At 37.0% G+C, this 922,746-nt stretch carries 873 protein-coding genes, 4 tRNA genes, 6 rRNA genes, 2 other RNA genes, 8 pseudogenes, 5 riboswitches and 7 other annotated features (2 of these 905 only partly in view); of the genes and pseudogenes, 694 read left to right on the top strand and 199 right to left on the bottom strand.

Annotated features, from left to right (window positions below; genetic code table 11):
• Nucleotides 1-1,028, top strand: partial view of a CBS domain-containing protein gene (locus LGQ02_RS15670; RefSeq protein WP_226515279.1) — the 3' portion only. The gene continues 292 nt to the left of window position 1, outside the view; only the last 1,028 of its 1,320 coding nucleotides appear in the window; its start codon lies off the left edge, out of view; the stop codon is at nt 1,026-1,028.
• 279 nt (nt 1,029-1,307) lie between these two features.
• Here LGQ02_RS15670 and LGQ02_RS15665 read toward each other — a convergent pair whose 3' ends face one another.
• Nucleotides 1,308-1,625 (bottom strand): YtpI family protein, encoded by a 318-nt coding sequence (locus LGQ02_RS15665; protein ID WP_226515278.1) that lies wholly within the window; start codon nt 1,623-1,625, stop codon nt 1,308-1,310.
• 95 nt (nt 1,626-1,720) lie between these two features.
• Between LGQ02_RS15665 and LGQ02_RS15660 the strand changes: the two genes are divergently transcribed.
• Nucleotides 1,721-2,665, top strand: coding sequence for a DHH family phosphoesterase (locus LGQ02_RS15660; RefSeq protein ID WP_226515277.1), 945 nt, complete (start codon nt 1,721-1,723; stop codon nt 2,663-2,665).
• Nucleotides 2,666-2,853: 188 nt separating this feature from the next.
• Here LGQ02_RS15660 and LGQ02_RS15655 read toward each other — a convergent pair whose 3' ends face one another.
• The 3 genes from LGQ02_RS15655 to LGQ02_RS15645 form a co-directional block, all read right to left on the bottom strand.
• Entirely contained in the window at nt 2,854-3,042 is a 189-nt protein-coding gene (locus tag LGQ02_RS15655) for a YtzJ family protein (protein ID WP_226515276.1), read from the bottom strand.
• Between the two features lie 251 nt (nt 3,043-3,293).
• Nucleotides 3,294-3,803, bottom strand: a complete 510-nt coding sequence (ytrI, locus tag LGQ02_RS15650) for a sporulation membrane protein YtrI (protein ID WP_226515275.1) — start codon at nt 3,801-3,803, stop codon at nt 3,294-3,296.
• On the bottom strand, nt 3,800-4,135 hold the full coding sequence (locus LGQ02_RS15645; protein WP_319003474.1) for a sporulation membrane protein YtrH: 336 nt from the start codon (nt 4,133-4,135) through the stop codon (nt 3,800-3,802). The genes ytrI and LGQ02_RS15645 overlap by 4 nt, the downstream gene beginning before the upstream one ends.
• Before the next feature lie 580 nt (nt 4,136-4,715).
• Between LGQ02_RS15645 and dnaE the strand changes: the two genes are divergently transcribed.
• From dnaE to LGQ02_RS15605, 8 genes are all read left to right on the top strand, one after another.
• Nucleotides 4,716-8,111 (top strand): DNA polymerase III subunit alpha, encoded by a 3,396-nt coding sequence (dnaE, locus tag LGQ02_RS15640; RefSeq protein WP_264183988.1) that lies wholly within the window; start codon nt 4,716-4,718, stop codon nt 8,109-8,111.
• Between the two features lie 113 nt (nt 8,112-8,224).
• Nucleotides 8,225-9,433: an NADP-dependent malic enzyme gene (locus tag LGQ02_RS15635; protein ID WP_226518340.1), complete on the top strand. Its 1,209-nt coding sequence runs from the start codon at nt 8,225-8,227 to the stop codon at nt 9,431-9,433.
• 118 nt (nt 9,434-9,551) lie between these two features.
• Entirely contained in the window at nt 9,552-10,214 is a 663-nt protein-coding gene (locus LGQ02_RS15630; RefSeq protein WP_226515273.1) for a FadR/GntR family transcriptional regulator, read from the top strand.
• Between the two features lie 173 nt (nt 10,215-10,387).
• On the top strand, nt 10,388-11,260 hold the full coding sequence (accD, locus tag LGQ02_RS15625; protein ID WP_226515272.1) for an acetyl-CoA carboxylase, carboxyltransferase subunit beta: 873 nt from the start codon (nt 10,388-10,390) through the stop codon (nt 11,258-11,260).
• Nucleotides 11,260-12,237 carry an acetyl-CoA carboxylase carboxyl transferase subunit alpha gene (accA, locus tag LGQ02_RS15620; protein WP_226515271.1) on the top strand — a complete coding sequence of 326 codons (978 nt, stop codon included), beginning with the start codon at nt 11,260-11,262 and terminating at the stop codon, nt 12,235-12,237. Before accD ends, accA begins: the two co-directional genes overlap by 1 nt.
• A gap of 133 nt (nt 12,238-12,370) precedes the next feature.
• Nucleotides 12,371-13,330: a 6-phosphofructokinase gene (gene pfkA, locus LGQ02_RS15615; protein WP_226515270.1), complete on the top strand. Its 960-nt coding sequence runs from the start codon at nt 12,371-12,373 to the stop codon at nt 13,328-13,330.
• A gap of 161 nt (nt 13,331-13,491) precedes the next feature.
• Nucleotides 13,492-15,246, top strand: a complete 1,755-nt coding sequence (gene pyk, locus LGQ02_RS15610) for a pyruvate kinase (protein WP_226515269.1) — start codon at nt 13,492-13,494, stop codon at nt 15,244-15,246.
• A gap of 112 nt (nt 15,247-15,358) precedes the next feature.
• Nucleotides 15,359-15,760, top strand: coding sequence for an FxsA family protein (locus LGQ02_RS15605; protein WP_226515268.1), 402 nt, complete (start codon nt 15,359-15,361; stop codon nt 15,758-15,760).
• Between the two features lie 275 nt (nt 15,761-16,035).
• Here the strand turns inward: LGQ02_RS15605 and ytvI (LGQ02_RS15600) are convergent, their stop codons facing one another.
• Nucleotides 16,036-17,160, bottom strand: coding sequence for a sporulation integral membrane protein YtvI (gene ytvI / locus LGQ02_RS15600; protein WP_226515267.1), 1,125 nt, complete (start codon nt 17,158-17,160; stop codon nt 16,036-16,038).
• 173 nt (nt 17,161-17,333) lie between these two features.
• On the opposite strand from ytvI (LGQ02_RS15600), the gene LGQ02_RS15595 reads away from it, so the two are divergent.
• The 20 genes from LGQ02_RS15595 (at nt 17,334) to thrS (ending at nt 42,254) form a co-directional block, all read left to right on the top strand.
• Nucleotides 17,334-17,807 carry a DUF441 domain-containing protein gene (locus LGQ02_RS15595; protein ID WP_226515266.1) on the top strand — a complete coding sequence of 158 codons (474 nt, stop codon included), beginning with the start codon at nt 17,334-17,336 and terminating at the stop codon, nt 17,805-17,807.
• A 369-nt stretch (nt 17,808-18,176) separates the two neighbouring features.
• Nucleotides 18,177-19,292, top strand: a complete 1,116-nt coding sequence (gene citZ / locus LGQ02_RS15590) for a citrate synthase (RefSeq protein WP_226515265.1) — start codon at nt 18,177-18,179, stop codon at nt 19,290-19,292.
• A gap of 90 nt (nt 19,293-19,382) precedes the next feature.
• On the top strand, nt 19,383-20,648 hold the full coding sequence (gene icd / locus LGQ02_RS15585) for an NADP-dependent isocitrate dehydrogenase (RefSeq protein WP_226515264.1): 1,266 nt from the start codon (nt 19,383-19,385) through the stop codon (nt 20,646-20,648).
• A 99-nt stretch (nt 20,649-20,747) separates the two neighbouring features.
• The gene (gene mdh / locus LGQ02_RS15580; RefSeq protein ID WP_226515263.1) at nt 20,748-21,686 is read left to right on the top strand and encodes a malate dehydrogenase; all 939 of its coding nucleotides are present in this window, start codon (nt 20,748-20,750) and stop codon (nt 21,684-21,686) included.
• 99 nt (nt 21,687-21,785) lie between these two features.
• Nucleotides 21,786-22,265 (top strand): MaoC/PaaZ C-terminal domain-containing protein, encoded by a 480-nt coding sequence (locus LGQ02_RS15575; RefSeq protein WP_226515262.1) that lies wholly within the window; start codon nt 21,786-21,788, stop codon nt 22,263-22,265.
• 884 nt (nt 22,266-23,149) lie between these two features.
• Nucleotides 23,150-23,869 carry a response regulator transcription factor gene (locus tag LGQ02_RS15570; RefSeq protein WP_226515261.1) on the top strand — a complete coding sequence of 240 codons (720 nt, stop codon included), beginning with the start codon at nt 23,150-23,152 and terminating at the stop codon, nt 23,867-23,869.
• Nucleotides 23,866-25,623, top strand: coding sequence for a two-component system histidine kinase PnpS (gene pnpS, locus LGQ02_RS15565; protein ID WP_226515260.1), 1,758 nt, complete (start codon nt 23,866-23,868; stop codon nt 25,621-25,623). The genes LGQ02_RS15570 and pnpS overlap by 4 nt, the downstream gene beginning before the upstream one ends.
• Before the next feature lie 756 nt (nt 25,624-26,379).
• Nucleotides 26,380-29,004 (top strand): DNA polymerase I, encoded by a 2,625-nt coding sequence (gene polA / locus LGQ02_RS15560; RefSeq protein ID WP_226515259.1) that lies wholly within the window; start codon nt 26,380-26,382, stop codon nt 29,002-29,004.
• Between the two features lie 35 nt (nt 29,005-29,039).
• Entirely contained in the window at nt 29,040-29,876 is an 837-nt protein-coding gene (gene mutM, locus LGQ02_RS15555) for a DNA-formamidopyrimidine glycosylase (protein ID WP_226515258.1), read from the top strand.
• Between the two features lie 54 nt (nt 29,877-29,930).
• Entirely contained in the window at nt 29,931-30,641 is a 711-nt protein-coding gene (gene ytaF, locus LGQ02_RS15550; protein WP_226515257.1) for a sporulation membrane protein YtaF, read from the top strand.
• A 54-nt stretch (nt 30,642-30,695) separates the two neighbouring features.
• Entirely contained in the window at nt 30,696-31,292 is a 597-nt protein-coding gene (gene coaE, locus LGQ02_RS15545) for a dephospho-CoA kinase (RefSeq protein WP_319003473.1), read from the top strand.
• 229 nt (nt 31,293-31,521) lie between these two features.
• Entirely contained in the window at nt 31,522-32,550 is a 1,029-nt protein-coding gene (locus LGQ02_RS15540) for a glyceraldehyde-3-phosphate dehydrogenase (protein ID WP_226515256.1), read from the top strand.
• Between the two features lie 380 nt (nt 32,551-32,930).
• Nucleotides 32,931-33,323 (top strand): adenosylmethionine decarboxylase, encoded by a 393-nt coding sequence (gene speD, locus LGQ02_RS15535; protein ID WP_226515255.1) that lies wholly within the window; start codon nt 32,931-32,933, stop codon nt 33,321-33,323.
• A gap of 127 nt (nt 33,324-33,450) precedes the next feature.
• Entirely contained in the window at nt 33,451-33,861 is a 411-nt protein-coding gene (locus LGQ02_RS15530) for a DUF1499 domain-containing protein (protein WP_226515254.1), read from the top strand.
• A gap of 74 nt (nt 33,862-33,935) precedes the next feature.
• Entirely contained in the window at nt 33,936-34,409 is a 474-nt protein-coding gene (gene nrdR, locus LGQ02_RS15525) for a transcriptional regulator NrdR (protein WP_226515253.1), read from the top strand.
• A gap of 126 nt (nt 34,410-34,535) precedes the next feature.
• Nucleotides 34,536-35,945 (top strand): replication initiation and membrane attachment family protein, encoded by a 1,410-nt coding sequence (locus LGQ02_RS15520; protein ID WP_226515252.1) that lies wholly within the window; start codon nt 34,536-34,538, stop codon nt 35,943-35,945.
• Nucleotides 35,946-35,948: 3 nt separating this feature from the next.
• Nucleotides 35,949-36,884, top strand: coding sequence for a primosomal protein DnaI (gene dnaI / locus LGQ02_RS15515; RefSeq protein WP_226515251.1), 936 nt, complete (start codon nt 35,949-35,951; stop codon nt 36,882-36,884).
• A gap of 312 nt (nt 36,885-37,196) precedes the next feature.
• The gene (gene mqnC / locus LGQ02_RS15510; protein ID WP_226515250.1) at nt 37,197-38,303 is read left to right on the top strand and encodes a cyclic dehypoxanthinyl futalosine synthase; all 1,107 of its coding nucleotides are present in this window, start codon (nt 37,197-37,199) and stop codon (nt 38,301-38,303) included.
• A 524-nt stretch (nt 38,304-38,827) separates the two neighbouring features.
• On the top strand, nt 38,828-39,685 hold the full coding sequence (locus LGQ02_RS15505) for a putative sporulation protein YtxC (protein ID WP_226515249.1): 858 nt from the start codon (nt 38,828-38,830) through the stop codon (nt 39,683-39,685).
• 129 nt (nt 39,686-39,814) lie between these two features.
• Nucleotides 39,815-40,054 (top strand) — a binding site (T-box leader).
• A gap of 247 nt (nt 40,055-40,301) precedes the next feature.
• On the top strand, nt 40,302-42,254 hold the full coding sequence (gene thrS / locus LGQ02_RS15500; protein WP_226515248.1) for a threonine--tRNA ligase: 1,953 nt from the start codon (nt 40,302-40,304) through the stop codon (nt 42,252-42,254).
• A 152-nt stretch (nt 42,255-42,406) separates the two neighbouring features.
• Here the strand turns inward: thrS and LGQ02_RS15495 are convergent, their stop codons facing one another.
• On the bottom strand, nt 42,407-42,805 hold the full coding sequence (locus tag LGQ02_RS15495) for a hypothetical protein (protein WP_226515247.1): 399 nt from the start codon (nt 42,803-42,805) through the stop codon (nt 42,407-42,409).
• Between the two features lie 396 nt (nt 42,806-43,201).
• Here LGQ02_RS15495 and LGQ02_RS15490 point away from each other — a divergent pair.
• From LGQ02_RS15490 to LGQ02_RS15430, 13 genes and pseudogenes are all read left to right on the top strand, one after another.
• Nucleotides 43,202-43,374 (top strand): annotated as a pseudogene (locus tag LGQ02_RS15490) (IS5/IS1182 family transposase); the annotation flags it as partial.
• Nucleotides 43,375-43,736: 362 nt separating this feature from the next.
• The gene (locus LGQ02_RS15485; protein WP_226515246.1) at nt 43,737-45,911 is read left to right on the top strand and encodes a sensor domain-containing protein; all 2,175 of its coding nucleotides are present in this window, start codon (nt 43,737-43,739) and stop codon (nt 45,909-45,911) included.
• Between the two features lie 103 nt (nt 45,912-46,014).
• Nucleotides 46,015-46,139: a sequence feature (ribosomal protein L20 leader region), on the top strand.
• Between the two features lie 98 nt (nt 46,140-46,237).
• Nucleotides 46,238-46,741 carry a translation initiation factor IF-3 gene (gene infC, locus LGQ02_RS15480; RefSeq protein WP_226515245.1) on the top strand — a complete coding sequence of 168 codons (504 nt, stop codon included), beginning with the start codon at nt 46,238-46,240 and terminating at the stop codon, nt 46,739-46,741.
• Between the two features lie 132 nt (nt 46,742-46,873).
• Complete coding sequence (rpmI, locus tag LGQ02_RS15475; protein WP_226515244.1) at nt 46,874-47,062, top strand: 50S ribosomal protein L35; 189 nt, start codon at nt 46,874-46,876, stop codon at nt 47,060-47,062.
• A gap of 37 nt (nt 47,063-47,099) precedes the next feature.
• The gene (rplT, locus tag LGQ02_RS15470; protein ID WP_226515243.1) at nt 47,100-47,456 is read left to right on the top strand and encodes a 50S ribosomal protein L20; all 357 of its coding nucleotides are present in this window, start codon (nt 47,100-47,102) and stop codon (nt 47,454-47,456) included.
• 760 nt (nt 47,457-48,216) lie between these two features.
• Nucleotides 48,217-49,038, top strand: a complete 822-nt coding sequence (locus LGQ02_RS15465; protein WP_226515242.1) for a transporter substrate-binding domain-containing protein — start codon at nt 48,217-48,219, stop codon at nt 49,036-49,038.
• A 171-nt stretch (nt 49,039-49,209) separates the two neighbouring features.
• On the top strand, nt 49,210-49,833 hold the full coding sequence (locus tag LGQ02_RS15460) for an amino acid ABC transporter permease (protein ID WP_226515241.1): 624 nt from the start codon (nt 49,210-49,212) through the stop codon (nt 49,831-49,833).
• Nucleotides 49,830-50,552, top strand: a complete 723-nt coding sequence (locus LGQ02_RS15455; RefSeq protein ID WP_226515240.1) for an amino acid ABC transporter ATP-binding protein — start codon at nt 49,830-49,832, stop codon at nt 50,550-50,552. Before LGQ02_RS15460 ends, LGQ02_RS15455 begins: the two co-directional genes overlap by 4 nt.
• Before the next feature lie 611 nt (nt 50,553-51,163).
• Nucleotides 51,164-51,946 (top strand): basic amino acid ABC transporter substrate-binding protein, encoded by a 783-nt coding sequence (locus LGQ02_RS15450; protein WP_226515239.1) that lies wholly within the window; start codon nt 51,164-51,166, stop codon nt 51,944-51,946.
• 122 nt (nt 51,947-52,068) lie between these two features.
• Nucleotides 52,069-52,692 carry an amino acid ABC transporter permease gene (locus tag LGQ02_RS15445; RefSeq protein WP_226515238.1) on the top strand — a complete coding sequence of 208 codons (624 nt, stop codon included), beginning with the start codon at nt 52,069-52,071 and terminating at the stop codon, nt 52,690-52,692.
• Nucleotides 52,689-53,411 carry an amino acid ABC transporter ATP-binding protein gene (locus LGQ02_RS15440; RefSeq protein ID WP_226515237.1) on the top strand — a complete coding sequence of 241 codons (723 nt, stop codon included), beginning with the start codon at nt 52,689-52,691 and terminating at the stop codon, nt 53,409-53,411. The genes LGQ02_RS15445 and LGQ02_RS15440 overlap by 4 nt, the downstream gene beginning before the upstream one ends.
• Before the next feature lie 274 nt (nt 53,412-53,685).
• A complete protein-coding gene (locus LGQ02_RS15435) occupies nt 53,686-53,964 on the top strand; it encodes a DUF1294 domain-containing protein (RefSeq protein ID WP_226515236.1) in 279 nt (92 codons plus the stop codon).
• Nucleotides 53,965-54,072: 108 nt separating this feature from the next.
• Nucleotides 54,073-54,657, top strand: a complete 585-nt coding sequence (locus tag LGQ02_RS15430) for a TVP38/TMEM64 family protein (protein ID WP_226515235.1) — start codon at nt 54,073-54,075, stop codon at nt 54,655-54,657.
• A 43-nt stretch (nt 54,658-54,700) separates the two neighbouring features.
• Here LGQ02_RS15430 and ligD (LGQ02_RS15425) read toward each other — a convergent pair whose 3' ends face one another.
• Together ligD (LGQ02_RS15425) and ligD (LGQ02_RS15420) are read right to left on the bottom strand one after the other, a co-directional pair.
• Nucleotides 54,701-55,954, bottom strand: a complete 1,254-nt coding sequence (gene ligD / locus LGQ02_RS15425) for a DNA ligase D (RefSeq protein ID WP_226515234.1) — start codon at nt 55,952-55,954, stop codon at nt 54,701-54,703.
• Nucleotides 55,951-56,919: a non-homologous end-joining DNA ligase gene (gene ligD / locus LGQ02_RS15420; RefSeq protein WP_226515233.1), complete on the bottom strand. Its 969-nt coding sequence runs from the start codon at nt 56,917-56,919 to the stop codon at nt 55,951-55,953. Before ligD (LGQ02_RS15420) ends, ligD (LGQ02_RS15425) begins: the two co-directional genes overlap by 4 nt.
• A gap of 163 nt (nt 56,920-57,082) precedes the next feature.
• On the opposite strand from ligD (LGQ02_RS15420), the gene yunB reads away from it, so the two are divergent.
• Nucleotides 57,083-57,946, top strand: a complete 864-nt coding sequence (yunB, locus tag LGQ02_RS15415) for a sporulation protein YunB (protein ID WP_226515232.1) — start codon at nt 57,083-57,085, stop codon at nt 57,944-57,946.
• A gap of 283 nt (nt 57,947-58,229) precedes the next feature.
• On the opposite strand, the gene ku is transcribed toward yunB, so the two are convergent.
• The 6 genes from ku to LGQ02_RS15385 form a co-directional block, all read right to left on the bottom strand.
• Nucleotides 58,230-59,132: a non-homologous end joining protein Ku gene (gene ku / locus LGQ02_RS15410; RefSeq protein WP_226515231.1), complete on the bottom strand. Its 903-nt coding sequence runs from the start codon at nt 59,130-59,132 to the stop codon at nt 58,230-58,232.
• 195 nt (nt 59,133-59,327) lie between these two features.
• Nucleotides 59,328-60,107, bottom strand: coding sequence for an energy-coupling factor transporter transmembrane component T family protein (locus LGQ02_RS15405; RefSeq protein ID WP_226515230.1), 780 nt, complete (start codon nt 60,105-60,107; stop codon nt 59,328-59,330).
• On the bottom strand, nt 60,091-61,824 hold the full coding sequence (locus tag LGQ02_RS15400; protein WP_226515229.1) for an ABC transporter ATP-binding protein: 1,734 nt from the start codon (nt 61,822-61,824) through the stop codon (nt 60,091-60,093). Before LGQ02_RS15400 ends, LGQ02_RS15405 begins: the two co-directional genes overlap by 17 nt.
• Nucleotides 61,805-62,410: an ECF transporter S component gene (locus LGQ02_RS15395; RefSeq protein WP_226515228.1), complete on the bottom strand. Its 606-nt coding sequence runs from the start codon at nt 62,408-62,410 to the stop codon at nt 61,805-61,807. The genes LGQ02_RS15400 and LGQ02_RS15395 overlap by 20 nt, the downstream gene beginning before the upstream one ends.
• 14 nt (nt 62,411-62,424) lie before the next feature.
• A complete protein-coding gene (locus LGQ02_RS15390) occupies nt 62,425-63,027 on the bottom strand; it encodes a Ykof family thiamine-binding protein (RefSeq protein ID WP_226515227.1) in 603 nt (200 codons plus the stop codon).
• 117 nt (nt 63,028-63,144) lie between these two features.
• Nucleotides 63,145-63,250, bottom strand: a riboswitch (TPP riboswitch).
• Nucleotides 63,251-63,319: 69 nt separating this feature from the next.
• On the bottom strand, nt 63,320-63,649 hold the full coding sequence (locus LGQ02_RS15385; protein WP_226515226.1) for a hypothetical protein: 330 nt from the start codon (nt 63,647-63,649) through the stop codon (nt 63,320-63,322).
• Between the two features lie 160 nt (nt 63,650-63,809).
• On the opposite strand from LGQ02_RS15385, the gene LGQ02_RS15380 reads away from it, so the two are divergent.
• Complete coding sequence (locus tag LGQ02_RS15380) at nt 63,810-64,100, top strand: DUF4190 domain-containing protein (protein ID WP_226515225.1); 291 nt, start codon at nt 63,810-63,812, stop codon at nt 64,098-64,100.
• Between the two features lie 76 nt (nt 64,101-64,176).
• On the opposite strand, the gene LGQ02_RS15375 is transcribed toward LGQ02_RS15380, so the two are convergent.
• Nucleotides 64,177-64,593 (bottom strand): sigma-w pathway protein ysdB, encoded by a 417-nt coding sequence (locus LGQ02_RS15375; RefSeq protein WP_226515224.1) that lies wholly within the window; start codon nt 64,591-64,593, stop codon nt 64,177-64,179.
• A 753-nt stretch (nt 64,594-65,346) separates the two neighbouring features.
• On the opposite strand from LGQ02_RS15375, the gene LGQ02_RS15370 reads away from it, so the two are divergent.
• Complete coding sequence (locus LGQ02_RS15370; RefSeq protein WP_226515223.1) at nt 65,347-65,847, top strand: dUTP diphosphatase; 501 nt, start codon at nt 65,347-65,349, stop codon at nt 65,845-65,847.
• A gap of 184 nt (nt 65,848-66,031) precedes the next feature.
• Nucleotides 66,032-67,108: a M42 family metallopeptidase gene (locus tag LGQ02_RS15365; protein WP_226515222.1), complete on the top strand. Its 1,077-nt coding sequence runs from the start codon at nt 66,032-66,034 to the stop codon at nt 67,106-67,108.
• A gap of 79 nt (nt 67,109-67,187) precedes the next feature.
• On the opposite strand, the gene sspI is transcribed toward LGQ02_RS15365, so the two are convergent.
• Entirely contained in the window at nt 67,188-67,397 is a 210-nt protein-coding gene (sspI, locus tag LGQ02_RS15360; protein WP_226515221.1) for a small acid-soluble spore protein SspI, read from the bottom strand.
• A 433-nt stretch (nt 67,398-67,830) separates the two neighbouring features.
• On the opposite strand from sspI, the gene LGQ02_RS15355 reads away from it, so the two are divergent.
• The 3 genes from LGQ02_RS15355 to pheT all read left to right on the top strand — a co-directional run bounded on the left by LGQ02_RS15355 (nt 67,831) and on the right by pheT (nt 72,527).
• Nucleotides 67,831-68,586 (top strand): TrmH family RNA methyltransferase, encoded by a 756-nt coding sequence (locus LGQ02_RS15355; RefSeq protein ID WP_226515220.1) that lies wholly within the window; start codon nt 67,831-67,833, stop codon nt 68,584-68,586.
• Nucleotides 68,587-68,732: 146 nt separating this feature from the next.
• Nucleotides 68,733-68,977, top strand: a binding site (T-box leader).
• Nucleotides 68,978-69,044: 67 nt separating this feature from the next.
• Nucleotides 69,045-70,079: a phenylalanine--tRNA ligase subunit alpha gene (gene pheS, locus LGQ02_RS15350; protein ID WP_226515219.1), complete on the top strand. Its 1,035-nt coding sequence runs from the start codon at nt 69,045-69,047 to the stop codon at nt 70,077-70,079.
• Nucleotides 70,080-70,106: 27 nt separating this feature from the next.
• Entirely contained in the window at nt 70,107-72,527 is a 2,421-nt protein-coding gene (gene pheT, locus LGQ02_RS15345) for a phenylalanine--tRNA ligase subunit beta (RefSeq protein ID WP_226515218.1), read from the top strand.
• A 238-nt stretch (nt 72,528-72,765) separates the two neighbouring features.
• On the opposite strand, the gene LGQ02_RS15340 is transcribed toward pheT, so the two are convergent.
• Nucleotides 72,766-73,302 carry a transposase gene (locus LGQ02_RS15340; protein ID WP_226515217.1) on the bottom strand — a complete coding sequence of 179 codons (537 nt, stop codon included), beginning with the start codon at nt 73,300-73,302 and terminating at the stop codon, nt 72,766-72,768.
• Between the two features lie 656 nt (nt 73,303-73,958).
• Here LGQ02_RS15340 and LGQ02_RS15335 point away from each other — a divergent pair.
• From LGQ02_RS15335 to LGQ02_RS15325, 3 genes are read left to right on the top strand one after another with little or no spacing between them, the layout of a single operon-like run.
• Nucleotides 73,959-74,225, top strand: coding sequence for a hypothetical protein (locus LGQ02_RS15335; protein WP_226515216.1), 267 nt, complete (start codon nt 73,959-73,961; stop codon nt 74,223-74,225).
• A 12-nt stretch (nt 74,226-74,237) separates the two neighbouring features.
• Nucleotides 74,238-74,510 carry a hypothetical protein gene (locus tag LGQ02_RS15330; RefSeq protein ID WP_226515215.1) on the top strand — a complete coding sequence of 91 codons (273 nt, stop codon included), beginning with the start codon at nt 74,238-74,240 and terminating at the stop codon, nt 74,508-74,510.
• A gap of 15 nt (nt 74,511-74,525) precedes the next feature.
• Nucleotides 74,526-74,987, top strand: a complete 462-nt coding sequence (locus LGQ02_RS15325) for a GNAT family N-acetyltransferase (protein WP_226515214.1) — start codon at nt 74,526-74,528, stop codon at nt 74,985-74,987.
• A 537-nt stretch (nt 74,988-75,524) separates the two neighbouring features.
• Here the strand turns inward: LGQ02_RS15325 and rnhC are convergent.
• Nucleotides 75,525-76,469, bottom strand: coding sequence for a ribonuclease HIII (gene rnhC / locus LGQ02_RS15320; RefSeq protein ID WP_319003472.1), 945 nt, complete (start codon nt 76,467-76,469; stop codon nt 75,525-75,527).
• Nucleotides 76,470-76,860: 391 nt separating this feature from the next.
• Here rnhC and zapA point away from each other — a divergent pair, with 391 nt between their 5' ends.
• The 22 genes from zapA to LGQ02_RS21350 all read left to right on the top strand — a co-directional run bounded on the left by zapA (nt 76,861) and on the right by LGQ02_RS21350 (nt 102,269).
• Nucleotides 76,861-77,112, top strand: a complete 252-nt coding sequence (gene zapA / locus LGQ02_RS15315; RefSeq protein ID WP_226515213.1) for a cell division protein ZapA — start codon at nt 76,861-76,863, stop codon at nt 77,110-77,112.
• Between the two features lie 5 nt (nt 77,113-77,117).
• Nucleotides 77,118-77,657: a CvpA family protein gene (locus LGQ02_RS15310; protein ID WP_226515212.1), complete on the top strand. Its 540-nt coding sequence runs from the start codon at nt 77,118-77,120 to the stop codon at nt 77,655-77,657.
• Nucleotides 77,658-78,395: 738 nt separating this feature from the next.
• On the top strand, nt 78,396-79,667 hold the full coding sequence (gene ltrA / locus LGQ02_RS15305) for a group II intron reverse transcriptase/maturase (protein ID WP_226515160.1): 1,272 nt from the start codon (nt 78,396-78,398) through the stop codon (nt 79,665-79,667).
• A 657-nt stretch (nt 79,668-80,324) separates the two neighbouring features.
• The gene (gene polX / locus LGQ02_RS15300) at nt 80,325-82,049 is read left to right on the top strand and encodes a DNA polymerase/3'-5' exonuclease PolX (protein ID WP_226515211.1); all 1,725 of its coding nucleotides are present in this window, start codon (nt 80,325-80,327) and stop codon (nt 82,047-82,049) included.
• Between the two features lie 19 nt (nt 82,050-82,068).
• The gene (locus tag LGQ02_RS15295) at nt 82,069-84,435 is read left to right on the top strand and encodes an endonuclease MutS2 (RefSeq protein ID WP_226515210.1); all 2,367 of its coding nucleotides are present in this window, start codon (nt 82,069-82,071) and stop codon (nt 84,433-84,435) included.
• Between the two features lie 28 nt (nt 84,436-84,463).
• The gene (locus LGQ02_RS15290) at nt 84,464-84,871 is read left to right on the top strand and encodes a DUF350 domain-containing protein (RefSeq protein WP_226515209.1); all 408 of its coding nucleotides are present in this window, start codon (nt 84,464-84,466) and stop codon (nt 84,869-84,871) included.
• Between the two features lie 516 nt (nt 84,872-85,387).
• Complete coding sequence (locus LGQ02_RS15285) at nt 85,388-85,933, top strand: DNA topology modulation protein (protein WP_226515208.1); 546 nt, start codon at nt 85,388-85,390, stop codon at nt 85,931-85,933.
• 292 nt (nt 85,934-86,225) lie between these two features.
• Nucleotides 86,226-87,932 (top strand): long-chain-fatty-acid--CoA ligase, encoded by a 1,707-nt coding sequence (locus LGQ02_RS15280; protein WP_226515207.1) that lies wholly within the window; start codon nt 86,226-86,228, stop codon nt 87,930-87,932.
• A gap of 497 nt (nt 87,933-88,429) precedes the next feature.
• Nucleotides 88,430-90,139 carry an AMP-binding protein gene (locus tag LGQ02_RS15275; RefSeq protein WP_226515206.1) on the top strand — a complete coding sequence of 570 codons (1,710 nt, stop codon included), beginning with the start codon at nt 88,430-88,432 and terminating at the stop codon, nt 90,137-90,139.
• 196 nt (nt 90,140-90,335) lie between these two features.
• Nucleotides 90,336-90,920 carry a fatty acid metabolism transcriptional regulator FadR gene (locus LGQ02_RS15270; protein WP_226515205.1) on the top strand — a complete coding sequence of 195 codons (585 nt, stop codon included), beginning with the start codon at nt 90,336-90,338 and terminating at the stop codon, nt 90,918-90,920.
• A 67-nt stretch (nt 90,921-90,987) separates the two neighbouring features.
• Complete coding sequence (locus tag LGQ02_RS15265; protein ID WP_226515204.1) at nt 90,988-91,770, top strand: enoyl-CoA hydratase; 783 nt, start codon at nt 90,988-90,990, stop codon at nt 91,768-91,770.
• A gap of 92 nt (nt 91,771-91,862) precedes the next feature.
• Nucleotides 91,863-92,633 carry an electron transfer flavoprotein subunit beta/FixA family protein gene (locus LGQ02_RS15260; protein ID WP_226515203.1) on the top strand — a complete coding sequence of 257 codons (771 nt, stop codon included), beginning with the start codon at nt 91,863-91,865 and terminating at the stop codon, nt 92,631-92,633.
• A gap of 18 nt (nt 92,634-92,651) precedes the next feature.
• Entirely contained in the window at nt 92,652-93,623 is a 972-nt protein-coding gene (locus LGQ02_RS15255) for an electron transfer flavoprotein subunit alpha/FixB family protein (protein WP_226515202.1), read from the top strand.
• A 533-nt stretch (nt 93,624-94,156) separates the two neighbouring features.
• The gene (gene trxA, locus LGQ02_RS15250; protein ID WP_226515201.1) at nt 94,157-94,471 is read left to right on the top strand and encodes a thioredoxin; all 315 of its coding nucleotides are present in this window, start codon (nt 94,157-94,159) and stop codon (nt 94,469-94,471) included.
• 190 nt (nt 94,472-94,661) lie between these two features.
• Complete coding sequence (uvrC, locus tag LGQ02_RS15245) at nt 94,662-96,443, top strand: excinuclease ABC subunit UvrC (RefSeq protein ID WP_226515200.1); 1,782 nt, start codon at nt 94,662-94,664, stop codon at nt 96,441-96,443.
• A 223-nt stretch (nt 96,444-96,666) separates the two neighbouring features.
• Nucleotides 96,667-96,848: riboswitch (Lysine riboswitch) on the top strand.
• A gap of 12 nt (nt 96,849-96,860) precedes the next feature.
• Nucleotides 96,861-97,067 (top strand): hypothetical protein, encoded by a 207-nt coding sequence (locus LGQ02_RS15240; protein WP_226515199.1) that lies wholly within the window; start codon nt 96,861-96,863, stop codon nt 97,065-97,067.
• An 88-nt stretch (nt 97,068-97,155) separates the two neighbouring features.
• The gene (locus LGQ02_RS15235) at nt 97,156-98,394 is read left to right on the top strand and encodes an aspartate kinase (RefSeq protein WP_226515198.1); all 1,239 of its coding nucleotides are present in this window, start codon (nt 97,156-97,158) and stop codon (nt 98,392-98,394) included.
• A gap of 538 nt (nt 98,395-98,932) precedes the next feature.
• Complete coding sequence (locus LGQ02_RS15230) at nt 98,933-99,448, top strand: SHOCT domain-containing protein (RefSeq protein WP_226515197.1); 516 nt, start codon at nt 98,933-98,935, stop codon at nt 99,446-99,448.
• 74 nt (nt 99,449-99,522) lie between these two features.
• Nucleotides 99,523-100,272, top strand: coding sequence for a hypothetical protein (locus LGQ02_RS15225; protein ID WP_226515196.1), 750 nt, complete (start codon nt 99,523-99,525; stop codon nt 100,270-100,272).
• Between the two features lie 158 nt (nt 100,273-100,430).
• A complete protein-coding gene (locus LGQ02_RS15220) occupies nt 100,431-100,745 on the top strand; it encodes a hypothetical protein (RefSeq protein ID WP_226515195.1) in 315 nt (104 codons plus the stop codon).
• A 573-nt stretch (nt 100,746-101,318) separates the two neighbouring features.
• On the top strand, nt 101,319-102,044 hold the full coding sequence (locus tag LGQ02_RS15215; protein WP_404802363.1) for a hypothetical protein: 726 nt from the start codon (nt 101,319-101,321) through the stop codon (nt 102,042-102,044).
• 102 nt (nt 102,045-102,146) lie between these two features.
• Complete coding sequence (locus LGQ02_RS21350; protein WP_264183987.1) at nt 102,147-102,269, top strand: hypothetical protein; 123 nt, start codon at nt 102,147-102,149, stop codon at nt 102,267-102,269.
• 171 nt (nt 102,270-102,440) lie between these two features.
• Here the strand turns inward: LGQ02_RS21350 and LGQ02_RS15210 are convergent, their stop codons facing one another.
• Entirely contained in the window at nt 102,441-102,875 is a 435-nt protein-coding gene (locus tag LGQ02_RS15210; protein WP_226515194.1) for a YslB family protein, read from the bottom strand.
• 168 nt (nt 102,876-103,043) lie between these two features.
• Between LGQ02_RS15210 and LGQ02_RS15205 the strand changes: the two genes are divergently transcribed.
• The 25 genes and pseudogenes from LGQ02_RS15205 (at nt 103,044) to LGQ02_RS15095 (ending at nt 126,089) form a co-directional block, all read left to right on the top strand.
• Nucleotides 103,044-104,393 carry a TrkH family potassium uptake protein gene (locus tag LGQ02_RS15205; protein ID WP_226515193.1) on the top strand — a complete coding sequence of 450 codons (1,350 nt, stop codon included), beginning with the start codon at nt 103,044-103,046 and terminating at the stop codon, nt 104,391-104,393.
• 458 nt (nt 104,394-104,851) lie between these two features.
• On the top strand, nt 104,852-105,460 hold the full coding sequence (locus LGQ02_RS15200; RefSeq protein ID WP_226515192.1) for a succinate dehydrogenase cytochrome b558 subunit: 609 nt from the start codon (nt 104,852-104,854) through the stop codon (nt 105,458-105,460).
• Nucleotides 105,461-105,482: 22 nt separating this feature from the next.
• Nucleotides 105,483-107,255 (top strand): succinate dehydrogenase flavoprotein subunit, encoded by a 1,773-nt coding sequence (gene sdhA / locus LGQ02_RS15195; RefSeq protein ID WP_226515191.1) that lies wholly within the window; start codon nt 105,483-105,485, stop codon nt 107,253-107,255.
• Nucleotides 107,252-108,016 carry a succinate dehydrogenase iron-sulfur subunit gene (gene sdhB, locus LGQ02_RS15190; RefSeq protein ID WP_226515190.1) on the top strand — a complete coding sequence of 255 codons (765 nt, stop codon included), beginning with the start codon at nt 107,252-107,254 and terminating at the stop codon, nt 108,014-108,016. Before sdhA ends, sdhB begins: the two co-directional genes overlap by 4 nt.
• A 98-nt stretch (nt 108,017-108,114) precedes the next feature.
• Entirely contained in the window at nt 108,115-108,567 is a 453-nt protein-coding gene (locus LGQ02_RS15185; RefSeq protein ID WP_226515189.1) for an acyl-CoA thioesterase, read from the top strand.
• Between the two features lie 436 nt (nt 108,568-109,003).
• Nucleotides 109,004-109,228 carry a helix-turn-helix domain-containing protein gene (locus tag LGQ02_RS15180; protein WP_226515188.1) on the top strand — a complete coding sequence of 75 codons (225 nt, stop codon included), beginning with the start codon at nt 109,004-109,006 and terminating at the stop codon, nt 109,226-109,228.
• A 545-nt stretch (nt 109,229-109,773) separates the two neighbouring features.
• Nucleotides 109,774-110,619: a PRD domain-containing protein gene (locus LGQ02_RS15175; RefSeq protein ID WP_226515187.1), complete on the top strand. Its 846-nt coding sequence runs from the start codon at nt 109,774-109,776 to the stop codon at nt 110,617-110,619.
• Nucleotides 110,620-110,879: 260 nt separating this feature from the next.
• Entirely contained in the window at nt 110,880-111,143 is a 264-nt protein-coding gene (locus LGQ02_RS15170; protein ID WP_226515186.1) for a phosphocarrier protein HPr, read from the top strand.
• The gene (gene ptsP, locus LGQ02_RS15165) at nt 111,143-112,864 is read left to right on the top strand and encodes a phosphoenolpyruvate--protein phosphotransferase (protein ID WP_226515185.1); all 1,722 of its coding nucleotides are present in this window, start codon (nt 111,143-111,145) and stop codon (nt 112,862-112,864) included. Before LGQ02_RS15170 ends, ptsP begins: the two co-directional genes overlap by 1 nt.
• A 128-nt stretch (nt 112,865-112,992) precedes the next feature.
• The gene (locus LGQ02_RS15160) at nt 112,993-113,157 is read left to right on the top strand and encodes a hypothetical protein (RefSeq protein WP_226515184.1); all 165 of its coding nucleotides are present in this window, start codon (nt 112,993-112,995) and stop codon (nt 113,155-113,157) included.
• 50 nt (nt 113,158-113,207) lie between these two features.
• Complete coding sequence (locus LGQ02_RS15155) at nt 113,208-113,501, top strand: hypothetical protein (RefSeq protein ID WP_226515183.1); 294 nt, start codon at nt 113,208-113,210, stop codon at nt 113,499-113,501.
• 264 nt (nt 113,502-113,765) lie between these two features.
• Nucleotides 113,766-114,245, top strand: coding sequence for a MarR family winged helix-turn-helix transcriptional regulator (locus LGQ02_RS15150; RefSeq protein WP_226515182.1), 480 nt, complete (start codon nt 113,766-113,768; stop codon nt 114,243-114,245).
• Between the two features lie 116 nt (nt 114,246-114,361).
• Entirely contained in the window at nt 114,362-115,186 is an 825-nt protein-coding gene (racE, locus tag LGQ02_RS15145) for a glutamate racemase (RefSeq protein ID WP_226515181.1), read from the top strand.
• A 321-nt stretch (nt 115,187-115,507) separates the two neighbouring features.
• Nucleotides 115,508-116,482: an arsenic resistance protein gene (locus tag LGQ02_RS15140; RefSeq protein ID WP_226515180.1), complete on the top strand. Its 975-nt coding sequence runs from the start codon at nt 115,508-115,510 to the stop codon at nt 116,480-116,482.
• A 26-nt stretch (nt 116,483-116,508) separates the two neighbouring features.
• A complete protein-coding gene (locus LGQ02_RS15135) occupies nt 116,509-116,949 on the top strand; it encodes an OsmC family protein (protein WP_226515179.1) in 441 nt (146 codons plus the stop codon).
• A gap of 174 nt (nt 116,950-117,123) precedes the next feature.
• Nucleotides 117,124-117,255, top strand: coding sequence for a hypothetical protein (locus LGQ02_RS21345; RefSeq protein ID WP_264183986.1), 132 nt, complete (start codon nt 117,124-117,126; stop codon nt 117,253-117,255).
• Between the two features lie 27 nt (nt 117,256-117,282).
• On the top strand, nt 117,283-117,843 hold the full coding sequence (locus LGQ02_RS15130; RefSeq protein ID WP_226515178.1) for a hypothetical protein: 561 nt from the start codon (nt 117,283-117,285) through the stop codon (nt 117,841-117,843).
• A gap of 15 nt (nt 117,844-117,858) precedes the next feature.
• Nucleotides 117,859-118,404, top strand: a complete 546-nt coding sequence (locus tag LGQ02_RS15125) for a hypothetical protein (RefSeq protein WP_226515177.1) — start codon at nt 117,859-117,861, stop codon at nt 118,402-118,404.
• Nucleotides 118,405-119,788: 1,384 nt separating this feature from the next.
• Nucleotides 119,789-120,793 (top strand): annotated as a pseudogene (locus LGQ02_RS21530) (cache domain-containing protein); the annotation flags it as partial.
• Nucleotides 120,794-120,835: 42 nt separating this feature from the next.
• Nucleotides 120,836-121,786: a methyl-accepting chemotaxis protein gene (locus tag LGQ02_RS21525; RefSeq protein WP_404802431.1), complete on the top strand. Its 951-nt coding sequence runs from the start codon at nt 120,836-120,838 to the stop codon at nt 121,784-121,786.
• 201 nt (nt 121,787-121,987) lie between these two features.
• The gene (locus tag LGQ02_RS15115) at nt 121,988-122,332 is read left to right on the top strand and encodes an ASCH domain-containing protein (RefSeq protein WP_226515175.1); all 345 of its coding nucleotides are present in this window, start codon (nt 121,988-121,990) and stop codon (nt 122,330-122,332) included.
• Between the two features lie 215 nt (nt 122,333-122,547).
• Nucleotides 122,548-123,663 carry an IS4 family transposase gene (locus tag LGQ02_RS15110; protein WP_226514820.1) on the top strand — a complete coding sequence of 372 codons (1,116 nt, stop codon included), beginning with the start codon at nt 122,548-122,550 and terminating at the stop codon, nt 123,661-123,663.
• 202 nt (nt 123,664-123,865) lie between these two features.
• The gene (locus LGQ02_RS15105) at nt 123,866-124,702 is read left to right on the top strand and encodes a YitT family protein (RefSeq protein WP_226515174.1); all 837 of its coding nucleotides are present in this window, start codon (nt 123,866-123,868) and stop codon (nt 124,700-124,702) included.
• 342 nt (nt 124,703-125,044) lie between these two features.
• Entirely contained in the window at nt 125,045-125,209 is a 165-nt protein-coding gene (locus LGQ02_RS15100) for a hypothetical protein (protein WP_226515173.1), read from the top strand.
• Between the two features lie 382 nt (nt 125,210-125,591).
• Complete coding sequence (locus tag LGQ02_RS15095; RefSeq protein WP_226515099.1) at nt 125,592-126,089, top strand: DoxX family membrane protein; 498 nt, start codon at nt 125,592-125,594, stop codon at nt 126,087-126,089.
• Between the two features lie 397 nt (nt 126,090-126,486).
• On the opposite strand, the gene istB (LGQ02_RS15090) is transcribed toward LGQ02_RS15095, so the two are convergent.
• Complete coding sequence (istB, locus tag LGQ02_RS15090; protein WP_226514556.1) at nt 126,487-127,236, bottom strand: IS21-like element helper ATPase IstB; 750 nt, start codon at nt 127,234-127,236, stop codon at nt 126,487-126,489.
• The gene (gene istA, locus LGQ02_RS15085; protein WP_226514555.1) at nt 127,233-128,783 is read right to left on the bottom strand and encodes an IS21 family transposase; all 1,551 of its coding nucleotides are present in this window, start codon (nt 128,781-128,783) and stop codon (nt 127,233-127,235) included. Before istA (LGQ02_RS15085) ends, istB (LGQ02_RS15090) begins: the two co-directional genes overlap by 4 nt.
• A 272-nt stretch (nt 128,784-129,055) precedes the next feature.
• Here istA (LGQ02_RS15085) and LGQ02_RS15080 point away from each other — a divergent pair, with 272 nt between their 5' ends.
• On the top strand, nt 129,056-129,367 hold the full coding sequence (locus tag LGQ02_RS15080; protein ID WP_226515172.1) for a LysM peptidoglycan-binding domain-containing protein: 312 nt from the start codon (nt 129,056-129,058) through the stop codon (nt 129,365-129,367).
• Between the two features lie 353 nt (nt 129,368-129,720).
• Nucleotides 129,721-130,902 carry a dicarboxylate/amino acid:cation symporter gene (locus LGQ02_RS15075; RefSeq protein ID WP_226515171.1) on the top strand — a complete coding sequence of 394 codons (1,182 nt, stop codon included), beginning with the start codon at nt 129,721-129,723 and terminating at the stop codon, nt 130,900-130,902.
• Between the two features lie 99 nt (nt 130,903-131,001).
• Here LGQ02_RS15075 and LGQ02_RS15070 read toward each other — a convergent pair whose 3' ends face one another.
• Nucleotides 131,002-131,181, bottom strand: a complete 180-nt coding sequence (locus LGQ02_RS15070; RefSeq protein WP_226515170.1) for a small acid-soluble spore protein H — start codon at nt 131,179-131,181, stop codon at nt 131,002-131,004.
• Between the two features lie 421 nt (nt 131,182-131,602).
• Here LGQ02_RS15070 and LGQ02_RS15065 point away from each other — a divergent pair, with 421 nt between their 5' ends.
• The 15 genes from LGQ02_RS15065 to LGQ02_RS14995 all read left to right on the top strand — a co-directional run bounded on the left by LGQ02_RS15065 (nt 131,603) and on the right by LGQ02_RS14995 (nt 146,531).
• Entirely contained in the window at nt 131,603-132,757 is a 1,155-nt protein-coding gene (locus LGQ02_RS15065; RefSeq protein ID WP_226515169.1) for a GerMN domain-containing protein, read from the top strand.
• A 172-nt stretch (nt 132,758-132,929) separates the two neighbouring features.
• Nucleotides 132,930-133,706 carry a ribonuclease PH gene (gene rph / locus LGQ02_RS15060; RefSeq protein ID WP_226515168.1) on the top strand — a complete coding sequence of 259 codons (777 nt, stop codon included), beginning with the start codon at nt 132,930-132,932 and terminating at the stop codon, nt 133,704-133,706.
• The gene (locus LGQ02_RS15055) at nt 133,703-134,308 is read left to right on the top strand and encodes an XTP/dITP diphosphatase (protein WP_226515167.1); all 606 of its coding nucleotides are present in this window, start codon (nt 133,703-133,705) and stop codon (nt 134,306-134,308) included. The genes rph and LGQ02_RS15055 overlap by 4 nt, the downstream gene beginning before the upstream one ends.
• Before the next feature lie 20 nt (nt 134,309-134,328).
• Complete coding sequence (locus LGQ02_RS15050; protein ID WP_226515166.1) at nt 134,329-134,844, top strand: metallophosphoesterase family protein; 516 nt, start codon at nt 134,329-134,331, stop codon at nt 134,842-134,844.
• Between the two features lie 343 nt (nt 134,845-135,187).
• A tRNA-Gly gene (locus LGQ02_RS15045) sits at nt 135,188-135,261 on the top strand.
• 25 nt (nt 135,262-135,286) lie between these two features.
• Nucleotides 135,287-135,363, top strand: a tRNA-Arg gene (locus LGQ02_RS15040).
• Between the two features lie 797 nt (nt 135,364-136,160).
• Nucleotides 136,161-136,346 (top strand): hypothetical protein, encoded by a 186-nt coding sequence (locus LGQ02_RS15035; protein ID WP_226515165.1) that lies wholly within the window; start codon nt 136,161-136,163, stop codon nt 136,344-136,346.
• 347 nt (nt 136,347-136,693) lie between these two features.
• Entirely contained in the window at nt 136,694-137,401 is a 708-nt protein-coding gene (locus LGQ02_RS15030; protein ID WP_226515164.1) for a hypothetical protein, read from the top strand.
• A 478-nt stretch (nt 137,402-137,879) separates the two neighbouring features.
• On the top strand, nt 137,880-139,538 hold the full coding sequence (locus LGQ02_RS15025) for a diguanylate cyclase domain-containing protein (protein WP_226515163.1): 1,659 nt from the start codon (nt 137,880-137,882) through the stop codon (nt 139,536-139,538).
• A gap of 113 nt (nt 139,539-139,651) precedes the next feature.
• Complete coding sequence (locus tag LGQ02_RS15020) at nt 139,652-140,596, top strand: ICP22 family protein (protein WP_226515162.1); 945 nt, start codon at nt 139,652-139,654, stop codon at nt 140,594-140,596.
• 184 nt (nt 140,597-140,780) lie between these two features.
• A riboswitch (cyclic di-GMP riboswitch) is annotated at nt 140,781-140,869 on the top strand.
• Between the two features lie 148 nt (nt 140,870-141,017).
• Nucleotides 141,018-141,578 (top strand): WxL domain-containing protein, encoded by a 561-nt coding sequence (locus LGQ02_RS15015; RefSeq protein ID WP_226515161.1) that lies wholly within the window; start codon nt 141,018-141,020, stop codon nt 141,576-141,578.
• 754 nt (nt 141,579-142,332) lie between these two features.
• A complete protein-coding gene (ltrA, locus tag LGQ02_RS15010) occupies nt 142,333-143,604 on the top strand; it encodes a group II intron reverse transcriptase/maturase (RefSeq protein ID WP_226515160.1) in 1,272 nt (423 codons plus the stop codon).
• 148 nt (nt 143,605-143,752) lie between these two features.
• Nucleotides 143,753-144,793, top strand: a complete 1,041-nt coding sequence (locus LGQ02_RS15005; RefSeq protein WP_226515159.1) for a WxL protein peptidoglycan domain-containing protein — start codon at nt 143,753-143,755, stop codon at nt 144,791-144,793.
• 88 nt (nt 144,794-144,881) lie between these two features.
• Nucleotides 144,882-145,490 (top strand): WxL domain-containing protein, encoded by a 609-nt coding sequence (locus LGQ02_RS15000; protein ID WP_226515158.1) that lies wholly within the window; start codon nt 144,882-144,884, stop codon nt 145,488-145,490.
• A 621-nt stretch (nt 145,491-146,111) separates the two neighbouring features.
• The gene (locus LGQ02_RS14995; protein ID WP_226515157.1) at nt 146,112-146,531 is read left to right on the top strand and encodes an NUDIX hydrolase; all 420 of its coding nucleotides are present in this window, start codon (nt 146,112-146,114) and stop codon (nt 146,529-146,531) included.
• A 609-nt stretch (nt 146,532-147,140) separates the two neighbouring features.
• On the opposite strand, the gene LGQ02_RS14990 is transcribed toward LGQ02_RS14995, so the two are convergent.
• Complete coding sequence (locus tag LGQ02_RS14990; RefSeq protein ID WP_226515156.1) at nt 147,141-147,638, bottom strand: type IV pilin protein; 498 nt, start codon at nt 147,636-147,638, stop codon at nt 147,141-147,143.
• A 155-nt stretch (nt 147,639-147,793) separates the two neighbouring features.
• Between LGQ02_RS14990 and LGQ02_RS14985 the strand changes: the two genes are divergently transcribed.
• The 12 genes from LGQ02_RS14985 (at nt 147,794) to LGQ02_RS14930 (ending at nt 162,926) form a co-directional block, all read left to right on the top strand.
• Nucleotides 147,794-148,246, top strand: a complete 453-nt coding sequence (locus LGQ02_RS14985) for a type IV pilus modification PilV family protein (protein WP_226515155.1) — start codon at nt 147,794-147,796, stop codon at nt 148,244-148,246.
• Nucleotides 148,247-148,269: 23 nt separating this feature from the next.
• On the top strand, nt 148,270-149,301 hold the full coding sequence (locus tag LGQ02_RS14980) for a hypothetical protein (protein WP_226515154.1): 1,032 nt from the start codon (nt 148,270-148,272) through the stop codon (nt 149,299-149,301).
• 233 nt (nt 149,302-149,534) lie between these two features.
• The gene (locus LGQ02_RS14975; protein ID WP_226515153.1) at nt 149,535-150,584 is read left to right on the top strand and encodes a DUF3196 family protein; all 1,050 of its coding nucleotides are present in this window, start codon (nt 149,535-149,537) and stop codon (nt 150,582-150,584) included.
• A 132-nt stretch (nt 150,585-150,716) separates the two neighbouring features.
• Nucleotides 150,717-152,012, top strand: coding sequence for a trigger factor (gene tig, locus LGQ02_RS14970; protein ID WP_226515152.1), 1,296 nt, complete (start codon nt 150,717-150,719; stop codon nt 152,010-152,012).
• Between the two features lie 670 nt (nt 152,013-152,682).
• Nucleotides 152,683-153,945: an ATP-dependent protease ATP-binding subunit ClpX gene (clpX, locus tag LGQ02_RS14965; RefSeq protein WP_226515151.1), complete on the top strand. Its 1,263-nt coding sequence runs from the start codon at nt 152,683-152,685 to the stop codon at nt 153,943-153,945.
• Between the two features lie 227 nt (nt 153,946-154,172).
• On the top strand, nt 154,173-155,864 hold the full coding sequence (gene lonB, locus LGQ02_RS14960; protein ID WP_226515150.1) for an ATP-dependent protease LonB: 1,692 nt from the start codon (nt 154,173-154,175) through the stop codon (nt 155,862-155,864).
• A gap of 376 nt (nt 155,865-156,240) precedes the next feature.
• A complete protein-coding gene (gene lon / locus LGQ02_RS14955) occupies nt 156,241-158,565 on the top strand; it encodes an endopeptidase La (protein ID WP_226515149.1) in 2,325 nt (774 codons plus the stop codon).
• Nucleotides 158,562-159,149, top strand: coding sequence for a ribosome biogenesis GTP-binding protein YihA/YsxC (yihA, locus tag LGQ02_RS14950; RefSeq protein ID WP_226515148.1), 588 nt, complete (start codon nt 158,562-158,564; stop codon nt 159,147-159,149). Before lon ends, yihA begins: the two co-directional genes overlap by 4 nt.
• Before the next feature lie 420 nt (nt 159,150-159,569).
• Nucleotides 159,570-160,370: a transporter substrate-binding domain-containing protein gene (locus tag LGQ02_RS14945; protein WP_226515147.1), complete on the top strand. Its 801-nt coding sequence runs from the start codon at nt 159,570-159,572 to the stop codon at nt 160,368-160,370.
• A gap of 97 nt (nt 160,371-160,467) precedes the next feature.
• Entirely contained in the window at nt 160,468-161,133 is a 666-nt protein-coding gene (locus LGQ02_RS14940) for an amino acid ABC transporter permease (protein WP_226518336.1), read from the top strand.
• Between the two features lie 21 nt (nt 161,134-161,154).
• Nucleotides 161,155-161,877 (top strand): amino acid ABC transporter ATP-binding protein, encoded by a 723-nt coding sequence (locus tag LGQ02_RS14935; protein ID WP_226518335.1) that lies wholly within the window; start codon nt 161,155-161,157, stop codon nt 161,875-161,877.
• Between the two features lie 215 nt (nt 161,878-162,092).
• Nucleotides 162,093-162,926, top strand: coding sequence for a tyrosine-type recombinase/integrase (locus tag LGQ02_RS14930; RefSeq protein ID WP_226515146.1), 834 nt, complete (start codon nt 162,093-162,095; stop codon nt 162,924-162,926).
• A 149-nt stretch (nt 162,927-163,075) separates the two neighbouring features.
• On the opposite strand, the gene LGQ02_RS14925 is transcribed toward LGQ02_RS14930, so the two are convergent.
• Nucleotides 163,076-163,561 carry a LiaF transmembrane domain-containing protein gene (locus LGQ02_RS14925; protein ID WP_226515145.1) on the bottom strand — a complete coding sequence of 162 codons (486 nt, stop codon included), beginning with the start codon at nt 163,559-163,561 and terminating at the stop codon, nt 163,076-163,078.
• A gap of 281 nt (nt 163,562-163,842) precedes the next feature.
• On the opposite strand from LGQ02_RS14925, the gene hemA reads away from it, so the two are divergent.
• The 10 genes from hemA to ysxE all read left to right on the top strand — a co-directional run bounded on the left by hemA (nt 163,843) and on the right by ysxE (nt 174,121).
• Nucleotides 163,843-165,231 (top strand): glutamyl-tRNA reductase, encoded by a 1,389-nt coding sequence (gene hemA / locus LGQ02_RS14920; RefSeq protein WP_226515144.1) that lies wholly within the window; start codon nt 163,843-163,845, stop codon nt 165,229-165,231.
• A 15-nt stretch (nt 165,232-165,246) separates the two neighbouring features.
• On the top strand, nt 165,247-166,065 hold the full coding sequence (locus tag LGQ02_RS14915) for a cytochrome C assembly family protein (protein ID WP_226515143.1): 819 nt from the start codon (nt 165,247-165,249) through the stop codon (nt 166,063-166,065).
• 56 nt (nt 166,066-166,121) lie between these two features.
• Nucleotides 166,122-167,054, top strand: a complete 933-nt coding sequence (gene hemC / locus LGQ02_RS14910) for a hydroxymethylbilane synthase (RefSeq protein ID WP_226515142.1) — start codon at nt 166,122-166,124, stop codon at nt 167,052-167,054.
• Between the two features lie 28 nt (nt 167,055-167,082).
• Nucleotides 167,083-167,865: a uroporphyrinogen-III synthase gene (locus LGQ02_RS14905; protein ID WP_226515141.1), complete on the top strand. Its 783-nt coding sequence runs from the start codon at nt 167,083-167,085 to the stop codon at nt 167,863-167,865.
• Between the two features lie 56 nt (nt 167,866-167,921).
• On the top strand, nt 167,922-168,902 hold the full coding sequence (gene hemB, locus LGQ02_RS14900) for a porphobilinogen synthase (RefSeq protein ID WP_226515140.1): 981 nt from the start codon (nt 167,922-167,924) through the stop codon (nt 168,900-168,902).
• Nucleotides 168,903-168,921: 19 nt separating this feature from the next.
• Nucleotides 168,922-170,211: a glutamate-1-semialdehyde 2,1-aminomutase gene (hemL, locus tag LGQ02_RS14895; protein WP_226515139.1), complete on the top strand. Its 1,290-nt coding sequence runs from the start codon at nt 168,922-168,924 to the stop codon at nt 170,209-170,211.
• Between the two features lie 106 nt (nt 170,212-170,317).
• Nucleotides 170,318-170,557, top strand: a complete 240-nt coding sequence (locus LGQ02_RS14890) for a hypothetical protein (protein ID WP_226515138.1) — start codon at nt 170,318-170,320, stop codon at nt 170,555-170,557.
• 482 nt (nt 170,558-171,039) lie between these two features.
• Nucleotides 171,040-172,176: a stage VI sporulation protein D gene (gene spoVID, locus LGQ02_RS14885; protein WP_226515137.1), complete on the top strand. Its 1,137-nt coding sequence runs from the start codon at nt 171,040-171,042 to the stop codon at nt 172,174-172,176.
• 11 nt (nt 172,177-172,187) lie between these two features.
• Nucleotides 172,188-173,105 (top strand): hypothetical protein, encoded by a 918-nt coding sequence (locus tag LGQ02_RS14880; RefSeq protein WP_226515136.1) that lies wholly within the window; start codon nt 172,188-172,190, stop codon nt 173,103-173,105.
• Entirely contained in the window at nt 173,102-174,121 is a 1,020-nt protein-coding gene (gene ysxE, locus LGQ02_RS14875; protein ID WP_226515135.1) for a spore coat protein YsxE, read from the top strand. Before LGQ02_RS14880 ends, ysxE begins: the two co-directional genes overlap by 4 nt.
• Nucleotides 174,122-174,465: 344 nt before the next feature.
• Here ysxE and LGQ02_RS14870 read toward each other — a convergent pair whose 3' ends face one another.
• Nucleotides 174,466-174,666 (bottom strand): hypothetical protein, encoded by a 201-nt coding sequence (locus LGQ02_RS14870; RefSeq protein ID WP_226515134.1) that lies wholly within the window; start codon nt 174,664-174,666, stop codon nt 174,466-174,468.
• 394 nt (nt 174,667-175,060) lie between these two features.
• Nucleotides 175,061-175,379, top strand: a binding site (T-box leader).
• Nucleotides 175,380-175,484: 105 nt separating this feature from the next.
• On the opposite strand from LGQ02_RS14870, the gene LGQ02_RS14865 reads away from it, so the two are divergent.
• The 12 genes from LGQ02_RS14865 to LGQ02_RS14810 all read left to right on the top strand — a co-directional run bounded on the left by LGQ02_RS14865 (nt 175,485) and on the right by LGQ02_RS14810 (nt 188,908).
• Nucleotides 175,485-178,133, top strand: a complete 2,649-nt coding sequence (locus tag LGQ02_RS14865; protein WP_226518334.1) for a valine--tRNA ligase — start codon at nt 175,485-175,487, stop codon at nt 178,131-178,133.
• 157 nt (nt 178,134-178,290) lie between these two features.
• Nucleotides 178,291-179,157 carry a D-amino-acid transaminase gene (gene dat / locus LGQ02_RS14860; RefSeq protein ID WP_226515133.1) on the top strand — a complete coding sequence of 289 codons (867 nt, stop codon included), beginning with the start codon at nt 178,291-178,293 and terminating at the stop codon, nt 179,155-179,157.
• Nucleotides 179,158-179,392: 235 nt separating this feature from the next.
• Nucleotides 179,393-180,385, top strand: coding sequence for a S1 family peptidase (locus LGQ02_RS14855; RefSeq protein WP_226515132.1), 993 nt, complete (start codon nt 179,393-179,395; stop codon nt 180,383-180,385).
• A 792-nt stretch (nt 180,386-181,177) separates the two neighbouring features.
• Nucleotides 181,178-181,711: a histidine phosphatase family protein gene (locus LGQ02_RS14850; protein ID WP_226515131.1), complete on the top strand. Its 534-nt coding sequence runs from the start codon at nt 181,178-181,180 to the stop codon at nt 181,709-181,711.
• A gap of 121 nt (nt 181,712-181,832) precedes the next feature.
• A complete protein-coding gene (locus LGQ02_RS14845) occupies nt 181,833-182,141 on the top strand; it encodes a lmo0954 family membrane protein (protein ID WP_226515130.1) in 309 nt (102 codons plus the stop codon).
• Between the two features lie 86 nt (nt 182,142-182,227).
• On the top strand, nt 182,228-182,953 hold the full coding sequence (gene liaF, locus LGQ02_RS14840) for a cell wall-active antibiotics response protein LiaF (protein ID WP_226515129.1): 726 nt from the start codon (nt 182,228-182,230) through the stop codon (nt 182,951-182,953).
• Complete coding sequence (locus LGQ02_RS14835) at nt 182,950-183,990, top strand: sensor histidine kinase (RefSeq protein WP_226515128.1); 1,041 nt, start codon at nt 182,950-182,952, stop codon at nt 183,988-183,990. The genes liaF (LGQ02_RS14840) and LGQ02_RS14835 overlap by 4 nt, the downstream gene beginning before the upstream one ends.
• On the top strand, nt 183,987-184,619 hold the full coding sequence (locus tag LGQ02_RS14830) for a response regulator transcription factor (RefSeq protein WP_226515127.1): 633 nt from the start codon (nt 183,987-183,989) through the stop codon (nt 184,617-184,619). The genes LGQ02_RS14835 and LGQ02_RS14830 overlap by 4 nt, the downstream gene beginning before the upstream one ends.
• 223 nt (nt 184,620-184,842) lie before the next feature.
• Complete coding sequence (locus tag LGQ02_RS14825; RefSeq protein ID WP_226515126.1) at nt 184,843-186,342, top strand: spore germination protein; 1,500 nt, start codon at nt 184,843-184,845, stop codon at nt 186,340-186,342.
• 29 nt (nt 186,343-186,371) lie between these two features.
• Nucleotides 186,372-187,511 (top strand): Ger(x)C family spore germination protein, encoded by a 1,140-nt coding sequence (locus LGQ02_RS14820; protein ID WP_226515125.1) that lies wholly within the window; start codon nt 186,372-186,374, stop codon nt 187,509-187,511.
• A 20-nt stretch (nt 187,512-187,531) separates the two neighbouring features.
• Complete coding sequence (locus LGQ02_RS14815) at nt 187,532-187,774, top strand: hypothetical protein (RefSeq protein WP_226515124.1); 243 nt, start codon at nt 187,532-187,534, stop codon at nt 187,772-187,774.
• Nucleotides 187,775-187,780: 6 nt separating this feature from the next.
• Complete coding sequence (locus tag LGQ02_RS14810) at nt 187,781-188,908, top strand: GerAB/ArcD/ProY family transporter (protein ID WP_226518333.1); 1,128 nt, start codon at nt 187,781-187,783, stop codon at nt 188,906-188,908.
• Here LGQ02_RS14810 and LGQ02_RS14805 read toward each other — a convergent pair whose 3' ends face one another.
• Nucleotides 188,909-189,850, bottom strand: coding sequence for a sugar phosphate isomerase/epimerase family protein (locus LGQ02_RS14805; RefSeq protein WP_226515123.1), 942 nt, complete (start codon nt 189,848-189,850; stop codon nt 188,909-188,911).
• Nucleotides 189,851-190,030: 180 nt separating this feature from the next.
• On the opposite strand from LGQ02_RS14805, the gene LGQ02_RS14800 reads away from it, so the two are divergent.
• Both LGQ02_RS14800 and LGQ02_RS14795 read left to right on the top strand, forming a co-directional pair.
• On the top strand, nt 190,031-191,704 hold the full coding sequence (locus tag LGQ02_RS14800; RefSeq protein WP_226515122.1) for a GMC oxidoreductase: 1,674 nt from the start codon (nt 190,031-190,033) through the stop codon (nt 191,702-191,704).
• Nucleotides 191,705-192,013: 309 nt separating this feature from the next.
• Nucleotides 192,014-192,898 carry a glycine betaine ABC transporter substrate-binding protein gene (locus tag LGQ02_RS14795; RefSeq protein WP_226515121.1) on the top strand — a complete coding sequence of 295 codons (885 nt, stop codon included), beginning with the start codon at nt 192,014-192,016 and terminating at the stop codon, nt 192,896-192,898.
• A gap of 61 nt (nt 192,899-192,959) precedes the next feature.
• Here LGQ02_RS14795 and LGQ02_RS14790 read toward each other — a convergent pair whose 3' ends face one another.
• A complete protein-coding gene (locus LGQ02_RS14790; RefSeq protein WP_226515120.1) occupies nt 192,960-193,811 on the bottom strand; it encodes an ATP-grasp domain-containing protein in 852 nt (283 codons plus the stop codon).
• A gap of 13 nt (nt 193,812-193,824) precedes the next feature.
• Nucleotides 193,825-194,805, bottom strand: coding sequence for an ATP-grasp domain-containing protein (locus tag LGQ02_RS14785; protein WP_226515119.1), 981 nt, complete (start codon nt 194,803-194,805; stop codon nt 193,825-193,827).
• A gap of 170 nt (nt 194,806-194,975) precedes the next feature.
• Between LGQ02_RS14785 and LGQ02_RS14780 the strand changes: the two genes are divergently transcribed.
• From LGQ02_RS14780 to LGQ02_RS14625, 32 genes are all read left to right on the top strand, one after another.
• Nucleotides 194,976-196,265, top strand: coding sequence for a bifunctional folylpolyglutamate synthase/dihydrofolate synthase (locus tag LGQ02_RS14780; protein ID WP_226515118.1), 1,290 nt, complete (start codon nt 194,976-194,978; stop codon nt 196,263-196,265).
• A 348-nt stretch (nt 196,266-196,613) separates the two neighbouring features.
• The gene (locus tag LGQ02_RS14775; RefSeq protein WP_226515117.1) at nt 196,614-198,308 is read left to right on the top strand and encodes a sensor domain-containing diguanylate cyclase; all 1,695 of its coding nucleotides are present in this window, start codon (nt 196,614-196,616) and stop codon (nt 198,306-198,308) included.
• A gap of 690 nt (nt 198,309-198,998) precedes the next feature.
• Nucleotides 198,999-199,877, top strand: coding sequence for a hypothetical protein (locus LGQ02_RS14770; protein ID WP_226515116.1), 879 nt, complete (start codon nt 198,999-199,001; stop codon nt 199,875-199,877).
• Nucleotides 199,878-199,907: 30 nt separating this feature from the next.
• Nucleotides 199,908-201,446 (top strand): VanW family protein, encoded by a 1,539-nt coding sequence (locus LGQ02_RS14765; RefSeq protein WP_226515115.1) that lies wholly within the window; start codon nt 199,908-199,910, stop codon nt 201,444-201,446.
• A 68-nt stretch (nt 201,447-201,514) separates the two neighbouring features.
• Nucleotides 201,515-203,182, top strand: coding sequence for a GspE/PulE family protein (locus LGQ02_RS14760; protein WP_226515114.1), 1,668 nt, complete (start codon nt 201,515-201,517; stop codon nt 203,180-203,182).
• A gap of 20 nt (nt 203,183-203,202) precedes the next feature.
• On the top strand, nt 203,203-204,234 hold the full coding sequence (locus tag LGQ02_RS14755) for a type IV pilus twitching motility protein PilT (protein WP_226515113.1): 1,032 nt from the start codon (nt 203,203-203,205) through the stop codon (nt 204,232-204,234).
• 7 nt (nt 204,235-204,241) lie between these two features.
• Nucleotides 204,242-205,447, top strand: coding sequence for a type II secretion system F family protein (locus tag LGQ02_RS14750; protein WP_226515112.1), 1,206 nt, complete (start codon nt 204,242-204,244; stop codon nt 205,445-205,447).
• 112 nt (nt 205,448-205,559) lie between these two features.
• Nucleotides 205,560-205,643: riboswitch (cyclic di-GMP riboswitch) on the top strand.
• Nucleotides 205,644-205,810: 167 nt separating this feature from the next.
• Nucleotides 205,811-206,311: a type II secretion system protein gene (locus LGQ02_RS14745; RefSeq protein WP_226515111.1), complete on the top strand. Its 501-nt coding sequence runs from the start codon at nt 205,811-205,813 to the stop codon at nt 206,309-206,311.
• A 760-nt stretch (nt 206,312-207,071) separates the two neighbouring features.
• Nucleotides 207,072-207,818, top strand: a complete 747-nt coding sequence (locus tag LGQ02_RS14740; protein ID WP_226515110.1) for a prepilin peptidase — start codon at nt 207,072-207,074, stop codon at nt 207,816-207,818.
• 322 nt (nt 207,819-208,140) lie between these two features.
• Nucleotides 208,141-209,124, top strand: a complete 984-nt coding sequence (gene pilM / locus LGQ02_RS14735; RefSeq protein WP_226515109.1) for a type IV pilus biogenesis protein PilM — start codon at nt 208,141-208,143, stop codon at nt 209,122-209,124.
• Nucleotides 209,124-209,732, top strand: a complete 609-nt coding sequence (locus tag LGQ02_RS14730) for a hypothetical protein (RefSeq protein WP_226515108.1) — start codon at nt 209,124-209,126, stop codon at nt 209,730-209,732. The genes pilM and LGQ02_RS14730 overlap by 1 nt, the downstream gene beginning before the upstream one ends.
• Entirely contained in the window at nt 209,729-210,517 is a 789-nt protein-coding gene (locus LGQ02_RS14725; protein WP_226515107.1) for a hypothetical protein, read from the top strand. Before LGQ02_RS14730 ends, LGQ02_RS14725 begins: the two co-directional genes overlap by 4 nt.
• 96 nt (nt 210,518-210,613) lie before the next feature.
• The gene (locus LGQ02_RS14720; protein ID WP_226515106.1) at nt 210,614-211,696 is read left to right on the top strand and encodes a hypothetical protein; all 1,083 of its coding nucleotides are present in this window, start codon (nt 210,614-210,616) and stop codon (nt 211,694-211,696) included.
• 270 nt (nt 211,697-211,966) lie between these two features.
• A complete protein-coding gene (gene aspA / locus LGQ02_RS14715) occupies nt 211,967-213,400 on the top strand; it encodes an aspartate ammonia-lyase (RefSeq protein ID WP_226515105.1) in 1,434 nt (477 codons plus the stop codon).
• Nucleotides 213,401-213,539: 139 nt separating this feature from the next.
• Nucleotides 213,540-214,118, top strand: coding sequence for a Maf family protein (locus LGQ02_RS14710; protein ID WP_226515104.1), 579 nt, complete (start codon nt 213,540-213,542; stop codon nt 214,116-214,118).
• Nucleotides 214,119-214,191: 73 nt separating this feature from the next.
• A complete protein-coding gene (gene radC / locus LGQ02_RS14705; protein ID WP_226518332.1) occupies nt 214,192-214,872 on the top strand; it encodes a RadC family protein in 681 nt (226 codons plus the stop codon).
• A 414-nt stretch (nt 214,873-215,286) separates the two neighbouring features.
• Complete coding sequence (locus LGQ02_RS14700) at nt 215,287-216,327, top strand: rod shape-determining protein (protein ID WP_226515103.1); 1,041 nt, start codon at nt 215,287-215,289, stop codon at nt 216,325-216,327.
• Nucleotides 216,328-216,341: 14 nt separating this feature from the next.
• Nucleotides 216,342-217,226, top strand: a complete 885-nt coding sequence (mreC, locus tag LGQ02_RS14695; RefSeq protein WP_226515102.1) for a rod shape-determining protein MreC — start codon at nt 216,342-216,344, stop codon at nt 217,224-217,226.
• On the top strand, nt 217,223-217,738 hold the full coding sequence (gene mreD, locus LGQ02_RS14690) for a rod shape-determining protein MreD (protein ID WP_226515101.1): 516 nt from the start codon (nt 217,223-217,225) through the stop codon (nt 217,736-217,738). The genes mreC and mreD overlap by 4 nt, the downstream gene beginning before the upstream one ends.
• A 96-nt stretch (nt 217,739-217,834) precedes the next feature.
• Nucleotides 217,835-218,536: a septum site-determining protein MinC gene (gene minC, locus LGQ02_RS14685; RefSeq protein ID WP_226515100.1), complete on the top strand. Its 702-nt coding sequence runs from the start codon at nt 217,835-217,837 to the stop codon at nt 218,534-218,536.
• 104 nt (nt 218,537-218,640) lie between these two features.
• Nucleotides 218,641-219,438 carry a septum site-determining protein MinD gene (gene minD, locus LGQ02_RS14680; RefSeq protein ID WP_226518331.1) on the top strand — a complete coding sequence of 266 codons (798 nt, stop codon included), beginning with the start codon at nt 218,641-218,643 and terminating at the stop codon, nt 219,436-219,438.
• A gap of 466 nt (nt 219,439-219,904) precedes the next feature.
• Nucleotides 219,905-220,402 carry a DoxX family membrane protein gene (locus LGQ02_RS14675; protein WP_226515099.1) on the top strand — a complete coding sequence of 166 codons (498 nt, stop codon included), beginning with the start codon at nt 219,905-219,907 and terminating at the stop codon, nt 220,400-220,402.
• Nucleotides 220,403-220,626: 224 nt separating this feature from the next.
• Nucleotides 220,627-221,460: a M23 family metallopeptidase gene (locus LGQ02_RS14670; protein ID WP_226515098.1), complete on the top strand. Its 834-nt coding sequence runs from the start codon at nt 220,627-220,629 to the stop codon at nt 221,458-221,460.
• A 4-nt stretch (nt 221,461-221,464) separates the two neighbouring features.
• Nucleotides 221,465-222,283 carry a M50 family metallopeptidase gene (locus LGQ02_RS14665; RefSeq protein ID WP_226515097.1) on the top strand — a complete coding sequence of 273 codons (819 nt, stop codon included), beginning with the start codon at nt 221,465-221,467 and terminating at the stop codon, nt 222,281-222,283.
• Nucleotides 222,284-222,407: 124 nt separating this feature from the next.
• Nucleotides 222,408-223,901 carry an Rne/Rng family ribonuclease gene (locus tag LGQ02_RS14660; protein WP_226515096.1) on the top strand — a complete coding sequence of 498 codons (1,494 nt, stop codon included), beginning with the start codon at nt 222,408-222,410 and terminating at the stop codon, nt 223,899-223,901.
• Nucleotides 223,902-223,972: 71 nt separating this feature from the next.
• Nucleotides 223,973-224,053 (top strand) — a sequence feature (ribosomal protein L21 leader region).
• Between the two features lie 13 nt (nt 224,054-224,066).
• Nucleotides 224,067-224,375: a 50S ribosomal protein L21 gene (gene rplU, locus LGQ02_RS14655; protein WP_226515095.1), complete on the top strand. Its 309-nt coding sequence runs from the start codon at nt 224,067-224,069 to the stop codon at nt 224,373-224,375.
• Nucleotides 224,376-224,384: 9 nt separating this feature from the next.
• Nucleotides 224,385-224,714: a ribosomal-processing cysteine protease Prp gene (locus LGQ02_RS14650; RefSeq protein ID WP_226515094.1), complete on the top strand. Its 330-nt coding sequence runs from the start codon at nt 224,385-224,387 to the stop codon at nt 224,712-224,714.
• A gap of 19 nt (nt 224,715-224,733) precedes the next feature.
• A complete protein-coding gene (gene rpmA, locus LGQ02_RS14645; protein ID WP_110609644.1) occupies nt 224,734-225,027 on the top strand; it encodes a 50S ribosomal protein L27 in 294 nt (97 codons plus the stop codon).
• Between the two features lie 214 nt (nt 225,028-225,241).
• A complete protein-coding gene (locus LGQ02_RS14640) occupies nt 225,242-225,991 on the top strand; it encodes an MBL fold metallo-hydrolase (protein WP_226515093.1) in 750 nt (249 codons plus the stop codon).
• 392 nt (nt 225,992-226,383) lie between these two features.
• Nucleotides 226,384-226,752 carry a YisL family protein gene (locus LGQ02_RS14635; protein WP_226515092.1) on the top strand — a complete coding sequence of 123 codons (369 nt, stop codon included), beginning with the start codon at nt 226,384-226,386 and terminating at the stop codon, nt 226,750-226,752.
• 779 nt (nt 226,753-227,531) lie between these two features.
• Nucleotides 227,532-227,681 carry a YrzI family small protein gene (locus tag LGQ02_RS14630; protein WP_226515091.1) on the top strand — a complete coding sequence of 50 codons (150 nt, stop codon included), beginning with the start codon at nt 227,532-227,534 and terminating at the stop codon, nt 227,679-227,681.
• Nucleotides 227,682-227,720: 39 nt separating this feature from the next.
• Nucleotides 227,721-227,870 (top strand): YrzI family small protein, encoded by a 150-nt coding sequence (locus LGQ02_RS14625; RefSeq protein ID WP_226515090.1) that lies wholly within the window; start codon nt 227,721-227,723, stop codon nt 227,868-227,870.
• Between the two features lie 389 nt (nt 227,871-228,259).
• On the opposite strand, the gene phnE (LGQ02_RS14620) is transcribed toward LGQ02_RS14625, so the two are convergent.
• The 4 genes from phnE (LGQ02_RS14620) to phnD all read right to left on the bottom strand — a co-directional run bounded on the left by phnE (LGQ02_RS14620) (nt 228,260) and on the right by phnD (nt 231,736).
• On the bottom strand, nt 228,260-229,078 hold the full coding sequence (gene phnE / locus LGQ02_RS14620; RefSeq protein WP_226515089.1) for a phosphonate ABC transporter, permease protein PhnE: 819 nt from the start codon (nt 229,076-229,078) through the stop codon (nt 228,260-228,262).
• Complete coding sequence (gene phnE, locus LGQ02_RS14615) at nt 229,078-229,899, bottom strand: phosphonate ABC transporter, permease protein PhnE (protein ID WP_319003470.1); 822 nt, start codon at nt 229,897-229,899, stop codon at nt 229,078-229,080. Before phnE (LGQ02_RS14615) ends, phnE (LGQ02_RS14620) begins: the two co-directional genes overlap by 1 nt.
• Nucleotides 229,883-230,668 (bottom strand): phosphonate ABC transporter ATP-binding protein, encoded by a 786-nt coding sequence (phnC, locus tag LGQ02_RS14610; protein ID WP_226515087.1) that lies wholly within the window; start codon nt 230,666-230,668, stop codon nt 229,883-229,885. Before phnC ends, phnE (LGQ02_RS14615) begins: the two co-directional genes overlap by 17 nt.
• Before the next feature lie 117 nt (nt 230,669-230,785).
• The gene (phnD, locus tag LGQ02_RS14605; RefSeq protein ID WP_226515086.1) at nt 230,786-231,736 is read right to left on the bottom strand and encodes a phosphate/phosphite/phosphonate ABC transporter substrate-binding protein; all 951 of its coding nucleotides are present in this window, start codon (nt 231,734-231,736) and stop codon (nt 230,786-230,788) included.
• Between the two features lie 311 nt (nt 231,737-232,047).
• Here phnD and LGQ02_RS14600 point away from each other — a divergent pair, with 311 nt between their 5' ends.
• From LGQ02_RS14600 to LGQ02_RS14585, 4 genes are all read left to right on the top strand, one after another.
• A complete protein-coding gene (locus LGQ02_RS14600; RefSeq protein WP_226515085.1) occupies nt 232,048-233,451 on the top strand; it encodes an IS110 family RNA-guided transposase in 1,404 nt (467 codons plus the stop codon).
• Between the two features lie 501 nt (nt 233,452-233,952).
• Nucleotides 233,953-234,774, top strand: a complete 822-nt coding sequence (locus LGQ02_RS14595) for an HAD family hydrolase (protein ID WP_226515084.1) — start codon at nt 233,953-233,955, stop codon at nt 234,772-234,774.
• A 17-nt stretch (nt 234,775-234,791) separates the two neighbouring features.
• Nucleotides 234,792-236,156, top strand: coding sequence for a putative bifunctional diguanylate cyclase/phosphodiesterase (locus LGQ02_RS14590; protein WP_226515083.1), 1,365 nt, complete (start codon nt 234,792-234,794; stop codon nt 236,154-236,156).
• An 11-nt stretch (nt 236,157-236,167) separates the two neighbouring features.
• Entirely contained in the window at nt 236,168-237,730 is a 1,563-nt protein-coding gene (locus LGQ02_RS14585) for a methyl-accepting chemotaxis protein (protein WP_404802362.1), read from the top strand.
• 57 nt (nt 237,731-237,787) lie between these two features.
• On the opposite strand, the gene ald (LGQ02_RS14580) is transcribed toward LGQ02_RS14585, so the two are convergent.
• The 3 genes from ald (LGQ02_RS14580) to LGQ02_RS14570 all read right to left on the bottom strand — a co-directional run bounded on the left by ald (LGQ02_RS14580) (nt 237,788) and on the right by LGQ02_RS14570 (nt 239,761).
• Nucleotides 237,788-238,909 carry an alanine dehydrogenase gene (gene ald / locus LGQ02_RS14580; protein ID WP_226515081.1) on the bottom strand — a complete coding sequence of 374 codons (1,122 nt, stop codon included), beginning with the start codon at nt 238,907-238,909 and terminating at the stop codon, nt 237,788-237,790.
• 238 nt (nt 238,910-239,147) lie between these two features.
• Entirely contained in the window at nt 239,148-239,366 is a 219-nt protein-coding gene (locus LGQ02_RS14575) for a KTSC domain-containing protein (RefSeq protein ID WP_226515080.1), read from the bottom strand.
• A gap of 167 nt (nt 239,367-239,533) precedes the next feature.
• Complete coding sequence (locus LGQ02_RS14570; protein WP_226515079.1) at nt 239,534-239,761, bottom strand: thioredoxin family protein; 228 nt, start codon at nt 239,759-239,761, stop codon at nt 239,534-239,536.
• A 245-nt stretch (nt 239,762-240,006) separates the two neighbouring features.
• Nucleotides 240,007-240,090, top strand: a riboswitch (cyclic di-GMP riboswitch).
• A gap of 143 nt (nt 240,091-240,233) precedes the next feature.
• Between LGQ02_RS14570 and LGQ02_RS14565 the strand changes: the two genes are divergently transcribed.
• From LGQ02_RS14565 to LGQ02_RS14555, 3 genes are all read left to right on the top strand, one after another.
• A complete protein-coding gene (locus tag LGQ02_RS14565) occupies nt 240,234-242,045 on the top strand; it encodes a sensor domain-containing protein (RefSeq protein WP_226515078.1) in 1,812 nt (603 codons plus the stop codon).
• Nucleotides 242,046-242,237: 192 nt separating this feature from the next.
• The gene (locus LGQ02_RS14560; RefSeq protein ID WP_226515077.1) at nt 242,238-242,672 is read left to right on the top strand and encodes a disulfide oxidoreductase; all 435 of its coding nucleotides are present in this window, start codon (nt 242,238-242,240) and stop codon (nt 242,670-242,672) included.
• 4 nt (nt 242,673-242,676) lie between these two features.
• On the top strand, nt 242,677-243,153 hold the full coding sequence (locus tag LGQ02_RS14555) for a thioredoxin family protein (protein ID WP_226515076.1): 477 nt from the start codon (nt 242,677-242,679) through the stop codon (nt 243,151-243,153).
• Nucleotides 243,154-243,234: 81 nt separating this feature from the next.
• Here the strand turns inward: LGQ02_RS14555 and LGQ02_RS14550 are convergent, their stop codons facing one another.
• Nucleotides 243,235-244,548, bottom strand: coding sequence for an ATP-binding protein (locus LGQ02_RS14550; RefSeq protein ID WP_226515075.1), 1,314 nt, complete (start codon nt 244,546-244,548; stop codon nt 243,235-243,237).
• A gap of 93 nt (nt 244,549-244,641) precedes the next feature.
• On the opposite strand from LGQ02_RS14550, the gene LGQ02_RS14545 reads away from it, so the two are divergent.
• From LGQ02_RS14545 to LGQ02_RS14525, 5 genes are all read left to right on the top strand, one after another.
• Nucleotides 244,642-244,908, top strand: a complete 267-nt coding sequence (locus LGQ02_RS14545; RefSeq protein WP_226515074.1) for a hypothetical protein — start codon at nt 244,642-244,644, stop codon at nt 244,906-244,908.
• Between the two features lie 918 nt (nt 244,909-245,826).
• Nucleotides 245,827-246,999: a beta-aspartyl-peptidase gene (gene iadA, locus LGQ02_RS14540; protein WP_226518330.1), complete on the top strand. Its 1,173-nt coding sequence runs from the start codon at nt 245,827-245,829 to the stop codon at nt 246,997-246,999.
• A gap of 197 nt (nt 247,000-247,196) precedes the next feature.
• Entirely contained in the window at nt 247,197-247,658 is a 462-nt protein-coding gene (locus tag LGQ02_RS14535) for a MarR family winged helix-turn-helix transcriptional regulator (RefSeq protein WP_226515073.1), read from the top strand.
• Nucleotides 247,645-251,076 carry an efflux RND transporter permease subunit gene (locus tag LGQ02_RS14530; RefSeq protein ID WP_226515072.1) on the top strand — a complete coding sequence of 1,144 codons (3,432 nt, stop codon included), beginning with the start codon at nt 247,645-247,647 and terminating at the stop codon, nt 251,074-251,076. The genes LGQ02_RS14535 and LGQ02_RS14530 overlap by 14 nt, the downstream gene beginning before the upstream one ends.
• Before the next feature lie 210 nt (nt 251,077-251,286).
• Nucleotides 251,287-252,978 (top strand): methyl-accepting chemotaxis protein, encoded by a 1,692-nt coding sequence (locus LGQ02_RS14525; protein WP_226515071.1) that lies wholly within the window; start codon nt 251,287-251,289, stop codon nt 252,976-252,978.
• Between the two features lie 51 nt (nt 252,979-253,029).
• Here the strand turns inward: LGQ02_RS14525 and LGQ02_RS14520 are convergent, their stop codons facing one another.
• Complete coding sequence (locus LGQ02_RS14520) at nt 253,030-253,737, bottom strand: class I SAM-dependent methyltransferase (RefSeq protein WP_226515070.1); 708 nt, start codon at nt 253,735-253,737, stop codon at nt 253,030-253,032.
• A gap of 309 nt (nt 253,738-254,046) precedes the next feature.
• Between LGQ02_RS14520 and LGQ02_RS14515 the strand changes: the two genes are divergently transcribed.
• The gene (locus LGQ02_RS14515) at nt 254,047-254,319 is read left to right on the top strand and encodes a hypothetical protein (protein WP_404802361.1); all 273 of its coding nucleotides are present in this window, start codon (nt 254,047-254,049) and stop codon (nt 254,317-254,319) included.
• Between the two features lie 688 nt (nt 254,320-255,007).
• Here LGQ02_RS14515 and LGQ02_RS14510 read toward each other — a convergent pair.
• Nucleotides 255,008-255,277: a hypothetical protein gene (locus LGQ02_RS14510; protein ID WP_226515069.1), complete on the bottom strand. Its 270-nt coding sequence runs from the start codon at nt 255,275-255,277 to the stop codon at nt 255,008-255,010.
• A 395-nt stretch (nt 255,278-255,672) separates the two neighbouring features.
• Here LGQ02_RS14510 and LGQ02_RS14505 point away from each other — a divergent pair, with 395 nt between their 5' ends.
• From LGQ02_RS14505 to LGQ02_RS14495, 3 genes are all read left to right on the top strand, one after another.
• Nucleotides 255,673-256,326, top strand: coding sequence for a synaptonemal complex protein 1 (locus LGQ02_RS14505; protein WP_226515068.1), 654 nt, complete (start codon nt 255,673-255,675; stop codon nt 256,324-256,326).
• A gap of 91 nt (nt 256,327-256,417) precedes the next feature.
• The gene (gene trhA, locus LGQ02_RS14500; protein ID WP_226515067.1) at nt 256,418-257,065 is read left to right on the top strand and encodes a PAQR family membrane homeostasis protein TrhA; all 648 of its coding nucleotides are present in this window, start codon (nt 256,418-256,420) and stop codon (nt 257,063-257,065) included.
• A 170-nt stretch (nt 257,066-257,235) separates the two neighbouring features.
• Nucleotides 257,236-258,588 (top strand): DUF2254 domain-containing protein, encoded by a 1,353-nt coding sequence (locus tag LGQ02_RS14495; protein WP_226515066.1) that lies wholly within the window; start codon nt 257,236-257,238, stop codon nt 258,586-258,588.
• Here LGQ02_RS14495 and LGQ02_RS14490 read toward each other — a convergent pair.
• The 5 genes from LGQ02_RS14490 to LGQ02_RS14470 form a co-directional block, all read right to left on the bottom strand.
• Nucleotides 258,578-258,796 carry a hypothetical protein gene (locus LGQ02_RS14490; RefSeq protein ID WP_226515065.1) on the bottom strand — a complete coding sequence of 73 codons (219 nt, stop codon included), beginning with the start codon at nt 258,794-258,796 and terminating at the stop codon, nt 258,578-258,580. The two genes, LGQ02_RS14495 and LGQ02_RS14490, sit on opposite strands and share 11 nt — an antisense overlap.
• Nucleotides 258,797-258,941: 145 nt before the next feature.
• Entirely contained in the window at nt 258,942-259,658 is a 717-nt protein-coding gene (locus LGQ02_RS14485) for a Crp/Fnr family transcriptional regulator (protein WP_226515064.1), read from the bottom strand.
• A gap of 267 nt (nt 259,659-259,925) precedes the next feature.
• The gene (locus LGQ02_RS14480; RefSeq protein WP_226515063.1) at nt 259,926-260,096 is read right to left on the bottom strand and encodes a YvrJ family protein; all 171 of its coding nucleotides are present in this window, start codon (nt 260,094-260,096) and stop codon (nt 259,926-259,928) included.
• 643 nt (nt 260,097-260,739) lie between these two features.
• The gene (locus LGQ02_RS14475) at nt 260,740-260,958 is read right to left on the bottom strand and encodes a DUF2922 domain-containing protein (protein ID WP_226515062.1); all 219 of its coding nucleotides are present in this window, start codon (nt 260,956-260,958) and stop codon (nt 260,740-260,742) included.
• A 31-nt stretch (nt 260,959-260,989) separates the two neighbouring features.
• Entirely contained in the window at nt 260,990-261,205 is a 216-nt protein-coding gene (locus LGQ02_RS14470) for a DUF1659 domain-containing protein (protein ID WP_226515061.1), read from the bottom strand.
• Between the two features lie 180 nt (nt 261,206-261,385).
• Between LGQ02_RS14470 and LGQ02_RS14465 the strand changes: the two genes are divergently transcribed.
• From LGQ02_RS14465 to arsC, 3 genes are all read left to right on the top strand, one after another.
• A complete protein-coding gene (locus LGQ02_RS14465; protein WP_226515060.1) occupies nt 261,386-262,018 on the top strand; it encodes a pyroglutamyl-peptidase I in 633 nt (210 codons plus the stop codon).
• A gap of 9 nt (nt 262,019-262,027) precedes the next feature.
• The gene (locus LGQ02_RS14460) at nt 262,028-262,369 is read left to right on the top strand and encodes an ArsR/SmtB family transcription factor (RefSeq protein ID WP_226515059.1); all 342 of its coding nucleotides are present in this window, start codon (nt 262,028-262,030) and stop codon (nt 262,367-262,369) included.
• A gap of 92 nt (nt 262,370-262,461) precedes the next feature.
• Nucleotides 262,462-262,884 carry an arsenate reductase (thioredoxin) gene (gene arsC, locus LGQ02_RS14455; protein ID WP_226518328.1) on the top strand — a complete coding sequence of 141 codons (423 nt, stop codon included), beginning with the start codon at nt 262,462-262,464 and terminating at the stop codon, nt 262,882-262,884.
• Nucleotides 262,885-262,955: 71 nt separating this feature from the next.
• Here arsC and LGQ02_RS14450 read toward each other — a convergent pair whose 3' ends face one another.
• Nucleotides 262,956-263,465: a DUF5673 domain-containing protein gene (locus LGQ02_RS14450; protein WP_226515058.1), complete on the bottom strand. Its 510-nt coding sequence runs from the start codon at nt 263,463-263,465 to the stop codon at nt 262,956-262,958.
• A 175-nt stretch (nt 263,466-263,640) separates the two neighbouring features.
• Here LGQ02_RS14450 and LGQ02_RS14445 point away from each other — a divergent pair, with 175 nt between their 5' ends.
• Nucleotides 263,641-264,384: a DUF2087 domain-containing protein gene (locus tag LGQ02_RS14445; protein ID WP_226515057.1), complete on the top strand. Its 744-nt coding sequence runs from the start codon at nt 263,641-263,643 to the stop codon at nt 264,382-264,384.
• 61 nt (nt 264,385-264,445) lie between these two features.
• On the opposite strand, the gene LGQ02_RS14440 is transcribed toward LGQ02_RS14445, so the two are convergent.
• On the bottom strand, nt 264,446-264,733 hold the full coding sequence (locus LGQ02_RS14440; RefSeq protein ID WP_226515056.1) for a 4a-hydroxytetrahydrobiopterin dehydratase: 288 nt from the start codon (nt 264,731-264,733) through the stop codon (nt 264,446-264,448).
• Nucleotides 264,734-265,532: 799 nt separating this feature from the next.
• On the opposite strand from LGQ02_RS14440, the gene LGQ02_RS14435 reads away from it, so the two are divergent.
• Nucleotides 265,533-266,585 carry an EAL domain-containing protein gene (locus LGQ02_RS14435; RefSeq protein WP_226515055.1) on the top strand — a complete coding sequence of 351 codons (1,053 nt, stop codon included), beginning with the start codon at nt 265,533-265,535 and terminating at the stop codon, nt 266,583-266,585.
• Between the two features lie 64 nt (nt 266,586-266,649).
• Here the strand turns inward: LGQ02_RS14435 and LGQ02_RS14430 are convergent, their stop codons facing one another.
• Nucleotides 266,650-267,102, bottom strand: a complete 453-nt coding sequence (locus LGQ02_RS14430) for a PCYCGC motif-containing (lipo)protein (RefSeq protein WP_319003541.1) — start codon at nt 267,100-267,102, stop codon at nt 266,650-266,652.
• A gap of 390 nt (nt 267,103-267,492) precedes the next feature.
• On the opposite strand from LGQ02_RS14430, the gene LGQ02_RS14425 reads away from it, so the two are divergent.
• Entirely contained in the window at nt 267,493-268,371 is an 879-nt protein-coding gene (locus LGQ02_RS14425) for a phosphatase PAP2 family protein (RefSeq protein WP_226515054.1), read from the top strand.
• Nucleotides 268,372-269,527: 1,156 nt separating this feature from the next.
• Here LGQ02_RS14425 and LGQ02_RS14420 read toward each other — a convergent pair.
• Together LGQ02_RS14420 and LGQ02_RS14415 are read right to left on the bottom strand one after the other, a co-directional pair.
• The gene (locus LGQ02_RS14420) at nt 269,528-270,217 is read right to left on the bottom strand and encodes a cytochrome c biogenesis CcdA family protein (protein WP_226515053.1); all 690 of its coding nucleotides are present in this window, start codon (nt 270,215-270,217) and stop codon (nt 269,528-269,530) included.
• Entirely contained in the window at nt 270,214-270,735 is a 522-nt protein-coding gene (locus tag LGQ02_RS14415; protein WP_226515052.1) for a TlpA family protein disulfide reductase, read from the bottom strand. The genes LGQ02_RS14420 and LGQ02_RS14415 overlap by 4 nt, the downstream gene beginning before the upstream one ends.
• Nucleotides 270,736-270,821: 86 nt before the next feature.
• Between LGQ02_RS14415 and LGQ02_RS14410 the strand changes: the two genes are divergently transcribed.
• From LGQ02_RS14410 to LGQ02_RS14395, 4 genes are all read left to right on the top strand, one after another.
• Entirely contained in the window at nt 270,822-271,244 is a 423-nt protein-coding gene (locus LGQ02_RS14410) for a FixH family protein (protein ID WP_226515051.1), read from the top strand.
• 104 nt (nt 271,245-271,348) lie between these two features.
• Entirely contained in the window at nt 271,349-271,930 is a 582-nt protein-coding gene (locus tag LGQ02_RS14405) for an NAD(P)H-dependent oxidoreductase (RefSeq protein WP_226515050.1), read from the top strand.
• 92 nt (nt 271,931-272,022) lie between these two features.
• Entirely contained in the window at nt 272,023-272,811 is a 789-nt protein-coding gene (locus LGQ02_RS14400) for an STAS domain-containing protein (RefSeq protein WP_226515049.1), read from the top strand.
• Nucleotides 272,812-273,213: 402 nt separating this feature from the next.
• Nucleotides 273,214-274,443, top strand: a complete 1,230-nt coding sequence (locus LGQ02_RS14395) for a Zn-dependent hydrolase (RefSeq protein ID WP_226515048.1) — start codon at nt 273,214-273,216, stop codon at nt 274,441-274,443.
• A 364-nt stretch (nt 274,444-274,807) separates the two neighbouring features.
• Here the strand turns inward: LGQ02_RS14395 and LGQ02_RS14390 are convergent, their stop codons facing one another.
• From LGQ02_RS14390 to LGQ02_RS14370, 5 genes are all read right to left on the bottom strand, one after another.
• Nucleotides 274,808-274,972, bottom strand: a complete 165-nt coding sequence (locus tag LGQ02_RS14390; RefSeq protein WP_226515047.1) for a hypothetical protein — start codon at nt 274,970-274,972, stop codon at nt 274,808-274,810.
• Nucleotides 274,973-275,053: 81 nt separating this feature from the next.
• Nucleotides 275,054-275,971, bottom strand: coding sequence for a DMT family transporter (locus tag LGQ02_RS14385; protein WP_319003469.1), 918 nt, complete (start codon nt 275,969-275,971; stop codon nt 275,054-275,056).
• 27 nt (nt 275,972-275,998) lie between these two features.
• Nucleotides 275,999-277,726: a B12-binding domain-containing radical SAM protein gene (locus LGQ02_RS14380; protein ID WP_226515046.1), complete on the bottom strand. Its 1,728-nt coding sequence runs from the start codon at nt 277,724-277,726 to the stop codon at nt 275,999-276,001.
• A gap of 177 nt (nt 277,727-277,903) precedes the next feature.
• A complete protein-coding gene (locus LGQ02_RS14375; RefSeq protein ID WP_226515045.1) occupies nt 277,904-278,464 on the bottom strand; it encodes a GNAT family N-acetyltransferase in 561 nt (186 codons plus the stop codon).
• Between the two features lie 67 nt (nt 278,465-278,531).
• Complete coding sequence (locus LGQ02_RS14370) at nt 278,532-279,323, bottom strand: carbon-nitrogen family hydrolase (RefSeq protein WP_226515044.1); 792 nt, start codon at nt 279,321-279,323, stop codon at nt 278,532-278,534.
• A gap of 78 nt (nt 279,324-279,401) precedes the next feature.
• Here LGQ02_RS14370 and LGQ02_RS14365 point away from each other — a divergent pair, with 78 nt between their 5' ends.
• A complete protein-coding gene (locus tag LGQ02_RS14365; protein WP_226515043.1) occupies nt 279,402-280,283 on the top strand; it encodes a fumarylacetoacetate hydrolase family protein in 882 nt (293 codons plus the stop codon).
• A 134-nt stretch (nt 280,284-280,417) separates the two neighbouring features.
• Nucleotides 280,418-281,122 carry a hypothetical protein gene (locus LGQ02_RS14360; protein ID WP_226515042.1) on the top strand — a complete coding sequence of 235 codons (705 nt, stop codon included), beginning with the start codon at nt 280,418-280,420 and terminating at the stop codon, nt 281,120-281,122.
• Nucleotides 281,123-281,160: 38 nt separating this feature from the next.
• Here LGQ02_RS14360 and LGQ02_RS14355 read toward each other — a convergent pair whose 3' ends face one another.
• Together LGQ02_RS14355 and LGQ02_RS14350 are read right to left on the bottom strand one after the other, a co-directional pair.
• Nucleotides 281,161-281,949: a hypothetical protein gene (locus LGQ02_RS14355; protein WP_226515041.1), complete on the bottom strand. Its 789-nt coding sequence runs from the start codon at nt 281,947-281,949 to the stop codon at nt 281,161-281,163.
• A gap of 189 nt (nt 281,950-282,138) precedes the next feature.
• Nucleotides 282,139-283,305 carry a KamA family radical SAM protein gene (locus tag LGQ02_RS14350; protein ID WP_226515040.1) on the bottom strand — a complete coding sequence of 389 codons (1,167 nt, stop codon included), beginning with the start codon at nt 283,303-283,305 and terminating at the stop codon, nt 282,139-282,141.
• A 272-nt stretch (nt 283,306-283,577) separates the two neighbouring features.
• Here LGQ02_RS14350 and LGQ02_RS14345 point away from each other — a divergent pair, with 272 nt between their 5' ends.
• Nucleotides 283,578-284,978, top strand: a complete 1,401-nt coding sequence (locus LGQ02_RS14345) for an aspartate aminotransferase family protein (protein ID WP_226515039.1) — start codon at nt 283,578-283,580, stop codon at nt 284,976-284,978.
• A gap of 17 nt (nt 284,979-284,995) precedes the next feature.
• Nucleotides 284,996-285,850, top strand: coding sequence for a MurR/RpiR family transcriptional regulator (locus LGQ02_RS14340; protein ID WP_226515038.1), 855 nt, complete (start codon nt 284,996-284,998; stop codon nt 285,848-285,850).
• Nucleotides 285,851-285,897: 47 nt separating this feature from the next.
• Here LGQ02_RS14340 and LGQ02_RS14335 read toward each other — a convergent pair whose 3' ends face one another.
• From LGQ02_RS14335 to LGQ02_RS14325, 3 genes are all read right to left on the bottom strand, one after another.
• Entirely contained in the window at nt 285,898-287,868 is a 1,971-nt protein-coding gene (locus tag LGQ02_RS14335; protein ID WP_226515037.1) for a TRAP transporter permease, read from the bottom strand.
• 375 nt (nt 287,869-288,243) lie between these two features.
• On the bottom strand, nt 288,244-289,263 hold the full coding sequence (locus LGQ02_RS14330) for a TAXI family TRAP transporter solute-binding subunit (RefSeq protein WP_226515036.1): 1,020 nt from the start codon (nt 289,261-289,263) through the stop codon (nt 288,244-288,246).
• Nucleotides 289,264-289,616: 353 nt separating this feature from the next.
• The gene (locus LGQ02_RS14325) at nt 289,617-290,993 is read right to left on the bottom strand and encodes an MATE family efflux transporter (RefSeq protein WP_226515035.1); all 1,377 of its coding nucleotides are present in this window, start codon (nt 290,991-290,993) and stop codon (nt 289,617-289,619) included.
• Between the two features lie 204 nt (nt 290,994-291,197).
• Here LGQ02_RS14325 and LGQ02_RS14320 point away from each other — a divergent pair, with 204 nt between their 5' ends.
• The 10 genes from LGQ02_RS14320 (at nt 291,198) to LGQ02_RS14275 (ending at nt 304,416) form a co-directional block, all read left to right on the top strand.
• Nucleotides 291,198-292,067, top strand: coding sequence for an AraC family transcriptional regulator (locus LGQ02_RS14320; RefSeq protein WP_226515034.1), 870 nt, complete (start codon nt 291,198-291,200; stop codon nt 292,065-292,067).
• Between the two features lie 175 nt (nt 292,068-292,242).
• Nucleotides 292,243-293,949 carry a methyl-accepting chemotaxis protein gene (locus tag LGQ02_RS14315; RefSeq protein WP_226515033.1) on the top strand — a complete coding sequence of 569 codons (1,707 nt, stop codon included), beginning with the start codon at nt 292,243-292,245 and terminating at the stop codon, nt 293,947-293,949.
• A gap of 458 nt (nt 293,950-294,407) precedes the next feature.
• Nucleotides 294,408-295,697, top strand: a complete 1,290-nt coding sequence (locus LGQ02_RS14310) for a sugar ABC transporter substrate-binding protein (protein ID WP_226515032.1) — start codon at nt 294,408-294,410, stop codon at nt 295,695-295,697.
• Between the two features lie 71 nt (nt 295,698-295,768).
• Complete coding sequence (locus LGQ02_RS14305; protein WP_319003468.1) at nt 295,769-297,079, top strand: sugar ABC transporter permease; 1,311 nt, start codon at nt 295,769-295,771, stop codon at nt 297,077-297,079.
• Between the two features lie 95 nt (nt 297,080-297,174).
• Entirely contained in the window at nt 297,175-297,957 is a 783-nt protein-coding gene (locus LGQ02_RS14300) for a sugar ABC transporter permease (protein WP_226518325.1), read from the top strand.
• 318 nt (nt 297,958-298,275) lie between these two features.
• The gene (locus LGQ02_RS14295) at nt 298,276-300,642 is read left to right on the top strand and encodes a glycoside hydrolase family 31 protein (protein ID WP_226515031.1); all 2,367 of its coding nucleotides are present in this window, start codon (nt 298,276-298,278) and stop codon (nt 300,640-300,642) included.
• A gap of 236 nt (nt 300,643-300,878) precedes the next feature.
• Nucleotides 300,879-301,922, top strand: coding sequence for a LacI family DNA-binding transcriptional regulator (locus tag LGQ02_RS14290; RefSeq protein WP_226515030.1), 1,044 nt, complete (start codon nt 300,879-300,881; stop codon nt 301,920-301,922).
• A gap of 298 nt (nt 301,923-302,220) precedes the next feature.
• Nucleotides 302,221-303,327: an AI-2E family transporter gene (locus LGQ02_RS14285; protein ID WP_226515029.1), complete on the top strand. Its 1,107-nt coding sequence runs from the start codon at nt 302,221-302,223 to the stop codon at nt 303,325-303,327.
• Nucleotides 303,328-303,407: 80 nt separating this feature from the next.
• Nucleotides 303,408-303,779: a rhodanese-like domain-containing protein gene (locus tag LGQ02_RS14280; protein ID WP_226515028.1), complete on the top strand. Its 372-nt coding sequence runs from the start codon at nt 303,408-303,410 to the stop codon at nt 303,777-303,779.
• Between the two features lie 493 nt (nt 303,780-304,272).
• Nucleotides 304,273-304,416, top strand: a complete 144-nt coding sequence (locus LGQ02_RS14275) for a lmo0937 family membrane protein (protein ID WP_226515027.1) — start codon at nt 304,273-304,275, stop codon at nt 304,414-304,416.
• Between the two features lie 273 nt (nt 304,417-304,689).
• On the opposite strand, the gene LGQ02_RS21340 is transcribed toward LGQ02_RS14275, so the two are convergent.
• Nucleotides 304,690-304,824, bottom strand: coding sequence for a hypothetical protein (locus LGQ02_RS21340; protein ID WP_264183985.1), 135 nt, complete (start codon nt 304,822-304,824; stop codon nt 304,690-304,692).
• 158 nt (nt 304,825-304,982) lie between these two features.
• On the opposite strand from LGQ02_RS21340, the gene LGQ02_RS14270 reads away from it, so the two are divergent.
• The 3 genes from LGQ02_RS14270 to LGQ02_RS14260 all read left to right on the top strand — a co-directional run bounded on the left by LGQ02_RS14270 (nt 304,983) and on the right by LGQ02_RS14260 (nt 306,880).
• A complete protein-coding gene (locus tag LGQ02_RS14270) occupies nt 304,983-305,255 on the top strand; it encodes a hypothetical protein (protein ID WP_226515026.1) in 273 nt (90 codons plus the stop codon).
• A 147-nt stretch (nt 305,256-305,402) separates the two neighbouring features.
• Complete coding sequence (locus LGQ02_RS14265; protein WP_226515025.1) at nt 305,403-306,245, top strand: YitT family protein; 843 nt, start codon at nt 305,403-305,405, stop codon at nt 306,243-306,245.
• Nucleotides 306,246-306,361: 116 nt separating this feature from the next.
• The gene (locus LGQ02_RS14260) at nt 306,362-306,880 is read left to right on the top strand and encodes a BsuPI-related putative proteinase inhibitor (protein ID WP_226515024.1); all 519 of its coding nucleotides are present in this window, start codon (nt 306,362-306,364) and stop codon (nt 306,878-306,880) included.
• A 67-nt stretch (nt 306,881-306,947) separates the two neighbouring features.
• Here the strand turns inward: LGQ02_RS14260 and LGQ02_RS14255 are convergent, their stop codons facing one another.
• The gene (locus LGQ02_RS14255) at nt 306,948-309,764 is read right to left on the bottom strand and encodes a DEAD/DEAH box helicase (RefSeq protein ID WP_226515023.1); all 2,817 of its coding nucleotides are present in this window, start codon (nt 309,762-309,764) and stop codon (nt 306,948-306,950) included.
• 55 nt (nt 309,765-309,819) lie between these two features.
• Nucleotides 309,820-310,770: a hypothetical protein gene (locus tag LGQ02_RS14250; protein ID WP_226515022.1), complete on the bottom strand. Its 951-nt coding sequence runs from the start codon at nt 310,768-310,770 to the stop codon at nt 309,820-309,822.
• Between the two features lie 156 nt (nt 310,771-310,926).
• On the opposite strand from LGQ02_RS14250, the gene LGQ02_RS14245 reads away from it, so the two are divergent.
• The 5 genes from LGQ02_RS14245 to LGQ02_RS14225 all read left to right on the top strand — a co-directional run bounded on the left by LGQ02_RS14245 (nt 310,927) and on the right by LGQ02_RS14225 (nt 314,374).
• Complete coding sequence (locus tag LGQ02_RS14245; RefSeq protein ID WP_226515021.1) at nt 310,927-311,535, top strand: hypothetical protein; 609 nt, start codon at nt 310,927-310,929, stop codon at nt 311,533-311,535.
• A 458-nt stretch (nt 311,536-311,993) separates the two neighbouring features.
• Nucleotides 311,994-312,263, top strand: coding sequence for a NifU N-terminal domain-containing protein (locus LGQ02_RS14240; RefSeq protein WP_226515020.1), 270 nt, complete (start codon nt 311,994-311,996; stop codon nt 312,261-312,263).
• A gap of 215 nt (nt 312,264-312,478) precedes the next feature.
• Nucleotides 312,479-313,027, top strand: a complete 549-nt coding sequence (locus LGQ02_RS14235; RefSeq protein ID WP_226515019.1) for a hemerythrin domain-containing protein — start codon at nt 312,479-312,481, stop codon at nt 313,025-313,027.
• A 316-nt stretch (nt 313,028-313,343) separates the two neighbouring features.
• Nucleotides 313,344-314,072 carry an AzlC family ABC transporter permease gene (locus LGQ02_RS14230; RefSeq protein ID WP_226515018.1) on the top strand — a complete coding sequence of 243 codons (729 nt, stop codon included), beginning with the start codon at nt 313,344-313,346 and terminating at the stop codon, nt 314,070-314,072.
• A complete protein-coding gene (locus LGQ02_RS14225) occupies nt 314,069-314,374 on the top strand; it encodes an AzlD domain-containing protein (RefSeq protein WP_226515017.1) in 306 nt (101 codons plus the stop codon). The genes LGQ02_RS14230 and LGQ02_RS14225 overlap by 4 nt, the downstream gene beginning before the upstream one ends.
• 336 nt (nt 314,375-314,710) lie before the next feature.
• On the opposite strand, the gene LGQ02_RS14220 is transcribed toward LGQ02_RS14225, so the two are convergent.
• The 4 genes from LGQ02_RS14220 to LGQ02_RS14210 all read right to left on the bottom strand — a co-directional run bounded on the left by LGQ02_RS14220 (nt 314,711) and on the right by LGQ02_RS14210 (nt 316,881).
• A complete protein-coding gene (locus tag LGQ02_RS14220; RefSeq protein ID WP_226515016.1) occupies nt 314,711-315,163 on the bottom strand; it encodes a GNAT family N-acetyltransferase in 453 nt (150 codons plus the stop codon).
• Between the two features lie 252 nt (nt 315,164-315,415).
• On the bottom strand, nt 315,416-315,649 hold the full coding sequence (locus LGQ02_RS14215; RefSeq protein ID WP_226515015.1) for a DUF3813 domain-containing protein: 234 nt from the start codon (nt 315,647-315,649) through the stop codon (nt 315,416-315,418).
• A complete protein-coding gene (locus LGQ02_RS21335; RefSeq protein ID WP_264183984.1) occupies nt 315,649-315,783 on the bottom strand; it encodes a hypothetical protein in 135 nt (44 codons plus the stop codon). The genes LGQ02_RS14215 and LGQ02_RS21335 overlap by 1 nt, the downstream gene beginning before the upstream one ends.
• A gap of 282 nt (nt 315,784-316,065) precedes the next feature.
• Nucleotides 316,066-316,881, bottom strand: coding sequence for a Cof-type HAD-IIB family hydrolase (locus tag LGQ02_RS14210; protein ID WP_226515014.1), 816 nt, complete (start codon nt 316,879-316,881; stop codon nt 316,066-316,068).
• A gap of 218 nt (nt 316,882-317,099) precedes the next feature.
• Here LGQ02_RS14210 and ctaG point away from each other — a divergent pair, with 218 nt between their 5' ends.
• The 6 genes from ctaG to moaD all read left to right on the top strand — a co-directional run bounded on the left by ctaG (nt 317,100) and on the right by moaD (nt 321,580).
• Nucleotides 317,100-318,017: a cytochrome c oxidase assembly factor CtaG gene (gene ctaG, locus LGQ02_RS14205; RefSeq protein ID WP_226515013.1), complete on the top strand. Its 918-nt coding sequence runs from the start codon at nt 317,100-317,102 to the stop codon at nt 318,015-318,017.
• 30 nt (nt 318,018-318,047) lie between these two features.
• Nucleotides 318,048-318,665 carry an SCO family protein gene (locus tag LGQ02_RS14200; RefSeq protein WP_226515012.1) on the top strand — a complete coding sequence of 206 codons (618 nt, stop codon included), beginning with the start codon at nt 318,048-318,050 and terminating at the stop codon, nt 318,663-318,665.
• Nucleotides 318,666-319,045: 380 nt separating this feature from the next.
• Nucleotides 319,046-320,341 carry a molybdopterin molybdotransferase MoeA gene (locus LGQ02_RS14195; protein WP_226515011.1) on the top strand — a complete coding sequence of 432 codons (1,296 nt, stop codon included), beginning with the start codon at nt 319,046-319,048 and terminating at the stop codon, nt 320,339-320,341.
• Nucleotides 320,338-320,862 carry a molybdopterin-guanine dinucleotide biosynthesis protein B gene (gene mobB, locus LGQ02_RS14190; protein ID WP_226515010.1) on the top strand — a complete coding sequence of 175 codons (525 nt, stop codon included), beginning with the start codon at nt 320,338-320,340 and terminating at the stop codon, nt 320,860-320,862. Before LGQ02_RS14195 ends, mobB begins: the two co-directional genes overlap by 4 nt.
• A gap of 11 nt (nt 320,863-320,873) precedes the next feature.
• Complete coding sequence (locus LGQ02_RS14185) at nt 320,874-321,347, top strand: molybdenum cofactor biosynthesis protein MoaE (protein WP_226515009.1); 474 nt, start codon at nt 320,874-320,876, stop codon at nt 321,345-321,347.
• Entirely contained in the window at nt 321,344-321,580 is a 237-nt protein-coding gene (gene moaD, locus LGQ02_RS14180; RefSeq protein ID WP_226515008.1) for a molybdopterin converting factor subunit 1, read from the top strand. Before LGQ02_RS14185 ends, moaD begins: the two co-directional genes overlap by 4 nt.
• A gap of 1,963 nt (nt 321,581-323,543) precedes the next feature.
• On the opposite strand, the gene LGQ02_RS14175 is transcribed toward moaD, so the two are convergent.
• On the bottom strand, nt 323,544-323,792 hold the full coding sequence (locus LGQ02_RS14175; protein ID WP_226515007.1) for a hypothetical protein: 249 nt from the start codon (nt 323,790-323,792) through the stop codon (nt 323,544-323,546).
• Between the two features lie 485 nt (nt 323,793-324,277).
• Between LGQ02_RS14175 and lpdD the strand changes: the two genes are divergently transcribed.
• From lpdD to LGQ02_RS14130, 9 genes are all read left to right on the top strand, one after another.
• Nucleotides 324,278-324,613, top strand: coding sequence for a prenylated flavin chaperone LpdD (gene lpdD, locus LGQ02_RS14170; protein ID WP_226515006.1), 336 nt, complete (start codon nt 324,278-324,280; stop codon nt 324,611-324,613).
• A 147-nt stretch (nt 324,614-324,760) separates the two neighbouring features.
• Entirely contained in the window at nt 324,761-325,060 is a 300-nt protein-coding gene (locus tag LGQ02_RS14165; RefSeq protein ID WP_226515005.1) for a HesB/YadR/YfhF family protein, read from the top strand.
• A gap of 533 nt (nt 325,061-325,593) precedes the next feature.
• Nucleotides 325,594-326,736, top strand: coding sequence for an MFS transporter (locus LGQ02_RS14160; RefSeq protein WP_226515004.1), 1,143 nt, complete (start codon nt 325,594-325,596; stop codon nt 326,734-326,736).
• A 2-nt stretch (nt 326,737-326,738) separates the two neighbouring features.
• Nucleotides 326,739-328,862 (top strand): formate dehydrogenase subunit alpha, encoded by a 2,124-nt coding sequence (gene fdhF, locus LGQ02_RS14155; RefSeq protein ID WP_226515003.1) that lies wholly within the window; start codon nt 326,739-326,741, stop codon nt 328,860-328,862.
• A 26-nt stretch (nt 328,863-328,888) separates the two neighbouring features.
• Nucleotides 328,889-329,431: a 4Fe-4S dicluster domain-containing protein gene (locus LGQ02_RS14150; RefSeq protein WP_226515002.1), complete on the top strand. Its 543-nt coding sequence runs from the start codon at nt 328,889-328,891 to the stop codon at nt 329,429-329,431.
• Between the two features lie 25 nt (nt 329,432-329,456).
• Entirely contained in the window at nt 329,457-329,990 is a 534-nt protein-coding gene (locus tag LGQ02_RS14145) for a QcrA and Rieske domain-containing protein (RefSeq protein WP_226515001.1), read from the top strand.
• Nucleotides 329,983-330,177 (top strand): hypothetical protein, encoded by a 195-nt coding sequence (locus LGQ02_RS14140; RefSeq protein ID WP_226515000.1) that lies wholly within the window; start codon nt 329,983-329,985, stop codon nt 330,175-330,177. Before LGQ02_RS14145 ends, LGQ02_RS14140 begins: the two co-directional genes overlap by 8 nt.
• A 112-nt stretch (nt 330,178-330,289) precedes the next feature.
• Nucleotides 330,290-331,582: a NarK family nitrate/nitrite MFS transporter gene (locus LGQ02_RS14135; RefSeq protein ID WP_226514999.1), complete on the top strand. Its 1,293-nt coding sequence runs from the start codon at nt 330,290-330,292 to the stop codon at nt 331,580-331,582.
• Nucleotides 331,583-331,612: 30 nt separating this feature from the next.
• Nucleotides 331,613-333,103 (top strand): NarK family nitrate/nitrite MFS transporter, encoded by a 1,491-nt coding sequence (locus LGQ02_RS14130; RefSeq protein ID WP_226514998.1) that lies wholly within the window; start codon nt 331,613-331,615, stop codon nt 333,101-333,103.
• A 234-nt stretch (nt 333,104-333,337) separates the two neighbouring features.
• Here the strand turns inward: LGQ02_RS14130 and LGQ02_RS14125 are convergent, their stop codons facing one another.
• Nucleotides 333,338-334,564, bottom strand: a complete 1,227-nt coding sequence (locus tag LGQ02_RS14125; protein ID WP_226514997.1) for a zinc-dependent alcohol dehydrogenase — start codon at nt 334,562-334,564, stop codon at nt 333,338-333,340.
• Nucleotides 334,565-334,851: 287 nt separating this feature from the next.
• Entirely contained in the window at nt 334,852-335,943 is a 1,092-nt protein-coding gene (locus tag LGQ02_RS14120; protein WP_226514996.1) for a class II aldolase/adducin family protein, read from the bottom strand.
• 135 nt (nt 335,944-336,078) lie between these two features.
• Between LGQ02_RS14120 and LGQ02_RS14115 the strand changes: the two genes are divergently transcribed.
• Together LGQ02_RS14115 and LGQ02_RS14110 are read left to right on the top strand one after the other, a co-directional pair.
• The gene (locus tag LGQ02_RS14115; RefSeq protein WP_226514995.1) at nt 336,079-336,963 is read left to right on the top strand and encodes a diacylglycerol/lipid kinase family protein; all 885 of its coding nucleotides are present in this window, start codon (nt 336,079-336,081) and stop codon (nt 336,961-336,963) included.
• A gap of 398 nt (nt 336,964-337,361) precedes the next feature.
• Nucleotides 337,362-338,495: an MGDG synthase family glycosyltransferase gene (locus LGQ02_RS14110; protein ID WP_226514994.1), complete on the top strand. Its 1,134-nt coding sequence runs from the start codon at nt 337,362-337,364 to the stop codon at nt 338,493-338,495.
• Nucleotides 338,496-338,521: 26 nt separating this feature from the next.
• On the opposite strand, the gene LGQ02_RS14105 is transcribed toward LGQ02_RS14110, so the two are convergent.
• Nucleotides 338,522-339,424, bottom strand: a complete 903-nt coding sequence (locus tag LGQ02_RS14105; RefSeq protein WP_226514993.1) for a diacylglycerol/lipid kinase family protein — start codon at nt 339,422-339,424, stop codon at nt 338,522-338,524.
• A gap of 412 nt (nt 339,425-339,836) precedes the next feature.
• Between LGQ02_RS14105 and LGQ02_RS14100 the strand changes: the two genes are divergently transcribed.
• On the top strand, nt 339,837-340,547 hold the full coding sequence (locus tag LGQ02_RS14100; protein ID WP_226514992.1) for a Crp/Fnr family transcriptional regulator: 711 nt from the start codon (nt 339,837-339,839) through the stop codon (nt 340,545-340,547).
• A 168-nt stretch (nt 340,548-340,715) separates the two neighbouring features.
• Here the strand turns inward: LGQ02_RS14100 and LGQ02_RS14095 are convergent, their stop codons facing one another.
• On the bottom strand, nt 340,716-341,264 hold the full coding sequence (locus LGQ02_RS14095; RefSeq protein WP_226514991.1) for a hypothetical protein: 549 nt from the start codon (nt 341,262-341,264) through the stop codon (nt 340,716-340,718).
• Between the two features lie 195 nt (nt 341,265-341,459).
• Here LGQ02_RS14095 and LGQ02_RS14090 point away from each other — a divergent pair, with 195 nt between their 5' ends.
• The 9 genes from LGQ02_RS14090 (at nt 341,460) to fabF (ending at nt 349,260) form a co-directional block, all read left to right on the top strand.
• Complete coding sequence (locus LGQ02_RS14090) at nt 341,460-342,185, top strand: YwiC-like family protein (protein ID WP_226514990.1); 726 nt, start codon at nt 341,460-341,462, stop codon at nt 342,183-342,185.
• A gap of 65 nt (nt 342,186-342,250) precedes the next feature.
• The gene (locus tag LGQ02_RS14085; protein WP_226518324.1) at nt 342,251-342,430 is read left to right on the top strand and encodes a YjzC family protein; all 180 of its coding nucleotides are present in this window, start codon (nt 342,251-342,253) and stop codon (nt 342,428-342,430) included.
• 197 nt (nt 342,431-342,627) lie between these two features.
• The gene (locus tag LGQ02_RS14080) at nt 342,628-343,383 is read left to right on the top strand and encodes a hypothetical protein (RefSeq protein ID WP_226514989.1); all 756 of its coding nucleotides are present in this window, start codon (nt 342,628-342,630) and stop codon (nt 343,381-343,383) included.
• Between the two features lie 203 nt (nt 343,384-343,586).
• Nucleotides 343,587-343,745, top strand: a complete 159-nt coding sequence (locus tag LGQ02_RS14075) for a hypothetical protein (RefSeq protein WP_226514988.1) — start codon at nt 343,587-343,589, stop codon at nt 343,743-343,745.
• 279 nt (nt 343,746-344,024) lie between these two features.
• On the top strand, nt 344,025-344,978 hold the full coding sequence (locus tag LGQ02_RS14070; RefSeq protein WP_226514987.1) for a BMP family ABC transporter substrate-binding protein: 954 nt from the start codon (nt 344,025-344,027) through the stop codon (nt 344,976-344,978).
• A 996-nt stretch (nt 344,979-345,974) separates the two neighbouring features.
• A complete protein-coding gene (locus LGQ02_RS14065) occupies nt 345,975-346,298 on the top strand; it encodes a hypothetical protein (RefSeq protein ID WP_226514986.1) in 324 nt (107 codons plus the stop codon).
• A gap of 104 nt (nt 346,299-346,402) precedes the next feature.
• Nucleotides 346,403-346,744, top strand: a complete 342-nt coding sequence (locus LGQ02_RS14060) for a hypothetical protein (RefSeq protein WP_226514985.1) — start codon at nt 346,403-346,405, stop codon at nt 346,742-346,744.
• A 299-nt stretch (nt 346,745-347,043) separates the two neighbouring features.
• Nucleotides 347,044-347,976 (top strand): beta-ketoacyl-ACP synthase III, encoded by a 933-nt coding sequence (locus LGQ02_RS14055; protein ID WP_226514984.1) that lies wholly within the window; start codon nt 347,044-347,046, stop codon nt 347,974-347,976.
• A 42-nt stretch (nt 347,977-348,018) separates the two neighbouring features.
• Nucleotides 348,019-349,260, top strand: coding sequence for a beta-ketoacyl-ACP synthase II (gene fabF / locus LGQ02_RS14050; protein WP_226514983.1), 1,242 nt, complete (start codon nt 348,019-348,021; stop codon nt 349,258-349,260).
• Between the two features lie 98 nt (nt 349,261-349,358).
• Here the strand turns inward: fabF and LGQ02_RS14045 are convergent, their stop codons facing one another.
• Nucleotides 349,359-350,399 carry an LCP family protein gene (locus LGQ02_RS14045; RefSeq protein ID WP_226514982.1) on the bottom strand — a complete coding sequence of 347 codons (1,041 nt, stop codon included), beginning with the start codon at nt 350,397-350,399 and terminating at the stop codon, nt 349,359-349,361.
• 716 nt (nt 350,400-351,115) lie between these two features.
• Here LGQ02_RS14045 and liaF (LGQ02_RS14040) point away from each other — a divergent pair.
• Genes liaF (LGQ02_RS14040) through LGQ02_RS14030 form a run of 3 tightly spaced genes read left to right on the top strand, consistent with a single transcriptional unit; the run spans nt 351,116 to nt 353,725 of the window.
• Nucleotides 351,116-351,949 carry a cell wall-active antibiotics response protein LiaF gene (liaF, locus tag LGQ02_RS14040; protein ID WP_226514981.1) on the top strand — a complete coding sequence of 278 codons (834 nt, stop codon included), beginning with the start codon at nt 351,116-351,118 and terminating at the stop codon, nt 351,947-351,949.
• Nucleotides 351,942-353,099, top strand: a complete 1,158-nt coding sequence (locus tag LGQ02_RS14035; RefSeq protein WP_226514980.1) for a sensor histidine kinase — start codon at nt 351,942-351,944, stop codon at nt 353,097-353,099. The genes liaF (LGQ02_RS14040) and LGQ02_RS14035 overlap by 8 nt, the downstream gene beginning before the upstream one ends.
• Nucleotides 353,099-353,725 (top strand): response regulator transcription factor, encoded by a 627-nt coding sequence (locus LGQ02_RS14030; RefSeq protein ID WP_226514979.1) that lies wholly within the window; start codon nt 353,099-353,101, stop codon nt 353,723-353,725. Before LGQ02_RS14035 ends, LGQ02_RS14030 begins: the two co-directional genes overlap by 1 nt.
• On the opposite strand, the gene LGQ02_RS14025 is transcribed toward LGQ02_RS14030, so the two are convergent.
• Nucleotides 353,722-354,441, bottom strand: coding sequence for a Crp/Fnr family transcriptional regulator (locus tag LGQ02_RS14025; RefSeq protein WP_226514978.1), 720 nt, complete (start codon nt 354,439-354,441; stop codon nt 353,722-353,724). The genes LGQ02_RS14030 and LGQ02_RS14025 overlap by 4 nt on opposite strands.
• Before the next feature lie 106 nt (nt 354,442-354,547).
• On the opposite strand from LGQ02_RS14025, the gene LGQ02_RS14020 reads away from it, so the two are divergent.
• From LGQ02_RS14020 to LGQ02_RS14010, 3 genes are all read left to right on the top strand, one after another.
• Complete coding sequence (locus tag LGQ02_RS14020) at nt 354,548-355,357, top strand: DUF2268 domain-containing putative Zn-dependent protease (protein WP_226514977.1); 810 nt, start codon at nt 354,548-354,550, stop codon at nt 355,355-355,357.
• 116 nt (nt 355,358-355,473) lie between these two features.
• Nucleotides 355,474-355,680, top strand: coding sequence for a YuzI family membrane protein (locus LGQ02_RS14015; protein ID WP_226518323.1), 207 nt, complete (start codon nt 355,474-355,476; stop codon nt 355,678-355,680).
• 98 nt (nt 355,681-355,778) lie between these two features.
• Complete coding sequence (locus tag LGQ02_RS14010; RefSeq protein WP_226514976.1) at nt 355,779-356,531, top strand: DUF3603 family protein; 753 nt, start codon at nt 355,779-355,781, stop codon at nt 356,529-356,531.
• A gap of 168 nt (nt 356,532-356,699) precedes the next feature.
• Here LGQ02_RS14010 and trpS read toward each other — a convergent pair whose 3' ends face one another.
• The gene (gene trpS / locus LGQ02_RS14005) at nt 356,700-357,689 is read right to left on the bottom strand and encodes a tryptophan--tRNA ligase (protein ID WP_226514975.1); all 990 of its coding nucleotides are present in this window, start codon (nt 357,687-357,689) and stop codon (nt 356,700-356,702) included.
• Between the two features lie 57 nt (nt 357,690-357,746).
• Nucleotides 357,747-357,993: a binding site (T-box leader), on the bottom strand.
• 145 nt (nt 357,994-358,138) lie between these two features.
• Here trpS and LGQ02_RS14000 point away from each other — a divergent pair.
• A complete protein-coding gene (locus LGQ02_RS14000) occupies nt 358,139-358,690 on the top strand; it encodes a TlpA family protein disulfide reductase (RefSeq protein WP_226514974.1) in 552 nt (183 codons plus the stop codon).
• A gap of 185 nt (nt 358,691-358,875) precedes the next feature.
• On the opposite strand, the gene LGQ02_RS13995 is transcribed toward LGQ02_RS14000, so the two are convergent.
• Entirely contained in the window at nt 358,876-359,877 is a 1,002-nt protein-coding gene (locus tag LGQ02_RS13995) for a sodium:calcium antiporter (RefSeq protein WP_226514973.1), read from the bottom strand.
• 352 nt (nt 359,878-360,229) lie between these two features.
• Nucleotides 360,230-360,772, bottom strand: coding sequence for an HD domain-containing protein (locus LGQ02_RS13990; protein ID WP_226514972.1), 543 nt, complete (start codon nt 360,770-360,772; stop codon nt 360,230-360,232).
• Nucleotides 360,773-361,346: 574 nt separating this feature from the next.
• Between LGQ02_RS13990 and LGQ02_RS13985 the strand changes: the two genes are divergently transcribed.
• The 4 genes from LGQ02_RS13985 (at nt 361,347) to spxA (ending at nt 364,896) form a co-directional block, all read left to right on the top strand.
• Nucleotides 361,347-362,570 carry a putative glycoside hydrolase gene (locus LGQ02_RS13985; protein WP_226518322.1) on the top strand — a complete coding sequence of 408 codons (1,224 nt, stop codon included), beginning with the start codon at nt 361,347-361,349 and terminating at the stop codon, nt 362,568-362,570.
• A gap of 387 nt (nt 362,571-362,957) precedes the next feature.
• Nucleotides 362,958-363,533 carry a GNAT family N-acetyltransferase gene (locus LGQ02_RS13980; protein ID WP_226514971.1) on the top strand — a complete coding sequence of 192 codons (576 nt, stop codon included), beginning with the start codon at nt 362,958-362,960 and terminating at the stop codon, nt 363,531-363,533.
• Between the two features lie 102 nt (nt 363,534-363,635).
• On the top strand, nt 363,636-363,764 hold the full coding sequence (locus tag LGQ02_RS21330) for a hypothetical protein (protein ID WP_264183983.1): 129 nt from the start codon (nt 363,636-363,638) through the stop codon (nt 363,762-363,764).
• Nucleotides 363,765-364,494: 730 nt separating this feature from the next.
• Nucleotides 364,495-364,896, top strand: coding sequence for a transcriptional regulator SpxA (gene spxA, locus LGQ02_RS13975; protein WP_226514970.1), 402 nt, complete (start codon nt 364,495-364,497; stop codon nt 364,894-364,896).
• A gap of 181 nt (nt 364,897-365,077) precedes the next feature.
• On the opposite strand, the gene LGQ02_RS13970 is transcribed toward spxA, so the two are convergent.
• Complete coding sequence (locus LGQ02_RS13970) at nt 365,078-365,779, bottom strand: TerC family protein (protein ID WP_226514969.1); 702 nt, start codon at nt 365,777-365,779, stop codon at nt 365,078-365,080.
• Between the two features lie 397 nt (nt 365,780-366,176).
• On the opposite strand from LGQ02_RS13970, the gene mecA reads away from it, so the two are divergent.
• The 4 genes from mecA (at nt 366,177) to pepF (ending at nt 372,349) form a co-directional block, all read left to right on the top strand.
• Nucleotides 366,177-366,827, top strand: a complete 651-nt coding sequence (gene mecA, locus LGQ02_RS13965; RefSeq protein WP_226514968.1) for an adaptor protein MecA — start codon at nt 366,177-366,179, stop codon at nt 366,825-366,827.
• Nucleotides 366,828-367,000: 173 nt separating this feature from the next.
• The gene (cls, locus tag LGQ02_RS13960; RefSeq protein ID WP_226514967.1) at nt 367,001-368,512 is read left to right on the top strand and encodes a cardiolipin synthase; all 1,512 of its coding nucleotides are present in this window, start codon (nt 367,001-367,003) and stop codon (nt 368,510-368,512) included.
• A 680-nt stretch (nt 368,513-369,192) separates the two neighbouring features.
• Nucleotides 369,193-370,449, top strand: coding sequence for a competence protein CoiA (locus tag LGQ02_RS13955; RefSeq protein ID WP_226514966.1), 1,257 nt, complete (start codon nt 369,193-369,195; stop codon nt 370,447-370,449).
• 88 nt (nt 370,450-370,537) lie between these two features.
• Nucleotides 370,538-372,349, top strand: a complete 1,812-nt coding sequence (gene pepF / locus LGQ02_RS13950) for an oligoendopeptidase F (RefSeq protein WP_226514965.1) — start codon at nt 370,538-370,540, stop codon at nt 372,347-372,349.
• A gap of 712 nt (nt 372,350-373,061) precedes the next feature.
• Here pepF and LGQ02_RS13945 read toward each other — a convergent pair.
• From LGQ02_RS13945 to LGQ02_RS13930, 4 genes and pseudogenes are all read right to left on the bottom strand, one after another.
• Nucleotides 373,062-373,978: pseudogene (locus LGQ02_RS13945) on the bottom strand (ClpXP adapter SpxH family protein).
• A gap of 31 nt (nt 373,979-374,009) precedes the next feature.
• Nucleotides 374,010-374,393, bottom strand: coding sequence for a globin domain-containing protein (locus tag LGQ02_RS13940; RefSeq protein ID WP_226514964.1), 384 nt, complete (start codon nt 374,391-374,393; stop codon nt 374,010-374,012).
• Between the two features lie 271 nt (nt 374,394-374,664).
• The gene (locus LGQ02_RS21395) at nt 374,665-375,282 is read right to left on the bottom strand and encodes a lytic transglycosylase domain-containing protein (protein ID WP_319003466.1); all 618 of its coding nucleotides are present in this window, start codon (nt 375,280-375,282) and stop codon (nt 374,665-374,667) included.
• A 14-nt stretch (nt 375,283-375,296) separates the two neighbouring features.
• The gene (locus tag LGQ02_RS13930; RefSeq protein WP_226514963.1) at nt 375,297-375,893 is read right to left on the bottom strand and encodes a CYTH domain-containing protein; all 597 of its coding nucleotides are present in this window, start codon (nt 375,891-375,893) and stop codon (nt 375,297-375,299) included.
• A 183-nt stretch (nt 375,894-376,076) separates the two neighbouring features.
• On the opposite strand from LGQ02_RS13930, the gene LGQ02_RS13925 reads away from it, so the two are divergent.
• Genes LGQ02_RS13925 through LGQ02_RS13910 form a run of 4 tightly spaced genes read left to right on the top strand, consistent with a single transcriptional unit; the run spans nt 376,077 to nt 378,861 of the window.
• Nucleotides 376,077-376,469, top strand: coding sequence for a UPF0738 family protein (locus LGQ02_RS13925; protein ID WP_226514962.1), 393 nt, complete (start codon nt 376,077-376,079; stop codon nt 376,467-376,469).
• A 41-nt stretch (nt 376,470-376,510) separates the two neighbouring features.
• A complete protein-coding gene (locus LGQ02_RS13920) occupies nt 376,511-377,143 on the top strand; it encodes a GTP diphosphokinase (protein ID WP_319003465.1) in 633 nt (210 codons plus the stop codon).
• A gap of 15 nt (nt 377,144-377,158) precedes the next feature.
• On the top strand, nt 377,159-377,953 hold the full coding sequence (locus LGQ02_RS13915; RefSeq protein ID WP_226514961.1) for an NAD kinase: 795 nt from the start codon (nt 377,159-377,161) through the stop codon (nt 377,951-377,953).
• Nucleotides 377,953-378,861 (top strand): RluA family pseudouridine synthase, encoded by a 909-nt coding sequence (locus LGQ02_RS13910; protein ID WP_226514960.1) that lies wholly within the window; start codon nt 377,953-377,955, stop codon nt 378,859-378,861. The genes LGQ02_RS13915 and LGQ02_RS13910 overlap by 1 nt, the downstream gene beginning before the upstream one ends.
• Before the next feature lie 104 nt (nt 378,862-378,965).
• Here the strand turns inward: LGQ02_RS13910 and prpE are convergent, their stop codons facing one another.
• Nucleotides 378,966-379,718 (bottom strand): bis(5'-nucleosyl)-tetraphosphatase PrpE, encoded by a 753-nt coding sequence (gene prpE / locus LGQ02_RS13905; protein ID WP_226514959.1) that lies wholly within the window; start codon nt 379,716-379,718, stop codon nt 378,966-378,968.
• A 285-nt stretch (nt 379,719-380,003) separates the two neighbouring features.
• Here prpE and LGQ02_RS13900 point away from each other — a divergent pair, with 285 nt between their 5' ends.
• Complete coding sequence (locus LGQ02_RS13900; protein ID WP_226514958.1) at nt 380,004-381,836, top strand: monovalent cation:proton antiporter family protein; 1,833 nt, start codon at nt 380,004-380,006, stop codon at nt 381,834-381,836.
• A gap of 253 nt (nt 381,837-382,089) precedes the next feature.
• Complete coding sequence (gene fabI, locus LGQ02_RS13895; protein ID WP_226514957.1) at nt 382,090-382,869, top strand: enoyl-ACP reductase FabI; 780 nt, start codon at nt 382,090-382,092, stop codon at nt 382,867-382,869.
• Between the two features lie 390 nt (nt 382,870-383,259).
• On the opposite strand, the gene LGQ02_RS13890 is transcribed toward fabI, so the two are convergent.
• Nucleotides 383,260-384,618, bottom strand: a complete 1,359-nt coding sequence (locus LGQ02_RS13890) for an IS110 family RNA-guided transposase (RefSeq protein WP_226514588.1) — start codon at nt 384,616-384,618, stop codon at nt 383,260-383,262.
• A 683-nt stretch (nt 384,619-385,301) separates the two neighbouring features.
• On the opposite strand from LGQ02_RS13890, the gene LGQ02_RS13885 reads away from it, so the two are divergent.
• Nucleotides 385,302-385,394 carry a YjcZ family sporulation protein gene (locus LGQ02_RS13885; protein WP_404802360.1) on the top strand — a complete coding sequence of 31 codons (93 nt, stop codon included), beginning with the start codon at nt 385,302-385,304 and terminating at the stop codon, nt 385,392-385,394.
• 102 nt (nt 385,395-385,496) lie between these two features.
• Complete coding sequence (locus LGQ02_RS13880) at nt 385,497-385,841, top strand: DUF1360 domain-containing protein (RefSeq protein WP_226514956.1); 345 nt, start codon at nt 385,497-385,499, stop codon at nt 385,839-385,841.
• Nucleotides 385,842-385,917: 76 nt separating this feature from the next.
• Here the strand turns inward: LGQ02_RS13880 and LGQ02_RS13875 are convergent, their stop codons facing one another.
• A complete protein-coding gene (locus LGQ02_RS13875) occupies nt 385,918-386,472 on the bottom strand; it encodes a hypothetical protein (protein ID WP_226514955.1) in 555 nt (184 codons plus the stop codon).
• Between the two features lie 166 nt (nt 386,473-386,638).
• Here LGQ02_RS13875 and LGQ02_RS13870 point away from each other — a divergent pair, with 166 nt between their 5' ends.
• Together LGQ02_RS13870 and LGQ02_RS13865 are read left to right on the top strand one after the other, a co-directional pair.
• On the top strand, nt 386,639-387,367 hold the full coding sequence (locus LGQ02_RS13870; protein WP_226514954.1) for a hypothetical protein: 729 nt from the start codon (nt 386,639-386,641) through the stop codon (nt 387,365-387,367).
• 93 nt (nt 387,368-387,460) lie between these two features.
• The gene (locus LGQ02_RS13865; RefSeq protein WP_226514953.1) at nt 387,461-388,174 is read left to right on the top strand and encodes a CotO family spore coat protein; all 714 of its coding nucleotides are present in this window, start codon (nt 387,461-387,463) and stop codon (nt 388,172-388,174) included.
• Here LGQ02_RS13865 and LGQ02_RS13860 read toward each other — a convergent pair.
• From LGQ02_RS13860 to LGQ02_RS13845, 4 genes are all read right to left on the bottom strand, one after another.
• Nucleotides 388,169-388,552 (bottom strand): CotY/CotZ family spore coat protein, encoded by a 384-nt coding sequence (locus LGQ02_RS13860; RefSeq protein ID WP_226514952.1) that lies wholly within the window; start codon nt 388,550-388,552, stop codon nt 388,169-388,171. The two genes, LGQ02_RS13865 and LGQ02_RS13860, sit on opposite strands and share 6 nt — an antisense overlap.
• Nucleotides 388,553-388,705: 153 nt before the next feature.
• A complete protein-coding gene (locus LGQ02_RS13855; RefSeq protein ID WP_226514951.1) occupies nt 388,706-389,155 on the bottom strand; it encodes a CotY/CotZ family spore coat protein in 450 nt (149 codons plus the stop codon).
• A 359-nt stretch (nt 389,156-389,514) separates the two neighbouring features.
• On the bottom strand, nt 389,515-390,273 hold the full coding sequence (locus LGQ02_RS13850) for a YheC/YheD family protein (RefSeq protein ID WP_226514950.1): 759 nt from the start codon (nt 390,271-390,273) through the stop codon (nt 389,515-389,517).
• Nucleotides 390,274-390,657: 384 nt separating this feature from the next.
• The gene (locus tag LGQ02_RS13845; protein WP_226514949.1) at nt 390,658-392,931 is read right to left on the bottom strand and encodes an ATP-dependent helicase; all 2,274 of its coding nucleotides are present in this window, start codon (nt 392,929-392,931) and stop codon (nt 390,658-390,660) included.
• Between the two features lie 270 nt (nt 392,932-393,201).
• On the opposite strand from LGQ02_RS13845, the gene LGQ02_RS13840 reads away from it, so the two are divergent.
• Complete coding sequence (locus LGQ02_RS13840) at nt 393,202-393,450, top strand: hypothetical protein (protein ID WP_226514948.1); 249 nt, start codon at nt 393,202-393,204, stop codon at nt 393,448-393,450.
• A gap of 49 nt (nt 393,451-393,499) precedes the next feature.
• On the opposite strand, the gene LGQ02_RS13835 is transcribed toward LGQ02_RS13840, so the two are convergent.
• Together LGQ02_RS13835 and LGQ02_RS13830 are read right to left on the bottom strand one after the other, a co-directional pair.
• Nucleotides 393,500-393,859, bottom strand: coding sequence for a hypothetical protein (locus tag LGQ02_RS13835; protein WP_226514947.1), 360 nt, complete (start codon nt 393,857-393,859; stop codon nt 393,500-393,502).
• A gap of 266 nt (nt 393,860-394,125) precedes the next feature.
• Nucleotides 394,126-395,514, bottom strand: coding sequence for an MFS transporter (locus LGQ02_RS13830; RefSeq protein ID WP_226514946.1), 1,389 nt, complete (start codon nt 395,512-395,514; stop codon nt 394,126-394,128).
• Between the two features lie 240 nt (nt 395,515-395,754).
• On the opposite strand from LGQ02_RS13830, the gene LGQ02_RS13825 reads away from it, so the two are divergent.
• Complete coding sequence (locus LGQ02_RS13825) at nt 395,755-396,765, top strand: YcjF family protein (protein WP_226514945.1); 1,011 nt, start codon at nt 395,755-395,757, stop codon at nt 396,763-396,765.
• Nucleotides 396,766-396,831: 66 nt separating this feature from the next.
• Here the strand turns inward: LGQ02_RS13825 and LGQ02_RS13820 are convergent, their stop codons facing one another.
• The gene (locus LGQ02_RS13820) at nt 396,832-398,079 is read right to left on the bottom strand and encodes a TolB family protein (RefSeq protein ID WP_226514944.1); all 1,248 of its coding nucleotides are present in this window, start codon (nt 398,077-398,079) and stop codon (nt 396,832-396,834) included.
• Between the two features lie 287 nt (nt 398,080-398,366).
• The gene (gene coaA, locus LGQ02_RS13815) at nt 398,367-399,323 is read right to left on the bottom strand and encodes a type I pantothenate kinase (protein ID WP_226518319.1); all 957 of its coding nucleotides are present in this window, start codon (nt 399,321-399,323) and stop codon (nt 398,367-398,369) included.
• A 326-nt stretch (nt 399,324-399,649) separates the two neighbouring features.
• Here coaA and LGQ02_RS13810 point away from each other — a divergent pair, with 326 nt between their 5' ends.
• From LGQ02_RS13810 to LGQ02_RS13755, 12 genes are all read left to right on the top strand, one after another.
• A complete protein-coding gene (locus tag LGQ02_RS13810; protein WP_226514943.1) occupies nt 399,650-401,071 on the top strand; it encodes a tyrosine phenol-lyase in 1,422 nt (473 codons plus the stop codon).
• 155 nt (nt 401,072-401,226) lie between these two features.
• Complete coding sequence (locus LGQ02_RS13805) at nt 401,227-401,943, top strand: class I SAM-dependent methyltransferase (protein WP_226514942.1); 717 nt, start codon at nt 401,227-401,229, stop codon at nt 401,941-401,943.
• Between the two features lie 42 nt (nt 401,944-401,985).
• The gene (locus tag LGQ02_RS13800; RefSeq protein WP_226514941.1) at nt 401,986-402,849 is read left to right on the top strand and encodes a proline iminopeptidase-family hydrolase; all 864 of its coding nucleotides are present in this window, start codon (nt 401,986-401,988) and stop codon (nt 402,847-402,849) included.
• Nucleotides 402,850-403,087: 238 nt separating this feature from the next.
• Nucleotides 403,088-404,380, top strand: coding sequence for a glycoside hydrolase domain-containing protein (locus tag LGQ02_RS13795; protein ID WP_226514940.1), 1,293 nt, complete (start codon nt 403,088-403,090; stop codon nt 404,378-404,380).
• A 251-nt stretch (nt 404,381-404,631) separates the two neighbouring features.
• Nucleotides 404,632-404,835 carry a DUF1657 domain-containing protein gene (locus LGQ02_RS13790; protein ID WP_226514939.1) on the top strand — a complete coding sequence of 68 codons (204 nt, stop codon included), beginning with the start codon at nt 404,632-404,634 and terminating at the stop codon, nt 404,833-404,835.
• 115 nt (nt 404,836-404,950) lie between these two features.
• A complete protein-coding gene (gene spoVAC / locus LGQ02_RS13785; protein WP_226514938.1) occupies nt 404,951-405,430 on the top strand; it encodes a stage V sporulation protein AC in 480 nt (159 codons plus the stop codon).
• On the top strand, nt 405,431-406,432 hold the full coding sequence (spoVAD, locus tag LGQ02_RS13780) for a stage V sporulation protein AD (protein ID WP_226514937.1): 1,002 nt from the start codon (nt 405,431-405,433) through the stop codon (nt 406,430-406,432).
• A gap of 12 nt (nt 406,433-406,444) precedes the next feature.
• Nucleotides 406,445-406,651 carry a DUF1657 domain-containing protein gene (locus tag LGQ02_RS13775; RefSeq protein ID WP_226514936.1) on the top strand — a complete coding sequence of 69 codons (207 nt, stop codon included), beginning with the start codon at nt 406,445-406,447 and terminating at the stop codon, nt 406,649-406,651.
• Nucleotides 406,652-406,671: 20 nt separating this feature from the next.
• Nucleotides 406,672-407,532, top strand: a complete 861-nt coding sequence (locus LGQ02_RS13770; protein WP_226514935.1) for a DUF421 domain-containing protein — start codon at nt 406,672-406,674, stop codon at nt 407,530-407,532.
• Nucleotides 407,533-408,095: 563 nt separating this feature from the next.
• Nucleotides 408,096-408,332: a DUF3311 domain-containing protein gene (locus tag LGQ02_RS13765; RefSeq protein ID WP_226514934.1), complete on the top strand. Its 237-nt coding sequence runs from the start codon at nt 408,096-408,098 to the stop codon at nt 408,330-408,332.
• 23 nt (nt 408,333-408,355) lie between these two features.
• A complete protein-coding gene (locus LGQ02_RS13760; protein ID WP_226514933.1) occupies nt 408,356-409,864 on the top strand; it encodes a sodium:solute symporter family protein in 1,509 nt (502 codons plus the stop codon).
• A gap of 26 nt (nt 409,865-409,890) precedes the next feature.
• Complete coding sequence (locus tag LGQ02_RS13755) at nt 409,891-411,048, top strand: M20 family metallopeptidase (RefSeq protein WP_226514932.1); 1,158 nt, start codon at nt 409,891-409,893, stop codon at nt 411,046-411,048.
• Between the two features lie 76 nt (nt 411,049-411,124).
• Here LGQ02_RS13755 and LGQ02_RS13750 read toward each other — a convergent pair.
• The 3 genes from LGQ02_RS13750 to LGQ02_RS13740 all read right to left on the bottom strand — a co-directional run bounded on the left by LGQ02_RS13750 (nt 411,125) and on the right by LGQ02_RS13740 (nt 412,352).
• Nucleotides 411,125-411,199 (bottom strand) — tRNA-Val (locus LGQ02_RS13750).
• Nucleotides 411,200-411,466: 267 nt separating this feature from the next.
• Nucleotides 411,467-411,664 (bottom strand): hypothetical protein, encoded by a 198-nt coding sequence (locus LGQ02_RS13745; RefSeq protein WP_226514931.1) that lies wholly within the window; start codon nt 411,662-411,664, stop codon nt 411,467-411,469.
• Between the two features lie 127 nt (nt 411,665-411,791).
• Nucleotides 411,792-412,352, bottom strand: coding sequence for a phosphatidylglycerophosphatase A family protein (locus LGQ02_RS13740; protein WP_226514930.1), 561 nt, complete (start codon nt 412,350-412,352; stop codon nt 411,792-411,794).
• A gap of 364 nt (nt 412,353-412,716) precedes the next feature.
• On the opposite strand from LGQ02_RS13740, the gene LGQ02_RS13735 reads away from it, so the two are divergent.
• The 4 genes from LGQ02_RS13735 to LGQ02_RS13720 all read left to right on the top strand — a co-directional run bounded on the left by LGQ02_RS13735 (nt 412,717) and on the right by LGQ02_RS13720 (nt 415,288).
• Nucleotides 412,717-413,235: a YjcG family protein gene (locus LGQ02_RS13735; protein WP_226514929.1), complete on the top strand. Its 519-nt coding sequence runs from the start codon at nt 412,717-412,719 to the stop codon at nt 413,233-413,235.
• 3 nt (nt 413,236-413,238) lie between these two features.
• Complete coding sequence (locus LGQ02_RS13730) at nt 413,239-413,661, top strand: GNAT family N-acetyltransferase (RefSeq protein WP_226514928.1); 423 nt, start codon at nt 413,239-413,241, stop codon at nt 413,659-413,661.
• A gap of 228 nt (nt 413,662-413,889) precedes the next feature.
• On the top strand, nt 413,890-415,005 hold the full coding sequence (locus tag LGQ02_RS13725) for an MGDG synthase family glycosyltransferase (RefSeq protein ID WP_226514927.1): 1,116 nt from the start codon (nt 413,890-413,892) through the stop codon (nt 415,003-415,005).
• A gap of 58 nt (nt 415,006-415,063) precedes the next feature.
• On the top strand, nt 415,064-415,288 hold the full coding sequence (locus tag LGQ02_RS13720; protein WP_226514926.1) for a WYL domain-containing protein: 225 nt from the start codon (nt 415,064-415,066) through the stop codon (nt 415,286-415,288).
• A 65-nt stretch (nt 415,289-415,353) separates the two neighbouring features.
• On the opposite strand, the gene LGQ02_RS13715 is transcribed toward LGQ02_RS13720, so the two are convergent.
• From LGQ02_RS13715 to LGQ02_RS13680, 8 genes are all read right to left on the bottom strand, one after another.
• Nucleotides 415,354-416,490, bottom strand: a complete 1,137-nt coding sequence (locus tag LGQ02_RS13715) for a bifunctional cystathionine gamma-lyase/homocysteine desulfhydrase (protein WP_226514925.1) — start codon at nt 416,488-416,490, stop codon at nt 415,354-415,356.
• Nucleotides 416,487-417,413 (bottom strand): PLP-dependent cysteine synthase family protein, encoded by a 927-nt coding sequence (locus tag LGQ02_RS13710; protein WP_226514924.1) that lies wholly within the window; start codon nt 417,411-417,413, stop codon nt 416,487-416,489. Before LGQ02_RS13710 ends, LGQ02_RS13715 begins: the two co-directional genes overlap by 4 nt.
• A gap of 14 nt (nt 417,414-417,427) precedes the next feature.
• A complete protein-coding gene (locus tag LGQ02_RS13705) occupies nt 417,428-417,907 on the bottom strand; it encodes an S-ribosylhomocysteine lyase (RefSeq protein ID WP_226514923.1) in 480 nt (159 codons plus the stop codon).
• A gap of 22 nt (nt 417,908-417,929) precedes the next feature.
• On the bottom strand, nt 417,930-418,565 hold the full coding sequence (locus LGQ02_RS13700) for a class I SAM-dependent DNA methyltransferase (RefSeq protein ID WP_226514922.1): 636 nt from the start codon (nt 418,563-418,565) through the stop codon (nt 417,930-417,932).
• 523 nt (nt 418,566-419,088) lie between these two features.
• A complete protein-coding gene (gene nfsA, locus LGQ02_RS13695) occupies nt 419,089-419,838 on the bottom strand; it encodes an oxygen-insensitive NADPH nitroreductase (RefSeq protein WP_226514921.1) in 750 nt (249 codons plus the stop codon).
• 313 nt (nt 419,839-420,151) lie between these two features.
• On the bottom strand, nt 420,152-420,457 hold the full coding sequence (locus LGQ02_RS13690; RefSeq protein ID WP_226514920.1) for a YppG family protein: 306 nt from the start codon (nt 420,455-420,457) through the stop codon (nt 420,152-420,154).
• Nucleotides 420,458-420,471: 14 nt separating this feature from the next.
• Complete coding sequence (locus tag LGQ02_RS13685) at nt 420,472-420,894, bottom strand: Hsp20/alpha crystallin family protein (protein ID WP_226514919.1); 423 nt, start codon at nt 420,892-420,894, stop codon at nt 420,472-420,474.
• Nucleotides 420,895-421,837: 943 nt separating this feature from the next.
• The gene (locus LGQ02_RS13680; RefSeq protein ID WP_226514918.1) at nt 421,838-422,530 is read right to left on the bottom strand and encodes an ATP-binding cassette domain-containing protein; all 693 of its coding nucleotides are present in this window, start codon (nt 422,528-422,530) and stop codon (nt 421,838-421,840) included.
• A gap of 525 nt (nt 422,531-423,055) precedes the next feature.
• Between LGQ02_RS13680 and LGQ02_RS13675 the strand changes: the two genes are divergently transcribed.
• The 6 genes from LGQ02_RS13675 (at nt 423,056) to LGQ02_RS13650 (ending at nt 428,834) form a co-directional block, all read left to right on the top strand.
• Complete coding sequence (locus tag LGQ02_RS13675; protein WP_226514917.1) at nt 423,056-424,123, top strand: mechanosensitive ion channel family protein; 1,068 nt, start codon at nt 423,056-423,058, stop codon at nt 424,121-424,123.
• Nucleotides 424,124-424,254: 131 nt separating this feature from the next.
• Nucleotides 424,255-425,310 carry an HD-GYP domain-containing protein gene (locus LGQ02_RS13670; RefSeq protein WP_226514916.1) on the top strand — a complete coding sequence of 352 codons (1,056 nt, stop codon included), beginning with the start codon at nt 424,255-424,257 and terminating at the stop codon, nt 425,308-425,310.
• A 476-nt stretch (nt 425,311-425,786) separates the two neighbouring features.
• The gene (locus tag LGQ02_RS13665) at nt 425,787-426,398 is read left to right on the top strand and encodes a hypothetical protein (protein ID WP_226514915.1); all 612 of its coding nucleotides are present in this window, start codon (nt 425,787-425,789) and stop codon (nt 426,396-426,398) included.
• A gap of 216 nt (nt 426,399-426,614) precedes the next feature.
• A complete protein-coding gene (gene dapD, locus LGQ02_RS13660) occupies nt 426,615-427,334 on the top strand; it encodes a 2,3,4,5-tetrahydropyridine-2,6-dicarboxylate N-acetyltransferase (protein ID WP_226514914.1) in 720 nt (239 codons plus the stop codon).
• A gap of 2 nt (nt 427,335-427,336) precedes the next feature.
• Entirely contained in the window at nt 427,337-428,488 is a 1,152-nt protein-coding gene (locus LGQ02_RS13655; RefSeq protein WP_226514913.1) for an N-acetyldiaminopimelate deacetylase, read from the top strand.
• Nucleotides 428,489-428,585: 97 nt separating this feature from the next.
• Nucleotides 428,586-428,834 (top strand): YkuS family protein, encoded by a 249-nt coding sequence (locus tag LGQ02_RS13650; protein ID WP_226514912.1) that lies wholly within the window; start codon nt 428,586-428,588, stop codon nt 428,832-428,834.
• Between the two features lie 67 nt (nt 428,835-428,901).
• Here the strand turns inward: LGQ02_RS13650 and LGQ02_RS13645 are convergent, their stop codons facing one another.
• Nucleotides 428,902-429,738 (bottom strand): mechanosensitive ion channel family protein, encoded by an 837-nt coding sequence (locus LGQ02_RS13645; RefSeq protein ID WP_226514911.1) that lies wholly within the window; start codon nt 429,736-429,738, stop codon nt 428,902-428,904.
• Nucleotides 429,739-429,998: 260 nt separating this feature from the next.
• Between LGQ02_RS13645 and LGQ02_RS13640 the strand changes: the two genes are divergently transcribed.
• Nucleotides 429,999-430,544, top strand: a complete 546-nt coding sequence (locus LGQ02_RS13640) for a peroxiredoxin (protein WP_226514910.1) — start codon at nt 429,999-430,001, stop codon at nt 430,542-430,544.
• 133 nt (nt 430,545-430,677) lie between these two features.
• The gene (locus tag LGQ02_RS13635) at nt 430,678-431,124 is read left to right on the top strand and encodes a TlpA disulfide reductase family protein (RefSeq protein ID WP_226514909.1); all 447 of its coding nucleotides are present in this window, start codon (nt 430,678-430,680) and stop codon (nt 431,122-431,124) included.
• Between the two features lie 421 nt (nt 431,125-431,545).
• Here LGQ02_RS13635 and rnjA read toward each other — a convergent pair whose 3' ends face one another.
• Both rnjA and LGQ02_RS13625 read right to left on the bottom strand, forming a co-directional pair.
• Complete coding sequence (rnjA, locus tag LGQ02_RS13630) at nt 431,546-433,210, bottom strand: ribonuclease J1 (RefSeq protein ID WP_226514908.1); 1,665 nt, start codon at nt 433,208-433,210, stop codon at nt 431,546-431,548.
• Between the two features lie 5 nt (nt 433,211-433,215).
• Entirely contained in the window at nt 433,216-433,425 is a 210-nt protein-coding gene (locus LGQ02_RS13625; protein WP_226514907.1) for a DNA-dependent RNA polymerase subunit epsilon, read from the bottom strand.
• Between the two features lie 484 nt (nt 433,426-433,909).
• On the opposite strand from LGQ02_RS13625, the gene LGQ02_RS13620 reads away from it, so the two are divergent.
• Nucleotides 433,910-434,224 carry a hypothetical protein gene (locus tag LGQ02_RS13620; protein WP_226514906.1) on the top strand — a complete coding sequence of 105 codons (315 nt, stop codon included), beginning with the start codon at nt 433,910-433,912 and terminating at the stop codon, nt 434,222-434,224.
• Nucleotides 434,225-434,283: 59 nt separating this feature from the next.
• Here the strand turns inward: LGQ02_RS13620 and def are convergent, their stop codons facing one another.
• Together def and LGQ02_RS13610 are read right to left on the bottom strand one after the other, a co-directional pair.
• Complete coding sequence (gene def, locus LGQ02_RS13615; RefSeq protein WP_226514905.1) at nt 434,284-434,865, bottom strand: peptide deformylase; 582 nt, start codon at nt 434,863-434,865, stop codon at nt 434,284-434,286.
• A gap of 178 nt (nt 434,866-435,043) precedes the next feature.
• Nucleotides 435,044-435,115 (bottom strand): annotated as a pseudogene (locus LGQ02_RS13610) (YjcZ family sporulation protein); the annotation flags it as partial.
• 505 nt (nt 435,116-435,620) lie between these two features.
• On the opposite strand from LGQ02_RS13610, the gene LGQ02_RS13605 reads away from it, so the two are divergent.
• The 5 genes from LGQ02_RS13605 (at nt 435,621) to lpdA (ending at nt 441,699) form a co-directional block, all read left to right on the top strand.
• Nucleotides 435,621-436,271 (top strand): YkyA family protein, encoded by a 651-nt coding sequence (locus tag LGQ02_RS13605; RefSeq protein WP_226514904.1) that lies wholly within the window; start codon nt 435,621-435,623, stop codon nt 436,269-436,271.
• Nucleotides 436,272-436,763: 492 nt separating this feature from the next.
• Nucleotides 436,764-437,852, top strand: coding sequence for a pyruvate dehydrogenase (acetyl-transferring) E1 component subunit alpha (pdhA, locus tag LGQ02_RS13600; RefSeq protein WP_404802359.1), 1,089 nt, complete (start codon nt 436,764-436,766; stop codon nt 437,850-437,852).
• Nucleotides 437,853-437,855: 3 nt separating this feature from the next.
• The gene (locus LGQ02_RS13595) at nt 437,856-438,833 is read left to right on the top strand and encodes an alpha-ketoacid dehydrogenase subunit beta (RefSeq protein WP_226514903.1); all 978 of its coding nucleotides are present in this window, start codon (nt 437,856-437,858) and stop codon (nt 438,831-438,833) included.
• A 156-nt stretch (nt 438,834-438,989) separates the two neighbouring features.
• Nucleotides 438,990-440,285: a dihydrolipoamide acetyltransferase family protein gene (locus LGQ02_RS13590; protein ID WP_226514902.1), complete on the top strand. Its 1,296-nt coding sequence runs from the start codon at nt 438,990-438,992 to the stop codon at nt 440,283-440,285.
• A gap of 4 nt (nt 440,286-440,289) precedes the next feature.
• Nucleotides 440,290-441,699, top strand: a complete 1,410-nt coding sequence (gene lpdA / locus LGQ02_RS13585; protein WP_226514901.1) for a dihydrolipoyl dehydrogenase — start codon at nt 440,290-440,292, stop codon at nt 441,697-441,699.
• A 67-nt stretch (nt 441,700-441,766) separates the two neighbouring features.
• Here the strand turns inward: lpdA and LGQ02_RS13580 are convergent, their stop codons facing one another.
• Nucleotides 441,767-442,156 carry a hypothetical protein gene (locus LGQ02_RS13580; protein ID WP_226514900.1) on the bottom strand — a complete coding sequence of 130 codons (390 nt, stop codon included), beginning with the start codon at nt 442,154-442,156 and terminating at the stop codon, nt 441,767-441,769.
• Between the two features lie 605 nt (nt 442,157-442,761).
• Nucleotides 442,762-444,279 carry a glycine betaine uptake BCCT transporter gene (locus LGQ02_RS13575; protein ID WP_226514899.1) on the bottom strand — a complete coding sequence of 506 codons (1,518 nt, stop codon included), beginning with the start codon at nt 444,277-444,279 and terminating at the stop codon, nt 442,762-442,764.
• 300 nt (nt 444,280-444,579) lie between these two features.
• On the opposite strand from LGQ02_RS13575, the gene LGQ02_RS13570 reads away from it, so the two are divergent.
• The 4 genes from LGQ02_RS13570 (at nt 444,580) to LGQ02_RS13555 (ending at nt 447,565) form a co-directional block, all read left to right on the top strand.
• Complete coding sequence (locus LGQ02_RS13570) at nt 444,580-445,443, top strand: polysaccharide deacetylase family protein (protein WP_226518316.1); 864 nt, start codon at nt 444,580-444,582, stop codon at nt 445,441-445,443.
• Between the two features lie 30 nt (nt 445,444-445,473).
• Nucleotides 445,474-446,610, top strand: a complete 1,137-nt coding sequence (locus LGQ02_RS13565; protein WP_226514898.1) for a M23 family metallopeptidase — start codon at nt 445,474-445,476, stop codon at nt 446,608-446,610.
• A 180-nt stretch (nt 446,611-446,790) separates the two neighbouring features.
• Complete coding sequence (locus tag LGQ02_RS13560; protein WP_226514897.1) at nt 446,791-447,246, top strand: hypothetical protein; 456 nt, start codon at nt 446,791-446,793, stop codon at nt 447,244-447,246.
• Nucleotides 447,247-447,436: 190 nt separating this feature from the next.
• Entirely contained in the window at nt 447,437-447,565 is a 129-nt protein-coding gene (locus tag LGQ02_RS13555) for a GapA-binding peptide SR1P (protein WP_226514896.1), read from the top strand.
• A 413-nt stretch (nt 447,566-447,978) separates the two neighbouring features.
• Here the strand turns inward: LGQ02_RS13555 and LGQ02_RS13550 are convergent, their stop codons facing one another.
• A complete protein-coding gene (locus tag LGQ02_RS13550) occupies nt 447,979-449,463 on the bottom strand; it encodes an aminotransferase class I/II-fold pyridoxal phosphate-dependent enzyme (RefSeq protein WP_226514895.1) in 1,485 nt (494 codons plus the stop codon).
• Between the two features lie 221 nt (nt 449,464-449,684).
• Between LGQ02_RS13550 and LGQ02_RS13545 the strand changes: the two genes are divergently transcribed.
• On the top strand, nt 449,685-449,960 hold the full coding sequence (locus LGQ02_RS13545) for a UPF0223 family protein (protein WP_226514894.1): 276 nt from the start codon (nt 449,685-449,687) through the stop codon (nt 449,958-449,960).
• Nucleotides 449,961-450,248: 288 nt separating this feature from the next.
• Here the strand turns inward: LGQ02_RS13545 and LGQ02_RS13540 are convergent, their stop codons facing one another.
• Nucleotides 450,249-450,887, bottom strand: coding sequence for a YktB family protein (locus LGQ02_RS13540; protein WP_226514893.1), 639 nt, complete (start codon nt 450,885-450,887; stop codon nt 450,249-450,251).
• A 310-nt stretch (nt 450,888-451,197) separates the two neighbouring features.
• Here LGQ02_RS13540 and LGQ02_RS13535 point away from each other — a divergent pair, with 310 nt between their 5' ends.
• Nucleotides 451,198-451,386: a hypothetical protein gene (locus LGQ02_RS13535; protein WP_226514892.1), complete on the top strand. Its 189-nt coding sequence runs from the start codon at nt 451,198-451,200 to the stop codon at nt 451,384-451,386.
• Nucleotides 451,387-451,690: 304 nt separating this feature from the next.
• Nucleotides 451,691-452,470 (top strand): inositol monophosphatase family protein, encoded by a 780-nt coding sequence (locus tag LGQ02_RS13530; protein ID WP_226514891.1) that lies wholly within the window; start codon nt 451,691-451,693, stop codon nt 452,468-452,470.
• A 19-nt stretch (nt 452,471-452,489) separates the two neighbouring features.
• Here the strand turns inward: LGQ02_RS13530 and LGQ02_RS13525 are convergent, their stop codons facing one another.
• On the bottom strand, nt 452,490-452,678 hold the full coding sequence (locus LGQ02_RS13525; RefSeq protein ID WP_226514890.1) for a DUF5325 family protein: 189 nt from the start codon (nt 452,676-452,678) through the stop codon (nt 452,490-452,492).
• Nucleotides 452,679-452,888: 210 nt separating this feature from the next.
• Here LGQ02_RS13525 and LGQ02_RS13520 point away from each other — a divergent pair, with 210 nt between their 5' ends.
• Nucleotides 452,889-453,236: a YlaH-like family protein gene (locus LGQ02_RS13520; protein ID WP_226514889.1), complete on the top strand. Its 348-nt coding sequence runs from the start codon at nt 452,889-452,891 to the stop codon at nt 453,234-453,236.
• Between the two features lie 85 nt (nt 453,237-453,321).
• Here the strand turns inward: LGQ02_RS13520 and LGQ02_RS13515 are convergent, their stop codons facing one another.
• Complete coding sequence (locus tag LGQ02_RS13515) at nt 453,322-453,525, bottom strand: YlaI family protein (RefSeq protein ID WP_226514888.1); 204 nt, start codon at nt 453,523-453,525, stop codon at nt 453,322-453,324.
• A 346-nt stretch (nt 453,526-453,871) separates the two neighbouring features.
• Between LGQ02_RS13515 and LGQ02_RS13510 the strand changes: the two genes are divergently transcribed.
• A complete protein-coding gene (locus LGQ02_RS13510; protein ID WP_226514887.1) occupies nt 453,872-454,327 on the top strand; it encodes a pyridoxamine 5'-phosphate oxidase family protein in 456 nt (151 codons plus the stop codon).
• Nucleotides 454,328-454,363: 36 nt separating this feature from the next.
• Here LGQ02_RS13510 and LGQ02_RS13505 read toward each other — a convergent pair whose 3' ends face one another.
• A complete protein-coding gene (locus tag LGQ02_RS13505; protein ID WP_226514886.1) occupies nt 454,364-454,963 on the bottom strand; it encodes a YhcN/YlaJ family sporulation lipoprotein in 600 nt (199 codons plus the stop codon).
• Nucleotides 454,964-455,085: 122 nt separating this feature from the next.
• Between LGQ02_RS13505 and LGQ02_RS13500 the strand changes: the two genes are divergently transcribed.
• The gene (locus LGQ02_RS13500) at nt 455,086-456,417 is read left to right on the top strand and encodes a PhoH family protein (RefSeq protein ID WP_226514885.1); all 1,332 of its coding nucleotides are present in this window, start codon (nt 455,086-455,088) and stop codon (nt 456,415-456,417) included.
• A gap of 97 nt (nt 456,418-456,514) precedes the next feature.
• On the opposite strand, the gene LGQ02_RS13495 is transcribed toward LGQ02_RS13500, so the two are convergent.
• On the bottom strand, nt 456,515-457,000 hold the full coding sequence (locus LGQ02_RS13495) for a peptidyl-prolyl cis-trans isomerase (protein WP_226514884.1): 486 nt from the start codon (nt 456,998-457,000) through the stop codon (nt 456,515-456,517).
• A 96-nt stretch (nt 457,001-457,096) separates the two neighbouring features.
• On the opposite strand from LGQ02_RS13495, the gene glsA reads away from it, so the two are divergent.
• The 4 genes from glsA to LGQ02_RS13475 all read left to right on the top strand — a co-directional run bounded on the left by glsA (nt 457,097) and on the right by LGQ02_RS13475 (nt 463,442).
• Complete coding sequence (glsA, locus tag LGQ02_RS13490) at nt 457,097-458,026, top strand: glutaminase A (protein ID WP_226514883.1); 930 nt, start codon at nt 457,097-457,099, stop codon at nt 458,024-458,026.
• Between the two features lie 186 nt (nt 458,027-458,212).
• Nucleotides 458,213-458,500 (top strand): Fpa/YlaN family protein, encoded by a 288-nt coding sequence (locus LGQ02_RS13485; protein ID WP_226514882.1) that lies wholly within the window; start codon nt 458,213-458,215, stop codon nt 458,498-458,500.
• Nucleotides 458,501-459,413: 913 nt separating this feature from the next.
• On the top strand, nt 459,414-462,860 hold the full coding sequence (pyc, locus tag LGQ02_RS13480; protein ID WP_226514881.1) for a pyruvate carboxylase: 3,447 nt from the start codon (nt 459,414-459,416) through the stop codon (nt 462,858-462,860).
• 138 nt (nt 462,861-462,998) lie between these two features.
• Nucleotides 462,999-463,442 (top strand): Dps family protein, encoded by a 444-nt coding sequence (locus LGQ02_RS13475; RefSeq protein WP_226518315.1) that lies wholly within the window; start codon nt 462,999-463,001, stop codon nt 463,440-463,442.
• Nucleotides 463,443-463,526: 84 nt separating this feature from the next.
• Here LGQ02_RS13475 and LGQ02_RS13470 read toward each other — a convergent pair whose 3' ends face one another.
• Complete coding sequence (locus LGQ02_RS13470; protein WP_226514880.1) at nt 463,527-464,429, bottom strand: COX15/CtaA family protein; 903 nt, start codon at nt 464,427-464,429, stop codon at nt 463,527-463,529.
• A gap of 556 nt (nt 464,430-464,985) precedes the next feature.
• Between LGQ02_RS13470 and cyoE the strand changes: the two genes are divergently transcribed.
• From cyoE to LGQ02_RS13440, 6 genes are all read left to right on the top strand, one after another.
• Nucleotides 464,986-465,918, top strand: coding sequence for a heme o synthase (gene cyoE, locus LGQ02_RS13465; protein WP_226514879.1), 933 nt, complete (start codon nt 464,986-464,988; stop codon nt 465,916-465,918).
• Between the two features lie 33 nt (nt 465,919-465,951).
• Nucleotides 465,952-466,968, top strand: coding sequence for a cytochrome c oxidase subunit II (gene coxB / locus LGQ02_RS13460; protein ID WP_226514878.1), 1,017 nt, complete (start codon nt 465,952-465,954; stop codon nt 466,966-466,968).
• Between the two features lie 69 nt (nt 466,969-467,037).
• Complete coding sequence (gene ctaD, locus LGQ02_RS13455; protein WP_226518314.1) at nt 467,038-468,834, top strand: cytochrome c oxidase subunit I; 1,797 nt, start codon at nt 467,038-467,040, stop codon at nt 468,832-468,834.
• Nucleotides 468,835-468,836: 2 nt separating this feature from the next.
• A complete protein-coding gene (locus LGQ02_RS13450; RefSeq protein ID WP_226514877.1) occupies nt 468,837-469,457 on the top strand; it encodes a cytochrome (ubi)quinol oxidase subunit III in 621 nt (206 codons plus the stop codon).
• 3 nt (nt 469,458-469,460) lie between these two features.
• Entirely contained in the window at nt 469,461-469,811 is a 351-nt protein-coding gene (locus LGQ02_RS13445; RefSeq protein ID WP_226514876.1) for a cytochrome C oxidase subunit IV family protein, read from the top strand.
• A gap of 159 nt (nt 469,812-469,970) precedes the next feature.
• Nucleotides 469,971-470,423 (top strand): DUF420 domain-containing protein, encoded by a 453-nt coding sequence (locus LGQ02_RS13440; RefSeq protein WP_404802358.1) that lies wholly within the window; start codon nt 469,971-469,973, stop codon nt 470,421-470,423.
• A 670-nt stretch (nt 470,424-471,093) separates the two neighbouring features.
• Here the strand turns inward: LGQ02_RS13440 and ytvI (LGQ02_RS13435) are convergent.
• Entirely contained in the window at nt 471,094-472,149 is a 1,056-nt protein-coding gene (gene ytvI, locus LGQ02_RS13435; RefSeq protein ID WP_226514874.1) for a sporulation integral membrane protein YtvI, read from the bottom strand.
• A gap of 275 nt (nt 472,150-472,424) precedes the next feature.
• Nucleotides 472,425-472,772, bottom strand: a complete 348-nt coding sequence (locus LGQ02_RS13430; protein ID WP_226514873.1) for a YugN family protein — start codon at nt 472,770-472,772, stop codon at nt 472,425-472,427.
• A 439-nt stretch (nt 472,773-473,211) separates the two neighbouring features.
• On the opposite strand from LGQ02_RS13430, the gene LGQ02_RS13425 reads away from it, so the two are divergent.
• The 10 genes from LGQ02_RS13425 to coaD all read left to right on the top strand — a co-directional run bounded on the left by LGQ02_RS13425 (nt 473,212) and on the right by coaD (nt 482,053).
• The gene (locus tag LGQ02_RS13425) at nt 473,212-473,640 is read left to right on the top strand and encodes a CBS domain-containing protein (protein WP_226514872.1); all 429 of its coding nucleotides are present in this window, start codon (nt 473,212-473,214) and stop codon (nt 473,638-473,640) included.
• 226 nt (nt 473,641-473,866) lie between these two features.
• Nucleotides 473,867-474,946, top strand: a complete 1,080-nt coding sequence (locus tag LGQ02_RS13420; RefSeq protein ID WP_226514871.1) for a CAP domain-containing protein — start codon at nt 473,867-473,869, stop codon at nt 474,944-474,946.
• 79 nt (nt 474,947-475,025) lie between these two features.
• On the top strand, nt 475,026-475,457 hold the full coding sequence (locus LGQ02_RS13415; protein ID WP_226514870.1) for a YlbD family protein: 432 nt from the start codon (nt 475,026-475,028) through the stop codon (nt 475,455-475,457).
• Nucleotides 475,458-475,475: 18 nt separating this feature from the next.
• Entirely contained in the window at nt 475,476-475,715 is a 240-nt protein-coding gene (locus tag LGQ02_RS13410; protein WP_226514869.1) for a YlbE-like family protein, read from the top strand.
• Between the two features lie 189 nt (nt 475,716-475,904).
• On the top strand, nt 475,905-477,563 hold the full coding sequence (locus LGQ02_RS13405) for a DNA repair helicase XPB (RefSeq protein ID WP_226514868.1): 1,659 nt from the start codon (nt 475,905-475,907) through the stop codon (nt 477,561-477,563).
• On the top strand, nt 477,545-479,029 hold the full coding sequence (locus LGQ02_RS13400; RefSeq protein WP_226514867.1) for a hypothetical protein: 1,485 nt from the start codon (nt 477,545-477,547) through the stop codon (nt 479,027-479,029). Before LGQ02_RS13405 ends, LGQ02_RS13400 begins: the two co-directional genes overlap by 19 nt.
• 47 nt (nt 479,030-479,076) lie before the next feature.
• A complete protein-coding gene (locus tag LGQ02_RS13395; RefSeq protein WP_226514866.1) occupies nt 479,077-479,517 on the top strand; it encodes a YlbF/YmcA family competence regulator in 441 nt (146 codons plus the stop codon).
• Nucleotides 479,518-479,629: 112 nt separating this feature from the next.
• Nucleotides 479,630-479,905: a YlbG family protein gene (locus tag LGQ02_RS13390; protein ID WP_226514865.1), complete on the top strand. Its 276-nt coding sequence runs from the start codon at nt 479,630-479,632 to the stop codon at nt 479,903-479,905.
• Between the two features lie 1,095 nt (nt 479,906-481,000).
• Nucleotides 481,001-481,567 (top strand): 16S rRNA (guanine(966)-N(2))-methyltransferase RsmD, encoded by a 567-nt coding sequence (rsmD, locus tag LGQ02_RS13385; protein ID WP_226514864.1) that lies wholly within the window; start codon nt 481,001-481,003, stop codon nt 481,565-481,567.
• Nucleotides 481,568-482,053, top strand: coding sequence for a pantetheine-phosphate adenylyltransferase (gene coaD, locus LGQ02_RS13380; protein WP_226514863.1), 486 nt, complete (start codon nt 481,568-481,570; stop codon nt 482,051-482,053).
• 430 nt (nt 482,054-482,483) lie between these two features.
• Here the strand turns inward: coaD and ylbJ are convergent, their stop codons facing one another.
• Nucleotides 482,484-483,713, bottom strand: coding sequence for a sporulation integral membrane protein YlbJ (gene ylbJ, locus LGQ02_RS13375; protein WP_226514862.1), 1,230 nt, complete (start codon nt 483,711-483,713; stop codon nt 482,484-482,486).
• Nucleotides 483,714-483,902: 189 nt separating this feature from the next.
• Between ylbJ and LGQ02_RS13370 the strand changes: the two genes are divergently transcribed.
• The 3 genes from LGQ02_RS13370 to ltrA (LGQ02_RS13360) all read left to right on the top strand — a co-directional run bounded on the left by LGQ02_RS13370 (nt 483,903) and on the right by ltrA (LGQ02_RS13360) (nt 487,922).
• On the top strand, nt 483,903-484,691 hold the full coding sequence (locus LGQ02_RS13370; RefSeq protein ID WP_226514861.1) for a patatin-like phospholipase family protein: 789 nt from the start codon (nt 483,903-483,905) through the stop codon (nt 484,689-484,691).
• On the top strand, nt 484,684-485,736 hold the full coding sequence (locus tag LGQ02_RS13365) for a SepM family pheromone-processing serine protease (RefSeq protein ID WP_226514860.1): 1,053 nt from the start codon (nt 484,684-484,686) through the stop codon (nt 485,734-485,736). The genes LGQ02_RS13370 and LGQ02_RS13365 overlap by 8 nt, the downstream gene beginning before the upstream one ends.
• 857 nt (nt 485,737-486,593) lie before the next feature.
• The gene (gene ltrA, locus LGQ02_RS13360; protein WP_226514859.1) at nt 486,594-487,922 is read left to right on the top strand and encodes a group II intron reverse transcriptase/maturase; all 1,329 of its coding nucleotides are present in this window, start codon (nt 486,594-486,596) and stop codon (nt 487,920-487,922) included.
• 360 nt (nt 487,923-488,282) lie between these two features.
• Here ltrA (LGQ02_RS13360) and LGQ02_RS13355 read toward each other — a convergent pair whose 3' ends face one another.
• Nucleotides 488,283-489,518 carry a nucleotidyltransferase gene (locus tag LGQ02_RS13355; RefSeq protein WP_226514858.1) on the bottom strand — a complete coding sequence of 412 codons (1,236 nt, stop codon included), beginning with the start codon at nt 489,516-489,518 and terminating at the stop codon, nt 488,283-488,285.
• Nucleotides 489,519-490,520: 1,002 nt separating this feature from the next.
• Here LGQ02_RS13355 and LGQ02_RS13350 point away from each other — a divergent pair.
• From LGQ02_RS13350 to LGQ02_RS21390, 4 genes are all read left to right on the top strand, one after another.
• Entirely contained in the window at nt 490,521-491,027 is a 507-nt protein-coding gene (locus tag LGQ02_RS13350; protein ID WP_226514857.1) for a YceD family protein, read from the top strand.
• Between the two features lie 56 nt (nt 491,028-491,083).
• The gene (gene rpmF, locus LGQ02_RS13345; RefSeq protein ID WP_226514856.1) at nt 491,084-491,257 is read left to right on the top strand and encodes a 50S ribosomal protein L32; all 174 of its coding nucleotides are present in this window, start codon (nt 491,084-491,086) and stop codon (nt 491,255-491,257) included.
• Nucleotides 491,258-491,374: 117 nt separating this feature from the next.
• Nucleotides 491,375-492,118, top strand: a complete 744-nt coding sequence (locus LGQ02_RS13340; protein ID WP_226514855.1) for an enoyl-CoA hydratase/isomerase family protein — start codon at nt 491,375-491,377, stop codon at nt 492,116-492,118.
• Between the two features lie 261 nt (nt 492,119-492,379).
• Nucleotides 492,380-492,931 carry an RsfA family transcriptional regulator gene (locus LGQ02_RS21390; protein WP_319003464.1) on the top strand — a complete coding sequence of 184 codons (552 nt, stop codon included), beginning with the start codon at nt 492,380-492,382 and terminating at the stop codon, nt 492,929-492,931.
• A gap of 158 nt (nt 492,932-493,089) precedes the next feature.
• On the opposite strand, the gene LGQ02_RS13330 is transcribed toward LGQ02_RS21390, so the two are convergent.
• Nucleotides 493,090-493,578: an N-acetyltransferase gene (locus LGQ02_RS13330; RefSeq protein WP_226514854.1), complete on the bottom strand. Its 489-nt coding sequence runs from the start codon at nt 493,576-493,578 to the stop codon at nt 493,090-493,092.
• 158 nt (nt 493,579-493,736) lie between these two features.
• On the opposite strand from LGQ02_RS13330, the gene LGQ02_RS13325 reads away from it, so the two are divergent.
• The 34 genes from LGQ02_RS13325 to pyrR all read left to right on the top strand — a co-directional run bounded on the left by LGQ02_RS13325 (nt 493,737) and on the right by pyrR (nt 531,272).
• Nucleotides 493,737-494,627 carry a 2-dehydropantoate 2-reductase gene (locus LGQ02_RS13325; RefSeq protein WP_226514853.1) on the top strand — a complete coding sequence of 297 codons (891 nt, stop codon included), beginning with the start codon at nt 493,737-493,739 and terminating at the stop codon, nt 494,625-494,627.
• Nucleotides 494,620-495,003, top strand: a complete 384-nt coding sequence (locus LGQ02_RS13320) for a DUF3397 domain-containing protein (RefSeq protein ID WP_226514852.1) — start codon at nt 494,620-494,622, stop codon at nt 495,001-495,003. The genes LGQ02_RS13325 and LGQ02_RS13320 overlap by 8 nt, the downstream gene beginning before the upstream one ends.
• Before the next feature lie 111 nt (nt 495,004-495,114).
• On the top strand, nt 495,115-496,737 hold the full coding sequence (gene bshC, locus LGQ02_RS13315; RefSeq protein ID WP_226514851.1) for a bacillithiol biosynthesis cysteine-adding enzyme BshC: 1,623 nt from the start codon (nt 495,115-495,117) through the stop codon (nt 496,735-496,737).
• A gap of 119 nt (nt 496,738-496,856) precedes the next feature.
• The gene (mraZ, locus tag LGQ02_RS13310) at nt 496,857-497,288 is read left to right on the top strand and encodes a division/cell wall cluster transcriptional repressor MraZ (protein WP_226514850.1); all 432 of its coding nucleotides are present in this window, start codon (nt 496,857-496,859) and stop codon (nt 497,286-497,288) included.
• A 21-nt stretch (nt 497,289-497,309) separates the two neighbouring features.
• On the top strand, nt 497,310-498,251 hold the full coding sequence (gene rsmH / locus LGQ02_RS13305; RefSeq protein ID WP_226514849.1) for a 16S rRNA (cytosine(1402)-N(4))-methyltransferase RsmH: 942 nt from the start codon (nt 497,310-497,312) through the stop codon (nt 498,249-498,251).
• A 2-nt stretch (nt 498,252-498,253) separates the two neighbouring features.
• The gene (gene ftsL / locus LGQ02_RS13300; RefSeq protein WP_226514848.1) at nt 498,254-498,619 is read left to right on the top strand and encodes a cell division protein FtsL; all 366 of its coding nucleotides are present in this window, start codon (nt 498,254-498,256) and stop codon (nt 498,617-498,619) included.
• Between the two features lie 40 nt (nt 498,620-498,659).
• Nucleotides 498,660-500,882 (top strand): penicillin-binding protein, encoded by a 2,223-nt coding sequence (locus LGQ02_RS13295; RefSeq protein ID WP_226514847.1) that lies wholly within the window; start codon nt 498,660-498,662, stop codon nt 500,880-500,882.
• Nucleotides 500,883-501,771: 889 nt separating this feature from the next.
• On the top strand, nt 501,772-503,709 hold the full coding sequence (locus LGQ02_RS13290) for a stage V sporulation protein D (protein WP_226514846.1): 1,938 nt from the start codon (nt 501,772-501,774) through the stop codon (nt 503,707-503,709).
• A 138-nt stretch (nt 503,710-503,847) separates the two neighbouring features.
• Nucleotides 503,848-505,314, top strand: coding sequence for a UDP-N-acetylmuramoyl-L-alanyl-D-glutamate--2,6-diaminopimelate ligase (locus LGQ02_RS13285; RefSeq protein WP_226514845.1), 1,467 nt, complete (start codon nt 503,848-503,850; stop codon nt 505,312-505,314).
• A 1-nt stretch (nt 505,315) separates the two neighbouring features.
• Nucleotides 505,316-506,269 carry a Mur ligase family protein gene (locus LGQ02_RS13280; protein ID WP_226514844.1) on the top strand — a complete coding sequence of 318 codons (954 nt, stop codon included), beginning with the start codon at nt 505,316-505,318 and terminating at the stop codon, nt 506,267-506,269.
• Nucleotides 506,270-506,486: 217 nt separating this feature from the next.
• The gene (mraY, locus tag LGQ02_RS13275; protein WP_226514843.1) at nt 506,487-507,461 is read left to right on the top strand and encodes a phospho-N-acetylmuramoyl-pentapeptide-transferase; all 975 of its coding nucleotides are present in this window, start codon (nt 506,487-506,489) and stop codon (nt 507,459-507,461) included.
• On the top strand, nt 507,462-508,823 hold the full coding sequence (gene murD, locus LGQ02_RS13270) for a UDP-N-acetylmuramoyl-L-alanine--D-glutamate ligase (protein ID WP_226514842.1): 1,362 nt from the start codon (nt 507,462-507,464) through the stop codon (nt 508,821-508,823).
• A 71-nt stretch (nt 508,824-508,894) separates the two neighbouring features.
• Nucleotides 508,895-509,992 carry a stage V sporulation protein E gene (spoVE, locus tag LGQ02_RS13265; protein ID WP_226514841.1) on the top strand — a complete coding sequence of 366 codons (1,098 nt, stop codon included), beginning with the start codon at nt 508,895-508,897 and terminating at the stop codon, nt 509,990-509,992.
• 418 nt (nt 509,993-510,410) lie between these two features.
• Entirely contained in the window at nt 510,411-511,316 is a 906-nt protein-coding gene (gene murB / locus LGQ02_RS13260; RefSeq protein ID WP_226514840.1) for a UDP-N-acetylmuramate dehydrogenase, read from the top strand.
• A gap of 183 nt (nt 511,317-511,499) precedes the next feature.
• Complete coding sequence (locus LGQ02_RS13255; protein WP_226514839.1) at nt 511,500-512,282, top strand: cell division protein FtsQ/DivIB; 783 nt, start codon at nt 511,500-511,502, stop codon at nt 512,280-512,282.
• Nucleotides 512,257-512,967, top strand: coding sequence for a DUF881 domain-containing protein (locus LGQ02_RS13250; protein WP_319003463.1), 711 nt, complete (start codon nt 512,257-512,259; stop codon nt 512,965-512,967). The genes LGQ02_RS13255 and LGQ02_RS13250 overlap by 26 nt, the downstream gene beginning before the upstream one ends.
• A 5-nt stretch (nt 512,968-512,972) precedes the next feature.
• Nucleotides 512,973-513,671 (top strand): DUF881 domain-containing protein, encoded by a 699-nt coding sequence (locus LGQ02_RS13245; protein ID WP_226514837.1) that lies wholly within the window; start codon nt 512,973-512,975, stop codon nt 513,669-513,671.
• A gap of 1 nt (nt 513,672) precedes the next feature.
• Entirely contained in the window at nt 513,673-514,038 is a 366-nt protein-coding gene (locus LGQ02_RS13240; RefSeq protein WP_226514836.1) for a small basic family protein, read from the top strand.
• Nucleotides 514,039-514,249: 211 nt separating this feature from the next.
• A complete protein-coding gene (gene ftsA / locus LGQ02_RS13235; protein WP_226514835.1) occupies nt 514,250-515,554 on the top strand; it encodes a cell division protein FtsA in 1,305 nt (434 codons plus the stop codon).
• A gap of 45 nt (nt 515,555-515,599) precedes the next feature.
• Nucleotides 515,600-516,742 (top strand): cell division protein FtsZ, encoded by a 1,143-nt coding sequence (ftsZ, locus tag LGQ02_RS13230; RefSeq protein WP_226514834.1) that lies wholly within the window; start codon nt 515,600-515,602, stop codon nt 516,740-516,742.
• Nucleotides 516,743-516,951: 209 nt separating this feature from the next.
• Nucleotides 516,952-518,145, top strand: a complete 1,194-nt coding sequence (locus LGQ02_RS13225) for an ISL3 family transposase (protein ID WP_226514668.1) — start codon at nt 516,952-516,954, stop codon at nt 518,143-518,145.
• 1,037 nt (nt 518,146-519,182) lie between these two features.
• Nucleotides 519,183-520,103: a sigma-E processing peptidase SpoIIGA gene (spoIIGA, locus tag LGQ02_RS13220; protein ID WP_226514833.1), complete on the top strand. Its 921-nt coding sequence runs from the start codon at nt 519,183-519,185 to the stop codon at nt 520,101-520,103.
• A gap of 22 nt (nt 520,104-520,125) precedes the next feature.
• The gene (gene sigE / locus LGQ02_RS13215; protein ID WP_226514832.1) at nt 520,126-520,845 is read left to right on the top strand and encodes an RNA polymerase sporulation sigma factor SigE; all 720 of its coding nucleotides are present in this window, start codon (nt 520,126-520,128) and stop codon (nt 520,843-520,845) included.
• 127 nt (nt 520,846-520,972) lie between these two features.
• Nucleotides 520,973-521,758: an RNA polymerase sporulation sigma factor SigG gene (sigG, locus tag LGQ02_RS13210; protein WP_226514831.1), complete on the top strand. Its 786-nt coding sequence runs from the start codon at nt 520,973-520,975 to the stop codon at nt 521,756-521,758.
• Between the two features lie 399 nt (nt 521,759-522,157).
• Entirely contained in the window at nt 522,158-522,433 is a 276-nt protein-coding gene (locus LGQ02_RS13205; protein WP_226514830.1) for a YlmC/YmxH family sporulation protein, read from the top strand.
• A 118-nt stretch (nt 522,434-522,551) separates the two neighbouring features.
• A complete protein-coding gene (locus LGQ02_RS13200; RefSeq protein ID WP_226514829.1) occupies nt 522,552-523,226 on the top strand; it encodes a YggS family pyridoxal phosphate-dependent enzyme in 675 nt (224 codons plus the stop codon).
• A gap of 33 nt (nt 523,227-523,259) precedes the next feature.
• Nucleotides 523,260-523,709: a cell division protein SepF gene (locus LGQ02_RS13195; RefSeq protein WP_226514828.1), complete on the top strand. Its 450-nt coding sequence runs from the start codon at nt 523,260-523,262 to the stop codon at nt 523,707-523,709.
• Nucleotides 523,710-523,722: 13 nt separating this feature from the next.
• Nucleotides 523,723-523,989, top strand: coding sequence for a YggT family protein (locus LGQ02_RS13190; protein ID WP_226514827.1), 267 nt, complete (start codon nt 523,723-523,725; stop codon nt 523,987-523,989).
• A gap of 38 nt (nt 523,990-524,027) precedes the next feature.
• A complete protein-coding gene (locus tag LGQ02_RS13185) occupies nt 524,028-524,801 on the top strand; it encodes a YlmH family RNA-binding protein (RefSeq protein WP_226514826.1) in 774 nt (257 codons plus the stop codon).
• 124 nt (nt 524,802-524,925) lie between these two features.
• Nucleotides 524,926-525,441, top strand: a complete 516-nt coding sequence (locus tag LGQ02_RS13180; protein WP_226514825.1) for a DivIVA domain-containing protein — start codon at nt 524,926-524,928, stop codon at nt 525,439-525,441.
• A 94-nt stretch (nt 525,442-525,535) separates the two neighbouring features.
• Nucleotides 525,536-525,768, top strand: a binding site (T-box leader).
• A 64-nt stretch (nt 525,769-525,832) separates the two neighbouring features.
• Nucleotides 525,833-528,595 (top strand): isoleucine--tRNA ligase, encoded by a 2,763-nt coding sequence (ileS, locus tag LGQ02_RS13175; protein ID WP_226514824.1) that lies wholly within the window; start codon nt 525,833-525,835, stop codon nt 528,593-528,595.
• 552 nt (nt 528,596-529,147) lie between these two features.
• Complete coding sequence (lspA, locus tag LGQ02_RS13170; RefSeq protein WP_226514823.1) at nt 529,148-529,609, top strand: signal peptidase II; 462 nt, start codon at nt 529,148-529,150, stop codon at nt 529,607-529,609.
• 1 nt (nt 529,610) lies between these two features.
• A complete protein-coding gene (locus tag LGQ02_RS13165) occupies nt 529,611-530,528 on the top strand; it encodes an RluA family pseudouridine synthase (RefSeq protein WP_226514822.1) in 918 nt (305 codons plus the stop codon).
• A 198-nt stretch (nt 530,529-530,726) separates the two neighbouring features.
• Complete coding sequence (pyrR, locus tag LGQ02_RS13160; protein WP_226514821.1) at nt 530,727-531,272, top strand: bifunctional pyr operon transcriptional regulator/uracil phosphoribosyltransferase PyrR; 546 nt, start codon at nt 530,727-530,729, stop codon at nt 531,270-531,272.
• 313 nt (nt 531,273-531,585) lie between these two features.
• Here the strand turns inward: pyrR and LGQ02_RS13155 are convergent, their stop codons facing one another.
• The gene (locus tag LGQ02_RS13155; RefSeq protein ID WP_226514820.1) at nt 531,586-532,701 is read right to left on the bottom strand and encodes an IS4 family transposase; all 1,116 of its coding nucleotides are present in this window, start codon (nt 532,699-532,701) and stop codon (nt 531,586-531,588) included.
• A gap of 199 nt (nt 532,702-532,900) precedes the next feature.
• Between LGQ02_RS13155 and uraA the strand changes: the two genes are divergently transcribed.
• The 12 genes from uraA (at nt 532,901) to LGQ02_RS13095 (ending at nt 548,723) form a co-directional block, all read left to right on the top strand.
• Nucleotides 532,901-534,217 (top strand): uracil permease, encoded by a 1,317-nt coding sequence (gene uraA / locus LGQ02_RS13150; protein WP_226514819.1) that lies wholly within the window; start codon nt 532,901-532,903, stop codon nt 534,215-534,217.
• 372 nt (nt 534,218-534,589) lie between these two features.
• Nucleotides 534,590-535,498 carry an aspartate carbamoyltransferase catalytic subunit gene (locus LGQ02_RS13145; RefSeq protein WP_226514818.1) on the top strand — a complete coding sequence of 303 codons (909 nt, stop codon included), beginning with the start codon at nt 534,590-534,592 and terminating at the stop codon, nt 535,496-535,498.
• Complete coding sequence (locus tag LGQ02_RS13140) at nt 535,482-536,774, top strand: dihydroorotase (RefSeq protein WP_226514817.1); 1,293 nt, start codon at nt 535,482-535,484, stop codon at nt 536,772-536,774. The genes LGQ02_RS13145 and LGQ02_RS13140 overlap by 17 nt, the downstream gene beginning before the upstream one ends.
• Nucleotides 536,775-537,866, top strand: a complete 1,092-nt coding sequence (locus LGQ02_RS13135) for a glutamine-hydrolyzing carbamoyl-phosphate synthase small subunit (RefSeq protein WP_226514816.1) — start codon at nt 536,775-536,777, stop codon at nt 537,864-537,866.
• Nucleotides 537,859-541,074 carry a carbamoyl-phosphate synthase large subunit gene (gene carB / locus LGQ02_RS13130; protein ID WP_226514815.1) on the top strand — a complete coding sequence of 1,072 codons (3,216 nt, stop codon included), beginning with the start codon at nt 537,859-537,861 and terminating at the stop codon, nt 541,072-541,074. Before LGQ02_RS13135 ends, carB begins: the two co-directional genes overlap by 8 nt.
• Nucleotides 541,071-541,853, top strand: a complete 783-nt coding sequence (locus LGQ02_RS13125) for a dihydroorotate dehydrogenase electron transfer subunit (RefSeq protein WP_226514814.1) — start codon at nt 541,071-541,073, stop codon at nt 541,851-541,853. Before carB ends, LGQ02_RS13125 begins: the two co-directional genes overlap by 4 nt.
• The gene (locus LGQ02_RS13120; protein WP_226514813.1) at nt 541,850-542,779 is read left to right on the top strand and encodes a dihydroorotate dehydrogenase; all 930 of its coding nucleotides are present in this window, start codon (nt 541,850-541,852) and stop codon (nt 542,777-542,779) included. The genes LGQ02_RS13125 and LGQ02_RS13120 overlap by 4 nt, the downstream gene beginning before the upstream one ends.
• Entirely contained in the window at nt 542,761-543,480 is a 720-nt protein-coding gene (gene pyrF, locus LGQ02_RS13115; RefSeq protein WP_226514812.1) for an orotidine-5'-phosphate decarboxylase, read from the top strand. The genes LGQ02_RS13120 and pyrF overlap by 19 nt, the downstream gene beginning before the upstream one ends.
• A complete protein-coding gene (gene pyrE, locus LGQ02_RS13110; protein WP_226514811.1) occupies nt 543,473-544,102 on the top strand; it encodes an orotate phosphoribosyltransferase in 630 nt (209 codons plus the stop codon). Before pyrF ends, pyrE begins: the two co-directional genes overlap by 8 nt.
• Before the next feature lie 24 nt (nt 544,103-544,126).
• Nucleotides 544,127-544,774, top strand: a complete 648-nt coding sequence (locus tag LGQ02_RS13105) for a class I SAM-dependent methyltransferase (RefSeq protein WP_226518313.1) — start codon at nt 544,127-544,129, stop codon at nt 544,772-544,774.
• A 349-nt stretch (nt 544,775-545,123) separates the two neighbouring features.
• Nucleotides 545,124-546,878 (top strand): ABC transporter ATP-binding protein, encoded by a 1,755-nt coding sequence (locus LGQ02_RS13100; protein WP_226514810.1) that lies wholly within the window; start codon nt 545,124-545,126, stop codon nt 546,876-546,878.
• Between the two features lie 30 nt (nt 546,879-546,908).
• Nucleotides 546,909-548,723 carry an ABC transporter ATP-binding protein gene (locus tag LGQ02_RS13095; protein WP_226518312.1) on the top strand — a complete coding sequence of 605 codons (1,815 nt, stop codon included), beginning with the start codon at nt 546,909-546,911 and terminating at the stop codon, nt 548,721-548,723.
• Between the two features lie 70 nt (nt 548,724-548,793).
• Here LGQ02_RS13095 and LGQ02_RS13090 read toward each other — a convergent pair whose 3' ends face one another.
• Nucleotides 548,794-550,506, bottom strand: a complete 1,713-nt coding sequence (locus LGQ02_RS13090) for an Rqc2 family fibronectin-binding protein (protein WP_226514809.1) — start codon at nt 550,504-550,506, stop codon at nt 548,794-548,796.
• A 586-nt stretch (nt 550,507-551,092) separates the two neighbouring features.
• Between LGQ02_RS13090 and LGQ02_RS13085 the strand changes: the two genes are divergently transcribed.
• The 14 genes from LGQ02_RS13085 (at nt 551,093) to spoVM (ending at nt 564,965) form a co-directional block, all read left to right on the top strand.
• A complete protein-coding gene (locus tag LGQ02_RS13085) occupies nt 551,093-551,974 on the top strand; it encodes a YicC/YloC family endoribonuclease (RefSeq protein ID WP_226514808.1) in 882 nt (293 codons plus the stop codon).
• 133 nt (nt 551,975-552,107) lie between these two features.
• Complete coding sequence (gene remA / locus LGQ02_RS13080) at nt 552,108-552,371, top strand: extracellular matrix/biofilm regulator RemA (RefSeq protein WP_226514807.1); 264 nt, start codon at nt 552,108-552,110, stop codon at nt 552,369-552,371.
• A gap of 172 nt (nt 552,372-552,543) precedes the next feature.
• Nucleotides 552,544-553,155, top strand: a complete 612-nt coding sequence (gene gmk, locus LGQ02_RS13075) for a guanylate kinase (RefSeq protein ID WP_226514806.1) — start codon at nt 552,544-552,546, stop codon at nt 553,153-553,155.
• Between the two features lie 4 nt (nt 553,156-553,159).
• Nucleotides 553,160-553,366, top strand: coding sequence for a DNA-directed RNA polymerase subunit omega (gene rpoZ, locus LGQ02_RS13070; protein WP_226514805.1), 207 nt, complete (start codon nt 553,160-553,162; stop codon nt 553,364-553,366).
• Between the two features lie 110 nt (nt 553,367-553,476).
• The gene (gene coaBC / locus LGQ02_RS13065) at nt 553,477-554,688 is read left to right on the top strand and encodes a bifunctional phosphopantothenoylcysteine decarboxylase/phosphopantothenate--cysteine ligase CoaBC (protein ID WP_226514804.1); all 1,212 of its coding nucleotides are present in this window, start codon (nt 553,477-553,479) and stop codon (nt 554,686-554,688) included.
• On the top strand, nt 554,685-557,120 hold the full coding sequence (gene priA, locus LGQ02_RS13060) for a primosomal protein N' (RefSeq protein WP_226514803.1): 2,436 nt from the start codon (nt 554,685-554,687) through the stop codon (nt 557,118-557,120). The genes coaBC and priA overlap by 4 nt, the downstream gene beginning before the upstream one ends.
• Before the next feature lie 83 nt (nt 557,121-557,203).
• Complete coding sequence (fmt, locus tag LGQ02_RS13055) at nt 557,204-558,142, top strand: methionyl-tRNA formyltransferase (RefSeq protein ID WP_226514802.1); 939 nt, start codon at nt 557,204-557,206, stop codon at nt 558,140-558,142.
• A 1-nt stretch (nt 558,143) separates the two neighbouring features.
• On the top strand, nt 558,144-559,496 hold the full coding sequence (rsmB, locus tag LGQ02_RS13050; protein WP_226514801.1) for a 16S rRNA (cytosine(967)-C(5))-methyltransferase RsmB: 1,353 nt from the start codon (nt 558,144-558,146) through the stop codon (nt 559,494-559,496).
• Nucleotides 559,497-559,626: 130 nt separating this feature from the next.
• Nucleotides 559,627-560,385 (top strand): Stp1/IreP family PP2C-type Ser/Thr phosphatase, encoded by a 759-nt coding sequence (locus LGQ02_RS13045; RefSeq protein ID WP_226514800.1) that lies wholly within the window; start codon nt 559,627-559,629, stop codon nt 560,383-560,385.
• On the top strand, nt 560,382-562,397 hold the full coding sequence (gene pknB, locus LGQ02_RS13040) for a Stk1 family PASTA domain-containing Ser/Thr kinase (RefSeq protein ID WP_226514799.1): 2,016 nt from the start codon (nt 560,382-560,384) through the stop codon (nt 562,395-562,397). Before LGQ02_RS13045 ends, pknB begins: the two co-directional genes overlap by 4 nt.
• 46 nt (nt 562,398-562,443) lie before the next feature.
• Nucleotides 562,444-563,325, top strand: coding sequence for a ribosome small subunit-dependent GTPase A (rsgA, locus tag LGQ02_RS13035; protein ID WP_226514798.1), 882 nt, complete (start codon nt 562,444-562,446; stop codon nt 563,323-563,325).
• A 1-nt stretch (nt 563,326) separates the two neighbouring features.
• On the top strand, nt 563,327-563,971 hold the full coding sequence (gene rpe, locus LGQ02_RS13030) for a ribulose-phosphate 3-epimerase (RefSeq protein ID WP_226514797.1): 645 nt from the start codon (nt 563,327-563,329) through the stop codon (nt 563,969-563,971).
• An 80-nt stretch (nt 563,972-564,051) separates the two neighbouring features.
• On the top strand, nt 564,052-564,717 hold the full coding sequence (locus tag LGQ02_RS13025) for a thiamine diphosphokinase (protein ID WP_226514796.1): 666 nt from the start codon (nt 564,052-564,054) through the stop codon (nt 564,715-564,717).
• Nucleotides 564,718-564,884: 167 nt separating this feature from the next.
• Nucleotides 564,885-564,965 (top strand): stage V sporulation protein SpoVM, encoded by an 81-nt coding sequence (spoVM, locus tag LGQ02_RS13020; protein ID WP_007202502.1) that lies wholly within the window; start codon nt 564,885-564,887, stop codon nt 564,963-564,965.
• 108 nt (nt 564,966-565,073) lie between these two features.
• On the opposite strand, the gene rpmB is transcribed toward spoVM, so the two are convergent.
• On the bottom strand, nt 565,074-565,262 hold the full coding sequence (gene rpmB / locus LGQ02_RS13015) for a 50S ribosomal protein L28 (RefSeq protein WP_096189173.1): 189 nt from the start codon (nt 565,260-565,262) through the stop codon (nt 565,074-565,076).
• A gap of 711 nt (nt 565,263-565,973) precedes the next feature.
• Here rpmB and LGQ02_RS13010 point away from each other — a divergent pair.
• The 15 genes from LGQ02_RS13010 (at nt 565,974) to rrf (LGQ02_RS12940) (ending at nt 584,225) form a co-directional block, all read left to right on the top strand.
• Nucleotides 565,974-566,339: an Asp23/Gls24 family envelope stress response protein gene (locus tag LGQ02_RS13010; RefSeq protein WP_226514795.1), complete on the top strand. Its 366-nt coding sequence runs from the start codon at nt 565,974-565,976 to the stop codon at nt 566,337-566,339.
• A gap of 21 nt (nt 566,340-566,360) precedes the next feature.
• Complete coding sequence (locus tag LGQ02_RS13005) at nt 566,361-568,046, top strand: DAK2 domain-containing protein (protein WP_226514794.1); 1,686 nt, start codon at nt 566,361-566,363, stop codon at nt 568,044-568,046.
• Between the two features lie 31 nt (nt 568,047-568,077).
• Nucleotides 568,078-568,935: a DegV family protein gene (locus tag LGQ02_RS13000; protein WP_226514793.1), complete on the top strand. Its 858-nt coding sequence runs from the start codon at nt 568,078-568,080 to the stop codon at nt 568,933-568,935.
• A 454-nt stretch (nt 568,936-569,389) separates the two neighbouring features.
• Entirely contained in the window at nt 569,390-570,052 is a 663-nt protein-coding gene (sdaAB, locus tag LGQ02_RS12995; RefSeq protein ID WP_226514792.1) for an L-serine ammonia-lyase, iron-sulfur-dependent subunit beta, read from the top strand.
• A gap of 22 nt (nt 570,053-570,074) precedes the next feature.
• Complete coding sequence (gene sdaAA, locus LGQ02_RS12990; RefSeq protein ID WP_226514791.1) at nt 570,075-570,953, top strand: L-serine ammonia-lyase, iron-sulfur-dependent, subunit alpha; 879 nt, start codon at nt 570,075-570,077, stop codon at nt 570,951-570,953.
• Between the two features lie 21 nt (nt 570,954-570,974).
• On the top strand, nt 570,975-573,005 hold the full coding sequence (recG, locus tag LGQ02_RS12985; RefSeq protein ID WP_226514790.1) for an ATP-dependent DNA helicase RecG: 2,031 nt from the start codon (nt 570,975-570,977) through the stop codon (nt 573,003-573,005).
• 64 nt (nt 573,006-573,069) lie between these two features.
• On the top strand, nt 573,070-573,648 hold the full coding sequence (fapR, locus tag LGQ02_RS12980) for a transcription factor FapR (RefSeq protein WP_404802357.1): 579 nt from the start codon (nt 573,070-573,072) through the stop codon (nt 573,646-573,648).
• Nucleotides 573,649-573,664: 16 nt separating this feature from the next.
• A complete protein-coding gene (gene plsX, locus LGQ02_RS12975; protein ID WP_226514788.1) occupies nt 573,665-574,666 on the top strand; it encodes a phosphate acyltransferase PlsX in 1,002 nt (333 codons plus the stop codon).
• A gap of 2 nt (nt 574,667-574,668) precedes the next feature.
• Entirely contained in the window at nt 574,669-575,610 is a 942-nt protein-coding gene (gene fabD, locus LGQ02_RS12970) for an ACP S-malonyltransferase (RefSeq protein WP_226514787.1), read from the top strand.
• A 5-nt stretch (nt 575,611-575,615) separates the two neighbouring features.
• Nucleotides 575,616-576,353: a 3-oxoacyl-[acyl-carrier-protein] reductase gene (gene fabG, locus LGQ02_RS12965; RefSeq protein WP_226514786.1), complete on the top strand. Its 738-nt coding sequence runs from the start codon at nt 575,616-575,618 to the stop codon at nt 576,351-576,353.
• 128 nt (nt 576,354-576,481) lie between these two features.
• Nucleotides 576,482-576,715 (top strand): acyl carrier protein, encoded by a 234-nt coding sequence (gene acpP, locus LGQ02_RS12960; RefSeq protein ID WP_226514785.1) that lies wholly within the window; start codon nt 576,482-576,484, stop codon nt 576,713-576,715.
• Nucleotides 576,716-576,794: 79 nt separating this feature from the next.
• The gene (rnc, locus tag LGQ02_RS12955; RefSeq protein WP_404802356.1) at nt 576,795-577,556 is read left to right on the top strand and encodes a ribonuclease III; all 762 of its coding nucleotides are present in this window, start codon (nt 576,795-576,797) and stop codon (nt 577,554-577,556) included.
• A 1,619-nt stretch (nt 577,557-579,175) separates the two neighbouring features.
• Nucleotides 579,176-580,730 (top strand): 16S ribosomal RNA (locus LGQ02_RS12950).
• Nucleotides 580,731-581,089: 359 nt separating this feature from the next.
• Nucleotides 581,090-584,025: ribosomal RNA gene (locus LGQ02_RS12945) — 23S ribosomal RNA — on the top strand.
• 83 nt (nt 584,026-584,108) lie between these two features.
• Nucleotides 584,109-584,225 (top strand): 5S ribosomal RNA (gene rrf / locus LGQ02_RS12940).
• The 16S, 23S and 5S rRNA genes sit together here, the layout of an rRNA operon.
• An 824-nt stretch (nt 584,226-585,049) precedes the next feature.
• Here rrf (LGQ02_RS12940) and LGQ02_RS12935 read toward each other — a convergent pair.
• Nucleotides 585,050-585,865: a hypothetical protein gene (locus LGQ02_RS12935; protein WP_226514784.1), complete on the bottom strand. Its 816-nt coding sequence runs from the start codon at nt 585,863-585,865 to the stop codon at nt 585,050-585,052.
• A gap of 54 nt (nt 585,866-585,919) precedes the next feature.
• The gene (locus tag LGQ02_RS12930) at nt 585,920-586,804 is read right to left on the bottom strand and encodes a hypothetical protein (protein ID WP_226514783.1); all 885 of its coding nucleotides are present in this window, start codon (nt 586,802-586,804) and stop codon (nt 585,920-585,922) included.
• A 382-nt stretch (nt 586,805-587,186) separates the two neighbouring features.
• Between LGQ02_RS12930 and LGQ02_RS12925 the strand changes: the two genes are divergently transcribed.
• From LGQ02_RS12925 to LGQ02_RS12885, 9 genes are all read left to right on the top strand, one after another.
• Nucleotides 587,187-587,798, top strand: coding sequence for a hypothetical protein (locus LGQ02_RS12925; protein ID WP_226514782.1), 612 nt, complete (start codon nt 587,187-587,189; stop codon nt 587,796-587,798).
• Between the two features lie 23 nt (nt 587,799-587,821).
• On the top strand, nt 587,822-588,124 hold the full coding sequence (locus LGQ02_RS12920; RefSeq protein WP_226514781.1) for a hypothetical protein: 303 nt from the start codon (nt 587,822-587,824) through the stop codon (nt 588,122-588,124).
• Between the two features lie 338 nt (nt 588,125-588,462).
• Complete coding sequence (locus LGQ02_RS12915; protein ID WP_226514780.1) at nt 588,463-588,696, top strand: hypothetical protein; 234 nt, start codon at nt 588,463-588,465, stop codon at nt 588,694-588,696.
• Between the two features lie 112 nt (nt 588,697-588,808).
• Nucleotides 588,809-589,714 carry a cupin domain-containing protein gene (locus LGQ02_RS12910; RefSeq protein WP_226514779.1) on the top strand — a complete coding sequence of 302 codons (906 nt, stop codon included), beginning with the start codon at nt 588,809-588,811 and terminating at the stop codon, nt 589,712-589,714.
• 683 nt (nt 589,715-590,397) lie between these two features.
• Nucleotides 590,398-590,898: a hypothetical protein gene (locus LGQ02_RS12905; protein WP_226514778.1), complete on the top strand. Its 501-nt coding sequence runs from the start codon at nt 590,398-590,400 to the stop codon at nt 590,896-590,898.
• A gap of 113 nt (nt 590,899-591,011) precedes the next feature.
• Nucleotides 591,012-591,533: a DinB family protein gene (locus tag LGQ02_RS12900; RefSeq protein WP_226514777.1), complete on the top strand. Its 522-nt coding sequence runs from the start codon at nt 591,012-591,014 to the stop codon at nt 591,531-591,533.
• Between the two features lie 165 nt (nt 591,534-591,698).
• Entirely contained in the window at nt 591,699-592,208 is a 510-nt protein-coding gene (locus LGQ02_RS12895; RefSeq protein ID WP_226514776.1) for a hypothetical protein, read from the top strand.
• Between the two features lie 323 nt (nt 592,209-592,531).
• Nucleotides 592,532-592,927 carry an NUDIX hydrolase gene (locus LGQ02_RS12890; protein WP_226514775.1) on the top strand — a complete coding sequence of 132 codons (396 nt, stop codon included), beginning with the start codon at nt 592,532-592,534 and terminating at the stop codon, nt 592,925-592,927.
• Between the two features lie 104 nt (nt 592,928-593,031).
• The gene (locus LGQ02_RS12885) at nt 593,032-593,208 is read left to right on the top strand and encodes a hypothetical protein (protein WP_226514774.1); all 177 of its coding nucleotides are present in this window, start codon (nt 593,032-593,034) and stop codon (nt 593,206-593,208) included.
• 296 nt (nt 593,209-593,504) lie between these two features.
• Here the strand turns inward: LGQ02_RS12885 and LGQ02_RS12880 are convergent, their stop codons facing one another.
• A complete protein-coding gene (locus tag LGQ02_RS12880) occupies nt 593,505-593,930 on the bottom strand; it encodes a magnetosome magnetite crystal formation protein family (RefSeq protein WP_226514773.1) in 426 nt (141 codons plus the stop codon).
• A gap of 163 nt (nt 593,931-594,093) precedes the next feature.
• Nucleotides 594,094-594,309, bottom strand: coding sequence for a DUF1128 domain-containing protein (locus LGQ02_RS12875; RefSeq protein WP_404802355.1), 216 nt, complete (start codon nt 594,307-594,309; stop codon nt 594,094-594,096).
• Nucleotides 594,310-594,486: 177 nt separating this feature from the next.
• Between LGQ02_RS12875 and smc the strand changes: the two genes are divergently transcribed.
• From smc to hfq, 122 genes and pseudogenes are all read left to right on the top strand, one after another.
• Nucleotides 594,487-598,056, top strand: coding sequence for a chromosome segregation protein SMC (gene smc / locus LGQ02_RS12870; RefSeq protein ID WP_226514771.1), 3,570 nt, complete (start codon nt 594,487-594,489; stop codon nt 598,054-598,056).
• Between the two features lie 49 nt (nt 598,057-598,105).
• Nucleotides 598,106-599,128: a signal recognition particle-docking protein FtsY gene (gene ftsY / locus LGQ02_RS12865; protein ID WP_226514770.1), complete on the top strand. Its 1,023-nt coding sequence runs from the start codon at nt 598,106-598,108 to the stop codon at nt 599,126-599,128.
• A gap of 92 nt (nt 599,129-599,220) precedes the next feature.
• Entirely contained in the window at nt 599,221-599,550 is a 330-nt protein-coding gene (locus LGQ02_RS12860; RefSeq protein WP_226514769.1) for a putative DNA-binding protein, read from the top strand.
• A gap of 12 nt (nt 599,551-599,562) precedes the next feature.
• Entirely contained in the window at nt 599,563-600,906 is a 1,344-nt protein-coding gene (gene ffh / locus LGQ02_RS12855; protein WP_226514768.1) for a signal recognition particle protein, read from the top strand.
• A 133-nt stretch (nt 600,907-601,039) separates the two neighbouring features.
• Nucleotides 601,040-601,312, top strand: a complete 273-nt coding sequence (gene rpsP / locus LGQ02_RS12850) for a 30S ribosomal protein S16 (protein WP_226514767.1) — start codon at nt 601,040-601,042, stop codon at nt 601,310-601,312.
• A gap of 37 nt (nt 601,313-601,349) precedes the next feature.
• A complete protein-coding gene (locus LGQ02_RS12845) occupies nt 601,350-601,577 on the top strand; it encodes a KH domain-containing protein (RefSeq protein WP_226514766.1) in 228 nt (75 codons plus the stop codon).
• Between the two features lie 505 nt (nt 601,578-602,082).
• Complete coding sequence (locus tag LGQ02_RS12840) at nt 602,083-602,499, top strand: YlqD family protein (protein ID WP_226514765.1); 417 nt, start codon at nt 602,083-602,085, stop codon at nt 602,497-602,499.
• Nucleotides 602,492-603,016, top strand: coding sequence for a ribosome maturation factor RimM (rimM, locus tag LGQ02_RS12835; RefSeq protein WP_226514764.1), 525 nt, complete (start codon nt 602,492-602,494; stop codon nt 603,014-603,016). The genes LGQ02_RS12840 and rimM overlap by 8 nt, the downstream gene beginning before the upstream one ends.
• On the top strand, nt 603,013-603,759 hold the full coding sequence (trmD, locus tag LGQ02_RS12830; RefSeq protein WP_226514763.1) for a tRNA (guanosine(37)-N1)-methyltransferase TrmD: 747 nt from the start codon (nt 603,013-603,015) through the stop codon (nt 603,757-603,759). The genes rimM and trmD overlap by 4 nt, the downstream gene beginning before the upstream one ends.
• 117 nt (nt 603,760-603,876) lie before the next feature.
• Nucleotides 603,877-604,218: a 50S ribosomal protein L19 gene (gene rplS / locus LGQ02_RS12825; protein ID WP_226514762.1), complete on the top strand. Its 342-nt coding sequence runs from the start codon at nt 603,877-603,879 to the stop codon at nt 604,216-604,218.
• 196 nt (nt 604,219-604,414) lie between these two features.
• Nucleotides 604,415-604,960 (top strand): signal peptidase I, encoded by a 546-nt coding sequence (gene lepB, locus LGQ02_RS12820; RefSeq protein WP_226514761.1) that lies wholly within the window; start codon nt 604,415-604,417, stop codon nt 604,958-604,960.
• Nucleotides 604,961-604,974: 14 nt separating this feature from the next.
• Nucleotides 604,975-605,817, top strand: coding sequence for a ribosome biogenesis GTPase YlqF (gene ylqF, locus LGQ02_RS12815; protein ID WP_226514760.1), 843 nt, complete (start codon nt 604,975-604,977; stop codon nt 605,815-605,817).
• A gap of 377 nt (nt 605,818-606,194) precedes the next feature.
• Complete coding sequence (locus tag LGQ02_RS12810) at nt 606,195-606,977, top strand: ribonuclease HII (protein ID WP_226514759.1); 783 nt, start codon at nt 606,195-606,197, stop codon at nt 606,975-606,977.
• A gap of 22 nt (nt 606,978-606,999) precedes the next feature.
• Complete coding sequence (locus tag LGQ02_RS12805) at nt 607,000-608,313, top strand: hypothetical protein (protein WP_226514758.1); 1,314 nt, start codon at nt 607,000-607,002, stop codon at nt 608,311-608,313.
• Nucleotides 608,310-608,612, top strand: a complete 303-nt coding sequence (locus LGQ02_RS12800) for an EscU/YscU/HrcU family type III secretion system export apparatus switch protein (RefSeq protein WP_226514757.1) — start codon at nt 608,310-608,312, stop codon at nt 608,610-608,612. The genes LGQ02_RS12805 and LGQ02_RS12800 overlap by 4 nt, the downstream gene beginning before the upstream one ends.
• Before the next feature lie 50 nt (nt 608,613-608,662).
• Complete coding sequence (locus tag LGQ02_RS12795; protein ID WP_226514756.1) at nt 608,663-608,833, top strand: small, acid-soluble spore protein, alpha/beta type; 171 nt, start codon at nt 608,663-608,665, stop codon at nt 608,831-608,833.
• Nucleotides 608,793-608,903 (top strand): annotated as a pseudogene (locus LGQ02_RS21520) (hypothetical protein); the annotation flags it as partial. The gene LGQ02_RS12795 and the pseudogene LGQ02_RS21520, both read left to right, overlap by 41 nt.
• 27 nt (nt 608,904-608,930) lie before the next feature.
• The gene (locus LGQ02_RS21325) at nt 608,931-609,080 is read left to right on the top strand and encodes a hypothetical protein (protein ID WP_264183982.1); all 150 of its coding nucleotides are present in this window, start codon (nt 608,931-608,933) and stop codon (nt 609,078-609,080) included.
• 314 nt (nt 609,081-609,394) lie between these two features.
• Nucleotides 609,395-610,558: an ADP-forming succinate--CoA ligase subunit beta gene (gene sucC, locus LGQ02_RS12785; protein WP_226514755.1), complete on the top strand. Its 1,164-nt coding sequence runs from the start codon at nt 609,395-609,397 to the stop codon at nt 610,556-610,558.
• Between the two features lie 17 nt (nt 610,559-610,575).
• The gene (sucD, locus tag LGQ02_RS12780) at nt 610,576-611,481 is read left to right on the top strand and encodes a succinate--CoA ligase subunit alpha (RefSeq protein ID WP_226514754.1); all 906 of its coding nucleotides are present in this window, start codon (nt 610,576-610,578) and stop codon (nt 611,479-611,481) included.
• 122 nt (nt 611,482-611,603) lie between these two features.
• Nucleotides 611,604-612,476: a DNA-processing protein DprA gene (dprA, locus tag LGQ02_RS12775; RefSeq protein ID WP_226514753.1), complete on the top strand. Its 873-nt coding sequence runs from the start codon at nt 611,604-611,606 to the stop codon at nt 612,474-612,476.
• Nucleotides 612,477-612,816: 340 nt separating this feature from the next.
• Nucleotides 612,817-614,889 (top strand): type I DNA topoisomerase, encoded by a 2,073-nt coding sequence (gene topA / locus LGQ02_RS12770; RefSeq protein ID WP_226514752.1) that lies wholly within the window; start codon nt 612,817-612,819, stop codon nt 614,887-614,889.
• A 344-nt stretch (nt 614,890-615,233) separates the two neighbouring features.
• Nucleotides 615,234-616,136, top strand: coding sequence for a tyrosine recombinase XerC (gene xerC, locus LGQ02_RS12765; RefSeq protein WP_404802354.1), 903 nt, complete (start codon nt 615,234-615,236; stop codon nt 616,134-616,136).
• A 15-nt stretch (nt 616,137-616,151) separates the two neighbouring features.
• Nucleotides 616,152-616,697: an ATP-dependent protease subunit HslV gene (gene hslV, locus LGQ02_RS12760; RefSeq protein ID WP_226514751.1), complete on the top strand. Its 546-nt coding sequence runs from the start codon at nt 616,152-616,154 to the stop codon at nt 616,695-616,697.
• A 31-nt stretch (nt 616,698-616,728) separates the two neighbouring features.
• Nucleotides 616,729-618,132 carry an ATP-dependent protease ATPase subunit HslU gene (gene hslU / locus LGQ02_RS12755; RefSeq protein WP_226514750.1) on the top strand — a complete coding sequence of 468 codons (1,404 nt, stop codon included), beginning with the start codon at nt 616,729-616,731 and terminating at the stop codon, nt 618,130-618,132.
• 11 nt (nt 618,133-618,143) lie between these two features.
• Nucleotides 618,144-618,920: a GTP-sensing pleiotropic transcriptional regulator CodY gene (gene codY / locus LGQ02_RS12750; protein ID WP_226514749.1), complete on the top strand. Its 777-nt coding sequence runs from the start codon at nt 618,144-618,146 to the stop codon at nt 618,918-618,920.
• Nucleotides 618,921-619,452: 532 nt separating this feature from the next.
• A complete protein-coding gene (flgB, locus tag LGQ02_RS12745) occupies nt 619,453-619,854 on the top strand; it encodes a flagellar basal body rod protein FlgB (RefSeq protein WP_226514748.1) in 402 nt (133 codons plus the stop codon).
• Nucleotides 619,855-619,860: 6 nt separating this feature from the next.
• The gene (gene flgC, locus LGQ02_RS12740; protein WP_226514747.1) at nt 619,861-620,313 is read left to right on the top strand and encodes a flagellar basal body rod protein FlgC; all 453 of its coding nucleotides are present in this window, start codon (nt 619,861-619,863) and stop codon (nt 620,311-620,313) included.
• A 21-nt stretch (nt 620,314-620,334) separates the two neighbouring features.
• Nucleotides 620,335-620,643 carry a flagellar hook-basal body complex protein FliE gene (fliE, locus tag LGQ02_RS12735; RefSeq protein ID WP_404802353.1) on the top strand — a complete coding sequence of 103 codons (309 nt, stop codon included), beginning with the start codon at nt 620,335-620,337 and terminating at the stop codon, nt 620,641-620,643.
• Between the two features lie 236 nt (nt 620,644-620,879).
• The gene (fliF, locus tag LGQ02_RS12730; RefSeq protein WP_226514746.1) at nt 620,880-622,466 is read left to right on the top strand and encodes a flagellar basal-body MS-ring/collar protein FliF; all 1,587 of its coding nucleotides are present in this window, start codon (nt 620,880-620,882) and stop codon (nt 622,464-622,466) included.
• A gap of 15 nt (nt 622,467-622,481) precedes the next feature.
• Entirely contained in the window at nt 622,482-623,492 is a 1,011-nt protein-coding gene (gene fliG, locus LGQ02_RS12725; RefSeq protein ID WP_226514745.1) for a flagellar motor switch protein FliG, read from the top strand.
• The gene (fliH, locus tag LGQ02_RS12720; RefSeq protein WP_226514744.1) at nt 623,485-624,306 is read left to right on the top strand and encodes a flagellar assembly protein FliH; all 822 of its coding nucleotides are present in this window, start codon (nt 623,485-623,487) and stop codon (nt 624,304-624,306) included. The genes fliG and fliH overlap by 8 nt, the downstream gene beginning before the upstream one ends.
• Nucleotides 624,293-625,615 (top strand): flagellar protein export ATPase FliI, encoded by a 1,323-nt coding sequence (gene fliI, locus LGQ02_RS12715; protein WP_226514743.1) that lies wholly within the window; start codon nt 624,293-624,295, stop codon nt 625,613-625,615. Before fliH ends, fliI begins: the two co-directional genes overlap by 14 nt.
• Entirely contained in the window at nt 625,612-626,058 is a 447-nt protein-coding gene (fliJ, locus tag LGQ02_RS12710; RefSeq protein WP_226514742.1) for a flagellar export protein FliJ, read from the top strand. Before fliI ends, fliJ begins: the two co-directional genes overlap by 4 nt.
• A 7-nt stretch (nt 626,059-626,065) precedes the next feature.
• On the top strand, nt 626,066-626,620 hold the full coding sequence (locus LGQ02_RS12705; protein WP_226514741.1) for a MotE family protein: 555 nt from the start codon (nt 626,066-626,068) through the stop codon (nt 626,618-626,620).
• A gap of 29 nt (nt 626,621-626,649) precedes the next feature.
• Nucleotides 626,650-627,906: a flagellar hook-length control protein FliK gene (locus tag LGQ02_RS12700; RefSeq protein WP_226514740.1), complete on the top strand. Its 1,257-nt coding sequence runs from the start codon at nt 626,650-626,652 to the stop codon at nt 627,904-627,906.
• A 10-nt stretch (nt 627,907-627,916) separates the two neighbouring features.
• Entirely contained in the window at nt 627,917-628,378 is a 462-nt protein-coding gene (flgD, locus tag LGQ02_RS12695) for a flagellar hook assembly protein FlgD (protein ID WP_226514739.1), read from the top strand.
• An 18-nt stretch (nt 628,379-628,396) separates the two neighbouring features.
• Entirely contained in the window at nt 628,397-628,786 is a 390-nt protein-coding gene (locus LGQ02_RS12690) for a TIGR02530 family flagellar biosynthesis protein (RefSeq protein WP_226514738.1), read from the top strand.
• Nucleotides 628,787-628,875: 89 nt separating this feature from the next.
• Complete coding sequence (locus LGQ02_RS12685; protein ID WP_226514737.1) at nt 628,876-630,165, top strand: flagellar hook protein FlgE; 1,290 nt, start codon at nt 628,876-628,878, stop codon at nt 630,163-630,165.
• 130 nt (nt 630,166-630,295) lie between these two features.
• Complete coding sequence (locus LGQ02_RS12680; RefSeq protein ID WP_226518307.1) at nt 630,296-630,526, top strand: flagellar FlbD family protein; 231 nt, start codon at nt 630,296-630,298, stop codon at nt 630,524-630,526.
• A 3-nt stretch (nt 630,527-630,529) separates the two neighbouring features.
• Nucleotides 630,530-630,961 (top strand): flagellar basal body-associated protein FliL, encoded by a 432-nt coding sequence (fliL, locus tag LGQ02_RS12675; protein WP_226514736.1) that lies wholly within the window; start codon nt 630,530-630,532, stop codon nt 630,959-630,961.
• Between the two features lie 38 nt (nt 630,962-630,999).
• Nucleotides 631,000-631,995 (top strand): flagellar motor switch protein FliM, encoded by a 996-nt coding sequence (gene fliM / locus LGQ02_RS12670; protein ID WP_226514735.1) that lies wholly within the window; start codon nt 631,000-631,002, stop codon nt 631,993-631,995.
• A complete protein-coding gene (gene fliY / locus LGQ02_RS12665) occupies nt 631,988-633,217 on the top strand; it encodes a flagellar motor switch phosphatase FliY (RefSeq protein WP_226514734.1) in 1,230 nt (409 codons plus the stop codon). Before fliM ends, fliY begins: the two co-directional genes overlap by 8 nt.
• A 29-nt stretch (nt 633,218-633,246) precedes the next feature.
• The gene (locus LGQ02_RS12660; protein ID WP_404802352.1) at nt 633,247-633,606 is read left to right on the top strand and encodes a response regulator; all 360 of its coding nucleotides are present in this window, start codon (nt 633,247-633,249) and stop codon (nt 633,604-633,606) included.
• A 25-nt stretch (nt 633,607-633,631) separates the two neighbouring features.
• Nucleotides 633,632-634,345 carry a flagellar biosynthetic protein FliO gene (locus LGQ02_RS12655; protein ID WP_226514733.1) on the top strand — a complete coding sequence of 238 codons (714 nt, stop codon included), beginning with the start codon at nt 633,632-633,634 and terminating at the stop codon, nt 634,343-634,345.
• Nucleotides 634,339-635,007 (top strand): flagellar type III secretion system pore protein FliP, encoded by a 669-nt coding sequence (fliP, locus tag LGQ02_RS12650; protein WP_226514732.1) that lies wholly within the window; start codon nt 634,339-634,341, stop codon nt 635,005-635,007. The genes LGQ02_RS12655 and fliP overlap by 7 nt, the downstream gene beginning before the upstream one ends.
• A gap of 12 nt (nt 635,008-635,019) precedes the next feature.
• Nucleotides 635,020-635,289 carry a flagellar biosynthesis protein FliQ gene (fliQ, locus tag LGQ02_RS12645; RefSeq protein WP_226514731.1) on the top strand — a complete coding sequence of 90 codons (270 nt, stop codon included), beginning with the start codon at nt 635,020-635,022 and terminating at the stop codon, nt 635,287-635,289.
• 4 nt (nt 635,290-635,293) lie between these two features.
• Nucleotides 635,294-636,070, top strand: coding sequence for a flagellar biosynthetic protein FliR (gene fliR / locus LGQ02_RS12640; protein WP_226514730.1), 777 nt, complete (start codon nt 635,294-635,296; stop codon nt 636,068-636,070).
• A gap of 3 nt (nt 636,071-636,073) precedes the next feature.
• Nucleotides 636,074-637,153 (top strand): flagellar biosynthesis protein FlhB, encoded by a 1,080-nt coding sequence (gene flhB / locus LGQ02_RS12635; RefSeq protein ID WP_226514729.1) that lies wholly within the window; start codon nt 636,074-636,076, stop codon nt 637,151-637,153.
• 67 nt (nt 637,154-637,220) lie between these two features.
• Complete coding sequence (flhA, locus tag LGQ02_RS12630) at nt 637,221-639,266, top strand: flagellar biosynthesis protein FlhA (protein ID WP_226514728.1); 2,046 nt, start codon at nt 637,221-637,223, stop codon at nt 639,264-639,266.
• Entirely contained in the window at nt 639,263-640,399 is a 1,137-nt protein-coding gene (flhF, locus tag LGQ02_RS12625; RefSeq protein WP_226514727.1) for a flagellar biosynthesis GTPase FlhF, read from the top strand. The genes flhA and flhF overlap by 4 nt, the downstream gene beginning before the upstream one ends.
• Nucleotides 640,396-641,268: a MinD/ParA family protein gene (locus LGQ02_RS12620; protein ID WP_226514726.1), complete on the top strand. Its 873-nt coding sequence runs from the start codon at nt 640,396-640,398 to the stop codon at nt 641,266-641,268. The genes flhF and LGQ02_RS12620 overlap by 4 nt, the downstream gene beginning before the upstream one ends.
• Before the next feature lie 66 nt (nt 641,269-641,334).
• Nucleotides 641,335-642,396, top strand: a complete 1,062-nt coding sequence (locus tag LGQ02_RS12615; RefSeq protein ID WP_319003539.1) for a protein-glutamate methylesterase/protein-glutamine glutaminase — start codon at nt 641,335-641,337, stop codon at nt 642,394-642,396.
• 17 nt (nt 642,397-642,413) lie between these two features.
• Nucleotides 642,414-644,453, top strand: coding sequence for a chemotaxis protein CheA (locus tag LGQ02_RS12610; RefSeq protein ID WP_226514724.1), 2,040 nt, complete (start codon nt 642,414-642,416; stop codon nt 644,451-644,453).
• A gap of 36 nt (nt 644,454-644,489) precedes the next feature.
• Entirely contained in the window at nt 644,490-644,951 is a 462-nt protein-coding gene (locus LGQ02_RS12605; RefSeq protein WP_226514723.1) for a chemotaxis protein CheW, read from the top strand.
• On the top strand, nt 644,951-645,607 hold the full coding sequence (locus tag LGQ02_RS12600) for a chemotaxis protein CheC (RefSeq protein ID WP_226514722.1): 657 nt from the start codon (nt 644,951-644,953) through the stop codon (nt 645,605-645,607). Before LGQ02_RS12605 ends, LGQ02_RS12600 begins: the two co-directional genes overlap by 1 nt.
• On the top strand, nt 645,585-646,088 hold the full coding sequence (locus tag LGQ02_RS12595; RefSeq protein WP_226514721.1) for a chemotaxis protein CheD: 504 nt from the start codon (nt 645,585-645,587) through the stop codon (nt 646,086-646,088). The genes LGQ02_RS12600 and LGQ02_RS12595 overlap by 23 nt, the downstream gene beginning before the upstream one ends.
• A complete protein-coding gene (locus LGQ02_RS12590) occupies nt 646,088-646,429 on the top strand; it encodes a hypothetical protein (RefSeq protein WP_226514720.1) in 342 nt (113 codons plus the stop codon). Before LGQ02_RS12595 ends, LGQ02_RS12590 begins: the two co-directional genes overlap by 1 nt.
• A gap of 10 nt (nt 646,430-646,439) precedes the next feature.
• Nucleotides 646,440-647,213 carry a FliA/WhiG family RNA polymerase sigma factor gene (locus LGQ02_RS12585; RefSeq protein ID WP_226514719.1) on the top strand — a complete coding sequence of 258 codons (774 nt, stop codon included), beginning with the start codon at nt 646,440-646,442 and terminating at the stop codon, nt 647,211-647,213.
• A gap of 107 nt (nt 647,214-647,320) precedes the next feature.
• A complete protein-coding gene (locus tag LGQ02_RS12580; protein WP_226514718.1) occupies nt 647,321-648,691 on the top strand; it encodes a flagellar assembly protein A in 1,371 nt (456 codons plus the stop codon).
• A gap of 344 nt (nt 648,692-649,035) precedes the next feature.
• Entirely contained in the window at nt 649,036-649,356 is a 321-nt protein-coding gene (locus LGQ02_RS12575; protein WP_226514717.1) for a hypothetical protein, read from the top strand.
• A gap of 15 nt (nt 649,357-649,371) precedes the next feature.
• Nucleotides 649,372-649,920 (top strand): hypothetical protein, encoded by a 549-nt coding sequence (locus tag LGQ02_RS12570; RefSeq protein ID WP_226514716.1) that lies wholly within the window; start codon nt 649,372-649,374, stop codon nt 649,918-649,920.
• A 159-nt stretch (nt 649,921-650,079) separates the two neighbouring features.
• Nucleotides 650,080-650,778 carry a 30S ribosomal protein S2 gene (gene rpsB, locus LGQ02_RS12565; protein WP_226514715.1) on the top strand — a complete coding sequence of 233 codons (699 nt, stop codon included), beginning with the start codon at nt 650,080-650,082 and terminating at the stop codon, nt 650,776-650,778.
• A 164-nt stretch (nt 650,779-650,942) separates the two neighbouring features.
• Entirely contained in the window at nt 650,943-651,824 is an 882-nt protein-coding gene (gene tsf, locus LGQ02_RS12560; RefSeq protein ID WP_226514714.1) for a translation elongation factor Ts, read from the top strand.
• A gap of 127 nt (nt 651,825-651,951) precedes the next feature.
• Nucleotides 651,952-652,677: a UMP kinase gene (gene pyrH, locus LGQ02_RS12555; RefSeq protein WP_226514713.1), complete on the top strand. Its 726-nt coding sequence runs from the start codon at nt 651,952-651,954 to the stop codon at nt 652,675-652,677.
• Between the two features lie 35 nt (nt 652,678-652,712).
• On the top strand, nt 652,713-653,234 hold the full coding sequence (gene frr, locus LGQ02_RS12550) for a ribosome recycling factor (protein WP_404802430.1): 522 nt from the start codon (nt 652,713-652,715) through the stop codon (nt 653,232-653,234).
• 228 nt (nt 653,235-653,462) lie between these two features.
• Nucleotides 653,463-654,233 (top strand): undecaprenyl pyrophosphate synthase, encoded by a 771-nt coding sequence (locus LGQ02_RS12545; protein ID WP_404802351.1) that lies wholly within the window; start codon nt 653,463-653,465, stop codon nt 654,231-654,233.
• Between the two features lie 14 nt (nt 654,234-654,247).
• Nucleotides 654,248-655,039: a phosphatidate cytidylyltransferase gene (locus tag LGQ02_RS12540; RefSeq protein ID WP_226514711.1), complete on the top strand. Its 792-nt coding sequence runs from the start codon at nt 654,248-654,250 to the stop codon at nt 655,037-655,039.
• An 80-nt stretch (nt 655,040-655,119) separates the two neighbouring features.
• Nucleotides 655,120-656,268, top strand: a complete 1,149-nt coding sequence (locus tag LGQ02_RS12535; protein WP_226514710.1) for a 1-deoxy-D-xylulose-5-phosphate reductoisomerase — start codon at nt 655,120-655,122, stop codon at nt 656,266-656,268.
• A gap of 13 nt (nt 656,269-656,281) precedes the next feature.
• Nucleotides 656,282-657,541 (top strand): RIP metalloprotease RseP, encoded by a 1,260-nt coding sequence (rseP, locus tag LGQ02_RS12530; RefSeq protein ID WP_226514709.1) that lies wholly within the window; start codon nt 656,282-656,284, stop codon nt 657,539-657,541.
• A gap of 424 nt (nt 657,542-657,965) precedes the next feature.
• On the top strand, nt 657,966-659,669 hold the full coding sequence (locus tag LGQ02_RS12525) for a proline--tRNA ligase (protein WP_226514708.1): 1,704 nt from the start codon (nt 657,966-657,968) through the stop codon (nt 659,667-659,669).
• A gap of 171 nt (nt 659,670-659,840) precedes the next feature.
• Nucleotides 659,841-664,136, top strand: a complete 4,296-nt coding sequence (locus tag LGQ02_RS12520; RefSeq protein ID WP_226514707.1) for a PolC-type DNA polymerase III — start codon at nt 659,841-659,843, stop codon at nt 664,134-664,136.
• Nucleotides 664,137-664,596: 460 nt separating this feature from the next.
• Nucleotides 664,597-665,067, top strand: coding sequence for a ribosome maturation factor RimP (gene rimP, locus LGQ02_RS12515; RefSeq protein WP_226514706.1), 471 nt, complete (start codon nt 664,597-664,599; stop codon nt 665,065-665,067).
• 24 nt (nt 665,068-665,091) lie between these two features.
• Nucleotides 665,092-666,252, top strand: coding sequence for a transcription termination factor NusA (gene nusA / locus LGQ02_RS12510; protein ID WP_226514705.1), 1,161 nt, complete (start codon nt 665,092-665,094; stop codon nt 666,250-666,252).
• 14 nt (nt 666,253-666,266) lie between these two features.
• Nucleotides 666,267-666,545: an RNase P modulator RnpM gene (gene rnpM / locus LGQ02_RS12505; RefSeq protein WP_226514704.1), complete on the top strand. Its 279-nt coding sequence runs from the start codon at nt 666,267-666,269 to the stop codon at nt 666,543-666,545.
• Entirely contained in the window at nt 666,542-666,844 is a 303-nt protein-coding gene (locus tag LGQ02_RS12500; protein WP_226514703.1) for a YlxQ family RNA-binding protein, read from the top strand. Before rnpM ends, LGQ02_RS12500 begins: the two co-directional genes overlap by 4 nt.
• A 60-nt stretch (nt 666,845-666,904) precedes the next feature.
• Nucleotides 666,905-669,043 (top strand): translation initiation factor IF-2, encoded by a 2,139-nt coding sequence (gene infB, locus LGQ02_RS12495; protein ID WP_226514702.1) that lies wholly within the window; start codon nt 666,905-666,907, stop codon nt 669,041-669,043.
• On the top strand, nt 669,040-669,321 hold the full coding sequence (locus tag LGQ02_RS12490; RefSeq protein WP_226514701.1) for a DUF503 domain-containing protein: 282 nt from the start codon (nt 669,040-669,042) through the stop codon (nt 669,319-669,321). The genes infB and LGQ02_RS12490 overlap by 4 nt, the downstream gene beginning before the upstream one ends.
• Before the next feature lie 83 nt (nt 669,322-669,404).
• On the top strand, nt 669,405-669,755 hold the full coding sequence (rbfA, locus tag LGQ02_RS12485; protein WP_226514700.1) for a 30S ribosome-binding factor RbfA: 351 nt from the start codon (nt 669,405-669,407) through the stop codon (nt 669,753-669,755).
• Between the two features lie 181 nt (nt 669,756-669,936).
• On the top strand, nt 669,937-670,815 hold the full coding sequence (gene truB, locus LGQ02_RS12480; RefSeq protein ID WP_264184033.1) for a tRNA pseudouridine(55) synthase TruB: 879 nt from the start codon (nt 669,937-669,939) through the stop codon (nt 670,813-670,815).
• A 42-nt stretch (nt 670,816-670,857) separates the two neighbouring features.
• Nucleotides 670,858-671,799, top strand: coding sequence for a bifunctional riboflavin kinase/FAD synthetase (locus LGQ02_RS12475; protein WP_226514698.1), 942 nt, complete (start codon nt 670,858-670,860; stop codon nt 671,797-671,799).
• A gap of 147 nt (nt 671,800-671,946) precedes the next feature.
• Nucleotides 671,947-672,216 (top strand): 30S ribosomal protein S15, encoded by a 270-nt coding sequence (gene rpsO, locus LGQ02_RS12470; protein ID WP_226514697.1) that lies wholly within the window; start codon nt 671,947-671,949, stop codon nt 672,214-672,216.
• A gap of 294 nt (nt 672,217-672,510) precedes the next feature.
• The gene (gene pnp / locus LGQ02_RS12465; protein WP_226514696.1) at nt 672,511-674,607 is read left to right on the top strand and encodes a polyribonucleotide nucleotidyltransferase; all 2,097 of its coding nucleotides are present in this window, start codon (nt 672,511-672,513) and stop codon (nt 674,605-674,607) included.
• A gap of 232 nt (nt 674,608-674,839) precedes the next feature.
• A complete protein-coding gene (locus LGQ02_RS12460) occupies nt 674,840-675,811 on the top strand; it encodes a polysaccharide deacetylase family protein (protein WP_226514695.1) in 972 nt (323 codons plus the stop codon).
• 28 nt (nt 675,812-675,839) lie between these two features.
• Nucleotides 675,840-677,078, top strand: coding sequence for a M16 family metallopeptidase (locus LGQ02_RS12455; RefSeq protein ID WP_226514694.1), 1,239 nt, complete (start codon nt 675,840-675,842; stop codon nt 677,076-677,078).
• 76 nt (nt 677,079-677,154) lie between these two features.
• Nucleotides 677,155-677,385: a YlmC/YmxH family sporulation protein gene (locus LGQ02_RS12450; protein WP_226514693.1), complete on the top strand. Its 231-nt coding sequence runs from the start codon at nt 677,155-677,157 to the stop codon at nt 677,383-677,385.
• A gap of 308 nt (nt 677,386-677,693) precedes the next feature.
• Nucleotides 677,694-678,593 (top strand): dipicolinic acid synthetase subunit A, encoded by a 900-nt coding sequence (gene dpaA, locus LGQ02_RS12445; protein WP_226514692.1) that lies wholly within the window; start codon nt 677,694-677,696, stop codon nt 678,591-678,593.
• Nucleotides 678,594-678,596: 3 nt separating this feature from the next.
• The gene (locus LGQ02_RS12440) at nt 678,597-679,190 is read left to right on the top strand and encodes a dipicolinate synthase subunit B (RefSeq protein ID WP_226514691.1); all 594 of its coding nucleotides are present in this window, start codon (nt 678,597-678,599) and stop codon (nt 679,188-679,190) included.
• Between the two features lie 200 nt (nt 679,191-679,390).
• A complete protein-coding gene (asd, locus tag LGQ02_RS12435; RefSeq protein ID WP_226514690.1) occupies nt 679,391-680,443 on the top strand; it encodes an aspartate-semialdehyde dehydrogenase in 1,053 nt (350 codons plus the stop codon).
• A gap of 41 nt (nt 680,444-680,484) precedes the next feature.
• Nucleotides 680,485-681,702: an aspartate kinase gene (gene dapG, locus LGQ02_RS12430; protein ID WP_226514689.1), complete on the top strand. Its 1,218-nt coding sequence runs from the start codon at nt 680,485-680,487 to the stop codon at nt 681,700-681,702.
• A 24-nt stretch (nt 681,703-681,726) separates the two neighbouring features.
• A complete protein-coding gene (dapA, locus tag LGQ02_RS12425; RefSeq protein WP_226514688.1) occupies nt 681,727-682,605 on the top strand; it encodes a 4-hydroxy-tetrahydrodipicolinate synthase in 879 nt (292 codons plus the stop codon).
• A 263-nt stretch (nt 682,606-682,868) separates the two neighbouring features.
• Entirely contained in the window at nt 682,869-683,633 is a 765-nt protein-coding gene (locus tag LGQ02_RS12420) for a ClpP family protease (protein WP_226514687.1), read from the top strand.
• Entirely contained in the window at nt 683,630-683,845 is a 216-nt protein-coding gene (locus LGQ02_RS12415) for a YlzJ-like family protein (protein ID WP_226514686.1), read from the top strand. Before LGQ02_RS12420 ends, LGQ02_RS12415 begins: the two co-directional genes overlap by 4 nt.
• 128 nt (nt 683,846-683,973) lie before the next feature.
• Complete coding sequence (locus LGQ02_RS12410; protein WP_226514685.1) at nt 683,974-686,340, top strand: FtsK/SpoIIIE family DNA translocase; 2,367 nt, start codon at nt 683,974-683,976, stop codon at nt 686,338-686,340.
• A 161-nt stretch (nt 686,341-686,501) separates the two neighbouring features.
• Nucleotides 686,502-687,221 carry a GntR family transcriptional regulator gene (locus LGQ02_RS12405; RefSeq protein ID WP_226514684.1) on the top strand — a complete coding sequence of 240 codons (720 nt, stop codon included), beginning with the start codon at nt 686,502-686,504 and terminating at the stop codon, nt 687,219-687,221.
• 775 nt (nt 687,222-687,996) lie between these two features.
• On the top strand, nt 687,997-689,292 hold the full coding sequence (yfmF, locus tag LGQ02_RS12400; protein ID WP_226514683.1) for an EF-P 5-aminopentanol modification-associated protein YfmF: 1,296 nt from the start codon (nt 687,997-687,999) through the stop codon (nt 689,290-689,292).
• Nucleotides 689,285-690,577, top strand: coding sequence for an EF-P 5-aminopentanol modification-associated protein YfmH (gene yfmH / locus LGQ02_RS12395; protein ID WP_226514682.1), 1,293 nt, complete (start codon nt 689,285-689,287; stop codon nt 690,575-690,577). Before yfmF ends, yfmH begins: the two co-directional genes overlap by 8 nt.
• A 3-nt stretch (nt 690,578-690,580) precedes the next feature.
• Nucleotides 690,581-691,309 (top strand): elongation factor P 5-aminopentanone reductase, encoded by a 729-nt coding sequence (gene ymfI, locus LGQ02_RS12390; RefSeq protein ID WP_226514681.1) that lies wholly within the window; start codon nt 690,581-690,583, stop codon nt 691,307-691,309.
• An 80-nt stretch (nt 691,310-691,389) separates the two neighbouring features.
• Nucleotides 691,390-691,638: a DUF3243 domain-containing protein gene (locus LGQ02_RS12385; RefSeq protein ID WP_226514680.1), complete on the top strand. Its 249-nt coding sequence runs from the start codon at nt 691,390-691,392 to the stop codon at nt 691,636-691,638.
• 276 nt (nt 691,639-691,914) lie between these two features.
• On the top strand, nt 691,915-692,688 hold the full coding sequence (locus LGQ02_RS12380) for a DUF3388 domain-containing protein (protein WP_226514679.1): 774 nt from the start codon (nt 691,915-691,917) through the stop codon (nt 692,686-692,688).
• Nucleotides 692,689-692,704: 16 nt separating this feature from the next.
• Complete coding sequence (locus LGQ02_RS12375; RefSeq protein WP_226514678.1) at nt 692,705-693,577, top strand: helix-turn-helix domain-containing protein; 873 nt, start codon at nt 692,705-692,707, stop codon at nt 693,575-693,577.
• Nucleotides 693,578-693,797: 220 nt separating this feature from the next.
• The gene (pgsA, locus tag LGQ02_RS12370; RefSeq protein ID WP_226514677.1) at nt 693,798-694,376 is read left to right on the top strand and encodes a CDP-diacylglycerol--glycerol-3-phosphate 3-phosphatidyltransferase; all 579 of its coding nucleotides are present in this window, start codon (nt 693,798-693,800) and stop codon (nt 694,374-694,376) included.
• A gap of 211 nt (nt 694,377-694,587) precedes the next feature.
• Complete coding sequence (locus LGQ02_RS12365; protein WP_226514676.1) at nt 694,588-695,844, top strand: competence/damage-inducible protein A; 1,257 nt, start codon at nt 694,588-694,590, stop codon at nt 695,842-695,844.
• Entirely contained in the window at nt 695,845-697,425 is a 1,581-nt protein-coding gene (locus LGQ02_RS12360; RefSeq protein WP_226514675.1) for a DEAD/DEAH box helicase, read from the top strand. It begins immediately after the preceding gene.
• A 392-nt stretch (nt 697,426-697,817) separates the two neighbouring features.
• The gene (recA, locus tag LGQ02_RS12355) at nt 697,818-698,870 is read left to right on the top strand and encodes a recombinase RecA (protein WP_226514674.1); all 1,053 of its coding nucleotides are present in this window, start codon (nt 697,818-697,820) and stop codon (nt 698,868-698,870) included.
• 355 nt (nt 698,871-699,225) lie between these two features.
• Nucleotides 699,226-700,782 (top strand): ribonuclease Y, encoded by a 1,557-nt coding sequence (gene rny, locus LGQ02_RS12350; RefSeq protein WP_404802429.1) that lies wholly within the window; start codon nt 699,226-699,228, stop codon nt 700,780-700,782.
• A gap of 184 nt (nt 700,783-700,966) precedes the next feature.
• A complete protein-coding gene (locus LGQ02_RS12345) occupies nt 700,967-701,761 on the top strand; it encodes a TIGR00282 family metallophosphoesterase (RefSeq protein WP_226514672.1) in 795 nt (264 codons plus the stop codon).
• Nucleotides 701,762-701,916: 155 nt separating this feature from the next.
• Complete coding sequence (locus LGQ02_RS12340; protein WP_226514671.1) at nt 701,917-702,177, top strand: stage V sporulation protein S; 261 nt, start codon at nt 701,917-701,919, stop codon at nt 702,175-702,177.
• 345 nt (nt 702,178-702,522) lie between these two features.
• Nucleotides 702,523-704,268, top strand: coding sequence for a 2-oxoacid:acceptor oxidoreductase subunit alpha (locus LGQ02_RS12335; RefSeq protein WP_226514670.1), 1,746 nt, complete (start codon nt 702,523-702,525; stop codon nt 704,266-704,268).
• Between the two features lies 1 nt (nt 704,269).
• Entirely contained in the window at nt 704,270-705,136 is an 867-nt protein-coding gene (locus LGQ02_RS12330; protein ID WP_226514669.1) for a 2-oxoacid:ferredoxin oxidoreductase subunit beta, read from the top strand.
• 214 nt (nt 705,137-705,350) lie between these two features.
• Nucleotides 705,351-706,544, top strand: coding sequence for an ISL3 family transposase (locus LGQ02_RS12325; protein WP_226514668.1), 1,194 nt, complete (start codon nt 705,351-705,353; stop codon nt 706,542-706,544).
• Between the two features lie 295 nt (nt 706,545-706,839).
• Nucleotides 706,840-707,880 carry an L-threonine 3-dehydrogenase gene (gene tdh / locus LGQ02_RS12320; RefSeq protein ID WP_226514667.1) on the top strand — a complete coding sequence of 347 codons (1,041 nt, stop codon included), beginning with the start codon at nt 706,840-706,842 and terminating at the stop codon, nt 707,878-707,880.
• Between the two features lie 32 nt (nt 707,881-707,912).
• Nucleotides 707,913-709,088, top strand: coding sequence for a glycine C-acetyltransferase (locus tag LGQ02_RS12315; protein ID WP_226514666.1), 1,176 nt, complete (start codon nt 707,913-707,915; stop codon nt 709,086-709,088).
• A gap of 338 nt (nt 709,089-709,426) precedes the next feature.
• Nucleotides 709,427-710,980 (top strand): tRNA (N6-isopentenyl adenosine(37)-C2)-methylthiotransferase MiaB, encoded by a 1,554-nt coding sequence (gene miaB / locus LGQ02_RS12310; protein ID WP_226514665.1) that lies wholly within the window; start codon nt 709,427-709,429, stop codon nt 710,978-710,980.
• A complete protein-coding gene (locus LGQ02_RS12305) occupies nt 710,977-711,399 on the top strand; it encodes a YlbF/YmcA family competence regulator (protein ID WP_226514664.1) in 423 nt (140 codons plus the stop codon). The genes miaB and LGQ02_RS12305 overlap by 4 nt, the downstream gene beginning before the upstream one ends.
• A gap of 653 nt (nt 711,400-712,052) precedes the next feature.
• Complete coding sequence (locus LGQ02_RS12300; protein ID WP_226514663.1) at nt 712,053-712,625, top strand: outer spore coat protein CotE; 573 nt, start codon at nt 712,053-712,055, stop codon at nt 712,623-712,625.
• Between the two features lie 76 nt (nt 712,626-712,701).
• Complete coding sequence (locus LGQ02_RS12295) at nt 712,702-713,763, top strand: putative amidoligase domain-containing protein (protein ID WP_226514662.1); 1,062 nt, start codon at nt 712,702-712,704, stop codon at nt 713,761-713,763.
• A gap of 85 nt (nt 713,764-713,848) precedes the next feature.
• On the top strand, nt 713,849-716,473 hold the full coding sequence (mutS, locus tag LGQ02_RS12290; RefSeq protein WP_226514661.1) for a DNA mismatch repair protein MutS: 2,625 nt from the start codon (nt 713,849-713,851) through the stop codon (nt 716,471-716,473).
• 43 nt (nt 716,474-716,516) lie between these two features.
• Nucleotides 716,517-718,439: a DNA mismatch repair endonuclease MutL gene (gene mutL, locus LGQ02_RS12285; protein ID WP_226514660.1), complete on the top strand. Its 1,923-nt coding sequence runs from the start codon at nt 716,517-716,519 to the stop codon at nt 718,437-718,439.
• 26 nt (nt 718,440-718,465) lie between these two features.
• Complete coding sequence (locus LGQ02_RS12280) at nt 718,466-719,254, top strand: class I SAM-dependent methyltransferase (RefSeq protein ID WP_226514659.1); 789 nt, start codon at nt 718,466-718,468, stop codon at nt 719,252-719,254.
• Between the two features lie 81 nt (nt 719,255-719,335).
• Complete coding sequence (miaA, locus tag LGQ02_RS12275; protein ID WP_226514658.1) at nt 719,336-720,256, top strand: tRNA (adenosine(37)-N6)-dimethylallyltransferase MiaA; 921 nt, start codon at nt 719,336-719,338, stop codon at nt 720,254-720,256.
• Between the two features lie 46 nt (nt 720,257-720,302).
• On the top strand, nt 720,303-720,536 hold the full coding sequence (gene hfq, locus LGQ02_RS12270; RefSeq protein ID WP_226514657.1) for an RNA chaperone Hfq: 234 nt from the start codon (nt 720,303-720,305) through the stop codon (nt 720,534-720,536).
• 60 nt (nt 720,537-720,596) lie between these two features.
• Here the strand turns inward: hfq and LGQ02_RS12265 are convergent, their stop codons facing one another.
• Nucleotides 720,597-721,538 (bottom strand): tyrosine-type recombinase/integrase, encoded by a 942-nt coding sequence (locus LGQ02_RS12265; RefSeq protein WP_226514656.1) that lies wholly within the window; start codon nt 721,536-721,538, stop codon nt 720,597-720,599.
• 164 nt (nt 721,539-721,702) lie between these two features.
• On the opposite strand from LGQ02_RS12265, the gene spoVK reads away from it, so the two are divergent.
• The 4 genes from spoVK (at nt 721,703) to glnA (ending at nt 726,905) form a co-directional block, all read left to right on the top strand.
• Complete coding sequence (spoVK, locus tag LGQ02_RS12260; protein WP_404802428.1) at nt 721,703-722,626, top strand: stage V sporulation protein K; 924 nt, start codon at nt 721,703-721,705, stop codon at nt 722,624-722,626.
• 16 nt (nt 722,627-722,642) lie between these two features.
• Nucleotides 722,643-723,917: a GTPase HflX gene (hflX, locus tag LGQ02_RS12255; protein ID WP_226514654.1), complete on the top strand. Its 1,275-nt coding sequence runs from the start codon at nt 722,643-722,645 to the stop codon at nt 723,915-723,917.
• A 16-nt stretch (nt 723,918-723,933) separates the two neighbouring features.
• The gene (locus LGQ02_RS12250) at nt 723,934-725,199 is read left to right on the top strand and encodes a methionine gamma-lyase family protein (protein WP_226514653.1); all 1,266 of its coding nucleotides are present in this window, start codon (nt 723,934-723,936) and stop codon (nt 725,197-725,199) included.
• 368 nt (nt 725,200-725,567) lie between these two features.
• Nucleotides 725,568-726,905: a type I glutamate--ammonia ligase gene (gene glnA / locus LGQ02_RS12245; protein WP_226514652.1), complete on the top strand. Its 1,338-nt coding sequence runs from the start codon at nt 725,568-725,570 to the stop codon at nt 726,903-726,905.
• A 45-nt stretch (nt 726,906-726,950) separates the two neighbouring features.
• Here glnA and LGQ02_RS12240 read toward each other — a convergent pair whose 3' ends face one another.
• Together LGQ02_RS12240 and lexA are read right to left on the bottom strand one after the other, a co-directional pair.
• A complete protein-coding gene (locus LGQ02_RS12240; RefSeq protein WP_226514651.1) occupies nt 726,951-727,406 on the bottom strand; it encodes a hypothetical protein in 456 nt (151 codons plus the stop codon).
• 385 nt (nt 727,407-727,791) lie between these two features.
• Complete coding sequence (gene lexA / locus LGQ02_RS12235; RefSeq protein ID WP_226514650.1) at nt 727,792-728,415, bottom strand: transcriptional repressor LexA; 624 nt, start codon at nt 728,413-728,415, stop codon at nt 727,792-727,794.
• A 234-nt stretch (nt 728,416-728,649) separates the two neighbouring features.
• Between lexA and yneA the strand changes: the two genes are divergently transcribed.
• The 13 genes from yneA to LGQ02_RS12170 all read left to right on the top strand — a co-directional run bounded on the left by yneA (nt 728,650) and on the right by LGQ02_RS12170 (nt 739,834).
• Entirely contained in the window at nt 728,650-728,967 is a 318-nt protein-coding gene (yneA, locus tag LGQ02_RS12230; RefSeq protein ID WP_226514649.1) for a cell division suppressor protein YneA, read from the top strand.
• On the top strand, nt 728,964-729,638 hold the full coding sequence (locus tag LGQ02_RS12225; protein ID WP_226514648.1) for a YneB family resolvase-like protein: 675 nt from the start codon (nt 728,964-728,966) through the stop codon (nt 729,636-729,638). The genes yneA and LGQ02_RS12225 overlap by 4 nt, the downstream gene beginning before the upstream one ends.
• 70 nt (nt 729,639-729,708) lie before the next feature.
• Nucleotides 729,709-729,945, top strand: coding sequence for a DUF896 domain-containing protein (locus LGQ02_RS12220; protein ID WP_226514647.1), 237 nt, complete (start codon nt 729,709-729,711; stop codon nt 729,943-729,945).
• 252 nt (nt 729,946-730,197) lie between these two features.
• Nucleotides 730,198-732,195 carry a transketolase gene (gene tkt / locus LGQ02_RS12215; protein WP_226514646.1) on the top strand — a complete coding sequence of 666 codons (1,998 nt, stop codon included), beginning with the start codon at nt 730,198-730,200 and terminating at the stop codon, nt 732,193-732,195.
• A gap of 393 nt (nt 732,196-732,588) precedes the next feature.
• Nucleotides 732,589-733,035, top strand: a complete 447-nt coding sequence (gene sirA / locus LGQ02_RS12210; protein ID WP_226514645.1) for a sporulation inhibitor of replication protein SirA — start codon at nt 732,589-732,591, stop codon at nt 733,033-733,035.
• A 124-nt stretch (nt 733,036-733,159) separates the two neighbouring features.
• Nucleotides 733,160-733,375, top strand: a complete 216-nt coding sequence (locus LGQ02_RS12205; RefSeq protein WP_226514644.1) for a YneF family protein — start codon at nt 733,160-733,162, stop codon at nt 733,373-733,375.
• Nucleotides 733,376-733,513: 138 nt separating this feature from the next.
• Entirely contained in the window at nt 733,514-735,274 is a 1,761-nt protein-coding gene (locus LGQ02_RS12200) for an ABC transporter transmembrane domain-containing protein (RefSeq protein WP_226514643.1), read from the top strand.
• The gene (locus LGQ02_RS12195; protein ID WP_226514642.1) at nt 735,267-737,066 is read left to right on the top strand and encodes an ABC transporter ATP-binding protein; all 1,800 of its coding nucleotides are present in this window, start codon (nt 735,267-735,269) and stop codon (nt 737,064-737,066) included. Before LGQ02_RS12200 ends, LGQ02_RS12195 begins: the two co-directional genes overlap by 8 nt.
• Before the next feature lie 33 nt (nt 737,067-737,099).
• On the top strand, nt 737,100-737,546 hold the full coding sequence (locus tag LGQ02_RS12190) for an SRPBCC family protein (RefSeq protein ID WP_226514641.1): 447 nt from the start codon (nt 737,100-737,102) through the stop codon (nt 737,544-737,546).
• An 88-nt stretch (nt 737,547-737,634) separates the two neighbouring features.
• The gene (locus tag LGQ02_RS12185) at nt 737,635-737,907 is read left to right on the top strand and encodes a metal-sensing transcriptional repressor (protein ID WP_226518304.1); all 273 of its coding nucleotides are present in this window, start codon (nt 737,635-737,637) and stop codon (nt 737,905-737,907) included.
• A 150-nt stretch (nt 737,908-738,057) separates the two neighbouring features.
• Complete coding sequence (locus tag LGQ02_RS12180; RefSeq protein WP_226514640.1) at nt 738,058-738,600, top strand: peroxiredoxin family protein; 543 nt, start codon at nt 738,058-738,060, stop codon at nt 738,598-738,600.
• On the top strand, nt 738,600-739,214 hold the full coding sequence (locus LGQ02_RS12175) for a hypothetical protein (RefSeq protein ID WP_226514639.1): 615 nt from the start codon (nt 738,600-738,602) through the stop codon (nt 739,212-739,214). Before LGQ02_RS12180 ends, LGQ02_RS12175 begins: the two co-directional genes overlap by 1 nt.
• 92 nt (nt 739,215-739,306) lie before the next feature.
• The gene (locus tag LGQ02_RS12170; protein WP_226514638.1) at nt 739,307-739,834 is read left to right on the top strand and encodes a CcdC family protein; all 528 of its coding nucleotides are present in this window, start codon (nt 739,307-739,309) and stop codon (nt 739,832-739,834) included.
• Between the two features lie 33 nt (nt 739,835-739,867).
• Here LGQ02_RS12170 and LGQ02_RS12165 read toward each other — a convergent pair whose 3' ends face one another.
• Entirely contained in the window at nt 739,868-740,281 is a 414-nt protein-coding gene (locus tag LGQ02_RS12165; RefSeq protein ID WP_226518303.1) for a DUF2621 domain-containing protein, read from the bottom strand.
• 331 nt (nt 740,282-740,612) lie between these two features.
• On the opposite strand from LGQ02_RS12165, the gene LGQ02_RS12160 reads away from it, so the two are divergent.
• From LGQ02_RS12160 to LGQ02_RS12150, 3 genes are all read left to right on the top strand, one after another.
• On the top strand, nt 740,613-740,906 hold the full coding sequence (locus LGQ02_RS12160; RefSeq protein WP_226514637.1) for a hypothetical protein: 294 nt from the start codon (nt 740,613-740,615) through the stop codon (nt 740,904-740,906).
• An 87-nt stretch (nt 740,907-740,993) separates the two neighbouring features.
• On the top strand, nt 740,994-741,686 hold the full coding sequence (locus LGQ02_RS12155; RefSeq protein ID WP_226514636.1) for a hypothetical protein: 693 nt from the start codon (nt 740,994-740,996) through the stop codon (nt 741,684-741,686).
• 98 nt (nt 741,687-741,784) lie between these two features.
• Nucleotides 741,785-742,288 (top strand): GNAT family N-acetyltransferase, encoded by a 504-nt coding sequence (locus LGQ02_RS12150; RefSeq protein ID WP_226514635.1) that lies wholly within the window; start codon nt 741,785-741,787, stop codon nt 742,286-742,288.
• A gap of 205 nt (nt 742,289-742,493) precedes the next feature.
• Here the strand turns inward: LGQ02_RS12150 and LGQ02_RS12145 are convergent, their stop codons facing one another.
• Both LGQ02_RS12145 and LGQ02_RS12140 read right to left on the bottom strand, forming a co-directional pair.
• Entirely contained in the window at nt 742,494-742,778 is a 285-nt protein-coding gene (locus LGQ02_RS12145) for a YggT family protein (protein WP_226514634.1), read from the bottom strand.
• Nucleotides 742,779-742,930: 152 nt separating this feature from the next.
• Complete coding sequence (locus LGQ02_RS12140) at nt 742,931-743,254, bottom strand: hypothetical protein (protein ID WP_226514633.1); 324 nt, start codon at nt 743,252-743,254, stop codon at nt 742,931-742,933.
• Nucleotides 743,255-743,447: 193 nt separating this feature from the next.
• On the opposite strand from LGQ02_RS12140, the gene LGQ02_RS12135 reads away from it, so the two are divergent.
• The 16 genes and pseudogenes from LGQ02_RS12135 (at nt 743,448) to LGQ02_RS12060 (ending at nt 756,580) form a co-directional block, all read left to right on the top strand.
• Nucleotides 743,448-743,544: transfer RNA gene (locus LGQ02_RS12135), tRNA-Sec, on the top strand.
• A 222-nt stretch (nt 743,545-743,766) separates the two neighbouring features.
• On the top strand, nt 743,767-744,963 hold the full coding sequence (locus LGQ02_RS12130; RefSeq protein WP_226514632.1) for an L-lactate MFS transporter: 1,197 nt from the start codon (nt 743,767-743,769) through the stop codon (nt 744,961-744,963).
• A gap of 356 nt (nt 744,964-745,319) precedes the next feature.
• Nucleotides 745,320-745,697 (top strand): Na-translocating system protein MpsC family protein, encoded by a 378-nt coding sequence (locus tag LGQ02_RS12125; RefSeq protein ID WP_226514631.1) that lies wholly within the window; start codon nt 745,320-745,322, stop codon nt 745,695-745,697.
• A gap of 199 nt (nt 745,698-745,896) precedes the next feature.
• Nucleotides 745,897-745,992: pseudogene (locus tag LGQ02_RS12120) on the top strand (transposase); the annotation flags it as partial.
• Nucleotides 745,993-746,166: 174 nt separating this feature from the next.
• Nucleotides 746,167-747,573 carry an NAD-dependent malic enzyme gene (locus LGQ02_RS12115; protein ID WP_226514630.1) on the top strand — a complete coding sequence of 469 codons (1,407 nt, stop codon included), beginning with the start codon at nt 746,167-746,169 and terminating at the stop codon, nt 747,571-747,573.
• Nucleotides 747,574-747,811: 238 nt separating this feature from the next.
• Nucleotides 747,812-749,725 (top strand): selenocysteine-specific translation elongation factor, encoded by a 1,914-nt coding sequence (gene selB / locus LGQ02_RS12110; protein WP_226514629.1) that lies wholly within the window; start codon nt 747,812-747,814, stop codon nt 749,723-749,725.
• A 4-nt stretch (nt 749,726-749,729) separates the two neighbouring features.
• Complete coding sequence (locus tag LGQ02_RS12105) at nt 749,730-750,773, top strand: glycosyltransferase family 4 protein (protein WP_226514628.1); 1,044 nt, start codon at nt 749,730-749,732, stop codon at nt 750,771-750,773.
• 328 nt (nt 750,774-751,101) lie between these two features.
• Entirely contained in the window at nt 751,102-751,509 is a 408-nt protein-coding gene (locus LGQ02_RS12100; RefSeq protein WP_226514627.1) for a hypothetical protein, read from the top strand.
• A 193-nt stretch (nt 751,510-751,702) separates the two neighbouring features.
• Entirely contained in the window at nt 751,703-751,951 is a 249-nt protein-coding gene (locus tag LGQ02_RS12095) for a hypothetical protein (protein ID WP_226514626.1), read from the top strand.
• Nucleotides 751,952-752,049: 98 nt separating this feature from the next.
• Nucleotides 752,050-752,619 carry a hypothetical protein gene (locus LGQ02_RS12090; protein ID WP_226514625.1) on the top strand — a complete coding sequence of 190 codons (570 nt, stop codon included), beginning with the start codon at nt 752,050-752,052 and terminating at the stop codon, nt 752,617-752,619.
• Nucleotides 752,620-752,881: 262 nt separating this feature from the next.
• Nucleotides 752,882-753,037: pseudogene (locus LGQ02_RS21585) on the top strand (VOC family protein); the annotation flags it as partial.
• A gap of 71 nt (nt 753,038-753,108) precedes the next feature.
• A complete protein-coding gene (locus LGQ02_RS12080; RefSeq protein ID WP_226514624.1) occupies nt 753,109-753,492 on the top strand; it encodes a DUF1761 domain-containing protein in 384 nt (127 codons plus the stop codon).
• A gap of 548 nt (nt 753,493-754,040) precedes the next feature.
• The gene (locus LGQ02_RS12075) at nt 754,041-754,547 is read left to right on the top strand and encodes an RNA polymerase sigma factor (RefSeq protein WP_226514623.1); all 507 of its coding nucleotides are present in this window, start codon (nt 754,041-754,043) and stop codon (nt 754,545-754,547) included.
• Nucleotides 754,548-754,583: 36 nt separating this feature from the next.
• The gene (locus LGQ02_RS12070) at nt 754,584-755,765 is read left to right on the top strand and encodes an anti-sigma factor (RefSeq protein WP_226514622.1); all 1,182 of its coding nucleotides are present in this window, start codon (nt 754,584-754,586) and stop codon (nt 755,763-755,765) included.
• 62 nt (nt 755,766-755,827) lie between these two features.
• Nucleotides 755,828-756,151 (top strand): hypothetical protein, encoded by a 324-nt coding sequence (locus LGQ02_RS12065; RefSeq protein WP_226514621.1) that lies wholly within the window; start codon nt 755,828-755,830, stop codon nt 756,149-756,151.
• Nucleotides 756,152-756,436: 285 nt separating this feature from the next.
• A complete protein-coding gene (locus LGQ02_RS12060; RefSeq protein WP_226514620.1) occupies nt 756,437-756,580 on the top strand; it encodes a hypothetical protein in 144 nt (47 codons plus the stop codon).
• 157 nt (nt 756,581-756,737) lie between these two features.
• Here LGQ02_RS12060 and selD read toward each other — a convergent pair whose 3' ends face one another.
• Entirely contained in the window at nt 756,738-757,793 is a 1,056-nt protein-coding gene (gene selD / locus LGQ02_RS12055; RefSeq protein ID WP_404802427.1) for a selenide, water dikinase SelD, read from the bottom strand.
• A gap of 115 nt (nt 757,794-757,908) precedes the next feature.
• Between selD and LGQ02_RS21515 the strand changes: the two genes are divergently transcribed.
• From LGQ02_RS21515 to selA, 3 genes are all read left to right on the top strand, one after another.
• The gene (locus LGQ02_RS21515) at nt 757,909-758,145 is read left to right on the top strand and encodes an Rdx family protein (RefSeq protein ID WP_404802350.1); all 237 of its coding nucleotides are present in this window, start codon (nt 757,909-757,911) and stop codon (nt 758,143-758,145) included.
• 269 nt (nt 758,146-758,414) lie between these two features.
• A complete protein-coding gene (locus LGQ02_RS21320) occupies nt 758,415-758,549 on the top strand; it encodes a hypothetical protein (RefSeq protein ID WP_264183980.1) in 135 nt (44 codons plus the stop codon).
• Between the two features lie 320 nt (nt 758,550-758,869).
• The gene (selA, locus tag LGQ02_RS12045) at nt 758,870-760,309 is read left to right on the top strand and encodes an L-seryl-tRNA(Sec) selenium transferase (protein ID WP_226514619.1); all 1,440 of its coding nucleotides are present in this window, start codon (nt 758,870-758,872) and stop codon (nt 760,307-760,309) included.
• A gap of 32 nt (nt 760,310-760,341) precedes the next feature.
• On the opposite strand, the gene LGQ02_RS12040 is transcribed toward selA, so the two are convergent.
• Nucleotides 760,342-760,479 (bottom strand): small acid-soluble spore protein P, encoded by a 138-nt coding sequence (locus LGQ02_RS12040; RefSeq protein ID WP_226514618.1) that lies wholly within the window; start codon nt 760,477-760,479, stop codon nt 760,342-760,344.
• A 148-nt stretch (nt 760,480-760,627) separates the two neighbouring features.
• Between LGQ02_RS12040 and LGQ02_RS12035 the strand changes: the two genes are divergently transcribed.
• Nucleotides 760,628-760,882: a hypothetical protein gene (locus tag LGQ02_RS12035; RefSeq protein ID WP_226514617.1), complete on the top strand. Its 255-nt coding sequence runs from the start codon at nt 760,628-760,630 to the stop codon at nt 760,880-760,882.
• A gap of 74 nt (nt 760,883-760,956) precedes the next feature.
• Here LGQ02_RS12035 and sspO read toward each other — a convergent pair whose 3' ends face one another.
• The gene (gene sspO / locus LGQ02_RS12030) at nt 760,957-761,106 is read right to left on the bottom strand and encodes a small acid-soluble spore protein SspO (protein ID WP_226514616.1); all 150 of its coding nucleotides are present in this window, start codon (nt 761,104-761,106) and stop codon (nt 760,957-760,959) included.
• Nucleotides 761,107-761,455: 349 nt separating this feature from the next.
• Here sspO and acnA point away from each other — a divergent pair, with 349 nt between their 5' ends.
• From acnA to LGQ02_RS12000, 6 genes are all read left to right on the top strand, one after another.
• Nucleotides 761,456-764,182, top strand: a complete 2,727-nt coding sequence (gene acnA, locus LGQ02_RS12025; protein ID WP_226514615.1) for an aconitate hydratase AcnA — start codon at nt 761,456-761,458, stop codon at nt 764,180-764,182.
• A 157-nt stretch (nt 764,183-764,339) separates the two neighbouring features.
• A complete protein-coding gene (locus tag LGQ02_RS12020) occupies nt 764,340-764,480 on the top strand; it encodes a hypothetical protein (RefSeq protein ID WP_226514614.1) in 141 nt (46 codons plus the stop codon).
• A gap of 132 nt (nt 764,481-764,612) precedes the next feature.
• Entirely contained in the window at nt 764,613-765,347 is a 735-nt protein-coding gene (locus LGQ02_RS12015; RefSeq protein WP_226514613.1) for a DUF421 domain-containing protein, read from the top strand.
• 70 nt (nt 765,348-765,417) lie between these two features.
• Nucleotides 765,418-765,552 carry an FbpB family small basic protein gene (locus tag LGQ02_RS12010; RefSeq protein ID WP_226514612.1) on the top strand — a complete coding sequence of 45 codons (135 nt, stop codon included), beginning with the start codon at nt 765,418-765,420 and terminating at the stop codon, nt 765,550-765,552.
• A gap of 72 nt (nt 765,553-765,624) precedes the next feature.
• On the top strand, nt 765,625-765,768 hold the full coding sequence (locus LGQ02_RS12005) for an acid-soluble spore protein N (protein ID WP_226514611.1): 144 nt from the start codon (nt 765,625-765,627) through the stop codon (nt 765,766-765,768).
• A 147-nt stretch (nt 765,769-765,915) separates the two neighbouring features.
• Nucleotides 765,916-766,401 carry a VanZ family protein gene (locus LGQ02_RS12000; protein ID WP_319003457.1) on the top strand — a complete coding sequence of 162 codons (486 nt, stop codon included), beginning with the start codon at nt 765,916-765,918 and terminating at the stop codon, nt 766,399-766,401.
• 245 nt (nt 766,402-766,646) lie between these two features.
• Here the strand turns inward: LGQ02_RS12000 and LGQ02_RS11995 are convergent, their stop codons facing one another.
• Complete coding sequence (locus LGQ02_RS11995; protein WP_226514610.1) at nt 766,647-767,315, bottom strand: TVP38/TMEM64 family protein; 669 nt, start codon at nt 767,313-767,315, stop codon at nt 766,647-766,649.
• Nucleotides 767,316-767,580: 265 nt separating this feature from the next.
• Here LGQ02_RS11995 and LGQ02_RS11990 point away from each other — a divergent pair, with 265 nt between their 5' ends.
• The 3 genes from LGQ02_RS11990 (at nt 767,581) to LGQ02_RS11980 (ending at nt 770,695) form a co-directional block, all read left to right on the top strand.
• Nucleotides 767,581-768,867, top strand: a complete 1,287-nt coding sequence (locus tag LGQ02_RS11990; protein ID WP_226514609.1) for a LysM peptidoglycan-binding domain-containing protein — start codon at nt 767,581-767,583, stop codon at nt 768,865-768,867.
• A 609-nt stretch (nt 768,868-769,476) separates the two neighbouring features.
• A complete protein-coding gene (locus tag LGQ02_RS11985) occupies nt 769,477-770,409 on the top strand; it encodes a DMT family transporter (RefSeq protein ID WP_226514608.1) in 933 nt (310 codons plus the stop codon).
• Nucleotides 770,410-770,482: 73 nt separating this feature from the next.
• Nucleotides 770,483-770,695 (top strand): hypothetical protein, encoded by a 213-nt coding sequence (locus LGQ02_RS11980; protein ID WP_226514607.1) that lies wholly within the window; start codon nt 770,483-770,485, stop codon nt 770,693-770,695.
• A 297-nt stretch (nt 770,696-770,992) separates the two neighbouring features.
• Here the strand turns inward: LGQ02_RS11980 and LGQ02_RS11975 are convergent, their stop codons facing one another.
• Entirely contained in the window at nt 770,993-771,190 is a 198-nt protein-coding gene (locus LGQ02_RS11975) for a hypothetical protein (protein WP_226514606.1), read from the bottom strand.
• A gap of 135 nt (nt 771,191-771,325) precedes the next feature.
• Between LGQ02_RS11975 and LGQ02_RS11970 the strand changes: the two genes are divergently transcribed.
• The 11 genes from LGQ02_RS11970 (at nt 771,326) to LGQ02_RS11920 (ending at nt 782,958) form a co-directional block, all read left to right on the top strand.
• Entirely contained in the window at nt 771,326-773,683 is a 2,358-nt protein-coding gene (locus tag LGQ02_RS11970) for an AAA family ATPase (protein ID WP_226514605.1), read from the top strand.
• Nucleotides 773,680-774,096: an acyl-CoA thioesterase gene (locus tag LGQ02_RS11965; protein ID WP_226514604.1), complete on the top strand. Its 417-nt coding sequence runs from the start codon at nt 773,680-773,682 to the stop codon at nt 774,094-774,096. The genes LGQ02_RS11970 and LGQ02_RS11965 overlap by 4 nt, the downstream gene beginning before the upstream one ends.
• Nucleotides 774,097-774,171: 75 nt before the next feature.
• The gene (gene tlp, locus LGQ02_RS11960) at nt 774,172-774,399 is read left to right on the top strand and encodes a small acid-soluble spore protein Tlp (RefSeq protein ID WP_226514603.1); all 228 of its coding nucleotides are present in this window, start codon (nt 774,172-774,174) and stop codon (nt 774,397-774,399) included.
• 183 nt (nt 774,400-774,582) lie between these two features.
• Nucleotides 774,583-774,885, top strand: a complete 303-nt coding sequence (locus LGQ02_RS11955; protein WP_226514602.1) for a hypothetical protein — start codon at nt 774,583-774,585, stop codon at nt 774,883-774,885.
• A gap of 16 nt (nt 774,886-774,901) precedes the next feature.
• Nucleotides 774,902-775,729, top strand: a complete 828-nt coding sequence (nadE, locus tag LGQ02_RS11950; RefSeq protein WP_226514601.1) for an NAD(+) synthase — start codon at nt 774,902-774,904, stop codon at nt 775,727-775,729.
• Nucleotides 775,730-775,749: 20 nt separating this feature from the next.
• A complete protein-coding gene (locus tag LGQ02_RS11945) occupies nt 775,750-776,607 on the top strand; it encodes a PHP domain-containing protein (protein WP_226514600.1) in 858 nt (285 codons plus the stop codon).
• Nucleotides 776,608-776,722: 115 nt separating this feature from the next.
• Nucleotides 776,723-777,799: a hypothetical protein gene (locus LGQ02_RS11940; RefSeq protein WP_226514599.1), complete on the top strand. Its 1,077-nt coding sequence runs from the start codon at nt 776,723-776,725 to the stop codon at nt 777,797-777,799.
• An 855-nt stretch (nt 777,800-778,654) separates the two neighbouring features.
• Nucleotides 778,655-779,869 carry an EAL domain-containing protein gene (locus tag LGQ02_RS11935; RefSeq protein ID WP_226514598.1) on the top strand — a complete coding sequence of 405 codons (1,215 nt, stop codon included), beginning with the start codon at nt 778,655-778,657 and terminating at the stop codon, nt 779,867-779,869.
• Nucleotides 779,870-779,900: 31 nt separating this feature from the next.
• Nucleotides 779,901-781,085, top strand: a complete 1,185-nt coding sequence (locus tag LGQ02_RS11930) for an MFS transporter (protein ID WP_226514597.1) — start codon at nt 779,901-779,903, stop codon at nt 781,083-781,085.
• Nucleotides 781,086-781,194: 109 nt separating this feature from the next.
• A complete protein-coding gene (locus LGQ02_RS11925; RefSeq protein ID WP_226514596.1) occupies nt 781,195-781,890 on the top strand; it encodes a TVP38/TMEM64 family protein in 696 nt (231 codons plus the stop codon).
• Nucleotides 781,891-781,947: 57 nt separating this feature from the next.
• Nucleotides 781,948-782,958 (top strand): DUF2207 family protein, encoded by a 1,011-nt coding sequence (locus LGQ02_RS11920; RefSeq protein ID WP_226514595.1) that lies wholly within the window; start codon nt 781,948-781,950, stop codon nt 782,956-782,958.
• Between the two features lie 84 nt (nt 782,959-783,042).
• Here the strand turns inward: LGQ02_RS11920 and LGQ02_RS11915 are convergent, their stop codons facing one another.
• The gene (locus LGQ02_RS11915) at nt 783,043-783,891 is read right to left on the bottom strand and encodes a hypothetical protein (protein ID WP_226514594.1); all 849 of its coding nucleotides are present in this window, start codon (nt 783,889-783,891) and stop codon (nt 783,043-783,045) included.
• Between the two features lie 454 nt (nt 783,892-784,345).
• Here LGQ02_RS11915 and LGQ02_RS11910 point away from each other — a divergent pair, with 454 nt between their 5' ends.
• The 4 genes from LGQ02_RS11910 (at nt 784,346) to LGQ02_RS11895 (ending at nt 790,184) form a co-directional block, all read left to right on the top strand.
• Nucleotides 784,346-785,335: a sodium-dependent bicarbonate transport family permease gene (locus LGQ02_RS11910; RefSeq protein WP_226514593.1), complete on the top strand. Its 990-nt coding sequence runs from the start codon at nt 784,346-784,348 to the stop codon at nt 785,333-785,335.
• 158 nt (nt 785,336-785,493) lie between these two features.
• Nucleotides 785,494-786,003, top strand: coding sequence for a YwpF-like family protein (locus tag LGQ02_RS11905; RefSeq protein ID WP_226514592.1), 510 nt, complete (start codon nt 785,494-785,496; stop codon nt 786,001-786,003).
• A gap of 193 nt (nt 786,004-786,196) precedes the next feature.
• On the top strand, nt 786,197-789,310 hold the full coding sequence (locus tag LGQ02_RS11900) for a GNAT family N-acetyltransferase (RefSeq protein WP_226514591.1): 3,114 nt from the start codon (nt 786,197-786,199) through the stop codon (nt 789,308-789,310).
• Between the two features lie 10 nt (nt 789,311-789,320).
• Nucleotides 789,321-790,184, top strand: coding sequence for an amidohydrolase family protein (locus LGQ02_RS11895; RefSeq protein WP_226514590.1), 864 nt, complete (start codon nt 789,321-789,323; stop codon nt 790,182-790,184).
• Nucleotides 790,185-790,312: 128 nt separating this feature from the next.
• Here LGQ02_RS11895 and LGQ02_RS11890 read toward each other — a convergent pair whose 3' ends face one another.
• The 3 genes from LGQ02_RS11890 to ric form a co-directional block, all read right to left on the bottom strand.
• Complete coding sequence (locus tag LGQ02_RS11890; RefSeq protein ID WP_226514589.1) at nt 790,313-790,693, bottom strand: YhjD family protein; 381 nt, start codon at nt 790,691-790,693, stop codon at nt 790,313-790,315.
• 455 nt (nt 790,694-791,148) lie between these two features.
• Nucleotides 791,149-792,507, bottom strand: a complete 1,359-nt coding sequence (locus tag LGQ02_RS11885) for an IS110 family RNA-guided transposase (protein ID WP_226514588.1) — start codon at nt 792,505-792,507, stop codon at nt 791,149-791,151.
• 437 nt (nt 792,508-792,944) lie between these two features.
• Nucleotides 792,945-793,658 (bottom strand): iron-sulfur cluster repair di-iron protein, encoded by a 714-nt coding sequence (ric, locus tag LGQ02_RS11880; RefSeq protein ID WP_226514587.1) that lies wholly within the window; start codon nt 793,656-793,658, stop codon nt 792,945-792,947.
• 281 nt (nt 793,659-793,939) lie between these two features.
• Between ric and LGQ02_RS11875 the strand changes: the two genes are divergently transcribed.
• Nucleotides 793,940-794,632, top strand: a complete 693-nt coding sequence (locus tag LGQ02_RS11875) for a peptidylprolyl isomerase (protein ID WP_226514586.1) — start codon at nt 793,940-793,942, stop codon at nt 794,630-794,632.
• Nucleotides 794,633-794,768: 136 nt separating this feature from the next.
• On the opposite strand, the gene LGQ02_RS11870 is transcribed toward LGQ02_RS11875, so the two are convergent.
• Complete coding sequence (locus LGQ02_RS11870; RefSeq protein ID WP_226514585.1) at nt 794,769-796,337, bottom strand: alpha-amylase family glycosyl hydrolase; 1,569 nt, start codon at nt 796,335-796,337, stop codon at nt 794,769-794,771.
• 172 nt (nt 796,338-796,509) lie between these two features.
• Here LGQ02_RS11870 and LGQ02_RS11865 point away from each other — a divergent pair, with 172 nt between their 5' ends.
• From LGQ02_RS11865 to LGQ02_RS11845, 5 genes are read left to right on the top strand one after another with little or no spacing between them, the layout of a single operon-like run.
• Complete coding sequence (locus tag LGQ02_RS11865) at nt 796,510-797,433, top strand: ABC transporter ATP-binding protein (protein ID WP_226514584.1); 924 nt, start codon at nt 796,510-796,512, stop codon at nt 797,431-797,433.
• Nucleotides 797,420-798,376 (top strand): DUF2705 family protein, encoded by a 957-nt coding sequence (locus tag LGQ02_RS11860; protein WP_226514583.1) that lies wholly within the window; start codon nt 797,420-797,422, stop codon nt 798,374-798,376. The genes LGQ02_RS11865 and LGQ02_RS11860 overlap by 14 nt, the downstream gene beginning before the upstream one ends.
• Nucleotides 798,377-798,432: 56 nt before the next feature.
• Entirely contained in the window at nt 798,433-798,834 is a 402-nt protein-coding gene (locus LGQ02_RS11855; RefSeq protein WP_226514582.1) for a GntR family transcriptional regulator, read from the top strand.
• Nucleotides 798,815-799,516: an ABC transporter ATP-binding protein gene (locus tag LGQ02_RS11850; RefSeq protein WP_226514581.1), complete on the top strand. Its 702-nt coding sequence runs from the start codon at nt 798,815-798,817 to the stop codon at nt 799,514-799,516. Before LGQ02_RS11855 ends, LGQ02_RS11850 begins: the two co-directional genes overlap by 20 nt.
• Entirely contained in the window at nt 799,516-800,316 is an 801-nt protein-coding gene (locus LGQ02_RS11845) for a hypothetical protein (RefSeq protein ID WP_226514580.1), read from the top strand. The genes LGQ02_RS11850 and LGQ02_RS11845 overlap by 1 nt, the downstream gene beginning before the upstream one ends.
• Nucleotides 800,317-800,360: 44 nt before the next feature.
• On the opposite strand, the gene LGQ02_RS11840 is transcribed toward LGQ02_RS11845, so the two are convergent.
• Nucleotides 800,361-800,537 carry a hypothetical protein gene (locus LGQ02_RS11840; RefSeq protein ID WP_226514579.1) on the bottom strand — a complete coding sequence of 59 codons (177 nt, stop codon included), beginning with the start codon at nt 800,535-800,537 and terminating at the stop codon, nt 800,361-800,363.
• 373 nt (nt 800,538-800,910) lie between these two features.
• Here LGQ02_RS11840 and yhfH point away from each other — a divergent pair, with 373 nt between their 5' ends.
• Nucleotides 800,911-801,042 carry a protein YhfH gene (gene yhfH / locus LGQ02_RS11835; RefSeq protein WP_226514578.1) on the top strand — a complete coding sequence of 44 codons (132 nt, stop codon included), beginning with the start codon at nt 800,911-800,913 and terminating at the stop codon, nt 801,040-801,042.
• 249 nt (nt 801,043-801,291) lie between these two features.
• A complete protein-coding gene (locus tag LGQ02_RS11830) occupies nt 801,292-802,074 on the top strand; it encodes a DUF3891 family protein (protein ID WP_226514577.1) in 783 nt (260 codons plus the stop codon).
• 71 nt (nt 802,075-802,145) lie between these two features.
• On the opposite strand, the gene LGQ02_RS11825 is transcribed toward LGQ02_RS11830, so the two are convergent.
• Both LGQ02_RS11825 and LGQ02_RS11820 read right to left on the bottom strand, forming a co-directional pair.
• Nucleotides 802,146-804,443, bottom strand: a complete 2,298-nt coding sequence (locus LGQ02_RS11825; protein WP_226514576.1) for a thiamine pyrophosphate-dependent enzyme — start codon at nt 804,441-804,443, stop codon at nt 802,146-802,148.
• Nucleotides 804,443-805,456 carry a 2-oxoacid:acceptor oxidoreductase family protein gene (locus LGQ02_RS11820; protein WP_226514575.1) on the bottom strand — a complete coding sequence of 338 codons (1,014 nt, stop codon included), beginning with the start codon at nt 805,454-805,456 and terminating at the stop codon, nt 804,443-804,445. The genes LGQ02_RS11825 and LGQ02_RS11820 overlap by 1 nt, the downstream gene beginning before the upstream one ends.
• A gap of 286 nt (nt 805,457-805,742) precedes the next feature.
• Between LGQ02_RS11820 and LGQ02_RS11815 the strand changes: the two genes are divergently transcribed.
• A complete protein-coding gene (locus LGQ02_RS11815) occupies nt 805,743-806,384 on the top strand; it encodes an HD domain-containing protein (protein ID WP_226514574.1) in 642 nt (213 codons plus the stop codon).
• A 41-nt stretch (nt 806,385-806,425) separates the two neighbouring features.
• Here the strand turns inward: LGQ02_RS11815 and LGQ02_RS11810 are convergent, their stop codons facing one another.
• Complete coding sequence (locus tag LGQ02_RS11810; protein WP_226514573.1) at nt 806,426-807,841, bottom strand: C40 family peptidase; 1,416 nt, start codon at nt 807,839-807,841, stop codon at nt 806,426-806,428.
• Between the two features lie 359 nt (nt 807,842-808,200).
• Here LGQ02_RS11810 and LGQ02_RS11805 point away from each other — a divergent pair, with 359 nt between their 5' ends.
• Entirely contained in the window at nt 808,201-808,728 is a 528-nt protein-coding gene (locus LGQ02_RS11805) for a type 1 glutamine amidotransferase domain-containing protein (RefSeq protein WP_226514572.1), read from the top strand.
• Nucleotides 808,729-808,824: 96 nt separating this feature from the next.
• A complete protein-coding gene (locus LGQ02_RS11800) occupies nt 808,825-809,793 on the top strand; it encodes an alpha/beta hydrolase (RefSeq protein ID WP_226514571.1) in 969 nt (322 codons plus the stop codon).
• Here the strand turns inward: LGQ02_RS11800 and LGQ02_RS11795 are convergent.
• The 4 genes from LGQ02_RS11795 to LGQ02_RS11780 all read right to left on the bottom strand — a co-directional run bounded on the left by LGQ02_RS11795 (nt 809,744) and on the right by LGQ02_RS11780 (nt 815,526).
• Nucleotides 809,744-810,904 (bottom strand): MFS transporter, encoded by a 1,161-nt coding sequence (locus LGQ02_RS11795; RefSeq protein ID WP_226514570.1) that lies wholly within the window; start codon nt 810,902-810,904, stop codon nt 809,744-809,746. The two genes, LGQ02_RS11800 and LGQ02_RS11795, sit on opposite strands and share 50 nt — an antisense overlap.
• A 735-nt stretch (nt 810,905-811,639) precedes the next feature.
• Nucleotides 811,640-813,133, bottom strand: coding sequence for a BCCT family transporter (locus tag LGQ02_RS11790; protein ID WP_226514569.1), 1,494 nt, complete (start codon nt 813,131-813,133; stop codon nt 811,640-811,642).
• A 254-nt stretch (nt 813,134-813,387) separates the two neighbouring features.
• On the bottom strand, nt 813,388-814,518 hold the full coding sequence (locus tag LGQ02_RS11785; protein ID WP_226514568.1) for a L,D-transpeptidase: 1,131 nt from the start codon (nt 814,516-814,518) through the stop codon (nt 813,388-813,390).
• A gap of 147 nt (nt 814,519-814,665) precedes the next feature.
• Nucleotides 814,666-815,526, bottom strand: coding sequence for a polysaccharide deacetylase family protein (locus LGQ02_RS11780; RefSeq protein ID WP_226514567.1), 861 nt, complete (start codon nt 815,524-815,526; stop codon nt 814,666-814,668).
• A 184-nt stretch (nt 815,527-815,710) separates the two neighbouring features.
• Here LGQ02_RS11780 and LGQ02_RS11775 point away from each other — a divergent pair, with 184 nt between their 5' ends.
• On the top strand, nt 815,711-816,862 hold the full coding sequence (locus tag LGQ02_RS11775; protein ID WP_226514566.1) for a CapA family protein: 1,152 nt from the start codon (nt 815,711-815,713) through the stop codon (nt 816,860-816,862).
• Between the two features lie 154 nt (nt 816,863-817,016).
• A complete protein-coding gene (locus tag LGQ02_RS11770; RefSeq protein WP_226514565.1) occupies nt 817,017-817,970 on the top strand; it encodes a ribose-phosphate diphosphokinase in 954 nt (317 codons plus the stop codon).
• A gap of 560 nt (nt 817,971-818,530) precedes the next feature.
• On the opposite strand, the gene LGQ02_RS11765 is transcribed toward LGQ02_RS11770, so the two are convergent.
• Nucleotides 818,531-819,655 (bottom strand): TIGR04053 family radical SAM/SPASM domain-containing protein, encoded by a 1,125-nt coding sequence (locus LGQ02_RS11765; protein ID WP_226514564.1) that lies wholly within the window; start codon nt 819,653-819,655, stop codon nt 818,531-818,533.
• Nucleotides 819,656-819,815: 160 nt separating this feature from the next.
• Between LGQ02_RS11765 and LGQ02_RS11760 the strand changes: the two genes are divergently transcribed.
• From LGQ02_RS11760 to LGQ02_RS11715, 10 genes are all read left to right on the top strand, one after another.
• Nucleotides 819,816-820,547, top strand: coding sequence for an endonuclease/exonuclease/phosphatase family protein (locus tag LGQ02_RS11760; protein ID WP_226514563.1), 732 nt, complete (start codon nt 819,816-819,818; stop codon nt 820,545-820,547).
• A 660-nt stretch (nt 820,548-821,207) separates the two neighbouring features.
• Nucleotides 821,208-822,762: ribosomal RNA gene (locus tag LGQ02_RS11755) — 16S ribosomal RNA — on the top strand.
• A 433-nt stretch (nt 822,763-823,195) separates the two neighbouring features.
• Nucleotides 823,196-826,131: ribosomal RNA gene (locus LGQ02_RS11750) — 23S ribosomal RNA — on the top strand.
• A gap of 83 nt (nt 826,132-826,214) precedes the next feature.
• Nucleotides 826,215-826,331 (top strand): 5S ribosomal RNA (gene rrf, locus LGQ02_RS11745).
• A 279-nt stretch (nt 826,332-826,610) separates the two neighbouring features.
• Nucleotides 826,611-827,450 (top strand): DUF2268 domain-containing putative Zn-dependent protease, encoded by an 840-nt coding sequence (locus LGQ02_RS11740; RefSeq protein ID WP_226514562.1) that lies wholly within the window; start codon nt 826,611-826,613, stop codon nt 827,448-827,450.
• 317 nt (nt 827,451-827,767) lie between these two features.
• A complete protein-coding gene (locus LGQ02_RS11735; protein ID WP_226514561.1) occupies nt 827,768-828,436 on the top strand; it encodes a hypothetical protein in 669 nt (222 codons plus the stop codon).
• 368 nt (nt 828,437-828,804) lie between these two features.
• On the top strand, nt 828,805-829,305 hold the full coding sequence (locus LGQ02_RS11730; protein ID WP_226514560.1) for a hypothetical protein: 501 nt from the start codon (nt 828,805-828,807) through the stop codon (nt 829,303-829,305).
• A 307-nt stretch (nt 829,306-829,612) separates the two neighbouring features.
• Nucleotides 829,613-830,065, top strand: coding sequence for a hypothetical protein (locus LGQ02_RS11725; RefSeq protein ID WP_226514559.1), 453 nt, complete (start codon nt 829,613-829,615; stop codon nt 830,063-830,065).
• A 303-nt stretch (nt 830,066-830,368) separates the two neighbouring features.
• Nucleotides 830,369-830,821, top strand: coding sequence for a GNAT family N-acetyltransferase (locus LGQ02_RS11720; protein ID WP_226514558.1), 453 nt, complete (start codon nt 830,369-830,371; stop codon nt 830,819-830,821).
• Between the two features lie 438 nt (nt 830,822-831,259).
• On the top strand, nt 831,260-832,495 hold the full coding sequence (locus LGQ02_RS11715; protein WP_226514557.1) for an MFS transporter: 1,236 nt from the start codon (nt 831,260-831,262) through the stop codon (nt 832,493-832,495).
• A gap of 793 nt (nt 832,496-833,288) precedes the next feature.
• On the opposite strand, the gene istB (LGQ02_RS11710) is transcribed toward LGQ02_RS11715, so the two are convergent.
• Together istB (LGQ02_RS11710) and istA (LGQ02_RS11705) are read right to left on the bottom strand one after the other, a co-directional pair.
• Nucleotides 833,289-834,038, bottom strand: a complete 750-nt coding sequence (gene istB / locus LGQ02_RS11710) for an IS21-like element helper ATPase IstB (protein ID WP_226514556.1) — start codon at nt 834,036-834,038, stop codon at nt 833,289-833,291.
• Nucleotides 834,035-835,585 (bottom strand): IS21 family transposase, encoded by a 1,551-nt coding sequence (gene istA / locus LGQ02_RS11705; protein ID WP_226514555.1) that lies wholly within the window; start codon nt 835,583-835,585, stop codon nt 834,035-834,037. The genes istB (LGQ02_RS11710) and istA (LGQ02_RS11705) overlap by 4 nt, the downstream gene beginning before the upstream one ends.
• 146 nt (nt 835,586-835,731) lie before the next feature.
• On the opposite strand from istA (LGQ02_RS11705), the gene LGQ02_RS11700 reads away from it, so the two are divergent.
• The 4 genes from LGQ02_RS11700 (at nt 835,732) to LGQ02_RS11685 (ending at nt 838,706) form a co-directional block, all read left to right on the top strand.
• Nucleotides 835,732-836,082: a hypothetical protein gene (locus tag LGQ02_RS11700; RefSeq protein ID WP_226514554.1), complete on the top strand. Its 351-nt coding sequence runs from the start codon at nt 835,732-835,734 to the stop codon at nt 836,080-836,082.
• Nucleotides 836,083-836,300: 218 nt separating this feature from the next.
• Nucleotides 836,301-836,789, top strand: coding sequence for a hypothetical protein (locus LGQ02_RS11695; protein ID WP_226514553.1), 489 nt, complete (start codon nt 836,301-836,303; stop codon nt 836,787-836,789).
• Between the two features lie 199 nt (nt 836,790-836,988).
• Nucleotides 836,989-837,186: a hypothetical protein gene (locus tag LGQ02_RS11690; protein WP_226514552.1), complete on the top strand. Its 198-nt coding sequence runs from the start codon at nt 836,989-836,991 to the stop codon at nt 837,184-837,186.
• A 389-nt stretch (nt 837,187-837,575) separates the two neighbouring features.
• Nucleotides 837,576-838,706, top strand: a complete 1,131-nt coding sequence (locus tag LGQ02_RS11685; protein WP_226514551.1) for a YibE/F family protein — start codon at nt 837,576-837,578, stop codon at nt 838,704-838,706.
• Nucleotides 838,707-838,760: 54 nt separating this feature from the next.
• Here LGQ02_RS11685 and LGQ02_RS11680 read toward each other — a convergent pair whose 3' ends face one another.
• Together LGQ02_RS11680 and LGQ02_RS11675 are read right to left on the bottom strand one after the other, a co-directional pair.
• Nucleotides 838,761-838,943, bottom strand: coding sequence for a hypothetical protein (locus tag LGQ02_RS11680; RefSeq protein WP_226514550.1), 183 nt, complete (start codon nt 838,941-838,943; stop codon nt 838,761-838,763).
• Between the two features lie 128 nt (nt 838,944-839,071).
• On the bottom strand, nt 839,072-839,344 hold the full coding sequence (locus LGQ02_RS11675; RefSeq protein WP_226514549.1) for an HPr family phosphocarrier protein: 273 nt from the start codon (nt 839,342-839,344) through the stop codon (nt 839,072-839,074).
• Between the two features lie 263 nt (nt 839,345-839,607).
• On the opposite strand from LGQ02_RS11675, the gene LGQ02_RS11670 reads away from it, so the two are divergent.
• From LGQ02_RS11670 to LGQ02_RS11660, 4 genes are all read left to right on the top strand, one after another.
• Nucleotides 839,608-839,937 (top strand): toprim domain-containing protein, encoded by a 330-nt coding sequence (locus LGQ02_RS11670; protein WP_226514548.1) that lies wholly within the window; start codon nt 839,608-839,610, stop codon nt 839,935-839,937.
• A gap of 187 nt (nt 839,938-840,124) precedes the next feature.
• Nucleotides 840,125-840,256 (top strand): hypothetical protein, encoded by a 132-nt coding sequence (locus LGQ02_RS21315; RefSeq protein ID WP_264183979.1) that lies wholly within the window; start codon nt 840,125-840,127, stop codon nt 840,254-840,256.
• A gap of 82 nt (nt 840,257-840,338) precedes the next feature.
• Nucleotides 840,339-840,494 (top strand): hypothetical protein, encoded by a 156-nt coding sequence (locus LGQ02_RS11665; RefSeq protein ID WP_226514547.1) that lies wholly within the window; start codon nt 840,339-840,341, stop codon nt 840,492-840,494.
• 80 nt (nt 840,495-840,574) lie between these two features.
• The gene (locus tag LGQ02_RS11660; RefSeq protein ID WP_226514546.1) at nt 840,575-840,727 is read left to right on the top strand and encodes a hypothetical protein; all 153 of its coding nucleotides are present in this window, start codon (nt 840,575-840,577) and stop codon (nt 840,725-840,727) included.
• Between the two features lie 568 nt (nt 840,728-841,295).
• Here LGQ02_RS11660 and LGQ02_RS11655 read toward each other — a convergent pair.
• Nucleotides 841,296-842,714 carry an alanine/glycine:cation symporter family protein gene (locus tag LGQ02_RS11655; protein WP_226514545.1) on the bottom strand — a complete coding sequence of 473 codons (1,419 nt, stop codon included), beginning with the start codon at nt 842,712-842,714 and terminating at the stop codon, nt 841,296-841,298.
• Between the two features lie 274 nt (nt 842,715-842,988).
• Here LGQ02_RS11655 and LGQ02_RS11650 point away from each other — a divergent pair, with 274 nt between their 5' ends.
• The 3 genes from LGQ02_RS11650 to alr all read left to right on the top strand — a co-directional run bounded on the left by LGQ02_RS11650 (nt 842,989) and on the right by alr (nt 846,800).
• Nucleotides 842,989-844,242, top strand: a complete 1,254-nt coding sequence (locus LGQ02_RS11650; RefSeq protein WP_226514544.1) for a PucR family transcriptional regulator — start codon at nt 842,989-842,991, stop codon at nt 844,240-844,242.
• A 121-nt stretch (nt 844,243-844,363) separates the two neighbouring features.
• Nucleotides 844,364-845,494 carry an alanine dehydrogenase gene (ald, locus tag LGQ02_RS11645; RefSeq protein WP_226514543.1) on the top strand — a complete coding sequence of 377 codons (1,131 nt, stop codon included), beginning with the start codon at nt 844,364-844,366 and terminating at the stop codon, nt 845,492-845,494.
• Between the two features lie 94 nt (nt 845,495-845,588).
• Nucleotides 845,589-846,800 carry an alanine racemase gene (gene alr / locus LGQ02_RS11640; RefSeq protein WP_226514542.1) on the top strand — a complete coding sequence of 404 codons (1,212 nt, stop codon included), beginning with the start codon at nt 845,589-845,591 and terminating at the stop codon, nt 846,798-846,800.
• A 531-nt stretch (nt 846,801-847,331) separates the two neighbouring features.
• Here the strand turns inward: alr and LGQ02_RS11635 are convergent.
• Together LGQ02_RS11635 and LGQ02_RS21310 are read right to left on the bottom strand one after the other, a co-directional pair.
• The gene (locus LGQ02_RS11635) at nt 847,332-849,530 is read right to left on the bottom strand and encodes a DNA topoisomerase III (protein WP_226514541.1); all 2,199 of its coding nucleotides are present in this window, start codon (nt 849,528-849,530) and stop codon (nt 847,332-847,334) included.
• Nucleotides 849,531-849,675: 145 nt separating this feature from the next.
• Nucleotides 849,676-849,801, bottom strand: coding sequence for a hypothetical protein (locus LGQ02_RS21310; RefSeq protein WP_264183978.1), 126 nt, complete (start codon nt 849,799-849,801; stop codon nt 849,676-849,678).
• A 176-nt stretch (nt 849,802-849,977) separates the two neighbouring features.
• Here LGQ02_RS21310 and LGQ02_RS11630 point away from each other — a divergent pair, with 176 nt between their 5' ends.
• A complete protein-coding gene (locus LGQ02_RS11630) occupies nt 849,978-851,651 on the top strand; it encodes a ribonuclease J (protein WP_226514540.1) in 1,674 nt (557 codons plus the stop codon).
• A 90-nt stretch (nt 851,652-851,741) separates the two neighbouring features.
• Here LGQ02_RS11630 and LGQ02_RS11625 read toward each other — a convergent pair whose 3' ends face one another.
• Both LGQ02_RS11625 and ffs read right to left on the bottom strand, forming a co-directional pair.
• The gene (locus tag LGQ02_RS11625) at nt 851,742-852,467 is read right to left on the bottom strand and encodes a DUF3270 family protein (protein ID WP_226514539.1); all 726 of its coding nucleotides are present in this window, start codon (nt 852,465-852,467) and stop codon (nt 851,742-851,744) included.
• 196 nt (nt 852,468-852,663) lie between these two features.
• An RNA gene (gene ffs, locus LGQ02_RS11620) (signal recognition particle sRNA large type) lies at nt 852,664-852,928 on the bottom strand.
• A 174-nt stretch (nt 852,929-853,102) separates the two neighbouring features.
• On the opposite strand from ffs, the gene LGQ02_RS11615 reads away from it, so the two are divergent.
• The 4 genes from LGQ02_RS11615 (at nt 853,103) to LGQ02_RS11600 (ending at nt 858,423) form a co-directional block, all read left to right on the top strand.
• A complete protein-coding gene (locus LGQ02_RS11615) occupies nt 853,103-853,765 on the top strand; it encodes a ribonuclease H family protein (protein ID WP_226518299.1) in 663 nt (220 codons plus the stop codon).
• A 477-nt stretch (nt 853,766-854,242) separates the two neighbouring features.
• Nucleotides 854,243-856,483 (top strand): EAL domain-containing protein, encoded by a 2,241-nt coding sequence (locus LGQ02_RS11610; protein WP_226518298.1) that lies wholly within the window; start codon nt 854,243-854,245, stop codon nt 856,481-856,483.
• Nucleotides 856,484-856,636: 153 nt separating this feature from the next.
• Entirely contained in the window at nt 856,637-856,816 is a 180-nt protein-coding gene (locus LGQ02_RS11605) for an antitoxin VbhA family protein (protein ID WP_226514538.1), read from the top strand.
• Between the two features lie 116 nt (nt 856,817-856,932).
• Entirely contained in the window at nt 856,933-858,423 is a 1,491-nt protein-coding gene (locus LGQ02_RS11600) for a leucyl aminopeptidase (protein ID WP_226514537.1), read from the top strand.
• A 650-nt stretch (nt 858,424-859,073) separates the two neighbouring features.
• On the opposite strand, the gene LGQ02_RS11595 is transcribed toward LGQ02_RS11600, so the two are convergent.
• On the bottom strand, nt 859,074-860,498 hold the full coding sequence (locus tag LGQ02_RS11595) for a hypothetical protein (protein WP_226514536.1): 1,425 nt from the start codon (nt 860,496-860,498) through the stop codon (nt 859,074-859,076).
• 224 nt (nt 860,499-860,722) lie between these two features.
• Here LGQ02_RS11595 and LGQ02_RS11590 point away from each other — a divergent pair, with 224 nt between their 5' ends.
• The 5 genes from LGQ02_RS11590 to LGQ02_RS21510 all read left to right on the top strand — a co-directional run bounded on the left by LGQ02_RS11590 (nt 860,723) and on the right by LGQ02_RS21510 (nt 863,230).
• On the top strand, nt 860,723-861,124 hold the full coding sequence (locus LGQ02_RS11590; RefSeq protein WP_226514535.1) for a rhodanese-like domain-containing protein: 402 nt from the start codon (nt 860,723-860,725) through the stop codon (nt 861,122-861,124).
• A gap of 302 nt (nt 861,125-861,426) precedes the next feature.
• Nucleotides 861,427-862,020 (top strand): hypothetical protein, encoded by a 594-nt coding sequence (locus LGQ02_RS11585; protein WP_226514534.1) that lies wholly within the window; start codon nt 861,427-861,429, stop codon nt 862,018-862,020.
• A 57-nt stretch (nt 862,021-862,077) separates the two neighbouring features.
• A complete protein-coding gene (locus tag LGQ02_RS11580; protein WP_226514533.1) occupies nt 862,078-862,551 on the top strand; it encodes a cyclic nucleotide-binding domain-containing protein in 474 nt (157 codons plus the stop codon).
• A 188-nt stretch (nt 862,552-862,739) separates the two neighbouring features.
• Nucleotides 862,740-863,039, top strand: coding sequence for a hypothetical protein (locus LGQ02_RS11575; RefSeq protein ID WP_226514532.1), 300 nt, complete (start codon nt 862,740-862,742; stop codon nt 863,037-863,039).
• 11 nt (nt 863,040-863,050) lie between these two features.
• Complete coding sequence (locus LGQ02_RS21510) at nt 863,051-863,230, top strand: CPBP family glutamic-type intramembrane protease (RefSeq protein ID WP_404802349.1); 180 nt, start codon at nt 863,051-863,053, stop codon at nt 863,228-863,230.
• Between the two features lie 88 nt (nt 863,231-863,318).
• On the opposite strand, the gene LGQ02_RS11565 is transcribed toward LGQ02_RS21510, so the two are convergent.
• The 3 genes from LGQ02_RS11565 to LGQ02_RS11555 are packed head-to-tail and all read right to left on the bottom strand — an operon-like array spanning nt 863,319 to nt 865,090.
• Entirely contained in the window at nt 863,319-863,756 is a 438-nt protein-coding gene (locus LGQ02_RS11565; protein ID WP_226514531.1) for a CBO0543 family protein, read from the bottom strand.
• A gap of 47 nt (nt 863,757-863,803) precedes the next feature.
• Entirely contained in the window at nt 863,804-864,283 is a 480-nt protein-coding gene (locus tag LGQ02_RS11560; RefSeq protein ID WP_226514530.1) for a hypothetical protein, read from the bottom strand.
• Nucleotides 864,284-864,298: 15 nt separating this feature from the next.
• Nucleotides 864,299-865,090: a hypothetical protein gene (locus LGQ02_RS11555; protein ID WP_226514529.1), complete on the bottom strand. Its 792-nt coding sequence runs from the start codon at nt 865,088-865,090 to the stop codon at nt 864,299-864,301.
• A 255-nt stretch (nt 865,091-865,345) separates the two neighbouring features.
• Between LGQ02_RS11555 and LGQ02_RS11550 the strand changes: the two genes are divergently transcribed.
• On the top strand, nt 865,346-866,437 hold the full coding sequence (locus LGQ02_RS11550; RefSeq protein WP_226514528.1) for a sensor domain-containing protein: 1,092 nt from the start codon (nt 865,346-865,348) through the stop codon (nt 866,435-866,437).
• A gap of 61 nt (nt 866,438-866,498) precedes the next feature.
• Here LGQ02_RS11550 and LGQ02_RS11545 read toward each other — a convergent pair whose 3' ends face one another.
• Nucleotides 866,499-866,933, bottom strand: coding sequence for a YndM family protein (locus tag LGQ02_RS11545; protein WP_226514527.1), 435 nt, complete (start codon nt 866,931-866,933; stop codon nt 866,499-866,501).
• A 227-nt stretch (nt 866,934-867,160) separates the two neighbouring features.
• Here LGQ02_RS11545 and LGQ02_RS11540 point away from each other — a divergent pair, with 227 nt between their 5' ends.
• On the top strand, nt 867,161-869,431 hold the full coding sequence (locus tag LGQ02_RS11540) for a DEAD/DEAH box helicase (protein ID WP_319003456.1): 2,271 nt from the start codon (nt 867,161-867,163) through the stop codon (nt 869,429-869,431).
• A gap of 29 nt (nt 869,432-869,460) precedes the next feature.
• On the opposite strand, the gene LGQ02_RS11535 is transcribed toward LGQ02_RS11540, so the two are convergent.
• The 3 genes from LGQ02_RS11535 to LGQ02_RS11525 are packed head-to-tail and all read right to left on the bottom strand — an operon-like array spanning nt 869,461 to nt 873,156.
• On the bottom strand, nt 869,461-870,555 hold the full coding sequence (locus tag LGQ02_RS11535; RefSeq protein ID WP_226514525.1) for a Ger(x)C family spore germination protein: 1,095 nt from the start codon (nt 870,553-870,555) through the stop codon (nt 869,461-869,463).
• Entirely contained in the window at nt 870,530-871,648 is a 1,119-nt protein-coding gene (locus tag LGQ02_RS11530; protein ID WP_226514524.1) for a GerAB/ArcD/ProY family transporter, read from the bottom strand. Before LGQ02_RS11530 ends, LGQ02_RS11535 begins: the two co-directional genes overlap by 26 nt.
• Before the next feature lie 20 nt (nt 871,649-871,668).
• Nucleotides 871,669-873,156 carry a spore germination protein gene (locus LGQ02_RS11525; protein WP_226514523.1) on the bottom strand — a complete coding sequence of 496 codons (1,488 nt, stop codon included), beginning with the start codon at nt 873,154-873,156 and terminating at the stop codon, nt 871,669-871,671.
• A 106-nt stretch (nt 873,157-873,262) separates the two neighbouring features.
• On the opposite strand from LGQ02_RS11525, the gene LGQ02_RS11520 reads away from it, so the two are divergent.
• The 3 genes from LGQ02_RS11520 to LGQ02_RS11510 are packed head-to-tail and all read left to right on the top strand — an operon-like array spanning nt 873,263 to nt 877,206.
• A complete protein-coding gene (locus LGQ02_RS11520) occupies nt 873,263-874,528 on the top strand; it encodes a ribonuclease H-like domain-containing protein (protein WP_226514522.1) in 1,266 nt (421 codons plus the stop codon).
• Between the two features lie 18 nt (nt 874,529-874,546).
• Entirely contained in the window at nt 874,547-876,460 is a 1,914-nt protein-coding gene (locus LGQ02_RS11515; protein WP_226514521.1) for a DUF294 nucleotidyltransferase-like domain-containing protein, read from the top strand.
• A 2-nt stretch (nt 876,461-876,462) separates the two neighbouring features.
• Entirely contained in the window at nt 876,463-877,206 is a 744-nt protein-coding gene (locus tag LGQ02_RS11510; RefSeq protein ID WP_226514520.1) for a 3'-5' exonuclease, read from the top strand.
• Nucleotides 877,207-877,224: 18 nt separating this feature from the next.
• Here LGQ02_RS11510 and LGQ02_RS11505 read toward each other — a convergent pair whose 3' ends face one another.
• Nucleotides 877,225-877,545 carry a 2Fe-2S iron-sulfur cluster-binding protein gene (locus LGQ02_RS11505; RefSeq protein ID WP_226514519.1) on the bottom strand — a complete coding sequence of 107 codons (321 nt, stop codon included), beginning with the start codon at nt 877,543-877,545 and terminating at the stop codon, nt 877,225-877,227.
• A gap of 454 nt (nt 877,546-877,999) precedes the next feature.
• Between LGQ02_RS11505 and LGQ02_RS11500 the strand changes: the two genes are divergently transcribed.
• The 9 genes and pseudogenes from LGQ02_RS11500 (at nt 878,000) to moaA (ending at nt 884,244) form a co-directional block, all read left to right on the top strand.
• Entirely contained in the window at nt 878,000-878,281 is a 282-nt protein-coding gene (locus LGQ02_RS11500) for a CotD family spore coat protein (protein WP_226514518.1), read from the top strand.
• Nucleotides 878,282-878,557: 276 nt separating this feature from the next.
• Nucleotides 878,558-878,730, top strand: a pseudogene (locus LGQ02_RS11495) (IS5/IS1182 family transposase); the annotation flags it as partial.
• Between the two features lie 625 nt (nt 878,731-879,355).
• The gene (locus LGQ02_RS11490) at nt 879,356-879,919 is read left to right on the top strand and encodes an SLOG family protein (RefSeq protein WP_226514517.1); all 564 of its coding nucleotides are present in this window, start codon (nt 879,356-879,358) and stop codon (nt 879,917-879,919) included.
• A gap of 64 nt (nt 879,920-879,983) precedes the next feature.
• Complete coding sequence (gene gpsB, locus LGQ02_RS11485; protein WP_226514516.1) at nt 879,984-880,319, top strand: cell division regulator GpsB; 336 nt, start codon at nt 879,984-879,986, stop codon at nt 880,317-880,319.
• A gap of 27 nt (nt 880,320-880,346) precedes the next feature.
• Nucleotides 880,347-880,757 (top strand): reverse transcriptase-like protein, encoded by a 411-nt coding sequence (locus LGQ02_RS11480; RefSeq protein WP_226514515.1) that lies wholly within the window; start codon nt 880,347-880,349, stop codon nt 880,755-880,757.
• Nucleotides 880,758-880,897: 140 nt separating this feature from the next.
• An RNA gene (gene rnpB / locus LGQ02_RS11475) (RNase P RNA component class B) lies at nt 880,898-881,289 on the top strand.
• 271 nt (nt 881,290-881,560) lie between these two features.
• Nucleotides 881,561-882,697: a THUMP domain-containing class I SAM-dependent RNA methyltransferase gene (locus tag LGQ02_RS11470; RefSeq protein WP_226514514.1), complete on the top strand. Its 1,137-nt coding sequence runs from the start codon at nt 881,561-881,563 to the stop codon at nt 882,695-882,697.
• A gap of 170 nt (nt 882,698-882,867) precedes the next feature.
• Nucleotides 882,868-883,110 (top strand): DUF2564 family protein, encoded by a 243-nt coding sequence (locus tag LGQ02_RS11465; RefSeq protein WP_226514513.1) that lies wholly within the window; start codon nt 882,868-882,870, stop codon nt 883,108-883,110.
• Nucleotides 883,111-883,224: 114 nt separating this feature from the next.
• The gene (gene moaA / locus LGQ02_RS11460) at nt 883,225-884,244 is read left to right on the top strand and encodes a GTP 3',8-cyclase MoaA (RefSeq protein WP_226514512.1); all 1,020 of its coding nucleotides are present in this window, start codon (nt 883,225-883,227) and stop codon (nt 884,242-884,244) included.
• A 30-nt stretch (nt 884,245-884,274) separates the two neighbouring features.
• Here the strand turns inward: moaA and LGQ02_RS11455 are convergent, their stop codons facing one another.
• A complete protein-coding gene (locus LGQ02_RS11455) occupies nt 884,275-884,577 on the bottom strand; it encodes a HesB/YadR/YfhF family protein (RefSeq protein ID WP_226514511.1) in 303 nt (100 codons plus the stop codon).
• A 278-nt stretch (nt 884,578-884,855) separates the two neighbouring features.
• Here LGQ02_RS11455 and LGQ02_RS11450 point away from each other — a divergent pair, with 278 nt between their 5' ends.
• The 9 genes from LGQ02_RS11450 to LGQ02_RS21300 all read left to right on the top strand — a co-directional run bounded on the left by LGQ02_RS11450 (nt 884,856) and on the right by LGQ02_RS21300 (nt 896,842).
• Nucleotides 884,856-886,373 (top strand): carboxypeptidase M32, encoded by a 1,518-nt coding sequence (locus tag LGQ02_RS11450; RefSeq protein WP_226514510.1) that lies wholly within the window; start codon nt 884,856-884,858, stop codon nt 886,371-886,373.
• 309 nt (nt 886,374-886,682) lie between these two features.
• Nucleotides 886,683-887,738, top strand: coding sequence for an ABC transporter ATP-binding protein (locus LGQ02_RS11445; protein ID WP_226514509.1), 1,056 nt, complete (start codon nt 886,683-886,685; stop codon nt 887,736-887,738).
• Nucleotides 887,738-889,276, top strand: a complete 1,539-nt coding sequence (locus tag LGQ02_RS11440; RefSeq protein WP_226514508.1) for an ABC transporter permease/substrate-binding protein — start codon at nt 887,738-887,740, stop codon at nt 889,274-889,276. The genes LGQ02_RS11445 and LGQ02_RS11440 overlap by 1 nt, the downstream gene beginning before the upstream one ends.
• A 90-nt stretch (nt 889,277-889,366) precedes the next feature.
• Entirely contained in the window at nt 889,367-889,789 is a 423-nt protein-coding gene (locus LGQ02_RS11435) for a universal stress protein (protein WP_226514507.1), read from the top strand.
• Between the two features lie 13 nt (nt 889,790-889,802).
• The gene (locus LGQ02_RS11430) at nt 889,803-890,213 is read left to right on the top strand and encodes a CoA-binding protein (RefSeq protein ID WP_404802426.1); all 411 of its coding nucleotides are present in this window, start codon (nt 889,803-889,805) and stop codon (nt 890,211-890,213) included.
• Between the two features lie 335 nt (nt 890,214-890,548).
• Nucleotides 890,549-892,522, top strand: a complete 1,974-nt coding sequence (parE, locus tag LGQ02_RS11425; protein WP_226514505.1) for a DNA topoisomerase IV subunit B — start codon at nt 890,549-890,551, stop codon at nt 892,520-892,522.
• A 3-nt stretch (nt 892,523-892,525) separates the two neighbouring features.
• Nucleotides 892,526-894,994: a DNA topoisomerase IV subunit A gene (gene parC, locus LGQ02_RS11420; protein ID WP_226514504.1), complete on the top strand. Its 2,469-nt coding sequence runs from the start codon at nt 892,526-892,528 to the stop codon at nt 894,992-894,994.
• A 938-nt stretch (nt 894,995-895,932) separates the two neighbouring features.
• On the top strand, nt 895,933-896,511 hold the full coding sequence (locus tag LGQ02_RS21305) for a site-specific integrase (RefSeq protein WP_264183977.1): 579 nt from the start codon (nt 895,933-895,935) through the stop codon (nt 896,509-896,511).
• Entirely contained in the window at nt 896,492-896,842 is a 351-nt protein-coding gene (locus LGQ02_RS21300; protein WP_319003537.1) for a tyrosine-type recombinase/integrase, read from the top strand. Before LGQ02_RS21305 ends, LGQ02_RS21300 begins: the two co-directional genes overlap by 20 nt.
• Nucleotides 896,843-897,527: 685 nt before the next feature.
• Here LGQ02_RS21300 and LGQ02_RS11410 read toward each other — a convergent pair.
• From LGQ02_RS11410 to LGQ02_RS11300, 23 genes are all read right to left on the bottom strand, one after another.
• Nucleotides 897,528-897,923, bottom strand: coding sequence for a hypothetical protein (locus LGQ02_RS11410; RefSeq protein WP_226514503.1), 396 nt, complete (start codon nt 897,921-897,923; stop codon nt 897,528-897,530).
• A gap of 233 nt (nt 897,924-898,156) precedes the next feature.
• On the bottom strand, nt 898,157-898,702 hold the full coding sequence (locus LGQ02_RS11405) for a GNAT family N-acetyltransferase (RefSeq protein WP_226514502.1): 546 nt from the start codon (nt 898,700-898,702) through the stop codon (nt 898,157-898,159).
• A gap of 32 nt (nt 898,703-898,734) precedes the next feature.
• On the bottom strand, nt 898,735-899,304 hold the full coding sequence (locus tag LGQ02_RS11400) for a hypothetical protein (protein WP_226514501.1): 570 nt from the start codon (nt 899,302-899,304) through the stop codon (nt 898,735-898,737).
• 304 nt (nt 899,305-899,608) lie between these two features.
• Nucleotides 899,609-899,803: a DUF6366 family protein gene (locus tag LGQ02_RS11395; protein WP_226514500.1), complete on the bottom strand. Its 195-nt coding sequence runs from the start codon at nt 899,801-899,803 to the stop codon at nt 899,609-899,611.
• Between the two features lie 166 nt (nt 899,804-899,969).
• On the bottom strand, nt 899,970-900,383 hold the full coding sequence (locus LGQ02_RS11390; protein ID WP_226514499.1) for an HIT family protein: 414 nt from the start codon (nt 900,381-900,383) through the stop codon (nt 899,970-899,972).
• A gap of 80 nt (nt 900,384-900,463) precedes the next feature.
• Nucleotides 900,464-900,985, bottom strand: coding sequence for a hypothetical protein (locus LGQ02_RS11385; protein WP_226514498.1), 522 nt, complete (start codon nt 900,983-900,985; stop codon nt 900,464-900,466).
• A 209-nt stretch (nt 900,986-901,194) separates the two neighbouring features.
• Entirely contained in the window at nt 901,195-901,380 is a 186-nt protein-coding gene (locus LGQ02_RS11380; RefSeq protein ID WP_226514497.1) for a hypothetical protein, read from the bottom strand.
• Between the two features lie 259 nt (nt 901,381-901,639).
• Entirely contained in the window at nt 901,640-902,197 is a 558-nt protein-coding gene (locus LGQ02_RS11375) for a hypothetical protein (protein WP_226514496.1), read from the bottom strand.
• Between the two features lie 153 nt (nt 902,198-902,350).
• Entirely contained in the window at nt 902,351-903,061 is a 711-nt protein-coding gene (locus LGQ02_RS11370) for a hypothetical protein (protein ID WP_226514495.1), read from the bottom strand.
• A gap of 154 nt (nt 903,062-903,215) precedes the next feature.
• Entirely contained in the window at nt 903,216-904,250 is a 1,035-nt protein-coding gene (locus tag LGQ02_RS11365; RefSeq protein WP_226514494.1) for a hypothetical protein, read from the bottom strand.
• Between the two features lie 109 nt (nt 904,251-904,359).
• Nucleotides 904,360-904,860 (bottom strand): hypothetical protein, encoded by a 501-nt coding sequence (locus LGQ02_RS11360; protein ID WP_226514493.1) that lies wholly within the window; start codon nt 904,858-904,860, stop codon nt 904,360-904,362.
• 101 nt (nt 904,861-904,961) lie between these two features.
• The gene (locus tag LGQ02_RS11355; protein ID WP_226514492.1) at nt 904,962-905,423 is read right to left on the bottom strand and encodes a hypothetical protein; all 462 of its coding nucleotides are present in this window, start codon (nt 905,421-905,423) and stop codon (nt 904,962-904,964) included.
• 387 nt (nt 905,424-905,810) lie between these two features.
• Complete coding sequence (locus LGQ02_RS11350) at nt 905,811-906,263, bottom strand: DUF4830 domain-containing protein (RefSeq protein ID WP_226514491.1); 453 nt, start codon at nt 906,261-906,263, stop codon at nt 905,811-905,813.
• A gap of 125 nt (nt 906,264-906,388) precedes the next feature.
• A complete protein-coding gene (locus tag LGQ02_RS11345) occupies nt 906,389-906,844 on the bottom strand; it encodes a DUF4367 domain-containing protein (protein ID WP_226514490.1) in 456 nt (151 codons plus the stop codon).
• 113 nt (nt 906,845-906,957) lie between these two features.
• On the bottom strand, nt 906,958-907,152 hold the full coding sequence (locus tag LGQ02_RS11340) for a hypothetical protein (RefSeq protein WP_226514489.1): 195 nt from the start codon (nt 907,150-907,152) through the stop codon (nt 906,958-906,960).
• A gap of 118 nt (nt 907,153-907,270) precedes the next feature.
• Nucleotides 907,271-907,777, bottom strand: a complete 507-nt coding sequence (locus LGQ02_RS11335; protein WP_226514488.1) for a hypothetical protein — start codon at nt 907,775-907,777, stop codon at nt 907,271-907,273.
• Between the two features lie 127 nt (nt 907,778-907,904).
• Entirely contained in the window at nt 907,905-908,585 is a 681-nt protein-coding gene (locus LGQ02_RS11330; RefSeq protein WP_226514487.1) for a hypothetical protein, read from the bottom strand.
• A 157-nt stretch (nt 908,586-908,742) separates the two neighbouring features.
• Nucleotides 908,743-909,150: a hypothetical protein gene (locus tag LGQ02_RS11325; protein ID WP_226514486.1), complete on the bottom strand. Its 408-nt coding sequence runs from the start codon at nt 909,148-909,150 to the stop codon at nt 908,743-908,745.
• A 221-nt stretch (nt 909,151-909,371) separates the two neighbouring features.
• The gene (locus LGQ02_RS11320; RefSeq protein WP_226514485.1) at nt 909,372-909,824 is read right to left on the bottom strand and encodes a hypothetical protein; all 453 of its coding nucleotides are present in this window, start codon (nt 909,822-909,824) and stop codon (nt 909,372-909,374) included.
• Between the two features lie 117 nt (nt 909,825-909,941).
• Nucleotides 909,942-910,316: a hypothetical protein gene (locus LGQ02_RS11315; protein ID WP_226514484.1), complete on the bottom strand. Its 375-nt coding sequence runs from the start codon at nt 910,314-910,316 to the stop codon at nt 909,942-909,944.
• Between the two features lie 465 nt (nt 910,317-910,781).
• Nucleotides 910,782-911,111, bottom strand: a complete 330-nt coding sequence (locus LGQ02_RS11310; RefSeq protein WP_226514483.1) for a hypothetical protein — start codon at nt 911,109-911,111, stop codon at nt 910,782-910,784.
• A 288-nt stretch (nt 911,112-911,399) separates the two neighbouring features.
• Entirely contained in the window at nt 911,400-911,768 is a 369-nt protein-coding gene (locus LGQ02_RS11305) for a hypothetical protein (RefSeq protein WP_226514482.1), read from the bottom strand.
• Between the two features lie 128 nt (nt 911,769-911,896).
• Entirely contained in the window at nt 911,897-912,271 is a 375-nt protein-coding gene (locus tag LGQ02_RS11300; protein ID WP_226514481.1) for a hypothetical protein, read from the bottom strand.
• Between the two features lie 295 nt (nt 912,272-912,566).
• Between LGQ02_RS11300 and LGQ02_RS11295 the strand changes: the two genes are divergently transcribed.
• On the top strand, nt 912,567-913,151 hold the full coding sequence (locus LGQ02_RS11295; protein WP_226514480.1) for a hypothetical protein: 585 nt from the start codon (nt 912,567-912,569) through the stop codon (nt 913,149-913,151).
• Nucleotides 913,152-914,147: 996 nt separating this feature from the next.
• Here LGQ02_RS11295 and LGQ02_RS11290 read toward each other — a convergent pair.
• The 4 genes from LGQ02_RS11290 to LGQ02_RS11275 all read right to left on the bottom strand — a co-directional run bounded on the left by LGQ02_RS11290 (nt 914,148) and on the right by LGQ02_RS11275 (nt 920,613).
• Nucleotides 914,148-914,504 (bottom strand): hypothetical protein, encoded by a 357-nt coding sequence (locus LGQ02_RS11290; RefSeq protein WP_226514479.1) that lies wholly within the window; start codon nt 914,502-914,504, stop codon nt 914,148-914,150.
• 176 nt (nt 914,505-914,680) lie between these two features.
• Nucleotides 914,681-917,470, bottom strand: a complete 2,790-nt coding sequence (locus LGQ02_RS11285) for a bifunctional diguanylate cyclase/phosphodiesterase (protein ID WP_226514478.1) — start codon at nt 917,468-917,470, stop codon at nt 914,681-914,683.
• 653 nt (nt 917,471-918,123) lie between these two features.
• A complete protein-coding gene (dacB, locus tag LGQ02_RS11280; RefSeq protein ID WP_404802425.1) occupies nt 918,124-919,551 on the bottom strand; it encodes a D-alanyl-D-alanine carboxypeptidase/D-alanyl-D-alanine endopeptidase in 1,428 nt (475 codons plus the stop codon).
• Between the two features lie 156 nt (nt 919,552-919,707).
• A complete protein-coding gene (locus LGQ02_RS11275) occupies nt 919,708-920,613 on the bottom strand; it encodes a glutamate biosynthesis transcriptional regulator GltC (RefSeq protein ID WP_226514476.1) in 906 nt (301 codons plus the stop codon).
• Nucleotides 920,614-920,791: 178 nt separating this feature from the next.
• Here LGQ02_RS11275 and gdhA point away from each other — a divergent pair, with 178 nt between their 5' ends.
• Together gdhA and LGQ02_RS11265 are read left to right on the top strand one after the other, a co-directional pair.
• The gene (gene gdhA / locus LGQ02_RS11270) at nt 920,792-922,165 is read left to right on the top strand and encodes an NADP-specific glutamate dehydrogenase (protein ID WP_226518296.1); all 1,374 of its coding nucleotides are present in this window, start codon (nt 920,792-920,794) and stop codon (nt 922,163-922,165) included.
• Between the two features lie 228 nt (nt 922,166-922,393).
• On the top strand, nt 922,394-922,746 hold the 5' portion of the coding sequence (locus LGQ02_RS11265; RefSeq protein WP_226514475.1) for an Hsp20/alpha crystallin family protein. The gene runs 106 nt beyond the window's last position; the window shows 353 of its 459 coding nt (coding positions 1-353); it begins with the start codon at nt 922,394-922,396; its stop codon lies beyond the right edge, outside the window.

Here is a 922,746-nt window from a genome sequence, read left to right as displayed (position 1 = left end):
CGTTAAATAAATTTGTCATCGGTGCAATGAAGGCCGAAGCAATGATGCGATATGTAGAAGCGGGGAACTTACTTATCGTAGGTAACCGTGAACAAGTACATAAGCTTGCATTGGAAGAAGGATCTGCAGTACTTATTACAGGTGGGTTTGATACGAGTGAAGATGTGAAGCATTTAGCAGATGAACTTAAGCTTCCGATTATATCAACAACCTATGATACGTTTACTGTCGCAACAATGATTAATAGAGCCATTTATGACCAATTAATTAAAAAAGAAATCATTCTTGTTGAGGATATATTGATTCCAATTGAACAAACCGATGTTATGACGACAAGTCATACAGTGGAAAAGTGGCATGAATTAAATAATCGCACAGGTCATAGTCGCTATCCGATTATTGATGGTGAAGCTCGACTACAAGGGGTTGTAACGGCAAAGGATGTTATGGGAGTGAGCCCTTTTTTAGAAATCGAGAAAGTTATGACAAAGCAGCCTATTTCTGTGAATGCTCAAACGTCAGTAGCATCTGCGGCACATATGATGGTTTGGGAAGGCATTGAACTTCTTCCTGTCATTACCCAAAATAAACAACTATTAGGAATTATAAGTAGGCAAGACGTATTAAAAGCGTTACAAATGCTCCAAAGGCAGCCACAGGTAGGCGAGACGATTGAAGATTTAGTGACACGCCATTTTGAAGATGTTTCAACTTCACAAGAATATCGCTTTCAGGTAGATGTGACTCCGCAGATGACCAACCATTTAGGGACGATTTCATATGGTGTAATTACAACAATTGTTACTGAAGCAGGAAGCAGAGTATTAAGGAAATATAAAAAAGGAGATTTAGTTGTAGAGAATATTACGCTCTTTTTTATTAAACCTGTTCAAATTGACAGTAAAATTGAAATTCTTCCAAAGGTGATGGAAGTAGGGAGGAAGTTTGGGAAAGTGGATGTAGAATTATATTATGATAATAAAATCGTCGGAAAGGCGATGTTAATGGCTCAGCTTATTGATCGATAAGAAATGGACCACTTAAACAGTGTTATTACATAGAGAAACAGGTAAGAAAAGCGCTGGCGTCTAAACAACGATCCAGAACAAAACTTTTTTTTCTCATTTGAATCAATTTCATCATTCCGTTTTTTGCGCAATGAAACGAATGATATTATAAATTTTTTCATTAAATATACATTTTATTTGGAAGTGAAGTTCACGCTCATCATTTGGAATTTCCCACCTTATTTTGAGTTATGAAATTGATTCATTTCTAAAAAGAAAGGAACGGGGGCTCCCGTTCCGTTAATTTTTATTAATTTCTTCCTTTTTCATTTCTTCGACTTCTTGACGAGCATAAGGTAAATATGTTTTATAAAATCGGATCCCAAAGATCACATTAATAAGACCGAAGGCGAAAAAGAATAGTGCAACAAATGCGGCTACAGTTGTTCCAAACCTTGAATAGGCATTAATTGCGAATGAAATGAAGAATATACCAACAGCAATGCTGCCTTTTGAAGCATACCAACGTTTTTCCATCATTCCTCGTGCTCTCGCTTGCTGTACTTTAAAATACACAAATAAGACGAGTGATGTAAATATTAATAAGACCCAAATCATGATTTATACCCCTTTATATTCAATTGAACTTCTACTACGTAAAGGTAGCATAGTTTTATGATCAAATTCAAGTTTAGATTAAAGGAGAGATACTGATGCAACAGCAAATCCTTGATATGATTCAAAAATACGAAACAATCATTATACATAGACATGTAAGACCAGATCCTGATGCATATGGGTCACAAGCAGGTTTAAAGGCAATGATAAAAGCAATTTATCCGGAAAAAAACGTTTATATGGCGGGGGATCATGAAAAATCGCTATCTTTTCTTGATACGATGGATCATATTGAAGATGATCTTTACAAACACTCTTTAATCATTGTTTGTGATACAGCAAACCGAGATAGAATTGATGATCAAAGGTATGATCAAGGCAAATATTTAATAAAAATTGATCACCATCCTGATGTGGACAAGTACGGTGATATTTCGTGGGTTAACACTAAAGCAAGTTCCACTAGTGAAATGGTCTGCGAACTGTTCAAAGAGTACTTAAAAGAAACAAATCCGAACTATACAGATGGTGCACGTTTATTGTTTGCTGGAATAGTCGGAGATACAGGACGCTTTCGTTTTCCGAATACAACAGAGCGAACATTCTATTGGGCAGCAGAACTCATTAAATACACTTTCTCACGTGATGAATTATATAACGAGCTATACAAGACCTCATTACGGTTAACTCGTTTAGAAGGCTATGTACTAAGTGAAATGAAGTTGCTCCCATCAGGTGCGGCCTACGTAAATTTGCCAATCGAAACGTTACAAAAGTTTGAGGTGACATCAAAAGAAGCAGCAGGTATCGTCAATACTTTTTCGACACTTGAAGGATTAAAAGCATGGGTGTTCTTTGTCGAGGAAGAAGATGTTATTCGTGTACGTTTGCGTTCTAAGGGACCTGAAATTCATAAATTAGCTGGAAGGTACAATGGTGGTGGACATCCAATGGCATCAGGGGCATCAGTGAATACATGGCAAGATACCGAAGAAGTATTAAAAGAGTTAGATGAACTGTGTGAAAACTATAAAAGATAAATCACTTATGATCAAGTAGCCTCATCTATGGGAAGTATGAGGTTGTTGGACGCTCGTATCATGTTAGATCCTGAGCTGCGATAGAACATCACGCATTAGTCGATGTCTTTAAACACTTTGAAATTTTTACTACGTCAAGTAAGATTAGAAAACCATATACAAAAAAAGAGCATGAGTGTCCTGAAAACTCATGCTCTTTTGGCAGGGATAAACCATGATCCTAATTTTGAAGTATCTTCAATAACATCGATACCTAAGTTTGTTAATTCTTTTTTTATTAAATTTGACATTTCTTCTGTTTCAGCATAGGCAGAATACCCAGCTTTAATTGTCTGCACTTTTTCTCTTGCTAATTTACTTTTGCTCATCACTTTCATCTGAGTCGCCTCCTTTAAGTTAGAAATGGCAAAACAATATGAAAAATAACCACTATCCTCTATTAAATGTCTTTTTGAAGAAATTGTAAAGGAATTTGCACTTTCGTTTCACGCTCATTAAAATTTTTGAAAGGTCACCTAATATAGCCTACTAACGTATCATTCTACTTTTATTATATCCGATAAGTAAAAGAAATATAGAAAGGGAAGAAAAGTTCACAAAAATGTTATAAAAGGAAGCGACTGCTCCATTATTCACCTGGTTCAATCCGTAAGTAAATGTCAACAGTCGTATATAATACTAAATATTCAATTTTTAGCTGGTATCGCTTGTCAGTTCCTTTAATTGTATAAATTTTATTTTCAACGGTTTTTTCAAGAAATTCTCTTGAGTTATGGACAGTCTCAATATTTTTGTTGCGCACAATATCTAATTCACTTTCAACTGCACTACGAAGTTCATGTAAAGTTAACTCACTTAATTTTATGTCATCTTCATTCACAAAGTGCAACTTAATATCTTGTACTGTTAATTTTTTTTGATTTTCTTCATTTCGTTCATCTTGATCTTTCCGAAGAATATCGATCGTTTTTGCTTGACTGTCAATTTCTTTTTGCTGGTCATTGATTTTTAATACAAGCTTTTCATGTACGTTACCGAATTGATAAAGAAAGAAAAGCCATCCGACTAGCATTCCGAGAATGATACCAGCAAAAAAACGTTGCCAGCTTGGCTCATGATAAAAAGGAGGGATTCTCATGAAACCCCCTCCTGAGTGATCCATTGTATAATGACTGTGCCTGTATGAGCTCCGGTCAATGCGGCGAAAATCATTAATAATGTTTTTAATATATCAGCATGTGTTCCTTCGAAAATTCCTCGCTCAAGTGTGGAAATGGCATCAAAGGTTCCACCTATAGCAGCGACGAGAGCCCATATTTTTAAACTTGATGCAAGGTCATACATCACTGAAAGGGGGGGCTTTCCAATCAAGTATGCACCGATCCCTCCAACGATTGTTCCTCCGATTATGACGCCGAACGCGACAAAATAATCGATGACTAAAGTTGCGATAAAATCTTTATCTATCATAAAACTTCCCCTTTCTTTTATAGGTAAAAAAATCAATGATAACTAATTATTTCTAAATGGCTCTTTTCTAAAAAAATTGTTCCTGCGAATACTCGTCGCAGGTGAAGAGTGTTGCTTGTTAGTAAAAAATTGAATCTGTGATTGGTAGGTGGCGACACCTGCGTTTTTCTTTAAAAGATGGGTTTGTTAAAAACTAGTGTCAAATTCATTAAAGTACACTCGTTTGCACCCCTAGGCACATGTGCGACATCCGTTCATGCTTCACTTCGCTTGCATTCACGGTGTCTTCTTTGCCGCGGGCAAGACTCCAGGCGGGCGCCTTGCGCTTTTTTTACACCTTTGTACATTTTTATGGACAACAGTAGGAATATATGCTTTCAATGTGTGAAACTATTTTTTTCATAAGTGAACCAATTTTAACGTTCACTTCCAAATAAAACGTACATTTAATGAAAAAATTTATAATATCATTCGTTTCATTGCGAAAAAAACTTAATTATGAAATTGATTCAAGTGAAAAGAACAGATGTTTGCGTTACAATATAAGAAGATAAAGTTTTCCAAGTTAGGGGGGGAAACAATGGATTTTGTTCATTTACATGTGCATAGTGAATATAGTTTGCTACGTAGTGCAGCAAAAATTGATGAACTCGTGAAAGAAAGTGCTGCATTAGGATATAAAGCGTTAGCGATTACAGATGTTGATGCAATGTATGGAGTTGTTCAATTTTATAAGTCTTGTGAGAAATATGGTGTTAAGCCGATTTTAGGGGTGGAGTTGGGCTTTTCAAGAACTCCTTTAGGGGAAACAGAGCAAGTGGCATTTCGAATTGTTCTGCTTGCTGAAAATAACGAAGGTTATAAAACACTTTTGAAGCTGACAACATTAGCTCAAAATAAATCACCAAGGCAAGGCGCGCATATTACTTTCGACGAGTTGAGTGAACATAAAAATGGCGTTATTATCATTATGCCATTTGAAGACGGCGAAGTAGGAAATTTAGTAATGGAGAATGAGCTAAGAAAAGCACAAGAGTTGCTTGTCTCACTTCAAACAATGACGAGTGCTGAGCACATCTTCGTAGAAATTCAAAACCATTGGCGGCAAGAAGAGCGGGAAAAGCTTTTAACCTTATCGTCATGGTGTAAAGAACACGCCATACCAATGGTAGCAAGTAATCATGTTCATTTTACAAAAAAAGAGCAAACTGATGCACATCGCGTGATCCAATCTATTAGGCTAGGAGAACAGTTAGAGACATTACCTGTTCACTATTCATCAGAACATTATTATTTAAAAAGTAAAGAAGAAATGACTGAGTTATTTCAAGCTTGGCCAAATGCTTTACAAGAAGCTGTAAATATTGCAAATAGGTGTGATGTAAAGCTTTCCTTCGGGAACCCTGTCTTGCCGCATTACCCAATAGAAGAAGGGATGTCTTCAAAAGAGTTCTTAAGGAAGTTATGTGAAAAAGGAATTAGGGAGCGTTATGCATCCCAAAATGAACAAATATGGGAAAGGCTTGATTATGAGCTAAATGTGATCTCGAATATGCAATATGACGACTATTTTTTAATTGTTGCAGATTTTATGAACTATGCACATCGGAATAATATTATCACTGGGCCAGGACGAGGTTCAGCTGCTGGTTCACTCGTTGCTTATGTGTTAAAGATTACAAATGTTGACCCAATCAAATATGGGCTTTTATTTGAGCGTTTTTTAAATCCAGAGAGGGTATCGATGCCTGATATCGATATCGATTTCCAAGATGATCGCAGAGATGAAGTGATTCATTATGTCAGTAAAAAGTATGGAAAAGAACATGTTGCGCAAATTGTGACCTTTGGAACATTAGCAGCAAAAGCGGCGATTCGTGACGCAGGACGAGTATTAGGTATTGACTTAAAGGTCATTGATCGTATTGCGAAGCTCATTCCTTCAAGGCCAAATATTCGTTTGAAAGAAGCTGTAACAGAATCTGACTCATTAAAAGAATTAATAATGAGCGATGAGAAAGTTAAGGAACTCTTTCGAATTGCCCATGATATCGAAGGCTTACCAAGACATACATCGATCCATGCTGCAGGTGTGGTCATGAGTCAAGCGCCATTAACCGATGTTGTTCCTCTTCAAGTAGGGCATGAGGATATGTATTTAACGCAATTTCCGATGGGAGATTTAGAGGACCTTGGTTTATTGAAAATGGACTTTTTAGGACTTAGAAACTTAAGTTTTATCGAGCGTATTACGGAGCTGATCTCTAAGAATAGAGGGAAAGTAATAAAAATAGAAGACATCCCTTTTAACGATGAAACTACCTTTCATTTGTTAGGGAAGGGAGAAACAAGCGGGATTTTTCAATTAGAATCTTCCGGGATGAAAAGCGTCTTAAGACGTTTGCGCCCGACTGAATTTGAAGATATTGTTGCCGTTAATGCGTTGTACCGTCCCGGTCCAATGGATAATATCCCTATTTATATTAAAAGAAAACACGGCCAAGAACGTGTTATTTACCCGCACCCTGATCTAGAAGAAATCTTGAAGCCGACTTATGGTGTTCTGATTTACCAAGAACAAATTATGCAAATTGCATCCAAAATGGCAGGTTACTCTTTAGGAGAGGCAGATATTTTACGGCGAGCAGTTGGGAAGAAGAAGCATGAGGATCTAATTGAAGGTCGTGAACAATTTGTTAGTGGCTCTTTAAGTAAAGGTTATTCAGAAAATGAAGCAAACGACATGTATGACACAATTGTCCGCTTTGCAAATTATGGGTTTAACCGAAGTCATGCAGTTGCCTACAGTGTAATTGCATATCAACTTGCTTATTTGAAGGCAAATTATCCGTTAGAATTTATGAGCGCACTGATGGGAACAGTGATTCACCACCACGAGAAGTTAGGAGAATATGTTGCACAAGCGCGTAAACAAGGGATTAAGGTGAAAGGCCCGTCGCTGAAACGAAGTGAAGCCCAGTTTACTGTGAAAGACGGTGTTATTTGGATTGGTCTGGCTGCGATAAAAAATGTTGGCATGCAGTCGGTTCATGCGATTATTCAAGCAAGAAAACAGCATTCTTTAGAAAGCTTATATGACTTATGTCATCATATTCCCCCAAAAGTATTACCTAAACGCGCTCTTGAAGCATTTATTGTCTCTGGAACACTTGATGACTTTGGAGTAGACCGCGCAAAAATGTTAGCGACAGTAGATAGTGCTATCGAATATGGTGAAAAGCAGCGAGAAAAAGAAAGTGGAAAACAAGTAGCTTTATTTTTTGAAGAAGAACAACCGTTGACATATATTGATGTACCACCACTAAAAGAGGAAGATAAGCTTAATTTTGAGAAACAAGCCCTCGGTTTCTATGCTTCAGGACATCCAGTTGAAGCACATTTATTTGTTGTACAACCATATGATCGAAGAAATATTTTACAAATTAAACAGTATGAAGATCATAAAAGAGTTCGAATTGCCGGGTTGGTTGAATCAGAACGGGTTATTCAAACGAAGAAAAAGCAGCAAATGGCATTTCTAACGATATCAGATGAATTAGGAGAAATTGATGTCACAGTATTTCCAGAAGCTTATGAATCTTATCGAACAAAATTAAACAAAGGTGAGCTATTATTTGTGGAAGGGAAGTTACAAGAGCACCGTGGGGAAAAGCAAGTCATCATGGAGAAGTGTATTACTTTAAATGAGTTAAAGCGAAAGCAAGAAAAGAAAAAGAAACCAATTCTTTATGTGAAAATTTCACCAAAACATGAGCAAGAAGGATACTTAAACAAGCTAAAACGTATACTACAAGATGACCCTGGAGATGTCAGTGTCGTCCTATTTTATGAACGAACAGAAAAGGTTATTCATCTCTCAGAAATGTGGGATGTATCTGGGGATGAAAGCTTACTAAATCGTTTAAGAGCATTGTTAGGTCAAAAAAATGCGATTTTAAAAGGACAAAGGATGTAACTTGGACAATATTTTGTTATAATAATTAATGCAATGGGTGGTCAGACCACTTAATTACGTTTAAAAAAGGGAGAGTGGGGAGTTTGGCGACACTACGAGAAGAAGCATTACATATGCATAGAATTAAGAAAGGGAAATTGGAGACAAGAGCAAAAGTACCTGTACGTAATGCAAATGATTTGTCGTTAGCTTATTCACCAGGTGTAGCAGAGCCTTGTAAAGAGATATTTGAAGATCCACAATCAGTCTATGACTATACAGTAAAAGGAAACATGGTCGGTGTTGTTTCTGATGGAACAGCTGTATTAGGTCTTGGAAATATCGGACCTGAAGCTGCAATGCCTGTAATGGAAGGAAAAGCTGTTTTATTTAAGTCGTTTGCTGGAGTGGACGCTTTTCCGATTTGCCTAAATACAAACGATGTTGATCAAATTGTTGAAACTGTAAAATTAATGGAACCTACATTTGGCGGAATAAATCTAGAGGATATTGCAGCTCCAAAGTGCTTTGAAATTGAGGAACGTCTAAAAAAAGAAATGAACATTCCTGTATTTCATGATGATCAGCACGGAACAGCAATTGTTACAGCTGCAGGTTTACTTAATGCACTAAAGATTACAGGCAAGTCTATGCAAGAAATTAAAGTTGTAATCAATGGTGCAGGAGCGGCTGGCATTGCCATTATGAAGTTACTCATGAGTATGGGATGTAAGGAATTTATTCTTTGTGATTCAAAGGGAGCAATTTTTGAAGGACGTTCATATGGCATGAATGATTTGAAAGACGAACTTGCAAAAGTATCAAATAAAGATAAAGTTGAAGGTACACTCGAAGAAGTAGTGAAAGGAACAGATGTTTTCATCGGGGTTTCAGTAGAAGGGGCCCTTACGAAAGAAATGGTTGAAAGCATGAATCCAGACCCAATTATTTTTGCTATGGCTAATCCAGTACCAGAAATTATGCCAGAAGATGCGAAGGATGCAGGAGCTAGTGTCATTGGAACTGGACGTTCTGACTTCCCTAACCAAGTAAATAATGTTCTTGCTTTCCCAGGGATATTTAGAGGTGCTCTAGATGTATATGCGACTCACATTAATGAAGAAATGAAAGTTGCTGCTGTAAAAGCTATTGCAAATTTAGTCGGTGATGATGAAGTCAATGGAGATTATGTAATTCCAGGGCCATTTGATCCAAGAATTGCTCCAGCTGTTGCGAAAAGTGTAGCTAAAGCTGCAATGGATACTGGGGTTGCAAGAAGAAAAGTCGACCCAGATGAGGTTGAACAGCGTACCAAACAATTGACGATGATCGAAGAAGATTAAAATGATTAAGTTCAGAGGATGAAGTGAAGTCAACGGACTCTGAACTTTTTTCTTTATAACGTCAGCCTTCTTTATTAAAGAAGAAACAATGAACAACAGGGAGGCAACGACTTTTTTAATGAGTGAAAATCAAAAGGTATATCTAAATATTTTAAAAGAGATTGATCGGATTATCTATGAGGATCAATTATTGCCGGGTGACAAACTACCATCCGAGCGAGAGTTGGCAGATCGATTGCAGGTTGGTCGTTCATCTGTCCGTGAAGCGCTTCGGGCTTTAGAACTTCTCGATTTAATTGAAACTCGTAAGGGAGAAGGGACGTTTATTCAGCAATCGGGTGGACACCGATTAGCTGAAGTGTTAGCGAGTTTTTTCTTGAAAGATCAACGAGCTAGACATGATGTAACAGAAACAAGAAGAATTATTGAAATTGAAGCTGCACGCATAGCATGTCAGCGAGCTTCAGATGTTCAGTTAAAAAAAATGGAAGAATTAATAGCCCAATCAAAACAACGTTGGGGAGATGGTGAGCTCCCTGTTGAAGAAGATTATTTATTTCATAAAACACTAGTCCAGTCGAGCCAAAATAGATTAATGCTAAACATTTGGCGCCCGTTAGTAGAATATAGCAAAATTGCTTTGCGAGAATCCTTGTCTCGAGAGGGTAGGACTGGTCATTCAATCGAAGAACATGAAGCGATTTATCAAGCCATTTTAAATAAGAACGAAAGAGAAGCTGTTGATTCCTTACGTAAACATTTGGAAAACAGTCGTTTTTAATCGAAAAACTTTAGTACCAGATTCTAATAGTAGCTTTGAAAAATGGCTTAGAAAGGTGTATGATGAAAGAAATTTTCTGAATGTAAATGAACAAAAGTTGATTGAGATTATTTGTTTTGTCTACAATTTTAGTATAGGAATAGCAATTATTACTCTTATAAAGAGGTGAAAACGTGTTAAGAGATTTATTTTCAAAGAAAAAAAAGTATGCAACAATTCCTTCTGAACAAGCAAAGATGGATGTACCTGAAGGGTTGATGACAAAGTGTCCTGAATGTAAATCAATTATGTATACAAAGGAATTGAGAAAGAATTTATTCGTATGTGAGAGTTGCGGTCATCATCACCGTTTAACAGCATATGACCGTATTGAAATGACGTTAGATGAAGGTAGTTTTCAAGAATTTGATGACCACTTAATTGCTAAAGACCCACTGAACTTTCCTTCTTACCTAGAAAAATCCAAACTAGACCGAGAGAAAACAGGTTTGAATGAAGCAGTTGTTACTGGATGTGGGACGATAGATGGTCATGAAACGGTTATTGGAGTAATGGACCCAAGATTTAGAATGGCAAGTATGGGCTCGGTTGTTGGAGAAAAGATTGCAAGAGCAGTAGAACGTGCGATTGAAGAAGACAAGCCGTTCATTATGTTTGCAGCTTCTGGTGGAGCGAGGATGCAAGAAGGTGTTTTAAGCTTAATGCAAATGGCAAAAACAAGTACAGCATTAAACCGTCTGCGTGAAAATGGTTTGTTGTTTATTAGTATTATGACTCACCCAACAACAGGTGGTGTTTCTGCTAGTTTTGCGTCGTTAGGAGACATTAATTTAGCAGAACCGAATGCATTAATTGGATTTGCAGGTAGACGTGTTATAGAACAAACTGTAAGAGAAAAGTTACCTGATGACTTCCAAACAGCCGAATTTCTATTAAAGCACGGACAACTTGATCAGGTAGTACCACGTCATGAAATGAAATCAACACTTAGGACTATATTAGATATTCATTCACCAGATCATATAGGAAAAGGAGGGGAATATTGATGGCTGAACAGCTTCCATTTGAAAAACCAATCGTAGAATTAAAAAATAAAATTAGTGAACTAAAGTCATTTACAGCGGAAAAAGAAATCGACTTGTCCGGTGAAATCGATAAGCTCGAAAAAAGGTTAGAACAGCTGGAAAGTGATATCTATGGAAACTTAAACCCATGGGAACGTGTACAAATTGCTCGTCATAGCCAACGTCCAACAACACTAGATTATATTCAACGACTATTTACAGATTTTTTAGAATTTCACGGAGATCGTTCTCACGGTGATGATGAAGCGATTGTTGGAGGAATTGCAAAGTTTGATGGAAAGCCGATCACAATAATTGGGCACCAGCGTGGAAAGGATACGAAAGAAAATATTCGTCGCAACTTTGGTATGCCACATCCTGAGGGATACCGTAAAGCATTAAGGTTGATGAAACAAGCAGATAAGTTTCAACGTCCGGTCATATGCTTTATCGATACAAAAGGAGCGTTTCCTGGTAAAGCTGCTGAAGAGCGGGGACAAAGTGAAGCCATTGCTAGAAATTTAATTGAAATGGCAGCTTTAAGGGTTCCTGTTATTTGTGTTGTCATCGGTGAAGGTGGAAGTGGTGGAGCATTAGCGTTAGGAGTAGGTGATCGCATCTACATGCTCGAAAATTCAACATATTCTGTTATCACTCCTGAAGGTGCTGCATCGATTTTATGGAAGGATGCTTCTTTAGCAAAAAAAGCGGCTGAAAGTATGAAAATTACAGCCCCTGAACTAAAAGAGTTGAACTTAATCGACGGAATCGTACCTGAAGTAAGGGGAGGTGCACACCGAGACGTCGACACACAAGCTGAAGAGATTAGGAATATATTAACAGAAGCCCTTAGTGAGCTACAAAATAAAGACAAAGAACAGTTAGTAAATGAACGTTACGAAAAATTTCATAAAATCGGTGAGTTTACGGATGTAAACGGTACCATTGTTATAAAATAAGGAATGAGCTTTCTCTAAGATGAGAAAGCCTTTTTGTTTGAGGTCTGATCTCTATTGTTTTTAATAAATGAAAGTGGTATTTTTAACACATATTAAAAACATCAAGCTAGATTTTAAGAGGTGAAAATGAAAAATGAAACGTATCGGAATATTAACAAGCGGTGGAGATTCACCCGGTATGAATGCTGCGATTCGGGCGGTTGTTCGAAAAGCAATTTACCATGACATAGAAGTGTTTGGTATATATTACGGATATCATGGACTTATGAATGGTAATATTGAAAAATTAGAAATTGGGTCTGTAGGAGATATCATTCACCGAGGTGGAACGATGCTTTACAGTGCTCGTTCTGAAGAGTTTAAAACGTCAGAAGGACAGAAAAAAGGAATTGAGCAGTTAGAGAAATTCGGCATTGATGCTCTAGTTGTCATTGGTGGAGACGGCTCCTTCCAAGGTGCAAAGAAACTAGCTGAACACGGATACCCTACAATTGGTGTACCAGGAACAATCGATAATGATATTCCAGGAACAGATTTTACAATAGGGTTTGATACCGCATTAAACACTGTTATCGATGCTGTAGATAAAATTCGTGACACAGCAACTTCACATGAGCGTACATATGTAATTGAAGTAATGGGACGCGATGCAGGAGATATTGCTCTTTGGGCAGGACTTGCAGATGGTGCAGAAACAATCCTTATCCCAGAAGAAGGGTATAGTATGGAGGATGTGCTAGCGAGACTGAAACGCGGACATGATAGAGGGAAGAAACATAGTATTATTATGGTCGCTGAAGGTGTCGGATCTGGTGTTGAAATTGCGAAAGAAATTCAAGAGAGAGCCAACCTTGAAACACGTGTGACAGTACTTGGTCATATTCAGCGTGGTGGATCACCTACAGCTTCAGATCGTGTATTAGCGAGCCGACTTGGAGCAAAAGCAGTAGAGCTTCTTTTAAATGGTGAAGCTGGAAAAATGGTTGGGATTGAAAAGAACGAGCTAGTTTCTCATGATATTGATGAAGCATTAGCAAGAGAGCACGTAGTTGATAAAGATATGTACAACTTGTCAAAAGAACTATCCATTTAAGCGTGTTATTTACGAAAGTCCGATATACTAGGACAAGCTGTTTTGTCCTGGCTTTCGTATGGGAATAGATAATAAGGTCTACATTAAATGTCTATCTTCTGTTTTTACACAGGAGTGGTAATGAACAATGACTTGTTCATGAATAAAGAGGAGGATTATCAGTGAGAAAAACGAAAATTGTTTGTACGATTGGTCCAGCAAGTGAAAGTATTGAGAAATTAAAAGAGCTAATTGAAGCGGGGATGAATGTTGCTCGTCTTAATTTCTCCCACGGAGATTATGAAGAACATGGAGCGCGTATTGAAAGCATTAGACAGGCTGCAAAAGAACTTGGTAAGAATGTAGCGATATTACTTGATACGAAGGGTCCTGAAATTCGTACGCAAACGTTAAAAAACGGTGAAGCTGAATTAACTAAAGGGTCAACTGTCCGAGTTTCAATGACAGAAGTTGAAGGAGACGAAAGTCGAATTTCGGTTACGTACCCAGGTTTAATTAATGATGTTCATGTTGGCTCAACACTACTTTTAGACGACGGGCTAATTGAACTTAAAGTTACTGGCATTGAAGAAAACGAATTAGTAACTGAAGTTGTAAATAGCGGAACATTGAAGAATAAAAAGGGTGTAAATGTACCGAACGTTAGTGTGAACTTACCAGGTATTACTGAAAAAGACGCAAATGATATTGTGTTTGGTATTGAGCAAGATGTTGACTTTATTGCTGCTTCTTTCGTTCGTCGTGCATCTGACGTATTAGAAATTCGTGAACTATTAGAAAAGCATGAAGCGGAACATATTCAAATTGTCCCTAAAATTGAAAACCAAGAAGGTGTCGATAAAATCGATGAAATTCTTGAAGTATCTGACGGTTTGATGGTTGCTCGTGGTGACTTAGGAGTAGAAATCCCTGCCGAAGATGTACCACTAGTTCAAAAAGACCTAATTAAGAAATGTAACAAGTTTGGTAAGCCAGTAATTACTGCAACACAAATGTTAGATTCTATGCAGCGTAACCCACGCCCAACACGTGCAGAAGCAAGTGATGTTGCAAATGCAATCTTTGATGGAACTGATGCGATCATGCTATCAGGAGAAACGGCAGCTGGAACATACCCTGTTGAATCTGTTCAAACGATGAATAATATCGCATTAAAAACAGAAACAGCGTTAAAATATGAAGACCTGCTTCGCAAGCGTAGTCGTGAAAGTGAGCATACAATTACGGATGCGATCAGTCAGTCAGTATCTCATACTGCATTAAATTTACATGCTGGGGCGATTATTACAGCAACAGAAAGTGGTCATACTGCAAGAATGATTTCCAAGTATCGTCCACAATCTCCAATTGTTGCGATAACAAGTAATGAACGTGTGTACCGTACACTAGCGCTTACTTGGGGAGTTCATCCACAAGTTGGACCGAAAGCTACAACGACAGATGAAATGCTACAACTTTCAGTAGAAGAATCACTAAAGACTGGATTAGTTAATCATGGTGACCTTGTCGTTATTTCTGCTGGAGTACCAGTAGGTGAAACAGGTACAACAAACTTAATGAAAGTTCATGTTGTTGGCGAAGTTGCAGCAAAGGGACAAGGGATAGGACGTAAGTCAGCAACAGGGCGTGTGGTTGTCGCTCAAAATGCTCAAGAAGCGTTGGACAAAACAACCGAAGGTGACATTTTAATTACGACAAGCACAGATCGTGATATGATGGAAGCTTTTGAAAAAGCAGCAGCTGTTGTCACTGAACAAGGTGGTTTAACTTCGCATGCTGCCGTTGTTGGACTTAATGTAGGGATCCCAGTTATTGTTGGTGTTGACAACGCAACAACAAAATTTGAAGATGGTGAACCAGTAACAGTTGACGGTAAACAAGGCTATATTTACAAAGGACAAGCAAGTGTTCTATAATAAATGCAAGTGATGAGAAGGGGCATCCCCTTCTCTTTTTTCTTGAAAGAGTGAAATTTATCAGCTTGTAAATAGATAAGGTCGTAAAACCAAAAAGAAAGGCGGGGAAAAAATGGGTAAAATCTTTCTGCTTTTATTAATTGTCGTACCAGCCCTAGAAATCGGTGTACTTATTCTCTCTGGAAATACAATTGGTGTTATCCCAACCATTTTATTAATTATTTTGACTGGGGTTCTCGGTGCAGCCTTAGCGAAACGTGAAGGATTAAATGCGATTCGTACGGCACAAATGCAAGCCTCGCAAGGACAAATGCCAAGTGGGATTATTTTAGATGGGATTTGTATTTTAGTGGGTGGTGTCGTGTTATTAACTCCGGGTTTCATAACAGATGCTTTAGGGTTTTTCCTGCTCATCCCACAAACGAGAGCAACACTTAAAGGTTTTTTAAGTCGTATCATCGAAAAAATGATGAAATCAGGCAATGTTATTTATTATTCAAACCGTCGTTGGTAGGAAAAAGACTGTCCGAATGTGTAGAACACTTTACGGACAGTCTTTTTTCATTTTTAGGTGAAAAGACCTTTCATCATGAATCCCATCTGTTATCGAAAACTATAGAATAGCTGTAGCCCTTTATAAACGTTCAGAAATAAGGTAAGAAAAGTCTCCATGATAAATAGATGCTTCGATTTAAAGAAGTTAGAAAGTGTTGAAGGTCACCATAAACTATATGATGCGAGTTCCTTTATACCAAAGTCATTACTAAAGTTTAAAAGTGATCATAGCGCTTATTTAACAGTAGGTCCATTTACAATGTAGTCTTGGATTTCTGGGAATATTCTAGCCCGAATAAATGACTGAACGATAATTAAGAGCGCTGGACCTAATAGTAACCCGACTACTCCAAACAGTTGATAACAAGCAAACAATGTTGCGAGTAAGGCTAATGGGGATATTCCCATGTGTTGCGACATTACTTTGGGCTCTGCTAATTGTCTTTGAACGACGGCAACTCCATATAATAGGGAAAGTCCGATCGCTAATCCAAATTCACCAGTGAAAAAGGCATAAATAATCCATGGAATAAATACTAAACCAGTTCCTAAATATGGTAATAAATCAACGATGGCAATTAATAGTGCAGTCGTTAAAGCATATTTCACCCCTATAATCCAAAGGCCGATTAATACGATTATACCTGTCATTGTTACTAGCGTTAGCTGAGCAAAGACATAACCAACAATCGCTTCTTTCCACTGTTCAACTAACTTATTAAATAACCTTTGCACTCTTTTTGGAGTGTGTGATTCAAACCATCCAACCATTTTAGGCCAATCTTTCGTTATAAAAAAAGAAGCAAGTAAAGCAAAGAAAAAAACAGTCATTGCATTCGGTAAGGCCATTAATAAATCAGCGAAGCTATTTAGTAATTGTTGTAGAATCAGGCCAACTTGTGTACCTACATCTTGGAAAACATTTTCTAATGAATGATGAAGGGTCGTTTGTTGATCTGAACTTAGCTGCGAAGTAAGCGCTAAGAAGTTTTCATATAATGGCAAAATAACTCTGTCGAACCATTGATGAAGAAGTTCAACACCTTCATGAATATAAAATGGGAGCTCTTTTGTTAAATAACTTAACCCTGCGATCATTTCTGCGACAATAAACGTTACAACAGATAGGAAAAATAAAACAAATGTTATCATCACACCGAATACTGCAGCTGGTCGTTTCCAATGAAACGTTCGTTCTAAAAAGTTTACAATCGGCAAAAAAATAAAAGAGCATAACAGTCCAATGAAAAAAGGAAACATATATGTAACAAATAAATAAATGGTTAATAATAAGGTAACTGTTGTTAAAACAACGATGGTTAAACGGTATAGGTGAGTAAGCGAAAAAGAATTTAGCATGTTTTATGCCCCCTGTGTAGACGAGCTCCTATATCACCAATCTATGCAAGAAGGATTTTTAACATGCTATAAACAGTACAAGACGTATGATTAATTAGAAGTGAATCATTTCTTTTTTCATATGAAAAAGAATATGATACGATGAATATGTATTAATTAGGATGGTGGAAGCATTGATCTCACAAGCGACTCTGTTTATGCTCATTTTGCTTGGTATTGGTTTATTCGCCAAAAACCAATCTCTTATTATAGCAGTCGCGTTCTTATTAATTGTCAAATGGACTGGGTTAGGTGATAAAGTCTTTCCAGTCGCCCAAGATAAAGGAATTCATATTGGAGTGACAATAATTACGATTGCTGTCTTAGTACCGATTGTGACAGGTGACATTGGTTTTAAAGAGCTGCAAGAAGCCCTAAAATCTTCGTATGCTTGGGTTGCTTTAGCATCAGGGGTTTTCGTTGCAATCATTGCAGCGAGTGGAATCGACTTGTTGAAAACAGACCCTCATATTACAACGGCGTTAGTATTTGGAACGATATTAGCCGTTGCTGTATTTAACGGTGTAGCTGTCGGTCCGTTAATCGGTGCTGGAATCGCCTATATGGCGATGAGAATTGTTCAGTTTTTTTCATCTTTAGGTGGTTAACGCCGCCTTGCATTGTGAAAATTCTAACAAATTAAAATAATAATATAAGTCTAAATCTTGATTAGATTTGATAATTTAACGTTCACAAATTTGTGAAAAATGGTATAATGATAGATAAGTAGACTGAAAACTACATACTGACAACATTTATACTTTTTAAACAAAGGTTTTTCGTAACCGCTTTCCTACTGTCGCTTGAGGAAGAAAACACATTTTCGAACTTGTATGTTTTACTAGAATAATTTCTATGGTCGATGAGTGAACCATCATTCGATTCATTGGATTGTGATAAACGAAAAACCAATTGGGTATGGCAGCAGTCTTAATGATCAAGCCCCCTATTACTTTTTTTACAAAGGAGAGGTTGAAATGAGTGGAACAAAAGGTTTAGAAGGTGTTGTAGCTACTACATCAAGTGTAAGCTCAATTATCGATGGTGTATTGACGTACAGAGGATACAACATTGATGATTTAGCTGATCATGCTAGTTTTGAAGAGGTTGTTTACTTGCTTTGGAATGATAAGTTACCGACGAAACAAGAACTAGATGCATTCCAAAAGGAATTAAATGCAGCTTCAAAAGTTCCTCAAGAAATCTTAGACCAGCTAAAGACGTTCCCAATTGGTGATGTCCACCCAATGGCTGCGTTAAGGACAGCTGTTTCCAATTTAGCTTTGTTTGATAGTGAAGCTGATGACACTAGTGAAGAGGCAAACAAACGTAAGGCAATTAAGTTACAAGCACAATTACCAACGATTGTGACAGCGTTTTCTCGTATTAGAGAAGGGAAAGAGCCAGTCGCACCGAAAGAAGGGCTAAGTTTTGCAGCTAACTTCTTATATATGTTAAACGGTGAAGACCCAGATGAAATTTCAGAAAAGGCATTCAATAAGGCACTTGTTCTTCATGCTGACCATGAATTAAACGCATCTACGTTTACTGGGCGTGTTTGTGTTGCTACTTTATCAGATATGTACTCAGGTGTAACAGCAGCAATTGGAGCATTAAAGGGACCTTTACATGGCGGAGCAAATGAACGTGTTATGAAAATGCTAGCAGAAATCGGTGAAGTAGATCGTGCTACAAGCTACATTAAAGATGCACTTGACCGTAAAGTGAAGATTATGGGATTTGGACACCGTGTCTATAAAAACGGAGACCCTCGTGCAAAACATTTACGTGAGATGTCACGTCAGTTAACAACGATTACGGGTGAATCTAAGTGGTATGAAATGAGTGTTAAGGTTGATGAAATTGTTACGAACGAAAAAGGTCTACTTCCAAACGTCGATTTCTATTCAGCATCTGTATATCACAGCTTAGGAATTGAACATGACTTATTTACGCCAATCTTTGCAGTGAGCCGAGTTTCTGGTTGGATTGCACATATTTTAGAGCAGTACGAGAACAATCGATTAATTCGTCCACGTGCTGAATACGTTGGAGCAGATAAGCAAGAGTGGATTCCACTAGAAGAGAGATAATGTGACAATAAAGAAGGGAGATGGAGGTCATCCACTTCCCTTCAATATTGTTTGTTACATAAATTAACTAAACTTGAGGAGGTTATGTAAATGGTAGGAGAAAAAATTACAGTTGAAAATGGTGTATTAAACGTACCAAACAAACCAATCATTCCATATATCGAAGGGGACGGAATTGGTCCAGATATTTGGGCTGCGGCTTCCCGTGTAATTGAAGCAGCAGTAGAGAAAGCATATAATGGCGAAAAGAGCATTGAATGGAAAGAAGTATTAGCGGGTGAAAAAGCTTATAACAAGACTGGTGAATGGTTACCAGCAGAGACGTTAGATACAATTCGCGAATACTTCATCGGTATTAAAGGTCCTTTAACTACTCCAATTGGTGGAGGAATTCGTTCATTAAATGTAGCTTTAAGACAAGAATTAGATCTTTACACTTGCTTACGCCCTGTACGTTGGTTTGAAGGAGTACCTTCACCGGTAAAACGTCCTCAAGATACAGATATGGTCATTTTCCGTGAAAACTCTGAAGATATTTATGCTGGAATTGAGTTCCAAAAAGGTACTGATGAAGCGAAAAAGTTAATTGATTTTCTACAAAATGAAATGGGTGCAACGAAAATTCGTTTCCCAGAAACTTCAGGTATTGGTGTGAAGCCTGTTTCTGAAGAAGGAACGCACCGCTTAGTACGTTCTGCGATTCAATATGCAATTGATGAAGGCCGTAAGAGTGTGACATTAGTTCATAAAGGTAACATTATGAAATTCACTGAGGGTGCTTTCAAAAACTGGGGTTATGAACTAGCTGAAAAAGAATTCGGAGATAAAGTGTTTACTTGGGCTGAATATGACAAAATCGTTGAGGAAAAAGGTCGCGATGCTGCAAATGAAGCTCAAGCAAAAGCTGAATCTGAAGGGAAAATCATTATTAAAGATGCAATCGCAGACATCTTCTTACAACAAATCCTTACACGTCCGAAAGAGTTTGATGTTGTTGCAACGATGAACTTAAATGGAGACTATGTTTCTGATGCACTAGCAGCACAAGTTGGTGGAATTGGAATTGCTCCTGGAGCAAATATTAACTATGACACAGGACATGCAATCTTTGAAGCTACTCACGGAACAGCTCCAAAATATGCAGGGTTAGACAAAGTAAATCCTTCATCTGTACTTTTATCTGGCGTATTAATGTTACGTCACCTAGGCTGGGGCGAAGCTGCCGACCTTGTTGAAAACTCTATGGATAAAACAATTGGTAGTAAAGTAGTAACTTATGACTTTGCTCGTCTTATGGAAGGTGCAACAGAAGTGAAATGTTCTGAGTTCGGTGATGAACTTATTAAAAACCTATAATATCTTACATTATTGATGACCGAGTCACATTCGTGGCTCGTTCTTCACTAAATATATCTAATTTTATTATTGTTTCAATGATTGGAAGGGGAGACCAACATGACAATTAAAAGAAGAAAAATCACCGTTGTAGGTGGTGGATTTACAGGAACTACAACTGCACTAATGGCAGCACAAAAAGAGTTAGGCGATGTTGTTCTAGTTGATATACCACAACAAGAAGACCCGACAAAAGGGAAAGCTTTAGATATGCTTGAAGCAAGTCCTGTTCAAGGGTTTGATTCAAATATTGTCGGTACTTCAGATTATAAAGATACAGAAGGCTCTGACATTGTTGTCATTACAGCTGGCTTGCCAAGAAAACCAGGTATGAGCCGTGATGACTTAGTTGCTACAAATGCAGGGATTATGAAACAAGTAACAAAAGAAATCGTGAAGTATTCACCAGATTGCTACATTATTGTCTTAACAAATCCTGTTGATGCGATGACATTAGCAGTATTCCAAGAATCTGGATTCCCTAAAAATCGTGTTATTGGACAATCAGGTGTATTAGATACAGCTCGTTTCAGAACGTTTGTAGCACAAGAGTTAGGTGTATCAGTTGAAGATGTATCTGGATTCGTATTAGGTGGTCATGGAGACGATATGGTACCAATGCTACGCTACTCTTATGCTGGAGGTATCCCGCTAGAAAAACTTATTTCAAAAGATCGTTTAGATGCGATCGTTGAACGTACCCGTAAAGGCGGCGGTGAAATCGTTAATCTTCTAGGTACAGGAAGTGCATATTACGCACCAGCAGCTTCGATTGTTCAAATGGTAGAAGCAATATTAAAGGATAAAAAGCGTATTTTACCTTCAATTGCTTACTTAGAAGGTGAATATGGATATGAAAATATGTACCTTGGAGTACCTACTGTTCTTGGTGGAGATGGAATTGAAAAAGTTATTGAACTAGATTTAAATGATGATGAAAAAGAACAACTTGAAAAATCTGCTGAATCAGTTCGAAACGTTATGAACTTATTAAAGTAAAAAAATGTTGAAGAAATCCGGTTATAAAGCCGGATTTCTTCATACCCTTAATGTAAGCGCTTTCTGTGATGGAATTATTGTTCTCAAGGAGGAATCGATATGTTTACGAAAAAAAGAAAACTTGGACGGAAGATCGATGGGTTAAAAGTTGGTGAAAAAGTAGAAGTAACAAAGAAAATCGAAGATAAAGATATCTTATTATATCTTGGTTATACTGATGATGCGAACCCGATATATTTACAGCATGATTATGCTTCTCGAACCCCTTTTCAAAAACCAATTGTTCCTCACGTGTTAATCAATGGTTTCGTTTTTTCTACAGTATCTATGTATTTACCAGGGCCGGGGAGTGCAGTTGTATCACAAAACCTTTCATATCCAAAGCCACTTTACCATTATGGCCAATTGGATTTAACAGTAGAGGTTACCAACATAAATGAAGAAAAGCACCTAGTCACTGTTAGTGTCTTAGGAAAAGATGAACTAGGCGATACTGTATTAGAAGGAAGTTTAGAAGTATGCCCACCTTATCCAATGAAACCAATGACACATGATGAAGGGCACTTTGAGAATTTTTAATATTTTGAAATGAAATGAGGCTGACTTGGAAGTGACGGACACTTTGTCATTTTGTCAGCCTCACTTTATATATATGAATCAATTTCATAATTCCGTTTATTGCGCAATGAAACGAATGGTATGATATTTTTTCATTAAATGTACGTTTTATTTGTACTATCAGAATTTATTAATTTATGGTCGATAGATAAGTGCTCCTGCGGTTACTCGTCGCAGATCGGAGTAATGTCGAGGAAGCCGTTGCTTGGTGCTCCTGCGCCGCTACGCTTGCTCGTCGCAGCTCAAAGGGATTTCGAAGAAGCCGTTGCTCGTTGCTCCTGCGGTTACTCGTCGCAACTCGACGTTTAATCATAGGAGTTGGGCTTGTGGCAACTAAGGCTTACTTCCACAGGAGGTGGAGGCTTCGGTGTTGATCACAGGACGTGATCGACTTTAGCCGAAGTTCCTTATTAAGACTTAACGAAAAGCCAAGTTTTCCTTAGAAGTGAACGTAACAAAAGACGGCGACTACCGGAGGAACAGCGCAGTCTGAAGATCCATTTAGGCGAAGGATTTTCGAGCCTAAGTTAGCTGAAGACAAGCCCTCGGGAAAGCGTCCGTCTGAAGTGGAGTTCACGCTCATCATTCGGAATTTCGCACCTTATTTTGAGTTATGAAATTGATTCATATAAGAAAATAAAATGTGAAAAATCTCAATCTAATAAGGGGACTGTATTTAAAGGCTTGGCAATCGCCGAGTTTTTTTAGTTTGAGTGAACGGTCAATTCTTTGTGTTTAAGTGTAAGTATAGTAAGATAAAAATGAACAGTTCACAAAAAATAGATAATCTTAATATAAGCTTTGACAGATTAATCAGGGGGTCAGAGCACTTAGGAGGAAGTCAATTGTCACAAAAGTTATTAATTGTCGATGATGAAGAGTCTATTGTTACATTACTTCAATATAACCTAGAACAAGGTGGATTTGAAGTTGTAACTGCAATGGATGGAAGAACAGCGTTGCAAAAGGCAATGAACGAATCATTTGATTTAATTGTTTTAGATTTAATGCTTCCAGAAATTGATGGACTTGAAGTGTGTAAGCAGCTCAGGCAAAACAAAATATTGACCCCAATTTTGATGCTGACAGCAAAAGATGACGAATTTGACAAAGTGTTAGGGCTTGAACTAGGGGCAGATGATTATTTAACAAAGCCATTTAGCCCTAGGGAAGTTGTCGCACGAGTAAGGGCGATCTTAAGACGTTCACAACCTTACCAAGGAGAGCAGAAGGCTTCTCATATAAAAGAAACAGAAAAAATAACAATTGGTGATGTTGAAGTCCATCCTGAAAATTATGAGGTGTTTTTATCAGGAAAATCATTAGACTTAACCCCAAAGGAATTTGAACTATTACTATATTTAATTAATCATAAAGGCAGAGTATTAACGAGGGATCAATTGTTAAATGCGGTTTGGAATTATGAATTTGTTGGGGATACTCGTATCGTTGATGTACATATTAGCCATTTGCGAGAAAAGATAGAACCAAATACGAAAAAGCCAGTTTATATAAAGACCGTTCGCGGTTTAGGGTATAAGCTAGAGGAGCCGGTAAAAGAATGAGCAGTTATCGCACACGGCTAATTTTTCCGCTTGCACTAATAATACTAGTTGTATTAGCTGCATTAGGTGCTGTTTTAGGACCGCTATTAAAAGAGTTTTATTATGAAAGAATGAGTGATAGAGTCGCTAAAGAAGCTTCTGTTGTGTCATACCATTTGGAGACGATGTCATTTACAAACATGGATGATCTTCAACTATTTAATGAAACGATGGCAGACCGTTTGGGTGTACGGATGACAATCATTGACCCAGATGGTGTAGTTTTAGCAGAATCTGTGGGAGACAAAACAGAAATGGAAAACCATGCCCACCGACCAGAGATTATTGATGCCTCTCAAGAAGGTTCGGGTCATGAAATTAGATATAGCACGACGGTAGGTGGGGAATTACTTTTTTACGCAATGCCAGTCATACAAAATGGTGAAACAGTAGGTTATTTAAGAATAGGAATGGCTATTGAAGAACTGAACGATGTTTATCAAAATATATGGACGATCATATTAGTCAGTTTCTTTATTGCATTTATTATTATCGTCGTTTTAACATCAAAACTTGCAAACCAGATGATTACACCAATCGAAGATGCGAGGAGGGTAGCAAATAAACTCGCTGAAGGTGACTATACTGCACGGACGTATGAAGGATCTATTGATGAGACTGGACAATTAAACCGTTCACTTAATGTCTTAGCAAAAAGTTTAAGTGAGATAACCAAAACTCATCAAGTTCAGCAAGAGCGGCTTGAAACATTAATTGAAAATATGGGAAGTGGACTCCTTTTAATTGATACTAAGGGAGATATCACTCTGATTAATCGATCTTGTAATGATATTTTTCAAGAAGCTACAGAGAATTGGTTAAACAAGCTTTATTATAAGGTCATCAAACATAAACAAGTGAATAAGATTATTCAAGAAATCTTTCTTACCGAAAAGTCCCAGCATAAACAGATTAATCTTCCAATCGGGATAGAGATCCGCCATTTCGATGTGTACGGTGCCCCAATCATTGGTAATGATTTAAAGTTGAATGGCATCGTCCTAGTTTTTCATGATATTACCGACCTAAAGAAATTAGAAAAAGCGAGAAAAGATTTTGTCGCAAATGTTTCTCATGAGCTTAAAACTCCTGTTACATCATTAAAAGGATTTACTGAGACGCTCCTTGCAGGTGCGGTCAATGATGAAGAAATAAGAGACAAATTTTTAACGATTATTGCCAATGAATCAGAGCGGTTAGAAATGTTAATCTACGACCTTTTAGAACTGTCAAAAATTGAAGGGGAGCAATTTGAATTAAATTGGCAACAAAATAATATGAACGTGTTAGTAGATGAGGTTTACATGATTCTAATAGAAAAAGCAGATAAAAAGAACATGACGTTAAAGAAAGAAATTTCAGGAGATGTTATTTTGAATGGGGATCCACATCGTTTGAAACAAATCCTCATAAATTTAATTAATAATGCGATTATGTATACACCAGAAGGTGGCTCAATTACCGTTCGGCTAAGAGAAGGAGTAGAAACGATCTTGCTAGAAGTAGAAGATACAGGTATTGGCATTAGTAAAAAAGAGCTACCACGTATTTTTGAACGCTTTTATCGTGTTGATCGTGCGAGAAGCCGCAACTCTGGTGGTACAGGCTTAGGACTAGCAATCGTAAAACATTTAGTTGAAGCACATAAAGCAACAATGACGGTTGAAAGTGAAGTAGGAAAAGGGACGACATTTAAAATCGCGTTTCAAAAATAGTGCACCATTTAATAAAAAAAATCATCCAATCAATTATGAAAAGAAATTTACACATTCTTTACATGATATTTATATGATGTTTACACTAGTATGCTAACGTATATAGTGTGAACTGTTGGGGCCGTGTAATCTACTTGATACTTGCACGGCCCAAACAATTTAGAATGGAAGCCTCCCCTGAGCTTTCGTTCTTTTTTTTTATGTAGAGAAATAAAGATGGTTCGTGGTAAAAATTTTGGAGTTAGAATCTTATGAGAAAAAAATGTACATGAAGCAAAAAGATGAGTTCAAACTTTATTATGTCGCATTTTTAGTTAAAAGGTAAAAAAGAATGAATAAGTATTAAAATTATTAATGAGTAGTTCATTAGCTCAGAATAGATTATAACCCACAGTTATAAAGAAGGTTGATGAGGTCGGAGCGAATGGGACTCCTGCGGGAAAAGCAACGACTGAAGACCCCGCAGGCGTTTTTACCGAGGAGGCTGAAGTGTTACCCGCGGCAAAGTAGACACCGCGAAAGCAAGTGCAACGAAGCTAGAGCGGATGTCGCACTTGTGCCCAGAGGTGAAAGCGAGTTCGTGCAGAGCGCATCAACATACCTAGAACTGTATTCTCAAAGTAACAACCGATCATTCTGAGCAAGAGGAATACTCATAAACTTATTTTCTGGATAGGGTGTAAGTGCTTGCGTTTGAGTTGGGAGTCTTTCATGATAAAATAAAAGTTATATCATAAATGAACGAGGTGTTTTGACGTGAGTAAACTCGTCTTAGTAGATGGAAATAGTGTTGCCTACCGTGCTTTTTTTGCGTTACCTCTCTTAAATAACGAAAAAGGGGTTTACACAAACGCAGTGTACGGTTTTACGACGATGATTTTAAAAATATTAGAAGATGAAAAGCCATCACATATGCTAGTAGCATTTGATGCAGGAAAAACGACGTTTCGTCATGAAACTTTCAAAGAATATAAAGGAAAACGAGAAAAGACACCGCCAGAACTCGCTGAACAACTTCCGCTTATGCGCGACTTGTTAAAAGCCTTCAATATTTCCTACTACGAAGTAGAAAATTATGAAGCAGATGATATTATCGGGACGCTAGCGAAAAATGCGTCAGAAAAAGATTGGAATGTGAAAGTATACAGTGGAGATAAAGACCTTCTTCAGCTCGTTTCAAATAACGTGCATGTTGCGTTAACGAGAAAAGGAATTACGAATGTAGATACATATGATCTGGATATGATTGATGAAAAATATGGAATCACCCCAAATCAAATCATTGATATGAAAGGACTCATGGGCGATAGCTCGGATAATATCCCAGGTGTTCCAGGTGTTGGTGAGAAAACTGCACTTAAGCTACTTAAACAGTTTGAAACGGTCGAAGGTGTATATGAATCCTTAGATGATGTTTCAGGGAAAAAGTTAAAAGAAAAGCTTGAAGCAAATGAAGATCAAGCTATGATGAGTAAGAAACTCGCTACAATTGAAACAAGTGCTCCTGTCGATGTATCTTTTGACGATATGAATGTTGGTGAACCTCATCAAGAAGAACTGATCTCGCTTTTTAAAGAGCTAGAGTTTTCTTCTTTATTAAACCGATTTGATCATGGTGAAGTTGAAGTAGAAGAAATGGCTGATTTAGAAGTAACTATCGCTAATGAATTGAAAGGCGACATGTTTACAAGCACATCAGCGATGGTCGTTGAAGTTTTGGATGAAAACTATCATCAAGCTGATATTATCGGAATTTCTGTGGTTAATGAATCTGGACGTTTCTTTATCCCAACGGAAGTAGCACTTCAAAGTGAGATGTTCAAAACATGGGCTGCAGATGATACGAAAAAGAAATATATTTTTGATGCGAAAAGAGCCGTTGTTGCACTAGGTTGGCAAGGGATCATACTTGAAGGTGTCGATTTTGATGTTCAAATAGCATCTTATTTAATTGACCCAGCTTCAGGTTCACATGAGCTCTCAGACATTTCTCAACGCAAAAACAGCATCTCTGTTCAACATGATGAAGCAGTTTATGGAAAAGGGAAAAAGCGCCAAATCCCAGCAGAAGAAGAGCTAGCACAACATTTAGGTAGAAAAGCTTCTGCAATATATGAGTTGAAAGAATCTTTAGGAGAAGAGTTAAAAGAAAATGAACAAGATGCTCTTTTTAGTGAACTGGAGATGCCACTCTCTGTCATTCTCGGTCGCATGGAAATGAACGGGGTAGCAATTGATGCTGATGAATTAAAAGAAATGGGTGAGAACTTAGCGGAGAAGCTCAGTAAAATGGAAAAAGAGATTCATGAATTGGCTGGCACAACGTTTAACATTAACTCGCCTAAGCAACTTGGTGAAATTTTATTTGACAAGCTTGAGCTCCCAGTCATCAAGAAAACGAAAACAGGTTATTCGACATCCGCTGATGTGTTAGAAAAGCTTGCCGACCAGCATGAAATTATCGAGAAGATCTTATATTACCGACAATTAGGGAAACTAAACTCAACTTATATTGAAGGTTTACTGAAAGTCATTCACAAAAAGACAGATAAAATTCATACGATCTTTAACCAAGCAATTACACAAACCGGTCGATTAAGTTCAACTGAACCGAACTTACAAAACATTCCGATCCGTTTAGAGGAAGGGCGAAAGATTCGACATGCGTTTGTCCCTGAAGAAAAAAATGCTGTCATTTTTGCAGCCGATTATTCGCAAATCGAGTTACGCGTACTAGCTCATATTTCACAAGATGAAAATTTAAAACAAGCTTTTCTTGAAAATATGGACGTCCATACGAAAACAGCATCTGATGTTTTCAATGTCGAAGCAGATGAAGTAACCGATCAAATGAGAAGAACTGCAAAAGCTGTTAACTTTGGGATTGTATATGGGATTAGTGACTATGGACTATCACAAAACTTAAATATTACAAGAAAAGAAGCAAAGACGTTTATTGACCGTTATTTTGATAGTTACCCGGGTGTTAAAGACTATATGGATCAAGTTGTGGAAACGGCAAGGGAAAAAGGATTTGTTACGACAATGCTAAACCGTCGTCGTTACTTACCTGAAATTACAAGCCGTAACTTTAATCAACGTAGTTTTGCAGAGAGAACAGCAATGAATACTCCGATCCAAGGTACAGCTGCAGATATTATAAAAAAAGCCATGGTCGACATGGCAGAAGAAATGGAAAAGAAAAATATGAAATCCCGCTTACTACTTCAAGTACATGACGAATTAATTTTTGAAGTGGTTGAAGAAGAATTAGAACAGATGAAAGAGCTCGTGCCAAAAGTGATGGAAAATGCAATTAAAATAGATGTCCCGTTAACCGTAGACTATTCCTATGGTGAGACTTGGTACGACGCGAAATAAGAATAGAACAGTTTAATCTAAGAGGGTGTAAGAGAATGCCTGAATTACCAGAGGTTGAAACAGTAAGACGTACGTTAGAGCAACTCATTACCGGTGAAGAAATTAAAAATGTCGTTGTTACTTGGCCGAAAATGGTAAAGCAGCCTGATGATGTGGAACATTTTCGGGTGGAGCTTATTGGACAAACGTTCCATTCCATTAGACGGAGGGGGAAGTTCCTCGTTTTTGAATTGGATGATCATGCTCTCGTTTCACATTTAAGAATGGAAGGGCGCTACGGATTATTTGAATCATCGGATGACATTGATAAACATACTCATGTTCGTTTTTTACTTGATAACGGCAAAGAACTTCGTTACAGCGATGTTCGGAAGTTTGGTACAATGCACTTGTTTTCAAAAGGGGATGAAGAGAATCACCTTCCTCTCTCTCAATTAGGGGTTGAACCATTTTCGGAAGAGTTTACTAAAGCATATTTAGCGCAATTTTTAAAGCGAACGACTCGGAAAGTCAAGACAGCTTTGTTAGATCAAACGGGTGTAGTAGGCTTAGGGAATATTTATGTCGATGAAGCGTTATTTCGGGCAAATGTCCACCCTGAAAAAATAAGTCATAAACTGACAGATGAAGAAGTTGAAAGAATTTATCCTGCTATTAAAGCGACATTAAAAGAAGCGATTGACATGGGAGGATCTTCAATAAAAACGTACGTTAATGGTCAAGGTGAAATGGGGATGTTCCAACAAACGCTATATGTTTATGGACGTACCGGAGAACCTTGCAAACATTGTGGATCAGAAATTTCTAGAACCGTTGTCGGTGGAAGAGGAACTCACACTTGTCTTAAATGTCAACCATTAATTGATAATTAAACCTCTATTGCTATAGAGGGAGGAAGATGTTCGAAAAAAAGTTAATGATCTTTCATGATTTTCAAGTACATTGGATGGGCTCATGCCATATACTATCGTATCAACGGTAGGAAGGAGCTTATGCCGATGGTTGAGTACGCTTCATTATTACTCCTCGCCTTCGCAGTTAGCATGGATAGCTTCGGTGTAGGACTGACATACGGTTTGAGAAGAATGAAGATGCCGTTTCTTTCTCTTCTTTTTATTGCTAGTTGCTCTGCTTTATCGATTCTTTTAGCAATGCTTGTAGGCAACTTTCTTCTAAACTTTATCTCACCGTCTCATGCAGAATCAATTGGCGGTATCATCCTTATTGGAATTGGTGCATGGGCAATATATCAAATTTATCGTCCGGCAAAAAATGATAAGAAAACGAAGAAAGAAAGAGACACACTTGTTAACATAGAACTAAAAAAATTAGGAATTGTTATTAAAGTACTGCGAAAGCCTATGGTAGCTGATTTAGATAACTCTGGCACGATTACTGGAAGAGAAGCTTTCCTTTTAGGTATTGCCTTGTCACTTGATGCATTTGGTGCAGGAATTGGTGCGGCATTAATTGGTTTTTCACCATTTGTAATGGCAATAAGTGTTGGTGTTATGTGTGGTTTGTTTGTGACTCTAGGTATGAAAAGTGGCTGGTTATTTTCAGAAGCGAAGTGGGTAAAAAAATTTACTTTTATCCCTGGGTTATTGCTCATTGTCCTTGGCCTATGGAGACTATAGCCTAGGGACTTTCTCAGTACTTTTTACGAACTGTCCAAAGGAGTACTGATCAAGATGATTATCGGTTTAACAGGTGGAATTGCGACAGGAAAATCAACAGTTGCGAACATGATGGAAAAGATGGGTTTACCTATTATTGATGCTGACCAAATTGCTCGTCAAGTTGTAGAACCAGGAGCCAAGGCACATGAAGAAATTATTCAAACTTTTGGTGAAGTCATTCTACGAGAAGATCGGACCATTGATCGTAAGAAATTAGGTGCGATTATTTTTAATGATGAAAGTAAAAGGTCAGCGTTAAATGCGATTGTTCACCCTGCTGTAAGGGCAGAAATGAAGATGCAAGCGAATAAATACTTTTACGAAGGTTACCAATCAGTAGTAATGGATATACCTCTTTTAATTGAAAGTGAATTGCATCATATGGTTGATAAAATTTTACTCGTATATGTACATCAAGATATACAGCTAGAACGATTAGTGGCAAGGGATCAAGCGGGAACGGAAGATGCTAAGAGCCGTATTCAATCCCAATTACCGATAGATGAGAAAAAAAGTCACGCAGATGCAATAATCTATAATGATAAAACGCTAGACAAAACGAAACAACAGTTAACGAATATCTTGAATCAATGGAATGTGAAGCTTTAAAGAAGGTTGTTCAAGGAGGTGCAAAGCATCTTTTTGGACAACCTTTTTTATTGCAAAGATCTCTTTAGCGATAAGCCAAGTTTTGATTAGGTTTTTTTAATCATGAAAATGATTCATTAAACTACAAAAAAGTTTAGAAAAATTACCTTCCTTTGCATATTATATGTTATACTAAATGGCAGATAAGGGTAAATAAGTATAACACAAATAGATGGAAGGGGTATTTCTCATGTCGAAGGTTGCGATTAATGGTTTTGGGAGAATTGGACGAATGGTTTTTAGAAAGGCGGTTACGAACCCAGAGCTTGACGTAATTGCTATAAATGCAAGCTATCCAGCTGAAGCGTTAGCTCATTTAATTAAATATGATACAGTCCATGGTCCGTTTTTCGGAGAGGTCGAAGCAAATGAAGATCATTTAGTGGTAAACGGAAAGAAAATTCATTTACTTTCCTCTAGAGATCCACTTCAATTACCATGGGAAGAACTTGGTATTGATATTGTCGTTGAAGCAACTGGGAAGTTTAAAACGAAAGAATCAGCATCTTTGCATATAGAGGCAGGGGCGAAAAAAGTTGTTATCACTGCACCTGGAAAAAATGAAGACATTACTGTTGTTGTCGGTGTAAATGATGAACAATATGACGCGAAGAAACATGACATCCTCTCTAACGCTTCATGTACAACAAACTGTTTAGCACCAGTTGCAAAAGTTCTAGATGAAAAATTTGGAATCGTTTCAGGAATGATGACAACGGTTCATTCATATACAAATGACCAAAAGAATATTGATAATCCTCATAAAGACTTAAGACGTGCAAGAGCATGTGGTCAATCGATTATTCCAACAACAACAGGTGCAGCAAAAGCCCTTTCTAAAGTGTTACCACAGCTTGAAGGAAAGATGAATGGTATGGCATTACGAGTTCCTACACCAAATGTATCCTTAGTTGACCTTGTTGTTGATTTAGAAGTTGATGTTACAGCTGAAGAAGTGAACCTTGCTATGAAAAAAGCAAGTGAAAATGAATTAAATGGCATTCTTAGCTATACAGAAGAACCACTTGTCTCAACAGACTTTAATGGAAATGAAAATTCTTCAATTATTGATGGATTATCAACGATGGTAATGAATGATCGTCAAGTGAAAGTGTTAGCATGGTATGACAATGAGTGGGGATATTCTTGCAGAGTTGTTGATTTAGTTCAAATGGTGGCGAAAAGTTTAAAGAATAAATCTGAAGTAAGAGCTTCTTAAATGTCTTTATCCTTAAAAACTCGCCAAACGGCGGGTTTTTAAGTTTGTTACCAATAATTTTTGAAGTTCGTATCGAATAGGTGAAGTACATCGAGTAAACGATAAGAACTAACGGAGGTCGCGAGCTCAACCGTTTTAAAAAAAAGTGATTGCAAATCCATAGTAAACGAAGTATACTATTTTCCGTGAACTTCAATTAAAAAGCAAACGGGATCATTACGCAAAGAGTGTGTTTAAAAAGAAGAACATTAAGGGGTTATTGTTTTTGCTTTTTGAACATTCTTGTAAGGGTTAGGACCTCTTTGGACTAACTTTCCCCCAGTAATGAATGTCCTCCATGCTTTAGAAGGCATGAAATTTTAAATAAAGGGGGATTTCTTATGGAAACCATGGGACGTCACGTCATTGCAGAACTATGGGAATGCAACATAGAGAAATTGAATAACATGGAGTACATTGAGAAATTATTTGTTAATGCGGCGTTAGAAGCTGGAGCAGAAGTGCGAGAGGTGGCTTTTCATAAATTTGCCCCTCACGGAGTAAGTGGGGTTGTTATTATTAGTGAATCACACTTAACGATCCACAGTTTTCCAGAACACGGTTATGCAAGTATAGACGTTTATACTTGTGGAGACCGCATTGATCCGAATGTAGCTTCAAATTATATTTCAAAAGAACTTGATGCTAAAACAACTGAGGTTGTTGAAGTACCAAGAGGGCTCGGCCCAATAAAAGTTGGCGAAAGCAAAGCTTTCAAAACATATCAACGATAAACGTTTCAGGAGGTGAATGTCACCTCCTTTTTATTTTGTTTTATATAATATAAAGAATAACCTTTAATAAAGATTGAACAAATGCTAATTTCTTGCTATTCTTAATAGTGGTAAGGTGGGATGGAAAATGGGAATAATGCAAACATTTAAACGCATTTTTAGTACAAATACAGAAACATCAGAGAAGCATTACGATGAAAAATTACAAACACACTATTACAAATCAACAAAAGATAAAGTGTTAAAAGAAGTTGAAGCGATGTTTAACCAGCGAAGTGGTTTTACAGTTTCTTCAGTATCTGAAGAACATGGAGAAATTATCGTACGTATTGATAAAGGAAAGAAAGCCTTAATTGTTGGGACAGTTATTATGGTTAAACCTTTCCGTACAGCTGTAGACTTTTCAGTTTCAACAGATACATTTTTATTTACAGACTTTGGTTATAGCAGCAAAGTGGTTCAAAGTTTATATAAAGATTTGAACAAGAGATTAACATTTGTTGGGACAGGCCTCGGTGAGAAGTTATCCGATTTTTAAACACGTTCTAGAAGAATTTCTCCTTTAATTTATTATATCTTCTTTAAAATGAAAGAAAGTGGAGATGATCACACATGAAATGCCCAAGCTGTCAACACAATGGGACAAGAGTTCTCGATTCACGACCGAGTGATGAAGGAAAATCAATACGAAGACGAAGAGAATGTGAAGCTTGCGGTTATCGTTATACAACCTTCGAAAGAGTTGAACAAACACCGCTTATCGTTGTGAAAAAAGATGGTAATCGTGAAGAGTTTAGCCGTGAAAAAATGATACGCGGACTTATTAGAGCATGTGAAAAACGTCCAGTCCCATTGGAAAAGCTTGAAACGATTGTAGAAGAAGTTGAAAAAGATATTCGTAATCAAGGCGTATCAGAAATAGCTAGCCACGATGTAGGTGAAATGGTTATGGAGCACCTCGCAAAAATTGATGACGTTGCTTATGTTCGCTTTGCCTCTGTTTACCGTCAATTTAAAGATATTAACGTATTTGTGGATGAGTTAAAAGAGCTTCTAGATCGTGAAAATGGAAAAAATAATAATTAGAACAAAATGAAAAATGGAGCAAACTGCTCCATTTTTACTATATTGCGTCTGTTTAATTGTTTCTATATAAGGAACGAACGTATTCTTTTTAAATGGAAAGATTAGAAAGGATTTAGGTGACATAAAGTGCATTGGAAAGAAATACTTCCGTCAGATCATTATATTGCATGTATGAATGATCAGCTTCATGAAACAGATAGAGATATTCTTACTTTATTGTACCAGCCGTTAATTGGATCGCTTGCATATAGCTTATATATGACATTATCAAGTGAAATTAACCGTAATAAAGGGAAAATGATCGAGCGCTCACATAAAACATTAATGATCTTTACTGATAAGTCACTCGATGTTATTTTTGAGGAGAGAAAAAAGCTAGAAGCAATAGGGTTACTCAATGTGTACCGTAAAAAGCGAGAAGATGAGATCATTTATTATTATGAGCTACACCCACCACTATCAGCGAAGGCTTTTTTTCATGATGACATGCTTAGCGTTTTTCTATATAACCGCATTGGAAGTAAGGAACAGTATCTTCAAATAAGAAACTATTTTAAAATTGAAACGATCGAAGATAAAGAACTTGAAGTTGTGACGAGGTCATTTGATCAAGTGTTTACATCTGTTCATCCTTCTGAAATGACCAGCCAGCACCCAGATATGATTGAAGCACTTTCTCAAGATGATACCCTTGAAGGACGCGGAATGGATAGTCAGTATGAAATGAAGGATCACCAGTTTAATTACACTGAATTTATAGCAAATATGCCGCCTTTCGTCTCAAAGGCAGAGCTTCAAAAGGACTCTATCGTTCGTCTTATAAAACAAATGGCATTTTTATATAAATTTACCCCGCAAGAAATGTCCAAAGTTGTCCAAGATGCGATGCTCCATACGGATGAGCTCGACCAAGAGGAATTACGAAAACAAGCAAAGCGACGTTATCGTATGAAAGAAGCGGACCAACCACCCAAATTAGGTATGCGTACGCAACCTGAACATTTGAGAAGCCAAAAAACGCCGCCAAAAACTGCTAAAGAGAAACAGATTTTATACTTTGAGACGACATCCCCAATGGAATATCTAGAAGAATTAAGTGGTGGTGCAAAAGTGTACGAGGGAGAGCTGGACATGATTGAGCGGCTGATGTTTGAGTATAAGCTCGAACCAGGAGTCGTCAATGTGTTGCTCGAATACATTACCCTTGTTAATGATAAGAAGATTTCAAAGCCGTTAGCATTTAAAATAGCAAGTCACTGGAGTCGAAAAAAAATCGAAACAGTTGAACAAGCGATGGAGCTTGCGAAAAAAGAGCATCAAAAACGGACAGATTTTAAGCAAAACAAAACACAAGATCCAAAACAATCTGTAAAAAAATCATATTCAAATGCTGTACGGACTGAACCGTTGCCAAAATGGATGACAGATGAGAATTGGAATAAAGAAAAAGAATCACCTGATGAACTAATGGAAGCGAAAAAGAAAGCCGCTGAATATAAAGAAATGCTTAGGAAAAAGAAACGAGGGGAGGGATAAAGCATGGAATCGATCGGTAAAACACTCAAAGAAATGTCTGGTGGAGGTTTTGAAAAAAGGTTTGAAAAAATGAAAAAAACAATCTTGCAAGATAAGCGTGTTCAGGCATTTTTGCATGAGCATCCATCGATTACAAGTGAACAGACCGAGCGTGGGATGAATGAATTGTTCCAATACAAGTCTCAATGGGAAAACTGTGACAAATGTCCTGGATTAGAAGAATGTCCGAATTTAATTAAAGGACATCAGCCGGAACTGCAAATCTATCATGAAGATCTTCAGTTAACGTATAATGCATGTCCTTTAAAAAGAAAAGAAGATGAAAGGAAACGGCATGCCTCGTTTATTCAAAGTTTATATATTCCAAAAGAGATTACCAATGTTAGCTTTGATGATTTTCATGAGGATAATACGTCAAGGACGATTGCCTTTACTAAAGCAATGGAATTTAGTGTGAACGTTCAGCCTGGTGAAAATGGACACGGTCTTTATATTCATGGCCCATTTGGGGTTGGAAAAACTTTTTTAATTGGTGCAATTGCAAATGAACTTGCAGATCGTTCAATTGAGACGATGATTGTCTATGCTCCGGACTTTTTCAGAGAACTAAAGAATGGCATCAATGATGGAACATATCAAAAGAAGCTTGATGTTGTAAAAAATGCAAAAGTTCTTATCTTGGATGACATTGGTGCTGAAACAATGTCAAACTGGATTCGCGATGATATTTTAGGTGCAATGTTACAGTACCGAATGATGGAGAAACTACCTACTCTTTATACGTCTAACTTTGACCTTGATGGGCTTGAAGAGCATTTAACGTACACACAGCGCGGTGGCGTTGAAAAAATGGATAAATTAAAGGCCAAACGAATTTTAGAACGAATTCGTCATCTCAATGAAGTAATTGAGATGAAGGGTGATAATAAGCGGGGGTAATTGATTAAGTTGTTCCGTATCGTTATGGGACAGCTTTTTTTTGTTTGGGAGTCATTTCCTTATGTATGAGGGGGATTGTCCATGAAAAATTGGTTTCAGCCATATGTTTTGGGGGTTCTCTCATAAGCTAATGAATAAATTCAGCTCCTCCAACCTATATTTGGATAGCTAAACATTTGTCATTCGTAAGAAGCTTTTCACAAATTTGCTATACATTTTTTTCAGCAAAATATGATTGTTCTATGTTACGATAGGAGAAGAATGAAAAAATGTCAGATGAACAATGTTTTGTCAGGATGGGGGAAGTAACTAATGAGTATTGATCATATTCTTGACCGTGCACGTAACGGTGAACGTATTTCTGTTGAAGATGCGGTGAAGCTTTACGAGAGTGATGAAGTTGAAAAAATAGGTGAAGTTGCAAATGAAATGATGCAAAAATGGCATCCAGAACCAATTACAACATTTGTTATCGGTAGGAATGTAAACTATACGAACCTTTGTGATACATATTGCCGATTTTGTGCCTTTTACCGTCCACCAGGACATGATGAAGGCTATACATTAGACGATGAGGTCATTTTTGAAAAAATCCAAGAGACACTCGATGTAAATGGTACAGAAATTTTGATGCAAGGTGGAACAAATCCGGACTTGCCGTTTAGCTATTATACGAATTTATTAAAAGAAATTAAAAAGCGTTTTGATATTACGATGCACTCTTTTTCACCAGCAGAGATTTATAAAATGGTCGAAGTTTCAGGACTTTCATTAGAAGAAGTACTGACTCAACTTCATGAAGCAGGTCTTGACTCTGTTCCAGGTGGAGGCGCAGAAATTTTAGATAACCGTACGCGTAAGCGCATTAGCCGCCTAAAAGGAACGTGGGAAGAGTGGATCGACTGCATGAAGACAGTTAAGAAAGTCGGTATGCATGGTACTGCTACGATGGTTATTGGCTTTGGTGAAACGGCCGAAGAGCGTGCGTTGCACTTAGAGCGCATTCGTGACGCTCAAGATGAAACGGAATGTTTCTTAGCGTTTATTAGTTGGACGTTCCAACCAGATAATACAAATATGAAGGCAGAGAAAGTGACGCCAAGAGAGTATTTAAAAAACGTAGCAATTTCTCGTATTTTCTTAGATAATATTGCAAACTTCCAGTCTTCTTGGGTAACGATGGGCGCTGAAACAGGAAAGAAATCTCTTTCTTACGGCTGTAATGACTTCGGAAGTACGATGATGGAAGAAAACGTTGTGTCTGCAGCGGGAGCGACACATAAAGTAAATACGAACCTCATTTTACGTCTTATTCGCGAAGCAGGTAAAACACCTGCCCAACGTGATACGAAATACAACACATTGCGTGTCTTTGAAGGAGAATCTTCAACAGACAAAGACTTTGTCATGCAAAATTAGAAGAATGAAAGACTTCAAGGCTGCTCTAATAAGGGCAGTCTTTTTGTATTGTCTTTGGAAGTTAAGGGCTTGCCCACGGAAAGCGAATGGTCAATTATTAAACTTATTCTCAGGGTAGACATCCGTGTGAAGTTATTTTCGTACCATGGCGGATGAAAAAAGCATGTGAGTCGATTTAGAGCGAGAATAAGTCGCACTTGTGCCCAGGGGTAAAAGCGAGCGTGAATGTAGGCGAACGAACTACTAATACCTTTGTTGACTAAAATAATAAGTTTTCTATTACTGACATTGCTTATTTTCAGGCGATCCTAATGGTTACAACCCCCCTCCTCAAATTTTCGAGGACCAGGTCCCCGAAAATTTTGTGAACAAGGAAGGAAGACTTTTCTTCGATATGATTCATAATTGGACAGCACCACCATATATATGTATTAGATGTTTGCAAAGGAAAGAGTTGAATAGCTGACTTAGGATACTGACATGAATACTCTCAACTCGATTTGCACGATTGGGAGGGGCTGCTGTTGTTAACGATTCAATTTAAAGATACTCAGTTATGTGAAGCCTTCTACGATCAACTATGCCTTTCACTACATACGTTTGTCGGTGATAAGGAGTTTGCTTTCATAGAAGATAAGGGGGATCATTCGTTTTTAAAGATAGACTTGCCTTGCCTTAAGAAAAATGGGGCAAATACTAGCCAAGTTGCGTCTGTACTAACTAATGTGACAATTAAAGAAAAGCTCCCCCTTTGGCTTCGAGACTGGGTAAAAGAAGGTTTCTATTATGAAGACCCGTACGAAGTCGAGGCGATTGTAGAATATGCGAAGCAACTATTTTTAAAGGGCAGTAATGAAGTACCGCTAAAAGTTTCCTTTAAGAAGTGGCAACACGGAATTTACAAGTTGTACGATCAATTTATTTATCACTCATTACAATTTTCGTTTGATTCGTTCCTTCGTTTTCGCTTACGGGAAAAGAAAGAAGAGCTTGTTGAAGTTGTAGAAAAGGCGATTGATGAGTATAAGCTTGAACATGATTATCAAGTGATGGTTGCTTCTTGTAGAGATTATTTACAAGCTCATGAACCGCGCATTCATACGATTCATTTATTACTTGATCAGTCAATCGCGATGTATGACAATCATGGCAGACAAATTACAGAAGATGAGCTAAGGAAGTGGTGTTCCAATGAAATATCCTTTGAAGCTCCGTTACCATTTTCTGAGTGGGTGATTAGTCCAACCGTAAGTTTAGCACCAAAAAAGTTAATCATTTATCCTAATCATAATTATGAAGGGTTATTACAGACATTATTTTCAATTTTTGAAGAACGAATTGAAATTCGTTCCGAAGAAAACCCGTCAATATTAAAGGCTTAAATGTATGTTACGTTCATTTTCTAGGAATTGTATAGATGCCTACTTGATTTTATAGAAACAGGTCATTATAATACTATCCATAGAGATGATTGTTCGATTGAAATCTTTTTTGAACAATTATTCATGAATATGAACGTGATGAAGAGGACAAGAGCTTGATCAACCGGCTTTCAGAGAGGGAAACAAATGCTGTGAGTTTCCTAGTACGAGATAAAGTTTACCACCTCAGAGCTTCAGTACGGAACGAGTATGCCTTTAATATGTACTGACGGGACTCCCCGTTACGGAGAAATGAAGCCAATGGACGAATCACTTAATTTGTCTGTTGGAAATTAGGGTGGAACCACGTGTGACACACTCGTCCCTTGCTTGAGGGACGGGTGTTTTTTGTTTTTTAGATCTGTTAAAGTTTAGTGCCGTTATAGAAATGAGTGGTTGTTGTAGGTAAGCGAAAGGCAGCGACTCCATTAACTTCAGTGTGCTACTACTTGTAGAAGAAGAGTCAACATCGGCGCTCTAAAGAAAATTAGCAAGGTCCTCAAAAAAGCGAACATTGCTTAAAACACAACCCGAAGACATCATTATTTAATAAGAAATAAAAAGGAGTGGATTTGTAATGTCAGAAGTAGCAGAACAAATTGTTATGACGTTTCCTGACGGAGCGAAAAAGGAGTTTGAAAAAGGCACGACGACAGAAGAGATAGCTGCTTCGATTTCTCCTGGACTGAAGAAGAACTCTCTAGCAGGAAAAGTTGGGGGAGAGCTTGTAGACTTGAGAACGCCGATTGAAGAAAGTGGAAACATTGAAATCATCACATATGATTCAGATGACGGCCTTGAAATTCTTCGCCATAGTACTGCACACTTGATGGCACAGGCAGTTAAGCGCCTGTTTGATAATGTGAAACTAGGTGTTGGCCCGGTGATTGAAGGTGGATTCTACTATGACATTGATATGGAGCATACATTAACACCTGAAGATTTACCAAAAATCGAGAAAGAAATGAAACGTATCGCTGATGAAAACCTAGAAATTAAACGTGTAGAAGTAACACGTGAAGAAGCAATGAGTCGCTATAAGGAAATAGGCGATGAATTAAAGTTAGAGCTACTTGAAGATATTCCAGCAGGAGAGACAATTAGCATTTATGAACAAGGCGAATTCTTCGACCTTTGTCGTGGTGTGCACGTGCCATCAACAAGTAAAATTAAGAAATTTCAACTTATGCAAATTAACGGTGCATACTGGCGCGGTGACAGCAAAAATAAAATGTTACAACGTATTTACGGCACAGCATTTCCAAAACAGTCACAGCTTGATGAGCACTTACGCTTGTTAGAGGAAGCAAAAGAACGCGATCATCGTAAGCTAGGAAAAGAGCTTGGAATATTCACAGTGAATCAAAAGGTTGGTCAAGGTCTACCACTATGGCTTCCTAAAGGTGCAACGGTTCGTCGTACAATTGAACGTTATATTGTTGATATTGAAGAACGTCTAGGCTATGATCACGTATACACACCGGTGTTAGGAAGTGTTGATCTATACAAAACATCTGGACATTGGGATCATTACAATGAGGACATGTTCCCAGCAATGGAAATGGATAATGAAGATTTAGTGTTACGTCCAATGAACTGTCCGCATCACATGATGATTTATAAAAATCAATTATATAGTTACCGCAACTTGCCGGTACGTATTGCAGAGCTAGGAATGATGCATCGTCATGAAATGTCAGGAGCACTTGCAGGTCTTCAAAGAGTACGTGCTATGACGTTAAATGATGCGCATATTTTCTGTCGTCCAGATCAAATGAAAGAAGAGTTTATTCGTGTGGTTGAATTAATAGAAGCAGTGTATAAAGACTTTGGTATCGAAGACTATTACTTCCGCCTATCTTATCGTGACCCTGAAGATACAGAGAAATATGTTGATAACGATGAGATGTGGGAGAAAGCACAAGCACTTCTAAAAGAAGCGATGGACGACATGGACGTTAAGTACGTTGAAGCTGAAGGAGAAGCAGCGTTTTACGGACCTAAACTTGACGTTCAAGTAAAAACGGCATTAGGAAAAGACGAAACGTTATCAACTGTACAATTAGACTTCCACTTACCAAACCGCTTCGATCTTACGTACGTTGGTGAAGATGGAAAAGAACATCGTCCAGTCGTGATTCACCGTGGTGTTGTTTCAACGATGGAACGTTTCGTTGCTTTCTTAATTGAAGAGTATAAAGGAGCATTCCCAACATGGCTTGCCCCTGTTCAAGTTCAAGCAATTGCTGTTAGTGATGTTCATATGGATTACGTAAGAAAAGTTGAAGATGAGTTGAGAAAAGCGGGAGTACGTGTTCACGTCGATACGAGAGATGAAAAGCTCGGATATAAAATCCGTGAAGCACAAATGCAAAAGATCCCGTACATTCTCGTTCTCGGAGATAAAGAAATTGAAACGAATAGTGTAAACGTTCGACGTTACGGTCAAAAAGAAACAGAAGTTGTTTCCTTAGAAGACTTTAAATGTAGTATTAAAGAGGAAATTGATAACCGTACACACAATAGATAAAAACGATTTTTTAATGATGAAGCTGTCCAAAGTGCAAGCCACTGTAAACAGCTTCTTTTTTTTTAGTTATTCTGCATTTTGGAAATAAAGGTGTGACTTTAGGAACCAAAGAAAAACGAACGTCTGTAAATACATACGTGTATCACTGAAAGTTACAATGACTTCACGTACTTTTTCACTTTTTGAAACATCTCGTACTTTTTATCTTCATAAGATTGATGGATCTCTTGAACAAGACCATCATCCCTTTCATCTGCTTCGTATTGATTCGTATATTTGTCAATGAGTTTGTCAAATTCTTCATCGATTCTCCTTTCGGCTTTTTTAAAGTCTCTGTACATGATCATATAGTCAGTGAAGGATATAGATTGATTTTGTGATCTTTCCTCCCAAGAATCTAATAATTCATCAACGGTTTCCTCAGCTGCAGCTTCTAATTGATAAAATTCATCTACTTTTTGTTCTATACACGGTTCTTCTGCAAAACTTTGATTTGTAAAGGAAAGGAGAGTACCGATTGATATAAAGGTTAAAAAGTATATTATTTGCATGCCTTCACCTCAAATTACTCTGTCAAGTCATTAATAGGTTAGTCAGATGTTTTAGAGGTATTCGAATAACTTATGAAAAGTTCAAGACATGAGTGTGGAGAAAATTAAGAAAATTTTATTTTTAAAGTATTTTTAAGCTGAGTCAGCTTGTCTAATATGCATAAACACAGTAAAATGAGAAATAATACAATTTTTCTACAATAAATTACACCATTTTACTAATTTGAATGAATTTCATAAATCTGAGCCTACGTAGCTCATCGGTTCTAGGGCATAAAAAAAAGGAGTACCTCCCCAAATGTCGAATTTAGTAAGTACCCAACAAACCAATTCGAAAGGGGAAAGACTCCTATGTCTACTATTGTACGACAAGAAAGTCTATTTAGTATAGAGGATTTGGAGCGTGTCATTGGATACTCAAAAGAATTCTTTCAGTTAAACAATGTAAGGTATCGTACAGGTAAAAGAGCAAAAGTTCACTTGATATGGTTACTATGGTTTACAACGGTTTAAAATTAGCAGGTGCACGATTGAATCGTAAATATTCAATTTTAGAATCAGTAGCTTGAATAAAAGGAATTGTTTAAGTTCAATGTGATAATTGTACAACTACCTTTAAAACAACCTTTTTAAATAAAGTTCGCCTGCGTAGTTGGCGGAATCTGCGAGACTCCTGCGGAAAAACGGGCCAGCCGAGACCCCGCAGGGTACTTTTCCCGAGGAGGCTTGGCGGTTCGTCCGCGGAAAGCGAGCGGGTGCAGTCCAACGGAGCTGCTAGATTAGTACGCATTGATAACAACGTGTACAATTAAAAATTACGATGAAAATAAAATTCTAAATCTGTAACTAATTTTCAAGAAATGAATTATGAAATTGATTCATTTATATTCATTAATCGTTGGTTTAGGAATGCTAATAAGGATGGGATGTCATGTTTCAATCAATGGTCACAATACATGGGTGGATCGAAAAATTTCGTGAAAATTTAATAAAAGAACAAGGAAAGCTATCAAAGCCAACAGAACAAATGATCAGTCAGCTAAAAGAACTAATGGAAGCTTTTGACCAAGCGTGTATGGTGACTGTAACAGATAATACCGGGAAGATTTTGGATGTCAATGATGCATATTGTGACATATCAGGATACAACCGAAAAGAACTGATTGGAAGTTCTTATTCACTTTTGAAATACAACAATTACACGAAATTGTTCTATAAAGATATGTGGAAAACGATGATAAAAGGTGAAGTATGGACTGGTGAAATGAAGGACTTAACCAAGCAAGGCGCAGAATACTGGGTAAAAGCGACGTTTTTTCCAGTACGTAGTGATGAGGGGATCATAGACAAGGTAATCTCTGTACTGACTGATATTACAAGCTGCAAAAAAGAGGAAGATGAACGCCAGTCAGTCATTGAGGAAGACTATCCTACTCTAATGAAAAACTTGCACCATTTTGTATTACGTACAACTTTTACTGCGGAAACTGAACCAGTCGTAACTCTACTTGAGGGAAAGCTCGCAGAAGAAATCGGGATTGATAATGAGAATGTAAAGGGCAGAATAGTAACAGAAATTTTAGGTGATCAAGAGGAAAAAACATTAATTAAACAGCAATTCCAAAAAGCATTTTTAGGTGAAGGCGTTAAATTCGATTTCAAGCAAGGGAAACGTTATTTACAAGCTGCGCTTTCACCGATAAAAGATGAGAACAGTGTACATAATCATGTTTTTGCTTCGGTTAGTGATATAACGGAGTTAAAAAAATCAGAGCTTACAGTTAGGAATATGGCTTATCAAGATATATTAACAGGCCTTCCTAACCGACGCTTGTTAGAGGGAGACTTGGTCGATTGTCTTAATAAAGCAAAACGTAATAATAAAAGGGTTGGTCTTGTCCTCTTTGATCTTGATCAGTTTAAAAATATTAATGATACGCTTGGACATTCTGCGGGTGATAGATTTATCATGATGATCGCAGAGAGAATGCAACATCTGAAATCACAAAGTTTCGAAAGCTATAAACTTTATCATCTTGGAGGAGATGAATTTATTTGGCTCTTGTATGATATAACAGAAATAGGATTGTTAACGATCGTACAAGAAGTACTAGGCATATTAGAAGAACCGTTTCAGTACAAAGATGGTGATTTTAATTTACGAGGAAGCCTTGGAATCTCTATTTATCCAAACTCAGCCGTCAATGCAGAAGAATTAATGAAGCATGCTGACCTTGCACTTTTTGCAGCAAAAAAAGCTGGTGGGCAGTCATATCGTTTTTTCAGTTCAGATATGAAAGGAACGTTTCTATCACAAGTTCAATTAGAAAATGAATTGAGGCAAGCTGTAAAAGCAGAAGATCAATTCGAACTTTACTATCAGCCGATCATCCAAGGTGAAAGTCGTAAAGTTGTTTCGTGTGAAGCACTTATTCGCTGGAGACATCCAGAAAAGGGAATGGTTTCTCCGTTACAGTTTATCCGAATCGCTGAGCATACTGGACTAATCTTACCGATTGGGGAATGGGTTATTAGACAAACATGTCGTGATTTAAAGTGTTGGGATAACTTTGGTGCTAACCAAATTAATGTATCAATTAATATTTCTGCTTATCAATTACAGCAGTCTGACTTTGTTCGGCGAATAAAACATATTGTTGATACTGAAGAAGTTGACCCAGGCCGATTACAACTAGAAATAACCGAAAATTCCCTAATGGAAAATACAACAGATTCGATCCGTACGTTGTATAAATTAAGAGATATCGGTTTCACACTAGCAATTGATGATTTTGGAACGGGCTATTCATCATTAAGTTACTTAAAGCAGTTTCCCGTCCATTGTTTAAAAGTCGATCAATCATTTATTAAAGACTTACCTGGGGATCAAGCAGATCGTGCGATTGTTTCATCAACAATCAAATTAGGGAAGGATTTAGGGCTACAGATGATTGCCGAAGGGGTTGAAATCGAGAGAGCCTATCATTACTTACAATCTGTAGACTGTCCTTTTATGCAAGGCTATTATTTTGATAAACCATTACCTTCAGATAAATTTCTGGAAAAATATATTCATTGTCAAACAGAAGTAAAACCAGTAAAATAAATGGAGGTTGTCTGACAACGGTTTTTATAAAAAATATCTCATAGAGTATTTGACATGCCTCCATTGTTGTGTTAAGGTATTTAAGTGAACATAATAATGGAAACAAAGCAAGAAGAAGCGCCCGCTTCTCACCTGATTGACGCCTATGCAGTTGACAGGTTACGACTAAGATGAAACACGTAGATAGAAGTGTGGGCGATTTAATTTCACCCGCGCTTTTTTATTTTGTCATAAGGCTTCATCATCAGTGAAGCTAAACGGTGTTATGATCACGTCTTGCTTTGATCCGCAATATTTCATGGAGGTGGCTCAATATTAGTAAGGATATGATGATCAATGAATCCATCCGTGCTCGCGAAGTACGTTTGGTTGGTGCAAACGGTGACCAAATTGGGGTCAAGTCAAAACAAGAAGCTTTAGAAATGGCGCAAAATGCCAATCTAGACCTTGTCATGGTGGCGCCAAACGCAAAACCACCGGTATGCCGAATCATGGATTACGGTAAATTCCGTTACGAGCAACAAAAGAAAGAAAAAGAAGCTCGTAAAAAACAAAAAGTCATTAATGTCAAAGAGGTGCGCTTAAGCCCAAACATTGAAGAACATGACTTTAACACAAAACTTCGTAATGCTCGTAAATTCTTAACGAAAGGTGATAAAGTAAAAGCTGCGATTCGTTTCCGCGGTCGTGCGATTACTCACTCCCAGTTAGGTAGAGAAGTATTAGAGCGTCTTGCGAAGGAATGTGAAGATATTGCAACAATCGAGTCGAAGCCAAAGATGGAAGGACGTAGTATGTTCTTAGTCTTAGCGCCGACTGCTGAGAAATAAACCGATTTTCAAGACAACAACAACCGACTATTTCATTTATAAACAATCATCAATGGCAGATGATTGCAAAGGGCTAAGCCCAAAAGTTTTATCAAGACAGACAACGAATATGGACATAGGGAGGAACCCAAGATGCCAAAAATGAAAACGCACAAAGGTGCAGCAAAGCGTTTCAAAAAGACAGGAACTGGCAAATTGAAGCGTGCACACGGATATACTAGCCACTTGGCTGCAAACAAGTCTCAAAAGCAAAAGCGTAAGCTACGTAAAGGCGCGCTTGTTCATAAGAGTGACCAAAAACGTATCGGTCAAATGATCTAATAAACTAACTTAGAATAGAGTTAAAGGAGGGATTACGATGGCTAGAGTAAAAGGCGGTTATGTTGCCCGTCGTCGTCGTAAAAGAATATTAAAGCTTGCAAAAGGTTATAATGGTTCAAAGCATAGATTATTTAAATCTGCACAAGGTCAGGTAATGAAATCATTACAATATGCATACCGTGACCGCAGACAGAAAAAGCGTGACTTCCGTAAATTATGGATCGCACGTATTAATGCTGCAGCGCGTATGAACGGTCTTTCTTACAACCGTTTCATGCACGGATTAAAGCAATCTGGTATCGAAATGAACCGTAAAATGCTTGCTGACATTGCGATCAACGATGAGAAAGCATTCACTGATTTAGCAGAAAAAGCAAAAGCAAACTTAAAGTAATAATAAAGCCACTCTCCATCTGGAGAGTGGTTTTTTTATTACTTTGAAAACTAGCACTAGTACAGGAAGCTACTGAAAAAGTCGTGATGTCCGTTCAAAACACCTTCTCTTTCACCCCAAGACACAAATGCGACATCCGTTTATTCTTCACTTCGTTTGCTTCACGGCCCTGGTACAAATTCGCTAAGTTTGGACATAATATCTCCAATCACTTGGTCACACCGGATTGCGTCATAAGAAAATAGATACAAGAGAAATGCTGACTAGTTTTAGGTAAGAAATATTACACCTATTAATACCTTTAAACACCAATAATTAACTGAACTTTGAGATTCCTTCGCCCCCTCGTTTAGGAAAATGTTTTTCTACGCCCAGTCTCGGAACAATTATTTATAAGCACTTACTCAAACCTTATAATTTGCTCTTAAGAACAAAAAATTACTTTTCATGAGATATTCCAGAAAATATTATATTGTGAAAATACTGATAAAATAAATAATTAGCAAAATATAGAATTAAATATATTTTTGCTACACTTTAAGATATTTAGAGTATTTATTGTTATTTAAGAGGGATTCGATAGATAGACTGTATAACTCACTCTTAGTACATTTAAGACAAGTTAATAGTAATATATCTGTCTAGAACCACTTTGTGGAAATTTTAATATACGTATAAAGTATTAAACGTGTCAGAAAAAATGTTTTTAAAAATAATATTTCAGGAAATTAAAAGCATTTATTTAGGGAGGAGAAACAACTTGAATTTTTTACAGAAAAGAAAGGAAAGTGGATTTAATATGAAAAATATGATGGTGGCATTACTTACAACGACACTATTATTGGTGATGACTGCGTGCGGAACTTCAGGGGAAGAGGCGCAAGCTGGTACGAGTGAAGGTGAAGAAAAAGAGGAGATCTCTGTAGCAGTTGTACAAGATTACCCACCATTTGAATATGTAGAAGATGGCGAACTAACAGGTTTTGATATTCAAATCATTGAGGCAATTGGTGAACATGAAGGCCTAGAAGTAAATTGGGAAATTATGCGTTTTGATGCAATTATTCCAGCATTACAAGCTGACCAAGTAGATGCAGCTGTTTCTGCAATTGGAATTCGTGAAGACCGTAAAGAAGTTGTAGATTTTAGTGATCCATATTTTGAATCAGGCTTATCTCTAGTTGTACCAACAGATAGTGAGATTAATAGTCTTGAAGACTTAGATGGTGCAACAATCGTAGCGAAGCAAGGTACATCTAGTCTTGAATTGGCAAACGAATTTGCTGAAGAATACAACGGTGAAGTTACAATTTTCCAAGAAGATGCAATGATGTATATGGAAATTAACTCAGGGAATGCAGATGCTGTCATTAATGACTATCCAAGTGTCGCGTATAAAATTGTTCAAGATGGCGATGAGTCTAATATTCGTATTGTTGGTGATCGTCTAACTGGAGAAGATTATGGAATTGCAATTTCAAAAGATGCTGAAGGGTTAGTTGAAAAGATGAACAGCGGTCTAGAGTATTTATTTGAAAGTGGAAAATATGACGAGATTTATGATCAATACTTCGCTGAATAATTTGTACTTGAAAATCAGTTTTGATCCAATTCTTCTATCAGGATAAGATCCGATGAGATAAATATTTAAAAAGATGTTATACCCTGGGTGGGACTAGTGAAGATCCCACCCTTTTTTACAAAATAAGGAGGTAGAACGACCATCGATTCGTTACAAGTAATTATGGATGCGATGCCAGTCCTTTTAAAAGGTTTATGGATAACAGTACTCATTACAGTTATTTCTCTTTTAATTGCCTTAGTCATCGGACTGGTATTAGGATTATTTAGTATTGCGAGAAATAAAGTTTTAAAAGGCATTGCAACTGTTTATGTGAACATTATTAGAGGTACACCTATTTTAGTACAGATGTTATATATTTATATTGGTATACCAGCAGTAACAGATATGAGGATCTCTGCTTTTGCAGCAGGTATTATCGTTATTAGTATTAATGCCGGAGCATATTTAGTTGAAATCTTTCGTGCTGGTATAAACTCAATCGATAAAGGTCAAATGGAAGCTGGAAGAACATTAGGTTTTTCATATGGTGAAACAATGAGAATCATTATTTTACCTCAAGCTGTTCGTCGAATGCTTCCTGCTTTTGTCAATCAATTTATCGTAAGTATTAAAGATACATCACTTCTTTCCGTTATCGGTATTGCTGAACTGACAATGTCTGGACAATCGATTTATGCAGCAAACTTCCGTGCGTTTGAAATTCTTACTGCGGTAGGAATTCTATACTTTATCATTATTTATTTATTAACGCTGTTCTCCCGTTGGCTTGAAAGGAGATTGGAAATATCATGATAAAAATTGAAAACTTAAAAAAATCATTCGGTGATTTGGAAGTTCTTAAAGATATAAATGCAGAAGTTGCCCCACAGGAAGTCGTTTGTGTGATTGGCCCATCTGGTTCAGGAAAAAGTACGTTCTTGCGTTGTATTAATCGTTTAGAAGAACCAACTGGTGGGGCAGTTTATATAGAAGGAACAGACATTACTGATTCAAACAATAATATTAATCAAATGCGTCAGAAGTTAGGGATGGTATTTCAGCAGTTCAACCTTTTCCCTCATATGACAGTGCTTGATAATATTGCAGCAGGTCCTAAACGACTAAAAGGGCGATCTGAATCAGAGGCAAATAAGTTAGGGAAAGAACTTCTTGAAAAGGTAGGTTTGTCAGATAAAGCTGATGTCTATCCTGATAACCTTTCGGGAGGCCAAAAGCAACGTGTGGCGATTGCTAGAGCACTAGCAATGGAGCCGAAAATTATGCTATTTGACGAACCGACATCTGCTTTGGACCCAGAAATGGTTGGAGATGTCCTTGAAGTTATGAAGGACTTAGCCAAAGAAGGGATGACAATGGTGATCGTTACACACGAAATGGGATTCGCTAAAGAGGTAGCTGATCGTGTGATTTTTATGGATGGAGGATATATTGTAGAAGAAGGCGAACCAAAAGAGTTGTTTGATAATCCTCAACATGAACGAACGCAATCATTCTTATCCAAAGTACTATAATTAAAAGCTTTAAAGGATCAACCTCGATATTTTTTAAATTAAAGAAAAAAACAATACAGAGAAATTAAATAACAGTATTGGAAGAATGGTAATGTATGGCGACTAAGGTTACTTTCATGTAATCTAGTCGTTTTTTTTTTGCACTTTAAGAATTTATGTATTTTAGCACCGTTGCTTACTTGTCGTAGCTAAATTAGCAGATCGTAGCTCAATCAATGGATTTAACCTGTGGCAACAAAAGAGATTTTACTGAATAACTGGCTCCAAGGGTTGAAGTAAGTTTAAAAAGCTTAGATTTAGACTTTCAGAAACATCAAAATATACTGAATTAAATTTATTTTGAGTGCATTTCAAGATATTTCGAGTATCTAAAGTTATTCAAGAGGGATTCGTTAGATTTTTCTCATAATTCACTCTTATCAGGTTTTAATAGTAATAATAGGAATATATCAATCTAGAAGCAATTTGTGGAAATTAAAGGAAACGTTTAAAGTATAAAACATGGCAAAAAATTGTCTTTTCTAAATATTTACTTAGAAAAACAGAAAAGGGTTGTACATAGGAAAGAAATTTATATTTTTTCCAAAAAAAGAAAGGGATGTGAGTTGAATATGAAAAACATGTTAATGACATTACTTGCTATGACACTTTTATTGGTAATAACAGCTTGTGGAACTGCAGATGAAGATGTTCAAGCTGATGCAACTGATGGTGGAGAAAAAGAAGAGATTACAGTTGCAGTAGTACAAGACTATCCACCTTTTGAATATGTGGAAGATGGTGAATTAACAGGGTTTGATATCCAAATTATTGAGTCAATTGCTGAACATGAAGGATTAGAAGTGAATTGGGAGATTATGCGTTTTGATGCAATCATTCCAGCATTACAAGCAGACCAAGTAGACGCTGCTGTATCCGCAATTTCAATCCGTGAAGACCGAGCAGAGGTTGTTGATTTCAGTGATCCATATTTTGAATCTGGTTTATCTCTTATCGTACCAGTAGATAGTGAGATTAATAGTATGGACGACTTAGAAGGAGCAACAATTGTTGCGAAACAAGGTACATCTGGTTTGGAAAAAGCTAACGAACTTGCAGAGCAATATAATGGTGATGTGACGATCTTCCAAGAAGATGCAATGATGTACATGGAAATTGTTTCAGGGAATGCAGATGCAGTTATTAATGACTACCCAAGTGTTGCATATAAAATTGTTCAAGACGGAGATGATTCTGACGTTCGTATCGTTGGTGACCGTTTAACTGGTGAAGACTACGGAATTGCAGTTTCAAAAGATGCGGATGGGTTGTTAGATAAAATGAATAGTGGTCTTGAGTATTTATTCGAAAGTGGAAAGTACGATGAAATTTATGACCAATACTTTGCTGATTAAGTAACGGTAAAACATGTTCGGCCTAATGCAAGAAGTTGCTTTAGGTCGAACTATTGATCTTATATGGACTTTAATTAGGAGGTAGAACGACCATCGACAGTATACAAGTAGTTATAGATGCTATGCCAGTCCTCTTAAAAGGTTTATGGATGACTGTTTTAATTACAGTCATATCTTTATTAATTGCTTTAGTGATAGGATTGGTATTTGGACTATTTAGCATCGCTAAAAATAAAGTGTTAAAAGGGATTGCAACAATATATGTAAACATCATTAGAGGAACCCCTATATTAGTTCAAATGTTATATATATACATAGGTATACCTGCAGTAACCGATTTAAGATTGTCTGCTTTTACAGCAGGTGTTATTGTCATTAGTATTAATGCCGGCGCTTACTTAGTGGAAATCTTCCGTGCGGGTATTAACTCTATTGATAAAGGGCAGATGGAAGCAGGAAGAACGTTAGGGTTTTCCTATGGTGAAACGATGAGGATTATTATTTTACCGCAAGCAGTAAGGCGTATGCTCCCTGCATTTGTGAATCAGTTTATCGTGAGTATAAAAGATACATCACTTTTATCTGTCATTGGAATTGCCGAATTAACAATGTCAGGACAGTCGATTTATTCTGCAAACTTCCGAGCATTTGAAATTCTTACTGCAGTAGGGATTTTGTATTTTATCATCATTTATATTTTAACACTGTTCTCCCGATGGCTTGAAAGGAGATTAGAAGTTACATGATAAAAATTGAAAACTTAAAGAAGTCATTTGGTGACTTAGAAGTACTAAAGGATATTAACGCTGAAGTTGCTCCGCAGGAAGTTGTCTGTGTAATCGGCCCGTCTGGTTCAGGTAAAAGTACCTTTTTACGTTGTATTAATCGTTTAGAAGACCCTACAGGCGGAGCAATTTATATTGAAGAAACAGATATTACAGACCCAAACAATAATATAAACAAAATGCGTCAGAAGTTAGGGATGGTATTTCAACAGTTTAATTTGTTCCCGCATATGACGGTACTTGAAAATATTACTGCAGCTCCAAAGCGTTTAAAAGAACATTCAGAAGCTGATGCGAATCAGCTAGGTATGGAGCTTCTTGAAAAAGTAGGGTTATCAGAAAAAGCGGAAGTTTATCCAGATAACCTATCAGGCGGTCAGAAGCAACGTGTAGCCATTGCAAGAGCTTTAGCGATGGAACCAAAAATTATGCTATTTGACGAACCGACTTCAGCCTTAGACCCCGAAATGGTCGGTGATGTCCTAGCTGTAATGAAGGATTTGGCAAAAGAAGGGATGACGATGGTCATCGTTACGCATGAAATGGGGTTTGCAAAAGAAGTTGCCGACCGTGTCATTTTTATGGATGGGGGGTATATTGTAGAGGAGGGTGAACCAAAAGAGCTATTTGACAACCCTCAACATGAACGAACGCAATTATTTTTATCGAAAGTACTATAAAACATTAACAATAAATGAAAGTTAAGCGACTAAGGTTACGAGAACTTCGTTAATCTAGTCGCTTTTTATTAAGACTTGCACTAAAGCATAAGAGATTCTATGTAAGCACACTTCGCTTATATAGAATCTCTTTAGCGATAGGCCAAGTTTTGTATAGCCGAGCTTTAATGTATAATGGTGAAATATTAGCCTTAAATTAAAGGGTGGAATGAATTGTAAAAAATAAGAACGTAAAAAAGAGCTGTGAATAAGATTGTAGGAAGGACAAATTCGTATGGACACGATTGTTTTAGTTGTTGTCGGTTATTATCTATTATTAACTTTGATAAGTTTTATTATGATGGGAAGAGATAAGCATAGAGCGCGTAAAAATGCTTGGCGTACGAGTGAAAAAAGTTTATTAACCGTTGCGTTATTAGGCGGAGTTATTGGAGCAATGCTCGGTACGAAATATTTTCGGCATAAAACGAAAAAGCCTCTTTTTCGACTTGGTTTACCATTCATCCTCATTATCCATTTCGGTTTATGGACAGCACTGTTGATACTTCCTTAAACTGCTTGTTTACGATCAACTTTTTATAAGTTACACTGTACTTTAGGCATGTCATCATAGATTGTCATATACACACATAGACATGTTATGAGAGGAGGATGAGACAGCTTGGAAGAATTCAACGTAGCGATTCCTCATATCATTGAAGAAGCTGGGTGGTTAGCCCCTGTCCTATTTATTATCGTACATTTGATACGGCCGTTATTATTTTTACCAGTGATCGTCGTATGTATTGCCGGTGGCTATTTATTTGGCTTTGTACATGGAACGATCTATTCAATTATTGGATTATCCTTGATGAGTTTATGTTTTTATAAGTTAGTAGATATTTTTCCATCTTTTCGTGCCCGCGTGACAAAATTAAAAGCGAAGTTTTTCAAAGGGCGCTCTCTTACCTTAGGGCAAGTGATGATTTTAAGATTAATGCCGTTTGTCCATTTCCATTTGCTTTCATTATATTTAATGGAGATGACGTCAAACTTTAAAGAGTATATGCGTTACTCAATCGGTGGTGTCATATTGCCTGCGATTGTTTTTACATCGTTTGGTCAAGTAATTACGGAAATGCCACTTTACATTTCAGTGATCTTTTTCGGAATGCTAGCAGCTTTCTTTTCTTACCTTGGAAAACGAGGTACACAAACGTATAAGTGGGATAAATTCTTTCCTAGAAGAGCAACATCCTCAGAGTGAAATTGAACACCTAAACCTGGAAAACATTCGTTTCCAGGCTTTTTTATTTATGACCGTTCTTTTTTAGCATGTCAATGACCTCGGCGACACTTTCATTTTTTGTTTTGAAATATTTTTTTAAAGGGCATTGTTTTTTCCGAACACGAGCTAAGACCGAAAATAAATCATAATCGATTGGGTTTAAATTTTCGTTAACTTCATTCCAGTTAAGAGGTGCTGCGACTGTAGCATCTTCATTTATTCTTAATGAGTAAGGACAAATAATCGTTTTTCCTCGCCAATGTTGAACGTAGTCAATGTAAAGTTTGTTGCCACGCTTTTTCTTCATTCGTTCTGTCGTAAAGTCTTTAGAATATTTTTCAGTAAGATAGTTTGCCATAAAGGATGTGAAAATTCTCGTATCCTCATAAGTAAGTGAACGATTAAAGAACGGAATATGGATTTGCAAACCTTTGTTGCCGGAGAGCTTTGGGAAACTAGTAATATTAAAGGCATCAAGACGTTCTTTCATAAGGCGCGACGCTTTAATGGCTAAGGAAAAATGCTCTCGTCCCGGTGGATCAAGGTCAAAGACAATTTCACCAGGGTTTTCGCTTTTGACGGTATTAAAAGGAATGTGAAACTCTATTGACGCTTGGTTACCGAGCCAAAGAAGCGTTGACACATTGTCACAAACAATGTAATCCGTCTCATCTGTATGATATGTGTTCACGAATGGCGGAGCATATTCTGGACAATTTTTTTGATAAAACACTTCATCCTTCACACCTTGTGGAGCGCGTTTTACAGTCACCGTTCGCTCTTGTAAAAATGGTAGCATTCGCTCTGCAATTTCCGATAAGTAGGCCACGTATTGATCCTTATTAATTGGCGGTGTTTCCCATAATCGTTTATCATGGTTTGTTACTTGAACGCTGTCGCTTATTGAAAGGTTTTTTATAATTAAATTGCTCCACGTACAGCTTTCTGGGTGATCCTTTAGTTGAAATTTAGAAAACTTAGGATGAAGTAGCTTATTACGCGAAAAGCCAGAAAACGTTAACTCGACACAGAGGCTTGGTTTGATCGCAATTTTTTGTTTTTTTGTTTTTCGTGGGACTTGTTTCATTAATGAGTTGATCAGCGCACTTTTCTCTTCTTCTGTAAGACCTTCAGAAAAAGATCCAGCTTCAATAATTTCACCATTTTTAAAGAAACCAGCAAAAAACTGTCTCTTTGTGCGATGAAAGCCTGTTAAAAAGAAACTGCCTTTATAGGTTCTTTTTTTGTCTGAAAAAACAGGGTGATTGATGGTCATTTGACTCTTCCTTTGTCACTGTGGTCTTCTGGGAGGAGGCAACCTTCAGCCGGTTTATCGATGAAAGCTTGAATACTTGGCTGCCGAATAGATTGTCCTTTGGGCCATTCAATATACTGGATTTTGACAACATACTGTGGTTTTACCCAAACTGCTCCTTTTGCCCTGTCTGGTTTATGAACAAATGGCATGTTATCGGTTTTAATCGTTTCGATAAGCTTCGTAATTGTTGTCCAATCGTCTTGGGATAGTTTGCCTGTTCCTGCGTGGCCGACGTAATGAAAGGTTTGCTCTTTGTCATACATACCTAAAAGGAGTGAATTGACTGTATTTCCTCTGTAAGTAACCCCACCGATCACAGCGTGGATATCATGGAAGTTTTTTATTTTTAACCAACGTTTGTCCTTTCCCTTCAATTCATACGAACTGGTGACATCTTTACATATCATTCCTTCTAATTGTTGCTCTTTTACAGCAGTAAATAGCTGTTCACCATCGTCATAGTTTTTTACAAGTTGTATCGCATTGGTTGGTTTAATAACTTTTTTTAATATTTCTTGTCTTTCGTTCAGTGGTGTATCTAATAACCAATCACCATTTAAATAAAGAATATCAAAGATACAATAACAAATGGGGATCGTCGCTGTTTTCGCTTGAATACTTCGCTCTGAACGAAGTCGATCTCTTTTCATGACTTGTGAAAAAGAAGGTCGGCCTTCTTTAAATGCAATGATTTCCCCATCTAAAATGATGGACTTTACGTTTGCATAGTTCTTTATATTTACCACTTCAGGAAATTGTTTCGTCCGTTCGTTTAAATTTCGGTTAAATAATTTTACTTCGCTTCCGTCACAGTAGGTAAGGATTCGAACCCCATCCCATTTAATTTGGTACACCCAGTGTTTTCCTTCGGGAATTTCCTCTTGCTTGATTGGTTCAAACGGGATGATAGGTTTGATATTCATTGAATGGTCCTCCATGTTACATAAGATGTTTATAGTATCTCGGCTCGTTATAAAAATATGAGTGATAAAAGGCTTCATCTAATTTTTGTCCAAAAAATCAATGAGGAAATGAAAGTAGCTGTCCTTCTTTGCATATAGATTTAGAGAAGGGGGAGGGACCAGCATGAAAAAAGCACCGATGTTTCGAATCAAAAAAAGAAAAAGAGGGCCGCTGCCCTTTCGCTATGTCTTTTTAATATCATTATTAGTATTTTCGTTATTGACCGTCCAAGGGTTGATTATTATTGAACAAGGTATAAGGCCGACGTTAATGGCCATTGCAAAGACGGAAACGCAACGAATTGGAACGCTGGCTATTAATGATGCACTGTCAAAAAAAATTATTGATGATATGGATATGAATGAACTCGTTGAGTTTCAATATGATGCAAATGGAAACTTACAAACATTTCAAGTGAATACAGCACTATCAAATAAAATCATGCGAGATACAGTTAAGCGAGTTCAAGATTTTTTAAATGATATTGAGCATGGAAGGGTGCAAGATTACAGTCTGCCAACAGATGTAGATTTGGAACGGGAAGGAGCGACATTTGCTGAAGATGGGATCATCCATACGATACCGCTCGGTCAAGCTACAAATAATGCATTACTTGCGCATTTAGGTCCACGTGTACCGATTCGTTTGTCAGCGATTGGTGATGTAAAAGCAGACGTGAAAGAAGAATATGTAAACTTAGGGATTAATAATACGTATATTAGTATTTCTGTAGAAATTGAAGCAGATGTTAAAGTCGTTATTCCGTTTGCGACAGATGAAGAGGTTGTCCAAACATCGATTCCAATCGTTACTGTCTGGTTATCTGGTGAGGTTCCGCAGTTTTATAGTAGTGGCGGGAGTTCTGGTATGGCTCCGGCAATTATTACCCCAGATTCTGAAAACGACGGGATACAAGGGTTTGATAATCCTGAAGTTGGAGGATTTGACGTAGGTGAAGGGTTTGAAAGCGGAGGACTTGACAACTAACAATTTTGTGTGGAATGACAAAGTGCCGTATCACAGTTTTGTGGTGCGGTATTGATTTTTAGAACAAATGTTGATGGATAAGGAATGTCCGATTAAAAGCGAGTGAGGTAATTTACCTTGGTATTGATGACGTTGGGAAGGAAAATCGAGCGAGGAAGGAATCAAATCCGGAAATTGATGCCTGGGCCGAGGAACATCATTCATTTTTATTAAGGAATAAAAAAACGAGGCTCTCACCATACTGGGAACAGCCTCGACAATGAATTTAGTTGGATCATCATAGTTATTTTGCTTGTTTTGTTGGCTTTTTCGTTGATTTTGCTTTTGTTGTTTTTGCTTTTGTTGTTTTTGATGTCGTTTTTTTCGTCGTCGTCTTTTTCTTTGCTGTTGAGCGTTTTGTTGTTTTCTTTTTTGCATTGTCCGGCTTTGTTTTTTCGATACTTTTTTCGAGTGCTTCCATTAAGTCAATGACATTTGATTGCTCTTGTTTTGTCACGCCTTCGTCTTCTTCAACTTTTTCCTGTATAAGTTGCAATAGCTCTAGTCGGTAATCATCAGTATATTTCGTTGCGTCGAATTCTGCTGTTAAATGATCGACTAATGTTTTCGCGGTTTCTAGTTCTTTTTCTTGAATGTTTGTTTCATCAGGCACATTCGGTACGTTTTTTACATCACGGACTTCATCAGGGAAATGGAGTGTCTCCATAATTAACGTGTTTTCATACACACGGATTGCTGCAAGATTTTCTTTTGAGCGGATCGTGATTTTCGCAAGTCCAATCTTTCCGGTATCTTGAAGTGATTTTCTAAGTAATGCATATGCTTTCGAACCGCCTTCGTTTGGACTTAAATAATAAGATCGGTCAAAATAAATCGGATCAATTTCTTTTAACTCAACAAAATCGAGAATCTCAACGGCTTTATCTTCTTGTTCCTTTTTTAGTTTATTAAGCTCATCGTCATCAAGTACAACGTACTTCCCCTCAGTGTATTCATACGCTTTTACAATATCGTCATTTGATATTTCCTTGCCACACTCAGAGCACGTTTTTTCATATTTAATTGGGGCGTGGCAGTCTTTGTGTAAGTTTCGTAACTTCACGTCTTTATTTTCAGTAGCCGCATGTAATTTAATTGGGATGTTTACAAGGCCAAAGGAAATCGAACCTTTCCAGATCGTATGCATCGTTCATAATCCTCCTTAACCGTCTTTTTCTTAGTATGTTCAAGGGAGGCTGGCTAAACGGAACCAAATAATCCCAGGTGTCTGGTACATGGTATTATTTGGTAACAGGCGAGGTTAGTGAAGTGACAAAAATCCCCAGGTGCCTGGCACCTGGGGATAAATGGGGATTGCTAGGCTATGCAATGCCTACTTCCTTTAAAATTTTCTTCCAAATACATTTAAGTGTCCGAGTTGATATGATACATAGACTGCACCGAACAGGACGATCACAAAGCCTGAGAGAAACACCCAGTCACGTTTTTTAACGGTTAGTTTATAGTAGTGTGTGCGATCTGTTGAACCGGTGAAACCTTTTGATTCCATTGCGATTGCGACTCGTTCTGCTTTTCGAATCGCATTAGCGAGTAATGGAATGGCATAGCGCCTTATTTGATAAACTTTCTCCTTAATACCACGTGCTCTGCCAACCCCGCGAATACGATGGGCTTGCCGAAGAATTTCTAGTTCGTGCTTAAACGTTGGCAAGAATCGATAACCTGCTAGGATCCCATACGTAAATTTAGGTGGGAGTTTACATTGCTGCATTAGACTAAGCATGAACTTCGTAGAATCTGTTGTTAGTACAAACATGAGTGAAAGCGCAACTAAGCATAATGAACGAAGTCCAAGACTTATAGCGACCATCAAGTTTTGATAGTCGACTTCGAACCACCAAAACGCCAAAATTACTTCACCACCGGAAAAAGAATCCCCCGTGTATAATGCAGTCATCCATGCAAAACCAAGTGAAAGTAAAACAAAAGGTGTGAAGATCATAAGCCACTTCTTAAAGGGGATATTACTTAATAAGAATGTCATGGTAATCGTAAATAATAAATAAATAGCAGGGGTGACAGGATCGAAAATAAATGCTAACAATAATCCCGGAATAAAAATAGTGAAGGCTTTCACCGATGGATTAATGGATTCTAACATGTTCTCGATCCACTCCTTTCGAACGAGCTTCTCGTTTTACGTTGTTGAGTTCATTTTTTAACCGAATGCGGTATGGCAATCGCAAATGTGCTTTTGCAATGAGATCGTCATTTTCCCAAAGTTTGTTTTGGGCCCCTTGAAAGGAAACCTCTCCTTTATGGAGAACGATGACACGCTCACAATATCGATCAACTAATTCCATATCATGCGTTACAAAAACAATTGTTGTTCCTTGTTCACGCAAAGAATTGATCATGATCATGAGTTCTTCTGTCGTTTTTGCATCTTGACCGAAAGTCGGTTCATCGAAAAGCAATATTTTAGGCGTCTCATCAAGCATTGTTGCAACACTTAAACGACGCTTTTGCCCTCCACTTAACGCGAAAGGATTGCTCCACATCTTACCTTCTAATCGAAATCGTGATAGTAAATGTGTAACTTTTTCTCTAATATCGTGCTCTTTATCACGATTTAACTTCATACCAAATGCAAGTTCATCATAAACGGTGTCCGTTATAAATTGATGTTCAGGGTTTTGGAACACAAACCCAAGATTTTTTCGTAACTCATGTTCAGACCACTTTTTAAAGTCTTTACCAAGTAACGATCGTGAGCCAGTAGTTGGTGTTAAAATCCCAGCCAATATTTGTAAAAGTGTTGATTTACCTGCTCCGTTTTCACCGACGATGCCGATAAATTCGCCTTCATGAAAATCAATATCTATGTCCCGTAACACTTGTTGCTTTTTTTTCCTTGAATACGAAACATCTTTCAATGAAAGGATTGGGGAACTTTCTTTAATGGTAGGTTTGGACGGACTTACGTATAAGTTGAAACCTTTATTTTTCTCAGCAAAAAATAAAGCAAGTTCTCTTTCCGATAAAGGGCAATAGTTTTCATCAAAAGCAAATGGCTGACCATGCTTTAAGTACGTTTCGACCACTTTCGGTAAATGAACTCCTTCTTTTAGGAGCAAATCTGCATTTTTGTAAAAGATCGAGCCAGGCTCTCCTTCTGCAATTTTTTCCCCTTGATGACTTAGGCATATGACACGATCAGTAAATGATAGCCAGTCGTCAAGCTGGTGTTCAATAATGAGAACGGCTAAATGATGATTTACTTTTAATTGACCGATCAAATCAATAAACCCTTTACGTGAATAGGGGTCTAAGTTTGCTGTCGGTTCGTCTAAAATGATTAATTCCGGTTCTAAAAGAAGGACAGAAGCAAGAGCAACCTTTTGTTTTTGTCCACCGGAAAGTTCATGGATTGGCCTTTTTAGTAATGATTCAATCCCCACTTGACGTACGATCTTCTCAATGCGTGGCTTCATTTCTTCACGAGGAACTTGGATGTTTTCCATTGTGAAGGCAAGTTCGTTTTCGACAGTTACCATACAAAATTGGCTTTCAGGATCTTGGAAGACCACACCGATTCTCTTATTTAATACACCTTTTTCAAATGACTCAATGTTTTCTCCTTTATAATAAATACTCCCTTTTTTCCAACCTTCTACAGCATCTGGATATAATCCATTCAAACAAAGGGCTAGCGTGCTTTTTCCTGAGCCACTTGGTCCCATTAGGAGAACCGTTTCATTTCTTTCGATTCGTAAATTCATATTTTTAATCGTCGGATTTTTTTGAGAGTCATAATCAAAAGAGAAGTCCTCTACAGAAATGAGAGGACTTTCTTTATTAAGATGCTTTGTTTTCACGTTGTGCTTTCCACTCCTTCCCAAGAGCATAGCTTCGTAGTACACCGGTATTGGCAAGTTGATCGCTAATGTATTTACCTAATAAACCAGCTAGAAGTGCACCACTAATGAGACGGACAATAAACATCGCTGTTACAAGTTCAGTAGATAATGCAGCAAAACCTGAGATATACCATCCCCATACAAAGCTGAAAATAGCCGCAGACATTCCGGCTAAAACGAGAACTTTTGTTGTGTAGTTTTGCCATTTTGTTGCAGCGAACACGGCTTCGGCACCTAGTCCTTGGATAATTCCTGTGATAATCAGTCGCGGTCCTGCAGGGCTTCCGATTAATACTTGAATCGTAGCAGCAATTGTCTCTGAGATAAGTGCAGCTCCTGGTTTTCGAATAATATAAGCTGTAATGATCGAAACGATGAACCAAATCCCAAAAATCACTTCGTAGCCAAATGGACCAAGGCCAAATGGAGTTAACACATTTCTTAAGCCTTGACCGAAAAAGTAAAAAAGGAGATAAATAACTCCGAAGACGACACCTAATATCGACATAAGGACAATTTCACGTAAATTCCATTTACTCGTCATGACACTTGTCCCCCTTATTTATCTTTCTTTGATGGACTGTTCGCTGAAATTGCTGTTGTCATCGTCACATGGCTACGTTCATCTGTTTTCGAAGCATTGACAAACGCTTCTTCTAACGTTTTAAAAACATCATTTGCATCACCGTCAAGGCGTGAAGCGTAATGAACACCTTTTGTAAATGTCCCGTGCTCCTTAGCAATACCAATCTGGTCTGCAATGACTTGCATATAATTTTCGTTATTCATCGGATAGAGGGCAAATTGCGAAGCTACTTCTATATTTTCTTGTTGAGATGCTTCTTCGTTTAACCTGACATCATCTTCTGACATGTACGTATCTCCATCAGAGTCACCAGGACAACCAATTGAAAATGTTCCATTGAAGACAACGTGTACACCCGTTTTTGCAGCATGAACATAAATCGCTTTTGTTACATCAAAAACATGTTCACTTCTTCCGCGAATACATGTACTTACATCATCTGTTTTCATCCATACTTTGCTCGTATCAACTTCCGTTAGCGCTCCTTTAATGACATCAACAAATCTGTCGGTCATTGGATAAACGGAAAAACGACATCCAACAATTCTACTAGTTCCACAACTTAATCCTTGCATGAAAATATTCCTCCTTGAAAATATGTTCAACATCGTTCCGTATTTTCGCTTAAAGGGCAATAAAAAAACTGCACTTCCACAAGGAAATGCAGTGATAGTCAAACGTATCATATTCATATGACGTCACTGGCACTTCCCCACGCTAGTATTATCTAGTTCGGGTTCAAAGGGTTAACAGGAATTTCACCTGTCTCTCAGCGTTATAGCACCCCTAGTGCGAATTACGGTTATAATGTTGTTATTTATATTCTAACGATAAAAAACTTGTTTTGTAAAGTCATTGATTTTAATCTTAATGTAAGTGACGTTCATATGCAAAGTAAGAATAAGCTCTATACCCAAGAGAGAGGAGAATAAGCGCTATAAATCCCCACCTAACTGGCGAATCGATGAAAAATAAAAGAGGTAAAAAAATGAGTGCTAAAACGGAAAAAACGTTCGAGGCTGTGCCATTCACTGGTGTGTTATCCACAAGTAGTGTAGACATACCTTTAATTTTCTTAACAAAACAATTGTGACAGTACGGGACGACCGCTAGAAAAACTGTTGCCACAACGAGATCAGTACGATACGTCAATTTTTTTGCACAATGATCACAGCTGATTGATTTATGAGTATTCATTTCTTCCTCCTATATCAGAATCATTCAATCGGTACTGACTATAACTTTTATTTGCTGTAGTGCATATCATTGCAACGCTTGTATATGTATGAAATGATGCAAGAAAAGATCATTTTTCACTTAATCATTCAATTAAGTTTGAGAAGAAAGGGGCCTGAAGGTGACTGGCTTTCAAGTAGGAAAAATAGAAAAAAATAATACAAAGGCTGTCGTTTCTTTAGTAGTTGGAATCATTGCTCTTTTGTTCATCGTTTTTGTTTGGATCGGAATGATATTAGGCCTTTTAGGCATGATATTAGGTGTTATCGCTCTGCTTGAGACGAAAAAGACCGCTCAGAAAGGAAAGTATATAGCGATTGCCGGAGTTGTATGTAATTTATTAGCAATTATTTTGCCTATCATTATCATCTTTGTTATCTTTAATATTTATATGAACCCATCAGTAACATGACAAAAAAGGGCTGGATCGTATCAAGTTTTCTCGATATCCTGATTGATCTTTTACAGCTTGATAGGGTAGCCCTTGTTTATTCTTTTAATGAAAGTCGTTCCTCATTTTTCATCTTCTTTAGTAAATCGCTGATCGGACGTTTCCATTCGATTTTTGCTTTTGGATAACGGATTAATATTTCTTTTTCAATAAATTTAAAGTCATTTTTCGTGAGTCCTTTCAACCGATCATTATCCTCTGTCCAGATCATAATCGATGTAACTTCAAATGACTCATCAGTTGTTCCAAGGAATTTCTCTCCTTCAAACATGACCGTTCCGTATGTGAACAGTAAATTTTTTCGTACATTACTAGGCTCATCAAGCAAATAAAACTCACCATTACGATGGGCTGATTCGAGCTTCCTGCGTGGGTCAAGCCAATATTTAATGGCACTGTATATAATGATCCCTATGGCTATTAGAAGGAACAATCGAAATAAGATCACAGTCATTGTTATCTCTCCTTATGTGGCATTTGTTGATCCTTTTATGTGCACACTATTTTACTACTCTCAATCAATTAGTTACTAGTCATTATATTCCCTTTTTTGTATCATTAAAATCTAAATAAAGTCCACTTATTATATATTTACGAGTCATTTGTGATATGGTTTCAAAATGAAACTTTTTCTTTGTTATAATAATGGATGGATTTTTTCAAATGAATCAATTTCATAACTCAAAATATGATGCGAAATTTCGAATGATGAGTGTGAACTTCACTTCAGACGGACGCTTTCCCGAGGGCTTGTCTTCAGCTAACTTAGGCTCAACAAATCTTCGCCTAAGTGGATCTTCAGACTGCGCTGATCCTCCGGGAGTCGCCGCCTTTTGTTACGTTCACTTCTAAAGAAAACTCGCCGATTGGTGAGCCTTTAAGGCGAAGACAAAGGCGTAGTTGCACTTATACTATACACAAAGAAATTTTCACTACGTCGAAATTGCTCCTTAGCTAAAATTTTATACATTCTTATAGTGTAAACAAAACTTGGCTTATCGTTAAAGAGATTCTTAGTACTCTTCACCTGCGACGAGCAAGCGTAGCGGCGCAGAAGCACTTATCTATCTACCATAAATTAATAAATTCTGATAGTACAAACGTACATTTAATGAAGTATTTATAATATCATTCGTTTCACTGCGAAAAAAACGTAATTATGAAATCCATTCAAATAAAAACAAAAATTGATTAAAGGTGTGAAACAATGAATTTTACTGAGTTATATAAAAAGCAAAAAGAATTGGATACTTATATTGAAGAAAAGCATCGCTTACAAACGGAATCGTTATTAGACCGGAAGCTGATGGCATTACACGTTGAGATTTCCGAACTTGCCAATGAAACACGCTGCTTTAAATTTTGGAGTGAAAAAGGACCGTCACCACAAACAACCATTCTAGAAGAGTATGTTGACGGAATTCATTTTATTTTATCAGTCGGCCTCGAATACGGTTATGAAGATCAACCACTTATTCCATTTTCTGAGGAAGGAAAAAAAGAAGGACAGAGCCTTGTACCTTATTTTTATGCAGTGATTGAGTCAATTGGAACGTTGAGAAAGGAAGGAGATCGAAAAAGCTTTGAACAATTATTTCACACCTATTTATCTTTAGGTTCTGTGTTAGGGTTTACAGAACAAGACATCATTTCTGCTTACGAAGAAAAAAATGAAATTAACCATGAGCGTCAAGACTCTGGATATTAACTGTCTGTATAATGATACAAATTCAGTTATAAAGGTGCCTGGCACTCAAAAAGCACTCAAAAACGAAAATTGAGATTATACTTAAAAGCCGTTATAATGATAAAAGTGACATAATTTTTTAACTTTTTATACTATCAGAATATATTTTTGGTAGGAGTATAAGAAATAGGGGGTACATAAGGTTATGGATAATACGTTGAAGATGCTAAAGGATCTAACAGATGCAAATGGGATCCCTGGTAATGAGCGTGAAGCACGCGAAGTGATGAAGAGTTACATTTCGCCATTTGCGGACGAAGTGGAAACAGATCACTTAGGAAGCTTAATCGCTAAGAAAACAGGAGACGAAAACGGCCCGAAAGTCATGGTTGCCGGCCACTTAGATGAAATTGGATTTATGGTAACAAACATTGATGACCGTGGCTACTTAAAGTTTCAATGTGTAGGTGGATGGTGGGAGCAAGTCATGCTTGCTCAACGCGTAACGGTCATGACACGTAACGGGAATGTTCCTGGTGTAATCGGTTCAAAACCACCACACATTTTACCACCAGAGCAAAGGAAGAAATCCGTTGATAAAAAAGAAATGTTTATCGACATCGGTGCTACAAGTCGTGAAGAAGCTGAGGAGTTCGGTGTTCGCCCTGGCGATTCTGTCGTACCAGTTTGTGACTTTACTGTCATGAAAAACGAAAAAATGTTAATGGCGAAAGCGTGGGACAACCGTATCGGTTGTGCGATCGCTATCGAAGTACTTCGCCGCTTAAAAGATGAAGAGCACCCGAATACAGTGTATGGTGTTGGAACGGTTCAAGAAGAAGTAGGTCTTCGCGGAGCAAAAACTTCTGCAAACCACATTCAGCCGGACATCGGCTTTGCTGTTGATGTAGGAATTGCTGGAGATACACCTGGAGTAACTGATAAGGACGCACTTGCTAAAATGGGTGACGGGCCACAAATCATTATGTATGATGCATCAATGGTATCTCATAAAGGACTTCGTGACTTCGTAACAGGAACTGCTGATAATAAGGAAATTCCTTATCAGTTTGATAGCGTCCCAGGTGGAGGAACAGACTCTGGTGCGATTCACTTAACAGCAAATGGTGTACCTGCATTATCGATTACAATTGCAACACGTTACATCCATACACATGCTGCGATGTTACATCGTGATGACTTCGAAAACGCAGTCAAGCTTATTGTAGAAGTCATTAAAAAGCTTGACCGTAAAACAGTGGACGAAATTACATTTCAATAGACCATAAGAAAAAGCTGATCCGTTTATAATCGGGTCAGCTTTTATCTTAAAATTTACGTTCTCCCTCTAGCGAGAATGTTTATTTTTGCAAGCCTTGAGAAATTTGGTTAATGACTTCTTGCTTCTCTTGATCACTTGCATTTTGCCAATAAACCTCAAATAAAACGCCTAAACCAGGAAGCATTTTTTCTTCTCCACTTTGCACTGCATCCACAATTGTTGCTTCTACTTCTTCTTGGTTACTGCCTTGCACGTTTTGCATAATTGCTCCGCGTAAGTTAAAGCTCATGTGAAATCTTCCTTTCCTCTTATATTATCGATCGACAGCCAATATCGAACTTGGCCATTTAATCTGTTATAGTATGTATGTTATAGGGTAAGATTATGACATAGAATTCAATATTTGTTTTACTTGGTAAACTTATGCTTACGTTGACCGTGGAAAGGCAAGTCAGAAGGACCATGAGAGGTTTATGGAACTTACTTAGTTGGAAAACAAAGGTAGAAGGTCATCATGAATGGGTATTGAGCTAATAGAAGTGTGCAAACGATATGGAAAGCCGTTATCCAATGATTATGGTGTTCATAACAAGTTATAGAAACCGTCGTAGTGGATATAAAAGATAACAAGGATAGCAATCGAGTGAACTTAGGAAAAGGTGATACCTAAAGTGAATACATACTTTCAATTAACGAAATTGCTTTAAGAAAGGACGAACGACATGGAAATCATTGAATCGGTACAAAATCCAAAAGTAAAAGCTTGGAAAAAACTACATACGAGAAAAGGCCGTGAAAAATCTGGACTGTTTATACTAGAAGGGATTCATCTTATCGAAGAAGCCTTAAAAGCAAATGTTCCAATTAAGGATTTATTGATTGCTGAAGATCGAGAAATTCCTGCAGAATGGAAAGTCTTGAATTTAAAGCAAATTCAAGTGACAGAAAAAGTGATGCGTGAGATTTGTGAAACCGAAACACCTCAAGGGTACACAGCTATTTGTGAATTGCCTCCTAACGAAAACCTGCCATTAGAAGAAGGGAAGTTCCTTTTCATTGATGGTGTTCAAGACCCAGGTAATGTCGGAGGTATGATTCGTACAGCTGATGCAGCTGGGCTTACAGGTGTGGTTCTTGGCGAAGGTACCGTTGATCCTTTTAACGGAAAGGTTCTCCGTGCAACCCAAGGTTCTTTGTTCCATTTACCCGTACAAAAAATGAACTTAGAAGAAGCTACACAGATATGCCAAGAACATAAAATACCGATATTTGGAACATCTCTTCAAGGGAGTACATATACCGCGATAGAACCTCAAGAACATTTTGCATTAATCGTTGGAAACGAAGGGAGCGGGGTTCAAGAATCACTCCTTAACATGTGTGATCAAAATCTATATATTCCTATCCACGGGGAAGCTGAATCATTAAACGTCGGTGTTGCAACAGGAATTTTACTTTATCATCTAAGTCAAAACTAATTGTTTTTGAAAATAAACACTAGTCTTTAACAAGATTTTTACTAAGGCTATGTTAATTTTAATTGTTTGATTTTCGAAAATCCATTTGCGATTTATCACGAAAACGAATATAATGTGTAACATATATGAACAACGTGAAATAATCACAAAAAACGATGAAAGAGAGTAGTACGCTGATAAGTTTCCTTTCAGGGAGGATATGCCATAGACTGCGAGCATATCTAAGTGGAGCCCGGCTGAATTCACTCTGGAGTTGACACCGGAACATAGGCGAGAACCTATGAAGGTGATCCGGGAAGAAGTCCGTTATCTTCTACTTAAGTGAATGTGAAAACGATACTGTTTCGTTTATACATTAATAAGGGTGGTACCGCGAGCTTTCGTCCCTTCTGGGAGCGAAAGCTTTTTTGCGTTGAAAAACGAATCAAACGTTCAACGAAAATAAAGGAGGAAAAAATATGTTAGATCGTCTCGAACAATTAAAAGACGAAGCGCTTCAAAAAGTAGAAGAAGCACAATCCGTCAATGATTTAAAGGACCTACGCGTTGCATACTTAGGAAAAAAAGGCCCGATTACGGAAGTCCTAAAAGGGATGGGCAAACTCTCAAAAGAAGAACGTCCAGTCGTTGGTCAAAAAGCAAATGACGTTCGCGAGGAAGTACAAACGGCGATTGAGAAAAAAGAAGGAACACTTGCTGAACAAGCATTAGAACAACAGTTAAAAGAAGAAAGTATTGATGTAACACTTCCGGCTCGCCCTGTGAATAAAGGAAGTCGTCATCCTCTTACAACTGTTGTTGAAACAATTGAAGACATTTTTATCGGGATGGGCTTCAACGTGGCAGAAGGTCCCGAAGTTGAAACGGACTACTACAACTTTGAGTCATTAAACTTACCGAAACATCATCCAGCGCGTGATATGCAAGACACGTTCTTCATTACACCTGACTTACTATTACGTACACAAACATCACCTGTTCAAACGAGAACGATGGAAAAGCATGAAGGGCAAGGACCAGTTAAAATCATTTGTCCTGGTAAAGTGTACCGTCGTGATGAAGATGATGCGACACACTCTCACCAATTCATGCAAATTGAAGGACTTGTCGTAGATGAAGGTATTCGCATGAGTGATTTAAAAGGGATCTTTGAAACGTTTGTAAAGCGTTACTTCGGTGAAGACCGCGCGATCCGTTTACGTCCAAGCTTCTTCCCGTTCACAGAACCATCAGCGGAACTAGACATTTCTTGTGCGATTTGCGGTGGAGAAGGTTGCCGTACGTGTAAACAAACAGGATGGATCGAAGTATTAGGTGCAGGTATGGTACACCCGAATGTCTTACGTATGGGTGGTTTTGACCCAGAAAAATATTCTGGATTCGCATTCGGAATGGGTGTTGAACGATTCGCAATGCTAAAATACGGCATTGATGACATCCGTCATTTTTACACGAACGACACAAGATTTTTATCTCAATTTAAGCGAGTATAAATTAGGAGAAATAAAGGAGGAACCATCGTGCTTGTATCATATCAATGGTTAAAAAAATACATTCAAATAGATGACCTCACTGCCGAAGAGGTAGCTGAAAAGTTAACACGTAGCGGGGTTGAAGTTGACCTTGTTCATGCAATGAACCAAGGTGTGAAAAATGTCGTGGTTGGAAAAGTGCTCTCATGTGAAAAGCACCCAGAAGCAGATAAATTAAATATATGCCAAGTAGATGTAGGTGAAGATGAGCCAGTACAAATTGTTTGTGGTGCGAAAAACGTAGCAAAGGACCAATATGTTGCGGTTGCTAAAGTTGGTGCCCGTCTTCCGGGTGGTATGAAAATTAAACGTGCAAAACTACGTGGCCAAACTTCAGAGGGAATGATCTGTTCATTACAAGAGCTCGGTTTTGAAGGCAAGCTTGTTGCTAAAGAATTAGCGGAAGGGATCTTTGTTTTCCCAACAGACATGGTGCCAGGAGAAGATGCACTTGAGCACTTAAACCTTCATGATGAAGTGTTAGAGCTCGACTTAACACCAAACCGAGCAGACTGCTTAAGCATGATCGGGGTTGCTTATGAAATCGGTGCAATTCTTGGCCGTGAAGTGACTTTCCCTGAAGAAAACGTTAATGAAGGTAGCGAAAAAGCTTCAGACTACATTTCCGTTGAAGTAGACGCGAAAGAAGATAATCCGTACTACGGTGCAACAATCATTAAAGACGTAACAATCGCACCGTCACCAATGTGGCTGCAAACGAAATTAATGGCAGCTGGTATTCGCCCGATTAACAATGTCGTTGACGTAACGAACTTCGTTTTACTAGAATACGGTCAACCATTACATGCTTTTGATTACGACCGTTTTGACTCTAAGAAAGTCCTTGTTCGTCGAGCAACTGAAGGAGAAACGATCGTTTCTTTAGACGATGTTGAGCGTACGTTGTCATCAGAGCATCTCGTCATTACAAATGGAACAGAACCGATGGCGATTGCGGGTGTCATGGGTGGAGCCAAATCTGAAGTTCAAGCGGACACGCAACATATTTTATTAGAAGCAGCATTCTTTAAAGATACAGTCGTACGTAAAGCAAGTCGTAACTTAGCTCTTCGCAGTGATTCAAGTGCTCGTTTTGAAAAAGGTGTTGATCCAGCTCGTGTGAAAAAAGCAGCTGAGAGAGCAGCTGAATTAATTGCTGATCTTGCAAGTGGAACGATTCTATCAGGAGTTGTTGCACACGACGAGTTAAGCGTAGAACCACATACTGTAAACATTACGCTTGAAAAAATAAATGGTGTTCTTGGAACAGAGATTGATGCAACGACTGTAAAGAATATTTTCAAAAAACTACAGTTTGAATACGAAGAGCAAGATGGTCACTTCACTGTTTTTGTTCCAACTCGTCGTAACGACATTCAAATTGAAGCGGATATTGTTGAAGAAGTCGCGCGTCTTTACGGTTACGATAACATTCCAACGACGTTACCAAACACACCGACAACACCAGGTGGTTTAACGACGGTTCAACAGGAAAAACGTAAAGCACGCCGTTTCTTAGAAAGCACCGGCGTTCATGAAGCAGTGAACTACTCTTTAACAACTGCTGAAAAAGAATCGCATTTTGAACGTGGTGATCAGCCACGAGTGAAAGTCGCATTACCGATGAGTGAAGATCGCAGTACACTAAGAACAACACTGATCCCGCACTTACTTGATGCACTAAGCCATAACAAAAACAGGAGCATGCTTGACGTATCCTTATACGAAATCGGCTCTGTCTTCCATACAGAAGAAGAGAAAGTGACGAAGCAACCTAATGAAAAAACAATGGTCGCTGGTGCATTTATGGGCGCGTGGCATATGCATAACTGGCAAGGTGAAAAGAAGGCAATCGACTTTTTCGTTGTCAAAGGTATCGTAGAAGGACTACTTGCTGAATTAAACGTTAATGGTAATGTTCAGTATGTTCAAAGTGAACGTCAAGGGTTTCACCCAGGACGCACAGCTGAAGTACGAATTGGTGACGAAATAGTTGGTATGGTTGGTCAAATTCATCCAACGACAGCGAAAGAATGGTCTCTACCAGAAACATATGTATTTGAACTTAACTTACAAAAGATTGTAGACCATGAATTGAAAGCACTACGTTATACGCCAATTCCACGTTATCCAGCCATGGATCGTGACATCGCATTAGTCGTGGACGAAACGGTGGTCGCAGCAGATGTAGAACGTGAAATTATTGAATTAGGTGGCGACTTACTTACTGCTGTATCGCTCTTTGATGTATATCAAGGTGAACATTTAGAGTCTGGTAAAAAGTCATTGGCATTCTCACTCCGTTATCAAGATCCAGAAAAAACGTTAACGGAAGAAGATGTTACTACCGTTCACGAAAAAGTATTGGCCGGCTTAGAAGAACGTCTTGGCGCAACATTAAGATCATAAAATTTGTCATTTGAAGCTAACCGATAACTTGCGGTTAGCTTTTTTGGTTTTTTGACATGTACCAGGTGGATGTGTACCAGGTAGGTTAATACCAGGTAGGTTTGTGCCGGGTAGGGTTATACCAGGTAGATAGATACCAGGTAGGTTTGTACCAGATAGCTTTATCCCAGGAGGATTAATACCATGTAAATGCTTATTTAATAGAGTTTGATTGAGTGTATTGAGTATTGGGTTAATACTAATATTGACACCATTCAATATATTTTTTGCGTTTTTCTTGATCTGTTCCTGGAAATTGATTGAGGACTGGTGAAGTGGATAAAAAATCAGGTGGCTGATCGCAAGTAGGTAAGTAATAGCTATAGCTACTCCATTTATAAGTTTCTAGATCTTTTACAAATTTTTGGGGGTTAAAGTGAATATAGCGACTACAAATGATTAAACCGCGATTATCTAGGATTTGTTTAGAAACAAACCGAGTTTCAAAGACAGGGCCTTTTAATTTATATTTTTTATTAAAGTATTGTGCATAGTACCATTTTAATAACCTCATAACGTAAGATAAACTTTTGGTTTTCGTACGTATAAGAATGTGGAAGTGATTTTTCATAAGGCAATATGCTACCACTTCAATTTTATATTTGTTGTGTATGAACTCAATTAAATCTACAAAATATTGGTAGTCACTTTCATTTCTGAATAATTCATTTCTAATTCCTCTACTCATGACATGATAATATTTGTTAGGATTCCAAATTCTTTTTTCTCTTTTCACATAAGATCACTCCTTTTAAAAATTCCAAAATATTAGTTCGACAATAAACGTGATATTCCTGCTAGATTTATAAAAAAAGATAAGTTATTAATAGTTGAGAAAAAGGTTATAGGCATGTGGAACCCTACAAAGTAAGGTAGGTTAATACCAAGTAGGTTAATACCAGGTAGATTTGTACCGGGTAGATTAATACCAGGTACACCATTCCACATAGCAAAATAGCCAAATACAGAAACCTATCGATCATAACAAACGAACGAAGCCGGCGAAAACGACAATACATAACCTCAATAAAAAAATCCCTCCATGTAGATTGAAGGGATACGGATCTTGAAACGACTGATTATTTATAACGTTTTTGACTAAATAACTAACATTACAATTCGTCTTCTGTGACGTAGTTGTGGACGGTGCAGCAGAGTTCTCGGATGGTGTTATAGATTGATGGTTCATTTTGACAAAAAAAGTCCGAAAAATACAATATTTTTTCAATTGTATAACGTAAAAGTTTAGATTGTCGAAATTAATTTGATAAAAACTTGCAAGAATGATCGAAACGAAGGAAAATAAATGATGGAGTCATCATGGTTTATGAATAATCTAACTAACGGCCCAAATGAAGGTATAAAGGAAAGCACATAAGAGGGGAGAAGCTTATGTTCAATCTAATATTAATGGCAGCGCTAATGGTAAGCCTTCTTTATTTCTTAATACAAATACGAAGGTCAGCAAAAGAAAATGGACGAGAAGAGGCGATTAAACGAAATTTATCATCCATTTGTTTTTATATTATGGCGATTATTTTATTAGTTGCAATGGTTTTTGATTTGTTAGGGGTCGTTGTATGGGGGCTAGGATTAATATTGTTAATTTTAGCTGCATATTTCACGAAATATATTCCGAAAAGAGATTTAAAAGAGTAAGGAGAGACAAATATGTTTTCAGTTAAAAAAGAAAAAGCAAACAGGTTGCAGCCTTTTTACTTTATCGATCTTTTCGTTTTAACAGCTGCAGTAATTGTTTGGGTTTTGATGTTTATACACGTTTTACCAAGGGAGGTATTACCTCTTGTAATCGGGTTGATTTCATTATCATTTTTTATTCGTTCATTTGAGCAGTCGAAAATGAAAAATAAATCTGCATCAATTGCAAATTTAATTGCAGCATGTATTGTAGTTTTGATCATGCTCGGTTTTATTATTTTTTAAATGGAGATGATGCGAATGAACATTTATGAAACAGATGATGTTAAGTTAATTACAACCTTAAACCGTCATGTCCAAAATCATCATGCTAACATGTATCCTCATATATTTAAGCCTTATAATGAAAATGAGATCTTCACCTTTTTTAAAGAGGTAATGCCTAAGCCTCAACATAAATTTTACGTGCTTGAAAATAAAAACATACCAATCGGCTATACTTGGGTTGAAATAAAACGAAGTAAAGAGAGCCCTTTCAAAAAGAAGCAATGTTCTTTATATGTTCATCAAATTAGTATAAATGAAAGCGAACGTGGCCAAGGGTATGGCTTGTATTTCATGAAGCATATTGAAAACGTCGCTCATCAGGAGAAGATTCATCGAATCGAGCTTGATTATTGGTGTAAAAATACGACTGCCAAAGAGTTTTATAGTCGACAAGGTTTTGTCCTTCTTAGAGAAGAAGTGTATAAAGATCTTTAATCTTGACTGAAAAAAGCGCTTAGTAAACGTCGGTGGAGTGACATTACTAAGCGCTCATTTCTTATACTACCAGAACGTATAAAATTTCGGTTGATAGTATAACCGCAACTAAGGCTTACTTCCACAGGAGGTGGTGGCTTCGGTGTTGATCACAGGACGTGATCGACTTTAGCCGAAGTTCCTTATTAGGACTTGCACTAAAGCATAAGAGCTTCTAAGTAAGCACACTTCGCTTGCTCCTGCGGTTACTCGTCGCAGATAATAATTGCTCCTGCGGTTACTCGTCGCAGATAATAATTGCTCCTGCGGTTACTCGTCGCAGCTCGAAGTTGATTCAAGGTGTATAGCTCGTTGCAACTACGGCTCTGCCTTCGCCATAAGGACTTGGCGACAAGCCAAGTTTTGTTTACACTATAAGAATGTATAAAATTTTAGCTAAGAAGCAATTTCGGCGTAGTGAAAATTTTTATGTGTATAGTATAAGTGCAACTACACCTTTGTCTTCGCCTTAAAGGCTCGCCAATCGGCGAGTTTTCTTTATCGCAACACTTTTTGAGTGTTACCGAAATGCCATTTTGTACAGTTATAAAGAGCGTCTTTCCCTTTATGGCGGACAATTTCTTTCGCTGCTGCATCGACTTTTGCACCGGCCCCTTTTGGGAGTGGAAGGCCGACTTCCGTTTCTAGTGCATCCATTTCCTGTAAAAATGAATAACGAGCAAGCACTGAGGCTGCAGCTACGGCTGGATGAATATTTTCTGCTTTCGTCGCAAAATAAAGTGGTTTTTCTGAACGCCAAGATTGACCTTTTGATCGTAAATACTCAAAATAACGGTTCGGCTGTACAAATTGGTCAATAAGAACACCTTCGTAAGGTAAGTCTTGTTCAGCACATTTTTTCATCACATTCGTAATTGCTTTGTGATGTAACAGAGCTTTCATTTGTCCTTGGTTCATCCCTTTTTGCTGAAGGTCATTATATTTTTCATTTTTTAAGACGAGTAGGCTGTATGTACATTCTTTTAAAAGCTTTGGCGCAAGTGTCCGAATTGTATCATCAGTAATTGTTTTTGAGTCACGGATGCCCCAATGCTCAATCGTCTTCATTTGTTCTTCTGACAAGTGAGCACATACGACCGTCATTGGACCGAAATAATCACCTGTTCCTGTTTCGTCACTTCCAAGCAATACGAGACTTGTAACGTTATTAGGTGGCTGGTATTGGTGATCGTTTACACTTTTCCCTGTGGCTTTTTTCTTTTGAGGTGTAGATTTGCTGTTTGTTGCCCACCGATTTGCTTCCAATGTCGCTTCTTTTCCTTGAAAAAGTACTTTTCCTGAGCGGTACCCAGTAATGGAGCACCCTTTCGTTTTAGCTGCAAATGCAGCCCCTTGTGGTGGGTTTGGTTTTAATGAATCAGCATAAGTTATTTTCATTTTTTCTAATATCGACTTTTCAACTTGAATCACTTCGTAACTCAACGATATCAAACCTCTCTATATGAGAATATTTATTTTAGGGTAGAGATTTCTCCACTTACCGAGTTAAAATAGTAAAGTACCGATAAATGAGTCGATCATTATTCATAGAATAGTCTTTAATGTTTCGTACTCAATAGTATAGACAAACTAAGGTTTTAAGTCATCTTATTTCAACATATTTAATAATCTATAAAATTTTATCATAGATGAAGTTAGAGTACGATGTAGTTTTTTAGTACAGAGACTAAAAGCAAGTTTTTACGCTAGGTCGTTGTCTAGCTCACCGCCGATATCAAGAGCGCTTCGCTTTTCTTATTAGTTTATATTTTCATACACGTATTGGCATGTTATGATAAATAATAGGATTTTTATGACGAATGGGGGCTTAGTAGTGGGAGAAGAACACGAAAAGCGTCGAACGAGTGTTACAATTTTTGGGCAACAATATAAGATTGTTGGGGCAGAGGACCCTGATCATGTAAAAAAAGTTGCCAGACTCGTCGATCAAAAAATGAAAGAATTAAAAGGGAACAACCCATATTTAGATACAAATAAATTAGCGGTTTTAACAGCCGTAAATATAGGAAATGATTATCTAGATTTACTGAAGAAAATAGAGGAAGAACAGAAAGATGGGGATTAATAAAGATGCTGAGTTTTTTGTTATTTATCGCCTTAGTCATTAGCTTTTTCGTCGGTTTCCGCCGCGGATTTATTTTACAGCTCATCCATTTGCTAGGGTTTGTGGTCGCATTTATTGTTGCATATTTATATTATCAGGAAGTCGCACATTACATACGATTATGGGTGCCGTTTCCACAATTATCATCTGAGTCTGGGATGAACCTTCTTGTAGATGCGTTTAAATTAGAAGAAGTTTATTATAACGGAATTGCTTTTGCGATTCTATTCTTCGTGACAAAAATCGTGATGCAAGTCGTTGGATCATTGTTTGACTTCCTAGCTCATTTACCGATTTTGAACATGATCAATCGCTGGCTTGGTGGTTTGTTCGGTTTTATTGAAGGCTTATTAATCATTGTTGTCCTTCTCCATTTAGCAGCATTAATTCAACTTGAAATGGTTCAAGAAATACTGCAAGGGTCTAGCTTTGCACAAATGATTTTTGAGTATACACCAATTCTTTCAAACCAATTAAAAGGCCTATGGTCCGAAACCCAGTGGTAGCTTCTCGTTATTTAACGAGAAGCTTTCTTTCGCGAGTGGCAGCACATGTGCTAAAGGGTGAGAGTCCCGAATGCATCGGCCAGCCGGCAAGCATTAGCTGACAGATAGTGCGTTGACTGTGGAGTAGCGTGCGGAGGATCTGAAGGCAAACCTCTGAACAGAGCTGATATCCCATGTTGGCACGAGAGTTGGATGACTGTGCAAGAGAACAGAAAGTCCGAATAGCTGGAAACTCAAAGTGTTATGAGGGCTGGATTAGAGGGAAAGTACATGATGTGACCCATTGAGATCTCCCTGCTTCCTAAAGTAGGTATTGATGTTACAAGGCTAAGCCAAGGACACAAGATGAGCTTTAAAGGGAGAAGTCAGAGATCGCCATAGTAGTGGAGAAGCTCATGCCAATGACCTACTGGCGACAGTAGCGAGGACAGCACATGAGTGAAACTGTACACAGATACAGTTGCGAACCTATACCCAAAAGGTGAGGAATCGTGCGAAGGGCGTGACCCATAGAAGAACAATGTGAGTAGGCTTACTTATGACTGCGGAAATAGACAGAAGCTGGACAAGAGCCAAGGGGGCTGATGCCAGGGTGGAACAGAAGGGTACACCGTCTATCGCCGAAATGTGAAATATAAGGTATTGCCATCGGCTACCAACCTTGATATGTTCGACATTTCATATGGAGAAGCAGAAGCAAAGGAAGAAACGAAAGCAGTGGCGTAAGGGGAATAACAGATGGAAAGACGTGTATGGTACAGTTTGTACGACAAAGTGTACAAGAAAGCGAATCTAGTAAGTGCCTTTTATCAAGTAAAGAAGAACAAAGGTGCACCAGGGGTCGATAAAGTAACAATTGAAGGATATGAAGCAAAGCTGGAGGACAATCTAGAAGTGCTCCAACAGAAGCTAAAAGGTAAACGATATCGACCCAAACCTGTTCGACGAAAGATGATCGATAAAGATAATGGGAAGAAACAACGTCCACTAGGGATACCAGCGGTGGAAGATCGCATCGTACAAGCTTCTCTACGGAATGTATTGGAACCTATCTTCGAAGAAGAGTTTCTTCCGTGTAGTTATGGTTTCCGCCCAAGGATAAGTGCTCATATGGCTCTAGACAAAGTTACTGAACACTTGAGAGCAGGATACCATTATGTCATTGATGCCGATCTACAGTCCTACTTTGATACGATTCCACATGATAAATTGGAACAACAAATAAGGAAACGAGTGACGGATGGGTCTATTATCGAACTCATTCACCGTTTTCTCAAAGCAGGTGTCATGGTAGAGGATCTTTACGAAGATACTCCCGAGGGAGCTCCGCAAGGTGGTGTGTTAAGTCCGTTACTTTCGAACATCTACTTACATCAGCTTGATCAACTGATGACCGAACGTGGTCACCGTATCGTCCGCTTTGCGGATGATTTTATCATTCTTTGTAAAAGCCCAAAAGGTGCAGAAAGAGTCATGCGAAGTGTCTCAAGATTTCTTGAGAAAGAACTAAGTTTAACTGTCAATCAAGAGAAGACTAAAGTTGTCGACGCCATGAAAGAGCCATTTACATTCTTAGGGTATGAATTCATTGGCAATATTCGAAGAATAGACCCTAAGAAAGAGGTAAAATTCAAGGAGCGAGTGAGAGAAATTACTCGTAGGAACCAAACAGTTGATATCCAACTCCTTATCCAAGACAAGCTGAACCCCTACATTCGAGGTTGGGCAAATTATTTCCGCTACGGCAATGTGAAGAACAAATTCAAAGAGTGGGATAGTTGGATAAGAAGAAGGTTAAGAATGGTACAACTTAGAAGTTGGAGACATATAAAGAACCTCCATCGCCTTCTTAGAAGGAAGGGATGGAGGGAAGAAAACCTCAGAGGAATCCGTATGTTTGCTTGGCGAAGTTCCAAAAGTCCAATGGTTCATGCGGCGTTAGACAATGAGTTCTTTTCAGAGCTGGGACTCGTAAGTTTATCATCTGTTCATGATGAACGTTATCTCTAGAAGGGATATATGGGAAGAGCCACATGCGAAGATCCGCACGTGTGTGCTCTGTGAGAGGCGTGGTCAGTAATGGCGACGCCTACTCGGTTTCGTTAGGCTTTGTTACTCGTCGCAGACTACTTGCCTCTTCCTCTTCAAGCACTTCTTGGAAGATGATGCGTCGAGGCAGCTCGATGAATATTCGGAGAAGCAAATGCTCGTTGTGCCTTCCTCTAAGAGCTGATTCTTTGGTGAGGATCCGTCGGCACAGCTCATAGCTTGGTCAGTGTAGTGGCTTTCGTTGCTCCTGCGGTTACTCGTCGCAGATAATAATTGCTCCTGCGGTTACTCGTCGCAGGTAATTAATGCTGCTAGTTTTTGATTGAGTGACTTCGCTACCGGCGGGCGCTTTCACCTCTAGGCACAAGTGCGACATCTATTCAAGCTTCACTTCGTTTGCTTTCAAAGTGTCTTCTTTGCCCCAGGCACGGCCTCATGCGTGTCGTTTACCTGTTGGACGGGTACATGACCGTAGTTATAATTGGAGAGGAAGGGACAAGGGGCTTGCGCATTTCTTGTTAACATCAGTGCTTACAGTTGCTTTTGTATACCAATTATCGTTATGATGATAAAAGAAAAAATGACTTGGTCTAAATGGTAAAACGAGGTGGTAACGTCATGACGGCGATGAATAAAAAAGATATTATCCAAACGTTAGAAAGAATCGCGATATATCTTGAAATTAAAGGTGAAAATGCATTTAAAATTTCGGCATATCGAAAAGCGGCCCAAGCTCTTGAAAGAGACGAACGAACGATTGCAGAGTTTGATGATCCAGCAAAACTTCAAGGGATTGGTAAAGGAACAGCGGCAATCATTAATGAACTTGTTCAAGAAGGGGCAAGTTCAACACTCACAGAACTTGAGGAAGAACTCCCTGAAGGACTCTTACCATTATTAAAGCTACCTGGCCTAGGTGGGAAAAAGATTGGAAAGCTGTATCAAGAACTTGGCGTTGTCGATGCTTCGACATTAAAAGTCGCTTGTGAAAAAAATAAAGTCCAAACGTTACCAGGTTTTGGTGAGAAAACAGAAGAAAAAATATTAGCCGCAATTGATGAACTAGGGAAGCGTCCAGAACGCTTGCCAATTGCACAAATGATACCAGTAGCGGAGGAGATTAAGTCACGTCTCGATCGAATGGAAGGGATTCACCGTTATGAATTGGCAGGTAGTTTCCGGCGTGGGCGTGAAATGGTCAAAGACCTTGATTTTATTTTATCAACTGATGATCCAGTTTCTGCCGGTGAACAACTTGTTTCAATGGAAAATATAAAAGAAATCGTTGGTCACGGTGATACGAAGGTAAGTATTGAACTACAATTTGATGATTTAATTGTCCCAATCGATTTTCGGATGGTAGAAGATGATGCTTTTGCAACAACACTTCACCATTTTACAGGTTCAAAAGATCATAACGTCCTTATGCGTCAGTTAGCAAAAGATCGTGGTGAAAAGATTAGTGAGTATGGAGTGGAAAGTGAAGAAACTGGTGAAGTGAAAACGTTCGAAACAGAAACGGATTTCTTTAACCATTTTGGATTAACTTACATTCCACCAGAAGTGCGTGAAGGGTACGATGAAGTGGAACGCTTTGAAAGTGAGCTTCCACTTGTGAAGATGGAAGATATACGAGGGGACCTTCATATGCATACAACTTGGAGTGATGGGGCTCATTCGATTGAAGAGATGATTGAAGCTTGCAGGTCTCGTGGTTACCACTTCATGGCTCTTACAGACCACTCAAAATTTTTACGAGTTGCAAACGGATTAAGTGTAGAACGTTTGAAACGTCAGCATGAGGTTGTACGTAAACTAAATGATCAGTACGAAGACTTTACAATTTTTACTGGAATTGAAATGGATATCTTACCAGATGGGTCGTTAGATTACGAGAACGATGTGTTAGAGCATATCGACTTTGTCATCGCATCAATCCATTCTGCTTTCCATCAAGATGAAAAAACAATAATGAAACGATTACAAACAGCTTTAGAAAACCCATATGTTGCAATGGTAGCACATCCAACAGGGAGGTTAATTGGTCGAAGAGACGGCTATCCAGTCGATATGGAAAAATTATTTGATTTAGCAGTAGAAACGAATACGATTTTGGAACTGAATGCAAATCCAAATCGTCTAGATCTTTCATCCGATTGGTTGAAAAAAGCACAAGAAAAAGGTGTGAAAATTGCTGTAAATACAGATGCTCACCGAATCGAAATGCTTGACCATATGCCAATCGGTGTGAAAGCAGCTAGACGTGGCTGGCTGAAAAAAGAGACGGTTGTAAATACGTGGACAGCGGAAGAATTAAGAGCATTCATCTCGAAGAATCGGTAAATAGACGGAGGTGACCCTTGTGTTAGAAAGGGTTTGTCGCATATTAGAATATGACAAAATGAAAGAGCAACTCATTCAGCACGCAAGCTCATCTTTAGGGAAACAGCGTGTAGAAAGCTTAATGCCATCGTTTGATCTCTCAGAAATTGAACATGCGCAAAAAAGTACAGCAGAAGGTGCGAAAGTATTACGGTTAAAAGGACAAGCCCCTCTTGGTGGCATTCGTGATATTCGTACTTCAGTAAAACGTGCACAAATCGGCGGTATGTTAAATGAACTTGAATTACTCGATATCTCCTCAACAATTTATGGAAGCCGGCGCTTTAAAAGCTTCGTTGAAGGAATGATCGAAGATGATATCGAACTCTCTATTTTACCTGATTTGGTAAATCAAATGGTACCACTTACTGATTTGGAGCGGGAAATCAAACAATCGATTGATGAAGGAGGAGAAGTGTTAGATTCAGCAAGCTCAGCACTTCGAAGTATTCGTCAACAAATACGTTCGCACGAATCGAACGTTCGATCAAAACTTGAAAATATTACACGATCTTCAAGTGGGAGAAAGATGCTCTCGGATGCAATTATTACAATTCGAAATGACCGATACGTTATCCCTGTAAAACAAGAGTATCGAAGTCATTTCGGTGGGATGGTCCATGATCAGTCTGCTTCTGGTGCCACATTATTTGTAGAACCAGATTCTGTCGTTCAAATAAACAATCAACTTCGTGAAGCAAGAGTGAAAGAAAAACAAGAAATTAATCGAATATTAGTTGCTCTTTCATCACAAGTAAGTGAAGTTTCTAATGACTTATTAACGATCGTCGATGTGATGGCTGAGATTGACTTTATCTTTGCAAAAGCACTGTATAGTGATGCAATAAAAGCAACAGAACCAAATTTAAATGAAGCAGGAATATTGAAGATGACAAAAGCTCGTCATCCACTTATTCCGAAAGATGAAATTGTCCCAATTGATGTAGAGTTAGGAACTGATTTTTCGTCACTAGTGATTACAGGACCGAATACAGGTGGTAAAACAGTGACATTGAAAACAGTTGGATTATTAACTTTAATGGCCCAGTCTGGCTTACAAATTCCATGTGAAGAAGGATCATCAGCTGCTGTTTTCCAGCAAATTTTTGCTGATATCGGTGATGAACAGTCAATTGAACAAAGTTTAAGTACGTTTTCATCTCATATGACAAACATTGTTGATATATTAGATCACATTGACCACCGCTCACTTGTCCTTTTCGATGAGCTTGGTGCAGGAACAGACCCGACAGAAGGGGCAGCGCTTGCAATTTCTATTTTAGATTACGTTTACAATGCAGGTGCAAAAGTCATTGCAACAACGCACTATAGTGAGTTAAAAGGCTATGCTTATAACCGTGAGGGCGTCATGAACGCTAGTGTTGAATTTGATGTTGAAACGTTAAAACCGACGTACCGACTTCTTATTGGGGTCCCAGGACGTAGTAATGCATTTGCCATTAGTCGTAGGCTTGGATTAAGTGATACGATCATTGAAGATGCAAAAAGTCACATAGGTGCTGACACGAACAAAATTGAAAATATGATCGCATCTTTAGAAGATAGTCGTAAAGGTGCAGAGCAACAAATGGAAGAAACAGAAAAACTCCGCGATGAAGCAGCACGTCTACACGATGAGTTAACCGAGGAGTTTGAGAAACTACAAGAAGAAAAAGAGAAAGTATTAAAAGCTGCTGAAGATAAAGCGGCAGAGTCAGTGAAAAAGGCTAAAGCTGAAGCTGAACAAGTCATTCGTGAACTTCGTGACATGCAGAAAAAGAACCCTTCAATTAAAGAACACGAATTAATTGATGCGAAAAAACGGTTAGAAGAAGCAGAGCCAGAATTAGTGGATAAGAAAAAGGAAAAACCGAAAAAGAATTTGAAGCAACCAAAAGTAAACAAATTAGTCCCTGGTGATGAAGTGAAAGTGATTAGTTTTGACCAAAAAGGTCATATCGTTGAAAAAGTAAATGATAAAGAGTACTTCGTTCAACTAGGGATGATGAAAATGAAAGTAAAGAAAGATGATCTTTTATACATCGATCGTCCAAAAGAAGTGGAAAAGAATCCATTATCAACAATACGTGGGAAAGGTACCCACGTGAAAACGGAGCTAGACCTTCGAGGAGAACGCTTTGAAAATGCGATGATGGAAGTAGAGAAGTATCTCGATGATGCAGTCCTAGCTGGGTATCACCAAGTGTCGATCATTCACGGGCAAGGAACAGGCGCACTCCGTAAAGGTGTACAAGAATTATTGAAAAAGCATCGGAATGTTAAAGGTACACGATTAGGTGGTGCAGGAGAAGGCGGTTCTGGTGTCACTGTTGTTTCGTTAAAATAGTCATACGTTTCGGTGAGGGGGATAACCGATGAAGACGTTTTTCCAGCATGAATACGTATATACAGCAGGAATGTACAGTATTGTTGTTATTAGTCTAATTGTTGCACTTGCTGTATTTGAAATCGTAACAAAATATCAAACGTGGGACGAAATAAAACGAGGGAACATTGCTGTATCCCTTGCTACAGGTGGGAAAATTTTTGGTGTAGCGAACGTTTTTCGTCACTCCATTATGGCAAATGACTCTGTCTTAGCGATGATTGGCTGGGGAGCTTTCGGTTTTTCTCTCTTGTTGTTCGTTTATTTTATCTTTGAGTTTTTATCACCTGGTTTTAAAGTGGATGAGGAATTACAGCGGGATAATCGTTCAGTCGGCTTTATATCGCTTATTCTATCTGTTTCGCTTTCATATATTATTGGAGCGAGTATTCGGTAATTGTAAGAAAAGTATAGAGAGGGCAGTTTGCAACTCGACTAATTGTAGGTGAAAATGTGTTATGGAAACATTATGGAAAGTATTAATCGTTCTTTGCGGTGTCTTCGTTGTAGCGGGAATGATGTTTATTTTGTTTTTTGAATAGCTAACGTAAATATTAATTTTCTAAAATAAATGATGGCCGCTTTATAAGCTTGTAGCTTAATAATAAGTAATTCCGTTTTCGAGGTGAAAAACAATAAAAACAATAGAAATGGCAACACGTTTAACATTATGTTTTACATGTTGCCTTTTTATTTTGTCTTTTTTATTAAGATAAGCACTCGAATCCGTTTACAGGCGAAGTGTTTTCAACTGCGTCTCAACAAGTATAAAGGAGTTGTTATTTTCGGCTTTCTCCCTTTAAACAGAACAACTTAATTTAATAGAGACGGCCTTTTTAATGCCTTTTATTATACATTCATATATACAGATGATAACCTAAAAAAACAATGGAAAAAAACAGGAGGACGCATAATGCGAAAAATTGCCATTATTGGCTCAGGAGGGTCTGGGAAATCAACTCTTGCTCGAAGGTTAAATGAAATATTAAACATTGATGTCTTTCATTTAGATGCACATTTTTGGCGTCCTGGTTGGATAATTGCAAAGAGAGAAGAGCAAATAACGGCTCAAAGAGAGCTCATGAAAAATGATTCATGGATTATTGATGGTAATTACCAAAGTACAATGGATTTGAGGCTGAAAGCTGCGGATACAATTATATTCCTTGATATGCCTAAAACACTCTGCATTTACAGAGTGTTTAAACGGTGGTGGATGTACCGAAAGAAGAAGCGGCCGGATATGGGCGATGGGTGTGCTGAAAGGCTGGATGTTAATTTTCTAAAGTTTGTTTGGAATTTTCAAAAGAAAAAGAAACCAGAGATTTTAAGAAAGCTAGAATTGTATAAGAAAGAAAAAGATATAATTATTCTTGATTCTCCAAAAGCTGTAAAACTATTCTTAGTTGCACAATGCGTAGAAGACCGCTCAAAAGTATCAGGTAAGACACCGAGCTAGCATCCCAAATTCCATAATAAGTCAAAGGTAAACAACCGATGTTTATTCGTTTATTTCGAGAGGGAAATCAGGAAGGAGTAGGTATAGAATAAAAATTCGAAAAATTAAAACAAATTAGTTTTAATTTGTATCCGTTTTCATTACAATAGTACTAGAGAGGAGAATGCCTATCGATGAAAAGGGAACTCAATAGAAAAAGATTGTTAAATATTTTACAACACCTTGGGTCCACTTTTCATCGGATAAATCTTTTATGAAGGAGAGGTCATTTTTTATAAGGGAGGAGAAAGGTATGGAAACGTTAACTGAGAAACCGTGGTTTCAACATTATCCAAAAGAAATTCCAACATCAATTGACTATGAGGTTGAAACACTACAAAGCTATCTGAAAAGAGCTGCAGAGAAATATCCGAATAAAGCTGCTTTAGACTTTATGGGAAAGGAAATGACGTACAATGAGGTGTATGAGTCAGCCCTAAAATTAGCCAACCAGCTTCGAGAGATCGGAGTAGAACAAGGTGACCGTGTTGCAATTATGCTTGCAAATACGCCACAATCTGTCATTTCGTATTACGGTGCTCTATTTGCAGGGGCGATTGTTGTTCAAACAAATCCACTTTATGTTGAACGTGAAGTTGAACATCAAATGAACGATTCAGGTGCTAAAGTGATGATCTGTTTGGATCTCGTTTACCCACGCGTAGCAAATGTAAAAGAAAAGACACCGTTGGAACACATTATTGTTACAGGAATTAAAGATTTTCTACCTTTTCCTAAGAACTTGATCTATCCTTTTATTCAGAAGAAAAATACAGGCATTAAAGTAGATTTAGAGTATCACGATCGTCTTCATTCCTTTACATCTTTTTTAGCTAAAGGAGAAGCAAAAGAGATCGAAATTGAAATCGATCCGAAAGAGGATTTAGCCTTATTGCAATATACTGGAGGAACTACTGGGCCGGCAAAAGGTGTTATGCTCACACACTATAATCTAGTTGTTAATACGCAACAATGTGAAGTGTGGATGTATGACTTAAAAGCTGGAGAAGAAGTCATTTTAGCAGCGTTGCCATTTTTCCATGTTTACGGAATGACAACGGTCATGAACTTAGGTATACGAATGGGCTTTAAAATGATTATTATGCCAAAGTTTGAACCGAAGGATATTTTAAAAGCAATTGAAAAACATAATGCAACGCTCTATCCTGGTGCTCCAACAATGTATATCGGTTTATTAAACCACCCAGATATTAAAAAGCATGATTTGTCATCCATTAAAGCGTGTATTAGTGGGTCAGCTCCACTTCCAGTAGAAGTACAAACACAATTTGAAGATGTTACAAATGGTCGATTAGTTGAAGGGTACGGTTTAACAGAAACATCTCCAGTTGCAGTTGCCAACCTTATTTGGGGTAACCGAAAATCAGGTAGTATTGGGATTCCTTGGCCAAATACAGATGTTGCGGTTTTGTCAGCAGAAACAGGTGAAGAAGCAGAGCCGAATGAAATTGGTGAAATTATGATTAAAGGCCCCCAAGTCATGAAAGGCTATTGGAATCGTCCAGAAGAAACAGCGGCAACTTTTAAGGATGATTGGTTCTTATCGGGTGATATGGGGTACATGGATGAAGATGGATACTTTTATATTGTTGATCGAAAAAAAGATATGATCATTGCTGGCGGGTTCAACATTTACCCTCGTGAGGTTGAAGAAGTACTTTATGAATATGAAGACATACAAGAAGTGTGTGTAATTGGTGTACCAGACCCTTACCGTGGGGAGACGGTGAAGGCGTTTATTGTACCAAAAGAAGGACTCACTATTAATGAGAAAGACCTCGATGAGTATTGTAGAAAACACCTTGCAGCATATAAAGTACCAAGATTGTATGAATATCGTGAGGAACTGCCAAAAACGATGGTCGGAAAAATTTTACGCCGTGTCCTTGTTGAAGAGGAAAAGAAAAAAATTAAAGATTCAGCAACAAATGACGATTAATTCATTTATCATGAAGAAGTACTCTTGCTAATTATGCGAGGGTGCTTTTTTCTGGTGGGCTTGGAATTGATAGATAAGGTGCTTGTGGATAAGTTTTTATGTCTAGCTTCAGCGAAGAACGACGCTTCGCTGAATATGCACCTACGATTACTCGTCGCAGGTAAACATTGTTATGAGCTGTGCCGACGCATAATCATTAAATTCGACATAAGGGCATTATTGAAATATAAAGATGTAAAAGTCTTGCAAAAAGAATGCATTATAAATGATATCGTCAATAACCTTTATATAACTGTTGAAATAGTCTTTATTTCTATTAACTCACCGATAAGAAATATGTGTAAAATAAATAGTTTTTGTTCCCTAACTATTCTATAAAAATAAAATATTTTAAAAATTGACACAAAACTGTTTTCTTTTGAATCCGTTTTCATTACAATGATTGGTAGAGGGGTTTGAATGTCTCAACGGAAAGGAGAGACAAAGGAGGACGTTTCATGGAAACGCAATTGCAAAGACCTTGGTTAACTCACTACCCGGATGACATTCCGCAACATATTGATTATGATGAAAAGCTTTTGCAAGAGTATTTACAAGAAGGAGCAAAAGAAGAGCCGGAGAAAACATTACTACATTTCATGGGGAAAGAAATGAGTTTTCAAGAGGTATATGACTCTTCCCTTCGTTTTGCAAATAGTTTACGTGATTTAGGTGTCAAAAAAGGTGATCGGGTAGCGATTATGCTTGCAAACACGCCACAATCTGTTATTAGCTATTACGGGGCTTTAATGGCAGGAGCTGTCGTGGTGCAAACGAATCCGCTCTATGTTGAGCGTGAATTAGAACACCAAATGGTTGATTCAGGGGCAAAGGTGATCATTTGTCTTGATCTCGTTTATCCTAGAGTTATGAATGTGTTGGAAAAAACAAAGCTAGAACATGTCATTGTCACTCACATTAAAGATTATTTGCCATTTCCGAAAAACGTTATTTATCCATTTATTCAAAAAAAGAACACAGGCATAAAGGTTGAGGTAAACTATAATGCCAACACTCATTCTTTCGTTGAACTCGTTAAGGCAGGGGAGGCAGAAGAAATTCCGCTTGATATTAATCCGAAAGAAGATTTAGCCTTATTGCAATATACAGGCGGAACGACAGGAGTAGCAAAAGGGGTTATGCTTACGCATTACAACCTTGTCGCCAATACGACACAATGTATAAAATGGATGCACAAAATTGATCATGGGAACGAAGTCATCTTATGTGCACTACCGTTTTTCCATGTATACGGAATGACGGTTGGCATGAATTTCTCGATTATGGATCGCTCAAAAATGGTTATTCTTCCTCGTTTTGACACGAAGCAGACATTAAAAGCGATAGAGAAACAAAAAGTGACGATCTTCCCCGGAGCTCCGACCATGTATATCGGATTAATTAATGATCCGCATGTACAAAAGTTTAATCTATCTTCCATTGAAGTTTGTATTAGTGGATCGGCACCACTTCCAGTTGAAGTACAGCAACGTTTTGAAGAATTAACTGGTGGAAAGTTATCAGAAGGTTTTGGACTTACTGAAGCTTCTCCTGTCACACATTTTAATTTAATGTGGGGAAAGCGCCCATCAGGCAGTATTGGACTCCCTTGGCCTGATACAGACGTTGCGATTCTTTCGGCGGAAACAAGTGAGCCTGCAGGGCCAGGTGAGATTGGCGAACTAATGATTCGTGGACCGCAAGTTATGAAGGGTTATTGGAACCGTCCAGAAGCAACTAGTGCAACATTTTATGAAGATGAATGGCTTCTTACAGGAGATATGGGTTACATGGATGATGAAGGATTTTTCTACATTGTTGATCGAAAAAAAGATATGATTATCGCTGGTGGGTTTAATATTTATCCGCGTGAAATTGAAGAAGTGCTGTACGAACATGAAGCAATTAAAGAGGCTGTTGCTATTGGTGTGCCAGATACATATCGCGGCGAAACAGTTAAAGTTTTTGTTGTGTTAAAAGAGGGACATGAGCTTACTGAGGAAGAACTAAATGGATATTGCCGTAAACAATTGTCAGCATATAAAGTGCCTCGTCAATATGAATTCCGTACAGAACTTCCAAAAACAATGGTTGGAAAAGTACTACGCCGTGCTCTTGTTGATGAAGAAAAAGAAAAACAGAAACAAAAACAAAAGAAAACAAGCTAACATTTTTTAACCGAAGTGCCAGGCACCGGGAAATAATTTACTAGGTGCCTGGTATTTGAAGTTACATAACGCCTTTTAAAATAAATTTTTAGCAATCTCATTTCTCCATTTGACAGATAGATGAAGTTCGCATAGAATAAGAAATATGAATGAATGATCATTCATTTTTATAGGAGAAGATTGAGGAAGTGATCGTATGGCTAAAAAGCGCGGACCAAAGTATGAACAAATTATTGATGCTGCTGTCAAAGTGATAGCTGAAAATGGATATCACCATTCACAAGTTTCAAAAATCGCAAAAGAAGCTGGTGTGGCTGACGGTACCATTTATTTGTATTTTAAAAATAAAGAAGATATATTAATCTCTTTATTTGAAGAAAAAATGGGGACCTTTGTAGAAAAGAGTAAAGATCACCTAGAGCAAGAAACTTCAATTGAAAGAAAGATGCTCCTTTTAATTGAAATGCATTTACGTCAGCTCGAAGATGATTACGATTTAGCCATCGTCACTCAACTAGAGTTAAGACAGTCAAACATTGCTTTACGTAATCGTATTAATGAAGTTTTAAAAGGCTATCTAGGTTTAATTGATTCAATCCTTGAAGAAGGGCTTGAAGTTGGTTATTTCAATGAAAACTTAGACCGAAGAATTGCTAGGCAAATCATTTTTGGTGCGATTGATGAAGTCGTCACAAACTGGGTAATGAAAGATCATCGTTACAACCTAGTTGCACTTGCAGAACCGTTAAACGCTACTCTATTAAATGGTTTAAAAAAGTAGTTTGATTTCACCTATATTTATATAGGAGATCAAAAGAAATGAACAGCGAATGAGAGGAGTGAGATTTTTGACTGAGTTTACTTATATCAAATTACGCAAAGAAGAACGAATCGCTTTTATAACTTTAAATCATCCACCAGCAAACACGTTATCTCAAGCGATGTTCGATGACCTTGATCTTGCTTTTTCAAAAATCGAAGAGGACGAAGATGTCAAGGCCGTAGTCGTTCATGGTGAAGGGCGCTTTTTTGCAGCAGGGGCCGACATTAAAGAATTCACAATGGTAAACGGTAGTGATTCGTTTAGTGAGATGGCGAGAAAAGGACAAAGAGTTTTCAAGAAAATCGAAACCTTCTCGAAGCCAGTCATTGCTTCAATTCATGGGGCAGCGCTTGGAGGAGGACTAGAGTTAGCCATGGCTTGTCACATTCGTCTTGTTGCTGAAGATGCGAAACTTGGTTTACCAGAATTACAGCTAGGATTAATTCCAGGATTTGCAGGTACTCAACGTTTACCTAGACTTGTAGGACGTGCAAAAGCGACAGAAATGTTACTCACTTCTGATCCAATAACTGGTAAAGAAGCTGTTAAATGGGGCTTAGCAAACCATGCTCATCCGCAAGATACACTTTTAGAGGAAACAGAGAAATTAGCAAAAAAAGTTTCTCAAAAAGGCGCAATATCTGTCAGTTTCGCTTTAGAGCTTTTACAAAATGCACAAGATGACTCCTTCGATATAGCTTCAGAGAACGAAGCGAAACGATTTGGTGAAGTTTCTGCAACGATTGATGCAAAAGAAGGAATACAAGCTTTCATTGAAAAAAGAAAGCCAAACTTCAAAGATAAATAAAACATTTTTTTGCTTTGAAATATCGGAATATTTAAAAGAGAATTAACAAATAAAAGTTTCAATTAATTAGATTTTTTATGGGAGGGACACAAATGAACATTTATGTCATTATGAAACGCACATTTGACACAGAAGAGAAAATCCAAATCGAAAATGGCCAAATCGTTGATGATGGAGCTGAATTTATTATTAACCCATACGACGAATATGCCATAGAAGAAGCAATTCAGCTTCGAGATGAACATGGTGGTGAAGTAACGATCGTCACTGTCGGAGATGAAGAAACTGAAAAGCAACTTCGCACTGGCTTGGCAATGGGAGCAGACAAAGCCGTTCTAATTGATGATGAAGATGTTGAAGCTGGTGATCAATATTCAACACAAGCAATTTTAGCTGCTTACTTTGAGGATAAAGAAGTGGACGTTATTTTAGGCGGAAATGTTGCTGTTGACAATGCATCTGGGCAAATTGGACCGCGCCTTGCTGAAAAGTTAGGAATCAACCACGTTACATCGATCGTAAATATCGACGTTGCAGATGGAAAAGCAACGATTGAGCGTGACGTAGAAGGAGACCAGGAAATTGTTGAAGTAAGTCTTCCTGTTCTTGTTACTGCACAACAAGGATTAAACGAGCCTCGTTATCCTTCTTTACCAGGAATTATGAAAGCGAAAAAGAAACCGTTAGAAACGTTAGATATCGATGATTTAGATCTTGATGAAGACGATGTTGAAGGAAAAACAACGACTGTCGAACGTTTCTTACCACCTGAAAAGCAAGCAGGAAAGATTTTAGAAGGTGAATTGGACGATCAAGTCCAAGAATTAGTTTCTTTATTAAAAAATGAGGCGAAAGTGATATAACAGGAGGGGTTGATCCATATGGCTAAGAAAATGTTAGTAATTGGGGAAATTCGTGACGGTGAATTCCGTAACGTGACCTTTGAATCGATAGCAGCTGCAAAAGAAATCTCTGATGGTGGAGAAGTTGTAGGTGTTGTATTAGGTAAAAATGTAAGCGGTTTAGCAAATGAGATTTTCTATTACGGAGCTGATCGCGTATTAACCGTTGAGAACGATAAATTAACAAATTATACACCAGAAGGTTATACTCAAGCACTAAAAGCAGTTGTTGACCAAGAAAGTCCAGACGGGATCATTCTTGGACACACTTCAATTGGTCGAGATGTATCTCCGAAACTTGCGGCAAGACTTGACTCAGGACTTGTCTCAGATGCAGTAACTGTGGAGACAGCAGGCGATGAAGTGATTTTCACTCGACCAATCTATTCAGGTAAAGCGTTTGAGAAGAAAGTGGTTAAAGAAGGGTTAGTCTTTGCTACAATCCGTCCAAACAATATTGCAGCATTAGACAAAGATGAATCTAAAACTGGAAACGTCGAAAGTGTCGATGTAGATATTGCTGATTTACAAACAATTATTAAAGAAGTTGTGAAAAATACAACTTCTGGTGTGGACTTATCAGAAGCATCAGTTATCGTCGCTGGTGGTCGTGGTATAAAGAGTTCCGAAAACTTTGGTATTCTTGATGAGCTAGCAGAAGTACTAGGTGCAGCAGTTGGAGCTTCTCGAGGAGCATGTGATGCGGAATATTGTGATTATGCACTCCAAATCGGTCAAACTGGTAAAGTTGTTACGCCGGACCTTTACATTGCAGTTGGAATCAGTGGCGCGATCCAGCACGTAGCAGGAATGTCGAATTCTAAAGTAATCGTAGCTATTAACAAAGATCCAGAAGCAGAAATCTTTAACATTGCTGATTATGGTATCGTTGGTGACCTATTCGATGTTGTACCTAAGCTAACAGAAGAATTTAAAAAAGTATTAGTATAAATATTGGTCAGAATGGCTAATAAGTGCCAGACACCACTTTTGAGGTGTCTGGCACTTTGCTTATTTATTTACTTTTCTTAACGATGTTTCATACCCAATAATGACGAATGAAAAGGAGATGAATGTCAGAAAGATATGATACCGTTTAAACCTTCTTAATTTAAATAAGTTAAGTTTTTCATAAATCCTTGTTAATACAAAAGAAAACACTATATCAATAATCAAGTTAATAATGAAATACTTTTTAATGTCTTTATGAAAAACCATAAACAAAGCATTATATGACAAGTGTTTAAGGATTTCTCACAAATGCAGTTTTTTTATGGAGGCTCGGTTCTATAAAGAAAAATATACTTAAGTAAGCAATATTTTTGCGTGTAAGACAGAACTTAGATAAGATAATAAGGAGAGGTTTATACTCGTGATTTTTAGGAAAAATAATTGTGAGCAAAAACTCTTCACATTTTGTAGCAAATCGTTGTATAATACCTATAAGGGTATATTAGTGCGAAATCACAAGGAGGAATTTTATAATGGCAATCGTAAACGCAACTGATCAAAACTTTGCAACAGAAACAGGGCAAGGCGTCGTTCTCGCAGACTTCTGGGCACCATGGTGTGGTCCTTGTAAAATGATCGCTCCAGTTCTTGAAGAACTAGATAGTGAAATGGGCGATAAAGTAAAAATCGTAAAGTTAGATGTAGATGAAAACCAAGAAACAGCAAGCAAATTTGGGGTTATGAGTATCCCAACACTACTTGTTTTCAAAGATGGAGAAGTAGTTGAGCAAGTTGTTGGATTCCAACCAAAAGAAGCATTAGCTGAATTGCTAAACAAACATCTATAAGATTTTCATTTCCTGTGTTTTATAGGAATGAATAAAACATTTTAAAGGCTGCCTCACAAATTGTGGGACAGTCTTTTTAAATGGAACATTTTATTGAGAAGATTGTTCCAGTTGTATCCCCTCTAATGTGAAAGATCGTACGATATGCTATAGTAAAAGCAAATGATGATAGTAAAGGGGCGACATTGACATGTCGGATCTTAAAGAAAAGATATCTCTAGTACCAGCACAGCCTGGCTGCTATTTAATGAAAAATAAACATGGAACAATCATATATGTCGGTAAGGCTAAGCTGCTTCGAAACCGTGTTCGCTCTTACTTTTCTGGTTCCCATGATAAAAAGACGCAACGGCTCGTCAGTGAAATTCGAGATTTTGAATACATTGTCACTTCGTCTGACCTTGAAGCTCTTGTACTTGAACAAAATTTAATAAAAAAATATGAGCCTCGCTACAATGTCATGCTTAAAGATGATAAAAGTTATCCGTATTTAAAAATTACGAAAGAAGAACACCCACGCCTTATTACGACACGTAATATTAAAAAGGATGGCGGAAAGTACTTTGGACCATACCCGAATGCAGGTGCAGCAAATGAAACGAAAAAGCTCCTCGACCGACTTTACCCATTAAGAAAATGTCGCACATTACCAGATCGTGTTTGCTTGTACTATCATATCGGACAATGCTTGGCTCCTTGTGAGTTTGAAGTGACTGAAGAAAAAAATAAAGAACTCGTCCAAGAAATTACTCGTTTCCTTGGAGGAGGTCATAAAGAAATTAAGCAAGAATTGACTGAAAAAATGCTCCAAGCTTCTGAAGACCTTAATTTTGAACGAGCAAAAGAGCTTCGAGATCAAGTCCAACACATTGAAGCTGTTATGGAAAAACAAAAAATGACGATCACTGATGAAATTGATCGTGATGTGTTCGGTTTTTATTACGATAAAGGGTGGATGTGTATTCAAGTGTTTTTCGTTCGCCAAGGAAAACTCATTGAGCGGGATGTTTCATTATTTCCAATGTATCAGGAACCTGAGGACGACTTTTATACATTTATCGGTCAATTTTACCTTGATGATCAGCATAAAAAGCCGAAAGAAATCTTTGTCCCTAAAGAAATCGATGAGAAAATTGTAGCGGAGTTTTTAAAGGTCAAAACCTACAAACCAATACGAGGTCAAAAGAAAGAGCTTGTAGAGCTGGCGAACAAAAATGCAAAAATTGCACTAAAAGAAAAATTCGATCTTATTGAACGAGATGAACAAAAAACAGTGATTGCTGTTGAGGACCTTGGTAAAGCATTAAATATTGACACCCCCCATAGAATCGAAGCATTTGATAATTCCAATATTCAAGGTGTCGACCCAGTTTCAGCGATGGTTTCTTTTATTGATGGGAAACCAGATAAGAAAAACTACCGAAAATATAAAGTGAAAACAGTCGAAGGACCAGATGATTATGAGTCGATGAGAGAAGTTGTTCGCAGACGGTATGCACGACTATTAAAAGAAGAACAACCACTACCTGACCTTGTCGTCATTGACGGAGGTAAAGGACAAATCTCGGCTGCTCAAAGTGTTCTAGAAGATGAATTAGGATTAGCAATACCAGTTTGTGGACTTGTGAAGGATGATAAACACCGAACGTCACAGTTGATGATCGGTGATCCAGCAGAACCTGTCCAATTGAAAAAAACGAGTCAAGGTTTTTATTTATTACAACGTATCCAAGATGAAGTACATCGTTTTGCAATTACGTTCCACCGTAATGTCCGAAAGAAAACGATGTTTAGTACAATTCTAGATGAAGTTGATGGTATCGGGGAAAAACGTAAGCGCAGTCTCCTCAAGCAATTTGGTTCATTAAAAAGGTTGAAAGAAGCAACCTATAATGAAATAAGAGAAGCAGGTATACCAAAGCCTGCGGCTGAAGCCTTGTTGAAGAAAATTCAAGAAGAGAATGAATCATAAGTGAAGCAATCTTGATCGATTTCCATCAATAGCAATGTATATATTAGTAGGAAGAAATAGATAAATGCAGATAAAAATGACAATGTATAAGCTAACTTGGTGAAGATGACGTAGGTATAACTAAACGGACATTTTTTCCAATAAATGATGATTGCTCTACAAAATTTATTCTGTTACACTACTAATCAAGTTTGAAAATTGAATTCCATACTTCAGCTCTTGAAGTGGTGGTAGAGGTGCGAAGGTCATCAGTACTTTATGTGAGAATGTTGAGGTTCACAGATCATAAAGGAAAGGGGACTTCGCCGAAAAAGGTTACTTCTCAACCGTAATCTTTTGGATCTGTATTGAATAAATACAGGGCTGTCATACAGTAATAAACCTGTATGGAGGACTATCTCACGGAGCGACTTTTCGATGAAAGATAGAATGATAAAAGTCGTATTCGGCAGTGGGAACCTTCCTACTGCCGTTTTTTATTGTCTTACTCAAGAAACTTTGTCGGTAAACATCGTCAAAGTGTCAGGGTTAGGCAAAAGTGCGGATGGTCTTTTTCTCACAAATGAATGTACAGTAGGCTTGTTAATGTTAAATCGTATGATTAAACGATGTTTGACTTTGTGAAGAGCAAAGGTGGCTACTCCACCGAGAACGAAGTACAAAATAAAAAACGACTTTAACATAGCCTTACAAAAAAGAGGAGGAATTGACGTTGGCAACAATTGTACAAAAATTCGGCGGAACATCTGTTGGAGATGTGACGAAAATTAAACGAGCAGCTGAACGAGTAAAACGTGAGCACGAAGCAGGAAATCGCGTTGTTACAGTTGTATCAGCGATGGGGAAATCAACAGATACACTCGTCCAACTAGCAAATGAAATTAGTGACTCACCTGACCGTAGAGAAATGGATATGCTCTTAAGTACAGGTGAACAAGTAACAATCTCGTTAATGGTGATGGCACTAAAAGAAATGGGCATTGATGCAGTATCATTAACTGGATGGCAAGCAGGTATAAAAACCGAGCCTGTGCACCAAAATGCACGTATAACAGATATTGATACAGAAAGACTTGAAACATACTTAGGTGAAGGTAAAGTGGTGATTGTTGCCGGCTTCCAAGGCATGTCAGAAAGTGGTGAAATCACAACACTCGGACGTGGTGGTTCAGACACAACGGCAGTTGCAATTGCTGCAGCTTTAAAAGCGGAGTCTTGCTCGATATTTACAGATGTGACAGGAGTTTACACATGTGACCCGCGAGTAGCCAAACATGCACGTCAATTGCAAAGTATTTCTTATGATGAAATGTTGGAGCTAGCAAACCTCGGAGCAGGTGTATTGCATCCGAGAGCAGTAGAGTTTGCGAAAAATTATAGCCTTCCATTAATCGTTCGTTCAAGTATGGAAGATGTTGAAGGTACAATTGTTGAGGAGGATGTATCAATGGAACAAAATTTAATCGTACGAGGTTTAGCATTTGAAGGGGCAGTTACGAAAATTACGATTGAAAGATTACCAAATCGTTTTCACGCAATGAGTGATGTCTTCTCATTACTAGCTGAATCTGGAATTGACGTAGACATTATTATTCAACAAATGACTGGTGAAAATGAAATGAACGTCTCTTTTTCATTACACACACAAGAATTACCAGAAGCACTTAAATTGTTAGAAAATAACCATGAACAACTTGGCTATCAAGGGATTCGCCATGAAGACTCATTAGCAAAAGTATCCATCGTCGGTTCAGGAATGGTCTCGAATCCAGGGGTTGCAGCAAACATGTTCCAGGCACTTTCTGATCATGAGATCGAGGTGAAAATGGTTAGTACGTCTGAAATTAAAGTATCTGTTGTGGTTCCAGAAGCGAAAATGGCTACTGCAATTGATGTACTGCATTCGACATTCGAACTTGATGCAAGTGAAAAACCGAAAGTAACGGTTTAATAAGCAAATATATTGAAAAGACCGTCTCATTGGCAGTGAACAAAGCCATATGAGCGGTCTTTTTTATTGACGTTATTGACAAATTTTTCATAATAGTGAATCAATTTTATAACTCAATATAAGGTGCGAAATACCGAACGATGAGCGTGAACGTCACTTCAGACGGACGCTTTCCCGAGGGCTTGTCTTCAGCTAACTTAGGCTCGACAACTCTTCGCCTAAGTGGATCTTCAGCTCGTTGCTCCTGCGGTTACTCGTCGCAGATAAACAGTGTTCCTGCGATTACTCGTCACAGATAAACAGTGCTCCTGCGGTTACTCGTCGCAGCTCGAAGCAGTTCGAAGAAGTATTGCTCGTCGCTGATCCTATGGGAGTCGCCGTCTTTTGTTACGTTCACTTTCAAATAAAACGGACATTTAATGAAAAATTTATCATATCTTCGTTTCATAGAGTAAAAACGTAATTATGAAATTGATTCAATAGTCAATAAATACCTATGTTAAAATGATAAGTAGATGGAAAATATAGGAGGTTATCTATGAGTACGTTATATGGTCTAATCACATTTCTTTCTCCAATATTAATTACCATGATCCTTATACTAGTTTACCGTTTACGAACGCAGGTTAAGAAACTCCAGGAGGGCCCAGAAGACGATACGATCAATCAATTGAAAGCATTGTACGCAAAAGGGGTTCTGTCTGAAGACGAAGCCAATGTGAAAATACGAGAATATAAGAATAAACAAAATGAACAGATGCTCCGTCATTTACTTAATAAAGGATTAATGTCAAGAGAAGAGTTTGATGAAAAAGTTGAAGGATTAGCCAAACATCAACAGCAATTACGGGTGAAAGAGCTTGAAATATTACGTGATAGACTTGGTCAGCATCAAGTTTCTTGTTTACCTGAGCAACAAGTGAAGACATGGCTCTGTGTGTGTGAAACCATCAATGAAAATTCAAATATGGTTTGTAATAACTGTCGATTAAATCGTGAGTATATTTTTGAAGAAGCAGAACATGCAGCTGACCCTAGGGGGATATGGAAGTAATGAGGAAACAGTATGCAGTTTTAAGGTTTAATCTTTTTGAGAACCATTGAGTGTTTCATTAAGGGGGACTATACGTGGAAAAGCTCCGTAGTGTGCGTGAGATTGATTGGATTTATAAAGAAAAAGAGGAGTTAGGTACAGATGAAGGAGCGAAAATCTCTTGTTTGATACCTCCTCGTTATGAAAGCTATATAAAAGTTTTAGAGCCGATCTACTTAGATAAAAGTGTTAAAGATGATAACCTTACGTGGGAAGAAGCAAGAGAAGAAGAATTTAATGATCATAACCTCATCCAGATGACGTATCAAGATTTTGCGAAAAGGTATGGACTTATTTACACGAAAGATATAAATATCTATACGTTTTATCGTCATTTAGGCGGTTCAATGCCAAGGTGTATGATTAGCTCTGAAGGGACGTTTGAACCTAGTGTTTTAAAGCAGTTTGTTGAGGTCCTAAAGCCCAAAACATTAGGAAAATGTTATTTTTATTATGATATCATCAGCTCTCATATGGATTTAAAGGGTGAATTTGAACACCTATACTATGGAAATATAGAAGACGTTCTCCTACTAAATGATATTCACGGCTCACCAACATACTGGTGGTCCGAAGATAAAAGCTGGATCGTAAATACCGATAGTGATCTCGATTGCAACTTGTTTGGTGGAGAAAAAGCGGTGGTTGATCAATTACTACGTATTAAAAGCGCTGAAATTTTTGAAGTGCCAAAAATCTCTAGAGTTGATTGGGACGCTGATTATCATATTAACCCTGGTAAAGGTCCTTCAAGCACCTTTACCTTCTATAAAGAGGAAGAGTGAAGAACGGATGGCAGGTCGTTGTTAATTGCATAAAATGAGAACTGTTAATTAGATAAAAGTGGATATTTAATCATGTGTGAAGTGTGGTCCTGTTAAAGGTTACTTTTCCATAAAGTCACGAATACAATGATAAAAAATGATGTAAAAGAGTGATGGGTATGGAAAATAAAGAAATGGAAAATCACATGAAGCTTATAGAGGAAAAGGTATCAACAATCGAAAGTGATCTAGATGATATAAAAGAAGGTTTAAAAACTAAGACAGATGAGGATGCAGTCCGAGTCTTAATTGATAAAACTCTTGCCGATAAAAGAGTGATAAATGAAAGCGAAGCCAATATCTTAAATCAAAAAACGGAAAATAAAATCGAGAGTACCATCAATAAAGTTCAAGTGAAAATGGTCAAATGGATGATTGCAATTGTAATCAGTACAGCCTCAATAACATTTGCCTTGTTTAGGATCTTTATGTAGATGAAATTCTTTTAATGTGCCAGGTATCTTTTTAGAGAAAGTACCTGGCGTTTTCTGCATGCCGCTATTAGAGGGTGTTTAGAATCGATCTTCCTCTACATTGTTGGTTTTTACATCTACTATTCAGCCGAAACAGTAACCGAGTTTTCGGAAAAAGTTTTTAATCATTGTTTGCTAAAATGAACATCACAGTCGTAGTACTTCTTAATCGGTAGCCTTACTTTATAGGTAGATTCAATTTATAAATAGAATCAAATGGAAGAATCGGTACATAAACAGACCAAGTGGAAGTGTTGTACGATCTTTATAAAATAGAAGAATGAATCGCAACCATTCATTTTAAAGGTGAGACCCAAAGGGAATAATCATTAACGAAGAAACGAGCGGGGCATTTTTCACTTAAATTATAAGTAGGAGAAATAGAAGTGCGGTTCGAGATGGCAATGTCGATAATCAACCACTCACTCCGGACTCCCCCATAATTGAGTGATGGTAACGAGTCATTGTTATAAAAATAGTCAACAGCGATTAATCGAAGAGCAATGAAAAGTGGTATAAAGGAGTGTCGTTGGTGTGGAGATGTTTGGAAGACGGGTGGTATTTCAATTTACTGCTGGTAGTCATAATCGAAATTTGAATGATCAGGACTCTGATGTTGATTATAAGTATTTTGTATTGCCAACAAAAGAAGACTTATATAGTAGTAAAGTGTTTAAAAAGTTTGAGGCAAATGATCATGAAGATGTTGATGTGCAAGATGTTAGACGGTTAGAGAAGTTATTCTATCAGTCAAACATGTCTTATTTGGACTTGTTGTTTTCTATTAACATAAAAACTTTTGGGTTTTCAGAGGCAAAACAATTGATTGCCTTGCGAGACTCTATATCTAGAATGAACCTCCCTAATCTTTATTCATCATCAATAGGAATGTTCACCCAAAACATGAAAACGTTACATAAACCAACATCAGAAAAAACCAAAGCATTGATTGAAACAAACGGTTATCATACGAAAAAAGCAATGCTCGCCTATCATTTCATCTCATTTCTTGTGAAGTTCCATGAACAGCAGTTTCACAATTACGGGAGATGTATTTGGTATGAAGGAGAAGAGCGGGAGTTTATGTTGGCAATTAAAAGAGGGGACGTTTCATTCAATGAATTCGTAAAGCTAGCTACGAGAAAGGAAAAACAGGCGAAGAGTTTAGAGACGGATTATAAAACAAACGCCATCAATAATAAAACACTTGAGCAACTAAAAAATTTATTAAGAAGATTAGTGTTTCATCATACTCTATGAACTCTTACCTATCATACTAGCAATTTATTAGTTATTCGGCGATGATTAAAAATTTAGAGGACGGGTATTACCTTAACTAATATTACGTTGGAGGTGATATTAATGGGTAAACAAGGTCACGAACGTAAGAGGGAAACGAACAAAGAATATGGACGTCAAGGAAAGTATGCAAAAGGAAATAAGCAAAGAGCGAATAACCATTCCAATGAAAATGATCGTAACTAAATTTACAAAGAGGCTGTTATTGAGCAGCCTCTTCTTATTGAACTTAAATTTTGTCTCATTCTACAACCACTAATATAAACAGGCGATGGGGTTTCAAGAGTCTTTGTTCAGCTGGTATAATCATAAAAAACTCAAAAGCACAGTAAGTACTTTTGAGGCAAATGTTGAAAGTTATTTTACTGGATCACCACTATCCCATTTGACAGTGATTCTGCATGTATAAGGCTTTTTCTTTTTTATTTCATATGAAGCGTCAGTAATAAAACCATATTGTTGTTCGATGGCTTGAGCTAAAAAGCCACATTCTAATGAAATCGGTCTATCCTGTGTTGTTATAGGAGAGACAAGCTCATATAACCGTTCTGATTTCTTTTCTTTCAATAATGAAAGAGAACCCCAACCTGCATGTTTGAAAAATGCTTCTAAGTCTTGAAGATTTTCTGAATCTATCCTTCTAGCGATAGATTTTCCTCCCCAATATAAAATCATTTCTTCGTCTTCACCTAATAGCTCTGGTAGAAGTACATTTCGTAACAGGTCATAACTGAATGTGGAACTTACTGTTGTCTCTTTCTCTTCTTGCTCTAAGAGGTCGTTTTTTTTCATGGATGATCCTTCCTCCACTCACAATTCATGATGCGTATTTCACTTTTATCTTACCATATAACTCATAAAACGAAGATGAAAAATCATGAAAAGATTTAATAACTTGATGGTAACACATTTGTAATAATGGTATACTAAAGCCCGTATTTAATTTGGAGGTCATGTACAATGAATTTAGGGATGACGAAGTTTTTAACTCCTTTTCGAATCATTGTTATTTCATATATTGTTGCAATGTTTTTATTTAGCATCCTTCTGTTTTTACCGGTTTCATCTCAACCTGGTGTGACGGTTAGTTATAGTGAAGCACTCTTTACGGCTGTCAGTGCGGTAAGTGTAACAGGATTAACGGTAGTGAATGTTTCTGAAACATATAGCGGTATCGGTGTATTCTTTTTAGCAATGGCGATTCAACTTGGTGGAATTGGAGTTATGACGATTGGAACATTTGTTTGGTTGATCTTTGGAAAAAAAATAAACTTATCACAACGAATGCTTATTATGGTTGACCATAACCAAATAGCTTTTCAAGGGCTTGTAAAGCTTATGAAGGGAATATTGGTCGTTGCCTTAGCGATTGAATTATTAGGTGCACTCGTCTTAGGGACCTATTACATAAATTACTTTGATACAGTAGCGGAAGCTTATTACCAAGGAGCTTTCGGGGCTTTATCAGCCTTTACAAACGCTGGATTTGATGTTACGGGGCAATCATTAATTCCTTTTGCTGATGATTATTTCGTTCAGCTCGTCAATATTCTATTAATTTTTGCCGGAGCAATCGGATTTCCTGTCATCATGGAAATTATCGAATATTTCCGTTCAAAAAAAGGGGAATTCCGATTTAGTTTGTTTACAAAGATTGCGGTCAGTACATATTTTATCGTTTTTGCCATCGGTGTTGTCGGATTATGGTTATTAGAACGTAATGAATATTATGATGGTCTTGCGTGGCACCAGCAATTATTTTTTTCATTATTTAATTCAGCGACAGCACGAAGCGGTGGGTTAGCGGTAATGGATGTGTCAGATTTGACACTTGCAAGCTTACTATTACTTTCAGCACTCATGATCATAGGGGCCTCTCCATCTAGTGTTGGTGGAGGAATCCGAACAACAACGTTAGCAGTCATGTTTTTAACGATTCGAAGCTTTGCGATGGGACGTAGTGATGTGAAAGTTTTTGGGCGTGAAATTCACCAAGAAGACAAACAAAAAGCGTTTATTGTTCTATCTGTGTTTCTAGTTGGTCTCTTTTTAGCAATTATTTTAATCAGTGCTTTTGAAGGTAGTAGTGAGTTTGCGTTAATGGCAATTATTTTTGAAGTGAGCTCAGCCTTTGGAACATGTGGATTATCAATGGGTATTACACCTTACTTATCGATGCCAAGCCAAGTTACACTAATGGTCCTTATGCTAATTGGTCGAGTTGGACTGATTGCCTTTTTATTCTCGATCCGTGCGAAAGAGAAGAAAACACCATACAAGCACCCAACAGAAAGAATTATTATTGGTTAAATTGTGAGCATGTTATTATTGTGAGAAAATTAAGACATTTCGAATTTCGAACAATTAATCACAAGAATTTGATATGATAAAGACACTGTTACAATAAAAACAGTGTCTATTTTTTTACTCTCTCTAATGCGGATGGAAGTCTGATACTCATGTTGTATGTGTGCAGATTTTACACTTTTGAACACATTTTGAATTTTTGTAAAAATTGAAATTTAAAAAATCATAAGGCATATGTTGTTGCAATAGTGTTTCTGTTAAAATTAGGATTGAATCCGCTTTCTTGACGGGGGTTGAGAGTGGGAGTAAAATGTAATTGTCACATTTTGTACAAATTTGTGAATCTATCAAAAGTTTTCTAATGTTGACATGGTGCAAAAGACGTAGAAGGAGGTTGTATGAAAGTAAAGTGATCATATCAACAAACTTTCGCAAAAAAATTTATACAGGGGGAGAGTTTCATGTCCACGAATCGTGAGTTTTTCTATCGAAGATTACATTCATTGCTCGGCGTTATTCCTGTTGGCGCCTTCTTAATTGTCCACTTATTAGTAAACAGTTATGCTATCCGCGGCCCGGAGGCGTATAACGCTGCCGTTTACTTTATGGAAAATCTTCCATTCCGCTACTTTATGGAAATCTTCTTTATCTTTTTACCTATTATTTTCCATGGTGTATATGGCTTATACATTGCGTTTCAAGCGAAACACAATACGAATACATACAGCTATTTCCGTAACTGGATGTTCCGCTTACAACGTGTAACAGGAGTTATTACGATTATTTTTATCGCATGGCACGTCTGGGATACAAGAATCGCTGCTATGCTTGGGCAAGAAGTAAACTACCAGATGATGGCTGATATTGTCAGTAACCCGGTAGCTTTAATTGCTTATATTATTGGAATTGCTTCTGCAACTTTCCACTTTGCGAACGGACTTTGGTCTTTTGCTGTAACTTGGGGAATTACTGTGACTCCAAAATCACAGCAAATTGCAACTTATGTTACGATCGGTATTTTCGTCGCATTAACGTGGTTAGGAATTCAATCTATCTTAGCATTTGTGTAGTCCAAGAGAAGGAGTGTTTTGAATGAGCAAAGGTAAAATCATCGTTGTCGGTGGTGGCCTCGCAGGTCTTATGGCGACAATTAAAGCAGCCGAAGCCGGCGTTGAAGTAGATTTATTTTCAGTTGTTCCTGTTAAACGATCCCACTCCGTTTGTGCTCAAGGCGGTATTAATGGAGCACTAAATACAATGGGTGAAGGTGACTCAACATGGGAGCACTTTGATGATTCAGTTTACGGTGGGGACTTCTTAGCAAACCAGCCTCCAGTAAAAGCAATGTGTGATGCAGCGCCAGGAATTATTCATTTAATGGACCGTATGGGGGTTATGTTTAACCGTACGGCAGAAGGTTTACTAGCACTTCGTCGTTTTGGTGGTACTCAACATCACCGTACAGCATTTGCTGGTGCAACGACTGGTCAGCAACTTCTATATGCTTTAGATGAGCAAGTTCGTCGCCATGAAGTAAATGGCCTCGTTAAGAAATACGAAGGATGGGAATTCTTAAAAGCAGTTGTGGATGAAGAAGGGACTTGCCGTGGTATTACTGCACAAGAACTTAGCACATCTGAGATCCATTCTTTTAAAGGTGATGCCGTTATTATGGCAACTGGCGGACCTGGAATTATCTTTGGAAAGTCAACAAACTCAATGATTAACACGGGTTATGCTGCTGCTTCTGTTTATGAGCAAGGTGCATATTATGCAAACGGAGAATTTATTCAAATTCACCCGACAGCGATTCCAGGAGATGACAAGCTTCGTTTAATGAGTGAATCTGCTCGTGGTGAAGGTGGTAGAGTTTGGACATATGATGAAGACGGTAAGCCTTGGTATTTCTTAGAGGAAAAATATCCTGCTTATGGAAACCTTGTCCCACGTGATATCGCAACTCGTGAAATCTTCCACGTATGTGTCGATTTAAAACGCGGTATTAACGGTGAAAACATGGTTTATCTCGACCTATCACATAAAGATCCAAAAGAGCTAGACGTTAAGCTTGGTGGAATTATGGAAATTTACGAGAAGTTCATGGGAGATGACCCTCGTAAGGTGCCAATGAAGATCTTCCCTGCAGTACACTATTCAATGGGTGGACTTTGGGTAGATTATGATCAAATGACAAATATCCCAGGATTATTTGCAGCTGGTGAAGTAGATTACTCTATTCACGGAGCAAACCGCCTTGGTGCGAACTCATTATTATCTTCTATTTATGGCGGAATGGTTGCTGGTCCAAAAGCTGTTGAGTATCTACAAGGTTTAGAGAAAACAACAGAAGACATTGATTCGTCAGTTTATGAAAATCAAGTGAAGAAAGATCAAGCACAATTCGATGAGATCCTGAACATGAACGGAAGCGAAAATGCTTTCAAAATTCATCAGGAACTAGGGAACTTGATGACTGATAACGTTACTGTAGTGCGTGAAAACAAACGTCTATTAGAAACTGATCAGAAAATTCAAGAACTTCAAGAACGATTTAAGAATATTAGCATTGATGATACAGCACAATGGAGTAACCAAAGTGCAGCATTCATTCGTCAGCTTGGCGGTATGTTAAACCTTGCGCGTGTAATAACTCAAGGTGCATACAACCGTAACGAAAGCCGCGGTGCTCATTACAAGCCGGAATTCCCGGATCGTAATGATGAAGAATGGCTAAAAACAACGAAGGCGAAGTTTAATCAAGAAACAAACGCGCCGGAGTTTGAATATGAAGAGGTTGACGTGTCTCTTATTGAGCCGCGTAAACGTGACTACACTTCGAAAAAAAAGGCGGGTGACAAGAAATGAGTGAAAAAACCATTCGCTTAATTATTAAACGCCAAAAAGATATGGAAAGCTCTTCGTACACGGAAGAATTTGAAATTCCGTATCGAGAAAATATGAACGTGATTTCCGCACTTATGGAAATTCGTCGTAACCCAGTAAACGCTAAAGGGGAAGCAACAACTGCGGTATCTTGGGAAGCGAGCTGTCTTGAAGAAGTTTGTGGTGCTTGTTCGATGGTGATTAACGGTAAGCCGCGTCAGTCTTGTACGGCTCTTATCGACCAACTTGAACAACCAATTCGTTTAGAACCAATGGGCACATTCCCTGTTACTCGTGACTTAGTTGTTGACAGAAGTCGCATGTTCGACTCATTAAAGCGAGTCAAAGCTTGGGTACCGATCGATGGAACATATGATCTAGGTCCTGGTCCGCGTATGCCAGAAGCGAAACGTCAATGGGCTTATGAACTATCGAAATGTATGACATGTGGTGTATGTTTAGAAGCTTGTCCAAACGTAAATAGTAAATCTGAATTTATCGGGCCAGCAGCACTTTCACAAGTACGATTATTTAACCAGCATCCAACAGGTGCGATGCATAAAGCAGAACGTCTGCAAACACTAATGGATGGAGAAGGCGGTTTAAGTAACTGTGGTAACTCGCAAAACTGTGTACAAGCTTGTCCAAAAGGAATTCCTTTGACAACGTCAATTGCCGCACTTAACCGTGATACTACATTCCAATCGTTTAAAGACTTCTTCGGTAGTGACCAAAACGTATAAAGATTTTTGAAAGGGGGCATAGCGCCCCTTTTCGTTTAAATAGTAATTGAATGACCATTCATTCATAGTTTAATAACAAAAAGAAAGAGGGGATTGATTTGGCATTACCATCTTATATCGAAGACTTTGAAACTTGGCAAGAAGACTTCCGCTATCGTTATCAAATTTCTGTTCGTTTTTCTGAAACAGATGCATTCGGTCACTTAAATAATACGAACGCTTTTGTCTACTTTGAACATGGCCGTATTAACTTTTTCAAAGATACGGGACTCGTTCAAGAATGGTTTTCAAAGGATGGGGAAACGATCCCTGTAACAGCTGATTTACATTGTGACTACTTAAAGCAAGTATATTTTGATGAAAAACTCGATATTTGTGTAAAAGTTGCACACATTGGTAATTCATCGGTTGACTTACATTACTTAATTGTTAACGAAAAAGGAGAACCATGTATGACGGGGAGAGGGAAAATTGTTCAAGTTTCAAGAGAAACTGGTAAGCCTTCACCGTGGACAGACTCCGCAAAAGGATATTTACAAAAAGGGTTCTAGAATGAAAAGCATAGGCACGTGATGTCTGTGCTTTTTTTTTGTTTTAATTTTCTAGTATGTTATTTATTTCATTACTCAATTTTCTTTTCATTCAAGTGAAATCGATAAGATAATTCAAAACGTTTAATGCTGGAGGGCAAAAAATGGTAAGCTTGGTGCCTGTCGTTTATTTTGTTGCAGATCACTTTCGATCAATGGACAGCTCTAATAGCTTTTGTTATACAAAGTTTAATAAGATTTTTATCAATTGATTACGCAATTTAACCAGATTTGTCGTTAACTAATTGGAATGTATCACTCTTTTTCTTTTGAAAATGCTCGAATGTCTAGTCCGAAAATGTCACACGGTTTCAATTACCTACATAAGATAATGATGACTAAATATTAACTAATGGCATATCGGACGATGCAGCCCATGCAAGAAAGGGTGAAACTATTGAAAGAACACGAGTTCAGACCAAAGCCGCTTTTAACTAAGCGAGAGCGGGAAGTGTTTGAGTTACTAGTGCAGGACAAGACGACAAAGGAAATTGCAGCACAGCTGTTCATCAGTGAAAAAACTGTACGTAATCATATTTCCAATACGATGCAAAAGCTTGGAGTTAAGGGGCGCTCACAGGCTGTTATCGAATTGGTTAGATTAGGTGAACTACAAATCTGATGTTGGCCGGCTTCATTTTTGAAGCCGGTTTTGTTTGTCATTAAAACATACTTTCAATGAGGGTGAACAAGAGTTGGTCGTTTTATATTATATGCAATGGTATGCAATTCGAATAGGAATGGAATTTAAATAACAAGGGTATGAATTTTATTTGTTGAGTTTATTTTGTTGTATGACCTCATAATTTTTTCAAAATACTAACAGATAGTAAAGAAATGAACCCTACTAAATTTAAGCTGCTTCAGCTGAACCTGCTTCAATCTCGTAGGGTTCAATCCGTGAATAAACAAGCGTATAAGTGAGTATAAATCACCCACCGAAGAATAAATATACACCGACATAAAAAATCACCTAAATGAATCAGATGTTATACCATAAAATACCAGGGGCCAGGAACCTGGTTATTATTGGTGATTTACGGTGGTTAGTTTCGGGGCCTTGGCTTCAATTTATGTCTGTTTTGTTACTCTGATACTCTTTACCTTGACGAAAGAAATAGGAAGTAGCTATGATGTAGAGGACTGATTATGCAAGGAAGGAAAATAATGATGAGTGCATCCATACCTTATGAAGTCCAAAAAGTGCTGAATAACAATGTTGTTATCGCACAAACACCGAAAAATAATGAAGTCATCTTAATAGGAAAAGGGATCGGTTTTGGGAAGAAAACGGGCGATGAATTAAAGGAAACAGGTTTTGATAAAGTGTTTATTCTTGCTGATGAAGAAGAGCAGAAAAAATACAAACAACTTCTTTCAAAAGAAGAAGAAGAAATCCTTTTAATGATTCATGAAGCGATTGAAAAGATTCATGAATGGACAGGCGTAGAACTCCACGAAAGAATTCATTATGCCTTAACGCAACATCTCGTTTTAGCGATACAACGGACAAAAGATGGCACAGAAATTCAAAACCCATTTCTTACAGAAACGAAGTGGCTCTATTTAGACACTTATAACATTGCAAAAGAAGTTGTTGAACTTATCTATGATAAGACCGGTGTAAAGCTTCCAGAAGCAGAAGTTGGTTTTATTACGTTACATGTCCAAAGTGCAATTGGGGAAAGACCCTATTCACCATTTAATAAAAAATCAGACCTTATTGCTCGCACTATTTCTTATGCTGAAGAAAAGCTTGAAAGCCCGTTAAATAAAGAGAGCATCTACTTTCAACGCCTCATTCATCATTTAAAAGCACTGATTGACCGTAGTATTGAAAGTGAACTTCCTTTTGAAAAAAAGATGATAGAAGTATTGAAGGATGAAAGTGAACTGTGCTATAATGTTGCTCGAAACATGGTGCGAATGATTGAAAAAGCGACACAACAGCAGATTTCTCAAATAGAAACAATGTATATTACGCTTTTTTTACACCGATTAAATAAAAACTAAAACACATTTTACGTGTTACTGATACGATCAGGCATGAGTAAATTCGTGTGTATGAATAGTTACATAGGTGATGTATACCTCTGTTCATATACCCATTTACTCATGCTTTTTTTGTTTTTTTTATCATCATAATGCACGTGTTTTTGCGTGAAATGATAAGAAATTGGGTACTAATAAAATAGACGTAATAGGTACAATTGTGTTCAAAATGATCACTCGCATCATACCAAAGAGATAATAATTTGAAGGAGTGTTTTCACATGGCAGAAAAAACATTTACAATTACAGCAGAAACAGGGATCCACGCTAGACCAGCAACTCAACTAGTAAACAAAGCAGGACAATACGAATCAGAAATTACGTTGGATTACAACGGGAAATCTGTAAACTTAAAATCGATCATGGGTGTTATGTCATTAGGTGTTGGTAAAGGAGCAGACGTAACAATTAAAGCTGAAGGTCCAGACGAAGAAGAAGCACTTCTAGGACTAGAAGAAATTATGAAAGAAGGATTATCTGAATAATGTCAAACATATTAACAGGAATTCCAGCATCAGCCGGAATTGCGATCGGAAAAGCATTCTCTTTAGAAGCACCAGACTTAAGTGTGGAAAAAAAGACGGATGTTGATATAGATCAAGAGATCGACGCTTTTGATAAAGCGTTAGAGACGTCAAAAGGCGAGCTGGAAAAAATCAAAGAAAAAACGAAGCAAGATCTAGGCGATGAGCATGCTGAAATTTTTTCGGCTCATTTACTCGTATTAAGTGATCCGGAATTTGTTGATACAGTAAGAAATAAAGTGAAGAACGAAAATGTGAATGCTTCATTTGCGTTAAAAGAAATTTCTGATCAATTTGTTACGATGTTTGAATCAATGGATAACGAATATATGAAAGAACGTGCTGCTGACATTCGTGACGTATCCACTAGAGTGTTAGCGCACGTGTTAGGGAGACCAATTCCATCCCTTGTAGAAATTGATGAAGAAGTAGTCATTGTTGCAGATGATTTAACGCCATCAGATACAGCACAGTTAAATAAACAATTTGTTCAAGGATTTGTGACAAACATTGGAGGACGTACTTCTCATTCTGCGATTATGGCACGTTCAATGGAAATTCCAGCTGTTGTAGGGACGAAATCTGTCACAAGCGATGCTGATAAAGGTGTTACAGTCATTGTCGATGGACTAGAAGGTTCAGTGATTATTGATCCATCAGATGAAGAGATAGCATCATATCGTGCTAAACAAGAAAAACACGAAGAACAAAAAAGAGAGTGGGCAAAACTTGTTCATGAACCTTCAAAAACGAAAGACGGCGAACTCGTTGAACTCGTTGCGAACATTGGAACACCTAATGACCTAGAGGGTGTGAAAAACAATGGTGCAGAAGGTGTCGGTTTATACCGTACAGAATTTCTTTATATGGGACGCGACGACTTCCCTACAGAAGACGAACAATATGAAGCTTACAAAAAAGTCATTGAAGAAATGGACGGAAAGCCAGTTGTCATTCGTACGTTAGATATCGGTGGAGATAAAGAACTTCCATATTTAGATTTACCAGAAGAAATGAACCCGTTCTTAGGTTTTCGTGCAATCCGCCTTTGTTTAGAAAAAGACGACATGTTCCGTACACAGCTACGTGCATTACTTCGTGCAAGCTCTTACGGAAACTTAAAGATCATGTTTCCAATGATTGCGACTCTTGATGAGTTCCGCCAAGCAAAAGCTATCCTTGAGGAAGAAAAAGAAAGGCTAGTTGCTGATGGTGTGAATGTAAGTGATGATATCGAAGTAGGAATCATGGTAGAAATTCCATCGACTGCTGTCATGGCAAAGCAGTTTGCAAAAGAAGTCGACTTTTTCAGTATTGGAACAAATGACTTAATTCAATATACGATGGCCGCTGACCGTATGAATGAACAAGTATCTTACTTGTATCAACCATACAACCCAGCGATTTTAAATCTTGTTAAGATGGTTATTGACGCTTCACACGCTGAAGGTAAGTGGACAGGCATGTGTGGTGAGATGGCTGGAGATGAAGTAGCTATTCCATTATTACTTGGATTAGGATTAGATGAATTTTCAATGAGTGCTACATCGGTCTTACCAGCACGCAGTCAAATTGTAAACCTTACAAAAGAAGAAACAAAAGCAGTTGCTGAAAAAGCACTTACATTAAACACAGCAGAAGAAGTGAAGCAACTTGTTGACGAAACGTTTTTAAATAATTAAATTCATTTATATACCTGAAAAGGATTAACTTCCTTTTCAGGTTTTTTCTTTACACTTTGAATGGATTTTATAAATCTGATCCTTTGCGGCTCAACGGTTTTAAGACATGAAAAAAGGAGTACCCCCAAATGATGTTAGGTATTAGAAGCAGTAGAGATACACGTAGACTTCTGCGGTCACTCGTCGCAGCTCGAAGGTTGATCAAGAAGTATGATGATGAGAAAGCGGGGCTATCGTTTTGGGGCGTAGTTGGTGCTGTGATCGTAGCAATTATAATACTCTCATTTTTTTAAATGTTATCCTCGTTTTCATAGCAGGCTTAAGCTACATAGTAAATCAATTCATGTTAAAGATGGTGTACGACCACTTCTTTTTCCATTGGTATTTTAATGATATTTTTGCTGGTATGATGATTCTTGCTTTGTCGAATTTATTTATCTTAATCGGAAAGCAGTTTCGTTTATATATGTTTACCTTCAAAGTGATGATGTTAGTTACGTTTATGGTTGGTTTGTTTTGGGAATATATTACACCATTATATTTACGATCTAGCGTAACAGATCCTATAGATATTATTGCCTATATGTTCGGTGGAGGACTATATTGGTTGACGATGAAATATGTCATGAAAAAATAGGTGGATAATGAAAGGACTAAAAGTGTACAAATGGTCTAAAATCTTGGTAAGTATTTCACTTCTCGAAAGATTTTGAGCCATTTTTTGCCCAAATAGAACAAATGTCCTGTAAACACTTGAAATCTGATAAAAAAACAAGGAAAATAAAAGTAATATTTGGACGTTCAAAAAAAGGATGAAAATGACGAACGATTATAAAGTCATTAGCATTATTTTTTGGACAGCTATTAGTAAATGTTTCGACTATCGAAAGGAGGGAAGACAATGCCAGAGCAGGAACAAGGCGTAACAATTGATCGTCAGCAAGTTGCACAAATTGAAAAATCTCTTCGTATGATTGCCGACATTGTCAAACAAAAAGGGAGAGAAATTTTAAATGAATTTCCGATAACCCCTCCACAGTTTGTCGCATTACAGTGGCTTCATGAATATGGTGATATGACCATTGGTGAGCTATCGAATAAAATGTATTTAGCTTGCAGTACGACAACAGACTTAATTGACCGAATGGAAAAGAATGAATTAGTGGAGAGAGTGAAAGATTCTAAGGATCGTCGTGTTGTTCGTATTCATCTGCTAGAAAAAGGAGCAACGATTATTCGAGAAGTAATCAATCGTCGTCAAGGTTATTTACAAGGTGTGCTTGAAAACTTCTCAAAAGAAGATATTGACTTTTTAGAGAAGAATTTAAGCTTTTTAAAAGATGAAATGAAACGCGACGCAAAAACATGGAAATCGTTCTAATGTTTGAGTTTCAACAGATAGAAGATGTGGTAACTTATAGTTAGGTATATCATCAAATTATTATGTCTGTTGATTTAAAAATACCAAACATTTAAAGTAGAGAGAAGGACGTTATCTTGGAAAAACCAATTGGAGTGATTGATTCGGGTGTCGGCGGTTTGACCGTTGTATCTGAATTAATCAGACAGCTACCTAAAGAAGAAATCATCTATATTGGAGATACCGCCCGTTGTCCTTATGGCCCTAGGCCTGTTGAAGAAGTAAGGCAATTCACATGGGAAATGATTGACTATCTTCTTTTTCATGAAGTAAAAATGCTAGTCATTGCTTGTAATACAGCAACTGCTGTTATCCTAGAAGAAGCACAAGAAAGGTTGTCAATTCCAGTCATTGGTGTGATTCATCCAGGAGCAGTGGCAGCCCTAAAATCAACGAAAAACGATCACGTAGGTGTGATTGGCACAGAAGGGACAATTCGAAGCAGGGCTTACGAAAGAGCCTTGACGACAATTAATCCTCGGTTGAAGGTTGAAAGCTTAGCTTGCCCGAAGTTTGTGCCACTAGTTGAAAGAGGGATTTTAGGTGGGAAAGAAGCTCGTCAAACGGTTGAAGAAACATTACAACAGATCTTACGAACAACAATTGATAGTTTAATTCTTGGGTGTACTCACTACCCATTATTAGCACCAATTATTCGTGATATTGTCGGAGATGATATCGAAATTATTTGTTCAGGTGATGAAACAGCACGAGAAGTAAGTTCTTTACTTTACCATCAAAAACGATTAGCCAAAGGAATTCACAAGCCGAATCATTTGTTTTATACGACAGGGCCTGGTACAACCTTTGAGCTTGTTGCTAAAACATGGCTTGACTTGGAAGACATCCAAGTAAAACGAATTAACTTGCCAGGAAAAAAAGTAATCAACCATCGTTTATAAAAATTACTTTACAAAGAGAGCGTATGAGTTCTTAATTGAACTACATACGCTTTTTTGCGTTCATTATTCATACCTGTATAGGTATATGTGAGAGGCTTGTTGAATAACTTTCATTATTTGAAATGCTATTTTGAATTGTTCGTGAACGGAATTCTAATGCATGAACTAGTAAAAAATGTAGGCTGTAATGGAGTTAAATGCATGCATATTCCCACAGATAAAAATAATAAAACGATGTTGACAAAAACCAAAATACCCCTTAAAGTATTATTATACCCCAGTGGGTATTTAGTTATTGGAGAAAGGAGTGTGGTTGATCGAATGAAGAAAGTTTATACATTTCCGCAAAAGTACCTTATGTTTAGTATCCCAACTACTTTAATCCTTGGATTTATTATAGGTATGTTTATCGATACAAGCTTTTTGCGAGGGACGATCTTATTTGCAACAATTATTATGATTTATGCAACTTTAATTGGTTTTAAATTAAAGGAGTTAAAATCAATTAAAGGGTCAAAAATTCACGGCTTTGCTATTGTTATGAACTTTTTAATTATCCCTGGGATTGCTTATGCTATTGGTAAACTTTTTTTAACTGAGTATCCAATTATGTTTGCTGGTTTAGCTCTAGCAGCTTTATTACCGACTAGTGGAATGACGATTTCTTGGACGGCACTACAGAAAGGGAACGTCCCTGCATCCGTAAAATTAACCGTTTTTGGATTAATCATAGGATCAATCCTTACACCTTGGTATTTAATTGCAATGGTAGGAGAGTATGTAGACATTAATATTTTGGCTACGATTCGTACGATTGCATTAATTGTCTTCTTACCAATGATACTTGGTCATTTTACATTTAAATTAATATTGAAAAAGTATACGCTTGAACATTTCCAAAAGAAAATTAAGCCGAACCTTGCTCCTTTAAGCATCTGGGCGATGTTATATGTTGTTTTTGTAAGTATTAGTACACAAGCGTCAATCATTGCATCAAATTTACAACTTATTGTTATTTCAATTTTAGTTTTAGTCGTGTTTTATGGGCTTAATTATCTAATAGCAACATTTACTGCTTTAAAATTTTTTAACCGTGGAGATGGGATTGCGTTCGTAAATGGAACAGTCCTACGCAACCTTTCAATTGCAATTGGTTTGGGTGCAACAGCATTTGGTGCTGAAGCTGCCCTTTTACTAACAATTGGTTTCGTTGTGCAGCAACAAAGTATTGCCTATTACAGTAAGTTTTCAAATAAACGTTGGTTTAAAAAGAATCAACTACAAAATGAATATTAAAAATTTATGAAAGAGAGTGATTTATAATGGCAAACAAAATGAACATTATGGTAAATGCTGAGACAGAAGGAATTACAGTGACAGCGAAGGCTGGAAAGCATGAATTTATTATTGATGAAGGAAATCAAATGGGAGGTCAAGATTTAGGACCTAACCCACTACAATCTGTACTAGGGTCGTTAGCAGCTTGTGAAAACGTGACAGCACGAATGGTCGCACGTGAAATGAATTTTGACTTACAAGATATTACGTTCAAAATGAAAGGACAATTCGATCCTAAAGGTTTCATGGGGGACCCTTCTGTACGTCCTTACTTTGAAGCAGTGACAGTAGAGGCAACAGTAACAACAAGTGAATCAGATGACAGACTAAAAGAACTACAAGAAAAAGTTGAATCTCGATGTCCAGTATATACAATGTTAAAAGCAGCAGATGTAGAAATGAATGATACGTGGATAAAAGCATAATAAAGCATAATGACAGAGGATATCGCTAAAAAACATTAGTGGTGTCCTCTTTTTCTATGAAACTTTTTAAAGCATATTACGTAAAACTAGAAAGAAAATTTGTAACGATTACGTAAATTGACATATTAATATGTTACAATGATTGGGTTTAATTGCTAAAAGGAACGGGCACGTATGGAACATGTTACAACAGAATATGAATACAATCATTCAATTTTTGTTGTTTTTCATTCACCAGAATTAATTGTTTTTATAGCACTAATCCTTATTCTTCTTGGAATTATCATTTATAAAAAAATCGTGTAGTGTCGAAAAGGGGTAGAGAATAACGAGATGATATCCAAACGAAATCAACTTTTTATCATTATTGGGCTATTTGTAACGGGCCTTTTTATTATTAATTATTTTCACGACGATGAAGAGCAAATACAATCTATCATCTTTGAGAGCTTTGACCAAGTAAGTCAATTCCATATTGAACATGTAGATGAGCAGCGTGCTTTTGTGATATATGACACTTATGATGAATCTGAAGGGTATTCATTTTTTGAAAAATCATGGGGGAAGTGGGAGAATGTAGACCGTTTTCGTCCGGTACTTTTACGCGATATATATGACGAGGGTGGGGTATTTGTCACTTTTATGGATCGTTTATTTACGGGGAATGAACAAGAAAACTTCATGCTATTCTCCATATTTGTTGATGATGCAGAAGTATTGGAACTTTCTTTTGATGAAAAAACATACGAATTGCCAGTCGTTACCGGTCAAAATGAAAGAAAATTTTCTTATTTTATTGCAACTGAAGATTATTTTTATACAAACGGGAATATCCGAGTTTTGAATGCATCGGATGAAGTACTTTATGAAAGAAAGTTACATGATATTGAATAAATAGGAGTGGATGATATGAATATACGAAACATGACTGTTATCGCATTAAAAATATTAGCTGTTTATGTTGTGATCCAATCATTGCAACATTTACCGATGTTTATAAGCACATCACAAATGTTTTCTACTTTGAATGATCCGATGATGCACACAACAATTAACTTTCCAATTGTATTAATAGGTATGCTTCCGTTCCTGATCATTGTTGGGGCAGGGGTTATGTTATGGATCTACGCAGAAAAACTAACTGTATTTATTATGAAAAAACAAAATATAAATGAAGATTCTGATAAACAAGATAATAAAATCAATGCTTATCACTTACAAACAGCTGCATTTTCAGTTGTTGGTTTAATCGTTCTAGTTCATGCAATACCGCAATTGTTTAATCTCATTCCAGGGTTACTATTATTACAAGAACAGTACGCATCGATAGTTTCTACAAACATGTCTAATAGTCTTTTTCATTCAATTGGAGTCATTCTTCAAATCTTCATTGGTGTTTATTTATTATTTAGTGCGAAAGGTCTGTCAAATATGCTACAAAAGGTTCGTGGATGATAAGTACGTAATTCTTTCATTTTAGGGGGGAAATCGAAAATAACAACATATTTTTGGAGGTTATTCGCGTCCGAATTATCTCCTTTATTTTTGTTGATATATAAGGGTGTATCTCCATTTTCACATAATTGACATGTTAATAACCCCCCTTTTAACATTGCCTCGTTATTTTGCTGTCCAAAATAGACATACTAAAAGAAATCTTCTAGGTAGACATCCATACGAAGTTATTTTTCGCACCATGAAGCATGAAAATTTATTATGCTAAGTTTGGAAGCATGTAGCGAGACTCCAGCGGGAACAGCGACGAACCAAACTTCGTCGAACAACGGTAAGTTGCGCCGACGCATCAAGCTACGTAGCATAGTTAGAAGAGGAAGAAGCAGGAGGGCGAAAATCACCCAAAACGAACGAGGTGAGTTTTGGGAAGTTGAGGCCGTGCCCGCGGAAAGCGAAGCAACAAACACAGCTTCGTCGAACCACTGAGAGCTGCGCCGACGCATCAAGCTACGGAGCAAAAGCTAGTAGAGGAAGAAGCAACATGTGCTTCCAAACTATAAACTTATTATCAAGGTAGAACCTTGATAATATAACAAAAAAGCAACCCGCCAAACGCATTGTTAAACGTGTTTCCAATTAAATGGTGTTTAATATTTTTCTCCTCCAAATTGGAACTACTTAGATGCCAGGAGTTGGCCTTAATATTGTCTTAACAAATTTTTTATTTCTGTTATCTTTTCCCCATTCATTCGATCCTTAAAAGAAAAGAAGAGTCATAACCAAATTATAGGTTTTGAAATGATCATATCAAAATGGTTTGGTATTCCATTTATATTTTTATTGTGATTTTACATAGTATTCGCGCTTATATGGAGTGGAAAATATAAACGAGAGTCGAAGCAATACATCGTTCATTTATTTTTGGTTATGAGTGTTATCGTTTTTATTACGCAAGTCTTCATCTTATCTATGAACTTTATGTAAGAAAGTATCGGTGTTCACAACGAATATTATTGACCTAAAACCAGTCAATGACTGGTTTTTTATGTATGCGTCGAGTCAGACCATAGCTTTTTCGGTAAAGATCGTTGCGCTTTCCTTTAGATTATCGATTTATAAATCATGCAAATCATGTTTTTCCCCTTTCGCTCACATGTAAAAAAGTCCTATTATAAGTCAGGCCTATAGTATTTTTATTTTATAGTAAAATCTTACAAATGTTACAGATCGATGTCTTTTCTTGGTTTTGCGAAAGAGTTCTGTATTTATTGTTATTTCTGAAAAGATCGAAATTTTCAAGTTGAAACTTTTTTGATATTTATTGTGATAATATTATTTTTGTGATTAATGGATAGTTCTTTTTGACTATAGAGGAGGGGACATTATGTTTAAGAAAATTAATACAAAAATGATTGTATCTTTTACGGTTTTAATCATATTGATTCTTGGTTCGGTTTCGGCTGTAACCGTTTTCATCAGTCAAGATTCGATTGAAGAGAACGCATTAGTTCAAGCGAATTCAAGTGTACATGAAATGGAACGGCTAACGGAAATGTATTTAGATCAGTTTAGTATCAGTGTTGACAGATACAGTGACAGTGATTTAGTTATTGATTATTTGATTGAGGCTGAAGATTTTTCAACGGAAAGTTTACAAAGAGATTTTGAGAAATATTTGGATTCATTTGAAAATATAACACTTGCTTATATTGCCTCAGCAGAAACTACTGACATGTTTACAGTTCCAAATATAAACTTGCCAGCTGACTTTGATCCGACAACGAGACCGTGGTATGAGCAAGCAGCTGCAAACCCAGATGAAGTTATTTTTACAGAACCATATATCGATGAAAGTAACGGAGAGTATGTATTAACCGTAGCAAAAGCCGTTCAAGACCCTCGTACTAACAGGACGTTAGGTGTGGTAGCGAGTGATTTAACACTCGATACGCTAGCCGAGATTATCAGTCATGTTCAAGTAGGGTATGATGGATATTCTTTTTTATTTGACCAAAATGGAACTGCAATGGTTCACCCAACTGAATCAGGAAATGACCTATCAGAGTTAGACTTCATTCAATCGATGTATGCATCAGAAAATGACGAAGGTTCGTTTCATTATACACACAATGGAGATGACCGCTTTTTAGCATATGGAACAATTGAGCACACAGATTGGAAAGTTGGAACCGTATACTTAGAAGAACGATTAATGCAAGAATCAAATCAGTTACTGTTAGTAATCCTTATCGTTTCTATAATTGGTATTGTACTTGCAATTATTATTACATTCTTCATCTCTCAAAGTATTACGAAACCAATCATTACTTTGAAAGAGCAAGTCAATAAAGTAGCAGAAGGAGATTTAACCGTTCGTGTTAATTCAAAATCGAAAGATGAAATTGGTGTGTTATCAAACCACTTTAATCGCATGGTAGAGAATATGAAAGAACTGATTTCTTCTGTAGAAGGGTCCGTTTCCGAAGTTTCTCAAGCTTCGCAAAGTTTAAGTGCATTATCAGAAGAAACAACAGCCTCCAGTGAGGAAGTAGGTAGAGCAATTTCAGAAATTGCATCTGGGGCAAATCAGCAAGCGTCTGATATCGAAAGTGCAAATCAAAAGTCGATGTCTCTTTCTTCAAAAATAGACAGTGTTAGTGAACAAAATGAACAGATGAATGTTTTATCAAATGGGGCTAATGAATCAAGCCAGCAAGGTTCTTCTCAAATTGCCACGTTAAAAGATAAAACAAATGAATCAAACGAAGTCATTCAATCTGTTAATGATGTACTTTCAAGCCTTGTATATAAAATTAAAGAGATCGAAAGTGTAATTGGTACAATTAATGAAATCTCTGAACAAACAAACTTACTCGCTTTAAATGCTTCGATTGAAGCAGCAAGAGCTGGTGAGCATGGAAGAGGCTTTGCTGTTGTCGCTGATGAAGTAAGGAAGTTAGCAGAACAATCTTCTGATGCTACTGAACAAGTAAGAAAAACAATTCTAGGTATTCAAGGCGAAACGAAAAACGCTACAGAAGCGATGGACAAAACGAATAAAATCTCAGAAGAGCAATTACAAGTTGTTGATGATACCGAAAACGTCTTTAAGTCCATTGATCATGATATGAAAAAGATTATTCAATCGATTGAAGCTATCAGTCAAGATATTGAAGGTGTGAATCAATCAAAGGACGATGTGATTGGTACTTTCCAAAGTATTTCAGCGGTTTCCGAAGAATCAGCAGCTTCTACAGAAGAGATTACGGCTTCTATTGAAGAACAGATTAAAGCAATTTCAACTATTTCTCATTCTGCAGAAGAACTAAATGAATCAAGTGAAAAACTGAAAAAAATGATTGAAGTATTTAATATTCGTTAATGAACGACTTGAAAAGCCGTGTTACTGCATTTGTAACACGGTTTTTTGTAGTTAATCGTATTATCAACTGGTTCCCACACCACAAAGGCCAATCGCCTAGTTGGAAAAAATGAAGTACCTCGCTCATATGAGCTATTTAATGGTACAATTTTTATAATGGGAAATTATTGAATATTTAAACCTAAGTAAGGGCGAGTGAATATGCTGCATAGAATGAAATTACTTGATCAACCATTTAAATCTATGAAAGAAGGTAGAAAAACAGTTGAAGTACGCCTAAATGATGATAAGCGTAGGAAACTAAAAGTTGGTGACGAAATTGAATTTGTAATAATACCAAAATTAAATGAAAGCTTATTTGTAGAAATCCTTGAATTACATACTTACTCTTCGTTTAAAGAGATGTATAGTGATATTCCAGCAGAAGCTTATGATGCAAAGGGAAAATCAATACAAGAAATGGTCGAGAGCACGTATACGATTTACACACGTGAACAAGAGAGAAAGTGGGGAACGCTTGCCATAACAGTAAATGTTATTAAATAAGTTTTGTTTAGTAAGAAGAAAACATAAGTCATAATAATTTAAATGATGACAAACATGATCGTAAAATAAAAAACCACTAGTGTTGCATTAATTTAGGCTAACTATTAAAAATACTCAAAATGTTCAATAAAGTTATTTTGTGCAAAGAAAAAGTCCTTTATAATGGATAAGTCAGGTGGTAATCCCGTCCAAATCCAATAATAAAGGACCAACTCATGGATAAGATTACACGAAAAACTTCATTTGGACAATGGTTTTCACCAATAAATCTTCGATTATTTAATGAACAGGTGAAAACATTGAAATTAGATTTTTATACAAAGAAACTTACGACAGAATCATTCTTGAAATTATTACTATACGCACAGCTAGAAGAGGTAGAAAGTCTCCATGCACTGAGTGATTGTCTCTTTGATGATCAACTACAAAAAGGGATTGATCTTGATTCCATCAGTATTTCTCAGCTTTCACGACGATTGAACGGCATGAATCCAGATTTATTTCAACAGCTATTTTTGGATTTAGTTGGGCAAATACATGCCAAAACACATTACACGAAACTCATTATGCCATTAAAGATCGTTGATTCAAGCACCATGCCGTTGAATTTAACGAATCATAGATGGGCAAAATTCCGCAAAACAAAAGCTGGTGTGAAGTTACATTTGCGACTAGTTTTTATGGAAAAAGGAGTTTCATACCCTGAAAAAGCCTTGATTACAACAGCGAAGGAACACGATCGTAATCAGCTGGAAGTCATGGTTGATGACAAAGAGTGCATGTACGTGTTTGACCGTGGTTATCTCGACTATGAACGCTTCGATCGTATGACTGACGATGGCTACTTTTTCCTGTCAAGGCTAAGGAAGAACGCTGTGATACGGGTAGTTGACGACTTTATACTACCTAAAGAATCATCTGTTTTATCCGATCAAATGGTCTTGATTGGAACAACGCAAAATCGTGCTGAAAATTACTTTCGTCTTTTAAAAGTGATTGATTCTAAAGGGAATGAACTGCAACTGATCACCAATCGATTTGATTTAAGCGCCGAAGAAATTTCAGAGATGTATAAATCACGCTGGGCAATCGAATTGTTTTTCAAGTGGATAAAGCAACATCTCAGAGTCAAGAAGTTCTATGGGCAAAGCGAATGGGCAATCCAAAACCAAATATTTATTGCACTGATTGTTTATTGTCTGCATGTACTCGCTCAAATTGAGACAAATAGTAGGATAAAAACCTTGCAAATTAGCCGTTATTTAAGGGCTGCATTGTGGAAATCAGCGCATATTTGGCTTCGAAAGATTGAAGGGAAAGCCATCCCTTAACAGAGTTTTGTCATTGTCGCACTAGTCTAATTGTAAATTAATTTCCAAATGGATGGAGCCACCTTTAATTGGGTATTTACCTTTTTGGCTCTGAGAAGGTTATACAATTAAACTGAAAATTACGACACTATTTATGCAACACTAGTGATAAAAAACATATTTATGAATATGTGACGACCTTTGTGAGTTTAAGGGGGGGAGGATGACAAAGCTTTTTGAATACGTTATTTTAACATGTGGTTCGATTATTGTAGCTGCCGGACTTGAACTAATCCTAGCTCCGAATGACCTCGTTGATGGAGGTGTAACAGCAATAGCGATTATGTCGAACGCGGTGTGGGAATTACCTATTTGGGCCGTGTTTCTTGCTTTAAATATTCCAGCCTTACTATTTGCAGCAAAGTATATGGGAAGAAAGTTCGTGATTCGGACATTGTACGCGAACGTTATAACGAGTATCGGCTTGGCGTGGATGGCTCCAATGCTTCCTATTACAACATCTGAAGTATTAATTGTGTTATATGGTGGTTTCTTACTAGGTATAGGCATCGGATTAGTGGTTAAATTGGGTGGTGCAATTGACGGTACTGAAATGATTGCGATTTGGATTAATAAAAAATACCATATTCCGTTTAGCACATTTTTGTTTGCAATTAATGCAATCATATTATCCATAGCGGCTTTTATTTTTTCTTTGGAGCAAGCGATGTTCTCCGTTGCGATTTTTTTTATCGTTTCTAAAACGATTGATTTTGTATTGGACGGGTTAAATCAAGAGAAGTCGATTACAATTATTTCAGACAAACCTGAAGAAATCGGAGAAATGTTAATTAAGGATTTAGATGTGCAACTGACATATTTATATGGTGAAGGTGGTTATTTAAGAGAGCAAACAAAAGTCATTTACTGTATAACGAACAGGTTTATGTATCCTAAACTTAAAGAAAAAGTACTCTCTGTTGACCGAAATGCGGTATTAGAAGCTTCGATGGTAAATGAAACGGCAGGTATTAAACATAAAAGGTTTAATCGTTTCTAATGGTTGTAATAAAGAGATGGCGGACATAATTAAATTAGTTCAGTTTAAAGGAAGAAAATCGAAAATAACCGCTCATTTATGGAGGGAAAACGTGCCTGCATTATCTCCTTTATTTTTGTTGATATATAAGTGTTATTCAGTTGTTTTCATAAGAAACAACCATATACCTGGTAGAGTTTTTAGGAGATGGAAATAACCTTAGTCCACATGACCATGAGAAAAGACAATTACAATTCACATCAAAAGATGGTGTATTAAATAATTGTCACACGTGGAACAAGAAATTTCTTTATCGAACATTTCATTAGTGAAAATAAAGTTATTAAAGGAGATGCATTTGAAGTGATTGATATTTTATATCAGCTTTTTTCGTTCGCATTCATTTTTGGAATTATTTATTTGCTGGTTGTTCTTATTAAAAGAAATAAAACAAATAAACATCGTCTAGAAAACCTTGAAAAGAAAGTGGTTGTTATAAATGAAAAGCTAGATAAAAATAATCACTAGCTTGCGAGGAAGATGAATCAATGCTAATTGCTTCCGTCCTTGAGTTTGTGGTAAAAAAACCAGGTGCTTGGCACCTGGTTTTTTTGTTGTTAAAAGGTGCTTTTGGCGAAATACAAATGACTTTCCGCCATTAGTGGCTCATTTAACTATACGTGCACTTAGTATAGTCGAAAGTGATGTTTGTCACACTTTATTCACCAGATTGCAACGGAACGTTCACACTTGTGACGGTTTTCACAAGTGTATAGAGTATATAATATAAGTGTAAAGAGTTAGTGATCACTAATAACAACAACTTAATCAAACATGTTAATCATTTAACTGGAATGTCGGAAACCTAAGGAAATAATAAATTCATATTTTACTAGAGGAGGAATTCATCATGTTTATGGACTTTTTAAGAAATAATTCAATCGCAGCGGGGATTTTAGCAGTATTACGTGTGTATTTAGGGTGGCAATGGATGACAGCAGGTTGGTCAAAAGTAACTGGCGGTTTTGATGCATCTGGTTATTTAAATGGTGTTGTGAATAACGAAGCCGTTATCGAGCAATATCCAACGTATCACGCATTCATTGAGGGCTTTGCTTTACCGAATGCTGGGGTATTTAGTTTCATGGTCGCTTGGGGAGAGCTTTTAGTAGGAATAGGCTTACTGTTAGGGATCTTAACAACAGCAGCTGTTTTCTTCGGAATGATTATGAACTTCGCATTCATGTTTGCAGGAACAATATCATCAAATCCATTCTTAGTATTAATCAGTATCTTTGTCATCGCAGCAGGATACAACGCAGGTCGCTACGGTGGAGACCGTTGGGTAATTCCTTACATCCGACAAGTGATCTTTAAGAAAAATGCATCAGCACAATCCGCAGCTTAACAATAAAAGAAAAAAACGCCTATGATGATTACGGCCACTAGAATGTACCACTCTCGCCATGTTTTTTACCACCGAATGACAAGGATATTACCACACAACGCCAACGTGTTTACCATTGAATAAAAAAGCCCTACAGATTAACATTTTAATAATCTTGTAGGACTTTTTTACGTTCAATTAGTTAGATTTGTTATCGAAGTAGTTCTTGATCACTTTTCTGGAACCCTGCCAAATATCCTCCTCCGTCCAAGTTTGAGGAAAAGGCTCCTCACTATAGACACTCAAAAGCTCTGCTTTTAGTTCTTTAGGAAATGGATACCAGGCTTTGTATCCACTCCAATAATAGTATTCTTCTATCTTTCGCAGTTCCTTTCTCGTTAGAGTCGCCATCTTCAACTTACCCACCTAATCCATGACGCTCACGCATAGAAACATCTCCGTCTATCAGAATTTGATAGGAGTCATGGATAATACGATCAAGAATTGCTTCCGCAATTGTTTCATTCCCTAACTTTATATGCCATCCACTAGGGTCAATTTGTGAACAGAAAATCGTCGAAGCAGCTTTATGACGAGATTCTGTAATTTCTAATAGGATTGCTGCTTCATCCGTTGATAGGTCTGTCAGTAACCATTCATCAAGGATGAGTAAATCTACTTTCTTATATTTTTTGATCAATTTCCGGTAGCTGCCGTCTGCGGCTAATTTTGCGAGAGACAGTTCATCCAATAATTCCGGTAAGCGAATGTATTTAACATTATAAAATTGGCGACAAGCAGATACTCCAAAAGCCGTTGCCAAAAATGTTTTACCGGAACCAGTAGGTCCTTTCAATATGATGTTGTGACTGCTTTGGATATAGGTGCAGCCGGCCAGTTTTAATATCAAATCTTTATCTAGTCTTCGATCTTCATGATATTCCAAATCTTCAATACATGCATTTGAATTCAAAAAAGTTGCTGTCTTAATCAAGCGTTGGAGCTTATTACTCTTACGACGGGAATGTTCTAAATCGACGAGTAAACTAAAACGTTCTTCGAAACTCATCTTTTGAAATTCTTTATTTGATGATTGTTCCTTATAAGCTTCCGCCATTCCGCTTAATTTCATTTCGTGTAATTTAGTTAGTGTTTGTTCATTCATCATTTACCCGTTCCCCCGTAGTAAGAAGCTCCTCGCGTGAAGCCATGATTATTTTTGCTGATATCTGTTTGGCGTTTCAATTCTTGCTCGGCATCATTTTTTTTATTGTTCTTTAAAATCGTTTGAATACTTTTGACCGTTGGTCTTTTAGTCATAGAAATGACCATTTTACATGCACGTTCAATTTCATATTTAGTGTAACGGCGCTCAGCCTTTTTCAATGAAAATATGGACTGTAATGCCTGTTTTTCATTTTGTGAAGTATCTAAAAGATAGCGTATGACGCTCAAGGTTGATGCTCCGATAGTTTCAGCCCATTCCATTGCAGCCTCTGGCGTTTGATCCACGTATAACTTATGATTATCAGGCATGTGATCACGAATGGTGGAAGATTGTCCAAACTTCCCGTATAATCGTTTATGTGATGCCACACGCATATGATTGAAAAAGACTTCAACGAGGTGATCTGAAAGCTTCACCTCTACTTCTCGATTAATATATTCGTAGGGTACAGAATAAAACATGCTCTCGATGGAAAGATGATAATCAGGACGTACTTTTGTTTTTTTCCATTCAGACATTTTATATGGTGCAACTGGAAGGGGAGAAAGGGCAAATTTCTCCTCTTCTTCAAATGCTGATAAACGAGATCCTTTTTTTCTAGTAAAAGGACGCTGATTAAATTCATCTAATTTCTTCCGAACTTCCTCGTTCAATTCATCAATACTAAAACAATGTGTATTTCTTAATGCTGCGATAATCCATGTAGAGATAACTCCAACAGACCCTTCAACACTTGCCTTATCTTTTGGGGTACGAACCCGTGCAGGCATTACAACCGTATTGTAGTAGTCAGCCATTTCCCTATAAGTAGGATTTAAAATCAATTCACGAGTGGTATGTTTTGTCACACTCGTTTTAAGATTGTCTGGTACTACAATTTGCGTAGAGCCTCCAAAATACTTATACGCATTATTGTGAGCAGTAATCCATGACTGTGAATCCATCGATAAGGTTGCTTCCGCATAGGAGAATTGACTACACGGTAGTGTCGCAACGAAAACATACGTTTTAACCTTCTCCCCAGTATCTCTATCAATGATGAAGGCTGTGGACCCTGCCCAATCAACTTCCATTATCTCGCCTGGTTTTCTGCGTATACGCAATGTAGCTTTATACTTGTCTGCGTACCTACTATAGTGACGCAAGAAACTCCGGTACGAATAAGGAATCTTTTGATTCGCTCGACATTCAGCTTCATACTCATGATGAAGAAGTGAAAGTGTCACATTAGGCTTGGCCAACTCTTCATGAATATAATCAAAGTTCAATGGTTGCCGGCCTGAAGCTTCTAATGTTTTCTCTGGAAAAAGAAACTCCTCAATCCATTTATCCGTCATTTCTTCCTCTAACGGACAAACCAAACCCTTTTTTTCGGCTAGGTTAATTACCTCTGTTACTTTTTGACGAGAGTTACCTGTACTTGCGGTAATGCCCCTAAGGCTGATCCCCTCATCGTGCAATTCCAATATCTTTCGATAATGAATCATACAAAAATACCTCCTACATAAATAATGGCACACCCGCAGGTGTGCTCAATAATTATACAGAAGGTGAAGTGGTAAATACCTTGGCACTTACTGGTACATTCTTTGTCATTCAGTGGTAAGAACTATGTCACTGGTGGTACATTTTGTTGGCTGTAATCACTATGAACGGTTTATCCGTTATAGGCGTTTTCTTATGATTAAGTCAAGCACTGAAAATACATTTTTTACATAGGCTAATCAAAGCAAGATGTTTGAGGTTTTGAGGAGGTAAAATGATGTTGCACACCGTTCACCCCGGTGAAACTCTTTGGTCTATTGCAAATAGATATAATGTATCACTTGATGCATTGATGCAAGTAAATACGATTCATCATCCAAACATCCTTTATATCGGACAAACGCTAAGAATCCCAATCCACCCACAAACTTCAGTAAAAACGGAGCCAGTTTCTGAGGATATCGCTTTAAGAGTGTCACGTCTAGAAAAACAAGTAGGTCAGTTATCAGAGCAAGTTGAATTTCTTACACGAAGACTTCAGCCATTTGGCTTTTTACGTGAGACGATAAAGCCAAAAGGAAAATGAAAAATGGAAAAATATCATTATCCGTGTTTTAAACAAGCTTTTCTATAAAATTTTATTAATGTAAAGGTGTGTTGGGAGAATTTTGTCTTCCAATACACCCTTTATTATTATAAAATAATAACGAGTTAATCCTATACACATTTACACAAGTTCTTTTGGGAAGGACAGTTTTCCTAGTATAGATGTGATCGAAACGAATTATTGACAATAAGCTAATGTAAGCGCTTTAATCTTAATATTCTGAACATATAAATATAACTTGTATTTCTATTTTATTTTAGGCATTATTATAAATATATTTTATTTCAAAATATTTTTTAAAATCTAACAATTTACATTCAAGGGGGAATTTGATGAAGCTTATTGGAAAGTTAGTCATTGGTATTATTGCAGGTATTCTTATTGGACTATTGAACATCAACTTTGTAACCCAGTTTTTTGTCACCATTAAAGACATTTTTGGACAATTTATCGGCTTTATTATTCCGTTTATTATTTTATTCTTCATTGCTGCCGGGGTTTCGAAACTAGGAAACAAATCCGGGAAAATGGTTGGTGCTACGGTTGGTACAGCGTATGCGTCCACTATTCTAGCAGGTATCTTTGCGTTTATCATTGCGATTACTGTAATGCCACTAATCAATGCGACTGAGCGCTCAGTCCCCGAGGAAGGATCTGGAGTAGAGGGGTTTCTAGCTTTAGAGATTGAACCTCTTATGGGGGTTATTACGGCTCTTGCAATGGCATTCCTTTTCGGTATCGGTATTGCCAAAACGAACAGTCAATCATTAATGAAAATATTTGATGAAGGTAAAAATATTATTGATTTAGTCATTTCTAAAGTAATCATTCCATTTTTACCTGTATACATAGCTGGTATCTTTGTAGAACTAGCTGCAGAAGGAGCTGTTTTTGATACGTTACAAGTATTTGGTGTTGTATTACTAGTTGCGATAATTTCTCATTGGCTATGGATCACCATTCAATTTGTTACAGCAGGAACACTTACGAAGCAAAATCCATTTGCTCTTATGAAAAATATGCTTCCTGCTTATTTTACTGGATTAGGTACGATGAGTAGTGCAGCAACAATCCCTGTTACGCTTAAGCAAACGAAGAAAAATAATGTTCGAGAAGATGTTGCAAACTTTGGTGTTCCGTTATGTGCAACAATCCACCTTTCGGGTAGTGTCATTACGATCGTTGCTTGTGCTGTTGCGGTTATGCACGTGTTGGGAGACTATACTGTCCCAACTTTTGGAGAAATGCTTCCAGTAATTATGATGCTTGGTATTATTATGATTGCAGCACCAGGTGTACCCGGAGGAGCGATTATGGCTGCACTAGGAGTATTAACTACAATGTTAGGATTCGGTGAGGCAGCTATGGGATTAATGATTGCCTTATACATGGCTCAAGATAGCTTTGGTACGGCAACAAACGTTACAGGTGATGGAGCAATTAACGTCATCGTAAACCGTTTTGCTAAAAAAGAGGATGGGTCTGAAGCCTCTAATTCATCAGAGGTTGGATAAAACGATTAAATATTTCAAGATAAAAGTGTAAAAAGAAAACAAGCTTGTATCCATCGATTGGATACAAGCTTGTTTCATATATTAGAACAAATAATCGTTCTACTGCTCCATTAAGCTGTCTATTGAAACACTTTGTTTTTGTTCTGGATTATCAAGAGGGTGAATTGTTGCAACACCTTGTTGTTGGTCAACATGCTCAATATAAACCGCTTGTCCATTATAAGTGACATTTGCCATTGATTGAGAAGAAGAAATTTGCTGTGCGCGTTGTGCGTCCATTTACTGCCACCTCCTTTTTGTATGTACTAGTTTTAATCTTTGTTGTTAACGTAGTAAATATACTTAAGAAGTAAGAGGTGATTTGTTAATTAAATTCCATGAAAATAGAAAACTGCAAGTAGAACTTTGAAGTCTCAAGTAAATGGAGAGAAACAAACGGTAATGAACAAATCAGAAAACTCATGAACAATTCACGAAAATAGTGGATACCCCTCTTAATCAACGCTTTATAAAAAAGCGACCATTCCTCAATATAGCTCGCATCATTACACCAGAAAAGTTCTTTTTTTATGCACTCATTAAGCTCTTCGTTTTATATCCAAGTTTCAAAAAAATTTCTTCTACACTCGTCCAATCTATTGGTCTAATTTTTAAACAAGCTCGTATATATGATAGTACAAACTGTCAAGGAGGGGAAAGTATGCGTCGCCTAACAAAAAAATCAACGTGGCTGCTCGTTGGTCTAGCTGGGGCAGTAACACTCAGCGCATGTGGTGCTGATCCAGTCGACGAAACGTTTGAAGAGATGGATATGGATCCGCCACAAATAAACTATCTCGACGAAGATGAAGAGTTGGATCTTGAAGTGATGGAAGAGGGAATTGAAGCAATGGAAGAAGAAGTTGAAGATGAGATAGGAGAACCTTGGTCTACTGAAGAAGGAGTAGATGAAAAAGGTGGAGCTGTTGATGATGATGTAGTTGAAGAAACAGCGATGTCAGAGCTTTATTTAGTTGACAGAAATGGGTTAGTCGCACCACAAACATTTAATTTACCGGCGTCTGAAAATGATGTTGCACAAAAAGTATCATACTTAATACAAGGTGGACCAATTTCAGAGATGTTACCAAATGGTTTCCAAGCCGTATTACCACCTGGTACAGAAGTAATTAATGCTACAGTTAATCAAGGGGTTGCTACAATTAATTTTAATGAAGAATTTGCAGATTACCGTCCGGAACACGAACTTCAAGTTTTACAATCATTAACATGGACAGTAACGCAAATGGAAGGTGTTGACCGAGTAAGAATCCAAATGGATGGGGAAGATGTCGAAGAAATGCCTCAACGAGGTACGCCAATTGTAGAAGGATATACTCGTGCGCACGGGATCAACTTAGAAATGAGTGACCATGCGGACATTTCTTCAACGACATCTCTTGTTGTTTACTTCCTTGCTCAAGATAGTGAGCAAACGTATTACGTTCCAGTGACACGTCGTGTTGATCAACAAGCTGATCCTTATGAAGCTGTGATGGCTGAATTGTTAAAAGGGCCGGACATGATGTCGAACCTTCTAACAGACTTCCGTCAAGAAGTGGAACTTGTTTCTGAGCCTGTTCTTCAAAATGGAACCTTGACGTTGAACTTTAATGAGGCTGTATTAAGTCAAATGCAAGGAACGGCAATGTCTGAAAATGTGTTAAATATGATCGTCCTTTCAATGACAGAACAAAATGACGTTGAAAATGTATCTGTACAAGTTGATTCAGAAAGTACTGTACTTGTAAGTACTGGAGAAACTCTTACAGAACCCGTATCAAGACCAAGCATGGTTAATACAGGAGAATATTAAAAAGTTCTTTGTACATTTGAAATTAGCTATTCAAACGATTATCATTAAAGAGGTAGCCTATTGGCTGCCTCTTTTCATTTTTAACCCTAAGTCTCTTGATGAGAAGTGATGTTGTTAGTGAGAGAAGACTTAGATTTTTATACATATCAATGATGACAAAAGGAGTGGTTCGATGCGTCCAGACAATCGCGAAACAAATGAGTTAAGAAGCGTAGAAATCAAACCAAATTATATTAAACACCCAGAAGGATCGGTGTTAATTTCATTTGGTGATACAAAGGTGATTTGTTCAGCTAGTATCGAAGATCGTGTTCCGCCATTTTTACGTAATCAAGGTAAAGGCTGGATCACAGCGGAATATTCAATGCTTCCACGAGCAACAGAACAGCGTAATATTCGTGAATCATCAAAAGGGAAGCTAACAGGAAGAACGATGGAAATTCAACGATTAATCGGAAGAGCACTCCGTTCTGTCGTTGATTTAGATGTAATTGGCGAACGTACCATTTGGATTGACTGTGATGTCATTCAAGCTGACGGTGGTACAAGAACGGCATCGATTACTGGAGCATTTATTGCGATGTCGCTTGCTTTTGAAAAACTAATCAATGAAAAAACATTGCAAAAGAACCCAATAAAAGATTATTTAGCCGCTATTTCAGTTGGTATTGATGAGAAAAATGGTGCCATTTTAGACTTGAATTATATTGAAGACTCAGAAGCGAATGTTGATATGAATGTTATTATGACAGGAAACGGTGAGTTCGTTGAGATTCAAGGAACTGGAGAGGAAGCAACGTTTTCTCGAAAGCAGCTAAACGAAATGTTAGACCTTGCTGAAAAGGGGATTTATGAATTATTTGCTATGCAAAAAGAAGCAATCGGTGAGTTTGCAGAAAAAATTGGTGATTTACCTGTGAAAGAAGAAAATGAGGAAGCAACGTCATGAATGTAAAACAAGTTTTTATAGCAACGAAAAACCAAGGGAAAGTGAATGAATTTGCAGCTTTCTTTGAAAACAAAGGAATTACTGTCAAGTCTCTATCAGACCTTGACGAGGATATTGATGTAATAGAAGACGGTACAACTTTTGAGGAGAATGCAATCAAAAAGGCAGAAACGATCGGAAAAAGGATTAATCAAGCTGTCATCTCTGATGACTCTGGACTAGAGGTTGATGCCCTTGGTGGAAAACCAGGGATTTATTCTGCGAGATTTGCGGGTAATGAAAAAGATGACCATGCAAATAATGAAAAGCTTTTACACGAGTTAAAAGGCCTTCCAGAAGAAGAACGTCAAGCGAGATTCGTATGTGTACTGGCCGTTTATATTCCAGGCAAACAAACAAAAACGGTACGTGGAACGTGTGAAGGAATGATTGCGAAAGAGTTTTCCGGTGATCACGGTTTTGGGTATGACCCTATTTTTTATTTACCGCATTCAAACAAAACGATGGCACAATTAGAAAAACAAGAAAAAAATAAAATTAGTCACCGTGCCAATGCATTAAACATTTTAACTCATCAATGGGATGAATGGATCGAATCATAATAAAAGGGGGAGCAGAACACATGAAAGCATTAATTATGAGTGATAGTCATGGGTGGACGGAAGAAGTTCAGCAAGTTGTTGATCGCCACAAAAATGAAGTGGACGTAATGTTTCATTGTGGGGATTCAGAACTAAAAGCAGATGCTCCTTGTTTACAAAATGTACGAACAGTTAGAGGAAACTGTGATTTTGATTCTACCTTTAAAGAAGAATTGGTTGAAGAAGTAGTTGAAACACGTTTTTTTGTCGCTCATGGTCATTTATTAAATGTAAAAATGACAGAAATGAACCTTTTATTTAAAGGAGAAGAAACAGGGGCAGACATTATTTGTTATGGTCATACACATATACCTGTGGCCGTTCAGGAAAAAGGAAAGGTTATTATCAATCCGGGTAGTATGCGCCTTCCGCGGCAAGTCAAAGAAGGAACATATGTTATTTTAGAAGCTACCGATGCAACGTTTCATGTAACCTTTTTTAATATGGACGGAGAAAAAGTAGAAAATCTTAGTAAAAGTTTTTCTAAAATCGGTTGACATTTGAAGGAGGATTGTTTATATTTATATACGTCGCTGTTGAAAAACAATCCTTCTTCAAAAAAAGTTCTTGACTGATTTTCTTTTTCTAGTATAATGTATTATGTGACTCAGGGGAAGAATTGGATCTTTGATTAAGAGACATGGTAGTGCGTGCCAAGCAGTTGAAGTCTTAACAAAATTATATGCGGGTGTAGTTTAGTGGTAAAACCTCAGCCACGAGCAAATACATCGTCGAAATATCTACGAGTTGTCTCGACGGATATGGCAACAGAGCAAAAGCTAGTAGAGGAAGAGACATGTTAGTGCGTACCAAGCAGTTGAAGTCTTAACAAAATTATATGCGGGTGTAGTTTAGTGGTAAAACCTCAGCCTTCCAAGCTGATGTCGTGGGTTCGATTCCCATCACCCGCTCCATTTAAGTAAATAAATATGAATCTTTGTCCCAGTAGCTCAGCTGGATAGAGCAATGGCCTTCTAAGCCATCGGTCGGGAGTTCGAATCTCTCCTGGGACGCCATTATTACTAAAAAAACTCGATAACTACAAACGTTTGGTAGGTTAAAGGATAACTAAAGGTATTCGAACTTACATAAAACATCCTCAAAAAATGTCAATGTAAATGAACTTCTCAAATTAAATTTTGGGATTTTTTTGTATCTAAAGAAATTGGAGTATTTGATGTTTCGATTAAAACTTATGGGCTTTCTGTCAGTAGTTGTAGTGTAGAGATTCCCAATTCTCTCTCTACCCATGCGGCTTAAGTCGCATGGGTTCTAACTATATGTCTCCACAAAAGCTTCATTTGTAATCTCTCAGAGCTTTTAATTCCGTACGACATCCTCTTCGTTACTTTTGTTGTATTGTTCACACTTCTATGTAGCCATTGTTACAAGGGTACACAAATGATTGGTGTATTTCTATTTGCCCTCTTTCAAATGTATTTACTATCGTTAGGAACCAGGAAACACCTGACTCTTCCACAACGGTAAGCTACCCTTCTAAACCAGCTTTCGAATTCTCTAATGTACTTTTTTTAAACCACTGGTCTAGCGCATTTTTCACTTCATATGCCTTTCTTAACTGGCGTTCCTTTTTTTGTCTAGATTACTCCTCTTCCAGAAAGGAATGATACCCTTTTACTTGGTCAAATACATTTGTGTAGTTATACCCAAATATCTAGCACAACGTTCGAACCCTAATAGTATAAAGAGTTTATTTTTATACTGTTAAAAGGAAATGAACATCTCATTCGAGAAAAAACTATTGAGGAGAAAAGATAAGCCCAATAATATTGAAGAAAGGTGGTGGCTGTTTGTGGTCAGAGATCTCACTTTACAACAAATCGCCGAAAGCATTTCAAAGCCTTTATTGAATGCTTCAGATAAAGAATTGGAAGGTTTTCGGGAAATTATTGATGAAACGATTAAAGTAAGAGAAGCGCATATAAACTTAAAAAAACTAGTTGATGATTATTCTTCTAACAAAATTCAACGCTCGTAAAGTGTAAGCCTGTCAAATTGAATAAAAAGTTCCGTATATTACTATACACGGGCTTATTTTTGTAGGTTGGGTTGCATCCGTGTCAAAGTAATGATCAACGTTTGAAAGGCTCTCAACCAATTTTGGTTGGGGGTCGTTTCACAATTTAAAATAAAGGTTAGAAGCATGAAAAAGAATTCCGCAAGATTATATAAAACAAATTTTCATGCATTGTGTAGTCTTTATAATAAATAACACATCAACGATTATTTAACTATGAAGTGTTTTCTGTTGTGTTATATCGCTAGGCGATATAACTTACAAGCTCATCGGAAAGCCTTCACATTTAATAGGGAAGGAGGTTCGATATGCGACATGATATACAACCGAATGAACGATGTTTCTCTTCAAAGGAAGTGGCTGAAGAAGTAGAGATTGCAACAGCTACTGTTCGAAAGTATGGTCAAATTTTAGAGCGAAATGGGTATGAATTTTTTAAAGAGGGGAATAGGCGTATCTTTGTTCAAACTGACATTGAAGCGCTTATAGCGTTACGCGATACGGAAAAGCCCCTAGACGATACAGCTAAAGATCTTGTGTATCAACAAAAAGCAAGACTAGCAGGATCGATTGAAACAGAGGTAGCGCTACCCGATACAAATGAAAACCTTCCCGACGATCCAAACGATCTTAAAGAAGTATTCATGTTTTTAGCCAATGAACTCGCTGCTACACGTGAAAAGAATGATCAATTGACAAACAGTGTGTCACAGCTTAAAACAACAGTTTCTCGGCTCCAGCAAGATCATCATGATATAAGTGCTAGTATTGGAAATTCCGCTAATAAAACGCAAACTAAAATCGAAAAATTATCTGAACAACAAAAGGATCAATACGAAACATTACTGCAACAAGAAAAACAAAAAAGCGAATACTTACAAGAAGAAATACAAAATATGAGAGAAGAACAGAAGAACGTATGGCATTTACAAAACGAATTTAATAAAAAATTAGAAAAAAAGTTACAAAAACCTGAATGGAACTGGAGAAGGTTATTCTCCATATTTCGTAAATAAGGTATTTTTAGAACCGAATTGAATCTGAATCCCCTAAGGATTTTAATGTTTAGCCAAAGTAATTGTACATAACTAATTTAGACACTCTCAATTAAGAAATCCATGTTAAAATGGTCAAATTAAAATTCGGCAAACCTTGGGATAAGTATTTTTTTAAACTAAGTGATTATAAGAAATAGATGGACGGTTACTAAACCCAATTAAAATTTCTTACTTAAACAAATGGTGAATTTAGTTTAATAAAACATTACTTGAATAAGTCAAGAATTGCACATATCAACCCCTTAGAGATTTTTTTCAATGGGGTTTTTAGTATTGGTGAATTAATATTCATGAAAATTACACGGATTGACATAATATCCATGAATAGACCTCTATCTATTTTGTTTTAATTTAGGTACATTAGGGTATTATATATTACTCAAGAATGTCTTTTAAATGGACGAGTATTAATTCATAGAATTTGAGGGATCTTCAAATGAAACACTTATTAAAAGAAAAACATCTGCCATTTTTAAATGAATTTATCGATTGTATTAATGATTTTGTTTTTGTCATGGAAGTAACAAGTGACGGTGAATTTAAGTATGTTACTCTTAATTCAACAGCGCAGGCTTCAATAGGACAAAAAGACGTAATTGGGTATAAAATTGAAGAGGTTATTCCTGAAAATTATGCTCTTATTTTGTTAGAGCATTATAAGCAAGTCATTGAAAGTAAGGATAAAGTAATCTTTGAGTTTAGTGATAATCAAATGAACACATTTGAAGAGGTTTCCTTAAATCCGTTTTTTGGTGAAAATGGCGAGATTAGTTACATCGTTTCGATCACTCGTGACATCTCGAAAAGGAAAAGAGTAGAAAGAGAACTGTCGATTAACGAACAAAAATATAAATCATTAGTTGAGAATAACAGTGACAGTGTGTTTGCCCTTGACTTAGAAGGGAATTTCCTTTCAGTCAATCAAGCAGGTGAACGACTGTCTGGTTATCATAAAGATGAGTTAATAGGAACAAACTTTTCAAAATTGGTGTTAGAAGAATGTTTAGAGGAAACCTATGAACATTTTTTGAAAGCTAAAGCTGGAAGTACAGAAGAATATAAAGTGAAGGTTATCCATAAAAATGAGGAGGTCGCTCTTACTTTAGTGAAGAATGTTCCGATTATTGTAGAAGGAGAGGTAATCGGAATTTATGGAATCGCGAAAGATATAACAGAAGAACATGAAATGAATAAAATTATTAAGTACAATGAAGAGTTTTATCGTAACTTAATCGATCAATCTCCAGACCCGATCCTTATTCATCAAGAAGGGTTTATTAAATACGGAAACTATGCATTCATGAAGCTTGTAGAAGCTTCTAGTAAAGAACAGCTATTCGGAAAAGCATTAAATGATTTTATCCCATTTATTGGTCGGAGTTCGGTAGAAGAGCGAGTAAATGAACTTTTAGAAGGTGGGCATTCTGAACCTGTAGAGGGCCCTATCGTTACGTTAGATGGTGAAGCACGTCAAGTGGAGTTTTTTGAAACGACGACAACATATAAAGGAAAGCCTGCAATCCATGCTGTTTTACGTGACATTACGAAACGAAAAGAACTCGAGACAAAAATTGAGAAAATGGCATTTTATGATTATTTAACGGATTTACCTAACAGGCAACTGTTTAAAGAACATATGGAAAAAGCGATTGAAAACGCTAAGCGTAAAAATACATCCTTTGCTTTATTGTTTATAGATGGAGACGAATTTAAAGACGTGAATGACACGGTTGGTCATGAGGGTGGAGACGCGTTTATAAAAGAATTCGCTTCAAGACTTAGTGAAAGTGTACGGAATGTTGATACGGTTGCTAGAATCGGTGGTGATGAATTTAATATTTTGTTAGCGGATATTAACGACGAGAAACAAGTAGTGAATATCATTGAACGGATTAATGAGAATTTAAGCAGGCCTTGGGAATATGACGGCTACTCAATGGATATGACGATGAGCGTAGGGATTGCATTATATCCTGATCATGGTGAGAGTATGAAATCATTAGTGATCAAAGCCGATGATGCCTTATATACTGTAAAAGAAAGAGGCGGAAATGATTTTCAGTTTTACAATGAAAGTATTGGAAAAACAGAATAGTCTGGAGAACCACCTTATTACATGTTTATCGTAATAAGGTTTTTTAAGCTGATCAAAAACTTTTTTACGTAGTCAATCATCTGGAAATGATAGTTAGTAAGGAGGGGAGAGGAATGAACCTGTTTGTATCTCATGATATCTATCTTGATGAGTGTAATATGACGTGCGCTATATTACATGTAGATCCTCAAATTTATACGTATGAATTTTCTAGCGAGCTTGGTGAGAAACATCCAAGTTTAAACACTCTTGCCTTGAGCTATATCCGACACTCGATTCCGAATACAAAAGTAAAATTGATAAAAGTGGTTGTTGGCTCTTTATTATTGACTTCTATAATTACAACACCGTTGAGTATTTCAAGCGCAACCTCTGCCGAAGAACTCCCCCCAGGTCAAGAAGATGCGGATGGTTTGCCCCCAGGACATACTGAAGAAACTGAAAACCCTCCTCATACAGAGGAAGATGGGGCGCCTGAACATGCCGATTCAACGGAGGAGAATGAATTACCTCCTGGTCATACAGATGATACGGAGAACCCAGAACATGCAGGGGAACCTGGGACGCCTGATCATGCAGAAGGGGGTAATGACCAAGAGAAAGGTGAGGACTTCATGCCTTTTTTAGGGCCAATTGAAATTGGGGACTTTTCCGCAGTTACATTAAATGGACAAATTCAACAAACCGTTGCACAAATTAACTCATTTCCAATATACAATGAATATCCACTAACTGACGGATGGCATATAACAGTTAAAGCAGAACCGCTTACAAATCAACATGGACACCGTCTTCCTCCAGGGTCATTAAATATAGAGGCTCCAGTTCTTTCAAATATTGAAGAGCATTCATCGGCAGCAAGTGAGTTGAAAGTAAGAGGTGGAGCGATTGATTTAAACGACGGATTAAAATTGGTAAGTGCTTCAGCTGGAGGTGGAATTGGAAGTTTTCTTGTATCCTTTGGGTCACATGCGTTAGGTTTAACGCTAGAGCCGGAACATACAATGGAAGGTACATATTCGACGACAATAATCGTAAATATAACAGCTGGCCCTTAAGATCTAGTAGAAAAAGGGCTTTATTTTTATGCAAAATACATCATCTTTCATTTTTTTTTTTTCATTATTTTCACTGGTAACAATGGAAACATTTGATGGCTAGAAAAGGCCCTGAAATCAAGGTATGATAACAAATGTAAGATATATCACACACCATCTGATTGAACAGTTTCATATGTTCATTCCTTACAAAAGGCAAAATTGTTGAAAGACAATGACGCAAAGCCATGTGCCTAAGGCAAGAAGAAATGCTATGGTCGACAGGTTGCTAAAGAATGAAAGGAGTATCTATTACTTCCTTGAAATTCTTGCTATGCGACAAAGGTATAAGTAAGAATTTTTTTATGCCCAAAATGAGGATAAAGGTGAGTGAGATATAGATTATCTCAAAAAAAAATTACCTATAGGGGGAAATAAATAGATGAAAAAGATCGTAACTGTTTTATCAATATTAACAATATCATTAGGGTTGTTCGCAAATCCGTCATTAGCATCAGAAGGTAGTACGTCTGGTAATGCTGAAGTGACAGGTGGTCAACTCAGTATCGAAGTACCAAATGCAACTACTTTTGCAGGTGTAACATTAGACGGTACGGTTCAAACAACAACTGCATCATTAGATAGTTTGAAAATCGTTGACCCAACAGGAACAGGTGCTGGCTGGAACGTGCAAGTATCTGCATCTCCGATACAAAAAGATGACGGTACTCATACACTGCCTAAAGAGTCTCTTAACTTAGCAGCACCTTCATCAGTAATTGCTGGTACGGGCTCTTCAAGTGCAGAATATGTAACACCAAAAGGTGGTTCACTAGATGTTCCAGTAAATGTTTTAAGTGCTGCAGTCGATGAAGGAAAAGGAACATTCACAGCGGCTTTCCCTACTGATGCATTATCTTTAACATTAAGCCCAGATACAGCTTTAGCAGGTCAATATGAAACAATGTTTTCTTGGAACCTTACAGCAGGTCCAACTCAATAATATATAAAGACAACAGCCGTGTTAAAAATAACATGGCTGTTTTTTTCGCGAGTGGCAGCACATGTGCTAAAGGGTGAGAGTCCCGAATGCATCGGCCAGCCGGCAAGCATTAGCTGACAGATAGTGCGTTGACTGTGAAGTAGCGTGCGGAGGATCTGAAGGCAAACCTCTGAACAGAGCTGATATCCCATGTTGGCACGAGAGTTGGATGACTGTGCAAGAGAACAGAAAGTCCGAATAGCTGGAAACTCAAAGTGTTATGAGGGCTGGATTAGAGGGAAAGTACATGATGTGACCCATTGAGATCTCCCTGCTTCCTAAAGTAGGTATTGATGTTACAAGGCTAAGCCAAGGACACAAGATGAGCTTTAAAGGGAGAAGTCAGAGATCGCCATAGTAGTGGAGAAGCTCATGCCAATGACCTACTGGCGACAGTAGCGAGGACAGCACATGAGTGAAACTGTACACAGATACAGTTGCGAACCTATACCCAAAAGGTGAGGAATCGTGCGAAGGGCGTGACCCATAGAAGAACAATGTGAGTAGGCTTACTTATGACTGCGGAAATAGACAGAAGCTGGACAAGAGCCAAGGGGGCTGATGCCAGGGTGGAACAGAAGGGTACACCGTCTATCGCCGAAATGTGAAATATAAGGTATTGCCATCGGCTACCAACCTTGATATGTTCGACATTTCATATGGAGAAGCAGAAGCAAAGGAAGAAACGAAAGCAGTGGCGTAAGGGGAATAACAGATGGAAAGACGTGTATGGTACAGTTTGTACGACAAAGTGTACAAGAAAGCGAATCTAGTAAGTGCCTTTTATCAAGTAAAGAAGAACAAAGGTGCACCAGGGGTCGATAAAGTAACAATTGAAGGATATGAAGCAAAGCTGGAGGACAATCTAGAAGTGCTCCAACAGAAGCTAAAAGGTAAACGATATCGACCCAAACCTGTTCGACGAAAGATGATCGATAAAGATAATGGGAAGAAACAACGTCCACTAGGGATACCAGCGGTGGAAGATCGCATCGTACAAGCTTCTCTACGGAATGTATTGGAACCTATCTTCGAAGAAGAGTTTCTTCCGTGTAGTTATGGTTTCCGCCCAAGGATAAGTGCTCATATGGCTCTAGACAAAGTTACTGAACACTTGAGAGCAGGATACCATTATGTCATTGATGCCGATCTACAGTCCTACTTTGATACGATTCCACATGATAAATTGGAACAACAAATAAGGAAACGAGTGACGGATGGGTCTATTATCGAACTCATTCACCGTTTTCTCAAAGCAGGTGTCATGGTAGAGGATCTTTACGAAGATACTCCCGAGGGAGCTCCGCAAGGTGGTGTGTTAAGTCCGTTACTTTCGAACATCTACTTACATCAGCTTGATCAACTGATGACCGAACGTGGTCACCGTATCGTCCGCTTTGCGGATGATTTTATCATTCTTTGTAAAAGCCCAAAAGGTGCAGAAAGAGTCATGCGAAGTGTCTCAAGATTTCTTGAGAAAGAACTAAGTTTAACTGTCAATCAAGAGAAGACTAAAGTTGTCGACGCCATGAAAGAGCCATTTACATTCTTAGGGTATGAATTCATTGGCAATATTCGAAGAATAGACCCTAAGAAAGAGGTAAAATTCAAGGAGCGAGTGAGAGAAATTACTCGTAGGAACCAAACAGTTGATATCCAACTCCTTATCCAAGACAAGCTGAACCCCTACATTCGAGGTTGGGCAAATTATTTCCGCTACGGCAATGTGAAGAACAAATTCAAAGAGTGGGATAGTTGGATAAGAAGAAGGTTAAGAATGGTACAACTTAGAAGTTGGAGACATATAAAGAACCTCCATCGCCTTCTTAGAAGGAAGGGATGGAGGGAAGAAAACCTCAGAGGAATCCGTATGTTTGCTTGGCGAAGTTCCAAAAGTCCAATGGTTCATGCGGCGTTAGACAATGAGTTCTTTTCAGAGCTGGGACTCGTAAGTTTATCATCTGTTCATGATGAACGTTATCTCTAGAAGGGATATATGGGAAGAGCCACATGCGAAGATCCGCACGTGTGTGCTCTGTGAGAGGCGTGGTCAGTAATGGCGACGCCTACTCGGTTATATCAAAAATGAAAATGGGTGATCTCGGTTACAATACTCTTGTAAAGGAGTGATATTTTTGAGGCGGAAAGTGATTTTATTAGTAATATTATTCATAGCCATCACAACCGTTAATTTCGGTACGATTGCAACGAAAGCACAACAAGAAATGGATGCACCATTTACAGTTGAACCTATTCTTCCTAATAATCAAGTAGAAGGTGTAGGTGGTTATTATCACTTACAAGTTGAACCGAATGATGAACAAACAGTATATGTTCGAATCGAAAATAAACGTGATCATAATATTAGTGTTCAATTATTACCAATCAATGCTTATACAGCTCCAACTGGCGGAATTTTATACGAAGCATTTATTGAATCTGAACGGACAAACCTTTTAGACGAAGCTGTTTTAATGTCTAATTTGCTTGAATTAGAGTCGTTAGTCGAATTAAGTGCTCATGAAGAAAAGGAAATTCCGATACATATTACTGTTCCAGAGAATGATTCTGGTACATTCTTAGGAGGTATCCTTTTTGCATCTGTAAATGATGATACGCTTGAGGATATTGAAGTAGAGGAAGAAGAAGGGGATATAGGTTTTATTATAAGAAATGAAATCACGTTTTCAATCGCCGTACAGCTAGATTTACCGGAGGACGCTGAGCCAGAATTTCATGTAGGTGATGTTGGGCTCAATATCCGTCCAATAGGTCCAGAATTGTACTTCGAATTTATTAATGAGGGACAAATGATTTTAAGAGGAACGGAAGGTGAATACGAAATAGAAAATGAGGAAGGAGACGAGCTATTTTCTGGAGAAATACCGCCATTTACAATGGTTCCGGCATCTGAGATAAGGTATCCTGTCACATGGGAGAATGAAGCATTTGGACCCGGGGTGTATCATATCTTTGCGAAAATAAATGTATTAGGAGAAGAAATCACGATTGAAAGAACGTTAGAAGTTGAAAATGAAGAAGTGCGAGAGTATGAAGAAGTACGAGCTGTTTCTCCGGAGCCTATTCAAACTGGGATACCAAGTTGGATATGGGCAGCAGTAGGGGGTGTTATCGCCGTCATTTTTTATTGGCTAGGATCAAGGAAGAAAAAATAAAACCTATTTACCTTTATTTTCCTGTAAAAAAAGCTGAAAATGGTAAAGGTTTTACTATATAATGGTAGCAATAAAGTGGAGGGCTACCATGAACCGATATAGCAGCACAAATATCATAAGAAAAATATTGATCTTAACGCTTTCTACCATTGTGATTATTTGTTTAGCAATAAATGTACCGTCAGCGAAGTCAATAACGAAAGAAATGAGGACAAATGTATCTGTAACTGGCGGAACCATACATGTGCATTCGTCAATGGACCGAGTTTTATTTGAGAGAAATTCAGGAAGTGATTATGCCTCAGCAAAGGCTGGAGATTTAACAATCGTTGATGCAACAGGTACAGGGAATGGCTGGACGTTAACGGTAAAATCAAAGCCGATAATTGAAACGAGTACGAACGACGAAATAAAGGATTTCCATGGGGGACTTTTATTAGAAACAAATAATGCAACAATCCGTGGAAAAACCGGCTCGGCAACGAAACCGAATTGGAAGCATGGAGGGGCGTTCTCCATTAATAATAAAATGCCTTTGAAAGTTCTTCACGCAAAAGAAGGGGAAGGGATGGGTTCATATAAGGTGAGATTTGGTAATGATTCACTAAAAATGCAAATCCCCGAACATGCTATACATAATGAAGAAAATCTTTCATATCAGACAACACTCGTCTGGAACATCATTAGTGGACCATAAAGATATTACCCTTCCCTCTACTAGTAAGTAGTTCCGTTTAAAGGGAAAAAATCGAAACAACACATTTTGGAGGTAATTCGCACATGAATTATCTCCTTTATGATTGTGGAAATACAAATGTTTCTCGGGTATTCTCATAATAAATGACGCTTTATTTAGCACCCTTTTTAGTGAGTAAATAATATTTATTAGTTAGATGTTACTTGAAGTGGTATTTTTAGGTATAATTTCATTTTTACCAAGAAGAAATTCCTACTAAATTCTTGATAAAATTAGGTTATTTTTCACAGATTTTATAACTCGAAGGAGTGAAAGGCGGCGACTCCAGCGGGAATAGCAATAGCTGAAGACCCCGCAATGAGCACGTTTTTAGTGAATGAGGAGGCTGAAGCATTGCCCGCGGAAAGCGTACGCCTGTAATGGATTCGAGTGTTTTCTTAATAAAACTACAAAAAAACAACACATAAAACATAATGTTAAACGCGTTGCGAATTCTATTGTGTTTAATGTTTATCTCCTCGAAAACGGAATTACTTACTCTAATAGGGGAGGTTTTTCTATACTTTTGTCGAAATTAGATTCTAAATTAGTCAATGAAAAATTGTTTGGAGGAAGGATAGTATGTTTATCGTAAACGTTGAAGCGGCTATTTACGACAACGGAAAATGGCTGATCATTGAACGAAGCAAAAAAGAAGAGCATGCTGGCGGTCTTCTCTCGTTAGTTGGAGGTAAAGTTGATGATGAAGGAAACTCATTTGATATTCTTGAGAGAACTGTGAAAAGAGAAATTATGGAGGAAGTTGGAGTAACCGTGAAAGAGGATTTACAATATGTTCATAGTACATCTTTTGTCACAGATTCAGGTGATAAGGTTGTTGATATCGTCTTTTTAGCTACTTATGAATCAGGAGAAGCTTATGCAAAAAGTCCAGATGAAGTAGGCGAAGTATTTTGGTTTACCACAGAAGAAGTTGCGAACCATACTAATTCACCAGTTTATTTGAAAGAGAGTATTAAAAAGGCAGTATCGATGTTATAAGAGAAAAATGTTTTTGAGTAGTCTTATGGGCTGGAACAATGATATGAAATTATCAAGTATAACTTGCTCAAAAACAATCTACATCAAAATATTGAACTGCTTAATTATTAGCTCTGATGAATCATATACATAAGTTTTTTAACCCTGCACCCGTATCATTCTTAATCTTTTGTAAATAAATTGTTTGAATCAATTTCATAATTCCTTTTTTTGTGCAATGAAACGAATGATATTATAAAATTATCATTAAGTGTACGTTTTATTTTGAAGTGATCGTAACGAAAGGCGGTGACTCCCAGAGGATCAGCGACGAGCAATACTTCTTCGAACTGCTTCGAGCTGCGACGAGTAACCGCAGGAGCACTGATTATCTGTGGCGAGTAATCGCAGGAACAACGAGCTGAAGATCCACTTAGGCGAAGAGTAATCAAGCCTAAGTTAGCTGAAGACAAGCCCTTGGGAAAGCGTCCGTCTGAAGTGGAGGTCACGCTCATCATTCGGAATTAGGTATCATATTTTAAGTTATAAAATTCATTCGTTTCAATAGTTTATAAGAAAAGAATCGAGCCCTAAGAAAGAAAACTAAGGGCTTTTTTGCACTTTGCTGATTTAAGGGATATAAGGACCTAACCGGTCAATAACTGTGTCGATCTCATATTCTTGTCCACTTTCATCGATGAGAATAAGCGTAACAATTAAAGGGTGATTATTGTTTATAAGCATTGGGCTATTACAATCTGCAGGACTAGATTCAGACATAGTAGAGCCGTTGTTTTCTAATAATATTCTTTCACCTGAACTGTCTTCAATACCGCGGACTGTGATTTGCTCGCGAGTAAGGGAATGTAATGTTACAGAACCAAGGAAAAGCTTCTCGTCTTCATAGCATAATTGATAATTACCTTCGCTATGGATTCTTCTTAACTCTAGTACAATTGCATTTGCTTCTTGTCTTAAGTGGATATGTGACTGTGTTCTTTCTGTTTGTGTAAAAGAAGAAATAAGTACAGCAGAAAGTAAACCTATAATAATAAGCGAGATTGTTAAGCTCGCTAATAACTCAAGTAACGTGATGCCTGATTGATTTTTTGTGTATTTTTTTAGCATGAGAATCACCTAACGTAAATTATAGGTTAAAAAGTGCTTGTTGCATAATATTATTGGTAAAATGACTTTTTTTCTTGATTAAACACAATTAATTCGCAACAATAATAGGATAGAAGATAATTATATATAAGTACTAGAAGAAGGTGATCGCAAAGGTGAAATATTTAAATAGTAAAGGTTTAACATTAATTGAATTATTAGCTGCGATTACGATCTTAAGTATTGTGCTGATCACCTTTTTTGGCTTTTTAACTCAATCAATGTTTTTTTCTACAAAGACAGAAAATAAGTTGACGAGCGTTCATGTTGCAGAACGTGTTCTTTACGAGGTTAAGACGAATTTAACTGAGGGAGATTTAAGTGCTTTTTCACAACCGTGCTCAGCGACGCCATTAACGGTTGTACCAGGCGGTTATTATGGGTTGGTAGAAGACGAAACAGGCCATTTTTATTATGAGACGAATAATAACGTTTATTATCCAATTGTTACATTGTGTCAAACAGAGGACGAACAAGCCTTAAATGTTTACCGTGTACAAGTAAAGATTTATGACCATGAAGCAGATCCTCCTGTATTGTTAGGTGAAACATTTGATTATATTCAATGACAATTATATTCAAGGAGTTTGCCATGAAAAAACGATTGAACAATGAATATGGGTATGCTCTTGTTATTGTGCTCTTAACAATAACTATGATTGGGATTTTTATTCCACCTTTAATAGGAAGTGTTTTAAACAGCGCTACCCAATATCAAAGAGGCGAAGAAAATATTCAGGCAGAAAAACTCGTTGATATGGGAAAGGTGTATGCTAGAAATTCAATTATACAAGAGTTGCACGCTTTGCCAACGAGTAGTATTGCTGATGCTATTGATGCACTAGAAGAAAATTTACAAACGGTTGAAAAAGAAATTGATTCATCACAAGAGAGTACAAGCTTTTCAATTGATTACAATGATTTTATTAAAGTTGACCAGGAACTACGCATTCTTTTTACTGTAAGCGGGAATGTCAAAGGTAGAACAGGTACTTCAACTGTAAAAAATGAGAATGAGGTTTTCACACTATTTTTAAGCGCTCCAGGAGAACCCGGTGAACCGGGGGATCCAGGTGACTATATTGATTGGAATGATTTAGATGATGACGATTTCATAGATGAAGATAAGTTTCCCAATCAATATCCTGAAGGTGAAACGTTTGATGGAGAAGATAACTATCTAGATGGGAATACAAATTTTGGCGGACAATTAGAAATCCAGCCAAATGGTGAGCTAAATATTACGGGCAGTACAATATTGCAAGATGGTTCCCATATGGCGAATAGAGGTACAGTTTACATTGATGGCTATTTTTATGCGACTGGTGGAACACTGTTCTTAAATGAAAACTCAGCTATTATCATTGGCAAAAATGCATGGTTCGAAGGAGTTGAAATTCATATTCCACAAAACAGTACAATCTGTGTAAAAGGAAAAATAAGAGAGTGGGATGTTACTGGACAAGGAGTGAATGATCCTTCTGATCCTTCTGATCCTTATTATCGTCAATTAATCGATTCATGTGATAATGCACAAGATGGCATTTATTATGAAGGCCAAGAGTTTCCGGATGTTGAAGGCACTGACGAATCTGGTGAATGGGGCATTATTGGGACTTCATAAAGGGGTCTTTTAGCCAAATATTAAACATGGATTCAAATGCTCTCTGAAAAAATATCATGTATAGGTAAAGGGATGTATACAATAAAAACAACTTACAAATATTGAATAGTAAGCTATAATAGAATCAATATTCTGAAAACATTAGATTGAATTTATCATTCTATTTGTTTTTCAAAAAGGGTATTGATAAACTTAAAAGAAGAATAATCGTTTCTAAAGGTGGTCACTTAAACATGGGGAAGCAGGAGAATGGACAAGAAGATAATGTCATTCTTTTTCCAGGGCTTATCGCAAAGCTTGTGGAAAAAGGGATGACATCATTAAAAGAAAAGAAATATTATGATGCACTCCGTTACTTTCAAGAATCAACGGAACTTGAAGAAAGTCATCCCCAAGCACGTTACGGATTAGTTATAACGAATATTGAATTAAATAGGCTTGAGGAGGCTCGAAAACATTGTGAATCAATGTTAAATGAAGGGATCGGTCAGTACTATGATATCCTTCAAGTATATGTGTCACTTCTTGTGCAACTCGGGGATTATCAAGAAGTCGTGCACCTTCTTGAAACTGTTATTGCTGAAGAGAAACTCCCCCCTAATATGGCAGAGTCATTTTATCAATTGCTCGATTTTTCTCGGCAAATGACGTCTGATTCAGTAGAAATTGTGGAAGACTACGAAGAAGATAGTATAGACGGCATGACAAATACAGAAGAGTTGATACAAAACCTTGAAGGAGGCGATCCAGACCAACAGTGGGGAGCGATCCAAAGGCTTAGTCAAATTAATTCCCCTAAAGTACAGGAGGCATATCGCAGCTTTTTAAAAGGGAAAGAAAATAACCCTGTATTAAAAAGTTACTTAATTCAAATTTTAAAAGAGTTACATAGTAAAGAGACATTTGAAGTACATAAGTTTGGTGAAACATTTGAAGTAAATATCGGTCAACTTGAGGATATTTTTCACGAAAAGTTTGGGGCAAATGTTTTAGACCGTTTAGACAAATCACTTTCACAAAAAAGTCCGTCGTTATATGAGATGGTGCAACAAGTGTGGTGGCACTATTTGTTCGCACTATATCCGAAATCACCAAAACCATTACATACTGAAACGTGGGCTTGTGCATTACATATTTTAGGGTCAGCGCTTATTGAAGGAGAAGAAACAACAGAAGAAATTGTAGACCAATATGAAGTGGACGAAAAAGAAGTAGAGTCAGCGGTTAATCACATGAAGGTCATTGAGTCATTGATCTTAACGTTAAATGACAGTCATACATAAAAGAAGTAATTCGTGTGTCAAGTGATTATAGAAATTATTGAAAACATGTGCACGTGTGTTATAATGAGATGGTTGCAAAAGCGAAACAGTGTGCAGATTATTTATTTTTAGATTGTTGGAGGGAAAGTATTCATGACTGCAAAATGGGAAAAACAAGAAGGTAATTCCGGCGTACTTACAGTAGAAGTAGAAAGTGAGCGCGTGGGTCAAGCTTTAGATGAAGCGTTTAAAAAAGTAGTGAAAAAGGTAGATGTACCAGGATTCCGTAAAGGAAAAGTACCTCGTCCTCTTTTTGAGCAACGTTTTGGTGTTGAATCTCTATACCAAGATGCTTTAGACATTTTACTACCACAAGCATACTCTGAAGCTGTTGAAGAAGCGGGTATTGAGCCTGTTGACCGTCCTGAAATTGATATTGATCAAATGGAAAAAGGACAAGCGTTAATTTTCAAAGCGACTGTAACTGTTAAGCCAGAAGTAACACTTGGCGAATACAAAGGTTTAGAAGTTGAAGAACAAGATACAACAGTAACTGACGAAGATGTTGAGCAAGAGCTAAAACAACTTCAAGAGCGTCATGCTGATTTAGTTGCTATTGAAGATGGCGAAGTAGCAGAAGGCGACACTGTTGTTATGGACTTCGAAGGATTCGTTGACGGTGAAGCGTTTGAAGGCGGTAAAGCTGAAAACTATTCATTAGAAATCGGTTCAGGTCAATTTATTCCAGGCTTTGAAGACCAATTAGTTGGCGCAAAAGCTGGTGAAGAAACGGAAGTAACTGTTGAATTCCCAGAAGACTATCACTCTGAAGAATTAGCTGGAAAACCAGCTGTATTCAAAGTGAAAGTTCATGACGTTAAGCGTAAAGAGCTTCCAGAGCTTGACGACGAGTTTGCTAAAGATGCAAACGAAGAAGTAGAAACGCTTGACGAATTGAAAAAAGATATTCGTCAAAAGTTAGAAAAAGCGAAAGAACAAGAAGCAGACACTGCAAAGCGTGACACGCTTGTAGAAAAAGCTTCTGAAAATGCGGAAGTTGACATTCCACAAGCTATGATCGACACTGAAATCGATCGCATGCTTCAAGAATTTGGTCAACGTCTTCAAGCGCAAGGTATGTCACTTGATATGTACTACCAGTTTGCACAAACTGATGAAGAAGGTATGAAAGCTCAGTTCCAAGACGATGCCGAAAAGCGTGTAAGTATGAACTTAACGCTTGAAGCAATTGCTGAAACTGAAAACTTAGAAGCATCTGATGAAGATGTAGATCAAGAAATCAATCAAATGGCTGAAATGTACCAACGTTCTGCTGAAGAAATTAAGCAGATTCTTGCAATGCAAGGTGGCGTTGATACATTAAAAGGTGACTTAAAAGTACGTAAAGCAATTGACTTTCTTGTTGAAAACAGCAAAACAGCTGAATAATCATTTCTAACGTTTACACAGGCAAGGCGCGATCTAATCGTGCCTTGCTTTATACATAACTAAGTGAATATAGAAAAATCGACAATTGTACAGCATATAATGACGACAAATTTTAGAGTACTCACTAGGTTGTACAATTTATGAATGAACAGTGGAAAATAAGGAACATTAACTACCATAATCTGCGTTCATTTTACAAAGGAGTTCGAAAGATGGAGAAATTTCTTTGGACATAATTCAAGACAAGTTGATTTTCTCTATGGTAAGGTTAAAAAAGCTACTATTTTTTAAGAAGTACATAATGTTTAACCGTTTTATACTTTTTCGAGTGGACAAATTGGGTAATACTGTTTCAAGAAATTACTGGAAAGTAACCATGCTACCTTATTGTTTGACAGAATAAACGCATTCATTTATTCTGATGGAACAATTAGCTACACAGATAAATAAGGAGAGTTGTTCATTTGCGATTCACCATTAGGTGTGTGGTACAATTTAAGTAATGAGAGATCGTATGGTCCCAAAAATTTATCGTGTTTTATAATTGATCTGCCGTTTAAAATAATGAACTAAAACGTACAATGTAAACATACGAATAGAGTCAATGTTATGGAGTAGTCCATCTCGATAAAGAAAGTTTCGTTCTACATTACTGTTAGGGGTGAAATGCATGTTTAAATTTAATGAAGAAAAAGGACAATTAAAATGTTCTTTTTGTGGAAAAACACAAGACCAAGTACGTAAGCTAGTAGCCGGTCCCGGTGTGTATATATGCGATGAATGTATTGAATTATGTACAGAAATCGTTGAAGAGGAATTAGGCAGTGAAGAAGAAGTGGAAATGGAAGACATTCCAAAACCACAAGAAATTCGTGACATCTTAAGTGATTATGTCATTGGTCAAGACCAAGCGAAAAAGATCCTATCGGTCGCTGTTTATAACCACTATAAACGTGTCAATTCTTCAAATAAAAATGATGAAGTGGAGCTTGCGAAAAGTAACATTTGTTTAATTGGACCAACGGGTAGTGGTAAAACATTACTTGCCCAAACGTTAGCACGTATTTTAAATGTTCCATTTGCAATTGCTGATGCTACTTCACTTACAGAAGCAGGATATGTTGGTGAAGATGTAGAGAACATATTACTTAAGTTAATTCAGGCAGCAGATTATGATGTCGAAAAAGCTGAACGAGGCATCATTTACATTGACGAAATCGATAAAGTAGCTCGTAAGTCAGAAAACCCATCCATTACACGTGATGTTTCTGGTGAAGGTGTTCAGCAAGCGCTACTGAAAATTCTTGAAGGAACAACGGCTAGTGTTCCACCTCAAGGGGGACGTAAGCATCCTCATCAAGAATTTATTCAAATCGATACAACGAATGTTCTGTTCATTTGTGGTGGGGCATTTGATGGTATTGAGCAAATTATTAAACGCCGCTTAGGTAAAAAAGTTATTGGTTTCGGAGCAGAAACAACAGAGGAAGATTTAAAAGAAGGTCAATATTTATCAAAAATCTTGCCTGAAGATTTACTTCGTTACGGTTTAATCCCTGAGTTCATTGGTCGTTTACCAGTTATTTCAAGCTTACAGCCATTAGATGAAGATGCGCTCGTCGAAATTTTAACAAAACCGAAGAACGCTCTTGTGAAGCAGTATAAAAAACTTCTTGAACTGGATGATGTTGAACTAGATTTTACTGATGATGCATTACGTGAAGTTGCAAAAGAAGCAATTGAACGAAAAACAGGTGCACGTGGACTACGTTCCATTATTGAAGGGATCATGCTCGACGTTATGTACGAGTTACCTTCTAGAGAAGATATTGCAAAATGTGTCATTACTGATGAAACGGTACGAGACAAAAAACGTCCAACTCTCGAATCATCAGACGGAGAAATTATTGAAGAACCAAAAGAAAGTGCATAAAGCTAAAGTAAAACCCTCGACTAAGTCGAGGGTTTTCGTTTGTTACCTTTCAGCAATCTCTCTTCCTATGTGTTACCATTTATATCCAGGTTCCTAGCATCTGGATATAAATTGGAAATCATAAGATGTTTTGTCCAATTATTGCCTCCTTGCTAAAACAAGTTTATACATAGTCGTTCAGGAAATACTAAGCATCACTAGCAAACATTTAGTAAGGAGGATGCTTTATGAATATTACGGGACTGGCCTTTATGATCCAGTTGTTTTTTGGGGTTGTGATCGGCCTTTACTTTTGGAACCTTTTAAAGAACCAACGTACACAAAGAGTATCTGTTGATAAAGAATCACGTAAGGAAATGGAACAGTTAAGAAAAATGCGAACGGTTAGATTGAGTGAACCACTTTCAGAAAAGATTCGGCCGCAATCGTTTGATGATATTGTCGGACAACGTGACGGTATTCGTTCCTTAAAAGCCGCGTTATGTGGACCGAACCCTCAGCATGTTTTAATTTATGGCCCTCCCGGAGTCGGTAAAACTGCGGCTGCAAGGCTCGTACTTGAAGAAGCAAAAGTTAATGAACATTCTCCTTTTAAACGGGACTCTGTCTTTATTGAATTAGATGGTGCAACCGCTCGATTTGACGAACGTGGAATTGCAGACCCGCTTATTGGCTCAGTCCATGATCCGATTTATCAAGGGGCAGGAGCAATGGGGCAAGCTGGGATCCCACAACCGAAGCAAGGAGCAGTGACGAAAGCCCATGGAGGAATGTTATTTATTGATGAGATCGGTGAACTTCACTCGATTCAATTAAATAAATTATTAAAAGTACTAGAAGATCGTCGAGTTTTTCTTGAAAGTGCATACTATAGCGAAGAAAATAACCAAATACCAGACCATATACATGATATTTTTAAAAATGGTTTACCAGCTGATTTTAGAATGATTGGCGCAACAACGCGAACACCTGAAGAAATTCCTCCGGCGATAAGATCAAGATGTATGGAGGTTTACTTCCGACAATTAACACCACCTGAAATTTCTATAGTTGCTGAAAAAGCAGTAAAAAAGATTGGTGCAACAGTTGAAAATGGTGTTTTCGACTTTGTATCGCGATACGCGACAAATGGACGTGAAGCAGTTAATATTATTCAAATTGCAGCTGGTATGGCAACAAGTGAAGAACGAAAAAACATAACTGTAAAAGATGTAGAATGGGTCATTCATTCTAGTCAGCGAGCACCACGACCAGAAAAACGAATTCACCCAGAAGACAAAGTCGGTTTCGTAAATGGTCTCGGTGTTTTCGGACCGAACATGGGGGCAGTATTAGACATTGAAGTTACAGTTATGGATAACCCGGGTAAAGGAACAGTAAACATTACAGGGATCGCTGAAGAAGAGAGTACTGGAAATCACACGAAACAAGTGAAACGAAAAAGTATGGCAAAAGGGTCTGTTGAAAACGTACTTACAGTACTACGTAATATGGGAATAGATACATTTAACTATGATATTCATGTCAACTTCCCAGGTGGAATTCCTGTAGACGGTCCATCTGCTGGAATATCTATGGCGACGGCGATTTATTCAGCCATTCATAAACTTCCTGTACTACATGAAGTTGCTATGACAGGTGAAATTGGTATTCATGGGCATGTAAAACCAGTTGGTGGAGTCGTTGCAAAAGTAGAAGCTGCGAAGTTGGCAGGGGCATCAAAAGTTATTATTCCAAAAGGTAACTATCAGTCGATTTTAAAGGACATTGAAGGAATGGAAATCTATCCAGTTGAAACGTTAGATGAAGTCTTTGATTTAGCTTTATTAACTGAAACAGATGCTGAAGACCTAAAAGAAAATCAAATGCTTCCAGCTGCAGCTTCTTTTGCACTAAACCAATCTGGTGGTTTATCGTAAGTGTGAAGGAGCCCTTACAAGGCTCCTTCTTTATTTTAGAATTCTATGATCAACCCTACTTAGGCTTACGCCATTAAGTCTTGGTAACGGGCAATCTTTGTTTATGAAAACTCCATAATTGGAAAAATCCCTCTATGTTAGACAAAGTAGAAACAATAGGATAAAATTAAACAAAGATAGCGAAAACAGTTGCTTTTTAATGGCGTGAACCATCCTGGTGGCGTCCCTTTTTCATTTTTTTAGACAATTTCCAGAAAACGCGTCTTAATAAAAGCATGAATTCATATGTTTTCCAAATAATAAGTGAAAATGATCGAATCTTTATCATCAATAAAAGGTGAGAAGTGTTTACAGTGAATGTGGAGGTGTAGTACATATGAGTGAAAATACTCAAAAAAAGCTTCCGTTGTTGCCGTTAAGAGGCTTACTCGTTTATCCAACAATGGTGCTTCATTTAGATGTTGGACGGGATAAATCCGTTGAAGCATTAGAGCAGGCAATGGTTGACGAGCATGAAATCTTTTTGGCGACACAAAAAGAAATTTCAGTCGATGAACCAGATGAAGAGGATGTATATAAAGTTGGAACATTAGCGAAAGTAAATCAAATGCTAAAGCTTCCAAATGGGACAATTCGAGTTCTCGTCGAAGGAATTCAACGTGGAAATGTTCAAGAATTTATTGAACATGATAACTTTTTCGAAGTAAATGTTGAGTTGCTAGAAGAGCGGCAAGAAGCAACGGTTGAAGAACAAGCGCTCATGCGTAACGTATTAGAGCAGTTTGAACAATATATTCAGCTTTCAAAAAAGATCTCGCAAGAAACCCTTGCTTCAGTTTCAGATATTATTGAGCCTGGTCGGTTAGCAGATATTATTGCGTCACACTTGCCATTAAAAGTTGCTCAAAAACAAGATATACTAGAAACAATTGATTTAGAAGAGCGTCTTCAGAAAATTTTACGCATATTAAGTAATGAAAAAGAAGTGTTAGGCCTTGAGAAGAAAATTGGCCAACGCGTTAAAAAATCGATGGAAAAAACACAAAAAGAATATTACTTACGTGAACAAATGAAGGCGATTCAAAAAGAGCTAGGAGAAAAAGAAGGAAAAGAAGGTGAACTTGCTGAACTTCGTGAAAAAATAGAAGCAGCGAACATGCCTGAAGCAATTGAAGAAAAAGCATTAAAAGAACTAAAAAGGTTTGATAAGGTTCCTTCAAGCTCTGCAGAAAGCTCAGTGATTAGAAACTATATTGAATGGCTCGTTCAAATTCCTTGGACAAATGAAACTGAAGACCTGCTTGATATTCACCGTTCCCAACAAGTGTTAGATGAAGACCATTATGGACTTGAAAAAGTGAAAGAACGCGTATTAGAATATTTAGCTGTACAGCAGTTAACAAATGAATTAAAAGGACCGATCCTATGTCTTGCAGGACCTCCAGGAGTAGGTAAAACATCTCTAGCTCGTTCGATCGCGCGTTCATTAGGAAGAAACTTTGTACGAATTTCACTTGGTGGTGTTCGTGATGAAGCTGAAATTCGTGGACACCGACGCACATATGTTGGAGCGATGCCAGGGCGAATCATTCAAGGGATGAAAAAAGCAGGTTCGGTAAACCCTGTATTCTTACTTGATGAAATTGATAAAATGGCTAGTGACTTTAGAGGTGATCCGTCCTCAGCTATGCTTGAAGTGCTCGACCCTGAGCAAAACAATAGCTTTAGTGATCACTTCATCGAAGAGCCGTATGATCTTTCGAAAACAATGTTTGTCACAACAGCAAATAATATTGGAGCTATCCCTGCACCATTAATGGATCGTATGGAAGTGATCCACATTGCAGGTTACACAGAAATTGAAAAACTCCAAATCGCAAAGGAATATTTGTTACCAAAACAAGTAAAAGATCACGGTCTAACAAAAGGAAAGCTTCAAGTAAAAGAAGACGCTATTTTAAAAATTGTCCGGTATTACACTCGTGAAGCGGGAGTCCGTAGCTTGGAACGTCAAATGGCAACGGTATGCCGAAAAGCAGCGAAGATGATTGTATCAGGTGAGAAAAAGCGCGTTGTCGTTACAGAAAACACTGTAGAGTCACTTCTTGGTAAACCGAAATTCCGTTACGGGAAGGCAGAAAGAGAAGACCAAATCGGTGCAGCAACAGGCTTAGCTTATACAACAGGTGGAGGAGACACACTTACGATCGAAGTGTCTTTATCTCCGGGGAAAGGAAAGTTAACTTTAACAGGAAAACTTGGCGATGTAATGAAAGAATCTGCTCATGCAGCATTTAGTTATATTCGTTCAAAATCAGAAGAACTTTCCATCGATCCAGATTTTAATGAGAAAAATGATATTCATATTCACGTTCCTGAAGGAGCTGTTCCGAAAGATGGGCCATCTGCTGGGATTACAATGGCAACAGCGCTAATTTCTGCCCTCACCGGACGAGCGGTTAAAAAAGAAGTTGGTATGACAGGTGAAATTACATTACGTGGCCGAGTTTTACCAATCGGTGGTTTGAAGGAAAAATCAATGAGCGCTCATCGCGCAGGTCTTACGCATATAATTATGCCAAAAGATAATGAAAAGGACTTAGAAGATATTCCTGAAAGTGTACGTAAAGATTTAACTTTCATTCCTGTTACACATTTAGATGAAGTATTAAATCAAGCGTTAGTGGGGAAAAAGAAATGAAAGTAACGAAAGCAGAAATAGTCATTAGTGCAGCAAAAGGTCATCAGTTTCCGGAAGGGCCCTTTCCAGAGGTGGCCCTTTCTGGACGTTCCAATGTCGGAAAGTCATCGTTTATTAATACTGTTTTAAATCGCAAAGGTCTAGCAAGAACATCACAGCGTCCAGGAAAAACCCAGACTCTCAATTTTTACAATATCAATGATCGGCTTCATTTTGTTGATGTACCTGGGTACGGCTATGCGAAAGTTTCGAAAGCAGAACGTGAAGCATGGGGACGTGTCATGGAGCAATATTTTCAGGAACGAGAACAGCTTAAAGGTGTTGTTCAACTGATTGATGTTCGTCACAAGCCAACTGCCGACGACGTCATGATGTACGAATGGCTTAAGTACCACGAGCACCCTGTTATTGTCGTTGCAACAAAGGCAGATAAAATTGGGAAAAGTAAGTGGGAAAAGCATAAAAAAATTATAAGAGAAGAATTAGAGATGGATCCATCTGACACGATCATCCTTTTCTCGTCTGAAACTGGACATGGAAAAGATAAAGCGTGGAAAGAAATGGAGCGTCTTTTATTCTCATAATTTTATCCTTCACATGGAGCGTGAGCTTCTGTGAAGGATATTTTTATTTATCACGAATGTCACCATTTCGGTACAAAACTGACTAAAATATCAATCTTGATGATGATGTCATATCAAATAACAACTATATTTGTTATATATATATGCAATTTGATGAAGGGATCTCATTTATTAGCTAGAATAAGATAGTATAACCGAGAGATTATATGTTTAGAATATTTTAGTCCGTATTAAGTGATAAGTTATTATCTATAGCATAAAAATGTTATATGACGACTTTGTTTAATTTTTGATCTATTAATAATATAGAAATACCTGAATTATTCCCAATATTCATACTATTAGAATTCTACTTTGAAATTTGTTATTTTGAAAAAACTCTACTTAAGAGTCAAATATAATAAGGGGGAATATAAAAAGATGAATAGATTATGGAAAAGAGCTCTACCTATAACTTTAGGAGCAACTTTACTTTTAACAGCTTGTGGTGAAAGTGATGAAGATGCTAGTTCAGGAGAAGACGGGGAATCTCTATTTATAGACGCAGGAAAGTTTGTCTATGCATTGTCAGGTGAATATCGCCCTTTTAGTTATGTCGATGAAAATAACGAACTAACTGGTTTTGATGTAGATATCGGAAAGGCGATTGCTGAAGAACTAGGTGTTGAAGGAGAACCATACCAAATATCATTTTCTGGAATTATTCCTGGCCTTCAAGATGATCGTTACGATGCAATCATAGGTAGTATGGGAATTACAGAAGAACGAAAAGAGTCTGTAGATTTCTCTGACCCTTATTATATCTCTGGTGCACAGTTGTATGTTCGTCCAGATAGTGACTTAACTTCAATAGAAGATGTAGATGAAGACACGAATGTTGCCGTGGCTTTGGCAACTACGTATGAAGACATGATTCAAGACTACACTACGGATGTATCGACATATGACTCTGATGTTATCGCGTTACAAGCGCTTGCAGAAGGCCGCCATGATGCCGTTGTTACAGACCGTCTTGTAGGACTTATTAATATTGAAGAGCAAGACCTTAATCTTGAAATGGCCGGCGAGTTAATTGATACAGATTATATGGGAATTGCAGTGAAAAAGGGGAATGAAGATTTACTAGAAGCGATTAATGAAGCTTTACAAGCAATCAAAGATAACGGCTCATATTTAGAAATTAGTGAGCACTACTTTAATGAAGACATTAGTCAAGAATAAACGAAGTAATTTTTACAATCATTAAGAGCTGAATGTGCACTTTACATGTGCACATTCGTTCTTTATACAAGAGGTGAAATCGTTGGTTATAGGCGGAATTTTTGATTTTAATACATTTTATAGTGAATTATTACGAACATGGCCATTCTTTTTTGAAGCAGCTTGGTTAACTTTACGGCTGACAGTTGCGGCGGTTATTATTGGTACTGGTATTGGACTAGTTGTAGCACTTTTAAAACTATCAACGATCAAACCTTTTAATTGGGTTGCGAATATTTACATAACAGTTATTCGTGGAACGCCGTTGATCGTTCAAATCTTCGTATTATACTTTGGGTTATCAGGGGGATTTCAATTATCCGACTTTTGGGCGGTGGCTTTTGCATTAGCCGTACATAACTCAGCATATATTGCAGAGATATTCCGGGGAGCCATTCAATCAATTGATAATGGACAAATGGAAGCAGGACGTTCACTAGGCATGAATTATGGCTTGTCAATGCGTCGAATCATTATGCCACAAGCTAGTCGTAGAGCAGTTCCTCCATTAGGGAATCAATTTATTATTGCCTTAAAAGATTCATCATTAGGTGCGTTTGTGGCAATGCCTGAACTATTTCGGACAGCGCAAAATATAGCTGCAGGTACTTTGAATACGATGGAGACATATATTATCGTAGCATTATATTATTTAGCCTTAGTTATGATTTTAACGTTAATCGTTAATAAGGTTGAAGAACGTCTAGCTGTTAGTGAAAAATAGGAGGACATATGTATGAGTGAAATGATTCGAGTGGAGAAATTGAATAAATCTTTTGGTGACCTACATGTATTGAAAGATGTCGATTTGACAGTAAATGAAAGTGATGTTGTCTGTCTTATTGGTGCGAGTGGTTCAGGAAAAAGTACTTTACTACGATGTCTAAATTTCTTGGAAATTAAAGATAATGGGAAAGTAATTTTTGCAGGCGAAGAAATTGATCCAAAGAACAATGATTTAAATAAAGTTCGGCAAAAAGTAGGGATGGTTTTTCAACATTTTAATTTGTTCCCTCATAAAACAGTGCTAGAAAATGTCATAGAAGCTCCGATCATGGTGAAGAAACTAGCTAAAAAGGTTGCCATAGAAGAGGGAAAACAATTACTAGATAAAGTTGGCCTAAGTGATAAATATGATGTTTACCCTTCGAAATTGTCTGGAGGACAAAAACAACGAGTAGCCATTGCTAGGGCTCTAGCGATGAAGCCTGAAATTATGTTGTTTGATGAACCTACGTCAGCCCTTGATCCGGAACTTGTTGGTGAAGTACTTGAAACGATGAAAGATCTTGCTTCAGAAGGAATGACGATGGTTGTCGTTACCCATGAAATGGGATTTGCAAAAGAAGTCGCTGATTATACTGCATATATGCATGACGGCATAATCGTTGAATATGGTGCATCTGTTGATGTGTTTGAAAATCCACAGGAAGAACGTACGAAGGAATTTTTAAGTAAAGTTTTATAAATTTTGATCTAATAGAGGGAATGAAGTGTTTAGTGAAATATCTCTATTCTTTTTTTAAACTTTGTTTTGCACAATGGTCACGTATATCCAATTTACGAGCTTTAGAGGGTTGAAGAATTACTCTTAGGATCGAATCATAACAAAAGTTTGTTGCGTAGAATTTGACTTACTATGCAAGAAAACGTTATAATTAAAGTAATAAGGGGGAGATAGTTTTGAAAAAACAATATGCTGACTCATCACATATCTTGAATTCTTTTGAAAACTATCTCGCTGAAATAGGTAGATCTGAAAACACGATTAAAACGTACTGTGGGGTTATTCAATCCTATTTTTGCTGGCTTGAAGCTGAAGGGAAGTCTGTTAAGGGCCTAGAAAAGCAAGATGTTCAGCAATACCTAGATTACTTACAAACGAAACAGAGAAGCCCATCTACAATTAAAAAAGTATTGAATACACTTCATACGTTTGCCAAATCATTAGGGCATACGCATCTCGTTAAAGATGTTCAATATCATGAAGAAAGTAAGAATCAACTTCCGCCAGATTGTTTATCGGCTGATGAGAAGGATCAATTACTGAAAAATATTATTGCAGATGGAAATAAAAGAAATGTTGCGATTGTCCAACTTTTACTAAGTACTGGTATCCGTGTCTCAGAACTATGTGCATTAAATATAACAGATATTAAAATCAATGAAAAAAATCAAACAGGGCAACTAACAGTTAGTAGTACTCGTAAGAAAATGGAGCGAACAATGCTTCTATCTAAAACTGTTGTCTCCTATATTAATGACTATTTAAAATCAAGAAGTGACAATGAAGAAGCACTTTTTTTATCAAACTATCAAAAGAGGATCTCACCTCGGACCGTTCAGCACACATTGCAACAGTATGGTGTCCATCCTCATATTTTAAGGCACACTTTTTGTTATGACCTTATTCGAAAAGGAATGGACTTATCCATCGTTCAACAGCTTGCTGGTCATTCAAATATTCATGTAACGAAACAATATGTGACGGAACGTTCTGACAAGAAGCATGCATAACTACTAAAAGCATTTCTAGATTTTTTCTAGGAATGCTTTTTTTATTTTGCACGTTAAGAAACTTTCTAGATAATTTTGAGGGGGAACTAAGAAAGGGAGGTTGACTAATGAATACGTTTAGTCAACCCCTTCGTTTTGTGAGGAATTCGTTATTTCTTTCTAAAAAACAATAGATAAACTCCAATGGCGATAAGTAAAACGGGCCACAAGGATTCAAAGCCACCTGCAAATGTTCGAATCCACTCAGAGACTTCACTTGAAAATAAAGCAAAGGCAGTAATCGCAAATAATATCATTGCTGGCGTCAATCCATCACGTTTATTCACAAAATATTTCATTAAAAAAGCAATCGCTACAATTAGTGTAAAATAACCCCAATGGTATCCCCATGTTCCATATGTGTGGACACCATGAAATAATACGCCAAGCCCTAGTAATGTAGCCCCCGTAAACATTTTACTATCATCACGATTTGAAAAGCCTTGAAAAGCCATGACTAGACCGATAAAAACAAGGATCGAAGGCCATGTGAAGATCACATTAGCGTATGGCAGTGTTATATCGAACTGCTTTAATAGAAAGTAAAGGCCGGTACTAATAAGGATAATTCCAGGAAGAAAATTATTACGTCGCAAAATATTCCACTCCTTTATTAATATTACATAAATTTAACAAAAATGATTAAGAAATCTCTTCACGGATACAATATACAAATAGATGGATTTCTCTATCATTTACATAAACATTTCGTAAAAGATTTCACAGTTTATTCAAACCTTTATCATGTCCAAAATGATAAGAGATGTTATAATATAAAACGGAGTAAACGTGTTAATTGATTTTTGAGCAATAATCTTGTCTTTTTTTAAAAAAAGATGTAAAATACAGTCGGTTTTTAATTTCTGGGGGTGAAAGCATGCACATCCTTGTTGTCAGTTTGAATTATAAAACAACTCCAGTTGAAATACGAGAAAAATTTACGTTTCAAGAGGATTTGGATCGTGCTTTGATAAAGCTTCGCCAATCAAAGAGCATTCTCGAATGTGTGATTGTTTCGACTTGTAACCGTACAGAGATTTACGTGGTAGCTGATCAGCTTCATACAGGTCGTTATTATACAAAAGCATTTTTATCTGATTGGTTTGATATTTCAAAAGAAGAGTTCACACCATACCTTCAAATTCGCGAGGACGAGCATGCAATTGAGCATCTATTCCGAGTTTCTTGTGGATTAGACAGCATGGTTTTAGGTGAGACTCAAATTCTAGGTCAAGTACGTGACGGCTTTAATCATGCGCAACAAGAAGGTACAACTGGAACAATTTTTAATCATTTATTTAAGCAAGCCGTTACATTAGCAAAGCGTGCTCATTCTGAGACAGCGATTGGTGAAAATGCTGTTTCTGTTAGCTATGCAGCAGTAGAACTAGGAAAGAAGATCTTCGGAGACTTTTCTGATAAAAAAGTGCTTATTATGGGCGCAGGGAAGATGAGTGAGCTGACTGCCAAGCATTTGAGTGCAAATGGAATTAATGACATTACGGTAATGAACCGTACAATTGAGCGAGCAGAAGAATTAGCAAATAAGTTTCAAGGCCGTGCAAGCAGCATGAGTTCAATGGTAGACTCACTGCAAGAAACGGATATTTTGATAAGTTCGACAGGATCAAAAGAATACGTTGTTACAAAAGAAACGGTCGAAAAGCTAGTGAAAAAAAGAAAAGGCCGTCCGTTATTTTTAGTAGACATCGCAGTGCCGAGAGATTTAGATCCTGAACTAGAGGATATTGAAAACGTATATTTATATGATATTGACGATTTACAAGGAATTGTAGCTCAGAATTTAGAAGAGCGTAAACAAGAAGCAGAAAAAATCGAATTGATGATTGAAGAAGAGCTTGTTGACTTTAGTCATTGGCTTGATACATTAGGGGTAGTTCCTGTTATTACAGCTCTTCGTGGTAAAGCGTTATCAGTACAATCACAGACAATGGAAAGCTTAGAACGAAAGCTTTCACATTTATCTGATCGAGAGAAGAAAGTTATTCGTAAGCATATGAAGAGTATTGTTAATCAGCTGTTACGTGACCCAATTTCTGCTGTAAAAGAGCTACCAGAGGAAGAAAACTCTGAAGAACTACTACAATTCATTATGAAAGTTTTCGCATTGGAAAACGAATTAAAAGAGCAAGAACAGCTTCCACAATGCGAAATCCAAATTAATAAAGCAGAACGCAAGTGGAATGTTGAAAAGCGAAAAGCAAAATTAGCTTGTCAAAATGAGGCTGTTGCCCGCTCTATATAGAGAGGGGATCGATAAATGTTATTAAACATTTTATATATGTTGATTATCGTTTTTTACTCCTTGAGTTTACTAGGATATTTTATTGATTTTATTCAACACAACCAGAAGGTTAATCGAATTGCCTTCTGGTTGCTTTCTATTGTCTGGGTTTTACAAACGTTATTTTTTATAGTAAGAACGATGGAATATGGCAGAATCCCTCTAATGACAATATTTGAGGGAATGTTTCTATATGCATGGATATTGGTAACATTTTCCTTGATTATTTACCGCTTAAAACGAGTTGATTTTCTTATATTTTTTGTCAATCTTGTCGGGTTTGCGGTTATGACAATCAGTGTTTTTGCACCTGCGGGAGATGTATCACCAAAGCTTAATGAGCTATTAATTTTAGAACTGTTAGTAATACATGTTACATTATTATTGTTGTCCTACGGGACTTTCACGTTATCATTTGCTTTTTCTTTTTTATATTTTTTACAGCATCATATGCTTAAAAGAAAAAAATGGGGCAAACGAATGGGACGTATTGGGAACTTATCAACGCTAGAGAGGTTTTCATTTGTTTTTACAGTCGTTGGATTTCCGCTTATGCTTTTAGGGTTAATTTTAGGGATCGTTTGGGCTTGGGTGAAATTTGAAATGATTCCTTGGCTAGACTTAAAAGTAATTAGTTCTTTTATTGTATTAACCGTATATGGGATCTACCTATTCCAAAGAGCTGTCAAACAACAAAGGGGCTATAGTTTAGCGCTACTAAATATCGGTGCCTTTCTTGTCTTACTGATAAACTATTTCCTGTCTAGTGCCTACTCAGATTTTCATTTATGGTAAACTGAGAAAAGGCCGAAACGGCAATAAGGTACATTGATTAAATGCTGGAGGTTATTATGAGAAAAATTGTGATCGGTTCAAGAAGAAGTAACTTAGCAATGACGCAAACGAAATGGGTAATTGAGCAATTGAAAGCTCTTGACCTTGGCTATGAATTTGAAATTAAAGAAATTGTTACAAAAGGTGATAAAATTTTAGACGTTACGCTTTCAAAAGTTGGAGGTAAAGGTCTTTTCGTTAAAGAAATTGAGCAAGCAATGTATGATAAAGAAATCGACATGGCTGTGCATAGTATGAAGGACTTACCGGCTGAAATAGCAGAAGGGTTAACAGTAGGGGCTGTACCAGAGAGAGTAGACCCACGAGATGCATTCATTTCAAACAGCGGGGAAGGGCTAATGGATCTACCAGCTGGGTCTGTCGTTGGAACAAGTAGCTTACGTCGAGGTGCTCAAGTTCTTACAAAGCGTCCTGACCTTGAAATTAAATGGATTCGTGGGAACATTGACACGCGTTTGAAAAAATGCCGTGAAGAAGATTATGATGCAATTATTTTAGCAGCAGCTGGTTTAGAACGAGTAGGCTGGACGAAAGATATTGTTACTGAATTTTTAGATCCTGAAATTTGTCTACCGGCTGTAGGGCAAGGTGCATTAGGAATTGAATGTCGTGAAGATGACAAAGAGATTGTTGATTTACTTGCGAAAATTAATGATGAAACAACTGAAAAAACAGTAGCTGCTGAACGTGCGTTCCTTCATACTGTTGAAGGGGGATGCCAAGTTCCAATTGGAGGTTTTGCAACTCTTCAGGAGGATGGAAACATTTCATTAACAGCACTTGTTGCTTCTCCAGACGGAGAGAAGGTGTTCCGTGAAACAATAGTTGGTAAGGATCCAGTAGCTATTGGAAAAGAAGTAGCAGAAAAAATGTTAAATGAAGGTGCCAAAGAAGTTCTAGACAAAGTGAAAGAAGAACTAGATCAATAATAGAAATCGTAAAGGAGTTGATTTGTCGATGACGTCACTCCAAGGTTTAACAGTGGTAAATACGAGGGCAGCCCACCAAGCAAACGCGCTTACAAAAGCAATTGAACGTTTCGGAGGGCATGCCCTTGAAATCCCTCTAATTAAGATCGATCCTACGCTAAATACGGAGCATGTAAACAAAGCGTTCAGGTACTTTGCTCAATATGACTGGATTATTTTCACGAGTGTAAATAGCATTCGTTATACAATGAAAGCGTTAGAGGAACAGTCGGTTGACAAACACCTCCTGCAAAATAAAAAAATTGCTGTAGTTGGAAAGAAAACAGAGCAGTTCTTAAAAAAAGAAGGTTTGGATGCGACAGTCGTTCCGCATACATACGATGCCGAACATTTGGCTGAAGCTTTAATAAAAGAAGTAAATGAAGGAGAGAAATTACTCTTTCCTCGAGGGAACTTAGCACGAAATGTGATCGTCTATGAACTGCAACAAGCAAATGTAGATGTAGACGAATTGATCATCTATGAAACGTCTATAAATGAAGCTGTGCAAGATCAATTAAACCAATTTTTAAAAAGTGGTTTAGCGGATATCGTGATTTTCACGAGTCCATCAACTGTAAGGGCGTTCTTTTCCTTAGTGGACAATGAGATCAAGTCCCAGTTAGTTAACAAGCTGATTTTTGCTGTCATAGGGACCGTCACTGCAAATGAGTTGAAAAAGCATGGTATACAAAAGATGATCGTCCCTGAAACATATACAATTGAAGGCTTAATAGATACAATTATAGAGAATGATATAAAAAGTAATTGAACTTATTAATAATGACATACATAAAAAGTTTGAGGAAAGGATTGGAGGAAGAGAGAATGAATGAACAACAATTTAGACGTCACCGTCGTCTTAGACGAACAGCAAGTATGCGAAAGATCGTTCGCGAAACGTATTTGCATAAGGAAGACTTCATTTATCCGATTTTTGTTAAAGAAGGAACGAATATAAAAAATGAAGTTCCGTCTATGCCAGGTGTTTACCAATGGTCGTTGGACAGACTAGAGGATGAAGTTAATGACGTAGTAAGGTTAGGAATTGAATCGATCATTTTATTCGGTGTTCCAGCAGAAAAGGATGAAGTCGGTTCATCTGCTTATGACCATAATGGGATTGTTCAGCAAGCAACGAGACAAATTAAAGAGAAACACCCTGAGTTAACAGTGATAGCTGATACGTGCTTATGTCAATTTACAGACCACGGACATTGCGGTGTCGTACATGATGGTGAAATTATAAATGATGAATCCTTATCATTACTTGCAAAAACAGCTGTATCCCAAGCCGAAGCAGGGGCAGACATCATCGCGCCATCAAATATGATGGACGGGTTTGTTGCAGCTATTCGTCAAGGGCTTGATGAAGCTGGTTTTGAAAACATCCCAATCATGAGCTATGCGGTGAAATACGCTTCAGCATTTTACGGACCATTCCGTGATGCAGCACATAGTTCACCGAAATCTGGAGATAGAAAAACGTATCAAATGGATCCAGCTAATCGACTTGAAGCACTTCGAGAAGCACAATCAGACGTTGATGAAGGCGCTGATTTCTTAATCGTAAAACCAGCATTATCTTATTTAGATATCATCAGGGATGTAAAAGAACGTCATCCTTATCCTATCGTTGCCTACAATGTAAGTGGAGAGTATTCAATGATTAAAGGTGCTGCTCAAAACGGATGGATTAATGAAAAAGAAGTTGTATTAGAAAAGTTAACGAGCATGAAGCGTGCAGGCGCTGACCTTATTTTAACGTACTTTGCAAAAGATGTTGCAAAGTGGCTAGAAGAAAAATAAAGAGAAAGGGGCTTTTCTCATGAATTGGAATAAATCACAAGAAGCATTTAAAAAAGCAAAAGAAGTGATGCCAGGTGGTGTAAACAGTCCAGTACGAGCATTTAAATCAGTAAATATGGACCCTGTTTACATGGAGCGTGGAGAAGGCGCACACATTTGGGATATCGATGGGAATGAATATATCGATTATGTTCTTTCGTGGGGACCATTAATTTTAGGTCATGCGGATGAACAAGTCGTCAGTTCTTTAAAAGAGATGACAGAAAAAGGGACAAGCTTTGGTGCCCCTGCAGAGATGGAAACAACACTAGCAGAACTTGTAATCGATCGTGTACCATCAATTGAAGTTGTCCGTATGGTAAACTCAGGAACAGAAGCTACGATGAGTGCACTGCGATTAGCACGTGGTTACACGGGCAAAAACAAAATTGTAAAGTTCGAAGGGTGTTATCACGGTCACGGGGATTCGTTATTAATTAAAGCAGGTTCAGGTGTGGCAACTCTTGGTCTTCCTGATAGCCCTGGAGTACCAGAATCTGTTGCGAAAAATACATTAACAGTACCATACAATGATATGGAAAGCTTAAAGTTAGCATTTAAAGAATTCGGTGATGACATTGCTGCAGTAATTTTAGAACCTGTTGCGGGTAACATGGGTGTAGTGCCACCTGAGCCGGGGTTCTTACAAGATGTTCGTAACATTACAGAAGAGCATGGCTCGCTAATGATTTTCGATGAAGTAATGACTGGATTCCGAGTTGGTTATGAATGTGCTCAAGGAGAACTAGGTGTAACACCTGACTTAACTTGCTTAGGTAAAGTAATCGGTGGAGGACTCCCTGTTGGTGCATACGGTGGTAAACGTGAAATTATGGAACAAATCGCACCAGCTGGCCCAATTTACCAAGCAGGAACTTTATCTGGTAACCCACTTGCAATGACAGCTGGATATGAAACGCTTAATCAATTAACAAGAGAGAGCTACGAGCATTTTGCTCAACTAGGAAAGCAATTAGAAGACGGTCTTCGTCAAGCGGCTGAAAAATATGAAATCCCGCACTGGATCAATCGTGCAGGATCAATGGTTGGCTTCTTCTTTACGAACGAAAAAGTTGTCAACTATGAAACAGCTGCATCATCTGATTTAGAGATGTTTAAAAAATACTTCCGCTATATGTTAGAGCAAGGTATTTCCATTCCTCCATCACAATTTGAAGGGATGTTCTTGTCCACAAAGCATACCAAAGAAGATATCGACAAAACGATCTCAGCTGCTGAAAATGCATTTAAACGCATTCGGGAAGAATAAAATACGTATAATTGTAGAAACCTCAAGGCTTAGTACTTGAGGTTTTTTCTGTTATGTGAAACTTCCCTTCCTTTAATGCGTATAGCATCTAAAGGGAGGGGACGATATGTTACCACAACAAGCTGCAATACAAATTGTTTTATTATTTTTTCAATTTGTCATTTTAATTTTTATGGTAGGTTATATGAATTACTATGTGAAGGATCGCTTCCTACTTTCAAACGGACAAGGGATGAAAGTGACAATTTTTCAAGTTGGAGGTAGTACGTTAATCGGTTTTCTTATTTATTACTTTGAATTTATGGAAAAGTATGACCCTGCCTACACAAGAATAGAAGGGGAATAAAGACAACTTTACAGACGACGCAAAAAAAGAAAAAGTTCCAAACTTTGTCTTACATCAAATGAAACGAGCATCTGTCATAGGCAGGTGTTTTTTTACTTTTGTTATGAACGTTCTAAGAACAACTCTTTATGACTTGGAGCTTTGGAGAAGAACAAAGAAAGGGAGCGGATATTATTAGAAAGATCTTTTGAAGCTCAATGGCTGAGTTCTCTAAAATTCCACCATAGAAAAATGAATGGCATTTCTTCCTTCTTAGGCTCATAACTATAAACAAACATGATATTTTTTGCACGGAAAGAATTACGCATAATTCCTTCATTTCTCACATACATCTGTATCGTAATGTATCGCCGTGTAGTAGTGGAGTTTGGACAAAGACGGTGAAGAAAAAGTACAACCTGCTTTGCAAAGTAACAAATGGTTTACAAAGCAGCACAGCAAGTTATGACCAAACTTAGTTTTTTATAAAGGGGGAAATGATGTTGAGTAATGAACAATCGTCATCCTTATCTTTTTCTATTCAAGAAGCGGTCTGGTTAAATCGGGGAAAAGAGATTGACGAACTGCTCTCGTTGTCATTGGAGCCAGATATTGAAATTCATGAAGCTGAAGATCATGTGACAGTTAAGGGTGCATTAAATTTATTTGGTGAATATACTCCAAAAGAAGAGGATTCGTACGGTGAACGTGAAAAGCCTGAAATTTTATCGCAGCAAATTGCCTTTCGTTCGGTTGAAGAAGTAAAGCTATCTGAAGAGGGAGTTGGACAGATCAGTCATTCTTTCCCTCTAGATGTCACGATCCCGAAAGAACGTGTCAAAAACTTGGATGACGTTTATGTCACAGTTGATGAATTTGACTATGAACTACCTGGTAAAGGGTGCATTGAACTGAATGCGAATGTATCCGTGTCAGGTATGAAAGTTGATAATCAGTCAGCCACTGAAGAAGAGGTGCCACCAGCACCAACTTCAACAAGTTCAGAAGAACGATCTTTCCACTTTGAAGAAGTAAGAAAGCAAGATACTTCTGAGGAAGAAGGGACTGAAAGTAAAGAAACAGCAGAGGAAGAGGATGACTTCGAGGATTACAACGTCTATGATGAAGAGGAAGACATTGATGAACCTAATAGTGATGAAAATGATGCTGGCCGTGATGATGAAGTAGATGAAACCAATGAACCTCAAGAACCGATTATAAATATGTCAAAACATACAAAAACGTATGATGGAAAAAGTGATGAGTTACCATCAAAAGAAGCGGAACCATCTAAAGAAGTGTCAGCTGAAGATGTAAGGCATGATTATGAACAAGATGTAGAATACGAAACCGAAGAATTTGAGGATACAGTAGAAGCTGTAGAAGAAGAGGGGCATTATGAAGAAGGGGAAGAAAATGCCTTATATTTAACAAAAGTTCTGACTCAAGGGGAGAATGGAGGGTTCACGAAACTTCGGATGTGCATCGTTCAAGAAGGAGAAACATTGGATGATATTGCATCAAGGTACAGCATCTCAACTAGTCAACTCGTAAGAATGAATCGATTGAACGAAGAGCGTGTTTCAGAAGGGCAGATATTGTATATCCCAGCAGGGGCTTCATCCTCCGCCGAATCATAAGGGGGGATCTTATGCTCAGTTTAGTCGATATTCAAGATAGCTATGGCTTTAAAAGAGCTTCTTGGAAAGTGGAAGGGGATTTAATTGAGACAGAAAAAGGTTTGAAACGGATCATTATTTGGTCGGATGAAAAGAAATTAAGATGGCACTTAATGTGGCGAGATGAATTAAGTAAACGAACAGAATGTCTATGTAATAGAATGATTCAAACGAAGGTGGGGGAACGAGTATTATTAACAAATGCAGGGTGGGTTACAATTCATGATGAAGTAACCACCTTATTTTCTTATAAAGGGCGAGAAAAAGATTTCGGTGAATTCCTTGGGAAATACTATTCTAGTAAAATTTCAGGAATTGACGTTGAACTATCTGATGAAACATTTAATAAACACGCACGTCAGTGGAGCAATTTGAATTCGCGTTATCACTTTCCAAAAGAAAATCGTTTTCTGTTAAAAAAACTTCAAAGGGAAGCTGCAAAGAGACTTGATGTGGCCCATACGATTATAGAAAAACAAGATATGCCGGTACCTCCAATTGTGTCGCCAATTCGTTCATTAAATCAAGGAAAAAATGTTTTCGAAAAGTTATACTGGGAAAATAGATCACTTCCTCCCGAAAAAGGTTATCGTTCATTACGACTAGTTTTACTGCAGTGGCTGCAGCGATATGGACCAGACTCTGTAAGGACGCTCTTAAAATATGTTGATCAACATTTCCCTCTGAAAAAAGTTCATGGAACGGCTTTATTAGTAGAATGCCTCTCTCCAAGAGAGTTCATCTTATTTTTACAACAAATTGAATCAGGTAGTCCAGAGTCATTTAAAGTGGCATATGAAGAACTTAAGAGGCAATGGGATACAACTTGTGAGCTCGTAAAATTAGTAAGTGAATGGGCAGATTTATCTCGAGAGAAGGTGAGTGTATGAACCTTCATATAGAGCAAAAGCCACTTGGGGCTGTATTGTTCCAATACGATATTTATCCTGAAAAAATCGAGTCATATGGAAAAGTTCGTAAAGTCGATACAAAATACGGAAGTTACGGTTTGAAAAAAACGAGGATGACACGTGAGCAAGCTGATTGGTTTATTCATGTCATGAGGCGTTTAGAGAGAATTGGCTTTCATTATGTTGTACCAGTCTTACCGACGAAATATGGGGATTACGTTGTTAGGTACGGGGATGATGCGTATTATTTAATGCCTTGGTACGAAGATCATCAAGAGTTCCGCCATCCTGTTAATCCAGAGGAAGTGATGGTAGAGGAGCTCTCAAAACTTCATGGCTTAACCGAACGAAGTCAGGAATATTCTGAGGACCTCTTGCAGAACTCTTATGATGCGTTAAAGAGAAGGTGGGAGAGAAGAAAAATTGAAATGGAACGTTACGCCGATGAGGTTGAAGGTAAAACGTACTTATCACCATTTGAATTAACGTTTCTAACTCATTTTCAGCGTTCCATTCATATGGCAGAAGAAGCTGAGACACACTTAGCATCTTGGCTAGAGAAAGCGAAAGAGAAGAAGAGCTTTCGAAGTGTGTTATGTCATGGTCGACCTAGTCGAAAGCACACCTGCTTTGATCAGTATGGCTCATCGTACTTCCTGAATTTCGAAAAAGCAGTTTTAGATACGCCGACAAGAGATGTTGTATTATTGTTTCGCCATTTCTTCCAATCTCGTCCTTGGGATGAGCAGGAAGGTCGACATTGGCTGCAACTTTACGAAAAACACTTTGCGTTATTTGATGAAGAACGTCACTTGCTTATGAGTTATCTAGCTTTTCCAGAATCTATGTATCAAACTGTTGATGCTTATTCTAAGCGTAAGAATACAGGGTTAACTGAGTTTCAGGCAGTGACACAATTAGAGCGAAAAGTCTTGACAATGAACCGTGTACGACGTTTTATGATGAGTGTATTTCATTCAGAAGAGGGTATGTAACAAGTAGATCCAGAGGATGACTCATACGTGCTTGGCTCCCTCCTTACAAGGTATAGATCGTAACCTACTTTTATCTTGTCATGGAGGTGCCTGGCACTTTGTTGTTTAGTCATCCCCTTTTTCATGACTAGTAGGTATGGAAAGAGGGGGTTCGAGCGTACCAGGTAGTATTCTACCAGGTACGCTTCCGCTACATACAAATAAATTAAATTCCTACAATGAATGATTATGTAAGATAAAAAGCTTGTCCAAAATAATCATAATGAACAGCTTCTAGTATGATAACCATTGGTTTGTCAATAGTTACCACAAAATTGTGCGGGACCTGGTCCCGCACAATTTTACTAGAACCAGCTGAAGGTGTGAGATAAATAGATGATGACAAGGACAGCGAGTAAGATGACGTCAAAGGTTGTTGGCAAAAGCAAAGTTCTAATGAGCTGGAAAATGATCAGTGGGAGCAAAATCTGATAAAAAACATCAATGATTCTTTTTACTATTCGAGGAGACCGAAAATGTTTATGCCAGCGTCGACGTCGTCTCATAAGCTTTCCTCCTTCATCATCGTTTAAGTAAATTTATAAGTGCTTTTTCTACTACCTAATTTATGCATTACATAGTAAATGGTGTGTGTAAAATCATGAATCATATCTTAGATCAGATGCTATTTTAACAGTTGGGCAAACCTTATCTCCAAATTCCCTAAGAATAAATGGAGCAAATGTATAAAGTTAGATAAGCGAGCTTATACTGTTGGATATACTTCATAGATGGTAAATGAATAGAGAAAAAACCTTATAGTCATATGTACATTTCTCATTCAAAACAAAATGAAACTATTGATTATAGACTAAAGAAAAGGTAAAATACGAATACAAACGTCTTTTGGCAAATTTACGCAAAAAATGTAATCAGCCAAAAACAAATCATAAACTCATGTATAAAACGTTGATAGGGAGGAGTACATCTCGAACCCATCAGAGAGGAAAACTATCGCAAAACAGCGATGCTGGAAGGTTTTCTTGGATGTAAAGATGGAAGGTCGCCCTGGAGTTGCTTTTATGAACAATGTGAAACTTGTCAGTCTTTAAAGCTATGGCTACACATTTATTAGTAAAAGCCGCATCAGCCCCGTTAAGGCTTTGAGTGTACAGCTAATTTTACGTAAATTGTAGATGCTAAACAAAGCATGAACAAGCCCTTTTAGCTGTAAACAAAGGTGGTACCGCGAGGAATTTAAGCTCCCTTCGTCCTTTGACGAACGGGGGCTTTTTGTATTCTCAAAAATTCACAGACCAGGTCCCGTACAATTTTGTGAACTATATTGACAATTAGGAATGTTTATATCTAAGGAGGAAAGATGATGACTGATCAAAATCAAGAAGTATCAATGCCGCCGAAGTATGATCCTCAGGCGACAGAAGCGAAGTGGTACCCATATTGGGTAAATGGAAAATTCTTCGAAGCAACTGGAGATGAGAATAAGAAACCTTATACAATTGTTATTCCACCACCGAATGTAACAGGGAAACTTCACCTTGGTCACGCGTGGGATACGACGCTCCAAGACATTCTCATTCGTACAAAACGTATGCAAGGGTACGACGCACTTTGGCTTCCAGGAATGGACCATGCTGGAATTGCAACGCAAGCGAAAGTTGAAGGAAAACTTCGTGAAGAAGGCGTTTCTCGTTATGACCTTGGTCGTGAAAAGTTTTTAGAAAAATCATGGGAATGGAAAGACGAATATGCGGACTTTATCCGTAACCAATGGTCTAAACTTGGCCTTTCTCTTGACTACTCTCGCGAGCGCTTTACCCTTGATGAAGGCTTATCTAAAGCAGTAAGGGAAGTATTTGTTCGGCTATATGAAGAAGGGCTTATTTACCGTGGCGAATATATTATCAACTGGGATCCACAAACGAAAACAGCGTTATCTGACATCGAAGTTATTTACAAAGATGTTCAAGGTGCCTTTTACCATATGAAATATCCGTTAGCTGATGGCTCGGGGCATATTGAAGTAGCAACGACTCGTCCAGAAACGATGTTAGGGGATACGGCTGTAGCGGTTCACCCTGAAGATGACCGTTACAAACATCTCATTGGCAAAAAAGTAAAGCTACCAATCGTTGGTCGTGAAATTGACATTGTCGCTGATGATTACGTAGATATGGAGTTTGGTTCTGGCGCAGTAAAAATTACTCCAGCACACGATCCAAATGACTTTGAAATTGGAAACCGTCATAATCTTGAGCGCGTTCTCGTTATGCATGAAGATGGTAAGATGAACGATAATGCTGGAAAATACGAAGGTATGGACCGATTTGAATGTCGTAAGCAAATAGTTAAAGATCTACAAGATGATGGTGTCCTTTTCAAAATCGAAGAACATATGCATAGTGTTGGTCACTCTGAGCGAAGTGGAGCAGTTGTAGAACCATATTTATCAACACAATGGTTTGTAAAAATGGGACCTCTTGCAGAACAAGCGATTGAATTACAAAAATCCGAGAATAAAGTAAACTTTGTTCCTGACCGTTTTGAAAAAACGTATATGCATTGGATCGAAAACATCCGTGACTGGTGTATTTCACGTCAGCTATGGTGGGGACATCGTATTCCAGCTTGGTATCATAAAGAAACTGGAGAACTTTACGTAGGTCGCACAGAACCAGAAGATATTGAAAATTGGGAGCAAGATGTAGATGTACTTGATACGTGGTTCAGCTCAGCTTTATGGCCATTTTCAACGATGGGCTGGCCGGATGAAGAAGCAGCTGACTATAAGCGTTACTATCCAACAGATGCACTAGTTACAGGTTATGACATCATCTATTTCTGGGTTGCCCGTATGATTTTCCAAGGTCAACAATTTACCAACGAGCGTCCATTCAAAGACGTCCTCATTCACGGACTCGTACGTGACTCTGAAGGCCGAAAAATGAGTAAGTCTCTTGGTAATGGTGTCGACCCAATGGATGTTATTGATAAGTACGGTGCCGATGCGCTTCGTTTCTTCTTATCAACAGGCAGCTCACCAGGTAATGACCTTCGTTTTTACTGGGAAAAAGTTGAGGCGAACTGGAACTTCGGTAATAAGATCTGGAACGCATCACGATTTGCTCTGATGAACATGGACGGCTTGAAGTACGAAGAAATTGATTTAACAGGCAAGAAAACAATTGCTGATAAGTGGATTCTTACTCGCCTTCAAGAAACAATCGACCACGTTACGAAGTTTATTGATGTTTATGAGTTTGGAGAAGTCGGTCGTGCCCTTTACAACTTCATCTGGGATGACTTCTGTGACTGGTATATTGAAATGGCAAAACTTCCTCTTAACGGTGATGATGCAGAAGCGAAACATACAACTCGCTCTGTTCTTGCCTACGTATTAGATCAGACGATGCGCTTATTACATCCGTTTATGCCATTTATTACAGAAGAAGTATGGCAGCACTTACCACACGAAGGCGAGTCAATTACGGTTTCGAAGTGGCCAGAAAAACAAGAGTCATTCATGGACAATGAGGCAGTAAAAGATATGGAACTATTAAAAGAAATTATTCGTTCTGTTCGAAATACACGAGCTGAACTAGATGTTCCAATGAGTAAAGAAATTACCCTTTTCATTAGTGCAAACGATGAAGATCGCTTATCTCAATTAGAGCGAGGCAAAGCATACATTGAACGCTTCTGTCGCCCTAGTGAGCTGAAAATGGAAACGGGCATGAAAGCTCCAGAGAAATCAATGAGCTCTGTTTTATCAGGCGTTGAACTATATTTACCACTAGCTGGCCTTCTCGATTTAGATGCAGAAATCGCTCGTCTAGAAGGTGAAGTAAAACGACTGGATGACGAAGTAAACCGCGTGCAAAAGAAACTAGGTAACGAAGGCTTTGTCGCAAAAGCGCCAGAAAACGTCGTTCAAGCTGAACGTGAAAAAGAAAAAGATTACGTAGAACAGCGGGATAAAGTAAAAGCTCGTATTGAAGAATTGAAAAATTAAGTTCGAACCTCGAAACGTATGAATCGTTTCGGGGTTTTTTGTGTACATGTACATGATGAAAGAAATAATGCACTTTACGAAAACAGCCATAAATAAAAGGAACTATTTATTTATTCGAAATTCTCTTTTAATGTACCTATGACGATGTGGTATTCTTATGAAAAGACTAATTTTGTATGAAGAGGTGTCGTTAATGAAAGAGATAGGATTTTATCAAGATCGATTTGTCGATATAAACGAAAAAGTAGTTCCGATTCAAGAGCGTGGACATCAATTCGGGGACGGAATTTATGAGGTTATTCGCGTGTATAATGGAGAACTGTTCACATTTGATGAACATATAGATAGGTTACAAATGAGTGCAGAAGCAATTGATCTTGAAATTCCGTATTCTCATGAAAAAATACATAGCATTGTCACAGAAGGTCTTGAGCTATCAGGAATAAAAGAAGCGGAAGTATATATTCAAATTACGAGAGGTATTTTTAACCGACAGCATCATTATCCAGACGGTCCAGCAGTTTTCTCAATGACAATCCGTCATGCAAGAAAAATCGAAGCAACAGCTCGTGATAAAGGAATAGATACGGTCGTATTAGACGATGAACGTTGGTTAAATTGTTATATTAAGTCAATAAACTTGCTCCCAAATGTTATGGCTAAACAAGCGGCGGTAAAAGCAGGGTGTACTGAAGCAATTTTACATAGGGATGGAATAGTGACGGAAGGTTCTAGCAGTAATGTATTTATAGTAAAGAAAGGAATTCTTTATACACATCCAGCAACCAAACGTATTTTAAATGGCATCACAAGACAAAAAGTGATTGAACTAGCAAATCAACAAGGAATTTATGTTGAAGAAATTCAATTCGACCTTCATATGTTACTTGAAGCTGATGAAGTGTTTATGACAAGTACAAGCATGGAAGTGATGCCAGTTAAAAAGATAGATAACATAGAGTTTACAGGTGAAAGAGAAATCACGAATAAGCTAATAAGTGAATTTCAAAAGCTTCTTTCATAATCGTAGAAAGAGTTCTTTGCAAAAGTAGAGTTATAAAAACATCAACTCGTTCTGTATTGTTCATCGTAAATGTTAATATCGCATGCGGTAACGTATCATCACTAATCTCTAAGTAGCATTTGTCTTTTTGGCAAGTGCTACTTTTGTTCTAATCTCTTTTTGTAGGGAAAAAAATAAAGGTAGTCCCGAAAATAAGCTCGAATGTATTTATACAAAACTTTCAGGGAGGGGTCATATGCCTCATCTATCGAAAAAAGAAATTGAAGCTGTAAAAAAAGTCAAAAGTAAAGAGAATGAAGATGCTATTTTACGAAAACAGAATGTTATTGGTTTAGGTATTGGCGTGAAAAAGAAGAGTGGAAAATATACTGGAAGACCTGCGCTTATTGCCTATGTTACTAGTAAAAAGCCTCTGTCTTCCTTAACGAAAGAAGATAAGGTCCCTGAAAGCCTCGACGGTGTGGAAACGGATGTTATTGAAATTAGTCAGCCTGAAATTCAGCTTTATACCGATAAACTGGATGATTTACGTACACTTCCGACAAACGAGCTTACAACCCGGGTTCGTCCAGTTAAAGGAGGGTGGAGCGTGGGACACCCAGATATAACAGCAGGTACGGCAGGAGCGATCGTATATAGCAAAGAAGAGGGGAATCAAATAAATTATTATATTCTTTCGAATAACCATGTACTTGCAAACAGCAATGCAGCCTCTCTTGGAGACCCGGTTATACAGCCTGGAACTGTAGATGGTGGAAGACTTCCCGATGATCAGGTCGCCACATTAAGTAAATTTATTCCGATTGACCTGACTCCAGATAAACCACTTGAGGACCATGAAAATCTCGTAGATGCCGCTATTGCTGAGGGTTCATTGCAGGAGCTCGACCGGGATATTTACTGGAACGGTTACCTAAAAGGCTGGGTGAATAAGGAAGATGTCGAAGTAGGCATGCAAGTGAAAAAAACCGGGAGAACAACAGGTTATACGATTGGAGAAATCGTTTCGGTAGGAGCTACAATTGATGTAAACTTCGGAAACAACCGTGTTGCTAGGTTTACAGATCAAATTCTTACTACCCCATTATCAGAAGGAGGAGATAGTGGATCGGTAGTCACTGATATGAATAATAAGGCTATTGGCCTTCTGTTTGCAGGAAGTCCTGAGGTTACAATTTTAAATCAGATTGAAAATGTTAAAGACTTGTTAAATATTGAATTCGTTTAGTTTAAGGGGGTGACTCATCATTGACATGAGTCACCCTCTATACACGCTCCTACAAGAAATCTTGTGGGCTTTTTTTTGGAGCAAATAACGTCTTCGATCCATAATGGATATTTATGTTAGGCGCAGTTAAAGTTCAGTGTTGATATGCAGTATTATTTTACAATTGTTTCATTTGTGAGGAGCGAAGGTGACGACTCCAGCGGGAAAAGCACGAGCTGAAGATCCACTTAGGAAATAAAAAATTATTTTCTTTCCTAAGTTAGCTGAAGCCGTGCCCGCGGCAAAGAAGACACCGCGATAGCAAGTGGAACGAAGCTTGAGCGGATGTCGCACTTGTGCCTAGAGGTGAAAGCGTCCACCGAGAGCGAATCACAAAATTAACAACCAACTTTAACATAGCCTTATGTTAAAATACGTTCATAATAGTCTCTTGACCAAGGAAAGGGGAATGGAAATGAAATTGCCATTTTGCTGGTCTTGTAACTACAAATTCAGATGGAATGAAGCGTTTTTCTGTATTGATGGAAAAAACAGTGCCCGAACTGTGATAAAAAATAGTATATAACGAAAACGAGTAACATAAAGATCGGCATATTATCTGCACTAATTATTCCAATACCTATGCTATTAAATATGTTCAATGTTCCGTTTTCGATTATTATTCCGATATTAATCATTTCAATAGGGGTTGTGTTGACGGCATTTCCATTTTTCACGGACTTTACAAAAGAGAAGGAATACTTGATCTAAAGAACAAAAGAAAGAAATTTAATCAATGAGGGAGTAGATAATATGATTTACTTAGTACGCCATTGTCAAGCGGAAGGACAACCACCTGAAGCAAAATTAACTGATTTAGGAGAACAACAGGCCGAAGTTCTTGCTGATTTTTTTTCAGACAAAAAGATTGATTATATTGTTTCTAGCCCGTTTACACGAGCAAAACATACTGTAGCACCGTTATCCAAAAAACTCGGTGTAGACGTAACGGTTGATGACCGGCTAGCTGAGCGAGTCGTAAGCACAAATGACTTGCCTGATATATTGGATAAATTGAAGGCTACATATGAAGATGATGAATTAAAGTACGAAGGTGGGGAATCAAGTAGAGAGGCTACGACTCGTGTAGTAGAAGTTATGAAAGATTTAGAGGATAGTGAGTATGAAAATATTGTGGCGGTCACTCACGGGAATTTATTATCACTTTTACTGAGAACTTATGATCCTAGCTTTGGCTTTAACGAGTGGAAACAATTATCTAATCCAGATGTGTATGTGATAGATGGTCAAAAGGTTCAAAGGCTATGGGAAGGTAAGGAAGATTGAAACTGTCCATAATAAAAATAAAATACGCCTCTAGTCTTAGATAAAATATTCCTCGAGAACGTACCGAAAAACGGGGCTTCGAAGTAATATAATCATAAGATCATTCGAGGAGGAAAAAAGGATGAATCATTTTTTATTATTTATAGCAGCGTTAGTTGCGCTCTTTGTGTTATTAGTAAATATAGGACCGATGATTGTACTAGCAATTAGTTTATTGTTACTATATGTTGTGTTTGTTCAATTCACAAAAAGCCGTTCAACTGTTGGAAAGGCCCTCTGGTTTGTTATTGGATTTATTGTACTAAGTATGGCAGTAGCTAACAGCTATTCACTTTTTGGTGTTGTTGCCGCGATCGTTCTTTACCTTATTTATAAGAAATGGAGCGAGGGTCGTACAACATCGAAAAACAACTCAGCCGTCCACATATAAAAATCGGTATAGTAAAACTTGTATGATAAAAGGGCGCTTTGACCGCGCTCTTTTATCTATTTATAAATGATGTAAGGGGGTTACCGATGCTTAAGCATATGTCTACAAATGCATTTAATTGGATATTTTTAGTCGGTGCCTTTCTTTTCGTTTTTGAAGTTTTATTTTTAGGAAGAGGTATTGCTTTTGCAGCACTTCTTTTTATTCTTTTTATTTACTTTGGGAAAAAATATGGTGGTCATCTTGTCGGAAAGCTTTTCTTTTGGTTCGGGGTTACCAGTCTAATTTTTACTTTCTTAAGTTTAATAGCTGTTCGATTTTTATTTATTATGTTTGTCATTATATTTTTTATCCAATACCATAAATCAAAAGAAGAACCAGAGCGGGTCAAACCACAATTTGATAAAACAAAAGAAACAGCTGAAGGGCTCGTTTACGTAGAATCACTCTTTAAAAATCGTTTTTTTGGAAAACAGAAAACGAGTCAAAAACCATATCAATGGAGAGATATTAACGTCCACGGTGGCATCGGTGACCGTATAATTGATTTAAGTAATACTGTACTCCGTGAAGATGGTGTTATATCGATTCGTCATGGTATCGGCGATATAAAAGTGTATATTCCTTATGAAGTTGAAGTGAAAATTGACCATAGTGCGGTTTTTGGCAGAGCAACGATTTTCCAAGAAAGACATGAGTCACTTTTTAATAAAAAACTATCGTACGTAACGGCGGGTTATAACGATGGAACACCACGGGTGAAAATCGTTACATCCATTCTATCCGGAGATATTGAGGTGAAGCGGATATGAATGTGATACTTAAACAAATGATGTATGGCATCTTAAGTTTTACTGTATTTGCAATTCTCATTCTTGTTCCATCATTTATTATGTTTCCACTCGATAACTGGTCGTTACTTATCGAACAGCGGTTATTCGATTTGCCCTATGTCTTTTTTATGGTCATTATGATCATGTTAAGTGGAGCTGCATCAGGGGTCATCACAGGTACTTACTTCAGGAGAAAACTGAAATGGGTGTCAGATCAACTTGAAGTTGTAAAAAGTGGTGAACAGCTTCGAAAAGAAGAAAAAGAATTAAAAGATATCGAAGAGATTTATGATCAGTTTTTTCTATTGCAATCAAAGCTAAATGAACAAACGAAAAATGTGCAAAAACTTGCGTCAGAAAGAGCGTATGAGCGGGAGAAAAGTTTACAAGAAGTGGTTGTCCAAGAAAGAAATCGATTAGCGCGTGAGCTTCATGATTCTGTCAGTCAACAGTTATTTGCGGCATCGATGATGATGTCAACAATCAATGAAATGAATCCTCCGGAAGACGAGGGATTAAGGAAACAGCTTGAATTAGTTGGGAAAATGATTGAACAATCTCAGTTAGAAATGAGAGCCCTTTTGTTACATCTACGTCCAGCAGCATTAAAAGGAAAGTCACTCTATGAAGGCATAAAAGAATTATTATTAGAATTAAAAGAAAAGGTTCCAATTCAAATCAATGAGAAAATTGAAGACTTATCGCTCGCAAAAGGGGTTGAAGATCATCTGTTTCGAGTTTTACAAGAGTCACTGTCAAATACGCTGCGCCACGCAAAAGCGAATCATTTAGAAGTGTTACTCATTGAACGGGATAACTATATTATTTTACGAATTACAGATGATGGTATCGGATTTAATGTTGAAGAAACAACTGGTAGCAGTTCATATGGACTTGATAATATGAAAGAACGTGCAGAAGAGATCGGTGGCACGTTGAAAATTGTTAGTTTAAAAAATGAAGGAACCCGTTTAGAAGTGAAGGTCCCGGTATTACAAAGAGGTGACGAAGAATGATTAAAGTATTGTTTGCTGATGATCACGAAATGGTACGAATCGGTGTTTCATCCTATTTGTCTGCACAAAAAGATATTGATGTCATTGCAGAAGCTGATGATGGGGAAGAAGCTGTTCAGCTTGCACTTGAGCTAAAACCGGATATCATTTTAATGGATCTTGTCATGAAAGAAATGGACGGAATCGAGGCGACAAAGCAAATTATCGAGAAATGGCCAAGAGCAAAAATTATCATTGTTACGAGTTTTCTGGACGATGAAAAAGTATACCCTGCTCTTGAAGCTGGGGCGACTAGTTATATGTTAAAAACATCGAAAGCAAGTGAAATTGCCAAAGCAATTCGCGCCACATTTGATGGTCAATCCGTGCTAGAGCCCGAGGTGACAGGAAAGATTATGTCTAAAATGCGCCAAAATAATGTTCCTATCCTCCATGAACAGTTAACAGGAAGAGAGATGGAAGTGTTAAAGCTTATGGCAGAAGGAAAGACGAACCAGGAAATTGCTAATGAACTCTTTATTGCTTTAAAAACAACGAAAGTTCACGTTAGTAATATTTTAAGTAAACTGGCTGTCCATGATCGTACACAGGCAGTTGTTTATGCTTTTAAACATCATTTAGTCGAATAAGAGCTTTTTCAATTAGGGGGTGTTATAGCTTAATGCCTCTTCCTATAAAGCCAAAAACTGTAGTGTTTAAATAATGAAGTCATCCGTTATAAAAAGCGGGTGGCTTTTTCATATGTTTTAAATAGGAGCTAGCATTTTTTTCTAATCAAGGAATAAAGTTGTTACTTTCTCGAAAAGCTAAGCATTAAGATAAAAGCTACTGTGGAGATGAGGAGCAGTTATCATGAGTCAAACGAAAGAGACACAAGAAAATATATCTCGTAATATCACAGACAGTGAAAAAAAAATCAGTGACACTTTTGATGATTGCAAAGATATCAAGATTCAGGAGTACCATTATGGATACAACCTTACTCAAAAGGCGATGACAGTACACTGTTCTTCCCTTGTTCAAGACCAAGATGAGAATCATTTAAAAAGAGTTTTGCAAGATTTAGTGACTCATGAACTTGGTCAAGCAGATATGATTTCTGTTGGCGATATTAAGTCTTTTTTTCAAAAGCATGGTGTTTCGTATTACGAGGCCAATTTGTTGAGTTCTTATGATGAGGTCATTGATGACGTTTTATCAGGTCATGTCGTCATTTTATTTGATCAATGGGATGAAGCGCTTAGCTTTGAGGCAATTTCGGTTGAATCAAGAGGTGTAGATGAACCGGTTAGTGAGTCGGTCGTAAAGGGACCTCATGATGGCATGGTCGAAAACTTGCAAACGAACTTAGGGTTACTAAGGTCTCGCCTTAGAAATCCAAAGTTTAAAATTAAATCAATGACTTCAGGAAAAAGTACGAAAACAGAAATTGCTTATGGGTATCTTGAAGGTGCGGTAGATCCTGAGACATTAGAAGAGTTTGAAAAACGTTTGGAGCAATTAGAGGACGTAGAAATTTTAGAAACTTCATACATTGAAGAATTGATAGAGGATTCAACGTACTCCCCTTTTCCTCAATATAGGTATACGGAGAGACCTGATGTCGCCGTATCAGCTTTACTTGATGGGAAAATCCTTGTTTTAGTACATGGAACAGGTACAGCAATGATATGTCCAGCATTATATTTGGAACTATTCCAATCCCCAGAGGATTATTATCAGCGAACTGTTATTTCCAGCATGATCCGCATTTTGCGTTTTATAGCTGTCATCATAGCGGTCACACTCCCGAGTGTTTATATTAGTTTAAGTACGTTTCATCCAGAAATGATTCCTTCACAACTGTTATTAGCTGTATTGGATACTAGGGAAGGGATTCCTTTTCCAGCAATTATTGAAGCACTAATTATGATGTTTTTCTTTGAATTAATGCGTGAAGCAGGGATACGCTTACCAAAGCCAGTTGGTGAAGCTGTGAGCATCGTAGGCGCTTTAATTATTGGGGAAGCAGCGATTGAAGCAGGTATTGCCTCTCCAATTATGGTTGTTGTTGTAGCGCTAACAGGTGTGTCGACTTTTACGATTCCGAGCTACAACCTTGGGATCTCCTATCGTATATTGCAATACCCACTCATGTTTTTATCAGCAAGTTTAGGAGCGTACGGATTAGCAATTGGTCTCTTATTAATAATTTTACACTTAACTTGTTTACGTTCGTTAGGTCAGCCTTATTTATCACCGGTTGCTCCAGCACGTCCATTTCAATGGCGTGAAGTATTTGTACGGATACCGCTTAAAACATTACTTCGCTCTCCTAGAAATAAGCATATGCACCGGGTACCGAAAAACTAATGTGACGATTCATGAAAGAAGGATGTTTCATGAGAATCAAATTAATATTAATATTTTCCTCCTTATTTATAATGACTGGTTGCTGGGATCAATATGAATTAACAGAATTAGGATTTGTTATCGCTGCAACTTTAGATGAAGGTGAAGAAGATGCAATTAAATTGACCTTACAAGTTTATAAGCCATCTGGCGATGATACGGGTGTAGAACAATTCCATATATCAACTGAAGCAGATAATGTCTATGACGCAACGCGTGACTTTGTTATTCATTTAGGGAGGAAAACGAATTGGAGTCATATGCAGTCGATTATCCTTTCAGAAGATTTAGTTAAGGCAAAAGCGATAGATGAATTGCTTGATTTCTTTTATCGTGATATCGAACCACGTTCAACGGTCAATGTTGTTATAGGAGAAGGTGAAGGAAGGGACTTTCTCAATTTTGAACCATTAATTGAAAGTACGGTTGGTAGACAAATAAGGGAAGGACAAAGACAAGGTCATCAATTATCTGGTAAATCGATTGATACAACGCTGTTTGACTTAAGTTTAGAGATGAAAAGTGAAGTCAATGATACTTATATTCCTTATATAATTCCAGATCATACAAATAAAACTGCACCGATGAATGGAGTTGTGTTACTAAAAGATGGTCAAATGACCACTCATATATCAGGGGAGGAAACGCAATACCTTATTATGTTAAAAGATCAATTCAAAACAGGAGTTATTAAAATTCCTCTTCTTGGTAATAGTCAAGGTGAAGAAGAAGAAAAAATGGAAAGCTTAAAAGTATTATCACAAGAAACGAATAGGGATGTTCATATTGAAGGACAACACATATCAGTAAAGATAACTTCAGAGCTCGATGTTATTCTAGGTGAAATATTTCAGACTAAATTAGAAACAGAAGAAGAAAAGGAACAATATGTGCAATATATTGAAAGAATTGTAGAAGAGCGATTAGAACTTATGATTGAAAGACTTCAAGAAGAAAAAATTGACCCAATCAATATGGGGAATCAAATTTATCGAGAAAATCCGACTGAATGGAAAACATTAAAAGAAGATTGGAGAGAGAACTTTGCCAATATTGAATTTGAAGTGGATGTTGATATCAATATTATTACAAGCGGCTTTTTTCAAAGTAAACCATTCCTTTCAGAATAGAACGTAAAAGGTAATTGCTTATGTTTGATAAACTTATACTCCTTATAATCGTATGGATCAGTATTCTAAGCTTTGATATACCAATTTTGATAAAAATGAAAGATAAAAAAACAAGAACTGTTTATTTCGGATTTCTCGTGATTGCTGTTTACTTAAGTATAGACTATGGGTTTGACATGAACGTCCTAAATTTAAATCATTTGTTTGAGTTTTTGTTCTTACAGCCTGCAGAATGGATTGTGCAGTTTTTTGAAGGGGAGTAAGAAGTGATGAAAAATAGGGAAAGTATAAATGCAACACAACTAGCGTATTTATTACTCGTCTTTTTAACTGGGTCAGCTATTGTAAATATCCCTGCTCCAGTTGTAAATGTTGCGGACCGGATGGGGTGGCTTGCCTTACTCATATCTATTTCTGGTGGAGCTATTGTATTAGCTTGTGTAATCTATTTGCACAAACAGTACAAAAGTTTAACATTTATTGAATATAGTCGCGAGACTTTAGGTAACAAAATAACGATAATTGTTATATTTTTCCTTATTATGATGTTGTTTTTAATGTTGGGGAATATTGTTCATGACATAGGTCTTTTTCTTACTAGCACAATGTATCGAGAAACCCCACAATTTGTATTAAATGGCCTTGCCCTTTTCGTTGCTGCTCTTACAGCACGAGCGGGGATTGAAGTGATGGCAAGAATGTTCACCTTATTAATCTTTGTTATTATTTCTGTCTTTACAGTCGTGATCCTGTTACTGTTACCAGAAATGGACCCAAGTAACCTCCTCCCATTGTTTCCAGAAGGCATAAAACCAGTTTTACATGGGAGTTATATTACTTGGGGGTTTCCTTATGCTGAGTTATTCATATTTTCGATGCTTTTGCCTTTTACCTATAAAAAAAATGAAGATGAGGACCCCTCGTTTACAAAAAAAATGTATGCGGGATTTTTTGTCAGCAGTCTTATACTTTTCATTGTCGTTCTTGTAACAATTATGATTTTAGGTCCGACGGCAGGTGATATTAAATATTCGCTGTTTTTTATCGCTCGCTTAATTGATGTAAAAGATATTTTAACGCGAGTAGAAGTGATTACAAGTATGATTTGGATTGTTGGTTCTTTTATGAAGGCGACGATCGTTTTGTTTATTCTCAATTTATCAATGACAAAATGGATTAAAATAAAAGATGATCGTATTTTAATCTTTCCAATTTCATTTATTTCGTTGCTTTTAGCGTTAACGATGTATGAACATGAACTAGAATTTGCTCTATTTGTAGCAGATATATGGCCGTTAGTAATTACTACTTTTGGGGTCTTTCCACTGTTACTTATTTTTTTGATCACTGTAATAAAAAGGAATAATAAGAAACATAAAGATAACGAGAGTAGTTAATTAAATGATCCACTTCTTTAATAGTTGAGCAGCTTTTGTAAAACCTTCTAATCCATCGATTAGTGGATCGTCTTGCTCAATGTTGATGACATAGTCATAACCAGACATCTTTAAAGCACTAATCATGTTCGCCCACGTTTTCACATCGCGACCATAACCAATTGTTCGAAATGTCCAAGAGCGAGTAAATGTGTCATCGAATGGCTGCATATCAAGCAGTCCAAAATAATTCATGTTCGTCTCATCAAACCACATATCTTTACTTGAAAAATGATATAAAGCTTCAGCATGAGCAAAGATTTTAATCGCTTCGACAACATCGATACCTTGCCACCATAAATGAGCGGAATCTAAATTTACTCCAATCACATCACCAACTGCTTCGCGCAACTTCAGTAAAGTAGCTGGAGAATGAACCGAGAAGTTACCGTGAGGTTCAATTCCTAATTTTACCCCTCTTTGTCGTGCATATTGTCCGACTTCTTGCCAATATGGGATTACTACTTCATCCCATTGCCATTCATAAAGCTCTTTGTATTCCGGCGGCCATGGAGCAGTTGGGAAGTTAGGATATCTGCTTGAATTAGGCGTACCTGGCATACCTGAAAAGCCGTTAACAATGGGAACTCCGGTTAAATGAGCAAGGTCAATTGTTTTTATAATCGTTTCATGGTGCTCTCGTGCGATATCTCGGTCAGGGTGGAGAGGGTTGCCGTGACAGCTAAGGGCACTAATAAAAAGTCCTCGCGATTCAATCGCTTCTAAAAAACGTTTTCTTGTCATTTCATTCATCAATAATTCATTTAAGGGAACAAATGTATCCCCAGGGTAATTTCCTGTCCCTAATTCAACAGCTTCTATTTCACGTGACTTTACAAAGTCTAACATCTCTTCAAATGTGAGATGTTCGAACACATGATTAACGAAAACCCCAAGTTTCATCGAAGCTCCTCACTCTCTTTATATTTTTAATCGAACACGTATAAGAAGATGTGAAATACGATGATCACTTAGTGTCACTTATATGTTTCTTTTATTCATTCAATGCATCACATTCCTTTGTAAAGAATAGTACATCGGTACATATATATGATAAAAATTAGGCTTAAGGGGTGTGATTATATGAAGATTATTATAGGGAAAGAAGGAGATACGTTAAAAAAAATAGCAGATCGTTATAAAGTAAATGTTAAAGAGATACTTCGAGTAAATAAATCGATATCAAATAAAGATATAAACATCGGTAAGAAGAAAGTAAAAGTCCCATCGAGCCCCATTAAACCCTCGTTCATAAAAAGATATTCTGCTAAACCCCAAGACAAAAGTTCATACCGTCAATATCTTCCACCTCCGCCCGAACCGCCTTTAAAGCAATGGATCCCTGTAACCCCATTAGAAGAGATGACGAAAGTGAATTATGACGTCATCATTGTAGGAAGTGGAGCCGGTGGTGGTGCGGTACTATGGAGGTTATGTGAACAATGGAAAAAAGAAGGGAAGCGAATTGCTGTCCTTGAAAGAGGAGGTTTATTATTACCAACACATGCACAAAATCTTCCTACCTTTGACCACAATCGGCTCGCAAGGTTCGTTTACACGAATAGTAATCCAGTAGATTTACTTTGGCCAGAGTTTCCAGGAGCAGCGCAATTTTTTGCATTGGGTGGGCGTACGATTCAATGGGGAGCTGTTACACCAAGGTTCTTTCCGAATGTTTTTCAACATTGGCCGATTACCTACGAAGACCTTCTTCCTTATTATTTGATTGCAGAAGAGGTCATGAATGTCAATCAAGGGTATCCTAGAGGTTCGAATATTCAATCTACATTTCTTGCTCAGTTAAGGCGAGGCGGTTATGGTGATGCGATGAACATGCCGATGGCTGTTAATTTGGACACGACGAAATATGGAAAAGTTCAGTCTAATGTTTTCTTCAGTTCTATTAATTTTTTAGCTCTGGGCTTAAATATAAAACCTTTTGACCTTGCTGTGAATGCACGTGTGTTTGAAGTACTTCATGAGAAGGATAAAGCTATTGGGGTTAAAGTCATCTCCCCTGAGAAAAAAGAATATCGTATACATGGCAAAACGGTGGTACTTTCAGCAAGTACGTTTGAAAATCCGCGTATTTTAATGAATTCAAATATTGAAGGGGAAGCAATAGGGAAATACTTAACTCACCACCCATTTATTGTAGCTGAAGGGAAGACTAACCGAGAAAAATTTGAAGAGGTTCTTGGCGTTGCTTCGATACTAGTTCCTGAATCTGCAGATAGGCCGTTCCAACTGCAAATTCACGGCCCAGATCCTTTTGAGTATTACTGGTATCATTTTAAAGAACAGCCGCTACTTCACGAATTATGGTTTGGTTTACAAGGGTTTGGCGTTGCTGAGCAGAGACCGGAAAATCGTGTGATTTTAGATCGAGAGAATGTCGATGATTTTGGGATTCCAAAACTCCGTGTCTATTTTTCTTATACTGACAGAGATAGAGCTATAATAGATGATATGGCTTCAAGAGTAGAGCAAGTAGCAAACATTTTAGGGTTGCGGTTAATAGTACCTCCAATTCTTAAAGCACCAGGTGTCGATATACACGAAACTGGAACGTGCCGTATGGGAAATGACCCGGAGGTATCTGTCACGAATCAATATGGGAAAGTTCATGGGGTGAACAATCTTTTTGTAGCTGATAATAGTGTACTGCCACCATCAGGGGCTGCTAACCCTACTTTGACGACGACTGCGTTAGCAATACGTACAGCTGATTATATTGCAAAGCGCTTTAAATCTTGAGTCTCTTAGTTGATTATGTTTAAGTAGAAAAGGTTGATTCAAAAGTGTCTAGCATTTTCCCTTTTGAATCAAACGAAAAGAATAATGGACAATCTTTTATGATTATATGTGCTAGATTGAATGTATTCATTAGGTAATCATACGATTTTTTCGAATGAAGAATCTAAGCAATGCAGATCATTGGAAAAGAATGCTAAAGTGATTTTTTCACACATTTTGCAATTTGTGAATGATTGTTCAAATGCGTATAATATATAAGCGATTTGGATTTCAGTACATACATTTTTGAAACAAGAAAGGGAGTTTAACATGTTTAAAAAGAATATGTTTTTAACAGTTTTCACTGCTATTGCATTACTACTTGCTGCTTGTGGTGATGATGCAACAGACGGTGAAGTAGGAGAAACAGATAGCTCAGGAGATAAGGGTGAAATTGAAATTGGTTTAAATAACTGGGCTGAAAACATTGCAATTAGTAACATGTGGAAGATTATCCTGGAAGAAGAAGGATATGATGTCACATTAACAATGTCTGAAAAAGCCCCAATTTGGACAGGTATTGCTAGTGGAGGAATTGACTTATCACTTGAAGTGTGGCTACCAACAACAGATGAGCCATTTTACGAAGATCACGGTGATGACCTTGACATGCATGAAGTATGGTTTGAAGGAACTGGTTTAGGACTTGCTGTTCCTGAGTATTTTGATATTGATAGTATTGATGAATTAAATGATCGTGCTGATGAATTTGACAATCGCATCGTCGGTATTGATGCTGGAGCAAGTTTAACTCGTATTACAGAAGAAGCGTTGGAAGAATATGATCTTGATCTTGATTTTGTTGTCAGCTCAGAGCCTGCGATGATTACTGAGCTAGATACTGCTTATCAAGAGGGAGAGCCAGTTGTTGTGACACTTTGGAACCCGCACTGGGCATTTTCTGATTTTGACATTAAGTACCTTGAAGATCCTAAAGGGGTTTATGGTGAACCTGAAGACATTTACTACATGTCACGTCTAGGGTTTGAAGATGAGTATCCAGAAGTCATTGAATGGCTAAATAATTGGATGATGGATGATGAAACACTTGGTGAGCTAATGTCTTACATTAACGAACTAGGTGAAGAAGAAGGCGCTGAAAAGTGGATTGATGAAAACCGTGACATGATCAACGAGTGGTTAGGAAAAGAATAATAGAGTAATAGAAATGAGGGTGACCCGAGATGGAGTCATCCTCATTTTCATTAGGAAGGAGTTATGTCTCACTAGCCACATATTTCATAAAAATAGAGGCAATATCAATGTCACTGTTCATATATAAACTACGGCAACCGACGGCATCTTCCATTTCGTTAAATAATACGTTTCCGTGTTCGTCGAATAAGAAGTCCAAGCCGACAAAGTCCGGCTTAAGGTGTTTAATGATTTGCTCTATATAAGCTGTTTCTTTTTTTGATAGTTCGTATAAGCTAGACTGACCGCCTAATGAAATATTCGCACGGATATCCTTGTTTGTTGACTCTCTTAAAACAGCCCCAACGATTTGTTTGCCAACAACATAAACTCGTACATCCTTACCAGGTGACTTGGCGACGGGCTGAATGATCAACTCGTTGGGAAGGTTGGTGTTTGTTTCATATAACTGTGCGGCATTTGTAATGAAATGAACACTTGTCCCCCCTCTTCCGTATGGATCTTTAACAACGAAAGGAAAGGGAAGAGGGGTGTTTTCCATTAGTCGTTGTTTTGTAATCTGTAAGGTTTCAAGCATGGGTATTCTAAGTCTCTTCATTATGCTATGAGAGAGTCGTTTATCATTTGCGATCCTTGAAATATAGGAAGAGTTGAACGAGCGAATGCCGTTCATTTCCGCTAATTCATTTAACCAAGGAGATACAGATCGATTTATGATAAAAGCTGGAAGTGGCATTTCGGCCCGTGTGAAAAATTCACTTGATCCGGAAACTTGAATCAACAATTGTTCGTATGAAATGAGTGTCAATGGTCGATGAACGTTGTGGCTGGCCTTTATAAGCAAGCTAATAAATTTTTCATTTCGGTTAATGTCCTCTTCGCGATAAATCAGTAGCCCGTGCTTTTTCTTCATTTACATACTTCCTTTACGTTATATTCGGTTTCTTGGTCTTTTCCTTTATATAATCAACCATGTATTCAGCGACATCCACCCCTGTACACTCATAAATGCTTCTTAAGTGCGGGTTTGAATTTACTTCACATAGAACTGGACCATCTTTCCCTATTAGGAGGTCGACACCTGCAAAGTCAGCATCAACGGCGTGAGCTGCTTTTATGGCTAAAGCTCTTTCTTCCTCTGTAGGTTCATACGGTTCTGTTTTACCACCTGCTGTTACGTTTGCGCGAAAATCAGTTTTTGATGTTCGTTTCATTGCCGTCACTACTTTGTCACCAACTACGTTAAGGCGAATGTCCATACCGTAACTATCATGAATCGGTTCTTGGCAAATGTATTCAGTTGCTCCGAGGCGTATCAGTTGTTCTATAAAAGCTTCTTTTGATTCAATCCAATATACTTGTTGACCGAAAGATCCATATGCTTCTTTTAAAATAAATGGAAAACCGAGTGTTTCACAAATGATATTTATATGGGTTGCATTATTAAGGGGAACACCATCATAAACTTTTGGAGCAACGAGTGTTTTCGGAACAGGTAATCCCTTTTGAGCTAAGGCGATATGCATATGTGCTTTGTTATCACATCGTTCAATTGCGCTTGCAGGGTTGAATAAACGAATTCCTACTGCTTCTAGTTGTTTAGCCAAGTGCATATCTTTATCAGCGAAGTGGATAAAATCAGGTGGACAAACTACTTCTCCTTCAATAGTCTTAATCAGCGGTTGATAATCGTTATGCTTGGTTCGTTTGACATTATTTTTAGCTTCGTTACTTACTGTTATATTTCCAATACCACTTTCAATTGAGACGATCAGGTCATTATTAGCGATCGCGTCAACATGAACGTTTTGTTTATTTGCTGTATGTTGAAACCAATTTACGTAATCCATAAACTTTTCAGTGGCTAAGTTGCCATTATAAATAATCCAGCCATTGCGTCTGTTCATGTGGCTTCTCCTTTCTGTCTACACCATACTGTGATAAAGTATAAAAGGTACGTTCACAAATTTGTAAGAATGTGTCTTGCGCCATTTGTGGACTTCTTTTGATCATGGCATGTGTCATTTTAAAAATCAATCTTATACTTACATATTACATAGGGAGAAGGTGAGTAAACATGTTTCAAACATACGAAGAAGCTTTAAATTATGTTGAAGTAAAAAAGGGAATTGGAATCGTTTATGATCTAGATCGGATGAAGAAATTAATGGTTCAACTACGTCATCCTGAACGCAGGGTGAAAACGATCCATGTCGCTGGAACAAATGGGAAAGGTTCAACCGTTACATACTTACAACAAATTCTCCAGCAATCATCTTTCTTTGTTGGAACGTTTATGACGCCTGCTTTTGGCGATCCGAAAAATCAAATAGCAATTAATGGTGAGCCGATGTCAGAGGAAGAGTTTGTAGCAGGGATAAATAACATTTATGAATCAGTTGAGGAAGTAGAAAAAGAGACGAATCAACCTTTCAGCTTTTTTGAAGTTATGACGACATTAGCTCTTTATTATTTTTCTACCCAAAAGCCGGTTGATATGGCGATTATTGAAACAGGCATGGGAGGTAAACATGATGCGACAAATGTCATCACGCCACTCGTTTCAATTATTACGAATGTTTCGAATGACCATGAACAATTCTTAGGAGATACGATTGAGGAAATTGCCAAACAAAAAGCAGGGATTATAAAAAGTGGTTTACCAGTAATGACGGCTGCAACAGATACAGCGCTTGAGGTTATCAAAAAAGAAGGTGCTGAAAAAAAGGCAACTGTCTATTCTGTTCAAGAAAGAGTAGAAGTGAATGCAAGTGTTAAAAATGGAAAGCAAATGTTAAGTTATCAAGCTCCTTACCGAGCGATGACAGATGTAGAGTTAGGAATGTTTGGTGAATATCAAGCTTTCAATGCAGCTCTTGCGATGATGACCGTAGATTATTTAAAACAATTTTATGCAGTAATGGTAGATGATGAGCAAATTATTAATGGGTTGAAAAACGCCACAATAAAAGGTAGGTTTGAGTACCTTTCTAATGAGCCGGTCATCATTGTAGACACAGCTCATAATCCAGCAGCAATTGACGCAGCAATACATGCGTTAAACCAAGAAAATCCAGACGCTACAATTGATGTCCTATTTGGTGCAATGAAAGATAAAAACACGGAATACATGTTAAACCAGTTAGCAAGTATTGCAAATGAATTAAATGTAACAACCTTTGAATCAGACCGTGCAAAAGAGCTCGAAGTTTATGAGTCATTTGTTGGCAATCATAAAAAAGTAAATAAGATAAACGACCTAGATGCTTTTTTAAACGAATGGCGAATAAGTCATGACAAGGATCGTCTCTTATTCATTACTGGATCTCACTATTTTGTAGGACAAATATTAGAAAGTTATGAATGATAGCATGAAATAGCCGAGAAAAGAACAAAAGTCCAGGTGTGAAAATGAAAAGGAAAGCATTATTGGAAAAATAGTAAAAAAATATAAAAAATTGCAGGAACTTCTTCACACCTGGAGAATATTTAATAAATTGAATAAAATTGTTATAAAAAATAGGACTTTTTGTAGAAGTAGAAAAGAAAATATTAACAAATCATTACGTGTATAGTAAAATAGTATGTGTATTTAAAATAATCGGAATTTTCCCTTAGTAATCTTGTTTTGGCACAATCATTAAGTTGAATGTTGAAATCTAGTGAATTTTCAGATTAGGTATGACAATGAATAACATTCTGGGAGGTGGAATGGGTGCTAAAAGGAAAGAAAAAGCTCATCTGGGCAATTTGGATTAGTGTACTCTTAATCTATACATTCTTTTTTATTCAGCAAACATATACGATCTTTATGAATAATAGTTTAGCAATACTTTCTTTTTTACTGCTTTTACTAATTGCAGCATTCTTTCCACTTCGGATTCATCATACGAATATTGTCCCACTCCATGGGATATCATTAGCAATCTTTTTGCAGTTCGGGCTTGTTATTGAAGTTATGGCAACTCAGCTTGCATTGTTAACGGCACTATTAAGTTTACGATTAACTCGAAGAGAGATTTATAGACTTCCATTGAACTCCTTGATTTTCTTTGCGGTATCATTAACATCTGGGGCTGTCTATTACTTATTAGGCGGAACAACGGGGAACTTTTCAGAGTCATCCTTAAATAATGGACTTATTCCAGTATTAGCATATGCAGTTACATACTTCTTTTTAAATAATTGGCTCGTATTTTTAGCTAGAAAGTACTTCGCAAAAGTCGAAGGGACAAAGTTTTTTGATCAAGGGCTCGCTTGGGAAGCAGTCTCGGCGATTTTAATCATTCCTGTAGGTTTAACATTAACGATTTTGTTTAATCAAATTGGGTACTTTGCGATTTTATTAATGGGAATTCCATTTATAAGTTTATCGTTAATTTTAAAACTATATAATCAAAGTGAAACGACAAACCGATTATTAAAAAGGGTAAGTTCTTACGGGTATAAAACAAATGAAAACTTATCGGTACAAGAAATCGTTGATTTATTTATTGAAACCGTTTCTAAAGTTTTCCCAATTGATGATGCATATTTATATGAGAAACATAATGACAAAATACGAGCGATACAAGTGTATCATTCAGATCAAGATAGTGATATTGCTTTGAAAAATGGGGACGTGATAAGTCAAACAGTTTTTCAAAATGGTACGTCTGTTCATTACAAGTCACAAAAAGAGTGGGAAAAAGTAGGTCAAGAAAAATCTTTTGAGAAAGCTCAATCGATCATGTCGGCACCGGCGATCCGTAACCAAAAAGTAGAAGGAGTTATTACGCTTGTATCTGAAAGAAAGAGAGCCTTCGATAAAAGCCATTTAATGCTTCTTGAAATAATGGCCAGTTATTTAGCAGTAGCTGTTCAAAATGCTCGAAACTATGAAAAAACAAAGCATGAAAGTGAACGATGTCATTTAACGAAACTTTATAATTTTCGTTACTTCGAAAATCTCTTATTTGAAAAATATGATGCAACACATTCAAATGAAGAATTAGCGATTATATTATTAGATCTTGACCACTTTAAGCAAGTGAATGATACGTTTGGTCACCAAGGCGGAAATGATGTATTAACACAAGTGGCTGATGTATTAGTAAAAACTGTAGGAGACTGTGGTACAGTTGCTAGATACGGTGGAGAAGAGTTTGTTGTGTTATTAGAAGGAGTAGATTTAACGTTCGGTGAAAAGATGGCTGAGGAAATAAGAAGGTCGATTGAATCTCATATTTTTAGCGTTAGTGATGATTTGAAAAGCCGTGATCGTAAACCAGTTCGTATAACTGCGAGTATTGGTGTGGCAAGCCGTACTGAACCAGGTGAATCAGCAATGGCAGTATTACGGAATGCTGATCGAGCAATGTATACTGGTGCAAAACAAAAAGGGCGCAATAAAGTTGCCCAATTTGGATAATCTGAAAATAGTTATTTTAAAACGAACTAGTTCAACTAGTTCGTTTTTATAACGTTTAAAAACTGACGGTTTTGGGCATCTATTAGGTGGCGTTATAACATTGAAATACTTTCAATCAAACTTCTTGTAGTATAAAATAAACAACAAGGAGACATTGGGAATATTTGTACGGATGACAAGGAAAAGGTTGTTTTTATACATGAAAACAATATTAATAGATGAACTCCTTGTCTTTTCTTATAAATGAATCAATTTCATAACTCAAAATATGATGCGAAATTCCGAATGATGAGTGTGAACTTCACTTCAGACGGACGCTTTCCCGAGGGCTTGTCTTCAGCTAACTTAGGCTCGATTCTCTTCGCCTAAGTGGATCTTCAGCTCGTTGTTCCTGCGATTACTCGTCACAGATAAACAGTGCTCCTGCGATTACTCGTCGCAGATAAACAGTGCTCCTGCGGTTACTCGTCGCAGATAAACAGTGTTCCTGCGATTACTCGTCGCAGCTCGAAGCAGTTCGAAGAAGTATTGCTCGTCGCTGATCCTCTGGGAGTCGTCGCCTTTCGTTACGATCACTTTAAAATAAAAAATACATTTAATGATAAATTTATAATATCATTCGTTTCATTGCGCAAAAAACGTAATTATGAAATTGATTCAAATACGACTGCTTTAGAAGAAGGTGAAAGAGTGCTTGAAATGATCTTTATATTTATCGGAACAGTTATTTTATTACTATTACTGTTAATGCTTCCAACTATTTTTCAACGGAAAGTGATTGTTCTTCTCGTATTGATTGCCTGTTTTTCTACAATAAGTGCATATGGTATTTATTTGTACTATCATTGGAGTTATGCAGTGGCTGCGCTGTTATTGATGCTCATCATTTTTTCCTATGTTATCGCTACAAGAATGAACTTACAAGAGCGTGATATCGATGAAAAAGATGAGGTAGACGAGAGAAGGCAAGCTGAAGAAGAAAATGAAGAGAACGGTAATGACCGTGTAGAAGGTAATGTGAATCAAAAGAACGATGCAGCTTCCCTTATTCAGTCACACCAAAAAACGCCTTCACCGAAAAGTGCAGGCTCTTTAAACCAAGATGAAATTGATGCACTGTTTGAAGAAGGTGCGGAGAACAAACAAAATGATGACGATTCAAATAAGGCCGAAGAAGTAGACGAGAATTCTGTAAATGAGGTCGATGAAAAGACAAGTGAAGAAACTATTTTACGAAATGAGAGTGAAGAGAAAGAAAATATAGATCGTAATGAAGAACCATCGGATGATATTGAATCGTTATTTGACGGGGTTGAGCGGAAACATTTATTAGATGATGAGGAAGAACCGATCTATAAAAAGGATACCCTTTCTGAAATGGAAGACGTTTTACCAAAGAGAAGTGTTGATCAGGAGAATGACACAATAAAAACAGATCGTGTTGATCATGAGGACGATTCAATAAATACAGATAGTAATGAATTGCCAAAAAGAATTAAAGAAAGTCAAGATGAAAAAGACTTTATAAAAAGAAGAAAGAAATTATTTGAGGAATTAGAGGAAGAGTAAATAGAAAGAAAGTAAGTTAGGGGGGCAACAATGGGAACACGACAATGGTTTGCTGCAACGTTTTTTGTCATGCTCGGAAGTGTGGTATTTCTATCTTTGTTTACATATACAAGTACATTAATGTATGAAATGTGGTGGAAAGAAGAGCAGTTTGAGCGTGAAACTCATATTGCCTCTGTAGATATATCCAAAATGACAAAAAGTGAAGCAGTTACTGCTGCTGAAGAAGAGGTCAATGTTTGGGAAGAAGAAACAGACTTAACCATTCGTTGGTTTGACCGATCGTTTCGAATACCGATGAATGCGATAAATATTCGAGTCGAAGAAACAATTGACCTGTTGTTTCAAGGTACTGACATGAATGATTCTTTCCTAGTTGAAGTCAATGAAACAGAATTAGAGGAAGTTGTTTCTCAATTTCCGTTTTATGAAGAGATGGAGAAACATGTTGATACCTTAGAGTTAAAGGAAAGTCTTGAATCAGAACTTTCAAGTTTACCGAAAGGCGACATAGAAATTTCTTTACATACATTTTTAGATGAAGTAGCTCAACCAGAAGAGGTTGTCCTAAGTACGTCTATACGATCTGGTGTTACTTCACCAATGCTTGAATCAATGGTTGATCAGTTGGATGTCGTTACAATACCAAAAGACCATGCCTTTTCTTTTTTATCAATGTTAGAAGATCACAATATTGAAGCGGTAGATGGTGAGAACTTATCAATACTTAGCTCTGCTGTTTATGAAGCACTTTTGCATACAAATTTTGAACTCATTGAACGTCACCAACGGTACAAGCTTTATGACAGCATACCACTCGGTTATGACGCTTATGTGGAGTTATATTTACGTGACCTTGTATTTGAAAATCCTAATTATTATGAGTATGAACTTCATTTTTCAATGAATAACCGTGGAATGTTAACAGTTGAGTTAGTTGGTTATGCATTTCCTTATACGATTGAAGTGGAAGTAGAAGAAATCGAGCGAATCGAACCGAAGACACGAGTGCGGTATTCAAGTAATGTAAATAGAGGTAGTCAGCGAACTATTGAAAGTGGTGAACAAGGATATCATTCTCGAACGCTACGAACGATTTATGACTTTGAAGGTGAATTAAAATATGAAGAGATTGTCGCTGAAGATTACTATGCACCAATCCACCGTTTAGAAGAAAGAAGTATTGAAGACCGTCGAGCAGGAGAAGAGGAAGACGAGCTTCAGGAAGAACAGGGTGAAGATCCTTCATTAGAAGATTTCTTAGATGAATACTTTAATGGAAACGGTAATGACAATGGAAATGGTTGGGATGATGAGGACGGCCAAATTGGCAACGGTAACGGTTCTCCATCACAACCTGGTGGACCGAATGGAGATGGTGAAAATGGTGAAGTCCCTCCTAGTGATTCGAATGGAAATGGCGACCAAGATGATGATGGAACAAATGGAAATGGCGATCAAAATGATGATGGGACAAATGGTAATGGTGACCAAGATGATGAGGACGACGATCCCGATCGATTTGATGGCACTGATGAAGATGGAAATCCGATTAAAGGATATGAGTAATAACGTGTCAGCTTAAACATTTGTTTCGACTTTAAGTTACAGCATGATGAATAGAAAGGAGGAGGCCAATGGTACAAAACAGGAAACGGCTTGGCGACCTTCTCGTTGACTCAGGAATATTAACGAAAGAACAAGTTGAAGAGACGGTGAAAGGTAAGGAAAAAGGGCAAAAGTTAGGGGATGCTCTTTTAGAAAAAGGGTTGATAACGGAAAAGCAACTCATTGAAGTATTGGAATTTCAATTAGGGATTCCCCACGTTGCCTTGAATAAATACCCTGTTGATAGCCAAATTGTCTCCATCGTTCCAAAAGAATTTGCACGGCGGAACCTTGTCTTTCCGATTAAGCGTACGGGTAACAAACTGCAAGTAGCGATGGCCGATCCAATGGATTATGTTGCTGTTGACGATTTAAGGATGACGACAGGCTTTGAAATTGAAGTGGCAATTGCTACAAAAAAAGACATTCAGCAAGCGATTTATAAATATTACGAGTTAGAACCATCTATGAAGGAATTTTCGGTGGAAGAGCTCGAAGAAGATGCTATAAATGGCAGTGACTTGTTGGATGATTCAGAGGATGCGCCTGTTGTAAGAATGGTCAATCAGCTTTTCGTTTCAGGACTTCAGCAACAAGCAAGCGACATTCATATTGACCCCCAACAAAAAAAGATTTTAATTAGGTATCGTATTGATGGCGTATTAAAAACAGAACAAGCTCTTCCTAAACACTTTCAAAATGCCTTAACGGCAAGAATTAAAATTATGGCGAATTTAAATATTACAGAAACACGCATGCCTCAAGACGGTCGTGTGAAAGTATCTTTTGACGAGCGGGAAGTCGATTTAAGAATTTCGACGATGCCTACTGTGTTTGGAGAGAAAATTGTTGTTCGTGTCCTTGATTTAAGTAATACAATTACCGAAGTATCACAACTTGACTTTAATAAAGTGAGTCGTGAAAAGTTTAAACAACTATTAAATCGAAACTCAGGAATGGTTTTAATTACAGGTCCAACAGGATCAGGGAAAACGTCAACGTTATATGCAGCACTTAATTACTTAAACAACGAAGAAATAAATATTATTACGATTGAAGACCCTGTGGAATATCAAATTGAAGGAATTAACCAAGTTCAAGTCAACCCGAAAATTGGACTAACCTTTGCAGAAGGTCTTAGATCGATGTTAAGACAAGACCCAAATATCGTTATGGTTGGTGAGATTCGAGACAGAGATACTGCTGAAATTGCGGTAAGGGCTTCATTAACAGGTCACCTCGTTTTTAGTACGCTTCATACAAATAGTGCCATCGCAACGATTCCAAGACTCATTGAAATGGGGATCGAAGCATTCCTTGTTATGTCTTCTTTAAGTGGAATTGTGGCACAAAGGCTAGTACGTACGATTTGCCCCGAATGTAAAGAATCGTATGAACCGACGAAGGCAGAAATAGAAACCTTTACAAATAGAGGGATGGAATGCCGAGCGCTTTATCGTGGGCGTGGCTGTAATGAATGTAACAATACTGGTTACAAAGGAAGAATCGCGATTCAAGAAGTGTTAGTTATTGATGATGAGATCAGAAAGATGGTTTTAAACAAAGAGCCTATGTCGCAAATTAAACAGTATGCGTTAAGTCAAGATATGATTTTTCTCATCGACGATGGTTTGTTTAAAGCGAAACTAGGCCATACGACAATTGAAGAAGTATATCGAGTCGCAGCTGATGACTAACAAAGTGAAGGAGGGAGAACATGAAGGAAAGACTTGATGAGTTGTTAAGGACGGCTTATGAGATGGGGGCGTCAGATATCCATTTGACTGTAGGAATTGCTCCTGTTTTTCGAATTAATGGAGAGTTGAGAAAACAAGGGGATCAATTTTTAAAGCCTCAAGATACAGAAGAAATGGCAAGATCTATCGTTCCGGAAGCATTGTGGGCGAAGTTTGAGAAAAAAGGTGAACTGGACTTTTCCTATGGGATTCCACGTTTGTCAAGATTTCGAATTAACGCTTATTTTCAAAGGTCTTGTGTGAGTATTGCCATACGAGTCATTCCAACTTCTATTCCAAGCTTAGATGAATTAAATATGCCAGACTCATTAAAAGAGATTGCAGAAAAACCGCAAGGACTCGTTTTAGTCACTGGGCCAACGGGGTCTGGTAAATCGACGACGCTTGCAGCGATGATTGACTATATGAATAAAACGATGAATCGTCATATCATTACGTTAGAAGACCCCATTGAATACTTACATAAACATCAAGAATCGATCATAGATCAGCGTGAAATAGGCTTTGATACACAAAACTTTGCGAATGCACTGAGAGCCTCTCTAAGGCAGGATCCAGATGTCATTTTAGTCGGGGAAATGCGTGACTTAGAAACGATTAGTACGGCAATTACGGCAGCGGAAACAGGACACCTCGTATTAGGAACGTTACATACAACAGATGCTCCTTCTACAATTGATCGAATTATCGATGTGTTCCCAGGGGGGCAACAAGGACAAATTCGTATTCAAGTTGCAGCCGTATTAACCTCTGTCATTTCACAAAGATTGTTGAGAACGACAAATGGCACAGGGAGAATGGCAGCAACAGAAGTGTTAATTAATACACCCGCAGTAAGGAACTTAATTCGAAATGAAAAGATATATCAAATTCCTAGTGTAATGCAAACGAGTAAATCGCAAGGAATGCATACGATGAGCATGTCTATTCAAGAACTACTTGAGCAAGAAGTGATTTCAAAAGAAACTGCATCCTATTTTATAAGTGAGTGAAGTAACAATGCCAATGTATCAATACCGAGGTAGAAGCCGTGAAGGTAATGAGAAGACAGGGAAAATAAAAGCGAATACGGAAAGAGAAGCACGTGAAGCTTTAAAAAGAAAAGGCATTGCGATTTTTGAATTAAATCATTTAGATAGTCTACTCTATAAAGAGATTACGTTATTTCAGCGTATCAAATCTAAAGAACTTGTCGTCTTTTTACGCCAGTTCTCTACGTTATTAAAAGCAGGGATCTCTCTCGTAAATAGTATTCAATTGTTGGCGGAGCAATCGACAAATAAGTTGTTGAAGCAAACGTTATTAGAGGTCGAAGAAGAGATACGCGAAGGAGTTTCATTCTCTGAAGCAGCTGAAAAGCATCGAAAAGTGTTTCCACCGTTATTTACGAACATGGTCAAAGCTGGAGAAGCAGGCGGAAACATGGATGAAGTACTAGAAAGGTTAGCAGATTATTACGAAAAGCAACATCGAACGAAACAAAAAGTCATTTCTGCTATATCGTATCCGACAGTTGTTGGAATTGTTTCAATAGGGGTTGTCATTTTCCTTCTTTCTGTCGTTGTCCCAACATTTGCTGGAATGTTTACAAGCTTTGGCGCCGACCTTCCACCGTTAACGGCTTTTGTTTTATCAGCCGGAAACTTTATGCAACGGTTCTTCTGGCTCTTTTTCTTAATTAATGGCTTAGTTGCAGGAGGAATTTGGTATGCAAAACAAAATAAGAAATACAAGTATTATTTAGATTACGCACTCATAAAATTACCGATATTTGGACCTGTTTTGCAAAAAGCAGCCATTGCAAGAATGAGTAGAACTTGGAGTTCGTTATTTGAAACCTCCGTGCCTGTTTTACAAGCAACATCCATTGTTGAAAAAGTGGTAGGGAATGAAGTACTAGCAAAAGTAATCCGTGATGCAAGAAAATCGTTAGAAAGAGGAGAATCAATCGCCTCACCGATGGAAGAGCATTGGTTTTTCCCCCCTTTAGTCACACAAATGGTCGTAGTAGGTGAAAAAACCGGGTCATTAGATCAAATGCTAGGAAAGATTGCAGATTTTTACGAGGCGGAAGTAGATGAAGCGACAGAACGGTTAAAAACGATGCTTGAACCGATCTTAATCGTTGTACTTGCAGCAGTTGTCGGTGTTATCGTCGCTGCAATTGCGATTCCAATGTTTGAAATATTTGACACAATTGGCTAAGTTATACGAGAACTATTCCAAAATTACTAAAATTCTACAAATTTACCTCTAAATATTTATGGAAAGTAGTTCTTTTTATCGATGATATAAAGTATAATAGAATCATGAACGAAATGGAATAGGAAGCGAAGAAAGGTTAACTCTATTTGGGCACTTGGTTAACTTGGAGCGAGTAGTGCAACCGGCCAATCTAACGTATTGATTGGTCATTTTTACATCGTTCTACCATATTTTGGAGGTGGCTAGTAGTGGAATAGAAGTACAGTTTTATGTATTTATTTGCTGCTAAGTTTATCAGTCATAGTTAAAGGGAAAAAGTTCAGATGGAATTTATCTTTTTATATAATTAAGGAGGAATCTTAGGTGAAAAAAATAGAAAGAATGCGTAAAGCACTTAAAAATCAAAAAGGTTTAACTCTAGTTGAGTTATTAGCAGTTATCGTGATTTTAGGAATCATTTCAGCAATCGCTGTACCGTCAATCGGGGGAATTATTAATAATGCACAAAAAGATGCACATATTGCGAATGCAGAGCAGATGGCAAATGCCGCGAGGTTGATGGTGACAGGTGGAATAGTAGAAAATGAAGAAATTTCTCTTGATGACTTAGTTGGTGATGGTTATATTGAATCGTTCCCGGATAATCCTTCAGGTGATAGCGATTATAATGGTAACTTATCAAGAGTTTACTTTTCTCAAGATGAGGAGACAGGAAATTATCAGTATTATGTAAGATTAGTTATTGCTGACGGTGGTCCTGAAGATGTTTTTGTAGACGGAACTGACACCCATGGCCATGATAATGCTGTCAATATTTCTGAAATTAGAGAGCGTAAAAGAGACTTGATAAATAACGACTTGTAATTTTAACATTTAATCTTAAATCCCTTTCCTAATCAGAAAGGGATTTTTTTACATAATATTGACTTTGATAGGCTCTAAGTGTGAATGGAGTTTATTAATATCGCACATTTGATTCGGTACAACAAGATTATCTAAACTTCCACACGTTTCGGTTTATTCTGCATTAAAAACCTTCTATAATAGAGATACTAGACTTTATTTACCGAATTCAAGACCAAACTTACATATATAGAACATATTTAGTTCTTTTTTTAACTATAATAACCTATTTTTATTAATTGAATGAGCGAATGCCCGCGAGACTCCTGCGGAAGTACGAGCCAAACGAGACCCAAGAGGCTCATGTATATCATACTTGAAATACTGCAAAGAGCCGAGGAGGCTCGTGGATCGTCCGCGGCAAAGAAGACACCGTAAGCCCAATCGAAGTGAAGGGTGAACGGATGTCGCACTTGTGCCTAGAGGTGAAAATGAGCACATTAGCTGTCAAACTTAAGTACGAATTTTAATTTTTATTGTAGACTTATCATGTGAAGTGATTTCGCGCTATGAAGTATAAAAATAAGTATAGTTCCCTTGAGTGAGCGGGTGTCGCACTTGTACCTTGAGGTGAAAGCGAGTGGACAAAAGCGAATGGATCATTTTTAAACTTATTGTTAGGGTATCTTAATAATAAATATGAAGTTTTGATACTTAACAAAAAATAATTTCATTCATTGCAAACGAAATAGTCAGGTGGTGCTAAGCAGTGGAGGCAGTCATGTACATATATTTATTTGTTATTGGCATAATCTTAGGTTCATTTTATAATGTCATAGGCATACGCCTTCCAAACAAGGAGTCTGTCGTTCACCCTCGTTCACATTGTTCTGTTTGTAAACGAACGTTACGACCGTTAGAATTAATACCAGTTATTTCTTACATCTTTTTAAAGGGAAAGTGCCAGACGTGTCGTACAACGATTTCACCTATTTATCCAGGGATCGAGCTTTTAACCGGTTTTTTATTTTTATTATCTTATTACCACTTCGGTTTTAGCGTAGAGCTTATCGTATCGCTACTTTTTATTTCACTTTTAGTGATTGTTACAGTGAGCGACCTTACGTCTTATTTAATTTTAGATAAAGTACTTATTCTTTTTGCTGTTCCGATCTTACTATTACGCCTAACAGTAGCACCACTTGATCCATTTTGGTCCGCGCTACTTGGCGCTTTTATTGGTTTTAGTCTACTTCTCCTTATTGCGATCGTCTCTAAAGGTGGCATGGGTGGGGGAGATATTAAGCTTTATGCAGTGATTGGACTAGTTCTCGGAATCCAAAATACATTACTATCGCTGTTTTTTGCAGCGTTCACCGGTGCGATAGTTGGATTGATAGGAATGCTAGTGAAAAATTGGGGGAGAAAAACGGCCCTTCCATTTGGACCGTACATTGCAATAGGGAGTCTCGTTGCATATTTTTACGGAGATTATTTGTGGCAAACATACCTTCAACTATTTTATTAAATGAATCAATTTCATACTTCTGAGCTCATGGTCTCAGCAGTTCTAAGAAATGTAAAAAGCTTACTCCTATATGTTGAATATAGATTGTTATGGGTAAACCAATTCCAAGGGGGAGCAGTAGAAATACACGTAGACTCCAACGGGAACAGTGCGAGCTGAAGATCCACTTTGGAATGAAATGAGTTTTCTTTCCAAAGTTAGCTGAAGCCGTGCCCTGGGGTGAAAGCGAAGTGTATTTCAACTGCGGATTTATGAAATTGATTCAAATGATTAACAGAAATAAATATACTTAAAAACCTTTATATAAAGGCAGGTTTTGTCCATGTTTCAGCGGAAAAAACAAATACGAAATTGTTTAATGATACAAGATCATGTCATCCGGTGTGTGCGCGCAAAAAGGCCACAATTAGATGCGATCACTGAGTTTTATGAGCGGTATTTACCACCCGGGATCATTGAAAATGGCAATATTAAAGAATTAGAAACGTTTATGACGATATTAGAAGAATGTGTGGATGATTGGAAGCTGAAACGTCAGAATGTATTTTTTACAATCCCAGATTCAGCTGTTGTACTAAGGCGCCACCAAATTCCTGATACGGTAAAAGAAGATGAGTTAAAAGGTCACCTTTATTTTGAATTAGGAGAAAAACTACACTTGCCTTTTGAAAATCCGTTAATGGATTTATATGATCTTGGTGTCCAAGGGAAAATGAGAGAGGTTCTCATATTTGCTTCACCTGAGGAGACAGTTCTGCAATTTTCCCAGCTGCTTGAAGAAGTAAAGCTGAAACCTTTAGTTGCAGACTTAGCACCGTTATCGTATTTTCGTCTTTATTTTGAAGAAGACTTAGTAGAAAGAGATGAACATATGATGCTCATTCAATGTTACCCGACTCAAGTCAATGTCACGATTTTTCACGAAGATGCTCCACTAATTATGCGTAGCTTGACTTGGGAGCATGTGAATGATTCGTGGCAACTTTCCGAAGAGGAAGGTAAAACCTCTTATATATGGGATGGAGACGAAGATGAAGTGTTTGTAGCTTGGCAAAACATGATGAATGATATTGAGAAGCTAGCGAACTTTTATCGTTTTTCCTATCAAAAGGGTGAAGTGGGTGTAAATAAAGTCACTTTAACTGGCGATCATCCGTTTCTCTCTACGTTTGAACAAGAAATGGAAGAGCGTTTAGACCTACCAGTGAAAGTGATTGAAAATCCACAATGGGTGACTACAGAGCAAGAACAAATTCCGCTTCGTTTTTATGAAGGGGCGGGACTTGTGTTGAAAAAAGAGGTGTAATGATGCCAGTTGAAATAAATTTACTACCGAAAAAAAAGAAAAAAGACCGAACGATCATTAGTTTTATTAGTTTAATAAGTGTGTTAAGTCTTTTATCTGTCCTGCTCATTACTTTTTATGCCCAGCAAGTTGAATCTGAAACCGAAGAATTGGTGACGGAATATGAAGAACTTCGGTTAAAGTCAGCGGAACTTCAAGGGCAAATTCAACGTATGGATGATTCAGATGAAGCCAAGCTAAATAGTATGATCAAAAAATTAGAAGACAAGATTATACCAGCCTCTAGTATTTTACATGAAGTTGTTTCACTCATGCCTGACGAAGGATATATGATTACGTATGACTACCTTTATCCGTTTGAATTAGTGATAGAAATGGGCTTTCTAGAAGTGCGAGATGTTTCGTACTATTATCATGAACTGATCAATTCACCGATTGTGAGCGATGTTAAGGTTGAGTCGATGTTTGGTGAAGAAATGGGAGAGGAAGAGGATGATATTTTTACGGAAGAATACCTACCTCATTATAAAACACACCTTGTAATTACGTTAAATCCAGAAGCAGTCAGAGCTCACGGTAAAGAGAGTGAGGAGGATGAGGAGCAATGATGACGAACCAAAGAAAAATCCTTTATGGGAGTATTGGAGCAGTATTTCTCCTCCTACTCGTTGCTTTTACATACTTTTTGTACTTATCACCGAAAATAGATGAACGAAATCGAGCGATCTCGAATGTATCACAAGAGCAAGAGCTTGTGTCGCAGTTAGAAGAAACACAAAGAGAAGAAGCGAGAGAACGACAACGTCAGACAGGTCAATCGACAGATTTACAAAGAAGGCTCCCGGTTGTTCCGCTTACTGATCAGTTTTTACTTGATTTAAACCGTGCTGAAGAACTAGCGAATGTACGTATGATGGAGCTTGTACTTACGAATGACCAGCCAGTCCATGAAGTAATCGTAATGAGTTCACCAGAGCGTATCGGTGACCCCGATGGTGAAGAGGAAGAAACGAGAGAGGCAAGAGGGTTAACGGCACAATTGGAATCGTATTTAGAGCCTGAAACGGAAGGTGAAGGCGTAGCTTGGATCGGAGATGTGATCGACGGATTGTACAAACAGCAAGCAAACATCATTGTAAAAGTGGATACGTATGACCACCTCATTCGCTTTTTAGATGAGTTAGATTCACTTGTCAGGTTGCTCAATATTGAGGAAGTGCACTTTAGTAGAGAAGATATGAGTGATGATATGATCGTTGATGGTGAAGACGCATTATTCTATCAAGTCATTGCATCGTCCTACTATTATCCACCATTAACAGATCTCGAACATGAGGCACCAAGAGTCGACTATCCACCAATGGAGGGCCGTGACCAACCTTTTACTGATTAATTAGTAAAGATTCTCTTAAAAAATCCGTTCTATCATTCTTAACTTGTTAATAGAATAGTATCAACAAGAAAGATGAAAGGAAGGGGTCAGATCGAAGTGGATAAACAAAATAACGTATCGATCCGTCTCAACGGAGAAGAGAAGACGTTTACTGATCAAGCAAATGATGAAGTAGCGGCAACGAGTGAAGATTTCCAAGATTGGAATGAATTACAACCTTCTGAGCTGATGAATGAAAATAAAATTGTCGATTTAGGAAAAAAACGCAAGCGTAAAGGTCAGCTTTCCCTGCCTTTTTGGGATGACGGAAAGCGCGATCGTGGTCCGAAGCTACCACCGAAAAATAGAAAAAAACAAACAAAATTTGCCCGTATCAACCTTTCCTTTTTTACAAATACAGTGGTAATATCAGTAATTTCTGCAATTATTGTTGGCGGGGCATTTGGAATGATGTTACTTTCTCTTTTTACAGGTGAAAGTTCATCACCTTCTGTTTCTGAAGGTGAACAATCCTTAAATGGAAGTGCAGTAGAAGAACCACAAACGAGTGTCCCGTCTTTTGTTGCTGAAAATGGAGTTCCGGCTGTTGACATACACCTTGTACAAGCAGGAGCTTTTTCCACTTCTGAAAAGGGAAATGAAATGAGAGAAACACTTCAAAGTGATGGGGTTCCTAGTGTTTTAACTGAAAACCACGATCCACACTTTTTATTTATCGGAGTTGGAAAGAATCGAGAAGCAGCAACAGCTCTCTCTGAATTCTATGGGGAAGCAGGAGTTGAAACTTACGTGAAACCATATGCAGTAGTTGCGACTGGTCTTGATCTTTCAAATGAATGGACAAGTTTTATGACATTAGGGGTCGAATCGATTTCTCAAGTAACAGATCTTTCAGTAAGGGCATTTACAGGTGAAGCCATTCCAGAAGGTGAACGGAATGAAATGATTGAAGTAAGTCAAGCTTGGCAAGAATCGATCAATGCAATAGACGAACAATCTGTGCACTATGAATTAGCCCGAACGTGGTTTGATGAAAGTGCACCAGCATTTCAACAATTCACAGGTGAGAGTCTAACAAGAGAAAACGCCATAACTGCTCAACAAGTTGTATTACAATCAGTTCTTTATTACGAAAACTTAATTAATGCTTTACATTCAGCAGAAGAAGCCAGTGAATAATCGCGGGCTTCTTTTTTATAAAAAAAATATGAAAATTTTCCTAATATAGTTTGACGAATTTGATAAGGTTTTCTAATATTAATCTTGGTGGGTGCTCGTACGAAGAATATCATCTAAAAGTTAATCTTTTTCGTGTACCGAATGGGTAGAAAATTAACCAATCGGGCATACTTCGTGCAGAAGAAGTGTCAATGCTTTGGACAAGAGTTCCTTTAGTATGATAAATGAAAGTAAAAATGTTTTGTACATAGTGGAGAAGGAGTGATAAATATGTCTGGTGAACAAAAGGTTAGAATTGAAAAAGACTTAATGGGGGAGAAAGAGATTCCAGCAAGCGCTTATTATGGTATTCAGACAGTCAGAGCGAAGGAGAATTTTCCGATTACTGGTTATCCACCTCATAAGGAATTAATTCGTGCGTTTGGTTATGTGAAAAAAGCTTCCGCAAAAGCGAATGCAGAAGTAGGAGTTTTAAATAAAAGAATCGCAGAAGCGATCATGGAAGCGTCTGATGATGTCATTAGCGGTAAATTGAATGAGCACTTCATCGTTGATAGTATTCAAGGTGGAGCGGGAACGTCCTTTAATATGAATGCGAATGAAGTCATAGCAAACCGTGCAATCGAGCTATTAGGTGGCAAAAAAGGCGATTATATGATGGTGAGTCCAAATACACATGTGAACATGGCTCAATCAACGAATGATGCATTCCCAACTGCAATACATATAGCATGTTTACATTTATCAGATGGACTCATTAAATCATTAAATGAACTTGTAGAAACAATGAGAAAAAAAGAGCGTGAGTTTGATGATGTCATTAAAATGGGAAGAACCCATTTACAAGATGCTGTTCCAATTCGTCTTGGGCAAGAATTTGGTGCATATCGCCGTATGCTTTCACGTGATTTATCAAGAGTTCAACGCTCAGTAGACCAATTGTACGAAGTAAATATGGGTGCTACAGCTGTTGGAACCGGCTTAAATGCGATGCCTGAATACATTGAGCGTGTGACAGAATATTTAAGTGAAGTTACAGGTATGCCGTTCCATGGGGCAGAAGACCTTGTTGACGCAACACAAAACACAGATGCTTATACGCAGCTTTCAAGTGCGATGAAAATTTTAGCGATCAACTTATCGAAAATTGCGAATGACTTGCGACTAATGAGCTCAGGACCAAGAACAGGCTTAAATGAAATTAATTTACCGCCTAGACAAGCAGGGTCATCGATCATGCCAGGGAAAGTGAATCCTGTGATGTGTGAAGTAATAAATCAAATCTCATTCCAAGTAATTGGAAACGATCATACCATTTCTTTAGCATCAGAAGCTGGGCAGCTTGAGCTTAACGTAATGGAACCCGTGCTTGTTTTTAACTTACTCCAATCATTTACGGTTTTACAAAATGGCATCCAAGTATTCCGTGAGTACGCAGTAGATGGCATTACTGCAAATATTGAACGCTCTAAACAGCTTGTTGAACAAAGTGTCGGTATTATAACGGCAATTAACCCGCATGTCGGCTATGAAAAAGCAGCACAAATTGCAAAAGAAGCGATTCTATCTAATCGTCCAGTAAGAGAAATTTGTGAAGAGCGTGGTTTATTAACGAGTGAAGAGTTAGAACAAATTTTAGATCCGAAAGAAATGACGAACCCAGGTATCGCAGCTCAGGAACTGATCTTTGGAGAAAATAAATAGTTGTTCGGAATAAGACATGTATGTCTTTGAAATGATTAACATAAAATAACAAAAATTAGGTGAAAAACATTGTCTAAAGGAAGAGGGTTTGCTATTATAATAACAACTCCTCTTCTTTCATTTATTGGAGGAGGTCCGCATGAAACCTTTCATTTTAGCCTCGCAATCACCGCGAAGAAAGCAACTATTAGAACAAGTTCAACTACCATTTAAAGTCGTAAAAAGTGAAATTGAAGAAAAGGTTGACCCAGCACTTTCACCAGATGAACTAGTGGCTTCTTTAGCATGGCAAAAAGCAACAGATGTTTTTTCACGTGATGAAAATCAAGTTGTGCTAGGTGCAGACACGATCGTTTCTATTGGTGGGAAAGTGTTAGGAAAACCGAAGAACGAGCTAGAAGCAAAAGAGATGCTTAAGCATTTATCAGGCCAAAAACATCAAGTATATACAGGTGTGGCAATTAGAAGTCAAGAGCATAACTTCACTTTCTTCGAAAAAGCTGATGTTCAATTTTATGAGCTTGATGAAAGCGAGATAGAATCGTACATTGCAAGTGGAGAACCATTTGATAAAGCTGGCTCCTATGGCATTCAAGGACTAGGTGCTACGCTCGTTGAAAAGATAGAAGGGGATTATTTTACAATTGTTGGTCTTCCGGTTGCGAGGCTCGTTCGTGCGTTAAAAGAAAAACAAATGATAAATACCCGTAACCCTTAAGTCAGACTATCCACCTTCGATTTACATCCAGTGCTTAGGGCACGGTGTAGCGAAAGGAGTATGGATTGTGACGATGACAATGATGATACGGGATGTCCCAAAAAGCGAGCGTCCTAGGGAACGCTTACTTCGTGAAGGTGCACATGCTCTCTCAAATCAAGAGTTGATCGCGTTGTTATTAGGTTCTGGTACAAAGAATGAATCAGTCATTCAACTTTCAGCACGTGTTTTACAACATTTTGATGGACTTCGCCTTCTAAAGGAAGCATCGGTGAAAGAGCTTCAAGATATTAAAGGAATTGGTGAAGCAAAGGCTGTCTTATTAAAAGCTGCATTAGAATTAGGGAAACGAATTCGGCAGCTTCCTCCAGAAGACCGTTATGTGATTAAATCACCCGAAGATGTTGCTGAATTTATGATGGAAGAGATGAGGCACTTAACGCAAGAGCATTTTGTTGCATTGTATTTGAACACAAAGAACCAAGTTATTCATAAGCAAACGATTTTTATCGGCAGTTTAAATGCATCCATCGTTCATCCGCGTGAAGTCTTTAAAGAGGCTTTTCGCTATTCTGCAGCCTCGATTGTTTGTCTTCATAATCATCCGAGTGGCGAACCATCACCTAGTCATGAAGATATTGAAGTGACGAAAAGGCTGACAGAATGTGGGCGGTTAATTGGAATTGATCTCTTAGATCACGTCATCATTGGAGATAAAAAATATTGTTCTTTAAAAGAAAAAGGGTATGTGTAATCTTAATGGGGGCTGTTTCAAGAAGAGGCAGCCCTGAATTATTTCCTAAATAAAACATGCAAATGGTTGTTATGACCGTACTCATGTACATTCGTAATATCAATATGTTAGGATGAAGTAGGTTAATAATGACATGATGAATATGAGGTTCATTCTTTTTACATATTATATAAATCGTTGTATGAATGAAGTGAAGTTGACGTTTTAAAATATATTTTAAGTTTAATGGGTAACTATAATAAAGTTTTCCCGTATAAACTTATAGCCTTGCTGTTTTCTAATAAAAATGCTACTCAATTGTATTGATATTGAGTATAATTAAAGGTATGGTTTTTCCATGCTAAATTGTAAAATACTAAAATGAATGTTAAAGCCTTATGATTAAGTTTTCAATAATGAAGGGAGATTACATAGATGTTTGGTGGATTTTCAAGAGATCTTGGGATTGATCTAGGTACAGCAAATACATTGGTATATGTGAAAGGAAAAGGGGTAATTTTACGTGAACCGTCTGTTGTTGCAATTCGTAATGATGCAGGGACGATTGAAGCAGTCGGAAACGATGCGAAAAATATGATCGGTCGAACTCCTGGTAATATCGTTGCGATTCGTCCGATGAAAGATGGCGTCATCGCTGACTTTGATACAACAGCAACGATGATGAAACATTTTATAAAGCAGGCGTTACGTACACGTGGAATTTTTACAAGAAAGCCGAATGTCATGGTCTGTGTACCTTCAGGAATTACTGCGGTTGAAAAAAGAGCAGTAGAAGACGCCACAAAACAAGCAGGTGCGCGCGAAGCATATACTATTGAAGAACCATTTGCAGCTGCAATTGGTGCTGATTTACCTGTCTGGGAGCCAACAGGAAGCATGATCGTTGATATTGGTGGAGGAACGACAGAAGTTGCAATTATCTCCCTAGGAGGAATTGTAACGAGTAGATCCATCCGTGTAGCTGGTGATGAAATGGACGATGCGATCGTTCAATACGTCAAAAAAACATACAACTTAATGATCGGAGAACGTACAGCAGAAGCGATTAAATTTGAAATTGGATCTGCAAGTACTCCAGACCAGATAGATGATATGGAAATTCGCGGACGAGATCTTGTTTCTGGTTTACCAAAAACAATCTCAGTTTCTGCAGATGAAGTATCTAGCGCGTTAGAAGATACAGTTACTTCAATTGTTCAAGCTGTAAAAGATACACTGGAGCAGTCTCCTCCTGAATTAGCAGCCGATATTATGGATCGTGGAATTGTGTTAACTGGTGGTGGAGCGTTATTACGTAACTTAGACCGCGTATTAAGTGATGAAACGAATATGCCTGTCCTCGTTTCTGAAAATCCACTCGACTGTGTAGCTATCGGTACTGGTCGTGCGCTTGAGAACCTTCATTTATTCAAATCAAAGGCTGGAATTACTGTCCGATCAAATAGAAAAGGGTAAGTAGGTGTCATTTTATGCCTTCATTTTTTTCAAATAGGCGCCTGATCGTCTTGCTAGTATGCATCATTATATTAGTAGGACTGATCGGTTTCTCAATGCGTGAACAGCGCGCGATGTCATGGCCAGAGCAATTCGTTTCGGATAGTGTAGGATGGGCGCAGTCTGCCTTCGCAAGGCCTGCACATTTAATCTCTAACTTGTTTGAGAGTGTAAATGATATGAGAAACACTTATAAAGAAAACCAAATCTTAAAATCTCATTTAGATGGATATGCAGCATTACAAGTTGAAGTAAATGAACTTCGTCGTCATAATGAGGAACTAAAAGATGCTTTAGATCTAGAGGGGAATTTGTTTGATTACACGGTCCGTTCTGCTCTTGTTATTCATCGCTCTCCTGATCGATGGAACGAGTTTATAGGGATAAATAAAGGATCTCAGGATGGTATTCAAGTAAATATGGCGGTTATAACGTCAAAAGGATTGATAGGAAAAGTCGATCAAGTCTCTCAGTTTACATCAACGATTCAACTGTTAAGTGACCAAGACCGAACAAATCGAATTTCAGCACAAATATCGACTGAATCAAATACAGTACATGGTTTTATTGAAGGGATTCAAGAAGAGACAGGCTATCTTCGTTTTTCTATGATCGATATTGATGCTGAAATTGAAGAAGGAGATAAAGTCGCAACATCTGGATTAGGTGGTGTGTTTCCAGAAGGTTTATCAATCGGTGAAGTTGCGTCTTTTGAAACAGATGAGTTTGGGTTAACACAAACCGCTTATGTGAAGCCGACAGCAAACTTCCAACAGTTAGACTATGTAATGGTGATTGAACGTGGGGCAGCGTCAGTTGAGAATGATATTAATCCAGAAATTGAAGGCGATGGATCATGATTCGATATACATTATTCATAACGCTGTTTTTCCTTTTTATTTTAGAAGGAACCGTTTATCAAATTTTTGCACCTGACCAATTTGGTTTTGAATATACAATCGTACCTCGATGGGTTTTCATGTTAATCATTTTCGCTGGAATTTTTAGAGGGCGGCTGGTAGGAACGTTTTACGGAATAATCTTTGGGTTTCTGTATGATGTGATTTTTTCATCGGTACTCGGTGTGAATACTTTTGCAATGGGCTTCATTGCGTACTTGTTTTCCATATCGATTCCCTTTTTTCAAAAGAACTTACCAATTATCGTAGTAACGACGATGTTGGCTGTTACGTTATTAGAGTATTTCGTTTACGGATTAATGCTTTTACTTGGTATTACGGAGATGTTACATCATCATTTTATGTATGAACGATTTATTCCTACGATGATTATGAATTTCGTCGTAATAAGTATTGCGGCATATCCTTTACGTAAAGGATTTTACTATTTAAATCACCGTTTAGAAGAATAAAAGAGGTAAAAATAAACAGTAACCTCTTTTAAAAGAGGGATATTGCTTCCGAATGTTGAATGTACCATTTAGACAGAAGTGAGGTGAGAGACATCCATGATTGATAAGCAAGTGAAAAAGCAAAATGTACTTATTAAGGGAACAAAGGATGGTTTAACCTTTATCCTCAATGATCAATGTACATTTGAAATGCTTATTGAAGAATTAGAAGAGAAGTTATCAGAAAGAAGTAACATGGCAGAGCAAGGAAATGGTTCTGTTCGAGTGAAGCTCGTTACAGGTAATAGGTACTTAAACCAATCACATATACAAGAACTTGAAACAATTTTAATAGAGCATATTCAAGCAGAAATTGATACAATAGAGTCAGATGTGATAACGAAGGAAGAAGCAGAAAGACTTCGTAAAAACTTGGAAGTCACTCGCCTCGTAAAAGTTGTCCGTTCTGGACAAGTTTTTCAAGTAGAAGGTGACCTCCTGTTATTAGGTGACGTCAATCCAGGTGGTACAATTAAAGCGACAGGAAACATATTTGTGATGGGAGCATTACGAGGAGCCGCTCATGCAGGTGTTAATGGAAATAAACAAGCTGTTATTTGTGCAGCATCAATGTCTCCTACTCAGTTGAAGATAGCAGATATTTTAAGAAGGTCACCAGAAAAAGAAGAAGAAGAGAAAGAACAAGCGATGGAATGTGCATTTGTAAGTGAAGAAGAAAATGAAATGCAGTTAGACAAAGTACAGCGACTTATACAACTTCGCCCAAACATTTCATCTATTTTAGAAGAACAACTTTAATATTTTACATAGGATCATTTCTTAGTCTCCTAATCATGAAAATGTGGTAACATATTTTCAAAGATAAGGAGAAAGGGATGTTGTTTGAGAAAGGGGAGAATCACGTGGGAGAAGCAATCGTTGTGACATCTGGAAAAGGCGGTGTGGGAAAAACAACGACAACGGCTAACATCGGTACAGCTCTTGCACTATCAGGAAAGAAGGTTTGTTTATTAGATACAGATATCGGCCTTCGAAATTTAGACGTAGTCATGGGGCTAGAAAACCGTATTATTTATGATTTAGTCGATGTCGTTGAAAAACGTTGTAAGCTACACCAAGCTTTAATTAAGGATAAAAGATTTGATCATTTATATTTACTTCCAGCTGCACAGACTAAAGATAAATCTGCCGTTACCCCGGAACAAATGGAAGAACTCGTTACCGAGTTGAAACAAGATTATGACTATGTTTTAATCGATTGTCCGGCAGGGATTGAACAAGGCTTCAAGAATGCAGTTGCAGGGGCTGACCGTGCAATTGTTGTTACGACACCAGAAATTAGCTCTGTTCGTGATGCTGACCGGATCATCGGGCTTTTGGAAAAAGAACCAACAGGTGCTCCGAAATTAGTTATTAATCGAATACGAAATCATATGATGCAAAATGGCGAAGCAATGGATGTTGAAGAAATTGTTACGATCCTTGCTGTTGAACTGTTAGGTATTGTTGTCGATGATGATGATGTCATAAAAGCAACAAATCAAGGTACACCAGTAGCAATGGAGCCAAAAAGTAAAGCTTCGATTGCATATCGTAATATCGCTCGTCGAATCGGTGGGGAAACTGTGCCACTTATGTCCCTGGAAGACAATAAAGGGATGTTTACGAAAATGAAGAAGTTCCTTGGGATTAGAGGATAAATGTTATATGAGATGAAAAAGTCGCTGTAAAATCATTTGCAGCGGTTTTTTCATGGATGGAATGCCTCAAATGAATTTATAAGTTGATGAACCACATATAGTTATATTGAATATATTATGATCACCCCCTTAAGTAATATAAATTTTCCACCTCCGCCACTTGCGGAGGCTTTTTTTGTTTACATAAGTACGAGACAGATATCTTTATTACCGAATAACACCAGGTGCCTTGCATCTGGTGTTATTTGGTATTCGATGTGATGTTTGTCACATTTTCTTCACCAGTTTGCAACGGAACGTTCACACTTGTGACGGTTTTCACAAGCGTATAGAGTATATAATATAAGTGTAAAGAGTTAGTGATCACTAATAACAACAACTTAATCAAACATGTTAATCATTTAGCTGGAATGTCGGAAACCTAAGGAAATAATAAATTCATATTTTACTAGAGGAGGAATTCATTATGTTTATGGACTTTTTAAGAAATAATTCAATCGCAGCGGGGATTTTAGCAGTATTACGTGTGTATTTAGGGTGGCAATGGATGACAGCAGGTTGGTCAAAAGTAACTGGCGGTTTTGATGCATCTGGTTATTTAAATGGTGTTGTGAATAACGAAGCCGTTATCGAGCAATATCCAACGTATCACGCATTCATTGAGGGCTTTGCTTTACCGAATGCTGGGGTATTTAGTTTCATGGTCGCTTGGGGAGAGCTTTTAGTAGGAATAGGCTTACTGTTAGGGATCTTAACAACAGCAGCTGTTTTCTTCGGAATGATTATGAACTTCGCATTCATGTTTGCAGGAACAATATCATCAAATCCATTCTTAGTATTAATCAGTATCTTTGTCATCGCAGCAGGATACAACGCAGGTCGCTACGGTGGAGACCGTTGGGTAATTCCTTACATCCGACAAGTGATCTTTAAGAAAAATGCATCAGCACAATCCGCAGCTTAACAATAAAAGCATCAAGCGTCTCAGAAGTAGTCCTTCTGGGGCGCTTTTCTTATGTTATGGAAGCAATCATGCTACAACCAAAATTATCCAGGTGACAGGAACCTGGATAATTTTGGTTGTAGAAGGGTTTGTCTTTGTTGATCGATGACTTTTCACCTAGGTGTCATATGGTTGGAGGACAAGTCATATACATGAACTAACAAGACAAGCGTAGGGGAAGGGACATGGATATGAAGAATCGTGTTGAGAGATTAAAGCGGAAAATGGATGCAAAAAGAAAAAAGAGGGTGTATTCTTCACATCAAGATCGGGTGAAGCATAAGGCAAGAAGTAACGATTACATGTATTACGGTGTACGTCATGATGAAGAAAGAGAAGAGACGTTATTTCCTTATGAGGCACGAAGACCAATTGCACAAGAGAAAAGCCAGCCATTTTTTCGAAAAGATATGTTTATGATGCAAGTTTTAGCTAGTGTTTGTTTATTTTTTATCATCGGTATTTTATTTCAAACACAAGCACCTGCATTAGCTGGCGTTAAAAATTTTGTTCATCAGTCCTTTCAAGAGGATTTTCAATTTGGGGCTGTTGCAAATTGGTATGAAGATGCATTTGGTCGACCGCTAGCTTTGTTCCCGCCACAACTCGATACGGTTGCTCCGGCTGACTTAGATAACGAGCAACCATTAGATTCGTATGCACTTCCTGCATCAGGAACAATTAAAGAATCTTTTCAGCAAAATGGGAGAGGCATCTATGTAGAGACAACATCCAACGAACCGGTCGAAGCAGTTAGAAGTGGAGTTGTTCGATTTGTAGGTGAAGATGAAGAGAACGAGTGGGGGAAAATGGTTGTCCTAAGACATTATGATGGAACAGAATCTTGGTATGGAATGTTAGACAATGTTTCAGTGCAACTTTACGACCATGTTGATAGTGGAGATAAATTAGGGATGGTATCCCCGCATCAAGAAAAAGAAGCAGTTGGTGTCTATTATTTTGCTTTGAGAGATAATGATATATTCGTAGATCCAATTGATGTGATTTCAGTTGATTAACCTATTGAAAAAAATCCATGTTCATCCCGTTTTATGGTTTATATTAGGAATCGGGATGATCACTGGTATGTTCAAAGAGGTTGTCATGTTATTTGTCATCGTATTTGTCCATGAAATGGGCCACAGCTGGATGGCTCATTGGTTCAAATGGAGGATTAAAAAAATACACTTACTTCCATTTGGGGGGATGGCAGAAACCGAAGAATATGGAAACCGACCAGTCAAAGAAGAAGTACTCGTGACGATTTTCGGCCCTATTCAACATATCTGGTTAATCGGAATTAGTTACATTTTACTTATGACACCTTTTTGGTCAAATGCGGACCATAAAATATTTTTACTTCATAACTTAACGATTTTATTATTTAATTTACTACCTATTCTGCCATTAGATGGTGGTAAATTACTGTTTTCATTAAGTAGCAGTTTATTTCCATTTTATAAATCCTATTATGTAAGTTTTACTGCTTCGATTACACTACTGAGCTTACTTACAATGCTTAGTTTAACAGTCCTGCCATTCCACTTAAACTTAGTCTTTATTTCAATGTTTTTATGGGTCCATCATTATTTAGAGTGGAGACAAAGGCATTATATGTTTTTGAGGTTTTTATTAGAAAGAAAACGAGTAAAACCCAAAGGAAAGGTGAAAGTCATACAAACTCCTATGACAGATACAGTAGCAGAAGCAGTAAAGAATGTGTACCGAAATAAAGAGCACATTTTTTCGATCGGACAAGGTACTATCGTTCACGAACACCTTGTACTTGAAGCGTTTTTTGATCGAAATAAACGCTCACTCCCTATCAATGAAATCCCATAAAAACCCAGGTGTCAGGCGCCTGGGTTTTTATGGGATTTTGTATGTTTATTTGTCATGACTTGGCAAACCCCCTCATTCTTCTATATAATAAGCGCAACAAGCAAGTAGGATAAGGGGTCTAAGAATGTTAAGAAAAGTTATTTTAAATACGTTATTTGAAGAAAAGCGCGGCGCAGTATTAGAGGGTGATCGTGTTGTAGAATGGCTCTATAAAGATGATGAGGGAGACGCACATACGGGGAACATCATTCAAGGGAAGGTAGTTGATATCGTTCCAGGAATGGATGCAGCATTCGTCGATCTTGGTGATGAAAAAAATGGTTATTTGTATAAAAATGAGTTAATCGAACATCAAGTGGCTGTGCAAAATGAGCAACCACCACCGTCGATTACTAGCATGTTAACAAAAGGCCAGACGATTATTGTTCAAGTAAAAAAAGAAGCAACAGGTTCAAAAGGGGCACGGTTAACTGAGCAATTCTCAATACCAGGAAAATATAGTGTCTACCTTCCCAATGGTGACTATGTGGCAGTTTCCAAGAAAATGAAATCTGACACGATTCGCGAAGAATGGAGGACTCGCGGTAAAGAATGGACAAAAATGAATGAAGGCACCATTATTCGAACGAACGCAGAACATACAGATGAAAAAACTGTGTATGAAGAACTTGAACGGTTAAGAAAACAATACGAATTTATTAAAGAAAAAGCCAAGAAGGAGAAGGTTCCAGCTCTTCTTTATGACAATGACTCTCTCATTTTTAGAGTGATGCGTGATTTTTCCGCAGATGGAGAAACAGAGATCATTGTTGACTGTATAGAAGATTTTAATTGGTTAAAAGAATGGATAGATGAAAGTGATCGTGGAAGAATCCACTTTTACCAAGGAAAAGAATCGATTTTTACCCATTATGGCTTAGATAAACAACTATTGAAAACATTAAGGCCACACGTATGGCTTCGAAATGGTGCATCATTAGTGATTGAATCAACAGAAGCATTAACAGTCATTGATGTCAATACGGGTAAATATGTCGGAAAAGAGAACTTCCGAAACACTGTATTAAAAACGAATATAGAGGCTGCAAAAGCCGTTGCCGAACAGCTTCGACTAAGAGATATTGGTGGAATCATTATCATTGATTTTATTGAAATGAAAGAGCAAGAAGATAAAGAGGAAGTATTACGAACGTTGAAATCTGCGCTTACAAATGATCGTACGATTACCAAAGTCGCTGGATTTACAAAGATAGGGCTCGTTGAAATGACCCGAAAAAAAACAAGAAAGCCATTAGCAGACCATCTCTTAGAAACGAGTCAAAGTATGTTCGGTCAAGGAAAAGAATGGCGTTCAAATGCAATAATTGAGGAACTCCGCCGTCAAATGTATGAGCGAAGATATACAGATGAAGATGCGATACTAGTTGAACTCACCATGAAAGCTGCAAACGAATTGTTGAAAAATGGAGCGGAGAAACTAAAGAACATTGAGCAAATATGTAATAAACAGATTTATGTCCTTTCTAAGACTGAGGTTGAAGGAGAACGAACTGGTTTTTCGATTCGTTTAACCGGCGATAAAGAAATGGTTAAACAATCTTGGGAACATAGGAAGTAAAGGAGGAATCATATTGACACTAACGATTCTATTATGGTATGATTTCTTTTGTTAGTTGTTTGGATGCACCCAAAGAACTACAACCGCGCAGATCAGGTTTTTAAGCAAAACTAGCATGTTTTGCACCTGTAATGGCGAGTCTGAGTACTAAAGGAGGTGCCGTACGTGTACGCAATTATTGAAACTGGTGGAAAACAAGTAAAAGTAACTGAAGGCCAAGAGGTTTACGTTGAGAAACTTGACGTAGCTGAAGGTGAAACTGTTACATTTGACCAAGTAATCCTTGTAGGTGGAGAAGAAACAAAAGTTGGAGCTCCTACTGTAGAAGGTGCAACAGTTACTGGTAAAGTTGAAAAGCATGGCCGTGGCAAGAAAACGATCGTGTATAAGTTCAAAGCGAAGAAGAACTACCGTCGTAAACAAGGTCATCGTCAACCTTACACTAAAGTAGTTATCGACAAAATTAACGCGTAAGGTGTCATTATGATACATGTGCGTTTTGACCGAAACGAAGACGGAACAATTCATACATTTACAATGGACGGACATGCTGACGCTGCTCCACACGGACAAGACCTTGTTTGTGCAGGCGCATCAGCGATTTCCTTTGGAAGTATAAATGCGATTGCAGCCATTTGCGATGTACGTTTAGATGTGAGTATGGAAGATGACGGAGGCTTTCTCCGCTGTCGTGTTCCTGAAAACCTTGATTCGGACACTTATGAGAAAGTACAAATATTACTAGAAGGCATGTTCTATTCGTTAAAAACGATGGAAGAACAGTACGGACAGTATATTCGAATCGAACAATGAAATTCAGGAGGTGAAGACCATGTTTTTAAATTTGGACCTTCAATTTTTCGCCCAAAAGAAGGGTGTAGGTAGTACAAAGAACGGTCGTGACTCTATCTCGAAACGTCTTGGCACAAAGCGTGGAGACGGACAGTCAGTAACTGGCGGATCTATCCTTGTACGTCAACGCGGAACTCGCATCTACCCAGGTGTGAACGTTGGTAAAGGTGGAGACGACACGTTATTCGCTAAAGTAGACGGAGTTGTTAAGTTTGAACGTGTTGGACGTGACCGTAAGCGCGTAAGTGTTTACCCAGAAGTCCAAGAAGCGTAAGTAAAAAAACCTTGCAGAAATAACCTTTCTGCAAGGTTTTTTGTATTGGAAAAGGTTCGAGTGAAAAGAGGAATTAACGTGTGTACCCTGAAAGTATTTAGTACTTTTAAAAATATAAAACGTATTGCCTACGTCTCATTGGTTTATTTTTTATGATATGTTCATACTTAACAATAGTAATGGATAAAAAGTATGTTTTGAAAGGAGAATGGCGATGAAACTGACAGTCATTGGTTTTTGGGGGGCTTACCCTGGGCTGAATGAAGCAACATCTGCGTATTTAATCGAAAGTGGTAAATCAAAAGTTTTATTAGATTGTGGTAGTGGCACAGTTTCGAGATTGCAAAAACATATAAATTTAGCGGACCTAGATGCTGTTGTATTATCACATTACCATCATGATCATATAGCTGACATCGGAGTGATGCAGTATAGTCGTGTTGTTGATATGAATTTAGAGCATACAAATCAGCCTCTTTATATATACGGTCATGGTGAAGATCAACAATCTTTTCAATCGTTAGGAAAAGATCCATTTGCTAAAAGGATTCAATATGACCCAAATCAAATGTTAACAATCGGGAATTTATCTTTTACATTTCATAAAACGATCCACCCAGCACCTTGCTATGCGATGAAAATAACTGATGAAAATGGAAAAAGTATTGTTTATACAGGTGATACATCGTATGATGAAACGCTTATACCTTTTATTAACGAAGCTGATTTATTGATTGCAGAAACGAGTTTTTATAAAGGGCAAAGTGCAAATTCCTATGGGCATATGAATAGTGTAGAAGCTGCCACGTTAGCGCACGAAGGGAATGTGAAATCTTTTATTATTTCGCATCTACCTCATTTTGGTCAACATGAGCAGCTTGTAAAAGAAGCAAGAACAGTTTATGACGGTGATATTCACCTAGCATCATCTGACTTGAAATGGGAGGTAGGAACACAAGGTTAAAAATGACTTCTCAATGAAGGAATGAAGAAAAATGATCTCATATTTGTCACTAACCCACTCCTTAGAAAAGATCAGTGTGCTCAACAAAAAGAGTAGTAGAAGCAGCGATTATAGTAGCTGGTATATGAATGGATAGTATTTTAAGTGAATTTATCATTTGTGAGAATGCTAAAATTTCGACAGTATCGTCTATGAGATTTTATACTTTCTGGATAAGGTTTGAAATCTTTGTTTGTTGTCAAAGTTAAGAAAGAACAAAGTTTAGGGGGAGTTGCTATCAAAAATAGTGCGTCAAACTTTACGTTCACTATATTTTTCCGATATACTAATAAATAGAACGTGTTTATGTAACTAATTAAAAACAAGATGTATATCGAAAGGAGATAGGGAATATGGCTGAGCATTATTTTGCCTTTTTACATACCCACACACTCTTTTGGTTTATTACGTTGATTCTTTTTGCATTGACGGTAACCTTTTTACGTGTAGGTAAAGCAAAACTTAGTAAAATTATGCAAATGACGTTACGTTTGTTTTATGTACTTGTCCTCATTACAGGGATCGTATTAATTTTCATACATATGAGCTTGTTAGCTGTAATAAAAGGTATTTTAGCGTTCTGGTTAATTTATGTCATGGAAATGATTACGAATCGTATGGCAAAAGGGACCTTAGAAGGTAACAGTAAATGGCTCTTTTGGATTCAGTTTGTTGTAGCTGTTTTTGTTGTTTTATATTTCGGTTATTTTGTTATAGGTTAATCAAGTGGCTGCGTTCCTTTATTGGAATCGTGGCTTTTTTATTTTGTTTAAAGAGGGAATGATATGCTCGTGAAAAAATTAGGAGTTAGTAAAACCAACCATTCGTAGTAATCATAGTATTCTTTGAGCGTCCCTCTGAAGTGAACTTCACGATCATCATTCGGAATTTGGCATCATATTTTGAATTATGAAATCAATTCAAATACAAGTTATTTGGAAAAAAGAAACAATATCGTCAAAAAAACCCTTTACAAAACACGAAGTTAGAGAGTACAATAACTATTGTAAAATGAAAATTTTGGAAAGGAGGCACGTGAACAATGGAAATCAAAATGAGATCAAAACATTTAACAATTAAATATTGTTCAGTCGCTAGCCTCCGCATAGGATCGTAGCATATTCTTTTTTTGTCTTTCCTTTTTTAATAACAATCCTTGCGCAGGTTAGAGTTTGACCTGTGCATTTTTTATGTTTCTATAGATTTAGGTATTTAGCATAAATACGTTAAATCTAAGTTTATTTCACACACTCTTTAAAGAGTGTGTGAATAATGTATGTTGTTACGTCTGTACACAGGTCATCATTGGCCTGTGTTTTTTATTGCTCTAAAGGAAAGTGGAAATTTTAACACTGAAGCTAACCTGAAGTAGCCTAAAGTAGATAAACCAATCTTATAAGAGCATTGGTTTTTCATAAAAGAATAGAAATGGAGTGAAATGAATGGATGGGAAGGGTTTCTCTTGGAAGAGCGACATTTATGATGAAGGAGGTGATTTATAATGATGGTTCATTTATTTTTCTTAACAATTACGATTAAAAAACGTGAATTTAATGCTGACGATATGAAGAAAGAACAGCGTCGTGAGTATAGTCAGAAGTTAAAAAACGATATGAAAGCCAAACATGCTGAATATCAGAGATTTATTTAATGATAAGTGAAATCAAATGAAAAACAGGAGGTGAGATTTATGGTAATCAACTTACTATTTGTAACAATCACAGTAACAAAAAGAAAGATGACAAATGAAGATGTTTGTCATGCTCAACATGAACAAATGAAGAGAGAACATCAGTTACAAATGCAAGCAAAGCAAGCAGAGCAAATTAGAATTTTTTAAATCAAACCAAATACTTATGAAGGAGGAGATGAAAATGATATTCATACCGATTTTTCGTTTAATCAGACTGCCGCAAGGGAAAGGGTTCGTTTAGCGAAAAAACTAGTTAAAAAGTAAGAACAAAAGCGCAAGCGCCTTGTACACGAGCGACACTTTTGCGACGAGTAATCGCAGGAGCAAGCGCGCTGCCTCTTCCTCTACTAGCGAAGCGTTGTAGTGTATCCGTCGAGACAACTCGAAGTACCTCTGAGAAGTAACGCTCGTCGCTGGAGCTAGACGTAACAACTAAATGAAAATTTATCCACAAGCACCTATTCTGTAACTTCCTAAACAAACAAAAGGCGGATAACTTGTAAGTGCCAAGCACTTACAAGTTATCCGCTTTTCTTTTATACAATTCGCTTTCGAATGTAGGCACTTAAATAATCAATGAATGTAACGACTAGGATAATAATAATTAATGCCATACCTACTTCATCCCAATTACGATTCATTGTTGAAATTTGAATCATCATACCGATTCCTCCGGCACCAACGAGACCAAGAATCGTTGATGATCTTACATCAATTTCGTAACGGTATATTGCGTAAGATAAGAATTCAGGAATGACTTGTGGAATAATCCCATAAAATAAAATTTGTGTTTTGTTTGCGCCGTTTGCTTCTAATGTTTCAACGATGTTCATATCGATTGATTCAATAACTTCAGAATAAAGTTTACCAAGCATTCCAATTGATCCGATGGCAATAGCAAGGACCCCGGCAAATGCAGATGGTCCAACAGCAGCAACGAAAATTAAGGCAAGCATGATTTCTGGAAATGCACGAATGGCATCTAATGCCCATTTAGAAGCTGTATTGATTATTTTACTGTTGATCATATTTTTTGCAGCAAAGAATCCAAATGGAATGGCTAATATCGCAGCGAGCAATGTCCCTGTATAGGCCATTGCAAGTGTTTCGACCATGAGAACGAATGCTTCACCGGAAACTGACCAATCAGGTGAGAAGAGCTGCGGGATGACACGACTAACATTTCGTACCGTCTGTTCACTGAAAATACGGCTCCAATCAATCCCGATGTTAGAAAAAGTCCAAGCATAAATTGCAATTAAAACTAGGACAACGGCCCAGTTACGTATAGTTTTTTTCAGAGGACGTTTCTTTTTAGGAGGCAGGATAAGTGTTTCTGTTTGTACCTGTGCCATTATAAAATCTCCTCCCTGATTTTCCCGCTGATATATTCAATAATCACAACAGCGACGAAAATAATCACGATGATCATCATTGCATTTCCGTATTGGAAAAAGCTGATCGATCGTTGCAACAGCTGTCCGATGCCTCCAGCTCCTACGAATCCGAGAACAAGGGATGCACGGACGTTAATTTCAAACACATAAAGTGTAAATGATGTATATTGTGGTAAGATTTGCGGCATAACACCGTAAACAATGACTTGTAGTGTATTCCCTCCTGATGCTCTAATTGCTTCAAGGGGGTTTTTATCAATTGCTTCGATCGTTTCTGCTAAGAGTTTTGCAAGTATGCCAAGTGAAAAAATAATTAAGGCCATAATACCGGAAAATACGCCAATACCGAAAATTCCAACAAAAATAACTGCAAGCAATAAATCAGGAATCGTACGTAATATATTCATAAATTGTTTCGTGAAGTTATAAACGTACTTATTCGGTGCTATGTTTGATGATGCCATCAAACTAATCGGAATACATAAAATACCTGCGACCGTTGTTGCGATGATCGCCATTTGAATCGTTTCTGCTAAACGCCCCCAAGCTTCTGTTGCATATCCCCAGTTAGGTGGAAATAGTTCCGTAACCATTCTCCATACACTAGGAAGCCCGTCCCATAACGCCTTTGGTGAGGCTTGTGTATATAGCGTAGAGGTGATATAAAATCCGACGACAACGATAAAAACAAAAGCTAGTTTCCATTTCGTTTTTTGCGCTCGAAGACCTGGAGGTGTGGTAATATTAGGGTTTTCAGAAGTCTTAACTGCTGGCTTCATCCTCATCTCCTCCTACCATGTCTTCCTCACGAATTTTTCGTCCGTATATTTCTTCAAAAGTCTTTTCTGTTACAGTTTTTGCATCACCGTCAAAGACAACTTCACCGTTTCTCATACCTATAATACGATCTGCATATTCCATAGCCATATCAATAAAGTGAAGGTTAACAATTGTCGTAATGTTATCTTCTTTATTGACTTTACGCAAATATGTCATGACTTGGTGAGAAGTTGGTGGGTCAAGGCTTGCTACAGGCTCGTCTGCTAGGATAATTTTCGGTTGCTGTGTGAGCACACGAGCAATACTAACACGCTGCTGTTGTCCACCACTTAACTCATCGGCACGTGCGTGGACTTTCTCACCAATATTTACACGATTTAATGATTGGTAAGCAAGTGATAAATCTTCCTTACTGTACAAATTCAACACACTTCGTAATGTACCCGTATGGCCAAGTCGGCCGGCGATAACATTTTTCATCACGCTGGAGCGTTTAACAAGGTTGTAGTTTTGAAAGATCATACCTACTTTCGTGCGAAGTTCACGAAGCTTCTTCCCTTTATGAGATAATATATTTTCTCCATCGATGATTAATTCTCCGTCGGTCGGCGTCACCATGCGGTTAACACTACGAATCAAAGTCGATTTTCCGGCACCTGAAAGTCCGACTATGACGACAAATTCACCTTGTTTAATATTTAAGTTAACATTCTTTAACCCTTGCGTTCCATTTGGATAAACAAGTGATACATCCTTAAATTCAATCATGTTCTTGCCCCCTGTAATCGTATGTAGAAAAGAGATGCTTCTTCAAATAAATAGAGATAAAGAGGAGAAGAAATCTCCTCCTCTTGTATCTAATCTGTCAATCTAGTAATTTGACTACTATTCAAGCGGGTCTACTTCGTCTGCGAAGTTTGAATACGCTTCACGAACAATGTCATACTCGCTATCTTCAGCTTCTGCAATACCATCCCAGCGGTATACTGTCTGCATAATATCAATCATTTCTTCATCGTCGTTAAAAGCTAAAAATGCTTGGCGAATATCTTCAACAAAGTCAGCTGGTAAACTATGAATGACGGAAATCGTGTCATTTGGAATTGCTGCTGTAAAGTCTAATTGAACTAACCCGTTACTTTCGTCATACACTTCAGGGTAGTCATCTTCAATTGTTTCACGTGCGTCTTCAAATGTCGTCGCAACGTCTGCATTTCCTTCTAGAACAGTGATTAAAGCATTGTCGTGAGAACCAGTTTCAAGTAAGTCACCGAAGAACTCATCTTCAGTCATACCGAACATGTCACGAATTTGTGTTGCTGGGAAAAGATATCCACTAGTAGAAGCAACATCAGGGAAGGCCCATACTTTTCCTTCTAAGTCTTCTAAATTTTCAATCCCAGAGTCAGCACGCACGGAATATTGCGCTCTATAGCTATCGTCTCCGTGGCGAATTGATTTAAGAATAACTTCAATATCATGACGCTCGTTTGCTAAAACATAACCAAAAGCTGGAATGAATCCAACATGTACTTGGCCACTTCCCATTGCTTCTACGAGTGCTGAGTAATTTGTCATAACTCGTCCATCTACAGGAATACCGATTTCTTCTGATAAGCGCTCTGCTAATGGCTCAACTGTAGATGCAATTTGGTCAGAGTCAGTTGATGGTACAAATCCCATAACGATCTCATCAGGAAGATCTGTTGATTCTTCCGTTTGGTCGTCACTTCCTGTATCGTCTTGACCGCCTGTTGTTTCTTCTTCATCTGAGCCACACGCTACTAGTGATAGTGCAAGAACAGAAGAGAATAAAGTTGTCATCAATTTTTTCATGTTTTAACCCCTCACTTTTAAATGTAATATGTCATACAACATTGATTATATAACACGAATATGAGGAATACTAGAATATTAATGATATCCTTACAAAAGATTTACAAAATTCGAAATTAATTTACAGAGATTATGAAATATTAATATTTATATCTCTTAATGTAGTCATATTAAAATAATTTCTGGTGTATGAAATAATGTAATTACCAATAAAAAACATAAAAAATCCCCAGCGACTTCAAGTAAGATTAAAGTACCTGACAAGGAACTCAATCTCATCACCCACTCACAAAAATGGAGGTTGAAGTCATATGGGGACTAGTAAAAGTTATCATATTCAAGGCAAAAAAGGAAGTTTATTTCGAGATCAATTGAGAGGAGTGGACTTAGAAAAAGTACTCATCGTCTCTATTGATGCAGCGAAACTTCATCAAAAGGCCTTGATATGCAACTACTTTGGCGATGTTATTGAGAAACCATTTTTCTTTTCTGTCAATACAGATGGAATATCTTACTTATGTTCAAAGATTAATAATGCGATTACGAACAATGACGCTCAAAGAATTTTCCTTGGTGTTGAAGCTACTGGACATTACTATGAGGATATTGTCCGTGAGCTTGGCTATAAAGGATTTGGTGTTAAAATATTCAATGCTTATACTACCTTCGAGGAGCGTGCTAGCGCACTGAATTGGTGTAAGACAGATGATATAGACCTCGTAGCCCTTGCCCACTGTATTAAGAATAATAAAGGCACTGAATTTACTTTGGCAGAAGGTATCCAGCGTCAACTTCTTACCTTCACAAGAGTGAGGAGACAAGAAATCAGAAAGCGCTCTTCTCTTCAAATGGAGATCCGGGTGTTAATGGATCACATTTGGCGTGAATTTCAAGGCTATGCCGTCCAAGAAGGAAACAAACGGAAAAAAGTTAAAGTTTTTAGCGACTTTTGGGGGAAGTCTTCCCTCTTCTTCATGAGTCATTTTCCACATCCTTCTTATATCCTTGAGCTAGGAGAAGTAGGGCTTCTAAGGCTTTCTAAGGAACACAATTTGAAATTGCGTAAGAGTACAATTGAAAAGCTCTTGTATGTGGCAAACCAGGCCCTTTCTCGCTCGCTTGCAGAGCTTAGACCAGAACTAGTTGTACTTAAAACTAAGCTGGAAGATCTAGAAAGGGTAAACAAAAATATCCGTTCATTTGGACAAGAGATTGAAACACTCCTTCTTCAAACGGAGGGCAAGCTCCTTCTGTCTACTCGTGGTATCGGCGTGGTCACCGCTGCAGAACTTTATAGCGAAATAGGTGATATTTCTCAATACGAGAACCCTGGACAAATCATTAAAAAAGCTGGAACTAATCCTATCATGAAACAATCAGGTGGTGGAAAAGGGTATTTTGGGCGCATTTCGAAGCAAGGAAATCCTCACCTTCGTTATATCATTTATAACCTTGGTCGTTGCCTATCTATGCACAATAAAGATCTACAACCATTTGTAGCGAGATTAAAAGAAAAAGGAAAACACGCTCGTAAAGTTTTTATTGCCTTAGGGAACAAGTTTATTAAAATTGCCTTTGCGATGCTTCGTGATAAAAGGCCATTTATTTCGAAAGTAACACCATATGAAATCTTAGAAGAAATCAATAAAAAACTATCATACAACTGTCTGATAAGTACAACTAACACAAGTCATAAAACTTTATCAGCTGCATAATTAAAAAACAAATAAAGTTACCACTGCTTCTGAGGTCGAGGTGAGATCGGATCAAAATTCTAGAGGCATTCAGACCTCGAAGTTAAGCAATATCCACCTCGTCCTGTAAATGCGAATTGTACGTTAATGAAATCAAAAGATTGTACTTATGCCAGAATGCATCCCTACAGTATTGAACACGAGGATAACGACTTCAGACTTGAGAAGTAGTGGTTAACTTTCATAGGGTTCTTTGTCAGTCGCTTTCTTATTACCAATTATCACCAATTATTAAGACGGGTTTATTTGGTATAAACAAAAATCTAAAAAAAGTATTTGACATAGTACGCTTATCTAATTGATTGAGAAAAATTGTGGAATTAGTTTTATGTCGAATGTTTTTTTATTTATTTACGTAGAGAACTTCTACTTGAAGGGATGTTAGCTTTATATTACGCTTACTTTAAGTAGTGATATTTATTAGATGATTGCTTAGGTAACTAAAATACTTAAAGGAAGTGAATGATTTTGCAAGGGAATTTATACATTTTTGACTTAGATGGCACCTTATACGAAGGAACTGATCACTTTGATTTTTATGCAAACCGTTTATTAAATGATGTTCCTAAAGAAAAGCATGGTCAATTTTGGTCTGATTACGAAAACATGAAAGATGGTAAACATCCTGTAAAGATAGGGAAAGCTTATGATGTTAATAGAGATTTAGCAGTTACGGTTGACCCGATGACATTAACAGTTGTTGAAGCTCATGATTGGAAAGGGAATAAAGTAGATGAAGTGGAAAGAATGTATGGGAAAGAACAGCTAACATTTGATTTTGAAAACCTTGTAGCCATTGGAGACGGTTGGTGGCTTCCGTTTGCATGTGCTAAGCATCACGGTGTGGATGATTGTCAACCGAGGTATCACGAAACGAAAGAATATATGGTAAGTGATGAATTCAAACTTGAACCAATTTTAGGATTAAGGGAATTTTTAATACAATTAAAGAAATCTGCATCGATTGTTCTAATGACAAACAGTGACCGTGAAGATGTTGGTAGACTTTTAAAGGAGTTAAACCTAGAAAATGTTTTTGAACACATCATTACTTCCGCACAAAAACCTACACAAACAGACGGTTTATTTACTGAATTGCAAAAACAATATGATGTGGAAAAAGAAGAGATGGTTTCAGTTGGCGATAACTTTATCAATGAAATTGCCCCCGCATTGTTAAAAGGGATGAAAGCTGTTTATATTTCTGAACACCCACATCAAACAGAACATGAACGTTTAACACAAGTAAACAGAATTACCGATTGGATTGAAACACTGAAATAGAAAAGGTGGTCGTCTTTGTGCCGAGGTTCATTCACCGCTCAGTAAAACATAAACGTAACCATCAAGAAAAGCTATCTCTTCAAAAGGATCTAAGAGATAGCCTTTCTATATACGCACCTCATAAGGTATTAGAACATAAATTTAATGAATGGAAAAAATCACGAAGCGAAAGAAGCTGTGCTTCGGTGATTTCTATGACCATTTCTCGTTTTCAAGCCATTAATAATACTTTCGGTTTTCATATAGGAGATGCGATTTTACAGCGTGTTCTATATAAGCTTATCACAAATACTCCCAATGAATGGCAATGGGTCCATCTTGGTGATGATAAATTTCTTTGCTTAATCATGACTGATTCTACTCGACTAGCCAATGTGAAAATGTTTTGCCACCAGATAAAAGGGCTATTAGAGCAGCCATTTTATATGGAAGGCTATGACTTTTCATTGTCGATAAAGTTTGGATCAGCAAACTTTACAGAACAACAAGAGTCATTTGCTAGTTTGTTAAAAAATGCAAACATTGCGCTTGATATCGCAAAAAGAAATGAGAAGCAATCATTTGAACTTTACTCTCCTTTCATCGATACGGGTATTCATACTTCATTTGAAGTGGAATCACAGTTGAGAAAAGGAATTTCAGAAGGTGAACTGGAATTATTTTATCAACCCCAGTGGGATTTTTCGAAGCAAGACTGGGGTGGTCTTGAAGTTCTTGTTAGGTGGCACCATCCGAAACGGGGCCTTTTATCTCCTGATAAATTCATTGATATAGCAGAAGAATCGGGACTTATCCACCCTTTAGGAGAATGGATTGTTAATAAAGCATGTGAAAACCATCATGAGCTATTAAAAGTTTGCACCGGGATGCAGTTTCCAGTTTCAATTAATTTTAGTATGAAACAACTGATAACACCGAACTTTTTAGAATCACTATTATCAATTATAAAAAAGAACGGGCTGACTCCTAACCACTTTGTCATGGAACTGACAGAATCATTAGCGATCAATGCTGAAGAAGGCTCCTCAATTTTAACAAAGGCAAGGAAAGAAGGCATGAAAATTAGTATTGATGATTTTGGAACGGGCTACAGTTCGCTAAGTTATTTGAAAGATTTGCCAATAGATGAAGTGAAGATTGACCGTAGCTTCTTATCTCAGTGGACTGGATGCGAAAAAGTTCAAAATGGGATTATTCAATCGATTTTGCATTTAGCGAAAGTAATTGGTGTATCTGTTGTGGCAGAAGGCATCGAAACAAAATCTCAATTTGATGCGTTGCATAGTTGGGGATGTGAGAAGGGCCAAGGTTTTTATTTAAGTGGACCGATGCCGCATGAAAAAGTTGTAGAATTAATGAGAAATACAATTGCTAAAAAGTGAGAAAATTGGTAATGTTTTATCATAGAGAAAAGAATATGTATACAACTATCATGAATGAAGAGTCATTCATGATATTTTGGGGGGAGAAACTGATGGAAGGTCGTTTTGAATTAATGAATAGTAGGAACCGAATGATGGTGAAGCTACTATGGTTTGCCTACTTACTAGGGTTAATGAGTAATTTCATTGCACAAGTTCCAACACAAGGAATTATCACTTTTGGGGTTTTTGGTTTTATTGCAGTAGGTAGTATTACAATGGTCACTTTATATACTAAAAGCTTCGTTTTTTATGTACAATACCTCGTCGTCATTAATTTTTCTATCCTTATTTTCTTTATGGTTAGTACATCTCCAAAGCTATCAAATTATATGATGATTTATGTAGCAATCGCATTTATTACTCTTTATCATAATTTCCGGTCAATCGCGTTGTCAGCAGTAACAGGGCTTATCCTCTCGAATTATTTCTTTATTACATACCAAACAGAAATGTTTTATAACGCAGGTTATGATATTTTAATATCTCTTAATGTCATGTTTATCATCATTACATCTGCTTTAATTGCCCAAGCGAGAATAGGTGAAAATATGCAAAAACAGGTCGATCAGCAGAATCGAGATGTTAAAGATGGTAATGAAAAGCTTCAGCAGCTATTAGGAGAAATTAAGACGTCTATACATGTCATTAATTCGTTTAGTGACACATTAAAAGAGCATATTTTATCAACAGAACGTATTTCAGATGATATTAGTCAATCATTCACAGAAATGGCAAAAGGTGTTGAAACATCTGCAGTTAGTGTCTCAGATATGCACGAAGAAGTGGTTCAAACAGGTAAGTTTATGAGTGATGTAAAAAAGAATGTCAAAGAGATGAAAGACCGTTCACTAGCGACTACCAATGCCACACAAGAAGGACAAACGCATATAGAAGACCTCACCAAAGAGATGGAACAGATGTATGAAGGTGTCGAGAGTCAAAGAGATATTGTTGATGATTTGTATTCAGAAAGTAAAGATATAGGCACAATTCTGGCGTCTATTCGAGAAATTACTGAACAAACAAACTTACTAGCTTTAAATGCATCGATTGAAGCCGCAAGAGCTGGAGAACAAGGAAGAGGTTTTGCTGTTGTTGCTGATGAAGTGAGAAAATTAGCTGAAACGTCCCAGCAATCAACAAATGAAATTAGTACGATTCTTAATCACATTCATGAAAAGATCGAAAAAGTAAAAAAACAAGTAGATGATAGTGAAAGAGCGATGAAACAAGGGTTGGAAGGCACGAAATCTGTATCAAATCAGTTTTTACAAATTGATAGCCAAGCAGAACAATCTGCACAACAAGCAAAACATGTTGAAGAAAAAGTATTTGAAATCAATGATGCTTCGCAAAAAATAATTGATGAAATAACGACTGTAACAGAGCATACAGAAAGCTCAAGTGCTTCCGTAGAAGAAATTCTCGCCTCAGTAGAGGAACAGCACGAACGTATTCAATCTGTTAGAAGTCGCTTCAATGAGCTTGAAGAACTAACAATGAAATTAAACAAGTTAGTCACAAATGACTAATAAAAAGTGTGATATTAAAAAGACAAGGCTGTCCACTTGGGACAGCCTCTTTTTTGATTACTGTAATAATAACGTTTCTTCTACTGAACGATATTCAAACCCTAAATCGCGAGCCACTGCTTCATAAGTAACGTATCCTTGAGCGGTATTGACTCCTTTAACAAGTGAAGGGTTGTCCTTCAGTGATTGTAGAACCCCTTTGTTTGCAATTTGAAGTGCGTATGGTACTGTAACATTTGTTAAACCAATTGTTGAAGTTCTAGGAACGGCACCAGGCATATTCGCAACAGCATAATGAACGACACCATGCTTAGTATACGTAGGGGCATCATGTGTCGTGATTTTATCAACAGTTTCGATAATACCACCTTGGTCAATTGCAACATCTACTACGACAGAACCGTCTTTCATTTGTTGAATCATTTCCTCTGTAACTAATTTCGGGGCTTTTGCTCCAGGAATTAAAACTGCACCAATGACTAGATCAGATTCTTTTACAGCATTTGCAATGTTTAACGGGTTACTCATGAGCGTATTGATTTCTGTACCGAAAATATCATCTAGCTGACGTAGGCGTTCAGGACTCAAGTCAATAATTGTTACATCGGCTCCAAGTCCCATAGCAATTTTCGCTGCATTCGTTCCAACAACACCGCCACCAATAACAGTTACTTTTCCACGTTTAACACCTGGAACACCAGAAAGAAGAACACCACTTCCACCTTTAGGCTTCTCTAAAAATTGAGCCCCAATTTGGGCCGCCATTCTTCCAGCAACTTCACTCATTGGAGTTAGTAAGGGTAGTGTACGATTTACTTCAACCGTTTCATAAGCTATCGCTGTTACTTTCTTCTCCGTTAGTGCTTTAGCTAATTCTGGTACAGCAGCTAAGTGTAAATACGTAAATAAAATTAAGCCTTCACGGAAGTGGTCATATTCAGAAGGTAATGGCTCTTTAACTTTCATCACCATTTCGGCTTGGTCCCAAACTTCCTTAGCTGTATCTAAAATAACAGCTCCAGCATTCGTATAATCTTCATTTGTGAAACCGCTTCCAATTCCGGCGTTTGTTTCAACAAACACATCGTGTCCTGCTTGAGATAATGATAAGACCCCCGCTGGAGTAAGTGCAACTCGGTTTTCATTGTTCTTCACTTCTCTAGGTACTCCAATTCTCATTAATAACCCTCCTTGTATGTAGTCCTTGTAAATAAGGGAAATCTATCCAATTCTATTTTATCGAACTCGTATATGTTGTACCACTATTTTTTTTATTCATTTTGTCGTCTCGAGCTTCACGTGAAAGAAAAAGACTTCACATTTACTTATCATAAGCAATTGCGTGATAAGTTAAACGGAAGTCTTTATTATTTATTAGCAAGTTTTCATTTTATGAATTTGTCTATTTGCACCTGTTCTAACGGTCATTAATCATTTTACATGGGTACCTTGGTTGGATTCTTTCCTGAAAAAAATCAGTATGATCTTCACTAGACAATAACCCAACATAATCAGGCTTAAACACTTCATAATATATCATGTAATCGCCGTCTTTAAATCGTACATGCAATTCCCTCATTATTTCATCATATGCTACAGACTTAAGGTTTCCGTAATTTAAGTCGACAAATTCCATTTTTGTTCCTCCTTTAACAGCTTGAGGTTTTTGTGTACTATCATTCGTTATATGAGAGTTGATTAAGGCTTTAATTCCAATGGTGTTGATTTCTTTCGTTTTTTCCAGAGTAGTGAAAGCCACGTTTTATCTATTAGAATACCCTAAGTGGAGGCAAAAGAAACAAGCTACATAAAAATTTGTGTTAGTTCATCTTTTGATAGTACTTTTCCGGTACTCATCACTTGTCCATTTACTAACAATGTTGGGGTGAAAATGATCCCTTGAGTTGGAGAGGCATCCTCATAATAAACGTCAAGGTTTACATGAATTCCGATATCATTAAGCACTTCCAATAACCTTTTTTCGACAACTTTACCTATTATATTTCGCGTAATGTACAGCTTAATATTCAACCGCCTCACCTCGCTTTCTTAAAAAGTACGTCTCACTATTATTATAGAATGGAAAAATCAGAAAAAACGCTTGTTATATGACAACGCTGTGAAAACTTTTTGTCTAAAATCAAAACATGAAAAATGGGGAAGGGGTAACAATTTTCACTATATTAAAACAATTTATAAAAATATTTACCAAAATTCTTGATTATTTATCTCCAAAAAAATAGAATAGTAATAGATATATTTACAAGAAATCGAAAAATAAAAGAGGAAGCGATGAAACCATGTCTTCATTTGGGCACTTTGACATGCTGGAGCTAGTAGTGCAACCGACCTTATTGAAGGTCGGTTTTTGTGTTTTTATAGGGATAAAAACTTTGATTCATATGCTCTAAAGGTTTATTTGGAAGCTGTGTTATCGAAGGTATTCACAGTTTCTCCCCCTAGAACGACCGTGCATAATGTTTTTCATCCAAGGAGGGAAAATATGAAGAACAAAGAGACGAACATTACTACGAAACCATATCAACATAATGATTTACCAATGTGGTTTAAAAATGTGTGGTTTCAGCAGCAAGAAGATGATAGTAAGAAGGAAGAGGAGGAAGGGCGTCCCTATCGTGAGCTTGTTCATAAGCTAAAGTTTGCGTTAGAAAAGACTTCATTTCTTATTATCGTTACAAAAGATGGTGACATTACGTACATAAGTGAAGAATTTGCTTCTTTATTAGGTTATAAAACAACAGAGCTTATAGGAGAGAAATATGTCGATTATGTTCAACCTCTCTTTGACCACAGTGAAAATGAAAACGGCTTTTTTCATGGAGGAAGTGAAGCTGTTTCAGATTGTGTATTGGAAGTAGAAAGTGGGGAAAGTGTCACCCTTGAAAGGTATTCCATGCCCATATTTTCTTATGATAAAGAAAGTAGTGGGTATATCATTATTCATCGTGATGTAACCAAACTAAAACAAGCTGAACAAACCATTGAAGAATTGGTTATTTATGATAAACTAACGAATCTTCCTAACCGCGAAAAATTCGAGCAAGATATTATCGGCGAAATTCAAAGTGCAAAAGTAGACACAAGCCGTTCATTTGCTGTTTTTTTCATTGATTTGGATCGTTTTAAATTTTATAATGACACGCTCGGACATTTCACTGGAGACCAGCTGTTAAAAAAGATTGCAAATTCATTAAAAAGTGTTGAAAATACAAATGTAACCGTTTATCGTTACGGCGGTGATGAATTTTCAATATTGTTAAATGAACCTAGTTCTAACAACGAAATTCATCAAGTAGCAGAAGAAATTTTACAATGTTTTCAAACGCCATTTATTATCAATGGTAATGAATTTTTTATAACAGCGAGTATTGGCATTTCAGATTTTCCTTATCATGGGGAATCTTTTGATTCGATTGTGTATCAAGCGGAGCTAGCAATGCACCATGCTAAAGAAAGAGGGAAAGACCATTACCAATGGTACACTCCTTCGATCAAAACGAAATATGTTGAAAAGCTTGAGACCGAAAAACGTTTAAGGTTAGCAGCTGAAACAATGGATTTTCAATTATATTACCAACCTCAAATTGATATGAAGGAAAAAAAAGTAATCGGTGTTGAAGCACTGATAAGGTGGAGGGATGATGAGTTAGGAAACATTCCTCCGAGCTCATTTATTCCACTTGCAGAAGAGACAGGACTTATAGTACCCATTGGGAATTGGGTATTAGAGCAAGCATGTAAGCAAGGGAAAGAGTGGTATGATAAAGGGATTGTTTTACGGATGGGTATTAATATCTCACCTATTCAATTTCAAAGACCAGACTTTGTAGGTAATGTTAAGCGAGTTTTAGACAATACAGGTCTACCACCAGAACAACTTGACCTTGAAATTACGGAAAATGACTTACTATATAATCGAGAAGAGTGTTTTAAAACATTAAAACGCTTAAAGGAGTTAGGTATTAAAATTTCGATCGATGATTTTGGGACAGGCTACTCATCTCTAGGTTATTTACGACGTTTCCCTATTGATACTTTGAAAATTGACCAATCATTTATTCGAGAAGTCATAGAAAATACGAATGATCAGGCTATTGTCACCTCAATCATCCAATTAGCTCATAATATGAACTTACGAGTAATTGCTGAAGGTGTTGAAACTGCTGATATGGTAAAGTTTTTAAATGAAAAACACTGTGACGAAATGCAAGGGTTTTTATATAGTAAACCGTTACCAGCAGATGAAGTGACAAATTTTATTTTAAAAACAACACCAGTCATGATCTTTTCATAAAACGAGCATATAAATAATGGATTTTTCATTCAGTTTTTATTATAGTTTATATAGCTTACGTCAAAGGCCCCTTCAATAGCATGTTAATAGATTGTTGTGTACTAAACAATCTTTTAGATGCATTTAAAGGGGTTCTTTTCAATTTATTTATGACGTATGTAAGATTTTAGTGGTACGGAAAAGAGGGGAAGTATGGAAGAGAAGAATCAAAAACAGAAAATAGAAAACTTGATGTTTATTTCATGGGCGATCGCTTTTATAGGCACGATTGGATCACTTTATTTCTCAGAGGTTCGTCATTATATCCCATGTGAGCTTTGCTGGGTTCAACGAATTTTTATGTACCCTTTAGCGATTACATTGGCAATAGCAGTTATAAGGAAGGATGCTAAGCAAGCGGTTTATACACTGCCATTAAGCTTGTTAGGTGCTGGATTTTCTTTATACCACTATTTGCAGCAAAAAATACCGGTTATAGGAGAAAATTCAGGAGCGTGTGGGATCATACCATGCACACATCAATATATTAACTGGCTAGGATTTATTACAATACCTTTTTTAGCATTTATGGCCTTTATTAGTATTTCTCTTATTATGGTATGGATTATAAAAACCACAAAGGAGTAACGTTATGAAAAAAATTATTATTTTCGCCAGTGTTATTATTTTGATTTTCGGTGCGTTAGCATTTATTACATCTTATCAAAATAAACAATTGACAGTGGATAACCCTTTTGGAAAGGAACGTCTTCATGCCGAAACGATTGAACAACTTGATGATCCAATGTATTCTAATATTATTTTACCAGAAGAACTTGATGAGAAGCTTACCGCAGGGGAAGATGTAACGGTATACTTTTATAGCCCAACATGCCAATATTGTAATCAAGTTTCACCTGTATTAATTCCGTTAGCTGAAGACATGGGGGTAGACTTAAAGTTATATAACTTACTTGAATTTGAGCAAGGGTGGCATGATTATGGAATTGAGGGGACACCAGTTGTCATTCACTATAAAAATGGTGAACAATTTGCTGAAATATCAGGAGTTCATAATGAAACAACTTATGGGCATTTTTATGAACAAGTCGTCTTGAGCGGTGAATAATAAAAAGTGAATATAATAGAGGAGGTATGAGTCGGTGTTTTCAACCTCCTCGTTATTGAATTGAAAAGAGTATCTTTTTCCTTATAAACTTTGAGATGGAGTTTGTTTTGTGAGCGTTTTTTGCTCATGGGCAATCGGCAGTTCGATCATAAATTCAGTTCCTTCATTGACCTTACTTTGTACTGAAACTTGCCCACCCCAAGAGTGGATAATGTTGTAAGTGATCATTAGACCTAATCCAGTTCCTTTTTCTTTTGTCGAGTAATATGCCGTACCAAGTTGTTTTAACTGATCATTGGTCATTCCACAACCGGTATCTTTTACTCGTAAAATAACACGTGAACGCTTTTGCGTGGCTGAGAGAATGAGACTTCCGCCATTTTCCATAGCTTCAATGCCATTTTTCGCTAAGTTTAAAAGGACTTGAGTCAGTTCTCTTTCGTCAGCTTTTACCTTTAAATGCGGTGGTACATCACGGTAAACAGAAACATTATTCATTAGGGCGTATGCTTGAATCGTGTGTCTTACTTTATCCATTACATAATACACTGAAACAGGTTCATAGACTTTATCTTTCGGTTTGGCTAAAGATAAGTAATCGCTTATAATTGATTGGGCTCTGTCAAGCTCTGACATTGTTAGCTGTAAATATTTTTTTTCATCCTTAGAAAGCTTTGGACTCGAATGGATAAGCTGAATAAATCCACGTGCAACAGTCATCGGGTTCCTCACTTCGTGAGCGACTGAAGCAGCCAGTTCACTGACTAACCTAAGTTGTTCACTCTTTTGTAAATCTTGTTCTAACTTTTCGCTCATTTGGATACGTTCGATTAAGAAAAGGATAAGTAAGGTTATGAAGCCAAGGGCTAATAAGTATGTAATGCCAGTAATAAATAGCTCTAACCTGGATAACATCGTAAATGGATGATTCGGATAAAACATGACTATACTAATAGGAGCTAAAAATATCGCAAGTGTAATAAGCTTTCTTTTTGTTTTAGTTAGTTGGTAATATGATTGTGACAGTAGATAAGCACCGCAAACAATCATTAGACCGAAAAGCAAACCTAAGACCATAACGTTTGCGCCATATAAAAGGAAGTTTGTTACCGCTTGGACGATAATTACCATGAATCCAAAGGTTATTCCTCCAATAAAAGTAGCGATAAATATGACAATATGTTGGAAATCAAGTGGTAGGACGATTTGCATGATTTCGATTTGAATCGGGAATAACATAGTTAAAACAAGAGTTGCGATACATAATATTAAAAAAAAGTACTTCGTTAATGAACGATGATGGTGATAATGCAACCCTTTCCAAAAAGTAATATATAAGAAGATTGGTGTTAATAAAAAGAATAAATTTAATAGTACTTGTAAAAATGTTTCCATAATGGGTCTCCTCCCAATCTTCTCTATCTATTTTCATTGTACGAAGATTATTGGACAAATTCAAACAATTTTAACAATTTAAGGAGTGGTAATATGAAAAAGCTTATTCAATTTATTGGAATTGGTATTTTTGTCGGGTGGGCAATTGCACTTATCGTAAATTTCTCCATCTATCAACATACTGCGTCAATGGCGACATTATTCCATCCAATAGTTGATGGAATCTTATTTATGGGGATTATGTTATTGTTATATTTCGTCATATTTGTTTTATATAACAGAAATTCAGTTACAGCATCAATTGGACTATTTGTCCTTGGGTCAGTTTCTATCGGAATTGCTGCTATGTTATATTTTTAACTATAATGCCTAGTTTTAGAGCATGGACATATTCTTTAAAAGGTTCAGCCTCTTATTGGAAAAACGTCACACACTTGTATTTTTTGAAGGGTTTAATAAAAAAGGTTCGGTTCACACATTTTTGAACCGAGCTTTTTTATTTTTGGCTTTGTTAAAGGTTAGTGTTGATTTTCAAAAATACACTCGCTTGCACCCCAGGGCACAAGTGCGACATCCGCTCTAAAAGAGTGTTCCTGCGCCGCTACGCTTGCTCCTCGTAACTTGGAGTTTATTCTTGGAGGTATTACTTAGAAGCTCTTATGCTTTAGTGCAAGTCCTAATAAGGAACTTCGGCTAAAGTCGATCACGTCCTATGATCAACACCGAAGCCACCACCTCCTGTGGAAGTAAGCCTTAGTTGCCACAAGCTCAACTCCTATGATTAAACGTCTAGTTGCGACGAGTAACCGCAGGAGAGTTGTCGAGACTAAGTTAGCTGAAGACAAGCCCTCGGGAAAGCGTCCGTCTGAAGTAAAGTTCACACTCATCATTCGGAATTTCGCATCATCTTTTGAGTTATGAAATTGATTCACTTATTAAAGTAGTAATACTTTTTTTCATATACATCCCCCTAAATTTAATTTAGCGATATTTTCACTAACCTACTATTAACTATTCATTCCCTAACAGGTACTTCTCGATAAGAACAAGAATAGAAGCAAGAATAGTGCGAGCCGAAAATCACTCAAGGCGAACGTGGTGAGTTTTGAGAAGGTGAGGCCTTGCACTGGGCTGAAAGCGAAGCGGCATGTGGTGCCAAACTTCCTAATTTATTTTCAGGGTAGAAATGAGATTATAATGGGCGTATCATAATGGTAGGAATATTTCTTACATTATGAATTTTTAACTTGTTTCAAATGATAGAGGAGTGTGACAATGATGTTAAAATTGATAAAAAATGGAGAGGTTTATGCACCAAATTATTTAGGAACAAAAGATATACTTATTGCTAACCAGAAGATAGCGGCGATAGATGACAACATCGAAATTACAGCGGATGGAAAACATTTAGAAGTTATCGATGCAAAAAACATGGTTGTTTCACCAGGGTTAATTGATGGTCATGTACATATTACAGGTGGGGGTGGCGAAGGAAGTTTTAAAACTCGTACACCTGAATTAATGTTAACAGATTGTATCGAAGGTGGGATTACAACTGTAGTTGGTGTGATTGGTACAGATGGAACTACAAGAACGATGACAAATCTTGTCGCAAAAGCAAAGGCACTGAATGAAGAAGGGATTACTTGTTTTTGTATGAGTGGAAACTATCATGTTCCTGTAAAAACATTAACAGGGTCTGTAGAAAATGATATTATGCTCATTCAAGAAATTATTGGGGCTGGAGAAATAGCAATTAGTGATCATCGTTCAAGCCAGCCGACGAAAGAAGAACTTGCAAGGCTTATTAGTGAATCAAGAATTGGTGGTATTTTATCTGGAAAAGGTGGAACGGTAAATATTCATGTAGGTGATGGAGCGAGTAAACTTGAGCTTCTAGAAGAACTCGTTGAAACGACTGATATTCCGATCAGTCAAGTATGGCCGACGCATATTAATCGAAATGAAGAGCTGATTGAAGCGGGAATCATATATGCGAAAAAAGGTGGATATATCGACTTTACAACGAGTAGTTTAGATCCTGATTTAGAGAATTCTGATCGAAAGTGCAGTAAAGTACTCAAACGAGTATTACATGAAGGGGTACCAATCGATCAAATTACGTTTACATCGGATGGACAAGGAAGTTTACCGAAGTTTAATAAAGATAAACAATTCATTGGTTTAGGTGTAGGAAAAGTAAGCAGCTTATTTGCAGAAGTTCGTGATGCATATATCAAGGAAAATGTACCTCTTGAAAAAGCATTAAAAGTTGCAACAGAAAACCCTGCCAAAGTATTAAAGCTCGAAACAAAAGGGGTTTTGGAAGAAGGAAAGGATGCAGATATCTTATTTATTTCAAAGGATGACTTCACGATTCATAGTGTCATGGCGAACGGAAAATGGCTTATGCATGACAGTGAATATGTCGTAAAAGGTACATTTGAATAGTAAACGTCTATAAATTGAAATAATGAAGAAAGGATACTCCATTGAGGGTATCTTTTTTTGTTTTGAACATCACTTACCATAACTCATTCACATTTTTGTCACATTATTATCGTTGTAAATTTATTGACAATGTAAATGAAAAATCTATATAGTTAAGAAAGTTAATTATTAAAAAACTTAACATTTTGAGGTGGAGTATGGATAGGGAACGTTTAAATAAAGAAATTGAGGAACTTGTCGTAGATATTGCGATGATGTTAAATCATGAATTTAGCTGTGAATATGATAACAAGCTATCTTCAAACCAACAGCTTTTATTGTTTTTAATAGGAAAAAAAGAAGTGAAGTACGTAAAAGAAATTGCTCATCACTTAAATATTTCAGCAAGTGCGGTAAGTCAAATGGTTGCAAAGCTGGAAAGTATGAAAATGGTTGTACGTGATATCGATGTTTCGAATCGACGAAACACCATCTTAAAACTAGGCCCTGAAGGGACAAAATTACTAGACCATATGGAAAAAAAGCGTCAAACCATTTTTGCAAAATACTTATCGAAAATGCAATATGAAGATTTAAGCAACTTACAAAAAGCTTATAAACAATTTCGAGATATAATAGTAGAAGAAAGAGACAAGGAGGGTTTACGTGAAACTGACTAATTTTTCGATAAGAAGGCCAGTGTTTACTCTAGTAGCAATGACTTTGTTCTTACTATTAGGATTAATATCACTGATTAATATTCCACTCAAGTTAATCCCTGATATAGACCCGCCAATTGGAGCGGTTGTAACGAGCTATGATCAGGCAAGTCCAGAAGAAGTTGTGCAAAAGGTTTCACGGCCATTAGAAGAAAGTCTAGCAACATTACCGGGCTTAAATAATATTAGCTCGATTTCAATGGAAGGGTCATCATTAACAATTCTTGAATTTTCTTGGACGTCTTCAATTGATGATGTTGAAAACGATATAATTACTCGGATGAACCAAGCACCTTTACCTGCTGAGGTTGGTGATCCACGTTTCTTGAAATTTGATCCTTCACAATTTCCAATCATTCAGCTCTCTCTTTCAACAGTAAATGAGGATGATGATTTAAGTGAACTTGTGCGTGACTTAGAGCAGGAACTCGTTAAAATTGATGGGGTTGCAACAATCGATGTCGTTGGCGATGCTCTTGAAGAAATTGTTGTTGAATTAGATCAAGAGTCGCTAGAGGATTATCAATTAGAACAATCTGAGGTTGTTGATGCGATAAGAGCTCATAATGTTACAGCCCCTGGTGGAACAGTAAGGAGTGGCGATTATGAGTTAACCACACGTGTCTTATTTGAAATGAATAACCTTGAGGATATTGAATCGATCGTATTAACAGTAGATCCTGAAACAGGGGATGAAATTACTGTAAATGATGTTGCTACTGTTGATATTGTTCCTGAAGTAAGGAGTGTTATTACAGAAACAAATCAATCTCCATCTGTACTTTTAAGTGTGCAACAACAATCTGATGCAAATACACAAACCGTGTCTCAAGCATTTAATGACCGCTTAGATGAACTATTAGAAGAAGAGAAATACCGAGACCTCGACCTTGCAATGTTATTTGACCAAGGAGAGTTTATTGAAGAAGCGATCAGTAATGTCTTTATGGCTCTTATTGCTGGTGGGGTCATCGCGATGATCGTTTTGTTCTTCTTTTTAAGAAGCATTAAAACACCTTTACTCATTGGAATTGCCATACCTTTTTCAGTAATTGTTACGTTCGTATTACTTTACTTTACGAACTTCTCACTTAACATTATGACTCTCGGTGGTCTTGCTCTCGGTATCGGGATGCTCGTTGATAACTCAATTGTTGTCATCGAAAACATTTACCGACATCTATCGATGAAAAAAGATCCGAAAACAGCAGCAAAAGATGGTGCTCAAGAGGTTGCTGCAGCGATTACTGCCTCGACATTAACGACAATATCTGTTTTCTTACCTGTCGTCTTTATTTCAGGGATTGTAGGAAACTTATTTAGAGAATTTGCGTTAACCGTTTCGTTTAGTTTGTTTGCATCATTAGCTGTTGCTTTAACAGTTGTACCAATGATAGCAAGTCGTATTTTAAAAGTACCAAAGGAAAACATTGAAGAAAAACGTAGAAAGTCCAAGTTTGTTAAATTGTTTGACCGTTCCGCCCGTTGGTCGTTAAAAAATCGTGCCGCTATTTTTATCCTGACATTATTGCTTCTAATTGGTGGCGGTTATGGTGTGACGACTGTTGGTACTGAATTTTTACCTGCATCCGATGAAGGGTTCTTTTCAATTGAAGTAGAGATGGAGCGAGGTACACCGCTTGAACAAACGTATGAGCAAGTAGAACGTATTGAAGAAGTGCTAGATGAGGAAGCAGTTATTCGTGATTACATGAGTGTAACTGGCTCAGCGGGACAAGAAGCATCTGTTTTAGGAACGAGTAGCAGTCATGAAGCTTCTGTCTTCGTTACAATGGTACCGCTAGATGAAAGAAACCAATCAACGATGGAGTTTGCAGAATCGGTTCGTCGTGACATAGAAAGGGCAGCTCCAGACGCAGAAGTTACGATCGAATTTGAGGCGTCATTTGGGAACGCACCGAACACATTTACTTTTAATATTACCGACACAGACCCAACAAGGTTGGAAGAAGTAGCTGATGAACTCCAGGAAGAGTTTGAGGACATGTCAGAATTTAATGAAGTAACTAATGACCTTACTGACACGGTCCAGGAAGTACAAATTCATGTTGATGAAGAGGCGGCAAGGGAAGAAGGCTTTGCTCCTGTACAAATTGCTCAATTAGTAAATGATAAAATGCGTGGTGTTATGGCTACGCAAATTGTTACAGATAACAATGACATTTACGAAGTGCATGTAAGGTACGATGAAGAACGAATTGAAGATGTTGAAGCGTTAGAAAATTTATCTTTACGAAATATGAATGGCGAGTTTATCACATTAGGTGATATAACGACGATTGAAGAAGGGGAAGGTCCTGCAACGATAAATCGTATTAACCAAGAAGATGCTGTTCAATTTACGTTACAGTATGGAACGCAATATAATTTAGGTGAAATCTCTGATTTAGTACAAACAACGGTTGATAACCTTGATATACCAAGTGAAACGTCTGTTTCTTTTACAGGAGATCATCAATTAATGGAAGATGCGATTAGTGATTTAATTTTAGCGTTAATTTTAGCGATCGTCTTTGTTTATTTAGTCATGGCAGCACAGTTCGAATCGTTTAAGTATCCATTTGTGATCATGTTCAGTGTGCCACTTGTTCTTATTGGTGTCGCCATTGGATTGACGATTACGAGAACGCCAATTAGTGTAACAGCGTTTATTGGTCTGATTGTTCTAGCAGGAATAGTCGTAAACAATGCGATCGTTTTAGTTGACTATATTAATCAGAAAAAAGCAGCGGGATATCGTGGCTATGAAGCGATTGTTGAAGGAGTTAAAGATCGTGCAAGGCCAATCTTAATGACAGCAATGACGACGATCTTAGGTCTAATACCACTTGCTCTTGGTATTGGTGAAGGAACAGAACTTCAACAACCATTAGCGATTACTGTGATTGCGGGGATGATTAGTGCAACATTCTTAACACTATTTTTCATTCCGGTAGTATACAGCTTTTTTGACAGGGAAACACGTCACCTTAACCGAAAATATGTCACGCCAGACGGTCAATTGATTCCAGCTTACTTGCTTGACGAGTCGTATACAACAGAGCAAGGAAGCCAAAGGCGCCATTACAGATTACAAGAGACATTTGAAGATGATGATTATGAAGGAACAGACTTCAAAGATTTTTATCGCGATGTTGATGAAAAGATCGAATCTGATGTTGACCAATATGCTGAATCAGGGAACGAATATGAAGAAGAGGAAGCTTCATACGAAGAGCCATTTATGTATGACGAAGAAAACCCTCCATCATTACCACCTCGTAAACAAAGGAAGAAGAGGTCGGATATGTCTCGTGATGACCTCCTTGATATATTAGAAAAGATCGTTGAGCGTAACAAGAAAAATGATCGAGATTAACGAATAAATTATGCGAAAACCAGGGTCTACACGGTCCTGGTTTTTGTGTTTGAAAAAGTTCTACATGTTTTGGTGATAGTTGTCAGACGACAGATGTGTATAAAAGTCCTAGTCGATAACGAGATAATTGGGTAAAAGGCCATTGTTTCTTTTGGACTATAGTGATATTTTAGATATTGTCGTCATTTTTCTATATGGAGGAATTATCGAATGCTGAAAAACATGAAAATTTTAACGAAATTTAATCTATTAATTGTTGGAATGGTTCTTGGTGTAACAACATTATTATTATTCATTACCTTTACAGAAGTAAGAAACGGAATTGAAAATTTCGCAACAGAAAAAGCGCGTACAGATCTTCATCTTACATATGAATATGTGAATGAAAAATTCGATGGAGATTGGAATGTCGTAAATGGAGATCTATACAAAGGATCACATCGGGTCAATGAAGACTATGAATTAGCAGATGAATTAGCTGAGATGACAGGTGGTTTAATTACGATTTTTCATGAGAGACAGCCAATTACAACAAACTTAATCATTAATGATGAAAGAGCAGTATCTGTCGAAGCTACTGGCGAAGTAACAAGGCTAGTCCTGGAAGAAGGCCAAGAGTATTTTGGAAGTGCTGATATATTAGGAGTAGATTTGCAAACGGCATACAGACCAATTCTTAATGAGAATAATGAAATTTTAGGGATGTGGTTTGTAGCAACTTCTCAAGAGGCAATAAGCACTACTATGTCGGAAATCTTTAATCGAGTGATCATTACTTTAATGGTTGTTCTTTCTTTAACGGTTGGTGCGCTATTATTATTGACTAAGCGAATAAAAAGAAGAGTGAGTCGGATCATAGAGAGTGTTAAAGAAGCAGGAGAAGGAGATTTAAGTAATCATTATGAAGAGAAAAATAATGATGAATTAGGGGAGATCTCCCAAAGCTTTAATGATATGAAACAGAACTTACGGGTACTGATGTCCCAAGTTACATCAGCCTCAGAGCAGTTAGCTTCTTCATCTGAACAATTGACAGCTACAAGTGACCAGTCAGCGAAAGCTTCAGAAGAAGTAGCGAAAACAATTGAAGAAATCTCAAGAAGTGCAAGTGACCAGGCGCAAGATACAGAAAAAGGTAGAGAAAGTATTAATGAGTTAAGTAGCGTAGTTGAAAGTAATCGAGAAAACAGTGTGCATTTATCAAAAATTAGTGATGAGATCACCGATTTAAAAGATAATGGTTTAACATTGATGCAAGACCTTATTGAAAAAACAAATTCAAATAATCATAGTGCAGAAGAAGTAGAAGGAATTATTCAAGAAACAAATGATAATGCAGATAAAATCGTTAATGCGAGTGGGATGATTCAAAACATTTCCGAACAAACGAATCTTTTAGCCTTAAATGCATCAATTGAAGCAGCAAGAGCTGGAGAAGCAGGGAAAGGGTTTGCGGTTGTGGCCGATGAAATTAGAAAGCTGGCAGAACAGTCAAATCAATTCTCTGAAGAAATCACGTCTATTATCGAATTGTTAAAAGGGAAAACGGAAGAAGCAGTCCAAGTCATGAAAAATTCTAAAAAGATCGCAAGTATTCAGTCAGACAGTGTAAATAAAACAACAGAAACGTTCGAAGGGATTGCAAACTCTATTGATCGTATGCAAGGGACCATTACTGATTTAAATATGTCTGGTGAGGCAGTAAAAGAAAGAAAAGAAGAAATGGTTCAAATTATAGAAAGTTTATCAGCAATCTCACAAGAAAATGCAGCAAGTACTGAGGAAATGTCAGCCGCAATGGAAGAGCAGACAGCTTCAGTTGAAGAGATTGCAAATTCAAGTGATTCTTTAGCAAGATTAGCAGAAGAGTTACAAAAGAGTGTACGTAAGTTTAAATATTAAAAGTGTGGGTGCCTAAGTTAGAAATTAACGTTATGGCACCCGTTTTTTATACTATTTCTCGCTAACAATATAAATAAAGTCAAAATAAGCGATTAGATTTTCGTTTAATTGTATATGGCTTTCCATTAATTTTTGAACATCCTCGGGAATGGACGGATCTAGCACCATTTCTGGGAAAGTATCCTCCTCAACTTCTAAAGAAAACTCAGTACTATTATATATTTTAAGAAGATGGAAGTGATATTTTTTCAAGAGAGTAGGCCAACTGTCAGATGCATGGATTTCTGAAAATCCATAAAAATTTTTGTACTGATAAAATTCTTCTTTTGTTAGGCCCCCATGGTATACAGGCTCTAATAAAAACAATTTTCCCTTTGGCTTAAGCCATTGATAAAACGTTTGTAAAAGGTGATTTATATCGTTAAATGACAAGACAGATTCACAAAGGATTGCATCAAAGGAATCGTTAGGAAAGTTTTTAGAAGTGATGTCACTGTGTATAAATGAAATGTTGTCACTAGTACCATGGCGCTTTTTCGCTTTTTTTATCATTTTTTCATGAGCATCTACAGCTTTTACAGTTGCTTGAAATTTATCAGCAATAAATTTACTTGTATCACCAAGACCACATCCTACTTCAAGTACATGAGCATGATTTGGTAATGGATTTTCAAGCAACACTTTGTTAGTTGAAGTCATTCCTCCAGGCCGAGCTTTTGCTATGCCATATGCTGCAAGCATGTCTGTGTAATTCACCATCTTATTTCCTCCTTATTTACACGTTAATTTATAAAATTTTAGCGAAGTAGAAGCACGACGTAGTGAAAAATTTTTAAGAATTAAGTATAAGTTCACCGGCTAAAAACGCGATGTCCTATCGCAACACCGGTGCTAGCACGTCCTGTGCGTCGCAACTAACACCTCTGTCTTCGCCTAAAAGACTCGCCAATCGGCGAGTTTTCTTTATTATTTTGTATGATAAATTCCTCTATGACGTGTCAGTTGTCCAAACAAAATGTTGTAATCGAAATACACTATAGATGAGAAGATGAAGGAGGTGGATGTTTAATGGCGAGTGTGTCACATTACTATGAGTTGTGTTGTCGTCATAAAGGCCGCAGAGTAAGAATAACAGATCGCCACGGTCGAGAATATGTGGGGAGAATCGTAGATGTTGACCGTAGGAATGTATATTTAGAACCATTAGGGGGCTCCCCACGTGGTTTTGGTTATGGATACTATGGAGGATATTACGGCTACTATGGTCGCAGACGTCGAGTTGTGACAGTTTCTTTAGCAGCAATCGGAGGATTCCTAATAGGCACGGCACTCTTCTGGTAGTAGTTTGTAACTTGTGAGGAGTTTGTTTACGATGACTTTCACCAACTCTATATCTTATAGAGTTGGTTTTTTTACTTTGGTTCAGTTAAACCTTAATGTTGTTATATGGGGATTTGAGGAGTGAAGGTGGTGATGTCTGAGGGAATAACGCGAACCGAAAATCACTCTGAACCAGTATTGACGAGTTCAGAGAAGTTAAGGTCGTGCCCAGGGGAAAGAAGACACCGTGAATGCAAGAAAAGCGGAGCATGAACGGATGTCGCACTTGTGACTAGAAGAAGTGCAAGCATCCACCTGCAATGACTTTAACACAGCCTTTACTTTAAGAATTTATATAATTTTAGCTAAGTGAGCCAATTTCATAATGCATCTTTTAAAAATTGATGACGGCTTCAGAATTTGTTTCAGTTACATTTTAAAAATTTGCATTTTTATTTGGATCGCAGTTGAAATACACTTCGCTTTCCGCGGGCACGGCTTCAGCTAACTGTGGAAAGAAAACTATCTCTTTCCACAGTGGATCTTCAGCTCGCGCTCTTCCCGCATGAGTCTACGTGTATTTCTACTGCTTCTAGACTCTATTATCCTGTTCATTTGTATTTAAAGAAACAATCTTTTATAAAGCAGTTTTTATTTTAAGCTGCTACATTCGTATTCAATTGCTGAGTGAATCGTGTGCTTGCCAGTTTCATTCTGTTATAACCCATAGTAACAAGGTCAAAAATGTACGTTTTATTTGAAAGTGAACTTTACAAAAGACGGCGACTCTCGGAGGATCAGCGACGAGCAATACTTCTTCGAACTGCTTCGAGCTGCGACGAGTAACCGCAGGAGCAACGACGAGCAATACTTCTTCGAACTGCTTCGAGCTGCGACGAGTAACCGCAGGAGCACTGTTTATCTGTGACGAGTAATCGCAGGAACACTGTTTATCTGCGACGAGTAACCGCAGGAGCAACGAGCTGAAGATCCACTTAGACGAGAGTTGTCGAGCCTAAGTTAGCTAAAGACAAGCCCTCGGGAAAGCGCCCGTCTGAAGTGAAGTTCACACTAATCATTCGGAATATCGCATCATATTTTGAGTTGTGAAATTGATTCAAGTAGTAAAACCGGACGTAGTGAAAATTCAGATGTGTATAATATAAGTTTAGCTGCGTTTCTTTCAATGCCTATAGGCTCGGTAATCGCCGAGTACATATTCCGACATAAACACTTATTTTTTCCCCCTTTTCAAGTTATGGAAAAAAGTGATAAAATAAACTCGCTTTTATAAATATAAAAATTTTGCAAGACTGTATTTTAAGTATGATGAAAGGGAACGAATGAATGATAAATAAACTAAAGGAGTTTATTATGTTGAAAACGGTGCATTTCCCAATTGCTTTGATCTTCATATTAATGATTGCAGCGTGCTCTGATGAAAACTCAAGCGGTGATCTTGAAGATTATGAAAACCTTCATGATTATGATATTGATACGTTAATTTCAACGAATGAAAAGCTTGTAAATCAATTAGAACATGAACGTGAGAAAAATCAACAATTGATAGAACAGGGCAAAGAAATAAAGGAAGAAAATGCAAAATTAAAAGACGATATCTTAACTTATAAACAGCAAGTGATTCAAGTTGAGAACTTAAGAGATACTGAACAACAATTGAGAAATGAGCTTGATGAGCGTTCGAAAGACATTTTTCAAGCGATGCATGAGGCAGATTACATGAGATTAGAAGAATATGTAGGGAAAAACATTAAAGTGAATAATGAAAATGAGGTACTCCAGGTTGAAAATGATAAAGGTGAGGTTAACACTTTTCATTTATTAAATCTAAGCCAAGTGAATTATGTAAGACAAACCCAGTTTGAGTATGATCCTGAAGTAGATACATTCGTTTTAGAATATACGTTTTTTACAACAGGGGGGAAGGGTATGCACTACGATTTTGAAGTGGTGCTAACTTACCTTAAAGACGGAGAATGGAAGCTTTCCTCAATCATGTATAATTAATAAGTGATATGGTACAATGAACATAATATCATTAGGCACATATCATAAGTAGTAGAAATTGGTTAGGGTGATTGAGAGGAGTTTTTTTAGATTGGGCAACACGCATACTTTTACTAAAAAAGAAGAGATTGCAAATGCAATTACACATGGAATTGGAGCTCTAATAGGTATTGCTGCACTCGTTCTATTAATTGTATTTGCTAGTATCCACGGTACGCTTGGACATATTGTGAGTTTTACGATTTATGGAATAACATTTGTCTTATTGTATGTTTGTTCCACTTTGCTTCACAGTTTTCAAAAAGAAAAAGTGAAATCTGTCTTTGAGATATTAGACCATTCAGCAATCTATTTATTCATTGCCGGTACGTATACACCGATTATGGTTATTGTGGTTGATGGAATGATTGGCTGGGTGCTGCTATCGGTTGTTTGGACGTTAGCGATTGCCGGGATTATTTTTAAAGTGTTCTTTGTCAAACGGTTTATTGTTCTATCGACACTCTTTTACATCGGGATGGGTTGGCTGGTCATTTTTGTCATGGATCCGATTATGACAAAGGTAGCTATGCCAGGAGTAGTACTACTTGTTACAGGTGGTATTCTTTACACAGTAGGAACAGTCTTTTACATCTGGAGAAAGTTTCAATACCATCATGCAATATGGCATTTATTTGTCTTAGCAGCAAGTATAACGCACCTATTATCGATCCTTTTATATATTTTACCTGTTCAATAAATAGAAAGACCACAGACGGAACATGTCTTTGGTCTTTTTTATTTGCAAATCCATGAATTTATGGGCGAATGTATAACTGAACATAAGCTTTGTACTTGGGTTAAGTAAATGAGTACTTATATTTTTTTCTGTCTTTTTCATACTAAAGAAAAAGAAGGAAGGTGATAAGTTTGACTCGTTTATGGTTATTTGTTCGCTCAAGTTACTGGTTTACTCCTATGCTCTATGGAGTGTTATCCATTCTTCTCGCATTCTTTAGTCATAAGATTGACATTTTTATGTGGAACAATCCAGAGTTGAAAAAACAATTGCCTCCGTTTCTTTTTGTAGAACATGGATTAGCTCAAAATATATTTAGTACGATTGCTACGTCTGTTTTAACGATGACATCAATTTCGTTTTCTTCAATTCTTGTTGTGTTGACGACATACATCACACAATTTTCAGCAAGGACTTTACGTAACTTTATGAATGATACAAATACGAAGCGCATCTTAGGGGTTTTTATTAGTGGCTTTCTATTTTCATTGACGCTAATGTTACTTGTTAAAGAAGCTCCACCTTATAATGAAACGATTGAACCACTTTTATTTATATCACCAGCGGTTGCAGTAGTAGTAGCGTTTATATGCGTCGGATTTTTCGTGTTTTTCGTTCATCACGTTTCTAAATGGATCCAAGTGCGAAATTTAATACAGCATATTTATGAAAATACGGTAGATGTGATGGAGAAATATATGAAAGATCACGATGGAAATGATGATGACCCGTGGGATCAATGGGAAAAAGAAGAATTGTATGAGATGGTTGCAACGCCAATATTTTCACCGAAATCAGGGTATATTCAATGGTTAGATACAAAGGTGATGTTGAAGCAGGCGAAATCTGAAGATGCGATTGTTAAAATACATAAGCAAATTGGTGAGTATGTTTCTAAACAATCTCCAATTATGACTGTATTTAAAAAATCAACAGAACGTGCAGCAAAAAAGAAGTATGTATCAGCGCTTATTATAGGAGATGAAAGAGAAGCGGCACAAGATGTTAGATTTGGCATTATAAAACTTGTAGAAATTGGGAATCGTTCATTATCCCCTGGAATAAATGACCCGCATACTGCCATGCAATGTATTGAACATTTAGGGAATTTGCTTCGACTTTTAAGTTACAAAGTGTTACATGACTCGGCAATAGAGGATGAATATGGACAACTTCGAATCATATTAATTCCGATGAGCTTTTTAGACTATATTGAGTTATGTTTTGCTGAAATTCGGCATTACGGAAGAGAAGATGTAATGGTTTTATTAGCGCTATTAAATAGTCTGAAAAATATCGTCACGTTTTTAAAGAAATCGAGCGAGTTAAAGGAAGATATATGGACGTTTACTGAACAGATCATTGAAGGAATCAAACAACAATCTTTTTTAGAGAGTGATCTGGATAAATTACAAGAAAAAATTGATGAACTCTCTAGCTTAACTGTGCATGCTCCTGAGGAAAAAAGGTCACTTACCCGTTGATATGGAAGATCATAGCAAAGATTAAATATAAGACGTATGGAATACCAAAAACAAGTGTAACCTTAAATAGCACGTTTGTAAGTTTTTCTAGCTTTTGAACAATACTTTCTATGATCATTTCTTCATCTGTATTAGTATGTTTTGTAGTCTGATTCGGATGAAGTGTGATCTCATTACTTCTTTCAACTTGACATTTGTGTGCTCCCATTATAAACCACCTCATTTTCTAGATTGGACAAGCTTTATATTACCAATCTATGTTTAATAGAGAAAAATAGAACAAATAGTTTTTAAAAAAAGTGCAGGCACCTGGAAGTGATATTCCAGGTGCCTGCACTTTTTTAGCACCACTGTTAAATCCTACATTCTTCAAAGGGACAGTGGCTGCAACGTAAGTGTTGTTTTAAGTAATCCATCGAATGGATTGTAATATACTTTGTATTTACAGATAATATATGGTTTTTCATTAGTCTTTTAAGAATGCGGTTTATACTTTCTCTTGTAGTACCAACGTAATTCGCTATTTCTTGGTTTGTTATTTTTCTGTTTATGAGTACGCCATTGTCTACATCTTTACCGTATTCATTACTTAAACGAATTAAAACAGAGAAAACAGCTCCTTCTTTACCGCAAAAAACAAGGCATCGAAACTGTGCAAGAAGTGTTTGATTTTCAGTTGATAACCACTTCATATATTTCGTTGCTAATTCAGTATGCTTCATAAATAATTGCTCCACTTCTTCTCGTCTAAATCGAAGAAGTCTCGCTTCTTGAACCACTTCGGCATTATATTGGTGTATTAACATGTTGTATAGGCTTAATTCCCCAATTACATCATCTTTTTTCTTCAGTTGTAAAAAAAATGTTTTTCCATCTGTATATGTTTTGCTTAGACGAACTTTACCGGTTTCAACAAGGTAAATATGCTTAGGTTTGTCACCTTCGTTAAATAAATAGCTTCCTTTTTCTGCTTCTATAGGAGTGCCGATCGATCGAAGCAGCGTTTTTCCGATATTTGATAAACTCCCAAAAAAAGTTGATTCGTTTGTATGTTGCATTGAACGTACCATTTTGTTCCCCCCCTAACCTATAAACTGGCTTTCCCCCCCCAGCTGTCTGTATATTTCTACCTTACCATAATACGAATTCAGACGATGGTTAAAAGAAGAACATTTTATTACAATTGTTAGGATAAATAAAACCGCGTTTATCGCTAAGTTTTTAATAAGGACTTTTGCAAAATTGGATCACACCGTATGATCAACGTCTCAACACATCATGTAGAAGTAAAACTTAGTTCTACAGAATATAACGACTTTGTTGTTGTCGCGAAGAGTTTATTTTATACGATTGTTTTTTATTGAATATGGTTGGTTTTGTTCAGGGAACCTTAAATGATTGATTGAATTAACGACTTGATCAAGCTTTTTTTCAATGCGATGTAATAAGTAAATGGTGATCGCAATTGGAAAGCCGTAGTCGCTAATCATCATAAGCCATGATTCCATGATTACACCTCCATTTAATAAAATTTTAATTTATTGCTAAAGGAATCAATTTTATAACTCAAAATATGAGGCGAAATTCCGAATGATGAGTGTGAACTTCACTTCAGACGGACGCTTTTCCGAGGGCTTGTCTTCAGCTAACTAAGGCTCGACAACTCTTTGTCTAAGTGGATCTTCAGCTCGTTGTTCCTGCGATTACTCGTCACAGATAAACAGTGCTCCTGCGCCACTACGCTTGCTCGTCGCAGGTAAAGAGTGCTCCTGCGCCACTACGCTTGCTCGTCGCAGGTAAAGAGTGCTCCTGCGCCACTACGCTTGCTCGTCGCAGGTAAAGAGTGCTCCTGCGGTTACTCGTCGCAGACTCCGTGCCTCTTCCTCTTCAAGCTCTTCTTGGAAGTGGATGCGTCGAGGCAGCTCGAAGAATATTCGGTGAAGCAAATGCTCGTTGCTCCTGCGGTTACTCGTCGCTGATCGTCCGGGAGTCGCCGTCTTTTGTTACGTTCACCAAATAAAACGTACATTTAATGAAATATATATAATCATTCGTTCCATTGCGCAAAAAACGTAATTATAAAATTGATTCAATGAGATGATGATATAAAAAGGTTGCTAGGGGGTGGCCCCCTGCAACCTCAGTTAAACGCTAATCAAGTTCAATTTCTTCCACATTTCTCTCGACGATACGAGCGCCTCTCTTTTCAACGAGACTACCTTGGGAAGAAGTAAAAACGTTATGATTGATGATTTCATCCATAACAGCAGAAATTGTTGCGCTGTCAGCTGGTTCTATAGGATCATCAAGACCAATTGTGACATTTCGCCCGGCTTCATTATTGAAGCGTAGTTCTAACCTTTTTGCCATACATTCCACTCCTTAAACTTTTTTTAGTCAATTATTCTGCAAGATCGTACGTGTTAAAGCGTTCAATTTTTTCAAGCTGATGTTGTTGTAAAGAAGCAAGAGCATTTGCAACTTGTAGCAAATCTTCACTCTCGCTAGCGGGATGAATGTTGTTGAAATGTCTTGTTTGGTACATCTCAAGCCCATCATCATCATAACCAGTGACAAATGTAATGGAAAGACGAGTATTCATTGCTTCGTTGTTCATTGTCTCACCTCCTTTCACTATAATAGATACATCTAATTTTAAAAAAAGGAGGTGTTTATTTTATTTTTTTCGTGATTTTTTTGACGTGCTGTTTGTAGAAGAAAAAACGGGTGTAGTTTTTGGAAGGAAAAGCTTGAAAAACAAAGTAGGGAAGGTGAAAATAGAAGTGAGGTGATCGAGGTGAAAGTATTACTAACAGGTTTTGAACCATTTGGAGATTTACATACTAATCCGACGATGGAAATTATTGAACGTGCCAATACATGGAAAGTCGATGCTGAAATAAAAACGGTTATACTACCAGTTGTATATGGTGAATGTGCGGATAAGTTAATTGAGAAAATGAAAGAATATGAACCAGATGTAGTCGTTTGTTTAGGAGTTGCTGTAGGTCGTTCTTCAATTAGCTTTGAACGAATTGGAATAAACGTTCAAGATGTTAGAGACACGGGTGGAACAGGGGTTTCTGGAGATAATACAGGAGATCGTCCAGTTGATCGTCCGATCGATCCAAACGGTCCAGATGGATTATTTGCAACATTACCAAATAGGGAGCTAATGAGGTCATTAATTAACGATGAAATCCCAGCAACAATCTCAAATTCAGCAGGTACTTACATTTGTAACGATACGCTTTATAGATTAATGCATCACATTAAACGTCACAATCTACCAGTCGTAGGCGGTTTTATTCATGTTCCAGCAAGCCCTGATATGGTTATAGACAAAACTAATTTGCCGAGCATGAGCATAGATACGCAAGAAGAAGCCATTCGAAAAGTGGTCGGTAAGCTTTCACAAATGGAAGGGTGAAACGGTCAAATGAAAAAGGAAAAACTAGATTATGGAGAAGCTTCAACAGTTTTGAAGCTTATGAGTGATAAGACTCGTTTAACGATGATGGCATTGTTACACATTGAGGAATTATGTGTTTGTGAGTTCGTTGAAATTTTTCAAACTAGTCAGCCTTCAGTTAGTCAACATTTACGAAAGTTAAGAGATCAAGGCCTTGTCCGAGAGAAGAGAAAAGGTCAATGGGTTTTTTATTCCATAAACAAAAACCATTCGTCATTCAAACTTGTAGATGCGATTATAAGTGAAGTAACCGATGCACAAACTCTTTTAGACGAACTTCAAAAGAGTGGGAAGCGCGTCTGTTGTTAACAAAACCTTTACAATATATTTTTTGATAAGAAATGATTCATTATGTTAAGATATAAATATATGCTTATGCATTTATTTAATATAGGAGGAACATAATGAACAAACCAATTATATATTTTTTATGCACTGGTAATTCATGTCGAAGCCAAATGGCAGAAGCATGGGGAAAACATTATTTAGGTGAAAAATGGGATGTTTATTCTGCAGGAATTGAAGCACATGGCGTAAATCCGAATGCTGTAAAAGCAATGGAAGAAGTCGACATCGATATCACAGAACAAACATCAGATACAATTGATTCTAGTATTTTGGAAAAAGCAGATTTGGTTGTAACACTGTGTGGACATGCTAATGACGTTTGTCCTGCAACGCCAAAAGATAAAAAACGTGTTCATTGGGGCTTTGAAGACCCAGCAAAAGCTGAAGGTTTGGACGAGGCAAAGTGGAATGTTTTTCAACGCGTACGTGATGAAATAGGTGAACGTATTCGCACGTTTAGTGAGACAGGTAAATAGTATAAATAAAAATGGATTGTCTTAAAAGTAGGGATACTGTTAGGACAATCCATTTTTGTATTGAGAATATATCATTTTTTTTCAAAATATGTATAGTTTGACAAGAGTTCTTCGACTTCGTCTGTTTCTTCATTTGCAATTGACGTTTTAATTTTTGTTCCTTTATCTAGCTCCATAATCAACTTCGTACGTTTACTACCTTTCTTCCCCCATTTTAATGAGCGGATCTTTCCCCATTGTACGTGATACCCAGCAAAAACTAACGCTTGGCCACGAACTTCAAACGTTTTGTCCAAAGTAATTAATACAGTTGTTCCAAGAACAAATACGATCATAAAAAGAATGGTCGCTCGTTCGAAGCTTTGAAATATTTCGACATAGAAGAAGACATTTACAAACAAAACAGTATAAGCAAAAATCACTGAAAATTTATATAGAGTTGATGAGGTAGAGATTTTCTTTGAGTCCTTCAAGTTAAATAAAACATAATCATTCGTGTTTTTTCTTCTTTGGTGAGTAAATAGATGATATAGAGAAACAACACCTAAGATTGTTGCGAAAAATAAATAAAGCCATTGCATGCTCAATTACCTCCAATAGTATTATAAAAAAATGATGAAGCCGTTTACAGTCAACGTTTATTTTACCACACACGATCGTACGATAAAATAACTACTATTTATACAAACGACTATATATATTGTTTTTATATTTATAAACGTTATGTTATATTGTTTATATAAAGGCGGTGGTTAAATGAGTGAGATCTTTACTAGGTCTTTAAACGAATTAAAAGCAGGATTTTATATTGAAGAGGACACAGAGTCTTTTCAATGTATTCATTGTGATTACATTACGAAGCAAGGAGTTATTTATCAAAGGGAAGGGAATTTCTTTGACGCTAATCGTGAAATGAAAGAACACATTATTTCTGAACACGGTTCTCCCCTAAACCCATTACTTCAGTTGGACAAACGTCATTCTGGGCTTAATGATCAACAAAAACATATTTTACAAGCCCTTTATAATGAAAAGAAAGATGATGAGATTGCAAAAGAGATGAAGATTAATAGTTCTTCAACAGTCCGTCAACACCGTTTTAAGCTGAGGGAAAAGGCAAAGCAAGCAAAAGTATTTTTAGCAATGATGGAGTTAATAGAGAAAGGTAATGACACGGAGTCATTCGTCGATATTCATAAGGAGGCAACAATGGTTGATGATCGCTGGGCACTTTCAGAAGAAGAAGAACAAAAAATTATGAACACATATATTGATGATCGCACTGGGAAAATAAAGCAGTTTCCTGCTAAAGAAAAACGCAAAATCGTCATTTTAAAATATTTAGCTTCTAAACTTGAAACAGATCGGGAATATTCGGAAAGAGACATTAATGATATCATAAAGAAATACTATGATGATTTTGTTACAATAAGACGATATTTTATAGAATATGGTTTTGTAGCCCGCCATAAAGACGGTTCAGCTTATTGGTTAACATAGAAAAGGATAAGAAAAACTACGACCGAATAAAAAAGTCGTAGTTTTTTTATGAAAGCCTACATCAGTATTTCTCATATGTAAGATCATATGCATGAGCGGATTCAAAGTCTTTTTGTGTTAATCCTCCAGCGTCTAATGTGCTCAGTTTTACAAGTACTTGTGTATGGTCAATGGTTAGGTAAGGGTGATGTTGTCTGTCTTCAGCTAATTTAGCGATCTCATTGACAAACTGCATCGCTTTATAAAAAGTTGGGAATCGAAACTCTTTTTTCATCCATGTGTCATTTTCTAGTACCCAACCTTTAGAATCAGATAAACTTGCCTGAACTTGATCTTCTGTCAATATCATAAAAATTTCTCCTCCTTAAACTATTAATAGAATTAATTTCATAACTACGTTTTTTGCGCAATGAAACGAATGATATTACAAATTTTTCATTAAATGTACGTTTTATCTGGAAGTGAACGTAACAAAAGGCGGCGACTCCCGGACGATCAGCGACGAGCAATACTTCTTCGAACTGCTCCGAGCTGCGACGAGTAATCGCAGGAGCACTGTTTATCTGTGACGAGTAATCGCAGGAACACTGTTTATCTGCGACGAGTAACCGCAGGAGCACTGTTTACCTGCGACGAGCAAGCGTAGTGGCGCAGGAGCAACGAGCTGAAGATCCACTTAGGCGAAGAGTTGTCGAACCTAAGTTAGCTGAAGACAAGCCCTCGGGAAAGCGTCCGTCTGAAGTGGAGTTCACGTTCATCATTCGGAATTTTGCATCTTATTTTGAGTTATGAAATTAATAAAATAAATATTAAAAAAAATCTAACAAATGTAAGGAAATAGTAAAAAAAGAGTGCTCTTGTTGTTAGAACCCTTTTAATCAATGATTTAATCATTCAAAGTATACATAGTTACCTTTTTACAAATAGTGTATGTATAGGTGAACCTCGGTACAACCGCATTGGAACAATTTAGTTATAAAGAATAATGATCTAATAATATTTTTCTTTTATCAGTTGATTTTTCATGGACTGTAAGTCCTGTATTGTATATAATGAAAAAATCAAAGGTGAGTCATATGGACTATAATTGTTTTTATTAACTTCATTTTAGGGTATAAAAGTTTTAAGCTTAGAAAGCAGGTGAAGTTATGCATCGGAGTGATTTATACACAACATCAACCCCAATGATTCCAGAAGGCTACTTAAAAATGAATGTTGAAAGTACGGAAATAAATAGGAAAGTGATCGATATGCTTCACATTTGTCATTTAAATGTGAAACGTTCAAATAAAGTAGTATCAGCCTATTTCTCTGACTGGGACTCTCTTGAACGGGCAATAAGTATGATACAGTCATCTCTTGATGATGAAGAGATTAACAAAATGAAAGCATGTATATGTGAATGTGAGCAAGATATTTTTGGTCAGCAATATATTCCTTTTGCACATTTAACATTACGAGTGATGAATCCGAAATTTTTACGAATAATAGAAGATCGGTTGTTTCAATTAAAGATGCAACCTATCGTCAAAGCTGGTACAAAAAATGTTTATGGATATGAGTTTTTCATACGCCCCCAGAGCAAATTATACATGTTTTCTCCTAGTGAACTATTTACATTCGCTCATCACGCAGGACTACAAGCTAACCTTGATCGCCAAGCTCGAATCCATTCGATTCGAACAGGAGCGCAAATGGTTGATAGAGGGAAAAAGATATTTATTAACTTTGTCGCATCATCAATTCACGAACCAAAAGAATGTTTAAAAAGCACATTACAAGCTGTAGAAGATTATGACCTTGAACCGAGCGACTTAGTATTTGAAGTAGTTGAAGCAGAACGTATCTTAAATATAGACCATTTACAAAATATCTTTGGTGAATTTAAAAAGCACGGTATAAAAGTTGCGTTAGATGATGTAGGTACTAGCTTTTCTTCAATTGAACGAATAAAAGAATTAAAGCCTGATTACGTGAAGGTTGACCGCCATATTATACGTAACTGCCACAATAATACGCTGGAACGTAAACAGTTAGAAAAACTTCATGAAATCACTCGCAAATTAGGAGTAGATATTATTGCTGAGGGTGTTGAAACGGATGAAGAATGGACAGCGATCAAGAGTTATGTTGATTATGGGCAAGGATACTTGTTTGGTAAACCTATAAAAACACCACAAAAAGAGGTTGAGCCGATGTAGGCACAACCTCTTTTTCGCGGAATTTATTGTGGGGTTATGTTGTGGGAGGTATCATTTCGTTACATTACATTCCTTCGGGAGGATATGGTGTAGGAGTTGGATCAGCATAAATGGAATATTCATCGTCGATATACTGCCGAATTTCTGTTAATGGCTTATCGTCATCCTTCATTCGTTGCACATCCAGTGCAATCTCTATACAGATTCCTCAGCCTGCGCCATGTGGATCGTAAACGATATTCTGTTCAGTTGATTCAACATTATTGATAAAACAATCTTTTACATTTTGATGGTTAAAAGGTTCAATATAACAATTACAATAACATGGAATATATTCTAAATAATCTCCATGATGAACAGCATATTCATAGGCTTCGATAGCACCTGGGAATGTTGCTTCTGTAACAAAGTCTGGGAAATTGTAATCATCGTCTGCAGATCCCTCATTGTCACCGTTGCATCCGACAATTACGAATAGGGCAGCAATGAGTACTCCCCACCATGTTAAGCGTTTCATTTTCATTCAAACGTCACCTCTTTAATGATCACTTGGACTATCTACTTTATTATAATGAAATGTGAGAAACAAAGGGTGTTCCACGTTGAAAATTCACGAATTGCTCACTTTTTCATAGATGTCAGTGGGAAGGGGTACTAGTTGGCAATCTACCAAGTACATTTTAAACATGGTACCTTGAAAATAAATATATTCTTAATTTGGAAGCATCTGTTTCTTCACTTTTACCTCTAGGCACAACTGCGACATCCATTCGAGTTAGCTAGGTTGGTCTACTCTATTAAGTTTCGTAAAATGAAAAAAACACCAGATCATTATACAAATTAGTGGAAATAGAAGTATAATATAGAAATGATAAAAACTATCAACTAGAGAGAGGAGTCGTTCTATTTGAGAGAATTAGAAACAGAAATTTTACGATTTATTACGTCACTTCATCAACCTTTTATTGATTACTTTGCATGGTTTCTAACATTTTTAGGGAATGAAGAATTTTATTTTATTATTCTACCGTTTGTATATTGGTGTGTTTCAAAACCTTTTGGTATCCGGCTATTATACATATTTTTACTTTCAGTTTATTTGAATGCGTGGCTTAAAGTAGTTACAGCTATCACAAGACCAATTGGGATAGAAGGTGTTCATTCTTTATATGTCGACTCAGCGGAAGTAGGAACACGTTATCCACATGATAGTTTTCCGAGTGGACATGCCCAAGGGTCAGCAACTTTGTGGGGATTTATTGCATACGAAGTAAATAGAAAAAATGTTTGGGTGGCACTCGGTATTTTAGTTGGGCTCATTTCAGTTGCTCGTCTATATACTGGTGTTCATTGGCCAACAGATGTTGTGGTTGGTGTCGCCTTAGCAGCTGTGATTATTTTCATTGCTCACCATTTGACGAGAAAAATAGTTGAGCTTTCCTTTTCAATAAAAATGACATTAGCAATTGTAATTCCAATGATTTTGATGACGTTATTTGCTGACCCAGAAGGATTTAAATATGCAGGCTTTTTACTTGGAGCAGGAGTAGGGTATTTACTAGAGGGAAGGTATTTAAAAATGGGTCTGCCAGCATCTTGGGGGAAACGATTTATAGCATATGCAGTTGGTTTAGCAGGGATCTTTGCTCTTCAAGCTGGTTTGAAAGGACCTTTTCCTGAGACTGCGTTTTTTGATGCATTAAGGTATGCGATTATGGGGCTTTGGGGAATCCTACTTGCACCAATTGTCTTTGTAAAATTAAAGATATACCCACAAAACAAATAAGTGTTCTTTTAAATGAAGAGGCTGCCCCGAAAGACAGCCTCTTTTGCTTATGTCAATTTTAATTTACTTACTTGCATTAATTTCATAACTCAAAATATGATGCCAAATTCCGAATGATGTGCGTGAACTTCACTTCAGACGGACGCTTTCCCGAGGGCTTATCTTCAGCTAACTTAGGCTCGATTACTCTTCACCTAAGTGGATCTTCAGACTGCGCTGATCCTCTGGGAGTCGCCGTCTTTAGTTACGTTCACTTCTAAAGAAAACTCGCCGATTGGCGAGCCTTTAAGGCGAAGACAAAGGCGTAGTTGTAACGCACAGGACGTGCTAACACCGGCGTTCCGACAGGATATCGGGTATTTAGCCGGTGAACATAACTATACACATAAAAATTTTCACTACGTCGAATATCTTCTTCGCTAAAATTTTATAGTCTTAACGTGTAAACAAAACTTGGCTTTTCGTTAAAGAGATTCTTCGTAAGCGAAGTGTGCTTACATAGAAGCTCTTATGCTTTAGTACAAGTCTTAATAAGGAACTTCGGCTAAAGTCGATCACGTCCTGTGATCAACACCGAAGCCACCACCTCCTGTGGAAGTAAGCCTTAGTTGCCACAAGCTCAACTCCTATGATTAAACGTCGAGTTGCGACGAGTAACCGCAGGAGCACCGAGCAATACCTCCAAGAATAAACTCCGAGCTGTGACGAGCAAGCGTAGCGGCGCAGGAGCACAAAGCAACGGCTTCATCGACATTACTCCGAGCTGCGACGAGTAATCGCAGGAGCACAAAGCAACAGCTTCGTCGAATTAACACCGATCTGCGACGAGTAACCGCAGGAGCACAAAGCAACAGCTTCGTCGAATTAACACCGATCTGCGACGAGTAACCGCAGGAGCACAAAGCAACAGCTTCGTCGAATTAACACCGATCTGCGACGAGTAACCGCAGGAGCACTTATTCTATCGACCATAAATTTATAAATTCTGATAGTACAAATAAAACGTACATTTAATGATAAATTTAAAATATCATTCGTTTCACTGCGCAAAAAACGGAATTATGAAATTGATTCACCTGAACCACTTATGGCGGAAGCTTTCACCTCAAAGTACAAGTGCGACATCGGCTCGTGTAACACTTCGTTCTTTATTCGGTTACAATGAAGGCGTAATATAAGCCATGTTACCGGTAACTAGTAAAATACCAAAGAGAACGAGTAAGATTCCGCTAATAATTGATAGAACACGTACATGACGCTGAAGAAACTTTAACACTTTAAGACTAGAAGAGCTCACAAGAGCGATGAGTAGAAACGGAATACCTAATCCAAGCCCATAAACTGCTAATAAACCTGCACCTTGCCAGACAGTGCTAGAATCAGCAGCTAATATTAAAATCGTGCTTAGCATAGGGCCGATACAAGGAGTCCAACCAAATCCAAAAGCCATTCCAATTAACCCAACGCTTATTACTCCACCTTTTTTCTGAAAGAGTCGATGAAAACGAATGTCTTTTTGAAACACTTGAAATTTCAATAGGCCAAGCAAATGCAATCCAAAAACAATAACGATAAACCCAAAAAATTGTGATAAAAACGTCGCAGTAGCAGGGGTAAATAAGTCACCGACCACTGTTGCTCCCATTCCAATTAACATTAACGGTATAATTAATCCTATGATAAAAGCAATTGTTCTAGGCATAATTTTAAACCGCTCTACACGGTTACTTTCGAGCTCAGTAACTGATAAGCCAGTTATCACAGCAATATAACTAGGAATGAGTGGTAAAACGCAGGCTGATGCAAATGATAGGAAGCCAGCTGTAAAAGCGAACCATATACTCATGACTCCCCCTCTTCTCCGTGGAAGTTATCATAAGCATCTTCATAACGTTCTTGTAACTCTTCGCTCGTTGCGATGATATACGGGTGTGTACCTAAATTATTACCTTCTTCATCGAAAAATACGTAAGTAGGTGAAACACTAACTTCGTAATGATTTGCAAGGTGGCGATCAAGGTCAACACCCCATTCGTGGGTTGCTTCATACTCATTTAAAAATTTATCTTTTATTTCTCTTTCTCTTCCAAAAAACACTACGGTGATCACTTCGATTTCATCTTGATTTCTAATAAATTCTTGAATAAATGGCATTGAGTAGCTACAACATTCACATGGTACTGCGACAAATTGTAGGATCGTCTTTTTCTGACCAATATACTGGTCGAGCTCGATAGGCTCTTCTGCGTGAATACGTTGAATAACACTAAGGTCACCTTCGCCATCCCCGGAAAAAAATGAAAAGGCTGTGTACCCCATTCCAATTAGAATAAAAGAGATTAACAATATTCCTATTTTGTTCATTGACTTCTCCCCCAAAACAAGTTGATGATAGAGTATATTGTTTTATTTTTCTACTAATATTTTATCGAACATAAGGGGGGAGAATCGTGTATAAAAGCGTCAATTTAGTGACATTTACCATAGTGGTTATGTTGCTTATATCTGGTTGTAATGTGAATTCTGAGTTAGATAACTTAGAAATAAACTTCTTCAATGAAGGAAGCACTTATCGAACAGGGGAATTTCATACGTATGAAGTCGCTTTACTTACAGGTGAAGAAGAACCTATTTCAGTAGAAGACGTATATTTATATATGAACATGGAACGAATGAATCACCCAATGGAAGGAACGATGGTTGAAACGGAAAAAGGGCATTATCAACTAGACCTTCCATTAGCAATGGAAGGGGAATGGTACGCTGAAGTTACGGTGAAAATCGGAGATGAGGAAAAAACAGAACGATTCTTGATTAATGGTGAAGGAGAAATGGTGATGGATTTCATGAAAGGATACAATGCAGATAACTAAGAAGTAAGTTGAAGCAACCTCAAATGATTGAGGTTGTTTTCCTTTACAACAATTTATGCCTTCGCTCATAATGAAAAGAAGTAAAATAACTGGAGGTTATGTAAATGAATCACCTTGTCATCTATATGCATCCATCGAGAGACAGTTTTAATGGTGCGATTCTTTCTGAATATACCAAAGCATTGCAAAAAGCAGGAAAACAGGTGAATGTACGTAACTTAACTGAACAATCATTTCCACCAGTGTTGCTGAAATCTGAATATGAAGAGTCTTTACAAGGAATCAACAAAAAAGACGTCGTCGATGAACAGAAGTTCATTATTGATGCAGATATTATTACATTTCTTTTTCCACTTTGGTGGGGAGGATTCCCTGCAATTGGAAAAGGTTATGTTGACCGTGTTTTCTCTTACGACTTTGCCTACCGTTTAATCAACGAAAAACCAATCCCACTTTTAACTGGAAAAAAAGTCCGGATGATCTTTACTTCTGGAACACCTGAGGGAGAATTACATCAATCAGGTTTGTATGATCAAATGGTAAATCTCATCGATAAAAGTATTTTCAAATTTTGTGGCCTCGAGCTAGATGGTATTTTACATTTTGGCAACGTGATCGAAGCAACGAATAAAGAACGTTCGAAGATGCTAAAAGAGGTCGTAGAATTTGTAAATACAAAGGGTTAAATAATGAACTCATGATTCGATGTAGTAAAATAGATAGATTAACTTTTTATATGCAATCTATTAAAAAATGCTATTGAAAGGTGGTCATGTATATGAATACTTGGGACCGACTTCACCCGGATACATACGCTGTCTTAAATTCACTATCAGATAATGTTTTTCTTGCAGATTTAAATTTAAACTTACAGTGGATGAATGACGCAGCAAAAAGTTTGATATTTAAATTTGTACATCATTTAAACATCGAAGATCCTAATGAATTAATCGGAACGTCGTTAAGAGATGTTCATCCTGAAAAATCTAAGTTTAGTCATGTTATGAAATCAGGAAAGCTACCGCATAGTGCACATATTCATATTTTTGATGGATATGTTGGAGATATATTAGTAAATGAGGCGAGGAATTATCAAGGAGAAAAGGTTGGCTATTTATTGTTTTGGCGGGATGTAACAAAAGAAAATGAAAAGCGTGAGAAAGACCGACAACTTATCGAAGAAATATCGACGCCGGTTCTTCCGACTATTCTTGAGAATACGTTACTCGTACCATTAATAGGAACCTATGATGTAAGAAGAATTGAAATGTTAAAAGAGAAAGTGCTGTGGGAAGCTGCAGACAATGATACTGATCATTTAATTTTTGATATGACTAGTTTAACGGCAATCGATGATTATACGATTATTGACCAGTTTTATAATATAAACGAAACGGTCGCCGTTACAGGTGTTGAAACGTATTTTGTAGGTTTTTCATCTGAACTCGTAAAAAAATTTATACAGCACGGGATAAAAATGACGAATAAATCTTTCCCTAAGTACAATCAAGCACTCATTCATATTATGGATAAAGAAGGCCTTGAAATTGCGAAAAAAGCTGAATAAAAATCAGAAAGACCAATTCACATTAGAATTCGGTCTTTTTTTAGGCACTTGTTCATAGATTGAATCAATTTCATAATACATCTTTTTAAAATTGATGACAGCTTCATAATTTGTTTTGTTTAAGTATTCTATCTGTATTTTATTCGGATCGCAGTTGAAATACACTTCGCTTTCACATCAGGGTACAAGTTCGACACTCTCCTCTTAGACAAAACGCCTAAAAAGAAGTTGATCTTTTTACAAAATGTAAAATGATAATAGATGAAATATTCAGTAAAATTAAAGTTGTGAAGGTTTTTATAGCGATGATTTCAATCTAGTCATTTTAACTACATGAATATCATAATTAGTAAATGTCCGTAAAAAGAGTAGAACTTTAATTCTATGAAAAGGGTGATCTATGTGCAAAGAGAAAAAGTGTTAGTGAAGGGCGAGAGGTTGAAAGAAACGATAGAAAAGTTTGCTGATTATGGGAGAACATCTAATAATGGAGTCACTCGTCTATCCTTGTCAGAACAGGATTTAAAGGTTAGGGAGTATTTTACGGAGTGTTGTAAAGAACTAGGTATGGAAGTAAAGCTAGATGACATGGGGAATATGTATGCAACGCTAGAAGGAGAAGAAGATGGTGACCCAATCGTTATTGGCTCACATTTAGATACGGTTAAAAAAGGTGGACGTTTTGACGGTGTATTAGGGGTTATCGCAGGACTAGAAGCTGTTCGTACATTAGTTGATCATAATATTAAACCTAAAGTACCGATCACGGTAATGAATGTTACGAATGAAGAAGGGGCACGTTTTGAACCTTCGCTGATGGCATCGGGTGTATTATCAGGTAAATTTGATAAAGAGGTTATACTGAAATCAACAGACACAGAGGGTGTCACTTTTAAAGAGGCATTAGAATCAAGTGGCTATAAAGGAAGTGTTGAGAACCGTCTTTCAAAGGCAGCAGCCTTCTTAGAATTACACATTGAACAAGGTCCAATACTAGAATCAGAGGAGAGGTCGATTGGGGTTTGTGATTGTGTTGTCGGCATGTGTTGTTATGAAATTGAACTGACTGGTGAATCTGACCATGCTGGTACGACACCGATGTCAATGCGAAAAGATGCACTCTTCGCTGCAAATGATTGCATCACAGACTTGAGAAGTAAATTGTCTACGTTAGATGAGGATTTAGTATACACGATGGGAAGAATGAATGTTCACCCTAATATCCACACGGTTATTCCGAATAAAGTTGTTTTCACTGTTGAGGCGAGACATAAGGAAGAGGAGGTTATTAAACAAGTAGAAGAGATTATTCAAGGTCTTCCTGAAACAGTAGAAGGGGTTACTGTCCAAAAAACAAAGCTCTGGGGAAGAGATACAGTTTGGTTTGATAAAGAAGTTGTGCAAACAGCGGAAGCAGCGGCTGAATCACTTGGTTATACACATAAGCGAATGGTAAGTGGAGCGGGCCACGATGCTCAGTTTATTGCGACATACATGCCAGCGTCTTTAATCTTCGTTCCGAGTGTGAACGGAAAGAGTCACTGTGAAGAAGAGTATACACCTTATGAAGAGTGTGAAAAAGGTGTAAACGTTATTCTAGAAACAGTACTATCGTTACTGGAAAAACAATAAAGAACCACCAATTGAGAGGCTGTCGTTCAAGTAATTAACCTTGTGCGGCAGTTTTCTTTAGTCGAAGGTAGTGTGCTAGGTAGAATACCACCTGGAAGGATTGTCTTAGGTACAAGGGACACTGATATATATTCATATGAAGAAACGAAGGCTACCAATGTCATTGGTAGCCTTCTTGTAACAATTTTATTTTTATACTATCAGAATTTATATAATTATGGTCGATAGTTAATTGCTCCTGCGTTTACTCGTCGCAGATCGGAGTAATGTCGAGGAAGCCATTGCTTGGTGCTTCTGCGCTTACTCGTCGCAGGTGAAGAGTACTAAGAATCTCTTTAACGACAAGCCAAGTTTTGTTTACATGTTATTGAAACATTGGAAGGATATACGTAATTAGAAACCAGAGAACCCCGAAGAAAATGATAATATAGGCAGCATACTTTATGAATGTAGACGCGACTTTTGAGCTATCATGCTTTTTTTCAACTTCTTCTTCACGTTTTTCAACATCTACATTTCGATCAGCCATCGTTATAGCCTCCTTTTTACGTTGTTGAAAAACGTATTCCCTATCCATTTAATGTACAAACATCCTTGTACCTATAGCAATTTACGTGCTTTGTTTTTCTAAAGAGTTAATAGGAGTTGTTACTTTTGTTTTGATATGAATAAGAAGTACGGCAGAAATGACAAATATCATACCAAAAAATTGCCATAATGTTAACACGTCTTGAAAAATGAATACACCGATTAATGCTGCAACGACAGGCTCAATAGTAGCAGCAATAGAAGCTTTGCTAGACTCTATCTTTTGAAGGCCTTGTGTATACAGTAAATACGCTAACACAGTAGGAAAGAGACCAAGGCCAATACTAATTAAGAGTGCTTCTACAGTCACCCAAGTAGACATATTTAAAAGTAATCCACTCGTTGGTAGAAGAGCTAACGTTGCGAAAATAAATGTATATGTCGTCGTTGTTAATGACGAATAAGAGGAAAGAGCGGCCTTTCCAAATATACTGTACAATGCATAACCGAAACCTGAACCGAGGCCGACGATTAATCCATAAAAAGAGAACTGTTCATTGTTAAGGGGGAAAAGTCCAATCACAAGTATACATCCTATAAATGTGACAATTAATGCGATTACTTTTTGGGGTGTGAACAATTCCTTGAAAAAGATACGTGACATAATTGTTACAAAAGCTGGACCAGTATAGAGTAAGACGGCTGCGATCGATAAGTTCATTTCAGCGATAGCAGTGAAATATGCCCAGTTAAAAAAGACAATGCTCCCTATACCTGTTCCTACAAAGAATGGAAGGTGCTTTAGCTTTACTTTGAAGGCAGCTTTGTCTTTATATAAGACGATGAAAAGTAGAAAGATGACAGCTGTTGTTACACGGAGCGTGACAACTTCAATAGGAGAAAAACCTAAGTCATATAGTGCTTGAACAAAGATCCCAATCATTCCCCATAGTGCTGCCCCAAATATAATAAATAGAAAAGCTCCTTTAGCCATCATCATCTTCCTTTCACTTGTACGTTACAAAGTTTACGACTTCTTTAAACTCATATTGTTATCACCAGTATGTTTAGGGTCATAGTTTACAATGAAGTAATAATCACCTTCAATGATTTCTCTGTTAGCTAAATACTGTGACACATCGAAAGTGAGAGATTCAATAATTAAATGCTTGGAAATTGTACGTTGATTACCTGTACCCGCAATTGATGAAAAATTATCAATATGTGTCGTTAATAAATCATTCAATTCACTTTTTTCAATGGAATCTTCCCACCATTTTTTGCGAGGCTTTTGCTTAAAGTGAAGCAAATAATCTACTTTCATAAGCCCTTCAATGATATGCATGTTAGAGGTATCAATATGATTTAAAAATGCTTTTAAGCGAATAAATAAATCTTCAAACTGGTGACCAATTTTTCCCCAACCATTTTCGTCCCAATAATCGCCGAACTGTTGGAAAAAATCAAAAGGCGAATCAAAAGTGTGATCAACTAAATATTCTACAGTATGATCGAGGCGGTGATCGTTCCAATATTTTTCTAAAATATCTTCTGTTCGTTTAATGCGAATTAATTCTCCAAACGATAGTACATTATTTGAAAGAATTTCGTATGGGGCGTGGTCCATAAACGTATATTGGAATTTCTCAGCCATTGCACGCATACCTGTACCGCGAAGCATCTTTAAAAACCCTAATTGCAACTCTTCGGGCCTTAGTTCAAACACGTCATTGAACGTCTTCTTGAAGGATGTATAGTCTTCTTCTGGAAGACCGGCAATTAAATCGAGGTGTTGATCGATTTTTCCACCTTCTTTTACCATTGTTACGGTTCTTGCAAGCTTTTTAAAGTTTTGTCGACGTTTAACAAGGTCGTTCGTTTCATCATTGGTAGATTGAACACCAATTTCGAATCTGAAAATTCCTTCCGGGGCATTTTCATTTAAAAATTCGAGAACCTCAGGACGCATAATGTCAGCGGTAATTTCGAACTGAAATTGGCACCCGTTATGGTTGTCGATTAAAAATTGAAAGATCTCCATTGCATAATCCCGTTTAATATTAAATGTTCGATCAATGAATTTGACCATTTTTGTTCCATTATGAATAAGGTATAGAAGATCTGATTTTACTTTTTCTATGTCAAAATAACGTACGCCAACTTCAATCGAAGAAAGGCAGAACTGACATTGAAAAGGACAGCCTCGGCTTGTCTCAAAATATACAATTCTTTGTCCGAGCTCAGCACGGTCTTCCTCAAAACGATATGGAGATGAAATCGATAAAATATCAAGGTTTGGTCGTGATGGTGTGATAATAATCTTCTCACCTTCACGAAAACCTAAGCCATTAACTTTATGAAAATCGCGATCTGTTTGTAATTGACAAAGAAGTTGTTTAAATGTTTCCTCGCCTTCTCCTTTGACGATAAAATCAATTTCAGGGACACGTTCTAACCAATCATTTGTGTCATAAGAAACTTCTGGCCCGCCTAGAACGATGCTCGTTTCAGGTAAGACTTTTTTTAACATCTTGACGATTTGCAACGTTTTTTCGATATTCCAAATGTAACAACTGAACCCAATAACATCAGGCTTTTTTGAATATAGGTCTGATACCACATTCATTTCAGGGTCTTTTATTGTATATTCTGCCATTTCAACATCGAACTCCGGTGCTGAATATGATTTTAGTAGGCGCAAAGCTAGACATGTATGTATATATTTCGCATTGAGCGAAGTAACAACGATATTCATAGTCATCCTCCAATATATTCGTATTGTCAACGGTAATCATATCATATTTTATACATTGAATATAAGTATGAGGATAATAGCTTATTATTTAGAGATCACAGGCTACAAATGAAAGTCTCGCTTCGTTTTATCGCTTTTCATAGTAAAGCAAGGTCCTAAAATAGGACCTTGGATGTTTTATGTTTTTAGCAAGAAGCAGCCCATTGTTAAGATATCTTCATACTCACCGTTTGTTTTCCTCATGAAACGGTGAATTCTCCCTTCATAAAAAAAACCTAATCTTTCATATAATTTGATGGCTTTTTGGTTGCTAGAAAGAACTTCTAATTCAAGCTTTTCAAGTGGTGCGAAGTGATGCGCCCAAAAAAGAGCAGTTGTCATTAAGGCTTTGCCGACACCTTTGGAGCGATACGATGGGTGAATAATTACTCCTAATGTACCACGGTGCATTGTATGTTTTAAGCCATCAATATCTATAGTTAAAATTCCAATAACAATGTTTTTTTTAACAGCAATAAGTTGGAGCGTATGTGGGTTACGGAGTGTAAAATCATTTTTCATCATTTGATCGTTTACGGTCATATGAAAGTCATCGTAACTCATGACAAGCCCTGTTCCTTCTTTTAATGCAGATTTAGTAAGTTTGTGCATTTGTTCTGCATCAGAAACTTGTGCTGTACGAATTGTGTAACGGTTACCGTCTTTTGTCCATCTTGGACTAGGTTTTACAAATCCCATCTCCTCATACCTCCACTTTTTTTATATACGTTAACGTATGAGGTGTAGGGTGGGGGAGTGCTAGTCTTTATTCATACAAATGTGGGCGTCTTCCAGATAAAGCGGGAAGTTCCTTTCTCACACGCTTTACTTCATCGAAATCTACATCAGCAATGATGGTTTCTTCTGTTTTACCACCTTCGGCGAGAATTGTTCCCCATGGATCGATGATGAGTGAGGTACCTCCAAAATGACCAGCTTCATCTGTACCGAAACGGTTACATGCGAATATATATTGTTGGTTTTCGATAGCTCTTGCAATGAGAAGCGCTTTCCAATGACCGATTCGTTTTTCTGGCCATTGTGCAGGTGTAACTAAAGCAGATGCACCATCAACGGCATAGGGACGAATCCACTCAGGATAGCGTATGTCATAACAAATACTTAATCCAATTGTTTCCTCTAAGAAATTGAAGGATTTTCGAGTAGACCCTGGATGAAAGGTCAAGTGTTCATTGAGGAGCGGGATTAAATGTGCTTTATCATAAGAAGTGACTAAATTGCCAGTATGGTCAAAAACCAATGATGAATTGTAAAGCTTATTATTTTTTAGAACAGGCATAGACCCTGCGACAATATAGCTTTTTAACTTTTTGGCCCATTTAGTAATAAAAGCATAACAATCCTCTTCATCTTGAGAAAACTCTTTCTTTTGGATAGAGGTTAAATCATATCCAGTCGTCCAAAGTTCAGGGAAGACGATCAGATCAATGTTTTCATTTTGCAAGTTTACTAAATGTTTTTTCATTCTATCGATGTTTTGTTTCGGGTCACCATAAGCTGTATCTAGTTGAATGAGAGCAATTCTAGCTTTTTTCATAAAAAATGCCTCCATTCTATTCGTCAAACAGTTTTTAACATTGTATCATAGATTATAAAGAAAAGAGGGGTGAAGCAATTGAAGTTTGCTAGTTTTACATATGAAGGGCAGTGGCATTACGGTTTTGTTCATGAACAAACGGAGTCTTTAGTCAGTTTATCGGTGGATCGACGTTTTCCAAGGTCAATGCTCGAATTTTTGCAAGATGATTTAGCGATAAAAGAAGCTAAGCATCTCTATGCAGAATGGTTAAATGATCGACCAAATGGGTTTAGAGTGAAAATGACGGATTCTTCGTTTGAATGGAAGGCTCCGATTCCTCGACCAAGCAAAAATGTATTTGCAGTTGGTAGGAACTATTTAGATCATGCAAAGGAGATGGGAAGTACTGACGCTCCTAATTATCCAGTTATTTTTTCAAAAGCAGCAACGTCCGTTACTGGCTATGAAAGCGAAGTGAGTCTTCACAAAGGGATAACGGAAAGCGTTGATTACGAGGGAGAACTTGCTGTTGTGATTGGTAAGGAAGGGACACACATTCAAAGAGAACAAGCGATGGATCATATATTTGGTTTTACAATAGCAAATGATGTGACAGCGAGGGATCTACAAAAGAACCATCAGCAGTTTTTACTGGGAAAAAGTTTAAACACGTTTTGTCCGGTCGGTCCATGGATTGTGACAAAGGATGAATTTTTGCCATATGAAAATAAAAAGATTATAACGTCTGTAAATGGAGAAACTAGACAATTGGGAATGTTCGATCAAATGATCTTTTCCATTCCACAATTAATTGAAACATTGAGTCAAGGAATAACGTTAGAGCCTGGTGACATTATCGCAACTGGAACACCGAAAGGAGTTGGTAAAGGGTTTCATCCACCGAAGTTTTTAAGAAATGGGGACGTCGTAGAAATTACTATAGAAGGGTTAGGCACACTTCGGAATACGTTTAAGTGATTTAGGTATTTACATGTAGGTAATGTCCCGACACGGCTTTTTTCATAGGTTAAAGTCACATTCGTTGCCCTTCTTCATACAATGAACTGAATGTAATTTCAGAACAATAGTAAGTAGATGAAAGGGGTTCACATATGAATTGTAAATGCCGACCACCTATGGGGATGCCACACCAACCGATGATGCATGGGCCAGCATGGCAACAAATGCCACATGGTATGCCAATGGCTAATCCAGGTCACCAAGTTATGCATGGTTTTCCTCAGCAACAAATGATGCCAGGGGCTGAGCATGCTCAACCAGAAATGGTACATCATATGCCAGGAGGAAATGAATTTGGTCAAGGGTTTACTCAAGGAATGGGGCCAAGTTTTGAACAAGAATTTGGTCCAGGGGAACAGCCAATGATGCCACAGCAAGAAATGCATCATCATCAGCAACCTCATATGCCACAACAAGAAGTAGCGTGGATGCACCAGCAACCGCATGTACCGCAGCAAGAAATGCATCATCATCAGCAACCGCATATGCCGCAACAAGAAATGCATCATCATCAGCAACCGCATATGCCACAACAAGAAGCGGCGTGGATGCACCAGCAACCACATATGCCACAACAAGAAGCAGCGTGGATGCACCAGCAGCCGCATATGCCACAACAAGAAGCAGCGTGGATGCATCAGCAGCCAGGAATGCCTCAACACCAAGTACCTTGGATGCAAGATCAACATGCAATGATGCCAGAGCATGGGCATCCACAGCAGCATCATGATCAACATGCAATGCCTCCACATATGGAAGGCTTTGTACCAATTGAAGAGGATGACGACTTCGAATAATAATTAAGAAAAACGATTGACTTGACGTCAATCGTTTTTTATCTCTCTTCAACTGGTATCGTTAAAGAGAAGCGCCATTCTGGAAGCTGGACAGTAGTTCGCTGAATCAAAAATTTACTAGGAGGATCAATAGTATTAGCAAACTCTAATTGAACTCCTAATCCATTGTTTGACGAGTTAAGCTGGATAAAAAGTGGATAAATAGACTGATCTCCATCATGTTTTTGAAATGTGTATGAAAGATTTCTCCTCTGATGATCAGGGTGGTTATCGTTTAGGGTGAATGAAATATTTTTACCTTCAATTGAAAAGTCTGAAATGGCTAAATCCCCTAATGTGAGTTGTGAAGCTTCCTTATCGGTAACTTGAAAGGAGTATCCCTTTTCAAATAATGAAGGAATAACATAAAATGGTATCGTTACGAAGCTGTTGTTATTAAGAGGAGGTGGTGATAAAGTGATTGTTAAAAGAATTTCGTGTTCCCCTAATTCTTCTTTATCAAATGTATCCTCATTAACAACGATGTCAATTAACTCATAAGGGACATTGTCTCCATCAAAAACATAATTTGGCCATTGAAATTGATAGTCTGAGCTTGAAAGTGGAGATTCATCTATATGTGAAATAAGGAAATGCAACTTAAGCTCATCATCATGATACTTGGAATGTAAGTATGTTAGCTTAAATGGTCTCTTTTCAACTGATTGATTTATTAAGGGGTTTTTGTTCCCTCCACTTTCACCTGATTGAAAGGGAGGACTATTAGAACATGCGTGCATTAGGATAAAGGCGATGAGTATAAAGGTAAATTTGAACCCCATATGCAATGTGACTCTCTCCAATCTATATACAGTTAATGTTATTTTACAAGAAATGAATGAAGAGGGAAACTTTATATTAGATTTATAACGAAAAGTCACATGTTTTCGATTATACATATATGAGAGGGAGAAGATGAAAATCGAGTTAAAGTAAAAACGAGTGATCCAACATCATGGATCACTCGTTTTGTTAACTTAAACGTTTTGTGTTTCTTTTTCTTTAATTTTTTCGTTTGCAGACACGACGGCTTCTGTCTTTTTCTCTGGTTTATCCCAGTATTGTTCGTTTCCAGGTAGGTCATCGAACCAAGCAGCGTCTTTTGGACAGTCTAGGGCCATAAATTTACCGTAATTACCGTCACGAGATTGGTGGTACTTTAAGTATGCTTTTCCATCTTCAATAGCTAGTATTTCAATTTTTCCTGATGTATGACTCATCGATAAACGGACACGTTTTCCAAGGCCTGATGTTTTTGCTTTTGCTTCTTCAACAATATTATACGCTTCTTCTAATGTAAGTACGAAGTCGTTGTTTCCGGCAACTGGGCGGTTAATGAAGAAGTAATAAGGTGTAACCCCTGCCCACGATAGTTGATCTAATAGATCAGCTAATACGTCTGGATCATCATTAATACCTTTCAATACTGGAGTTTGGTTTACAACAATTGCCCCTGCATCATGAAGTGCTTCGAAACCTTTTTTCGCTTCTTCAGTAATTTCATTTGGGTGGTTAATGTGCGCCATGACATAAATACGCTGTTCAGGAGTTGAATATTCACGAATTAAATCAAGTAACTCTTGATCCTCGTATATACGCATAGGGTTAAATACTGGCATTTTTGATCCGAGACGAATAATTTTCACGTGTGGGATCTCACGAAGCTGCTCAATGATTTTACGAAGTTTTTTCGTTGCTAAGATCAATGAGTCACCACCAGTTAATAATACGTTGCTAATTTCAGGGTGCTCTTTAATGTACTCAATCCCTGGCTGTACATCAGCCATTGCTTCCTTAATATCATTACGGAACAAGCGCTTACGGAAGCAGTAACGGCAATAAGCTCCACAAACTTCAGAAACGATAAGCAAAGCTGTAGCATCATATTTATGCTGACATCCTGGTGCAGCATAGTTTGTATCTTCATCAGAAGCGTCCCAGCGTCCATACTCATCTAATTCCCCTTCATTTGGGATAATTAATTTTTTAATAGGATCGTTTGGGTCGTTCCAATCAATTAAGTTTAAATAGTAATCGTTTACACGAAAAACAAACTTCTCAGTAATTTCTTTCAATTTTTTTCGTTCTTCTTCTGGAATTTGTTCAATCTTATCAATGTTCATAATGTACTTCGGTTGTGCCATATAATCCCCTCCATAAAAAATTCTGAAATTAAGACTATTTTCATTTAAACATATCAGCCATATTTGGTCAAAAACGGAGGAAAACATCTATTTTGATGTGTTTATGAAATAAATCCTCCAAATTTCTCTCGATTCTTCGTGATTAATTCGGAGTTTAAATTTCATTAATAAAATTAATGAAATCTAGCCTTCACATCCAAGCTTTTTTGTCATAAAATGAAATAAATCCTTCAAAAAAAACGAAGGGCAGAAGGAGAGGGGTATTATAGAAAATGGCCATACGTAAATTTGATCATCCTTTTATTGAGTATGGGAAGAAAACAGAACAGTCCTACAAAACGATGAAAGAGGCTGGAGAACACTTACCTGGTGGTGTAACTGCCAATATTAAACACTTTGCACCTTATCCAATAGTTATGAAGAAAGCGAAAGGTGCATGGGTTGAGGATGTCGATGGCAATCAATATGTTGATTATTTAATGGCGTACGGTTCATTAGCTTTAGGACACGGTTCTTCATTAGTTAAAGAAGCAATCGTTCAGCAAATAGATCAAGATGGAACAAATTTATTTGGGACACCGCATCAGATGGAAGTTGACTTTGCAAAGAAGGTTAAAGAACATTATCCTTCTATGGAAAAAATGCGCTTCACTAATTCTGGAACTGAAGCTACATTACTTGCAGTGCGGCTAGCAACTGCTTATACAGGAAAAAGTAAAATAGCAAAGTTTGAAGGCCATTATCACGGTGGCTACAATGAAGTTCTATATAGTATAAACCCTCCAATAAATGAAGCAGGTCAAGAAGATAGGCCAAATCCAGTCCCAGAGTCAGCAGGACTGAATAGTTTTGGAGATGACGCACCTCTTATACTCCCATTCAACCAAATTGAAGCAACAGAAAAACTAATAAAAGAACATGCCACAGAGTTAGCCGCAGTTATGATTGAACCAGTTCAAGGTGGTTTTATACCAGCTGAACATTCATTTATAAAAAAGCTAAGAGAAATTACTGAAAGGTATGGGATATTACTAATTTTTGATGAAGTGAAAACAGGTTTTCGAGTTGCGTTAGGTGGCGGTCAAGAACGATACGAAGTGACTCCGGATATAACGACGTTAGGGAAAGTAGTTGGTGGAGGCTTTCCAATTGGTGTTGTTGGTGGGAAAGACGATATATTAAACATTAGCCGACCAAAAACTACAGGGGATGTATTTGATGCTGGGCAAAGTAAAACATCAACAGCAAAAGATATTCTCTTTCATAGTGGAACGTATAATGGTCATCCAACTATTTTAGCTGCAGGATTGGCGACAATAAAACATCTAGAAAAGGATTTTCATAGAGTCATCACGAATACAGAGATATTGAAGGATAAAATAGAGGAAATTGGTGAAAAGACAGGAGTACCGTTGAAAGCTGTTGGAGTAGGCTCGATTTTTAGTGTAGTATGTACACAAGAGAGTAAAATTCGACATTATCGTGACCTTCAACGAACAGACCTGAATTTAAGGAAAGAAATAGATTTCGAACTGTTACAAGAAGGGATTTATACGAAACCTTTAAATAGATATAGCGTATCAACGGCACATGGTCAAAAAGAGATAGATAAAACGGTTGATGCGTATGAGAAGGTGTTAAAACAACGTATGAGGAGGCGAGGTATGTCGTAATTAAAGGGGGAGGAAACATGTTAGACAATGAAGTATATCAGCGGATGATACAACAACGTGAAAAAATGAGTAAATCTCATAAAAAAATTGCAAATTATCTGATTGAAAATCATGAAACAGCTCCTTTTCTCACTGCTTCAAAGCTTGCAAAAAATGTGCAAGTAGGAGAAGCAACTGTTATTCGCTTTGCGTTCTTCCTAAATTATAAAGGTTATCCAGACTTGCAGCGTCACCTGCAAGAGGCGCTGCAAAGAAAGATGACCTCTGCAGAAGTTTTAGCGAGGACAACTGATGAGAATGAACAGACTGAGCATGTCGTAAAAGAAGTTTTATCAGATGATATTCAAAATTTAAAAATGACGTTAAATCAAGTTGACCCAAATATATTTGAAAGTGCAGTTAATGAACTTGTTCATGCAGAACGAATATATATTATTGCTTACCGAAGTGCAACAAGCATTGGCCAATTTTTAGAATTTTATTTGGATTTAGTCCTTCAAAACGCAGAGCTCATCCGTCAAGCAGACGGTGTATCAGAACATTTACTCGATATATCTGATAAAGATGTCGTAATTGGACTAGGGTTTTCTCGTTATACAAAACGAACAGTTGAAGTATTAAAATATGTGAAACAAAGAGACGCTAAAACAATTGTTATAACTGACCATTTAATGAGTCCACTCGTTCCTTATGGTGATTTAAACCTTATTTCTTCTACTGAAATTAACTCATTTATTGATTCTTTTTCAGCCCCGATGAGCATTGCGAGTGCACTAATTACGGCTTTAACTCGATCAGAGCATAAAAATGTTGAAAAACGTTTAAAAGAGCTTGAAGGATTATGGGATACATTTGATGTGTTTTATGACTAATGATTAAAATCAAAAAGGGTCGGGCCAAATTGGCCTGACCCTTTCAATTATACTGTTGCTGGTTCACTATTGTTATCATTGTCTCTTTTTTTACGTAAATACTGTACAAAACCAATGAGAATGAATAACGCTAAACCAGATAATTCAATCGGTAAGTTCTCTGGATATATAAGCATTAAACCTGCGGCAAGTAATAAGATTCTTTCATACCAAAACGGTTTGTAAACGAAGTACCCCATCATTGTCGCACTTACTGCGGCCATTCCTAAGATAGCTGTAATAAGTACAGGAAGAAGCGTCCAGAAGGTCGCATCCTCTAATAGTAAGACAGGGTTAAATACAAACACGTAAGGGATGATAAATGCCGCAATGGCTAACTTGAAGGCGGTCACCCCAGCCTTCATCGGGTTTGCCCTGGCTATCCCCGAACCGGCATAAGCAGCTAGACATACAGGTGGTGTAATGTCTGCAACAATTCCAAAATAGAAAACAAAGAAATGGGCAGCAATATCAGGTACACCGTAAGCGATTAATGCAGGTGCTGCCATTGACGCTGTGACGACATAGTTTGCTGTTGTAGGAAGTCCCATTCCTAGTAATATACATGCAATCATCGTAAAGAATAATAGTAAGAATAAGTTGTCACCAGCAAGGTTTAAGAGTCCGCCTGCAATTTTTCCACCAAGACCAGTAAAGACAACGACCCCTACGATGATACCTGCTGTCGCACAGGCTGCAATAACAGGTAATGCGACACGCGCACCTTGTATCAGTGCATCAATAATATCTCTTGGTCCCATTCGTGTATCTTTACGAAGGAAACTAACAGCAAAAGCAGCACCGATTCCCCATAAAGCAGCAGTAGTAGGTGTAAACCCTTGTACAAGTAACGTAATAATCGCGACTAATGGTAATAATAAATCAAGTCGTTTTAAAATTCCCTTTAATGAGGGTAGTTCCTCTTTAGAAAGACCTCGAATGCCGTGTTTCTTTGCTTCATAGTGTGTACCCATAAATACACCAGTAAAATATAGCATGGCTGGAATAATACCGATAATAATGATGTCACTATAGGATACGCCAGATACATACTCAGCCATGATAAATGCGGCAGCACCCATGATCGGTGGCATAATCTGTCCACCAGTAGATGCGGATGCTTCTGCAGCAGCAGCAAATTCAGGTCTAAATTTCGCTCGTTTCATCATTGGGATGGTAAATGACCCAGATGAAACAGTGTTCGCTACCGAGCTTCCTGTAACTGTTCCTTGCATGGCAGAAGCAGCAACAGCTGCTTTTGCAGTTCCACCAGTAAACCTTCCTGTCAGAGCAAAAGCTAGATCATTAAAGTATTGACCGACTCCAGTCTTTGTCAGCATGACTCCAAAGAACAAGAACAAGTAGATATAAGTTGATGAAATTTGGATCGGCGTACCAAAAATAGCATCAGATGAATAAAATAATCGTCGTGATAGACCAGACCAGTCAAAACCTCCGTGTCCGAAGTATGGAATGTTTGTCCCATACATGCCATAAAGAATGGCTAAGGAAGCGATCACTACGATTGGTAAACCTACTGCACGTCTTGTTGCTTCTAGTAATAAAATGATCCCAATCGTAGCAACAGTAATATCTAAGGTTGTAAAGCCCAAGATTCTTGCTGCCCCTGTGATCCAATCATAGCGGAATAAAATATAATACATACATCCCATTGCTAAGAAGGCTAAGACAACATCATACCAAGGTACACCAGGTTTTCTTAATCCTTTTTTGGTTGCCGGGTACAAAAGAAAGATAAGGCCTAATGCTGTTCCTAAGTGGACAGCCCCTTGAAGTAAATAAACCAGAGGTCCGTGTGCTGGATAAGCTCGCCATAAATGGAATATTGTTAAAGAAATTGAAATAAAGGCGATAATAAATGCCCATTTCTTAGGGTCAGTACGATATGCTGATTCTTTGTCATACTTTGCTAACATTTCTTTTTGCTGTTCTTCTGTTAAAGTTTCTTTTTCTTTCATATGGTCACCACCCTCGGATCGTTCTATATAAACATGAATCGACGAAAAAGTAGGAGAATTGTATTCCTGCGTTTTCGTCGATGTTCCGCCATTTATTTTGTTCCTTGGCGGAGCGCAAAAGGAACAGTAGAAGTAACTATTTTGTACCATAGTTTAAATGAATTAACAATGGATACATCTGGTTTTTCTTATAACTGTGTTTTTTAGATAATGGTGTTCTAGACAAAAAAAGATCATTATTAATAATGAAATTCATGCTATTAATAATGGTAGTTATTTATTAATCTTATTCTACTTTTTAATTAATATTTATAAATTGGTGTAAAAAAGGCCGGACACTACAAGGGTCCGGCCTTGAGATCATACATATTTGCTTTAGTCTAAAAGACCAGCTTCTTCAAAGTATTTTTCAGCACCAGGGTGCATTGGAAGACCTTCAGAACCATTAAGGGCATTTTCTTTTGTTAAATGCTGACCTTGGTCATGAGAAATGTCTCCACTGTTTTCATACAAGGCTTTTGTAATTGCATAGCCAAGATCTTCATCGATTGTATCAGTTGAACCTACAAGTACTGCATAAGCAGTAATCGCTTGTACGTCACTTTCCAAGAAGTCGTAAGAGTCAGCAGGAATTGTCATACCAGCGTAACCACTATTATCTTCAATGTATTGTAAGCCTTCTGGTGTGATTTCGATCATATCAATGTCACGTGAAATAGCTAACTCTTCAAGGCTTCCGGCTGGTAAACCTAATAAACCAAATGAAGCATCTAAGTTACCGTCACGCATACGGTCAGCAGCATCTCCGAAGTTTTCTTCAAATGCTGTATAGTCACCATCTTCTAGTCCATAAGCTTCAAGTATTAAGCGAGCAAGAGCTTGTGTTCCAGATCCTGGTGGTCCAATTGCAACGTTCTTGCCTTCTAAGTCAGCAATCGTTTCGATACCAGAATCAGCAGGAGTTACAATTTGCATCACTTCTGGGTAAATGTGACCCATGAACCCGAAGTTATCAATCTCAACTCCTTCAAAGTCTCCATCACCAGTTAAAGCATTTAAAGCTGGGATGTGTACAGTCATACCTAGGTCAAGTTCACCTTGGTAGATTTGTGAAAGGTTATCAACAGATGCCCCGGTAGATACGGCACTAAGGTCGAACCCTTCATATTCTTCAATGTTTGCATTAATAACGTTGGCCATCTCTTGTCCTAACGGAAAGTAAGTACCGCCAGTACCGCCAGTTCCGATCTGAAGATTACCGATATTGACTTCTGTGTCTGCACCAGCATCTCCGCCAGCTTCGCCATTGTCTGCTCCATCGTCTTCACCACAAGCCGCAAGTACGACACTTCCAGCAAGAAGAAGACCGAACATGGAATAAAACTTCTTCTTCAAATTTCATTCCCCCTTAAGATATTTTTTTCATAGAGCATACCAACAATCGCATAAAAATTGCTGGTATCCTATTTTATTTAAGCAGAATTTTTTTTGAATGTCAAAAGATTACTAATTCCACTTTAAACTATGCAGAACCTTTCCACTTCAAACCATTGTTGTACTTAGGATTTTTGGTTCCTCTACTTTAAAACACTTTAAAAATTCAAAACTGAAAATAATGGAATAAATTAGGGTAGAATAAATATGAGAAGTTTATACAAAAAAAGTCGAAAAACCTCTTCAGAAAATATTGTGTGAAGGAGTGATTTTCGACATGATTATATGAAAAATAGAATAAATGTAGAAACTAACTAACCGACTTCTGTATCGTCTTTATGGTCTATAAAAGACATTTGTTCCCACTTTTTCGAACGCCATCGTTTAAGCATGAGCAATCCTCGAATCCATTCATCAAGAATCATTGCGATCCATACACCAATTAGACCAAGTCCAAAAATGATCCCAGCAGTATATGAGACGGTTACTGCGACCCCCCACATGACAGCAATTCCAATGTAAACGGGATATTTTACATCTCCTGCAGCTCTTAAACTATTAATAACAACAAGGTTAAAGGCGCGACCTGGTTCAAGAATAATTGTTAAAAGAAGTAAAGTACCTCCGAGTTGAATGATGTCAGGGTTGTTTGTAAAAATTGATAATATTTCATCTCGTAAAATCGCAAAAGTCGTTGCTGCGAACGTTGAGATAGTCATAGCGATCCATAAACTTCTTAAACAGCGCTGGTAAGCTTCTTGTTTACGCTTTTCTCCAATTAAATGTCCGACTAAGATTTGAGTACCTTGGCCTATTGCTATAGCGAACAGCAAGGCAAACATAATAATATTTAACGCATATACTCTTGTTGTAAGTGCTGTTGTTCCCATCATGGCAATAAAATAAGTAATGACCATTTGTGAAGCATTATAAGATAAATGTTCTCCCGCAGAAGGAATCCCAATCTTTAGTAATTGACGTAATTCTTCTTTCGGGAATTTAGCTGTTAAATATCCCCATGGTAAATGACCTTGCACTCGTTTATAAAGGAAAATAAATAAAACGATTAGACCGAGCGTTCTACTTGCTGAAGTACTAATAGCAACACCTGTTGCACCTAGAGATGGAGCACCGAATGCACCGAAAATAAACACATAATTACCAAATACATTTAGTGCGTTCATTCCTAGAGTGACGAACATAGCATCCTTCGTAAAACCATGACTTTTAACAATTGCAGATAAAGTCATAATTAAAGACTGAACAAATGCAAATCCACCGACAATTTGTAAATAAATGAGTGCCGTACTCATTAATTCTTCAGGGAGGTTCATTGCTGATAAGATCATTTCTCCAAAAACAAAAAGGAATAAGCTTAAAATGAGTCCGAATAATAAGTTAGCTACAATTGAAACAACAGCGATATGTCCTGCTTTTTCTTCTTTTTTTGCCCCGATATATTGTGCTATTAAAATTGTTGTCCCTGTTGCGACAAAGCCAAACATAACAATAATGACACTCATGATTTGGTTGGCTACACCGACTGCTGCAACAGAGTCATCATCATATTGACTCAACATTAATGTATCAGCATTTCCCATTAACATATGGAGTAAAATTTCTATAAAAATTGGCCACGTTAGGGCAAACAATGTCATGTTGCCTACATTCTTCTTTGTTGTATCTTTCATTATGTTTTCCCTCATTTAATTGTAGATTTACTTGCGAAGATATACAATTGATGAAATTGAATTTGATATGTTATATCTTTATAAGAGTATTGATAGAATCGTCAACATACAGACAGAGTATATATAGCATAGTAAAGGTTGATATGAGTTTCTAGTCATAAAAACCGATAAGAATTGAACAAAACCGACCTGTAGGTGATCAAGATGAATATGTTAACTAGTATCGTTCCGCCAATGCCGACATTTATAAAAGGGGGGGAAGCCACATTTATTAAAGGGATGAAACATTTTAAAAGAACGTTTCATCTATTTGATCTTTTATATGTAACAAAAGGAACATTATATATGAAGGAAAATGATAGTAGTTATGAAATAAGATGTGGTCAATTTATTATTTTAGCACCAGGATTTGAACATGTTGGGGAACACCCTTGTAGTGAAGATACGGATTTTTTTTGGATTCATTTCTCATTCACGAATCAGTTTAATTTAATAGGAAAGAAAGAGGTGGATTGGTCAGAGGTATTCTTAAAAGAAAGTACATATACTAGTCCCTCTATTTTTAACCTTCATTTACCTCGATACGGTGAGATTAGACAGTCCGGAAGCTGTAATGAAACGTTAGAACGTCTTATTACGATAAATGAATCCGGTGACCCTGCTATGAAATTAAAGCAGCAGATGATTTTCTCAGAATTCATCTTGCTATTACAAGAAGAAGCGATGCATATCCCTTCAACATCACAAACTGTTGTTGATCAAGTGCTTTACTATATTAAAAATAATTATGATAACAAAGAATTCACCGTAAAAGGAATGGCAAAGTCTTTGTTATATCACCCGGATTATATTACAAGATCAATGAAAAAAGTAACAGGCGTTACACCGATCCAATACTTACATTACTATAGGCTAACGGTTGCTAAACAAAAATTAGTTAATGAAAATCTCGACTTAAAAACGATTAGCTCAGAGGCGGGCTTTAAAGATGTTAGTTATTTCTCGAGAATTTTCAAACAAAAAGAAGGGATTACTCCTGGTGAATATAGGAGAATTAGACGTAATCAACTATGAGTATATAGGATATTGAGTACATTGTAAGCGCATTTATGCATGGATTTCCTTGATTTAGGTGTTATAATATTCCTATATACAAAGTTGTGCAAACGGTTTCGCTATGGTCGAGAAGGTGGGAGGGGGCTTTGAAAAACATTATTTAGAAGGATAACTGTTGGAAAGAGGGATTTATATGAAAAAGCTTAAAGAAAAGAGAATGTTAAAAAGTTTATTATTTAAATTAAAAATGCTAATCGTATTCATTTTCCTAATAAGTCTATTGTCAGGTGGTGTAATTTATTATGCAAACCAACAGATAGCTAATGAAAGTATAATGTTAGAAGAAACTGCTTCTTTTCAACATGAATATACGAATTTACTAGGGGGAGTAAAGGAAATAGGACTTATCCAATTTCAATTAACGACAACGGGGTATAATGAAGACCGTATTCAATTATTAGAGGAAACGATCCTTGAAACTGATGAATTGTTGAAAAGCATGCATCTGAGGGTAGAAGGAAACGAAACCCTTGAACATTATTTCGCTCATTTTGAAGATGCACTCTCTACATATAAAACGATAACAGAAACTTATTTCCATACGATTTACGTCGGTGACGAAGTCGCTCAAATTAGAAATCGAGTAACGCCTCAAATTACTAGAATAGAAGAGAATATTCAACAAATCGATGATAGGATTCAAAGTTTTCTTGAAGAAGAGAGAACAAATACCACACAATCATTACATGATGCAATCCAATTCACCACTTTTATAACGGGAGTTGCTGCTTTACTTGTCATCGTTGTCCCTGTTTCTTTTTTAATACTGTTTGGGCGGAATTTAAAGCACGGTGTAAGGTTAGTAAAAAAACGTATTCAACGTTATCAATCTGGAGACCTTGACTTTGATCAAACAACGAAACGGCGTGATGAATTTTATGAAATTGATGAAGCATTAAGGGAAATGGGATTATCTATACAAGAATTGGTCAATAAAAGTGAACTTGCTGGTGAAAGAGTTGTTCAAGTCTTAAAAAGCACTACGAATAAATCAAATGAATTATTAAACGGAATTGAAGAGATTGACTCAACGATGAAGAAGTTCAGTCAAAAAATCGATCACCAGAGTGAATTTACAAATGCAATCTCTGCAACGACCGAAGAAGTTTCAGCTAGCTCTGAAGAAATTCATTCATCTATTGAATACATAAATGAAAAAATGAAAAGCACAGAAGGTGATTCTGTTAATGGTAAAGAGATTGTTACGGAACTAAATGGAATGATGGATGAATTAAACAAAAGAACAGATGTTGCTGCAACGAGAGTTAATACAATGAAAGAGCGAATGGAAATCATGACGACTTTCCTAAAAGGGATTGATGATATAGCAGGCCAAACAAATTTATTAGCAATAAATGCATCAATTGAAGCAGCGAAAGCAGGTCAAGAAGGAAGAGGATTTGCTGTAGTAGCTGATGAAATACGTAAATTATCAACAGAAACAAATAAGTTCTCTGAACAGACAAAAGAAACATTATCTGAAATAGAAAATGACACAAAGGAAGTCTATCATTTATTTTCTATTTTCAAAGAAAAAAGTGAAGAATCCTCATTAAAAATGGGTCAAGCAAGAGAGCTTTTTTCGGGTGTATCAATGAGGAATCAAGAATTAACTAAAGAAAATAGTGAGATCAATGAATCAGTTGCTCAAATTAATCAAGCAATTGAAGAAGTCGTAACCTCAGTCACTGATCTTGTAGAAGGAGCAGGAGAACTGCAAGAGAAATCACGGTTTGTGATGAGAACAATTGAAAATCAAACAAAGCTACAACACGAGATGACAGGGGAAGTTTCTTCTTTAAATGAAACAGCAAAAACTCTAAGGAAAGGTTCAAAATAGGATATATGAACCCCTAGTTGACTGTTTATGTTGACTGGGGGCTTTTTTGTATCAATATCATTTTCTATATTCGTTCATGAATTTGACAAATTCCCAAATAAAAAATTTTGGTAAAAAGGTTGTTTTTTTTAGACTGACTAGTATAATAGAGTTATAAGTTGGTGCAAACGGTTTCACGTCTCTTGTATACGTGGAATTGTTTTTAACACAACTGCGCAAACGGTTGTCCTTATTGCAAGAACTTACCTTGAAACGTATAGGTGTAACAATGAGACACATAATAACTTTTGGCATTCGAGCGATTGTATAAATTATTGTATTGAACGAGATGTAAGCGGTTAAATTTCACTCGGAGCTAATTAACCTGTACGTAGACATATCTTATATATTTTAAGGTAAGGAACAAGGCAAACGAGTTGCACAAAATGATTATTAAAATTATTTAAGGGGGAAGACACATGTTTAAAAGCAAGACTTTATTAATGACCATTGCATTATCTGTAGCACTTGCTGCTTGTGGTGGGGCTGACGATGATGCTCCAGCTGATGAAGTAGGAACTGATGATGGCGCTGGAGAAGAGACAACAGAAGAATCTTCAGATGATGGTGTACCTGAGAAGCCTGAAGAGTTAGCGATGTGGGTTAATGACGAAGAATCACAATTAGATGCATACGAGGAAATTGCCCAACGTTTTACTGATGAATATGGCATTGAAGTTGATATTATTCCTTACTCAATGTTAGAACAAACAGAAGGTATGTCACTTGACGGTCCAGCTGGACAAGGACCAGACCTTTTCTTCCAACCGCATGACCGTATGGGAGACATTCACCTTCAAGGGTTAGCTGCTGAATTAGAACTAACAGAAGATCAGCAAGCGCGTTTAGCTGAGTACAATGAGGAAGCAGTAACATCTTTCAGTTATGATGGTATTCAATACGGGATCCCAGCTGTTGTAGAAACATACGGTCTTTTCTATAACACGGATCTTGTTCCTGAAGCTCCAGAAACAATGGATGAATTAATGGATATCGCTCATGACCTAACTGATGGGTCAACTTACGGTTTCTTAATGGAAGCAACAAACTTCTACTTTACGTACCCATTCCTAACAGGACCTGGTGGGTATGTGTTCGATCAAGGCGCTGATGGTGTATATGATACTAGCGACATCGGTTTGAACTCTGAAGGAGCTGTAGAAGGTGCAGAAACAATTGCATCTTGGTTTGAAGAAGGTTTAATGCCTACAGGTGTTGATGGAGATATCATGAACGGATTATTCACAGATGGTCAAGCAGGTATGGTTGTAACTGGACCATGGTCAATTCCTGATTACCGTGAGAGCTTAGGTGACAGCCTTGCTGTAGCTCCACTTCCAAGTTGGGATGGAGAACCACTAAACTCATTCTCTGGTAACAAAGGTTGGTTAGTGAACTACTACACTGATCATGAATATTGGGCGACAGAATTAGCGTTATTCATTACAAATGCAGAAAACTCTGAAACATATTTCGAAGTGGCTGGAGAGCTTCCTGCTCACACGGCTGTAGAAATTGATGATGAGTTTATGTCTCCTATTTTCGAACAGACTCAAGTTGCAACACCAATGCCAAACGTACCAGAAATGTCTCAAGTTTGGGAACCTATTGGTGATGCATTACAGTTCATCTCTCAAGGTGAAGATGCTCAAGAAGTTTTAGATGAGGCAGTTGAACAAATTCGTGATCAAATCGCGATTATGAACTAATGAAGGAATAAAAGCGGGATTGAGAAGATGTTCTTCTCAATCCCCATTCTTTAAACCAGGAGGAAGTACAAATGGCTACAAATGATAAAAACGAACATCAAGGGAAATTAGTCAACCCAAATCACAATCCGAATGTAGCTGCTATGCTTTCAATCATTCCGGGGCTCGGTCAAATGTATAATAAGCGCTTTATTAAAGGTGCGACCTTATTCATTCTCTTTGCTGCTTTCGTAGTCGTAATGTATGACTTCATCAGCTCCGGTTTACAAGGGTTGGTGACATTGGGGGAGGTTCCACGTGAAGATGATTCTCGTGTGTTCCTAAGTGAAGGTATTATATCACTATTTTTCTTAACGTTTTTTATTACATTTTATGTATTAAATATTCAAGATGCCCGTAAAGACGCAAAGAGAATACAATTAGGTTGGACTGTTCCAAACATTCGTGATGGTTGGAAAAATGCTTGGGATACAAGTTTTCCTTATGTCCTTGTTTCTCCAGGATTGTTTTTACTCTTGTTCGTAGTAGTGTTCCCATTACTATTTATGGTGGCATTGGCATTTACAAACTACAACTTATACAACGCTCCACCTAGACATTTGCTTGAATGGATTGGTTTCCAAAACTTCATTAACTTATTTACGATCCAAGAATGGAGAACGACATTTATTAACGTTCTATCATGGACATTAATTTGGACGTTCGTAGCTACGACACTACAAATCGCATTAGCACTATTCTTAGCTGTCATTGTTAACGACCCACGTGTTCGCTTTAAAAGGTTAATCCGAACTGTATTTATTTTACCGTGGGCGGTTCCAGCCTTTGTTACAATTATCATTTTCTCTGCATTATTTAATGACAACTTCGGAGCGATTAACTTACAAATTATTGAGCCGTTATTTGGAACGACAATCCCGTGGTTACAAGACCCAACTTGGACGAGAGTAGCGTTAATTCTAATACAAGTTTGGTTAGGTTTCCCGTTTGTCTATGCATTATTTACAGGAGTCCTGCAAAGTATTTCGTCGGATTGGTATGAAGCTGCTGATATTGATGGAGCGAACAAATGGCAAAAGTTTAAGAACATTACTTTTCCACATGTTATGTTCGCAACTGCACCATTACTAATTATGCAATATTCGTTTAACTTTAATAACTTTAATATTATTTATCTCTTTAACCAAGGTGGACCTGCTGTACGAGGGCAAACCGCTGGTGGCTCGGATATTTTAATTTCTTGGATTTACGGTTTAACGTTCGAAAATCAGCAATATAATATGGCCGCGGCGATCTCAATTATTTTAGGACTGATGGTTGCAGGCTTTGCTTTCTTCCAGTTCAGACGTTCGCGTTCCTTTAAAGAGGAGGGGACATTTTAATGAGTGCATCACAACAAGTAAACAAACCAAATCGTTTAACGAAAAAACAAAGAAACTTTATCGAACTATTCGGTATATATACAGTGATTGCAATCATGTTTGTAATCATCTTGTATCCCCTATTATGGGCGTTTGGATTATCGTTAAATCCTGGACGTGGGTTGTTCGGGGCACAAATGATTCCAGAAAACTGGTCACTTGAACATTATAAATGGTTATTCTTTGACCCGCGTAGTAACTATTTAATTTGGTATAAAAACTCTTTAATCGTAGCTTTATCGACTGCATTTTTTGCAACATTTATGGTTGCATTAACAGCATATGCATTTTCAAGATATCGTTTTAAAGGGCGTAAAAATGGCTTATACGCATTTCTACTTTTGCAAATGTTCCCAGTATTAATGGCGATGGTAGCCCTTTATATTTTATTAAACACAGTTGGTCTTTTAGACAGCTTAGTCGGTTTAATTATCATTTATGTAGGTGGAGCAATTCCGATGAACGCTTTCTTAGTCAAAGGGTACTTTGATACAATCCCGAGAGAACTTGACGAGTCAGCAAAAATTGATGGAGCCGGGCATTTCCGTATTTTCTTTACAATCATGCTTCCGTTAGCAAAGCCTATTTTAGCAGTAGTTGCATTATTTAACTTTATGGCACCATTTATGGACTTTATTTTACCACGTATTGTCTTGAGAAATCCGGAGAACTTTACGTTGGCACTAGGCTTATTCAACTTCGTAAATGACCAATTTGCAAACAACTTTACTCGGTTTGCTGCAGGTGCGATATTAATTGCTGTTCCAATTTCACTTGTCTATTTATTCTTACAACGTTACCTCATTTCTGGTTTAACATCAGGGGCTACGAAAGGATAAAAGAAAAGTTCAACGAAAGAAAGTGCGGTGAAAAGGGGCGCCCTTTTCACTCGTATTTTTTTACTAACAAAACTTATAATACCTATGGTTGTTGGTGTAGCTTCAACTAAGGCTTACTTCCACAGGATGTGGTGACTTCGGCGTTGATCACAGGACGTGATCGATTTTAGCCGAAGTTCCTAATTAGGACTTGACAATAAAGCATAAGGGCTCTATGTAAGCAAACTTCGCTTACTAAGAGCCTCTTTAGCAATAACTCAAATTTTTTTAATATGAATTAGAATCATTGTCAACTTTCAAAGCCAAGGAGGAGAAGCAATGGAAGATACAAGTTTTGCGATACACCCAGGAAAAAAGAATGAAATAGAAGGTACAAATTACCAAGATGTAGGCAACTTTATTTCACTTGCTACTGAAAATGAACGATTAATGTTCAAATGTGAGCATGGTTTTGTAAATGTCGAGTTTAATACTTCATCAATTGTTCGAATCGTTATGAATCCTAAAACTCGCCCGAAAATGAAAACAAGCCCTGCAGTTGTAAAAGAACGAGATAGTGTATCATATCGTGTTAATGAAACAAACGAAGGTTTAACAGTTCAATCGGATGAACTAACTTTACAAATAGAGAAACACCCCTTTCGTATAAAGGTCTCTAATAATAATGGAAAAACATTAGTAAATGAAACAATTAAAGGTTTAGGTTCTAGTGCAACAGGTGAAGTTGTTTGTTTTAAAGATATGGATAAAAACGATCACTTTTATGGGTTTGGTGAAAAGACGGGATTTTTAGATAAAAAAGGCGATAAATTAACGATGTGGAATTCAGATGTATACGCACCTCATAATCCAGAAACCGACCCTCTTTACCAGTCCATCCCGTTTTTCATGACATTAAGGGACGAGTTCGCTTTTGGTACGTTTTTTGATAATACCGGCAAAACGTTTTTTGATATGAGAGATCAAGAGGGTACTTATGAGTTTCGTGGAGAATCAGGACAATTAGATTATTATATTTTTGCTGGTCCGACAATGAAAGAAGTATTAAAGCAATATACGTCATTAACTGGAAAAATGCCACTTCCTCCAAAATGGGCATTAGGTTATCATCAATCACGATATAGCTATGAAACAGAAGAAGAAGTAAGAGAGCTCGTGCATAACTTTTTGGAAAAAGAAATACCAGTCGATGCGATTTACTTAGATATTCATTATATGGACGGGTATCGTGTGTTTACGTTCGATAATGACCGATATCCAAACCCGAAAAAGCTAATCCAAGATTTGCGTGATCAAGGAATACGTGTTGTTCCAATTGTTGATCCTGGTGTAAAAGAAGATCCTGAATACGATATTTATAAAGAAGGAGTTAAAAATGATTTCTTCTGTAAATACATCGAAGGAAACATATATTTTGGTGATGTTTGGCCTGGAAACAGTGCGTTTCCTGATTTTACAAACGAATATGTTCGTAATTGGTGGGGAGAAAAACACCGTTTTTATTCAGACCTTGGAATCGAAGGCATTTGGAATGACATGAATGAACCGGCTGTTTTTAATGAGACAAAAACGATGGATACAAAAGTCATGCATGATAATGAAGGGGATCCGAAAACACATCGTGAATTGCATAACTTATATGGCTTAATGATGGGTGAAGCAACATATGAAGGAATGAAAAAACAGCTAGACGGTAAAAGAACCTTTTTACTAACTCGAGCTGGTTATGCAGGCGTTCAACGTTATGGGTCCGTATGGACAGGGGATAATCGAAGCTTCTGGGAACATTTACACTTAGCGTTACCAATGTGTATGAACTTAGGACTATCAGGTGTTGCTTTTTGCGGACCGGATGTTGGAGGATTTGCACATGACTCAAATGGGCAACTATTAGCTAGGTGGACACAATTTGGAACGTTTACACCTTATTTTAGAAACCATAGTGCTATTGGTACTGCTAGACAAGAGCCTTGGTCTTTTGGAGAAGACATTGAGGAAATTGTCAAAAATTATATCCAACTACGTTACGTTTGGATGCCTCAATTGTATCGTTTATTTAAGGAAGCACATGAAACTGGAGTTCCAGTTATGCGACCACTCGTCTTAGAATATCCAGAAGATAAAAAGACGTTTAATTTATGTGATCAATTTATGATTGGTGAAAACGTCATTGTTGCACCTATCATGACTCCAGATACAGAGCATCGTGTCGTTTATTTACCTGAAGGGAATTGGATTGATTATTGGACAGAAGAACGATTAACAGGTGGCGAGCACCATCTAGTTCATGCAGACATAGAAACATTACCGATCTTTATTAAGGAAAATTCAGCAGTTGCTCATGGAGCTATAAAAACATCAACAGACCAACAAGAAGAAAATTATCAAATCCATCTTTATAAAGCTAGTAAAGGAAAAGCGACATACAATGTTTATGAAGATGATGGTAAAACGTTTGAATATGAAACTGGAAATGTTTATGAAAACGAATTAACGTTTACGTATAACGATAACTTTCTTGAAGTAACAACTAACCGAAAAGGGAGATATACTCCTGATTGGAAAGCATTTACACTCGTTATTCATGGTAAAGACCAACTAGAGAAGGTACTGCTTGATGGTGAAGATATTACATCTATTGCTGAAGAAAAAGCTGGAAATATAATCATACCACTTAAAATATAATTGGTGTTAAAATCATAGATGTGAATAATCCGTGATTATTATACAGATACAAAAGTTAGGCCAACTCAAGGGATGGAAATACTTTATAAATTACAACATCCCTTGGCGGATAGGACGTCTTATAGTTGCAATGCGGTGAGATGTGATCCATTGACTAAACTGGGCGTCCTAATGCCTAATAAGCTATGATGAAATGTATTCATTGTAATATAACATGAAGAAGGGATGCAAAAGCCATGGCAATTACAATTAAAGATGTGGCAAAAAAAGCAAATGTCGCCCCTTCCACTGTTTCCCGAGTCATTGCAAATAGTCCGAGGATAAGCGAGCGGACAAAAGAAAAGGTTAGGGAAGCAATGAAAGAATTAGGGTATCACCCTAATTTTAATGCGCGCAGCTTAGCCAATAAAAGTACGAAAACATTAGGAATTATTATGCCTAATTCTGCAAATAAGACGTTCCAAAACCCCTTTTTCCCTGAAGTTATAAGAGGCATAAGTACAAAAGCATATCAACTCGAATACGGACTTTATCTTTCAACAGGTCAAACGGAAGAAGAAATCTATGAAGAAGTTCAAGATATGGTTCAAGGTGGACGAGTTGACGGGATTATTTTGTTATATTCTCGAGTGAATGACAAAGTCATGTCATATTTGTATGAACAGAAATTTCCATTTACTGTTATCGGGAGACCGTATGATCCTAAAATGAAGGATATTACATTTGTAAACAATGACAACTATAAAGCAGCAAAAACAGTGACAGAATACTTGTTACTTCTTGGACATCGTAATATCGCTTTTGTCGGAGGAAATCTTGACTTTGTTGTTACTGTCGACCATATGGAAGGGTATAAACAAGCGCTTAAAAATGCAGGGATTGAACAGTCAGATGATTACATTGTTTTTCGTGAAGAATTACAAGAAGGTGGTCAAGAGGCAGTGATTGATCTAATGTCTTTAAAGAATCGACCAACTGCAATGATTGTTGCTGATGATATTATGACCTTTGGCGTGATGCGAATGTTAAGTGAAATGGAAGTCAGTGTACCAGACGATATCTCCATTATAAGCTTTAATAATGTGATGATTTCAGAACTTTCTTCACCACCAATGACAACTGTCGATATTAATATCTATGGATTAGGCTATGAAGCGGCAAATTGTTTAATAGAAAAGATTTTACACCCAGAGTCAGAAACGAAAAAAGTCATTATTCCACATAAAATGATAAAACGACAAACATGTCAAAAGTTAATGAACCAGGTGTCTAAACCATGAGTTAAAAGAGCTGTTCTTATAGATACAGCTCTTTTTTATTTTATACTACCAGAATTTATAATTTCGGTTGATATTATAACCGCAACTAAGGCTTTCGCCATTAGGACTTGGGGAAAAAACCAAGTTTTGTTTACGTTAAGAATCAATAAAATTAAAACGAAGTAGCTGGCTCGAAGTCATTCCGGACCATCCCCATTAAAACTTTTACTACATTAAGCTGTTTTAGTTATTGATTATTTCTTCATATGCTATAATGGAGCCTATAATCGTGTAATACTAAGAGAGTTGGTGAGACAAATTGCCTAATAGTCGTTTTTTTCGATTTTTAATTGCTACTGCACTCATTTTGTTAATTATTTTTCTAGGGTCTCTGGTGCCGTTTATTTTTAGACCGCTCGTTGTATTTTTCCAAACGTTATTTATTCCTTTTCTAATTGCCGGCGTTCTTTATTATTTATTAAGACCGATTGTTCTTTTTTTACATAGAAAGAAAGTACCAAAAGCCCTATCGATCTTCCTAATTTACTTAGCATTAATTGGAGTTGTTACAGGGCTTGTATTTTTAGTAGGGCCTGTTCTTCAAAGACAGTTTATGAATTTAGTTGATAACTTTCCGGTCCTAGTAAATGAGCTTGGAAAAATTGTCATTGAAGTACAACAAAACGAATGGTTTGCGCGTTTCCAAGAGACGGATAATTTTTCTGTAGAGGAAATTACTCAAAACATGATGGGCTATTTACGAGAAGGATTTGATATCTTCACCGCTAATTTAGCTAGTTTTATCGGGATGATTACAAATATTGTCTTAATGATGATTCTTGTTCCATTTGTATTATTTTATTTATTAAAAGATGGACCGGAAGCGCCAAATCAAGTGCTACGATTTTTCCCTGAAAAGCAACAATTAGAGGGGAAGCGTATTTTAAAAGATATGGATGAAGCGTTAAGTTCCTACATTCAAGGAATGGTTATTGTAAGCTTTTGCGTGGGTTTATTGATGTATATCAGTTTTCTTATTATTGGTATTGAATATTCGTTAATCTTAGCGTTTATTGCAATGTTTACAAACGTAATTCCATTTATTGGACCTTGGATTGGTACGATTCCTGCTGTCATTGTTGCGATTATTGATTCACCAATAATGGTTTTATGGGTGCTTCTTGCAATTGTTATTGTACAGCAAATTGAAAGTAACTTCATTTCACCACAAGTGATGGGTAGAAAGCTTTCGATCCATCCGTTAACAATCATATTACTTATTCTTGTTGCAGGTAGGTTTGCGGGGTTCTTAGGACTGATCTTAGCTGTACCGACTTATGCTGTATTAAAGGTTATTATTAGTCACATGTACCGTTTATTAAAGTTGCGAAAAAAAATTGACGAAGAATTAAATGGAAATAATTAACGTAAGGAACGTTCAAAAGCTTGAATCAAAGAGTAGAAAAATATAAGATAGTTTAAATAAACAACTTAGAGGTGGTTTTCGTGAGTACCGAATTTCGAGGAATTACACAAATTAATCAAGATGAATTGAAAAAAGTATTAGAAGAGAAGAATGAAAATACAGTTGTCATCGATGTACGTGAACCTGATGAATATGAATCGGGACACATTCCAGGTGTGCCTCTTATGCCGATGCACACCGTCCCAAGTTTGATTGAAGGATTCAACAAAGATAAGGAATATGTTTTTATTTGTCGTAGTGGGAACAGGTCACAAAATGTATCGATGTTTTTAAAGGAACATGGTATTGATAAAGTAATAAACTTTGATGGTGGTATGCTTTCTTGGGATGGTGAGATTGCAGAAGGTGAAGAAGTATCGATTGCAACTGCAGATGAGTTGAAAAAATTATAATAATAAATTGATGAGCTTGGGTCATTCCGAGCTCTTTTTTTCTACGCAATGATAGAAAAAGTTTTTTTCGATAACTTTTATGTAGTTATTACATCTAGCTCCATATACGATCGTTTCTTCTCAGATGTAGTGCCCTTGGTCTCAACGGACAAAACGTCCTGATATTGAGTCTGCTACAGAACATGGCGATTTATCCGGGCTGTGTAGTGATGACATATTGTCGAGGAGGATAGGTGGATGATTTGAGGTACTTTACTCGTAGGATCTGCGTTATTTTTTCTTCTCTTGATCTATAGTTGAAAATACGGTGTCATTTGAACTAATTTTGTTACCTCCTGTAGAACGTAGTCAATGCATTTTCTAAGCCTTTCGCTATGAGTTAAAGAAGACCCAACTTTTTTATGTTTGCTATTTATATAATTCGGATATAGTACCTCCAACATCAAGGAGAGGAACAACATTTATAATTAAGCAATAAATAGGAGGTATATGGATGATTTGGACAATCGTAGGGATCATTATTTTAATGTGGCTCTTAGGATTTAGCTTTGAAATAGGCGGAGGACTTATCCACTTACTATTAGTGGTAGCATTAATCGTAGCTGTAATCAACTTAATAGCTGGAAGAAGACCTTAACACGACTGGATTGAATATAAAAAGAGAGGCTTAAAATGCCTCTCTTTGTTTGTTCTTTTTTTAAGAGATAAGAAAGTATAAAATTTTTGTCCTGGATAGTTGTCTAGACTCCATGCGCCATCGGCTCGAGGTCGCTTCGCTCGGCATTTGAAGTCTAGTCGACTTCTTCATACCGAGACTCCAGCGCTGTCGCGGAGACAGGGTGTCGACATTACGCCGTTGCCCGTAGGATGCGAGCTGGTTTTAGGCGTAATTTGGCGCCTTGCGCTTTTCTTATAGATGATCTGGTTTTTTACTATATGAATGATGCGTTTGATGTTGACGGTTCTGCTTTTCTTTTTTATTTTTTTGCTCATTCATTGCTTGGTTATCACGCTTTTTCTTATTATTATCTTTTGTTGGATCCACCTTTCATCCTCCTTAAACAAAAATAGCAGGGAAAATCCCTGATTATTTGTGAACTTACGTTTAATATGTGTTATTTTAGGTCGGAAATATGTATTGGTTTAGCGACATTTTGTTCTGGGTATGTGTATATTAATAACATGTTAAAGGGGGATGCGTAAATGAACTCAAAGAAAGTGTTGACTTCAACAATCGTTGCCACAGCAGTCGCGGGAGGCACATATTTTTTTGGTAAAGAAGAAAACCGAGAAAAGGTCATGCATAACGTTGAACGTCTAAAAGCGAAATTGAAAAATGAAACGAAAGAGGACCAAGCCCCTTATTTTAAAGAAAAAGTTGGTCATTCAGATCCTCATGACATCGAAGATAATGCGATGGTTGATGAAGGGGCTGTTTATTCGGTGAAATATTACAACGAACATATACAGCAGTAGGTCACTCATTAAACCATCATTTTTACGTGATGGTTTCTCTTTTTGAACTTTTCTACGTAAACAAATAATTTTGTTTACAATACGACGAAATGACATTATAATCAATTCGCTCCGAGTTTATACGGACATAAGAAAGGAGGAGGCGATATGTTAAAAAATATTGATGGCATTGAAGAGGGGAAAAAGGTCATCATCGCTTTTGCAAGTGGACTTTTATTAGCAATTAGTTTAAATATCTTTTTAATTCCAGCAAACGTATTTGCGAGCGGTTTTACTGGGGTTGCACAAATCTTCGCAGAGCTTACCGGTTTACCAACTGGCTTCTTACTATTATTATTAAATATTCCGGTTGCCATTTTAGGGTGGAAAAAAGTAGGGAAGAGCTTTACATTTTATAGTTTTGTCAATGTAGCTTTTACAACATTTTTCTTAACTGTTATTCCTATTGCACCACTTTCCGAAGATATTATTTTAAACTCTGTTTTTGGAGGCGTAATCGGAGGAGCTGGAGCTGGTCTCATTTTAAAGTGGGGTGCATCATCAGGTGGTGTTGATATTTTAGCTTTAATATTAGCGCGTAAAAGTGATCGTCCTCTAGGTGTATACTTTTTCATCATGAATGCAATGATCGTTGTTGCAGCAGGACTTATGTTCGGTATGGAAGAGGCACTTTATACATTACTTACTTTATATGTCACTTCACGAATTATTGATGCAATACATACTCGTCATGTGAAACTGACTGCAATGGTTGTTACGAACAAAGCAGATGAATTGCAGTCTGCATTTTATCGTAAAGTCACTCGAGGTGTAACGAGAATCCCTGCCAAAGGCGGCTATACTAGAGAAGACAAAGAAGTATTAATGATTGTCATTACGAGATATGAACTTTATTTATTGCAACAAATTATAGATGAAGTTGACCCTCAAGCATTTACAAATATCGTACAAACGACTGGGATTTATGGGATGTTTAGAAAAGATGATTAAGGGCCACCATGCGAGTAAGAATAATAAAGTACACTTACAATGTTTTTCTAGATTTGAAACATAAATGCTATGATATCGTCTAATATAATAAGACAGGTAATAGGGAGGAAAATTAGATGAAACGCTCACGACTCCTATCATTAATAAGTGTATTTATTACCATGATATTTATATCGGTTGCTTGTGGTACAGGTGAAAGTCCGTCTGGGTCTGATCCTGTTATTGAAGACGGCGAGGAAGACAAGGAGGAAACTGAAGTGGATTATGAAGGTTTATTATACGAGCTAGATGCTTCAGTGAACGATAACGTCATCGAAGTCAACATGACATTAGAAAATGAGAGTGATGAAACGAAAACAATCGATTTTTCATCTGGACAACAATTTGAAGTCATTATTCGTGATGGAAACGGGGAAGAGCTATATAAGTATTCTGAAGGAATGATGTTTACACAAGCATTCATAACTGAGAGCTTAGAATCTGGAGAAACGCTATCGTTTCAGGATCATTGGCAGTCTGAACAATTATCTGAGCTTAAAAGTATTGAGGTGTATGCTAAAATTTTGACATATGCAATTAATGGTGAAGATTTAAATGACATACCATTTGAAAAAACGATAAAGGTTCAAAAGTAAATGAAGTTACAAATGGGCTGGTGCAAATTCGCACCAGCCTTTAATTTGATTAAAACGATCATAGAATTTAAGTCCGTAAGGTAAGTAGAGACGCTAGTTCTTCTTTAGAAAGTTTCCATAGTGGCGCTGAATCTTGTTCAAGAAGGTTACGTGTCATTGCTTCTTTTTCAGATAGTAGAAGTTCGATTTTCTCTTCTAACGTACCTTCAGTTATAAAGGTGTGGACTGTGACAGGATTTGTTTGTCCAATGCGATAAACTCTATCGGTTGCTTGATTTTCGACTGCAGGGTTCCACCAGCGATCGTAATGAATGACTTCGGTTGCACTTGTTAAGTTTAAGCCGACACCACCAGCACGTAATGAAATAATCATAAAGGGCTTATGGTCATTCGTTTGAAAGTCCTCTACAAGGCTCTGCCGCTTCTCCGTTGTTAATGCACCGTGGAAAAAAGGCGTATGAATGCCAAATTCTTTATGAATACCTTCCTTTAATAATATCCCCATTTGTCGATATTGAGTGAATATAAGTACCTTCTTTTTCTGACGAACAAGGTTATTTAACAATCTGATACATTTATCCCATTTACCTGATCGCCTCATCAAACTAGAAAATGTTTGTTCTTTTAAGAATTGAGCAGGATGATTACAGATTTGTTTGAGTTTTGTTAGTGACTTGAATAGTTTAGCTCTTTTCTCTATTTGAGAAAGCCCATGATAATCCTCAAGTAAGTCTTCAACAATCACCTCATATAAGCTTCTTTGTTCGTCGGTAAGTCCAACGATATATTGTTTATTTTTTTTGTCAGGTAATGAAAGTTGTTCTTGGAAATCTTCTTTCGTTCTTCGTAAAATAAACGGTCCAGCTAATTTTCGGAGGTCGGAAAATCGTTCTTCTTCCTCTTCTGTTTGTTTGTTCGATAAAAATCGTGTTGTAAACCAATCCTCTGTTTTTAAATAACCTCGATTTAAAATGTCCATTAAACTCCACAATTCTTTTGGGTCATTTTCAACTGGAGTCCCTGTTAAGGCAACTGTATGAATGGCAGAAAAGTCACCGATTGTACTACGTAACTTTGTCTGTATATTTTTTAATTTTTGCGCTTCGTCTAAAATTAGGGTTGACCATGTGACATTTTGTAATAATTCTTTATCATTCACAGCAAGAGGGTATGATGTCAGGATGACGTCAGCTCGTTTTTCGTTATAAAATGAATCTCTACGAGTTGAGAATTTCCCTTCATGTACATAAACGTGAAGCCAAGGAGCAAACTTTTGAAATTCGTTAGCCCAATTTGTTAAAACACTTGTTGGACAAATGATAAGATGGGGAGCGAAGTCACCTTGATCCTCTTCTGTAACAGTGTCGCAATAGGCGATCGTTTGAATGGTTTTACCTAATCCCATGTCATCAGCTAAACAAGCTCCAAACTTTCTTTTACGCATATTTATAAGCCATAAAACACCTTCAATTTGGTAATCGCGTAATTTTTGTTGCCAATATGAATTCAATGAATCGGATGAATGATTTGAATGAGACAAATCATTCGAAGGATGGATCCTCCATTCGATATGTGAATCTTCATTTGAATGATCTTCTACGTGGAGTCCTTCTTTTTGTTCGATGTATTGTCTATATGCATCAAAAAATGATGAAGAATGGTTACTATTATATGCCTCCTGATATTTAAGAAGTTTTTCAGCTTGTTTTAGATCCCATAATACCCAATGATCTTGTACATAGATCATTTGTCGTTTGTCTTCAACCCATTGTCGAAATGTTTCTTCATTTACTGGGACATCTTGTATAAAATAAGTCCATGTAATTGAATGACCTCTCCAAGGTGAAGGGGAATGGTTTTCTACCAATATATTGTCACCGATTTCACCTTGTAATTTTGGAGTTAATGGTGCTTGTTGGAATTTTTGAGGGACAAGCACGGATATTCCTGCCATCTCTAAGTTTTCTGTATCATTTAAAAGGAACGTACTAATTGTTTCATTAGTAACAGTGATTTCTGGCTCTTGCATACATAAAGGTTCAGTGACAGGTGAAGTTTTCAGTTTATGCTGATGATTTTGGATGTAATGGATCGGGTTTTGCTTAAAAGGATGTTTTCCATTTTTGATATCTTTTATGGAACAGACATGAGATGTTTCCCACTCTTTTAAATATAATGAGATTCGCCACTCTTCTTGAGCAGAAGGTTCAAAGATGAGTAAAGTAAATTGAAAATGTTCTTCATACCTTGCATGCCAAGCCATTAAGCAATGAGGATAACGATGTTTTGGCAGTACATATTTCTTGCTTGGATTATGCAAAGCTTTCAGCCAGGCAAGTACATGCTCATCTGACGTTTTATTTTTTAGCAGAGTGGTATATGGTTGTAAAAGCTTTTCATTAAATGGTGATTGTATAATTAAGTATTGCAACCATTCGTTAAAGAATTGATTAATAACAGTCGGGAGCTCTTCTTTTGTTATAGGTACTTCGGTGTATTTATTTCCTTCATGAAGGATAATCGCATATTCTTTTAATTGGGATACACTTGAATCTCGTTCCCACCGCCAATTACCATAAGCTGTTGGAGTGATATGACCATTTTTTACTTCATCCAATTTTTTACTTAGTATTTGAAAAATACCCTTGAACTGATGTGACTTTTCAAACGGCAATGGTAAATTGGAAACAACATTCAAAAATTGATAAACCTTTTCATACGGGATGAAAATTCCAAGATTTAGTTCGTTGTCTAAATGACATTCAATAAGGTCATATTCTAGGCCGAAGTAGGAACTTTGGTCATCTTGAAACAACCATTGCTTGATCATTGTCATAGTTAGGTCATAGTGTATGTTATATTTGTTTGTTTCAATAGTTAACAAGAGCCCTCTTTTTTTGTCTGATAACATGAAGGAGCAATTAATAGTTATACATGTCTCATGAATCAAATCGTTTCAACTCCTGTTGCAAAGAAGTATATCTTGAATAACGCTTCTTTAATATTTGAACGATCGTATAAAAATCCTTCAGTTCATTTTTCTCTTTGCATAAATTTTGCAGTTCGGTTAGAAAGGTAGAAGCTTTTTCATAATGATTTTTTGTTTTTTTCTCTATGAGTCGTTCGATAAATTGAATCATCACTTTCTTTGCACTTGGCGCACTTTCAGTTTTGAGCATTTGTAATAATTGCTCACCTTCTATCCCGATTTTTAAAGGATCTTTCACTCTTAATAAGAAAAAGTGTACACCTTTGTCTACTTCTTTATGGTAACAAAGAAGCTGCATGTAAACACGTTGAGATGCATCATCGTGCAATTGTCTTGTTTTTAGTAATTGTAGTGCTTGAGACCTTAAGTCGTTGATAAGCTCCTCGTTATTCATGCTTTCATATAAGTCGACGTATTTCTTCAAATGTGGGCGTGAAATCCAAGTATAAAGCCAGTGGTCCAATTGATCTTTTGTTTGAAGTTGCTGAAAACTTTTAAGATTTTGGTGAAAAATGTAAGGAGAAAATTGCTCAACAAATCGTTTGTCTTCGGTATATAATGCTAACCATTCTGAATATATATGTTCAAAAGGTAGTTCACTTACATTCATTTGTTCACGGATGTAATTCTCGAGCTTCTTTTTTTTAAACGAGTAGGTTCCCATGTTAATCATTTGTTGGCGTACTTGAGTAAAACTATGGAGAAGAAAAATTGAAAAAAGAATCGATGACTCGTTATCATCTAGCCCGATTTGTTTTCCCCATGATTTGCTTTCACACCAAGATTGAAATGTGTATAGGCCACTTGTTTGAAAAGATAGGGCTTGAGCTAGTTCAGACCAAGCATGATGGAATGTCTCTTGTAATCTTTTTCTAAGTTTTAATGGAGAATGGTCATTCACGAAGCTCACCTTCAATCGTAATGTTCTATGACTATTTTAATTGTAACGAAGGAAATGGACAACCGGGAGAAAAAATCAGAATATATAGAAAAATCTCTTCTTTTTTTGCTTTATTATCATACGATAAATATAAAAACAATTGGAAGGAGCGTGGTTATGAAGGAAAGTTGTTTTCAGGCTGAGTTTCAAGATTTGTTTATAGAGCTTCCTAGACCAGTACTGAAGTCCTTTATTCATAAATTGCTCCAGGCCCATTTTCGAATTACGTGGCGTCATGATAATGAGAATGTAGAGTTAATTGTTCGTTCACAAGAAGGGCAAGTGATGATTCCGATTAAAAGGCCAAGTGATCAAGTGACCGTCATTCAATTGAAAGAGTTGAATATTTGGATGGAAGACCTGGCGATTATTTTAGAAGAGCTTATCACCGAAACAAAAGGAAGAGCGATTGTAAAAACGGCGACAGACGGGTGGATTTATGTCAGTTGTTTTGATAATGGAAAAATAGTTTCTGTTATGAAAATTGGTGGAGGTGAAAAAGCTGATATGGCCTCATATCGAACCATTAAAAAGAAGAACATGGCGATTAATGAAATTGATCCTGACGTGAAAGCTAGCATGATCAAGCTTGAGATTGATTATAGTTTAATGGAACTGGCTGATGCATTAAATGAAAAGGACAATGAAGCGGCGGAGAAAATTAAAGAAAAATTACAAGAACTATGTTATGAAAGAGAAAGGTTAAAAAAGAGATATGGATCGTAAATAATGAGGATGCCACGAAAAGCTAAAGCTTAATGTGGCATCCTTCTTATTATAGTCTTTTAATCCCAAGGCTCTGCCTGTGGAACGTATGATCGCACTTGTCCCTCGGGGTGAAAGCGTCCACAAGTAAAGAATTCGAGTAATTATCTTTACGAAGCAAAAATTCCAGAGTCATTAGAAATCGTTAGAAATGATTTATTTCATCACAGATTCAGGTAATATTTCGTGTAAATTGTTATGTTTGTATGTCCGATTAGCAAGGTGGGGCATAATAACTTAAAACATGGTAAATACAATCGAAAAGTTTTATTGAGTCGAGGAAAGAGCAGAAACGACATGTGTATACACCATATATAAGAGGAAGATAATAAAAAACGTTTGCGAAAGTATCATGTTTGTTTATTTTCTGATTTCATGCATGTTATGATAAGAACATCTACATAAAGGAGGAATGTGACATGGCAATTGAAGTTAGAGGAGAACCGACTCCAAACCCAAACGCAATGAAATTCACAGCAAATCAAGTATTATTTGAAGGATCAGGCAGTGCATCATTTAAAAAAGGTGAAGAAACAGATCACGCTTTAGCAAAAGAATTATTAGCACTTGAAGGTGTTGATAACATCTTCGGTTTCCAAGACTTTGTAACAGTAAATAAAGAAATGGATGCAGATTGGGATTCGCTATTACCAAAAATCGAAGAAGCATTTAACAAAGTTTATAACTAAAGAGAACGAAGAGCTTTTATGCTCTTCGTTTTTTTATGCCGCTAATGGTATTTATTCCCATGTGACAGGAGCCTGGGAATAAATGGTGATACGTGTTTGGCGTTATTGTGATCGTGACAATGTTGTGAACTGTTCGATAATGTGATGAAAATCACCGCATTACTTGGTACTCTTTTTATATGATATAGGTAAAGATTGAGAGGGGGAGTACGAGTATGACACAGTTTGCAGGATGTATGGGACATGGTTTCTCGAAGCCTGAATCGTACTGTGAGGCGATTCAGCAACTTTTAGATGAACACCCGCCGTTACGGGAGCAAATGAAACAGTTTTATGACACAGCATCTGAAATTGCATATGATCCAGAACAAGAAGAGGTTGAGCAAAAGATGCAAGTATTACATGAACAAATGACTACGTTTCATAACAATATTGAACCACACTCACAAAAAGAAGAGGAACATTTATTTGAAATGATGGTCAAACATATTGGTAGGCAAGGCGGACCAATTGCTGTGATGGAGCAAGAGCATGACTTAGCAAAAGAAAATATTGCACAATTCTTTAATAAATATCCAAAAGCAGATTTATCAAATGTAAATAATATTCGTGAGCTGACCCACCACGTTGCTGTCGTCTTTCATACTTTGACTGATCACTTTATGAAAGAGGAAGAGATTCTATTTCCAATGGCAGAAACGATGATGTCTGCAGAAGAAAAAGAAGCACTACTAAAAAAATATGATGAATTAGAATTAGCTTAATTGCTTTATATTTTAGCTGGGACTGTCCTATAAGGGGGGTCCCATTTTTGTTTTATTCTAAAATGTAGGCACTTTGAATGGAATCAAGGTTCGATGATAAGGCAACTGAGCGTCGCAAGTCTTGTGTACATGATAATGAGCTTTGACCGCCATTTCAAACAAGAAGACAGTTAATATGAAAACATATTTAAATAGCTGATTAGAACTTCTATTTTACACTTTAATCGTTTAAAATAGTTAAGTCTTGACATATAGCAGGGGTAGAGGAGTAAAATAATATAAAATTTTCAAATTCCTACAGATTGGGGTCTTTAGAATGGGAACTGTTACTAATACATATGAAGGCGTACGCGAATCGCCTTTAAGAAAGGGCATATATGATGGTTTGCCTATTGCTGTTGGTTATATGCCGGTTGCCCTGACGTTCGGTTTAATTTCAGGTGCGACTGGTTTAACAGTATTTGAATCCGTATTAATGAGTATGGTGGTTTTTGCAGGGGCAGCTCAATATATGGCTCTTTCAATGATAGCATTAGGGTCAGGTGCTATAGAGATTGTATTAGCAACCTTTATTGTAAATTTCCGTCACTTATTGATGAGTGCTTCTATTCATGAAAGAGCAGAAAAGTCTTCAAAAAAAATGAGAGCTTTATACGCGTTTGGACTAACGGACGAAGTGTTCGCGGTTGCTTCTACGAATGATCCGCCTGTACGTTCGACATACATATTAGGAACTGCTGCAGTTGCATATTCGAGCTGGGTCTCTTTTACGGCTATCGGCTATTTTGCTGGGGGATTTTTGCCACATATTTTACAAGAGAGTATGGCGATTGCTTTATATGCTCTTTTTGTTGCACTACTCGTACCAGCAATTAAAAAAGAAGGAAAAGTAGTAATCTCACTAGCCATTTTAGGTGGGATATTTCACTCCATTTTTCACCTGTGGATGTCAACTGGTTGGGCAATTATGTTTGCTACGATCGTAGCTGTTGTTTCTTATGAAGTGATCGAGCGCTTGTTCATGAAAGGGGTCAAACAAGAATGAATATGACGATAGTTTTAATGATTATTGGGATGGGGATTGTGACGTATATCCCAAGGATGATGCCCTTAGTAATGCTTCAAACTGAATCGTGGCCGACTTGGTCTAAAAGGATGCTGTCACGTGTTCCTTATGCCGTATTAGGTGCTTTAATCTTCCCAGGGATATTAACATTTCACGAAAACATTTGGTTTGCAATGACAGGTGCATTAATGGCTATAATCCTTGCATATGTAGGAGCACCGTTAATTCTAGTTGTTGGTGGGGCAATTGGGGGATTAGCAGTAGTAACGTATTTATTTTAATAATGAAGGCTGTCTTAATAAAGTAAATGTACTTTTAAAGACAGCCTTTTCGTTTTACACTATAAGAATGTATAAAATTTTAACTAAGAAGCAATTTCGGCGTAGTGAAAATTTTTATGTGTATAGTTATGTTCACCGGCTAAATACCCTACATCCTGTCGGAACGCCGGTGTTAGCACGTCCTGTACGTTACAACTACGCCTTTGTCTACGCCTTAAAGGCTCGCCAATCGGCGAGTTTTCTTTATAGAATTAGAATTTATTAATAGTATGATACATATCAGTGCTTCTTTATAATTGCAAATTCGGCTTTGAAATATTATCATCCAAGTTTTGTTTAAAGTTGGCGTCCATAACGTTTCGAAACGATGTCATAAAAACCTAATGAATTATATAATTTCTTAGTCGCAGCATTGTTTATTCCTGTTTCAAGCTCAATACCTTTGAAGTTTTTCTGCTCTGCCCAGTAAAGAACTTTTAAAAGTAGCTTCCTGGCTATTCCTTGCCTGCGATAATCTTTTTTTACATATAAATCATTAAGCCATATGTAAGGACCTCCTTTGTCTAAACCTATGCCTGTGTTTAAAAAAGCACAGCCGATAACTTCATCATTTTTCTCCGCAATAAAAATTTCAGCACCGGAATGCTCAGTTAAAGCAAGGTCAATCGTCTTTAATATATCTTCCTCTGTCATACCACTACTTAACGCATCCATCTGTTCCATCATGAGTGAAGTAATATTTGTTCTCATTTCTGGTGATGCGTTTTTTTCTACTTTATAAATGTGCATTACAATCCTCCTTTAAAAAAGTACATTTATATCAATGCAAATCATTCATTCACGAGTGTTAGCAATATGAATTTTAACATGGTTAATGAAGAAGTTCGATAAAAAAATGAAAAATGCCTCTATATTAAATGTCTTATAATAAAAGAAGTAAAAAAAGACCAAAAGCTATAAAAAGCTTTTGGTCGGTCGTATATATTTTGCTTAAATAAGGGCTCTTTTTTATTGTAGATTTTTATATAAAATGAAGTCATCCTAAAAATCTTCAGTCATGAACTCTTCAGAGGTTTCGTAAAACGTGTCCTGCAATTCCATCAATTGTGCTCGTTCAGCGTTGGAGGAATCTGCGAAAGCTTGTGATAATGCTTGCTTCGCACGTCTAACTTTCTCCGTTGCTTCAGCCTGCGCTTGAGGAGTATGAGCAGCTTTCATCGCTTCATTCGCTTCTTCTACTGCTTGATATGCTCTCTGAAAAATTTGATTTCCCATTATGATCGCTTCCCTTTCTTATTATTTTTTGTTTCGGCTAATGAGTGTACGTCGTCCCACCGCTCATGGTTAGGTACATCATCAGCATCCCCACTTTGTTTAATAAATCGCTTTCCACGTGAACGTTTCGTCAATGGAAAACCTCCTCTCATCGTTGTTCAACTATAGGTTGCTCGAAATAAGTAGAAAAAATGAACAAAAATTGGTCAATTTATGATCACATAAGAAAGGGGCAACGTGCACGCTTGTAGTCTAGATAATATCGAGGGAAATGTAATAAATTCTAATCTGACAAAAAAAGGATGACTCATTAGTGCCTGGCACTTATGAGTCATCCTTTTTGTCATTAAATTTTCACTTTTACTGAGTAGTTCCCTACAGATTTGAAGTATACTAATTAGTTGGTAGATGTAATGTTATAATTGAAGGTTGAAACGATGTTGTAAAAAGTGAGCAATCCCATCCTCTTCATTAGTAACAGTTACTTCATTTGCTATGGATTTTAATTCGTTAATCGCATTCCCCATGGCAACGCCACATCCAGCATAATCGATCATCTCTAGATCATTATCTTCATCACCGAAGGCAATAATTCGCTCTTGGGGAATTTGGTAGTAATCAGAGATTTCTTTAAGACCGACTGCTTTACTTAATCCAGACTTTACGATTTCAATGACATGCCATGGTGCCCCCCATGAACGTTGGTCTATGACTTCAGCATGAGCATCCTTTAATAATGCTCTAAGCTGTTGTTCATGATTTTCATCTGGGTGTATGAGAATGGAAGTTGGATCTTCTGTAAGAAGCTGCTGTAAATTGCCATAATCAACAGGAGATTGACCGAGTGTAAAGGCATCTGCAAAGCCTTTATTTAAATAACGCAAGTAATAATCATCCATAATTTCGACCATAATATTTTTGACTTGGAAGGATTCGCACGTTTCTATAACTGTTTTAGCAATCTTTTTATCAAGTGGCGAGTGAATAGGTCGAAAGGCTTTTTCATTTTTAGGGTGATGAATAAAAGCGCCATTGAAATTTACCATTGGAGAATCTAGAAATAGTTCTTCATAGTAAGCTTTGCTTGCACGAAATGGCCTTCCAGTCGCAATGACAACTTTATGGCCAAGTTCTCTCAATTTAGCTAAAGCGGCTCTGTTTTTGAGTGAAATGTTTTTGTCGTCTGTTAGTAGTGTTCCGTCTAAATCAACGGCAATGATATGTGGCTGCATTTGATAACCTCCTATATTTTTGTAGTAAATCAATTTTCTAATGATGTTATCCATTCGTTACTAATTTTTTCTAAGCAAAAGAGTATGGTTTCCAATGCAATCATGTTATAAATATACTATAATTAGCTACGAGGTTGTTAAAATCCCATGAATTTTTTACAGTTATCGTATAAATGAAAGAAAAATAATTATGAAATATACATGAAGGAGGAAGGACGATGGAGCAATTTTTTTCCACGTTCTCTGCATGGACGATATGGACACCTGAATTAATTGTCGTACTAATGTTTTTGAGTGCTTTATACTTTATCATAATTGGACCTCTTAGACATAAGTTCCCGGATGCAGAACGAGTTTCAACAAGAAGGAAAGTGTACTTTCATCTTGGTCTAATTGCCGTTTACTTCGGCTTTGGTGGACCACTCTATGTGTTAGGTCATCTCATGTTAAGTATGCATATGTTATCGATGGCCATCGTTTACTTAATTGCACCACCACTGTTGCTATTAGGTATTCCATCTTGGTTCTTTAAAATTTTTACTAAGTTTAAAGTGATCCGAGGAATTTTCCTTGTTGTTGGTTATCCAATTTTAGGGCTTGTATTATTTAATGCAATGTTTTCTTTTTATCATATGCCAAATACATTTGACACTTTACTAACAAATGAAGGATGGCATAACCTTTATCAGCTAGGAATGTTATTTGCAGCAATCTTGATGTGGTGGCATTTAACTCCCCGCTTGGAAACGCGCTATGAACTCTCTGAATTAAAAAAAATAGGTTATATGTTTGCTAATGGTGTGTTAATTACGCCAGCTTGTGCATTAATCATTTTTGCAGGTTCACCTTTATATGCAACATATACAGACCCAAGTACATGGGCAGTGGCCATTAGTTATTGTTTACCTGCCGGAGCTGATATTCCATTTGAAATGTTCTCAGGGGAGCAAGCATTGACTCCATTAAGTCCTCTCCATGATCAACAGCTCGGTGGTGCTTTAATGAAGGTTATTCAAGAGCTTGTATACGGTGTCGCAATTGGATATGTATTTAAAGCATGGATGAATCGAGATAAGTCATCGCGTACAGAAGTAGAATTTAAATCATATGAAATGGTACAACCTAATTCACAATAAAGATAGAGAATGATAGGGGAGAAACTTTTTATGAACTTTTTGAAGTTATCATTTGTTTTACTGGCTATGGTTGTTGTATCTGGATGTAGTTTTCTATACCAGGCCCCTCAACCTCCTGAATCTGATGCGATTATCGATGTAACACAATCAGATGAAGAATTTCACATTGCTGATTTTGAAGCAGTCAATCAATCTGGGGTAGAAATTAGTAAAAAAGATATGCTAGGAGAATGGTGGCTAGCAAAAACAATTTTCACACGATGCCCGACCGTTTGTATGACGATGACGCCAAATATGGTTGATTTACAAGGAGAAATTCTTGAAAGGGATTTAGATATTCGTATCGTTTCATTTACAGTGGACCCTGAATTTGATACACCAGAACGACTAGAAGATTACGGAGAATCTTACGGTGCAAGTTTTGATAATTGGGACTTTGTCACTGGCTATTCTCAAGAACATATTAAAGAGTTCTCCCTAGAATCCTTTAGAGTTCCCGTTGTACCTGGGGATAATGATATCGGACACCCTACTCGTTTCTATTTAATAAATCCAGAAGGGGAAATTGTCCGTTTTTACAGCGGAGAAAGTCGCTTTGACTTAGACGCTATTAGTAAAGACTTAGAATTCTTACTATCAAACGAATAATAAGATCTATAAACGCTGGTTCATCTCTGAATCAGCGTTTCTTTTCATGTCATTTTATATGAATCAATTTCATAATTCCGTTTTTTGCGCAATGAAACGAATGATATTATAAATTTATCATTAAATATACGTTTTATTTTGAAGTGAAGTTCACGCTCATCATTCGGAATTTGGCATCATATTTTGAGTCATGAAATTAATTCATATATGTATTTCCTGTCTAATAATTTGAATGGGAGCGTTTTTTAGAGTGATAATTGTCACAGTGTGAATGGCATTAAGTACAGTAAAATATTACATAAGAGAAGGCTTAGCATTTAATATAAGAGAAATAGTTTGTTAAACTATCGTTATATATAGATTAGAGAGGTGTGAACGTCATGTTTGAAGAGCGAACAGCGATTTACGTAAATGATGCCATTAATGAAGTAATGAAATATAAAAAACATGGGGATATTGAATACGTTGACATTGAAAACTGCGATGGACGGTACCTGGCAGAACCAATAAAAGCAGACCATAATATTCCTCCATTTGATCGGTCTCCTTTAGACGGATTCGCTGTAAGAAGTCAAGATACACAAGGCGCTAGCAAAGAGCACCCAGTTCGTTTAGAAGTAATTGAAACGGTTGGTGCTGGTGGGGTTGCGACTGAACCTGCTAAAGAAGGTCAAGCTGTGAGAGTGATGACAGGAACGATTATGCCTGAAGGGTGTGATGCAATCGTTATGTTTGAACTTGCACACGAAGTGATGGAAAACGATAAAACATACATCGATATCAAACGTCCGTTTCAATCAGGGGATTTCGTGTCTTTTGAGGGAGAAGAGACGAAAAAAGGTGAGGATCTAATAAAGCCAGGAACAAAAATTCATGCTGGAACGATTGCAGTCTTATCAACCTTTGGTTATAAACGAGTACCCGTTGTCAAAAAGCCAGTTGTTGGTATTTATGCAACTGGAACAGAATTACTAGATGTTGATGAACCTCTACAACCTGGGAAAATCCGTAATAGTAATTCATATATGATCTCTTCTCAAGTGAGGCAGGCTGGAGGAGATGCACGATACTTCGGTAAATTAATCGATGACTTTGATGAATGTTATAAAGCAGTAAAAGAGTCACTTGAGGAGGTAGATATTTTGATTACTACCGGCGGTGTCTCTGTTGGGGATTTTGATTATCTACCTGAGATTTATCAAAAACTAGGAGCAAACGTACTTTTTAATAAAATTCAAATGCGCCCAGGAAGTGTAACGACTGTTGCTGAAAAAGATGGAAAACTTCTCTTTGGCCTATCAGGTAATCCATCGGCATGTTTTGTCGGTTTCGAACTATATACAAGACCCTGGATTAAGTACTACCTATGTTCTGCCAAGCCTCATGTGGAAACAGTGAAGGGTGAATTAAATAAAGATTTTCCAAAACCAAATCCGTTCACTCGGTTTATCCGGAGCAAACTGTCATTTGCTGAAGGGAAGGTCTTTGCGACACCTGTTGGAATGGATAAATCGCAAGTCGTGACATCATTAGCACACTCTGATTGTTTAGTCGCAGTACCAGGTGGAACACGAGGGTACCATGCTGGTGATGAGGTTGATATTCTTTTATTAACATCTGAAGGTAGTGATAAACCTTTTATGGATGAGAAGAAAAGAAGGAATTTAAACGAATGACAAAATCAATTCCAATTTTTCAAATCGTAGGTTTTTCTAACAGTGGAAAAACGACATTAATGAAAAATTTAATTATGAAAGTACGTGAATACAGTCTCACAGTTGCGACAATTAAACATCATGGTCATGATTCGAAATTAAAAGCATTAGATGAAGCGACTGATTCTGGAAAGCATCGCGAATCAGGTGCAACTGCTTCACTTGTCGCAAGTGAAGACGAGCTTCAACTTCATATACAAGGACAAACATATTCTCTTGATGATTTGATTGCTTTTTACGATAAAGTTTCTTTAGATATTTTACTAGTGGAAGGATTTAAGAGAGAGAAGTATGAAAAGATTGTATTACTTCGTGATAAAAACGATGAACATTTACTGGATAATTGTGTGAATGTTAAAGCGATTATATGCTGGGAAGAAGTGCATAAGTCTAGTGTTAAGAAGAGAAGTTCTTTGCCGGTTTTTCACATATCGGAAAAAGGTCGCTACTTAACATATATTTTAAAGTTGTTACTTGGCTAGGGGGAATGGAAATGGGAAATGAAAAGTTTTTTCTTATTACTAATGAGGAAATTGTCATTCAAGAAGTCGTTGATAAAGTTGTAGACCGAAATGCGGGAGCAATTAATACGTTTATAGGGACAGTTAGAGAGATGACAAAAGATAAGCGTACAATGTATTTGAAGTATGATGCTTACGTTCCGATGGCAGAAAAAAAGCTTGCACAAATAGGGGATGAAATTCAAAGGGACTACCCTGATGCAAAAGTGGCGATTTCTCATCGGATCGGTGAGTTAAATATTTCCGATATTGCAGTTGTTATTGCTGTGTCGACACCACATAGAGCAGACTCTTTTGCAGCTAGTCGTTATGCAATTGAACGTATTAAAGAAATTGTCCCAATTTGGAAAAAAGAACATTGGGAAGACGGTGAAGAATGGATTGGCGACCAGCTTGAGAAAAAGTCATATCCAGAAGGTAGTCCAAGTGAGGAGGATCTAAAATGATTCGCATTTTATTGTTTGCTGAATTAGAAGAAATTGTTGGTCAACGTGAAATAACGATTGAGAAAAGTGAGATGAAAATAGCTGACATTCGTAATCATTTATTAGAAAATAATGAAGGGTTAAATGGAATCAAACACGCAATGGCAGCAGTGAATGAAGAATTTGCAGATAATGAGACAACGGTTAAAGATGGCGACGTTGTTGCATTTATTCCTCCTGTAAGTGGGGGTTAATATAATGACTGCGTATTAAGTAGTTCCGTTTTCGAGGTGAAAAACAATAAAAACAATAGAAAAGGTAACACGTTTAACATTAAGTTTTACATGTTGCCTTTTTATTTTAGTTTTTATTAAGATAAGCACTCGATTTCGATTACAGGCACACGCTTTCACCTCTAGACGCAAGTGCGACATCCATTCAAGCTTCACTTCTTCGAATAATATATTCAATACGAATACAGTTTTGTTTCATCATAAATTTTTTCTTTATAAAATGGAATCAATTTTATAACTCAAAATATGATGCGAAATTCCGAATGATGAGTGTGAACTTCACTTCAGACGGACGCTTTCCCGAGGGCTTGTCTTCAGCTAACTTAGGCTCAACAACTTTTCGCCTAAGTGGATCTTCAGACTGCGCTGATCCTCCGGGAGTCGCCGTCTTTTGTTACGTTCACTTCTAAACAAAACTTGGCTTTTCGTTAAAGAGATTCTTAGTACTCTTCACCTGCGACGAGTAACCGCAGGAGCAACGAGCATTTGCTTCTCCGAATATTCTTCGAGCTGCCTCGACGCATCATCTTCCAAGAAGTGCTTGAAGAGGAAGAGGCACGTAGTCTGCGACGAGTAACCGCAGGAGCAACGAGCATTTGCTTCTCCGAATATTCTTCGAGCTGCCTCGACGCATCATCTTCCAAGAAGTGCTTGAAGAGGAAGAGGCACGTAGTCTGCGACGAGTAACCGCAGGAGCAACGAGCATTTGCTTCTCCGAATATTCTTCGAGCTGCCTCGACGCATCATCTTCCAAGAAGTGCTTGAAGAGGAAGAGGCACGTAGTCTGCGACGAGTAACCGCAGGAGCAACGAGCATTTGCTTCTCCGAATATTCTTCGAGCTGCCTCGACGCATCATCTTCCAAGAAGTGCTTGAAGAGGAAGAGGCACGTAGTCTGCGACGAGTAACCGCAGGAGCAACGAGCATTTGCTTCTCCGAATATTCTTCGAGCTGCCTCGACGCATCATCTTCCAAGAAGTGCTTGAAGAGGAAGAGGCACGTAGTCTGCGACGAGTAACCGCAGGAGCAACGAGCATTTGCTTCTCCGAATATTCTTCGAGCTGTCTCGACGCATCATCTTCCAAGAAGTGCTTGAAGAGGAAGAGGCACGTAGTCTGCGACGAGTAACCGCAGGAGCAAGCGAAGTGTGCTTACTTAGAAGCTCTTAAGCTTTAGTGCAAGTCTTTATAATGAACTTCGGCTAATTTCGATCACGTCCTGTGATCAACGCCGAATGTTTTTAACTGTATAAAATTGGCAAGCAGCCGGTTAAACTAGCAATGGAATACGGATGTAGTAGCTTTAAAATGAAAACTGTTATAAAAGATGTTTTCTTTAGGTTCAAATGAACAAGATTAGATGCTCGAAGCAGTAGAAATACACGTAGACTCCGGCGGGAACAGCGCGAGCAGAAGATCCACTTTGGAAAGAAATGAGTTTTCTTTCCAAAGTTAGCTGAAGCCGTGCCCGCGGAATGCGAAGTGTATTTCAACTGCGTCTCAACAAAAATAAAGGAGATAATTCAGGCGCGAATTACCTCCAAAAATGAGTTGTTATTTTCAGTTTCTCCCTTTAAACGGAACTACTTAGATTCGTAGTCGTCACTTTTTTGTACTTTATTATTAAATTAAGTTGTTTACCAATCATTATATGTCACAAAATGTTCAAGATATTTAGTCATAGAGCGGGGTATTTGTGACCAATTTCACAGAATTGATGTTTTGAATGAAGTAGAATGAACTTAGAACGAAGCGAAAGGGAATAATATTTATCTTTCGCGGTTCATAGCTTTTTTTCCTTAGAAAAAGAACCCAGCCATGAAGAATCATGGAATTTTGTTCATGATGCCCCCAATCATACATGAACAAAGTATTGGTGCGAAAACCAAAAAAACTCAGGTGCTATTCACCTGAGTTTTTTTGGTATTACATAATGATATGAATAATTAGTAAAATGATAAAACTAATAGCAGTGTATTGATGAGATCGTCTTCTTTTGCCCGTTGCTTTTTTATGTCGAATCCAGCCTGATGTTAGTAATACTATAAACGCGATTGTAGTTAACATTCCACTTATATAAGAACTATTCCATTCTGCTCTTATTGATAGGGCAAAGTATAAATGACTCACTACTAGAATAAAACTAACGATTGCAAAAGGTCTATGAAGTTTCATTAACTTTCTACCTGTTAACCCTAGTCTCTTACGTAATATTCGATTTTTTGTATGTTTAATCCATATGAAAAGAAAAAGCATACTGAAATTTATAGTAACAAAAAGAAATGCTACCCAACCTGTTAAAGTTATTAAATAATATTCCATTCCAACCCCTCATTTCATCATAAAGAAGTTAAAAATGTTGCTCACTTTTATTTTAACAAATGAAAAGTCTGAACAAGATGAGCTAAATCACTCTTTATACATTCGGTCTGATAAAGTTTGATATTGGTTTTCTTTGGTTAAAAGACGAAACTTTCACCAATAGCGAACCTTCTCGGGTGCTTATGAATTAGTAGCGGGGTATCAAAGTAATTATTTATATTATCAAAGTATGTGATGTATTTAACATTATTACGAAGTGATTTTTGCTAATGTATACGTAAGATCCTACGAATAGGTTAGAACAGAGTAGGTAGGGTATCTATCTGGGAGGGGAAGAAATGATTGAATGTGAAGTAACGAAAGTTGGTGAAGATGATTCAATTCTTGTTGTCGGAGGAACACGACATCATATCGGTGCTGTGGTTATTGCAACATGGGAGGACCATTATGTAAAGGTCGTTAGTCATGGTTTACCTCACCATAAAGAAGAAGAACTTTTTATTGAACTGGCAAAAGTTTGGTGTGAAACATTTAAACGAACGACTATGATTACAGGTGGCATTCATATAGATCACGCGACAAAAGAGGAAATAAAAATGCTAGTCGATGAAACTTGGAGAAAGTTTTTCATTTTAATGTCTGATCAAAAGATCCAATCTATAAGTAATTTATAACCCTTCTCATACTTATTTTCATAAGGTTTAATATTTCTCTTCAGCTAGCTAGTTTGATACAATGCATACATGGTCTTATGTTAGTTTTAATTCCTTCAATATAGGTAAAAACTACAACAAAGATAATCATTAGTTGGAGGGTTTTCATTGAAGATAACCGTATCAGATAAAGCAGCAGAGTGGTTCAAAGAAGAATTGCAATTATCATCAGGAGACGACGTTCAATTTTTTGTGCGTTACGGCGGATGTGGTAATTTCCAAACGGGTTTTTCTTTAGGAGTAACGGAAAAAGCACCGGAAGAACCAGCTGCCTCATTTGAAAAATATGGAGTAAATTATTACGTTGAAAAAAAAGATGAATGGTATTTTGATGGAAAAGACTTTTCTGTAAATTATAATGAAGATACTGAAGAAATTGAATACAAACACGATGATAATACGAAATAAATTCATCTACTAATAAAAGGATCTGAGTGATGAGCTCAGGTCTTTTTTTACACATTAAGAATTAATAAAATTTTAGCTGAGAAGTAGCTCGACGTAGAGAAAATTTTAAAGAATTAAGTATAAGTTCAACTAACGCCTCTGTCTTCGTCCAAAACTCGCCAATCGGCGAGTTTTCTTTATGCGCTTTGGAGAAAAGCTGTATACTCTTGCGCCACGTCGCTTCAATTGATGATCGTATTTAGCTTGTTCCTTTACTTTTTTCAGAGTTAACAATATCGCCATAAAGTTTATAAAGCCAATCATGACAGTTTTGTGAACTGAAAAAATAGAACAAAACATTGATATATCAACGTTTTTAAAATTAGCGTCACATAGCTGTCACAAAATAAGGACTCGGTGTGACGAAAATCACACTTTTGGTGTGAGCAATCACACAGTTGGTGTTTCTGCACTTTTTTACAATGAACTTAATAAAATAAACATTCATGAATGAAAAGCAGTTTTTCAGGATGATTTTAAGGAGGTCATAAAGGATGGGGAATTTAGAAAAATCCTTTTATTCAAAAGCAAGCATGTATTCATTTCTTGTCGTACTTGCATTATTTTTCCTCATGTTAATTGGGTCGGGTAGTTTCGTTAAAGTAGATTTAATGTTCGTATACATTGTAGCGTCATTTATTTTCTTTATCGGAATCACGGTAAGGTTAACCGCTTGGCTCATGAGACCAGCAACAGCTGAAGTTATGAAACGAACGATTCAAAACATGAAATCAAAAGATCGACAAAAACGAAATATCAAGTCAATGGTAATTACAGCAATTGAAAACATCTTTTTACAAAAGTTCATTTTTAAAAGAGGAATTTACCGAGGAATTCAACACTGGTTAATTGCTTGGGGTTGTATAGGATCACTAGGAATTACATTCGGCCTTGTTTTCGGATGGGTATACTTTAAACTTGTTGATCCTACAACGTATCAAATCGTTGTCTTTAACATTCCAACAATCACATTACAAGCGAATGGTTGGTTTGCACAAATCGTTTATAACGGGTTAAATATCACATCCATTATGCTACTAATTGGTTTAATTATGGCGATTGCACGACGGATTAATAACCACGATACGAAAGTGACAGAAAGAGCAGAATTTGACTTGTTTCCACTGTACGTACTACTTGCAGTTACAGTAACAGGGTTACTACTTACATTATCCTATAAATTTTTAGGTGGCTGGATGCACAGTTATATGGCTTTAGTTCACCAATTTACAGTCGTTGTATTTCTCGTTTACTTCCCATTCGGAAAGCTGTTCCACTTACCGATTCGTCCGATGGCAGCATCTGTTCCGATGAACTACCAAGAAACGCCTGAAGTTGATACGAAAAGTTGCTACGGTTGTAACGAACTTTACTCAAATGATGACCAAATTACAGATGTTCAAGGAATTTTAGGAAAGCAAGCATTTGACTTTGAAACAGAAGAAGGGAAGCAGTTAAGCGATTACTGCCCAGCATGCCGAAGAAAGATTCGTGTCATGAGTCAGTTAAATATGAAATCTTCATTCGGTAAACATGAACCAGAACCAATTCAAACGAACAACGGTATTCACATGCCAGGGTTTGGGCGAAAGCGATCAGATGAATTTTACGAGGAAGCCGTAAAGGAGGAAAAATAAAAATGACTGAATTTGTAACGAAACCAGGTGTGAAAAACCTACATCATAAAGGTGAAAAATTAATTACAACACACTGTTGCTACTGTGGTATGCAGTGTGGGATGCATATAAGACTAAATGAGAAAACGAAAGAAGTTGTCGGTGTTGAGCCTAGGTATGACTGGCCGGTAACACTCGGAAAAATGTGCCCGAAAGGGGTTACTGCTTATCAAACGGTTGATCATGAAGAGCGTATTACAAAACCTTTAATCAAGAAAAATGGAAAGTTTGTTGAAAGTAGCTGGACAGAGGCTCTTGACTTAATCGAAAAGAACTTCAAAGGCTTGCAAGAAAAACATGGCAACGATGCACTGAGTGTATTTGGTGGTGTATCGATGACTAATGAGAAGTGTTACCTTGTTGGGAAATACGCACGAGTTGGACTAGGAACAAGGTTTGTCGATTATAACGGACGATTCTGTATGTCATCTGCAGCAGGTGGATTTATGAAAACATTAGGTATTGACCGAGGATCTACATTACCATGGCCAGAGCTTGAGCATACAGATTGCTTTTTTATGGCAGGTTCAAACACGGCAGAATGTCACCCAACTTCCATTCAATGGTTATGGAAAGCACGTGATAAAGGGGCCAAAATGATCGTTGCTGACCCCCGTGAAACACCAACAGCTCGAATCGCTGATGTTCATTTAGATTTAAAGGCTGGAACAGACTCGGCACTTGCAAACGGTATGCTGCACTTACTCATAAAAGAAGGGTATGTAGACCAGCAGTATGTAGATGAAAGATGTAATAACTATGAAGAATTGAAAGCTTCAGTAGAAAAATTCACACCAGAATATACTTCCGAGATTACTGGTATTGTGGTAGAAAAACTGATAAAAGCCGCTCACATTTATGGTCAGTCACCTCGTTCAGTCGTTATGTTTGCTCGTGGTGTTGAACAGCAAAGTAAAGGGGTCGACAACGTTACATTATATACGTCAATGGCATTACTACGAGGCCAAATTGGTAAATTCGCCTCAGGTGTTGCGACGTTTACAGGACAAGGAAACGGTCAAGGCGGACGTGAGCATGGACAAAAAGCAGATGCCTTACCAGGTTACCGAAAAATTGATAACCCAGAGCATGTCGAGTACGTTTCAAGTGTATGGGGCATTGATCCATCAGAAATGCCAAAAGCAGGAGTTTCAGCATACGAAATGTTCGGTGAAATTCAAAAAGGAAACATACGCGCAATGCATGTCATTTGTAGTAATCCTGCAGTATCTGCACCAAATAACAATTACATTTGGGATAGCTTCAAAAAATTAGACTTTATGGTTGTCAGTGACTTCTTCTTATCAGAAACAGCTGAATTTGCAGATGTTGTTCTTCCAACTACGACATGGGCAGAAGATGAAGGAACGACAACAAACCTTGAAGGACGCGTTATCCGAATCCGTAAGGTTAAAGATCCTGTTGGTGAGTCGAAGACAGATTGGCAGATCATGAACTTAATTGCAGAACGTATGGGTAAAAAGAAATATTTTAATTATGAAAGTGTTCCTGAGATTTTCGAAGAATTCAAGTTAGCATCTAGTGGTGGAAAAGCAGACTACTATGGAATGACTTACGATCGAATTGAAAAAGAAGATGGTATCTTTTGGCCATGTCCTGAAGAAGGGCACCCTGGAACACCAACGATGTTTAAAGATTCATTTGGAACACCAGATGGCAAAGCAAACTTACCTGCTGTCGATTGGCAAGAGCCAGATGAAAACCCAGACAACGAGTATCCGCACACATTAACAACAGGACGTGTCGTGTTCCACTATTTATCAGGTACACAGACAAGAAGAACGAAATTCTTAATGGAGAAATGTCCTGAACCATATGCGGAAATGCACCCAGCTCTTGCATCACAATATAACCTACAAGACGGAGAAGACATTGTTTTAGAAACGAAACGAGGATCCATGACTTTAAAAACGAGACTTACGAAGGCGATTCGTGAAGATCATATCTTTGTTCCTTATCACTGGGGGAAAGAGCTTTCAGTTAATAAGCTTACAAACCCTGCGTTAGACCCAACATCAAGAATGCCAGAATTTAAAGTGTGTGCCGTCAAACTCAAAAAGGCATAAAGAAAAAGCTGGAGGAGGAAACGAACATGAAAAAAGTAATGTATTTAGAATTTGAGCGCTGTATCGGTTGTCGATCCTGCCAAGCTGCCTGTATTGAGTGTGGCGGGCACGATGGCAAGGAACGAAACTACGTAGAATATCTTGATTTCTTTGAAAGTCGTCAAACATTCCCAATGATGTGTATGCAATGTAAAGATCCTGCATGTGCGAAAGTATGTCCGGCAAATGCGATCCAAATTACTGAAGAGGGTGTCGTATTATCAGCGATGGAAGAAAAGTGTATCGGTTGTCGTAACTGTACATTTGGCTGTCCATTTGGTATTCCGAAATTCGACTTTGAAGAAAACAAAATGTACAAATGTGACATGTGTTATGACAGAAGTAAACATGACATTGCACCAATGTGTGCTTCCGTTTGTCCAAGTGATGCGATCCGCTTCATTGATTACGATGAAATGATGGAGCTTCGTAGAAAACGTACGAGAATGAATTTAATTGAAGGAAAGAAGCCTTCTGAAAATGATAAATGGCAATATGTACCGGAATTTTTCGGAGTGTACTCAGATTAAAGAAAGAAGAAAGAGGTGACAACAAATGTCAAAAGAATGTAAAAAAGCAAGAAACATGAAGCGTTCAAAGGACGATATGGTCAACCTCATTGACAATGTAGAACAAAAGGACGATATGACATATAATCGCCGTGCATTTATAAAAACAGCAGTTGGTGCTTCAATGGCTTTAGGTTTATCTACTGTACCATTTAGTGTTAGAGCAATGATTGGTATTTCAGAACCAGATTACGATCGTGTAGAAATTGCTCGTCTAGAAGATATACCAAAAGGTGAGTCTGTCAAATTTAATTACCCGACAGAAGATGACCAGGCGCTTTTAGTTCATACAGTCAATGGAGAACTTGTAGCATATAACTCAGCTTGTACACATCTAATGTGTCCTGTATTTTATGAAAAAGAGCAAGATGTTCTCCTATGCCCATGTCATTCTGGTTACTTTGATGTTCAAAATGGGCACCCAATTAAAGGTCCGCCACAACGTGAATTACCACTGATTGAAATTGAAGTTGATAACGGAGTTGTGTATGCGGTAGGGAGGCAGTATCGCCATGGGTAAAAAAGGATATCTAGTGATACTTTTTATAACACTGGCAGTCAATGTTGTTATGTTGCAATGGACAATCGATTCATTTTTAGGCAGAGAGTATGAAAAAATTATGATTTTTTCAGGAGTAGCAATTGTGATGTCATTTGTAGCTCTGATGGCATACTTGCAATGGAGAAAGATCGAATATAAATCTTAGCTAAAATGTGAATAGGGGGAGGAAAGTCAAATACTCCCCCCTTAAAAAAATTAGTTTACCATTAAATTTGAACATTTTGTGAAATGTTGAACATGAAGGGGGAGGGATTTACATGGCTAGAATAAAGACATGGAACCCTGAAGATGAACAATTTTGGGGAAAAGAAGGAAAAAGGCACGCAAGACGAAATTTATGGGTATCGGTACCGGCATTATTTTTAGCCTTTGCTGTATGGCAAATTTGGTCGGTTGTAGCCGTAAATTTAAACGAAGTAGGCTTTAACTTTACTGAAGGTGAGCTATTCTTATTAGCTGCACTTCCAGGATTAACAGGTGCAACGTTACGAGTGTTCTATACATTTCTTGTTCCAATATTCGGAGGGAGAAACTGGACAGTTATTAGTACAGCCTCTCTATTAATTCCAGCAGTCGGAATTGGTATTGCTGTACAAAATCCGGAAACGAGCTTTTTAACAATGGCGATCTTAGCGGCACTTTGTGGTTTTGGTGGCGGTAACTTCGCATCAAGTATGTCTAATATCAGCTTCTTCTATCCAAAGAAAGCGAAAGGTACTGCACTTGGTATTAACGCAGGAATCGGTAACTTAGGTGTTAGTGCTGTTCAATTATTATCACCATTAGTTATTACAGTAGCGATGTTCAGTACATTTGCAGGAGCTCCTCAATATTTAGGAGACGGAACGGCAGTATACATGCAAAACGCAGCATTTATTTGGGTCATTCCAATCATTATTACAACAATTGCCGCATTTTTCTGGATGGATAATCTTCCTGGTGTTAGTGCGTCATTTAAAGAGCAAGCAGTTATTTTCAAAAACAAACATACATGGATTATGACATGGTTATATACAATGTGTTTCGGTTCATTTATCGGTTATGCAGCAGCGTTCCCATTACTTACGAGAACTGAATTTCCTGAAGTAAATGCTTTCCAATTTGCGTTTATCGGTCCATTACTTGGTGCATTGATCCGTCCGGTAGGAGGTTGGTTATCAGATAAATTTGGTGGTGCCTTTATCACATTTTGGGATATTGTCTTAATGATCGTTTCAACATTAGGTGTTATGTACTTCTATAATGCGGGTAACTTTACTGGATTTTTAATTATGTTTATTATTGTCTTTATTTCAACAGGTATTGCGAACGGGTCGACATTTAGAATGATTCCATTCATCTTTAACCAAAAAGAAGCGGCAGCAGTATTAGGTTTTACATCAGCGATTGGTGCTTATGGAGCATTTATTATTCCTTCTGTGTTCGGCTGGTCGATTGAATCAACAGGAACAGCGAACTTAGCGTTAATCTTATTCATCGTTTATTATCTCATCAGTTTAGTGGTCAACTGGTACTTCTATTCTAGAAAGAATGCAGAAGTGAAATGTTAACGGCAAAAAAATAAAGGAGATGGGCGTCGTATGAAAGCGAAAGAATTGTTTCAATTTAAAAATGAAAGAACAAAAATGTTACACCTTACATGGATTGCTTTCTTTGTCTCCTTCTTTGCTTGGTTTAACATGGCACCTTTAGCAGGGACGATGGTCCAGTCAGTAGGGTGGCTGACAATGGACCATATCGCTGCTCTAGCAATCTTAAATGTTGCGTTAACGATTCCAGCGCGGATTATCGTCGGAATGCTCCTTGATAAATATGGACCTCGTAGAGTATTTTCGATCCTATTAATAACAATGGCGATTCCTACTTTCTTTTTTGCTTTTGGATCAAGTTGGATGCAACTATTTATTTCTAGGTTAATTTTGAGTAGCATCGGTGCTAGTTTCGTAGTCGGCATACGAATGGTTTCTGAATGGTTCCCACCGAAGAGTGTTGGATTTGCTGAAGGCTTCTATGCAGGCTGGGGAAATTTCGGTTCAGCGTTCGCTGCAATGGTGTTACCGTGGTTTGCAATCACTTTGTTTGGCGGTGATGATGGCTGGAGATATGCGATCGCATTTACAGGTGTCATTTGTATCGTGTACGGTGTCATCTATTGGTTCTCTGTAAAAGATACGCCTGACGGGAAAGTTTATCAAAAACCTCGTAAAATTGCAGCAATGGAAGTAAGCAGTTATAAAGACATGATTTGGCTCATTATTTGGACGGTACCACTTGCAGGTGCTTTAGGCCTATTATCTTGGAGATTGTATGACCTAGATTTTTTATCAGTTGAAGCGTTATATATTATTTGTACCATATTAGTTGTTGTTTCTGGTTATCAAATTTATCAAATTTTAAGAGTGAATTTACCTATTTTAAGAGCGGGTGTACCAGAAGATGATCGGTATAAATTCCGAAATGTTGCAGCTCTTAATACAACGTACTTTGCCAATTTTGGTGCAGAACTCGCGATTGTCTCAATGCTACCATTTTTCTTTCAATCGACCTTTTCGCTATCAGCAACAGCTGCAGGAATGATCGCAGCATCGTTTGCCTTTGTTAACTTAGTTGCAAGACCACTAGGTGGGTTGTTGTCTGATAAGTTGTCGAGCCGTAAAGAAGTCATGCTTCTCTATATGTTTGGAATTAGTATCGGTTTATTTACTATGGGGCTAATGAATAGTGAATGGCCATTATATCTAGCTATTGCTGTTACAGTCATGACTTCATTCTTTATCCAAGGGGCAGAAGGTGCAACATTTGCAGTCATTCCTCTTATTAAAAAACGATTGACAGGACAAATTTCAGGTATGGCTGGAGCATACGGGAATGTTGGAGCAGTTGTATACTTAACTGTATATACAATGGTTACACCACAAACATTCTTCTTTATTTTAGCGGGGGGAGCTTTCTTTAGTTTCGTATTTTGTTTCTTGTTCCTTGAAGAACCGAAAGGCTCTCATAGTGAAGAATATGAATTATCGTCTGTTGATCAAGCAGAAGCAGCTAAAGAAGCAAAAAGAATTTCATAGGTTATTAGAACAGTAGAGCATCCAATTTGTGATGCTCTTTTTCTATTGTGCAGTTGCATACGAAGTTTGGTGTAATTGTGAAAATTAGACGATGGCTGGAGATAATAAAGCCCGCTGAATTAATAAATTCAGTGCATTTTTTGAACTGATAAATTGTAAAGAAAGAAAACTAAAAAGATCACCAAAAAGATTTTGGTGATCTAACCATAAACAAATTTTCCTAAATACAACAATCTACGGTTCAAAAACGACCTTCATTGTTTGTTCCTTCTTCTTATTTGTTGCTGTGGCGATGGCTTCCCGATATTCTTCAAGTGAAAAAGTATGAGTAATAAGCGGTGACAAATCAACTTTCTTTTCTGCTATTAAATCAACTGCAATTTGTAGGGTACGTTTTTTTTCACCACGAAACTGTTCCGTACTATAGGCAAAGCTACCCTTAATCTCCAATTCGTTGAGCCAAATCATTGTCATATCAAGATTTTCCACGTAGCTCGCTAAACCTAGTAAGACAATTTTTCCACCTTTTCGTGCAAAACGTATGGCGTCATGTAAACTTTTCTTGTTACCAACACATTCATAAATAATGTCTGCACCGCCATGAACAATTGGTTCACCAAACACTGGATAAAGGACATCTGCTGCAAATGAGTTGGCTGCTTGAGAAATATATTCTTTCCCTTTTGTTACATAGATGACTTCATCAGCTCCGAATCGAGAAGCCATTTCTCCTTGAAATTTGTACTTTACGAGCGCTACAACTCTACATTTATAATCTAATGCACGTAAAGCAGCAATGACGCAAATACCAATTACACCAGACCCAATAACAAATACAGTATCATTTTCTTCAGGTGGATTTTGTAATACTGTATGAAGCGCACAGCTAAATGGCTCAATAAGTACACCGTTTGCATCATCGACACTTGATGGAAGTTTTATAATTTGGCTTTCATGAGCAACGACATGGCTACTCCAGCTACCACCCGTATCTTTACAAGTTCCAGTTAAAAGCCCAGGAGAAATCGAACCATTATTCATATGTTTACATAAGTTATCGTTCCCTTTTTCACACTCACTACACAATGGTGTGACACCTCTAGCCTTACATCCTAAAATCGGATCGATTACGACTCTTTCTCCTACTGAGAGGTGCTCAACGCTAGCGCCTTTATTTGAAACTGTTCCAACGATTTCATGCCCCATCGTAAATGGAAATGAGATAAAGGGTGAGGTAGCAGGACTATCTTTTAAGGAAATTAAATTTAAGTCGCTCCCACAAATCCCACCGTATTTGACTTTTACTTCAACCCATTCTTCATCAGGCAGCTTCGGTACGTCTACTTCTTTAAGTTGTAAACAAGATAGAGGAGAGTTTACGTAAAGGGATGGGTTTACTTTTCCCATCGCTTTACTTAAAGCATATTTTGGTATATTTAGGTCAAACTGGATGGCTTTCATTGAACCACCTTCTTTCGTATTCATTCCATAAATTATTTTTAAAGATGAATCAATTTCATAACTCAAAATATGATGCTAAATTCCGAATGATGAGTGTGAACTTCACTTAAGACGGACGCTTTCCCCCGCGCATGCCACAGGACGTGGCGTATAACGCGGTGGACGGACAGGACGTCCTAATGCCGCGCATGCCACAGGACGTGGCGTATAACGCGGTGGACGGATAAACTACAAAGCAGAGGAAGAGGCAGTGCTTATCGCCGATAGGCGGGCGCCTTGAAATTTTCTTATTGCATTGGGACTTGAGGAATGATTTTCCCTTCAATTCTTTCAAAAATATCTTTAAGGTCATGCCCTGTAATCGTGAGGCCGTGATTTTTTAACCCAATGACAGCTCGAGTAGGGTCTTCTGATTCACTGACTAATTTTGCGACGGATTTAGCAAGATCGACTGTACCACAAGGGTAATTAAATTCAGTTGCTTCAATGCCATCCATCCAAGCGTGAATATGGACAATCGCACCGACTCCGGGGTGCTCCTTATAGATCATCCAATGTTCAATCGCGTCGACGGATGCACGCTTTGGTGTAACGTTTGGAGGGATACTGACTTTCATTCTGTTATTTTCATCATCATAGCCACAGATGTAAAGAAAGTCTTTTCCGACCTCACTCATATTTGATTTATCAATTCCGCTTGCACTCATCCAAAAGCTGTTTTCATCTTTTCTCGCACTTAAATTTCCGTAGCTTAAACCTCCGATTCCATAAAGTTTCTTTAGATGGCGAATGTCTCTTTCTGACAGTACTTCTTCCAACGGAAATGGAGCAGGAAGAAGGTTCATCCGATCTAATTTTTTTCCAGATGCACGCAATGTTTCAGTAACTTCATCACCTGTCCAAAGAGGTTCAGGTAGATCTTCAGAAAAATCATTATCAATGACGAGCTTTGAGGCAGCTAGTGGCTTTAGACGTTTATAAATTTGCTGAAACAGTCCATCATTTTTTTCATCATGATAAAAGTTTATGCTATAACGTCCTTGTTCAGGAGTTAAAAAATAAATTTCTGTTTCATGCTTCTCTTTAACAATATACATTAAGTGATTGGCTAAACTTCTAATTAAATATGGATAGGCTTCCTTATGAATATCTTGCGGTGTTTCATCTGTTTCGACGACTGAAACAACAAATGTTCCTTGGGCTTTACGACGAAATGGTCGAGGGGACTCCGGGTCAATAACATGAAACACAAGGTTTATGTCATTAATAGGAGTATCGAAGTATGTATATCCCTCGTTTGTAAATGTTTCTCGAATGCCTTCAAGTAGCCATTTTGTGTGTTGACTTGGGGATTCACCTGTAATTGTAAAAGAGTTCATCAAAAATTCCCTCCAATTTAGAGTTTGGGAAATGGTGAGTCAATTTCCATCTTTAGGAATAATATCTTCAAAAATTACTAAAATTATACATAAGGGTTATTTATTTAGAGATTATAATGTATTGGAGGAAGTACAATGATTGGTTTTATTATAAATAGTCGTTCTGGTAACGGTAAGGGAGGGCGGGTATGGAAGCGTGTAGAACGATATATGATGGATAACGATTATCGCTTTATTGCTTGCTTTACCGAATCTGAAGGAGATGTGAAAGCAACAGTAAAAGATTTTGTTGAGAAAAAAGTAACAACGATCATCGCTGTTGGTGGTGATGGGACGATTCATCACGTGGCAAATGAGCTTGCTTATCAAGATGTTTCTCTTGGGGTAATTCCAGCAGGCTCTGGAAATGACTTTGCTAGGTCTTTAGGTATTCCAATGGATTGGATGAAAGCTTTAAAGAGAATATTAATTAATGAAACGAGGCAAGTTGACTTATTACACACTGGTAAGCAATACTGTTTAACCGTTACGGGGATTGGACTAGATGGGATGGTTGCTAAAAATGTAAATCGTTCTTCTTATAAACGTTACTTAAATCATTTTAAATTAGGTGGGTTATCATACGCCTTTTGCTTACTGGAAACTTTAAAAAGTTATCAACCAACGGATATCGAGTTGACGATAGACGGTGAGACTCAGAAATTTACTGATGTTTGGTTAGTTGCAGTAGCCAATGCACCAAATTATGCTGGTGGAATTGCGATATGTCCTGAAGCTTCATTTAATGATGGTCTCCTTGACCTTTGCATTGTACAAAGGATGTCGAAGTGGGAACTATTGAACTTGTTTCCGAAAGCATACAAAGGAAAGCATATAACAAAGGAGAATGTTACGATATTAAAGGGTAGGGAAGTACACATAACAAGTGAAAAACCAATATTTATACATAGTGATGGAGAACCTATGATGGAAAGTCCAATTAGTCTCCGTATAGAAAAAGATGCTCTTCGTGTTGTGTGAGAGCATCTTTTTTTCTTTACTATTTTTCGGTTAATGGATGGTTCGTTTCATAAAGCATTACAGGATCATATTCAAAAAGGTGTTCATACTCAAACAGGAAAAAAGAATAAACAGATTCAGTGAAAAAAGATCTTAGTTTTTCAAAGTCGACTTTCAAAAATATTCACCTCACTTGTTAGTATATTTTTGCCGTCTAATTGAGTAGGTGTTATGTGTTTTTAGTATGAGAAGTGGTGGACCAAAATATGTAAACGGCGATGAAGAACAGATTATGATTGATTGAAACAATACCTATTTAATGAATCTAAGCAAGAATGTATCAATTGAAAATGATTTGGAAAGATATTGTTAAGAATTGAGGGTGATACGACAGATTGTCAAGAAAGAGAGGAAATGACATGAAAGGTCGGCCAATCATATTTTCAGCTTCGATTGGACATGGACATAATCAAGCGGCTAAAGCAATCAAAGCTGAATTCGAAAAATACGGATATAAACCAAAAATAATAGACACATTTTACGATATTCATCCATTATTACATGCCTTTATGTTAAAAAGTTATATTCAATTACTAAAAATACATCCTTCGTTATGGAGAAGACTGTATTTTCGGGCGGAAGAAAAGCCACTATTTCTATTGTTAGACCGTTTCGGGACATTATTTGTAAATCAATTGTATGCAATGATTGAGAAACAAGGATGTCCTTTTATTATTTCTACACACCCATTTGTGACCGCTTTTTTATCTCGAATGAAGCATGTGAAAAAAATAGACATTCCTTTCTATACAGTGATTACAGATTTTGTATTGCATCCTGCTTACATTAGAGATGAGATTGATGGGTATTTTACTGCTTCATCTGAAATTGATTCTTTTACAAAAGATTATAATGTACATTCACATCGCTTTCATTCAACAGGTATTCCGATTTGTGAAAACACATGTTTTAATATGTCTCAATTGAATGCTAGAAATGAACTCGGACTACCTTACCGAAAGAAAATTGTATTAATCGCTGGTGGAGGAATTGGCCTAACAAATTACGTGAAGATTATTCAAAAGCTTGAACACCTTCGAGAACAAATACAAGTTGTTTGTATGGTCGGACATAACAGGAAAGTGAAAAGATATATTTATAATCAGCCTAGTAAACATCATATAAAGGTTATTGAGTTTACCGATCAGTTTCTACTTTATTTAAAAGCAAGTGATGTTATCATTTCTAAAGCAGGAGGATTAACATTAGCAGAAGCTCTTGCTTGTGAAACGCCGATCGTGATTTTTAACCCTGTTCCAGGCCATGAAGAGCATAACGCGCAATATTTAGACCGGGTAGGAGCAGCAATAAAAGTTGATTCTGAGGATGAGCTCTCACATATAGTGAAAGACGTACTCTACAAACCGTCATTTACAGAAAAAATCATGCTTAATGCCAATAAATTAAAACGACCTGATGCGGCTAACCATATTGTTGAAACGATCCTTATGTTAACGGAGGAAGAAGTCATTCAAGAGGCAAAAAAGAGTTGAACACTGTGTTCAACTCTTTTGTAAGTTTAAGTGGCACTAAACACTTTTATATGTTTAGGCAAGGCTTGAAACTTAAATTGATTTGTCGTTGCTTTATCGCCATCAAGGTTTAGCGAAACCTTATCAGGAATTGTAAAGGTTGCTGTCTGGATGTTCGTATGTCTAATAAATGGGTCACGCTTTTTAGGGCAATGTAGCATGATACGGAGTAGTTCACAAAAAAGGGCAAAACGGTTTGATTGATGACATATAAAAAGATGGAAGTACCCCTCTTTACAATCACTATTTAGTATTAAGCGTTCGAAAGGTCCAACCCCGTTGCCATTCATTACTAAAAATAAAGATAAATCGTTTATTTTGTTTGTATCATCAAACTCAACACATATTTGTCCTGTTGGCTTCGTTGTAAAAAAGTATTTCAAAAAGGACAAAATATAAGCCCACTCACCAATGTATGATTTTAAAAATGGTGAAGTTCGGTATGTTATGTCTGATAGCCAACCTGCTGATGCGATATTTGCAAAATATTTATTACCGAATTTGCCGATGTCTATCCACCTAAAATATCTTTTTGCAATCATTGAAATCGTATGATCTATATCCGTTGTCATTCCAATATATGTTGCAAACTCATTACTCGTCCCAAAAGGAAAGATACCAATAGGAGGACAGTTTTTTTCCTCTGCAATGATTTGTATTGTATAATTGATCGTTCCGTCTCCTCCAGCAATGAAGATTGCATCCCAATTTTCACTACAAGCTTTATTTATTAAAGGTTCATGACCAGTGAAGTTAGTTAAATAAAGAGTTGTTAACGTATAACCAAGTTCTTTGAGCTTTTTTTTGATTATAGGGAACTTTTTATGATATCTCTTTTTTCCGGAAGTTGGGTTGTAAATGACTAGGGCGCGCATTTGATTATTTCTCATAAATACCTCGTATATGATCTCTCAACAAAAAAGAGTGATTTTTTTAAATTTTTCCCTTAACGATTGATTAGCATACGTTAGTCTCTTTTTTAGAGCTCTGTCATTGTTTAATGTTGACCAATCATAAGTACTTTCAATAGATGCACCTGACTTGTAGAGGGAAGGGGAACGAGCGCTATGTGTTTCTATTGCAACTTTGTTTACTATGATAAAGCAACAAATTTTAACAAAGCTTTACAATAGAATGTGCTGTGACAAAATATTGAATGAAACCGTCATAAAATCTTCAAATTCATCGCCTTTATAACTATTTAAATAGTGATAATATAAAAATAGAAATAAAAGGAACAGAGAAGGAACGCTCTCGTCATGATATGCAATTTAAGAAGGACGAAGAAAGTAGGTTTTTATAATGGAAAAAAAACAATTACAAATGAAAAGGTTTTTTAATGAGTTATCTGAAGAAAATCAAAACCTATTGCTCTCATATGGCCTTGAAATTCATGAAAGAAGAGGGACCTTTCTTTTTTACGAAGGAGATTTCCCTGAACATGTCTACTTAGTACGTTCAGGAAAGGTACGCTTGAGTAAAATGACAGCCGATGGAAAAGAATTTTCCGTTCATTTAAAGCAAAAAGATGAACTTGTCGGAGAAGTTGGACTCTTCAATGAGATGGCAATTAGTGTAACAGCAGAAGTAATCGAACCAGCAACACTCATACGGTTTGACCGGCAGACGTTAGAAGCTTTATTCCGTGAAAATGGTGAAATTGCTGTTGCTTTTATGAAATGGTTCGCGCGACATACACAATCGACACAAGCAAAATTCCGTGACTTAATATTATGTGGGAAAACTGGAGCATTTTATTCAACATTAATTCGATTTAGTAATTCATATGGTGTACAAAAAGGAAAAGATATTTTAATAAATGTTCAATTAACTAACCAGGACATTGCAAATTATATAGGGACAACAAGAGAAAGTATTAACCGTATGATTAATGGACTAAAAAAAGATGGAACCGTATCGGTCGATAATGGGTACATTACGATTCATGATATACAGTATTTTAGAGACTTTTTACATTGTGGTGATTGTCCGGTAGAAATTTGTACGATTTAAAACAAAGGGCTGTTCAAGCCCTTTGTTTTTTTATAAGTGTTCAATCTCCCGATCGTTATCTACTAACAGAAACAAGCGTTTATAACACGAGTACGAAAACGGATGGTGACTTCAACATTCACAGAGGCAGGGGCTGTGTGTATTTGTCATTAGTACCTTGCGCTTTTGTTACCACTGTGTAATTGGTTCTACTTTTAATTCACCATAAAAAGATTCTTCACCGTCAGTAGTTAGCAATGTGCAGGAAATAACCGGTTGTGATGAGTCATCAATAGGTTGTTCTTTCTTAAAAGTTAATAGTAATCCTTCACCGAGAATCTCTTTTCCATGTAAGACAGCAACTTTTTGCCCTTCGAGTGAGCGATGCTTTGCTTCGTCGATAAATTCAACCCAATGTTCAAAACGATGATATATATATACAGGTTTACCTTCTTCATCGTAACCTAACTGAGCTCGTTCATCGTCAATCTCTCCTTGAACGTTATCAGCAATAAAACGAATGATTGTATTTGCTTTTTGACATTCTTCAAAAGAGACTTCATTTGGTAAGCTAAATAAAATTTTATGACTTTCTTCATCATGCGAAATGGTTATTTTCCGTGTAGATTGATTAGATAGTTGTTTAAAATAATTGGTTCCGTCAAATTTACAATTAAGAGGGGCAATAGTCTCATAAAAATGTATTTTGTCTTTATATGTGATGGTTGCATTAAGCATTAAAAATCCTCCTTCATCATTTCCGTTATGTATACTTTACCAAAATTATTTGTGAAGTGCTGTGTCAAACATCACAATAACCATTTTTACAGTGTTAATATAATTTATTTTCGCTTTGTGATGTGAATCACATAATTTTATTTATAGATCGATTAAAATGATAATAAGAGATCAGGTAAGAAAGAAGGGATTTAAATGAAATGGTATATACCGCGAGAGCATGGAGCTTGGGCAATGTTAATTGTTCCATATTGGATAGGTGCAGCAATTAGTGGGATCAATTGGTTTCACGCAATTTTCTTTATCGGTGTATTTTCCTTATATTTTGCACAAGGCCCACTACTTACTTTTGTTCGTAATTCTAAGCATAAAGATGTGTGGCCTGTATTTTCGATATATACAGTCGTAGGGTTTTTATTTACGGTTCCGTTTTTGTTTATGGAGCCAATGATTTTACTCATTGGAATAATGATTATTCCGTTATTTTCATTAAACGTGTATTTTGCAAAAACAAAAAGAGAGCGATTATTTATAAATGATGTTATTGCAATCATTGCATTATCATTGCTCTTATTGGTCGCTTACCAGCTTGGAGCAGGGATGATTGATTTAGGTGCTATTATCCATTTTCATTGGGTTGTTTTGTTTTTTATTTCTAGTGTTTTTCATGTTAAATCACTTATTCGTGAAAAGAAAAATGTTACGTTCCATAAATTTTCAAAAGTGTTTCATGTAGCAATCATTATATACGCAATGATTTTTCATTGGTATGCTGCAGCGTTAGCTTTTTCAGTTAGTGCATTAAAAACATATTTTGTTCCTAAAGAGAAACTAAAGAAACCTATGCAAATTGGGATCGTTGAAATCATTAATAGTGTCATTTTCTTTATTATTATTGTGATTAGTTACTACCTGATTTAATTTCTCATATTTTCACTTTAATTCGGGAATCATATTGATTGAATCAAAGTAAATGAGGTGAGATGATGGGGCAGCGGAGACAGTTTAAACCAGGTGATAAAGCACCAAACAATGGTTTTTATGTAGAAATTGGTGAAACAAGTAGTACAGTGAATAACCCGAAGCAAATAAAAATGAGAGCAGGAGACACGTTTCCTGAGACCGCTAATCAGGATCGAATATGGACGTACAAACGTAAACCTTAATGAAACGAGTCGCAGCGAATACGTATTTCGCTGCGACTCATTCTTTATGCTATGAGTATTTATATGTTAAGAGGATGAAGTTTTAAAAGTCAAAAAATCTTCTTATTTTATTTAAAAAAGAAGAGAACAAGATGTATATTCCGTGTATATCATAAGTAAAGGAGAAGCTTTAGACAAAGACTTTGGAGAGATTAGCGATGGGTATTAGTAAACGACATTTTCTAATAGATGAAAAAGATTGCCTCATTCATCTACCGGAGAAGCCAAATGGTTTTGCCATTTGTATCCTCGGTGATAAGCAACAGTATGTAAAACGTGAAACAAGTTATTGGCTCCAAAACCATGAACGAAAAGCTTTGCTCGAGAAACTCCTTGATGAAGGGTATACTGTCTTTTATTCGAATCACGAAGGCGTTCATTGGGGAAATGAGGATGCAACCTTACTATCAGAGAGATTAATTCAACAAGTTCTAAAAACGGAAATATTAAACAGTTCTATTCATGTTTTTGCAGAAGGTATGGGTGTATTGTTAGCGATGAACTTATTGAATAAAGGGTATTTAAACCTTCGCTCAGCCATCTTATTTAACCCTTGTTTTCATTTACAGCGTCATCATGCTGATGAGAAGTCGAATATTTTTTTCTATAAAAAGTTCAGACAAGAAATTAGAAAGGCTTATCATGTTCATGAAAATGAAATTGAAGGAGTTTTAGAAAAGCAAAAAGAAACTTATGAAAAGTGGAGCAGTGAAGTGCCACTACAGATATACCAAGCTGTATACCAAGCACCTTACTCTCCTGATTCGCATGTTCGTCCGTTCTTAGAAGAAAAAAAAGATCACTTTCAGTCAATTGAAACGACATTTTATATGCCTGGTAAATCAATCGATCAATTTATTAAAGGATTTGTAAGGTTTTTTCATAAACATGAAACAATTACAGCAGAAAAGTAATCATTCAAGATGATAAAATGTTTGTTGTATAGGTTTACAATAGGTGTTGTCTTTTCAGTTATGAAAAGGTAACACCCCTTTTTTCTATCTTTGGACAAGCATACTTTCATAAAAAAATCGACAAATATTGAACCTTTATCTTGTCATTCCTGAAACTCTTTGACATGATATTGTTTAGGTACGAGAAAGGAGGAGGCATCTATTTGAAACTTGTTTACGGACTTATTATTTTTTCATTAATAACGATTTTTAGTTACATCGTCCTTTTTCAAATATTTGGTTTAAATACGGGCATTTCGTTAATTATTGCATTATTATTTGGTGGATTAACTGAATGGCTCTTCTATCGAAGAAAGAGATAGGGTCACGTATAAGGCTCTTTTCGATAAATCGTTGTTTTTATCTATTCACAGAGTAGAAGGCAGCGACTCCAGTGTTTTTTACAAAAAGCAACACTCTTTACCTGCGACTAGTAATCACAGGAGCAATCTTTTAGAAAATGTACTTTTAAAGAAGGATATTCATTTAGCTTGTCGAAATATTATCATGGAATATGAAACATTCTTATTCGTAAAGACATGTATAATAAGAGAAAGACATAGTAATGGGTAGTAAAATAGTAGAGGAGAGTGTCAGCGAGGATGAAGCATCGGTGGTGGTTTTGGTTGATGCTCCTTTTCATCATTATGACAGGGTGTGCTGGTGGAGAAAAGAATGACTTAGAAAAAGTGGGTCTGCTATTATCTCACCCGATTGATGACCAAGGCTGGAATAGCAAAGCATATCAAGGGATGTTAAATATTCAATCAAGTCTTGGCGTCGATGTTTATATTAAAGAAGATGTTCAAACAATGTCTTCTATAATGGAAGCGGTTAATGAACTTCATGATGAAGGGGTAAATTTAATTTTTGGTCACGGAATACTATATGCAGATTACTTTATGGATTTAAAAAGGTCCTATCCAGATGTTCACTTTGTTAGCTTTAATGGAGAAGTCAGTGGTGAAAACATAACTAGCTTACATTTTAAAGGGTATGCGATGGGATATTTTGCTGGAATGCTATCTAGTAAAATGTCAGAGACAAACACAGTCGGTGTAATTGCTGCGTTTCCATTTCAACCGGAAGTAGATGGTTTTAAAGATGGAGCAAGCTTTCAAAATGATGATATTGAAGTAATGATTGAATTTGTTGAAAGCTGGGTCGATGAGGAAAAGGCGGTTGAATACTTTCGCAAAATGAAAAGTGAAGGTGCTGATGTTTTTTACCCAGCAGGAGACGGTTATCACGTGACAGTAGTTGAAGAAGTGAAAAATGAAGGGTTATATGCAATAGGCTATGTTGGTGATCATATTGACCTAGGTGAGTCAACGATCTTAACAAGTACCGTTCAAAGAGTAGAAAAGTTATATGAATACGTAGCAGAGGCTTATAAACAAGGTGAGCTTGATAATGGGAATTTATATTTTGATTTCAGTGAAGGTGTCATTACATTAGGTGAGTATAGCTCAGAGGTTCCTGAGGAAGTTGTTCAATGGATTGAAACTCATATTGAAAGATATATAGAAACAGGGAAATTCCCCCATGAAAAATAAAAAAATGAAAGGCAACACGTTTAACATTAAGTTTGACGTGTTGCCTTTTTATTGTGGTTTTTATTAATATAAGCACTCGAATCCGTTTACAGGCGCACGCTTTCACCTCAAGGCACAAGTGCGACATCTATTCAAGCTTCACTTCGTTTGCTTTCATAGTGTCTTCTTTGCCGCAGGCACGGCCTCAACTTCCCAAAACTCATTTTATGTGTTTTGGGGGATTTTCGGCTCGTGCTATTCCTGCTGGAGTCGCCGCCTTTCACTTCTTCGAGTAATATATTCAATACGAGTTCCTCCCCAACGTTACCATGTTTTTCACCGTATGAAATTGGCAAGCAGTCGGTTAAACTGGCAATGGAATGGATGAAGTAGCTTTAAAATTAAAACTGTTATAAAAGATGTTTTCTTTAGGTACAAATAAACAAGTTTAGATGCTCGGAAGCAGTAGAAATACACGTAGACTGTCTCTTCCTCTAATAGCTTTGCTCTGATGTTTTATCCGTCCACCGGGCAAAGCGTCACGTCCTGTGACATGCCCGGTATTAGGACGTCCTGTCCGTCGAGACAAATCGATGTTTTCTCGATGAACCTACGCTCTTTCTTGCGGAAACAGCGACGAACAAAGCTTCTTCGAGAAGACTATGAGTTGCTCCTGCGCCGCTACGCTTGCTCGTCGCAGGTAAAGAGTGCTTCGACGCATTCAGCTACATAGCAAGACTAGAAGAGGAAGAAGCAGGATGCAGAAGATCCACTTTGGAAAGAAATGAGTTTTCTTTCCAAAGTTAGCTGAAGCCGTGCCTGCGGAAAGCGAAGTGTATTTCAACTGCTTCTCAACAAATATAAAGGAGATAATTCAGGCGCGGATTACCTCGAAAAATAAGTTGTTATTTTCGGTTTTCTCCCTTTAAACGGAACTATTTGGTTGAATATCATTTGCTTTTTTATTTGCAAACGTTCATCATGTAACTTAAAGCAATTTTGCAAGGAGGAATTGGTGTGTCAGAAAGACCAAAAGCATTAGAAAAAATGGCGAAACGAGTCATTGAAGGGTACGAAGCCGTGCATGAAAAAAAATATGATAAAGCGCGTGAAACGTTAGAGCCAATTAAACCATTTTTACACCAAGAAGAGCAGCCGAATGTAAAGTTTTTATCTTATTTAGCAATTGCTCAGATTGGTTCTAAAGCGATTGATGATTTTTTAAAAACGTACGAAGAGTTGCAAACATTTAAAGGGAAAAATGACCAAGAAGAGAAATTAAAAGCTCGTGTTGATGAAATGTTTGTGGAATTAATGGAAGCGATGAATGAAAAAAGCTAGTCAAATACAATGGGACAGGCGCACACGACAGAATGTCCTCATATGCTAGTAAGGAGAATCACAATAGAAAATGATTTGACTTACAGTTAAAGGAGGTTTTTGCAGTGTCGCACTCTCCTATGTATCAACAACAATGGATGCGAAATGGAGGTCATGGACACCACGGCGGACATGGTCACCATCACGGGCACGACCAACGTTTCTTCCCTGCCATTCCATTTATAGGTGGATTAGCAATTGGGTCGGTTTTAACTGGTGCTTTTAACCGTCCTCCACATGGCTACCCAAGACCATATTATTACGGTCCATCATACGGACCTTCTTACGGACCTTCTTACGGACCGAATTATGGACCGATGTATGGACCAAGTTATGGACCTTCTTACGGCCCGAATTACGGACCTTCGTACAGCCCTCATGGCCATAGCTTCGGTCAGGGATATTAATAAGTTAAAGAAAGAGAGTTACGATAGAGCGCGAGCTCTCGTAACTCTCTTTTTCTTATTGCCTCTTTTGAAGCCTGATTTACCTTCGTTTAAGATCTGTCCATTAAGTAAAACGCAAGAAAATGATGAACAAATCAAGGTCGTGATAAATATTTTTTATATGAATAGTTATTTTCATGGGTGGCAACATTTAAGGATATTCACGAAAACCGTAATTCAATGATTGCATTTTATTTAGTACTAGGTCATAATATTAACTATAAAAATCATCTAATAAGATTGATGGAGGAGGAGAAGGGATGCCAGCAGGAGTTATTGGTATGGGTACTTACGTCCCTGAGAAAGTAATTACAAATAAAGAGTTAGAGACCAAGATAGATACATCAGATGAATGGATTCAAACACGTACTGGCATTAAAGAACGACGAATTGCTTCAGGAGAAATTGATACATCACATATGGCATTCAATGCGGCAAAAGAAGCTATTCAGGATGCAAATATCTCACCTGATGATATTGATCTCATTTTAGTGGCAACTGTTACACCTGATCAGCCTTTTCCATCCGTTTCATCAATGCTTCAACATCAGTTAGGAGCTACGAATGCAGCAGCAATGGATATAAGTGCTGCTTGCGCAGGATTTATTTACGGTATGGTGACGGCTAAACAGTTTATCGATTCAGGTGCCCACAACAATGTGCTTGTTATCGGTGTTGAAAAACTTTCAAAAATTGTAGATTGGGAAGATCGTAATACAGCCGTACTTTTTGGTGATGGAGCAGGGGCAGCTGTCATGGGCCAAGTTTCTGAAGGAAGAGGAATTCTCTCCTATGATTTAGGATCAGATGGTAGCGGTGGAGAGCATATCAAACAAGATGAATTCTTAAGAATGAATGGACGCGAAGTTTTTAAATTTGCTGTTAGACAAATGGGAGAGTCTTCATTAAGTGTTGTAGAGAAAGCTGGATTAACGAAAGAGGATGTCAATTTCATTATCCCACATCAGGCAAATATTCGTATCATGGAATCTGCACGGCAAAGGTTAGAACTTCCAATTGAAAAAATGTCAAAAACAGTTGACCGTTATGGAAATACATCATCGGCATCAATCCCACTTTCATTAAAGTATGACCTCGAACATGGTAAAATTAAAGATGATGATGTGGTTGTTCTTGTTGGCTTTGGAGCAGGATTAGTGTGGGGATCAGTTGCTTTAAGGTGGGGACGGTAAACATTTTAGATGAAAGTTCGATATTGAAAGGAGTAATAGACGATGGAAAAGAAACGAGTCGTTGTAACAGGTGTCGGGGCAGTCACTCCATTAGCAAATGATGTACAAGGCACTTGGGAACGTTTAATTAAAGGTGAATCTGGAATATCTAAAGTATCGAAATTTGAAGAAGGGCAATTTCCTACAGCCGTAGCAGCAGAAGTGAAAGACTTTGATCCTGGTACTTTTATGGACCCGAAAAATGCTCGTAAAATGGACAGGTTTACACAGTTTGCAGTAGCTAGTTCATTAATGGCAGTGCAAGACGCAAACTTAACGATCGATGAATCAAACGCAAACCGTGTAGGAGTTTGGATTGGCTCAGGAATTGGTGGAATGGAGACTTATGAAAAGAATTTCCGCCTTTATGAAAAAAGGGGTCACCGCCGTGTTAGCCCATTTTTTGTACCAATGATGATCCCCGATATGGCTTCAGGCCAAGTTTCGATAACATTAGGCGCAAAAGGTGTTAACTCATGTACAGTTACCGCTTGTGCATCTGGAGCGAACTCTATTGGTGATGCATTTAAAGTCATACAGCGCGGAGATGCTGATATTATGATTACCGGTGGAGCAGAAGCACCGATTACTGAGATGGCCTTTGCTGGTTTTAGCTCAGCAAAAGCAATGTCTACGAATCCAGATCCAAACACAGCAAGCCGTCCGTTTGACATTAATCGCGATGGTTTTGTTATGGGAGAAGGTTCAGGAGTTCTCGTATTAGAAACGTTAGAATCAGCAAAAGCACGAGGTGCTCACATTTATGCTGAGATTACAGGTTATGGTGCAACTGGTGATGCATATCACGTTACAGCTCCTGCCCCAGAAGGTGAGGGTGCGGTACGTGCTATGAACGAAGCATTAAAAGATGCAAACATGCAGCCTGGAGAAATCACTTATTTAAATGCTCACGGTACGAGCACAGAGTACAATGATAAATATGAAACGATCGCTGCGAAAAACGTATTTGGTGACCACGCTGAAAAGCTAGCGATTAGTTCAACAAAGTCAATGACTGGTCATTTATTAGGTGCGGCTGGTGGAGTGGAAGCTGTCTTCTCGGTAAAGGCAATTGAAGACGGGATTATTCCACCAACGATTAATATTGAAACACCAGACCCTGAATGTGACCTTGACTATGTACCAAATGAAGCTAGAGAGCAAGATATTCAGGCAGTTATGAGTAACTCACTAGGATTTGGTGGGCATAATGTTGCTTTGATATTTAAGAAATACACAGAATAGTATATGCGAAAAAGCATGAGATCCCGTTGGTAGGTCTCATGCTTTTTTCTTACCAAAAAAAGAACGAACTTCAATTATAGAAGCTCGTTTAACATTCTTTATGAATCATTTGAAGGCGTGTTAGAAGGTTTGTCTGTATTATTTTCGGCAAGCTCACTTTCTGATTCGAGACTGGTTAATAAAAAGTTTTGTAATGCTTGCTTATTTTTTTCTTTATCTAACTCTAATACTGCACCGGCATGCGAATAAAATTCATTACGGTACCCATCTTCAATAGGTAAAGTCATCGTTTCAATGTCATCAACTGAATTTAAAAAGAAATCACGTCCATAACTAATTAGCTTTTGATTACTGATATTTGTTTGTATAAATGGTTCTATTGATCCAAGTATTTGAGGAATACGACGAACACCACTAATACTCATTAATTCATCTTTTAAGATCGTCATAACTTGTTGCTGACGTCTCACACGTCCAAAGTCATTTTCGTGATCATTACGGAAACGAACGTACTTCAATGCATCATTACCATCCATCGTTTGTAATCCTTCAGCGAAATTAATCGTAAGGGTACCTGCTCCGTCTTGATAGAACATTCTTCGTTCAACATCGACTTCAATTCCTTCAGGTGATAACGTATCTACTATACGTGTAAACCCATTAAAGTCTACTTGTGCGTAGTAATGAATGTCAATGTCGAAATTCTCATCAATCGTTTCACGTAATAGTTCAAGACCACCTAAAGCATAAGAAGTGTTTATCTTGTTATCACGATAGCCAGGAATGCTTACGTACATATCTCTCATAAATGAAACAAGTCGTGCTTCCCCTTTACTAGGGTGATATTGTGCAAGCATGATTGTATCTGTTCTAGCATAACCTTCTTCGTCATCTAAACCTACAAGTAAAACATTAATGTAGTCTAATGAGTCATCAGAAGAATTGAATTCAATATCTTCGTCATCAGAAGGAGATCTCCCACTATCTTCAAGCTCACTTAAAGACTCTTGGCGTGCTTGTTCGTATTCATTTTTTGCGACGTTTGCTGTAATAAGTCCACCTAAAATAACTAGTAAAAATACGAGAAGAACTACTCTTTTCCATGTTGTAAATTGTCTTTTTCGACGGTTTCTTGCCATTTATCGTCACCTCTAACTTAGTTAGATTATATCAGAAGACCCCACATGTTTCATTGATGAATTTTTAATTTATAATAAATGAATCAATTTCATAACTCAAAATATGATGCGAAATTCCGAATGATGAGTGTGAACTTCACTTCAGACGGACGCTTTCCCGAGGGCTTATCTTCAGCTAACTTAGGCTCAACAACTCTTCGCCTAAGTGGATCTTCAGCTCGTTGTTCCTGCGATTACTCGTCACAGATAAACAGTGCTCCTGCGGTTACTCGTCGCAGCTCGAAGCAGTTCGAAGAAGTATTGCTCGTCGCTGATCCTCCGGGAGTCGCCGTCTTTTGTTACGTCCAATTCCAAATAAAACGTACATTTAATGAAATATTTATAATATCATTCGTTTCACTGCGCAAAAAACGTAATTATGAAATTCATTCAAATAAGAAGAATATTCATTAAAGGGTTGAGAAAACAATCGTCTCTGTGTTGGAATCTCAGTCTTGAGACGGAGGGAGAACCAACCTCGCGTCCGTTTTTTCTATTAAAAAGAAACGTTATGATGAATACAACAAACTGAAATCCTATCAAGATTAGATTTACAGCTATTTCATTTTTATTCTGAAAAATGGATTGGCGTATTCACGTCAAGCAGATAAAATATATGTAAATGGATAGGAGGGAGTGAACCTCTTATTCTTCCTGACAAAAAAGGAGAATCGTAGATGAAAAATATATTAGGTTTTTTAATATTAGCAACAGGTATTGTTTTTCTGCTTTCAAATATAGGGTTCATAGAAACAGAAGCAACTAGTATATTCGCGATGTTTTGGCCAGTGCTTATCGTGTTAATCGGACTAAAAATTTTTTTTGAAGGTATCATTTATTTCATCCATAGTTTACGTAGAGATAAATGGCATATTGGTAAATTAGTGTGGGGAAGTATTGTCTTAGTTGTTGGAGTCGTTCTTTTAGGGAACAACACAGGCTGGATTGATTTTGGTTTTCGCGAACTATTTCATGTCCTATGGCCGCTTTTAATCATTTATATCGGTGTGAAAGTTTTACTTGATCGTAATGGAGATGTCGTCATTAACGTAGGTGGAGATCAGGCAAGAAAAAATAATAAATCGGAAAATAAAACGGCATTTTCCAATCATAAAAAAAGAGAAACGCAGTGGAACGAAAGAAAAAAGTATCAACAGTTTCTAGGTGACCTTTCATTAGGAAGGCAACCGTGGGAGCTTGACGGAGCAGATATTTCAATGGGGATAGGTAGTGTCGATATCGATTTAACGAAAGCTGTGTTAAAAGAAGGAGAAAACATCATTGATGTTAGTGGTTGGATTGGATCTGTTGAAATTCTTGTACCACGCGATATGGCAGTCAAAGCATTCGTTGATGTGCGTATTGGTGAAGTGACATTATTTGATGATACGTACTCGGGGACAAGTAGGAATGCGACCTACACTAGTCCAAACTTTTATGATGCGGAGAAACAAGTCATTCTCTATGTTCATTTGAATATTGGTGATGTGGAGGTTTTAACCATTGACTAATCGGTTGAACTTAAAACGAAAAAAATGGTTGAAGCCACATCACAAGGTAAACAAGAAGCTAAAGGGGATATTATGGGACCTTCTTCGTCTTCAATTTAAAGTTGCCCTGACAGGTGCAAGTGCCTTACTTATTATTTATTTCATATTACAAGGGTTTGTAACTATAGGCGTTCATTCAGATGAAACGGCATTTGTCATGTTATTGTCTGAACCAATTCTGATGCTTAGTATAACAATTGTTTTCACTTTGATTTTTTTAACAGCAGCAGTGATTTATTCGTATACATATGCTTCAGGGTTAAAACGAGCAATTACGCATATCATCCATCAGCTTAAACAATTCCAACGTGGAACATTTAGGCAACAGTTACACGTTGATCGTGACGATGAAGTAAAGGAATTAAGTGTTCAAATCCATCACTTAACCAAAGATGTAGAACAGCAAATACGTTCTATGAGAAGGGTTTTGAACGAAAATGCTACGTTAATTTCTGAAGCAGAGCGGGCGGCAAGCCTAGAGGAGAGAAGGAAGTTAGCTCGAGACCTACATGATGCAGTTAGTCAAGAGTTATTTGCCGTTTCCATGTCGCTTGGAGCAATGCCCAAAGTGATTGAAAAAAACCCTGAGAAAGCAAAGCAATTATTTCAGCAAACAGAGAAGATGGTTCATCACGCTCAACAAGAGTTGAGAGCATTAATTATGCACTTACGTCCAGTTACTTTAGAGGGAAACGGGTTAAGTGATGCTTTAGAATCAATATTAGATGAGTTGAGAAGGAAGCACCCTCAATTACAAATTAGCTGGTCTTTATTAGAGCTACCAAATTTAGAACCCGGGGTAGAAGAACAGTTATTTCGAGTGATACAAGAAGGAATTTCAAATGCATTACGACATGCTAACCCGAAGTCTTTGACATTAAAAGCTGTACGAAAAACAGAACAGCTACTTCTTATTTTAGAAGATGACGGTATTGGCTTTGATATGGAGAGTGACGATAGTCAAATGAGAGTAAGCTATGGGCTTAATTCAATGGAAGAAAGGATTGTAGAGTTAGGTGGGCATTTTTCCATTGTATCTTATCCAAGTAAAGGAACGAAATTAGAGTTCCGTATTCCTTTAACAGAAAATGGAACAGGGGGAGATGAATAATGGGTGAAAAGATCAAAGTACTAATTGTTGATGATCATGAGATGGTTCGCATGGGTCTTGTAACATACTTATCAGTTGAAGACGATCTAGAAGTAGTAGGAGAAGCGTCTGATGGTAAAGAAGCTGTTCGTAAAGCTAAGGAATTACAACCAGATGTGATCTTAATGGACCTTTTGATGGATGGGATGAATGGAATCGAAGCGACAAAACAGTTGCAATCAGAAGAAAAGATAAAAATCATTGTCCTAACAAGTTATTTAGATGATGAAATGCTTTTTCCTGTTATTGAAGCAGGTGCTTTTGGTTATCTTTTAAAAACGTCAAGTGCACAGGAAATAGCTGATGCGATTCGAAAAGCACATAAAGGAGAGCCAACATTTCAAGGGAAAGTGACACAAAAAATGCTTGAACGAATGCACTCATCGCAAAAACATGAAACATTAACGAAAAGAGAAAAAGAAGTGCTTGCGCTCATAGGAAAAGGAATGTCAAATAAAGAAATAGCAGATACGTTGTATATTGGAATCAAAACGGTTAAGACACATGTCAGCCATATATTTGCAAAATTAGAGCTAGAAGACCGAACACAAGCAGCGATCTATGCAAACAAACATCATTTAATTTAAGAAAGTGTACATATTTCGACAGGACATTTACCGCATTGTAAATGTCTTTTTAAAAATCCTACATCATGAACCGTAATATATCCGTCATTTACAGATAAGATGTGATCACGCTTTAAATCATTCAACATACGATTGACCGTTTCTCTACTCGTACCAATGAAATGAGCAATTTCTTGATTGGTCAATTTTTTTGTAATGAGAATACCATTGTCTTTCTTTTTGCCGTATGAGTTACTAAAACGGATTAAGATCGAATACAGTGCACCTGTTTTTCCATAAAGAAGTAAATCAGAAAACTTAGCTTGCGTAGACTGTGTATTTCTGGCAAATAACTTAATGAATGCGGTCGCAATTTCACCATTTTGCGTAAAGAGTGCTTCTAATGTTTTTTGATCGAAGCGGATAAGTTCACAATCTTCGACAGCCTCAGCAGTCATGCTTGAGCTCATATCGTTAAATAAAGAAAATTCCCCAACGATATCATCTTTCTTCTTCAAGTGAAGGAAGAATTTTTTTTGGTCGATTGTCATTTTACTCAATCGAATTTCTCCAGATTTTACAAGATAAATGTATTTTGCTGTTTCACCTTCGTAAAAAAGCGTGGAGCCGGCACGTACATGATGTTTAAATCCATGAGTTAATAATATATCTCGATTTTCTTTTGAAAGTTGCTGAAAAAAAGGAACATATGAATTTTCACTTTGTTGAACGTCCAATTTTAAGCCTCCTTCCACTTTCATCGTTAGCATTATAGTCATTTTAGCATAACATATTTATAAGAACGATGTAGTGAATTAGGTCACGTAAGGGGGAAATTATAAGATGCCGGTTATTCATACAACAGAGTGGATGCTTCAACTTATTCAAGAAAGTGATCATCGAAGAGGGGACGAGAGCATACCTAGATTCTCTAAACTTTTTGAACAAATACCAGAATGGACAGATGACCAATGGATTGCATTTTTATACCAAAATGGTTTGAAGCCTATACACTTGATGACGAGGAAAAAATTAGCCCAATGGCATCAAACAATGAAACTAAACAAGTTAGAAAGGCATTGGCAAAAACTTAAAGAAGAATTTTCTGGACCAGATGCAAAAATATTTATATTTCCGGTAAACGATGATCATTCAGTAATAATGGAAAGCTTACGTGGCAAGAACGGCGTGTCATTTCCTACATTTCTTTTATTGTTTTATTCTGAAGATATCCCACTAAAAGAAAAGCTAGCATTACTCACACATGAATATCATCACGTTTGTAGACTTCATTACCAAAACCATACTGAAGAATCAGTTTCTTTATTAGAATCGATGATTATGGAAGGGTTAGCAGAAATTGAAGTTGAACGTACCTTAGGAGAAGAGTATAAAGCACCATGGACAAATATTTATACAACTGATGAAATAAAACATTGGTGGAAATATGTTCTTGAAAAGCGTAAAGATTTAATCGGTAGAAGAAACCACCATATCTATATGTTTGGTGGGAAGTATGGGATTCCAAAATGGATAGGTTATCGAACGGGATATGAGATTGTTAAATCATATTGTGATAAACATGGTTTACCTAATGCTAAAAATTTATTAAAAGAAAGTCCAGAAGAGTTATTACGACTTTCATCTTTATAACAAATCGATTGACGTCTTTATAGAAAAGAGGTCTTTTTTCCCTTACACCAATCATATATTTTAAATAGGACAGGCTGAAGAAACGACAAGAAAGGAGGAAGGGGGAGAAACGAGTGATGGTCCGCTTTTTATTTTTATTTATCGGATTTGGTTTAGCTGTCACAGGAGGGGTTAGCTTAGTTGCCTATTTAAATTTGTTAACAGTTGGTTATTCCGTTGTAGAATATTTCTTGTTCCTCATCGGTCGTATAGAGTTTTATATTTTTATTATCGGATTATTAATTGTGTGGGGGATGCTTTACTTGCCGTTTCGCATGAAATGAGATAGATTAGATTTAATTTTATCGCAAAACTGTGGAATAAATTGGTTTTCACCTGACAATACTGTTCATAAAATGAATCGTATAAAGGGGTTGACCTCATGCTCCACATGCGCGATGTATGGGTAAATTGGTTTGAAGGCGAAGAAAATGGATATAACGTTTGTGAGTTTTTTGAATGGCGAAAAGAGGACAAGATTGAATTAGTTGATCAAATAGCTGTGATTAAAATTTCTGAAGCGTTATTTGATTATATTGAAAACACGTTGTTGGAACTACCAGAAGAATTGTTGGCTGATGTGTATAAACAAAGCTACGTTCGCCGTAAAAGTGAGCGTGTTGAAATGGAATATTGCTTCTTAGCCACTGACGGAGTAAGAACAATTATTGTAGATACGATTGGTTATCATACACCAATACGTAAAAGCCGTATGGTCCCTAGACAAGAAGAGCAGCTATTTCAACTAATATCCTCAGAGCCAGTCAGAGAATACTATATGGATTATTTAGACTGTGAAAAACAATATCATATTTTGTCCCCAGATCCATTATTAATGAAGGGGCTTGTAAGGAAGGAAAGACAGTTGAAACAACTTCTTTTCATGGCTTTAGATCAGCTTTATAAAGAAGCCAGCACAGCTGAAATCCGCTATTGGTATACAGAATGGGCTGCTGATAAATATTTAGAGATTCAGCAAATGAGTTTTGAAGAAGCATGGAACGAGCTGTATGATGAGATCAGAGAAGGTTGGTCAAAAAAGCATGAAGAATATTGTTTAACGATGATTAAAGGACAACCTTTCTTTGAAAAGCTATGGGAAATTCAAACAGGAGAAGGAAGAAAGGTTCAATAGTGTACATAAATAGTAAAGCGTGGTCATTTGATCACGCTTTCTTTTATGGGAGATTGTAAAATTTAAGTTTCTCACGGATAAATTGAGATTTTCACGGATAAATTAAATTTCTCACGGATAAATTAAGTTTCAATAAGAAAAGACTGTCCGTGAACAGCCTTTCCATCATTATCTGCGTTTTCTACCGAGGCCCATCGCTCTTTCTGCTTTAACGAGCATTTTTTGTGCGGCGCGATTTGCTTTATCAGCACCTTGGTCTAGAATCTCATCTAATTCCTCTGAGTCAATTAATTCATTGTATCGCTCTTGGATTGGTTTTAATGTATTAATAACCGCATGAGCAACACCTTCTTTAAAATCGCCATAACCTTTGCCAGCATACTTCTCTTCTATTGCTTCGATCGATTCACCTGAGCAAAGAGAGTAAATTGAAAGCAAGTTTGATACACCTGGTTTATTTTCTTTATCGTAACGAACTTCATTATCAGAGTCTGTTACTGCACTTTTCACTTTTTTCATAATTTGTTTTTCATCATCAAGCATGGAAATAAAGCTTTTTTGATTTTCACTTGATTTACTCATTTTTTTAGTTGGTTCAGCTAATGACATGATGCGAGCGCCAACTTTAGGAATTCTAACTTCAGGAATTGTGAATATATCATTATATTTACTATTGAATCGTTCCGCTAAATTTCTTGTTAGTTCTAAATGTTGTTTTTGGTCTTCTCCAACTGGTACGATATCCGTTTTATAGAGAAGGATATCTGATGCCATTAATGGTGGATAAGTTAACAATGCTGATGAGACACCCTCTTTTCCATCAGACTTATCTTTAAACTGTGTCATACGCTCGAGTTCACCAATGTAGCTCACGCATTGCATCATCCAACCTAATTGAGCATGTGCCGGAACTTCTGATTGTATGAACAATGTTGATTTATTAGGGTCGATCCCGACTGCTAAATATAAAGCAGCTAAGCTTTTAATATTCTTTCGTAGTTCTAATCGGTCTTGAGGAACAGTAATGGCATGTTGGTCAACAATACAAAAATAGCAATTGTTTTCATCTTGCATGTCTACGAAGTGTTTCATTGCTCCTAAATAATTACCGAGAGTTAACGTTCCGCTAGGTTGAATTCCAGAAAAAATTGTCTTCATTTTTCTTCCGCCTTTCGTTCATTTTTTTCATCAAAAAAAAGCCCATTCATCCCATGAAGTAGGGACGAATGGACCGCGTTGCCACCCTGTTTATTTCTAAAATAGAAATCACTCAATAATCCTCACCAATTTTTAGTAAGGGGTCTCAAGATATCGTTTGAGTTACGTCAGAGCCTACTAAGAAAAACTGTTCAGCCTGAAAGCTCAAAAGTCCATTCCTACTCGCCACATGATCTGCTCTCAGCTACCGCAGACTCTCTGAACATGTTACAGGAGAAGTACTACTCTTTATCATCGCTTCATTTGTATGAAATTTGTTAACTATTATATGCCTTTTTATATAAGAAAGCAAATTTATAAATTCGGTGGGGACAGATCCAAACAGAAAACGTTTTAGGTTGTACTAATCACTTTTTTTTTGCATAAATTGTGAGAAAGGGGGGATGTCCGTGTTAAAAAGAAAATTACAATGGATGTTACTAGCTTTTATTTTGTTTATCGGTGGGGTTATGTATGTACAATCAGATCATGAGTGGGCATTAACACAGCGAACAATGACAGAAGTGTCAGAAGGTGTTCAGCAAGGAGATAAAATGACGCCATTTCATTTAGGGAATGCTGAAGGACAAGAAGTATACGTAACAGGAAATAACAATGAAAATATGTTTCTTATATTTTTTACCTCTTGGTGTCACGTCTGTTCAGAACAATGGGAGCAGTTAGATGCAGCCAAATCTGAAGGGTTGTTAGAACACGTAAAAGTGATTCCTGTCAATTTAACAGGCTCTGAAAGAAGTGAAGGTACGGTTGCACAATATATACAGGAACTGCCAATATCAAGTGACCAAGTATTATTAGATCGTGATGAAGTGGTTCAAAAGCAATATGAAGTGGTTGGTGTACCAACGATTTTATTAATAAATGAAGAAGGTGTAATAGAGGAACGTTCTCATGGAATGATGACATTAGAGAAAATGAGAGAATCTAACTTTTTTCGTTAGGCTTTTTTCGCATAGGTTGTTGTTTTTTATAAATACAAAGAGGTGAAAGCGTTCGCCTGTAACCGATTCGAGAGATTATATTTTTACTAAAAGCAATTATCTTTTTAGAAAATAGCCTTTTGTAAATAATAGGAAAGGTGACTCATAGAAACGTTTGAGCCACCTTCGAAAAGTAGAGTTTGTTTTTAGCTTAACGAAAAGATAATATAAAATGATATACCGTAAATGATAATAAGCATGATCGATGGAACAGCATAGACTTTACTGTTTTGATTATGGGCTTGCCAATAAAGAATTGTAGCGATGAAAATGATGTTTAAAACCATGACAGCTAACGCGGTAATAGATGATACACTACTTACCGTTCCTAAAATGTTACCTTCACGGTATAAAACATCTATAAAAGCTAAGATCAATAAATTAAAGATGTTACTTCCAACAATATTGCCTATGGCTAAATTGAAGTTTAATAATTGAATGGCTACTAGTACTGTCACAACTTCAGGTAAAGAAGTTGCACCAGCAATTAAAAAACTTCCAACGAAAGTTGAAGATAAACCCGTACTATGTGCAATATGATCTCCAGCAATTGTTAACGCTGATCCTGTTACGAAAATAAGTAGCGAAGAAATGACAAACCCTATTTTAGCGTGCTTAAGTGAAATTGCTCTTGTATGATGGTCGCTTTCATTTATAGATGCAGCAGCTTCGGCATTAGTGACTTCTGATTGACCGCTTGTAATGATTTTCATGCTACCAAAATAAAAGAAAATTAGTAGGAAGGATTCTATACCGACGCCAAATATTTGAGGGCCATTAGGGATAATCATTGCCGCAAATATTAGCCCCGTTAAACCTAGACTGACCATACTCGTGATCACATGGTCGTTTTCAATAGAGGTAAGCATTTTATTCTTACGATAAATAACATCAAAAACAGCTAATATTAATAAATTAAACAAATTACTCCCAAGAACATTTCCAACCGCAATATTAGGATTATTAACATAAATAGCAGTTGCACTCGTTGTCAACTCAGGTAACGATGTTGCACCTGCAAGTAAAATCGTACCTACCATCATTCCGCCTAAAGACGTACGCTTGCTCAATACATCAGCATATGTAGAAAGCCTTACTGCTAATACGACTGTAATGATCGCAGCTAAAAGAAAAATTAAATAAACCATAGCCTTACTTCCTCTCCTGTTTTCAAACAAAAATAGACCTTCTTATGAAACAGTCCTCAAATAGAGGTCTCATTTCATAAAAAGGTCTTGCGTCCTTTGAAAAGTCAAAGTTTAATGAACCGAGCAACATATGTGCTGCTGAAGTGACGATTCATTAGCCTATATTAAATGGGTAGAGAAGATAATATAGGTAGCTACTCCCCTTTTTACATGTTGTTCAAATATGACAATTACATTCTGTCTATTGAACTGTATTGTAAAGGTTGTTTTTGTATGATAAATCTAATTTATCATGGAGGAGGTAAACCGTCAAATGTATTCTATGGAAAAAAGACAGCACGACATCTATGTATTAAGATGCTGGCTGCCCCTTTTGTTTATATTGGTGACGAACTTCATTTATTTGTTCGTCTAATCGTTTAATTAAACGTACGGCTTTTGCTTCTTCTATATTTTTGTAGTGGTGTAAACCATCTGGTTCTTCATCAGCCTTATCAGCATAGGCGACAACTTCTTGTAAAGGTTCAAGGTTTAATTCTCCTGAAGGCAAATAAGAGTCAGTATGAAGAAGGATCGCTAAGGCAATTTTTTTCGCACTTACAGGTTCTTCTCCTAAACGAATTAATAGCTTATGCGCACGTTCTGCCCCTTTTATTGCATGAATGTCATTTTCTTTATATAATTCGTAATCCCATTTACCGTCTCGATACCAATTATAGTGTCCGATATCGTGTAAAAATGCTGCTTTGACTGCTAAATCCGGGTCAACACCTTTTTCTTTTGCATAATCAAATGCATAATAAGCAGTTGAAATGGCATGAGCTAATCCTGATCGTTTTATATATTTTTGGGTAATAGGATGTTGGTAAATTTCAGATAATGATAAACGCTTCATTCTCATTTCCTCCTTATTATAAAAGTCAAATGATTTAAAAAAGTATATTGTTCAATATTATATTGACTTCTATAAAGCAAGTCAAACATTTTTTTAGGGTTATTTATCATAGGCTCTGTTAAAGTTAGTTGTTGATTTTCGTTATTATAGTTGGATGCTTGCCGCGGGCACGACCTCAACTTCTCTGAACTCGTAAATACTCGTTAAGAGTGATTTTCGGTTCGTGCTGTTCCCGCAGGCGTCACCACCTGCCATTCCTCAAATCCCAAGATATCAACATTGAGCTTTAACACAGCCTTATCATAAGATAATTTGTTGACTTTCTTACTTTTTCATCTTTTAAATACAAGAAACTAAGCCACTTTTTGTAGTTTTTTATGACTTTACTAGGAATTTTGAATTTTTTATGAAGTTCCTCAAAAATTATCGAACAATTTTTCTTAATTCAATGTTAAAGTATGAATATAGATTAAATAATGGAACGTACCGATCGTTTAGAACAACAGTTACCAGCATATTGGTTGTCCATTTTAGACAACTTAGAAATACAGAAAAAGAAAAGGTAGTGAAAACAATGGGGAAAAAAACGTTTTTTTTATCAATGGTTGTAGTTTTGTTTAGTACACTTGGTTTCTTTTCGGTGGTAGCTCAGGCAGATGGTGAAGACAATGAAAAAGCTTTAACAGTAGGAGCACATGTGACAAAAGAAGTGCAACTTCAAACACGTGAGTGGCCAGAGAGAGTAGCTAGGTTTGTTTTTGACTCAGGGTATACGTTTGAGTACCCGGATGCTGTCCGTGGGATCTATGTAACTGGACATTCAGCTGGCGGAGCTAGGTTCAATGATCTTATTAACCTTGTTGATACAACGGCTTTAAACAGTATGGTTATTGATATTAAAGAAGACGATGGCTATTTAACGTATCGACCAGATGAGGATTCACCTTATTTTGACATTTCTCAACGAATGATTTCAGACCCAGAAGCGATGATGAGTACTTTAGAGGAACATGAAATTTATCCAATTGCTCGTATTGTTGTATTTAAAGATACGTTACTTGCTGAACAGCGACCAGATCTATCTTTTAAAGACAATGGTCAAGTATGGAAAAACAATCGTGGTGAAGCATTTACAAACCCATTTCTAGAAGAAGTTTGGGAATACAATGTCGATATGGCGATAAAAGCAGCTGAAATGGGCTTTCAAGAAATTCAGTTTGACTATGTTCGTTTCCCAGAAGGGTTTGAACGCCGTGATGATATTTTAGATTATGAAGTAGGTAATTATACAGATGGTGACGATAATGTTCAAAAGCGTGTTCAAGCTGTTACTGATTTTGTGAAGTATGCAAGAGAGCGCTTGGAACCTTATGATGTTGATGTATCTGTTGATATTTTCGGATACACTGCAACATTACCTGAGGCACCTGGAATTGGTCAAAATTTTACGAAGATCTCAGAAAATGTGGATGTCATTTCCTCAATGATTTACCCAAGCCATTGGACATCATATTTTGGGATTGATAAACCAGATTTGTACCCTTATGAACTCGTTACAGAATATGCAAAGGTAGAAAATGCGAAATTAGCTGAATTAGATGATCCACCAGTATCTAGACCGTGGATTCAAGATTTTACAGCATCCTATTTAGGAGCAGGAAATTATTTAGTATATGGTGTTGATGAAGTTGAAGCACAAATTCGCGCTCTTTATGAAAATGATATTGACGAATTTTTATTATGGAATGCAAGAAATCGTTACACTGAGGGCGTCGACTATTTAGTTGGAAAAGAATAAGTTAGATGAAAAAAGGGTTGTCACTTTGATGGTGACAGCCTTTTTTTGTATTACAGCAAAGTACGTCGTCGCAGTCCCTTTTATCATAAAGAGCGATAATACCGCCAGGTTACCGACTTAGAAGCTACTTCCTTTCCACATGATTTTTATGAAAATGAGCAAGATAATAACCAAACGTGTGAGTGATTGAGAGGAAACATAAGGGATTTTAAAGCTCACACTTACTGCGACTGTTAACGAATGATGACGATGATTAACCAAGTAGTACGAGGAATTACCCACATTTAACAATATGAATTCTTCACATATAATAAAAGTAGAAGCTTTGTCCCGATTGATTAAGGGAAAAGTAATGGTACGTAGCAGAAACTGGAGGTCATTAAATTAATGAATTGGTATGAAAAGTTAAATCAATATTTTCCGATTGAAGAAATGAAATCACAAGAGCACATGGAGCTATTACTCAAAGAGAAAAAGAATATTTACAAAAAAGATGAAGGACCAAACCATGTATTAATGTACGTTGAAACGAACGATTTTGTTTTTATTGATTATTTATTCGTGTCAGGTAAAGCTCGAGGTCAAGGAATTGGACGAAAGCTTTTAAATAAAATGAAGAAAAAAGGTAAGCCGATCATTCTTGAAGTAGAACCCATTGATTATGAAGATACAGATACAGAAAAGAGACAACGCTTTTATCATCGAGAAGGGTTTAAGCATGCTCAGTCGATTGGATATCGCCGTCGTTCCTTAGATACTGGTAAAATTAATGAAATGGAAATTTTATATTGGTCACCGACCAACGAATCGGAAAAAAGTATTTACGAAAAGATGCGTCACACGTACGAAACAATTCATACGTATAAAGATGAGGAGCTTTACGGGGAATCATATGACGATCCTGAAAAAGTATTTACATTTGACCCGGATAAGACCTCTGATAGTGAGCAACCTAATGCGTAATGTGTTTCCGTCTGGCGATCTGCTAGACTGTTTATAAATTCTTTGTTCATTCATTACTTTCTAAGTTGTCTAAATCAAAACACTGAAAGGAGCGTGTTTTGTGTGAAGGGCAAAGCAAGAAAGAAAAGAAAGAAGAAGTTGTTATGGAAAGATTTATTGAAGCGGAAGTGGGATGAAGTAAATCGAGTCCCGAAACAAGGGCCGGTTTCTCACTCAAAATCGATTGCCTGACGGAACAAAAGCTGCCTTGTATGTTAGATGCAAGGCAGTTTTCTTATACTTTAAGAATTTTTAACTTTGCTAAAGGATTAAAGTAACTGCAGGAGCAACGACGAGCAATACTTCTTCGAACTGCTTCGAGCTGCGACGAGTAACCGCAGGAGCACTCTTTACCTGCGACGAGCAAGCGTAGTGGCGCAGGAGCACTGTTTATCTGTGACGAGTAATCGCAGGAGCACTGTTTATCTGCGACGAGTAATCGCAGGAGCACTGTTTATCTGCGACGAGTAACCGCAGGAGCACTGTTTATCTGCGACGAGTAACCGCAGGAGCAACGAGCTGAAGATCCATTTAGGCGAAGAGTTGTCGAGCCTAAGTTAGCTGAAGACAAGAACTCGGGAAAGCGTCCGTCTGAAGTGAAGTTCACGCTCAGCATTAGGAATTTCCCATCTTATTTTGAGTTATGAAATTGAATAACTTAATAGAAAAATGAAACTTTTATTGAGAATGAACGTATTAAATAATAATTGAGATTAAATTCATGTTTATCGTTTTAATTTAATGGGTAAAGCTTAATGAAGCGACTAGACTATACATATTTAGAGAGACAAACTTTTTTTTATGCACCTCTACTCAAATTATAATAATTATAGTATAATAAAGATTGTTGCAAACATCATAAACACTGATATTCACATACATGTCTAGTCAGAAGATCATTTTCGGAAGGGAGAATCGGTTCATGGTAACATTATTTACATCACCTAGTTGTACTTCGTGCCGCAAAGCAAAAGCTTGGTTGCAAGAACATGGTATTGAGTTTGTCGAAAGAAATATTTTCTCAGAGCCATTGTCAGTAGAAGAGGTAAAAGAAGTAGTTCGAATGACAGAAGATGGGACAGATGAAATTATCTCTACACGTTCCAAAGTGTTTCAAGAGTTAGATGTGGAATTAGACGCAATGCCTTTGCAACAATTATTTCAGTTAATAAGTGACCATCCTGGCCTTTTACGCCGTCCGATTATTTTAGATGAAAAGCGAATTCAAGTCGGTTATAACGAAGCAGAGATTCGTCGTTTCTTACCTAGAAAAGTGCGTACATTCCAGCTTCAAGAAGCTGCAAAGAAATTAGTGAATGAATAAAATCGTGTACATGACAAGCTTAACATTTTGCAATTTGTTGTCTTTGAAAGAAATTTACTACTGTTATAAATAGGGGAATTACTTATAAAGTAGGAAAATAATTTAGAGGCTGTCTAACAAGTGTCTAGTTTCTTCTGAACCATTAGAAAAACTTGACACTTATTTTTAGACAGCCTTATTGTTATTGTTTTTTATTACGGCTGAAGCGAAGCGTGTGGAAAAATTCAATTCCTTTTATATGATTGATTGCCCAACCAATAAATAAAATGAAAGCAATAAGCAGGTAAATAAACATCCCGTTTGAAAGCCCGAGTGAATGGATCCATTCTTGGATGACTTGCTCATGTAGAATCATTTTTGCTGCAGTATACACTAAGATAGCTGATCCTATATAAATAATAAATGGAAACTTTTTCATTAAGAAAAGAATAATTTTACTCCCCCAAATGATAATGGGGACAGAGATTACAAGACCAATTAATGCGATGAGACCATTACCTTGTGCAACGCCAGCAATAGCTAATACATTATCAAAGCCCATGACAATATCAGCAACTACGATGGTTTTAATGGCATCTCTTACTCTTGGCTTGCTGGAAATCGAATGCTCTTCTTCAGCTGAAACTAACAATCGGTATGCGATCCATAAAAGGAGGATACCTCCAATGGACATTAAATATGGGATTGCTAATAATTCAACTGCAACAAGAGTGAGAACTCCCCGTGCTGCAATAGCGAGAAGGATCCCTAAAACGATTGCTTTATTTCTTAAATGTGGAGGTAAATTTCGGCAAGCGAGAGCAACAACAATCGCATTATCTCCACCCAAAATAATATCAATCCCGATAACCATTAATAATTGTGTAAGGAATTCTGAGCTCAAAGGTTGATTCCCCCTAAGGTCTACAATTAAAATATTAATTAAGAAGACAAATGAATTTTTTGTACAAGGACTTCATTTATATATATACAAGCCTTTCTGGTAATAGAACATTGATCTTTGAGTAAAACTAGTTTATACTGTCTGAAAACTGATTTTTAAGTCGTGAAAAACAAGGGAGAGATCGCCAAATTAGGTGAAAGCAAAAAATCTTTTTAAACCTTGAATGGACTTATTTTATTTAAAAAGGTGGCTTTATTGTTTACTAAAAATCGCTTAAAATAAGAGTATAACTAAAAGAGATGACGGTTAATGTACAGTATTATTGGGTATTAAGAAATAATACGTATTTGAGAAATTGTTCTCTAAGTTTTAAAGACTCGAGAAAGGGTGAGAACAAATGGAAATTGAAAGAATTAACGATTCTACTGTGAAGTTTTTTATTACGTATAACGACATAGAGCGTCGAGGATTTGATAAAGATGAAATTTGGTATAACCGTGAACGTGGAGAAGAATTGTTCTTCGAAATGATGAGTGAAGTAAATGACCAGGAGAATATTGAGATCTCAGGGCCATTATGGGTGCAAGTTCATGCAATGGATCAAGGTCTAGAAGTCATTGTGACGCAAGGTCAAGTTAATGACGGTAACGTAAAACTTGAAATCCCACTCGATGATGAAAAGGATGAAATGCCTGTGGATAATAACATTGTCGATATGTTAGACAGTCAATTTACGAATGATGAGAATGATCTAGATACAGATTCTTCTCTTAGTGTTGTTATCGGTTTTAACGATTTGGAAGATGTCATCTCTCTCAGTCATTCCTTTAATGAAGATGTAGATACTAGCTTTTATTCATTTGAAAATACGTACTACATTTTTGTAACATTAGATGAAAAGTACAGTGACGAAGAACAAGATAATTTATTAAGCCGTATGCTTGAGTTTGGCTATGAATCGGATATTACAATTCACCGCATTCAAGAATATGGTAATACAATTATTGCCTCGGATGCTTTAACAGAAATCAGAAAACAATTTGCTTAATTTAACGACTGGTCCTAAATGATTAAGGATCAGTCTTATTTGTTTTGGCTCGTATATGACAGCTAATGCAGCGTGAGATTATTACATGCAGTGAAGAAGGTTTATTTGACAGTTTGAAGAAAGATAGTATATATCTTTATATAAGGAGCAATGTGTCTAAAAGGAGATTATTTATGCTTAAGCGGATACAGATCACTGTTTTCTTAATTATTATTTCGTTTTTATTGTATATCACAAGAGGATATTGGGAGAACTGGCTCGTCGGTGGAGTGAGTATTATTTTCTCACTCTCTGCTTTTTTTATCGCCCTGGTCATATTCTTGGAAAATCGAAACCCGACAAAAACAGTTACTTGGCTGGTTGTTTTAGGTACTTTTCCGATTGTTGGATTCTTCTTTTATTTAATGTTTGGGCAAAATCATCGAAAACGGAAGTCATTTACCAAAAAGGCGATTCTCGACGAACAAGCGTTTTATAAAATAGAAGGGAACCGTCCATTAGATGAATCGAAATTAAATGAAATGAGAGACCATCAGCAAAAGCTATTTCGTCTAGCTCATAAATTAGCAAACAATCCAGTCTCATTTCAATCAGATACAAAGGTGTTAACTGATGGAAAAGAAACATTTACTCATATAAAACATGCACTAAGAAAAGCAGAAGATCACATTCATTTAGAGTACTACATCGTTCGTGATGATGAAATTGGTCAAGAAATAAAAGACATATTAATTCAGAAAGCAAAAGAAGGGGTTGTTGTTCGGTTTTTATTTGATGCTGTAGGTTGCTTTAAATTAAATAAATCTTACATTTATGAATTAAGAGAAGCAGGGGTCCAAATGGTACCATTCTCACCTGTAAGGTTTCCGATTTTCACGAACAAAATTAATTACCGTAATCATCGTAAAATTATTGTTGTTGATGCAAAGTATGCCTTTATTGGTGGATTAAATATCGGTGATGAATATTTAGGGAAGGACCGTTACTTTGGGCATTGGAGAGATACACACTTGTTAGTACAAGGAGAGGCTGTTAGAAGTTTACAGCTCATTTTCCTTAGAGATTGGCATTATGCGACGGGAGAGGCAGCCTTAAAGCAAAGTTATTTATCTCCGAGTTTACCAATTGCAAAAAGTGAAGGCGGCGTACAAATGATTGCAAGTGGACCTGACACCAGGTGGGAAGTCTTGAAGAAATTATTTTTTACAATGATAACTTCTGCAAAAAAATCCATTTGGATTGCATCGCCATATTTTATCCCCGACGATGATATGTTAAGTGCAATTAAAATTGCTTCTTTAAGTGGTATCGATGTTCGCATATTAGTACCAAGCCGTCCCGATAAAAGAATCGTATTTTATGCGTCTCGTTCGTACTTTCCGGAACTGCTAGAAGCAGGAGCGAAAATTTACGAATACCACAGAGGTTTTATGCATAGTAAGCTCATCATCGTTGATCATGAAATAGCGTCGATTGGAACTGCGAATATGGATATGAGAAGTTTCCATTTAAATTTTGAAGCCAACGCATTTCTTTACCGTACACGAAGTGTTGAATCGTTAGTTAGTGATTTCGTGTACGATATGGAACATTCGACGGTCATTCGTTATGATGCGTTCAAAAGACGTTCATTTGCACACAAATTAATCGAATCAACTTCAAGGCTGTTATCACCACTTTTATAGTAAAAAGACTGTCTCATTAATGGATATCATTTTGAGGCAGTTTTTTTACACTATAAGCGTATAAAATTTTAGCTAAGAAGCAATTTCGACGTAGTGAAAATTTTTATGTGTATAGTAAGGCATACCGGCTAAAGACCAGACGTCCTGTTGGAACGCCGGTGCTAGCACATCCTGTGCGTCGGCTCCTGCGGTTACTCGTCGCAGCTCGAAGCATAATCAAGGAGTATAGCTCGTCGCAACTACGCCTCTGTCTTCGCCTTATAGGCTCGCCAATCGGGAAGTTTTCTTTATACTATCAGAATTTATAAATTTATGGTCGATAGTAAGTGCTCCTGCGGTTACTCGTCGCAGCTCGAAGGGATTTCGAGGAAGCCGATACTCGTTGCTCCTGCGGTTACTCGTCGCAACTCGGCGTTTAATCATAGGAGTTGAGCTTGTGGCAACTAAGGCTTACTTCCACAGGAGGTGGTGGCTTCGGTGTTGATCACAGGACGTGATCGACTTTAGCCGAAGTTCCTTATTTAGACTTGCACTAAAGCATAAGAGCTTCTATGTAAGCACACTTCGCTTACTAAGAATCTCTTTAACGAAAAGCCAAGTTTTGTTTATTGTCATGCTTGAACATACGTTCGTGTTTTTGTAATATATAACTAAATCGAATTGGAGGTGTTATATGAGACATGTTTTTTGCAGTGCATCAACACGCGAAGATGGTTCACCTACGTGAAAAGCATTGGACTGAAGATGAATTGCGTGAGTTAGAGGCGATCTCTCCTTTTTGTTGTCCTATATGTGAGGATAGACTCATATTAAAACTTGGTGATAAACAGGCGTGGCATTTTGCTCATATATCGAACTCGTCGTGCAGTTTAAATCGAGGCGGTGAATCAAAAGAACATCTAGATGGAAAATTGGAGCTCGCGCACTGGTTAGAAATACATGGTTACTCACCAACGTTAGAGAAATATTTTCCTCACATAAAACAACGGGCAGATGTATTCGTCAATATAAGAAATCAGCCAATTGCTTTTGAATTGCAAAGATCGGCAATACCAATAAAAGAACTGATAAATAGAACGAACGAATATGAAATTTACAATATAAAACCGATATGGGTCGGTTTTCAATCAGAATCTATACAAAAACATTCAATTGTTTTTCCACGTAACACGTTACATCATCACTTCATACAAGCACACCCTCAACTTTATTCACTATACTTAGATCCTAAAAAGAAACGGTGGATCGTTTTATCACGGTTTAGATATATAAACTCCAAAAAAATGATGGCCTATCCAATTGAGTTAACGTATTCAATAAGCCCACTTAACCTCTTCACATTGTCACTCTCTACAGGAAACACGGTCACCTCTCCTCATAAATATGATATCAGTTACCTTGAATCTTGGAAAAAGGAGATTATGAAAAAGCGAACGAAAAGATATTTGTCGCTGTCAAAAGCAGAAGCGTTTGTGCTACCACTATTTTTACAGCATCAGCTAAATTTAAATTATGTACCTGCACTTTGCTGTCTTCCGTTAAAATCAAACTTTCTCTTTACGACAGCTCCTGAGTTATGGCAATCGCATCTTGTATTAAATGTTATTAATCGTACACCTATAAATAGTCAATTAACCATATCAAATATTATAAATAATTACGTAGAGATCTGTGAAGATGGCCCGTTTTTAATGGCTGAGATTGGTGTTCACATTAAAGATATGCTTCGTAAAACAATCACTGAATATTTTGATGTGCTTTGTCATTTTCATGTCTTAAAAAAGTGTTATATAGGCGTTTACATGATTAAGAAACATATAACCGTAAATAAATCATTAGATACTTTAATACATGACGATGCATTTGTCCAAAAGAAAATGGAAATGATATTTCACGAAACAAATGAAATTTATTTCGAGTACAAAAATATTTTTTAAAAATATAAAGGAGATTGCTGTTTTATCACGAAATATTGTATTGGAGCAAAATAAACTCTAAAAAATTCGAATATTTGGAGGTTTTCTTATGGCAAATCAAACGGCATCACTACCAAAACGTGATGAAATTCCAAAAGAGTTAACATGGGACTTAGAAGATATTTATGCAACTGATGATGATTGGGAGAAAGAATTCCAAGAAATCAAAGATATGCTACCGAAGCTAAAAGAGTTTAAAGGTAAGCTTGGAGAATCATCAAAAACGTTATATGAAGCACTTCAATACCAAGATGAAATCTCGAAGAAACTTGGAAAGCTTTATACATATGCTCGTATGCGTTATGACCAAGATACGACTAACTCTTTTTATCAAGGTTTAAATGACCGTGCAAGTCAATTACTTTCACAAGTAACGAATGCAGCTTCTTTTGTGACTCCAGAACTTTTAGCTATTCCTGAAGAAAAGATTGCTCAATTTTTAAAAGAGAATGAGGATCTAAAGCTATATAAACATACATTAGAGCAGTTGAACCATCAGCGTCCCCACGTATTGAGTGAAAAGGAAGAAGCGTTACTTGCTCAAGTAAGCGAAGTAACGAGTAATCCGTCAAATACGTTTGGAATGTTAAACAATGCTGATATGAAGTTTCCGAAAGTAAAAGATGAGGACGGAAATGAGATTGAAGTAACTCATGGTAGGTATCTTCGTTTCTTAGAAAGCAACGACCGCCGCGTTCGTGAAGAAGCATTTAAAGCAGTTTATGATACGTACGGAAAATATAAAAACACGTTCGCAAGTACGATTAGTGGTAATGTAAAAAAGAATTTATTTAATGCGAACATAAGAAATTATGACTCTGCTCGTCAAGCTGCTTTAAGTAAAAACAATATTCCAGAAGTCGTATACGACCAGCTTGTTGATACAGTGAATGACCATCTTCATTTATTGCACCGTTACGTAAAAATGCGTAAAAAAGCATTAGGTGTTGATGAGTTACACATGTATGACTTATATACGCCACTTATTAAAGATGTTGATATGAAGGTAAGTTATGAAGACGCGAAAGACCTTGTTTTAAAAGGAGTCAAACCATTAGGTGATGAGTACGTATCGATTGTTGAAGAAGGATTTAACAACCGTTGGGTTGACGTAGAAGAGAACGTCGGTAAACGTAGTGGCGCTTATTCTTCTGGGGCATACGGGACAATGCCATACATCTTAATGAACTGGCAAGACAATGTAAACAACTTATTTACGTTGACACATGAATTTGGTCACTCTGTTCATAGTTATTATACGAGAAAATCACAGCCATTCCCTTATGCGAACTATTCAATCTTCGTTGCTGAAGTTGCATCGACGTGTAATGAGGCATTGTTAAACGACCATATGTTAAACGTAACTGATGATAAGCAAAAACGTTTATACTTATTAAATCATTTCTTAGAAGGATTTAGAGGCACTGTTTTCCGTCAAACTATGTTTGCTGAATTTGAGCAAATGATGCACGAAAAAGCAGCAAACGGTGAGCCTTTAACACCAGATCTACTAAGTGATATGTATTATGACTTAAATAAAAAATATTTCGGTGATGATATCGTCATTGATGAAGAGATTGCATTAGAGTGGGCACGTATCCCACATTTCTATATGAACTTCTATGTTTATCAATATGCGACTGGTTATAGTGCTGCAACAGCTCTTGCAAAACAGATTTTAGAAGAAGGACAGACAGCTGTAGATCGTTATATTGATTTCTTAAAAGCAGGTAGCTCAGACTATCCGATTGAGGTGCTTAAAAAAGCGGGAGTTGACATGACATCTTCTGAACCGATTAAACAAGCGCTTTCTGTATTTGAAGAAACGTTAGATGAATTAGAGAGCTTAATATTTGAATAAATGTAATTTGTTAAGGGCACCAATTGATGGTGCTCTTTTTCATGTCTTTGAGTGGGAAATTAATGAGAGTGGTAATATATTGGTAGCTAGGTGAAGAAAAAGTTGAAGAGAAAGGGACTCATGACGTTCGTAGATCCCCCCTCTCTATAACGATGGTTCGTGCATAGTTTTATCGCTTCTGCAATCGTTGCAACCCTTTAAAACGATGTCTTCCGTTGAATAACTGGATCGTATACATTATTGAGATGAGAAGGAGCGGAAGTGCGATTAACTTGGGAAAAAGGTTCATTAAACTTAGTAAAGAAAAATAAAAACTAATAATGACACCGATAAAACCAATGCTGTATTTAAAGAACATAAATAAATCCCATTCCTTCATATAAGATTAATAAAATGCAATTAAAAATGACTGTAAAGTGTTATCATATTCATATACATATGCAAATGATTGTCCTTTAAAACAAAAAAATAACAGGCTATATTGTGACTTCTTTGTGAAAGGTGGGGAGGGGGTGTAGATTAGTGAAATTAAATTTGGTATATTATAATTGTGAAACAGATCACATACCCCCTGCATATTTGATCTTGTTTTAAACCCTTCTTAAAATTTTGTCAATATAGAAGAAATCAGGTTCTGTACCTGATTTCTTCGCATTTTAGCCCGTATGATACAAAAAAAGAATGACCTCCTAAGGTCACTCTATATACTATATTAATCAAGGTAACGCCACAGTTTACCGTATTTAACGAGAACAGGCTCTACTTTTTGTTGAATTTGTAGTCGCTTCATTTCTTTCGATACTTCTTCCATTGTCATATCGAAGACGACAGAGATCTCTTTTTCGGCTACTAATGTGTAGAACTTTAAAAATTGTTCAATTGAAATCGGTGGACACTTTTCCGGTGTTTTTCCTAACATATCTTCTAAAATATCAACGTATACGTTGTAATCGTACAATCCAGGTACTTTTAATCCAGGCTCATCAACGTCATCATTGAAAAAGACGAGTGTTGGTACGGAATTAACATCCATTTCTTTTGTTGTTTTCACGTCACATTTGAATGCTTTTGTCGCACTTGCTGAATGTAGGTCGTCTTTAAATTCATTAACATCCATTCCTTTCGTTGCTTCTGCACATTCAATAAGTACCGTTTCATTTGCAATATTTTTCTTGTGAACAAAAAGCGCTTCTCGTAGACGTCTTAAATATTTCGACCCGACAGCCTTTCCTTGAAGTTCTGCTGCTTTAATACCAATCATTGCAGAGTATGGTGTAATTGGCTGGTTTTCATGCCAAACATCCCCGTCACATATGGCATTCCGGTACGATTAGCTGTTTCATCATAAGATTGTGCCATTTGCTTGAAGTGAGATAGATGCTTAGGTTGGTTCAAACATTTAATTTCATTTCCAAGCAATGTACGGATTGTAAAATAGGAAGAATACTCCATTTGTAATTTTTTTATAATTGGTTCAAGTGCCCAACACTCAGGGCATAAAGGATCAATAAACATATATATTTCAATCGGCTTCTTTTTTATCGGATTGATATAAAATGACGCAGGTTCTTTCGGACAGCAAATTCCTAATTTATCGTCACACACGAATGTTTCGTTTTTTGTACTCATGTTGATCCCTCCTTTTAGAAAGAGAGCGTGATTACTCTTCTGTATTAATCATATGCTGCGCCGTTTGTGTCAGACGGTCAAACAGGTGAGTGCGGACTGGATCTTTAATGTCAACCTCAACTAATGCTTGAGCCATGCATGAAAGCCACGACTCAGCCCTCGTTGGTGTTATTTTAAATGGCATATGTCTTGCACGTAACATAGGGTGCCCATGTTCTTCTGAATATAAAGGTGGGCCTCCTAAAAACTGTGTTAAAAACTGTTTTTGTTTTCTAGCTGTTTCAGTTAAGTCATCTGGAAAAATAGGAGCTAAATCAGGATGCTCAGAAACAAGTTGATAAAATGTGTCTACAAGTTCTGACAACTTTTCTTCTCCAATGAGGTCATAAGGTGTTTGCTCATTACTGTAATACATAAGGAACTCCTTTTATATGCATGCAATTGCATACTTTGAAATGATTTAATAATAATTTATATCTGAAAATGTATTTTTATTGTAGCAATCCTTTTTGGTCGCTTCAACTAATGAGGCTTGCCATCACTATCATGGTTTTTAATAAGGGTAATAACAATATGACATCATACATTTATTAAAAGTAAAATACCACTAATATGACTTATTGTTTTAAAATAACATAAAAAAAGCAGTCTCAAATAGTGGGAATCACTGAGACTGCTTTTAATTGTTATACAAAAATAGATGAGGAAAGGTTTCGATAAGTGTTTAGCACTTTCGGAACATAGTTTTTTGTTTCTTTAAATGGCGGGATACCACCATATCGGTCGACATTACCAGGTCCTGCATTGTAAGCAGCAAGAGCAAGTTGAATATCTCCGTTATATCGATCTAACATTTGTTTTATATACTTCGTTCCACCTTCGATGTTTTGCTTAGGGTCAAAAACATCTTGAACACCTAATCCCTTTGCGGTTATCGGCATTAATTGCATTAATCCTCTTGCTCCGGCATGACTCACTGCTTGAGGACGAAACCCTGACTCCTGCTGGATCACAGCATAAATGAGTTTCTCATCAACACCATATTTTTTTGAAGCTTCTTTAATATATGGCATAAAAGATTCTCCACGAGAGGAGCTTGTACTAGGCAGTGAGTTAGTTACTTTTGAATTCGTGATCGGTGACTTTGTATGACTTTCTATTGTATTATGCTTTATTTGCTTATGAAAGAGTTGATTAAAAGTAACATCGACTTTACTTGAATTCATAAGTGAGTTTGATTTTTTTTCACCTAGTGAGCGGAGGATTTGCCACTGATAGTAATCTTTAAATCCAGAAATGTTCATTGAATAAGCTCACCTCATTTATCATGAATATCTTTCTTTATTTTCTCTTCAAAAAAGCGTCGGATTTTATTTGGGGTAGGTCGTATAGGGATATCACATGTCGCAAGTATTGTATTAAAAGCCTGTTTCCCTGGCTCTGCTTCATTACACTCAAATTCCAGTTCATAATCGGTAATGTCGAAATACTTGCTCTGATCTAATACAAGGAGACCGCCTTCAACTTCTCCCTCCATCCGGATCGTTGTTAACTCTCCTAAATAGTTGAAATGAATGTCATTTCGATTTAGGAGAGCTTGGATTTGGTTGAGTACATCCCCTTTTGGGATACTGCCTGAATGTACTGCATTTTCTTTTTCTATTCCTGTTAAAGACTGGTGTGTTTCTAATAATCCTTCTTTATGTGGCTGTTTAAAGGTTAAGACGTACTTTCCTGATTTTTCGCGAATCCGTAAAGCACTTCCATGTTCTTTTAAAGACATTTGTTCATCATCGAAATAAAAGTTCGTCTGTATCTTTTTATCTGATAATACCTCCGAATATTTATCACATAACAAAACGTATTCTTGTTTTGTTAGGAGGTTTTTAAATTCAATTTCAATTTCTTGATTCATTTTTTTCACCTTCTATAAGACAATCTCGTTTCTATTATTCCATAGCTTATCATGAATAACAATGTACAATAATGTAGGAATTTTGTCTGGTTTTTTGTTCATAAAGTCATCAGTTTCTATTTCCGATAAAATATAGTTGTATGGTAAACTGTACGTGGAAGAATCAATGTGGAGGTAGAGAAAATGAACCAATCTTGGATAGTAGAAGAATTAAATACTTCAGAAGAAAAAATCGTAGCAAAAGCAAAATCAAAGGAAACAAAAGATTATTTACATACGTTAAAGCCAGCAGGTCAAATGCTTGCTGATTCAGATCGCGAAACGTTTGTTTATTTGCTTGAAGATGAAGAGGCGTTTGCACACTTACGTTTTACAACGTCCACATGGGAAACACTTGCTGCACATAGAGAGCAAGAAAACGAAGTCGTCCTTGTTCTAGAGCATGATGATGGAAACGTTGAAATTACCCTTGACCAGTTTTGGGCTGAAATCGGCTATTTAGTTGAGAATATAAAAGGGAATAATAACTACGGTGAGGACATGGTCCAAGCGGTTGAAAATATGTTTTTTAAATAACATACAATACATAATAATTAACTAAGCAGGTGGTGATTTCGTTGAAAGACTGGGATGTGATGCTTGCGCCATACAAACAAGCAGTCGATGAACTTAAAATTAAATTACGTAGTGTACGAGAACAGTATCAGCTCTCGTCTAAACAAACACCCATTGAATTTGTTACCGGACGTGTGAAACCAGTCTCAAGTATATTAGAAAAAGCGAAACGAAAGAACATCCCACTAAACGAATTAGAAGAGCAGATGCAAGACTTAGCAGGAGTAAGAATTATGTGCCAATTCGTTGGTGATATCGATACAGTAGTTGAACTAATTCATGAACGTACAGACTTTGAGATTGTTGAAGAAAGAGACTATATAAAGCATAAAAAGCAAAGTGGGTACCGTTCTTATCATGTTGTATTAAGGTACCCTGTTCAAACGATTGATGGAGAAAAGCAAATTTTAGTAGAACTACAAATACGCACATTAGCGATGAACTTTTGGGCTACAATTGAACATTCCCTCCAATATAAATATGGAAGGGATATTCCTCCTCAAATTGAAGAAAGGTTAAAAAGAGCTGCCGAAGCTGCCTTTCAATTAGATGAGGAAATGTCACAAATTCGTGGTGAAGTACAAGAAGCTCAACAGATCATTTCAAAAAATCAAGAATCATTAAGGAAAAAGTAGGTGTGGAGGTAAAGGATGAAATTTACTGTCAAATCTCGTGGTGATCATGATTCAAATATGATTACACAAAAAATCAAGAATTATTTACAAGAATTTGAACTCACCTATAATTCAGAAGAGCCGGATGTAGTCATTTCAGTAGGTGGAGATGGTACGTTATTAGAAGCTTTTCATGAGTATACTGACCGTCTTTACGATACTGCTTTTGTTGGTGTTCATACAGGTCACCTTGGTTTTTACGCGGATTGGAAGCCAGATGAAGTAGAAAAACTTGTGATACATATAGCAAAAACACCATTTAAAATTGTGGAATATCCAGTTTTAGAGGTTGTCGTACGCCATCACGGTGAACAGAAAACAGAACGGTTTCTTGCGTTAAATGAATGTTCAGTAAAAAGTACGGAAGGTTCCCTAGTTATGGATATTGAAATTAAAGGCGACCTGTTTGAGACGTTTAGGGGGGATGGTTTATGTATATCGACCCCTTCAGGGAGTACTGCTTATAATAAAGCATTAGGAGGAGCAATTTTACACCCATCTTTATCAACGATTCAATTAGCTGAAATGGCTTCAATTAATAATCGTGTCTACCGGACGATTGGTTCTCCACTTGTATTACCTCAACACCACACATGTTTGTTAAAACCTTTAAATGATGTAGATTTTCAAGTGACGATTGACCATAAAACGTTGCTTCAAAAAGAAGTTAAGTCCATCCAATGTAGAGTAGCAGAAGAAAAAGTGCGGTTTGCAAGGTTTCGTCCATTTCCATTTTGGAAAAGAGTCAAAGAATCCTTCATCACGGACTAATGAAAACCATATCTCTAAATTGGCAAGTAACGAACACACAAGATGGACAATTACTACGATCGTTTTTGCGTGACGAAAAGCACCTTTCTCGCAAAGCCCTTGCAGATGTGAAATTTAAAGGTGGGAAAATAACCGTAAATGGGGAAGAAGTAAATGTAAGGACTGTTCTAAAAAGTGGTGATGACGTCACAGTCTTTTTCCCGCCCGAAGAGCGAAGCGAGAATGTCCCGCTTTATTCGTTACCGTTACATATCGTGTTTGAAGACGAACATATACTTGTTATTAATAAGCAAGCTGGCTTGCCAACGATTCCTTCTAGAGACCCGAATGAACCTTCTTTAGCGGGAGCAGTCTTAGCATACTATGATGAATGTGATATTCAGACAACATTTCATGCGGTCAATCGATTAGACAAAGATACGTCAGGGGTTATTTTAATTGCGAAACACCGTTACATTCATGACCGCTTTGTACAAATGCAAAAAGAGAACAAAATAAAGCGTTCTTACATGGCTATTGTTCATGGAAAGATGAATCAGTTAAAAGGGACGGTTGATGCTTCAATTACTCGTAAGGAAGGAAGTATCATTGAACGAAAAGTCTCTGACGTTGGACAGCGAGCGTTAACACATTTTCAGGTTGAGCAAACCACAACTGAAGGGACACTCGTTCGTTTGGAATTAGAAACAGGGAGAACCCACCAAATACGCGTTCATATGAACTCGATAGGTCATCCGTTACAAGGGGATACATTATACGGTGGAAGGACAAAGTATATTGATAGACAAGCACTTCATGCTCGTTCAATCAACTTTGTACATCCGATAAAAGAAGAAGAGATGTTTTTAGAAGCACCTCTGCCAAAAGATATGAAAAATGTTTTAACAGCCCTCAAGGCAAAATCTTGAGGGCTGTTATTTATACTTTAAGAATTTTTAACTTTGCTAAAGGGTTAAAGTATAACTGCAACTAAGGCTTTCGCCATAGGACTTGGCGATAAGCCAAGTTTTGTTTATACTAATGTATCACCAATGGGGTTAAATTTTTCTTCAACAAATGGTTGTTTAGATGGAACAGAAATGAATGTTTTTTCTGGCCATTTCATCGCCGTTAATTGGTTGCCAAACACACTACCTGTATCAATATTAACGGTGTTCCCTACTTTTCTTGGTTCTTTTACTGGTGTATGACCGTAAACGATAAAGTTGTCAAAATCATAATTTTTTGCCCAATCTCTACGAATAGGACGACCATCTGGATGTTTCTCCCCTGTAATATCTCCATATAAAACAAAGGTTTTAACTTTTTTACTGTCTTTTCCGATATAATCTGGGCGAATTCCAGCGTGCGCAACAACTAGACGTTGTTCATCTAAAACCAAATAGAGAGGTGAGGATTCATACAGTTTTTTAAAGGCAGTAGAGATTTGTTTGAACTCTCTATTCGATAAATTATTTAGTTCAGAAACAGTCGTTTCAAGACCATTATTAATGACAACATTTCTACCTAAAAAGTATCGATATAACTTGTTACAGTGGTTGCCAGGACAGTATAAAGCAAGATCATCTTCCACCCATTTCGTTACATCTTCCATAACTGGGACAGATTGAGGTCCTCGATCTGTCAAATCACCTAAAAAGACGGGTTTACGGTTTTCAGGATGAGATAACCCTCCATTTTTAATTGTATATCCTAGTTTTTGTAAAAGGTCATGCATTTCTTCATAACAACCGTGAATATCACCAATAATATCGTACAATAACATTTCCTCCTAACTTATGTATTGACAATGTACTAATGCTCTAATATGATGGTTATCGTTTGTAAAGTTTGGCTATTAATCATCATTTGTAATATCTTTTTTACATAAAGATGAGCATAAAGGCCAATTATTATTATAAAAGAAGGCTGTGTTAAAGCTCAATGTTGATATCTTGGGATTTGAGGGATGTCACACTTGTGCCCAGAGGTGCAAGCATCCACCTTTAATACGAAAATCAACAACTAACTTTAACAGAGCCTAAAAGAACAGGAGAAGGGGGAACACATCATGGAAGAACATGCAGCAGTCACATCATTAGTTATTGTCGTCTCCATCGCCTTTCTTATTCCCGTATTGTTACACAAGTTGAAATTAAGAGTCATTCCAGTTGTTGTAGCAGAAATTATTGCAGGAATTATTATAGGAAAAAGCGGTTTTAACCTAGTGAGCACAGACATATGGCTAGAATCTTTATCGTTATTAGGCTTTATCTTTTTAATGTTTTTAAGTGGTTTAGAAATTGATTTTTCAGCTTTTGCAAATAAAAAGAAGAAAAAGGTAGCCTCAGATGCAAATCCATTTGTTGCGGCTACAATTATTTTTATAGGGGTATTTGGTTTATCATTACTTTTATCGTTTGGGTTAGTCTGGCTCGGGTTTGTTGATAATGCGTTTCTGATGACTTTGATCATATCGACGATTTCTTTAGGAGTTGTTGTGCCGACACTTAAAGAAGCAAATATTATGGATAAAACGATTGGACAGACGATTTTATTAGTAGCTGTTATAGCTGACCTTGTAACAATGGTCTTACTTGCTGTTTTTGTCTCTATCTACGCTGAAGGAGGAGGCAACATGTGGTTGCTTCTTATCTTATTTGCAGCAGGTATTTTGATTTACTGGGTAGCAAAAAAGTATCAGCACCGTTCATTCTTCGAAACAATGACAAAAGGGACGATACAGATCGACACACGTGCGATCTTTGCATTAATCATTTTCCTTGTTGCACTATCTGAAACAGTAGGAGCAGAGAATATTTTAGGTGCCTTTTTAGCTGGAGTACTTGTTTCATTGCTAGCGCCTAATAAAGAAATGGTTAAGAAACTTGATTCCTTTGGCTATGGCTTTGTTATTCCGATTTTCTTCGTCATGGTTGGCGTTGACCTTGATTTATGGGCATTGTTTAGTGACAGTCAAGTTATGTTATTGATTCCGCTTCTATTACTAGCGTTGTTAATTTCAAAAGTTGTTCCATGTTTATTTTTATTAAAATGGTATGACTGGAAAACAACGATCGGAGCAGGGTTTTTATTAACGTCTACGTTAAGTTTAGTTATCGCCGCGGCTGCAATTGGAGAGCGCATCGGCGTTATAGATGAGCTTCTATCATCTGCACTTATTTTAGTCGCTGTACTTTCCTGTATTTTGACGCCAATTGTATTTAAAAAGCTATTTCCTCGTTATGAAGATGACGATGTCAGCGATGTCATGTTTGTTGGGGCGAATCAGCTAACAATGCCATTATCGTTAAACTTAGATCGTTCTCGTTTTAAAGCAAAAATCTTTCACCGTAAACAAGATAAAATTGACGAATTTAATATTGATTCATCGTTCTCCGTAAATGAAATGGCTGATTTTAGCGTAGAAACGTTAGAAAAACACGATGTTTTTGAAGGAGATATTATTGTCGTTGCAACAGGTGATGAAGAGAAAAACTTAACGATTGCAAAGTACGCAAAAGAGTTAGGAATTGAGCAAGTCATAGCTAGGGTAGATATGCCTGAATATAAAGAAGAACTTGAAAACATTGGTGTTGATGTATTCTCAATTTTCTTCTCGACGCAACTTGTATTGAAAACATTAATTGAATCACCTCATGTTGTAGAACTATTTGGAAATCCACAAAATGGTTTATCTGAAGTTGAGGTTGGAAATGAAAGTATTGCTGGAACTCCTTTAAGAGAAATGCCGTTCTTTGGCGATGCAGTGTTTGTTCGAATTTTTAGAGGGAATGAATCAATTATTCCTCATGGGGATACAGTTCTAGAGATGAGAGACCGGCTAGTCGTTACTGGAAGCAAAGAGCATGTTAACGAATTAAGAAGATTATTTGAAAAATAACACTTTCGACGATTAATAAGAAAAAAAATGGGCAGAATGTTTTAATGACTTGTTACTACGATTGACGTACCTTTTAAAGAGTGTCCAAGAAAAAGCAGGGGAATATCCTCTGCTTTTTTGTATAGGAAATAGAGAACATAACTACCAAAAAGAGTATTAACGTGGAGAAGAAGATTGACGTTATTAGCGATTCGAGATAAAATTAAGACCAAGTACTAACAACAACATATAAATGTTGAGGAGGAAATGATTCATGAATATCGATTTAAGCCAGCGTACATATGTGATTATGGGTGTTGCAAATAAACGTAGTATAGCATGGGGGATTGCTGAATCTTTATCTAAGGCAGGAGCTCGTTTAATTTTTACATATGCAGGAGAGCGTCTTGAGAAGAATGTACGACAATTAGCCGATTCATTAGAGCGAAATGACTCACTAGTTCTGCCGTGCGATGTAACGAATGATGAAGAAGTGGATAAAACATTTAATCAAATTGAGGAAGAAGTCGGTGACATTCATGGTATTGCTCACTGTATTGCATTTGCGAACCGTGAAGAATTAGATGGCGAGTATTTAAATACAACTCGTGATGGCTTCATGTTAGCTCAAAACATATCTGCTTATTCATTAACAGCTGTAGCAAAAGCTGCACGTCCACTTATGACAGAAGGTGGAAGTATCGTAACGTTAACCTACTTAGGTGGTGAACGTGTCGTGAAAAATTACAACGTTATGGGTGTAGCAAAAGCATCACTTGACGCAAGTGTAAAATACTTAGCAAATGATTTAGGAAAAGAAGATATTCGCGTTAATGCAATTTCAGCTGGCCCAATTCGTACACTTTCTGCAAAAGGTGTTGGTGGATTTAATGAAGTATTAAAAGAAATGGAAGACAACGCACCTTTAAAACGTACTGTTACTCAAGAAGAAGTAGGAGATACAGCACTATTCTTAATGAGTGATATGTCCCGCGGGATTACAGGAGAACTACTTCATGTAGACGGTGGGTACAATACAATTGGCCTGATGTAAGAATATCAAATGCAAGAAGAGGATGACTCACAAGAGCATGAAATGCTTTTGAGTCATCTTTTTTTGTAGTCTAGCGTACAATGTCAAATACTTTTTTGAAGATTTTGAGTAACTCAAACACACTTACTGTAATTGGATTTTTTTACAAGTAACAATTAACCAAGTTATTTATGAAATAGGCACCACTTTCTTGATTCAGAAATGGGGTATACACTCGCTTCTTTTTCTGCATTGATGCATTCTGGCATAGAGTACAAAATGTTTTATTAACGTACTGATTCGCATTTACAGGACGAGTGGGATTAAGCTAAACTTCGAGGTCAGGGCCTCAGGAAAATAGATTGGATCTCCACTCGAACCAAAAGAATGGTGCCTATTTTTTATGTGAAATTATGCAGCTATTGGTAGAGCAAGTTTTTTCATAACTTCTTTTTCGTAGTTAAAGTTGGGTTCTTTACACTGGAAGGGTGTCTGATTTTTTAACATCGCAAAAGCAATCTTTAAGAATTTGTTTCCCATAGCAATATATATCTTTTTAGTCTTCTTACCTTTTTCTTTCAATCGAGAATAGAAAGGTTTTAAGGCATCATTATGCACACTAAGTGAGCGACCAGCGTAATAGACGGCTCTTCGCAAGTTTGCGTTTCCTTGTTTGGAAATATGACCGTAATAGCCGGCATCTGGCCCCGATTGTTTAATCGTAGGATTGGTTCCTGCCTTTTTTATGATTTGGTTTGCGTTCGAATAATGAGAAAGATCTCCCATTTCACAATAGACTTCGGCTGCAGTGACAAGACCGATTCCTGGGACTGTAAGGAGAAGCATACCATCTGTCTTAATGAAAATACGCTCAATTTCCAACTCATATGATTGAATGGTTTGTGTATGCCATTCGTAATCCCTTAGCTTTTGTTTTAAGATGAAAAGTTCACTTGAGAGTTCCTCTAAAGATTTTGATACACTTTCATCAGCAGCGTGAAGAAGCTTTTTTATGGTTGATTGTCTTATTTTTAAATTGTGATCTTTCGACAATCTTTTTAATCCAACCTCTCCAAGTTCTAAAATTTGAGACGCATGTGGAAAGTGGGTTAATAAATGCATACTAGCTTTTCCCCAAAAATCACTAAAAGTTCGTTTGGTTTTGACTTTTCCATTTTCTAATACGCTGAAACCTTGATATTCACGCCAAATATGATCGTGCATAGTACGTATCTCTGTTTTAATCCGAGAACGCTTATTGATTTCACTTCTTCGAGCCCTTGTGAGATGTTGGAGTCGTTTGTAATCTCCTTTAGAGAGTTTTGCATTTGTAGCTTTATTCCCAATTAAAACCTCAGCTATTAAATACAAATCGATATCATCAGTTTTCGTATAAGTAAGGTGCTGCTTTCTTTCTTCATTAGTAGAAGCAGGATTAATAATGTGAACAGAATATCCACAATCCGTTAGGATTCGAACGATATCTTCATAATAGTGACCGGTAGCTTCTATTCCTACAAACACACGCTCAGCCTGTGAGTACTGTTTTGCTTTTTCAATCTTTTGAATCAAAAGGTTCATTCCTGTTTGATTGACCATGAAGGAAAAAGGATCATCTATAACCTCACCATAATAATTCATGATCATTGATTTTTGTAATACTTTTGATACATCTATGGGAACAAGTAATACTTTTTCTAAATCAGCCCCTCGAATTTCTTGTGCGAATTGACTTCTTCTTAATCCTTGTTTACTCTTAAGTAGTCTCATTGACTATGACCTCCTTGGTGGGTGGGTGATTGAGTTAAACTTGGTTAAGTACTTCAATCGTAGCATAGTCAGTGGGACTTTTTTTGTACAAAATTATTATTTCATACACCAGGAATTTATAAAATATGTGCTTGTGGATAAATACCTAGCTAGTGGTTACGTCTAGCTCCAGCGACGAGCGTTACTTCTCAGAGGTACTTCGAGTTGTCTCGACGGACAAAGCTGCATAGCTATACTGGAAGAGGAAGAGACACGTTTTCCTTGTTCCTGCGCCGCTACGCTTGCTCGTCACAACTCGCCGTAATTTCAAAGAAGCCGTTGCTCGTTGCTCCTGCGGTTACTCGTCGCATGTCGGAGTAATTTCGAAGAAGCTGTTGCTCGGTGCAACTAAGGCTTTCGCCATTAGGACTTGGCGATAAGCCAAGTTTTGTTTATGAAGGCTTAGCATCAACGATTATCAACTGTACCTGAATGGTGACGTTAATCTTGTGAAAAAGAAAAGGAAGGTAGTGGTTCACGGTAGTTAGTGGGTGACTAAAACCAAGTTCAAAGGGGGATATAGAGAACACCTTCTTCAAAAAGGTAAAATGCAATAGCCCAATTATCTTAAGTTAGACATTCGTCTAAAACAAAAAAGGGCATTTGACATAATGATAAGAGAGAGAACTCCTCAATGAAAGGTGATGGAGGTGAAAAGAATGAGCTACTACAATGGCTTTACGTTAATCGTCGTGCTTTTCATCTTGTTAGTAATCGTTGGAGCAGCATATTGCTAGGTAGAGACGAAATAAACTGGCAATGTTTAAAAAGGAGTAAGGGGATCTTCCCTTGCTCCGATTGATTGAGTTTTTCATTTTTCCTGAAAGTGGGTTCAAATTATGGGAATTACACTACTTGAATTTCTTTTGTACTCATTAGCAGTCTTTCGTTTTTCACACCTAATTGTATATGACAAAATCACAACGGTTATACGGAAGCCTTTTATTCAATTGGAAGAACTGACGAATGAAAATGGGGAACTAGAAACGGTTTATATAATAGCAGAGAATGGCTGGAAAAAGTGGATAGGAGAACTATTAAGTTGCCATTGGTGTATAGGAATATGGGGAGCTGCATTTATTTATATAGGGTATATCATGTTTCCACTTACTTTTTCATTCATTATTACCGTTTTTGCAGCAGCAGGTGTTGCTGCAATTATTGAAACGATTGTGATTCAATGATGTAGAATAAAGACACATAGCAGGAAGAAGAGTGATTTATACGATTACCAGAGTGACCTAAAGCACTCTGGTTTTCTCATGGGTTGAATACTGAGATTGTGTTTACAGCAGAGACCCCTTGTCGTACCTCTTTAGAAAATACAACACCCTCAACTAAAAAGTGTGACACATTTTCATTAGGGTGAAGTGTAAAAGTGAAATTTGAAAAAGACTGCTTTTCACCAGGTAACAGTTGTTTGAAATGAAGTGGTCTTAACCAATGTTCTCCCTTTGTATTAACCAAACTTTTTAATCCATCTTGAATATATACCCAATCTTCAACAGGAGGTACTTTTTCATGTTGATCGGTTAATTCAATTTTTCCTGATAGCAAAATATGTTCACATGGACTCATACGTAAGCAAATAAAAAGATTGTTTAATGGTCGGTCACCAATATTTTCAATCGTATAGTGGCCAATTACATGGATAGCTTCTTTTTCTCGCTGGTCGATATGTTTTAAGTTCGGTAGAAACACTGAATGGCTAAAGTATGATTTTATTTGAGAGTTTATCGTGCTGTTTTGTACAGATACGTGAGTCATTGAAGAAGACGTGTTCTTTTTTGAACGAAAATTTTGTTTGTTGGTCATTTTTTCACCTCTCTGAACAATTTTTAGTTTATTTTATGCGTGAAAAATAAAGTAAGAAGTATAAAACTAGTAACGAACAAAATTTTCTCCTTTTCATTTTGAGCAAGTTTTCCCATTACAAACATAGGATAGAGATAAAAGGCTAATATTTTTTGGGGGGAACGCATTGAAATATAAGGATAAGCTGTCAAAAGTCCAACTGAAACAAAAGATTATTCATCTCCAAGCTGAATCGAAGAGGTACTTGAAAAAACTAAATGAATATGAAGCCAATTATCATTTTTATGTATTAAAAGAATTAAAAAATGATAAAAAGCAATTGGAAGAAGAGGTTAAAAAGCTAAAGAAAGAACGAGATCAAGCAAACAATGAAAAGGATCAATTAGTTAATCAACTAAAATCACTACAAAAAACCAATGAGCACTCATCAAATGAATTGGATATTTATAGGGAAACCCTCGATGAACTTAAGCTAGCAAATGATGAAAAAGACAAGAAGATCGTACAGTTATTTGAAGAAGTTCATAAAATGAAATCAAAACTTAAAAGTTTAGAAGAAAAACTGAAAGGAGAACAAAGTAAAAGAACGAGGGTACTAGAAGAAAGGTCTAAACAAGAGAAAAATCAGCAATTGACAATTAGTCGTCTTGAAAATAAAATCGACAAACTGCAAACAACAAACGAAACTAATCGTGTGAACAAAAAACAGAGTACAGGTTCCATGCGTCGCATCGAAAACCATGGTGAGATACACCCGGTACTTCGTGGACTTATATCTAACTTTCCGACGTTTTTAAGTGAAAGAAATACTCCATTTATGACAAATGGCCATACTTCGCCTGAAGTAAACAAAGAACAGCGTTCAGTGAAAAGAGATCATAAAAGAGAGGATTAACACTAGCTTTAATAATAACCCTTTTTCACCTATTTGTTTTCAAATGAAAAAATGTTCAATCCTTGCTTTTAAATAGTCGAAGAAAGGAGAGGAATGAAAATAATGAAGGGAAAACGGAAGGAACCTTTACTTTATGTCGTCCAACCGAAAGTAAAGCCTAGTGAATCGAACATGCAAGAATTTAGTTATACAAGAAAAACAAAAGAGGAGAAGAAGCTTGAACAAAAAGAAAATGAGATATTTTGTGATGAAAACTTAGAAACGAAAAAATTAGAAGACGAACAAGTAAAGAATGTTCATGGTGGGGAAGAAATAGCGGTAAGTGACTCTGAAAAAAAGGAAGAACATATCGAACCTATTAAGGAAGCCAGTGAAAAGGTTGAAGTTGTAGAAGATGTTGAGGTAAATACGAACGAAGAAGAGGTACGAGGTGCCAACGATAAAGAACAGTATAAAGAGGGAAATGAAGAGGTCTCAGAAGATAAGAAAGCGAACAAAGAAGATGATGAGCTTGCTTCTTTAATGAAGGATAATCATGTGAAAACACATAATCAAGCACGCATAGAAATTCAAACAAGTTCGTTTTTAGATTTGGACGTAGAAAGTAAAATTAAATATTTAATGACATTGCCTAGATATTTTACAAAGCCTGTCATTGAATTAAAAATTGATAATAAAATATATATTGGGATGATCTATTCCTGTGATAATGAGACAAATAAACTTACATTGATGCTGACAAATAATTACCGAACGGTTGAGTTAAACATTGATCAAATAAAATATTTAAAGATTATTAGCTTATAATTTTAATAAACTCGCATTTAAATACTGTATGGCACTAACCATATCGAGACTCACTTCAATAAAATTGGGGCTTTTTTCAATTACTTTAGTATTATATAAATTATCATTTGTGACTGGGCTACTATCGGGCTTTAACAAAGACAAGATGACGGTCGTGTTACTAACATCTTCAACACGAAAAAAGGGAGTAGAAAATGATTGATTTGCACTTCCTATATTTCCATATGCATAAAAAAGCGAGCCACTATTTAAGTATATAAAAATTGGAATCGTATCTTTTATTGGTGTCACTATAAATAATTTTTGAATGAACCTTGGTTTTTCAATGGCGTCTTGAATTTGTTTGATTTTTATCAAGTTGTTACGAAGATTATTCATTATGACCCCTCCATTTTTTAGACCGATAATTATTAATATGATAAATAAAACTCATTTTGACTAAAATCTTATCGGTATATGGATGGGAGTGAAAGAAAAAATTCAGCCTTAGTCAATAAAGGTTGACTAAGGCTTTTTTTTAAGGAATTGCCATTATGCAGATGGCAAGTAAACAGCTGGTAAGCACACAACTCCGCAGAAACATTTCAAGTCAACTGTAATACAAGCTCCAGTACGTTCAAAATCGTCTAGGTTAATTTCACCATCTTCACCAATTTCTGGTGCGATAAGAAGCTCTAATACTGCACAGCAGTCTTTTTCATCAATTGAATCTACACGGAAAAATGAAGATTCGATCACTGCTGCCGTACCGTTTGTTCTAACATATCCAGTTGCAGTAAACGGCTCATCTTCACAAGCGCAAAGTAACTGGAAAGGAACTGTATTAAAGTTTGTAGGAGCCATTCCGCCTAGTAATTCTCTAATTGACTGTTCACAACTTGTGATACAATCAGTATCTGTTGTTTGATCTTGCGCATCTGCAATATCTAGTAAAACATCACAAACACAGTTACCTGTGTCAAATTTTTTACCACAGCCCATTCTTTTTCCTCCTTCGTGATAAACGTTTTGACTCTAAGTCAATATTAGAGTATGCTTTATCAGTCTATTGGTGCATATATAGGTGAAATATCTAAGAATTCAGCGAAATCACTAGAAAGCGCCTAGAGAAAATAAGCTTCCTCACATTGGCGACTTAAGTTGATGTAAGTGTTACAATCGATGGTATTTTATTGAAGTGAATTATCTTATGAAACATTGACCTTCCGAGTGAAAGACCTTGTTTCAGATAAATAGGAAAAAGTTCACAAAACATTAATGGACTATGCCAAATACTTATTAAGTCAATAAAAAGATAAATGTGTTAAGGATACTCAAGAGGAAAAAGTGGGTGTCCTTTTTCATTTCCAAAAGTTTTTGTTTCGTTGCTTATATTGGTTAATAAGGTGCAGCATTGGTTGCAAGGTTTCTAGCTGGTTAAAGCCATTCGTTTGTGGGTTGCTGTTTGCTTCGATAATCCATACCGACCCATCATCTGCTACGGCAAGGTCACATCCCCAGATCAATTGTTTATGAAATTGTTTAGATAAACATCTTGCAACGGATATAGCGACTTTATTTAATGTAAGTGAGATGTCATTAGTTGTATCATTACAAAGGTTTGATTGGGATAAAGCATCTTCAACGGTTAAGATACTTGCACCTTTTGTCATATTTGTCACAGCATAATCAGCGTGGGCAACCCTTGCGTACTTTCCAGTTACGACCCATTCATTGGACCCTTTTTCTCTTTGACAAATAAGCCTAAAATCTAATGGCTGCTCTTTTACTTTGACTAATGGTATATAATGTTGGATCATACTCTTTGCTTTAACATTACTTTTTATAAAAGTAAGGACGTTATTTTTTCCTGAAATGACTTTTCTTTGATTCAATGAATGTACGTCATATATGTCAGGTTCTGTCTTAGTTATGAAAATGAGTCCTTTACCTAGTGAGCCTCGAATTGGTTTAATAACAACTTTTTTATACTCATTAAGGAAGACCCAAAAGTTATGGTCAGTAAACACTTTCATTTTAGGTACAAAACGTGATGTATTCGGATCATTTATTAATAATTGCTGCTTAAAATATTTGTCGCCAATTCGCTGACCTTTCAAGTCGTTCACCTCTCCTTAGTCTGTTATATTAGAACTCTTATATAAAAGTATTCAATGAAAACGATAAGTTGAAATAAAATAGGGAGATATGACTTCACAAAAATGTATCCACCTCATAAATTAATAAAAAAGAGTTGAAGGGTTATGGCCAATAGAGACAGACAAGCAGTAGGCAAGGTTTTGGAGAGTAACCGAGTTGTGAAAAAGGGGACGAAACTACGTAACACAGCATCTAGACCAAGGAAGAAAGGTTGCAATTGTGGAGGAAGAATAAGAACGAGGTAAAGAAAGGAATGTTTTTCCACAAAAACCCAGGTGCTAGGCACCTGGGTTTTTGTGGAAATATCATAAGAGTAAATAGAGGTGATGAATTTTAGCGGACCATTATAGCTCCTTTTTTATTTCAGGAAAAACTTTTAGAAACCGTGATGGGGAAGCTCGCTTACCACGTCTGAAGTCAGTAACTGAGAGAGTGAGTGTTTCAATGGCTCTAGTCATGGCGACGTATAGTAAACGTCTTTCTTCTTCGAAAAATTGTTTATCTCCATCTCTTAAACAGTCTAATGCATATTCATGGGGAAGAGTGCCGTCGTTACAGCCGATGACGTATACATATGGAAATTCTAGACCTTTTGACTGGTGAATCGACATGAGTTGAACGCCGTAACGGTCTTTTTCTGCTTTTTTTTCACGATGTGCGCGACTAACAAATTTAATATGTTCTAAGAAAGATAAAATATCACGATGTTTTTTCGTTAATGTAATAAGCTCTGCCCAATCATCTGAGCCTTTATCATATCCATTCCCTTCTTTGCCGTTTTTACGAATATATTCTTTCATGCCCATTTCTTCATAGATTTGCTGCATTGCATCTTCTAATGGCATTTTTCGCAATCTCTTAAACATTGGCAAGATCCGTTTTAATTTACGAGACTGAAATGCCGGCAGCCCTTCCAAGCTTGTCACACATTGTAATAGACTTTTATCCTCTAAGATCGTTAACCTTTCTAACTCTCGAAGTGCAGTCTTTTTTAAAAACCAGACTCTTAATAACTTCTCCATCGCTTCAGTATCATTTTCATTCTCGGCAATGTGAAAAAAAGCTAACGTATGTTTTACAATCGAGCGCTCATAAAACACATCACTGCCTTTATCAATCGTAAACGGTATGTCCTCTTCAAGAAGGAGCTCAAACAACGCTCGCGATTGTACGTGTGTGCGGTATAGAATCGCAAAATCATCGTCATTTTCCCCGTGAACGTATTTCTTTTTTATATCTTCAATAATATAAAACGCTTCTTCTTCTTCATCATATGGAAAAATAACAGTTGGCTTTTCTTCACTGCTAGCTAGTGCATACATCTCTTTAACATGGCGATCACTATTCTTTTGAATCACTTTGTTTGCAGCATCTACAATTTCATAAGTAGAACGGTAATTGTTTGCTAACACGATTTTTTTCGCATGAGGAAACTCTTCTTGGAAGTTAAGAATATACTTTGGATGGCTTCCACGGAAGCGGTAAATCGACTGGTCATCATCACCAACTACACATAGTTGATTTTCAGGGAGAGCCATCATTTTCATGATTTCATATTGAACAAGGTTTATATCTTGAAACTCATCAATCATAAAATGTTTAAATCGGTTTTGATAAAGCTGAAGAAGATCAGGATTTTCTTTTAACATTTGGTAACAACCGATAAGCATATCATCGAAATCAAACAAATTTTCCCTCTTTTTATAGTCTTCGTACGCTTTATAAAATGTTAATGTTTCTTCTTCTTCAGCATCGGCAGGTTCGATTTGATCAGGAAACAATAACTCATTTTTCCAAGCTGAAATTCGTACCATATGGACATCCATTGCTACATCTTTTTCGTCTAATTTCATGTGAATAAGTAATTGCTGAAAAATACGTTCTTGCTGCCACTTCTTTGATAAAAGCTGATCTTGTCGCCAACGATCAGGTTGATGATGCATCAGCATTCGGTAAAAGAGCGAGTGGAACGTCCCCATTACTATTGATTGTACAGCTTCTTGTGGTAATGAAAACTCGGTTGCTAAACGGCGTTTCATTTCCTGAGCGGCTTTTTGAGTGAATGTCACTAGCATGATTTGTTTTGGAGATACAAGATTTTCAGAAATCATATAAGCAGTTCTTGCGGTTAAAACCCTTGTCTTTCCACTACCAGCACCAGCGATGATTAGGTGGGGTCCATTTATACTTTTTACTGCTTGAAGTTGGTCATGACTAAACATTTTTTCTTGGAATGTGAAACTTTCGTGTTTTTCTTCTTTCCATGCAACCTTCGGATCCAAACATATCGGAGGTTTCCAGTTAGAAATCCCGACGGTTTCTACGGAACGGTTTTGAATCGATTTACTTTTTGGTAATGTGATCATTCCTCCAGGTTCGCTCTTTTCTGTTGTCTGTGTAGAAACTTTTACTGAAGGCGCTGATTCCTTACAATCCTCAGATTCATCGATATGTGAAAACATTGGTGGTTGTTTGATGAATAAATGTAATTGCACTTGTTTGTGACAAATAGTGCAAGTTGCTTCGTGTTTTTTTGTTAAGTGAAAAACTTTTGTTAGTTCTCCTCGTTGTAAAGAAGAAAGATCATACGTATGACCATTGATCATTGCTCGGTTCATTTTTGACCTCCGAAAAATAAAATACTCATTCCATCTTACCAAAAACGAGAATATACATATAGAGGATGTTCGATAAAAGTTTTTTCGTTACGGAGAAAGAGTGGACGACTACATTTCCTAAAAAGTGACAAAACTAGTGGGGAGAAAAAAGAGGGAAATGAATTCCTGACGGGGAATGGTTTAAATAAGATAAGTTTTTAGATTCTTTCGAAAAATCACGCATACAGATTTAAAGAAGAGGGGATTAATGAATATAGAGAGGTGATATATATGGGGTATATTCCATTAGTAAAAGATGAACAAACATTGCTTTATAGTAATCGTCAAACATCTCGTTCACCTATGATCAGCAAAACAGAGCCTGTTCAGCGACCTGAATTTTTTGATGCATTAAAAGACAAGACGAAACACCATTATGAAGATCATGAAGAAGAAAGTACGATCCCTTTTTCTGAGTTACTAAAATATCATGAAAAGAAACTCACTGGCAAAGGGAAGTTTTTCGATGAAACGATATAAATGTTTAAAAAAGCCTAAGGTGAATGTTTAATCACCTTAGGCTTTACAGTTAATAAACTTTTGCTGATACATCAAGTAAGGAATAAGTAGGTGACTGTGGGTTGTCTCTTGCGAATCCTTGAACGAAAGCACCTTCTTGAACAAGGGGTCTGCGATCATCTAAGAAATATAATTTAACTGGCTTTCCTTCCTGTCCTTCATTACTCATTCTCCAATTTACAGCCTCAATTTCTGAATCAGCGGGTCCTAACAAGAGGTAGTCCTCTTCTATGTTCAACACAACCCCACTAACTTCTTTAAAGATTTTTTTCTGCGCACTTTCTTGGGCATTCGTTTCATCACCATTAAATGTGTAACCGATTACAGCGAAGAAAAGTGTTACCCCTAAAAAGAACCAAATTCCTCTCATTGTAAACCCTCCTTTTTTTCTGAAAGAGACGATAATTGTTTATATTTATCGTTATATTGTCATTTACCACCGATATAAACGATTAAAACGTTTTATTACGAGTATATATAAGTTTACTTCGTTTAACTCTTTCTAACGGAATTATAAAAGATGGTGAGTAAAAAGGGAAGAGTTTTTTTAAAAAAATTTTCGCCTTTTTATTACAAAAAAAATAAGCTGTTTCATCCGTGTTTGTTCACAGATGAGACAGCTTAAGAGAGTCGATGTTAGTTCCTTTGTTTTACCGTTTCGTGGTCTTTATATACGTGTGAAAATAACCAACGGGCAAAGATTGTTACAACTGTTAACCCAATAAATAAGTTCGCATAAATCGTATGTTCGCCAATACTAACGAGGGGGTTAAATGAAAGGTTTGCTTGTTGTAAGTCTAAATAAGCACCAAAAACTGCACTTGCGATTGCCCCTGACATGAAATTCAGCAAATTAAACAACCCAATACCAACACCGGTTTTGTTAGATGGGACAACAATCGTTAATAAATTTGCGGTTGAGCTTTGAATAAGTGGAAAAGCGATATATTGGACGAGAATACTAATTGCAATAATCCAGACTGGAAAGCCAGTGAAAGTAGAAATTAATAATGTACCTGCGATAACAAATAAAAACGCAAGCCGAATAACCGGATAACTCCCTTTTTGATCAACGAGTTTTCCACCGAATTGTCCGATCAGCCCCGCCGCCATCGCACCTGGGAAAAGGAGGAGACCAATTTGGATTGTGTTCAGGTCGTAAATGTCACGCGCCATAATCGGGATAACAAAAATCATTCCGAACATTGCCATCGTCCCTAAGAAACTCGTTGCAATCGTAGTCGCATAATATTTATTTTTTAACATCGCTGGCTGGATAAAGGGCTCTTTCACGACAGATGTTCGCCAAGCAAATACGATAAAAATAATCAAGCTAAAAATTAGGGCCCATACATTTAAACTAGTGATGAACATTAACAAACTACTGACACTAAGTGCTATAAGAATCGCACCAATAATATCTATTGAACCTTCACGTTTTTCTTCATCTGGGATCCACTTACGTAATAAAGGAATCGCCAAGAGTGCTAAAATGGAAAATATGAATAAAAGGCGCCAATTAAACGCTCCACCGATGAGTCCTCCTGCGATCGGTCCAACCCCAGAAGCAAACGCAACGGTTGAAGAGACAATCCCAAATACTTTTCCACGCTCATTTGGCATAAAACGTGCAGGAATAATAAAAGCAAGTGCTGGTATAGTAGCTCCACCCATAGCTTGTAAAATACGTGCAGCAAGCAGCATCGGATAATTCGTCGATAACAGACCTAATGTTGCTCCGGCTGCAAATAGGATAAGCCCAATGGTGAGCAATGTTTTTATAGGGTAAATGTCAGCAAGCTTTCCATACATAAGAGAGCCGACAGCAAAAACTAAAATGTAACCAGTCATTACCCAGCTTACTTCGGAAGGAAGAAGATTGAACTCCTCGGCAATGTCTGGAATTGTTACATTGAACATCGTCCCGTTCATGACGGTAAACGTTAAAATAATACATAAAAGCAAAGTTAAATTTGATTTTTGCTTCTTATCAAGGTGAAAAGAAGCTTCAGTTTCGTTTGCCATATTCAGCCAACTTTCAATCATAAGTTTGAGTAAAGGATGGTACAAGAGAATAGAATGTTATCTCATCCAAATATTTCGAGAGTAGAAATATCTTTATTTCAATCTTAAAAACTATTATTCAGTTTGTCAAAAGAAATAATTCCTAGTAACGGTTGAAGAAGAAAGTGTTAGGGTAATAATTGTTAGAAAGAAAAAATAAATGTCGTACATAATAAATGATGCAGGGAAGGGGGGACAAATGTGAACGAAAAAGAGATGAAAAAAGAAGTGGAAGAGACAATTGATACAAAGTTTGATAAAGAAATGGACGATATTAACCAACAATTAGATGAAGATTGTATATTAGCTTTTGTCGGGGATGTGAATACTGGGAAGTCTTCCACGTTAAATTTAATTTTTGATGAACCTGTAACAGGTGTCGGAGCATTGCCTGGTGAAACAACTTCTATTAAAATTATCCCTTACAAAGAAAACATTATTTTTGCAGATACGCCAGGCCTTTCTGATGTTGTAAGCGAACACTCAAGTGAAACATGGGAATATTTTAAGAAAGCGGATGCCGTTCTTTTCTTTTTGAATGCTGCTGGAACCGTGCTATCTGATCGTGAAAAAGAGTCTTTTGAAAAAATAAAAAAGGAACATAAACGAATTATTATCGTTTTAAATAAAATTGATGCAGCGGAAAATGTGGGTGAGTTAGTCAGTTATATACGATCCCAAATTGGGAGTCAATATGACATCATTCCTGTATCTTCAAAAACGAAAGAGGGGATCGAAAGCCTAGAAGACGCGATCCTTGAACTGATGAAAGACAAGGATTTTGTCATAGGGAGGCACTTGAGGGCAAAAGGAAAAGCAGCAAACCGTGTGATTAATCGGACAAGTATCGCAGCTGCAAGTATCGGTGCCTCCCCAATCCCAGGGTCTGATTTCGTTCCATTATCAGCGATTCAAGTAAGAATGCTTATTAAATTATCAAAAATATATGGGAAGAAAATGACGAAAACGAGAGCTAAAAGCATGATTTTGTCCACAATTACGGGCAATATCGGTAGAACGATCGTCAGACAGCTGTCAAAAGTCATCCCAGGGTATGGTATGGTGATCGGGGCAAGTGTAGCAGGAGCAATGACGCTAGCGCTTGGTAGATCTGTTAAATACATGTACGAAAAAGACCTTGATCTAGATAAAGAATTATTAACAGATTTATACCATACAAATCTCAAAAAAGAAGTGAAACAACAAACGTAAAATGGAATAAAATATCCAGGTGCCTGGCACCTGGATATTTTATTCCATTTATTGTGGACAATCGAACTAACTCTGTTCAGCCTTTTCATAAAATGTAATTGATTCGACATTTTGCAACCATTCTTTAGCATTTGAACCATCAGCGTTTGCTCTCCAAAGTGTCCCAGCATCATCTACTAATGAAGTGCGTCTTAACCAAACGAGCTTATCGATGACATCTACATACTGTGGTTTATAATCACCTAATCCACTTGGGGGATGAGTGATTTGTCTTTGCTCATTCGTTTCGATATTTATGGAGTAAAGAGCAGGTAATGGGTGTTTGCTAAAATCGTTTGACCACTCACTTTCTTTAACCCTTGACGTAACAATTGAATGATTTGTCACCCAGTCAAAATCAAGGTCTGCATAATTTGTAGGTGTGTATGATCCTGAGGCGGGCAATTCTCTTACTTTCAAATCTTTATTTTTAAACCCAAATACAATCCTTCCACCACCAGCAATAAATGCGATTGTATCAGTAGAAGGTGCCCACTTAGGCTCACCAACTTCTCGAACTACCTCATCTAACACGTTAAATTCTTTTCCATCACTCGAAATCACACAAAGCATATTACTATCCATTGCCCATGAAGCTGTTGGTGAAACGATGAAGGAAATCCACTTGCTATGCGGAGAAAAAGCAAAATCACCAGCATTTACAGCAATGACCTTGTTGTCATTCATACCTACCTCTTTTGGAAGGGTAAAAAATTGATCAACATTACTTAATATATCAATGTCTTCCAAATCATCCGCTATATTTTTCGTAAAAAGCATGGCACTTGTCCATCCATCAGGTCGAAGGACTCCTCGTGAGGAAAGCAAGAACCCACTCCCATCAGGCAACCATGTATAAGTACTTACTCCAGCTGCAACGTTAAAAAATTGATCTAAATTAGATATATTTAGACTCCCATTCGCAGTAAAGGCAATGATATTTTTATTTGGTGCCCATCTAGGAGAATGTCCATCATAAAAGATTTTTTTCTTGTCCTTTGTTTTAATATGATAAGCCCAAATTTCAGTTTGTTCGCCTTTTTCTTTGAATTCTGCTGAGGCTTTCTCTTGATATAATAACCATTCTCCATCGTGCGACCACTTAGGTTGAGAAATAACTTGCCCAGTTTTCGTCACTTGTTCTTCTTGATCGTTTAGTAAAATCCATAAATCCCCATCCCTTATAAAACCAGCTTTAATTGTAGGTTCAGCAGCAGATATTGGAGCCGGAACAAAAAATAGTAGGATGAGGACAGTTAATATAAATCGTCTCACAAATTCACATCCTCGCATAATGTTGTATCTCTAATATCTTTCGAAGTGCTTATATTATGTGTCGAAAACGAAGGGGTGAGTTACAAATAATTAAATAAGGTGGCAAGTAAATGGGGATAGTCGCAAGTAAATGAGAAAAGTGAACGAATCAGGAAAACGATGAACAAAATAAAGACGGAGTTGAATTACCAACCAAACTTTATAAAATTTCACTAAAAAACGCAGCAACTTGATCAAACTTCATCAAGCTACTGCGCAATCAAATATTTTTTCATTATTATTTACCATTATACTTTTCGTAAATGAACATTTTGCACCGAGTGATTGTTGCCTTTTTCTAATATTAAATCGGCACGATGTTTCGTCGGTAAAATATTATCATATAAATTTTTCTCATTAATCTCTCTCCATATGCGCGAAGCAACATTCACTGCTTCTTCGTCAGATAACGAAGCATACCGTTTAAAATAAGAATTAGGATTTTGGAATGCTGTGTTCCGTAACGTCTTAAAACGCTCAATATACCAGTCGTATATATCCTTAACATCTGCATCGACATAAATAGAGAAATCGAAGAAGTCAGAAACGAACACATCAGGGATTTCTTTCGTCACTCGATCTTTCGATACTTGTAAAACGTTAATACCTTCCACAATAACGATATCAGGCTGCGTGATCGTTTGTTGTTTGTCAGGGATAATGTCATAGACTAAGTGTGAATAAACAGGTGCAGTTACTTCTGACACACCTGATTTTAAATCAGCTAAAAACCTAACCAACTTTCCAGTATCATAACTTTCTGGAAATCCTTTTCGGTTCATAATCCCCTTTTCTTCCAACACGTGGTTTGGATAAAGGAAGCCGTCTGTTGTGACGAGTTCGACTTTTGGATGATTTGGCCAGCGTGATAATAGTGCTTGAATCACACGTGCTGTTGTACTTTTCCCAACAGCGACACTACCTGCCATCCCAATAATATACGGAACTTTCTTCGTTTGTTTATGAAGAAAAACGTTTGTAACGGAATGTAAGTCCTGTGATGCCGTCGTATATAAGTTTAAAAGTCGGGATAAAGGTAAGTATACATTTGAAACTTCCTCCATCGATAAATATTCATTAATCCCTTGGAGCTTCTTTACTTCATCGTTTGTTAACGGTTGGGTTTCTCCTGGGCTTAACTCAGCCCATTCTTCTCTAGGTAACGTAATATATGGTGAATATGAACCTTGTTTTTCTTCCGTCATTATCATATCGAATCTCCTTATACGACGTAATAGTCATTCCAAAAAAAGTATAAACCGTTTATGTGAAAAATGCGACTTTTTTATAACAGATATAACGTGTTTCATTTTAATAGATGTAACGGGAAAATGAAAGCATTTTCAGATAAATGATTGCCAAGGCTGGTTTACTAGATCGTCTAAAAGCATGTACATTAAAGGTTTAAAGCGTATAAATGATAAAGCTTTACAGCGTTTATCCATGTTCTTGTAAGCTTTTTTCTTACTTGATAAAATATAACCGTTCCGTAAATTTTGAAAAATCCAACAATTTTAAGGGGGATATGACGATGAAACGACGCACTGCTGAACCGTACAAAATTAAAGCTGTAGAACCGTTAAAGATGTTAAATGAACAAGAGCGAAAAGAAGCTTTGAAGAAGGCGGGCTACAACACGTTTTTGATCAATTCAGAAGATGTGTATATTGATTTGTTAACTGATAGTGGGACAACAGCAATGAGTGATCGTCAATGGGGAACGTTAATGACTGGAGATGAAGCTTATGCAGGAAGTAAAAGTTGGTATAAGCTTGAGCAAGCAGTAAAAGAAATTTACGGATACAACTTTGTGATTCCGACACATCAAGGTAGGGGAGCGGAGAATTTACTTTCACAAATGAAAATTAAAGAAGGCGATTATGTACCAGGAAACATGTATTTTACAACAACTCGAGCACATCAAGAGTTAAACGGTGCAACATTTGTTGATATCATTATTGATGAAGCGCACGATTCACTTTATGATCATCCGTTTAAAGGGAATGTCGATTTGTCAAAATTAGAATCGCTCATTCATGAAGTTGGTGCGGAGAAAATCCCTTATGTTTGTATCGCGGTAACGGTCAACCTAGCAGGGGGTCAACCTGTCAGCATGAAAAACATGCGTGACGTTTATGAGCTTTGTCAAAAACACGGAATTGACGTTATGTATGACGCAACGCGCTGTGTAGAAAATGCCTTTTTTATTCAAGAGCGTGAAGAAGGATATACAGACAAATCGATCAAGGACATTCTTAAGGAAATGTTCTCGTACTCTGATGGTTGTACGATGAGCGGTAAAAAGGATTGTTTAGTGAATACCGGCGGCTTTTTAGCGATGAACGATGAAAAGCTTTATACAAGAGCAAGAGAACTCGTTGTATTATATGAAGGAATGCCGTCATACGGTGGTCTTGCTGGTCGTGATATGGAGGCGATGGCACAAGGAATTTATGAATCGATTGATGATAATTACATTAAACACCGCATTCATCAAGTAAGGTACTTAGGAGAGCAATTAATTGAAGCGGGGATCCCTGTCGTTAAGCCGATTGGAGGGCATGCCGTATTCCTTGATGCTAGAGAGTTTTTACCGCACTTGAAACATGAAGAACTTCCAGCTCAATCTCTTGCAGCAGCTCTTTACTTAGATTCCGGTGTACGATCGATGGAAAGAGGGATCGTCTCAGGTGGGAGAAATAAAGTAACAGGTGAAAATAATAAGCCAAAACTTGAATTAGTTCGTTTAACCATTCCAAGAAGAGTCTATACAAATAACCATATGGATGTCGTTGCTGACTCAGTCATATCATTATATGAAAAACGAGATCAAATCTCAGGACTGAAAATGACGTATGAACCACCCACATTACGATTCTTTAACGCAAGGTTCGAACCGCTGTCTCCAAGTGGAGAATTAATGACGAACGAAACATCATCTACTACGACATAACATATTCATTGGCTGCCTCACATGGTTGAGGCAGCCTTCTTAAGGAGTAACATCAAGTGTGAAATGCGTTTTACAATATTATTAAAAGAGGTGATTTGTATTTTTAGGAGAAATAAATAAGAAGAGATGTAACAAAATTAACTGGAGGTGAGGGTTTGGAGGACATAAAAGATACATATAACAAATTAGCAAGGGTCTACGCGCAGCATGTAGATCAAGACAGTCCTTACAATGCAGATTATGAAAGGCCGGCCATGCTAAAAGAAATTCCTGAAAACCTTAAAGGGAAAAAAGTACTCGATGCCGGTTGTTCGGCTGGCTGGTATACAGATGTTTTGACGAGTCGAGGGGCTGACGTTACAGGCATCGATATCAGTCCGGCAATGATTGAAGTAGCAAAACAAAGGTTGAATAGTGATGCTCATTTACTTTGCCATGATTTAAAAACTACACTTCCGTTTCAAAACGATGAATTTGATTACATCGCCTCTTCCTTAACGCTCCATTACTTAAAGGACTGGGCATTCACGTTCAGTGAGTTTCAAAGAGTTTTAAGGCCAAATGGAACCTTTCTATTTTCTACTCATCATCCTTTTATGGACTTTACAAAGTTTCCTTGTGACGATTATTTCGAAACAAAGTTACTCAAAGACACTTGGAATAAACCAAACCTTACGATTGATGTAAGTTTCTACCGAAGATCAATGGAACAAATCATGCGTGACACGACGAAATTTTTCTCGTTAGAAGCGTTGTACGAGCCACGCCCACATGAAAGGATGAAAGAGACAGCTCCAAAGTCGTACCAATACTTGAAAACACACCCTCACTTTTTAATCATTAAGGCAAAATGTCGTAAAGAAGATGGATGAATCAATAAACAATGAACTTACATTTTTAGGAGTGGATAGTAAATGACAGTAACAGAAGGTTTTATAAACGTAACTGGCGGAAAAGTATGGTATCAACAACATGTACAAGAGCATTCAAAAAACAATACTCCTATTCTCATCTTGCATGGAGGACCAGGGTCATCACACTATTCCATGCAAGGTTTAAGTATATTATCAAAAGACCGTCCGGTTATTTTTTATGATCAGCTCGGCTGTGGCCATTCAGACAGACCTGATGAAAAAAGTTTGTGGACTTTAGATCGCTTTGTAGAAGAACTAGCTCTCGTTCGTGAGGCTCTTTCTTTAGGTGAAGTCCACCTTCTCGGTCATTCTTGGGGAACAACATTAGCAGCAGCTTATGCGTTAACGAAGCCAAAAGGTGTGAAAAGTATCATCTTTTCGAGTCCTTGTCTTAGCGCCCCGTTATGGGCCGAAGATCAAGACAGAAATCGTAAAGAGCTACCTCAAGACGTTCAAGATACATTAAAAAAATGTGAGGAGAACGGTACGACAAATTCTGAAGAGTATAAAAAAGCGACAGCGGAATTTAATAAACGGTTTGTTTGCAGGCTAGATCCGAAACCGCAAATTTTAATTGATGGGGCAAAATATAAAGGAAGAGATTCATATGAAACAATGTGGGGACCTTCTGAGTTTCATGTTACAGGAAATTTGAAAAGCTTTGATTGTACTAATCAGCTAAATGAATTAACGATTCCAACCCTTTACACTTGCGGTCGTTTTGACGAAGCAACACCGAAAACGACGGAATACTATCATAGATTAACACCGAACTCACAGTTCCACGTATTTGAAAATAGTGCACACATTCCTTATTTAGAGGAAGAGGAGGAGTATGTACGTATAATGAAAGATTTTTTTTAAAGATGAGACAAATAAGATTAAAATGGTAAGTTTAAAGCACCTGCATAATGGGGTGCTTTTTTGCTTCATTGATTAATCAATTCGTTATGTTTTGCATGAATCTTTAATTGAAAAAATGTGTCACATAGAAAGGAAAAATGAACTAGATTTATAGATGGAAAAGCCTAAAAATATGAAAAAGGCTCACATTTAATTGTCCTCCTTCGTACGATGTGATTGAACGAAGGAGGGTGATGTGATGATTGGTAATTTAAAAAGACTAGTCCCGTTTATGACAGCTTTTCTGTTTGTAATAATTACAGGGTTTGCTCTTTTCATTTATGGAACAAATCAAGATGTTGTCTCGGTAGGTGCTAGTGTTGCAGATGAAGAGATAGAAGAAGAGGAAAATGAAGATTCTTCTACATCTGATGAACATGGCAATGATAATGGTAATGAAGAGGGCAATATACAAAACTCAATTGAGAGTAATATAGATACTGGTGATGGAGAAGTTGAAAATACAATTGAAAACAATATTAATGGGAACGGCAATGAAGTTAGTAATTCAATAGAAAATGTGATTAGTGGTAATGGATCAATAATAAACAATACTATTTTTAATGAGATCGAAGGAGATGGTTCAGACCTTGATAACTTCATAGAAAATGATATTTTTGCTGAAGATGGTGCTGATGTAACGAACAATATAAATAACAATATACTAGGGAACTTTAATAATATTACAAACAACATTATTAATAACATTGAAATTATTGTTGATGGTGATGTTGAAAATGATGTAAACAATGAGGTTGAAGGAAATGGAGACGGTGAAGAGAAAAACGGAGAAGATCCAAATGGCAATGGTGAAAATGGAGAGGCAAATGGTGATACACCAGAAAGTATTTGGGGTGTTGACTCCGCTAGTCTGACAGACGAAGAAATGCTCACTTGTATAAGAGAAAATTTTGGTGATCCACAAGTTTATGCACGTTATTTAGGAGATAAAGAAGGAGTCTCCTACGGATTAACACATGAAGAAGTTGAATTGTTACATTCGAATGAAATAGATATTATGGTTATCTGGAATCACTTTGAAGACGCAAGAGGTTATGAAAAAGGCCAAAGTGAAGCAAATGATGCGATTGAAATGGCAAGAGAATTTGGGGTTCCTGAAGGTGTCGCTTTATTTGCAAATGTTGAGCCAATTTATCCAATTGATGCTGAATTCATTTTAGGCTGGTATGACACATTAGCGGAGTCTGAATACGAATCAGGTGTATACGGCATCTTCTCTCCTGATCGTGATTTATATGTTGAATATGAAATGGCTGCTGAGGAAAACCCTGACCTTTTAGAAAATAACTATGTATGGACGTCTTATCCAGAAGAAGGCGTCACTACTGAAGAAAATGCACCAGAATACAATCCAGTTGCACCAGAAGGGTCTTTACTTGCTGGTTGGCAATATGGTATTGAAGCTGAAACTTGTAATATTGACACAAACTTATTTGATGGTGAAGTATTAGATGTCCTTTGGGCAAATTAAAAATTGTTTTTAGCAATGCCGTCTGTAGTTCAGGCGGTATTTTTTGAGGACAAAATTTAACCGGAAATGTAAAGAGCGCTTTGTTGTGTATATAAGGTTTCTTAATAATTCTCTTCAAGGTCCTTCAAAATTAAAGGAATTTTGTTATAACGTTATTGACTTCCTAAAAATTTCTAGAATGATTTCACCTCAATATGATGATGATAAATAACGCAACGTTTTAACTAATAAATTTGCATGGAGGTTACAATATGACAGTTGCAACTCAATTGAAACAAACATTAGCAGGCTTAAAAAGTGCGCAAGCAAGCTTGGAGCAATTTGCACTTCAAACAGAAAATCAGCAAGCAAAACAAATGTTTCAAAACGTAGCACAACAAACACAAGGAATTGTTGATACGATTTCACCTCGTATGCAACAAATTGAAGAAGAAGAGCCACAGTATAAGCAGTAGTAATACTTATTAAGGTTGGTGCGAAGGCATCAGCCTTTTCAAACATATATTCAATTCATTTCATACTTAATCTGAGTACCTAAATCCAATACGATGAAAGAAAAGAGGAGAGATTGTGTCTGATCAAATAAAGAAGAACTTAACGCCAACTCAGCAAGAATATCAAAAATTCGCAAGTGATAGAGAAGTGAAGAGACCAATAGGTAAAAACTGTATTAAAGCATTTTTTATAGGTGGATTCATCTGCTTATTAGGTGAATTCATTCGAACATTTTATTATACGTTCTTTGATTTTACAGAAAGAACTGCGAGTGACCCTACTGTTGCTACTTTAATTATAATTGCTGTTTTATTAACAGGATTAGGGGTGTATGATCGATTCGGTCAATTCGCAGGTGCAGGTACGGCTGTTCCAGTTACAGGCTTTGCAAACTCTGTTGCTTCGGCAGCCATTGAACATCGATCTGAAGGATATGTGTTAGGTGTAGGAGCAAATATGTTTAAACTTGCTGGATCCGTTATTGTGTTTGGTACATTTGCTGCATTCGTCATAGCATTTATCCATACGCTTTTGACGCAATTGGGGGGCTTTTAAATGTTAACTGGCCATCGCACATGGGAGTATGAAAATAAGCCAATCATCTTGTCAACGGGAACCATTGGAGGACCGTTTGAAGCAAATGGGAGAATCCCTAAAGATTTTGATACCCTTCATGGGGATTTGTGGTTAGGGCAAGATTCTTATGAAAAAGCAGAAAAGGTTCTGTTTGAAGAATCATGTATAAAAGCCATTGAAAAGGCTGAACTAACAAAAGAAGATATTCAATTTATTTTTGCCGGAGATTTAATTAATCAAATTACGCCAACAAGCTTTGCCGCACGGACAATAGCTGCGCCTTATTTCGGGTTATTTGGTGCTTGTTCGACTTCAATGGAAGGGCTGGCACTTGCAGCTTATATTGTAAATACTGGTGGAGCAAAGCATGTATTGACTGGCTCTGTTAGCCATAACGCAGCAGTTGAAAAGCAGTTCCGTTATCCGAATGAGTATGGTGCACAAAAGCCACCTACATCACAATGGACGGTTACTGCCGCAGGTTCTGCGATTATTTCCAACGAAGGGACAGGCCCTTCTGTTACATCTGCAACGATTGGACGAGTCGTCGATATGGGATTAAGTGATCCGTTTAATATGGGAGGTGCAATGGCACCAGCTGCTGTAGATACGATCGAAGCTCATTTAAAAGACCGAAACCTAGATCCTTCATATTATGATTTAATCGTTACTGGAGACTTAGGGAAAATTGGACAAACGATAGCTTATGATTTATTGCAAAAACATGATATCCCCGTAACAAAGGATCAATTTAAAGACTGTGGGCTAATCATTTATCGTGAGGGTCAGCCAGTGTTAGCGGGAGCAAGTGGCTCAGGTTGTTCGGCTGCGGTTACGTATGGTCATTTGTTAAACCGGATGAAAGAAGGAGAGTTTAAGAAAATTCTCGTTGTTGCAACTGGTGCTTTATTATCTCCACTTTCTTTTCAACAAAAAGAAACGATACCATGTATTGCTCATGCTGTTTCAATCGAAATGTGAGGAGGGGTCAATATGACTGTCGCTTCAAATGTAAAGCAATGTTTAGCGAGTCTTAAAAATGCGGAAGCAACGTTACATAGCTTCGCAATAAAATCAGAAGATGAGGATGCGAAAGAAACGTTTAAAGAATCGTGTTTATCCACTCGAAGGGTCATTGAAGATTTAGAAAAGCGTATTAGTCAGTTAGAATTTGAAGAACCTCAATATAAAGGGTTCTAACGTGAAAAGGAGGAGAACAAATGCCTGGCTGGTTAGAAGTCGTTGTACGTTCTCTCGTAGCAGTTACTGTTTTATTATTTATATCTCGTATGGTAATACGAAAGTCATTATCTCAAGTGACATACTTCGAATTTGTCGCAGGTGTCGTTTTAGCCGTTATACTGGCTGTTGGGTCATTTAATTTACAAGTGCCTATTGCTTACCCAATAATGGGGATCATCGTTTGGGCATTTATCCCGTATTTATTAGGCTGGTTAGCAATCAAGAGTCAAACTCTGCGCAACTTTGTTTATGGACGAGGAATTCCACTTATTAAAGACGGAAAAGTACTTGAAGACAATTTGAAAAAAGAGCGTTACTCTACAGATGAATTATTAAAGCAGTTGCGGCAAAGAAATATTCACCAAGTAGCTGATGTTGAATTTGCCTTACTTGAAACAAGTGGAGAGATTAGTGTTTTACCGAAAAAAGATTATCAGCCGTTAACACCAAAAGATATGGGTATGCAAGTAGCACCAATTAAAGAACCAGAGACGATCATAATGGATGGGAAAGTACTTGATGAACCTTTAGCAACAGTCGGGAAGAACAGGCAGTGGCTTGAAATGGAATTAGAGAAAATCGGAGCAGCAATCGAAAATGTTTATTTAGGTCAAGTCGATTCATATGGTCAGTTAACTGTCGACCTGTTTGATGATAAGCTGAAAGTCCCTTCTCCTCAAGAAAAGCCGCATTTACTAGCAACATTAAAGAAGTGCCAAGCTGACTTAGAGTCATTTGCATTAGAAACTGATAATCAAGAAGCAAAAGGGATGTACACAAGAAATGCAAAAGAAATTGAAGAAACGATCAACAAAGTAAAATCATTACTTGTTAACTAAAAATTGAAGATGAATATTAAGTAAGTATAGTCATCCATTGATGGACTGTACTTATTTTTTTGTTATGTTAAGCTTCTAATAAGTCTTCTCTTTGCCTTAATGCTCACAATCGGCTAGTTCTCAACATAAAACGATACCTTTTTCTGGCTTAATAAGTACGGGGGAAGTATTGTCTATAGGGAGTAATTTTACGTTATATATTCAGAATGTTCAAATAAATAGCTGTACATTTTACATAATGTAAAATGATTAGTTTGTACATATAATCTATAATTAAAGCTAATTCAAAATGATAAGGGGGCGTGTAGTTATACATTCATAACGGAAGTGAATCTCTTCATAACGAATATAATGGATGATTATATGTAAGTGTTCGGACACAAAGTGAGGAAGAAGGTGGTGCCAGCAATAAAAAACGTAGCGTAACTTTTGGTTTGAGAAAAAATGATAACGCTTTCGCTCGTTTGTGTTATAAACCACAATATTTAACACCACGTTTTTTTGGTATATATTTCCGGAAAAATCTAATTTTTCACATAAAAAAGATTGAAGGAGGATGGAAGATGTTCTCAAAATATCCACGCAAAAAGATCATGTTATACAGTCTTATTATTCTAGTTTTTATTATTCTTGAAACACCGCTAATTTTGTTAGCCAATACGACTGAGCCTTGGATTTTAGGTATGCCATTCTTTTTATTTTGGAACTTATTATGGTGGTTTATAGGAACCGTATTATTTTTATTAGCTTATTTAACAGATTGGGGGAGTAAACCAATAAAGATTAGTAGATCAAATTAAATGAATTGGAGGGAGCTAATACAATGACAATCGGTGTTTTTATTATAGCAATATTTATGATTATTCCTCTGGCTGTTGGGTTTATAGCAGCATCAAAATCTACGAAAACAAGTGAAGATTTCTTTATACAAGGTCGCGGTATGGGGGCTGTAGCTGTATTTTTTACAGTAGCTGCAACGTGGTGGAGTTCATTTGCGTTTTTAGGTTCAAATGCAACCTTTTATACAGATGGACCAGTCTATTTAACAGCTATGGCTTGGAACTTATTATTTGGTTTTATGTATTATTGGGTAGGAAAAAGGGTTTGGTATTTAGGGAAAAGGTTCAATTATGTTACGCCCTCTGACTTATTAGGTGATTTTTATAATAATGAAAAGTTACGAGTTGTTGTTGCTGGTATTTTATTAATTTTCACAATTCCTTATCTACAAATCCAATTAACTGGTGGGGCTTATTTAATTGAAGTGGCCTCAGGTGGAACAATCCCGTTCTGGTTTGCAGCTCTAATCTTTTACTTTATTATCGTTACTTACGTTTGGGTTGGTGGAATTCGAGCAGTTGCATGGACGGACATTATTTATGGGGCGCTTCTCTTCTTTGGAATGATGTTTGCAGGCTTCTATATTTCACAAAACTTAGGTGGTCCATCTGGTTTATTTAAAAACTTACTGGAAAATAGTCCAGAGCATTTAACATTGCCCGGTCCTCAAGGAACAATGGGCTTTCCGATGTGGTTCTCTCTGTTTGCTGTTACTGCAATAGGTGCATTTATGGGACCACAAATTTGGCTTAGGATGTATGCAGTTAAAAGTGGGAAATTATTTAATTTAATGCCTTTCTTATTGGCTGTAGCTGCAATTGCATATATGGGGTCACTTTTAACAGGTTTTTCAGGTGTACTTCTTGAACCGAATGTTGCAAATGCAGATCAAATTTTACCAATTATGTTGACACAATACGCACCTTTTGCATTAGCATCATTAATACTAGCTGCGGGTGCTGCGGCGGCAATGTCTACGGCAAACTCACAAATACACGCAATGTCTACGATTGTAACTTTAGATATTTATAAGCGTTATGCAAATCCAAAAGCAAGTCAGGAAAATATTATTAAGGTTGGCCGATGGTCACTTGTTACGTTTTCTTTAGCTGCATATATTATGGCTCTCACAGTACCAGGAGTTCTTATTACAATTGGGATTGCAGCTTTAGCAGGAACTGCACAGTTAATCGTTCCGACAATTGGAGCAATCACTTGGCGCAGGGCACATCCTATTGCAGCCACTTGGGGACTAGTTGGTGGTGTAACAACTGTCATATTAATTACGTTTGTTCCAGCTTTTGCTGCTCCACTAGGGTTCCATGCTGGTGTTTGGGGTTTGTTAGTTAACACGATCCTATTTATATCTATGAGCTTAATGATGGAAAGGAAAGACGATAAAGTCGTTAAGAGATTTGATGAAGCCCGATATGATTATAACAAGGAATATCATCCGGAATTAATTGAAGTAGACGAACGTAAAACAGTATAAAAACGGGAAAGGCTAGGAGGTTTATAATGTCTTCTTATTCAGAAGCGGTCCTTTTAACACAAAAATTAGTGCAAATACCTACTGAAAATCCAAACGGTAATGAAAAGGAATGTTCCACGTTTGTAGAGAATTGGCTTAGAGAGCTAACGAATGTAGACGTTTTTACACAAGTTGTAGAAAAAGATAGGGTTAATGTAATCGCAAAATACAGAGGAAAGTCGTCTACTTTACCTCCACTTGTCATTATTGCCCATATGGATACAGTACCGGTAGAAGGAACGTGGTCCGTCGATCCATTTGGTGGAGAGATTATTAATGAGAAATTGTATGGTCGCGGCTCGTGCGATATGAAAAGTGGATTAGCTTGTGCACTAATGACGATGAAAGAAATAAGTGAAAATGATATTTCATTAAATAGGGATTTATATGTCATTGCAAGTATTGATGAAGAAGGTCCTTATATGAAAGGGGCAGTTGCACTTGTTGATGAAAAGATCATTCCTGAAGATGCTTTGTTAATCGCTACAGAACCAACGAATTCAACCCTAGCAACTGTCCATAAAGGAACCATTTGGTATGAGATATTAGTAGAAGGGAAAAGCTCTCATGGTGGAAATGCTCATTTAGGAGCAGATGCAGGTCACGCAGCGGCTGAAGTTATAGTAGGGTTAAAAGAGAAAGTAAATCAATTAACGTATCATCATGATATCTTTGGTGCCCCAGCGATCTCTGTAGGAAGTATTGGTGGAGGCCATAAGACGAATATGGTCGCTGGCGCTTGTCGTTTAGAATTAGACTTTCGGTTAGTTCCTCCGATGACGAAAGAAGAAGCAAACAATATCATAGCTGAAGCGGTACGAGAAGGTTGTGCAGAAGTAGCGGGTACAAGTGCGAATGTCGAACATTATGGATGGGAAAGACCACCTGTAGAGACAGATGCTGATAGTTTGTTAATTAACCATTTTCACAATTCATATTTAAGTGTGACGGGGAGGGAACTCCAGGAAACAGGCTTCCCTGCATATACAGACGTGAGTATGATCGGTTTAAAAACAGGAAATCGTAATTTAGTAGTTTTTGGGCCAGGGCATTTAGATCAAGCTCATGCCATTGATGAATTTGTTGAACTGTCTCAAATTGACTTATGTACGAACGTATTAATAGATGTTGCACAATCTGTATAACAAGATAAATCGTTTGAACCGATAATGGAACAAAACAAACCCCCTTGTCCAAAACAAGGGGTTGAAATATTATGTATGGTGGGCTGTACTGGGATTGAACCAGTGACCCCTTGGTTGTCGACCAAGTGCTCTCCCGCTGAGCTAACAGCCCATATTGTCATGTGATTTGTTGTTGCGACAATTAATAATATATATGATAAATAGGATAATGTCAACATTATTATAAAATTTTTTTTGATTCTTTATAAGCCGCTACGAAATAATCTCATTTTTAGTTTAAGAAAAGTTTTAGACGTAGCTGTTATTTTAACATATCGAGTATATGAATTTTAGAAAACTTCCACAAGATGTGATGGCTTAGGAATTGTTTCATGACATGTCCATGGTTAGCCAAAGTTTCTTATTGATGGAAGGGTGCCTATTCATCATATGTGTAACGAACAACGTAGCGATCATTTTTAATTTTACGAATTTCTACCCAAGGTGGGATTTCATAACCATTTTGCCAATTGTCTTCAAGCTTTGCTTTTAAACAACTAGCTTGAAATTTTGAATGAAATATTTGTTTTAAATAAACCCATCTCGGCTTTACTTGCTTTTGGGGGATATTTTCCACAATCGTCACCTCAGTGTTTTTTTCACTGTCATGTGTAAAATAATACCACTCACTGAGGGGAGAATCAAGAAAGGGATGACTCTACTACAGAGAAACATGTACTGGAGTCATCCCGATGTGCTGACCTTTAGCCGATACGTTCTTCTTCATCACGTCGGCGAATTTCTTCTTCGCGTAAAGATTCTTGTCTGTCTCGCAGTCTGTGGGCGAGGCGACTAGATGCATTCGCTGCAATACTACAAACAAGGTCATCTAAAAACGTATGAATAGAAGAATCGCTTTTTGTATCTAATTTTTTGATGATTCCGACTTTTTCCTTATCTAAATATCCAAAAGTTGTAACAGCGATACTGCCATAACCGAATACTGAACCGAGAGCAATTGTCTCATCAACACCGAACAACCCTTCATCATCTTCAACGATCGATTGCAAAGGCTCTGATAGCTGCTTCTTCTCTGCTAATTTATCTAATTCAATTCCAACAAGAATTGCATGTTGAATTTCTCGCTTTTCTAAAACTTTATCAACACTTTCCATACAATCTTCCATTTGTAAGTCAGGATTATATTCAACTTGCATATCAAAAACAATTTTTGCAATATCTTTAATCTCGACACCACGTTCTTTTAATAGCTCTCTTGCTGCTTTTTCTACGACGTGACAATGTACTGGCTGTCTCTTTGCCAATTAAAACACTCCTTTAGGTGTATTCTCATGTTTGACTAGTATTCTATCATATTATAGTGTAATAGAAGAGAGGATTCATAAAGTTCAGTAAAATCCTGAGCACAAACAATTTCGTCTCGTTGGTTGTGGAACAGTAAGATATCCATTTCCCGTTACTTTCGATGATGAAACCAATTTTTCCATGGTTCGTAAAAATGATACATTCTTTTTTCTAATCTTAAAAGGAATTTTGAGGAGAAATGGAGAAATGTATAATGTATTGAGTGTCGTTGTGTAACATTATAGTACGAGGTTTGAAAAAGTATGGCTTGGGGAAAATAATAGAAATTTACAACAATAAGAGCTTTTAAAAGGAGGGAAAAAGATGAGATACGGGATTGCAGTATTTCCATCAAAAAATTTACAAGATATCGCGAATTCATATCGTAAACGATACGATTCTCACTATTCAAAGATCCCACCTCATTTGACGCTTAAAGAATCTTTTGAAGCGGAAGAAGAGGATATCCCACAATACATTGAAGCGGTTCGAGAGGTAGCAGCTATTTCAAAACCGTTTGATCTTGAAGTTTATAAGTTCAGCTCATTCCATCCTGTAACGAATACAATTTACATGAAGGTGAAAGATAACGAAGAACTATTAACTTTACAAGAACGACTAAATAGTGGGAAGTTAAGTCAAGAACAAGAATATCAATTTGTCCCTCACATTACGATTGGACAAGATATTGAAAACGATGAATGTTCCGATGTGTTCGGTAGGCTGAAATTAGAATCTATTTATCATAAGGAAAAAATCGACCGTTTTCAATTACTTTACCAATTAGAAAATGGAACGTGGACGGTTTATGAAACATTCTTACTAGGTGCAAAGGAAGATTAAACAGTGGAAGTAATCAAAGTTAAAACACAACAAGAGAAAAGTGATGCTCTTTCTGTAAGAAAGGTTGTTTTTATCCAGGAACAAAACGTTCCAGAAGAGATTGAAGTTGATGAACATGAAAAGGAATCCATTCATTTCGTCGCTTACGAAAATGGAGAGCCAGTTGGTGCAGGACGGCTTCGAATTCTTGATGGATATGGAAAAGTAGAACGAGTGTGTGTTCTTAAAAGCATGAGAGGTCACGGTGTCGGTGAAGCGCTTATGAAGTATTTAGAACAATTAGCAGTACAAGAAAATGTTACACAATTGAAATTGAATGCCCAAACCCACGCCGAACCTTTTTATTTAAAAATAGGATATGAAACGAATTCAGACGTGTTTTATGATGCAGGAATTCCTCACGTATCGATGGAAAAAAAACTATAAAAAAGTGAACAGCTCATTGTGAGCTGTTTTTTTTGATTCTCGTTAATTAATACCATATCTAGACATTCCCTAAACCTCATAATCAATACCCAGTTATCCCTAGGTGCCAGGCACATGGGAATAACTGGGTATTTATGGATGGTTTATTGGTTTTCAATGGGAGTTTTTTTATAGGTTATTTTACTTCCAATTTTGGAGATACTGTAGCTAGAATTGGAGGTTTTTGTTGTGAAGCCAAAAGTGGCAATAATGAATATCAGTGACGATGAAGTAAGTCTAGCTTTAAAGGAAGAGTGGGAGGGAAGAGGTTACTCTGTTCTCTGTTATAATGTTCTATCATTTCTCTCTAACAATGATCACAAAAGATTACATAACGTTTCCTTAACATTTTTCAAAGCAGATTCAAAGTTAAGGGACGTAGTATATACATTAACGAATAATCGCGTCGCTGTTTTTTTCATTAGGATGTATTTAAAAAGGAAGTTTATAAGTTTATTTAACCAATGTCAAAAAGATAATCCTCAAGTGTTAATAGCTGTGCATCCATTAACTACACAACTAGGAGCATTATATAAGAAGTACTTTCATAAATCCACTTATCTATTTTCGATTGTAACAGATTATACTGTTCATCAAATGTCTATAAGTAAACTGAATGAAAAGCTGTTTGCACCAATATCAGGTAGTCTGCGTCGACTAGAAAGAGTGCCGATCAAACAGCTCGGAACTCCATTAACGAAAAAATATGATGACATAAAAACAAAAAGTGCACGAAGAAAGGAGCTTAAAATTAACCGAATAACCGAAATGGTTGTCGTTTCAACTAATGTGAATAAAATGTCTGAGCAACAAATTATTGAAAGTGTCAAAGGCAAAAAACGTCCGCTTCATTTATTTTGGTTTAAGGATTTTAATGAAAAACCTTTATGTGAGAAAACTTATTACCAAAATGGATCGACGATTACATATGTAACGTCTTTACAAGATTATTATAAATATCTTCAAGCAGCTGATCTTGCCATTACAAAACCAAGTGGAGTAAAGCTAGCTGAGGCTACTTATTATCAATTACCCATTGTATGTGTACAGCCCCAAAGTATTCAAGAACATCAAAATGTCATTGAACTTATGAAGCAGAAAGATCATATGTATTTGTTTGATCGACATACAAATCTTTCTGTAATGATTGATTTATGGAAGGATCATCAACCAATAGATAAACGTAAACGTAGTAGTGAATTAGTTGTTGATGAAATGTTCAAAATCATAGAAAGAAATATCAAACGTGAAAAGCAGTTATGTAGCACACCAATAATGGAAAAAACTCTTAATAAAAATGTGTAGACGTTTTATTGCGAAAGGGAACTTGTGTTCGTATAATATAAATCAAGGAGGCGGTATAATGGATAGGTTATTATTAAGATCGTGTATTGATAAAAAAACGATAGAGATTATTTACATGTCAAATAAAGGACTGATGACGAAACGAACCATTTCAGTAAAACAAGTAAATGAACATACGGTTTATGGTTATTGCCACTTGCGAAAGGGGATTCGTAGTTTTAAAAAGGAAAATATCCTTGCTGTTATGCCTAAAAGGTCGAAGGTGGAAGAGGGTCTTATATAAAAAATCTTTTGATGAAAAGGTGGAATCAAAGAAAGACGATGCCTATAGCATCGCCTTATGAATGATTATTTATGATCAAGTGCTTGCTTTAAATCATTGATAAGATCATCTGCATCTTCAATTCCAACAGAAGCACGGATTAAGCCATCAGTAATCCCTAATTCAATTCTGCGTTTACGAGGAATGGAAGCATGGGTCATTTTTGCTGGTAGACTAATTAAACTTTCTACAGCTCCTAAACTTTCTGCTAATGTGAAAAATTTCGTTTCTTTTAAAACTTTCTCTGCACGCTCACCACTACCTACATCGAAAGAGATCATTCCACCAAAGCCGGTTGCTTGTTTTAAATGTGTATGATGACCTGGATGATTTTCGATCCCTGGATAATAAACAGTCTCAATATCATCTCGGCTTAATAAAAATTCTACAATTTTCTTCGTTGTTTTTTCTGTCTGTTCCATTCTTAGTCCAAGTGTTTTAATTCCTCGCATTAAAAGCCAAGAGTCGTGCGGACCTAAAATACCACCAACTGAATTTTGAATGAAATGTACTTCTTCAGCTAAGTTTTGGGAGTTTACAACAACAAGTCCTGCAACAACATCACTGTGACCTCCTAAATATTTCGTTGCACTATGGAGGATGATATCTGCGCCTAGTTCGATCGGGTTTTGCCAGTAAGGAGTACTAAACGTATTATCAACGATGAACAGAAGCTCGTTTTCCTTTGAGATCGCACTAATCTCTTTTAAATCCGTCACTTTTAAAAGAGGGTTCGTTGGTGTTTCAACATAGATGGCAACCGTATTTTCTTGGATAGCGTTCTTGACTTCTTCTACATTACTCGTATCAACAAATGTTACTTCTATATTGGAGCGGTTCAGTACTTTACTCATCAGGCGATAAGTACCACCGTACACATCATCGGTTAGTATGATGTGGTCCCCACTTTTAAATAATGACATGACAGCAGAGATTGCAGCCATTCCAGATCCGAAGGCAAATCCAGCGTGTCCGCCTTCTAAATCAGCGATTAAAGACTCTAATGCTTCTCGTGTTGGATTACCTGTTCTTGAGTATTCGTAGGCGAAGTTACCGACGCCATCTTGTTTATACGTACTCACTTGATAAACCGGGACAGTAACAGCACCTGTATGCTTGTCACCGACGATACCTCCGTGAATTAATTGTGTTTTTTTCTTCATGATTCTTTCCCTCCGTATATTCCTGTGCTTAAGTAACGCTCACTACTATCTGGAAACACTGTCACAATGTTTGTACCTTGTTTTGCGACCTTTGCTTCTCTTAATGCTGCAGCAAATGCAGCACCTGACGAACTACCTACTAAAAGTCCTTCTTTTGTTGTTAACTCATGGACAAAATGAAAGGCTTCTTCATCACTAATTGTATGAATTGCATCAAAATAGGATGAGTTCATATAAGGTGGTAAAAACTCCATGCCGATTCCTTCCGTACGGTGAGGGCCAGCTTCACCACCATTTAATATCGACCCTTCAGGTTCAACGATTGCTGTTTTTATATGTTCGTTCTGTTCTTTTAAGTACTTCGCAGTCCCCATAAAGGTTCCACCTGTTCCAGCGCCAGCGACGAATACGTCAATGTTTCCATCGAGTTCTTTCATGATTTCAGGGCCGAGTGTCTTATAATACGTATCCGGATTTGCTTTATTTTCAAATTGAGCAGGGGAGTAGGAGTCAGGAATTTTTTTTAGAAGATCTTTCGTTTTATTTATCGCACCGACCATCCCATCTTCTGTCGGAGTATTTACAACTGTTGCCCCTAATGATCGCATTAACGTTTGTTTTTCTTGACTAAACTTTTCTGGTACAACGAAAACGACGGATACATTGGTCCCAACGGCAGCTAATGCAAGACCAATCCCTGTATTTCCTGCCGTTGGTTCGATTAACGTTCCGTTTGGGGTAATGTGTTTATTTTCAATTGCATCGCGAATAAGCTCTTGACCTAATCGGTCTTTGATACTACCACCTGGGTTGAAATACTCAAGCTTTGCGTAAATGTTAACTTCATTAGGTATTTGTATGTTTGTGATTTGAAATAATGGTGTATGCCCGATAAGAGATTGAATACCGCGGAAAATAGTCATCGTCAACACCGCCCTTAGTTTAATGCATCTTCAGCAAAAACGATCGTCCACTCATCCTTTTTAGAAAGCATGTTTTTAGCAAGTTCTTTTGCGCCTTCTAGAGAGTGGGAGGCAGCCCAACCGCATTGCAGTTCATTGCAAGCTGGTACTTCCTCAGCCTTTAATACATCATTTAATGTTTTCTCTAGTAAATCTAATACATTTTTATAACTTTCATCATTAATAATCGATAAATAAAAACCAGTTTGGCAACCCATTGGGCTAATATCAACAATTTGTGAGTGGTGGTTTCGACTTAATTCAGCCATTAAATGTTCTAATGAATGTAAGGATGGCATTTTCATATGTTCCTTATTTGGTTGAGAAAAACGAATGTCATACTTATAAATCTTGTCTCCGTTTACTCCTTCTGTCGTACCTGCTAAGCGTACATATGGTGCTTTTACTTTCGTATGGTCTAAGTTAAAACTTTCAACGTTCATTTTTTTCGCCATTTTTTATTCCCCCTACATGTATTTATCGTTTTGTTGCTTCAAGGATCCAAACAAATTTGTTCATCGATTGAAAAGAAACTTCAAAGTTCGCTTGCTCAAAAATCTCTGTAAGAAATGGAATGGTTGTATAATACTCCGTTTTGAGATCCTCCGCTAAGTTTAGAAATCGTTTTTCTTTTGCATTTTGAATGATCTCCTGTTTTTCATCTTCATTTATAAACATAGTATCTGCGAAAACAACTTTATGACCAGAATTTAGCATTTTACTATACAAATTTGCTGCTTGTTGTTTTTCGTCATCAGTTAAGTGGTGAAAAGCATATGTTGATACGATTGTTTGAACCTCTTCTTCAGGCAGTGGGAAGTGAAGAAAATCACCTGAAAGAATCTCGTAATCTAACTTTTTGCTTGCGATTAAACGCATTTTTTCAGATGGCTCAATACCTGTGTAGTGGTCAGCTTTAGATAATAAAAAGGATGATAAGTTTCCTGTCCCAACGCCAAATTCTATAATATGACCTGATGAACGATTTGCAACTTCTTGCAATATTTTTCCGTATCCTACAAATACTTCTTTGTACTCTTCATCTATTCCTGCAACAGTTTGATCATAAGATTCAGCCCATCGGTCAAACAACTCAACAAATTCCGTCCCCATGTATAAGACTCCTTCCTTCAAAACTTATTATTCCTATTAATCGTATCGGGATTAAATGTATTTGTATTATATGAAAAAAATCAGAAAAATGGAAGGGCTTTATTAAGATTTTATGAAAAATTCCATCAAAACAAATTTATTAGATAATTGAATGAATTTCATAATTACGTTTTATTTGGAAGTGAAGTTCACACTCATTTTTCGGAATTTCGCATCATTTTGAGTTATGAAATTGATTCAATTTGTAGATCAGGAAAACTTGAAATGGTGGCTTTCAGGATTGGATGAAGGTTTAACAGATGCAGCGTCAAAGGGATGTCCGCTAGGACGTGGGAGAGTATGGAGCCTTTTGAAGATAAAAGGTAAGAAGGTCGTTATGAAGCAGTTATTGAGCTCTTAAGGTGAAGAAAAAGGGAGGATGGTCACTATGAAGAGGGCATGTCTATCGTGTGTTGAAAAAGATCGGCCCCCATTCAATGATCGAGTGGAGGCCGGTAACTGTTCACGTAATTGATTTGGGTCTTTATGTTTTATTTAAACCTTTCTTCTCAAGAAATTCTTTCATGTGCATTCTTTTAGGTTCAGATAACATTGAAGCCATTTGCTCTGTCCAGTGATCTTTTCTTTTACCACCAGTTCGTTGTTCGTAATACGAAGAAACTGTAGTATTGTAATCTTTCAATTGGCTTATATAATGCTCTTTATTTTGGATGTATTCTTCTTCCTGATAAATGTTCTCAAGAGGGAGGCGTGGTTTTTGATCAGAAAGATTTTCAGGAACGCCTACAGCCAAGCCGAATAAAGGGATAACATAAGGAGGTAACTTTAAAAGCTCACTAACCTCTAGGATATTATTTCTTAATCCTCCGATGTAACAAATGCCAAGGTTCAATGACTCCGCAGCGATTGTTGCGTTTTGAGCGGCAAGGGAGGCATCGACAACTGAAACGATAAACTTTTCCGTGCTCTGAATGGAGTCTTCTACTTTTACTCCTTCTAAATCCCCAGCGAGGTAATGACGATATAAGTCTGCACAGAAAATAAAGAAATGGCCATTATTAGCGACGTATGGCTGGTTACCAGCAAGTTTTGCTAACGTTTCTTTCTTTTCTTTATTTTTTACGCCGATGATTGTATATGCTTGTATGTAACTTGAAGTGGAAGCCATTTGTGCCGACTTAACAATTGTTTCAATTTGTTCATTAGATAAAGGGGTATTTTTAAATTTTCGAATCGATCGATGGTTCAACATCGTTTCAATTGTTTGATTCATGAAATCACTCCTCCTATAAAAAAAGCTCTTAATTCTTTTATATCATATCAGATAACGTTTTCTAAAGTTATATGTTCTCAAACATACAATATTTATCAGCCATGCCATACTACATATGTATACTTACATATAAAAGAAAGGTTATGTTAAAGTTCGTTGTCTCTTTCTCTTACTTCCGAAAATTATTCAAGCTGCCTCGACGCATACACTACTGTGTGTAGCGAGCGGAGGAAGGGGTCACAGACTTTAATATAGCAAAATAAAAAAACGGGCGTTGCCCGTTTTCACTCACCATCGATTGATTCGCATTTGCTTATTTTTTAATAAAGTATTGACCAACTTGTTTAACGATTGGACTAACTTGGTTTGCTGTTTTGACGACTTGATCAAATGTGTTCATTGCTTTATTGAAGTCAAATTTTCCGTCTTGTGTTTGAAATGCTGACATGATGCCTGGCATAGGTGAATTCCCTGGATTCTTAGGGGGTTGGTTTGCGTGATGTTGCCATGGTGGCTGTTGATATGGTGGTTGCCAATACTGTTGCTGTTGGTTAGGTGGCGGATACATCCCATGGTGATATGGCGGTCTTTGGATAGGTCGTTTAGGTGGAAATAACATTGAGCACCCTCCTTTTATTCAATTTCTATTCTTTTCTTTTTATTTGGAATGCGAATTTGTAAAACCCCGTCTTTTAAATAAGCTTTTACCTCAGATTCATTCACCGCAAAAGGTAATTGAATCGTTCTTTCGGATTTTTCAAATGAAGCGCTCTGTTTAAATGATTTCGTTTTGGAATTCTTTACTTCTTCATAGTCTTCAAAAGATACTGATATTTTGATAAAATTATGGTAGATGTCTAATGTAAGTTGGTCTTTTTTTATCCCTGGAAGCTCGGCTTCGATGATGTAATCTTTCTTTGTTTCATATTGGTAAACTGGGATTGCACGTGGAATGTGAAAGTGACGGACTGTTTGGTTAAAAAACGAATCAATCGATTGCAAAATATCACCAATAGGTCGTTCATGGATCGGCTGGTTCTTTCTTTTGTTATCCATCAGAGATCACCTCACTATTCTTTCCCCTTATAGCATATGAAAATATAACAGAACCGTTTAGGCTAATATCTAGTTTTTAGAGATAAACTCGTGCCTTTTTTATGAAAGGCTTTGTTTAGCGAAAAGCCAAGTTTTGTTTACACTATAAGAATGTATAAAAATTTAACTAAGAAGCAATTTCGGCGTAGTGAAAATTTTTATGTGTATAGTTATGTTCACCGGCTAAATACCCGACATCCTGTTGGAACGCCGGTGTTAGCACGTCTTGTGCGTTACAACTACGCCTTTGTCTTCGCCTTAAAGGCTCGCCAATCGGCGAGATTTCTTTAGAAGTGGACGTAACAAAAGACGGCGACTCCCGGAGGATCAGCGACGAGCAATACTTCTTCGAACTGCTCCGAGCTGCGACGAGTAACCGCAGGAGCACTGTTTATCTGTGACGAGTAATCGCAGGAACACTCTTTACCTGCGACGAGCAAGCGTAGTGGCGCAGGAGCAACGAGCTGAAGATCCACTTAGGCGAAGAGTTGTCGAGCCTAAGTTAGCTGAAGACAAGCCCTCGGGAAAGCGTCCGTCTGTAGTGAAGTTCACACTCATCATTCGAAATTTCGCATCATATTTTTTAGTTATGAAATTGATTCACTTACAGTAATTTATTGAGGGCCTTATGGAAAAGTGCAATTCTTTATGAAAAGTTTCATAGCTTTTAGGATGTATTTATAATGGGAATAAAGTGTACTAGCGAATAAAGGCGATAATAGAGGTGTAAATTGTGGAGAAGTTCTATAAAATTTTAATTCTGTTGTTTTTAATTGGCTCAGGTGCTGTTGTCTTAATTTATACTGCCTTAACAATATTAGTGATTATTAATGGAGATGCACCTGCCTAATACAACAAAAGAGGCGGTCTCGTAAGTTTCATACTTATGAGACTGCCTCTTTTGTTATTGGATTGCACGATTTTTCTCAACATCTGTTAAGCGGTTGTTTTCGAGAGAGTACACTTGATCTGTTAATTCCATCATACATTCATCGTTACTTGCGATAATGACGGTGGAACCGTTCTTTTTCGCAAACCGAAAAAGGTTAGTTAATACTTCTTGACCTTCAATACCAGAAAGTTGTTTTGTTGGTTCGTCGGCTAAGATCAGCTTTGGCTTAGTCATTAAAATTCGAGCAATTGTAGCTAATACTTGTTCTTTATCATCCAAGCCCTCAAGCGTTTCATTCATTTTTTCCTCTGTAAATCCTAAATCTGATAAAATTCGTTCTGCCTCTGCTTCTGTTCGCTTGTACGTAGAATCGTCAGATGGCGTTCCTAATAGCAAGTTTTGCTTTGTAGTCAAAAATGGAATTAAACACCCTTCATCAGTAATAAAGCCGATATTTTCCAAGCGCCATTCGGTTCGGTGTTTAATATTTAATAAATCTTCCCCAAATACCTTGACACTTCCCTTATTTGGTGGTGTCATTGCAGCAATCATCTTTAGTAATGTCGTTTTACCGGACTGCGATCCTCCCGATATAACGATGAAGTCCCCCTCCTCAACTTGCAAATTCACCTTATCAAAAATGACGTTTAAGTCAGCCCCGCTTGCAAATCTTTTTAATACGTTATTTACTTCAACAGCAAACATCGTTACTTCACCCCCACAAAGTATTGATTATTATTATTGACCAATCCCCTTATAAATATATTAAACCATGTAATGAACTTTTATGAAACCGCTATCAATTAAAAAGTTTGACAATTTTGTAAAATTAGAAAACTTTCTACTGTTATGATAGTGAAATATTATATAAGGGTGTTTTCATGTGAATAAAATGGACTTTATAAAGGAAGGAAACGCTTATCGCGGGAGGGGATTATTTACACACTCTTTCTTTCAAGTTAATATAACAATATAAAATTGTGAGGTTGTTATACCTTTTAATAAGGTTCTGTTTACTGGTAGACTGGATTTCCAATAAGTTTGAAGAGTGAAAAGTGGCACCAGGGAATAGCATTCACTTCACGAGTAAGCTACGAGCTGCCTCGACGCATCCACTAAAGTTTATGACTTTTTGAGGATGGAGCAACAAACTTTAAAGCAAATGAATGATTTACCATTGTTATCATTGGAACAATAAAAGTAGGATTATAAAACCGGAAGGAGAACCAAATGAATATTCAATTTAATGTACCATTTACATGGCAAGAGTTTGGGATTGCTGTAGGAATCATTATTATATTTTTAGTCTTTAGAAAAATTTTCACGACTTACCTTTATAAAATTATTTTAAGGTTTTCAAAGAAAGCACCGACAGAAATTGTTACTAATATACTTTTAGCCTTTGAAAAGCCGTTACGCGTTTTCTTCGTTTTTGTTGGTTTTTATGTAGCCTTTATGTATTTACCTTTAGCAGAAGTTTTCAATGACCCAATGGAAAAATTGTTTCGATCATTTATTATTATTTTAATCGCATGGGGGCTCTATAATTTATCAGCATCTACGTCAACTGTTTTTACAAAAGTGGGGGAGCGACTTGATATCGAGTTAGACCAAATACTGCTCCCATTTGTTTCTAAGCTTATTCGTTTTGCAATCATTGCGATGGCAATTGCGATTATCGCAGATGTTTGGGAATATAATGTGAGTGGTTTTGTTGCCGGGCTTGGCTTAGGTGGACTAGCATTTGCATTAGCTGCCCAAGACTCAATCAGCAACTTCTTCGGAGGAGTTGTCATAATTACAGAAAAGCCATTTACAATTGGTGATTGGGTCAGTACACCGAGTGTTGAAGGAATTGTAGAAGATATTACGTTTCGTAGTACAAAAATAAGGACATTTGCAGATACACTGGTTACGGTTCCGAATTCAACATTGGCAAATGAATCGATTCAAAACCATTCTCGCATGGAAAAACGCCAAATCACCTTTAGCCTTGGAGTGACATATTCTACTCCTCGTGAAAAAGTAGAAACCTGTGTTCGTCGTATTGATGAAATGTTAAGAAATCACGATGAGGTGGATCAAGAGTTAATTATGGTCCGTTTTACTGAGTTTAATGAAAGTAGTTTAGACCTTTTTCTTTACTTTTTTACGAAAACGACCGCTTGGGTGAAACATTTAGAAGTAAAAGAAGACATTAATTTAAAAATGATGCAGATCCTTGAAGAAGAAGGTGTTTCAATTGCATTCCCAAGTCGCAGTATTTATATGAATTCACCTAAAAAAGGAGAAGCATAATGCAAGGGACAGTCCGACTGAAGCCTTTTAGCTTTTTTATACGTTTTACTTGAGGAGAGTTTTGGGTAGTATAAAGAGATTGTCAATTTATCAGCTTATTAATGCCTAAAACAATAAAGGACAATAGAGGGATGAATATGAGGTATGTTTCAATAGAACAAGTAAAACAAGGGGAGAAACTAGGAAAGCATATTTTTGCAAGTGATGGCAGGATCCTATTAAGTGAAGGGGTTCCTCTCACGATCGGGCTAATTTCTAAACTAAGAAGAATGGGTGTATCATCATTATTCGTAAAAGATGCCCGATTTGAAGATGTGGAAATTGAAGAAGTCGTATCTGAAACGACAAAAAGAAAAGCAGTTACAGCTTTAGCTCAGTCGATTCAATATATTCAAGAAGATAAAAAGCTTGATGGTAAATCAGTAAGTGAATCAGTCAGTAGCTTAGTTGAAGAAATCATGTTAAATAAAGATGTTTTATTTCATTTAACAGATATTCGTACAGAAGATAATGATTTGTTTATGCACTCAGTCAATGTTTGCATTATGTCAGTCATGGTTGCTGTACAAATTGGACTAACAAAGGACAAGGTCCAAGAGCTTGCGGTAGGTGCTTTATTACATGATATCGGTAAACATGTATCTAAAGTTCGCGTAAACGATATACCAGCAGGTTTTGAAAATAATGATGAGCTATTAAATCACCATGCTTGGAAAGGGTTTAACTTGTTACGGAAAACACCAGAAATTAGTACTCTTTCGGCTCACATTGCCCTTAGTCATCATGAAAATATTGATGGTACTGGTGCGCCTCGACAAATGGATGGGAAAGATATTCATTTATTAGCTAAAATTGTAGCAATCGCAAACGATTATGACCACTTTGTTTCAGGAATGAGTGACGAAGCAATGTATCCATTTGAAGCCTGTGAAAAAATTATGGGCTTAACGAACAAACGTTATGAACATCAAGTTGTTTGGAGATTTTTAAGATGTGTCGCTTTTTATCCAACTGGAAGCCAGGTGAAACTTAGCAATGGTCATGTTGGAGCTGTCGTCGGACAACATAAAGGGTTACCACAACGTCCGATTATCCGTACGTTTGACCCTGATGGAGATGATATTACATTTGAAGAAATTGATTTAGCGAAGGAAACAACAGTATTCATAAATAAAGTGTTTTCATAATATACTTAAAGAGTCAGCGACAATGTTGCTGACTTTTTTAATACTTTAAGGTCTTATTGTATACCCGTTTATCTTTCTAAGTTTCCCAACAATGGTTCTCGTTGTCAAAAAGAAGCAGCTGATGTCGAGCGGTTTTTAACGTAAATATCTTTAATATTGAAACATTTATATAACTTCACTCGTCTAATTTTTTAAATGGCGGGATGAGCAGGTGTTGCACCTGCGTTATCATGCTTTGTTTGAAAGCGTGATTATGCCAAACCGGCTTCATCCCTCGTTAAATATAGATTATCCTATTGTATTAAAAGGTATGCATGGAATTAGTGTAGATCAGAAATGAAGCGTGAAAGAGTTCCTGCGATCAATGTTGGACGAGCAATAATAATAGTGACTATAGTATCATCTTTTTTTGAAGACAAAAATAAAGTTTTGCGCACAATGTAAAGGGTAAAGGATGAATAAGGGAGGAATAGGCAATGAGAAAACAGTGGCTTTGGATGGTACCGTTGGTAATAATAATTTTATTTTTTAGTACGTTTTTATCTTTTTCTTACGCCTCAAACGATACAGATCCCTCAATATTAAATGTAACTGAAAAAGACCTGATCGAGAGAACCACTAAAATAATTGATAAAAAGATAAATGAAGAAAAGATAAAAGCCAATAGGAGCGCGTCAAATAAAGAAAATAAAGAACAATCATACATAGAAGAACTCTTCTTACAAAATAATGTAGATATTGGTGATTCAATGGATAAACTCTATTCAAAAATGGGTAATCCAAATGAAGAGGGAATGTATGAAGGTGGAATTTATGCAGACTACGGAAAAGAAACATTTTTTATTAACCCTGACACAAATAAAATAAATGCAATTGCTCTACCTGCTGAAAAAATTGATGAAAAGTTTCTTTCAGAAGTAGAAAATAGTCTAAAAGGTAATGTCATTATGGAAGCCTTCAATGAAATGGAAAACTTATGGCTGGAGATATACGATTGGAAATCTTATAACGTGATGATTGAACGAAAAGAGCAAAAATCATCACCAATCTATATATGGTTAACTGAGGACTCCTTATTTACGCAATAAAAGTTAAGTGAGCATATACTCTCACTTAACTTTTTCTTTTAAACGTCTTCTTGATTCGGTCTACCACAAAATCCCAGGTGCCAGGCACCTGGGATTTTGTGGTAAAAGACGATGTGAAAGGAATTTCATTTAATCATTGTGTACAATTGATTGCAATTTTATTGTGAAATGTCTATCATAAGGAAGTGTTAAATTTAATCTTAGGAGGAATAAACAATGAAAATGATGGATGCAAACGAGATTATTAATTTTATTTCAAATAGCGAGAAGTCAACACCTGTAAAAGTACATATTAAGGGAGACCTAGAAGGGGTTAACTTTGGCGAAGCTACAAAAAGCTTTATTCAAGGAAACACAGCTGTTCTTTTCGGTGAGTGGAAAGACATTCAAACTGCCATTAAAGAAAATGAAGCAAAAATTGAAGATTTCGTTGTAGAAAACGATCGCCGTAACTCAGCGATTCCACTATTAGATATGAAAAACATTAAAGCACGTATCGAACCAGGTGCGATCATTCGTGACCAAGTAGAGATCGGTGACAGTGCCGTTATTATGATGGGCGCTTCAATTAACATCGGTTCTGTTGTTGGTGAAGGTACTATGATTGATATGAACGCAGTTTTAGGTGGACGTGCAACAGTTGGGAAAAACTGTCACATCGGAGCAGGAGCTGTTTTAGCTGGTGTTATCGAACCACCATCAGCCAAGCCAGTCGTTGTTGAAGATGGTGTAGTAGTAGGTGCGAATGCAGTAATCTTAGAAGGTGTAACAGTTGGCGAAGGTTCAGTTGTCGCAGCTGGTGCCATTGTAACAGAAGATGTACCTGCAAACACAGTTGTAGCAGGGACACCAGCAAAAGTCATTAAAGAAATTGATGAGCAGACAAAAGGAAAAACAGAAATTAAGCAAGAGCTTCGTAAATTAAATGAGGAATAAGCATGTCTTTACCAAATAGACAAATTGACACAGCGAAATTTGTTGAAATTCGTAGAGAGTTACATGAAATTCCTGAAATAGGGTTTGAAGAAACAAAAACTCAAGCTTATTTATTAAAGTACATTCAATCATTGCCTCAACAATATTTGAGTATCCAAAAATGGCATACAGGTATCTTAGTAAGAATAGAAGGTTCTTCACCAGAAAAAACGGTAGGTTACCGCACCGATATTGACGGCCTTCCTATGACGGAAGAAACGGGTCTACCGTTTTCTTCCGTTCATGAAGGAATGATGCATGCTTGTGGACATGACTTGCATATGAGTATCGCATTAGGTATTCTCACATATTTTTCAGAGAACCAACCGAAAGATCATTTACTGTTCGTTTTTCAACCTGCAGAAGAAGGTCCAGGTGGAGCGAAACCACTTCTAGCCTCAGAGGAGTTTCGGCGTTGGAAACCAGATGAAATGATTGCCCTTCATATAGCACCTGAATTACCTACTGGTACAATAGGGACAAAAACGGGCCTGTTATTTGCGAATACAAGTGAATTGTTTATCGATTTAAAAGGGAAAGCTGGACATGCAGCATACCCGCACTTAGCCAATGACATGGTTGTAGCGGCAAGTCACCTTGTAACACAGTTACATACTGTCGTTTCAAGAAATATTAATCCACTTGACTCTTCCGTGTTAACAATCGGAAAAATTGATGGAGGAACGAAGCAGAACATTATTGCTGAACATGCAAGAGTGGAAGGTACAATTCGTACGTTATCCCTTGACTCCATGAAAAAAATGAAAGAGCGTGTGGAAGATATTTGCCGTGGCATTGAATCAAGTTTTGACTGTGAAACGAACATTGATTATGGGGCAAACTATTGCCAAGTTTATAATGAAGAAAATTTAACAAATGAATTTATAGAATTTGTTAAAAACTCATCCTATGTTCGGTTTTCAGAAAGTGAAAAAGCGATGACAGGAGAAGACTTCGGTTATTTCTTAGAAGAAATCCCTGGATTTATGTTTTGGCTTGGTGTAAGTAGTGAACACGGATTACATTCTTCAAAACTGAATGCTGATGAAGAAGCCATCTCATTAGCAATACGTTTAATCATTGAATACTTACAAACGCCTAACCGTAACAACTAACGGTTAGGTTTTTTATTGTGATTCTAATCAAATTAAAGAATATTTTTGAAGCATATGGTTATATTATCATTTGTAACCAAATAAAGGAGGAATGACAATGGCTCGTATTGGAGTAGAACAATCATTATCTGACGTTCAAGAAGCTCTTCAAGCTAAAGGGCATGAAATTGTTCAGTTACAGCAAGAACATGATGCAGAGGGTTGTGACTGCTGTGTCATTACAGGTCAAGATCAAAATGTAATGGGTGAACAGCAAACAGTAACAGAAGGGGCTGTCATTAATGCACATGGCTTAACAGCTGAAGAAATCTGTCAGCAAGTAGAAAGTCGTGTGAACCAACAATAATTTTGCCAGATAATAAAAGGGACGATCTCAAACAGATAAATGAGAAAGTCCCTTTTTTAGTCGCTTATTATGAGTCTTTTTGAATGTATACTTGGTGTGGATAAGGGATCTCGATATTATTGGCATCAAGTGCACTCTTTAATACTTTCCGTAATTCACGCTCCACAGACCATTGTTGCATATTTTCAGTCTTGGCTAAAATGCGAATCACTACATCACTATCCCCTAGGCTCTGTACACCTAATACATCTGGACCTTCTTTAATTTCATCATGCTCAGCTTTAAAGCGGTCACAAGCTTCTTGCATGACTTGTATTGCTTCGTCAACACTTTCATCATAGCTAATGCTTATATCTACAAGAGCACGCATATTGGAGCGGGAGTGATTACTTAAGCTTCCAATCTCTCGGTTTGGAATAAAATGTACCGTTCCATCAAAACTGCGAATTTTCGTGGTTCTTAAACCAACTTCCTCAACAACACCATCGATGCCAGCTACTGTGACATATTCATCAACTTCTAGTTGTTTTTCTAAAAGGATAAAGAAGCCAGTCACAACATCACTAACTAATCCTTGGGCACCAAACCCTATCGCTAAGCCTACAATACCAGCACCGGCAATAAGAGCAGTAACATCATATTCAAAAATCCCAATGATTATTGTAGCTAATATAAATATGAGTATGTAAGAAAACGTATTCGAAGCTAGTTTTTCTAACGTTTTCGCTCTTCCTTCTGTCATATTACGTTGGCGACTCATACGTTCAAAGCTATTTGAGATTAATTTGCGTCCGATTGCTCGTATAATAAAGAAAGCAATAAGGATGACTACTAATTGCAAACTAACTGTTAAAGCTTTCGTCCAAATGGCCGCCCAATTAATTGTTTCAATCCATTCCGTCAATGTTCCTTTCTCCTTTCAAACGATGATGATTTAAAGCACGTTAATAGAGTTTACCACATTGCATAGGACTACTAAACATATTTGAGCGTATTATTTTTGATTTTTACCAAAGTTGGTTATAATAATAACTGGTGTATGGCAATATGATTATAGGATATAGCAAATTTCAGTTAAAAGTACATATTGGTTGACTGATAATAATACTTATTTTATAATCATTATTGTTAACGATAGCACACATATTTCAGGAGGGATTACATATGACAGACAAGCGTATGGTAGCAAAACAAGCACCACGTTTTGAAATGGATGCAGTAATGCCGAACAAAGAGTTTGGTAAAGCAAGTCTTGAAGAAAACATGAAAAACGATAAGTGGACAGTTCTTTACTTTTACCCAATGGACTTCACATTCGTTTGCCCAACAGAAATTACAGCTCTAAGTGACCGCTATGATGAGTTCGAAGACTTAGATGCAGAAGTAGTTGGTGTATCAACTGATACAATTCACACTCACTTAGCATGGATTAACACTAGCCGTGATGACAATGGTCTTGGTGAGTTAAAATATCCTCTAGCTGCTGATACAAACCACGAAGTTTCTCGTGAGTACGGTGTATTAATCGAAGAAGAGGGTGTTGCTCTTCGTGGATTATTCATCATCAGCCCAGAAGGTGAATTAATGTACTCTGTTGTTAACCATAACAACATTGGCCGTGATGTAGATGAAACACTACGTGTATTACAAGCACTTCAAACTGGTGGACTTTGCCCAGCAAACTGGAAGCCAGGACAAGCAACACTTTAATTACTTATAGTAATTTGTTGAAAAAGCCTAGCATGAATATGTTAGGCTCTTTTCATACATCAATTACATTTTAAATGGAGTAATTTTTTTTATTATTTTATTCGCTGTAGAAAAAAATGAGGTGAAAATGAAAATGAAATTACGCACTCCAATGCCTGAGTTAGAAGGTGCAACAGAAGGGCTAAATGGGCAGGTTAATCGTGATGAATTAGTAGGAGATAAGCCTACTCTTATTCATTTCTGGTCAATTAGTTGTGGTTTATGTAAAGAAGCAATGCCTAATGTCAATGAATTTCGTGACGAATATAAAGATAAACTAAATGTCATTGCAGTACATATGCCGCGCTCTGAAAAGGATTTAAACCTAGAAGAAATTAAATCAGTTGCAGCTGAGCATGATATATCTCAACCAATTTTCGTTGATAGTGAACATAAATTAACGGACGCGTTTGAAAATCAATACGTTCCTAGTTATTATGTTTTTGATGAAGAAGGTAAATTGCGTCATTTCCAAGCTGGCGGTGGCGGAATGAAAATGTTAAGGAAACGAGTAAACCGTGTTTTAGGAATTAAAGAATAATAAAGCCCTCCTTAAGTGTTCGACTTAAGGAGGGTTTCTTATTTAGAGGAAATTGTAAGTAAATTTGTGTTAGTCACGAGAAATCGGAAAAGTAATGAAAATCATAAGGCAGTAAGTTTCAGCTCGGAAATCAGGTTGTGTACTAAATGATAACCATTTTAACTTACGGATAAATTACGATTTTCACGGACAAATCATAAAAGTCACGGACAAACAGAAATTTTCGCGGATAAATCATAAAAGTCACGGACAAACAGAAATTTTCACGGACAAATCATAAAAGTCACGGACAAATCACGATTTTCGCGGACAAATCATAAAAGTCACGGACAACGAGAAATTTTCACGGACAAAACCCGTTCATGTTGAAAAACACAAAACAAAAAGACTGCCACCCAAGAAAGGGCGCCAGTCTTATTCGTTACACTTCCATAATGATAGGAAGGATCATTGGCTTACGTTTTGTCTTTTCATATAAGAATGGACCTAATGTATCTGTGATCTCATTTTTAATTTCGGACCATTGGGAAGTTCTCTTTTCCATCAGTTCGTGTAAGTGAGCAGTAAGCTTCACTTGAGCTTCGTTAATTAAATCTCCAGATTCTCTCATATATACGAAACCACGAGAAATGATGTCAGGTCCAGATGCAACCTTAAACTCTTTCATATTTAGGCTGACAACAACAACTACTAAACCTTCTTCTGAAAGGATTCTACGGTCACGTAAAACGATGTTTCCGATATCACCGATACCATTACCGTCAACATATACAGACCCAGATGGGACTTTACCAGCGAGTCTTCCTTCGTTTTTATCAAGAGCTAACACATCACCATTATCCATTAAGAAGCAATTTTCCTCTGGTACACCACAATCTTGAGCGAGTTTTGCGTGCATCTTTAACATGCGGAACTCACCGTGAATAGGCATAAAATACTTAGGTTTCATGAGGCGAATCATTAACTTTTGCTCTTCTTGTCCACCGTGGCCTGACGTGTGAATGTCATTGAGTGAACCGTGAATAACATCTGCACCCGCTCGGTACAACTGGTTAATCGTTTTGCTTACACTTAACGTATTACCAGGGATTGGTGAAGATGAAAAGACAACGGTATCTCCAGGGATGATTTGAATTTGTCGATGAGTACCAAAAGCAATTCTTGATAATGCTGCCATAGGCTCACCTTGACTGCCTGTACATAGGATGGCAACTTGATCATTTGGTATTTTATTTAATTGTGAAGGATCGATAAACGTATTTTTCGGTGCTTTAATATAGCCAAGTTCTAAGCCAATATTAATAGCTGATTCCATACTTCTTCCGAATACTACAATTTTACGGCGATATTTTACTGCCGCTTCTACTGCTTGCTGTAATCGGTAAATATTCGAAGCAAACGTTGCAAAAATAATACGTCCTTCTACACTGCGGAAGATTTGATCAATGCTTTCTCCAACTTTACTTTCTGACATTGTAAAACCAGGGATCTCACTATTGGTACTATCAGAAAGCAGACAAAGCACACCTTCTTCGCCGATTCTTGCCATCTTTGTTAAATTGGCAGGATCTCCGACTGGAGTGAAATCAAATTTGAAGTCACCCGTGTGTACGACGTTTCCGGAAGGTGTTTTAACGACAATCCCATATGAGTCAGGAATGCTGTGAGTCGTACGATAGAACGATACAGAAGTTTTTTGAAACTTAACAATTTGGTCTTCGTGAATTTCTCTTAACTGAGCTTTTCGAAGGAGACCGTGTTCTTCTAGTTTATTTCGGAGAAGTCCTAAAGCTAATTTTCCACCATAAATAGGTACATTGATTTCACGAAGTAAATATGGGACGCCGCCGATGTGATCTTCGTGTCCGTGAGTGATAAAAAGCCCTTTAATTTTATCTTGGTTATTTACTAAATACGTATAGTCAGGAATGACGTAATCAATCCCTAATAGTTCATCTTCAGGAAATTTAATTCCAGCATCAATTAAAATGATTTCATCCTGAAATTGAACTGCATAAGTGTTCTTACCGATTTCGCCTAGTCCCCCGAGGGCAAAAACAGCAGCTTGATGATTCTTTGCTTTCATGAGTATTACACCGTCTCTACATGAAAGTCTTCATGCTGTCTTTCGTATTCTAAGTAGTCGCCAGTAACGGGGGTAATAAATTCAATGTTGTATTCGCGATCGGCTAATTTTTTACGCGTTTCTTCGACAGATTCCGCTTCAATGTACATTGAGTTCGTTGCTTCACGAACAGGAACCTCGTTAATTGTTTTTTGATAATACACTTTAAAAATCAAGTATATCCTCTCCTTCATTATATAATTTGTTAGTAAGTAAATAAGGGCTGTTATATCTTCTGTTTCTTCGTGATTTCTAAAAAATATATTTAACCATCCTATGTATGTTATCCCCGTTAATTAAAACAAAAAACCAATGTCATTATTAATGATTCTCTATGATAAAGGATAATCCTTCTTTCCCCTTATGAGAAAGAAGGATTGAGACGATTAAGCATATAGTTGTTTCGGGAGCAGATCCCGACATCGTTTCAATATTCGTTCTCTCCACCTTTTCAACATTTTAAACCCTCCTTAAAGGATATTCAAGAGTCACGCTTGTTTTTTATTTTTAGTATTTGAAAAATGTCACTAAATTTGTAAGGGAATCGTTGGGAATAAAGGTGTAATTCGTAATCAATAAAATTGTAAGTGCTTTGGCGTTTAAGGTTACAAACAGAAAAAGGAGGGTATAAAAATTGAAACAATCAATGAAGGGGGAAGAATGTTGGACAAACAAACGTATTATGTAACATTACATGCAGGTGGAAAAATTGAAGTCATGCCTGTCAAAGTTAATGGGAGAGCCATTCAATATGAAGTACGTGCTGAAGACCATGAGTATGAAAGGCTGCAAACGTTGATTAAAAAGATCAATCAGAAAGATATTATGGTAGAGCATATTTTTAAGCGACCATTCAGTGAATATAGAGCTGCAGCAGATAAGGAGGATTTAGAAGCTGAATATGATGAATTAATGCAATACATTTATGAATTAGGAACTTCACAAACGAAGGATGAAATGAGTAAAAAAGAGTAGGTATAACAAGGAAACTAGTCACATTATCGTGTGACTAGTTTCTAAAAAAACGATGAAAATTATGAAATGGGATTATCAAACTCATTACGTTTAATGACTTCATGAGGAGGGAGTGGCTTTTTATATGGGTCTGACTCCTCGATACGGTCGTAAAACATAATTCCGTTTAGATGATCAATTTCATGTTGGAAAACAATAGCTGGTAACCCTTTTAAACGAAGTGAAACTTTTTCACCTTCTAAATTCGTCCCTTCGACTTTAATCCTTGCGTATCGTGGAACGATACCTGGGACAGAACGATCGACAGATAGACAGCCTTCTCCATTTTCTAGAAATGTCGTCTCGGCAGAATGGCTAACAATTTTTGGGTTAAATAAACCCACTTCAATAAGATCGTCATTATGATCTGTGACATTAACGGCGATCATACGTTTGCTTACGTTAATTTGTGGAGCAGCTAAACCAACTCCTGGTCGTAAGTTATATTTTTCTGCTAATTCTGGGTCTTGGCTATGTACGAGAAAATCCAACATTTTTTTTAATGTTTCTTTATCTTCTTGTGGGGCTGGTAATGGTACATTTGTAGCAACTTTACGTAATGTTGGATGGCCTTCTCGGATAATATCATCCATTGTTAACAAAGCAATCTCTCCTTTCATATCAACTTTTAGAAAACACTTTTTCATTTCGTTGTATAATAATGTTTAGCTAAAAGTAAACTTCTTGTCCTAATATTTAAATCGTAACATATATTATATTATAACGAACTAAATGAAAAGAAACGAGAGCTTTTTAGCCCTCGTTTCTAAGAAAGGTAAATTAAGCTCCGTACCATGAAGCTCCTACAATGATTAGTAAGATGAAGAGGACTACAATTAAAGGAAAACCTCTTCCTGCAGTTGGGTATCCATAAGTTGGAGCAACTTGTGCACCATATCCATATCCACAAGGATCAAAGCAGCATCCACCGTATCCGTGCATGGCAATTCCTCCTTTTTAATAATCAATCGCCTTATTAGCGATGTAATACTACTCTATGCAGTGGGTACGAGATGGAGTGGATGAATACCCAATTTTATGGGATAAATATTGGGTAAGCGTAAATAAATACAAGCATAATTGACATAAAAACCTTGTCAATTAGCAGAAATTAAGATAGTTTGTAAAGGGATTCTTTTTTGGGCGAATGGAAAAGTATCAACAGTAGACATTATTTTGGAGCCAAAAATTTAGTGGGATGATGAGGCTGGAAAAGCTAATGAGGAAACAGTGAGAATGCAAACGAAGGGGTACATGTTCGAGTGACACGAACTATTACCTAAGAGGTGCAATGGTTCTCCTTAAGTAATAGCGCCTTAAAAAAAGAAGAAGATATATTTTTCAAGGGGGAAGACAGTTGAGAAGAAAATATATACTATTTGTAATAATGTTGTTTACAGTCATATTATCTGCATGCGAAGAAGAAAATACGGCAGAACTAATGTATGACCATTTAGAAGAAGCAGTTCAAATTGAACAAGATGTATCAGACAAGCAAGGTCCTTTGACAGAAGCAGAACAGAACGAACACCAATGGTATGAAGAAATGTTAGCTTTATCTGATGAAGAGGAAATTCAAGAACTGTCCGAACAAGCAATACAATCAGCAAAAGAACGTCGTGAATTAATGAATGAAGAGAAGGAAATTATTGATAACGCTTATGAAGAATTTCAACTTTCAAGCGAATATGTAGAACAGCTAGACGAAGAATTAATGCCACTGGCAGAAGAAATGATTGAGACAATGGAAGCTCGTTACTCAATTTATCAAGATCTTTATAATGAGTATATTGAAACGATTGAATTAGATATTGAATTGTATGAATTGATTGCTCAAGAAGAGCTAACAGTTGAAGAGTTACATGAACAACATGACTTAGTAAATGAAGCATATGAAGAAATTAATACGCTGAACGAACAGTTTAATGAAAAAACAGTGCAATATAATGATGAAAAACGTGCTTTTTATGAAGCTGCAGATTTAAATGTAGTATTTGAAGATATGTAATAAAAAAACGTCACAAATTGTGACGTTTTTTTAGTTTCATTGACTTTACAGAAGTATTCGTTCAATTTGCTAAATAAATCCTGCAAAGCATGCATAGAAAAAAACGAGTAGTATAACAGTTGTTATTTAAGTTGTATAACAGGTCGCGGAATAGTTTTTGTATCGTTTAGAATATGGTGACGGTAAAAAACGATAAAATCAAGTGTAAAATGATTGACGGATGATTATTCCATCGTGTAAACTAAGTTACGAATGAAAGGTTGTACTAGTCAGATGAGAATGAAAGTAAGACAGTATCAACTGAAAAACATTAGTAAATGATTATGGATGAAAGCGATTGGGTATACAAGTTTTAAAATGTGTATGAAGGGCTTTTGACAAAATCACATGGTTTTGTTTCAGATGGGTATCCTATTTATGGCTGAGAAATTTGGTAACAAAACATATTCTAAATATCCAATGGCAAGTAGAAAGGAAGAGGTGAAAGGATTCATGGAAAAAACAAAGACTTTGCAAGACATCGAAAGTCAATTTGAAACTTTCCAAATTCTTAATGAAGAAGGGGAAGTCGTTAACGAAGATGCAATGCCTGACCTCTCAGATGAGGACTTAAAAGAGTTAATGACTCGTATGGTGTATACAAGAATTTGGGACCAACGTGCAATTGCTTTAAACAGACAAGGACGTTTAGGGTTCTACGCACCAGTAGCAGGGCAAGAGGCATCTATGCTTGGATCACAATATGCTTTAGAGAAACAAGACTGGATTTTACCAGGATATCGTGACATTCCACAAATTGTTTATCACGGAATTCCACTAGACCAAGCGTTTTTATGGTCAAGAGGTCACTTCCAAGGTGGACAAATGCCTGAAGGCGTAAATGTAATGATGCCGCAAATTATTATCGGTGCACAAATTACACAAACAGCTGGTGTAGCAATGGGCCTTAAACGTAAAAATAAAGATTCTGTTGCTATCACATACACTGGTGACGGCGGTGCTTCACAAGGTGATTTCTACGAAGGAATTAACTTTGCAGGTGCGTACAATGCCCCTGGAATCTTTGTTGTGCAAAACAACCGTTTCGCAATTTCAGTACCAGTAGAGAAGCAATCAGCAGCGAAAACAATCGCACAAAAAGCTGTCGCAGCTGGTATTCACGGTGTACAAGTTGATGGTATGGACATTTTAGCTGTTTATGCAGTGACAAAAGAAGCTCGTGAACGTGGTCTTGAAGGAAATGGTCCAACATTAATTGAGACGCTAACGTATCGTTACGGTCCACATACGATGGCAGGTGACGATCCAACTCGCTACCGTACATCGGATCTTGACGATGAGTGGGAAAAGAAAGATCCACTTGTTCGCTTCCGTAAGTTCTTAGAAGGTAAAAACCTATGGACAGAAGAGGAAGAAAACAAGATCGTTGAACAAGCGAAAGAAGATATTAAAGCAGCAATTAAACAAGCAGACAATGCTCCTAAGCAAAAAGTTACTGATCTCATCGGATTTATGGGCGAAGAGCTTCCTTCAAACTTAAAGGAGCAAATGGAAGAATATAAAGAAAAGGAGTCGAAGTAAGCTATGGCGCAAATGACAATGATCCAAGCAATCACGGATGCCATGCGTAACGAATTAAAGAACAATGAAGATGTTCTTGTGTTCGGTGAAGACGTTGGGCAAAATGGCGGTGTATTCCGTGCTACAGAAGGATTACAAAAAGAATTCGGCGAAGACCGTGTATTTGATACACCTCTTGCAGAGTCAGGAATTGGTGGTCTGGCAACAGGTCTAGGTGTAACTGGATTCCGTCCTGTTATGGAGATTCAGTTCTTTGGATTTGTATTCGAAACATTTGATGCAATTGCAGCACAAATGGCTCGTATGCGCTATCGTTCAGGAGGCGTTTATTCTTCTCCGGTAACGATTCGTTCTCCTTTCGGTGGTGGAGTTAAGACACCTGAATTGCATGCAGACAGCTTAGAAGGGTTAATGGCACAAACACCTGGAGTGAAAGTTGTTATTCCTTCTACACCTTATGATGCAAAAGGGCTACTAATTTCTGCTATTCGCGATAATGACCCAGTTGTATATTTAGAGCACATGAAACTATATCGCTCATTCCGTGAAGAAGTACCTGAAGAAGAATATACGCTTCCTTTAGATAAAGCAGATGTTAAACGTGAAGGTAAAGACGTAACGATTGTCACTTATGGTGCAATGGTCCATTCTTCATTAAAAGCAGCAGAAGAGCTAGCAAAAGACGGTATCGAAGCTGAAGTTATCGACTTACGTGTAATCAGCCCATTAGATATCGACACAATCATTTCCTCTGTTGAGAAGACGAATCGTGCGATTGTTGTTCAAGAAGCTCAAAAACAAGCAGGAATTGCTGCCAATGTTGTGGCAGAGATTAATGACCGTGCTATTTTAAGCCTAGAAGCTCCTGTCCTTCGTGTAACAGCTCCTGACACTGTATATCCGTTTGCAGCAGCAGAAGATAGCTGGTTGCCAAGCTATAAGGATGTTATCGAGAAAGTACAACAAGTAATCAACTTCTAATACATCTCAACATATTGACTGAAAAGGTTCCCTTTTCAGTCCTCCTTGCTTTTTAAAGCAGGTTTGTTCGACTCGTTTTGTGTAAAATTTCCAAAGAAAGCGAACAATAAAAAAAGCCCTATTGAAAGAAGAACAATTGAAACGGAGGCGTTAATCGTGGCATACGAATTTAAAATGCCGGATATCGGTGAAGGTATTCACGAAGGTGAAATTGTAAAGTGGGAAGTTAAAGAGGGGGACGAAGTAAAAGAAGACGACGTCCTATGTGAAGTACAAAATGATAAAGCAGTTGTAGAAATCCCTTCTCCTGTTGATGGAACGATTGAAAAGATTCATGTAGAAGAAGGTGTTGTAACAACTGTTGGATCGGTTATTGTGTCATTTGATACTGATGCAGAGCAACCACCTGAAGCTCATGGTCATGGGGAAGAAGAAGCTCCAGCACAAGAAGAGCCTAAGGCAGAGGAAAAATCAGAAGAACCAGCAGCTGAAGCTACACAATCTGAAGAGGTTGATGAAAGCCGTCGCATTATCGCAATGCCTTCAGTACGTAAATATGCACGAGAAAAAGGTGCAGATATTCGTAAAGTAAGTGGTTCAGGGAAAAACGGTCGTGTATTAAAAGAAGATATTGATAAATTCCTTTCTGGTAATCAAGCCGTTTCTGAAGAAGCACAAACTACTGAAACGAAAACAGAAGAAAAAGCAGCAGAAAAACAACCTGTTAAAGCTTATACACCAGCTCAAGGTGAAGCAGAAACTCGTGAGAAAATGTCTGGTATCCGTAAGGCGATTTCAAAAGCGATGGTTAATTCCAAGCATACTGCACCACACGTAACGTTAATGGATGAAATCGATGTAACTGATTTAGTTGCACACCGTAAGAAATTTAAAGCAGTAGGACAAGAGAAGGGTATTAAGTTAACTTACCTTCCGTATGTTGTTAAAGCTTTAACTTCTGCATTACGTGAGTATCCAATGTTAAACACATCTTTAGATGATGCAACGGATGAGATTGTTCATAAGCATTACTACAATATCGGTATTGCTGCAGATACAGAAAAAGGTTTACTAGTTCCAGTCGTAAAAGATGCTGACCGTAAGTCAATCTTTGCTATTTCTGATGAAATTAATCAGCTAGCATCGAAAGCACGTGAAGGAACGCTTGCTTCTGATGAAATGAAGGGCGCATCTTGTACTATTACGAACATCGGTTCTGCAGGCGGACAATGGTTTACACCAGTAATTAACCACCCAGAAGTAGCAATCCTAGGAATAGGCAGAATTGAAGAGAAGGCAGTAGTTAGAGATGGAGAAATCGTTGTTGCTCCAGTTCTTGCCTTGTCATTAAGCTTCGATCATCGTATTATTGATGGAGTAACAGCACAGCAAGCGCTTAACCATGTTAAACGTTTGTTGAATGATCCACAATTAATTGTAATGGAGGGCTAAACAGATGGTAGTAGGAGATTTTCCGGTAGAGGTTGACACACTCGTCATAGGTTCAGGTCCAGGAGGATATGTTGCAGCTATTCGTGCAGCACAGCTAGGACAAAAAGTAACAGTTGTAGAGAAAGGAAACCTTGGAGGAGTATGTTTAAATGTTGGTTGTATTCCTTCAAAAGCCTTAATTGAAGCGGGTCACCGTTTTCATAACGCAGGTAATTCAGAAGATATGGGGATTTCTGTAGAAAAAGTAAATTTAGATTTTTCAAAAGTACAGGAGTGGAAGCAGTCAGTTGTAAATAAACTTACTGGTGGAGTAGAAGGTCTTCTTAAAGGCAACAATGTTGACATCGTCAAAGGTGAAGCATACTTCGTTGATGATTCTACTGTACGTATTATGGATGAAAAGTCTTCACAAACATATAAGTTCAACAACTGTATTGTTGCAACAGGTTCTCACCCAATTGAGCTACCAGCATTTAAATGGAGTGACCGTGTTGTTTCTTCAACCGGTGCTTTAGCACTAGAAGATGTACCAAAGAAACTGATCGTTATCGGTGGTGGATACATTGGTACTGAACTAGGTTCAGCTTACGCTGACTTAGGTTCTGAAGTTACGATCTTAGAAGGTTCTAAATCTATCCTTCCAGGGTTTGAGAAGCAAATGAGTCAATTAGTTGCAAAACGCCTGAAGAAAAATGGTGTAACGATTAAAACAGAAGCGTTTGCTCAAAGCATGGAAGAAACGGATAGCGGTGTGAAGATTAAAGCGGAAGTGAAAGGCAAAGAAGAGGAATTTGAAGGAGATATTCTTCTTGTTACTGTTGGACGTAAGCCAAATACAGAAGAACTCGGACTAGAACAAGCTGGTGTTGAGTTAGATGATAAAGGCTTAATTAAAATTGATAAGCAGTGCCGTACAGCGTCTAAAAACATTTTTGCAATCGGTGATATCGTTGACGGTCCACAGCTTGCACATAAAGCTTCTTATGAAGCTAAAGTAGCAGCTGAAGCAATCGCTGGAGAGCCAGCAGAAATTGATTACACAGCAATCCCGGCTGTTGTATTCGCTGCACCAGAGCTTGCAACTGTAGGCTTAAATGAACAAGAGGCAAAAGATGAAGGTTATGAAATTGAAGTAGCCAAATTCCCATTTGCAGCTAATGGACGAGCATTGTCATTAAATGAAACGGATGGTTTCGTGAAAATGGTTACTCGTAAAGAAGATGGACTAGTATTAGGTGTTCAAATTGCGGGGGCAAACGCTTCTGATATGATCTCTGAAGCATGTGTTGCGATTGAAGCAGGTATGACTGCTGAAGATTTAGCATTAACAATTCATGCTCACCCATCATTAGGGGAAATTACGATGGAGACAGCAGAAGTAGCATTAGGAATGCCAATCCATATTGTAAAATAATGAAAAAAAGGACAGTCATTTTGGCTGTCCTTTTTTACGTCTTAAAACATTATCGGAGTTTAGGGATCTAAAAAGATTCTTCTGTTGATACTTGTAAGCTTGCTTCTATATAATCGAAAATTTCATACGTTTCTTTTACTCCTTCAATTCTTAATAATACATTAGAATCATCTATGAGTAACAGGGTTGGAAATGTATGTACGTCAAAATGGTTGATTAATGCATCGTCTTCTGTCGTTACAACGTTAATAGATGCTAATTGATCAGGGTGTATTCGCTTAAAGTCTAATAGAGCTTCGTAATAACTATTTTCTTTTTCAATCTCAAGGTCATTAGAAAACAATATTGTAACGGGTGATTGTTTTAGAAAAGGGTAGTTTGTCTGAAGATCTTCCGACTGGCAGCCAGGTATTATGCATAATGACAAAATGAATAGTATTATTGTAAATCCTTTCATTTTAAGTCATCCCTTCAAAAGTAATGATGTATAGCAAAAAACATGCTAAAAAAATCTTCTCTTTATATTAACATGTGATTGTAAATAAAAAAGGCTCGTAATATAACTGTTACATAAATGAAAGCTATTGATAATGTAAATCAGCCAGTTTCTCGAGTAACAATGTGTGAAGCTAAATGATCATCTGCCACTAACTGATCGGTAGAAACCATCTCAAGTACAACTTGTTTTTCTTTTATTGGACGTAACATCTCGTCACCTCAGATAGAAAAAATTTTAAGCAAACTTCTCTATTTACTAACAATCGAAGAAGCGAAAAACGGCGATTCCAGCGGGAGAAGCAACAAGTTTTACTTGCGATAAGTAACCGCAGGAGCAGCTGAAGCCCCCACAAGGCGTTTTTCCCGAGGAGACTGAAGCGTTGCCCGCGGAAAGCGTCCGTCCATAGTGAAAGCAGATTGTACTCGTTTTATATCTGCTCGAAGAGCGATCTTTATTACACTATAACTATCTGAATAATCAGACTAATAAATATAAAAAACAGGCTGTTGAGTGACTTTCTCAACAGCCTGAAAGTCCACTGCTAGTGCAGTGGACTTTTGTCTTTATTCATCATACTTTTTTGGTTTTCTTGGAGGAATTTTTTCAGCGCGCAATGCCCTTAATAAACTGATGATCATAAAAATCATTATAATTGCAAATGGAAATGCTGCAATTATCGAAGCAGTTTGTAGAGCGTCTAGTCCGCCAGATAAGAGTAAAACAGCTGCAGTAGCAGATTGAATAATCCCCCATACAAATTTAACGTTATTCGGTGGATTTAAGCTTCCATTTGTCGTTTGCATTCCTAATACGAATGTTGCAGAGTCTGCAGACGTAATAAAGAAGGAAGCAATTAACAAGATCGCAATAATAGACATAATTGTTCCGAATTGGAACTGTTGTAATACAACGAAGAGTGCTGTTTCCATTCCTGCGCTTTCAATGACACCCATAATATCTACGCCTTGATAAAAGTCTAAATTAATCGCCGTAGCACCAAAGACTGAAAACCATAAGGCTCCGAAAATTGTAGGAACAGCAATGACCCCTAGAACGAATTCCCGGATCGTTCGCCCTCTTGATACACGGGCGATAAAGGTACCTACGAAAGGTGCCCATGCAATCCACCAAGCCCAATAGAATATTGTCCAATCCTCAACCCAAGTTTGCTCAACATTAAACGTATCTAATCTAAAGCTCATGCCGATTAAGTTTTGGATGTAACTACCTAAAGTCTGTGTAAAGGAATTCATGATGAAATTTGTTGGACCGGAAAATAGCAAGAATAACATTAAAAAACCAGCTAAATAAATGTTTGTCTTACTTAAAATACGGATTCCTACATTCAATCCTGTTTGAGAGGACGTCATATACAGAATCGTAATGACCAAAATAATGATCATTTGTAGAAGGATACTATTATCGACACCAGTTAAGTTAGAAATACCACCACCAATTTGTGCGGTACCGAAACCTAATGATGTAGCAACACCGAAAATCGTCGCAAAAACAACAATTACATTAATCGTTGTTCCAATCCCCCCATTAACTCTGTCACCTAACAAGGGTTCAAATGCAGCACTTAGGACCCCTGGAGAGCCTTTACGGAATTTAAAATAGGCAAGAGCTAATGCAACAACTGAATAAATTGCCCAAGGGTGTAACCCCCAGTGGAAGAATGAATAACGCAAAGCTACCCCTGCAGCAGAATATTCATCTAGGTTACCTTCTGCAGGAGGTGGAGTGTAAAAATGGTACATCGGTTCAGAAACACCCCAGAACACTAAGCCAATTCCCATTCCGGCAGTAAATAAAAATGAAAACCAAGTTAAATAGTTATACTCTGGTTCTTCATTCTCTTTTCCTAATTTAATGCGTCCAATCGGACTTACAATTAAGAAAATAGCAAAGGTTAGAAACCCTGTAGCAGCGAGTAAGTAGAACCATCCAAACTGATTTGTAATAAATCCTTGAATATTTGATGTTACATACTCCATATTACTAGGGGCAATAACCCCCCAAAGTATAAATGCAGCTGCTATAATAACTGAAATCATAAATACAGGTGTTAGTTTTTTCACAAATGTAACTCCTTTCATAATTAACAACAAAATAAGCTTATGTTTAAAAGCGACAGTATGTATTATCTTAGATATGTCGACAAATTTCAAGGGAAATGGGATTCTTCACCTTTTTTACCATACCCAAGTTATAAAATAATGAAACGGTTAGTAGTAATAACTAACCTTCATTATGCGTATTGAAGCCGTTTCTATACTCTTCATGAATAAATAGAAAGAATCATTTTATGGCATGGGGTAATATGATAAAATTCAATAGTAACGATATACATAAGAGAGGAACTGATACGATTGAGACGAATGTTTATATACGGGTTAGTCATAACTTCATTAATAATGTCAGCATGTAACGATAATGAATTACAAAATAATGAAATTGAGGAAAATAAAGAAGTAGAAGATACAGAAGATATGGTCGACGAAGCGAAGGAAGATGATTTTGCAGAAGAAGAAAGTGAAGCAAAAGAAGGAAATGAAGAAAATAACGAAAATAACAAAGTCAATGAAGAACACAATGAAAAAGAGGTTGTAGAAAACATTGAGCCGGAGTATGAACTTACAAGCGACCATCGAGTTGTACCTGTAGATGATGCAAATGAACGAGTCGTTTTACTAACAATTGATGATGCTCCTGAAAATTACGGTGCAGAAATGGCTAGAATCTTGCACGAATTAGATGCTGGTGCGATCTTTTTTGTAAATGGGCATTTCCTTAAATCAGAAGAGGGGAAGGAACAATTAAAGGAAATACATGAATTAGGTTTTGAAATTGGAAACCATACGATGACTCATGCGAATTTATCGCACATAACTGAAGAAGAACAAATCAATGAAATTGTTGAATTAAATGATTTAGTTGAAGAGATTGTTGGAGAGCGTCCTCGCTTTTTTAGAGCACCATTTGGGGTGAATACAGATACATCAAAACGTGTCGTTGAAGACGAAGAGATGCAATGGATGAATTGGACTTATGGATATGACTATTTCGAAGAGTATATGGAAGCAGATGCTTTAGCAGAAATAATGGTCGAGACAGAATTACTTCTTAATGGCGCAAACCTTTTAATGCATGATCGTGAATTTACAAAAGATGCCCTTGAAGAAATCGTAGAAGGTTTACGAAATAAAGAATATGAAATCGTTGACCCAGCACTTATTAAATAACATCACAACTTAGAAGAAGGATGAGATGAATTGAAGAAATATATATTTTCGTTGTTTACAGTGTTTTTATTAACAGCATGTCAAGAACAACCCCCTGAAGATGGTGAAGAGGATAATAACCTTGAAGAAGAACAAGCTACAGAAGATGTTGAGACAGATAATGACATATTGGATGAAGAAGATAAAGAAGAAATTGTACAGATGAAAGAATTAAACGTATATGAAATGAATGATAAAAATGTCATTAAAGTAGAAGAGCTTGCGAATAAATTAAATGGTGAATTTACGTTCGATGAGATGGATCGAACATTGAAGATGACAATTTCTGATCGTGAATTTTATCTTGTATATGAAATCCCTGTATTAGAGGTTGATGGAGAGTATCTTGCGACTGATGAGGTGTTGTTAGTCATTGACGATGATTCTATTCCATATGTAACGAAAGAATTCATTAACCATGGTTTAGAAACAGAGTATGAATCGGTTGAAGGAAATGAACTAGCATTTGTTTGGGAAGATAAAGTTGTCCAAGCTTGGGCTCCTCCTGCTCAAGACGAATTTGATCTACATTCTTTAACTGTTGAAGAGATGATTGATTATTTATCCTTTTTAAACAAACCTATTGAGGGTGCACAAGTAAGTACAGTTGAAAGCCATTTGCCAGGAGCTCCGAGAAACTATCGACATGGAACTCATGAAGGGATCGATTGGTATGCTTGGGGATCTGGTATAGAAATTACAACAGATACCCCTATTCTCGCGATGGCAGAAGGGAAAGTTGTACGAGTTGATCATGGTTTTGAAGAGTACCCTTCACCAGAAGTTCGTAACGAAGATTTAGACCTTGCTGCAGAAATTGGTTTAACGCCAGAATATATTTTAGATAGACTCCGCGGCAAACAAGTTTGGGTACAATATGAAAATGGTGTGATGAATCGTTTTGCTCACTTAGACCGAATTCCAGATGAATTAGAGCTTGGTCAAATTGTTAATGAAAACACGGTCATCGGTTATGTAGGTAACACAGGCACTAGTCATGCTTTCACAGGAGAAAATGGAGGGTTACATTTACATCAAGATCTGTTGATTTATGGAGAATTATTTTGGGAGCCATATGAACCCCAAGAAGTTACGCAAATCTTAAAAGGAATATGGGGAAATCAATAAATTCAATGTACTACTTCTTCTTTTTATAAAAGAAAAGCAAAAAGTTAAGGAACAACCCCTTAAATAATTGAAAATTTTGTTTTACCCACAGGTGACAAAAGGTGACATTTGTCTTTCGTTTACTATGTTATACTAAATAAAATATTTCTTCAGCGATGATTGAAAAGCGGGGTGTTGTTCGTGAATAAATCCGACTTGTTAGATACGTTAAGGCTTGAAGCGGGCCGGGCTTATGATTATTCCTCCGATTCAGACGATTTTATTAAAAAAGTAGTCCATGCAATTTATAAAAATTCAGGGAAGATTTGCAACGTATCTGTCTATGAATTTAATAAAAAAAACCATTCATACGACAGCATGTTTGTTCTTGGTGACAAAAAAGAAAAAAGAAAACAGCCTTTTGGACTAGGTTTCATTGACTTATGCTCCTTAAAAACATCTTTTTACTTGAACAATAATGGAGAACAAGTAACGATGGCCCCTGTTTATGAAGGAAAACGTTTAAAATTTGTCCTTGCCTTTTATGTGTGTGAAGATGTATATAAAATCACGAGTGAAGATATCGAATTTATTGATGAATTAATACGGTTTATAGAAGCAAGAAACTCAACTTTTAATCGAAAAGAAGAATCTTAAGTATTGAAAAGCCTTCGGCATTGTCGAGGGCTTTTTTAATTCTGTTATAAAGATATTAATAATAACGAAATGAAATTGGGCATATTTACCCTTAATGTGTTATACAGAATCTGTTGACAAAACAAATATGTCATACTAAAATAGAAGTACAGTTAAGCGTTTTCATTTTATACGAAAAGGAGTGTCATACATGGGAAGCATTGTATGCCAAACTTGTGAAGAAATCATTGAATGGTACGAAGATGAAAAGGTATCGGTGCTATATGGAAGTTGTTGCGATTGTGCAGATGAAAAGCAGTTAGATCATCAAGAAGTATAATATGAAAAAGCTTGGTTAATTCTAAACAGTTCGGTTAGAGAAGGGGAAATACAAAAAACATTATTGTAACACACATTTTAGCAGGTCAATTAGGCCTGCTATTTTTATTGGTATTGAATTAACAGTACTTTTAGTACAATTTTTGATTATCTAATAGTATCCTTTCAACCTTTTAAAGGCTTGTTAATTATGGTGTAAATACTTAGCATAGAAAAGGATATATAGTTATATTCGTTTCTGCTTTAGCTATAGTCTAGTATTCTTTATTGTTCTTTTAACGCTTCTCTTGGAATATCTTTTAATTCGGTTGCTCGTCGCTTTTCGAAGTGATATCGGAGTAGCGAATGATTTGGGTTTCTACGATTGACGCCGTTAATACAAAAAAAGGCACAATGAATGTGCCTCTAAATAGGTTATACTATTGCTTTTCTTTCTCGGATTACTCTTATGGTTTTTAACGTCGGGTCCTCTGGCCCTTGGACTGGTAAGCCGGCTTCCATATTTTTTGAAATATATGTTAAGTTTTCTTTATCAATAATCTCTCCTGGAATTAAAATAGGAATCCCAGGTGGGTATACCATGACAAATTCAGCACTTACTCTTCCATCAGATTGATTCAATGGAATAATTTCAGTTTCAGCATAAAATGCATCTCTCGGTGAGAAGGCTAGAGTTGGAATATTAGGGACGTATACATTTACATTTTCACGTTCTTTTTTTTCTGTCGTTTGTAATCTTTGTTTTGAAAGCTTAGTTAATGCTTCGATTAATTTTTCCGTTTTCGCTTCCGAATCACCGAGTGTAATGATACATAAGATGTTATACAAATCACTTAGTTCAACTTCAATTTGATAATTTTCTCTAAGCCAAACTTCCACTTCATATCCGGAAATGCCAAGCTCTTTTACAGATATAATAATTTTTGTTGGATCCATGTCAAAGATGGCCCGGTCGTCTAATAGTTCTGTTCCTGGAGAATAAATGCCTTTGATATTGTTAAGTGCCTCTCTAGTTCGTTTGGATAATGAGATTGTATCATTTAATAATTCTTCACCATTAATGGCAAGATGTCTGCGTGCCGCATCTAATGAAGCTAATAAAATGTAAGACGTAGACGTAGTCGTTAACATACTAATTATACTTTGTACACGATGTTTTGAAACTCTAGGACCTTGAATATTTAATACCGAGCTTTGAGTTAAAGATCCCCCAAGTTTATGAACACTTGTAGCAGCCATATCGGCTCCTGCTTGCATGGCTGATAAAGGAAGGTCTTCATGAAAATGAATGTGAACGCCATGAGCCTCATCGACGAGAACTGGAATGTCATAACTATGTGCTAATGCTACAATACGTTTTATATTGGCTGAAATGCCGAAATAAGTAGGGTTAATAACAAGTAGTCCCTTTGCATCTGGGTGAGCTTTTAATGCTTTATCTACTGATTCTACAGTAATTCCGTGTGAAACCCCTAATGATTTATCGAGTTCAGGGTGGATGAAAATTGGTGTAGCACCGGAAAATACAATCGCTGACATAATTGATTTATGAACGTTTCTCGGGACAATAATTTTCTCTCCAGGACCGCAAACACTCATAATCATTGTCATGATTGCACCACTTGTACCTTGAACTGAAAAAAAAGTGTGTTCAGCACCAAATGCTTCAGCAGCTAATTGTTGTGCTTCTTTAATAATACCATCTGGATGGTGGAGGTCATCTAATGGAGATATGTTAATTAAATCTAAAGAAAGGACATTATCTCCTATGAATTTACGGAAGGATGGGTCCATGCCTTCACCGCTTTTATGGCCAGGAATATGAAATTGAACGGGTTCACTCTGAATATGTTGCAAAAGTCCATCAAATAAAGGAGTTTTTGATTGTTTGTCGTTCAAATAAATCACCTCTTTCTTTAACGTACGCTTCCTTTAAAAATTTAAACTGTTTGTATTTTTTTATATAATTTTCAGTTTTGGTGATATTAGAAAGGAATTGTCATTAATGTTAAAATACAATTATTATAAAGTTTGTTCAAAATGGCTTTGTTTCTATAAAACAAGGAAGAGTATACCAAAATGTATAGGAAATGAAAATAGGAAATAGTGAGGTGCCCTAGTTGAAAAATGAAGTGAGTTTTCCAATCTCATATGATTGGTCAAAAGATGAAGTGGTAGATGTGATTCATTTTTATGAAGCGATTGATCAAGCTTATAAAAAAGGTGTTGATCGTGACTTAATGATAGGTTTGTATAAACGCTTTAAAGAAATTGTCCCTTCTAAGTCTGAAGAGAAGCAATCATTTAAAGATTATGAAGAGCAAACAGATCAATCACCGTATCACGTTGTGAAGAAAGCGAAGGAAGCATCTCCAGAAACGATTATTAAAATGTAGAAAAAAGCGCCAAGGTATGCGGGGATGAACGCATGGACTTGGCGCTTTTTTATCATTAGCTACACTAAAAATACATTGCTACGAAAGGTTGAAGTCACACTGTTCATAATACTCGAATTCGCCACAGATAGGCGCTTTCACCTCTAGGCACAAGTGCGACAGCCTCCTCGTATGTTGCTGGGTATTCTAAAGTTATGGTTCCTATCACTTCTCCGAGCTTTATAACAAACAACGAAGTTTACGAAAACAGCTTATTATTAAATATCGATTCGAAAAATCACTCGTTTACTATTCTTCAATGCTGTAGTCACGCATGGACATTTTATATAACGGTGTTAACATTTCAAATGTTTCTTGTACATAATTGATGAATTTATCACCGTCTTGTAAGAGGGGATCATTTGCATCAATATGTCGCCCAATAAGAAATTCAGCTTTTTTTACATCACGAAAGCGTTCCAGTGCTTTTTGTAAGTCAATTGATTCAATTGACTCTGCATCCTTTTTCATATGATCTAGTGAAATGACATAATCATTTGGAATATTTTCTTTCACAGAGTCAAGATCATCTAAGAATACGTTAGCAATTTCTGATTTATTTGGTAATTCATAAATAAATGCCAGCCATATAAATACGTGATCATCAAACATGCCAACTTGAAAATGAGGATGCTTTTTGTAGCCACGTTTATTATGACAATAGGCAGACCAAGTATCGTTAGGTGGATTAACTTTTCTACGGGCGTGCTTTGCAACGTGTAAGTGCATTTCATGACCAACTGATCTAGAGAGGTTTTCTATTATGTCTTCTGAAATGTTCTTAAATTTTGGCTGGATCCGTTCTTTAATTCCTTCCATTCTTTCTTCAAGGCCCTCAATATGAAAGACGTTAAAGTCGTCTTTATGAAACCCATTAAAAGTTGTCATATGTTTACACTCCTTATGTGTACTGTTTCGTGTGCGAACAGTTACTTTTTATGTCTAATAAGGTTAAAAAATGTAGGCAACAATCATAGTTTATCATATGAATAAATAGAAAGAAAAAGAGATGCCCTTTATTAGGACAATGTTTAGACAGGCTTTTATTGTGGTAAACAAAATTAACAAACAAGAAACCGTACCAAATTTATGGTCTCTTTCATACTCTATATTAATCACCACTGATAACTTGTTTTTAGTTCATATATCGCTGGTATTTGCTCGGAATTAAGAGAATGAAAAGAAGAGGTGTAAATTGATGGAAAAAGTGATACAGACATTAAAAAGAAGAGATGGTGAAAGGCGTATCCCAGTTTTAAAGATGGAAATTGACTATGAACTTTTAACGTTGTACGACGCATTACAAGCGAATGAAAAAGACCAAATAGAACAGAGCAAAAGAAAGTTAGAAAAACTTAGGTATGAATGGTTAAGATTAGAACCTTAGAAACCATTTCATTGAAATTTTTCGCAAAGGTGAGCATGTCATTTTTGCAACAAAGCTTTCTTAATAAAATCGAAATTAGTTAAGCGTAACTAGGTTCTTCATTCGCCAAAGGCTCGGCACTCGCCGAGTTTCTTTAACGTTTAAGGTTGTTAAGTCTTTCTCAATTAAGACTTAACGGTAAGATCATTTCTAAGTGGATTTATAATTATTAAAACCTCCTGTAAGTTGGAACAATAAAATTGCACAAAGGAGAGTCTTATGATATATGTATAAATACGAATTTTGACAAAGAGGAGGATGCTGTTTGACTAATGAGGGTTGGCGTCAATTATACGATCAAGCAATAAAATGGACGAAGGAAGCTGGAGAATACATAAAAAAAGAAATGGTAAAAAGCTTTCAAATTAGTACGAAAGCGAATCAGCATGACTTAGTTACCGATGTAGATAAAGGTGTCGAGGATTTTTTTAGTAAAAAGCTTAACGAATCTTATCCTGAGCATCGGTTAATGGGAGAAGAAGGGACAGCAGAAAACATTCATGATTTAAAAGGGACGATATGGATTTTAGACCCGATAGATGGGACTGTTAACTTTGTCCATCAAGAAAGCTACTTTGCTATTTCCATTGGCATTTATCAAGAAGGTGTAGGGAAAATTGGGATTGTCTATGATGTTATGCATGATGAACTTTTCACTGCTCTAGAAGGTGAAGGAGCATATTTAAATGAGAGGCGCCTTGATCCATTACAACCAGTTAATATGGAGCAAGCCATTTTAAGCTTTAATGCAGGGTGGATCTTAAAAGATCGACGTTTAGAGAAGTTGGTTAAACAATCCCGAGGTATACGCTCTTATGGTGCGGCAGCACTAGAAATGGCTTATGTAGCTGCAGGCAGGTTAGACGCATACATTAGCTTTAACTTAGCTCCGTGGGATATCGCAGGGGGTGCTGTGATCATTAAAGAAGTTGGCGGAAAGACAACAAATTATGAAGGAGAAGAATTATCGTTTTTATCAAAAGATACGTTACTTGCTGCGAGTCCAATCATACATGAAAAAATCTTAAGTGAAATTGATAAGTAATAGTGAAAAGGACGAGCGGTTATGCTCGTCCTTCTTGTTCTCTTAATTTTTTCTTTCGAGTAAACCCTGCACCTAACGATACAATAAAGATAACAATAGATGCTAAAATAATCATAATACTTTCTTCAGCTATCCCAACACCAACACTGATAAGGCTAGCAGTACCTATAAGGGCTAATAAAAAGAATGATAAATCAAATGACCTCATCACGCAAACCTCCCTACTTTCTATTGTAAACGAAAACGGATACATATAAAAGGTGAAAGATATTGGTGGAATAAGATAACGATTGTCATTGGTTTTTTTACATAAAAAAGAGTAGTCCATCAAGTGATGATTTTTATGATATAATATACAAGTATGGATGAAAGTCCGACAGTATATCCATCAATCCTTAGAGGTTTAGGAGTGACATAGATGATTTTGGCAACAAAGACGCCAGCGAGTGCACCGAATATGACCCCATTTGCAGAATGGTTAGGTGCAACAAACCCTGAAAACTTTTTATTTGCTTTTACAATTATGTACATCGTTATTAACGTACTTACAATTCTTGTTTTCAATTTAGGTTTTGCACGAAAACTACCAATATTAAAAACAATTATTGTTTATGTGATGATGCTTTTTGGTAATATTTTCATTACATTTTTAGCTTTGACCTTACCAATTATTGAATCACTGTTTGTAGCTGCGCTTGTTCTTGGTCTTTATAAATTCCAGATGAAACGGCATAAAAGTGAAGAAGAGACATCAACTCAAGAGTAATTCCGAAAACTTTGTATACGAATATGAAAAAAGGCTGTCCTAAATGCTTTGCATTTATAGGACAGCCTTTTTTGGTGAGTTTTTCTTAAATGAGTTCTTCTTCAGTTTCCTCACTATTATAAAGTTTGAAATTTCCTGTTTCTTTTCTTTTTTCAGTTCTTTCTTCAATTCGAGATGAACAAGTTTCACACATATATGTGTGAATAGGGCGATTCCTTAGTTTTTTAGCTAGTGGGGAGTAATCATCTATATTTTCAATGACATCACATATAACACATTTTACTCTCATAATACACCTCACGTAATCAGGATGGTAGTTTCGTTTCAAGTTTATAATTGTAGATCACATTCGTTTAGCTTGTATAACTTAACAACAACTAAATAGACTTTTTAGTGAATATTCGTACGAATTTGTATAAGCTTTTTAATAAGCATAATTATTTTCATATGAAGATATTAGTACTTGTAACATATCTTCATACATATATTATAACACGTTCATCTTTTTTGTTAAAATACGTATTAATAATATAAGTTATTGTGCTTACTTTCTTTGAAGTTTCAGCAAAAAGGTTTTATCTTTTGAAAAAGATAGGTATAGTAGTATTGTAAAATAAATTAAGGAGGAATCCTGCATGGCTAATCAAGTTGAAACAGAATTAACTGAAGAACTTCTCCCCCTTTTAAGACAAGAAAGATATGTAACAATAGCAACAGTTGATCATGACAATGGAGGACCAAATGTAAATGCGATTTCATGGGTTTACGGTCAAGATTCAAAAACGGTGCGTTTTGCGGTAGATAATCGTTCTCGCATTGTAGAAAATATCCGTAAAGAGCCACAAGTAACATTAACGGTTATTGGTGCTGGATCTACATATGCGATTGCAGGTGAAGCAAAAGTTATCCATGAAAAAATGGAAGATGTTCCTTTAAAATTAGCATTAGTAGAAATATCTGTATCTGAAGTACGTGATGTCATGTTCTATGGTGCGCGTATTACGACTGAACCGAAATATGAAAAAACGTATGATAAAGATGCTGCAGAAAAGCTCGATCGTCAAGTAATGGCAGCAATGAAAAAAGACTAATAAAAAAGCTGTCTCATGATGAGACAGCTTTTTTTATTATTCCTGTACATTTCTTTTATTGTCTACTCTCCCTTTACTTTGTTCATCTTGAAGTTCCTCTAAGTCACGTTCATCAGATGGATCTGTCCGTTCCTCATTTGAGTCTAGTGGCTCTGCCTGTTGATGTTCTTCACTAGGGACAACTGGGATGATACGTCCTACGATAGCCGCTAGTTCATCGGCAATGGCTGTTAATGGCCTTCCTTGTCCCATTTCAACACGCATCTCCTCAATTCTGTTTACGATATCAGGATCGGCTGTTACTGCGGCTTGAGCACCGTAAGGGTCATCTGCTAATGCTTCAGCAACTTGATGTTTAATTGAACCAACACCGGATTGATCAACCTCACCATCTACATCAATCCCAACAAGGGCATACGGACCGAGGACGATTGCTGTTGCTCGGTTTACATCTGCAACTTCTGTACTTAACCTTGCTAAATGGTTTGCTACATCAGTTGCTGTATATTGTTCCGCGTGATAACCACCGTATTGATCAGTTTCAATTTGATCTTCATATCTAGCACCTTCATTTGGAGCTTGGCATGCAATGAACAGAAATAGTGGTAAGAGAAAAATGATCATGTATTTTCCCATTTAAATCACTCACTTTCTATCAATATTTTTACTATTGTTCGTTTTAGCGTCTATCTTTATTCGAAACTTCATACATTGTAATAAACAACATAGAGATAAAATGTTTTTTAGGAGGCGAGACATTGGATAAGCGGCGCTACATTCTAGATACGAACGTTCTACTACAAGATCCACTGGCGATCTATGCATTTGATTGTCATGAAGTAGTTATCCCAGCTGTTGTCTTAGAAGAAGTTGATTCGAAAAAGAGGTATATGGATGAAGTTGGACGAAATGCGCGGTATGTAGCCAGGTTATTAGATGATTTAAGAGAAAAGGGGAAGTTACATTTAGGTGTAGCCCTACCTAATCGGGGCTCATTAAGAGTCGAATTGAATCATCGTTCTTTTGAGAAAATGAAAGGTCATTTTATTGAACCAACAAATGATAATCGTATATTAGCAGTTGCTTTAAATATGAAATATGAAGAAGAAGAGAAAGGTTCTGATGTTCATGTAACACTCGTTAGTAAAGATGCCCTATTGCGTGTTAAAGCTGATGCCTTAGGGTTGCATACAGAAGACTTTTTGAGTGACCGTGTAGTGCAATACGATCGTATGTATAAAGGTTATCAGGAAAACTGGCTCCCCCCGGAAACACTAGATCAATTATTTCAAGAGAAATCGTTATCTACTGAAAGAGTAGCAGATCACCCAATTTTCCCAAATCAATTTTTTATTTTAAAAGATGAAACAAATGCATCTCGTTCTGCCTTAGCGATGGCGAATCATACTGGAGAACAATTAAAATTGTTCCTAGCAAATGAAGACCCGATATGGGGAATTAAGCCAAGAAACGTTCAACAGCGCATGGCTGTAGAATTGTTAACTCGTGAGGACATTCCACTTGTTACATTGGCTGGAAAGGCTGGAACCGGGAAAACTTTATTGTCATTAGCGGCAGGGTTATATTTAACAGAGGATTTACAAAGATATAAGAAGTTGCTAGTGGCCAGGCCTGTAATTCCAGTAGGGAAGGATATTGGCTTTCTTCCAGGAGAAAAAGAAGAGAAATTACGTCCATGGATGCAGCCAATCTTCGATAACCTTGAATTTTTATTTAATGCAAAAAAGCCAGGTGAACTAGAGCAAATATTAGCAGGGATGGGGTCAATTCAAGTAGAGGCTCTCACATATATTCGTGGAAGAAGTATTCCGGATCAATTTATCATCATTGATGAAGCGCAAAATTTAACGAAACATGAAGTGAAAACGATTTTGACGAGGGTAGGAGAAGGTAGTAAAATTGTTTTGATGGGGGACCCAAAGCAAATTGACCACCCTTATTTAGATGAATATACGAATGGGTTAACCTATGTTACTGAAAGATTAAAGCATTTAGGTGAAACAGGGCATATAAAGCTACAAAAAGGGGAACGTTCAGGGTTAGCACAAATGGCTGCAGATTTATTATAGTCATAAGTAAAACTTGTAACATATTTTTTATATAATATGAATAAGAGCGGAGACGTCCTCTATTGTAGGATAGCTCCGCTTTTTAGTGGGTAGATTATTATTCAACGATAATTTGTTCGATTGAAGTAATTGGATTGTCTTTGTTAGAGCCATCTCGATAGTAAAAGTGTACAGGTCCATCTTCTACTAATGGGCTTCCTTTATGGGAGAAACCTAATATCCCCTCTTGAGCTTCTTCTAAAACAATTTTATGATCTTCTCCCTCTTTACACTTAAAAAGAATGTGGCTTGCTTGTTCATTAGGAGTAGCATTTCTTAAAAATGGGTATAAAGGAATACCATATGAGGATTCCTTTATTTCTTTACGACTCATTTTTACGTCATTTCCATTGGAAAAAGATTTTGTACCTTCTTGTCTATGGTTATCCCATGCTTTTCCTAGATCATTTAATTCTTGGTTTTGATGATTTAATTGATCTTGGGAAAAATAAGTATCAAGGTCTACTTTGCGGTCATCAAAAATCCATACCCCAGGATCAATGGTAATTGTATGTTGCACATTTCCTTTAATTAATAAAATCATTTCGACAACTCTCCTTAGAAAACTTTCTTCAAGTATAAAATGAATGTAAGCGTTTGTCACGAAAAGTGTCGAAGGAGAGGTTAGGAGGTAAACTAGATGATATGTAATGATAAAGAAGCCATTGATTATATGGTTGAAGAAGCAAATACATATACGAAGGATGGTAGGGTAGCAGATTATATCCCTGCTTTAAAAGTTGCAGACCCAGATACACTTTCAGTTGCTATATATGAAAACGAAAAAACATGTATTACAGCAGGGAATACGGAGGAGACTTTTACACTCCAAAGTATCTCTAAAGTATTAACTTTAGCTTTAGCATTGATGGATAGAGGAGAAGATGAAGTGTTTTCTCGTGTTGGTATGGAACCGACTGGAGACCCATTTAATTCGATGATTAAGCTTGAGACGCATTCACCTTCTAGGCCATTAAATCCAATGATAAATGCAGGAGCATTGGCAGTAACTTCAATGATTTATGGGTCTTCTGTTGATGAAAAGTTGGGAAGACTGTTAGCTTTCATTCATGAGTTAACAGGGAATTCCTCCATACGTTATGATGAAAAGGTTGCAAAATCAGAATATGAAACAGCTGACTTAAACCGCTCACTAAGTTACTTTATGAAACAACATGGAGTGATCGAAGACGAGGTAGAACATTTACTTGAACTTTATACAAAGCAATGTGCTATTGAAGTCAATTGCAGAGACTTAGCAAAAATCGGCTATATCATTGCAAATGAAGGGAAACATGTAGAGTCTCAACGTCCAATCATTCCATTGCATATTGCGCGTATCTTAAAAACATTTATGGTTACATGTGGAATGTATAATGCATCTGGTGAATTTGCTATTCGTGTAGGAATTCCTGCAAAAAGTGGTGTATCAGGTGGGATCATGGCATCTGTACCATACGGGGTAGGAATTGGTATATACGGACCTGCACTAGACGATAAAGGAAACAGTATTGCAGGGATGAGGTTGTTAGAGTCTCTCTCTCAAAGGTACGATTTAAGTATTTTTTAATAGCGTACACCTGAACAATTACGTATATTTTCACTATACGTTAACAAGGAAGCCAATAAAAATAAAGTGAATAAGTTATATAATATAGAAAATAAAATGAATAGTTCTTACTGAACCTGTTGCATTTTATTGTTTGAGAAGATAATATGTATTAATAGGAACAGTTTTAGAGTAGGAGGGATTCATATGTCAGTTGAGACCGTTTCCGGACAGAGCGAGAAAGCTTATGCCCTTCTAAAAGAAGATGCTCAAAAGATCCTAAACTTGATCGAAGTCCAAATGACAAACTTAACGATGCCTCAATGTCCTCTTTATGAAGAGGTTCTAGATACACAAATGTTCGGCTTATCAAGAGAAATCGATTTTGCGATTCGATTAAACTTGATCGGTGAAGAAGAGGGAAAGCAGCTGCTAGATCAATTAGAAAAACAGTTGTCGGCTCTTCATGAGGCCTCGATGAAAAAAAATAATTAACTTCTTTTTAACCAAACGATGACATGTCGTTTGGTTTTTTATTACACTTTAAGAATTTTTAACTTTGCGAAAGGATTAAAGTGTAACTGCAACTAAGGCTTTAAGGACTGGCGATAAGCAAAGTTTTGTTTAATGGATTTTTTAAAAGAGTGCTCCTGCGCCGCTACGCTTGCTCGTCGCAGACTACGTGCCTCTTCCTCTTCAAGCACTTCATGGAAGATGATACGTCGAGGCAGCTCGAAGAATATTCGGAGAAGCGAATGCTCGGTGCTCCTGCGCCGCTACGCTTGCTCGTCGCAGACTACGTGCCTCTTCCTCTTCAAGCACTTCATGGAAAATGATGCGTCGAGGCAGCTCGAAGAATATTCGGAGAAGCGAATGCTCGTTGCTCCTGCGATTACTCGTCGCAGCTCGGAGTTTATTCTTGGAGGTATTGCTCGGTGCTCCTGCGATTACTCGTCGCAGATAAAGAATGCTCCTGCGATTACTCGTCGCAGGTAAAGAGTGTTGCTTTTGAAATGAAAGGTTAATACATAAACTCACTAAGCTGTGAAAGGTTGCGACTCCTGCAACTAGCATCGCTTCACGAGATAGCTACGAGTTGTCTCGACGGACAGGACGTCCTAATACTGTGCATACCAGAGGACGTGGCGTATTGCGCGGTGGACGGATGGTTAAGGTGATTATTTCTCGATTAATCACGATGATGAAGGAAGAGAACTGAATAAATATAAAATGATAAAGAATTCGCGCTATTTCAAACATTTATAATGGATTAGGGTGAATTATTTGTTTTAGCAGGTAACAATTGATGAAATAGCTAGATGAAAATGATAATATAGGTATAAGTTTTTACAAAATAGGATGTATATCCAACCAAGGTTAAAAATTGAGGTAAGGGGGACGCACTAACATGAAGAGACTTGAACGTATTAATAAGATTTTAGTAGCTAACCGCGGAGAAATTGCTATACGTATCTTTCGAGCATGTACAGAGTTAGATATTCGAACAGTTGCGATATATTCTCAGGAAGATACAGGAGCTTACCACCGATACAAAGCAGATGAAGCATATCTTGTAGGAGAAGGAAAAAAACCAATTGATGCTTACCTCGATATCGAAGGTATTATTGAAATTGCAAAAAGAAACGGCGTGGATGCGATCCATCCTGGATACGGATTTTTATCAGAAAATATTGACTTTGCGAGAAGGTGTAACGAGGAAGGAATTATCTTCATTGGTCCATCAATTGAGCATTTAAATATGTTTGGTGATAAAGTACAAGCTAGGCAAACGGCTATCTCAGCTGGAGCTCCTGTTATACCAGGAACTGAAGAGCCAGTAAAAGGACTTGAGGAAGTAGCTAGTTTCGCAGAGGACCACGGCTTCCCGATAATTATTAAAGCGGCACTTGGCGGAGGTGGCCGTGGTATGAGAATCGTTCGCTCGAAAGATGAATTAAAAGATGCCTATGAAAGAGCGCGTTCTGAAGCAAAAGCTTCCTTTGGTAATGATGCTGTTTATGTAGAGAAGTTCATCGAAAACCCAAAACATATCGAAATACAAATTTTGGGAGACCACCACGGAAACCTTGTTCATTTATATGAAAGAGATTGTTCGGTACAGAGAAGACATCAAAAGGTTGTGGAAGTCGCACCTAGCGTTTCCTTGTCAGAAGAAGCAAGGGAAAGGATTTGTGATTCTGCGTTAACATTAATGAAAAACATTGATTACATAAATGCCGGGACAGTCGAGTATTTAGTCACAGATGATGAAGAATTTTATTTTATTGAGGTTAATCCGCGTGTTCAAGTGGAGCATACGATTACAGAAATGATTACTGGTATAGATATCGTTCAATCGCAGATTTATATTGCTGACGGAAAAGATTTGCATGGTCAAGAAATGGGGATACCAAAGCAAGAAAAAATTATCACGCACGGTTATGCGATTCAATCACGAGTAACAACAGAGGACCCGCAAAATCAATTTATGCCAGATACAGGTCGAATTATGGCTTACAGGACAGGTGGAGGGTTCGGTGTCCGACTTGATGCAGGGAATGGATTCCAGGGTGCAGTCATATCCCCACACTATGATTCTTTACTAGTAAAAGTATCAACTTGGGCGCTTTCATTTGAAAATGCTGCACATAAAATGGTGCGAAATCTTAGGGAATTTAGAATTAGAGGGATTAAAACAAATATCTCCTTCTTAGAAAATGTCGTGATGCACGAGAAGTTTCTGAAAGGTGAATACAGTACATCGTTCATTGATTCTACACCTGAGTTATTTGTCTTTCCTAAGCGAAAAGACCGTGGAACGAAGATGCTTTCATTTATAGCAAATACGACAGTGAATGGCTACCCAAGTATTGGAATAAAGAAGAAGCCAGTTTTTGAAAAGAGGAGAGTTCCAAAGGTTCCTTATTCTGAATCAGTACCAAAAGGAACGAAACAGCTGTTAGACGAAAAAGGGCCTGAAGGTTTAGCAGAATGGGTAAAGAAACGAAACGAAGTATTAATTACTGATACAACCTTCCGTGATGCCCACCAATCATTACTAGCAACAAGAGTTCGTACAACTGATTTAAATCAGATTGCTGAACCAACGGCACGGATGTTACCTAACTTATTTTCTATGGAAATGTGGGGAGGAGCGACATTTGATGTCTCTATGCGGTTCTTACATGAAGATCCTTGGAAACGCCTCATTCTACTAAGAGAAAAAGCACCGAACGTCTTGTTCCAAATGTTACTACGATCTTCAAATGCGGTTGGATACAAAAACTATCCGGATAATTTAATCGAAGCATTTGTCGCAGAATCTGCAGATGCTGGCATTGATGTTTTTAGAATTTTTGATAGTTTAAATTGGGTGAAAGGAATGCGACCAGCGATTGAAGCAGTACGTAAGTCTGGAAAAATAGCTGAAGCAAGCATCTGTTACACAGGGGATATTTTAGACGTAAATCGTTCGAAATATGACTTGAATTACTATTTATCAATGGCTAAAGAATTAGAAGAGTCTGGTGCTCATATTTTAGGAATAAAAGATATGGCTGGTCTCTTAAAACCAAAGGCAGCTTATGAGCTTATCACAGCTCTAAAGGATACGGTAAATATTCCAATTCACCTTCACACACATGATACGAGTGGAAATGGAATTTTCACATATGCACAAGCAATTGATGCTGGGGTAGATATTGTAGATACGGCATTGTCTTCAATGGCAGGCTTAACGAGTCAACCGAGTATGAATTCTCTGTACCATGCATTAAGTGGCCATGAGCGAAAGCCTGACATAAATATTGGAAACGTAGAAAAGTTAAATGCTTTTTGGGAAGATACGCGTAAGTATTATCAAGACTTTGAAAGTGGGATGATGTCACCACATCCTGAAATTTATGAGCATGAAATGCCAGGGGGGCAATATAGTAACTTACAACAACAAGCAAAAGCTGTTGGACTTGGTGACCGTTGGGATGAAGTTAAAAATATGTATCGTACAGTAAATCATATGTTCGGTGATATCGTAAAAGTAACACCATCTTCAAAAGTCGTTGGTGATATGGCGCTATTTATGGTACAAAATGATTTAACAGAAGAACTCGTATATGAAAAAGGAGAAACAATCGATTTTCCTGACTCTGTCATAGAGTTTTTCCGAGGGGAATTAGGCCAACCTTACCAAGGATTCCCTAAACGACTGCAAGAAATCATTTTAAAAGATAGTGAGCCAATTACAGAACGACCTGGAGAAGGGATGGAACCAGTTGATTTCGAAAAAGTAAGAGAAACACTATATAACAAACTAGGAAGGCAAGTAACCTCCCACGACATTTTATCTTACGCACTTTATCCAAAGGTTTATTTAGACAAAGAAACTTTTAATGAGCAATTTGGTGATGTTTCTGTTCTTGATACACCTACATTCTTTTACGGGCTTCGACTAGGTGAAGAAATAGAAGTGGAGATTGAACAAGGAAAAACATTAATTGTCAAACTCGTTTCTGTAGGTGAAGCGCAAAAAGATGCGACGAGGGTGATCTATTTTGAATTAAATGGCCAACCTCGAGAAGTCGTTGTACGAGATGAAAATGTAGAATCGGTTGTTGCTGTAAAAATGAAAGCTGATAAAAACAATGAGAAACATATTGGTGCTTCCATGCCAGGAACAGTTGTCAAGACATTAGTTGATAAAGGGGACAAAGTTAAAAAAGGTGACCATTTAATGATTACAGAATCAATGAAAATGGAAACGACAGTCCAAGCCCCTTATGATGGAACAATTAAACAGTTACATGTTACAAGTAATGAAGCAATTCAAGCTGGGGATCTTCTTGTAGAATTTGAATAAAAAAGTTCATAAAGTTGTCAGAACGAGGAGTTGAAGTATACTCCTCGTTCTTTGTTATAATTAATATGAAAAAGCAGTTTAAAATAAAGCTTTTTCGGGGATTTAATAAATGAACAATAATTTAGGGAGTTGATCATGATGGCACACGAAAAACAAACAGAAATTTTAAATCGTCATGTATCCAATTGGAATGTGTTGTTTGTAAAACTACATAATTACCATTGGTATGTAAAAGGACCTCACTTCTTTACACTTCATGAGAAGTTTGAAGAGCTATACGACGAAGCGGCTGGTCATATTGATGAGCTTGCGGAACGCTTACTAGCTGTAGATGGAAAGCCAGTTGGTACGATGAAGGAGTATTTAAACATATCTACGATTAAAGAAGCAGAAGGGGAAAAGTCTGCAGAACAAATGGTACAAGATCTTGTAAAAGATTTTGATAAAGTTGTTGAAGAATTAAAATCCGATATTGAAAAATTAGAAGATGTTGGTGACGAGCCAACAGCAGATATGCTTATTGGTGTGCGTCAATCCGTTGAAAAACATAACTGGATGTTGAAATCATTCTTAGGTGAATAATAAAAAAACTAGGTGTTCCCACCTAGTTTTTTTGTTTCAAGAGATATTTTTAGAAGTCGCACCTTACAGATTGTAGCTAAGAATTTAAGAAGTTTTGGAGCGGTATGCTAGTAATGTTGTATAACTTACCGCACCGAATAAAATGCTAATAAAGAAAGCGTGAAACATCGTTGCTTCTAATGCCAAGCTAGACAATACGACGTAAGCACCACTTAATACTTGAATCGTAATAAGGACGAAGCTAATAAGGCCAGAATAAAATAATGGTTTGTTATCTTTATGATTTTTTACGATAAGCACAAACATATAAGCAATTACAAGAAATAATATTCCAGCCAAGAGGCGGTGGAAGAATTGAATTGTAACTGTAAAGTTCGTAAATTCTGGAATGATTTGTCCATTACATAACGGCCAGCCAGTACAACCAGCACTTGATCCAGTGTGGCGAACGTACGCTCCTGTATAAACAACGATATAAATATAAACGAGTACAAAATAAATGTAATTTTTTAGCCCTTTCGATAATGTAGGGCTTAATAAGTGATCATCTTTTCCATCTTCAAATGCTAGGACAGTTAATAGTAAAACACTTGTAAAAGAGATTAATGAAAACCCGAAGTGTAAAGCCATGACCGCGTTAGATTGTCCCCATACAACCGCTGCAGCTCCGAGTAACCCTTGGAAAATAATAAATAAAATAGCAATAATGGCAAAGAACTTTGTTTCTTTTAAATGACCGAGCTTTTTCCAGCTCCAAATAGCTAAAATGATTACCATAATTCCTAATAATCCTGATACGAGGCGATGTGTATATTCGATCAACGTCTGAATCGTAGGAGATTCAGGGAAAACTTGACCATAACAGAGCGGCCACTCTGCTCCACATGCATCTCCAGAGCCTGTTTGAGTAACTAACGCACCTTGAATTAGTACAACAAGCATTCCTAGTGTGGTAATAATACCATACGTTTTTAGTGCTTTATGCATGGATTAAAGTCACCAACTTTCTATAAATAAAGTGAAAATAATTTTCGAAAATAATATTATCCATATTTGAAGTGGAAAATTTTAGTGAGGTATCAATGACAATGTATCTCTTTCTTTTACAATACTCGACCTTCATTTTATTGAGATCGTGTAAAAAAGTCAATTTGAATTGTTCATAAATCACGTGCGATAAAAAAGAAAATTCATGAAATGTTCATAAATTCGTCACATTTCACAAAAGATTTATGAAGAATTTATTAATATTAGTAACATGAATATGGTAAAATGTTTGTGGTTTTGTCACAATGCTTTCTAGATCGTTAAATTTTTTGTGATGAAAATCACTGTAGGATCGTTTATAATGTGATTTAAGGTCTAATAAATCTTATTATGTAGTTGTAAATAGTTTTTAAGGATAATATTATGGTTATAGGGGATTTGTTTTTAGACTATTTATTAAAAAGTAGTATTTCAAACGCAAGCTGATTATTAGACTATTTTTTGTTTTCATGGTTTTATTTTATTAAGTACAATGGTTTTGTGGGGGGTGAAGCAAGTGAATAAAGTATCTTCAATAACGACTGCTGATGCTGTAAATGACCAAACAGAAGAAAAAAGCGTTAACAAAGTTTCATGGAGATCATATTTAGCAATTTCAAAAACTGGAATAGTCATGTCTAACTTAATTACGACATTTGCCGGTCTATATTTAGCTGCTTACTATACTGGTGCTTCATTAGGAAGTGATCCTTTAACAGCATTACTTGCACTTTTAGGGTCAGCATTAATCATTGCCGGTAGTTGTGCATTAAACAACTATATAGATCGTGATATTGACCCGTATATGGAAAGAACAAAAGAACGTCCATCAGTAAGTGGGGAGTTAAACGGGAAACAAATATTAACGTACGGTCTAACAATTTCCTTATTAGGAATCATTATGCTAGCAATGACTGAAATCATTGCTGCAGTAATAGGGTTAGCCGGAATGGTTACTTATGTCGTTTTATATTCAATGTGGACAAAACGAACAACAACATTAAATACGATTGTCGGTAGTTTTTCCGGGGCAGTTCCACCGTTAATTGGGTGGGCTGCGATAGACCCAGGATTACATCCAATCGCCTGGTCGCTGTTTTTAATTATGTTTATTTGGCAGCCACCACACTTTTTAGCATTAGCAATGAAGCGTGTAGATGAATATAAGCGTGCAGGTATTCCTATGTTACCTGTTGTTGCAGGATTTGCAATGACGAAAAGGCAAATAGTCTGGTACGTTGCAGCTATCATACCTGTTTCGTTAACAGTTGCGCACTTCGGGGTTATCTACACTGTCGTTGCGACAATCTTAGGAGTCGGCTGGTTGGCCTTAGGCTTAGCTGGCTACAAATATAAAGATGACATTAAGTGGGCAAAACAAATGTTTGTATACTCATTAAATTATTTAACAATTTTGTTTGCACTAATGGTCATTGTTCACATGTTTTAAGATTTAATTAAAGAAAGAGGGGTTTGAAACGAGATGAAATACTTTTGGCGACTATTTCCATTATCTTTCATCTTGCTGATGTCTGGTTGTGGAATGCAAAACTTATCTGCTCTTGATCCACAAGGTCCTGTTGCAGAGGGGCAGTTTTCCTTAATCATGCTCAGCTTGTACATTATGATTTTTGTTATTGTGGTCGTCTTCGTTCTTTATGTGATTGTACTGTTACGCTTCCGTGAGCGTCCAGGAGATACACATATTCCGAAGCAAGTCCACGGGAATCGCGGACTAGAGTTCGTTTGGACAATTATTCCAATTATCTTACTTATTATTTTAGCTGTACCGAACGTCATGCAGACGTTTACATTAGCTGATATGGAACCAGGTGAAGATGAGGAAGTAGTAAATGTAAGAGTTACTGGACACCAATTCTGGTGGGAATTTGAGTATCCTGACTACGGTATTACAGCAGGACAAGACTTGTACATCCCAACAGATACTAGAATCATGTTTGAACTAGAAGCTAGTGATGTTATCCACGCATTCTGGGTTCCTGCTTTAGCGGGTAAACAAGATAACGTTCCTGGTATTACAAACTATTTGTGGTTCGAAGCACCTAATGAAGGTGTTTACCGCGGTAAATGTGCTGAATTATGTGGGGAAGGCCACGCATGGATGGACTTTAGAGTTATTGCGGTAGACCCGGATACTTTTGACACTTGGGTTCAGAACATGGAAGAGCCGCCTGCACATGTAACAGAACCACAATCAGAGGTTGCTGTTGAAGGCCGTCAAGTATTTGAACAGAACTGTATTAGCTGTCACGCAGTTGGTGAGGAAGGTGGAAATCTTGGACCGAACCTTACAAACTATGGTGAAAGAGATGTACTTGCTGGGTTCTTAGATCCAAATGATGAGAACTTAGAAGATTGGCTTCGTTATCCTCAAGAGTTGAAACCAGGAAATGAAATGCCAGGATTTGATCATCTAGCAGATGATGAAATGAATGCACTTATTGAATATTTAAATGACTTAAAAGTATTAGAAGATTAATGGCTAAATAAGGGGGTAAATAACGTGTCTTACGAGAAGGCTCAGTCAAAAAGCGTGCTTTGGGACTGGATGACGACGGTTGACCATAAAAAGATTGGTATTATGTACTTCGTCGCAGGCGCATTCTTCTTTGCCTTAGGTGGTTTAGAAGCGATTTTAATGCGTATTCAACTTATGTTCCCAGAAGCATCTTTCTTACCTGCGCAAACGTTTAACGAATTGTTAACGATGCACGGGACTACAATGATATTCTTGGCAGCAATGCCACTTCTATTTGGATTTATGAACTATATTATTCCACTTCAAATTGGCGCTCGAGATGTTGCCTTTCCATTTTTGAACTCTTTAGGGTTTTGGTTGTTCTTCTTTGGTGGAATATTATTAAATCTTAGCTGGTTCTTAGGCGGAGCTCCTGATGCGGGGTGGACTGCTTACGTACCGTTAGCTAGTGAATACTCAGGTTCAGGTATTGACTTTTATATTCTAGGTTTACAAGTTAGTGGTGCCGGTACATTAATTGCCGGGATTAACTTCTTAGTAACAATCATTAACATGAGAGCACCAGGCATGAGTATGATGAGAATGCCGTTATTTACATGGAGCTCTTTTGTTGCGTCTATGTTAATTTTATTCGCGTTCCCTGCATTGACAATCGGTTTATTACTATTGATGCTAGAGCGTATCTTTGGTGCAACGTACTTTGCTGTTGACTTTGGTGGTAACGTAGTTATTTGGCAGCACTTATTCTGGATCTTTGGACACCCAGAAGTATACATTTTAATTTTACCTGCATTTGGTATTTTTTCTGAAATTATTCCAACGTTTTCTAAAAAACGTTTATTCGGTTACTCAGCAATGGTATTTGCAACATTAATTATCGGTTTCTTAGGGTTCATGGTTTGGGCTCACCACATGTTCACAGTAGGTATGGGACCAGTTGCAAACTCGATCTTTGCAGTAGCAACAATGGCAATCGCCGTTCCAACCGGTATTAAAATCTTTAACTGGCTCTTAACGTTATGGGGCGGCCGAATTAAAATTAATACGGCAAATTTATTTGCTTTAGGTTTTATTCCGTCTTTCGTAATGGGTGGGGTAACAGGTGTTATGCTTGCAACAAGTGCAGCAAACTACCAGTTCCATGACACGTATTTCGTCGTTGCCCACTTCCACTACGTTATCATTGGTGGGGTAGTACTAGGTATTTTCGGTGGTGCATTCTACTGGTGGCCAAGAATGTTCGGTTACAAGCTGAACGAAACATTAGGAAAATGGTTCTTCTGGTTATTCCTATTTGGTTTCCACTTAACATTCTTTGTCCAGCACTTCCTAGGTCTAATGGGAATGCAACGTCGTATTGCGACTTATTTTGAAGGTCAAGGTTTTGAAACAATGAACCTTATTAGTACGATTGGCGCGTTCTTAATGGGTGTTGCATTTATCCTATTCGTTGTGAATATCTTTGTTTCAATGAAAGACAAAGAAACAACTGGCGACCCATGGGATGGTCGTACACTTGAATGGTCTATACCATCACCAACACCTGAATACAACTTTGCACAAACACCACTTGTTCGTGATGTTGATGCATTATGGTATGAAAAATATGAAGGTGAAGGTAAAATAAAAGCAGCAGAACCTTTAGGTGACATTCATATGCCGAATGGTTCAATTATTCCTATGGTAATGTCAATTGGTCTATTTATTGCAAGTTTCGGATTTATTTATCATTCACCAGACTCAAATGCATGGATGATAGCTGTACTTGGTTTATTGATCAATTTCGGTGCTATGTTCGTTCGATCAATTAAAGAAGATCACGGTTACCATATTCCAGCAGAAGAAGTTAAAAAGGAGGTTAGGTAAATATGGCACATGATCAAGCTGTAGAAAATCAAACCTTGCCTCCAAATCCTGAAAAAGCAACGTTAGAAGGAAAGAATAAATTTTTAGGATTTTGGTTTTTCTTAGGTGGAGAAACGGTTCTATTTGCAAGTTTATTCGGAACATATTTAGGATTACGTGGAGGTACACTAGATGGACCGGGGCCAGCTGACCTCTTCCATTTACCACTTGTATTTATTATGACAATGTTCCTTTTAACGAGTAGTTTAACAAGTGTGTTTGCGATCATCTCGATGAAAAAAGGTAACTACAAAGGTTTATTATTATGGATGTGGGTTACTGTATTCCTTGGAATACTCTTCTTAGGGTTTGAAATTTATGAGTTCTATGAGTATTACCATTATGGTCTAGGGTTTACGACTAGTGCATTTGCTTCATCATTCTATACATTAGTCGGAACTCACGGTGCGCACGTTGCTTTCGGTATCGGTTGGATTATCACATTATTAATTCGTTACCGAAAAACAGGTCTAACACTGACGAATGCACCTAAGTTTTATGTAGCAGTACTATACTGGCACTTCATTGATGTTGTGTGGGTATTCATCTTTACGGTTGTATATTTAATGGGACTAGGAGGGTAATAAATGGCTGATCACGGAATAGATCCAAGTGCACCTCTTACAGGTGAACCTTCAAAGAAAACGAAGCGTAAATTAGCGAAAGAATTAAGAACACAACTTATCTCATTTATATTTGTGATCTTTATGACTTCAATCGCGTTTGTTTCAATTGCAAGTGATGCAATTCCTAATAGCTTTGCAGTTCCATTTATTTTAATCCTTGCTGTTGTGAATGTTGTTATCCAATTGTACGTTTTCATGCACTTAAATGATCGTGGAAACGGTTGGCCAAATGCAATGATTTGGACTGGAGTATTAGTAGCAATTCCAACAGTTGCGTCATTAATGTTATTAATTGGAATCGTAAAGTATTAAGATGAAGAAGATACCCTCGCAATTCGCGAGGGTATCTTTTTGAAAGTGATCATCTTTGATTACTTTTGTAAATATTTCTTCACATCTCTATTTCCATTTCAACTGTAAAACGTTTTATAATAGAAGATGATATGGAAATTTAGAAAGGATGACACCATAGTGGCAACATTCTTACCTTTTATTAGTACAGTATTTATAGCTTTGAGTGCTATTTGTGTAGCAGCAGGGTGGTATTTAGTAGCAAAACGTAAAATAGAACAACATAAAAAAATGATGTATTGGGCTGCAGTTCTAGCGGTGATTTTTTTCATCACTTATTTGGCAAAAACAATATTTATTGGTAGTACAAGCTTTGGTGGACCAGAACATATGGCAACATTTTATCGGGTGTTCCTTATTTTTCATATTACACTAGCTACTGTAGCAGCCGTACTAGGGATTACGACCTTAGTGACTGGATATAAGAACAAGTTAGCAACCCATGTAAGGCTAGGACCGTTAACCTCAATTATCTGGTTTGGCTCAGCTAGTTCTGGTATAATGGTATATTTACTTCTTTATGTAATCTATCCTCCAGGGGAAACAACAAATTTATTTCGAGCGATCTTTTAATCAAATATTTTTCATTAAAAAAGCTGTATCTGAAGTGAGCGAACTTTTCGATACAGCTTTTTATTGTGAGTTTATTTTGTAAACTAAGGCTCAGTTAAAGGTGAATATTGAATTTAATAGTGGAGAGCTAGAAGCCGTTCTAAGAAGCTTTTCGGCTCGTTGCTTCTGCGGTTACTCGTCGCAGATAATAATTGCTCCTGCGGTTACTCGTCGCAGGTAATAAGTGCTACTTGTTGTTGAGTTTGTGATCTGCTCTCGATGGGCGCTTTCCGTGGGTGTATAAGCTGTCAAACTAATATCTCAGATAGATAACCATGCTAATGGAGATTGGCACAATGGGCGTATGAAAGATGGTTCATTGTTTTTAGAGGAAGATGCAGGTGGCCGAAAATCATCCAAAACGAACAAGGTGAGTTTTGGAACCATGTGCCGTGCCCGCAGCAAAGAAGACACCGTGATAGCAAGTGAAGCGAAGCTAGAACGGATGTCGCACTTGTGCCTAGCGGTGAAAGCGTAGCAACATGTATTTTTAAAGTATAAACTTATTTTCAAGGTAGCTAAATAAAATTGTCTTTATGGTAATTGTAGTGTGTGCACCTACCACAAAAAAGCTGGTTAATAAGTGATATCACTTACTAACCAGCTTTTTTAAATATGAATTTTATTTCTATCACAACTTGAAATTCATCTTAATAATTCCAGCTTCTTTTGCGCTTGTAAATAATATAACGACTAGTGGACCGAGAATAAACCCGAGTACTCCAATTAGTTGTAAACCAATAAATAATGAGATTAATGTTGCAAGCGGTGATAAGCCAATGTGATGTCCCATTACTTTCGGTTCCACGGTTCGGCGAATTGTTAATAAGACGGCTGCTAATATTAGCAATTGAATGGCGAGTGGTGTATTACCTGCAATGAAGTGATAACCTGCCCATGGTGCTAAAACAGCAATTGAACCAATGATAGGTATAAAGTCAATGATCCAAATGAATAAAGACATTAAAAATGCAACCTCAGGAGCAATGAACAATAAACCAACAAAGGTAACCACAAATATAATTATACTTACAAGAAACTGTGCTTTAAAGAAGCCAAAGATAACATATGCGAGACGAGATGACATAAAGCGTACCTTTTCAGCAGTCTTTTCAGTCATATATTGAAAGACTTTTTTCTTTAAGCGAGGTAATTCAAGTAAAAATAAATATAAGGCAATTAAGTAAACTAAAAAAGAGACAAGGTAAGATGGAATTTTTAAAAGAATAGCTGATACATTTCCGAAAATATCTAGCTCAGATAATCCATCTCTCAAATTACCTAATTGGACTGTTACAGCTCGGTCAATTTCATTAACAATATCTGGTGAATAGTGGCCGAATTGCGTTTCTAAATTCGCTAAAAAATTAATCCATACGATATTCAATTCGTTGATTGTTACCGGTAAATTTTCAACGAACTGATTTAGTTGTGTCATCGCTCGTGTTAAAGTGAAATACACGATAATCGTTAAAATTGATAAGAATATGATAAAGACGATAAACACTGACAAGGCTCTTGAAATCTTTACGCGCTTATGTAAGGCATTTACTGCAGGTGTTAAAAAAAGAGCGGTTACAAAAGCGACGATCAAAGGAACAGATACAGGTAAAACGAAATATATAAAAAGGGCAGCAAAAATAACCCCAAGACTAATATATAAATATTTTTTCACATTTTGCGACATCAGTTGAATGCCCCTCTCTATCAAGACAAAACTTAGATCAATAAGGTTAGCTATATGTATAGCTTTTATATTTCTTTTAATCAGTCAATGTACTGATGTATATACATTATATTATGAAAGTGAAGGTAATAATAGTGTTATTTATAGAAACATATCGATGTATTATTCAAAAATATTGAAAAAAGAATGCCTCCGATATATTCCCTCACTCTGAAACGAGTGAATGAGATCGAAAGCATCACTTTTGTTCAACAATATGAAGCTATGTATAACTGCTAAATGGCTTCTTCTTGAAGTTTCTCTTTAATGATGTTAATTTTTTTATTGCACTTGTCAACTATTGTTTTTGAAAATGTTTCATCATATTCAATGCCGTGTGGATAATAGTGCTTTCCTAAGATAGGTTTCATTAATTTAACCGTACAATGAGGATTTGGGATTTCACCTTCAGTAGCAAACGCTTGAACACGGAAGTAATAAACATCATCATGCATTAAGATTTTATAGTCAAACGTTACGCGTTCATAATCGTATACTGAATAAAACCCAGCATTCTCCATTATTTCCTCAAATGCTTGAAATTCAATAGATAATCCTTCTAAACCTGTTTCTTCAAATTTCATTATTTATACCTCCTAGAGAACTGAAACAATCGTATTCTTTTTTATGATATTACGAAATCGCTCAGGATGCAACGAAATCAATGTCGATCTTATAAAAATATATATAAATGAATCAATTTCATAATTGCGTTTTTTGCACAATGAAACGAATGATATTATAATTTTTTTCATTATGATGTACGTTTTATTTGGGAGTGAACGTAACTAAAGGCGGCGACTCCCGGAGGATCAGCGCAGTCTGAAGATCCACTTAGGCGAAGAGTCGTCAAGCCTAAGTTAGCTGAAGACAAGCCCTCGGGAAAGCGCCCGTCTGAAGTGAAGTTCACGCTCATCATTCAGAATTTCCCATCTTATTTTGAAGTATGAAATTGATTCAAGTGCATGCTTTTTATCTTTTTGTAAAATAATAAATGCATCATGACTGTAAAGGAGGTAGAAAATGAAAACGTTAAAAGACATTATGACAAGTGATGTAGAAACTTGCTCTCCTCAAGACAATGTTTATGAAGTTGCTGTAAAAATGAAAGAATTAAATGTTGGGGCAATACCTATCTGTGAAAACCAGCACTTACTAGGAATGATTACAGATCGTGATATTGTTATGAGAGGCGTAGCGGAGAAAAAGCCCAACTCTTCTCAAGTAACAGATGTGATGAGCGACCATCTCTTAACTGCAGAACCAAGTATGAGTGTCGATGAGGCGGCAAAAATGATGGCTGAAAAACAAATTCGACGTTTGCCTATAGTAGAAAATAGCCGTTTAGTAGGAATTGTCTCTTTAGGAGATTTAGCTATTCATACGTCTACTGAGCATGATGCTGCCTTTGCATTATCAGAGATTTCAGAACGCCCTGAACTTCACCATTGATTCTTGATTAAGAGCTACCACAATTTATCATCAGTGGTAGCTCTTTTTCATTGTAAAAAAGCTTTTATTTTCATCAATCAGCTTTTGTGATAAGTCTAATATTGTATTGTAGAATTATGGAGCAATATCACAAAATTTAAGAATCATTGTCATTTAGGAGGAAAGACCATTTCCCCTCTAGAATTGAAGTAGTGGACTAGAGAATGTATCTAGAGAGGAGATAACAATGAAATCGATTATATCTTTCTTATTCGCATTTATCGTCGTTTTTGGATTATTTACTTTGTTTTTTAGTGATGATCGTGAGATAACTGAAGAAAAAGAAGAGCGAGAAACGTCTTCATATATAGAAGAAGACAATAGTAAGGAAAGTGAAAAAGAAACCGAAAAAAAAGATAAAAAGACTGTAAGTCAAGAAAAAAAGGAAGAGGAAGGACTGCACCTTTGGCTAGGAGTTTCTGATAAGGAGATCGTTGACCTTTTCGGCGAACCAGTAAGAAAAGATCTATCACCATATGGGTATGATTGGTGGATATATAATGAAGAGGAATATCTGCAGATAGCTATCTTAGATGGAGAAGTGGTTTCCTTGTTTACGAATGATCATAAGTTTGAAAACGGCCTTTTCAATGTTGGTGACTCATATGACGAAATTGATGAAGTCATTTCATTCGAAACAAATGTTTCCCTTAGTGGGTCATTTTCTTCCTATCAGTTTGAATTAAATGATGAAGAACTTAACTCACGCCCATTGGCAAAATTAGATGAAAACGTTTGGGTACAGTTTTACTTTGATACGACTGAGAGAAAACTTTCCTCCGTAAGGTATATGAGCCCTGAAATATTACTGCTCCAGCGACCTTATTCAATTATTTACCGTGGCGAACTACCGGAACGAGAAGAATTCACAAACAGTGATTGGCAAAAAATCCAGGAAGGACAATCAAAACAGATTTTTGATATGACTAATATGATTAGAAAAAGGCATGGTCTAGATCCATTAGAGTGGGATGAAGAAACAGCTTTCGTTGCTTTTTTGCATAGTGAGGATATGTATATCAATGATTATTTCTCACATACGTCCCCTACAGCCGGGGAATTAAAAGATCGCTTAGAAGCAGAATATATCCATTATCAAATGGCAGCCGAAAATATTGCTGCAAAGTATGTGGATGCAATAGCTGCAGTAGAAGGATGGTTAAATAGTGAAGGTCACCGAGTGAACCTTTTAAAAGAAGATTTCACACACCTTGGTGTAGGTGTTTATCGAGATTATTATACGCAAAATTTTATCACTCCTTGGTAATTTTGGGCGCACAAACTGTTTTTGTCATTTGTATGATGTAATGAATACAAATATAGACATTTGACTAGGAGGTGCTCAATTGAAAAACTCCCTCCACCCAGACGTTCAAAAGTTTAAGCTGTTTGTAAAGACACATCCATATGTATTAAGAGATGTGAAAACGGGTGATAAGACATTACAAGATCTATTTGAAGAGTGGAAGTTGTTTGGTGAAGATGATGAAATTTGGGAAACATACAAAGCAGCAAATAAAACAGAGTCTAATAATGATGAAAGAAAATCAGACGAATCGAGTGGAGAAGAAACGAGTAGTGAAGGAATATCAACCCAGGACTTATTAGCGATGTTAAAGAAAATGAATTTGAATGATTTGCAACATCACTTATCTCAATTTAGTGGTGTCTTATCTTCTGTACAAGAACTTTTAGGCCAATTTAAACAAAGTCCTCCAGAAGAACAAGGGAGAACAGAAGACCAACAAAGCTCACCTTTTTCTTTCCGTGAAGACTAAACGATCGGAGTGGGGCTGATGAGAGGAGAAGTATATCAATACATTCGGAGTGAACCTGATCTTCACAAGTTTTTAAGAGCTCACCCTAACTGGTATCGAAGGCTAGCGAGAAACCCATATTCGTTACAAGAGATGGAAAAACAAGCAAAAATATTCTTCGGCAAAACGTTCCCACAACGGATGGAAAAACTAGAAAACAATATGCATTTAGCAATGATGATGATTGATATGATGAGGTCGTTTAATCAATCAAATTAAAAAAGAGGGTGCTCCCTCTTTTTTTTGTTAGCCTAAAATCCGCTCGCCTCATCGGTTACAACTAAAGCAATTCACTCAAATTAGCAAAGGGTCTTAATCTTTTCCACCGTAACGTTGTGTCACATGAATAAGATTACTAAATAAGTAGAACAATACATAGAAAAGTCATAAATGTGAGGAGACATAGAAGTGGAACAGAAACCGCTCTATATACAAGAGAATGGAATGGTTTATTTCAATACCGCACATCGAGAAGCAAAAATAGTTCAGCCGTTCCTAAGCCAATTTGCTCACTTAACACAATCACCATCAGAAATCCATATATATCAGCTGTCACAGTATTCGGTGTGGTATGCCTTCGATCAAGCTATAACAAGTGAGGAAATCATATCTTTTTTAACATCATTTTCAAACCCTCCATTTCCTTCTAAAGTAATCAAACAACTACAAGATTGGGAAAATTATAATCACAAGTTATTTATTATGGAGATTGAAGGACATGGGACGTGTTTATATAGTGAGATACGAGATTTATTAGCTGAGGTTTTTCCTGAAAATCAAATGACTATCTTTCACTATAAGACTGGTGAAGCTTTTCCGATTACCTTAAATGAAAGAGGCATTATAAAGCAACGTATGTTAAAGCTAGGTTATCCTGTGATCGATTGCTTAAAAGTAGAAGAAGGTGAACGCTTAGGCATCCAACTAGAAAAAGATGTTCAACTACGCCCCTATCAGATAGAAGCTGTGAACAGCTATCTAAAACCAAATGGATATGAAAAAGGAAATGGTTTTGTCATTATGCCGTGTGGGTCTGGAAAAACGTTAGTCGGTATTGGTGTAATGACAAAGTTAGATCAAGAGACATTAATCATTGCGCCGAATGATACATCACTTTCACAATGGGAAAACGAGATCATGACATGTACAACAATTGATAGAAAAAAGTTAAAAACATACTCTAGCAGTTTAAAAGAAGTAGGACCAATTACGTTAACGACATATCAAATGCTAACTTATAAAGGGAAGGAACCCAATTTATATCCACACTTTAACCTTTTTCAAGAACGGAAGTGGGGGTTAATTATATATGACGAAGTTCATCTTTTGCCTGCTCCATTATTTCGTTTAACCTCGTTTATGCAAGGTAAAAGAAGGTTAGGATTAACAGCGACGTTCATTCGTGAAGATGGAAGAGAAGATGATATTTATAGTTTAATTGGTCCAAAACGTTATGAAGTTGGTATTAAAGAGCTTGAACATAAGCATTGGGTAGCGAAGCCTGTATGTAAAGAATACAAAATACCCTTTAGAGAGGATCAATGGGAAAATTATTTACAATCTTCAAAGAAAGAGCAATTTAAATTAGCCAGTGAGAATGATGAAAAGCTACATGTTATCGACATGTTATTAAAAAAGCACTCTCATGATCAAATCTTAATTATTGGCCAGTATAAAAAACAATTGAAAAAGATAGCTGATTATTTTTCTATTCCAATCATTACAGGTGAAACAAAAAAATCAGTACGGGAAAACATATACGACGACTTTCGATCAGGACAAATACAAGCTCTTGTTGTTAGCAAAGTTGCGAATATGGCAGTAAATTTACCGTCAGCAAATGTTGCAATTCAAGTTTCAGGGGTTTATGGTTCTCGTCAAGAGGAAGCTCAACGAATAGGAAGAGTATTAAGACCTAATACAGCTGAAAAGCTAGTCTACTTTTATTCATTAGTGACATCACTGACGCAAGAGGAAGAAAGAGCTTCTAATCGTCAATTATTTATGAAAGAACAAGGGTATCAATACGAAGAGGAAGAGTGGTCAAGATGTTCGGACATCAATTAGCAAACTTCGAAATAACTGAAGCGTCGTTTCATAATAAGTGGGAAAAGTTAAGTGAACGTGAGAAAGATTTGTTGACTTTTATGACCGATGTACCAGATACTCGTCAAGAATCGGTAGAACGTCTTGGAAAAACGAAATACGGTCCGTTCAATTTTTATAAAGGGACTCGGTCACTTTTAGAGGATAACCTCTTATATTTAATTGATGAAAATGGCACTCGCCATTTAATTGTTCCTAGAGAAGTAGATTACTTCTTAACCGCAAAAAGAAATACAAACAATAAATTAAATCAGCAAAAGAGTGAAGCAGGTGAAGCACAACCGAATATATTCGAGTTGTTTATACACTTTTGTATAGAATTAAATAAAGATATACAAGGTGATACAGAGAGGGTTTCCAAAAAAAAATGTGATGATCATTCATATTTTTTACGAGAAGTTCTTAAATGGTTTGAAAAGCAGTCCGAAAGACCTTTACTGCTCATGACAAATTGGGTTAAAGAAAAGTTCGATGACCTTGTAGAACTCATGTTATTAACATACATGAAGGTTATCGCAAAAGATAAAAATGAAGTATACCCATTACATGTAAAAAGAGTATTATATAAATTAGATGATGACAGTGACGATGTTCTACAATCATTGGAAGGACATAACTATTCTGAAAGTACAATTCTCCAAGTACATTCACAAGAGTGGCTATTGCCACGTTATGATTGTTTTCCAACACTTTGGCTTGCGAGTATTTTTGGTGAGATCATTACGTCCGGTTCTATGGTCACAATCAATATTTCTGAACAAACTGTTCAAAAAGGAAAAGGTTCAGGTGTGTCATTTCAATATTTTGAAACTTTATTGAGACAATTACCGTTTAAAGAAGAAAAAGATCGAGAGACGATTATAAGCTGGTGGGAAGGGTCGCAAATAATTATAAAAGATGACTGCTATACATTTTTTCGGATTAACTCTGATGCTCTTAAAAAGCAGCTTGCTAAAAAGAGTAAAGATCAATACGGAAGCGAAAACGTTATAGAGCTTAATAACGGTTTGTTTATATCAAATGAAATTAGCAAACAATGGGAAAAAGATATTAGTAAAATGAACTTTCAAATCAACGAGAAAAGAAAAACTAAGAAAGTCAAAGAACAACAACGTTTTACTACTTTAGATTATGTCCCTGCTCCGAAAGAGTGGGATGAAATCGGGCACCTCCCGGATATATCTTTTAAATTAATGGCATATAAAGAAAACTTTTTTCGAAGGTTGATTCGCCAAAGCCAAGTAATGAAAATCCCATTATTAGTTGAAGAAAGTAGCGGGGATATTCAACTAATCGAAGTCAAGCGGTTGGTTGAAGAAGGTGAACACTTAATGCTTGAAACATATGATCATCAAAAGCTAAGCCACACATCTATTAAAAAATTGGCACTGTATAATCCTTTAGAAGAAAAAATGAATAAAAGGTGATTTGTTTTCACTGTGAGCATGTTATAATGGCAGATGGAGGTGATTGAATGCTCACAACCATGACAAATGTTGATGTATTACAAGAAGCACTTGAGTTTGGTGAAATAATTACTTCATCTGAAGTTTTTGATAAATATATTCAATCGAAAGAAGAGCTTGAAAAAAGTGAAGAAGCACAGCATTTAATCAAGCATTTTCAAACATTGAAAGAAAAGTATGATGAAGTACAAAGGTTTGGTAAATATCATCCAGATTTTCGTACTGTTACAAAAGAAGTAAGGGAATGGAAAAGAAAGCTTGATACTCATGATGCGATCGTTGAATTTAAACAAGCTGAAGAAGAGCTCTATCAATTGTTAGTTGAAATTAGTCAACTGATTGCAAATGCAGTATCTCCACAAATTAAAGTCCCAACTGGGAACCCTTTCTTTGATCAAGACGGCTGTGGAGGAGGCTGTGGCTCAGGAGGAAGCTGCGGTTGTTCTTAAATAAGTGATGAGATTTCTCTTCCTATGGGTAAAATAAGCAAGTCACCGCTTGCGCTTTCCTTAACATCGTGCTAGACTATTGGCAAAAGTAGGGATTAAAGGAGAAAAGATTATGGTCGGAAACCGAGTAGGACTTGCTATTTGGGTACATTCCTTAAAACAAGTAAAACAATTGAAAAGGCTTGGGAATGTTCATTACGTCTCTCGTAAAATGAAATATATCGTCATGTACTGCGATACAGACCAGGTCGAAGAGACAATTAGTAAATTAGAGTCTCTCCACTTCGTTAAAGAAGTCTCTATGTCGATGCGACCTTGGATAAAAACCGAGTTTCAAAACTCTGTACCTGAAAAGGAAAAAGAATACGATTATAAAATGGGAATATAATGCCCAGTTCAAGTATAAAACCTCCAACAAAGGCGTTGGAGGTTTTATTTATTGGCTATGTTAACCTGGATGTTGACCTGTTGGGCTCCGCGCCTTATCACAGTGAAAAATTTCCATCACCTTGTCTACGATAATTTTATAAAGAAAAATGATTGATGAAACAACGCCGTACTCATATTGATTTTATAACTCGAAGAAGTGATAGGCGGCGACTCCAGTGACGAGTATCTTCATCAAGAGTATGTTTCGAGTTGTTTCGACACAGCTAACGATAGAGCAATGCTAGAAGAGGAAGGACAGAAACAGCTCGAACCGAAAATCACTCTGAACGAGTAATGATGAGTTCAGAGAAGTTGAGGTCGTGTCCGCGGCAAGCATCCAACTGAAATGACGAAAATCAACAACCATCTTAAACACAGCCTTCTTATAAAAAAACCCGCAGCTCATGCTGCGGGTTGCCTCATCATAAAGGAAATGAATATGCTAAAACATGTTCTTTCCTTTATAAAGGCTATGGGAGAGGAGAAACCGGAGGAAGAACTTATGGGGAAACGTAAGCCTTCTCCGCGGTTGTCAGCAACATGACATTTCATGTTGCTACTCTTATTATGGAAAAGCTGGAAGAAGTTTATACATATAGAAAAAGAGTTAGAATCTTTTGACCCCTTTATATTTTCTCTTTGATCTGTTTTATGGTAGGATATGTATGCATTGATCATACATGAATCAATTTCATAATTCCGTTTATTGCGCAATGAAACGAATGATATTATAAACTTTTTCATTAAATGTACGTTTTATTTGAAAGTGAACATAACAAAAGACGGCGACTCCGGAGGATCAGCGACGAGCAATACTTCTTCGAACTGCTTCGAGCTGCGACGAGTAACCGCAGGAGCACTCTTTATCTGCGACGAGTAACCGCAGGAGCAACGAGCTGAAGATCCACTTAGGCGAAGAGTTGTCGAGCCTAAGTTAGCTGAAGACAAGCCCTCGGGAAAGCGTCCGTCTGAAGTGAAGTTCACACTCATCATTCGGAATTTCGCATCATATTTTGAGCTATGAAATTGATTCACATAACAAGGTGAGAAAAAAATGAGAGTAATTAGTGGTACTCGTAAAGGAATAACATTAAAAGCAGTTCCGGGTCATTCAACAAGACCGACAACTGATAAAGTAAAAGAGTCAATTTTTAATATGGTCGGTCCGTACTTTGATGGCGGGTCCATTTTAGACTTATATGGCGGGAGTGGGGCCATATCAATTGAAGCAATTAGTCGTGGAATGGAGCACGCTGTGATCGTCGACCGTGACAAAAAAGCAATTTCAACGATTTATCAAAATGTAAAAATAGGTAAAGTAAAAGAATTGGTAGAAGTATTTCGAACTGATGCAAAGCGTGCATTAAAAGCGATACAAAAAAATGAAAGGAGCTTCGATCTCGTATTTTTAGACCCACCATATGCAGATGAAAAGCTTCATGATGAAATTTCATTTATTTCAGAACATGGTATTTTAAAAGAGGGTGGGCAAATGGTCGTTGAGCATGGCCTAGGCGTTGATCTTGAGCCACAGTATGGTGATATGAAACAACAAAAAATTGAACAATACGGAGATACGACTATACGTATTTACGAAAGTGTTGCAAAGGAGGAAATTTAAATGAGTAGTATTGCAGTTTGTCCTGGAAGCTTTGACCCTGTGACATTAGGGCACTTAGATATTGTAACTAGAGGATCGAAAGTGTTTGATAAGGTTATTGTTTCAGTGTTAAACAACCGTACGAAACAGCCTATGTTTACAGTTGAAGAGCGTATAGATTTATTAAAAGAAGTAACAAAGGATCTTCCTAATGTTGAAGTAGACTATTTTGACGGTCTATTGATTGATTATGTAAAACAAAAGCAAGCAAATGCGATTATTAAAGGATTACGTGCTGTTTCAGATTTCGAATATGAATTACAAATGGCATCGATTAATCGTAAATTAGACGATGAAATTGAAACGTTTTTCATGATGACAAATAACCAATATTCTTATTTAAGTTCTAGCATTGTAAAAGAGCTTGCTAAATATAATGCATCCGTGAGTGACCTCGTACCTCCAGTTGTGGAAGAAGCCCTTCGTAAAAAAAAGCAACATACATAATAAAAGAGGCTGTCTCCAAGTTTTATTTGGGGATGCCTCTTTTTAATTGGCTCTGTTAATATTTATTGTTGAAAATCACGAGAAGCCTGCGACAAGCATGGACTCACGAACTTCCACAAGGCCTCCCCCTTCCTCTACTAGTACGGCTCTGTTGTTTATCCGTCGAGGCAACTCGAAGCTTACTCGTGATGTAAACGCTCGTTGGTGACTTCGATGTTCCCACAGGACGTGGCGTTTTGCTCGGTGGACGGACAGGACGTCCTAATGCCGTGCATGAAACAGGATATCGCCCTTGTACCAGAGGTGTAAGCGAGTGTTTTTTTGTAAAATCAACACTAGCCTTTAACAAGACCTTTTAATTAATTGTCAGAAATTATATCATTTAACACCTTAACGAATTTGGGAAGCTGAAAGGTGCGTATATCGTTAATCATGGATTCTTTTCTAGTTTATTCAGTGTTTTGTAACTAAGAAGACAAATATATGAAACGAGAGATATAAGAGTAATTACCCCTCCCCATGTAATTAGCCAATTATATATAATGATCATTAATGATGAAATGGTACTCTCCGTGAGGTGTGGCATAAATATAACACTTTCACTCTCAGCTCCATGTGGATAGAGTCGGTGAAATATTAAGGCACAAATTCCTGCAGACAGAAAGCCATGGAGGCATCGAGCGAAAAAAAACGGTCGGAACCGAATATCCGTATCAGCGAGTATACTGGCTACTTGAGCTTGGACGCTAAAGCCATTAAACGCTAAAATAAAACTAACAATAATGACTTGCTCGTACAGAGTCGCTTCGAAGGTTTCGGTTATCATCTGACTTCCAAGTGTTATTTCAAACAACCCTGAAACAATTGGAGCACTTAATTCATTTGGCATTTGTAAAAACCCAAGTATAATAGTGATGACAAAGGTAAAAAGAAAAGAAATCTGGATTAGTGTTAGAATTTGGTTTAAAACAGAGAATAAAATGATAAAGCCACCAATCATTAATAATGTTTGAATAGCAGATTGTACAGCATCACCCATCATCTTACCGAGTGGGCGTTGATCGTTTAGGCGTTCAGAGTGCATTAAGGAGATCGCATGAGCAATCGAAAACTTACTATCCTTTTCTTTGGAGTCTTGATCGCGACCATAATATCTCATAGCAATTCCGACAAGGAAGTTACCGCCATAATGAGAAGCAGCTAAAACAACACCTAAGGCAGGGTTGTGGAAAAAACCAACAGCTATCGCACCAAATATAAATAGCGGATTCGATGCATTTGTAAATGAAACAAGTCTTTCTCCTTCTATGGCGGTGATTTTTTTTTCTTGTCTTAAACGGGCAGTTAACTTTGCTCCTGCCGGGAACCCAGAAGCAAGTCCCATAGCCCATACAAAACCGCCAGAACCTGGTACTCGAAATAAAGGTCTCATGATTGGCTCAAAAAGGGCTCCAATAAATGACACAACCCCAAACCGAATTAAGAATTCAGATATAATAAAAAATGGGAGCAAAGAAGGGAAGACAACATCCCACCACATAGATAAGCCGCGTATAGAAGCTTCGTAAGCTTCTTTTGGAAAAACCATAAATGAGATCGCTAATATTGTAGCAGAACCAGCGTACAACATTGTTTTTATATAAGGGAGATACGAACGCATGGATGGACTCCTTTACTAATAATGTAAATCATTGTTGGTCTTCAAACGAAAACATGTTGAAAGTTATGTATCGTTTCCTCTTACAAATGTAGTTCAAAAATAAACATAAACTTGTCCTTAATACAATATACGTAAGTTAGGTGAAAGTAGACCTTATAATCGTCCCAATTGTTGAAGGGGTTGAACTGAATGAAACCAAAAATAGGGTTAGCATTAGGCTCCGGAGGTTCTAGAGGATTTGCTCATATTGGTGCATTAAAAGTATTAGAAAAAGAAGGTATTAACATTGACTTTATTGCTGGTAGCAGCATGGGAGCTTTAATAGGTGTATTGTATGGAGCGGGACATTCTCCAAATATGTTAGAAAAAATGGCTACACAGTTTCGTAGGAAGTACTTTTTAGACTTTACAGTACCGAAAATGGGGTTTATACGGGGCGAAAAGGCAAAACAAGTCATTAATATGTTAGTTCAAAATAAAAAGTTAGAAGATCTAAATTTGCCAGTTTCTGTTGTAGCAACAGATTTAATGAGAGGTGAAAAAGTCGTTTTTACAAAAGGGAATGCCGCTCAAGCTGTACGTGCAAGTATTGCTATCCCGGGCATTGTTGTACCAGGGAAAATTGATGGAACAATGTATGTTGATGGAGGAGTTATAGATCGAGTACCAGTTTCAGTTTTAAAGAATATGGGCGCGGATATAATTATTGCAGTAGATGTCTCCTTTTTTAATACTGAACCTGAGATAACTTCAATATATGACGTCATCATACAGAGTATGGACATTATGGAAAAAGAAATGGTAAGATATCGTGAAATCCATTCTGATGTAATGATTCGTCCGATACTTTCTCACATAAAAGCAACGCAATTTACAAATGTGGAAGAAGTCATGAAATTAGGAGAAGTTGAAACAGAAAAATATATGAAGCAGCTTAAAGCGAGGATTCAAGAGTGGAAGGAGCTACACCATGAATAAAAATAACCGTGGTTCAAAAAGGTCTATCGTTCGTTGGATTATATTATTTGCTATCTTAATCTTTATAAACTTTTATCAATTGCCGTATTACTTTACAGTTCCTGGAGATGCGAAGGTTCTAAGTGATGTGATTGAAGTAGAAGAGAAACATGAGTATGAAGGATCGTTTATGCTAACGACAGTAAGGATGGGAAGAGCAAATGTGGTTAATTATGTATGGGCTATGTTCAGCGATCAAAGAGAGATTATTCCTGAACACCATATCCGTCCTGAGGGGGAAACAGATGAACAGTACCAGCATCGCCAAATGATGATGATGGCAGGCTCGCAAGATCTAGCTGTTATTGTTGCATACAGCCATGCTGGCAAAAATGCATACTTTGAAAACCATGGGGTGTTAGTAACCTCAATCATCTCAGGAATGGATGCAGAGGAGAAACTTAAGATGGGAGACCGAATAATAGCCATCGATGATAAGCAAATTCTAGAAACCGATACTTTGTTTGACCTTTTAGGGGATTATGCAATCGGTGATATCGTTGATATCACTGTTGAACGTGAAGGAGTTGTTCATGAATATACATTAGAAGTGAATCCTTTCCCTGAAGAATTAGATCCCGAAGGGGAGCGGGGAGGAATTGGCATTGCCAACCCTGTGACAGACAGAGAGTTAGTGAGGGATCCAGAGGTAACTATCGATACAGCTAAAATAGGTGGGCCATCAGCAGGGCTTATGTTTTCGCTAGAAATATATAATCAACTTGTAGAAGAGGATATTACGAAAGGTCATCATATAGCTGGAACAGGTTCGATTAATGAAGACGGGAAAGTCGGTCGTATAGGTGGTGTAAGCCAAAAGGTAGTTGCCTCTGACCAAGCAGGTGCATCACTATTCTTTGTACCTTACGAAGGAGGATCAACCGGTTCTAACTATGATATAGCAAGACAAACTGCAGATTCGATTGAAACAGATATGGAAATCGTTCCTGTTGACTCGTTTGAGCAAGCATTACAATATTTAATTGACCTTGAGCCAACTTCTTAAAAAATAAAGGAAGGAACCTTACCGTTAAATAAGTAGTTCGGTTTAAATGGAAGGCGCTGTTAAAGTTCAGTGTTGATATGCAGTATTATTTTACAATTGTTTCATTTGTGAGGAGCGAAGGTGGCGACTCCAGCGGGAAAAGCACGAGCTGAAGATCCACTTAGGAAATAAAAAATCATTTTCTTTCCTAAGTTAGCTGAAGCCGTGCCCGCGGAAAGCGTCCACCGAGAGCGGATCACAAAATCAACAACCAACTTTAACATAGCCAAATGGAAAAAAACGAAAATAATACCCCATTTTGGGAGATAATTCGCACCTGAATTATCTCCTTTATTTCACGTTAAGAATTTATAGAGCGTCCGAGCATAGGTTATATCTTATAGTGGGTGGGAACCCCACCGGGCAAGAGCTAACCACTCACCCGTAACGAGTCTTGGAGGGTTGTAGGCAACTATAACCTTTAAGCGTAGACAGTAAGACAGTGGGCCGTAAGCCAAGTGGTTGAAGGGATTGAGCTTCGAAAACTTATAAATGGGAAAGCTGATGGTCTTATAATTCCAGAAAGCAATACCTGTATAAACACTATGGTAAGTTTATATAGGTTTCCCCGGAGTCTGTGACCTCGGCACGCTGGACATTGGTAGGGTATGGCAACTCGGGAGGTCCTGAATGATCTTCTGGAAAAGAAGTATGGTAGACAAGCGATACAAAGTGAGGAAGCCAAATGTCATTCAGGAAGTCGGATGGATGCGTAGTACCAATGAAGTCGGGTAACGCTGACGGAGGAAAGGCATCCACCTTGTATCGATCGAATCAGGGACACATGAACTACACACAGAGGTAGGAGGGCATATCTCATGGAAACAAAACTGATGCGAATAGCTGAAGTAGCGAAAACAAACCCAGAACTAAAATTTACTTCACTGATCCACTTACTGAATAAAGATTCCCTAAAAGAGTGTCATCATCAACTCAACGGAAATAAAGCACCAGGTATATTAGGGACAACGAAACAAGAATACAGTGAAAACCTGGAAGGGAACCTTCAATATCTTATCAATCGAATGAAGAAACAAAGCTACAAACCACAACCAGTTAAACGGGTTTATATTGATAAATCAGGTTCTAAGAAGAAGCGTCCCCTAGGTATCCCAGAGTATGAAGACAAGATCATTCAAAAAGGTTTAGCCAAAATCTTAAATTCAATCTATGAACAAGACTTTCTAGATTGCTCATTTGGCTTCAGGCCAAACCGAAACTGTCATGATGCGCTAAAGGTACTTAATATGTATATTGAAAGAAGGTACACGAACTATATCGTTGATGTAGACATTAAAGGGTTCTTTGACAATGTGGATCACAAATGGATGGTGGAATTTCTAAAACATCGGATCAATGATCCTAACGTATTAAGGTTAATCAATAGATTTCTTAAAGCAGGGTATGTAAAGGATATGAAGTGGTACAAAGATGAATTTGGAACGCCGCAAGGCGGCCTAGCTTCTCCGATTCTTGCAAATGTTTATCTACACTATGTGTTAGACCTATGGTTTGAAAAGCATGTAAAGAAAAGATGCAAAGGACAAGCTTACATAGTGAGGTACGCAGATGATTTTGTATGTTGTTTTCAATATCACAAAGATGCACAACAGTTTTACCGTGCGTTAAAAGAACGATTGAAGAAGTTTAACCTAGAAATCGCTGAAGACAAAACAAAAGTTATTCCATTTGGAAGGTTTGCCAAGGAAAATGAGCAAAGAACAGGGAATCACAAACCACCAACATTTAAATTCTTAGGTTTTACGCACTATTGTAGTGAAAGTAAACAAGGAAAGTTTCGCGTTAAAAGGAAAACCGACAAGAAGAAAATGAGAACAAAACTAAAAGAAACAAAAGAGTGGTTAAAGTCAAAACGCAATCTTAAAATTCAAGCGATTATGGATAGACTCCAACGTTCACTAAAGGGTTACTACAACTACTACTGTATCACTGATAACCTTCCTACCGTGGAGGAATTTGTCTATCATATAAGACTCCTTCTATTCAAATGGATGAATAGAAGGAGTCAAAGGAAATCTTTTACATGGGATAAGTTTAACCTTTTCATGAATAAATTTCCATTACCGTCACCAAGAAAGAAAGTAGATATTTATAATCTGAGGTCACATATCAGCTATATTCAGTAAAGGGTATAGGGAGGAGCCGTGTGCGGTAATTCCGCACGCACGGTTCTGAGAGGGGGTGAGGGTGTGAACCCTCTTCCTACTCGACAAATTTTAGCGAAGAAGTAGATCGACGTAGAGAAAATTTTAAAGAACTAAGTATAAGTTCAACTAACGCCTCTGTCTTCGCCCAAGGCTCGCCAATCGGCGAGTTTTCTTTATTGTTAAGACGCAGTAGAAATACACTTTGCCTGTAAACGGATTCGAGTGCTTACCTTAATAAAAGCCAAAATAAAAAGGCAACATGTAATACTTAATGTTAAACGTGTTGCCAGTTCTATTGATTTTATTGTTTTTTAATTCGAAAACGGAACTACATAACCGTTAAAGGAAGGTTCCTTTTTCTTCGTTAAACTTAATTGGCTTTTGTTTATATTCATAAGTAAAAGACTCGTGATGAAGCGAAGGAAGACTTCGTAGTTGCGCTGCTTGAATATCTTTTTGAAGTAAAGGTAACTCTTTTCCTTGACTAGCTGTCGTAATTAGTGGGACAGGTAATGACTTTTTAATTTGTGATAAATATCGTTGCCCTTGATCTGACATTCCTAAAACTCTTACGTAAGATGGTTGTAGCGGTTTGCAATATTTATCCATGAATGCTTTTTCAGTATTCATAAGGAGGTGAACGAGCAGTCGTTGTATCCTCGTCCAGGTATACCGTTTCGTTTTTACTAATTTCACGAAATCGTAAAACGATTCAGCTTGGGAGATCATATTTTTCAAACGATGTTCGATTCCTTCTGTGCATTCATAAATGTCTTCAAGTGATTCAGTACTTTCAGTGAGTAGTTTATACTGTAAAAATGGAAACAAATCCTCCCATGATGTTAAAGTAAGTCGGCCCCCTCCAGAGCCGTTTAACTCGTTCGTTGTCGATGTTGGTAGGTACTGACTTACATCATGAAACGATTTCTTCTCTACTAATAATTCATTTCTAATGGCAGTCGCACTTGCGATTTTTTTATCTGTTGGGGACAGGTCATGATACTGAGCCTTTTCCCTTTTCACTGTAGCTGGTTTAATTGATGAACTTAGTTTTGCTAACGAAAGTACATAATGATATCCCAAAATGTTATTCGGTTTGGATAGGTCAATGGATTTTTCTTTTTTACAAACTTGTGTAAAGGCTTTTGCAAAAGCTGAAGGATAGCTATTACCGTTTTTTAAATGCTTTTGAATGACTGCGTCTATTTCTCCCTGATGTTCTTGAATGTCTTGTACGGTTTGTATAAAGGGTTGGATATTTCCTTCTTCACTTCCAAAACATAGCTCGTCTACTCGTAGAGTATGTAATAAAGCGACAGCTGCATCAGAAAACACTTCAGCTTTATGCGTAGCATAAATGTATGGAAGCTCAATGACAAGGTCTACACCTGCTGCTAAAGCCATTTTCGTTCGGCTCCATTTATCTACAAGTGCAGGCTCACCACGTTGTAGGAACGAACCGCTCATAACTGCAACTGTTATATCAGCGTTTGTATGGTTTTTTGATGCTTCTAAATGGTATAAATGCCCATTATGAAAGGGGTTATATTCGACGATCACTCCTAGTGCTTTCATTTCTTTCTTCTCTCCTCTGTTTTTTCATTTGCTTTTTATTAAATGAATCAATTTCATAACTCAAAATAAGATGGGAAATTCAAAATGTGAGCGTGAACTTTACTTTAGACGGATGTTTTCCCGAGGGCTTGTCTTCAGCTAACTTAGGCTCAATAACTCTTCGCCTAAATGGATCTTCAGCTCGTTGTTCCTGCGATTACTCGTCACAGATAAACAGTGCTCCTGCGCCACTACGCTTGCTCGTCGCAGGTAAAGAGTGCTCCTGCGGTTACTCGTCACAGATCGGAGCAGTTCGAAGAAGTATTGCTCGTCGCTGATCCTCCGGGAGTCGCCGACTTTAGTTACGTTCACTTCTAAACAAAACTTGGCTTTTCGCCAAGTCTAAATGGCGAAAGCCTTAGTTGCCGTTATACTATCGACCATAAATTTATAAATTCTGATAGTACAAATAAAACGTACATTTAATGAAAAAGTTTATAATATCATTCGTTTCATTGCGCAAAAAACGTAATTATGAAATTGATTCAAATACATGACCTTGTCAGCATAGTTTAATGTAAGTAGTGAGATAGTAATGTAAGGATGACTTTTTGCATCAAAGGATGGCGTTTCCTTAAATCTCTATTCTATACAGAAATGAATAAAAAAACACGTAATAAACAAAGAGTCCCGCCCTTTAATAGAGAAATAAACTATGTTATCCTAACAACTATATCCTTTAATGATGGATGGAGTGGGAAGGTTATCCATTGAAAAGCTCGTATGTTTAATAAAGTTTAAAAAGGCTCTTTTCGCATAGATTGTTGTTTCTTATAAAAAACACGAAGAGGTGAAAGCGTCCGCCTGTAACCGATTCGAGAGATGAATTTTTTACAAAAGAGAAACAGTCTTTTAGAAAGTAGCTTTTAAAAAATTAAATTAAAAACAGAATGTAAAGAAGTTACCTTGACAAAAGGAATGACGAAGGATATAATTACATTTGTTGTCTTGAGGTGAAAACCTATGAAATGGTCGGTTCAACAATTGGTAGCCTTTAAAGAAAAAGGTCTACATGTAGAAGAATCGGTTGATGTTAGCCAAGTAAAAGAAATAGACCGTGAAATTCGTGACATTACTCCTGTTCAAGTAAAAGGAGATGCGATCTTTTCAAGCCACTCGGTGATGTTTAACCTTGAAATCTCTGGAAAGATGGTACTACCTTGTGCAAGAACATTAAATGATGTGGAGTATCCTTTCACCATTAATGCCAGTGAAACATTTAAGCTGGATCAATGGGCCACCTTCGAAGAGGATGAAGAGGTTCACGAATTGGAAGATAACACGGTTGATTTGTTGCCTTACGTAAAAGAACGTATTTTGTTGGAAAAGCCAATGCAAGTCTTTAGTGATAAGGAAGAAGGTCCGGCCCCTCAATCAGGGAAAGGCTGGGAGCTAAAGACAAAGGAAGAGGAAAAAGAAAAAATTGATCCTCGACTTAAGGAACTAGAAAAGTTCTTTGATAAGAAATAACATCTTCTGTTTATATGATGATGTGCATTTGAAAGATCTCCAAGGAGGTGGGACTCATGGCAGTACCTTTTAGAAAAACGAGTAAGACTCGTAAGAGAAAGCGCCGTACACATTTTAAATTAACTGTACCAGGTATGGTAAAATGTCCTGAATGTGGTGAAGCAAAACTTTCACACCGTGTTTGTAAAGCATGCGGTTCATATAAAGGACAAGACGTAGTAAACAAATAATTAAAGTAAAACAGGAGGGTGTATTCCTTCCTGTTTTTTTACGTTCGGAAATTTACAGAACAGAGGGAACGCCATCTTTACATGTCATTTCATTACAATGGGTTGGGAGAGGTAATAATGAAAGTGTGTAAACAATATATAAACGAACATGTTGCAGAAATCGTATTAAATCGCCCGAAGCAGAAAAATGCCGTTGATTTCGATGTGATCGAGCAGTTAGATGAACATATAACAATGCTAGCAAATGATGAAAATATAACCGTACTTATATTGCGCGGCGAAGGTGGTGCCTTTTGTAGTGGTGGTGATTTACGTGCGTTTCATCAGTTGATGACGAAAGAAGATGCAAAGACGATGTTACAGCCTATGAATGATGTTTTGAAGAAAATCGTGTCATTTCCAGGTGTTACAGTTTCTTATATTGATGGTGCTGCTGTTGGCGGTGGCGCAGAGCTTGCGACATCGACTGATTATCGATTGGCTTCACCAAACTGTAAGGTTGGTTTTATCCAGGGGAGGTTGCACTTAACGACAGGATGGGGAGGGGCCTCGATTTTAAAAGATCGAATAGGCAGAGAGGTTGCATTACAAATGCTAGGCTCAGGTCGGCTCTATTCACCAGTAGAAGCAAAAGAAATAGGGTTTGTTCAGGAGGTTGTTTCTTCTTTAGATGAAGTTTATGATTGGGCTGAACGTTGGTTGCAATCTCCACAAGTGATTCGAAATTATAAAGCGTTATTATATAAAGAGAAAGAAAAACTATATACGGAGATGGATCAAGAAGTTTCCTCATGCTCGTCTTTATGGGAAACAGAGGAACACCATTCTGCGGTAAAAAACTTCTTGGAAAAATCTCAATAACCTACTGTTATTCATTTCATCCAGACTACTTAAATTTCAAATGCATAAAAAAGTGTGTAGTCCGACGAGGCCACTGACTACTTTGATTTATACTAGTTCTATAATTATTTTTTGTTTTTCTGCAATGTTTGTCTATTGAAAAAAAGGATACATAGGGCTTGAATTACAAAAAAATAGAAAAAATCCCTTCTCTTATAGTAAAAAAAGTCTATCGTTTCTACTATTTGCATACATATATTTTGAAACGTATGTGAAGGAGGGATGATCTCGTTGGTTAGGCAGGACGCATGGAATCATGATGAAGATTTATTACTAGCTGAAGTCGTTTTAAGGCATATTCGTGAAGGAAGTACTCAATTAGCAGCCTTTGAAGAAGTGGGAGAAAAACTTTCTAGAACTCCAGCAGCGTGTGGCTTTCGCTGGAACTCAGCGATTCGAAAAAAGTATGATTCTGCTATTCAGTTAGCGAAGAAACAGCGACGTGAATTAAAAGGAAAAAGTCTGAACGGGCAAGCTGAATATCAAGCAGAAGAGACGAAATCATCAAATGAGCCAACAAAAGAACAACAACAAGAGCTTGTACAATCGATCGACCAAGTTGTTGCATTTTTATTAGAGAGAAAAGATGAGCTTCTTCATAAAGGTAATGATGAACGCAATATTAAATTACTTGAAGAAAAAAACGAATCGTTACAATTAGAGCTTGAGCGGTTGAAAGAAGAATACGAATTTATTAAAAGTGACTATCAGCTGATGATTAATGTGGTAGAACGAGCAACGAAGAGAAAAGATGATGAATCGTATACGAAATGAAAAAAATCCACCAATGAATTGGTGGATTTTTTCATATTTGGGCGCTGTTCATCTTGTTATTTATTTGATAAATCGTTTAAAGGGATTCTGTCAAATTAATAACTACGACCAACGATTACAGTGCCGATTTTTTACATTAATAAACAGATAGATTGTCTTTATTCACTTTTAGTATATTGTTGTTCTGAGACGCCTTCAGGGAACCATACGAAAGGGTTTTCACCACGGTCGCGTTCTGTTTGATATGTGATTGGCTCGAATTTCATCTTTTTCCAGAATTCATCAGAACTTTGCCTACCATTCGTTTTCACTGGTAAGCCTAAGCCTTTCGCGTAATCAACAAGTGCTGTTCCAATACCTCGTCCTTGATATGCTGGTAAAACTTCAAGTTTCCAAAGTTCGTAATAATCTTGAGCTGGTTCGAAGTAACGGTCGAACTTCGCCTCTATTTTATATAGACTCATTCGCGCAACAAGTTTATTCCCAAAATAAATACCATAAAACGGAGATTCGCTATCGTTGTCTATAATATTTCCTTCTAGATCTTCTTTCATTGAAAGTTCTTGTTGGCCATATTCCCTGAAATTCTCAAATTCCTCTAATGTTTTAAAGTTTATTTTTAGACGAACAACTTCATACATTTCCATACGATTCCCCTCCTGCATATCATTTATAATAATTGTCTATATATTATTATAATTTAAAAAACATAAAAAAGAAAACGATTTCTTCACTCATTCAGATGAACTTTTTTATAATTGTGCTAAAATTAGGGAGAGGAATTAGGCCAAAAGGAAGTGGGATCATGAAGATTTTAGTCATAGGAGCAGGGTCTGTCGGCTTACTTATTGCATCATATTTACAACAAGATGGGCACGAGGTATCTATTGTTACGAGATCAAAAAGACAAGCAGATACAATTCTTGAAAAAGGATTAAAAGTAATAAAAGAGGGTGAAGAAGTTGTTCAACCGATTCGGGCTATTCCTGCTTCGCAATTGGGGAGTCTGACATATGACCTTGCTATCATTACATTGAAACAAACGCATCTTGAGGAGTTTTTTCATAATTTTTTACCGGTACTGAAAAGAAGTGCTGCTTTATTATTTTTGCAAAATGGGATGGGACATATGGAAAAAGCAGCTTCCCTTTGCGCGAACCCGTTATATGCTGGGGTTGTTACTCATGGAGCAATGAAAACAAATGACCGTGTGGTAAGACATACTGGTGATGGCGAAATAGCGTTTGGGCCATGGGGACACGGTGAGAAATTGTATGGTCTTACAGATGGTAAAAGTCGTTTATGTTTTACATATACCCCTTTCATTAAAGAGCGCATGGTTGAGAAACTAATCATTAACTTCATCGTCAATCCTTTAACGGCGTTATATGGAGTTCGTAACGGAGAGCTCTTAGAAGATCCTTTCATAAGGAATGTACAAGCATTGTTTAATGAAGTTCAAAGTGTTTTGGAAGTTAACGAAAGTCATTACGATAAACTAGTACGAGTAATAAAACAAACGAAGGAAAATGAATCATCGATGTATCAAGATATAAAACATAAAAGACGCACGGAAATTGACGCAATTACAGGGTACATATTGAAAATGGGAAGAAAGGAAGGTATACGAATGCCACTTACCGAATTTCTTCATTACTCTATTAAGGGAATCGAAAGGAGTTGGGGGGATGTCTAGTATTATCGTTTTCATCATTGCCTCTTTTGTAACTGTACCATTAATAGCGTTTTATCTAGTTTATATTATTTCAGTGAAAAGTACGAAAAACAAAGTGTTTTCTATAAAGCTTGCAGCAGACTGCACAGTAGTTTTGCTTATGTTTGCGATTTATTTTATCGCCTTAGAGATATGGGGGATCTCAATTTTATGGATGATTATTTTATTCTTTTTGCTATCCTCAATCATTTTTACAATCCTTCATTGGAAATCATATGAACTTATATCTATTCATAAAGTTTTTAAAGGGGTTTGGCGTTTCCAATTTTTTGTTTTATCGGTACTTTATTTCATATTAATGGTTTACGGTTTTATTGCAAATATTTATGCCGTATAAGGAGCTGAGCTTCTTCATTGGTCAACGTCGTTTTATTTGTTATAATAAATACTCATTTATTGCGAAGACCGAAATAAATTTCTGTATTAAGAAAGTGAAGGGTTGAATCAAATGAAATTTGTCTGGGAAGACGCAGAAAACGCATTTACGAATCAATACATACTTAATGACGAACAATTTATGCCCTTTTTTGACTACTCCCTAAAAGAGGATGCGCTATTAAAAAGGTATCATGAAATACAAAGTCGTTCGTATCAAAGAAGGAATATAGTTGAAGTGCTCACTCAATATAATAAACAATTTAGTGAGGATGAAGCGATTTATGCATCAATAGAAAAACTAAAAGATGATAGGTCTGTTACAGTGGTAGGTGGTCAGCAGGCAGGGTTACTTACAGGGCCGATTTATACGATAAACAAGATCATTTCCATTCTAAAAACGGCACGTCGTGTAGAGAATGAACATGGAATCCCGGTCGTACCGATATTTTGGATGGCTGGGGAAGATCACGATATTGATGAAGTTAACCATACGTTTATTCACAACCAAGAGAATATAAAAAAGCTAAATATCTCAGAAAGAAATGATTTAAAAACACCGGTATCGGAAAGGTTCATTTCTGCTGACGATGGAAAAAAGGTTGTTGATGAATTGTTTCAGTTCTTAAATGAGACGGAACATACACGGGAACTATATCATCAATTAACTAATGATGTGAAAGATGGCCTTACTTATGTAGAGTGGTGTGCGAGAATTCTCCATAGGTTATTTGAGGGGACAGGGTTAGTATTGATGGATGCAGCTTGTCCACAAATAAGACAAATTGAACAACCCTTTTTTAAGGAGCTCATTAAAAAAAATGATGAACTTCGTGGAGCGTTTATTGAAGGGGCAAATAATTTTAAACGGAAAAATTTTGGGGAACCGATCGCTATTGAGGAGAGCAATGCACATCTTTTTGTTCATTACCAAGGACAACGCTTCTTGCTTTCAAAAAATAACGGTGTTTTTACAGATAAGAATCGTTCAAAAACTTGGACAGAAGATGAATTGCTTGAAATGGTTGATAAAGACCCTTCTTGTATAAGTAATAATGTTGTAACTCGTCCGTTAATGCAGGACTTTTTATTACCTGTACTTTCATTTGTTGCAGGGCCTGGCGAGATAAAATATTGGGCGACGTTAAAAGAGGCATTTCACACCTTCAACATAAACATGCCAATCGTAGAGCCGAGATTACACATTACATTTGTATCAAGACCAGTAGAGAAGAACTTGATAAAAGTTGGTGTAAATCATAAAGCTGTCGCTTTAAATGGTTTAAGTAATAAAAAGCAGCAATGGTTAAAAAGTAAGGAAAAAGCGCCTTATAAAACAGAGATAGAAAATGCTAGGATGCAAATGGATGAAATTTTCTCCCACTTATCCTCCACTTTTAAAGAATACGGGAAAGAGTACGAATTACTACGAGAGAAATACCGTAATAAGGCGGAGGATCAGTTTGTTGAGTTAGAGAAAAAATTTGAAGCGAAGTTGCTCCAAGAAAATGAAGCAGGAATAAGGCGATTTGATCTTGTTGAAAGTGAAATTAAGCCTAATGGAAACCCTCAAGAAAGGTACTTAAATATTCATTCTTTCCTAAATTTATATGGACCCGATCTTATTCAAAGGGTAGTAAGTGAAATACCGTCAGAGGACAATTATGCAGGGACGCATGCATTTATTTATTTATAAAGAAAAACTCCGTGGAAGCGGAGTTTTTTTATTTTATCAAAAATCTTTTCAAACTAAGTGGTTAAAAGTGGGGAGATGTGGTAAATTAGTGTTATAAAGTGGGGAGGAGGTGGATCGCTATGTTCATGGGAGAGTTTCATCACAATGTGGATGAAAAAGGGAGAATGATTATCCCCGCAAAGTTCCGTGAAGAGTTAGGGTCCACCTTCGTCGTTACAAGGGGAATGGATAAATGTTTATTTGTTTATCCTGAACAAGAATGGAGACAATTAGAACAAAAGCTAAAATCCCTTCCATTTACGAAAAAAGATGCCCGTGCATTCACTCGGTTTTTCTTTTCAGGTGCGACAGAGAGTGAATTGGACAAGCAAGGGAGAGTAAATCTCCCATCAACTTTACGCACATACGCAAAGCTAGAGAAAGAATGTGTCGTTATTGGTGTATCTAATCGTGTGGAAATTTGGAGCAAGGAAGTTTGGGAAGAATATTTTGCAGAATCAGAAGAATCATTTGCGGAAATCGCTGAAAATATCGTTGACTTTGAATTGTAGTGAGATTGGAGGAGGACATCTTTGTTTGAACACATAACCGTTCTGAAAGAAGAAACAGTAAAAGGATTAAACATAAAGAAAGACGGCGTATATGTCGATTGTACGCTCGGTGGTGGTGGGCATAGTGAGCGTATTCTTTCGGAATTAAATGAAAAGGGGCGACTTATTGCCTTTGATCAAGATGAAACAGCTCTTCAACATGCGAAGGAGCGTCTTTCTACATATGAAGGGAAAGTCACCTTTGTTCATAGTAATTTTAGAGATTTAAAAGAGGAACTACTAAATATTGAGGTACAAGAAGTTGATGGGCTTGTTTTTGACCTAGGTGTATCTTCCCCTCAGTTTGATGAACCAGAGCGTGGATTTAGTTATCGATTCGATGCTCCTCTAGATATGCGAATGAACCAAAAGCAGCCTTTATCTGCATTTCATGTTGTGAATGAATGGGCTTTTGAAGACATCGCAAGAATTATAGCAAGGTATGGTGAAGAGAGATTCGCCAAACAGATCGCGCGAAAAATTGAGCAAGCACGTATTGAAAAACCAATTGAAACGACATTTCAGCTAGTAGATGTCATTAAAGAGGCTATCCCTGCACCTGCAAGGAGAAAAGGTGGACACCCTGCGAAACGAACATTCCAGGCGATAAGGATTGCGGTAAATGATGAGTTGAATGTATTTGAACAAGCGTTAAATGACGGAATTGACATGCTAAAGCAAGAAGGAAGAATAGCTGTCATTACCTTCCATTCATTAGAAGACAGGATTTGTAAGCAAGTTTTTAAAAAGAGAAGTACACCGAGAGAGCTTCCGAAAGATTTACCAGTTATTCCTGATGAATTTAAACCGGAACTGTCACTTGTAAACCGTAAACCGATTATCCCAAATGAAGAAGAGCTTGAACAAAATCAGCGTGCACATTCTGCGAAATTAAGGATTGCTGAAAAAAATAAGGAGGAATGAAGATGAGTCCACTTGTACAAAGGCAAGAACCAAATTGGAATCCACAGCCGAACCAAGAGAAAAAGATTGGGAAACAAAAGGTCTTGAAAGGAAAGGTTACAAAAGGGGAGAAGATGATTTACTCTGCCTTTTTAATCGCCATTGTGTTAGGGCTTTATCTCGTTTTATCTAATTATGCATCGATGTATATGGTAAATCATCAAATTCAGCAGACAGAAACTGAAATTTCGCAACAAGCTAGTGTGAATCAAGGTTTAGAGTTACAAGTAAAGGAACTTTCAGACCCAGACCGAATCTTAGCTGAAGCAAAATCAATGGGAATGGAATTACGTGTTGATGATGTAAGAAGCATTCATGTGAATAATTAATGGTTATGGTGTGCTTTCTTACAGGAGGTGACGTTTTCTCTTGTTAGAAGAAAATAAAAGCATAAAAGTAACGAAGCGTGGATTATACATTTTGTTAGTGATCTTACTTGGTGTTGGCATTATGTTTTCACGCTTTGTGTACATTCAAGCAGCAAAAGAAGTGCAGGGGCAAGATCTAGAAACACTACTAGAACAAAGGTGGTCACAATCAAGGGTCATCGATGGTACAAGAGGAACCATATTTGATAGAAATGGAGAAGCATTAGCTGAAGAAATCCCTTCATACACCCTCGTTGCGATTGTAGACGATCGTTTTAACAGTTATGTAAGTGATCCTAAATTTACAGCGGAACAATTAAGTACAGTGTTAGATATGGATGCATCTACAATTGAAAATTTTTTATCGAATGCTATTGAAAATGAGCGTGTTCAAGTTGAGCTTGGCCCTCGAGCGAAGTTTTTAAACTATGAAACAATGGAAAAAATCAATGAACTTGAACTTGATGGGGTGACGTTTAGGGAAGATGCTCGGCGGTTTTATCCAAATCAAACATTTGCATCACATGTTCTAGGCTATACTGAACGAGATATGGCAATTGCTAGAATGGGTTTAGAAAGTAGTTTAGATGAATTCTTAAAAGAAGAAGATGGTAGAATTACGTATCAAAAAGATGCATTGAACCGGTCTTTAGTAAATGCGGATACTGTAATTGTAGAGCCGAAAAATGGAGACCACGTCTTTTTAACACTTGATACACGCATTCAAATGGCCATCGAGCAAACGATGAACCAAGTAGAAGAAGAATTTAACCCAAAACGGATGATGGCAATTGTTGCAAATGCGAAAACCGGTGAAATTTTAGGGATGTCAAATCGCCCCAGTTTTAATCCGAATCAATATGAGTCAATCGTTAATTATACAAACTATAATGTTTCTTCTCGCTTTGAACCAGGTTCAACGATGAAAGTTTTTTCGCTTGCTGCAGCAATAGAAGAAGGTGTATATGACGGTGAAGCAACTTTCCAATCCGGATCTTATCAAGTTGGACCACATAGAATTCGTGATCACCAACGTGGGGGATGGGGAGAGATCACTTTTAATGAAGGTGTTCAACGTTCCTCGAACGTAGCTTTTTCGATTTTAGCTTTAGAAGAACTTGGTGGAGATCATTTATATGATTACTTAACATCGTTTGGTTTCGAAGAGCCGACTGGAATTGATTTACCGAATGAAGCAACAGGGGTTTTAGCTGATTCTTGGCATGGTGATGCTGCTTATACCGCTTTTGGGCAAGCGTCTGTAGTGACACCGATCCAACAAGTTCAAGCAGCTACAGCAATTGCTAATGGCGGGAAGATGATGAAACCTTATATCATTGATCGGATCGTAGCAGAGGATGGAAGTGAAGTTCGTACAAAGAATGAACCCGAGATCGTCGGTGAACCGATTTCTGAAAATACGTCAAAAGAGGTACTGAATATCTTGGAAACCGTTGTCTCTTCTGATAACGGAACTGGTCAACCTTATGCCGTTGAGGGTTTCAATATTGCAGGGAAAACGGGTACAGCTGAAGTTCCCGACCCATCTGGTCCTGGATATTTATATGGTCATGGCAAACATATTTTTTCATTCATAGGAATGGCACCGGCAGATGATCCTGAAGTTATCATGTATGTAGCTGTAGATCGTCCTGAGCTTGATGCTACAGAAATTGGATCTACTCCAGTTTCGATGATCTTTAAACCAGTGATGCAACAAAGCTTGCAATATTTAAATATTTCCCCGACTGAAGAAATTGGTGATATTGCATACTCTGAAGGGATTGAAATGAACGACTTTATTGGAAGTGAAGTCCAGTCTACAATTTCTGAATTAGAATCATTAGGACAAAATGTTGTCCTAATAGGTGAAGGTGATCGTATTGAAAGGCAAAGCCCCCGTCCAGGGACCGAGGTTATGCCTGGTGAAAAAGTATTTCTGAAAACAGATGGAAATGAGGGAAAGTTTCCGAATATGACCAATTGGTCATTAAGGCACTTGTTTGTTTTCCAAGAGGTCACAGGTATTGAAGTTGAGGTCAATGGGGAAGGTTTTGTACGAGAGCAAAGTCCACAACCAGGTACTTCAATGAAAGGTGTAACTAGAATGAGAGTTACACTGTTACACCCATTTGAAGAAGTTGATGAAACTGGATTAGATGAAGAGGTTGATGATCTCCTTCTAGATGATGATGATAATGATGATGAGTTTTTCATGGACTAAAACGTAAAGTTTTACACAATCGAATCAATTTCATAGTTCCGTTTTTTGTGCAATGAAACGAATGATATTAAAAATTTATCATTAAATGTACGTTTTATTTTTACTATCAGAATTTATAAATTTATGGTCGATAGTAACTGCTCCTGCGCCGCTACGCTTGCTCGTCGCAACTCGACGTTTAATCATAGGAGTTGAGCTTGTGGCAACTAAGGCTTACTTCCACAGGAGGTGGTGACTTCGGCGTTGATCACAGGACGTGATCGATTGTAGTCGAAGTTCCTAATTAATGACTTGCACTAAAGCATAAGAGCTTCTATGTAAGCACACTTCGCTTACGAAGAATCTCTTTAACGAAAAGCCAAGTTTTGTTTACACTATAATAATGTATAAAATTTTAGCTAAGAAGCAATTTCGACGTAGTGAAAATTTCTATGTGTATAGTATAAGTGCAACTACGCCTTTGTCTTCGCCTTAAAGGCTCGCCAATCGGCGAGTTTTCTTTAGAAGTGAACGTAACTAAAGGCGGCGACTCCCAGAGGATCAGCGACGAGCAATACTTCTTCGAACTGCTCCGAGCTGCTCCGAGCTGCGACGAGTAACCGCAGGAGCACTGTTTATCTGTGACGAGTAATCGCAGGAACAACGAGCTGAAGATCCACTTAGGCGAAGAGTTGTCGAGCCTAAGTTAGCTGAAGACAAGCCCTCGGGAAAGTGTCCGTCTGAAGTGAAGTTCACGCTCACATTTTGAATTTCCCATCTTATATTGAGTTATGAAATTGATTCAATCTTGAAAAATGACAAGAAAAAGATCGTATGGACAGGTTCTAACCTGTCCATTTTTTTCATATGACTGAACCAAGCCAAAGTGTTTGATAACGGGAGGTTCATTATGAAAAGGGTATCGAATGTAACCGTACGTAAGAGATTAATTTTTGCATTAGGTGTCGGTCTTATCGTGTTTTTTGTCATGATCATCAGACTCGGTTTCGTTCAGCTTGTCATGGGAGACGAACTCTCAAATAAAGCAGAAGATTTATGGAGTAGAAATATTCCATTTGAAGCAAAAAGGGGTGAAATATTAGATCGTAATGGTGTACCGCTTGCAACAAACATTAGTGCCCCATCTGTTTTAGTTGTTCCAAGACAAATTTCAGACCCGAATACGGTAGCGGCGGAGCTAGCGAATGTTTTAAGGATGGATGAACAAAAAGTTTACGGACTCGTGACAAAAGATTCATCAATTGAACGAATAAATCCTGAAGGAAGAAAAATAAGTAATGAATTAGCGAATGAAGTTAGGGAATTGAAGCTTGAAGGTGTGTATATTGCTGAAGATAACAAAAGACATTACCCATTCGGTAATTATTTATCACATGTCTTAGGTTTTGCGGGGATTGATAATCAAGGGTTAACCGGTCTAGAGCTTTTTTATGATGAAAGGTTGTCCGGAGAACAAGGTCACGTCTCCTTCTATTCGGATGCAAAAGGGCGCAGGATGCCAAACTTAGCAGATGAATATACACCACCATTGAATGGACAACATTTGAAACTGACGGTAGACACAAGAATTCAAACGATCATAGAAAGAGAATTAGATATTGCAGAAGCAACGTATAATCCTGATGGAGCGATGGCCATTGCAATGGACCCGAACACAGGAGAAATTCTCGGGATGTCATCTCGTCCAGATTATGACCCTGAGCGTTTTCGTGAAGTCCCACCTGAAATTTATAATCAGAATAAACCTGTATGGAGTCAATACGAGCCAGGTTCCACATTTAAAATTATTACATTAGCAGCAGCTTTAGAGGAAGGAAAAGTCGATTTACTTGAGGATAGCTTTCATGACCCAGGTCATATTGAAGTGTCTGGACATAAGTTACGCTGTTGGAAAAAAGGTGGGCATGGTTCTCAAACTTTTTTAGAAGTAGTGCAAAATTCTTGCAACCCGGGCTTTGTTGTTTTAGGTGAAAGATTAGGAAAAGAAACGTTATTTCAATACATTGATGACTTTGGGTTCGGTAGTAAAACAGGGATCGACTTACAAGGTGAAGGGAAAGGGATCCTATTTGATCTTGATGCAGTTGGGCCACTGGAACTTGCGACAACAGCATTTGGTCAAGGGGTTTCCGTCACACCAATCCAACAAGTAGCAGCAGTAGCGGCTGCAGTAAATGGAGGTAATTTATATCAGCCTTTCTTCGCATTAGAGTGGTTGGATGATGAAACAGGTGAGGTTATTTCAAGAACAACTCCTACGATGAAAAAACAAGTAATCTCTGAAGGTACTTCAACAGAAATTAGAAATGCACTTGAGCATGTTGTAGCAAAAGGGACTGGTCGTGGTGCTTATGTTGATGGATATCGTGTCGGAGGGAAAACAGGTACGGCTCAAAAAGCTCAAGGTGGTCGATACTTAGAGAATAACCATATCGTTTCATTCATTGGTTTCGCACCGGCAGATGACCCACAAATAGTGGTTTATGTAGCTGTCGATAATCCAAAAGGTACAGTTCAGTTCGGTGGAACAGTAGCTGCTCCTATCGTTGGGAATATTATGGAAGATGGACTGAGAGCATTAGGAGTTGAAAAGAGATCTGACCAGTTAGAGAAAGAAAGAATGTGGAACGATGAACCAATTGTTGAAGTACCTGATTTAGTAGGTAGAACGATTCGTGATATTCACCAATCTTATTATGAGTTGCAACTGGATGCTGCAGGAGAAGGAAAGGAAGTAGTCTTACAGTCTCCAGAACCAGGTACAAGGGTAAAAGCAGGCTCAACAATTCGTATATATATGGGTGACAAACAAGAAGATGAACAGTAAAATGGAAACAGAAATAGCTTAGGTTATGTCATAAGTGTAAAAAAATTTTTTGAGGGAAATAGAAGTGATGGTATCACTTCATTCCCATCTTACATAAAGGATTTAAGAATGGAATATTTTAAAAAGGAGCATTGATTTATGCAATTAAATGAAATAGTGAACTTACTACCCACATACTCTTTAACAAATAATAGCAATCCTTTGATTCAAGACCTTCATATGGACTCTCGTGAAGTCACGCAGGGGAGTCTTTTCTTTTGTGTTCCAGGTTATACCGTCGACGGACATGATTTTGCTAAGCAAGCAGTAGAAAAAGGAGCTGTAGCACTTGTTGCAGAAAGAGATTTGGATGTAGATGTTCCTGTTGTCATTGTTAGAAGTACAAAACGTGCAATGGCGATTATTTCTTCGGCATTTTACCAATACCCAACTGAGAAGTTACATATGATCGGTGTTACTGGTACGAACGGAAAAACGACGACAACGCACTTGATCGAGCAAATATTAAACGATGCAAAGCGAAATTCTGGCATGATAGGTACAATGTATATGAGGTATGGTGGAAATGAAATCCCAGTTAAGAACACGACGCCAGAATCTCTCGTTTTGCAAAAAGAATTTGCGAAAATGGTTGAAAGTGGAGTAGACAGTGTGACGATGGAAGTGTCTTCACATGCCTTGGAATTAGGAAGAGTCCATGGGTGTCGATATGACGTAGCAGTATTCACAAATTTATCACAAGATCATTTAGACTTTCATGAAACGATGGAACGCTATTGCTATGCAAAAGGTCTTTTATTCGCACAATTAGGAAATGGAAACGAAAGTGGGCAAAATAAGGTAGCTGTCATTAATAGTGATGACGAATCAGCAAAAACGATTGAAATGATGTCGGCCGTTCCTGTATTAACTTATGGGATTTATTCTGATGCAGATGTAAAAGCAACAAACATAAACGTGCATGAAAAAGGTACGAGCTTTTTAGTACATATAGGTGATCACTCGATAGACGTCAATTTGAAAATGACAGGCACTTTTTCTGTGTACAATGCTTTAGCTGCAATAGCTGCAACATATGCCTCAGGCATACGTTTGCCAGAAATAAAGAAAAGTCTAGAGGCTCTCAAAGGCGTATCAGGACGTTTTGAACGAGTGGAAATTGATGACGCTCTCTATCATGTCATTGTTGATTATGCACATACTCCAGACAGTTTAAAGAACGTATTAGAAACAATTAAAGAATTTGCAAAAGGAAAAATTTCAGTTGTCGTTGGGTGTGGTGGAGACAGAGATAAAACAAAGCGGCCCCAAATGGCTGCAGTAGCTGAAGAGTTAGCTGACTTCGTTTATTTAACGTCAGATAACCCACGAACAGAAGAACCAATGGCTATTTTGACTGACATGGAAGAGGGAATGAGTGGGTCAAATTATGAAGTAATCGAAAGCAGAAAAAGTGCAATTGAAAAAGCCATTCATTCGGCCGGAAAAGATGAGATTATCCTAATTGCCGGAAAAGGGCATGAAACATATCAAACAATTGGAAAAACAAATTATCATTTCGATGACCGAATCGTTGCAAAAGAGGCTGCCGAGGGGGAGAAGTAAAATGGCATCAAAAATTCCTTTACAATTACTACGTGAGGTTTCCTCAAAAAGTATAGGGAACGTCTCTTTAACATTTATGGTTGAAGGTGTTAGTATAGACGCTTCGAATGTTGAACCTGGAAATCTTTTTATCCCATTAGAATCCAGTTCACATAATGGGGAGAAAAACTTAGAAGAGGCGATCGAAAAGGGCGCAAAAGCGGCTCTTTGGCCAGAGGACAAACCGCTGCCTGATATGACACCAAATAACTTTGTGTTCTTTGTTGTTGATAATACGAGACTAGCTCTGCAACGTTTGGCTTCTCATTATTTAAATGATATAGACCCAATCGTTATATGCGTAACTGGGAATGATAAAGTTCAAACAACGACATCGATGATTACGTCGATATTAAGTAAACAATTTAACATTCATCAGTCAATCGAAGGAGTAACACCGTCTGTTTCAATACCGTTGTCTATGCTACAAATGCCTGAAAAGACCGATGTTTTTATTTATGAGATGATTTCTTATTCAATTGATGAAGTTATGGAAATAAATAATTGGATCGTACCGAACTATATGGTGTTGGCGACTAGTAATGAAAAAACGAAGTCACAGGTGACCTGGATAGAGGATGAACTAACGAAAGCAACGTGTATCGAAAAAAATATGAAGGCGACGGCAGTGTTAATTTTAGATGGAGATGAGGCTTCTTTAAAGAGGGATTGGAAAACAGATCCTGTTTACTGTGGTTTTGATGAATCTTCATTGTTCCATATTACTCATTTATCGAATGAAGGTAATGATATCCACTTCCAATTATCAGGATTGAGAATGAACTTCATCCTTCCTTCTCATTTGCAACATGTTGTGAAAAATAGTGTGTTTGCAATTGCACTTTCGGTCCACTTAGGCGTTCTTCCAGAAACAATAGCTGAGGCAATTGGTGGATTTTCTACGATTGAGGGTTGAAGAGAAAGACTTTTCATTTCCAAGAGGCATTAAATAGGACGGAACACGATAAAATAAAATAAACGATCATTAAAATATGGAAGAGCGATATATGAAACAAGATCATTTTCAAGCTGGCATATAAGAATGACGTTTATGAAACTTGCCACTTAAAGTCTTTATATTTGAATGACAACAAAGAATTGATGTTTGCGTAATAGAAAGGAGTTCCAAAATTATGCTGGAACAAGGGTTATTATTTACTTTAATTTTATCATTTTTAATTACTGTTTTATTATCACCAATTTTTATTCCCTTTTTAAGAAGGTTGAAGTTTGGTCAAAGCATTCGTGATGAAGGGCCAAAATCTCACCAGAAAAAAACAGGTACGCCTACAATGGGTGGGATCATGATCGTTTTAGCAGTTGTGGTTTCCACTTTAATTTTAGCTAGTCAGTTTCACAACGTCGGAGTTGAAATATGGCTTCTGATTTTAGTGACGTTAGGTTTTGGATTACTTGGCTTTTTAGATGACTTTATTAAAGTTGTAAAAAAGAGAAACTTAGGTCTTACATCAAAACAAAAGTTTCTCGGCCAAGTTGTTATTTCAGCAATTATTTATTTTGTTTTAATGCAATCAGGCTTACCGACATATATTACTGTACCTGGAACAGAATTTTCAGTTGAGTTAGGTTGGCTTTATTTTCCACTTATTATCATTATTTTAGTTGGTGCGTCAAACGCGGTGAACTTGACTGATGGTTTAGATGGACTCGTTGCTGGAACGTCAGCGATTGCTTTTGGTGCATTTGCTATTATTGCTTACTCATTATCAATGTATACCGTTTCTCTTTTTTCAATTGCTGTTGTAGGTGCTGTTTTAGGGTTTTTAGTTTTCAATGCACATCCAGCAAAAGTATTTATGGGCGATACAGGCTCACTTGCTTTAGGTGGTGCAATTGGTTTAATCGCAATTTTGACGAAAATGGAACTGCTCCTTGTTATTATTGGTGGTGTTTTCGTTATTGAAACGCTATCTGTTATTATTCAAGTCATTTCATTTAAAGCTACGGGAAAGCGGGTATTTAAAATGAGCCCTTTACATCACCACTATGAGTTATCAGGGTGGAGCGAGTGGAGAGTCGTTGTTACATTTTGGCTTGTCGGCTTGTTATTCGCTATAATTGGCGTATATATTGAGGTGTGGTTATAGATGAAAACGACGACATACTTTCAAAATAAACATGTACTTGTCTTAGGTCTTGCCAAAAGTGGTACAGCAGCAGCCAAGTTACTATTGAAATTGGGAGCTAATGTGACGGTGAATGATCGCCTTCCAATAGAAGAGAACATTGAAGCGCAAGAACTCGAAAGCCTTGGAGCTCACGTCATTTGTGGATCCCATCCTTTACATTTAATCCATGGTGAGCTTGATTATGTTGTAAAAAATCCAGGTATCCCTTATACGAATCCACTTATTGAAAAAGCATTACAAGAAGAAATCCCTGTCATTACTGAAATAGAATTGGCTTCTGTCATTAGTGAGGCTGAAATTATTGGTATAACAGGCTCAAATGGGAAAACGACAACGACCACATATATTTTTGAGATGTTAAAGGGTGGAAAGAAAAACCCTCTTATTGCAGGGAATATCGGCAAAGTTGCATGTGAAGTAGCTCAGAAAGCAACTGAAGACGATGTTCTTGTTACAGAATTATCTAGCTTCCAGTTGATGGGGGTAAAGAGCTTTAAACCTCATATTTCAATCGTGCTAAACCTCGTCGAAGCTCATATCGATTATCACGGTTCTATGGAAAATTATACTGAAGCGAAAAGTCAGATTATGAAAAATCAAACTGAAAATGACTATTTGATTTATAATGCTGATGATGAACTTGTGTTGAATATGGTAGAAGGTGGACAAGCAAAAAAAGTACCATTTTCGCTTAACGAGATATTCGAGGAGGGGGCATATTTAAGCCGGGATGGATGGCTTGTTGTCCTAGGTGAGAGGCTGATTCATAAAGATGATATGTCCTTACCAGGGGATCACAATGTTGCTAATGCACTTGCAGCAGCTTTAGCAGCTAAGTTAACAGGGGCGACGAATCAGCAAATGATTAACACGTTAAAAACGTTTACTGGTGTAAAGCACCGTTTACAATTTGTTGATACTTATAAAGGGCGTTCATTTTATAACAATTCAAAAGCGACAAACGTTCCAGCTACGATCACATCATTAAAAGCTTTTACACAGCCAGTTGTCCTTATTGCTGGAGGTTTAGATCGTGGTGTGACCTTTGAAGGGTTAAAGCCATTATTAAAAGAACGGGTGAAAGCGGTCGTTTCTTATGGCGAAACAAAAGAAATGATTGCCAAGACGGCTGAATCTGCAGGTGTAGCTGATATTAAAATGACGTCAACATTACCAGACGCCGTTAATGTAGCATATAACCTTTCAGGTGAAGGAGATGTTATTTTGTTGTCTCCTGCATGTGCTTCATGGGATCAGTTTAAAACATTTGAACAGCGTGGGAACTGTTTTATTGAAGCTGTAGAAATGATCACAAAATAAAGTCATGTTTGTGCAACTTGGACATACACATAGGTAATAGGGATTCTGTTCAAAAACGGAGGTGCACTCTATTGCCTAAAGTGAGGTCTGCTCCTGATTTACTCTTAATCGGAGCTACAGTATGTTTATTAATTGTTGGATTAATCATGGTTTATAGTGCAAGTGCAGTATGGGCTGATTATAAATTCGATGACTCTTTTTTCTTTTTAAAGCGGCAAATGTTTTTTGCAGGTCTTGGCCTCATTGCAATGTTTTTCATGATGAATATTGATTACTGGGGCTGGCGAGACATGGCCAAAATTTTTGTCATCATTTGTTTTGGTCTTTTGGTCATCGTGTTAATCCCTGGTGTTGGTCTCGTTCGTGGCGGTGCGCAAAGCTGGCTTGGGGTTGGTGCTTTTTCAATTCAGCCATCAGAATTTATGAAAATAGCAATGATCTTTTTTCTCTCTAAGTACTTAGCCGAAAATCAAAAGTACGTGACTACATGGAAGAGGGGGCTCCTTCCTTCTTTTGGGCTTGTGTTACTAGCTTTTGGCTTAATCATGCTTCAGCCTGACTTAGGAACTGGAATGGTTATGGTACTAACGTGTGTTGTGATGGTTTTTATCGCAGGCGCAAGAATTGCTCACTTCGTGTTTTTAGGAGTGGTTGGTCTTATCGGACTAGTGGGGTTAATTTTATCTGCTCCATATCGTTTAGAACGGATCACATCTTTTCTCGATCCGTGGCAAGACCCATTAGGTAGTGGATTTCAAATTATCCAATCACTATATGCAATCGGTCCAGGTGGTTTTTTAGGTTTAGGACTCGGAGCAAGTAGGCAAAAGTATTTTTATTTACCAGAGCCTCAAACAGATTTTATTTTTGCGATATTATCTGAGGAATTAGGATTTATTGGTGGTGCCTTTGTCCTTGCATGTTTTGCCATTCTTTTATGGCGGGGATTGAGAATAGCGCTATACGCACCAGACTTATATGGAAGCTTAATGGCTACGGGAATTATCGGAATGATAGCGATTCAAGTGATGATCAATATAGGTGTTGTTATTGGACTAATGCCGGTTACAGGGATTACCTTACCTTTACTAAGTTATGGTGGTTCATCTTTAACATTAATGTTAACGTCCATCGGTGTTTTATTAAATATCAGTAGGCATATGCGTTAATAAAAAAAGCTTTATTGAAAGGGAGCTCTCCAACTGAGACACTTGTTGGAAAGCTCCTATTTTTCTTTTTAGTTCCCTGAAATAACTTGTTGTATTAAAAATGTTGGTTTAGCGGAGAAGCTGTCAGCAATTTTAAAGAGGGGAATGATGAAATTGGCTCACATATCAGCACATTTGTAACAAAAAAGAAATATAAAAAGCTTGTTTTATCGCAATGTTAAACTTTAAGTTTACAATTACATAAAAAAGAGAATTCATATCATCAAGACAACTACTTTTAAGATATAATAAAATAAAATAAAAGAAGTGTTTCACCTAATAAATTCAACGTACATTTTCATATAATTATGGGAAGGATTACTTAAAGGTGAAGAAATGAAGCGTGTAATAAATAAATCGTACGTATAAGGAGGTTCGTATGAAAGAGACCATGCAAGCACTATCACAATTAGAAGGGGACGTTATTGAAAACGAACAGTTAAAAAATCATACAACTTGGAAAATAGGCGGACCAGCATCCCTTTTTTTTGAGCCACATTCTATAGAGGCATTAAAGCAAGGAATAGGAATTATTCATGATGAAGGTATCCCTTGGTTTGTTTTAGGGAGAGGTTCAAATTTACTAATTTCAGATAAGGGGATAGATGGTGTTGTCATTAAGCTTGGTGAAAAGCTAAGTGATTATTCACTAGAAGGAAATATTTTAAGAGTTGGTGCAGGCTATTCTTTAATAAAACTAGCAACTATTATTAGTAAAAAAGGATATTCGGGGTTAGAATTTGCGGCAGGAATACCAGGAACAGTGGGTGGAGCGATCTTTATGAATGCTGGTGCTCACGGCTCAGATGTATCCAAAATCTTAACACGAGCGCACGTCCTTTTTCCGGACGGATCAATGAAATGGATCGAAAATAAGGATATGGCATTTTCTTATCGAACATCTCGTTTACAGACCGAGAAAGGAATTGTCATTGAAGGGGAATTTGAGCTTCAGCAAGGTGATGCGCAAGTAATTAAGCAAGAGTTACAAAAAAACAAAGATTACCGTAGGGATACACAGCCTTGGAACTACCCTTGCTGTGGAAGTGTTTTTCGTAACCCTTTACCGCGCTATGCTGGTCAACTGATAGAAGAGTCTGGGTTAAAAGGCTTTTCGGTCGGCGGGGCCCAAGTGTCCACAGTACATGCAAACTTTATCGTGAATAAAGGTGACGCCACTTCTAAAGACGTATTGAACTTAATAAAACATATCCAAAATACAATTTTTGAAAAATATCATGTGAAGATGGAAACAGAGGTTGAACAAGTAGGAAATAGCGATTAAAATCATAGAGAAGGTAACTGTCTAAGGCAGGAATGATCCTGCCTTTTCGAATTTCTATACATCAATGAAACTTACGAAGTATAATTACCTTTGATTTTACACGCCATAAACTTGTACTTATAAATATCTTTCTATTTGATGAAATTTCTATGATCCCTTTCCTGTACAATGGAGGATAAGTCAATGAACGATAAAAAAGTAGTTGAAATTGAAGAGCGTATACCAACGTTAAAAGAACGGCGGAAGCAACGAGCAAATAGAAGACTTATTTTGTATGTGTCAACTTTCTTTTTACTAATGACTGTTGTCATCTACTTTCAAACATCCATTTCAAATGTCCAACACGTAGAGGTGAAGGGAACGGTATATTCAGAGGAAGACTGGGTGATTGAGGCGTCAGAGCTTTTAAATAACGTGAATATGTGGAGAATTGATAGTGATGCTGTTAAGAATCGAATTGAAAGCAACCCGCTAATTTCTGGATCTTCTGTCCAACGTCAATTTCCAAATTCCGTAACGGTTCATATAGAGGAATACAATGTGGTTGCTTACATATACGGCGATGAAAACTATCTTCCTCTAATTGAAACAGGAGAACGTATACCAAAAGAATTTATTCGTTCGTCTACTCCTTATGATGCACCTATTTTAAAAGGCTTTGAAGATGAAGATTTAATCGTGACAATGGCAGATGAACTGAATAAAGTGAAAAATCACCTACGCTACCATATGTCAGAAATATATATGACTCCAACTGAGAATGATGGTTCAAGAATTATGATTTACATGAATGATGGATTTGTTGTAAGCTCTACGGTTCGAGATTTCGCAGAACGTGTTGCCCCATATCCATCGGTTGTCGAACAGTTGGATCCTGATGAAGAAGGGATTGTTCATATGAGAATGAACCCTTATTTTGAGCGGTTTAATCCAGAGGAGGATGAAGAGATTGAAAGTGAAGGGTAGTCACGTCATATTTTCCCTTGTTCTTTTAGTGACTGGCTTTATTTTTGCCCTTAGTTATCAGTTAACAAATGATCAAACGGGACCAGTAGCGATACCTAACAATCAATGGCAAGCAGAAGATGAACTTCGAAATCAAGTCTTAATGGAACAGCAAATTAATCGTAATTTAACAGAAGAATTACGGTTTTTACAACAACAAATAACTGAGATTGAAGATGAGATGGCACACCGAGAACGAACGTATTTTAATTTAGTAGAGGACTTAGACCGTTTGCGTATGGTAACTGGAACTGTAGGAGTGAAAGGTGAAGGGGTTTCGGTAATGTTAGATGATGCTGAGTATATTCATGAAGAGGAGAACCCAAATAACTTCATCGTTCATGAACAGCATGTACAAATGGTTATTGATGAAATGCTCGTATCTGGAGCTGAAGCAATTGCTATAAATGGACATCGTATCAATCATCAAACGTATATTCAGTGTATAGGACCTGTCATAGAAGTTGATGGTCATACATCTTTCGCTCCATTTGAAATTACAGCTATTGGAGACAGCGAAACATTAACACAAGCTTTAAATATGACAGGTGGAGTTACTGACCGTTTAGTCAGTGATAACATTGAAGTTAGGATTGAAAAAAAGAATGAAATCACTCTAGATCCGTACTACGCTGAGAGAGGATGAAGCCAATGAAGGATCGTATGATCATCTTTACTTTTGTCACCTTAATAATTGGCTTTATGATCGCTATACAATTTCAAACAACAAAAGATACAGAAGTTAGAGATACACGTAGTATACATGAATTAAGACAAGCATTAACTATTGAAAAAGAAAGACAAAAAGAATTAAATGAAGAAATTGAAAAACACATTGAACTTCTAAATGAGTTAGAGCAATCTGAAGATGTGGAAGGAGTCATATTAGAGGTGATTAATGAGTTGGAAGAAGTTGCTGGGTTAACTGAAGCGAGTGGTCCTGGCGTAATTATCGACATTAGTCCACAGTTTGATGAAAGTTATTCTGGGGGCGGTATACGGTCAGTCCCACCACATTTATTACGAATGTTAGTTAATGAATTAAATATAAATGGCGCAAAAGAAATTGCAATTGGCCATCAACGGATTGTTTCAAACTCAGCGATTCGTGAAGCAAATGGGGTTACTCTTGTTAATAGTAGTCGAATGACGCAATTTCCATTAAAAGTGCGAGTCATTTCTGATGACCCAGAGAGACTCCACCATGCAATAATGTCATCTCAATCGATAGAATTTTTTTCCTATGAAAATTTCCGGATTGAATCTCAACCAATAAATCATGTGACATTACCTGCTTATGAGAGGTCATATCGCGTTCGTTATATGTCTCCGATAAAGGAGGATTCCTAATATGTGGCTTCCTATTATAGGTCTTTTCATCGGAATCCTCTTAGGACTTTTCTCTGAGTTTCGTATCCCAGATGAGTATAGCAGCTACCTATCTATCGCAGTGCTTGCAGCCCTAGATACATTATTTGGAGGCATTCGAGCTCATATGGAAAAAGTCTTTAATGAAAAGGTTTTTCTAACCGGATTTTTTACAAATATTATTTTAGCAGCGGGTTTGGCTTTTCTAGGTGTTCATCTTGGTGTAGACTTGTATTTAGCAGCTGTATTTGCATTTGGTGTTCGCCTCTTTCATAACATCGCTGTCATCCGACGAATTTTATTGAATAGATGGATGAAAACGAAAGGTGAGAAAGTGCATGAAACCTAAAATAAGCAAGATCATTTTATGCTGCTTTTTTATCAACGGGTCCCACTTTTAAAAAATCGAGATAATTTTTATATTAATTTTAAAAAAATATCTATGAAAAAAGGGGAATGGGGCTTCGTTGTTGAATAAGTTTCATATCTATACAAGTTTACCTATTAAAAGAAATTGACCATTGAAAAAAGTATGTATGCTTTAAAGGAGGTGCCAGCCAATGAACAACCAAGAAACATACGTAACATTAGATATAGGCACATCAAGCGTCCGCGTCATTATTGGAGAAATGTCGAACGGAACGTTGAATATCATTGGTGTTGGAGAAACAGATTCTAAAGGTATAAAAAAAGGTTCGATTGTTGATATAGATGAAACTGTTCAGTCGATTCAAGGAGCCGTTGAGAAAGCAGAAAGAATGATTGGGCTTTCGATTAACCATGTAATCGTCGGAATTACAGGTAATCATGTTCAACTTCAACCATGCCATGGTGTTGTTGCCGTATCGAGTGAAGACAGAGAGATTGGGAATGAAGATGTCACCAGAGTACTTGATGCAGCTCAAGTCATCTCAATTCCACCAGAAAGAGAAATTATTGATGTCATTCCGAAACAATTTATTGTCGATGGACTAGATGAAATTAATGATCCGCGTGGGATGATAGGTGTTCGTTTAGAGATGGAAGGGACGATCATTACTGGATCAAAAACGATGTTACATAATATCCTTCGTTGTGTAGAAAAAGCCGGCTTAAGTGTTGCAGACATTGTATTACAGCCTCTTGCTGCTGGTTCTATTGCACTATCTAAAGATGAAAAGAGTTTAGGTGTTGCTCTCATCGACTTAGGTGGGGGATCTACAACCGTTTCTATTTTTGAAAATGGGGTTCTACAAGCGACTTCTCAGCTTCCTCTAGGTGGAGACCATATTACAAATGACATTTCAGTTGGGTTACGAACATCTACAGAAGAAGCTGAATCTGTGAAGAAAGAATTTGGACATGCTTTTGTCGATCATGCCTCCGATGATGAAACTTTCGAAGTTTCGGAGATTGGTAGTGATCAAAAGCAAGAATTCTCGCAATGGCAGATAGCCAACATCATTGAACCGAGAATTGAAGAAATTTTACAATACGTACAAAAAGAAATTCAACGACTAGGTTATCGAGATTTAGCTGGAGGCTATGTGTTAACTGGTGGAACAGTTAAATTACCTGGTATTCTTGAACTAACTAGAGATGTGTTGCAAAAGAATGTACGTATTGCTATACCAGATTACATAGGTGTAAGGGAACCACATTACACAAATGCGGTTGGTATCATTACTTTTGCGCATCGTAACTTACGAATTCAAGGAAAAGAACTTCCTGCTGCATTATCAGGCCAAGAGGGCAGCAGTTTAGAATCCAATGAAAGAAATGAAAGACACGAACGGAAAGAACGTAAAGTAAAACAAAATGCACAGCCAGAAGGGCCAGGCGTAAAGAAAAAGGTCTCAAACTGGTTCAAGGTTTTCTTTGAATGAGAATGAATTTGAAAATGTGTACCAAGATGGATTGGGGGATCGGAAATGTTAGAATTTGAAATGGACATGGATCAATTAGCAACGATAAAAGTAATAGGTGTAGGTGGCGGCGGAAGTAACGCCGTAAACCGCATGATTGAAAATGGATTACAAGGTGTAGAGTTCATTGCAGTTAACACAGATGCACAAGCTCTTCATTTATCAAAAGCAGAAACGAAATTACAACTAGGTGGGAAGCTGACAAGAGGATTAGGAGCAGGTGCAAATCCTGAAGTTGGTAAAAAGGCAGCAGAAGAAAGTCGTGAATACCTAGAAGAAGCGCTAAGTGGTGCGGATATGGTCTTTATTACTGCTGGAATGGGTGGTGGAACTGGAACTGGTGCTGCTCCAGTTATCGCTGAAATTGCCAAAGAAGCTGGCGCGTTAACAGTAGGTGTTGTTACACGTCCATTTACCTTTGAAGGCCGTAAACGTATGATGCAAGCCGGTGGCGGTATTGATTCATTGAAAGAAAAAGTAGATACGTTAATCGTAATTCCGAATGACCGTTTACTTGAAATTGTTGATAAAAATACACCGATGCTTGAAGCATTTAGAGAAGCAGATAATGTATTACGTCAAGGTGTTCAAGGTATCTCGGACCTTATCGCAGTTCCAGGACTTATTAACTTAGACTTTGCTGATGTGAAAACAATCATGAGTGAAAAAGGTTCAGCTTTAATGGGGATTGGAGTTGCAACTGGTGAGAATAGAGCTGCAGAAGCGGCGAAAAAAGCCATTTCATCACCACTACTTGAAACTTCTATTGATGGAGCTCAAGGTGTTCTAATGAATATTACCGGCGGTACGAACTTAAGTCTTTTTGAAGTTCATGAAGCTGCTGAAATTGTATCAACAGCCTCAGACAGTGAAGTAAATATGATCTTCGGTTCCGTAATTAACGAGAATCTAAAAGATGAGATTGTCGTTACTGTCATTGCTACAGGTTTTGATGATGCACCACCAGTTGATAAAGGACAATCTGCTCAACCACAAGCTTCTGTTCAACGCTCAAAGCCAGTAAACAGAACAGAAACTCCACAAGAGCAGCCAGCATCAACTCCGAAAAAACAACCTTCTAATTCAGAAGATGAATTAGATACTTTAGATATTCCGACGTTCCTTAGAAACCGTAAACGTCGTACGTAATCACATAAGAATCATAGAGAATGTCTGAGTCAAATCAGGCATTCTTTTTTTTATACTTTAAGAATTTTGGTTCTATACTGAATGTTGTGGTCACCCTTATCGGATCAATGTTTCTCTTTGATCTAAAAAAAGACAAAAAAATAGCACCCAATTCTCTCTTTTTGTTAACCTTGAGTTACCACACAAAAAGAAACAAGGAGAGAATTAAGGTGCAACTAGATTTTATCACAAAGTTATTAGGGATTAAAGACAAGCATGTATTCGTATTTGATTCAGGAGAAGAAGAACAGTGCTTTTGGTTTGAACTTCATAGCGAAGTCCGAAAACAAAAGTGCCCAAAATGTAAAGAGAAGACAAAGCGAATCCATGGATATAGAATGCAATCGATTCAAGGAGCTCAGATAGCAGAGAAAAAGGTTTACTTACAATTAAGGAAACGCAGATATCGTTGTATGAACTGTGGCCATGCATTTTTTGAGAAGTTATCTTTTCTAGATAAATACCAACGACATACATCAATGCTTGCTCAAGAAGCGTTATCCTTATGTTCTGAAATGAGTTTTACACACGCAGCTAGAATCTCAGGAATGAGTACGAATCGTTACCTCCGCCTATTTGACAAACGGAAGATAACTGTAAACAAAGTCCTTCCAAGAGCGATTGCGATTGATGAGTTTAAGGGAGATGCAGGTAAAGAAAAGTACCAAACTGTGATCGTTGATGTAGAAAATCGACATATCATTGATATATTACCGGATCGAAAAGTGAAAACGATTGAAAATTACTTTAAAGAATGCGACACCGGTAAGGTAGAGATCGTTGTTATAGACTTATCCAAAGCATTTAAAGAAGCAGTACGTAGACAATTAGGGAGTCCACTAATCATAGCTGATCGGTTTCATTTCATGCGTCACGGGTACTGGGCATTTGATGAAGTGCGACGTGAACTACAGAATGAGTTACAAAAAGACCCTCGTATTAAGCTTAAACGATGTAAAGAACTCTTATGGAAGTCACCTGAAAAGCTTGATGAGAAAGGCAAAGCGAAGGTAGAAAAGCTATTACAAGCACACCCACAGTTAAGACAGGCATATGAAGTGAAAAATGCGCTAGACCAATGGTTTAAACAGAGTACACCAGAGAATGCGAAAGTTGGTTTAGAAGCATGGTATACCTTTGTGGAAGAGTCCGGCATTCCTTCATTTCAAAGGGTAGTAAAAATGTTTAAGAGATGGCAAACAGAGATCCTCCAATCGTTTATGTATCCTTATAACAATGGCTACATTGAAGGTGTGAATAATACAACGAAAGTAACGAAGAGGATGTCATATGGAATTAAAAGCTTTGAGAGATTACGAATGAAGATTTTGTGGAGACAAATGGTTAGATCCCATGCGGTTTAAACCGCATGGGTAGAGAGAATTGGGAATTTCTGCACAACAACAATTGACAGAGAGCCAGAATTTTTAACTTACTAAAGGATTAAAGTTATAACTGCTCCTGCGGTTACTCGTCGCAGACTACGTGCCTCTTCCTCTTCAAGTACTTCAAGGAAGAAGGTGCGTCGAGGCAGCTCGAAGCATATTCGGAGAAGCGAATGCTCGTTGCTCCTGCGCCGCTATGCTTGCTCGTCGCAGGTCGAAGTAGTCTCAGGGTTGTAGTGCTGTGTGCTCCTGCGGTTACTCGTCGCAGGTGAAGAGTACTAAGAATCTCTTTAACGATAAGCCAAATTGTTTATAAAAAAATGAACACGAGAGCCCATTTATATTCAAACGACATGGTGCGATTTTTTTCGTACTATGAAATATGAAAATGGTTTTATTATAAATTTATTAAGGTAAGTTTAGAAGCATGTTGTGAGACTCTAGCGACCAGCATTGGCTTCACGAGTTAGCTACGAGTTGTTTCAACGCAGCTAACGACAAAGCAATGCTAGAAGAGGAAGAAACAGGAACTGCACGAGCCGAAAATCACCTAAAAAGAAAGTATTGAGTTTTGGGAAGTTGAGGCCGTGCCCGAAGAAAGCGAAGCAACAAACACTGCTTCGTCGAACCACTGAGAGCTGCGCCGACGGATTCAGCTACGTAGCAAAAGCTAGTAGAGGAAGAAGCAACTTATGCTTCCAAACTAGATTTATTTTCAGGGTAGACAACCATGCTAGTGTATTGGCACCATGAGGAATAAAATAAAAACAACACAACGAACGTAAATATATACGATACCACGAAAAACATTCGACACCATTTGTTCTTCTTTAAATCCACGAGCAGCCTTATTTCTTCAGATTTATATCTACCTTTTATTTTTTTTACTAAAAATAGAGTGACAAGATATGTGCTAACGTGCCAAAATTAGTGTTATTTTCATTTCAAGATGTGACAGACATACCCGTTTATGTACGCTATACTATGTTCAAATTCCAAATCGGACGGTGGAAGCAGTGCAAATTTATTTAGATGTTGTTTGGCTATTAAACTTTCTTGTAGATTTTATGTTATTAACTTTGACTGCTATCGTTTTAAAACGTGACTTACGTAAATTCCGTTTAATTGTTGGCGCGCTGTTTGCTTCTTTTTATATTTTCTTATTATTTACACCGCTTCAGGATATTGCTGTTAATCCATTAATTAAAGGAATTTACTCTGTCTTTATCATTGTAATTACTTTTGGATTTCACCGTTTTAGACTTTTTATTCAAGCATGGTTAATGTTTTACTTTGTTAACTTTGCAGTAGGAGGTGGACTATTAGGAGTACACTTTTTCTTGCAAACAGATATGGATTTCATCCAAGGGACGTTTGCAACTCAAACAAGCGGTTTCGGAAGTCCAATAAGTTGGGCTTTCGTCATTATAGGATTACCGATCATGTACTATTATTCGAAAAAACGGTTCGAAGCAATTGAAACAGAAAAAATTCGATACGATGAAGTATATGATGTAAAAATAATAATTAATGACATCCAATTACATTTAAATGGGTTTGTGGATAGCGGGAATCGTCTTGAAGATCCGTTTACAAGGAAACCAGTCGTTGTCATAGATATGACGGAATTAGGAGATCAATTCCCTCTTTCCATCCAAAACTTAATAAAAGAACAAGATTTATCGAAAATGGAAGAGGTCCCTTCTGAATATCAAAGTAAAATTACTTTGCTTCCGTTTAGGACGGTAGGAGAAACAAATAAATTTATGTGGGCTGTCCGCCCCGATAGTATAACGCTTTATGATCAAGGAGAAGTATTTCAATGTCATTCTATTTTAATTGGTTTAAGTACATCGCCGTTATCTGACAGAAACGATTATCAATGCTTACTGCACCCTAGAATGATGCAACAGAAGAAAAAAATAGCGTTAGCATAGTAGAATATAAGGGGGAAGAAGCATGAATAAATGGAAACTTAAATTTCGTCTTTTCATCCATAAGGTATTAATGAAATTAGGGTTAAAATCTGATGAAGTGTTTTACATAGGAGGTAGTGAAGCGTTACCCCCTCCGTTATCGAAAGAAGAAGAAGCATATTTACTTAAAAAGTTACCAAATGGCGATGATTCCGTACGAGCGATGCTTATAGAACGCAATCTTCGTTTAGTCGTTTATATTGCGAGGAAATTTGAAAATACAGGAATTAATATAGAAGATTTAATTAGTATCGGGACGATCGGATTAATCAAAGCAGTTAATACTTTTGATCCTGAGAAGAAAATTAAACTGGCAACTTATGCATCAAGATGTATTGAAAACGAAATTTTAATGTATCTACGTCGTAATAATAAAATTCGTTCAGAAGTCTCTTTTGATGAACCATTAAATATCGACTGGGATGGAAATGAGCTTTTACTTTCAGATGTACTTGGTACGGAAGAAGACATTATTACACGTGGAATTGAAGATAAAGTTGACAGAAAGCTATTAGTTAAAGCGTTAGAAACGTTAAACGATCGAGAAAAGCAAATTATGGAGCTACGCTTTGGCCTTGCAGGAGATGAGGAGAAGACCCAAAAAGATGTAGCAGATATGCTTGGAATCTCTCAATCTTATATCTCTAGGTTAGAAAAAAGAATCATAAAGCGTCTTAAAAAAGAATTTAATAAAATGTTGTAATAAAAAAATAGGTAATATCAAGGCTTAGGGGGATCCTAGGCCTTTGTCTATGGATCTATTTCTGCATAAATTTCCCTCCTAAGGAGATACTGAATTTTGTACATTAGCTCCTTAAGGGGGGAAAGCATTGACACGAAATAAAGTTGAAATTTGCGGTGTCGATACGTCAAAACTTCCTGTATTGAAAAACAAAGAGATGCGAGTCCTCTTTGAACAATTACAAAACGGTGACGAGACCGCAAGAGAAAAGCTTGTGAATGGGAATTTACGTTTAGTATTAAGTGTCATTCAGCGATTTAATAATCGCGGGGAGTATGTCGATGACCTGTTTCAAGTAGGTTGTATCGGATTAATGAAATCCATCGATAATTTTGATTTGAGTCAAAATGTAAAATTCTCAACCTACGCAGTACCTATGATTATCGGTGAGATTCGTCGTTATTTACGTGATAATAATCCGATCCGTGTATCAAGGTCATTACGCGATATTGCGTATAAGGCGTTGCAAGTCCGAGACAATCTAATGAGTGAGAAAAGCCGGGAACGAGAGCCGACTGTTCAAGAAATTGCTAAAGTTTTAGACGTGCCAAAAGAGGATATTGTCTTCGCATTAGATGCAATCCAAGACCCAGTGTCCTTATTTGAACCAATCTATAATGACGGTGGTGATCCGATCTATGTCGTTGACCAAATTAGTGACGATAAACAAAAGGACATTCAGTGGATTGAAGAGATTGCTCTAAAAGAGGCGATGATTCGTTTAAATGACCGTGAAAAAATGATATTGGACATGCGTTTTTTCCAAGGGAAAACACAAATGGAAGTCGCAGACGAAATCGGCATCTCACAAGCGCAAGTATCTAGACTCGAAAAAGCAGCAATACAACAAATGAATAAACACGCAAAAGAGTAACTTGATTTTCAAGTTGCTCTTTTTTCTTGCATAGTGACTACCTGAAAATAATTACTTATGTTTGCCAGCTTATATGCTCGCTTTAACCTCTAGGCACGAGTGCGACATCCGTTCTAGCTTCGCTTCGCTTGCATTCACGGTGTCTTCTTTGCACCCCAGGGCACAAGTGCGACATCCGTTCATGCTTCACTTCGCTTGCATTCACGGTGTCTTCTTTGCACCCCAGGGCACAAGTGCGACATCCGTTCATGCTTCACTTCGCTTGCATTCACGGTGTCTTCTTTGCCGTGGGCGAGCCGGGGCAACAAACTTTAATAGTGGTAACGAGAAAAAAGAAATAAAGTCAGAAATATCGAAAGAGGTACTTGCATAAAATGTAAGGAATAGGAGGGGACGAGGATGCTAAAAATTTCTGATATCCAATCGAAGGACATCGTTAGCTTATCAGACGGACGGTTGTTAGGTCATATTTCAGACATTGATATTAATTTAGAAACAGGACGCGTTGAAGCGGTAATTTTAGGAGGAGGAAGAATGATGAATCTTTTCGGTAAAGAAGACGAAATCATCATTCCATGGAAAAACATCGTAAAAATCGGATCTGATGTGATCCTTGTTCGTTATCAAGGGTCAGGACAATTACAAGCTTCAACTGACGAAAAAGAGGAAAATTAACCACATTCAATTTTGTCTAGTGGTTAATTTTTCATGAAACCATTGCTTGCGGCGACAAGATTCTTTATGATTAAAGTAGAATATTGTTTTATCATGTAAGTTGGAAGGAGAAGCTCAAGTGTCAGTGAAGAATCAATTACAAAACGTACAAGCATCGATTGAAGAAGCTTGCCAAAAAAGTAACCGCAATGCAGCTGATGTAAACATTGTCGCTGTAACAAAATATGTTTCCATTGATCGAACAAAAGAAGCACTTGAAGCCGGAGTTGAACATATTGGTGAGAACCGTGCTGAAGATGGAATGGCAAAATGGAATGAATTAGGAGATAACGGCATTTGGCATTTTATAGGTAATCTCCAGTCACGTAAAGTAAAAGAAATGATTCATGCTTTTGATTATATTCATTCATTAGACAGAATGTCGTTAGCTAAAGAGGTCCAGAAACGGACACCAGAGGGCGAAAAAAAGAAATGTTTTGTTCAAGTAAATGTATCTGGGGAAAGTTCAAAATCGGGATTGTCAGTTGAGGAGACAATTCCATTTATAAAAGAACTCTGTAAATACAAAGCGATTGAAGTTGTTGGGCTAATGACAATGGCACCGTTTGTTGAAGATGCAGAAGAAGTACGTCCTTACTTTAGAAAGTTACGTGAATTAAAAGAAGAAATTCAACAGATGCAATTACCGCACGCTCCTTGTTCTCACTTGTCCATGGGAATGTCCAATGATTACACAGTGGCAGTTGAAGAAGGAGCTACTTTTATTCGGGTAGGTTCAGCACTTGTAGGTTAATTAACGTATGATGATGGAGTTGAGGTGGAGAGAATGAGTATTAAAAGAAAGTTTAAACGTTTTTTTGAATTAGAAGATGAATATAATGAAGCTGAGTTAGATGAAATGGAAGATATAGAACCTTCTCATACAAAGAAAGAAGTTCGTTTAGAAGACGTAAAGAATGCTCAAAAAGATCAAAAGGGTAATGTTGTTAGTTTATCGAGTATTCAATCACAAGCAAAAGTGATCTTAGTTGAACCTCATAGCTATGATGAAGTTCAAGAAATTGCAGATCATTTAAAAAACCGCAAAGCAGTTGTCATTAATTTACAACGCTTGCCAAGAGATCAAGCAAAACGAATTGTAGATTTTTTAAGTGGCACTGTTTATGCGATTGGTGGAGATATTCAAAAACTCGGAATGAATATTTTCTTATGCACCCCTGATAATGTAGATGTAACAGGGAATATTTCTGAGATGGTAAAAGAGAACAACTTATAGGGTGGTGAAATGAATGTTAGGCACGATTGAAGGTTTAATTATAAATGTTATGACGATTTATTTAGTCTTATGCGTAATCTACATCTTTATGTCTTGGTTTCCAAATGCAAGAGGGACGGGCTTTGGTCAAATAGTCGGAAGGTTAGTAGAGCCTTACTTAGCACCATTTCGTCAAATGATTCCACCACTTGGTATGATCGATATCTCACCAATCGTTGCGATTTTTTCATTAAATTTAGCGATGTATGGCGTACGCTTTTTATTCAGTTTAATAGGGTAACAAGTCTAATAAATAATATAATTCCGGAGTGAGCAAGTATGAGTATTTATGATCACTTTCGAAAGGACGAGCATCCGTTTGTTGACCAAGTAATAGAATGGAAATCAATTGTAATCGAACAGTATCGTCCAAAGCTCACTGATTTTCTTGACCCACGACAACAAGCGATTGTTTCTAGTATTTTCGGTGAAAACGATGATGTGAAATATTCTTTTTGGGGCGGACACGAAAAGACTGAACGAAAAAGAGTGCTTGTATACCCTTCATATTATTCTCCTAATGAAGAGGATTATGAAATGAAATTATTTCATGTCGAATATCCTCACAAATTTATTACGATTGAACATCGTCAAATATTAGGAGCATTGATGAATATTGGGGTAATAAGGGAAAAATTTGGCGATATTTTATCTAATGGAACATCATATCAAATCGTCGTTGCTAAAGAAGTGGCTGACTTTGTTGAATGGAATTTAACAGCTGTTGGGAAAGCAAAAATAACGTTAACAGAGATTGAGCAAAGTGAAATGATTGAACCAAAAGCTGAATACCAATTTTCCCAAGTTACAGTGTCATCTTTAAGGTTAGATGTCGTCATTGCTGAAGCGTATCGACAGTCAAGGTCAAAGGTTAAACCGATGATTGAAGGTAGCTTAATAAAAGTAAATTGGAAAACAGTTGAAGATCCTAGTTACCAATTACAAGAACACGACGTGTTATCTGTTAGAGGGAAAGGTCGATGTTTCATTTCAAGTTGTGAAGGTCAGACGAAAAAAGGAAAATGGCGTTTGACAATTGGATTTCCTAAATAAATTATTTTGTCATACAAGCAGGAACTTAAATGGACCTTGTCGAAATACGTGTACATATCTATTTCTGTTGGGTAATATTTAATTATATATATTTTCTTTAAAACAAGTTGGAGGTGGCTTCTATATGCCGTTAACACCATTAGATATTCATAATAAAGAATTTACTCGTGGTTTTCGTGGGTACGATGAAGATGAAGTGAATGAATTTTTAGACCAAGTCATTAAAGATTATGAAATTGTGATTCGAGAGAAAAAAGATTTACAAGATCGTGTTTATGAATTAGAAGAAAAGCTTAAACACTTCTCAAACATAGAAACGACATTAAATAAATCTATTTTAGTTGCACAAGAGACTGCTGAAGATGTAAGACGAAATGCAGAAAAAGAAGCGAAGCTCATAATAAAAGAGTCTGAAAAAAATGCAGACAGAATTGTTAATGAAGCATTGTCAAAATCTAGAAAGATTGCATTAGAAATCGAAGAACTTAAAAAACAGTCGTCTGTTTATCGCACTCGTTTTAAAATGTTGTTAGAAGCACAATTAGAAATGTTAAATAATGATGAGTGGGATAAGCTAAGCGAATTTACAGAAGAAGAAGAAGAAGGTACAAACGAATCTTTTGAGAATGTCAAAGGATAATCTTGACGCTTAAATCATCTTTATCATATACTTTTATAAGCAATTTAAAATTATTAGTTTGAATTTCGTTTTATCTGGTCAAAATGTTAATAACTTTAAGACGTTGATAGGGACAGTACTTTTTATCGTTTTGCTAAAGCGAGCCAGAGTTGGTGAGAGTCTGGTGCAAATGTAAAAAGGAAGATCACCCTTGAGTTACACACTGAAAATGTCAATGAGTAGGATGTGTCGGTTCATTTACCGTTATGAAATGCTGAAGTGAACAGCTCGTTTAGTCATATAAGCTGTTTATAAGGGTGGTACCGCGGGTTCCTTCTCGTCCCTTTTTGTGGATGAGAAGGTTTTTTTGTTTTTTTGCCAGAATGCGGAAATATAAAGGAGGATGTTACAAATGGAATACAAAGATACATTATTAATGCCAAAAACAGAATTCCCAATGCGCGGGAATTTGCCAAATCGTGAACCAAAAATGCAGGAAGAATGGCACGAACAAGAAATCTACAATAAAGTGCAAGAAAGAACGAAAGGAAGACCGGTGTTTGTTTTACATGATGGACCTCCATACGCAAACGGAGACATTCATATGGGGCATGCATTAAACAAAATCTTGAAAGATTTTATCGTTCGTTATAAGTCGATGTCGGGGTTCCATGCACCGTATGTGCCAGGATGGGATACTCATGGCCTTCCAATTGAGACGGCCTTAACGAAAAAAGGGAAAGTAGATCGTAAAAAGCTTAGCGTTGCAGAATTCCGTCAAAAGTGTGAGGAATATGCATTAAACCAAATTGACAGTCAAAGAGAGCAATTTAAGCGTCTAGGTGTTCGTGGTGATTGGGATAACCCATATGTAACATTAAACCCTGAATACGAGGCACAACAAATTCGTGTATTTGGCGAAATGGCGAAACGTGGCTATATTTACAAAGGGAAAAAGCCTGTATATTGGTCACCATCTTCAGAATCTGCGTTAGCGGAAGCGGAAATCGAGTATCATGACAAACGTTCCCCATCGATTTACGTTGCATTTGATGTGAAAGACGGTCGAGGCGTATTAGATGGAGATGAAAAATACGTCATCTGGACAACAACTCCATGGACAATTCCAGCAAACTTAGCGATTGCACTTCACCCAGAATTAACGTACGCAGTCGTAAATGTTAATAACAATAAATACATTGTTGCAGAAGGACTCGTTGAACAGCTAGTTGAAGAATTTGAGTGGACAGACCACGAAGTTGTGAAAACATATAAAGGTGCTGAACTAGAAAAAACGGTTGCGAAACATCCGTTTTATGAAAGAGATTCCTTAGTTATTTTAGGTGAACACGTCACTTTAGAAGCTGGAACTGGCTGTGTTCATACAGCACCAGGTCACGGTGAAGACGACTATATCGTCGGACAACAATACGGCTTAGACGTTTTATGTCCAGTTAACGATAAAGGTGTATTTACTGAAGAAGCACCAATGTTTGATGGGCTGTTTTATGATGCCGCCAACAAACCAATTACTGAAAAGCTTGATGAAGTTGGGTCACTTCTTAAATTAAACTTTATGACACATTCTTACCCGCACGATTGGAGAACGAAAAAACCAGTTATTTTCCGTGCGACAGCACAATGGTTTGCGTCAATTAAAGACTTCCGTGAAGAATTATTAAAAGAGATCCAAGACGTTGAATGGTTACCAAAATGGGGAGAAACTCGTTTATTCAATATGGTTCGTGACCGAGGAGACTGGTGTATTTCACGTCAACGTGCTTGGGGTGTACCAATTCCGATTTTCTATGGTGAAAATGACGAACCGATCATTACGGACGAAACGATCGAACATGTTTCAAATCTATTCCGTGAACATGGTTCTAACATCTGGTTTGAATGGGAAACGAAAGACCTTCTACCAGAAGGCTTCACTTCTGAACATAGTCCAAATGGTGAATTCACAAAAGAAATGGATATTATGGACGTTTGGTTCGATTCTGGATCTTCACATCAGTCCGTGTTAGAAGAAAGAGATGATCTTGTTCGTCCGGCTGATCTTTACTTAGAAGGTTCAGACCAATATCGTGGCTGGTTTAACTCATCCTTATCGACAGCCGTAGCTGTAACAGGGAAGGCACCTTACAAAGCCGTATTAAGCCATGGTTTTACATTAGATGGTGAAGGACGCAAAATGAGTAAATCATTAGGGAATGTTATTATTCCGGATAAAGTGATGAAGCAACTAGGTGCCGATATTTTACGTTTATGGGTCGCTTCTGTTGATTATCAAGCAGATGTTCGTGTATCAGATAACATCTTGAAACAAGTTGCAGAAGTATATCGTAAAATTCGTAATACGTTCCGCTTCTTACTCGGAAACGTTCATGATTTTAATCCTGAAACGAACACAGTAGCCTTTGAAGATTTATCTGAACTAGACCAATACATGCTTGTGAAACTAAATGATTTAGTGAAAGAAGTAAAAGGCAGCTATGAAGACTACCAATTTGCATCTGTATATAACAGAATCCATAACTTCTGTACAATTGAGTTGAGTTCATTCTATATGGATATTGCAAAAGATACATTATATATCCAACATGCAGATCACCCTGACCGACGTGGTATTCAAACGGTCATGTATGAAACGTTAATGACGTTAACTAAGCTAATTGCACCAATTTTATCGCATACGACAGATGAAGTATGGAAGCACATTCCAAACGTTGATGCAGAGAGTGTTCAATTAACAGATATGCCAGAAGTAAAAACATTTGAACAAACAGAAGCGTTGAAAAATAAGTGGGACCGCTTCATGGAATTACGTGACGATGTCTTAAAAGCATTAGAAGAAGCAAGAAATGAAAAAGGCATTAAGAAAAGTTTACAAGCACACGTTTATTTATATGCCGATGGTAAAGACAAAGAGCTTTTAGAAGGTGTGTCAAACTTAAATAAACTATTTATTACATCTCAAGCAACATTAGCTGGAGAGAGAAATGATGCACCAAGTGAAGCAAAGTCATACGAACATCTTCAAGTGAATGTTGACTTTGCAGAAGGCGAAAAGTGCGACCGTTGCTGGATTATCACACCATCACTCGGTAAAAATGAAAACCACCCAACTTTATGTGAAAGTTGTACAGATATCATCGTCAACCATTACGAATAAGGGTAGAGATGCTAATCAAGTGCCTGGTTCTCCTGAGGAGAAGCTAGGCACTTTTTTATAAGTAGTTCCGTTTAAAGGGAGAAAACCGAAAATAACAACTCATTTTTGGAGGTAATTGGCGCACCCTCGGGAAAGCGTCCGTCTGAAGTGAAGTTCACACTCATCATTCGGAATTTCGCATCATATTTTGAGTTATGAAATTGATTCCATTTTATAAAGAAAAAATTAATGATGAAACAATGGTGTATTCGTATTGAATCTATTACTCGAAGAAGTGAAAGGCGGCGACTCCAGCACAAGCACAACTTCACGAGTAAGCTACGCGCTACAGACTAGTTCCGTTTATAAAAAAGTATAAGTGGTTGTAACTAAGGACATTCATCGTGCTCGTCAGAGTGGGGAAGGCTCCTTTGAAGCATCCATAGTGACTGTAAATGAAATAACTACAAAATAAGGCTGAAAATCGAGTAAAAGAACAGAAAATAAATTGTTTGTTACGGTTGGCTGTGCTAAAATTCATAAGGTACAAATGTTTTGAATGGAGGAAACAATGTGTTTTATTACCTCATTGCGGTTATCATCATAATTATTGATCAATGGACAAAATGGTTAGTCGAAAAAAACATGGAATTACGAGAAAGTATCCCGGTCATTGAAGGATTCTTTTACCTGACATCACACAGAAACGCAGGTGCCGCGTTTGGCATTTTACAAGGACAAATGTGGTTGTTTTTTATTGCGACGATTATTGTTGTCGTTGTCGTTGTATACTACATACAAAAATACACAAAACATAATAAATGGTTAGGTGTAGCATTAGGCCTCGTTTTAGGTGGTGCTATCGGTAACTTTATTGACCGAATGTTACGTGGTGAAGTCGTGGACTTTTTCGATGTATATATATTTGCTTATAACTATCCGATTTTTAATGTGGCAGATATGGCGCTTGTAGCTGGGGTTATTATGCTTATTATTCACGTTTTTACAGAAGAAAAGAAGCAAAGGAAGTCATAATATGAATGAATACCAATTAACAGTAGAAGACAAGGGAGTACGTATTGATAAATATATAGCAGACCACTTTCAAGATTGGTCACGTTCTCTCATTCAACAATGGATTAAAGATGGACATATTAAAGTAAACGGCGAAAAGGTTAAAAGTAATTATAAAGTTAGCATCGGAGATTCTATTTCAATTAATGAACCTGAGCCAGAACCATTAGACGTTAAAGCTGAAGACATGGACTTAGATATTATTTACGAAGATGAAGATGTTCTCGTCGTAAATAAAGAACGTGGGATGGTTGTACACCCTGCACCAGGGCATTATGAAGGAACTCTCGTCAATGGGTTAATGGCTCATTGTAAAGATCTTTCAGGCATTAATGGCGTGATGCGCCCAGGGATTGTTCACCGTATTGATAAAGATACGTCAGGATTATTAATGGTTGCAAAAAATGATTTAGCTCATGAATCATTAGTGAATCAATTGAAAAATAAAGAAACGAAAAGAAGATATTTGGCGATTGTTACCGGTGTGATTTCACACGAAACAGGTACTGTTGATGCACCAATTGGTCGTGATGATAAGGATCGTCAAAGTATGACTGTGACAGATAAAAATAGTAAAGAAGCCGTTACACATTTTCATGTCGTGGAGAGGTTTTTAAATAACACTCTCGTGGCTTGTGATTTAGAAACCGGGAGAACTCACCAAATCCGTGTTCATATGAAATATATTGGTTTTCCAATCGCTGGTGATCCTAAATATGGGCCAAGAAAGAAACAAGAGTTACCAATTGAAGGTCAAGCGTTACACGCAGAAACGATTGGATTTAAACACCCAAGAACGAATGAAATGTTAACCTTCCATGCACCACTACCAAATGATATGGAAGAGTGTCTGAAGGAGCTACGTAAAAAAAGTCATTGACTTTTAAACAAGAGCATGACACAATATGATAAGAAATTGCATAACGGACACCTTTAATATCAGTCCCGTGAGGCTGAGAAGGGATGACACTTCAATAGGTGAAGTGTATACTTTTACAGATCATTCCCCTCTCATCGTAACGGTGAGAGGTTTTTTTCGATCTAAGGGTCCAAATCCTGAAAAAGGAGGGGAAAAAAGATGTCGAAATCGATTTTAGATGAGCAAGCGGTCAGGCGAGCATTAACGAGAATAGCTCATGAAATTATTGAGCGTAATAAAGGGATCGACGACCTTATTCTTGTCGGAATTAAAACGAGAGGAATTTACATAGCTCGTAGATTGGCTGAGAAGATTGCTCAAATTGAAGGTGAAAACGTTGCAGTTGGTGACATTGACATTACGTTATATCGTGATGATCTAACAACGAAAACGCAAGATGATGAGCCTGAACTGAAAGGCACGGATATAACAGCAGATATTAATAATAAAAAAGTCGTACTTGTCGACGATGTTTTATATACTGGCCGTACAGTAAGAGCTGCATTAGATGCCATAATGGATATCGGAAGACCTTCACAAATTCAATTAGCTGTTTTAATTGATCGTGGCCACCGAGAACTTCCAATCCGACCTGACTTCATCGGTAAGAATGTACCTACTTCTAAATCAGAAGTTGTAGAAGCAAAATTAAGTGATGTCGATCAAATCGACGAAGTTGTTATTACACAAAAAACCTCCCTTTAAACCAGTCCCGTGAGGCTGACAAGGGGTATACTCCTCTCTTGCTTTTGACCTACCTACATTTAGGTCATATTGCAAGCTTGTGACGATACCTCTTTGTGCAGCAAAGAGGTTTTTTGTTGTATCCCAATTAATATTAAGTGAAACAAAAGTAGCATGTATATTTTATCACTAGTGTTGCATAAATAGTGTCGTAATTTTCAGTTTAATTGTATAACCTTCTCAGAGCCAAAAAGGTAAATACCCAATTAAAGGTGGCTCCATCCATTTGGAAATTAATTTACAATTAGACTAGTGCGACAATGACAAAACTCTGTTAAGGGATGGCTTTCCCTTCAATCTTTCGAAGCCAAATATGCGCTGATTTCCACAATGCAGCCCTTAAATAACGGCTAATTTGCAAGGTTTTTATCCTACTATTTGTCTCAATTTGAGCGAGTACATGCAGACAATAAACAATCAGTGCAATAAATATTTGGTTTTGGATTGCCCATTCGCTTTGCCCATAGAACTTCTTGACTCTGAGATGTTGCTTTATCCACTTGAAAAACAATTCGATTGCCCAGCGTGATTTATACATCTCTGAAATTTCTTCGGCGCTTAAATCAAATCGATTGGTGATCAGTTGCAGTTCATTCCCTTTAGAATCAATCACTTTTAAAAGACGAAAGTAATTTTCAGCACGATTTTGCGTTGTTCCAATCAAGACCATTTGATCGGATAAAACAGATGATTCTTTAGGTAGTATAAAGTCGTCAACTACCCGTATCACAGCGTTCTTCCTTAGCCTTGACAGGAAAAAGTAGCCATCGTCAGTCATACGATCGAAGCGTTCATAGTCGAGATAACCACGGTCAAACACGTACATGCACTCTTTGTCATCAACCATGACTTCCAGCTGATTACGATCGTGTTCCTTCGCTGTTGTAATCAAGGCTTTTTCAGGGTATGAAACTCCTTTTTCCATAAAAACTAGTCGCAAATGTAACTTCACACCAGCTTTTGTTTTGCGGAATTTTGCCCATCTATGATTCGTTAAATTCAACGGCATGGTGCTTGAATCAACGATCTTTAATGGCATAATGAGTTTCGTGTAATGTGTTTTGGCATGTATTTGCCCAACTAAATCCAAAAATAGCTGTTGAAATAAATCTGGATTCATGCCGTTCAATCGTCGTGAAAGCTGAGAAATACTGATGGAATCAAGATCAATCCCTTTTTGTAGTTGATCATCAAAGAGACAATCACTCAGTGCATGGAGACTTTCTACCTCTTCTAGCTGTGCGTATAGTAATAATTTCAAGAATGATTCTGTCGTAAGTTTCTTTGTATAAAAATCTAATTTCAATGTTTTCACCTGTTCATTAAATAATCGAAGATTTATTGGTGAAAACCATTGTCCAAATGAAGTTTTTCGTGTAATCTTATCCATGAGTTGGTCCTTTATTATTGGATTTGGACGGGATTACCACCTGACTTATCCATTATAAAGGACTTTTTCTTTGCACAAAATAACTTTATTGAACATTTTGAGTATTTTTAATAGTTAGCCTAAATTAATGCAACACTAGTGATATTTTATAAACATGCAACGTATGTTTGGGATAATTAGATCATGAGGAGGAAATGTGATGAAAAATCGAACGGTAGAAATTAATGAGGTACCAAGGTTAGACAAGTGGATCGTCTTAAGTATACAGCACCTTTTTGCGATGTTTGGAGCAACGATTCTCGTCCCAATGTTAGTAGGATTAAGTCCAGCAGTTGCGCTTGTATCAAGTGGTTTAGGGACTTTAGCATACCTACTCGTAACAAGAGGGCAAATTCCGGCATACTTAGGTTCTTCATTCGCATTTATTATGCCAATTATTGCAGCGATGACCATAGGTGGACCTGAAGGGGCAATGATTGGTAGTTTCTTCGCTGGACTTGTTTATGGCGTAGTCGCGCTTATTATCAAAGCAACAGGAATTCATTGGCTTATGGCACTACTACCACCAATTGTTGTCGGACCCGTCATTATGGTTATCGGTCTAGGCCTAGCAGGAGTAGCAATTGACATGGCAATGAATGACGCAGATGGATTTTATAACGGAACTTACTTTAGTGTCGCATTAATTACATTATTTATAACGATTATAGCATCAATATTCTTTAAAGGATTTTTCGGACTCATTCCAATTTTAATTGGGATAGTTGGTGGATATTTTGTCGCATACTTTCAAGGTTTAGTAGATTTTACACCTGTACGTGAAGCGAACTGGATCCAAGCACCTGACTTTATTGTTCCGTTTGTAACATACAGCCCAGCATTCTCTTGGGAGATTATTGCGATCATGGTTCCAATCGCGCTCGTAACGTTATCTGAACATATTGGTGACCAAATGGTTTTAAGTAAAGTTGTGAAAAGAAACTTTATTAAAAAACCAGGCCTTCATCGTTCGATCTTTGGTGACGGTATTGCAACAGTAATTAGTTCATTCATCGGCGGACCACCGAATACAACATACGGTGAAAACATCGGGGTTGTGGCCTTAACGAGAGTGTTTAGTGTGTTTGTTATTGGTGGGGCGGCAACAATAGCGATTATCTTCGGCTTCGTAGGAAAAGTTTCCGCACTCATTACAACGATTCCAACCCCAGTAATGGGAGGGGTATCGATCCTTCTGTTCGGTATCATTGCATCGAACGGATTAAGAATGTTAATTGACAATAACGTTGATATTGGGAAAAAACGAAACTTAATCATTTCCTCTGTTATTCTTGTCGTCGGTATTGGTGGAGCCATCATCCAAGTAACGGATGCGATTGAAGTGGCAGGTATGGCATTAGCGACAGTCATAGGGATTTTACTAAACTTCATCTTGCCAGGACGAGAAAAAGTAAAAGATACAGATGCAATGTTTGATGTAAATAAAGAAAGAGAGAGAAATGAAGAGGCAATATAACAAAATACGATCCTTTAATTAAGTCCAGAGAGGCTTAAAAGGGTGATTCATAGAGTCATGATCTTGACTCTTCTCATTTGTGCTACCCACAAATGTGCTTGTGAGCACCCGTATATAAAAAACGGGTGCTTTTTTTTGAAATTTTTTTCATCAAATTTTATTTGGTAGACTCTGTTAAAGTTTAGTGCAGTTAAAAGAGATGGGATATTAATTTGTTTTATTTTGTCGAGCGATAGGCGGCGACTCCAGCACAAGCACAACTTCACGAGTAAGCTAGGCGCTACCTCGACGAACTGCCTCCATGCATATACTACTGTGTAAGAATGCAACAAGTGCTTTTCAACTAACGAAAAAACAATAGGCGGTGAGAAAATGGTTCAATTAACAACATTAAACGAGTTATCCGTTGAAACAATCATGCACCTCCTTCACCAAGCAGAAGAAGGAACAAATCTAGAATTAAATAAACAGAGTGAACATTATACAGTGGCAAATTTATTTTTTGAACCAAGTACACGAACGAAATTGAGTTTTGAAATGGCGCAAAAAGAATTAGGGTTTCATACGCTGAATTTCGATGTGACAACGTCGAGTGTACAAAAAGGAGAGTCACTTTATGACACAGTAAAAACACTAGAAGCGATTGGCTGTCACGCTGCTGTGATTAGGCATCCGCAAGAAAAATATTATAAAGAGCTTGAAGATGTAAACATTCCGATTATCAATGGAGGAGATGGCGCAGGAGATCATCCTACCCAATCATTACTAGATCTTCTTACAATTTATCAGGAGTTTCATACGTTTAAAGATGTCCATGTTGTTATCTGTGGAGATATCAGGCACAGCCGAGTTGCAAGGACAAATGCGATGATCTTACGAAGACTTGGCGCGGTTGTCTCTTTTTCTGGACCGAAAGCATGGATGGATGAAGAAGTTACAGAGAACAATGTTCTAACCATTGATGATGCTATTAAAACTGCAGATGTCATTATGCTTTTACGCATTCAAACAGAACGACATGATGATGATACTTCCTTAGCAAAAGGGGATTATCTTACGTTATTTGGATTAACTGCTGAAAGGGAAAAACAGATGCAAGATCATGCGATCATTATGCATCCAGCCCCAGTAAATCGAGGTGTGGAACTAGCGAGTGAACTCGTAGAATGCGAGAGGTCAAGGATTTTTAAACAAATGAAAAATGGCGTGAAAGTTCGAAAAGCAGTCCTAGAATACGTGTTAAAAGAGAAAGGGGAAATGAAGCATGAAAGTCTTGTATAAAAACGGAAGAACAATCACTGAAACTGGTGAAATAATAGAGATAAATCTTGTTGTGGATAAAAAAACAAAGGCAATAACTGAGATCGGAGAATGCCGAGACGACTCACATTATAATGAAGTGATTGATGTAGGTGGAAAGTTAGTTGTTCCAGGACTTGTTGATTTGCATGTGCACTTAAGAGAGCCAGGTGGAGAAAAGAAAGAAACGATTGAAACAGGGTCCCTTGCTGCAGCTAGAGGTGGTTTTACAACGATTGCAGCAATGCCAAATACTCGCCCGGTTCCTGATACAAAAGAAAACTTTGCGAAAATCAACGATGCGATGAAAACAAAAGGTCATGTAAGAATTCTACCTTATGCTGCAATAACAGAAAGGCAACTAGGTGAAACGATTACACGAATGGATGAGCTGGTTGAAGAAGGTGCATTTGCTTTTACAGATGACGGTGTTGGAGTACAAGAAGCAGGCAAAATGTATGAAGCGATGCAAAGTGCAGCGAAACTAAACAAACCAATTGTTGCTCACTGTGAAGACAACTCACTTCTATATGGCGGTGCTGTTCATAAAGGGAAGTTTTCAGAAAGAACTGGAATTCCAGGAATTCTTTCAGTCTCTGAATCTGTACATATTGCAAGGGATGCTCTTCTCGCTGAAGCAACAGGTGCTCACTATCATATTTGTCACGTAAGTACGAAGGAATCAGTGAGAGTCATACGTGATGCGAAAAAAGCTGGAATCAATGTGACGGCTGAAGTATCACCGCATCATTTAATTTTATCTGAAGACGATATTCCTGGTAACGACGCCAATTACAAGATGAATCCTCCACTTCGAAGTAGCGAGGATCGTGAAGCTTTATTGAACGGATTGTTAGATGGAACGATTGATTTTATTGCGACGGATCATGCTCCTCATACGGAGGAAGAAAAATCATCACCGATGGAAGAAGCACCATTTGGCATTGTCGGATTAGAAATTGCATTTCCACTTTTATATACAAAACTTGTGAAAACGAACCAAATGACCCTTCAGCAATTAATTTATTGGCTAACAGAAGCACCAGCAAACACGTTTAACCTGCCATTCGGAACACTTAAAGAAGGTACATTCGCAGACTTTACAATTATCAATTTAGAAAAAGAACTAGCCGTAAATAAAGATGAATTCTTATCTAAAGGAAAAAATACACCATTTGATGGTGAAAGGCTATCAGCATGGCCAGTAGCGACGATTTTTGAAGGTGAAATAGCTTGGCAAGAAAAGGGGGCGCTCTAAATGAAACGAATGCTAGTGTTAGAAAATGGTGAAGTGTTTATTGGTAAACCGCTTGGTAGTACGAAAGAGCAAAGTGGGGAAGTTGTTTTCAATACGAGTATGACAGGGTACCAAGAGATTATGACAGATCCATCCTACTGTGATCAAATCATTACGATGACTTATCCGCTTATTGGAAATTATGGCATTAACAGAGACGATTTTGAAAGTATGATCCCAAGTATTAAAGGAATGGTCGTCAAAGAAGCAGCTAACATTCCAAGTCACTTTAGATCGCGTTTATCGATTGATGAGTGGTTAAAACAGCATGATATTCCAGGAATTCAAGGAATAGATACAAGAAAGCTTACAAAGCTGATCCGCGAAACGGGTACATTGAAAGGACGCATTTGTGATGCTAACCAAGACATCGGCAATGTGATTTATGAGCTACAATCAAATACATTCTCGAATGATCAAGTATCACGTGTGTCGACGAAAAGTGAATTTATTAATCCAGGTACAAAAGAAAGAGTCGTTTTAATCGATTTTGGCGCGAAGAAAGGGATCATTAAAGATTTAGTATCCAAAGGGTATGAAGTGATCGTTGTCCCTTATCATACACCAGCGAAAAAAATTCTTGCGATGCACCCTGATGGTGTGTTGTTAAGTAATGGACCGGGGGATCCAACGGATGTACCAGAAGCGGTGGAAACTGTTAAAAACTTATTAGGCCATGTACCAATCTTTGGCATTTGTTTAGGGCACCAACTGCTTGCGTTAGCATGTGGAGCGAAAACCGGAAAAATGAAGTTTGGTCATCGGGGTGCTAACCACCCAGTGAAAGATATAAGAAGTGGTGAAATAACAATTACATCACAAAACCATGGCTATACAGTTCTTTCTGAATCACTAGAAAATACATCACTGGAAATTACTCATATTAACGTAAACGATGAAACAGTCGAAGGGTTAAATCATAAAGAAGTTCATGCCTTCAGTGTTCAATACCATCCAGAAGCATCACCTGGACCAGAAGATGCAAAAGGGTTATTTCAAGAATTTCAAACGATGATGGATGAAGCGAAGAAAGGGGAATCTATATATGCCTAAACGTACAGACATTCAAAAAATACTTGTTATCGGTTCAGGACCGATCGTCATCGGTCAGGCGGCTGAATTTGACTACGCTGGTACTCAAGCGTGCCAAGCTCTTGTTGAAGAAGGGTATGAAGTTGTACTTATTAACTCTAATCCTGCAACGATCATGACAGATGAAACAACCGCTCACAAAGTGTATATCGAACCCTTAACACTAGAATTTGTTAGTCGAATCATCCGTCAAGAACGTCCGGATGGTTTACTTGCGACACTAGGTGGACAAACGGGATTAAATTTAGCTGTCGAACTTTCTGAGTGTGGAATTCTAGAAGAATACAAAGTCGAGTTATTAGGAACAAAGTTAGAAGCGATTGAAATGGCTGAAGATAGAGAGAAGTTTCGTACATTAATGAATGAGTTAAATGAACCGGTTCCTCCAAGTGAAATCATCCACTCATTTTCGGAAGCAAAACAGTTTGCTGATGCAATTGGCTATCCTGTGATCGTCCGTCCAGCATATACGTTAGGTGGTACAGGGGGAGGCATTGCAAATAATGAGAGTGAACTTAAAGCGTTTGTAGATAGCGGGATTAGTAACAGTCCTGTAAACCAATGTTTAATTGAAAAGAGTATTGCTGGTTTCAAAGAAATCGAGTATGAGGTAATGCGTGATGGTAATGACGAGGCGATCGTCGTCTGTAATATGGAAAACATTGACCCAGTTGGTATACATACCGGTGATTCGATCGTCGTCGCTCCGAGTCAAACGTTAACAGATCGTGAATATCAAATTTTAAGAAATACATCATTAAAAATTATTCGAGCACTCGGAATCGAAGGTGGTTGTAACGTCCAATGTGCACTAGACCCTTACAGTGAAGATTATTACATTATTGAAGTAAATCCGCGCGTAAGTCGCTCTTCAGCACTTGCATCAAAAGCGACAGGTTATCCGATAGCAAAGCTATCAGCGAAAATTGCCGTCGGCTATCAGTTAGATGAATGTATAAATCCAGTTACAAAAACGACGTATGCAAGCTTTGAACCGGCGTTAGATTATGTCGTTACAAAAATTCCGCGTTGGCCTTTTGATAAATTTGATGCAGCTAACAGAAAACTTGGCACACAAATGAAAGCAACTGGAGAAGTGATGGCGATTGGGAGAAACATCGGTGAATCACTATTAAAAGCCATTCGGTCAACAGAAGTAGGACTTGATCACCTTACAGTAAACGACGAAAAAATCAATCATGAAGAGTTAAGAAGAAGGCTTGTAGATGCTGATGATGAACGAATACTTCTTGTCGCACAAGCGATGCGCTTAGGGTACGACATTGAAGAGTTATATACGATGACTAAAATTGACCGATTCTTCCTTTATGAAATTGAGCGTATTGTAAATCTTGAAGAGAAGTTGAAAGAAGAACAACTAACAGAAAGCACGATAAGAGAAGTAAAAGAAAGAGGCTTTTCTGACCGTGCAATTGCAGAGCTTCTACAAAGACCTGAAGCTGAGGTTGAACAATTTAGGCATGACCATAACATTCTACCGGTCTTTAAAATGGTCGATACGTGTGCCGCAGAATTTCAGTCAGAAACACCATACTATTATAGTAGCTATGAAGAGGAAAATGAATCACAACTAACCGATAAACCATCGATTATCGTATTAGGTTCAGGTCCGATACGAATTGGGCAAGGAATTGAATTTGATTATGCAACCGTGCATACCGTAAAGGCAATTCAAGAAGCAGGATACGAAGCGATCATTATTAATAACAACCCAGAAACGGTTTCAACCGACTTCGAAGTCTCTGACAAACTATATTTTGAACCGCTAACAACCGAAGACGTCATGAACATCATTTCTCATGAAAAGCCAGAAGGCGTCATTGTGCAATTCGGTGGACAGACAGCATTAAACTTAGCATCATCACTTGAAGATCGTGGTGTCAATATTTTAGGAACATCGCTTGAAGATATGGACCGAGCAGAAGATCGAGATAAATTCGAACAGACGTTATTAGAATTAGATATCCCTCAACCTGAAGGGAAGACAGCAACGTCCGTTTCAGAAGCGGTTAATATCGCAAATGGCATTGGCTACCCTGTTCTTGTTAGACCATCTTATGTACTTGGCGGACGTGCGATGGAAATCGTTTATAACGAATTTGACTTACTAAAATATATGGAACGTGCCGTAAAAGTGAACAAGAAACACCCAGTATTAATTGATCGTTACTTAACAGGGAAGGAGATAGAAGTCGATGCGATTTCTGATGGAGAGACTGTCGTCATCCCAGGGATAATGGAACACATTGAAAGGGCTGGGGTGCATTCTGGAGATTCCATTGCTGTATATCCACCGCAAAATATCTCTCATGAGTTAAAAGAAAAGTTAATCGATTATACTGTCCGATTGGCTAGAGGTTTTCAAATTATCGGGTTGTTAAATATTCAGTTTGTCATTCATAAAAATGAGCTGTATGTCCTTGAAGTAAATCCAAGATCAAGTCGTACTGTACCATTCTTAAGTAAAATTACTGGACTAAACATGGCAAACTTAGCAACAAAAACGATTCTAGGTTCATCCTTAAAAGAGCTCGGTCACGATACAGGTTGTCTTCCAGAACCTGATCTTGTTTCAGTAAAAGTTCCAGTCTTCTCTTTTGCAAAACTTAGAAGTGTTGACATTACATTAGGGCCTGAAATGAAATCAACTGGAGAAGTCATGGGTAGAGACTACACGTTAGAAAAAGCATTGTTTAAAGGTCTCGTTGCCTCAGGGATGAATATTCCAACGCATGGCTCTGTTTTATTTACGATCGCTGATAAGGATAAAGAAGAAGCGATGAACCTTGCTAGACGCTTCCATAGAATCGGTTATCATTTATTAGCGACTGAAGGCACAGCAGAGCGTCTTCAGGACGAGAACATTCCAGTAACCGTTGTATCAAAGGTTGGTGGTAAAGCACCAGATATGCTCCAGGTTATCGAGGAAGGGCAAGCACAATTTATTATTAATACGTTAACAAAAGGAAAACAACCAGCCAGAGATGGATTTAGAATTCGTAGGGAAGCAGTAGAACACGGTGTTGTTTGTATGACGTCGATGGATACAGCAGAAGCACTCCTAAAAGTGATGGAGATGATTACATTTTCTGCTGAAGCAATTGGAAGCCAGCAAAAGCAACTGTTGCAAACTGGGGTGACGATATGAAAACAGAAAATATGAAAATAGTAAAACAAAAATATATTGCCCCAAACATATATGAAATAAAGTTAAGGGGAAATCTCGTAAATGAAATGAAAGAGCCTGGCCAATTCGTACACCTTCGGATTGAAAACGCATTAGACCCGACATTAAGAAGGCCGATTAGTATTTGTGATATTGACCAGGAAAATGAAACGTTGACGATGATATATCGCGTCGAAGGAAAAGGAACAGAAAAGCTTAAAGATAAATTACCTGGCAGTACTGTAAATGTACTTGGACCGTTAGGGAATGGTTTTCCAATTGAAGGTATTAAAGAAGGAGATACGTGCTTATTAGTTGGTGGCGGAGTTGGAATTCCGCCCCTCTATTACTTAGCAAAAACACTTGTTAATCAAGGGGCTAAAGTAATAACGATTCTTGGGTTTAGAAAAAAAGAGGATATCTTTTATGAAAAGGAATTCGGTGAAATCGGTGATGTTTATATTACGACTGAAGACGGTTCAAGAGGAAGAAAAGGTTTTGTCACAGATGCTATGGAGGCCATCACTGATCAGTATAAAACATTTTACAGTTGTGGTCCTCGTCCGATGTTACGTGCAGTTCAACTAAAGGCAACGACACCAGGATATATCTCATTAGAAGAACGTATGGGTTGTGGAGTCGGCGCTTGTTTAGCATGTGTTTGTGACGTTGATCCAAGTTATGATAATAAACGAGGTCGTGATTATAGAAAGGTCTGTAGTGACGGTCCTGTCTTTAAAACGGGGGAGGTCATCGTATGAATCGATTAAAAGTAGAATTGCCAGGACTATCGATGAAAAATCCAGTCATGCCTGCATCTGGCTGTTTCGGTTTTGGCCAGGAATATAGTCAATTTTACGATTTAAATCAACTAGGGGCAATCTGTGTAAAAGCCGTAACAGTTGAAACGAGAAAAGGTAATCCAACCCCTCGTGTGGCGGAAACTGGAAGCGGGATGTTAAATGCGATTGGCTTACAAAACCCAGGACTAGACCATGTATTAACTCATGAACTACCATGGCTAAAACATTTTGATACACCCGTTATTGTAAATATAGCAGGGAATACACCTGAAGATTATATGAAAGTTGCAGAACAGGTCTCAAAAGCACCAAATGTGAATGCGTTAGAGTTGAATATCTCTTGTCCAAATGTAAAAGAAGGTGGGCTAACATTTGGCACGAATGCAGAGCTCGCTGCAGATGTAACGGAAAAAGTGAAATTAGTTTCAAGCGTCCCAGTATATGTGAAGCTATCCCCAAATGTCACAGACATTGTTCATATTGCAAAGGCAGTCGAAGCAGCGGGTGCTGACGGATTAAGTATGATTAATACTCTTTTAGGGATGCGAATTGATGTCAATACGGGTCAGCCTATCATTGCAAATAAAACAGGTGGACTTTCTGGAGCTGCGATTAAGCCTGTTGCAATTAGAATGATTCATGAAGTTAGTCAGCAAGTAAACATCCCAATCATTGGTATGGGTGGCATTCATGAAGTCGATGATATTCTAGAGTTTATGATGGCTGGTGCATCAGCAGTGGCGATTGGAACAGCGAACTTTATTGATCCATATATTTGTCCAACATTAATCGGTCAAATAGAAAAACGAATGGATGAGCTTGGGATTGATGAGCTTTCCTCGATTGTCGGAAGGAGTTGGAAAACTTGCGAAACCGTCCGTTAATTGTTGCATTAGATTATCCATCTAAAAAAGAAGTAGATGCATTTCTTGATCATTTTAAACACGAACAATTATTTGTCAAAGTAGGAATGGAGCTGTTTTACAGCGAAGGACCCGCATTAATCGAAGGGATAAAAGACAAAGGACACCATGTGTTTCTCGATTTAAAGTTACACGACATCCCGAATACAGTAAAACGAGCGATGACACAGCTTGCACGATTAAATGTTGATCTCGTTAATGTTCATGCTTTAGGTGGTGTCGCAATGATGGAAGCTGCAATGGAAGGACTGTATAGTGGAGCAAGGAATGGAACGTCTCCTATGTGTATTGCAGTCACACAGTTAACAAGTACGTCAGAAGAAATGATGAATAAAGAGTTGAAAATTGACGGCTCTTTATCTAATCATGTATTTCATTTATGTAAGCAAGTGGAACGAGCAAAGTTAGATGGTGTTGTCTGTTCTGCTATAGAGGTTCCAGAGGTAAAGGAGCAAACAAGCTCAGCGTTTTATACAGTCACCCCAGGGATTAGAAGGAATACAGATGAGAGACATGATCAGCATCGTGTCGTTACACCCAAACGAGCAAACCAATTAGGGAGTGATGCAATCGTAGTGGGTAGAGGCATTACAAGAGCGGACGATCCGCTAGTCGCATACAATTTGTATCAACAAGAGTGGAGTGGAAGAGAACATGAATAAAAATATTGCAGACCTTTTATTAAAGATTAAAGCTGTATCATTAAGTCCAAATGAGCCATATACGTGGAGTTCTGGAATAAAGTCACCGATTTATTGTGATAATCGACTCGTCATGTCTTATCCAGAAGAAAGAGGGGCGATTATTGATGCGTTTGTAAATCTTATTAAGGAGAAATTTCCTGAAACAGAAGTTATTGCTGGAACAGCAACGGCAGGGATTCCCCATGCAGCATGGATTAGTGACCGATTAAACTTACCGATGGTTTATATTCGATCTAAAGCGAAAGGGCATGGAAAAGAAAATCTTATCGAAGGAACATTTAAGGAAGGACAACGAATACTCGTTATCGAAGATCTCATATCGACAGGAGGGTCTTCCTTACAGGCAGCCGATGCTGTAAAAGCTTCTGGTGGTATAGTAACAGGTGTTTGTTCGATCTTTACATATGAATTGCCAAAAGCAAGTGATGCATTTCAACAGAAACAAGTTCCTTACTATTCTTTAACAACATTTTCAAAGTTATTAAATGTTGCATTATCTAATCATAGTATTTCAGAACAAGAGTATTTATTACTGGAAAAATGGCGCCAAGATCCTGAGAACTGGTTATCAAGTCAGTAAAACGAGGTGAATGGATTGCGTAAAATGGATGGAGATGAATTTGACGAACGAGTAGATTTTTTTGATCAAATGGCAACAACATCATGGCTCTCTGAGATCCATGATGAATTTTTAAAAGAAATTGGATCATGGGAAGAAAAACGAGTATTAGATGTAGGGTGTGGAACGGGAAGGTTATTACAAAAAGGAGCATCACTCACAACAGAAGTTTATGGAATTGATTTATCAAAAAAAATGGTCCAACGTACTGAAGAGCTCTTATCTGATATTTCATTTATAAAACAACCTTCTGTACAAGTAGGAGACGCCGAGTGTTTGCCATATAAAGATGAAATATTTGATATCGTTTGTTCAACTTGTGTGGTCTTTCTAATTCCGAATGCAAAATGGGTACTTAAGGAAATGTCTAGAGTATTAAAACCAGGGGGAAACCTTGCTTTGATAAACCCGAGTACGAAACTAGACATCATAAGGGCAAAAGAACTTTCAAGTCAATTGAATTTAGCAGGCATAGAAAAAGATTCTTTACTTCAGTGGGGAAGAATCTCGGAAAGAAGGCATCAATTTTCGGTCGAAGAATTCGAAATGCTATTAAAAGAAGTCGGTTTTCGAATAGTTACGCAAAAAACATTCTATAACGACATATCACTTATAACAATTGCGAAAAAGTAGTTGTGCTTTTCGTAATAATATGTAATTATAATCATACTGTATTTTTTGTGGAGGAAAATCCCTAAACAAATCATTCATTACATTTTTGGGAATTATAGACTATAAGGTAGCAATTTAAAGGAATCTTGGTAAAAAGACAGTTTTTATTACGAAAATCGAAATATTTAGTTGAATACAACACAATATCGATCAAAAAAGGGATAGAAAAATATTTCGGAAACCGATATATTATTACTATTCCCTTTTCTTTTGAATTTAATTGTCGGAATTTTAATATTATAAGCAATAGAATGTCATTTTAAAGGGATTTTTCATTCAATCGTACAGAAACAATTAGGAGGTGACCCGATTGAATACGTTTAAGCGTTTAAAAGAGTTTTATTGGCCATTTAAAAGGTATTTTATTTTATCAATTCTCTCATTACTCGCCGTAACAGGGCTTACAGTGATCTATCCTGTTATTTTACAAATTACAATTGATGATGTCATTTTGGCAGGCAACTATGAACTCGTACCTATTGTATCGATCGGATTTTTACTGTTAATGTCTCTGAAGGGAGTGGCGATATACTTCCACCAATACTTAGGAGACTTGTTTGGAATTAGGTCGGTATATGAACTGCGTAATGCATTATATCGAAAACTTCAGTTTTTACCGTTTCGATATTATGATAACGCAAGGACGGGGGACCTCATGTCGAGATTGACGGCTGATGTTGAGGGATTCCGTTTCTTTTTGTCTTTCGGTTTTGCACAATTAATCAACTTGACGATGCTAGTAGGGTTAAGTATGGCAATTATGCTTTATTACAGTCCAACGCTAGCAGTCATTACGCTAGTATCTATGCCATTTTTAGTTGTCACGGTTTACAGATTCGATAAAAAGGTTCACCCAGCTTTTACAAGTATTCGAAAATCATTTGCTGGCATGACAACAAAAGTTCAAGAAAATATTAGTGGAATGAACACGGTAAAGTCTTTGTCAAAAGAGGAATTTGAAATTGGACGTTTTGACGATAAAAATACGGACTACAAAGATAAGTTCATTTACACTGCAAATATTTGGGCACGATTTTTTCCACTTATGGAATTAATCGGACAAATTTGTGTTGTTGTGTTACTCGGATATGGTGGTTGGATGGTCATTAACGGGGAAATTGCTCCTGGTGTACTTGTAGCCTTCTTCAGCTTGATTTGGTTTATCATTGGGCCTCTTATGAACTTAGGGTTTATTGTAAATACATTCTCGCAATCGAAAGCTTCAGGTGAACGTTTACTGCAAGTTCTCGATGAAAAAGAAGACATATTTGATAAACCGAACGCAATTCATAAAGACCGGTTAGATGGGCATGTTCAATTTCATAACGTTAGTCATCAATATGAAAGTGAAGATGAACTCGCGTTGAAGAATATTACGTTTGATGCACCCCCAGGAAAAACAATTGGTTTAATCGGTGCAACAGGGTCGGGGAAAACATCGATCACTCAGTTGATCTCGCGTTTTTATGAGCCTAGTCGTGGTGAAATCTTTATTGATGGACGAAAAATCCAAGACTATTCCTTGAAGTCAGTCCGTCAAAACATCGGTGTTGTTCTGCAAGAATCATTCCTATTCTCTTCTACGATTCGTGATAATATATCATATGGAAATCCAAATGCTTCGGATGAGCAAATTATCGATGCTGCCAAAAGAGCTCAAGCACACGACTTTATCATGGATTTACCGAACGGATATGACACGATTTTAGGTGAGCGTGGGATGGGATTATCCGGTGGGCAAAAACAACGAATTGCGATTGCGAGATCAATTTGTATTGACCCAAGTATTCTAGTTCTTGATGATGCAACAAGTGCCGTTGATATGGAAACAGAAGGTAAAATTCAGCAAGCATTCCAAGAGGTAATGAAAGGTAGAACGACGTTTATCATTGCCCACCGAATTTCTTCGTTAATGCATGCTGATGAAATTATCGTTTTAGATAATGGTGTGATTGTTGAACGTGGGACACATGATGAGCTATTAAAAAATGAAGATGGAAACTATCGACATATTTATGATATTCAATTTAAAGACCGTCAAGCGGTTTTACAAGAAGCGAAATGATGGAGGTGAACGAGCTTGGCAAACAATGATATGAAAACAAATGATACAAGAACGAATAAACGGTTTCACTATTCAACAGATCAAGCAATAGAAAAACCGTTTAACTGGAAACAGATGACTCGCCTCCTAACATATATGAAGCCTTATGCGAAAACAATTTTACCAATTGCGATTTTCGGGATGATATTATCAACGGCGGTCAGGTTATTAGCACCAGTATTAATCGGTAGTTATGCTTTAGATAATATTATTGAACACGGGGACTTGAATTTCTTATGGTTGATGGTTGCGATTATTGCTGGGATGTATATTATCGCTTGGGTTGGTAATACACTCCGAATTAAATATATGAACAAAGTAGGTCAGTACGTCATTTTTGACCTAAGAAAAAGTTTATTTGATCATATTCAGCGTCTTTCACATCGTTTCTTCGATCAACGCTCTGGTGGGTCAATCTTAGTTCGAATAACAAATGATGTAAACTCGTTGCAAGATTTATTTACAAACGGTGTTATTAACTTATTAATGGATTTACTAATGCTATTTGGGATTATTTTTATCCTCTTTATGATTAGTCCGGAATTAACGATTGCGATTATGATCGTTTTACCTCTTATGTTTATTATTTCAACAAAATTACGGCGGAGAATTCGTCGGTCGTGGCAAGATGTAAGAATTAAGCAATCGATGATTAATTCTCATTTAAACGAGAGTATTCAAGGGATTCGCGTAACACAAGCGTTCACTCAAGAGAAAGAGAACATCGAATTCTTTAAGAATATGAATAAACATAACTATGAAGCATGGAGAAATGCGACACAAAAAAATGCACTCTTCCGACCGTTCGTTGAGATGAGTGGTGCGATCGGGATAGCAGTCTTGTTATGGTATGGGGTCTACCTCATTCAAGGAGGAGCGATTTCAACAGGGGATTTCGTGGCCTTCTCGATTTATTTAGGGATGTTCTGGGAGCCGATCTCGAGGTTAGGTCAAGTGTATAATCAGTTACTAGTTGGTATGGCGTCATCTGAACGTATTTTTGAATTTTTAGATGAACAGCCTTCTGTTCCTGAAAAGAAAAAGGCGAAGAAGCTTGACGAGATTAAAGGGGAAATTAAGTTTGAGGACGTTGAATTTGCTTACGATGAAGAGCGTAAAGCGCTAAAAGGCATTAATTTAACGATGGACCCTGGTCAGACCGTTGCACTCGTGGGTCATACGGGGAGCGGGAAAACGACCATTGTCAATTTAATTAGCCGTTTCTATGATCCAACGAGCGGCCGAGTAATGATCGATGGGAATGACCTCAGAGATGTATCATTAAATAGCCTTCGTCACAAAGTGAGTATCGTTTTACAGGACACATTTATTTTTTCAGGAACGATTAAAGAAAACATCCGTTTCGGGCGTCCAGATGCAACGGACGAAGAGGTAATTGAAGCAGCGAAAACGGTTGGGGCTGATAAGTTTATTTCACAATTGAAAAATGGTTATGAAACGGAAGTAGAAGAGCGTGGGAATGTTCTTTCAGTTGGGGAGAGGCAACTTATCTCTTTTGCACGTTGTTTATTAGCCGACCCACAAATCTTAATTTTAGATGAAGCAACAGCATCCATTGATACTGAAACAGAGCAGCTCATTCAAGATGCACTTAAAAAACTTCTACACGGAAGAACAGCAATTATGATTGCTCACCGATTATCGACGATTCGTGAAGCGGATAACATCTTTGTTCTTGAACAAGGAAACATTATTGAACATGGAAATCACGACGAGCTCATGCAGCAAAAGGGCGAGTATTACGACTTAGTAAAAGCGCAATTTAAAGTTTTACGTACTGGATAAACAGTGTTAAAAGAAGATATAAAGGGACTGACAAAATGTGTTAGACACTTACTTGTCAGTCCCTTTTTTTTTAACTGTTTTGTTTCAACGATAAAATGAGATCTTCATCGGGTGTTGCAAATAATGTCGCTTGATTATCGTAAATAACATACCCGGGCTTTGCCCCACTAGGTTTTTTCACATGTCGAATGAGCGTGTAATCAACAGGGACTTGACCGGAGTTTCTTGCTTTACTAAAGTAGGCAGCTAAGTTGGCTGCTTCATGCAAGGTCTTTTCACTGAAGTTATCACTTCGAATGACCACGTGAGAGCCTGGTATATCCTTCGTATGGAGCCATGTATCGTTTTGGCGAGCGAGTCGATTCGTTAAATACTCATTTTGCTTATTGTTTTTTCCTACGTAAATGTCAACACCTTCTGTTGAAGTATATCTTTCAAGGTGTGGTTTATCTTGTTTTTTCTTTTTCTTCGTTTGACTTCTTTTCTTTAAGTAACCTTCTTCTTGAAGCTCTTCACGAATATCTTCAAGATCGCGTGGAGATGCTGCTTCAACTTGCTGGATCACTTGATCTAAATAAGACATTTCTTCTTTTGCTTTTTTAATTTGTTCCTGCACGATAGCGACAGAGTTTTTCAACTTATGATATTTCTTAAAGTATGCTTGAGCATTTTCTGAAGGAGACTTTCTCGGATCTAGGGGGATAGTGAGTGATTTTTGGTCAGGATCGTAATAGTCAATCACTTCAACTTCATTGTCACCTTCTTGAATTAAGTGCATATGAGCCGTCAAAAGCTCACCAAAGCGTTGTTGCTGTTGCGCTTTATCTGCATCAGTTAGCGTTTTTTCGAGTTTTTTAATTTTCTTCTTGTTTTTATTGTATTCATTTCTTAACATCCGCTCTAAATCGTGAGCTTGTTGTTTTACTCGATCTCTCTCTGCTTTGCCATAAAAATAACGGTCTAGCATTTCATGAACAGAATCAAATGTTTTTCTCTCACCGCTTTTGTGGGTTAGCGGAATAACGGTAAACGTTTCGTTCGTTTTGTCGATGATCATTTGTGGTGAATATTCATGGTTCTTAATAGGAGCTAATGTTTCAACGAATGCAGGTGGTACAGTTTCAACATTTGAAAACTTCGCCCGGTGTAATATTTCTTTCACCACTTGTGGAGATAACCCACTATACGTATCGATTAATTGTTTATCCATTTTTCCTTGGTGGAAATTTAATTTTCGCTTCACATCATCCTCATTGACTGAAAGTGGGTTCACTTTATCTTGGTGAGGTGGCTCTTTATAAGGCTGCCCTGGCAACACGGTTCTGAAGGCCGACAGTGAAGGTGGAATATGTTTGATACTGTCTAAGATGATGTTCTTCTCTGTATCGACTAAAAGAATATTACTATGTCGTCCCATTAGTTCAATAATTAACTTTTTATATGAGACATCGCCTAATTCATTGCGCCCTCTAAAGGAGAAAGTAATAATTCTTTCTAGTTCTTTTTGTTCGACTTCTTCTAAAATACTACCTTCCAAATGCTTTCGGAGTAGCATACAAAACATTGGCGGCTCTTGTGGGTTTTCATACTTTTCATTTGTTATATGAAAGCGTGCAAAAGAAGAATTTGCTGAGAATAATACTGAGTAGTTTTTTCCGCCTCTTCTTACTGTAAAGATTAATTCCGTTTTATAAGGTTGATGTATTTTTACAATCCGTCCTGAAATAAGTTTTTCTTGCAAGTCTTGTGTGACAGCTCGTGTCACAATGCCATCAAATGACATTTGCACACCTCCTTTTTATCCATCAATAGAATAACATGTTTCTTATCGTACGTGAATCAATTTCATAACTCAAAATATGATGCGAAATTACGAATGATGAGTGTGAACTCCACTTCAGACGGATGCTTTCCCGAGGGTTGTCTTCAGTTAACTTAGGCTCGACAACTCTTCGCCTAAGTGGATCTTCAGCTCGTTGCTCCTGCGGTTACTCGTCGCAGATAAACAGTGTTCCTGCGATTACTCGTCGCAGATAAACAGTGTTCCTGCGATTACTCGTCCCAGATAAACAGTGCTCCTGCGGTTACTCGTCGCAGCTCGAAGCAGTTCGAAGAAGTATTGCTCGTCGCTGAACCTCCGGGAGTCGCCGTCTTTTGTTACGTTTTCTTCTAAAAATATGCTGAAAATTGAAAGCAGTTGTTATTCGTGTTTCAATATTATTGTGTACATCATTGAAAATATACAGTACTTTTTACGTCCATATGAAAATATCAAACCGCTTTATATAGGCATTGATAAAAGAATCTTGCCTTCACACTTGTTGTCCAACCTAAAATTGTTTAAAATAGAAGTTGTGGATGTGATAGATATGGTTATAAGTATGACCGGATATGGTCGCTCATCAAAGGAGATAGCTGATTCTGAGGTTACAGTAGAAATGAAGGCGGTTAATCATCGTTTTTGTGAAATCAATATTCGAATGCCTCGGCAATTTTTCTTTCTTGAGGATCAATTAAAGAAAACAATTTCAAACTATGTTCAACGCGGAAAAGTTGATGTGTTCATACATTTAAAAGGTGAAGGAATTGTCGAACGTTCATTGTCCGTTGATTGGGATCTGTTCCAAGATTACCACGAGACATATACAAAAATGATTGAACGTACGACATCTTCTGCCGCATTTCCAGTTGACCAATTGTTGTTGCATGAAAATGTTGTTGAAGTACAAGAAAAAGAAGAAGTGACTGAAGACTTAAAAGAAATGCTTCTATCTGCTGTTGAAGAAGCTTCTGTTCAACTAAAAGAAATGCGGATGAAAGAAGGACAAGAATTATATTCTGATGTAACAAAGCGAATTGAAAAACTGTCGGGGTGGACAGAAAAGTTAACAGAATTAGCACCGACTGTACAGAAAAACTATCGTGATAGGTTACAAAAGCGTGTGGAAGAGTTTATGAATGGAGCATTAGATATTGATGAAGCTCGAATGCTCACAGAAGTTGCTGTCTATGCAGATAAAACAGATATACAAGAAGAAATCACTCGTATTGACAGTCACTTAAAGCAATTCATACACATCCTTTCAGAGGGTGGTGTAGTAGGCAGAAAACTCGACTTCGTAGTGCAAGAGTTAAACCGAGAGACAAATACAATCGGTTCAAAAGCAAATGACATTGAGATTAGTCAGCTTGTCGTCGATCTCAAATCTGAGCTAGAAAAAGTTCGAGAACAAGTACAAAATATTGAATAGATAATTAACTTATAGAGTATGTTCTTATTATGGAAAAACGATGATAACGACTTTTGAACATCTTCTCGTTTATAAGATAATTATAAGTAAATGAAGTAGGAAGTAACGATTAGAAACGTTAGGGGAAATGAAGATGGATATTAAACTTATTAACATTGGCTTTGGAAATATCGTTTCAGCAAATCGAATTATTTCCATTGTCAGCCCGGAATCAGCACCGATTAAAAGAATTATTACTGAAGCTAGAGATAGAAATATGCTAATCGATGCAACTTATGGGAGAAGAACAAGGGCTGTAATTATTGCAGATAGTGACCACGTTATTTTATCTGCTGTTCAACCTGAAACGGTTGCACAACGTGTTATTAGTAACAAAGACGATGAGTCTGACGAATAATAGAAAATCATTACAAGTGCCATCGGACTTTCCGGTGGCTTCCTCATTCTATCCACTGATTAGTAATTAAGGAATGTGTTTATAATAAATGGTAGAATAAATTAGGACTTGAATTATACTGTTAAAAATGATAAACATGATACATATGTAACAAGGAAAGCTGGAGGTTTATATGAGAAGAGAAAAAGGTTTACTCATTGTTTTATCTGGCCCATCTGGTGTTGGTAAAGGTACGGTCTGTGGTGCGTTAAGGCAGCACGATACACATATACAATATTCAGTTTCGGCTACGACTAGAAATCCGCGTCAAGGTGAAGAAGATGGCGTGAATTACTTCTTTAAGTCAAAAGAAGAGTTTGAACGCATGATCGAAAATAATGAGCTATTAGAATGGGCTCAATATGTCGACAATTATTATGGAACACCAAGAAATTATGTTGAAGAGACACTCGCGCAAGGAAAAGATGTTATATTGGAAATTGAAGTTCAAGGAGCCTTGCAAGTGAAAGAAACCTTTCCAGAAGGAGTCTTTATCTTTTTAATGCCTCCGAGTTTAAAAGAGCTTCGTAGTCGAATCGAAGGTAGAGGAACAGAAACGAAGGACCTTATTGACAGTCGCATGACAATTGCTAAAGATGAAATTGATTTAATGGATAAATATGATTACGTCGTTGAAAATGACGAGGTAGAGTCAGCGGTCGAAAGAATTAAGTCTATTGTTACTGCTGAAAATTGCAAAAAGGAAAGACTTATCAATATTTATAAAGAACTTGTAGAGGAGTGATCATATGTTAAACCCATCTGTTGATTCATTGATGAATAAAATTAACTCAAAGTACACACTTGTAACGATCTCCGCTCACAGAGCCCGCCAGCTTCGTGAAAACCCTGGCCTTTTCCAAAAGACAGAGAAATCACAATCTGTAAATTTCGTAGGGATGGCGTTAGAAGAGATTGACGCAGAAAAATTAACATACGAAAGAGAAGAATCATAAAACAGCCTTATCATAAGGTTGTTTTTTTCTTTGTTTTTCTCGCTGGTTTTCGGTATTGTTAAAGGAAAGAGACATAGAAGAATTAAGGAAACCGATGGAGGCGAACATAAATGGACAAGAAACGAATTTTATTATGTGTAACTGGTGGCATTGCTGTTTTTAAAGCGGCTGCATTAACGAGTAAACTTATCCAACATCAATATGAAGTAAAAGTATTGATGACATCTTCTGCCCAAGAGTTTGTCACTCCGTTAACTTTTCAAGCACTATCGCGTGACCGCGTCTATACAGATACATTTGAAGAAAAAGACCCAACGAAAATTGCTCACATCGACATTGCCGATTGGGCAGATTTAGTTCTTATTGCCCCTGCTACAGCGAATGTTATAGGCAAACTAGCAAACGGAATCGCTGATGACATGGTATCTACGACGTTACTAGCGACAACAGCTCCTATTATGATTGCTCCAGCGATGAATGTGAATATGTATGCTAACCCTGCTGTTCAAAAAAATATGGTGACATTAAAAGAATATGGTTATACGTTTATTGAACCTAATGAGGGGTATTTAGCATGTGGGTATGAAGGTAAAGGTCGAATGAGTGAACCTGAAGATTTATTGGAATTAGTAGAACATCATTTTACAAAAATAGCAAATGTAAAGTGGTATGGAAAAAAAGTATTAGTTACTGCAGGGGCAACAAGAGAAAAGATAGATCCAGTACGTTTTTTTACGAACCGATCAACAGGGAAAATGGGTTATGCGATTGCAAAAGAAGCTGCAAAACGTGGAGCTGATGTGACACTTATTTCAGGCGTATCTGCAGTTGAAGAACCACACGGAGTAAACGTTGTAAGAGTTGACTCGGCGCAACAAATGTATCATGCGGTACTGAAAGAGTTCCCACATCAAGATTTAGTGATTAAATCAGCTGCAGTAGCAGATTATCGACCAAAAAATACATACGATCAAAAAATGAAAAAACAAGAGGGTAATTGGTCCGTAGAAATGGAGAGAACAAAAGATATATTGAAAGAATTAGGTGAAAAGAGGACACACCAAACATTAGTTGGTTTTGCGGCAGAATCTGAAAACCTTGAAGAATTTGCGAAAAAGAAACTTGAGAAAAAACGTGTCGATATGATTGCGGCGAATTCTATATCTACTCCAGGATCTGGTTTTGCAGGGGATACAAATGAAATCATACTTTTTAAACGGGAAGGTGAACCTGTAAGGGTACCTATGGAAAAGAAAAGTGAAATTGCGAAAGTGCTTCTTGATGAAACGATGAATATCATGGAAGGGTTCAATGGCAAATGATTGCACGTGTGATTGTAGATGTAGCAACAAACCAAACGGATCGTTTCTTTGATTATTTCATTCCTCCCGTTTATGAAGAAACAACGGTCCCGGGGGTAAGGGTGATTATTCCTTTTGGGCCTCGTAAAGTACAAGGATTTGTTATGGAAGTTGTTGACTCTAGCCAATACGACTTGAAGAAAATAAAGTCAATAATTGAAGTTGTAGATGTTCAGCCACCTTTAACTCAAGAATTATTAGACCTAAGTGTTTGGCTAAAAGAACAAACATTATCTTTTCATATAGCCGCTTTAAAAGTTATGTTACCAGCAGCGATGAGAGCGAAATATAAAAAAGAAATCAAAGTACACCCTGAGGTAAATATCGCTTCTTTACCCATTGAGTTTCAAAGGTTATTTCCAGATGAGACAAAAAAACTTGATTGGGATGATGTTCATAAACATTTTTCAGAAGAACAAAGAAAACTTATTACAAAAGCGATAAAAGAAGGAAAACTAATAACAGAGTCGATTGTTGGTACAAAAGAAACAAGCAAAAAACGTAAAATTATTAAAAGGAACGTAGACAAACAGCGGTTGAAAGAAGTAGCTGATACTCTACCAAAGAATGCCGAGAAGCAAAAACAGTTACTGCAATTTTTTCTTGAGAGTGAAGATGGAAAAGAATGGACAGTTGTTGATTTATTAGAAAAAACGCATGTATCACGTGCAACAGTACAAGCTCTAGTGAAAAAAGGGTACTTACTTGAAGAAGAAAAAGTATTTAATCGTGACCCTTATGAGGGGAGAAGCTTTAAAAAAAGTAACTCACTATCCTTAACTTCTGAACAAAGCGAATCACTTACACCGATCATTACTTCGATGGAAAACAACACCCATGAAACGTTTCTATTACGAGGCGTGACAGGGAGCGGGAAAACAGAAGTTTATTTACAAGCAATTGAACACGCACTTAAAGCAGGGAAAGAAGCGATTGTTCTTGTTCCAGAGATTTCCTTAACCCCACAAATGGTCACTCGCTTTAAAGAAAGGTTTGGTTCGTTAGTTGCGGTTCTACATAGTGCGCTATCAAAAGGTGAAAAATACGATGAATGGCGAAAAATTCGAAACAAAGAGGTCCGAGTAGTCGTTGGGGCAAGATCAGCAATCTTTGCACCTTTTGAAAACTTAGGGATCGTCATTATTGATGAAGAACACGAAACAAGCTATAAACAAGAAGAATCACCGAGATACCACGCAAGGGATGTTGCGATTAAAAGAGGAAGTTATTTTAATTGTCCAGTCATTTTAGGGAGTGCGACACCTTCTCTAGAAAGTTATGCAAGGGGGAAAAAAGGTGTCTATCATTTACTGACGATGGATAAACGTGTAAATGATGTAAAAATGCCTACTGTCAATGTTGTTGACATGAGAGACGAATTAAAAAATGGGAACAGATCAATGTTCTCGAATGAACTGTTTGAAGCGATTATTGACCGGAAAGAACGTAATGAGCAAGTCGTACTTTTTTTAAACCGAAGAGGGTATTCGACGTTTATAATGTGTCGAGACTGTGGTTATGTTGCTGAATGTCCGCATTGTGACATTTCATTAACCTATCATCGAACGAACCAATCGTTACAATGTCATTATTGTGGATATACAGAAACGGTGCCAACAATTTGCCCCGAATGTGAAAGTGATTCAATCCGTTTTTTCGGATCAGGTACCCAGAAGGTAGAAGAAGAGATTAAAAAAGTGATTCCAGGTATTCGTGTCATTCGAATGGATGTTGACACAACTAGAAAAAAAGGGGCACATGAGAAACTATTAAATCAATTCGGACAAGGTGAAGGTGATGTCCTATTAGGGACACAGATGATCGCAAAAGGGTTAGATTTTCCGAACATCACACTAGTCGGTGTGTTAGCGGCAGATTCAATGCTTCATTTACCAGACTTTCGCTCTTCTGAACGAACGTTTCAATTATTAACACAAGTAAGTGGCCGAGCAGGTAGACATGAAAAGCCAGGAGAAGTGATCGTGCAATCATACACTCCTGATCATTACAGTATACAAGATGTGAAAGAACACGATTATGTCTCTTTTTTTCAAAAAGAAATGTACATTCGTAAGCAAGGCGGTTATCCTCCTTATTACTACTTAACACTCATTAATATTAGTGATAACGACTTACAAAAGGTCGTCACTGTAACGGAAAATATCGTGAAGTTTTTAAAGGGGAATTTATCAAACGATACATTCGTGTATGGCCCAGTTGCATCAGCGATCCCTCGAATCAAAGATAGATATCGCTACCAATGCATGATAAAATACAAAGTTGAACCGAAGTTGATTGCTGTTTTGCAAGAAGTCATAAGAACGTATCAAGGAGAGATGAGTAGAACAAGCTTATCCATTGTCATTGATACAAATCCATATATGATGCTTTAAACAGTTGTTTAAAATGCAAAAGCTTTAAGGGAAAATTCTAGTGTCTATTACTGCCTTTATAGCGAGAAAGTGAGGAATGAAAAATGAGAGTGGTCTTTATGGGAACGCCAGATTTTGCGGTTCCTGTATTACATACATTAGTGGAAAATGGGTATGATGTCGTTTTGGCGGTTACGCAACCGGATCGACCAAAAGGAAGAAAAAGAGAGTTAACACCGCCACCAGTAAAGGTGGCTGCCCAAGAACATGGTATAAACGTTTTTCAACCTGAAAAAATTAAGCAAGAGGAAGAATGGAAGCAAGTTGCTAAAGTAGAACCAGACTTAATTGTCACAGCTGCATTTGGACAAATCTTACCGAAGGAATTGCTAGATATTCCTCTGCTAGGGTGTATCAATGTTCATGCATCATTACTACCAGAATATCGTGGCGGAGCTCCAATACATCAAGCGGTGATCGATGGACAGAAAGAAACAGGCATAACGATCATGTATATGGTAGAAAAGCTTGATGCAGGAGATATTCTATCACAGCGCTCAATCCCTATTGAGGATAATGATACGACGGGTACAATGCATGATAAATTAAGCGAATTAGGGGCTGATTTATTATTAGAGACATTGCCTCAAATAGAAGAAGGTACAATCCAGGCCATTGAACAAGATGAAACGGAAGTTACATATTCGCCAAATATTACAAAAGAGCAAGAGAAGATTGATTGGGCAATGACTGCTGAACAAATTTATAACCAAATTCGCGGATTACACCCATGGCCAGTTGCGTACACAACCTTAGAAGGAAAACGTATGAAAGTTTGGTGGTCTGAAAAGACAACAGAAACGACAAACAAAACACCAGGTACGATTGTAAAACTAGATGAAGGCATTTTTGTTGCTTGTGGAGATGGGACAGTATTAAAACTGACCGATATTCAACCTTCAGGAAAAAAAAGAATGGATGTTAAGACGTTTTTAGTAGGTGCAGGAAAAGAATTAACTGAAGGAACGTTGTTAGGAGAGTAATATGAAACAGCAAATGAATGTACGTGAGGTTGCGTTAGAAACGTTACTTCGAATTGAAAAAAATCAAGCATACAGCCACCTTTTGCTTAATGAAATGATTAAGAAAGCTAAGTTAAACGACAAAGACGTGCCGTTGTTAACAGAAATTGTTTATGGAACCATTCAACGCCAAAAAACGTTAGATTTTTATTTAGAACCACTCTCAAAAAAGCCTTTACAGAAGCTTGATAATTGGGTGCATATATTATTAAGGCTTTCCTTATATCAAATGATTTATTTAGATCGCGTCCCTGATCATGCTGTCATTAATGAAGCTGTGCAAATTGCCAAAAAACGAGGCCATAAAGGAATCTCTGGAATGGTCAATGGAATATTGCGGGCTGTTCAACGAAAAGGGACGAGGTCGTTTGATACCATTGATGATAAATTCGAGAAAGTCGCAGTAAAATCGAGCCATCCGGCGTGGTTAATTAAGCGTTGGTCCGGGCAATATGGATTAGAGAAAACGGAACAAATGGCGATAAGCAACTTACTTCACCCGAAAACGACAGCGAGAGTAAATGTAAGTAAAGTTAATGTTGATCAAGTATTACACTCACTTAATGAAGAGGGAATTGAAGCGCAAAATAGTGACCTTCTCCCAGAAAGTATTGTGGTTCAAAAAGGGTCACTAAGCAAGACGAAAGCATTTCAAGAAGGGTGGCTTACGATTCAAGATGAAGGGTCAATGCTTGTCGCAAATGCGCTTGGTGTAAAAGTAAACGAACAAATTTTAGATGCGTGTGCGGCTCCAGGTGGGAAAACGACACATATCGCTGAAAAATTAAAAAACACCGGACAAGTACAAGCGTTAGATATTCATGACCATAAAATCAAGCTGATTATGGATCAAGTGAATAGATTGCACCTTACAAACGTTGAGGCAGAAGTACTTGATGCAAGAAAAGTTGATACAAAGTTTAATGAAGAAAGCTTTGACCGCATTTTAGTTGATGCCCCTTGTTCTGGCTTAGGGGTAATACAAAGAAAGCCAGATATAAAATGGTCAAAAAAAGCAGACGATGTCAATCATTTAGCAACCATTCAACAAGATATTTTGCGCTCTGTCTGGCCACTTCTAAAAAAAGGTGGCACTCTTGTCTATAGTACTTGTACCGTGGATAAAGAAGAAAATGAACAAAACGTCTACCGGTTTATAGAGTCCGTACAAGAAGCAACGTTAGATGAAACATTTATTGAACGGATGCCAGATAAAGTCAAAGATAGTGTAGCTGATAATAAAGCAATGATCCAGCTATTCCCAGGAGATTATGGAACAGATGGATTCTTTATTTCAGCATTAAAAAAAATATAAAATCCTTTTGAGACAAGGATTTAAAACAGAATTTGGCGAAACCGTTTACTAGTAGAAAAAGATAGTAAAACGATCATTTACGTCAAATTCGTACGATGAGCGTAATGAAAGAAATGAGGGGATCTATGTTATGGAAGCGATCTTTCGTACACATGTAGGGAAAATACGTCGTCACAATGAAGATGATGGAGCTTTTGAAAAAAATGAATCCGGACAAACGATCGTACTTGTTGCTGATGGAATGGGGGGGCATCAGGCAGGTGACGTGGCTAGTCAAATGACAAAAGAACTTTTGTTACAAAGATGGAATGCTATAGAGCATTCCATGTCTCCTAAAGAAACGGAAGAGTGGCTTCAACAGGCGATTACAGATGTGAACCAAGCGCTCTATAATCATGCTAAAGAAAACGTAACTTGTGAAGGGATGGGAACAACGTTAGTTGTTGCTATTTGTAATGAAGATTTTATTACAGTTGGTCATGTTGGAGATTCACGTGTTTATTTAAAAACAAGTGATGGTTTAAAGCAGTTGACAAATGATCACTCACTAGTAGGAGAGCTTGTACGTTCAGGACAAATTACAGAAGTTGAGGCGATGCACCACCCAAGAAAAAATGTTGTTTTACGAGCATTAGGAACAGAATCGACTGTTAAACCTGATATTCGTACCATTGATTGGGAAGCAGGGTCGTGGCTCATATTATGCTCAGATGGTTTGACAGATATGATTGAAGATGAGGAAATTGAAAAGCATTTAAAAAGTGATGAACCTTTATCTACAATTGCTGATACATTGATCGAAACAGCAAACGAACGCGGTGGGGAAGATAACGTAACAATTGCCATTGTTCGCTACTCCTATGTGACAGAGGAAGTGAATGAAGCATGAAAGGTGAACGTATTAATGAACGATATCAAATCGTAAAGCCTGTTGGCGGCGGCGGAATGGCTGATGTTTATTTAGCTCATGATATCATTCTCGATCGTGAAGTTGCAGTAAAGGTTTTAAAAGCTCAATTCTCAAAAGATGATGAGTTTATACGTCGATTTCGTAGAGAGGCTCAAGCGGCTACAAGCTTAGCCCACCCTAATGTTGTCAACATTTATGATGTAGGCGAAGAAAAAGACTTATATTATATCGTTATGGAATACATTGATGGTCTAACATTAAAAGATTACATTCAACAAAAAGGGAAACTAGATGTGCATGAAGCAGTGTCTTATATGGAACAAATGGTTTCAGCAATTGATCATGCTCATGAAAATCGTATTATTCATAGGGATTTAAAGCCTCACAATATTTTGATTAGTAAAGATGGACAAGCGAAAATCACAGACTTCGGTATCGCTCGTGCCATTAGTGAAGCTACAATCACTCATACGAATTCAGTTTTAGGATCTGTACACTACTTATCACCTGAACAAGCTCGTGGAGGCAATGTCACGTATCAATCTGATATTTATTCGCTCGGTGTGGTCATGTACGAAATGCTCACTGGAGAAGTGCCGTTTCAAGGGGATACAGCAGTTTCTGTTGCCATTAAACATTTACAAACACCATTACCGTATTTAAGGGATATGGATCCGAATATTCCTCAAAGTGTTGAAAATGTTGTTTTAAAAGCAACTGCGAAAGATCCATCAGACCGTTTTCTATCAGCAGGTGAATTGTTAACCGACTTACATACGGTTTTGAGTCCTGAAAGAGTAAATGAAAAGCGCTATTACATTCCTACTCCAAATGATGAACAAACAAAAGCAATACCAATCATTCAAAATGAACAGGTCGGGGACCAATCGAAAGAAACGCTCATTCATAACCAAAATACAATGGTAAGTTCAAATGATACTGAAGAGAAACCTGCAAAGAAAAAGAAAGGTCCAAAATTTTGGTTTACAGCCATTATTCTAGCATTCCTCTTTTTATTTGGAACGACTTACCTTGCCTTTTCGCTCATTCCAAGTTGGTTACACGTTAACGATGTGATAATTCCAGATGACCTTATTGGAATGGAAGCAGACGAAGCAGCGGAAGTACTACTAGAGTTAAAATTAGAAGTCGAAGAAGAACACCAGTACGATGATGAAATGGAAGAAGGAAAAGTTATCTCACACCGACCTGGTGCTGGCTCAACAGTAAAAGAAGGTGCATCAGTAACCTTGTTTATTAGTGAAGGTAGTGAACCGCAAGAAATGGTCGATGTGACTGGATTATCTCTCGAGAGAGCTGAAAGAGAGCTTGATGGTTTTGAGGGGATTGAAATTGAGTTAAAAGAAACAATGGATGGCGATGATAACACGGTTCTTTCTCAATCGCCAGAAGTAGGAAATATGATTATTCCTCATGATACAGTTGTCACGCTAGTTGTAAGTGAGAGACGGACATATATTATGGGGCACTTACTTAACTTTACTAGAGATGAGGTAGGTGAAGAAATAGGCAATGAACCGTTGTTAAATATTACGTATAAAGAAGAATATCACCCGACAGTTGAAGAAGGAAGAGTGGTTTCTCAAGATCCTCCAAGGGGAACTGAAATACGTGAAAGAACAGATGCAACCATTATTTTTTCTAGAGGACCTGAACCTGAACCAGACCCTGAGCCGATTTCTGGTAATGTGCCTGTAACAGTGGAAATAAATGAAGACATAGATGAAGACATAGATGACGAAGAAGAACCACAGCCAGTTCGTGTCCAAATTACGGTTATTGATTTGGAAAATAGTATTCCTGCAACAGTTGTGGATGAAGAAACTAGTGATACAACGATGTATCAAGTACCAATGACTATTGCTCCTGGAGAACAAGCACTTGTTTATATTTACGTTAATGAACAAAAATATAAGGATTCGCCAAAAGTGATTTCGTATGAAGAATTAAAAGAACAACAATATGAATAATAAAAAAAGGAGCTATCATCTTTTTTTCATGGATAAGGAGGCTTGAATGAGTAGAGGAAGAATCGTAAAAGCATTAAGTGGTTTTTATTATGTGGAAAATGAAGATGGCATTTTCCAATGCAGAGGGCGGGGGAACTTTCGGAAGCGAAAAATCACCCCTCTCGTAGGTGACTGGGTGGAATTTGAAGCGGAAAATAGAACGGACGGCTACGTTTTAAGTGTAGAAGACCGGCAAAATGAACTCATTCGTCCACCGATTGCGAATGTAGAGCAGGCTGTTCTTGTATTTTCCACAGAAGAACCATCCTTTAGCTCTCTGTTACTAGATCGATTTCTAATCCATGTTGAAGCTAATGATATCGATCCGATTATTTGTTTATCAAAGGTCGATCTATTAGAAGAAGAGCAACAACAGATGATGCAAACATATGAGAGTACGTATCGTGATCTAGGGTATGAGGTCGTCAATACGTCGATTTACTTGGATGAAACGATAGAGGCCCTCCGTCCATATTTAGCAAATAAAGTTTCTGTTTTTGCAGGTCAGTCTGGTGTAGGGAAATCATCACTTTTAAATGCCTTAAAGCCAGATTTAGATATTGAAACAAACCCTATCTCTAAAAGTTTAGGGAGAGGTAAACATACGACGCGTCATGTAGAGCTCATCCCGATTGAAAAGGGTTATGTTGCAGATACTCCTGGTTTTAGTTCGTTAGACTTTGAAGGAATTGAAGCAGATGAGCTTGGCATGTATTATCCTGAAATGCGAGAACGGTTAAATGATTGTAAGTTTAGAGGCTGCACACATATCAATGAACCGAAATGTGCGGTAAAAGCAGCAATAGAAAATGGTGAAATTGCACAGCATCGTTATAATCATTATTTACAATTTGTCGAAGAAATCCAATCACAAAAGCGGAGGTACTAAGATGATAAAAATAGCTCCTTCTATCTTATCAGCAGATTTTTCAAAATTAGGAGAAGAAGTAAAAGACGTTGAAAAAGGTGGAGCAGACTATATTCATGTAGACGTCATGGATGGTCATTTTGTTCCTAATATTACAATTGGTCCATTAATTGTCGATGCGATTCGACCGGTTACGGATCTTCCATTAGATGTCCATTTAATGATTGAGAACCCAGATCAATACATTCCTCAATTTGCAAAAGCTGGAGCAGATATTATAAGCGTTCACGCAGAAGCTTGTGCACATTTACATCGAACAGTTCATTTAATAAAGGAGCAAGGCGTTAAAGCGGGTGTCGTGATTAACCCCGCAACACCAGTTGACTCTATAAAACCTATCATTGAAGATGTTGAACTTGTTCTATTGATGACGGTTAACCCCGGGTTTGGAGGACAGTCATTTATTCATTCTGTCTTACCTAAGATTTCAGAAGTGCGTGAGCTAGTAAATCAAACTGGTAAAGAGATCGACATTGAAGTTGACGGTGGTGTAAACGAAGAGACAGCTAAGCTTTGTGTAGAAGCGGGTGCGAATGTACTAGTTGCTGGATCAGCTGTATATAACCAACCTGACCGACAAAAAGCGATTGAGTCGATTAGAGGTTAATTACAAAGAGCGAAAGGGAAGCCGGTGCAGTTAATGCATGGGCTTTTTTCACACGGATGAAAACGTTAGGAGAAGAGGAAATGATTTATATATTATTTGCAGGAGGTCCGATTGAGAATATTCCACCTGTTTCAGAAATACAGCGAATATATGGAAGTGGGGATGTAAAGTGGATCGGTGTGGACAGAGGGGTTTATTATTTATTAAAAGAAAACACCCAACCAGATTATGCTTTTGGTGACTTTGATTCATTATCGAAAGAAGAAAAAGAGTGGGTTGATGAGTATTCACTTTCACTTAAAGTTTATCCAGAAGAAAAAGATGAAACTGACTTAGAAATTGCTTTAAGTTGGGTGTTGTTACGTCAAGATGTCGAAAAAGTCATTATTTTTGGTGGAACTGGAGGACGATTAGATCATCTATTTATGAACACACAATTGCTTTTAAAAGGGCTTGAACTCGATATTCCTGTCATATTGGAAGATCGTTCGAACAGAATGTTTATGAAAAAACCAGGTTCATATACGCTAACAAATAGCGAAGCAAACTACATCTCGTTTTTGCCGATGTCAAAAAAAGTAAAAGGTCTGACTTTAACAGGGTTTCGTTACCCACTGAAAGAAAAAGAGGTTGTACAAGGATCTAGTCTTTGTATAAGTAATGAATTAAGAGAGAGTCAAGGGAGTTATTCATTCAAAGAAGGAATTTTGATGGTGTTTGAATCAAGTGATCATATGCACAGTTAAAGCTTAATGCACATAGGTTATTAACGTAACGGAAAATCAATTGGGCTATTATTATAAAAAAAAGGTACTATTTCCACCCAACTGAATATAATGTGTAATAACGAAGCACGTTTTTATGTATATGTTATAACGTCCCGAGGCGGCACCTTATAAGAGGAGGGGGAAAAATGAAGTTTTATACGATTAAATTACCAAAGTTTCTTGGAGGGTTTGTTAGAGCGGTATTAGGATCATTTAAAAAGGGTTAATCGATATAGTCTATCAAGTGAGGAGTGGAACACTCCTCTTTTCCATTGGTTTGTACGAAAGGAAAAAAACGGCGCGGTTAGGCGCCGTTTTTTAGTACAACTTTCATATTAAACGCGTTGAACTTTTCCTGATTTAAGAGCTTTCGCTGAAACGTATACACGTTTCGGCTTACCGTCAACCAAGATACGTACTTTTTGTACGTTAGCACCCCAGCGGCGCTTATTCGCGTTCATCGCGTGAGAACGTTGGTTACCTGAGCGAGGTCCTCTTCCTGTTACTACGCATTTACGTGCCATGATTCTCCCTCCTTCTGACACACGATGAGTGACATCTGTTCTTTTTTGTGGATGTTCAAAAAGTCCGAGAAAAATGACCGTCGAATTTCTTTGTCAGCTAGGTTATCCATTGCTCACATATCATTACACATACGCTTTGCAAATCTAACATTTGCTTCTTAGAATTCCTTGGTCCTTTTCATCCTCTTTTTAAACATAGTCATTTTTGAACTATTGCAATTCAAACACTTCGTAATCTTAGCATACGCCATCATAGATTTCAAGTCATTTTATATAAACTTTCAAGGAAAAAAACTTGACAGTATATTGTATAATATGTTTTGTTATTTTATATAATGTATTTAATTTATGCTATCAGTTAGGATTGGGCGATAAGTTAAGTTTTTTTACACGTATAAAACGTTAGCAAGAGAAGAACGTTCGACGTTGCTGAATTTTTTACGACTTGAGTATAAGGTTTAGGTTTACCGGATAAAAGGACGATGTCCTATCCATCGCAACGCAGGTACTAGCATGTTCTGTGCTGTCGCAACGATGGTTCTTCTTTTACTATAAGGGTTGAAAATCACTGAGTGTTTTTTATCATCGTCAGTATTATTTGCATAGTTTTAAGAATGATTAGGAAGAGAGACCTATCTGTTCTTTCAAAATCTCTTTCATTATAGTAAAATGACGGTAGCCATTAGAGAAATACCTAGAGGAGGCATATTCATGACCATCGAAATGAAGACGAATTATGGAAAGATCGACGTTTCTAAAGAAGTAGTTGCTGTCATTGCAGGTGGAGCGGCAATCGATTGTTATGGTATTGTTGGAATGGCTTCACAAAAGCAATTAAAAGATGGAATTACGGATCTATTAGGAAAAGAGAATTTAAGACGCGGTGTTGTCATTCGTGAAGAAGACGATGAACAAGTCCACATTGATATGTATATTATTGTAAGCTACGGAACGAAGATTTCAGAAGTGGCACACAACGTACAATCAAAAGTAAAATACCAATTAGAACAAATGTTAGGTTTAGTTGTCGACTCTGTTAACATTTTCGTTCAAGGAGTACGAGTAACAAACCCATAGGATGAGTTAGGAGGAGCAATAGTGACGATCAAGAAAATTGAAGGAGAAAAGTTTGCTCATATGCTTATTGAAGGGGCAAACAATTTATCCAACAATTCTAAAACAATTGATGCGTTAAACGTTTTCCCTGTACCAGATGGTGATACAGGTACAAATATGAATTTAACGATTACATCTGGCGTAAAAGAGGTAAAAGGAGCAAATACCGAGAACGTCGGTAAAGTAGCTGGGAGCTTTGCAAAAGGATTACTTATGGGTGCAAGAGGAAACTCTGGAGTAATCCTTTCTCAACTGTTTAGAGGTTTCTCGAAATCCGTTGAGGGTAAAGAAGAATTAACAGCGAAAGATTTAAGTCTTGCCTTCGAATACGGAGTAGAAATGGCGTACAAAGCTGTGATGAAACCAGTTGAGGGGACGATCTTAACAGTTGCTAAAGATTCGGCGAAGAAAGCAGGAGAATATACGAAGCGAAACGATGATGTCATCGGTCTGATGGAGGCTGTTCTTGAAGAAGCCAAGGCTTCATTAGAGAGAACACCAGATTTACTTCCTGTACTAAAAGAAGTAGGTGTCGTTGACTCAGGTGGACAAGGTCTCGTTACAATTTATGAAGGCTTTCTAGCTGTTTTAAAAGGTGAAAAGATCGTAGATGTCGTTCAAGATGCACCAAACATGGACGAGCTTGTCAAAGTAGAACATCACCAATCTGCACAAAGTCATATGGCTACTGAAGATATTGAATTTGGTTATTGTACAGAAGTGATGGTGAAATTCGAAGAAGAGAAAATGAAAGAAAATCCTTTCAGTGAAGACAACTTCCGGGAAGTACTTAGTCAATACGGTGACTCACTATTAGTTGTTTCTGATGATGACTTGTTAAAAATCCATATTCATGCTGAGCACCCAGGTAATGTCATTACTGAAGCTCAACAGTTCGGGGCATTAGTTAACGTGAAAATTGAAAATATGCGCGAACAGCATACAAGTATCCTTGAACAAGAAGGTGTAGAAGTTCCGCATGATACAAAAGAAGCACAAGGTCTTGAGAAAACAGAGTATGGTATTGTAACTGTTGCAATGGGTGCTGGTATTGCTGAGCTATTTAAAGGTTTAGGTGCAAAAGTTGTCATTGAAGGCGGGCAAACGATGAACCCATCTACAGAAGACTTTGTTAAAGCAATCGATGAAGCAAATGCTGAAAAGTTGATCCTGCTTCCTAATAACAGCAATATTGTTATGGCCGCTGAGCAAGCTGCATCCGTATCAGATAAAGAAATTGTTGTCGTACCATCAAAATCGGTTCCACAAGGGTTAGCAGCATTGCTTGCATATAACCCTACTGATGCTTTAGAAGATAACAAAGAAGAAATGACAGAATCACTAGGAACGGTAAAAACAGGTGAAGTTACATATGCCGTTCGTGATACGAGCATCAATGGTGTTGACATTAATAAAGGTGACTACATGGGTATTTTTGAAAAGGACATTGTAGCCACAGGAACATCCGTGCAAGAGGTTGCGCAAGATTTATTAACTAAGATGATTGACGACGAAAGCGAAATTGTTACAGTGATCCGCGGTGAAGACCGAACGGAGCAAGAAGCTGACGATCTCGTAGATTATATTGAAGGTCAATATGAAGATGTAGAAGTAGAAGTTCATGAAGGAAACCAACCTTTATATTCTTATATCGTTTCTGTAGAATAATCGGTTGTAAAATGAAGGGGGTTGTGTCTTAATGAGTCAAGTTAAAATTGTTACTGATTCAACAGCAGATATTCCAAAGAACATTGTAGAAGATTTAAACATTTCCGTTGTCCCGTTAAAAGTACATTTCGGAGAAGAAACGTATGAAGATGGTGTTGATTTAAATGCTTCACAGTTTTATGAAAAACTTAGAGGTGCAAGCCAAATTCCAACGACATCACAGCCAACCCCACATCAATTTGAAGCGGAATACCGTCGTATCCATGAAGAATCACCAGAAGATGACATTATTTCTATTCATTTATCATCAAAACTTAGTGGAACCTTTCAATCTGCCTACATAGCATCACAAACGTTAGGTGATGAAGTTCCACTAACAGTCATCGATTCTCGTCGTGCATCGTATGCTATTGGCATCATTGTTGTCGAAGTTGCTAAGCTAGCAAAGAACGGCGCTTCAAAAGAAGAATGTTTAAAGAGAATTGATGAGCTTCTTGAAGATACGGTTGTTTATTTCATGGTTGATACACTGGAATACCTCGAGAAAAACGGTAGAATCGGAAAAGCCTCAGCAGTTCTCGGTTCACTTTTGAAAATAAAGCCGATTCTTTCATTAAACGATGAAGGTGAAGTTTACCCATTTGAAAAAGTGAGAGGCAACAAAAAAGCTGTCGCAAAAATCATTCAACAAGTTGAACAGAAATATGCAGATAACCCAATTCACGTGGGGATTTCACATGCAGAAAGTGAAAAAGAAGCAAAAGCTCTCATGGAAAAGATCGAAGGCTCCTTTAATGTAAAGGAATCCATTATTACAGACATCGGGCCTGTTATCGGAACTCATGTTGGCCCTGGTACACTTTCTGTTTCAATCACGAATGTAAAATAAACGTTAATTTATGGATTCCTGCCGTACGCGGTAGGGATTCTTTTTTTATCTTACACATAAGTGGTGGTTCGTCAGGTGTGTTTAACGTTAATATGGGGTTAAAAGCTAAGAAAATTTATAATGATTATAATATGAAATAAAATGTTTTATACAAAGAATAACGTTTTTACAGAAATGTTTAAGTTTCACGAAGGAAGCTGGATTTTCACGACAAACTCACAACCTTTACGGCCAGCTTCGCATCAGGAAAAGCGCTTGTATGTTCGCCTCGTATTCCAACATTAATGATGTGAAAAGGGGAGACAGTTTTCTCATTAACAGAGTAACATATACATATATTCAGCAAATTATACCCATATAACAATAAATGATAGCCCTTTCACGATTGGTTTGTTAACATATAAATAGTGGGAAGTATATATATAGATCGTATACGTTGAGGAGGAAGGCCGAAATGAAGTTTCGTAGTGTATTCGATATTATTGGCCCTGTCATGGTAGGGCCATCAAGTTCACATACCGCAGGTGCTGCAAGAATAGGGCTTGTTGCAAGACAACTCTTTCAAAAAGAACCAGAATGGGTAACTTTTCATTTATATGGTTCGTTTGCAAAAACTTATCAAGGGCATGGCACAGATGTTGCTTTGTTAGGTGGTATTTTAGGGTTTGATACATTTGACCCTCGTATTCCAAAAGCCTTTGAGCTTGCTGAAGAAAAAGGGATGGACTTTTCATTCCATGAAGAGAACGTGAATATGGACCACCCGAATACAGTAAAAATCAGACTCGGTGATGGACAGCACCAAATGGAACTCGTTGGAATATCAATTGGTGGCGGAAAAGTTGAAATAAAAGAATTAAACGGCTTCAAATTAAGGCTAAGTGGGAACCATCCAGCGATTTTAGTCGTTCATAATGACCGTTACGGTGCGATTGCGTCTGTTTCCACAGTACTCGCAAAGCACGAGATCAACATTGGGCATATGGAAGTTTCACGTAAAGATGTTGGGGAAGAAGCATTAATGGTGATTGAAGTAGATCAAAATATCCAAAATAATGTTATGAAAGAAGTTGGAAGCTTGCCATGTGTTGAAAAAGTAACGAAAATTCATGATTAATGAATGTAATGGAGGTTGCAGCATGTTTCGAAACGTACAAGAACTTGTCGAGATCGCAGAAAAAGAGAATTTACCGATTTCAGAAATGATGATTAAACAAGAAATGAAAATCCATGAGCGTTCGAGAGAAGAAATATTTTCTCAAATGGAAAAGAATTTAGATGTCATGGAGAAGGCGGTTGAAAGAGGAATTAAAGAACAAGTGGAGTCTGTCTCAGGCTTAACGGGTGGAGACGGAAAGAAGCTTTATGAATATATTCAAAACAATGAAACACTTTCAGGAACACAAATTTTAGACGGTGTTGCAAAAGCGATGGCAACGAATGAAGTCAATGCCGCAATGGGAACGATTTGTGCTACGCCAACAGCTGGCTCGGCAGGGGTAGTACCTGGGGTGTTGTTCTCTGTAAGAAATAAATTGAACCCTACAAGAGAAGATATGGTTCGCTTTTTATTTACGAGCGGTGCGTTCGGTTATGTTGTTGCAAATAATGCATCGATATCAGGAGCTGCAGGTGGTTGCCAAGCAGAAGTCGGTTCTGCAACGGGGATGGCTGCAGCAGCAATCGTTGAAATGGCGGGAGGAACACCAAAACAATCAGCCACAGCAATGGCGATTGCGCTTAAAAATATGCTAGGATTAGTATGTGACCCTGTTGCAGGTTTAGTAGAAGTTCCATGCGTAAAACGAAATGCATTTGGAGCATCTAATGCGGTTGTTGCAGCTGATTTAGCGTTAGCAGGAATTGAAAGTCGTATTCCGTGTGATGAAGTCATTGATGCGATGTATAAGATTGGTGAATCAATGCCATCAGCACTAAGAGAAACGGCAGAGGGTGGCTTAGCGGCAACACCGACAGGGCGGAAATACCAAGAGCAAATTTTTGGTTCCTCAAAGTAAATAAAGGTGTGAAGAAAGAAAATGACTGAATCATTATCAAATATTTCAGGGGTTGGCCCAAGAACAGAAGAACAATTCGAGAAAATGGGCATCCATACAATTAGCGATTTACTTGAATATTTTCCATTTCGATATGAAGACCATGCGATTCGGCCTCTATCTGAAGTGCAGCATGAAGAAAGAGTGACGGTTCGTGGAACAGTTCATAGTGAACCGGACCTTCGTTTTTTTGGAAAAAAGAAATCTCGGCTGACCGTTCGCGTACTCGTGGACGGTCTCTTAGTTCAGGCGATCTTCTTTAATCAACCATACTTAAAAAATCAAATTAACCTAGGCGAAGAAATGACTTTTAGCGGAAAGTTTGACAGGCACCGTCTAATGGTAACGGGTGGAACGTTAAAAAAACAAGATCCTGATGCTGAAGGATTAGAGCCTGTATATTCCGTAAAGGAAAATTTGAAAGTGTATCAGCTAAGAAAGTTTATTAAACAAGCATTTGAGCAGTATGGCAATTCCATTAGTGAAAATCTTCCACAACAATTGTTAACTACATACAAATTGATGAGTAAGAAAGAAGCACTTTACCACCTCCATTTCCCTGCGACAGCAAAGCACTTAATGCAAGCTAAACGGAGAATGGCTTACGAAGAACTTCTTCTTTTCCAACTGAAAATGCAATTTTTTCGAAAAAAAGAACGTGAAGCAGATCAAGGACAAATAAAAGATTTTTCACAGACAGGTATAGAGGCGTTTGTCGAAAAACTTCCGTTCCCATTAACAAATGCACAAAATCGAGTGTTGAAAGAAATTACAGAAGACCTTCGCTCTGAATATCGAATGAACCGACTTTTGCAAGGGGATGTAGGTTCTGGTAAAACAGTGATTGCAGCTTGTGCGCTATTTGCAGCAGTAAAAGCAGGCTTTCAAGGAGCACTTATGGTTCCAACAGAAATATTGGCAGAACAGCATGTAAGCTCGATAAAAGATTTGTTAGAGCCATTCGGGTTAAAAGTTGCGCTTTTATCTGGATCTGCGAGAGTGAAAGAACGCCGAGAAGTCCTTCACAATCTTGAGGCGGGTGAGGTTGATGTTCTTATTGGAACACATGCACTTATTCAAGAAGGTGTAAACTTTAAGAAATTAGGACTTGTTATTACAGATGAGCAGCATCGCTTTGGTGTTGATCAAAGACGGATATTAAGGAAAAAAGGTATACGCCCAGATGTTCTATTCATGACCGCAACACCCATTCCGCGAACGTTAGCGATCTCAGCATTTGGCGACATGGATGTATCTGTGATAGATGAACTCCCAAAAGGGCGCAAAGTGATTGAAACACATTGGGCAAAGCCGCACATGCTTCCACGAGTATTAGATTTTATTGAAAGAGAATTAACGAAAGGGCGGCAAGCCTACGTGATTTGCCCCCTGATTGAAGAATCAGATAAACTTGATGTGCAAAATGCAATCGATGTGCACGCGCAGTTGTCACAAGCATTAAACGTATACAACATTGGACTGATGCATGGAAGGTTACCAGCTGATGAAAAAGAAGAGGCCATGGATAATTTTGCAGATAATAAAACGCATGTTCTCGTTTCTACAACTGTTGTTGAGGTAGGAGTAAATGTTCCAAACGCGACAGTTATGGTTATTTATGATGCAGAAAGGTTTGGCCTCTCTCAGTTACATCAATTACGTGGGCGAGTTGGACGCGGTAGTGAGCAATCATATTGTATTTTACTAGCTGACCCTAAATCAGATGTCGGTAAAGAACGAATGAAAATTATGACTGAAACGAATGACGGCTTCCAATTGTCGGAAAAAGATCTTGAGTTACGAGGACCGGGAGATTTCTTTGGCTCAAAACAAAGTGGATTACCGAATTTTAAAATTGCCGACATTGTTGAAGACTATAGAGTGTTAGAGGTCGCAAGGCAAGATGCTACAAAGCTTGTCTATTCTGAAGCATTTTGGCAAGGGGAAGATTACCGTATGCTAAGAGAGTCTTTAGAGAAACAAGGGGCTTTCAAACGAGAAAAGTTAGATTAAACGAAAATATTTTTGGTTGAAAATTGTAAGGAGCAACTATATACTACTATTAGTACCTAGTCATATGAGTGTGGACGTGATAAGATTGAAACTGTCAAAAAAGCAAAGACAACCGTTATTAAAAGAGAAAATTGAAGAAAATCCATTTATTACAGATGAAGCGTTAGCAGAACATTTTGGAGTGAGTGTACAGACGGTGCGTCTAGATCGTCTTGAATTAAACATTCCAGAAGTTCGTGCGCGAATTAAGGATGTAGCAAAACAGCAGTACGATACTGTTAAAGCGTTAGCCCTCGAAGAAGTCATTGGTGAAGTGATTGACCTTGAGTTAGATAAACATGCAATTTCAATTTTAGATATTCGGGAAGAACACGTTTTTTCTAGAAATCAAATTGCTAGAGGACATCATTTATTTGCCCAAGCTAACTCACTAGCTGTTGCGATTATTGATGACGAATTAGCGTTAACGACAAAAGCGGAAGTCTCATTTAAACGGCAAGTAAAAGCTGGTGAACGTGTTATTGCAAAAGCTCGTGTTGTTGAAATTAAAGAATCTCGGACAATTGTTGAAGTAACAAGTTACGTTGAACAAGAAATGGTCTTTCGCGGTGAATTTTCTATGTACCGTGAAGATCAGTCGTAAGAGGAAGGTGTTAAAAATGAAGCTTGCTGTTGATGCGATGGGTGGCGACCATGCACCTGAAAGTGTCTTATACGGGTGTAAAGAAGCATTAAATACATATAAAGACTTGTCTATTATTTTAGTTGGCGACGAGTCTAAAATTAAAGCATATATGGAGCCGTCCGATCGCGTTGAAATCATTCATACAGATGTACAAATAGAAGCAGAAGACTCTCCAGTAAAAGCAGTAAGACGTAAGAAAGATTCATCAATGGTTTTAGCTGTACAGCAAGTGAAAGAAGGAAATGCTGATGCAGCGATTTCTGCTGGAAATACCGGAGCGCTTATGACAGCCGGTCTTTTAATTGTTGGTCGAATGAAAGGAATTGAACGCCCAGCACTGTCACCAATGCTGCCAACACTTGGTGGAGACGGATTCTTATTATTAGATGTTGGAGCAAATATGGAAGCGAAAGCATCGCACCTCTTCCAGTACGCTCTAATGGGTGATGTATACATGAAGAAAGTCCGTAAAGTGGAAAAGCCGAGAATTGGATTACTTAATGTTGGTACAGAAGCAGGGAAGGGCACGGAACTAACAAAAGAAGTATATGCCCTCTTAGAAAACAGTAACATGGAATTTGTCGGAAACGTTGAAGCTCGTGATTTATTAGAAGGTGCAGCAGATGTGGTCGTATGTGACGGATTCTCAGGCAACCTTGTCTTAAAGTCAATCGAAGGAACCGCATTATCCTTATTTTCATTACTTAAAGAGGAACTCACTTCTTCTGTGAAAAATAAGCTTGCTGCTGGCGTACTCAAACCATCTTTTAAGCGAGTAAAACAAAAAATGGACTACTCAGAGTACGGTGGAGCAGGCCTTTTCGGATTAAATGCCCCAGTTATAAAAGCGCATGGCTCATCGGATGAACGTGCATTTTTTAGTGCGATTAAACAAGCGAAATTAATGCATGACGAAAAAGTAGCTGAAACAATTAAACAAGAAATTGTTGCATACGAATCAGAAAAGGAGATGTAACTATGGGGAAAACAGCTTTTCTATTTCCAGGTCAAGGCTCACAACAAATCGGAATGGGAAAAGAGTTAGCAGAGACATACGATGTGTGTTTAAATATTTTTAAAAAAGCTGACAATGTTTTAGAAGAAGAATTTACGAACTTAATTTTTCACGGTGATGAAGAAGAGTTAAAACGTACGGAAAATACTCAGCCTGCATTACTTACAACAAGTGTCGCGATTTTAGAGTTATTAAAAGAACAAGGGATCGAAAGCCACTATGTAGCAGGGCACAGCTTAGGGGAGTATTCTGCACTGGTCGCAAGCGGTAGTTTAAGTTTTGAAGATGCATGTTTAGCTGTTCAAAAAAGAGGACAATGGATGGAAGAAGCAGTACCAGCTGGTGAAGGAACAATGGCTGCTGTGCTTGGTATGGACCGTGAAACGTTAGTGGAAGTGACGGAACAAGCGACAGAAGAAGCGAGTGTCGTAGAGCCTGCAAACTTTAATAGCCCAGGCCAAATCGTTATTTCTGGTACAGTTGCTGGTGTCGAGCGTGCGGGAGAGCTTGCAAAAGAGAAAGGTGCTAAACGTGTGATCCCGTTAACGGTAAGTGGACCGTTCCACTCATCATTAATGAAACCTGCAGCAGAAAAAATGAAAGAGCACTTGTCACATGTAAGCTTCTCACAACCTGAATCAAAAGTTGTAGCAAACGTGACTGCTGATATTGTAGAAAGCCCTGAACAAATTCAAGAGTTACTATATAAACAGATTTATTCACCTGTTTTATGGGAAGATACGGTACAAAAACTTGTGGATGAAGGTGTCGATACATTTTTTGAATTAGGCCCAGGAAAAGTCTTGAGTGGTTTAGTAAAGAAAGTGTCAAGACGAGCGAAAGTACTACCAATTTATGATAATGAAACACTTGATAAAGCCTTAACGACACTTAAAGGAGAGTGACGAACTTGAAAGGACAAAACGCATTAGTAACAGGAGGATCTAGAGGAATTGGACGAGCAATTTCACTAGAGTTAGCAAAACAAGGTGTAAATGTCGCAATTAACTATGCAGGTAGCAAAGATAAAGCAGAAGCAGTTGCAGAAGAATGTCGGTCACATGGTGTGAATGCGATGGCGTTACAAGGAAATGTTGCCGATTCTGAAGCTGTACAAAACATGGTTAAAACTGTTGTCGATGAATTTGGATCGATTGATATTCTAGTAAACAACGCTGGAATTACAAGAGATACACTTGTCATGCGAATGAAAGAAGAAGACTTCGATGCAGTCATTGAAACGAACTTAAAAGGCGTATTCAACTGCTCAAAAGCGGTTACTCGTCCAATGATGAAACAGCGCTATGGAAGAATTATTAACATTTCCTCTGTAGTGGGCGTTTTAGGTAATGCCGGACAAGCTAACTACGTAGCTAGTAAAGCAGGTGTCATCGGTTTAACAAAATCATTAGCTCGTGAATTAGCAAACCGAAACATAAGAGTTAATTCAATCGCACCAGGCTTTATCGAAACTGATATGACTGATGAGCTTCCTGAAAATGTGAAAGAAGAAATGCTAAAACAAATTCCATTAGGTAAATTAGGTTCACCAGAACAAGTAGCATCAGTCGTCACATTCCTAGCTAGTGACGCATCTGGCTATATGACTGGACAAACACTACATGTTGACGGTGGGATGGTCATGTAACTGCAGTCTCTGACGCTTTTGAAAATGAATACCTTTGGTGGGCAAACGAACGAATAGACAATCTTAGGAAAACACTCTAGTTTTTTCTTGAGCTTTATCCTATAATGTCTTGAGAGGAGGTGAAGTAAATGGCAGCAACGTTAGATCGTATTGCAAAAATCGTATCCGAACGTCTTGGCGTAGACGAATCAGAAGTAAAACCTGAAGCTACGTTTAAAGATGACTTAGGAGCAGACTCCTTGGATGTAGTTGAACTTGTTATGGAACTTGAAGATGAGTTTGACTTAGAAATTTCCGACGAAGATGCAGAAAAAATCTCTACTGTAGGTGATGTAATTAATTACATAGACAATCACCAATAGTATTTAACCCAAGCCCCTACGAGGGCTTGGGATTTCATTCTTAACTAAAAATTTATTGATAGAAGCGATGGGGGTACTCATGCAACAATCACGAAAGATTCGAAGAAGGGGAATAAAGCATCAAGCGAAGAAAATGCAAATGACAAATGCAAAAAAAAATAAGTATCGTCAATTTTTAAAATCAATTAACATTGACTATAACAATGAAGATTTGTTTATCCAGTCATTTACCCATTCTTCTTACGTTAACGAACATCGAATACGACCACATGACGATAACGAAAGATTAGAATTTCTAGGCGATGCGGTTTTGGAATTGGCCATCTCACAATACCTTTTCAAATACTTTGAAAACATGAGCGAAGGCGAGATGACCAAACTCAGAGCTGCCATCGTATGCGAGCCATCATTGGCAAGAATCGCAGATGAATTAAACTTTGGTGAATATGTATTACTTGGAAAAGGTGAAGAAATGACAGGTGGTCGAAAACGACCAGCATTACTAGCTGACGTTTTCGAATCATTCGTTGGAGCAGTATATTTAGACCTTGGAATGGACGCTGTATACAACTTTTTAGATGAATATGTCTACCCTAAAATCCAAGAAGGAGCATTCTCGCACATGATGGACTTCAAGAGTCAACTACAAGAACTCATTCAACGAGAAGCTCAGGGACATATCCAATATAAAATCGTTCAAGAAAAAGGCCCGGCCCATTGCCGCGAATTCGTCTCCGAAGTCTGGCTTGAAGATACACAATTAGGAGTCGGTACAGGTAGATCGAAGAAAGAAGCCGAGCAACAAGCCGCCCAAAAAGCATTAGAAAAACTCAACTCATAACCCTAAAAAAACTGTTCGTCAAGTCAGCCTTTGAGAACTGGCTCGGGACAAATTCATTTGTCCAAGAGCCAAGTTCAAAAAGGCTGTATTACGCGAAAGCGTAACAAGGCAAGGAACTTGCCAAGCTTGGCGAACAGTTTTTTTTACATATGAGAAACCTTTTCTAATGCGCCCCCCCCCCTATAAGTTGCGACGAGCGGTGTTTGTTTACGAATGGAAATGAGTAAACAAAGAAGCGCAGGAGCAAGCAAACCAAAAACATCCTGATCCTCCGAATAAGAAACATACACCCAAGAGCCAAGTTCAAAAAGGCTGTATTACGCGAAAGCGTAACAAGGCAAGGAACTTGCCAAGCTTGGCGAACAGTTTTTTTTACATATGAGAAACCTTTTCTAATGCGCCCCCCCCCCTATAAGTTGCGACGAGCGGTGTTTGTTTACGAATGGAAATGAGTAAACAAAGAAGCGCAGGAGCAAGCAAACCAAAAACATCCTGATCCTCCGAATAAGAAACATACACCCAAGAGCCAAGTTCAAAAAGGCTGTATTACGCGAAAGCGTAACAAGGCAAGGAACTTGCCAAGCTTGGCGAACAGTTTTTTTTACATATGAGAAACCTTTTCTAATGCGCCCCCCCCCTATAAGTTGCGACGAGCGGTGTTTGTTTACGAATGGAAATGAGTAAACAAAGAAGCGCAGGAGCAAGCAAACTAAAAACATCCTGATCCTCCGAATAAGAAACATACACCCAAGAGCCAAGTTCAAAAAGGCTGTATTACGCGAAAGCGTAACAAGGCAAGGAACTTGCCAAGCTTGGCGAACAGTTTTTTTTACATATGAGAAACCTTTTCTAATGCGCCCCCCCTATAAGTTGCGACGAGCGGTGTTTGTTTACGAATGGAAATGAGTACACAAAGAAGCGCAGGAACGAGCAAGACATCATCGAATATGCTACGAGTTGTCTCGACGGATATGCGTCGAAGGAAAGCTAGAAGAGGAAGAGACAGCACCCAGTAAAACAAAAATAAGATAAGTTCATAATTTAAAAGGAAACCATGCCGTAGGTAGATTTTGTTCTTTAAGTTTGACTAGATGCAAATTTATTTCTTGCAACTCTTCTGTTTGTATGATAAATTAATAAACCTGTCACAAAAAAAGATTACGAACTTCAATGTTGCGTAGAATTAACTTATGTGATAAGATAAATCTTGTCGATGGAACAATGTAGTTTTAATGATAAAGATTGATGAGATAGTTTCCCTGCAAAAAAATATTTGCGTAGAATTAATTTATGTGATAAGATAAATCTTGTCATCAAAAATCACATGAACTGCAAAATAAACCATATTTCTTTTTAAGAAAAAAGGTGTTGTGCAGAACAGTGAGTTGTGGTATAATAAATCTTGTCGCAACAAACGACGCATTGACCTTTGAAAACTAAACAAAAAGCCAAGCGAAATGGGATATGCAGTTTCAACTATATTTTTATAGACGAAACTATAAGTGCAACTAAGGCTTTCGCTATTTTGCGAAAAGCCAAGTTTACTTTAAAAATATCCCGTCAATGAAATTTTTATGATGTCAGAGACATCAAACTCTTAGATCAATTTTGATCACACTTTATTGGAGAGTTTGATCCTGGCTCAGGACGAACGCTGGCGGCGTGCCTAATACATGCAAGTCGAGCGGACCAATTAAAAGTTTACTTTTATGAGGTCAGCGGCGGACGGGTGAGTAACACGTGGGCAACCTGCCTTACAGACTGGGATAACTCCGGGAAACCGGGGCTAATACCAGATGACCAATAGAGTCGCATGACTCTATTGTAAAAGTTGGGATTTATCCTAACACTGTAAGATGGGCCCGCGGCGCATTAGCTAGTTGGTGAGGTAAGAGCTTACCAAGGCGACGATGCGTAGCCGACCTGAGAGGGTGATCGGCCACACTGGAACTGAGACACGGTCCAGACTCCTACGGGAGGCAGCAGTAGGGAATCATCCGCAATGGGCGAAAGCCTGACGGTGCAACGCCGCGTGAGTGATGACGGTCTTCGGATTGTAAAGCTCTGTTGTTAGGGAAGAACAAGTGCCGTTCGAATAGGGCGGCACCTTGACGGTACCTAACCAGAAAGCCCCGGCTAACTACGTGCCAGCAGCCGCGGTAATACGTAGGGGGCAAGCGTTGTCCGGAATTATTGGGCGTAAAGCGCGCGCAGGCGGTCTCTTAAGTCTGATGTGAAAGCCCACGGCTCAACCGTGGAGGGTCATTGGAAACTGGGGGACTTGAGTGTAGGAGAGGAAAGTGGAATTCCACGTGTAGCGGTGAAATGCGTAGATATGTGGAGGAACACCAGTGGCGAAGGCGACTTTCTGGCCTACAACTGACGCTGAGGCGCGAAAGCGTGGGGAGCAAACAGGATTAGATACCCTGGTAGTCCACGCCGTAAACGTTGAGTGCTAGGTGTTAGGGGTTTCGATGCCCTTAGTGCCGAAGTTAACACATTAAGCACTCCGCCTGGGGAGTACGGCCGCAAGGCTGAAACTCAAAGGAATTGACGGGGGCCCGCACAAGCAGTGGAGCATGTGGTTTAATTCGAAGCAACGCGAAGAACCTTACCAGGTCTTGACATCCTCTGACAACCCTAGAGATAGGGCTTTCCCCTTCGGGGGACAGAGTGACAGGTGGTGCATGGTTGTCGTCAGCTCGTGTCGTGAGATGTTGGGTTAAGTCCCGCAACGAGCGCAACCCTTGACCTTAGTTGCCAGCATTTAGTTGGGCACTCTAAGGTGACTGCCGGTGACAAACCGGAGGAAGGTGGGGATGACGTCAAATCATCATGCCCCTTATGACCTGGGCTACACACGTGCTACAATGGATGGTACAAAGGGCAGCGAGACCGCGAGGTTGAGCGAATCCCATAAAGCCATTCTCAGTTCGGATTGCAGGCTGCAACTCGCCTGCATGAAGCCGGAATTGCTAGTAATCGCGGATCAGCATGCCGCGGTGAATACGTTCCCGGGCCTTGTACACACCGCCCGTCACACCACGAGAGCTTGTAACACCCGAAGTCGGTGCGGTAACCTTTTGGAGCCAGCCGCCGAAGGTGGGACAGGTGATTGGGGTGAAGTCGTAACAAGGTATCCCTACCGGAAGGTGGGGATGGATCACCTCCTTTCTAAGGAGCTATTAGCTCATTACTTTATCGATCGTTTGCGCTTTTTGTTTAGTTTTGAGAGGTTATACTCTCAAAACATTGTTCTTTGAAAACTAGATAACAGATTAAGACTGATTGATCTTCACCGGTTGTTTGAAACGAATTCAGTAATGGATTCGACAGAGTACAACCGAGTGTCTTAGAAGGTTAATATGACGCCACAAGCTTTTGTAAAACTCGATTTGAAATTGAGTTTGCAAAGAGGGTCAAGTTATTCGAGGAAGCAAGGAATGGAGCGACTGAGCGTATGTTTAAAGGATACGTGACAGGAGCGACAGACGACGCTGACGAAGAAGAACGAAGGCCATCTGCAGCAAAGTGGTTAAGCTAGAAAGGGCGCACGGCGAATGCCTTGGCACTAGGAGCCGAAGAAGGACGGGACGAACACCGATATGCTCCGGGGAGCTGTAAGTAAGCTTTGATCCGGAGATTTCCGAATGGGGGAACCCACCACCTGTAATGAGGTGGTATCCATACCTGAATACATAGGGTATGAGAAGGCAGACCTGGGGAACTGAAACATCTTAGTACCCAGAGGAAGAGAAAGCAAATGCGATTTCCTGAGTAGCGGCGAGCGAAACGGAACTAGCCCAAACCAAGAGGCTTGCCTCTTGGGGTTGTAGGACACTCCATACGGAGTTACAAAGAAACGGAGTAGATGAAGCGACCTGGAAAGGTCCGCGGGACAAGGTAAAAGCCCTGTAGTCGAAACTTCGTTTCCTCCGGAGTGGATCCTGAGTACGGCGGGACACGTGAAACCCCGTCGGAATCTGGGAGGACCATCTCCCAAGGCTAAATACTCCCTAGTGACCGATAGTGAACCAGTACCGTGAGGGAAAGGTGAAAAGCACCCCGGGAGGGGAGTGAAAGAGATCTTGAAACCGTGTGCCTACAAGTAGTCGGAGCCCGTTAATGGGTGACGGCGTGCCTTTTGTAGAATGAACCGGCGAGTTACGATTACGTGCAAGGTTAAGTTGAAGAGACGGAGCCGCAGCGAAAGCGAGTCTGAATAGGGCGAATGAGTACGTGGTTGTAGACCCGAAACCGTGTGATCTACCCATGTCCAGGGTGAAGTCCAGGTAACACTGGATGGAGGCCCGAACCCACTCACGTTGAAAAGTGAGGGGATGAGGTGTGGGTAGGGGTGAAATGCCAATCGAACTCGGAAATAGCTGGTTCTCCCCGAAATAGCTTTAGGGCTAGCCTCGAGGGAAGAGTATTGGAGGTAGAGCACTGATTGGACTAGGGGTCCCCACAGGATTACCGAATTCAGTCAAACTCCGAATGCCAAATACTTATCCTCGGGAGTCAGACTGCGAGTGCTAAGATCCGTAGTCAAGAGGGAAACAGCCCAGACCATCAGCTAAGGTCCCCAAGTATACGTTAAGTGGAAAAGGATGTGGAGTTGCTTAGACAACCAGGATGTTGGCTTAGAAGCAGCCACCATTGAAAGAGTGCGTAATAGCTCACTGGTCGAGTGACTCTGCGCCGAAAATGTACCGGGGCTAAACGTATCACCGAAGCTATGGATTGTCCTTACGGACAGTGGTAGGGGAGCGTTCCAAGGGCGTTGAAGCTCAACCGAGAGGATGGGTGGAGCGCTTGGAAGTGAGAATGCCGGTATGAGTAGCGAAAAGAGGGGTGAGAATCCCCTCCGTCGAAAGCCTAAGGTTTCCTGAGGAAGGCTCGTCCGCTCAGGGTTAGTCGGGACCTAAGCCGAGGCCGAAAGGCGTAGGCGATGGAAAACAGGTTGAAATTCCTGTACCACCACGTCACCATTTGAGCAATGGGGGGACGCAGGAAGGTAGGGTAAGCACGGCATTGGATGTCCGTGTCCAAGCAGTTAGGCTGGTAAGTAGGTAAATCCGCTTACCGTAAGGCTGAGCTGTGATGGCGAGCGAAATTTTAGTAGCGAAGTTCCTGATCCTACACTGCCTAGAAAAGCCTCTAGCGAGGTGACTGGTGCCCGTACCGCAAACCGACACAGGTAGGCGGGAAGAGAATTCTAAGACGCGCGGGAGAACTCTCGTTAAGGAACTCGGCAAAATGACCCCGTAACTTCGGGAGAAGGGGTGCTCTATTAGGGTTTACGCCCGAGAGAGCCGCAGTGAATAGGCCCAAACGACTGTTTATCAAAAACACAGGTCTCTGCCAAGCCGCAAGGCGAAGTATAGGGGCTGACACCTGCCCGGTGCTGGAAGGTTAAGAGGAGGGGTTATCCCATTAGGGAGAAGCTCTGAATTGAAGCCCCAGTAAACGGCGGCCGTAACTATAACGGTCCTAAGGTAGCGAAATTCCTTGTCGGGTAAGTTCCGACCCGCACGAAAGGTGCAACGATTTGGGCACTGTCTCAACGAGAGACCCGGTGAAATTATATTACCTGTGAAGATGCAGGTTACCCGCGACAGGACGGAAAGACCCCATGGAGCTTTACTGTAGCTTGATATTGGATTTTGGTACAGCTTGTACAGGATAGGTAGGAGCCTTGGAAGCCGGAGCGCTAGCTTCGGTGGAGGCGTCGGTGGGATACTACCCTGGCTGTACTGGAATTCTAACCTCGGACCGTGATCCGGTTCAGGGACAGTGTCAGGTGGGCAGTTTGACTGGGGCGGTCGCCTCCTAAAAAGTAACGGAGGCGCCCAAAGGTTCCCTCAGAATGGTTGGAAATCATTCGCAGAGTGCAAAGGCATAAGGGAGCTTGACTGCGAGACATACAGGTCGAGCAGGGACGAAAGTCGGGCTTAGTGATCCGGCGGCACCGTATGGAAGGGCCGTCGCTCAACGGATAAAAGCTACCCTGGGGATAACAGGCTAATCTCTCCCAAGAGTCCACATCGACGGGGAGGTTTGGCACCTCGATGTCGGCTCATCGCATCCTGGGGCTGAAGTAGGTCCCAAGGGTTGGGCTGTTCGCCCATTAAAGCGGTACGCGAGCTGGGTTCAGAACGTCGTGAGACAGTTCGGTCCCTATCCGTCGCGGGCGTAGGAAATTTGAGAGGAGCTGTCCTTAGTACGAGAGGACCGGGATGGACACACCGCTGGTGTACCAGTTGTTCTGCCAAGAGCATAGCTGGGTAGCTACGTGTGGACGGGATAAGTGCTGAAAGCATCTAAGCATGAAGCCCCCCTCAAGATGAGATTTCCCATCACGTCAAGTGAGTAAGATCCCTCAGAGAAGATGAGGTTGATAGGTCTCATGTGGAAGCGTGGCAACACGTGGAGCTGAGAGATACTAATCGATCGAGGGCTTAACCAAAGTATTACATTAACCTTCAGACCGAAGGTCATCAGTCAAATGTTATCTAGTTTTGAGAGTACAATACTTCTCAATTTCATAAGTCCAGTGACGATAGCGGAGAGGTCACACCCGTTCCCATGCCGAACACGGAAGTTAAGCTCTCCAGCGCCGATGGTAGTAGGGGGCTCTCCCCCTGTGAGAGTAGGACGTTGCTGGGCAATCAAAGGCACCTTCAGATGAGGGTGTCTCTTTTTATACACATATAAAAAGAAGAGATTATACCGAAAGATATAACAAGCATAATGAGGAAAAGCTCGACAGAGGTGCATGATGAACAAGTAGATCAAGGAATCGACGGAGCGAGCCTCACAATGTACGATGTACATGAGAAGTGAGCGAGGGAAAATGACGTAGAGGTACGCAGTTAATCATGCGCCGAACAGCGCTGATGGTAGTAGGGGGCGCCCCCTGTGAGAGTAGGACGTTGCTGGGCAATCAAAGGCACCTTCAGATGAGGGTGTCTCTTTTTATACACATATAAAAAGAAGAGATTATATCGAAAGATATAACAAGCATAATGAGGAAAAGCTCGACAGAGGTGTATGAGGAACAAGTAGATCAAGGAATCGACGGAGCGAGCCTCACAATGTACGATGTACATGAGAAATGAGCGAGGATTTAAAAAGGTTCGCTGGCTAAAAGCGCAACGTCCAATTGCAATGCCAGCACTAGTACATCCTGTACGTCGAATATACGCCGTTCATCATGTACTGAACAGTGCCGAAGGTAGTTGTGGGCGCCCCTGTGAGAGTAGGACGTTGCTAGGCAAATAAAGGCACCTTCAAAAGAGGGTGTTTTTGTACACAAATAAAAACTCTTTAGTGGTATCATGTCCCTGACCATATTCTTGTTGAGAAATTTATATGGATATTAAAATAAAGGCATAGGGAATCCCTATGCCTTTACTAAATGCATTTTTTATGTGAAATTACTTCAAACTCATAAGTGAATTTGTTCATCCACAGTGCGATGTTACAGCTTATTAATTAAATAGGTTCTTTATAAATGTGATAAATGTATAAAAGGAGAAGGTATTAGAAGCAGTGTTTCCTTCAATATCAGTCTCTGTAGATACATCAGCTTCAACCTCAGCTTCAACATTATTATTTTCCTCTAGTTCGTTTATGCATTTTACTAATTTGTTTTTTAGCTCAGTCTCTTTACCAACATTGATATTACTGTCTGCTTCTATTTTTGACTGCAGTTGTGCCGCAAGATCATCAATATTTATGGTCAATTGTGAAAAGATCCCTCCATTAAGGTCAAGCTCTTCTACGATGGATGATGTGCTTGTGACTTCTTTAATGCAGGTTTTGAGTGTTTCTTTTGCTACTTTATTTTCTGCATGCATTGAAGTTTCTAGATCTACCTCAGCATTGGTATTATTTTTCGGTTCTGTATTTTTGTTCGTTGAACTCTCAGATGTGAAACTTACCTCTGATCCAGCGTCTGTTCTAGATTCTGCATTACCATTCGTTGTCTTTTCCGTCGTAGAACTTGATTCTGCCTTTGTTTCTTTCTCTGCTTCAACTTCTTTTTCAACAGAGTGATCAGAATCGGAAGTTTCATTTTCTTGATTCGATAACTCAACATCTAATTTTGAATTTGCCTCGACTGATTGATCAGCTTCAACATTTACACTATTCTCTTTTAAGTTGAGTTCTGTTTTTCCCTCTAGTTCAAGGTTTGTATCTGTTGATAGTCCACCCAATGCATAAATTTGCGAACCTCCAGCCATTAAACCGAACGTAACAATCCCTGTTATTGATAAAACTTTCATTGTTTTTTTCTTCATCATTTTCATCTCTCCTCATTAAATAAATTTAAATACACTCATTCGTACATTTTACCTTTATAAATGAGGAGTAAATTGTGGCGGTGGAAGAGGTGGTGCATTTACCCATTGATCATAAAAAGATTTTTGTCCTGTAGTTAAATATAGTAGACCATTATCACTGATGATAGTGGAATCTAAAATGCCTTCCAATGTTACAGATACTGTAGTGTTTGTTTTTCCAGGAATGATTGGTGAATGTTGTGTAGGAACAGTTCCATCAACAGGCGCTCTTCTCTCTTCTTTGTTATTTTCTGAATCATCAACTCTTCTTACAAGATCTACTTGTTCTTTTTTGAGGATGTCTTCCATTTGTTCCTCTATTGTGTTGGATAGAAATGATCGTTTGGTATCGTCTTTATGTAGTTCTTCTTGATGTTCTGGATCATCACCATTAAATGTTGTCATGTTTTCTAACATATCACGTGTCTGTTTTACTAACTCTGTTTCTTCAATAGGTGATTTTTCTAAGACGTCTTTGGCTTTTTCTTTCTTATTTTTTAAAGTATTATTTACTTCGTTAATCGTTGATGTAGGAATAGTTTCAATTTTTTCGTTCAATTGAACACTTTTGTTTTTAATGTTGGACGTTAATTTACTTCGATTTTGATCTTTTTCTTCATCGTCTAGGTTGTTCTCTTTCGTTGTGTTCACAATTGTTTTCGCTTCATTTATTATTTCAGTAGCTACATTTTGTTCTTCCTTATTGTTTGACTCATCATGATAAACTTCATTGTTGCTTTCATTTTCTGTTTCATCACTGTTTTCGAGTGCAGTAAGGACTTCATCTTTTCCTTCTTCTATATCAGAAAGTGCAGCGGAAACGTTCATTTTTTCCATATCAATAATTAGAAAGGCAAGGAAAAACACGAACCAAAAGGTGGATAAAGTAAACTTTTGCACGCTTTTTCACCTCCTTTTTTTGAATCTTTACTATTACGTTCGTGATGTACATGAAATCATTGTCCGTTATTAATAAAAAAAATCAGATAATTTGTAAGGGGATATGGGAGAATGGATTAGAATAGAGAGAAGATGATTCAGCCGGTTCGTTTGCGGGAGGGGTTACCAATATGAGAATTAAGAGCTAGCTAACATTAGCTAACTCTAAGGACTTTTTTTGGTTAATGCGTTCGCTAGTTTTTAATGGCGATTTTTTTATAAAGCTAAAATAATAATCATCCCAATGATTTTTAGATTGCTAACATCTTAAGCATCGAAACTTTTCTTTTGTTCGGTCGTATGTATGATTACTGTATTTAATGAATGATTAGGAGGGGTGCCATTGAAGAGTTTGTTCTATCTGTTCGTTATGAGCTTTTTATTGATCATGGGCTGTAGTCAAACAAATAAAGAAAATGAGTTAGCATTGATCGATGCAGACTTTCATTATCCCTCTTTTACAACACCGGAAGAGTGGGAAATCATCGCGGTGATTGAAGAATTAGAGATGAAAAAATATGACTTGTATGAACCAAAAAACAATGAATTTTATGACATCCCTTTAAGTTATATTATTGAATATGGCAATAAAACCGACGTAAATGATTATGAACGTGGTGAGTACGTAAAAATATTACATGCACAAAACGAAGATCAAGGGCTATGGGGAAGGACCACCTTATATATGCATTCATCTGAAAAGACGTACGGGAGTTTTGGGATGGGTAGAGAACCTTATCCTCGTATTGACATAAGATCCATAGATACTGAAAGCTTTAAAATCAATGATCAGTTTTCGATAAACGGTATAGAAATTAGTTATAGTAAACAAAATGACCTTCATCTATTTCTATGGAAAAAAGATGACATGTTTTATGATCTCTTTATTAATGATCGTGGTCAACATTTAGATGATCTTTTAGAAATTGTACAGGGGTTTGTAAATTCAGAATAGGTATTGGATGAGGAGGGACAACATTGGCTGAAACAATCATTATGATTATTCTTATGATCCCGCTATATGGGGTTTTCATTTGGTCTTACCTTTATCCAGAGGAAAGTATGTTATTTCTAAAAAGGTGGATGTATAATGAAGAACCTCAGTTTTCGGAGGGGGCAATTCTTTATTCGAAGTTTGTATCAATGGTTGCAATAGGAATTTTCACAATTATTATTATTACTTCGGTTTTTGACAACCCATTAGTGAATCTTGTTCTAGGGCTTGGTATTATTATATTTTTACTCATACGGGCATATAAAATGATTTCGAAATCAGCATGACTCTTAATCTTGTCTTACACAATATATTAAGTGCTGGATACTAGGGTGAGTATTAAAGCCATTCTTTTTAGGATCGTTCTGTATTAAATTTTTGTGCTCATCGTGATTTTACCATGGTTGTGTTTACGACTATTAGTTACACCCGGATATACAAAAGCGAAAAATACATGTCTTGAAAATGGATATATGATTACAGAAGACCGTTTAGGTTTTTTTGAGTTTGACTAGCATTCACTAGGTTAGATGATTAACTCCGATTCTTAAGCTAAATAATTAGAGAAGTTGAATTTACCCCTGTATTTGATGAGTTAACATTTATCGGGAGGGGGCGTTATATATTGGATGGTAATATCGTTTTTGAAGCTGAGCCGTTTTACAATAATGGAAAGTTAACGATAGGACAAAGAGAATTTTTGAAAGCCATAAAAACTGACATTGAAAAAATTCGTCAACGTGTACCCGTTAATGGAGAAATAGGTGGCAAATTTTCACCTTCTGATTTTAATGGTAGCTTAGATAGGTTGTGGGAAAAAGATTATTTGTCTTTATATGAGAAGGGTTTTGTGGAGTGATTTATAAATGAAGAGGTGATCGCCTATTTTTAATAAGGACATAAGGGACCAAGTACATTCTCTTTACATAGGCATATGATGTTTCTATAATGCTATGAAAGGGATGAAAAAAATGTATTATTATCCAAACAACATGTATTCATATCCTTATTATTCGAATCACTCCCAAATGTATCCCCGAAACGACATGTATCGAAATCAACAAGAAAACAATCGTCAAGAATATAAAGCAATACTTGACGGTATTAAGAAAGAGGCTTCGGCGCTCGATTTATATCAGCGTTTGGCACAAGTTTCCCCTGATGAAGAGAACAGAAATGACCTTCTCCATGCGATTGAAAACAAAAAGCTCAATTTACATCAATTTACGAATCTTTATTTCTCACTTACTGGAACTCAACCGGTGTATCAAATTGACCAAATAAGCTTTGATAGTTACCGAGATGGGTTAAAAAAAGCACATGAAGCTGTCTTGAAAGCATGTGAAGAATACCGAAAACATGGATTGTCGTCACAGAATCCAGCGATTCAAAATGTATTCTTTTATGCTTCGTCAGGAGAAACTGAAAATGCAACGCGTTTTGAAATCTTAAACAATCAAGCGGTACAAGATGCTGGACCAAACCCGTATGTCGTAAATATCGAGGAAGCGACAAAACAAAATAATACGTTTCGGTCGGCGTTATGGACAGGAGAGTATTTGCAATTAACGTTAATGAGTATTGAACCTGGCGATGACATCGGTTTAGAAATTCACCCAGACCACGATCAATTTATCCGAATTGAACAAGGCCAAGGACTTGTTCAAATGGGGGATAGCCGAGATAATTTAACGTTTGAAGAAAGTGCGTATGATGACTATGCAATTTTTGTACCTGCTGGAAAATGGCACAACTTAACAAACACAGGGAATACCCCTCTTAAGCTTTATTCTATTTATGCGCCGCCTGAGCATCCTTTTGGCACGGTTCATGAAACGAAAGAAATTGCGATGGCAGCAGAAGGTCACGACCACTAACTACTCGATTGACATTCAAATATTTTATATGAAACAAGAGCGATTCTTTATCTACGAATCGCTCTTTTGAATTCAAAGAAAAGGAATTTAGTGGTAAAATTTGAAAGGGGCTAAATTGTTTTATTACAGTATGAAAGTTTAACTAGTATGTTTTGAACAAAAAAGGTTTCGGTTTCAACAATAAATATGACATCGTGCTTGATATTGTAGCTTACAGTATGGAATTAGGTATGTCATTTATAAAGGCTCTTTTCGCATAGATTGTTGTGTTAATTATAGATAAATCGAAGAAGTCGTAGGCGGCGACTCCAGCGGGGTAAGCAACAAGGTTTACTTGCGACGAGTAACCGCTGAAGCGTTGCCCGCGGCAAAGAAGACACCGTGAATGCAAGCGAAGAGAAGCATGAACGGATGTCGCACTTGTGCCTAGAGGTGAAAGCGTCCGCTTAGAGCGGATTCAAGTTATTATCTTATCTAATCAAAAAGCAACACTCTTTACCTGCGACGAGTAATCGCAGGAGCAATCTTTTAGAAAATAGCTTTTATAAAAAACGACCTGCCTTTAGAGAATCACATGATCAACGGAGGGATCGTATTAGGATGACAATCAAAGCTGACTATAAAAAATAACGATTGTTCTAGGTGTTTTATTTGCTTTCTCAGTTTTTTATAATTTTTATTCCATGTATCAATCGAAGCAAATAGAACAAGATTACTATACTTCAAAAGTTGATTCGTTATATTTCTATGTAGTTAGTGTGTATCGCAGTAGTGGAATGACCCTTGATCAATGGGAGAATTTATCAGAAGCATCAAAAATCCGCTCACTTGTTCAGATATATGGACATTTAACGAACGTGAATGAAGTATTGCGTACAGAGCGTTTATTTTCCGTGCTTGAGTTTGGTAAGAGTCCGGTACATTTGGAGAACTTCTTTTTGTTGTATGCCAGTGATGTTTTTGGTGAAACAATGCGTATTCTCAATAATGAGGAATTGGATGTTGAAAAAAGTTTGCTTAAGGAAATTTATCATGATATGCAAATCATTCAAGAGAACCTCGATAGTGAATTGGTATTAGCACGAGACATAGACAAAATTAACAAACGATGGTTTGAAGAAATTGTTCCAAAATTTAAAAATGAAAGAGTATTAGAGGACTATTTATACTACGTTGATTATTAGGTTCGTTAGTGGAAATGTTCAAATAAATGATAACCACTTGATGTAAATGATGAAAAGTCTTTTATTTTTACATGTTGGTAGTCTTATATAAAATTTTGAAAAGAGGTAGGTTAATGATCGATTATCGGATTATACAAAAGGAAAATTATACGGGGAAAATTGGTGAACTTGTATCAATGCTTGAACATACGAGAGCGATTACTTTGAGTGAAATAGAAGGTCTAAAACAGGTTGATTTAGATTATTTACAGGATGGAAGTGCTAATTCCATAGGTGCTCTTTTATTACATATTGGAGCGATAGAATTTGTTCATCAAATCATTTCGTTCGAAAAAAGAGATTTAACATTGCGGGAATATGAAAAGTGGAGAACTGCTTTAGAGCTTGGTGATCAAGCAAGGGAAGTCATTAATAAAAATACGTTAGAATTTTACTTAGATATATTATTTCAAGTAAGAGAAAACACATTAACAGTGCTTAAATCGAAGTCAGACGACTGGTTGTACGAAGAAAATAAATGGGACAATGGTGTTCCATATAATAATTACTATCTTTGGTTTCATGTCATCGAAGACGAAATAAACCATCGAGGTCAAATTAGATCAATAAAGCGATTAATCAATAATAATGAATAGAATCCTTATTTTAATCTATGTGAGACAAGCCCTCGGGAAAGCGTCCGTCTGAAGTGAAGTTCACGCTCATCATTCGGAATTTCCCATCTTATTTTGAGTTATGAAAATGATTCATGTTAGTGACCATAAGAGAAATTATATTAAAGAATATTGAGGTGTCATATCTTGAGTTATTTTACAAGACCAGCATGTTTTGTTTTTGCTCTATTATTATTATCTGCATGCTTTAACAATGACGATGAGGTGGAAGTGTTAGTTTTAGAGTATGAGGCTAAATTTGCTGATCAAAATAAACAAATTAGTAAATTAGAAGAAGAACTCAAACTAGCTGAATATGAAAAGGAGCAACTTGTAGACATTAGTGGTCTCCAAAGACTCGACCATAGCGCTAGAAGCGTGATGAGGTTGATTGATGAGGAGGAATTTGAGGAACTAAAAAGTGAATACAATGTCGATTTTGAAGTGGAAGATGAAAAAATATACTTTGAAGAGCTCGATGATCATTTTTATTTTCCTCCTAAAATAGCGGGTTTACCTATGTATTTTGCTTACTATAATCCTCAAGACGAAGGTTCAGAAGTTGGTTATTTCATTTATGATCATGACAGAAAGTACGATATCATTTTTAAGTATAGTAAAGATAATGAATTTAAATATGTCTTTATCGGTGGATAACTTTTTCAATATTTTCTTTGATGAACAACCGTTTTCAAGTATTCATTGAAAATGATGAGAGATTAAAAATTAGTGAATCTGTTATCATGCCGGATACTGTGACTTAAATGAAGTGATTGCCAATATAGAAAACATACTTAAGCACGAAAATTATCGAGAAAGAAGAAATTGCAGTCCGAGAAATTCTCGATGTATTTAACAAATAATTAAAAGGCAATTTTTAAGCATTTTGATTGTCTTAAAAAAAATTTTGTCGAAGAGTGGTAATATACCTTGCAATGTCATACAAACTTTTAAAAATTATAGGAAAGCAGAGAAGTGTTATGCGAAATAGAGGTTCAGCAATCGTTATAGAAAAAAACAAAGTAGCTCTCATAAGAAGGAAAAGAGTAGGGCAAGTTTACTATGTTTTTCCTGGTGGTGGGGTTGAAAAAGGAGAAACGCCAGAGCAGGCTACAATAAGAGAAGCATATGAAGAGTTAGGGATTCACGTTCAAGTGAGAGAATGCTTTTCGAAGGTTAAATTCCACGGGACACAATACTTTTTTCTTACAGAAGTTGTTGGAGGGAATTTTGGTTTTGGAGTAGGTGAAGAATATACCGATCCTGAACGAAAACGAGGAACTTATGAGCCGGTGTGGTTCGAAATAGCTAAGCTCACTGCAATAGATGTGCGCCCCAGGGAAGTGGCTGTGAAAATATATCAATTATATTCATGAGAGTCTGTAATTTTAGGGGGCATACCATGTTGATATATTTAATAAGTATTTTAGTACTAATTAGTTGAGCTAGTTATTCATTACAAGGTGGTAAGCAGAAAGAATTGAAGTTAACGTTTAGTATTGTATTAGCTGTAATGATTGCAGTAATGGTTCATGGTACGAAACTGAGCTTATTAGCGGCGCATGTAATAGAAGGCCTTCCACTAATCATTTTTTATTTCATTTTACCAGGCGCCGTTTTTGTACTACTGCAATTTCTGCTTTATAACGAAACATAAAAAAACGTATAGCATATAAAAAAAGCACCTCGAGTGTGCTTTTTTTAAAACGTTTATTTTCCTCATGAATATTTTATTTAATGGCGCTGTTAAAGTTCAGTGGTGATATGCAGTATTATTTTACAATTGTTTCATTTGTGAGGAGCGAAGGTGGCGACTCCAGCGGGAAAAGCACGAGCTGAAGATCCACTTAGGAAATAAAAAATCATTTTCTTTCCTAAGTTAGCTGAAGCCGTGCCCGCGGAAAGCGTCCACCGAGAGCGGATCACAAAATCAACAACCAACTTTAACATAGCCTATTTAATAAATTTAATAATGAGTGGAATACGTACCCATTTTCCGAAAAAAGCGAGAATGATCGCTACGATTAAAACAACATATATAATGATTGAAAACAAAAATATTAAAAAGAAGCTTGAAATACTACCCATAACAATAAACATGCCAACAAAAACGTTATCAGCAAATAAGTTTCCAAAGAGGTCTCCAAATGTTGTGAGTAAATAAAAAAATAAAAATAGTACAAGTGTATATAAATGATAACTTGCAACAACATTAAATGATTGTTTTAAATGGTGATTGACAAAGCGTGATACACCCCCAAGAAAATAGTAATAAATATACACAAATACGAGTGTAAGTAGTGGAACAGGAAAAACCATAGGAAGTAGATAACCGCCGCCTATAATGAATCGGTCTTTTAATGGAAATGGTGAATCCATGTAATCCTCCTCTATGTATGTAACATTCACATACTAATGTACCATCTGTATTGAGTTTCTTCTAATATTTTGAAATGTCCTGTTACTTTGTTAACTGGTTGAAACTAAAAAAACGAACTTAAGATTTTCTTAAGCTCGTTCATCTTTTCTCAATATGAAGATTTTACTTATCTCTTAACGAACCTAGTTCAGTCACGATCGCATCCATCTCACTTACACTAACGCTTGGCTTTTTCATCACCATCGCATGAATTTCTTCGACATCTTCAAAACGATCTAATGAATAATCCTCTGGTTTAATTGCTCCAGCGTTTACGACCTTCAGTTGCGTTAGAATTTCTTCAATCATTTGAGTCATATTTTCTCTACTTTTTTCCATCAATGACACCCTTTCCTACAATGCACTATCTTTTATTTGTATATTGTAACACGTTGATTACAAAACGACACCATTTATCGAAATGCGTTTAACCTTTATCTGCGTTATGGTAAAATAATTAAGTTAAAGTGATAAAAAATGCATGATTTTGAGGATAGAAATTAGAGGTGAATGTCATTGTTTCTTAAACGATTGGACCTCGTTGGGTTTAAATCTTTTGCTGAAAGACTTTCAATCGACTTTGTTCAAGGTGTAACTGCAGTTGTCGGCCCAAACGGGAGTGGGAAGAGTAATATATCAGACTCAATACGTTGGGTATTAGGAGAACAATCAGCAAAGAACTTACGAGGGGCAAAAATGGAAGATATCATATTCTCTGGAAGTGATAGTCGACCACCATTAAATATGGCTGAAATCACCCTCGTTTTAGATAATGAAGATCAACATCTTACAGTTGACTATAGTGAAGTTGCTGTAACAAGACGTGTCTATCGATCTGGAGAGAGTGAATATTTAATTAATAAACAACCTTGCCGCCTAAAAGATATCGTCGACTTGTTTATGGATTCAGGACTTGGGAAAGAATCTTTTTCGATTATTGGACAAGGGCGCGTAGAAGAAATTTTAAGCAGTAAATCAGAAGAGCGCCGAGCGATCTTTGAAGAGGCAGCAGGCGTATTAAAATATAAACACCGTAAAATCAAGTCAGAAAAGAAACTTTCTGAAACACAAGATAATTTAAACCGTGTTCGTGACATTCTCCATGAACTAGAAGGGCAAGTCGAGCCTTTAAAAGAACAAGCTTCGATTGCCAAAGAGTTCCTAGAGAAAAAGGAGGAACTAAAACAATTTGAAGTCGGTGTACTTGTAAAAGAAATCGAAGACTTGCATGAAAAGTGGACGAAGGAAAAGGAAGAGCTTCAGTCTTTACAAAATAAAGAAGGTTCACTACAAGCAACAGTGAAACAGCAAGAAGCGAAAGTTGAACGTCTTCGACATGATATTCAAACGATGGATGAATCCATTAATGAACTTCAAGATGTTTTATTATCGACAAGTGAAGAGCTCGAAAAGCAAGAGGGACAAAAAGAAGTTTGGAAAGAACGTAAAAGAAACTTTATTCATAATAAAGACCAATTTCTTCAAGAGATTACACAGCTGAAAGAGAAGAAAACAAGGCTGGAAGATGAATTAAATGAACAAGAGCAACTCGTTGGAAAATCTCAACAAAAAGTGAAAGAAACAAAAACGCAAATTAATAACAAAACGGAACAACTTCATCTCTTAGAGCAAAATAGCGAAGAAAGACTAGAAGAGCTAAAGTCAGACTACATAGAGTGGTTAAATGAACAAGCCTCTAAGAAAAATGAGATGAGATACATCGAAGAACAGCTCACTAAAGAAAAAGAGAAGCATGAACGTCTAGAAAAAGACAATGTTGATCTCGTTGAAAAAAGAGAGCATATACGGGAGCAGTTAATTCATGCAAAACAAGAGTGGGAAAATCAGAAAAAACAGCTTGATGAAAGAGTTCACTCATATCAAGACATGAAACGTGAATTGGAAAAAATTGAAGCTGATTATCAAAAGAAAGAGTCATTGTTATATGAAGCATATCGCCACCTTCAACAGCTAAAATCTCGTAAAGAAGTATTAGAAGATATGCAAAATGATTACTCTGGATTTTTTCAAGGTGTTAAAGAAATCTTAAAAGAACGAGATCGACAATTTCCTGGAATTGAAGGGGCTGTAGCTGAGTTAATTGAAGTCGAAAAGGTCCATCAAACAGCGATTGATATTGCACTTGGTGCTTCGCAACAACATGTTGTCGTAGGTGATGAAGCAACAGGCAGGAAAGCGATCCAATTTTTAAAACAACGCCGTTTAGGGAGAGCGACGTTTTTACCAATGAACGTCATCAAGCCACGTTTTATTCAACCGGCGGAATTACAAGCCGCAAGTGAAACAGAAGGCTTTGTAGGGGTTGCAAAGGACCTTATTAAATATGACTCGAAATATGAAAACGTTCTGTCCCATATTTTAGGGAACATCCTTATCGCTGAAGATATGAAGAGCGCAAATAACATTGCCAGTCGAACGAAATATCGGGTTCGGATCGTTACTCTAGAAGGGGATGTCATTAATCCAGGTGGTGCGATGACAGGTGGAAGTATTAAACAGAAGCAAAGCCAAATATTGGGACGCCAACAAGAATTAGCGACAGTAACGAAAAACCTTGCAAAGATCGAGAAAGATTCGGATTATCTACAAAAACAAGTGGCAACGTTGAAGCAACAAAAAGAAGAGATAGAAAACAAATTGAGAAATGCTCAACATGAAGGGGAGCAATTAAGAGAACTTGAGCAAAAACATAAAGCAAAAGTGAAAGAATTTGAGCTGTCTGAACAAACAGTTAGTGAACGTTTGAAGTTGTATGATTTAGAAAAGAATGAGTATGAAGAGGAACAAACGAGTAAGAAAGAACGACTTGAATTATTACAAAAAGAATTAATTACATGCAATGAAAAAATCCAGTTTTTAAATGATGAAATGGAGCGTTTATCAAAACAACAAGAAGAAGCGAAGCATTCAAAAGATGCGATCAGTGATGAATTAACAAACCTAAAAGTGAATCTTGCTAAAGAAGAAGAACAACTCCTGCATTGTGAAGAACAATTTGAAAGAATGAAAATTGATTATAAAGAAACTTCCGATTCACTTGCTGAAAAAGAAACAGAATATTTTCAGCTAGAAAAGGAAATCTCATCTCAAAGTACAGATGCTGAAACCTTGGATGATGCGATTGAAGACCGAAGAAAAGAAAAAGACCGTACCATTCAATTAATATCGAAAAGGCGCTCTGAAAGACTGCAAATTCAACAAAGTCAAGAAGACATAGAAAATGAGTTGAAAGAACAAAGACGCCAATTAAAATATACGTCAAGCCAACTTCATGAAACAGAAGTGAAAGTAAACCGTTTAGATGTCGAGCTTGATAACCGATTAAATAAGCTTGAAGGTGAGTATGAACTGACATTTGAAGCCGCAAAAAGTGACTTTCCATTAACGCTTGAATTAGAAGAGGCGAAAAACAAAGTCAAGCTCATTAAAATGGCCATTGAAGAATTAGGTGCTGTCAATGTTGGAGCTATTGAAGAGTATGAACGGGTAAAAGAACGTTATGATTTCTTGATGGAACAAAAGAGTGATTTAGAAGAAGCAAAAGAAACACTTCATCAAGTCATCAATGAAATGGATGAGGAAATGACGAAACGTTTTAAAGAAACGTTTGATGAAATTCAGTCACATTTCCATGTCATCTTTAAAGAGTTATTTGGGGGCGGACAGGCCGATTTGAGGCTAACAAACCCAGAGGACTTGTTGAATACTGGTGTAGATATCGTGGCCCAACCCCCTGGGAAAAAGCTGCAACACTTAGCTTTATTATCCGGTGGTGAACGAGCCCTTACTGCGATCGCACTTTTGTTTTCGATTTTAAAAACTCGTCCTGTACCATTTTGTGTGTTAGACGAAGTAGAAGCTGCACTAGATGAGGCAAACGTTGTCCGATTTGCCCAATTCTTAAAAGATTTTAGTCATGAAACGCAATTTATTGTCGTTACTCACCGAAAAGGAACAATGGAAGAAGCAGATGTCTTATATGGTGTTACGATGCAGGAATCAGGTGTTTCCAAACTCGTTTCCGTAAAACTAGAAGAAACTGAAGAACTCGTACAAATGAGTTAACAAAACCCAAAAATAGCTTTGAAAATTTACTTATAGTGGAGGTATGACAATGAGCTTTTTTAAAAAATTAAAAGAGAAAATTACACATCAAACAGACACAGTAACAGAAAAGTTTAAAGGCGGTCTAACAAAGACGCGGGAATCGTTTGTCGGTAAAATGAACGATCTCGTAAAAAATTACCGGAAAGTCGACGAGGAGTTCTTTGAAGAGCTAGAAGACATTTTGATTTCAGCGGACGTCGGTGTTCATACCGTTATGGAATTGATCGACGAGCTTAAAGACGTAGCGCGTACAAGGAACATTTCCGAAGCGGTAGACATCCAGCCAGTTATTTCTGAAAAACTAGCAGAACTTCTCCAAGAGTCAGAAGATGAAACAAAGTTAAACATGAAAGAAAACGATTTAACTGTCATTCTTTTCGTTGGAGTAAACGGAGTTGGTAAAACGACAACGATCGGAAAAATGGCACACAAGTTTAAACAAGAAGGAAAGAATGTATTACTTGCTGCAGGTGATACGTTTAGAGCAGGTGCGATCGAACAATTAGAAGTATGGGGAAATCGAGTCGGTGTTGATACAATTAAACAGCAAGAAGGATCAGATCCTGCAGCTGTGATGTACGATGCGATCCAATCGGCAAAATCACGTAATGCAGATGTTCTTTTATGTGATACCGCTGGAAGACTGCAAAACAAAGTAAACTTAATGAAAGAACTTGAAAAAGTGAAAAAAGTGATCACGAGAGAAATTCCAGACGCACCTCATGAAGTGTTACTCGTATTAGATGCAACAACAGGACAAAATGCCATGAGCCAAGCAAAAACGTTCGGGGAAGCAACAGACGTTTCTGGTATCGTATTAACAAAACTAGATGGAACAGCAAAAGGCGGTATTGTTTTAGCGATTCGTCATGAGCTTGAAATTCCGGTCAAATTTGTTGGGCTTGGAGAAGGCATGGATGATTTACAAGAATTTTATGCAGAACAATATGTTCACGGCTTATTCTCTGAAGTGTTAGAGCAAGCAGAGGAAGCGGCAGAAGATCATTCATCTAATGAAATAAGTAAATAATTAAGTGACAAGTTTTTTTCTTGACAGTCTTCCAACTCTCTTGTATTATTTATAAATGTAAAGTCAAATACCTTAACAAGGTGGTGAGACGTTTGATAGATAAAACGGTTCGCATGAATTATTTATATGATTTTTATCAAGATCTTTTAACAGACAAGCAAAACCAATACATGTCAATGTACTATTTGGATGACTGGTCGTTAGGGGAGATTGCTGAACACTTTGAAGTGAGTCGTCAAGCAGTATATGATAATATCAAACGGACGGAAGCCTTGTTAGAAGAGTATGAAGAAAAGCTGAAGCTTCTTCATCGTTACGAACAAAGAAAAGAGCTTTATGACAAGCTGAAAACAGTCATTCAAGAGAGTGGAAGTCCCGAAATGATGATCGAGACGATAAATAAGCTCGAGAAACTTGAATAGGGGGCAAAGTAAATGGCATTTGAAGGTTTAGCAGAACGACTGCAAGGAACCTTAAATAAAATCCGAGGAAAAGGTAAGGTCTCGGAACAAGATGTAAAAGAAATGATGCGAGAAGTACGTCTTGCCCTTTTAGAAGCAGACGTAAACTTTAAAGTTGTTAAGCAATTTGTTTCTCGTGTAAAAGAACGCGCAGTTGGTCAAGAAGTGTTAGAAAGTTTAACACCAGGTCAGCAAGTCATTAAAGTCGTTAATGAAGAATTAACTGAACTTATGGGTGGAGAGCAAAGTAAAATTGCTGTTGCCCAAAAAGCACCGACAGTTGTTATGATGGTTGGTCTTCAAGGTGCTGGTAAAACAACGACGACAGGAAAACTTGCAAATCATTTGCGCAAACAACATAACCGAAATCCATTAATGGTTGCAGCTGATATTTACCGACCTGCCGCAATTCAGCAGTTAGAGACACTAGGTAAACAGTTAAATATGCCTGTTTTTTCAATGGGAGATAAAGTGAGCCCAGTTGAAATTGCAAAAAGTGCATTAGAAAAAGCAAAAGAAGATCACCATGATTATGTACTAATCGATACAGCTGGTCGTTTGCATGTTGATGAAGAACTAATGAATGAATTAGCTGACATTAAAGAACTAGCTGATCCAGATGAAATTCTACTCGTAGTTGATGCGATGACAGGTCAAGATGCGGTTAATGTTGCAGAAAGTTTTAATGATCGATTAGGAATTACGGGTGTCGTATTAACGAAGTTAGATGGAGATACTCGTGGTGGTGCGGCATTATCAGTTAAATCTGTAACAGATACGCCGATTAAGTTTGTCGGTATGGGTGAAAAAACGGATGCATTAGAGCCTTTCCACCCGGATCGTATGGCTTCAAGAATCCTCGGTATGGGGGATGTGCTTAGCTTAATTGAAAAAGCACAAACGAACGTTGATGAACAAAAAGCAAAAGAATTAGAGCGCAAAATGCGCACAAATGATTTAACGTTCGATGATTTTCTTGAACAGCTAGATCAAGTAAAAAGCATGGGACCATTAGATGAGATCCTTGGTATGATGCCTGGTGCAAACAAAATGAAGGGCTTAAAGAATGTTCAAGTTGATGATAAACAGCTTGTGCATATTGAAGCGATCATCCAATCAATGACTAAAGCGGAAAAGGAAGATCCGTCTCTTTTAAATGCAAGTCGTCGTCGTAGAATTGCAAAAGGAAGTGGAACCTCTGTTCAAGAGGTGAACAGACTTATAAAGCAGTTCGGAGATATGAAGAAGATGATGAAGCAAATGTCAGGCATGCAAAAAGGGAAGAAAAAAGGTGGCTTTAAGCTACCATTTATGTAAAAAACGCTTACTTTTTTTAGCTTGGAAAAATATTTTTTGTCTGTTAAGGTTTTTTACTTTACTGGGGGTTGTCCTCTAGTATTGTTTATGATAATATATGTAATTGTGTTAATGAAATTTGGAGGTGAAACACATGGCAGTAAAAATTCGTTTAAAGCGAATGGGAGCAAAGAAATCTCCTTTCTATCGTGTCGTAGTAGCGAACTCTCGCTCACCACGTGATGGTCGTTTTATTGAAGAACTAGGTACTTATAATCCACTTAAAAACCCAGTGGAGTTTAACGTAGATGAAGATAAAGCGTTGAAGTGGATGATGGATGGCGCTAAACCTTCCGACACTGTTCGCAACTTATTCTCAAACGTAGGCTTAATGGAAAAGCTTCACAATGCGAAGAACGAAAAATAAGTTCAACGCGAGCAAATAAGAACAAAAGGTGAGTGACATGAAAGAATTAGTGGAATCTATTGCAAAGGCCCTTGTCGATCATCCAGATGATGTCCGTGTTTCAGAGACTGAAAACGGAAGATCACTCACATTGAAGTTAGAAGTTCACGCGGACGACATGGGGAAAGTGATCGGCAAGCAAGGCCGTATTGCAAAAGCGATTCGTTCAGTTGTGAACGCAGCTGGTACGAATCAAAACAAGCGCATTAATTTAGAAATTGGGTAAAGGGTGAGGTATGTCCTCTCCCTTTTTCCATATGTAAAAAAAGGATTTTTAATTAAGGCTTTTTCGTATAGAGTACTGTTTTATTATTAGATGGAGGAATGCAAGATGTCCACTTTAGTGGGAAAATTAATTTAGTAGATATCCATCTTAATGAAACCGTACCATGTCGCTTGAAAATGAATTTAATTTTAATGATTAAGGTAAGTTTAGAAGCACGTTGCGAGACTCTAGCGGGAATAGCGACGAGTAACCGCAGGAGCCACGAGCCGAAAATCACCCAAAACGAATCTGATGAGTTTTGGGAAGTTGAGGCCGTGCCCGCAGAAAGCGAAGCAACAAGTGCTTCCAAACAGAGACATTAATAAATAAAATTGTAATCGCTTATTTGTTGATGACTCGTCCTAAAAAACACAGTGTATATATGCAAAAACAATAATCTATAACAGAGCAAAATAAATAAAATGATAAGAGTGAAATATAATAAATTCTATGCGGAGGTGGCATAGTGGAGATTATTAAAAAAGTAGTAGTAAAGCAGATATTAACGGATGGTAGTAAAAAAAGATTAACAGAACAGTTTTTAAGTAAACAATATCAACTAAATAAAGAAATCCAGCAGCTAGAATTCGTCCTACATAAAAAACAAAAGGAACATAAAAATAATCCGAAATACCAAGCATCTCTAAAAGAAAGCTTTAATCGTGAAGTAGCAAAACGAAAAGAACGTCTTCGCCAAATTGAACTAAAGCTCGGTCAGTTAGAATCTTTAGATTTAGGTGCTGAAGTTCGTGAAGGGGTCATTCAAATGATCGAACAGGTTGAAGAAGGAGATAATTGGGAAGAAATTATGAAAGGCACAGAAATTGTCATTAAAGACGGTGTTGTTCATGAATTACGCCAAGGAGGCATGGAAGATGACTGATTGGTTAAATGTTGGGAAAATCGTTAATACACACGGCATTCGCGGTGAAGTACGTGTTATATCACGAACGGATTTTCCTGAAACGCGCTATGCTCCTGGGAGTAAATTATATATTTATGATGGCGCTAAAGAACATAAACCAGTCATTGTTAAGACTTGGCGGAAACATAAGCAATTTGACTTACTTAGTTTCGAGGGATTTGACAATGTCAATGAAGTAGAAAAATATAAGGACAAGCTGCTGAAAGTAAAGATTGATGATCTCGACGATGATATGTATGAAGGTGAATATTATTATCATGAGATTATTGGCCTAAGTGTCTACACAGATACTGGAACTTATATAGGAAAAGTAAAAGAAATTCTTTCACCAGGGGCTAATGATGTATGGGTTGTAAAATCTTCTGAAGCTAAAAAGGAAATTCTACTTCCATATATTGATGATGTAATCAAAAGTGTAGACTTAGATGAAGAGAAAGTTGTGATTCACCCAATGGAAGGGTTGCTAGATGAATGAAGATATCAATATTAACATTGTTTCCTGAAATGTTCACTGGTGTTTTTCAACAATCAATATTAAAGCAGGCGCAAGATCGTGGGGTAATCACGTATGACGTGAAAAACTTTCGTGAATATACGAAAGATAAACATAATCGTGTTGATGATTACCCATATGGTGGTGGAGGGGGAATGGTTTTAACTCCACAGCCACTTTTTGATGCGGTTGAAGCGACGAAAACAAATAATGATTCGGAAAAACCACCAAGAATTGTTCTTCTATGTCCTCAAGGAGACCGTTATGACCAAAAGAAAGCGGAAGAATTTGCACAGGAAGATCATCTTATCCTAATTTGTGGTCATTATGAAGGGTACGATGAAAGAATTCGCGAGCACCTTATTACTGATGAAGTTTCCATCGGTGATTATGTGTTAACTGGAGGGGAAATAGGAGCGATGGTCATCACTGATAGTGTGACTAGACTCCTACCCGGTGCATTAGGAAACGATACGTCAGCGATTACTGATTCATATAGTACAGGACTTCTCGAATATCCGCATTATACAAGACCTAAAGAATTTAAAGGTTATAAAGTTCCGGATGTTCTTATGTCGGGTCACCATGGAAAAATTGACGAGTGGCGGCGTGAACAAGCTTTAAAACGCACGTATGAACGCAGACCTGACCTTTTAGAGGAAGTAGAATTATCCGATAAAGATCAAAAGTATTTATCAACATTGCAAAGCAAAACGAAAAAATAGTTGAGTTCATGCTTATGCTATGATATGATATTTTTTGTTGGCTTAAAAGCCATTATCAAGATGTTCCGCTGTCGCAAATAAGACATGAACGTCTGGAGGGAAGGAGGCGAACAGACAATGGAACAAATCATTCGCGATCTTACAAAAGAACAATTGAAGTCTGATTTACCAGAGTTCCGTGCTGGAGACACTGTACGTGTACACGTGAAAGTTGTTGAAGGAACACGCGAACGTATCCAGGTATTCGAAGGTGTTGTTATTAAGCGCCGTGGTACTGGAATCAGCGAAACATTCACTGTTCGTAAAATTTCTTACGGTGTTGGAGTGGAACGTACATTCCCGGTTCACTCTCCACGTATCGATAAGTTAGAAGTAACTCGTCGTGGTAAAGTACGCCGTGCGAAGCTATATTACTTACGTGCACTACGTGGTAAAGCAGCTCGTATTAAAGAAAGATAATGCAGTAAGAAGGGGCTTGTTATCAAGCTCCTTTTTTCGTTTTAAAAGACTTCATAGAAAGAAATGTCCATAGAGAATATATGTAATGATATGATAGAATATACGTTGAGTATATTACATAACGGATAGTAATGAACGATCTAACGGAATGTAACGAAGCACTACGTTTCAATTATGAATAGGGGATGACAGAAACATGGCAAAATCAGAATCGTGGGAATGGTTAAAAGCAATCGTTGTCGCCTTGCTCTTAGCAGTCGTCATTCGATTTTTCTTCTTTGCACCGATCGTCGTTGACGGCCAATCAATGATGCCGACTTTAGATCATAATGACAGAATGATTGTAAATAAAATTGGTTATAACATAGGGGAGCCAGATAGATTTGATATTATCGTTTTCCATGCTCCTCATAATAAAGATTATATTAAACGTGTGATTGGATTACCAGGAGATACGGTTTCATATGAAAACGATGTTTTATATGTAAATGGGGAGCCATTAGATGAGCCTTATTTAGAAGAATATAAAGAGAGTGCATCAAAGCTTCCTTTTACACAAGACTTTAGTTTAGAAGATGTCACAGATTATGAAAAAGTCCCAGAAAATCATTTGTTTGTCTTAGGAGATAATCGTCAACATAGTAAAGATAGTCGTCATATCGGTATGGTACATTATGATGAAGTAGTAGGGAAGGCAAACTTTGTATTTTGGCCTTTTTCTGAGGTGCGCTTAGTTAACTAGGAGGGTGAAGTGTCATGACCATTCAGTGGTATCCAGGTCATATGGCCAAAGCGAGAAGAGAAGCAACAGAAAAAATCAAATTGATTGATGTCGTTATCGAGTTACTTGATGCAAGAATACCACTTTCTTCAAGAAATCCAGTTATAGATGAGATTGCTGGTGAAAAACCACGCTTAATTATCCTTAATAAATCTGACTTAGCTGATCCGGCAAAAACAGATCAATGGATCTCATATTTTGAAAATGAGGGACACTCTGTTGTTGTAGTTGATTCACAAAAAGGGAAGGGAATCAAAAGTATTTCTGAAAAAGTTCAGTTATTAGCTAAGCCAATAACTGATAAAATGATTGCTAAAGGAATGAATCCTCGTGCGATTCGTGCTCTTATATTAGGGATACCAAATGTTGGTAAATCCACACTTATAAATCGATTAGCGAATAAAAAGATAGCCAAAATTGGTGATAAGCCAGGAGTGACAAAGGCACAACAATGGATTAAAGTCGGCAAAGAAATGGAACTTCTTGATACTCCCGGTATTCTTTGGCCCAAATTTGAAGATCAAGCTGTCGGCTATAGACTTGCTCTTACTGGTGCAATCAAAGAAGAAATTTTCGATTTCCAAGATACGACTGTATTTTTGCTTCGTTATTTAAGTAAAGAATATCCAAGAAAATTGGAAGAGAGATACGGTATTACGCACATTCCTGAGGATATCGTTGACCTTTTCGATGTAATAGGAAAAAAAAGAGGTTGCCTTGTTTCAGGGGGACACATTGATTATGACCGTGTGTCTGAGATTGTTTTCCGTGATTTTCGAACAGGAAAACTCGGTACAATCACATTAGAAACTCCATAACCAAACTGAAAGACGCGCCAAATAGCGTGTCTTTTCTTCGTTTAAGATCTATTATGACAATAATATATCAAATCGTTCATTATTAATTTTATTTTCAGGGTAGACTTCCATGTAAATTTTATTAGCACCATGAGACATGAAAATTTCTTTTTTAATTTTGAGTTTGACAGCTTGTGCGAGACTCCTGCGGGAACGCACGAGCCGAAAATCACCCAAAACGAACTTTGAGAGTTTTGGGAAGTTGAGGCCGTGCCCGCGGAAAGCGAGCACATAAGCTGTCAAACATAAGCACGTATTTTCAGGGTAGCTTATTTGAATTAGTGAAAATTAATAAAACGAAGCTTTTATCCGATATATAAGGTAAGAGGAGGAAGACAATGAAAGCTATATATACGATTAAAGAAATAAAAGAACGGTTACTACATATTAAAGATGAAACAGATCCGTTTTTAATAAAAGTAAGAAAAGATGAACGTAAAGGTGTTCAAACATTGATCAGATCATGGGAGAAAAAAAGAGAAAAAGAACGCGAAGCAATAAAAGAATTTGAACAAATGAAACAATATGAACAATCTTTATGGGAACAAGGGTATCAATGGATCGGTGGTGTTGACGAGGTTGGTCGTGGCCCACTAGCAGGTCCAGTCGTTGCATCTTGCGTCATTTTACCAAAGAACTTTTATTTACCTGGATTAACAGATTCTAAGAAACTATCGAAAGAGAAGCGAGAAATGTTTTACGATATGATCAAAGGCAATGCAACTGCTGTTGGAGTTGGTATTTGCTCAGCAGCAGAAATTGATCAATTTAATATTTATGAAGCGACTAAAATAGCGATGCAAAGAGCGATTGAAGAGACAAAGGTAAATGTTGATTATTTATTATTAGATGCGATCAACTTGCCTATATCAACACCACAAACGCCTCTTATTAAAGGTGATTCAAAAAGTATTAGTATTGCAGCGAGTTCTGTAATCGCCAAGGTCACTAGAGATCGCTATATGGAAGGTTTAGGGGAAAAGTACCCGGAGTATGGCTTTGAGAATCATATGGGGTATGGAACGAGTGAACATTTAACGGCTCTCCATACACATGGCGTTGTGGAGCAAGAGCACCGACAATCTTTTTCCCCAGTGAAAGCAGTAGTATCTTCATCTTAATTTCGTCCTAGAGGTGAAACCTATGTTTCAAACACAGATGTTAAATCAAGTTGTTCAAGGTCTTGATCCGATTCATTCAAAATCTATCAATCTTAGGCCTGGGCAAGTATTTCAAGGAGCAATTACACAACTTTACCCTGGACAATTAGCACAGTTGCAATTAGGGGCGCTCACCTTAACTGCGAAGCTAGAAGCGCAATTAGAGAAGGGAGAGAGATACTGGTTTCGAGTTCTAGGGGGAGAAGGACTTCCTCGCATAAAGGTCCTTGAGTCTGTACCGAACCATCGTCCAAATGATGGAGGGAATCAACTGCCACTCCAACAGTTAGGACTAGATCATACGAAAGCGAATCAACAAGTTATTCAAAGGCTTTCTCAAGAAAATCTTCCTTTTACACCACAAAATATACGTGATGCAGGAAACCTTTTTGAACAATCACAGTATTCTAACCAACAAACGTTAAATCTCATTACGATGATGGTTCAAAGAGGGCTACCGTTAACAAATACTACCTTTGAGAGTATGGCAGCGCTCAATCATACACAGTCAATGGCACAAATGATGGAGTCAATGGTAAATGGCTTAAAAGGGCAGCCACAACTGTCTAAAGTGAATGATCAACTAGTACAGATGTTAACATCCGTTCTTAATAGTTCAGGACAAATGACTAATACGAACGATTCAAGCAATAGTATTGATCATCAAATACGCTCATTTCCAATTCAGCAATTAATCCAATTATTAGGAGTGCATCATGAAGCTGATTTGAAGATAAATATGCAAAATGAACAATATAGTCAACAACAACAAACGATGAAAGCATTATTACTGCAATTTATAAAGCAACCTGTTCATCTTCAAGGTGGGCTTAGAGAGCAAGCTGAACTGCTATTAAACCGTATTACTGGAAATCAACTTCTTTCTACGGATTCATACGGACCTATCCACCATATAGCTGTACAAATACCTGTAAAATGGCAAGAGAAATATAAAGATGTGATGATTCAATGGGAAGGCAAGAAAAAAAGTAGTGGGCAAATAGATAAGGATCATTGCCGAATATTACTTTATTTAGAGCTTGAATCATTAAATGAGACAGTAGTCGATGTGCAAATTCAAAATAAAATTGTTTCTTTACAAGTATTTAATGAGCATGAAAAACCATTCTCCATTCAAAATTTATGGTTCCCATTCCTTAAGGGAAAATTACACAAACTTGATTACGAATTGACTTCTTTAAAGTGGACAAACCCTGTAAGTGAAAATGAAGTGAAAAAACCTCCTCGATCAGGCAAGGAGTACACGTCATATAAAGGGGTTGATGTACGTATATGAGTGGGTCAAACAAGCAGAATAAAGATATCGTAAATAAGCGAGCCATCGCTTTAGGATATGACCATGAAATTCATGACGCCCCAAAGGTCAAGGCGAAAGGAAAAGGTTACGTTGCAGAAGAAATCATAAAAAGGGCTAAAGAAAGTGATGTGCCGATTCAAGAAGACAGGTCACTTATAGAATTATTATCACAACTTGAAATAAACGAAAGTATTCCGGCTGAATTGTATGAAGTTGTTGCTGAAATTTTTGCCTTTATCTATGCTTTAGATCGTGAGAAAAGAGGAAAAAATTCCTAAGTTTTCTCTATATGAATTCGGTCATCCTATAGAATGAAGGAGGGATAGTCGTGGATAAACGGTCGAAACTAGTTGTTGATGGTGTAGAAGACTATATGAACCAATATCGTGCAGAGGTCGCACAAGAATTTGGGATCTTCCACAGTGCGACGCAAAACGATCAGCAAGGAAAAATAGGCTCTGCTACACGAAAAATATTACAACAAAAAGAAGAAAAATAACATAAAACAGAAAAGATCATATAACCCGAACCCGGAAACTCCTTTAGATCATTGGGACGATACGATTGATCCAGCGATCATGTCAGGGGACCATTGGGTGGAAGAAGAAGAGGCCCCATTAATTGAAGATGAACAAGCGTCAAGGAAAAAAATAGAAAAAGAAACGATGATAAAGGATATGTTTACTCACCCTGTACATCAAACGGGTGAAAAAACATGGGTAGCTTCGACTAAATCTGCTGAGTAATCAGCGGATTTTTTTCTGTTAAATCGCTTTGTATGCCCGTTGTCAGTGGCTTTTTGCCAGTTTGTTTCTAGGATTAAATAGGATCACAGAAAAATAATTAAATTTTTTAAGCTGATTATTCACAAAATTGTCGAAAAGTATAGTAAAATAGACAATGTATGACAGAGAGCGGTAAATACGGACTCCTTTGTCATAATGTTTCTATTTTTTAAAAGTATTTTCTATGATTAAAAGGATTTGTGAAATTATTCGCGAATTCAATGTATGGCGAATATGCCATACAAGAACTCATTTACTCAGTAAGGAGGATGGCTATGAATATCCATGAGTATCAAGGTAAAGAAATCTTAAGAAGCTACGGTGTAGCCGTTCCTAATGGAAAGGTAGCATTTACTGTAGAAGATGCAGTAGAAGCAGCACAATCTTTAGGAACTGATGTAAACGTTGTCAAAGCACAAATCCACGCAGGTGGTCGTGGAAAAGCTGGTGGGGTAAAGGTTGCTAAGAATTTAGACGAAGTTCGTACATATGCCGATGAAATTTTAGGCAAAACCTTAGTAACACATCAAACTGGACCAGAAGGTAAAGAAGTTAAGCGTTTACTAATTGAAGAAGGTTGCGACATCAAAAACGAATACTATGTCGGTCTAGTTGTTGACCGTGCAACTTCTAAAGTTGTCATGATGGCATCTGAAGAAGGTGGTACAGAGATCGAGGAAGTAGCTGAAGAAACTCCTGAGAAAATTTTCAAGGAAGTAGTCGACCCTGTTACAGGCCTAATGCCTTATCAAGCACGTCGATTAGCTTTTAACATCAACATCCCTAAAGAGCAAGTCAAAGACGCTGTGAAATTTATGATGGGTCTTTATAAAGTATTTGTCGAAAAGGATTGCTCAATTGCAGAAATCAACCCGCTTGTCACTACTGGAGACGGTAAAGTAATGGCTCTTGATGCAAAGTTAAACTTCGACTCAAACGCATTATATCGTCAAAAAGATATTCTAGAATATCGTGATTTAGACGAAGAAGATCCAAAAGAGATTGAAGCTTCGAAGTATGACCTAAGCTATATCTCATTAGATGGAAATATTGGATGTATGGTTAATGGTGCAGGTCTTGCCATGGCAACGATGGACATCATTAAACATTACAATGGCGATCCAGCCAACTTCTTAGATGTTGGTGGAGGCGCAACAACAGAAAAAGTAACAGAAGCATTTAAAATTATCCTTTCTGATGAGAGCGTAAAAGGAATTTACGTCAATATCTTCGGTGGAATTATGAAGTGTGATGTTATTGCCGAAGGTGTTGTAGCAGCGACTAAACAAGTTGGTTTAGAAATTCCACTAGTTGTTCGTTTAGAAGGAACGAACGTAGAATTAGGAAAACAAATCCTAGAGGAATCTGGATTGAATATTACTGCAGCTGACTCAATGGCAGACGGTGCAGAAAAAATCGTTTCACTAGTTAAAGCGTAAAGAAAGGCGGGATTTTAATGAGCATCTTGATCAATAAAGATACAAAAGTCATTGTTCAAGGGATTACTGGAGCAACTGGCTTATTCCATACGAAACAAGCGATTGAATATGGAACGCAAATTGTTGGTGGTGTTACTCCTGGTAAAGGCGGCACCGAAGTAGAAGGGATCCCAGTATTCGACACAGTGTCTGACGCTGTCGAAAAAACAGGTGCGAACGCTTCTGTCGTTTATGTTCCACCTGCATTTGCAGCAGATGCAATTATGGAAGCGGCTGATTCGGGAATCGATTTAGTTATCACAATTACTGAAGGAATCCCTGTTACTGATATGATTAAAGTTAAGCGTTACCTTGAAGGTAAAGAAACACGTTTAGTAGGGCCAAACTGTCCAGGTGTTATCACACCAGAAGAGTGTAAAATTGGAATTATGCCAGGTTACATTCATAAAAAAGGACACGTTGGAGTTGTTTCTCGTTCTGGTACATTAACTTACGAAGCTGTACACCAACTATCAACAGAAGGAATCGGTCAGTCATCAGCTGTTGGAATCGGTGGTGACCCTGTAAACGGAACAGACTTCATTGACGTATTAAAGCTATTCAATGAAGATCCGGACACACATGCTGTCATCATGATCGGTGAGATCGGTGGTACTGCAGAGGAAGAAGCTGCTGAATGGATTAAAGCTAATATGACAAAACCTGTTGTAGGCTTTATTGGCGGTCAAACAGCACCTCCTGGAAAGCGTATGGGACACGCAGGTGCGATTATTTCCGGAGGGAAAGGTACTGCTGCAGAGAAGATTAAAACGCTTGAAAGCTGTGGTGTGAAAGTAGCTGAAACACCTGCGGTAATGGGAGATACGTTAATTTCTGTTCTTAAAGATCAAGGAATTTTTGAAAAGTGCGTTACACATAAATAATTCATAGGAGAATACCCTCGGTCGATGGTGGTCGAGGGTACCTCCTGTTTTCCACAATTTGTATTATCCACTTCAACATAGCCCCTTTATTTCCTCGAGTTATCAGAAAGGAAAGATGAAACATGAACACTTCTTATGAAAGACTCCTTCACCTTCACTACTGTAGTTATGGAAGCTTTAAATTAATAAAAAAAATCTTTGACAAAGACCCTGAATTTAAACAAATTTATGAAATGTCACCAAAAGAAGTTGAGCTGCATTATGGAGCCACTTATAAGCAATCTACGGTCTTATTACAAAATATGAAACGTTTTACGATTGAAAAAGTTAAAAAAAACTTACAAGAACGAAATATTCATGTAACGACAATTTTTCAACGAGATTACCCACCATTATTAAAGCAAATATATGATCCACCTTGGGTTCTTTATTATCAAGGAGACCTCTCTATTTTACACAACTTTCTCCCTATAAGCGTTGTAGGAACGAGACATCCATCAAAATATGCTTATTATGAATTAAAACAACTTATCAAACCATTAATCGAACATGGTTTTATTATCATTAGCGGACTTGCTTTAGGAATTGATAAGTTTTCACATGAAATTGCAATGAACGATAACGGCAAGACAGCGGCAGTTTGTGCTTTCGGATTTGAAAATGTCTACCCACGTTCCAACCTCTCCTTATTTGACTCGTTAAAGCAATCACAGTTAGTCATTTCTGAATATCCCCCTTATGTCCAACCGAAAAAGTGGCACTTCCCTGAACGAAACCGAATCATTAGTGGTTTATCAATGTGCACGTTAATTGTAGAAGCGAAAGAAAAGAGTGGATCATTAATTACCGCAGACTTAGCTATGCAGCAAAATAGAGATGTTCTCGCATTACCAGGACGTTTATCACAAAGAGAGTCTGTAGGTACAAACCGACTTATCCAGCAAGGAGCAAAACTTATTTTATCTGTAGAAGATATTTTGGAGGAATATTTTTAGGGTGAATTGTGGAATACAATAAGAAAAGCGCAACTCTAATAAACAAATGATAAAGAACAGATTGACTGCTACTATTGCTCTTCCTGAAGAGTCATATTACATTTACTCGAACTTTTCAATAAACAACATAAAATAATATTAATGAAATGAATTTTAAGAGATTGAGTTTCATTTTCTTTTTAAATTTTCAAAATTTATTTTGACGCCTAAAACGTTGGTGTGAACGTTTTCAGCCCTTATTTGATTTACTTGATTTTAAATTAGATGTTTGACAAATGCTAAAAGTGTGTTTAATAATAGGGAAGATTTTAAATTACCTCTAAGGGGGAGGAAATTGGGTATGTCCGATTACTTAGTGATCGTGGAATCGCCCGCTAAAGCGAAAACAATTGGAAAATATTTAGGGAAGAAATATTCAGTAAAAGCATCTATGGGACATGTTATTGACTTGCCTAAAAGTCAGATGGGTGTCGATGTAGAGTCAGATTACACGCCTAAATATATAACAATTCGCGGTAAAGGGCCGATATTAAAAGAACTAAAAGCAGCAGCTAAAAAAGCAAAGAAAGTCTATCTCGCTGCCGACCCGGATCGTGAAGGGGAAGCAATTGCATGGCATTTAGCCGGTAGCTTAAATATAGATAAACGCTCAAAATGTCGTGTTGTTTTTAATGAGATTACAAAACAAGCAATAAAAGATTCATTCAAAGAACCACGAACGATTGATATGAGTTTAGTGGATGCACAACAAGCTCGTCGTGTTCTAGACCGCCTCGTTGGTTACAACATTAGTCCTTTATTATGGAAGAAAGTGAAAAAAGGGCTGAGTGCTGGTCGTGTACAATCTGTCGCTGTAAAAATGATTATTGATCGCGAAAATGAAATTAAGAATTTTGAACCTGAAGAATATTGGTCAATTGAAGCAAACTTTATGAAAGATGGAAATCCTTTTGAAGCTAAGTTTGTAGCTGTTGATAATAAAAAGAAAGATTTAAAGTCTCAACAAGATGTTAATGATGTATTACAAAAACTTTCAGGCGATGACTTTGAAATAAAAGAAGTTAAAAGGAAAGAAAGAAAACGAAATCCTGTTGTTCCTTTTACAACGTCATCACTTCAACAAGAAGCTGCAAGAAAGCTTAATTATCGTGCAAAGAAAACGATGATGCTCGCACAACAACTATACGAAGGGATTGACCTCGGAAAAGAAGGAACGGTCGGTTTAATTACGTATATGAGAACTGACTCAACGAGGCTCTCTGAAACAGCGCAACAAGAAGCGAAAGAATATATTGAAACAAATTATGGGAAAGAATATTATAACCCAAATAAAGCGAAGACGAAGCAGAATCAAAAGACACAAGACGCCCATGAGGCAATTCGTCCAACTTCTGTAATGAAAGATCCCAAAACAGTAAAGCAATACTTAAGCAGAGATCAATTGAGACTATATAAACTCATTTGGGAGCGAATGGTTGCAAGTCAAATGGCACCTGCTGTCATGGATACGATGTCCGTTGACTTAGACAACAATGGTGTCATTTTCCGAGCGAATGGGTCTAAGTTGAAATTCCCTGGGTTTATGAAAGTATATATTGAAGGGAATGACGACGGGAAGAAAGAAGAAGACCGCCTTCTCCCAGACATGGAAAAAGGAGAGTCAGCTAAAGCGGAAAAAATTGATCCAAACCAGCACTTTACTCAACCACCGCCACGATACACTGAAGCAAGGTTAGTAAAAACAATGGAAGAGCTTGGTATTGGTAGACCTTCTACATACGCTCCAACATTGGATACAATCCAAAGAAGAGGATATGTCGCACTTGAAGAAAAACGTTTTGTACCTACAGAGCTAGGGGAAATCGTTTTAGAGCTTATTCAAGAATTCTTCCCTGAAATCTTAAATGTAGAGTTCACGGCAAAAATGGAAAATGATTTAGACTCAATTGAAGAAGGTAATGAAAATTGGGTTCAGGTTATTGATACGTTTTATCGTGACTTCGAAAAACGCCTGAAAATAGCAGAAGAGGAAATGGAAGAAGTAGAAATTAAAGATGAACCAGCTGGAGAAGACTGTGAAAAGTGCGGCCACGAAATGGTTTATAAGATGGGACGGTTTGGAAAGTTCATGGCTTGTTCTAACTTTCCGGATTGCCGAAATACGAAAGCTATTGTTAAAGAAATCGGTGTAAAGTGCCCTACTTGTAACGAAGGAAACATTGTTGAGCGTAAAAGTAAAAAGCGTCGAATCTTTTACGGGTGTGACCGTTACCCAGACTGCGAGTTTATTTCATGGGATAAACCGATCTCAAGGAAATGTCCAAAGTGTGAAAGTATGCTAGTCGAGAAGAAATCGAAAAAAGGTGTACACGTCCAATGTTCATCTTGTGATTACAAAGAAGAGAAAAATTAACATCATGTATTTAAAATGCTTGCAACCTCATTCTTTTTAAGGTATATTTGCAAACGGAAAGATTGACGAAATGAAGGGGATTCTGTCGAATTGATATGTGAATGTTATTGGAATGGGATCTTATGGAAGTGAATCCTCATATCAATTATCAAAGTACGGGATTCCTTTTGCAGGTAAAATGACAGGTGTCGAAGGTTTTGTGAAAAAAAGAACAGAATGAAGAGCTCGCTGAGCGAGTAGTGACTACAATTCAGAATTTTGTGAAAAAAGTGTAAAATTTATTGAAAGGGCTACTAAATTGTGATAATATTTAGTAGCTCTTAATCATGGTAAAAGGTGTATGAATGATGACCACAAATGCAGAATGGAAAAAAAATTTTATTCAGTACTTGCAAATCGAAAAAGGTGCATCGAGTCTTACAGTAACCCACTATGAAAAAGACATTACTGACTTCACTCAGTTTTTAGAGCAACAAAATATTCATTCATTTGCTACTGTATCCTATGTTGAAATTCGTATATATTTAACTTCTTTACATGAGAAAGAATATGCTCGAAAAACAGTTGCACGTAAAATATCCTCGTTAAGATCGCTTTTTGATTTTTTAGTTCGAGAAGAATTTATAGAAAGCAATCCATTTAAAATGGTTTCTGTACCTAAAGGTGAAACGCGTTTACCATCTTTTTTTTACGAAGAAGAAATGATGAAGCTATTTGAAGCCATCAATGCGGAAGATGCTTTAGGGAAACGAAATTTAGCGATATTAGAACTTTTATATGCAACGGGAATTCGTGTAAGTGAATGTGTAAACTTGAACATATCTGACTACGATAAAGAATTAGGGACTCTTTTTGTAAAAGGAAAAGGACGAAAAGAAAGGTATGTTCCAGTTGGTAGTTTCGCAATGGATGCGCTTGAACTCTACTTGCAAAAAGGTCGCCCTGAGTTATTGAAAACAAACGGTGATGAACACGCGGTGTTTTTAAATTATCGAGGAGGGCGCCTAACTGATCGTAGTGTTAGGAACATATTAAATAAACTTGTTGACGAAGTGTCAATTTCATCAAGAATGAGCCCGCATGTGATACGTCATACATTTGCGACACACATGCTCAATGAAGGAGCGGACTTACGGACCGTTCAAGAGTTGTTAGGGCATAGTCACTTATCTTCAACTCAAATCTATACTCATGTAACAAAAGACCGACTACGAGCAGTTTACCGCAACTCTCACCCGAGAGCATAGACGAGGAGGGTATAAATGGAACAAATACGAGGAACGACGATATTTGCAGTACAACATAAAGGACAATGTGCAATAGCAGGAGATGGCCAAGTGACGTTTGGGAATGCCGTTGTGATGAAACACACAGCGCGAAAGGTCCGAAAGCTATATAAAGGAAAAGTAATCGCAGGCTTTGCAGGTTCTGTTGCAGATGCATTCACGCTGTATGAAAAGTTTGAGGGAAAACTTGAAGAATTTAGTGGTAATCTTCAGCGTGCAGCAGTTGAATTAGCAAAAGAATGGCGGAGTGATCGTGTATTACGAAAGCTTGAAGCGATGTTAATTGTAATGGATCGTTCAAATTTATACTTAATTGCTGGTACAGGAGAAGTCATCGAACCAGATGATGGCATTTTAGCGATAGGCTCCGGAGGAAACTATGCGCTATCAGCTGGTAGAGCATTAAAAGAGCATGCGCCACATCTTTCGGCAAAAGAGATGGCTTATGCCTCTTTAAAAACAGCTGCAGATATTTGTGTTTATACAAATGAATCAATTATTGTCGAAGAACTAGGTCAGTAATCAATCTTTCCTTGAAATGGGAGGTTACAAAATGAGTGAGAAATTTACACCACGCCAAATTGTAGAAAAGTTGGATCAATACATTGTCGGCCAGACAGGTGCTAAAAAGTCTGTAGCGGTTGCTCTTAGAAACCGTTATCGCCGTAGCCTGTTAGATGATGCACTTAAGGATGAAATTACACCTAAAAATATTCTAATGATTGGGCCTACCGGGGTAGGAAAGACGGAAATTGCTCGTAGGTTAGCAAAACTTGTAGGAGCTCCATTTGTTAAAGTAGAGGCGACGAAATTCACGGAAGTTGGCTATGTAGGTCGTGATGTTGAGTCGATGGTGAGAGATCTTGTTGAAACATCAGTTCGATTAGTTAAGGAAGAAAAAATGGTTGAAGTGAAGGGTCGTGCCGAAAAAAATGCGAACCGTCGACTTGTAGAACTATTAGTACCAAAGGCAAAGAAAGAGTCGAACTACCGAAATCCATTTGAAATGCTTTTTCAAGGGAACCAAGAAGAAGAACAATCTCAACAAGACAGTCAACAAGAAGATGATAGTGTCCGTGAAAGAAGAAAGAAGGTTGCTTCTCAGTTAGCTGCAGGTGAACTTGAAGAAGACTATGTAACGGTAGAAGTAGATGAGAACCAGCAAGGCAATATGTTTGATATGTTTCAAGGCTCAGGAATGGAACAAATGGGTATGAACATGCAAGATATGCTAGGTAATATGATGCCGAAGAAAAAGAAAAAGCGTAAGCTCCAAGTGAAAGATGCCCGTAAAGTTCTAACGGAAGATGAAGCACAAAAACTCATCGATATGGATGAAGTTACACAAGCTGCTGTTTCAAAAGCTGAACAATTGGGAATTATTTTTATAGACGAAATCGATAAAGTAGCTGGGAAAAGTAAACAACAATCGGCAGATGTGTCAAGAGAGGGCGTACAGCGCGATATTTTACCAATTGTAGAAGGTTCTACGATCGTTACAAAGTACGGTCCAGTCAAAACAGACCATATGCTATTTGTCGCAGCGGGTGCATTTCATTTTTCTAAGCCTTCAGATTTAATCCCTGAACTTCAAGGGCGTTTTCCAATTCGAGTAGAGCTATCTAGTTTAACTGTGGATGATTTTGTACGTATTCTCGTTGAACCAGATAATGCGTTAGCCAAACAATATGAAGCTCTTTTGGAAACAGAAGGAATAAAATTAAAATTTTCTGACGATGCTATTCGTAGGATTGCCGTAATAGCGACAGAAGTAAATGATGAAACCGAAAATATTGGTGCGAGACGCCTCCACACAATCTTAGAAAAGTTGTTAGAGGACTTATCATTTGAAGCGTCAGAAATTACTTTAGAAGAAATTGTGATAACACCTGAATACGTCGAAGAAAAATTACAAAATGTAGTGAAAAATCGAGACTTAAGTCAATATATTCTTTAGGAGGACAAGAAATGGATCTATTATCGAAAACACGTAAAATTAATGAATTACTTCAAAAGAGCGGAGGACAATCAGTTAACTTTAAAGATGTTGCAGTAACATTACGAGATGTGATTGAAGCAAATATCTTTATCGTAAGTCGCCGAGGTAAATTATTAGGCTATTCAATTAAACAAGAAATTGAAAATGAGCGTATGAAACAAATGCTTGAGGCTCGTCAATTTCCAGAGGAGTACACAAGCGGTTTATTTAAAATCGAAGAAACTAGTCCAAATCTAGATATTAATAGTGAGTTTACGGCATTTCCTGTAGAGAATAAAGATTTATTCTCAGCAGGGCTAACAACAGTTGTACCGATTCAAGGTGGAGGTCAACGTTTAGGGACATTAATTCTAGCTCGTCTAGAAGATTCATTTGATGATGATGATTTATTACTAGCTGAATATGCATCTACAGTAGTAGGGATGGAAATTTTACACGAGAAAACAGAAGAAATTGAACAAGAAGCAAGAAGTAAAGCTGTCGTACAAATGGCAATTAGTTCATTATCTTATAGTGAATTAGAAGCTGTAGAACATATCTTTGAAGAACTAGATGGAAATGAAGGTCTTCTAGTAGCAAGTAAAATTGCTGACCGCGTTGGTATTACGAGATCAGTAATCGTAAATGCACTACGTAAGCTTGAGAGTGCAGGGGTTATCGAGTCTCGTTCACTTGGTATGAAAGGGACGTATATTAAAGTATTAAACGACAAGTTCTTAGTAGAACTTGATAAAGTGAAGAACTAAAACTTTCAGTATTAATTTAAGCTTATCAAAAAGAACCATTAGAAAATGCCTTTCTAATGGTTCTTTTTTTATGTCTTATAGGTAATAAGACCCTCTCGCTCTGTAATATCAGCATATTATAAACTCTTATAAAAACTGTGACTTAAAAGCTTTTCTTATTTTGAGAAGTATATATATGCTTTAATTTACCTCCAGTATATAAACACTTTCGTGAAAAATCGGTAAATGAACCAAAATAAATGAAACTTTTTTACTGTTTTACCTGACAGCGGGCATTTTTGTCGAAAAATGTGTTAAAATCTATTACGGTGATAAGTACTTTAATATGCTTAAGAAAACTCAGACAATTTTTAACCACATGGTCAAAAGTACTATTTATAGACTATTTTCATAAGTGGTATTAGGTCTTTTTTATCGAACTATATACAATTTTTATGACAGTTAGACAATTAGTTGTTTATTCTATAAAATACTTATGGTGTGGAAAAAAGACGAACATTGACGAATTATAGGGGATAAGGAGAGATAAGCCATGAATATTATCGACAATTCGACGAATTCATTGCTACACAAAGGGCTATCTGCTTCTATGACAAGACAGAAGACGATTGCACAAAACATAGCAAATGTTGATACACCAAATTATAAAGCGAAAAAGACTGTGTTTTCTCATGAGCTTGAACGTGCATCAAATGCGAAATTACAAGCTCATCGAACGGATGCTAGACATATCGGATTTGGTAGGAATGCAAGTGGAGAAGCTGCGAATGTAGTTCAGCGTAACAATACAATGTATAACCACAATGGTAACAATGTTGATATTGATCAGGAGATGGCTGAGCACGCACAAAATCAAATTTATTACAATGCTTTGATTGATCGAATGAATGGTCGTTTTAATAGCATTCGAACGGTTCTAGGGCAAGGGAGGTAATAGGAAATGAGTATTTTTCATGGGATGAATACATCCGCTTCGGCATTAACTGCTCAAAGACTTAGAATGGATGTTGTTTCAGCGAATATGGCTAATGCAGATACAACGAGAGGTAGAATGGTAGATGGCGAGTGGCAGCCTTACAGAAGGAAGATGGTTGTTATGGAGCCGAACTCATCATCATTCACATCACACCTTAGCCGTGCCATAGGTAAAAATGATGGACCAGGTAATGGTGTGAAAGTGCGTGAAATCATTGAAGATGAAACACCATTTAAACAAGTGTACCAACCAAACCATCCTGATGCGAACGAAGATGGTTACGTTCAAATGCCTAATGTTGATCCGTTAAAAGAAATGATAGATCTAATGAGTGCAACAAGATCCTATGAGGCCAACGTTACAGCATTAGATGGTCATAAAAATATGTTGTTAAAGGCACTTGAAATCGGTAGATAAATATGATTATGAGGTGAAAACATGGACGCTAATATTTCATCAATGACAAATATTATGAGACCAACACAAACAAATGCAACTCAACCGAAAGTGGCGCCTCACAAGGCACAGGATTCCTTTAAAGGCTGGTTAAACGATGCGATCAAAGACGTAAACCAAGCGCAAGTAACTTCTCAAAAAATGACTGGAAAGTTAGCTCGTGGTGAAAATGTCGACTTGCACGATGTCATGATTGCAGGACAAAAGGCTAGTATTTCATTACAAACAACAGTCGAAGTACGTAATAAAGCTGTTGAAGCTTATCAAGAGATTATGAGAATGCAAGTTTAACTTTAAATATGAACGACCCTTTTTGTTTGTAACGTCTTTTAATCTTGCATTACATAAATACGTTACAACTACTATTTTTTTGTCGGTCTTATTAAATTTATCGGTAACTTTTTTTAAATCTTTAAGTAAAACTTCAAATAATTTTTGTTCCATTGTCATCCGTTCATATTTCTAAAAGAAAATTTAGTAGATAAGTTAGTTAGGACGATTTAAATAGCAGTGGTGTGGGAGGAAACATGAACGAAAAGTTTATACATTATAAAGATAAAACAATTGAATTTTGGCGATCAAGAACAACGAACCAAAAAGGGTTACTAGTCGGATCTATAATCATCGTCCTCCTCTTATTTTTATCTTTAGTTTGGTTTGGGGCAAGAACAAATCATGTTCCTTTATATACGAACTTAACCCCACAAGAGACTGGAGAAATAAAAGGCACTCTGGACAATAGAGGGATCTCATCAGAAATCACCAATGACGGGACGACGATCTTAGTGCCAGAAACGATGGTTGATGAATTAAAAGTTGATTTAGCTGCAGAAGGAATTCCTCAATCGGGAAGAATTGATTACGGAACATTCCGAGATAATATGGGGTTTGGAACGACAGATAATGAGTTTAGCTTATTAGAAAGAGCTGCTATTCAAACAACGTTAGAGGATTTGATCCGCAATGTTGATGGAGTACAATCTTCTCAAGTTATGATTACACTTCCTGAAGAGAGCATTTGGCTCTCGGATGAACCAGATCAAGCAACTGCATCTGTCGTTTTAAATTTACAGCCTGGTATCTCGCTAGATCAAAGTCAAGTCAGAGCTTTACACCATCTTGTATCAAAAAGTGTTCCTAATTTACCTGTTGAAAACATTGTCATTATGGACCAAATGTTTAATTACTTAGAGCTCCACGATGACCCTTCAATGGGAGGAGATACAACACTTTCTCTGTACGAACAGCACCGAAAAATTCAACGAGATGTTGAAAGGGACATACAAAGGCAAATCCAGCAAATGCTCGGTACGATGATGGGCCCTGATAAAGTTTTAGTAGCAGTGACAACAGATTTAGACTTCACCCAAGAAAACCGTCAAGAACAGCTTATTACAGCAGTTGATGAAGACAATATGGAAGGTATTGCTGTAAGTGTTGAACGTATTACAGAGACATTTACTGGAGAAGGTGCTCAAGAAGGTGGAGTACCAGGTACTGGTGAAACAGACGTCCCAGGATACCCAGGGTTAGCCGGTGGAGGAGCTGGAGATTACGAATTAATTGAAGAGCGTATAAATAATGAAGTGAATCGAATTCACCGAGATATTGTTGAAAGTCCATATAAAATTCGCGATATCGGCATTCAAGTTATGGTTGAACCGCCAGATCCTGAAGACCCTGCTTCTTTACCACCTGATCGACTCGATGATATTCAGCAAATTTTAGGACAAATTGTTAGAACATCGATTGATGGTGATGTAACAGCACAATGGGGACCTAACGATGTGGAAGATAGAATCTATGTGTCATCACAACCATTCTATGGAAAAGTAGAGTTTGAAGAGCCAGAAACAGGTACGCCGTGGTGGTATTTTGCTTTAGGCGCACTAACATTACTTGTCATTATCTTGCTTATCTTACTACTGAAAGGCAGAAGTAAGTCAGAAGAAGGTTCTGTCACCCACGACCAAGCTGCCACTGTAGACGTTCCAGATTTAGAGGACGAGGCAGATACAGAAGAAAAGGCAAGACGTAGACAATTAGAAAAACTAGCGATAGATAAGCCAGAAGAGTTTTCTAAATTAATTAGAACATGGCTTTCCGAGGACTAAGGAGTGAAAATGTAAGTGGCAAAGAAAAAAGATTTAACGGGAAGAGAGAAAGCCGCTATATTACTCATCTCTCTAGGTCCCGATGTATCAGCTCAAGTTTATAAGCATTTAACAGAAGAAGAGATCGAAAAGTTAACGTTAGAAATTGCTGGTGTACGTAAGGTGGATACAGGAACAAAAGAAGAAGTGTTAGATCAATTTCACCAAATGGCACTTGCACAAGATTATATTACACAGGGCGGAATTGGCTACGCTAAGGACGTTCTAGAAAAGGCGTTGGGTCAGTCAGAAGCGATGGAGATTATAAATCGCCTGACTTCCACCCTTCAAGTGAGGCCTTTTGACTTTGCGAGAAAAGCTGAGGCAAGTCAAATCTTAAACTTTATTCAAAATGAACATCCACAAACAATTGCACTAATCTTATCTTATTTAGATAGTGAACCTGCAGGTCAGATCTTATCTGAATTACCACAAGAAGTGCAAGCAGAGGTTGCTAAGCGAATTGCATTAATGGATAGCACTTCTCCTGAAATTGTGAATGAAGTAGAAGCAATATTAGAACGAAAACTTTCAGCAACGGTCACTCAAGACTATACACAAGCTGGTGGTATTGAAGCTGTTGTTGAAGTGTTAAATAGTGTCGACAGAAGTACGGAACGAACAATCTTAGATGCACTAGAAATTCAAGATCCTGAATTGGCTGAAGAAATTAAAAAGAGAATGTTTGTCTTTGAAGATATTGTCACCCTTGATAATCGTTCCATTCAGCGCGTAATCCGTGATGTAGAAAATGAAGATTTGCAGCTTTCATTAAAAGTTGCTAGTGATGAGGTGAAAGAAATTGTCTTCAACAATATGTCACAGCGAATGGCAGAGACATTTAAGGAAGAAATGGAATTTATGGGTCCAGTTAGACTTCGTGATGTAGAAGAAGCTCAAACAAGAATTGTAGCCATCATTCGTCGCCTTGAGGAAGCAGGTGAAATCGTCATCGCACGTGGTGGAGGAGATGATATCATTGTCTAAATTAATTAAATCAGCTTACGCTAATAAGCTCGAAGACTCGGTAAAAACAATAGGTGTCCGACGCTTATATACAAACAATGATGAAAATGATCCCTCTATAGAACATGATGAAATGAATGAACAAGCCGAACAACAATATTCAGGGAAACAAAATGAAGTCGAACGTGAAAATATATTATTAGAAGCTAAACAACAAGCTGAGGAATTAATAGAAGAAGCGCAGCTTGAAATTGATGCAAAGAAAAAAGAAATTGCTGAATATGAAAATAACATTGCAAAAGAAGCGGAAGTACGTTTTGAAAAAGCAAAACAAGCTGGAGAAAAAGAAGGATATGAAGCAGGATTAATTAAAGGAAAGCAAGCTTATGATCAAAAAATCGTTGAAGCACAAAAAATAATTGATCAAGCAAAGCAAGACTATATCTCCAAAATCGGCGATAGCCAGAGTGATATGTTAGATCTTTCCTTAAATATTGCAGAAAAAATCATAGGGAAAACTATTGATGAAGATCCTGATGCTTTTCTTCAGCTTGTAAAAGAAGCTGTTACAGAAGTTCGTGAACAAGAAGAAGTGAAAATTTACGTTCCGCCAAACTGTTATGAACGAACTTTAAAGAACAAGCGAGAGATTAAGGAAATTGCTTTAAATACTAGGCAACTCTATATTTACCCTGATGCATCGATTAACGAAGACAGCTGTATTATTGAAACACCTTTCGGAAAGATCGATGCATCTATTGATAGTCAATTAACGGAAATGAAAACTGCTCTTCATGAATTATTAAAATCAGGAGATCAACATGAACATTCGTGATCTAATACCACACATTAATGAAATCAATACGTATAAGCATTATGGGAAGGTCTCTCAAGTAGTAGGTTTAATGATTGAATCGAAAGGACCCCAAGCTTCTGTAGGAGATATTTGTCACATACTAGTAGGTGGTCACCCTCAGCGAAAGATAAAAGTTGAAGTTGTTGGATTCCGTGGGGAAAATGTATTACTAATGCCTTTTGATCATATTCAAGAAATTGCACCAGGCTCATTAGTAGAGGCAACATATAAACCATTAGAAATTCAAGTGGGTTCTAGTTTAATTGGGAAAGTTCTAGACGGACTTGGAAGACCGTTTGATGGTACAAGTTTTGACAACCATACGTTTTCATATCCGACAGATAACCAACCACCAAACCCATTAAATCGTCCACGTATCAGTGATCCATTAAGTTTAGGTGTTAGAGCGATTGATGGTTTATTCACGGTTGGTAAAGGTCAAAGGGTTGGAATATTTGCTGGAAGTGGAGTTGGAAAAAGTACGCTTATGGCGATGATCTCAAAGAATTCTGAAGCTGATTTGAATGTTATCGCATTAATTGGTGAAAGAGGAAGAGAAGTTCGTGACTTTATCGAACGAGACCTAGGCCCTGAAGGGATGAAAAATACGATCGTGGTTGTGGCAACATCCGACCAACCGGCTTTAATGCGAATTAAAGGGGCTATGACAGCAACCGCAATTGCTGAATATTATCGTGACCAAGGTAAAAACGTCACACTTATGATGGACTCGGTGACTAGAGTGGCGATGGCCCAACGTGAAATTGGTTTAGCAGTAGGAGAACCGCCAACGACAAAAGGGTATACTCCATCTGTATTTGCGATACTCCCACGTCTATTAGAACGTAGTGGAACGAATGAGCACGGATCAATCACCGCTTTTTATACAGTGTTAGTTGATGGTGACGATTTATCAGAACCAATTGCCGATGCAGTTCGAGGAATTTTGGATGGCCACTTAGTACTTGATCGAAAGTTAGCAAACAAAGGTCAATTCCCTGCTATCAATGTTTTAACAAGTATCAGTCGAATTATGAACGATATTGTTTCGAAAAACCATCGATCTTCAGCTGATTATTTAAGACATATGCTGGCCGTTTATACTGATTCGGAAGATTTAATTAGTATTGGGGCATATAAAAGAGGAACAAATAAAGAAGTTGACACAGCGATAAAAGTACACCCAAAAATTATTGATTATATTAAGCAAGGTACAGATGAACATATTACATTTGATGAATCAGTAGCTAAGTTAGTAAATGAATTTGGAAGAGGTGGAACATCTTGAGTTTTCAATTCGGACTACAAAAAGTGTTAGAAGTGAAAGAACATGAAAAGTCAGAAGCAGAATCAAAGTATAGTGAAGCGATGAAACAATTCGAAGATGTTGCAACTGACCTTTATCATTTGCTGAAAAAAAAAGAGGACTTAGAAGCTTTTTATAATGAAAAAATTCAATCAGGTACTTCGATCTCTGCTATCCAACAAACACAGCAAACAATTTCTCACTTGCAAAAAGAGATTGATAAACTTCAGCTAGAAACACAAAGAGCAAGAAGTCGAATGAATGATCAAGAGCAATTCTTAATGTTCAAATCAATAGATGTGAAAAAATATGAAAAAATGAAAGAGCGAAAACATCAACGGTATATACAGCTAGAAAAAGAAAAAGAGAGTAAATTCCTTGATGAGATTTCTGTTCAACAGTTTTTGAAGCATGAAATAAGGTGAACAACAAATGAGCGAAAACAAAAAAACAAACAAACTTCAAATGTTCTTTATGGTCGTTTTTATCCCAGCAATTTTTGCTATCATTTTAGCGTTAGTCTTACTCTATTATATGGGCATTAATGTAAGTGAGAATGTACAGCAGGCTTTTTCTGCATTGCCTTTTATAGATAGTGAAGTAGAAGATGAAGATGAATCATCCATGGAAGAAAGATTTGTACAACTTGAACATGAAAATGAAAATTATCTCACTCAGATTGAACAATTAGAGTATGAACTGTCGATGAAAGATGAGGAGATCAACCAATTACAATTAGAAATTGAATCACTTATCCAAATTGAAGAAAGTGAAGAAGAATCTCCAAATGAGCGAACCGGTGTGAATGATGTTGTTCAAACGATCGAAAATATGACAGCATCTCGAGCTGCTAATATAATCAGTGAATTATCAGATGAAGAAGCAGTAATGTATTTACGATTAATGAGTGTGGACACTAGATCACAAATTTTAAGCCGAATGGATGCAGAAAGAGCGGCAGAAATCATTAGTGATCTTTCTAACTAATAGTTACTAGCTTGAAAGGGGGTGAAAAAATGAACGAAATGTTAGGGTTAACGCCCGCTATGCAGCAACTTAATAGTTCACCAACGAAATCAAATGTAAATAAAAGCGAGTCACAAGGAAAGGGTTTCTTGCATTCACTTAAGGAGATATTAAATGATCAAAGTGGGAAAGAATCATTGCAGGAATTACTTAGTGAATTCGGTGGTGAGATTATTGATCCACAAGCAATAGTTGATCTGCTAGGGGAGCTAATTACAGAGATACCTTTTGAAGAAGGGTATTTAAAGGAAATTATGCTTCAGTTAGATGAGAGTCAACAATTACTAGATCTATTTCCAAAAGACGTTCAACTGGCTATAGAAGAACTTTTTCAAAGTGAAATCCCTATTGAAGAGTTAATTGAAGCAGAAAATCTTACTGATGATCCATTACACATAGTAGCACTGTTAATGGCACTGAATTATCACGAAAAAGAAAGTGGCTTGAGTTTTAAACAAGACCAGATCCAAAACGTAAGACAAATGCTTAGTACAGTTTTTCCAATAATGCAATCAGAAAATAATTTTTCGTCAGTACGTGAGATGACTGAGAAGCTTGCAAATAACCTTGAGAAGTTTTTAAAAGGGGATCAATCGGTACAACAACGTAATGGTGGAGCAGAAGAATGGTTAAGAAGATTAACTCAACAAATGAATGAAAAAAGAATCGCAGAACAAGCCTATCAGCAACATTTAGCACAACGTGATTCTACAAAGCCAGTAGCAGGATTGTCAATGAACTTAGATATGTCAAATAATCACATGTCCAGGTTACAGCAATTTGTCGTTCATGCAGGTGAACAACAAGCAGATCGCCCTTCTGAACAGCAGTTTTTACGTCAATTTCAAAACATTTTAGCACGTAGCCAGTTTCAAAACTTAGGAAATGGTATTCAACAACTTAACATTCAATTGCACCCGCAATCTCTTGGCAGGTTAGATATTACCATCCAGCAAATTAATGGTGTTCTTGTTGCAAAAATGATGACAACGACTGCCGTTGCTAGGGATCTAATAGAAGGTCAGTTACAACATTTACGAAATGCTTTTCAAACACAGCAAATTCAAGTAGATCGTATAGAAGTAACGCAACAGCAGAGCTCTCAACAAAATTCGTTAAAAGATCAAACGAATGATGAGTCTGCAAATCATGAGGAACCTTCAAAAGATGACCAAAATAAGGATGAGCCGTCTGAAGAAGAAAGCTTTGCCGACTTTTTAGAAGAAACGATAAATATGGAAGTTTAAGGTGATGACGATGCCTAATACAATTACGGATAGTTTATACTTACAAGATTACCAAAAGAGAAAACAAGCAAGTGGAAATGCTGATTTAGATAAAGACGCATTTTTAAAAATTCTGATGACACAACTTCAAAACCAAGATCCTATGAATCCAATGGAAGATAAGGAGTTCATCGCTCAAATGGCGCAATTTTCTTCATTAGAACAAATGACGAACATGAGTGAAGCGATGCAAAAGCTTGTTAACCAACAACAACATGACCAATTTGTTTCTCATAGCGAACTAATCGGTAAGAACGTTGAATGGGAACATGACGTGCAAATGGAAGATGGGAGCAAACGGAAAGAGCTTATCGATGGAATTGTAACATCAGTGGTTTTTAAGGATGGAAAAGCCAACTTAATTATTAATGGTGAACATACTGTTTCAACGAAAGATATTAAATCAGTATCTTTACCGAATATCACTGAATAGTATTTGGAGGTGAGGATTATGGCTAATAAAATTATGCCCCATCACCTGCAACAAGCGTTACCGAAGCCGGGGTTAAAGCCAACAACGAAACAGTCAAAACCTGCAGTTTCCTTCCAGTCGGTGTTAAATAATTCGATTGAAAAAGGGACTGAATTAAAAATTAGTAAACATGCAGAAAAACGATTGCAAGACCGAGGGATTCACATCCAGCCAGAAATGTGGGAAGAGATCCACTCAAAAGTAAAAGAAGCAAAACAAAAGGGTGTAAATGATTCTTTAGTTGTAACGGGTGATGCAGCACTAGTAGTCAGTGCCAAAAATGAAACAGTTATTACGGCTATGGACCGTGAAGAAGCAAGTTCACAATTATTTACAAATATTAATGGTGCGATATTAATTGATTCATAGAAGAAAACAGCTGGACCGAAAGGAAGCTGGGTGCTGTGGAACGAGAGAAGCAGCAATAAAAAAAAGATTTATGAAAGGGGACAAGCATTATGCTACGTTCAATGTATTCAGGGATTGGTGGAATGAGAAACTTCCAAACAAAGCTCGATACTATAGGAAATAATATCTCAAACGTAAACACATTTGGTTTTAAAAAAGGTCGTACAACTTTTAAAGATTTAGTTAGTCAACAACTCTCTGGTGCTAGTACAGCTGGAGATAACCGAGGAGGTACAAATCCTCAACAAGTAGGTCTTGGTAGTAGCTTAGCTTCTATTGATACGATTCATACACAAGGATCACTTCAAACAACTGGTCGTGATTTAGATATGGGGATTTCTGGTGACGGATTCTTCGTAGTCAACGATGGAGATCAGTCTTACTACACACGTGCCGGAAACTTTTACTTAGATGAACAAGGAAACTTAGTAAACTCTGACGGTTTGCGTGTTCAAGGTTACGGAGTAGATGGCGATGGAAATATTGATGAGGGAGCAGGTTTTGGTGATTTAGAAATCACAGCGGGTAGCTTAATGGCACCACAAGCAACAGGGAATGCCCAATTTAGGGGTAATTTAAATGCTGATTATGTTTCTGGAACTGCATTAGGTAATAACGATTATTCGGAACAAGAAATTCGTGATTTAATTGAAGGTTCTGGTACGGTGGTTCCATACTCAGTCGTTGATTCTTTAGGAAGGGTACATGACCTTGACTTAGTGTTCCAAAAGACAGGTGAAAATGAATGGCAAGTAGGCTCATTATTATTTGATGAAGATGAAAATGAATATACATTCACTGAATTAGCAAGTGACTTATCTTTTAATAACGATGGATCATTCAATGATGTTGACATTGACCAACTAGTTATTGGTGGTACTGATGGGTCAGATGATTTAGCAATTGATATAGATCTTTCACGAATGTCTCAGTTTGCTCGTAATACAACTGCAGACATAAGTAATGTTGATGGTAACATGGACGGTACTCTTGAAAGTTATAATATCTCCGAAACTGGTGAAATCAACGGTGTTTTCTCTAACGGCGAAGTTCGTTTACTTGGTCAAATTGGCCTAGCGAATTTCAATAACCCTGGTGGTCTTTCAAAATCTGGAGATAACCTATATGCAGTATCTAACAACTCAGGAGCGCCGCAACTCGGTTTTGCTGGTGATGGTGGTCGTGGCACATTGACAGGGGCAGCTCTTGAAATGTCTAACGTTGACTTATCAGAAGAGTTTGCGGAAATGATTGTTTCACAACGTGGGTTCCAAGCAAACACGAGAATGATTACAACATCAGATGAAATTCTTCAAGAGCTTGTAAACTTAAAACGATAGATCAGTTGTAAGTAGGGAGACATAGTGTCAAGCTCACACTATGTCAGCCCGCCCTTACTCTTCTCGCCACCACTAGTCGAATCATGCTTTTTATGAAGGGGGCAAGGTGTTAACGAAACACCGAATGACAATGGTTGAATTAACAAGGTTAAATGGACAACCGTTCACTTTAAATGCACTATATATTGAACAAATCCAAGCATTTCCTGATACAACGATTACGTTAATAAATGGAAAGAAGCTTGTCGTAAAAGAAACAGAATTAGAAGTAGCACAAAAAGTAGAATCGTTTTATCAAAAGGTTGGTCTATCATCACTAACTGTAAAAAGTACGGCTGACCTTCGAGAGAAGGAGGGTTAATCAATGTTTCAAAATCGTTTAGTTAACATCATGCTGATTATGTTGATGGCGTTAACTTTAATAGGCGCTTTAACCCTTGTGTTATACACACAGTTTTTTCAACAAACGAATGCTCATGAGGAACCGACAATTGATGATGTATTAAGAGTATCTGCTGAAACAGAGGAGATTACGACGAACTTATTATCTAATAATATCGTCCGCACGCAGTTTGTTGTTCAACTTGATAACCGAAGCGCGAAAGATGAATTTACAAAAAGAGACTTCCAAGTAAAAAATATTATTATACAAGAACTTTCTGATTTAAGGGGAAGTGACCTTCAAGGTTCTGAAGGGATCAGAGGGTTAGAAGAACAAGTCCGCTTAAGAATTAATGAAGTGATGCAAGATGGGCATGTTGAAAAAGTTTATTTAAAAAATTTAGTTATTCAATAGTCTAGGGCAGTAAGAAATATAAAGAGAGGTGAGGCTCTTTGACAGATGTATTATCACAAGGAGAAATTGATGCCCTCCTTTCTGCATTATCTACAGGTGAAATGGATGCAGATGAACTAAAGAAAGAAGAAACTGAAAAAAAGGTAAAAGTCTATGACTTTAAAAGAGCTCTCCGTTTTTCAAAAGATCAAATTCGAAGTATTACTAGAATACACGAGAATTTCGCAAGAATTTTGACGACACAACTTTCGGCACAGTTAAGAACTTTTGTACAAATTAATGTTGCATCAGTTGATCAGCTACCATACGATGAGTTTATTCGCTCTGTTCCGAAAATGACATTATTAAGTGTATTTGAGCCATACCCACTAGACGGACGATTCGTGATGGAAATCAACCCGAACGTTGGATATGCAATGCTTGATCGAATGTTAGGTGGCCAAGGAGAAGCGTTAAATAAGGTTGAGAACTTAACTGAAATTGAAACAAAAATTATGACAAAGCTTTTTCAAAGAACGCTAGATACATTGCAAGAAGCGTGGGAATCGATAGAAGAAATTGACCCATCTATGGACGACTTGGAAGTAAACCCACAATTTCTACAACTTGTATCTCCAAATGAAACAGTCGTTGTCATTTCATTATCAACGACAATAGGGGAGACTTCTGGGATGATTAACTTATGTATCCCTCACGTCGTTATTGAACCTATTTTACCGAAATTATCTGTTCATTTATGGATGCAAACCAAAAAGAAAGAGCGAGAACCAGAAGAAATTTATTCCCTTGAAGCAAATGTGAAAAAAGCCCCACTAGATATTGTTGTTGAATTAGGAAATTCACAAATTACAATTAATGAATTTCTCCAATTAGATAAAGGGGACATTATTGAACTAGACCAGCTGATTGAAGATCCTTTACTTGTCAGAGTAGGAAACCATCCGAAATATGAAGCACAACCTGGAAAAGTAAAACAAAATGCAGCTGTACAAATCACTGACATCATTGAAGAGGAGGGTGATGAAGATGAATGATGATATGCTTTCTCAAGAAGAAATAAATGCCTTATTAGAAGGTATGGATAACGATGATACATCAACTGACGAGACATCTTCAGAACTTGTAATTGAAAACTACTTATCAGGCATTGAACAAGATGCTATGGGGGAAATAGGAAACATTTCATTTGGAAGTGCAGCAACAGCGTTGTCGACCCTTTTAAATCAAAAGGTCGATATAACGACACCGCGAGTTTCTGTCGTTAAGTATGATGATTTAGACCAAGAGTTTCCACAACCTCATGTCGCAGTATCTGTACAATATACAGAAGGGTTTACAGGAAAGAACTTACTCGTTATTAAATCAAAAGATGCAGCTGTTATTGCAGATTTAATGCTTGGAAATGACGGGACCAATGTAAATGAAGAATTAACCGAAATGGAAATCAGCGCCGTTCAAGAGGCGATGAACCAGATGATGGGTTCAGCGTCAACTTCGATGTCTACGATCTTTAATAAGCGTGTCGATATTTCACCACCAGATATTGATCTATTAAATTTAAGAGAAGATCCAGATAATGTTGATCTACCTGAAGATGATATACTCGTTCAAATTTCTTTTGACTTAAAAATTAGTAACTTAATCGATTCAAAAATTATGCAACTCGTTACAGTTCCATTTGCAAAGGCGATGGTCGAGCAATTAATGAACCCAGATGGAGACGACCAACAAAGTTCAGTAGAGGCTCACGAAAGTCAGGCTGACAATGTCCAACCACCGGAGTCAGCTTCTAATGTTACGAACGAGGTAAATCAGTTAAACGTGCAAGAGCCATCTAATGAGCCATTATATGAAGAACAGCAGCATGTAACTGAAAAAAATGAAAGAAATGAAGCACAGTACCTATCCTCAGGACCTAAGCAACCAGAGCGCTCTGCAAGTGTACAGCCAGCGGCATTTACGAATTTTGAAGAACCATCTTTATCAGAGACTGAATCAAAAAATTTGGACATGCTTTTAGACATTCCATTAGACGTGACAGTGGAATTAGGAAGAACAAAAAGGTCTATTAAAGATATTTTAGAGTTAAGCCAAGGTTCAATCATTGAATTAGACAAACTTGCTGGTGAACCTGTAGATATTTTGGTCAACAAAAAATTAATTGCCAATGGAGAAGTTGTAGTAATTGATGAAAACTTTGGAGTAAGAGTTACAAACATTGTTAGTCCAAGAGATCGTTTAAATAAATTAAAGTAAAATATGCAAATAATAGGAGGATATGAATAATGGCTAAAGTTTTAATTGTAGATGATGCAGCATTTATGAGAATGATGATTAAAGATATTTTAACAAAGAACGATTTTGACGTTGTTGGAGAAGCGGCTGATGGTTCTCAAGCTGTTGACTTGTATAAAGAACATTCTCCAGACATTGTCACAATGGATATTACAATGCCAGAAATGGACGGAATTACTGCATTAAAAGAAATTCGTAAACATGACCCAAATGCAAAAGTGATTATGTGCTCTGCAATGGGACAGCAAGCAATGGTTATTGATGCTATTCAAGCTGGTGCAAAAGATTTTATCGTAAAGCCGTTTCAGGCGGACCGTGTGTTAGAAGCGATTAACAAAACGTTAGGATAATATCGCTTCAAAGGAGTGTATACCTTTGAAAGTCTATGTAAAAGCCATCTTTATCTTTATATTACTTTTTACTATTTTCATACCTTCAGAACCTTACGCTGAATCATTCGGTGATGGCGGTGGTTCTGTAGATGAATGGTTACTAAACCAAGACAATGAAACCGTTGATGAAGATAGTGAAAAGACAAATGAACAGCCCGTAGAAGAAGTAATGGAGGAAACTGAAGCACTTGCAGAAGATGATGAAGATACAACTGCTGTGGGTGGGGTAGAGGATCAAAATTTGTTCTTACTATCCTTACAAATGTTCTTAGCTTTAGGTGTTGTTATTTTTCTTATATATGGTTTGTTAAAGTTTGTTAATAGTAGGTCGAAGTCTTTTCGAAGTCACTCGACAATTGAGAGCATTGGCGGTGTCGGTTTAGGAGCAAACCGTTCAATCCAGCTCGTTCGAATTGGAGATAAGCTTTTTGTAGTTGGTGTTGGTGAGACAGTACAGTTGTTAAAAGAGATTGAAGACGAGGAAGAAATCGAAAAAATTATTGAAGAACATCGTCCGACTGAAGGAATCGAACAACCGGTTAAAAAAATTACGAACTGGGTTCAAGATCGATATAAAGGTTCTTCTGGAAATGAAACTCATCAATCCTTTCATTCACTTCTAGATAGTAAGATGAAGGAAGTAAAAGACTCACAAGAAAAAGTACATTCATCATTGAAGGAGAAAGACAGATGGTAGAAATTCCAGCACTAGATATTTTTAGTGATGATCCTGCAAATCTAACTGCAACTGTTCAGCTATTATTACTATTAACTGTATTAGCTATTGCTCCCAGTATCCTTATACTCATGACATGTTTCACGAGAATTGTTATCGTTCTTTCCTTTGTTCGTTCAGGGCTTGCAACCCAGCAAATGCCTCCCAACCAAGTGTTAATTGGTCTAGCATTATTTATTACATTTTTTATTATGGCTCCTGTCTTTGCTGATGTAAATGAAGAAGCTCTGCAGCCTATGTTTGAAGGTGAGATCACACAAGAAGAAGCTTTTGATGCAGCTGCCTTACCGATGAAAGAATTTATGGCACAGCATACGAGAGAGAAAGATTTAGCATTATTTATGGGATATGCCGGTTTAGAGAGACCGGAATCGTTAGATGATATTCCATTAACAGCTTTAGTTCCTGCTTTTGCGATCAGTGAACTTAAAACAGCGTTTCAAATTGGTTTTATGATATTTATTCCTTTTTTAGTTATCGATATGGTTGTAGCCAGTGTATTAATGTCTATGGGAATGATGATGTTACCACCAGTAATGATTTCTTTACCATTTAAAGTACTTTTATTTGTAATGGTAGATGGCTGGCATTTAGTGGTCAGGTCATTACTACTAAGTTTTTAAAGGGTGATTCAAATGAGTGCAGAAATGGTTATTGCTTTAGCCGAACGAGGCGTCTTTACTGTGATTTTAGTCGCTGCTCCACTTTTAATTACAGCTTTAGGCCTTGGCTTACTTGTTAGTATTTTTCAAGCGACAACACAGATTCAAGAGCAAACTTTAGCATTTATACCAAAAATTGTAGGGGTGCTTATTGCGCTAATCGTTTTTGGACCGTGGATGCTTTCACAAGTCCTTGCGTTTGCGCAATCAATTTATAGTAACTTACATCAGTTTGTAGGGTAGAGCGATGTTGGAATTTTTTGATTGGTTTCCTGCGCTTTTATTAATTTTCGTTCGTATCACCTCATTCTTAGTAACGTTACCTTTTTTTTCGTATCAAAATATCCCAGCTCAAATTAAAATTGGGATCGGAGTTTTTATAAGCTGGATCATTTTTTTCACAGGTGATTGGCCAGTTCTTGAAATAAACTATGAGTATTTTTTATTAATCATTAAAGAAGCCCTTGTCGGATTAACTGTAGGCCTAGTGGCTACGATTATTTTATACGCGATACAAGTGGCTGGTGGTTTTATTGATATAAAAATGGGGTTTATGATTGCTAACGTCATCGACCCACAAACAGGTGCACAAGCCCCTTTGACAGGGGGATATTTATATACATTTGCATTAATGTTTTTACTTGCAACAGATGCTCACCATTTATTACTTGACGGTGTGTTTTTCAGTTATGAATACATTCCATTAGAACAAATGTTTATTCCATTAGGTGATCAATCTGTCATTTCTCATGTTGTTACAAGCTTTAATACGATGTTCATTATTGCTTTCCAAATGGGGATGCCTGTAGTAGGTTCACTCTTTTTAGTAGATATTGCTTTAGGTATGGTATCCCGTACGGTTCCACAAGTGAATGTCTTCGTTGTAGGGTTACCTCTTAAGATTCTAGCAGGCTTTATCATTCTCTTTTTAGTCATGTCACCGTTTTTCGTATTAGTTCAATATTTAATAGAAACGATGACACTAACGATGAGGACATTGATGGAGTTGTATGGAGGGGTTTAAGGGATGTATCTTTCCCTCGATTTACAATTTTTCGCACAAGAGAAAACAGAAAAGGCAACACCGAAAAAGAAGCAAGAAACACGTAAAAAAGGGCAGGTTGCCAAAAGTTCAGATGTGAATACTGCATTTATTTTATTATTTGTCTTTTTGTTCTTTTGGTTTATCGGAAGCTTTGCTACAGAGCAAATGTTTGGGATCGCGCGTTTTACGTATGAGGAATATTTACTCTTAGATTTAACGGAGAATAATGTTTATTCTTTGTTTCTGAATTACACATTTCAAGCCGTGGTAATTGTTGCTCCAATCATGCTTGTGGCAATGCTTGCTGCGATATTTAGTAATTATTTGCAAGTTGGCTTTTTGTTTGCTCCTGAAGCTATCAAAATGAAGTTAAGTAAGATCGATCCAATTAAAGGTGCAAAACGAATTTTCTCTGTTCGTGCCCTTGTGGAATTTTTAAAGTCCATGCTTAAAATCACTTTAGTTGGCATGGTAACCTTTACTGTGATTTGGATCTTTTTTGACGAAATCTTAAAGCTTGGCCTTTATTCAGTCGGAGAAGGTGTTAGGCTAATCGGTAACTTAACAGTAATTATGGGGTTGTCTGTAGCCTTTCTATTAATTTTTCTATCAGTCTTAGATTATATGTATCAAAAATATGATCATGAAAAAAATATTAAAATGTCTAAGCAAGATGTGAAGGACGAACATAAGAAGACAGAGGGTGACCCCCTTATTAAATCAAAAATAAAAGAAAAACAAAAGCAAATGGCAATGAGCAGAATGATGCAAGAAGTGCCGAAAGCTGATGTTGTTATTACAAACCCGACCCACTATGCGGTTGCACTGAAGTATGATGATGGAAACATGGATGCACCAGTTGTGATAGCAAAAGGGGTTGACTATATCGCGTTAAAGGTAATTAATGTAGCGAAAAATAACGGGGTAATGACAGTAGAAAATCGTCCATTGGCAAGAGCTCTTTATGCACAAGCAGATATCGGAGATGAAGTGCCTGAAGACTTATTTAAAGCAGTCGCAGAAGTGCTAGCATATGTTTATCGAATTCAAAAAAAATTATAGTTGTTTTGCATGAATGAGGTTTTATAGTACATGATGCAGTGTGGATTGTTAGAAGGAGAGAAGTAGAGTGCAACTAAGAGATTTAAGTATTTTATTAGCCGTCATCCTTATCGTTATCATGTTAATTATTCCATTACCAACTGGGATGATTGACTTTTTAATCATTGTAAATATATCTTTTGCGCTCTTAATTATACTCGTTTCAATGAATACAAGAGAGCCGTTACAGTTCTCTATTTTCCCGACGTTATTATTACTTGTGACATTGTTTCGACTCGGGTTAAATGTCTCAACAACAAGGGCCATCTTAGGAAATCATGGTGAGGCAGGAAATGTTATTCAAACATTTGGAGACTTTGTTGTTGGTGGTAATGCACTTGTCGGTTTTGTTGTATTCATTATATTAGTTGTCATTCAGTTTGTTGTTATCACAAAAGGTGCAGAGCGAGTCTCTGAAGTAGGAGCCCGGTTTACGTTAGACGCGATGCCTGGTAAACAAATGAGTATAGATGCAGACTTAAATGCTGGAATGATTTCTGATGCAGAAGCGAAAGAACGCAGAAAGAAAATTGAACAAGAAGCAGATTTTTATGGTTCGATGGATGGTGCCAGTAAATTTGTTAAAGGAGATGCGATTGCCGGAATCGTGATTGTTATCATAAATATTATTTTCGGTTTAGTGATTGGAATGGTGCAAGAAGGGCTTGATCTTAGTTCTGCTGCAAATAAATATACACTCCTCACAGTTGGTGACGGTCTTGTCAGTCAAATCCCTGCCTTATTAATATCAACAGCGACCGGGATTGTTGTTACGAGAGCGGCATCTGAGGGGAACTTGGGTCAAGATTTAACCAAACAATTATTTGCTTATCCGAAAATGCTTTATGTAGCTGGTGCAACAATTGCTTTACTTGGTTTTTTCACACCAATTGAGCCGTTTGTAACAACTATTATTGCACTAACCTTAGGCGTAGGCGGGTTTCTCTTAGAGAAAAATGAAAAGAAAGTAGTAGATGATGATCTTGCTCAAGAAGAAGAATCAGATGGACAAGAAGATGATATCAAGTCTCCAGAAAGTGTTGTTAACCTTCTCCAAGTAGACCCGATAGAATTTGAATTTGGTTATGGATTGATCCCATTAGCAGATGCAAATCAAGGGGGCGACTTGCTAGATCGTGTGGTCATGATTCGAAGACAGTTAGCGCTTGAAATGGGTATGGTCGTACCTGTCATTCGAATACGTGATAATATTCAACTTCAGCCTAATGAATATTCGATCAAGGTAAAAGGAAATGAAGTAGCAAAAGGTGAGTTATTGCTTGATCATTTCATGGCAATGAGTCCAGGAGTTGATGATGAATCCATTACAGGGATTGAGACGGTAGAGCCAGCATTTGGACTACCAGCTTTATGGATTTCCGAAGAATTAAAAGATCAAGCGGAACTGTCAGGCTATACAGTAGTAGATCCACCATCTGTCGTTTCTACTCATTTAACTGAAGTGATTAAGCGCCATGCACACGAATTGATTGGACGCCAAGAGACAAAACAATTAATCGATCATTTAAATGAATCGTATCCAACACTTGTTGAAGATGTAACACCAAATCCGCTATCAACAGGTGAAATTCAGAAAGTGTTAGGCAATTTATTGAGAGAGAAAGTATCAATTCGTAATTTACCGGTTATCTTTGAAACGTTGGCTGATTATGGACAGATGTCAAAGGATACGGATTTATTAACAGAATATGTTCGACAATCTTTGTCGAGACAAATTTCAAAACAATATACTACAGAAAATGAGCCATTATATGTGATAACCGTTGGAGGTTCTGTTGAAAAGATAATTGCTGATTCCGTTCAGCAAACAGAGCATGGGAATTTCTTGAATTTAGATCCAGAAACAATGCAATCGATAATTGAATCAACGATTAAAGAAGTAGAACGAATGCAGGAAACTGGTCAAATGCCAGTAATACTTTGTTCACCAGCTGTCAGAATGTATGTACGTAATCTGATTGAGCGGTATATTCCTCAAGTTCCTGTGTTATCCTACAACGAATTAGAACCACATATTGAAGTTCAAAGCGTCGGGGTGGTGAATGGGTCATGAAAGTAAAAAAATATGTTGCAAAAGATATGCCAGAAGCAATGGAAAAAATTCGTCAAGAATTAGGCAACGATGCTGTCATATTAAATTCGAAACGCATAGAAACAGGTGGATTTTTAGGTTTTTTCACGAAAAAAAATATTGAAGTAATCGCTGCAATTGACCCTGACACACAACCTAAAAAGAAAATTGTTCGTCAAGGGCAGGAGGTAAAGAAACAAAATACTCCAAGGCGGGAAAATCCAGTCGATAATAAAGAGAACTTAAAGACCGAAATTGACGAGATTAAAAAGATGATTGCGAACATGAATCGTACCCAATCAAGTCCGAGTGAAGAATACCCTGAAGGACTAAGTAGTATTAATGACTTTTTGATAGATCAAGAAATGAAAGAAGACATTCGCCTGCAAATAATGAAAAATTTATTAAAGCGATGGTACAAAGAAGAAGGCGAAACAAAAGAAGAGAAAGAATTATTATCTTGGACTTACGAGGAATTAGATTCTCTATTAAATGGCATCTCCTTTGGTGGTGTTTCTTATAATAAGAAGTTTTTAAATTTAGTTGGTCCAACGGGTGTTGGAAAAACGACTACTGTTGCAAAAATTGCAGCAAAGGCAGCGATTAAAGATGGGAAAAAAATTGCATTTATTACGACAGATACGTATCGGATCGCAGCAATTGAGCAGTTGAAAACATATGCAAAAATTTTAAATGCTCCAGTAGAAGTCGCTTACTCGATTGATGATTTTCAAAAAGCGAAAGAACGTCTAAAAGACTATGACTTTATTTTAGTTGATTCAGCGGGACGTAACTTTAGAAATTCTTTATACGTAAAGCAATTAAATGAAGTGATAGATTTTAATGATGAAATGGAAACGCATCTAGTTCTTTCTTTAGCATCAAAATATCGCGATATGGAAAAAATCATTGAGCAATTTAACCTTATTAAAATTGATAAAGTTATTTTTACAAAAGCTGATGAAACAGATTCAGTAGGCGCAATGGTGAATGTACATTTGGCAAGTGGCATCGGTTCTTCTTATATCACCACTGGACAAAACGTTCCTGATGATATTTCGGAATCAACGAAAGAAATGGTGCTTAACGAAGTCTTAAGGAGAAAGAAAGTATGAAAGACCAAGCGGAAGCATTAAGGAGTAAATTGTCCTTAGGAGAAAATATTCACGAAAGGAAGGGACAACCTGAGACTAAAGTTCTAGGTGTTGTCAGTGGAAAAGGTGGCGTAGGAAAGTCAAATTTTGTCGTGAATTTTGCATTAGAGCTTCAAAACAGAGGGAAAAAAGTGTTAATATTTGATTTAGATATAGGTATGGCAAATATTGATATCTTACTAGGTCAAACGTCCAAGTTTTCGATTGTCGATTTATTAGAAGAAGAAATGTCAATTTGGGAGATCATCGAAAAGACGCCACACCATGTTTCTTATATTGCTGGTGGCTCTGGATTGACAAACGTATTTGAGATGAACCAATCCTACAAAAACCACTTTATGGATGAGTTACAATCAATCGAGGACCATTTTGATTACATTATATTTGATATGGGAGCAGGGGCTAGTAAAAGTTCATTTCAGTTTTTACTAGCAGCACATGACATCATTCTTTTAACAACGCCAGAACCTACATCTATTACAGATGGCTATGCAATGATTAAACATATTTATTTAGAAGACTCAAATTTGCCGATTTCTATTGTCGTTAATAGAGTAATAAATGGTAAAGAAGGTAAAGTTACGGCGAATAATATTATCCATGTATGTAAGCAATTTTTAAGTAAAGAGGTTAAATATATCGGAGCCATTCCAGATGACCAGGCTGTTCTAAAAGCTGTACGTAGTCAAATACCGTACATTTATGAATCGCCAAATGCCAAAGCCTCACAGGCAATGAAAAAGGTCGTTACGGAGTATATTGATGATCAATTCGAAGATAAGCAACGTCATCATCATTTTCTGACTAAACTAAAGGGTCTCTTTAAATAACGTAGTGAAGTTACAAAAAAATCACATATTCATCATCACAATTGCTTACTTCAGAAGGGGGAAAGAATCATAATGATCAATGTTCTCGTCGTAGATGACTCAGCTTTTATGAGGAAAATGATTAGTGACTTTTTAAATAGTGACCCTTCTATCCAGGTTATAGGCAAAGCTCGCAATGGAAAAGAGGCTATTGAGAAAAATGAAGAATTAAAGCCTGATGTCATTACGTTAGATGTCGAAATGCCAGTTATTAATGGAATTGATGCTTTAAAATCAATTATGTCGAATGCTCCAACCCCAACAATCATGCTATCAAGCACGACGAAAGAAGGAGCTGAGACAACCATTGAAGCAATGGAATTAGGAGCGTTCGATTTCATTGCTAAACCTTCTGGTTCGATTTCATTAGATATACATAAAGTGACTGAAGATTTAATTACAAAAGTAAAACTAGCGGCAAAAATGAAAGTTTCAAAGCTTTCAAGTTTACCAACGGTAAGAAAAAGAGAACGAACCGTGCAAATGGGTGAATTGTCATCCTCAAGTAGTGAGAATGGGGCGAAAAAGTCTCTCGTAGCAATTGGAACGTCAACAGGTGGCCCTAAAGCATTACAAGAAGTTTTAACTGTACTTCCAGAAAACTTCCCACTACCGATACTTGTTGTTCAACATATGCCCAGAGGTTTTACAAAGTCTTTAAGTCAAAGACTTAATACTTTATCGAACATTGCTGTTAAAGAAGCTGAAGATGGAGACTTTCTTCAAAAGGGTACGGCATACATTGCACCTGGAGGAAAGCATTTGACTATTAAAAGAATGGGAACATCCTTCGTTATCAAGCTAGATGATTCAGATCAAGTAAATGGTCACCGCCCATCTGTAGATAAAATGTTTGAATCGATTAGTGATTATAAAATGAAAGTAATAGCTGTTATTTTAACTGGCATGGGATCAGATGGTACCAATGGCCTGTTACAATTGAAAAATAATAATGAAACCGTAGCAATCGCAGAATCAGAACAAACATCCATTGTTTATGGAATGCCAAAGTCAGCTATTCAAACGAATAAAGTAGATTTTGTATTAAATGTAGAAGATATCGCACCAGCTATCATTGATATCGTATAACTAGGGGAGGTAATCTAATGGAAAGAAACCAGTATTTAGATATGTTTATTGATGAAAGTAATGATCATTTACAAGCAATCAACGACAACTTGATGAACTTGGAACAAAATCCAAGTAATACAGAGATTGTCAATGAAATTTTTCGGTCTGCACATACATTAAAAGGCATGGCAGCAACAATGGAATTTGAAGATTTAGCGAGTTTAACTCATCAAATGGAAAATGTTTTAGATGGTATTCGAAATGGCATGATTCATACGACGAGTGAAATTATGGATGTTGTATTTGAATCTGTCGATTATTTAGAAGAAATGATTGAAGATATTTCAAGTGGTGGCGAAGGTAAAAAAGATGTCACTGCAGTGGTTGAAAAGTTAGAACGAATTGAAAAAGGTGAAGCCGTTCAAGAAGTAGCAGCAACAGCTTCTCCAAATATAGAAGCTACTTCAGGAGTAGATCCTCAATTCGATGATTTTGAATTAACTGTTTTATCTCAATCTAAAGAGCAAGGTTTCTTATCATATAACTTGTCGATTAGTTTAAGAGATGATTGTATCTTAAAGGCAGCACGTGTATTTATGGTATTTGAAGTACTAGAACAAATTGGTGAAGTGATTAAATGTACACCATCGGTTGAAGAGCTAGAAGAAGAGAAATTTGATACAACATTTTACGTCACGATCATAACTAAAGAAAGCGCTGATGATATTGAATCACGCGTTATGAAGGTTTCAGAGGTTGATAAAGTCATTGTAAATGAAGTTGACCCAAATGCACTTGGTGCGAAAGATAGTAAGAATGATCATAAGGAAGATGAAAAAGAGCATGAACTGTCTGAAAAAGGAGAAGGTTCTAAACAAGAAGTGTCTCCACAGGAACGCGAGAAAGTAACAAATACGTCTTCTGGAAATAAAACAATCCGTGTTAATATTGATCGCCTTGATACGTTAATGAATTTATTTGAAGAACTTGTTATTGATCGAGGAAGGTTAGAGCAGATCTCTAAAGACGTAAACAATAATGAACTAACAGAAACTGTCGAACATATGTCCAGAATTTCTGGAGATTTACAAAACATTATCTTAAACATGCGTATGGTCCCAGTTGAACAAGTATTTAACCGCTTTCCAAGGATGGTTCGCGCATTATCAAAAGATTTAAACAAAGATGTTCATTTAGAAGTTATCGGTGCTGAGACGGAATTAGATAGAACCGTCATTGATGAAATTGGTGACCCACTCGTCCACTTATTAAGGAATTCGATTGACCATGGTGTTGAAGATCCTGATAAAAGAAAGAGAAATGGGAAACCGACCCAAGGAAAAATCACATTAAAAGCTTATCACAGCGGTAACCATGTGTTCATTGAAGTTTCTGATGATGGCGCAGGGATTAACGGGGAGAAAGTGTTAAATAAAGCGATAGACCGTGGAGTTGTAACAAAAGAAAGTGCAGCTTCACTAACGGATAAGCAAGTCTACGAACTCCTTTTCTCGAGCGGCTTAAGTACTGCAGATGAAATTTCTGATATTTCTGGTCGAGGTGTAGGACTAGATGTCGTAAAGAATAAGATTGAATCATTAGGCGGAAGTGTTTCAGTCGATTCACAACCTGGTCATGGAACAGAATTTACAATTCAATTACCTCTAACATTATCAATTATATCTGTGATGCTAACTGAGGTTGAAGAAGAGATTTATGCGATTCCATTATCCTCAATTATAGAAACAGCAATTATCAAAGATGAGGAAATACTATCAGCACACAATCAAAAAGTTATTGATTTCAGAGGTAATATCGTTCCGATCATTCACCTATCAGATTTCTTTGAAGTTCCGAAGTCACAAAAGCAAGACGGGCTCCATTCGATTGTAGTCGTAAAAAAAGCAGATAAAATGGCTGCACTTGTTGTCGATTCCTTTATTGGTCAGCAAGAAGTTGTTTTAAAATCACTAGGTAACTATTTAACGAACGTGTTTGCGATCTCAGGCGCTACAATTTTAGGTAATGGACAAGTTGCTCTAATTGTTGATTGTAATGCATTAATTAAGTCCTAATAAGAGTTTTCTTGATTAAAGAGGAGGTTTGGATAAATGTCAGATTTGAAAGTAATTGTTTTTCAATTAAAAGACGAAGAGTATGGTGTTGAAGTAGATCAAGTTAAATCAATTGAACGAGTACAGCAAATAACACGCGTTCCACATGCCCCAAAATTTGTAAAAGGTGTTATTAATTTAAGAGGTGTCGTAACACCCATTATCGATTTAAGAACACGCTTTGGTATTGAAGATGTTGAAGATACGAATGCGACAAGAATTATTATTATATCGTTAGGTGAAATGGAAGTAGGCTTAGTTGTCGATGCGGCAAATGACGTCATTGATATTCAAAAAGATACGATTGAGCCTCCTCCTGAAGTAGTAGGTGGGATTGAAGCAGACTATATCAGTGGTGTTGCGAAGCTTGAGAAGCGACTCTTAATATTATTGAATTTAGATAAAGTTTTAAGTCACGACGAAAAGAAAGAACTTAACGAAATTGAGGAACATAGTTAATGAGTTATATGGACAACATTAAAGACTATCATTTAGATATTTTAAAAGAAGTAGGTAATATCGGAGCGGGACATGCTGCAACGGCTCTTTCCAACCTATTAAATAAACATATCGATATGCAAGTCCCTTCAGTCAATGTTGTTTCATTTCAGGAAATCAGTGAGACCCTCGGTGGAGAGGATTCAGTTGTGGCAGGAATATTCCTTAGGGTAGAAGGTGATGCACCAGGTAATATGTTTTTTATGCTACCTGTAACTGAAGCAACAACTTTAGTTCAACAACTAACTTCTGACAAATCGATCGACTTGGCGTCCCCGCCCTTTCCAGAAATGGGATTGTCAGCATTAAATGAAGTAGGTAATATTCTTGCAGGCGCATATTTATCAGCACTGGCCGACTTTACATCTTTGAACATGCAGCCAACACCACCGGATATCGCAATAGATATGAGTATAGCGATTCTTAGTCATGGTTTGATTGAAATATCAAAAACAGGTGATTATGCAATTGTTATTAATACAGAAATTGAAGAAAAAGATGAAAGAAATTTCACGAATACAACGGGGCATTTCTTTTTACTGCCGGACCCGGAGTCCTTTGAAAAAATATTTGAATCTTTAGGAGTACACGTAGATGAACAACGCAACAGTAAATAATGTAGTAAAGGTCGGGATGGCAGATATAAATTTGACATCCCCGCCGCATACGATTCGTACATCAGGATTAGGTTCATGTGTAGGAATAATTATTTATGATGAATTCGTTAAGATGTGCTCAATGGCACATATCATGCTTCCTGATTCATCACTAGCAAAATCCGGGACGATCAATCGAGCAAAGTATGCCGACACTGCCATTGAAGATGCTATTAAGTGGTTAGTAAATGAAGGAGCTTCCTCTTATCGTCTTAAGTCGAAGATTGCAGGTGGAGCTCAAATGTTTAAGTTTTCTACACAAAATGAAGTAATGAGAGTTGGACCAAGAAATGTAGAGGCGGTAAAGGCGGTTTTAGGACAGAACAACATTCCAATCATTAGTGAAGATGTTGGAGGAAGTAGCGGGAGGACGATAGAGTTTGATCCTAGCACCTGCATGCTTCAAATAAAAACAGTAAATAAAGGGGTCTTAGAAATTTAATGATTCATGGGAAAGTTAAGTGGTTCTTACAATTTGCTCTTTTTAGCTTTGTCATTGTATTTCTAACTTCTGCATTCGTAAATACTTTAATGACAACTGTTTACCGAAGTGTTATCGCACTTTTTATCGGTGGGATATTCGGTATATTTATGTGCTGGACTTGGAATCAAGTCCTTACAAATCAAATAACGAGTAAAGCAGACCATCAAAGTAATAATAAGAAAACAGAACGTGAAAATGTTAAAGAAGCACCCCCTGAAAATGAAGATCAACCTTCAAGCTTAGATGAAGATGACATAAAGAAAACGAGTGGTTATGTAAAACAACTATTGAATGATTAGGAGGGTTTCGATGCCGCAGATCAAAGTGACGAAACAATTAAAAGAAGACTGGGATCGCTGGACGTCAAAGCGAGATATGGATGCATGTGACGGGCTAGTAGAGGCTTACACCCCATTGGTTGAGTATCATGTCCAGCGTATAGGGGTCAACCTTCCGAAAAATGTTCATTTAGATGATTTACGAAGCCATGCGATGTTCGGGTTGTATGATGCTTTACAAAAGTTCGATCAATCAAGAGATTTAAAGTTTGACACATATGCATCTTTTCGTATTCGTGGAGCAATTATTGACGGTTTACGACAGGAAGATAGACTTCCTCGTTCAATGAGGGAAAAATCAAAGAAAATTGAACAATCAATTGAGAAATTAGAGCAGGTGTTAGGGAGAACGCCAACTTCTGTAGAAGTAGCAGAAGATACAGAGATGAGTGAAGAGGAAGTGCTTCACATTATGAATGAAAGCTTCTTGGCAAATGTGCTCTCAATTGATGAAACAACACCTGATAATGACCGTGAAGATACGTATGCGTCTACGATCATAGATCAAAATACGTTAACACCTCAACAAAATCTTGATCGAAAAGCTCAAATAGAAGAATTAGAAGAAGTGATTAAACAGTTAAACGAAAAAGAACAACTCGTAATTAGTTTATTTTACTTTGAAGAATTGTCATTAACGGAAATTGGAGAAGTGTTAAACCTTTCTACGTCTAGGATTTCTCAAATTCATTCGAAAACAATTTTTAAACTGCAACAACAATATTTAAAACAACAGAATAAATGAAGGAACCTTTTCTCCTAATGAAGAAGCAGGGTCTCCCAAATATAATTATATCGAAAAAAATGGAAGAGGTTAATGGTATTCAGTTCATTGCTTAAGGGATGATAACAATGGTTGATTTACATGACTTTTATGAAATAGAAATTAGTGATGATCATTTAATCGCAGTACTAAAACAAAAAGTAAACCTATCAGACGAAATTGATGTAGAACATCTCATACAATTTATAAAAGAACATGGAATTAATGATGGTATTAATGAGAATATACTAAAGGATGTTATTAATGGTTCAGTTACTCCTCCAATTGAAATTGCGACAGGTAAAGAACCAATAGATGGAACGGATTCTTATTTAAAGCCAATTATACCGACTGAGGATAATGTAGAAGTGAATTTGGACGAGCCTGTCGACTTAAAGCAAGTATTAAATATTCCCTCCGTTACGCAAGGAACAGTTGTAGGGGAAAAAGTTGAACATACCGAAGGTGAACCAGGTTTTACTATTTTCGGAAAAGAATTAAAAGCGAAGCCAGGACGGGATATGAAGTTAAGGGCTGGTAAAAATACTCGAGTGAATAAAGAAGGCACGAAAATACTTGCTACTGTTGACGGGCAAATTTCTGTGGACCGTAAAGTAGTCAATGTTTATCCTGTTTATGAAGTCAACGGAGACCTCGACTTAAAAGTCGGTAATATTGATTTTGTCGGTAATGTGAATATACGAGGGAATGTACCTGAAGGCTTTCACATAAAAACACAAGGAGACATCCGTATTCATGGGTCTGTTGAAGGAGTAACTTTAGAGGCAGGAGGATCTATTTTTATTCATCAAGGTGTTGTTGCTCAAGGTAAAGGCCTTATTCAAGCAAAAGGAGATTTTAAAACATCCTTTATTAATCAAGGGAATATTCGTGTAGATAGAGATGTCTACGTCACACAGTCAATTTTACATAGTCATATTGAAGCCCAAGGACATGTTTACTGTAAACAAGGACGGGGAAATATTGTTGGTGGAGAAGTATCAGCCGGTAAAGGGATTGAAGTAAATGAAGCAGGTAACAGTATGCATACACCAACCTCCTTTTATTTAGGCATTAGTGAAAGAATTATCAATAAAGATAAAGACTTGCGAAACCAGCTAGAAACATTAGAGTCTGATTTACAAAAGCTCGGAATTCTTTATAAAAAACTGTTGTTTAAAGAGAAGAAAAACAGTCTAACTGCTCAAGATCGGATTATGAAATTACGCATACAAAATTCATTTAAAGATACACAGCAAAATATTGAATCGATTAAAGATGAGCTATTTGATATAGAAGGTGAGTTTGGCCAACAAACGAGTGCAGAAATGCTCATACATAAAGACTTACACCAAAATACGAACATACATTTCGGAAAATACCGACGAAGTATCGTTACGAACCATAAATATGTAAAGTTTCGTTTAGATCAAAGTGAAATTATTTTTGAGTCTTTATAATTCTTTCTTTTATGATTAGTCTAATGCAAAATGATTTCTCATCATGTAGCATGAAAATTTCCTTTTTTTATTTGAGATATGTTTGACAGCATGTGCGAGACTCCAGTGGGAACAGCGCGAGCCGAAAATCACTCAAAACGAACATGGTAAGTTTTGGGAAGTTGAGGCCGTGTCCACGGAAAGCGAGCACATAAGATGTCAAACTTAAGCATTAATTTTTAAGGTAGTCGAAAGTTAACATGTTATGTGGACAATCCTAGGGCATGGTGTGCATGACTCGTTATTGATAATATTAATTAACAGCGCTAATAAATGAAATATTGATTTAATGAGGAGGACCGGTTATGGGAGGAGTTAAGTCACTTGGACTGCAAGTAGCATTGCCAAGAACACAAACTGCCGGGAAAATTCAAGAGCAATTGCAAAATCGTAGTCAAGTTGCACAAGAACATATCTCAAAAGCGCAAAAAGAAGAAGAAATAAAAAAACAGAAAGCTGTCACAGAGTCTAACCCGTCTGAAGATAAGAATTTAAATAATGATGAGGAAGGCCGTGAAGGAAAGCGTGGGCATCAATATGAGCCTAGTGAGGGGAAATGGACTGAAGAGGAAAAAGAACAAGACATCCATCCATACAAGGGAAAGAATTTTGATGCATCATGGTAAAGGAGAAAAAAATTCATGGTCTATTTGTTAATCATTAGTTTTATTTTACATTTTATTAGTTTTTATTTTATTGTTATTCTCCATCAAAAACAAAAGCATCAACAACCAATAGATCATTCTAAATCCTCAAAGGAAATAGAAGATTTATTAATTGCTTATACAACGGAAATGAAAGAAAATAATGAACGTTTAGCAAGGCAAATAAATAAAATGAACATGAAGCCTGTACAAACATCAGTTCGAACTGAAGAAAATGCTCAAAAAGAGGAACCTACAAAAAGCCCGAACCATAACCAAAAACCTCAACAGACGTCAATCAAAGAGCCATCCAACACAAATCGTTTTAATGAGCATGACGCGGCACTAGAAGAAGACAAACAAGACAGTGATTATTCATCCTATGTACCCCCAGCTCCAGTTGAAGAAACTGATACATATGTTGAACCTTCTACAGCTTCAAAGGTATTGGCGTTGTCTGAAAAAGGCTATGAAGTACAAGATATTGCTAAACAATTAAAAATGGGCGCAGGGGAAGTTGAGCTTTTATTAAAGTTTAATAAATAATTATTATGATGTACTTGTCTTTGTTAGAACAATATGGTATATTATTTCTCGGTGTTAATCACACACGTTTGCTGATTTAAGTAATGGTGCTGCAAACATTGCAGTTTTACTTAAAGAGGATGCAGACGGAGGTAAAAAAACCAAGAGGAGGTGAGTGAAGTGGCAGTGATTTCCATGAAACAACTATTAGAAGCAGGGGTACATTTCGGACATCAAACACGTCGTTGGAACCCTAAGATGGATCGCTACATCTTCACAGAAAGAAACGGTATTTACATTATTGACCTACAAAAAACGGTCAAGAAAGTTGACGAAGCTTTCAACTTTGTTCGTGACCTAGGAGCACAAGGTGGAACAATCTTGTTCGTAGGTACGAAAAAGCAAGCTCAAGACGCAGTTAAAGAAGAAGCAGAGCGTTGCGGCATGTACTACATTAACCAACGTTGGTTAGGTGGTACGTTAACAAACTTCGATACGATCCGTAAGCGTATTGGTCGTTTAATCGAAATTGAAACAATGGAAGAAGATGGAACATTTGATGTTCTTCCGAAAAAAGAAGTTGTACTTCTTAAAAAAGAAATGGACCGTCTTAAGAAGTTCTTAGGTGGAATTAAAGAGATGGATAAGCTTCCAGATGCTTTATTTATCATCGATCCACGTAAAGAGCGCATTGCGGTTGCTGAAGCTCATAAGTTAAATATCCCAATCGTTTCGATTGTTGATACAAACTGTGACCCGGATGAAGTAGATTACGTCATCCCAGGTAACGATGATGCAATCCGTGCTGTTCGTTTATTAACAGCGAAAATGGCAGATGCTATCATTGAAGCAAACCAAGGTGAAGAGACTACGGCTTAATAAAGCCGCCACAAGGGTGATAGAGGGCTTGACCCTTTATCACCCTTTTTAAAACAAAACAGATTGATTGATTCCTTTATCGATTGATCATACTCATACATAGGGGTATGAAATTTCCTTACAAAAAAGACATAATAAACTTTAACTCTAAGGAGGAGTTCATAATGGCAATTTCAGCAAAAATGGTAAAAGAATTGCGTGAGCAAACTGGTGCGGGTATGATGGACTGCAAAAAAGCATTAACAGAAACTGATGGTGATATGGAAAAAGCAGTAGATTTCTTAAGAGAAAAAGGAATTGCAAAAGCTGCGAAAAAAGCTGACCGTGTAGCTGCGGAAGGTTTAGCTCATATCAAAACAGAAGGTAACAAAGCAGTACTTGTTGAAATTAACGCAGAGACTGACTTCGTTGCTAAAAACGAAAATTTCGTTAACCTTGTTGACCAAGTGGCGAGCTTCCTATTAGAAAAAACTCCAGCGTCAGTAGAAGATGCTTTAGCTTTAGATTATGATGCTGAAGGAACTTTAGAGAACTACATCAACAATCAAATTGCAAAAATTGGTGAGAAAATCTCACTTCGTCGCTTTGAAATCGTTGAGCGTGGAGACAATGAAGCATTTGGTTCTTACATCCACATGGGAGGACGTATTGGTGTACTATCTGTATTAGAAGGTACGACTGATGAAGAAGTTGCAAAAGACGTTGCAATGCACGTTGCTGCAATTAACCCTAAATACGTTAGCCGTGACGAAGTATCTGAAGAAGAAGTAAACCGCGAGCGTGAAGTATTAAAGCAACAAGCGATGAACGAAGGGAAGCCAGAGAACATCGTTGACAAGATGGTTGAAGGTCGCCTAAGTAAATACTTTGAAGAGATCTGCTTAAATGATCAACCATTCGTAAAAGATGGAGATCAAAAAGTAGGTAAATTCGTTGCATCTAAGAATGCAAAAGTGAAGACTTTCTACCGCTACGAAGTTGGAGAAGGTATGGAAAAACGTGAAGATAACTTTGCTGAAGAAGTTATGTCTCAAGTTAAAAAGTAATTGTATTGAAAGGGACACCTGCGTGTCCCTTTTTCCAAAGAATAATATAAAAAATTAGTTTTTTTTATCTATTTTAGAAAAATCATCACGAAATTCATATTAGTAATGGATCGTATTGGAGGGTATTATGGAAAAGCCTAAATACAATCGTATTGTTTTAAAATTAAGCGGTGAAGCTCTAGCCGGTGATCAAGGGTATGGTATTGACCCTTCTGTCATCCAATCAATAGCTAAACAAATTAGTGAAATTATTGACCTTGATGTTGAAGTAGCAATCATCGTTGGTGGAGGCAATATTTGGCGTGGAATGGCAGGTAGTGCTAAAGGTATGGACCGTGCAACTGCAGACTATATGGGAATGTTAGCAACAGTTATGAATTCTTTAGCTCTCCAAGACAGCCTTGAGAATATAGGCGTACAAACACGTGTACAAACTTCTATCGAAATGAGACAAGTAGCAGAGCCTTACATAAGAAGAAAAGCTATACGACACTTGGAGAAAAAACGAGTTGTTATTTTTGCAGCAGGTACTGGTAACCCGTACTTCTCGACTGACACCACAGCAGCATTAAGAGCAGCAGAAATTGAAGCAGATGTTATTCTTATGGCTAAGAACAAAGTTGATGGTGTATATAGTGCTGATCCATCTGTTGACACAACAGCGAAAAAATATGAAACATTAACTTACTTAGATTTATTAAAAGAAGGACTTGCTGTTATGGATTCAACTGCATCCTCTTTATGTATGGATAATGATATCCCATTAATTGTATTTTCTATTACAGAAGAAGGAAATATAAAGCGTGCTGTCGAAGGTGAAGAAATTGGAACAATTATTAGGGGGAAAGAATAATGACGAATGAAATTTTAAAGCAATCTGAGCAAAAGATGGAAAAGTCTGTAGATTCATTTCGAAATGAATTAGCAACAGTTCGTGCTGGACGCGCAAACCCATCAATCCTTGATAAAGTTCAAGTAGAATACTATGGGATGATGACGCCTTTAAATCAATTAGCAACAATCTCTGTACCAGAAGCAAGGATGCTTACAATCCAACCGTTCGATAAATCATCTGTTTCAGATATTGAAAGAGCTATTCAAAAGGCTGATTTAGGATTATCACCATCAAGTGATGGGAATATTATCCGCATTCAAATTCCTGCTCTTACAGAAGATCGTCGTAAGGAGCTGACTAAGTTAGTAGGGCGTTATTCTGAAGATGCGAAGGTCGCTGTTCGAAACATTCGTAGAGATGCAAACGATGAATTGAAAAAAATTCAAAAAGACGGAGAAATAACTGAAGATGACTTACGTCGTGGACAAGATGATGTTCAGAAGCTTACTGATAAAGTGATTAGTCAAATTGACGAAATTTCAAAAGCAAAAGAAGAAGAAATCATGGAAGTATAACGAAAAAAAATGTAAAATATAGTAGTAAAAGACCCTCTCATGTAAGGGGGTTTTTTACACTTTTAAGAAGTAATGAACATCATACAGATGTAATCATGTTAAAAAGAGTGTATGATGGTTAAGATGGTAAAAAATACGAAAGAACAACCTTTACATCAGTAGAACTCATTTATACATATGTAATGTCCTGTTTGCGTTGGACATTTAAGCATTTTGGGGGATTAATAAATGTTAAGAAAACTTACAGGTCGTAAGACAAAAAACGTTGTGAATATGGAGACCTCGATTTCATATGAAAAAGAAAATTTACCAAAGCATATTGCTATCATCATGGATGGCAATGGCAGGTGGGCTAAAAAACGAGGGTTACCAAGAGTTGCAGGACATAGGGAAGGGATGAATGTCATCCGAAAGATTGTTCGCCAAGCGAATAAACTAGGCATTCAAACCTTAACATTGTATGCCTTTTCTACGGAAAATTGGAAACGCCCAAAAAGTGAAGTCGATTTTTTGATGAGGTTGCCTGAACGTTTTTTGAATGTTGAGCTTCCAAAATTAGTAGAAGAAAATGTCGTCGTTCGCTTAACAGGATCTAAAGAAGATTTACCAAATCATACGATAAAAGCTGTTAATCGTGCAGTAGAATCAACGAAGAATAATGATGGTTTGACGTTAAACTTCGCATTAAACTACGGCAGTAGGCATGAAATTATTGAAGCAGTAAAAAAAGTGTATAAAGAAATAGAAGATACCAATATTTCAATTGATGATATTACAGAAGAGATGCTTTCAAACCATCTGATGACAGGTAATTTATCAGACCCAGATTTACTAATACGAACAAGTGGAGAAATTCGCCTTAGTAATTTTATGTTATGGCAATTAGCCTATTCAGAATTTTGGTTTACTGATGTTTTATGGCCAGACTTCACTGAGGATCATTTGCTTGAGGCGATACATGTATATCAGAAACGTACTAGAAGGTATGGTGGCGTATAGAAAGGTGGAGGGAAATGAAACAAAGAATTATAACAGGTGTGATAGCAGGTGCTGGGTTTATAGGACTTGTCATCATAGGTGACCTCCCCTTTACTTTGTTAATGCTTGCACTAGCTACGATTGCAATGGGAGAATTACTAAAAATGAAACAAATCTCCCCATTCTCTTTTAGAGGGATATTTAGTTACATATTAATGTGGCTTTTACTCGTACCAGAAATGTACGTTTCGTTTGATTGGCTACATGTTACGAAACTTGAACTATTCCTTTTATTAATTTTTGTGTTGCTGTCTTTTACGGTTATTACGAAAAATGCATTCAGCTTTGATGAAGCTGGTTTTACAATTTTAGCTTCAGTCTATATAGGTTTAGGCTTTCACTTCTTTATTTATACTAGGTTTTTAGAAGACGGCCTCGCTCTTTTATTCTTTATCATCATATTAGTATGGGCTACTGATTCTGGTGCTTATTTTACGGGAAGAAGTTTAGGCAGACGAAAGCTTTGGCCTGAAATTAGCCCGAAAAAAACGGTCGAGGGAGCGCTCGGTGGAATTGCGTTAGCTTTTATTGTCGGAAGTATTTATGTTTTAGTCATGCCATTATTTAACCAATGGTATATGACTTTTGTCTTCGTTCTTGTCGTATCAATTGCAGGACAAATGGGTGATCTTGTTGAATCAGCGTTAAAGAGGCATTACTCTGTTAAAGATTCGGGGCAAGTTTTACCAGGACATGGCGGTATATTGGACAGGTTTGACAGTTTGTTGTTTGTTTTACCTATTTTATATTTACTTTCGCTTATTTAATAAACAAACAAGACTAGAAGTTTTGCACTCGCTATTTCATTTTCTCTAAAATATTGGTCGTGACAAAGAGGAGTTTCCGGATGAAAAAAATTAGCTTATTAGGGTCAACCGGTTCTATTGGTACCCAAACGTTAGAAATTATCCGTTCTCACCCAGATAAGTTTAAGCTTGAGGCGATGAGTTTCGGAACAAATGTTAAAGCAGGTCTTGAACAAATTAGGGAATTTGAACCTGCTATTGTAAGTGTGAAAACAAAAGAAGTCAAAGACGAATTAAAACAATATTTACCTTCTCATATTGATGTGTTTTATGGAAAAGAAGGCTTAGTTAAAGTTGCTGCGGAATGTGATACTGAAGTTGTCGTAAATGCAGTTATGGGGAGTATTGGTTTAGAGCCTACTTTAGCTGCGATAGAGAGTAAGAAAAAAATAGCAATTGCTAATAAAGAAACTTTAGTAACAGCAGGACACCTAGTTACTAGAAAAGCACAACAACACGGTATCGAGTTAATTCCTGTTGATAGTGAGCATTCGGCTATATATCAATGTCTTAAAGGGAATGCCCCAAAAGAAGTAAAAAAACTTATTTTAACCGCATCGGGCGGAAGCTTTCGTGACAAATCCCGAGAACAATTAAATGGTGTGACAGTTAAAGATGCGTTAAATCACCCAAATTGGTCAATGGGGGCAAAAATCACAATTGATTCAGCGACTATGATGAATAAAGGTTTAGAAGTGATTGAAGCTAAGTGGCTATTTGACATGCCATATGAAAAAATTGATGTCATTCTACATAAAGAAAGTATCATTCATTCGATGGTTGAATATATTGATGGTAGTGTACTAGCCCATTTAGGTACTCCAGATATGAAAGTACCAATACAGTACGCTTTATCCAAGCCTTCTCGTCTTGATTTACAAGGTGGAAAAGCGTTAAACTTATGGGAAATTGGCTCACTTCACTTTGAAAAACCTGACTTTGAGAGGTTTCGGTGCTTGCAGTTAGCGTATGATGCAGGAAAAGCAGAGGGGACAATGCCAACTGTATTAAATGCAGCTAATGAAGTGGCTGTTGAGGCATTTTTAAAAAATCAAATTTCGTTCCTTCAAATTGAAGAAATTGTTGAACGTGCCTTAAACGATCATACCCAAATTACTGACCCAACACTCGAAGAAATCATTTCGGTTGATCATGAAGTTCGCCAAATAGTAAAAACTTATATGAATTAGAGGGTGTGAAGCCATGAATACGTTGATTTCAATCATCATAATATTTGGTTTGCTTGTGTTTATACATGAGTTAGGCCACCTTATGTTTGCGAAAAGAGCAGGGATCCTTTGTAGAGAATTTGCAATAGGATTCGGTCCAAAAGTCTTTGCCTTTAAAAGGAATGAAACAACTTATACGATTCGTCTTCTTCCTTTAGGAGGATTTGTAAGAATGGCTGGGGAAGACCCCGAAATGATTCAAATTAAACCGGGGTATGAAGTCGGGTTGTTGTTTAATAACGCAAATAAAGTTAAAAAAATCATTATCAATAATAAATCGAAGCACCCTGATTGCAAGGTTATTTCGGTAGAAAAGATAGACTTGGAAAAAGACCTTTTTGTTCAAGGGTATATTGATGAAGCAGAAGGTTTAGTGACTTTTGAAATTGATGAAAAAGCTGAGTACATTTATGATGAGCAGGCGACTCAAATTGCGCCGATTGATCGTCAATTCGGTTCAAAAACAATTGCACAGCGAGCAATGGCGATTTTTGCAGGGCCGTTAATGAACTTTGTTTTAGCGGCTGTCATTTTAATGGCATATGCATTGATAGCTGGAATGCCAGTCGATGAAGCAGTTGTCGGTGATGTAACAGATGATGGTGTTGCGATTCAAGCTGGTCTTGAAAGTGGAGATCGAATTTTATCCATCGAAGGTGAATCAGTAGAAACTTGGGAAGAAATGACGACGATTATTCAAGCGAACCCAAACGAACCGTTACAGTTTGAAGTACAAAGAGAAGAGCAAACCTTCCAAGTGTCAATGACACCGCAAGAACGGGTTGAACCTGAGGAACAAGTAGTTGGTGTTGTGGGTATATACCCTCCAACAGAAAAGAGTGTTCTCGGTGCTATTGCATTTGGTTTTACTCAAACATATGAATTTACGGTTTTAATTATAGAAGCACTAGGGATGTTAGTTACAGGTCAGTTTAGTTTAGATCATTTAGCGGGCCCAGTAGGGATCTACAGCTATACTGGTGAAATGGCTGCAATGGGGATTCTTGTTTTAATGCAATGGGCGGCTATTTTAAGTGTTAACTTAGGGATTATAAATTTACTCCCTCTTCCAGCATTAGATGGAGGACGCCTTCTATTTATAGGCTTGGAAGCGGTAAGAGGAAAACCAATCGACCCACAAAAAGAAGGGCTAGTCCACTTTATTGGTTTTGCCTTATTAATGTTATTAATGCTAGTTGTAACATGGAACGATATCAATAAATTTTTCCTTTAAGAGGATGTTCAAAAAGTCCGGTAAAAATGACACATCGAGAAGGAGAACTTCGACTAAGTACCGACACGTCCTGGTGTCGAACGTCGAAGTCACCACGTCCTGTGGATGCTTGTTGGCTTGCTTTTTTGGTTCTCACGTATTTAAAAGCATACGCTCCGATCCTCAAAGCTACGCCGCCTCGAACTTTCGACGCATAGGACGTGCTAATGCCGGGCATGCCATAGGACGTGGCGCTTTGCACGGTTGACGCATAGGACGTGCTAATGCCGGGCATGCCACAGGACGTGGCGCTTTGCACGGTTGACGCATAGGACGTGCTAATGCCGGGCATGCCACAGGACGTGGCGAACTTAACAGACGGGTTCCTTTTTATCCTCCTTTTTGAACACTCACTTTAAAATAAAAGGATCGAGGTGACTAATTGATGAAACAAAGTACTTATTTATCACCAACATTAAGAGACATACCAAGCGATGCTGAAGTAAAAAGTCATCAATTAATGTTGCGAACAGGACTAATTAGACAAAGCACATCTGGTGTATATTCATTTTTACCACTCGGATTAAAAGCATTACAAAAGGTAGAAGGGATCATTCGAGAGGAAATGAACCGCTCAGGTGCACAAGAACTTTTAATGCCAGCGATTCAGTCAGCAGAACTTTGGCAAGAATCTGGAAGATGGGAAGCATATGGTCCAGAACTTATGCGTTTACATGACAGACATGGTCGTGAATTTGCTTTAGGACCAACACATGAAGAAGTGATAACAACACTCGTTCGTGATGATGTACGATCGTATAAGAAACTACCGATGACTTTATATCAAATTCAAAATAAGTTTCGTGATGAAAGGCGCCCTCGTTTTGGTGTTTTAAGATCACGTGAATTCCTTATGAAAGATGCTTATTCTTTTGATACAAGCTTCGATGGACTTGATGAAAGCTATCAAAAAATGTTTGATGCATATTCACGTATTTTTACTCGTTGTGAATTGGATTTTAGAGCAGTTGTTGCTGACTCAGGAGCAATGGGTGGAAAAGATACACACGAATTTATGGTACTATCTGATATTGGAGAAGACACGATCGCATACTCAGACGAGTCTGATTTTGCAGCAAATATTGAAATCGCCTCTGTAGCTGTTAACTATAAGAAGTCGGATGAACCAATGAAAGAATTAGAAGAAAAAGAGACCCATAACCAAAAGTCAATTGAAGAAGTTTCTTCCTTCCTAAATGTAGATGCTTCAAAATGTATCAAATCATTATTATTTATCGTTGATAACGATCCGGTCCTTGTTCTTGTACGTGGTGATCATGAAGTAAATGATGTGAAAATCAAACACGCGCTCGACGCTCAAATTGTTGAAATGGCTACTGAAGAGGATACAAAACAATGGATGAAAACCGTTCCTGGTTATGTAGGTCCTCTCTCTGTATCTGACGATGTGAAAGTCATTGCAGATCATGCAGTAAAATATATCGCTAACGCTGTTTGTGGTGCAAACAAAGATCATACACATTATATGAATGTAAATCCTGAACGAGATTTCAAAGTAGACGAGTATTATGACTTACGTAATATTCAAGAAGGAGACCCATCACCAGATGGTAAAGGTACAATCAGGTTTAAAGAGGGGATTGAAGTTGGCCATGTCTTTAAACTGGGTACAAGATATAGTGAAGCGATGAATGCATCGTTCCTTGATGATCAAGGGAAGACAAAACCGATGATTATGGGTTGTTACGGGATTGGTGTATCGCGTACACTTGCAGCAGTTATCGAACAACACCATGATGAAAACGGAATTGTTTGGCCTGCTTCAGTTGCTCCGTTTGATGTACATTTAATCCCAGTTAATATAAAGCAAGAGGACCAGCGTTCATTAGCGGATGAGTTATACACTGATTTACAAAACGAACGTTTAGAAGTACTTTATGATGATCGTGCTGAACGTCCTGGTGTGAAATTTAAAGATTCAGATTTATTTGGTTTCCCAGTTCGAATTACGGTCGGTAAGAAAGCAGCTGAGGGAATTGTAGAATTAAAACTTCGAAAAACTGGTGAAGTCATTGAAGTCCATAAAGACGAATTGATCCAAACTGTAAAACAGTATGTTAGTAATTGATATGAAGTGACATAGATACAAGAATTATATTTGGTACCCTCACATAGCGGGGGTACCTTCTCACGTTCACGATCGATTTAAAAAGGCTATATTTAACTCTTTTCAATCTGAAAAATAAGCCTTATGCTAATAAGATAGAATAGAGTTCGTAAAATTATAGGAGGACCTGACATGAATGATGAACGGCAAATTCGAAAAGAAAGATTTCAACTTTTGCTAGAGCAGGTCGTCATGCCAGATGATCTCATCCAAAGTCATTTGAAAGACGGTTGGATAAAAAAACTAGAAGTATATAAAAGTGAAAAACGTTGGGACTTTACGATTCATCTACCAAGACCGTTACCTTATACGGTGTTTCAAGTTTTTCAGCAGCAAATTATTCATGGACTTCAGCATATTGCAAAAGTGCATTTATATCTTTCATATGATGAAATAGATTTTTCTAAACTAGTAAGTGAATACTGGCCATATATTGTTGAACGATTAAGATCGTCGACAAACGGCTTAATTAAACGATTGCAAGAACAAACGCCATCTATAAATGGGAATAAATTAATTCTTGCTGTCATGAATGAAACTGAAGGAGAAATGATCCATCGTCGCGTACAAGACCCATTACAACAAGTCTTTTATGAGCTTGGCTTTGGTAAAGTAATGATCGAAACGACGATCAAAGAGTCAAAAGAAGCCATTGAGAAGTTTAACGAACAAAAGAAGGAAGAGGATCATTCGAAAGTCATTGAAGCGATGATTGAGAAGAAGAATCAAGAGAAAAAAGCGGGTATACAAGGGCAGTCTAGTCTTTCCCACGGCCTTGCTATTAAAGGAGATATACAACCGATTGAGGATATTGTAGATGAAGAACGCCGTATTGCTGTACAAGGCTATATTTTTGATGCGGAAACAAAAGAGCTCCGAAGTGGTCGTACATTGTTAACTTTTAAAGTTACGGACTATACAGACTCAATCATGGTTAAGATGTTTTCAAATGATAAAGAGGACGTTCCTGTTTTTGAAGCTGTAAAAAAAGGAATGTGGGTGAAAGTAAGAGGACAAGTTCAATACGATACATTTGTTCGAGACCTTGTTATGATCGGAAAAGACTTCCAACAAGTGAGTCCGGTAGAAAGAAAAGATCAAGCTCCCGAAGACGAAAAGCGTGTTGAGTTACATTTGCATACACCAATGAGTCAAATGGATGCCGTTACTTCAATTTCTAAATACGTTGAACAAGCAAAAAAGTGGGGCCATAAAGCAATAGGTTTAACAGACCACGGCGTCTTACAATCATATCCTGAAGCGTACGGTGCAGGTAAGAAACATGATATGAAAATTTTATATGGTCTAGAAGCGAATCTGGTCAATGACGGAGTAGATATTGCTTATAATGAGCAAGAACGTGAACTTTTAACAGACACTTACGTTGTTTTTGACGTTGAAACAACAGGTCTATCAGCGGTGTATAATACAATTATTGAATTAGCAGCAGTAAAAATTAAAGATGGTGAAGTGATTGATCGGTTTGAATCATTTGCAAATCCGCACGAAAAGTTGAGCCCTACAATTATTGATCTAACAGGCATTACAGATGATATGGTAGAAAATGCACCTGAAGTTGAAGAAGTATTAAGGAAGTTTAAAGATTGGATTGGCGACGATGTGTTAGTCGCTCATAATGCAAGCTTTGATATGGCTTTCATTAATGCAGGCTTCAAAAAAATCGGGTTAGAAAATGCAACGAACCCAGTCATTGATACTCTTGAGCTTGGGCGCTTCTTATATCCGCAGTTTAAAAGTCATCGTTTAAACACGTTATGTAAGAAATTTAATATTGAACTTGTTTCTCACCATAGAGCAATTTACGATGCTGAAGCAACGGGGCATTTATTATGGAAAATGGTAAAGGATGCGAATGAATTAGGCATTTCCATGCACAATGAACTAAACAACCAAACTACGACTGAGGATTATAAAAAAGGGCGACCATTACACTGCATCATTTATGCGAAGAATAAAGAAGGACTCAAAAACTTGTACAAGCTTGTTTCAGCGTCACATATTGATTACTTCCATAGAGTTCCGCGAATTCCTAAATCCGTATTAAAGCAGTATCGTAACGGATTATTGGTAGGCTCTGGCTGTGATAAAGGCGAAGTTTTTGATGCGATGATGCAAAAAGCTCCAGAGGAAGTAGAAGAGGTCGCTAATTTTTATGATTATATTGAAGTGCAACCGCCTAGTAACTATAATCACTTAATTGAGAAAGAAATTGTACGTGATGAACTAGAATTAAAAGATATTATTCGTAAAATCATAGAATTAGGAGAAAAGCTTGGTAAAAAAGTTGTTGCAACAGGTAATGTCCATTATTTAAATACAGAAGATCATGTATACCGTCAAATTTTAATTGCTTCACAAGGTGGGGCAAACCCGTTAAATAAACAAACGCTACCTCAAGTACATTTTCGTTCAACTGATGAAATGTTAGGGTGCTTTAGCTTTTTACCAGAAGAAAAGGCAAAGGAAATTGTCGTTGATAACACACAATGGGTAGCTAATGAAATTGATGAAATTCAGCCAATTCCTGACGATTTATATACACCTCATATTGAAGGTGCAGATGATGAAATGCGAGATATGTGTTACACGAGGGCTAAGAGTATTTACGGAGAGCCATTGCCTGAAATCGTAGAGAAACGTTTAGAAAAAGAATTAAACAGTATTATTAGTAACGGCTTCTCGGTTATTTATTTAATTTCTCAAAAGCTCGTAAAGAAATCACTAGAAGATGGTTATTTAGTAGGTTCACGAGGATCTGTTGGTTCAAGTTTCGTTGCGACGATGACTGAGATTACAGAAGTTAACCCACTGCCTCCACATTACGTTTGTCCAGAATGTAAACATTCCGTTTTCTTTAATGATGGATCAGTTGGATCTGGTTTTGATTTACCTGATAAAGATTGTGAAAAATGTGGTGCGAAATATACGAAAGACGGACACGACATTCCGTTTGAAACATTCTTAGGGTTTAAAGGTGATAAAGTACCGGATATTGACTTAAACTTCTCTGGTGAATATCAACCGGTTGCACATAACTATACGAAAGAGTTGTTCGGTGAGGATTATGTCTACCGAGCGGGAACAATTGGTACGGTAGCCGAAAAAACGGCATACGGATTTGTTAAAGGTTATGAAGATGACCATCAAATGCAGCTTCGAGGGGCAGAGATTGACCGGTTAGTGTCCGGGTGTACAGGAGTAAAGCGTACAACTGGCCAACACCCTGGGGGGATAATCGTTGTTCCTGACCATTTAGACATTTATGATTTTACGCCAATTCAGTTCCCTGCAGATGACAAAACATCTGAATGGAAAACAACGCACTATGATTTCCATTCGATTCACGATAACTTATTAAAGTTAGATATTCTTGGGCATGATGATCCTACAGTAATTCGCATGCTTCAAGATTTGAGTGGAATTGACCCGCAAGATATACCAGTCGATGATCCTGAGGTATTTAAACTTTTTAGTGGAACAGAGTCGCTGGGAGTAACAGAAGAACAAATCATGTGTAAAACAGGAACGTATGGAATCCCAGAATTTGGTACGCGCTTCGTTCGTCAAATGTTAGAAGATACAAATCCGAGCACGTTTAGTGAACTTGTACAAATTTCCGGTTTATCCCACGGATCAGATGTATGGCTTAATAACGCAGCAGATTTAATTGCAGAAGGAACATGTGTGTTAAGTGATGTGATCGGTTGTCGAGATGACATTATGGTGTACTTAATGCATAAAGGTCTAGAGGATTCCTTAGCATTTAAAATTATGGAGTTTGTTCGTAAAGGAAAAGGACTTCAAGAAGAATGGGTTGAAGAAATGAAAAAGCATGGCGTACCAGATTGGTATATTAGTTCATGCTTAAAGATTAAATATATGTTCCCAAAAGCTCACGCGGCTGCTTACGTATTAATGGCTGTACGTATTGCTTACTTTAAAGTTCATCACCCAATCTTGTTTTACGCAGCATACTTTACTGTACGTGCTGATGACTTTGAATTAGACACAATGATTCGAGGTTCTGCAAGTATTAAAAAGCGAATAGAAGAGATTTACGCAAAAGGACATGACGCGCCACCGAAAGAGAAAAGTGTTGTTACAGTACTAGAGTTAGCGTTAGAAATGTGTGAACGTGGATTGTCTCTTCAAAAAGTTGATTTATATCGCTCGAAAGCTACTGAATTTATTGTGGATGGGAATACATTGATCCCGCCGTTTAATGCTTTAACAGGTGTTGGTACGAACGCAGCAATTAATATAGAAAAGTCTAGAGAGGGTGGAGAATTCCTTTCGAAAGAAGACTTACGTGAACGTAGTAAAATTACAAAAACAGTATTACAAAACTTAGATGACCATGGCTGCCTTGAAGGAATGCCAGATTCAAATCAGCTATCTTTATTTTAAATGAAACTTTACCATCCTTATAACAACCTGTGCATGAAAAGGGGCTGAGACCACTCTGAAAATAAGTTTTTAGCTTGGCTGCTCATGTTGCTTTTCCTCTACTAGCATTGGCTTCATAGTTGGATACGTCGAAGCACCCTTTACCTGCGACGAGTAACCGCAGGAGCAGCTCACAGCGTTTTGCAGAAGCATTGTATGTTGCTTTTTTTCTACTAGCATCAGACGAAAATGGAGATGGAAAGCGAATTTGCAAGGGTTTGACGTTTATGGTATAGTAAAATGGAAATACTAAGAATAGGTACTTACAGAAAGAGTGGGGTGAACCCACTCTTTCTTTTGTCATCATTTACCGTTTTTTATTCACTCCAAAGGGTAAACGAACACTTTAAGAATAATTAACCGATACTATAAAAGGAATGAATGAAAGTACATATGTCGTTAAAGGAGGTATTTCAGACGAATGGCAGGTAATGCGAAAGAAAAGACCGAACAATTAGTAACACCAATTTTAGATGAACTCTCATTAGAATTAGTTGAGGTAGAGTTTAAAAAGGAAGGAAAAAGCTGGTTTCTCCGAGTTTATATTGATGGAGAAAACGGAGTGGACTTAGATGACTGTACGAAAGTTAGTGAACGTTTAAGCGAAGCTTTGGACCAATCTGACCCGATCGAGCAAGCATATTACCTTGAAGTGTCATCACCTGGAGCAGAACGACCATTGAAAAAAGAAAAAGACTTTCAAAAAGCAATTGGTAAAAATGTTAATGTAACAACGTATGCACCAATAGATGGTGAAAAAACATTTGAGGGTAAACTTGTAGACTTCAATGGTGAGGCGTTAACGGTCGAAATGACAATTAAAACGAGAAAAAAAGAAGTCAACATACCATATGACAAAGTGGCCAAGGCTAGACTCGCTGTTGTTTTTTAATTTTGAAAGGGGGAACTGTTGTTCATGAACAGTGAATTTATGGATGCTTTAACAAGCATAGAAAAAGATAAAGGTATCGATAAGGAAGTTATTTTAGAAGCAATTGAACAAGCGTTAATTACAGGTTACAAACGAAATTTTAACTCTGCTCAAAATGTACGTGTAGATATTGACCGTGATACAGGTCTTATCCGAGTATTTGCACGAAAAGTTGTTGTAGAGGAAGTATTTGATGCGAGGTTAGAAATTTCTGTTGAAGCAGCAAAAGCAATACATCCGCAATATGATGTCGATGATGTTGTGGAAATTGAAGTAACACCAAGAAACTTTGGAAGAATTGCTGCACAAACGGCTAAGCAAGTTGTCACTCAACGTGTTCGTGAAGCTGAAAGAGGGATTATTTACTCAGACTTTATCGACCGTGAAGAAGATATTATGACTGGTATTGTACAACGACAAGATCACCGTTTCATTTATGTAGACCTTGGGCGTGTAGAAGCTTTAATGCCATTAAGTGAACAGATGCCAAATGAAACGTATAAGCACAATGACCGAATTAAAGCTTTTATCACTAAAGTTGAGAAAACGACGAAAGGTCCACAAATTATGATCTCTCGTACGCACCCAGGTCTATTAAAACGTTTATTTGAATTAGAAGTACCTGAAATTTACGATGGTACGGTAGACATAAGATCTGTATCAAGAGAAGCAGGGGACCGATCAAAAATCTCTGTCCATGCTGAAGATCCTGAAGTAGATCCAGTTGGATCTTGTGTTGGCCCGAAAGGTCAAAGAGTGCAAACGATTGTTAATGAGCTAAAAGGTGAGAAAATTGATATTGTTCGCTGGTCAGAAGATCCTAAAGTTTATGTTGCCAACGCATTAAGCCCATCAAAAGTATTACAAGTAACAGTTGATGAAGAGGAAAAGATGACTCAAGTGATCGTTCCAGACTATCAACTTTCCCTTGCGATAGGTAAAAGAGGACAAAATGCGCGTTTAGCAGCAAAACTTACTGGGTGGAAAATAGACATTAAAAGCCAAAGTGAAGCTGAGGAGTTGGGTATTTACGATCCTAATGCCCCACAAGAAGATGATGAATTATATACAGACGACCCTGCTGAAGATAGAGTATATGATGAAGAAGTAGGTTTTTCACAAGAAGAGGAAGATCGTGAAGAATAAGGGAGGGATGACACATGGTAAGTAAGAAGAAAACACCCCTTCGTAAGTGTGTCGTTTCGAATGAAATGAAGCCTAAAAAAGAACTGATTCGTGTAGTGAGGTCACCAGAAGGTGATGTTTTCATTGACCCAACTTCGAAAAAATCGGGGCGTGGAGCTTATATCTCCAATGACGAACAAGTTGTTCTAGAGGCAAAAAAGAAAAATATTTTAGCTAGACATTTAAAAGCTAATGTCGCTGATGAAATTTACGATGAACTTCTCAAAGAAGTTCATAAAGGACAAAAGTCATGAAAAGTGAACAATGGATTAATTTCCTAGGGTTAATATTTCGAGCAAGAAAATTAATTACAGGCGAAGAACTAGTGACAAAAGCGGTCCAAAAAAATAATGTATACTTCGTCATAATCTCAAAAGACGCATCAGAGAATACGAAGAAAAAGTTGACCGATAAATGTAAATATTACAATGTTCCTTATGCTGTCATTAGTGATCGTCAAACGATTGGTCAAGCAATCGGAAAAGGGGAAAGAGTCGTTGTTGCGGTTGAAGATCAAGGATTTGCAAAAAAAATAAAGTCTATTATTGAATAACTTTATAGTGTGACGTCCAATAGAGAGGATGGACGCAGTGTAAAGGTGGGAGGTTAGTATATGAGTAAAATTCGTATTTATGAATATGCAAAACAAAAAAATAAATCAAGCAAGGAAATCATTAACCAACTAAAGGATCTAGGGGTAGAAGTGACTAATCACATGAGTGTGATTACAGATGAGACGATTCAAAAGCTTGAAGGTACGACAAATAAACCTTCAAATCAGCCCGAGAAGAAGTCAAATTCTAAAAACAATCAAAAGTCACAAGCTCAATCAAAAGATCAAAAGCAAAATAATAACCAACGTAAAAAAGATGGTCAGAAGAACCAGTCATCACAAAATAACGATAAAAACCGTAAAAAAAATCGTGACAACAATAAACGTAATAAAGGTCAACAACAAAATCAGGGAAGACAAAACCAACAGGCTGCTAAAACAAAGGAAATGCCGTCTAAAGTGGTATATACACCACCAATTACTGTTGGGGACTTTGCAGAAAAAATTAATAAAGAGCCTTCTGAAGTAATTAAAAAGCTGATGTTCTTAGGTGTAATGGCAACAATTAACCAAGAGCTTGATAAAGATTCAATTGAGCTATTAGCCGAGGACTTTGGTGTTGAAGTAGAAGAAGAAGTAATTGTAGATGAGACAGAATTCGAAAACTTTGAAGAAAATGATGATCCTGCTTTATTAGAAGAGCGTCCTCCTGTTGTTACAATTATGGGGCACGTTGATCACGGTAAAACAACGTTATTAGATAGTATCCGTCATACGAAAGTAACAGCTGGCGAAGCTGGTGGTATTACACAACACATTGGTGCATATCAAGTTGAAGAAAATGATAAGAAAGTCACGTTCCTTGATACACCAGGACACGCTGCATTTACAACAATGCGTGCACGAGGAGCTCAAGTTACAGATATTACAATTCTAGTTGTTGCAGCTGACGACGGTGTTATGCCACAAACAGTTGAGGCAATTAACCATGCTAAGGCAGCAGACGTTCCGATCATTGTAGCTGTGAATAAGATAGATAAAGAGGGAGCAAACCCTGACCGTGTAATGCAGGAACTAACAGAACACCAATTAGTTGCAGAAGCTTGGGGTGGAGATACGATTTTTGTAAACGTATCTGCACTAGCTGGAACAGGTATTGATGAACTATTAGAGATGATTCTACTCGTAGCAGAAGTTCAAGAGTTAAAAGCGAATCCTGGTAAAACAGCACGAGGTACGGTTGTAGAAGCTGAACTTGATCGTGGTCGTGGACCTGTTGCAACACTACTTGTTCAAACTGGAACGTTACATGTTGGGGACCCAATTGTTGTTGGAAATTCATTCGGTCGAGTAAGAGCAATGGTTAACGATCTTGGTCGTCGTGTGAAAGAAGCTGGTCCATCTACACCAGTAGAGATCACAGGATTGAACTCTGTTCCTCAAGCTGGCGATCAATTTATGGTATTTGAAGATGAAAAGAAAGCCCGTTCCATTGGAGAAACTCGTGCGGTGAAGCAAAAAGAAGCTGAACGCCGCGAGTCTTCAAAAGTAAGCTTAGATGACCTCTTCGATCAAATCCAACAAGGTGATGTGAAAGAAATTAACATTATCGTAAAAGCCGATGTTCAAGGATCAGTTGAAGCAATGAAAGGTTCTCTAGAAAAAATTGATGTTGAAGGCGTAAAAGTCAACATTATTCACACAGGTGTTGGGGCGATTGCAGAGTCAGACATCATTTTAGCAAGTGCTTCTAACGCGATCGTCATTGGTTTTAATGTCAGACCTGATGTGAATGCTAAGCGAACTGCTGAAGCTGAAAAAGTAGATATTCGTTTACACCGTGTTATCTACAATGCGATTGAAGAAGTTGAAGCTGCGATGACAGGTATGCTTGATCCAGAATACCAAGAAAAGGTGATTGGTCAAGCGGAAGTTCGTCAAACATTCAAAGTTTCGAAAATCGGTACGATCGCTGGTTCTTATGTAACGGAAGGAAAAATAACTCGTGATTCTACAGTTCGTCTAATTAGAGATGGAGTTGTCATCCACGAAGGTAAAATAGATGCCCTTAAGCGTTTCAAAGACGATGTAAAAGAAGTTGCACGAAACTATGAATGTGGTATAACTGTAGAGAACTTTAATGATATTAAAGAAGGAGATATCTTCGAAGCTTATATCATGGAGGAAATTAAACGTTGATCATCGGTACGTTAATCGTTGAAGCTTTATTGTATGACCCACAATCACTCAAGGAGAAGAGGTCAATCTTAAAGAGTATTACAACACGCATTCGTCAACGTTACAACGTTTCCGTAGTTGAGAGTAACCATCAAAATGTATGGCAAAGAACTGAGTGGACAATTGTAGCGGTGAGTACAGATAAAGTTCAAGCAGAAAAAGAACTGCAAAAGTCTTTATCAATCATTGATGAACATGAAAGTGTTGAAGTTAGTCAAATAATGTGGGAGTGGCATTAAAAGTTATCTCACATAATATATTGTCTACCAAGAGCAGACAATAAGTGTATTCGCATATCCTTATGAACAGGGGTGTTTATTTAATGAGTAATGTTCGTGCTAACCGAGTAGGAGAACAAATAAAGAAAGAATTAACGGATATTATCCAGCGTGAGATGAAAGATCCGCGTATCGGTTTTGTAACAATCACAGCTGTTGAGGTTACAGGAGACCTACAGCAAGCGACAGCATATTTAACAGTATATGGTGAAGATGAGCAACGTGCGAAAACTCTAGAAGGATTATCAAAAGCCAAGGGATTCATTCGCTCTGAACTTGGACAGCGTGTAAAGCTGAGAAAAACACCCGAACTCTCGTTTAAGTTTGATGAAAGTATTGAGCGTGGAAATCGTATTGAGGAACTCATACGTAAATTGAATGAAGATGATAAATAAGTAGAAGGAGGATAGACAAATGATCTATCCTCTTTTCCCTTTATTATTTTTTTATGTACGCTAAAACATAATCTCAAGATAATACTGTTTTCGTAAACTCTTACATAATTAACGTTCTAAGAAGGTGAAGGTTGTGAATAATCATACAGATGGTGTATTACCATTATGGAAACCTGCAGGGATGACATCATTTAAAGCGGTGTTAGAAGTAAAGAAACTTTTTGCTACGAAAAAAGCAGGGCATACAGGAACATTAGATCCAGATGTAGATGGTGTATTGCCAGTTTGTTTAGGAAGAGGGACAAAAATCGTTGAGTACTTAACTGCGCAAAGGAAAACGTACGCAGGTGAAGTCACTTTAGGGTATTCTACTACGACAGAAGATGCATCAGGTGAAACAGTTGAACAGAAAGAAGTGGACCGACCGATCACTACTGAAGAAGTAGAAAACCTTCTCCATTCACTAAAAGGAGACATAAAACAAACGCCACCAATGTACTCGGCAGTGAAGGTGAATGGGAAGAAATTATATGAATATGCTCGTGAAGGGAAAACGATTGATCGTCCTGAACGAACGGTAACGATCTATTCGATCAATTTAACGTCCAATATTGAAACGACAGAAGATAATCTTGTCCGCTTTCAGTTCGAAGTAACATGCAGTAAAGGGACATACATTCGTACGTTATCTGTGATGATTGGTGAAATGTTAGGCTATCCTGCTCACATGTCAAAGCTTACAAGAACACAATCTGGTTCTTTTCATGAAGGCGATTGCTTTACATTTGATGAGCTAAATGAATTACAAGACCAAGGGAAGCTTCACGAATCATTGCTTTCTCTAGAATATGCCTTAAAAGAGTATCCAACTGAAATTATTGATGACGAGACAGAAAAGAAAGTAAGAAATGGCGCGATATTACCTCAAACAAAAAAGATCATGGACGAACCGTTATTAGCTCTGTATAATCGACATGGAGAATGTTTAGCTTTGTATGAAAAGCACTCCAAACGTCATGGTATGATGAAGCCTGCAAAAATGCTTATTACTAATGACTAATATAGCGCATATTACATGAGCTAAAATAGAGGTGGCACCAGCATGGAAACAATCTATATTAATCACCCGCACGAAGTAACAGAGATGCCTTCTTCTGTTCTTGCTCTTGGCTTTTTTGATGGTGTACATAAAGGACATCAAAAGGTGATTTTAACGGCTAAAGAAGAAGCAGAGAAACGAAATTGTAAATCTGGGGTTATGACTTTTTTCCCGCACCCTAAAGAAGTATTGCGAAAAGGTGACGGAATTAAATATTTAACTTCATTAAAAAAGAAGGCAGAGCTTATTGACTCCTTGGGGGTTGATTATTTAATTATTATTACATTCGATCACCCATTTTCTGAACTGAACCCACAACAGTTTGTTGATCAATATCTCATCGATTTGAATGTCCAACATGTTGTGGCTGGATTTGATTATACTTATGGAAGGTTAGGGAAAGGAACAATGGAAACGCTCCCATTCCATTCAAGAAATAAAATCACATCAACGACGATCGCACCAGTTGAAGATGATGGGGAAAAAATAAGCTCAACTAGAATACGTCAAGCACTAAGAGATGGGAAGATGGATGAAGTTAACCATTTATTAGGTAGACGATACGAAACTCATGGTGTAGTTGTTAAAGGTGAACAAAGAGGAAGAACAATAGGGTTCCCAACTGCAAACGTACAGCCTGAAGAACAAACACATCTTCCAGCTGTCGGTGTCTATGCAGTCGAAGGAGAAATGAATGGAGAGAGGTTCCAAGGCGTTTGTAATATCGGCTTTAAACCGACGTTTCATAATGATAAGCCAAATGAACCGACGATTGAAGTACACATTTTTAATTTTGATAAGAATGTTTATGGGGAAGAAGTAACGATCTGTTGGTTCTCACACTTAAGAGGGGAAAAAAAGTTTCAATCAGTCGATGATTTAATTAAACAAATTAAACTAGATGTCTCTCATGCCCGAGAGTTTTTCAAAAACGTCCATTCTTAAGAAAACGATGAAAACACGATTGTGATTTTTACTTGCAATGTTATTTAATAACTAGTATGATATAATATGTTCATAACCATTGCTTGGCGACACGATTCACCAACGTTAGCTAGGCAGATGGGGATTATTACAAAGGAGGTGGACAGGATGGCATTAACTCAAGAACGTAAAAATGAAATCATTCAAGATTTCAAAACTCACGAGAATGATACTGGATCTCCAGAGGTTCAAGTAGCTATCCTAACTGAGCAAATCAACACGCTTAACGAACATTTACGTACTCATAAGCAAGATCACCATTCACGTCGTGGTCTTCTAAAAATGGTTGGTCAGCGTCGTAACTTACTTACGTACTTACGTAATAAAGATGTTACTCGTTACCGTCAGCTTGTTGACAAACTTGGTTTACGTCGATAATTATTAAGAAAGCGGGCATTGCCCCGCTTTTTTTCGTGTATGAACATACTTTTCATGAACCAACACATTCTCTTCAATGACAATATCGAGCTTAAGTTCCTCATTCTTCATATCGACAAACTATTTCCTCTTTTAATAATTTTTGATATGATAAGTTTTAGAGAAAATGCAACAGGTGATTGTTTCCAATTTCACCTTATAAAACAATTTTTAGTTCAACATGTTTAGTACATAAAAAATAGCCAACAATAAAATAGTAGGCGAATTTAAAGGACGAGAGGGGTTACTCGTAAGATGGAACAAGAAAAACAAATTTTTTCAATGGAATGGGCCGGTCGAACATTAACAATTGAAGTCGGCAAATATGCAAAGCAAGCAAATGGTGCGGTTATGGTGCGCTATGGTGATACTACTGTATTATCAACAGCAACAGCATCGAAAGAACCAAAGGATTTACCATTCTTCCCACTAACAGTTAACTATGAAGAGCGTTTATATGCAGCGGGTAAAATTCCAGGTGGATTCATTAAACGTGAAGGTCGACCTAGTGATCATGCTGTATTAACTAGTCGCTTAATTGATAGACCTATAAGACCGTTATTCCCGGATGGATTTAGAAATGATGTACAAGTTATTAGTATCGTCATGAGTAATGACCAAGAATGTTCATCAGAGATGGCAGCAATGGTAGGGTCGTCGTTAGCACTTTCAGTTTCTGATATTCCTTTTGCAGGTCCGATTGCTGGAGTCACAATAGGTAGAATCGATAATGAATTTATCGTAAACCCAACACCAGCTCAACTAGAAGAAAGTGATATTGATTTAGTTGTAGCAGGTACAAAAGATGCAATTAACATGGTAGAAGCTGGAGCGAAAGAAGTTCCGGAAGAAACAATGTTAGAAGCAATTATGTTCGGGCATGAAGAAATTAAACGTTTAATTTCCTTCCAAGAAGAGATTATTGAAAAAGTAGGAAAAGAGAAATTTGAAGTTCAGTTACTAACATCTGATCAAGACTTAGAAAAAGAAATTCGTGAAAAAGCAGAAGCTGACTTGAGAGAAGCTGCATTAGTAGTTGAAAAACATGCAAGAGAAGCGGCGATTAAAGAAGTGATGGATCGCATTACTGAAGAATATACAGATGAAGAAGACGATCGCTCAGGTGAAGCAAAAGAGATTTTAAATAAAATCTTCAAAGATGTTGTACGTAAGTTAATCACAAAAGATAAAATCAGACCTGACGGAAGAAAAATTGATGAAATTCGTAAATTAACTTCTGAAGTAGACATTCTAGCAAGAACTCACGGTTCAGGGTTATTTACGCGTGGACAAACTCAAGCATTAAGTGTATGTACACTTGGGGCACTTGGTGATGTTCAAGTATTAGATGGACTTGGAATTGAAGAGTCAAAACGTTTTATGCACCATTATAACTTCCCACAATTTAGTGTAGGAGAAACAGGCCCAATTCGCGGACCAGGGCGTCGCGAAATTGGTCACGGTGCTTTAGGTGAACGAGCACTTGAACAAGTCGTCCCTTCTGAAGAGGAATTCCCATATACAATTCGACTCGTTTCTGAAGTTCTTGAATCAAACGGTTCAACGTCACAAGCTAGTATTTGTGCAAGTACTTTAGCAATGATGGCTGCAGGTGTTCCAATTAAAGCGCCAGTTGCTGGAATTGCCATGGGTCTTGTAAAAGACGGAGATGACGTATCAGTTCTTACAGACATCCAAGGAATGGAAGATGCTCTTGGTGATATGGACTTTAAAGTTGCAGGTACATCAAATGGTGTTACCGCATTACAAATGGATATTAAAATTGAGGGAATCGACCGCGAAGTCTTAGAAGAAGCACTTGCTCAAGCGAAAGATGGTCGTATGAAGATTCTCGAAAACATGTTATCTGCGATTCCAGAATCAAGAAAAGAACTAAGCGACTATGCGCCAAAGATTTTAACAATGAAGATTAATCCTGATAAAATCCGTGATGTCATTGGACCAAGTGGAAAAATGATCAATCAAATTATTGAAGATACAGGCGTTAAGATTGATATTGAGCAAGATGGAACAGTATACATTTCATCTACTGAGCAAGAAATGAACTTAAAGGCGAAGCAAACGATCGAAGATATTATTAGAGAAGTTGAAGTCGGTCAAACATATTTAGGAAAAGTTAAGCGGATTGAGAAGTTTGGTGCATTCGTTGAATTGTTCAAAGGAAAAGACGGTCTTGTTCACATCTCTCAATTAGCAAAAGAGCGTGTGAATAAAGTCGAAGATGTTGTTTCAATTGGAGATGAAGTTTTAGTTAAAGTAACTGAAATCGACAATCAAGGACGTGTGAATTTATCACGAAAAGCTCTCCTACCAGAAGAGACAAAAGAATAATAATAGACTGGGGGAATACCCAGTCTTTTTCTTTACAATTTAATAATGTATAAATTATTTGCATAGTTCTTTAATTGTCGTAGCAAAATTTAAAAGTGCGACTCTGTTATTGCCATACAGGCTTACATTCGACGAGTATCCTTTATACATTTGGCACTTTTACATACATAATGATCAATCGTTCTATCCTCACTCATTTATGCATAACTTTTAATGAGGGGGAGGGACAAGTATGTTTAAAAAAGCAGTTATACAATTTTGTACATTTGTTATCATATTTATTATTACATTTTCTAGTACACAACACCCAATAACTAAAGGTTACATTATGGAATTACATGACCGAGCGGAAGTGGTTATGAAGAATGAAGATCCATTATATTTGGAAATATTAAGTAAGAAGGAAAGTTATTCAATCGCTCCTCAAGATGCTGTCATCGATAAAGTTTGGAAAGCGATACCTGGCCTTAATGGAATGAAAATAAATGTAGCAAAGACATATGAAAAGATGAAACAAACTGGAACTTTCAATGAAAGAGAGATCGTTTTTGACGAAGTTTCCCCTAAGGTTACATTAAAAGATCTACCGCCTGCTCCAATATATCGAGGCAATAGTGAGAAAAAAATGGCTTCATTTATGATAAATGTTGCTTGGGGCAATGAATATATCCCAGAAATTTTAAAGACCTTAAATGATAATAATATAAAAAGTACTTTTTATTTAGATGGTTCCTGGGTGAAAAATAATCCGAAACTTGCTAAGATGATTGAAGAGGAAGGTCATGAAATTGGAAACCATGCCTATTCACACCCAAATATGAAAAATTTGTCTAAGTCTAGAATTGAAGAAGAAATTGTAAAGACAAATGAAATCATAAAAGCAACTTTAAATGAAAAGCCTGAATGGTTTGCGCCGCCTAGTGGAAGCTATAGACAAGACGTAGTTGACGTGGCAAGAGAACATGGGTTATACACGATATTATGGACTGTAGACACGGTAGATTGGAAAAAGCCTAACCATACAGAGATGGCTAACCGTGTGATAAGAAAAACAGAAGCAGGTTCATTAATTTTAATGCACCCGACATCGTCAACAGTTAAAGGGTTACAAATGATGATTGATGGAATTGAGAAAAAAGGGTTAACCTTAGGTACAGTAGGAGAAACATTAAGTGAGAAAAGAAATCATATAAACAGTCATTAACTGGAAGTAAAGTTATAGGAGGTACATCGTGATTAAGCGCTTCGTAGGAGATAATGGTTTAAGAATTGTTTTTGAACCAAACCATACCGTTCGTTCCGTATCAGTAGGAATTTGGATAGGAACAGGATCAAGGTTTGAAAGTAAAGAAGAAAATGGTGTTTCGCACTTTTTAGAGCATATGTTTTTTAAAGGAACAAAAACAAGAACAGCTCAAGAAATTGCTGAGTCTTTCGATTCAATTGGGGGACATGTTAATGCATTTACATCAAAAGAGTATACTTGCTATTATGCAAAGGTTTTAGATGAGCATGCCAAGCATGCTGTTGATGTGTTGTCAGATATGTATTTTAATTCAACTTTTGAAACAAAAGAACTATCTAAAGAAAAAGGTGTTGTTTTAGAGGAAATCAAAATGTGTGAAGACACACCAGATGATATTATCCACGACTTATTAAGTACAGCATGCTATGGTGACCATTCGTTAGGCCTTCCAATCTTAGGAACTGAGGATACATTGCAAAATTTCTCTGCAGATTCACTTAGAGACTATATGAATCAATTTTATCATGCAGGTAATGTCGTCATTTCAATATGCGGTAACGTTGATGAATCATTTGTTGAATATGTACAAGACGTTTTTTCGTCAATGAAGTATTCATCAGTAGAAAAGAAATTACAAAAACCTCAATTTAATCAAAAATATTTGACAAGAAAGAAAGATACAGAACAAGCACATTTCTGTCTAGGTTATGAGGGACTTCCAATTGAAGATGAAAATATATATAGTTTAATCCTTTTAAATAATGCTCTAGGAGGTTCTATGAGCAGTCGCTTATTCCAAGAGGTCCGTGAGAAAAGGGGATTAGCATACTCTGTATTCTCATACCACTCTTCTTTCCATGACTCTGGGATGCTTACAATTTATGCAGGTGCAGCTCATGAACAAGTAAATGATTTATTCGATATTATGATGCATACTGTAGATGGTTTAAAGGACAATGGTATTACGGAAAAAGAGTTGAAAAATGGAAAAGAACAGCTAAAAGGAAGTCTTATGCTCGGATTAGAGAGTACAAATAGTCGTATGAGCCGAAACGGTAAAAATGAGTTAATGCTAGGGCGTCACCGTGGTTTAGATGAAATTACAGAAAAAATTGACAAAGTGACAATGAATCAAGTTCAAGATACAGCAAATAAAATATTTTCTGATCGTTACGCGTTGACGTTAATAAGTAAGGATGGGGAGTTACCAAAAAACGTTCATTAATTTCTCTTCAATTTTCACAGCATGTTTAAGGTCCTAAAACATATGATGGTATAAACAACTAGAGGAGGGACCAAAAATGAGACTAAGTGAAATTGGAAATAAAGAAATTATTGATTACTCTAAAGGTGAACGTCTAGGAGTACTCGGTCAAACAGACTTACTCATTGATGAAAAAAATGGGCAAATTGAAGCGTTTGTCATCCCAACATTAAAGTGGTTCGGTTTAGGTAAACGTGAGAAAGAAGTTACTGTTTATTGGAAACAAATAAAAAAGATCGGTACCGATATGATCATTATCGACGTATAAAGTTAGTAAGCACATGTCTAAAAAGGCATGTGCTTTTAATTTTGTTAAACTCTGTTGTGCTTTCCTCTAACAGTTTATTAAATACAAGTTCTTCATATATGAAAGTTTAAAAAAATTTACCATGAAGCTTTAAAAAGGAATATTTAAGCTTCGTGAACGAGCGATTACAATATTTTTATAAAAAATCAAATTAAACTCATGTCCACCTCTCACACGTATCATGACAAATACATAAGATGTGGTGAGTTGGTCATCGTAAGCAAGTTCCCCTTCGTAAAAAAATGAGTATAGAAAGGGGAGAAAGTAATTTGTTGACAGGGATGCATGTCGTCATTATTGGTGGGGATGCCAGACAGCTAGAAGTCATTCGTAAATTATCAGAACAAGATGCAAAGGTTTCATTAATAGGTTTTGAACAATTAGATGATGGATTTGCTGGTGCAAACAAACACACTTTTCAAACCATTGATCCGAAAACAGTAGATGCAGTCATATTACCAGTAAGCGGAGCCAATCAAGAAGGTGAAGTTGAGTCCATCTTTAGTGGAGAAAAATTAACCATTGATGAAAAGTGGCTAAAAGAAACACCGAATGAAACAGTCATTTATTCTGGTATTTCAACTCAGTATTTAAAAAAGCTAACACAACAAACAAATAAAACGTTAATCGAAGTTTTTGACAGAGATGATGTTGCAATTTACAACTCGATCCCAACAGCTGAAGGGACGGTTATGATGGTGATCCAGCATACGGATATTACCATTCATGATTCTAAAGTACTTGTTACAGGGTTAGGTCGAGTTGGAACGACTGTTGCACGTACGTTTCAAAGTCTAGGTGCTTCAGTATCAGTTGCAGCTAATGAATCTGATTTAAGAGCTAGAGCTTTTGAAATGGGTTTTAAAGCATTTGACCTTTCGCAATTAGAAAAAAAGGTTATAGATACTGATGTTGTCATAAATACAATACCTGCAAAAGTAGTCACAGGTGAAGTTTTATCAAAAATGCCACCTCATACATTAGTCATAGATCTTGCTTCAAAGCCTGGAGGAACGGATTTTAGATATGCAGAAAAGCGTGGGATTAAAGCGTTGTTAGCTCCAGGTTTGCCTGGAATCGTTGCACCGAAAACGGCAGGGAAAATCATTGCTAATGTATTATCAACCCTTTTATTTGATCAATGGGAAGTGCTAAAAGGAGGAAATTAGTCAATGTCTTTAAAAGGTAAGCACATTGGTTTTGGATTAACTGGTTCACATTGCACATATGATGAAGTGATACCTGAAATGGAGAAGCTTGTAAAAGCAGGAGCAAAAGTAACGCCATTTGTTAGTTATACCGTACAATCGACAGATACGAAGTTCGGGAAAAGTGAAGATTGGATTGAAAAGATTAAAAGTGTGACAGATGAGCCAATCGTTGACTCAATTGTCAAAGCAGAGCCATTTGGTCCGAAGACTCCATTAGACTGTATGGTCATTGCTCCTTTAACAGGTAACTCTACGAGTAAGTTTGCGAATGCATTGACAGATTCCCCTGTACTAATGGGAGCAAAAGCAACCTTACGAACAGGAAGACCTGTCGTCTTAGCCGTTTCTACAAATGATGCTCTAGGATTAAATGGTGTCAATGTTATGAAATTAATGGCAACGAAAAATATATATTTCGTCCCATTCGGTCAAGATCATCCGTTTAAAAAGCCGAACTCATTAGTAGCAGATATGACAAAATTAAAAGATTCGGTTGAATATGCAATAGAAGGGAAGCAATTTCAACCAGTTCTCATTGAAAGGTACAAAGATTAGTGAAAAATTTCTCAAATACTGATAGAATAAAAACATGGTTATAGTGAGCATACATTCATTCGTAGTTAAGACCTTCTTAACTACGTTATATTTTTATTCCTGTGATTAAGCATAGGGCTTATGTTCACTGATATTAAACTTATCTATATTCCATCTTAGACATTGCATAAGAATTAATAGAAATGGGAGGAGTACATGACATGACAAAGCAAAATGGATACAATGTTGCAGTAGTTGGTGCAACTGGAGCAGTAGGACAAAAAATGTTAGAAACTCTTGAAAGGTTGGAATTTCCTGTAGCCTCTTTGCTGCCATTATCCTCAAAACGTTCAGCAGGGAAAAAAGTATTATTTAAAGGCGAAGAAGTAACTGTGCAAGAAGCAGCCCCAGAGGCGTTTAAAGGGATAGATCTAGCACTATTTAGTGCAGGCGGGTCTGTATCAAAGGCTCTCGCATCAGAAGCAGTAAAACATGGTGCTATTGTTGTTGATAATACAAGTGCATTTAGAATGGATAAAGATGTACCACTTGTTGTACCTGAAGTGAATGAAGATGATTTGAAAAATCATCAAGGGGTAATTAGTAACCCTAACTGTTCAACGATTCAAATGGTCGCTGCTTTAGAACCATTACGCAAAGCTTTCGGTTTAGAGCGTATTATTGTTTCAACGTATCAAGCAGTTTCAGGTGCAGGTGTAGATGCTATTGATGAAATGTATTTACAGTCTAAACAAGTGCTAGAAGGTGAAGAAACGACAAAAGAAATCTTACCTACTGGTGGAGATAAAAAACATTATCAAATTGCTTACAATGCAATTCCGCAAATCGATAAATTCGAAGATAATGGGTATACATTTGAAGAATTAAAAATGATGAATGAAACGAAAAAGATTATGCATGATGAGAATTTAAGTGTTGCTGCAACTTGTGTAAGATTACCGGTTGAAACAGGACATTCGGAATCAGTGTTTATTGAAGTTGAAAAAGAAGATGTTACCGTTGAAGATATTAAGAACATCCTAAATGAAGCGCCTGGCGTTACTTTACAAGATGATCCAGCAAATCAAATTTATCCAATGGCTGTTGATGCAGCAGATAAAGATGATATTTTCGTTGGTAGAATTCGTCAGGATTTAGACCGTAAAAACGGATTCCACTTATGGATCGTTGCAGATAACCTTTTAAAAGGAGCAGCACTAAACTCTGTACAAATCGCATTTTCACTTAAAAAGCTAGGTTTACTAGACAAATAATACGTAAAAATTCGAACAATTAATACGTCATGAGGTGGAATATGAAGATCATCGTTCAAAAGTTTGGGGGTACATCCCTGAAAAATGAAGAAATGCGTAATATGGCAGCAGGTCATGTTATGCAAGCATTAAAAGATGGGAAAAAGGTTGTAGTTGTCGTTTCAGCAATGGGAAGGTCAGGTGATCCTTACGCCACGGATACTTTAATAGACCTTGTTGGTGGGGCACAAAACCATACTTCAAAAAGAGAACTAGATCTATTAGCATCATGTGGAGAGACAATTTCATCAGTGGTTTTCTCTCATTTACTTCAAGAAAAAGGTGTGAAATCAATAGCTTTAACTGGCGCACAAGCAGGATTTCGCACAACCGAAGATTATACAAATGCTAAAATTACCGAAATGAAAGTAGATGGTTTGAAAAACGAATTATTAAACTACGATGTTGTTGTCGTAACTGGTTTTCAAGGGGAGACACCTAAAGGGACAGTTGCTACTCTAGGTAGAGGCGGCAGTGATACATCTGCAACGGCATTAGGTGCAGCTTTATCTGCAGAAGTCGTTGACATCTTTACAGATGTAGAAGGGGTCATGACGGCAGATCCTAGAATCGTAGATAAAGCAAAAACGTTAAATGTCGTCACATATAATGAAATTTGTAATATGGCTTACCAAGGTGCAAAAGTTATTCATCCACGCGCAGTGGAAGTGGCAATGCAAGCAAAGGTGCCAATCCGGATTCGATCTACTAAAAGTGAGGATGAAGGTACGCTAATTACATCAAGTACGACTAATCTAGTTGGAAGAGATGTAGAAGAACGTCCTGTGACTGGAATCGCTCATGTAAATGGTGTTACACAAATAAAAGTGTTTGCTAAAGATGGGCAATACGATTTGCAAGCAAAAGTATTTAAAGCGATGGCAAAAGCAAATATATCTGTAGATTTTATTAATATTCACCCAATGGGTGTCGTTTATACAGTAAATGATGAAGTTTCAGATGAAGCCATCAGTATTTTAGAGGAAATGGAGTTATCTCCAGAAGTAGTGAGAAATTGTGCGAAAGTTTCTGCGGTTGGAGCAGGTATGACTGGTGTACCTGGGGTAACGTCACGAATCGTTGAATCATTAGCTAAGCAAAATATCCAAATTTTGCAATCAGCAGATTCTCATACGACGATTTGGGTCCTTGTAAAAGGGCATGATATGAAAGAAGCAGTTAATGCATTACACGAAATGTTTTTAGACAGCAAAGATTAACATGTTTAAGGAGTTGTGAAGAGTATGAATTTCGGCCAAGTAATTACGGCAATGGTCACCCCCTTTGATTCAAAGGGGAATGTTGACTTTCAAAAAACGACGAAATTGATCGATTATTTAATTGATCATGGGTCTGATGCTATTGTCGTTGGAGGCACTACAGGGGAGTCTCCTACATTGTCATCTGAAGAAAAACTCGCATTGTATGAACATTCAGTTAAAGCGGTAAATGGTAGAGTTCCAGTAATAGCAGGAACTGGATCGAATAATACGTATGCATCTGTTGAATTTACAAGAAAAGCGGAGAAAACAGGCATAGATGGTATTATGCTTGTTACTCCTTATTATAATAAGCCATCTCAAGAGGGTCTCTATGCTCATTTTAAAACAATAGCGGAAAAAACATCCCTCCCGGTCATGCTATATAATGTGCCTGGAAGGTCTGTTGTAAATATGTTACCTGAAACAGTCATTCGTTTATCAAAAATTAATAATATCGTTTCAATTAAAGAAGCGAGTGGTGATCTAGAGCAAATGACAACCATTATTGCAAGTACTCCTAGTGACTTTACTTTATATTCAGGGGATGATGGTCTAAGCTTACCTTGTGTGTCAGTAGGAGGAGCAGGGATTGTTTCAGTTGCTAGCCACGTTATTGGCAATGACATGAAAAAGATGGTCCAATCTTATAAAGATGGAAATGTTGAAGAAGCTGCAAAGATTCACCAGCGTATTTTACCGATCATGAAAGGTATGTTTATAGCACCAAACCCTGTAGCTGTAAAAACTGCCTTGCAAATGAAAGGCTTGGATGTTGGCGGTGTCCGTTTACCATTGTTACCATTATCTTCTGAAGAGCGTCATACATTAGCGGAATTACTTGGCTTAAGTAAGAGTGAATAAGGATAATTAAGTGAATATGACACCGGTCGTATAAAAGGGCTGACTCATGAACAAAGTTTATGACTCCACTGCTATATAGGGGGACTCAAAAACTTGTGAGTCAGCCTCTTTTTAATTTTTTTATTATCGACCTGCTTTTTGTTTATTTGGGAGAATTAAGTTTTATACATGAAAATAACCGCTCGGTTCCATACTACTTTTTAGAGGGCTTTGTTAATGTATGATACGTGCAACATTGCCTAATAGAAAGGAGTGGCACATATATGAACGAAACACCGAATACACAACAACCTCAGCAACCTCAACAACCGAATCAAGATGAGAAGAAAACCGAAGGTGGTAAAGATGGAGGGATTATTGATAAGATCCAACAGCTAGGTCAGACAAATGTCCCCCAAATGGAACAGTCGAATATTCATGTTCTTACCATTGTTGGTCAAATAGAAGGGCATATGCAACTTCCTCCACAAAATAAAACAACAAAATATGAACATATGATTCCACAGCTTGTTGCAGCAGAACAAAACCAGAAAATTGAAGGACTATTAATTATTTTGAATACAGTTGGTGGTGATGTAGAAGCAGGACTAGCATTATCAGAAATGATCTCATCAATTTCGAAACCGACTGTAACGTTAGTTTTAGGTGGAGGTCATTCAATCGGTGTACCAATTGCAGTTGCATCTGACTATAGTTTTATAGCAGAAACAGCAACAATGACCATTCACCCTGTACGTTTAACAGGACTAGTGATTGGAGTACCACAAACTTTTGAGTACTTAGATAAAATGCAAGATCGTGTTATTAGCTTTGTAACAAGACACTCTAATGTAACAGAAGAAGACTTTAAAGAATTAATGCTATCAAAAGGGAATTTAACAAGAGATATTGGTACAAATGTCATTGGAGCAGATGCTGTTTCGCATGGAATTATTAATGAAGTCGGTGGTATCGGTCAAGCGATGAAGAAGTTAAATGAACTGATCGAACAACACAAACAGATGGGTAGTAAGGATGTTGTTCAATGATTTTATATACGTATCAGCCTGCAGAGTCAGTCTTTCCTGTTGAAGAAGCCGCTTATAATAAACAAGAAATGGTTAGTATCCCAGGTGGCCAATTACTGGTAGAAAGACAAGAAGATCAAACGTACCGCATCGTTCGACTCTTTTCAACTGACCCAAACTTATACTTAAATTCACAATATGAACCTGGTAAGATGTATCAAAAAAACAATTAACGATCATGGAAAAATCCCTAACTATTATGCTATAATAATGAAAACAAGCGTTCGATAAGGTAAGGTAGATAACAGCAGCCGCAACTTCGGCTGCTGCTTCCATTTGGATATAGGTTTGGGGTGAGGACATGGCAAAGAAAAAACGAAAAAAGAACCAAAAATGGAAAAAACAATTAACGTATGAGTTGTCAGGTTTATTTCTAATTATCGTTTCTCTTATAACTTTTGCGAGATTAGGGATTGTTGGGGAAGGTCTCGTTCAATTGTTTCGTTTCTTTCTAGGAAGCTGGCACATTGTATTGGCAATAGGACTTTTCTTTTTCGCTGGCTATTTAATGATCAAAAGAAAAATCCCTTACATATGGACAAGAAAGTTGGTCGGTCTTTATTTACTTATTTTCTCATTAACATTGTTAAGTCACGTAAGCTTATTTCGTGAACTTAGTAACCATACAGAGTTTATTGACCGCTCTGTGATTCGTAATACGTGGCACCTTTTTTGGCTACAGCTCCAAGATCAAGCTGTTGTGGATGAAATAGGTGGCGGTATGGTTGGAGCAGTTGGCTTTGCAGCGACACACTTTTTATTCTCTTCTGGAGGAACGATCGTTTTTGCAATAGGTTTAATTATCACTTCCATCATGTTAATGACAGGAAAATCAATTGTTGATGCAATGAATAAAAGTGGTGGGAATTTATTCACATTTATACTTAAACATTGGCAGAATTTGAAAACATCACTTCTTGAATCTGTAAAACAATTGAGAGGTCGCCTTCAAGAACGAAAAGAAAAGCATGCAAAAGAAATCAAACAAAATGTTTTAGAGGAAAATGATGTCATTAATACCCCAGAAGAGGAACCCATTATTTATGACTTTTCCACAAAGGCCTATGATAGTACTGAAAGTGAGAATACGTTGGAAGCAACCGAACATCCTGAAACCGTAACTGAAACAAAGACAGTTGATCAGTTTGAAAATGTAGAGGTTAAACAAGAAGCGAATAAAACTGAAGAAGTTACGACATCATTAGTTGTTCGAGCTGAAGCAAATGAGGATTATGAATTACCTACAGTTGATTTGTTAGCAAATCCGGCAAAAGTAAACCAGTCAAGAGAGCATTCAATGCTATCGAAAAATGCACGCAAACTTGAACGAACGTTAGAAAGCTTTGGAGTAAATGCAAAAGTAACGAAGGTTCATCTTGGCCCTTCTGTCACAAAATATGAAGTATATCCAAGTGCAGGAGTGAAAGTAAGTAAGATTGTTAATTTAACAGATGATTTAGCATTGGCACTCGCTGCAAAAGATATTCGTATGGAAGCTCCGATTCCAGGTAAATCTGCAATTGGGATTGAAGTACCAAACCAAGAAGTTTCCTTAGTAACATTACGTGAAGTGTTAGATTCTCAAATTATGCAGGATACGGACAACAAGCTTGCAATTGCATTAGGTAGAGATATATCTGGTGAAGCTGTTATTTCTGAACTAAATAAAATGCCACATATGCTAGTTGCTGGTGCAACAGGAAGCGGTAAAAGTGTTTGTATTAATGGAATTGTCATTAGTATTTTGATGCGAAGTAAGCCACATGAAGTTAAGTTAATGATGATTGATCCGAAAATGGTTGAATTGAACGTTTATAACGGGATTCCACATTTGTTATCTCCTGTGGTTACGGACCCGAAAAAAGCATCACAAGCTTTGAAAAAAGTTGTTAATGAAATGGAAAGACGCTATGAACTGTTTGCATACTCAGGAACTCGAAATATCGAAGGGTATAATCAGTATGTTAAAAGGCAAAACGAAAGTAGGGATGAAGAAAATAAGCAGCAGCTTCTTCCTTACATTGTCGTTATTGTGGACGAGCTTGCAGACTTAATGATGGTTGCTTCATCTGATGTAGAAGATTCGATCACCCGTTTAGCGCAAATGGCAAGAGCTGCAGGGATTCACCTAATTATTGCTACTCAGCGTCCATCGGTTGATGTCATTACGGGTGTCATTAAGGCTAATATACCTTCTCGAATTGCATTTGGTGTTTCTAGTTCCACCGATTCTAGAACAATCTTAGATGGTAATGGAGCAGAAAAACTGTTAGGTCGAGGAGATATGCTATTTTTACCGGTAGGAGCTAATAAAGCGACAAGAATTCAAGGAGCCTTTTTATCAGATGATGAAGTAGAACGTGTTGTTATGCACTGTATTGAACAGCAAAAAGCACAATATGCAGAAGAGATGATCCCAGAAGAAGGGGAAGAAGTTGTTACTTCAGAAGTAGATGATGAATTGTATGATGATGCTGTACAACTCATTGCTGAAATGCAAACAGCTTCCGTTTCTATGTTGCAAAGAAGATTTCGTATAGGATATACAAGAGCTGCAAGATTAATAGATGAAATGGAAGCGCGAGGCATTGTTGGTCCATATGAAGGAAGCAAACCTCGTGAAGTACTGATTTCGAAGGCTGAAGATAAAGAAGCATCCAATGAATAAAGGATGCTTCTTCTTACCAACAGCGAAATATAAAGAATTGATCAGAAAATCGGAATATTATATAAAATTTGTGAAAACGTTTTAAAAAAAGATAGAAATGTGGCTAAAAAACATGTTACATTAGTAAAGAAATGGCTGTATTGGTAGAGGAGTGTAAAAAAATGATAAAATCAGACCATCGTCCACTATATTTACAAGTAATAGATAAAATTAAAGAAGATATAGAAAAAGGGATATATGAAGCTGGTGAACGGCTCCCGTCAGAATTTGAACTATCAAAACAACTAGGAATTAGCAGGGCAACATTAAGAGAGGCACTTCGCATGCTTGAAGATGAAAGTGTGATTGTTCGTCGGCATGGGGTGGGGACATTCATAAATACACGACCTTTATTTTCTTCTGGGATCGAACAACTCTCAAGTGTAACAGGGATGATTGAACAAGCGAATATGAAACCTGGAACAGTTTTTTTATCTTCATCAATCATGGGGGCAACTGAAGATGACTGTAGAAGGTTTCAAGACGAATCCTTAAATGATTTGATTACTATTGAACGTGTAAGAACGGCTGACGATGAGCCTGTTGTTTATTGTTTAGATAAAATTCCGAAGTCGTACCTACCAGATTATGTCTCTCATGAGCAACAATCGATGTTCGATCAATTAGAAGAATCAGGAACAACGATTGCTTATGCACTAACGCAAATTGAACCAATTGGATATCATGAACGCGTATCAGAAATGTTAAATTGCGAACCTGAAACGGCTTTACTTGTTCTAAAACAAATGCATTACGATGAACAAGAACGCCCTGTTTTATATTCGATTAACTACTTTAGAGCGGATAAGTTTAAGTTCCACGTCTTAAGAAAACGTGTTTAGTCCGAAGAGTCCTTTTTAAAAAGGGCTTTTTTTATGGCTTGAAGATGACATTCATCATTTCGCTTTAAAAGCATATATAAGTGAATGAATTTCATAATTACGTTTTTTGCGCAGTGAAACGAATGATATTATAAATACTTCATTAAATGTACGTTTTATTTGTACTATCAGAATTTATAAATTTATGGTCGATAGATAAGTGCTCCTGCGCCGCTACGCTTGCTCGTCGCAGCTCGAAGGGGTTTCGAAGAAGCAAATGCTCGGTGCTCCTGCGGTTACTCGTCGCAACTCGTCGTTTAATCATAGGAGTTGAGCTTGTGGCAACTAAGGCTTACTTCCACAGGAGGTGGTGGCTTCGGTGTTGATCACAGGACGTGATCGACTTTAGACGAAGTTCCTTATTAAGACTTGGCGAAAAGCCAAGTTTTGTTTAGAAGTGAACGTAACAAAAGACGGCGACTCCCGGAGGATCAGCGCAGTCTGAAGATCCACTTAGGCGAAGAGTTGTTGAGCCTAAGTTAGCTGAAGACAAGCCCTCGGGAAAGCGTCCGTCTGAAGTGAAGTTCACACTCATCATTCGGAATTTCGCATCATATTTTGAGGTATGAAATTGATTCAAGTAAGATTGATTAAATATAACTCCATATTATCTATAAAAACTTATAATCTTTGCAATATAGGTTTTTTTTTCCTAAAATCAAAGTAATCATGTATTAACAACATAAAGTTTTCGAACAATAGGTATGATTAGAGTAGGAATTAAGGAGGGAAATAAATGATCGAAAAACAAATGTACGACTTTACAGCAGGGCCCTTGAATGTTCATGTTTTGCCATCTAAGACATATAAAACAAATACAATTCTTATTCATATGAGAGCCCCACTAGAAGAAGACACCGTGACCAAAAGAGCGTTGCTTCCTTACGTTTTACAAAATGGAACGGAAGAATACCCTTCAAGACAACATATTCGTAGAGCGTTAGATGAATTATACGGAGCAACACTTAACGTGGATGTTAGCAAAAAAGGTGAGTCTCACCTAATGACTATTCGCTTAGATATTGCAAATGAGAAGTTTTTGAAAGATAGTGAGCCTTTATTCGAAAAAGCGATGGAACTCATCGCTTCAGTTCTGCTACGTCCAACTGGAGATAACGATCGTTTTGATAAAGAAATCGTTGAAGGTGAGAAGAGAACACTAAAGCAAAAGCTTGACTCTGTTTATGATGATAAAATGCGTTATGCAAATAAACGATTAACAGAAGTAATGTGTGAAGAAGAACCTTTTGGTTTGTTCGTTCTTGGAGATAAAGACAAAATCGATAAAATAGATGAAATGTCTTTATATGAATATTATGAACAGACCTTACTAAACGATATGATTGATGTGTATGTTTTAGGTGATGTTGATGAAGAAGAAACGAAATCAATGATCACGAAACATTTTCAATTCCCTGAAGGAAGTGAGCGACCTTCAGCTAAACATACGAAAGTAACGCATAAAACAATTAATGATGCTAACGAAGTGATCGAAGAACAGGACATTCAGCAAGGGAAGCTGCACATTGGGTACCGTACAGGAACAACATTTGGCGATGATGATTATTTTGCTTTGCAACTTTTTAATGGAATATTTGGTGGTTTCTCGCACTCCAAGCTGTTCGTTAACGTGCGTGAAAAAGCGAGTTTAGCATATTATGCAGCTTCTAGAGTAGAAAGCCATAAAGGCTTATTAATCGTCATGTCAGGTATTGAATCGAATAAATTTGATGCTGCAACAGAGATTATTCATAAACAAATGGATGATATGAAAAATGGAGAATTCTCTGATGAGGACCTAGAACAAACGAAAGCTGTCTTTAAAAATCAGCTTCTTGAAACGATGGATGTCCCAAGGGGATTAATTGAACTTTCATACCATAACGAACTAACAGATCATAAAAAGCCACTAAACGAATGGATGGATCAAATTAATAAAGTGAGTAAAGAGGATGTTGTTGGCGTCGCTGAAAAGATTCAGCTAGATACCGTTTACTTCTTAAAAGGGAAAGGAGGTAACACAAATGAATAAAATTTCTTTTGATCAGCTACAAGAAACGTTATATGAAGAAAAACTTGATAATGGGCTTCACGTTTATGTTCTTAGAAAAGAAGGTTTTAACAAGACGTTTGCAACGTTTACGACGAAATACGGGTCTATCGATAATAACTTTATTCCTTTAGGAAAAGATGAGGCAATAAAAGTTCCAGATGGTATTGCCCACTTCTTAGAACATAAGTTGTTTGAAGATGAAGAAGGAGATGTATTCCATCAATTTAGTAAGCAAGGCGCTTCGGCTAATGCTTTTACAAGCTTTACAAGAACGGCTTATTTGTTTTCAAGCACGATGAATATTGAGAAAAACATTGAAACATTATTAAACTTCGTACAAAAGCCTTATTTCACGGAAGAATCTGTTGAAAAAGAAAAAGGAATTATAGAACAAGAAATTAAAATGTATGAAGACAATGCTGACTGGAGAAATTATTTCGGGCTTATCAGTAACTTATATGAATACCACCCTGTAAAAATTGATATAGCTGGAACGGTCGATTCGATATATAAAATTACGAAAGATCTTTTATATACGTGTTATGAAACGTTCTATCATCCAAGTAACATGGTTATGTTTGTTGTTGGAAACATCGATCCAGAGAACGTTTTAACCTTAATAAGGGAAAACCAAAGTAAGAAGACGTTTGAGGAGCCCGAGGAAATTGAGCGCTTTTTTGAAGCTGAACCTCCTGAAGTGCACAAGAAAAAAGAAGTTATAAAAATGAATGTAAATACTGGAAAATGTCTGGTCGGCTTTAAAGATAAGGAGCCAAGACGCCAAGGAGAAGAACTATTAAAGCATGAGCTATCGATTCAGCTTTTACTTGAAATGATGTTTGGTCAAAGCTCAGAAAATTACCAAACGCTCTACAAAGAAGGGCTTATTGATGATTCGTTTTCGTTTGACTACTCTGGTGAATATGGTTTCGGGTTCTCTGTCATCGGTGGCGATACACACAAGCCAGAAGAATTGGCAGATAAAATTAAAACAATGGTCACTGGATTTTTGGAGGGCGACTTAGATGAAGGTCAAATGGAAAGTATCAGGAAAAAGAAAATTGGGTATTTCCTTCGTTCATTAAATTCGCCAGAATATATTGCAAACCAATTTACGAGATACCAATTTAATGACATGAACCTTTTTGATGTTATACCAGTACTTGAACAAATCACGAAAGAAGATTTACAATCGTCATTAAATGAGCATTTCCATGTAGACACACAGATGAGTCAATGTTTCGTAGTACCTAAAGGAGAATAAATATTGAAACAAACAGCATTTATATCGGGAGCAAGTGGAGATATCGGAGGAGAAATTGCGAAAAGCTTAGCGGAAAAAGGCTATTCACTGATATTGCATTATTGTCAAAATGAAAAGAAGGTACAGAAATTGGCTAATAACCTTCATAACGAATATGGAGTTGATTATGTTCTTTTTCAAGCAGATTTTGCGAACCCAACGGAAGTTAGCGAAAAAATAAATCAACTCCCCGTTGCTCCAGATGTTCTTGTCCATAATAGCGGGACGTCACATGTCGGTATGATTACCGATACTAAACAAGAAGAAGTTATTGAGCAAATGAACATTGGATTAACAAGTCCGTTCTTTATCACACAAGCATTATTGCCCAAAATGATTAGACAAAAGCACGGGAAAATTATTGTTATTTCATCAATTTGGGGACTAACGGGCGCTTCATGTGAAGTGCTATATTCAATGATCAAAGGTGGTATGAACACATTTGTCAAAGCGTTAGCGAAAGAAGTTGCATTAAGTGGGATCCAAGTTAATGGGGTTGCTCCAGGTGCAATTGATACAAAAATGCTTGATTTATACTCAGATGAGGAATTAGACCAACTAACAGAAGAGATTCCAGCGGGGCGTTTAGGTAAGCCAAAAGAAGTTGCAGAGCTCGTTTCCTTTTTATGCTCAGATCATTCAAGCTACATTAATGGACAAATCATTTCTGTTAATGGTGCTTGGTATAGCTAAAACGATGGTTTGATTTATGTATATATTTCCTTCCTTGTGAAAAACTAAACTCGAATTACATTACAAGGAGGTTTATAACCATGTCTGTTTTAGATAATTGGGAGCAGTGGAAAGGCTTTTTAGGTGAGCGTCTTGATCAAGGTAAACAAGAAGGTATGAACAGTCAGGTTGTTTCAGAGGTAGCTTATCAAGTTGGAGAATACTTAGCTGAAAATGTCGATCCAAAAAATGAGCAAGAAAGAGTACTTTCTGATTTATGGCAGGTGGCATCTGAAGAAGAGCAGCATGCAATTGCAAATATGATGGTGAAATTAGTTCAGAAACATTAATGATTAACGAAAAGTGTCGTGGTAAAGCGGCACTTTTCTTCAATTTCACTCTCATAAAAATCTACGAACCTTTAGTTCTCGGATCGAAACAGACAAAGTTTGTGATTCATAAACCTTTTCCATGGATACCATGTTAAAAATATCGGAATATAGGGTAAATTGTATAGAAATGCAATTCAATTGAAGAAATCTCTTTTAATAACGGAAAAAATCAATTATGATTAATTATAGAAGTAAATCCTTGAAACTTCTCTCGTATTAGGAAGGAGTTGGATTATGGAAGAAAAAGAATGGTATCTTGAATATCAAATACATGAAAATCGCCCAGGATTACTAGGTGAAATAGCTTCGTTATTAGGTATGCTTCGTATTAACATTGTCACGATTAATGGTGTCGAGCATCGTCGTCGAGGGATGCTTATTAAAAGTAAGAGTGACGAGGCAATTATGCGGTTAAAGTATATATTACAAACGATGGATGTTATTACACTAAGAAAGATTAGGGAACCGAAACTAAGAGATCGATTAGCTGTTCGGCACGGGCGCTATATTGAGCGGGACGAAGATGAGAAGAAGACATTTCGCTTTGTCCGCGATGAGTTAGGTTTACTCGTTGATTTTATGGCCGAATTGTTTAAAAAAGATGGTCATAGACTGATTGGTATTCGTGGAATGCCTCGGGTAGGAAAGACAGAATCTGTAGTAGCTGCTAGTGTATGTGCTAGTAAGAGGTGGTCATTTCTATCATCTACACTGCTTAGACAAACGATTAGAAGTCAATTAGCAGATGACGAACTTTCTGAACAGCACATTTATATCATCGATGGAATTGTCTCCACGATGAGAGCATCTGAAAGACACCATATGCTTGTAAGTGAAATTATGCGATTACCTGCAACAAAAGTCGTTGAACATCCAGATATCTTTGTTCGAGAAACAGAGTATACACTAGAAGATTTTGATTATATTATTGAACTTAGAAGTGAAGAAGGCGAAGAGATTACATATGAAGCAGTTGACTCCGGTTTCTCCTCTTTTGATATTAGTTAGTTGGTAGGTGTTAGTATTGTCTGAATTAGGTCAAAGGTTAAAAGCAGCTAGGGAAGAAAAAGGATATTCAATAGAAGAATTACAAGTAAGGACAAAAATACAAAAACGTTATTTAACCGCATTAGAAGAAGGTGATTTTTCACGAATGCCTGGCGATTTTTACGCTAGAGCATTTGTGAAGAGCTATGCTGAGGCGGTAGGCCTTGACCCGGAAATGTTATTTGAAGAACATAAGGATGAGCTGCCTCAGCCAAAAAAAGAGCCAGCAGAATTGCCGCCAAGAGTGAGTCGGACAAAGCCAAAAACCGTCAAAAAGAAATCAAAAGCAGCGGCTTTTGTCCCAACGCTTATTGCAGCGCTGTTTATTCTGTTAATCTTAGGCGGAGTGTGGATTTATGGTCAAAATAATGAAACAGACCCTGCTGGAGTATCACGTGACGATACGCAAGGAGACTCTGAAGTTGATATAACAGATTCAGTCACAGATGAAGAAGATCATGAGGTAGAAGAAGAGGAAGCAACCGAAGAAGAACCTGTTGATGAAGAACCTATAGAAGAAGAGGTTGAGGAACAACAACAAGAGTTAACTCTTCAGTCAACGGAAGGCACTACTTCCATTTTTACATTGACGAATACAGATGAATTTGATGTACGTATGGAAGTAACAGGTGATAGTTGGATTGAGGTTAGAGATTCTAATAACTCAAATTTGGTTTCACAGATGTATTATGCTGGTGATGAAATCCCGTTCGATTTTGCTGATGAAACTGAGGTAACGTTTAATTTAGGAAGTATATCAACAGTTAATCTATATATTAATGATGAATTATTAGAGTACCCACTAGATATATCTCATCAATATATCATCATCCAGTTTCAACCTGAATAATTAAGAAAAGAAGCCGTTTTTACGACGGCTTCTTTTCTGTTGGACAATCTATTGTTCGCAAAATGACCGTTATTTTGGTAAAATTAATAAAGCCTAAGAAATTTATGGCAACAAAAGACAAGTGAAACATGTAGCATTATACAATTTGTGCCATATTTAAAGACATAATGTTACAAACGTTCTTTTAAGACATCGTTTGACGACCACGAGGAGGATTACTGTGAACGTACCAAATCAAATAACAATTTCACGTATTTTCTTAATACCTGCTTTTATGGTTTTATTAATTGGTCCCTTTGATTGGGGAGAAGTTTACTTTTTTGGTGCAGACATTCCGCTGCACCATTTTATCGCAGCGATTATTTTCATCATAGCATCAGCAACTGATTGGCTTGATGGTTACTACGCGAGAAAGTATAACCTTGTTACAAACATGGGGAAATTTCTAGACCCTTTAGCAGATAAGCTTTTAATTACTGCCGCTTTTGTTTCCTTAGTAGGAATTGATATGTTTCCAGCTTGGGCAGCAGTACTTATTTTAACGAGAGAGTTTGCTGTAACTGGTTTACGATTAGTAGCATCTGGAGAAGGAGAAGTTATTGCCGCTAGTAAATGGGGTAAATGGAAAACAGTCAGCCAAATTGTTGCTGCTGCAGTCATCATGTTACATAATACGGTTTTCGAATTAATAAACGTTCCATTTGATACAATCATGATCTATCTTACTGTAATTTTAACAGTTTGGTCAGGCATTGATTACTTTATGAAAAATAAGCATGTATTCAATCAATCGTTATAAAATGGCTCTGTTAATGAAGCATGAACGGATATCGCGCTTGTGCCTATAGGGTGATGGGCATCATCAATAAAGAAGGCATAAAATCAACAACAAGCTACTCTCCTTCGAACAGCTTCGAGCTTCCCCGGCGCATACACTACGGTGTGATGCAAGCAGAGGAAGGGGAAATGTCTTTAACAAAGCTTAATTAAAAAGTGTTAGGGTGAAAGAAATGAATGCAGAAATTGTTGCAGTAGGATCTGAATTACTTTTAGGACAAATTGATAATACAAATGCTACATATTTATCGAGACAATTAAATAACTTAGGGGTTAACGTTTATCACCACACAGTAGTGGGTGATAATGAAGAACGGTTATATAAAGTTCTAGAGACGGCGCTTAACAGGTCAGATCTAGTTATTACAACTGGTGGACTTGGTCCAACGAAAGATGATTTAACGAAAGAGACGTTAGCTCAGTTGTTAAGTAGAAATCTAGTGTATGATAAAATAACAGAAGAACGAATTATTGAGTACTTTAAACAAAGAAGTCGCACGATGACTGAAAACAATAGGAAGCAAGCTTTAGTCATTGAAGGCTCTAAAATAATTGATAATCATCATGGTCTTGCTTGTGGGATGCTGATGACGTATGAAAATAAAAAGGTTATGATGCTTCCTGGTCCACCAAAAGAACTCATTCCAATGTTTGAAAATGAATGTATTCCATTACTAAACCGACAGTTATCGAACTCAAGCTTTATCCAATCACGGGTTCTACGTTTTTTTGATATTGGCGAGTCACAATTAGTAGATATCATTGATGATTTACTTGAAACGCAAACAAATCCGACAATTGCTCCATTAGCATCGGATGGTGAAGTGACGTTAAGGTTGACTGTCAAAGGAGAAAATGAAGGACAAAATGAGCAAAAATTAGATGACCTTCAAGATAAAGTGGTTGAAAGGCTTGAGCCCTATTTTTATGGGACTGGTAATGACACACTTAGTAAATCTGTTAGTGATCTATTACGGATTATGGATTACTCACTAAGTTCAGCTGAAAGTTTGACTGGAGGATCATTCTCAACAGAACTGACATCTTTGGATGGGGCTTCTAACTTTTTTAAAGGTGGGTTTATTACATATACCAATGAACAAAAGCATGAATTACTAGGTATTTCAAATGAGCTACTAAATAAATATGGAGCGATTAGTCACGAATGTGCTGAAGCATTGGCGAAACAAGTCCGTTTACAAACGGGCAGTAATGTAGGACTAAGTTTCACTGGTGTTGCAGGTCCTAAGGAAGCAGAAGGTAAGCAGCCTGGTCTCGTATATGTAGGGCTATCAACTGAAGACGAACTGGTCTCATATGAACTTCGTCTTGCAGGCAGTCGCTCGAATATTCGTGAGCGCTCTGTTAAGTATGGTTTATATTATTTGTTACAATGGTTACGCAAGGAAATGAAAAAGGTGGATGAATAAATGATGAAATTCGAAGATTTTCAAATATCAAATGAGATAAAAAAAGCAATTAAAGATATGGGGTTTGAAGCACCATCTCCAATTCAAGAGCGTGTCATTCCTGAAATTTTAAAAAGAGTAGATGTCATCGGGCAAGCTCAAACAGGAACAGGTAAAACAGCAGCTTTTGGTATTCCATTAATTGAACGTGTAGATCAGTCAAAAAATATCCAGTCGTTAATTTTAACTCCAACAAGAGAATTAGCCATTCAAGTTGCTGGAGAACTACAAAAATTATCTAAATATAAAAAAGTACAAACGCTACCAATATACGGTGGACAATCAATTGGTCATCAAATTCGTGCACTAAAGCGCGGTGTACAAGTTGTTGTAGGAACACCTGGGCGTGTATTAGACCATTTAAACCGAGGGACATTAAAGCTACAAAATGTCCATACACTCATTTTAGATGAAGCTGATGAGATGCTAGATATGGGTTTTATTGATGATATCGAAAAAATCCTTCAACAAGTAAATCGCGAACGTCAAACGATGCTATTTTCTGCAACGATGCCACCGCCAATTCGAAAGCTGTCAAATAAATATATGAAACAACCAAAACAAATTACGATTAGTAAAGGTGAAGTAACAGCCCCATCAATTAATCAAGTTTATTACAAAGTGTTAGAAAAAAATAAAATTGACTCATTATGCCGTGTAATTGATAGCGAGACGATCGACTTAGGAATTATTTTCTGCCGTACGAAAAAAGGTGTAGCAGAACTAACTGAGGCCCTTCAAGCTCGTGGATATATGGCTGATGGTTTACACGGTGACTTAACACAATCACAACGGGACAGTGTGATGAAAAAGTTTCGAGATTCAACGATTGAATTTTTAATTGCAACAGATGTTGCTGCACGTGGGATCGATGTAGATAAAGTCTCACACGTGATCAATTATGATATTCCACAAGACCCTGAAAGCTACGTTCATCGTATCGGTCGTACAGGACGAGCAGGACGTGAAGGATTTGCATTAACACTTGTAACTCCAAGAGAAATGAAGCATTTACGTTCGATTGAAGCAGAAATTAAGATGGCAATTCCGTCTCAAGGTCTACCATCTGTAGAAGAAGTTGTTGAAAAACAACAGCATACGTGGAAACAGCAAATTATTGATTTAATGGAGGAAAGTGAAACGAGTAGTTTATATGATGAGCTCGTGACCGAACTATTACAAGACTACCCTCCTGAAAAAGTTGTTTCCTCGCTGATGAAATTAGCATTTTATAGTCATACTGACCTCGAAGATGATGGTTATGACTTCGGCGATACCGGAGCACAAAAAGGAATGACAAGATTCTTTATTAATGTAGGCAGAAATGTCGAACTAACACCGAAAAAAATTGTAGAAGAAGTTTCTCAGCTAGTCGGTATTTCTCAAAAAGCAATTGGAAGAATTGATATCTTTGATAACTTTACATTTATTGAAGTTCCTGAAGAGGTTGCTCCATTTGTCTATGAAGGGTTAAAATATTCGCGTTTGAATGGTGCTAGAATTAACCTTGAACCAGCTAAGCCTAGACCGAAAAGAAAATAGGAATGTTCATAAGTGCTTGGTCCCCTAACCTTTAGGGTCCTTGCACTTGTTTTAATTTCAAGGCTCGGCAATCGCCGAGTTTTTGTTTGCTTTCCATATCTATAATGTATAAGTTTATATAGGGTGAAGCGCTAGTCTTTTGGAATGGCCAGTAGTAGGGCGTCCTTTCTATCATGCATTCTGTATACTAGGCTGTTTTCTAAAACTTTGTTTTTTTGGATAACTGGAAATAGAGGAGGGAGGACGCATTCATATTAGTACCGGCCATAAAAAAGAAAAAAATACGAACGAATGTTTGCAAATCTATTGGCAAATGAACAAAAAACGGTTAAGATATATGTATATGAAACATAAAGCAATTATTTATATATAGATAAAGGAGAGAGAAATTCATGTCAGAACGTAAACAAGCATTAGACATGGCACTAAGACAAATCGAAAAGCAGTTCGGAAAAGGTTCGATTATGAAACTAGGAGAACAAACGGATCAACGAGTTTCAACGATTTCTAGCGGTGCTTTAGCATTAGACATTGCATTAGGTGTGGGTGGTTATCCAAGAGGAAGAATTGTCGAAGTTTATGGTCCAGAATCTTCTGGTAAAACAACAGTTGCTTTACATGCAATCGCCGAAGTGCAACGTAATGGTGGACAAGCAGCATTTATCGATGCAGAGCATGCTCTAGATCCAGTCTATGCACAAAAATTAGGTGTAAATATTGATGAGCTATTATTATCTCAACCTGACACAGGGGAACAAGCATTAGAAATTGCAGAAGCTCTTGTACGTAGTGGAGCGATCGATATGATCGTTGTCGATTCAGTTGCAGCTCTTGTACCAAAAGCTGAAATTGAAGGGGAAATGGGAGACAGCCACGTAGGTTTACAAGCGAGACTTATGTCCCAAGCATTAAGAAAGCTCTCTGGAGCTGTCAATAAATCGAAGACGATTGCTGTGTTCATTAACCAAATTCGTGAAAAAGTCGGTGTTATGTTCGGTAACCCTGAAACGACACCAGGGGGACGTGCATTGAAGTTCTATTCTTCTGTTCGTCTTGAGGTTCGTCGCGCAGAAACATTAAAGCAAGGTAATGATATGATCGGTAACAAAACAAAGATTAAAATCGTGAAAAATAAAGTAGCGCCACCATTTAGAACAGCTGAAGTGGATATTATGTACGGAGAAGGTATTTCTCGTGAAGGGTCATTATTAGATATTGCATCTGACTTAGACATTGTCCAAAAGAGTGGTGCATGGTATTCGTACGAAGGAGAGCGTCTTGGCCAAGGAAGAGAAAACGCAAAACAATTCCTAAAAGAAAACTCAGATATTACTAGTACGATTGAAAAACAAATTCGTGAGTATCATGAACTTGATACACCTAAAGAAGTTCCGGCGGAAGACCCTGCAGAAGAAGATGGAGATATCCCATTAGATTTAAAATAAGTAAAAACTAGTGCCTAGCATTCACCATGAAATATAGAATCATGCCTTTTGTTGTATTCTATGTTTTGGATTGGTGGTGCTTGGCACTTTATTTTTCACTTTAAGTAACAACAAAGATAGGAATACTTACGTTTTAATATTAGGGAATAATGATAATAAATAAGTATATACACTTACCAATGCTTGACATTGTTACATATGAAGCATACAATTAGAAAGAATACTGCCTTACCCATACTCATACTGTATGAGCTGTGCTGGATGTATGCATAAAGATTAAAATGAAAACGAAGAAACAAAATGAAACTAGTTCCAACAAGAAATAGCATGAGGAGGTGAATCAGTCTTGGATAGCCTGATCGTTCAAATCCTCATTTTGCTATTCACTGCAGCAATCGGTATCTTGATCGGGTACTTCGTTCGCAAATCCATCGCAGAAGCCAAAATCTCCAGTGCGGAGCAATTGGCAAAACAAACGGTTGAAGAAGCTCGGCGTGAAGCAGATGCTAGTAAGAAAGAAGCGATCTTAGAAGCGAAAGATGAAGCTCATAAAATTCGCATGGAAGCAGAGCGTGAAGTTCGCGACCGCCGAAACGATGTTCAAAAACAGGAAAACCGATTAGTTCAAAAAGAAGAAGTATTGGACCGTAAAAGTGAAACGTTAGACAAGAAAGAGGAATCTCTCGAAAAGCGAGAAGATGATTTGTCAAAACGTCAAAAAGAAATCGACGACATGAATAGCAAAGTCGAGGAGTTGCTCAAAGAACAAAAACAAGAATTAGAACGTATTTCTGGCTTTACAAAAGACGAAGCACGTGAAATCATTATGAAAACGATGGAAGATGAATTAGTCCATGAGAAAGCAGTAATGGTTAAAGAAGCTGTAACAAAAGCAAAAGAAGAGGCTGATAAAAAAGCGAAAGAAATTTTATCTATGTCAATTCAACGTTGTGCAGCTGATCACGTTGCTGAAACGACAGTGTCAGTTGTTAACTTACCAAATGATGAGATGAAGGGTCGAATTATTGGTCGAGAAGGACGTAACATACGTGCACTCGAAACACTAACAGGTATTGATCTGATTATTGATGATACACCAGAAGCAGTTATCCTATCTGGTTTTGACCCAATTCGAAGAGAAATTGCAAAGACAACCCTAGAAAAACTTGTTCAAGACGGACGAATCCACCCTGCTCGAATTGAAGAGACAGTGGACAAGTCAAGAAGAGAAGTAGATGAAATGATTCGTGAATACGGGGAACAAACGACATTTGAAATGGGGATTCATAATTTACACCCAGACCTTATTAAGATTCTTGGTCGTTTGAAGTTCCGTACAAGTTATGGTCAAAATGTTCTTAAACATTCAATGGAAGTTGCCCACCTTGCAGGGTTGATGGCATCAGAAGTTGGAGAGGACGTTCAGCTTGCAAGAAGAGCCGGACTACTCCACGATTTAGGAAAAGCGATTGATCATGAAGTTGAAGGAAGTCACGTTGAAATTGGTGTTGAACTTGCAACGAAATATAAAGAACATCCAGTGGTAATTAACAGTATTGCGTCCCATCACGGGGATACAGAAGCAACGTCCGTTATTGCAACATTAGTTGCTGCGGCAGATGCTTTATCCGCTGCTAGGCCTGGGGCCAGAAGAGAAACGTTAGAAACGTATATTAAACGATTAGAGAAGTTAGAAGAAATCTCTGAATCGTTTGATGGAGTAGAAAAAACGTATGCAATTCAAGCAGGTCGTGAAGTACGTATCATGGTGAAACCAGACTTCATTAACGATGAAGACTCTTATCGACTCGCTCGAGAAATAACTAAGAAAATTGAAGAGGAGCTCGATTATCCTGGTCACATTAAAGTGACCGTAATCCGTGAAACAAGGGCAGTTGAGTATGCGAAATAAAGTGGCACCTTTGCCACTTTATTTTTATACATAAAAATAATAAACCGTATAAACTATAGTATCTAATGTTTATAGGATATGAACTTGCTTTATACTATATACAAAAGGTTTTAAGAATAACGATCTAAAATAAGAAAATCATATTTATCACTGTTAATAGAACGCTTTAAAGGAGAAATAATTCATGAAAATTATGTTTATTGGAGATGTTGTAGGTTCTCCAGGAAGAAACGTATTAAAGGAGTATTTACCAAAACTAAAAGGAAAATATCGTCCTGACTTTACGGTTGTCAATGGGGAAAATGCAGCAGGTGGTAAAGGCATTAATGAAAAGATTTATCATGAAATAAAAGAAGCTGGTGCAGATGTGATTACACTTGGAAATCATGCATGGGATAAGAAAGAAATTTTTGATTTTATCGATGATGCAAAAGACCTTGTTAGACCAGCAAACTTTCCTAGTGGAACACCAGGGGTTGGATATGTTATAAAAAAAGTAGGGAATAAATCTGTTGCAGTTATTAACGCTCAAGGTAGGGTGTTTATGAACGATAATGATTGTCCCTTTCGAAAACTTGAATCAATCGTAGATGAAGTGAGAGGTAAAGCTTCGATGATCTTCATAGATTTTCACGCTGAAGCAACGAGTGAAAAACAAGCTGTCGGTTGGTTCTTAGATGGACAAGTTACAGCAGTTGTCGGGACACATACACATGTTCAAACAGCTGATGAACGTATACTTCCAAATGGAACAGCATATATATCTGATGCAGGCATGACAGGTCCTTATGATGGAATTTTAGGTATGGACCGTGAAGTGATTATTAACCGATTTTTAACAAATTTACCAGCGAGGTTTGAAGTTGCTAAAGGTCGGGAACAATGTAATGGAGTCATCATTGATGTAGATCCATCTTCGGGAATGAGCAAGTCAATCAAACGAATTTCTATAAACGAAGATCGACCATTTTTTGATTAAAGGGCATAATTTTATATGTTTTGAATATATACAAAAAGAGGTATATATACATCAAAAGTCGCTTCATTACCATCATAACGTTATAGGAAACATTCTATTTCGCTATGTTGTTATGACTTATACACCACCATTTAATCCAATAAGGAGGTTCTGAAGTGGAAGTATTAAAAGTTTCAGCAAAATCTAATCCTAACTCTGTTGCCGGTGCTTTAGCTGGAGTCATTCGAGAAAGGGGAGCAGCAGAAATTCAAGCTATTGGAGCGGGTGCTTTAAACCAGTCTATCAAAGCAATTGCTATTGCAAGAGGGTTTGTTGCTCCAAGTGGCATTGATCTTGTTTGCATCCCAGCATTTACAGACATTCAAATTGATGGTGATGAACGCACAGCGATTAAATTAATTGTCGAACCGCGTTAATAATTATTAAACCTGCTTATGCATAGTAAGCAGGTTTTTTTCTTGATTTTTAAAAGAATTTGATTAAATGATAGAGAATAAAGAGAATTTTCACGCTTTAAGAAATGACAAAAAGTGTGGTACAATTAAAATGTGAAATCAGAGGTATGAAGTGAAAACACTTCAACTTAGAATGAAACGACCTTAGCGTTTTTACTTTAATTCTCGATAAACACAAAGTTGTAGAATGGGCGACTTCAAATAGATGTTCATCCTACAAGGTGAGAGAAAAGTAAGGCATATGAATGTGTGTACATTCACATGCAAAAGAAGAGTATTGCTAGATTAGAAGGGGTGGAGTAAACCATGATCAATCAACTTTCGTGGAAAGTTGGCGGACAGCAAGGTGAAGGGATTGAAAGTACGGGAGAAATTTTTTCTACCGCATTAAATCGATTAGGCTATTGCCTATATGGCTACCGTCACTTTTCATCAAGAATTAAAGGGGGGCACACGAACAATAAAATTCGTGTGAGTACAAAGCCAATTAACTCAATTTCAGATGACTTAGACATCCTCGTCGCTTTTGACCAAGAGACGATTGATGTGAATCATCATGAGTTAGTTGCTGGGGGAGTTATTATTGGTGACAGCAAATTTTCACCGACATTACCTGAAGGTTGTGAAGGAAAACTGATTTCAGTTCCATTCACAGAAATTGCTACAGAACTAGGAACATCTTTAATGAAAAATATGGTTGCAGTTGGAGCATCAGCTGCACTTCTTGGTGTGCCTGCTTCTGCATTTAAATCCGTTGTTGAACAAATTTTCTCACGAAAAGGTACAGCGGTTGTAGAAAAGAATATGAAAGCTATTGAAGAAGGTATGAAATACTTTACAAAAGAATCTGAAGGTGCTTTAGGTGATTATAAGCTTGCTGATGCAGATGGCAAAAACCGTATGTTTATGATTGGTAACGATGCGGTAGCTTTAGGAGCATTGGCAGGTGGAGCAAGGTTTATGCCTGCTTATCCAATTACACCAGCATCTGAGATTATGGAATATTTAATTAAAAAATTACCAGAATTCGGCGGTACAGTTATTCAAACGGAAGATGAAATTGCAGCATGTACGATGGCAATTGGAGCGAATTACTCTGGCGTTCGTTCATTGACAGCATCAGCAGGGCCTGGACTATCACTAATGATGGAAGCGATCGGTTTAAGTGGAATAACAGAAACACCACTTGTTGTTGTCGATACGCAACGTGGAGGTCCAAGTACAGGACTTCCTACGAAACAAGAACAATCAGATATTCTTGCAATGATCTATGGTACACATGGGGAAATTCCAAAGGTTGTTCTTGCCCCTTCTACAGTTGAAGAAGCATTCTATGATACTGTTGAAGCATTTAATATTGCAGAGGAGTATCAAGTTCCTGTTATTATTGTGACGGATTTAGCACTTTCATTAGGAAAGCAAACGGTTGATCCGTTAGAATTCGATAAAGTAGAAATACGCCGTGGCAAACTTAATTTAGAAGATTCATTGCCAGAATTAGAAAACAAAGAATATTTTAAGCGCTATAGAGTAACAGAAGACGGTGTTTCAGAACGCGTAATCCCTGGAATGAAAAATGGGATTCACCATGTAACTGGTGTAGAGCATAACGAGCAAGGAAAGCCCTCTGAGAGTCCAGTAAACCGAAAAGAACAAATGGAAAAAAGGATGAAGAAACTTCATAACTTGGAACAAAAGTTTCCTAATCCTGTCTATAAAAATGAAAAGCATGAAGAAGCTGATCTATTAATTTTAGGATTCAACTCAACAAGAGGAACGATTCAAGAAGCGATTCCTAGACTTGAGAGTGATGGTTTGAAAGTAAACCATGGGCAAGTGAGGTTATTACACCCATTCCCAACAGAAGAAGTAACAAGTATGATTGAAAAAGCGAAAAACGTAGTTGTTGTTGAAAACAACGCAACAGGTCAACTGTCTCAATTAGTGAAGATGAATGTAAATAGTAAGCAGAATGTAAAAACGATTTTGAAGTACGACGGCAATCCGTTCCTGCCCAAAGAAATTCATCAACAATGCAAGGAGTTGTTCTAATATGGCCACATTCAAAGATTTTAGAAATAATGTAAAACCAAATTGGTGTCCTGGATGTGGTGACTTCTCTGTACAAGCAGCAATTCAAAGAGCGGCTGCTAACGTAGGAGTTGATCCAGAAAACCTTGCTGTTGTTTCAGGCATTGGATGTTCAGGACGTATTTCAGGATATATTAATTCTTATGGATTCCATGGTATCCATGGTAGGTCATTACCAATTGCACAAGGTGTAAAAATGGCAAACCGTGACTTAACGGTAGTAGCATCTGGTGGTGATGGAGACGGATTTGCGATTGGAATGGGGCATACTGTTCATGCAATTCGTAGAAATATCGATGTAACGTATATTGTTATGGATAACCAGATTTACGGTTTAACGAAAGGTCAAACGTCACCACGAAGTGACATGGGTTTTAAAACAAAGAGTACACCAGGAGGCTCTATCGAATCGGCATTAAATGTTATGGAACTAGCATTATCATCTGGTGCAAGTTTTGTTGCCCAAAGCTTTTCAAGTGACTTAAAGGAACTTACATCGCTAATTGAACAAGGGATGAACCATAAAGGATTCTCCTTAATTAATGTGTTTAGTCCTTGTGTAACCTTCAACAAAATTAACACGTATGATTGGTTTAAAGAAAACTTAACGTCATTATCAACAATTGAAGACTATAATCCTTCTGACCGTAGTAAAGCAATGAATACTTTAATGGAGCATGAAGGTTTAGTTACGGGTCTTATTTATCAAGATAAAGAAAAGCCTTCTTATGAATCACTCGTTCACGGCTTTAAAGAAGAGCCTTTATCTGGTCAATCAATTGAGTTGGAAAAAGAACAATTTAATAAGCTTGTTTCCGAGTTTATGTAAAAAATAGTTTATATGTGAGCACACCTTAATTTATAGGTGTGCTCTTCTCATGCAATTATAATGAAACAAAATGGGTTCTATACTGAATGTTGTGGTCACCCTTATCGGATCAATGTTTCTCTTTGATCTAAAAAAAGACAAAAAAATAGCACCCAATTCTCTCTTTTTGTTAACCTTGAGTTACCACACAAAAAGAAACAAGGAGAGAATTAAGGTGCAACTAGATTTTATCACAAAGTTATTAGGGATTAAAGACAAGCATGTATTCGTATTTGATTCAGGAGAAGAAGAACAGTGCTTTTGGTTTGAACTTCATAGCGAAGTCCGAAAACAAAAGTGCCCAAAATGTAAAGAGAAGACAAAGCGAATCCATGGATATAGAATGCAATCGATTCAAGGAGCTCAGATAGCAGAGAAAAAGGTTTACTTACAATTAAGGAAACGCAGATATCGTTGTATGAACTGTGGCCATGCATTTTTTGAGAAGTTATCTTTTCTAGATAAATACCAACGACATACATCAATGCTTGCTCAAGAAGCGTTATCCTTATGTTCTGAAATGAGTTTTACACACGCAGCTAGAATCTCAGGAATGAGTACGAATCGTTACCTCCGCCTATTTGACAAACGGAAGATAACTGTAAACAAAGTCCTTCCAAGAGCGATTGCGATTGATGAGTTTAAGGGAGATGCAGGTAAAGAAAAGTACCAAACTGTGATCGTTGATGTAGAAAATCGACATATCATTGATATATTACCGGATCGAAAAGTGAAAACGATTGAAAATTACTTTAAAGAATGCGACACCGGTAAGGTAGAGATCGTTGTTATAGACTTATCCAAAGCATTTAAAGAAGCAGTACGTAGACAATTAGGGAGTCCACTAATCATAGCTGATCGGTTTCATTTCATGCGTCACGGGTACTGGGCATTTGATGAAGTGCGACGTGAACTACAGAATGAGTTACAAAAAGACCCTCGTATTAAGCTTAAACGATGTAAAGAACTCTTATGGAAGTCACCTGAAAAGCTTGATGAGAAAGGCAAAGCGAAGGTAGAAAAGCTATTACAAGCACACCCACAGTTAAGACAGGCATATGAAGTGAAAAATGCGCTAGACCAATGGTTTAAACAGAGTACACCAGAGAATGCGAAAGTTGGTTTAGAAGCATGGTATACCTTTGTGGAAGAGTCCGGCATTCCTTCATTTCAAAGGGTAGTAAAAATGTTTAAGAGATGGCAAACAGAGATCCTCCAATCGTTTATGTATCCTTATAACAATGGCTACATTGAAGGTGTGAATAATACAACGAAAGTAACGAAGAGGATGTCATATGGAATTAAAAGCTTTGAGAGATTACGAATGAAGATTTTGTGGAGACAAATGGTTAGATCCCATGCGGTTTAAACCGCATGGGTAGAGAGAATTGGGAATTTCTGCACCACAACAATTGACAGAGAGCCACAAAATGGTACGAATGAAAGTTACTAATGCGACTATTTATAGTTGCAACGTGTATTATTTTCTTTATAATGATTTATGGAAACGCTTTCTTTTTATTTTTTGTTTTCGTGTGACGGACTGTTCTGTTTACGAGAACAGTCCACCGTGCTAAAATAAAAAACGTAAGCTTTTATTCTTTGAAAGAACTAGATGAAATGCTATTTTAAAAGGATTATAGAAATGGAAGGTGGAGAGCACCGTGACAAAAATGATGAAAGCGATTGTAAAAGACGAAAGAGCACCAGGTGCAACATTAAAAGAGGTCCCAGTTCCAACAATTGGTGACCAAGAAGTTTTAATTCAAGTAAAAGCAACGTCCATTTGTGGGACTGATGTTCATATTTACGCATGGGATGAGTGGAGCCAAAGTCGAGTAAAACCACCTTATGTATTCGGTCATGAATTCTCAGGTGTCGTAGTAGAAAAAGGAAAACTCGTAAATAATGTTGAAGTAGGCGAGCACGTTTCTGCAGAAACGCATATCGTTTGTGGTCATTGTCCGCAATGTTTAACAGGTCAAGCTCATATTTGTGCTAATACTGAAATCATTGGTGTTGACCGTGATGGCTGTTTCGCTGAATACGTCGCGTTACCTGCTGAAAACTTATGGAAAAATGACCCTGAACTACCATTTGACGTAGCGAGTGTTCAAGAACCAATGGGGAATGCGGTTCACACTGTTTTAGCGGGAGATGTTACTGGTAAAACAGTTGCAGTAATTGGTTGCGGACCAATAGGAATTATGGCTGTTGGTGTAGCAAAAGCCGCAGGCGCATCACAAGTCATTGCATTTGATTTAAATGATTATCGTCTTGGGTTAGCCAAAGACATGGGAGCTACGACAACTGTAAACTCGATGAATGAGGATCCACTTGAAGTCGTTCAGTCATTAACGAACGGACAAGGTGTAGATGTTGTTTGTGAAATGAGCGGTCACCCCGTTGCAATGGACCAAGGATTTAAAATGGTTACAAACGGTGGGCGAGTGTCCATTCTAAGTCTTCCTGTAAAACCAGTCGAGATTGATGTAACAAATGATATCGTCTTTAAAGGGATTACAGTTCAAGGGATCACAGGTCGTAGAATGTATGAAACATGGCAACAAGTATCTGGCCTATTAGAGTCAGGTCAAGTTGATGTAAAGCCAATGATTACACACCACTTCTCTTTAGAAGAATTCGAAAAGGGATTTGACTTAATGATTAAAGGTGCTTGTGGTAAAGTGGTCTTACACCCATAGAAAGTCACATGAAAATCGAGGAGGTATGGAAAATGAAAGGATTTGAATATTTAGAACAAGAACTAGATCAAATGAGAGAAGAAGGGCTTTTTCGTTCATTAGTACCACTAGAGTCTGATCAAGAGGCAAAAGTAACTATCAATGGAAAAGAAGTCATTCAACTTTCTTCAAACAACTACTTAGGGCTAACGACACACCCTCGTATGAAAGAGGCTGCATTAAAAGCTGTTGAAGAATATGGAGCTGGAACAGGTTCTGTACGTACGATTGCTGGTACGTTTACTATGCACGAAGAGTTTGAAAAGAAACTTGCAGAGTTTAAACATACAGAAGCAACACTAGTTTTACAGTCTGGCTTTACTGCAAACCAGGCAATCCTTTCTTCAATCTTAACGAAAGAAGATGTTGTTATATCAGATGAGCTAAACCATGCGTCAATTATAGATGGTATCCGTCTAACGAAAGCAGCACGTAAAATCTATAAGCACGTTGATATGGAAAGCTTAGAAGAGGCGTTAAAAGGAACACAAGAATACCGTAAGCGTCTTGTCGTTACGGATGGTGTCTTCTCAATGGATGGAAACATTGCACCGTTACCGGAAATTGTTGAGCTATGTGAAAAATATGATGCGCTAATTATGGTTGATGACGCTCACGCAAGTGGTGTATTAGGTCGAAACGGACGTGGAACAGTCGATCACTTTGATTTGAATGGTCGAGTTCACATTCAAGTGGGTACTTTAAGTAAAGCAATCGGCGTACTTGGTGGATATATTGCAAGTACACAAGCTGTGAGAGATTACTTAATCCATAAAGGAAGACCATTCCTTTTCAGTACCTCACATCCACCAGCAGTTACAGCAGCGTGCTCTGAAGCGATTGATGTTTTACTTGAAGAACCAGAACGAATCGACCGCTTATGGGAGAATGCGAAATTCTTTAAAGACGGCTTACATGCTCTAGGATATAACACTGGTAAGAGTGAAACACCAGTTACACCTGTAGTTGTTGGTGATGGTGCAAAAGCTCACGAGCTATCAGATAAGCTTTTAGAATACGGAGTGTTTGCTCAAGGGATTGCATTCCCAACTGTTCCAAAGGGTGAAGCTCGTGTTCGTACGATCGTTACAGCTGATCATACGAGAGAACTTTTACAAGAAGCGCTTGATGCTTTTGAAAAAGCAGGAAAAGAAGTAGGAATTATATAAGAATGTAAAAGCAGGCGGTGGATATCATGTCCATCGCCTTATTTATTAGTGCTGTTATTACGAAAAAATACTTAAACTATCTTATCATGACAACAACCGAAGGAATAATCAACATTAGTCTTCAACTAAGGTTTTCTATTTTTGAGAGTGATTATATTTTGTCTAAAAATTGTCGATTATGATCATGTATTGTTTAATTGATATGTAGGGTTTATAATGGTTAGTTGTATATCATGATTATAATAACATTAAGATACCTTAAAACATGCTTTTATATGGAGGGCTATTGTTCATAAGCTTTCATATGATAGATTTGTAATAAAAGAAAGGGGATTAAAATGAACGAAGAACAGCGTCTAGGTAAAGCGACTAATACTGGTCAAGAAGAGACAACGGACCAAAAATCCGCGACGTCTAAAAAAGATTATGCCCAGTATTTCCAAGCAACTTACATTCCGCCAGATTTAAAGCAAGCAAAAAAGCGTGGAAAAGAGGATGTAGAAGTCCACTATGACTTTGATATCCCAGAAGATATGCAAGGAATAGGAAAAGGGAAGAAATTTTTAATTCGTACGTACGGATGCCAAATGAACGAACATGATTCAGAAAACATGGCAGGAATTTTAATGAACATGGGATTTGAATCCACAACAGAAACTGATAATGCAGATATTATTTTGTTAAATACATGTGCGATTCGTGAAAATGCTGAAAATAAAGTGTTTGGTGAAATCGGACACTTAAAAGCATTAAAACGTGAGCGTCCTGAATTAATTATTGGTGTATGTGGATGTATGTCTCAAGAAGAATCCGTTGTTAATAAGATTTTAGAAAAGCACCAACAAGTAGACTTGATTTTTGGAACGCATAATATTCACCGCTTACCAACGTTAATTAAAAACGCAATTTTCAATAAAGAAATGGTCATCGAAGTATGGTCAAAAGAAGGCGACATTATTGAAAATATGCCACGTGCTCGTAAAGGGCAAATTCAAGGCTGGGTTAACATTATGTACGGCTGTGATAAGTTCTGTACGTACTGTATCGTTCCGTATACTCGTGGTAAAGAACGTAGTCGTCGTCCAGAGGATATTATTGAAGAAGTGCGTCATCTCGCTCGTAACGGTTATAAGGAAATAACGTTACTCGGACAAAATGTTAACGCCTATGGTAAAGATTTAGTAGATATGGATTATGGTTTAGGTGACTTAATGGATGAAATCCGAAAAATCGATATTCCACGTGTACGATTTACGACTAGCCATCCGCGTGATTTTGATGATCACTTAATTGACGTTCTTGCAAAAGGCGGAAATTTAGTAGAACATATTCATTTACCAGTTCAAAGTGGTAATAGTGACATGCTAAAGTTAATGGCTAGAAAATATACGCGTGAAAGTTATATCGAATTAGCGAACAAAATTAAGGAGAAGATTCCACACGCTTCATTTACAACTGATATCATTGTGGGATTCCCTAATGAAACAGACGAGCAGTTCGAAGATACGCTTTCACTAATGAAAGAGATGGAGTATGACAGTGCATTTACGTACATTTATTCACCACGTGAAGGTACTCCAGCAGCGAAAATGGAAGATAATATTCCGATGGAAGTGAAGAAAGACCGTCTGCGCCGTTTAAATGAAGTTGTAAACGACATTGCTGCGAAAAAGAATCAACCTTACAAAGATCAAGTTGTTGAAGTGCTGGTTGAAGGTGAAAGTAAGAAAGATCCAGATGTATTAACAGGTCGTACCCGGACAAATCGTCTTGTTAATCTTCGTGGACCAAAGTCTGCGATTGGTGAATTAATAAAAGTAAAAATTACAGAAACGAAAACATGGTCCTTAGATGGCTATGTTGTAGAAACTGCAGAGGTGACTAGCTCATGACAAAGTTATATACAAAAGAAGATGTAAGAGAAAAAGCAAAAGAATTAGCTAGCATGATATCAGAAACAGAAGAAGTAGACTTCTTTAAGCGTGCTGAACTTCAAATCAATGACCATTTGAAAGTTCAAGAAATTATTGGTCAAATCAAATCACTACAAAAAGAAGCTGTTAATTTAAAACATTATGAAAAACACGAAGCATTAAAAGCAGTTGAAGATAAAATCGATGCACTGCAAGATGAGTTAGATAATATTCCATTAGTTCAAGAATTCAAACAATCTCAAACTGATGTAAATAATTTACTACAACTAGTAAGTTCAACGATTTCAAACACAGTCACGAAGAAAATCATTGAATCTACTGGTGGAGATCCGCTTCAAGGAACAACGACGAAAAACCCATTTAATAGTGGTTGTTAAAATATAATAAGAGTGTAATTGAAAAAGTGTGTTCGCATAAAATGATGTGAACACACTTTTTTTTCGTCATTGTAAAAGGTAAGTGTTGACAAATGCGAAGTTACTTCAGCACCAAAGAGCATGAAAATAAGTTTAATTGTATGAGCCGCGTCCACGAGATTCCAGTGGGGTATGCATCAGGTGAAGCCACCGCGATAGCAAGTGTAACGAATCTTCGCAGGACGATCGCACTTGTACCTAGATGTAAAAGCGAGTAGACATGAGCGTATGGACCGTTATTAAATTTCTTTTCAGGGTAGCCTTTTATAAAAACTTATGACTCTTTGTTGCTGATTTAATAAGATTTAGAGGGTCTTAGAAAAAAATATAAAAGAAAATTGTAAACCTAAGGTCATTAACCTCGTCTTGAGTTCATATACATAATTGAACTATGGATGAGGATAAGGAAGTAATGATTAGGAAAGGAGACAGTTCTATTTATTTTATAAAATTTTTTCAACTTACCGGAACTATTCATTACTCACTATCATAGGGTAGAGTAGTCAGTTATTTTATTCACACTAGTCATTTGTCATGCATAACATGCAAGTGAAACCGTTTTATTTTCATGGGTTCGTTTGCTGAGCGTCAATAATGTTTGAGGAGGGAAAAGCATGTCACCAGCAGACAGAGAGCTAAATTACAGAGAGATTATTACGAAAGCCGTATGTGGAAAAGGTAGAAAATTTTCTCAAGCAAGTCATTCCATATCTCCTGCACAAAAACCAACGAGTATTTTAGGTTGTTGGATCATCAACCACAAATACGATGCAACAAAAAAAGGTGATGCGATAGAGGTCCATGGAAAGTATGACATCAATATATGGTATTCGTATAGTAACAATACGAAAACCAATGTTGCTACAGAAACCGTGGAGTACAAAGATGTCGTCCCACTAGCGATGCAAGACAAAAATGTTTTGTCTGAGGAATTAGAAGTAATTGCTCGTGCAATCCAGCAGCCAAATACGTTAGAAGCAACAATTGCTGGAAACGGGACAGATTGCGATGTTCAAGTTGAAAGGGAATTCCTTGTTGAAGTAATTGGTGAGACAAAAGTTTGTGTTTACGTAAATCCAGATGGAGTAAGTGATGAATGGGATGAAAAAGTTTGGGATTATGATGTAGAAGACGAAGAGTTTGAAGATCTTGATCCAAACTTCCTCATGGGCGATCTAGAAGAATAAATGGAGCGGGAAGAAGGCATATCTTCTTCCTTATTTCTTTTTCTTTCATTAACTAAAAAGGTAGGATGAAAAGATTATGAAGATAGATCCTTGGAATGTTCATAAAATAGAGACAAGCCTTCCATTAGATAATGCCTTACAAGTTAAAGTAAGTGGTTCAGAATATGATGCATCTCGTATTTTTTTAAAAGAGCCGATGAAAGATCAATTTAAAGAAATAACAATAAAAAACTTAAAATCGTATTACTTAGGACAAGAACTATTAGATATTGTCTTTCAAGCAGCTTACTATTCCGATAAGCGTTTTTTTACGGTTCATGTCCAACGTTTTGGAAAAGAGATACAGATGATTTCCATGAAATATGCCCCCACTGTTCATAAGCGAGAAGAAACGAACGATAAAGACTATCCGCTTTTAGGCTCTGATTTTGAAGTGATGTTAACAAACAATGAAACAAAGAAATTTGTATCTGTACCAATGATGGAGGATGAAGGCAGACAAGTTGGTGTAGACCGTGCTTTAATTCGTAAAGGTTTTACTTTTTCTCAGCCAATCCTTGAATTAAGAACGAAACCGGTTAAGTCAGGTATCGAACTTCATAAAGAATGTTTTAGAGTAAAAAAGAAACTCGAGCAAAACATAAAGAACAAAAAATTATCTGTTATTTCAGGTGGTAACCCTCACAGCCGCTTTTATTTAGGGGGCCATTTTCATATTTCAAATCAGCGTCCAACGTATGAAACAGTTAATCAATTAGATCAACTAGTATCTATTCCTCTTGCGGCGATTAGTAAGAATGAAGATATAAACAGAAGAAGTTCATATGGAAGGTTAGGGAGTCTACGTAAAAATAACTATGCGGGTTTCGAATATCGAACATTGTCATCCTGGTATAAATATATTGATGGCGGAAAACCCTTTTTTGAATGGATCGAAACGGTTTTTTTAACAAAACAATTATGTGATAATCCGTTATCCAAACAAATGAGTGAAGCATATTATCGTGGAGACCTCCAAGAATTATGGAAAATAACAGAATCAAATATTCGGCATATTCAACAAACGACTTCAAAAGCCGTTAAAATAAAGGCTGATCGTTTTATGCAGTGGCTATACGAGAGAAAACAGAACCATTAATAAAGCATTTGTCATATGTTATAATAATACCCGTTATAAAGATTGTCCAAATAGGGATGAACAAGTGAAATGCGGGGGAAGACAAATGGCAAAACAAACGCCAATGATGGAGCAATATTTACGTATTAAGGCAGAACATGAAGATGCCTTTTTATTTTTTCGTTTAGGAGATTTTTACGAACTTTTTTTCGAAGATGCGATAAATGCAGCAAAAGAGCTAGAAATTACGTTAACGAAAAGAGGAAAAGGTGACGATGCGATCCCAATGTGTGGAGTTCCGTATCATTCCTCAGAACAATACATATCTCAGTTAATTGAAAAAGGCTATAAAGTGGCAGTCTGTGAACAAACAGAAGACCCACAGCAAGCAAAAGGTGTCGTTAAACGTGAAGTCGTTCAAATTATTACACCAGGCACAGTGATGGAAGGAAGAGCGGTTCAAGATCAAGAGAATAATTATTTACTATCTATTACAGACTTTTCCGAATCGGAATATGGTATTTGTGCGGTTGATATGACGACAGGTGAATTTTTAACAACGGTTATTACTTCAAGTTTCGAAGATGTCATTCATGAAGCAGCAAGTTTTCGTCCAAGAGAAATTGTCGTTCCGGCTTCTTTTTCTGAAGAAAAGCAGCAAAGGTTAAAAGTTCGCCTGGGGATTACTCTTTCTTATGAAGACAAGTGTGAAGATATTGAAGAATTAGACGAGCTCGTTCATCGTTTAATGGATGATCATGCAGTCGTTGCTTGTAAACGTCTACTCACATATATTCATCGAACGACAAAGCGATCACTCGACCACATCCAACAAGCAACCTATTACATGCTAAATGAATACATGACGATTGATTCTTATTCGAAAAGAAACTTAGAATTAGTAGAAACGATACGTGAGAAGAAAAAGCAAGGTTCGCTTTTATGGGTATTAGATAAAACCGTAACTGCTATGGGTGCGAGGACATTAAAACAATGGGTTGAGCGCCCGTTAATTCATAAGGAAATGATTACAAAAAGGTTAAGTTTAGTTGACTCGTTTATTGAACATTATTTTGAGCGGGAATCGATTCGAGACCACTTATCAAGTGTGTATGACCTTGAGCGTTTATCAGGGAAAGTCGCTTTTGGTAATGTCAATGCTCGTGATTTGATACAATTGAAGCGTTCCTTAGAAGAAGTGCCACGTTTGTTTGATATTGTCCAAAGTTTAGGAAATGAGTATGTAAAAGAATTGTTACAACAAGCAGATCATTGTGAACCGTTAAAAGAGATTCTTCAAAATAGTATTCACGAAGACCCACCTATTTCTATTACAGAAGGAAACATTATTAAAGATGGTTACAATAGAGAATTAGATGAATACCGTGATGCAATGAGAAACGGAAAGTCATGGATCGCACAGATGGAGCGAAAAGAGCGGGAAGAAACGGGTATTAAGTCCTTAAAAGTAGGGTTTAATAAAGTCTTTGGTTATTACATTGAAGTAACGAAAGCAAACCTGCATTTATTACCTGAAGGACGCTATGAAAGAAAACAAACGCTCACTAACGCTGAACGATTTATTAGTGAAGAACTAAAAGAAAAAGAAGCTTTAATATTAGAAGCAGAAGAAAATGGTGAAAAGCTAGAATATGAACTATTTATGGAAGTTCGTGAAAAAGTAAAAGATTATATTCGCTCTTTACAAGAGCTCGCGAATATCGTTAGTACAATTGATGTTTTACAAAGCTTTGCAGAAGTAGCTGAGAAAAATCATTACGTTAAGCCAAAGATGAATGATGATGGAGACGTTCAAATCGTTGAAGGACGTCATCCTGTCGTTGAACAAGTCATTGATATCGGCGATTATGTGGCCAATGATTTATCATTAAATAAAGAAAGAGAATTACTACTTATTACTGGACCGAACATGGCAGGTAAAAGTACGTATATGAGGCAACTTGCATTGATTTCGATCATGGCACAAATCGGCTCATATGTACCTGCTGATGAGGCGAGCTTACCGATATTCGATCAAATCTTTACGAGAATTGGTGCAGCTGACGATTTGGCTCAAGGGCAAAGTACATTCATGGTAGAAATGCTTGAAACGAAACATGCAGTATCAAAAGCAACAAAGAATAGTCTTATTTTATTAGATGAGATCGGTAGAGGGACATCGACTTATGATGGGATGGCACTAGCGCAATCGATTATCGAATATATTCATGATGAAATTGGAGCTAAGACATTGTTTTCCACGCACTATCACGAATTAACAACGTTAGAAAAGCAATGTGAAAGACTCCAAAATGTTCACGTTTCTGCCATTGAAGAGGATGGAAAAGTCGTGTTCTTGCATAAAGTTGTAGATGGCTCTGCAGATCGCAGCTATGGTATTTATGTTGCTGAATTAGCTGAACTTCCAGAAAAGCTTATTAGACGTGCCAAAGACATCTTATTTGATTATGAGAATGGACAAGACGCGAACGTTCCAAGAGTAGAAGAGAAAAAAGAAGTGCTCCAAGAACCTGCAGTTTCTCCAGGAGAACAGTTAACGTTATTTGAAGATACAATGGAACAACTAACGAACAAAGAATCAGCTTCAGTTGAGTTAGACGACAAAGATAAAGAAGCGTTAAAAGAACTTAAAGAGTTAAATTTATTACATGTATCACCAATTAAAGCGATTGAAGTGCTAGATCAACTCCAACGAAAATTAAAGTCCTAGTTGATTCCAATGATTAGCCGTAGAAGAGAAGGAGGTGCACAAAGTGGGGAAGATTTATCAATTAGATGATTTGCTATCAAATAAGATTGCGGCAGGTGAAGTCGTTGAACGGCCCGCCTCTGTTGTGAAAGAATTAGTTGAGAACTCATTAGATGCTAATAGTACAAATATTCGAGTGGATATAGAAGAAGGTGGATTATCCCTTATTCGTGTTTTGGATAATGGAGAAGGAATTGAAGAAGATGATATCGAAACTGCTTTTCATCGACATGCGACGAGTAAAATAAGAGAAGATCAGGATTTATTTAAGATAGCAACGTTAGGCTTTCGGGGAGAAGCATTACCGAGTATTGCATCTGTTTCGAAATTAACATTGAAGACGAGTGATGGTACAAAAGAAGGGCAAGAAATTCGTATAGAAGGCGGTAGGATTGTCCATAAAGGCTCGACTTCATCAAGAAAAGGAACGGAAATTCAAGTATCAGATATTTTTTATAATACACCCGCCAGGTTGAAGTATTTACGAACGATTCATACAGAACTTGGTCATATCTCTGATTGTTTGAATCGAATGGCGTTATCACATCCGAATGTAGCTTTTCATTTAACACATAACGGTAAAACGTTATTAAAAACATCTGGGAATGGTGATTTATTAAAAGTTATTGCTTCAATATATGGTACAAGCGTAGCAAAGAAGATGATGCCTTTTGAAGCTGAATCTTTAGATTTTAAAGTAAAAGGATTTATCGCCAAACCAGAAGTGACTAGATCGAATCGTTCTTATATGTCTACAATCATTAATGGTCGTTATATTCGAAACTATATGTTGATGAAGGCTGTTCAAGAAGGTTACCATACATTACTTCCAATCGGGAAGTTTCCCATTGTCGTATTACACATCGATATGGATCCAATCTTAGTGGATGTAAATGTCCATCCATCGAAATTAGAAGTGCGAATTAGTAAAGAACAAGCACTACAAGAGCTTTTGACAAAAGAAATTAAACAACTGTTTAAAAATACGCAACTCATTCCAGAAGTGAAAAAAACAATGTATGAAAAGCCAAAGTCTGAACAAATATCGTTCCAATTACGTCATGACCATACAGAAAAAGAAAGGCGAGACGATCATTTTGAACATAATCGTACAATCGATCAACGGGAAGACCATGTAAAAGAAACAAAACAAGCAGTACTTGATCAGCCAGAAGTGATTGAGAGCGTTCAAACATCAGTTGATGAGAAAGAGAATGACTATATAGAAAAAACAGTAGTTGAATCTACTTATACGGCTCAAACCAACGAACAAGCTAGTAAGCAGGCAAAAATAGATCCTTCAATAAAAGATGATGAGCGAGAGGGAGAAGAGGGAATCGCACATGAAGTTCCTACTTTATATCCGATTGGCCAACTTCATGGCACGTATATTCTTGCTCAAAATGACCAAGGATTATATATTGTTGACCAACATGCTGCACAAGAACGAATCAAGTATGAGTTTTTTAGAGAAAAAGTTCGAAATGTAGATCGTACTCTACAAGATTTACTCGTACCGCTTACGTTTGAGTTTACACAGAAAGAAGAAGAGCGGATTAAAGAACATTCAGACATGTTAAAAGAGGTAGGGGTTTACTTAGAACCATTTGGAACAAGGACGTATATTGTACGCTCATATCCTACATGGTTTCCAAAAGGACAAGAACAAGAAGTCATTGAAGAGATGATTGAACAGCTTAAAGAGAAAAATACAATCGACATCGGAAAAATCCGTGATGATGCAGCAATTTTAATGTCTTGTAAAGCAGCAATTAAAGCAAATCGATATTTAACTCACGATGAAATGTTTCAATTACTAGAAACGATAAGGTCTTGTGAAGAGGCATATACTTGCCCGCATGGGCGGCCAATTCTCCTTCATTTCTCAACGTATGAAATGGAACGGATGTTTAAAAGAGTCATGTAAATGAATAACTAAAGGATGGTTTGATCGTGACTAAAGTAATGATAACAACAGCTGGCCGCCCTAGTGAACAAACAATTGCACGTGCCAAAGAAATTGCCCGAGAGCTGGATGTGACCTATATTCACCGTAATAAACAATCAGTAAATGACTTAATCGAAAGATTTGAAGCGGTCATCATTGTAGTAGGGAAAGAAAGATTGGAGGTATTCTCATTAAAAGATGAATCTCCCTTCTTTTTTCACCCGAATGCGGCGATGTTTCGTGCAAAGCGGTGGCTGAAAGCGAAAGAAGATCCTCTTGTAACTGCATGTAAAATACAAAGAGGAGATCGTATTTTCGATGGTACACTTGGCTTAGCGTCTGATGCGATTTTAACAAGTTTAGCGGTTGGTCATGAGGGGGAAGTGATTGGTTCAGAAACCTCTCGTCTTATAGCCTATATCGTTAAACAAGGATTACAAACGTACAAATCAGGTATTGAAGAAATCGATGAAGCAATGAGGAGAATTACAGTAGAGCATGCTGAAAACCTGACTTGGCTTTGTGAACAAGAAAATGACAGTGTCGATATCGTTTATTTTGATCCGATGTTTGAAGAAGCAGTAAAAGGATCAACAGGCTTCGATGCGATCCGACCGATGACTTCCAATAATGATCTATCATTTGAAATCATTGAACAAGCTAAGAGAGTTGCCAAAAAGAGAGTCGTTTTAAAAGATCACTTTCGAAGTGAAAGGTTCGACAAATACGGTTTTAACGTTCAAGTTCGGCCTTCTGCTACATATCATTATGGAGTGATTGAGCTCTCGAGTTAAATGAAATAGAAGATAAGTATCATCGCTGTTTGATATAACCAATTTTTAATAGATAAGATGACAAAACGTAAGGTGAAAATCATGAACAAACTGATCGTTATTGTAGGGCCGACAGCTGTTGGTAAAACAGCTACTAGTATCTCTTTAGCAAAGGCTTTTGGCGGAGAAATTATTAGTGGCGATTCCATGCAAGTGTATAAACAAATGGATATAGGAACAGCCAAAATTACGAAAGACGAAATGGAAGGAATTCCTCATCACTTAATTGATATAAAAGAACCGACAGAAAGCTTTTCAGTCGCTGAATTTCAAGAGAGGGCAAAATCACTCATTCATAAAATCCAGCAAAAAAATAAAATTCCATTCATTGTTGGTGGGACCGGTTTATATGTGAATTCTGTGATTTATGACTATGACTTTTCACAATCAGAAAGTGACCCTAAATTTCGTATGGAAATGGAAAATTATGCCGATACTTATGGCGGGATTGCCTTACATGAAAAATTGAAAGATATTGATCCAAAAAGTTATCGAGACATTCATCCGAATAATACAAGGAGAGTCATACGTGCATTAGAGGTTTATCATATGACAGGAAAGCCAGTGAGTGAACGAAACGATCAACAAATCGTATCTCCTTATGATGCGACCGTTATCGGACTCACCATGGAGCGGGATCTTTTATATGAACGAATTAATAAAAGAGTCGATCTAATGATTGAAGAAGGATTGATAGATGAAGCGAAAAGATTATATGCTCTTGGAGTTCGTGATTGTCAATCCGTTCAAGCGATAGGGTATAAAGAAATCTATCGTTATCTAGCCGGGAAGCTTACAAAAGAAGAAGCAATTGAAGAGTTAAAACAAAATTCAAGGCGATACGCAAAACGCCAATTAACTTGGTTTCGTAACAAAATGGAGATCGATTGGTTTGATATGTCAGAAGCGAGGGAAAAAAAGCTTCAAGAAATTCATAAATTTTTAGAAGGAAAGCTGTTTTAAATCGCGAATATAGATAATAATGTGATAAGAGGGAGGCCATTGTGTCATGAAACAACAATCAGTTAATATTCAAGATCAATTTTTGAACCAGTTAAGAAAAGAGAACATTCCCGTAACAGTTTTTTTATTGAACGGATTTCAATTGCGCGGCTTTGTAAAGAGTTTCGATAATTTTACAATTATTCTTGATACGGACGGAAAGCAACAACTTGTTTACAAACATGCGATTTCTACATTTTCACCACAGCGCAATGTACAACTGAATCAAGATAACAGTTAAAAGTTAAAAGTTAAAAGGCTGTTTCAAAGGTAAACACTTTGAAGCAGCCTTATCTTGTTATTAGATGATATTTCTGTTTTCGACAAAGTCAATATATGGGTCTAAAGGCTGTGTGGTTTTAAATGCTAACTCTTTTTGAAGTGATTGTTTTGTTCTTCCTCGAAGTAATTCTTGGATGATATATGTTTTACGTAAGCTACTCGCTGAGGAACCTGAATGTAAGCCTGTTCTTCTCATTTCAGTTCGTACCATTTTTTGAATCGCAACAACCGTTAACGGTTTCGGTGCATTCGTTTCATAATCCCACCTATAGGTTCCTCTTTGATAATCAAAAGCGATAAAGAAATAATGTTTGTCGTATCGGTTTGGCCGGACAGGGGAAGGGATGGATTGAAAATATGAATATAACTTTTCTTTATCTTCTTGTTTGATGACTACTTCACGAACAATATTTTGCCGTCTTATTACCTCCATTTTATTTGAAGAAAAATGGATGTTATTAACCGTTATATTAACGACTTCTTGTACAGATAAACCGTAATGTAACATGAGCGTCATAATCATTTCATTGCGATCAATGAATAAATGGCGAAACTTTTTCTGGTTGTCAGTAAGCCCCGCATTACTTCTTAACGTTTGAAAGAGTTTGATAATCTCTTTTTCATCTAATATTTCATGCTGGTCAATACTTCTTAAGCGTCTTTGTTCATAAATGAAATCCTCGATCATTTCTACATAATCTTTTTTCTTATAATAATGAAAATACTGTTTTAGTACTGATAAAACTCGTCTTACACTATTTTTAGAATAGCAATGGTTGTCTACTAAATAAGTATAATATAACTGAAGGTCATCTCTTGTTGGGGAAGGATTCTTGATTGTATGTTTGTTCGTTTGAAGCCATAAATGGAAATGCTTTAAATCATATTCGTACCTCTTTAATGTGCTTGGTTGCTTTGTATTTTTCAATGATTGTAAGTACGTATCAATATAACGTTGCACGTTCAATCCTCCTCACTTTATGACTTCCTTTCATTCTATCATGACTTTTGGACATAGAGGACATAGGCATTTGTCACGCTTTGAGAATAATTGCGTATAGTAGTTGTGACAGAATTCTTTCCACTATACAATAGAGGGCGGTGACCTCATTGGATCAGTCAAAAATGAAACGAAAAGGACAAATCAATATCGTCTTAAAAAATACAACAAAGCACGACTTGACGATCGATGAAGCGAGTGTACTAGAAGAACCTAAACATTCTGCATATAAACATATTGAAAAAGAGTTAGAACAATTTGTAGGGTTAAGTAGTATTAAACATTTTATAAAAGAGATTTATGCTTGGATTTATTTAAATCAAAAAAGGCAAGAAGCGGGCTTAAAACCGGGGAAGCAAGTATTGCACATGGTTTTTAAAGGGAACCCTGGAACTGGTAAAACGACAGTCGCTCGACTTATTGCGAAACTGTTTAAAGATATGGGGGTACTCGAAAAGGGTCATTTAATCGAAGCAGAACGAGCAGATTTAGTTGGAGAATATATTGGCCATACAGCACAAAAGACGAGAGACCTTATTCAAAAAGCAATTGGTGGTATACTATTTGTAGACGAAGCTTACTCTCTAGCTCGAGGAGGAGAAAAAGACTTCGGGAAAGAAGCGATTGATACGCTTGTCAAAGCGATGGAAGACCAGCAACATTCCTTTGTGTTAATATTAGCGGGATATCCGAAAGAAATGGATCGATTTCTACAGTTAAACCCAGGTCTACCTTCTAGGTTTCCGATGAAAGTTACGTTTCCTAACTACACCGTCGATGAATTAGTCTTAATTGCAAAAAAGATGATTCATGAGCGAGAGTATACAGTTAGTGAAAGTGCAGAACAAACTTTAAGACAATTATTAGTTGATGCAAAACAAAAGGAATATGAGCATTTTAGTAATGGACGGTTTATTCGTAACTTGTTGGAAAAAAGCATTAGAGCACAGGCACTTCGTTTACTTGAAGAGGACGATTATAACAGAGAGAGATTAATGACATTATCTAGTAGAGATTTACGAAAAGCATATAAGGCCTCAAATAATTAGCTTAGGAGGAATGAGTGTGTACGATAAAGGTCAAGTCGATAAGGAGAGAGTCTTACTCGTCGGTGTAAAAAGCCAAAGCATCGACGATGAAGCTTTTCTTTTTCGAATGGATGAATTAAGAGAATTAACGAAAACTGCTGGTGGGACGGTCGTGATGGAGGTCACTCAAAATCGCGAACATCCTAACTCAGCGACATACATAGGTAAAGGAAAAGTGAATGAGATGGTTCAAATCATTGAAGAGTATGATATTCAGCTTATCATCTTTAATGATGAACTATCGCCATCGCAATTACGTAATTTAACGAAGACATTAGATGTTAAGGTGATTGACCGAACGCAGCTAATCTTAGATATTTTTGCGAGGAGAGCCCAATCAAAAGAAGGTAAATTACAGGTAGAGCTTGCTCAATTAAGCTACCTATTACCTCGTTTACGTGGACAAGGTCATATGTTGTCGCGTTTAGGTGGAGGAATTGGGACGAGAGGACCGGGTGAAACGCAATTAGAAGTTGACCAACGTCATATTCGCAATCGTATGACAGATATTAAACGTCAACTTGATCAAGTTGTTTCACATCGGGAGCGTTATCGAAGTAGACGAAAGAAGAATCAGACGTTCCAAATTGCTTTAGCGGGTTATACGAATGCGGGAAAATCGACACTTCTTCACCGTTTGTCTGAAGCAGACGTGTACATGGAAAATCAACTATTCGCAACGTTAGATCCAACGACGAAAAAAATGTCAATGCCTTCTGGTATGGATGTTTTATTAACAGATACAGTTGGTTTTATTCAACAATTGCCAACCTCATTAATTGCAGCTTTCCGATCAACGTTAGAAGAAGTAAAAGAAGCAGACTTAATTTTACATGTTGTCGATGCTTCGAATGAAGACTTTCCAAACCATGAAAAAACTGTGAATCAGTTACTAAGTGAATTAGAAGCTGACAAGCTTCCGATCCTAACCGTCTATAATAAACGTGATGCTTTAACAGGGGACTTTATCCCTTACACGGAAGGGCCGTCTATTTTGATGAGTGCATATCACGAGAAAGACTTGTTCAAGTTAAAAGAAAAAATTGAAGCTGTGATGGAAGAAGATTTTTCTCCATATATCGTGTACATAAATGCTCATGAAGGTAAGCTACTTCATCGTCTCCAGCAAGAAACGATTCAACAAGAAAGAATCTTTGATGAAGAAAAGGAACGATATTTTGTACGAGGATACGCATCACCACAATCCTCGATTTACCATGAGCTGCAACAGAGACAGCAAACTGAAGACTAAAGGAGCTCTATTGAACATGCAATCAGACGTATTAGAACAATTAGAGGAGATTCGCAATCATGCCGAATCAACATTACAACCTTATTTTCAAAAACGAGAGAAGATTAGCGAATACAATCAAAGAAAAGTGTTAAAAGCATTTAAAAATCATGAAGTGTCGGATTTTCATTTTCAAGCTTCAACTGGGTATGGTTATGATGATTCGGGAAGAGATACATTAGAAGCGATTTATGCTGAAGTGTTTGGTGGGGAAAAAGCGATTGTCAGACCGCAAATCGTTTCAGGTACTCATGCAATTAGTACAGCTTTATTTGGCGTCCTTCGCCCAAGTGATGAACTTTTATACATTACAGATAAACCATATGACACATTAGAAGAAGTTGTCGGTGTTCGTGGAGAGAATACAGGTTCATTAAAAGACTATGGAATTGGTTATAATTACGTACCTTTAATAGAAGGTGCTGTTGATTTTGAAAAGGTGCAAGAGGCGATTACTAAGAAAACGAAAGTAATTGGTATTCAACGTTCAAAAGGGTACGATTTGAGGCCATCATTTACAATTGAGCAAATAAAAGAGATGATTGATTTTGTCAAAGATATTAACAATGAGATCATTGTTTTTGTTGACAACTGTTACGGAGAATTCGTAGAAAAACAAGAGCCATGCGACGTAGGAGCAGATTTAATGGCAGGATCATTAATTAAAAATCCAGGGGGCGGCATTGTAAAAACGGGTGGCTATATTGTTGGGAAAGAAAAATATATAGACCTATGCGGTTATCGCTTAACGGCACCAGGAATTGGATTAGAAGGAGGAGCTTCACTTTATAGTTTACTCGAAATGTATCAAGGATTTTTCCTAGCTCCTCATGTCGTTAATCAAGCAGTAAAAGGGGCAATATTTACAGCGAAATTTTTAGAAGATGTAGGTATGGAGACTTCACCATCATGGTCAACGGAACGAACGGATTTGATTCAATCAGTTGTCTTTCCGTCAAAAGAGACGATGGTCGGTTTTTGTCAGGCGATTCAAGGAGCATCTCCAGTAGACGCTCATGTGAAGCCTCAGCCGAGTTATATGCCGGGTTATAAAGATGATGTGATTATGGCGGCGGGAACCTTTATTCAAGGAGCAAGTATTGAATTAACCGCCGACGGACCACTTAGACCACCGTACACAGCATATGTGCAAGGTGGTTTAACGTATGAACACGTAAAGATCAGTGTTTATGACGCGGTTCTATCACTGATTGAAAATGGTTTATGGTCGATTGAAAAATAAGATTACTTGTTTATGAAAGCGGGGAATGGATGTAGTATCCATTCCTTTTTCTATGCGATCGTAAGATTTTGTTTAGATCGTTTGTTAACTTCAAAGGTTAGTCATAGTTAGGAGAGGGATAGAATGGTAATAAAACGATGTTTTCAAATAAGGAGTGATAGCAGGAAAAATTCTTTGTTAGATTATCTAACAACATTACACATAACGAATAAAATCTTCGTTAGTATAAGATTAACGAAAGACAGCGAAGGTGAATGAAAGATCATTTGAAAGTATACAGTAACTCATTTTCGCTTATTTTAAGAAAGATGGAAGACGTCTGTAAATGCATTTATAGCATGGACAATTTTAAGGAGGAGAAAATTTAGATGAGTAAGTATTCAAAAGAAAACATTATGAAAATGGCTGAAGAAGAGAACGTACGATTTATCCGACTACAATTTACAGATTTATTAGGGATTATTAAAAACGTAGAAATTCCTGTTGGTCAGCTTCCAAAAGCATTAGACAATTTAATGATGTTTGATGGATCATCCATTGAAGGATTCGTTCGAATCGAAGAGTCTGATATGTATCTTTACCCGGATTTAGATACTTGGGTCATCTTCCCATGGACGCCAGAAAAAGGGAAGGTCGCTCGTTTAATCTGTGATGTATATAATCCAGATGGAACACCATTTGAAGGAGATCCTCGCGGCGTGTTAAAACGTGTCTTAAAAGAAGCAGAAGAGCTAGGATTTACAGAATTTAATATTGGACCAGAGCCTGAATTTTTCCTCTTTAAAAATGATGAGAGAGGCGAACCAACACTTGAATTAAATGATAAAGGTGGATATTTCGACTTAGCTCCAACGGATTTAGGTGAAAATTGCCGCCGTGATATCGTGTTAGAACTTGAAGATATGGGCTTTGAAATTGAAGCATCTCACCACGAAGTTGCGCCAGGTCAACACGAAATTGACTTTAAATATGCTGATGCAATAACTACGTGTGACAACATCCAAACGTTTAAGCTCGTTGTAAAGACGATCGCAAGAAAGCACGGTCTTCACGCAACATTCATGCCTAAACCACTATTTGGAGTGAACGGAAGCGGGATGCATGCGAATATGTCACTTTTCCGCAGTAAAAAAGAAAATGCTTTCTTTGACGCGGATACACCAACGCAATTAAGTGAAACGGCGATGCAATTTTTAGCTGGTACACTAAAGCATGCAGATGCTTACACAGCCATCACAAACCCTACAGTGAACTCTTATAAGCGTTTAGTTCCTGGATATGAAGCGCCATGTTATATCGCTTGGTCAATGAGAAATCGTTCTCCATTAGTACGCATTCCATCTTCAAGAGGAATTAGTACGCGTATTGAAGTACGTAGTCCAGACCCAGCAGCAAACCCATACTTAGCAATGGCAGCTTTACTTGCAGCCGGTCTTGATGGAATTCGTAACGAAATGACACCACCATCTGAAACTGATGGTAACATTTATGCAATGGATGAAGAGGAAAGAGAAGCAGAAGGAATTCATGCATTGCCTGCAACATTAAAAGGTGCCATTGATGCATTGAAGAAAAATGAAGTCATTACGAAATCTCTTGGTGAACACGCACTTGAACACTTTATTGAAGCAAAAGAAATCGAGTGGGACATGTTTAGAACCCAAGTACATCCTTGGGAGAGAGAGCAGTACATGACGACTTATTAATAGCAAAAAAGTCCTTGATACGTATTCAGTATCAAGGGCTTTTTACTACTCATACATACTTAATGAATCATCAGTATCATAAATAGACTCCCATTCTTTATAAGAGAGTTGAAAATCTTTAGGGTAAGTTCCTGCTAAAAGGGTAAACGCCCCCTTATCATAGAGGATGAAATAACTTTTCTTCATGTCAACATCTTTTGATTCTTTTGATTCAAAAGATTTTATCATTTCTTCTTTCTCGTCTTCTGTAATCTCTACGTTTAATACTTTTGTTATACCTTTAGACCCATCATTTTTAACTAAAGAGTAGACTCCGTATCCATACCATTCTTTTTCTTCTGTAAACATCTCTCTTTTAGCTTCGTCGTATTTTTGTTCCCTTTGATAATAATACCCACAATGAAAACAACACAAAAATGTTTCATCAGTTTTATAATAGAAATCTTCTAATGCTGTTTTTTTACATTGTGGACATTCAACATTTGACATAATAGAGGCCATTCATCTACACTCCTTTAATTGATATAAGTTTTTTTGTAATTAAAAGGTTGAGAGTGTTAAAAAATGATCACCTACTTTCGATCAAACTTTTATTTGAAGTGATTCTTGGAAGTTCAAATTCGATTGTTTTAAAGGTGTATAGAAGGTATAAATCTAAGGGGATTTTTAGAAGTAATTAAAAATGATGGCAAAAAGGTAGAAAAATAACATGAAATTATATTTATATTAACAATTCAGAGGTTAGAAAACAAGTGTTCGGGTATGTTGTTGATTTATGTAACTAATATTTAAACAGTGGAGAATTGACCAATTTAATAGGTGGCTTTATCTTATTGTGATTTTGTGATTTTTTAGTCACACAAAAAACCACCCATTTGGGTGGTTTTTAATGAATCGTCCGGAATACTCCAACAACTTTTCCTAATATATGAACATTTCTTAAGATGATCGGTTCAAGTGTTGCGTTCTCTGGTTGCAAGCGAACATGATCTTTTTCTTTGAAAAAGCGTTTAACAGTTGCTTCATCTTCCTCTGTCATTGCAACGACAATATCACCGTTATTAGCACTTTGTTGCTGACGTACGACGACATAATCCCCATCAAATATACCAGCTTCAATCATCGAATCTCCTTGAATCTCAAGAATAAACGAATTTTCATCGCCAACTAAATGTGCGGGCATTGGTAAATACTCTTCAATATTTTCAATAGCTGTAATCGGTGAACCGGCAGTAACTTTACCAATGACAGGAATATATAAAGAAGGTGATTCGGATACTCGTGATGGTTCATCTTCCATTCCTATAACTTCAATAGCTCGAGGCTTTGTTGGGTCGCGGCGAATATATCCTTTCTTTTCTAATCGAGACAGGTGTCCATGTACAGTTGAACTGGAAGCGAGTCCGACTGCTTCACCTATTTCCCTAACAGATGGTGGGTACCCTTTTTCTTTTACTTTGTCTTTTATAAAAGCAAGTATATCTTGTTGCCTTTTTGATAGTTTTGTCATTGAATGCACCTCGTTTATTGATTGATTTTATGCGGTGTTCTACGTAAGTTCAAAATAGTTCACAAAATAAATTGACTAGCTCATTTACATCAAAATCTGAATAATTATTTCAGGAACATTATACCATGGCTAAAAAAAAGGTGCAAACATCCGTTCTCTTTTTGTGTTGACACGAACAGATGTTCTTGATAGTATGTATACGAACAAACATTCGTTTAAAGTGGAGTGAGTAATATGGTAAAGTTAAAAAGTTTTAAAAGAGGAATCGATTGTTCGATATTTGTTTTATTTTTAGCGATGGGTTTATTTATATGGACAACTGCAACGGCATCGGAACTTCCTGATGATCAACGTCTATTAACAGAAGAGTGGGTTGTTGAAGAGGGGCAATCTTTATGGACGATTGCCTCAGTACAAGCTGACAATGTAGATATGCCTGTTCAGTCTGTTATTTTATGGATACAAGAAAAAAATGAATTAAATGATTCTAATATATACCCAGGTCAAAAACTTACTATTCCTGTAGATTTGGAGGGTTATGTAACAGAATGAAGCTTCGTGCAATTATCTATACAAGAGTAAGTACAGAAAAAGAAACTCAAGAGACATCCCTTAAAAGGCAGCAAGAGGAATTATTAAAAGGGGCCGATGAATGGGGGATGAAGGTCGTTGACGTTGTAGAAGAAAAAGCAAGTGGCTATGATGTAGACAGAGATGGTTTTTTGAATATGCTTACAACATTTAAAGAAGGCAAAGCAAACGCTTTACTCATCCAAGACGATACTAGGCTTGGCCGTGGTAATGCAAAAGTAGCATTAATACATCAGTTAAATAAATTAGGGATTCGTATCTATACAATGGAGGATATGGGGACAATGGTTCTTTCTGAAACAGATACAATGATATTAGATATTGTTTCAATCGTAGAAGAGTATCAAAGGAAGCTTCATAACCTTAAAATTAAAAGAGGCATGAAAAAAGCAGTTGAACAAGGTTATGACCCATCCATAAATTTAATTGACAAAAAGCATGGTGGAGGTCGTAAAAAACAAGATGTGCCGATAGAAGAGATTGTTCGTCTTAAAGAGAACGGACTCACTTTTCATGAAGTAGCTGCAACGTTAAGAGGGTTTGGATATTCGTTATCAAAGGCAACTGCACATAGACGATATCAAGAATATAAACGTAAACAACAACAACCCGAAAACGAAGGTTACACTTGAATCCTATAAAGAGTTCTTGTACGATAATAGAGGTTACTTGTCTAGTGCCATAAATGGAGGGTTCATTTGTATGTTAAGCAAAGACAAAATTCAACGCATCAACGAATTATCAAAAAAATCAAAGGCAGAAGGACTTACACTTAAAGAACAAAAAGAACAAAAAAAATTAAGAGAAGAGTATTTACAAAATGTTCGTCAATCTTTTAAGAATCAGTTGAAGTCGGTAAAAGTAGTTGACGATGAAGGTAACGATGTAACGCCTGACAAGTTAAAAAAAGAAAAAGGACAAGACGGAATGACTCACTAATGGTTGAGCTTTCGGTCTTGTTTTCGCTTTCATGAAAATTATTTAAAGAAGAAGGTCGTTTTATTCATGTAATTTTTATAGTTGGTGATAATAAAAATATTGAATCATTCGTTAAACATATTGAATGTTAACAAAGTATGAAAATGTGTCGTTAAGGCTGATATTGTGTATGTTTAATGGTTGTTTTACAAGGAAAAGCAGTATATGATTATTAAGTAGTCGACAATTTACGGAAAGAAAGGAAGTATTTTTATGTCAAGTAATATTGATACATTATCAATTAATACGATTCGTACGTTATCAATTGATAGTATTGAAAAAGCACAGTCAGGTCACCCAGGAATGCCAATGGGGGCAGCACCAATGGCTTACACATTATACTCGAAATTTATGAACCATAACCCAAATAATCCAGAATGGTTCAATCGTGACAGGTTTGTTTTATCTGCAGGTCACGGTTCAATGCTTCTATATAGCTTATTACATTTACATGGTTATGATGTTTCTATGGATGATTTAAAAGAATTCCGTCAATGGGGAAGTAAAACACCTGGACACCCTGAATTTGGTCACACACCAGGGGTTGAAGCAACAACTGGTCCTTTAGGACAAGGTTTTGCAATGGCTGTTGGTATGGCTATGGCAGAAAGACACTTAGCTGGGACATACAACAGAGATCAATTTAATGTTGTTGATCATTATACATATTCGATTTGTGGAGATGGAGACTTGATGGAAGGTGTTTCTGCTGAAGCTGCTTCACTTGCAGGACATTTAAAATTAGGTCGTCTTGTCGTTTTATATGATTCAAACGACATTTCACTTGATGGAGACTTACATCAGTCATTTTCTGAAAGTGTAGAAGATCGTTTCAAAGCTTACGGTTGGCAAGTAATTCGTGTAGAAGATGGAAACGACCTTGATGAACTTACACGCGCGATTGAATCTGCAAAGTCAGATGAACGACCTACAATGATTGAAGTGAAAACAACAATTGGATACGGATCACCGAATAAAGGTGGTAAATCTGCTTCTCACGGTGCACCATTAGGTGAAGATGAAGCAAAATTAACAAAAGAGCATTATAAATGGACGTTTGAAGAAGATTTCCATGTACCTGATGAAGTAAAAGACCATTATAAACAGCTTGCAGAAGAAGGTGCTCAAAAAGAAGAAGCATGGAATAAAATGTTTGAAGAATATAAGCAAGCTCACCCAGAACTTGCTGAACAGCTCTCACTGGCTATGAAAGGTGAACTTCCTGAAACTTGGGATAAAGAGGTCCCTGTCTACAACGAAGGAGATAAAGCTGCCACACGTGCAACAGGTGGAGAAGTTTTAAATGCCCTTGCCAAAAATGTTCCAAGTTTATTTGGTGGATCAGCAGACCTTGCTTCTTCAAACAAAACAATGTTAAACGGAGAAGAGGATTTCTCTAGGAACAATTATGCTGGACGTAACATTTGGTTCGGGGTTCGTGAATTTGCGATGGCTGCAGCAGCGAACGGTATGGCTTTACATGGTGGTGTGAAACCATATGCATCTACGTTCTTCGTCTTTTCTGATTACCTTCGTCCAGCAGTACGCTTATCTGCATTAATGAATATTCCAGTAACGTATGTGTTTACTCATGATAGTATTGCTGTTGGTGAAGATGGTCCAACACATGAGCCAGTAGAGCAGTTAGCAGCATTACGTGCAATGCCTGGCGTTTCGACAATCCGTCCTGCGGATGGAAATGAGACAGCTGCAGCTTGGAAATTAGCTGTCGAAAGTACAGATACACCTACTGCACTAGTATTAACTCGTCAAGGCTTACCAACGTTAAAATCAACCGCAGAGAAGGCTTATGAAGGCGTGAATAAAGGTGCTTACATCGTTTCTGAAGCAAATGGAACAGCTGATGGTTTACTACTAGCATCAGGTTCTGAAGTAGCCCTTGCTGTTGAAGCTCAACAAGCTCTTGAAAAAGAAGGTATTCACGTATCAGTAGTAAGCATGCCAAGTTGGGATCGCTTTGAAAAGCAGTCTAAAGAGTACAAACAACAAGTGATTGATCCTAACGTAAAAGCCCGACTAGCAATTGAAATGGCAACACCATTAGGGTGGGAACGTTATACAGGAGACCACGGTTCAGTTCTTGGAATCGATGGATTTGGAGCATCAGCACCAGGAGATCGTATCATTAAAGAATACGGTTTTACAGTGGAAAATGTCGTTGCTCAATTTAAACAACTTTTAAACAAATAATGAAAAGCTCTTTTCTAAAAGGGTGCTCCTGCGCTTACTCGTCGCAGGTAAAGAGTGTTCTTTATGAATAGAAAGTATTTGAATGTGTGAGCGATTGGCGGCGACACCTGCGGGAAAAGCACGAACCGAAAATCACCTGAAACATCGGTAGAAGTTTCAGGAAGTTGAGGTCGTGCCCGCGGTAAGCGTCCGGCGTTAGCGAACAAAAGTAAAAAAACAACAATGTTTATGAAAAAAGTCTAATGAAAAGAAACTCGCTCACTTGAGCGAGTTTTTCTTTCAAGTCAAAAAAGATCGCAATCCGACAAAAAAAGTCCTTTTTTGTGGCATAATAAGACATACCTCTTTAAGCTCGTCCTCTATAATGAAAGTTATAAGGAGAGGTGAGCTTAAATGAGAATATATTATGTATATGTCATTCGAGAGGAATTTGCGAGCCTTTATTATGGGTTGGAGCAAAAGCTGTTCCGGCTGTTTTTAGAGAATAGACAATCAAACGGTAAATTAAAAGAAATTACAAAAATGCAAATTGAGTATATAAGCGAAAAGGTTGATCAAAATGAGCTTTATGACTATCTTTTAGCAAATGTTCAAAATACAAAAGGGATGAATGTTTGTAATGGAGAAAAGTTAACAATCAACCATAAACGAAGTTATGCAGAATTAACAATGAAAGATCAATTCGTTCAAATTCAAGCAGAAGGCTTACTTGATGCTGAAGTCACCTTCTTTGAATTGCTTCGTCAATATAACCCTTACTTTTTAGCGATGGACTTTAAATCAAATCGTTGTGGCTGGTTAAAACCGATCCGAACGTTGAAATATGCAAATCATTCGTAAGAATTTATGAAGTTTCTTAAAGATCCCTTTAATTGTCCATTTGAATGGGTTATAATGTATAAGGTTCCAATCGACAAAAAAAGATAAAAATTGGAAGATCAGCTAGAAGGAGGGTCACCGTAGCATGAGTTTGTGGTTATCAATTACACTCATTGTTGTTGCGCTACTTGCAGGAATCGCACTCGGTTTCTTTATTGCAAGACAATATATGATGAGTTACATGAAGAAAAATCCACCAATTAATGAAAAAATGCTTCGCGTCATGATGATGCAAATGGGTATGAACCCATCACAAAAGAAGATCAATCAAATGATGAAAGCAATGCAAAATCAAAAATAAGAATGAACACTCCGACTAGGGGTGTTTTTTTCTTGCACTTTTGTATGCACAAGTTCACACTATGTTTCTTCACAAAATTCTGATACGATATATGTGGTCTTTTTGAAAAAAATAGAAAATGCAATGGAGGCACTGCTTGTGAGGGTTTTTATAGATTTAATGTGGTACTTCAAAAAGGAGAAATGGAATTACGGTGGTGGAGTACTTGTCCTTGCACTTGTATCCTTATTATCACTACTCCCACCTTATGTAGTCGGTGTAATCGTTGACCATATTGATAATGGTTCATTAACTGGACAGACCCTTTTTCAATGGATGCTTATATTATTTATACTTGCAGTCATGGTATATGTTTTAAGGTACTTGTGGAGAATAATGATTTTTGGTGCGGCAATTCGATTAGCAAGATTATTAAGGAATCAGCTTTATGAGCACTTTTCGAAAATGTCCGCTTCATTTTTTCAAAAAAGAAGAACGGGCGATTTAATGGCTCACTCAACGAACGATATACGTGCCATTGAGCAAACCGCTGGTGCAGGAGTATTAACTTTAGTCGATTCCATCACGATGGGCAGTTTCGTTATTTTAACGATGGCGATTACAATCAGTTGGGAATTAACGCTAATTGCTCTTATTCCAATGCCATTTATGGCACTTGCAACGAGTAAATACGGCTCGATGCTACATAAACGCTTTTCAAAAGCACAAGCTGCTTTTTCATCATTAAATGATAAAGTACAGGAAAGTATGTCTGGAATTCGAGTAACAAAAACATTTGGTTATGAAGAAGATGAGGTTCAGTCATTTAAAAAAGAATCAGATGATGTCGTTGATAAAAATATTCAAGTCGCGAAAGTCGATGCCCTTTTTGATCCGACGATTTCGATTATCGTAAGTTTTTCGTTTTTTCTTTCAATTGTTTTTGGTGCTCGCTATGTTGTAAATGGGGAGATTACGATTGGAGAGTTAACGAGCTTTACAGTTTACTTAGGATTATTAATTTGGCCAATGCTAGCCTTTGGGTGGCTGTTTAATATTGTTGAAAGAGGTCGTGCATCATATGAGCGTGTTTCTCAATTATTAAAAGTAAAGCAAGATATTGTTGATAAACCAAATGCTATTGTCACACCTCCTCAAGGAGATATTTCTTTTAGCATCGATTATTTCACATATGGTGATGAAAAGGAACAAGCACTAAAAGATATCTCTATTACGTTAAAACGAGGAGAAACGTTAGGGATAGCTGGTAGAACAGGAAGTGGCAAGTCTACTCTCGTAAAAAGTTTATTAAGGGATTTTGATATGAAACACGGAACAATTAACCTCGATGGGCGTAATATTGAAGACTATTCATTAGATGCATTGAGACAGTCAATTGGTTATGTCCCTCAAGACAACTTTTTATTTTCAGCTACAATAGCAGATAATATTAGTTTTGCTAAGCCAGATGCAACATACGAGGAAATTATTGAGGCTGCTAAGCTTGCAAATATCCATGGAGACATTATTCGTTTTGAAGATGGCTATGAAACCATCGTTGGTGAACGAGGTGTTACGTTATCAGGGGGGCAAAAACAACGAATATCAATTGCAAGAGCACTCATTAGCAACCCGGAAGTCCTCATTTTAGATGACTCCTTATCTGCCGTGGATGCAAAAACGGAAGAACAGATTTTACACGCATTAAGAAATATTCGTCAAGGGAAAACAACGTTTATTACTGCACATCGGTTAAGTGCAATTAAACATGCAAACGTAATTGTTGTACTTGAGCAAGGAAACATCGTTGAACAAGGAACACATGAACAATTAATGTTAATAAATGGTTGGTATAAACAAATGTATGAACACCAGCAATTAGAATCAATAGTCGAGAAAGGAGGGGGTATTCATGATTGAACGTCATAAACATTTATTAGTGCCCCTCCCTCAAAGGCAAGTATTTAAAAGGTTGTTAACGTATGCAAAGCCTCATTTAAAGTGGCTCATCATTGCTTTTGTTTTATTGGTTGGAGGAACGAGTGCAGAGATTTTAGGACCGATTTTAATTAAGATTTTTATCGATGATTACTTAACTCCACAAATTTTTGAGTTTCAGCCGTTATTTTTACTCGGGGCGGGCTATATTTTTCTACATATATCCGCTGCTGTTATGAATTATTCTCAGCTGTTACTTTTTCAAAAAATTGCTTTAAAAATCATTCAACAGTTACGAATCGATGTTTTTGAGAAAGTGGAAAAGCTTGGTCTATCATTTTTTGATCAATTTCCAACGGGTGGATTAGTTTCCCGGATCACAAATGACACAGAACAAGTAAAAGAGTTATACGTCAGTGTAATGGCAACGTTTATACAAAACATCGTCTTTTTAATTGGGATTTTTGTTGCAATGTTTTTTCTCAATGTTCAACTTGCACTATTCTGTTTAATTTTATTACCGTTAATTATCTTAATCATGCAATTATACCGTCGATTTAGTTCAAAATATTATACTGAAATGAGCGAAAAACTCAGTCAGTTAAATGCAAGGTTAAATGAATCGATTCAAGGAATGGCAATTATCCAAGTGTTTAGACAAGAACGACGCATGAATCGTGAGTTTCAAAAGACGAATGAGGAGCACCATGAAGCATGGTTTAAAAGCATTAAGCTAGATGGGTTATTGCTTCGACCGGCAGTAGACTTTATTTCAATTATGGCACTTATACTAGTTTTAACGTTTTTCGGTGTGACGTCATTAAACAGTCCAATTGAGATTGGTGTACTTTATGCATTTGTCAATTACTTAGATCGTTTCTTTGAACCGGTGAACCAAGTGATGCAGCGGTTGTCGATCTTTCAGCAAGCGATGATTTCAGCAGGACGTGTGTTTCGCTTGATGGACCATGATGAACTAGCTCCTATAAAAGAAGGGAATAAAGATCCGAAAATAACAGACGGTGTCATTGAGTTTAATCATGTGACCTTCAGCTATGATGGAAAGCAAAATGTATTAAAAAATATAAGTCTTAAAGTAAATGAAGGAGAAACATTAGCTCTTGTAGGTCATACAGGGAGCGGGAAAAGTTCGATTATTAACTTATTAATGCGATACTATTCAATAAACGAAGGTGAAATTAAAATTGACGGGGTAAAAATCGAAGAATATAGTGATGAAGAGTTGCGGGCAAAAATGGGCCTCGTTTTACAAGATCCATTTTTATTTGTTGGAGATGTTGATTATAACATTCGTTTATATGATAAAAACATAACAGATAAAGAAGTGAAAGAAGCAGCTCAATTTGTTCATGCTGATCACTTTATTGAACGTTTACCTGATGGGTATCAGTCACACGTCGGTGAGAGAGGTGCGACATTTTCAAGTGGTCAAAGACAATTAATATCTTTTGCAAGAACGATGGCAAGAAAACCGAAGATTTTAGTACTTGATGAAGCAACAGCCAGTGTGGATACTGAAACGGAAACAGAAATCCAGTCAGCATTAGAGAAAATGCGTCGAGGTCGAACGACAATTGCGATTGCCCACCGTTTATCTACGATCAAAGATGCGGATCATATTTTAGTGTTGCATCAAGGAGAAATTGTTGAACAAGGAACACATAATAAACTATTGGAAAAAGAAGGTTTATATCATAAAATGTACTTATTACAGCAAGGTGCAGATAAACTTGAAGCAACTAAAGCTGAATAGTTAAATGGGTATATGACTTGGGGGTATGAAGTTTTGGCGGATTTTCATGAAGAAGTTACAATAGTTGAATCCATTGATGATGTATTTCAATTTATCGCAAACCCGAAAAATGCAACGTATTATTTTGTAAATGTCGTTGAAGTGGATCAATTAACAGATGGTGAAATAAAGGTTGGAGCTAAGTTTAAAGAGTTTCGCCAATTAGCAAATCGAAAGGTTGGAGCAGAACTGGAAGTGACTAAATACGAGCCGGTTGGTTCATATGCTATAAAAAGTAATGCAAATGGGCTAGAAGTCATTTATCATTATACGTTTGAAGAAACAGAGAATGGAACGAAAGTCGTCTTCACTGGTAATGTAAAGACGAAAAAGCTTTCTATGAAATTAATGAGGCCATTGTTAGTAAAAATGATGAAAAGAGAAGATGGGGACCATTTGAAAGGCGTTAAAAAATTATTAGAAGATACTCACCAAGAATAAGTAATCAGGATAAAAATGCTGAAAAAGAGGTGATATATTGGAGAAAGACCTTAACATTCCAATCACTGTGAATAATGAGTCTGGTACAATGCGTTCTGATGAAGATAAAAAAGCGCTAATGCAACGTCTAAAACGTATTGAAGGACAAGTGAGAGGGATACAACGAATGGTTGATGAAGACCGATACTGTGTGGACATTTTAGTGCAATTATCTGCGATTAACGCAGCGTTAAAAAAAGTTGGGTACAATTTATTAGAAGACCATACAAGAGGGTGTGTCAGTAAAGCGGTCGCTAACGGTGAAGGAAATGAAGCGATCGATGAATTGATGAAAGTCATTCAACAGTTTTCAAAATCATAAATATGAATTTTAGAGCGTCGAATAGGCGTTCTTTTTTTTGAGGAGGCGCTGAAAATATGTTTAATAATGAACCATAGGAAAGCATTTTGGAAAAAAAGTAGTCTCATGTTATAATACCCATTATGGTATAAGGGAGTGGAGGAGATATCAATGATTCACATAAAGCGTTCCTGGTTTCTTTTAGCAGGTTTATCAATTGTCTTATTTCTATGGATGGGAAAAGATAACAGTTCATTATCAAATCAAGGGGAGCTCGCCCAAGTCGGTCATGTAGCCCCGAACTTTTCATTGCCCTCTACAGCAAAAGAAGACGTGATCTCGTTGCATAATGAAGAGGCCGAATACTTAGGAACAGTCTTATATTTTTGGACATCATGGTGTCCGTATTGTGCTGCATCTATGGAGGCGATGCAATCTTCATATTCTAATGACTCTAATATTCGCTTCTTAGGTGTAAATGTCACGTCACAAGATCGTGAAGAAGAAGCAATTACATTTATTGGACGCCATGGAATTACTTTTCCGAATGTGTTAGATGAAACAGGTGAAGTTTCTCAATCATATTTCGTCCCTCCGGTTCCAACGACATTTTTTATCGGTCAAGATGACATTATCGTCCACCGAAAAGTAGGGGCATTAACAAACAGTGACATTTCTCAAGGCCTCCGTATGATAAAAGGAGGGAGAGAATAATGTTTGAACCGTATCAAACAATCTCATTAGGACCACTTACTGTTTCTTATATGATGCTATTTTTAATGATTTCAGTTACTATTGGTTACTTTTTTATCAATTGGTATATGAAACATTTAGAAATAGACCATAAAGAAAAAGTAGCCGATGTTCTCATGATGTCGTTAATCATTGGAGTATTAACGTATAAATTTTGGCCATTTGTCATCGAGCCAAAACTATTAACAGCACCTCAAAATTTACTTTACTATTCTGGAGGGCCTTACGCGATACTTGTTGCTATAATTTTATCGATCGGTTATTTTGCGTTTCAATTTTTTAAGAATGGGTGGCACACTCAAGTAATCGACAGTGTCATAATAGGAAGTGCGGTATCTGGTTTCACTTTTTTCTTTTTTATTCGAGAATATGGAAGGCAGAACCCGTTAACTTTTGGATACAGCAGTGGTGAAATGATTCACCATCCAGTTAATTTCTATTTTGCGTGGCTCATTCTATTAACGATCATTGGAGCAATGGTGTTGATTTCTAAAGAGAAGAAACTAGGAAGAAGTATGTTCATTTTAATTGGTCTAGTATTTTCATATTTAATCATTAGCCCATTACAAATGTGAGTAGAAATTCGTGAAAGGAATTAAAAGAATGAATATAATGATAAGAGGACTTATGGTATAATACGGATGGAGCATCGAATGAGAGAACGGAGATGTTTAACATGTATGCAACGATATTTACTGTATTGGCAGTAATCATGGCGCTAATTGCTATTTTTGTACGCATGAAAGCAATGAAAAAACCTGCTAATGTAAAAAAGATTATTATTCCTCCAATTGCAATGTCTACTGGATTTTTCATGTTTTTATATCCACCGACAAGGCCACCAGCATGGGAAGTGATCCTTGCTTTTGCTGTCGGAATGGTCTTTTCAATTGTGCTAATAAAAACATCGTCTTTTATCATTAAAGATAATGACATTTATATGAAGCGTTCTATCATTTTTCCGTTTATTCTTTTTGGCCTCCTAGCAGTTCGGCTTACCTTTAAGCTAACATTTGGGATTCATTTTGAATATGAAGTATTAGCGGGACTATTTTTTATCCTTGCTTTTGGTATGATTTTACCGTGGCGAGTTGCGATGCTTGTGAAGTTTAAGAAAGTAGAGAGAGAATTCGCATTAAAACTAAATAATCGTAATCGTACATGGAATTTGAAACAAGAGAACCCAACGTCATAGTGACAGTGAACCTGCACTTAAACGTTGGGTTTTTTATGCTTGGAAATAAGACTCATATTGCGAGTAATCAATATTTTTTTCTTTTAACTTTTTTACTAAAAATTTATGATCACGTTTCGGTGTTGCAGCAATATACCCTTTTACAATTAATTCCTCTGTCATTTCCTCAGCATTTTCTTTCAAAGCGAACTCGCCGATCTTACCTGCAATTTTTCCTTTAGCGACATCACGGAATATCTCTGGCACAGGTTCTACAAGTTCGTTAAGAAAAGCTTTATGTTCCTCTGTCCATAGATGTAACGTTTCATTGATATAGTACTCTTGCCAATCAAGAATGGATTTTCCATCTTCTTTCGGCATTTTCTTTAAGAACTTTCGAAACATAAAATAACCGCCGATACCAACAATGACTGCGAGGAAGACTGACCAGAGCGCAATTAGCCACATAAATAAATCACTTGGCACCTGACATCACCTCTTTCTAGTTCTGTTCTATATTGTACGATATTCTTACGAAATTGAAAAGGAAGGAGTATATTTACAATAATAATATTATGTAAACAACTCTATTTTCAAAATATTAAATGGATATTTATGTTAAAATGACGTTGGAGTTATCAGAAAATATGAAAGGTAGTGGGTAAATATCGATTTGATAGTAAATCGTTTATAAAATTGGTAACAATGCAAAAAAGGCTACAAGTTCATCAAGTCTTTATTAATTTTGGGATGTATAGCTAGAGTAGGGATTATATTTTCATATTTAAGGGGTCATTTTATGAGGAAACTATTTATCTTATCAATCATCATATTATTGCTACAAGTGAATTTAATGATCAATGCTTTCTATTACAACATACAAATTCCTTCAGCTTTAGAAATTATTCTATGGGGGATAGCAATCATAGGTGGGATTGTTTTAGGGGGTGCCAATATTATAAAGATCATACTCAAAGGTGAGCCCTTATCTTTTCGACTATTAATTGGATATGTTATTTCGGTTTTAATAATTATTTTTGGCGGACTATTATTCTTTTTTATTACCATTGGTATATTTGTGACACGAATGTAACGTTTAAGCATTCGAAAAAAGTAATTCTTAAACACAGATCGCTTTTTCAATTCAAATAAAAGTAAATGAAAGGTGTTATACTGATATATGATTAAGAATAACTATAAAAAGCTATTATTATGTATTGTTATTTTTCTTTTCGTATTTATTTGTTTCAATTTTTACCAAGATAAGAGAATGTATGAAAGGCAGCTTTCACAAGATTTAGACAACGAAATGGTCCGTTTAATTAATGCAATTGTTGACAATGAGAAGTTATACAAGAACATATTAAGTTCAGGTCAAATGACTAACGGACAAGTTTATGATCTGCATCGTAATTATAATTTGATTATAGAATATGCACAAAAATATGAACGACTAGCTATTCAATTTGGATATATTGATCGTAGCGAAGTCACGAATAATACAGCCGGAAGTGCAAATGCCATTGAGACATTTGTAAATAGCTTTAAAAACCATTCAGTATACCCCCTAAAAGAGCAAGAAGAATCTGATGAGGTGGTTATTCAATTAAGTGTTGAATTAAAAGAGAAAATTGAACAAATACGTAAATTGAATTCAGTTTGGATTGAAGCTGCCGATAAAAATATAGCAGGAATTACAAGGTTAGATAGTGATGTTGTAAAATTCGATAGTAACTTATTTCGAGAATATTATGGGAGCCACAGTATTTCGAACGACTTTTGGGTGAATTTTGTATTGGATTTAGACGAAGGAACAATGGATGTTCTCTCACATGTTGGAGTCATAGATATGAGAGAGTTACTGGAAGAATAGGTATATATTTTAGCACTTTGAAAAGCGGATAGTGGCTCACTTTATTTTGAGTCACTTCTTTTTATTTGATTGAAAAGGAATAGGGGAGGAAATAAGCAATGATCATTGAATCAGAACGGGTATATATACGAAAGTTTAATAAAAATGATATTTCGTCTCTACATGCTATCTTTTCTGATACTGAAACGATGCAATATTACCCATCCCCTTTTAGCTATGAAAAAACTGAAAGCTGGGTGATAAGAAATCAGGAAAGGTATAAACAAGATGGATTTGGTTTATGGGCTGTATGTTTGAAGGATAATGGTAACTTAATAGGTGATTGTGGACTTGTGAAACAAGAAGTAGCAGGTAACATAGAAGTTGAACTAGGCTACCATATAAACAAAAACTTTTGGTTTAATGGATTTGGGACTGAAGCTGCTTTGGCTTGTAAAAATTATGGGTTCGATCATTTTGGTTTGAATAAATTAATTAGTATTATTGATCCGAAAAACGTTCCGTCTATTCGAGTGGCTGAAAAAAATGGTTTTAAAAAGGAAAAACAAGTTTTTATCTTTAATAAGATTCATACCATATATTCTTGTAATAAGAAGAATTGAAGTAAGAGATATAGGAGAGAGCCAATACCATAATTGAAGTTTTATAAAGTCTGGGACGAACAATTTTAGAAAGAGAGGCTTATGAGTAGATGGAGAATCCATTGGCTTACTATCCCTCTTGTCGGTGAAAGACTTAAAAAGTAACTAAAAATAAAAATGATGACCCTTAAGCATCATACTTAGGAGTCATCATGATAACGTCATACTAAAGTAAACCTAATACACTTAATACTGTAGCTAGACCACGTAAAGCAAAGTCCGAAATGAATCGGAATAAAATAATGCCAATTAGTGGTGAAATATCGATCATCCCAATCGGGGGAATAACCTTTCTGAAAATACTTAAGTAAGGCTCCACGATTTTTGCCACCATTTGCCCGAATTGATTCTCCCTTAAAGCTGGGAACCATGAGGAAATGATATAGAAAAACATTAAAAAGTAAAAAAGCGTGAATGCTGTGCTCGCAACATTTAAAATAAATTCTCCCATTAATATGATCTCCTTAATTCAATTTGTTTTTGGATTTACTTACCTTTTTAGATTCATTTAACTATAATATTATATCTTTTTATGAGTAAAAAAAAGTCTCGTTTTCATTTAAGTCATTGATTTTGAGACTTATTGAGTTAAAATGCAGTTTTTTAGGATGCTCTTATATATTTAAAAGTAGTATTTCTTGTTGTTATTAGTTCGCCTTTAAGGTGTTTTTTTAGGAAAGGAAAGACCTTACCAGCATAGTCATCTATATGTCTACACTCTCTACTTTCTTCAAGTTTTAATATTAGTCGAACAGTTACTCTTGATGTTAAACCAACATTACTCTTAAATGGTTCAGCAACACGAATGATTTCTTTAGCTGTCATTTTCCCTTGTAGGTTCGTTAAATAATTTTTCACTTCATCTTCGTAATGGTCACTTGTATTTAAATCAAAATAAAAATCAGCAATCGTATCAACTTGGATCATGTTAGTCACTCCTACAAAAGTTAAAAAGTAATAAACCTATTATAACAGATTCATATTTTTATGGTGAATAGTTGAAATTGCCAAATAATAAACATAATAAATCTAGAAATAATACTTGTCATGAAAGACAAAAATCGTTAAAATAATATTCGTGGCTTATTCAATTTGCTTTGAATAAACCTTATTATAAATTGGGGCCGGATGTGTAACTGGTGTTTGCCGAGGTCTTCAAAACCTTCAGGGAGGCGCGTGACGTCTCCGGTGGGTTCGATTCCCACACGGTCCCGCCATAGAAACTTACGTTATAATCCATACCTTGACAAAATAACACCTTCAATTAAAAGGGCGTTTATAGATGACGGCTTAAGTAAACACGATATTTCGTGAGTACGAGAGAGGTCAACGTTGATATGTAATTTTATCATCGTTGGCCTCTTTTTTATTATCAGAAAATTCATGGATTACAGTTTGGAAGAGTTAATACATGTTTAAACATTTAGGAGGTCAATGACATGAGACGTTGGTTAGTTGTTTTAGGAGCAGTGATTATTCAACTTAATTTAGGCGCTGTATACGCTTGGAGTTTATTTAATCAACCACTGATGGATGAATTCGGATGGTATCGAGAAGAGGTTGTTTTTACTTTTTCAATCACGATCGCCACATTTGCCATGTTTACGATCGTAGCTGGTAGATTACAAGATAAAATAGGACCAAGGTGGGTCGCAACGATTGGCGGTCTGTTACTAGGTATTGGACTTATTTTAGCTAGTCAAGCAACGACGATCTATCAACTTTATTTCTTCTATGGAATCATAGGTGGGGCAGGAATTGGTATGACTTATGTTTGTCCACTATCTGCTTGTGTAAAGTGGTTCCCAGAAAAGAGGGGTTTAATTAGCGGTATTGCTGTTGCTGGCTTTGGGTTAGGGGGATTAGTTTTTCAACCGGTCATTAGCTCGTTCTTAGCTGGTGTTGGTGTATCATCAACTTTCTTATACCTTGGTATAATTTATTTATTTTTCGTTGTTTTAGGTGCACAATTATTAAAGAACCCTCCCCAGAATAAGGAGGAAATCCAAACAGATGTTACTGATGCAAGTCAGGATTATTCACCGAAAGAGATGTTCAAAACACGACAATTTTACTTTTTATGGTCCATTTTTTTATTTGGATCGATGTCAGGTTTAATGGTGATTAGTTATGCTGTAGACATTGGCGTTGATTTAGCAAGTCTTGATATTGAAACAGCAGCAAACGCAGTGATGGTCATTGCATTGTTTAATGCTGCTGGTCGGATTGTTTTAGGAAAAATATCAGATAGTATTGGTAGAAGTAATACACTCATGGTGATTTATGGGTTAACAACGCTTGTGATGGTTTATATGAGTACTGGCATATTGTCATATGCAACATTTATGGTGGCAGTGTCTGTCATAGGGTTTTGTTTTGGAGGATTCCTTGCCGTATTCCCATCTATTACTGCTGATTATTATGGGACAAAAAATATGGGAAGTAACTATGGAATTATGTATCAAGCATATGGACTGTCTGCATTTGCGGGACCATTTATTATCAACTTAATTCCATTTCAGCAAGCTTTCCTTTTATCCGCTCTTGTATGTGGTGTATCAATGGTCATAGCTAAAGTTATCACAGTTCCGCAAAAATCAACGACAACAAACATTTTAGAAAGAAAAGCATCATAATAATGTATTTAATTGTAAGGCGCTTCACAAATGATATTGACTTAACATGAACATATCGTTAAGATTTATTTCAGAATATAAATGATAGCACGGTATATTTCCTAGCTAGAAATAGAAAGGAATATACCGTTTTTTGTTACACTTTAATAATGTCTAACTTTGCTAAAGGATTAAGGATTACTTCCACAGGATGTGTTGACTTCGGCGTTGATCACACGAAGTGATCGAAATCAGCCGAAGTTCATTATTATTATTAAGGAATTGCACTAAAGTATAAGAGCTTCTATGTAAACACATTTCGCTTACTAAGAATCTCTTTAGCGATAAGCTAAGTTTTGTTTAAGGAGGAGTAAAGCGTGGAATTCACAAAAGGCTCAATGGAAGCTGAAATTAGTAAAGAATTAACGCAATGGGAAAAAGATTATTTAGGAAGAGGGTCTGTTTCTGTAAAAACAGATATTTTAAGAGACATGATTATCGTGACACTAAAAGGCATTTTAACGCCAGCAGAATATACACTTTGCCAAACAAAAGAAGGAAAATCAACAGTAAAAAAAACACGCTGTGATTTAGTGGAATCAGGGGTGCCACAATTAAATGAAATCATTTTTAAAATAACTGGGAAACAAGTTACATGCTTCCACACGGACATTAGTACAAGTACAGGGGAGCGAATCATCGTTTTTCGACTCGCAGATAACCTTGAGGAAAATGGTACTTTAACTGTTTCATAATCCTAATAAAAATGAGGATCAAAAAAGGTTAAGAACCTTGGTGATTCTCATTTTTTTATTACAGTAATTACAGTTTTTTTAAACTATAGGGTCTGCCTTTGTGGAAATAAACTTTTAAGGGTTGTAATAGAAAAAAATCTCCTCTCGTTTAGATAATAGAAGTGGCCGCCAAACCAACTTCATAAAAACGAGAGGAGATATGCTCATATCGAGCGACAAAAGTTTATCATACACAAGGTGGAATTGTAAGTACCACATTGTGTTTATACCGAAGTATCGAAGGAAGATTATTTTCCACCGCTAAAAATAAGTGACACACTCACTTCCGTCTCTAAACACAATTGCGACATTTGCTCTAGCCTCGGTACGTTTGCTACATATTGTTCTAGGGTAATCTCTATGATAAAAGCTTAATCATTTAGAAATACTACCAGTAACTATCGTCGAAACTAAAAAAGGATGGAGTAAAATGGTACGATCTACAATGACAATTATTTTACGTTTGGAGATCAATAAAAAAGATATATCTTTTGGAGAAATTGCGACAGTTATCGGTCAATCAGGTGGAGATATGATTGCGATCGATGTGATAAAAGAGGGACCTGAAGTAACTGTCCGTGATATTAGTATTAACATAAGTAGTGAAGAAGTCGAAAAAAATATTATAGAATCGGTTCATCAATTACGAGGGGTTAACATCAAACACGTATCAGACCGAACATTTTTGCTTCATTTAGGCGGAAAAATAGAAGTATTATCAAAAAATAAAATTGATAATCGTGAAGAACTTTCTCATGTTTACACACCTGAAGTAGCAAGGGTGTGTATGGCGATCGAAGAAAGCCCATCATTGGCATACAATTTAACGATAAAAAAGAATACAGTTGCTGTTGTATCAAATGCAACAGCTGTTTTAGGTCTAGGAAAGATTAAGCCGGAAGCTGCTATGCCAGTAATGGAAGGCAAAGCAATGTTATTTAAACAATTTGCAGGGGTAGACGCTTTTCCGCTTTGTCTTAACTCAACAGATACGGAAGAAATGATCCAAATCATTAAATCGTTAAGCCCTTCTTTTGGAGGAATCAATTTAGAGGATATTGGTTCTCCACAATGTTTTGAAATTGAAGAGAGGTTAAAAAAAGAAATTGATATTCCGGTATTTCACGATGATCAGCACGGAACGGCCATTGTCGCTCTTGCCGGATTACTGAATGCACTTAAAGTAACGAATAAATCAATCAGTAATTGTAAAATTGTTGTTTGTGGAATAGGAGCCGCCGGGATCGCGATTACGAAAATGCTTATAACAGCTGGTGCAAAAAATGTAATTGGTGTTGATCGATACGGTGCATTAACGAGTGATGAAACTTATGATAATAATATGTGGAATTGGTATGCAAACAACACGAATCCAAATAATGAAAAAGGGCCTATTTCTTCTGTGATCCATGATGCCGATGTTTTCATCGGAGTATCTGCTCCGAATATTCTTCGTGAAGAAGATGTTAAAAATATGGCAGTCGATCCTATTGTATTTGCGCTTGCAAATCCAAACCCTGAAATATCACCTGAAATCGCAAAACCATATGTAAAGGTGATGGCTACCGGAAGGTCAGATTTTCCGAACCAAGTCAATAATGTCTTATGTTTTCCAGGCATTTTTCGAGGAGTGCTTGACTGCAGAGCCTCAGATATAAACGAAGAAATGAAGCTTGCTGCAGCTCAGGCGATTGCCTCTTCCATTCATGATGATGAATTAAATGAGGATTATATTATTCCAGGTGTATTTAACGATCTTGTTGTGCCAAAAATTCGTGAAGCTGTCATGCAAGCTGGATTTGAAACAGGGGTTGCAAAAAAGAAAAAGAAGGATTAACTGTACATGTAAACGATGAGAAAACATTTATTGTCATACTAATAAAGCATATAGGCCATATGACAAACCGATGATGTTGAGGGGGCTTTTTTGAAGCGTCCCTCTTTTATTTTTTATCAAGAAACCGTACAGTCATTGCGTTTTGTACATTTTCTTTCTATCATAGAAAGGAGATAAATCTTATTACTGGTAGATAGCAGTATTAATTGTTTTGTTTAAGAGAAATGAGGGGGAAATTATGGGAGAAAACCGTTATTATACACTTGGTATGGCAGGTCATATTGACCATGGAAAAACAACACTAACAAAAGCATTAACAAATATCGAAACAGACCGATTGAAAGAAGAAAAGGAGCGAGCGATTTCGATTGAACTCGGCTACGCACTATTAAAACTAACGGATGATTTAACCGTCTCAATCATTGATGTACCAGGTCATGAAAAGTTTATTCGTCAAATGATTGCAGGGGTAGCAGGTATTGACCTCGTATTACTTGTTGTGGCAGCAGATGAAGGTGTCATGCCACAAACCGTAGAGCACTTAGAAATATTACATTTACTCGGAATACATAAAGGGTTGATCGTTGTTACGAAATCGGATTTAGTTGAAGAAGATATGATTGAGCTCATTGAAGCAGATATTTCAGATCAAGTAAAAGGTACATTTTTTGAGAATGCTGATCTCATTTTTGTAGATAGTGTATCGAAAAGAGGTATTGATGAATTAAGAGAAACGATTCAAACATACTTAACAAATGTCCCAGCTCGTGATTCTTCTGGTGTATTTCGTTTACCAATTGACCAAGTGTTTACTGTTCACGGTCAAGGAACGGTAGTAAGAGGTACGGTTTATGAAGGAGAAGTGCATGAAGGCGAAACCCTAGAAATATTACCACAACGTCAAAAGGTAAGAGCAAGGCAGCTTCAAGTTCATCATGAAGCGAAGGACGCAGGTCGTGCTGGACAGCGCGTTGCAATTAACTTAGGGGGAGTCTCAAAACAAGATGTCCAACGTGGAGATGTCCTTGTTTCCACACAATATTACTCGACGACAAGTACAATTGATATAAGCTTAACGACTGCACACCCATTAAAGTATCCGCTAAAACAAAGGGGATATATTAAACTTCATATCGGAACAGCAGAAGTATATGGGAAGATTGTGTTCTTTGACAGAAACGACCTTATAGAAGGCGAAAATGTCCTTTGTCAGTTACGTCTAGATAAGCCGATTGTAACAAAACGTGGCGATCGCTTTATTTTAAGACGTCCGACCCCTGCTGAAACAATTGGTGGTGGATTTGTCATTGACCCTGTTGGTGAAAAGTATAAGTTCGGTGAAGAAACAATAAACATGCTTGCTTTGAAAAAAGAAGGTACTCCGAAAGAACGAATCATAGATATGTTAAAGAAAGAGAAAGGGATGGAAGTTGATTCATTATTTAAATCTGTGGGCATACAAAATGATGAAGGAAAAGAAGTATTAGATGAACTCATCGAAGCAAACACCGTAATGAAACTTTCAAATATCGTAGTATTAGAAGCAATAGCAGAGGAGATGTTTGAAGTTATTGATGAAGACCTTGGACACTTTCATCAACAGTTCCCACTAAGAGAAGGAAAGAAGAAAGCTGAGTTAATCAATGATTTAAAATCTTATGGGAAAAATCTTGCCGAGTTAATCATTGAAGAAGGCTTCAAAACTAATCGATTGAAAAAGTCGGGTCAATACATTGCTCTACCAGAATTTAAACCATCTTTCCCAAAACAGTGGGAAAAGAGAATGAATCAAGTGCTAGATACATTAGAGCAACAAGGACTACAAGTTGAACCACATGAATATATAACAGATCGAGCGGGTCTTCCTCCTGAAATGCAAACAGAATTGTTCCATTATTTATTAAGGTTAAACGAAGTGATGGAATTAGATGAAAAGCATATGATAACGACGAAAAACTTTTATAGCGCAGCTTCCAATCTATATGAAAATACAAATCAAGAGTTTTCCTTACAAGATGCGAAAGCGGTTCTAGACTTAACAAGGAAACATTTAGTTCCGTTTATGGAGAAGTTAGATGAATTGCGATTAACGAAACGTCAAGACAACGTACGAATTTGGTTAAATAACCCTGTTAACCCTAAGGAGTCTTAAATTCATGAAGTGTGAAAATAAAAAGAATGTCGCCTTTTTTACTCCATATTATAAAGAAAATAGGGGAAATGCGACGACCGCTAAAAGGCTTGAAGCGTTATTAACTAATGCTGGTTGGAACATCAATATATTTGCTTATGACGAAGAGGAATGGACGAAAGAACATGAACAATTATTAAAGAAAGCACATATCATTCACGTTTTACACTTTAGAAGGTTTGCTGAATGGATGAAAAATCATGACATTGCCATAAATCAACCTCTCGTTATTACTTCAGGTGGTACTGATGTAAACCAAGACCTATTTGATAAAGAAAAAATGAAACGAATGAGCACATTGTTAAATAAAAGCGCTGCGCTAACCGTTTTTACAGAAGATGCGAAACAAAAGCTTAGAAAACACTTACCTAGTGTAGAAAAGGTTCACGTAATACCACAAACCCCTTACTTCCCAGAAGGGAATTGTGAGTATGCTTTAAAAGAGAATGGTGAGCCAATCTTATTTCTTCCTGCAGGGTTAAGAAAAGTGAAAGATGTCTTGTACTTAAAAGAAGAAGTGAATACCCTAAAAAATACCCAATTTCCTCACCTTAAATTGTTGATTGCAGGAAGCATCATTGAAGAAGAAGTATATAAAGAAGTGCTAAATGCAGAAAGAGAGTATGATTGGTTGCACTATATCGGAGAAGTTCCGTATGAATGTATGAACGCCTTATATGAAAAGGTCGATGTCGTCATAAATACATCGCTTCATGAAGGACAATCCGGCGCTTTGCTGGAAGCGATGGCAAAACAATGCTTTATTTTAGCAAGGAAGAATCCTGGTAATGAGAGCATCGTTGGTGATGATGAGAACGGATTGTTGTTCACAACTCCAGAAGAGTTTATAACGAAATTCTTGAATGCGTATCAAAACGAAAAAATAAAATCACAAATTATCAAGAATGCTACCGAATTCATGAAAAGTAATTTTGACCCTAACGGAGAGTTATCTGCATACGAGCGATTATATGGACAGGTACTAAAGGGATCTCGTATTAATTGTTAGACGAGAAATAGAGACAACTAGCACTTATCAAAACATTATAGGTTACTTCAGAATTGCAAAACAAGTGATTCATAGAAAAAACACATGTGATTTCATAGAGTAAATCACATGTGTTTTTTAGGTGACAGTCAAAGAACACGTCATAGGTTCATCCCACTACGGGAATATATGTTTGTAAAACCTTTGGTCTATCGCCCAACTGAAATTCATCTCCTTCTTAAAGCTTGAAGAGGTAGATTTTTTTCGGAATAACGTTAAAATAAAAGGTAATTCGTCTGTGCACAGAATATTCACACTGGGAAAAATGAAGTTAAAGGAGAGAACTTATTTGAGGAAAATAGCTTTTTTTGTACTGTTAACGTTTATCGGGGTTATTATTCTCTACTTGATGTCTAGCCTTCGAAATCCAATGTATCAACAATTACAAATGTTTGATTATCAAGCGTTTAATGTTTATCACACTTACTTTGTACTGTGTGCTTTATCCTTTGGGATACTCTTAGGATGGAGAAATATAGCAAGTTTAATTAAGGAAAGTCCAAAGATAAATGTACTGTTAATCCCATCCGTTTTAATGCTCGTTTTCATATTTATACCTTATGCTTATTGGACTACACACTTTGGTGATTTAGGTGTTTTTTCATTTGCATCGTCCCATGATGCGCGGATAGCTTTAGCAATTTTCACTGGAATACTATTGAGTCGTTCTTTCAGAAAATCCTTAGATGATAATTAGAAAAAGGTTCAAATAACGCAGTGCGTTTCTGTAACAAGCAGAGACGCTTTTTTACATTTTTATGCCAAATAAAGGGGATCAGTGTTAACATTAAAATAATGTATAAAAGTTAATTAAGTATTGGATAGAGAGTTAAACTAGGAAAGAGAACTGATGATGCAGTTGAAACTGTAAAGAAAGGTGGTTAAGGTGAATGTATTGGAAATTAAGAATTCCTTTGTTATTAGGGGTAATGGGGGGGATGTCAGGACTTGTTCAAAAGTTTCCAAACCTCTTTCTCGTGGACACCTCATATTTTATTAGAAGTGCTGTTTTTATCGGTTTAATTGGTATCATTTTTACTATTTTAGAGAAAACAAATGTGAATGAAAAGAAGGTTCATTTTACGATCTGTATTGGGATAATCCTTTTCGGTATTAGTTTTGACTATCTAATGACATAGTTTTCTTGTTGTTTTAACGGAAGTAATAGTGGAACAAGCCCCCCCTTTTTCTAGTGTAGATAACGGAAAGCATTTTTCAATATATTGGAGGGACTTAAGTGAAGAGTAATTATATAAGTTTTGGCATCATCATACTGTTAATCATTTTAACTTTATTTATTTTTAGAGATCCTGGTGAAGAAGCAATAAAACTTGAGGAACTCCAACAAAAAAATGAGCGATTAATAAAGAAGAATACTAGTTTAGAAGATGAATTATCTGAAGCCGACATGATAATAGAGGGGTTACAGAAGGAAAATGAAGAGTTATTAGAAAAGAAATCCGTTTTACAACAAGATATTGATGCGGTTCAGAGAGTGGATTATCAAGATTTTACTGATGCGGTAAACACTGTTGAATTATTAAAGCAAACAGCAATCCACGATGAAGCTAAGGAATTGTTTACTACAGAGGCAGGAGTAATGGAGTACGAAGGTGAACTTTTCGTTCTTGTTGACAGGGAATGGATAAACTGGTCTGAAAGCCCAGTTTTAGAACTAATAGAATTTTCAATTGAAAAAGACAAAATACTGCTAACCTATAACACAATTCGTGATATTAGACACAGGTATGGCTTTGTCATGGTTAGCGAGGAGGAGTGGAAAATAGAAGAAATAAAATTACATTAATTTCGCTTCTAAATAATGATCAAAGGTTGGCGCATTATATCTTTTGAGAATCTACTTAAACTAACGGTTAGAGTTCGCTCAATAACGGGTAATCACTGTTTCATGTTGAAGTAACGATGTAGCTTGATTTAGCAACAGAGTAGACTAACAAAATAATATAGAGGATTACAATTTGAAAAATTATTTTGATGAAAGACACTATCCTGTTTGGGATAATGAGAAAATAGAAATAGTTGAGTCAGATCTCAATTGGTATGCCGAGCCCAGCCAACAAGTGGACGATATAACGAATCAATTAAAAGAGAAAGGGGTACATATACTTTATAAAGAGAAACACTTATATGCTGCTGGAGATGATTACTATGCGGTGTATTTTGAAGATCCAGATCGAATCAAAGTTGAACTAGTTGCGCCATAATATGAAGCGCTAGTTGTTGAAGCTACATAAAAGATTTTAACTCATTATAAATAAGAAAGAAGGAATACGTAATGGTTCTACAAATATTCATTGGAATTGTTATATATATGGCTATTGGCATGTTTTATTATTCACCGATTTTATTTGGCAATCGGTGGGTAAAACTATTAAACATTACTCCATCTCACCCTAGATACGGCATCCTTACCTTGGTGACAATCTTAACATCTACCCTTTTAGCAGTTGCCCTTCAACTATCAGAGGCTGAAACAATCATAGATGGGGCGCTATTTGGCCTGTTTCTAGGTGTAATCGTTGCTCTTGCTTATGCGAAGGATTTTATTTTTGGACTTGGAACGCATACGCAAAAACCATTAGCTTTATATTTCATTTGCGTAGGTTACCACATTATTGTTTTAACGATCATTGGTGCAGTGATGATGATGTTTAGCTAGAGTGAAAAACTGAAGATATTGGTTCTCTAAGGCTCGGCAACCGCCGGGTTTTCTTTTTGAAAGGCTCTGTTATCGTTCGTTGTTGAATATTGATGATATCGAAGTGTAATAATTATACCACCAAGTTTGATATCAAAAAGGCGAGACGCCTACGGGAAAAGCAACAAGAGAAGACCCCGCAAGTGAGCAAATCTTGCGAACGAGGAGGCTGAGATGTTGCCCGAGGCAAGCGAGCCGTATTTTGATATAAACAGAGGTTAAAAATCAACAACGAGCATCACTTCTTCGAACAGCTTTGAGCTGTGACGAGTAAACGCAGGAACAACAAGTAATCTTCTAGAATACGCTAAGAGCTGCCTCGACAGACAGGGTGTCCTAATGCCAGGCATGCCACAGGACGTGGCGTCTTGCCCGGTTGACGGATAAACTACAAAGCAATGCTAGTAGAGAAAGAGGCAATACTCTTTAACAAAGCCTTTTGAAAAAAACATATGATATTTTGTAACTTTTTATTTGTTCAACCGTGGATATAGTGAAAGGAGGCTTTGATGGAAAAGGGTATTACGTTAGAAGAAATTTATTCGGTTTATATGATGGATTTATACCGATATATATATTCACTTTGTAAAGATCAACCATTAACAGAAGATATCGTTCAAGAGACCTTTTATCGAGCCTACTTTCACGTTGAAACTTTTGAGCAGGAAAAGGTGAAACCATGGTTATTTAAAGTTGCTTATCATACATTCATTGATATTGTAAGGAAAGAGAAACGAATTTCTTATTATGGTGATCTAGAGGATGTGAAAAAGAATCTTGAAGTCAATAGTGCCGAACATGAATTTATGGTGAAAAATCGTATTGATGGATGGTTTGAAGCCGTTGGTCAATTACCAATCTCAAAACGAAAGATTATTATTTTGAGAGATTACTATCATTTTTCATATCATGAAATTGCGGAAATGTTTGATATTTCTATCTCGAAAGTAAAGGTGACGATTTTTAGAGGGCGAAAAGATATTCAAAAGTTGTTAGAAGATGAAAATCGTGAGTGAAGGGTGATACGAGAATTGAATTGTAAAGAGGTTAAAATGAAATGGGATGCCTATATGAATGGGCAGTGTTCAGAAGAAGAAGAAGGTATGGTCGAAGAGCATCTAGAAACTTGTTCTGAATGTGAACAATTACTTAATGACAACTTAGTTGAACAAGAAGGAAGGACAAAGATAGTCAACAATCAAGACGATCCGTTACAAGGTTTATCAGAAAAGAAACAGAGACGAATGATACGTAAAGCAAAGTGGAAAAATCGCCTTTCTAATGCATTCACTGTCATCAGCTTATTTATTATTATTAGTGTTGTCAGTGGTGTACTTACTGCTTTTTATTATGGATTTGGTGGTGATGAAGGAAGAGGAGCAACTGCAACTCAAGTAGTCCAAACGGCTACCCAAATGACGATGCCAAACGTATACGTTGGTGGCGGTGGAATGAATACGAACTTTTACTTCACTTTAGATATGGATTATACGATTCAAAAACAATTAGGCAGGGAACGTAAAGCAATTGGTCAACTAGAAGGTAAAATGTTTTTTAATCGCTTGAATGTGAATAGAGCCTGGGCGGATGGCCAATATGATGTCAAGCTTTACTTTCTCCACCCTGAAAATGTTGAAACCCAACCAACGAGTGAACAAAACTTTTATCGTGAACACTTAGATGAAACTTGGGAAGCACTTGATTATCTTCCTGAAGGAACGGTCTCAGAGCTAGCGATTACATTTGATCAATTATACGACATTGATGAAGTGTGCACGATTCTTAATGGGTATGACTTGGAGATTCCTTGGTATGCAATCGACACTGGCTATGAGCATTCAGGCGACAGATCCCCATATTTAAGTGCGAATAATGGCGTATGGGGATTACACGAAGCAGCAATTTTTGATTTTTCCCGAGGTGGTGGATCTGTTTCGGTAAGAGGTGATGGTGACGTTCGAGCAGGAGTATTTAAAACAGGATTACAGTTTTTAGCTGATAACGAAAGTCTTGCCAAACAATATATATGGAGAATTGATCGAGAAGTAAGTATAAAAGAAAGGTACGAATACGTAGTTGAAAATGGTGTGAAAACGTATGGTGTCGTCGTAACTGGTCCAACAAAAGAGCTATTGCAGTTACAAGAGAATGAACAAATTATTTATGCGACGTTAGGAGAAGTCGACTTTTGGAATTGGTACCATACACCAGCAGGAGGTACGATTTATAATTAATCATCTCAAAACTGCGTAGTTCTGTTTTGGAGTACAAAAATATACTGTATTTTCGAAAGGGGTTGTTATCAATTTTAAAAATGTTGATTTTAGGAACAATGATTTTATTACTAGTTGTAGGTTGTAGTGAAAGCTCCGCATTAACGGATTCATTACAAGAGGATGAGTTATTTACAACAGAAGAAGAAGCAATAAAAGAATATCAATCTAACGTGCTTGAAGGGATCTTGTTAATGGCAACGAAAAAAGGGGAACAGTTATTCATTACGAATGACCGCCTAAAAACTTTTCACATTAGTGAACTAGTAAGTAGTAATGGAGACTATGGGATAGGAAAGCTTACCACCGATGTATCTTTGAAAGGAACGAATGGTGTTAGTAAGTAGTTTTTTTCATTATCTGGAAATCTCAATATACCGTGAATATAAAAAGTGAACAACATACAAACTCTATTTCAATGGCTGGTGGAAAATACTATGTATCTATTCAAAAAGGGCATACAATTAAAGAGACACCGGCAATCGTGATTCGGCGATTGATTCAACCGAAATTATTCAAGATTGATAAAAAAGGTAAAACATAATAGGTGTGTTAACGTGAGTATAAAAACGAAATACGCTTGAATTTGTAAGAGTGTTCAACAACCGTTTTTTTGAAACAGAGGTGGTAACTTGGATCTTATCTTCAACTACATTTTAATCATTTTTTTCTTTATTCTCATGATTGGGCTTATAATGAAAGTGGCCAATGGTATTGGTGAACGTCTTGGTATATATGAAATGATTCAACGATTATGGAGGCTTGTAAGAAAATGAAATAAGATTTACGGTATCGTATTCGTCGTTCAGACGGAAGTTTCTTGCAGAGTGCAATCAAATATGATTGTACTATTTTTTTTACGATCATAATACAAATTGCACCGCAAATGCGGTGCAATTCATCATGTTTTTTCATTTTTACTACCAAGAAACGTTACTTCACGTAAATCGTTTTTGTACTCTTTTCTTTTACAGAGCCAACAATGACTGATTGAGTTTCACGTAATTCATTCACTTTGTCTAAATATGTTTTAGCATCACGTTCTGGCATACTGAGCAGAAGGCCACCAGATGTGATCGTATCACAAAGTAGAAACTGTTCTGCTTCACTTAAATCTTCATCATACTCGATTTCCTCAGCCAACCATTTATGGTTTGCTTTTGTACCGCCAGGCATTATCCCACCTTGTGCATGTTGGATTGCCCCTTCAAGGACAGGAATATTGTTATATTGAAATTCAAAGGAGACGTTACTTCCATTAGCCATCTCGTATGCATGTCCTAAAAGCCCAAATCCAGTTACATCTGTTACAGCGTGTACTTCTAAGTCAGCTAAACTTTCACATGCCACACGGTTTAATTCTGTCATAGCTTGTGTCACAGCGGCTTCTTCACTTTCAGTTGCTTGTTGCTTTTTAATCGCTTGGGTTAAAATCCCCACACCGACCGGTTTTGTTAAAACTAAAACATCACCAGGCTTAGCACCAACGTTTTTCATGACTCGCTCCGGGTGGACAGTACCTGTTACACTTAAACCAAATTTCGGTTCAATATCATCAATCGAGTGTCCGCCGACTGTAACAGCTCCTGCTTCTTCGACTTTATCAGCAGCCCCTTTTAAAATGTCGGCCAACATATGGTACGGAAGTTTTTTAATTGGGTATCCGACGATGTTTAATACTGTAGTTGGTTTTCCACCCATTGCATAGACGTCACTTAACGCGTTTGCTGCTGCAATTTGACCGAACATATATGGATCATCAACGATCGGTGTAAAGTAATCGACCGTTTGAATAAGTGCAATCTCATCTGTTAGCTTGTAAACGCCACCGTCATCGGATGTTTCGTGGCCAACGAGTAGTCGGTCATCTTTTTGTTTCTCAGGTAAATGACGCAAAACTTGCGCCAGGTCATCAGGACCAATTTTGCATCCTCAACCACCTTTTTTTGTTTGTTCAGTAAGTCTTATGTTTGTTTCGTTTTCATTCATCATTTACGAGCACCTCCTCACACTAAGTATAAGCATGTTTTTTGATTGTTGACAAATAATGAGATAAAATTATTTTATAACGTTCACAAATTTTTCACAAAAGGGGACATGTTTTATGAGTTTCAAATTAACTGTAGAATTTTGCATGCAGTGAAACTATGCACCAAAAGCTGCGAGTTTCGCAGAAGAGCTATTTAGTCATTTCCGTTCTGATATTACATTATTAGACTTAGTTCCAGCTTCAGGTGGAGCATTTGAAGTCACAGTTGATGGAGAAAAAATTTATTCAAAACTGGAAACAAAGGAGTTTCCCGATTCAGAAGAAATTATTAAACAGTTAGAAAACAAATAATATGACACGAAGGCTGAATGAGGGTGAATAAATCGCTTTTATTCAGCTCTTTTTATTATTTTTTTCTCTTTGAATCAATTTCATAACTCAAAATAAGATGGGAAATTCCGAATGAAGAGCGTGAACTTCACTTCCAAAATGGTGTTGTAAACTCTCGGTGAATGAGTTTTTGCTACTTTATAAATTGTTGATCTTTTGTCATTTGTTGTTGTATGACGTTATTTTGTATAATGATTATGTAACAATGATCTTTGAAGGGGGAGCGGGAAATGAAGCGAGTATTTAAAGGAATTGGTATTGGGGTTGGAATTGGAATAGCAGTTTATGCTTCTGGGTTAATTAAAGATTATCGTGAACGGGCTGAACTTGAACGTGAAAGAGAAAACTTTGGTACAGGAAAGTAAGACAAGAGAAAAAGGTGGTCCGAAAAAGACCACCTTTTCTAGAGTCGATACTGGCTTCCTCTGGGGTAAAGTCGATGTTTGTCTTTTGGAAACACCTCATTTTTCGTACGTTTTAATTCCCTTGAACGTGTATTACGTTCGCTTGTTATGAGTACAAGCTAACCACCCCTCCAAGGTATCAATAGACGTCGAAATCCCTTCATTCCTGTATCAACTCTCAGAAGAAGAAGTGCTTGACCTCCTCTTCACTAATTAAGATGACCAAAAAACCTTCAATATATAAGAAGAAAAAAATGGAAGTTCTTGGAGTGATGGAAAACATGAACAGAAAGCAAAAATTTGCTTTAATACCACCGGTACATATGATACAAAAATCGAAAGCGTATCAAAACCTTATTGGTAAACACGAGCTTTCACCCGTGCTCGTTAAAGAGTGGGTTCAAGACATTATCGAAACTACTCGACAACAGGTAATGAATGGTGAACGAACATTCGATGAATTTACAAGAGAGGATTTTTTAGCACATATTTTAGCATCTCTAAAAGAAAGAGCTACAACGAACAATGTCTTTAATTTGAAAAGGGTCTTAAACGGAACCGGAACAGTTCTACATACAAATTTAGGAAGAGCTCGACTTAGTAAGCAAGCAATTGAGCGAGTTGTTGAAACATCAAAGCATTATAGTAACTTAGAGTATAACATCGAGAAGGGAGAAAGAGGTTCAAGACATGCTATTATTGAAGGCCTCATTCAAAAAGTAACTGGTGCAGAAGCAGCCATGGCTGTAAATAATAATGCTTCGGCTGTTTATATGATTTTACGTGCCTTAACAAAAGGCAAAGAAGTTGTAGTATCAAGAGGAGAACTCGTTGAAATTGGGGGATCTTTCCGAGTATCAACAATAATGGAAGAAAGTGATGCAACATTAGTTGAAGTAGGGACAACAAATAAAACCCACCCATACGATTATGAACAATCTGTCACTGAGAAAACAGCAATGTTTATGAAAGTACATACGAGTAACTTTAAAACGGTCGGCTTTACAAAGGATGTCTCCTCTAAAGAATTACAGCAAATTGCACAAACATGTCAAGATCAATCAAATCATTCGATAATCGTGTATGAAGATTTAGGTAGTGGCTCATTATATCCATTTAAACACGATGGAATTGGTGAAGAACCAGTTGTGAAAGAAGCTATAAAAAATGGCGCAGATATCGTATCTTTTAGTGGAGATAAACTTCTTGGTGGCCCTCAAGCAGGAATTATTGCTGGAAAGAAGGAACTAATTGATAAGTTAAAAAAACATCCACTTGCACGAGTACTCAGACTTGATAAGATGACATTAGCTGCATTAGAAGCTACAATTTATTCGTATTTATACGAAGACAATAACCAATCAGCCATACCAACGAAAAGAGATATATTACAATCGGTTGAACAGATTAGTAAAAAAGTGAGTACCTTTTTAAATAAGGTCGAAGATATATCATCAAGCATAGCCTTTGTGAAAAAAGAGGTAACCTCCCAAGTTGGTGGCGGGACAATGCCAGCTGTTGAACAACCTTCCGTAGGTTTACAGTTCATTCATGACACATTAACGGTTAACCAGCTTGATGAAGCACTTAGACAAGTACGAACGCCAGTAATTTCGAGAGTGGTTGATGGAGAAGTCTTTGTAGATTTTTGTACGATTGCAGAAGATGAAATTGACTTACTTATTCAAAGTGTAATGGAATTAGACGAAAGAGCAGAGTGAATCACTCTGCTCTTTGTTTTCATGTAATAAAATTATCCTTCTCCATCTGTTTGCCCCACGTGATTGTGCTTCTTTACTTTATGAGACCCAGACATCGGTTCAGGTTGACCACTTCGGGCATTTTTTGCTGAATTTCTTCGTTGACTTTTATATGTGTTTTTTTCTGTCATAGCTAATCCCTCCTTATCCTTATCTTTTACTACCTTGATGTTTTCATCCGAGTAGATATTAATTTTTTGTACCGAAATTATTCCTCGTATATTCTCTTTTGTCTGTAAAAAAATAAGGTGAAAGCTAAATTAAAGGGGGAGCATGAACATGCCATATCATAAAAATAAACGCCAAGCATTTGAAGCCGCGCAACAAGCTTTTGTTCAATTGCAAGAAGCGATGGAAGATCTACATCCCGAAGAAGCAGAGTATGGTCACCATTATAAAGTAGCTGTACAAGAATTAGATGAAGCAACACAAGTAATTCAAAAGGCACATTTAAATGCCTCTGAGCATCAGCGTAGACAACTCGAACAATATACAGCGGAACTAGAAAGATATAAGCAGGATTTAATGGAATAACGATTTTCATCTCACTTTATCAGATTTAACGATAAAAAATAAAGGCTGTCCAATATGGCAGCCTTTATTATTATTTATTGACGTTTTTTTGTTTTTTTATTGAATTGTCTTTCTTTAGCTGTCAAAGGGTCATTTTCGTGTCCTTCCTCATAGCCAACCCCTCTGCCTTGAGCACTAGCATCATTCATTCCTGGCCGAATATGATTTGCTTTCTTTTTCGTCATTTTCATAACACCTCCTAGGAGGTAGGTTTCACATTGTTTTGATTTTTTATGTTGGCTTTTAAAAGGTAGTGTTCACTTGCTTACCTCTAGGAATAAGTACGAAATCTGTTCATTTTTCATTTCCTCGCAGGCGTTTTTTTTATTTTCGAAATTCAACAGTGAAGATTAACAGGCCTGCTATGTTAAGGGTGAAAAATTACACAAATAATTATTGTACTAAAAATTTACTAGAAAAGGATACACGATTTAAAAATTATTCTAAAAAAAAAATTATAACAAATTTTTGAACAAAGGTTTTAGACAATTTAAAAAATCTAGTATATGATAGTACGTGAAGGAGGGAATACATATGTCAAAAGAAAACAAAACATTGTACAATTCAAAACGTACGTTTGATGCAAACGGAAAAACGTACAATTATTATGATTTAAAAGCTATTGAAGAGGCTGGAGTTGGAAACGTTACCAAGCTTCCATACTCTATTAAAGTGCTTTTAGAGTCTGTTTTACGCCAGCATGACGGAAAAGTAATTAAAGAAGAGCATGTAGCAAATCTAGCAAAATGGGGAACTGATGAAGTAAAAACTGTTGATGTTCCATTTAAGCCATCTCGCGTTATTTTACAAGACTTCACAGGGGTTCCAGCAGTCGTTGACCTAGCTTCACTTCGTAAAGCAATGGCTGATTTCGGAGGAGATCCTAACCGTATTAATCCAGCGATTCCAGTTGACCTTGTCGTTGACCATTCTGTTCAAGTTGATGATTTCGGTGGTGCAAACTCACTCCTTCGCAACATGGAATTAGAATTTGAGCGAAATGAAGAGCGTTACAAGTTTTTAAGCTGGGCACAGAACTCATTCGATAATTATCGTGCAGTACCGCCTGCAACAGGAATTGTTCACCAAGTAAACTTAGAATATTTAGCAAATGTTGTACAAAACGAAGAGAATGAAAATGGTGAAACAGTAGCGTTCCCAGATTCATTAGTTGGTACAGATTCCCATACAACAATGATCAATGGTCTTGGTGTACTTGGTTGGGGTGTAGGTGGAATTGAAGCTGAAGCAGGAATGCTACAGCAACCTTCTTACTTCCCAGTACCAGAAGTAATTGGCGTGAAGCTTACAGGTTCTTTACCTGAAGGAGCAACTGCTACTGACTTAGCACTTAAAGTGACACAAGCACTTCGTGAAAAGCAAGTTGTCGGTAAATTCGTAGAATTCTTCGGACCAGGCTTATCAGATATGACATTAGCTGACCGTGCAACAATTTCAAATATGGCGCCAGAGTATGGTGCAACATGTGGATTCTTCCCTGTTGATGATGAGACATTAAACTACTTGCGTTTCACTGGCAGAAGTGAAGAATTAGTCTCATTAGTTGAGCAGTATTGCAAATCAAACGGCATGTTCTACACGCCTGGCGGGGAAGACCCAACATTTACGGATGTTGTTGAAATTGACTTAACTGATATTGAACCTAACTTATCTGGTCCAAAGCGTCCACAAGACTTAATTCCACTTTCACAAATGAAAGATGAGTGGAGAAAATCTTTAACTGCTCCAGTTGGAAACCAAGGGTTTGGACTCGCACCAGAAGAGGTTGATAAACAAGTAGAAGTGAACCATCCAAATGGTAAGACTTCTGCATTAAAGACAGGTGCAGTAACAATTGCAGCGATTACTAGTTGTACCAATACATCTAATCCTCACGTTATGATTGGTGCTGGGCTACTTGCTAAAAAAGCGGTTGAAAAAGGCCTAGAAGTTCCTGAATACGTGAAGACAAGTTTAGCTCCTGGCTCGAAAGTAGTTACAGGATATTTAGAAGGGGCAGGTTTAATGCCTTTCCTAGATCAGTTAGGCTTTAACCTTGTTGGTTACGGATGTACGACATGTATTGGGAACAGTGGTCCACTACCAGAAGAAATTGAAAAAGCAATCGCTGAAAATGATTTAACAGTATCTTCTGTATTAAGTGGTAACCGTAACTTTGAAGGGCGTATTCACCCACTTGTAAAAGCAAACTACTTGGCTTCTCCGCCACTAGTTGTTGCTTATGCATTAGCAGGTACAGTGGACGTTGATCTGAAATCTGACGTTATTGGTAAAGATAAAGATGGTAACAATGTTTACTTTAAAGACATTTGGCCAAGTAACGAAGAGATTCAAGCAGCAATGGAAGAAGCTGTAACTCCTGAATTGTTCAAGAAAGAATACGAAAAAGTATTCGATAGTAATGAAGAATGGAATAACCTTGAAACAACTGAAGGGGACCTTTACAACTGGGATGAAGAGTCTACTTATATTCAAAACCCACCATTCTTTGAAAACTTATCACCAGAACCAGAGGATGTAGAGGAACTAACTAGTCTTCGTGCTGTAGCGAAACTAGGAGACTCTGTAACAACTGACCATATTTCTCCTGCAGGATCAATAGCAAAAGATAGTCCTGCCGGTAAGTATTTAATGGAGAAAGGATTAACTCCAGCTCAGTTTAACTCCTATGGTTCACGTCGTGGTAACCATGAAGTGATGATGCGTGGTACATTTGCAAATATCCGCATTAAAAATCAACTTGCACCAGGAACAGAAGGTGGTTACACAACTTACTGGCCAACTGGTGACGTAATGTCTATTTATGATGCAGCAATGAATTACAAAGAAGATAACACAGGCTTAATTGTACTTGCTGGAAAAGATTACGGTATGGGTAGTTCTCGTGACTGGGCAGCTAAAGGTACGAACCTTTTAGGTATTAAAACAGTTGTTGCAGAAAGTTTTGAGCGAATCCACCGTAGTAATCTAGTGTTAATGGGTGTTCTTCCACTTCAATTTAAAGAAGGTGAAAATGCTGATACATTAGGTTTAACTGGTAAAGAACAATTCAGTGTGAAAGTGACTAACGACATTCAGCCTCGTGATCACGTAACGGTTGTTGCGAAAGATGCAGAAACTGGTAAAGAAACAACATTTGAAGTGTTAGCTCGTTTCGACAGTGAAGTTGAAATTGACTACTATCGTCATGGCGGTATTCTTCAAATGGTATTACGAAATGCAATGGCCGAAAGTAAATAATTTATGCAGCTTAACCCTTCACTCGTTTAGAGTGGAGGGTTTTTTACGTTTTCGTACTTTCTTTTTAATTTTCAGCTTCATACGGTTACATACTTATTTATTTATTTCGACATACTATACAAAGTTGACATATTCAAGATAAAGGAGTGAATCAAAAATGGGTCGTCAAAAGAAAGGGAATGCAAATGCACAACGAAATGAAAATGCAAAAGCACAAGGAAAGAAAAACCATGCTTCAGAATTAGAGACATTTGCTGATTATGAAGTAAAAAAAATGCGAAATGACAAGCAACAATAATAGAGACTGCTTTTAACGTTTGTTTTCATATGCGGAAAAAAGAGCTAATAGACTAAATGTCTTCAAGCTCTTTTATTCGCATTCGTTTTGAGTTGTTTTCACAACGCTTAAGAATAAAGAGTAGGTGACAAGATGTTTGATTTTTGGCAAGGGGCTCAAGATCTACCTGTTTATGGATTTCTCATTAGAGCTACAATTGTTTATGTATATGTATTTCTCTTGCTTAAAGTATTAGGTCAACGGTCCATGAACGCAATCAACCCAATAGACTTTTTATTCGGTGTTATTATTGGTGACGTTGTCGGAGAACCTCTCGCTGATGGAGAAGCGCCATTAGGAGGACCATTAGCAGCAGCAACGTTAATTGGAGGAATTCATTTATTTTTATCATATATTGCGTTAATGATGCCGCGCTTTAGGCGTGTCATCGAGGATGAGCCGATTATTTTAATTGAAAAAGGTAAAATTAATCATAAGGAAATGAAAAAATGTAAAGTCACAGTCGAATCGTTATTAATGGATTTAAGAATTAATAGTGCGATTGACCTTACAGAAGTTGACTATGCAATTTTAGAATCGAATGGTCAAATTAGTGTCATTAAAAAATCTCGTTTTGACAGTGCGACACCAAGTGATTTAGGACAATCACCTCAAGCAAAAGGGTATCCTTCAGTTGTCATTCAAGATGGCCAGATCATTCATGCCAATGTAAAGGATTTAGGTGGGTTAGAGTGGTTGAAAGTAGAAATTAAAAAGAGGGGATACAATTCACCTGAAGAAATTTTCCTTATGACAGTGGATCAAACTGGTGCAGTATTTATTAGCCCAATGAAAATTAGAGATATAGAGAAAAGAAGCGCGAATTAAATGAGGGAAATGTATGCTTATGTAAATTTTAGGGCATAATGGCTGATAAATATGACTGAGGTGAATTGGAATGAGCAAAAAGAAAAAGTTAAGATATGAAGAGTTATTTCAAGAAAATAAACAAGCATTGTTAAAAGATCCGAAGGAAATTGAAAAAATTGAACTAAGGTTAGAAAAGCGTCATGTCGATCGCCTATACTCATAATTACTATATCTCCTTTCATGCATAGTCCTTTTCCTATTAGGACATATTAAGTGTATGGAAGGAGGTGCTTCGGTGGCTGGAAAACATGCATTTGATAAATTCAGACCGAATCACTTAGGAACACAACCGAGAAAAAGCGACTCAAATAAAGGTAAGCAAATGAACACGAAAGATAATGAGAACCCTGACTATATCCCTCCTAAAGGAAAACATTAGGCATTTACGCTACGTAAATGCCTTTTTGTTTATGTTCATTACACAATTATTTGTCAAAATTCTACGACCGCTTTAGGCTTGTCAAATAAGAATGGACATATGATAATAAAAGAAGATCGCTTTTGTAGAATTTGAGGTGTAAGCTCAGTGAGAATTAAAACACAAGAAGCGTCTCGATTAGGTATATTTTATATATCGAATTGGTTTTTATTTATATATATAATTTTATTATTTTATATCACTTTATTTGCTTGGAATTACGGTGCTTCGTTAGGGGCAGTGGGTCCTGGAGGGAGAAACTATAATTTAACTCCTTTTTTTAGCATCTATCGTATTTATACATATAGTCCAGATATGATGGTACCTCTTCGAATATTAGGCGGAAATGTATTATTGTTTATTCCTTTTGGACTCTTATTTCCCCTGTTTTTAGAAAGTATTAGGAAGAGGAAAAAGACAGTATCTTTTTTTCTTGTAGTAATAACAGGGATGTTATTGTCAACATTTATAGAAATTAATCAATTTTTGTTTACTTACCGGGTAGCAAACGTTGATGATATCATTTTAAATACATTAGGTACATTTATTGGTGCAGTAATGTATAAGGTCACAAAATGGGTGCGAATTGTTTAAGAGAAGCAAACACCTAATATAAAACAGTCATCTATTAATTTGATGGGTTGAGCTGACGAAGGCATACGCACGTTAGACCGCTCTAAAACATGGCATACATTGTAACATTGTAAAAGCATCTGAATTTGCTTCAGGTGCTTCTTAGTTATAGAACCTTCGTGATAATAAGAAAAAACAGACCAATTAAAGCGCTAATTGGTCTGCTAAAGTATTTGTTCATTCACTTTCTTTCTGTTTATACGGAACTATAAATTAGATGGTTGCTTCGTTTTAACCAATATTTCTTCTTCCGCTTTCTTAGACCAAAAGCGATAACCAGTATAAACAATTGTTAAGAAAATACTATAAATAATGAGCATGTAAAGAAGTTCAATTGGATCTGTTACAATCGTATGCCCAATTAATGCAAATAGCGTCATCGCAGGTACTTTTCCTAACCCAGATGCAATCGAATAGCGAACGAATGGAACTCGGCTAATCGCTGCATATGCATTAATGAGAATGGAAGGAATGACAGGGATCATTCTTAGTACAGTAATAGACATAAATGCATTCCGTTCAAATAAGATGGTTACTTTTTTAGTTGCTTTATATTTTAGTAGAATCTTTGTCCCCCACTCATGAAAACCACCATAACGAATTAATCCGAAGAAAATGATTGAAGCGAACGTAGAGCCCATCCAAATAACAAAGGCTCCTAGCATTGGACCATATGCTGCACCGATGACGCCTCCTACAATTGGGTAAGGAATGACAGGGAATAAGGACATAAATGTTGCAATAACGGTTGTTAATACGATGTGCTCTCGGTCGTTGTTTTGAATCCAATGTAAAAACGATTCGTGAAATATAAATAATAAAAGAATCGTAACTAGTGCGGTTAGTGTAACGATTAATTTGCGTATCATCATCATGGTAGCTCCTTTTGAAAGGTACGAATTTATCAATCTCTCGATAGTTGCCTTGGCGGATAGGACGTCCTAATGCCGCGCATGCCAGAGGACGTGGCTGTTTTTAGGCGTAATTTTGGCGCCTTGCGCTTTTGTTCTAAGATAACATACTGATTATACTATATATAAGAAAACAAATGAATATGGAACAATTAACTGTTTTTTTATCATCGGACATTCCCTATTTGCGTACGATAGAGCGATGGAAATTCGCAGAAGGGGTGAAAGTATGCAAATTCATGTTGTCCAAGAAGGGCAGAATTTAACCGGCATAGCAAATGCTTATAACACATCGGTAGACGACATTGTTCAGGCCAATGAGCTTCCAAGTGCTGAACGTTTAGTTATCGGACAAAGCCTCGTTATTCCAATTGTAGGGAGTTTTTATTGGGTTCAGCCAGGTGAAAATTTATTTGCAATCAGTCAGCGGTTTGGAATTCCTTTTCAAGAACTGGCTGAAATTAACCAAATATCACTTGAAGATCCACTTGCAGCAGGAACGAGGTTGTACATTCCACCTCGTCCACAAACAGAGACAGAAGTAAATGCATATGTAGAACCAATTGGTGATACAGTCTCTGAAGAGTTAATTGAATCAGCAAGAGTTAGAGCTCCTTACTTAACTTATCTAGCTCCTTTTAGTTATGAAGTAAACCGAGATGGCACATTATCACCACCTCTTTTAAATGATTTTCCAGCAATCGCTGCAGAACATAATGCAGGACTTATGCTAACTGTGACAAATTTAGAAGCTGGTGAGTTTAGTGAAGAGGTTGGAGCGGCCCTCTTAACAAATGAAGCTGCACAAGATGAATTAATTAACAATATTATCGAAGAAGCTCAAAGAGTCGGATACCGAGATGTCCACTTTGATTTTGAATTTTTAAGACCAGAAGATCGACAGAGGTATAATGATTTTTTAAGAAAGGCAGCTGAGCGTTTAAGGGCAGAGGGGTTATTAATTTCAACTGCTCTAGCACCGAAAACATTTGCTGAACAAGAAGGGCAGTGGTATGAAGCACATGACTACGCAGCGCATGGTGAGATTGTTGATTTTGTTGTCTTAATGACTTATGAGTGGGGGTACGGTGGTGGTCCTCCAATGGCTGTTTCTCCGATCGGCCCTGTCAGGGAAGTCATTGAGTATGCATTAACTGAAATGCCAGCAGAAAAAATTATGATGGGGCAAAATCTTTATGGATATGACTGGACCTTACCATTTGAGCCTGGTGGAGAGTTTGCGCCAGCATTAAGCCCTCAACGAGCTGTACAGTTAGCGTATGAGCAAAATGTTCCAATCCAGTTTGATGAAGAGTCTCAAGCGCCGTTTTTTGAATACGTTGATGATGAAGGAAATGACCATGTCGTTTGGTTTGAAGATGCTAGAAGTATTCAAGCTAAGTTTGATTTAATGAGAGAGTTAGGGTTAAGAGGGATTAGCTATTGGAAGTTAGGTTTACCATTCCCGCAGAATTGGCTTTTACTTTCAGATCAATTTGATATTCAAAAGTTTTAATTTAATAGATATAAACTAGGCGTAGAGAGTAACTTCTCTATGCCTTATTTATGATTATAGCTTAATCATCCTCACCAGTTGAACCCAGGGAGTAGCTTTTTTAATAGGCTCCACTTGATGTCACACTTGTTCCTAGAGGTGAAAGCGAGTGGACAAAAGCGAATGGTACACTATTAAACTTATTTTCAGAATAGATTTCTATGCTAATAAAATTTGTACCATGCAAGATGGAAATTACTATTTTGAGATATGTTTGACAGCTTGTGCGAGACTCCTGCGGGAATAGCGCGAGCCGAAAATCACACAAAATGAACTTTGGAGATTTTTGGAAGCCTGTGCCGTACCCGCGGCAAAGAAGACACTGTGATAGCAAGTGGAACGAAGCTAGAACAGATGTTGCACTTGTGCCTAGAGGTGAAAGCGAGCACATAATCTGTCAAAGCTAATCACTTATTTTCAGGCTATCCATTTTTAACAGAAGATCATAAAGTTTTCCAACCTAATGATTTTACTAAATTGTCATAATAGACTAGAAATAATGGAGAAGATGCGGTATATTGTTTCGTATACCGAAAGATTGCTTGTACATATAGAAAAAATAGGTGGGGTATGATGGAGAAACGACCTTGGTTAGTTTATGTCATGATTGCTTTTGCAACAAGTAGTTGGGGAAGTGCATTTATAGCAGGTAACTTTGCAACAAGAGATTTCGAACCAACTACTGTTGCGTTTTTACGATTCTTTTTTGCAGCACTTATACTCATTCCATTAATGTTTGTAATGCAAAAGAATTTAAAACTACCGAACGTAAAAGAGTGGCTATTACTTAGTTCACTTGGACTTACTGGAATTGCTTTATATAACATCATGTTTTTCATCGCAACAAAGGAAGCTCCTATTGTGAAGAGTTCACTCTTTATTGCTTCAAATCCAGTATTAATCATTTTGTTATCTGCAATATTTTTAAAAGAAAAAATAACAAAGAGAAATGTCGTTGGCCTTATTTTAGCATTAGCTGGTGCTTCGTTAATCATTACAGAAGGCCAATGGGCAGAAGTGGTTCGTGCTGGCTTTGAACCAATTGATATTGTCTTATTTATCGCAGTAATTTGCTGGGCGTTATATAGTGTATTAGGGAAAGTTGCCTTGCAACGATTTAGCGCGCTTGAAAGTACAACGTATGCTGTATCAATAGGTACGTTGATGTTAATGCCATTAGCACTTATGGAAATCAGTTGGACACAATTATCAGAAGCGAATTTGTTAACATGGGGCTCGATTTTACACATGAGTATCATTGTTTCAGTAGTTAGTTTCATTATGTATTATCAAGGAATCAAAATCATTGGTGCAGGGAAGGCCTCGATTTTTATCAATTTAATGCCTTTATCGGCCGTTATTATGGCAGTTATTATCCTTGGAGAACCGTTACTTCCAATTCATATAATTGGTGCAGTATTCGTACTAATCGGTGTTACGTACGGTACGCGAAAATCAAAAAAAGTTCAACCTCAACCAGTTATTGACAACAAAAGTAGTTAGTTATAATGGCATCCTCACAAACATTTTGAAAAAGGAATACATTATTAAAAATGTTTTGTGAGGTGACATGTAAATGCCAGAGAAAATATATGATCAATTAACGGAAGAAGAACTTATTGATTATTATTTGTGGGTAAAAGACTATATAAAAAAAGGTTTTCGAGTAGAAGGGTTAAAAGATGAATTACAACTCATTTACAATACATTTGAAATGAAGGTAAAAAGACACGATCGTGAGAGTTACTTAAAAGAAATTGAGCAGTTAATGAAAAAGGTCCACATCTAAATATGTAAAAAAACTGATCCACCTTCGGATCAGTTTTTTTTGCTAAGGCTCTGTTATTCTTCATTGTTGATTTTCAAAATCACGAGACGCCTGCGGGAAAAGCAAGAGCTGAAGATCCATCGGGGTGCTCTCCCCCCCGATTAGCTGAAGCCTTGCCCGCGGCAAGCGAGTGTATTTTGTGAAATCAACACTATCCTTTAACAAAGCCTTTGCTTAAAGGCAGTGAGAAAACGTATTTGGCTGGAAGTCATTCGTATTTCAAAACTTCCCGAGATAAGTACTACAGGCATTGCTAATTTATTTCATTGCTTTACCTTTCGTTAAATGACAAGGTACTCCTTTTCCAGATGAACCAGGGACCGACATTTTTTGCAAATAACGAAGCCCTCTTGTACACTGTGTTGTGCATACTTCACATTTATCACTAAGCACAATTTTCCATGAATGTTGATACTTATCTTCTTTTGATTGAACGATTTTTTTCTTCTTTCCCATTCTCCTCGCTCCTTTTAAGTATACTTCTTCATCATATGTGTGAATCAAATATTGGAACCTGTCTTACTTCTCTTTTTTTCCGTTCAGGTGATACAATAATGAAGGAATAGAAATGAAATCAAAAAGGTGAATGGTATGAATATGAACGAAAGAAGAATTAATTCGTTAAAAGAGAAAATAGATGATTGGAAGACGAAGCCTTCTGTAACGTTAAAAGAAACAGAAATTACACGTGAGCTTCATTTCGTTAAATCTACTAGCTTAAAAGAGGCTAACATAGATGATATCGACTATATACATTTATTATCTTTAGCGGCTTTAGCTCGCTTTTACCGCGTGCAAGAAGCTGATGATAAAGTAAGGAATTGGCTTCTTGAAGCTTGGGAATTGGACAGGTCTAATCAGTTCTTTTTAAATGCATTTATAGAAACGATGCTCCCTGATGTAAGTAAACCAATATTAAACGAACCATTACCACGTATTCGTGAAACTGACCACGGACAAGGAAAGAAAAATACAATCGATCGTATTAGTGAATTAATTAAAGAATCACATCAAAATACGCAAGAGATGATGAGTGATGCTAATCGTTTACAAATTGCTGCTAATGAGTTGGGGGATCAACCATTAATTGAAAAAATGTCAACGATGACAAGTCAACTTAAAAATGTGCATTCTCTCACAAATGAACTTCTCGATGCATCTGAACAATTTAAACAATCAATTTCGGGGATTTATTATTCAAAGGAAAAGCAATCGTTATTTAAAGAAACGTTAGAAGAATTTGTTCACGCCCAACAAACATGGGATCATTTACGTGAAAAGGTGACAGAATCTGAGAAAAACCCCCTCACAGAGCTTCAATCAATGATTGGGCTTGATGATGTAAAAGAAAAAGTTCAAAAATATTATTACTATTTACGGTATGAACAAGAGCGCAAACGACAAGGATATCATTTTGAAAATGAACGAAATTTGAATATGATTTTTACTGGAAACCCTGGTACGGGTAAAACGACGATTGCTCGTTTACTTGCAAAGATTTATTACCATCTAGGCGTTTTACCGAAAGAAAAGGTTGTAGAAGTGGACCGTTCTCATTTAGTCGGTGCTTATTTAGGTCAAACAGAAGAAAAGACAACAGAAATCATCAAGCAGTCAGTTGGTGGAATTCTCTTTATAGATGAAGCTTATAGCTTAAAAAGAGAAGGGGCTACTGGAAATGATTATGGACAAACTGCGATTGATACACTTGTCGCTGCAATGACAAGTGGAGAATATGCGGGTCAATTCTCTGTCATATTAGCGGGTTACCCAGAAGAAATGAGAACGTTTTTATGGGCAAACCCAGGACTTAGAAGTCGTTTTCCAGAAAGCAACCATATTCATTTGCCAGACTTCTCTTCAGAAGAATTAATTGAAATTGCTGAACAGATTGCCTTAGATAATGACTTTACGATTTCAGAGGATGGCATTACGAGCTTGAAGCAACGCATTGAAAAAGAACAAGTTGATGAAAGCTTTGGAAATGCTCGAACAGTAAAGAACATCGTCTTAGATGCCATTTTTAAAAAAGGGGCAAAAGCAGGTCAAACACATGATTATTCAGAAGAGAACTTCACGATTTTAGCGAAATCAGACTTTGCCGAGCAACGAAGTACTCCTCGTAATGAAAAGAGTGGCGAAGAAGAGCTACAAGAACTAATAGGACTTTCTGCGGTAAAAAAAGAAGTTCAAGTGTTAACGTCTTTTGTGAAAATGCAAAAAATACGAGAAGAGAGTAATTTGCCGAAAGTACCTATCCAGCTACATGCGATCTTTTCCGGTCCACCTGGTACTGGAAAAACAACGGTTGCGAAAATTTACGGGAAAATTTTACACGAACTCGGTTTATTAAAAAGAGGACATTTAGTTGTCGCTGGAAGAAGTGATTTAGTTGCTGGCTACGTTGGTCAAACTGCAACGAAAACAAAACGGAAAATAAAAGAAGCATTAGGTGGTGTATTATTTATTGACGAAGCCTATTCACTTTTATCTAAAGGTGGACAAGACTTCGGCAAGGAAGCGATTGATACACTTGTAGAAGAAATGACACGTCATGAAGAAAACTTAGTCATCATCTTAGCTGGTTATGATGAACCGATGGATCAATTATTATTAGCTAACCCAGGACTACCATCTCGCTTTAAAAAAAGAATACAGTTTCCATCCTATACGACTAACGAATTGATCAAGATTTTACAATATTATGTGAGAAGTTATCATTATGAAGTTGATGATGACATAGTAGAGCAATTGTATAACGCCATTGAATTCAATCGTCCATCAGGAAATGGAAGGGCGATGAAAGATCTTGTAGAAGCAGCGATCCAAAGGCAAGCATATCGTATTACATCATCAAATTTGGATTATGAATCAGAATATACATTAACCAAATTAGAAGCTGTAGACTTTCCGATATTATTAAATGAGGGTGAGGAGGATCATTCATGATTATTTCTACAACAACCGTTCCAGTAAGGTATGCAGAAACAGATCAAATGGGTGTCGTTTATCATGCAAATTATTTAGTGTGGTGTGAAATTGGAAGAACAAAACTGATCGAAGATTTAGGCTTTAAATATGCGGATATGGAGAAAGACGGTGTGCTTTCTCCTGTAACAAATATAAACTTAAATTATAAACATCCAGCAAAGTATCCAGAGCAGGTCACAATAAAGACGTGGATTGAAAAGTATACCGGAATACGTGTGATGTACGGGTATGAAATTTTAAATGAAGCTGGAAAAGTGTGTGTTGATGGTACAAGTGAACATGTTTGCGTCGATGCAAACACATTTCGTCCGATTTCAATAAAAAAGAAATTCCCTAAATGGCACGAAGCGTACGAAATGAACAAAAAATAAAAGTAGCTTATATCGTATAGAAAGGCCTCCCTTGAACAAACTATTTTTGTACATCTATAAGGGAGGTTGTTCTAAATGGCGAAAAAAGATAATCGTGCTGATAACGTTGAAAAGTTACGAGAGATGGCTGAAAATACGAAAGAAAATATCGAAGCTGCAGAAGAAACAATGAATAATGAGCATTTATCTCAAGCAGAAAAACAAGCGATTCAAGCGAAGAACGAGCGAAGAAAAGAAAGTATCCATAGCTTCCAAGCTGAAATTGAAGACGAAAAATCTGATCGTGAGCACGGTCGTATATAAATATTATAAGATAAGGGTGTCTGTGGAGCTTCAATGCTTCTAGGCACCCTTTTCTTCATCCTAACAAGTGTAAGAACAATGAAATAAGGGAAAAAACTTTGTAAGATGATTTTACAATTGCCATGTTATTTATTGATAAATCATTCGGTTTCATTTTTAATTAATAGTGGAAGGTGTTAAGACATGGCATTTGGGATAAAAAAAGAAGAATTACATGATTGGAAAGAAAAAGCGGAAAGCGGTCAAATCGCGTTTCTTACTCACTACTGGTATGATGAGCGGTTTCCGCAATGTCATACTGTAACAAAAGTTGCTTGTTCAAATCGAATGAGGCTTATCTGGTGGGGAAAGCAATACGGGTTAAAACAAGAATGGATTCACGAACGAAATGAATTTCCTCATTTTGACTTATTAGGTGAAACGCAAAAGAAAATCCTTCAGGCGGAAGGGTTAGAAGAACAATTAAAGCGGTTTAAATTGTTATGAAAGGGTGTTTTCTCTCATGAGTAAACTTCAAGTTGAAATTATTTCACAACTTAAAGTGAAAAGCGAAATCGATCCACAGGAAGAAGTGAAAAAAAGAATTGATTTTTTAAAATCGTATGTAAAAAAGACTGGCATGAAAGGGTATGTATTAGGTGTCTCAGGTGGACAAGATTCTACATTAGCCGGAAAGCTTATACAACTGGCTATGGAAGAATTGAATGAAGAAGAAGGGACGAATGAATATACTTTTTATGGTGTACGTCTCCCATATGGGATCCAAAGGGATGAAGATGATGCTCAAGCAGCGTTAGAGTTTATTCAACCGTACCACCGTTTAGCTGTGAATATAAAGCCTGCTGTTGATGCAGCTTATAGTCAGTTTGAAGAAGCAACAGGGGAAAATTTGAATGATTTTGTTAAAGGAAACACAAAGGCACGTGAACGAATGAAAGTACAATATGACCTTGGTGCACATTACAACTGTTTAGTTGTAGGAACGGATCATGCAGCGGAAGCAGTTACAGGCTTCTATACGAAATATGGGGACGGTGCTTGTGATATCGCACCGCTATTTGGTTTAAATAAACGCCAAGGTAAAATGATTTTACAATATTTAAATGCACCAGATTCATTAACGGAAAAGGTGCCAACAGCTGATCTAGAAGATAACAAGCCTCTCCTTCCAGATGAGGAAGCACTCGGGATCACGTACAGTCAAATTGACAATTATCTTGAAGGAAAAGAAATAAGTAAAGATGCTAAAGAAAACTTAGAACGTAAATATTTACAAACCGAACATAAAAGACAGCTACCTGTAACCCTATATGATCGTTGGTGGCAATAAATAGGAAGGATGCTTTGACAATGACGAGTCGGCTTGCAGATGTCCATATGCATTCCACAGTTTCTGATGGCGGATATTCTCCATCACAATTAATGGAAAAATGTGCACGAGCAAATTTAAAGATTGTGTCACTTACGGATCATGATTCAACAGCAGGAATAACAGCAGCTGCAAAATTTGCAAAACAATATGAGATGACGTTTATTCCTGGTATTGAACTATCTACAAGAATAAAAGGGACAAACGTTGATATTCTTGGCTATGGAATTAACATTGAAGATGACAACCTGCAAAATGTCCTTTCATATCACCGGAAAATGCGTCATAGACGAATGGAGGATATGCTCCAAAAATGTCAAGAAGTAGGGTTAAACATTCAACTTGAGGATGTTGAAAGGCATGTGACAGGTGAGACGTTTTCGCGTCCACACTTAGCAAAAGCATTGATTGAAAAAGGCTATGTAAAAAATGTTCAAGAATCATTTGAAAAGTATTTAGGTCAACATAAACCTTGTTATGTACCCAAGCCTGAAGAATTCTCCCCAAAAGAAGCGATTGAACTTATTCATGGAGCTGGTGGTGTAGCCGTTGTTGCTCATCCTGTATTTTATGATTTAGATGATGAGATCATTACATGGGTTCAAAGCTTTCATCTTGATGGTATAGAAGTGTATCACCGCGATCATGATGAACAAGCGATCAAAAGATTTTTACAGCTGGCAAAAAGAGCAGAGGTAAAAACAGGCAGAAAATTATTTAAAACAGGAGGTAGTGATTTTCACCATGAATCATATGGACGTATTGGTGAGCAATTAGGTGAAACAAAGCTTCCTGTAGATGAGGCAGAATTTTTGCTATCACATCTTCGTTTAAATTAAGCAGTGAGGATTCCTACACTGCTTTTTTTAATTGGTTTAGGGGACACATAAAACGATTTCACATAATAGGCGGGTGTGAATAAAATATATAGCACCGAACTAGGAGGGGATCGTAATGAATAAATATTTTATTAATGGCAATACAAGTGTAGGTCATTATAGTTTGTTATATCAGTTTTGGCATAACTGTGATACTTGGATCCTTACGGGCGGCACGCCAAAGCAGCAAGGAAATCTATTTCAATCGACTTTACAGCACGTGAAACAAGATGAAGTCGAAGTGTTTCTTGATCCTACGGATGCGGAGACGATAGAAGGCCTTTATTTTCCTGAAAAACACCTTCTAATTATGGGAGACAAAGACCCCTTATTTTTATCACGGAGATATGTAGGGTTAGAGGACCGTTTATTTGATTTAAACGATTGTTTAAATTATACATTATTAAACAATGAAACAGAAAAACTAAGAGAATTAATGGATGAAAAGACAGAAAAACAATCGAAAAGTTATGAATTTTTTAATGCAGGTAAAAAGATTCATGAAGAGAAAGAAAAAATTTATTTAAGCGCTATGGATTTTAATGAAGCTGACCAAGTAGCAGAAGAATTGATTGAAAATCTCTTTAATCGTCCAATAAAGAACGAGAATTCACCTATTCATTCAATGAGATTTTTCGGTTCTGCATCTGCAAAAGGCCCAGTTAATTTCATCGATGAACTGACGCTTAATATGACAAATCGGGTCATTATAAAGGGCCGATCAGGTAGTGGGAAATCCACGCTAATGAGAAGAATCAGTCATAAAGCAAAGGAGCACTCATTATCAGCAACGTTATATCCTTGTGCTCTAGATCCTGATAGTATCGATATGGTTACGATTCCAGCACTATCTTTTGCGATCGTTGATGGAACAGCTCCTCACGTCATTGATCCACATAGAAAATCAGATTCAGTCGTTGATATGTTTGAAAAGTGTATCGACAAAACTGTTGAAACAGAAAATCAAGATCGGTTAAATGAAATTACCAATCAATATAAAGCGATAATGAAACAAGGAACAATAAGTTTAGATGCTGCTTTAACGATTGAAAATCAAATTCATAAACACTTTCAAAATACAATAATAAATGATAAGTGGGAGAAGTTTGAGCAACACTTCATTGATGGTTTACTTGAAAGGTTAACAAAATAAATCCTTCACAAATATCCACATGAAACATCATGAAATTTCATCCGGGATTTTTGTAACAGTGCTTTTTGGTGTACCTAACTGAATTCCAAGGAATAGTGTTAATTAATGACTCTTTTCTAAAAGATTGCTCCTGCGGTTACTCGTCGCAGATAAAGATTGCTCCTGCGGTTACTCGTCGCAGATAAAGAATGCTCCTGCGGTTACTCGTCGCAGACTACGTGCCTCTTCCTCTTCAAGCACTTCATGGAAGATGATGCGTCGAGGCAGCTCGAAGAATATTCGGAGAAGTGAATGCTCGTTGTGCCTTCCTCTAAGAGCTGATTCTTTGGTGAGGATCCGTCGGCACAGCTCATAGCATGTTCAGTGTAGTGGCTTTCGTTGCTCCTGCGGTTACTCGTCGCAGATAAAGAATGCTCCTGCGGTTACTCGTCGCAGATAAAGAATGCGCTTGCGATTACTCGTCGCAGGTAAAGAGTGTTTCGACGGACCTAGCTTCGTGGCAAAGCTAGTAGAGGAAGAAGCGGTAACCGAAAATTACCTAAAACGTCGAGGAAGTTGAGGTCGTGCTGCGGCAAAGAAGACACCGTGAATGAAAATAAAATGATGCATGAACGGATGTCGCACTTGTGCCCAGAGGTGCAAAGAAGACACCGTGAATGCAAATAAAATGATGCATGAACGGATGTCGCACTTGTACCTAGAGGTGTAAGCGTCCGCTGTTAGCAAACACAAGTAAAACAACAATGTTACGAAAATAGTCTTAATTAATAAATACTCGACTTCATTCTTTTTCATCTATAAGACTGTAAATTCATGTTATAATAAATGAATCTTCATGTTTTAAAGGAGGAAACTATGGATCCATTAACGGTGATGATGAACCAATCTTCCATTTCTCCTGTCTTTCAACCTGTATTTAACTTGGAGAAGTATGAAGTCATCGGTTATGAAGTGTTAGGAAATATAAACTTTGAGGAGAAAAACCTGAGTCTAGGTTCTTTTTTTATGGATTCAAATGTCCCTCAAGAGTATAAATGGGAAATAGAAGAGCTGTTACAAATTAAAGCGATTGACATGTTTCTAGAGAAAAAGGAACAGCATTTACCTTACTTATTCTTTAATGTTGACCCAAACACTTTGTATTTTGAAAATAATCATGAATTGTTTATAGAACGCATTGAAAAGTTTGAGAAGAAAGGGTTTCCACGGCAAAAAGTTGTGCTATATATGAACTTCCATCAATTTGATGGGGATATAGAAGAATTAAGTCACGTTTTTCGATATTTAAAAGCCAATGAAATTAAACTAGGACTAACTGACTTGGGTAAAAAGGGGAGCGATCTATATACTCTATCGCAACTAGAACCAAACTTGTTTAAAGTGAACATGCTTGAAATGAAAGAAACCTCTTCTTCGCACTCAATTCGAGATGTACTAGATTCATTGACTTTATTTGCTCGGAAAATCGGAGCGGTAGTAGCGTTTGAAGGAATCTCTGATGTTCATAAGCTCTATACGGCATGGAAACATAGTGGCCGGTTCTTACAAGGGAATTTATTAAGTTCAGTCGTGAGTAGTAGCATCGGAAGAAGTGTTCGAAAACAATTTTTAGACACAAATATAAAGTCATTTGTTAAATACGATAACAATCGCTTCCATGAACAATGGATGTTTGTTCAAAAGTTAGATGACAAATTAAGAAACATTCAACAAAGTAATACACATGAAGACTTTATTCTTCGTGAAGTTACAAAACTCGCTTTTCCATTTGCTTTTCGAGCATATATATGTGATGCAAATGGTTATCAAAAGAGTCCAAACTATATCAAAGTCGGACAGGAATGGAAAATTGATGAACAAGCTTTAGGGAAAAATTGGAGCTGGCGTTCATACTTTTTAGAGAACCTGGTTCAAATGGAGCATGGAAATATTGGAATTATTTCTGATAGTTATCGCGACATTGACTCAAATGAGTTAATTCGTACATATTCTTTCCGATTATCGAGTGATCGATATTTATTTATCGATATTAGTCAGGACTTTTTATATGAAAAAGATTGGTTAAGGTAACATATTTAGAGCTTTAGAAAGGATAAGAATTATGAATTCAACATGGAAGTTAAAAGGAATGTTGTTTTTCTTTCATTCCGCAATGACAATGTTAATTAGTTATTTACCTGTTTATTTTCAACAAATGGGGTTAACTGGGTCACAAATTGGTGTGTTATTAGCAGTAGGGCCGGCAGCAGCAATCATTGCTCAGCCGTTTTGGGGATTTGTTAGTGATAAATATAAAACAGTGAAAAGAGTCATTTTACTCTGTCTTGCCGGAGCATTGGCAGTAGGTTTTGTTGTTTTCCAAATGGCAGAGTTTATTCTACTGATTCCGCTCTTATACTTTTTCTTTTCCTTTATGTCACCAGCAGGGGCCTTACAAGATAGTTTGGCACAAAAAGTATCCGTTCAACAAGGTGTATCGTTTGGAAGCATTCGTATGTGGGGGTCACTTGGATTTGGAACAGCTTCATTAGTTGGAGGATATATCTTAAGTCATATCGGGGTAAGTAATATGTATTACTTGTATGCTTTTTTTATTTGTATTGCCCTATTCTTTTGCTATATTGCTCCAGACAGCGTTCCATCCAAAAAGCCAGTTATGCTTACAAGTGCACTAAAACTAATGAAAAACGGAAAACTTGCGATTTTTTTATTAATGGTATTAGCCATAAGTTTAACCCACCGAATGAATGATTCATTTTTGGGATTATATATCGTCGAACTTGGTGGGGATGAGTCGCACATCGGGTTAGCTTGGTTTATCGGCGTTACTGCTGAGGCTGTAGTATTTGCATTAAGTGTATATTGGTTTAGAAAGTATCATGCGTTAACGTTTATTACTGTAGCAGGCTTTTTATACGCGATCAGATGGCTGTTAATGTCTTTTGCTCCAGATCCATCGATTGTACTTATTATCCAAGTTTTACATGGTGTAACATTTGCGATGTTCTACTTAACAGCATTTCAGTTCTTAACAAAGCTTGTACCCGAAGAGCTAACCTCGACAGGTCACCTTTTGTTTATTTCTGTGTTTTTCGGAATCTCTGGTGTAATTGGGTCGATTGTTGGAGGGAGTATCATCAATGTTTCTGATGTTCGTTTGCTCTATACGGTGATGTTCGGTTTATCAGTGGTCGGTTTTATTAGTGCGCTCATTTACCGTTATTTTTACTTTAAATCTGATGATGGTCAAAAAGACCGTGAGAGAATGAAAGAAGCTCACACGTAATATGATTGAATAAAAGAAGGAGACTGTAATAAATCGAATATCTTTTAATTGATTTATCTCCTTCGTTATAATAAAGAAGGAAAATATAATTTGATAAAAAGGTGATGGTGTGAAAAGGGCAATTTTGTTCTTATTATTTATTGTTATTGTATTCTTTTTCATAGATTCAGAGTGGTTTACACAATTACGTAATGAAAATGTTGAATATTTTACGGATGAGTTATTTGCAGAAATGGGCTATCAAATGCTTTTAGTAACGCTACCTTTAATTACCTTGCAAGGAACAATTACGTTCTTTCCAATCATTATAGTCATTATTATCCATTTTCTTGCTTTCGGCCTGATTGAAGGGTTTATATTTAGTGTGATTGGAACGAGCTTTGGGGCAATATTTTGTTATTGGCTTTCGCGATCTTTTAGCGAACAATATGTTAAGCGCATGAAGGAGAAAAATACGAAAAAAATAAATAAAATCATGCGTGTAATCGCTAATTATGGTGTGTTTATTATCGTTGTTTTAAGAAGTCTTCCATTTATGCCGAGTAATTTAATATCGATAGCTGCAGCATTTAGTCCAATTAGCTTTCGCCATTACGTGATATCAACGGTTCTTGGGAATATATCAATGGTGTGGATTTTAAGTATTTTTGCGATGCCTGTTTGGTACACAGGAACGAATGGGACAACATACGTTTTTGGGTATCTAGTATTTGCTATTTTACTCTTTTCAATGTTTGCTGTTTACTTCTTTAAGTTTCAAAAAGAGGTTAATAAACGTAAATCGATCTCTATTGATATAAGTTAATTTTACGTTTAACAATTGGTTTTAGCGCGAAATATGGTAAGTAAAGGAGGAGTTTCAATGTTTTTCATACAAGCAATTGTACCAACTGGAGCCCTCATACTATTTTTGATCATTAGCTCCATTACAGCTTTGACGATCTTTCGTGTTTTGCGTAAGAAACAACATGATGTTACAGGCAATTTGAGTGATCAAACCTTCATTGATTTAGAAAAATATTCACCGCCACTTATTGCACAATTTATTGACGGAAAAGGTGCATCGACCCGACATATTACTGCGGGATTATTGGCTTTAGTTAGAAAGAGAGTGTTATCTTTACAGCTTGATGAAAAGATGAATGAATATTATTTTAAAGATTTAAGCAATAATGATGTAATCTTGTCTAGAGATGAAGCCTATTTATTAAAATGGTTTTTATATGAAGTTGGGAATAATGGTACTTTTTATACAAAAGATCTCGAAAATTTCACGACCGATGATGATAAAAGAGAACGGTTTATTCAACGTTTGTACGAATGGGAAAACTTAATGTCAGAAGCGCTAAAAGAGGCTGGTTTTGAAGTCGCTTTTCCAAAAACGAAAAAGCTTTTAGTTGGAACTAGTTCACTTATGCTTGTTGTAGGGAGTACTTTATTATTCTTCTATCCGTTTATTAGTCTATTATATTTACTTGGTGCGGTAAGCGGTATGGTAGCAACTTTTGTTTTACCGAACGTTTCAGAAAAAGGCTGGGATGTATATCATCGTTGGAGAAATTGTAAAGAACAAATTAGTAAACAACGAATAGAGGATACTACAGAACGAGAAAAAATGACTGCTAGTTTTATATTAGCTTTAGCTTTCGGATTGAAAGATCAATTTGTTGAGAAGTTTCCTATTCGAGAGTCTTCCCAAATTGCTGTAAGGCAAGAGCACTTCCCACTTTACTTTATAATAGCTCCAGGTTCTGCGGCGATATCTGCTGAGGGGATTGAAGCTATTGATGAGACAGAGTCAGCGATGGAGAAGGTGTTATCTCCTGTCGGGCACAATTTTACTTCAGATGAGCTAAATAGTGAAAGTGAGTAAATATAACAAGTTGAGAGGAGGACTCTCAGCTTGTTTTTTTAAGGTGAGTATTTTAACCATGTTGCCTATTCAATGGTCGTATGCTTAATGTTTGGACATGTGGTGGCTTTTCTTTAAAGTTTTTGCAAAATGTTTCATAACAAGTTCATGAATAGGGCTTTGAGTAAGGGTATATATGACCCAAGGTAAAGAAGGCTGAAAATGGACAATCGACGTATAGACGTATTTTTTATCAGGGGAGAGAAGAAACCAAAAACGTCCATAATTGACTTGAACGCTCTTTTTATTTAGGAACCCTCCATGAATTACATACTCGGAAATAGATGGTTTAGAACTCTTATTTTGCACCTGTTGTAATTGTAATAATGGTATTGTTGTTCTTTTTAGTTGAAGAATGTAGAAATTCTTTCGCTTATTAAGGGATACGATTTTTGCAAATTTCGGTAACCACTCGAAATATGTTTCACTAATGGTATTTGCAGTCTGTTGGTTATGGACATGTATCTTTTGTGTTGAGGTAACAGATTTGTTGTTTATTATGAGACGGTCGTTACCACAATCTAAATGACTCATATCATTCACTATTTTTGTAAGAGATTCCTCATTTTCGATGGTAACCTTTATTACCTCAAGATGGTGGTTTAGATAAGATAGCTTACTATTGTTTTGATTAGCAAAATTATAAAGCAGTAGCAACATAAATTCTATCTGGTGATTAGGGGTGGTAATGTTTCTTTCATCTGTAGAATATATTGATCCTATGAGAATGACATGTTTAAACTCTTGAAAAAATGTTGATAGATGACTTGATGTAAGTGGAAGGCCATCAGTAGTCCCTGTTCGATAAACAGGAAGTGAGTGAAAAGGCTCAGGTAAAAATTTTCCTAATTGCTCATTATTAAAAGATGTTAAAATGACCGTATTCTCTTTCATCCATAGTCCTCATTTCTACAGGGTATGTACGGGTATTATGAAAATTATACTACCATTTTAATATAGGATAACATTCATAGTAAGTACTAAATACGATTGTTATAATGTGACGTAGAAAGGAAAACAAGTTACAATAATTAAAACAAGGTGGAGTCGTGGTATCTGTAAATCAAAAGTCACGATTTTATAAATGAATCAATTTCCTAATTACGTTTTTTGCGCAATGAAACAAGTGAACGTAACAAAAGACGGCGACTCTCGGAGGATCGCAGTCTGAAGATCCACTTAGGCGAAGAGTTGTCGAGCCTAAGTTAGCTGAAGACAAGCCCTCGGGAAAGCGTCCGTCTGAAGTGAAGTTCACATTCATCATGCGGAATATCACATCATATTTTGAGTTATGAAATTGATTCAGTAAATGAAAAAATATAAAATATATAGCAAAGGATAGAGGCGTATGGATTTAATTTTTGATATCGTTTATATGAATTTGTTATCACCGATGGTTTTATTTTTTCTTATTGGAATTATTGCTGTTCTTGTTAACTCTGACTTGAAAGTACCAGATGCTGTATATACTGGCTATACAATGATCATTCTTTTAACAATTGGAATAAAAGGTGGTACAGAATTACGAAATGTGACGTTAGTGGAAATGATTCCAACGATCATTACAGCGGTTTTCTTGAGTGTTTTAATGTTTGGGATTTCATACATAGTAGTTAAATACTTGTTTAAATTATCAGTTACAAACTCTTTAGCGATTGCTGGACACTATGGTTCTGTAAGTGCGGTTACGTTTATTGCGGGAATTGCTTTTTTAGATAAAGTTGGTGTGTATTATGAAGCTTATATGTCAGCCGTTCTTGTTATCATGGAAGGTCCGGCTATTATCCTCGCAATTGTTATATATAAAATATATTCTCAAAGATACGGTGATACTTCGCTGACTGATGATTCAAATCTTAATCATGTTCTTAAGGAAGCCTTCTTTGGTAAAAGTATCTTTTTACTTTTAGGTGGTATTTTTATAGGATTAGTCGCTCATGAAGATGGGATTGCACAGATTAGTCCATTTTTCGGAGATTTATTTTACGGTATTCTATGTATTTTCTTATTACATATGGGAATGGTAGCGACTCAAAGTATACGAGAAATGGAAAGCATAAAGGTGACTTCACTTCTATTTGCCTTTTTACTACCAGTCATAGGAGGTACGGTCGGAATATTTGCTGGATATCTGATTGGTCTCTCACTAGGTGGAGCAGTAACCCTCGCCTTTTTAACGGGGAGTGCTTCTTATATTGCTGCGCCTGCAGCAGTCAGTCATTCGATACCTAAGGCAAATTCGGGAATTTATATTGGTACCTCGTTAGGTTTAACGCTTCCGTTTAATCTAATTATTGGAATCCCGTATTATTATTGGTTAGCTACTTTCATCTACTAGTATGAAATGGCAGTTTTCGTATACTTTGTTGTATAGTTAGACAGTTTGATACAGCATTGTTTACGAAAACAGCCTTATTTGAAGAAGGTATTTTCTCAAGTATGACGAATTATATTGATAAGGGTTACAAGTTAGGAAACTGCAGGAGGTTGTTCACGATGAAAACATTTAAGCTCTGTTCATTAGCCATTTTGTTTGATGATGAACACGAAGAACAAAGTGAGATAAAAGGAAAACAAATCCCACTTGTTGAGGGGCTAATTATTAATAAAGAAGAAGCAAAGAAAAACTGGCTTATTGAAGCTGTCGTAACACCTGAATGGAAGGAATATTTTGAGGATTATTATCAATCAAACCAGACGTTCATGGCTGAAGTAACGATAACGAAGAAGACAAATGATCCGGCAACACTCGTTTGCCAAGTAAAATCAATTCATGAACTACAAGAACATTTAAGTATCCATTTAGACGGAGTGATTGTTGCGAAAAAGGATGACCTCTCAGATATGTTACTTAAGAACTTAGTAGAAGAAGGGTATTCTGGTGAAGAACTTTATGAAGAGTTTAAGCGCCGCAAAAAAGATAGAGGGCAAGCAATCCAAGGTATTTTAACGAATGCATATGAACAAGCAAAAGAAGAAGGATATTACGATTCTGATTCAAAATAAACTTACGAACGTCTTCTATATTTGGAGGCGTTCTTTTAAGGCCTTTTTATTAAAGGCTCTGCTAGTGTTTGAGGCTCCGGATCGTCCGAAGCAGACATTGCTTATTTTCAGGAAAGTTTGTTTGGAAAGCTTGTAATTTTTATATGAAATCACCTTACATAACAGTTGGTGCGGAGGGGAGATAGGAATAAACATGAAATTAACAAGTGAAGTAAAAATCGTAAAGTATAAACCTGAATTAGCAGAAGCCGTCGCTCATATGTGGAATGAAAGTAGAGACGGCTGGGGTGGGCATGCTGATGTTAAGACGAGTGATCATGTGCAATCACAAGAAGGAAACTCAACGAACTTATGTACGTACATTGCGATGGTTGGAGATGAAGCCGTTGGTTATTGTGGTCTCTCTGAATATAGAGAAGATAAAGGTGCGCTTTATATTCCACTATTAAATGTGCGTCCGGATTATCATGGCAAAAAGATTGGTAAAAAGCTTCTTCTAAGAGCCCTTGAGGAAACAATAAATCGAAAATGGCCACGCCTCGATTTATATACTTGGCCTGGTAACACAAAGGCTGTTCCCTTATATAAAAAGTGTGGCTTCTTTTGGGAGAACAGGGACGACTCGGTCCACTTAATGAACTTCCTTCCAACAGTATTAACACAACCAGCCTTTCAACACTTTTTTGAAAAAGCGGACTGGTATAAAGATAGTCAGCGTGAAATCCTCGTTGAACCAGATGGGGAAACAAGAAATGGTTTTGATTTTTACCACTATTACTGGGAAAAAGATGGTCAAAATTTAAAAGTAACCTTTGAAAAATCCGGTCGGGGAATCTGTGAAATTGAAACGAATGACTATTCGGTAAAGTTAGAGGTTGATCAACATCAAAATGTTTTCGGTAAGTCGTATCCGGTTTATGTAAAAGTACGAAATAAAACGTCGGAACAGATGGCAGTGAATGTTAGTCCTCTTAGCAATGAACAGATTGATATCGATCTTCCGTCTCAAAAAGTAATAGCAGATTGCGCAAATATGGAAGGTTCTTTTTTTATTCACTCGACAGAAGAAAAGCAAGACTCAAAACGAACGCACCCGACTGTAGGCGCTGCTGTCACGATTAACGGAGAGGTCATCCCATTACAACTAGGGATATTACCGAAAGAGCCGGTTTCCATAAATAGTTATGTAAATGGGAGGATGAGTTTTGACAAAGCAACTGAAACGGTTTTCTTGAAGCTTGAAAATCACTTTGATACAAACATCAATGTATCTTTACAACTCCCAGATCATGACTGTATTCACTTTCATGGTGCTAGCTTAGATACTGACTTGCAAGCGAAAGAAAAGAAAACGATATCGTTTTCAGCGGATGTATTATCTGCTTGCTTTTATAGTGAAAAAATAACGGTCAAAGTAGTCACTGAAGAAGGAGAATCGGTTGATTTTAAGACACATATCGCATTGCCATTCAATACTTTAAGTGCAAATATTTATGGAGAGTGTCCAGATTATTACCACTTGTTCAATGGTGTTACACATGTTGCGATGAAAAAGGTGAATAATCAATTACTATATGAGCGAGGAAGAAAAAATGAAAGTGATCATCTGTTCTTTTATCCTAAGCTAGGAAAGCCGTTTTCTGAAGAATTTTCGATGAAAAAACCTAATAACGTCCATTTCTTTATAGATGGGCAGACTGTTGGTATGAAAGTAAGCTATTCTTCTAGAGATTTTCCTAATATTACTTTGCATCGAGTCATTGAATTGTCTAGTGAAGGTTTAATGAGTCAGCATTACCTCATTGAAAATCGCGGAGAAGAGATGGTTGAAGAGCTCCATGTAAATTTACCACTGACTTATTCATTAGCAAATACGTATCTACCTTATGCAGGGAAGACGATTTTTAACGAAGGGACGTATTACCATGAAGTAAATGCATGGGATGAAAATAAATTGTCTGAAAATTGGCTGTTTACAAAAGAGAAAGAATATAATGCAGTCTTAATCTGGGAAGGGAATAGTCGGCTTCATTTTCATACGTGGCATATGATGTATTTTGATGAAACATGGGAAAATATAGACAGTGGAAGTGTTGTATCAACTTCAAAGATATTCTTTGGTTTAAATGTATTTTCAACAATACAAGAAGTAAAAGAATTTTCATTAAAAAAGCAAGTGATCGAAAAACCAACGGTAGCGCTTCCTTTACCTTTTCAACCGAAAGATGGCTACCCTTTTGTAAGTGAGGATACAGTGATTACTTTTTCTCCATTTGTTAACCAATCGGCTGAAACGAGCTTGCAAATAACTGATGATAAAGAGGAAACGATCGCTACATTTGAAAAGTCTGAATCTGAAACGTGGCACAGTTGGGAGACGAATATTTCTGTTGATTCAAACGGTGTACGTCGAATTCAGCGCTATCGTTTATCGGGAATGCTATCTAGCCAAGTTGTCGAGAAAGACTTGCTCGTTTTTCCGGTACAAATTGATGGAGAAGTTAGAAAGGGTATCGTTGTTGAACAGGGTGAGGAAGTTTACACATTGGATAATGGTTATATTTCTGTAAAAGGTTCTCCAGCGTTTTATCCATCGTTTTATTCATTAAAAGTAGGGGGGACGGAGTGGCTTGATAGCTCCTTTCCAACGCCATCAGCGAAATCTTGGTGGAATCCATGGATCGGTGGTATTAATTATTCACTTCGTCAACTTTTACAACGTACAATAATAGATTCTTCGTCAACGTGCCAGTTTGTTAAGCTTACTGACTCACATGGAGAAGTGTGGGACGGATTAAAAATGTCTACAGTGATTAAGGACCACGCATTATATGATGGAATTGTGTTTCATCAGTACGTAGCAACTCGAGCGGGTATTCCTGTATTAGCGACTTTTACTGAGGTCGAGCAGAATATAGGGTATGATTTCCACGGAACAACGCAAACGAGTATGTTTAATTTATATACCGGTAACAAGCGTGGGGATATTACCGCTTATGTTAATGGTAAAAATGAGGAGGCATTTGTCCATCATCATCATGAAGCTCATCATTTCGGGTTGGACTATGCGACGTTTACTCAAAAAGGAAGTCAGGAAAAGTTGCACTTTATTCCGAATAATGAATTGGATAATTTAGAAGTGTACATGAATCGTGAAGTTGTTTGTATCGGGATGCAGCAGCCATTGTATGTCAAAAATGGACGGTCTACGATGACTTCTCCGCACTTTTTCCTTTTCTCAGAGAACATGCATCAACTAGATGAACTGGAAGTTTTAAGGACAATTCGCTTTTATCGAAGCGAGTGAGGTGGGAACGATGAAAATTATTGATGCTCATATTCACTTATCATATATCGGATCGTTTGAGCATACGGCAAAGCATTTGTCACATATTGATTATTCTGTTGAAGGTTTATATAAAGAAATGAACGAGAATAACGTTGTGTTAGGTATTGGGATGGGACTTCGTGAAATGGAGGGAGGAGAAGGGTTTCCAGACTCTCTCCCTCCTACTCCAATGGGTTTAGATATGGTTAAGGGGAATGACCCAAAAATTGTTTACTGTCCAGGTGTTAATCCTTATCGTCTAGGAAAAAAAGAGTTGTCACAGTTAGAAAAGGAGCTGTTAAAGCCAGAAGCGGTAGGAATAAAAATTTATTTAGGTTATTACCCTTTTTATGCTTACGATAAGGTTTATGAGCCTGTATATGAAATTGCAAAGGGATTTGATGTTCCTGTTGTTTTTCATACAGGAGATACATATTCAGAAAGAGGATTGTTAAAATACGCACACCCTCTTACATTAGACGAAGTCGCTGTCCGTCATCGTGATGTTACATTTGTTATGGCTCATTTTGGAGATCCGTGGATGCTTGATGCCGCTGAAGTTGTATATAAAAACCGCAACATGTTCGCCGATCTGTCTGGTCTGATTGTTGGAGATCGGAAGGAAGTAAATAGAATTACGAACACACCACACTTTTTTGATCATTTAAAGCATGCTGTGGCATTTTGTGATCACTATGAAAAGTTTATGTTTGGGACGGACTGGCCGTTAGTTCAGATGGAGCCTTATATTAAATTTATTCAAGATCATTTTCCATCTTCTTCATGGGATGACCTATTTTATCATACCGCGACAAATGTTTTCTCAAAAATAAAACCTTTTTTACACCGATAATATTTTAGCGAAGTAGCGAGTTAGACGTAGAGAAAATTTTCACGTGTGAAGTATAAGCAAAACGACGGAGTTCCCAACGTCTGTAGGCTCGGCAATCGCCGAATTTTCTTTATCATGTTTATTTACTGTTAATGAAAAGGATGTTCTTTTTCATTTTTAGAAGGAGTAAATAAATGAGCAATTTGATCACTCACTCGGTTTTTTAAATGGGCATTTAAATACTTTGCGGTAAGAACATACCCTCGAAAAAAGATTGTATACTCAGAAAACGTTTCATCATGGTCGTTTAACTGGACTTTTATTCCTAGCTTCTTCATTTTCGCTTTTGTCGTGTACAAATCTTTGCTGAGCTGTTGAAGGGTATGTTCCAAAAGGTGAACATAAGGGTCTTTCAATTTCAAAGGAGCTTGCTCTAACCTCTTTAAATCCTTTTCTAACACTTTTCGGGCCAACTCGCACAAGATGTATGATTCACTTAATTGCTCTTCTTCAACAGTGAGCTTGGCCATGGGCGTTTCCCTCCTCATTTAATAAAAAACGAACATTTGTTCTACTTATTATTTTACGGATGGAGGAAAAATAGTCAAGAAAAAATACGGAAGAATTCTCCCGTATTTTCGTCATTTATCGCTTTTTCTAGTAGTTTAGCGTACAATGTCAAATACTTTTTTGAAGATTTTGAGTAACTCAAACACACTTACTGTAATTGGATTTTTTTACAAGTAACAATTAACCAAGTTATTTATGAAATAGGCACCACTTTCTTGATTCAGAAATGGGGTATACACTCGCTTCTTTTTCTGCATTGATGCATTCTGGCATAGAGTACAAAATGTTTTATTAACGTACTGATTCGCATTTACAGGACGAGTGGGATTAAGCTAAACTTCGAGGTCAGGGCCTCAGGAAAATAGATTGGATCTCCACTCGAACCAAAAGAATGGTGCCTATTTTTTATGTGAAATTATGCAGCTATTGGTAGAGCAAGTTTTTTCATAACTTCTTTTTCGTAGTTAAAGTTGGGTTCTTTACACTGGAAGGGTGTCTGATTTTTTAACATCGCAAAAGCAATCTTTAAGAATTTGTTTCCCATAGCAATATATATCTTTTTAGTCTTCTTACCTTTTTCTTTCAATCGAGAATAGAAAGGTTTTAAGGCATCATTATGCACACTAAGTGAGCGACCAGCGTAATAGACGGCTCTTCGCAAGTTTGCGTTTCCTTGTTTGGAAATATGACCGTAATAGCCGGCATCTGGCCCCGATTGTTTAATCGTAGGATTGGTTCCTGCCTTTTTTATGATTTGGTTTGCGTTCGAATAATGAGAAAGATCTCCCATTTCACAATAGACTTCGGCTGCAGTGACAAGACCGATTCCTGGGACTGTAAGGAGAAGCATACCATCTGTCTTAATGAAAATACGCTCAATTTCCAACTCATATGATTGAATGGTTTGTGTATGCCATTCGTAATCCCTTAGCTTTTGTTTTAAGATGAAAAGTTCACTTGAGAGTTCCTCTAAAGATTTTGATACACTTTCATCAGCAGCGTGAAGAAGCTTTTTTATGGTTGATTGTCTTATTTTTAAATTGTGATCTTTCGACAATCTTTTTAATCCAACCTCTCCAAGTTCTAAAATTTGAGACGCATGTGGAAAGTGGGTTAATAAATGCATACTAGCTTTTCCCCAAAAATCACTAAAAGTTCGTTTGGTTTTGACTTTTCCATTTTCTAATACGCTGAAACCTTGATATTCACGCCAAATATGATCGTGCATAGTACGTATCTCTGTTTTAATCCGAGAACGCTTATTGATTTCACTTCTTCGAGCCCTTGTGAGATGTTGGAGTCGTTTGTAATCTCCTTTAGAGAGTTTTGCATTTGTAGCTTTATTCCCAATTAAAACCTCAGCTATTAAATACAAATCGATATCATCAGTTTTCGTATAAGTAAGGTGCTGCTTTCTTTCTTCATTAGTAGAAGCAGGATTAATAATGTGAACAGAATATCCACAATCCGTTAGGATTCGAACGATATCTTCATAATAGTGACCGGTAGCTTCTATTCCTACAAACACACGCTCAGCCTGTGAGTACTGTTTTGCTTTTTCAATCTTTTGAATCAAAAGGTTCATTCCTGTTTGATTGACCATGAAGGAAAAAGGATCATCTATAACCTCACCATAATAATTCATGATCATTGATTTTTGTAATACTTTTGATACATCTATGGGAACAAGTAATACTTTTTCTAAATCAGCCCCTCGAATTTCTTGTGCGAATTGACTTCTTCTTAATCCTTGTTTACTCTTAAGTAGTCTCATTGACTATGACCTCCTTGGTGGGTGGGTGATTGAGTTAAACTTGGTTAAGTACTTCAATCGTAGCATAGTCAGTGGGACTTTTTTTGTACAAAATTATTATTTCATACACCAGGAAATTATAAAATATGTGCTTGTGGATAAATTTCTAGCTAGTGGTTACGTCTAGCTTCAGCGACGAGCGTTACTTCTCAGAGGTACTTCGAGTTGTCTCGACGGATCAAGCTTCGAAGGAAAGCTGGTAGAGGAAGAGACAGCTAAGCGCCTACTTGACTCCTGCGTCACTTCGTTTTACTCGTCGCAAAGCTACAAGGAAGCAAACTCAATGACGTAGCTTCGCTCGAGGTCGCTTCGCCCCGTCATTTGAAGTCTTGAGCGACTTCTTCATGCCGGGCCTCCAGCGCTTGTCGCTCGTGTACAAGGCGCTTGCGCTTTTGTTCTTATGCAGTTTCGTTTTGAAGTCTTGGGAATAAAACGTTGTTTTCTAGGTGAACGTGCTGGAACATATCTGATTCTAGTTCTTCAAGACGCTTAAATGTCATTTTATATGTTGTACAAGCCCCCGGTGGCAGTGTAAAATCAGAAGTAGTTTCTCTAATTTCCTTTAGAAGAGAACCCGCTTCTTCGTGTTCTGCTTCTAGTTCGTTTAATCGTTGTAAGGCATAATTATAGTCCGCATCACTTTGTGAAGTGGCATAATTTCGAATCGCAGGGAAAACCATTTGCTCCTCTTTTACCATGTGTTGTTCAAGCTCCATCTTTAATTGATGGAATAGGCGGTGAAGTTTTTCTAATTCTGGGTGTGAGCTACCGTGTACTCGGAAAATTTTTGTTACATAAAAACTAAGGTCAGGAAGTTCTTCAACTAAATAACCGTGGTGTCTGCGAACGATGTGTTCCATCAGCGCTGGATAGGATTCACTCATCCAATCTTGTTGATCTTTTGCTTTCATCTCTTTTGCTTCTTCTTCTAGTGAATAAAGGGCAGAAAGAATGGACGTTTCATCTAGTTGCTTTTCTGCAATTGCTTCATGAAGAGGGCGGTTTCCACCACAGCAAAAGTCGATTTTATAATTCTTAAATAGTTCATCTGAACGGGGGATTTGGATGACGATATCGCGTACTTTACTTTCTCGCGTAACTGTTGATTCCATTAATGAAACCTCCTTATTTAAGTTAATACTATCGTACGATAAACAGTGAATCTTGTCGGTGATGTGGCTCACTAATGCTATAATTATTTTATAAAGAATCAATTTCATCATTCCGTTTTTGTGCAATGAAACGAATGATATTATAAATTTATCATTAAATGTACGTTTTATTTTGAAGTGAAGTTCACGCTCATTATTCGGAACTTGGTATCATATTTGGAGTTATGAAATTGATTCAAATGGTAAAAAAGATTTTTTGAATGAGAGATAGGAGGATAAGAATGAATAAAAACAAAATGATCATGCTTTTACTTAGTGTTACGTTACTTATCGGTTTGGCTGCCTGTGGTGAAGAAAGTGGCCAAGCTCAACCAGATGAATTTCCACAATTAGAAGAAGGGGTTGCAGAGAACGAGAGGGAAGCAGTGATTAAAACGAACAAGGGAGATATCCATGTGAAGTTGTTTCCTGAATATGCCCCAAAAGCAGTAGAAAACTTTTTATCGTTAAGTGAAGAAGGGTATTATGATGGCGTCATTTTCCACCGTGTCATTGAAGACTTTATGATCCAAGGTGGTGACCCTACTGGAACAGGAACTGGTGGTGAAAGCATCTATGGCGAACCGTTTGAAGATGAGTTTACTGAGGCGCTGACTCATTTAAAAGGTGCACTCGCTATGGCAAATAGCGGCCCAAATACGAATGGTAGTCAGTTTTATATTGTGCAAAACGAGGCAATGGATAGAGAAACGTTGGATATGATTATGGATCAATATAATTTAGAGCTTTCAGAAGAGATTCAAGAACAATATCTAGAACGAGGTGGAACTCCTCACTTGGACCCTGGGCATACGGTGTTCGGTCATGTGATAGGTGGTATGGATGTTGTTGACGAGATCGCTCAAGTAGAAACAGAAATGCAAGATCGACCAGCAGAAGACGTTGTTATTGAAACAGTTGAAGTGATTGAATAAAAAAGTACGAGGTTGTCTAAAGACATCCTCGTACTTTTTTAAGGCTTTGTTAAAGGAGAATACATTTCTTATTGTTGCTAGAAGTGAAAGAGAGCACATAAGCTATCAAACATAAGCACTAATTTTAATTTTTAGGCTAGCCTTTATTTAAAATCACGGTTGAGTATGGAGCAATGTGAAGAGTATCATCTTCTAATTGGCTTTCATCTGTTTCTAAGAAGAAGAGACTTTTATAAGGATCTGCAATGTCGACTGTCTGCTCGTCTTTACTCATATTATGGATGATAAGTAGTTCTTGTTCCTCATTCTTTCGAATGAAAGAAATGATCCCATCACCACTCGTTTCCGCTTCGATTAATTCCCCTAGAACAAGAGCTGGTTGTGATTGGCGTAAGTGGATGAACGTTTTGTAATGATGCCATAACGAATCCTCGTCTTTTTGCATCTTCTCTACAGAAGGTGCATCATTATCTAGATTGTATCGTGGTGTAATCCAGCTTGTTTGTCCACCACTACTCTTACCTTCATACCAGAGCATCGGTTCACGAATATGTTCGTCAGGCTTTTGACCTTCCATTCCAATTTCTTCTCCGTAGTAAATAAACGGACTACCAGGCAAGGTAAGAAGGAGGGAAGCGGCCATCTTGGCGCGTTCTTCATTTCCTTGAAGTTCACTCATTACTCGATTAATATCGTGGTTTGTTAAAAATGTAGCATTCACGTAATCATCTGAATGTTGGTCAAAACGATTTAAATCACGAAGCAATGACGATACGAGGCGGCTACCTTGTTCTCTTCGAGCAGCTTGAATCATCATCTCAGCAAGGTCAAAATGGAATGTGGAGTGCAGGCCTTCCTCTAAGTATGGTGCAGTTACTTGCGGGATATCCCATACTTCACCAACTAAGAATACATCTTCATTTACTTTTTCCATTTCAGAACGAAACTCAGCCCACCAGTCTAGGTTTTTCTCGTGTTCACCAGGGAAAATATGTTTGGCTGCATCAAGACGAAAACCATCGACACCAACATCTTCTAACCAAAAGTGTCCGATTTCGACCATTTTTTCACGGACATCCGGGTGGTCAAAATTGAGGTCTGGCATACCTTCCCAAAAGACGCTCATGTATTGGTTCGGTTCAATGCCATGCCAAAGATTTTGCCCCCATTCTCCCCGTTCACGAATATTAGTATCTTCATCCGCCCAAATGTACCAGTCGCGATAAGGACTATCTTCATCATTTAAAGCGTGTTGGAACCATTCATGCTCATAGCTTGTATGGTTGACAACAAGGTCCATAATTACTTTAATATCACGTTCATGCGCCTCATCAACAAAACGTTTAAAATCATCCATTGTTCCGAATTTAGGGTGGATATCGTAGTAATCTGTGACATCATAACCGTGATAACTTGGCGAAGGTTGTATCGGCATCAACCACACACCACCGACGCCTAAATCTTCTAAGTAATCAAGCTTTTCAGTCATACCCTTGATATCTCCAATCCCATCATCTGTTGAATCATAAAAAGCGCGTACGAAAATTTCATAAAAAACGGTATGAGGGTATTCTTCTAAAAGTTGTATATTTTCAGAAGGAAAATCTTCTGGAGTATAAACAGATTGCTCTGTATTAGAAGATTGGCACCCTACCGACAAAAGAAATATAGCAAGAATAATAAAAATAAGTCGCAAAATAGCCACCACCTAATAGTATTAGAAAACGTTTTCACTACTTATTTTATTTGATAGATAGGATTCAATCAATACAAAAGGGCAATCGTTTGCACAATAAAAGACCTCTATCTTTTTGTTGACGGGATTAATTAGTTAGTGTACTATCCAAGTAGTACAATAATACAGAGGTGATCAAAAGATGAATGCTGCAATTGAGTTAAAGAATTTATCCAAAGTGATTAACAACAAACCGATTATTAAAGATGTATCGTTATCTGTATATCCGGGTGAAGTATTCGGCTTTTTAGGGCCGAACGGAGCAGGAAAAACAACGACAATACGCATTATCACTGGCTTAATGAAAGCTTCGAAAGGAAGTGTTGAGATCGGTGGAATAAATTTAAACACTCATTTTGAAAAGGCGATTAGTCAAATTGGTGCGGTTGTTGAAACTCCAGAAATGTACGGTTATTTAACAGGATACGAAAACTTAAAGCACTACAAAAGAATGACAAAAGCAGTAACAGATGAGCGGATGAACGAAGTGATCGCATTAGTTGGATTAACGAGTAGAATTCATGAAAAAGTTCACACGTACTCTCTCGGTATGAAGCAAAGACTAGGTCTTGCACAAGCGTTACTCCATAAACCGAAAGTATTGATTCTCGATGAACCAACGAATGGACTTGACCCTGCTGGGATTAGAGAGATAAGAGATTATTTACGAAATTTAGCTGTGAAAGAAAAGATTGCGATCATTGTCTCTAGTCATCTACTATCTGAGATGGAAAAAATGTGCGATCGGATTGCAGTGATTCAACAAGGAGAAATCATTAAAGTTGAACATGTCGAAAGTTTTGTGAAGAGTACAAATGAACAATGGGAAGTAGAAGTGGCTCAAGTTGAAAAAGCGATTAAGTTGATAAAAGATCATTGTAAATATGAGGTGAAAAGTTCGGGGGAAGGTTTCATAGTCGAGGTGAAAAAACAAGAAATCCCAACGCTCATTAAAAGGTTAGTCGAACAAAATATTTCTATTTATGAAGTGAAGAAAAGAGAAAACCAAACGTTAGAAGATCAATTTTTACATTTGACAGGGGGAAGCCGTGATGAATCAGTTTAATGGACTTATCCAAAATGAATCAATGAAAATCTTTAAGAAAACAGGAACGAAAGTAATGTTTCTCATTCTTGCAGCACTTATTGTTATAGTAGGATTGTTTATGAGATTTTTAGTAGAACAGCCGCAGGCGAATGAAGAATATTGGAATGATCATCTTAAAGCTGAAACAATGGTCATTGAAGAACGGTTATTAGAACCAAACTTATCCCCTATAGAAAAGGAACAGTTAGAAAAACAAAAATTAGTTAATAACTATCATTTAGAAAATGAGATTGAGCCACTTTCAAATAATGGCTTCTGGCAATTTCTAATTTCTAACGGACAGCTCGTACATTTTATTACGATGTTTACCGTTATTGTAGCAGCGGGTATTGTCGCGACTGAGCACGCTACAGGAACGATCAAACTATTATTAATTCGTCCAGTACAAAGGTGGAAAGTATTACTTTCCAAATGGGTGTCTGTGATGTATTTTTCTTTAACGATGCTACTAGCACTCTTATTTATTTCAATCATCGTCGGTATTGTGATGTATCCTACTGACCTAAGTGGTGCAAGGTGGGTTGAATTTGTTGGGGGAGAAATTCGTGACTGGCATGTTGTACAATATGTTTTCACGATTTATGGTCTTAACTTTGTAGAGTTAATAATGATGACGACATTTGCATTTATGATTGGTACAGTTTTTCGTAACCAGTCATTAGCGATAGGTTTATCACTTGTTTTGTTATTTACAGGTGGACAAGTAGTTTTCTTACTAAGCCAATATGAATGGATGAAATATGTTTTATTTGCGAACACATATTTCATGCAATATATAGAACAGTCCCCGCTCATAGAAGGAATGACGCCGGTCTTTTCTATACTAATGTTAACCATTTATTTTGCTATTTTCTTATTTGTTTCGATCGTTACATTTACACTAAGAGATGTTGCTGAATAAATGGATCTGCTACAATAAGGTTTATGATGAAAGCCTCTTAAAGGGAGGGGAACTAGGTGGCATTACAATTTGATAATGACAGACCAATCTATATTCAATTAATGGAGCATATTTACGGAAAAATCTGTAGATCAGAGTGGAAACCAGGTGAGAAACTACCCTCAGTTCGTGAGACGGCCATTGAGGCAGGTGTGAATCCAAATACCGTTTCAAGAGCTTATATGGAGATGGAGCGAGAGAGTGTCGTTGAATCAAAAAGAGGGCAAGGGACGTTCGTTACTGAGGATGGAAAGGTCATTGAATCATTGAAAATAACAACTGCAGAGAAACAAATCAATGCGTTTTTATTAGCAATGGGCAAAATTGGTTTATCGAAAGAGGAAACGGTAGAACTAGTGAAGAAACAAATCGAGCGTGAAAAGGCAGGGGAAACACAGAATGATGACGCCAACGATTAAGTTGAACAACGTAACAAAAAGATATGGTAGACAGGATGGGATTGATTTTGTTGATTTATCATTAGAAGGAAATGGTATCATCGGATTAGTTGGACCAAACGGAAGTGGCAAGTCAACACTCTTAAAGCTTATTTCTGGATTCATTCGACCGACCAATGGGACTGTTCATGTCATGGGGCAGAAAGTAACAAGGAACACCGCTCATTCAATCGCATATTTAGCAGAGATTGATTCGTTGTATGACTTCCAAACCGTCTCTCAGCTTGTGCAATTTTGTCATGGAGCAATCCTAGACTTTTCCTTAGAGAAAGCGGAAAACATGTTAGACGGTTTAAAGGTTAATAAAACGAAAAAAATTAAACATTTATCCAAAGGAAATCGCGCACGTGTGAAAATTGCTATGACTCTAGCACGAGATGTTCCGATCTATGTCATGGATGAACCGTTATCTGGGTTGGACCCAATTGTTAGAGAAGACATTTTGAGGCTAATTGTGGCAAACGTTGAAGTGGAGAGACAAATGCTTATTCTATCAACACATGAAGTAAAAGAAGTCGAACCGTTTCTCGATCATATTATCTGTATGAATGAAGGTTCTGTTGCATTGGATACAAATGTTGAACAGCTTAAAGAAGAACGAGGAATCGGACTCGTTGATGTAATGAAGGAGGTGCTTTCTTAATGTTTTGGCATCTATTAAAAAAAGATTGGCAAGAAAGCACATTTCGATTTTTGTTAAATGCTTCTCTTATCGTTGTTATTTTTGCACTTCTTTATTACTTTATTGAAAGACAAACACCTTTTGCCTTTTTATTAAGCATACCGTTAGTCTTTCTCCACCTTTTTTACATGTTTTTCTCAATTATTTTTTCTCTTAGGAAAGAGTGGAAGGAAAGAACCGTTTACTTTTGGTTTAATATGCCGATCGCTGGTTGGAAGTTGCTATTAAGTAAGTTTACAGTTGCTTATTTCCAATTTGCTATATCATTACTCATTACGATGTTTATGATTAGCTTTTTATTTGAAAGAGCAATGAACCAGTTACCAGAGACATTTTCCGAAGAAGTATTCCTCGTGTTAGAAGTTTTACAAGCGTTACTTCGAGAATTCGCACCTGTCATATTCCTTTTCATTTCACAAGGTGCAATTCAAATTGGGTTAGCAGGACTCTTTATATATGTCATGTCAAAAGTGATTAAACCACTTGGCTGGTTAATTGGGATAATTATTACGTTTATTTTCAATTATATTTATAGCTGGTTTACTGACACAGCAGTATACAGTGCGATCACTTCATGGGGAGAAATCTTCCGTTTAGGCGATTTACCTGAACATCTTTTATTACAAATGAACCTTGAAGGGGTTGATCCAGTAATAATGAAAACCCCTATTTATGCAGGCTACTTCCTTGTTGAAGTGGTTATTATCATTCTCATATTTTGGGCGATTAGCTGGCTGTTTGATCGGAAAGTACAAATATAATAAAAAGGCAGAGGGGCTCCCTCTGCCTTTTGTGTACACTTCGATTAGTCACGGAACGCGTAATAAATCATAATAATCACAGTGGCGAATGCCAAAATAACAAAAGGTCCTTCTAACAATGAACCACCATTATCTCCATTATCTTCCGCAAATGCAGCTGCTACGGGTGTAAAGGTCAGCATGATTGTTAATAAAGACCATGATAGCAATCGATTTAGCATATCTGTATATCCTCCTAACAAATTTCTCTATGTATCAACCTTTATTATAGTGCGGTTTTCTTATTCTCGCAATTAAAAACAAAAAATATTCAACATAAGGGAATAGGCAACTAAAATGATTTTAATTTTTCTGAAAATAAATCGCGTTTTAAAGTGACAAACAACGGGGTACTGTTATATAATAAACGTAAGTAAACTTTCATTGTATATAACAATAACATCTTATCCAACGTGAAAATAGTAAAAATCATCCTTATATTAGTAATTAATAGACTGTTTTGTCATAAAAAATTCAAATTGTTCTATTTTTTCATATTGTTTATGATGTGTTGTTATAATACAATTGAGTTGAACTTTGAGGGAGGGATACAAAATGTTAATACCTAGTACTGAGTTCTTTAAAAATTTACCGCCAAAAGAATGTGCAAAGTGCGGGGATAAGATTGAAGAGATGCATGATTGTTATTCCCACGAGTGTGAAGATTGCGAAAAAGAATTTCATTAATGAAACGTTTTTAAGAAATATAAAAGGATCTGGCCCAAAACATACGCTTTGGCCCAGATCCTTTTTCTTATTGAATGGCTATGTTAATTATTACTGATTTTGGCCAAACCTCGCAGGTTCTTCAGGGTGCTTATTGAATAAATGTGTTAATGAAAAGTTTTGTTGTGTGTTAGTGAAAATGAAGGGGATGGAGGAGATTTTCTTTTAGAACGAGAAATTGTATTAAAGGATGATAAAGGGGGGAGAGAAATGATTGTTAGAGAAAGGGAGCATTCATTTATTTTAATAGAGCAACATAAACATGCGCTTATTTCGGGAGAGTTTTCGAAAGTATGGAAAATTGATTACTTTTTTCAGGAAGATAGGCGAGAAGATGTTAATGTGGCGATTGCACAACATGATATAAGTTGGGTGCCATTAGATGATTTTCCTATATATTTGTCAGATGAGAAAAAGCCAGCCTCTTTTACAGAATATCCTCTTACTGAAAAAATTAAGGCATACAAACGAGGTGTTGACCACATACAAGATATAAACTCGTACGCTGCATATTTAATTAGTATGCATTATACAAGCTTTTTCGAAGGGAAGAAGGATTTGCGTGGGGTAGAGTTTAAAAAGTTAGAAATGAAACGACAAAAGAAGTTAAAAAAACAATTACAAGATATAAATGATCAGACCGTGAAATACCATTTTGATTTACTTCAATTTTGTGATGACCTGTCACTTTATTTATGTATGAATGAATGGGGAATAACTAAAGAAAAAGAACTATCTTGGTTTAAAGATGGTTTTAGGCAACGATTTTTACCATTAAATCATAAAAAAATTTATGCTAAATGGTGTGGTGAGCATGAAGTTGAACTTGAGCCATTTCCGTTTCATGGAGATGAGCTTGAAATTGTTGTGCCATATAAGGAACTACCTAAAAATAGAGTGATTGAGGATTTACGAGAAGTATATCATAATGAAGAAACGAAATATCATAAAGTCGTTGTCAGAAGTAAAAGCAATGAGAGATTATCAATTTAAAAAAAGCCTGGTTCCTTTTACTCACTAATGATCGTATGTGAAGATAAAAGGACTCCAGGCTATTCATTTACTTATAAAAGAGGTGTTTCATCTTTTACTTTTAGTGTATTCCAACGTCTTTCTACTTCTTGTTCAAATCGTTCCAATACGTATTTATTTTCTTCTTTTAATAAGTGCTTCGTTTTCCCCATATATTTTAGCCAATCTGCTAACTCAATACGCTTCTTTTTAGCTTCTGGATTGTGCGTAATTTTTGTTTCTCCATGTTCTATCTCGTAAAGAGGGAAGAAGCAAGAGTTAACAGCGGCTTCCATAATTTTTTCTCCATCACGATCAGCAGACTTCCAGTTTAATGGACAAGTAATCAGAAGCTTACCGTACGCAAGCCCTTCGTTTTGTGCATACCATTGTGCTTTAGCGGCTTTTTTAATTAAGTCTTGTGGGAAAGCTTCTGTACCCGTAAAGACATAAGGGATGTTTGTTGCTGCCATAATTTGCGCTGTATCTTTATGGTGGAAGGCTTTACCTGGTTTTTCTTTACCTACGTTTGTCGTACTTGTCATATGGCCAATCGGTGTTGAATAAGACATTTGTGAGCCTGTATTCATATAACCTTCATTATCATATTCAAGAATGATCATTTTATGGTTTCGAAGTGCTGTTCCAATAGCAGAGCCCATACCGATATCCATACCACCGTCACCGGTTATCATCACAAACGTAAAGTCATCATCAATATCAATTTCGCCACGTTCTTTCATTTCAAAGAACGCTTCTACAGTCCCGGATAACGTCGCTGGTCCGTTTTGGAAAAGGTTATGGATGAGCGTTTGTTTGTGAGAAGAGTGAGGGTACGCACTCGTTACAACGTAACCACATCCTGTTTGGAATAAGATAACGGCATCTCCTTCGATCCCCTTAAAAAATAACTCAAGACCAGGGAAGATTCCACAGCCTGGACACGCGCCATGACCTGAGGCAAATCTTTTTGGCTTAGTTGTTAGTTGTCGTAATGGCGGGATACGAACGTTTAATTTGTTGGTTTCTTCGTCTTGTGTCACTTTAATTAAACCTGTCTTATACGTATCACCAGTCATCGGCTCTGTAACTGGTTCTAATGCAAGTTCTTTCTTTCCTGCTTGGTGTCCGTAATAGTCGAAAGGTTTTTCGGCGTAACCTGACTTATCAGCATCAATTGCGAGTTGGAAGAACTCCTCTGCATCGTCAGCATAAAAGTCTTTCCCGCCTAGACCGAAAATACGACTTAAGACAATTGTATCGTTGTTACGGTCTTCTTGGAGAGCAGACTTTACTTCATGAGTTAAGTTTCCACCTTGTGCACCGTATGAATCAGCTCTTTCACCAACAAGCACAGCCTTTACATTTCTTAACGCATCTTGAATATCTTTAATCGGGAAAGGACGAATAATATTTGGACTAATAACTCCGGCTTTGATTCCTTGTTTGCGTAAACGATCAACAACATCTTTGGAAGACACTGCTGCTGAGTTAAGAAGGAAAAGGGCAACTTCAGCATCTTCCATGCGATATAAGTCTAACGTGTTATACGTTCTTCCAGATACTGCTTCATATTCAGTGCTAATCTCTTTGTATACATCGTAAGCGCGAGACATTGCTTCAGAATGTTGGAAATGGTTATTTAATAAGTCGTCACCATTCATGTGAGCCCCGATTGTTACAGGGTGATCTTTATCAATGGACTTTGGAAAGTTTTTCGGTGCTTCCCCAACAAACTGCTGAACAGCTTCGCGGTTTTTGAAATATTCAACTTTTCGCTTCTGGTGAGATGTGTAAAAGCCGTCGTATGCCACAATAACAGGTAGCCTTACATCTTCATGTTCAGATATTCTTAAGGCCATAATGTTCATGTCATATACTGCTTGTGGTGTTCTCGCTGTTAAAATGATCCAACCTGTATTTAATCCGTAATATAAATCAGAATGGTCGCCGCGAATATCAAGAGGACCACTAACTGCCCGTGTAGCAAGGTTCATAACCATTGGAAAACGAAGGCCAGATTGAACAGGAAGTTGTTCGATCATATATAAGAAGCCGTTTGCACTTGTTGCGTTAAAAACTCGCGCACCAGTTGTCGCCGCACCAAAGCATATTCCAGCTGAACCGTGTTCACCGTCCGCTGCGACTAATTCAATATCGTGCATTCCTTTTGCCTTCATTAAATCTAAATATTGAGCAACTTCAGTAGAAGGGGTGATTGGAAAATAACCCATAAGATGATAATTTATTTGTGCAGCAGCGGTTGCTGCCATTTCATTACCAGATTCGAAAGTCGTAATCTGTTCAGGTAAATTCTTTGTTTCTGTTAGTTTATCTTCTGTCATTGACATTACCTTACACCTCCAGAAATTAGATGATGATGTTGTTTTACACTATGCTTCTCTGTATATCCGAGCATCTCTTCCATATCTTGTAATGCATCTGTAGGACAAGCATCAATACACTTTAAGCAACCTTTACAATATTGATAATCAATTCCTTGTAAGAACATTTGCTTTCTGCCTCGTTTATCTTCGCCTTCTTTCCAAACGAAGCAATAATCAGGGCAGACTGTATCACACGCTGCGCAATTTATACATGACTCTTGATTAAAGGAAGGGATAAATCCGAGTCTGGAGCCGCTTAAATCTTTTTCTACACTATTTGCTTGGGCTGTAATGATACCGCCAATGACTTGCGTTTCATACCCTAAACGAGGTTGAACGCGGGTAAATTCTTTATTGATAACGTTTGCAGGTGATTCATATTTTTTGAATTCTACTTCCATATAACCACGTTCAAATGTACGAAGGTTAGGTTCTACGAAGTGAGGATATTTTTTTTCAAATGTTTTTCTAATGACGCTTTTCATTTCTTCAGGGTCTAAAAAGTCAAGAATACGGTATAGAGCTCCTAGCATTGCGGTATTTACTTTTGTCTTTTCTTCGTTAGCGATGTTTAATGCATCAACGACTGCTAATGTTCCGTATTCAAGTTTTAAATCGTTCTTTACTTCATCAAAATTTCGATTCGTGTTTACTAATACAATTCCATCACCATCTAAACCGCTCACTACATCAACCATCTTATATAATGCTTCATGGAAAACACCGATAACATGTGGTTGTTCGATCGGTGAATGATCGCGGATTTCTACGTCAGGATCGCAAAAGCGAACGAATGATTTTACAGGAGACCCTTTTTTCTCTGAACCATATGATGAGAAATTTGAGCCGTTTAAACCGAGTCCTAGTACACCAGCTTCTGCAAGCATTTTTCCTGCTAAGTTTGCACCAAGACCTCCAATCGATTCAAGACGAATCTCGAAAAAGCCAAGATCGTTCTTTTTTGGTAAATTAGACATTTATAGTCCCCCTCATATAAAATGTTTACTGATTCATCAAAATCGTAATAACGAACGATATGATTTGATGTCAGAAACTCCCCTCATTTTCATTATAAGAGAAGAGGTCATTTTATGTAGTGACGTATGTCACATTTTAAAGGAATATTTTAATAATTTTCATTAATACACATTTTTAAAAGTTGCACATCCCTTTTAAATAAAGGGTTTCAACCAATAATCAGATGTATAACAGAGTTATAAGTATGATTAATACAGATTGACACAGACAATGGAGGGAAAAGACGTGAAAAAACTGATCAATGAAGTAGAGATAAGAGTACAGAATTTTTTTGAAGGGGATGCTACCGGACATGACTGGTTCCATACAGACCGAGTTCGGAAAAATGCTGTACATATTGCAAGAGAAGAGGGGGCTGATGAATTCGTTTGTGAAATGGCTGCCTTATTACATGATGTAGCTGATGATAAATTTCATCAGAGTGAAGAGGAAGGGTTTAAATTAGTAGAAGAGTGGCTCTTAGAATGGGGAGTTGAATCTAGCCAGAGGGAGATGATTATTCAATCGATCGAAACGGTTTCGTATAAAGGTGGAAATAATAAACCGCCTGAACGTCTTGAGGGAGAAGTTGTCCAAGATGCCGATCGAATTGATGCAATAGGAGCAATAGGAGTGGCGAGAACGTTTATGTTTGCAGGAGCATATGGAGATTCAATGTATGTCCCAGACCTTGAGGTGAGAGACAACATGACGAAAGAAGAATATCGGAATAAACGATCATCAGCCATCCATCATTTTTATGAAAAACTTTTAAAATTAAAAGGTGGTATGAAAACAAAAACAGGACAAAAGATCGCAGAGAAGAGACATCAATATTTAGAAGATTTCTTAACTCAATTTTTGGAAGAATGGGAAGGTAGGCGGTAAAAAGACGATTCTTTTGAATCGCCTTTTTACTTACGCATATCTTAGTACCTTTTGGCTCCTAAATAGCGTGAACTCCAATAGCTTTCGCTTAGATTAGAGATGGTGACCCCTGTAGATGTCCCAGTGTGGATGAAATTACCATCCCCTAGATAAATGCCTGCATGTGACGGTCCACTCGTATACGTTTCGAAAAAGACAAAGTCACCACGTTGAGGAGAAGAAACTTGCGTACTTGCATTCCAAATATCACTTACTGTTCGAGGAAGTGAAGTACCGTTTGCTTCATATACATAAACGAGAAATCCACTACAATCAAATCCTGATGGTGATGTACCGCCCCATAGATAAGGAGAGCCTATTAATTGTTGGGCATTTGATATAATTGCTTCTATTGAACCAGAAGCAGGTGATGGCTGGTTATTTGATGTTTCTGTATTTGAAGACGTGTCTTCTGTAGCATTCGTTTGATTTGATGAAGAAGAAGAATTCGCTAGTCGTTCTTCTTTAATTTGTTTTAAGTTGTTCGTTGCTAAGAAATCCTTTACCTCGTTCCCTGCTAATCCATCAACAGCTAAGCCTTGTTCACGTTGGAGTGCTCTTACAGCTTGTTGGGTAAGACTACCGAAATGTCCATCAATCCCACCATTGTAATAACCGGCTTTTTGTAATTTTGTTTGAAGAGTTTCGATGCTTTCTCCTTTATCTCCGAATTGATAATAATCTCGTTCAATCTCGGTATCTTGTTCTTGGGTTTGAACGTCAGCTACAGATAGTGTATATACTTCTGGAAGGTGTTGATTTTGTTCGGGTATAAAAACTGAATTATTGCTAGGGTTCATTTGATCTGAACTAACGGTTATTGTTTTCTTTATTCCTATCAAATGTTTGATCGTTTCTTTACCAGCAATTCCATCAATTTTTAATCCGTGATCCTTCTGGTATTGAGTGATTGCTTCCTTTGTTTTCTCTCCGTATATTCCGTCAATTGAAGCAACGTAATAACCACCTTCATGTAAGTGTTCTTGAAGGGTTTCAACCTTTTCTCCTCGATTACCAATAGATAAAAGTGTATCCTTTGGCCAAGGTGATTCAATTACTGTTTCCAAGCTTTCATCATTTAATTTTCCGTTCTGAATCAATCGTTCTTTATCTTCATTTGAGATTTCACGACTAATTAGTGATACTTTCCTTGGAACGAGTGTTAGTTGACGAGTTTGTTTATTCTCTATCTTTTTATTAGCGCTATTTGCTTGATGATCAACAGAAGGGATGACAAACAAACTTTGTTTATTCAGATGATCAAGGTTTGCTGTGGGCTTTAATAGTTCAGTTTCAGTTAATCTGAGTTGCTCTGAGTCTTCAACAGCGCCAGAATTTACCAGAATAGGAGCTAAAGCTGCACTAGTCACAACTGATGTCAAAATCACTTTTCCTTTATGGGCCTTCAGTTCAGCCATTTGTAAACCTCCTATGATGCGTCTAATTGAACTCTCGTATTGAAGATATATATGAAAAATAATAATTATATAGAACAAATAGAGAGACGATTGAATGTGCAAAAATATGGGAAGATTACTTAAAAAATATGTAAAATTCTCTAAATTTTCAATAATAAGATTGTACATTAAGTTAACCTCCTACGATATGGTCAAGTGGTATCTTGTACTGAAAATATATATATGTGTGAGACAAAGATCTATTACATTCTTAAAACATGATTGAACTTGTCTATATGAGGGAAAAGTAGAGGAATAGCCGTATTCACCCATGAAAAATAATTCTTTTAGCATACTTTTGATAAGAAAGGATGAGACAGGTGAACTTGAAGGAAAAGAAAGTGTTATCAGTCGTAGATCATGAATTTGAAGATTTAGAACTTCTCTATCCACATCTTCGTTTACAGGAAGAAGGAGCAATCACTCATATTGCTGGAAAAAAAGCAGATGTGGAGTATATTGGAAAGTATGGTGTACCAGTGAAACCGGACTACTGTTTTGATCAAGTGAATATAGAGGAATATGATGCGTTACTTGTACCAGGAGGTTGGGCACCTGATAAATTGAGAAGGTACGATGAAGTACTAGAAATGGTAAAATATATGAATGAGCAAAAACGGGTAATCGGACAAATATGTCACGCTGGTTGGGTACTTATTTCTGCAAATATTTTACATGGGAAAAAAGTAACTTCAACTCCAGGAATAAAAGATGATATGATAAATGCAGGTGCTGAATGGCACAATGAAGAAGTAATTGTAGATGGGCATATAATATCAAGTAGACGTCCGCCTGACCTACCTGCATACGGAAAAGCTTTAGCTGATGCATTAAAAAATAAGGGATAATTGAATTTGGAATAAATAGAGGCTGTCCCTTGATAAAGGGCAGCCTTAACAAATGGAAAGAGTGAGCTATTATATGCGGAGGGAACGAATAGTCGAATGAATACGGATCGAAAATATCAATGGGTAGAAGAAATGGAACGTTCCACTTTCAACCTTTATGAAAAAAACCCTCACTTTCATTATGAATGTTTACAATCATACCTTGCTTTCTACCATTTTTCTGTGCAATTTATTGACGAATACCGGTGCGGCACGATTAAAGTAAATGGTAAAAAACAGTTCTTACAACTTTTTTTAAAGGAGAACCCAAAAGATACCGTGTTTTTTGTACATGGTTACTTAGACCATAGTGGAGGCTTAAGCAGAACTGTCAACCATTTGTTGGAAGAAAATTACCAAGTAGTAATGCTTGATTTACCAGGACATGGTTTTTCAGAAGGTGAAGAAGGTCGTATCTCTAACTTTGAGAATTATGTTCTCGCTGTTGAAAATGGATATGAATACATAAAAGAAACATTGAAAATAGACGAGGTCGCTGGACTTGGTCACAGTACAGGTGCAGCGATCCTCTTTCATGCTAGTACAGAAAGGAAAGTAAACCTATCTCGACTGATTTTAGTTGCACCTCTTTATTTACCGTATCGATGGAATGTGTTTAAAGGGTTTTTATTGCTTTTAGGTAAATTTGTTTCGAAGAAAAAACGGTCCTTTAAAAAGAACTCAGACGATTTCTTTTATCAAAACTTCATTAAAAATGACCCATTGCAAGTGAAGATTTTGCAGGCTGATTGGCTTGTCGCACTCGAAAAATGGCAAGGGGAAATTGTCAACTGTCCAAAAGGAAGGATGCCAACATATTTATTGCAAGGAACGAAAGATACGACCGTTGAATGGAAACGAAATATTACATTCTACCAAGAAAAGTGTGATGATTTTCAAGCGGTCTTATTTGAAGGCGGTAGACATCAGCTTTTAAATGAAAGAATTGAAATTCGCCACCATGTACATCAAAGAATTAGCTCATTTTTAACCGAAGGTCAATCCGACGTTTTAAGAGATAAATGATCATTGTAAAGAATAATAGTAACACACCATTTATAAGAAAAGGTGTAATGACAGAAATAGCAGTAGCTCCAGAAAGTACAGAGCCAAAGACTACACCTAAAGAAAAGGCAGCATAAAAAAGGCCGAATGCTTTTCCTCGGTCTTTTTTTGTTGACGCATCTAATACAAGGCGATTCATTGAAGGGAAGATGAATGCAAAACCAATGCCGTAAACGGCCAAAATAATAAAAATGAATATGAGATGATTGAACTGACTCAAGCTAATCAATGAAACGCTAATAAGACATAATCCAACAATCATTAAAACAAGTGAATCCGTACGATCGAATATTTTGTTTATAGGAGTAAGAAAGATGATTAAAGCAACAACCCCAAAACTACTAAGAAGCATTCCGGTGATTGCAGGATTTAAACCTAACGCATCAATTTTTAACGGCAACGAATAGGCGAGTGTCCCCATACTGGTCATTAATGAAAAGGCACCAATCATGGCAAGGATAAGCATCGGTTGCTTTATCAGTGTTATGACTCCGTCAAATTTACGAACTGTTTGACTGTCCTTACAGGGAGCGGTGTACGATTCTTTAAGAATGAAAGAAGCAGTTACCCCTGTTACGATAAAAATCCCTGCTACAAAGTAAAATACTGCTTGAATAGATAGTGTTGAAGCGATTGCTCCTCCTAAAGCAGGACCTATAATTGCTGATGTTCCAATACATGCACCAGACAGGGCCATTGTTTTTCCTTTTTTTTGTTCCGGAGCACGGTCACCTAAATAGGCAAATGAAGCGGGAATTAATAAGCCCCCAGCTAGTCCATGTAAAAGGCGAACAAAAAATAAGCTTTCCCCGCTGTTGACAAACGGATAGAACATGATCGTAATCGATACAAACGCGATTCCGGTTAATAAAACTTTTTTTCTGCCGTGTTTATCGATCCAAGGACCTGAAAGAGCGTTACCAACCATATTAGCTAATGAATAAATACCAACAATCAACCCCGTTAAAAAGGGAGGGGCACCAAGTTCAACTGCAAGAGGGGCGATGATCGGTAATTGAATAAAAGTATCTAAAAATACGACAACAATAATCGCGTAAATAAAGTATGACATTCTAATCCCTCGCTTTATGAAACAAATGGTTACTTATATTTTTTGGTTTCGTGTGTGATTCAATTTCATAACTCAAAATAAGATGGGGAATTCAGAATGATGAGCGTGAACTTCACTTCAGACGGACGCTTCCCGAGGGCTTGTCTTCAGTTAGCTAGGCTCGACAACTCTTCGCTTCCTCGAAATCCCTTCGAGCTGCGACGAGCAAGCGTAGCGGCGCAGGAGCACTTATCTATCCACCATAAATTTAAAATTCTGATAGTACAAATAAAACGTACATTTAATGAAAAAAATTATAATATCATTCGTTTCATTATGCAAAAAAGGTAATTATGAAATTGATTCGTGTATGTATTATTTTGATATAAGTATGCTCTAAGACATCATAGCATAGAAATTTATAATTGTTTTTTAACATTTTTAACAAGATTGTGTTCGTTTAAAGGAAAGGCTGTTTTCGTAAACTTTGTTGTTTTTTTTGATAAACTTGGAGAAGCGAAAGGTGGCGACTCCAGCGGGAACAGCAATAGCTGAAGACCCCGCAGGGCGAACTTCCCGAGGAGGCTGATGCATTGCCCGCGGAAAGCGTCCGTCTGTAGCGTATCCGAGTACACTAAATGAAGATAAAAACAACAATCTATGCGAAAAGAGCCAAAGGAAAAGATTCTTTATAAATAAGAAAAAAGAATGAAGAGCCTTATCATTCCAAAGGACACTTCATCCTTCTTGAAGTTTCTATTCGTCATTTTTTACTAACTTTAAAAATGAAACAGCTAATAATACCATAATGAATAGTGAAGGAAGAGCCGCGATAATGGTTACTGTCTGTAAAGACGTTAGCCCACCGATGAACATAAGAGCTACTGGTGGTAAAGCTAATGAAAATGCCCAAAATAACCGGTTCCAGCGCGCCGGATCTCGAGCAACTTGCTTTTGTGTAACCGCTGCAAGCATGTACGAGGATGTATCAAATGTCGTTGATAAAAAAATAATTGAAAGAATTGTAAACATAAAGACCATAATTGTCCCAAAAGGTAACGTGGCAAAAATGCTCATAATCGCTTCTGGAGCTCCAACATGTTGCACGAGTAGGGTAACTGGTAAAATTTGATGTAACTCTAAATATAACCCGTAGTTTCCTAGTATTGAAAAGAATAACCAGCAGCCTAGTGATCCCGATAATATTGTACCGATGATCATTTGCTTGATCGTTCGCCCTCTCGATACCTTCGCAATAAAAAGCCCAATAAAAGGCGCGTAAACAATCCACCATGCCCAGTAAAACAATGTCCATTTTTCTGGGAACCCAGATTGGGCGACAGGGTCAATCCATGTGTTTAACCGTAAAAAATGATCGGCAATTAATCCAATACTATTTGTGGACATTTTTAAAATAAAGATTGTCGGACCTAGAAGTAGTACAAGAAATAATAAAGTCAGTGCGAGAAAGACATTGATATCACTTAATTTTTTTATGCCTTTTTCTAAACCAGCATAGACACTAAAGGAAAAGATGATTGTACAGAGAAGAAGGATGAAAATATCAAGACGATACGAATGGCTGATACCCGTTAATTTCTGTACCCCTGCAGATATCATTGGAATACTTAGGCCGAGTGACGTGCCAGCAGCACCGAGTAAACCTAACATAAATAATAAATCGATCACTCGTCCTAATAGTCCGTCACTATGCTGTTTTAGTACTGGGCGACATGCTTCACTAATCTTAAGTACTTTCCTACCTTTGACATGATATAAATAAGCAATTGGTAAAGCAGGTAATGTATAAATCGCCCAAGCCGTTGGGCCTGTATGGAATAAACCGTACGCTGCACTCCACTCTATAGATGTAGGAGACCCCGAGGGAAGGCCGAATGGTGGAGATACGTAATAATATGACCACTCAATTGTCCCCCAGTAAATGATACTTGAGCCAATACCTGCACAAAACATTAAGGCGATCCAACTTACTGTAGAAAAAGAAGGTTTAGCATCTCTTGGACCTAGTTTAATTCGGCCATATTTGCTAAATGCGACCCACATCAAAAAAAGAAAGGAACTAAATCCAACCCATAAATAAAAGATCCCGACTTTGTTCATGATTAAATCGTGAGTTGTTTGTAACCATACTTCACTTTCATAAGGGAAAGAAAAAATGGTGATACATAATGAAATTAATATAAAAAAGGCCAAACAAAAAAAGGGCCAATCAATTTTATCTTTATTCATTTTACACCTCCAACTACAATACTAGGTTTGTCCCAATGGTATGTAGATAACATATGATACGGATGTTCAGTTCATGATAGTGTTTTTTTCGGAACGTTGATCGTTAATGGAATAAATGTGAAACGAGGATGACTCTTAATTGCTTAGCTCTTTCCAGCCTTTACAAGATATAGATCATAACGTTCTTATTCTATCTGTATCTGCTATGGAAGTACCGGGCACTTTGCTTTTAGGTCATCCTCTCGTTCGTCGGTCTATCCTTTCCAGTCATAAATCACCCCTGGTGTTTTGTCTAATCGTAACGTTTCGTCTTTTAATGGGACGAAAGGGAGGTCCTCTAGTGGTGGGTCATCAGGTGGGTCTTCATGGGAGACGATAAGTGGCGTGTTTAAAGGGATAAATGGGTATAGGTTTTCAATTTCATCATTGGTTAGACGTAGGCAGCCATTCGTTACTCGTTGCCCGATAGAAGAAGGCTCATTTGTCCCATGGATCGCATAATTATCTTCTAGTTGTATGCCACGACTCCCAAATGGTGAATCGGGGCCATTGGGATCAACAACTTTTTTCGTTACGATTGATTTTGAAAAAGGGAGAGGTTCCTCTCCGGCAGCAACAGGGTAGGTTACAACAACATTTTCACCAACCTTTAAACCAAGTTGCATCACTTCTTCATAAAAGATTAATTGTAAAGGAGGAACAGATTCATTAGTAGAAAAGTGTTCGTCTGAAGGGAACCAAATTTCAGGTTGTCTTTTTAATACATACTCCCAGTCATTGTCGCTTAAAAACACAGTGGCTTGAGGAATATCTGATTGTTGGTACGTATTTGTTATTTCGAACACAGTCGTTTCGTTATCAACTAACCGATCATCATTTACGGAAGAGGAACCGCTATATTTTTGCTCTTCTTCATCTCCTGTGTATGAGTATGGGAGGTGGGGGGAACCGTCATCACTTGATGTCGTATGGTATATCTCTTTTGGATAATAATGGTGTTCGTTTACGTGGAGATGTTTATTAAAATTTAACTCTTTCCACCAACCAAATAAGACGAGTAAAAATAGTAATATAACTGCAGCCCAAAGTAATCCCATTAAAAAAGGGGATGTTGATTTCTTTCTTTGGGTAATACCTAAGTTCTTTAAAGACATTTCTTTTTCTTTCATTTTTCTTTTTGCTAATGGGTGCCCTTCTTGTGCAGCCTTTTCAAGCATTTCAAATGATTTCTTGTACTCTCTCTTTTCTTCTAATTGCAAAGAGTATTCCCAAAGCATTTTACTGTCGTAAGGGTGATACATTAAATACTTACGATAAAAACCAGGGTCATTTTTAGACAGAAATACATTTTTATGCACTTCAACGATGTTATGAAATTTGCTCATACATTCACCTCAGACTTGTACATGTTTTATAAATTACGGCTTGTACAACATTGTTGTTAGTGATGTATATGCAAAAGAAAAAAAGTTAACACAAATACGCAAAAAATAAGCGTGATCATGTGTTAACTTTCTTTTTCACCTATGAAATTATCGTTGGTAAGGAATATTTAGTAACTCATCGACAGTGACAAATTCATACCCTTGATCTAATAACTCAGGAATAATTAAGTGGAGGGATTCAATTGTTTCTGTCTGATCCCCCTCAGCATCGGTACCATCATGCATAAGGATAATCGCTCCTGGGTGCATATCGTCATATACATTTTGTGCGATATCCTCTGGTGTTAATTCAGGCATCCAGTCTAACGAATCAACAGACCAACCGATAACTGAATAATTGAGTTCGGCAAGCCTTTCTACTAATTCATTAAATAAAAACCCGTAAGGTGGTCGGAATAAAGTTGTTTGATAATCAATAATGTTTGCAAGTGTCTCTTCTGTGTTTCTTACTTCTCGTTCAAGAACATCTATTTCCCCTTGTTCAACAAGGTCAGGGTGCCAAAATGTATGGTTTCCGATAATATGACCTTCGTTCATAATTCTAGTCGTAAGTTCAGGGTAAGCCTCAGCTCTAGCACCCATTAAGAAAAATGTTGCAGGTACGTTATATTCACTTAATACATCTAATATTTGGGGTGTAAACCTTGGGTCTGGTCCGTCATCAAACGTTAATGCTATCTGGTTTTCTGTCGTTGGTCCGTGTAAAAAAACGGTGTCAGGAAACGTTTGTTGTAAAGTATCTAAAGGAACCGGATCTAATGAACGGTTTTCATTTTCCGGACCACCTCGTAAATCCGGTGGGCTTTCTGCTTTATCCTTATCTTTTTTCCACCACCAAGCGTATTCAGTTTCTCCCGTTCCTTCATGACTCGCTGCAACTTGAATGAAGCCTAAAGCACTGAAAAAGACAGCTGTAATGATTAAGACCATAATTAATTTATTTTTCATTTGTCCATCTCCTTATTTAATTCATACAACGTTATTTTAAAAAAATATGAATCGAATTATTCATGTAAATGAAAAAATAAAACTAATTGTCTTTTTTCTTTAGTTATTTTTTTACTAAAGGCTGAATACATTCTCTCTAGATCTAATGAACAACTAATGAATGGTTAAGAAATAGGGGGAAAGAATGAAGAGTGGAAAAGGCAAGAAAGCGTATATAGTCATATTTGGTTTACTTCTTATTTTGTTACTTCTTAAATTTTTTTCATTCGTATCTTTGCAACTGTATCAAAACGAGTTGGGCGATACTGAGGATAGAATAGGAAAAGATAAACAAGAAAGATCTTTTTCTTTTTCAGTAAAAGAAGAGGAGTTTGTTTGGAAGAGAGATCCAATTCGTCTAATGTTTGTCGGTGACCTCATGATGGATTGGTCAGTTAAAGAGACGATGGATACAAAAGGGGTTGACTATCCATTTTTGTACGTAAGGGAAGATATACAAAGTGCAGACATAGCAATAGCAAACTTAGAAACGACAGTAACAAATATTGATCATACATATAAAGATCCAAACCAATTGTATAACTTTCAGTCAAAGCCAGAGCACATAGAAGGTATTGTAAATGCAGGAATTGACCTTGTGTCTTTAGCAAATAATCATGCCATGGACTATGGCGAAGCGGGGTTACTCGATACAATGAAGAACCTTGATGATTATGGTATTGACTATATTGGTGCGGGTACGACGATTGAAGAAGCGTTTCGTTCGCAAACGTATGAAATACACGGACAGACGATTAACATTATGGCTGCAACGAGGTTTGTTCCGGCAGTCAGCTGGTACACCTTTGATGAAAACACGAAAGCTGGGGTAGCTGGAGCCTATGACCTTGATTTTTTAATTAAAAAAGTAAAAGAAGAAAAAGAAGGCGCTGATTATTTAATTTTATTTATACATTGGGGTATTGAAAGAACTGATATGCCAGCGGAGTATCAAAAGTATTATGTGAAGAAATTAGCTGAAGCGGGAATAGATGCGATTATCGGCCACCATCCACATTGGCTCCAAGGATTTGAATATTACGACGGGGTACCAGTGGCATACTCTCTAGGAAACTTTTTGTTTCCGGATTATGTAACAGGTAACACGGCAGAAACTGGGGTGTTGACGTTGTCCATTCATAAAGGAGAACTCACGATGCAGTTTAAGCCTTATTATATTTATAAAGATCAAATTATTGAATTATCTAGAGATGAACAGCAAGAAGTGTTAAATAAGCTCGAGAGACTTTCATTTGATGTGAAAATAGATGGTTATGAAATAATCAATCAACGATAATTTATAAATTTCCTTTCACATCTTAATGACATCGTTTTCATTTTATCTTGCTCTCTAATGTGTGTTAAACTATAAATGTTTGGTTGAAAAACGAAGTCGTACATAATCATTCCGATAAACAGAGGTAAAGGAATGGAGCAATGGAGGAAAAACGATGTCAGTAAATGCGAACAAAGAAAATATGAAAGTATTTAGCTTAAACTCGAATGAACCACTTGCGAAAGAAATTGTTGAGCATATAGGAATCGACATGGGGAAGAGTTCCATCAAAAGGTTTAGTGATGGTGAAGTTCAAATGAATATTGAAGAAAGTATTAGAGGGTGTGATGTATACCTTGTCCAATCCACTTCTCAGCCGGGAAACCAACATTTAATGGAACTTCTAATTATGATTGATGCAATGAAACGTGCATCTGCAAAATCGATCAATTGTGTGATTCCATATTTCGGTTATTCAAGGCAGGATCGTAAAGCGCGCTCTAGAGAACCAATTACAGCAAAATTAATTGCTAACATATTAGAAAAAGCGGGTGCTTCTCGAGTGATTACAGTTGATTTGCACTCCCCTCAAGTACAAGGGTTCTTTAATATTCCATTTGACCAGCTAATTGCGATTCCATTAATCTCGAAATACTTTATTGAAAAATCTCTTGAAGATGTTGTCATCGTTGCACCTGAAAACACCGGTGTTATTAGAGCTAGACAGTTAGGGAACTTCCTAAATGCTCCGATTGCTCTACTTGATCGAAACCGAATTAAAGAAGAAGCAATTCGTGGTACAGATATTATTGGTGAAGTTGAAGGAAAAACAGCGATTATCATTGATGATATGGTAGATACAGCAAGAACGATTAAATCTGCATCAAGCGCACTTATGGCAAAAGGGGCAAAAGAGGTGTACGCATGTTGCACTCATCCTGTGCTTTCTGAGCCAGCAGTGAGCTGGATTGAAGAATCTGATGTAAAAGAATTAGTGACGACAAATACAATCAAAATTCCAGAAGAAAAGCAAATTGATAAACTGACGACGTTATCGATCGCACCACTTTTAGCAGAAATGATGTTGAAAGTTCAATCTAATGAATCAGTTAGTCCATTGTTTGAATAATTGTTAAAATAATAGTCTGCTTCGAACGAAACGAAGCAGACTATTATTTTACACTTTAAGAATTTTTACCTTTGCTAAAGGATTAAAGTCAACTAAAGCTTTCGCCATAAGGGACTGCACTAAAGCATAAGAGATTCTATGTAAGCACACTTCGTTTGCTCCTGCGGTTACTCGTCGCAGGTCGGAGTAATGTCGAGGAAGCCGTTGCTTGGTGCTCCAGCGGTTACTCGTCGCAGGTCGGAGTAATGTCGAGGAGGCCGTTGCTTGGTGCTCCTGCGGTTACTCGTCGCAGGTCGGAGTAATGTCGAGGAAGCCGTTGCTTGGTGCTCCTGCGGTTACTCGTCGCAGGTCGGAGTAATGTCAAGGAAGCCGCAACTTGGTGCTCCAGCGGTTACTCGTCGCAGGTCGGAGTAATGTCAAGGAAGCCGCAACATGGTGCTCCTGCGGTTACTCGTCGCAGGTCGGAGTAATGTCGAGGAAGCCGATGCTTGGAGCTCCTGCGGTTACTCGTCGCACGTGAAGAGTACTAAGAATCTCTTCAACGATAAGCCAAGTTTTGTTTATTTGCTTTTTTCGGGGATATAGACACAAAAGGGTTCACTTTGTAAGTAATCACCAGTCACAGCATATGTCCTTGAACGTGAACCACCACAAATATAACGAAATTCACAAACCCCACATTTCCCTTTATAAAGATCTGGATTACGTAATTCTTTTAAAACAGGTGCTTCTCTATAAATTTCTTTTATTGGCGTTTCACGAACATTACCTACTTTTATAGGTAATAATCCACTAGGCATTACATCCCCAGTATGTGAAATGAAAATAAAACCATTTCCATCATTCACTCCTTTTGGCGCTCGCTTTAAACCATCAATTAAATATGCCGTATCAGTTATTGAATCTTCGTAAGAGATTTCGTTTTGACCCATAATGTTTTCTTTGGCTTTTTGTTGAATAACCACACGTCGATAATGTTGTGCAGCGGTTGTTTTTATGTCATATGGAGCGGTTTTTCCTAATTCATATAACCAGCGAAAAACTTTTTCATGTTCAGCAGGTGTTAAACAATCATTCATCTGGCCTCGACCGGTTGGGACGAGGAGAAATATGTACCACATGACTGCATTTAATTCGCCGACTAATTCAGCCATTTGCTGAAGAGAATCATAATTATAGCGAGAAATAACCGTGTTAATTTGAAGAGGCATATTCACTTCATTTAAATACTTAATTTTTTCAACTGTTAAATCGAAGGATCCAGATGTTCCTCTAAAGTGATCGTGAATTTCTGGTGTTGGTCCATCAAGGCTGATCCCCCAGCGGGACAAGCCTACCTCTTTAGCTTTCTTCATCTTTTCTTTTGTGACGTTCGGTGTAGCACTGGGGGTCATTGATACACGCATCCCTTTATTTATTGCATACCTAGCTAGTTCAAAAAGATCTTCTCTCATCATGCAATCCCCGCCAGTAAACACTAGCATTGGATTATTCATCTCATAAATTGCATCGATTAATCTCATGCCTTCTTCTGTAGATAACTCAAATGGGTCAGGTTTAGTTTGTGCATCCGCTCGGCAATGGACACATTTCAGTTCACAAGCTCTCGTCACTTCCCAAATAACAATAAACGGGTTTTCATTATAATCAATCGCTGTCTGTTTTGATTTGGATATTTTGTGCATAATATCACCACTTCTTTTTAAACTTTTAATTTAATTATAGAAGTGATTGTTAGAGTTGGAGAATGCAATTGTTACGATCAATGAACAATTCGACGCTTGAAACAAATTTGACACATTGTACAAAATAAAAAAACAGTGCTAGAAGGTGAGGCGAGTAGTTATGGAAATAAGAGTAATGACTTATAACATCCATCATGGTAAGGGGACTGATAAACAAGTCAATTTAGAGCGTATTGCTGAAGTAATTAAAAACTGTAGAGCTGACATCGTTGGGCTTAATGAAGTAGATAAACATTTTTCGTTAAGAAGTGATTTCGAAGATCAAATTGACTTACTAGCAAAAAAACTAGATATGCATCACGCATTCAGTCCATCCCTTTCATTAAAACCAAAAAAATCAATGAAAGTAAGACAATATGGAAATGCCTTATTATCTCGCTTTCCGATTAACAAAGTACATTGTCACCATTTCAATTTTATTTCTGGACTGATTGAAGGGAGGTCTCTCTTATATTCAAATATCCAAATAGAAAGTCAGAGCTTGGACTTATATGTTACTCATCTTAGCCTGAACCCATTTTTACACCGGATGCAAACTGATTTTATAGCAAAAACAATGAATAAACAAAAAGCTAAAACGATTGTTATGGGTGATTTTAATATGATTCCACCGTCAAAAGGTTGGAGGAAACTGACGAATATATTATATGATGTTTGGACTGTTGCTGGGGATGGAAAGGGTCATACTCATCCATCTTTAAATCCAAGGTTAAGGTTAGACTACATTTTTACTAACTCACCAGAAATAATAATTAAAAAGGCAGAAGTCATACAAAGTGCATGCGAAGCATCTGATCACCTACCATTAATGGCACATATAGAATTAACATAAGATACTTCACATAGAAAGAAACAAGTTACACTTTTTTTATGTTTTATTTTTAAAGAATACGGATATAAGAGTTGTGTAAGCAGAAATATATTTTAATGAATTAAAATACTTCTCTTGTGTTTACTATATATACTGTGATAGTGTTATTAACCTGATGCGAGACTAAAATGAGTTTTTTCATACTGTAACTTTGATTATCAGAATAAAATACACTGACGAAAGTTGCGTGGAATTACGGCGTGTGTTAAGATAACTTTTGTTGGAAAAACGTTTTACGAACTTTCCATATTAAATATGATTATGCCTTTTGAAAAAAGTCTTGCGCAGAATTATAGTTTTGTGATAATATAAGTCTATCGCTAACACAGCGGAGTATTTAAATATTACAGTTTAACTATCACTTTAACTTTTTTGAAATAAGTGTTGCGCAGAATGTAGGATCTGTGTTAAAATGATCAATGTCGCTGAAAAAACGACACATTGACCTTTGAAAACTAAACAAAAAGCCAAGCGAAATGGGATATGCAGTTTCAACTATATTTTTATAGACGAAACTATAAGTGCAACTAAGGCTTTCGCTATTTTGCGAAAAGCCAAGTTTACTTTAAAAATATCCCGTCAATGAAATTTTTTATTGATGTCAGAGACATCAAACTCACTTTATTGGAGAGTTTGATCCTGGCTCAGGACGAACGCTGGCGGCGTGCCTAATACATGCAAGTCGAGCGGACCAATTAAAAGTTTACTTTTATGAGGTCAGCGGCGGACGGGTGAGTAACACGTGGGCAACCTGCCTTACAGACTGGGATAACTCCGGGAAACCGGGGCTAATACCAGATGACCAATAGAGTCGCATGACTCTATTGTAAAAGTTGGGATTTATCCTAACACTGTAAGATGGGCCCGCGGCGCATTAGCTAGTTGGTGAGGTAAGAGCTTACCAAGGCGACGATGCGTAGCCGACCTGAGAGGGTGATCGGCCACACTGGAACTGAGACACGGTCCAGACTCCTACGGGAGGCAGCAGTAGGGAATCATCCGCAATGGGCGAAAGCCTGACGGTGCAACGCCGCGTGAGTGATGACGGTCTTCGGATTGTAAAGCTCTGTTGTTAGGGAAGAACAAGTGCCGTTCGAATAGGGCGGCACCTTGACGGTACCTAACCAGAAAGCCCCGGCTAACTACGTGCCAGCAGCCGCGGTAATACGTAGGGGGCAAGCGTTGTCCGGAATTATTGGGCGTAAAGCGCGCGCAGGCGGTCTCTTAAGTCTGATGTGAAAGCCCACGGCTCAACCGTGGAGGGTCATTGGAAACTGGGGGACTTGAGTGTAGGAGAGGAAAGTGGAATTCCACGTGTAGCGGTGAAATGCGTAGATATGTGGAGGAACACCAGTGGCGAAGGCGACTTTCTGGCCTACAACTGACGCTGAGGCGCGAAAGCGTGGGGAGCAAACAGGATTAGATACCCTGGTAGTCCACGCCGTAAACGTTGAGTGCTAGGTGTTAGGGGTTTCGATGCCCTTAGTGCCGAAGTTAACACATTAAGCACTCCGCCTGGGGAGTACGGCCGCAAGGCTGAAACTCAAAGGAATTGACGGGGGCCCGCACAAGCAGTGGAGCATGTGGTTTAATTCGAAGCAACGCGAAGAACCTTACCAGGTCTTGACATCCTCTGACAACCCTAGAGATAGGGCTTTCCCCTTCGGGGGACAGAGTGACAGGTGGTGCATGGTTGTCGTCAGCTCGTGTCGTGAGATGTTGGGTTAAGTCCCGCAACGAGCGCAACCCTTGACCTTAGTTGCCAGCATTTAGTTGGGCACTCTAAGGTGACTGCCGGTGACAAACCGGAGGAAGGTGGGGATGACGTCAAATCATCATGCCCCTTATGACCTGGGCTACACACGTGCTACAATGGATGGTACAAAGGGCAGCGAGACCGCGAGGTTGAGCGAATCCCATAAAGCCATTCTCAGTTCGGATTGCAGGCTGCAACTCGCCTGCATGAAGCCGGAATTGCTAGTAATCGCGGATCAGCATGCCGCGGTGAATACGTTCCCGGGCCTTGTACACACCGCCCGTCACACCACGAGAGCTTGTAACACCCGAAGTCGGTGCGGTAACCTTTTGGAGCCAGCCGCCGAAGGTGGGACAGGTGATTGGGGTGAAGTCGTAACAAGGTATCCCTACCGGAAGGTGGGGATGGATCACCTCCTTTCTAAGGAGCTATTAGCTCATTACTTTATCGATCGTTTGCGCTTTTTGTTTAGTTTTGAGAGGTTTATTTTTTATCTCTCAAGACGTAAGGATTTTAACGAACTTCGGCTAAAGACATCACGTCCTGTGATAACGCCGAAGCTAGCACATCCTGTGCGTCGTTGTTCTTTGAAAACTAGATAACAGATAAAGACTGATTGATCTTCACCGGTTGTTTGAAACGAATTCAGTAATGGATTCGACAGAGTACAACCGAGTGTCTTAGAAGGTTAATATGACGCCATACGTGGTAAAACCAATAATGATATTGGTTTGCAAAGAGAACCGAGGAGTTCAAGGAAGCAAGTGATGAGAGGCCACAGCGTACAACATGTACGTGAGGATCTCGAAGATAGCAGCTGACGCAGAAATCCGATGGTTATCTGCCGCAAAGTGGTTAAGCTAGAAAGGGCGCACGGCGAATGCCTTGGCACTAGGAGCCGAAGAAGGACGGGACGAACACCGATATGCTCCGGGGAGCTGTAAGTAAGCTTTGATCCGGAGATTTCCGAATGGGGGAACCCACCACCTGTAATGAGGTGGTATCCATACCTGAATACATAGGGTATGAGAAGGCAGACCTGGGGAACTGAAACATCTTAGTACCCAGAGGAAGAGAAAGCAAATGCGATTTCCTGAGTAGCGGCGAGCGAAACGGAACTAGCCCAAACCAAGAGGCTTGCCTCTTGGGGTTGTAGGACACTCCATACGGAGTTACAAAGAAACGGAGTAGATGAAGCGACCTGGAAAGGTCCGCGGGACAAGGTAAAAGCCCTGTAGTCGAAACTTCGTTTCCTCCGGAGTGGATCCTGAGTACGGCGGGACACGTGAAACCCCGTCGGAATCTGGGAGGACCATCTCCCAAGGCTAAATACTCCCTAGTGACCGATAGTGAACCAGTACCGTGAGGGAAAGGTGAAAAGCACCCCGGGAGGGGAGTGAAAGAGATCTTGAAACCGTGTGCCTACAAGTAGTCGGAGCCCGTTAATGGGTGACGGCGTGCCTTTTGTAGAATGAACCGGCGAGTTACGATTACGTGCAAGGTTAAGTTGAAGAGACGGAGCCGCAGCGAAAGCGAGTCTGAATAGGGCGAATGAGTACGTGGTTGTAGACCCGAAACCGTGTGATCTACCCATGTCCAGGGTGAAGTCCAGGTAACACTGGATGGAGGCCCGAACCCACTCACGTTGAAAAGTGAGGGGATGAGGTGTGGGTAGGGGTGAAATGCCAATCGAACTCGGAAATAGCTGGTTCTCCCCGAAATAGCTTTAGGGCTAGCCTCGAGGGAAGAGTATTGGAGGTAGAGCACTGATTGGACTAGGGGTCCCCACAGGATTACCGAATTCAGTCAAACTCCGAATGCCAAATACTTATCCTCGGGAGTCAGACTGCGAGTGCTAAGATCCGTAGTCAAGAGGGAAACAGCCCAGACCATCAGCTAAGGTCCCCAAGTATACGTTAAGTGGAAAAGGATGTGGAGTTGCTTAGACAACCAGGATGTTGGCTTAGAAGCAGCCACCATTGAAAGAGTGCGTAATAGCTCACTGGTCGAGTGACTCTGCGCCGAAAATGTACCGGGGCTAAACGTATCACCGAAGCTATGGATTGTCCTTACGGACAGTGGTAGGGGAGCGTTCCAAGGGCGTTGAAGCTCAACCGAGAGGATGGGTGGAGCGCTTGGAAGTGAGAATGCCGGTATGAGTAGCGAAAAGAGGGGTGAGAATCCCCTCCGTCGAAAGCCTAAGGTTTCCTGAGGAAGGCTCGTCCGCTCAGGGTTAGTCGGGACCTAAGCCGAGGCCGAAAGGCGTAGGCGATGGAAAACAGGTTGAAATTCCTGTACCACCACGTCACCATTTGAGCAATGGGGGGACGCAGGAAGGTAGGGTAAGCACGGCATTGGATGTCCGTGTCCAAGCAGTTAGGCTGGTAAGTAGGTAAATCCGCTTACCGTAAGGCTGAGCTGTGATGGCGAGCGAAATTTTAGTAGCGAAGTTCCTGATCCTACACTGCCTAGAAAAGCCTCTAGCGAGGTGACTGGTGCCCGTACCGCAAACCGACACAGGTAGGCGGGAAGAGAATTCTAAGACGCGCGGGAGAACTCTCGTTAAGGAACTCGGCAAAATGACCCCGTAACTTCGGGAGAAGGGGTGCTCTATTAGGGTTTACGCCCGAGAGAGCCGCAGTGAATAGGCCCAAACGACTGTTTATCAAAAACACAGGTCTCTGCCAAGCCGCAAGGCGAAGTATAGGGGCTGACACCTGCCCGGTGCTGGAAGGTTAAGAGGAGGGGTTATCCCATTAGGGAGAAGCTCTGAATTGAAGCCCCAGTAAACGGCGGCCGTAACTATAACGGTCCTAAGGTAGCGAAATTCCTTGTCGGGTAAGTTCCGACCCGCACGAAAGGTGCAACGATTTGGGCACTGTCTCAACGAGAGACCCGGTGAAATTATATTACCTGTGAAGATGCAGGTTACCCGCGACAGGACGGAAAGACCCCATGGAGCTTTACTGTAGCTTGATATTGGATTTTGGTACAGCTTGTACAGGATAGGTAGGAGCCTTGGAAGCCGGAGCGCTAGCTTCGGTGGAGGCGTCGGTGGGATACTACCCTGGCTGTACTGGAATTCTAACCTCGGACCGTGATCCGGTTCAGGGACAGTGTCAGGTGGGCAGTTTGACTGGGGCGGTCGCCTCCTAAAAAGTAACGGAGGCGCCCAAAGGTTCCCTCAGAATGGTTGGAAATCATTCGCAGAGTGCAAAGGCATAAGGGAGCTTGACTGCGAGACATACAGGTCGAGCAGGGACGAAAGTCGGGCTTAGTGATCCGGCGGCACCGTATGGAAGGGCCGTCGCTCAACGGATAAAAGCTACCCTGGGGATAACAGGCTAATCTCTCCCAAGAGTCCACATCGACGGGGAGGTTTGGCACCTCGATGTCGGCTCATCGCATCCTGGGGCTGAAGTAGGTCCCAAGGGTTGGGCTGTTCGCCCATTAAAGCGGTACGCGAGCTGGGTTCAGAACGTCGTGAGACAGTTCGGTCCCTATCCGTCGCGGGCGTAGGAAATTTGAGAGGAGCTGTCCTTAGTACGAGAGGACCGGGATGGACACACCGCTGGTGTACCAGTTGTTCTGCCAAGAGCATAGCTGGGTAGCTACGTGTGGACGGGATAAGTGCTGAAAGCATCTAAGCATGAAGCCCCCCTCAAGATGAGATTTCCCATCACGTCAAGTGAGTAAGATCCCTCAGAGATGATGAGGTTGATAGGTCTCATGTGGAAGCGTGGCAACACGTGGAGCTGAGAGATACTAATCGATCGAGGGCTTAACCAAAGTATTACATTAACCTTCAGACCGAAGATCATCAGTCAAATGTTATCTAGTTTTGAGAGTACAATACTTCTCAATTTCATAAGTCCAGTGACGATAGCGGAGAGGTCACACCCGTTCCCATGCCGAACACGGAAGTTAAGCTCTCCAGCGCCGATGGTAGTTGGGGGCTCTCCCCCTGTGAGAGTAGGACGTTGCTGGGCAAGTAAAGGCACCTTCAGATGAGGGTGTCTTTTTGTGCAAAAAAAATGGAATGTGGTGAACAAATTAGGAAATATGCAAGTAGCCAATAGAAGATCTGTAGAAATTCCTAGCGGTTAAATGAACTATAAAAAATTTACTTGGTTTCAATTAAATAAATGAGTAAATAAAACATTTGTATATGTTAAAATTTGGTTATACATTAGCAGTTTTGTGAAAGTCACTTAAAGTAACGGGACAAAAAAATGTACAAAAACTAACTAAAAGGGGTGGAAAACAATTTGGATAACATTGAGTTAAAAAATCTAGTACCTATGTTTTTAAATTTTTATAAAAGAGCCCAACTAGAATGTTCAGATAATGAAACAAGGTGGGAGTTATGGAAAGAACTCTATAACTTTGCAGCAGTACCTCCTGGTAAAGAAGGAGAGATACATGCAAGAAATTTATTAGATGATGCTTGGGAAAAATATGGTCAAAAGATTACTTACATAAATGAGTGGAAACCAAACCCTAATGAAATCGAAAACTATTTAACAGAGGTTAAAACTTTATTAGGATGTAAGGAACAAATAAACATTGTTGTTATTTATTTTGTAGGAGGATTTGAAAATAATGCTTTTGTAGCTCAATATGACAAAGAAAGATTAGCATTGTGCCTTCCAATTGAATGTGGAGAATCAAATATTATCCTGGCTCACGAGTTAACACATATTGTTCATTCAAAGATTGCTAGATTTACAGGAGAATGGGAAAGAACCATTGCTTCAACAATATTACAAGAAGGGTTAGCTACTCAAGTGAGTAAACATATTGTTCCTGGAGAGCCAGTTGGACATTATATTGAACATAAAAAGGGTTGGTTAGACTCTTGTAAATTAATGAAAGAAAAAATTATAAAAGGAATTTTTCCTTATCTAAATGATTCCTCACCTGAAGTTATAAATAAATTTACTTTTGGAACTGGCACAACAAACAATGATAGAGAGGTATACTTTGTGGGCTGGCAACTTGTCAATTTCTTGTTGGAGAAAGGAAAAACATTTAGGCAAATAGCGAGAATTCAAGAAGGTGATATACCAAATTATTTACGAGAAGCATATCCCAAGTTATTAAACTAACGACCTATTATATGTTTTTGCTTTAGTGGTGTCTAGAAAATATCCGTCGCTAGTTTGATATGGTTTGGTGCTGGAGGTGGTAGAACAAATAGAGCACTAATAATACAATCTTAACTAATAGGTCAGTTAAAGGTTATTTCAAACTAAATTAGGCTCTTCTTGCCGAAGGGAGAATGGTATGTAGGTTTTTCTGAACTGATTTTAGGTTCGATCGGAGCTTTAATAATTTTAGTCATTGTCTTTACTTTTCGAAAAATGGCTAATAAATGAGTTTACTTTTTTATGTACGTCAATTTGAAGAAAGAGGTGTATTATTCATGGTTAATCGAAAAAACAGTATTTTTGACATACCACTTGCACTCCCGATCACAGAAGAAAAAAGACGCAATTGGTATGAAAAAATGATAACTAATGCGCAAAAAAGAATATCTAACTTCGCTTTTAATCATCAATGGAGCGACCATATTTCGCAACCTTTGATAAAGGAGGTTCGTGTATATGAAACAAAAGAACAATTTGATAAGGATGTTAAAATTGCTTTTAGATATGATAGCGATATTGACCTTCCCCAGAGTTTTTCAGCTGTTATTGCGGATGGTATTTTACTGATTGTAACAGAGGAAATATATGCTGAGAATTATAAGGTTGGGCAAGAAGATCATGCATATGAAAAATTGCTTGCACATGAAATGGCTCATGAACTTCACATTCGTATTCTCGATAGAAATGAAGAACAAATGGGTCCTCGATGGTTTTTTGAAGGGTTTGCTCTTTATGCTGCAAATCAATTTGAGGATACTATGTTAGAGTTGTCGAATGAGGATATTGTGAACATTATTTCTTCTGAACAATCCTCTACTTATGCTTACTATCGCCTTCTGATGGATAAATTACTTTTACACATAGACCTCAAAAAAGCAGTTGAACATGCTAAATATCCAAACTTTGATTATTTTGTAAGAAAACTTTTAAAGCTTGATTTTTGAATTGAAATTATAAGCTATATGCGTGATGGCCAATTGAAAAAGGAGAAATAACTGGGCAACAAAAGGAGAGTTCTCATTTGAAATTATAGTTGAAATGTTTATAAAGTGGCTTATTATTTTTATCACTCTTGTTGCTGTGATTGAAATACCCATATATTTAATTTATACCATTTTTCAGTATACAAATAAATCTATAAATAAAAATATACTTTATTAGAAAACAAATTAATAGATCTAGAAATGAGCGTAAAAGTGTTAGTATGAAAAATAAATAGATTCTTCAACTGTTAGAGTTCGTTGGCATAATAAGCTGTCGCTATTGTTGATGAACCAACGTAGATAAGAGCTTAATAAATAGGGAGGACGTAATGATAAATAAATTATATATGCTAAGTTCATTAACTTTCTTAATTTTGATAATAGGGTGTTCAAACAATGATGATTTAATTAAACAAGCAACTGAGGAGTTAGACTATGATGTACTTTTACCGAGCTATATACCTTCAAAGTTAGAATTAGTTGAAGTTACTTTGGAAGACGATCGTTTATTCCTAAATTACCAGGATACTGAAGAAACAACATTTATTGAATTTAGTCAGAGGCAATTTGCCAGGGGGATTGATACAGAAAGATTCTTAGAGTTTACTGAGACAGGTGAGGACCCATATGAAAAATTTCCAAAGCTTTCGTATAGAGAAATAGGTAATTATGTTGGAGAATATGAAGATAGAGAGAAGATACATAGATTAAGTTTTATGTTCATTCCATCAGTACCACGGTCTCAGATTGATAATTATCCTTTTTATCATATACGAGCTGTAGGAATAGATGAGGAAGACTTCCATAAAGTAGTTAGATCATTAAACTGAATTTTCCTCGGCAACTAATGGGAGTGCAGACGGGGAGGTTTCCAAAAGAGGATAATTGAAGTTGTGGGAAGTCATATGAAATTAAGCTAAAGGTTATTTTATCGTTAGCATTAAGCTAGAAGCATGGATTCAAGACATACACCCCCAATGATTTGTTTCGTACCAGACGATTGAGCGCAGCAAACATTCTATTTTAACTAAACAAGAAAATGGTTATATATGTTAAAATTTTGTTAGAACTTAGTCGGATTGTGAATCTCTTCACTTAAACTAAAGGGGAGATTGAGTTAAGAAGGAATAGCAAGAAATGGAGGAGTTCACTTTGGTCGGGCTTTCAATATTGTGCTTACTAATAGGTCCTATGCTTTTTTTGTATCAAAAAAAGAAAAAGTTGTCTTATGTAAATTTATTAATTACCCTGAGTTCCTTGGCTATCTGGTTTAGTTTAATTGCTGGATGGGTTTCAGAACAATTTTGGATTATTATGTGGAACGCTACTCTTCTTGGTTCAGTTTTATTTCTAGTCATTGGATTTTCCTCTATGTTTATAAAAATTAAACAGATAAATCGCTACCTTTTACCGTTTTTGGTTTTGGCGATTTCTGTGTCAAGTTTGTTGATTGGAAATCATATTGGTAGCGATACACAATTGAACGTTTTTGTTCTTTATTCATTTGCATACTTTACACCTCTATTTGTAGGATTAATTGCAGTAATTAGTGCAACACAATATTTTAAAAATACAAACAGTGTAAGTTGACAAAAGTGAAGTTTGTGAATTTTTCTACTTACACTAATGGAGAGCTTTAGTTACACAAGCAAATATGAAAATAATGAATCTAAGATAAGAATATGTTCTTCGTATCATTATAAAATGCGATTAATACTGTGATTTCGGTTGTGAAAGTTGTGTGATTTAGCTTGTGAATTTTCTTGAGTTTTTCTATTTTTCACCTCTGGAGTAAACCCGATAGGGTATTCCAGTGTGTTTATTTATTCGGAGCAGGACTTATAAAAAATATATAGAATATACGTAGTAAATGTTACCTAGAGGAGAATGTTTATGGCTCAAATATCAATTCAGGAATTAACGATGAAAAATATGTATAAATGCCTAAAACTAAAGTTAACGGAGGATCAAGTTGATCGAATTGCTCCTAATGTTTATTCCATTGCAGAGTCTAAAGTAGATCCCCATTTTACACCATATGCAATACATTTGGATGAGGAAGTTATAGGTTTTGTGATGACGGAAAATGATCCAAACGAGATTGATGAGAGAAAGTATTGGATTCCTAGGTTTATGATTGATGTTTCTTATCAAAGAAAGGGATACGGGAAAGAGGCATTGCAACAAGTCATAGATATGCTCAAAAGGAATGAGGACTGTCATTATATTGGCCTTTCAACAGAGCCAGATAATTATTCGGCACTTCGATTCTATGAGTCACTTGGATTCGTAAACACAGGCGAGTTGTTAGAGGAAAGTGAAGTTATTTTACTATTAAAAGTATAGACGGTAATCTTCGCTAATGCCCTATTAGGGAAAAATGAGTTATTTATCGGGATGAAGTGACCAAAAAAGAATTGCCAAAAGTTTATAGTGCACAATACGCACTGTACTTAGTTACATATGGTAGTTCTGTATTACTAATTGGTATTTTGACTGACTTATGGGGTGTTCGTATCTCATTTTTATTAGAGGCATCTTTATTATTTATATCCTTTGTTTTATCTTTTTAAAATCAAAAATATTTTAATGAAGTAGAACATGACCAGATGCCAAATTAGCAAATAAAGATGACTAGCTAACATGAAATTAACTTTTTATCATTTGAAAATTATATGTAAGGCATTATGACGTTGAAAGGATTATAGTGTAACACAAAGGGGAGAAGTCCAATGTAAAAATCCTATCTTATAAACTGAAATATAAAACAGGATGGGGTTTTTAATGAATTTATTTAAAAATAAAAATTTTGTAATAATGTGGTTTGGGCAGCTTGCTACTATATTTGGGAATCGTTTTAGCGAGATAGCTATTCCATTAATTGTTCTCCAATTAACAGGTTCAGCATGGCAAGCTGCATTAGTGGTTGTCTGTTCTCAAGTTGCACCTGTTATAATGTCTCTTCCAGTTGGTACTTGGGTGGAGGGGAAATCTAAAAAACTAATTGCGTTGTCAGCAGAAGCCATTAGTTTTACAACAATGGCATTAATAGTATTCTTTGTTTGGTTAGATCAGTTAAATATATGGATTCTAGCAGGAGGGTTATTTGTTTTAGGTGCTACAGGTTTATTTTTTAGAGTAGCCTTTGGAGCAATGGTTCCTGGTGTGGTTGGGAGAAAACGGTTAATAAATGCACACAGTTATTTTGAAGGAGCCGATGCGTTTAGCACTTTTATTGGACCCGTGTTAGCGGGAATTGTCTTATCAAGTTTTGGAGTTGCAGCTGTTTTAACAGTAGATGCATTCACATATTTTATTTCTTTTTTGGGGATTTTATTTTTATCATTCAAAGAAGACAAGACAATAAGTACAAGGAAACAATCAACAAAGAAGACTTATATTTCATCAATTAAGAGTTTTAAGTATTTAATTGGTAATCACTATCAATCATTTATTACACTTCATCATGGAATTTTAAACTTTACTACAACAGCTGTGACACTTACCATTATTATTTATACAAGTCAGACTCTGCACTTTAGTGAATGGCAAATAGGAATGGTTTTATCGGCAGCTGGGGTTGGAAATATTATTGGTGTTTTACTGATGAACAAATTAAGTTGCTATAAATGGAAATGCTTATATGCTGGCTTAATGATAGTTTCCAGTATTGGATTACTTCTAATACTTTTAGCAAGTAATCTTCCAATAATCATGCTTGGAATGTTTCTTTTTGACGGTGCTCTTTCAATGGCGTTTATTGTTAACGGGACGGCAAGACAAGCAGTAACACCTGATAACTACTTAGCTCGTATTGGTGCTGGTGGTATTTTGTTATCCGGAGTAGTAGCAATAAGTGGGAATCTTTTTTCAGGAGGATTAGCTGAGGCTATTGCTCCAGAATTCCCCCTTGCTTTTTGCATGTTTTTACTTTTAGTTGCCACTATAATATCAATATCTTTTAAAAAAGGAAGTAAAAAACTAGAAGACCTAAAACCTGTTGAATTTAATGATTTCTAATAAAATTTTAAGAGGGTGTTCCAAAAGCCTAGCTTTTGGTGCCCGCTCTTTTACTATCATCCCTGGATATTCCTACAAGAGAATATAACTAAACATGAGTAAAATACCAAAAGGAACATAAAAAAGACATAAACTTTTTGAAAAATTACACTTAAACTATCGGGTAGCGTTAGTAAAATTTCGAGTTGCAATGTTGCAGCTCATTTTTTGTGCCAGTTATCTGGAGAAAGATGTTAAACTAAAGGGGAATTTTCTGCAACAAGTGGAGACGCTCTTTTTACATTTTAACCCCAAATAAGAGGGAATTAGTGTTAACGTTAAATCGACATGATTAGAGGTAATGGAGGCTGAAAAGGTGAGAGTACTTATTTTTATTTTACTAACAGGACTTTTATTGACTGGATGTAATTTAACTAATAATTGATTACGGCCACTAGAATGTACCACTCTCGCCATGTTTTTTACCACCGAATGACAAGGATATTACCACACAACGCCAACGTGTTTACCATTGAATAAAAAAGCCCTACAGATTAACATTTTAATAATCTTGTAGGACTTTTTTACGTTCAATTAGTTAGATTTGTTATCGAAGTAGTTCTTGATCACTTTTCTGGAACCCTGCCAAATATCCTCCTCCGTCCAAGTTTGAGGAAAAGGCTCCTCACTATAGACACTCAAAAGCTCTGCTTTTAGTTCTTTAGGAAATGGATACCAGGCTTTGTATCCACTCCAATAATAGTATTCTTCTATCTTTCGCAGTTCCTTTCTCGTTAGAGTCGCCATCTTCAACTTACCCACCTAATCCATGACGCTCACGCATAGAAACATCTCCGTCTATCAGAATTTGATAGGAGTCATGGATAATACGATCAAGAATTGCTTCCGCAATTGTTTCATTCCCTAACTTTATATGCCATCCACTAGGGTCAATTTGTGAACAGAAAATCGTCGAAGCAGCTTTATGACGAGATTCTGTAATTTCTAATAGGATTGCTGCTTCATCCGTTGATAGGTCTGTCAGTAACCATTCATCAAGGATGAGTAAATCTACTTTCTTATATTTTTTGATCAATTTCCGGTAGCTGCCGTCTGCGGCTAATTTTGCGAGAGACAGTTCATCCAATAATTCCGGTAAGCGAATGTATTTAACATTATAAAATTGGCGACAAGCAGATACTCCAAAAGCCGTTGCCAAAAATGTTTTACCGGAACCAGTAGGTCCTTTCAATATGATGTTGTGACTGCTTTGGATATAGGTGCAGCCGGCCAGTTTTAATATCAAATCTTTATCTAGTCTTCGATCTTCATGATATTCCAAATCTTCAATACATGCATTTGAATTCAAAAAAGTTGCTGTCTTAATCAAGCGTTGGAGCTTATTACTCTTACGACGGGAATGTTCTAAATCGACGAGTAAACTAAAACGTTCTTCGAAACTCATCTTTTGAAATTCTTTATTTGATGATTGTTCCTTATAAGCTTCCGCCATTCCGCTTAATTTCATTTCGTGTAATTTAGTTAGTGTTTGTTCATTCATCATTTACCCGTTCCCCCGTAGTAAGAAGCTCCTCGCGTGAAGCCATGATTATTTTTGCTGATATCTGTTTGGCGTTTCAATTCTTGCTCGGCATCATTTTTTTTATTGTTCTTTAAAATCGTTTGAATACTTTTGACCGTTGGTCTTTTAGTCATAGAAATGACCATTTTACATGCACGTTCAATTTCATATTTAGTGTAACGGCGCTCAGCCTTTTTCAATGAAAATATGGACTGTAATGCCTGTTTTTCATTTTGTGAAGTATCTAAAAGATAGCGTATGACGCTCAAGGTTGATGCTCCGATAGTTTCAGCCCATTCCATTGCAGCCTCTGGCGTTTGATCCACGTATAACTTATGATTATCAGGCATGTGATCACGAATGGTGGAAGATTGTCCAAACTTCCCGTATAATCGTTTATGTGATGCCACACGCATATGATTGAAAAAGACTTCAACGAGGTGATCTGAAAGCTTCACCTCTACTTCTCGATTAATATATTCGTAGGGTACAGAATAAAACATGCTCTCGATGGAAAGATGATAATCAGGACGTACTTTTGTTTTTTTCCATTCAGACATTTTATATGGTGCAACTGGAAGGGGAGAAAGGGCAAATTTCTCCTCTTCTTCAAATGCTGATAAACGAGATCCTTTTTTTCTAGTAAAAGGACGCTGATTAAATTCATCTAATTTCTTCCGAACTTCCTCGTTCAATTCATCAATACTAAAACAATGTGTATTTCTTAATGCTGCGATAATCCATGTAGAGATAACTCCAACAGACCCTTCAACACTTGCCTTATCTTTTGGGGTACGAACCCGTGCAGGCATTACAACCGTATTGTAGTAGTCAGCCATTTCCCTATAAGTAGGATTTAAAATCAATTCACGAGTGGTATGTTTTGTCACACTCGTTTTAAGATTGTCTGGTACTACAATTTGCGTAGAGCCTCCAAAATACTTATACGCATTATTGTGAGCAGTAATCCATGACTGTGAATCCATCGATAAGGTTGCTTCCGCATAGGAGAATTGACTACACGGTAGTGTCGCAACGAAAACATACGTTTTAACCTTCTCCCCAGTATCTCTATCAATGATGAAGGCTGTGGACCCTGCCCAATCAACTTCCATTATCTCGCCTGGTTTTCTGCGTATACGCAATGTAGCTTTATACTTGTCTGCGTACCTACTATAGTGACGCAAGAAACTCCGGTACGAATAAGGAATCTTTTGATTCGCTCGACATTCAGCTTCATACTCATGATGAAGAAGTGAAAGTGTCACATTAGGCTTGGCCAACTCTTCATGAATATAATCAAAGTTCAATGGTTGCCGGCCTGAAGCTTCTAATGTTTTCTCTGGAAAAAGAAACTCCTCAATCCATTTATCCGTCATTTCTTCCTCTAACGGACAAACCAAACCCTTTTTTTCGGCTAGGTTAATTACCTCTGTTACTTTTTGACGAGAGTTACCTGTACTTGCGGTAATGCCCCTAAGGCTGATCCCCTCATCGTGCAATTCCAATATCTTTCGATAATGAATCATACAAAAATACCTCCTACATAAATAATGGCACACCCGCAGGTGTGCTCAATAATTATACAGAAGGTGAAGTGGTAAATACCTTGGCACTTACTGGTACATTCTTTGTCATTCAGTGGTAAGAACTATGTCACTGGTGGTACATTTTGTTGGCTGTAATCAATAATAGCAATGAGGATAGTGACAAACCTTTTATACTATCAACATCATATGATTCTGTTGAACCTGAACATGAAGAGCTAGTCGATGAGTGGCTATCGGAAATAGTAGTAAAAGATGATTCTGGGGTTTTAAATTTCAGTTTAAAAGATGAGGGTTATGAATACATTTATGCCAAAGGATTTAATGATGCTGAAGTATCATTTATTTATCATGAAAGACATTCCAAAGGTAAATTAGAGACGGTTTTAAAAACTGGAGATATTAATGATTCTCTATTAATTCAAGTGAAATATAATAATGAGATTTGTTGCAGTGGTATTGGCATAGTGACAGAGTAATTACATTTTGATGTTTTTAAAAGAAGATTTTTCCTAGTGCTTGTGTCACTAACGGGTAAGCGTTAGTAAAATTTTGAGTTGCAACGTTGAAGCTCATTTTTTGTGCCAATAATCTGGAAAATGATGTTAAACTAAAGGCGAGGATGCTTTAATAAAATTTCTTTATAAGTGAACCGCTTTTGCACTTTTGTCGTCTTCATAAAAAAGGGATGTCGGGAATGAAGTTTAGTATAAAAATTTTAACACTTACCATTATAGGACTTATAGCTATTATAGGGTGTTCCGATAATACTCAAGAAACAAACAATAATAATGAACCAAACGAAAACGTAAGCCAATTACGAAAACCACCGAATTTATACATGGTTGTTGGGGAGGAAACAATAAACCCAGTACTTGGCTCGCATAGTTGGACTTTTGAGCATAGTGATGGGACCACAGAAAGTATTGAAGCTGACTCTTATTCCCCTTCAATAATTGTTGAAATGAGAGAGCCACAAAAAGTAGATGCAAATACGGATATATCTTTTGAATTTGAAACCACACCAAAAACCTATCAAGCAAGAGAATGGGATACTGAACATAATGTTTTAGGGTCAAATAATGAATTAGACCTTTCAATTCATGAGGGAAAAAAGATTTTTGAGATTCTTGCTAGTTGGGAACAAGGTACTGCAAGTTATGTTTTTTACTTGGATATTGAATAAAAGTTCTTCAAAAAACGGGTGCGTTAGTAAAATTTCGAGTTGCAACGTTGCAGCTCATTTTTTGTGCCAATAAAATGGAAAATGATGTTAAACTAATAGGGAGTTTCATTCAATAAAGAGGTATGTTCGGTACATTCTCTTATTAAACTTTATAAAAAAGACTGTAACAAATATTTGATAATATGTAGGGGGTGAGAATTTGAAAGATTTAAATGCTATTGCACTACTATTATATATTCCAGCTATTGGTACACTAATTTTTGGGATACTTGTACTAATAATGTTTGATATGGGTGATGGTTTGCACCTATTAGTGCTTGCAGGTAGTTTATTTGGTGGTTTTCTTTTATTAGGTATAGCCGAAATTATTAGACTTCTTTCAAAAAAACTCGTCTGAATGATCAAAATGAGTAAATAATCTTAAACAAAGCAACATACATAGCCAATTAGTTACTGCGCATCAGGGACTTGATGCGTAAGAATCATAAGGTGCCTGGTATCGGAACGTTTGTTGAAGAGGTGAATAATTAAGATGTCGTAACAATATTTACAAGTGATTCATTCAAAAACCCTAAATGTATGGCTTTTTTACATTCATATAAATTACTGTTAATTCTTGCATTTCTGAATTTTTATTGCAAAAGTATGTTCAAGGGCATTACCATATTATGTACTTTAACAATAGAATTTCACAGTACTTTTCCTCATTCAATCATAATTACTTTAGTCTATTAATATATATTTACTAGATTAATAGTTAAATGTTTGAAAGAGAGGATGTTACTTTTGGGGAAAAAACGAATTTTCCAATTAATTCTTTTATTTATTTTCTTGATATATGGTAGTGATCAAGTAACTGCGGACAATGAGGATTCTACTGAAACTCTTCTACCAACTGCTAAAGTATTAGAAATTGTTGAAGAGAACTATGGATCAAATGTTTTCAATGGTATTCAATTACAGTATCAATCTGCGAGGGTTGAGATATTAGATGGTCAGTTTGAAGGTGAAATATTATTAGCGGTTAGTGAAAAGTATCTGCCTAATGGAACAGGTAATGATGAAAATGAATTTTGGCTTAATAAAAATGATGAAGTTGTAGTTGAGCTTGTTATTGTCGATGGAGAAATTATTAAATCTGAGGTAATGAGTCATACGAGAGATTCCTCAACCATTGCTCTTGTTGTTGTACTCGTCGGTTTACTATTAATTTTTGGTCGAAAACAGGGGATTAAATCCATACTCACATTAGGTTTTACATTATTTCTGATTTTTAAATTTATGATACCACTCTTATTTGCTGGGTATTCACCTGTCTACTTAGCGATTACTACAGGTTCAATCGTTACAATTGTTACTTTTATTATTATAAGCGGATTATCGAAAAAAACAGTTGCAGCCATACTTGGAACAATTGGGGGACTTGCTTCTGCAGCTTTTATCTCGATTTTGTTTTCACAATTAATGCGATTGACGGGTTACCATAGTGTAGATGAACAAATGCTCGTCACACTTTCACACGATGGAAGTTTTGATTTAAAAGGAATATTATTGGCAGGTATCATTATCGGTGCTGTAGGAGCAATTATGGATGTAGCGATTTCTATTGCTTCATCAATGGAAGAAGTTAGAAGAACGAAACCGTATATTAAAAAAAATGAATTACTTAAATCAGGGATGAATGTTGGTAAGGATATTATGGGAACGATGGCAAATACGTTAATCTTAGCATATGTAGGTGCAGCACTTCCTATTTTAATGATGTTGTATAGTTATGAGAGTACACTTTCGCAGGTTATACACATGGAGTTTTTAGCTGTTGAAATATTAAGAACAGCTGCGGGGAGTATTGGTTTAATCTTATCTATTCCAATTACAGCAATTGTGGCTTCTGCATTTATAAAAACAAAAAGGTGATTCAATAGCCTGAACCTCAATAGGATGAGATTCAGGCTTTGTGTATCACTTTTTTTAAAGGATGATAAATAACGTGATGATATAAACAGCGATGAGTGAAACCCCAGTACTTAGAAAAATCGTTGATAGCTGCTTCCTTTTATTTTTCAAAAGAAAGAGTATACCTAAGCCGCCAAATAATCCTGCTAATAAAAATAATCCTATACCTAAAAATACAATAATGATTTCTGACTCCATATTATATCTCCTTGATGTTATATTAATGCTTTACTGTTATTACTATAATCGATATCGCGTAAAACATAAAGAATCAATTATCAATTATTGGATATATGATAAAAACGCACCTATTGTTTAATGTACCTTTAGTTGAATGATACGGTCTTCTCAAGGAGTTTTATAATATCAATAATTTCGGAATCAGCATGTTCACCTATGACATTGACAATAAAGTGTTCACCAACTTTTGCAGTCAAGAGTACTCTCATCATACTCGTAATACTATTGCCATTGAATTGTTGATTGTGTTTATTGATGTATACTTGGCTTTTAAACGAACGATTTAACTGAACAAATTCGATAACCTCCTGAAAAGAAACTCTTTCAGTTTGTATATTTAAAACAGTATTTCTTTCCATGAGACCCCTCCAATAATTGACTTAATCAAATCATACGGAATAACTATGCGTGATTTCTACATTATTGTTAGAACATCTACCGTTCATTTCGATAATTGTATAACGTTAATGATTCATTGCTGAACAACATATATATGTAATAGACCCTATTTAATGCAGTTGATGTTCGTTTATTTCTTATGGTAACTTGCAAATAATAGTCATTACATGAAAGATGAAGGTTTATATACGAAATAAAAGGTGAAAAAAGGGATGAGGATAACATGGTTGATAAAGTTTTAATTGTTGAAGGTACGAGTGATCGTAAACGAGTAAAACGAGTACTTGATGAGCCAGTAGATGTTATTTGTACATACGGAACGTTAAGTGACGAAAAACTTGAAACCTTAATTTTGCCAATTGAAGACCTTGATGTTTATATTCTCGTTGATGCAGATGAAGCAGGTGAAAGTTTGCGAAAGCAATTAAAAAGGGAATTGCCAAATGCCACTCATTTGTACACACAGAAAGGGTATGGGCAGGTTGAAACCACTCCAGTTGAATACCTTACTCAAGTGTTACGAGGACACTTTGATGTAAAAGAAAAGCTTTAGCATATACAGGAAAAGGTCAGGTGATCGTCCATAAAAGAACGGTGTTTTTTCACTGTTCTCCACACACTTAGTTGAGGTTGGGTGTTATTGATTTAAGAAGAATAAATCATGTTTAAAAACATCACAATATAAGTGAATGTTTGAAAGCAAGCTATACACAAAATCATAAAGGACGGGGTGGGGTATAATGACAAATCGTAATGATAATCGTAAACAGCCTCATACTGGAGGGCATAATGCAAGCGATACAGAATTTGCAATTGAGCATACACAAAGTAAAAAAGAAAGAAAAAGAGCTGCAAGAAAAAATAAGAAATAATTGTTGTATAAAATGGATAACCACTACTTTATAATGGTTGTCTATTTTTATTAAAAACAAAAAAGAGAAGGGAGAATATCCTTTGGAAAAAAATAAAACAAAGGACTCCGTGTTAAATGTGTCGGGGAGCTTTCAAATATCCTCTAACAAACAACAAAAAGATGTAAAGAAAGTAGAAAATGACAAAAAATTAGATGAAGGATCGATGTATTATGCTAGGCTTTTTATGGAGGATTAAAGGTGAAATCATTGCTTCTGCATAAGGAAATGGACATTTGAAAAAAATAAGGTTGATCAATTTTGAAGGAGGTCCAAAATTTGGGACGTGGAAAAAGCTTAAATCATAAAAAAAAGAGTCACCCTGGAGATTTTCCTAAAGGAAGCGAAAGACAGAAATCAAAACATAATTCACATGAAAAAGAATATTTAGTGACGGATGAAGCATTTAAAAACCGTGTGAGGGATGAATAAATTCCTCGAGACATGATTTTTAAAATATTGCTTACACTAATCGTTCCTATCATGATTAAGTAACGGTAACCACCCAAAATACGCTTGGGTGGTTATATATTTCGTGATAACAAATAATCGATTTAGAAAACAGTAAAGTTAGTTAATAAGTATGATATTAAAGGGACAAGAAGTTGGGGGTTAGGAAGGTACACAGATGTGGAGTTATTAGCTTTATTAAAATGAAGGATGACCAATAGAAGAAAACAGGAAGGTGAATTGTTTAGTCGTCTTCTTCACCATTGTATTGGGCAAGACAATTACTCATCGAGAATTAGTAGAAACATGCACATAACTAGTAGGATACTCATTTTTTTTAATTCAATTAAAATGCTCCAAAAAGCGTTAGGTGGGGACTCCAGCAGGAAAAGCACGAGCCGAAAATCACCCAAAACACATGGAATGAGTTTTGGGAAGTTGAGGCCGTGCCTGCGGAAAGCGTCCGCCTAACGCGATTTGAGTTATACTTATCAAGCTGTACTTAGCTATAAAAAAACGAGGCTGCCACTTTTGGACAGCCTCTTTCTATTTAACTAGCTTTTTTCATATCAACAGAAGCTGCTTTATAATGGTTTGTAAAGTAGTCATTCGTTTCACGAACAACGACCTTACTTAATAGAATTAAAGCAATTAAGTTAGGAATCATCATAAGTGCGTTTGCCATATCAGCAAATGCCCATACAGTTGTTAAGTTAGCTACTGCACCCATTCCACATGCAAGAATGTACACTGCACGATATCCACTAATTCCTTTTGAACCTGCAATATATTCAAAACATTTTTCTCCGTATACGTACCATCCGACGATTGTTGAAAATCCGAAGAAAATGATAGAGAATGCAACAATATATTCACCGACAACACCTAAAACAGAGGCGAACGCTGCACTTGTCAATGCACCACCGTCAAGACCAACTGCATCGTGTGCGATTCCAGAGATTTGTCCACCCGTTGGGTCCCAAAATCCAGAAATAACAAGGACTAATCCAGTCATCGTACAAACAATGATTGTAACGATAAACGTACCTGTCATTGCAACTAGAGCTTGTTTTACAGGATGGTCAGTTTTCGCATTACCTGCAATAAGTGCTGCTGTACCAAGACCTGCTTCATTTGAGAATATACCTCGAGCAACACCGTTACGTATTGCTTCAGAAACGACCACACCTACAAAACCACCAGCTGCTGCAACTGGGTTAAATGCATAGTAAAAAATGGTTTGGAATGCAGGAATAATTTGGTCAAAATTAACGAGAAGAATCAGCATTGCACCTGCAATATAAAACACTGCCATAATAGGCACAAAAAATCCTGCAACAGCACTAATACGTTGTAATCCACCAAAAATAATTAACGCAGCTAGTCCTGCAAGTAAAACACCTGTAACAATATTACTAACACCAAAAGAAGTTTCCATAACATCAGCGATCGTGTTTGATTGTACGCTATTACCAATCCCTAGTGCAGCAAATGCGCCAAATATAGCAAAAGCAATAGCTAACCATTTGAATTTCTTACCTAAACCTCTTTCAACATAATACATTGGCCCACTAGAATACTCACCATTTGCATTTTTGACACGATATTTCATCGCCAGTAAAGCCTCAGCATATTTCGTTGCCATACCTAAAAGACCTACGATCCACATCCAAAAGATTGCACCTGGCCCACCTAGGGTAATTGCAGTTGCAACCCCGGCGATATTACCATTTCCGATTGTCCCAGCTAATGCTGTCATTAAAGCTTTAAAGTTACTAACATCACCTTCATCTTTTGAACTAGATTGACCTTCTTTCGTAAATGCTAGTTTAAAAGCGTAGAATAGCTTCCTAAACTGAAGCCCTCTTAACATGACCGTTAAGAGAAGTCCGGTTCCAAACAGTAGGATTAAACTTGGTGTACCCCACAAAACACCATTAATTCTGTCTAAAATTCCTAGAATATCCATTTGTTGTTCCTCCTAAATATGATAGCGCTTTCAAGGGAAGTGTGTACTGATTTTAACATTTTAGTGAACAATGATGTGTTGTAATATTATTAAAATATAATATCAGATTTTTGTGCAATATAACAAATAGATTATAAGATTCGGAATAATTTATATCATTTCTCTTCGAGTGATATAGAAATGAGAACAGAAAAAAGCTAGTATGTTCGATTATTTTTAGTTACAATTATATAAGAAGTATTTCGTTTTACTTATGTGTTTGAGGAGTTTTTTCATGAATGAAAATCAATTAGATTATGACCCATTTAAAGGGTCGTTTGGAAGTTTAGAAAACTTAGTAGATAAAATTAGTGACGTGATGGAATGTCCAGTAACCATTGAAGACGCCAACCACCGTCTATTAGCATATAGTTCACATGATGATCGTACAGATTCTGCAAGAATCGCCACGATCATGGGGCGAAGGGTACCAGAAAATGTTATTAATAGCTTATGGAAAGATGGGGTTATTCCAACCCTTAATAAAAGTGAAGACCCAATTCGTATTTCAAAAATTACAGGTGTCGGTCTAGGTAATAGAGTGGCAATAGCTATACGGACAAAAACTGAAATCTTAGGTTATATATGGGTGCTCGAAATCGATAACAAACTTTCAGAAAAAGAATTGCTGTTATTAAAAAAAGCTGCACAATCTGCAAAGAATCAGTTATTACAGTTAAAGGTGCGTAAGAAGAAGAAAGAAGAAGGCCATAAAGAGTTTTTCTGGCAACTTTTAACAGGAGATTTGAAATCTCATGAAGAAATAATAGAAAAGCTAGAACGATTAAATATTCGACCACCAACACCAATAGCTGTGATTGTTTTTCAATTTGATCATGAGATCACTGACAAAATTGAATCCGATATTTCTTATATGATTAAAACAACGCAGCAAGTTCAGGTGACTTTTCATGTCATTGACCGTAATGATTTCATTTTATTATGTTCACCCCTACCTGTTCATAAAGGGAAATTATGTGCAAAAGAATATATTGATGAATTCATTTCACAGATGAATAAGCGATTTAAAATCGATCAAATTAAAGGTGCATGTGGCAATTGTTACGACAATTATGAAAAAATTGAAGCAAGTTATCAGCAAGCACTAACACTATTACGATTGAAACACAAATTTCCAGATGATGTCGGACATACTCATACGTATCAAGAGTTAGGAATATACAGGTACCTTGATGTTCTTCTGCAAAAAAACCAAGAAGACTATTATGAAAATACAGCCCTTGAAAAATTAAAAAACTACGATAAAATTCATAAAACTCACCTTTTAGAATCGTTAGAAGTTTTTTTAAATTATGATAGTAATGTTAATGAAGCATCTAAACAATTGCATGTACACACGAATACATTAAATTATCGGTTAAAAAGAATATCCGAAATTAGTGGGATTGATTTAAAAAGCCCGAATCAAAAAATAGCATTATATTTGGACCTTAAACTTACCAAATTAAAAAAGAGACCCTATTTGTAGAATTTCACAAACGGGGTCTCTTTTTTTGTGTGTTTTTAATAATGAAAAATACAATATGAGAATTTATACTTTGAATGTCACAAGATATAAAATGTTTTTTATTAAGGGAGGATACTAAATTATGTTAATTGGAGTACCTAAAGAAATTAAAAATAACGAAAACAGAGTTGCGATTACCCCATCAGGTGTTGATGCGTTAATAAAGTCTGGACATGAAGTAATTATTGAAACGAATGCAGGAATTGGAAGCGGTTTCACGAATGAAGATTATGTTCAAGAAGGTGCTAATATTGTAGATACAGCGAAAGAAGCTTGGTCTGCTGAAATGGTTATGAAAGTAAAAGAACCATTATCATCAGAATATGATTATTTTAGAGAAGGTTTAATCCTCTTTACTTATTTACACTTAGCTGCTGAACCTGAGCTTGCTCGCGCGTTAACGGAAAAAGGAGTAACGGCTATTGCTTATGAAACGGTAGAACAAAATCGTACGTTACCACTTCTTACACCAATGAGTGAAGTAGCTGGACGTATGTCGACACAAATTGGCGCACAATTTTTACAAAAATACAATGGTGGTAAAGGTGTGCTATTAGCAGGTGTACCAGGAGTACAACGTGGAAAAGTTACAGTTATTGGTGGAGGCGTTGTAGGTACGAACGCAGCGAAAATGGCGATTGGTCTAGGGGCGAAAGTTACTATTATTGACTTAAACCCTGAAAGACTTCGTGAATTAGATGATATTTTCGGAAATGACATTCAAACATTAATGTCTAATCCATTAAATATTGCACAAGCTGTTGCGGATTCCGATTTAGTTATTGGTGCCGTATTAATTCCTGGAGCAAAAGCTCCAAAACTTGTAAAAGAAGATATGATCGCAGCAATGACTCCAGGGTCTGTTATTGTAGACGTTGCAATTGACCAAGGTGGAATCTTCGAAACAGTAGATCGTATTACAACGCATGATAACCCAACATATGAGAAGCATGGCGTAGTTCACTATGCAGTTGCAAACATGCCAGGGGCGGTTCCAAGAACTTCTACAATTGGACTGACTAATGTGACTGTACCTTATGCTCTACAAATTGCAAATAAAGGTGTAAATAAGGCAGTTGCTGAAAATCCAGCTCTTAAACCAGGAGTGAATGTTGCATCAGGCTATATTACTTATGAAGCTGTAGCAAAAGATTTAGGGTATGAGTATGTTTCTGTAGAAGAAGCACTAGAAAAAGTAGCATCTGTGAACTAATAAGGAAACCAACGGAAAATCCCCATTTCATTTATGTGAACGGGGATTTTCCTTTATATTAACGAAATTCATACTATTCAGTAAGGGGAAGCAGATGAGTAGAGTAAGTTATAGACAAACTTGGGTCGAAGTTTCGTTAGATGCTATTTATCAAAATGCACAAACCTTTAAACGTAATCTATCGGAACGAACGAAATTTATGGCTGTAGTAAAAGCAGATGGGTATGGGCATGGGGCAGTTGAAGTAGCAAAAACTGCAATTGCAGCAGGTGCCGATGCACTTGGAGTTGCTTTTCTAGATGAAGCACTTGTTTTACGTAAAGCGAATATAAAAGTACCTATCCTTGTTTTAGGGTACACACCTCCTGAATCTTGTGAGGATGCCGTTTTGAATCAAATTACGATAACGGTATTTTCTGATGATGTGGTTGATGAATTAGCCCATGTTACGGAAAAGTTAAATACTAGAGCATCTGTTCATTTAAAAGTTGATACAGGTATGGCAAGAGTTGGCGTTACATCAAAAGAAGCGGCTTTTTCTTTAGCAAAAAAGATTAGCATTCTTAAAAATGTTGAGTTAGAAGGAATTTTTACGCATTTTGCAAATGCGGATAGTATCGATTCTACATATACGAATACGCAATTTGATAAATTTAAAGAGGTCTATCAGTATTTAGAAAAGAATAATATACGAATACCCATAAAGCATTGTTGTAATAGTGCAGCAACGATGAGTGGTCGAAAATATCATTTAGATATGGTTCGGGTTGGAATAAGTCTTTATGGTTTATATCCATCAAATGAATTGAAAAACAGTAGCTACCGATTAGAGCAAGCAATGACGTTTAAAACCAAAATTTCAGCAATAAAAGAGGCGAGTGAGGGGGACTTCATTAGTTATGGTTGTACATTTGAAATGAAGCAAGATGGTATGATAGCTACAATTCCGGTAGGATATGCAGATGGATTTTCAAGGGCTTTATCAAATCAAGGGGAAGTTTTAGTTGATGGTACGCGTGTTCCCATTGTTGGAAGAATTTGCATGGATCAGTCCATGGTTGATGTAAGTTTTATGAATGAGGTGTTTGTTGGAGAAGAAGTGACCGTCTTTGGTAGCTCGAATAAGAATTTTATTTCTATTGATGAGATCGCAGTACAAATGGGAACGATTAATTATGAAGTCGTCTGCCTAGTAGGAAAACGTGTTCCGCGAGTCTATATAAAGGATAACGATCTTTTTTCCTTTAAAAATAACCTATTAGAGGTGGAGGAAAGTGAGAAGGTTAAATCATTAAGTTTCATTTAGTAACAAGTGAATCAATTTCATAATTCCGTTTTCTGCGCAATGAAACGAATGATATGATAATTTTTTTCATTAAATGTACGTTTGATTTGTACTATCAGAATTTATAAATTTATGGTCGATAGTATAACGGCAACTAAGGCTTTCGCCATTTAGACTTGGCGAAAAGCCAAGTTTTGTTTAGAGGTGAACGTAACAAAAGACGGCGACTCCCAGAGGATCAGCGACGAGCAATACTTCTTTGAACTGCTCCGAGCTGCGACGAGTAACCGCAGGAGCACTCTTTACCTGCGACGAGCAAGCGTAGTGGCGCAGGAGCAACGAGCTGAAGATCCACTTAGGCTAAGAATTGTAGAGCCTAAGTTAGCTGAAGACAAGCCCTTGGGAAAGCGTCCGTCTGAAGTGAAGTTCACGCTCATCATTCGGAATTTTGCACCTTATTTTGAGTTATGAAATTGATTCAAGTGTAAATAAACAAAAATAAATCCATTCAAAATACTTGAATGGATTTATTTTATAGACGTGAGTATACTTTTACTTATCTTTCAACTTTGCTAACGCTTCTGCAAGAGCTGGGTTAAACGGTTCATCGTCCTGTTTATTTTGCTGCTTCATATATTTGTTAACATCACGTTTAGATACTTTCGTATTTTTCTCTTTTTTCTTTCGTTCATTAAATGTAGATAGCTTTTCTTTATGTCCACATTTACAAACAAATACTTGCCCTTCACCTTGACCTCGTAACTCAAGTTTTTTCTTACATTTCGGACAGCGAGCATTCGTTGATTTAGAGATGTTTTTACGATATCCGCATTCTCGGTCCTGACAAACGTGCATCTTCCCTTTTTTTCCATTTACTTCAAGCATATTCTTCCCGCACTCTGGACATTTCGTTCCTGTTAAGTTTGTATGTTTAAACTTCTTCGTACTATTTTTAATTTCATGGACGGTTGACTTAGTGTAGTCTTTCATCTCATTAATAAAGCTATTTTTGTTTAACTGGCCTTTTGCGATTGCCTCAAGTTTTTGTTCCCATTCAGCTGTCAACTGAGGGGATTTTAAATCTTGTGGTACTAAATCGAGAAGTTGTTTCCCTTTTGAAGTGAGGAATATTTCTTTCCCTTTCTTCTCGATAAGGAACGAATGAAATAGCTTATCAATGATATCAGCACGAGTGGCTACAGTACCGAGGCCACCTGTTTTTTGTAATGTTTTAGCTAAGTCCTTCGTATTTGTTGCAATATGTTTTGCAGGGTTTTCCATCGCTGATAGTAATGTTGCTTCATTAAATCGAGCGGGAGGCTTTGTCTCTCCAGTTGTATGTTTAACGGATGAAAGAGTAAGTGTATCTCCTATGTTTAAGTTAGGAAGGAGTTGTTCTTTCATATTATTTATTGGATCTTCTTCTTCAAATTCATGATCGTATACTTCTTTCCAGCCTGAAGAGATGACTCTTTTTCCTTTAGCGATAAAATCTTCCGTTTCAACTTTAGCTTTTATCGTCGTTTGTTCATACTCAAAAGGAGGGTATAAAACTGCTAAAAAGCGTTTGACAACCAAATCGTACATTTTACGTTCTTTATCGGTAAAGTTATGTAAAATTGCTTTTTCTTCGGTGGGGATGATTGCATGGTGATCCGACACTTTTGCATCATCTACAAACGACTTGTTTGTCTTAATTGGCTTTTGTAATAATTGATGTGCGATTTTTGTATACGGGCTACTCTTTTTACAAGCATTAATACGATCACTTAGCGTTTCAACAATATCACTAGATAAATATTTTGAATCTGTTCTAGGATATGTAAGAACTTTATGCTGTTCATAAAGCTTTTGTAAAATCGATAACGTTTCTTTTGCAGAATAGTTAAATGCTTTATTTGCCTCACGTTGTAATTCAGTTAAATCATAGAGCTGTGGGGCGAAGCTTTTCTTATGTTTTTTCTCAATGTCGAGTACTTTAGCTTGGTTCTGCTTCGTTTTCTTTAATATCTCATCTGCTTTTTCCTTTGAAAATGTTCGAATATCATTTGAATGCTTGTCAAGCCAAGTGAGGTTTAGGTTTTGATCTGTTTCGGCTTTAACTCCATAGAATGTTTTCGGTTGAAAGTTGCGAATCTCGCCCTCTCTTTTCGCAATAATTGCAACTGTTGGCGTTTGGACGCGACCGCACGAAAGTTGAGCATTAAATTTACACGTCAGAGCTCTTGTCGCGTTTAACCCGATATACCAGTCAGCTTCAGAACGAGCAACAGCAGAATGATACAAGTTTTCATATGATTTGCCGCTTTTTAAATTTTGAAAGCCATCTTGAATGGCCTTATCAGTTACAGAAGAAATCCACAGTCGCTTAATTGGTTTGTTTACTCTAGCTTTTTCTATAATCCACCGGGCAACAAGCTCACCTTCACGGGCAGCATCAGTTGCGATAACAACTTCACCGACGTCTGAACGGTGTAGCTGGCTTTTCACTGCTTGAAATTGCTTACTCGTTTTCTTAATGACTACGAGCTTTAATTGATTTGGAAGCATCGGCAAGTCTTCGATTTTCCACGATTTATATTTATCATCATAAGCTTCAGGGTCTGCAAGAGTTACTAAATGACCTAACGCCCACGTAATGATATATTTGTCTCCTTCAATAAATCCGTTCCCTTTTTTGTTGCAATTCAATACTCGTGCAATATCACGAGCAACAGAAGGTTTTTCTGCGATAACTACTCTTTTTTTCATTGTATGTAAACATCCTTTCTTCAAAACAAGCAGTTTAAATATAGCATACAATTCGTTCGTTGTAGAGCTAAGCGTGAAAAAATGAAGAATGCATACAAGAAAGGAGGGGCGATATAGGATGTCTTTTTTAGTCGGTGAGAACTGATTATAATTTTTCGTGAATTTGTTTGTTACAATGCTGACATTTATATATCTTTACATGACGATTTTCTTCTTTCACCCATTCGCCTTGTCGAAACACTTTACATTGGCAAAATCCTAATCTTGGCATGATATATTCCTCCAATTTAACGATATTATCAACATATTTTCCTAATATTTGTGCAATTATACACTGATTAAGAAGGATAGATTTTGAAAGTAGAGTGTGAAACAAGATTTTTCGGGGAGTGACAGGTCCATTAAACGGACATACTATGACTAATTTTAAATTCGGAGGGTTCTATTGTGAGTAAAAATGAGAATGGATTATCAATTTTCGCCTTAGGTGGATTAAATGAAGTAGGAAAAAATATGTATGCCATTCAATATGAAGACGAAATTGTGCTTATCGATTGTGGGAATAAGTTTCCGGATGAAAGTTTATTAGGCGTTGATTTAATTATTCCTGATATATCATACTTGATAGAGAATAAGGAGAAAGTTAGAGGGGTTATTGTTACGCATGGTCATGAAGATCATATTGGCGGAATTCCTTTTCTCTTAAAGAAATTAAATGTGCCTGTTTATGCTACTCGTTTTACATTAGGGTTAATCGAATTAAAATTAAAGGAACATAAACTTTTAAGAGAAACCGAATTAATTGAAATAAATCCCGACTCCAATGTAACATTTGAACATATTACAGTTAATTTCTTTAAAGTTACTCATAGTATTCCGGACTGTTTAGGAATGGTATTTAGAACACCTGAAGGGAATGTTGTACATACTGGAGACTTTAAATTTGACTTCACTCCTGCAATGAACGAGCATTCTGACATTCATAAAATGGCTGACATTGGTAAAGAAGGGGTATTACTTTTATTATCTGAAAGTACGAACGCTGAACGTCCAGGATCAACTCCATCAGAGCAAATGGTTGGTGAACATGTGGAAGAAGCTTTTAAGAAAGCAGATGGTAAAGTTATTCTTTCTACATTCGCCTCGAATGTTAGCAGGCTTCAGCAAGTTGTTGATGCTGCGATTAAAACAGACCGGAAACTCGCTCTTCTTGGGCGAAGCATGGTCAATGTCGTAACCGTTGCTATTGAACGCGGTTATTTGCAAGTTCCAAATAACATGCTTATTGATCAAAATGAAATCAATGAAATGGCTCCAGAAAATGTAGCGATCCTTTGTACAGGTAGCCAAGGTGAACCGCTAGCTGCTTTATCGAGACTGTCTACAGGTAATTTCCGTGGCGTTGACGTGTTAGCAGGGGATACTGTCATTTTAGCAGCGGGACCAATTCCAGGAAATGAACGGGCTGTGACAAGAATCGTTGATAATTTATTATCTTTAGGAGCTAAAGTCATCTATGGAACTGGTAGTTCATCAGGAATGCATGTTTCAGGGCATGGATACCAAGAAGACTTAAAATTAATGCTTACATTAATGAAGCCGACATATTTTATCCCGATTCACGGGGAGTATCGAATGTTATACCACCATCGTTTACTTGCTGAATCAGTCGGCGTTGAAGAAGGAAATACATTTATTTTAAAAAATGGTGAAGTTGTTGATATTAGAAATCATGAGGCGCGGCAAACACGAAAAGTTCGAGCAGGGAATACGCTTGTAGATGGAATGGGTGTTGGGGACGTTGGAGAAATTGTCTTGCGTGATCGTAAGCAACTTTCTGAAGATGGGATGATTGTCACTATTTTAACAATGAGTAAATCAGAGAAAGAGCTTGTTTCAGATCCGGACACAATCACTCGTGGGTTTGTCTATGTAAGGGATTCTGAAGAATTATTAAAAGACGTCAACCACTTAATTAAAAAGGCTGTTAATGAATTAGACGAAGAGGAAAGAAAAGAGTGGGGAGTGATTAAACAACATATAAAAAGGTCGATCGGTCAATATTTGTTTAAACATACGAAGAAAAAACCGATGATCTTGCCGATTATTATTGAAGTCTAAACAAAGAGTGCCTGTCTCAAGTAGTTATGTGAGTCAGGCATTTTTACGTAACTTTTGTGAAACAAGATTTTTCGGGAAGTGACTGGCACATTACCATTGAAAGAAAAACTTTAGTGACATCGTAACAGCCGTGTAACTGACGACACCGATGGTAAATGTAACAAAGTGAGCTTCTTCATCTGGTGGCAGTTCATATTTCAATACATTTAAGATCATTGCTCCAGAGATAAAGGCAAAGATGATGGATTCAGTAAGTGGAGATAAATTGATTGATATCGCAATCACCCAACCACTAATGATCCCGAGCGCTAGAACGTATCGGCCTACCTTATTATAAATATCTTCATATTCTCGCCATAAGTCATGGGCAACGGCAATAAAATGTAACCCTACGGCGAGTCCATAAAAAATGGCTTGAACACCTAACACATCATGTGAAATAACCGTATAGGCGACTAACATATTATAAATACCGAAAAAAATAATTTGTAACCAAAATAATGACCGTGCTTTATCCGTTTCATGTTTCAGTTGTGACTTACGAACAACTTTTTGAACACCGTAAAAAATGAGGACGCCGATTAGTCCAATAAAATACAACTCTGATTCCATTGTGAAATAATCGCCATACTTTTTCACCAAAATTTGTTCTTTATGTAAAGAAGGGAGGACATAGACGAAAACATAGGAAACAGCAAGTCCTCCAGAAAACGAAAACCATTTTAATCGTTGCAAGCGATTTGACGGTATAAGTTCATTAGCAAATAAATGGATTAAAATAAAAGCTATTCCCATGATAAAGGCATCGAGTGACATATGATGAGCTCCTTAAAAAGAAAGTCTTTTTATAAGGTACCCATTCAAAACGAAAACATTAAGTACGATTGAAATGAAAGGTCTATGGATGACTAAGATTTTATGTTGAATGTTTTCCTAAGTTTTATAGTCAGTAATTGTTCTCATACAAAAAAAGATGGTAACTCTTATGAGTCACCATCTTATCGTATGTAAATCGCAAACCTATGTACGATTTCGCTATCCATGCGCTAACCTTTCTTTTGACTCAGAAAAAGTAACCTCTTACACAAGAAAAGGGTCTTGCTTATGGCTGCTTCCTTCCGGATCTGACCCGTTCGCAAGTTTTTCGTTGTAAAAGACTTTTTCCTCAACATCAAATGAAAGGGGCTGTCCACACATAACGAAACCTTCGATAGGTATCGACCCTGCTATAGCGGATTGCAGGTTACAAGGCACCGCTACCTCCCCGTCTATTGCGATGTGTTTCAATTGATTAATTACATCTTACTATGGTTTATATCTTTTGTATATGCCAATTATATGGTGTTATAGGATAATGATGGTATTTGTGAAGTTTCATGAGGGAGGTTAAATGAATTAAATAGAGGGAACGATACATTTAAATATTTGTTATGGATGATGGGTGGTTTATGATGAAGTTACGTATAGAACTTACATACAAAACTCGAAAAGGGACTGAAGCTATCTTTACTTCTGATGAGATGAATGCTGAAAAAGCGTTATTAGTTGCTGATGATTTCGAGCAAACAGGACGATTGAAGAATATTATGTTTGTCGATCGATATGATAGTGCTTGGTCGATAAAGGAATTAAAGAAGTACTTAGAAGAAATTGAGACTGAACCACATAATGTTACCGTTTATTTTGATGGAGGGTTTGACATACAAACGAAAAAGTCTGGCTTAGGTTGTGCGATTTATTATGAACAGAATGGAAAGTCATTTCGTCTTCGTAAAAACCAGTTAGATGGTGAACTCGACACGAATAATGAAGCAGAATATGCAGCTCTTTATTTTACGCTCCAAGAACTAGAGTCATTAGGAGTGCATCATTTACCCGTTCAGTTTGTTGGAGATTCACAAGTTGTCATCAATCAGCTAATTGGTGAATGGCCAGTCATGGAAGATACGTTAAATCAATGGGCCGATCGGATTGAAGAGAAATTGAAAGATCTAGGGATCAGTCCAGAGTTTACACTTGTATCAAGAAAGAAGAATCAGGAAGCGGACCAATTAGCAACTCAAGCATTAAAAGAGATAGAAATTATGAGTACGTTAGAGTTAAAAGAGGAGTAGAATTGGTGAATATAAAACGTTTAAACAACGTAAAGTCAGCAATCTTGCTGGCTTTTTAAATTTACACTATAAGAATGTAGATAATTTTAGCTAAGAAGCCATTTCAGCGTAGTGAAAATTATATGTGTATAGTATAAGTGCTCCTGCGATTACTCGTCGCAGCTCGGTGTTATTTCACCGATGTCGTTCCTCGGTGCTCCTGCGCCAATAAGCTTGCTCGTCACAGCTCGTAGATATTTCGATGAAGCTGTTGCTCGTTGCAACTACGGCTCTCACTTCGCCTAAAAGGGCGAGCATAGCCGAGTTTTCTTTACCGTCTCAAATCGTCATTTTTTATCCTAATATATTAAATATAGAAAAATATTACCAATCGAGTTATAGTAATAAAGTAATGTTTTTACTTGTATTGTCATGGTGAAATTTAATAGTGATCGATTTTATACAAAGAGTTTAAATAAAGGGGAGCTTTTGAAGGAGATGCAGCTTAGAGGGAGAATAATCGCAGTCATTATCTTATTTATTTTTAGAGGGAGTTGGATGTTTTATTACCACTACAATTTTGAAATTGATAATGTAATCCAAGAACTTATCATCTCAATACTATTAATCTTTCCGGTATGGTGGATAGGAAAACAATTTGATAAAAGTCATTATTATTTAGAACAACTAAAGATAAAACAACAAGAACTAGAGCAAAAAGAAACAGATTTTACGAATTTAATTGAACTATCACCTCATTTTTTGCTCATTCATCAAGGTGAACAAATCGTTTATGTAAACCCAGAAACAGTGAAAATGTTAGGTGCGAAGACAAAAGGTGAGTTAGAAGGAAGATCCATTTATGACATGATTCCTGCTAGTGAGTACATAGAATTTAAGACAAAATTAGAGGAACTTAAAAACGGTTACGTAACACAGATAGAGGAACTAATTATCACTGGATTTAATGGACAGTTATCTAATATTAAAACAATTGCTGTTCCTACGATATACAAACAGCGTCCGGCAATAATGAGTATTGGTATTAATTTAACCGATTATAAACATGTAGAAAAGAAATTAAATGATATTGATTTTGCATTAAATGAATCGACGATTATTGCAATAACAGATAAAGATGGGGTAATTACCCATGTGAATGATAAGTTTTGTACGATCTCGAAATATACGAAAAACGAATTAATCGGCAACACACACCGAATAATTAAATCGGGACAACATTCGAGTTCGTTTTTCAAAGAGATGTGGGAAACGATTCGAGGTGGGGAAGTTTGGAAAGGAGAGATCAAAAATAGAGCAAAAGATGGATCATATTATTGGGTTGATACGACCATTGTTCCATTTCTTGATCGAACCGGAGCCCCATATCAATATGTAGCAATAAGGAATGATATTACAAATATTAAGGAAATGGAAGAAAAGAGTAGATATTTAGCAAATTATGATACGTTAACGAAACTTCCAAATCGTCAACACATTAACCAATTTATTCAACAAGAGATTGAAAAACAAAATGAGTCTAGTAATCTGGCACTCTTATTTATCGATCTTGACGGTTTTAAATTATATAATGATACTCTTGGCCATAACTTTGGTGATGAACTATTAAAAGAAGTGCCTAAAAGAATGAAACGCTGTCTACCGAAGGACTCATTTTTAGGTCGGTATGCTGGAGATGAATTTATTATTATCATGAAGGAAAAAGATGAACAGCAAATTAATAATCTCGCAAGTAATATAAATAAAACTTTTGAAGAACCTTTTTATATTCTCGGTAAAGAATTGTTTATTACGTTAAGTATAGGAATTAGCTTGTATCCAAAAGACGGGACAGATGCCGAAACGTTAATAAAAAATGCAGATGCAGCTATGTACAGGTCGAAAAGAGAAACAAAGAACAATTATCAATTTTATAGAGAAGAGTTTAATGAATCTAACAAAAGTAAAGTAAATATTGAAAATGGACTGAGGTGGGCCCTGAGAAATCATGAATTTCATCTTTTATATCAACCTCAGTATGAGCTTCATACAAAATCAATTGTAGGAGCAGAAGCTTTGATTCGGTGGAAGAGCCCTACATTAGGAGATGTCTCACCAGCAGAATTTATTCCAATAGCTGAAGATACAGGCCTTATCGTACCAATAAGCAAGTGGGTATTTAATTCAGCATGTAAACAATGTAAACAATGGCATGATGCTGGGTTGAAGCTAAAAATCTCGGTAAATATTTCATTACGTCAGTTCTACCTTGAAAATATTATAGAAACGGTGAGAGAAGTATTATTAGATACAAATCTTGAACCAAAGTATTTAAACTTAGAAATTACCGAAAGTATTTTTCAAGACATAAATAAATCAAAACATATTTTAAAAAGCCTAAAAGAATTAGGCGTAATGATTTCCATTGACGACTTTGGGACTGGATATTCATCATTAGCGATATTAAACCAATTACCGATCGACTTTGTGAAGATTGATCGATCATTTATAAAGGATATACCAAATGATGAAAATTCAATCATGCTCGTTAAAACGATTCGAGATATTGGGAAGAATTTAAACTATGAAATTGTTGCCGAAGGGGTAGAGAATACAGATCAATTGAAGTTCTTACAACAAAATAAATGTCAAATTGCCCAAGGTTTTTACTTTAGTAAACCTATCTTTTCAGAAAAAATAGTAAGGTTAGTAGATACATTTTACGAAAAAAATAAATAAGTACAAAAGTGAGTCATTTCATTAAATGGCTCACTTTTGTTGTTATTTGGTGCTTATAAAAACTCTTTGAATATGACTCGTCAAAATTCATACAAATGATATAAAGACTTTAACAAGTACTAAACAAGCAAAAGAATATGTTAGGGAGGGGAAATGATGAGCAAAGATCCGGTTAAAAAAGCACTTGAACATGTTCTCGATAATGATGCACTAGAGGACTTTGAAGTAACAGAAGAGCAGAAGAAGCTTGTGGAGAAAAGTATCAGAGGGGAGATTTCGCATGAAGAATTTATAGCAGAAGCTAAAAAAATACTCGAAAACAGTAGTGGCTAAGTTCTTGTAAGATGGGACTCATTGAAGAAAATACTCGACTTTTCCATAACTCATCTCACCCTATCCTTATCAACCTTCAAAACTTTCTGTATAATGATACTTAGGAGGGTGAGAACATGTACATATTTAAACAAGATTCGTTTACAAAGTTTGAAACGGAAGCATTATTATTTGGTGTATTTATGGAAAAAGAAGGCGCTTCGAGAGCTTTAGATGAAGCTTTTGAAGGGGAATTACAATTCCTTTATGAGTCTGGAGATTTGTCGCATGAGCGTGGACAAATCATGAAGTTACATACGTTTGGAAAAGTATCGGCAAAACGTATTTATTTTGTAGGTCTAGGAAAACAAGAAGAGTTAACGAAAGATGGGCTTCGAAAAGCTTTTGGCAAAGCATTTAAACAATTAGCGAATGACCAAGTTGAGCATGCAACGTTAGCAGTTGATAGTTTAACAGGATTACAAATTTCTAACGAAGATGCATTTGAGGCAATTGGAGAAGCACATGCACTCTCGCCTTTCGTGTTAAATACGTATCATACAGAGAAAAAGAAAGATACCGTATTTACTGAGCTTACGGTTATTGGTGAATCTAAAGAGAGTGAAAGTGAGATCACTAAAGCGTTAAATATTGGGTTCGCTCTAGGAGAAGGTGCAAATGTTGCCCGACGTCTTGTCAATACGCCAGGAAACTTAATGACTGCAACTGACCTTGCAGCATTTGCTGAAGGGGTAGCAAGCAAACATGATTTTGAAATCGATATTTTAAATAAAGAAGAAATTGAATCGCTCGGTATGGGTGCGTTACTTGCTGTAAACCAAGGATCTGATGAACCACCGAAACTCATTGTTATGCGCTATCAAGGAAAAGACACTTGGGAAAATCCAGTCGCTCTTGTCGGAAAAGGAATTACCTTTGATACTGGAGGCTATTCTCTTAAAGGGAAAGAAGGTATCATTGGTATGAAAATGGACATGGGTGGTGCTGCATCAACTATTGGAGCCATGGATGCAATTGGTTCGATTAAGCCAAAAGAAAATGTGATGACTGTGATCCCAGCAACAGATAACATGATAAGTGGAAAAGCTTTTAAGCCAGATGATGTGATCGTCTCGATGAGCGGGAAGACGATCGAAATCCGTAATACTGATGCAGAAGGACGCCTAGCACTAGCTGATGCAATCACTTATGCTAAAACAAAAGGTGCAGCAAAAGTCATTGATATCGCGACATTAACGGGTGGAGTGGTTGTAGCATTAGGAAACCAAGTAACTGGTACGATGACAAATGATGATGAATGGTTGTCAACAGTGCAACAATCAGCCGGTGAAACAGGTGAACTATTGTGGCAATTGCCTTACTTCGATCATTACAAAAAACAAGTTCGTACGAGTCACATTGCAGATTTAAACAATAGTCCAGGACGTGCTGGGCATGCAATATTAGCTGGTGCGTTCGTTGGTGATTTTGCTGAGGACACACCATGGGTTCATTTAGATATTGCCGGTACCGCAATGGCAGAATCTGAACATGACCTTGGTCCAAAAGGACCTACTGGTGTCATGGCGAGGACACTTGCAAAAGTTATTATGAACGAAGCCAAATAAAGTGAAGGAGGAGACTGGTAGTACACTCATGTACAATCGTCTCCTCTTTTCTTTATTTTTATTGTTAGGCTACCCTGAAATTAAGTTTAATAAAGGTATTATTTGAAGTGATATTTTTAAGTCTAATATCATCATTTTATAAAGAAAAAATTATGATGAAATTAGGCTATATTTGCAGTGGTTTTATAACTCGAAGAAGTGATAGGCGGCGACTCCAGCACAAGCACAAACTTCACGAGTTAGCTACGCGCTACCTCGACGCCTAACAACGGAGCAATGCTTGTAGAGGAAGAGGTAGGAACAGCTTCGAGCTGCGACGAGTAACCTCAGGAGTCACGAGCCGAAAATCACCTAAAACGTCTGGAGACGTTTCAGGAAGTTGAGGCCGTGCCTGCGGCAAAGAAGACACCGTGAAAGCAAACGAAGTGCAGATTGAACGGATGTCGCGCTTGTGCCTAGAGGTGAAAGCGTCCGGCTGTAAACAGATTCGAGTGCTTATCATTAAAAAAAACACAATAAAAAAGGCGACATGTAAAGCTAAATGTTAAACGTGTTGCCATTTCTAGTGTTTTGATATGCCGCGACACCTGCGGAAAGTGTACGCTGTTAGCGAACACAACTAATAAAACAAAATCTTTACGAAAACAGTCTTAAAAAATGAAGAGTGCAAAAATAGTAGCTGTTATTAATCCGATGATCACTGGAATAAAACTTTTTCTAACTAAATCCAAGACGGATATTTTAGCAAAGCCTGCGATTGCAATAATAGGAGACCAAGCAACGAGTGTCCCACCGCCAACCCATATAGCGCCGATTTGACCGATCGAGGCTAATGTAGCTTGATCTGCTCCAACTGATGAAGCTAATGCTTCAGATAAAGAGCCGATTAAAGGTAGGGCTGAAAAGCCAGAACCGTCAAGCCCAGAAATCATTCCTAACGCTAAAACCCCAAAAGCAGTAACAAAGGCATTTTCAGGAATGAACCCTTGACTTGCTTCTACTAAATCAAATAAAAACGATGGTGCGTTGTCAGCGCCGGTACCGAAAACTTGAGAAGATAATTCTCCACTTCCAATGAAGAAGAACCCAGCTATAGGTATGACTAATCCCATCACTTTAAACGTAAATACAAAGCCTTTGACAATGTGGTCACTAACTTCTTGTAAAGTCTTACGATAATTACGGAAAAGTGAGATTGTTAAGATCATCATCATTGCAGTGCCTCCTACAAGAGAAGCACCAGCACCTTCTTCTATTGTAGGGATGATATTTGAAAATGTTGCGGTTACTACATAAGTAACAATGACTAAAAAGACAGTTGGAACGAGAAAGGCAAAGTACTGACTGAATTTTCCCTTCCTTACTTCGATATCATCCGCACTTACTTTCATATCATCATCGCCACTATTTTCCCAATCGATTAAGTTTCTCTCTGCAGGCTTTTTTATTGATTTTCGAACCATAAAATAAGCGACCGGTAATGATGTTATTCCAGCAATAAGGGATAAAATGAACGTTTTTTCTGCAATAATACCCGCTTCTAATCCACTAGTTGACGCAGTTAAGCCTGGAGCTACCTTTAAAATGAAATCAGAAGAAAGTGCCATCCCATGCCCAGCAAGAGAAATAGCAATGGCTGCTCCAATCGGTGGAAGTCCTGCTTTTATCGCAACAGGGATAAGCAATGCGCCAATGAGTGGAACTGCAGGAGCGGGCCAAAAGAATAAAGAGAGAAAGTACGTAACGACAACAAGAATGAAAAAGGATAAATGCCCGTTTTTCATCACCTTTTGAAACGGTAATACCATTTCTTGGTCTGAACCTATTGATTTAATGGAACGAAGAAGTGCGGTCATTATGGCAATAATTAGGAAGATATCAAAAAGCTCAGTTGCTGCTACTAGACTTGCATTAAAGATCGCATGAATTCCAGCTAATACTGAATCACTGTATGCCCATGCGACAAAAAAACTCATAACGATAGCAGGAACAACGACATTTTGCTTGAACAACATAGTCAATATAATGACACATATTCCGGTTATATATAACCAATGTGCTAGCGTAAGTTCCATAAATGTCAAATCTCCTTTGAGAGAAATTTGTTTATTAAAGTCGAAATCAATATGCATCTTATGCTAAAAGTTAGGCCGACGTGTAAGGGAACTCGTATGTGGTTTGTTGATCTTTTTATGCACTTTATATTATTTTTTTCGTTATCATTTTATGGTGAAATAACACTTGACCTAGTACCTGTGCGGGTATATAGTTACGGTATACACAAAAGGGGGACAAAAAAGTGATTAAAAAATATTATCCTTTTCTTATTCCAATAATCGTTTTAATAGGGTTCTTCGGTTATCAACAATTTCAAAGTGCTGGTGTAGAAGAAATAAATACAAATCAATTAGCTGAAATGATGAATAGCGAGGCACATGAAGATGTGTTTTATGTGGATGTACGTGAAGAACATGAATTTAATGATGGTCACATTGAAGGGATGGCAAATGTTCCTTTAAGTCAATTAGAAAATAGATATGAAGAAATACCAAAAGATCAAACAGCTGTGATCATCTGTCGTAGTGGAAATCGAAGTATGCAAGCAATAAATATTTTAAAAGACAATGGATATGTTGACCTCATAAATGTAAAAGGCGGTATGCTAAAGTGGGAAGGGAACGTCATTCATTTACAAGAATGACGTTGCAATGACACAACTTTAATAAGCTTAATATAGGACGAAATCGTTGTGAGGTACGATTAGAGCAACCCTTTGTCCTGCTTGAAAAAAAGTCAGCGAATTTTCGCTGGCTTTTTTCTGTATATCTTTTACTAGTTTTAAAATACAAGTCTATACTTAAACCTCTTTACATACATATTAGCTTTTTAGCATAAACATTTAAATTACCTCAACTTGTTTTTACTAAACCAGCCTATCAGCTTCAAATAAGCAAGATTTCCACTACTAAGCATTCTTATGTTTTAGAATTTGGAGGTGCTAGCTTGAAGATTATTGAGAACTTAGAATTTATCCATGAACATGAAAAAGTCATCTTTGAAAATTATAAAGTTTTTAAAAGAGATATGGAAGAAGCACTTGAAGGGATCAAAAAGACGATTGAATGGCTTAGAACTTCACTATTTCAATATGTTGTTGATGATCTTATTTTTTATATTTCAGATGAACCGATCAATTTTCCAGCGGAGCTTGCCATTGAGGAAGAAAGTGAACAAAGTGATGAATGTCAGTTTATTGTTTATTTAAATATTATGTCGATCTCTAATGACTATAAAAATAGAGAGTATATTTTAGACCTAAAAAAAGATCATGTTACGTGTCTAGAATATTCTTCCTTTATTTTATTGCATGAGATTGGCCACTTTATTCATGGTAATATAGGTATATCAGGGAGTACAAAGAAAGATCGGCTATATGGATATTTTGAGAAAGGTGAACATTTTTATACTAGATATATAGAAAAAATGAAGCATGGATATACAACAGAGGAAAAGAAAAGGTATCGAAGAATACCACAAGAGAAAGCGGCAGATGCATTTGCAAGACAATGGCTAGATGTCATGATGGAAGACTTGTAGAACTTTGACGATACTTTTATTATCCATCGTATGTTTGAAATAGGAGAGGTTAAGGTCATGACGACAGCAAGTGAAATTTATACACCAATTAAAGATACTCTTCTTACAAATGAATTCACTGAGGAAGAGGTTCATATCCTTTCAAACTACTCACAGTATTACTTCCTTCAAAAAGACGAAACGTTGATTCAAGAAGGTGAACGTCAAAAAAGCCTTTATATTATAAAGACAGGAAGGTTAGGTATTTTTCAGGGTGAGGCATCGGACCTTTTTACGAGTTTGGAATCAGAAAGTATGATCGGTGAAAAATCAATTGTAGAGGTAGAGCATCATTATACGTATTCCGTTAAGGCGTTAGATCCATCCATGGTCATGAAAATCGATACGTATAAACTGTTTCAAGAACAAAATAATCACTCACTTCAATTGAAACTATTAAATAAAGCCGTCAAACAATTTTCAAGAGAGAAAATAACACTGTTTTTAAAAAAGATGAAGAACGTGAGCAAACAAAAGCCTACAATGCACTAGGGGTTATTACAACAAACTATTTAATTGTTGTTTCCATTTATACACTAATGCTCCTATCATTAACGCAACTCGTTGATATATTGGGGGCATCTACGTTCATAGACATCGTACTAATATTAGGTTTTGCCTTTATAACGTATCAGGTTATGAGAAAAAGTGGTTACCCATTATCAACATTTGGGTTAACTTTGAAGAATTGGAAAGGTGATGTGAAAGATGCTTTAGTTCTTACAGCACCAGTCTTCCTATTTTTTCTTCTTCTAAAATGGGGGATGGTTACGTTTATACCGGCATTTTCACATATCCCATTATTTAATATAACAGCATCATTTACTGATGTTGGCTTCAGCTATTCCATTTTCATCTTTACAATCATCGTATATATTGTGTTTTCATTTGTGCAAGAGTTTATTGCACGAGCAGGGTTACAATCCGCGTTTTCGCGATTTTTACCAGATACAAAGGGAAGGAAGTCAAAGCAATATTAATATCAAATTTAGTGTTTGCGATGGCTCATGCTCATATCGGTACGCTTTTCGCTTTAACAGCATTTATTCCTGGATTATTTTGGGGCTGGATGTACACAAGGCAAAAATCGATCATTGGTGTCAGTATCTCCCATATGTTAATTGGAATATGGGTACTGTTCATTTTAGGATTCACACAGTTTATACAATAGACGATAATAATAAACCTATGACAAGTTGTCATAGGTTTTTCATTGTTGAGGGTATGTGCGTGAATCGATAACTATCGTAATGATATTATCAATGATGCCTTATGTAATAATAATACAATCTTACAAGTGGAAAAATGAGCAAATAAAAAATTGCAGAATACCATAGTTTCCAACCTGTATATGTTAAGTAGCCAGATTGTACGGTAGTCCACTCAAAGAATGTAGAAAAAGCTGCCCAGGCTATCCAATAAGGGACGAAGGACTTAAAATTTACAGGCATATAGTTTAAAAATGGGATTGTAAATAACGGTGCCATAAAAAGCTTCGTTGTAAAAGCTTCCGGGCTTACTTCACTGTCACCAGCAAATTTGTATAGTTCGAACGTGTAGCCTAGGTAATAATCGACGACAATTTCAAGATAAGAAAGAGTAATCCAAATGATCACCATATCTCGTCTTTTTAAGTGTTTAGGCATAATCCAAACGATGACTAGTAACACTATAACTACAATTGATGAATACAGCACAAACATCATCCTTTTTTACTACACACAGTAAGGTAATAAGTTGTTTTTTACTGAATAGGGTTATTACTTTTAACACGGCAAATACCGAAAGATAAATGGCTCCAAAGTATGTCTTCTACCTTTTCAACCTTCTCCTCACTACACTCAACAATAATAACGACTTCTGATTTTCTACCCTTACTCATGTTGGCCTTTTTTTGATAATTCTTTTTGTAAAGGTAAAAATCAATTAGAAAGCCGATAATCAGTCCAATAATTAAGCCAATAACTCCCCAAATGATAGGCCCTAAATTTAAAATATATCCATAAATACTCCCCACAAGCATAAAAATCATTCCAAAAACAGCAGCTAAGTCAAATAAACTCATGCCATCTGATTGATGGATTGAATCAAATAACTTTGCTTCTTCAACACGTTTATCTAGAGGAAAAGCAAGAATGTTCTCTTTTGGAATGCCCTTTTGCTCTAGTTCCGAGAGTGCTAATTCTAATTTTGAAGAGTATTCAAAAGTAGAGATGATGTACATATCTTTAACTCCTTATTATTTCTTTAACTTTGCGAGTTTTTCAATAGCGTTATTCTGATAATTCCTTTTGAGATAATTCGCCTGTTCTTTTTCAAACACTTTGTTTAGGTCGACGGTATATGCGTAACTATCATAAATAGAAAATACATAAATTGAGGGGATGAACAAAAACCATTGCGGATTTAATATAGAAAGTGCATAAGAAATATCTCCGAGCATCGTATGTAGTAATGCTTCGTAAAAGTTTGAAAAATAAATAATAACGATCCACCAAATGATTGTAAAAACAGCACTCGGTATACGATTGATGTATAAATACCCTAAGCCAGGGGCGAGTATTGAGCATATTGCAGAAATCCAAGGTTGTCTTCGGTCTAAAAAGTTAATTTCTAAAGCACTTATTTTGAAAGGAGTTATTGAACTATTTTCTCTGTATGCAAGGACATATTGTCCATTCATTTCAACGGTTCTTCGATATGAATCCCATATTCCATATACGTAAACACTTGGATATAACAGTAGCCAGTTTGGATTTATTACCTCAATAGCTTTTTCCATTTCTCCGATCATTGAGTACATTAATGCAGCATTTATTCCTGCATTAACGTTTACTGTAATTTCCCAAATAAATAGAATAAACCCAGTTACAAACTTACATAACATAAAGTGGCCAAAACCAGGTAATGCAGCTGACCACCATGCTACAACCCACGGATGTCTGTATGTTATAAGGTTATCGTGGTAAGAAACTGAATGGTGGATTTTACGTCTTTCCAACATCGTTTGATCTACCTTTATGAAGCTCATGAAGACGTACCTCCGAAATGTGAATTCAACTAAGTGTATTATTAAACAAGTGATAGAAATATATGTAAAAGTTTATTAGCATAAGAAAGATAGTGATTTATAAGAGCGGTGCTGAACCAAAAAGTTTAGTAAGGGGTTATTAGGGGGAATAAATACCTAGCTGTAGAAAATGTTTGATGGTAAAATATATCAAGCTGAAAAAACTGTGAAAATGTAGACAGCTATTTTTACAGTCTTTAAAGGGGATAAGAGGTCTTGAAACATACGGGAAGAATGTTGGCTACTCTGCTTATTATTGCAATCTATGTAGGAATATTAATTTATCGTTATTTAATGGGGAAGTTAGCGGAACCTTATTATGATTTAATCTTTATATTGTTTCTTTTACTACCAGTGCCATGGTGGTTAGGAAAGCAGTATGATAAAGCAAATTATTATTTAGATAAACTTAAAGATCGTAAAGCCGAGCTAGATAGTCTTTTTAATAATAGTGCTTCGTTTTTATGGACAAACGATCTAACCGAACAAAAACTTAAGGTTTCGAAAGGGATCGAAAGTTTATATGGCTATTCTGCGAAAGAATTCGAAGAAGATTATGAACTATGGCTTTCAACTGTTTATTCTGATGATAAAGAAAAGGCTAATCGTTTTTATCGACATTTATTATCAGGAGATCCTTCAAGGGATGAATGGAGATTTATACGTAAAGATGGTGAAACAAGGTGGTTGGAAGCATTTGGGAATCCTATTTATAATCATTCTGGTAAATTAATAAAGTTAAACGGTGTTGCTTATGATATTACAGAGCGCAAACAAATGGAAGAAAAGCTTCATCATATGGCATATTATGATAACTTAACGAATTTACCGAATCGAAAAATGCTAAACGAATATTTTCAAAAAGAATTAACTCGTTGTAAACAATATCAGCAAAAGTTGGCTGTACTTTTTATAGATTTAGATGAATTTAAATCTATAAATGATACGTTAGGGCATGATGCAGGAGATCAATTGCTGAAACAAGTAGCTGAAAGGTTAGAAAAAAGTGTACGCCAACAAGATATTGTTGCACGACTTAGTGGGGATGAATTTATTATTTTGTTAGAGATTTCTTCAAGCGAAAAAGTGAAAATGATTGCTGACCATCTTGTAAATCATTTTAATGAACCATTTGAATTAAATGGGAAGGATCACTTTAATTCTCTTAGTATTGGAATAAGCGTATATCCCAATGATGGTGATAATATAAACACTTTGATCAAAAAAGCAGATTCAGCAATGTATTTAGCAAAAAAAAGAGGGGAAAACAACTATAAGTTTTCTCGAGAAGCAAGATTGTTAACATAATTTAAACCGACTACTTGTTACGTTAGTAGTCGGTTTTCTTAATATTTATGTGTAAGTCTGATTATTTATCTTTGTTAGGGTCAGGCTCATTTTCTTCTGCAAACTCAAAAGCAAAATTTGGCTTGAAATTTCGTTGTTTTGCTCGACTAGTATGCTTCACATTTTTCATGATATAGGCATGAATAAACAGTTCTGAACCTGCAATAAGGCTTGCGGAAATGATACTTCCCCATCCGATCATTAAATAACTATGGAAGAAGATCCCACCAAATAAAAAGACGAGTGTATACGTTAAGAAAAAATCAACGACAACCGCATTCGTTTTACCAATTTGCGGGAGAATCATGAGGTCTCCAATAAAGTAAGAAATTACAGTAACTAATAAGCTAAATGAAATGATCTCCACAAACGTTCCACCGAAAAACAGCCCTAAACTAATCCAAAATACGGCAAGACTTACGATAAACTTGAACAATAAGATATTGAAATGCTTCATTATATAAATACTCCTTTTTAATCATTAGTCTTGTACAAAAGTATGAGTATCCATACTATATATTTACTACCATTACTTATGAACAAGAGTAGAGAGATCAAGTTTTCATGTCTCACAACATACGGTTACTGTAATATTATTATGTAAACTAAACTCAACTTAAATAAAAACATTTTGTCATCCAAACATACATTCGCTATAATAAAATCATGAAGGGGGAGATTGCTGTGTTTGGTAAAAAGTCAATCGACCAATTAATAAATGAGTTAAAGCGAGACGAGCATGTCGCTCATTGGCATGAGATGAAGGAACAAGCGGCGAAAACAGCTTCTTTTCCAATAAAATTAGATAAAAGAATACGTGAAGCATTACAGAAAAGGAACATCCATGAATTATATACACACCAAGCTTCGGCGTTTGAAGCTGTAATGAATCATGAAAATATCGTGGCCGTTACACCAACGGCTTCTGGGAAAACGTTATGTTACAATCTCCCTGTTTTGCAACGGCATATTGAAAATAGGGAAAGTAGAGCACTTTACATTTTTCCAACAAAAGCATTAGCTCAAGACCAAAAAAGTGAATTAAATGAGTTTATTGATGATCTTGATGTAAACATAAACAGTTATACATATGACGGCGATACACCGGCCAACATTCGCCAAGTCGTACGGAAAGCAGGACATGTAGTGATTACAAACCCTGATATGCTTCATTCGGCAATTTTACCTCACCATACGAAATGGATCTCTCTTTTTGAAAACTTAGAGACAGTTGTTATTGATGAGTTGCACACTTATCGTGGGATATTCGGTTCACATGTTGCAAATGTTATTCGTAGACTAAAGCGTATTTGTGCTTATTACGGAAGTAACCCGACATTCATTTGTACATCAGCAACCATTGCAAACCCAAAGGAATTGTGCACGGAGTTAATAGGTGAGAACGTACGTTTGATCGATAATAATGGTGCACCAAAAGGGAAAAAACATTTTGTCCTTTATAATCCTCCTGTTGTGAATAAACAATTAAACATAAGAAAAAGCGCTACGAAAGTCGTCAATGACATTGCATCGACATTTTTAAAAGAGCGGATCCAAACGATTGTTTTTGCTAGGAGTCGAGTCCGAGTAGAAATCATATTAAGCCATTTACAGGAGCTTGTGAAAAATGAATTGAACAAAAAGTCGATACGTGGTTATCGAGGGGGCTATCTCCCGAACCAGCGCCGCGAAATCGAAAGAAGCTTGCGTCAAGGTGAAACGGTTGGAGTCGTTAGTACGAATGCTCTTGAATTAGGAGTAGATATAGGTCAACTGCAAGTATGTGTGATGAGTGGTTATCCAGGATCGATTGCTTCGAGCTGGCAGCAAGCAGGAAGGGCCGGAAGAAGACAGGATGAATCAATTGTTATTATGGTTGCCAACTCAAGCCCAATTGACCAATACATTTTTCAGCATCCTGAATTTTTCTTTCATAGTACACCAGAAACCGCACGAATTAATAAAGATAATTTAATTATTCTTGTCGATCACATTAAATGTGCTGCATACGAACTACCGTTCAAACAAGGTGAAACGTTTGATGGTACACCAATTGAAGAAATCTTAGAATATTTAACAGAGGAAAGGGTTTTACATGCGCAAGGCAACCAATGGTTCTGGATGAATGATGCCTTTCCCGCTCACAATATTAGCCTTCGTTCAGCTGCACAGGAAAACGTCGTGATCATTGACCAAACGAATGTAGAAAAGCATCGCGTGATTGGAGAAATGGATACGTTTAGTGCGATGACGTTACTGCATGATGAAGCAATCTACCTACATGAGGGAACGCAATATCAAGTAGAATTTCTCGATTGGGATGAAAAAAAGGCGTTCGTAAGAGAGGTAGATGTTGAATATTTTACAGATGCTAACCTTGCAATTCAGCTGAAAGTGTTAGAAATAGATGAAAAACGTCATCTCGGTCGTCACGAACTTCAATATGGAGATGTCATGGTCACAGCGATGGCGACGATCTTCAAAAAGATTAAATTAGAAACATTTGAAAACATCGGTTCAGGACCAATACATCTACCAGAGCAAGAGCTTCATTCAAACGGGATTGCCATTACATTTCAACCTGAGTTTTTTGAACAGTGGAATGAAAACGTCATGGAACAAATCTTAATGGGCGGAGCTCACGTGTTGCAACACGTTGCTTGTGTAAAGGTCATGTGTGATAAAAATGATTTACATGCTGTGCCAGAAGTAAAAGCGATTCATTCACAAAAGCCAACAATCTTTTTATATGACAGGTATCCAGGTGGAATTGGCTTAAGTAAAAGTGTTTATGAACAAACGGAACAAATATTGTTGGACGCTTTGAACTTTGTTCAATCTTGCCCGTGTGAAGGCGGGTGCCCTACTTGTGTCGGGGTTGGTAGTACGAGCTCGGATTTAAATGTAAAAAAAGAAGTATCGAAACTTATAAAATCGAGTTTAACTCATGAATGAAGAGGTTGCCAATTGGTCAACCTCTTTCATTATTCTTCGACGCCGGTTTCTGTTATAACAACATCAATACTTGCACGAATTGGGGCTAAATGGTATTGTTTATTCCATTTCTCTAGATCAAAATGTTTATCCTTCGCTTTTACTTTTGCCCCAAATCCTATTGGATCAACTTTTTTCTTCTGTAAAAGAAAGATTAGACGGTTCATTTCTTTTGAAAGTGTTTTTTCTAAGGACCTTTGAATTTCTTTCACTTTTTTTTCATCTAATGTATGTCCTGAATACTCCTTAACCTTTCCTTTGAACTGAACTGATACATCTATTTCAGGGATTCTTTTCGATAAATCGACTGTCACATCATTATTCGAACTAATATTACGAATAACAGCGTACTCATCATCCTCTTCATTTAATGTAAGTTCGTAAGTGCCTTCTCTAGCAGGTTCTACTAACAACTTGATTAAAAAAGCTTGGCGTAAGTTCAATCGATGAACTGCGCGGTCCCCTTTAAATAGCGTTAATCCGGTTATTTGAATTTGTTCATCATTAAGTTGAATATTGGGAAGAAAGGCGTCTTTCCCTTCTTGAAAGTAACTAGAAATAAAAGTGAAGATATTTGAGGTTGGGATTGTTTGCCTATCTATATTTTGTTCAATCATTTCTTCAATATAGGTCGCTGTATCCTCTTCTAAATTGTAGTCTTCTGTTAATAGCTCTTTGGTGGAGCCTTTGTCTACTGTTGCCAAAAAAATGCGTAAACCAATATTCGGGTCGCGTATAAATGTATCTAATAATGTCATAATTCCATTCTCAGCTAAATGATAATCAAAAAGAATAGATTTTATTTTTCCAGGGTGCAAAGGCCTCGACGATTTTGTTTCAAGAAGTGTACCTATATCTCTTGATGTTTTCGCAGTTGCAGAAATCGTTACACTTTCTACTTGTGCCTCCGTTTGAAAGGTTGGGATAGACACCGTCCCTTCGATCTTATCCTCATCGACTAAGTCATACCCCACACCAAAGATTAATTTTTGCTCATCTAAAATCTGTTGTTCAACACAGCCAGCCTGGATGAACAGCACAAATAAAAATAGCCCATATTTATATCGAAGCTTTTTGGCGACCATTTGAACGATTCCTCCATTTATGTATCAAAGCTGTTATGATAAACAATGTAGGTATATACACATATATAAGGTAAAAACCTGCCATTGAAACCCTTTCTTTTAAAAAGACAACCTCTGTTCTCGTTTCTAGTGGATATAAACAAATAACTAGTAATCCAGCGAGTAAGATCAGTGCTTTCTTCTGTGTGATTTTAAACGTTTGTTTCATTGCCCTGCTTGCTGCCCATAGGAAAATGGTGATGTTAGGAAACACGACGAATAACCAAACGGATATCCCAATGTATTCAAATCGTTCAATAAATGGTAATTCGAGAATCTTCCACATACTTAACGTCGGATAGACGAGTCGCTCTAGATGGCTTTCTGTGTAAAATAAAAATGACACAATCGCCACAGTGACATATAAAACTGTAGTAAATAAATGACCAAAGTGTGCCCATTTTTGGGACTGTTTTCCTTGTTGTATATACGGATAGTAAATGAGCAGAGCTTCAAGTCCTAGAAAACTAAGGGTCATCGTACTAAAAACGGATAATTGATCCTGAAATGTTGTTTGAAAGAGTGGTAATAAATATTCAAGGTTCGCAAACTCTAGCGGTGCCGCAATTGTAAATATGAGCCATAATGGGATTATTACCCCTAAAAACGCAATGCCAGTAACGACTCGAAATCCTTGCCATATACAATACACAGCAAGAAGGACAATAGGAATGCCAAGTTCTAATGTATATAATTGAGGGAACATCCAAATTTGGATGATTTCAATATACGTTCTTAACACAGTAAGAGAAGATGCAAAAAAATAAACAATCAATAAAAAGCTTAAGATTGCTCCCAGTTTTTTACCGAAGTAATAGGAGTGTACCTTTACAAGGTCATTCACTTTCTCTTGACGATTTAAAAGTCGGTACATCATCCAAATAATAAGATGTAAAAAAGCACCAGTCAAAAAGACACCAATCCAAGCTTGATATCCAGCATCTTCAGCAATAAAACGAGTAAACATGAGGATGCCGACCCCAATTTGAGAAGTATGTATCAGGAAAAACACTAATTTCGGTGAAACGTGGTTCATGGAATGTATTTGTTTCACAAAGTGTCCCTCCTCAGTACTTATTGGATATCGTGATCAATATCATTTTTCATCTTTGCATCTTTTACGGAAAACTTCGTTTCGTCTTTCGTTTGCGTTGTTAATGGACGTTTACTTTGAAAACTAAACGGGAGACGAATAAAAGAATCCCGAAGGTCTTTCACAATCGGCGGATAGATTGGTGCAAGGTAAGGACGCCCTAATGATTTTAAGCTGATAAGGTGAATCAGTGTAAACGTCATAAGTAAGGAGATTCCAATTAACCCCCACAGTTGAGCAATGATTAAAAAAGGAAAACGCATAAGTCGAATCGTATTACCGATCCGATAAATAGGTGTCGTAAAAGATGCTAAAGCGGCGAGTGCAACAATGATCAGTAGCACATTACTTGTTAATCCAGCTTCTACTGCTGCTGTACCAATAACGATCCCACCGACAATCCCAATTGTTTGACCAACCTTTGTTGGCAATCTTGCTCCTGCTTCTCGTAATAGTTCGATCGTTAACTCTAAAAATAGTGCTTCTATAATTGGCGGAAAAGGGACTTGCTCGCGCGTTAAAATTAACGTAGCCATTAAATCCCTTGGAATCATTTCTACATGGAATGTAATAACGGCGACATATATCGGTGTTGCAAAAACTGAAAAAAGGACAGCGCATAAACGAATCAATCGAAAGACTGACGCCATATGCCAAGCAATATAATAATCTTCAAAGGCAGAAAAGAATTCAATCAGCGTTGTTGGTGCTGTTAAAGCAGCTGGAGAACCGTTAACTAAAATAGCTATTTTTCCTTGAGATAATACGCCTGCTACACGATCAGGCCTTTCGGTATCAACTGTTTGAGGAAAAGGGCTGTTTTTATTGTCTTCAATGAATTGGGATAAGTAGGAACTATCTTCGATTTCATCATAATCAATCTCTTCGATTCGTTGAAGCGCCGTTCTTACATCTTCTTCGTTAGCAATCGACTTTAAATATACGACCGCAACATCAGTATGAGTTAGTGTTCCTACTTTTAGTTTTTTCACAACAAAATCAGTGGTAGGTATACGTTTACGAATGAGATTAATATTTACATCTAAGTTTTCAACAAACGCTTCTTTTGGACCGATTACACTGTATTCAACTTCAGGTACACTAACGATTCGGTTTTCGCTATGAGACAAAACAATCAAAAGACCGTGCTCATCGTTTTCTTTAAGTTTAATAAGAACATTGCCGGTAATTAACCCTTCTTCTAAATCGTCAGGCGAAGAGATGATTTTCATTTCTTCAAATGAAAGCTGAGAATAAATATCCTCAAGTGTTTCATACTTTTTTTCTTTTAAGTTTTTAATGACTTTACTTTGCAGCCGTTGTTCATCAACAACTGTTTCGAAATAGCTAATATGAAAGGTTTGATAAGAGCTTTGGACTTCATCAATAATAAAATCATCAGACTGGCTACATTCATGAATAATATCTTTCCACGTTTTTTCGTATGTTTTCATTGGTTTCTTAGACAACGCAATGGCCCCTTCGTTCCTAAGTAAGTGTTCACTTTGTGTTAGTATGTAAACAAGTGAACGATTTCTATTCAAATGAAAAATATAAAGCTTAAGGTGATAGATAATGAGTTTAAAATCAAAGTTAAATCGGATGAAGACACATTTAAACACTGAGAAAAGTTCTGGTGAAATGACAGGAGCAAAAAGTAAACAAAATTTAGATGAAGATTTAACAACGCAGGTTGACGTTTTAGAGAGTGAATGGAGAAAGTTAGGCTTTAAGCCAGTCACATTTGATGGGGAGGTATCATATAAGAAGCAGCAATTTTACCCTAACCAAAACCATTTATTTTATCAGGATATGCTACAAATAAATGATCTTTGGGAAGAGCTTCAAGTAAACCACCCGCTATCGTTAAAAGGTGTTGCGGTTGAAAAGTTGCTCTTTTTTGATACGGAAACAACAGGACTTTCTACGGGAGCGGGAAATACAATTTTTCTTATCGGGTATGCAAAAATAAACGCAAACGGAATAGAAGTGACACAGCATATATTGCCAGATCCTGCTTCTGAGGCTGCCTTCATGTATTCATTTTTACAAGACTTTAGGGAAGATGATTACTTAGTAAGCTACAACGGAAAGTCGTTTGACTGGCCGCAAGTAAAGTCAAGACATTCATTTGTAAGAGACCGAGTCCCGAAATTACCGAAGTTTGGACATATAGACTTGCTCCATGCAGCTAGAAGGCTCTGGAAGGACGAACTGCCTTCATGCAGACTTGCTATTGTTGAAGAGAATAAACTGAAGAACCCAAGGTCGAACGATACACCAGGAAGCATGGCACCTCTTCTTTATTTTGATTATTTACAAGATAAAAAGCCTGAACACTTAAAAGGGATTATTGAGCATAATGACAAGGATGTACGTTCGCTCGTTCACCTTTACATTGATATTACAAAGAGGTTGTTTCACCAACATCGAGACAAGCTAACAAGTAATGAACACTTTCAAGCGGGTAAGTGGTTTGAACAGACTGGTGTGGTTGAGAAAGCTCTAAAACATTATGAATGTGCTTCACTCTTGAGAGGACATGGCCAGGCTTCAGCATTTTATCGATTAGGACTACTTGCAAAAAAAGCAAAGAAAACGGATGAGGCCAAACAATTTTTTCATCAAAGTATCTCACTTCAAGCAGAGTGCTTCATAGAATCGTACATTGAATTGGCTAAGCTGTTAGAGCACCAAGAAAAAGACATTCAAGGCGCGTATGAAAACGCCAAACATGCATTAGCAATAGTTAATAAATCTAACCATAAAAATGTGTCAATTAGTAAAGTCCGTGACATAGAGAAAAGGATTGCTCGTTTAAAGAAAAAAATAAAGTTGTGATAAAAGGAGGGGGGACGGTTGACATATGAAAAAGAACAATATGATGACATCATCCGTAAAACATATCCGTTTGACCTATTAACAGAAGAACAATATAAGAAAATCATTACACGTTCAGAGAGAATCGTATTTCATGAAAATGAATTTGTTTTTCACGAAGAAGATGAAGAGGTGGAAGTGTATTTTTTATTAAAAGGATTAGCTAAAAATGTCCTCCATCGGGATAATGGTGAGCAGTTCTCTGTAAGGTTTTATTATCCTGGTGACTTAATTGGAATGCTCATGCTTCTAGCTGGTGGTCAAATGAACTTCTCTGTTCAAGCTTTAGAAACATGTGATACTGTTTTGTTTAAAAAAAATGACCTATTAAAGGTGATGTCAGAAAATAAGACGTTCTCAGATGTCATATTGTCTGGGATCGGTAGCAGAATGAAATCGTTATACGATGAGATTAAAAAGGAACGTTCAGTATCACAAAATGAAAATATTTCTTTGTTTCGTACACGAGTTCGTACAATTATGGAAAAGGCACGTACAATCTCAAACGTAAGAACGTTAAATGAAGCTGCGAAAACGTTGTTACAATGTAAAACTTCTGGTTTAGTCGTTGTAAACGAAAAGCAAGAACTATTTGGTGTATTAACCCAACAACAAGTTATACAGGGATTGATGGAGGGCAAAGAGTCTGATTTAGTGACAAAGTGGATGGACTGTGACCCTATATGCACACAAGAGAATGCTTTTAGTTATGAAGTTTTAACCTTTTTTAAAGATGACCACATCGACCTTGTGCCTGTATTGAGTAATCAATCTGTTGTCGGTGTATTAACTGCAGAAGCATTTTTACAACTACAAGACTCGAAGTATATTAACCTTTCTTATAGGTTAAACCATGCATTCACTTTGAAGGAATTAAAAGCATTATCTCCTAAAAATAACGAAGATTTTTATACATTTACTGAAGCATTGTTAAATGAGCGTACGTATCCGACAGAAGTGTGTGAACTAATCTCTAATTACAACGATAAAATACATCGACAAGTCATTAAGTTTGCAATCAATGAAATGAAAGAGGAAGGTTTTGGTAAGCCACCAATAAACTTTTGTTTCATAGTCATGGGAAGTCAAGGTCGTAAGGAGCAAGCGTTCAGTACAGATCAAGATAATGGTTTTATTCTCGATGATTATGAACATTTACCTAATAAAACCCAAATAGAAGAGTATTTTCTTCATTTTGCAAAAAAAATCAATGATGGGCTTGCTGAGTCGGGGTTTCCAGAATGTACTGGTGGAATTATGGCGAAAGAAAAGAAATGGACAAGAAGTTTGAGTCAGTGGGTACGTGAAGTAGAGCATTGGTTACGTGAGGCAGATGCCGAAGAAGTACGCGACTTTACGATTTTTATTGACTACCGACCGGTTTATGGAGATTTTCAGCTAGGCTATTCACTTAGAGAGGAAGTAACAAAGAAGATTCAACATGCTAAAATGATGCATGCAATGCTTATGAAAGATACGATACGCTTTAGAGTACCAATTAGTCCATTAGGAAGAATTTCAGCAAGAGGCAAAGAGAGAAGTATCGATTTAAAAAAACAAGGTATGATGCAAATTGTTAATGGTGTTCGTATTTTTGCTATTAAATATGGAATCAAACAAGTTAGTACACTTGAAAGGTTGAGCCAATTACAAGAAAAAGAAGTTTTTCATCCACGTGATGTGAAAAATGCAAAGCTTGCTCTAGACTACTTACATGAGTTTAGACTAAAAGAACATATGTCACAACTTCGTAATAGTGCACCGTTAACAAATGACATTCATACTGCAACTTTAACTAAAGACGAAAAGAAACAGTTAAAAGAAGCGTTATTAATCGCAAAAAGGCTGCAACAAATGAGTGAACTAAGTTTTGCGAAGAATCGGGGGATATAAAGATGGGTGTATCCGCCCTACGGATTATGAAATTTTTATTGTTTGATTATCACCATTTTCATTATAAAAGAAAACAGTGGTTAAGGAAAAATCAGGCATCGTTTCAAGAAGTGAAAGAAGCTATATTACATTTAAATATGAGGAAATCGAACATCCATGTTGATACACTTTTAGAAGATATTACATATACTGTTTTTGACTTAGAAACAACTGGGTTTTATTCGAAAATCGCAGATGAAGTCGTCTCTATTGGGGCAATAAGAATAAATAAAAACAAGATACAATTTCCAGAACAGTATTATGAAATAGTCTCTCCTTTTAAAAAGGTACCAAATGATGTGCTAGATTTAACTGGGTTAACAGTCGATGAGATTGAAGCGGGAGAACGTTTTCCAATAGCAATGAAAAACTTCTTACAATTCTCTGAAGAAAGTGTTGTTGTTGCTCATCCATCAAGCTTTGATGTGAACTTTCTTAAAGAGCAAAGTAAACGTTGGAATCTCCCACCATATAACCCGATCATTGTCGATTCGTATGAAGTGGCAAAATACCTGTACCCGGATCATCGAAATGATTTGGACGAACTCGTAAGTCGATTTGCGATTAACGGAAATGACCGCCATCATGCTTTAAACGATGCTCATATGACAGCTAGTTTGTTTGAACACTTAATTGAGGAATTAAACAGTAGAGGGATCGTTACTTTACGTGATTGGTACGAAGTCAAAGAAAATCGCAGGGGTTAATTCCTGCGATTTTCAATGTTATTTGTCTGGGCGTGGGCCTGGGTCCATCCCTGTAGACGAAACAGTTTTCATTGGCTTTACTGTTACATCTTGGTCTACACGAACTTGGCATGATAATCTGCCTGAATGATCTAAGCCTTTTCGATCAAAAACAGCTTTCTCTGTCTCTGACAATGGTCCAAAGTCGCCGTCTACAACTTCTACAATGCAAGTCGTACATTTGGCATTCCCTCCGCATCGATGAAGGATGTCTACACCGTTATCTTCTAATGCGAGTACGAGCTTTGTGCCTTCTTCTACTTCAAATGGCTCTTGGCCTGGAACTGTAACTTTTGGCATTTCAATAACACTCCTTTTTTAATATGTATAAGGCATTTATAAAAAGTATTTATTAAAGCCTTAAAGGAAGTATACATTATCCTTCCCATACATTTCGAGGATAAAACATATCATATTTCCGCGGCAAGCGCATAAAACGCTAACATTCGAGTTCTGTTAGCAAAAATAAGTTTACTGAAAGTGCTAAAAGGATTTAATGATGCCGAAAACTGACGAAAAAGGAAATAAAAGCTTATTGAAAATAATAAAAAAAATTATAAAATAAAAGTGATGGTTGAGAAAAGAGGAGAGAAACAAATGGCGAAAATCGTTATGGTTATGTTTTTTGTTGTCATCGGAGTGACTTTTTGGTTTTTACAATAAATTTCGGGCAAAATTAGGTTTTCACACTAGTACATGTATGGGGAAACAAACATAGGTTGATATTGAATCCAATAATAAAGGAGGAAACCTCATGTTTAACCCTAGACGACGCCAAGTACAAATGATGCCACCAAAATATTGTCCAACGAAACATCATGTTACAGAAAAAGATTGTGATTATCTCGTTCCGGTCGTTCACCCTAGTCATACGACAAATGTTGTTAATCATAATTATAAATATTTCCACAACTTCCCACACACTGAATCAACAGTTCATCGTGTTAATCACCAACAATTCAGTTGTGGGCCAGGTGGTCCAAGACCATTTGGCGGGCCAATGGGACCGATGGGTGGACAGATGCCACCTAGATAATAAAACGAAGGTGAATGCGGACCAGAAATGGTCCGCTCCCTTTCACTATAATATATACGTTTTATTTAGGAAAAAGTAGTAGCCAAATTAAAATAATTACATACCTGAATGAATTTTATAACTCTGAGCCTACGTAGCTCAACGGTCCTAGGGCATAAAATAAGGAGTACCTCCCCAAATGTCGAATTTAGTAATTACCCAACAAACCAATTCGAAAGAGGAAAGACTCCTATGTCTACTATTGTATGACAAGAGAGCCTATTTAGTATAGAGGATTTGGAGCGTGTCATTGGATACTTAAAAGAATTCTTTCAGTTAAACAATGTAAGGTATCGTACAGGTAAAAGAGCAAAAGTCCACTTGATATGGTTACTATGGTTTACAACGGTTTAAAATTAGCAGGTGCACGATTGAATCGTAAATATTCAATTTTAGAATCAGCAGCTTGAATAAAAGGAATTGTTCAAGTTCAATGTGATAATTGTACAACAACCTTTAAAACAACCTTTTTAAATAAAGTTCGCCTGCGTAGTTGGACGGAATCTGCGAGACTCCAGCAGAAAAACGGGCCAGCCGAGACCCCGCAGGGTACTTTTCCCGAGGAGGCTTGGCGGTTCGTCTGCGGAAAGCGAGCGGATGCAGTCCAACGGAGCTGCTAGATTAGTACGCATTGATAACAACGTGTACAATAAAAAAATACGATGAAAATAAAAATCTGAATCTGTAACTAATTTTCAAGAAATGAATTATGAAATTGATTCACATGAATGTATTTCATAATTATGACCCTTTGTGGCTCAACGGATGCCACTACAGAGCGTTACGGGCAGAGGAAGAGACAGAAGATCTACTTTGGAAAGATGTGAGTCTTCTTTCCAAAGTTAACTGAAGTCGTGCCCGTGGAAAGCGAGCACCCTGAAGCGGAAACAACATTTAAGTTAAGAGAACTACCTTGTTAAAATAATGTATTATTTTTTATGGGAACATTGGCTTTTTTAAGAAGATGAATGATGAAATTGGAATACATTTGTAAAATTCTAACGATCGATACATAACCAAAAGAAAGGAGTTATTATGTACTCTGTTTTAGCAGTTACCGGATATAAGCCTCATGAAATTGGAATATTCAATGAAAAACATGAACACCTCCCATATTTGAAACAGGCAATAAAGAAAAAAATTCAACACTTAAAAGAAGAATATGATATCAATTGGTTTATTACGAGTGGACAACCGGGTGTGGAATTATGGGCTGCAGAAGCTGCTATTGAATTGAAGGAAATATACTCTGACATTAAGGTCGGGACGTTAGCACCATTTTTTGAACAGGAAGAGCGTTGGCAGGACCCATTAAAGGACTTGTATTTGAAAGTTTGGGAAAACAGCGATTATAAAGATTACATAACGAAAAGAAAGTATGAAAGCCCTCAACAGCTGAAGCTTAAAAATCAATTTATTATTGATAAAAGTGATGCCTTATTAGTACTTTATGACGAGTATACAGAAGGATCACCTGAATACTATTTAACATATGCAAAGAAAAAGGGAGAAGCTACAGGGTATCCAATCATATACTTAACTCCAGATGAAATTGAAGAAACGATAAGAGAACAGATGGATGATCATGGATGGAATTGACAAGAGTTAGACTTTCTGAAAGAATATAATCAATAATCTAATAGGATTAGTAGAGGTGAAACCGTTGGGACAAAATAGAATTTCTCGACTTACACAAAAGGATATTTTAGAGAAGGATTTTAAGACAGGCATTCGTGGATATAATCAAGATGAAGTAGACCAATTTTTAGATACAATTATTAAAGATTACGATGCTTTTGAAAATCGCATTGACTGGCTGGAAAAAGAAGTGGAGCGTTTGAAGAAAGAAACTGTGACGTTAAGTGAACATACGAAACGTCATCAACCACAAAGTCAATCACAAAGTCAACCACAAACAGGGAACACGAATTACGATATATTACGTCGTTTATCGAATCTTGAAAAGCATGTATTCGGCAGTAAACTTAATGATTCGTAATACCACTTATAAAAAGGAGTAACTAGTTTGATAGAAGTTTACATTGATGGTGGAAGTGCTGGAGATCCTGGTCCTTCAGGGGTAGGGGTCCTTATAAAAGGGAATGGTGTTAATGTAAATGCAAGTGTTCCGTTACCACCAATGTCAAATCATGAAGCAGAGTTTCATGGCTTTATTCAAGCACTTAAATTGTGTAAAGAACACGAGTTGAAGGTTTTATCGGTTCGAACAGATTCACAGCTTCTAGATGAAGCTTTTGACAAGAAGTATGTAAAAAACGAGCCTTTTAAGTCATTATTGAATGAAGCACTGGAACTAGTTGAGAATCATTTTGATTATGTATTTATGAAATGGATCCCTAGTAAACAAAATAAGCAAGCAGACCAATTAGCTAAAAAAGCGATCCAAAAATCAGTGGAAAAAAATGGATCGTCGTAACCTAACATACATATGTTATAATGATGATTGTCGCAAATAATTACGACATTATTTAAGGTTGATTGGATATATTTGGAGCTTGAATAAGAACAAATCAATATGCTATAATAAAATTTGTCGCTCAAATGACTAACCAAATAGTGTTTAGATAATCGCTGCACTTTTGTGTAGAGGAAAGTCCATGCTCGCACAGTCTGAGATGACTGTAGTGTTCGTGCCTAGCGAAGTCATAAGCTAGGGTAGTCTGGTTCGTACTGGACTAACGGCAGGGAATATACCTAAGTTCTTTTGAATATGGTGTATATACCTTGAAAGTGCCACAGTGACGGAGTCTGACTAGAAATGGTCAGAGTGGAACGAGGTAAACCCCACGAGTGAGAAACCCAAAATTAGGTAGGGGCACCCTCAGGAAGGAATTGAACGGACTGAGGGACAGACAATGAGGAGTTGTCTGTAGATAGATGATTATCACTTTTGTACGAGGGATGACAACCCGTTTGCAGTACGAAAGTACAGAACATGGCTTATAAAACACATTTGGTGTCACTGAAAAACTCCTCGATGAAATCGTGGAGTTTTCTTTTACATAAAATATATTTTCCTATATAATCATATCATAAAGAAGCTCGGCTATATGCCGAGCTTCTTTTACCGATTACTTATATTGCATCAATTAGAAAAAGACTTGGAAATCTAAATGTAACGATTACAATATCATTAAAGGCATATACAACCCTCATTTAAGAATATTTGATTATACAGTTCATGAAAAGTTGTGAATGAAAAGAGAAGGTGACATGTAAATGGAAAAACTGAAATTAATAGCAACAGCAGCAATGGGTTTAGAATCAATTGTTGCAGATGAAGTTCGTTCACTAGGATATGAAAACGTAAGTGTTGAAAATGGAAAAGTAGTATTTGAAACAGATCCACAGGGAATAGCCCGAGCAAACCTATGGCTGAGAACAGCGGATCGTATCAAACTAATTGTTGGTGAGTTTCAAGCTGAAACATTTGAAGAGTTATTTGAACAGACGAAAGCTTTACCTTGGGCTAAATATATATCAAAAGATGCAGAGTTCCCTGTTATCGGTCGTTCGGTGAAGTCAAAACTTTTCAGTATTTCTGATTGTCAAGCAATTGTAAAAAAGGCAGTAGTAGAAAGCTTAAAGAAAAGTTATAAAATCGATTGGTTCGATGAAAATGGCCCACTACACCGAATTGAGGTTGCTTTGTTAAAAGATAAAGCAACGTTAACAATAGATTGCAGTGGAACAGGTTTACATAAACGTGGATATCGTTATTTGCACAATGAGGCACCTTTGAAAGAAACGTTAGCTGCTGCGATGATAAAATTAACAAATTGGCATCCAGACCGTCCCTTTTATGATCCATTTTGCGGGTCTGGAACGATTGCCATAGAAGCCGCATTAATTGGACAAAATATAGCCCCTGGAGTTAACCGAGAATTCGCTTTTGAAGAATGGGATTGGTATAAAGAAGAATGGTCAAATAAAGCATTAGAAGAAGCTGAAGATTTAGCAAATTATGACCAAGCGTTAAATATTTTAGGGTCTGATATCGATCATAAAATGATTGATCTAGCTAAAAACAATGCGATGGAAGCAGGATTTCCGGACATTATCCAATTTAAACAAATGCAAGTAAAAGATTTCCGACCAACCGAAGAATACGGTGTAATCGTTGGTAACCCTCCGTATGGAGAAAGAATGCAAGAAAGAAAATATGTAGAGAACTTGTACAGAGATCTTGGACAAACGTTTAAAGATCTAGATACATGGTCAATCTATATGATCACTTCACACCCTGATTTTGAAAAGCTTTACGGTAAAAAGGCCACGAAAAAACGTAAGCTATATAACGGAAATATCCGTACTGATTATTATCAGTATTGGGGAAAAAGACCGCCTAGAAAATAATCATAAAAAGCTGCCTTACACGAGGTGGCTTTCTTTTCATTTTTAAAAAGAATAGAACTCAACTCCTCTGTGAAAAAATAAGTGTAAGAAATTACTCATAAATAGCGTATGATGCATTTATTTATGGAAAACATAAAGAAAGTATATTTATTAAGAGAGGGAGATTGTTCATGTCACAACCTTTTAACGATATTCAGCAAATTGAAATGGCAATTAAAGCAGCACAAAAAATGGTCGGCGCAGCCACGATGAGTATGGACCCAGACCAGTTACAAACAGCTACTCAAGCCCTTGAAGATGCAAAACGTCAATTACAATCAGCAAAACAGCATGATCTAGATTCCGAGTTTATTGACTATTCGTCAACGTTGATTGAAAAGTTAGAACATCAAGTGGATGAAGCAAAACATTAACTAGTTTTTATTATTTTAATGATGAATTTATTACAAATTAACGAAATGTCCCATATCCCCCTTTAACAAAGAAAATGGAACGAGTATAATGGAGGTTATAGGGGGATGAAGATCATGGAAAATCTATTAACAGATCGTCTCGGCAGACCTTTAAGGGATTTGCGAATTTCAGTTACAGATCGTTGTAACTTTCGTTGCCGGTATTGTATGCCGCCTGAAATCTTTAATAAAGACTATAAATTTTTACCGAAAACAGAAGTATTAACATTTGAAGAAATTACTCATTTATCTAAGTTATTTGTTGATATAGCAGGAGTAAGGAAATTACGAATTACGGGTGGAGAACCGTTAATGCGTCAAGATTTACCCAAACTCATTCATCAATTAAATGAAATTGATGGTGTTGATGATATTGCAATGACTACAAATGGCTCTTTGATCCCTCGTTACGCAAAACAATTAAAAGATGCGGGACTTAAGCGCGTAACAATTAGTTTAGATTGCTTAAATGATGAGAAATTTCGCTATATAAATGGTCGTAATATTGGTATTGACCAAGTGTTACATGGTATTGATGCCGCATTAGAACACGATATGGAAGTAAAAATTAATATGGTTGTAAAACGTGGAATGAATGATGAAGACATTCTTCCGATGGCAAAATATTTTAAAGATACAGGTGTTATCTTAAGGTACATTGAGTATATGGATGTAGGAAATTCAAACGGCTGGAAACTCGATCATGTTGTAAGTAAAGAGGAAATCTTTGATACGATCAATAAAGAAATGCCAATTGAACCGATCGATCCAAACTATACTGGTGAAGTAGCAGACCGTTTTCGATATAAAGGGACAAATCACGAAATCGGGATAATATCTTCAGTGACAGATGCTTTTTGTTCAACATGTTCAAGAGCACGGCTTTCAGCTGAAGGGAAGCTAGTGACATGTTTGTTTGCTTCAAAAGGGCACGATTTACGTGATATTTTACGTTCTGGAGCAAATGATGAAGAGATTGCTACGCAGATTAAAAACATTTGGAATCATCGAGATGATCGTTATTCTGAAGAACGATTAAAGTATACAGATAAAAAAGAAATGAAGAAAATTGAAATGAGTCACATTGGTGGCTAAAGAAGAAACGGGCGTTATTTAAACGCCCGTTTAATTTGGATTTGTTACATCTTCAATTCGGTCATTTACAAACGTCACTTTCTGTCTATCCTCATCAAAATCGATGATCATTCCATCGAAATACCACTCATCATCCTCACTTACACAAAATGTAATATCATTAACTGTGTATGTTTTAAAATCACGTTCAGGCTGTCCTTTATAAATACCTGCAGAGAAACCTCCGGAACCAATACCACCAACTCTAACAAAAAGTGTGATATGTTCTCCTTTTTCAAGGTTCATTTCGTTTTTATATAATTGACCAGCTTTTTCAGTAATTGTGAGATCCATCGTATCACTCCTTTTAATGCAATCAGTAATTTTTTATTATAGTTGATCTCAGTCGTTATGACAATGTTCCTTACTACGTATAATATTCTGATTATTTATGATCTTTTCAATGAAATACGACCTTAAATGAGTTATGATAGATGTGTTATTATTTTGGTTGTGATACAGTCATTAGTGTTGAGTTCTCAAAGGATTAGTATAGAGGGTTCTTGGAAAGTCTTGTATTAAAATTACAATCAAAGCCATGATAATTAATCTTTTATTCAGGAGGTAAGGATATGGTTAAAGAGATACATAAAACAAGTGATGCATTTCGAGATTATGTAAAGAAGATGATGAATTACAAAGAAGCAATTGGATTAGCGGCATGGGATTTGCGAACAGGTGCACCGAAAAAAGGTGTCGCTCAAAGATCTGAAGTAATCGGTACCTTATCATCTGAAATCTTTCATATGTCAACGTCTGATGAAATGAAACAATTTATAACGGAATTAAAAGATGAGCCTGTTTGGAATGAATTGGATGATGTAACAAAAGGTACTGTAGTAGAATGTGAGAAAAACTTGAAGAAATTTGAAAACATCCCAGCAAGAGAATATCAAGAATATGTCGTATTAACCTCTAAAGCTGAAGCAGCATGGGAAGAAGCAAAAGAAAATGCTGATTTTTCTTCTTTTCAACATTACTTAGAAAAAATTGTTGATTATAACCGTAAATATGTTGAATGGGTTGGCTATGAAGGCAATAAATACAACGCGTTGCTTGATGATTATGAGCCTGGTTTGACAGTAGAAACAATTGATCGAGTATTTGGTCAGTTAAAAGACGAAATCGTACCGCTCGTAAAAGAAGTGACGGAAGCGAAAGACCAACCGAAAACAGATTTCTTATTCAAAGAGTTTTCTGAAGAGGACCAAGAAGCTTTAAGTAAAGAGATATTAAAAGCGATGCAGTATGATTTTGATGCAGGTCGTTTAGATAAAACTGTTCATCCTTTTGCAATTGGTTTAAACCCTGGAGATGTTCGTGTCACAACCAAATATGATGAGACAGATTTTCGTACAGCAGTGTTTGGAACGATACATGAAGGTGGTCACGCGCTATATGAACAAAATGTCGGTCAGAAATATGTTGGAACCCCATTATGTACAGGAACTTCTATGGGCATTCATGAATCGCAATCATTATTTTGGGAAAACTTTGTCGGTCGAAATAAAGCTTTTTGGGAAAAATATTATGATGTATTAAAAAAGCATGCCTCTGGTCAGTTAGATGATATTGATCTTGACACATATTATCGTGGGATTAATGTGGCGGGACCATCTCTTATTCGGATAGAAGCAGATGAAATGACATATTCTCTTCATATCATTTTACGTTACGAGCTAGAAAAAGCACTTATTAACGGAGAACTTGAAGTGAAAGACTTACCACGTGCTTGGAACGATAAAATGGAAGAGCTTCTAGGTGTCCGACCATCTCATGATGGTGAAGGGGTACTACAAGATGTTCATTGGTCAGGTGGTGCATTTGGTTACTTCCCTTCATACGCTCTAGGATACGTCTATGCTGCACAACTTAAAAGTGCAATGAATGATGAGATTGAAGATTTTGATGAGTTATTACGTACTGGAAACTTAGCCCCGATCAAAGAGTGGTTAACAAGTCATGTTCATCAATACGGGAAAAGTAAACAACCGTTAGAAATATTAAAAGATACCACTGGAGAAGACATAAATGCAGATCATCTAATTAATTATCTAAAGAACAAATATCGGTCTGTTTATAAACTATAAATACGTAAAGTCGGCATGTTCATTATGTCGGCTTTTTCTGTTACTCTTATAATATTTCACGTACCGTATTAGAAATATAAAATGTAAAACCAATTATATAACTAAGAAAATTATAAACGAAAGAGACTTAGGTGCAACTCATATTTCTTTCGTGATTTTCAAAATAGATTTAGAATGATATAAGGGGTTGTTATAGCGTTTATTTAGTATGAAATGGTGATATAGAAAAAAGAAATTAAGACATGAAATACAACAATATCATGACTTACTATAATGAACTACCCATTTTTTTGTGAAAGGAGTTTATTAATGATTGAATTTAATGGGGTGACAAAGACATTCCCGGATGGAACTGAAGCAATTAGGGGAATTGACTTTAAAGTGGACAAGGGAGACTTTTTTGTTTTGATAGGTCCGAGTGGTTGTGGTAAAACAACAACAATGAAAATGATTAATCGGCTGATTGACCCGAATGAGGGAACAATAAAAATTAATGGAGAAAATATTAAAAACAAAGATATTAAAAAGTTAAGGTGGAATATTGGGTATGTATTGCAGCAAATTGCACTTTTTCCACATATGACAATTGAAGAAAATATTGCAGTTGTTCCAGAATTAAAAAAATGGAGAAAGGAAGATATACGTAAGCGCGTTGATGAATTACTTTCAATGGTAGGCTTAGATCCAGATACATACCGAAATCGTAAACCTAGTGAATTATCAGGAGGTCAGCAACAACGAATTGGGGTAATACGTGCATTAGCAGGTGATCCAGATATCATTTTAATGGATGAGCCATTTAGTGCTCTTGACCCAATTAGTCGTGAACAACTACAAAAGGATATACAAGATCTACAAAAAAAAATACAAAAAACGATTATTTTTGTTACCCATGACATGGACGAAGCATTAGCTTTAGGAAACAAGGTATGTTTAATGAAGGATGGACAAGTTATACAAATTGATTCTCCCGCTCAGCTTATTCAAAACCCTGCAAATGAATTTGTTAAAGAGTTTTTAGGTGGGAGGAAAGACCCATTAAGTGTAAATGTACATCACTTAATCGAGAAATCTTCTAAATGGATGGTCTTTGACAGTGAGATATGTGAAGAGACTGAATGCGAACGGATGTTCGTTAAAGATAAAAACAACAATTTTCTTGGAATATATAACAGAGGTTCGATTCATCATTTTAAATTCCCAATACATAAGTACACGACAATTTCTGAGGTATTAAAGATTTTTAAAGATATGAAATTAGATGTTTTACCGATTGTTGAGGAGAATAAGTTATTAGGAACCGTTTCATTAAAAGCGGTCGCATTTTATTTAGAAGAACAGCTTAATGAAGGGAGGGCGCTGTAATGGAACAGTTTTGGCGTTTGACCCTTGACCGTCACGACCTTCTGATCGATGCACTGTGGGAACACATTCACATGTCCCTTATTTCTTTACTATTAGCCGTTTTTATCGCTGTCCCTCTCGGAATATACTTATCAAAAAGGAAACGTTTTGCTGAGCCAATAATAGGGACCTCAGCTGTACTTCAAACCATACCGAGTTTAGCATTGTTAGGGTTTATGATTCCTTTAATGGGAATAGGTACTGCTCCTGCTATCGTTGCATTGACTGTATATGCACTTTTGCCGATTTTAAGAAATACGTATACAGGAATCAATGAAGTTGATCCTTCGTTAATGGAAGCATCACGAGGCATGGGAATGGGAACATTAAAGCAATTACATAAGATTGAACTCCCCCTAGCAATACCGATGATCATGGCGGGTATAAGGACATCTATGGTTTTAATTATCGGTACAGCTACTCTTGCTGCTCTAATAGGTGCAGGTGGTCTAGGGGATCTTATTATGTTAGGTATACAAAGAAACAATAGCTACTATATTTTACTAGGGGCCATACCTGCAGCAGCACTTGCACTTTTCTTTGATGCTATATTAAGACTTACAGAAAAATGGTCTGCCGGTCGATCAATTAAACCGTTTGCACTTGTAGTAATTATTGCTGTATTTACCGTGTTCAGCCCACACATTTACGGGCTTTTTGACAATACTGATCATGATCAAGATACGATCGTTATTGGTGGTAAGTTAGGTGCTGAACCTGAAATTGTCATAAACATGTATAAATTATTAATTGAACAAGAGTCAGATCTTATTGTGGATTTAGAACCACGTCTCGGAAATACTGATATCGTTTTTCAAGCTTTAGTAAATGATGATTTGGATGCTTACTTTGAATTTACCGGTACAGCAATCGCTAATTTACTAGATGAACAGTTAGAAAGTAATAAACCTCATGAGGCTTATGAACAAGCAAGAGAAGGGATGTATAAGGAATATAACCTGATCTTTCTCGAACCTTTTGGATATCAAAATACGTATGCATTAGCTGTCACAGAAGAAGTAGCAGAAGATTTTCGTTTAGAGACAGTTACTGACCTCTTAGACGTTGAAGATGAACTAACTGCTGGCTTTACACATGAGTTTTCTGACAGGATGGATGGGTATTTAGGTATACAAGAGTTATATGGATTAGATTTAGGTAACGTCCAAACGATGGATGCAGGATTACGGTCAGGAGCACTTGTATCAGGTGATGTGCAAATGATAGATGCATATTCAACTGACGCTTATATGATTGAATACAATCTTGTTGTTTTAGAAGATGATAAAAATTTTTTCCCGCCGTATAATGGCGCTCCCTTATTTAGGGAGGACACTCTAGAAGAACATCCGGAAATCGTTGATATATTAAACATGCTCTCTGGTAAAATAACAGAAAGAGAAATGCAAGAAATGAATTACCGAGTTGATTATGAAGATGAAGATGCATACATTGTTGCAAAAGAGTATTTAGAAAAAGAAGGATTACTTGCAGAATAAGTCGAATCATATAAGGGTAAAGAATAATTGGAAGGACAAAGTGTTTACGTTAACTTATTGGCTTACCTATAATTTATTGGAGGGGTCAACATGTTTCAGCATATATTATTAGCGGCAGATGGTTCAAAACATTCAGAACGAGCAGCAGAAAAAGCAATCTCCATTGCAAAGCTGGTGAAAAATTCAAAAATAACACTAATACAGGTGATTGATGAATTACCTTCAAATTTTAAAATGCTTGATGAAGAAATGATCCCCCAAAAAGTTACAAATGAGCAAAAGGAAAAGATTTATACCATCGAAACCAGCGTGCGCAAAGCAGGAATTACTATTGAAGTGAAACATTTATTGGGTGAGCCAGGACCAACAATCGTACGTGAAGCAAATGACAATGATTATGATCTTGTTGTCATCGGAAGTCGCGGACTAAACCAGTTTCAGCAAATGGTTTTAGGTAGTGTTAGTCATAAAGTGGCAAAACGAGTCAAAGTACCTGTAATGATTATAAAGTAAGGTGGTTGTAATGATGGAAAATCCAAATCAAGAAGAGATTAAAAGAATTTTAACAAATGCGAAGAGAATTGCTATCGTTGGATTGTCAGGCAATTCAGAGCGAACTTCTTATCAAATTGGTGAAGCATTACAAAACGCAGGTTATGAAATAATTCCTGTAAATCCAAACGTTGATGAAGTGTTAGGTGTAAAAGCTATATCGTCTTTAAAAGAGCTTGAGGAACCTGTTGATATTATCAATGTTTTTAGGAGAAGTGAATTTTTACCTGACGTTGCAAAAGATGCCGAAGGGGTACAAGCTGACGTATTTTGGACACAACTTGGCTTGTACAATGAAGAAGCATATGAAATTGCGAAACGATCTGGATTTACTGTAGTAATGGACCGCTGTATTAAAGTCGATCATGCTGTGTTAGTTAAGTAATAAACTTTTTTATTAAAATTGGTGAAAAAAGGCGCTCCAATACGGAGTGTCTTTATCCATTTTAAGCTGATTTTCACGGATCATTCATTGACAAACTTTACCTAACTTATATATTTTAGTAATGTGACAATCGTTTAATTTTACGTTTTTCTTGAGATTATATCGAAACGTTGTTGTACTTATGGTATGTTATATATTAGCTTTAAGTGGAAGTTCAAAAGCTGTTACAGCTATAAATGTTCATTTCTATGATCTTCACTAGGTATATGAAATTCTGTACAGGGACTTGAACGAACACTTTCTCTGAGAACGGATCATGAAAGGAGAAGAATTCATTGGCAAAATCTACATTTGAATATAATGATGATGCTATCCAAGTACTGGAAGGTCTAGATGCGGTAAGAAAGAGACCAGGAATGTACATTGGAAGTACTGATCATCGTGGTTTACATCATCTCGTTTTTGAGATTGTTGATAACTCCGTAGACGAGGCTCTAGCTGGATACGGGAATAAAATTACAGTGAAAATACATAAAGATGAAAGCCTAAGTGTGCAGGACGAGGGACGTGGATATCCGACAGGAATGCATCAAACAGGGCGCCCTACTCCTGAAGTTATCTTAACCGTATTACACGCAGGTGGTAAATTCGGTCAAGGCGGCTATAAAACGAGTGGAGGACTACACGGTGTAGGGGCCTCTGTCGTTAATGCTCTTTCAGAGTGGTTAGAAGTTACGATCTATCGTGATGGGAATATTTATAAACAACGGTTTGAAAATGGTGGTAAGCCAGTAACGACGTTAGAAAAGTCAGGTAAAACAAGAAAAACAGGTACCACTGTTCACTTTAAACCAGACCGCACCATTTTTAGTACGACGACATTTCAATATGACACATTAGCTGAACGTCTTCGTGAAGCTGCATTTTTGTTAAAAGGAATGGAAATACAATTAATTGATGAACGGCCAAATAAAGACACAACAGGTGAGACGTTTAAATTCGATACAGGTATTGAAGCGTTTGTCGAATTCTTAAATGAAGAGAAGGAAACGCTTCATACTGTTGTTTCTTTCCAAGGAGAGCATGAAGGAATTGAAGTTGACTTTGCCTTCCAATACAACGATGCATATACGGAGAATATTTTATCCTTTGTAAACAACGTTCGAACAAAGGACGGAGGAACCCATGAATTAGGAGCAAAGGCTGCTGTCACAAGGATCGTAAATGAACATGCTCGAAAATTACAGTTATTAAAAGACCGTGATAAAAACTTAGATGGAAACGATATTCGTGAAGGGTTTACTGCAATTGTTTCTGTACGTGTGCCAGAAGAAAAGCTCCAGTTTGAAGGGCAAACGAAAGGAAAGCTTGGCACACCTGAAGCGAGAGCCGCAGTAGATAATATCGTTGCAGAAAAGTTAACGTTCTTCTTAGAAGAAAACCCTAATTTTAGTAATACACTCATTCGTAAAGCTGTAAAAGCAGCGCAAGCAAGGGAAGCTGCAAGAAAAGCACGTGAAGATGCTAGAAGCGGTAAGAAAAATAAGCGTAAAGATGCGATGCTAAGTGGTAAATTAACCCCTGCACAATCTAAAAATGCAAGCAGCAATGAACTGTATTTGGTTGAGGGTGACTCGGCGGGCGGGTCAGCAAAGCAAGGGCGTGACCGTAAATTCCAAGCTGTCCTTCCATTACGTGGTAAAGTAATCAATACAGAAAAAGCTAAACTAGCTGATATCATGAAAAATGAAGAGATACGAACAATCATTTATGCAATTGGTGGAGATGTTGGGGCAGACTTTGATATTGATAATATCAACTACGATAAGATCATCATTATGACGGATGCGGATACAGATGGTGCGCATATTCAAGTATTACTGCTCACATTCTTTTATCGATATATGCGCCCACTCGTAGAAGCAGGGAGAGTATATATTGCATTGCCTCCTTTATATAAAGTGAGTAAAGGGTCAGGAAAAAAAGAAAAAGTTGAATATGCCTGGGATGAAGAAGGACTTAAAGATGCTATCAAAAAAATTGGTAAAGGATATACCATACAGCGTTATAAAGGTCTTGGTGAAATGGACGCCACGCAATTATGGGAAACAACGATGAATCCCGAAACGAGAACACTTGTCCGTGTTCGAATTGATGATATTGCAAGAGCAGAACGGCATGTATCAACGTTAATGGGTGATAAAGTTGAACCACGTAGGAAGTGGATTGAATCAAATGTTGCGTTTGGTTTAGATGAAGAAACAAATATACTAGACAATGATAATTTACTTGTCACAGAGGAGGAGTAATCCTTGCAAGAGAAAGATCGTTATTTAGACCTGCCTCTTGAAGATGTAATTGGAGACAGGTTTGGACGTTATAGTAAATATATAATTCAAGACCGGGCTTTACCTGATGCTCGGGACGGTTTAAAACCGGTACAACGAAGAATTTTATATGCAATGCACATGGATCGAAATACAGCAGATAAGCCGTTTCGAAAGTCTGCTAAAACAGTTGGTAATGTCATTGGTAATTATCACCCTCACGGTGATACATCTGTTTATGATGCGATGATTCGTCAAAGTCAAGATTGGAAAATGAGACATATGCTTGTTGAAATGCATGGTAACAACGGTTCAATAGATGGAGATCCACCAGCTGCAATGCGTTATACAGAAGCAAGATTATCGGCAATCTCACAAGAAATGCTTGCAGACATTGAAAAAGATACGGTTGATTTCATGCCAAACTTTGATGATTCTCAAGAAGAACCGGTCGTTCTCCCATCAAGGTTTCCGAATTTATTAGTAAATGGATCAACTGGTATTTCAAGTGGATATGCGACTGATATTCCGCCTCATAACCTTGAAGAAGTCATTGATGCTGCAATTCACCAAATGGAAAACCCAAATTGTGATATTGATTCGCTCATGAATTATATAAAAGGACCTGATTTTCCTACCGGCGGTACGATTCAAGGGATCGAAGGCTTAAAGAAAGCCTATGAATCAGGAAAAGGGAAAATCGTTTTACGAGGAAAAGCAGAAATTGAAGATGTTCGAGGTGGAAAGCAACAAATTGTTATAACAGAAATTCCATTTGAAATTAATAAAGCAAACCTTGTGAAAAAAATGGACGAGCTTAGAATTGATAAAAAAGTTGATGGCATTGCTGAAGTTAGGGATGATACGGATCGTACAGGACTTCGAGTTGTTATCGAGTTAAAAAAAGATGCCGATGCAAAAGGTGTTTTAAACTACTTATATAAAAATACAGACCTGCAAATTTCATACAACTTTAATATGGTAGCGATCTTTAATAAGACGCCTAAGCTACTAGGCTTAAAGCAAATGCTTCACTCTTATGTTGAGCACCAAAAAGAAGTTGTTACGCGAAAGACTACATATGATCTTACAAAGGCGAAAGAACGAGCGCATATTGTAGAAGGCCTAATTAAGGCAATTTCTGTTTTAGATGAAGTAATTGAAACAATTCGTGCATCAAAGGACAAAAAAGATGCTAAAGAACGTCTTCAAGAGAAATTTGCTTTTACTGAACCTCAATCAGAAGCGATCGTGAATCTACAGTTATACCGTTTAACGAATACAGATGTAACGACTCTAGAGGAAGAAGCGGAAGAATTAAAGAAGCAAATTGCGAAGCTAGAGAGTATTCTTTCTAGTGAAAAGAACTTAATTACTGAAATAAAGAAAGATCTTCGAGCAATTAAGAAAAAGTATGCTGATGACCGCCGAACAAACATTGAAGCAGAGATTGAAGATCTAAAAATTAACCTAGAAGTTGTTGTACCATCTGAGGATGTGATGGTAACAGTAACAAAAGATGGTTATGTAAAACGCTCCAGTCTTCGTTCGTACACTGCATCTAATGGAGAACCACCGGGCATGAAAGAAACAGACCGTCTGTTAAAAACGCTAGAAATTAATACAACAGATACGTTATTAATCTTTACAAAAGGCGGATCTTATTTATTTTTACCGGTCCACCAATTACCAGAAGCACGTTGGAAAGATAATGGCCAACATGTTGCTAACATCGTATCAATGGATCAAGATGACGAGTTAATAGAAATTATTCCAGTAAAAGAATTTAAAGATGATCAATTTATTACATTTGCTACGAAGAATGGTATGATAAAGCGTTCTATTTTATCAGATTATCAAGCACAGAGGCACTCGCGAGCACTAATGGCTATAAAGTTGAAAAATGATGATGAAGTAATTAATGTCATGCAAACGGATGGAGAACAAGATTTATTCTTTGCTACAAATTTAGGGTATGGTTTATGGTACGCAGAAGAAGAAGTAAGTGTAACAGGTCAGAGAACCGCAGGAGTGAAAGCAATTAACTTGAAAAAAGAAGATTATGTAGTATCATGCCAATCATTTCATCCTGATACACCACCATCATTATTGTTAATCACACAGCGAGCAGCTTATAAAAAAATGAAATTAAATGTCTTCGAAAAATCAAGCCGAGCAAAACGTGGCTTACTAATGTTAAAAGAACTTAAACGACAACCACATCGTGTCGCTCATTTATTTACGGTAACGAATAAAGATATAGTTTGGATTAAGTCAGCAAAAGAAGAGCAAGATTCAATTAAAGTAAAAGATATTCGATTTAACGATCGTTATACAAATGGATCATTTCTTTACGATGTTTCTGAAGGCGGAGAAATCATTGATGCTTGGGTAGAAAAAGATGTAATAGAAAGTAACAATGGTCCTGAAGAAAATGATGGATTAACGAATTGAAATTCTTTATTATAGACTAGCTAAAAACAACACTTAACGATTAAACAAGTTAAGTGTTGTTTTAGGTGTGTTTAACTTATTATTTACAAAACAAATATTTTTCTATAATATTATTATGTAAACTCGACTAATTGAGCAGGTGAGAGAGATGAAGGGGAATATAGCAAAAGGCATCTTTACGATTGCTATATTGACATGGACAGCATTATTAGGCTATGTTATATATCAATTTTCATAATTGTGCAATTAAGCACTGACGAATGTCAGTGCTTTTTTTACACCTTTACAATCTTTAAGTTCATTAAAATAAAAGACTTGAGTAGAACGGTAACGAAGGATTTCGCAAATAGGACATGTGAAATCTAAGTATTGTTTATTATAAAAAAACAAACTAAACGATCTATGGAGGACATCGAAATGAGATGTTTCTGCCAGCTATATTATTATATAGAAAAGATGTAATTATAGAGATTGGGGAATTTAAACAACTGTTTAAAAAACAGAAATTGGCTTAGTAAAATGATATTAATGAAAAATTTCCATTAAATATCGTGCAACATTCTAAAATTAACATTTTTGATTAGAGAAAAGATATAAACAATTACTAATAAAATTTATAAATAATAACAGACTTTTATGTAGAAAAATTTTTATTACGTCTCAAAACTAATAGTATACTTGGTAATTGAGACTATTTTATTATTCTTATTATGACTTCTGATAATATATATTATGTTAACCTGGATTAAATTCAAACGTACCATAAGTTCATCGCTCCACGTTCCCATAATATATTATATCGTTCACTTATCTCTCCGAGTTGAACATAATTTACGGCGTCTTCCCGATAAGTCCATCGGGTTCCCATAATATTCATGTATCGTCCATAATTTTCAGGGTTCGACCGCATAACTACATTTTTAAGGAGGTTCGTCCCCATGAATTATGTACAGGCTGCCGATGACTACATTTTGTATTTGGAAGTCGAAAAAAACTATTCGGTTAATACCCTAAATAGTTACGCATACGATTTGAAGCTGTTCGGTGATTTCTTGGATCAGAACAACCGTTCGTTAATGTTAGATGAGATCACTTCATCAAGTGTCCGCCGTTTTGTCCAAGATCAAGTTATTCAATATGAAATCAAACCGAGAACCTTGCAGCGACGTATTTCTTGCTTGAAGTCTTTTACTCAATATTGTTTAAAAGAAAATTATATGAAAGTCGATTTTATGGCAGGTATTCAAGCCCCAAAATCAGATAAAAAATTGCCAAGTTACATGACATTACCCGATTTAAAGAAGCTGTTTTCTTCTCTGGAAACGGATGAACGACCGTTAGCCCTAAGGAATGAATTGATGTTCAAATTATTAGCAACAACGGGCATGCGCAGGCAAGAATTAGTCGATCTGACATGGGAGCAAGTCGATTTGAACTATAAGACGGTATTAATTCGAGGAAAAGGAAAAAAAAGAGCGTCTCCTCCCTCTTCATCCGATCGTCATTCCTTTAATTAATCAATATAAAAATCAATTACTGGAGGCTCAAACGCATTACAGCGAACCGATGTTTTACAATAAAAATGGGGAGAAATTAAACCCGCGAGGATTGCACAAAATATTTAAAGAGTCATTAGTGCGTGCTGGCTTACCTTCACACAGGTTTTCTCTTCATCATTTACGTCATACGTTTGCGACGCTCTTGCTACAAGAAAATAAAGATAAAGTGGATTTAAGGACGCTTCAAGAACTTCTCGGTCATGAAAGTCTTGCTACCACAAGTATGTATACGCATATTGATTTCGAACAAAAGAAAAAGGCGATCAACAGCTTTTTAGTCAAAAAATAAATGTATATTAAAACAATTTTTGTAGAAAATGAAAATATATAATTACACGAAAATATTTTGATCTACAAATAAAACCGAGCTTTAAAAAGCTCGGTTTTAAAAAATACTTTAGCTTCTTCAACTAACGCACCCCGTTCGTTTACTTTTCTTGGCTTAAGGAACGTACGAATAGAATTCCTGAGAATATTACTAAAGCTATGTTAATTTCTGAGTTATACAGTAAATTGTGCATAAAACCTGTTCCATAGCCAAACCCATTGAGCCAGTAGTAAGACGGGACCATACAAAACACAAATAAAATTAGAGAAGGAACAATCATCCATCCGATTTTGATGTTTCCTTTAAAAATTTTGAATAGTTTTTCCCATTCAATCAATACTCCAAATAAAAAACCGAAAAAGCTCAATGCCATAAAAGGATATGGCGTTTGATGTTGTACCTGTATTGCCTGTTCAACTTTCCAATGTGAAACACCAATAAAGTAAAGTGATATAATAATACCAACGAATACACAAAAATAATAAATTGATTTTATGATGTTACCCCTCCTAAAATTAATGCTTCTTTTTAAACTATCGCCTCGTTAGTTAAATAATTTAATGCATTTTCTTATTGAAGGATTCTCCCCGTTTTATGAACAAGAGCAGCGAGAGCTTCTAGAGCTATCGCATCCGTTAGTACCAAATTAATTCTCTTTATCAAATGAACGGATAAATAATATTCCTGCAAGTACGTTCAAAATAACTTGAATTTCAATTCTGAAGATAAAACTAGAGAAAAAATTGTTAGGAAATCGTGTTAACCAATAGGGAGCAGGAATGAAAACTAATAATAATAAAATAACTACAAAACTAAGGAGTAACCAATTAACTCTTACTCTCTTAGAAAACACCTTAATTACCCTTTTAGTCTCAATCAAAATACCAAATAAGAAATATAGAACACTTAATAAAATTGAATAAATTAAAACCCACCTAATATTGAAAAAATCAACCGTTTGTTCATATTTTGGAAGAATTAGTGCTATTAGCATTAAAATTATAATGCCAATTATACTTGAAAAAACTGCTGCTTTTTTCACCTTATCAAACCTTTCTCTTATTAAAGTAATCTCCCCAATACTTTAAGTACATCACTTCACAAACTTCATCTTCCTTACAATAAGTTTAACATAAATTTTCCATTATCCTTCCAAAAAAACGATCTCGCTTATATACGGGATCGTTTAACATCTTTTTCAGAAAGAAATACGTCATGCGCTTCGAAAATTGCAAAATAATAAATGATTTAATAAAAATGTGAAGCCCCTATTCATTATTTATTCTGCCATTCATTTCGAGTCATCCCGTATATTGTTTGATCGACAAAGTGACCATACAAATACTCCGCTTCTCTCATTGTTCCTTCATTCGTGAACCCTAACTTTTCTGGTATGGCTCGACTTTTTGAATTTCCGACAGCACACCTTACTTCAACGCGATGAAGTTTCAAGTCAGAAAATGCATGATTAATAAAAGCACGAGCAGCTTTTGTCATTAAACCTTTTCCTTGATATTCATTCCCTAACCAATAGCCAATGCTGGTTTTCTTATTCGTCCAATCTATTTGATGGAAATTAATCACCCCTGCTAATTCCTCTTTATAGAATATACCTGCACGAAAGCTTTGATTATTTGCAAATTGTTTTAGCGTCTTTTCGATACTATTGTTCGTATCCTCTACACTTTTAACATTATCAACCCAAGACAGCCATTTCCGTAGATGTTCTCGATTTCTGTCAATAAGAGAAAATAAGTCCTCAGCATCATTTTTTTGCAATAATTTTAGATAGCAATCGTTATCTATTTGGTGTGTAAACAATTTGCTGTCACTCCTTATGAATGATATCACTGTTATTTTCTAAAGTATTCATACAAAACATATCCTGAATACCGAACGTAAAAACCATCCTTGATTTTTTCCTGATCACCTTTGGGGACTCCGAAAGAAAAGTTTTCTCCTGGACCAAATCCTCTTTGACCAATATCAAGCGGTCGAGATTGATGATCATATAATTGGATAGAATACGGGTCGGCATTTGCAGTAAATGTGCCATCATCATTAATAAATGATTTTGAAACAAATTTACCGCCTGAAAATTTCATGTTATTCGCGGTTCTAAAGTTAAAATAAATATCATGCCCTCTGTTTACCGCTTGATCAAGATAAATTTCAGTATCGTAGTGTTTCACTGTTAAGCTATTAAGCTCTTTTTCCTCACCTGACTTTGTTGGGATCCAATCTGGTTTAATAAATAATTCAAATGTGATCGAGTTATCTATTTTTTGTAACTGATAATGATTTTGATTGATAACATTTTCATAAATTCCTTCATTCGTAAAATGATCTAGATAAATGAAATATCCAAATACGATCATAAGAAACAGAAATATAAGTGCAATAAAACGTTTTTTTATTTTCATTCAATACCACCACGCTCAACACAAGTTTTTGATTTTCAAAAGAAAATTGTTGCTTATAGTAAAGTTGCCTATGTTAATTGTTACGAACATGTAACAGTAAGGTTTCACAATTAGTAGTTAATATCTATGTATTTCGATAAATAGTTGCACTCATCATTTTCCTTTTAAACGGGTAAAAAAAGAGCGTTCCATTTAAAGAAACGCAAACCCGTTTATCATAAGAAGAAAAGGATCGAAGCTAGTCCATTATTCACAACTTATTATTGAATTAGAACTACAACTATAACTCAATCAACCTTATTTTTTAAAAAACACATTGTGAAAGGAATAGCACACCTAGAATTATTACTACAAGTGTAAATATGTTGGTTAAGCAACCTCCTCTAGCTAATTCTCCGATATTCCCCACTTGAGATTGATTTACCCCGTCAGCGAAATTCCCCATAGGATTCCTTTTACTTTCTTCTCTATTAAATTTATCTTGCTTACCTTCACTCACGTAACCCCTCCAGCTATTTTTTGTGTATAGACAAACAAAGTATTTTCAGCATTCTTCTTTAAATTAGCGATATTTTCCCTCCGCCCCCTTGTAAACCTTCTTTAATACATGGGGAAATAAATCTTCTTCTACATACCCCCAATAATGGAACAAGAGCAGCGACAGCTTATTCAGCTAATAGAGTTCTTTCTAAGTTATCGCTTAAAGAAATAAAATCTTCTTTGGAAACTTTAATGTCAGGCTCTATCCAAGAGAATCCATCATTTTTAAAGCGAGGAATAATATGCATATGATAATGCTCAACATCCTTAAAAATTCCATTGTTTTGCATAATTGTAATCCCATCTGTATATAATAACTTTTCAAGAGCAGTTGCTACTAGTTGGGATGCGAGGATAACCTTACTCAAACTTTCTTGGTCAACATCTTTTAATTCTTGATAATGTTTCTTAGGAACAACGAGTATGTGCCCTTTATTAATAGGGTATTTGTCTAAAAAACAACAAACATATTCATTTTCATATATTATATTAGCATCTTCAGTTTTAGAGATTATTTTACAAAAGATACAATTATCCATTCACATCATTCCCCTCAATTTAGTTGAAGTTTGCGTAAGTACCTCTTTACCATTTCTCCAACCTTTCTATACGAGGGATTTCATAAGCCCAAAGTTTGGATCACTTCTTCACCTTTATTTAATCCCTGTATCTTATATTCAGAACCTGGATGTTCATCGTAGAAAACATACCATATTCGCATACCATTTTCGGCAGTGATTATTTTTGCATCGTTATTTTTAGGCTCTATAATCCGAACATCCTTGATATTATGATCAGTTATAATACCACCTTGATAATAGAATGAGTTTGGTACATTAAATGATTCATGTAGTGATATACCATTTTCAGAGTCAATATCTGCATTTGCAGCTCTATCGACATACCACTCTCCTTGCTTCTTTTGAATAAAATTCATGTGCATACCATGTTCTGTAAGGAAAAAGACAAGATACCCACCTCTATATGCTTCTGTATAAATGATTTCCTGAATAAAATCATCCTCAACTCGTTCATCTTCTAAAAATTTAATGGCTTCGCTCTCAGTGAAACTGTTGTTTGAGCAAGCAGACAGAATTGATAATAGTAAAATTGATAGAAAGATGGCGATATGTTTCTTCATATAAGTTCCCCCTTTAATAAGTTAATTTCTTAGCCACTTATTAAACTAAACTTCCCAGTTAGTACCATAACAGAAAAACGTATGAAATTTTTTTGTGTTTACCCTTCAATATAATACGAGATCGGAAATATCCGATCTCTTTAAATATACAGTTTCATTCAATTCTTGTTCCTCATTTGCGAAATAACACATAATGGTGATTAATGGTGTTATTCATCACCACTTCTGCCACCAAATATCTTTATAAGTCCAAATAAATAACCAAATAAACTTAGTAAAAATCCTAAAATAGTAATCAGAAAAGCTGGACCAACATTTGTTGAAGGATCAATTTGCATTATTCCTCCAAAAACCATAAGGCTTATACCAAATAGAATTGTCTTGATTGAAAACATAATTATAACCTCCCAACGGTTTTTCTACATTATTTAAATATTAACACTAATTTCCTTTTATTTGGGATTGATATGTAAAAAGAAAAGCGTCTCCATTTATTGCAGAAACGCTTCCCGTTTGTTTAAGTGTTACCTTTCGCAATAATGTGCAATTATTTAAAGTGTAACTGTCCTTTTTTAAAGTTTGGGCTTTGTTAAAGAATACTGTTGATTTCACCATACATAAAGACTTCCAAATATCCAGAGTCTTTATTTGTAATTATCGAAAACGCCATACATCATATACTTTCTGAACTTTTGTTGTCCAAAAATCTTTAGATACGTCAAAATCCCCATCGCGGTAGTCCTCAAATAGCTTTACATACTTCCTTGTTAAATCTAACATCCTAGAGAAGTTGGATACTTCATCGGCAGATAAATCAATGATTTCATCTTTATTCTCAATATCCATTATCATATAATGTAAATCCAATGAAAAGTTAAAAGCATATTCCTCCGAACTTCTCCTTATTTTTTCACCCTTTATCTTGCTAGCCATTTGAGCTAAATCTTGAAGGTCCATAGCAAAGCCTTGATAGTTTCTTTGAAGGATATCAAGGTCTTCCTTTGAAGTTTCCTTTTTCTTAACAATCACACTCATTCTTTCATATGAATTATTCATAGATCTCTCCATTGCTGAAAATGTCCCTGCAATCTCTTGTGATAAATATTCTTCATATTTTTGGTTTTGATTCATCGTGATAAAGTTCAATGTGATACTAATTATTAATAGTCCAATTGCTCCAATAAATACAAACCTTCTTTTTGATGAATCCAATTCTCCTCCCCCTTTATTAATACTTTTGTTGATTCTATGTCCTTCCCACTGGCTAATCAAATTAACCTGTTCTTTACTTGAACAGCGGTTACAACAGTTCCTCAACTAATGCTACCCTTTAGTAGAAGATGAAAATAATCCCTTTCTATGGTGCTAATCCCATAAAAAACTCTTCATATCTCTTAGTTGCATATTGGTAGCTAGGTAATCTTCAGTGACCTTATCTAAATTTACAACGAAATTAACCCAGAAATCATAGGATACACGATATTCTCCATAAACTGCTTTGAAGAGTTGTGAGTCATAGATAAACTTATTTTCATTGATAGACACTCCTGAAACATATTCTTCAGCTGACTGAAACCAAGCTTTATTCAATGCTTTTAAATGTTGAAATTTCTTCTTTGTATCATTATCAATTTCAAATAAGGTGTCTTCAATATTTTCTGGAGTTAATGTCTCCACTTGTTGAAGAAAGTAGGTATTTATTACCGATGCGTTTTTTACAGTCTCCCCACTAGTTTCTCCTGATTCAATCCTGTTAAACGAAACCGCCAATCGTTGATATTTCTGAGTATAATCCGCAATCCGTTTATGATTTTGAGTAATTTTATAAGCATCATAATAACTTACTTTCCCTTTATCTAGAACTTCCTCATAAATCTCATTATTTTCAACTAAACTATTTAATACCCTGTTAGTTTCTGAATATAATTCTGTTGAAATATGCGCTTCATATGCCTTCTTTTCTTGATAAAGTTCTACAATATTAAAGATAATGTAAATTAATGCTGTTACAGCAATACAAAAATAAATTATTTTTTTGTAGTTCTTCTTTATTTGGATATTAGTATTTACAATCACAATATCCCCCTTTTATTTAAGGATTCTCCCCATTAGTTTAACATCATTTTCCAGTTTATTGGCACAAAAAATGAGCTGCAACGTTGCAACTCGAAATTTAACTAACGCTTCCCTTTAGTTCAATAACATTTTTGCTGGATAAGATAAATTTGATTTACCTTTCAAGCCATTTTTTATTTGCTTCTACACCCTCTAACTCAATATTCTGAATAACCTTCCCAATTTTTTCTATTAAATCTTGATCTTGTATTTTTGATTTTATTTCTTTTAAATCATCCAAAAGATCAACAAGGGGTAGGATTTCCATTGCTTCTACTACGAGTTGAATATCAGATTCAGTTGGATTTTCTGAGATTATTTCTTTTAAAACAATATAATTTTGATCAACAGCAAATACTTTTAAAGAATTATTTATGGATTCACTTTCGATAATCATCCTTATCGACGTTTTACTCATCAAATCGGATACTGCAAAAAAAGCTGCTTCTGTTAATGACTGACCCGTATCATCTTCAATAATGGAAAAACTGGTCGATAAAAAACCTTTTTCTTGCTCTAAATAGTTTTTTTCATCCGATTGGTTTTCACTTAGATAAACGGAAGTTACTCTAAGTGCAGCTGATATTTCACTTTCTGAGAATTGTTCTTTATTTGTTAAAATTTCTTCGGATATATCATAAGCCATCTTATCGTTTATTCGACTTAACTGCACTAAACTTTGAGAAGATAAATTGCTATTGTTTTGTATTAAATCTTTTAGTACATCCATATCAGACTCACCAAAACGAGACATTTCAAGGATTTTTTGTTTAATCTGCAAATCGATATTTTCTTCTTTCAGCAGTTTATTCAAAATAGTAAAATCATGGTCTGGAGTTTGCTCATGCTTTCGAATATAAAAGCCGACGAAATAATCTTGAACAAATAACGAATATGAGTCCTCACTAATGATTTCTATAATCTCTTGTTGACTAAATTCTTTTTTTCTATTAGTCAGCTCTTCGAAATGCGGCTTTAAATTTTCACTATTTGTATCATCATAACTTTCATGGTCACTAACAATACGGTCTATTTCATATACTAAATCAACGTTACTGAGTTCGCTTATATTCTCTACTGATACCTCAGCGTTATCATTACATCCAAACAAAAATAATATAATTAATACAACCATATAACCATTCTTCAAAAAACCCCTCCCCTTCCATTTATTTCAATTCATATTTTATCATTCATTTCTTTTTATTTGATAAAAAACAACAATCATATTTAAGTAACGCCACCCGTTTTAATAAAACTTAATCTAATGAATTAATTACTTTTTGAAATTCTTCCTCATCTATACCAACTGAATTAGCCCAATAAAACGGATACCAATCGATATCAGTTCTTGGAATTGCTGGAATGAACTGATAACTTACATTATCTACGTTTTCATTAACCTTATATTCCCCAACAAAGTTATCAATCACTAAATATGATAAGTGAGGAATTGCTTCATAAGGATCTTCACCATTTTCCGTAAATTGCATTAATCTTTCTGTATTTAAAGCCCTTGCAAATTGTCTTTGAGTTATTTCAATATACGCAGTGTTATCTGCATTTGTATAACTTAAAAGAAACAAGTCACCTTCTAAAATAACTTCTTCTAATTCGAGTTCGGATGGTATATAACTCGGAACCAGTACATCATAGTCCAATTCTTCAACAGCTTTCGTGATTATATCTTCATTATTCGAACAAGCTGCCATCAATAAAAAAGCTAGAAACAAACAAAAAACTAATATTTTTTTTATCATCCCAACCTCCTAAAAGTCATTTCTCCCCATTACTGGAACGACAGCTTATTCAGCTATCGCTCTCCGTTTGTTAAAGAAGAACATTTGGCAAATCAATTATTTTATTCGCTATCAATTAATTCCAATTGAATTGTTTCTTCATTCTCCCCCCACTTAATAACCATTTTCAGATTTGCATCCTCTTCAACATAAAAGGTATTAACGTTTGACTTTAATGCAGAGTCCATATCATCAACACCTATATGTCCAATTTCACGTTGGAACTTACTTATATAAGTCTCATTATCTATGTCCGTCATTCCAGATAGTGTCCAATTAATATCAATATCATTTGACTGTTCTAATTGCTCTACATCATCACCTAAACATTCAGCATATTGTCTTTGTGCAAAATTATATTTGCCTGTTGCAGAATCGCTTTTTGATTGTTTTATTTCTACTTCACCTCTCCAATGTTTACTTTCTCCTTCAAATAAAAGGTGATTTGGTACGTCTCTATCACTGGTACAGCCTGTAAAAATAAGTACCATAACCGAAAATAATAAAAACATGACTTTTTTCATGCAAAACTCTCCCAACGTTTTATTAACAATATATTTTTCACTCTTCTCCCCTTTAACTTAACAACATTTTCCAGTTTGTTGACATGAAAAATGAGCTGCCAATTGCAATTCAATTTTATTAAGAATTAACAAAAATATTAATGATAATATAAATAATAGCAATTATAACTAAAGGACCCATACAACCTAATTTACCAATAAATGTCCTATCAAATGTATCGTTATTATTTTCACTATTCATCGTACCTCCCCTTTTTAGATTATTTGTATCTTCGTTCATCAAAGAACAGCTTTATTGTGCTAAACTCCCCGTTAGCGACAGAAGGGCAGCGATAGCTTGTGCAGCTAACGCACCCGTTTGTTCAAAAAGAAAATAATCAATATTCCCTAATTCACTAAATCCTGATAATCCAACAATGGTATTTCTACGGGAACCCCATTATTTTTATCTTTCCTATACAAAACTAAATAACCACCGATAATTTCATCGTCTGCTTCATAAACATAGGCTTGTATCCAATCATAATTTAGAGAACCAATTTCTACAATATACCCTCTTTGTAAGATAGGTTCATCCAAGTATGGGGTGAGGTCAATATTGGCATTTTCTTTTTTCTCTTGTACATATTCCTGATGTTCATAAAGTTGATTGTGCACTATCGATTCATCAGCTTCTTGATAGTTGAAATATACTTCAGAATGACTGTATCGAATATCCCAACCATACGAAGATAGGTGATTTTCATGCTCTTTGGGAAAAGGGATTCCTTCACGTTCTCTATCTTGGCACCCTATGATAAATATAAATAAAACAAAGATTAAAAAAGAGATTTCCCTCATAAAATTCCCCCTAGATAAAAACAAAACAAATCAAACTTATACAAATCCGTTTTGGCAAAAAAGATAACTTACTAAGCTATCACACCCCGAACGTTTAAGGGACACTCATCAAATAAACTTCAATATTATCCCAATGATTCTGTAATTTTTAATAATTTCTCTTCACTTATATTATTGCCTTGTAGTCTATATGTTGGACCGTCGACCTCCCATTGAATAAATATTGCATTTGGACGAGCGATTAATCCAGGCTTACTATTAATCTCGATTTCTTCCCAAGTATAGGTTTCTCTTTTTTCCAACTCAACCAGTGAAGCTACAAACCTAACTGCAACTTCTTTATTTTCATCAGAATTACCGAATAATTCAATTTTCGCTTGTTCGTCGTCATGATAAGTTATACTAGCTCCCCTCCATGTAATATCTTCTAAGTACATAGGGGTTTTTATTTCAAATTCTAATAAATCATTTAACGCACCTTCTACATCAGTAGTGGTTACCTTAGACATCTCAACTGATTGATTAGGAAAGAAATATAAAAGTAATAATAACAGGAAGGTTCCCATTAAAATTTTCTTCATACTTACCTCCTTCTCTTTATTTGCTAAACTCCCCGTTAGCGACACAAGGGCAGCGATAGCTTGTACAGCTAACGCACCCCGATAGATTAAGTACATCCTTTCACAAAGTGAATTTATTTTTTATTTCTCTCATATATTGCTACTGCTAGGGTTGAAAGCCCAGCTAATATCGCTATTGGCAAAGCCTTTGCCATATGTGCTTCTGCATTATACTGATTATTATATACGATTAACAAAGAGAAAATGGATATCGCCATAACACTTATTAACGAATATCTTATTATGTAATTTGAGTTTTCATTTTTCATACTTCCGCCCTCCCTTTATGAGAATAAAAGTAGCACCAAGTTATAATGTTCTTCACCCTCTTAGTAACATAACAAGATCTGCTGGATCTTACCCTAAAGCACCCGTTAGTTAAAACGTTTACTGAATATCGCTAATTATTTGTGGGTCGTAATCCAATTCCATCTGGATGGTTTCCACATGTTGTTTGCCATCTATCGTTGTCCATTGAATAACCATAAAGGTCCTGTTTTCAATTTCACTGGGAGTTAGATGTTTTTCAGGATAAAATCCCCCTCCACCTTGCTTTGCAGGTCCATCTTCAAGTATGTCAGCATTAAAGGTGGACACATGGTGTGGTTTCTCCCCATCTTCAAAAAAATCATAAACTTTGACCTCGACTTCTCCATTTAATCCACTTGTCTCACCTAAAAAAGTCACTGAATGACTTCCAGAAGTACCTTGTTCCCCCACTCCCTGCCAAGCGAGTTGATAATCTGTTATCTCCCATTCCTCGCCTTGACCACTCATTTTCAATAAGTATTGAGTATTATCTATGGTGGTAGGAAAATACAGTTTAACAAAAGCGAAAGTAAGGAGGTTGGTAATGACAATCATTCCAACAACCCATGTTAGCTTTAATTTCAATTTATTTCTCCTCCCAACTAATCCAAACCTTTCAAGCCTTTATATAACGCTAAACTCCCCTTTACCTACATAAGAGCAGCGACAGCTTCTTGTGCTATCGCACCCCGTTAGTGATATAAGGGATGCGTTAGTTATCTAATAGTTGCTCAATGTTATCAATTTCATATTTCTTTAAAAATTTAGTAGTTTGTTCATCCAAATCAACTAATAAATTTACCCAGAAACTTTTGGAAACACTATCCTCGCCATAAAATCTTAAAAATTCACTTCCATCTAGCCTAGCCAGATTTTCGTTTATTGTAACTCCCGTAATATTTTCCTCAGTAACTTTTACCCAATTGAAATGTAATTCCCGTAAATATTCAATAGTTTCAGTTAGATTAGAATCAAGAACGATAAGTGTGTCATCTAGTTCATCTAATTCATAATCCTCTCCATTTGTAAAAGAGAACAAAAACGAAAAAATTTCTCGTGAATTTTCATGTGTTTCATTGTTAAAATTATCATTGTTAAGAAGGTTAAACTTGACTGCTAACCTTCCATATTCATTAGTTAGTAAATCTATGTCTTTATTATAATGTAGAAGTAGGCTTGCCTGTCGCTTTGTTATTTCACCAGAATCTAGGATTTCGCCATATGTGTTGTAATTCGAAACAACCCCTCTTGCAACCTTCTGTATATCAGTGTTTAGATTTTGTGAAATATGTTCCGCATACATTTTCTTTTCTTGATATTGAGAATTTAATAAAAATAATAAGATAACAATCGTTATTCCATATAATATTTGCTTATAATATTTTTTTATCAATATTTCTCTCCTCCATACGTCTTATATTTTAGAACCTCTATTCAAGAATTCTCCCCATTAGCTTAACATCACTTTCCAGTTGGTAGGCAATAAAAAAAGCCGCATATGCAGCTTCCTGGTTCTTCAACTATTGCTTACCGTTAGTTGAATACTTTTCCTAATTATCATCTAAATATTTTCTGAAAGAACGAGTCAATAGTAGTCCAGTGAAAATCCCTAATGCTATCCGTACATCATGAGACGACACAAACGATAAAACACCTAAATCGCCAAAATGTGTAGTCCAGTAAGCATAAGGTATAAAGATGAAAATGAGCATTAAAACGGAAGGGATTAACAGCAGATTTATCTTTGGACCTTCTTTGATTAAACTTGCTATATTTCTCCATCCTAGCAGTAAACCAAAGGATAAAGCACACAGTACAAAGTAAGTGTGATATACATTAAACGCTTGATAATCAAACATTTGTAGTTGTTGATACATTGGATTTCGAAGACCAGACAAAATGGATAGAATAACAATCCCAACAAAAGTTAACAGTACATAAAGACCTATTTTCTTCACATATATCCTCTCCTTTAATTTCTCCCAGTAATGAAAATGTTGTTCAAATGACTATTCTCTTTTATTTAAATTTATCCTAATATTTTTCACGAATTTCCCCTTAAAAAGTTTCAACTATTATTTGAAGAATCCTCCCCATTAGCGCCACAACGGCAGCGACCCCTTGTTCCACTAATGCTCTCCGTTAGTGTAAGTAGAAAAATTCACAAACTTCACTTTTGTCAACTTACACTGTTTGTATTTTTAAAATATTGTGTTGCACTAATTACTGCAATTAATCCTACAAATAGAGGTGTAAAGTATGCAAATGAATAAAGAACAAAAACGTTCAATTGTGTATCGCTACCAATATGATTTCCAATCAACAAACTTGACACAGAAATCGCCAAAACAAAAAACGGTAAAAGGTAGCGATTTATCTGTTTAATTTTTATAAACATAGATGAAAATCCAATGACTAGAAATAAAACTGAACCAAGAAGAGTAGCGTTCCACATAATAATCCAAAATTGTTCTGAAACCCATCCAGCAATTAAACTGAACCAGATAGCCAAGGAACTCAGGGTAATTAATAAATTTACATAAGACAACTTTTTCTTTTTTTGATACAAAAAAAGCATAGGACCTATTAGTAAGCACAATATTGAAAGCCCGACCAAAGTGAACTCCTCCATTTCTTGCCATTCCTTCTTAACTCAATCTTCCCATTTACTGGTACAAGAGCAGCGACAGCTTCTTTTGCTATCGCTCTCCGTTTGTTTAAGTAGATTTGTTCACAATAACATTCATAATCATCTTATTAGTTTTGGGATTTTCAACGTAAACCATCGTATAATACCTTGAATAGCAATGTAAACCAATGCTGAAAGTACCATAACAGTTACAGGAGTCAAAGGTGCAAACCAATATGCATGTTCTTCTGAAATTAATATTGCTGGTAAGAGTCCGTGGGTCAAGACAACACAAGCATTAACAATGATGAACCAACGGAGTGGGATTCTACTTGCTATTACTCCAATAATCACAGCAAAAACAATATGAAAGATAAAAAAATGGTTCCCATATTCAAACCAAGGTAATTCACTGTAAAACCTCTCATAATATTCCATATAGGTTATAACAAAAGGAACATGTAGTAGTGATAAAATAATAAATAATATTCGCATAATCCCTCTACTTTCTTGATTTATAAGTTTATTATCTTTAAATAAACGGTAACATCGTGCATTTTTTTGATTTACAAACTGGAAATTTTTTGTGAAAACCTGATTGATTTATTGTAATATATTTTCTTCTGCTTCTGTTCTAAGCTCCCGTTTCTTTAATTACACCACTTCACAAACTTCACCTTTCTTACAATAAGTTTAACATAAATTTTCCATTATCCTTCCAAAAAATAAACGATCGCACAAATAAGCACGATCGTTTAACATCAAGATTAATAACTTTCTTATTTGAAAACATATTCGTACGGTACATTAACGCCACTGTCCAAAGCCTTGACCAAAATAGCTTTCAATGACAGTTTTACCTTCTATATTTACTTGCCTGTCGTAACTGCTTTTAACAAGGTTAATGTCAGTTTCCCTCATAAAACCATCCTTCGTATTGTTGATTAAACTAAATTATTTTCATTTTTCATCCTCCAATTTCTTTAAGGCTTCGTCATTTCTGTCACAAGCCTCATTTGCCAACTTCTTTATTTTTTGTTGAACTGCTTCTCTGTTTTTTATCGACTCAACTGCGCTCATAGCTTTTGTTTTGTCTGCTTTACAATCTTGCATATAATCACAAACATCCTTCCAAAACAAACTCTCCGCTTTGGCTTCACTTATCTTTTGATCAAAAGATATTTGCTGTTGTTCTATCGTTTCAATCATTTCTTCAAATATCTTATTCGTTGCAGGAGTGCCTAAAGCATTATCAAGTCTTTTTCGCCAATTTCTAATTTTTTCATCCACTTTATTTCACCCTTTCGCGTAATACGGAGTATTACGTCTACTGCATTATTTTCCATTCCTTAATAATTATCAAATTCCTTATTTCCTCACTTTAATTGTACCGCGTTTAGAAAAAATGTGTAAAAAAATCCCACACAAAAAAAGATCGGGACCTCCCGATCTTTTTTGGATATTTGACTTTTTTCTTATTAAGCTAACGCTTCCCGTTAGTGACACAATCACTAAGAAAAACCTTCTTTTAAAAACATCAAAATGTAATTACTCTGTCACTATGCCAATACCACTGCATCAAATCTCATTATTATATGTCACTTGAATAAATAGAGAATCATCAATATCTCCAGATTTTAACACAGTTTCTAATTTCCCTTTCGAATGTCTTTCATTATAAATAAATGATACTTCAGCATCATTAAATCCTTTGGCATAAATGTATTCATAACCTTCGTCTTTTAAACTAATATTAAAAACCTTAGAATCATTTTTTACTTCTATTTCCGATAGCCACTCATCGATTAGCTTTTCATGTTCAGGTTCAATAGAATCATATGATGTTGATAGTATAAAAGGTTTGTCACTACCCTCATTGCTATTATTAGTAAAATTACACCCAGTCAATAAAAATCCTATTATTAAAATAAAAATAAGTATTCTCATCTTTTCAGCCTCCATTACCACTAATCATGTCGATTATGATAACACTAATTCCCTTTTATTTGGGATTAAAATGTAAAAAACGTCTCTGCATTTTTGCAGAAACGCTCCTGCTTGTTTAATGGCAATTGTTATGTGCTTTTAATAATTTTTTTATTTAAGGTACTAAAAATACAAATAACCAAAGCGCCAACAATAGTTAGATAAAAGCCAATAGTTGCATTAGCAATACTAAAACTAAATGAAGCAGAGGCGATATTTAATAATGGGGCGAACATAAAAAATTGTACTCCAGCTAGAACTACTACACCGCCCCCTATTATAGTAAGGTATAGATGTTTTGACTTAATGATTAGAAATGTTCCAATTATAGCTAACAATAATATTCCGAAACCTGTCCAATGTTCGATTCCTCTCACATATTTCCACTCGTAAATAACCCATTGGTTAAATAGTCCAAAAACAATGAACCCAATTCCAATAAAGTACAATGTTTTTATCATCATACCCCTTCCAAGATATGAATTTTACTATCCCCCGTTTCTTTAAGTACATCACTTCACAAACTTCATTATCCTTACATTCATTTTAACATAAATTTTCCATCGTCCTTCCAAAAAGTTACGATACCATCCACACTTCTATCTTTTGATCACTTGAGTATAATTTGACAATAATGCCTATTTACGATGTGTATACAAAGTACGGTTGCTTTTGTATTAAATGTTATTTTGAAGGAGAACATCCCTGAGCACATAAACATGTAAATGATAATGTCTTTGCGAAGAAGGAGTTGATAACGTGTCTTATGAGCATTTATTAAATGAATTTAATTATGGTATTTGGGATATCGCGCTCACAATTATCACTCACCATAATTTTTATTTAACAGCAATAATCGTTGTAGTTGTCATCATCTTTATTTCACTTTCAACCGATAAATTTGTAAAAACGTTTATCAAAAGTTGCGTTTTAATTTTTTCATTTTCTACAATATCGGTGTTTCCCCCTATTTACTCTTTAACAGAAACACATTACAATCATGAATTAGAACAGACAGTTCTCTCTGATTATTTACAAGGAGTGGACAGGGAAAAAGGGGAGATTTTTAATTTTTCCTTTGACAAAAATGATGTACATATTCCTCCATACATGGAAACGTATATTCACGAAACTGAAGTTTATAATATCGAAATAGATATTGTGAACGGCAAATTAACAACACAAAAAGATGTCGGAAGGATATATATTGAAGAAGGGATATCGGAACCGTATATCTCTTATGTTTATATAAAAGATGATTTGAGTAATACCATTACAGAAGGTAAGTACGACATGATTATTCATGTGCCCACAAGTTACAATTTAGCAGAAAGAAAACGATAAAAGGCAGGATCCTATTACAATCAATGTTACAAAAGGAATCCAAAAATGGACTTGATTCGTTCCAGCTTTGCGTATTATGAATCTGTTTACATTTCATTGGGGTTTCGAAGAACACTGTCTTAAAAAACAACCATGATGAAGAGTTTAAAACATTACATCGAACTCTTTTACGTATTACAATCCTATAAGCAAAAACGATTTTTAAAAACATCGTTTAAAAAGGTGGGATCAAAAGCACTTGTTCGTTCAGGTATTTTTTTGATTTTTTTGATCATGTTGTCCTCGAACAAATATATTTTTTATATTTCTGTGTTTATCTGTATTTCTTTCCTCTTCCTTTTCAACAAAAAAATATGTAAAAAATTAATCATTGGCGTAAAATATAATATCTGATATGATTTTTATCGATCAGTTATATTCTATCGAAAGTGAACATAATTTTCGTAGTCGAACCCAATAAAATACAGGGTCGATACATAAGTTATGTCAACGACCTGATAAGTGCACAAATCAAGCCATTGAATATATATTATGTAAACCTGGATGAAATTCAAACGTACCATAAGTTTGCGTTCGTATGTTGTGATAATTTTCATTATCGTCACCTTCCACCCATTTGGTTTAGGATAATGATTTGAATATCTCATAACTCACACGGTCGTCATTGAGTATGATAATGTATTTATTTCTACAGATAATGATACATGAATATATACGTAAAACGACTTTAATAAAAAATGCTATCTTCATTTGTAACAACTTAAGATCTTTGTATGAACCATAATAAAATTCCCGATTTCTACTTCCTGATAAGTGGGAATTTTAATTATGGTCTAACGCTTTTTGAAATTTACTGTATGAGGAGATTGAACAATATTAAATATAAACTTATGTTCTCGATCGTGATAACGCACCCTCCCCATAAGCGTTTCACAGATTTGAATGCGCCTATTCTCCATGGGGGCTTTTATCTGGTTGTTCTATCTTATAAAATCACTATTTCATTTCATGGTCACGTATAGTTTCTTCCAACGATTTTTTACCATTAATATCCTGATCACCAACAAGATCATATTTAATTGCAAGTCTTATATACTTAACCAACTGTTCACGATCAATGTTCCCTTCTTCAAAATTATCAAAGGGATACAATCGGTCTGTGTAAAGGTAAGCTTTATGTTCTTTATTACCACCCAGAGATTGAACTAGTGCAATTTCTACTTTTGTAATAGCACTAAATAAAAAATTATTTTGTTTGCCCTCTAGTGATAGTATACCAATAATAGAGTCTACCTCTTCTCTCCTTTTATTCAGGTCTTCTAATATATCTAGTAATAAGTCAGTTTGATTCATCAAAATACCCTCCTTCTTCATTATGTTACATCCCCCTTAAAACCAGATGATTCATACCTCTATATAGCAACCAATTTTATGGCTGCAAGATTAGGGGTGTTTTTATTGACTTCAATAAAATAGCACTGTGTTTTAAAGACGAGTAATCTTCATCTAAATCACAGTGCTTCTGTTATTTATATCAAAGTGTTCTGCTGCTCCTTAAAAACGAGTGCTTCAAAACTTTTAGGAGGTAAAGGTCTGCTGATGAAGTATCCTTGAATTTCATCACACTTTACCGATTTCAAGAATTCAACCTGGTCTTCATTCTCGACCCCTTCTGCTATCACTTTTAAGTTTAAACTATGTGCCATCGCAACGATCCCTTTTGTCAGTGATTGGTCATCTAGGCTAATTGGTATTTCACTGATAAAACTTTTATCTATTTTTAATGCATTTACCGGTAGGCGCTTAAGATAACTTAATGAAGAATATCCTGTACCGAAGTCATCAATTGAGATATAAATACCTAAATCTTTTAGTGCTTGCAGAATTTCAATAACAGTCTCTTCGTTATCCATTAAAGTACTTTCAGTTATCTCAAGCTCTAACCAATGCGGTTCTAATCCAGTTCTGTTTAATGTGCTTTTTACAATTTGCAAAAAATTAGGATCTAGCAGTTGGCGTATAGATAAGTTTAAAGCAACACGTAAAGGATCGTTGCCTTCATCTTGCCATAATTTATTTTGTCTACACCCTTCTATCAATATCCATTCGCCTAAATCTCGAATCAACCCAGTCTCTTCAGCGATAGGAATGAACTTTTCAGGGCGAACGAGGCCAAAGTATTGACTATCCCACCGAAGTAGTCCTTCCATACCTACTATTTCACCTGTTTGAAGGTCTAATTTTGGTTGGTAGAAAAGCTTGAATTCATTATTTTGCAGTGCTTTTCGGAGATCGGACTCTATCTTTAACTTTTCAAATGATAAACTACTCATTTCTTCAATAAAAAAATGATATTGGTTTTTTCCGTTCTCTTTGGCGTGATACATTGCGGTGTCAGCATTTTTAACTAAAGTTTCTGCATTCGTTCCATTATCAGGATAAACACTTATTCCGATGCTGGAAGTAATAATAAGCTCATATTCATCCACCCAAAAAGGCTCTTTAAGTGTATTTATGATACATTTCGCTACTTTTTCTGGGTATGAAACGGAGTCTATATTAGGAAGGATTATTGTAAACTCGTCCCCTCCCATCCTAGCTATCATATCTCCTTCTCCTATACAACCTCTTAATCGCTCAGCGATCATTTGTAGTAAATAATCTCCGTAAGAATGACCTAAACTATCATTGACCTTTTTGAATCCGTCGACATCTAAGAACATGATCGCCAATTGTTTGTTTATAGAACCATTTAAAATATCTGTTAATCGTTCTTGAAAGAAAGCCCTATTAGGAAGTTTTGTTAAATTATCGTGGTATGCCTGGTATTCAATTTCTTTTTCTTTTTCCATTCGTTCTGTTAAATCATTTGAAACACACAGAACCTCTTCTACTTCCCCTGATGAAGAAAAAATCGGTATTTTGGTTATTTGTATCCATACATCGTTACCTTCGCTGTCGATAATTTTATGTTCTGGGACAAATAATTCTTCTCCTTTTTCAATGACCCATTCATCTTGTTCGATGAATCTATTTACTTGATCTTTATTTGGGTTGAGATGCCACTCTGTTTTTCCTAGCAATTCTTTAACAGTCGTTCCATATAAATCAGCAAGTGCTTTGTTTGCAATCGTAAATTCACCATTACGATTCCTTGCGAATATATAGTTTGGATTCTTATCTATGATTGTTCGTAGAAAATCTTTTTGATCTTTTAAAAGATTTTCTTTAAGTTTTAAATCTTTTCTTCCTTGTTTTAAAGATTTAACCATCTCATTAAAATTATTTAATAACTGACCGATCTCTGAATTGTCTGTATGTTTTACTTCTTGATTCAATTTTCCCTTTTTTATGTTGTTTACAGCTCGGTGTAGCTCTTGGATGGGCTTCACCATACGTTTTGTAAAAATCCCAATAATGAAAAATAACGGGATCAAAATAAATACATACAAAACTAGTAATGAATCTCTGAAAGCTGAAAATTCTTCTTGAGTGCTCGTAACGGGGATTTGAGCTACGACACCCCAGTTAACATCTGGTATGTGAACATAAGAAGCGTACATTTCGATTTCATTGTCAATGACTTTCTCATACCCGGATTTTCGATCTGCTAATTGACGGATGACAAAATTAGAACTAACATCTTCTCCTATCCTATTTTTATCGGGGTGAGAAAGAATGACTCCATTTTGGTCGACAATGTAGATGAACCCCCCACCCCCTAAATCGATACGATGGGTTGTAGTGTGAAGGATATTATTTTCAGTGAGACGAATATAAAAACTAGCAACTCGAAATACGTTGTTATGTTCATCTAATATTGGAATTGTTAGCGCTAATCCGGGCCGATTTGTATCCTCTATTATTACATCGCTCAAATAGGATTCTTTTGTCTTTAAAGCTTTTTGGAAATAATGTCTATCGCTTAAATTTATATAGTTGAATACGTTTAGATCACTTGGGTAATGAGCAAGAGTCTCTCCACCCTTGTTTAGAATTAAACCACTGTCTATGACTGGTGAAAGAGATATGATTTGTTCCATCTCTTTATTCAATTCTGATATATAGTCACTTTCAAAATATCTATGTGACTCTATATGAAACGCTAGACTATGGAACCCCTCATATAATTCGGTTAATTCTGTTTTTATTCTTTCTGATGTTTGGTCGGTAATCTCTTTATTTCTTTCTTGTGAAAGATTAGGGAGTATGAACCAAGCTACTAGCAATAGCCCTGCAAATACAGCACCGATTAAAGCAATATTTAAAAAATAAGTTTTCCAAAACAACGTCATATTTTTGAATTTATTTAATTGCATATTTTAGTAGTCCTTCACAAGGTATTTGAATATATCAATGTTTAAATGATTCACTCTATTCGTTTATACAATATATATCATTTGAAAAACACTAAAAAATAATTGTAATATCACCTATTTATTCCTTTTAATAAAGGGCATGTTCCCGCTCATAGGCAACTTAAAATACTCGTATTTTCTTTGGTTATGAAAAAAAGCACACTCAATTAGCTGGAGGCTTGATAAACTCCTCCAGATCGAGGGTGCTTCCAATCATTCGTTTTATATAATCCATCTAAGATTAATGTTTTAATGAGGAAGTGTCAACATAAATTCGACAAAATTTTCATTTTCCACAATTTATTAAACTCAGATTACTATCATTCCTACTTTTAATATAGTTAACAAATAAACAGAACGTATGTTCTTTACTGTGGAAAACGGCATTCAAAGTTGAATTGTATGTAATTGAATCAATTTCATAACTCAAAATAAGGTGCGAATTTCCGAATGATGAGCGTGAACTTCACTTCCAAATAAAACGTACATTTAATGAAAAAATTTATAATATCATTCGTTTCATTGCGCAAAAAACGCAATTCTGAAATTGATTCAATTATATGATCCAAAAAATAACTCGACAATTGTAAGATGCCGAGTAAGTACAAATAAATTTATTGGTTTGCTATGATTTCTACGATTTTATCCTCGATTTCTTTTCCTTTATCTTCATCAAGTAAATGATTTAACAGAATGGAAAAAATCAGTGTGTTTCCTTTTGGTGTTTCCACGTAACCAGATAAGGAAGAAACGGTAGAAAGTGTTCCTGTTTTTGCTTTTACGTTTAGGGATTCCATCCTTCTTCTCAATGTACCACCAATCATTCTGTCACTATTACCGGTGACAGGTAACGATTTTAAGAAAACAGGAAACCACTTTTCCTTTTGAATATGATACAAAAGCTTAGATATTTCATTAGCTGGAATTAAGTTTACATGAGAAATACCGGAACCATCTCTAATGACTAATGTATCTGAATTCACGTCTAATTTTGACAGCTGTTCATTTAACACTTCTAATCCCTTTTCCCAACTTCCTTCGCCTTTTTCTATTTTCCCCATTTCCTTAACTAAGACTTCCGCATGCCCGTTATTACTAAGTTTCATAAAAGGTATGAGAAGCTCAGACAATGGAATAGACCGATGACTTGTAAGGGTAATTGTATCCTTAGGTGTCACACCAACCTTAGCTGTTCTTAAAACGTTAATTCCTTGTTTCTCTAATTCTTGCTTAAAGAGATCAAGAACAAATTGCGTCGGTTCCCAAACTGCGATCAACTCTTTTTCAAGTTTTGCTTCGATAGGAAGAAAACCCTTAACGATGATCGTATTTGACCCGTGTTTTCGGTCAATTGTAAGGCCTGTTTCACCATCAGGCGATGTGGTTACTGCCTCATTGATAATGTTTATATCGCTTGTTTTGTTTGAAAGTTGAATGTTTACAGGATCTCCTACTTTTCCTCCTGGAGAAACCTCTACCGAAATCGTCCCAGAAGCAAAATCTTTATTCGGTGATAAGGTTAGTGCTGAAATTTGAGAGCCATAATAGGCGTACTCATCGCTCCAAATTAAATCAGGTGATAAACGAACATCGTCGTACCTGCTGTCATCACCAATCATGTCGCCCTCAATAATCTTGATACCGGAATTTACAATATCTTTAGCCATTTGATTGAGATCTTCTATTAGGAGTGTGGGATCACCAAAACCTTTTAAATACAGGTTTCCTTTTAGGACGTTTTCTTCTCTCTTTCCATCTGTTCTTATTTCCGTCTTAAATTGATAGTCTTCACCTAAGACAGATAACGCTGCTGCTGCAGTAAAAAGCTTCATATTTGAAGCGGGCCTCATACGAACATCTCCATTATGTTCATATAGGGTTTCTCCAGTACTTGCAGATCGAATGCTTATCCCTGTAAGGCCTCCATTTAAATGAGGTTCCTCCTGTATGAGCTGATTCAGCTCATCTTGAAGATATTGTTCGGAATCATTTGCATATACGTTGTTAGAAGAAAGTATAAACGCCGCAAAAATTGAAAACATGAAAATAAGTAAACTGTTTTTCTGTATAATATGCAATAATCACACTTCCATATCGTTTTTCGTAAATATCATTACCATCTCACTTAATGATGTTTTTTATACAAAAAAAGAAATGAGAGTGATTAGTTGCATTTTAATAAATTGTTATCTCTACTTCTAATCATTAAAATGGCTTAATCGTGCAAAGAAGTCTTGGATAAATTGATAAAACAACTCTTCTGTTGGCAGCAACTCTCGATCAGTCGGTGTAATTACACCGACAGTTCGAGTAACGGTTGGTTCGACCAATGGAATTTTTACGGTTGCACGTGGCGTGGAATCGACTAACGTCACTTCTGGCATTAATGTTACGCCAAGGCCAGCAGAAACTAACCCTTTTAATGCGTCTATATCGTCACCTTCAAAAGCGATATTGGGCTTAAAACCTAGCTTTGAACATGCATTGATAACAATGTCACGAAATACAAAGCCTTCTGGTAATAACACGAATGGATCATCTTTAAGGTCTCTTAAATGTAAATGTGATTTATCTGCAAGAGGGTGATGAATTGGTAACAAAGCTACGACATCTTCAGTAAACAAAATTTTACGTTTGATTTTCTTTTCTTCCATCGGAACAGGGCCAATTAAAGCCATATTAAATTCTCCTTTGATCACACCTTCAATTAAATCATGATACAAAGCTTGCTTTAGTTGGAATTTCGCATCTGGATAACTTAATCGAAAAGCTGAAATGGCAGTAGGTAAAGTATATGCAGCAAGACTAATCGGGAAAGCAACTCTAACAGTTCCCTTTTCAGGATCAAGGTACTCTTCTACCTCTCTTGTTGCATCCTCAATGACATTCATTGCTTTGTTAATTCTTTGTAAGAACATCTTGCCGATCGGAGTTAGTTTCACCCTCCTCCCTTCTCTAATAAAAAGATCAACTCCTAGTTCTCTTTCTAAATTAGAAACTTGTCTACTTACAGCTGATTGTGCAACATGTAGTGCATCAGCAGCTTCTGTAAAATGTTCACGATTAGCTACTTCCATAAAATATTGTAATTGTCGAATTTCCATGATCTTCACCTTCGTTTTCATTGATCTCAATATGGCATTGAACCTATCTATTATTTGTATTGATTAGATCATTTAATTAATTATAAAATACATTGTATGGGAAAATCTAATAAAAATTAAAATTCTAAATTTTCAATACATAATATAATTTCTTAAGGAGCTGAAGAACTTGAAGACAATGGAGAAAGTCACTCAGTCAAATACTGAAGTTGCTCAAAATTATGTAAGTCAAGTTTTTGAAACAGTTAAGAAGAGAAATATGAACGAAAGTGAGTTTCATCAGGCGGTAAAAGAAGTTTTTGATTCCTTAATCCCTGTCTTTGCAAAAAATCCTCACTATATGAAGCAAGGCATTTTAGAAAGGATTGTGGAACCGGAAAGAATCATTACTTTTCGTATCCCATGGGTAGACGATCTTGGAAATGTGAAAGTAAACCGTGGTTTTCGGGTACAGTATAATAGCGCATTAGGGCCTTATAAAGGTGGATTAAGGTTTCACCCTTCTGTAAATACGAGTATCATTAAGTTTTTAGGGTTCGAACAAATTTTTAAAAACGCTTTAACAGGTCAACCGATTGGTGGCGGAAAAGGTGGCGCTGATTTCGATCCAAAAGGAAAATCAGACGGTGAAATTATGCGTTTTACACAAAGTTTTATGATGGAGCTTAGTAAGCACATCGGTCCGGACCTTGATGTACCAGCTGGTGATATTGGTGTTGGTGCAAAAGAAATTGGATTTATGTTTGGGCAGTATAAGAGGATGCGCAGCGGTTATGAAGCTGGTGTCTTAACTGGAAAAGGTGTTGGCTACGGAGGCAGTCTTGCACGAAAGGAAGCGACTGGATACGGTACTGTCTACTTTGTCGAAGAGATGTTAAAAGATCACAATTTAAGCTTTAATGGTAGTACGGTGACAATATCTGGATCTGGTAATGTTTCTATCTATGCGATTGAAAAAGCACAACAACTAGGTGCAAAAGTCGTCGCATGTAGTGATTCAAGTGGTTATATTTACGATAAAAACGGAATTGATCTCTCAACCGTTAAGCGTTTAAAAGAGGTTGAAAATAAACGGATTAGCGAGTATGTCAATGAACATAGTGATGCACATTATTTTGAAGATTGTTCCGGGATTTGGTCTATCCCTTGCGATATTGCTCTCCCGTGTGCAACACAAAATGAATTGGATGAAATAGCTGCAAAAGTGTTAGTATCTAACGGTGTAAAAGCTGTTGGTGAAGGTGCAAATATGCCTTCTACGTTAGAAGCGATAAATATTTTTCAACATAATCAAGTACTTTTTGCTCCAGCAAAAGCAGCGAATGCGGGCGGCGTTTCAGTCTCAGCATTAGAAATGGCTCAAAATAGTGCAAGGTTATCATGGTCGTTTGAAGATGTTGACGCTAAGTTACAAGAGATCATGAAAGATATTTATCAAGAAAGTATAAAAGCATCTGAAGATTTTGATGCTGCTGGAAACCTTGTCATAGGAGCAAATATTGCAGGATTTGTTAAAGTAGCTGATGCAATGATAATGCAAGGAGTCATTTAACTTCCGATAATAAATCCTTTGAGCTTATTGCTTTCAATAGAAAGTGGTAAGCTTTTTTTTAGGTTCATATAGCCGTGATTGATGAAGATCGTTCAAAGTAGTGTAACGTAACAGTAACTTTTTTATTACAGTCCTCATAAAATATTTTAGCCATATGTTTATCGTACAAATGACTAAAATCTCATGATGGATAACGGTTAATTTATTTCTATTTGGTGGTGAGCACATTTGGATCATTTCTTTAATGAACTAAATAAACATTTTGAAGGTACTTTTGGAAAAGATTTTATGAATAATTTTGAGAATTTATTTGAAAAAATAGAGCAGCAACAAGTTTCACAGTATTTGAACTTGAACCCTAAATATAATCTTTATGAATCAGAGAATGAATTAATATGTGTAATGATTTTACCTGGACTAGAAAAATTAGAAAATATAAAATTGAAAGTTTCTGAAAACATCATACAAGTGAGAGGAACTTTCAAATTGCAATTCACAGGCTTTCGTTTAGTGAAAGAGGAGCTGTCAGAAGGTGAATATAAACGGGAGATTGAACTTCCCTACGCAGTAAGAGAAGACAA

Source organism: Bacillus shivajii (assembly GCF_020519665.1).
GTDB classification, from domain to species: Bacteria; Bacillota; Bacilli; order Bacillales; family Salisediminibacteriaceae; genus Bacillus_CA; species Bacillus_CA shivajii.
This window is presented reverse-complemented; position numbering and strand designations above follow the sequence as displayed.

What these genes read in the sequence shown, in the direction of transcription:
- LGQ02_RS15665 (WP_226515278.1), bottom strand. Translation starts at nt 1,625, where the DNA reads ATGATTTGGGTCTTATTAATATTTACATCACTCGTCTTATTTGTGTAT.
- LGQ02_RS15660 (WP_226515277.1), top strand. Translation starts at nt 1,721, where the DNA reads ATGCAACAGCAAATCCTTGATATGATTCAAAAATACGAAACAATCATT.
- LGQ02_RS15655 (WP_226515276.1), bottom strand. Translation starts at nt 3,042, where the DNA reads ATGAAAGTGATGAGCAAAAGTAAATTAGCAAGAGAAAAAGTGCAGACA.
- ytrI (WP_226515275.1), bottom strand. Translation starts at nt 3,803, where the DNA reads ATGAGAATCCCTCCTTTTTATCATGAGCCAAGCTGGCAACGTTTTTTT.
- LGQ02_RS15645 (WP_319003474.1), bottom strand. Translation starts at nt 4,135, where the DNA reads ATGATAGATAAAGATTTTATCGCAACTTTAGTCATCGATTATTTTGTC.
- dnaE (WP_264183988.1), top strand. Translation starts at nt 4,716, where the DNA reads ATGGATTTTGTTCATTTACATGTGCATAGTGAATATAGTTTGCTACGT.
- LGQ02_RS15635 (WP_226518340.1), top strand. Translation starts at nt 8,225, where the DNA reads ATGCATAGAATTAAGAAAGGGAAATTGGAGACAAGAGCAAAAGTACCT.
- LGQ02_RS15630 (WP_226515273.1), top strand. Translation starts at nt 9,552, where the DNA reads ATGAGTGAAAATCAAAAGGTATATCTAAATATTTTAAAAGAGATTGAT.
- accA (WP_226515271.1), top strand. Translation starts at nt 11,260, where the DNA reads ATGGCTGAACAGCTTCCATTTGAAAAACCAATCGTAGAATTAAAAAAT.
- pfkA (WP_226515270.1), top strand. Translation starts at nt 12,371, where the DNA reads ATGAAACGTATCGGAATATTAACAAGCGGTGGAGATTCACCCGGTATG.
- LGQ02_RS15605 (WP_226515268.1), top strand. Translation starts at nt 15,359, where the DNA reads ATGGGTAAAATCTTTCTGCTTTTATTAATTGTCGTACCAGCCCTAGAA.
- ytvI (WP_226515267.1), bottom strand. Translation starts at nt 17,160, where the DNA reads ATGCTAAATTCTTTTTCGCTTACTCACCTATACCGTTTAACCATCGTT.
- citZ (WP_226515265.1), top strand. Translation starts at nt 18,177, where the DNA reads ATGAGTGGAACAAAAGGTTTAGAAGGTGTTGTAGCTACTACATCAAGT.
- icd (WP_226515264.1), top strand. Translation starts at nt 19,383, where the DNA reads ATGGTAGGAGAAAAAATTACAGTTGAAAATGGTGTATTAAACGTACCA.
- mdh (WP_226515263.1), top strand. Translation starts at nt 20,748, where the DNA reads ATGACAATTAAAAGAAGAAAAATCACCGTTGTAGGTGGTGGATTTACA.
- LGQ02_RS15575 (WP_226515262.1), top strand. Translation starts at nt 21,786, where the DNA reads ATGTTTACGAAAAAAAGAAAACTTGGACGGAAGATCGATGGGTTAAAA.
- pnpS (WP_226515260.1), top strand. Translation starts at nt 23,866, where the DNA reads ATGAGCAGTTATCGCACACGGCTAATTTTTCCGCTTGCACTAATAATA.
- mutM (WP_226515258.1), top strand. Translation starts at nt 29,040, where the DNA reads ATGCCTGAATTACCAGAGGTTGAAACAGTAAGACGTACGTTAGAGCAA.
- ytaF (WP_226515257.1), top strand. Translation starts at nt 29,931, where the DNA reads ATGATTTTCAAGTACATTGGATGGGCTCATGCCATATACTATCGTATC.
- coaE (WP_319003473.1), top strand. Translation starts at nt 30,696, where the DNA reads ATGATTATCGGTTTAACAGGTGGAATTGCGACAGGAAAATCAACAGTT.
- LGQ02_RS15540 (WP_226515256.1), top strand. Translation starts at nt 31,522, where the DNA reads ATGTCGAAGGTTGCGATTAATGGTTTTGGGAGAATTGGACGAATGGTT.
- speD (WP_226515255.1), top strand. Translation starts at nt 32,931, where the DNA reads ATGGAAACCATGGGACGTCACGTCATTGCAGAACTATGGGAATGCAAC.
- LGQ02_RS15530 (WP_226515254.1), top strand. Translation starts at nt 33,451, where the DNA reads ATGGGAATAATGCAAACATTTAAACGCATTTTTAGTACAAATACAGAA.
- nrdR (WP_226515253.1), top strand. Translation starts at nt 33,936, where the DNA reads ATGAAATGCCCAAGCTGTCAACACAATGGGACAAGAGTTCTCGATTCA.
- dnaI (WP_226515251.1), top strand. Translation starts at nt 35,949, where the DNA reads ATGGAATCGATCGGTAAAACACTCAAAGAAATGTCTGGTGGAGGTTTT.
- mqnC (WP_226515250.1), top strand. Translation starts at nt 37,197, where the DNA reads ATGAGTATTGATCATATTCTTGACCGTGCACGTAACGGTGAACGTATT.
- thrS (WP_226515248.1), top strand. Translation starts at nt 40,302, where the DNA reads ATGTCAGAAGTAGCAGAACAAATTGTTATGACGTTTCCTGACGGAGCG.
- LGQ02_RS15495 (WP_226515247.1), bottom strand. Translation starts at nt 42,805, where the DNA reads ATGCAAATAATATACTTTTTAACCTTTATATCAATCGGTACTCTCCTT.
- LGQ02_RS15485 (WP_226515246.1), top strand. Translation starts at nt 43,737, where the DNA reads ATGTTTCAATCAATGGTCACAATACATGGGTGGATCGAAAAATTTCGT.
- infC (WP_226515245.1), top strand. Translation starts at nt 46,238, where the DNA reads ATGATGATCAATGAATCCATCCGTGCTCGCGAAGTACGTTTGGTTGGT.
- rpmI (WP_226515244.1), top strand. Translation starts at nt 46,874, where the DNA reads ATGCCAAAAATGAAAACGCACAAAGGTGCAGCAAAGCGTTTCAAAAAG.
- rplT (WP_226515243.1), top strand. Translation starts at nt 47,100, where the DNA reads ATGGCTAGAGTAAAAGGCGGTTATGTTGCCCGTCGTCGTCGTAAAAGA.
- LGQ02_RS15460 (WP_226515241.1), top strand. Translation starts at nt 49,210, where the DNA reads ATGCCAGTCCTTTTAAAAGGTTTATGGATAACAGTACTCATTACAGTT.
- LGQ02_RS15455 (WP_226515240.1), top strand. Translation starts at nt 49,830, where the DNA reads ATGATAAAAATTGAAAACTTAAAAAAATCATTCGGTGATTTGGAAGTT.
- LGQ02_RS15450 (WP_226515239.1), top strand. Translation starts at nt 51,164, where the DNA reads ATGAAAAACATGTTAATGACATTACTTGCTATGACACTTTTATTGGTA.
- LGQ02_RS15445 (WP_226515238.1), top strand. Translation starts at nt 52,069, where the DNA reads ATGCCAGTCCTCTTAAAAGGTTTATGGATGACTGTTTTAATTACAGTC.
- LGQ02_RS15440 (WP_226515237.1), top strand. Translation starts at nt 52,689, where the DNA reads ATGATAAAAATTGAAAACTTAAAGAAGTCATTTGGTGACTTAGAAGTA.
- LGQ02_RS15435 (WP_226515236.1), top strand. Translation starts at nt 53,686, where the DNA reads ATGGACACGATTGTTTTAGTTGTTGTCGGTTATTATCTATTATTAACT.
- ligD (WP_226515234.1), bottom strand. Translation starts at nt 55,954, where the DNA reads ATGACCATCAATCACCCTGTTTTTTCAGACAAAAAAAGAACCTATAAA.
- ligD (WP_226515233.1), bottom strand. Translation starts at nt 56,919, where the DNA reads ATGAATATCAAACCTATCATCCCGTTTGAACCAATCAAGCAAGAGGAA.
- yunB (WP_226515232.1), top strand. Translation starts at nt 57,083, where the DNA reads ATGAAAAAAGCACCGATGTTTCGAATCAAAAAAAGAAAAAGAGGGCCG.
- ku (WP_226515231.1), bottom strand. Translation starts at nt 59,132, where the DNA reads ATGCATACGATCTGGAAAGGTTCGATTTCCTTTGGCCTTGTAAACATC.
- LGQ02_RS15405 (WP_226515230.1), bottom strand. Translation starts at nt 60,107, where the DNA reads ATGTTAGAATCCATTAATCCATCGGTGAAAGCCTTCACTATTTTTATT.
- LGQ02_RS15395 (WP_226515228.1), bottom strand. Translation starts at nt 62,410, where the DNA reads ATGACGAGTAAATGGAATTTACGTGAAATTGTCCTTATGTCGATATTA.
- LGQ02_RS15390 (WP_226515227.1), bottom strand. Translation starts at nt 63,027, where the DNA reads ATGCAAGGATTAAGTTGTGGAACTAGTAGAATTGTTGGATGTCGTTTT.
- LGQ02_RS15385 (WP_226515226.1), bottom strand. Translation starts at nt 63,649, where the DNA reads ATGAATACTCATAAATCAATCAGCTGTGATCATTGTGCAAAAAAATTG.
- LGQ02_RS15375 (WP_226515224.1), bottom strand. Translation starts at nt 64,593, where the DNA reads ATGACTGTGATCTTATTTCGATTGTTCCTTCTAATAGCCATAGGGATC.
- LGQ02_RS15370 (WP_226515223.1), top strand. Translation starts at nt 65,347, where the DNA reads ATGAATTTTACTGAGTTATATAAAAAGCAAAAAGAATTGGATACTTAT.
- LGQ02_RS15365 (WP_226515222.1), top strand. Translation starts at nt 66,032, where the DNA reads ATGGATAATACGTTGAAGATGCTAAAGGATCTAACAGATGCAAATGGG.
- sspI (WP_226515221.1), bottom strand. Translation starts at nt 67,397, where the DNA reads ATGAGCTTTAACTTACGCGGAGCAATTATGCAAAACGTGCAAGGCAGT.
- LGQ02_RS15355 (WP_226515220.1), top strand. Translation starts at nt 67,831, where the DNA reads ATGGAAATCATTGAATCGGTACAAAATCCAAAAGTAAAAGCTTGGAAA.
- pheS (WP_226515219.1), top strand. Translation starts at nt 69,045, where the DNA reads ATGTTAGATCGTCTCGAACAATTAAAAGACGAAGCGCTTCAAAAAGTA.
- LGQ02_RS15335 (WP_226515216.1), top strand. Translation starts at nt 73,959, where the DNA reads ATGTTCAATCTAATATTAATGGCAGCGCTAATGGTAAGCCTTCTTTAT.
- LGQ02_RS15330 (WP_226515215.1), top strand. Translation starts at nt 74,238, where the DNA reads ATGTTTTCAGTTAAAAAAGAAAAAGCAAACAGGTTGCAGCCTTTTTAC.
- LGQ02_RS15325 (WP_226515214.1), top strand. Translation starts at nt 74,526, where the DNA reads ATGAACATTTATGAAACAGATGATGTTAAGTTAATTACAACCTTAAAC.
- LGQ02_RS15310 (WP_226515212.1), top strand. Translation starts at nt 77,118, where the DNA reads ATGCTGAGTTTTTTGTTATTTATCGCCTTAGTCATTAGCTTTTTCGTC.
- ltrA (WP_226515160.1), top strand. Translation starts at nt 78,396, where the DNA reads ATGGAAAGACGTGTATGGTACAGTTTGTACGACAAAGTGTACAAGAAA.
- polX (WP_226515211.1), top strand. Translation starts at nt 80,325, where the DNA reads ATGACGGCGATGAATAAAAAAGATATTATCCAAACGTTAGAAAGAATC.
- LGQ02_RS15290 (WP_226515209.1), top strand. Translation starts at nt 84,464, where the DNA reads ATGAAGACGTTTTTCCAGCATGAATACGTATATACAGCAGGAATGTAC.
- LGQ02_RS15285 (WP_226515208.1), top strand. Translation starts at nt 85,388, where the DNA reads ATGCGAAAAATTGCCATTATTGGCTCAGGAGGGTCTGGGAAATCAACT.
- LGQ02_RS15280 (WP_226515207.1), top strand. Translation starts at nt 86,226, where the DNA reads ATGGAAACGTTAACTGAGAAACCGTGGTTTCAACATTATCCAAAAGAA.
- LGQ02_RS15275 (WP_226515206.1), top strand. Translation starts at nt 88,430, where the DNA reads ATGGAAACGCAATTGCAAAGACCTTGGTTAACTCACTACCCGGATGAC.
- LGQ02_RS15270 (WP_226515205.1), top strand. Translation starts at nt 90,336, where the DNA reads ATGGCTAAAAAGCGCGGACCAAAGTATGAACAAATTATTGATGCTGCT.
- LGQ02_RS15260 (WP_226515203.1), top strand. Translation starts at nt 91,863, where the DNA reads ATGAACATTTATGTCATTATGAAACGCACATTTGACACAGAAGAGAAA.
- LGQ02_RS15255 (WP_226515202.1), top strand. Translation starts at nt 92,652, where the DNA reads ATGGCTAAGAAAATGTTAGTAATTGGGGAAATTCGTGACGGTGAATTC.
- trxA (WP_226515201.1), top strand. Translation starts at nt 94,157, where the DNA reads ATGGCAATCGTAAACGCAACTGATCAAAACTTTGCAACAGAAACAGGG.
- uvrC (WP_226515200.1), top strand. Translation starts at nt 94,662, where the DNA reads ATGTCGGATCTTAAAGAAAAGATATCTCTAGTACCAGCACAGCCTGGC.
- LGQ02_RS15240 (WP_226515199.1), top strand. Translation starts at nt 96,861, where the DNA reads ATGAAAGATAGAATGATAAAAGTCGTATTCGGCAGTGGGAACCTTCCT.
- LGQ02_RS15230 (WP_226515197.1), top strand. Translation starts at nt 98,933, where the DNA reads ATGAGTACGTTATATGGTCTAATCACATTTCTTTCTCCAATATTAATT.
- LGQ02_RS15220 (WP_226515195.1), top strand. Translation starts at nt 100,431, where the DNA reads ATGGAAAATAAAGAAATGGAAAATCACATGAAGCTTATAGAGGAAAAG.
- LGQ02_RS21350 (WP_264183987.1), top strand. Translation starts at nt 102,147, where the DNA reads ATGGGTAAACAAGGTCACGAACGTAAGAGGGAAACGAACAAAGAATAT.
- LGQ02_RS15210 (WP_226515194.1), bottom strand. Translation starts at nt 102,875, where the DNA reads ATGAAAAAAAACGACCTCTTAGAGCAAGAAGAGAAAGAGACAACAGTA.
- LGQ02_RS15205 (WP_226515193.1), top strand. Translation starts at nt 103,044, where the DNA reads ATGAATTTAGGGATGACGAAGTTTTTAACTCCTTTTCGAATCATTGTT.
- LGQ02_RS15200 (WP_226515192.1), top strand. Translation starts at nt 104,852, where the DNA reads ATGTCCACGAATCGTGAGTTTTTCTATCGAAGATTACATTCATTGCTC.
- sdhA (WP_226515191.1), top strand. Translation starts at nt 105,483, where the DNA reads ATGAGCAAAGGTAAAATCATCGTTGTCGGTGGTGGCCTCGCAGGTCTT.
- sdhB (WP_226515190.1), top strand. Translation starts at nt 107,252, where the DNA reads ATGAGTGAAAAAACCATTCGCTTAATTATTAAACGCCAAAAAGATATG.
- LGQ02_RS15175 (WP_226515187.1), top strand. Translation starts at nt 109,774, where the DNA reads ATGATGAGTGCATCCATACCTTATGAAGTCCAAAAAGTGCTGAATAAC.
- LGQ02_RS15170 (WP_226515186.1), top strand. Translation starts at nt 110,880, where the DNA reads ATGGCAGAAAAAACATTTACAATTACAGCAGAAACAGGGATCCACGCT.
- ptsP (WP_226515185.1), top strand. Translation starts at nt 111,143, where the DNA reads ATGTCAAACATATTAACAGGAATTCCAGCATCAGCCGGAATTGCGATC.
- LGQ02_RS15160 (WP_226515184.1), top strand. Translation starts at nt 112,993, where the DNA reads ATGATGTTAGGTATTAGAAGCAGTAGAGATACACGTAGACTTCTGCGG.
- LGQ02_RS15155 (WP_226515183.1), top strand. Translation starts at nt 113,208, where the DNA reads ATGTTAAAGATGGTGTACGACCACTTCTTTTTCCATTGGTATTTTAAT.
- LGQ02_RS15150 (WP_226515182.1), top strand. Translation starts at nt 113,766, where the DNA reads ATGCCAGAGCAGGAACAAGGCGTAACAATTGATCGTCAGCAAGTTGCA.
- LGQ02_RS15140 (WP_226515180.1), top strand. Translation starts at nt 115,508, where the DNA reads ATGAAGAAAGTTTATACATTTCCGCAAAAGTACCTTATGTTTAGTATC.
- LGQ02_RS15135 (WP_226515179.1), top strand. Translation starts at nt 116,509, where the DNA reads ATGGCAAACAAAATGAACATTATGGTAAATGCTGAGACAGAAGGAATT.
- LGQ02_RS21345 (WP_264183986.1), top strand. Translation starts at nt 117,124, where the DNA reads ATGGAACATGTTACAACAGAATATGAATACAATCATTCAATTTTTGTT.
- LGQ02_RS15130 (WP_226515178.1), top strand. Translation starts at nt 117,283, where the DNA reads ATGATATCCAAACGAAATCAACTTTTTATCATTATTGGGCTATTTGTA.
- LGQ02_RS15125 (WP_226515177.1), top strand. Translation starts at nt 117,859, where the DNA reads ATGAATATACGAAACATGACTGTTATCGCATTAAAAATATTAGCTGTT.
- LGQ02_RS21525 (WP_404802431.1), top strand. Translation starts at nt 120,836, where the DNA reads ATGGTAGAGAATATGAAAGAACTGATTTCTTCTGTAGAAGGGTCCGTT.
- LGQ02_RS15115 (WP_226515175.1), top strand. Translation starts at nt 121,988, where the DNA reads ATGCTGCATAGAATGAAATTACTTGATCAACCATTTAAATCTATGAAA.
- LGQ02_RS15110 (WP_226514820.1), top strand. Translation starts at nt 122,548, where the DNA reads ATGGATAAGATTACACGAAAAACTTCATTTGGACAATGGTTTTCACCA.
- LGQ02_RS15105 (WP_226515174.1), top strand. Translation starts at nt 123,866, where the DNA reads ATGACAAAGCTTTTTGAATACGTTATTTTAACATGTGGTTCGATTATT.
- LGQ02_RS15095 (WP_226515099.1), top strand. Translation starts at nt 125,592, where the DNA reads ATGTTTATGGACTTTTTAAGAAATAATTCAATCGCAGCGGGGATTTTA.
- istB (WP_226514556.1), bottom strand. Translation starts at nt 127,236, where the DNA reads ATGATGAATGAACAAACACTAACTAAATTACACGAAATGAAATTAAGC.
- istA (WP_226514555.1), bottom strand. Translation starts at nt 128,783, where the DNA reads ATGATTCATTATCGAAAGATATTGGAATTGCACGATGAGGGGATCAGC.
- LGQ02_RS15080 (WP_226515172.1), top strand. Translation starts at nt 129,056, where the DNA reads ATGATGTTGCACACCGTTCACCCCGGTGAAACTCTTTGGTCTATTGCA.
- LGQ02_RS15075 (WP_226515171.1), top strand. Translation starts at nt 129,721, where the DNA reads ATGAAGCTTATTGGAAAGTTAGTCATTGGTATTATTGCAGGTATTCTT.
- LGQ02_RS15070 (WP_226515170.1), bottom strand. Translation starts at nt 131,181, where the DNA reads ATGGACGCACAACGCGCACAGCAAATTTCTTCTTCTCAATCAATGGCA.
- LGQ02_RS15065 (WP_226515169.1), top strand. Translation starts at nt 131,603, where the DNA reads ATGCGTCGCCTAACAAAAAAATCAACGTGGCTGCTCGTTGGTCTAGCT.
- rph (WP_226515168.1), top strand. Translation starts at nt 132,930, where the DNA reads ATGCGTCCAGACAATCGCGAAACAAATGAGTTAAGAAGCGTAGAAATC.
- LGQ02_RS15055 (WP_226515167.1), top strand. Translation starts at nt 133,703, where the DNA reads ATGAATGTAAAACAAGTTTTTATAGCAACGAAAAACCAAGGGAAAGTG.
- LGQ02_RS15050 (WP_226515166.1), top strand. Translation starts at nt 134,329, where the DNA reads ATGAAAGCATTAATTATGAGTGATAGTCATGGGTGGACGGAAGAAGTT.
- LGQ02_RS15030 (WP_226515164.1), top strand. Translation starts at nt 136,694, where the DNA reads ATGCGACATGATATACAACCGAATGAACGATGTTTCTCTTCAAAGGAA.
- LGQ02_RS15025 (WP_226515163.1), top strand. Translation starts at nt 137,880, where the DNA reads ATGAAACACTTATTAAAAGAAAAACATCTGCCATTTTTAAATGAATTT.
- LGQ02_RS15020 (WP_226515162.1), top strand. Translation starts at nt 139,652, where the DNA reads ATGAACCTGTTTGTATCTCATGATATCTATCTTGATGAGTGTAATATG.
- LGQ02_RS15015 (WP_226515161.1), top strand. Translation starts at nt 141,018, where the DNA reads ATGAAAAAGATCGTAACTGTTTTATCAATATTAACAATATCATTAGGG.
- ltrA (WP_226515160.1), top strand. Translation starts at nt 142,333, where the DNA reads ATGGAAAGACGTGTATGGTACAGTTTGTACGACAAAGTGTACAAGAAA.
- LGQ02_RS15000 (WP_226515158.1), top strand. Translation starts at nt 144,882, where the DNA reads ATGAACCGATATAGCAGCACAAATATCATAAGAAAAATATTGATCTTA.
- LGQ02_RS14995 (WP_226515157.1), top strand. Translation starts at nt 146,112, where the DNA reads ATGTTTATCGTAAACGTTGAAGCGGCTATTTACGACAACGGAAAATGG.
- LGQ02_RS14990 (WP_226515156.1), bottom strand. Translation starts at nt 147,638, where the DNA reads ATGCTAAAAAAATACACAAAAAATCAATCAGGCATCACGTTACTTGAG.
- LGQ02_RS14980 (WP_226515154.1), top strand. Translation starts at nt 148,270, where the DNA reads ATGAAAAAACGATTGAACAATGAATATGGGTATGCTCTTGTTATTGTG.
- LGQ02_RS14975 (WP_226515153.1), top strand. Translation starts at nt 149,535, where the DNA reads ATGGGGAAGCAGGAGAATGGACAAGAAGATAATGTCATTCTTTTTCCA.
- tig (WP_226515152.1), top strand. Translation starts at nt 150,717, where the DNA reads ATGACTGCAAAATGGGAAAAACAAGAAGGTAATTCCGGCGTACTTACA.
- clpX (WP_226515151.1), top strand. Translation starts at nt 152,683, where the DNA reads ATGTTTAAATTTAATGAAGAAAAAGGACAATTAAAATGTTCTTTTTGT.
- lonB (WP_226515150.1), top strand. Translation starts at nt 154,173, where the DNA reads ATGAATATTACGGGACTGGCCTTTATGATCCAGTTGTTTTTTGGGGTT.
- lon (WP_226515149.1), top strand. Translation starts at nt 156,241, where the DNA reads ATGAGTGAAAATACTCAAAAAAAGCTTCCGTTGTTGCCGTTAAGAGGC.
- yihA (WP_226515148.1), top strand. Translation starts at nt 158,562, where the DNA reads ATGAAAGTAACGAAAGCAGAAATAGTCATTAGTGCAGCAAAAGGTCAT.
- LGQ02_RS14945 (WP_226515147.1), top strand. Translation starts at nt 159,570, where the DNA reads ATGAATAGATTATGGAAAAGAGCTCTACCTATAACTTTAGGAGCAACT.
- LGQ02_RS14935 (WP_226518335.1), top strand. Translation starts at nt 161,155, where the DNA reads ATGATTCGAGTGGAGAAATTGAATAAATCTTTTGGTGACCTACATGTA.
- hemA (WP_226515144.1), top strand. Translation starts at nt 163,843, where the DNA reads ATGCACATCCTTGTTGTCAGTTTGAATTATAAAACAACTCCAGTTGAA.
- LGQ02_RS14915 (WP_226515143.1), top strand. Translation starts at nt 165,247, where the DNA reads ATGTTATTAAACATTTTATATATGTTGATTATCGTTTTTTACTCCTTG.
- hemC (WP_226515142.1), top strand. Translation starts at nt 166,122, where the DNA reads ATGAGAAAAATTGTGATCGGTTCAAGAAGAAGTAACTTAGCAATGACG.
- LGQ02_RS14905 (WP_226515141.1), top strand. Translation starts at nt 167,083, where the DNA reads ATGACGTCACTCCAAGGTTTAACAGTGGTAAATACGAGGGCAGCCCAC.
- hemB (WP_226515140.1), top strand. Translation starts at nt 167,922, where the DNA reads ATGAATGAACAACAATTTAGACGTCACCGTCGTCTTAGACGAACAGCA.
- hemL (WP_226515139.1), top strand. Translation starts at nt 168,922, where the DNA reads ATGAATTGGAATAAATCACAAGAAGCATTTAAAAAAGCAAAAGAAGTG.
- LGQ02_RS14890 (WP_226515138.1), top strand. Translation starts at nt 170,318, where the DNA reads ATGTTACCACAACAAGCTGCAATACAAATTGTTTTATTATTTTTTCAA.
- LGQ02_RS14880 (WP_226515136.1), top strand. Translation starts at nt 172,188, where the DNA reads ATGCTCAGTTTAGTCGATATTCAAGATAGCTATGGCTTTAAAAGAGCT.
- ysxE (WP_226515135.1), top strand. Translation starts at nt 173,102, where the DNA reads ATGAACCTTCATATAGAGCAAAAGCCACTTGGGGCTGTATTGTTCCAA.
- LGQ02_RS14870 (WP_226515134.1), bottom strand. Translation starts at nt 174,666, where the DNA reads ATGAGACGACGTCGACGCTGGCATAAACATTTTCGGTCTCCTCGAATA.
- LGQ02_RS14865 (WP_226518334.1), top strand. Translation starts at nt 175,485, where the DNA reads ATGACTGATCAAAATCAAGAAGTATCAATGCCGCCGAAGTATGATCCT.
- dat (WP_226515133.1), top strand. Translation starts at nt 178,291, where the DNA reads ATGAAAAGACTAATTTTGTATGAAGAGGTGTCGTTAATGAAAGAGATA.
- LGQ02_RS14855 (WP_226515132.1), top strand. Translation starts at nt 179,393, where the DNA reads ATGCCTCATCTATCGAAAAAAGAAATTGAAGCTGTAAAAAAAGTCAAA.
- LGQ02_RS14850 (WP_226515131.1), top strand. Translation starts at nt 181,178, where the DNA reads ATGATTTACTTAGTACGCCATTGTCAAGCGGAAGGACAACCACCTGAA.
- LGQ02_RS14845 (WP_226515130.1), top strand. Translation starts at nt 181,833, where the DNA reads ATGAATCATTTTTTATTATTTATAGCAGCGTTAGTTGCGCTCTTTGTG.
- liaF (WP_226515129.1), top strand. Translation starts at nt 182,228, where the DNA reads ATGCTTAAGCATATGTCTACAAATGCATTTAATTGGATATTTTTAGTC.
- LGQ02_RS14835 (WP_226515128.1), top strand. Translation starts at nt 182,950, where the DNA reads ATGAATGTGATACTTAAACAAATGATGTATGGCATCTTAAGTTTTACT.
- LGQ02_RS14830 (WP_226515127.1), top strand. Translation starts at nt 183,987, where the DNA reads ATGATTAAAGTATTGTTTGCTGATGATCACGAAATGGTACGAATCGGT.
- LGQ02_RS14825 (WP_226515126.1), top strand. Translation starts at nt 184,843, where the DNA reads ATGAGTCAAACGAAAGAGACACAAGAAAATATATCTCGTAATATCACA.
- LGQ02_RS14820 (WP_226515125.1), top strand. Translation starts at nt 186,372, where the DNA reads ATGAGAATCAAATTAATATTAATATTTTCCTCCTTATTTATAATGACT.
- LGQ02_RS14815 (WP_226515124.1), top strand. Translation starts at nt 187,532, where the DNA reads ATGTTTGATAAACTTATACTCCTTATAATCGTATGGATCAGTATTCTA.
- LGQ02_RS14810 (WP_226518333.1), top strand. Translation starts at nt 187,781, where the DNA reads ATGAAAAATAGGGAAAGTATAAATGCAACACAACTAGCGTATTTATTA.
- LGQ02_RS14805 (WP_226515123.1), bottom strand. Translation starts at nt 189,850, where the DNA reads ATGAAACTTGGGGTTTTCGTTAATCATGTGTTCGAACATCTCACATTT.
- LGQ02_RS14800 (WP_226515122.1), top strand. Translation starts at nt 190,031, where the DNA reads ATGAAGATTATTATAGGGAAAGAAGGAGATACGTTAAAAAAAATAGCA.
- LGQ02_RS14795 (WP_226515121.1), top strand. Translation starts at nt 192,014, where the DNA reads ATGTTTAAAAAGAATATGTTTTTAACAGTTTTCACTGCTATTGCATTA.
- LGQ02_RS14790 (WP_226515120.1), bottom strand. Translation starts at nt 193,811, where the DNA reads ATGAAGAAAAAGCACGGGCTACTGATTTATCGCGAAGAGGACATTAAC.
- LGQ02_RS14785 (WP_226515119.1), bottom strand. Translation starts at nt 194,805, where the DNA reads ATGAACAGACGCAATGGCTGGATTATTTATAATGGCAACTTAGCCACT.
- LGQ02_RS14780 (WP_226515118.1), top strand. Translation starts at nt 194,976, where the DNA reads ATGTTTCAAACATACGAAGAAGCTTTAAATTATGTTGAAGTAAAAAAG.
- LGQ02_RS14765 (WP_226515115.1), top strand. Translation starts at nt 199,908, where the DNA reads ATGGGAACACGACAATGGTTTGCTGCAACGTTTTTTGTCATGCTCGGA.
- LGQ02_RS14760 (WP_226515114.1), top strand. Translation starts at nt 201,515, where the DNA reads ATGGTACAAAACAGGAAACGGCTTGGCGACCTTCTCGTTGACTCAGGA.
- LGQ02_RS14755 (WP_226515113.1), top strand. Translation starts at nt 203,203, where the DNA reads ATGAAGGAAAGACTTGATGAGTTGTTAAGGACGGCTTATGAGATGGGG.
- LGQ02_RS14750 (WP_226515112.1), top strand. Translation starts at nt 204,242, where the DNA reads ATGCCAATGTATCAATACCGAGGTAGAAGCCGTGAAGGTAATGAGAAG.
- LGQ02_RS14740 (WP_226515110.1), top strand. Translation starts at nt 207,072, where the DNA reads ATGTACATATATTTATTTGTTATTGGCATAATCTTAGGTTCATTTTAT.
- pilM (WP_226515109.1), top strand. Translation starts at nt 208,141, where the DNA reads ATGTTTCAGCGGAAAAAACAAATACGAAATTGTTTAATGATACAAGAT.
- LGQ02_RS14730 (WP_226515108.1), top strand. Translation starts at nt 209,124, where the DNA reads ATGATGCCAGTTGAAATAAATTTACTACCGAAAAAAAAGAAAAAAGAC.
- LGQ02_RS14725 (WP_226515107.1), top strand. Translation starts at nt 209,729, where the DNA reads ATGATGACGAACCAAAGAAAAATCCTTTATGGGAGTATTGGAGCAGTA.
- aspA (WP_226515105.1), top strand. Translation starts at nt 211,967, where the DNA reads ATGTCTGGTGAACAAAAGGTTAGAATTGAAAAAGACTTAATGGGGGAG.
- LGQ02_RS14710 (WP_226515104.1), top strand. Translation starts at nt 213,540, where the DNA reads ATGAAACCTTTCATTTTAGCCTCGCAATCACCGCGAAGAAAGCAACTA.
- radC (WP_226518332.1), top strand. Translation starts at nt 214,192, where the DNA reads ATGACAATGATGATACGGGATGTCCCAAAAAGCGAGCGTCCTAGGGAA.
- LGQ02_RS14700 (WP_226515103.1), top strand. Translation starts at nt 215,287, where the DNA reads ATGTTTGGTGGATTTTCAAGAGATCTTGGGATTGATCTAGGTACAGCA.
- mreC (WP_226515102.1), top strand. Translation starts at nt 216,342, where the DNA reads ATGCCTTCATTTTTTTCAAATAGGCGCCTGATCGTCTTGCTAGTATGC.
- mreD (WP_226515101.1), top strand. Translation starts at nt 217,223, where the DNA reads ATGATTCGATATACATTATTCATAACGCTGTTTTTCCTTTTTATTTTA.
- minC (WP_226515100.1), top strand. Translation starts at nt 217,835, where the DNA reads ATGATTGATAAGCAAGTGAAAAAGCAAAATGTACTTATTAAGGGAACA.
- LGQ02_RS14675 (WP_226515099.1), top strand. Translation starts at nt 219,905, where the DNA reads ATGTTTATGGACTTTTTAAGAAATAATTCAATCGCAGCGGGGATTTTA.
- LGQ02_RS14670 (WP_226515098.1), top strand. Translation starts at nt 220,627, where the DNA reads ATGGATATGAAGAATCGTGTTGAGAGATTAAAGCGGAAAATGGATGCA.
- LGQ02_RS14660 (WP_226515096.1), top strand. Translation starts at nt 222,408, where the DNA reads ATGTTAAGAAAAGTTATTTTAAATACGTTATTTGAAGAAAAGCGCGGC.
- LGQ02_RS14650 (WP_226515094.1), top strand. Translation starts at nt 224,385, where the DNA reads ATGATACATGTGCGTTTTGACCGAAACGAAGACGGAACAATTCATACA.
- rpmA (WP_110609644.1), top strand. Translation starts at nt 224,734, where the DNA reads ATGTTTTTAAATTTGGACCTTCAATTTTTCGCCCAAAAGAAGGGTGTA.
- LGQ02_RS14640 (WP_226515093.1), top strand. Translation starts at nt 225,242, where the DNA reads ATGAAACTGACAGTCATTGGTTTTTGGGGGGCTTACCCTGGGCTGAAT.
- LGQ02_RS14635 (WP_226515092.1), top strand. Translation starts at nt 226,384, where the DNA reads ATGGCTGAGCATTATTTTGCCTTTTTACATACCCACACACTCTTTTGG.
- LGQ02_RS14630 (WP_226515091.1), top strand. Translation starts at nt 227,532, where the DNA reads ATGATGGTTCATTTATTTTTCTTAACAATTACGATTAAAAAACGTGAA.
- LGQ02_RS14625 (WP_226515090.1), top strand. Translation starts at nt 227,721, where the DNA reads ATGGTAATCAACTTACTATTTGTAACAATCACAGTAACAAAAAGAAAG.
- phnE (WP_226515089.1), bottom strand. Translation starts at nt 229,078, where the DNA reads ATGGCACAGGTACAAACAGAAACACTTATCCTGCCTCCTAAAAAGAAA.
- phnE (WP_319003470.1), bottom strand. Translation starts at nt 229,899, where the DNA reads ATGAAGCCAGCAGTTAAGACTTCTGAAAACCCTAATATTACCACACCT.
- phnC (WP_226515087.1), bottom strand. Translation starts at nt 230,668, where the DNA reads ATGATTGAATTTAAGGATGTATCACTTGTTTATCCAAATGGAACGCAA.
- phnD (WP_226515086.1), bottom strand. Translation starts at nt 231,736, where the DNA reads ATGAAAAAATTGATGACAACTTTATTCTCTTCTGTTCTTGCACTATCA.
- LGQ02_RS14600 (WP_226515085.1), top strand. Translation starts at nt 232,048, where the DNA reads ATGGGGACTAGTAAAAGTTATCATATTCAAGGCAAAAAAGGAAGTTTA.
- LGQ02_RS14595 (WP_226515084.1), top strand. Translation starts at nt 233,953, where the DNA reads ATGATTTTGCAAGGGAATTTATACATTTTTGACTTAGATGGCACCTTA.
- LGQ02_RS14585 (WP_404802362.1), top strand. Translation starts at nt 236,168, where the DNA reads ATGTTTTATCATAGAGAAAAGAATATGTATACAACTATCATGAATGAA.
- ald (WP_226515081.1), bottom strand. Translation starts at nt 238,909, where the DNA reads ATGAGAATTGGAGTACCTAGAGAAGTGAAGAACAATGAAAACCGAGTT.
- LGQ02_RS14575 (WP_226515080.1), bottom strand. Translation starts at nt 239,366, where the DNA reads ATGGAATTTGTCGACTTAAATTACGGAAACCTTAAGTCTGTAGCATAT.
- LGQ02_RS14565 (WP_226515078.1), top strand. Translation starts at nt 240,234, where the DNA reads ATGAAGAACAAAGAGACGAACATTACTACGAAACCATATCAACATAAT.
- LGQ02_RS14560 (WP_226515077.1), top strand. Translation starts at nt 242,238, where the DNA reads ATGGAAGAGAAGAATCAAAAACAGAAAATAGAAAACTTGATGTTTATT.
- LGQ02_RS14555 (WP_226515076.1), top strand. Translation starts at nt 242,677, where the DNA reads ATGAAAAAAATTATTATTTTCGCCAGTGTTATTATTTTGATTTTCGGT.
- LGQ02_RS14550 (WP_226515075.1), bottom strand. Translation starts at nt 244,548, where the DNA reads ATGGAAACATTTTTACAAGTACTATTAAATTTATTCTTTTTATTAACA.
- LGQ02_RS14545 (WP_226515074.1), top strand. Translation starts at nt 244,642, where the DNA reads ATGAAAAAGCTTATTCAATTTATTGGAATTGGTATTTTTGTCGGGTGG.
- iadA (WP_226518330.1), top strand. Translation starts at nt 245,827, where the DNA reads ATGTTAAAATTGATAAAAAATGGAGAGGTTTATGCACCAAATTATTTA.
- LGQ02_RS14535 (WP_226515073.1), top strand. Translation starts at nt 247,197, where the DNA reads ATGGATAGGGAACGTTTAAATAAAGAAATTGAGGAACTTGTCGTAGAT.
- LGQ02_RS14525 (WP_226515071.1), top strand. Translation starts at nt 251,287, where the DNA reads ATGCTGAAAAACATGAAAATTTTAACGAAATTTAATCTATTAATTGTT.
- LGQ02_RS14520 (WP_226515070.1), bottom strand. Translation starts at nt 253,737, where the DNA reads ATGGTGAATTACACAGACATGCTTGCAGCATATGGCATAGCAAAAGCT.
- LGQ02_RS14515 (WP_404802361.1), top strand. Translation starts at nt 254,047, where the DNA reads ATGGCGAGTGTGTCACATTACTATGAGTTGTGTTGTCGTCATAAAGGC.
- LGQ02_RS14505 (WP_226515068.1), top strand. Translation starts at nt 255,673, where the DNA reads ATGTTGAAAACGGTGCATTTCCCAATTGCTTTGATCTTCATATTAATG.
- LGQ02_RS14490 (WP_226515065.1), bottom strand. Translation starts at nt 258,796, where the DNA reads ATGGGAGCACACAAATGTCAAGTTGAAAGAAGTAATGAGATCACACTT.
- LGQ02_RS14485 (WP_226515064.1), bottom strand. Translation starts at nt 259,658, where the DNA reads ATGGTACGTTCAATGCAACATACAAACGAATCAACTTTTTTTGGGAGT.
- LGQ02_RS14480 (WP_226515063.1), bottom strand. Translation starts at nt 260,096, where the DNA reads ATGGAATCATGGCTTATGATGATTAGCGACTACGGCTTTCCAATTGCG.
- LGQ02_RS14475 (WP_226515062.1), bottom strand. Translation starts at nt 260,958, where the DNA reads ATGGCAAAAAGGTTAGAACTACGCTTCAATAATGAAGCCGGGCGAAAT.
- LGQ02_RS14470 (WP_226515061.1), bottom strand. Translation starts at nt 261,205, where the DNA reads ATGAACAACGAAGCAATGAATACTCGTCTTTCCATTACATTTGTCACT.
- LGQ02_RS14460 (WP_226515059.1), top strand. Translation starts at nt 262,028, where the DNA reads ATGAAAAAGGAAAAACTAGATTATGGAGAAGCTTCAACAGTTTTGAAG.
- LGQ02_RS14450 (WP_226515058.1), bottom strand. Translation starts at nt 263,465, where the DNA reads ATGCAATGGCTTTATTTATTTTTCGCAACAATCTTAGGTGTTGTTTCT.
- LGQ02_RS14445 (WP_226515057.1), top strand. Translation starts at nt 263,641, where the DNA reads ATGAGTGAGATCTTTACTAGGTCTTTAAACGAATTAAAAGCAGGATTT.
- LGQ02_RS14440 (WP_226515056.1), bottom strand. Translation starts at nt 264,733, where the DNA reads ATGATATTGACAGAAGATCAAGTTCAGGCAAGTTTATCTGATTCTAAA.
- LGQ02_RS14435 (WP_226515055.1), top strand. Translation starts at nt 265,533, where the DNA reads ATGCATCGGAGTGATTTATACACAACATCAACCCCAATGATTCCAGAA.
- LGQ02_RS14420 (WP_226515053.1), bottom strand. Translation starts at nt 270,217, where the DNA reads ATGAGTATATGGTTCGCTTTTACAGCTGGCTTCCTATCATTTGCATCA.
- LGQ02_RS14415 (WP_226515052.1), bottom strand. Translation starts at nt 270,735, where the DNA reads ATGAACAAAATAGGAATATTGTTAATCTCTTTTATTCTAATTGGAATG.
- LGQ02_RS14405 (WP_226515050.1), top strand. Translation starts at nt 271,349, where the DNA reads ATGAATCACCTTGTCATCTATATGCATCCATCGAGAGACAGTTTTAAT.
- LGQ02_RS14400 (WP_226515049.1), top strand. Translation starts at nt 272,023, where the DNA reads ATGAATACTTGGGACCGACTTCACCCGGATACATACGCTGTCTTAAAT.
- LGQ02_RS14390 (WP_226515047.1), bottom strand. Translation starts at nt 274,972, where the DNA reads ATGGCTGATCGAAATGTAGATGTTGAAAAACGTGAAGAAGAAGTTGAA.
- LGQ02_RS14385 (WP_319003469.1), bottom strand. Translation starts at nt 275,971, where the DNA reads ATGATGATGGCTAAAGGAGCTTTTCTATTTATTATATTTGGGGCAGCA.
- LGQ02_RS14380 (WP_226515046.1), bottom strand. Translation starts at nt 277,726, where the DNA reads ATGAATATCGTTGTTACTTCGCTCAATGCGAAATATATACATACATGT.
- LGQ02_RS14375 (WP_226515045.1), bottom strand. Translation starts at nt 278,464, where the DNA reads ATGGGATTTGTAAAACCTAGTCCAAGATGGACAAAAGACGGTAACCGT.
- LGQ02_RS14370 (WP_226515044.1), bottom strand. Translation starts at nt 279,323, where the DNA reads ATGAAAAAAGCTAGAATTGCTCTCATTCAACTAGATACAGCTTATGGT.
- LGQ02_RS14360 (WP_226515042.1), top strand. Translation starts at nt 280,418, where the DNA reads ATGAATTGTAAATGCCGACCACCTATGGGGATGCCACACCAACCGATG.
- LGQ02_RS14350 (WP_226515040.1), bottom strand. Translation starts at nt 283,305, where the DNA reads ATGGCACAACCGAAGTACATTATGAACATTGATAAGATTGAACAAATT.
- LGQ02_RS14345 (WP_226515039.1), top strand. Translation starts at nt 283,578, where the DNA reads ATGGCCATACGTAAATTTGATCATCCTTTTATTGAGTATGGGAAGAAA.
- LGQ02_RS14340 (WP_226515038.1), top strand. Translation starts at nt 284,996, where the DNA reads ATGTTAGACAATGAAGTATATCAGCGGATGATACAACAACGTGAAAAA.
- LGQ02_RS14335 (WP_226515037.1), bottom strand. Translation starts at nt 287,868, where the DNA reads ATGAAAGAAAAAGAAACTTTAACAGAAGAACAGCAAAAAGAAATGTTA.
- LGQ02_RS14325 (WP_226515035.1), bottom strand. Translation starts at nt 290,993, where the DNA reads ATGAAAGATACAACAAAGAAGAATGTAGGCAACATGACATTGTTTGCC.
- LGQ02_RS14320 (WP_226515034.1), top strand. Translation starts at nt 291,198, where the DNA reads ATGAATATGTTAACTAGTATCGTTCCGCCAATGCCGACATTTATAAAA.
- LGQ02_RS14315 (WP_226515033.1), top strand. Translation starts at nt 292,243, where the DNA reads ATGAAAAAGCTTAAAGAAAAGAGAATGTTAAAAAGTTTATTATTTAAA.
- LGQ02_RS14310 (WP_226515032.1), top strand. Translation starts at nt 294,408, where the DNA reads ATGTTTAAAAGCAAGACTTTATTAATGACCATTGCATTATCTGTAGCA.
- LGQ02_RS14305 (WP_319003468.1), top strand. Translation starts at nt 295,769, where the DNA reads ATGGCTACAAATGATAAAAACGAACATCAAGGGAAATTAGTCAACCCA.
- LGQ02_RS14300 (WP_226518325.1), top strand. Translation starts at nt 297,175, where the DNA reads ATGTTTGTAATCATCTTGTATCCCCTATTATGGGCGTTTGGATTATCG.
- LGQ02_RS14295 (WP_226515031.1), top strand. Translation starts at nt 298,276, where the DNA reads ATGGAAGATACAAGTTTTGCGATACACCCAGGAAAAAAGAATGAAATA.
- LGQ02_RS14290 (WP_226515030.1), top strand. Translation starts at nt 300,879, where the DNA reads ATGGCAATTACAATTAAAGATGTGGCAAAAAAAGCAAATGTCGCCCCT.
- LGQ02_RS14275 (WP_226515027.1), top strand. Translation starts at nt 304,273, where the DNA reads ATGATTTGGACAATCGTAGGGATCATTATTTTAATGTGGCTCTTAGGA.
- LGQ02_RS14270 (WP_226515026.1), top strand. Translation starts at nt 304,983, where the DNA reads ATGAACTCAAAGAAAGTGTTGACTTCAACAATCGTTGCCACAGCAGTC.
- LGQ02_RS14265 (WP_226515025.1), top strand. Translation starts at nt 305,403, where the DNA reads ATGTTAAAAAATATTGATGGCATTGAAGAGGGGAAAAAGGTCATCATC.
- LGQ02_RS14260 (WP_226515024.1), top strand. Translation starts at nt 306,362, where the DNA reads ATGAAACGCTCACGACTCCTATCATTAATAAGTGTATTTATTACCATG.
- LGQ02_RS14245 (WP_226515021.1), top strand. Translation starts at nt 310,927, where the DNA reads ATGAAGGAAAGTTGTTTTCAGGCTGAGTTTCAAGATTTGTTTATAGAG.
- LGQ02_RS14240 (WP_226515020.1), top strand. Translation starts at nt 311,994, where the DNA reads ATGGCAATTGAAGTTAGAGGAGAACCGACTCCAAACCCAAACGCAATG.
- LGQ02_RS14235 (WP_226515019.1), top strand. Translation starts at nt 312,479, where the DNA reads ATGACACAGTTTGCAGGATGTATGGGACATGGTTTCTCGAAGCCTGAA.
- LGQ02_RS14230 (WP_226515018.1), top strand. Translation starts at nt 313,344, where the DNA reads ATGGGAACTGTTACTAATACATATGAAGGCGTACGCGAATCGCCTTTA.
- LGQ02_RS14225 (WP_226515017.1), top strand. Translation starts at nt 314,069, where the DNA reads ATGAATATGACGATAGTTTTAATGATTATTGGGATGGGGATTGTGACG.
- LGQ02_RS14220 (WP_226515016.1), bottom strand. Translation starts at nt 315,163, where the DNA reads ATGCACATTTATAAAGTAGAAAAAAACGCATCACCAGAAATGAGAACA.
- LGQ02_RS14215 (WP_226515015.1), bottom strand. Translation starts at nt 315,649, where the DNA reads ATGGGAAATCAAATTTTTCAGAGAGCATATCAAGCAGTAGAAGAAGCG.
- LGQ02_RS14210 (WP_226515014.1), bottom strand. Translation starts at nt 316,881, where the DNA reads ATGCAGCCACATATCATTGCCGTTGATTTAGACGGAACACTACTAACA.
- ctaG (WP_226515013.1), top strand. Translation starts at nt 317,100, where the DNA reads ATGGAGCAATTTTTTTCCACGTTCTCTGCATGGACGATATGGACACCT.
- LGQ02_RS14200 (WP_226515012.1), top strand. Translation starts at nt 318,048, where the DNA reads ATGAACTTTTTGAAGTTATCATTTGTTTTACTGGCTATGGTTGTTGTA.
- LGQ02_RS14195 (WP_226515011.1), top strand. Translation starts at nt 319,046, where the DNA reads ATGTTTGAAGAGCGAACAGCGATTTACGTAAATGATGCCATTAATGAA.
- mobB (WP_226515010.1), top strand. Translation starts at nt 320,338, where the DNA reads ATGACAAAATCAATTCCAATTTTTCAAATCGTAGGTTTTTCTAACAGT.
- LGQ02_RS14185 (WP_226515009.1), top strand. Translation starts at nt 320,874, where the DNA reads ATGGGAAATGAAAAGTTTTTTCTTATTACTAATGAGGAAATTGTCATT.
- moaD (WP_226515008.1), top strand. Translation starts at nt 321,344, where the DNA reads ATGATTCGCATTTTATTGTTTGCTGAATTAGAAGAAATTGTTGGTCAA.
- LGQ02_RS14175 (WP_226515007.1), bottom strand. Translation starts at nt 323,792, where the DNA reads ATGAAACTTCATAGACCTTTTGCAATCGTTAGTTTTATTCTAGTAGTG.
- lpdD (WP_226515006.1), top strand. Translation starts at nt 324,278, where the DNA reads ATGATTGAATGTGAAGTAACGAAAGTTGGTGAAGATGATTCAATTCTT.
- LGQ02_RS14160 (WP_226515004.1), top strand. Translation starts at nt 325,594, where the DNA reads ATGGGGAATTTAGAAAAATCCTTTTATTCAAAAGCAAGCATGTATTCA.
- fdhF (WP_226515003.1), top strand. Translation starts at nt 326,739, where the DNA reads ATGACTGAATTTGTAACGAAACCAGGTGTGAAAAACCTACATCATAAA.
- LGQ02_RS14150 (WP_226515002.1), top strand. Translation starts at nt 328,889, where the DNA reads ATGAAAAAAGTAATGTATTTAGAATTTGAGCGCTGTATCGGTTGTCGA.
- LGQ02_RS14145 (WP_226515001.1), top strand. Translation starts at nt 329,457, where the DNA reads ATGTCAAAAGAATGTAAAAAAGCAAGAAACATGAAGCGTTCAAAGGAC.
- LGQ02_RS14140 (WP_226515000.1), top strand. Translation starts at nt 329,983, where the DNA reads ATGGGTAAAAAAGGATATCTAGTGATACTTTTTATAACACTGGCAGTC.
- LGQ02_RS14135 (WP_226514999.1), top strand. Translation starts at nt 330,290, where the DNA reads ATGGCTAGAATAAAGACATGGAACCCTGAAGATGAACAATTTTGGGGA.
- LGQ02_RS14130 (WP_226514998.1), top strand. Translation starts at nt 331,613, where the DNA reads ATGAAAGCGAAAGAATTGTTTCAATTTAAAAATGAAAGAACAAAAATG.
- LGQ02_RS14125 (WP_226514997.1), bottom strand. Translation starts at nt 334,564, where the DNA reads ATGAAAGCCATCCAGTTTGACCTAAATATACCAAAATATGCTTTAAGT.
- LGQ02_RS14120 (WP_226514996.1), bottom strand. Translation starts at nt 335,943, where the DNA reads ATGAACTCTTTTACAATTACAGGTGAATCCCCAAGTCAACACACAAAA.
- LGQ02_RS14115 (WP_226514995.1), top strand. Translation starts at nt 336,079, where the DNA reads ATGATTGGTTTTATTATAAATAGTCGTTCTGGTAACGGTAAGGGAGGG.
- LGQ02_RS14110 (WP_226514994.1), top strand. Translation starts at nt 337,362, where the DNA reads ATGAAAGGTCGGCCAATCATATTTTCAGCTTCGATTGGACATGGACAT.
- LGQ02_RS14105 (WP_226514993.1), bottom strand. Translation starts at nt 339,424, where the DNA reads ATGAGAAATAATCAAATGCGCGCCCTAGTCATTTACAACCCAACTTCC.
- LGQ02_RS14100 (WP_226514992.1), top strand. Translation starts at nt 339,837, where the DNA reads ATGGAAAAAAAACAATTACAAATGAAAAGGTTTTTTAATGAGTTATCT.
- LGQ02_RS14095 (WP_226514991.1), bottom strand. Translation starts at nt 341,264, where the DNA reads ATGCTTAATGCAACCATCACATATAAAGACAAAATACATTTTTATGAG.
- LGQ02_RS14090 (WP_226514990.1), top strand. Translation starts at nt 341,460, where the DNA reads ATGAAATGGTATATACCGCGAGAGCATGGAGCTTGGGCAATGTTAATT.
- LGQ02_RS14085 (WP_226518324.1), top strand. Translation starts at nt 342,251, where the DNA reads ATGGGGCAGCGGAGACAGTTTAAACCAGGTGATAAAGCACCAAACAAT.
- LGQ02_RS14080 (WP_226514989.1), top strand. Translation starts at nt 342,628, where the DNA reads ATGGGTATTAGTAAACGACATTTTCTAATAGATGAAAAAGATTGCCTC.
- LGQ02_RS14070 (WP_226514987.1), top strand. Translation starts at nt 344,025, where the DNA reads ATGAAGCATCGGTGGTGGTTTTGGTTGATGCTCCTTTTCATCATTATG.
- LGQ02_RS14055 (WP_226514984.1), top strand. Translation starts at nt 347,044, where the DNA reads ATGCCAGCAGGAGTTATTGGTATGGGTACTTACGTCCCTGAGAAAGTA.
- fabF (WP_226514983.1), top strand. Translation starts at nt 348,019, where the DNA reads ATGGAAAAGAAACGAGTCGTTGTAACAGGTGTCGGGGCAGTCACTCCA.
- LGQ02_RS14045 (WP_226514982.1), bottom strand. Translation starts at nt 350,399, where the DNA reads ATGGCAAGAAACCGTCGAAAAAGACAATTTACAACATGGAAAAGAGTA.
- liaF (WP_226514981.1), top strand. Translation starts at nt 351,116, where the DNA reads ATGAAAAATATATTAGGTTTTTTAATATTAGCAACAGGTATTGTTTTT.
- LGQ02_RS14030 (WP_226514979.1), top strand. Translation starts at nt 353,099, where the DNA reads ATGGGTGAAAAGATCAAAGTACTAATTGTTGATGATCATGAGATGGTT.
- LGQ02_RS14020 (WP_226514977.1), top strand. Translation starts at nt 354,548, where the DNA reads ATGCCGGTTATTCATACAACAGAGTGGATGCTTCAACTTATTCAAGAA.
- LGQ02_RS14015 (WP_226518323.1), top strand. Translation starts at nt 355,474, where the DNA reads ATGGTCCGCTTTTTATTTTTATTTATCGGATTTGGTTTAGCTGTCACA.
- LGQ02_RS14010 (WP_226514976.1), top strand. Translation starts at nt 355,779, where the DNA reads ATGCTCCACATGCGCGATGTATGGGTAAATTGGTTTGAAGGCGAAGAA.
- trpS (WP_226514975.1), bottom strand. Translation starts at nt 357,689, where the DNA reads ATGAAGACAATTTTTTCTGGAATTCAACCTAGCGGAACGTTAACTCTC.
- LGQ02_RS13995 (WP_226514973.1), bottom strand. Translation starts at nt 359,877, where the DNA reads ATGGTTTATTTAATTTTTCTTTTAGCTGCGATCATTACAGTCGTATTA.
- LGQ02_RS13990 (WP_226514972.1), bottom strand. Translation starts at nt 360,772, where the DNA reads ATGAAGCGTTTATCATTATCTGAAATTTACCAACATCCTATTACCCAA.
- LGQ02_RS13985 (WP_226518322.1), top strand. Translation starts at nt 361,347, where the DNA reads ATGGGGAAAAAAACGTTTTTTTTATCAATGGTTGTAGTTTTGTTTAGT.
- LGQ02_RS13980 (WP_226514971.1), top strand. Translation starts at nt 362,958, where the DNA reads ATGAATTGGTATGAAAAGTTAAATCAATATTTTCCGATTGAAGAAATG.
- spxA (WP_226514970.1), top strand. Translation starts at nt 364,495, where the DNA reads ATGGTAACATTATTTACATCACCTAGTTGTACTTCGTGCCGCAAAGCA.
- mecA (WP_226514968.1), top strand. Translation starts at nt 366,177, where the DNA reads ATGGAAATTGAAAGAATTAACGATTCTACTGTGAAGTTTTTTATTACG.
- cls (WP_226514967.1), top strand. Translation starts at nt 367,001, where the DNA reads ATGCTTAAGCGGATACAGATCACTGTTTTCTTAATTATTATTTCGTTT.
- LGQ02_RS13955 (WP_226514966.1), top strand. Translation starts at nt 369,193, where the DNA reads ATGTTTTTTGCAGTGCATCAACACGCGAAGATGGTTCACCTACGTGAA.
- pepF (WP_226514965.1), top strand. Translation starts at nt 370,538, where the DNA reads ATGGCAAATCAAACGGCATCACTACCAAAACGTGATGAAATTCCAAAA.
- LGQ02_RS13940 (WP_226514964.1), bottom strand. Translation starts at nt 374,393, where the DNA reads ATGTATTACAGTAATGAGCAAACACCTTATGACCTCATTGGAGAAGAA.
- LGQ02_RS21395 (WP_319003466.1), bottom strand. Translation starts at nt 375,282, where the DNA reads ATGAACATTTCTGGATTTAAAGATTACTATCAGTGGCAAATCCTCCGC.
- LGQ02_RS13930 (WP_226514963.1), bottom strand. Translation starts at nt 375,893, where the DNA reads ATGAATCAAGAAATTGAAATTGAATTTAAAAACCTCCTAACAAAACAA.
- LGQ02_RS13925 (WP_226514962.1), top strand. Translation starts at nt 376,077, where the DNA reads ATGAACCAATCTTGGATAGTAGAAGAATTAAATACTTCAGAAGAAAAA.
- LGQ02_RS13915 (WP_226514961.1), top strand. Translation starts at nt 377,159, where the DNA reads ATGAAATTTACTGTCAAATCTCGTGGTGATCATGATTCAAATATGATT.
- LGQ02_RS13910 (WP_226514960.1), top strand. Translation starts at nt 377,953, where the DNA reads ATGAAAACCATATCTCTAAATTGGCAAGTAACGAACACACAAGATGGA.
- prpE (WP_226514959.1), bottom strand. Translation starts at nt 379,718, where the DNA reads ATGTTATTGTACGATATTATTGGTGATATTCACGGTTGTTATGAAGAA.
- LGQ02_RS13900 (WP_226514958.1), top strand. Translation starts at nt 380,004, where the DNA reads ATGGAAGAACATGCAGCAGTCACATCATTAGTTATTGTCGTCTCCATC.
- fabI (WP_226514957.1), top strand. Translation starts at nt 382,090, where the DNA reads ATGAATATCGATTTAAGCCAGCGTACATATGTGATTATGGGTGTTGCA.
- LGQ02_RS13890 (WP_226514588.1), bottom strand. Translation starts at nt 384,618, where the DNA reads ATGAGACTACTTAAGAGTAAACAAGGATTAAGAAGAAGTCAATTCGCA.
- LGQ02_RS13885 (WP_404802360.1), top strand. Translation starts at nt 385,302, where the DNA reads ATGGAGGTGAAAAGAATGAGCTACTACAATGGCTTTACGTTAATCGTC.
- LGQ02_RS13880 (WP_226514956.1), top strand. Translation starts at nt 385,497, where the DNA reads ATGGGAATTACACTACTTGAATTTCTTTTGTACTCATTAGCAGTCTTT.
- LGQ02_RS13875 (WP_226514955.1), bottom strand. Translation starts at nt 386,472, where the DNA reads ATGACCAACAAACAAAATTTTCGTTCAAAAAAGAACACGTCTTCTTCA.
- LGQ02_RS13865 (WP_226514953.1), top strand. Translation starts at nt 387,461, where the DNA reads ATGAAAATAATGAAGGGAAAACGGAAGGAACCTTTACTTTATGTCGTC.
- LGQ02_RS13860 (WP_226514952.1), bottom strand. Translation starts at nt 388,552, where the DNA reads ATGAATAATCTTCGTAACAACTTGATAAAAATCAAACAAATTCAAGAC.
- LGQ02_RS13855 (WP_226514951.1), bottom strand. Translation starts at nt 389,155, where the DNA reads ATGGGCTGTGGTAAAAAATTTGACACAGGTAACTGTGTTTGTGATGTT.
- LGQ02_RS13845 (WP_226514949.1), bottom strand. Translation starts at nt 392,931, where the DNA reads ATGAACCGAGCAATGATCAATGGTCATACGTATGATCTTTCTTCTTTA.
- LGQ02_RS13840 (WP_226514948.1), top strand. Translation starts at nt 393,202, where the DNA reads ATGGGGTATATTCCATTAGTAAAAGATGAACAAACATTGCTTTATAGT.
- LGQ02_RS13835 (WP_226514947.1), bottom strand. Translation starts at nt 393,859, where the DNA reads ATGAGAGGAATTTGGTTCTTTTTAGGGGTAACACTTTTCTTCGCTGTA.
- LGQ02_RS13830 (WP_226514946.1), bottom strand. Translation starts at nt 395,514, where the DNA reads ATGGCAAACGAAACTGAAGCTTCTTTTCACCTTGATAAGAAGCAAAAA.
- coaA (WP_226518319.1), bottom strand. Translation starts at nt 399,323, where the DNA reads ATGACGGAAGAAAAACAAGGTTCATATTCACCATATATTACGTTACCT.
- LGQ02_RS13810 (WP_226514943.1), top strand. Translation starts at nt 399,650, where the DNA reads ATGAAACGACGCACTGCTGAACCGTACAAAATTAAAGCTGTAGAACCG.
- LGQ02_RS13800 (WP_226514941.1), top strand. Translation starts at nt 401,986, where the DNA reads ATGACAGTAACAGAAGGTTTTATAAACGTAACTGGCGGAAAAGTATGG.
- LGQ02_RS13795 (WP_226514940.1), top strand. Translation starts at nt 403,088, where the DNA reads ATGATTGGTAATTTAAAAAGACTAGTCCCGTTTATGACAGCTTTTCTG.
- LGQ02_RS13790 (WP_226514939.1), top strand. Translation starts at nt 404,632, where the DNA reads ATGACAGTTGCAACTCAATTGAAACAAACATTAGCAGGCTTAAAAAGT.
- spoVAD (WP_226514937.1), top strand. Translation starts at nt 405,431, where the DNA reads ATGTTAACTGGCCATCGCACATGGGAGTATGAAAATAAGCCAATCATC.
- LGQ02_RS13775 (WP_226514936.1), top strand. Translation starts at nt 406,445, where the DNA reads ATGACTGTCGCTTCAAATGTAAAGCAATGTTTAGCGAGTCTTAAAAAT.
- LGQ02_RS13770 (WP_226514935.1), top strand. Translation starts at nt 406,672, where the DNA reads ATGCCTGGCTGGTTAGAAGTCGTTGTACGTTCTCTCGTAGCAGTTACT.
- LGQ02_RS13765 (WP_226514934.1), top strand. Translation starts at nt 408,096, where the DNA reads ATGTTCTCAAAATATCCACGCAAAAAGATCATGTTATACAGTCTTATT.
- LGQ02_RS13760 (WP_226514933.1), top strand. Translation starts at nt 408,356, where the DNA reads ATGACAATCGGTGTTTTTATTATAGCAATATTTATGATTATTCCTCTG.
- LGQ02_RS13755 (WP_226514932.1), top strand. Translation starts at nt 409,891, where the DNA reads ATGTCTTCTTATTCAGAAGCGGTCCTTTTAACACAAAAATTAGTGCAA.
- LGQ02_RS13735 (WP_226514929.1), top strand. Translation starts at nt 412,717, where the DNA reads ATGAGATACGGGATTGCAGTATTTCCATCAAAAAATTTACAAGATATC.
- LGQ02_RS13720 (WP_226514926.1), top strand. Translation starts at nt 415,064, where the DNA reads ATGGATAGGTTATTATTAAGATCGTGTATTGATAAAAAAACGATAGAG.
- LGQ02_RS13715 (WP_226514925.1), bottom strand. Translation starts at nt 416,490, where the DNA reads ATGAAGAAAAAAACACAATTAATTCACGGAGGTATCGTCGGTGACAAG.
- LGQ02_RS13710 (WP_226514924.1), bottom strand. Translation starts at nt 417,413, where the DNA reads ATGACTATTTTCCGCGGTATTCAATCTCTTATCGGGCATACACCATTA.
- LGQ02_RS13705 (WP_226514923.1), bottom strand. Translation starts at nt 417,907, where the DNA reads ATGGCGAAAAAAATGAACGTTGAAAGTTTTAACTTAGACCATACGAAA.
- LGQ02_RS13700 (WP_226514922.1), bottom strand. Translation starts at nt 418,565, where the DNA reads ATGGGGACGGAATTTGTTGAGTTGTTTGACCGATGGGCTGAATCTTAT.
- nfsA (WP_226514921.1), bottom strand. Translation starts at nt 419,838, where the DNA reads ATGAATCAAACAATTGAAACGATGTTGAACCATCGATCGATTCGAAAA.
- LGQ02_RS13690 (WP_226514920.1), bottom strand. Translation starts at nt 420,457, where the DNA reads ATGTTATTTCCACCTAAACGACCTATCCAAAGACCGCCATATCACCAT.
- LGQ02_RS13685 (WP_226514919.1), bottom strand. Translation starts at nt 420,894, where the DNA reads ATGGATAACAAAAGAAAGAACCAGCCGATCCATGAACGACCTATTGGT.
- LGQ02_RS13680 (WP_226514918.1), bottom strand. Translation starts at nt 422,530, where the DNA reads ATGTTTGCTGTTGAAGTAAATAACGTATTAAAAAGATTTGCAAGCGGG.
- LGQ02_RS13675 (WP_226514917.1), top strand. Translation starts at nt 423,056, where the DNA reads ATGAATATTCAATTTAATGTACCATTTACATGGCAAGAGTTTGGGATT.
- LGQ02_RS13670 (WP_226514916.1), top strand. Translation starts at nt 424,255, where the DNA reads ATGAATATGAGGTATGTTTCAATAGAACAAGTAAAACAAGGGGAGAAA.
- LGQ02_RS13665 (WP_226514915.1), top strand. Translation starts at nt 425,787, where the DNA reads ATGAGAAAACAGTGGCTTTGGATGGTACCGTTGGTAATAATAATTTTA.
- dapD (WP_226514914.1), top strand. Translation starts at nt 426,615, where the DNA reads ATGAAAATGATGGATGCAAACGAGATTATTAATTTTATTTCAAATAGC.
- LGQ02_RS13655 (WP_226514913.1), top strand. Translation starts at nt 427,337, where the DNA reads ATGTCTTTACCAAATAGACAAATTGACACAGCGAAATTTGTTGAAATT.
- LGQ02_RS13650 (WP_226514912.1), top strand. Translation starts at nt 428,586, where the DNA reads ATGGCTCGTATTGGAGTAGAACAATCATTATCTGACGTTCAAGAAGCT.
- LGQ02_RS13640 (WP_226514910.1), top strand. Translation starts at nt 429,999, where the DNA reads ATGACAGACAAGCGTATGGTAGCAAAACAAGCACCACGTTTTGAAATG.
- LGQ02_RS13635 (WP_226514909.1), top strand. Translation starts at nt 430,678, where the DNA reads ATGAAATTACGCACTCCAATGCCTGAGTTAGAAGGTGCAACAGAAGGG.
- rnjA (WP_226514908.1), bottom strand. Translation starts at nt 433,210, where the DNA reads ATGAAAGCAAAGAATCATCAAGCTGCTGTTTTTGCCCTCGGGGGACTA.
- LGQ02_RS13620 (WP_226514906.1), top strand. Translation starts at nt 433,910, where the DNA reads ATGTTGGACAAACAAACGTATTATGTAACATTACATGCAGGTGGAAAA.
- pdhA (WP_404802359.1), top strand. Translation starts at nt 436,764, where the DNA reads ATGGAAAAAACAAAGACTTTGCAAGACATCGAAAGTCAATTTGAAACT.
- LGQ02_RS13595 (WP_226514903.1), top strand. Translation starts at nt 437,856, where the DNA reads ATGGCGCAAATGACAATGATCCAAGCAATCACGGATGCCATGCGTAAC.
- lpdA (WP_226514901.1), top strand. Translation starts at nt 440,290, where the DNA reads ATGGTAGTAGGAGATTTTCCGGTAGAGGTTGACACACTCGTCATAGGT.
- LGQ02_RS13580 (WP_226514900.1), bottom strand. Translation starts at nt 442,156, where the DNA reads ATGAAAGGATTTACAATAATACTATTCATTTTGTCATTATGCATAATA.
- LGQ02_RS13570 (WP_226518316.1), top strand. Translation starts at nt 444,580, where the DNA reads ATGTTTATATACGGGTTAGTCATAACTTCATTAATAATGTCAGCATGT.
- LGQ02_RS13555 (WP_226514896.1), top strand. Translation starts at nt 447,437, where the DNA reads ATGGGAAGCATTGTATGCCAAACTTGTGAAGAAATCATTGAATGGTAC.
- LGQ02_RS13540 (WP_226514893.1), bottom strand. Translation starts at nt 450,887, where the DNA reads ATGACAACTTTTAATGGGTTTCATAAAGACGACTTTAACGTCTTTCAT.
- LGQ02_RS13535 (WP_226514892.1), top strand. Translation starts at nt 451,198, where the DNA reads ATGGAAAAAGTGATACAGACATTAAAAAGAAGAGATGGTGAAAGGCGT.
- LGQ02_RS13525 (WP_226514890.1), bottom strand. Translation starts at nt 452,678, where the DNA reads ATGAGGTCATTTGATTTATCATTCTTTTTATTAGCCCTTATAGGTACT.
- LGQ02_RS13520 (WP_226514889.1), top strand. Translation starts at nt 452,889, where the DNA reads ATGATTTTGGCAACAAAGACGCCAGCGAGTGCACCGAATATGACCCCA.
- LGQ02_RS13515 (WP_226514888.1), bottom strand. Translation starts at nt 453,525, where the DNA reads ATGAGAGTAAAATGTGTTATATGTGATGTCATTGAAAATATAGATGAT.
- LGQ02_RS13510 (WP_226514887.1), top strand. Translation starts at nt 453,872, where the DNA reads ATGGCTAATCAAGTTGAAACAGAATTAACTGAAGAACTTCTCCCCCTT.
- LGQ02_RS13505 (WP_226514886.1), bottom strand. Translation starts at nt 454,963, where the DNA reads ATGGGAAAATACATGATCATTTTTCTCTTACCACTATTTCTGTTCATT.
- LGQ02_RS13495 (WP_226514884.1), bottom strand. Translation starts at nt 457,000, where the DNA reads ATGATTTTATTAATTAAAGGAAATGTGCAACATACAATTACCATTGAT.
- glsA (WP_226514883.1), top strand. Translation starts at nt 457,097, where the DNA reads ATGATATGTAATGATAAAGAAGCCATTGATTATATGGTTGAAGAAGCA.
- LGQ02_RS13485 (WP_226514882.1), top strand. Translation starts at nt 458,213, where the DNA reads ATGTCAGTTGAGACCGTTTCCGGACAGAGCGAGAAAGCTTATGCCCTT.
- pyc (WP_226514881.1), top strand. Translation starts at nt 459,414, where the DNA reads ATGAAGAGACTTGAACGTATTAATAAGATTTTAGTAGCTAACCGCGGA.
- LGQ02_RS13475 (WP_226518315.1), top strand. Translation starts at nt 462,999, where the DNA reads ATGGCACACGAAAAACAAACAGAAATTTTAAATCGTCATGTATCCAAT.
- LGQ02_RS13470 (WP_226514880.1), bottom strand. Translation starts at nt 464,429, where the DNA reads ATGCATAAAGCACTAAAAACGTATGGTATTATTACCACACTAGGAATG.
- coxB (WP_226514878.1), top strand. Translation starts at nt 465,952, where the DNA reads ATGAAATACTTTTGGCGACTATTTCCATTATCTTTCATCTTGCTGATG.
- ctaD (WP_226518314.1), top strand. Translation starts at nt 467,038, where the DNA reads ATGACGACGGTTGACCATAAAAAGATTGGTATTATGTACTTCGTCGCA.
- LGQ02_RS13450 (WP_226514877.1), top strand. Translation starts at nt 468,837, where the DNA reads ATGGCACATGATCAAGCTGTAGAAAATCAAACCTTGCCTCCAAATCCT.
- LGQ02_RS13445 (WP_226514876.1), top strand. Translation starts at nt 469,461, where the DNA reads ATGGCTGATCACGGAATAGATCCAAGTGCACCTCTTACAGGTGAACCT.
- ytvI (WP_226514874.1), bottom strand. Translation starts at nt 472,149, where the DNA reads ATGTCGCAAAATGTGAAAAAATATTTATATATTAGTCTTGGGGTTATT.
- LGQ02_RS13430 (WP_226514873.1), bottom strand. Translation starts at nt 472,772, where the DNA reads ATGAAATTTGAAGAAACAGGTTTAGAAGGATTATCTATTGAATTTCAA.
- LGQ02_RS13425 (WP_226514872.1), top strand. Translation starts at nt 473,212, where the DNA reads ATGAAAACGTTAAAAGACATTATGACAAGTGATGTAGAAACTTGCTCT.
- LGQ02_RS13420 (WP_226514871.1), top strand. Translation starts at nt 473,867, where the DNA reads ATGAAATCGATTATATCTTTCTTATTCGCATTTATCGTCGTTTTTGGA.
- LGQ02_RS13410 (WP_226514869.1), top strand. Translation starts at nt 475,476, where the DNA reads ATGAGAGGAGAAGTATATCAATACATTCGGAGTGAACCTGATCTTCAC.
- LGQ02_RS13400 (WP_226514867.1), top strand. Translation starts at nt 477,545, where the DNA reads ATGTTCGGACATCAATTAGCAAACTTCGAAATAACTGAAGCGTCGTTT.
- LGQ02_RS13395 (WP_226514866.1), top strand. Translation starts at nt 479,077, where the DNA reads ATGCTCACAACCATGACAAATGTTGATGTATTACAAGAAGCACTTGAG.
- LGQ02_RS13390 (WP_226514865.1), top strand. Translation starts at nt 479,630, where the DNA reads ATGGTCGGAAACCGAGTAGGACTTGCTATTTGGGTACATTCCTTAAAA.
- rsmD (WP_226514864.1), top strand. Translation starts at nt 481,001, where the DNA reads ATGAGAGTAATTAGTGGTACTCGTAAAGGAATAACATTAAAAGCAGTT.
- coaD (WP_226514863.1), top strand. Translation starts at nt 481,568, where the DNA reads ATGAGTAGTATTGCAGTTTGTCCTGGAAGCTTTGACCCTGTGACATTA.
- ylbJ (WP_226514862.1), bottom strand. Translation starts at nt 483,713, where the DNA reads ATGCGTTCGTATCTCCCTTATATAAAAACAATGTTGTACGCTGGTTCT.
- LGQ02_RS13370 (WP_226514861.1), top strand. Translation starts at nt 483,903, where the DNA reads ATGAAACCAAAAATAGGGTTAGCATTAGGCTCCGGAGGTTCTAGAGGA.
- LGQ02_RS13365 (WP_226514860.1), top strand. Translation starts at nt 484,684, where the DNA reads ATGAATAAAAATAACCGTGGTTCAAAAAGGTCTATCGTTCGTTGGATT.
- ltrA (WP_226514859.1), top strand. Translation starts at nt 486,594, where the DNA reads ATGGAAACAAAACTGATGCGAATAGCTGAAGTAGCGAAAACAAACCCA.
- LGQ02_RS13355 (WP_226514858.1), bottom strand. Translation starts at nt 489,518, where the DNA reads ATGAAAGCACTAGGAGTGATCGTCGAATATAACCCCTTTCATAATGGG.
- LGQ02_RS13350 (WP_226514857.1), top strand. Translation starts at nt 490,521, where the DNA reads ATGAAATGGTCGGTTCAACAATTGGTAGCCTTTAAAGAAAAAGGTCTA.
- rpmF (WP_226514856.1), top strand. Translation starts at nt 491,084, where the DNA reads ATGGCAGTACCTTTTAGAAAAACGAGTAAGACTCGTAAGAGAAAGCGC.
- LGQ02_RS13340 (WP_226514855.1), top strand. Translation starts at nt 491,375, where the DNA reads ATGAAAGTGTGTAAACAATATATAAACGAACATGTTGCAGAAATCGTA.
- LGQ02_RS21390 (WP_319003464.1), top strand. Translation starts at nt 492,380, where the DNA reads ATGATCTCGTTGGTTAGGCAGGACGCATGGAATCATGATGAAGATTTA.
- LGQ02_RS13330 (WP_226514854.1), bottom strand. Translation starts at nt 493,578, where the DNA reads ATGGAAATGTATGAAGTTGTTCGTCTAAAAATAAACTTTAAAACATTA.
- LGQ02_RS13325 (WP_226514853.1), top strand. Translation starts at nt 493,737, where the DNA reads ATGAAGATTTTAGTCATAGGAGCAGGGTCTGTCGGCTTACTTATTGCA.
- LGQ02_RS13320 (WP_226514852.1), top strand. Translation starts at nt 494,620, where the DNA reads ATGTCTAGTATTATCGTTTTCATCATTGCCTCTTTTGTAACTGTACCA.
- bshC (WP_226514851.1), top strand. Translation starts at nt 495,115, where the DNA reads ATGAAATTTGTCTGGGAAGACGCAGAAAACGCATTTACGAATCAATAC.
- mraZ (WP_226514850.1), top strand. Translation starts at nt 496,857, where the DNA reads ATGTTCATGGGAGAGTTTCATCACAATGTGGATGAAAAAGGGAGAATG.
- ftsL (WP_226514848.1), top strand. Translation starts at nt 498,254, where the DNA reads ATGAGTCCACTTGTACAAAGGCAAGAACCAAATTGGAATCCACAGCCG.
- LGQ02_RS13290 (WP_226514846.1), top strand. Translation starts at nt 501,772, where the DNA reads ATGAAAAGGGTATCGAATGTAACCGTACGTAAGAGATTAATTTTTGCA.
- LGQ02_RS13285 (WP_226514845.1), top strand. Translation starts at nt 503,848, where the DNA reads ATGCAATTAAATGAAATAGTGAACTTACTACCCACATACTCTTTAACA.
- LGQ02_RS13280 (WP_226514844.1), top strand. Translation starts at nt 505,316, where the DNA reads ATGGCATCAAAAATTCCTTTACAATTACTACGTGAGGTTTCCTCAAAA.
- mraY (WP_226514843.1), top strand. Translation starts at nt 506,487, where the DNA reads ATGCTGGAACAAGGGTTATTATTTACTTTAATTTTATCATTTTTAATT.
- murD (WP_226514842.1), top strand. Translation starts at nt 507,462, where the DNA reads ATGAAAACGACGACATACTTTCAAAATAAACATGTACTTGTCTTAGGT.
- murB (WP_226514840.1), top strand. Translation starts at nt 510,411, where the DNA reads ATGAAAGAGACCATGCAAGCACTATCACAATTAGAAGGGGACGTTATT.
- LGQ02_RS13255 (WP_226514839.1), top strand. Translation starts at nt 511,500, where the DNA reads ATGAACGATAAAAAAGTAGTTGAAATTGAAGAGCGTATACCAACGTTA.
- LGQ02_RS13250 (WP_319003463.1), top strand. Translation starts at nt 512,257, where the DNA reads ATGAAGAGATTGAAAGTGAAGGGTAGTCACGTCATATTTTCCCTTGTT.
- LGQ02_RS13245 (WP_226514837.1), top strand. Translation starts at nt 512,973, where the DNA reads ATGAAGGATCGTATGATCATCTTTACTTTTGTCACCTTAATAATTGGC.
- LGQ02_RS13240 (WP_226514836.1), top strand. Translation starts at nt 513,673, where the DNA reads ATGTGGCTTCCTATTATAGGTCTTTTCATCGGAATCCTCTTAGGACTT.
- ftsA (WP_226514835.1), top strand. Translation starts at nt 514,250, where the DNA reads ATGAACAACCAAGAAACATACGTAACATTAGATATAGGCACATCAAGC.
- ftsZ (WP_226514834.1), top strand. Translation starts at nt 515,600, where the DNA reads ATGTTAGAATTTGAAATGGACATGGATCAATTAGCAACGATAAAAGTA.
- sigE (WP_226514832.1), top strand. Translation starts at nt 520,126, where the DNA reads ATGAATAAATGGAAACTTAAATTTCGTCTTTTCATCCATAAGGTATTA.
- LGQ02_RS13205 (WP_226514830.1), top strand. Translation starts at nt 522,158, where the DNA reads ATGCTAAAAATTTCTGATATCCAATCGAAGGACATCGTTAGCTTATCA.
- LGQ02_RS13195 (WP_226514828.1), top strand. Translation starts at nt 523,260, where the DNA reads ATGAGTATTAAAAGAAAGTTTAAACGTTTTTTTGAATTAGAAGATGAA.
- LGQ02_RS13190 (WP_226514827.1), top strand. Translation starts at nt 523,723, where the DNA reads ATGTTAGGCACGATTGAAGGTTTAATTATAAATGTTATGACGATTTAT.
- LGQ02_RS13185 (WP_226514826.1), top strand. Translation starts at nt 524,028, where the DNA reads ATGAGTATTTATGATCACTTTCGAAAGGACGAGCATCCGTTTGTTGAC.
- LGQ02_RS13180 (WP_226514825.1), top strand. Translation starts at nt 524,926, where the DNA reads ATGCCGTTAACACCATTAGATATTCATAATAAAGAATTTACTCGTGGT.
- ileS (WP_226514824.1), top strand. Translation starts at nt 525,833, where the DNA reads ATGGAATACAAAGATACATTATTAATGCCAAAAACAGAATTCCCAATG.
- LGQ02_RS13165 (WP_226514822.1), top strand. Translation starts at nt 529,611, where the DNA reads ATGAATGAATACCAATTAACAGTAGAAGACAAGGGAGTACGTATTGAT.
- pyrR (WP_226514821.1), top strand. Translation starts at nt 530,727, where the DNA reads ATGTCGAAATCGATTTTAGATGAGCAAGCGGTCAGGCGAGCATTAACG.
- LGQ02_RS13155 (WP_226514820.1), bottom strand. Translation starts at nt 532,701, where the DNA reads ATGGATAAGATTACACGAAAAACTTCATTTGGACAATGGTTTTCACCA.
- uraA (WP_226514819.1), top strand. Translation starts at nt 532,901, where the DNA reads ATGAAAAATCGAACGGTAGAAATTAATGAGGTACCAAGGTTAGACAAG.
- LGQ02_RS13145 (WP_226514818.1), top strand. Translation starts at nt 534,590, where the DNA reads ATGGTTCAATTAACAACATTAAACGAGTTATCCGTTGAAACAATCATG.
- LGQ02_RS13140 (WP_226514817.1), top strand. Translation starts at nt 535,482, where the DNA reads ATGAAAGTCTTGTATAAAAACGGAAGAACAATCACTGAAACTGGTGAA.
- LGQ02_RS13135 (WP_226514816.1), top strand. Translation starts at nt 536,775, where the DNA reads ATGAAACGAATGCTAGTGTTAGAAAATGGTGAAGTGTTTATTGGTAAA.
- carB (WP_226514815.1), top strand. Translation starts at nt 537,859, where the DNA reads ATGCCTAAACGTACAGACATTCAAAAAATACTTGTTATCGGTTCAGGA.
- LGQ02_RS13125 (WP_226514814.1), top strand. Translation starts at nt 541,071, where the DNA reads ATGAAAACAGAAAATATGAAAATAGTAAAACAAAAATATATTGCCCCA.
- LGQ02_RS13120 (WP_226514813.1), top strand. Translation starts at nt 541,850, where the DNA reads ATGAATCGATTAAAAGTAGAATTGCCAGGACTATCGATGAAAAATCCA.
- pyrE (WP_226514811.1), top strand. Translation starts at nt 543,473, where the DNA reads ATGAATAAAAATATTGCAGACCTTTTATTAAAGATTAAAGCTGTATCA.
- LGQ02_RS13105 (WP_226518313.1), top strand. Translation starts at nt 544,127, where the DNA reads ATGGATGGAGATGAATTTGACGAACGAGTAGATTTTTTTGATCAAATG.
- LGQ02_RS13095 (WP_226518312.1), top strand. Translation starts at nt 546,909, where the DNA reads ATGAAAACAAATGATACAAGAACGAATAAACGGTTTCACTATTCAACA.
- LGQ02_RS13090 (WP_226514809.1), bottom strand. Translation starts at nt 550,506, where the DNA reads ATGTCATTTGATGGCATTGTGACACGAGCTGTCACACAAGACTTGCAA.
- LGQ02_RS13085 (WP_226514808.1), top strand. Translation starts at nt 551,093, where the DNA reads ATGGTTATAAGTATGACCGGATATGGTCGCTCATCAAAGGAGATAGCT.
- remA (WP_226514807.1), top strand. Translation starts at nt 552,108, where the DNA reads ATGGATATTAAACTTATTAACATTGGCTTTGGAAATATCGTTTCAGCA.
- gmk (WP_226514806.1), top strand. Translation starts at nt 552,544, where the DNA reads ATGAGAAGAGAAAAAGGTTTACTCATTGTTTTATCTGGCCCATCTGGT.
- rpoZ (WP_226514805.1), top strand. Translation starts at nt 553,160, where the DNA reads ATGTTAAACCCATCTGTTGATTCATTGATGAATAAAATTAACTCAAAG.
- coaBC (WP_226514804.1), top strand. Translation starts at nt 553,477, where the DNA reads ATGGACAAGAAACGAATTTTATTATGTGTAACTGGTGGCATTGCTGTT.
- priA (WP_226514803.1), top strand. Translation starts at nt 554,685, where the DNA reads ATGATTGCACGTGTGATTGTAGATGTAGCAACAAACCAAACGGATCGT.
- fmt (WP_226514802.1), top strand. Translation starts at nt 557,204, where the DNA reads ATGAGAGTGGTCTTTATGGGAACGCCAGATTTTGCGGTTCCTGTATTA.
- rsmB (WP_226514801.1), top strand. Translation starts at nt 558,144, where the DNA reads ATGAAACAGCAAATGAATGTACGTGAGGTTGCGTTAGAAACGTTACTT.
- LGQ02_RS13045 (WP_226514800.1), top strand. Translation starts at nt 559,627, where the DNA reads ATGGAAGCGATCTTTCGTACACATGTAGGGAAAATACGTCGTCACAAT.
- pknB (WP_226514799.1), top strand. Translation starts at nt 560,382, where the DNA reads ATGAAAGGTGAACGTATTAATGAACGATATCAAATCGTAAAGCCTGTT.
- rsgA (WP_226514798.1), top strand. Translation starts at nt 562,444, where the DNA reads ATGAGTAGAGGAAGAATCGTAAAAGCATTAAGTGGTTTTTATTATGTG.
- rpe (WP_226514797.1), top strand. Translation starts at nt 563,327, where the DNA reads ATGATAAAAATAGCTCCTTCTATCTTATCAGCAGATTTTTCAAAATTA.
- LGQ02_RS13025 (WP_226514796.1), top strand. Translation starts at nt 564,052, where the DNA reads ATGATTTATATATTATTTGCAGGAGGTCCGATTGAGAATATTCCACCT.
- spoVM (WP_007202502.1), top strand. Translation starts at nt 564,885, where the DNA reads ATGAAGTTTTATACGATTAAATTACCAAAGTTTCTTGGAGGGTTTGTT.
- rpmB (WP_096189173.1), bottom strand. Translation starts at nt 565,262, where the DNA reads ATGGCACGTAAATGCGTAGTAACAGGAAGAGGACCTCGCTCAGGTAAC.
- LGQ02_RS13010 (WP_226514795.1), top strand. Translation starts at nt 565,974, where the DNA reads ATGACCATCGAAATGAAGACGAATTATGGAAAGATCGACGTTTCTAAA.
- LGQ02_RS13000 (WP_226514793.1), top strand. Translation starts at nt 568,078, where the DNA reads ATGAGTCAAGTTAAAATTGTTACTGATTCAACAGCAGATATTCCAAAG.
- sdaAB (WP_226514792.1), top strand. Translation starts at nt 569,390, where the DNA reads ATGAAGTTTCGTAGTGTATTCGATATTATTGGCCCTGTCATGGTAGGG.
- sdaAA (WP_226514791.1), top strand. Translation starts at nt 570,075, where the DNA reads ATGTTTCGAAACGTACAAGAACTTGTCGAGATCGCAGAAAAAGAGAAT.
- recG (WP_226514790.1), top strand. Translation starts at nt 570,975, where the DNA reads ATGACTGAATCATTATCAAATATTTCAGGGGTTGGCCCAAGAACAGAA.
- fapR (WP_404802357.1), top strand. Translation starts at nt 573,070, where the DNA reads ATGAGTGTGGACGTGATAAGATTGAAACTGTCAAAAAAGCAAAGACAA.
- plsX (WP_226514788.1), top strand. Translation starts at nt 573,665, where the DNA reads ATGAAGCTTGCTGTTGATGCGATGGGTGGCGACCATGCACCTGAAAGT.
- fabD (WP_226514787.1), top strand. Translation starts at nt 574,669, where the DNA reads ATGGGGAAAACAGCTTTTCTATTTCCAGGTCAAGGCTCACAACAAATC.
- acpP (WP_226514785.1), top strand. Translation starts at nt 576,482, where the DNA reads ATGGCAGCAACGTTAGATCGTATTGCAAAAATCGTATCCGAACGTCTT.
- rnc (WP_404802356.1), top strand. Translation starts at nt 576,795, where the DNA reads ATGCAACAATCACGAAAGATTCGAAGAAGGGGAATAAAGCATCAAGCG.
- LGQ02_RS12935 (WP_226514784.1), bottom strand. Translation starts at nt 585,865, where the DNA reads ATGATGAAGAAAAAAACAATGAAAGTTTTATCAATAACAGGGATTGTT.
- LGQ02_RS12910 (WP_226514779.1), top strand. Translation starts at nt 588,809, where the DNA reads ATGTATTATTATCCAAACAACATGTATTCATATCCTTATTATTCGAAT.
- LGQ02_RS12905 (WP_226514778.1), top strand. Translation starts at nt 590,398, where the DNA reads ATGTATCAATCGAAGCAAATAGAACAAGATTACTATACTTCAAAAGTT.
- LGQ02_RS12900 (WP_226514777.1), top strand. Translation starts at nt 591,012, where the DNA reads ATGATCGATTATCGGATTATACAAAAGGAAAATTATACGGGGAAAATT.
- LGQ02_RS12890 (WP_226514775.1), top strand. Translation starts at nt 592,532, where the DNA reads ATGCGAAATAGAGGTTCAGCAATCGTTATAGAAAAAAACAAAGTAGCT.
- LGQ02_RS12880 (WP_226514773.1), bottom strand. Translation starts at nt 593,930, where the DNA reads ATGGATTCACCATTTCCATTAAAAGACCGATTCATTATAGGCGGCGGT.
- LGQ02_RS12875 (WP_404802355.1), bottom strand. Translation starts at nt 594,309, where the DNA reads ATGGAAAAAAGTAGAGAAAATATGACTCAAATGATTGAAGAAATTCTA.
- ftsY (WP_226514770.1), top strand. Translation starts at nt 598,106, where the DNA reads ATGAGCTTTTTTAAAAAATTAAAAGAGAAAATTACACATCAAACAGAC.
- ffh (WP_226514768.1), top strand. Translation starts at nt 599,563, where the DNA reads ATGGCATTTGAAGGTTTAGCAGAACGACTGCAAGGAACCTTAAATAAA.
- rpsP (WP_226514767.1), top strand. Translation starts at nt 601,040, where the DNA reads ATGGCAGTAAAAATTCGTTTAAAGCGAATGGGAGCAAAGAAATCTCCT.
- LGQ02_RS12845 (WP_226514766.1), top strand. Translation starts at nt 601,350, where the DNA reads ATGAAAGAATTAGTGGAATCTATTGCAAAGGCCCTTGTCGATCATCCA.
- rimM (WP_226514764.1), top strand. Translation starts at nt 602,492, where the DNA reads ATGACTGATTGGTTAAATGTTGGGAAAATCGTTAATACACACGGCATT.
- trmD (WP_226514763.1), top strand. Translation starts at nt 603,013, where the DNA reads ATGAAGATATCAATATTAACATTGTTTCCTGAAATGTTCACTGGTGTT.
- rplS (WP_226514762.1), top strand. Translation starts at nt 603,877, where the DNA reads ATGGAACAAATCATTCGCGATCTTACAAAAGAACAATTGAAGTCTGAT.
- lepB (WP_226514761.1), top strand. Translation starts at nt 604,415, where the DNA reads ATGGCAAAATCAGAATCGTGGGAATGGTTAAAAGCAATCGTTGTCGCC.
- ylqF (WP_226514760.1), top strand. Translation starts at nt 604,975, where the DNA reads ATGACCATTCAGTGGTATCCAGGTCATATGGCCAAAGCGAGAAGAGAA.
- LGQ02_RS12810 (WP_226514759.1), top strand. Translation starts at nt 606,195, where the DNA reads ATGAAAGCTATATATACGATTAAAGAAATAAAAGAACGGTTACTACAT.
- LGQ02_RS12805 (WP_226514758.1), top strand. Translation starts at nt 607,000, where the DNA reads ATGTTTCAAACACAGATGTTAAATCAAGTTGTTCAAGGTCTTGATCCG.
- LGQ02_RS12800 (WP_226514757.1), top strand. Translation starts at nt 608,310, where the DNA reads ATGAGTGGGTCAAACAAGCAGAATAAAGATATCGTAAATAAGCGAGCC.
- sucC (WP_226514755.1), top strand. Translation starts at nt 609,395, where the DNA reads ATGAATATCCATGAGTATCAAGGTAAAGAAATCTTAAGAAGCTACGGT.
- sucD (WP_226514754.1), top strand. Translation starts at nt 610,576, where the DNA reads ATGAGCATCTTGATCAATAAAGATACAAAAGTCATTGTTCAAGGGATT.
- dprA (WP_226514753.1), top strand. Translation starts at nt 611,604, where the DNA reads ATGAACACTTCTTATGAAAGACTCCTTCACCTTCACTACTGTAGTTAT.
- topA (WP_226514752.1), top strand. Translation starts at nt 612,817, where the DNA reads ATGTCCGATTACTTAGTGATCGTGGAATCGCCCGCTAAAGCGAAAACA.
- xerC (WP_404802354.1), top strand. Translation starts at nt 615,234, where the DNA reads ATGATGACCACAAATGCAGAATGGAAAAAAAATTTTATTCAGTACTTG.
- hslV (WP_226514751.1), top strand. Translation starts at nt 616,152, where the DNA reads ATGGAACAAATACGAGGAACGACGATATTTGCAGTACAACATAAAGGA.
- hslU (WP_226514750.1), top strand. Translation starts at nt 616,729, where the DNA reads ATGAGTGAGAAATTTACACCACGCCAAATTGTAGAAAAGTTGGATCAA.
- codY (WP_226514749.1), top strand. Translation starts at nt 618,144, where the DNA reads ATGGATCTATTATCGAAAACACGTAAAATTAATGAATTACTTCAAAAG.
- flgB (WP_226514748.1), top strand. Translation starts at nt 619,453, where the DNA reads ATGAATATTATCGACAATTCGACGAATTCATTGCTACACAAAGGGCTA.
- flgC (WP_226514747.1), top strand. Translation starts at nt 619,861, where the DNA reads ATGAGTATTTTTCATGGGATGAATACATCCGCTTCGGCATTAACTGCT.
- fliE (WP_404802353.1), top strand. Translation starts at nt 620,335, where the DNA reads ATGGACGCTAATATTTCATCAATGACAAATATTATGAGACCAACACAA.
- fliF (WP_226514746.1), top strand. Translation starts at nt 620,880, where the DNA reads ATGAACGAAAAGTTTATACATTATAAAGATAAAACAATTGAATTTTGG.
- fliI (WP_226514743.1), top strand. Translation starts at nt 624,293, where the DNA reads ATGAACATTCGTGATCTAATACCACACATTAATGAAATCAATACGTAT.
- LGQ02_RS12705 (WP_226514741.1), top strand. Translation starts at nt 626,066, where the DNA reads ATGAGCGAAAACAAAAAAACAAACAAACTTCAAATGTTCTTTATGGTC.
- LGQ02_RS12700 (WP_226514740.1), top strand. Translation starts at nt 626,650, where the DNA reads ATGAACGAAATGTTAGGGTTAACGCCCGCTATGCAGCAACTTAATAGT.
- flgD (WP_226514739.1), top strand. Translation starts at nt 627,917, where the DNA reads ATGCCTAATACAATTACGGATAGTTTATACTTACAAGATTACCAAAAG.
- LGQ02_RS12690 (WP_226514738.1), top strand. Translation starts at nt 628,397, where the DNA reads ATGGCTAATAAAATTATGCCCCATCACCTGCAACAAGCGTTACCGAAG.
- LGQ02_RS12685 (WP_226514737.1), top strand. Translation starts at nt 628,876, where the DNA reads ATGCTACGTTCAATGTATTCAGGGATTGGTGGAATGAGAAACTTCCAA.
- LGQ02_RS12680 (WP_226518307.1), top strand. Translation starts at nt 630,296, where the DNA reads ATGGTTGAATTAACAAGGTTAAATGGACAACCGTTCACTTTAAATGCA.
- fliL (WP_226514736.1), top strand. Translation starts at nt 630,530, where the DNA reads ATGTTTCAAAATCGTTTAGTTAACATCATGCTGATTATGTTGATGGCG.
- fliY (WP_226514734.1), top strand. Translation starts at nt 631,988, where the DNA reads ATGAATGATGATATGCTTTCTCAAGAAGAAATAAATGCCTTATTAGAA.
- LGQ02_RS12660 (WP_404802352.1), top strand. Translation starts at nt 633,247, where the DNA reads ATGGCTAAAGTTTTAATTGTAGATGATGCAGCATTTATGAGAATGATG.
- fliP (WP_226514732.1), top strand. Translation starts at nt 634,339, where the DNA reads ATGGTAGAAATTCCAGCACTAGATATTTTTAGTGATGATCCTGCAAAT.
- fliQ (WP_226514731.1), top strand. Translation starts at nt 635,020, where the DNA reads ATGAGTGCAGAAATGGTTATTGCTTTAGCCGAACGAGGCGTCTTTACT.
- fliR (WP_226514730.1), top strand. Translation starts at nt 635,294, where the DNA reads ATGTTGGAATTTTTTGATTGGTTTCCTGCGCTTTTATTAATTTTCGTT.
- flhB (WP_226514729.1), top strand. Translation starts at nt 636,074, where the DNA reads ATGTATCTTTCCCTCGATTTACAATTTTTCGCACAAGAGAAAACAGAA.
- flhF (WP_226514727.1), top strand. Translation starts at nt 639,263, where the DNA reads ATGAAAGTAAAAAAATATGTTGCAAAAGATATGCCAGAAGCAATGGAA.
- LGQ02_RS12620 (WP_226514726.1), top strand. Translation starts at nt 640,396, where the DNA reads ATGAAAGACCAAGCGGAAGCATTAAGGAGTAAATTGTCCTTAGGAGAA.
- LGQ02_RS12610 (WP_226514724.1), top strand. Translation starts at nt 642,414, where the DNA reads ATGGAAAGAAACCAGTATTTAGATATGTTTATTGATGAAAGTAATGAT.
- LGQ02_RS12605 (WP_226514723.1), top strand. Translation starts at nt 644,490, where the DNA reads ATGTCAGATTTGAAAGTAATTGTTTTTCAATTAAAAGACGAAGAGTAT.
- LGQ02_RS12600 (WP_226514722.1), top strand. Translation starts at nt 644,951, where the DNA reads ATGAGTTATATGGACAACATTAAAGACTATCATTTAGATATTTTAAAA.
- LGQ02_RS12595 (WP_226514721.1), top strand. Translation starts at nt 645,585, where the DNA reads ATGAACAACGCAACAGTAAATAATGTAGTAAAGGTCGGGATGGCAGAT.
- LGQ02_RS12590 (WP_226514720.1), top strand. Translation starts at nt 646,088, where the DNA reads ATGATTCATGGGAAAGTTAAGTGGTTCTTACAATTTGCTCTTTTTAGC.
- LGQ02_RS12585 (WP_226514719.1), top strand. Translation starts at nt 646,440, where the DNA reads ATGCCGCAGATCAAAGTGACGAAACAATTAAAAGAAGACTGGGATCGC.
- LGQ02_RS12580 (WP_226514718.1), top strand. Translation starts at nt 647,321, where the DNA reads ATGGTTGATTTACATGACTTTTATGAAATAGAAATTAGTGATGATCAT.
- LGQ02_RS12575 (WP_226514717.1), top strand. Translation starts at nt 649,036, where the DNA reads ATGGGAGGAGTTAAGTCACTTGGACTGCAAGTAGCATTGCCAAGAACA.
- LGQ02_RS12570 (WP_226514716.1), top strand. Translation starts at nt 649,372, where the DNA reads ATGGTCTATTTGTTAATCATTAGTTTTATTTTACATTTTATTAGTTTT.
- tsf (WP_226514714.1), top strand. Translation starts at nt 650,943, where the DNA reads ATGGCAATTTCAGCAAAAATGGTAAAAGAATTGCGTGAGCAAACTGGT.
- pyrH (WP_226514713.1), top strand. Translation starts at nt 651,952, where the DNA reads ATGGAAAAGCCTAAATACAATCGTATTGTTTTAAAATTAAGCGGTGAA.
- frr (WP_404802430.1), top strand. Translation starts at nt 652,713, where the DNA reads ATGGAAAAGTCTGTAGATTCATTTCGAAATGAATTAGCAACAGTTCGT.
- LGQ02_RS12545 (WP_404802351.1), top strand. Translation starts at nt 653,463, where the DNA reads ATGTTAAGAAAACTTACAGGTCGTAAGACAAAAAACGTTGTGAATATG.
- LGQ02_RS12540 (WP_226514711.1), top strand. Translation starts at nt 654,248, where the DNA reads ATGAAACAAAGAATTATAACAGGTGTGATAGCAGGTGCTGGGTTTATA.
- LGQ02_RS12535 (WP_226514710.1), top strand. Translation starts at nt 655,120, where the DNA reads ATGAAAAAAATTAGCTTATTAGGGTCAACCGGTTCTATTGGTACCCAA.
- rseP (WP_226514709.1), top strand. Translation starts at nt 656,282, where the DNA reads ATGAATACGTTGATTTCAATCATCATAATATTTGGTTTGCTTGTGTTT.
- LGQ02_RS12525 (WP_226514708.1), top strand. Translation starts at nt 657,966, where the DNA reads ATGAAACAAAGTACTTATTTATCACCAACATTAAGAGACATACCAAGC.
- LGQ02_RS12520 (WP_226514707.1), top strand. Translation starts at nt 659,841, where the DNA reads ATGAATGATGAACGGCAAATTCGAAAAGAAAGATTTCAACTTTTGCTA.
- rimP (WP_226514706.1), top strand. Translation starts at nt 664,597, where the DNA reads ATGGCAGGTAATGCGAAAGAAAAGACCGAACAATTAGTAACACCAATT.
- nusA (WP_226514705.1), top strand. Translation starts at nt 665,092, where the DNA reads ATGAACAGTGAATTTATGGATGCTTTAACAAGCATAGAAAAAGATAAA.
- rnpM (WP_226514704.1), top strand. Translation starts at nt 666,267, where the DNA reads ATGGTAAGTAAGAAGAAAACACCCCTTCGTAAGTGTGTCGTTTCGAAT.
- LGQ02_RS12500 (WP_226514703.1), top strand. Translation starts at nt 666,542, where the DNA reads ATGAAAAGTGAACAATGGATTAATTTCCTAGGGTTAATATTTCGAGCA.
- infB (WP_226514702.1), top strand. Translation starts at nt 666,905, where the DNA reads ATGAGTAAAATTCGTATTTATGAATATGCAAAACAAAAAAATAAATCA.
- rbfA (WP_226514700.1), top strand. Translation starts at nt 669,405, where the DNA reads ATGAGTAATGTTCGTGCTAACCGAGTAGGAGAACAAATAAAGAAAGAA.
- truB (WP_264184033.1), top strand. Translation starts at nt 669,937, where the DNA reads ATGACATCATTTAAAGCGGTGTTAGAAGTAAAGAAACTTTTTGCTACG.
- LGQ02_RS12475 (WP_226514698.1), top strand. Translation starts at nt 670,858, where the DNA reads ATGGAAACAATCTATATTAATCACCCGCACGAAGTAACAGAGATGCCT.
- rpsO (WP_226514697.1), top strand. Translation starts at nt 671,947, where the DNA reads ATGGCATTAACTCAAGAACGTAAAAATGAAATCATTCAAGATTTCAAA.
- pnp (WP_226514696.1), top strand. Translation starts at nt 672,511, where the DNA reads ATGGAACAAGAAAAACAAATTTTTTCAATGGAATGGGCCGGTCGAACA.
- LGQ02_RS12460 (WP_226514695.1), top strand. Translation starts at nt 674,840, where the DNA reads ATGTTTAAAAAAGCAGTTATACAATTTTGTACATTTGTTATCATATTT.
- LGQ02_RS12450 (WP_226514693.1), top strand. Translation starts at nt 677,155, where the DNA reads ATGAGACTAAGTGAAATTGGAAATAAAGAAATTATTGATTACTCTAAA.
- LGQ02_RS12440 (WP_226514691.1), top strand. Translation starts at nt 678,597, where the DNA reads ATGTCTTTAAAAGGTAAGCACATTGGTTTTGGATTAACTGGTTCACAT.
- asd (WP_226514690.1), top strand. Translation starts at nt 679,391, where the DNA reads ATGACAAAGCAAAATGGATACAATGTTGCAGTAGTTGGTGCAACTGGA.
- dapG (WP_226514689.1), top strand. Translation starts at nt 680,485, where the DNA reads ATGAAGATCATCGTTCAAAAGTTTGGGGGTACATCCCTGAAAAATGAA.
- dapA (WP_226514688.1), top strand. Translation starts at nt 681,727, where the DNA reads ATGAATTTCGGCCAAGTAATTACGGCAATGGTCACCCCCTTTGATTCA.
- LGQ02_RS12420 (WP_226514687.1), top strand. Translation starts at nt 682,869, where the DNA reads ATGAACGAAACACCGAATACACAACAACCTCAGCAACCTCAACAACCG.
- LGQ02_RS12415 (WP_226514686.1), top strand. Translation starts at nt 683,630, where the DNA reads ATGATTTTATATACGTATCAGCCTGCAGAGTCAGTCTTTCCTGTTGAA.
- LGQ02_RS12410 (WP_226514685.1), top strand. Translation starts at nt 683,974, where the DNA reads ATGGCAAAGAAAAAACGAAAAAAGAACCAAAAATGGAAAAAACAATTA.
- LGQ02_RS12405 (WP_226514684.1), top strand. Translation starts at nt 686,502, where the DNA reads ATGATAAAATCAGACCATCGTCCACTATATTTACAAGTAATAGATAAA.
- yfmF (WP_226514683.1), top strand. Translation starts at nt 687,997, where the DNA reads ATGATCGAAAAACAAATGTACGACTTTACAGCAGGGCCCTTGAATGTT.
- yfmH (WP_226514682.1), top strand. Translation starts at nt 689,285, where the DNA reads ATGAATAAAATTTCTTTTGATCAGCTACAAGAAACGTTATATGAAGAA.
- LGQ02_RS12385 (WP_226514680.1), top strand. Translation starts at nt 691,390, where the DNA reads ATGTCTGTTTTAGATAATTGGGAGCAGTGGAAAGGCTTTTTAGGTGAG.
- LGQ02_RS12380 (WP_226514679.1), top strand. Translation starts at nt 691,915, where the DNA reads ATGGAAGAAAAAGAATGGTATCTTGAATATCAAATACATGAAAATCGC.
- LGQ02_RS12365 (WP_226514676.1), top strand. Translation starts at nt 694,588, where the DNA reads ATGAATGCAGAAATTGTTGCAGTAGGATCTGAATTACTTTTAGGACAA.
- LGQ02_RS12360 (WP_226514675.1), top strand. Translation starts at nt 695,845, where the DNA reads ATGATGAAATTCGAAGATTTTCAAATATCAAATGAGATAAAAAAAGCA.
- recA (WP_226514674.1), top strand. Translation starts at nt 697,818, where the DNA reads ATGTCAGAACGTAAACAAGCATTAGACATGGCACTAAGACAAATCGAA.
- LGQ02_RS12345 (WP_226514672.1), top strand. Translation starts at nt 700,967, where the DNA reads ATGAAAATTATGTTTATTGGAGATGTTGTAGGTTCTCCAGGAAGAAAC.
- LGQ02_RS12335 (WP_226514670.1), top strand. Translation starts at nt 702,523, where the DNA reads ATGATCAATCAACTTTCGTGGAAAGTTGGCGGACAGCAAGGTGAAGGG.
- LGQ02_RS12330 (WP_226514669.1), top strand. Translation starts at nt 704,270, where the DNA reads ATGGCCACATTCAAAGATTTTAGAAATAATGTAAAACCAAATTGGTGT.
- LGQ02_RS12315 (WP_226514666.1), top strand. Translation starts at nt 707,913, where the DNA reads ATGAAAGGATTTGAATATTTAGAACAAGAACTAGATCAAATGAGAGAA.
- miaB (WP_226514665.1), top strand. Translation starts at nt 709,427, where the DNA reads ATGAACGAAGAACAGCGTCTAGGTAAAGCGACTAATACTGGTCAAGAA.
- LGQ02_RS12305 (WP_226514664.1), top strand. Translation starts at nt 710,977, where the DNA reads ATGACAAAGTTATATACAAAAGAAGATGTAAGAGAAAAAGCAAAAGAA.
- LGQ02_RS12300 (WP_226514663.1), top strand. Translation starts at nt 712,053, where the DNA reads ATGTCACCAGCAGACAGAGAGCTAAATTACAGAGAGATTATTACGAAA.
- LGQ02_RS12295 (WP_226514662.1), top strand. Translation starts at nt 712,702, where the DNA reads ATGAAGATAGATCCTTGGAATGTTCATAAAATAGAGACAAGCCTTCCA.
- mutS (WP_226514661.1), top strand. Translation starts at nt 713,849, where the DNA reads ATGGCAAAACAAACGCCAATGATGGAGCAATATTTACGTATTAAGGCA.
- miaA (WP_226514658.1), top strand. Translation starts at nt 719,336, where the DNA reads ATGAACAAACTGATCGTTATTGTAGGGCCGACAGCTGTTGGTAAAACA.
- hfq (WP_226514657.1), top strand. Translation starts at nt 720,303, where the DNA reads ATGAAACAACAATCAGTTAATATTCAAGATCAATTTTTGAACCAGTTA.
- spoVK (WP_404802428.1), top strand. Translation starts at nt 721,703, where the DNA reads ATGAAACGAAAAGGACAAATCAATATCGTCTTAAAAAATACAACAAAG.
- LGQ02_RS12250 (WP_226514653.1), top strand. Translation starts at nt 723,934, where the DNA reads ATGCAATCAGACGTATTAGAACAATTAGAGGAGATTCGCAATCATGCC.
- glnA (WP_226514652.1), top strand. Translation starts at nt 725,568, where the DNA reads ATGAGTAAGTATTCAAAAGAAAACATTATGAAAATGGCTGAAGAAGAG.
- LGQ02_RS12240 (WP_226514651.1), bottom strand. Translation starts at nt 727,406, where the DNA reads ATGGCCTCTATTATGTCAAATGTTGAATGTCCACAATGTAAAAAAACA.
- lexA (WP_226514650.1), bottom strand. Translation starts at nt 728,415, where the DNA reads ATGACAAAACTATCAAAAAGGCAACAAGATATACTTGCTTTTATAAAA.
- yneA (WP_226514649.1), top strand. Translation starts at nt 728,650, where the DNA reads ATGGTAAAGTTAAAAAGTTTTAAAAGAGGAATCGATTGTTCGATATTT.
- LGQ02_RS12225 (WP_226514648.1), top strand. Translation starts at nt 728,964, where the DNA reads ATGAAGCTTCGTGCAATTATCTATACAAGAGTAAGTACAGAAAAAGAA.
- LGQ02_RS12220 (WP_226514647.1), top strand. Translation starts at nt 729,709, where the DNA reads ATGTTAAGCAAAGACAAAATTCAACGCATCAACGAATTATCAAAAAAA.
- tkt (WP_226514646.1), top strand. Translation starts at nt 730,198, where the DNA reads ATGTCAAGTAATATTGATACATTATCAATTAATACGATTCGTACGTTA.
- sirA (WP_226514645.1), top strand. Translation starts at nt 732,589, where the DNA reads ATGAGAATATATTATGTATATGTCATTCGAGAGGAATTTGCGAGCCTT.
- LGQ02_RS12205 (WP_226514644.1), top strand. Translation starts at nt 733,160, where the DNA reads ATGAGTTTGTGGTTATCAATTACACTCATTGTTGTTGCGCTACTTGCA.
- LGQ02_RS12195 (WP_226514642.1), top strand. Translation starts at nt 735,267, where the DNA reads ATGATTGAACGTCATAAACATTTATTAGTGCCCCTCCCTCAAAGGCAA.
- LGQ02_RS12185 (WP_226518304.1), top strand. Translation starts at nt 737,635, where the DNA reads ATGCGTTCTGATGAAGATAAAAAAGCGCTAATGCAACGTCTAAAACGT.
- LGQ02_RS12180 (WP_226514640.1), top strand. Translation starts at nt 738,058, where the DNA reads ATGATTCACATAAAGCGTTCCTGGTTTCTTTTAGCAGGTTTATCAATT.
- LGQ02_RS12175 (WP_226514639.1), top strand. Translation starts at nt 738,600, where the DNA reads ATGTTTGAACCGTATCAAACAATCTCATTAGGACCACTTACTGTTTCT.
- LGQ02_RS12170 (WP_226514638.1), top strand. Translation starts at nt 739,307, where the DNA reads ATGTTTAACATGTATGCAACGATATTTACTGTATTGGCAGTAATCATG.
- LGQ02_RS12165 (WP_226518303.1), bottom strand. Translation starts at nt 740,281, where the DNA reads ATGTGGCTAATTGCGCTCTGGTCAGTCTTCCTCGCAGTCATTGTTGGT.
- LGQ02_RS12160 (WP_226514637.1), top strand. Translation starts at nt 740,613, where the DNA reads ATGAGGAAACTATTTATCTTATCAATCATCATATTATTGCTACAAGTG.
- LGQ02_RS12155 (WP_226514636.1), top strand. Translation starts at nt 740,994, where the DNA reads ATGATTAAGAATAACTATAAAAAGCTATTATTATGTATTGTTATTTTT.
- LGQ02_RS12150 (WP_226514635.1), top strand. Translation starts at nt 741,785, where the DNA reads ATGATCATTGAATCAGAACGGGTATATATACGAAAGTTTAATAAAAAT.
- LGQ02_RS12145 (WP_226514634.1), bottom strand. Translation starts at nt 742,778, where the DNA reads ATGGGAGAATTTATTTTAAATGTTGCGAGCACAGCATTCACGCTTTTT.
- LGQ02_RS12140 (WP_226514633.1), bottom strand. Translation starts at nt 743,254, where the DNA reads ATGATCCAAGTTGATACGATTGCTGATTTTTATTTTGATTTAAATACA.
- LGQ02_RS12130 (WP_226514632.1), top strand. Translation starts at nt 743,767, where the DNA reads ATGAGACGTTGGTTAGTTGTTTTAGGAGCAGTGATTATTCAACTTAAT.
- LGQ02_RS12115 (WP_226514630.1), top strand. Translation starts at nt 746,167, where the DNA reads ATGGTACGATCTACAATGACAATTATTTTACGTTTGGAGATCAATAAA.
- selB (WP_226514629.1), top strand. Translation starts at nt 747,812, where the DNA reads ATGGGAGAAAACCGTTATTATACACTTGGTATGGCAGGTCATATTGAC.
- LGQ02_RS12105 (WP_226514628.1), top strand. Translation starts at nt 749,730, where the DNA reads ATGAAGTGTGAAAATAAAAAGAATGTCGCCTTTTTTACTCCATATTAT.
- LGQ02_RS12095 (WP_226514626.1), top strand. Translation starts at nt 751,703, where the DNA reads ATGTATTGGAAATTAAGAATTCCTTTGTTATTAGGGGTAATGGGGGGG.
- LGQ02_RS12080 (WP_226514624.1), top strand. Translation starts at nt 753,109, where the DNA reads ATGGTTCTACAAATATTCATTGGAATTGTTATATATATGGCTATTGGC.
- LGQ02_RS12075 (WP_226514623.1), top strand. Translation starts at nt 754,041, where the DNA reads ATGGAAAAGGGTATTACGTTAGAAGAAATTTATTCGGTTTATATGATG.
- LGQ02_RS12070 (WP_226514622.1), top strand. Translation starts at nt 754,584, where the DNA reads ATGAAATGGGATGCCTATATGAATGGGCAGTGTTCAGAAGAAGAAGAA.
- LGQ02_RS21320 (WP_264183980.1), top strand. Translation starts at nt 758,415, where the DNA reads ATGAAGCGAGTATTTAAAGGAATTGGTATTGGGGTTGGAATTGGAATA.
- selA (WP_226514619.1), top strand. Translation starts at nt 758,870, where the DNA reads ATGAACAGAAAGCAAAAATTTGCTTTAATACCACCGGTACATATGATA.
- LGQ02_RS12040 (WP_226514618.1), bottom strand. Translation starts at nt 760,479, where the DNA reads ATGACAGAAAAAAACACATATAAAAGTCAACGAAGAAATTCAGCAAAA.
- LGQ02_RS12035 (WP_226514617.1), top strand. Translation starts at nt 760,628, where the DNA reads ATGCCATATCATAAAAATAAACGCCAAGCATTTGAAGCCGCGCAACAA.
- sspO (WP_226514616.1), bottom strand. Translation starts at nt 761,106, where the DNA reads ATGACGAAAAAGAAAGCAAATCATATTCGGCCAGGAATGAATGATGCT.
- acnA (WP_226514615.1), top strand. Translation starts at nt 761,456, where the DNA reads ATGTCAAAAGAAAACAAAACATTGTACAATTCAAAACGTACGTTTGAT.
- LGQ02_RS12020 (WP_226514614.1), top strand. Translation starts at nt 764,340, where the DNA reads ATGGGTCGTCAAAAGAAAGGGAATGCAAATGCACAACGAAATGAAAAT.
- LGQ02_RS12015 (WP_226514613.1), top strand. Translation starts at nt 764,613, where the DNA reads ATGTTTGATTTTTGGCAAGGGGCTCAAGATCTACCTGTTTATGGATTT.
- LGQ02_RS12010 (WP_226514612.1), top strand. Translation starts at nt 765,418, where the DNA reads ATGAGCAAAAAGAAAAAGTTAAGATATGAAGAGTTATTTCAAGAAAAT.
- LGQ02_RS11995 (WP_226514610.1), bottom strand. Translation starts at nt 767,315, where the DNA reads ATGATGATGATACGCAAATTAATCGTTACACTAACCGCACTAGTTACG.
- LGQ02_RS11990 (WP_226514609.1), top strand. Translation starts at nt 767,581, where the DNA reads ATGCAAATTCATGTTGTCCAAGAAGGGCAGAATTTAACCGGCATAGCA.
- LGQ02_RS11985 (WP_226514608.1), top strand. Translation starts at nt 769,477, where the DNA reads ATGATGGAGAAACGACCTTGGTTAGTTTATGTCATGATTGCTTTTGCA.
- LGQ02_RS11980 (WP_226514607.1), top strand. Translation starts at nt 770,483, where the DNA reads ATGCCAGAGAAAATATATGATCAATTAACGGAAGAAGAACTTATTGAT.
- LGQ02_RS11975 (WP_226514606.1), bottom strand. Translation starts at nt 771,190, where the DNA reads ATGGGAAAGAAGAAAAAAATCGTTCAATCAAAAGAAGATAAGTATCAA.
- LGQ02_RS11970 (WP_226514605.1), top strand. Translation starts at nt 771,326, where the DNA reads ATGAATATGAACGAAAGAAGAATTAATTCGTTAAAAGAGAAAATAGAT.
- LGQ02_RS11965 (WP_226514604.1), top strand. Translation starts at nt 773,680, where the DNA reads ATGATTATTTCTACAACAACCGTTCCAGTAAGGTATGCAGAAACAGAT.
- tlp (WP_226514603.1), top strand. Translation starts at nt 774,172, where the DNA reads ATGGCGAAAAAAGATAATCGTGCTGATAACGTTGAAAAGTTACGAGAG.
- LGQ02_RS11955 (WP_226514602.1), top strand. Translation starts at nt 774,583, where the DNA reads ATGGCATTTGGGATAAAAAAAGAAGAATTACATGATTGGAAAGAAAAA.
- nadE (WP_226514601.1), top strand. Translation starts at nt 774,902, where the DNA reads ATGAGTAAACTTCAAGTTGAAATTATTTCACAACTTAAAGTGAAAAGC.
- LGQ02_RS11945 (WP_226514600.1), top strand. Translation starts at nt 775,750, where the DNA reads ATGACGAGTCGGCTTGCAGATGTCCATATGCATTCCACAGTTTCTGAT.
- LGQ02_RS11940 (WP_226514599.1), top strand. Translation starts at nt 776,723, where the DNA reads ATGAATAAATATTTTATTAATGGCAATACAAGTGTAGGTCATTATAGT.
- LGQ02_RS11935 (WP_226514598.1), top strand. Translation starts at nt 778,655, where the DNA reads ATGGATCCATTAACGGTGATGATGAACCAATCTTCCATTTCTCCTGTC.
- LGQ02_RS11930 (WP_226514597.1), top strand. Translation starts at nt 779,901, where the DNA reads ATGAATTCAACATGGAAGTTAAAAGGAATGTTGTTTTTCTTTCATTCC.
- LGQ02_RS11920 (WP_226514595.1), top strand. Translation starts at nt 781,948, where the DNA reads ATGTTTTTCATACAAGCAATTGTACCAACTGGAGCCCTCATACTATTT.
- LGQ02_RS11915 (WP_226514594.1), bottom strand. Translation starts at nt 783,891, where the DNA reads ATGAAAGAGAATACGGTCATTTTAACATCTTTTAATAATGAGCAATTA.
- LGQ02_RS11910 (WP_226514593.1), top strand. Translation starts at nt 784,346, where the DNA reads ATGGATTTAATTTTTGATATCGTTTATATGAATTTGTTATCACCGATG.
- LGQ02_RS11905 (WP_226514592.1), top strand. Translation starts at nt 785,494, where the DNA reads ATGAAAACATTTAAGCTCTGTTCATTAGCCATTTTGTTTGATGATGAA.
- LGQ02_RS11900 (WP_226514591.1), top strand. Translation starts at nt 786,197, where the DNA reads ATGAAATTAACAAGTGAAGTAAAAATCGTAAAGTATAAACCTGAATTA.
- LGQ02_RS11895 (WP_226514590.1), top strand. Translation starts at nt 789,321, where the DNA reads ATGAAAATTATTGATGCTCATATTCACTTATCATATATCGGATCGTTT.
- LGQ02_RS11890 (WP_226514589.1), bottom strand. Translation starts at nt 790,693, where the DNA reads ATGGCCAAGCTCACTGTTGAAGAAGAGCAATTAAGTGAATCATACATC.
- LGQ02_RS11885 (WP_226514588.1), bottom strand. Translation starts at nt 792,507, where the DNA reads ATGAGACTACTTAAGAGTAAACAAGGATTAAGAAGAAGTCAATTCGCA.
- ric (WP_226514587.1), bottom strand. Translation starts at nt 793,658, where the DNA reads ATGGAATCAACAGTTACGCGAGAAAGTAAAGTACGCGATATCGTCATC.
- LGQ02_RS11875 (WP_226514586.1), top strand. Translation starts at nt 793,940, where the DNA reads ATGAATAAAAACAAAATGATCATGCTTTTACTTAGTGTTACGTTACTT.
- LGQ02_RS11865 (WP_226514584.1), top strand. Translation starts at nt 796,510, where the DNA reads ATGAATGCTGCAATTGAGTTAAAGAATTTATCCAAAGTGATTAACAAC.
- LGQ02_RS11860 (WP_226514583.1), top strand. Translation starts at nt 797,420, where the DNA reads ATGAATCAGTTTAATGGACTTATCCAAAATGAATCAATGAAAATCTTT.
- LGQ02_RS11850 (WP_226514581.1), top strand. Translation starts at nt 798,815, where the DNA reads ATGATGACGCCAACGATTAAGTTGAACAACGTAACAAAAAGATATGGT.
- LGQ02_RS11845 (WP_226514580.1), top strand. Translation starts at nt 799,516, where the DNA reads ATGTTTTGGCATCTATTAAAAAAAGATTGGCAAGAAAGCACATTTCGA.
- LGQ02_RS11840 (WP_226514579.1), bottom strand. Translation starts at nt 800,537, where the DNA reads ATGCTAAATCGATTGCTATCATGGTCTTTATTAACAATCATGCTGACC.
- yhfH (WP_226514578.1), top strand. Translation starts at nt 800,911, where the DNA reads ATGTTAATACCTAGTACTGAGTTCTTTAAAAATTTACCGCCAAAAGAA.
- LGQ02_RS11830 (WP_226514577.1), top strand. Translation starts at nt 801,292, where the DNA reads ATGATTGTTAGAGAAAGGGAGCATTCATTTATTTTAATAGAGCAACAT.
- LGQ02_RS11825 (WP_226514576.1), bottom strand. Translation starts at nt 804,443, where the DNA reads ATGTCAATGACAGAAGATAAACTAACAGAAACAAAGAATTTACCTGAA.
- LGQ02_RS11820 (WP_226514575.1), bottom strand. Translation starts at nt 805,456, where the DNA reads ATGTCTAATTTACCAAAAAAGAACGATCTTGGCTTTTTCGAGATTCGT.
- LGQ02_RS11810 (WP_226514573.1), bottom strand. Translation starts at nt 807,841, where the DNA reads ATGGCTGAACTGAAGGCCCATAAAGGAAAAGTGATTTTGACATCAGTT.
- LGQ02_RS11800 (WP_226514571.1), top strand. Translation starts at nt 808,825, where the DNA reads ATGAATACGGATCGAAAATATCAATGGGTAGAAGAAATGGAACGTTCC.
- LGQ02_RS11795 (WP_226514570.1), bottom strand. Translation starts at nt 810,904, where the DNA reads ATGTCATACTTTATTTACGCGATTATTGTTGTCGTATTTTTAGATACT.
- LGQ02_RS11790 (WP_226514569.1), bottom strand. Translation starts at nt 813,133, where the DNA reads ATGAATAAAGATAAAATTGATTGGCCCTTTTTTTGTTTGGCCTTTTTT.
- LGQ02_RS11785 (WP_226514568.1), bottom strand. Translation starts at nt 814,518, where the DNA reads ATGAGCAAATTTCATAACATCGTTGAAGTGCATAAAAATGTATTTCTG.
- LGQ02_RS11780 (WP_226514567.1), bottom strand. Translation starts at nt 815,526, where the DNA reads ATGAAAAATAAATTAATTATGGTCTTAATCATTACAGCTGTCTTTTTC.
- LGQ02_RS11775 (WP_226514566.1), top strand. Translation starts at nt 815,711, where the DNA reads ATGAAGAGTGGAAAAGGCAAGAAAGCGTATATAGTCATATTTGGTTTA.
- LGQ02_RS11770 (WP_226514565.1), top strand. Translation starts at nt 817,017, where the DNA reads ATGTCAGTAAATGCGAACAAAGAAAATATGAAAGTATTTAGCTTAAAC.
- LGQ02_RS11765 (WP_226514564.1), bottom strand. Translation starts at nt 819,655, where the DNA reads ATGCACAAAATATCCAAATCAAAACAGACAGCGATTGATTATAATGAA.
- LGQ02_RS11760 (WP_226514563.1), top strand. Translation starts at nt 819,816, where the DNA reads ATGGAAATAAGAGTAATGACTTATAACATCCATCATGGTAAGGGGACT.
- LGQ02_RS11735 (WP_226514561.1), top strand. Translation starts at nt 827,768, where the DNA reads ATGGTTAATCGAAAAAACAGTATTTTTGACATACCACTTGCACTCCCG.
- LGQ02_RS11730 (WP_226514560.1), top strand. Translation starts at nt 828,805, where the DNA reads ATGATAAATAAATTATATATGCTAAGTTCATTAACTTTCTTAATTTTG.
- LGQ02_RS11725 (WP_226514559.1), top strand. Translation starts at nt 829,613, where the DNA reads ATGGAGGAGTTCACTTTGGTCGGGCTTTCAATATTGTGCTTACTAATA.
- LGQ02_RS11720 (WP_226514558.1), top strand. Translation starts at nt 830,369, where the DNA reads ATGGCTCAAATATCAATTCAGGAATTAACGATGAAAAATATGTATAAA.
- LGQ02_RS11715 (WP_226514557.1), top strand. Translation starts at nt 831,260, where the DNA reads ATGAATTTATTTAAAAATAAAAATTTTGTAATAATGTGGTTTGGGCAG.
- istB (WP_226514556.1), bottom strand. Translation starts at nt 834,038, where the DNA reads ATGATGAATGAACAAACACTAACTAAATTACACGAAATGAAATTAAGC.
- istA (WP_226514555.1), bottom strand. Translation starts at nt 835,585, where the DNA reads ATGATTCATTATCGAAAGATATTGGAATTGCACGATGAGGGGATCAGC.
- LGQ02_RS11695 (WP_226514553.1), top strand. Translation starts at nt 836,301, where the DNA reads ATGAAGTTTAGTATAAAAATTTTAACACTTACCATTATAGGACTTATA.
- LGQ02_RS11680 (WP_226514550.1), bottom strand. Translation starts at nt 838,943, where the DNA reads ATGGAGTCAGAAATCATTATTGTATTTTTAGGTATAGGATTATTTTTA.
- LGQ02_RS11675 (WP_226514549.1), bottom strand. Translation starts at nt 839,344, where the DNA reads ATGGAAAGAAATACTGTTTTAAATATACAAACTGAAAGAGTTTCTTTT.
- LGQ02_RS11670 (WP_226514548.1), top strand. Translation starts at nt 839,608, where the DNA reads ATGGTTGATAAAGTTTTAATTGTTGAAGGTACGAGTGATCGTAAACGA.
- LGQ02_RS21315 (WP_264183979.1), top strand. Translation starts at nt 840,125, where the DNA reads ATGACAAATCGTAATGATAATCGTAAACAGCCTCATACTGGAGGGCAT.
- LGQ02_RS11655 (WP_226514545.1), bottom strand. Translation starts at nt 842,714, where the DNA reads ATGGATATTCTAGGAATTTTAGACAGAATTAATGGTGTTTTGTGGGGT.
- LGQ02_RS11650 (WP_226514544.1), top strand. Translation starts at nt 842,989, where the DNA reads ATGAATGAAAATCAATTAGATTATGACCCATTTAAAGGGTCGTTTGGA.
- ald (WP_226514543.1), top strand. Translation starts at nt 844,364, where the DNA reads ATGTTAATTGGAGTACCTAAAGAAATTAAAAATAACGAAAACAGAGTT.
- alr (WP_226514542.1), top strand. Translation starts at nt 845,589, where the DNA reads ATGAGTAGAGTAAGTTATAGACAAACTTGGGTCGAAGTTTCGTTAGAT.
- LGQ02_RS11635 (WP_226514541.1), bottom strand. Translation starts at nt 849,530, where the DNA reads ATGAAAAAAAGAGTAGTTATCGCAGAAAAACCTTCTGTTGCTCGTGAT.
- LGQ02_RS21310 (WP_264183978.1), bottom strand. Translation starts at nt 849,801, where the DNA reads ATGCCAAGATTAGGATTTTGCCAATGTAAAGTGTTTCGACAAGGCGAA.
- LGQ02_RS11625 (WP_226514539.1), bottom strand. Translation starts at nt 852,467, where the DNA reads ATGTCACTCGATGCCTTTATCATGGGAATAGCTTTTATTTTAATCCAT.
- LGQ02_RS11615 (WP_226518299.1), top strand. Translation starts at nt 853,103, where the DNA reads ATGAAGTTACGTATAGAACTTACATACAAAACTCGAAAAGGGACTGAA.
- LGQ02_RS11610 (WP_226518298.1), top strand. Translation starts at nt 854,243, where the DNA reads ATGCAGCTTAGAGGGAGAATAATCGCAGTCATTATCTTATTTATTTTT.
- LGQ02_RS11605 (WP_226514538.1), top strand. Translation starts at nt 856,637, where the DNA reads ATGATGAGCAAAGATCCGGTTAAAAAAGCACTTGAACATGTTCTCGAT.
- LGQ02_RS11600 (WP_226514537.1), top strand. Translation starts at nt 856,933, where the DNA reads ATGTACATATTTAAACAAGATTCGTTTACAAAGTTTGAAACGGAAGCA.
- LGQ02_RS11595 (WP_226514536.1), bottom strand. Translation starts at nt 860,498, where the DNA reads ATGGAACTTACGCTAGCACATTGGTTATATATAACCGGAATATGTGTC.
- LGQ02_RS11580 (WP_226514533.1), top strand. Translation starts at nt 862,078, where the DNA reads ATGACGACAGCAAGTGAAATTTATACACCAATTAAAGATACTCTTCTT.
- LGQ02_RS11560 (WP_226514530.1), bottom strand. Translation starts at nt 864,283, where the DNA reads ATGTACATCATCTCTACTTTTGAATACTCTTCAAAATTAGAATTAGCA.
- LGQ02_RS11555 (WP_226514529.1), bottom strand. Translation starts at nt 865,090, where the DNA reads ATGAGCTTCATAAAGGTAGATCAAACGATGTTGGAAAGACGTAAAATC.
- LGQ02_RS11545 (WP_226514527.1), bottom strand. Translation starts at nt 866,933, where the DNA reads ATGAAGCATTTCAATATCTTATTGTTCAAGTTTATCGTAAGTCTTGCC.
- LGQ02_RS11535 (WP_226514525.1), bottom strand. Translation starts at nt 870,555, where the DNA reads ATGGTCGCCAAAAAGCTTCGATATAAATATGGGCTATTTTTATTTGTG.
- LGQ02_RS11520 (WP_226514522.1), top strand. Translation starts at nt 873,263, where the DNA reads ATGAGTTTAAAATCAAAGTTAAATCGGATGAAGACACATTTAAACACT.
- LGQ02_RS11510 (WP_226514520.1), top strand. Translation starts at nt 876,463, where the DNA reads ATGGGTGTATCCGCCCTACGGATTATGAAATTTTTATTGTTTGATTAT.
- LGQ02_RS11505 (WP_226514519.1), bottom strand. Translation starts at nt 877,545, where the DNA reads ATGCCAAAAGTTACAGTTCCAGGCCAAGAGCCATTTGAAGTAGAAGAA.
- LGQ02_RS11500 (WP_226514518.1), top strand. Translation starts at nt 878,000, where the DNA reads ATGTTTAACCCTAGACGACGCCAAGTACAAATGATGCCACCAAAATAT.
- LGQ02_RS11490 (WP_226514517.1), top strand. Translation starts at nt 879,356, where the DNA reads ATGTACTCTGTTTTAGCAGTTACCGGATATAAGCCTCATGAAATTGGA.
- LGQ02_RS11470 (WP_226514514.1), top strand. Translation starts at nt 881,561, where the DNA reads ATGGAAAAACTGAAATTAATAGCAACAGCAGCAATGGGTTTAGAATCA.
- LGQ02_RS11465 (WP_226514513.1), top strand. Translation starts at nt 882,868, where the DNA reads ATGTCACAACCTTTTAACGATATTCAGCAAATTGAAATGGCAATTAAA.
- moaA (WP_226514512.1), top strand. Translation starts at nt 883,225, where the DNA reads ATGGAAAATCTATTAACAGATCGTCTCGGCAGACCTTTAAGGGATTTG.
- LGQ02_RS11455 (WP_226514511.1), bottom strand. Translation starts at nt 884,577, where the DNA reads ATGGATCTCACAATTACTGAAAAAGCTGGTCAATTATATAAAAACGAA.
- LGQ02_RS11450 (WP_226514510.1), top strand. Translation starts at nt 884,856, where the DNA reads ATGGTTAAAGAGATACATAAAACAAGTGATGCATTTCGAGATTATGTA.
- LGQ02_RS11445 (WP_226514509.1), top strand. Translation starts at nt 886,683, where the DNA reads ATGATTGAATTTAATGGGGTGACAAAGACATTCCCGGATGGAACTGAA.
- LGQ02_RS11440 (WP_226514508.1), top strand. Translation starts at nt 887,738, where the DNA reads ATGGAACAGTTTTGGCGTTTGACCCTTGACCGTCACGACCTTCTGATC.
- LGQ02_RS11435 (WP_226514507.1), top strand. Translation starts at nt 889,367, where the DNA reads ATGTTTCAGCATATATTATTAGCGGCAGATGGTTCAAAACATTCAGAA.
- LGQ02_RS11430 (WP_404802426.1), top strand. Translation starts at nt 889,803, where the DNA reads ATGGAAAATCCAAATCAAGAAGAGATTAAAAGAATTTTAACAAATGCG.
- LGQ02_RS21305 (WP_264183977.1), top strand. Translation starts at nt 895,933, where the DNA reads ATGAATTATGTACAGGCTGCCGATGACTACATTTTGTATTTGGAAGTC.
- LGQ02_RS11400 (WP_226514501.1), bottom strand. Translation starts at nt 899,304, where the DNA reads ATGAAAATAAAAAAACGTTTTATTGCACTTATATTTCTGTTTCTTATG.
- LGQ02_RS11390 (WP_226514499.1), bottom strand. Translation starts at nt 900,383, where the DNA reads ATGGATAATTGTATCTTTTGTAAAATAATCTCTAAAACTGAAGATGCT.
- LGQ02_RS11385 (WP_226514498.1), bottom strand. Translation starts at nt 900,985, where the DNA reads ATGAAGAAACATATCGCCATCTTTCTATCAATTTTACTATTATCAATT.
- LGQ02_RS11380 (WP_226514497.1), bottom strand. Translation starts at nt 901,380, where the DNA reads ATGTTTTCAATCAAGACAATTCTATTTGGTATAAGCCTTATGGTTTTT.
- LGQ02_RS11360 (WP_226514493.1), bottom strand. Translation starts at nt 904,860, where the DNA reads ATGATAAAAAAAATATTAGTTTTTTGTTTGTTTCTAGCTTTTTTATTG.
- LGQ02_RS11355 (WP_226514492.1), bottom strand. Translation starts at nt 905,423, where the DNA reads ATGAAAAAAGTCATGTTTTTATTATTTTCGGTTATGGTACTTATTTTT.
- LGQ02_RS11350 (WP_226514491.1), bottom strand. Translation starts at nt 906,263, where the DNA reads ATGAGGGAAATCTCTTTTTTAATCTTTGTTTTATTTATATTTATCATA.
- LGQ02_RS11345 (WP_226514490.1), bottom strand. Translation starts at nt 906,844, where the DNA reads ATGAAGAAAATTTTAATGGGAACCTTCCTGTTATTATTACTTTTATAT.
- LGQ02_RS11340 (WP_226514489.1), bottom strand. Translation starts at nt 907,152, where the DNA reads ATGAAAAATGAAAACTCAAATTACATAATAAGATATTCGTTAATAAGT.
- LGQ02_RS11320 (WP_226514485.1), bottom strand. Translation starts at nt 909,824, where the DNA reads ATGGAGGAGTTCACTTTGGTCGGGCTTTCAATATTGTGCTTACTAATA.
- LGQ02_RS11315 (WP_226514484.1), bottom strand. Translation starts at nt 910,316, where the DNA reads ATGCGAATATTATTTATTATTTTATCACTACTACATGTTCCTTTTGTT.
- LGQ02_RS11305 (WP_226514482.1), bottom strand. Translation starts at nt 911,768, where the DNA reads ATGAGAATACTTATTTTTATTTTAATAATAGGATTTTTATTGACTGGG.
- LGQ02_RS11300 (WP_226514481.1), bottom strand. Translation starts at nt 912,271, where the DNA reads ATGATGATAAAAACATTGTACTTTATTGGAATTGGGTTCATTGTTTTT.
- LGQ02_RS11290 (WP_226514479.1), bottom strand. Translation starts at nt 914,504, where the DNA reads ATGAATCAAACTGACTTATTACTAGATATATTAGAAGACCTGAATAAA.
- LGQ02_RS11285 (WP_226514478.1), bottom strand. Translation starts at nt 917,470, where the DNA reads ATGCAATTAAATAAATTCAAAAATATGACGTTGTTTTGGAAAACTTAT.
- dacB (WP_404802425.1), bottom strand. Translation starts at nt 919,551, where the DNA reads ATGTTTTCAATTTTTGCGGCGTTTATACTTTCTTCTAACAACGTATAT.
- LGQ02_RS11275 (WP_226514476.1), bottom strand. Translation starts at nt 920,613, where the DNA reads ATGGAAATTCGACAATTACAATATTTTATGGAAGTAGCTAATCGTGAA.
- gdhA (WP_226518296.1), top strand. Translation starts at nt 920,792, where the DNA reads ATGGAGAAAGTCACTCAGTCAAATACTGAAGTTGCTCAAAATTATGTA.